Genomic DNA, 911,915 nt, shown 5'->3' with positions numbered 1-911,915 from the left:
CCGGGAAGGCATAGCTGACGTTGCGCAGTTCCAGGCTCTGTACGCTTTGCTTGACGTTCGGCTGGTCAGTGATCAGCAGGTGCGGTTCCGGTGAGGAGAACTGTTCGGACAACTCGGCAATCCGGCGGAAGGCGATCTGCGCACGGCTGATGATCGGCAGCGTACCGATCAGGTGTTCCAGCGGGCCTTTCATGTACAGCAGCACCAGCACGAAGCCGCTCATGACTTTCTGGTCGACGCTTGGCCAGAACGATTGCAGGGCCAGCGCCAGGCCGATGACCACGAAAAACAGCATCGAGCCGAGGGTCTTGGCCACCACGAAAATGTTGATCGAGCGGATGTGGGTGTCACGGATCTTGTCGGCGGTGCCTTCAATGCGGTGGCTGAACATGCGAAAGCGGCGCGGGCGATGGATGCGCAGTTCCTTGGCGCCGGCATTCAGGGCGCTGTAGTGCTTTTGCAGTTCGTCCTCAGCTTCGCGGGCGGCGAAGAAACCCTTGATGCCCAACTGTCGCGCGAAGTACTGCACGGCGCTGCCGATGATGATCGCCACGGTGGTCAGCAGGAACATCTGCCACGACAGCATGGCCAGGTAACCCAGGCAACCGAGAGTGACGGTGAACGAGATCGCCAGCGGGGCGAAGTCGAAGGCGAAATCGCTGATGGTGTTGACGTCGTGAGTCAGCACGGGAATCAGTCGGTGCGCGCGGTAACGCTCGATCTGCTCGACTGGCGCGCACAGCACTTTGGCGCCCAGGTCTTTACGCAGGCGGGCGATCACGTGCTGGCCGACGTAGTTGGTGCCGATGTCGGAAATGATCGAGCTGACCAGGCCCAGCACACAGAACCCGGCGAAGGCCAGGACCATGCTCGAGTTCAGCCCGCCCTCGGTGTGCAGGGTGGTGTTGATCGTGGCCAGCAGCGCGGTGACGCACAATCCGCCCAGGATGCCGAGGGCAATGGAGATACTCAGTTTGGCCCAGTACGGCCTGAGCAGGCTAAGCACTTCGCGGATGGCGCTGCGGGGTTTGGCAGTCATGTGAAACATTCCTCGGCGTCGGGAGTTTTGCGGGTGGCCCGTGGGGTCGAACCTTTATGAAACGAAGGGAAAGGGCCCGAATTTAGCGGTGAGCGACCGATGAGTCCGGTCGCGGTGAGGTCGCCGCCAGCACGTCGGCGACCGGTGGGGGTTACAGCTCCCTGACGACCCTGAAACCGAGCCAGTTCTGGCGGTCATTGGGGATGGTGTGGTTGCGGTTGCCGGAGCGTGAGAACACTGGGGCACCGACCCAGTCGTTACCGCGAATCTGGTGGACTTCGCAGTCACCGGTCATCCAGGCACTGCCATCGGCAGGCGCGCCGTTATAACTGTCGTTGAAACAGTCCTGGGTCCATTCCCAGACATTGCCGTGCAGGTCGTACAGGCCGAAGGCGTTGGCCGGGAAGCTGCCGGCCGGCGAGGTGTAGGTGAAGCCGTCGGCCGGGCCGTAGGTGTTGGCGTGTTGGGTGATGGCGTATTGGCCTTCGGCATCGAAGGGGAACGGGAAGGGGCCGGTGCTGCCGGCGCGGGCGCCGTATTCACGTTCGGCTTCGGATTGCAGGCGGTAGGTCTTGCCCGTTTTCTTCGACAGCCAGGCGACGTACTGCTGGACGTCGTCCCAGCCCATGCACACGGCCGGCTGCCGGGCGGTTTGCGGGTAGGCGGGTTTGCCTGCCTTGCAATCGGAACCGTCGGTGGCGTCACCGTCGGGCGTGCGATTGCCGGACTGGCGCACATACGCGTCCCATTCACCGGCCAGCACCTGGAATTTGCCCATGGCCAGCGGCTTGGCGAAGGTCACGGTGTGCTGCGGGCCTTCGTCCGGCTCGCGGCCGACTTCACCTTCCGGTGCGCCCATGGTGAAACTGCCGGCGGGCAGCACCACCATTTCCGGGCAGTCCTTGCAGTCTTTGAAGGTGCTTCCCGGCGCAGGCGCGCTGGCGGCCTGTGCTCCAAGGGGCAGCAGGCAGCTCAAAAGGGCGGCGGGCAAGCAGAAGCGAAGTGTGGTCATGGGCTCTTTCCGATAGCGACAAGTGCTAGTGAAACGAGGGTGCAAGACCAAAATTTAACGCGCGAAGGAGGGTGTGCCCGCCAGATGGGCAAGCCCCCTCCAGGGTGTCAGCTTTTGAAGGGTGCCTGGGCCAGCAATCGGGCGACGCGCTGCATCTGTGCGCTGTCATTGAGCAGGCCGGGCGCGGTGCGTACCAACGGGCCGACATCGCGGTCGGTAGCGTCGGCCAGTACTTTGTTGGCCTTGAGGTACTGCACGACCGTTTCCGGTGCCACGCCCTTGACCCTGAAGAAAGTGAAACCGGCTGACAGATCGGTGCTCGTTGGCGTCACCAGTTGCACGCCGCGAACCTGCTGCAAGTGCTGTTTGAGTTCGCGGTTGAGTTGATGGATGCGCGTGGTCACCCGATCTTTGCCCAATTGCAGGTGGAACTCGAACGCCTTGCGCAGCGCCCACTGATGCTCGAAGGCGTGGTAGCCGCCGGGGGTCATGGTGGTGCCGAAATCTTCGCTGGCCGAGAAGCTTTCGAAGGTCGGAACAAGACCCTGCACCTGCGGGTTGCGCGAGCAGATGATCCCGGTGCCGCGCGGTCCGAACATCCACTTGTGGGTGCCCGCCATGAAGTAGTCGCAATTGAGGTCGGCGAAGTTCACGTTCTCTACACCAAAGCCGTGTACGCCGTCGACGCAGAAGATGATCCGGTCTTTTTCACTGCGCGAGCGGTTGCGCTCATCCACCAGTTTGCCGATCTCGGCGATGGGCATTTTGACCCCGCTGCCCGAATGCACCCAGGTCATGGCCAGCACCCGGGTTTTGGGGGTGATGTGGCGGGCGAGAGTGTCCAGTACTTCATCGGCGGTAACGGTGTGCGGGTCTTTGAACAGGCGGATGGTCTTGACTTTGGTGCCATCGCGCTCGGCGCGAAAACCCAGGGCACCCTTGGTGGCGTAGTGTTCGTGTTCGCTGGTCAGTACTTCCTGGCCGGGGTGGATGATCAGGCCGTTGTAGATCAGGCCGATGCCTTCGGTGGTGCTGCCGGTCAGGGCAATTTGCGGGGTTTCGACACCCAGGTAGCGCGCTGCCCAGGCACGGGACTCGTCTTCGTGTCGCCAGATGTTGACGTGTTCCATCTCTTCGGCCGGGTTGCGGTCGATGCGGTCGCGGTGGGCCGCAATGTCGTCGCGCACCATGCGTGGATGCGAGGTGATCAGGAACCCGGCCAGGTGGGTCCAGTCGGTGTCGATGTTGAACTGCGCCCGGACCTGCTGCCAGTCATCCTGCGGCGCCGCGCTGGCAGAGCCTGCGACAGCATTGGTCGCGTCAGGTCGGGTTGTCGCCGAGAGGCAGCCCTGAAGTTGTAGGCCGGCGGCCAGTAAACCGGCTTTCTTCAGGAAGTTTCTACGATCGTCCACGGCTGGTTTTCCTGGTTGTAAATTCATGGTTGGGTCGCAGCGTTGCGGGGCTGTCCAGGCTTGGCCGCCAGGGCTTGCACCTGACCCCAGACCCGCAGGAAGTTGCCGCCCCAGAGCTTGGCAATATCGGCTTCGGAGTAGCCGCGCTGGATCAGTTCGGCGGTGACGTTGCGGATTTCGCTGACATCCTTGAAGCCCTTGAGGCCGCCGCCGTCGTTGAAGTCGGAGCTGATGCCGACGTGGTCGATGCCGATTTTCTTCACGGTGTAATCAATGGCGTCGGCGAAATCCTTGAGGGTTGCCAGTGGCTCGTCATCGAGGGTCGAGTACAAGCCTTTGGCGTACTCGCCAAAGCGCTGCTCGGGCCACACGGCAATCACCGGGTCACCGGGCATCAGGGCCATGGCCAGGTTGGGCAGGGGCGGCAGGTCGAATTTGGCCCGCAGGGTGTTGAGCTTGTCCTGGGTGCCCTGGCTCAGTGGCTTGAGGTAGGCGGGGAACGCCACCACCTGGACCACGCCGCCACTGTTCTTGATCAACTGCAATTCCTTGTCGCTGAGGTTGCGCGGGATGTCGACGATACCCCGTGGGGCCGAGTGCGAGGCCACCATCGGTGCCCGGCTCAACTGGCTCACTTGAACCAGTGCCTTGGTGGACATTTGCGACACGTCGATGATCACGCCCAGGTCGTTGAGGCGCTTGACCGCTTGCTTGCCGACGGCGGAGAGACCCTCGAGCGCATCCGGCGAGTCATTGAAGAACGGCAGCGGGCGCGAAGAGTCAGCCCAGTCGTTGTTGCCGATGTAGCTGAAACCGAACATGCGCATGCCGCGTGCGGTCCACAGGTCCAGTTGATTCAGGTCGCTGCCCAGCGGGTAGGCGTTGAGCATGCTGATGAAGATCGCGAATTTGCCTTCGCCGTGCAGGCGACGGAAATCGTCGGGGGTGTAGGCAATGCCGACACGCTCCGGGAAGTCGCGCAACATGCCAGTGATGATCTTGTAACGCACCTCTTGCTCGTTGCGGGCGCCGTCGATGAAGCCGGCAGTGGGCTTGTGCGGGGCGTTCGGGCCGTTCCAGATTTCCGGCCAGCCGAAAATCGTCAGCGCCGCCCCCGACAGGCGTCCGCGAGCGGCCTTGGCCAGGTCGAACTGGTCGGTGCCTTCCTTGTCCGCTTCATTGCCGGCGGTGCCGAACGTCACAGGCATGGTGATGTGGCTGTCGAAGGAAATGATCCGCTCTTGCAGCTCCTCGGCCTGTTTCATCACCTTGACCGGATACCCGGGGTTGTTCCTGAACCCGTAGTCCCAGGCGAAAAAGCCGGCTGCGGCGGTCACGGCCAATGCCAGGGGCAGGCCAATGTAGAGAGCCTTTTTCGAACGAGGTTTTGTCATTGCCATCTCAGTCAGGTTCGCCGTCGAAGTGCAGGCACAGGGGCCTTTGCTATCTGGGAAGAACGAGCCGGGGCGGTGGAAATTTAGGCTGAATCACGCCCGCCCTTCGCGGCGCTAAATTTTGCCGCGCAACAAACGTTCTAGCTTGGATAAAGCCTGCTTCATGGCTGACACAGGTAGGGCAATGACGATTTCTCGACGATGGTTCATGGCGGGCCTGGCGCTGACCGGTGCCGCCGTTCCTGCGGCTTTTTACGGGCATCGCGAACTGACGCGCGTGGACGAGCCGATCACCCCCGGCGAGGCCACCGTCGACCTGGCGACCACTGCGGGGCAGCAGCTCGCCAACAGCCTGCGCGGGGTGTGGGACATCCGCTTCGAAGGGCGCGATGCCGGCCTGGAAGGCTTGCCGCTCACGGGCCTGGAGTTGTTTCTCGACGTGGCCCATCGCGGCCGTGGCCTGCGCGGTTACCTGGACACCGCCGAACACCTGAGGGCAGAGGCCGAACCGCGTTACCGCGTGGTGGGCGACCTGTTGGCGGCGAGCCCGGCGCAAGTGCGCTGGCGGCTGGTCAGTCGCGACAGCGCCGAGGGCGCGCCGGATTACGAGTTCATCGTCACCCTGGACGAAGTCTGGGCTGATTTCGGCAATGCCGGCAGCGGCACGCTCAGCGGCGTCATTTTGAACCTGAATCACCCTTTGGCGTTGCCCGAGCGCGAGAATCGGTTCATCGCCATCAAGCGCACATTCCCCGAAGCCCGCGAGCGAATTGGCCTGAACCCGACATTGTTGGCGTGGCTGATCTCCCCGGAGCATCGGCTGTTCCATCAGCTATGGCATGCCTCGCGGGACAAATGGCACACCCTGTCCGAGGAAAAACGCGGTGCCCTGCGCGGCATCGGCTGGCAGCCCGGCCCGCGAGACCAGGAGCGTGACGCCCGTGGTCCGCGCAAGGACCGCAATGGTTCGGGCATCGATTTTTTCTTCATGCACCGGCACATGCTGGGTACGGCGCGCTCGATGCAGGACATCGCGTCCTGGTCGAGTTTCCCCATGCCCCAGCCCGAGCTGGAGCGTGATCGGCAGGGCTTTGCCCGGTACTTCGACAACCATGACGGCTTTGCCTTGCCGCCGACCTGGATGGCCGAGGACGATGCCGATTACAGCCAGTGGGTCAGCGACATCAAGGCCCCCGAGACGTATCACAGCAATTTCCAGGTCTGGGAGTCGCAGTACCGCGACCCGCGTTATCTCTCGACGTTGACGCTTGGCCAGTTCGGTTCTGAAATCGAACTCGGGCTGCACGACTGGCTGCACATGCGCTGGGCCTCGGTGCCCCGTGATCCGTCCAACGGCGCGCCGGTGCCGATGGCGCGTGATCCGGCGGACTTTTCTGCGCGCTGGTTCCAGCCTGAAAACGATTTTCTCGGGGACCCGTTCTCCTCCCACGTGAACCCGGTGTTCTGGCATTTCCATGGTTGGATCGATGATCGCGTGGAAGACTGGTTTCGCGCCCATGAACGCTTTCATCCGGGTGAAATCACCCGCGTGGAGGCTAATGGCGTGCCGTGGTTTGGTCAGGGGCGCTGGGTCGAGGCCGGTGACCCGTGGCTCGGGCCGATCACCCATGGTTGCAGCCCGACACCGGGCCTGCAGGTCGGTAAATCGGTGGAAATGGACCCGGAAACCATGAAGCTGGCACTGCGCATCACTTACGGTGATGAAAAAAACCTCGCCAACCTGTTCAAGCGCATTCCGAAACGGCCTTGGTATGCGCGGCATCTGAAGCTCAAACAAACCGTGTGAAGCGCGGCCGGCCTGTTGCATGACAGGGCCGGCGATGACGCGGGGTGGACAAGCCTCGCACACCGGACTCACTAACTAATTAGTCCTGTTCATAACTGCACGTGACCACACTTGTTAATGTTCGGGTGTTGGCGGCTTAAGAAAAGTCTTTGTAAAACAGGGTGATAACTATCGCTGGAAAAAGCGGTTGACATGAACTAAATCGTAACGTTATGGTTTCGTCCAGGAAAATGACACGCTTTTCATGGACGAAAACTATATGCCTCATGTTATTCCTCGTTTTACCCCTCCTTATGTTTGAATCAATGTTGCTGTAGATGCGGGCAATAATGCGCGTGCACGATGAGTTGTCGGCTTATGGCGGTATTGTGGTGGGCAACTATTAAATAAATTAAAAATGGCAAACGTTTGCGAGGACGGAGTCTTGCATTACAAAAATAATATGCCCGCTCGACAAGTATTTACCGGTATCAGTCATGGAACACTGGGTGAACTCTTTCAAGGGCCTCATGAGGAAAGTGGCGAATTAAACATTGCGATTATTTCGCTGCCACTGAAAAGTTACAGTTGGGTGCATTTCAGCGTCGGTCCAGGTGCCAGGCAGGATGATGGCATTGGCGCTCGCTCGAAAACCCGCAAAGCCATCGAGCTGTACTTGCAGCACCATTCGCTGACGTTGCCACCGGGGTACTGGAATTTCAGTTCACAACTGCTGCAAGGCAAAGGCATGTCGAGTTCGACGGCCGATATCGTCGCGGCCATTCGGTGCCTGGATTCGCACTTCGCCCTGGAACCCCGGGTCGGTTTGATGACCGACATCCTGCGCCAGATCGAACGCTCCGACAGCGTGTTTCTCGATCACTACGCCTTGTACCTCAGCGGCAAACAGAAAGTGGTCGAGGCTTATGATTATTCCCCCAGCCTGTATGCATGTTTTATCGATGAAGGCGAAGTGGTCGACACCGAGAAAACGCACGACAAGTTGATTGCGCATTACGACAGGAACTTCGAAGCCTATGCACGCGTATTAACGCTGGTTCGTCGTGGCTTCAAGAGTTCGGATGCGTCAATGATTTGCGAGGGTGCTACACGCAGCGCGATATTGTCTCAGGGGATTCTGCCAAAAAAGAACTTTGAGGCTGTTCTTGAGAATCAACAGGCGCTCAAGGCGGATGGCGTTGTGGTGGCGCACACAGGCAGTGTGTTGGGCTACTTGTTTATTCATAAACCCAGTGCTGTGGATATTGGCAGGGTGTCTGCCTTTTTCTTCGGTCTGGGTAAGCAATGTTCGTTCGTGAAAGTTGGGCTAAGTTAAGGATAACGCAATGATCAGTCATATAGCCGACGCAATGAAAGTGCCGAGTATTATCAGGCTGGATAACAACCTGTTCTGTTTGCGCTTCGAAACGATGAAGATTTATTCGGCCTTGGCCGCAGTCGAACACTTGCTGGCCACGGGCGTGGTGAAAAAGGGCGATACCTTGCTGGACAGCTCCAGCGGTATTTATGCCTATGCACTGGCGCTGGCCTGCAACAAGTATGAAATGAAGTGCCACATCATCGCCTCCAAGACCGTCGACAAGACGCTCATGACCCAACTGAACATCATGGGTGTGCACGTTGAACAGGTTCCGCCCTCGGCCACTTTGAAAATGGACCAGAGTTACCGGGTCAAGCGCATTCAGGAAATCGTGCGCGACAACCCCGGCGTCCACTGGATGCAGCAGTATCACGACGACATCCACTACCTGGGATACGCCGCGGTTGCCCGGCAGATCGAGCAGGACCTGGGGGCCGCCAACCTGACGATTGTGGGCGGCGTGGGTTCCGGTTGCTCCACTGGTGGGCTGGTCAAACCGTTAAGGGACATCGACCCCTCGGTAAAGCTGATCGGCGTGCAGCCGTTTGGCAGCGTCACCTTCAATTCGGACCACATCGAAGACCCCGGCATCGTGATTGCGGGCATTGGCAGCGGGATCCCGTTCCGCAATGTCGATCACACGCTCTACGACGAAATCCAGTGGATCTCCTTCGACCATGGCCTGTCCGGCTCGGTCGACTTGCTCCGCCAGCATGCGGTGTTTGCCGGATTGTCCACGGGGTGCAATTACCTGGCCGCCCGACGCGAGGCCGCCATGGCGGCGGATAGAAACATCCTGTTTGTCGCGGCAGACACCGGCCATCGCTACATCGACGGGGTATTTGCCCACCACCCGGACGCTAGGCGTCTGGACGAACTTCAACCGACGGTCATCAAGCACATCGACCAGCTCCAGTTGCCCTGGGCGGTGATGAACTGGAATCGTCGGGAATTTAACGTTGCGGAAGGTACGGTATGACTATTGTTGCGTTGGAAGCCTTGACCTTTGGCTTGGGCAAAATGGTAAGTGCGGCAGAGCACTTTGGGGTGAAACTGGCGCTGTTGACGCGCGACACCTCGGTTTACGCGTATGAGCTGGCGAATATCGACAGTGATGCGCTGGAGGTCATTGAACTCGACACCTTCGACAAACCCTTGGTGATCGACACGCTCAAGGCCATGCCCGATGTACAAGGCCTGTTGAGCACCACTGATACCTGGAGCCTGGATTGCCTGGACATTGCCCAGGCCTGTGGGCTGGACAGTCAGGACCCTGAATCCATTCGGCTGGTGCGCAACAAGTTCCGCTTGAGAAATCGTCTGCATGAGTTGGGCTTGTCGGCTGGTAAGAGCATCGAAGTCGCCCCGGCCACGGCGGACTCGCGAGAGGTGTGCCGTGGCCTCGAATACCCGGTGATCATCAAGGACACCGCAGGCACCGGCAGCCAGAACGTCTGGATGGCCCATAACGATGAAGACACCTGCCGCGTGCTGGCGCAGGCGCGCCAGGCAGCGCTGAAGGGCAAGATTGCCATCGAACCGTTCATTTCCGGCACCCTGTACAGCGTCGAAACCCTGTCCTGGAAAGGCGAAAATCGGGTGCTGGCCGTCACCAGCCGGGTGGTCTCCGAAGAACCCGAGTTCCGTGAGGAGGCGCTAGCGTCACCGGTGAACCTGGGGGCCAAAAAAGCTCAGGAGTTGTCATTGTGGATCGACAAGGTGCTGAGCGGGGTCGGTTACACCAACGGTTTTGCTCATACTGAATTCTTCATCACCGAAACAGGCTTTGAAGTGGTTGAGATCAACCCGCGCCTGGGTGGCGTGCAAATCGGCGAAGCGCTGTGCCGGATCTACGATTACAACGTCTATGAAGCCTTTATCGAAATGGCCCTGGGGCGCCGACCTGCGTTGATGGACCGGCCGCTGGTCGCGCAGAAAGGCATTGGCCAGATCATCGTTTATGCCCGCCAGGCCGGTCACTTCGAGCACGTCATGGGGCTGGAAAGGTTGGCCGCTCACCCCGGCCGGCCGATGTTCTATCCAACCGCCGACCGTGGCAAAGCCATCACCAGCCTGACAGACCAGCGCGCCAGCGTCGGCATTCTGGTGGCCGAAGGCGAGAACTCGGAAATAGCCTTGCTCAATGCCTTCGCGGCCCGTTCAAAATTGACGGTGGTGGTGCAGGCCGGAGGGTCGAACGATGCCTAAGCCTCATCTGTTAATGATCGGCGGCTGGAACGACATCATCGAGAAAGCGTTCGACAACGGGTTCGATGTTTCCTATTTCGGCAGCTTGAGCCCCGCCGTGGCGTTTGATCCGGCGATCCTGGCGCCAGCCCGGCACAAGGTTGCACTGAATGTCACGCAGATCGGTGTGTGCCTGGCCACGGCGCGGCAGATCCACGCGGAAGAACCGTTCGATGCGGTGATTTCATTTACCGAACTGGGCATGGAAACGGCGGCGGTGATCGCCGATGCGTTGCAGGTGCCCGGGATGGACCTGTGGGCGGTGTCGGTCACCCGCTACAAGGACAAGATGCGCGAGGTGCTCGACCAGCACCCACACTTGAAACTGCCCTGGCAGCGCTTCAGTGCCACGGAGCAATTGATCGATTTTTACCAGGCCCATGGCCCGTCGATCATCGTCAAACCCATTAGCGGAGCGGCCAGCGTCGGGGTTCAGCAGATCCGTTCGGTCGAAGAACTCCAGGGCTACATCAGTGCGGTGCCTGAAGAAGATCGCGTGGATTTCATCGCCGAAAAACTGGTGGACAGCGACCAGCTCTACAGCATCGAAAGCCTGTCGGTCGATGGCGAGCATCACATCATCACGATGTCGGTGGCCAGGATGGTGGGTTATCCGTACGCGCTGTCGAACCACATCATTGTGCCGCCCCATAACCTTGATGAGCGTACGAGCGCGAGCATCGAACGCACCGTGCGCGAGTTCCTCACGGCGGTCCGCTTGAAGAACGGCGTGGCGCATACCGAGGTCAAGCTCTCGCGGGACAACCAGCCCTTTATCATCGAGTCGCAAACGCGCGTGGGCGGGGACCGGATCTGGAAAATGCTCGAGCTCACCACGGGGGTCAAACAGGTCGACCTGACACTCAACAACCTGGTGGGTGAAAAGCAGGTGCCGGTGCCGAACGCGATGAATCAGGTGGCGGCGTTTTTCAGCCTGCTGCCGGATGCCGGGGTTGTTGCCAGGGTCAGCGATCTTGAGGACCTGAAACCTATCGGCGGGCTGATCGAGGCGACGCTTGAAGTCAAGGTCGGGGATGAAATCAAGCCGATTACCAACAACAGCGAACGCAAAGGCAACCTGCTGCTGACCGCCGATTCGCACGACGACCTGTTCAAGAAATTTGCACAGATTCAAGAACGCCTCTGGATTGAATATGAAAACGGCTCGGTTTGGCATCCATCCTTTAAGTAACCTACCGTCGAGCTTGAAGTTCCTGATTTTGAGTTCGTTCCTGATCCCGTTTGGCAGCTTCATGGTGTTGCCGTTCGTGCCGATTTTGTTGACCCGGCACAATCACATGGACATGGCCGCAGTCGGCTGGGTGCTGGGGTTCGCTTCGCTGATCCAGTTTGGTGGCGGCTTCATTGGTGGTGTTGTTGCCGAGCGGCTGGGGTTGAAACGCACCATGCTGCTGGCGCTGACGGTGCGTACGCTGGGGTTCGCGCTGTTGCTGGCGTCCCTTGAGCGGGCCGACTGGCTGATACCGGCGGTGATCATCATTGCCACCGGCGCGGCGCTGTACCTGCCGGCAAACAAGGCCTACATCGTCAACGCGGTGCCGGTCAGCCAGCGGCCGTTGTTCCTTTCGTTGTCCAGTTCGGCGCTGAACGCGGGGATGGCCATGGGGCCATTGGTCGGTGGGCTGTTTTTGCTGGGCAACAGTGAGGTCCTGTTCTGGGTGATTTTCGTGGTGTTCGTGGTGCTGACACTGGCGCATTGGGCCTTTGTCGACAGCGCGGCCCAGGTCAGCAAGCATCCGCCGCGCGTGGGCAAGGTGTCGTACGTGAAGTTGATGGGGGTGCCGTTTGCCTTGAATGCCCTGGCTTTTTACGGCTACTTCTTCTTTCAGAACTACATGGGGCCGTACACGACGAGCCTGCACTCGGCGGGGTTGTATGGCGGGCTGCTGACGGTCAATGCGTTGCTGGTGTTCTTTGGCCAGCCGTTGCTGTCCAGGGTGATTGCCGAGTCGTCTTACCGGGCGAGCATGTTCTTCTCGTTCATGATGCTGTCGCTGAGTATGTATTTCCTGTCGATCGGCAGTGTCTGGGCGCTGATTGTGGGCACGGTCATGATTACCTTCGCAGAGATGGTGCTGTTCCTGAAGGGCGATCTGGAGATTCTCAACGCGATCCCTGACAAACCGGCGTTTGCCTTTGGCATGCAACGGCTGTCGGCGGGGTTGGGCGCGTTTGTGAGTGCGCTGATGGGTGGGGCGTTGTACGACTACATGCAGAACAACCAGCAGCTTGGTACGTTCTGGAGTGTTCTTGCCATTCAGGCGTTGGTCGTGGCGGTGGTGGTGCTGGTGGTGTTGTCGTTCAAACGCAAACTGGCGGTGGTCAACAGCCAGGCGTGAAGATGAAGCACCAAAAACAACCGCTCGTTTCGTCTGAAACGAGCGGTTTTTTGCATTCAGGCACGGGTTACCGCACTTGCCAGCCGCCGCCCAGCGCCTTGTACAGGGCAATGCTGGCTTGCAGTCGCGACAAGCGCAGTTGCACGTTGAGGTCCTGGGCGGCGTACAGCGTACGCTGGGTTTCGAGGACGGTGAGCAGGTCCTCGGCGCCGGCCTTGTAGCGACTCTCGGCGATATCGAAGGCGATTTGAGCCTGGCTCAGCTCTTCGCTTTGCCATTGCCGTTGCTGGTCCAACCCACGAATGCCGGTCAGGGCTTTCTCGACGTCGGCGAAGCCATTGATGATTGCCCCACGGTAGGTTTGCAGCAGTTCTTCCTGGCGGGCGCTGGCCTTGTCGCGTTCGGCGCTCAGGCGCCCGTTGTTAAAGATCGGCGCCACCAGCCCGGCGGTCAGGTTGTAGAACGGACTGCGCAGAATGTCTGACGCGGTGTCAGCGCCGGAGCCCAGGTTGGCGCTCAAGGTGACGGTTGGCAGCATTGCCGCACGGGCCACGGTGACGTCCGCCTGTGCGGCGGCCAGTTGGGCTTCGGCGCGGGCGATGTCCGGGCGGCGGCTGAGCAGTTCACTGGGCAGGCCGGCGCCGATGCTCGGCCAGTTCAGTTGATCGAGCCGCTGGCTGCCGAGCGTCAGGTTCTGGACCGGTTGGCCGAGGAGGGCGGCCAGGGTAATCAAGGCTTCTTCGGCCTGTTGCTGAACCAGCGGCAACTGACGCTGTTGAGCCGCGACCAGACTCTTCTGCTGCGCCAGCTCAAGGGCGGTTGCGCTGCCCGCGTCATGGCGGGTCTGGACCAGTTTCAGCACGTTTTGCGCATTGGCCAGGTTGAGCGCGGCGATTCGGCTTTGCTCGCGCAGCGACAGGGTTTGCGCGTAAGCATTGGCGACGCCGCTGAGCAGTGTCAGCTCGACGGTCGCCTGATCGAATTCGCTGGCGCGCGCGCCGAGCACGGCGCTGTCACGGGCGGCGCGACGGCCACCCCAGAAGTCGATTTCGTAACTGGCGCTCAAGGTTGCATCGAAATAGTCCACGGCTTTATTGCTGTTGTCGGCATCCAACTGGCTGTAGCCATTACCTCGCAACAGTTTCTGCCGGTTGGCATTGATCCCGGCCTTCACCTCGGGCAACAACGGGCCACCGGCCACGACTGCACCGGCCTGGGCCTGGCGAACCCGGGCCATTGCTGCTGCCAGGTCGTAACTGCCGGCACGGGCCTGTTCGATGAGGCGATCCAGTTCCGGGCTGCCGAAGGTGGTCCACCATTGCACGCGTTGGAGCGCGGCGGTTTCGGTGTTCGGCGAATGCCAAGTCACGGGCGCTTGCAAGCCGCTCTCCGGGCGCGGCACCGGGCTGGCGCACGCACTGAGCAACAGGCAGAGGGAGAGCAGGGTCAGGGGCGATTTCATCGTTCGATCATTCACTGGTCAGGGCCGTTACCGGGTCGAGCCGGGCAGCTTTGCGGGCCGGCATGAAGCCGAAGACAACGCCGGTCACCAGCGCACAGGCGAAGGCGCCGAGCACCGCGAGGGCGGTGAAGGCCACGGCCACTTCGCTGAGTATCAGAATGCCGCCGACCAGCAGCGCCAGGCCGATGCCGGCGATCCCGCCGACCACCGAAAGCATCACCGCTTCGGTGAGGAACTGGCGCAGGATGTCCCGTTGGCGGGCGCCGGTGGCCATGCGGATGCCGATTTCGCGGGTACGCTCGCGCACGGTCATCAGCATGATGTTCATCACCCCGATGCCGCCCACCAGCAGGGAAATCGCGGCAATCGAGCCGAGCATCAACGACAGGGTGTTTTGTGTCCGGGCTTCGGCCTGGATCATCGCGGCGTTGTTGGTCAACTCGTAGTCGCGCTTGCCGCCGTGCAGGCGCAGCATCAGTTGGTCAATAGCCTGTTCGGCTTCCTTGACCTTGCGCGCGTCGGCGGCCGCGATGACCACGTATTCCGGGGTGCGGGTGGCGAACAGCCGAATGCTGGCTGCCGAGTAGGGCACCACGATGCGTTCATCGCTGTCCTGCTCGCCCGAGCTTGCACCTTTGCCCGCGAGTACGCCGATCACTTGAAACGGCATGTTCTCGATCAGGATGTACTGGCCGATGGGGTTGGCCACGTCCTTGAGGACTTTTTCCCGGACCTTCTTGCCAATTACCGCCACGGCGGTCGCCGAGTCGACGTCGGCCTGGGTGAAGAAACTGCCCTCGACCACCGGCCAGTTGAAAATCGCCGGGAAGTCGATACCGTTGCCGCCGGTGTACATCACGTGGTCGATATTGCCGTAGCGCACCATGGTTTCGCGGCCATTGATCGGCATGATCATTTTGACCTGGGGCAGGGTGGCCAGGGCCGCGACATCGTCCAGCGTCACCTGCCCTTCGGGGGTGCGCGGGGTGGCGGCGTAACCGCCCAGATAAATGATGTTGGAGCCGAACGCACCCATTTGTGCCATGACCTGGCGTTTGCTGCCTTCGCCCACAGCGAGCATGACCACCACCGAGGCGACGCCGATGATGATGCCGAGCAGTGTCAGGGCGGTGCGAAAGCGGTTGATCCACATCACTCGCCATGCCGCTTTGATTGCGTCCAGCAGTTCGCCTTTCCAGGCACCGCTGGCCTCGCTGCCTTCGTTCAGGCGTCGACGCAGGTCGATGGCCTGCAAGGCGCCGGGGTTGGTCGAGTGCTGAACGCCCGGACTCTCGGCTGCGCTGTCACTGATGATCAGACCGTCACGGATTTCGATGATGCGTTTGGCGCGGGCGGCGACCTCGCGGTCGTGGGTGATGAGGATCACCACGTGGCCCTGGCTCGCCAGTTCGTCGAGCAGCGTCATGACCTCGGCACCGCTGTGGCTGTCGAGGGCGCCGGTCGGTTCGTCGGCGAGAATGATGTGCCCGCCGTTCATCAAGGCCCGGGCGATCGAGACTCGTTGTTGCTGGCCACCGGAGAGCTGATGCGGGCGGTTGCCGGTGCGCTCGGCCAGGCCCAGGCGTTCGAGCAGGGCGTAGGCGCGAGCGTGGCGCTCGGCGACCGGCGTGCCGGCATAAATGGCCGGCATTTCGACGTTTTCCTGGGCCGAGCCGGACGGGATCAGGTGGTAGCCCTGGAACACGAAGCCAAACGCCTCGCGGCGTAGCCAGGCCAGTTCGTCGCTGTCCAGGTGGGCGACATTTTCCCCGGCGAACAGGTACTCGCCGGACGTGGGTCGATCGAGGCAGCCGAGGATGTTCATCAGTGTCGATTTGCCGGAGCCGGAGGCGCCGACAATGGCGACGAACTCCCCGGCATGGATCGACATGTCGATACCGCGCAGGACTTCGACCAGCGGGCTGTCGTCACCGCCGTAGGATTTGCGTATGTCGCGCAGGTCGATCAGAGGCGTTTGCATTCAACCCCCGCTGCTGTCAGCGGGGCCGATCAGCAGATGATCGCCTTCATTCAAACCGTCGAGAATCTGCACCCGCAATCGATCACTGATGCCGGTGTGCACCTCGCGTTCCTGGATGTCACCGTTGTTGGCTACCACGCGCACCTGTTGGCGGTCTGCCTGCGAGCCGTTTTGCAGGGCGGCGATGGGCGCAGTCAGCACGTTGCTGACCTCATTGGCGACGAAGAAGACCTGGGTGGTCATCTCTGCCATCAACGCATGGTCGGCGTTGTCGACGTCCAGCAACACGGTGTACAGCACCACCACGCCGCTGCCGCTTTTACTGCCGCCGGATGGGTTGCCGCTGCCTTTTCCGGTCTGGTCCAGCGGTTTGGGCGGCACCGGCAGGATTTGCCGTACTGTGCTTTTCCAGCGCCGGGCACCGCCGCTCAATGTGGTGAAGTAGGCACTCATGCCAGGTTTGACGTGACCAATATCAGCCTCTGACACCTCGGCCCAGACCGTCATGGAGGAGAGTTTGGCGATGCGCAGGATCAGTGGCGTCTGTTGTTGCGCATTGAGGGTCTGGCCTTCGCGTGCGTCCAGCGCGACCACGGTGCCGGACATCGGCGCGTAGATGCGCGTGTAGCCAAGTTCCGCTTCGTCGCTGCGCAGGCTCGCCTGGGCTTGGCGGATCTGCGCCTGGAACATGTCGATGCGCGCCTTGGTGGCACGCACCTCGGCCTGGGCGGTCTGCACGTCTTCTTCGCGGGTTGCACCGCCGCTGGCGAGTGTCTGTTGGCGGCGGTATTTCTGCTGCGCGAGGTCGTGCAGGGCTTGTTGTTCTTGCAACTGGGCCTTGAGGTTTTCGATGGAGAAACGCCCGGCGTCGAGTTTGGCCTTTTGCGTGGACGGGTCGATTTCCACCAGCAACTGGCCTTCCTTCACCTCATCGCCTGCTTCGACATGAATCTTGTGGATCTGCCCGGAGGCTTGGGCGCCGACATCCACATAACGTCGCGGCTGCAGAGTACCAAGCGCGGTCACGCTGCTTTCGATGTCACCCCGGCTGACTTGCACGGTGGCAAATTTGTCCCGGCCGGGCGGGATGATCTGCCAGGCAGCGAACGCGGCAACAGGGATCAGGCAAAGTGTTACAAGCAGGGCGCGGCGGGTCTGTCGGGGACGTTTCATGCAGTATTCCGGCCAATGGAAATCGGCCCGTGATTCAGGGCGTGGTCAAATCAGGACCACCACTGAATGCTGTCGCAGAGCTGACAGGCACGGGAAACTGTCCATTAAACGATGAACCGCAGCGGGAATTTAAGCGAAGACACATGGGGTTACAGGTATAGGACAGGAAAAATTTCCCGGCAAATGCATGGGGTGCTTTAAATCTATATGAGAATTACTATAAATTACGCACCCTAGAATCTGCCATCATCGTGCCGCCATCGTTTTCCGAGGCCGGCAGTGTGGCGCAACGACAGAAACCGCGCCCCAAGCGGTCGGGAGTCATGTTGGAAAACTACTATCGCGAGCTGGTGTGTTTCCTTAACGCCAAGCTGGGCAACCGTCAGGTGGCCGAAGATGTGGTGCATGACGCGTATGTGCGAGTACTGGAACGCTCCAGTGACACGCCGATCGAGCAACCCCGGGCCTTCCTCTACCGCACCGCGCTGAACCTGGTGATCGACGGCCACCGTCGCAACGCCTTGCGTCAGGTCGAGTCGCTGGATGTACTGGACAGCGAGGAGCGGTTTTTCACGCCGTCACCCCACAGTTGCCTCGATCACCGGCAGCGCCTGGACATGCTGCAACGGGCGTTGGCCGAGTTGCCGGCGCTGTGCCGCGAGAGTTTTCTGCTGCGCAAGATCGAAGGCCTGTCCCACCCGGAGATCGCCGAGCGCCTGGGCATTTCCCGCAGCCTGGTGGAAAAACACATCGTCAATGCCATGAAGCATTGCCGGGTGCGTGTGCGGCAGTGGGATGCCCATTGATCCTTTCCCAGTAAATTTTTTTTCATTGTCCTCGTTCCTACTCAACAGACGACCTGCTGCCCCGTCCAGGGCCGGCCAGGTCACCCAGGCTTTCGCTGCCCACTGTTGAGCGGCTTATCCAGAGGACACTGGAAATGACACAAGCAATTGCATCGGCCATCGTTCACGATCTGATTGGCATCGGTTTTGGTCCCTCGAACCTGGCGCTGGCCATTGCGCTGCAAGAGCGCAGCCAGGCCCAGGGCGAACTGGATGTGCTGTTCCTCGACAAACAGGCCGACTACCGCTGGCACGGCAACACGCTGGTGACCCAGAGCGAATTGCAGATCTCGTTCCTCAAGGACCTGGTCACGTTGCGCAATCCGACCAGCCCTTACTCGTTCGTCAATTACCTGAAACACCATGGGCGCTTGGTGGACTTCATCAACCTGGGCACCTTTTACCCGTGCCGCATGGAGTACAACGACTACCTGCGCTGGGTTGCCGGGCAATTCACCGAGCAGAGCCGCTACGGTGAGGAAGTGCTGGCCATCGAGCCGGTGGTGCATCACCAGCAGGTTGAAGCCTTGCGGGTGATTTCCCGGGATACCCAGGGGCAGGAGTTCGTGCGCACCACCCGTTCGGTGGTCGTCAGTGCGGGCGGCACGCCACGTATTCCCGATGCCTTCAAGGGCCTGAAAGATGACGCTCGGGTGTTCCACCATTCCCGGTACCTGGAGCGCATGGCCAAGCAACCGTGTGTGAACGGCCAGGCCATGAACGTTGCGATCATCGGCGGCGGGCAGAGTGCGGCGGAAGCGTTCATCGACCTCAACGACAGCTTCCCGTCGGTGCAGGTCGACATGATCCTGCGCGGTTCGGCGCTCAAGCCGGCGGACGACAGCCCGTTCGTCAACGAAGTGTTTTCCCCGGAGTTCACCGACCTGGTGTTCCAGCAGGCCAGCAGCGAGCGCGAACGCCTGGTCAACGAGTACCACAACACCAACTATTCGGTGGTGGACATCGACCTGATCGAGCGCATCTACGGCATCTTCTACCGCCAGAAAGTCTCGGGCGTTGCCCGTCACGCGTTCCGTACCCTGACCACGGTGGAAAGCGCCACGGCCACCGAGAATGGCATTCAGTTGGCACTGCGCAACAATGCCACCGGCGAGTTGACGGTTCGTCACTATGACGCGGTGGTCCTGGCCACGGGTTACGAGCGTCAGATGCACCGCACATTGCTGGCGCCGCTGGCCCAGTACCTGGGGGACTTCGAGGTCGACCGCCATTACAAACTGATCACCGACGAGCGCTGCAAGGCTGGTATCTACATGCAGGGCTTCTGCCAGGCCAGCCACGGCCTGAGCGACACCTTGCTGTCGGTGTTGCCGATCCGCGCCGACGAGATTGCCGGTTCGCTGTACGAGCACGGCAAATCTCGCGGGCACAGCCGTTCGGTGCTGGACCTGTTGTTGGCCACCGCCAGCTGAGGTGTGTGGCGGCTGATAGTCAGTCTTCGTCGGGTCGCCGCCCGGAGCAAGCCCGCTTCCACATTAGTCCTGCAAACACAGGTCAAGTGTGGGAGCGGGCTTGCTCGCGAAGGGGCTAAAAAGAACACCACAAATCTTCAATCCTGAACCCTTCCTGAAGAACTCCCGGATTCATTCGGCGAAAACTTTTCCAGGGTTTACTCTCTGAATATCGGCGCGTAAGCTTCGCGCGTTTTCATCAATAGCGGAGACCCACAGTGGGTACTTGTTCGAGTGACAGTCGTCGGCCGGTTACGGCAACCGGCATAGTCTCGGCAAGATAACGCGCAGCCTCCTGTGCCGTTGTCTCGCCGAAAAGCGAGAAGCGGCATCCCGATCACGGCCCGTCCTGGCCCGTGTCCCGACGTCCTCTCACCGACGCTGATCAGCGTGTGATTCCGACTTCCCTGTCGTGATCGCAGCCCTATCGACGCGCCTGTCGTTTACGACCGGCGGATCAACGCTGTCCTGCCCTTTTTACGGGCACGGCGGGCGGATGGTTGTACCTGCTCGAAGGTTTCCCTGCGTTGACCGTCAGGGGATTAGCCATGGGCACCATCATCATTCAGATCCACCGCCGACAGCATCGACCCGTACTGCCGGTGCGTTTGCGACTGTTCCGGGCGTAAGCCCTCTCGCGAGACTCCTAAAAAATGCCTGACTGTTCCGATTTACGACTGCCTGCGTAGTCACCCAAAAGAGGGTGGGGCGCGGGCGGCGCAGGAGTAACACCATGAAACTCACCCTCTTGAAAGAGTTCTTCGCAGGCTTCCTGCGTACCCGGCACTTTGCCCGGCACTTCCGCCGACTGGCGCTGCTGGAAAGTTTCACCGACGCCACGGTCAACCGTGAAGTCCCGCCCACCTTGGCGCAAACCCTGGTGGCTGCGGCCAACAGCGACACCGGCCAGTTGCTGGACAACCTCGGCAGCCACACCGATGGCTTGAGCGACGTCGAAGCCGATGCATTGCGTGAGCAGTACGGCCTCAACGAAGTCGAGCATGAGCAGCCACTGCCATGGTGGACTCACTTGTGGCACTGCTACAAAAACCCCTTCAACCTGCTGCTGACCTTGTTGGCGGTCATCTCGTGGCTGACGGAAGACATGAAAGCCGCCACGGTGATTTTCTCCATGGTGGTGCTCTCGACCTTTCTGCGTTTCTGGCAGGAAACCAAGTCGAACAAGGCCGCCGACGCGCTCAAGGCGATGGTCAGCAACACCGCCACCGTCATGCGTCGGGACTTCAGTGCCGAAGCGGCACCGGTGTTCGGCAGGTTCTACGGCGCAGCGACTCACGTCAAAGGCGCGCAGCGCATCGAACTGCCGATCAAGTTGCTGGTGCCTGGCGACCTGATCGTGCTGTCGGCCGGTGACATGATTCCCGCCGATTGCCGCGTGTTGAGTGCCAAGGACCTGTTCGTCAGCCAGGCGGCGATGACCGGTGAATCGATGCCGGTGGAGAAATTCCCCCGCCAGCAAGACAGCGACACCAGCAACCCGCTGGACCTGGACAACATCCTGTTCATGGGCACCAACGTGGTGTCGGGTGCGGCGACCGCGGTGGTTTTGACCACGGGCAACAGCACCTATTTCGGCGCGTTGGCGCAACGTGTCAGCGCCACCGACCGCGCACCGACCTCATTCCAGACCGGCGTCAACAAGGTCAGTTGGTTGCTGATCCGCTTCATGTTCGTGATGGCGCCGCTGGTGCTGTTCATCAACGGCTTCACCAAGGGAGACTGGATGGAAGCGCTGCTGTTTGCGCTGTCCATCGCCGTGGGGCTGACCCCGGAAATGCTGCCGATGATCGTCACCTCGACGCTGGCCAAGGGCGCGGTGTTCCTGTCGCGCAAAAAAGTCATCGTCAAACGCCTCGACGCGATCCAGAACTTCGGTGCGATGGACGTGCTCTGCACCGACAAGACCGGCACCCTGACCCAGGACAAGATTTTCCTGGCCCGCCATGTCGACGTTTGGGGCGAAGAGTCCGATGACGTGCTGGAAATGGCCTACCTGAACAGCTACTACCAGACCGGCCTGAAAAACCTGCTGGACGTGGCCGTCCTTGAACACGTCGAAGTGCACCGCGAGCTGAAAGTCGGGACTGCCTTTCAGAAAGTCGACGAGATTCCGTTCGACTTCACCCGTCGGCGCATGTCGGTGGTGGTCGCCGAAAAGGATCGTCCTCACCTGCTGATCTGCAAGGGCGCCGTGGAAGAAGTGCTCGCCGTGTGCAAGCGCGTGCGTCATGGCGAGGCTGAAGAAGCACTCACCGATCAACTGCTGGCGCGCATCCGTGAGGTCACCGCCGACTTCAACGAAGAAGGCCTGCGGGTAGTGGCCGTGGCTGCGCGGCCGATGCAGGCCGGGCGCGACACGTACAGCCTGGCGGACGAGCAGGAGTTGACGCTGATCGGTTACGTGGCGTTCCTCGATCCACCCAAGGACAGCACCGCACCTGCGCTCAAGGCGTTGGCGGCCCACGGCGTCGCGGTCAAAGTGCTGACCGGCGACAATGAATTGGTCACGGCAAAAATCTGCCGCGAAGTGGGCCTGGAACAGCAAGGCTTGCTGATGGGCAACGACATCGAACGCATGAGCGATGCCGAGTTGGCGGTGGCGGTGGAGACCACCAACGTGTTTGCCAAACTGACGCCGTCCCACAAGGAACGTATCGTGCGGTTGCTCAAGGCCAACGGGCATGTGGTCGGTTTCATGGGCGACGGCATCAATGACGCGCCGGCGTTGCGCACGGCCGACATCGGTATTTCGGTGGACAGCGCCGTGGACATCGCCAAGGAAGCGGCGGACATCATCCTCCTGGAAAAGAGCCTGATGGTGCTGGAGGAGGGCGTACTGGAAGGGCGCCGGACCTTCGCCAACATGCTCAAGTACATCAAGATGACCGCCAGTTCGAACTTCGGCAACGTGTTCTCGGTATTGGTGGCCAGTGCGTTTATCCCGTTCCTGCCGATGCTGCCGATGCACCTGCTGGTGCAGAACCTGCTCTACGATATTTCGCAGATCGCCATCCCGTTCGATAACGTCGATGAAGACATGCTGAAAAAGCCGCAACGCTGGCAGCCAGGCGATGTGGGCCGCTTCATGCTGTTCTTTGGCCCGATCAGTTCAATCTTCGACATCCTGACGTTTGGCTTGATGTGGTATGTGTTCGATGCCAACACCCCGGACCATCAAACCCTGTTCCAGTCAGGCTGGTTCGTGGTGGGGCTGCTGACCCAGACGCTGATCGTGCACATGATCCGCACGCCGAAAATTCCGTTCCTGCAAAGCCGCGCTGCGATGCCGCTGCTGGTGATGACCGGGATCATCATGGCGGTCGGGATCTTCTTGCCGATGGGGCCGCTGGCGCATTACTTCAAACTGCAGGCATTGCCGTCGATGTACTTCGTGTTCCTGCCGGTGATTTTGCTGGCGTACATGGCCCTGACGCAGGCGGTGAAAGGTTTCTACATCCGCCGGTTCGGCTGGCAGTAAACGTTCGGACAACACCGTTTCCACAGGGAGTGTGGATGTCTCAAGGATTTCATCAGCAAGCCATCGACCACCTCGGTCGACGGTGACGAACTGGACGCGCTGGTGGCACGACTCTCAACCTCGCCCCTGGTGGTGCGCGTTCTGGAGCCCGCGTACTGCGGAGTAGCTATACCGTTCGTCGGAACTGTCAGTTCTGACAGGTAGCCCTGGAATTGATGGCATGTAACAGTCGATGCGCAGCTGTTGCGTCTACGCTTGGCGTGATGATGCAACGGGACATCGCCATATCGACAGGGAATTTCCATGCGTTCAGTGCTGATTGTCGACGATCATCCGGTTATTCGGGCCGCGGTCAAAATGGTGCTCGAACAGGAGTGCTTCACGGTCATCCTGCAAGCCTCCACGGGTGTCGATGCCGTGCAAATGATCCGCGAGCACTCACCGGACCTGGTGATTCTTGACCTGCAAATCCCCAACCTCGATGGTCTGGATGTATTGTCGCGGATCAAGGCCAGTGGCGTACCCAGCCGTGTCCTGGTGTTCACCGCGCAGGACCCACAGTTTTACGTCAGCCGTTGCATGCGGGCGGGAGCCCTGGGCTACATCGCCAAAACCAATGACCTGCAAGAGTTGCGCAAAGCCGTGCAGGCCATCATGAACAACTACACTTATTTTCCCCGGTTGCCCGAAAGCTCGGTGAGCGCGAATGGCTTGCAGCACAGCGAGTTGCAAATGATCGAGCGTCTTTCTGACCGCGAACTGACCATTTTCCAATACCTGGCCCGTGGCTCCAGCAATAAGGACATCGCCGAGGCAATGTTGCTGAGCCACAAGACCGTCAGCACTTACAAAACGCGGTTGATTGAAAAGCTCGGCGTCAGCTCGTTGGTCCATCTGTGCGATTTTGCCAAGCGCAATCGGCTGATCTGAATGACCAGGAGCGTGCGCGGTTGGCTCGTGCCCCTGACAGTGCTCAGCCTCTTGTGGTCGCTGGCGAGTCTGGGCGCCGAACCTCATGCCCTGCATCTGCTGGGGCGCTCGACGGTAGACGGCTACCGGGCAACCTTGAGCGAGGACGACTGGCGCTGGTTGCGTGAAAAGGGCCATTTGCGTCTGGGCGCGTCGGCGCCGGACTATGCGCCCTTCGAACTCACGGTCAATGACCATGACCTGGAGGGTATTACCGCCGACTATGCCGACCTGTTGAGCCAGTTGCTGCACGTGCGGGTCGATGTGCAGCGTTATGACTCCCGGTTGGCGGTGATTGCCGCGCTGAAGGCCGGGGACGTGGACCTGCTGGGCACGGCCAACGGTTTCGAGGCGGCGGACCCGCACCTGTTGCTGTCGCGCCCTTATGCGGACGATTCACCGGCGCTGGTCGCGCGCACGGGCACCAGCGGCAAGCTGGCCACGGACCTGGCCGGCCAGCGGGTGGCGATGCTTGATCACTACCTGCCACCGCAGGCGGTCGAGGCTTTGTATCCCAAGGGTCACCTGCAACTCTATCCTTCGACCCTGAGCGCCATCGGCGCGGTTGCCTTTGGTCGGGCGGACGTCTACATCGGGGACTCCATCAGCGCCAGTTACCTGATCAACAATAACTACCTGAACAATGTGCAACTGGTTGATTTTGCGCGCCTGGAAGTCAACCCGTTTGCGTTTGCCGTGGCGGCCGATAACGCCCGCTTGCAACGGATCATCAATGGAGCCCTGGAGGCGATTACGCTCGAGGAGCGCTCGACCATCCTGCGCCGCTGGAGTGCCGGCAGCCGTTTCAGCAGTACACAGCGGTTGCAATTGAGCGACAGCGAGCAACGCTGGCTGCAAACCCACCCGCAGGTCAGGGTCGGGGTAAACGCCCGTTTTGCACCCCTCGCGTTTTTCGACGCCAGCGGCGATTTCATCGGGTTGAGTGCGCAGATCATGGCCCGGATCAGCCTGCGCACCGGGCTGCGCTTCGAGGTGGTGCCGGGCGATTCGTTGAATGAGCAAATCGCCCAGCTCAAGCGCGGCGAACTGGACATGCTGGCGGTCCTGCCTCCCACCACCGAGCTTCAGTCCGAAATGCAGTTTTCCCGACCTTATATGGTCAACCCGTTTGTGCTGGTCAGCAGTACCGATCCCAAACAACCGCAAACCCTGGGTGACATGACTGGTAAGCGCCTGGCGATCTACAGGGGGCACGCCCTGCGTGACTTCTTGCAGGCACAGGTTCCGGGCATTCGCTTTATCGAGGTGCAAACCCCGGCCGAGGGCATCGAGCTGGTAGCCAAGGGGCAGGCCGATGCCTCGGTGAGTTCGCTGATCATCGCCCGCTACCTGATTGCCCGGCAGTACCGCGACCGGTTGGCAGTGACCAGCACCCTGGGGAATGAGCCTGCGCTCGTCAGTTTCGCCACCCAGCGTGGCGAACTGGAACTGAACTCGATTTTGAACAAGGCACTGTTGAGCATCTCGCCCGAGGAAATGGACGAACTGAGCAACCCCTGGCGCACCGATCTGGCGGTGGATGACAGCTATTGGCTGCGTCATCGCGGCACCATCATTCAGGGGTTTGTCGGGGCAACGCTGTTGCTGCTGCTGGCGCTGGGCTGGATCGGCTACCAGCGCAGCCAGATCCGCAAGCGCCAGCAACTGCTGTTGCAACTGCAAGAGGCCAAGCAGGCGGCGGACGAGGCCAACCGGGCCAAGACCACGTTCCTGGCGACTATGAGCCATGAAATCCGCACGCCCATGAACGCCTTGATCGGCATGCTGGAACTGGCGACGAAGCAGGCCGATCACGGCGTGATCGACCGTCCTGCGATTGAGGTCGCATCGACAGCGGCCCGGCAGTTGCTGGAGTTGATCGGCGACATCCTGGACATCGCGCGTATTGAGTCGGGGCATCTGACGCTGGCGCCTGAGCGCGCCAATTTACGGAAGGTGATCGAGTCGGTGGCGAAGGTGTTCGAAGGCCTGGCGCGGCAAAAACACCTCAACTGGGAGGTCACACTGGACCCGCGCTGTGATCGTGATGTGCTGATTGACCCGGCACGCCTCAAACAGGTGCTGTCCAATCTGTTGAGCAATGCCATCAAGTTCACCCGCCAGGGCGCAGTGAAGTTGCATGTCGAGATCAAGCCGCCGCTGGAGCAGGGGCATCTGCGTGCGGTGCTGCGCGTCGAGGACAGCGGAATCGGCCTGAGCATCGCCGACCAGCAGCGGCTGTTCAGTCCTTTCGTCCAGGCCAGCAACCACGGGCAATCATCCCGCAGCGGTTCGGGCCTGGGGCTGGTCATTTGCCGGGCGTTGTGTGAAGCCATGGGGGGCCGGTTACGGTTGGAGAGTGTGCTGGGGCAGGGCACCGAGGTCGAGGTGACGCTGGATGTCCCGAGCCTGGCGCCGTTGGAGACGCCGCTGCACGTGGAGGTGTCAGCACCGATACGGGCTCTGGAGATCCTGGTGGTCGACGACTACCCGGCCAATCGACTGTTGCTCACCCGGCAGCTGGGTTACCTGGGCCATCGCTTTACCGATGCCCCGGACGGTGAGCGGGCGTTGCAACTGTGGCGGGAGCAGTTCTTTGATGTGGTGATCACCGATTGCAACATGCCGGTCATGAATGGCTATGACTTGGCCGGAGCCATCCGTGACGAAGAGCGGGCCAGTGGTCAGGAGGCCTGCTTGATCCTCGGCTTCACCGCCAATGCCCAACCCGAGGAAAAGGTGCGGTGTGTGGAGGCCGGTATGGACGACTGCCTGTTCAAGCCCATCAGCCTGAAGGATTTGAGCGATTGGTTGGGGGCAAGGTTTGCCGACAGCCCACCTCCGTCGCCCGTCGATGAAGAGCCTTCAGCCTGGGCAGAAATGGACCTGAGCGGCCTGGAAAAATTTGTCGGCAGCGACCGCACGCTGATCAACCAATTGGTGCGTGACCTGGCCACCAGCAATGCCCAGGACCTGAAGCAACTGCGCGAACTGCACCGTCGCGATGACCGCCAAGGCCTGAGCGACCTGGCGCACCGGATCAAGGGCGGCGCACGCATTGTCCGCGCCGATCGATTGCTGGCAGGGTGCGAACAACTGGAAGCCGCCTGCCGGGAGGGGGATGTTCAATTGCTCAACGAAGCGGTCGATGAACTGCAGCAGGCGATGACACGTTTGGGCCGCAGCCTGGAGCCCAATTGATCGGTGCTGCCGCCCTGCGGTTCATTATCAGCGGGTGCGTTTATGGAAACGGTATTGCCTGCCTCTTTCATTAACTGTGGAAAGCAGGTCAAGTGCGTGTTTATCAAGCATTCCGGTCTGCTGCAGCACGGCATAGAGTTGATAGAAGTCACCATTCAAGTCGTTGGCAAAGACCCCGGGATCGTCTGAACCCATTGAAACCATAATGTCGGGGTCTCCTTCTACGGCAAACCCTGGTGCCTTTATCCAGCGGAGAGAGTGATGCTCGGTGAAGTTCTCGTACTGGCTGATCCGCACGTTGCTGGTTGGCAAGGTTTCAACCACCACATTTCTGTCCACAAGTGCATGCATCACGTTTTGTTGCAGTAGTAACAGCGTGTTGGCGCTCAGGTATCCGGCCTCAACGCTGATGAGTTCTTCACTGCGGCTCCACAGGCCGCCATCACCGGTGATCCATTTCGTCAGTAGGCCCAGCAGTCGTCCGTTCGTTCGCTTGGCCTGATCAACGATTCGCGCTTCCTCTCTCCAGGCATCGGACAGTGAGGCGTTTTGCCAATCCCAGCTAGGGTCCCTGTCTGCCTCCAGCACATAAGGGATATGCAGCCCGCGCAAACGCATGACGTTTTCCAGCGTCATGATGCTGATGTCCTGGTTGAACACATAACTTGCCATCTCGCTGATGGACATCTCAAGGCGTCGGGTATCGAGTTGGGCCTCGGGATGAGAACGCAGCAACGTCCAGGCGCAGAGCAAGTCCAGCATCCATTCGCCCCTTGCCACGACGATTTTTGGAGGCATTCGCTCCAGCCATAACGAGGGTTTGATACCAAAGGCTGTGCCATGACCGAGGCGATCACCCTGTTTGAGGTCAAGCAATTCCAGGGTGTCGGTGACGTGGCGCAAACCGGAGATCAAATGCCGGAAGTCCTCACCGACGTGGTAAGTGCGGTGAGTGAACCCATGGTGGTGGCACACCCGGAACACCGGGGCAAATACCTCGGGTGGGGCGTGGAGTTCATTCGCGGCAGCATCTATTCCTGTGACCCAGTTCTTTAACAACGGCCAACGCTTGACGATACCGACCAGGGCTTCGCCCTGCGCGATCAGGTCCTTTCTCAGTGCGTAGTGCCTGTAGTTTTGTTCCTTCTTGTTTTTCCAGTGCCAGGTTTTCTTCGGGAAGTGCGCAACGAGGGTCAGCTTGTGGTTCTTTCGATGGTTTGGATTCTGTAGGTTCGGCTGATGCTGCTCCAGGGTGTGCAGAATCTTGCTGAGCGAAGTTAAAGAGCGTGTGGATACACACTCTGGATCGCTCAGTTGAAGATATTTCAGGTATCCGCCAAGTACGGAAGTTAACAGTGACTGGTTGCCTTCCATGGTTTTTTTCGGGGCGAATCGTCCCTCTAGCCAGCCGACCCTGCTGAGGTCGGGGTTGGAACCATGCATTTGTTGGAAACGCGCTAAAAACAGTTTTTCTACAGGGTCGCGCAAATCGGTGAAGGTGAACTTCTGGAACTGGTCGAACCCGTACTGGTCCTCGCCTTGCACCAGTAACCGGTAGTACTGGTTTTGCAACAGCAGGTAAATGTGCAGCAGACGATCTACCACGGGTTCGGCTTTTTGTAGCAGGCGTTCAAGAATGACTTTGATCCAGTCAAGTTCCTGGGCGTAAGTACAGCGTTTGTCTATGAGCGCCCTAATACGTGGAACCGATGATGCATTGACGATCGTTTTGTCAGCAATCATCTGTGCTAAGTCAGGAGGAACCGGCATGGCGAGAATACGGTCCGGTTCATAAGCCAGGGTAATCAGCCAGGCACGGATGTGACGAGCCCCCACAAGGTGGCGATACAGAAGGGCGGGCGACAGATCCGCATCGATGGCGTGACACAGCTCCCGGATGCGGGCGCCACTTGCCGAGTGCGAAGAATACTGTTTGGAAAATGCCAGGATTTCCGACTTGGGTTCATGCAGCGCCTTGAGCCAACAGACTTCTGCATGGGTACTGCCGTTGAGATGCAAGTGGGTTTCATGCAGACCTTCTCGCTCAATGTAGTCCTCGACCAAGGGATGGGTCGGGCTCAGTAACTGGCAGGCGTGGGGCGCAGCGGCGAGAGTATTTTGCCAGTCAGTGCAGGTATTCGGAGGGCCTTTGGCGTATGCCGCGGCCTGGATTGGCAGGGCGGACACTCGACTGAGCAGGCTTTGCTGCCAATCCCCGAAGCGCTGCATGCAGACGTGCAGCTTTCCATGACGGAACTCCAGAAAGTCATTGACCAGTGTACTCAGGGCCGGCCATACCCAATGACCCTCTTGCGCCCGGTAGTTGCTACGAAACAGTTGCCAGTTGGACTGAAAAACATGGTCGGGTTGTCTGGCAAACCAGGCCTGGAAGGCTAAATAGACTGCTTCTTCCACGTCCTCATCGGGAACTGAGTGGGCGAACGGAAACCGCACGAGTTTTTTCAGCAGTCTATTGCTGGACAGTAATGACGTCCCGATGCCTGAGTGCACGATGGTCGGGGTGTTTAGGTAGGTTTTCATTCGTTACGTCATCACTTATTGAAAGTATTGGATTTTTATTTTTTCTTTTGATTTACGATTATTCCTGTGTTGATTTTGTTAAATATATCAATGTCGCAACCGTGGTCGTGCTCTTCGTGGGTGCTTAGCTTTTTGAAAAGTTCGGTATAGGTTAAAGTTTTAGGGAGTAGGTTTAGTATTAAAGGGCAACCTGCAATAATTGAGGTTAGAGGGTAATTTTTCATGTCGATATTTATGAATTTTGAGTTGATGGTGGACCCGGCTGTTTGCGGGTTTTTCCTGAAGTTACTCGATGCGTTGGGTTCGACATTAGAGCTGTAATGGTGGTCATGTTCTTCGACCAGCACTGCATTTATAACGCACAGAGCGTAAAACTCCATGATTGTCGCAGGGCCTTTGCCTACACCAGAACCGGCCCGATATGTTTGAGCGCAATTAATTAGGCTGAAATACAGGCGTGTCCATATTTTTCCGATCAGCACAGCGGAGGGCTTAATTGAAGAGGCTATTGAATTGGCATGTTCCAACCAATAGGCAGTGTTCGCCACGAAATCAGTTTTTTCAACGGAGTCAATGAGATCTTCTTCGGGGTCATTTTCTTCAATCTCTTCATGGGCAGCTGTGTCAGACCATCGGGGGCCGGAGATGGTTGGGGTGGCCGAGACCCTTAGCAGTTCGCGAGCAATATGCCGTGTTGGATCATCTGAAGAGGTTTGTAGAAGTCGGCACATTAAACCCAGTACGTTAAAGATTGACGCATATGTTCTGTTGTCTTTGTCAAAAACATTTATCAATGTATATGCGAAGGCGGGACGTTCGTTGGTCTTGGTGATGGACTCAAGTATTGATTTTATGGGGGAGGCTATGCTCTTATCTTGAGCGCCTGTTGAACTTCTGTTTAGTCCAATAACGCCGCACTTTATCGCTGTGGCAGAGGACGTGCCTCCCATGATGACCGGAGCGGCGTGCCATGCCCAATTTAGTGCATCTTCCTGGCGCCCGACACTGAAATAACTTTTAAACCAGGCTAACGCTACTTCGTCGTCTTCAGTTTTTATCGACTTGCGAGCTTCTTTATATAAGGCAACACTTCCTGGTCCCTGTAACAGGTACATGATTGTATTTTTTGGATTGTCCTCACAATGCCGTGCCACCTCTGCTGAAAGCGCTGCAAAACTCTTGCGCAAACTCTCGTCTTTGGGTTGCGGTCTCAAGTAGGCTCCGGTGTCAAACTCCCCATCTTCAAGGGTCAATCGAAATACTGCGTCGATAAGGGTGGTAATGTCTCCGGTAGTTAATGCGTCGGTGTCTATGCCTTTTTTGTAAAGGCTGCCGAGCACCATTGCACGCATGGCTTCTGAAAGAATTTCTGGCGATATCAATGCCGCTTCATCAATAAGGTGCGGTGCGCAGGAATTGAGTAATTGAAGAATAGATCTGAGGGGTTGTTTGAGTAGGAACTCTCGAAATAATTCAATGTCTGCCTCTGTTTTTAGTCTGAAGCCAGCTTTAATAATTGACTTGAGGGTCTTATTCAAGCTTCGGCTTTCAGTTCCCCATTTTGGATGGGTGATTGATATGCTTTCAATCTTTTTCCCCAAGCTCCATAGGGGGGAAAGATGGATTCTTTTATTGATAGGGAAAAGCTTCAGCAGGTATTGATCTTCCAAGTGATCAACCAGCTTTTCACGTTGCAGGTTTCTGGTCGGATCTTGCTGGTGAAGCCGGTTGCCAATGTTTTCGAAGTAATGATCTCTGACAAGGTGAGAGTAAAGTTCCAGGTCGCCCGTGATCAATACAACAAAATGTGGGCTGTCCAGGTAACACCGGATTAGCTCCAGTACCTCTCTTCCTTTTTTGAAGTTTGTATCTGCATCGTCGATGGCGATAACCAGAGCGTCAACTTTTAGAAGTTTGCAAGTGGTTTTGACAAGGTTGTGAAAGTTTTCCGCGAGCTCTACGCCATCCTTGGCCCTCTCAATGCCTAAGTCCAAATAGACTTCTTCGTCTATACCATTTAGCGGGTTGTGTTCTTCATTCAGCAATTGAAGTCCGCCGGCTAATCTTTTGTATTGCTTTCTGAAGTCTTCATTGTTTTCGTTTAGTGTGTCGGAGTAGGTTTGAGTGGGGCTTTTGATGTGGTTGTCAATGAGGCTCTTGATTTTGTATATGACTGACAGGAACAGATGCTCGCGAATGCTTATCTTGCTAGGGTCGAGTAGTTGTAAAGGCGCGAGGTGCAAATTATTGAGTTCAGCTGCTTTTCCGCTGGTTAAGGCATGATAGATGGCACTTAGGAATGTTGACTTGCCCGCGCCACGTGTCCCATCAATGAAAAATACCTGGCTGTTTCCCAAGGCTGGTGAGTAAGGTTCGGTCTTTGTTTTCTTGTCGAGTCTTTCTTTTATCTGGATTGTTAGTTTGGTAAAGGCTGCGCTTTGGATTAGGTTTTCCGAATCAATCGGGCCGTTTCTCTCGCTGGAAGATAGATCGACGGTTATTTTTGATGATTCGTTTGTATTGGTCATTATTATTTCCCAGTCGTAAGGGCGTGTGCCCGATTACTGTTCAAGTAAGAGCGGTAAAAGAATGATTAATCAGGTGAGGCGTGCGTGCGCAATAGGACACATAGGGAGACTTGATGCTGAGCTATTCATTAAGGAGCTTCCCGGTCGCCTTCGTTCATCCATGGAGGCTGGCCGGCCTCACAAGGGGCGAGGCGTACCAGTATTTCCTAGGAAGATATCGAACTGATATCACTTCGTCTACGAGGGTATTGCATAGACTTTGGTCCCAGAGAGGCTCCGCGTTCAGCGAGGCGGGGCTACATTGTTCAGGTCTTTCCAAGCCTCAGGCTCAGGGGCTTCAGGCAATATCACTGCGGCTGAATTCTTCACCCAAAAAGTCGATCAGGGTTCGCACCGACGGCAGCAGCCCGCGCCGAGAAGGGAAGATGGCGTGCACGATCCCGCACTTGGGTCGCCAGTCGGGCACCAGCTCCACCAGGGTTCCCGCCGCCACGTCTTCACGGACCACGACGCTCGGTAAGTGGGCGATGCCGATTCCGGCAATCACGGCGGTGCGCAGGGCAATCAGGTCGTCGGTGACCATGCGCGGACGGTGACGGATCACCGCGCTGGCGGCGTCAGGGCCGAACAGTTCCCATTGATACTCGCGTTGCGCCGCACCCCAGTGCAGGCTCGGCAAACCACTAAGGTCGGCGGGGCTGGCGGGGGTCGACAGGCGCGGCAAAAAATCGGGGCTGCCCACCAGGCATTGAGTGCTGTTGCCCAGCACCTTCATCACCAGATCGGTGTTTTCCAAGGGCGGGAAGCGCACGCGCAGGGCGATGTCGAACCCTTCGTGAATCAGGTCGACCCGTCGGTTGGTGCTCTCGATGAACAACTCCACCAAGGGGTACTTGAGCATGTAGCGGGTCAGCATCGGCCCGACCCAGGAGTTGAGCAACGCGGTCGGGCAACTGATGCGCACCAGGCCCTGGGGTTCGGAGCGGTTGCGCTCGATCAGTTCTGCCGCACTCTCGGCTTCCACGCACATGGCAACGCAACGCTGGTAATACGCCTGGCCGATTTCGGTGAGCGAACAATGGCGGCTGGTGCGGTGGATCAGCCGCACGCCGAGGCGCTCTTCCAGTTGGGAAATCCGCCGGCTGAGTTTTGACTTGGGCATGTCCAGCGCCCGCCCGGCAGCGGCAAAACCACGGTGCTCGACTACCTGAGTGAAGTAGTAAAGGGTGTTCAGGTCTTCCACTATCGTTCTCCAAATAGAACGCTAAGGGTGATTTTTGCAGTCTACCGTACCAAAGGTCCCGGATTTAAGCTGTGTGCATGTTCTGACTCACCCACATCCGGAGGCACCATGAAAAACATCATCGGTATCTACACCAGCCCACGAGCGCACTGGGTGGGCGACGGTTTCCCGGTTCGTACCCTGTTCTCCTACGACAACCTGGGCAAACACATCAGCCCGTTCCTGCTGCTCGACCATGCCGGCCCTGCGCAATTCACCCCGACCACGGCGCGCCGTGGCGTTGGTCAGCATCCTCACCGCGGTTTTGAAACCGTGACTATCGTTTACAAGGGCGAACTGGAACACCGCGACTCCACCGGCAGCGGCGGCAAGATCGGCCCCGGCGATGTGCAATGGATGACCGCGGCCTCGGGGATCCTGCACGAGGAGTTTCATTCCGAAGCGTTCGCCAAGAGCGGCGGTACCCTGGAAATGGTCCAGCTGTGGGTCAACCTGCCAGCCAAGGACAAAATGGCCGAGGCCGGTTACCAGACGATTCTGGATGGCGACATCCCGAACATCGCCCTCAAGGACAAGGCCGGCAGCCTGCGCCTGATCGCCGGTGAGTTCGACGGCCACACCGGGCCTGCGCGGACCTTCACCCCGATCGATGTCTGGGACATTCGCCTGAACGCCGGCAAGTTGCTGAACCTGGACCTGCACGAAGGTCGCAATACCGCGTTGGTGGTGCTGCGGGGCACGGTTCAGGTCAACGGCCTGGAACTGGTGCGCGAAGGTCAATTGGCACTGTTCGAGCGCAACGGCGACCAGCTCAGCCTGGAAGCCAATAGCGACGCCGTGGTGTTGCTGCTCAGCGGTGAACCGATTGACGAGCCGATCATCGGCCACGGTCCGTTCGTGATGAACACCGAGGAGGAAATTCATCAAGCCTTCGCCGACTTCCAGTCGGGGCAGTTCGGCCAGATGCACGGCTGACGCATTCACGTTCAAAACTCCGCTCTACACAGGATGCGTAGGCCGGTTCACAGGCCAGGGATGGCTGTTGCCTGAAAGAAAGAGGAAACGCTCATGAGCACCACGAATGCGGCCAACTTCAATGGCCAGAAACCGACCATCGACCCCAACGACAGCGCGCTGCTGTTGATCGACCACCAGAGTGGGCTGTTCCAGATCGTCAAGGACATGGACGTGCCGCAACTGCGCGCCAACGCCATCGCCCTGGCCAAAGCCGCGACCCTGTTGAAGATGCCGGTGATCACCACCGCATCCGTACCGCAAGGGCCGAACGGGCCGTTGATTCCAGAGATTCACCAAGAGGCGCCGCACGCTCGATACGTGGCGCGTAAAGGTGAAATCAACGCCTGGGACAATCCTGAGTTTCACGCGGCGGTCAAAGCCACCGGCAAGAAAACCCTGGTGATCGCCGGTACGTTGACCAGCGTGTGCCTGGCATTCCCCTCCATTGCGGCGGTGCATGAAGGCTACAAAGTGTTCGCCGTGGTCGATGCCTCAGGCAATCACTCGAAACTGGCCACTGATCTGACAATCGCCCGTTTGGCCCAGGCCGGCGTGGTACCGATCGACATCATGGCTACGCTCTCTGAGCTGCAAGGTTCGTGGAACCGCCCGGACGCCGAGCAATGGGCTGGCGTCTACGCCCAGGCCATGCCGCACTATCAGTTGCTGATCGAGAGCTACCTCAAGGCCCAGCAAGTGGCGAACGAACACGAAGTACTGGATTCCCAACGCTAACCGAGCAACCCCCACGCCGACTTTCATTCGGCATCGACAAGAAGCGAGGACTACTGCAATGACTACCTCTTACAAACGTCTGGACAAGGATAACGCTGCCGTTCTGTTGGTCGATCATCAGGCGGGCCTGCTGTCGCTGGTGCGCGACATTGAACCGGACAGGTTCAAGAACAATGTGTTGGCGCTGGCCGACCTGGCCAAGTACTTCAAGTTGCCGACCATCCTCACCACCAGTTTCGAAACCGGCCCCAACGGCCCGCTGGTGCCTGAACTCAAGGCACTGTTCCCGGACGCGCCGTACATCGCTCGCCCTGGCCAGATCAATGCCTGGGACAACGAAGACTTCGTCAAGGCCATCAAGGCCACCGGCAAGAAACAGTTGATCATTGCCGGCGTGGTGACCGAAGTCTGCGTGGCGTTCCCGGCGCTGTCGGCCCTGGCCGAAGGCTTTGAGGTGTTCGTGGTCACCGACGCCTCCGGCACCTTCAACGAACTGACCCGTCAATCGGCCTGGGACCGCATGTCGTCCTCGGGGGCCCAGTTGATGACCTGGTTCGGCCTGGCGTGCGAGTTGCACCGCGACTGGCGCAACGATATCGAAGGGCTGGGGACGCTGTTCTCCAACCACATCCCGGACTACCGCAACCTGATGACCAGCTACAGCTCGCTGACCAATAGCAAGTAATCAGGCAACCCATAACCCTCTGTGGGAGCGGGCTTGCTCGCGAAGGCGGACTAACAGTCAACCCATCTGTTGAATGTTAAGCAGCCTTCGCGAGCAAGCCCGCTCCCACATTGGTTTTGTGGTGTTTTGCAACGTGCATTCAGATCGCAGAATCAAACACTCCTACACTGTGCCCAATGTGTGCGATCTTCCCGCTATTGGCCTTCGCTGGAGTTGCATGATGCTGTCATTGCTCACCGATCACCCGTTGCTCGCCGCCCTGGCGCTGATTGTGATCGACATCGTGTTGTGGCGCCTGATCGGCCTTAGTGGCAGCCACTGGAAACTGGCGGTGCGGTTGGTGATTTTTTCGTTGTTCAGCGTGCTGCTGTTCAACGAAGGCATGAACCCGATGCAACCGGCGCCGTGGCCAGAGAACGTGCCGCTGCACCTGGCAGCCACCGGTTTGCAGATCGGTTGGTGGCTGTTCGGCGCACGGACCCTGACCGTGCTGATCGGTACGCTGATGATGCAGCGAGTCGGGCACACCGGGCGGTTGTTGCAGGACCTGCTGGGTGCGGTGATTTTCCTGGTCGCGATCATTGCGGCCATGGCGTACGTCCTCGACCTTCCGGTCAAAGGCGTGCTGGCCACTTCCGGCGCGATGGCGATCATCGTCGGCCTGGCGTTGCAGAGCACCCTGAGCGACGTGTTCTCCGGCATCGTGCTGAACACCACCAAACCCTATCAACTCGATGACTGGATCTCCATCGACGGCACCGAAGGTCGGGTCACCGACATCGACTGGCGGGCCACGCGCCTGCAAACTTCACAGGGCAGCATGGCGGTGATTCCCAACTCATTGGCGGCCAAGGCCAAGATCATCAACTTCAGCCGACCTGTCGACGTTCACGGAATTTCAATCAGCCTGCAAGTCAGCCCCCATTCGCGCCCGCAAACCGTGATCGACGCGCTGGAGCGTGCCATGCAGGGTTGCCGGCCGCTGCTGGGCAAACCGGCGCCCAGCGTGTCCTTGAAAAGTTCGACCAGCACCGGGGTGGAGTACGAAATCATCGGCTTTGTGTCCTCCATGGCGCAAAAGCGCGAGGTGCGCAATCAACTGTTCGACCTGGCGTTCCGGCATTTGCGGGCCAGCGGTGTCAGCCTGTTGTCGAGCGCCGAGATCAGCACGGCGCCAGGCCTTTCGCGGCCTCGGGCCTTGCTGGAAAGTTCGAGCATTTTTTCCACCCTGCGTCAGGAAGAGAAAGAAACCTTCAGCCAGAACATGACCCTGCAAACCTTCCGCGCCGGCACGATGATCCTGCCGTCCGGCGAAGTCAGCGATCACCTGTTCATTATCGAGTCCGGTGTGGTGTCGGTCACGTTGACCCGCAACGGCACCCCGTTCGAAGCCGGGCGCATGGGGCCGGGGGAAGTGATTGGCGAGGCCGGGATTCTCTCCGATCAGTCGGTGCCCGCCGACTTCACCGCCAAGACTTTTTGCAGCTTGTACCGGATCGAAAAGGAATACCTCAAGCCGTGCCTCGACGCCCGGCATGACATCAGCGAAGCCATGAAGGCCTTGCTGGATTTTCGCCTGCACACCGCTCAAAAACTCACGGCGGATGTGCCGCCTGCTGTTCCTAAAAAGGGCTTCTTGCAGTGGTTGCGTCAACGCGTCTAGAGGGTAAACCGGGGGCTGGGCATTGCTTGCGGTCGATTGGCTTCCTCAACTTCGTCGACATTGGCTATTGGTGTGGCTCGCTGCCGGGGCTAACGTATCCGTCATCCCCACTTGCCACGGAGCACACCATGCAACCGCGTATCGATTTCTACACCGCCTCCCCGGAGGCTCTCAAAGCCATGATCGCGCTGGAGACCGCTGTCTCGAAGCTGCCGCTGGAAATGTCGCTGATCGAACTGGTCAAGTTGCGCGCCTCGCAGATCAATGGCTGCGCCTTTTGCGTGGACATGCACACCGCCGATGCCCGCAAGGCCGGCGAAACCGAGCGACGCTTGTACGCGGTGTCGGTCTGGCGTGAAACGCCGTTCTTCACCCCCCGTGAACGGGCCGCGCTGGCCTGGACCGAGTCCCTCACGCGGCTGAGCGAAACTCACGCCCCGGACGAAGATTACGCACTGCTGAGCGCCGAGTTCAGCCCCGGCGAAATGGTCGACCTGACCGTGGCGATCTCCACCATCAATAGCTGGAATCGCCTGGCGGTGGGCTTTCGCAAAATGCCCAAAGAGTAAGCCGCTGCGCGTGACGGCATCCGGGTTTTGACCCACGATGCCTGCCGCCCAGCGCCGGAGTGTTATATCCTGCGCGCCCGCAACAGACAGCCCGCACACAGGACGCAGCATGCTCAAATGGATTGGCAAGGTATTGGGTCAGACCGAGGAAACTTCCACGGTCTGGATGAGCCGACTGCACGCGCGACTGGCGCCGCTCGACTTGTTGCCCGAGGGCCGCCCTGGCCTGGCAGCCGACATGCTGGCCTATGTGCGCGAGGGTGGCAGTGAACGGATCCTCGAAGAAGTCGCACGGCGCGATGTGATCGGCAGTTACCTGCAAGTGATGGGCCGGCACCATTGCCATGCGTCCAGTGAAGGCCCCGCGCTGTATCACGATATGCAAGGCGTCGCCGCCGAGGCGTTGCTGCGCTGGGCACGGGTGCTGGAAGCCAGTGCGACGCACCTTTATCCCCGTTTCCGGTTGTTCATGGCAGACGGTTCCCACTGGGCCGAAGCGCTGTTGATGCACAGCGCCGAGCTGCGCCAGGACCCGGTGTCCGGGAATGCCGCAATGCATCAGAACATCAGCGCAAGCCTGATGGAGGCGCTGTTGTTGCAAGCCGGGTTGCCGGGATCGGCGCTGTTGAGCGCCTGCTTCGGCGATAACGGTGACGAGTCCTTCGATGATTACGGCGTGCACCTGATCACTTGGTTGCCTGAGTACTCAGCCTGGGTCACGCGCCATGCCGAGACCTTGCGACCGCTGCTGCTGATCGGCGATGTGATTGGCCGCCTGCAAGTGTTGAGCCTGATGCAGCGGCTCGATCAACCGGCCTTGGCGTCACTGGCGGTGGAACTGTGCGAGCTGGCCTGTTCCAGCAGCAAACAACTGCGCCCGGTGGCTGAACCTCTGGTATTTACCTGTGCCAACGGGGCCATCGAACCCCTGTTGAATATTGCCCAGGCCGCCAAACCCGAGCAGCGCGCTCATGCCTTGCAACTGCTGTGGTCGCTGGCCAATCGGCTGGAGGACGATGGTTTGCACGCCCGTGCACGGGCCATTGCCCTTGCCGACAAAGTGACCAGCGTGCGCGGTTTGCCTGCGCAGTGGGACATTGCCCGGCAACAGGCCCGTGAGGCAGAGCAGGCGCGGGCCGAATGCGTGGTTCCGGTGATTGAATGGTCGAGCACGCTGACGCCGGTCCTGATTGAGGCGCTCGCACAGCTGTGGCGCGACCTGAATGAGGCCGAGGCGCAAGAGGCCGATAATGAGAGCGCCGCGCCGGCCTATACGTCCTCATTGCTTACGCAACTTCAGCAGTACCTCGTGTCATCGAACGTGATCTGCGAGCAGGTCGACGCACTGCCTCACGACCCGGACTGGGTGTTTCTGGCCCGTGCACTGGATGACTTCGTCTACACCGACGACCTGACCCCGGTGATCCTGTTCAAGGTCCTGGCGTTTTTTGCGGCGTTGGCCGATCCCGACGGCACACTCACGCAACCGGCGGTGGACGGCTTTAACGTCCTGCATGACAACAGCGCCCGGCCGACCTTGCTGGAACTGGCGCAGATGCTCAAGGAGGCGGGCCTGCCCACCACCGGCTTACTGGCCAATTGCAGTACCTGGTGGCGGGCGCTGGCGGTTGACTGGGACGCGGCGGCGGTCGGGCCTTACTTTGCTCACCACCTCGAGTGGCTGGAGCGGGCGATTGCGCTGAACGAGGACCACACGGACCTGTTCGCGTTGTTCCGGGCGGCGGTTGCGTTGCCGATACTGCCCGCGCAGTTGATCGCGCAACTGTATGAGGCGGCATTGGGTTCCAATACCGAGGCACGCGACGATGCCCAGCGTGCGTTGGCGACATTGCCCGACATGCAGCGCTACATTGTCGATGCACTGGCCAGCGCCAAGGCGGACGTCAAGCGCCAGGCCGCGCAATGGCTGGGCCGCCTCGGGTATGCGCCAGCCATTGCGGCGCTCGAGTGGGCGCTGAAAAAAGAGAAGTCCGACGCTGTCCGCTCGACCTTCCTCGATACCCTGGAAGTGCTCGGCCAGCCCCTGGAGCAATACCTGGATCGCGACCAGTGGGTGGCCGATGCGACGAAGGCGTTGGCCAAGGGCCTGCCCAAAGACTTGGCATGGTTCCCGTGGGAAACCTTGCCGCCGCTGTATTGGGCGGATTCGGCGGAGCAGGTGCCGGTGGAGGCGACCCACGGGATGCTGGTGCAGGCGATGAAGCTGAAGTCCGCCGAACCCGACGCACTGTTGCGCCGCTTCGGGGTGATGTTCGAGGCCCGCAGCCGCGAGGCGTTCGGTCAGTGTGTGCTGCACGCTTGGCTTGAGGAAGACGTGCGCCCGATCTCGGCCGAGCAGGCCACAGAGCTGGCCGCCGCGCAGGCGCAAAGGTTGCAGCAACACATGCAGGGTTACCCGCAGCTGTACACCGATTCGCCGTTGTCGGGCAAAACCCCGCACGAGCTGACGGCGCGGTTTATGCCCCGGTTCTTGCGTCAGCCCCAAGGGACGGCGATTGCCAGCAAAGGTTTGCTGGCGGTGGTCGCGGTGTGTGCGAGCCCGTACGCTGCCGCGTCCGTGGCGCGTTATCTGAAAACGTTTTGCAGTACCCGCACCTCGCAATGCAAGGCGCTGATCGCCATGCTGGCCTGGAGCGAACAGCCGTCAGCCATTCAATTGTTGCTGGCCACGGCCCGTCGTTTTCCCACCCGGGGTCTGCAGGACGAAGCCATTGTGCACGCCCGGACACTGGCGCGGCGCAAGCAATGGACGCCGGCGCAACTGGGCGACCGCACCTTGCCCACGGCCGGTTTCGACGAGGCACGGATGCTGGAACTCAGCTACGGCGAGCGTACTTTCAGTGCGCGGTTGCTGGCCGATTTCACGGTTGAACTGTTGAACCCTGAAGGGAATGTCATCGCTGCGTTACCCGACCCTCGCCCCGAGGACGATGCCGAGTTGGCTAAGGCGTCGAAGCAGATGTTTGCCGCCGCCGCCAAAGCCGTCGCCACGGTGGTCCTGCAGCAAACCGAGATGTTGTACGAGGCGATGTGCACCGGGCGCGGATGGACGTTTGCCGAGTGGTCGTTGTACTTCCATCAACACCCGATCATGGGGCGATTGGTGCAGCGACTGGTGTGGGCGCAGGTCGAGGAGGGCGAGGTACTCGCCACGTTCCGTCCCGTTGAGCAGGGGCGATTGATCGATGCCCAGGGTGGTTCGCTGACGTTGCCAGCCGAGGCGCGGGTGCGTTTGGTTCATGACTCGATACTGTCGGCGCAGACCGTTTTTGAGTGGCAGCAACAGCTGCTTGTGCGTGACATCGCGCCGCTGTTCCAGCAGTGGGGCAAGGGCACTTACACCGTGCCCGAGGGCAACGCCGGGTTGACTGCTATCGAGGATTTCCAGGGCCATTTGATCGAGACCTTCGCCTTGCGCAGTCAGGCCGTGAAGCTGGGCTACACCCGTGGCGAAAGTGAAGAGGACGGCTGGTTCTTCACCTATGAAAAACACTTCACGGGCCTGGGGCTGTTGGCTGACATCCGCTTCACTGGCAATCACCTGCCAGAAACCAACCGTGCGGCAGCGTTGCTCGACCTGTCGTTTTACCAGGGCGGTGAAGTGCTACCGCTGTCTGAGGTGCCAGGGGTGCTGTTGTCGGAGTGCTACCACGATCTGCGTCTGATCGCCGCCAAGGGCTCGGGCTTCGATGCGCAGTGGCGCGCCAAAACCGACTGTTAAACAGCGGATCAAGTGCTGGAGGGCGCACGCGACGGGAGTTTAATAAATAAATAGTAGGTAGGACGGGTCTTGCAATTGAATGGGAAGGGTCTGATCATCACGCTCATTGATGATGTGGCATTTGGCCATTGTATTTGCCGCAAGGATGTTGAGTGCCGTTTTCGCTTTCCGTTGCTTCCCGCCGCTTGTTCACCGCCTGGCCACCCTTGTTGGCTGCACTGCTGAGCCTGAGCATTACCTCGCTTGAGGCGGCAGAGCCTTTGGCGTCCGGTCAGGAAGTACTGCGTCAGCAACAGCAGCAACAGCAAGACCTGCTGCAACTGCAACTGGAGCAACGCCGCCGGCAGTTGCAGCGCGGCAGTTTTGGCGCCCCTCCGATCAGCCCGACACAACCTTCGGCCAACGCCGTGGATGAGCGCTGCTGGCCGCTGAGCGGCATGCGCATCGGTGGCGTCACGTTGCTCGACAGCCGCGAATTGCAAGAACACCTCAAACCTCAAGTCGCACCGTGCATGGGCGTCAGCCAGATCAACCGATTGCTGGCGACCATCACCGCGCTGTACGTCGACGCCGGTTACATCGCCAGCCGGCCGTACCTGACCCGCGCGCCCGCAGCGGACCAGTCGCTGGATATCCGGGTTGACGAAGGCTACATCGAATCCATCGAACTGGCCGACCAAAGCCTGCCGGTGGCCCTTGGCGGGGCGTTTCCCGGCATGCTCGGCAAGCCGCTGAACCTGCGTGACCTGGAGCAAGGCCTGGACCAGTTGAACCGCTTGCGTTCCCTGGACCTGACGGCCGATATCGCCCCCGGCAGCGAACCGGGTGCTTCGCAGATCATCCTGCGCTCGCGCAGCAGCGGTGTGTCGCGCTGGACGCTGGGCCTTGGCCTGGACAACCTGGGCAGCGCCAGCACCGGGCGCGACCGCGACACCTTCAGCCTCAGCCTGGACAGCCCGTTGCAACTCAACGACTTGCTGAGCCTCAACGTCAGCGACACCCTCAACCAAGGCCCGCGCTACAGCCGCAACGCCAGCGTGTATTACGCCATTCCTTATGGTTACTGGACGTACAGCCTGTTTGCCAGCCATGCGGAGTACCGTGCGCCGTTCAAGTTGAGCCGCAGCACGCTGTACAGCACCGGTTTGACCGACCAGATGAACCTGCGCGCCGACCGCGTGTTGTGGCGCGATCAGGGCCACCAGTTGAGCGCCAACCTGCAACTGGCCCACAAGAATGTCGACAGCTACCTGGAAACGGCACGCCTGGGCGTTCAGAGCCCGACCCTGACCGTGGCCGAAGCGGGCTTGAACCTGTTCTGGCTCAACAGCGCGGTGTGGAACCTGGACTTCAACTACGCCCAGGGCTTGCGTTGGCTGGGAGCTGACGATGATGCCCAGCGTCCGGTAAACAACCTGCCCAAGGCGCAATTTCGCAAGTACCGCGCCGGCCTCAGCCAATGGCGCAATGGCCAGTTCGGCCAACAGGCCTGGCAATGGCAGAGTCAGCTATCGGTGCAGTACAGCCCCGACCCTTTGCCCGCCATCGAACAACTGCTTGGCACCGACGATTCCGCCGTGCGCGGTTACCGCGAAAACAGCGCCTCGGGCGCGAGCGGGGCGATCTGGCGCAACACCTTGCGTTTGCCGTTGCGCAGCGGTTTTCCGGTGCAAGTCACCCCGCGCCTGGGCCTGGACAATGGCTGGGTCAAGGCCGACCACGGCGCCCGCAGTCAACGCCTGAGTGGCGCCAGTGCCGGGCTCAACCTGGCCTGGAAAAGCCTGCAAGTGGACATCGATTACCAACGTAGCCTCAACACGCCCAGCGGTTTTGCGCATGAGCCCGAAACCTGGTTGATGCGCGTGGGGTTGCAGATATGAACACCCCCTGTTTTTCACAGCCTGAAACAGCCGCTGAGCCTGAGCGCGACAGCCGCGGCGCAAGACCCAACGCGCAGATTGATTCAGTCAAATTATTGAGAGGTTCTCATGCCTAGAAACACATTTGCGTTCCACCTTTCCCCTCGGGGCAAACTGCGTTGGGCAATCGCCAGCCTGTTTCTGGTCAGCCAATTACCCCTGGCGTTCGGCGCTGGCGTCACCGTCGCACCAGGCCCTGGCGGCACGCCACAACTGCAGAATCAGGCCGGTGTGCCAATCGTCAATATCGTTGCGCCCAACGGCGCCGGGTTGTCCCACAACCAGTTTCTGGACTACAACGTTGACCGTCAGGGGCTGGTGTTGAACAACGCCTTGCAGGCCGGGCAATCGCAACTGGCCGGGCAACTGGCCGCCAACCCGCAGTTCCAGGGTCAGGCCGCGAGCGTGATCCTCAATGAGGTGATCAGCCGCAATGCCTCGGCGCTCAATGGTGCCCAGGAAATTTTCGGTCGCCAGGCCGATTACGTGCTGGCCAACCCCAACGGTATTTCGGTGAACGGCGGCAGCTTCATCAACACGCCTAACGCCAATCTGGTGGTCGGTCGCCCGGAGCTGAACGACGGCAAACTGAACGCCTTCAACACCCGCAACGCCGACGGCAGTTTGCAGGTGCAAGGCCAGGGCCTGGAAAACCGCGAAGGCAGCATCAACCTGATTGCGCCGCGCATCGACAGCCAGGGCAGCATCCGCGCCAGCGATCAGTTGAACCTGACGGTCGGCCGTAACCAGGTCGACTACGCCACCGGCCAGGTTCGCTCGGTCGATGTGCTCGGCAACACCCGCGATCAACGCATTGACGCCAGCCTGTTTGGCGCCATGCAGGCCGGTCGCATCAACATCGTCAGCACCGCCGAAGGTGCGGGTGTCCGTGTCGGGCCGGTGCAGGTCGAAGGCCGTGATGGCGTGCAGATTCGTTCTGCCGGCGACTTGCAGGTCAGTGGCGAAGCCGTCGCCAAGAGCCTCGACGCCGTGCGCAGCGGTGTGCGCAGCAGCCAGGGCGATGTCGGCTTGCACAGTGGTAACGACCTGACCCTAGCGGCAGCCGATGTCTCGGGCCGCAACGTCAAACTCGACGCCAGCCGCAACCTCACCCTGAGCAGCGTCGAAAGCCGCAAGCTTCAGGAAAAACGTGAGAGCTGGGACAACAAGACCATCGGCATTACCTGGGAAACCTACGAGCGGACCCAGACCGACAGCAACTCGCGCCAGCACGGCAGCCAGATTGTGGCCAGCCAGAATGCCGAGCTGTCGTCGGGTGCCAAGACCGAACTCAAGGCCGCCAAGGTCGAGGCCGGTGACACCTTGCGCGTTAACAGCGGCGACGACCTGCGCCTGAGCGCGGCCACCGAAACCCGCACCCAGCGTGACCAGGGCAAGCACCGCAAGCACTTGTGGAAAGCCGATTGGGACAACAGCAGCGAAGAACAGCGCAGCGTTACCAGCCAGTTGAAAGCCGGGAAAAACCTCGACCTGAACAGCGCGGCCACCTTGCAGGCGCAAGGCGCGGAACTGACCAGCAAAGGTGACATCCAGCTCGCGGGCAAACAGGTGGAAGTCACCAGCGCCAGCCGCACCCAAAGCAAGACCACCAGTGGTTATTCCGGTGACCTGGTGGGCGGCGGCTTCTTCGGCAAGACCGGCGAAGGCGATCAAGGCAAAACCGTCAACCAGGGCAGCAAGGTCAACGCCGACGGCAAGCTGATCGTCAAGGCTGACGAGGTGCGCATCAGTGGCAGCCAGGTGCGCGGGCGCACCGAGGCCAGTGTGATAAGCGAGCAAGGTTCGTTGACCGTCGATGGCGTGCAGGACCGCTCCCACACCAACAGTCATGACAAGGACAGCAAATTCTTTGGCATCGCCAAGGATGAAAGTCGCCAGAACCTCAAGGGCAGCAGCACCGTCAGCAGCGAGTTGAGTTCGGACAGCAACCTGCAGCTCAAGAGTGCCAAGGACATCGACGTCGTGGGTTCGAAAGTCACGGCGGGCGGCAACCTCACCGCTGATGCGGGCGGCAACCTCTCGGTCCGTTCGGGGCAGAACACCGTCGACAACAGCACATCGACCCAGACTCGTGGTTTTGATGCCTACGCCAAGGAAACCGCGGCGGGGACCAGCCAGTACCGTGCCGGTGTTCACTATGAAGGCAAGCAGGAAAACGCCACCACGCAGGAAACCCGTCAGCAGGGCTCAAGCCTGAGTGGTGCCAACGTGGCACTGGCGGCCGGCGGCGATCTGACCGTCAAAGGCGCCAAGGTCAGCGCCACGGCCGGCGATGCTAGCCTGAGCGGGCAGAACGTTGCGCTGTTAGCCGAACAGGACAGCCAGTCGGGCACCAAGGACACCACCAGCAATGGCGGCGGTTTCTACCTCACCGGTGGGCTTGATCGTGCCGGCAGCGGCGTGGAATTCACCCACACCGGCAGCCAGGACAGCAGCAGCAAAACCACCGCCCGCACCACGGGTGTGGACAGCAGCGGCGCACTGACGATCAACGCCGGCAAAGGCACGCTGACCACTCAGGGCTCGCAGGTCAACGCCGGTTCCGGTTTGCACGTTACGGCGGGGCAGGTCGACAACCTGGCGGCGAACAACACCGACAGCACGTCCCACAAGGACAGCATCTGGTCGGTCGATGTCGGCGCCAACGTCGAGTACAAAGGCCTTGCCCGTCCGGTCGCCAAAGCCATCGAAGGCGCGGCGCAGGGCAAGGTTCAACAGCCAGGGCTGCTGGATAACCTTGAGCAGGCCAACGTCGGTATCGACGTCGAAGTCGGGCACCAAAGCAAGGGCCGCAGTGAGCAGAACAGCAACGCAGTGGTCAGCCAGTTCAACGGTGGCCAGGTCGACGTGCAGGTCGCCGGGCAGTTGCAGGACCAGGGCACGCAATACCGTGCAACCGATGGCGGGTTGAACATCAAGGCGGGCAGCCAGGTTGCCACGGCCGCCGCCGACACCCACAACAGTTCGGAGCAGGCGGCAAACGCCAAGGTCGGCGTGCGGGTCTACACCACCACGGGTGAAGACGTGAACGTGCGCGGCAGCGGGGCAGGTGGCAGCAGCAAGGCCAGCGAATCGAGCAGCAAAGCGGTGGTCGGCAACTATGTCGCCAGCCAGGGTGTGAACATCAATCTGCGCGGCGATGGCCAGTTCGAAGGCAGCCAGTTCAACGGTGGCCAGGGCGGCGTGTCGGTCAAGACCGGTGGTGATCTGGCGCTCAATCAAGCCAACAACCGTCAGGGCAGTAGCCAATCCAGCCTGGGCGGCAATGCTTCGCTGACCGTCGGCACCAACCCCGGCACCAGCGGCACCAACGTCAACCTGGGCGCGGGTTTCCAGCTTGACCACAAGGCCAACCAGACTCAGGACACCCAGGCCCGCGTGGCGGGTATTCAGGGCGCGGGTCCGATCCAGCTCAGCAGCGGTGGCGATCAAGTGCTGCAAGGCACCACGATTGGCACGGTGGTGAACAAGGTTGGCGACGTGTCGCTGAATGCTGGCGGCAAGCTCGATCTGCAAGCATCGACCAGCACTCATCTGGCCAATGGCAGCAACCTGGGCGGTGGTCTGAACATCGGTGGCGGTCAAAGCAGCACCGAGAAAGGCACCGGCAAGAATGGCAGCCTGAGCGCTAACTTCAACATTGGTCGTGTCGCTGAAGACAACCAGAACCTGAGCGGCGGCAATGTGCACAGCCAGGGCAAGGTCCAGCTCGACAGCGGCGCAACCGGTGCCGACGCGCTGCACCTGCAAGGCACTCAGTTGAGCGCCTCGAACGTGACCCTCGACGCGCGGCAGGGCGGGATTAATCAGGAGTCTGCGCAGTCGACTCAGGCCGTTAACAACTGGGGCCTGACGTTGGGCGCCGGGGGTAATGCCAGCGTCTCCACGCCGTCGGCGAGTAACACTGAAGACAGCGCCAAGAACGGCCATGGCTTCGATGCGCGGGCCAAGGTCGACGTCGACAATCGTCAGGTCACCACCCAGAAAAACAGCCGCATCCAGGCGGACGGTGTGGTCTTGAACAGCGCCGAAGATACCCGTCTGGCCGGTGCGCGCATCGATGCCAAACAGGTCAGTGGCCAGGTCGGTGGCGATTTGAACGTCGAGAGCCGTCACGACAAGGACAGCAGCGTCAAAGTGGGCCTTGATCTGCGCTTGAACGCAGAAAAGAACCAGCCCGGTGCTGTCGCCAAACTGGCCAAGCAAACCGGCCCGCTCAAGGACACCGTCGAAGCCAAGGCCCAGGACGCGTTCGATAAAGGTCGCGGCGCGTTGGAAAGCGCGGTCGACAAGGGCGTGGACGGCCTGACTTCGACCAGGGACGAGGCGGCCAGCGAGAAGAAAACCGTGGGCACCAAGGTCGCTGACGCCACGCAAAACGCGTTGTTCGGTGACAAGAGCGGCGAGACCTCGTACACCCCGACCCTGGACCTGGACGTCAGCCACACCAGCAAGAACAGTGTTGGCCAGGCCTCCGGCATCAGTGCCAGCCAAGGCGTGAACCTTCAAGTGAGCGGCTGGACGCAACTGACCGGCGCACGGATCGGTTCCAGTGAGGGTTCGGTCGAACTCGGCGGCTCCAACGTCAACAGCACCGCCCTGAGCGGCAGCGATTACCGCGCCGACGTCGGCCTGCACCTGTCGAAATCACCGGTCAACCTGGTGACCGGCGCCAAGGACGGGCTGACCAAAACGCCGGACGCCGCCACGGCCAAGGACCGCAAGTTCAACCTTGGCCCGCTGAGCGTGGGTGGTCACTACGACACCCAGGTCTTGCAGGCGGGGATTGACGAGAAGTCGAACTAGGGTCTGTACGGAAACTCGCCGCTCGGCGAGTTTCCGCTACCTGAGGGTCAACCTCAGGGCATGCGCATCAGCGCACTTCTCAGCCGCCTGATCAGATGCGGCTTCACCAGACAGTCAACAGGCCTTAAATCATTCAGGGCCGGCACCGACTGCTCGATCCACCACAGCCCTTCCTCCCGCCCGCGTTTTCCATAAATGATCACGGCCATGTCCAGGTGATTGCCCAGCAACCTGGCCAATGCTCTCGCGTGTTCGTCTAGATAGTCCTGCTCATACAGTGCGACCAGCGACAGCCACTCGGCATCGCCCGGGTAATCGTGTTCCAGTTTTTCCATGGTCATGATGGCGTCAATGTGGGTGATGGGGTGCGTTCAGCACGCCTGTCCCGGGATGCCTCGGCGATTTCGCGTCGCTTCGTCACCAGAGATTCCCGGACTGGATGGCGAGAGTTTACAGGTCAGGGCATTTGAAGAATAAAAACTGTAAAGATTCTGTCATTTAATATCGGGCGTGTCTGGGTTGAAGTTTAAGTGTGTTGGTGGCGAGTTGTTCGTGGCAAGTAATGATTAGTTACTATTGCGCCTGCGTTAATCCCTTCTTGGTTGTGCCGTGGATTTTGCAACTACTAGATTTGGTAGTTGTATTTTGTACGTGGTGTAGACAGTGCTTGTTAAGTGCGTGTTTTAACTATGTTGTACATAGTGGTTGGGATGTTGCTGTCCGTAAAAAGCAGGTCGCCTGATCTCTAATTAATGTATCTGATCCGCTGTTTTTTGGTGGTTGTTGGTGTTGTATGTTGACGGTTTATCGAATCCGACGAACGGTCATCTGTGTTGTTTGTGTTTTTTAAAGACTCGACTAGATTTTTGCTGGCTCAAGTAGTGAGTGCGTATTGAAGTTGATTTAAAAATTAAATAGTGGATGGGGATGGCCATGGCTGAAAGAAATCAGGCTGCGGGGAAAGTGCGGGTGTTAACGACTGAAAGTAGTGGCCGGCGTGGAAGTTGTAATGACCGTCTCGTCTGCCCGCGTTGCGCTGCTGAACAGCACGGTGTGAGTGCGCTCTATAACACCGGTGTGTATAGGGTGGCGTATGCGTGAGTTCATGACATTCAATGCGGCAGAACCTGCTTTGGTTGCCCGCAGACGTATAGCGCGTGCCTTGTGTTCCTCCATCAGCAGTAGCCCTGATAACCGGGAGCCGCTTTATAAGCGCCTGTTCGGGTCAGTGGGGGAGGGGTTTGAGCAGTGGGGCAGTTTCTTTTGTGAGTTTGGCTCGAACATAAACATTGGCGAAGGTGTTTTCATCAATGCCAATGGGGTGTTCCTGGATGCGTTTGAAATAAACATCGGGAACCGTGTTTTTATCGGGCCTCATGTCGGCATTTATACCTCTAACCATGCCAAGGACCTTGAGCAACGGCGTCGTTACATTGAGTCGGGCGCACCTGTGGTTATTGAAGATGATGTCTGGATTGGTGGCGGCGCAACAATCTTGCCGGGCGTCACGGTGGGTAAGGGGTCAATCATCGGTGCGGGGGCTGTCGTCGCAAAGTCGGTGCCGCCACACAGTAAAGTGCTGGGCGCCGTCGCTCAGGTTTATCCGATCTAATTAATAGAAGGCTAAAAGGCATGTTTCTCTATCAGTCACGCGTGAAAGATCAAATTGTCGGCTCTGTCAAAGATGTCAGTGTTCATGCAGAGGGGGGTGTCTACACGGATGCGATTTCGGGCATGTTCAACGTACCGTTCGGGTACTCGTGCGACCCCATCAAACAGCATATTTCCAAGACGTTGATAGATTTGCCCTTCCACCCCAAGGACCATTTCTATTCGTCGGAACTGTTTGAAACGTCAGAGCTGTTGCTCAAGCGCGCCAAGATGGAAGACGGGGGCTTGCTGTATGTCAATAGCGGCTCGGAAGCCATCGAGTCGTCAATTGCCATGGCCCTGGAGTATCACCAGCGCAAAGGCAATACATCCAAGAAGAAAGTGATCTGCCGCAAGCACTCCTATCACGGCGCGACCCTGGGGGCTCACAGTATTACCGGCAGGAACGATTTCAAGGATCTGCGGTGCAGCGGTTACGACACCATTCGTATCAACCCGCCATTCCCTGTTGTTCACGAAGGTCAGGTACTGGAAATGCACAGCGTGTCGGATGTGGAGAACATTATTCTTCACTATGGTGCGGAGCAGATTGCTTGCATTATTTTCGAACCCGTCAACCATTTGAAAGGCATGCGGCAAACGCCCCGCGAGTACCTGGTCGGTATTCGTGAGCTGTGCGACCGTTACGATATCGTGATGATTACCGATGAAATCGTCACGGGTGCTTCTCGCACCGGAGAGTTCCTGAATACCCATCAGTTTGGGGTTTCGGCCGATATCGTCGCGCTCGGTAAAGGCATCAGCGGTGGTTATTACCCGGCATCCGCCATGGTGACCTCCCATAAGATTGCCTCGGTGTTTGACAAGCCAGAACCCTGGATCCCGTTTTCATACTCGCATACCTATGCAAGTAACCCGGTTTCGATTGCGGCAATCAATGCATCGATGCGCGTGCTGGAGCAGATAGAGGCCGCAGGGCAGGTGCAAAAGCTCATCACAAAGACCCAGGCATTGTGTGAGGAAATCGCCAGGAACGAGCGTATCGCCCGAATTGAATCCCACGGTTTACTGATCGGCATAACCCTGGACTCAAGCCTTGGGGAACAGGCAGGCAAGACGTTGGGGCAACGGTGCTTTGAAAGGAAGTTGATTATTCGGGGTGAGGAAGATTGGGCTTGCCTTGCGCCTGCCTACATCATGTCGGAAGCAACCCTAAGTGACGTGTTCGAGGTGTTAAATGACTCAATTAATCAGTTATGACCTCGAGCCAGTTGCCAGCCTGTTAGAGCCCTTGTATGGCATTCGTCAATGTGTGCATAAGCGCAAGGCGTACTTGACGGCGGATGAGTATGTGCGTGCCTGTGAGGAAGTTGAAGTCGGTGTTGCGTCGTCATCGACGTGCCAGACGATCAATGAACTGGCGGTAGCCATCGCCAGGCAATTTACGCCCTTCTATTCAGACGTAAGCATGTGCCTGGAGCGGATTCATGAAATTGCCGGTTACGGAACCCTGGCCTCTTGCCTGTCGTCGCTGAATATTGCTGAAGCATTGTTTGCATTGGAACACTGTAATAAGGCCGGTGTGGCCAATCAAAACCTGGTGATTGGCAGGGGGCATATTGCGCCGTTGTTTTATGCGTGTCGTCATGTGCTCAACGGTATGCCTTTGGCCTTTCTGGCCGCGGTTCACGACAAGGTGCCGGCTGTTGTCAATAAACACTACGGTTTTGCCTATAGCATGCGGCATAGCCTGGGTGAGGGCGTTGGCATTGCATTGGGTCGGGCGAATGCCAATCCAGACGCACGCGTCATCTGTGTGGCGGGTGACGGTGAGTTGAACGAAGGGGTGTCTTTCGAGGCAATACGCCTGGTTGGAGAGCTGGAAGTCAACAACCTGACGTTGATAGTGGACAACAATGGCAGAGGTATCGACCCGCTCCCCGGGAGGTTGAGACCGGAGTATTTGTCCGCCTACTTTTCTGATGTTTGTGAAGTGGATGGACACGACACCCAGGCGATCAGTGAGTGTATTCGCCAGGCAGAGAAGGCGCATCGCTCGACCGCGATCATCTGTCATACCGAAAAAGGCGTTCACTCCTTCAAGCGTGCCAGCCATTTGAGTTTGATGACATCAACGGACGATCAACAAAAGCCTGATCTCAGGAAAGCCTCCAGTTGCAGCCGGACGGCCGAGATCATCGAAGAAGTCCGGTCGGGGGCACCGGTTCATGTCTTCACCGCGGACCTGGCCGCCCGGTTTGGCCTGAAGTCATTACCCGGTTATTGCAACACCGGCCTGGCCGAGTCTGCGTTGCTGACCGCCGCGATGGGCTGCCCGGATGACGAACTGAAGTTTGTCCTGACCGATGACAAGTACTACCTCAATGCGATTGATGTACTGCACTCGGCGTTGATTGCCTGTCGTAACTTGCACGTCATTGCCGCTCGGAAAAATGGTGTGTGGGGCGGCGCCACGTATGTCTCAACCGTATTCAGTTTGCTGACGGAGGAGACCGTGTACGAACTTACAGATCCTCTCGACCTGTTGGCGTGTATCAATCGGCAGAAAGCGCAGGGCGGCAACGGCTTGTATTTAATGTATGACCAGTCCATGGAGAGAGTGTTTGCCCTGAGGGAGAAGTACCGGAAACTGTCTGAAGATATTTATATCTTTCAGCCTGAGTTTGCCGCAGGTTCATTGATAGTGTCATCAGAGTCGATGGCGTATGAAGCCTTTCAGGTAGCAACGTCGAAAAGATGCACGCATATCCGGTTCCTGTCCGTTCGGCCGGATCTTGAGCGGGTTAAAGAGATGCTGAGTAACTGTGACGAGATTATTGTCGTAGAGCATAACGGCGGCCGCTTTAACCTGGCTGAATACATTGAGTCCAGTTTGCTGGTTCGAGTGCGTAAAGTCTTCAGTGATGCCTATGAATGGCCGACCCTCGAGACTTTCCAGACCGACGTCGCACCTCGCAAACTTGGCGCATTGTTGGCTGACCCGCCGTGTGCATTGGTTAATCAGACTTCACACGTTTAAACGCAGTCTCAACTATTTATTGGTTTTCTGAGCCCTGTACAGGGTTCGGCAGGCTTTCTATGGGTCCAGGAGTAGTGGTTTATGACGCAGGGAAATAGAGCGCAAGGCAAATTGTCCGGCAAAACAATGATCGTAGTGGGTGGTGCCAGAGGTATCGGCGCCGCGATTGTTGAAGTACTGGCCAAAGAACATGTGCATGTCTACATCTTTGATACTGACCGGACACCCAATGCAATTAACCACTATCAAACTCAGGATGTCAGTGGTTATCAGGCGGCTCGTCAGTTGGCGGCGGATCTTGTGGAGCAGGGGCTGTCGGTCAAGGCCATAGCGGTCGACGCAACGTCTGAAGCCCAGGTCATAGAGGCCGTCGGTGGCGTTGTCCATGAGTCGGAACACTTTTACGGCCTGGTCAACGCCATTGGCAGCAGCCATCTGATCAACACGGTTGAATCATCGCTGAGCGAGTTTGACGCCATCGTGCAAACCAACCTGACAGCGCCTTACCTGACGTCGCGTGAAGCGGCCCGTGCGTTGATCCAGGGAGGCAAGGGCGGCGCGATCCTGAACATCAGTTCCATTGCCGCAAAAGTCGCGTTTCCTGGAATATCGTCCTACTGCGCCGCGAAAGCAGGGTTGCAGGGTTTTTCTGGCGCCTTGGCGCTGGAGTTGGCCACTCACAATATTCGGGTCAACTGCGTTTGCCCCGGCATTGTAAAAACCAACATGTGGAAGTACCTGGAGAACCGCCTCATCGAGCCTGACGAATCGCTGGATGACTTGTGGGCTCGCATGGAAGGTCTGATCCCGTTGGGCCGTACGCAAACCGCAGAGAACATTGCCCGGTTCTGTCTGGCGATACTCGAGAACGAGGACATCACAGCCCAATCCCTGTCGGTCGATGGCGGAATGAACCTGTATGGATGACACCATCAGCAGCGCGCATCTTTTGCAGGAAAGCCCGGACTCCGTACTGAGAATCAGTGACCGGGTGTTCGGTGCCGAGCATTGCGCGCAGATCCGTTACGTGGAGCCGGTTCTGAAAATGCAGAGCGAACCCCGTAGCGATTCATTCAACATTCCAGGGCTGCATACGGTGGATAGCCTGGGCACCTTACTCACGTCCGTGGCGGGAGAGTTTGCCCTTGGGGCTGACATTAAGTTGTTCAGCCTGGCCAAGTTTGACGCCGCTGGGCTCTTCATTGAAGTCGGGCTGCATAAGCTGAAGTTTGGTGTCGAGGAGTACGGACGCAGTAAAAAAATCGTGTCGGTGCACTCATCACCCTATAGCGATGAAGTCAATGGCATTGAGGTCAACGACGAGCCCGTGCGGCTCTTCGTTTCGCGAAGTGGGGATGTGTTCTCGTGTTATCTGAGTGGCGCTGAGGGTGTCGTGGTTTTTCATCGGGCGTTCTATGTGAGCAACTGCCCAGATGAAGTTCGTGTCGGGTTCAGCGTGCAGTCGCCCTTTTCCGAGGGGGCGGTCGGGGAGTTTTCCCGGATTGAAATATCCTCACAGTCCATGGGACTCATCAGAGAGTGAACAGGTATGGCGAGCAAAGACACATGGTTGATAGTTTCTGATTTTGACGAGACGTTTATGCCGGTCTTGTCGTCTCGAGAGGCAGATGCCGGGATAGAAAAACTGGAAAGCTGTTTGAATCAACTCAAACGCAACCACCACCTGTTGTTTGGCTGGGCCACGGGAAACAGTCAAGCGGTGGTCCTGGACAAGATGACGAGATACCCCGGATTTCCCTGGGACTTTGCACTGACCAGTCTGGGAACCGAGTTGTACTGGAATCACCCGGACAGTGTGCTGGAGGATGAGGGATGGCCGTTGCAAGGTGCGGGTGCATTTCCTGAGAGGGTCATAAGGCTGAACGCCCTGTTCGAGAGAGAGGGTATTGAGTTGACGCTGCAATCGGAGGCCTTCCAGCAGAAACGCATCAGGGGGTATTACTTGAAGGCCGATGGCAATGAAGCAATAGCCATCGAGCACATTCATAAACTCTGTTTGCAGGTTGGCCTTGAGGCCTCAATTACCTATGCCAGTGCCGCCGCTGGCGACCCTGAGAATGTCTACGATGTTGCAATCATGCACCCGGGCTGCGGAAAGAAGCAGGGGGTCGACTTCATCGTCAGGAAACATGGCATTTCCCCCACCAGGGTGATTTCTTTCGGGGACAGTTGTAATGACATCGAGATGTTGAAGGCCTGTTCACACGGTTACCTGGTGGGCAACGCTTCGCAGGAGGCCAGGCAAGCGTTTGATCGTGTCGTTCAGGGTTTCTATTGTCATGGCATTGTTGATGGTCTTCAACGGCACTTTTGAAACGGGATAGGCATTTACATGGACAGTACAGTGCACAAAGAACGCCACAGTGATAAGCAGATCTTTGATATCTACTTTGGGTTTATCAATACCTACGCATTGTTTTTTGCGGATGAAGTAAAACTGTTTGATCTGCTTGAAGCCAAAGCGCTGAGGCTGGGGGAAATCGGCTCGGCATTGGAACTGGCGCCTCGGGCCGTGCAGGCGCTTGTTGCCATGTGCACCAGCCAGGGGCTGCTTGAGAAGAGTGGGCGTTGCTATGGCCTGACGTCGTTGGCGCAAGAGTTTCTGACCCGAAAGTCGGAGACCTCGTTCAGCGGGGTTCTGCAATCTGCACGCCATAAAGAAGATGCGTTCTCTTATGCCTTCTTCAAAGAGTCGATGCTCAGTGGCGAGTCCGGGTTGTTCGGTGAGACGGACCTGTTTGAGAACAATGCGCAGGACCAGTTACACAGCGAAATTTTCACCAAGGCGATGCACAGTAAAAGCAAAGGTCCGGCTCGGGCCTGGTCGGGAAGGATTGATCTGTCCGGGTACACCTGTCTTCTGGATGTAGGTGGTGGTTCGGGGGTTCACTCTATTTGCGCGTTGGAGAAATGGCCTGAGCTGAGTGCCGTGATCTTTGATCTTCCCTATGTGTGTGATATTGCCGAAACCTACATCGAGCAATATCAGATGTCGGGGCGTATCAAAACCCATAAGGGAGACATCTGGGCGTCTGAATATCCAGCCGCCGACGTGCATCTTTACAGTGATATTTTTCATGATTGGCCGCTGGACAAGTGCCTGTTCCTGGCCAAAAAGAGTTTTGACGCACTGCCAAGCGGTGGCCGCATCATCCTTCATGAAATGTTTTTTAATAAAGACAAGACCGGTCCACAAAATGTCGCGGCCTACAACGCGAATATGTTGCTTTGGACCCAGGGTCAGCAATTGTCAGAGACCGAGATAAGGGAACTGCTGACGATGGCCGGCTTTTGCGATATCACCGTTTCCCGCACGCAATACGGTGACTGGAGTCTGGCGACCGGAATCAAGCATTAACGTTGCTGACAAACAAAGCCCTGCCAGGGTGTTGTTATCGCACAGTGTGAGTTCAAGGCCCGGGGGTATTTACCCCGGACTTGACTCGTGTCTTCTCGCGGGAGATTAACGTGATCCCAGTACGCTACCGTATTCTTTGTATTTACTCCGGCATGCTTGCGTTGACCCAGTATGAGTGGATGCGCTTCGCGCCCATCACGGACCAGGTGTCCACCCATTACGGTATTACTTATGGGCAAGTCGGTTCATTGTCTTTGGCCGTGACGGCGCTTGCATTACCGCTGGCGCTTCCCAGCGGCGGCCTGATTGACCGGATATCGGTGCAAACATCTTTGCGTATTACAGCCGTTGCCATGTTGCTGGCGGCATTGATTCGGGTGTTACAACCCCATTATGAATACCTGCTGGCCGGTCAACTGTTGTTCGGTTTTGTTCAACCATTGACCATGTCGCTGCTCGTCAAGTTGATGATCACCTGGTTCGCTGAAGATGAGCATGCGCGGGTCACGACGCTGTTCAGTATGGTGATTTTCCTTGGCATAGGCTCCGCGTTCATGATTGTCCCGTTGACGGGGGAGGGGAACATCAGCAGTTCGTTGTTAATTGACGTCGCGATCCTGGGACTGATTGCGCTAATGACCTTCATTTATGTCCCGCGAGATGGCCCTGTCGGGCAAACAACGTGCGCTCCTGTAAAAAACACTGGCCGTCTACTTGTGGAAGGTATCGATTTATTGCGCACGGCGCCGTTCACTGCCGTTTTGCTGATGATCTTTCTAACCAACGGGTATTTCTCCGCCATTACGACATGGCTGGAGCCGATCCTGTTACGTCAGGGGGTCGATACACAGGTTTCAGGGTTTATCGTCATTCTGATGTTGGTCGGCGGTATCGCAGGCATGACGTTCATGCCCTTTCTGGTTCGCAGCGGGGCAACCGTGGGGGTCATCCTGTCCGGGGTTTCATTGTTGGCAGGGGTCGGTACGGTACTGCTCTTTACGTCTGGCTCCCCTTGGGTATTGGGTCTGGCGGGGGGCGTGATTGGCGCAGCGCTGCTATCGCCGCTGCCTCTTTTGTTGCAACTGATATCTGACACTGCTGGTCTTTCCAGGTCAGGGACGGCGACCTCGATTTTCTGGTTAGTCGGCAACATTGGCGCCACGATCATGATCGCGGCGTTGGGGTTTATCGCCGACAGCGGTGACTGGGCAATGGCAGCGGTATTGCTGTGTCTGGTCCTGGTTGTCCAGATAACGATTTCTCTCACGGGGTTTCGAGTGGTCGGCGTTCGCACCACCTGACAGTGAGCCTGCAAGGAATATTGCCTTGTGCCGGGGCGGCAGCTCCAGGCGCCCAACGGCATCGGTGGCAGTGACTTTTCCTTGAACGTCGGCCTTGAGCGTCGGCCTTTGAGGCCGACGTCGCGGCTGTCGCCACGCTCCACGGTATTTATCGAGCATTAGCTTGACCGTGAACAGAGTATCTACAGGGTTATGCAGAATCTGTAGGCGCGAGGCTTGGTTTGGGCGGCGGTCCGACGTGCTTTCAAACCTTCAACACCTTGCCACTGGCTGCAACGGCCAGCAGCAACACGGCGATCAAGCCAAAGGCAAAACTCAAACTGCTGCCATGGGCGATAAACCCGATCACCGCGGGCCCTGCCAGAATGCCCGCGTAACCCAGGGTGGTGATGGCCGGTACGGCAATGTTTTCGGGCATGACCGTCTGCTTGCCAACGGCGGTGTACAGCACCGGCACGATGTTCGAACAACCAGCGCCCACCAGCGCATAACCGACCAATGCCATTTCCCAGGCCGGTGCGAGGGTGGCCAGCATGAGGCCGGCCGCAGCGGTCAGCCCGCCCAGCACAATCACCCGCGTGGCGCCCAGGCGGCGGACGATGGCATCGCCGGTCAGGCGCCCGGCGGTCATGGTCAGCGCGAACGCCGCATAACCGAGGCCTGCGTACGCGGTGTCGAGGTTGCGTTCGGAGGCCAGGAACACTGCGCTCCAGTCGAGCACTGCGCCTTCGGCGAGGAACACTACAAAACACAGGCTACCAATCAGCAATACCACGCCATGAGGGATGGCGAACGCCGGGCCGGTGCTTTCACTGCCGTACGGCAACAGGTGCGGGGCGGCCTTGAACAACGACACCAGCAGAAACACGATCACCACCAGCATCGCGCCCAGCGGCGATACGCCCAGGCCCAGCAATGCGCTGACACCCGCCGCGCCGACAATCCCGCCCAGGCTGAACAACCCGTGAAAGCCCGACATCATGTTTTTACCGCTGGCCCGTTCGACGATCACCGCTTGCAGGTTCACGGTCGAATCCACCGTGCCCAGCCCGGCACCGAACAGGAACAATGCCGCAATCAGCAGCGGAACCGACGACACCGTGGCCAGCAACGGCAGCGCCAGGCAGATCAGGATCGTCCCGCCACTCAGCACCCGTCGGCAGCCAAACCGCGACGCGAGGACGCCGGCCATGGGCATGGCCAGAATCGAGCCGACCCCCAGGCACAACAACAGTAAACCGAGGGTGCCTTCATCGAGCCCGGCCCTGGCCTTGGCGTAGGGTACGAGAGGGGCCCAGGCGGCGATGCCGAAACCGGCGATGAAGAAGGCGATACGGGTCGACATTTGTTCCAGGCGACCCGGGATGACGGGCACTGGAGGGGTGATGGCGGTCATGAACAATCCTTGGTCTTTCGGGGGGAGCTGCGAGCGGGGCAACATCCTTGCACATCAGGGACCGTCCGGCGACCGCAAGGTTCGGCCCCTGGCCTCATTCATCCCCCAAGGCTTCGGCCAGGAAGTCGACAAACACCCGGACCTTTTGCGAGAGATGACGGTTACTCGCGTACACGGCATAAATCCCCCGGCGGGACATCGAATGCTCGGGCAACACCCGCACCAACTGGCCGCTGTCCAGCAGCGGCCGGGCGATGAACGAGGGCAGGGCACCGATGCCCAGGCCGGCCAGCAGCATGTCGCTGAGCATCAGGCTGTTGTCGACACTGAAGCGCACCGGCACTTGCAGTCGCGTCTGGCCGTGCGGGCCCTCAAGCTGCCAGGCGCAGGGATGGTCGGTCAGCCGATAAGTCAGGCATTCGTGCCGGTAGAGGTCTTCGGCGCAGTTTGGCGTGCCGTGGCTGTCGAGGTAGGCCGGGGCTGCGCAGATGATTTGTTCGATGTCGCCCAGGCGTCGGGCAATCAAGGACGAGTCGGCCAGGCTGGTGCGAATGCGCAGTGACACATCGAACCCTTCGCTGACCACATCCAGCACCCGGTCATCCAGGGTCAGTTCAACCTTCAGTTGCGGGTAGCGCTGCATGAAGTTCACCAGCACCGGCGACAGTACTTTGAGCCCGAACGACAGCGGCGCGTTGACCCGCAGGCTGCCGCTGGGTTCGCTCGCGCCGGCCAGGGTGGCGCGCTCCAGCGCATCGAACTCGTCGAGCAAGTGGCAGCACTCGTTGAAGTAAGCCTGACCGGCCTCCGACAGGCTCATGCGGCGCGTGGTGCGCAAAATCAGCAGGCTGCCCAGGCGCTCCTCCAATTGCCGTACCTGCTTGCTGACCGCCGCTGTGGACTGGCGCAGGTCCAGGGCGGCCTGGCTGAAACTGGCGCGTTCGACCACCCGGCGAAAGGTGCGCATGGCCATCAGTACATCCATATAGTTTCTTCCAGGTTGAAAATGTATTAACCAGAACGCTGATTATCTATAAGACGCAACTTAATACCATGGCACCTTCACTTGGCAAGGAACTGCTCATGACTGTTTTCACCGCGTTCAAACGAATCTCCCGACACGCCGCATTGCCGGCGCTGCTGTCAGTGTTCGCGAGCGCTGCACACGCAGCGCCTGAAGTCGGCATCAGCCCGTGGGGGCCGACCGATGAAATCGGCCGCCTGAACCTGATCACCCCGCAGTCGCGCGCCGCGATCATGGCCCGGGTGACGGGGGCCCAGGCCTATGACCTGGCGGTCGACTACTTTATCGGCATGCCGAGCTGGCAGGCGGCGGGTGACCCGCCATACCAGATGTGGATGACTCACACCCCGCACGGCAACGTGATCGCCGACCCGATGCAGGTCGGTGAGCCGATGAACCAGCACGTCAGTTACAGCGGCTCGGCGGTGTCGATGTATGCCCACATGGGCACGCACATCGATGCACTGAACCACTTTGGCCTGAACGGCAAAATCTGGAACGGGTTCCGCGCCGATGAGCACTTGGGCGACCGTGGCTGGAACGTGACCGGGGCGGAGAAACTGCCGCCGATCATTGCCCGTGGCGTGCTGATCGACGTCGCGGCGGCCAAAGGCCTGGAGATGCTGCCGGACAGTTATCGGGTGACCCGCGACGACCTGCGCGAAGCATTGAAGCTGCAAAAGGTGTCCCTGGAAAAGGGCGACGTGGTGCTGATCCGTACCGGACGCATGCGCGACTATGAACAGGCGCAAAAATACATGACCAACCCGCCGGGCTTGAGCCTGGATGCGGCGAAGTTCCTGATCGAGGACGGCGAAGCCATGGTGGTGGGGGCCGATAACCTGAGTTTCGAGACCTTCCCCTCGGAAGTGGAGGGTAATTACCTGCCGTTGCACACCTACCTGCTGGCGATGAAGGGCGCGCCGATTCTGGAACTGGTCAACCTTGAAGGCTTGGCCCGCGACCGGATTTATCAGTTCGCTTTTATCGGTGCTTCCCTCAAGCTCCGAGGGGCCGACGCCGCGCCTATCCGCCCGATGGCGCTGCCCATCAAGTAAGCGGGCAATACCCCTAATGCTTGTCAGTTAAGAGTTTGAGCACTGCAATCCTTGTGGGAGCGGGCTTGCTCGCGAAAGCGGCGTCACAGTCAACATTGATGTTGAATGCAATGCCCTCTTCGCGAGCAAGCCCGCTCCCACAGGTTACGTGCCTTAACTGACTGGCATCAGGCAATCGCGCCTCGATCATTGCTAACCCCCGGAGAACCGCTATGCCAACAGATAAACCGCACCGCGCTACGTTACACCTGTCGAACCCGCCGGGCCTCTACGACCCCGCACCCAACGGATACTCCCATGTGGCTCAAGTGGCGGCGGGCGCACGGTTGGTGTTCGTCGCCGGCCAGGGCGGCGAGAACGCCCAGAGTCAGTTATCCAGCGATTTCGCCGAACAGGTTCGCCAGGCGCTGAGCAATCTGCAGTGTGCGTTGGCGGCGGCCGGGGCCGAGGTGTCCGATGTGGCCAAGCTGACGGTGCTGATCGTCGACCACAGTCATGAGCGTCTGGAGATCCTTGGCGAGGCGCTGCATCAGGTCTGGGGTGCTGCGCCCAAACCGGCGTGCACACTGATCCCGGTACCGCGGTTGGCGCTGGACGGCATGTTGTTCGAGATTGACGCTGTTGCAGCCGTCGCAGGCTGAAATCAGCAACAGGGGTCGGGCTTAAGACGCTCGCCCCTGTTGTTCCGAGGCGGCTTGGTCATGCCGCTTTCGGATGGCTCTGGCCGCGGTCATTTTCGACACGGCGATAATCGCCGTCGTCAGGATGACCCAAGGGGTTAGCGCCATCCAGATCAATGAGATGACGTCCTCTGTGGCAATGACGATCAGCATGGCAACCAGCCACGACCCTGAGAGCAGACCTGTGGCCCACCACCAGCCGGCAGAACTCGGAACAGGCTGGGGAGCGTTTTGCGTGGGCGGGTGGGTCATTGTTCTCTCGCATGGTCAGGGTGTCGGGGAGGGTAACGCCTCACAGGTGCGCAAGAAGTTGCGCACCGGGTGTCAGGCGCCCGGTGGCGTTGGGTTGTGTGGAATTGCGACAAGATGTTTCTGTTGTGGGTCCGTCAGTCGAAATGTACGTCACTGGCCCATTGCACCTGCGGCATCTGGCGTTGCATCAACACCTTGCCAGCGCGAACCGAGTACAACGGCAAGCCCTGGCTGCGAATGACTTCGTAATCGCTGTCCGCCGAAAGAATCAGCAGGTTGGCCGGGCGCCCCGGCTCCAGTCCATAACGATCACCCAGGGCCATGGCCTTGGCGCTGTTGTCGGTCACCAGGTCGAGGGCGCTTTGCAGGTTGCGATAACCGAGCATGTGACAGATGTGCAGCCCGGCTTCGAGTACCCGCAGGATGTTGCCGTTGCCCAGCGGATACCAGGGGTCGACGATTGAGTCCTGACCGAAACACACGTTCATCCCGGCTTCGAGCAGCTCATTGACCCGCGTCACGCCCCGGCGTTTCGGGAAGGTGTCGAAGCGCCCCTGCAAGTGGATGCTTTCGGTGGGGCACGAGACAAAACTGATCCCCGAGTGCCCGAGCAACCGGAACAGTTTGGCGCAGTAAGCGTTGTCGTAAGAGCCCATCGCCGTGGTGTGGCTGGCGGTCACCCGTGCGCCCATGTCCCGGCTGCGGGCTTCTTCGGCCAACACTTCGAGAAAGCGCGAGTGCGGGTCATCGGTTTCGTCGCAGTGCACGTCCACCAGGCAGCCGGTGCGTTCGGCCAGGTCCATGAGGAACTTCACCGAGCTGACCCCTTGGTCCCGGGTGTACTCGAAATGCGGAATGCCGCCGACCACATCGGCGCCCAGGGCAATGGCCTCGGTCATCAGTTCGCGGCCGTTGTGAAAGGACTCGATGCCTTCCTGGGGGAACGCGACGATTTGCAGGTCGATCAGGTGACGGCTTTCCTCGCGCACCTCAAGCATGGCCTTGAGCGCGGTCAGCTCGGGGTCGGTGACGTCGACGTGGGTGCGCACATGCTGGATGCCGTGGGCGGCGAGGGTGGCAATGGTCTTTTTGGCGCGGGTCCTGGTGTCTTCCTGGGTGATGGTTGCCTTGCGTTCGCCCCAGCACTCGATGCCCTCGAACAGTGTGCCGCTCATGTTCCAGCGCGGCTCGCCAGCGGTCAGGGTGGCGTCGAGGTGAATGTGCGGTTCGACGAAGGGCGGCACCACCAGGTTGCCGCCAGCGTCCAGGTCTTCCGGGCCCAGGGTGGGCGCTTCGGTCTGGCGGGCGATGCTGGCGATCAGGCCGTTTTCCAGGTGCAGTGCATGCAGGCCTTCGTGATTGCGCAGGCGGGCGTTGATGATGTGCATCAGGCAAATCCTTTTACAGGTCTTGTAGGGGGGCGTCGGCGGGCGCCGGTGTGCGGGTGCCGAGCAGGCCGGTCAATACGATGTACGTTAACGCGGCGGCGCCAATGCCGACCAGCGGCGCGACCCACGGCGAATGAAATGCCGCCACGGTACCGACGCCATAGGCGCTCAGCCCTGGCCAGTTGAATGCCGGCAGTTGCGCCTCGGCCAGGCGCGGATAGTGGCCACGATAACGGAAGAAGAAATCCGCCATGATCACACCGCCCATTGGCGGGATCACCGTGCCCAGCAGAATCAGGTACGGCACCAGTAGGTCATACATGCCCAGCAGCGCGAGCAACGTACCGATGACGGCACCGGCCAGGGTCACGGTTTTGCGCCGACGGGTGCGCAGCAGGTTGCAACCGGCGACGGCAAAGTTGTAGATGGTGTTGTCCTGGGTGCTCCAGATGTTCAGCAACAGCATCGCCATCGCGGCCATGGCAAAGCCTTGCAAGAGCAGCACCTCGACCACGTCCGGCTGCTGATAGACGATGGCCCCGTAAGCACCGATCAACACCATCAGGCCATTGCCGATGAAAAAACCGATCAGGCTCGCCAGTACCGCGACCCGCGCCGAGCGGGAAAAGCGCGTCCAGTTAGTCGCCTGGGTCGCACCGCTGACAAAGGTGCCGAACACCAACGTAATGGCGGTCGACCCGTCCAGGGTTCCTGTCGGGACTACGGCGAGCAACCCCTCCAGCCCGCCGACTTTCACCGTGGCGACCCACATCGACAGCAACAGCAGCAGGGCCATGGCCGGCACCGCGATATAGGAGAGGATTTCCAGCCCGCGATAACCAACATACGCCGTGGCGCAAAACATCAGGCCGAACAGCACCATCAACCCCAGCACCGTGCCTTGTTCCAGTGCGAAGTACTTGCCCAGCACCACCGCAGCGGTGGCGGTGCCCCAGGCGTACCAGCCGATCTGGGTGAAGCCCAGAATCAGGTCGCTGAGTTTGCTGCCGATTTCGCCGAAGCAGAATCGGCCCATCAACACCGAGTTCAAACCGCTTTTGAACGCGATGTAGCCCAACGCTGCTGCGTAGATGCCCAGCAGCAGGTTGCCGATCACGATCACCGTGAGCAGTTCGCTGAAACTGAACGCGATGCCCAATTTGCCGCCGGCAAACATGGTCGCGGTAAAAAACGTGAAGCCCAACAGCACCATGGCGGTGGAGGCGAGACCCTTGCGAGCATGCATCGGGACTTCGCTCAAGGGGTAGTCATTGCCTGGATCGTTCTGCGTCATGGGGGCATTCCCTGCTGGATGAGTGACGCAGGTACGTAGCAGCCGCCGTGCCAAGCGCGTGGGCGCCGTGATGACGGGGGGACCTGCCTGTTATTTATAGTCAAACAGCGGGAACTGCCCGCAAGTGGACGCAAAAACGGTGCGGTTGTGGTGCACGTTGGCGCACTATCGGGCGTCGTCATCGAGCATTGGCGAGGGTTTGCGGGCGATGCGCTTGATGTAAGGGGGGAATAGGCAGCGAGGGCGATGTGGCTGGCATAAAAAACCACCGCTAGCGGTGGTTTTTTCATTACCGGCTTATTCGCCGTGGTAAATGCACCCGCTGGTGCACGTCTCGTGAATCCGAATCGCACTAAGCTCCGGTAGCAGAGGTTTGAGTTCGTTCCAGATCCACTTGGCCAACACTTCGCTGGTCGGATTCTCCAGGCCAGGAATATCGTTCAAATAGTTATGGTCCAAACGCTCGTAGAGCGGCTTGAAAATCGCCTTGATCTCCGAGAAGTCGCGGATCCAGCCGGTGTGCGGGTCGAGATCGCCGCTCAGGTGAATCGCCACTTTGAACGAGTGACCGTGCAACCGGCCGCATTTGTGGCCTTCCGGAACGTGGGGCAGGCGGTGGGCGGACTCGAAGGTAAATTCTTTGAAGATTTCCACAGTGTTTGAGCTCTGTCAGGTGGCTATCGCCTGCGGCGATCGGGGCTGGCGGCGAGTTTAACAGCTTGAGTTTACGCCTGCGGGAAAACACTGACTAAAGGGTCAGTAAGCGCTCACCCAGCCCGCCGTTGGCGGCCAGCTCAAGGAATTCGTCGCCCAGGCGACGGCTTTCATCCATCGCGGCTCGCCAGTATTTTTGCCGGCTCGGGGCGTCGCCCATGAATCGCTTGAAATCGTTACGGTCCGGCAGTTTGCCGTAGGGCAGGCGCGACAGATATTCCCTGGACGGCGCCAGCAGCAAAACATCCTGCAAGCGTCCGGTATTGCCGCGCCGCCACGGCAGGGTCTTGTCGAACCAGCCGGGGACCACCCGGTCGGTGAAATGCGGGTAAAGCACGATGTCGTCGCCGCTGTAAGGCAAGTCGAGGTGGTAGTCCAGCAGGCCACCGTCGCGGTAGGTGCCGACGCCGGCCCCCGGCAAATCGCGCACGCCTTCCATGACCATCGGGATCGAGCCCGACGCCAGCAAGGCCTGGCGCAGGTTACCGGTGTTCAACGGCACGAACCGTGAAGGAAAGTCGTTCAGGGCATTGAGCGGCGGCGCCAGGCGTGGATCGTGCACGATCAGCCGCTCGAAATGCCGCGACAACCGTGCCCGCCCGCGCAGGTTGTCGGCGATCACCGAGGACAGGCCGAGGCCGAGCCGCCCGCGATGGTCGTCGGCCAGCAGGCCATGGCTTTTCACGATCATGATGTTCAGCCGGTACAGCGGGTTGTCCAGCAGCGCTGCATCGCGGCCGTCGAGCAAGTCGTCAAGCATGCGCTGCGAGCTCTGGCTGATCTGTGCCATGGTCACGCCCTTGGTGAAATGCTGGGCGTTGTACAGCTCACCCAAACGGCGGATGCCTTCGGCGGCATCCGGCAGGCAGGCGCTGGCGAAGCGCCAGGAGCCCACCGACGCACCGATCAGCGAGCGTTCCCGTGGCGCGTCCGGCAGCCATTGGCCGAACAGCGCCAGGTCCAGGCCTTGAATCCCCAGCGCTTTGGGGCCACCGGCGGCACCCGGCAGCGTGCCCACGTCGAGGGCGTTCAAGCCGTGCTCGCGGATGCGCGTGAAGGCCCGAGGCCCGGCCTTGAGGGTCAGTGCGGGGAACTTGATGTGGATAGCGCTCATACCGGCCTCTGTTCTGGCGAACGGGGATTATAGGCGTGTTCTACAGCAGCACTCACCCACACAGGTTTTGTGGTGGTCTGCGATGTTGTGGTGCTATCACGGATGATGGCAATTCAGTTTCAGTTAAGTTCAGGTGGCTAAGGTGCTCCCATTGAAACGCCATAAAGAACAACGGAGACACCTGATGAAAACCCTGACTGCCCTGGCCACCGCCGCCGTCATCGGCATGACCGCCAACCTCGCTCATGCCCGCGATCTGGGGCCCGATGAAGCCCTGAGGCTGCGTGACGCTGGTACCATTCAATCTTTCGAAAAGCTCAACGCCACGGCCCTGGCCAAACACCCGGGTGCGGTCGTTCAGGAAACCGAACTGGAAGAGCGCTTCGGCAAATACCTCTACCAGATCGACCTGCGCGACCCGCAAGGCATTGAGTGGGACCTGGAATTGGACGCTGTCAGTGGGCAGGTTCTCAAGGATCATCAGGATACGTAATGAAGTCGCTGCTTTTTTCAAACCGGCGCGTCAGCAGCCGCCTGGCGCTGGTGCTTCTGGCATTTTGCTCGGTGGTGGTCGCCCGCGACCTGGATCAGGACGAAGCCCTGCGCCTGCGTCAACAAGGGGTGATTCTGCCGCTCGAGCAATTGCTGCAACAGGCACTGGACCGTTACCCCGGCGCCAAACTGCTGGAGGCCGAGCTGGAGGAAAAACACGACGTCTATATTTACGAAGTCGAGCTGTTGACCACCGACGGGGTGGTGCGCGAGCTGGACCTTGAAGCCCGTACCGGCCGATTACTGAAAGACAAGGAAGATTGACCGATGCGCCTGCTTTTAGTGGAAGACCATGTGCCGTTGGCCGACGAATTGATGGCCGGCCTCAACCGTCAGGGTTACGCCGTCGACTGGTTGGCCGATGGCCGCGATGCGGTGTACCAGGGCAGCAGCGAACCGTATGACCTGATCATCCTCGACCTCGGTTTACCGGGCCTGCCGGGGCTGGAGGTATTGACCCAGTGGCGGGCCGCCGGCCTGGCCACCCCGGTGCTGATCCTGACTGCACGCGGTTCGTGGGCCGAGCGCATTGAAGGGCTCAAGACCGGTGCTGACGATTACCTGACCAAGCCGTTTCATCCCGAAGAACTGCACCTGCGCGTGCAGGCGTTGCTGCGCCGCTCTCACGGTCAGGCCAACCAGCCGACCCTCAAGGCGGCCGGCCTGCACCTGGACGAGGGGCGCCAGTGCGTGACCCGCGACGGCGCGGACATCCCGTTGACCGCCGCCGAGTTTCGCCTGTTGCGTTACTTCATGCTGCACCCCGAGCAGATCCTTTCCAAAAGCCACCTCGCCGAACACCTCTACGACGGTGAAACCGAGCGCGACTCCAATGTGCTGGAAGTCCACGTCAATCACCTGCGTCGCAAGCTTGGCCGCAGCGTGATCGAAACCCGTCGCGGTCAGGGTTACCTGTTCGGCGGGCAAGCCCGGTGAGGTCGATCCAGCGCCGCTTGAGCCTGGGGCTGATCAGCGTGATGGTGGTCGTCGGCCTGGTGTTGGCGCACACCAGCCTGTGGCTGTTCGAAATGGGTTTGCAGCGTTACCTGGAAGCTGGCTTGCGCGATGACAGCGAAAACCTGCTGGTGGCGCTGGTGCGTGGGCCGCAAGGCGTGCAACTGGATGAGCGACGCCTGTCACCGGCCTATCAGCGGCCATTTTCCGGGCACTATTTCCGCATCGATTTCCAGGACAGCCATTGGCGCTCCCGGTCGTTGTGGGATCAGGACCTGCCCAAACTCGACCGCCCCGGCCTGCACAGCAATTTGCAACTGGGGCCGGAAGGTCAGCAACTGCTGGTGCTGCGTTCGGACTATCGACGCCTGGGGCAGTCGATCTCTATCAGCGTCGCCCAGAACTACACCCCGGTGCGCGAGAGTTTCCAGCGCATGCGCCAGGTCGGGTTGGGGCTGGGGCTGGCCGGTCTGCTGTTGATTTTGCTGCTGCAACGGCTGACCGTGCGCCGGGCCTTGCGGCCGCTGGAAAGGGCCCGTGAACAAATCGCCCAGTTGCAGCAGGGCCAGCGCTCGCAACTGGATGCTCAGGTGCCGCTGGAACTGGAGCCATTGGTGGCGCAGATCAACCATTTGCTGGCCCACACCGAAGACAGCCTCAAGCGTTCGCGCAACGCCTTGGGCAACCTGGGGCACGCGTTGAAAACGCCACTGGCGGTGCTGTTGAGCCTGGCGTCGAGCGAGAAACTCGACGCCCACCCCGAGCTGCGCAAAGTCTTCCACGAACAGCTTGAACAGGTACAGCAGCGGCTCAATCGTGAGTTGAACCGCGCGCGGCTGGCCGGTGATGCCTTGCCCGGTGCGCAGTTCGATTGCGATGCCGAACTGCCGGGGCTGCTCGCGACCCTGAACATGATCCACGGCGATCACTTGAGCCTGTCGTTCACCGCGCCCGCCGGACTGCATTTGCCGTGGGACCGGGAGGACCTGCTGGAACTGCTCGGCAATCTGCTGGACAACGCCTGTAAATGGGCGGACGCGCAGGTCAGGTTGAGCGTTGTCGAGACGGCTGAAGACTTTGTGCTGGCCGTGGAAGACGATGGCCCCGGAATTCCCGAGGCGGATCGTGATCAGGTGTTCAGCCGTGGCACGCGGCTGGATGAACAGACTGACGGGCACGGCCTGGGTTTGGGGATCGTGCGCGACATCGTCGAGGCGTGGGGCGGGCAATTACGACTGGAGGAAAGCGAGTGGGGCGGGTTGAAGGTTGTGGTGGAGTTGCTGAAGCGCTGACGCTTGAAATCGACCCCTCACCCTAATCCTCTCCCCAAGGGGCGAGGGGACTGAGCGAGCTGTCTTTAGAAATACGGCGACCTGAAAAACCGAGTCGAGCTCAGGATCTGAAAACGCCCGAGATCGGCTCCCTTTCCCCCTCTCCCCAGTGGGGAGAGGGCTGGGGTGAGGGGTGGTTTTCTGCTTCACCACCGACTCACGATCAAACCTTGAACTGATCCATCAGGCTCTGCTGCTGGTTCGCCAGGCTGTTGAGCGACTGACTCACCCGTGCCGACTCATTGGCTTGCCCCGACAGTGATTCAGTCACATCGCGAATGGTCGCCACGTTGCTGTTGATCTCCTCGGCCACTGCGCTTTGTTCCTCGGCGGCGCTGGCAATTTGCAGGTTCATGTCGGTGATCACCGTCACCGCATCGCCGATCTGGCGCAGGGCGGTCACGGCCTGGCTGACCTGCTCGACGCTGCCCTGGGCCTGACGATGGCTGTTGTTCATCGAACCGACCACTTCCTGCGTGCCGGTTTGCAGTTGCTCGATGACCTGACGGGTTTCTTCCACCGACTCCTGGGTGCGACGTGCGAGGTTGCGCACCTCATCGGCCACCACCGCGAAACCGCGACCGGCTTCACCGGCACGTGCCGCTTCAATCGCCGCGTTGAGCGCCAGCAGGTTGGTCTGTTCGGCGATGGCGCGGATCACTTCCAGTACCGAACCGATCTTCTCGCTGTTGGCCGCCAGCCCTTCGACCTGAACCATCGCGTTGCTCATGTCGGCGGCGAGGTTGTCGATGCTGGTGGTGGTGCGGTCGATCACCGTCAGGCCCTGACGGGTCGCCTGATCGGCATCACGCGCGGCCTGCGCCGCTTGTGCAGCACTGCGGGCCACGTCTTGCGCGGTGGCGCTCATTTCGTGAGACGCGGTGGCAACCTGATCGACCTGGCGGTATTGCTGCTCCATTCCGGCGCTGGTCTGGGTGGCGATGGCCGATGATTGATCCGCCGTGCTGCGGGCGTCCTGTACCGAGCGTTTGACCTCGGCAATGATCGGTTGCAGCTTGTCCAGGAAGCGGTTGAACCACCCCGCCAGTTGCCCCAGTTCGTCCTGCTTGTCATAGGCCAGGCGACGGGTCAGGTCACCTTCACCGCTGGCAATGTCTTCGAGCATGCGCGCCACGCCGAGGATCGGCCGGGTCACGCTGCGGGCCATCCACCACACCAGCAACAGACCGATGACCGCCGCCAGCAACCCGAGGCTGAGCTCGATCAGGGTGCCGGTGGTGCTGCGCTCGTCGAGTTCTTTTTTCAGGGTTTCTGCCGGGCCGACCAGGACTTTTTCCGGCACGTCGAGCAACACGCCCCATGACTTGCCGCCAGGAATCGGCTGGAACGGCGACAGCACTTTAAGCACGCCATTGCTGTGCAGGCTCTGGGTCTGGTTGTTGGTGGCGAGCATGCGGATCAGTTCAGCGCCGCTGGCCTTGTCGACCGCGTCGAGGCGTTGGGCCAGTTTGCTGGCGTCCGGGCTGAAACCGGCGAGCAAGCCGACCGGGCTGATAATGCTGACATTGGTCTGGCCGCTGTAGAGCTTTTTGCTCGCTTGCTGGCTGACCGCTTGCAGGCTGTTGAGGTTGATGTCCACCGACAGCGACGCGATGACTTTGCCGTCGACCCGCAACGGGAACACGATGCTGGTCATCAGCACGTTCTGGCCGTCGATCACATAGAAGTAGGGTTCGATCACGCATGGCTTGAGGGTCACGCGCGGGCAGGTGAACCAGGCGTTGGCCGCTTCACCGCTGGGGCCGGTGCTGGTGTCGGCCATGTCGCTTTCGGGCAGCGACATGGAGGTCAGCTTGCCGGGTGTCGGCTGCGACCAGTAGAGCGCAAAGCGGCCCTTGTCGTTGCTGCCGAGGTCTTTCTGGCCGACGAACAGTTCGTCCTTGCCGTCCAGTGCGTTGGCTTCAAACACCAGCGACAGCCCGAGCAGTTCCGGGTTGGCTTGCAGGGCCGACTTGACCTGGCGAGTCAGGTCTTCGCGCAGGTCGAAGGCATCGAGGAAGCGCTTTTCGGCCTGTTCGCGCAGGAACAGCACCTGACGCGAGAAACCGTGGCCGTACTGATAGGCGTCCATGAACTGTTGGCGAATCCCCAACGCCTGGACTTCGCCCTGGGCTTCGATCCGCGCCTGAGCCGCTTCGGTGAGCATTTCCATGCTCGAGGCCTTGACCAGCTCGGAGTTGTGTTCCATGCGGTACAGCGAAAGCCCGACCAGCAGGGTCACGATGCCGAGTAGGCAAAGTCCGGCCAGCAAGGTGATTTTCCATTGAATGGAAAGTTGTCGAAGCGACATGGGGAAGTCCTTATTCTTGATAAACGCATAGGCTTTTGCAGGGTAGCGGCCGCGAGCCTTGTTTCTTTATTCGCCGCACACACTTAGTTGCTGCTGAAACGATTAATACCCGTTATTAATTTAGGTCTTTAGTTGTTCGTTTTAATGACAAGCGCCTGATCGTCATTAACGGACACCCAGGCGACAACCGGGCAGCGCGCCCCCTCGCGCTTTGACAAGCCGGGCTCGCTGCGGCACAGTGCGGGCCCTCTAATAAAACCCTCTCTTCAATCTGCCGTTGGCTCACGAAGCCCTACGGTCGGACTCATCCTGTTTGCGTCGGTTTTCCCCCCGGCGCCGTGCTTTGAGGTAACGATGATTAATGCAGTAATTGCCGCGGTTGGCGTCATGCTGGTCCTCAGCCTGTCCCGCGTGCACGTGGTGATCGCGCTGATTGTCGGGGCGCTGGTGGGCGGCCTGACCGGTGGCCTGGGCATCGAAGCAACCTTGAAAGCCTTCAACAGTGGCCTCGGCGGCGGGGCGACGGTTGCGTTGTCCTACGCTTTGCTCGGTGCTTTCGCGGTGGCCATTGCCAAATCGGGCCTGGCCCATGCATTGGCGGACAAGGCCCTGCAACTGGTCGACCGTCAGGACACGGCCGGTGGCGGTCAGGTCAAATGGTTGTTGATCGGTTTGCTGTGGGTGGTGGCGATTGCCTCGCAGAACATCCTGCCGATCCACATTGCCTTCATTCCATTGCTGGTGCCGCCGCTACTGTATGTATTAACCAAGTTGCAACTTGATCGCCGGCTTATTGCCTGCGTCATGACCTTTGGTTTGATCACGCCTTACATGTTCTTGCCGGTGGGTTTCGGGAACATCTTCCTGAATGAAATTCTGCTGGCTAATGTCAGTAAGAGTGGTGTGGATATTAGTGGGGTCAATGTAACCCATGCCATGGGTATTCCAGCATTGGGCATGGTGTTCGGCCTGTTGATGGCGTTGTTCAGTTACCGCAAGAAGCGCGTGTACGACCTGGAGAAAATCGAGCGGGTCGAGCAGGTCGCGGTGCAGTACAACCCCGTGACCCTGCTGGTGGCTGGCCTGGCCATTGCAGCGGCCTTCATCATTCAATTGCTGCTGGACTCGATGATCATCGGCGCACTGGCCGGGTTCCTGATTTTCTCGGTGTCGGGTGTGGTGCGTTGGCGCGAGACGGACGACCTGTTCACTGAAGGCATGAAGATGATGGCGATGATCGGCTTCATCATGATCGCCGCCTCGGGCTTCGCCGAAGTGATGAAAGCCACGGGCGAGGTGCAGACGCTGGTTCAGACCTCGGCGTCGTGGATCGGTCACAGCAAGGGGATCGGCGCGCTGCTGATGCTGCTGGTGGGTTTGCTGGTGACCATGGGCATCGGTTCGTCGTTCTCGACGGTGCCGATTCTCGCGGCGATTTTCGTCCCGCTCTGCGTGCAACTGGGGTTCAGCCCGTTGGCCATCGTCTGCATCGTCGGCACCGCCGGGGCACTGGGCGACGCCGGTTCGCCGGCCTCCGACTCGACCCTGGGCCCGACCTCCGGCCTGAACATCGACGGTCAGCATCACCATATCTGGGACACCGTGGTCCCGACGTTCCTGCATTACAACCTGCCGTTGCTGGCGTTCGGCTGGGTGGCCGCGATGACGCTGTAATCGAGCACTCAAAAGGGGAGTTGCCCTGTGTTTACGGGCAATTCCTCAACTTTTGATCCGGCAGGCCGCTAACGGTTTTACCCACGCCAATCACATCAAGAGAGAACAAAGCATGCGCCTGAGCCTGAAGGCCAAAGTCTTATCCCTCGCGGTACTCCCGGTGCTGCTCTTTGCGCTGGTCATCAGCCTGACCACGGTGTTCATCCTGCAAGAGCAGGCGAACAAGGAAGTCGAGGAAACCCGTCAGCGCCTGCTGAGCGATGCCAAGGCAACGTTGCAAAGTTACGTCGAAGTGGCGATGAGCAGCGTCAAACCGCTCTACGACGCCGCCGCCCCAGGCGATACCGCGGCGCGTGCGCAAGTGGTCAAGTTGCTGTCGAGCATCACCTACGGCAAGGACGGCTACTTCTTCGGCTACGACTCCGAGACCGTGCGCCTGTTCAAGGGCAACAGCCCGGATGGCGTGGGCAAGAGCTTCAAGGACAACCGTGACCCGAACGGCGTGTACATCAACCGCGACCTGGTAAAAGTGGCCAAGGACGGCAGCCACTACCTCCAGTACAGCTCTTCGCTGCCAGGTAACGACAAGGTGCTGGTGCCCAAACTCGGTTACACCGACTACCTGCCCAAGTGGGATATGGTCATCGGTACGGTGGTCAACCTGGACGGCATCGAAGCTCAGGTGGCCGAGGTCGAGGTCAAGGTTCACGAGCGTATGGAAGGTGTCTTGCTGAGCATCATCGGCATCGCGCTGGTGGTATTGCTGGTGATTGCCGTGGTCGGCATGCTCGTTGCCAACACTATCCTGCGTCCGCTGCACCTGATGAAGGCCAACCTCGATGACATCGCGGCCGGCGAGGGCGACCTGACCCGGCGCCTGGCGATCACCAGCCAGGACGAGCTCGGCGAGTTGGCCGGTTCGTTCAACCGTTTCGTCGACAAGATCCATGGTCTGGTGCGCCAGATTACCGAGATGACCGGGCAACTGACCGGCCTGGTGGGCCAGGTCTCTGATCAGGCTCATCGTTCGGAGCAGGCGATGGAGCGTCAGCGTCACGAAACCGATCAGGTCGCCACGGCGATCAACGAAATGTCTTCGGCCGCCCAGGAAGTGGCGAAAAGTGCACAAGGCGCCGCAGTTGCCGCGCAGCAGACCGAAGAAGAAGGGCTGGCGGCCAAGCGGGTGGTGGCGGGCAGCATTTCGCAGATCCATGCCCTGGTGGACGACATTCGCCACAGCGGTACGTCCCTGGACAGCTTGCAGCAAGACGTGTCGTCGATTGTCAGCGTGCTGGGGGTGATTCGTTCGATTGCCGACCAGACCAACCTGTTGGCGCTCAACGCGGCCATCGAAGCGGCGCGTGCCGGTGAAGCCGGGCGCGGTTTTGCGGTAGTGGCCGATGAAGTGCGGGCGCTGGCCAGTCGCACTCAGCAAAGTACCCAGGAAATCCAGGGCATGATCGATCGCCTGCAAGCGGGCACGCAGTCGGCGGTAGACGCCATGCGCCGTTCCAGCGACGCCGGTGACGGCACGTCGGCGCAGGCCAACGAAGCCGGGGCATCGCTGGACACCATGGCCCAGCTGATTGGCACGATCAACTCGATGAACGCGCAAATCGCCAGCGCCGCTGAGGAGCAAACCGCGGTGGCCGAAGAGATCAACCGCAGCGTGCACCAGATCGCGGTGGCCGTGGACAACGTGGCGGACGAAACCCAACTCGGCGCCCAGACCTCGCGCAGCCTGGCGGATCTGGGTCAGCGGTTGGGTCAACTGGTCGGGCAGTTCCGGATCTGATCAGTCCGCGCGGGTGACATCGCGCATCAGCAACCCGAACTCCAGGTCTATCGCGTCCGGGATCGGCACATACACCGTGTGACCGTCCCCCGGCGCCACCTCGATGGCCTCGCCCTTGAGGTTGTTCAACTGGTGCAGGTCGAAGTGGAAATTGCCCTTGGGCGTCATCAGTTCCATGTGATCGCCCAGGGCAAAGCGGTTCTTCACCTTGACCTCGGCCAGCCGATCCACGCGCTTGCCGGTCAACTCCCCCACAAATTGCTGACGCTCGGACACCGAACTGCCGTTCTGGTAGTTCTGGTATTCGTCGTGTACATGCCTGCGCAGGAACCCTTCGGTGTAGCCACGCTGAGCGAGGGATTCGAGGTCGGTCATCAGGCTGCGGTCGAACTCGCGACCGGCCACTGCGTCATCAATCGCCTGACGATAGACCTGCGTCGTACGGGCGCAATAAAAGTGGGATTTGGTCCGGCCTTCGATCTTCAATGAGTGCACGCCCATCTGGGTCAGGCGGCCGACATGCTGGACGGCGCGCAGGTCCTTGGCGTTCATGATGTAGGTGCCGTGTTCGTCCTCGAAGGCCGGCATCAGCTCATCGGGGCGGTTGGCTTCCTGCAACAGAAACACCTGATCGGTCGGCGTGCCGATGCCCAGCGTGGGTTCCACCGGCTGCGGTTCAAAGGTCTGGACGATCTCGCCGACGGTGTTTTCGGTGGCGGTTTGCGCCGAGTACTTCCAGCGGCAAGCGTTGGTGCAGGTGCCCTGATTGGCGTCGCGCTTGTTCATGTAGCCAGACAACAGGCAGCGCCCGGAATAGGCCATGCACAGCGCACCGTGGACGAACACTTCCAGCTCCATGGCGGGCACTTGCTGGCGGATTTCGGCGATCTCTTCCAGCGACAGTTCGCGCGACAGAATGACCCGGCACACGCCTTGTAGCTGCCAGAACTCAACACTGGCCCAGTTCACTGTGTTGGCTTGCACTGACAGGTGGATCGGCATCTGCGGGAAATGGCGGCGCACCAGCATGATCAGGCCAGGGTCGGACATGATGAGCGCGTCCGGGGCCATTTCGATCACGGGCGTCAGGTCCTTGAGAAAGGTACGCAGCTTGGCGTTGTGCGGCGCGATGTTGACCACCACGTAGAAGCGTTTGCCCTGGGCCTGGGCTTCACGGATGCCGAGGGCCAGGTTGGCGTGATCGAATTCGTTATTGCGCACCCGCAGGCTGTAGCGCGGCTGGCCGGCGTAGACCGCATCGGCGCCGTAGGCGAAAGCGTAACGCATGTTTTTCAGGGTGCCGGCGGGGGCGAGTAGCTCGGGAGTGGCAGGGCGCATGGTGGTGTCGGTCGCAAAAGGTCGCGAGGGTAAAGCAGCCCCGGCGGGGCTTTATTGATCTGGATCTATGCTTGATGAACAAAACACGGCACTTGGCCGCGCCATGGCGGACTAACCCTCAAGACGCGATGAGCGCCCTTGACGCTGACGGACATGGATCGGACATGAATGAATCAAGTGTGCAGAACAAATCCCTGCTGGTCCTGCTGATCCTGGTAACCGTCGCGTTCATCTGGATTCTGCTGCCATTCTACGGTGCAGTGTTCTGGGCGGTGATCCTCGGCATTGTGTTCGCGCCCCTGCAGCGGCGGCTGCAACTGAAGTTCGGTTGGCAACGCAACCTGACCGCGTTATGCACGCTGGGCATCTGCCTGGTCATCGCGATTTTGCCGGTGATCGTCACCAGCGCTTTGCTGGTGCAGGAAGGGGCGAATCTCTACAAGAATATTGAAAGCGGTCAGTTGGACATTGCCGGCTATCTGGCACAGTTCAAACACAGCCTGCCGCAGTATTTTCAGCATTTGCTCGATCGCTTCGGCATGGGCGAGCTGAACGCGCTGCGGGAGAAAATCGTCAAGAGCGCCATGCAGGGCAACCAGTTTTTTGCCACTCAGGCATTCAGTTTTGGCCAAGGCACCTTCGAGTTCGTGGTGAGTTTTTTCATCATGTTGTACCTGCTGTTTTTCTTTCTGCGCGATGGCGCCGAACTGGCACGCAAGGTCCGCACGGCGATTCCGCTGGCCGAACACCAGAAACGCCGTTTGCAGCTCAAGTTCAATCGGGTAGTGCGGGCCACGGTGAAGGGCAATCTGCTGGTGGCGATGACTCAGGGTGTGTTGGGCGGTTTGATCTTCTGGGCGCTCGATATTCCCAGTGCCTTGCTCTGGGCGGTGTTGATGGCGTTTCTGTCGCTGCTACCGGCGGTGGGGGCGGGGATTATCTGGGCGCCGGTGGCGGCGTACTTTCTGCTCAGTGGGGCGATCTGGCAGGGTGTGGTGCTGGGGCTGTTCGGGGTGTTTGTGATCGGTCTGGTGGACAACGTACTGCGGCCGATATTGGTGGGCAAGGACACGAGAATGCCCGACTACCTGATTTTAATCTCGACCTTGGGCGGCCTGGCGATCTTCGGCCTCAACGGGTTTGTGATCGGGCCGTTGATCGCCGCGCTGTTTATGTCGAGCTGGGCCTTGTACATCGAAACCCGACCCCGGGTGCAGTTGCCTTAGGCGCCGAACGGGTGAGCGTCGATGCGCTGCGACAGCGCCCTGGCGGCTGGCAAGGAGGTGAGCGGGCCGCTGATCGGCACGCCGTCGCGCACCAGGTACCAACAGGCAAGCAATCCCAGCTCTCTGAGGGGCGCGGGTACGGCGCTGCCGATAACGGACATGATCTGAACAGCTGGCATAAGAACCTCCATGACACGGGTTATGGGAGGCACCTTACCGGGCGTAACGATCAACGGAAAATCAACGCGCTCGATAGTCGACATTGACGCTAACGAGGTCTGCGTTGAAATCGTGGTCAGTCGACCACTTGATCGAGCATGTGGACCACTTCCTGATCGGTCAGCAGGCCTTTGCGCACCAGGTTTTCAGCCAGCAGCGAGAGCAACTTGGCGCTGCGGTGACCTTCCAGGTGCTTGAGTTCGGTCAGGGCGTTGTAGACCTTGTCGCAGGTGCTGAGACCGACAATCCGGTGCGGGTTTTGCGTGGGCATAAGGCTCGTCCTTGTTGTTATGAACCGTTGTCATGAACCGGTTATGGCGGACCTTTCAGAGTTTGCTGATCGGTCATGACACAAATATGACAGACGTTGGGGCGTTCGTCGGATCAATCATGCCGGATTTAACCGCAGTCACTGTCTTCGCTGCGACCTTGGCAAGATTTATTCAGACATGGCGCAAGTGCAGAAACAAAAACAGGCCCCGTTTCAAGGCGGGACCTGTCGGGGAAAACGTACAGCGATTACCAGCGCGGACCGTAGTAGCCGTGGGGAGGGCCGTAGTAACCGCGGGGTGGCCCGTAGTAGACCGGCGCCGGGCGGTAATAGATCGGTTGTTGCACGTAAACCGGTTGTGGCTGGTAGTAGACCGGTGGCGGTTGCTGCACATACACCGGTTGCGGCTGGACGTAGACCGGTTGCTCCACATAGACCGGTCGCTGCGAACCGACGATGGCCGAGCCCACGATCGCGGCACCGACAACCGCACCAAAGACAGCCGGGCCACCCCAACCGCCGCCGTGGGCCTCTGCCTGCCCTGCGACAGCGAGTGCGCCGATGAGCAAGGCTATTGTGGGTAGTTTACGGATCATGATAATTCCTCGGTTTGCGCCCCTGCGCTTGAGCCTGCAATAGGTACAAGGATTATCGCGGGGATAACTCTCAGACCGCGACTTCCGGATATTCTGCGACGCGCCTGAGTAAATATTGTGTAAGGTTTGTACCGGTTTCCATACCGTGCCCTTGAAGCCCCGGCCTTCAAGCTACTAATGATCGAACAGAACCCGGTGGCCTGGCTAACCCCGTCCATCCGAAAGTGCAATGTGCAGGAGATGAGCATGCAGATGAACCCGAACAAAGACACCCAACTGTGCATGTCGCTGTCAGGGCGCCCCGGGAATTTCGGCCTGCGTTTTCACAATCATCTGTATGAGCAACTGGGCCTGAACTTTTATTACAAGGCCTTCAGCAGCCAGGACCTGCCCGGTGCCGTCGGCGGGATTCGTGCCCTGGGCATTCGCGGGTGCGGGGTGTCGATGCCGTTCAAGGAAGCCTGCATTGCCCTGGTCGATGAGCTCGATCCATCGGCGCAGGCCATTCAATCGATCAACACCATCGTCAACACCAATGGCCATCTCAAGGCCTACAACACCGACTACCTGGCCATTGAGCAACTGCTGAAAAGCCACGCCGTGCCGCAGGACAGCACGTTCGCGCTGCTCGGTAGCGGGGGAATGGCCAAAGCCGTGGCCAGTGCCTTGCGCGATGGCGGTTACCGCCAGGGCTTGATCGTCGCCCGCAACGAGCGCGCCGGACGCGCATTGGCGGGCTCGTTGGGTTACGCCTGGCAGGCCGAGCTGGGCAGCCAGCGCCCGCAGATGCTGATCAACGCCACCCCGATTGGCATGAGCGGTGGCCCGCAAGCGGATCAGTTGGCCTTCGAGGCCGACGCCATCGCAGCGGCCAGGATCATCTTCGATGTGGTAGCGATCCCCTCGCAAACCCCGCTGATCCAGCACGCTCGCGCCGAAGGCAAGCAGGTGATCACCGGTCTGGAGGTCATCGCGCTGCAGGCGTTGGAGCAGTTTGTGCTGTACACCGGCGTGCGTCCCAGCCAAGAGCAGTTCCAGCAAGCGGTGGCCTTCGCTCGCGGTTGATCGTGATTACGTGGCCACGCACGATCAGCGCAGTGACTCGAGGTGCGCCAGGCGCTCTTCCAGGGCGGCGATGCGGGCTTCGAGTTCTTCGATGCGCTCCACTGAGGCTCCGTTGCCCGCGCTGCGCTCCACCGGGTTCTGGCGGGCCGCGAGAATGGTCTCGATGTCCGTCGGATCGCCCAACGCATGCATGTAGCGGTCTTCGCGCTGGCCGGACTGACGGGGCAGCAACAACGCCAGGCCACGGGCAATCAAGCGCTCCAGTTGATGGACGACTTGCTCGGCATCTTCGAAGTCGTGCATGCGCCCGCTGCGGGTCAACAGTTCGTTGACGGTCTGCGGGCCGCGCAAAAACAGCAGGCCGGCCAGAATCACCTGGGCGGGCACCAGTTCCAGAGCCTTGTCGAGCCGATGCTCCCAGCGGTCGGCCCGACTGCCCATGACCAGTCGGGTGAATCCACGGCCCTCAAGCGCGCGCAGGCTCTGGCCAACCTGGCCCTGGCTGAGGTTCATCACCGGTTCGCGGCTGGTTTTCTGGTTGCAGGCGATCACCAGCGCATTGAGGGTCAGCGGATAGGTTTCCGGGCTGGTGGCCTGCTTCTCGATCAGCGAACCGAGAATGCGCAGCTCGGTGCTGTTCAGCCGCAGTTCATCAGTGGACGTCTCTTGCTCAGTGCTCATCGTGCGCTCCCTATGCAATGAAGCCGCCTAGCCTAATCCTTGCCGGATAAAAGACAAGCCACAACGCGCCGCCGGCATGGCTATAATCGCGCCACGCTTCATTCCCATCACTGTTTCCTGATCCTGCGAGACTGCCATGACTATTTCCCTGTACGCCGCATCCGTCCCGGTTTTCAAGCAAATGCTCAATGCCCTGAGCGACGTCCTGAACAAGGCTGAAGCCCACGCCACGGCTAAAAACATCGACCCGAACGCGTTTTTGCAAGCGCGCCTGTACCCGGACATGTTCCCGCTGGTGCGTCAGGTGCAGATCGCCGTGGATTTCGCCAAGGGCGTTTCGGCGCGTCTGGCTGAAGTCGAGCTGCCGAAGTACGACGACACCGAAACCACCTTCGCCGAGCTGCAAGCGTTGATCGCCAAGGTCCTGTCGTTCATCGACGGCATCAAGCCCGAGCAGATCGATGGCAAGGAAGGCATCGAGATCATCACCCGTCAGGGCACGCCAAAAGAGAAACGCTTTACTGGCCAGGCTTACCTGCTGACCTACGGCCTGCCGCAGTTCTTCTTCCACGTCACCACCACTTACGCACTGCTGCGTCACAACGGTGTGGAAGTCGGCAAGCGTGATTACATGGGCGCGTTCTAAACCCGCCGGATGTAAAAAAGCCCGCCAAGGTGCATGCCTTGGCGGGCTTTTTCATGGGGGCGGGTTTTACGCTGCGGGCTGGGCCTGTTCTTCCTGGGCCAGGCACGCGGCGGCGGTGAACAGCACATCGGTGGAGGAGTTCAGGGCGGTTTCCGCCGAGTCCTGCAGTACGCCGATGATGAAGCCGACTGCGACCACTTGCATGGCGATCTCGCTCGGGATCCCGAACAGGCTGCACGCCAGCGGAATCAACAGCAGCGAACCGCCAGCCACGCCTGAAGCGCCGCAGGCACAAATGGCGGCGACAATGCTCAGCAGCACGGCGGTCGGCAGGTCCACGGCGATACCCAGCGTGTGCACGGCGGCGAGAGTCAGCACAGTGATGGTAATCGCCGCGCCGGCCATGTTGATGGTCGCGCCCAGCGGGATCGACACCGAGTAGGTGTCTTCATGCAGGCCCAGGCGTTTGCTCAACTCCAGGTTGACCGGAATGTTCGCCGCCGAACTGCGGGTGAAAAACGCGGTGATGCCGCTCTCGCGCAAGCAGATGAACACCAGCGGGAAAGGGTTGCGGCGCAGTTTCCAGAACACGATGAGCGGGTTCATCACGAACGCCACGAACAGCATGCAGCCGATCAGGACAACCAGCAGGTGCAGGTAGCCGATCAAGGCGCCGAAACCCGAGGTGGCCAAGGTCGAGGCCACCAGGCCGAAGATCCCCAGCGGCGCGAAGCGGATGATCATCCGCACGATCAGCGTGACACCATTGGACAGATCACCCAGTACGGTACGCGTGGTCTCGCCGGCGTGGCGGATAGCAATGCCCATGCCGATGGCCCAGGCCAGAATGCCGATGAAATTGGCGTTCATCAGCGCAGTCACCGGGTTATCCACCACGCTGAGCAGCAGATTTTGCAGGACTTCGGCGATTCCGCCGGGGGCCGCGATCGCCACGTCGTGGGTGCTCAGCACCAGTTCAGACGGGAACAGCATGCTGGCCGCCACGGCAACCACAGCAGCGCTGAAGGTACCCAGCAGGTAGAGAAACAGGATCGGCCGAATGTGGGTTTCCTGACCATGCCGGTGATTGGCAATCGACGCCATGACCAGTACGAACACCAGGATCGGCGCGACCGCTTTAAGTGCCGAGACGAAAACCTTACCGATAAACGCCGTGGACTTCGCCACCTCGGGCGCCAGAAGTGCCAGCGCAATCCCTGCGATCAGCCCAATGAGGATCTGTGTGACCAGACTGGTTCGTTTGAGTCGCTGAAAAAAAGAAAGGGGGGCAGCAGTCATAACGGTATCTCTATTTTTTTTAAGGTGCTGTGAATCCGAAGGCCCAGCCAGCAATACGCGGGCAGGTCGGCTGAGCAAGAGCGCATTACGTCATCGGCGAGGCCGATAAACACGGTGGAGTCTTTCGCGGGCGCGGACTTTAGCACAGCGTAGGCTTGATCCTTCAGATCTGTGACGATCTGCCGCCACAAGACTCAAGACGATAAACAGACTTCACGCCAGCGCCGTCGGACACATTCTGTTAACATCCGCCATCCTCTTTTTTCATCTCCAGTGAGCCCTTGGGCTATCGCTGGTGTCGTCGTTTTCTGGAGTTCTGCATGCTGTTGCCCATCCTGCTGTTGTCAGCCGCCGGTTTTACCGTGCTGACCACAGAGTTCATCATCGTCGGCCTGCTGCCCTCGATTGCCCGCGACCTGGACGTCAGCGTGTCCCAGGCCGGGTTGCTGGTGACCTTGTTTGCGTTCACGGTGGCCGCATTCGGGCCGTTCCTGACCGCGTACTGCGCGCGTTTTGAACGTCGTCGGCTGTTTATCAGCGTGCTGATCATGTTCGGTCTGGCCAACACCCTGGCGGCGCTGGCGCCGAACATCGGTGTGATGGCGTTGGCACGGCTGATTCCGGCGCTGGGCTTGCCGGTGTTCTGGGCGTTGGCCAGCGAGACGGCGGTGGGCATTGTCGGGCCGGACTACGCTGGGCGCGCCATCGCCAAGATCGGTTTCGGGATTGTCTGCGCCACGGTGTTCGGGATTCCGGTGGGGACGCTGATTTCCGACGCGTTTGGCTGGCGCAGTGCCTTTGGCATCCTGGCCGTGATCGCGTTCGCCAAGGCGTTGCTGCTGTTTATGTACTTGCCGAAAACCGACCTGCATAAGCAGCAGGTCAGCTTCCGTTCGCAGTTCAAGATTTTGCGCAGCCCGTTGATGCAGGGCCATGTGCTGTTGTCGATCCTGGTTTTCAGCGGGATGTTTACCGCTTACACCTACCTGGCCGACATCCTTGAGCGCCTGGCCGGTTTCAACGGCACCGTGGTCGGCTGGTGCCTGATGGGCTTTGGCGCTGTAGGGCTGATTGGCAACTCGCTGGGCGGGCGTATGGTCGACCGGCATCCGTTGATTGCGTCGATGGTCTTCTGCGGGTTCATGATCGGCGGGATGGTGGCGTTGGTACCGAGCATCCATTCGACCCTTGGGCTGGCGGCGGCCATGGGCATTTGGGGCGTGACCCAGGCGGCGTTGTTCCTGGTCAGCCACGTGCGTTTGATGAAAGCCGCACCTCAGGCGCCGGCCTTCGCCGCGTCGCTGAACATTGCCGGGGCCAACCTCGGCATCGGGCTGGGGGCGATGGTCGGCGGGCATGTGATCGACACGCTCGGGCTTGGCAGCCTCGGTTTTGCGGCAGCCTTGTTCATCGGCGTGTCGATTCTGTTGGCGTTGCTGTTGATGAAGGTAAAGCCTCAGGCAACCTGCGCCTGAGGCTTTACTGTGGTATGAACAGCTCGCGTCGGGCACCTTCGGTAATTGCCACGATACCGGGGTGCTTGACCTTGCGCTCCACCGAAATGGCGTAGAACGACTCGGTCACAGCGTCGGTCTGGCCAATCAGTTCGACGCCGTACTGGTTTATCACCTCGTCGGCGATCACGCTGGGGCCGATGAAAATCCCGCTCCCCGATTGGCCGAAAGCCTGCATCAGCGCGCTGTCATCGAACTCGCCGACAATCCTTGGTTGAATCTGCTGTTCGGCGAACCAGCGCTGCAAGCGGTTGCGCACCACGGTTTCCTGGCCTGGAATCAGCAACGGTGCGCCGTGCAGGCAGCGGGGGAAGTCACTTGCGTAGCGCTCAGCCAACTCGCGGGTCGCAAAAAAACTGATGCCGCATTCACCCAGTTTCTGGCTGTAGCCCTTGATATCCAGATGCGAGGGCATCGGGCTGTCGGAGATCACCAGGTCCAGGCGCTGAATGGCCAGGTCGGCCAGCAGGCGTTCGAGTTTGTCTTCGCGGCAGGTAATGCGCAGTGGCTCGCTTAACTCCATGGTGGGGGCGAGCAATCGATAGACAATGGATTTGGGCACCACATCGGCAACGCCGACCCTGAACACCACTTGCTGTTCATCAGGCTGGGTGCGCAACAGGGCTTCCAGTTCGCCGCCCAGTTGAAACATCTGTTCGGCGTAGGGCAGGGCCTGGCGCCCGGCTTCGGTCAATTCCAGTTGCCGCCCGACACGCCTGAACAGTTCGACGCCGTAGGTCTGTTCCAGCAGGCTGATCTGCCCGCTGATGGTCTGCGGCGTCAGGTTCAACTGCTCGCAGGCCCGCACAATGCTGCCTGTCTTGGCCACGACCCAGAAGTAATGCAGTTGCCGATAATTGAGCATGAGCAGTGCCGATTCGTAAAAACCGAAGTATATCCGTTAAAAATACGAATTTTCCTGAAGTATTCATCTCCTTAGAATGCCTCGCTATCGACGGGCCATCATCTGGCCAAGTCCGTTCTATCGAGGAAAGCACCATGAAGCTCAAGTCTCTTGCCGCCGCTGCCGCGCTGGCTGTCTCTGTCGTGTTGATTACCGGCTGCGACCAGGCCGAAAAAAGCGCCCAGCAATTGATGGGCAAAGCGGCCGAAAGCGCCAAGCAAGCCATCGACGATACCCATAAGGCTGCGGAGCAGGCGTTGAGCGATGCCACGGGTAGCAAGGAAAAAGCAGATGACGGCAGCGAGAAGAAGCAATCGCCGTCGCAGGAAATCTAATTTTTTACACGGAGTCAGGACTGACCTATGGACTATCTCGTACAACTTGCTGCAAGCCCCACTGCCTGGGTCGCCCTGGCGACCTTGATCGTCATGGAGATCGTGCTGGGCATCGATAACCTGATCTTTATCTCGATCCTGACCAACAAGTTGCCTGAGCAGCACCGGGCCAAGGCGCGCCGGATTGGTATCAGCATGGCGTTGATCCTGCGTCTGGGGCTGTTGAGTACCATCGCGTTCATCGTGCAACTGACCGAGCCGGTCATCGAACTGTTCAATCATGCCTTCTCCTGGAAAGACATGATCCTGATTGCCGGTGGCCTGTTCCTGTTGTGGAAAGCCACGACCGAGATCCATCACAGCATGGACCCGGCGCCGGAAGATCCGAAGTCGCAAAGCAACGGTGTGTCCCTGGGTTTTGCTGCCGCCATCGGCCAGATTTTGCTGCTCGACCTGGTGTTCTCCATCGACAGCATCATCACCGCCGTCGGCATGACCGAACACTTGCCGATCATGGTGATCGCGGTGCTGGTGTCGGTACTGGTGATGTTGCTGGCGGCCGAACCACTGGCCAGGTTCATCAACGACAACCCGACCGTGGTGATGTTGGCACTGGGCTTTTTGATCATGATCGGCATGACGCTGATCGCCGAAGGCTTCGGTGCCCACGTACCGAAGGGTTACGTCTACGCAGCCATGGCGTTCTCGGCAACGATTGAAGGGTTGAACATCCTGTCGCGTCGAGCCAAACAGAAGCGCATTGCTGCCGAGGCTTGAAGGGGCAGGTAACAAACAAACGGTCGCCGCTGCTCGAAAGAGTGCCGGCGACCGTTTTTGTTTTGTCGGGATTGTCGGGAGGTGTGCCGCCTGAGCGGTCAATGCGCAGTAATGTGGCGTGCGTCTGGTTTTTCAGGGGTTACGGGTGTCATCGGCGGGACGTGTGAGTGGTGATGGCGCCGGGTAATGCGCAGCACGCCCCACAGCATGGCAGCGGCCACGGCCAGCCAGCCGCCGATCAGCATCAGGATAATCATGGTCAGGCTCATCAGTGCCTCCTCTTTGCCCTGCATCGGGCACACACACACTCTGCAATGAACAGTCTAGTCGTTGGTGTGTTTCAGGCAATTGACCGATAGTCGAGAGTCGCCAACCTGTTCGCTCTATCGAATGCTGGCAACTGCCGTTTAAGGCTATACCCCGGCGTTGCCCCGTCCTATGATCGACGGCCAAGCCAGGAGACCGTTTGCCTGGCACTTGAACAAGAGAGTGATGATGGTGCCGCTACTTCCCCGATTTCGCTTTGCCCTGTTGGCCGCTGCCTGTGTCCTGAGCCTGGCAGGTTGTGCCGGGAGCGTGCAGCCGGAAATTCAGCGTTTGCCTGAACGTGTCGAGTTGAACGGTGTACCGTTTTTCCGTGGCGAGGCCTATCAAAGCGGCCCGCAAACCCTGGCCAGCCTGCTGTCTGAGCAAGGCATCGTGATTACGCCGGGCCTGCTCGACAAACCGTTGCATTTGCCGGGGGCTGAAGCGCAGTTGCAGCAAAACATGCAGAAGCTGGCTCGCGAGTACGGCATGGTTGTCTATCCGCTGGACAGCAATCTTCCAGCGCTTCTGACCCAGGTGGCGGCCGGTTATCCGGTGCTGGTGCGCTTTACCGAGGGCTCGGCTTTCTGGTCGCAGCCACGTTACGCCATCCTGGCCGGATACAACCGAACCAAGAAGACGGTTTTGCTACGTGCCGGGATGGATCGTCGGTTGTTGATGAGCTTCAGCTCGTTCGAGTCGGCATTCAACAGCGCGGGTGGCTGGGCGGTGCTGATTCAGGGGCCGACCCAGATTCCGGCGAAAGTCGACCAGCAGCGCTGGTTGAAAGCCGCCAGCGATTTGGCCCAGGCCGGCCAGGAACAGGCCGCGGCGCGAGCGACCAAGGCCTTGAGCGGCCACTGATCAGTCCAACAAAAACGGCGCCCGCGGGCTAATGCCGGTCAGTTAGCGCACGAAACATGTGGGAGCGAGCCGCTCGCGAAGGCGTCAGCACATTCAACATCAATGTTTGCTGACCCACCGATTTCGCGAGCAGGCGCCCCACAAGGATTTCACTTTACGCCCATGGGTGCCGTTTGGTTATGTGTGGTTTCTACTTGGCGGTTGCTGCGACGCCACTCTGGCGCTCTTTCAGGTTTTTCTCCGCCTTGTAGCGCAGCGCGACACTCGGAACGTCACTGCTTTTGCCCGTTTCGACCCATTTGCGAATGCGGGTGGCGTCGGCGAAGTGGGTGTACTTGCCAAAGGCATCAAGAATGACCAGCGAAACCGGTCGGTTGCCCATGCTCGTGACCAGCACCAGGCAATGGCCAGCCTGGTTGGTGAAGCCCGTTTTGGTTAGCTTGATGTCCCAGTTGTCCTTGTTCACCAAATGGTCGGTGTTGTGAAAACCCAGGGTGTAGTTGGGTTTGCGAAACGCCACGGTTTTTTCCTTGGTGGTGCTCAACTCGCTGAGTATCGGGTATTTACGTGCGGCGACCAGCAGTTTGCTGAGGTCGCGCGCCGTGGAAACGTTGTGGATCGACAGGCCGGTCGGCTCGACGTAGTGGGTGCTGGTCATGCCCAGCGCCTTGGCCTTGGCGTTCATTGCGGCAATAAACGCCGCATAACCGCCTGGGTAATGGTGCGCCAGGCTCGCGGCCGCGCGGTTTTCAGAGGACATCAAGGCAATCAGCAGCATTTCCTTGCGTGGCAACTCGCTGTTGAGTTTGACGCGGGAGAACACGCCTTTCATTTCCGGGGTGTCGCTGATCGAGACAGAAATGTATTCGTCCATGTTCTGCCTGGCCTCAACCACGACCAGCCCGGTCATCAGTTTGGTGACAGAGGCAATCGGAACAATGGCGTCCGGGTTACTGGAGTAGATGACTTTGTTGGTTTGCAAATCCACGAGCATCGCGCTGCCGGAAGCGATACGCAGTTGTGAAGAATCTCGGGGGGCGGCGGTGGTTTCACGTGCGTCAGCGGTTGGCGTGACAAGAGGGCCTGTAAGTACAAAAAATAGGCTCAGGATAGATAGGCGGATTTTCACGCGGGCGGACTCGCTAAAGTATGGGTATGCCGTTTTGCAACGGGCTTTTCTAGTTAAAACGTTACATTTTATGAGTATGTGCCAGAAAAGCGCTATACGCCTGCTGCGCCGGGGCCTCAGATGAAGAAAATTTAATCTCGTACCATTTTTGTACCACTCCATGAAGTGATGTGTACGGCCATGCGAAGGGCTGGAAGTGGCGTCTGGCAGGCTGCTGTGCATTCATCGGCGATTCGGCGCCGAGGTGTTTCAGCGCGGGTTGTACGTCTGGAGCAGAATCATTCCGTCCAGAATAGAAAACCCCGCCATTGGCGGGGTTCTTGTTCACGCATCGGCAGGCTCGAACTCAGTCGTGCAAGGTTTCGGCCGCGTAGAGCGTGTTTTCCAGCAGGCATGCGCGAGTCATCGGGCCAACACCGCCAGGCACTGGCGTGATCCAGCCAGCGCGGGGCAGGGCGGTTTCATACACCACGTCACCGACCAGCTTGCCATCTTCCTGGCGGTTGATGCCGACGTCGATGACGATGGCGCCTTCCTTGATCCACTCACCTTTGACCAGGCCCGGCTTGCCGGCGGCCACGACCACCAGGTCGGCGCGGCCAACATGGCCGGCGAGGTCCTTGGTGAAGCGGTGGGTGACGGTGACGGTGCAACCGGCCAGCAACAACTCCATCGCCATCGGGCGACCGACGATGTTCGAGGCGCCGACGACGACTGCATCCATCCCGTAAAGATCGGCACCTGTGCTTTCCAGCAAGGTCATGATGCCTTTAGGGGTGCATGGGCGCAGTAAAGGAATGCGTTGCGCCAGGCGACCGACGTTATAAGGATGGAAGCCATCCACGTCTTTATCCGGACGAATACGCTCCAGCAGCTTCGATGCGTCCAGGTGTTCAGGTAAAGGAAGCTGAAGCAGCACGCCGTCGATGTTCGGGTCGTCGTTGAGACGATCGATCAGGTCGGTCAGGGCTTGTTGAGTCGTGTTGGAGGGCAGGTCATAGGCTTGGGAAAGGAAGCCGACCTCTTCACAGTCTTTACGCTTGTGCGAGACATAAACCTGAGAGGCGGGATCGCTGCCGACCAGGATTACCGCGAGGCCGGGCGTACGCAGGCCTTGCTGGCGGCGCTCGGTGACTCGTTTGGCGATCTGCTGGCGCAGGCTGGCGGCGATCGATTTGCCGTCGATTAGTTGTGCAGTCATTGCGCGTGATTAACCATCGAGAGGGGGAAGAAAAGAGAACGTATTCTCGCATGTCAGGGCGTGAGGTCAAAGGAGCTTGGTCTGCAAATTCCTCTAAGCCCTTTAATTAAATGAATTTTTTTCAGAAAGGATTTGACGGTCTCCGGGGGGCTCTATACTATTCGTCGCACTTGTCGGGCACAGCCTAGCACTGGTTAGGAAGGTCAGGCGGAATTACGGTTCTGCAAGACTGAAAAGCACTTAGTTTGTAGTCCTTCAAGGGTACAGCTAATAAGGCGCCCGTAGCTCAGCTGGATAGAGCATCCGCCTTCTAAGCGGATGGTCGCAGGTTCGAGTCCTGCCGGGTGCGCCATTAGGCAGCTTTGGCACAAGTAACGCGATATGGTGGGCGTAGCTCAGTTGGTAGAGCACGGGATTGTGACTCCCGTTGTCGAGGGTTCGATCCCCTTCGTCCACCCCATATTTCGAAAGGCGCCAGATTTAACCGTCTGGCGCCTTTGCTTTAAAAGTATCGAATCGCGGATGTGGTGGAATTGGTAGACACACTGGATTTAGGTTCCAGCGCCGCGAGGCGTAAGAGTTCGAGTCTCTTCATCCGCACCAATTAAAGCTTCAGTCAGGCCGTTGGCCGGGTTGGAGTTCAGCAAAGAAGTTGTTTGGCTTCTTTGTGACGCAATATGGTGGGCGTAGCTCAGTTGGTAGAGCACGGGATTGTGACTCCCGTTGTCGTGGGTTCGATCCCCATCGTCCACCCCATATTTCAAAAAGGCGCCAGATTTAACAGTCTGGCGCCTTTTTTATTTCAGCAGTTTGTATGTTCAGCGACTGCGGGTTCCGGGTCGCAAGGGCAGGGCGTTTCGTCGTATTCATGTTGCTCGATGATGCCGCATTGCCCGCCGGCCTTGCTCGCAAGATCGGCAGCCAGGGAGATGATTGGCACTCCTTCTATATAGAGAAGGGTTGGCGCAGAGCCCTGGCGTGATTGGCTGTATTTGCCTCCGGGGCGAGGTGCATTCGTGCATTCGCGCCTATAAATTGCCTGCTGCGTTTTTACCCGTTTTCAGTAGGGTGACTTCTTGAGTTTGACCCACTAGAATGCATGCCCTTGATTCTGGGGTCGGAAACGGCCGGCTAACGTCTGTGCAACGAGGAATATCCATGCAAGTTTCTGTTGAAAATACTTCTGCTCTTGAGCGCCGCATGAGCATCACCGTGCCAGCTGAGCGCATTGAGACTCAAGTCAACAAGCGTCTGCAGCAGACTGCCCAAAAGGCCAAGATTGCAGGCTTCCGTCCTGGCAAAGTGCCAATGAGCGTGATCCGTCAGCGTTACGAAGCTGATGCGCGTCAAGAAGCTGTAGGCGATGTGATCCAGGCTTCTTTCTACGAAGCAGTTGCCGAGCAAAAGCTGAACCCGGCTGGCGCACCCTCGGTAGAGCCTAAAGTCCTGGAGAAGGGCAAGGATCTGGAATTCATCGCAACCTTCGAAGTGTTCCCTGAGTTCACGGTTGCCGGTTTCGAATCCATCGCTGTCGAGCGCCTGAGCGCTGACGTGGCAGACGCCGATCTGGATAAAATGCTGGAAATCCTGCGCAAGCAGAACGTTCGTTATGAAGCAGTCGACCGCGCTGCTCAGAACGACGACCAGTTGAACATCGATTTCGTTGGCAAGGTTGACGGTGAAGTGTTCGCTGGTGGTTCCGCCAAGGGCACTCAGCTGGTTCTGGGCTCCGGCCGCATGATCCCAGGTTTCGAAGAAGGCCTGGTGGGTGCTAAAGCGGGCGAAGAGCGCGTTCTGAACCTGACCTTCCCAGAGAACTATCAGAACCTGGATCTGGCTAACAAGGCCGCAGAGTTCACCGTGACCGTGAACACCGTTTCCGAGCCGAAACTGCCTGAATTGACCGAGGAATTCTTCGCTCAGTTCGGTATCAAAGAGTCTGGCATCGACGGTTTCCGTACCGAAGTTCGTAAGAACATGGAGCGCGAGCTGCGTCAGGCGATCAAATCCAAGGTCAAGAATCAGGTAATGGACGGTCTGCTGGCCGCCAACCCGATCGAAGTGCCTAAGGCTCTGCTCGAGAACGAAGTGAACCGTCTGCGCGTTCAAGCTGTTCAGCAGTTCGGTGGCAACATCAAACCTGATCAACTGCCGGCCGAGCTGTTCGAAGAACAAGCCAAGCGTCGCGTTGTGCTGGGTCTGGTCGTGGCTGAAGTGGTCAAGCAGTATGACCTCAAGCCTGATGAAAACCGCGTTCGCGAACTGATCCAGGAAATGGCTTCCGCTTATCAAGAACCTGAGCAAGTCGTGGCCTGGTACTACAAGAACGACCAGCAGCTGAACGAAGTCCGTTCGGTTGTGCTGGAAGAGCAAGTTGTGGATACTGTTCTGCAGAAAGCTAGCGTGACCGACAAATCGGTCTCTTACGAAGAAGCAGTCAAGCCGGTAGAAGCTCCACAAGCCGACTGATCGTTTTTGCGTTAGAAGCACACACCATAAGCCAGCTTTCGAGCTGGCTTATGCGTATTCAAGACATAACTATTTGGGAGTGACTGCAGAGCATGTTCCGTAATTCGTATATTCAGCAGAACTCTGATATCCAGGCCGCAGGCGGCCTGGTCCCGATGGTTGTCGAGCAGTCCGCTCGTGGCGAGCGCGCCTACGACATTTACTCGCGCCTTCTCAAGGAGCGAGTGATCTTTCTGGTTGGCCCGGTAGAGGACTACATGGCCAATCTGATTTGTGCGCAACTGCTATTCCTTGAAGCGGAAAACCCGGACAAGGACATCCATCTCTATATCAACTCCCCGGGCGGTTCGGTGACGGCGGGCATGTCGATTTATGACACCATGCAGTTCATCAAGCCAAACGTGTCGACCACCTGTATCGGTCAGGCCTGCAGCATGGGCGCATTCCTGTTGACCGCCGGTGCCTCAGGCAAACGTTACTGCTTGCCGAACTCGCGTGTGATGATTCACCAGCCACTGGGCGGTTTCCAGGGGCAGGCGTCGGATATCGAAATCCATGCCAAGGAAATCCTCTTCATTCGTGAGCGTCTCAACACGTTGATGGCCAAGCATAGCGGACACACTCTTGAAGAAATCGAGCGCGATACCAACCGCGATAACTTCATGAGTGCAGATGCCGCGCGTGAATACGGGTTGATCGATGAAGTGATCACTCAGCGCCCCGCTTAAAATAAGCAGCTCAAAATAGGGTTGGTCGGCTGGTCTGATCACCGGCGGGCTTGAAAAAGCCCGCAATAGCCTTCATCTTGTGTTGCAAGCCTATCGGATTTGGATCGAACGAATGACTGACACCCGCAACGGCGAGGACAACGGCAAGCTGCTCTATTGCTCCTTCTGTGGCAAAAGCCAGCATGAAGTGCGCAAATTGATTGCCGGCCCCTCGGTCTTTATCTGCGACGAGTGCGTCGACCTGTGCAACGACATCATCCGCGAGGAGGTGCAGGAAGCACAGGCCGAAAGCAGTGCGCATAAATTGCCTTCGCCTAAAGAAATCAGCGGCATCCTTGATCAGTATGTGATTGGTCAGGAGCGTGCGAAAAAGGTTTTGGCCGTAGCGGTGTACAACCACTACAAACGCCTCAACCAGCGTGACAAAAAGAATGACGACGTCGAGCTCGGCAAAAGCAACATCTTGCTGATCGGCCCGACAGGCTCGGGTAAAACCCTGCTTGCTGAAACACTGGCCCGTTTGCTGAATGTGCCGTTCACCATCGCTGACGCGACCACCCTCACCGAGGCGGGTTATGTGGGCGAGGATGTGGAAAACATCATTCAGAAGCTGCTGCAGAAGTGCGACTACGACGTAGAGAAAGCTCAAATGGGCATTGTCTACATCGATGAAATCGACAAGATTTCGCGCAAATCTGACAACCCGTCGATCACTCGCGATGTATCGGGTGAAGGCGTGCAGCAGGCCCTGCTCAAGTTGATCGAAGGCACGGTCGCTTCCGTTCCGCCTCAAGGTGGTCGCAAGCATCCGCAGCAGGAATTCCTTCAGGTCGACACGCGCAACATCCTGTTCATCTGCGGCGGTGCGTTCTCCGGTCTGGAAAAGGTGATTCAAAACCGTTCCACCCGTGGCGGCATCGGCTTCAATGCAGAAGTTCGCAGCAAGGAAGAAGGCAAGAAGGTGGGTGAGTCCCTGCGTGAAGTCGAGCCTGACGATCTGGTCAAGTTCGGTCTGATCCCGGAATTCGTTGGCCGTCTGCCCGTGCTGGCGACGCTGGACGAGCTGGATGAGGCTGCATTGATGCAGATTCTCACCGAGCCGAAAAATGCTCTGACCAAACAGTATGCCAAGCTGTTCGAGATGGAAGGTGTTGACCTGGAGTTCCGGGCCGATGCGTTGAAGTCGGTCGCCAAACGCGCACTGGAACGTAAAACCGGTGCTCGCGGATTGCGCTCGATTCTCGAAGGTGTACTGCTCGACACTATGTATGAAATCCCCTCGCAGTCCGAGGTGAGTAAAGTAGTGATCGATGAAAGCGTTATAGAAGGCAAGTCCAAGCCACTGTATATCTACGAAAACAGTGAGCCGGCTGCCAAGGCAGCACCAGACGCGTAAGCGTCTCACTGCTGGATTAAAGAAGGGGCCTTCGGGCCCCTTTGTTTTTACTGCCTTCAAGTAGCTTGTTTTTTTTGAAGGTAGCCCCCATCTTGGTTTCAAGCTTACTTCCATCTGTTTACGGCCTTATGGCCGCCGTAGAGGCGAAATCATGAAGACAACCATCGAATTGCCTCTCCTGCCATTGCGTGATGTTGTGGTTTATCCGCACATGGTTATCCCGCTGTTCGTGGGGCGCGAGAAATCTATCGAAGCCCTCGAGGCCGCGATGACGGGCGACAAGCAAATTCTTCTGCTGGCTCAGAGAAACCCTGCTGACGACGATCCCGGTGAAGAAGCACTTTATCGTGTTGGTACCATTGCGACGGTCCTGCAACTGCTCAAGCTGCCTGATGGCACCGTCAAGGTGCTGGTCGAAGGTGAGCAGCGTGGTGGGGTCGAGCGTTTCATCGAGGTGGATGGCCATTGCCGCGCTGAAGTCTCCCTGATTGATGAAGTAGATGCTCCTGAGCGCGAGTCGGAAGTGTTTGTCCGCAGCTTGTTGTCTCAGTTCGAGCAATACGTCCAGTTGGGCAAGAAAGTCCCGGCTGAAGTCCTGTCGTCTCTCAACAGCATCGATGAGCCGAGTCGCCTGGTCGATACCATGGCCGCGCACATGGCGCTGAAGATCGAACAAAAGCAGGAAATTCTCGAAATTATCGATTTGTCGGCCCGGGTCGAGCACGTCTTGGCGTTGCTGGATGCCGAGATCGATCTGCTGCAAGTCGAAAAACGCATTCGTGGCCGCGTCAAAAAGCAAATGGAGCGCAGCCAGCGCGAGTACTACCTGAATGAGCAGATGAAGGCCATTCAGAAAGAGCTGGGTGACAGCGACGAAGGCCACAACGAAATCGAAGAGCTGAAAAAGCGTATCGATGCGGCGGGTTTGCCCAAAGACGCATTGACCAAGGCTCAGGCGGAGCTGAACAAGCTCAAGCAGATGTCGCCGATGTCCGCCGAGGCGACGGTGGTTCGTTCTTACCTCGACTGGCTGGTCCAGGTGCCGTGGAAGGCTCAAAGCAAGGTTCGCCTGGATCTTGCGCGCGCAGAAGACATTTTGGACGCCGACCACTATGGTCTGGAAGAAGTCAAAGAGCGCATCCTCGAATACCTCGCGGTGCAAAAACGCGTGAAGAAAATTCGTGGTCCGGTCTTGTGCCTGGTAGGTCCTCCTGGGGTGGGTAAAACGTCCCTGGCCGAGTCGATTGCTCACGCCACTAACCGCAAATTTGTTCGCATGGCCCTCGGTGGTGTGCGTGATGAAGCTGAAATTCGTGGTCATCGCCGGACTTACATCGGTTCGATGCCGGGAAGATTGATTCAAAAGATGACAAAAGTGGGCGTGCGCAACCCACTGTTCCTGCTTGATGAAATCGACAAGATGGGCAGCGACATGCGTGGCGACCCGGCGTCGGCGTTGCTGGAAGTGCTCGATCCGGAGCAGAACCACAACTTCAACGACCACTATCTGGAAGTCGACTACGATCTGTCTGATGTGATGTTCCTGTGCACCTCGAACTCGATGAACATTCCACCGGCGCTGCTTGACCGGATGGAAGTGATTCGCCTGCCGGGCTACACCGAAGACGAGAAGATCAACATTGCGGTCAAATACCTCTCGCCCAAGCAGATTCAGGCCAATGGCTTGAAGAAAGGCGAGCTGGAATTCGAAGCTGAAGCGATCCGCGACATCATTCGCTACTACACTCGCGAAGCCGGTGTGCGTGGGCTTGAGCGCCAGATTGCCAAGGTTTGTCGCAAGACGGTCAAAGAACATGCGATGGAAAAACGCTTCTCGGTGAAGGTCACGGCCGAGATGCTGGAACACTTCCTGGGCGTGCGCAAATTCCGCTACGGCCTGGCCGAGCAGCAGGATCAAGTGGGTCAAGTGACCGGCCTTGCCTGGACACAGGTAGGCGGTGAGTTGCTGACCATCGAAGCGGCCGTGGTGCCAGGTAAAGGTCAGTTGATCAAGACCGGCTCCCTGGGTGATGTCATGGTCGAATCGATCACGGCGGCGTTGACTGTTGTGCGCAGTCGGGCGAAGAGCCTGGGCATCCCTCTGGACTTCCATGAGAAGCGCGACACGCATATCCACATGCCTGAGGGCGCTACGCCTAAAGACGGCCCTAGTGCGGGTGTAGGCATGTGCACGGCGTTGGTGTCTGCCTTGACCGGGATTCCGGTGCGTGCGGATGTCGCCATGACAGGTGAAATCACCCTGCGTGGTCAGGTGCTGGCAATCGGTGGCTTGAAGGAAAAACTGTTGGCGGCTCACCGCGGTGGTATCAAGACCGTGATCATTCCTGAAGAGAACGTTCGTGATCTGAAGGAAATTCCTGACAACATCAAGCAGGATCTTCAGATTAAACCCGTTAAATGGATTGACGAGGTCCTGCAAATTGCGCTGCAATACGCGCCGGAGCCCTTGCCGGATGTGGCTCCCGAGATAGTTGCAAAGGATGAAAAACGCGAGTCTGACTCTAAGGAAAGAATTAGCACGCATTAGTACGTATTAGCCTGGGGGGCTTCCTTGACAGCTTTTTAGAGCCCTTGTTATAAAGCGGCTCTTAAGTGTCTGTAGGCCATTCAGCACTCGTTTTTGCTTTCACCAAAAAACTTAGAATCATCTCAAATAGATATAAGGGGACTTAGAGTGAACAAGTCGGAACTGATTGATGCTATCGCTGCATCCGCTGATATCCCGAAAGCCGCTGCTGGCCGTGCGCTGGACGCAGTAATCGAATCCGTCACTGGCGCTCTCAAGGCTGGCGACTCCGTTGTTCTGGTTGGTTTCGGTACGTTCTCCGTGACTGATCGTCCAGCTCGCATCGGTCGTAACCCACAGACCGGTAAGACGCTGGAAATCGCAGCAGCCAAAAAACCAGGTTTCAAAGCCGGTAAAGCACTGAAAGAAGCCGTTAACTAAGCTTCATTCAGGTTTTTGCCCATCCGGGTCGGGGTCATTCCTGACTTGGCAGCGGAGCGGTAGTTCAGTCGGTTAGAATACCGGCCTGTCACGCCGGGGGTCGCGGGTTCGAGTCCCGTCCGCTCCGCCAGTTACGAGAAGGCGCATCCTCGGATGCGCCTTTCTTCTATCCGGATACTACCCACGCTCCACGGTTGCTTAATTTGAAGTTCAACCGTTTCTGGGGGACGCATGCTGCAGAATATCAGGGACAATTCACAAGGCTGGATTGCCAAGACCATTATCGGGATCATCGTTGTACTGATGGCTTTTACCGGTATCGAGGCCATTTTCCAGGCTGCCACGCATAACAATGATGCGGCCAAGGTCAATGGCGAAGCGATCAGCCAGAATGAGCTGAGCCAGGCGGTCGACATGCAACGCCGTCAGCTCATGCAACAACTGGGCAAGGATTTCGACGCTTCTTTGCTCGACGAAAAAATGCTGCGTGAGTCGGCTCTCAAAGGGCTTATCGACCGCAAACTGCTGCTGCAGGGCGCAGAGAATTCCAAGTTCGCCTTCTCTGAAGCCGCGCTGGACCAAGTGATCCTGCTGACGCCTGAGTTTCAGGTTGACGGCAAGTTCAGTCCTGAGCGTTTCGATCAGGTGATTCGCCAGCTGAACTACAGCCGTCTGCAATTCCGCCAGATGCTGGCTCAGGAAATGCTGATCGGTCAGTTGCGCGCTGGCCTGGCCGGCAGCGGTTTTGTCACCGATGGCCAGGTACTGGCGTTTGCTCGTCTGGAAAAACAGACTCGCGATTTCGCAACCCTGAACATCAAGGCTGACCTGGCGGCAGTGAAGCTGACCGACGAAGAGGTCAAGGTCTACTACGACGAGCATGCCAAAGAGTTCATGACACCGGATCAGGTGGTCATCGATTACATCGAACTCAAGAAGGCATCGTTCTTCGACCAGGTCAGCGTCAATGACGAAGAGCTGCAAGCGCTTTACCAGAAAGAAACCGCGAACCTGGCCGAGCAGCGTCGGGGCGCGCACATTCTGATCGAAGTCAACGACAAGATGACCGAGGCGCAAGCCAAGGCGAAGATCGAAGACATTCAGGCGCGTCTGGCCAAAGGTGAGAAGTTCGAGGCGTTGGCCAAGGAGTTTTCCCAGGATCCAGGTTCGGCGAACAATGGCGGTGACCTCGGTTACGCCGGCCCAGGTGTTTACGATCCGGTCTTCGAGAAGGCGCTGTATGCGCTGGACAAGGACCAGGTTTCGGCACCGGTTCGCACCGATTTCGGTTTCCACCTGATCAAGTTGTTGGGCGTCGAGGCTCCTGCGGTACCGAGTTTCGCGAGCATGAAAGACAAGTTGACCCGTGAGCTGAAAACCCAGCAGGTCGAGCAGCGTTTCGTCGAAGCGACCAAGCAATTGGAAGACTCCTCGTTCGAAGCTTCCGATCTGGCCCAGCCAGCTCAAGACCTGAAACTGACCGTTCACACTTCGGCGCCGTTTGGCCGTGAAGGTGGCGATGGCGTTGCAGCCAACCGGGCAGTGCTCGCTGCGGCTTTCAGTCCAGAAGTGCTGGATGAGGGTGCCAACAGCACCGCCATCGAGCTGGACCCGGAAACCGTCGTGGTATTGCGTGCCAAAGAGCATCGCAAGCCTGAGCAACTGCCGCTGGAAAGCGTAGCGGCGAGCATTCGCGTGCAGTTGGCCAAGGAGCATGCAAGTGCTGCCGCCAAAACCAAGGCCGACGAGTTGATCGCCAGCCTGCGCGATGGCAAGGCGCCAGCCGGTCAGAGCTGGAAAACCATGCATGCCGCGACACGTGCTCAGGAAGGGGTTGACCCCACCGTGCTGCAAGCGTTGTTCCGCATGCCGAAGCCTGAAGCGAAGGACAAACCGACCTTCAGCAGCGTGACCCTGGCCGATGGCACTGTGGTGATCGTGCGTCTGGACAGCGTGAACGAGGCGGCGGCACCTTCTGAAGAAGAGAAGGCGCAGTACCGTCGTTACCTCGCGTCGCGCATTGGTCAGCAAGACTTTGCAGCGTACCGCAAGCAGTTGGAAAGCCAGGCCGAAATCAAGCGTTTCTGATGCCTGACTGATTCAGCCTGCGACACAAAAGACCCCGGCCGAAAGGCCGGGGTCTTTTATTTTGGGAGGTTAATGACGCGCCGGGAAACCCTGCTGCCGGGCGTTGAAGACCACCATCAGGCCCAGCAGCATTAGGCCCAGGACCGCCCATGAAAAGGACATCACGCCAAGGCTTTCCAGCAACATGCCACCGGCCACGCCACCGCCGGCAATGCCCAGGTTCCACACGGTCACCAGCATTGACTGGGCCGTGTCCGCCGAATCTCCAGCAGTTTTTGCCAGCGCGGTTTGCAGCAACGTCGGGACACCGCCATACGCCAACCCCCACAGTGCAACCGCACCATAAACCGTCGCTGCCGAGCTGGCATTGAGCAGCAACGCCACCGCCGCCAGAACGAACAAGGCGAAGCTTGCCAGCACCAGTGAACGTAACCAGCGATCAATCAAAAGACCTGTGACCCAGATGCTCAATAACGCGGCCAGGCCAAACACCAGCAGCACTTGATCGATCTGTTCGGTGAGACCCGCCGACACCACAAATGGCGCGATGTAGGTGTAGAGAATGTTGTGGGCCAGAACGTAGGTGAATGTCACGAACAGCACCGCTGTGACGCCAGGCAACGCAAACACCTGTTTTACCGGCAGGCGCTTTTCGACACTTTGCCCTGGGAAGTCCGGAACCTGCCAGCGCACCCAGCCCAGCAACACCAGCGTCAATGCGCTCATCACTGCGAAGCTCAGGCGCCAGCCCACGACGGTGCCAAGAAAGGTACCCGCCGGCACGCCAAGGGACAGCGCCAGCGGAGCGCCCAGCATGGCCACGGCAATCGCCCGGCCTTGCAGGTGAGGGGCGACCATTCGGCTGGCATAGCCGGCCAGTAACGCCCAGAGCAGCCCGGCAAAAACGCCGGCGAAGAGTCTCGCCACCAGGGTCAGCCAGTAGTTTTCGGACAGCGCGGTGACGCTGTTGACGAGGGCAAAGCCGCCAATCGCAATCAGCAACAGGGGGCGGCGACGCCAGCCACGGGTGGCGACGATCAAGGGGATCGCTGCCAGCAACGAGCCAATGGCGTACATCGTCACTAATTGGCCGATCCAGGCCTGGGACACGCCCAGATCACGGCTCATTTGCGGCAGCAGGCCGGCCGGCAGGGCTTCGGTCATGATGGTGATGAAGGCGGCGGTGGCGAGTGCCAGCAGACTCCACAGAGGCAGCCGGTCAGCGGACTGTTTTTGCGTCGCTGGCAGGAGGGTCGTTAGTTCGGGTTGGTTCATGGGCTCGGGTCCGTTTCAGAGGGGGTGACAACGAAGCCAAGGGTAGGGCGCTGCGTTACGCGGAAAAACAGGCTAAGGTTCCGAACTTATCGGATATCAGTGTCCTGAATCATGGAGAGGGCCGTGGACAGTCTTGGCAGTATTTCGGTGTTTGTGCAGGCAGCCGACACTCGCAGCTTCACCGAGGCGGGGCGTTTGATGGGGGTTTCGTCTTCGGCCATTGGCAAGAGTATCGCCCGGCTTGAGGTGCAGCTCGGCGTGCGGCTGTTCCATCGCAGCACCCGCAGCATCACGGTGACAGCCGAAGGTGCGATGTTCCTGGAACGCTGTCGCAAGATTCTGGCGGAAGTCGAAGCAGCGAAGTTTGAACTGTGCAATGCGGCAAGTGCACCTCACGGCAAGCTGCGCATCAGCGTGCCGCAGGTTCCGGGGCTGGTCATGCCGGTGGTCACAGAGTTCATGCAGCGCTACCCGGACATCGAATTGGACATTGACCTGTCGGATCGGATGGTGGATGTGGTCGAGGAGGGCTTCGATGCTGTGATACGCACCGGTAATCCGAAAGATTCACGCCTGATGGCCCGGCAACTGGGACGGTTTCGGTTGGTACTGGTCGCAACGCCTGACTATTTTGCGCGCCAGGGTGTGCCGCAGACACCGGCCGATCTGGCGAGCCATGCCTGTTTACGCCATATCTTTCACGCCACCGGCAAGCTTGAACCCTGGCCGTTACAGCGCCTGGCCGATGGCAGTGAAGCGCTGTTACCGACACGGTTTGTCAGCACGTCGATCGAGGCCTTGAGCCACGTGGTGCATCAGGGGCTGGGCATTGCTTGCTTGCCTGACTTCATGGTCCGCGAGTCGGTCGAACGGGGGGCGCTGCAACGGGTGCTGGATGCGTCTCTTGAACACAACGGCACGTTTTGGATTCTCTGGCCTTCCAGTCGCCACGCAGCTGCGAAACTACGCGTTTTCATCGATCATTTTTGCGCGCGACTTTTTCCGGTAAACGAGGGTCAGTAGTGTTGTAACGCTTGCAAGACACTAATCGATGCGCCGTGATGGCGCGATCTGTTGCACAATACGCCCCGGATCGTTTTTTTCAGGATGTTCAATGTTTAAATCATTTCATTTGCGTGCCGTCGGACTGGCACTCGTGCTGGCTGCTGCGGCCGGTTGCTCGAAGGATCAGGCCATTTATGAGCATGAAAACTTTGATGACTCCGGGACGTTTTCGCGCAAATACCCGGTCACCGACATCGCTTCCTGCGAAGCCGCCCGTCGGGCCTTGCTGAGCCAGGGCTACATCATCACCAGCAGCGATCCGAAACTGGTTAGCGGCCACAAGAGTTTTCAGCAGACCGGTGATACGCACCTGGAAATCAGTTTCAGTGTGGTGTGTGCCGAAGACAGCAGCCACCACGCGACGATGTTTGCCAATGCCTTGCAGGACCGCTATGCGCTGAAGAAGACCAATAATTCGGCAAGCCTGGGGGTGGGTGTACTGGGTTCCGTATCGATGCCGATCGGTTCGTCCGATGACTCGATGGTGAAGGTCGCCAGCGAAACCGTTTCCTCGGCCAAGTTCTATGAGCGGTTCTTTGCGCTGGTGGAGTTGTTCCTGCCGAGCGACGCGAAAAAAGCCGCGCACATTGCAGAAAAGCCCAAGACCGACCTGGGCATGCCGGAGGCCAAGCCAGCGCCACTGGCCCCAGTTGCAACGCCAGCCCCGGTGGCGCCGACGCCTGCGGTAGAGCCAGCCCCGATAACACCGGCCGAAAGCGTTCCAGTGCTGCCAGCAACCGCTTCGGAGCCGGTAGCGCCGCCGCCTGAAAGTGCGCCGATAGCGCCGAGCGAACACGTTGAGCCTGCGCCGGTTACGGAAGTCATCACGCCACCGGTCAACCCCGGTTCGCTGCCTGCGCCGACCGAGCCGATCCCTGCGCTGCCCGTGTCAGGTCATTAAGTACCGAACGCCACGAGATCGCGTTAGTTCGCACGATCTCGCGGCGGTTGAAGGCCCGTCGCTGCGGGCATCCAGGTCCTGACGTTCGTCAGCCTGTCGCGATGTTTCATACCTCGCCGAATCTTTTCGTGCCCTTCCTTGTCTACTTGAACAGCCCTGAAACTGGCCTGCGGTAAATCCGCGCGAACCTGCTACGTTTTAACGTGAGAGGTGCGAGGTTCATCCAGGCTTCATTTTTCTGTCATGTGGGCACTGCATGCTGATTGCACAGTGCATACCCCAAAAGGATTTCACGATGGACGATTACCAAGAAGAACTGCTCGAATACCAGGCGTTTGAACTGGACCCGCTGGAACCTGCTGAAGACGCCACAGAGCTGTAGCTACAAGCCTCAAGCTTCAAACTGCGAGCTTTTCGCTTCAAGCTGACTGTCTGTGACTGCGGCGGAACTCGCCGGGTGTCTGGCTGTTCCAGCGTTTGAAGGCGCGTTGAAAGGCTTCGGCTGACGCAAACCCCAGCAGGTAGGCGATTTCGCCAAAGGCCAGCTCTGTGTCGCGGATGTAGGTCATGGCCAGGTCGCGACGGGTGTCATTGAGCACTGCCCGAAACTGCGTGCCTTCTTCGGCCAGTTTGCGGCGCAAGGTCCAGGTTGGCAGCTTCAGGCGTGCCGCCACTTCTTCGAGGTCGGGTTCCCGGCCGCCATTGAGCAACGGCCCCAGCAACTGGGTAATGCGTTCACGCAGGCTGCGTGTGCGGGTCAATTGCTCCAGCTCCCGTTCGCACAACTGCAACAAGTGCCGCCAGGTACTCGGGCAATGCACCGGGTTGCGCAGCATCAGGCTGGCCTGGCTCAAGCGCAGTTGGTTGTGTTCGGCACCGAACTGAATCGGGCAGTCGCCCAGCACCGCGTAGCGTTCACGGTATTGGGGTTCGGCAAACTCAATGTCGATACGCTCGGCGCGCAGCACCTGGCCGCTGACGCTGGATAACTGTTGCAGCCAGCCGGCGATGATCGAATCCACCACAAAACGGTTGTAGGCGTTGTAGGGGCTGATGGAATAGAACCTTAGCCAGGCACCGTGGGCGTCTTCGTGAAAACTCGATTGGCCTCGGTAGTTGGAGCCGTACAACGCCTCAAAGCGAATCAGGCAACGCGCCGCCTCGCGCAGTGTCGGCGCCTGGGCGGCGGTGACCCCGGCCAGCCCTGCCTGGCTGAGGCGGCTGAGTTGGCCCATGCGCAGGCCCAGTGCCGGGTCGCCCGTCAATTGAATGGCGGCGTGCCCCAGGCGCATGTAGCGTGGAATCGACAGCCGGGCACCGGCCTCGGCCAGGCGCGCCGGGTCCAGTCCGTATTGGTCAAGCAACTCCTGAGGGTCCAGACCCAGGCTGCGTACGGCGTCGGCCAGGCTGTCAACGAAGCCGACCGAGAGGTCCCCGAGGCGCATCGGTTGTGGTTTCATGGCTTACAACCAGAGGTTGAGCAGGTGTGCACCACGGCCATCGCCGTCGGCAAAGTGCTGGCCATTGCTGCTGAGAAAGCTCTGGCCGGCGCTGCTCTGGTCCCAGAACTGGCCACGCAGGAACACACTCATGCCGGCCGTTGCCAGGCTGCCCGGAGGCTGACTGATGAGGGTCAGGCGATGCCAGGCTTCACCTTCACTGAGTTCACCGGGTTTCAGGCTGATTTCGCTTGGGGTCGATACACCCTTGTTGCCACGCCAGGGCTTGTCCCACGTATCACGGCCGCTGACAAATGCGGGGACGGCGATCAGTTGGGCACCCTGATCGTTGAGCTTGCGGTAGTTCTGCGGGTACCAGCTGTCGTTGCCAATCAACACGCCCAAACGACCGGCGGGTGTGTCAATGACCGTGACCGCCCGATCAACGCTGGGCTGGATAAATCCGCGCGCCTCGAACGCCGGGTACAACTGGCGTTGTGGTTGGCCGATTGGCACCCCGTCACGGCCGAACACCAGCGTGCTGTTGTACAGCGCACCTTTGCCCGGATTCAGATGACCGTCGCTGACGCTCGGTTCGGGCAGCACGATGGAGCCGGCTACCAGGGTCACCCCGAACTCCTTGGCCAGCCCACCAAATAACTGTTGGTAATCCCGGGCCATGGTTTTGGCTTTCATGCGCAGGTGCGCGTCATCCAGTCGGCTGTTGCCTGTGGCGCTGATCAGTGCGCGCACAAAGCGCAGCGGGTTGCTGACGGCCAGCCAGTTCATGGCCTCTTTCAGGCTGCCGGCTTGATACAGCTCGTCTTTCTCGCCGCTGAGCATCAGCCAGGTGCCGACATGTTCGGGCAGTACGACGACGGTTTTCTCGTTCACCAGGCCTTGATCGCGGGCCTGTTGCAGATACGCCGCGAGTTTGCGGTGCAAGCGCTCGGGGTTTTGATAATCGGTGGGGAACAGTTCGGGCTGGATCCCCAAAAGATTGCCACGCCCGGCCGGAACACCCTGGTCGACCACGAGTTTGATGCGCAGGTCCGAGAGGTAGTGGCTGGCCGGGCGGTCGTTGGTCCACATCACGTAGGTGGTGATGGCGGCGATCAGGGCCATGGAAAAGGTGAGGCTGAGAAATTTGCGCATGGGGAAAACAGTCAGCGGCCGTGTGCAGGGTTCGCCGACTAGGGTAGGGCCCATGGGCCTGCTTGCCAAGAGGCGCTGTGCATTTGGATCAATAAGTTGTCAGTTACGGTCATTGAGCGTCCGCGAGCGTGCTCTTAGTCTGTCGAACATGACAGATGGGCGCCAAAGAGCGCCCACATTTTTCCCGTGATCGCTCGTTGTGGAGTTACCGATGGCCGCCACTCATTACCCGCACCTGTTGGCCCCGCTGGACCTGGGTTTTACCACGTTGCGCAACCGCACCCTGATGGGCTCGATGCACACCGGTCTTGAAGAGAAACCCGGTGGCTTCGAGCGCATGGCGGCCTATTTCGCCGAGCGCGCGCGCGGCGGCGTGGGCCTGATGGTCACGGGCGGTATTGGCCCGAACGATGAAGGCGGGGTTTACTCGGGGGCTGCCAAGCTGACAACCGAGGAAGAAGCCCTCAAGCACCAGATCGTCACCCGCGCCGTGCATGAGGCGGGTGGCAAGATTTGCATGCAGATTCTTCACGCCGGGCGTTATGCCTACAGCCCGAAACAGGTCGCACCGAGCGCCATTCAGGCGCCGATCAACCCGTTCAAGCCCAAAGAGCTGGACGAGGAAGGCATCGAGAAGCAGATCAGCGATTTCGTGACGTGCTCGACCCTGGCGCAAAAAGCCGAGTACGACGGCGTCGAGATCATGGGGTCCGAAGGCTACTTCATTAACCAGTTCCTGGCGGCGCACACCAACCACCGCACCGACCGTTGGGGCGGCAGCTACGAAAACCGCATGCGCCTGCCGGTGGAGATCGTGCGGCGTGTACGCGAAGCGGTCGGTCCGAACTTCATCATCATTTATCGCCTGTCGATGCTTGATCTGGTCGAAGGCGGCAGCACCTGGGAAGAGATCGTGCTGTTGGCCAAGGCCATCGAGCAGGCCGGTGCGACGATCATCAACACTGGTATCGGCTGGCACGAAGCGCGCATTCCGACTATTGCCACCAAGGTTCCGCGTGCGGCGTTCAGCAAGGTCACGGCCAAGCTGCGCGGCTCGGTGTCGATCCCGCTGATCACCACCAACCGCATCAATACCCCGGAAGTAGCAGAGCAGATTCTCGCCGAAGGCGACGCCGACATGGTGTCCATGGCGCGGCCATTCCTGGCGGACCCGGAGTTCGTCAACAAGGCGGCAGCCGGCCGTGGCGACGAAATCAACACCTGCATCGGTTGCAACCAGGCCTGCCTGGACCACACCTTTGGCGGCAAGTTGACCTCGTGCCTGGTGAACCCGCGCGCGTGCCATGAAACCGAACTCAATTACCTGCCAGTGCAGCAGATCAAGAAAATTGCCGTGGTCGGCGCCGGTCCTGCCGGGTTGTCGGCCGCGACTGTGGCCGCCGAGCGTGGCCATCAAGTGACGCTGTTTGATTCGGCGAATGAAATCGGCGGCCAGTTCAATGTCGCCAAGCGAGTGCCGGGCAAGGAAGAGTTTTTCGAAACCCTGCGCTACTTCAAGCGCAAGTTGCAGACCACGAATGTCGAGGTGTGCCTGAACACCCGGGTCGACGTTGCACAGCTGGTGGCAGGCGGTTTTGACGAGATCATCCTGGCCACCGGCATTGCCCCGCGCGTACCGGCCATTCCAGGTGTCGAGAACGCCAAGGTCTTGAGCTACCTGGATGTGATTCTGGAGCGCAAACCGGTTGGGCAGACGGTGGCGGTGATCGGGGCGGGCGGTATCGGTTTCGACGTGTCGGAGTTCCTGGTTCATCAGGGCGTGGCCACCAGCCAGGACCGTGAAGCGTTCTGGAAGGAGTGGGGCATCGACACGCACCTTGAAGCGCGTGGTGGTGTTGCCGGTATCAAGGCTGAGCCGCATGCGCCAGCGCGGGAAGTGTTCCTGTTGCAGCGCAAGAAATCCAAGGTCGGCGATGGCCTGGGCAAAACCACCGGCTGGATTCACCGCACGGGCCTGAAGAACAAACAGGTGCAGATGCTCAACAGCGTCGAGTACCTGAAAATCGACGATGAAGGCCTGCACATCCGCATCGGCGAAACTGGCGAGCCGCAAGTGCTGCCGGTGGACAACATCGTGATTTGCGCCGGTCAGGACCCACTGCGTGAGTTGCAGGATGGCCTGATGGCGGCCGGGCAGAACGTGCATTTGATCGGTGGCGCGGACGTGGCGGCAGAGCTGGATGCCAAACGTGCGATCAATCAGGGGTCGCGCCTGGCAGCTGAGTTGTAATACGCCGGTCGAGCGTGCCAAAGGCTTTCGCGAGCAAGCTTTGCTCCTATGGGTTTTGGAGTGTTCACCCAATGGTGTTCCAGCCCTGTAGGAGCGAGCGATGCGGCGACCCGACTTGCCCGCGAAGGCGTCCTCTGTGCTGGTAAGATGCCGGCTCTTTCCCAAAGAGCCGGCATTCATGCTTTCTCCTTCCTGCGACTGGCTTCCCCATGCGCCTCTCGAGCGTCTTCATCTGGGCTGGCTTACTGCAGCCGGTATCGAGGTCGCGGTCCTGCGCCTGGACCAGATCGACCCGCTGATCTCGGGTAACAAGTGGTTCAAGCTCATTGATCACCTGAGAGTGGCCTGCGAAGCGGGGGCCGAAGGTGTGATTAGCCTGGGCGGTGCTTACTCCAACCATTTGCATGCACTGGCGGCGGCAGGTAAACGCTTCGGTTTTCCCACCGTGGGCCTGTTGCGTGGCCATCCCCAAGAGAACCCCACCGTGCAGGACCTGCAGGCCTTCGGCATGCAGGTGCACTGGTTGGGTTACGGCGGTTATCGCGCGCGCAATGAGCCGGGTTTCTGGCAGCCGTGGCAGGTGCAGTACCCTCATCTGCATCCGGTCCCTGAAGGGGGCGGCGGTTTACCGGGCGCGCGCGGCTGCGCTCAATTGCTGATGCAAGTGCATGAACAACTGGGTGCGTTGGGTTGGCGCGACTATGACGGCTGGTGGCTGGCCTGCGGAACGGGCACCACGCTGGCCGGGCTGGTGCTGGCCGAGGCGCGAAGGCATCCGGTGTATGGCGTGCTGGCGGTGCCTGATGATCATGGCGTGGCGCAACAGGTTGAATCGGTCCTCGGCGAATGTGCTTTGCCGAACAGCGGCTATGAGCTGTTTGACGGCAGTCGCGGTGGCTTCGCCAGGGTTGACCCCGAGTTGCTGGCCTTCATTGACAGCACTGAGCGAGCTTGCGGCCTCCCCCTGGAGCCGCTGTACACCGGCAAAGCGCTGCTGGCACTCAAGCAACAGGTCGAGGCGGGACGTTTCGCTGCCGGTACACGGCTGGTTTTTGTGCACACCGGCGGCTTGCAGGGCCGCCGGGGTTACGCATCGGTCGGCCTGGATTAGCCGCGTTTGGGCATCATCCGCAACAGGGTGTTATCGCGGTAGACGTAATGATGATAAAGGCCGGCCACGGCGTGCAGGCCGATCAACCAGTAGCCGATGGTGCCCCCGAGCACATGCCAGTGTTCGACTTGTTTGGCCAGTGGTTTGTTTTCTTCGACCAGCAACGGCAGGTCGATGCCGTAGAACATCACCTGATGGCCCTCGGCGCTGGTGACGATCCAGCCCAGAATCGGCATGGCGATCATGAATACATAGAGCGCGATGTGCATCAGGCGTGACAGCAACATCTGCCAGTTGGGAGGGGTTGGGACAATTTTCGGTGCAACGCCCAGGCTGCGGGCAAACAACCGCAACCAGACCAGCACAAACACCGTCAGGCCGAGCATGAAGTGGGCTTCTTTGATCAGGGTCCGACCGCCACTGCCCTTGGGAAAGATCCCGCGCAATTCGATACAGGCATAGACCACCGCCAGTAACACCAGCATCAACCAGTGCAGCGCGATGGAGACGGTGCTGTAGCGTGTGTCGGAGTTCTTCCAGGGCATACGGTATTCCTCGCTATTCAGGTCTGAAGCCTCCGTTCTTGTGCGACGGAGTGCCTTAACTGTAATCCTGTTTGCGTGGCTTTGCCTGAGGCAGATCAGGCATTTATGCCTTGTCTCACACTCTGAGACAGCCGCAGGGACCAATAAAAGCGCCAGCCCCGTTCAGGGCTGGCGCTATTTTGTTGCGAACGCGGCCATCAGTTGCTTTGGGGCATTTCCCCGTTGGCCAGGCGTTTGTTGATGTCGGCAATCACTTCAGGCAAGTCGGTAATGGTGTCGATCATGTAGTGCGGGCGCGAGCCTTCGAACATCGCGTGGATGCGTGTACGTTCGCTGGCCAGTTTTTCACGGCTCAGTGCGCGATAGCCTTCATGGGTCAAACCCAGTGCGTTGCCCGAGCAGACCAGCGCCACGGTCCACATGCCGGCACGGCGCCCTTCGAGAATGCCCGGCACGGTGTCGTCGATCTTCACGCAGGCGGCAACGTCGTCGATGCCCAGCGCGATCACGTTGGCCAGTGCCTGGGCCGGCCACGGGCGACCGTTGGGCACTTCGTCGGTGGCAACCACATGGTCAGCCACGTAGCCGTTGGTGGCGGCCAGCTCAACGACTTTGTCCATGACCTGCTTCGGATAGCCGGAGCATGAGCCGATCTTGATCCCTTGCTGTCGCAGGTGGGCGATGGTTTCCAGTGCGCCGGGGATCAGCGCCGAGTGCTCGGCAATTTTTTCGATTTGCAGTGGCATGAAGCGCTGGTAGATCGCGCTCACGTCATCGTCGGTCGGTGTACGGCCGAAGACTTGGCGGTAGCGCTCGGCGACTTCCGGTTGATTGCAGAGGGTACGGATGTGGTCCCACTTGCCCATGCCCATCGGGCCACGCGCTTGCTCGATGGACACCTGAACGTCGAACTCGGCAAAGGCCTCGACGAAAATCTGGGTCGGTGCGAAAGAGCCGAAATCAACCACGGTGCCGGCCCAGTCGAGGATGGCGGCTTGCAGCCGGGTAGGGTTGTTGTAGTTCATGGTGATCAAATCCTGTGGCATCTGGTTAATAGGGGAACGGCTTCTGGTGGGAGCGAGCCTGCTCGCGATAGCGGTAAATCAGTCGGCTTCAATCTTGAATGTTCAATCGTCTTCGCGAGCAGGTCGGATCGCCGCACCGCCGCTCCCGCAGGGGAATGCGGTGGGGTTTAAAACTCCAGTACTTCCATTTCGCGCAGCGCCTCGGCGACCGCGGCCACGGCCGCTCTCATTTCAGCCTGGTTGACGTGACCGATACAGCCGACGCGGAAGGTCTCGACCTGGGTCAATTTGCCCGGATACAGAATGAATCCCTTGGCTTTCACCCGCTCGTAGAATGCCTTGAACTGATAGCGCGGATCTTTTGGGGCATGGAAGGTAACGATGATTGGCGCCTGGATCGCGGCCGGCAGAAAACTGCGCAAACCGAGTGTGGCCATTTCATCGAGCAACACCCTGCAGTTATTGGCGTAACGCTGATGCCGCGCCGGCAGGCCGCCGTCTTCGTTGTATTGCAGCAGCGCTTCGTGCAGCGCCGCGACCACGTGGGTTGGTGGCGTGAAGCGCCATTGGCCGGTCTTGGCCAGGTAGTTGTGTTGGTCGAATAGGTCCATCGCCAGCGAGTGGGAGTTGCCGGCGGCATTGGCCAGCGCGGCTTTGTTGGCGAAAACGAACCCCATGCCCGGCACACCTTCCAGGCATTTTCCGGAGGCGGCGATCAGGGCGTCGAAGGGTATTTTTTGAGCGTCGATCGGCAGCGCGCCGAAGGAACTCATGGCATCGATGATCAGGCGTTTGCCGTGTCGGGCAATGACCTCGGCGATGTGCGAAAGCGGATTGAGAATCCCTGTGCTGGTTTCGCAGTGGATCAGCGCCACGTGGGTGATGCTGCTGTCGGCCCGCAGCAGGCGGTCAACGTCGGCGGCGGTGGTTGGCTCGTCTTCGGCGGTTTCAAAGGTGCTGAAGGCACGGCCGAGGACTTCGCAGATCTTCGCCAGGCGTTTGCCGTAGGCGCCGTTGATCAGCACCAGCACTTTACCGTCGCGGGGCACCAGCGTGCCGATGGCCGCTTCGACAGCGAAGGTGCCACTGCCCTGCAACGGCACGCAGTGGTGTGTGTCGGCGCCGTTGAGGATGGCCAGCAACTGTTCGCAGAGGCTGGCGGTGAGCTGGTTGAAGCGGTCATCCCATGAGCCCCAGTCCACCATCATCGCCTGGCGGGTGCGCAGCGATGTGGTCAGTGGGCCAGGGGTGAGCAGGATGGGCTCGGCGGTACTCATTTTCATGTCCTCGCAAAACGCTGGGGGCTGAAGCTACGGGGCATAAATTGCAATTTACCGTGTCATCAATCAAATTGTTTATTGTTATGCCAGCTATCAGTGAGGCCGATATCAATGAATCTGTTCCAACTCCGCGCATTTGATGCGGTGGCCCGCGAAGGCAGTTTTACCCGTGCGGCGGCGCGTTTGTTCATCAGCCAGCCGGCCGTTACCGGGCATATCAAGGCGCTGGAAGAGCACTACCAGATCACGCTGTTGCGGCGCACGGCCCGGCGGGTCGAACTGACGGAGGAGGGCACCCGACTGGCGGCGATCACCCGGGCGATGTTCGGTCTGGTCGAGGAGGCGCAGGTGATGCTCGAAGCGAACCGCCAGTTATTGACCGGACGCCTGGAAGTGGCGGCGGACGGACCGCACCTGGTCATGCCGATGCTCGCCAGTTTACGGGCACGGTATCCGGGGATTACCGTCAACCTGCGGTTGGGCAACGCTCAGGAAACCCTTGCGGCGCTGTTGTCCGAGCATGCCGATGTGGCGGTGCTGACTGAGGTCGAACCGCGCAAAGGCTTGCACTTGCAAGCCTTGAACCAGTCGCGGATTTGCGCGCTGGTGCCCCACACTCACCCATGGGCGGCGCTGCCGGACGGCATCGCGCTCAAGCAACTGGATCAGGTGATCATGGTGTTGCGTGAGCCGAGTTCGACCACCCGGCGCACCTTCGATGAGGCGTGCGCGCACGCCAAGGTCAACCCTCGGGTATTACTGGAACTGGACAGCCGTGAGGCGGTGACCGAAGCGGTGGCGGCCGAGCTGGGGGTGGGTGTGGTGTCTTCGGTGGAGGTCAGCCATGACCCACGGGTGCGGGCGGTGCCGATCGTCGGCGAAGGGCTGCTCAACCGGCATATGCTCGGCTGCATGGAGCGGCGCCGGGATTTGCGCTTGATTCAGGCGTTTTTCGGGTTGGCGCCGTCGCCGTGAGCGCTGCTCAAGCACACTTAGTGTGACGGGGCCGGGCGGTTGAGCAGCCAGTCGAGCAGCAGGTCGCTGTTGTGCTTTTCCCCTGCCGCTGCGGGTGGTTTGCCCTGTTGCAGGAAGGCTTCACGCTGCTCGGGGCTCCAGTGGCGGTCGAAGTACTCGGCCAGCGGCACGCAGTGCCCCGGGTAGAGCAGGCAAAGCTGCTGCGGGGTGCTGACAAATGCCTCGGCCAGGCGTTTGGTCTGTTCGGCGCTCAATCGCAGATTCCCCGTCGCCTGGCTTTTACCTTCCATCAGCACGCAATCGCGGCCCAGGCCGGGCAGATCCTTGAGGCCCGGATAAGGTAACCGGACGATGTACCACGTGGTGTCGGCCAGATGCCCGGTGCGGGCGGGCGGCTGGGCAAACAGGTAAAAGTCGCCGTCCGGCAGCCGAGCGTCGGGCTTCGGCTTTTTCCTTGGGCTGGGCGTGGGCGTTGTTTGGGCCGTGGCGCACAAGGCAATGTGCTCGGGGCTCACGTGCAATTGGTTACGCCGGGCGGTCAGGGTCAGTGGCAGGATATCCTCGACGTGCAACCGCTGCCCGGCACCGACGTGGACATGGGCAGTAGCGTCGCTGAGCCTGCACCCGTCCAGGTACACCCCGGGTGCTTGCACGGGTGCGGCGGCGGGCTGTTCGGGGAACGCCAGTAATACCGGTAGGTCGGGGTCATTGTCGACGAATCCGATGAGTACCTCACTTCCACACGGCGGTCGTCGGGTTTGACCGCCTTGTGCCAGCGGCAGCCAAAAACCCGTGGGTGCCTGCGAGTCCTGTACCTGCGTTGGCCACAAACGGATCTTGATCCGTCCTTGTTCATCGAGGGCCGCCGATTGCCCCTCGGGACCGCACACCGTTGCACGCTGGTAACCCGGAATGCAGGGCTTTGGATGATTGAGCGCGGGCCTGAATACCACAGACCAGGGAATCGCCTTGAAGCGGTTGCCATAGCCCTGAGGGTGCATCGTGGGGTCATCCGCCAGCCATCGTTCCTCCTGCGTGGTGGTTTCCGAGGGCGCAAGGCCCAGGTGCTGGATTTCGGTCACCAGCCACTGGTCGTTGAACACCGAGAGCGGATGTTCGCTCAACTGCATGAGGTGCCCGCTGCGCAGGTGTGGATGGGTGCCTTGACCTTCGATCTGCTGGTGCCGGCTGCGCAAACGCTCCAGCGCCCGTCGGCCGAGTTGCTGGCGGCGGGCGAGTGCAGGACTCTGGCGGCCCACCGTCGGTGTCATCTGCGCGGGTGGCTGGTTGGCGGCACCGTCGAAGGCCTCCATGGCACTGCTTTCGGGGCTCGAGGACGAGCTCGCCGGGAGTGGCGCCGGAGCTGCCAGATGGTGGCGTTGATAGACCTGGGTAATGGCCGGCGTGCGGTCTGTCAAAGAGGCGGGCGGTCGGAAATGTGCCATGACCGGTTGTTGCGCGAAGCTGTTCGCGTCTTCGGCGAACACCAGCACATGAGCGTCCGGCTGGTGTTCGAAGTGATAGTGAATGCCTTCCTCTTCGCAGAGGCGGTGCAACAGGTGCAGGTCGCTTTCATCGTACTGGATGCAAAACGCTCGGGTCGGGTAGTGGCCACTGGGCAGTTCGAAGCGGTAAGCGGTGTCAGGCAATCGGTGTTCTTCAAGCAGTTGGCGCAGGATCGCCGGTACGCTCAGTTCATGAAACACCCGGCGCACGGGGCCTTGCGCAAGGGCCATCAGGCAGGGCACCAGGGTCAGTTGATAGCCGACGGTTTGCGGGTCGCGATACTGCAACCCCGCGCTCTGGACAATGCCGTGGATGCCGCAGCGAGTGCCCATGTCGAGGAACGCCGGTTGGCCGAGCAGTGTGTTCAGGTCAATGAGGGGTTCGCGGCGGCTGAGGCTGATTTCGAAGCAGTAGGGCTCGTTGAAGGCTTCGCGACCACTGAACCTCCGCACTGGCAGGCTCAGCCCTTGAGCGGCGAGGGTCAGGGTGAAGGGGCTTTCCATGTCGTTATGCATCACACACTCTGCTGCCTTTAGGAACGGGCGCAAAGGGTACGAAACGATGACGTCTGATAGACACCGCAAAAGGCATTTTCAGAAATCCCCTACGACATGAGGTGAAGATGTCGATCAAGCGTTCCAATTTTAGGTCGATTGGCGGGTTTAGGCCGTATAAACTTGCGTACCTGCGTCGACCAATAGATGTCTCGGCGCCACCGATCAAGAGAGTGAGAAATGGGCGCACAGTGGAAGGTTAAACACAAAGAAGCGGCAGCCAACGCCAAAGGCAAGATCTTTGGCAAGCTGGTGAAAGAGATCACGATTGCCGCGCGCAACGGTGCTGATATCACGACCAACGCGCACCTGCGCCTGGTGGTGGAACAGGCCAAGAAAGCCTCGATGCCTCGCGAAACCCTGGAGCGCGCGATCAAGAAAGGCTCGGGTCAGCTCGGTGAAACCGTGCAGTATCACCGTGTCACGTACGAAGGGTTCGCCCCGCATCAGGTGCCGCTGATCGTCGAGTGCGTCACCGACAACATCAACCGCACCGTCGCCGAAATTCGTGTGGCGTTCCGCAAGGGGCAGTTGGGCGCTTCGGGTTCGGTGGCCTGGGATTTTGACCACGTGGGCATGATCGAGGCGTCCCCGGACAGCCCTGACGCCGATCCGGAAATGGCCGCCATCGAAGCCGGCGCCCAGGATTTCGAGCCGGGCGAAGAGGGTGCAACCCTGTTCATCACCGAAGCGACGGACCTGGACGCAGTCCAGAAAGCACTGCCGGAGCAAGGCTTCACCGTGCTGTCGGCCAAGCTGGGCTACAAGCCGAAGAACCCGGTCAGTGGCCTGAGCGATGCGCAAATGGAAGAAGTCGAAGCCTTCCTTGAAGGCCTGGATAACCATGACGACGTGCAAGACATGTTTGTCGGGTTGGCCGGTTAAGCGACTGAACGCCGTCTCGCGTCTACAGCCAGCCTGCAGGCGCGAGGTACGCAGGCCAATGACCGTCCAGGGTCACAGGCCCTCCAGTGCGCGCTCGATCTCGGCAAATCCGGGTCGCGCCAGCACATGCGGTTGACAGCAGCGCTGCTGCAAGCCTTCCAGCCTTTGGCGGCCCTCGGCACTGAGCCCACCGTCGATGCGCTCCAGCAATTCCCCCAGCAAAATCCCGAATGCCCGCACTTCGATGCGTTGCAGAGCTCGGGTTTCCAGGGTGTCCGCCGTGGCATGAAACGACGCCGCGCCGAAGTCGCCCAGCAGGCATTCGCCTTGCTCACTCCACAAAATGTTATGACCGTAGAGATCGCCATGGGTAATGCCGTGTTCGTGCAGATGAGCCGCCACCGAGGCAATGCCGCGGGCGATGCGCAGCGCCACTGGCGCGCTGAACGTGCAATGGTCGGCATACACATCCCGCGAGCATGAGGCCAGGCTGGGCAGCGCCGCGAGGTTGCGAAAGTGCGGGTCGATCAACTGCATCACCAGGGCGTTCAGCGCCTGCGGATGGTCGGTGATTCGGCCTTCGATGCGGATCAGGTTGGGATGGCGCCCGGCGCTGATGCAGGCGTTCATTTCGTGCAGCGGCGAGCCGTCGCTGGTCATGTGCCCTTTGTAGAGCTTGACCGCCACCTGACGCGCAGGCGTTGTCGGTGAGGCCCAGCGCGCCTGATGGATCACCCCGGAAGCGCCTTCGCCCAGCAACTGGCCAAGCTGCACCTGGGACCAGGGAATATTCGCGACTGCGTCCAGGGCCGAGGCATCCGCTTCGGTTTCCAGCGGATTACCGGCGTAGGCCAGCCAGGCCAGGCTTGGCAATGTCACCAGCCAGTGCGGCAATTCGCTCAGGCGGTTGGCGGCGATGCGAATCAGCTCCAGTTGATGGCACTGGCTGAGGCTGGGCGGCAGGCTGTGCAGGCGATTGCCGGCCAGCATCAGTTTTTGCAGGTGCGGGCGTTCACCCAGTTCGCTCGGCAACTCGCTGATGCAGTTGTCGGTCAGGATCAGCCAGCGCAACAACGGTGGCAACGCAGCGGCCGGGACCGTTTCGACGCGATTGGCCTTGAAGCTGATCATCGTCAGCGCCGGGCACTGACCCAGGCATTCGGGTAGCCGTGTGAACTGGTTGTCGGAGCAGAACAACACCCGCAAATGCTTGAGCCGATGCAGGTCGTGGGGCAACTCACTCAGGGCATTACCGCCCAGGTTGAGGATTTCCAGCGAGTCCGCCAGCTCGAAAATTTCCTCGGGAAATTCGCTCAGCCCACAGGACAGATCCAGACGTTTGAGCCCCGCCAGTTGGCCGGCTCGCAGTTGCGCGAGGGTATGCATGAACCGTTCGACACTCCGACAGATAAGGGCGTCAGCCCTTCGAAAATGGCCGCCATGATAGCGGCAAACGCCCTCACGCAGGAGGTTGACACGCGGCAACGATTTGCACCCGTTGGCCGAGGCGCCTGCGGGTGCGTGCCAAATGAATGGCACCCCGTGCAGGAGGCCTAAGTAGCGACCTGGCTGGCGGTTTCGGGCGGGGTTGCTAACCTGATCCCTAAACAAGCACTCCTCAAAAGGATTGAGGCCGTGAAGGGAATGTGGGTGTTGGCAGTCTTGAGCGTGATGCTCAGCGTGACGGCGTTGGCCGCAGACCTCCAGGTAGAGGTGCGTGTCAATGTGCAACGCGGTTGCCAATTGGTCGGTCAGGCACGCAGTAACGGTATCGTGCAACTGGGTGTGCTGGATTTTGGCAGCACTGCACGTCTTGACGACCCGGCCGGCCCCCTTGGCGCTGCGCTGATCAATGGCCGTTTACCACGCCTGGAATGCAACCCGGACACCCCTTATCAACTACACGTCGATGGCGGCCTGCACGGTGGCGTCGGTGACGTGCGCTACCTGGCGGCCGCTACCGCAGGAAAACCCATTCCTTACCGTTTGTATCAGGACGCTGCGCGGCGCATTCCATTGCCGGTCAACGTCCCGTTGAGTGGCCGTGTGCCCGATTCGGGCTCGGTGGATTTGCCGCTGTATGGACGCATCGAAAGCCTGGCCGAGATTCCACGGGTCAGCCGTTATTCCGATCTGGTGAAGGTCACGGTCACCTGGTAGCGCAGTTTGAGTGAGTGACTGCCCGGCGAGTTCGGGCGTTGCTGGTAACGAAGCTTGCCAGTGGGCGGGCGACAACGTGAATCCTGATGGAAACGGGATGGGTGCGATGAAAAGCAAGCGCTGGACATGCCTGACCTTTGGCGCACTGGCGTTGCTGGCGGATGACGCGTACGCCGTGATCAGCGGTCAGATTCACGCCCGGCTGGTCATCATTGCCGGCTGTGAAGTGCGCAAGGGTGACGGCGCCGATCCGGACAACCCGGTCAGGGATCTCGGCCTGCTGGATTTCGGTGAACAAGGCCCGACCTGGCAGCACCCCCTCAACGCCAACCTGAGCAGCGCCGACAACGGCAAGCTGGAGGTGGCTTGCAATACGTCGGTCACCGGTTTCACCGTGGCCATCGATGGCGGTGCCCACGGTGATGGCACCACCCGGCGCCTGAGCAACGGCCGCCAGACCATTCCTTATCGACTGTTTCTCGATGCTGCTGGCAGTGACAGCTACAGCATCGGCCAGACCCGCAATTTCGCCGTTACCAGTGGCGCCCAGGTACCCATCCCGGTATTTGGCTCGGTGGTCGCGAATACCCACGCCATACCCGCAGGGATCTATACCGACACCCTGACGGTGACGCTCAATTGGTAACTTCAGAGGACGAACACCGTGCATAAACGTGTATCGAGGATAGGTTTATCGCTGCTGGGGTTGGTATTGGCGTCCAGTGCCAACGCTGTGACCACGGTCACCGGGCAGATCTCATCGACCCTGACCCTGACCAGCAGTTGCCTGGTCAACGGTGCGTCCGGGAGCACCGGCCTGAACTTCGGTGCCTTGAATTTCGGCACCACCACCAGTTTGTTTACCGAAGCCGATGCCCAAGTGTTGGCCGGTGGTGGTGGGGCGTTGTCGATACAGTGTTCGGCGGGCACCTCACCCACGGTCAAAGTGCGTGCGGGCACCAATGACGGGCAATCCACCGGAGGCACCCGCGCGCTGTTCGATGGCACCAGCCACTATGTGCCTTATGACTTTTACACCGATGCGGGGCACCAGACGATTCTGGCGATCGACGGGGTCGTCAACCTCTCCACCAGTACCGGGGCGGCGCAAACCGTGAACCTCTACGGCAAGGCCGTGGGCAAGGCGGGCCTGCCGGCCGGGGTTTACACCGACACGGTTGCCGTAGAACTGAGCTTCTAGTGCGATGGCCCGCCACGGCTGTGCGGCGCTGGCCTTGTTGTGTACGGCCAGCCTGCCGGTGCCGCTGGCAGCAGTGACCAGCCAGAGCTTTCAGGTCAGTGCGACGATCGCCGCCGGTTGCCTGGTGGTGGGGGGCGTCACCAATTACGGCAACCTGGCGTTCGGCACGACCTCGGCGTTGTCCACCAGCACGGTGCAGGTGGCGCTGACCAGTGGGGTGCAGTTGCAATGCACGCCGGGCGTGACGTTGAACATGACCGTCGATGGCGGCCAGTACAACAACAGTGGGCGGCACATGCAGCTCAATAGCGGCAGTGCGCGCGTGGCCTATCAGTTGTATCGCGATGCCGCGTACAGCCAGGCCCTGGGGATCAGCCAGAGCGTTTCGGTGACTTACACCGACGCCAATAACATCAGCCTGCCGATTTACGGCCAGGTGCAGTTGCCGGGCAATGTGCCTGGGGGGACATACAGCGACGTGCTGCAAGTGCAGCTGGCGTGGTGATGGGGCGTTTTCATAAGGAGCAGGCGTATGTATTCACCTTCGCGGCGCTGGCGCGCCATGGGCTGGTGGTGGTTGGCCATGCTGATGTCGTGCAACGTACAGGCGGCGAGTTCGGTGCTGATCTGGCCGATCGACCCGGTGCTGGAGGCCGATCAGCAGGCCAGTGCGTTATGGCTTGAAAATCGCGGCACCGAAACGGCCAATCTGCAGATCCGGGTATTCGCCTGGAGCCAGAGCGGTTTCAGCGACCAGTACCAGAATCAGCGTGACGTGATCGGCAGCCCGCCTGTGGCGAAGATCGAGCCCGGCCAGAAGCAACTGGTACGCCTGACTCGCACCCGCGAGGTGCCACCGGGTCAGGAACTGGCTTACCGGATCATTATCGACGAAATCCCGGCGCCCCAGACGCTCACGGCCGAGGACGGCAAGACGGCGGCGGCCATCCGTTTTCAGATGCGTTATTCAGTGCCGCTGTTCGCCTACGGTGCGGGCTTGTGGAGCAAGGAGGACACGACCCGCAAGCGCGACCCGAAAGGGGCCGGTGTGCCGGACTTGAGCTGGCGCACGGTGGCGGTCGACGGGCGTTCCTACGTTGAAGTGCGCAATCAGGGGGCGGTGCATGCGCGCCTCACCGATGTGGCCTTCCAGCAAGGCAGCCAGAGCCGGCCACTGGTCGAGGGGCTGCTCGGTTATGTGCTGCCCGGCGCGAGCATGCGCTGGCCGGCACCGGAGCCGGTTTCCGGGGCGCCGACGCTACAGGTCAGGGTCAATGGCGCGCCGCAGCTGCAGCATGTTGCGCCGGCACGTTGAAGCGCCAAAAAGCGCAGCCCGCTGACGGGCAATCATAGCGAGGAGGGCTGGCAGGGCGGGTCATACGGGGTGGGGTTGCAACAGGGGGGAGATGTCCATTGATGGACAAGCAGGGGTGAAGCGCCAGGGTAAGGCTCGCCGTTTTCAACGTTCGCTATGGGCTGTGCTCGGCTTCGGCTGCCTGGCCGTTGCTATTCACTCGCGGGCCGGTGACCTGCCGCCACCGCCCAGCGGCATGGAGGTCGTGGGCGATGCTCAACTGTTCCTTGAATTGGTGGTCAATCAGATGAATACCGGGCGTGTCGTGGCGGTTGATCAACGGGCCGGGAGACTGTTTCTGCCAGCTACCATGCTGCGTGACACCGGTATGAAATTGCCCGACGGCGTGGGAGTCGAGGTTGACCTCGAACACCTGCAAGGCCTGCACACCGAGTACGACAGCCAAGGCCAGCGCCTGCTGCTGAGTGTGCCGCCGGACTGGTTGCCGGAGCAGTTTGTCGGTAATCGCCAAGCCTACCCGCGCACCCCGGCGCTCAGCAGTTTCGGCGCATTGTTGAACTACGACCTGTACCTCAATGACACCGATGACGGCGGCAGCTATTTGGCGGCATGGAACGAAGTGCGGCTGTTCGATAACTGGGGCACGCTGTCCAACACCGGGCAGTATCGGCGTACGTTGTCGGGCGGGAGCGTCGACACGCTGGACAACGGCTACCTGCGGTACGACACCACCTGGCGTTACTCCGATGACGAGCGTTTGCTGACCTACGAGGCGGGCGATCTGGTCAGCGGTGCGTTACCGTGGAGTAATTCGGTGCGCCTGGGCGGCGTGCAACTGTCCCGCGATTTCGGTGTGCGCCCGGACCTGGTGACCTATCCCTTGCCGCAATTCGCCGGGGAAGCGGCGGTGCCGTCCTCGGTCGATCTGTTCATCAACGGCTACAAGTCCAGCAGCGCTGACCTGCAACCCGGCCCTTACACCCTGACCAACATTCCGTTCATCAACGGTGCCGGTGAAGCGGTGGTGGTAACGACCGATGCCCTCGGTCGACAGGTCTCGACCACGGTGCCGTTCTACGTCACCAGCACGTTGCTGCAAAAGGGCCTGACAGACTTCTCGGTGGCGGCGGGCACCTTGCGTCGGGACTACGGGATTCGGGATTTCGGTTACGGCCCGGGGGTGACGTCCGGCAGCCTGCGTTATGGCCTGAGTGACAACCTGACCCTGGAAGGCCATGCCGAAGCGTCCGATTCGCTGACCCTCGGTGGCGTGGGCGGCAACCTGCGGTTGGGCAATTTCGGCGTGCTCAACACGGCGCTCAGTCAAAGTCAGTTTGACGGCGCCAGCGGTCAGCAACTGAGCCTCGGTTATCAGTACAGCAGCCAGCGCTACAGCATCGCCTACCAACGGATGCAGCGCCGCGATCAGTACGCCGACCTGACCGTGGTCGACAGCCCGTTCACCACGTTGAGCCAGCGCAGTGAACAACTGACCCTGAGCCTCAACCTCGACACCTGGGGCAGCCTCGGTGCCGGCTATTTCGATGTGCGCGCGGCAGACGACTCGCGTACCCGCTTGCTCAACCTGACCTGGAGCAAACCGCTGTGGCGCAATACCAGTTTTTACCTGTCGGCCAACCGTGAAATTGGCGACAGCAGCTGGGCCATGCAGGCGCAAGTGGTGATTCCCTTCGACCTGCGTGGCAGCCTGAGCGTGAGCACCGAGCGCAGCAAAACCGGCGAAAACCGGCAACGGGTCAACTACAGCCGCTCGGTGCCGACTGAAGGCGGGGTCGGTTTCAACCTCGGTTACGCCCATGGCTCTGGCCCGGATTACCGTCAGGCCGACCTGACCTGGCGTCTGCAATCGGTGCAGTTGCAGGCGGGCGTGTATGGCAGCAGTGAGGCTGAAACCCGTTGGGCCGATGCCAGTGGCTCGGTGGTGTGGATGGACCGGCAACTGTTCGCGGCCAACCGGATCGACGACGCCTTTGTGGTGGTCAGCACCCACGGCTTCGCCGACATTCCGGTGCGTTATGAAAACCAGTTGGTGGGCCAGACTGACCGCAACGGTCACCTCCTGGTGCCGTGGAGCAGCGCGTACTACCGCGGCAAATACGAAATCGATCCCCTGAATCTGCCGGCCAACGTGCAAAGCCCGAACGTGGAGCAACGCATTGCGGTGCGCCGTGGCAGCGGTTATCTGCTGGAGTTTCCACTGAGCCGGATCGTCGCTGCCAGCGTGGTGCTGGTGGACGCCCGGCAACAGCAGTTGCCGCTGGGCAGCAATGTGCTTAATGAACAAAACGGGTCGCTGGCGGTGGTTGGCTGGGACGGCCTGGTGTACCTGGAAAACCTCGTCGGGCAAAACAGCCTGAAGGTGACCCTGGCCGACGGCCAGACCTGCCGGGCACAGTTTGCACTGAATATGAATCAGGACCAGGTGCCGTTGATTGGGCCGCTGGTGTGCCAATGACGGCCAGACAAGCAAGGCGATGGGGCATGCGACGCTGGAGCTGTGGGTGGCTGGGGTTATTGGCGATGGCGCTTTCAGGTCAGGCCTGGGCGTTGTGTTCGGTGGTCAGTACCGTGCCCGCCGGTTTCGGTTCGGTCAGTTCGATTACGGTGCGGACCACCTCGCAACCCAGCTCGACCACCAATGCCGGGCTGAGTTGTACGGGGTCGCTGGTAACGCAACTGACGGCCAATGACCATTTGTATGCCACCTTCACAGCCGCGACCTCGGGGTTGGTTGGCCCCACCGGAGACGTGATCAGTTACACGATGTATGGCAATAACAGCACCAGCTATCCGATCAGTCGCGGCATTGCGTTCGACTTCGCCCGCAACTCGATCGCCGATAACCTTGGCCTGCTGAGCAATCCCTTGGTGGCCAAGACCGTACCGATCTATCTGGCCAGTATCAGTGGCAGCAATGTTGCCGCCGGCGTCTACTCCGAGACCCTGAACGTTGCCTGGAACTGGAACTACTGTTACCTGCTGGGAATCGGCAGCCTTTGCGCGTTGCGAGATATCAATAATGCTTCCACCACCCTGACGGTTACCCTGACGGTTACCAACGATTGTTTGATCACTGCACCCAACATCAGCTTCGGCACCGCCCCGGTGATCAGCGCGTTTGCCACGGTCACCAATCAGACCGTCAACCTGACCTGCACCAAGGGCAGTGCCTACACCGTGGGCCTGGACGATGGGCAGCACGCCGTCAGCGTCGGCGGCCGGCGACGGATGATTTCAGGCAGTAATTACCTGTCTTACGACATTTTCAAAAGCGCCGGCACCACCCGGTGGGGCAGTGTCGGCGCTGCACGCCGGGCCAGTTCCGATGCCGAGGTCAACCCCGGCAATGGCTTGGGAACGGGCAGTCAGATTTTTAACTACAACGCGAAAATCTACACCGACCAGACCACGCCACCGGCCGGCACTTACCTGGATAATGTGGTGTTGGACGTGGGGTTCTGAACCTCGACAAGGCTCAGCCATCGGTCGCGGTGATCGGGTTTTGCTGTATCGCCGCGCTTTTGAGCGTCAGCAGCCAGTAACCGAGCGCCACAGCGTTGATGGCCGCACCCAGCAGGCACACACCCAGCCAGCCGGCCCAGGCGTAGACCGCTGTCGATGCGACAGAGCCTGCCGCGCTGCCGACAGAGTAAAACAGCATGTAACCGGCGGTCAGGCGACTTTGCGCCTCGGGGCGTACGCTGTAGATCATGCTCTGGCTGGTAACGTGAATCGCTTGCAGGCCAAGGTCGAAGGTAATGACCCCCAGCAGCAGTGCCCACAGCGAGGACTGGGTCAGGGCGATCGGCAGCCACGAAGCGAGCATCAGCAACAACGACAAGCCGCTGGTCCAGTGGCCCAGGCCTCGGTCGGCCAGGTGCCCGGCGCGTGCGGCAGCCAGTGCGCCAGCGGCTCCGGCCAGGCCGAACAGTCCGATTTCGCTGTGCGACAGCGATATCGGTGCAGTGCTCAACGGCAACACCATCGGTGTCCACAGCACCATGGCGCTGGCGAAGGTCAGCAGTGCCAGCACTGAACGTTGACGCAGCACCGGCTCTTCCTTGAACAGGCTCAGTACCGAGGCGATCAGTGCCGCGTAGGACGCTGGCGTCTGCACCGGCTCGTGCCGGGGCAAGACACGAAACAGCGCCAGCGCCATCAATAGCGTCAGGCCGGCCGAGAGCAGATAGACCGAGCGCCAGCCCGCCAGATCGGCCATGCCGCCGGACACTGTGCGAGCCAGCAGAATGCCGATCACGATGCCGCTGGTGACCACGCCCACCACGCGACCGCGCTCGGCGGGTGCCGCCAGCGTTGCGGCGTAGGCCACCAAGACCTGAGTGACCACCGCCAGCAGACCGGTCAACGCCATGCCGATCAGCAGCCAGGTGCTGGTCGGGGCCAGGGCGATCATCAGCAAGGCCACGGCTGACAGCAGCGTTTGTACGACGATCAGACGCCGCCGGTTGAGCAGGTCCCCCAGCGGCACCAACAGCAGCAGGCCGAGCCCATAGCCGACCTGAGTCAGGGTGACGACGACACCGATGGTCGCCGGGTCCATGTCGAAGGCCTGGGCCATGGCGTCGAGCAGGGGTTGTGCGTAATAGACGTTCCCGACCGCCAACCCGCAGGCCAGGGCGAACAAAAGAACAATGCAGGTGTTGAGCGGTGCGTGTGCGGTTGAGGGCATGCCTGACTCCGAGTGTGGTTGCAAAATAAAACCAGTTGTACGGTAGTGAGGCTGGTTTTATATTGCAACCACATTTTTGCATATCGAGTGGCGCGTTCAATCATGGTTAAACGTTCAAATCTTATGGACGCCGAGTGCCCGGTAGCCCGTTCACTGGAGGCCATTGGTGACAGCTGGTCCTTGCTGATCATTCGCGATGCGTTCGACGGCATCCGGCGTTTTGGTGAGTTCCAGCGCAACCTCGGCATGGCCAAGAACATCCTGTCGACGCGCTTGCGCAACCTGGTGGCTCATGGGGTCTTTGAGGTGGTTCCGGTGTCGGACGGCAGTGCCTATCAGGAATACGTGCTGACGCCCAAGGGCAATGACCTGTTCAACCTGATCATCGGTTTGCGTCAGTGGGGCGAGGCGAATCTGTATGAGGCCGGGGAGAAACACTCGGTGATGGTCGACCGCGACAAAGGCGTGCCGATACGACGGCTGGAACTGCGGTCTGAGGATGGGCGGTTGTTGGGGGCGCAGGATTGTCGGCGGGTGCCTGTCGAGTGAGCGGCAGCTGCCTGGCGTGCAGGCAGCCTTGAAAGCGTATCAGCGCAGACGGTCGATCATGTCGGCCACGGTGGACAACACATCCTTGCCCAACTGCTTGGAACGCTTGCCCGACCAGCCGGTCAGCGCATTCGGTGCGTCGTTGTTGTCCTTGAACGGCATTTCGAGGGTCAGGGACAGGCAATCGAACTTCTGGCCGACGCTATTGCAGGCCAGGGTCATGTTGGCCTGGCCTGGCAGGTCGCGGGTGTAGCCGTGGGTGGTCTGGAAGTCGCGGGTCAGGTGTTTCAGATGGCTGCGAAAGTGCTCTTCGAGCTGTTCAAGGCGTGGCGTGTAGCCAGGATTGCCTTCGCAACCGGCGGTGAATACGTAGGGGATTTCTTCGTCGCCATGGATGTCGAGGAACAGGTCTACGCCGTACTTCTCCATCTGTTGCTGTACGAACAACACCTCGGGGCTGATTTCCTGGCTGGCACTCTGCCAGGCACGGTTGAGGTCCTGGCCCATGGCATTGGTGCGCAGATGGCCGTGGAACGCGCCATCCGGGTTCATGTTGGGCACCAGGTACAGGTCGGCGCTGGCCAGCAATTTAATGAGCTGCGGGTCGTTGTGCTGTTCCAGACGTTCGATCACACCTTCCATGAACCATTCGGCCATGTGCTCGCCGGGGTGTTGCTGGGCGATGATCCAGACCTTGCGCTGGCCGTCGGCACCGCTGCCTTTGCGCAGCAACTGGATGTCGCGACCTTCAACACTTTTGCCCGTGGCCAGCAACTCGGTACCTGCCTTGGTCAGCGCTTGTTCGATCAGCCAGTCGTGGCGCCCACGGCTGTAGGGTTCGAAATAGGCAAACCAGGCATGGGTGGCAGTGGCTTCCAGGCTGAAGCGCAGGCAATCACCTTCGAAAATCGTCGGGACGCGGAACCAGTTGACGTGGTCGTACGAGGCCACCGCCTGATAACCATCCCAGGCCTTGTTATAGGAAGACTTGCTGGCGTTGCTCAAGCGGAACCAATGCTCCTGGCCCACATGCAGGCCGCTGGCCTTGAAGTGGAACCACTGGAAATGCGCGCTACGGGTATCGGGCTTGATGGCCAGCAATGCCTGCAACGGATTGCTGATGTCCAGGACCTGAATGTTGCCGCTGTCGAAGTCTGCAGTGATGTCAAAAGTGCGATGAGCCACGGTCATAGTCTCTTTCCTGAGTATGATTTTTATGGCTGCTACTTTACACGCAAGAAGGGGGTGAAACAGGTCGCAATTTGCGAAGAGAAAGGGGGGGCGTCTTCCTTGACGCGACAGCAGCTTAGTGGCTATGCGATTGATTCTCAAGTGCTAATTTCTATTACTTTGCTGACGTCAAGCCGTGGGTCGCTTGCAAACCGATATTCTTTTGATATCATCCGCGCCATCGAATTTAGCAGCACCAGTCTTCATTAGCCTGAAGCCATAGCCAGATAACTGGCAAAAAAAGACCCGGCAAAAAGCCGGGTCAAAAACCGTGATTAGCCTGATGAGGAGATATTCCAGGAGTCCGACCTAAGGTCTCTTGGTCTATCGACTGATCTCGCGATCAGCTGCATGCAATAATAATCATTATCATTTGCAAGTCAAATGTTTTCATCTGCCCGATCGGAAATATTTTTCCTGCCCCTTGTGCAAACGTTCCGGCAATTGTGTTGCTGCGTAGCGTTCTTCGCACCTTCAGACGGCTAAGCCGGCTCCTTTCCATCCAGAGAACGGTCCACCATGGCTTTGGCCATGTCGATCATGTACACCACCGAAAACGCCAGGTCACGGCTTGCACCGCGCAAGTTGTCTGCCGATTCATACGCCGTGGCCGCCGCACAACGCAGCAGGTCCGAGGCATGAACCAGGGCTTCTTCGCGGCCGACACGTTGATTGACGTCGAAGAACCGTTCGGCGACTTCGAATTCCGAAACAGCCGGTTTCAAGTAATAGTCCAGAGCGCGCTGTGCGGCAGCACACCCTTTCAGTGAGGTGAGGTTGGGGTCGATTTCCATTTCAGTGGTGTCCTTGCTGGCTGGATTCATCGCGAGAGGTGCCCTGTGAATGAGATAGAGGAGTCATTCAAAGATTAGTACGTTATGTAGTTGTAACGACAAATTAAATAATACATTTTGTGTATTGAGGGTGTGAGTACGCAACGTATTGTTCAGCCCATGGATAAATGGATCGAACTGGTCAAGGCCAAAATGAGTGACCAGAAGGTCACCCAGGAAAAACTCGCAGAGCGCCTCGGAATGTCTCAGGGCGGTGTCGGCCATTGGCTGAATAAACGCCGCGAGCCCAGCATTCAAGACATGAACCGTGTGCTCAAGGCGCTGGGGCTGGATTTTCTGGAGGTGGCGCTGGTTATCCGGGAGCCCGAGCTGCTGGAAGCAGCTGAGGACGACACCCTTGCTTGCGAAGTGCCCTTGGCTCAGAAATACAACCCGTACTTCCGCTACCCGGTCAGCGACTGGCAAGAGGTGGGCGAGGTGCGTGAGTCTGAACCGGAGCCCTACGCCAAGAGCCGTTTCGAGCTGACCGATTACCATGCGCAGGGGCCTGCGTTCTGGCTGGTGGTCGTGGGGGACGCGATGACCGCGCCAAGCGGTTTGAGCATTGCCCAGGACATGCTGATTCTGGTCGACCCGGCCGTGGTGCCGGAGCCTGGAAAACTGGTGATCGCCCAGTGGTCGCACAGCGCCGAAGCGGTGTTTCGCAAACTGATCGAAGAGGGCGGCCAGCGTTACCTGGTGCCGCTCAATCCGACGTACCCTAAAATGCTGTTCACCGACGAGTGCCGAATCATCGGCGTGGTCGTACAGGCGACGGCCAAGTTCTGATCAGAAAGGTCCTGCAGTGCAGGACCTTTTTCTGTCTCGCGGATTACTCCAGCTCCACCAGCGCACTGCCTTCGCTGACCATCTCGCCTTCCTGGCAATACACCGCTTTCACTACCCCGGCGTGGGGCGCGCGAATGCTGTGTTCCATTTTCATCGCCTCCAGCACCACCAGTTGCGCCCCGGCTTCAACCGTATGCCCGGCTTCGACCAGCACACGCACAATGCTGCCGTTCATGGGTGCACTCAGGCCGCCCTGATGGCTATGGCTGGCCTCGACCGCCGCAATCGGGTCGTAGACGTCGAGCCGACGCAGTTCACCTTGCCACTGTAGAAACAGCGTGTCGCCCCGACGGATCGCCCGATGCGAACGGCGTACGCCATCACGCTCGATCAGCAATTGTTCACCCTTGAGTTGCGCGCGGCTGCCGTCGCTGCCCTCAAGTGTGAGCGCTCGGTCCTGCCCTTCGCACGTCAAGTGCAGGGTGGTTTGTGTCGCCAGCCCGGCGCGAAAACCGCTGGCCGTGGCCCACGGGGACGCCGGGTCATCGTGACGCACCAGGTCCGGCTGGCTCTGGGCGAAAGCCTGGCCCGCCGCTTGCCAGAATTCATCGCTCAGCTCGTTCGGCGGTGGTAGCAGTTGGTCCTGATAGCGCGGAATGAATCCGGTATCCAGTTCAGCAGACGCGAAGGCCGGATGACCGATGATGCGCCGCAAGAAGCTGATGTTGGTTTTCAGCCCGCCAATGACGAACTCATCGAGCATGCTCAACAGCCGCAGGCGTGCCTGTTCGCGGTCTTCGCCCCAGGCAATCAGCTTGCCGAGCATCGGGTCGTAGAACGGCGAAATGCGGTCGCCTTCCTCCACACCGCTGTCCACCCGACGTCCCGGACCTGCCGCCGACTCCCGGTAGAGTTCGAGATGGCCGGTGGCGGGCAGGAAATCGTTGCTCGGGTCTTCAGCATACAACCGCACTTCAATCGCATGGCCGCGCAACGGCACCTGCGCCTGAGTCATCGGCAGGGGCTCACCCTGTGCGACGCGAATTTGCCAGGCCACCAGGTCCAGGCCGGTAATGGCCTCGGTGACCGGGTGCTCGACTTGCAGGCGGGTATTCATTTCCATGAAAAAAAACTCGCCGCGAGCATCCAGCAGAAACTCCACCGTGCCCGCACCGACATAACCGATGGCCTGCGCCGAACGCACGGCGGCCTCGCCCATGGCTTGACGCAACTGCGGGCTCAGCCCGGGGGCTGGTGCTTCCTCGACGACTTTTTGATGCCGACGCTGGATCGAGCAGTCGCGTTCGTTGAGGTACAGGCAATGACCATGCTGATCGGCGAAAACCTGGATTTCCACGTGACGCGGCTTGATCAGGTATTTCTCTACCAGCATTCGCGAGTCGCCGAACGAGGACTGCGCTTCACGCTGGGCGGAGGCCAGGGCTTCGGCCAGTTGGCTGACGTCCTCGACCACTTTCATGCCTTTGCCGCCGCCGCCCGCCGTGGCCTTGAGCAACACCGGGTAACCGATGCGTTCAGCGGCGATGCGGAAGGTCTCCAGGTCCTGGGCTTCGCCGTGATAACCCGGCACCAGCGGCACGCCGGCGGTTTCCATCAGGGCCTTGGCGGCGGATTTGCTGCCCATGGCGTCGATGGCCGAGGCCGGTGGGCCGAGGAAGATCAGCCCGGCGGCTTCGATGGCGCGTGCAAACCCGGCGTTTTCCGACAAAAAGCCATAACCGGGGTGAATCGCCTGGGCGCCGCTGGCCTTGGCGGCGGCGATCAGTTTGTCGATTTGCAGGTAGCTGTCAGCCGCTTTGCTGCCGCCCAGGTCGACGCGGATGTCCGCTTCGCGACTGTGCCGCGCATCGCGGTCGATGGCGCTGTGTACGGCCACGGTGGTCAGGCCCAGTGCTTTGGCGGTGCGCATCACGCGGCAGGCGATTTCGCCACGGTTGGCCACCAGCAGGGTGGTGAGGGCAGGGGCGTTCATCAACGCGTCTCCTTGGTAGTGACGGGCTGCCAACCTGGTGGACGCTTTTGCAGGAAGGCCCGCAGACCTTCCTGGCCTTCAGGGCTGACACGAATGCGGGCAATGGCGTTTTCGGTGTAGCGCCGCAGCGCCGGGGTGAGTTCGCCGTTGCCGACTTCGCGCAGCAAGTCTTTACTGGCGCGCATGGCTTGAGGGCTGTTGAGCAGCAGGTTGTCGATCCACTGCTGGACCCGCACCTCCAGTTCGCCGATCGGGTAGCTGTCGCTCAGCAAGCCAATTTCACGGGCCCGCTGCCCGCTGAAACGTTCGGCAGTCAGCGCATAACGCCGCGCTGCACGTTCACCGATGGCTTGCACAACGAATGGGCTGATGACCGCCGGGGCCAGGCCAATGCGCACTTCCGACAGGCAGAACTGCGCGTCGTCGGCGCCGATGGCCATGTCACAGCAACTGATCAGCCCCAGTGCACCGCCATAGGCCGCGCCTTGCACCACCGCCAGGGTAGGGATTTTCAGTTTGGCGAGGTTGTACATCAGCTCGGCCAGTTCCCGGGCGTCGTCCAGGTTGGTGTGGTAATCGAGTTCGGCCGATTGCTGCATCCAGGCCAGGTCAGCGCCGGCACTGAAATGCTTGCCGCGCCCGCGCACCAGCAGGAAACGCAACGCGGGGTCCGCCGACACCTTGTCCAGGGCCAGGATCAACTCGCGGATCATCTGGGCGTTGAACGCGTTGTTTTTGGCTTCACGGCTGAGCCACAACGTGGCGAAGCCACGGGGGTCGGTCAGTAGTTCAAGGGTGTTGAAGTCGTTCATGTTTTTCCGTCTCCACAACTCATGTGGGAGTGGGCGTGTTCGCGAAGAACGATAACGCGGTGTCTCAGATAAACCGCGGTGGTTCCTTCGCGAGCGAGCCTGCTCTCACAAAACATCACATCCGGAACACGCCGAAGCGGCTCGGTTCGATAGGCGCATTCAGCGATGCGGACAAGGCCAGGGCCAGCACGTCGCGGGTTTGCGCCGGGTCGATCACGCCGTCGTCCCACAAGCGGGCGCTGGAGTAGTAGGGGTGACCCTGCTGTTCGTACTGGTCGAGAATCGGTTGCTTGATCTCGGCTTCCTGCGCGGCGCTGAACGCCTGGCCGCTGCGCTCGGCCTGCTCGCGCTTGACCTGCACCAGCACGCCTGCCGCTTGCTCGGCGCCCATCACGCCAATCCGTGCGTTCGGCCACATCCACAGGAATCGCGGATCGTAGGCGCGCCCGCACATTCCGTAGTTACCGGCGCCGAAACTGCCGCCGATGATCACGGTGAATTTCGGCACCTTGGCGCAGGCCACCGCCGTTACCAGTTTTGCGCCGTGTTTGGCGATGCCGCCAGCCTCGTATTTCTGCCCGACCATGAAGCCCGTGATGTTCTGCAAAAACAGCAACGGAATACCGCGCTGGCAGGCCAGTTCGATAAAGTGCGCGCCTTTCTGCGCGGCCTCGGCGAAGAGGATGCCGTTGTTGGCGAGGATCGCAATCGGGTAACCGTGCAAGTGCGCAAAACCACACACCAGCGTGGTGCCGAACAGGGCCTTGAATTCATCGAACACCGAGCCGTCCACCAGCCGCGCAATCACTTCGCGCACATCGAACGGCTGCTTGGCATCGGCCGAGACCACGCCGTACAGCTCATCGCTGGCGTAGAGCGGGGCGATCGGGGTGCGTTGTTGTAACTCACCGAGTTTGCGCCAGTTGAGGTTGGCCACGCTGCGTCGCGCCAGGGCCAAGGCGTGTTCATCGCTGTCGGCGTAGTGGTCGGCCACCCCGGAAATCTTGCAGTGCACATCGGCCCCGCCAAGGTCTTCGGCGCTGACCACTTCACCGGTCGCGGCTTTCACCAGCGGCGGCCCCGCGAGGAAAATCGTTGCTTGCTCACGGACCATGATCGCTTCGTCGGCCATGGCCGGGACGTACGCGCCGCCCGCGGTGCAAGAGCCCATGACCACGGCGATCTGGGCAATGCCCATGGCGCTCATGTTGGCCTGGTTGAAGAAGATCCGCCCGAAGTGCTCGCGGTCCGGGAACACTTCATCCTGACGCGGCAGGTTGGCGCCGCCCGAATCCACCAGGTAGATGCACGGCAGGCGGTTCTGCTGGGCGATGGTTTGGGCGCGCAGGTGTTTTTTCACGGTCAGCGGGTAATACGAGCCACCTTTTACCGTGGCATCGTTGGCGACGATCATGCATTCGACGCCTTCGACGCGACCGATACCGGCAATCACGCCCGCGGCGGGAACGTCTTCACCGTAAACTTCATAGGCTGCCAGTTGGCTGAGTTCCAGGAATGGCGAACCTGGGTCGAGCAAACGGTTGATCCGCTCACGGGGTAACAGTTTACCGCGCGAGGTGTGACGCTCCTGGGCTTTGACGCCGCCACCTTGTTGAACCTGAGCCAGCAGTGTGTGCAGGGCGTCGACTTGTTCAAGCATCGCCGTGCGGTTGGTCGCGAACTCTGCGGAGCGGGGGTTGAGCTGGGTATGCAAAATCATGGGCTACTCCGTAGCAGCCGCAAGTTTCAAGCAGCAAGCAGCAAGCAGGAGCGCGAGGGGTCCCGTTGCCGCTTGTAGCTTGTTGCTTGCCGCTGACAAATTACTTTGTCTCGTTAAACAGCTCGCGACCAATCAGCATGCGACGGATTTCGCTGGTGCCGGCGCCGATTTCATAGAGTTTGGCGTCGCGCAGCAGGCGGCCTGCCGGGAACTCGTTGATGTAGCCGTTACCGCCCAGAATCTGGATCGCATCGAGGGCCATTTGCGTGGCGCGTTCGGCGCTGTAGAGGATCACCCCGGCGGCGTCCTTGCGGGTGGTTTCACCGCGCTCACAAGCTTGGGCCACTGCGTACAGGTAGGCGCGGCTGGCGTTGAGTTGGGTGTACATGTCGGCGACCTTGCCCTGGATCAGCTGGAATTCGCCGATGCTTTGGCCGAACTGTTTGCGGTCGTGGATGTACGGGACGATGAGGTCCATGCAGGCCTGCATGATCCCGGTCGGACCGCCGGAGAGCACCACGCGCTCGTAGTCGAGGCCGCTCATCAACACCTTCACACCACCGTTGAGCACGCCGAGGATGTTTTCTTCCGGCACCTCGACGTCGTCGAAAAACAGCTCGCAGGTGTTCGAACCGCGCATGCCGAGCTTGTCGAATTTATTGCTGCGGCTGAAACCTTTCCAGTCGCGCTCAACGATGAACGCGGTGATGCCGTGGGCACCTTTTTCCAGGTCGGTCTTGGCGTAGATCACGTAGGTGTTGGCGTCCGGGCCGTTGGTGATCCAGGTTTTGCTGCCGTTGAGGACGTAGTGATCGCCGCGTTTGTCGGCCCGCAGTTTCATCGAAACCACGTCGGAACCGGCGTTCGGCTCGCTCATGGCCAGGGCGCCGATGTGTTCGCCGCTGATCAGCTTGGGCAGGTATTTGCTTTTTTGCTCGTGGTTGCCGTTGCGGTTGATCTGGTTGACGCAGAGGTTGGAGTGCGCACCGTAAGAGAGGGCGACCGAGGCCGAGCCGCGGCTGATTTCTTCCATGGCCACTACGTGCGCCAGGTAGCCCAGGCCGGCGCCGCCGTATTCTTCCGGTACGGTGATGCCCAGCAGGCCCATGTCCCCGAACTTGCGCCACAGGTCGGCGGGGAACAGGTTGTCGATATCGATCTGCGCGGCGCGCGGGGCGATTTCCTTGGCAACGAAGGCGCGGACCTGGTCACGCAGCATGTCGATGGTTTCGCCAAGGGCGAAGTTCAGGGTCGGATAGCTCATGGGGCACCTTCAAACTTGTTTTTATAAATGGAGGGTTCGGCGGCCGGGCGCGCCGGAACGGCTGTCACCTTTACGTTAACGTAAGCCTGAGATGAATGGCTGTCAATCACCCTTTACGTTAACGTCAACTTGGGCGACTCTGTAAGCGTCGAGCTTGCTCGCGATTAACGGTAATGCGGACTTTTACATAAGCGGTGGCGGCCCTGTCGCGGGCAAGTCGCGCTCCTACAATAAAGACAATAGGAGGTCGTTATGGATCAACAAAAAGTTGCGCCAGCACCCAGTTACAGTCGTGGCCCGCAGGACAAGGCCTTGCTGGCGATGACTATTGGCCAGGCGTTCGACAACACCGTCGCGCGCCATCCACAGGGGGAAGCGCTGGTGGTGCGTCATCAGCAGCTTCGCTACAGCTGGGCGCAACTGGCGCAAGCCGTCGACCTGCACGCCAGGGCGCTGCTGGCGCTGGGGTTGAAGGTGGGTGATCGACTCGGGATCTGGGCGCCGAATTGCGCACAGTGGTGCATCACCCAGTTCGCCAGCGCCAGGATCGGGGTGATTCTGGTCAACATCAATCCGGCTTACCGCAGCGCTGAATTGGAGTACGTGCTGAAGCAATCCGGCTGCCAATGGCTGGTTTGCGCCGGTGCTTTCAAAACGTGTGATTACCACGCGATGCTGCAAGGCCTGGTGCCGGAACTGGCCGAGCAAACCATCGGTCAGTTGCAGTGCGAGCGCTTGCCCGACTTGCGCGGGGTGATCAGCCTCGACGCCCGTCCACCGTCAGGCTTCTTGCCCTGGTCGCAGTTGAGTGACCTCGGTGCCGGGGTGGCGCCCGGTGAGTTCAAGGCCCGGCAGGACAGCTTGCATTTCGACCAGCCGATCAATATCCAGTACACCTCCGGCACCACCGGTTTTCCCAAAGGTGCCACCCTCAGCCACTACAACATCCTCAATAACGGTTACATGGTCGGCGAGAGCCTCGGGCTGACGGCCAGTGATCGCCTGGTGATTCCGGTGCCGCTGTATCACTGCTTTGGGATGGTCATGGGTAACCTGGGGTGCATTACCCATGGCAGCACGATGATTTACCCGAACGATGCCTTCGACCCGTTGCTGACGCTGAGTACCGTCGCCGAAGAACAGGCTACGGCGTTGTACGGCGTGCCGACGATGTTCATCGCCATGCTCGATCAACCCCGGCGCGGCGAGTTCGACCTGTCGAGCCTGCGCACCGGGATCATGGCCGGGGCAACCTGTCCGATCGAGGTGATGCGTCGGGTCATCAGCGAGATGCACATGAGCGAAGTGCAGATCGCCTACGGCATGACCGAAACCAGCCCGGTGTCGCTACAGACCGGTCCTGCGGACGATCTGGAGTTACGCGTCACCACCGTCGGGCGAACCCAGCCACAGCTGGAAAGCAAGATCATCGACGAGGCCGGCAACATTGTCGCCCGAGGGGTTATCGGCGAACTCTGCACCCGTGGCTACAGCGTGATGCTCGGTTACTGGAACAACCCGCAAGGCACGGCCGAGGCTATCGACGAGGCAGGCTGGATGCACACCGGGGACCTGGCGAGCATGAACGAGCAGGGTTACGTGTGCATCGCCGGGCGCAACAAGGACATGATCATTCGCGGTGGCGAGAACATTTATCCTCGCGAGCTGGAGGAATTTTTCTTCACTCACCCGGCGGTGGCGGATGTGCAGGTGATTGGCATTCCCAGCGAAAAGTATGGTGAGGAGGTCGTGGCCTGGATCAAGTTTCACCCCGGCCATAGCGCTAACGAACTGGAGCTGCAAACCTGGTGCAAGGAGCGCATTGCACACTTCAAGACACCGCGTTACTTCAAGTTCGTCGAAGACTTCCCGATGACTGTGACCGGCAAGATCCAGAAGTTCCGGATGCGCGAGATCAGCATCGAGGAGCTGCGCGAGAACCAAGGCTAACCCCGACCCTCTGTGGGAGCGGGCCTGCTCCCACAGTTTTCGATAGAGGGAAATACAAACGACAGACAGCACAAAGGGGAGCCGAGGCTCCCCTTTAATTTGTTGTTGCGTGCTCTTTTTTATTATTAAGGGGCGGTCTGTTGTTGTTTTTGGCAACCGTGGCCCTTTACTGCTGTTTTTGGCGATCCCCATTCGGGATCAAGAGCAAACGTATTTTTTTGAGCGCTGATCTGCTTTTTCGCCAAGCGATCCAACCAGTTCGGGAGCTACCTGAAGGTAGTTTTATTGTTCTCTGCCCGGTTGCGGGTGGCTGCACGCAGTACCCTGAAAAGCACACCTTCTCCAAAAAAATCTGTTAGCTGCGTCTCTGCCGTGTTGTTTTTGTTATGTCAGAGTCGTTACGTCTTATTTTTATTAGGTTTGCTGCTTTTTATTCTTGTTATGCCATAGAGATAGCAGAAGCCGTGCCAACTCTGGAAAGCCCTTTAAAATCAGGCCTCTAATATTTTGTAGGACAATTCTTTCATGAAAATTCGGTCAGGTTGTTTCCGTGTTACTCGTTTGAGTGAGGGTGCGGTAACACCCGGACACATCACTGGGCGCTGCGTGCCTTCGCGACGCGTGAACCGGTGGGGCGGCCCAGTACGTTGCAAATTTGTTGGCCCGCCAGAATCAGGCGCTCCATGTCGACGCCGGTCTCGATACCCAGGCCGTTGAGCAGGTACAACACGTCTTCGGTGGCGACGTTACCGCTGGCACCCTTGGCATACGGGCATCCGCCGAGGCCTGCGATGGAGCTGTCGAACACCGCGATGCCTTCCAGCAGGCTGGCGTAGATGTTGGCCATGGCCTGGCCATAGGTGTCGTGGAAGTGCCCGGCGAGTTTTTCCCGCGGCACATCGGCTGCCACTACCTCGAACATTGTGCGCGTGGCGCCTGCGGTGCCGGTGCCGATGGTGTCACCGAGGGAGACCTCGTAGCAGCCCATGGCGTAGAGCTCGCGCGCGACCATGGCGACTTGCGCAGGCGGGACGTTACCTTCGTAAGGGCAACCCAGCACACAGGACACGTAACCGCGAACGCTGACACCCTGCTGTTTGGCGGCGTCCATGATCGGTACGAAACGCGCCAGGCTTTCGCTGATCGAGCAATTGATGTTGCGCTGGGAGAACGCTTCGGACGCGGCGGCGAATACCGCGACTTCCTTGACCCCGGCCGCGATGGCGTCTTCAAAACCGCGCAGGTTCGGCGCCAGGGCACCGTAGGTCACGCCCGGTTTGCGTTGGATCTGCGCGAAGACCTCGGCGGAGCCGGCCATCTGCGGCACCCATTTGGGCGAAACGAAACTGCCTGCTTCGATGTAACCGAGGCCCGCAGCGCTCAGGGCATCGACCAATTGCACCTTGTCCGCGATGCTGATGGGTTGGGCTTCGTTTTGCAGGCCGTCGCGGGGGCCGACTTCGACAAGGCGTACGTGGGTGGGGAGGGACATGGCAATGGACCTTCTGAATGTTCAGAGAACCCTGTGGGAGCGGGCTTGCTCGCGAATGCGGCTTTACATTCAACATTGATGTTGACTAACAGATTGCTTTCGCGAGCAAGCCCGCTCCCACACAGGATCGTCGTAGGTTATTGAATTACTTCCTGGCTCTTGAGCGTTTGTTCCAGCGCCTGGACGCAGCGCTCTTCAGCGGTGTCGAGTTCCAGTTTCATCTGTTCGATATCAAGCAGCTGCTGTTCCAACTGTTCCCGGCGCTCACTGATTTTTGCCAGCATGCTGTGCAGTTGCTTGGTGTTACCGCTGGAGGGGTCATAGAGCTCAATCAACTCGCGACATTCAGCCAGGGAAAAACCGATGCGCTTGCCCCGCAGGATCAGCTTCAGGCTGACTTTGTCGCGGGGCGAATAGATGCGTTCCTGGCCTCGTCGCTCGGGGCTGAGCAGACCTTGTTCCTCATAAAAGCGAATGGCCCGTGTGGTGATGTCGAGTTCGCGGGCGAGATCGGAAATGCTGTAAGTCTGGCTGCTCATGGGCGGGCTCTTGAAAGGTCTTGACGTTAAGCTAATGGTAGGTTGACGTTTACGTCAAGCAGATCAAGCACCTGTAGGAGCAAGGCTTGCCCGCGATGAACGCTTACACGGGCGATCAGGTGCACCGCAGCTATCCCATCGCGGGCAAGCCTTGCTTCCTACACCTTATCCAGCTTCTTCTCATGCGCTGTCACCTGCTGGCACAACTCGATCATCTGCTCGCGCATCCAGCGGTTCGCCGGGTCCTGATCGGTGCTTTCGTGCCAGTACAAGTGAGTTTCCACCGGCGGTACATCGTTGACCGGCAGGTTGAAGGCGTGCAGGTCATGACGGCGGGCAAACCGCTCCGGCACGGTCATCACCATGTCGGTCTGCTGCAGCACTTGCGACGCCATCAGGTAATGCTGCGAGCGCAGGGCGATCTTGCGCTGGATGCCCATTTTTCCCAGCGCCAGGTCCACATGGCCGAGGCCGCTGCGACGGCTGGAGATGTGGATGTGAGTCAGCGACAGGTAATCATCGAGGGTGAGTTTTTCCTTGGTTGCCAGCGGATGTCCCTTGCGCATGGCGCACACGTAACGGTCTTCCATCAGCTTGACGTGGCGCACTTGCGGGTCGGTGTTGAGGGGGGCATCGACGGCAAAATCCAGGCGCCCGGCCGCCAGGTCCTTGGTGGTCTCGCGGCGTTTGGACAAAAAGCTTTCAATCGTCACCGTAGGCGCCAGGCGCCGCAGGCGTTGGAACAGCGGCGGCAGGATCACCGCTTCGGTGAGGTCGGTCATGCTGATGCGGTAGGTCTTGGCCGCCTGTAACGGGTTGAAAATCCGGCTTTCCTGCACCGAGATCCGCAGCAGCGACAGGGCGTTGCGCACCGGGCCGATGATGTTTTGCGCCATGGGCGTGGGCACCATGCCTTGGGCTGTGCGCACGAACAACGGGTCGTTGAACGTCTCGCGCAGGCGGGCCAGGGCGTTCGACACCGCTGGCTGGGTAATGCCGATGATCTGCCCGGCGCGGGTCAGATTGGCTTCGGTGTAGATCGCGTCAAAGACGATGAAAAGGTTGAGATCGACCTTGCTCAGATTCATGGCGCTTCGCTCTTATTGTGAGGCTCTCGATCAGTCGATCATATATCGGTGATGAATGTTAATACACGCCGAGAATAGGCTAGGTAAATTATTAGCGGTGATCTAGCATCGATTCATGACCTCAACAACCTGTTCAACACCTCGTCAAAAAAGGTAGAGCTGCCATGGATTTCGCCTATTCCCCCAAGGTTCAGGAACTGCGTGAACGCGTGACAGCGTTCATGGATGCTTACGTTTACCCAGCCGAAGCAGTGTTCGAGCGCCAGGTCGCCGAAGGTGATCGCTGGCAGCCGACGGCGATCATGGAAGAGCTGAAAAACAAGGCCAAGGCCGAAGGCCTGTGGAACCTGTTTTTGCCGGAGTCGGAGTTGGGCGCCGGCCTGACCAACCTGGAATACGCTCCCTTGGCGGAAATCATGGGCCGCTCCTTGCTCGGGCCGGAGCCGTTCAACTGCTCGGCGCCGGACACCGGCAACATGGAAGTGCTGGTGCGTTACGCCAATGAAGAGCAGAAACAGCGCTGGCTGGAGCCGCTGTTGCGTGGCGAGATCCGTTCGGCGTTCGCCATGACCGAGCCGGACGTGGCGTCTTCCGACGCCACCAACATGGCGGCCCGTGCCGTGCGCGACGGCGATGAGTGGGTGATCACCGGCAAAAAATGGTGGACGTCGGGTGCCTGCGACCCGCGCTGCAAAATTCTGATCTTCATGGGCCTGAGCAATCCCGATGCGCCGCGTCATCAGCAGCACTCGATGATTCTGGTGCCGGTGGATACGCCAGGTGTGAAGATCGTGCGCCCGCTGCCCGTGTTCGGGTATGACGATGCGCCGCACGGTCACGCCGAGGTGCTGTTCGACAACGTCCGCGTGCCTTACGAAAACGTGTTGCTGGGGGAGGGGCGTGGTTTTGAAATTGCCCAGGGTCGCCTTGGCCCGGGCCGGATTCACCACTGCATGCGCTCGATCGGCATGGCGGAGCGGGCACTGGAACTGATGTGCAAACGCGCGATCAATCGCACGGCATTCGGTAAGCCGCTGGCACGCCTGGGCGCTAACATCGACAAGATTGCCGATTCGCGGATGGAAATCGATATGGCGCGGCTGCTGACGCTCAAAGCGGCGTACATGATGGACACCGTGGGCAACAAGGTCGCGAAAAGCGAAATCGCCCAGATCAAAGTGGTCGCGCCCAATGTGGCATTGAAAGTCATCGACCGGGCGATCCAGATCCATGGCGGCGCCGGGGTTTCCAACGATTTCCCGCTGGCCTACATGTATGCCATGCAGCGCACCTTGCGCCTGGCCGACGGCCCGGACGAAGTACACCGTGCAGCGGTCGGCAAGTTCGAAATCGGCAAATACGTGCCCGAAGAGAGGCTGCGCAGCGGGCATTGATGAGCGTGTGAAGCATCTGTTTTGATCGTTCCCGCGTGTGTGGGAACGATCAGTCCGGTGTTGTCGATCAGCTCAGTTCAAGCCAGATCGGTGCATGGTCCGAGGGTTTTTCCATGCCGCGCAGTTCGTAGTCGACGCCAGCCGCCTTGACCCGTGGCAACAGCCCTTGGGAGGCCATGATCAGGTCGATGCGCAGGCCGCGCTTGGGCTCGTCTTCAAAGCCGCGGCTGCGGTAATCAAACCAGCTGAAACGGTCGTTCACGTCTGGGTTGAGGTGACGGAAACTGTCCACCAACCCCCAGTTTTTCAAGCGTGCCATCCACTCGCGCTCTTCCGGCAGGAAGCTGCATTTGCCGGTTTTCAGCCAGCGTTTCATGTTGTCCGGGCCAATGCCGATGTCGCAGTCTTCCGGGGAAATGTTCACGTCGCCCATGACCACCAGTGGCTGGTCGTTGCTGAAGCGGGTTTCGAGCAGCGTCTGCAAGTCGTTGTAGAAACGTTCCTTGGCCGGGAATTTTGTGGGGTGGTCGCGGCTTTCACCTTGTGGGAAATAGCCGTTCATGATGGTCACCGGCGTGCTGTTGGCATCGGCGAAAGTGCCCCAGATGAAACGCCGCTGAGCGTCTTCTTCATCGCTGGCAAAGCCTTTGTGCAGTTCAATCGGTGCCTGGCGCGACAGCAGGGCGACGCCGTAATGGCCTTTTTGCCCGTGGTAATGCACGTGGTAGCCCAGGGCCTGGACCTCGGCCAGCGGGAACTGGTCGTCATGGACCTTGGTTTCCTGCAGACCGATGACGTCTGGCTGGTGCTTCTCGATCAGCGCCGCCAGTTGATGGGGGCGGGCGCGCAGGCCATTGATGTTGAACGAGACGATCTTCATGGTCGGCAGTCCTGGCATAGCGGTATTGAAATAAGTCCTCGGCCAGTCTTCATGGGCCTTTGAGGGGTGTTTACGCAGATGAACGCCGCACAGTGTACCAACCCTGTCTCTGGAATATGTAACCTGCGATGTTGCTGGCAGGGCGCTGGAAAAACCCTGAAGGGCCGCTTCAAGGGTTCGCGTAATTGCCCACGCACGGTTTTATACGGTCAATCTTGCCGCCCCGGCAAAGCGACAAGGCCTGCGAACCTGCAGGACAGGGGTTGGCGTGGCAGCAGGGCGGATGCACTGCTAATGTCCTAGTACGAGGGAACGAACGCCAAGGCTCGGGGTTCGTACCCACAAGAGCGCAGCCTTTTGAGCGGCGCCCAGGGAGATCGACCGTCATGCCTGAAACCTCGACCGCCATTGCCGACATCCACCGGCTCGACAGCGGCTATTCGCGTGAAGCCCGCTCGTTGCTGTATCACGCCTATCGCCATGAACCGACCTTCAAGTACTTGTTCGAGGCCGAACGGCCTGGTTACGAGCAGCGGATACGGGCGACGGTGCGCGAACTGGTCAAGCAGCACTTTCTTCAGGATTTGCCCGCCATCGGGCTGGTGGTCAATGACCGATTGATCGGCATGGCGCTGATCGCGCCGCCGCAGCGTCGGCTGGGGATTACCGAGAGTTGGGCATGGCGGTTGCGCATGGTGCTCAGCACCGGGTTTCGCTGCACGCGGCGTTACCTGGACTACCACATGGCCGTGGCGGCGTGCATACCGTCGGACTCGGTGCATGTCTTGCCGTTGCTGGGGATTCATCCGCAGTTCCAGGGCAAGCACTTCGGCGAGCAACTGCTCGAAGCCGTGCATAACTGGTGCGCCGTCGACGAGCATTCCCAAGGCGTGGTGCTCGACACCGGCAATCCCCGTTACCTGGAGTTCTATAAACGCCAGGGTTACGAGGAGATCGGTGAGGTGGCGGTCGGTCCGATCCTGGAGCACGTTTTTTTCCACGCCAACCCGCAGGTGTTGCACCGCGCTACGGCTTGAGGGCGAACTTTTGTTCAGATTGTTCGCTCTATCAGGCCCCCACGCTCGTGATAGCATCCGCGCTTATGAAGTTTCCAGGAAGATTTACCAGCGGTTTGCTGGTGCTGTTCAGCAGCACGGCGGCCCTGGCACACAGTGAATTGGACGTGCGGATCAAACCGTCCAACGACGAACTCAAGGCCAACATTGAAGGGTATATCGGTGATCTCGGCGATCGCGATGAAGCTGCCTTGTTGCGCTTCAGTCGTGGCGCCGAAGAACAGGCGCGCAAGGCCTCCCAAGCCTTGGGTTATTACCAGCCCCACATAGAAAGCACGGTCAAGGATGGCAAATCGCCAAGGCTGGTGCTGACGATCGACCCTGGCGAACCCATTCACCTGCGCAACGTGACCGTGCGCATCGACGGCGCGGCGGCTACGCTCAAGTCCTTTCGCGTGCCCAAAAGCGATCGGCTCAAACCCGGTGCAGTGCTTAACCATGGCCATTACGAAGACGCCAAGCGGCTGATCCAGAATCAGGCCTCGCGCTACGGTTTTTTCAGTGGGCGGTTTACCAGCCAGAAGCTGTTGGTCGACCCGCTGGCCGGGGTGGCCGACATCGAATTGATCTACGACAGCGGCCCACGGTATGCGCTGGGCAAGGTCAGTTTTACCGGCGATACACCGTTCGACGAAGACCTGCTGCAACGCATGGTGCCGTTCAAGAGCGGCGCGCCTTATGACTCCGAACTGATCGCCGAACTCAATCAGGCCCTGCAATCGAGCGGCTATTTTGACTCGGTGCGGGTTGACGCCGCACCGACCACGGCGGCCAACGACGTGATTCCGGTGGCCGTCAAACTCGATACCCGCAAGCCGCGTACCATGGGCCTGGGCCTGGGTTTTTCGACAGACGTCGGACCACGCGCCAAGGCCAACTGGACTCGGCATTGGGTCAACCCCCAAGGTCACAGCTATGGTTGGGAAGCCGAATTGTCGGCGCCCCGGCAAAACGTCGGCCTGTGGTACGACATTCCGCTGGACCCGCCCCTCACCGATAAATTGCGGTTTGCCGGCGGCTATCAGTATGAAGAACTGGCCAACACCGACAGCCTGAGCAAGTTGCTCACCCTGGGCCCGGAATGGCACAGCAAGTTACCCAGCGGCTGGCAGCGGGTGATTTCGCTGAAATGGCAGCGTGAGGAATACCGCCTTGGCGATGACTCGGGCCTCAGTAATTTGCTGATGCCCGGCGTCAGCTACTCCTATTTGCGCAGCGACAACCGCATCGACCCGCACAATGGCTACCGCCTGCAATTCGACACCAAGGTGGCGAAGGAAGGGTTGGCCTCGGACACTAACTTGCTTTATGGCACGGCGCTGTTCAAAGGCCTGACCACCGTCTGGGACAACCACCGGTTGCTTGGGCGCGTGCAGGTTGGCGGCAGTGCCACCAACGGTTACAAATCCGTTCCTCCGTCATTGCGCTTCTTCGCCGGTGGCGACCAGAGCGTGCGGGGCTACGACTACCAGAGCCTGTCCCCGGAAAACGCCGACGGCGATCGCATCGGTGGTCGCTACATGGTCGCGCTCAGTGCGGAGTATCAATACTCGATTGCCGAAAAATGGCGGATCGCGACCTTTGTCGACCAGGGTAACTCCTTCAATAAACTCGAACTGCCGAACCTCAAGACCGGCGTCGGTATCGGCGTGCGCTGGGTGTCGCCCGTGGGCCCGATTCGCCTCGACTTGGCCCATGCGCTGGACGACGACGGCGGTATACGTTTGCACTTTTCCATGGGGCCTGAGCTGTGAAGCGTGGTTTGAAAATAGCGCTGCTGGCGGTTCTCGCGCTGCTGATGCTGGTTGTTGCGACGGTGGTCATGGTGCTCGGCACACAGGCCGGCAGCCGCTGGGTCCTGAGCCAGGTGCCGGGTTTGACGGTGGACAATTTTCAGGGCCGGTTGGGCAGTCAATGGAGCGCCGACCACCTGCTGTGGCAACAAGCGGGCAGTCGTGTTGAGTTGAACCGGCCGTTGCTGGCCTGGTCGCCGCTGTGCCTGGCGCGCATGACCCTGTGCATCGAACAATTGAAGGCCGATCAAGTCATTTTGCAGTTCGCCCCCAGCAGCGAAGAAAGCAGCGGGCCGATCAGCCTGCCTGAACTGAAATTGCCGGTAGCGATCGAGCTGGGCGAAGTGCAGGTCGGCAGCCTGTTACTGGATGGCAGCGAGCAGCTCAAAGACCTGAAACTGGCCGCGCGCTGGACTGCCAAGGGTGTGCAGATCGACTCCATTCACCTGCAACGTGACGACTTGGGCCTGGACCTTTCCGGGTGGCTGCAACCGACCGGCAACTGGCCGCTGAGCGCTGAAGGCACACTGACCTTACCGGTGCCGGGCAACACGCCGTGGGCGCTGGCGCTGAAAGTCGATGGCGACCTGCTCAAAACCCTCAACCTCAACGCCGACAGCAGCGGTTACCTGCAAGGTCGCCTGAGCGGTGAATTGCAACCGCTGGCAGACAACCTGCCCGCCAAGGTGCGCATCACTGCCGACGGCTTCAAGGCCAGCGCCGATTTGCCCGACACCTTGCAACTTGATCAGTTGGAGCTGACCGGCAATGGCGACCTGAAAAACGGCTATCAATTGCTCGGCAAAGCTACATTGTCAGCCGAACAAGGCCCGGTTGCGTTGCTGCTGCAAGGCAAGGTCGACGCCAAGGGGGCGCAGATCGCCGGCCTGGAGCTGAATGCCAACGCCCAGCAAGACCTGAAACTGAGCGGGCAGCTTGATTGGTCCCAAGGCCTGAGCGCTGAAGCGAAAATCGATTGGCTGGATTTTCCGTGGCACAGGCTGTACCCGTTGATCGACGAGCCTCAGGTTGCGCTGCGCAGCTTCAATGGCGAGGTGTCCTACCGAGATGGCAATTATCTGGGCAACTTCAAGGCTGCGCTGGATGGCCCGGCCGGGGCGTTCAGCCTGAGCAGCCCGTTCAGCGGCGACTTGACGAAGATCTTCCTGCCGGAACTCAAACTGGTGGCCGGGCAGGGCAAGGCCGAAGGGCATTTGAACCTGCAATTTGCCGACGGCATTGCCTGGGACACGGCACTGGACCTGTCGGCGATCAACCCGGCGTATTGGGTTGCCGAACTGCCGGGGACGTTGGCCGGGCCGTTGCGCAGCAAGGGTGAAATGAAGCATGAAACGCTCAACCTCAACGCCGACCTGGACCTCAAGGGTAAACTGCGCGGCCAACCGGCGGTCTTGCAGGCCAAGGCCGAGGGTGACGGTGAACGCTGGAATGTGAGCGCACTGCAAGTGCGCCTCGGTGACAACCGCATCGACGGCACCGGCAACCTGCAACACAAACTCACGGGCCAGCTCGACATCAAGGCCCCGCGTCTTGGCCAGCTCTGGCCGCAATTGCGCGGGCAACTCAACGGTCGGCTCGATGTCGCCGGGACGCTCAGCGCCCCCCAAGGCACACTCAGCCTGCAAGGTACGCAACTGGCGTTCGACGACAATCGCCTGCAAAGCCTGAACCTGGACGCTAATCTCGACAGCGCGCAGCGGGCGAAGATCGACCTCAAGGGCAACGGTATTCAGGCTGGCGACACCCGGTTGGGCACGCTGACCGCCAGCGCCCAGGGCGATATCAAAAACCAGAAGCTGCAACTGGACCTGCAAGGGCCGTTGCTGAAACTGGCGTTGGGGCTCGACGGTGCGCTGGACAAAGGTAACTGGCGCGGCCGATTGGCCAGTGGCGACGTACAGGCAGGCGGCCAGGACTGGACACTGCAAAACCCGGCGAAGATCGAACGCCTGGCCGACGGTCGGCTGACGTTCGGCGCTCATTGCTGGATGTCCGGCCCGGCCAGTTTGTGTGGTGAGGATCAGCGCCTGATGCCTGAGCCGAAACTGCGTTATCACCTCAAGCAGTTCCCGATCGACAGCCTGGCGCAATGGCTGCCGAAAGACTTCGCCTGGCAGGGCAAGCTCAACGCCGACGTGCAATTGGACTTGCCGGCCAGCGGCCCGAAAGGCCAGGTCATGGTCGATGCCAGTGGCGGTACGCTGCGCATCAAGGAAAAAGACCAGTGGCTGGATTTCCCTTACCAGACCCTGAAACTGACCAGCACCCTTAACCCGAAACGCATCGACACGCAGCTCGACTTCGTCGGTGGCAAGCTGGGCGAGTTGATGGTTCAGGCGCAGATCAATCCGTTGCCCAAGAGCAAGCCGTTGAGCGGCTCGTTCCGGCTCAAGGGGCTGGATGTGTCAGTGGCGCGGCCGTTCGTGCCGATGGTCGAGAAACTGACGGGGCATTTGAACGGCAGCGGCAGCCTGTCGGGCGGTTTGCTGGCGCCTCAGGTCAACGGCAACCTGACCCTCAGCGACGGTGAAATCGCAGGCTCGCAGTTGCCGACCAGCCTCGAAGCGTTGCAGGTTCAGGCGCAGATTGCCGGTGAAAGCGTGCAGCTCAACGGCAACTGGAAAAGCGGCAAGGCCGGGCAGGGCAGCGTAAGCGGGAACATCGCCTGGGGGCAGGCACTGGTGGTGGATGTGAGCCTTAAAGGCACGCAGTTGCCGGTGACAGTCGAACCCTATGCGGCGCTGGAAGTGGCGCCCGACCTGAAGATCTCGATCAGTAACGAGCAACTGAAGATTGCCGGCAAGGTGCATGTGCCCAAGGGCGAGATCACCGTGCGCGAGTTACCGCCCTCGACGGTCAAGGTCTCTGACGACACGGTGATCGTCGGTCACCAGACCGAAGAGGGTAAACCACCGATGGCCATGGCGATGGACGTCGATGTGGTGGTGGGCGAGGACAAACTCAGCTTTGCCGGGTTTGGCCTGACCGCCAACCTGCAAGGCCAGGTGCATATCGGCGACAACATGGACACCCGTGGCGAACTCTGGCTCAACGACGGCCGTTATCGGGCCTACGGCCAGCGGTTGACGGTGCGCCGTGCGCGCCTGTTGTTCGCCGGCCCCCTCGATCAGCCGTACCTGGACATCGAAGCGGTGCGCCAGACAGATGACGTGATCGCCGGTATCCGCCTGAGCGGCAGCGCCGAGCAGCCGACCACGCAGATCTTCTCGGAGCCGGCCATGAGCCAGGAGCAGGCGTTGTCCTATCTGGTGCTCGGGCGTCCGCTGACCAGCAACGGTGAAGACAACAACATGCTCGCGCAAGCGGCATTGGGCCTGGGCCTGATGGGCAGTTCCGACCTGACCGGCAGCCTGGCCAAGGACTTGGGCATCCAGGACTTCCAGCTCGACACCCAGGGTAGCGGCACCACCACCAGCGTGGTGGCCAGTGGCAACATCTCCGAGAAACTCAGTCTGCGGTACGGCGTTGGTGTGTTCGAACCGGCCAACACCATTGCCTTGCGCTACAAACTGAGCAAGAAAGTCTATCTGGAGGCTGCCAGCGGCGTCGCCAGTTCGCTGGACATCTTCTACAAGCGGGATTTCTAACGCCTGCGATCAAGGTCGGCTCCCTGCGGCGAGGGGGCTGACCTCGACCCCACAATGATTGCGCAAGTCGCTGTTTCAGTGGCGCCCTTCCAAGCATCAATTGTTCATAATCCATTCGCCCAGATACCCGCCACACGCGTGTAATTGTTTGTTTAGAGGCCTCTGTAACAGTCTTCTAATAATTAGAAACAAATGCCCAATGCACGGATTCAAAACCCATCTATCTTCAATTTCGCACGGCGCCTGTTGTAGCCTTTTTCTGTAGGTCACCAGGCGTGTTCAAGTGCGCCCCATAAATCAGGAACCTCAGCGTTAAACGTTGAAGGCATGCTTGTGGCTGAAGCAGTTGCTCTAGGCGCGACCGTTAAAGGTATCTGTTTTTGCACTACCACAATGCTCTAACTCTATGATTAAAAAGGAAGCGATATGAACAGTGGAACTTGTTTGATGAAGGCGGGCGTTCGTCCTGATGCGATGAAAACTGGTGTGCGTCCTGATGCAATGAAGACAGGCGTTCGCCCGGATGCGATGAAAACGGGTGTTCGTCCCGATGCAATGAAAACAGGCGTGCGCCCTGATGCGGCGAGCCTGATCTGATCGTAAGCCGGCTGCTGCGGGGGTTGGGCAGCCGGCTTACCTCGACGGTGTCACACAGTGTTCAGTGATGGTGGGTAGAGGAAGGTCATTCATGTTTGATAAAGCAGTATGGGAAGGCTTCGAAGAAAAAACCAACTCAGGACGGGACCCCTTCCTCTTTGAGTCGTTACTTCCACTTGACTCCGGCTTTGCCACAGCCAAAACAGTGGAGTCCGCTTTTTATGCACCACAAGACCGTAACTTGCGTGAATCCCTGGACTGTCGCATTCGGGTTTACGACGGAGAAAATCGCCGGGACGATTTGATTGAAGATGCACTTTCTCACCCTGCGCGGCCCGATGAAGCGCTTATGGGGTTTATGCAACGCCTTACTGGTAAAGAGCGATTCAGTTTGGTTATAAACAACCTTGAACAGGCCAGCCCAAAACTGGCGGCTGACTTTGGCCAATTGATTCAATCGTTCTTCGACTACAAAGGATTTCCCATTGGCGGGGTGGAGCAAGCCGCGTTTTGTGGCAACTACTCGGGTACTGCCTTTGGTATTCATGAGGGCTTCGAACATGCCTTTCTCTGTCATCTTGGCCCGGGCGTAAAAGACTTTTATTGTTGGTCGAGGGAACTTTATGTCGAGATGGTGGGGCACCGTGCACCCACTTTCGCTGATTCCGAGGCCTATGAACGACTGCTGGAAACAGCCACGTTGCATGTCCTTAAACCGGGCGACGTACTGTACTTGCCGGCGTCCGTTTATCACATTGGTCGGCAGGACCAATACTCTGTTTCTGTCGCGTTGCCGTTCTACACCTATCCGTTGAAGCGGTTTCTGTCAGGGAAAGTGATTCCGGCCCTCAGTGACCTGACGCTGCCTTTCGAGGAAGAAGGCATGTCGGCACTCGTGCCGTTGAAAAATGACAACCCACTGTTGAGTCCGGTGACCGAACTGTTGGAGTCGACCGTTCGGTCGTGGGTCGATAAGGAACTCCCTCATTACCTCAATTATTACTGGCATCGGCTGCGCAGCAATGGCGGTTGGGAGTTGTCCAGAGCCATCAGCGAAAACCTGCTGCTAGACACCCGACTGTCTACGCCTGAGCGCGTGCAGCGGGGTTCTGTGGTGTCACTGCACCAACCTTTCCTGGCCTCGTATGAAGCTGGCCTGGACTGCGGTCGTGATGAGGTTCGGGTGTTTATCGGGGCTAAAAGTGTCGTCTTGGCTGATCCGCACGGGCGTCTTGTCACTCTGCTGGAGCGGCTCAACCAGCGGGAGTCCGTCAGCGTGGATTCCGATGAGTTGGTTGACCTGCTGAGCGAGATGTCCCGTACCGGCGGGCTCCACTGCCATTAATCGATTGTTCAAGGAGGATAAGCCGATGTACAGAAACTTCCCCAGTCTGGTTGACGGTTATCTCAGCGACTGTACCGACACCGATGCGCTGATCAATAAAGTCATACGAGAAGGCAAAGCGGCGGTTTCCGGTCGTGAACTGATTGCCGGGCATCTGGACCCGATGATCGCCAGCCTTTACCAAAAGATCCATGACCTGGTTGATCCCAAGAGCCTCTCGAAAGAAGAAGCGCAGTTGTACATTGCCGAACTGTCTGTGTTTGCGCGCTACAACTCCACCATGCTGCTACGGGCTGCGGAGACCGTCAGAGGCTTCTGCCCCGAGCTGGCTCAGGAGTTGACGCGCAACTTCCTGGAGGAGGGGGGCGAGAGAGGCAAGCTGCCTGCCCACTATGTGGTTTTCAGTGGTGCGCTGATTGAGGACCTTGGCTTGCGGGTCAATGGCTGGATGCCCCGTACCGACTCGACACGCTCGCTCATCTCGTTGATTGATGTCCTGACCTGGTCGCATTGCCCCTCCACAATACTGGGCATGTACTACGCAACCGAAGCCGTTGCCATTGCCGAGACCCAGTTGCTGCGGGAGATCACCGACCGGCTGGGCACTGTCCTGGGGGTGGGGTCGGGTCGCTCGCTGAAGCGTCTTGATTTCTATTACCGGATGCACCTGGATGATGATCACGTTGCGGCCACGGGCAGTGTGGCGGTCGAACAGGGCCACCAGGATGGCATCGCCCGGTTTATTCATGAGGCCGAACTCTTCAACTTCCTTCAACCGCAGATAGTTGACGGGTTCCTGCAGATGCTCAATCCGTTCATCGACCAATGGGTCGAGATCCATAGCCTGGTGCAGGAAGGTCGGGCAGCCAGGCACAAAGCCGCCTAATCACAAGGACGAGATCTTTGCATGAGTACTAAAAAGTATGAGGGTGGATGCCTTTGCGGGCACATCCGATTCGTTGCCATGGTTGAGCCCCAAAACCCTCATACCTGCTCGTGCGGGATATGTCAGCGGCACTCGGGTGGGCTGACCCTGTGCTGGGTGGAGTTCCCAAGGGATGAAGTGCAGTGGGTGGGCGAAGGCGGGATGCCGACGCTGTACCGATCCTCAGAGTATTCCAGCCGGGCCTTTTGCCCTCGCTGCGGCAGTACGCTGGGCGCCATTGATGATGCTCCCACGGTCGCGCTGGTACTCGGCAGTTTCGATTCCAAGGGGCAAAGTGCGCTGCGTCCCACGGCGCACTCCTTTACGTCCTCTAGGCCACGCTGGTGGAAAATCGACGTTGGTCTGAAAGGAAAACCTGCGCCCTAGACGGAGCGCTTTTTTTGCCCTGGAAAAAGCCACGAACCTCTGAGGTTTGCGCAAGCCAATGCATGACGGGCGCGAAGTGCCCCGACAGGGCATCCAGGCTTGGCAGGGGCGTGGCTGTTGAACGCTCTACTTCCCAATAAGGATATTAAGCAGTCATGCCTATTGAACCGGTTATCTATAAGTCAACCATGATGCGCCGCATTCGTAATCTGCTGGATCACGAAGGTTACTTCGAAATCATGACGCCGATACTGCGCAAGTTTCCTGGCGATGCAGACCGTCCCAGGCTGCAATTGACGGATGGTCGCTGGCTCCGTGAGTCGTCAGCGTTTGCCTTGCGTTACAACCTGCAGTTCACACCGGCGGTTTACGAAATGGGCCCCAGTTTTCGTCCGGATGAACTGGATGCAACGCACCTGCCTGAATTCACCATGCTCGATCTCTACAAGCGCGACGCCAGCATCGATGAAATGCTGGACCTGGCGACACGTATCGTCGGCGAGTTCTATCCAGGGCCGATAGAGGTTTTATCGTTCGGGGAATTGATTCGCAAGGACCTGGGAATAGACCTGTTCCGGGACGAACACTCGGCCATGAAGTTAGTGGGCGCCTTCCAGGAGATGTACAACGATTATGAAATTTCTCCGCTGTGGTTGATCGACCGCTATATCACCGAAAATGTCGAACCGCTCTCCAAAGACCGTTGTGTGGTGGTCACGGACTTTCCGTTGCTGCCCGAAGTACGGGCCAAAAGAAGGCCTGGAACGGCGGCGATAGTGGACCGTTTCGAGATCCTTATCGATGCGATTGAAGTGGTCCACGGTTATACGGATGAAGATGATGCCGACCGGTTTGAGGAACAGGCCAGACGCCTCAACAGCTTTGGCCCCGAGGACCAGCTCATGTGTGAACTGATGAGGTCCAACACCGTTCCCGCCGCGAGTTCCGGGTTTGGTATCGGCATCGAGCGGCTCTGTCGGACAGCTCTGGGGCTGGACACGATCGAGGTCTTTCGCACCGCACGTCCGTTTTCCCTGAGTTAGTTGCGCAACAACCCGGGCTCGACGCGCCGCCACCTTACACCGATTGGGACACTGAGCCCGGAGGTTCCATGCCTGTCTTTCATGAGTTGCTCGTGATGTCGTTCTACGCCTCGCTTATTCTGATAGTGCCGGGGCCGACCAATACGCTGCTGTTTTCTTCAGGGCTCAAGGTCGGGGTGCGCAGAACACTTCCTTTGGTGGTGGCGGAGGCCATGGGGTACACCCTGGCTATTTTGACCTGGGGTTTTTTCCTGCTGTCATTTGCTGCAAGCCGGCCTTGGCTGCTCGATGGCATCAAGTTGCTCTGTGCGGCGTACTTGCTATGGCTGGCGTTCAAACTATGGCGAAACAGCCATATCCTTCATGACACGCTACGCAGGCCCGCCCACTTTTTTGAAGTGTTTCTGGCAACGTTGTTGAACCCCAAGGCGTTCCTTTTCGCCAGCACGGTCTTTCCGTTAAGTGCTTTCCAGTCCACTGAGCAGTTTGCCTGGGCCATGGGTGTGTTTCTGATTGCACTCGGGCCCATAGGAATACTGTGGGCGTCCCTGGGCAAGATTCTGACTTCCCGCCAGTCCTGGTCGAATCATACGGCGACTTTCCAGCGATCAGCCTCCGTGCTGCTGGGGGTGTTTTCGATGTCGATCGCTTACTCGACCATGGCCCTCCAGGACGACCTTCCCCAACGGGTCGCTCACCTGAGAGTGCTGCTGCCAATGGCTTAGCTTCAGGCATCGGGGTTGTTGGCCATTCTCATTACTCACTGCCACTGACAGGTTTCAGCACTCGCCGCGAGGCTTCGGAGTCAGCTCAATGCCGTTAAAACTTTCCAGAACAGGTATCGCCCTGGCCCTCAGTTGCGCGTTTGGCGTGGTCAAGGCCGAGGGCACGCTCACGCTCTACAATTGGGAAAGCTACACCAGCGCGCAGATGATCGAAAAGTTCGAAAAAGAGCACAACGTCGCGGTTGAGCTGGTTGAGTACGAATCCAGTGACACCGCGCTTGCCAAGGTTCGAGACCAGTCAGTGGACGCGGATGTAGCGGTGGTGGCAGGCAACTATTTGCCCTTGTGGATAGCCGAGGACCTGGTGTTGGCGGCTCATCCGTCCCAACTGGAAAACTTCCGCAACCTGACTGCGCAATGGGTCGACCCGCCTTTTGATCCAGGGCGCAAATATTCGGTTCCATGGGCATGGGGAGTGGTGGGTGTTGCCATTCACACCGACGTCTACAAAGGGGACATCGACACTTGGTCTGTGGTGATTGATCCGCCCAAGGAACTGCAAGGGACGATTAACATTGGTGCGGACATGAACGAAGTCATCTACGCCGCCGTGCGTTATCACGGCGGCAAGATGTGTGATGCCGATCCGCATTTGTTGCGCCAGGTGCGCAGTACCCTGGTCAAGGCCCGGCCGGCGTGGGCCTCGATGGAGTACGGCAGCGTACAAAAAATGGCCACTGGGCATTTCAAGGCCAGCATCGACTGGAACGGTGCCGCCTTGCGTCAGCGCATGATCAACCCGACGATCCGCTTTGGCCTTCCAAGGGAGGGCACGCAAATATTCAGTGACAACGTGGTGATCCTCAAACGTTCCCCGAACGTGGTGAATGCCAGGCTGTTCATGAACTTCATCATGGAACCGCGCAATGCAGCCTTGAACTCTGCCTTCCATGGCTATGCCAGTGCTGTGGCCGGTGCCGAACAGTTCATGCCCGCGTCTATGCGGGACGCTCCAGAGCTGAATATCCCGGCAGAGGTCTTGCACAAGGCGCAGTTCACTTTTGCCTGCCCGGCGAACGTGCAAGCGCAGTACGCGGCAATCTGGACAGAACTTTCGCAGTAGGTTTGCGTCGGGCAGTGCCCGCGTCGGCTGGTTTCTTCCCGAAGGAAGGGACTCCCGTTCGCCTTGATCAGGGGCGATCACCATGTCGTATCGACCACCGCCACATCGCCGACGCTGGCTGATCCTGCGCGCCCCCGCCACAGGTGCCGCCACGCCATGAGTCTTTATCCCCGGAGCATTTGAACATGCCGCTGAGTCATGCCAACCGCCTTGAAAAACCAACCCGAGGCATGACCACGGCTGATCCGGCCGGGGCGCAGATTTACCGTCGTTTGATGGGGCAGGCCGTCGACATCGCGAGTCGCTGGTTGGAAACAGGCACGCTGTTTGACGGAACGCAGCCCGCCGCCCAGCGAAAAGCCTTGTCCGATCTGGACGTTTTCCCCCCGCAAGGGGTGGGTGACGAACAGGCGCTGGCCGATGCCGCCGCCTGTTTTCTCGACCATGCCCTGCAAGTCCACCATCCCCTTTGCATCGCCCATTTGCACTGTCCGACCACGCTGGCCAGCCAACTGGCCGAGGTCCTGATCAACGTCGCCAATCAGTCGCTGGACTCTTGGGACCAGAGCCCCTCCGCGACCTTTCTCGAACAGCATCTGGTGAGTGCACTGCGTGCATGGACAGGCTATCCGGACGGCGACGCCGGTGTGTTTACCAGCGGGGGAACGCAAAGCAATTTAATGGGCCTGCTGCTCGCCCGTGATCGTTACGCTTTGCTTCGCTGGGGGGTGGACGTCAAGGAGCAGGGGCTTCCTGCGTGCGCCCAAGGGATGGTTGCCGTGTGTTCGCGTCAGGCGCACTTTTCGGTGCAGCAGTCGCTGTCGTTGCTGGGGCTGGGCAAAAACGCAGCGATACCCGTGTCCTGTGACCGTGACGGAAAAATGTCCGTGGATGACCTCACGTGCACGCTCGCAAGGCTTGCGAGTGAATCGCGAACGCCCTTCGTGATAGTCGCGACAGCGGGCACTACGGACACGGGTGCCATCGATCCGCTCGACACCCTCGCTGACATCGCTCAGGCCCATGGGCTATGGCTGCATGTTGACGCTGCATGGGGCGGCGCCTTGTTGTTATCACACCGGTATCGCCACCGTCTGCACGGTCTTGACCGCGCGGACTCAATGACGCTGGACTTCCACAAACAGTTTTTCCAGACCATCAGTTGTGGTGCGTTTCTGCTGCGTGACGAGGCGCATTTCGAACTCATGCGCACTCACGCCGATTACCTGAACCCGCCAGAGGATGATCGGGACGGCTTGCCGAACCTGGTGACAAAATCGTTGCAAACCACCCGCCGTTTCGATGCGCTGAAGCTGTGGATGAGTCTGCGCAGTATCGGAACCCGTCAGTATGCGGCAATGATTGACCAGTGCATTGACCTGGCAGCCGAGGTCGCCCAGGTGATCGACGCCTCGCCAGCCTTCGAGCTGGTCAGTTGCGGGCAATTGACCAGCGTTCTGCTTCGGGTATGCAGTCCCTTGCACTCAGCCGAGGATCGGGATGCACTGCACCGTCATATTGCCCAGGCACTGTTTGACCAGGGAATCGCCAACCTGGGAGTTACCCGTCATGGCGGTTTGATCACCCTGAAAATGACCTTGTTGAATCCCGGGACCACAGGGGCGGATATCAATGCGCTACTCACCTCCATTGCCTCCCTGGCCGAAGGCGGTCTACCCGCACGGTCATGAGCCGTATGGGCTGCCGCCTCAGCCGGGGGGCGGAGTCAACAGTGCTTTCAATCACCTGGATCTTTGCATGAAGCGTGTGACGCGCGTTCGTGGTTCAAACTTTTTTACCCGTTGAAAACCCATTTCATTGTTTGAAGCAGCACAGTGCCGCTGATCACCCAATTACAAAGCTTCCTAACTATTACGTTGACATTGGCTGCCTAGGCAGTAACATCTCGACATACTTTCCCTGCCTAGGCAGCTAATGGGTGGTCAGATGAAGCATTTCAATCCCGACGATTTTCACAATTGCCACCTCGGGCTATTGCTGGGCCGTGCGGCCTTGCTCAAGGACCGGCTGATCGACACGTACATGGAACCCCACGGCATTACGTCTGCGCAGTTCAAGGTGTTGATCATCATGGCCCAGTTCGGCGTCGATACGCCGGCGGAACTGTGTCGTCACCTGTCGCTGGACAGCGGTTCGATGACTCGCATGCTCGATCGTCTGGAACAGAAAGGTTTCCTCACCCGCCAACGCAGCGAGAGTGATCGTCGCCAGGTGCGGCTGGTGCTGACGGAGGAAGGCGAGCAACTGGCCGACCGTCTGCCGCACATCGGTGCCGAGGCCATGAACGAACTGGCCGGCGCCATCACGCCAGAAGAGTTGAAGACCCTGGAACAGATCCTGAAGAAAATTTTGCTGGCAGCGGGTGACTCGATCACCTTGCTGCGGGTAGGTGATAAATGAGCAGTAAAACCTTGCGTACGCGCCTGAGCCTGGTGCTGTTGGCCATGAGCCTGGCCGGATGTGCCAGTTACAGCGGCCTGAACACCGAAGGCACTCGCCTCGATGCAAAAACCCTCAAGGCCGGGCAATCCCTGAATGGCGTGACGCTGTCGCCGGCGGCCTGGCCGAAAAGCGACTGGTGGAAAAGCCTCGGTGACCCGCAACTTGACGGCCTGATCCGCGAAGCCCTGCACGACAGCCCTGACATGCAGATCGCCAGTGCCCGTGCTCACCAGGCCAGCGCCGCCGCTTATGCAGCCGATGCCGCGCGAATGCCGACCCTCGATGCCAGCGCCAGTGTCAGCCGTTCGCGACTGGCCCGCGATCAGGACCCGACCGGTGTCGGTGGCACCTATTCGACGGTGCGCAACATCGGCGCCAGTTTCAATTACACCTTCGACCTCTGGGGCGGCCAGCGTGCCGCCTGGGAAGCCGCGTTGGGCCAGGCCCGTGCAGCCCAAGTCGATCAGCAAGCCGCACAGCTGACATTGTCGGCCGACGTGGCCCGCGCTTACAGCGATTTGGGGCAGGCGCACATTGTTTACGACCTGGCCGATGAAGACCTCAAGCGCACCCGGCAAATGCTCGACCTGAGCAAGCGTCGCCTGAGTTCCGGGATCGACAGCCAATACCAGTACCAGCAAACCGAAAGCCTGGAAGCCAGCTCCGAAGCGACCCTGATCGACGCCGAGAAGAAGCTCCAAAGCGCGAAAATCGCCCTGGCCGTGTTGCTCGGCAAAGGCCCGGATCGCGGCAATGAAATCGCCCGCCCGAAAATCCTTCAGGCCAGCGCCGTGGCACTGCCCTCGACATTGCCGGCCGAGTTGCTCGGTCGTCGTCCGGACCTGATCGCCGCACGCTGGCGGGTCGAGGCGGCGAGCAAGAACATCGATGCTGGCAAAACCCGCTTCTACCCCAACCTCAACCTGAGCGCGGCGGCCGGTGTCGAGTCGTTGTTGGGCGATGCGATGTTTGGCTCGGCGAGCCGTTACCTCAACATCGCACCGACCGTGTCGCTGCCGATCTTCGATGGCGGCCGCTTGCGTGCCGACCTCGATGCGCGGGACGCCGACTACGACCTCGCGGTGGCGCAGTACAACAAAAGCCTGGTGAGTGCGTTGGGGGATGTCAGCGACACGCTCTCTCAGTTGCGCGACGTCGGCCGGCAGATCGGCGCGCAGCAACATGCCACCGATATCGCCCAGGATTCATACAACACGGTCGTCCAGCGTTACGGTTCCGGCATCGGCAACTACCTGGACGTGCTCAGCATCGAACAGCAATTGCTGCAGGCCCAACGCCAGTTGGCGAACCTGAATGCCGAGCAGATCGACCTGTCGATTCAACTGATGCAGGCACTGGGCGGCGGATATCAAGCCGACACCCTGGCTTCGGCCACGCCCACCCCAGCCACGCAGAATCAATAATTCAAGGTACTTGTCATGGCCACTGCCGAACACAACTCAACCCCGGAAAACGTCCAAGACACGGGTAACCCCGGCAAACGCAAAATCATGCTGCTGGTGCTCGCGGTGCTGGTGATCCTCGGCGGCGCGGCTGTCTGGGGCTGGCACGAACTCTATGGACGCTGGAGCGAAAGCACCGACGACGCCTACGTGAACGGCAACGTGGTGGAAATTACCCCGCTGGTCACCGGCACGGTGGTCAGCATTGGCGCCGATGACGGCGACCTGGTCCATGAAGGTCAGGTGTTGATCAACTTCGACCCCAATGACGCGCAAGTCGGCCTGCAAAGTGCCCAGGCCAATCTGGCCCGCACAGTGCGCCAGGTCCGCGGGCTGTACAGCAACGTCGATGGAATGAAAGCCCAGGTCAACGCGCAGAAGGCCGAAGTGCAAAAGGCTCAGGACAACTTCAATCGCCGGAAGAATCTCGCGGCCGGCGGGGCGATCTCCCAGGAAGAACTGTCCCATGCTCGTGATGACCTGAGCTCGGCGCAAAATGCCCTGGCCAATGCTCAGCAGCAGCTCAACACCACCAGCGCGCTGGTCGACGACACCGTGGTGTCGTCTCACCCGGACGTGCAAGCCGCCGCTGCCCAAGTGCGTCAGGCTTATCTGACCAATGCCCGCAGCACGCTGATTGCACCGGTCACCGGTTACGTTGCCAAGCGCACCGTGCAGCTCGGTCAGCGGGTTCAGCCGGGCACCGCGTTGATGGCGGTGATTCCCCTGGATCAACTGTGGATCGACGCCAACTTCAAGGAAACCCAGCTGCGAGACATGCGCATCGGTCAGCCGGTAGACATCGAGGCCGACCTGTACGGCAGCGAGGTGAAGTACAACGGTACCATCGACAGCCTCGGCGCTGGGACTGGCAGTGCGTTTGCCTTGTTGCCTGCCCAGAACGCCACCGGCAACTGGATCAAGATCGTCCAGCGTGTGCCGGTGCGGATTCACATCAACGCCCAAGAACTTGCAGAACATCCATTGCGGGTCGGCCTGTCGACCATGGTCAACGTCAATCTGCATGACCAGAGCGGCCCGGTGCTGGCGCAGCAATCGCCACAAAAGGCTTCGTTCAGCACCAGCGTCTATGACCGTCAGTTGGCCGAGGCCGACGCAATGATTACCCGCTTGATCCATGACAACAGCTCGTTGGCGGTCAAAACCGCTCAACGCTGATTCGCCAATCCCTCAGCTGCGGCCGTAACGGTCGCAGCGCCTGCCTCGTTTCAAAGGATTCGCGATGAATAACGCGTCTTTCAAGCCGCCCAGCCTGGTGCTCGCCACCATCGGCCTGTCGCTGGCGACCTTCATGCAGGTGCTCGATACCACCATCGCCAACGTGGCCTTGCCGACCATTTCCGGCAACCTGGGCGTGAGCTCGGAGCAGGGCACCTGGGTGATCACTTCGTTCGCCGTGAGTAACGCCATCGCGTTGCCGTTGACCGGTTGGCTGAGCCGTCGTTTCGGTGAGGTGAAGCTGTTTCTGTGGGCCACCATTCTGTTCGTGCTGGCCTCGTTCTTGTGCGGTATCTCGACGTCGATGCCGGAACTGGTTGGTTTTCGGGTTTTGCAGGGGCTGGTTGCCGGGCCGTTGTACCCGATGACCCAGACCTTGCTGATTGCGGTCTACCCGCCGGCGAAACGGGGGATGGCCCTGGCATTGCTGGCGATGGTCACGGTGGTCGCGCCGATTGCAGGTCCCATCCTGGGGGGCTGGATTACCGACAGCTATAGCTGGCCGTGGATTTTCTTCATCAACGTGCCGATTGGTGCGTTTGCGGTGATGGTGGTCAAGCAGCAGCTCAAGGATCGGCCGGTGGTGATCACTCGCCAACCGATGGACTACGTGGGGCTGTTGACCCTGATCATTGGCGTCGGGGCGTTGCAGATCATCCTCGACAAGGGCAATGACCTGGACTGGTTCGAGTCCAGCTTCATCCTCACGGGGGCGGCGATTTCGGCGATTGCGCTGGCGGTGTTCGTGATTTGGGAGATGACCGACAAACATCCGGTGGTCAACTTGCGGCTGTTCGCCCACCGCAACTTTCGCATTGGCACCATCGTGTTGGTGCTGGGGTACGCCGGGTTCTTCGGCATCAACCTGATGCTGCCGCAATGGCTGCAAACCCAGATGGGGTACACCGCGACCTGGGCCGGTCTGGCCGTGGCGCCGATCGGCATTCTGCCGGTGCTGATGTCGCCGTTTGTCGGTAAGTACGCGCACAAGTTCGACCTGCGGTTACTGGCTGGGCTGGCGTTCCTGGCGATTGGCTTGAGTTGCTTCATGCGTGCCGGTTTCACCCATGAGGTGGACTTCCAGCATGTGGCCATGGTGCAACTGTTCATGGGCATTGGTGTGGCGCTGTTCTTCATGCCGACCCTGAGCATTCTGATGTCGGACCTGCCACCCCATCAGATCGCCGATGGTGCGGGCCTGGCGACGTTCCTGCGGACCTTGGGCGGGAGCTTTGCGGCATCGTTGACCACGTGGATCTGGATTCGTCGGGCCGATCAGCATCACGCTTATATGAGTGAAAGCATCAGCACCTTCGAACCCGCCACCCGGGAGGCCTTGAATACCCTGGGCGGTGCGAGCAACCCGGCCTATGCGCAGCTCGATCACGTACTGACCAGCCAGGCGTATATGCTCTCGACCGTGGATTACTTCACGCTGCTGGGCTGGGGCTTCATGGGGTTGATTCTAATCGTGTGGCTGGCCAAACCGCCGTTCGCGGCGAAGGCGGGGCCGGAGGCGGCAGGGCACTAAGCAAAACGCGGTCAATGTGGGAGCGGGCTTGCTCGCGAAGGCGGATTAACATTCAACATCTCAGTTGACTGTCATACCGCTTTCGCGAGCTAGCCCGCTCCCACAAGGGTTTTGTGTTTGACCGTTAGCTGCCGGGTGCGGCTAATTGCGGCGGCGGGGCGAAGTCAAACGCCGCCAACGCGAACCCTTGCTCATCCACCTGCAACGCCCAGCCCTGGCGATCCCAATCCCCCAGCACAATGCGCCTGGCGGCGTGCTCGCCCAGTTGCAATTTGTGGATGGCGGGGCGGTGAGTGTGGCCGTGGACCAGGGTTTTCACGCCATAGTGCTGCATGATCCGCGGGACTTCTTCGGGGGTCACGTCGACGATGTCGTTGGCTTTCATCCGGACTTGCGCGCGGCTTTCGCTGCGCAGCTTGCGTGCCAGCTTGTGCCGGGTGCGCAGGGGCAGGTGACGCAAAATGAACAGGGTGACGGGGTTGCGCAGGTAGCGACGCAGCTTCATATAGCTTTCGTCGCGGGTGCACAGGCTGTCGCCGTGCATCAGCAGCACCGGCTCACCATAAAACTGCACGACACTCGGGTCTTTGAGCAGGGTGCAGCCGGCTGCTTTGCAGAAGGCCTTGCCGAGCAGGAAGTCGCGATTGCCATGCATCAGGAAAATGGCCGTGCCGCTGTCGCTGAGGTCGCGCAGGGCTTGGCAGATGGTGCGTTGGAAGGGGGTCATGGCGTCGTCGCCAATCCACACCTCGAAAAAGTCGCCCAATATGTACAACGCTTGCGCTGCGCGGGCGCGGGTGGCGAGCAAATCCAGAAACGCCCGGGTAATGTCCGGGCGCTCCTCTTCCAGATGTAAATCTGAAATCAGCAGTATCACTCAATGATCTCGGCTTTCTCGATGATCACGTCTTCTGCCGGTACGTCCTGGTGACCCGATTTGGACGTGGTGGACACGCCTTTGATCTTGTCGACTACGTCAGTGCCTGCAACCACTTTGGCGAAGACTGCGTAGCCCCAGCCCTGAACGTTCTTGCCGCTGTGGTTCAGGAAACCGTTGTCGGCCACGTTGATGAAGAACTGCGCAGATGCCGAATGCGGCTCCATGGTGCGAGCCATGGCCACGGTGTACTTGTCGTTGGAAAGACCGTTGTCAGCTTCGTTCTGGATGCTTGGACGCTTGTCTTTCTTTTCTTTCATGCCTGGCTCGAAACCACCGCCCTGGATCATGAAGTTGCCGATGACACGGTGGAACACAGTGTTTTCGTAGTGGCCGGCCTTAACGTACTCGATGAAGTTGGCCACGGTGATCGGGGCTTTTTCAGCGTTCAGTTCCAGGACGATCTCGCCGTGGTTGGTGGTCAATTTGACTTGAGTCATGATCGGTACTCTTTTAAGGAGAAGCGTTTTCAAGGAATCCGTGGTTTTCGGGGCGCCGCATGACGCGTGCGAGCCCGAACCGGTCTGGCAAAAAATCGCCAAGGTGCGCAGTTTAGCGTGACAGGCGCGAATTTCGAGGCAGTTTTTCAAATCAGGCGTATTAAAAGCAGCAGTTTTAGGGCCTGCTCTGTCAGGCGCTTGACAGCTTCGGCTATGATAGCGGCTTTGTTTTGTCAGGCCTCCATGAAGGCCGCGCACCTGTACGTCAAGGATCCTATGAGCAAGCCCACTGTCGACCCTACCTCGAATTCCAAGACTGGCCCTGCCGTGCCGGTCAACTTCCTGCGGCCGATCATCCAGGCGGACCTGGACTCGGGTAAGCACACGCAGATCGTCACCCGTTTCCCGCCTGAGCCCAACGGTTACCTGCACATTGGTCACGCCAAGTCGATCTGTGTGAACTTCGGCCTGGCCCAGGAGTTCGGTGGCGTCACGCACCTGCGTTTCGACGATACCAACCCTGCCAAGGAAGACCAGGAGTACATCGACGCCATCGAAAGCGACGTCAAGTGGCTGGGTTTCGAATGGTCCGGTGAAGTGCGCTACGCGTCGCAGTATTTCGACCAGTTGCACGACTGGGCAGTGGAGTTGATCAAGTCCGGCAACGCGTACGTTTGCGACCTGACCCCGGAGCAAGCCAAGGAATACCGTGGCAGCCTGACCGAGCCGGGCAAGAACAGCCCGTTCCGTGACCGCTCGGTTGAAGAAAACCTGGACCTGTTCGCCCGCATGAAGGCCGGCGAATTCCCGGACGGCGCACGCGTGCTGCGGGCCAGGATCGACATGGCTTCGCCGAACATGAACCTGCGCGACCCGATCATGTATCGCATCCGTCACGCTCACCACCACCAGACCGGTGACAAGTGGTGCATCTACCCGAACTACGACTTCACCCACGGTCAGTCGGACGCCATCGAAGGCATCACCCATTCGATCTGCACCCTGGAGTTCGAAAGCCACCGTCCGCTGTACGAATGGTTCCTCGAGCACCTGCCAGTGCCGGCGCAACCGCGCCAGTACGAATTCAGCCGCCTGAACCTGAACTACACGATCACCAGCAAGCGCAAGCTCAAGCAGCTTGTGGACGAGAAACATGTTCACGGTTGGGACGACCCGCGCATGTCCACGCTGTCGGGCTTTCGCCGCCGTGGCTACACGCCGAAATCGATCCGCAACTTCTGCGACATGATCGGCACCAACCGTTCCGACGGCGTGGTCGACTTCGGCATGCTTGAATTCAGCATCCGTGACGACCTGGACCACAGCGCCCCACGTGCCATGTGTGTGCTGCGTCCGCTGAAAGTCGTGATCACCAACTACCCGCAAGGCCAGGTCGAGAACCTCGAACTGCCGTGCCACCCGAAAGAAGACATGGGCGTGCGCGCTCTGCCGTTCGCGCGTGAAATCTACATCGACCGTGAAGACTTCATGGAAGAGCCGCCAAAAGGCTACAAGCGCCTGGAGCCGACCGGCGAAGTGCGTCTGCGCGGCAGCTACGTGATCCGTGCCGACGAAGCGATCAAGGACGCCGATGGCAACATCGTCGAACTGCGTTGCTCGTACGACCCGGACACCCTGGGCAAGAACCCGGAAGGCCGCAAGGTCAAAGGCGTGATCCACTGGGTGCCAGCGGCGGCCAGCGTTGAATGTGAAGTGCGTCTGTACGATCGCCTGTTCCGTTCGCCTAACCCTGAGAAGGCCGAAGACAGCGCCAGTTTCCTGGACAACATCAACCCTGACTCCCTGCAGGTGCTCACCGGTTGTCGTGCCGAGCCATCGCTTGGCAACGCACAGCCGGAAGACCGTTTCCAGTTCGAGCGCGAAGGTTACTTCTGCGCGGATATCAAGGACTCGAAACCTGGTCATCCGGTGTTCAACCGTACCGTGACCCTGCGTGATTCGTGGGGCCAGTGATTCAAGGAACATAAAGTGCTAACGATCTACAACACGCTCACCAAGAGCAAAGAAGTCTTCAAGCCGCTGGATGGCAACAATGTGCGCATGTACGTGTGCGGCATGACCGTGTACGACTACTGCCACATCGGTCATGGCCGCAGCATGGTTGCGTTCGACCTGGTGACCCGCTGGTTGCGGTTCAGCGGTTACAACCTGACTTACGTGCGTAACATCACCGACATCGAAGACAAGATCATCAACCGCGCCAAGGAAAACGGCGAGCCGTTCGACGCCCTGACCGAGCGCATGATCACCGCGATGCACGAGGACGAGGCACGCCTCAACATCCTCAAGCCGGACATGGAGCCGCGTGCCACCGATCACATCCCTGGCATGCTGAGCATGATCCAGACGCTGATCGACAAGGGTTACGCCTACGCACCGGGCAATGGCGACGTGTACTACCGCGTCGCCAAGTTCATGGGCTACGGCAAGCTGTCGCGCAAGAAGATCGAAGACCTGCGCATCGGCGCACGGATCGAAGTCGATGAGTCGAAACAGGACCCGCTGGACTTCGTGCTGTGGAAGGCCACCAAGCCGGGCGAACCGAGCTGGGAGTCGCCATGGGGCGCCGGGCGTCCGGGCTGGCACATCGAATGCTCGGTGATGTCGACCTGCTGCCTGGGCGAGACCTTCGACATTCATGGTGGCGGGAGTGACCTTGAGTTCCCGCACCACGAAAACGAAATCGCCCAGAGCGAAGCGGCCACCGGCAAGACCTACGCCAATGCGTGGATGCATTGCGGGATGATTCGCATCAATGGCGAGAAGATGTCCAAGTCCTTGAACAACTTCTTCACCATTCGCGACGTGCTCGACAAGTACCACCCGGAAGTCGTGCGCTACCTGCTGGTGTCGAGCCACTACCGTAGCGCGATCAACTACTCGGAAGACAACCTCAAGGACGCCAAAGGCGCACTGGAGCGTTTCTACCACGCGCTGAAAGGCCTGCCGAACGTCGCGCCTGCCGGTGGCGAAACCTTCGTCGAGCGTTTCACCCAGGTGATGAACGATGACTTCGGCACGCCGGAAGCCTGCGCGGTGCTGTTCGAGATGGTGCGCGAGATCAACCGCCTGCGTGAGAGCGATCTGAACGCAGCGGCCGGTCTGGCGGCGCGCCTGAAAGAACTGGCCAGCGTGCTCGGTGTCTTGCAGTTGGAAGCCGATGACTTCCTGCAGGCCGGCGCTGAAGGGCGGGTTGATGGGGCACAAGTCGACGCGCTGATTCAGGCACGTCTGGCGGCACGGGCGGCTAAAGACTGGGCCGAATCTGACCGCATCCGCGACCAGCTCACCGCCATGGGCGTGGTGCTGGAAGACGGCAAGGGCGGCACGACCTGGCGTCTGGCTGACTGATCGCAGCATTGGCCACAAACAAAACCCGCCTTGTGCGGGTTTTTGTTTTTGGGGTGGGCGCAAGTGCAGCGGTGCCCTGAGATCCAGCCCTCACCCTAACCCTCTCCCGGAGGGAGAGGGGACTGGGCCGGGAATCTTGAAGAAATATGACGACCTGATAGTGATGCATCGAATCCATAATCGACGCGGTTATTCAGGTTGATGCAAAACGCCAGACACCTCGGTCGGCTCCCTCTCCCTCCGGGAGAGGGCTGGGGTGAGGGAAAAGCGGTTCACTCAATCCCCAAGTTGGCGCAACCGCTTGTAGAGGGTATTCCTGCTCACCCCCAATCTGCGCGCCAAGTGGGAAATATTCCCCCCAGCCGCCTGCAACTGCCGATTCAAATCCTCGGCATCATTCAAATCCACCGCCAGTGGCGCGGGTGTCTCGACAGGCTCCATTCCCAGATCCGCAAAAAAATCATCCGGCAAATGCTCAAGTCCGATTGGCTGATCCTCGGCCATGGCCAGCGCCACCTGCATCACGCTGCTGACCTGGCGCAGATTCCCCGGCCACGGATGACGTTCGAACAGCGCCATCACCTCCGGGGCCAGTCCGGCCCATTGCCCGGGTTCGCGGTGCTGTTCCCACAAGCGCTTGAACAGCGCCGGTTTGTCGCTGCGTTCGCGCAGGGGCGGCAACTCCAGGGTCAAACCACCGATGCGGTAATACAGGTCCTCGCGAAAGCGCCCGAGCTGAACCTGCTCGCGCAACGAACGGTTGGTGGCCGAGATAATGCGAATATCCACCGCGAACAGCTCGCTGCTGCCCACCGGTTGCACGCAGCGCTCCTGCAAAACCCGCAACAATCGAGCCTGGGTCGGCAGTGGCATGTCACCGATCTCATCGAGGAACAGCGTGCCTTTGTCTGCCTTGCGAATCAGCCCGATGCTGCCTTTATGGTGGGCCCCGGTGAACGCGCCTTTTTCGTAGCCAAACAGCTCGGATTCCACCAGTTCGGCGGGGATCGCCGCGCAATTGACGGCAATGAACGGCTGTTTGCTACGGGAGCTGGCCTGGTGCAAGGCTTTGACGAAGACTTCCTTGCCCACGCCGGTTTCGCCATGGATCAGCAGCGGAATGTCTTTCTCCAGTAACCGCTCGGCCTGGCGTACGGCTTTTTCCACGCGACGGTCACCGAAGTGCAAGGTGCCAAGGCTGATAGCTTCTGGCGCAGGGCCGGGCGGCGCGGTGAACACGCGCGCTTGAACAGGTCGCAGTCGGGGGCGCCTGAGCAGGCAATGAAAGCGATTGCACCCGGATGTCTGCAAGGCAAAGGGCTGGCCGTCGGGCTGGTTCAGCAGTTCGAGCAACGACACCTTGAACAGGCTTTCGACGCTGACCCGCGACAGGCTGACGCCCAGCAAATTATCGGCCCGGCGGTTGGCCGAGAGCACCAGGCCGCTTTCATCGAAAATCAACAACCCGGCCCATTGGCTGTCGAGGTTGTTCAGGCCGGTGTTGAACACCAGTTGAAAGTGTTCGCCCTTGAACAGGTTGAGAATCAGCCGGTTCTCCACGGTCTGGCTCATCATCTTGACCATGCCCAGGGTGTGGGAGGGCGGCAGGTAGCTGTCGCTGGACACGTCCAGCACCGCGATGACCTTGCGTTCGGCGTCGAAGATTGGCGCCGCCGAGCCCGTCATGAAACGGTTGGCCTTGAGAAAATGCTCATCGTGTTCGATGTGCACCGCTTGCTCGCAGGCCAGCGCAGTGCCAATCGCGTTGGTGCCGCTGCACTGTTCCCGCCAACTGGCGCCGGCGCTGAAACCCCGGCTCAGGCCCGGCTCGATAAACCGTTGAGTGCCCCAGGAGGTCAGCACCTGGCCCTGATTGTCGGCGAGCATGATCAGGCAGTTGGAGTTGCTGAGGATGTTTTCGTAGTAGAGCAGGACCTCCTGATGGGTGGTTTGCACCAGTGAATGCTGGCTTTCCAACAAGCGCGAGATGCCTTCGGCGGGCAATTGATCGAAGGCTGGGGCGCTTTGATGGTTGAGACCGAACGCGCGGCACCGTGACCAGGAGCTCTGGACGATCGCGTCGTGGGACAGCGGCGGGGCAGGTGCGGCCATGGCAGTCAGCCTCTGAAACAGCGTTTTTATTGTTGTTATAGGTATCTCAAACGGCGCAGCCCTAACGGTGGGAGCGGGCTTGCTCGCGAATGCGGTGTGTCATTCAACAGCGATATTGACTGATCCACCGCATTCGCGAGCAAGCCCGCTCCCACAGGATTTTTGCGCAAAAAGTATCGACAGAGTGTTGTTCACAACTGTTCAAAGTCAAACGCGGCACTGTTCAAGTGTTCACTCACGGTTGTTCATTTCTGTTCAGCCGCGAATGCGGTTTTTCGATCTTTTCAATGAATATTCAGCCAGATCAATCGCTTGGGATTTCTGGCACGAATGTCGCTCTGTTGCTCCGGTCGCCTGACGCCAACAATAAAAAGGCCGAGCCATGTCATTAACGCTGGAGCACGTCAGTCGCACCGTCGAGGGTCAAGCCTGGATCGACGATGCGAACCTGCGCTTTGAACCCGGTTCTTTCAATGTCTTGCTGGGGCGCACGCTGTCCGGCAAGACCAGCCTGATGCGCTTGATGGCCGGTCTCGACAAGCCTGACAGCGGGCGCATCCTGATGAATGGCGTGGATGTCACCCGGCGCCCGGTACGGCTGCGCAACGTGTCGCTGGTCTATCAACAGTTCATCAACTACCCGACCATGACCGTGTTCGAAAACATCGCCTCGCCGTTGCGCCAGGCTGGGGTCCCGGCCGAGCTGATCCAGAGCAAAGTGCTGGAAACCGCGCGCATGCTGCGCATCGAGAAATTCCTGCAACGCCATCCACTGGAACTGTCGGGCGGCCAGCAGCAACGCACCGCGATGGCGCGGGCGCTGGTCAAGGACGCCGAGCTGATTCTGTTCGACGAACCGTTGGTGAACCTCGACTACAAGCTGCGCGAAGAACTGCGCCAGGAAATGCGTGAGCTGTTCAAGGCACGCCACACCATTGCCGTCTACGCCACCACTGAACCCAACGAAGCGCTGGCGCTGGGTGGCACCACGACCATTCTTCACGAGGGGCGGGTGATCCAGAGCGGCAACACCGCCGAGGTCTATCACCAGCCGCAAACCGTGCTGGCCGCCGAGCTGTTTTCGGAGCCGCCGATCAACCTGATGCCGGGGCGCATTGCCGGTAACGAGGTGAGCTTCGCCAATTTTGTGCACTTCCCGTTGAACGTCGATTTGCGCCCGGTGGGCGAGGGCGAGTTCCGCTTTGGCGTGCGCCCCAGCCACATCTCGCTGGTGCCCAGCAACGACGATGACCTGGAGTTGGCCGTGACCGTGGAGGTGGCGGAAATCAGCGGGTCGGAAACGTTCCTGCACGTACGCAACGAGCATTTCCTGCTGGTGCTGCACTTGCCTGGGGTCCACGAATACGACGTCGATGCGCCGATTCGTATCTACATTCCGACCCACAAACTGTTTGTGTTCGATGGCCAGGGGCGGCTGCTCCAGGCTCCCGGGCGCCGCGTTGCGAGGGTTGCCTGATGGCCGAAATCCATTTGCAGAACCTTGCCCACAGCTACACCCGCACGCCTGCCGGGCCTGAGGATTACGCGATTCGCGAGATGAATCACGTCTGGGAGCAGGGCGGCGCCTATGCCTTGCTCGGGCCGTCCGGGTGCGGCAAGTCGACTTTGCTCAACATCATCTCCGGCCTGCTCAGCCCTTCGGAAGGCCAGGTGCTGTTTGACAACACAGTGGTTAATCAACTGACCCCGGAGAAACGCAACATCGCCCAGGTTTTCCAGTTTCCGGTGGTCTACGACACCATGACGGTGTTCGACAACCTGGCGTTTCCGCTGCGCAATCAGGGTATGGCTGAGGCGAAAGTTCACAGCAAAGTGCAGGAAATCGCTGAAGTCCTCGACTTGCAGACACTGCTGTACAAGAAGGCCCGCAACCTCAGCGCCGATGAAAAGCAAAAAGTCTCCATGGGCCGTGGGCTGGTGCGTGACGACGTGTCGGCGATCCTCTTCGACGAGCCGCTGACGGTGATCGACCCGCATTTGAAGTGGAAGCTGCGACGCAAGCTCAAGCAGATCCATGAGCAGTTCAACATCACCATGGTCTACGTGACTCACGATCAGCTCGAAGCCTCGACCTTCGCCGACAAGATCGCGGTGATGTATGGCGGGCAGATCGTGCAGTTTGGCACGCCGCGAGAGCTGTTCGAGCGGCCGAGCCACACCTTTGTCGGCTATTTCATCGGCAGTCCGGGGATGAATCTGATGGATGTCATGCCGAGTGCTGGTGGTGTGAGCTTCGGCTCGACCGACTTGCCGTTGTCCGAATCCTTGCAGCGCCGTATCGCCGAAACCGACTGGAAAACCCTGAAAGTGGGGATTCGCCCGGAGTTCGTCCACGTCTGGGATGAGCCTTATGAAGAAGCGCTGCAAGCCGAAGTGGTACACGTCGAAGACCTGGGTACCTACAAAATCATGACCCTGAACCTGGATGGCGTACCGCTCAAAGTACGCCTGACGGAAGACAAACCGGTGCCGCAGGGCACGGCGTACATCAGCTTTCCGGCGCAGTGGCTGATGGTCTATGCCGATGACTATTTGCTGGAGGTCCAGCCATGAACAAGGTGCAGAACAACAAGGCCTGGTGGCTGGTATTACCGGTGTTCCTGCTGGTGGCGTTCAGTGCCGTGATCCCGATGATGACGGTGGTCAATTACTCGGTGCAGGACATTTTCGACCAGTCGAGCCGCTACTTCGTCGGTGCCGACTGGTACAAGCAGGTGCTGCTTGACCCGCGTCTGCATGATTCGCTGTTGCGCCAGTTCATCTATTCCGCCTGCGTGCTGCTGATCGAGATTCCGCTGGGCATCGCCATCGCCCTGACCATGCCGACCAAGGGGCGCTGGTCGTCGTTGGTGCTGATCGTCATGGCGATTCCGCTGCTGATCCCGTGGAACGTGGTCGGTACTATCTGGCAGATTTTTGGCCGGGCCGATATCGGGTTGCTCGGCTCGACGCTGAACGCCATGGGCATCAGCTACAACTATGCGGCCAACACCATGGACGCCTGGGTCACGGTGCTGGTGATGGACGTCTGGCACTGGACCTCGCTGGTGGCGCTGTTGTGTTTTTCGGGGTTGCGGGCCATTCCGGACGTGTATTACCAGGCCGCGCGGATTGACCGGGCATCGAGTTGGGCGGTGTTCCGACACATCCAGTTGCCCAAGCTCAAGAGCGTGCTGCTGATCGCGGTGATGCTGCGCTTCATGGACAGCTTCATGATCTACACCGAACCGTTCGTGCTGACGGGCGGCGGGCCGGGCAACGCGACGACGTTCCTCAGCCAGACCCTGACCCAAATGGCGGTCGGCCAGTTCGACCTGGGGCCTGCGGCGGCGTTTTCACTGGTGTACTTCCTGATCATCCTGCTGGTGTCCTGGCTGTTCTACACCGCCATGACCCACTCCGATGCCAACCGCTGAGGCCTGCCATGACTAAACGAAAGTTAGTGCCTCTGTTGATCTACATCCTGTTCCTGCTGGTGCCGATCTATTGGTTGCTGAACATGTCGTTCAAGAGCAACACCGAAATCCTCGGTGGCCTGACGCTGTTTCCCCAGGATTTCACCCTGGCCAACTACAAGGTGATTTTCACCGACCCGAGCTGGTACACCGGCTACCTGAACTCGCTGTATTACGTGAGCCTGAACACGGTGATCTCCCTGAGCGTGGCGCTGCCGGCAGCGTATGCGTTTTCGCGCTATCGGTTTCTTGGCGACAAGCACCTGTTCTTCTGGCTGCTGACCAACCGCATGGCGCCGCCGGCGGTGTTCCTGCTGCCGTTCTTTCAGCTCTATTCGTCTATCGGCCTGTTCGACACCCACATTGCGGTGGCGTTGGCGCACTGCCTGTTCAATGTGCCGCTGGCGGTGTGGATTCTTGAGGGCTTCATGTCCGGGGTGCCGAAGGAAATCGACGAAACCGCCTACATCGACGGCTACAGTTTTCCCAGGTTCTTCGTGAAGATTTTCATCCCTCTGATTGGCTCGGGCATCGGTGTGACGGCGTTTTTCTGCTTCATGTTTTCCTGGGTCGAACTGCTGCTGGCGCGCACGCTGACCTCGGTGAACGCCAAGCCGATTGCGGCGGTGATGACCCGCACGGTGTCGGCGTCGGGTATTGACTGGGGCGTACTGGCGGCGGCCGGGGTGCTGACCATCCTGCCGGGCATGTTGGTGATCTGGTTTGTCCGTAACCATGTGGCCAAGGGCTTTGCCCTGGGCCGGGTGTGAGGAACTGATGATGGAATGGATGGCCTGGACCACTCCGACAGCCGCGTTTTTTGGGGTCATTGGCGTGCTGCTGGCGGGCATGACCACCTGGGAGCTGCGTTCGCCGAGCGTCCCGCGACGCGGCTTTTTACCGATCAGCACCACCCGGGGTGATCGGTTGTTTATCGGTCTTCTCGGGAGCGCCTACCTGCATTTGCTGGTGATTGGCGCGACTGGCTGGAGCATCTGGGTGGCGTCCGCGCTGTCTCTGGTGTGGTTGTTGGCGGTGATGCGTTGGGGCTAGTCGAAATCGATCGGCGCCAATGTCTGGAAATCCAAACAGGAGGTCTCTATGTTCGACAAAAACAATAAGCTGCGACATAGCGTTTCATTGGCAGCCCTGCTGGCACTCAGCGGGTTGAGCGCTGCGGCCTGGGCCGACGCCTATGAAGACGCCGCCAAAAAGTGGATGGGTAGCGAGTTCAAGCCGTCTACCTTGACCGAAGCCCAGCAGCTTGAAGAATTGAAGTGGTTCATCAAGGCGTCCGAGCCGTTTCGCGGGATGAAGATCAATGTGGTCTCGGAAACTATCGCCACTCACGAGTACGAGTCCAAGGTGTTGGCCAAGGCCTTCACCGAAATCACCGGGATCAAGCTGACCCACGACTTGCTGCAAGAAGGCGATGTGGTGGAAAAGTTGCAAACCCAGATGCAATCGGACAAGAACATCTATGACGGCTGGGTCAACGACTCAGACCTGATTGGCACGCACTTTCGCTACGGCAAGACTGAGTCGATCACTGACCTGATGGCCAATGAAGGCAAGGATTACACCTTGCCGACCCTGGACATCAAGGACTTCATCGGCATTTCCTTCACCACGGCGCCGGACGGCAAGATTTATCAACTGCCCGACCAGCAGTTCGCCAACCTCTATTGGTTCCGTGCCGACTGGTTCGAACGGGCGGACCTCAAGGCCCAGTTCAAGGAGAAGTACGGCTATGAGCTGGGCGTGCCGGTGAATTGGTCGGCGTATGAAGACATTGCCAAGTTCTTCACCGAGGACATCAAGGAAATCGACGGCAAGCGTGTTTACGGTCATATGGATTACGGCAAGAAAGACCCGTCACTGGGTTGGCGCTTCACCGATGCCTGGTTCTCCATGGCGGGCGGCGGCGACAAAGGCTTGCCCAATGGCTTGCCGGTGGACGAATGGGGTATTCGCGTGGAGGACTGCCACCCGGTGGGCTCCAGCGTGACCCGTGGCGGCGACACCAACGGGCCCGCGGCGGTTTATGCCACGCAGAAATACGTTGACTGGATGCGCGCCTACGCACCGCCCGAGGCGCAAGGCATGACGTTCTCCGAGTCGGGGCCGGTGCCGTCCCAGGGCAACATCGCCCAGCAGATTTTCTGGTACACCGCGTTTACCGCCGACATGACCAAACCGGGCTTGCCGGTGATGAACGCCGATGGCACACCGAAATGGCGCATGGCGCCTTCGCCAAAAGGTCCGTATTGGGAGGAGGGCATGAAGCTTGGGTATCAGGACACCGGTTCCTGGACCTTCCTCAAGTCCACACCTGAGAAACAAAAGCTCGCGGCCTGGCTCTACGCGCAATTCGTGACTTCAAAAACCGTTTCGCTGAAGAAAACCATTGTTGGCCTGACGCCGATTCGCGAGTCGGATATCAACTCCCAGGCCATGACCGACCTGGCGCCAAAGCTCGGTGGGCTGGTGGAGTTCTACCGCAGCCCGGCCCGCGTGCAGTGGACCCCGACCGGGACCAACGTACCGGATTATCCGCGTTTGGCCCAACTGTGGTGGAGCCACATCGCCGAAGCGGCCAGTGGCGAGAAAACCCCACAGCAAGCGCTGGATGGCCTGGCCAAGGATCAGGACGCGATTATGGCGCGCCTTGAACGCTCCAAAGTGCAGCCGGTGTGTGGGCCCAAGCTGAACGAAGAGCGGGACGCACAGTACTGGTTTGATCAGCCGGGTGCACCGAAACCGAAACTGGCGAACGAGAAGCCTAAAGGTGAAACCGTGAGCTACAACGAGCTGATCAAGTCGTGGGAAGCGGCGCGCAATTAAGCGATTGGACCGTGTAATGCTTAACGGCACCGCAAGGTGCCGTTTTCATTGGTGAGTGATAGACCGCTTTCGCGAGCAAGCCCGCTCCCACAGTGGATCTACTGCGAACACGCCACTTGTGAACAACCCCCGACCTACTGTGGGAGCGGGCTTGCTCGCGAAGAGGCCCTTCCAGACAACAGACTTCTTGAGCCCGAACCAACCACCCTTAATCACTGCTCCCTGGCCACAAAAAACGGCACCCGAAGGTGCCGTCTCTGTTTTCAACTGCGTGTGATCTAAGCGATCAACCCGCCAGGCCTGCTTGCTGAACCAGTGCCAGCAGCGGTTGTGGGTACACGCCGAGGAAGAACGCCAGCAGTGCGATTGCCAGCAGCATCACGCCACCGGTGCGCTGTTCCCAGTGCAACTGGGCATCGTGGCGACGCAGGTTTGGCTCGATCAGGTACAGGGTGACCATCACGCGCAGGTAGTAGAACACGCCAATGGCGCTGCCCAATACCAAGGACCCGACCAGCCACCATTGGTGAGCTTCGACGCCTGTGGCAATGATGTAGAACTTGCCGATGAAGCCTGCGGTCAGCGGGATGCCCGCCAGCGACAGCATCATCACGGTCAGCACGGCGGTCAGGTACGGACGGCGCCAGAACAGGCCACGGTATTCGTACAGGGCATCCGCGTCACGGCCGTTGTACGGCGAGGACATCAGGGTGATGACACCGAAGGCGCCCAGGCTGGTGATCACGTAGGTGACCAGATACACGCCGATGGCTTCCATGGCCAGACCCTTGCTCGCCACCAGGGCAATCAACAGGTAACCGAAGTGCGCGATGGAGGAGTAACCCAGCAGACGCTTGAGGTTGCTTTGGGTCAGTGCCAGCAGGTTACCGAACAGGATCGAAGCAATCGCGATCACGGTCAGTACGGTGCTCAACACACCACTGCTGGCCACGGGCGACATCTGGAACAAGCGCACCATCACCGCGAACACCGCGACTTTGGAAGCGGTCGCCAGGAACGCAGCGACCGGTGCCGGAGCACCTTCGTAGACGTCCGGTGTCCAGAGGTGGAACGGTACCAGCGACAGTTTGAACGCCAGGCCGATCAGCATCATGCCCAGGCCCAGTTGCGCCAGCGGGCTTGGCAGGCCAGAGGCCTCCAGCGCCATGCCGATACCGCTGAAGCTCAGGGTGCCGGCTTCGGCGTAGAGCAGGGCCATGCCGAACAACAGGAACGCGGAACCGGCGGCCGACAGCACCATGTACTTGATGCCAGCTTCCAGGGAGCGCTTGTTGAAGAAGGCATACGCCACCAGACCGTAGACCGGCACCGACAGCAGTTCCAGGCCAATGAACAACCCGGCCAGGTGCTGCGCGCTGACCAGAACCAGGCCACCAGCGGCGGCCATCAGGATCAGCAGGTACAGTTCTTCACGGTTGCCTGGGTAACCCGAACCGCCATCGCCGAGGTAGGCGTGGGCGAGGGTAACGCAGGCGAGGGTGGCGACCAGGATCAGCGCCATGTACAGGCAGGCGAAGCTGTCGATTTGCAGCAGTGGTGTCACGGCCAGAGGCGCGACTTTCAAGGCTGGCAGGATCGACAGCAGGGCCAGGTTAAGACCTGCCACCGACAGCAGGAAGGTCTGTGAGTGGTTGCGGCGCCAGGCGATAGCCAGCATCACCACGATGATCGTGGCGCTGGTGATCAACAACGGCGCAAGCGCGATAAAGTGTTGAATCGTGAATTCCATAGCGCTCTTACCGGGCCGAAGCGAGTTGAGTGAAGGCGGTGCCGAGCCATTGCTGCACGCCATGCATCGTAGCGGCAGAGGTATCGAGGAACGGTTGCGGGTACACGCCGAGGTAAACCAGCAGTGCCGCGATGCCCAGCACCATGATCAGTTCGCGAGCATCCATGCCATGCAGGACCGCATCCGACTTGGACGGGCCGAAGTAGGCACGGTGAATCATGATCAGCGAATAGACCGAACCGAACACCAGGCCCGACGTTGCGATCACGGTGATCCATGGTGCTGCGGCGAAGGTGCCGATCAGGATCAGGAACTCACCCACGAAGTTACCGGTTCCCGGCAAGCCCAGCGAGGCGGCCGCGAAGAACAGGCTGATGGCGGGCAGGTAGGCGATCTTCGACCACAGGCCACCCATTTCACGCATGTCGCGGGTATGGGTGCGCTCGTAGAGCTGGCCACTGAGGATAAAGAGTGCCGCGGCCGACAGACCGTGCGCCAGCATCTGGATCACTGCGCCTTGCAGGGCCAGTTGGCTGCCGGAGTAGATACCGATCAGCACGAAGCCCATGTGCGAAACGCTGGAGTACGCGATCAGACGCTTGATGTCGGTCTGGGCGAAGGCCAGGAACGCACCGTAGAAGATCCCGACCAGGCCCAGGGCCATGGCGAACGGCGCGAATTCGGCCGACGCGTTCGGGAACAACGGCAGGGCGAAACGCAGCAGACCATAAGCCGCGGTCTTGAGCAGAATACCGGCCAGGTCAACAGAACCTGCGGTCGGTGCCTGTGCGTGAGCATCCGGCAGCCAGGAGTGGAACGGTACAACCGGCAGCTTCACGGCGAAGGCAATGAAGAAACCGAGCATCAGGATGTACTCGGTGGTCATCGACATCTTGGTTTTCAGCAGGTCGGCGTAGTTGAACGTAATCACGCCTGTGCTGTTGAAGTTGACCAGTACCAGACCCAGGATCGCCACCAGCATGATCAAGCCGGAAGCCTGAGTGAAGATGAAGAACTTGGTTGCTGCGTAGATCCGGGTTTTCTTGCCGTCCGAAGAACTGTGACCCCAGAGCGCGATGAGGAAATACATCGGCACCAGCATCATTTCCCAGAAGAAGAAGAACATGAACAGGTCAAGGGCCAGGAACACGCCGACGACACCGCCCAGGATCCACATCAGGTTCAGGTGGAAGAAGCCAACGTGACGCTGGATTTCTTTCCACGAGCAGAGTACCGAGAGGACACCCAGCAGACCGGTCAACAGGATCATCAACAGCGACAGGCCGTCGAGGGCCAGGTGCACGCTGATGCCGAAGCGCTCGATCCAGACATGCTTGAACTCAAGCGCCCAGGTCGGATCGGCGCCAGGCGCCGGTGCAAATGAATAATCACCGTGGGCCCACAGCCAGAGGCCGAGAGCGAGTTCCAGGGTCATGGTCAACAGCGCAATCCAGCGGGGGAGGGTGGCGCCGAAGCGTTCACCCATCCAGCACAGCAGGCCGCCGATGAAGGGGATCAGGATTAGCCAAGGCAGAATCATGACGGGCTCGTTTCCTTTCGCAAGTTCGCAAGGTTCATATCAGACCGCTACCAGCACGACAGCGCCGATAACCAGCACGGCACCAGCAGCCATCGAGGCGGCATACCAACGCAGTTGACCTGTTTCGGTACGGCTCAGGGCGTTGTGACCCCCTTTGGCCATGCGCGGGATCAAACCGATGGTTTGGTCGAACGGGTCTTTGCGCAGCAGGTGGCTGATCGCAAGGTACGGCTTGACGAACAGTTTGTCGTAGACCCAGTCAAAGCCCCAGGCAGCGAACCACCAGGCAGTGAGCAGGCGACCGATGCCGCTGTTGGCAATGGCCGTCACGAAGCGCCGCTTGCCGAGGAACAGCAGGGCCGCCAGCAGGATACCGGCCAGGGCGATGGCGCCCGAAGCGATTTCCAGGCTGTGCTTGGCTTCGCCGCCGGCATGGCCGACGCTTTCTGGCAACACGCCGTGCAGCGGTGGAACGATCATCGCGCCAATGGCGGTCGACAATACGATCAGCACCGACAGGGGAAGCCAGTGAGCAATGCCGTGACCAGCATGGGCTTCGGTCTTCGCTTCACCGTGAAACGCGATGAAGATCAGGCGGAAGGTGTACAGCGATGTCATGAAGGCACCCACCAGACCTGCATACAGCAGACCGTGGTTGCCGCTGGCGAAGGCTTCCCAGAGGATTTCGTCTTTCGAGTAGAAACCTGCGGTCACCAATGGCAGGGCCGCAAGGGCCGCGCCGCCGACGATGAAGCTGGCGTACGCCAGTGGCAGTTTCTTCCACAGGCCGCCCATCTTGAAGATGTTCTGCTCGTGGTGGCAGGCAACGATCACCGCACCGGAAGCAAGGAACAGCAGGGCCTTGAAGAAGGCGTGGGTCATCAGGTGGAAAATCGCGCCATCCCAGGCACCGACGCCCAGCGCCAGGAACATGTAGCCGATCTGGCTCATGGTCGAGTAGGCGAGGATACGTTTGATGTCGGTTTGAACCAGCGCCGCGAAACCGGCCAGGACCAGGGTCACGGCGCCGACGATGCCGACCAGGTGCAGCACATCTGGTGCCAGCGAAAACAGACCGTGAGTACGGGCGATCAGGTAGACACCGGCGGTGACCATGGTTGCGGCGTGGATCAGTGCCGAAACCGGGGTAGGGCCGGCCATCGCATCAGCAAGCCAGGTTTGCAGCGGCAGTTGTGCGGATTTACCGACAGCACCACCCAGCAGCATCAAGGTCGCCAGCATGATCCAGAAGTCGCCAGCCTGGAACTTCTGCGGCGCCAGGACCAGCAGCTCCTGAATGTTCAGCGTCTGCAGTTGCTGGAACAGGATGAACAGGCCGATGGCCATGAACACGTCGCCGATACGGGTGACGATGAAGGCTTTGAGGGCGGCGTTACCGTTGTTGCGGTTGCTGTAGTAGAAACCGATCAACAGGTAGCTGCACAGGCCCACGCCTTCCCAGCCGAAGTACAGGAACAACAGGTTATCGCCCAGCACCAGGAACAGCATGCTGGCGATAAACAGGTTGGTGTACGCGAAGAAGCGCGAGTAGCCATCTTCACCGCGCATGTACCAGGATGCGAACAGGTGGATCAAAAAGCCCACGCCGACGACCACACCCAGCATGGTCACGGACAGGCCATCCAGATACAGCGCGAAGTTCGGCTTGAACTCGCCTACCGCCATCCACTGCCACAACACCTGGGTGTAGTGACCGCCTTCAGGCGGCGCGACGTTGAACTGCCAGATCACATAAACAGTGACGATCGCCGAGAGGCCGATGGAGCCGACGCCGATCAGCGCGGCCAGGTTCTCGGAAATCTTCCCGCGAGAAAACGACAGCAGCAGGAAACCGATCAGAGGGAATACGAAGGTCAGAAAGAGTAGGTTCATCCGCGCATCTCACTGGCAGCGTCGATATCGAGCGTGTGGAAGCGGCGATACAGTTGCAGCAGGATCGCCAGGCCAATACTGGCCTCGGCGGCTGCCAGGCTGATCACCAGGATGAACATGATCTGCCCATCCGGCTGAGCCCAACGTGCACCGGCAACGATGAAGGCCAGTGCAGAGGCGTTCATCATCACTTCCAGGCTCATCAACACGAAAAGAATGTTGCGGCGGACCATCAGGCCAACCAGGCCGAGGCAAAACAGGATGCCGGCGACGGCCAGACCATGTTCGAGAGGGATAGCAGGCATGGTGTTACTCCTTCGCCTCGTTGCGGCCCAAATGGAACGCCGTGACAGCTGCAGCGAGCAGCAGCATCGAGGCGAGTTCGACCACCAGCAGGTAAGGACCGAACAGGCTGATGCCCACGGCCTTGGCGTCTACGGTGGTTTGACCGATGGCTGCACCGCTCGGGTGGCTGAACAGAACGTACAGCAGTTCAGCCAGCAGCAGTGCCGCGAGGATGACCGGGCCACCCCAGATACCGGGTTTGAGCCAGACGCGCTCTTGCTGAACCGAGGCGGGGCCCAGGTTCAGCATCATCACCACGAACACGAACAGCACCATGATGGCGCCCGCGTAGGCGATCACTTCCAGTACTCCGGCGAATGGAGCACCGAGGCTGAAAAAGGTCATCGCCACGGCAATCAGCGAAATAATCAGGTAGAGCAGGGCGTGCACAGGGTTGGTGTTGGTGATCACTCGAAGCGTGGACACCACCGCGATACCCGATGCGAAATAGAAAGCGAATTCCATCGTTCTTCCTTAAGGCAGCAAGCTCTTCACGTTGATCGGCTCGGCTTCATTTTGCGCGGCGCCTTTTGGCTTACCGGCAATGGCCATACCTGCAACACGATAGAAGTTGTAGTCAGGGTTTTTGCCGGGTCCTGAGATCAGCAGATCTTCTTTCTCGTAAACCAGGTCCTGACGCTTGAACTCGGCCATTTCGAAATCCGGTGTCAGCTGGATCGCGGTGGTCGGGCAGGCTTCCTCGCAGAGGCCACAGAAAATGCAGCGCGAGAAGTTGATGCGGAAGAACTCCGGGTACCAACGACCGTCGTCGGTTTCGGCTTTTTGCAGCGAGATGCAGCCTACCGGGCACGCCACGGCGCACAGGTTGCAGGCTACACAACGCTCTTCGCCGTCAGGGTCACGGGTCAGCACGATCCGGCCACGGTAGCGCGGCGGTAGGTACACCGCCTCTTCCGGGTATTGCAAGGTGTCGCGTTTGCGGAAGCCGTGACCGAACACCATCACCAGGCTGCGCAACTGGGTACCAGTACCCTTAACGATGTCGCCAATATATTTGAACATGGGTCAAATCCTCACTGAACCGCGCCCGCTGGCGTGTTCAACAACACAACCGCAGCGGTCACCAGCAAATTGATCAGGGTCAGCGGCAGGCAGAATTTCCAGCTGAAGTCCATCACCTGGTCATAGCGCGGGCGCGGGATAGAGGCGCGCAGCAGGATGAACAGCATGATGAAGAACGCGGTCTTCAGCGCGAACCAGACGAACGCCAGTTGCGGCAAGATGCCGAACGGACCGTGCCAGCCACCGAAGAACAGGGTGACCAACAACGCCGAGATCAGAATGATGCCGATGTATTCGCCAACGAAGAACATGCCCCATTTCATGCCGGCGTATTCAATGTGGTAACCGTCGGCCAGTTCCTGTTCCGCTTCCGGCTGGTCGAACGGGTGACGGTGAGTCACGGCAACGCCAGCGATGAAGAAGGTACAGAAGCCGAAGAACTGCGGAATGATGAACCACAGGTTCTGGGCCTGGTACTCGACGATGTCGCGCATGTTGAACGAGCCGACCTGAGCCACGATGCCCATCAGGGCCAGGCCCATGAACACTTCGTAGGACACGGTCTGCGCCGAGGCACGCAAGCTGCCCAGCAGGGCGAACTTGTTGTTACTCGCCCAGCCGGCGAACAGCACCGCGTAGACCGACAGACCGGCCATGGCGAAGAAGAACAGCAGGCCGATGTTCAGGTCCGCGACACCCCAGGTCGGGGTGATCGGGATGATCGCGAAGGCGATCAGCAAGGCGCTCATGGCCACGACCGGTGCCAGGGTGAAAATCACCTTGTCGGCAAACGGCGGGGTCCAGTCTTCCTTGAAGAACATCTTCAGCATGTCGGCAGCAATCTGGAACATGCCGAACGGGCCAACGCGGTTCGGACCGTAACGGTCCTGCCACCAGCCCAGCAGGCGACGTTCGACGAAGCTCAGCAAGGCGCCGGCGACCACGACGGCCAGCAGCACCACGATGGCTTTGACGACCGCAATGATCGTGTCGATCACTTCAGGGGTGAACCAGGTCATTGCGCTGCCTCCTGCAGACCGTCAACGGATTTTCCGAAGATTGCCGGTGGAATGCCTGCGATACCGGCCGGCAGGGCTACCAGGCCTGCGCCCAGTTCTTCGTTGATGCGCAGCGGCAGACGCAGGGTCTGGCCAGCCACGTTCAAGCTCAGCAGGGCACCGTCATTGACGCCCAGACGATCGGCTTCGGACTTGGCCAGCGACACATAGGCGGCCGGGATGCGTTCTTGTACCGGCGCGGCTTTGGAAGAGTTCTCTTCGCTGCCGAACAGGTGGAAGAACGGCACGACTTGCCAGGTGCCTTGAGCCGGGTTGAACGCACGCGGAACACTGGCGAACCAGTTCAGCGAATCACCGGCGCTTTCGATCAGGCGGGTGCCCGGGTCGCCAGCGCGGATGTGACCGCCGACTTCGTCCTGGAACTTGTTCCAGGCTTGCGGCGAGTTCCAGCCCGGCGACCAGGCGAATGGCACTTGCTGACGTGGTTCGACCGAACCCGAGTAACCTTCCATCGAGAAGGCGAACGCGGTGTCGTTGTCTTGCGGGGTACGCGGTTCGTGCACGCTGATGTCAGCGCGCATGGCGGTACGACCGGAGTAACGCAGCGGTTCGCGGGCCAGTTTCATGCCTTTGATGCGGAATGTGGCGGACGGTGCGGCGTCAACGATGCGCGCCAGTTGCGGCGTGCTGGCGGCGCAGGCCGCCGTGACGTGGTCCAGTTGCGTCCAGTCGATCGGTTGGTTCAGCAGGGTGGCGCGCAGGGCATGCAGCCAGCGCCAGCCTTCGTGGACCAGGATGCTCGCGTCCATGTATTTCGGGTCGAAGACCTGGAAGAAACGCTGGGCGCGACCTTCCTGGCTGACCAGCGTACCGTCGCCTTCAGCGAAGCTGGCGGCTGGTAGAACCAGGTGCGCGCGATCGCTGGTGGCAGTCTTCTGATGGTCCGCCACGATCACCACTTTAGCGGCGTTCAGGGCGGCATCGACTTTGGCTGCGTCGGTGCGGGTGTACAGATCGTTTTCCAGCACGACGATGGCGTCGGCCTTACCGTCGATGACTGCTTGCAGGGCAGCGTCAACCGATTCGCCACCGAGCATGGCCAGGCCGAGGCTGTTGGCCTCTGGCACGATCAGGCTGATGGAACCGTTCTTCTCGCGCAGCTTCAGGGCTTTTGCAATGTTTGCAGCCGCTTCGATCAGCGCTTTGGAACCCAGCGAAGTACCGGCAATAATCAGCGGACGCTTGGCGGCCAGCAGGGCATTGGCGATGCGCTGAGCCAGTTCAACGGCTTCACTGTCCAGGCCTTCAACGGCAGGCGCACTGGCGTCGAGGGCGTGAGCCACGGCGAAACCGATGCGGGCCAGGTCGTCGGGAGCAGCGTGGACGCACTCTTCGGCGATATCGTCGAGCTTGGTTTCAGCCAGGCTGGCGATGAACAGTGGGTTCAGTGCGTGCTGGCCGATGTTTTTCACTGCGGCGTCGAGCCAGGGCTGGACGCGCATGGCGTCGGCCATGTCTTCGGCTTTGCCCTTGACCGACTGACGCAGGGACAAAGCCATGCGTGCAGCGGTCTGGGTCAGGTCTTCACCGAGGACAAAGATCGCATCGTGGTCTTCGATGTCGCGCATGTTCGGAACGGGCAGCGGGCTGTCGTTCAGGACTTGCAGGACCAGGCGAATGCGTTCCAGCTCAGCGGCTTCGATACCCGAGTAGAAGTGCTCGGCGCCGACCAGTTCGCGCAGTGCGTAGTTGCTTTCAAGGCTGGCACGGGGCGAACCGATACCAACGATGTTGCGACCGCGCAGCAGGTCAGCGGCTTTGTCCAGCGCTTCGTCCAGGCTCAGCTTGGCGCCGCCCGCCAGCAGTGGCTGACGTGGGCGGTCTTCGCGGTTGACGTAGCCATAGCCGAAACGGCCACGGTCGCACAGGAAGTACTGGTTGACCGAACCGTTGAAGCGGTTTTCGATACGACGCAGTTCACCGTAGCGCTCGCCCGGGGAGATGTTGCAACCGCTGGAGCAGCCATGGCAGATGCTCGGCGAGAACTGCATGTCCCACTTGCGGTTGTAGCGCTCGGAGTGAGTCTTGTCGGTGAACACGCCGGTCGGGCAGACCTCGGTGAGGTTGCCGGAGAATTCGCTTTCCAGGGTGCCGTCTTCAACGCGACCGAAGTACACGTTGTCGTGGGCACCGAATACGCCGAGATCGGTGCCGCCAGCGTAGTCTTTATAGAAACGTACGCAGCGATAGCAGGCGATGCAGCGGTTCATTTCGTGGGAAATGAACGGGCCCAGTTGCTGGTTCTGGTGGGTACGCTTGGTGAAGCGGTAACGGCGCTCGTTGTGGCCGGTCATTACCGTCATGTCTTGCAGGTGGCAGTGACCGCCTTCCTCACAGACCGGGCAGTCGTGCGGGTGGTTGGTCATCAGCCATTCAACAACGCTGGCGCGAAAGGCCTTGGATTCATCATCGTCGATGGAGATCCAGGTGCCATCGGTGGCAGGGGTCATGCAGGACATGACGATGCGACCACGGGTGTCGTTCTCGTCGGTGTACTGCTTGACCGCGCACTGGCGGCAAGCGCCAACGCTGCCGAGGGCAGGGTGCCAGCAGAAGTAAGGAATATCGAGGCCTAGCGACAGACATGCCTGTAACAGGTTGTCTGCCCCGTCGACTTCGAGCGCTTTGCCGTCTACGTGGATAGTGGCCATGGTTCAAAGTTCTTCGTTGGCCCGGTGTCAGCGGGCGTGGCTAATGGAATCTTGTTATCCGTGCGAATCAAAACAGCCGTTCAAGGCGTCATCGCACGAGAGGCGAACGGCACGGACCGTTCGCCTGTTAAAGCGTTACGCGCCGACTACGATCGGCCTTGCCAGAGGCGGGACGGCGGCGCTGACAGGCGCGATGCCGGCTTCGAACTCTGGACGGAAGTATTTGATTGCGCTGCCCAATGGCTCCACGGCGCCCGGTGCGTGAGCACAGAAGGTCTTGCCAGGGCCGAGGAAACCAACCAGACCCAGCAGGGTCTCGATATCACCGGGCTGACCTTCGCCGTTCTCGATGGCCATCAAGAGCTTGACGCTCCATGGCAGGCCATCGCGGCAAGGGGTGCAGAAGCCGCAGGATTCGCGAGCGAAGAACTGCTCCATGTTGCGCAACAACGACACCATGTTGACGCTGTCGTCCACCGCCATGGCCAGGCCGGTCCCCATACGGGTGCCCACTTTGGCGATGCCGCCGGCGTACATTTGTGCGTCCAGGTGTTCCGGCAACAGGAAACCGGTACCGGCGCCGCCAGGCTGCCAGCACTTGAGCTTGAAGCCGTCGCGCATGCCGCCGGCGTAGTCTTCGAACAACTCGCGACCGGTGACGCCGAACGGCAGTTCCCACAGGCCCGGGTTCTTGACCTTGCCGGAGAAGCCCATGAGCTTGGTGCCCATGTCTTCACTGCCTTCGCGGGCCAACGATTTGTACCAGTCCACGCCGTCGGCAATGATCGCTGGCACGTTGCACAGGGTTTCAACGTTGTTCACGCAGGTCGGCTTGCCCCACACGCCAACGGCGGCAGGGAAGGGCGGCTTGGAGCGCGGGTTGGCGCGGCGGCCTTCGAGGGAGTTGATCAGCGCGGTTTCTTCACCGCAGATGTAACGCCCGGCGCCGGTGTGGACAAACAGCTCGAAATCAAAGCCTGAGCCCAGGATGTTCTTGCCCAGCAGGCCGGCTGCCTTGGCTTCTTCCACGGCACGGTTCAGGTGCTTGGCGGCGGTGGTGTATTCGCCACGCAGGAAGATATAGCCGCGGTAGGTTTTCAGGGCGCGGGCACTGATCAGCATGCCTTCGATCAGCAGATGGGGCAGTTGCTCCATCAGCATGCGGTCTTTCCAGGTGTTGGGCTCCATTTCATCCGCGTTGCACAGCAGGTAGCGGATGTTGATGGATTCGTCCTTGGGCATCAGGCCCCACTTGACGCCCGTGGGGAAGCCAGCACCGCCGCGACCTTTCAAACCTGCGTCTTTCACGGTCTGGACGATGTCGTCCTGAGCCATGTCGGCGAAGGCCTTGCGGGCTGCCGCGTAACCGTTCTTGGCCTGGTACTCGTCGAGCCATACCGCTTCGCCGTCGTCACGCAGACGCCAGGTCAGGGGATGAGTCTCTGGGCTGCGCTTGATGCGGTTGGCAGGGCCAAAGGAAGTCAGGGTCATACGTAGCCCTCCAACAGTTTGGCAACGCCAGCAGGCTGTACGTCACCGAAAGTGTCGTCGTCGATCATCAGCGCCGGGGCCTTGTCGCAGTTGCCGAGGCAGCAGACAGGCAACAGGGTGAAGCGACCGTCGGCAGTGGTTTGACCCAGGCCGATGCCCAGCTTGCTCTGGATTTCGCTGACCACCGATTCGTGGCCACCGATGTAGCAGACCATGCTGTCGCAGACGCGAATGATGTGGCGGCCAACCGGCTGACGGAAGATCTGGCTGTAGAACGTCGCCACGCCTTCAACGTCGCTGGCCGGGATGCCGAGGATCTCGCCGATGGCGTAGAGCGCGCCGTCAGGCACCCAGCCACGTTCCTTCTGGACGATTTTCAGGGCTTCGATCGACGCCGCACGCGGGTCTTCGTAGTGATGCAGCTCGTGCTCGATGGCCGAGCGCTCGGTTTCGCTGAGGGCGAAACGGTCTGTCTGGATAAGCGTGCTGTTCATGCTTAGCGGTCCACGTCGGCCATAACGAAGTCGATACTACCCAGGTACGCGATCAAGTCCGCGACCATGCTGCCTTTGATCACCGAAGGGATCTGTTGCAGATGCGGGAAGCTTGGGGTGCGAATCCGGGTGCGGTAGCTCATGGTGCCGCCATCGCTCGTCAGGTAATAACTGTTGATGCCCTTGGTCGCTTCGATCATCTGGAAGGATTCGTTGGCCGGCATGACCGGGCCCCACGAAACTTGCAGGAAGTGCGTGATCAGGGTCTCGATGTGTTGCAGCGTGCGCTCTTTGGGCGGCGGCGTGGTCAGCGGGTGATCCGCCTTGTACGGGCCTTCCGGCATGTTGCGCAGGCACTGGTCGATGATCTTGATGCTCTGGCGCATTTCTTCGACGCGCACCATGCAGCGGTCGTAGGCATCGCCATTGGCTGCCAGCGGCACTTCAAACTCGAAGTTCTCGTAGCCGGAGTATGGACGCGCCTTGCGCAGGTCGAAGTCGCAACCGGTGGAACGCAGGCCGGCACCGGTGACGCCCCATTCCAGGGCCTCTTTGGTGTTGTAGGCGGCGACGCCGATGGTACGACCCTTGAGGATGCTGTTCTGCAGGGCAGCCTTGGTGTATTCGTCGAGGCGCTTGGGCAGCCATTCAACGAAGTCCTTGACCAGTTTGTCCCAGCCGCGTGGCAGGTCGTGGGCGACGCCACCGATGCGATACCAGGCCGGGTGCAGACGGAAACCGGTGATGGCTTCGATCACCGTGTACGCCTTCTGGCGGTCGGTGAAGGTGAAGAACACCGGGGTCATGGCGCCGACGTCCTGGATGTAGGTCCCCAGGAACAGCAGGTGGCTGGTGATCCGGAAGAACTCGGCCATCATGATGCGGATGACGTCGACCTTCTCGGGCACCTTGATGCCGGCCAGCTTCTCGACCGAGAGCACGTACGGCAGGTTGTTCATCACACCGCCGAGGTAGTCGATACGGTCGGTGTAAGGAATGAAGCTGTGCCAGGACTGACGCTCGGCCATCTTCTCGGCACCACGGTGGTGGTAACCGACATCCGGCACGCAGTCGACGATTTCTTCGCCGTCCAGTTGCAGGATGATGCGGAACGCACCGTGAGCCGAAGGGTGGTTGGGACCCAGGTTGAGGAACATGTAGTCCTCGTTCGCGCCGGAACGCTTCATGCCCCAGTCTTCAGGCTTGAAGCGCGCGGCTTCTTCCTCAAGCTGTTGCTTGGCCAGGTTCAGGCTGAACGGATCGAACTCGGTGGCACGGGCCGGGAAGTCCTTGCGCAGCGGATGACCTTCCCAGGTCGGCGGCATCATGATGCGCGACAGGTGAGGGTGGCCGGCGAAGTCGATGCCGTACATGTCCCACACTTCACGCTCGTACCAGTTGGCGTTCGGCCAGATGCTGGTGACGGTCGGCACGCTGAGGTCGCCCTCGGACAAGGCAACCTTGATCATCACGTCACTATTACGCTCAAGCGACATGAGGTGGTAGAACACGGTGAAGTCGACGCCGTTTGGCAGCCCTTGACGCTTGGTGCGCAGGCGCTCGTCCACGCCATGCAGGTCATAGAGCATGACGTACGGCTTGGGCAGGTTGCGCAGGAAGGTCAGGACTTCGACGAGTTTGGCACGGGCAACCCAAAGCACCGGCATGCCGGTGCGGGTAGGCTGGGCGGTGAACGCCTCGGGGCCAAAACGGTTGTTCAGTTCGACGACCACATCCTGGTCGTCTGCCTTGTAAGGCGGGATGTACAGAGCACTGCCTGTAGTCATGGTTATTTATCGCTTTCGGTCAACGTAAAGAATGAAGCCAGTTTCTCGTTTCTTTGTCAGAACAGATCTGGATCAGACTTCGTCGGGGCTGCGCAGGTTGGTTACCTGAATACGCTGTTCGCGGCGCGCATCCTTTTGCGAAGGCATCTCGGCGCGGTAAACGCCTTGATCGCCAACGACCCAGGAAAGTGGGCGACGCTCCTGGCCAATCGACTCCTGCAACAGCATCAAGCCTTGCAGAAAAGCTTCAGGGCGAGGTGGGCAGCCAGGCACGTAGACGTCCACGGGCAGGAACTTGTCCACCCCTTGAACGACAGAGTAGATGTCGTACATGCCACCGGAGTTGGCGCACGAACCCATGGAGATAACCCACTTCGGTTCGAGCATTTGCTCGTAGAGACGCTGAATGATCGGCGCCATCTTGATGAAGCAGGTTCCGGCAATAACCATGAAATCCGCCTGGCGCGGCGATGCCCGGATAACTTCGGCGCCAAAGCGCGCGATGTCGTGGGGCGCCGTGAAGGCGGTAGTCATTTCCACGTAGCAGCACGACAGGCCGAAGTTGTACGGCCACAGGGAGTTTTTACGCCCCCAGTTGACCGCGCCGTTCAGCACGTCTTCGAGCTTGCCCATGTAAATGTTTTTGTGGACTTGATCTTCTAACGGATCGGAAACGGTTTCCCGTTTGCCAATCGGGTACTGCTCGTTAGGAGCATCCGGGTCGATCCTGGTGAGATTGTATTGCATTGCCAAAGCCTCATTGTTTCAGCTTCGCCTGCCGCTTAAGACGAGCTGCCGGAGCCCAATCAAGGGCGCCCACTCGAAATAGGTAGACAAGACCTGCCAACAGAATTGCTATGAAAACGAGAGCTTCGACAAATCCGGTCCAGCCGCTTTCGCGGACGGACACAGACCAGGCAAAGAGAAAAAGGGCTTCGATATCGAAGATCACGAAGAGCATCGCGACCAGATAGAATTTGGCTGAGAGCCGCAAGCGGGCGCCACCGGTGGGTAGCATGCCGGACTCGAACGGTTCGTTTTTGCTGCGACCCCAGGCTTTTGACCCAAGGAGGCTGGAGACGCCGAGCATGAAGGCGCAAAGGCCGACAACACCCAGAAGGAAAATGGCAAAGCCCCAGTTGTGGGCCATGAGTCCTGTCGCTTCGGGCATGCTGGTAATCCTTAACAGAGAGCAAGGGTCTCTGAGCTTGATAAAGAAATAAAGCAGTGACGATATGTCGCAGCGCAATCAATCGCGGTGATTTTATGGCTAAACACCGAGCAAGTAAAATTCCTGTAGCGAAATTATTTATAAGAATAAGGACATAGCGCGCCTCCGAAGCCCTGTAAGCCATGCGCAGCGGGCATTAGCGAGTTTTTTGTCAATTCAGTTTTGTAGGGAATGTAACGAACATAGTTACCGCTAAATGATAATCAATATTGTTTGGCGTGGTTTTTAAACTGTTTAACGGGTGGGCGGCCAGGAAGTTGTCTTATATAGCTGTTACTGCAAGTAGCAGCCGAGGTCGTTTTACCGCAGTTTTCTGATCGTGATACCGCTCTGGATCAATGTTTTTCCTCTGGCACCATCATCCCCTGTGGGAGCGGGCTTGCTCGCGAAAGCACTGGGTCAATCGCCATCAGTGTTGAATGTTGAATCGTATTCGCGAGCAAGCCCGCTCCCACAGGGTTATGGGTGGCTGGGAAATTTCGGGCAAAAAAACGCCCCAAACCAGTCGGGGCGTCTAGAGGTGCGACGTTGCGGTTAGCTTTCTACTCGGTCCGCAACGGCCGTTTGCTCAGTATCAGTGGAACTGTTCTTCTTCGGTGGAGCCGGTCAGTGCGGTTACCGACGACGAGCCGCCCTGAATCACGGTGGTCATGTCGTCGAAGTAGCCGGTGCCCACTTCCTGTTGGTGCGCCACGAAGGTGTAACCCTTGGCGGCGTCAGCGAATTCCTGCTCTTGCAGTTTCACGTAGGCCGTCATGTCGTTGCGGGCGTAGTCGTGCGCCAGGTTGAACATGCTGTGCCACATGTTGTGAATGCCGGCCAGGGTGATGAACTGGTGTTTGTAGCCCATGGCGGACAGTTCGCGCTGGAACTTGGCGATGGTCGCGTCGTCCAGGTTTTTCTTCCAGTTGAAGGAAGGCGAGCAGTTGTACGACAGCAGTTGGTCCGGGTATTCCTTTTTGATCGCTTCGGCGAAGCGGCGGGCTTCGTCCAGATCAGGCTTGGCGGTTTCGCACCAGATCAGGTCGGCATACGGCGCGTAAGCCAGGCCGCGAGCGATGGCCTGGTCCAGGCCGGCGCGCACTTTGTAGAAGCCTTCCTGGGTGCGTTCGCCCGTCACGAATGGCTGATCGTACGGATCGCAGTCCGAAGTCAGCAGGTCGGCAGCGTTAGCATCGGTACGGGCCAGGATGATGGTCGGTGTGCCGGCAACGTCAGCCGCCAGGCGAGCAGCCGTCAGCTTTTGTACGGCTTCCTGGGTCGGAACCAGAACCTTGCCGCCCATGTGGCCGCATTTTTTCACGGAAGCCAGTTGGTCTTCGAAGTGAACGCCGGCGGCGCCTGCTTCGATCATGCTCTTCATCAGTTCGTAGGCGTTCAGTACGCCGCCGAAACCGGCTTCAGCGTCAGCCACGATCGGTGCGAAGTAGTCGATGTAGCCAGCGTCGCCCGGGTTCTTGCCGGATTTCCACTGGATCTGGTCGGCGCGACGGAACGAGTTGTTGATGCGCTTGACCACGGTTGGTACGGAGTCGACCGGGTACAGCGACTGGTCCGGGTACATCGATTCGGCAGAGTTGTTGTCAGCAGCAACCTGCCAGCCCGACAGGTAGATCGCCTGGATGCCGGCTTTGACTTGTTGTACAGCCTGGCCGCCGGTCAGGGCGCCCATGCAGTTGACGAAATCTTTCTCAGGGCGGAAGGATGGCTTGGCACCCTGGGTCACCAGGTTCCAGAGCTTTTCGGCGCCCATTTTTGCAAGGGTGTGCTCAGGTTGAACCGAGCCACGCAGACGGACGACGTCAGCAGCGGAGTAAGCGCGTGTCACGCCTTTCCAGCGTGGGTTTTCAGCCCAGTCTTTTTCAAGGGCTGCAATTTGCTGTTCGCGTGTCAGTGCCATGGGGATAAACCTCGTCGCGTCTTGTATGGAAAGTTGTTCTGCGGTGGAAAATTCCTGTAGCCAACTACGCCATTCAAGGGGCGCGTAGATGGCTGCTCGCTGACCGGAAGCTTAGGTGCTCAAGTCGGGTCTGGCGGGGAAGGCGACGGGGTGAACGAGGGGCTCGGGGATGAAAGCTGAGCAGGTAAGGGCCTACTGGCGGGCGCATTCGGGCATCGTGGGCCTTTATACGATCATCAGTGTGTTGCCGGGCTACCTATTACGCTTCCGTCCCTCGGGACAACTTCGTTCCAGTCGCAACCTCGTCAAACACACCTTGTGGGCGGTACAGACACGAATCGGCTCAAGTCGGTAAGGTCAGAGCGGCGATTCGAAAGCCCTTGCCAGGGCCTCTGATCAGCGGGAGCGAGGCCATCATGCCTTTGCTTTTTTTGCTCGTCAAACGTTTTGTAGTGCTTTTTTTCAAGCACTACATCTTTGGTCTAATACGACTAATCAGTCAGTTTTTGGTGTGTTAGTCCAAGGTGTCGACTTTCACACGCAACGTCATGTCATCCCGGCCTTGAGTCGTGTAGCTGCGGGTCAGGCCCTGTTTGTCGGCCTGAGTCTGGCGATTGACGCCGGCCAGGGTGATCCACTCGCCGAGGCGACCGCTGACCGTTGTGTCGGTACTTTGTACGTTCACTACATCGGGACGTTCCTGGCTCATGCGGTCACGGTTAGTACTGATCGCCAGGTGAACGGTTTCGCCGGTGACGCTTGCGGTCACGTAGAAGCCTTGGGTGACATTGCGATATTGGGTCTGGCTTTGCAGGTGAGCGTAGTTGTTGGGTGGATTTTGCGGCTGGCCGGAGGTGTTGGTCTGGTTGGGCAGGCTGGCGTAGGCATCGGTCTGGGTGGTGGTCAGCGGGACGCTCTGGCCGACCTGGATCAGGGCGGGTATGCCTTCGCTGGCCTGGATTTGCTGGATGCTGCCTTCGCGGCTGTCGGTGCTGTGATTGATGATGCGACCTTGGGCGGAGCCGTTTACCGAGTAGCCCTGATCGCCCTGGAAGTTGTTTTCATTGGTGTCGACGGTAATCAGCAAGCGCTTGGGTGCGGTGTCCAATTGGGCGAGAAGGGCCCGCAGCTCTTCGATTTTACCGGGTTCGGCGTTCACGATGAGTTGGTTGCCGTAGGCACTGACCTTACCGTCCTTGCCGAGGAAGTTCTGCGCAACCGGTAGCAGGTCGGCGCTGGTGCGATTGTTGAGTTGCACCACTTCGGTGGCGGCGACGACTGAAAAACTGCAGGTCAGCAGCAGGGTGGCGAGAAGGGTGCGTAGGGACATGTCCGTTATCTCCGCGATCAAAGGCTTGAGTTTGCCAGTTTGTCGGCCCGGGGTGGGGCAAGTTGAATCGTAGACAGCAAAACGCCCCGGCATCCGAAGATGGCGGGGCGTTTTTGCGGTGTTCACTCGCAACTTTTGTGGCGAGGGAGCTTGCTCCCGCTGGGGCGCGAAGCGGCCCCAAAATCTTGGGTCTGCTGCGCAGCCCAGCGGGAGCAAGCTCCCTCGCCACACGGGCTATGCCGAATGACGCACCATGTCCACATGAGGAATTCCTGCTTCCAGGAATTCCTCACTGACGATGCTGAACCCCAGGCGCTCGTAGAATGCAGTCGCCTGCACCTGAGCGCTGAGCATTTGCTGCTTGAGCCCACGCTTTTCGGCTTCACCGATCACTGCTTGCATCAGTTTGTCGCCGACTTTCAGGCCGCGCCAGTCCTTGAGCACCGACACCCGGCCGATGTGACCGTCAGGCAACAAGCGGGCAGTGCCAATCGGAAAGTCGCCTTCGAAGGCGAGAAAGTGCACGGCGCTGGCGTCGTCGGCATCCCACTCCAGCTCTGGCGGAACGGCCTGCTCGGCGATGAATACGGTTTCACGAATGCGCCGGATCTCGGCGTTATCCTTTTGCCAGTCTGCGACACGTACGTGAATCTTATTCATCGGCAAACCCCAGGCTTCCTTGCTTGATCAGTTCGCACAACAGGCCACGGCCATCTTCGTCCTTCAGCCATGGGCCAAGGTTATCGATGTGCAGCGCGTCGGCGGCGCAAATCATTTTCAGCAGTTCGCGCAGCTTGCCCGGCAGGTAGCGACTCTGGCCGCTGGCGAACAGCAGCAGGTCGTCATCGACTTCAGACCATGCAAGGCGCGCGCTTGGGTTGCGAATCAGGACTGCGCCTTGCTCAAGGCTGGCAAGCAGGTCGTCTTCTTCCACGTCTTCCGGGCCTACCACCAGTTCCGGGTAGCGCGGTTCGGTCATGAACTGGCCGAACCAGGTCAGCAGCAGGCGCTCATCACTCATGTGCTCGGCCAGCAGGCCTTTCAAGCGGTCGAGGGCATCGTGCTGAATCTGGTGCGGGTCGACGGCTGGCTGGGCATCTGCGTCGGTGTAGCGCTCTTCGTCAGGCAGGAACTGGCTGAGGAAGTCCGTGAAGTGGGTCAGCACTTCGGCAGCGCTTGGCGCGCGGAAACCGACCGAGTAGGTCATGCAGTCGTCGATGGCCACGCCGCAGTGGGCCAGGCGCGGCGGCAGGTACAGCATATCGCCCGGTTCCAGTACCCATTCGGCGGTTTCTTCGAAGTCCGCCAGAATGCGCAGGTCGGCATGTTGCAGCAGTGGGCTCTCGGAGTCGCACATCTGGCCGATTTTCCAGTTGCGCTTACCAGCGCCTTGCAGCAGGAACACGTCGTAGTTGTCGAAGTGCGGGCCCACGCTGCCGCCTGGAGCGGCGAAGCTGATCATCACGTCGTCGATGCGCCAGCTCGGCAGGAAGCGGAAGTGTTCCAGCAACTCGCTGACTTCCGGTACGAACTGATCGACAGCCTGGACCAGCAAGGTCCACTCGCGCTCCGGCAGCTTGCTGAATTCGTCTTCGGCGAACGGGCCGCGACGCAATTCCCAAGGGCGCTCGCCGTGCTCGATGACCAAGCGCGATTCGACTTCTTCTTCCAGCGCCAGGCCGGCCAGTTCGTCGGCGTCGATCGGGCTTTCGAAGTCAGGAATCGCCTGGCGGATCAGTAGCGGTTTTTTCTGCCAGTAGTCGCGCAGGAATTCCCGTGCCGTGATGCCGCCCAGAAGTTGAAGAGGAATATCAGGATTCATGTGTAACCTATTGAAAAAAAGCACTTTTCAGACGGGAATAAAAACGCCCGGCGCTGCCGGGCGTCTCAAAGGTCAAGCGACGATCAGATGCGCTTGGCTTGTGCCACGGCGTTGCCGATGTAATTGGCCGGGGTGAGCTTTTTCAGCTCGGCCTTGGCCTCGGCAGGCATGTCCAATGCATCGATGAAAGTCTGCAGCGCTTCAGGGCTGATGCCCTTGCCGCGAGTCAGCTCTTTCAGTTTTTCGTACGGGTTTTCGATGTTGTAGCGACGCATCACGGTCTGGATCGGCTCGGCCAGCACTTCCCAGCAAGCGTCCAGGTCAGCAGCGATTTTCTGGGCATTGAGCTCCAGTTTGCTGATGCCTTTGAGGCTCGCTTCGTACGCGATCACGCTGTGGGCGAAGCCGACACCGAGGTTGCGCAGAACGGTGGAGTCGGTCAGGTCGCGCTGCCAGCGGGAGATCGGCAGTTTGCTCGCCAGGTGCTGGAACAGTGCGTTGGCGATACCCAGGTTGCCTTCGGAGTTTTCGAAGTCGATCGGGTTGACCTTGTGCGGCATGGTCGAGGAACCGATTTCGCCGGCAATGGTACGTTGCTTGAAGTAGCCCAGGGAGATGTAGCCCCAGATATCGCGATCGAAGTCGATCAGGATGGTGTTGAAGCGTGCGATCGCGTCGAACAGCTCGGCAATGTAGTCGTGCGGTTCGATCTGCGTGGTGTACGGGTTGAAGCCCAGGCCCAGCTCGTCTTCGATGAAAGCGCGGGCGTTTTCTTCCCAGTCGATTTCAGGGTAGGCCGAGAGGTGTGCGTTGTAGTTGCCGACAGCGCCGTTGATCTTGCCCAGCAGCGGAACGGCAGCGACCTGAGCGATTTGACGCTCCAGACGGTAAACCACGTTTGCCAGCTCTTTGCCCAGGGTGGTCGGCGACGCCGGTTGACCGTGGGTGCGCGAGAGCATCGGTACGTCAGCGAAACGGATTGCCAGTTCGCGGATAGCGTTGGCAGTCTGGCGCATCAGCGGCAGCATCACGTCATCACGGCCTTCGCGCAGCATCAGGGCGTGGGACAGGTTGTTGATGTCCTCGCTGGTGCAGGCAAAGTGGATGAACTCACTGACGTTGGCCAGCTCAGGCAGCTTGGCTGCTTGTTCTTTGAGCAGGTACTCAATGGCTTTGACGTCGTGGTTGGTGGTGCGCTCGATCTCTTTGACGCGCTCGGCGTGCTCCAGAGAGAAGTTTTCCGCCAGGGTGTTCAATACGGCGTTGGCCTCAGCAGAAAATGCTGGAACTTCGCTGATGGCGGAGTGAGCGGCCAGGCGCTGGAGCCAGCGCACTTCAACCAGGACGCGAGCACGGATCAGGCCGTATTCGCTGAAAATTGGGCGCAGGGCCTGGGTTTTGCCGGCGTAGCGGCCGTCAACAGGGGAAACCGCAGTGAGCGAAGAAAGCTGCATGGGGTGTTCTCGGACAGTCGGGCAACGAAATGGGGCGCGTATCATACATGAAAAAATCCGCCGGTCCGTTGCCAACTGACCGGCGTATTACGCGTAACACGGTGTAAAGGGTTGTTGAGGCGACTTATTCGTTACGCATCAACGGGTAAAGTTCTTTCAGCAACTTGCGGCGGCTGATCACCAATTGCCAGCGATGACCGCCCAGTTGCCGCCATAGGCGTGCCGAGCGAATCCCGGCGAGCAACAGGGCGCGAATTTTCGAGGCATTACTGGGTTGCTGCAGGTTGCGCATATCGCCGTGCACCTGGATACGTTGGCGCAGGGTGCTCAAGGTGTCCTGGTACAGCGCACCACAGGCGGCGATCACGTTTTCGTGGGCCGGGCCGAAGTGTTCAACCTGGGACTGGATCTGCGGCAAGCGTTTGCCGATCACCTCCAGCATGTCGCCGCGCTTGGCCAGTTGACGCTCAAGGCCGAGCATCGACAGGGCGTAGCGCAAAGGCTCGCGCTGCAAGGTGTTCGGGTCGCGCTCAAGGGCGCCGATCAATGCGCGATAGCCCTCGCGCAGGTTGATGTCGTCGCCGCCGTAGACTTCCAGCGTGTCCTTGGGGTCGCGGATCAGCAGGCTGCCGAGCATGCAGCTCAAGCCAGCCTCGGTGACCTGGCCGGTCTTGGCGATCTTGTCGACCAGAACGGCGGCGAGAAATACGCCGCCGAGCGCTGTCAGTTGCTCCTGAGTCGGGCTCATGCGCGCAAGTCCTTGCTGCCCCAGGGTTCGGCGACTTCGATGACGCCGCCACCGAGGCAGATTTCACCGTCGTAGAACACCACCGATTGGCCTGGAGTGACCGCGCGTTGCGGGTCGTCGAACGTGGCGCGGTAGCCGCTGGCAGTTTTTTCCAGGGTGCAGGGCTGGTCGCTTTGGCGATAGCGCACTTTGGCGGTCAGCTTGCGCGGTACGCTCAGATCAATCGGGTTGACCCAGTAGATGTCCGAAGCGAGCAGGGCGCGGGAGAATAGCCACGGGTGGTCGTTGCCCTGGCCAACGATCAGTTCGTTGTGTTCCAGGTCCTTGATCAGCACGTACCACGGCTCGTCGCCGGCGTCTTTCAGGCCGCCAATGCCCAGGCCCTGGCGCTGACCGATGGTGTGGTACATCAGGCCGTGGTGCTTGCCGATGATTTCACCTTCGGTGGTTTTGATTTCGCCCGGCTGTGCCGGCAGGTATTGCTTGAGGAAGTCGCTGAAGCGGCGCTCACCGATAAAGCAGATGCCGGTGGAGTCTTTCTTCTTGGCGGTCGCCAGGTCGTGTTTCTCGGCAATCGCGCGGACTTCGGGTTTTTCCAGTTCGCCGACCGGGAACAGGGTCTTGGCAATTTGTTCGCCGCCAACGGCGTGCAGGAAGTAGCTCTGGTCCTTGTTCGGGTCCAGGCCTTTGAGCAGTTCAGTGCGACCATCAATGTCGCGGCGGCGCACGTAATGGCCGGTGGCGATCAGGTCGGCACCGAGCATCATGGCGTAGTCGAGGAAGGCCTTGAACTTGATTTCACGGTTGCACAGGATGTCCGGGTTCGGCGTGCGGCCGGCCTTGTATTCGGCCAGGAAGTGCTCGAACACGTTGTCCCAGTATTCGGCGGCGAAGTTGGCGGTGTGCAGCTTGATGCCAATCTTGTCGCACACGGCCTGGGCGTCGGCCAGGTCATCCATGGCAGTGCAGTAGTCCGTTCCATCGTCTTCTTCCCAGTTCTTCATGAACAGGCCTTCCACCTCATAACCCTGCTCGATCAGCAGTAAGGCGGAAACGGAAGAGTCCACGCCGCCGGACATGCCGACAATGACGCGCTTCTTTTGTGTGTCAGAAGGGGCTGGATCACGCATAGGGATTCAATGAGTGTCTTGAAAAAGGACGCGATTCTAACAGGCCCGAGCCTGCAAGGCTAAAGAGAAGGGCGGATCAGCTCGAGACTGAAGTGAAAGCCCGCCAGATAATCATCGATGCAGCGGATGATCAGCTCACTGCGCCAGTTTGCGCGCTGTTCCATGAGTTCGCCACGGGTCAGCCATTTGGTGCCGACGATGCCGTCGTCAAGTTGATAGTCGGGGTGGTGTTTCAAGGCTTTGGCGGCAAAGCAGACGCGCTGGTAAGTCACGCCGTTGCTCGGGGCGGTGTAAAGGTAAATGCCGGTGATGCCGGTCGGCTCGACGTCCCAGCCGGTTTCCTCGAGGGTTTCGCGGACGGCGGCCTCGATCAGGGTTTCATTCGGGTCCAGATGGCCGGCGGGCTGGTTGAGTACCGTTCGTCCGCCCTTGAGTTCTTCAACCATCAGGAAACGACCATTGTCCTCGACGATGGCGGCGACAGTGATGTGGGGTAGCCAATCCATGGGGCTTCCTCTATTTCAGGGTTGGACAAATTCTAATGTGGAAACTCGATCCAATGTGGGAGCGGGCTTGCTCGCGAAGGCGATTCATCATTCAGCATTTATATCGGCTGACCCACCGCTTTCGCGAGCAAGCCCGCTCCCGCATTTGATTCGGTTTCAGCGCGGGATATTTATAAACGGCAAAAACAGAAACCCCGGCACGGGGGCCGGGGTTTCTGGTGTTCCCTTACAACCTTAAACCAGCGCAGCAATAGCCGCGTTGAAGGTGTTGCTTGGGCGCATGGCCTTGCTGATCAGCGCGGCGTCGGCGTGGTAATAACCGCCGATTTCGACTGGCTTGCCCTGAACGGCGTTGAGCTCGGCAACGATGCTTGCCTCGTTCTCGGTCAGGGTTTTGGCCAACTGGCTGAACTGCGCTTGCAGCGTTGCATCTTCAGTCTGGGTGGCCAGGGCCTGAGCCCAGTACAGCGCCAGGTAGAAGTGGCTGCCGCGGTTGTCGATGTTGCCGACTTTGCGCGATGGCGACTTGTTGTTGTCCAGGAACTGGCCGGTGGCCTGGTCCAGGGTCTTGGCCAGTACCAGCGCCTTAGGGTTGTTGTAGGTCACGCCCAGGTGCTCGAGGGATGCGGCCAGGGCCAGGAACTCGCCCAGGGAATCCCAGCGCAGGAAGTTTTCTTCCAGCAGTTGTTGAACATGCTTGGGTGCCGAACCGCCAGCGCCGGTTTCGAACAGGCCGCCGCCGTTCATCAGCGGCACGATCGACAGCATCTTGGCGCTGGTGCCCAGTTCCATGATCGGGAACAGGTCAGTCAGGTAGTCGCGCAATACGTTGCCGGTCACCGAGATGGTGTCGAGGCCTTCGCGAGTGCGGTTCAGGGTGAACTTCATCGCGTCGACTGGCGACATGATGCGGATTTCCAGGCCTGCGGTGTCGTGATCCTTCAGGTAGGCCTGAACTTTCTCGATCACCACGCCATCGTGGGCGCGCATCGGGTCCAGCCAGAAAATAGCCGGGGTTGCGCTTGCACGGGCACGGTTGACGGCCAGTTTGACCCAGTCCTGGATCGGCGCGTCTTTGGTCTGGCACATGCGGAAGATGTCGCCCGCTTCAACGGACTGTTCCAGCAGCAGGCGGCCTGCGCCGTCGGTCACGCGAACAACGCCATCGGCCTTGATCTGGAAGGTCTTGTCGTGGGAGCCGTACTCTTCGGCTTTCTTCGCCATCAGGCCAACGTTTGGCACGCTGCCCATGGTGGTTGGGTCGAAGGCGCCGTGTTTTTTGCAGTCTTCGATCACCGCCTGGTAGATGGTGGCGTAGCAGCGATCCGGGATCACAGCCTTGGTGTCGTGCAACTGGCCGTCGGTGCCCCACATTTTGCCGGAGTCACGGATCATGGCCGGCATCGAGGCGTCGACGATCACGTCGCTCGGCACGTGCAGGTTGGTGATGCCTTTGTCAGAGTTGACCATCGCCAGCGACGGACGAGCGGCGTAGACCGCCTGGATGTCCGCTTCGATTTCGGCTTGCTGCTCGGCAGGCAAAGCCTTGATGCGGGCGTACAGGTCGCCGATGCCGTTGTTCAGGTTGAAGCCGATCTGCGCCAGCACGTCAGCGTGCTTGGTCAGGGCGTCTTTATAGAACTCGGCAACGATCTGGCCGAACATGATCGGGTCGGAGACCTTCATCATGGTGGCTTTCAGGTGAACCGACAGCAGCACGCCTTTTTGCTTGGCGTCTTCGATTTCGGCGGCGATGAAGCTGCGCAGGGCGTTTTTGCTCAGCACGGCGCAATCGAGGATCTCACCGGCTTGCACGGTGGTTTTTTCTTTCAGGACGGTGGTGGTGCCATCCCGGGCGATCAGTTCGATTTTGACGGCGTCAGCGGCGTCGATCAGGGCAGCTTTTTCGCTGCCGTAGAAATCGCCGGTGCTCATGTGCGCGACGTGGGACTTGGAGTCCGCAGCCCAGGCGCCCATTTTGTGCGGGTGCTTGCGAGCGTAGTTTTTGACCGACAGCGGCGCGCGACGATCGGAGTTGCCTTCACGCAGTACCGGGTTGACCGCGCTGCCCTTGATCTTGTCGTAACGGGACTTGGCGTCTTTGTCAGCGTCGCTGGTGACGGTTTCCGGGTAGTCCGGCAGTGCGAAGCCCTGGGCTTGCAACTCTTTGATCGCGGCCTGCAACTGGGGAACCGAAGCGCTGATGTTCGGCAGCTTGATGATGTTGGCTTCAGGCGTAACGGCCAGGTCGCCCAGTTCGGCGAGGTGGTCGGCTACGGCTTTGTCACCCAATTGCTCGGGGAAGCTGGCCAGAATGCGCCCGGCCAGCGAGATGTCGCGGGTTTCCACGGCGATATCGGCGCAAGCGGTGAACGCTTCAACGATAGGCAGCAGCGAATAGGTGGCGAGGGCGGGAGCTTCGTCGGTGAAGGTATAGATGATCTTCGAGCGGGTGGGCATATTCGGATTAACTCTCTTCTTTGCTAAAGCGTGCGCAGAAACTCGAGGTGCGCCGGGTAAGCGCGTTCGTTCAAAGTCATCCATGAGCCGAATTGTCGAGTTGTCTTCGCGGTGATGTTGGGTGCATCAGTCGAGCGTCAAGCGGGTGGACTGCGGTAACAGCCCGGCTTTTTCAGGCCCAAGGTCTTGTGCTAGAGCGGTCGGCCGTCGTGACTCTGTGGTCAGCGGCGGCATTATACATAGGTCGCTGGCAAAACGCCGATGGTTCATGGGAAACCGCTCTCGTCCATTGGTCTAAAGGTCGCAGGCAGGCGCGGGGCGTAGAGTCGCCGGATGTGCTCAAGTTTGGCGCTTTTCCCTTTGCTTTCAGGCTTGTAGGCCGCGAACTGTGCAGCCTCGCGGCAGATCGGTGGAACATGAGGTTCCCGTCCAGATTCAACTGGGGTACGCTCGGACGCAGCCAGATGTTCAATCCACAAAACGGAGTTCAGCATGGGATACAAGAAGATTCAGGTTCCAGCAGTCGGCGACAAAATCACCGTCAATGCAGACCATTCTCTCAATGTTCCTAACAACCCGATCATCCCTTTTATCGAAGGTGATGGTATTGGCGTTGATATCAGCCCGGTCATGATCAAGGTTGTCGATGCTGCTGTTAAGAAAGCTTACGGCGGCGAGCGCAAAATTTCCTGGATGGAAGTCTACGCCGGGGAAAAAGCTACTCAGGTTTACGATCAGGACACCTGGCTGCCTCAGGAGACCCTGGATGCAGTCAAGGATTACGTGGTTTCCATCAAGGGCCCATTGACCACGCCGGTCGGTGGCGGCATCCGTTCGCTGAACGTTGCCCTGCGCCAGCAACTCGACCTTTATGTGTGCCTGCGCCCGGTGCGTTGGTTCGAAGGCGTGCCTAGCCCTGTCAAGAAGCCTGGCGACGTCGACATGACGATCTTCCGTGAGAACTCGGAAGACATCTACGCCGGTATCGAGTGGAAGGCCGGTTCGCCGGAAGCGACCAAGGTCATCAAGTTCCTCAAAGAAGAAATGGGCGTTACCAAGATCCGTTTCGACGAAAACTGCGGCATCGGCGTCAAGCCGGTTTCCCTGGAAGGCACCAAGCGTCTGGCGCGCAAGGCCCTTCAATATGTGGTCGACAATGATCGCGATTCGCTGACCATCGTCCACAAAGGCAACATCATGAAGTTCACCGAAGGGGCCTTCAAGGAGTGGGCCTACGAAGTGGCGGCGCAAGAGTTCGGCGCAACCTTGCTCGACGGTGGTCCGTGGATGCAGTTCAAGAACCCGAAAACCGGCAAGAACGTCATCGTCAAGGATGCCATCGCTGACGCCATGCTCCAGCAGATCCTGCTGCGCCCGGCTGAATACGATGTGATCGCGACCCTGAACCTGAACGGCGACTACCTGTCCGACGCCCTGGCGGCTGAAGTGGGTGGCATTGGTATTGCGCCAGGTGCCAACCTGTCCGACACCGTGGCCATGTTCGAGGCGACCCACGGTACTGCGCCAAAATACGCTGGCAAAGACCAGGTGAACCCGGGTTCGCTGATCCTTTCTGCTGAAATGATGCTGCGCCACATGGGCTGGACCGAAGCGGCCGACCTGATCATCAAGGGCACCAACGGCGCTATCTCGGCCAAGACCGTGACCTATGACTTCGAGCGTCTGATGGATGGCGCCAAGCTGCTGTCTTCTTCCGCGTTCGGCGATGCCCTGATCTCTCACATGTGAACTGATCGGCTCTAAACGAAGCCGGCCGACTCAATCCCTTGAGTCGGCCGGTTTTTTATGACTGGATGTTTGGTTCTACGTTAAGCCGTAACGGTGTGTTGCGTGGTGGTAATGGCAGCTGGCTGGGTTTCCCTGGCGGCGCCGATATTCACGGCGTGCAGTCCCTTGGGCCCCTGGATGATCTCGAAGGTCACGGGCTGGCCGGCTTTCAGGGTTTTGTAGCCGTCCATCTGAATGGCCGAGTAATGGGCGAACAAATCTTCTGTTTTGCCGTCCTCATTGATGAAACCATAACCCTTGGCATTGTTAAACCACTTGACCTTGCCATTGATCTTGACGCCTGACATACCCAACTCCCTCTGCAACAGACTCCATCACTGGAGTATCATCCAGTACATCCGCAGTCAGCCTTGTTAAATAAGGTTGACTCCGCGGACCTTTTTTACCCACTGTGGGCTCTATTGGTTGTAACACCGTTTTGCCGATAGTCAAGGTGACCAAGCAGTCGGAGTTGAAAAGCTCTGGGGCCGCCCCCACCACTGTATTCGCTCAACTAACGAACCTTTCTTTCCATGCATGCAATCAGCCAGATTCGACTAACATTCAATCAGGATCGCCCGGATTTACACGACGACGATTCCGCGGGCGTTGCTGTACAGGAGGCCAAGCCTGCCTTGCAGGCGCCGCCGATGTACAAGGTGGTTTTGTTCAATGATGACTACACACCGATGGATTTCGTCGTCGAAGTGCTCGAGGTGTTTTTTAACCTGAATCGCGAGCTGGCGACCAAGGTAATGCTGGCCGTTCACACAGAAGGACGGGCAGTATGTGGAGTGTTTACCCGCGACATCGCCGAGACCAAGGCCATGCAGGTCAACCAGTACGCCAGGGAAAGCCAGCATCCGCTACTCTGTGAAATCGAGAAGGACGGTTAACGCCGACCACTTGGGTATGAGGTGAAGCTATGTTAAACCGCGAGCTCGAAGTCACCCTCAATCTCGCCTTCAAGGAGGCCCGATCGAAGCGTCATGAGTTCATGACCGTCGAACACCTCCTGTTGGCTCTTTTGGATAATGAGGCTGCCGCCACCGTTTTGCGTGCCTGCGGCGCAAACCTCGACAAACTCAAGCATGATCTGCAGGAGTTCATCGATTCCACCACGCCTTTGATTCCCGTCCATGACGAGGATCGCGAAACCCAGCCAACCCTGGGCTTCCAGCGTGTACTGCAGCGTGCTGTCTTCCATGTGCAGAGCTCCGGTAAACGGGAAGTGACAGGCGCTAACGTGCTGGTCGCCATCTTCAGTGAGCAAGAGAGTCAGGCGGTGTTCCTGCTTAAACAGCAGAGCGTTGCACGCATCGATGTCGTCAACTACATCGCCCATGGCATCTCCAAAGTGCCAGGGCATGGCGAACACTCTGAAGGTGAGCAAGATATGCAGGACGACGAGGGCGGTGAGTCTTCTTCTTCAGGCAATCCTCTGGATGCTTATGCCAGCAATCTCAACGAACTGGCGCGCCAGGGCCGTATCGACCCGTTGGTTGGGCGCGAAATGGAAGTTGAGCGTGTGGCGCAGATTCTGGCGCGGCGGCGTAAAAACAATCCGTTGCTGGTCGGCGAGGCGGGCGTGGGTAAAACCGCAATCGCCGAAGGTCTGGCCAAACGCATTGTCGACAACCAGGTGCCTGATCTGTTGGCCAACAGCGTGGTGTATTCGCTCGACCTGGGCGCATTGCTGGCCGGGACCAAGTATCGCGGCGATTTCGAGAAGCGCTTCAAGGCGTTGCTCAATGAGCTGAAAAAACGGCCTCAAGCCATTCTGTTCATCGACGAAATCCACACCATCATTGGTGCCGGTGCTGCGTCCGGTGGCGTGATGGATGCCTCGAACCTGCTCAAGCCGTTGCTGTCCTCGGGTGATATCCGTTGTATCGGTTCGACCACGTTCCAGGAGTTTCGCGGGATCTTCGAGAAGGATCGTGCCTTGGCGCGTCGCTTCCAGAAGGTCGATGTGTCGGAACCTTCGGTGGAAGACACCATTGGCATCTTGCGCGGCCTCAAGGGGCGTTTCGAGCTGCATCACAACATCGAATACAGTGATGAAGCCCTGCGCGCCGCTGCCGAGCTTGCCTCGCGCTACATCAATGACCGGCATATGCCGGACAAAGCCATCGACGTCATCGACGAGGCGGGCGCCTATCAGCGTTTGCAGCCGATCGAGAAGCGTGTGAAGCGCATCGAGGTGCCTCAGGTCGAGGACATCGTTGCGAAGATTGCGCGGATTCCGCCAAAACACGTCACCAGCTCCGACAAGGAGTTGCTGCGTAACCTTGAGCGTGACCTGAAGTTGACGGTGTTTGGTCAGGAGGCAGCGATCGATTCCCTGTCGACTGCGATCAAGCTGTCCCGTGCCGGTCTGAAATCGCCTGACAAACCTGTCGGTTCGTTCCTGTTCGCAGGTCCTACTGGTGTCGGTAAAACCGAAGCGGCGCGGCAACTGGCGAAAGCCCTGGGGATCGAGCTGGTTCGCTTCGACATGTCCGAGTACATGGAGCGTCACACCGTATCGCGTTTGATCGGTGCGCCTCCTGGCTATGTGGGGTTCGATCAGGGCGGCCTGCTGACCGAAGCAATCACCAAGCAGCCTCATTGCGTGCTGTTGCTCGATGAGATCGAGAAGGCGCATCCGGAAGTCTTCAACCTGCTGTTGCAGGTCATGGATCACGGTACGCTGACCGATAACAACGGGCGCAAGGCAGATTTCCGTAACGTAATCGTCATCATGACGACCAACGCCGGTGCCGAAACCGCAGCTCGGGCCTCCATCGGCTTCACGCACCAGGACCATTCATCCGATGCGATGGAAGTGATCAAGAAGAGCTTCACGCCAGAATTCCGCAACCGTCTGGACACCATTATCCAGTTTGGTCGCCTCAGTCATGAGGTCATCAAAAGCGTGGTGGACAAGTTCCTTACCGAGCTTCAGGCGCAACTGGAAGACAAGCGTGTGCTGCTTGAGGTTACCGACGCTGCACGCAGTTGGCTGGCGGCCGGTGGCTACGATGCAACCATGGGCGCGCGGCCAATGGCACGCTTGATTCAGGACAAGATCAAGCGTCCGCTGGCGGAAGAGATACTCTTTGGCGAACTGGCCGAGCATGGTGGTGTGGTCCACATCGACGTCAAGGATGGTGAATTGACCTTTGAGTTCGAAACCACGGCTGAAATGGCCTGACGTTAACCGCAACAAAGCAAAAAGGCGCCGATGGCGCCTTTTTGCTGTCTTGAAGAAATACACCAATCCACTGTGGGAGCGGGCTTGCTCGCGAATGCAGTTCCACATTCAGCATTGATGCAAGCTGATCCACCGTTTTCGCGAGCAAGCCCGCTCCCACAGTGGATTGAGGGCGCCTGTCAAATCCCGGACAAACAAAAACGCCCGGCAGAGCCGGGCGTTTTGTATTGACTTGATTAGCGAGCGCGGTAAGTGATGCGCCCTTTGCTCAAGTCATAGGGCGTCAGCTCGACGCGCACTTTGTCACCGGTAAGAATACGAATGTAGTTCTTGCGCATCTTGCCGGAAATATGCGCGGTTACGACGTGCCCATTTTCCAACTCCACACGAAACATGGTGTTGGGCAGGGTGTCGACGACAGTGCCTTCCATTTCGAAGCTGTCTTCTTTCGACATGCAGTAAAGCCCTCGGTATCCAATGAATGGCCCGGTGCAACTGCGCCAGGCAAAAGCGGCGTGCATTGTGCCCGAAAAATGGGGTTTAAGCCAAGGGCTTTAGGGCTGACCCTAGTTCAGAACCACCCATCGTTGGTTAATCAGCAGCTCGATGGGGCGATATTGGGTCTTGTAGTTCATTTTTTTGCAGTTTTTGATCCAGTATCCAAGGTACACCGCTTCCAGTCCCAGGCGCTGGGCCTCGGCGATTTGCCAGAGAATGGCATAACGTCCCAGGCTGCGGCGCTCTTCGTCGGGCTCGTAGAAGGTGTAGACCGCCGACAAGCCGTTGGGCAGCAAGTCGGTCACAGCTACCGCCAGCAAGCGGTTTTCGAGGCGGAACTCATAAAACCTGGAAAATGGCAGGTCGCGCACCAGGAACGTCGAAAACTGGTCACGGCTTGGCGGGTACATGTCGCCGTCGGCATGACGCTGTTCGATGTAGCGCTGGTACAGGTCGAAGTACTCTTCGCTGAATCCGGGCTTCGCGGGGCGGACCTGCAAATCGGCATTGCGCTTGAAAATGCGTTTTTGCTGGCGATTGGGCACAAAATGCGCCACAGGAATGCGCGCCGGTACACACGCATTGCAATTCTGGCAATGCGGCCGATAGAGATGGTCGCCGCTACGGCGGAAGCCCATTTCAGACAGGTCTGCGTAGACATGCACATCCATGGGCTGGCTTGGGTCGAGGAACAGCGTGGTGGCTTGTTCGTCGGGCAGATAGCTGCAAGAGTGGGGCTGAGTGGCATAAAACTTCAAGCGCGCCAACTCGGTCATGAATCAACCCTCGGGATTAGCTGTAAATTAAGTGTAAGCCACGTGCGCGAAAGTCGCCTAGGAAACCCATGTGGCACGGCTGGGAAGGTCCAGGTGGCGTTGCAGGTAACCGGCGAAGTCGCTGCGGTCGATCGAGCGGGCGCCAAGACTTTGGAGGTGGTTGGTTGGCATCTGGCAGTCAATCAAGGCGAACCCCCAGTCCTTGAGGTGCCTGACCAGTGTCGCAAAACCGAATTTTGAAGCGTTGTCAGCGCGGCTGAACATTGATTCGCCGAAAAACAGCTGCCCCATGGCCAGCCCGTAAAGCCCGCCCACCAAGGTGCCCTGGTCCCAGACCTCGACCGAGTGCGCGTAGCCGCGCCGGTGCAGTTCGAGGTAGGCGTCTTGCATGGCATCGGTGATCCAGGTGCCGTCAGCGTAATCGCGCGGTGCGGCGCAGGCCTTGATAACGGCTGGAAAATCCCGATCAAAGGTCACCTTGTAGCGTTGCTGGCGCAGGAGTTTACCCAGGCTGCGCGAGACATGCAGTTCGTCGGGAAATAATACCGTGCGCGGGTCGGGCGACCACCAAAGGATCGGCTGCCCCTGGGAGAACCAGGGGAAGCAGCCATGGCGATAGGCCTGGATCAGTCGATCGGCAGACAAGTCGCCGCCGGCCGCCAGCAAGCCGTTGGGCTCGCGCATGGCTTTTTCCAGGGGCGGAAAGCTCAAGGTATTGCGTTGTAACCAAGTCAGCATGGCATCCAGGCTTGCAGAAGGGGAGGGCAGCGGCAGGCCGGGCCTGCCGCATGGGGAGCGGTCAGTTGTCGTCCAGGTACTTCTCGGCGTCCAGCGCCGCCATGCAACCTGCGCCGGCAGATGTGACGGCCTGGCGGTACACGTGGTCGGCCACATCGCCAGCGGCAAACACGCCTTCGATCCCGGTGGCGGTGGCATCGCCTTCGCTGCCGCCCTTGACCAGCAGGTAGCCGTTGCGCATTGATAGTTGGCCCTGGAACAGATCGGTATTGGGTTTGTGGCCGATGGCGATGAAGACGCCGGTGAGGGCAAGTTCCTTCGTCTCGCCGGTCAGGCTGTCACGCAGGCGAGCGCCAGTGACACCGCTGGCATCGCCCAGCACTTCATCCAGGTTTTGGTTCCAGTGCAGGCGGATATTGCCGGTTTTGGCCTTTTCGAAGAGTTTGTCTTGCAGGATCTTCTCCGAACGCAGCTTGTCGCGGCGGTGCACCAGGTGCACTTCCTTGGCGATGTTGGAGAGGTACAGCGCCTCTTCGACCGCCGTGTTGCCGCCGCCGACCACGGCGACGACCTGGTTGCGGTAGAAGAAGCCGTCACAGGTGGCGCAGGCGGAAACGCCTTTGCCGGCGAATGCGTCTTCGGACGGCAGGCCCAGGTATTGCGCGGAGGCGCCCGTGGCAATAATCAGGGCATCGCAGGTGTAGGTGCCGCTGTCACCTGTGAGGGTAAACGGGCGCTGTTGCAACTCTGCGGTGTGGATGTGGTCGTAGACGATCGCCGTGTCAAAGCGCTCGGCGTGTTTTTGCATGCGTTCCATCAGCACCGGGCCGGTGAGGCCTTCAACGTCGCCGGGCCAGTTGTCGACCTCTGTGGTGGTGGTCAGTTGACCACCGGCTTGCAGGCCCGTGATGACGGTGGGTTTGAGGTTGGCGCGGGCGGCATACACCGCAGCGCTGTAACCGGCAGGGCCGGAACCTAGAATGATCAAGCGTGAATGCTTCGCTTCGCTCATAAAAACACCTCATAAGCCTTTGTCACAAAAGAGAATGCATGCTCAAATTGAACCGCTTATAACCTGCTGTTAGCTATGCTACACCGAAGGGGCTGCAGCGTGGCATCGTGCGGACAAACCCGTACAATGCCGGTCTGTATCAAAATGTTCGGCTGCCTTCGGTCGTTTCAACGGTTTCAGGATTCAAGGGCAGAGTGTTAAAAGTAGTCTCAGTTGCGTGCGTCAACTTTTTTACCTGCTCGGATTGAGCAGTATTTTTGCAGTCATTCAACAGTTGGACGCGCTACTAAGCGCAGGAAAAGACGCGTTTTGAAGAAATCCACCGCAGCACCTAAAACAGTAGTTCCGCTTTGGCGCCAGCAACTGCACTACCGGCTCAAGGAAGGTGCGTTGATCGCCATTGGCGCCTTGTGCCTGTTCCTGATGATGGCCTTGTTGACCTATGGCAAGGACGATCCGGGCTGGAGCCATAACAGCAAGATTGACGACGTGCAGAACTTCGGCGGCCCCGCCGGTTCCTACAGTGCCGATATCCTGTTCATGGTGCTGGGTTACTTCGCCTACATTTTTCCGTTGCTGCTGGCCATCAAAACCTATCAGATTTTTCGTCAGCGCCACGAGCCGTGGCAGTGGAGCGGCTGGCTGTTTTCCTGGCGGCTGATCGGCCTGGTGTTCCTGGTGCTTTCGGGTGCGGCACTGGCCCATATTCATTTTCATGCAGCTACCGGGCTTCCGGCAGGCGCCGGTGGCGCGTTGGGCGAAAGCCTGGGTGATCTGGCCAAGAACGCACTGAATATCCAGGGCAGCACCCTGATGTTCATCGCGTTGTTCCTGTTCGGCCTGACGGTGTTCACCGACCTTTCGTGGTTCAAGGTGATGGACGTCACCGGCAAGATCACCCTGGACCTGTTCGAACTGTTCCACGGTGCCGCCAATCGTTGGTGGGCGGCGCGAACCGAGCGTAAACAGCTGGTCGCGCAGTTGCGTGAAGTCGACGACCGGGTTCACGACGTCGTGGCTCCAACGGTGTCGGACAAGCGTGAGCAGGCCAAGGTCAAGGAACGCTTGATCGAGCGTGAGCAGGCCTTGAGCAAGCACATGTCCGAGCGCGAGAAACAGGTTCCGCCCGTGATCGCCCCGGCACCGCCCAAGGCACCACAGCCGAGCAAGCGTGTCGAGAAAGAGAAACAGGCGCCGCTGTTCGTCGACAGCGCGGTGGAAGGCACCTTGCCGCCGATCTCGATTCTCGACCCGGCCGAAAAGAAACAACTCAATTACTCCCCCGAATCGCTGGCGGCCGTCGGCCATCTGCTGGAAATCAAACTCAAGGAGTTCGGGGTCGAAGTCACGGTGGATTCGATTCACCCGGGCCCGGTCATTACCCGTTACGAGATTCAACCGGCGGCCGGCGTGAAAGTCAGCCGTATCGCCAACCTGGCCAAGGACCTGGCGCGCTCGCTGGCCGTAACCAGCGTGCGGGTGGTGGAAGTGATTCCCGGCAAGACCACGGTGGGCATCGAGATTCCCAACGAAGACCGACAGATCGTGCGCTTCTCCGAGGTCCTTTCGACCCCGGAATACGACAACGCCAAGTCCCCGGTCACCCTGGCCCTGGGCCACGATATCGGCGGCAGGCCGGTGATCACCGACCTTGCGAAGATGCCTCACCTGCTGGTGGCCGGTACAACCGGTTCCGGTAAGTCGGTGGGGGTGAACGCGATGATTCTGTCGATTCTGTTCAAGTCGGGCCCGGAAGACGCCAAACTGATCATGATCGACCCGAAAATGCTTGAGCTGTCGATCTACGAAGGCATCCCGCATTTGCTGTGCCCGGTCGTGACCGACATGAAGGATGCGGCCAACGCCCTGCGCTGGAGCGTTGCCGAGATGGAGCGCCGCTACAAGCTGATGGCGAAGATGGGCGTGCGTAACCTGTCGGGCTTCAACCAGAAGGTCAGGGAAGCAGAGGAGGCGGGCACCCCGCTGACCGATCCTTTGTACAACCGCGAAAGCATTCATGACGAAGCGCCGTTGTTGACCAAGTTGCCGACCATCGTGGTGGTGGTCGACGAATTCGCCGACATGATGATGATCGTCGGCAAGAAGGTTGAAGAGCTCATTGCGCGGATCGCCCAGAAGGCCCGTGCTGCTGGTATTCACCTGATCCTCGCGACCCAGCGGCCCTCGGTTGACGTGATCACCGGTCTGATCAAGGCCAACATCCCGACGCGCATGGCGTTCCAGGTGTCGAGCAAGATCGATTCGCGGACCATCATCGACCAGGGCGGTGCCGAGCAATTGCTGGGCCACGGTGACATGCTCTACATGCCGCCGGGCACCAGCCTGCCGATCCGGGTCCACGGCGCCTTTGTGTCGGACGATGAAGTGCATCGTGTAGTCGAAGCCTGGAAACTGCGCGGCGCGCCGGATTACAACGACGACATCCTCAACGGTGTCGAAGAAGCGGGCAGTGGCTTTGAAAGCGGCAGCGGCGGCGACAGCGACGACAGCGAAACCGACGCCTTGTACGACGAAGCCGTGCAGTTCGTGCTGGAAAGCCGCCGGGCGTCCATTTCGGCGGTGCAGCGTAAGTTGAAAATCGGTTACAACCGCGCCGCCCGCATGATCGAAGCCATGGAAATGGCCGGGGTCGTGACGTCCATGAACACCAACGGTTCGCGTGAAGTCCTGGCCCCCGGGCCGATGCGCGACTGACCGGAGCCGCGTGATCGCACGCGGCACCTCATTTCAACGGAATTTTAAAGAGGACTCCCATGCGTCTTATCCGCATGCTGCTGCCGGTACTGGCTCTAACGACGCTTTCGGCTCACGCCGACGACAAAGATGTCGCACGTCTGACTCAACTGCTGGAAAACTCCCAGACCCTGAGCGCCCGTTTCTCTCAGTTGACCCTTGATGGCACGGGCACCCAGTTGCAGGAAACGGCGGGTGAAATGTCGTTGCAGCGCCCCGGAATGTTTTACTGGCACACCGATGCGCCACAAGAACAGTTGATGGTCTCCGATGGCAAGAAAGTCTCCCTATGGGACCCGGACCTTGAGCAGGTGACCATCAAGAAACTCGACCAACGCCTGACCCAGACGCCGGCGCTGTTGCTGTCTGGCGATGTATCAAAAATCAGCCAGAGCTTCGACATCAGTGCCAAGGAGGCGGGCGGCGTGATCGACTTCACCCTGAAGCCGAAAACCAAAGACACCCTGTTCGACAACCTGCGCCTGTCGTTTCGCAACGGCCTGGTCAATGACATGCAGTTGATCGATAGCGTCGGCCAGCGCACCAATATCCTGTTCACGGGCGTCAAGGCCAATGAGCCTATTCCGGCTTCCAAGTTCAAGTTCGACATCCCTAAAGGGGCGGATGTGATCCAAGAGTAAAACACCGAACCTGTGGGAGCGGGCTTGCTCGCGAAGGCGGTGTGTCATTCAATCAAAATGTCGACTGACACGGCCTCTTCGCGAGCAAGCCCGCTCCCATAGAGATCTGGTGTGGCATATAAGCCCAATGAGGTTTCATAGGCAGTGATGGACTTGTTTCGTAGTGCTCCGATAGCTCAGCCACTGGCCGCGCGTTTGCGTGCGGCCAATCTGGACGAGTACGTCGGTCAGGAACATCTGCTGGCCCGGGGCAAGCCTTTGCGCGAAGCCCTGGAGCAGGGTGCTCTGCACTCGATGATTTTCTGGGGCCCGCCGGGGGTGGGTAAAACCACCCTGGCGCGGTTGCTGGCAGAAGTCTCGGACGCGCATTTCGAAACGGTGTCGGCGGTGCTGGCCGGGGTCAAGGAGATCCGCCAGGCGGTGGAAATCGCCAAGCAGCAGGCCGGTCAATACGGCCGCCGGACCATTCTGTTTGTCGACGAGGTGCATCGCTTCAACAAGTCGCAACAGGATGCTTTCCTGCCGTACGTCGAGGACGGCACGCTGATTTTCATTGGCGCGACCACCGAAAACCCCTCTTTTGAATTGAACAACGCCCTGTTGTCCCGTGCCCGCGTCTATGTGCTTAAAAGCCTCGACGAAGTGGCGCTGAACAAGCTGGTGCAACGCGCGCTGACCGAAGAGCGCGGCTTGGGCAAGCGTCAGCTGAGCCTGAGCGATGAAGGTTTCAAGATGCTGCTGTCGGCCGCTGACGGTGACGGTCGGCGTTTGCTCAACCTGTTGGAGAACGCGTCGGACCTGGCCGAAGACAACAGCGAAATCGGTGTCGACTTGTTGCAAAGCCTGCTCGGCGATACGCGACGTCGTTTCGACAAGGGCGGCGAAGCGTTTTACGACCAGATTTCTGCCTTGCACAAATCGGTGCGCGGCTCCAACCCGGACGGCGCGCTGTATTGGTTCGCGCGCATGCTCGACGGTGGTTGCGATCCGCTGTACCTGGCCCGGCGCGTGGTGCGCATGGCCAGCGAAGACATCGGCAATGCCGACCCACGGGCCCTGAGCTTGTGCCTGGCCGCGTGGGATGTGCAGGAGCGCCTCGGCAGCCCCGAAGGCGAGCTTGCGGTGGCGCAGGCGATTACTTATCTGGCCTGCGCGCCGAAGAGCAACGCTGTGTACATGGGCTTCAAGGCGGCCATGCGCAGCGCCGCCGAGCACGGCTCGCTGGAAGTGCCGCTGCACTTGCGTAATGCCCCGACCAAGTTGATGAAGCAGCTGGGTTACGGTGACGAGTACCGTTATGCCCATGATGAGCCGGACGCTTACGCGGCGGGCGAAGACTACTTCCCGGATGAGTTGGAGCCCCAGCATTTCTATCAGCCGGTGCCCCGTGGCCTGGAGTTGAAGATCGGGGAGAAGCTCAATCATCTCGCCCAGCTTGATCGCCTTAGCCCGAAACAGCGGAGAAAGTAGTGATTCGAGCCATTCTTGCGGTGTCCGTGGCCGGTATCGCTGGTACATTATTGCGTTTCGCGGCGGGCAACTGGATCAACGTCCACTGGCCCCGGCATTTTTATGTGGCGACCCTGGCGGTCAATCTGATTGGCTGCCTGATTATCGGTGTGTTGTACGGGCTGTTTTTGTTGCGCCCGGAAGTGCCGTTCGAAATTCGGGCCGGCTTGATTGTCGGCTTTGTGGGAGGTCTGACGACCTTTTCATCCTTTTCACTGGATACGGTGCGCCTGCTGGAAAGCGGGCAAGTGTCGCAAGCCCTGGGCTATGCGGCCATCAGCGTATTCGGCGGGCTGCTCGCAACCTGGGCTGGCCTGTCCCTGACCAAACTTTGATAAACGAGAGACCGACATGCTCGATTCCAAACTGTTACGTAGCAACCTTCAGGACGTAGCGGACCGCCTGGCATCCCGTGGCTTCAGCCTGGATGTTGCGCGCATCGAAGCGCTGGAAGAACAGCGCAAGACCGTCCAGACCCGCACCGAAGCACTGCAGGCTGAACGTAATGCGCGCTCCAAATCCATCGGTCAGGCCAAGCAGCGCGGCGAAGACATCGCGCCGCTGATGGCGGACGTCGAGCGTATGGCGAACGAATTGGGTGCCGGCAAGGTCGAGCTGGACGCGATCCAGACTGAGTTGGATTCGATCCTGCTGAATATCCCGAACCTGCCGCATGAGTCGGTGCCGGTCGGTGACGATGAAGAAGGTAACGTCGAAGTGCGCCGCTGGGGTACGCCGACTACCTTCGATTTCGAGGTCAAGGACCACGTTGCGCTGGGCGAGAAGTTCGGCTGGCTTGACTTCGAAACCGCCGCCAAGCTGTCCGGTGCCCGTTTCGCCTTGCTGCGCGGACCAATCGCCCGTCTGCACCGCGCCCTCGCGCAGTTCATGATCAACCTGCACATCAACGAGCATGGTTACGAAGAGGCCTACACGCCTTACCTGGTCCAGGCGCCAGCCCTGCAAGGCACTGGCCAGTTGCCGAAGTTCGAGGAAGACCTGTTCAAGATTACGCGCGAAGGTGAAGCCGATCTGTACCTGATCCCGACCGCTGAAGTGTCGCTGACCAACATCGTTGCGGGCGAGATCCTCGATCCGAAACTGCTGCCGATCAAGTTCGTCGCACACACGCCATGCTTCCGCAGCGAGGCCGGCGCATCGGGCCGTGATACCCGTGGCATGATTCGCCAGCACCAGTTCGACAAGGTCGAGATGGTCCAGATTGTCGAGCCGTCGACTTCGATGGAAGCGCTGGAAGGCCTGACCGCCAACGCTGAAAAGGTCTTGCAACTGCTGGAATTGCCATACCGCACCCTGGCGCTGTGCACCGGTGACATGGGCTTCAGCGCGGTCAAGACGTATGACCTGGAAGTGTGGATCCCGAGCCAGGACAAGTACCGCGAAATTTCGTCGTGCTCCAACTGCGGCGACTTCCAGGCCCGTCGTATGCAAGCGCGTTTCCGCAACCCGGAAACCGGCAAGCCGGAACTGGTCCACACCCTGAACGGCTCCGGCCTGGCAGTCGGTCGTACCCTGGTGGCGGTGCTGGAAAACTACCAGCAGGCCGACGGTTCGATTCGCGTGCCAGAAGTCCTCAAGCCGTACATGGGCGGCCTTGAGGTCATCGGCTAAATGGAATTTCTGCCGCTGTTTCATAACCTGCGCGGCAGTCGTGTGTTGGTCGTCGGTGGGGGGGAGATTGCCTTGCGCAAGTCCCGCCTGCTGGCCGACGCCGGGGCACTGTTGCGGGTCGTTGCACCTGAAGTCGAAACCCAGTTGCGTGAGCTGGTGCACAACAGCGGCGGCGAGCTGGTGTTGCGCGGTTACCTTGAGTCGGACCTCGACGGTTGCGGGCTGATCATTGCCGCCACCGACGACGAACCGCTGAATGCGCAAGTCTCTGCCGATGCCCATCGACGCTGTGTGCCGGTCAACGTGGTCGACGCGCCTGCCTTGTGCAGCGTGATCTTCCCGGCCATCGTCGACCGTTCGCCATTGGTGATTGCGGTGTCCAGCGGTGGTGATGCACCGGTGTTGGCGCGGTTGATCCGGGCGAAACTGGAAACCTGGGTTCCTTCGACCTACGGCCAATTGGCCGGGTTGGCGGCGCGTTTTCGCAACCAGGTCAAAGGCCTGTTTCCAGATGTTCAGCAACGCCGGGCGTTCTGGGAAGATGTTTTCCAGGGTCCGATTGCAGATCGTCAACTGGCCGGGCAGGGCGCTGAAGCCGAGCGCTTGTTGCTGGCGAAAATCAATGGCGAATCAGCCAGTGCGACCGGTGAGGTGTATCTGGTAGGCGCAGGCCCGGGGGACCCGGACTTGTTGACTTTCCGTGCCTTGCGCCTGATGCAGCAGGCTGACGTGGTGTTGTATGACCGTCTCGTCGCCCCAGCGATTCTTGAGCTGTGCCGTCGCGACGCCGAGCGGATTTACGTCGGTAAACGGCGCGCCGATCACGCCGTGCCTCAGGACCAGATCAACCAGCAACTGGTGGACCTGGCCAGGCAGGGCAAGCGTGTGGTGCGGTTGAAGGGCGGTGATCCGTTTATCTTCGGCCGTGGCGGCGAAGAGATCGAAGAACTGGCGGCCCATGGCATCCCGTTCCAGGTGGTGCCGGGGATTACCGCGGCCAGTGGTTGCGCGGCCTATGCCGGGATTCCGCTGACTCACCGTGATTACGCGCAGTCTGTGCGTTTTGTCACCGGTCACCTGAAGGACGGCACTTCGGATTTGCCGTGGAGCGATCTGGTCGCGCCCGCGCAAACGTTGGTGTTCTACATGGGGTTGGTGGGGTTGCCGACCATCTGCGAGCAGTTGATCAAGCATGGTCGCTCGGCGGATACCCCGGCAGCGTTGATCCAGCAGGGCACGACGGCCAATCAGCGGGTGTTTACCGGCACGCTGGCCAACCTCCCACATTTGGTGGCGGAGCATGAGGTGCATGCGCCAACGCTGGTAATCGTGGGCGAAGTGGTGCAACTGCGCGAGAAGCTCGCGTGGTTTGAAGGCGCTCAGTCTCAAGTCTGAAGACCGCGTCGCCCCCTTCGCGAGCAAGCCCGCTCCCACAGGGATTTGTGTCGTTCACAAATCCCTGTGGGAGCGGGCTTGCTCGCGAAGGGGTCCTCAAACCCCCCGATGCTTCAGATCAGGCGATGTTATTGCGCCAAACCCCTTTCCCGCTCAATCGTTCCCGATCATGGGGCGCGGTGAAGTCCTGTTCCGGCCCTTTGGGCACAATCCCGGTCGGATTGATGGTCTTGTGGCTGCCGTAGTAGTGGTTCTTGATGTGGGCAAAATCCACGGTGTCGCTAATCCCCGGCCACTGATAAATCTCCCGTAGCCAGTTCGACAGGTGCGGGTAATCGGCAATCCGCCGCAGGTTGCACTTGAAGTGCCCGTAGTACACCGCGTCAAAGCGAATCAGTGTCGTGAACAGCCGAATGTCGGCTTCGGTCAGGTATTCACCCGTCAGGTAACGATTCGCGCCCAGCAGTTGCTCCAGCCGGTCCAGCTCACCAAACAACTCATCGAACGCCTCTTCATAAGCCAGCTGCGACGTGGCAAAGCCTGCGCGGTACACACCGTTGTTCACTGCCGGGTAAATCCGCGCATTCAACTCATCGATTTCAGCGCGCAAGGGCTGCGGGTAGAAGTCCAGGCCATTACCGGTCAAGCCGTCGAAGGCGCTGTTGAACATGCGGATGATTTCCGCCGATTCATTGCTGACGATGCGTCTTTGCTGTTTGTCCCACAGCACGGGAACGGTGACACGACCGGTGTAGTTTGCGGTGTCGGCGGTGTAGCGCTGGTGCATGAAGTCGAAATGATCAAGTGTGTCGCCAGTGGAGCCGAAGGCCTTGTCGAAGGTCCAGCCGTTTTCCAGCATCGACCAGCCGACCACCGAGGCATCGATCAGGCTTTCCAGCCCTTTGAGCTTGCGCAGGATCAGCGTGCGGTGGGCCCAGGGGCAGGCCAGCGAGACATAGAGGTGATAACGCCCCGCTTGCGCAGGGAAGCCGCCTTCACCGCTGGGGCCGGGTTTGCCATCGGCGGTCAGCCAATGACGGCGCTGCGCCTGTTCACGCTGGAACGCGCCGTCCTGGCTGCTTTCGTACCACTGATCACGCCAGTGCCCTTCAATCAGCAAACCCATGTCGAACTCCTCGGTGGCTAAACGTTGGAGTGGAGTCTATGCCGATGGCTTCGAACAAAAAGCGCAAAGGTTGGGCGCGAATGATCGGTTAAATCGATTTGTCCCGTGCGTCCCAGTACTGCTGAGCCTTGGCGAAGGCTTCATCACGGGGCGCACCGAGGCCACGCAAGGCCAGGGCCATGGTCGAAATCAAGGCCATTTGCGGATAGCTGTCGAGCACATCGCCGCGCCACACGGCTTTCATGTGCTCGGGATCGAGGCTTGCCGGTTTGACGTGGCGCTGCGCCGACAGCTGCGGCCATTCTTCGTCCCAGCTCTGGCCGCCGGTGGTGCCGTACAAGTGGCTGTCGGCATCGGGGTTGATCTCGATTTCGCCGCCGTCACCCTTGATCACGATCACGTTATCGCCTAGCAAGCCGCTGGCATCGCGGTGCACGCCTTGGTAGCCAGGGTGGAAAATACTTTGCAGGCCACAGCGTGCACTCAGCGGGTTGAGAATCCGTGCCAGCGAATGGATCGGTGAGCGCAGGCCGAGGGTGTTGCGCAGGTCGATCATCCGTTGCAATTGCGGCGCCCAGTCGCCCAGCGGAATGAACGCCAGGTTGCCTTGCTCCAGCGCCGTCCCCACTTGCTGCCAGTTGCGGCACAACGGGATGTTCAAGGTGTCGAGCAGGTGTTCGCTGTACAGACGCCCCGCCGTGTGCGCGCCGCCGCCGTGCATCAGGATGCGCACACCGTTTTGCGCCAGGCATTTGGCCGCCAGCAGGTACCAGGGCAAATGACGCTTTTTACCGGCGTAGGTTGGCCAGTCCAGATCCACCGCCAGCGCCGGTGCTGCCAGCCGTTCACGCAGGGCTTCGGTGAAGCCGGCCATTTCCTCGGCGCTTTCTTCCTTGTGCCGTAGCAGCATCAGGAACGCACCGAGCTGGGTGTCCTCGACTTTTTCGTCGAGCAGCATGCCCATGGCCTCGCGGGCCTCTTCACGGGTCAGGTTGCGGGCGCCGCGTTTGCCTTTGCCGAGAATCCGCACGAACTGGGCAAAAGGGTGTTCGGCCGGTGTTTCTGTCATCAGTGGGGCGAAGTCGGTCATAGACAATTAGTCGGCTTGGGCAGGCCCGCCAGCTTGGCGGCGAGTTTGGCAGGAGTGCCTTTGAACAGTCGGTTCAGGTGCAGGCTGTTGCCTTTGTCCGGGCCCAGTTTGAGCGCGGTGTATTTGATCAGGGGGCGAGTGGCCGGGGACAGTTGGAACTCCTGATAAAAACCGCGCAGCAGTTCGAGGATTTCCCAGTGCTCAGGGCTCAGCTCCAGGTCTTCGGCGGCGGCCAGGGCCGTGGCGACGTCAGGGGCCCAGTCATCCAGATCCAGCAGATAGCCGTCCTTGTCCAGGCCGATGTGGCGGGCACCTACGGTGAGCGCATTCATAGCCAACTGTTGACCTTGTCGTAGTGAATCGACAGCTCGACGAAGGCCGGGTAATCGATGCTTTTGACCCAGTCAGGCACGGGTACGGCGCGGGCCAGGACATCTTCAGCAAGGACGAACAGCGTCAGGGTTTCACGGCGCGCCTGAAGTGCGCTGAAGTGCGCCGTTGCGGTTTGCAGGGCATAGACCGCGTCGCCGCATAACAGCAGCGCGTCTTTTGTGCCCAGCAGTCGCAGGCAACTGGTCAGCCGGTTATCGCTGAACGGTGAATGAGACAACACATGCAAAGTCGACATCAGAGGGTAATCACTTGGTCATAACGATCAATAATCACGGTGATTTCTTCCGGCGTCAGTAACTGCACGTCATCCATGTTGGGACCGGACGGAGGAAATCCGCGTTCAAGCACACTGTTGCCGCAAGCGAACACATCGTCGACGCCAAACAGCGACAGTGCCTGCAAGTTGGCACTCAGGTCTTTCTGTTGCACGGCTGTTGCGCTCTGGTTCGGCGCGAGCTGGAACACGCCGTCGTCGAGGAACAGCAGGCCAATCGGCAAATCGAACGCGCCGCCAGCGAGCACGATGTCCAGCGCTTCACGGGCAGCAGGGCCGGACCAGGGAGCTTGCCGGCTGATAATCAGCAAGGATTTAGGCATGCCTCACGGCCCTCCGAAGCAGATCAAACGGTCGGCGTCCTGCACTGCATCGTGCAGTTGCCCGAGGCCGGACAATTCCCACGGCGCGCTGACATCGATGGCCTGGCGCTGATAACGCTTGGCTTCTTCTTCATTGAGTACGCCACGGCGCAGGGCGGCGGCAATGCACACCACGCCGTCGAGCTGATGCTCGCTGACGAAGGTGCGCCATTGCAGCGGCAGGTCTTGTTCATCCTGTGGCGTGACGACAGTGCTCGACGCGTTGTAAACGCCGTCCTGATAGAAAAACAACCGCACGATCTCGTGCCCGCCGGCCAACGCTGCCCGGGCAAACAGCAAGGCACGGCGCGAGGAGGGCGCATGGGCTGCGGAAAACAACGCAATGGCGAACTTCATGGCGAACTCTGACAACAAATCTGTGGCCATGATAAAGCTTTATCGCCGATGCGGCGAAGGGCGATTCAGCGCGGCATGTAGCCCAGTTGCCAGCGACGTGGAATCTTCAGCGAAACCATCCCGAGCACGGTGGCCAGCAGGCCGCTGGCGTACAGGGCCTGGAGGCCGAAACGGTGTTCGAGCACGGCGCCCAGGACGGCGCCGGCAAACATGCCGGTCCAGGGAATCAATTGCACCCGCCAGCCATTGCGCCGTTCGCCGAGCATCCAGCGTCCCAGGCCCCGACCGAAGCGCGACAGGGCGCCGGTGACATAGGTCAGACCGACCGGCAAGCCGTTGACCTGTTCGACGGCGGCGTTGAGCATCCCCATGGCGATGATTGCAGCCAGCAATGCTGGAAATTTCGCCTCGAATGGCCATGCCGCTGCGCCGCACAGCAGGGCGGCGATGCTCAGCATCAAGGGCAGGGCACGGCGCCCACCCAGGCGAGTGACCACAACGCCCAGCGCGTTGCCGGCAATGAACATGGCGACCAGCACCAGCAACCGCAGGGTCAACCCCAGATCGCCATCGCTGATGGCCACCGCCAGGCGGGTGGTGTTGCCGCTCATGAAGGAGACGAAATCGCCGGTGGCCATGAAGCCGATGGCATCGGTCATCCCGGCCAGTACCGACAGGCTCGCCACCAGGCACAACCCGATCCGGCCACGCCATTTCTGTACGTGCACCAGGCCAGGTGTGTGGGCGCGATGAGGGGAGGACGGCAGCATGGGCTAACGCTCCAGGCCATGCAGTTCGCAATATTCCTTCCAGTCCATGCCGGCCATTTGCGCCACTTCCTTGTGCACCTCCAGGCGCTGGGTTTCAAAGTCCTCGGCGGTGGCGACGGTCAATTGCAGCGTCAACTCCCAGGCGAACAGGCCCAGACGCTCGGCTTCTGCCTCGAAGGCCTCATGCAGCCGTTCGTTGCGGTAGTGGGCCATGGTTTCGCCTTTGGCCTGTGCGGCCAGAGGGTTGAGGTTATCGAGTGCTTCGCGCAACGCCGGGCGGGCATTGAGAAACCGTTGCAGCGCCAGTTCGTGTTGCGATTCGATGAGGGCCATGGACCAGTCCTTGTCAAAGGGAAAGTATGCGCGGTGTGCCGACGGTTGCCTTGACGCGGGTCAGGAGGTCTTTTTCTTGTTGGCCCTGGCCTCGGCCGCCAGACATTCCAGCGCGAACTGTTCGGTGTAGGTCATCTGGATCGGCGTGGTTTCGCCTTTGACGGTGCGTTCACCGTCGAGGATGTAACGAATGCGCTTGTCGGTCACGCCGATGCGTTTGGCAATCCACGACGGGGTCTGGCCGATCTGGCTGATCAGTTTGTCGGCGTAGTCGGTCGACGGTTTGTAGAACTCGGCATTGGGGGTCATAGGCTTTCCAAAAAAGGATTCACGGGCGAGGTGCCCATTATGGCGCGACAGGGTGCGCGAATCGGCACGGTCTGTCGCGCTATATATGCAGTAAAGCAGAGCGCCACCGGGGTGGCGCAAGCAAGGCGGGTGCTGCGGGGCGACGGCTTGCGGTGATACAGTCGGCGTTTTGCGAGTAAGGAAACACAATGCGTATTTTGATGGTGGCGCTGGCCAGTGTGTTGCTGGTCGGTTGCGCAGGCTCGACGATGAAGGACGCTCGTTCCCAGAGCCCTAAACAGACGTTCACCTCGAACAAGCCTGACCTGGTCGTCGCCCAGTGTGTGCAGTTTGCCTGGCAGGACGAGTCGGTGTTTGGTGTCGATGCCAGCGGTTACCTGCAGCCGGGCGAAAACGGTGGTTTCACCGTCTACACCCGTTCGGCCGAGTCCTTCATCGATGTGCAGAACGGCGCCTTGAAGTACTACGCCCCCCAGGACAACTGGGTTGCCAAGCGCCGTTTGGCGGCACTGGCTGCTTGCTTGTAAGGCGGTGACCGCCGCGTCGCGTCATGCTTATGCGTGTTGACCGGCGTTGGTCAGGCGTTTCTGGAAAAAGAAACGCTTATGGCCCGGCGGATAGTCGTCCATGTGCCCAAACTCGCTGAACCCCATCTTTTTGTAAAATCCCGGCGCCTGGAATTCAAAGGTGTCGAGGTACATCCCCACGCAGTTTTTTTGCTGCGCCAGCGCCTCGGCCATGTGCATCAGCCGTGAGCCAACGCCTTGACCGCGTGCCTGCTCGGGTACGGACAAAAGGTCGATGAACAACCATTGGTAAAACACACTGCCATAGAGCCCGCCGAGGACCTCGTCAGTTTCTTCGTCGCGAACCAGCAGGGCGATATCCTCGCGATGACCTTCGCCAGCGTTGGCGATGTTGTAGGCGCGCAGTGGTTTGAGAATGGCCAGGCGTTCTTCGGGGCTGGGGTTTTGCGATAACTCGATGCGTACTTTCATTTGCGACGTCCTTGTGACGGTGTTGGGGGGTAAGCCGAGCACGAGATTAGCGCGTACCACCGTCGACGAGAATCCTATTTCCTGAGCAAAGGGCATGCATCGAACATGGCTTTTTTCAGGTGCAGGCTGTAGTCCTTATGCCACTCGTGATGTGGGATTTTGCTACTTATACTGTATGTATATACAGTATCTATTGGCTCAAACCGAAACTCCCACCCGGATTGCCAAAAAAGCGGCCGTGGACAACTTTTATCGTTCCGTTAGGTTGGAGGGGCTCCTCAGGAAGGAGCTTTCTTAATCAACGGAGTGAAAAAAATGAACAAGCCACAAACTGAATCGCAACTCAGACACGGTCGTGTCACCACCCCGGCCAGTCGCGGCTCTGTCGCCATTGACGTGGGTCTTCTGGAAGGCTGGCAACTGAACGAAATGGAAGGCGGCAAAGGCTTTCCTGCGTTGACTGCCGGCCCATTCCCCGCGCCTTACCAGACGGATACTCCCAGCGTTGCCCCTCCGGCCGATGGTTTTATCCTCAGCGGTGGCAAGGCCGATGCCCGTGACTGCGTTAACTACACCAGCGAGGAAATGAGCAAAAAGCTCAACCGTCCTTTTACCTGGCCGCTGCTGAACGTGGATCCGGGTCAGGTTTTCAATGTCACCTGGCAGTACACCGCGCCTCATACCACTCGCGGCTACAGCTGGTTCATCACCAAGGATGGCTGGGACCCGAAACAACGCATCAGCCGTGCGCAACTTGAGCCAAAACCGTTTGCCGACGATTTTTACACTCAGGTGCCTTACTACTCCCATGGCAGCGAACTCAAGGCCAAAGTCGAGCACCAAGTGAAACTGCCAGCGAACAAAAAGGGCCATCACGTGATTGTGCTGCTGTGGATTGTTGCCAACACCGGTAATGCGTTCTACCAAGCCTTCGACGTGGATTTCAAGTAACGCCACGTTCGTTAAAAACAACCAAACACGTTCTCAAGGATTAGAACATGTCAAATTTCAACTTTTCTTTACTGAAGTCTCAGCGTAGCGATGCCGCTTCGTTGATGCCGAGTATTGCCGGCAAGAAGATCCTGATGGGGTTCTGGCACAACTGGGCAGCAGGACCAAGCGACGGCTATCAGCGTGGGCAGTTTGCCAACCTGAACCTGGTCGACATTCCAAAGGACTACAACGTGGTTGCTGTGGCATTCATGAAGGGCAACGGAATTCCGACCTTCAAGCCCTACAACCTGTCCGATGAAGAGTTCCGGCGCCAGGTCGGCGTGTTGAACAGCCAGGGCCGGGCGGTGCTGATTTCGCTCGGGGGTGCGGATGCGCACATCGAGCTGCGCAAAGGCAGCGAACAGGCGATGGCCAACGAGATCATTCGTCTGGTGGAAACCTACGGTTTCGACGGGCTGGACATCGACCTGGAACAAAGTGCCATTGATTATGCGGACAACAAGACGGTGCTGCCTGCGGCCTTGAAAATGGTCAAGGATCACTATGCCGGTGAAGGCAAGCACTTCATCATCAGCATGGCGCCTGAGTTTCCGTATCTGACGACCGGTGGCAGGTACGTCCCCTACATCAAGGCACTGGAAGGGTATTACGACTTCATTGCCCCTCAGTATTACAACCAGGGCGGCGACGGCGTCTGGGCACCTGAGGCCAACGGTGGGAAGGGGGCCTGGCTTGCGCAGAACAATGATGCGATGAAGGAAGATTTCCTCTACTACCTGACCGACAGCCTCGTGACCGGCACCCGAGGGTTTACCAAAATCCCGGCCGACAAACTGGTCATCGGTTTACCGACCAACGTCGACGCGGCGGCAACCGGTTATGTGATCAACCCGGCGGCGGTGGTGAATGCCTTCAAGCGTCTCGATGCGGCGGGTCATCCGATCAAAGGCCTGATGACCTGGTCGATCAACTGGGACGATGGCATCAGCAAGGACCGTGTCCGCTACAACTGGGAATTCAGTCGTCGCTATGCGCCGCTGATCCACGGGGTGGCTGCTGCTCAGGCGCATCCTGCCCTTGAGGAAACCGCGACCACCTTGTCGTGAAAGTGATGTGAAGTGAAACAGAAAGCCCGGCAGAGATGCCGGGCTTTTTCGTTGTTGTTGCCTGGGACTAGCAGGCCGCGCGCCTGGCTTTCCATTGCCTGAAGTGCAGCAAGTAGACCAGCACGTTGATGGTCAATACCAGAGCCCCCAGGCCGATTTGAATGCTGTGGGTCAGCCCGGCCGGGTAGATCAGCGGAATCAGATAATGCTCAATGAAACCGTCGCCGTAACCTCCTTGCCCTGCGGCCATGCGCAGGTAGTTTTCCCATTGGGTCAGCGGGCACATCCACTGGAAGACCTCGACCGCCACTCCCCAGGCGGCTGCGGGAAGGTGCAGCCAGATCAGCGGGCGCCACTTGAGCGCCAGCAGCCCGCCGCACAGCACGAAAATAATGAACAGCAGATGAAACAGCACCAGCCCGTCGGCGGCTATCCGGTAAAACATGTCGACTCCATCGATCCTGATTGTTCACGCGGGCGACACGATAGCACCCGCTGTGGAGGCTGGCTGCATCGAAATTTGGAAGGTTGGGTGACTTACTGTTCGCGATAACGTCTATGAGCATCAAGATCAAATAGTAATAAGGACGTTACGTGTTGCGAAAGTGCCTGTTGTTGATCGCTGTCCTCTCACTGAGCGGGTGCGCTGGCGTACTGATGCGCCTCGATGACCATCCGTGCCCCTACCTTGGCGTGCGCGTGGATTGGGCATTGCTTGAGATGTCCGAGTGGCGTTTGCTGCCCTTCGTCCTGTTCGATGCGCCATTCTCGGCGGTGGTGGATACGCTGTTCTACCCGTTTGAATACCAGTACAGCTGTAACCTTTGAGTCACGTCGCCGCCTGATTCGTCAATTGACGAAAATGATCTTCGAGACCAGCTCCGCGCTGTTCTTGGCGTGTAGTTTTTTCATCAGGCGGGCGCGATGGACTTCCACGGTTCTGTGGGAAATCACCAGTTTTTTCGCCACTTCCTTGCAGGTCAGACCGTTGACGATGTGCATCGAAATTTCGCGCTCGCGGGGCGTGAGGTTCACCGTCGCGTGGTGAACCCGGTCCATGCGCTCGAAGTGCCAGACCATCAGCTTGAACGGGTCGTCCGGGGTCAGGGAGTAGCCATGTGACCTGGCCCAGAACACTTCGCCGTTTTTGTGCTGCATGAAGCGCTCATCGGAGTAGGAGCTGTTCTTGCTGTTGCGCAGCCAGGTCTGGCTGCGATTGCCGATGCTCTTGTAGTCCGCCTGGGAGGGATAAATCAGCAGGGTCAGATGCCCCAGCAGTTCTTCACGCGGGTAGCCGAAGAGCTGCAGAAATGCCTCGTTGCAATCGAGCATCAAGCGGTGACTGGTGATGAGTTGCGGGGCAGGTGACACCTGGAAGGCCAGGCGCTCAAGGTCTTTGAGTTGCTGCGTGAAGACGGTCATTGGGCATCCTGCCTCGATTTGGATCCGATTTTGATGGCTACTTACTCGTGTACGTAGTTGCACGAACTAGCGGGCGATCCGGGTGGTGGGTCATTGTAAGGAATGCCTGCTCCAAGCAAAGAAGAAAATTGCCATGCCCCATGATTCCGTATCCATTGTTGCTGCCGGTCACACCCGTTTTGGTCGCCTGGACGATTCCACGCTGGAAGACCTTATCGTCCAGGTCACTCGCGAAGCCCTGGCGGACGCCGCCATCGACGCCTCGGAAATCGACGCCCTGTTTCTTGGGCATTTCAATTCGGGCATGGTGGCGGACGGCTTTGCCTCGTCGCTGATGCTGCAAGCCGACCCGGGTTTGCGCTTCAAACCCGCAACCCGCTGTGAAAATGCCTGTGCTTCGGGTTCGGCGGCGATTCAGGCGGGCATCAATGCAATCCTCTCGGGCTCCGCCGAGTTGGTGCTGGTTGTGGGCGCGGAAAAAATGACCTCCAATTCCACGGCCGATGTCACCAAGGCCCTGGCCGGTGCCGGTTACCAGAACGATGCCGAGGAGGCCGGGCTCAGCTTTCCGCAGTTGTTCGGCCTGGCCGCGCAACAATACCGTGATCGTCACCAGTGCCCCTTGGCGTCCATGGCCGCCATCGCGACCAAGAACCACTCCAATGCCATGGCCAACCCTTTGGCGCAGATGCGCAAGGTCATGGATTTCGAACATTGCAACAACGTGTCCAAGAGCAATCCCTACATTGCCGAGTCACTGCGCCTGACCGATTGTTCGCTGATCAGCGATGGTGCGTCTGCCATTGTGCTGGCCTCGTCCAGGCGCGCCCGGCAGTTCCGTCGGGAGGTGCTGATTCGCGCGGTGACCCAGGTCAACGATTTTCTGCCGATTGCCCAGCGTGACTTCCTTGCGTTTGAAGGCCCGCAGCGTGCGATCCATTCCGCACTGCGCGGGGCCAACGTGACGTTGGCCGACCTGAGCTTTGCCGAGGTCCATGACTGTTTCACCATCGCTGAACTGCTGATCTACGAAGCCATGGGCCTGGCGCCCAAAGGCGAGGGACATCGGGCGCTGGATGACGGCATCGTGCGGGCGGGCGGTCGTCTGCCGGTGAACCTGTCCGGCGGCCTCAAGGCCAAGGGGCATCCGGTGGGCGCAACAGGTGTGTCGATGCATGCCCTGGCCTTTCGACAGTTGACGGGCAATCCCATTGGCCTGGCGGTGCCCAATCCCGAGTTTGGCCTGGTGTTCAACATGGGTGGCATGGCGGTCGCCAACTACGCCTCGGTGCTTCAGGCCCGCAGGGCCTGAGTATGAACATCGCCAACTGGTTGAACGACGCCGGCCAACGTTGGCCAGAGCGTCCGGCGTTATTTGAGGGGCAGCGGCAAGTCGCCGACTATGGCGCGTTTGCCGCCCAGGCCCGCGACCGTGCCGTGCAACTCATTGACGAGTACGGCATTGCACCCGGCGATCGGGTGGCGCTGTTCATGAAGAACGGTTGCCAATACCTCGAGCTGCTGTATGCCATCTGGTGGGCGGGTGCGGTGGCGGTGCCGATCAACTTCAAACTGCATCCTGTCGAGGCCGACTGGATCGTCGACAATGCGCAGGCCCGTTTGATCTTCACTGATGGCGGCCGGATGTTCACCCCCGAGGCGTTGCCGCGCGGGTGTCGGGAGCTGGATGGTGGAGAGCGGGTGTTGCCCGCTCCAGTCGACTCGCAGAGGTTGGCAACGCCCAGTCCTCGGCACTCCGATGACCTTGCGTGGCTGTTCTACACCTCCGGCACCACCGGACGATCCAAAGGCGTGATGCTGTCGCACGGCAACCTGACGGCCATGTCGCTGTGTTATCCCCTCGACGTGGACCCGGTCAGCCCTGATGACGCGGTGGTGTATGCGGCCCCGATGTCCCACGGCGCCGGTCTCTACAACTTTATCCATGTGCGCTGCGGTGCCCGCCATGTCGTCCCTCAGTCCCGTGGCTTCAAGGCCGATGAGCTGTTCGGGTTGGCGAGCGCGCTGGGCAACATCAGCCTGTTTGCCGCGCCGACCATGGTCAAGCGCATGGTTGAACAGGCGCGTCGCCAGGGCTATGGCGGCGAGGGGATCAAAACCATCGTCTACGGCGGCGCGCCCATGTACCTGGCGGATCTGCAGGATGCGGTCCAGACCTTTGGGCCACGCCTGGTGCAGATTTATGGTCAGGGCGAGAGCCCGATGACCATCAGCGCCTTGTCCCGTGAGTGGATAGCAGACCGGAACCACCCTGACTGGGCCGCGCGGGTTGCTTGCGTGGGGCGGGCGCAATCGTGCGTGGAAATCAGGGTCCTGGACCCCGGGCACGTACCGCTGCCTCCCGGCCAGCCGGGGGAGATCGCCGTGCGTGGGGCCACCGTCATGCGGGGCTACTGGCGCAATGATGCGGCGACAGATCAGGCCCTGGTGGATGGCTGGTTGTTGACCGGCGACATAGGGTTCCTGGATCACGCGGGGTATCTGACGCTCACCGATCGCTCCAAGGATGTGATCATTACCGGCGGCAGTAACGTGTATCCTCGGGAAGTCGAGGAAGTACTGGCGCAACACCCGGACGTCTTTGAGGTCTGCGTGGTCGGTGAACCAGATGCGCAGTGGGGGGAATCGGTGGTAGCGTTTGTCGTTCCCCGTGATGCCGAGCTGCTTGATGCCTCTTTGCTCAATGCCTGGTTCATTGAGCGCATGGCGTCATTCAAAAAGCCGAAGAAGTATGTGTTCCGCACGGAGCTGCCCAAGAACAGTTACGGCAAGATCCTCAAGACCGATCTGCGCCAGTGGTTGAAGGAAGTTGCGAACGTCACTGCCGTTCCTTGAGTTGTGTTTTCCATGGATAGAAATCAGACAGGAGTCCTTCAAATGGGCATTCAACACAAAGACCCGGCCCGGCAACGGCGCCGGGCGTTTATCGGTGCAACGTCGGGTCACTTGATCGAGTGGTACGACTACGGCGTTTACGGTTTTCTCGCCGTCTACATCGGCAAGGCGTTTTTCGTCTCCGACGACCCGACCACCAGCCTGCTCGCCAGTTTTGCAGCCTTTGCCCTGAGCTTTTTCATCCGGCCGCTGGGGGGGCTGTTCTTCGGTCCGCTGGCGGACAAGATCGGCCGACGCAAGACTCTGATCACCGTGCTGGTGATGATGGCCGGCTCGACCTTTCTGCTGGGGTTGTTGCCGACCTATGCGTCGATTGGCATCGCCGCGCCGATCATTCTGGTATTGATCCGCTGTGTGCAAGGTTTCTCGGCCGGTGGCGAGATCGGCACCATCACCAGTTTCATCTCCGAATACGCGGGGCCCGGTCGACGCGGCTTTGCCACCTGTTGGTTGATGGTGACGGCGGTGCTCGGCCTGTTACTGGGTGGTGCGGTGGCCAACGGGATGACCTGGGTGCTGGGCGCTGACCTGATGCAAGCCTGGGGCTGGCGGATTCCGTTTCTGATTGCGGCGCCGCTGGGCCTGATCTCGATGTACATCCGCTTGAGGCTGGAAGACAGCCCCGAGTTCCTGGCGTTGCAGCGCGCCGGGGAGACGTCTAAAGCGCCTCTGCGAGAAGTCTGGCAGTGGAAGCGGGCGATTGCCCTGGTGTTCTTCATCATTACCCTGCACAGCTCGATCTTTTATCTGGTGCTGACCTTTGTCTCTACCTACATGTCGAGCATTCTCAAGTTCGACAGCGGTACGACCTTGCTCTATGTGTTTGTTGCCAGCCTGTCGGCGGCATTCGTCATGCCTTTCGGCGGCGCGTTCACGGATAAGTACGGACGTAAGCCGTTCTTGCTGGTGATCGGTACCCTGGCAACGCTGGCGATGTACTGGCTCTTCAAGTCGGCCCCGACGGCAACGCCGGCTTCGTTCATCTACCCGTTGATGGCCGTGGCGATTCTGTTCGGGCTGTATGCCTCGTCGACCTACGCGTTGATGAGCGAATTGCTGCCCACCCGAATCCGCTCCACCGGCATCGCGGTGGCGTACAACATCCCGGTGGCCGTCTTCGGCGGCAGCGCACCGCTGATTTCTACCTGGCTGATCAAACTGACTGGAGACATTACCTCGCCCTGGTATTTTTACATCGGCACAGGAGTGGTATCGCTGATTGCGTTGGTGGTGTTGCGCAAGGAAGACTTTGTTGCCTGTGCAGGCCCTGCCGAGGCAAAAGGCGCAGAGCGAGCCGGTTTGAGGTTGGTGCCGGCACCTTGAATGCGGCGGCTGGTGGATCGAGCAGCCTCGCCTGACCACCGTTGAGTCAACAAAGCCCGGCCAATGCCGGGCTTTGTTGTGTCTGGGCGAATCAGAGGCCGTGGCAAGCAGGGCGGCCTCTACGATATGTCGCCCCAAAAAGACCGTTCCGCCCAGTACCAGTATGTTCATGCCGCTTCCTTCAAGGACAAGTGACGATCATGGGGGGCAGTTTGTGTACCCGGTTCCCATCAGTAGAGTCCCGGAATGAGCCGCCAGGTGCGTGCGCAGTAAGCTTCGTACTCGTCACCAAACTGCGAGCGTAGCAACGCCTCTTCAGACCGTATGCGCGCGATGAGCGGCAGGAGCGTCAACATCGTCAGCACAACGCCCAAGCCTGAACGAAAGGCGAGCGCCCATCCGAGGGAGTTGACGAGCAAGCCCAGATAGCTTGGGTTGCGCAGGGTGCGGTAGATACCGTCGGTAACCAGCGTGTGTCCGGGTTGAATGGCAACCAGTCCGCTGAATCGGTTGCCGAGCACAAAGACGGGCCACATCCGTAGCGCACCTCCGGCGACGAAGAGTGCGGCACCCAGCCACCGGATACCCTCGTCACCAAACGTCCATAGCCCGATCCGGTCTGTGTAGGCTGGCAACCAGGCGCCCAGCAGACCCAGTAGCCCAAAAACCGGGAGGACCCAACGGTTCGTGCGGTCTTCACGTTCTCCGGTGCTCAGATTGGCCTCGGTGAAGAGCGCGAGGCCAGACATCACCAGGGTTGCCAGCGCAACGACAACCAGCGGCGGGTGGGCAAAAAAAGCTGCAAACCCTCCACTGCCCAAAACGGCGAGGCCGAGATAAGCCAGGGTGGCCGCGGTGCTGAAAAACGCCAGTCGGGGGGTGATTTTCATGGTTCTCTCTCGGGGTAACGCCCACGCTGTAAGCGTAGAAGCGTTAATAGATATCCGCTCCCGGGTGAAGTTGTTGAAAGTGCCCTCTAATACAGCCTTTCTTAACCGCTCACGATCTGATGACTTCCACGCCGTAGGTGGGCTCATAATGTGGCTGGCGATGCTAACAACAAGACCGACTCAACGGCCTGTAGCCGCTCGCCTTTGCTGTCAACAACACCCGATTTGGAACGAACTATGAAGAAAACCGCCGTACTGATGTTCGCCTTAGTGCTCAATGCAGGATTGTTCAGCATGTCAGCAGACGCCGCCGGCGATGCTGAAGCGGGAGCGAAACTGTTTAACCGGGTCTGCGGCGGCTGCCACCAGGTAGGCGTTTCAGCGCGGGGGTCTTTCGGGCCGCAGCTCAATGCCATTTTTGGGCGCCCTGCGGGAAGCACGACGGACTACCAGTACTCCTCGGCCATGAAATCCTCAGGTGTCGTCTGGACTCGCGAAACACTGGCCGCGTATATCGAAGACCCAAAAGAGGTGGTGCCTGGCACCCGGATGATTTTCTGGGGGATCAGCGATCCAGAAAAAATCGAAAACCTGTTGGCCTACCTTCAGACATTTCAGCCGCAGTAATCTTTATCGTTACGTGAGCGTGGCGCTCACTGATACATCGGTACTTGAAATACCCCTGGGCTTTGTTTCCCCTCGGCTCATGCATCACATTTGAAATGATGCAGCCCCAGGCGATGAACCGGTATCGCCACCATCGTTAATCAATCATGGGTATTCACACTCTTCCTGCCGAAACGTTCTAGTCCTTCAGAGGTGCGGTTTTATTTATGTATGATCTGGAACGTCGAGTCTTCGTTGGATAGGCCGTGTTCGGAATGAGTTGTCTTTGTTTGAACAACAATCTGACAACGTTGAGTGGGTGAATTCAGATTGGCTAATCTGTCTTGAGGGGAATGGAATGGATGTCCAAGTAGAAAATTTAGAAGGTTACACGCGCGGAATGCCTTTTCAGAACTGGGTGCCTGGCACGAGTGGGTTGCTAAGCCTTAAACAGCCTAGGGTCTACAGAAGCTCCCAGCCCTATTATGACCCCGCAACAGGTGACACCCCTCAGGTGATTGATGCGGCCGTGATCGAGGTGTTGAACAAGTTTAATATCAGGCTGATTGTTAGTTTGAATCACCACGAGATAGAGGAGGGGAAAGGGCTTCTAGGTAAGCATAAAATTCGTTATTTGTTTTTAGGGGTTAAAGATTTTTCGGCACCCACCGCGAGTAAGCTGGATGAGGCGTGTCGACAAATAAATAATACAATTAAAGAAGGGCATAGTGCTCTGATTTACTGTGGTTATGGTCAAGGACGAACAGGGACCATGATGACAGCGTGGGAGATGTTTGCCACGGAGTATTGCACTGAGGCTGTACAAGAGGTTTTTATTAGAGAGTCAACCGCAGAAAGTGCTAATAGTGGTGCTGAAGAAAGCACCGGTCAGGAAGAGGTGTTACGCAGCTTCTATAAGCAATACATTTCCCAGAGACGTTAAGTCGTTGGGTTCCTGCCGCCAGAGGATAGGGCGGGCGAATGTTCAGCACTGATGCCTGGGACTCGTGTACCCGCCGGGGGGTGATACAGTTCAGCACTTGTGATTTGCCTTGGCTGGAGTTTTCCGAATGACCGTCCCACTGAACCTGGCCGTCCAGACTGCCGCAAAGTGTGTGCTGCACCGGCTCGTCGAACACATCAAACCTGAATCAACCGAGGCGTCAATCGCAAGGTTCGCTGCGTTGGAGCTTAAACAGCAAGGTTACCCGGACACCTGGTATTACGACTGCCCGGCGTTTGTGTTGCTTGGCTCACGAAGCCTGGTATCAGTGTCCGGACGTGGCTATAAGCCGAGCGAGGAACCCGTTGGTGAGAGAAACCTGATAACGGTGGACCTGAGTCCCAGGTCCGAGAGCATTTGGGGAGACTGCGCCCGCTCCTTTTACGTGGAAGACGGGATTTGCAGGCGGGTGCCGATCAGTGCCGAGTTCGTTGTCGGGTATGAGGCAGAGCACCTTCTGCATGAGCAAATGCAGCTTTTTGTTCGTCCCGACAGTACTTTTCATCAGTTGTATGAATTCGCCAATGATGCGATACGCTCAGCCGGTTTCGAAAATCTTGATTTCCTGGGGAATGTTGGACACAGCATAGCCCAGCGTCCTGACGACAGGTTGTATGTCGAGTCAGGTAATCACAGGTGCTTAGGTGAAGTCCCGTGTTTTACATTTGAACCGCATATTCGTCATAAAGAGGGGCGGTGGGGGTTCAAACATGAAAATATCTATTTTTTCGACGAGACGGGTATTGCAATAGAACTTTGATGGAAATGGAGTCCTGACGTGTTTCGGCAATCAGTCAATCGTGTTTTTGTTTCAGGTTTCGGTTACAGTTTTTCGCTTCGGTGCTTACACAAGGGCTTACCCGCCAGCTCCAGAAAACCTGGCTGATGAATGAATTGATCAAGAAGGACTGTCTCTGCCACCCACGCCGGTAGATTGACATTATGTTGTACTCATGGAGCTTTGCCTGGAATGCTTAAATCAGTTCTTGTTGGTTTGTTGACCGTACTCGTTACGCTAGTGTTTTTTGGATTTGTCATCGGGCGTTTTCTTCCTCCCGATTTCGTTGCGCCGGGAGTGCCTGGATGGCGAGAGCAGCATGACCAACTGGTCGCATTATCATTGGTCAAGATGCTCACCGTAATGGGCTGGCTAGTATCAACATGCGTTGGCGGATTAGTCAGCGGCCGGCTTTGCCCTCGTCAGCCCCTACGAGCCTCAGCCTATGTGGGAGGGCTTGTACTGTTGCTCTGGGCGGTCCCAACCACAATCATCGCGGGTACCAGCGTAAGTTGGGTACATGTAGCTTCTGTTGTCTCGGTCATGCCGGGCTCGCTGGTGGGTGGGCTCCTGGCATTGGTAATCCATAGAAAATATCCCGCTTCGCCCTCCGTTCCGACCTAGCGGTCAGAAGCGCTCATCAAGTATCGCCGGCAAGGTGAGCTCCTTGACATAGCTGGCCGAAGACAGGCTCAAGGCCATGCGTACGACCTGTACCACATCGTGCAGCGGGATCAGTTGGCCTTCGCCTCGCTGCTCGGCAATCGCTCGCGATGTGTTCAGGGCATCCTCAGTATTGAGATAGCCCAGGTTCAGGCAGGTCACTCCCAGTCGTTGATGTCTGTACCCTTCACGGAGGGCGTCGGCGATACCGCGCAGGGCGAACTTGGAGGCACCAAATGCGACCTCTGGGCGCCCACTCTGCGGCAGGCCTGAGGTCGACCCGGTCAGAATGATCCGAGGGTTGGCGCTTTTCAGCAGCGTCGGTAACAGCCGCTTGATCAGCAGGATCGTCGAGGTGATGTTGCAGCTGACAATGGCCTCCACCTGCTCGTCATGACCAGTCAGGAAGTCGAACGCCGGACTAAAGGCATGCTCCTCCCAGACACCCAGGTTATAGATCAGCGTATCCAGTCCGTTCTCCACGACGTCTTGCTCTATGACCTGCACAGCTTTTGAGGGCTCACCGAGGTCGGCCTCGATCCATCGCACTTGAACCCCGGCCTTGGGCATCAAGCTTTCGGGGCGGGTACGAGACACGCCAATCAGGGTGTCGCCATCCTCTCCAAGGCCTTCGATCAAGGCTCTGCCCAAACCTTTGCTGGCACCCACAACCATCGTTTTCATCGATTGTCTCCTAGACCGATCTACTGATGAATGCGGGGGATGCGAACAGATGTTTCATGATTTGGCAATTGAACGGATGTTTCCAGATATTAACCAACGGCTGCTAATCCACCCGAACCCCACAGGAACCCATTTGGGAGGCGACTCCTGAGTCAAGGTCGGTCTCGTTGAACAACCCGCTATGTTGGATCGACGGGGGGGAACAGGTGTAAACCTATTTCAGGACTAGACACTCTCAAAAGGTGTCGCGACACAGCGAAGCATTTGGGTGGCAATCACGTTACGAAGCAGGTTCTGATGCACCTTCTGCTGATTGCTGAAGCCGCGTTTTTTCATCATCCGCTTGATATCCGACTTGAACACTTCAGTAACCTCGACCATGAATCGCTCGATGCCGTCGAATTTCTATTTCAGAAGAAATTACTGTGGAAAGGCGGTATTAATGACGTTTCCCGATGTGATTCCCATCTGAATGGTAAAGGGCTGGAGGGGGGTGATGTTGGTGCTGCTGCTGTTACTGCTGTTTCGCGTGTAACAGTATGGCTGTCTACTGGATATGTCTTTTGGCGCTACTGCTCCTGGCCCGGACACTCCACATGTCCAGTTACCGGCAGCCATACACGGTGTTGAATGATTTTTTGCGTACCCTATGCTTGCAATTATTTGATCGCCTGAGCAGCTATTCGGGAACATGGTTGATACATTTTTTATTTGAAAGTTACTGGTCCCCGTATTGCTGATGTCGAACCTGCTTAGTGTGTATATGGAATCGATGAAAGGATACGCAGGGTTGGATGTGGTTAATGGGCTTGTTGTTCGTGCTCGTGCCGTGATCGGCCAATTGCCATTGTTTTTGGCGTGAAAACCTTGTGCGGCATTATTTACAACCTCTCCGCAGAAAATGTGTTTTGTCATTATCTTTACATTGCCTGCGGGAATACTATACCCAGGCGGGTTGGGGCAAGTATAGGCCACGGCCTCACCAGGGGGGAGCTGTGATTTTGTACTGCATGATGCCAGTAGTATTGGGGCCGTCAATAGCATTGCAGTTTTCAGGCACTTATTCATGTTCTCTTCCTTGAGTGTGTTGTGAATTGTGCGGGTAGTACTACTTTGATGTTAGACCTGTTTACAGATTGCGCTTTGTAAGCCTTGTCTTAATTTGTTGTAAGTGTGTTGATGCGGTTAGCTGCCGATGGTAAGTGGGGTGGAGACACTCTGAATTTTTGTTGTTCTCAATGATTGACTTGACTTTTATTAAGGCCTGCACTGCCGGATAGTGAATTCGTTGCTTGGTGGAGGTATTAGATAGCTCCCTGATTCCGCGAGTTGCTTATCCCTGTACCAACCATGAACCACTCGAAAGTCTGTGTCGGCTCTCCTTGGTGCAGCATTATTTGCTCGGCGCGCTCCCTGGAAGCGTCCGTGTGCATTTTCACCCGCCCGAAGATTTTTTCTCGGGCCGTGCGCAGTTGCAGGGGTAGCTCCTGAATCTCATTTTCAAGTCTGTGCGTGTAGTGGGTGCAGGTTTCCAACGCTGTGGGCGAGCCGAGCCAGTCGCAGGTGTCTTCGATGTCCGGGGGCATGGGGTTGTCCCTTCAATCGCGCTGTTTGGATATACAGTATGCGAAGCTAAATGGTCGGCCGAGGGTTAGGCGACGAGCTGTCGGACTTGGGTGGTGTGCGGTCGGCAGGACGCCGGGAGAGAGGGGCGAGAGCCCAATAGTTTGGTAACGCTTCCAGAAAACAGGGTTGCTGGCCAAACCCCAGAAACGACAAAGCCCTGAATAATCAGGGCTTTGTCGGTACAAATATGGCGGAGGCGATGGGATTCGAACTCATGGACCTGTTACAGTCGACGGTTTTCAAGACCGTTGCCTTAAACCACTCGGCCACACCTCCGTTGCGTTGCGGGCGCCATAATACCTGAATGAAACACACTGTCAAACTCTCTACGTAGCTTGTTACAGAGCGTCTGTTATGATCTTTGCGACTGAACGTTACAAACCAACAGGAGTGTCGCCATGCGCGAACAGGATTACGCAGTTAATAACAGCGTGCAGGCTGAGCAGCTAGAGGTTAGCCGCGTCCTGCGCAACACTTACGGCTTACTCGCACTCACCCTCGCATTCAGCGGCGTGATGGCGTTTGTCGCTCAGCAGATGCGTGTCGGTTACCCGAACATTTTCGTCGTGCTGATCGGCTTCTATGGCCTCTTCTTTTTGACCAACAAGCTTCGTGACTCGGCCTGGGGCCTGGTGTCGGCTTTTGCCCTGACCGGTTTCATGGGGTTCCTGCTCGGTCCGATTCTCAATCGTTACCTGGGCATGCAAGGCGGTGCTGAAGTTGTCAGCTCGGCCTTTGCCATGACGGCACTGGTGTTCGGCGGCCTGTCTGCCTATGTGCTGATTACCCGTAAGGACATGAGCTTCCTGGGTGGCTTCATCACTGCTGGCTTCTTTGTTCTGCTGGGTGCGACTCTGGCGGGTATTTTCTTCCAGATCAGCGGTTTGCAACTGGCGATCAGCGCGGGCTTCGTGTTGTTCTCTTCGGTCTGCATTTTGTTCCAGACCAGCGCCATCATTCATGGCGGCGAGCGTAACTACATCATGGCCACCATCAGCCTGTATGTATCGATCTACAACCTGTTCATCAGCTTGTTGCAGCTGTTTGGCATCATGAGCCGCGATGACTAATCGCAGGCCTTGAGCAAAAAGCCCGCTTCGGCGGGCTTTTTGCTGTCTACGAGGTCGATATCCTTCGAAGACTCTGGGATGAAGGCTATCTGCCAGAGGCGATCATACCGTGGCACCTCCAGCCAAATCGGCACGTGCCCGGTTGTGCTCCAGCTCATCCAGCAGGGCTGCGTTTTCTTTTGCCCATTCGTAGAGTTTGAACACTGCAATCGGTAAGCCGAGTTGGCTCTGTCCGCGCTTGGTGATTTTCCACTCGGCACTGTCGAAACGCCCGCTCGGGATGCGTTGCCAGGTGGCGTTCCAGTTGAATGGCTTGCTGGAGTACTGCAACCCTGCAGTGCGCATCAGGTAGCTCTGGCGCAGGCATTTGAAGTCAGTGGCGCAATAATCGCGGTATTGCAACTGGCGTTGCTCGGCCTTGAGCGTGCCGACATCGGCGACTTTGGCTTTGGCGGTTTTCCAGGCCTGCCCCAGTTTGCTGTCCAGTTCCAGTGTGTAGGGGTCAGAACAGATAGCCTTTTCGGTGAGCGTACTTGCACGGGCGCAATCAAAGCTGTTGGCGCTGGCCTGGCCGGTTAATGCGAGGGCAGGCAGCAGCATGGCGAGGGCGAGGGTAGAGCGCGCTGAAGCAAGCGCGACATCTGGCGATGCCATTCAAAAAGTACGACCTGGGTATGCGGGGCGCGGGGTGTTTTCCAGCAGGAAATTGTCCATTGTCTTTCGCACTTTTCGTGAGTGTCTTGCCCGTCGATCCAGACCGATTTTTTTGATTTCTCTCCCCGTATGAAAGCGCCAGCCCTTGAAAAAAGTGTGGTTATTTAAGGGCTTAGGTGATTTTTAATCTGACGAACGGCTCAAAATATCTTGTTACAAAGCAAAATAGTAGGTTATTATTGCCCCGCGTTCACCACCACGGTTTATGCATTTTTAAGCCCCAAGCGTCCATCAGCTGCTTGGGCTTTTTTTTGCCTGAAATTTGGTGTCGGTCTGTCACGGAGTGTGCAGCCGTCTTTCAATAAGCTGGTAGCATCGCCCGCCAACAGAGCCTTGGCGCGTGGAAATGCGGCCGAGCCGATAAGGATGTCAATTGGGAACCGATGCGTGTTGATGATGGGTGATTGCTGGGATGTTGCGAAAAAGACGGCAGGTGCTTTAGGACTTCTTTGGTGCTGTAACGCCCAGGGGCTGGGCGACGGTCCCACCAACATGGACCCCGGACTATTGGTGTTGAGCGCCACCACGGTCGGACCATTTATTCTCACAGGAATGGCCACTCTGGCACCCACGAAGTTGAGTGACGAGTCGAGCGACGCCTCGAATGACCGAAAGCAGGTGCTGGCCTACGCCAGAGACGATGCGGCGGCGTTCATCGCAACGCAAGGGAAGTACCGTGGCGCTTATCTGGAGTCCGCTCTTGGCTGGGTTCGCGAGCAAGGGACCGCCGGGGTGTCGAGTGATATCGAACTTGCCCGTCAGATTCTGCTGCAGAGCTTTGTCGGGTCAGGTGCGGAGCCAGCCATCTAGCCTGGTCTTTGCTGATCACAAGCAGTCCTTCACACGCAGATGGCCTGTTTCGTGCGGGGTTTATCTTGCGCATGCATCGCAAGGTTGAAGGCTAATCGGCAAGGACCAGGCTGCCGTCGGCCTGTTGTTGAATCAGCGTGTAAGGCAACAACAACGTGTCGAGCGCGCCGGACAGCACCATGTCGATAACCATGCCCTGGGCCAAAGCGTTCTCCTGACTGTTTTCATCCTTGGCCGGACGCGGTGAATGCAGCCTGCAAAAGTCATACACCACACCGCTGTAGACCCGTGGAACGGTGTTGCAATAACTCTTTTGGTCCTTGAGTTGCTGACGGGCGAGGCTGTCATCCTTGAACACCGTGTCAACAGTCCCACAGCCGGCCAGCGTCAGCGCACCCACTAACATCACCAATCTTTTCATGTCGCCAGTCCATTGCCGCAAAGCATCAGTCTACGCCATACCAGCGTTCAGGCCATGGGGGGCAGCCGGCGTTTTACGGGCGTTTTCTTGACGATGGCGGTGTTGGTTTCCGCGCAGGTGTTCAGGCGGTCGAGCAGGGTGTCCAGTTGTTCCATCGAGCGTACGTGCAGGCGTGCGATGAAACAGTCGTCGCCGGTCACCTTGTCGCACTCGGTGAATTCGGGAATGGCCTGGATCTGCCGCTCCACGTTTTGCAGTTGCCCCGGCAACGGGCGAATGCGCACGATGGCTTGAAGTTGATAGCCGAAGCATTTTGGGTCGATGTCAACGGTGTAGCCTTTGAGCACACCGCGCTCTTCAAGTCGTCGCAGGCGTTCGGCCACGCTGGGTGACGACAACCCGCTGATCTGCGCCAGGGCTTTGAGCGAGCACCGGGAGTCTTCCATCAGGGCGCTAATCAGTCGTTGATCAATGTCGTCAGTCATACGCACCTCGTTAGGCAGATGGTCAATTTTGCCTTGGCAAAAAAGGTGAATGGCCAGTTTAGCCTGCATTTGGGTCTGGAGAAGTCTCGCCTCGGATTGGCATACTTTGGGCTCACATCGAGGAGCCTGATCATGGACAAAACGATTCGCCGCGGTTCACTGGAAATGATCGCAGCCATGCTGATTTCCGGAACCATTGGCTGGTTCGTGCTGGTGTCCGGCCTGCCAGTGCTGGACGTGGTGTTCTGGCGCTGCGTGTTTGGCGCCGCCACCTTGCTGGTAATTTGCGCCGTGTTCGGTTTTTTGCGTCCCGGTATTCTGACGCGCACCACGTTTGCGCTGGCCGTGCTCAGCGGGGTGGCCATCGTTGGCAACTGGGTGCTGCTGTTTGCCTCTTACTCGCGGGCCTCGATTGCCATCGGCACCGCAGTCTACAACGTACAACCGTTCATGCTGGTCGGTCTGGCGGCGTTGTGTCTGGGGGAAAAAATCACTGTGCGAAAGCTGTTCTGGCTGGCGGTGTCGTTTCTCGGGATGTTGGCCATTGTCAGTGCCCATGGTGAAGCCGGCGCGGGTGGCGATGCCTACTTGCAGGGGATCGGTCTGGCATTGGGCGCTGCGCTGCTGTATGCCATTGCCGCGCTCATCATCAAACGCCTGACCGGCACGCCACCGCACCTGATTGCATTGATTCAGGTGTGCACCGGCGTGCTGCTGCTCGCGCCCTGGGCGAATTTTTCGGTGTTGCCGCAAAGCGCTCAGGCCTGGGGCAGCTTGCTGACTCTGGGTATCGTGCATACCGGCGTGATGTATGTGCTGCTCTACGGCGCGATTCAGAAACTGCCGACGGCACTCACCGGCGCGCTGTCGTTCATCTATCCGATTGCAGCGATCTTCGTTGACTGGTTCGCCTTCGGCCATCGTCTGGAACCGTTGCAGTGGGTGGGTGTAATCGCGATTTTGCTGGCGGCCGCGGGCATGCAGCAAGGCTGGGGCTTCAAGTTTCGTAAAGCGCTGGTGCAGTGAAGGCTTGAGGGTAATTGGAACCCTGGGCAAACCTGCACCGCAGCATTTCGCACGGCAGGGCGATAGCGCCGATACAGGTCCGGCAACGGACGCAGTATTCGGCGCAAGGGGCGTAGCGGGGCGCCCCTACGGTTTCAGAAAATGTAGTCGGTGGTCAGGAAGCTCGACTCCCGCCCACGAATGATTTCGCTGATCAGCTCTTTGTTGCTCTCCTGGAATTTGGTCGCCACCAGGGTGCGAATCGAAAAGACCCGCAAGGCATCGTGAACCGACAGCGTGCCCTCAGCCGAATTTTTGCGGCCATTGAACGGGAACGTGTCCGGACCGCGTTGGCACTGGGCATTGATATTGATGCGCCCGACCTGGTTGGCGAAGGTGTCGACCAGCCGTCCGACCTGCGCCGCGCTGGTGCCGAAAATACTCAGTTGCTGGCCGAAGTCTGACTCCAGTACGTAGTCGATCACCGTATCCAGGTCACGGTAAGGAACGATGGGCACGACAGGGCCGAACTGTTCTTCCTGGTAGACGCGCATGTCGGTGGTCACCGGGTACAGCACCGCCGGGTAGAAGAACGAATGACGGGACTCGCCTCCGTTGGCATTGACGATGCTCGCGCCTTTGCTCACGGCGTCGGCTACCAGCGCGTGCAAATAATCGACCTTGCCCGATTCCGGCAGCGGGGTCAGCGAAACGCCGCTTTCCCAGGGCATGCCGGGTTTGAGGGTCGCCAGTTTGCGGTTGAATTTCTCGATGAACGCGTCGACCACGTCTTCGTGCACGAAGAGAATTTTCAGCGCTGTGCAGCGCTGGCCGTTGAACGACAATGAACCGGTTACTGCTTCGTTGACCGCGTTGTCGAGGTCGACCTCTGGCAGAACAATGCCAGGGTTCTTCGCATCCAGCCCCAACGCTGCACGTAGGCGGTGCGGTTTGGGGTGAAGCTTTTTCAGGTCGCTGGCGGCTTTGTTGGTGCCGATAAAGGCGAAGATGTCGATCTTGCCGCTGGCCATCAGCGCACTCACGGTTTCCCGGCCACTGCCGTAGATCACGTTGATGACACCGGCCGGGAAACTGTCGCGGAACGCTTCGAGTAATGGACGAATCAGCAGCACGCCGAGCTTGGCCGGTTTGAACACCACGGTGTTGCCCATGATCAGGGCCGGAATCAGCGTGGTGAAGGTTTCATTCAGCGGGTAGTTGTAAGGCCCCATGCACAGGGCCACGCCCATCGGTACGCGCCGGATCTGCCCGAGGGTGTCCTGTTCCAGTTCGAAACGGCTGGAGCGGCGGTCGAGTTCCTTGAGGGCGTTGATGGTGTCGACGATGTAGTCGCAGGTGCGGTCGAACTCTTTTTCCGAGTCCTTGAGGTTCTTGCCGATCTCCCACATCAACAGGGTGACGACGGCTTCACGCTGTTCTCGCATGCGCGCCAGGAACGCTTCGACATGCTGGATCCGCTCGGCGACGCGCAGGGTCGGCCAGTGTCCCTGACCGCGGTCATAGGCGCGGACGGCCGCGTCGAGGGCGCTCAGCGCGGTATTGGCATCGAGCAGCGGCGTGCTGCCGAGGATGACTTGCTCATCGCCGTGCTCGCCGGCCAGGTAAACCGGGCTGCGCACCACCGCCAACGGGCCTTTCCAGGTTTCAAGGACACCATCGACCAGGTATTCGCGCTGTTCGATCGGTTGGGCGAAGCGGTACTTTTCCGGAACATCGGCGGCTGTTGGGAACAGCGGCGAGAGGATGCTTTCTGTGCTCATGAGGCTACCCCGTTTTGAGTGGATACAATGCTGATGGATGGCCGCTTGGCTGTCAGGTTGCGTGCAGTCAGGAAATCGCTCTATGGGTTATACGCCTTTACGAGCGTTTTTTTTAACCCGCAATGCCTGACAAGGGCAGAGCAGGGCGGTTACGGTATCTGGCATCGACATGCGTGGGGCGATGTTGACGGGTATCAATCAGCCGTCTTTCAAACCACACAAACCGTGATGTGCCGGGTAAACTTTGCGCCTTTCCAGAGGAGTTCTCATGAGTTACTACCAGCCGGGCATTCTCGCCACCCCTGTTCCGCCTCAGGCGCGTCATCTGTTTTTTGCCCTCGAATCCGTTGAGGCACTGCCTTTGGCCATTGACCGGTTGATGGCCCTGGTGGACGGGAAATCGGCGGTGGTCGGTTTTGGCGAGTCGCTGGTTCAGGCACTGGGCGCGCAGATCGAAGGTTTGCGGGTGTTCCCGGCGATGACCGGCGTGGGGGTCGATAACCCGTCGACCCAGCATGCGCTCTGGTGCTGGTTGCACGGTGAGGACCGGGGCGAGTTGCTGTACCGCAGTCGTGCGATTGAAACCGCACTGGCACCGGCCTTGCGTCTGGTGCAGATGAACGAGGCGTTCCGCCACATGAACGGCCACGACCTGACGGGCTACGAAGACGGCACCGAGAACCCTCACGATGAAGCCGCCGTGGCGGCAGCCCTGGTGAGCGAAGGGGCTGACGGCCTGGTGGGTGGCAGTTTTGCGGCTATCCAGCAATGGCAACATGACCTGGAAGGCTTCAATGCACTGCCCTCCCAGGCGCAGGACCACATCATGGGTCGTCGCAAGAGCGACAACGAAGAGCTCGACGACGCGCCGATTTCTGCCCACGTCAAACGCACCGCCCAGGAAAGCTTCGCCCCTGAGGCATTTGTGGTCCGCCGTTCGATGCCGTGGATTGAAGGCGATCGCGCGGGCCTGATGTTTCTGGCATTCGGCTTCTCCCTGAATGCCTTCGAAGCCCAACTGCGGCGCATGAGCGGTCTGGAAGACGGCATCACCGATGGCTTGTATCGCATCAGTCGGCCGATCACCGGCGGTTACTACTGGTGCCCGCCGTTGAAGGATGGTCGTCTGGATGTGCGGGCACTGCACATCGCTTGAGTGACAACAGGTCAGGGAGCGCGGCATGAACGTAGTGCGGTGGGCAATGATTGGCTGCGGCAGCGTCGCTGAACGCAAGAGCGGGCCCGCCTTCTACAAGGCGCCGGGCTCGGCACTGGTGGCGGTGATGGGGCGGCGGCTGGAAGCTGCGCGCGATTACGCGACGCGTCACGGCATCGCCAGGGTTTACGCCGACGCCGCGTCCTTGATCGCGGACCCCGAGGTGGACGCGGTGTATATCGCCACACCACCCGACAGCCATCATGCCTATAGCCTGCAAGTCGCGGCGGCGGGCAAGCATTGCTGCGTCGAGAAGCCGATGTCGCTCAATGCCGGGCAAAGTCTGCAGATGCAGCAGGCCTTTTCCGATGCAGGCCTGCACCTTTTCGTGTCCTATTACCGACGCTCCCTGCCGCGCTTTCAGCAGGTGCGGCAATGGTTGCAGGAAGGGCGGATCGGTGAGGTTCGGCACCTGAGCTGGACCCTGACCAAAGCCCCGACCGCGGCGGACCAGAGCGGTGGCGCCAACTGGCGCACAGACCCGAGCATTGCCGGTGGCGGCTATTTCGCTGACCTGGCCAGCCATGGCCTGGACCTGTTTCAGTACCTGTTGGGCGACATCGTCGAAGTGGCTGGTTTCACCGCCCATCAGGCCGGACTGTATGCCGCTGAAGATGCGGTGAGCGCCAGTTGGCGCTTCGCCTCGGGCGCGCTGGGCATGGGCTGCTGGAACTTTGTCGCGGACCGGCGCGAGGATCGCGTAGAGCTGATTGGTAGCCACGGCCGGATAGTCTTCTCGGTGTTCGATGAGCATCCGGTGCAGTTGCAGGCTGACGAAACCCTCAGTGTGCACATCGACCACCCCGAACACATCCAGTGGTACCACGTGCTTGGCATGAACGCCCACATTCGCGGCGACATTTCCCACCCGGCCGTGGCAGAGCAGGCCTTGAAGACTGACTGGGTGATGGACCGGATCCTCAAGCGCAACCCGGCGTAACGCCATTCAGTACATTGCCGTCCCATCCATAGCGAGTACTCATGTGCTGGCCTTGCTGCGCCATGGCTTGAGCGCATCAAGTCAATAAAACAGCGCCAATATTTTTATTTGCCTGTTCGCACTGATGGCACTTTGGCATAATTGCGGCTGCTGACGTTCAGCACGTCACGTCTATCCGGCCCTCATGTCCATGAAAGCTCTGTTATCAGAGGCTTTGGCGTGTGCCGTGGCCGGACATCAAACAGCGGTTTATCAGGGGAATGCAGAGTGAGATTGATCTCAAGGGTTTTGCTGTCGGGCGTAACAATTGCGGCATTGGGTGGCATGGCCGGTTGTGCGACGGAAAGCTCTCGGGCGCTGCCGATTGAAAAGGTCGAAAGTGCCAGCCATGCCTGGTCCGGCGTGCGCGTTCCAATGGCGGTCGGCAAGTTCGATAACCGCTCCAGCTACATGCGCGGCATCTTCTCCGACGGCGTTGATCGCCTCGGCGGTCAGGCCAAGACGATCCTGATTACCCACTTGCAACAGACCAACCGTTTTAACGTGCTGGACCGCGACAACATGGGTGAAATTGCCCAGGAAGCGGCCATCAAGGGCCAGGTCCAGCGGCTCAAGGGCGCGGATTACGTGGTCACCGGCGATGTCACCGAGTTTGGTCGCAAGGAAATCGGCGACCATCAACTGTTCGGCATTCTGGGGCGCGGCAAGACCCAGGTGGCGTACGCCAAGGTCAACCTGAACATCGTCAACATCAGCACTTCCGAAGTGGTTTATTCGACCCAGGGCGCTGGCGAATATGCCTTGTCCAACCGTGAGGTCATCGGCTTTGGCGGCACCGCTGCCTACGATTCGACCCTCAACGGCAAGGTCCTGGACCTGGCCATGCGCGAGGCGATCAACCGCCTGGTAGACGGGATCAACGCCGGTGCCTGGAAACCGGGCAACTGATCTGCAGTAATGACAGGGAAACGTTCACACATGTTCAAGACTTACGTATCGTCATCGCGCCTGGCGGCTGCGCTGCTTGCCAGCGTGCTGCTCAGCGGCTGCGCCGGCCCGAAAACCCTTTACCAGTGGGAAGGCTACGAGCCGCAGGTGTACGAGTATTTCAAGGGTGAAGAACCCAAGGAAGCCCAGGCCGAAGCGCTGGAACGCGACCTGCAAAAGATCCAGTCAACCGGCAAGGCTGTGCCGCCGGGCTACCACGCGCACCTCGGGTTGCTGTACCTGAGCATGGGCAAGGACGACCAGATGGTGCAGCAGTTACGTACCGAAAAGACCTTGTTCCCAGAGTCGTCGACCTACATGGACTTTCTGCTGAAGAATGCCAAAACCGGAGACGGTAAATGAGCACGCGCGCATTGAAACTGTTTGCCGGCCTATTGGCACTGGCCGTGCTGGGCGGTTGCGTCAAGCCCAAGACTGTGGATTACGCGGCCTACAAACAAAGCCGTCCCAAGACCATTCTGGTGCTGCCGCCGCTGAACCAGTCACCGGACATCAAGGCCTCCTATAGCCTGCTGTCGCAAGTGACCTTTCCGCTGGCCGAAGCGGGGTACTACGTGCTGCCCATCGCGCTGGTCGACGAGACGTTTCGTCAGAATGGCCTGAGCACCCCGGCGGACATCCATGAGGTGGCGCCCAACAAGCTGAACGATATTTTCGGTGCCGATGCGGCGCTGTACATCACGGTCAGCGACTACGGCACCCGTTACATGGTGATCACCAGTGAAACCGTGGTGACGGCCAGCGCGAAACTGGTCGACCTGAAAACCGGGACCACCCTGTGGACCGGTTCGGCCAGAGCGTCGAGCGAGGAAGGTAACAATAACGGCGGTAATCTGGTGGGCATGCTGATCACCGCGGCGGTCAAGCAGATCATCAACAGCTCGACCGACGCCGGCCATCCGATTGCCGGTATCACCAGCAATCGCCTGTTGTCGGCGGGGCAACCGGCCGGTTTGTTGTACGGCCCGCGTTCACCGAAGTACGGCACCGACTGAGTGGCCGTCAGCGCCGGGCGAGTGCAATGCTCGTCGGGCGCCCAGGCGACGAACGGACACCGCTGGTCTGATTGACGGTCGACAGAATGGCGCAGGCGAGGCCATTCTGATGATTGGTGAATGTTTTCAACAACGTTCGCCACCGATCAACAAACGGAGGTGTTCCATGCCGGTGACCCATGACCTTTACCAGGACCTGAGCTGCACGAAAGAAGACATTCTGGAAAAACGCAAACAGGATCCTCGACTCGATTCACTGCTCAATCAGTATGCGCAGGCGGACGCCGAGGTGGTGGCCGCCGAGACGGCAGCCTCGGATGCACCGACCGATGACCAACTGAAAAAGCTCAAACAGAAGCGGTCCCTGGTCAAAGACAAGATCGTCCAGCAGTTGGAAGTGCTGACCCTCAATGGCCGATAGCCGGTGAGCCGTCAAGGGGAACGGCAATCTTGCCCGGTCCCTCTAATGAACAGGGCCTGAATGCTTTCAGGCTCCCTGTGAGGTGCCCCATGCACAAGCCCAAATTCCCCAGCGAAGAACAGGGCGGTTATGACCCGATACCGATTGCCCCTGAACCCTTGAGCCCCGGCCGTACCACCGTCCACCCAGACAGCGAACCGGGTTTGGATGAGTGGCCGGAAAGCGAAGGTGCATGGTCATTGGACGAGGACGATGAAACCGCGAAGACACCTGATCGCGTGCGTGACAAGCCGTAGAATCCACGTTGAAACACCCGCTTAAGCCCGGCCGAAAGGTCGGGCTTTTTGACTTCAGTTTTTCGGATGTTGCAGCACTTTGCCGAGCGGCAATCGTGCCATGTGGCTGGCCGTCAGTGAGCCGAAGTACAACCAGTCGCCATACTCGCGCGCGGTCGTAAGCGGTGAATAGTTACCGCGGCTGGCGTCTTGCAGGTTCGCGATAACCTTTCCTTCCTCATCCAGCCCCAGCACAAAGGCACGGTTCTCCACCGGTTTGGGTAGAACCATCATGGCGCGTACAAGCATCTTGCGCAGATACGGCCACCCGGCAGTGCCGTCAAGCAAGGCGCTGCGGGGTGCATACAGGGCGACCCAAAACCGGTTGTGACCGTTGAAGGCCAGGTTGTCCGGCAGCCCTGGCAGGTTGTCGATGAACAGATCATGGCTGCCAGCCTTCGGCCCGCTGAGCCAATAGCGGGAGATGCGATAGGCGCCGGTCTCATTGACCAGCACGAAAGCCTCGTCCGGGCCCAGCGTCACACCGTTGGCGAACTCCAGCCGATCGAGCAATTGTTGCGTTTTACCGGTCTGGAAGTCGTAGCGCAGCAGGCGTCCGTCGCCCCCATGCTCGATGATGGCCTCACCGTCCTGGCCGTAACCCCAGCGGCTGGATGAATCGCTGAAATAGGCGTAGTGCCCGGCGCGGTCGAGCGTCACATCGTTGGTAAAACCGAACGGCACGCCGTCGACCTCACGGCTCAACGTACTCAACTGACCGTGTGCGTCCAGGGCCAACAACCCTTTGACCCCGTCGGCAATGATCAACCGGCCATCCGGATGCCGCGCCAGCCCCAGCGGCCTGCCGCCAGTGTTGATCAGCACGTCGAGGGTTTTGCCATCAATGGAGGTACGGACCACCCGGCCGTCGTGCAGGCCGGTAATGAGGAAACCGTCCTCCAGCAACAGTGCTTCCGGCCCATTGATGTCAGGTGCACCGGCCATTTCGAGTGCTTTGAGTGTCTGGTTTTCAGCGTAGACCCCGGTCGTCAGTGAAGGGGCCGTCGAAGGCGCCCAAGCGACCGGTTGAACCTTCGTCGGTGCCAGCAGCAGAAAGGCCAGGACGAGGATCACCAGCAGCGTAAACGCGGTGCGTAAGCGGATTTGATTCATTCTGCGAGTGCTCCGGTCGGGATCGGTATCGCGTGTTGCGCCATCTCGCGCAGCGCCAGCATCGAGGCTGCCGACTCCCGCTCGATGCGTCGCTTGAGCAGCAGCCGGTTGGCGATACGCATCAGCAAGCCACTGAAGCGATAGTCCAGCGTGCGGATGAATCGCGTGCCCGCGCCGTCGGCGGTGCATTCGTAAGTCACCACCAGTTCCAGACCATGATTGCCCAGGGCCCGTGCACTCCAGCGCAGGCCCGGCAGGTATTCGTTGACCTCCCAGCTCAAGTGCCCGGCGCGGCCACCGGCATGGATGTCCTCTTCGAAACGAGCACCGGCCTGCAACGGACCAGGCTGGCCGTCGACCTTCAGCGACGAAGGGTGCCATTGTGGCCAGTGCGTGGCGGTGCTGGCGTAGGCGAGCACCTCATAGGGCGGGCGCGCAATGTCGATTCGGTGCTGTAGGCGTGTCATGGACGTCCTTGCAGGCTTGAAAACACCATGATCGGGTTCGGGCTCCCAATACAGCGTGCCAAACAGGTAGTCCATCAGCGGCAGGACGATATTGAAATTACGCTCCTGCATCAGCTCGCGGCGGTGATGCAGTTCATGCAGACGGCGCATCTGGCGGACCCACGGCAGGCGCGAGACAGGGTGGCTCGACGGCAAATGCTCGCACGCATGGAACACCTCGTAGGTCAGGTAAGCGAGGACCATGCAGGCGCCGAAAAGCCCGGCAACGTTGGCGTCGAGTTGTGCGAGCAACCACCAGGCGGGCAGGGTCAGCAGCAGGCTGTGGACCACGATCAACCAGGCCGGGAACAGAATCACCCGCCAGTCCCGGGGGTCTTCATACGTCATGTGGCCGGGGGTGAAGAAGCTGTGGTGATCGCCCGTGTGGCGAGCATAGAACATCTGCGCCAGGCCTCGTTTGTGATGGCCCAACTGGCGGTGCACGAAGTAAATGCCGGCGTTGGCGAGCAGCAAGGTCAGCGGCACGCTTAACCATTCCAGCGGTTGCACCTGATGCACGGTGCTGGCGAAGAACACCATGCCCAGCAACCCAAAAATCAGCACGAAGCCGCCATGCAGCCACGGGTTGTAGCGCGGGTGCACACCGGCTCGGTAGCGAGCACGGAACGCCTGAGTGGTTTGTCTCATCGCGACCGTCCTGTTGTCGTTGTTGTGTAAAGCAGACTAGCTGCGTACGGATTATCCGCCCAATCGTATTCAAGAGGCAGGGCCCGCAAGGTTCGACGGGGGTGGGTGGGTCGTGTATTTTCGGCGGCAGATTTTCTATGGATGGCTTTTCATCATGACGATGACCCCAACAGACCGCGTGCTGAATTTCTGGCACAGCGTCGAGTTTTTCAATGCCTACAACCTTGACCAGCCTCTGGAAAAGGCTCGTCGCTTGCGCAGTGTCGAGTTGCTGGATGAGCGGGCCCTGAACAATGGTACCTGGGACACCTATGCCGCGTGTCGACGGGTGCTCTACCTGCTGCCGTTCGAGGCGGCGCATGCCACGGGGCTGATCGAGCAGTATGTCGACGGGCCGCTGGTGGATGAAGTCGCCCGCGTGCGAGACGGCGAAATGGCTCCCACCGGGCTGACCTGTTTTGCCCGGCTGAGTCTTGACGAGGCGGGTGTGCCGGATTTTCAGGGGTTCAGTCTGTCGACGCTGCCATGGGCGATGGGCCGTTTGGTTGACCAAGGCATCAGCGCCTTGTGCGCAGAAAGTTTCGAGGCCAGCGTGGCGACGCTCAAACGCGACCTGGAGGACGATTGGTCACGGCAAGAGCATAAAATATTCGGCCCCGATTCGTTGGCGCGCTGGGTCGAGCACTTGAAGGCGTGGGCCCTGTTCACGCCGCCCGAAGCGTCGTTGGCCTACCTGGATGCGTGGCCGCTGCCCAAGTCGTCCAAAAACCGTAGTGTCGTGCCTGAAACGGCTGCCGACCCGGACGCGGAAGCGCTTGAAGAGCAAGAGCCGAGCGCAGAGCTGCCAATCCTCAACAGCTTCTATGTACACGACCTGGCCCACGCCAAACGCGTGTTGGCCTCAGCCAATCCGCCCAGGGCACTGAAGGCGTACCTGAGCGCCGAGGACGCGACCAAGCTCGATCTCGACGACCCCCTCGGCCAGGAAGCGATTCGCGACACACTGCATCCGGCAAACGGCATCGGCGGGCGTTGGCCGTCCGAATCCCGGCATGTTCAGTCGCTGATGCAGCAGTTTGCCTTGAACAAAATGCGCACCCTGGGCGAGGGCGAGATCCTGGCCGTCAATGGCCCGCCCGGCACCGGCAAGACCACGTTGTTGCGTGATTTGATCGCCCACCTGGTGGTGGAGCGGGCGCAGGTGCTCTCAGGGCTGGCGAGCGCGAAGCAAGGCTTGAGCGGGCGTACTGTCGAGGCTGTGTTTGCCAAAAAAACCTACACCATCCCGCTGCTGTCCGAGGCATTGACCGGTTTCGAAATACTCGTGGCATCCACCAACAACGGTGCGGTGGAAAACCTTTCGCTGGAGTTGCCGCAACTCAAGGGCATCGACCCGGCTCGCGTCAGCAAGCTGGGCTATTTCAAGCAAGTGGCGACCCGTTACGCAGGGGTGAAGATAAACAAACCCTGGAGCGTGCCGGAGCCGGTCTGGGGGCTGGTGTCGGCAGCGCTGGGGAAAAAGGATAATCGTCGACGCTTCAAGGACATCTTTGGCAACCGGGCGGCAACGCCCGGTGACACGCCGGGATTCCGTTTTCTGGGCAATGACAAGGTGGACTGGAAAAGTTGGGACAACGTCGGCGCCATGACCTATTGGCGCTACAAGCTCGTCAACGAAAGTGTTCAGCCGAGTTTCCAAGTGGCCAGGCAGCGCTTTCTGAAGGCCCGCGAGGTGCACGATCAGTTGCGCGCACAGCTTGAGGTGCTGGCAACGCTTTACGCCAATTTGCAGCGTGACTGGAAGGCCCTCCAGGCACTCTGGCCTGGCGCACCGACCTTGAGCGCGAGCAACCTCACGACGTTGACCGAAGGCGCAGCACGCCTGCTCACACGCCTTGAGACGCAGGTTCAAGGGTTGGAGTGCAAGCTTGGCCCGGCGCTGTTTCGCTGGCTGGCGCGGTGGTTTCGCAAGCCCCTTTTGAAAGAATGGACCGACGCCTGCACGGCGCGGGATTTCGTCAAAACCTTTGAAAGCCATCTGCATGACGTGCCGGCCTTGTTGAAGAGCTGCGACGTCAGCCTGTGGGATGGCGCCTCACTGGACAGCCACGCCAATCAGGAAAAGGCCTTCTGGCAAGGCACACGCTTGAATGAAGCCCGCAGCGATCTGTTCAGTGCGGCGATGGTGCTGCACCAGGCGTTTTTCCTTGAGGCTGCGGAGCGCAACACGGTCTACGCGTTGAATGACATGCTTGACCGGCCTCCGTGTTTAGCCGCTCGAAAGGCGTTGTGGCAGTGGTTCTTCATGTTGACGCCGGTGGTGTCGAGCACTTTTGCCTCGATCCGTTCCCAATTCTCCGGCCTGGAGCCTGAATCCCTCGGTTGGCTGATTATTGACGAAGCCGGGCAAGCGCCCCCACAAGCGGCGGTCGGCGCAATCATGCGCGCCCGGCGCGTTGTGGTGGTGGGGGACCCGTTGCAGATCGAGCCGGTGGTGACCCAGTCCACGCGCCTGCTCGCCAGCTTAGGCAAGCACTGGCTCGATACGCAGTGTTCACGCTACGCCGTCGACAGTCATTCGGTGCAAAGCCTGGCCGACCGTGGTTATGCCTTCGGCGTGCGGCACCCCGTCGATCAACAGGCGTTCATCGGGATTCCCCTGGTCATGCACCGGCGCTGCGACAACCCGATGTTCGAGATTGCCAACGCGATCGCCTATGCCGACCGGATGAAACACGCCAAGCCTGGCGCCGTCAGTGCCCATCCGGTGCTGGGCGCCAGCGCGTGGTGGGACATTGGCGGGCAGGGTGAGGCCGGCACCAAGTATGTTGCGACCCAAGGGCTGCGACTGCTTCAGGCATTGCTCGCGCTGTACACCGAAGGGTTTGCCGAGCACGGCGCGCGGATGCCGGCGGTGTTTGTGATCACACCGTTTCGCGAGGTGAAAGAGGGGCTGCTGAGCCTGTTGGGCCAGCGCAAAACCTGGGAGGCGGCGTTGGCGGGTTCCGAGTTGCCGGTGCCGGGCGGTCTGCGTCAGTGGTTGGAAACCAACATTGGCACGGTTCATACCTTCCAGGGCAAGGAGGCCGATATCGTGTTCTTCGTGCTCGGTTGTGACGCCACTCGCGGCGGTGCGATTGACTGGGCGGCCTCGCGGCCCAACCTGTTGAACGTGGCCGTCACCCGCGCCAGGCACTACCTGTACATTCTGGGCGACCGGAACCTGTGGGGCACTCAGCCCCACTTCGATGTGGCGCTTGCCAGGTTGTCCAGGTCCTGCGCGCCGAGCATTTCACCGACCTTGCTGGCCGAGCAGGCAACGTAATGAATGCTCAGGGGGGGCTGGTGAGTCGGCCCCCGTTTTCAGAGCAGCGGATTCCAGCGTTGTGACCAGTCGCTGTCAGCCTTGACCACGTCGCGCAGCAACGCGAATGCCTGCTGCAAAACCGCCGAATCGCGGTCGCGCGAATACACCAGGTAAGTCGGGTAGCTGAACTCCGGCGCCTTGGGCACCCGTTCCAGTACGCCGCTGTCCAGGTAGGCCTGAACCACGCGGGTGCGAAAGTAACCCGCGCCGCCGTTTTCCAGAATGTACTGCAAGGCCAGTGGCCCGAGGTTGAAGCTCAGCGCCGCTTTTGCCTTGTCGGGCAGTGCCGCGTCGTGTCGCCGGCAAAAGTCTTTGCCCCAGTCGATGTACACATAGGGTTCTGGCCGGGAGGGCAGGCGGACCTGAATCAGTTTTTCTTCCAGCAACTGCTCCACTTGCAGGCGCGGCCAGTACTCGGGCTGGAACACCAGCGCGGCATCCAGCACGCCCATTTCCAGTTGCTTCAACAGGTGCTCGCCGTCGCGGATTTCCGTGCGCAAGGCATGGCTGGGAATCTGCTCACGCAGGGCGCGGGCCCAACTGAGCATCAGCGGGTTGCACAGACTGACCTCGCCACCGATGTGCAGGACGTTGCGATAACCCTCCGGTAACGGCAGGTCACGGCGCGCCGCTTCCCAGGTTTGTACCAACTGATTGGCGTAGACCACGAAGGCTTCGCCATCGGCGGTCAATCGGGCGCCGGCGCGGTTGCGCACGAACAAGGTGCTGGCGAGCTGACTTTCGAGTTTCTGCACCCGTGCGGTGATCGCGGTCTGCGTGACGTGCAGTTTCGCGGCGGCGGCAGCCAGGCTGCCGCAGCGAACGATTTCCAGAAAGGTGCGAGCGAGTTCGATGTCCATGAGGGGGCGCGTGCTGAAAAGTGACCGGCAGTGTAGAGCAAGCGCTGCTCAGCCGGGCATTGCGCGGACGACTTTTGCCTAAGGCTCAATAGCGCAGGCAATGCCTGCGCCACCGATGATGGTGGGTCAGCACCCAACCCGCCTCCGGACGGAACCGGAAGCAGGCTGGCGTTTGAGGACGCGGTGGATCAGGCGATCAGTTCCACTTCGCGCGCCATGGCCCACGGTGCGATCAAGCGTTGCGGGGTCTGGCAGGTTTTGCGCTTGTAGACGAAATTGCGGCACTTCTCGGCGAACTGATGACGGTTCTGCACCATGTCCAGGTGCATCTGCGCCAGTTCCGCTTCACGGCATTGCTGGATGCGTTGCAGGTCGCCGTGGGCCTTGCGTTGGCGAACCTCGGCGTAGCGGGGGTCCGTCAAGGTGCTGTTGGCCCGTTGCAGCAACCACAGGCCGAATTCGTGCGGGCAGCGCGGGCCGACTTCCTGAATCATTCCCCATTGCTGGGCCTGGAAGGTGCTGACCGGCAGGCAGTCCTGCGTGAGCTTCTCGGCCATGGCGCTGCCGACGGCGCGGGGCAGGCTGTAGGTCCAGTATTCCGAGCCGTACAGGCCCATGGTTTTGTAATGAGGGTTGAGCACGATGTTAGCCCGGGCGAACACGATGTCGGCGGCCAGCGCCAGCATCACGCCGCCGGCTCCGGCGCTGCCGGTCAGGCCGCTGACCACCAGTTGGCGTGCCGTTAGCAGTTCTTCGCAGACGTCGTCGATTGCCTGAATGTTGGCCCAGGCTTCCAGGCCTGGCACGGGTGCCGCTTGAATCACGTTGAGGTGCACGCCGTTGGAAAAGTTCGCCCGCCCGCCCTTGATCAACAGTACTTTGGTGTCTCGGGTCTTGGCCCAGCGCAACGCCTCGACCAGTCGCTGGCACTGTTCGGTGCTCATGGCGCCGTTGTAGAACTCGAACGTCAGCTCGCCGACATGGCCCGACTCGCGGTAGCGGATCGGCTGATAGGCTTCATCGCTGAATGGCTGGCTGGACACCGACCAGTCGAGTGTCGGCACGTTCTCCAGTTGCCCGGCCAGGACATGCCGGGCGGGCAGTTTGAAGGTTTCTTCGCCCGGTTGGGCCTTGCGTTTGAGCGAGCCGATCCACAGGCTGCGATCACCGGCCGCCACCAGCACGGCGTCGTCGTGCACCGCGAGGATTTCCCCCGGAATGCCACTGCGGGTGTCCAGGTGCGCGTCGTACACGTAGTACTGACCGCCGGCCAGGCTGGCCAGCACGCCGGGTTGTCCGTCGGCGGCGTCGATACTGCGTTTGATGAAACGCGCGCAATCGTGCCAGCTGAACATCCGGTCGGCCTGTTTCATGTTCGGTTGCAGGCGCCCCAGAACGTTGGGCCGGGTGTAGTCGAGCGGGGCCGGGACAAAATCGCTGCCGAACTTTTCCACCACATCGCGGATGCAGTAGATCGCCGCGTCGGCAACCGGGCCGTTGTACAGCTCGGATTTGCGCATGCCCTCGGGCACGTTGAATTCGTAGGTCGACCAGATCGGCCCGGCGTCCATTTCTTCCACCGCTTGCAGGGCGGTGACGCCCCAGCGCGTGACTTGCTGGGTAATGGCCCAGTCCAGGGCGCTGGCCCCGCGATCACCGACAATGCCGGGGTGGATGATGACGAGCGGGCGCTGGCGGTTGCTCCACAATTGTTGAGGGACGCGGTCCTTGAGGAACGGGCAGATCACCAGGTCGGCGCCTGAGGCTTCGATGCGTTCGCAGACTTCGGCTTCGGTGGTGAACAGCACCACGCTGGGTTCGTGACCCGACTGGCGCAGGTCCAGCCAGGCACGTTGGGTCAGGCCGTTGAAAGCCGAGGACAGTAGAACGATCTTCAGGGGACGCATGATTTGACTCTTCCTTGAGAATGCGTGGCCGGACGGCTTCCAATCAGCCGTCCGTGGCCTTTTGATGGAAGCGCGAGGTTAGTCGCTCCCGGAGTGGGTTCTGCTGACCGAGATCAATCTTGTGGTGGCTGGGTTTGCGTGAGGCGACCAGATGCATATTCTATAAAGTTCGCATGTATTAATTTTTAATTACTTCAATTGTATTCAGCCCTGTTGCACAGTCGCTTCCCTAATCCTGAGCCGGTTCAATCGCTGGCAGAACCAGACGTTACGAAGCGGGCAGGACCCGTTTTATGAGGGAGCAAGGCATGGGTGCGATTCAGAACCCTCACTATCAGGTGATCGGGCAGATGTTCAAAAGCGACTATCACTGGCTGTGCACCTCAGTCAGCCGTGCGCTCGGTTGCCCGCACAGCGCGCAGGACATTGCTTCGGAGACCTTCGTGCGAGTGCTGGCCCTGGCCGATCCGCTGGCGATTCGCGAACCCCGGGCGCTGCTGACCACCATCGCCCGGCGACTGGTCTACGAGGGCTGGCGCCGCCAGGACCTGGAGCGTGCGTACCTTGAAAGCCTGGCGCTGGCGCCGACCCCGGTGCATGCCTCACCCGAGGAGCGGGCGTTGGTGGTCGAAGCGCTGCTGGCCGTCGACCGTCTGCTCAACGGGCTGTCGGCCAAGGCCCGCGCAGCGTTTCTCTATCATCAACTCGATGGCCTGACGTACAGCGAAATCGGCCAGTTACTGGGGGTTTCCACCAGCCGTGTGCAGCAATACATGGCGGACGCGTTCAAGCGCTGTTATCAGGCGATGGCCGACGCATGAGCCGCTCGCAACCGGATCAGGCCGTGGTCGACGATGCGGCGCAATGGATGGCCCTGCTGCAATCGGGCGAGGTCAGTGCCCAGGCGTTGCAGGCCTTCAATGAGTGGCGCGCCGCCGACCCCCATCACGCAGCGGTGATCGAGTTGATGAGCGGTGGCCTCACTGCACTGCGCAGTAATGCGTTGCGCACGGTGCCGCGTGAAAGTTTGTTGCACAGCCTGAACGCCCGATCGAGTCGTCGACGTTTTATCGGCGGCAGTCTGAGCGTGCTGGGCGTGGCGCTGGTTGCCGGTGTGCTCGGTCGCCGTTACGGCCTGCTGCCCGAAGCAGGCGAGTTGCACACTGGCACGGGCGAGCGCCGGGACTTTGCCCTCGACGACGGCAGCGCGCTGACGCTGAATGCCCGTAGCCGGGTGGTCGCCCGGTTCGACCCCGGCCAACGCTTGTTGCAGTTGCAGGCCGGTGAGCTGCTGGTAGATGTGGCGCGCGACCCTGGGCGGCCGTTTGTGGTGCAGACCGAACACGGTCGGCTACGGGCCCTGGGGACGCGGTTTCTGGTGCAGCGCACAGATCAGTCGACGCGGCTGGTGATGCTCCATTCACAGGTTGAAATCACCACCGCCAGCGGTGCCCGTCACGTGGCCGAGGCTGGTGACAGCGTGCGCTTCGATGAGCACGGTATCCTGACGGCAGAGCGCGCCAAGGGCCATGAAAGTGCCTGGACTCAAGGCCTGCTCGAAGCACGGGACCGACCCTTGAGCGAGGTCATCGACAGCCTGCGCGCCTATCGGCCTGGCATCGTGCGGCTCAGCCCCGAGGTCGCCGGTGTGCGCCTCAGTGGCATCTACCCGCTGGACGACAGCGACCGCACGCTGCAACTGCTTGAGCGCTCGCTGCCGATCAGGGTGACTTACCACAGCGCCTATTGGGTCAGCATCGAGCCACGGTTATAAGGCCATCGCCACTGTGCCTAAGCCGTGCCCTGTAAAATCCCTGCGGTCGCGGCTCATTCCCTGTAGACCCTTTACACCCAAAGCGGTACTGCGGACCTCAAGGCCGTATGGCCGGCAATGGTGGGTGGACGTGAGTTATTACCTCGGCAGTTGAGGCCCGCAGGTGATTGCTCCCAAGCGGCGCGCACGCCTGGCGCGTGGGGGCGATCAAAGGGCATAAGGTCAGCATGCTTCGGTCTAAACGCCGCCCTATAAAAACCCTCTCGCCATTGCACATCCCTGCATAAACCTAACGCAGGGATGGTTGTCCATGATTCGATTTTCACCCCATAAATCCCCTCTGAGCCTGGCCTTGCTGCTTGCCTTGAACACGTTGCCGGCGCTGGCCGCCAGCAGCACCGATTTCAATCTGCCGGCCGGTCCTCTGGACCAGACGCTGCTGGGCATTTCCCGGCAGGGCGGCGTGCCGATTTCCTTTGAACAGTCGCGGGTGGCCGGTATTCAAGCGCCGGCGATTCAGGGGCGCCTGACGCAAGCCCAGGCCTTGCACCTGGCTTTGCAGGGCAGCGGCTTGACCGATCAGGCCAGCGCCGATGGCGTGGTGGTAACCGCCGAACCGCGTAGCGCTGCCGTTGCCACGCCAACGGCTTACGCCGAACCGACCACGCAGTTGCAACGGGTCGAAGTCACCGGCACGGCGATTCGTCGGGTCGATGCCGAAACGGCGGTGCCAGTGACCATTCTCAAGGCTGAAGACCTGCGCAAGCAGGGCGTGACCAGCACCGAAGAACTGGTCGGGCGGTTGTCGGGCAACCAGTCAGTGAACAACTCCAGCCGCTCGGTCGGTTCGGACACGGGCGGTGCGTCATTTGCCGATTTGCGCGGCATCGGTTCGAACAAGACCCTGGTGTTGCTCAACGGTCGGCGGCTGGGTAATAACGCCATCGACGGTGCCTCGGTGGACCTCAACACCATCCCGTTCGCGGCCATCGACCGGGTGGAAATCCTGCGTGACGGCGCGTCGGCGTTGTACGGTACCGATGCGATTGGCGGAGTAATCAACTTCATCACCAAGAAGGGGTTGACCGACGGCCAGTTCACCACCGGTTACGAGACGCCCACTCATTCCGGTGGCGGCGACAGCCAGAACTTCAGCGGCAGTTGGGGCTTTGGCGATTTGCAGGAAGACCGCTTCAACGTCTTTGCCGTCGCCAACTACGACAAACAGGAACACCTGGGGGCCAAGGACCGCGCCTACACTTACAACTACCAGCCGGGTCGTGGCCTGGATTACAGCTCCGGCACCGCCAACCCGGCCAACTGGAGCCAGGGCGCCAATGCCACCAACCCCTTGGCGGCCAGCGGTTGCAACGCACCGGGGTTGATCGCCCGCAACGGTATTTGCCGCCAGAGCCTGTGGAGTTACCTGGACCTGATCCCGGAAACCGAAAAAACCTCGGTGTTCACCAAGGCCACCGGCAAACTGGCGGACGATCACAACGTCAACCTGGAGTACTTCTGGGCGCGCAACAACAACGAAACCCAGGTCGGCCCGGGCACTCTGACCGGTCAGCACATCAACCCCGGCACGGCGTTCTACCCCGGCAACGGCATCACGCCCGGTCCCAACGGCTTTGCCCTGGACGCCACAAAACCGGTGAACGTCAACTGGCGTGAAGCGGCCCTCGGTCCGCGTCAGCAGACCTCGCAAAACACTGGCCAGCGGCTGCTGTTGAGTTTCGACGGCACCGTGGCCGGTTGGGACTATGACATTGGCGCCTCGTACAACCAGAACAAGGTGATCAGCAGCATCGACAGCGGTTACGTTGATGATCGTGCGGCCGGCGCCGGGTTGGCCAATGGCATCCTCAACCCGTTCGGTCCGCAAACGGCAGGCGGGCAGGCGTACTTGCGCGACAACGCCCTGAGCGGCGATTACCGGACATCGGTCGGCCGGGTGAAAGGCCTGGACGGCCGCGTCAGCCGCGAGATCGGCGACTGGTTCGGTGCCGGCCCTACCGGCCTGGCATTGGGCGGGGAGTTTCGCAAGGAAGATTTCCATCAGGACATCGCAGGCTTTGCCGGCGATGTGCAGAGCCTGGGCGTGGACCCCAACGCCAGCGTCAGCGGCGACCGGGACTTGAAGGCCCAGTACGCCGAAGTCAACGTGCCGGTGCTCGACAGCCTGGAGCTGTCCGCTGCGATTCGTCACGACAAATACAGCGATTTCGGCAGCACCACCAACCCGAAGTACTCGTTCCGCTTCCAGCCGTTCCGTGAGCTGGTGGTGCGGGGCGCCTACAGTGAAGGCTTTCGCGCGCCGTCGTTGTACGAGTTGTACAACCCGACTTACACCACCTTCACCAGCGCCAACTACAACGACCCGCGCCTGTGCGCGGGCGGTACGCCAGGCAATGGCGGGATCGCCAACCGCGATTGCGCCCAGCAGTACAACAACAAGACCGGTGGCAACACCAACCTGAGCCCGGAAACAGCCCGTAACGTCACCCTGGGGTTTGTCTATCAGCCGTTCAGCGCGTTGAACGTGGGTGTCGACTTCTGGTGGATCAAGATTGCCAACCAGATTGCCGAGTTTCCTGAATCGGCGGTGTTCGCCAACCCGGACCAGTACGCCGACCGGATCGTGCGCAAGGCTGATGGCTCAATCGATCACGTAGTGACCGGGCTGGCCAACCTGGGCAAGGTCAAGACCAGCGGTGTCGACCTGAGCCTGGATTACCGTTTCCCGGAAAGCGCCTACGGTCAATTCGGCCTGGGCTTGCAGGGCACCTACGTCAGCCGTTACGACTTCCAGCAGCAAATTGGCGGCAAGTACCTGGACAACGTTGGCGACTTCCAGGGCGTTGGGGTCATCGCCCGCTGGAAACACCTGGCCACTGCAACCTGGAGCAAAGGGCCGCTGGGCGCGACCTTGAGCAACCGTTTCACCACCGGTTACAACGACTACGACCGTGAGACGCATGCCCGGGTCGGCTCCTACAACCTGTGGGATTTGTCCGGCACCTACCAATGGCGCGAGACGCTGGGCGTGACCCTGGGAGTGAAAAACCTCTTCGACCGCGAACCGCCGTTCAGTAACCAGACCTACACCTTCCAGAGCGGCTACGACCCGCGCTACACCGACCCGTACGGGCGAACGCTGTTTACACGGGTCAGTTACAACTTTTGAGGATGTGTTCAATCAATGGTCAGGACGGTTTTTAGTAACCAATGGTTCTAAATGACGCTCTATAAAAACCGCCTGCCTGTTGCACATAACAGGCAGGCGAGCAGCGTCAGCCGTGCTGATCCGGTCTGAAGGATCAAACGCCCATGTCACTACGCCTTGTTTTCGCTTCCTGGCTCGGCCTGCTCGTCAGCCAGGCCTTGCTGGCGGCACCGCAAACCGCCCTCACGGTCTACGGCGAAGCCCCCAAGTACCCGGCCGGTTTCCAGCACTTTGACTACGTCAACCCGGATGCGCCGAAGGGCGGCAGCCTGCGCCGCTCGTCACTGGAAGGCGGGCCGTTCGATCATCTGATTCCGTATGTCGACAAGGGCACCGGCGTCGCCGAAATCGACGGCTGGGTCTACGCGCCGCTGGCCTACCGTTCCAAGGATGAGCCCTACAGCGTGTACGGTCTGGTGGCCCAGCGCATGGAGCTGGCGCCGGACCGCTCGTGGTTGCGGTTTTACCTGAACCCGAATGCACAGTTTGCCGATGGCAGCCCGATCAGCGCCGAGGACGTGCGCTACACCTTCGAATTGCTCACCACCCAGGGCAGCTTCAAATACCGTCAGCAGTTTGCGGATGTCGGTGAGGTGGTCGTCGAGTCGCCGACCCAGGTGCGGTTCGTCTTCAAGAACCGTGACAGTCGCACCCTGGCGCTGGACCTCGCGACCTTGCCGGTGCTGCCGGAACACTGGTGGCGCACGCGTAATTTTGCCGATGGTGGCGGTTTCGAGGCGCCGCTGGGCAGCGGTCCGTATCGCGTCACGTCGGTGGACGCCGGACGCAGCGTCAACTTCGAACGGGTCAAGCACTGGTGGGGCCAGGACTTGCCGGTGTCCCGTGGGCTGTACAATTTCGACAGCCTGCGCGTGGAGTTCTTTGCCGACACCGAGGTGTCCCGGCAGATCCTCAAGGCCGGGGGCTTTGACTACAACCGCGAATTCTCCGCCACCGGGTTCACCATCGGTTATGCCGGCGCGGCGCTGGAGGATGGGCGGCTGCAACGTGAACACCTGGCCCCCGGCGCGGCGCAGGGCGCGCAGGGGTTTGTCTTCAATCTGCAAAAGCCGCTGTTTCAGGACCGTCGCGTGCGCCAGGCGATTGCACTGCTGTGGGATTTCGAGTGGACCAACCGGCAAATGATGCGCGGCATGTACGTGCGCCAGCGCAGTTACTTTTCCCATAGCGAGTTATCGGCGCAGGCGTTGCCGGGAGCCGAAGAGTTGAAAATTCTCGAACCCTGGCGCGGGCAGATCCCCGATGAGGTGTTCAACCAGGTGTTCGAGGTGCCGCACACCGACGGCAGCGGGATTGTCCGCGGCCAGCAGTTGCAGGCCCTCAAATTGCTGGAAGAGGCCGGCTGGACGCCCAAGGGCGATCAACTGGTGAACACTGCCGGCGAACCCTTGCACTTCACCTTCCTCAATGGCCAGAAAGGTTTTGAACGGTTGCTGCTGCCGTTCAAACGCAACCTTGCGCAGATCGGCATTGGCTTCGATATCCGCCAGGTCGACACGGCCCAGTACACCAACCGGGTGCGCAGCCGTGACTACGACATGATCGTCGTCGGCTATCCGGTGACCCAGGCACCGGGCCGCGAGATGTTCAATTACTTCGGCGCTGACGGTGCTGACGATCCGGGCTCCAACAACTACATGGTGCTGCGCGATGCGGCGGTCGACGGTCTGCTCGCCGGGCTGGCCCAGGCCGACAGCCGCGCCAGCATGCTCAACCACGCCCGTGCACTGGATCGGGTGTTGCAGTGGGGCTACTACTGGATTCCCAACTACTACCCGCCGGGGATTTCCACGGTCTGGTGGAACCGTTTTGGCCGTCCGGCGATTGCGCCGCTGTATGACGCCGGGTTGGAAACCTGGTGGGAAGTCAGCCCTCAAGCGTTGACCCAAACCCGGATGAAACAACGCACTCAGGAGTATTCCCATGTTGGCTTATAGCGTGCGGCGGTTGCTGCTGATCGTGCCGACGCTGCTGTGCATCCTGCTGGTCAATTTCGCCATCGTCCAGGCTGCGCCGGGCGGCCCGGTGGAGCAAGCCATCGCCCGGCTCCAGGGGATTGGCGCGTCGTCGGCCGTGGGCGGCGGGCATGCCGAAAGTGTCGGTGGCGAGTCTCGCGCCACCCGAGGGCTGGACCCCAAACTGGTGGCCGACATCGAGCGCCAGTACGGCTTCGACAAACCGGCGAGTGAACGCCTGTGGCTGATGCTCAAAAGCTATGCGCGGCTGGACTTCGGTTCGAGTTCCTTCCGGGGTGAGACGGTCACCGGGCTGATCGTGCAGAAGCTTCCAGTGACCTTGTCGCTGGGGTTGTGGGCGACGCTCATCACCTACCTGGTGTCGATTCCGCTGGGGATTCGCAAGGCCATTCACCACGGCTCGGCATTCGACGTCTGGAGCAGCGCGGCGATCATCGTTGGTTACGCGATGCCGGGGTTTCTGTTCGCGTTGCTGCTGATCGTGGTGTTCGGCGGGGGCACGGCGCTGGACTGGTTTCCGGTGCGTGGGCTGGTCTCGGAAAACTTCGATCAACTGTCGGCCCCCGGCAAAATCGCCGACTACTTCTGGCACTTGGTGCTGCCGGTCAGCGCGCTGGTGATCGGCGGTTTTGCGACGCTGACCCTGCTCACCAAAAACAGCTTCCTCAATGAGATTTCCAGGCTTTATGTGGTGACGGCCCGGGCCAAGGGGCTGAGCGAACGGCAGGTGCTGTACGGCCATGTGTTTCGCAACGCCATGCTGTTGGTGGTCGCCGGTTTGCCCCAGGCCTTGGTGACCGTATTTTTCGGCGGTTCGCTGCTGATCGAGGTGACCTTTTCCCTCGATGGCCTGGGCCGCATGAGTTACGAAGCAGCGGTGGCGCGGGACTACCCGGTGGTGTTCGGTTCGCTGTTCATCTTCACCCTGTTCGGCCTGCTGATAAAACTGCTCGGCGACCTCTGCTACAGCCTGGTCGACCCGCGTATCGACTTTTCTGCGAGGGCTGCTTGATGGTTGCGTTGTCCCCTGTGGGCCAGCGCCGCTGGCAGCGTTTCAAGGCCCATCGTCGTGGCTGGTGGTCGTTGTGGCTGTTCCTTGGGTTGTTCGGGCTGAGCCTGGGCGGTGAACTGCTGGCCAATGACAAACCGTTGCTGGTGTCGTATGAGGGCCAGTGGTACTTCCCGGCGTTCAAGCGTTACACCGAGCAGGACTTTGGCGGGCAGTTGCCGTTTCAGCCGGACTATCGCAGCGCCTCGGTGCGCCAGTTGATCGAGGGGCAGGGCGGGTGGTTGTTGTTTGCGCCGATCCCGTTCGATTTCGACACACCTAATTACGACCTGACCGAGCCTGCGCCCAGCCCACCCTCCGCACAGAACTGGCTGGGCACTGACGATCAGGCCCGTGACGTGTTGGCGCGGGTGATTTTCGGCACGCGGGTGTCGTTGTTGTTTGCCTTGGCACTGACCGCTGTCAGCGCGCTGATCGGCATCGTTGCCGGGGCGTTGCAAGGGTACTACGGCGGCTGGGTCGACTTGCTCGGCCAGCGTTTGCTGGAGGTCTGGTCGGGGCTGCCGGTGTTGTACCTGCTGATCATTTTGTCGGGCTTCGTCGAGCCGAATTTCTGGTGGCTGTTGGGGATCATGGCACTGTTTTCCTGGCTCAGCCTGGTGGACGTGGTGCGCGCCGAGTTCTTGCGCAGCCGCAGCCTGGAGTACGTGAAAGCCGCGCGGGCCCTGGGTGTCGGCGACGGCCAGGTGATGTGGCGCCACATCCTGCCGAACGCCATGAGTGCCACGCTGACCTACTTGCCGTTCATCCTCACGGGCGCGATTGCCACGTTGTCGGCCCTGGACTTTCTCGGTTTCGGCATGCCGGCGGGCAGTGCTTCCCTGGGTGAACTGATCGGCCAGGGCAAGAACAACCTGCAAGCACCGTGGCTGGGGCTGACGGCTTTTTTTGCTCTGGCGCTGATCCTTTCCCTGCTGGTGTTTATCGGCGAAGCCTGCCGCGATGCGTTTGATCCGCGATCTTGATCCGCTTTTTTTGATTCCCGATTCTGAGCCGAGAACCTGACATGAGCGAAAACCTGATTGAACTGCGTAACCTGCGAATCGCCTTCAACGCGGGCGAAGTGGTCCACGGCATCGACCTGGACATCCGCCCTGGCGAGTGCCTGGCGTTGGTGGGCGAATCCGGCTCTGGCAAGTCGGTGACGGCCCACAGCGTCCTGCAATTGCTGGACCCGGCCACCACCCGCATCGACGGCAGCATCCGTTATCGCGCAGAAGAATTGCTGGGCGCCTCGACCAAACGTCTACGACAACTGCGCGGCAACCGCATCGCGATGATCTTCCAGGAGCCGATGAGTTCGCTCAATCCACTGCACACCGTGGAGCGGCAACTGGGCGAAACCTTGAGCCTGCACAAAGGGCTGGCGGGTATCGCGGCGCGCAAACGTATTCTGGAACTGCTGGAAATGGTCGGCATCGCGCAGCCCACAACCCGACTCAAGGCCTATCCCCATCAACTCTCCGGCGGCCAGCGGCAACGGGTGATGATTGCCATGGCGCTGGCCTGCGAGCCGGAGCTGCTGATCGCCGACGAGCCGACCACCGCGCTGGATGTCACGGTGCAACGCAAGATCCTGCGGCTGCTCAAGGACCTGCAACAGCGGCTGGGCATGGCGTTGCTGATTATCAGTCACGACCTCAATCTGGTGCGCAACATCGCCCAGCGCGTGGCGGTGATGCGCGGCGGCGAGATCGTCGAGCAGGCCGATTGCGAGTGGCTGTTCTGCGCGCCGCAGCATCCTTACAGCATCCAGTTACTGAATGCCGAACCTCAGGGGCGGGCGTTGCCTGGCCCGGCCACTGAAACCGTGCTCGAGGTGCGGCAGTTGAAGGTCTGGTTCGATCAGGGCGGTGGGTGGCTGCGCCCCCGGCGCTACCTCAAGGCGGTGGACGGCATCGACCTGCAACTGCAACGGGGCAAGACGCTGGGTATCGTCGGCGAGTCGGGTTCGGGCAAGTCCACGCTCGGCCAGGCGATCCTGCGGCTGATCGACGCCGAGGGCAGCATTCGCTTCCAGGGGCAGGCGCTGGAGACCCTGAACGGCAAACAGCTGCGCCCGTTGCGCAAGCGCCTGCAAGTGGTTTTTCAGGACCCGTTCGGCAGCCTCAGCCCGCGCCTGAGCGTGCAACAGATCATCGCCGAGGGCTTGCAGGTGCACAGCGACCTGAACGCCGAACAACGGGAGCAAGCGGTGATCGAGGTGTTGCACGAAGTGGGCCTTGATCCGGCGACCCGGCACCGCTATCCCCACGAGTTCTCCGGTGGGCAGCGCCAACGCATTGCCATCGCCCGGGCGTTGGTGCTCAAGCCCGATTTGATCCTGCTTGACGAGCCGACCTCGGCACTCGACCGCACCGTGCAAAAACAGGTCGTGGCGTTGTTGCGGCGGTTGCAGCAAGAGCATGGCCTGACCTACCTGTTCATCAGCCACGACCTGGCGGTAGTGCAGGCGCTGGCCCATGACCTGATCGTGATGAAGGATGGCCAGGTGCTGGAGCGCGGTGCCACGGATGAACTGTTCCGCTCGGCGCGGCACCCGTACACGCGAGAACTGCTGGCGGCGTCGTTTGTCGGCGGCGACGTGATTTTGAGGTCTGCCGAGGCGGTAACCATGTAGGGCCTTATGTGGTGCACCAACCCGTAAAGTGAGGGCCGATCTTCAGGACGAGGGTCGGTTTATTACATAAAGGGAGTTAACCACGGTGCCTGCTCAAAGCGACTATTCATACACGGACGAACAGGTCAACGCGGCGTTCCTGGCGATCAGCGCCAGGTTGTTCAGCGGCAAGACCATCAGCACAGACCCCAAAATGCTGATTGTGGCCGGCATTCAGGGCTCGGGGAAAACCTACCTGCTGGACGCGCCACGGCTGCACAATCCGCAGGTGCCGGGGTTTGTCTACACCGATCTGGTGAGTTACGTGTTCAAGCATTTACATCATTGACCGGCTGACCAGAAGCCCGCATGGCGCGGGCTTCTGTTGCAATGAGGGGTTCAAAAGGCAAAGCACGAACAGCCAAATGCTCCCCAGAAGCCCTGAAAATCACTCACGGGTATCGATGACTGTCGCGCCCGTTCATGGCCGTGGGCATGCACGGCGCAAGGGCCGGCGCATTGATGAACCCGGGCGGTCAACGCTGCGCCGGGTTTCCAGTGGCCTGGGACCTTGGCCACCGGCGACCAGTGCGGCGTCACCGGAATCGGTGGCGGCCCCCATGCGTCGAAGCCGGCACCGCCATAGACGATTTTGCCGTCGACCACGGTCAGCACCGATTCAATCCATTTGATCGCTTCGTCGTCGACGCTGAAATAATCAGCGGACAGTGCCACCAGGTCCGCCAGTTGCCCGACCTTGATCTGGCCTTTCTTGCCTTGCTCGGACGAAAACCAGGCACTGCCGTGGGTGAACAGTTCCAGTGCCGTGTCACGGGGCAGGCCTTGGGGATACAGTTCGAGCCCTGCGATGGTGCGACCGCTGACCAGCCAGTACAACGAGGTCCAGGGGTTGTAGCTGGATACCCGCGTGGCATCGGTGCCGGCACCGACTGGAACACCTTCGGCGAGCATCCGCTGGATGGGCGGCGTGTGCTCGGCGGCTTTTGCGCCGTAACGCTCGACGAAATACTCACCCTGGAATGCCATGCGATCCTGGATCGCAATCCCGCCGCCAAGGGCGCGAACCCGTTCGATGTTTTGCGGGGTGATGGTTTCTGCATGATCGAAAAACCACGGCAGGCCGTTGAATGGAATGTCGCGGTTGACCTTTTCGAACACGTCGAGCATCCGGCTGATCGACTCGTTGTAGGTCGCGTGCAATCGGAACGGCCATCGTTGCTCCACCAGATGCCGGACCACGGGTTCCAGGTCCTGCTCCATGGTCTGTGGCAGGTCCGGGCGCGGTTCGAGGAAGTCTTCGAAATCGGCGGCGGAAAACACCAGCATTTCGCCGGCACCGTTATGCCGCAAAAAGTCGTCGCCCTGGCCGTAATGGGAGCTGCTGGTCCAGTTTTTGAAATCGTTCAGTTCTTCCTTGGGCTTCTGGGTAAACAGGTTGTAGGCAATACGCACGGTGAGTTGCCGGTCCTTCGCCAACTGCTGGATGACCTGATAGTCGTCGGGGTAATTCTGATAACCGCCGCCCGCGTCGATGGCGCTGGTCACCCCGAGGCGATTGAGTTCGCGCATGAACTGGCGTGTCGAATTGACCTGATATTCCAGCGGCAGTTTCGGCCCCTTGGCCAGGGTCGAGTACAGAATCATTGCATTCGGGCGGGCAATCAGCAGGCCAGTGGGATCGCCGTTGGCATCGCGCTGGATTTCGCCGCCGGGCGGGTTCGGGGTGTTGCGGGAGTAGCCAACCACTTTCAACGCCGCACGGTTGAGCAGGGCACGGTCGTAGAGGTGCAGCACAAACACCGGGGTGTCGGGCGCGGCTTTGTTCAGCTCTTCTATCGTTGGCAGGCGCTTTTCGGCGAACTGGAACTCGTTCCAGCCCCCCACAACCCGCACCCACTGTGGCGCCGGTGTGCGGTCGGCCTGCTCCTTGAGTAAACGCAAGGCATCGGCCAGTGAGGGCACGCCTTCCCAGCGCAATTCAAGGTTGTAATTGAGACCGCCGCGGATCAGGTGCAGGTGCGAGTCGTTGAGCCCGGGAATCACCGTGCGTTTTTGCAGGTCGATGACCTGCGTGCCGTCACCGCGCAGGGCCATGGCCTCGGCATCACTACCGACGACGATGAAGCGCCCCTCCTTGATGGCGACGGCATTGGCCTGGGGTTTTTCACGGTCGACGGTGTGCACGCGACCGTTGTACAGAATCAGGTCGGCCGGAGCATTGGACATGGCAGTGCTTTCAGCGAACAAAGGGCTGGCCCAGGCCCCGAGGGCACCTGCCGAAAGGCCTTGCAATACGCGGCGACGATTGAAACCGTCGTGGTCATCGTGTGGACTCATGGCGTCGTTCTCCGTTCATGCCCGGGTGGGGAGCAGCCGGATACCGAAAGCATGCGGCCAGCAGAAAATATAGTCGGCAAATCTCAGGCCGATGCCTGGGCAGATGAGCAGAGGGGATATTTGCGACGGGCAGAAACGACGAATCCCGCCATCAGGCGGGATTCGTGTGCACCAGAGGTGGCTCCTGAGGTCAGGAACCGACGTCTCAGGCCGGGAACAGCTCGGACAGTTTCATGGCCAGCATCATGTCGCCTTCAGCGCGCAGTTTGCCACCCATGAACGCCTGCATGCCGTCGGTCGAACCGTCAACGATGCCTTCCAGGGTTTCACCGTCCATCACCAGGGTCACCTGGGCGTCCGGGTTCACGCCTTCTTGCAGGTCGCAGGTGCCGTCTTTGACGATCAGCGAGAAGTTCTTTTCTTCGTCGATGCGGAAACCGAAAACCAGGTCCAGGCCGGCAGCAGCGGCTGGGTTGAACTTGGCTTTCATTGCTTGTACGGCGTCAGCTACGGAGGTCATGGTTCGATCCTTTTATGAAGTGTTACAGCAAGGGTCACAGTGATCCGGACTCAGCGAAACGTGATGAGTTCCGGGGCCTTCAGCAGTTGCAGGTGTGCATGACTGTTGAAGGAAGCCAGGGCCACCTCGCGACCACGGAACTTGAGTTGGTGGAGCGAGGTGTTAACAATTTGCCAGTTCAGTTCAAACGCCTGTCTGGCCGGCATTTGGGTCATCAGGTGGAGCAGGGCCGTGATGGTGCCGCCGGAGGTGAACACGGCGATTTGTTGGGTGTCATCGGCCTGGTCGAGAATACGTTGCAGACCGCCCTGAACCCGCTCGACAAAACCCAGCCAGCTTTCCAGACCCGGTGGGTCGTAGGTGCCGGTGAGCCAGCGCTCGATGATCAAGGCGAAGATGCGTTGGAACTCACCACGGTTTTGCGCGGCATTACGCAGGATGTGCAGGGCTTCGGGTTCCTGGGGCAGCATGTCCGGCAGCAACGCGCGAATCACCGCTTCGGCGTCGAACTCGTTGAAGGCGGCGTCGATCTCCAGGGTCGGCACCGGCAGGCCTGCGGCGGTGAATTGTGCCAGCGCACTGTTGGCCGTGTGTTGCTGACGACGCAGGTCACCCGACAGGCAGCGATCGAAATTCAGGCCCAGTTCCGCCAGATGGCTGCCGAGCACTTCTGCCTGGCGGATGCCGGTCGGCGACAGCACGTCGTAATCGTCTGCACCGAAGGAGGCCTGGCCATGTCGAATCAAATAGATGCTGCCCACGTCCGCGTCGTCCCGGTACGTTGAAGGTTTGGCGAGGTTATGAGGATGCCGGTGAGCTGTCAATGAAAAAACATACGCTTGTTTGAAATGCCCGTTGGAGGGCCGTTACCGAAGGTTTCACGACTGGCCGCGACGCAGTCCCATGGGTATGCTGGTGGTATATCGCGCCTGCGTTCAGCGGCGCACCGTCTTTAAGGAGCCCCTGTGGATTTTTTTGCCGAGTACGCAAGTTTTCTGGCCAAAACCGTCACCCTTGTCATCGCCATTCTGGTGGTGCTGGCGAGTTTTGCAGCATTGCGCAGCAAAGGTCGGCGCAAGTCGGCCGGGCAGTTGCAGGTCAGCAAACTTAACGATTTCTACAAAGGCCTGCGTGAACGCCTTGAGCAGACGTTGCTCGACAAGGACCAGCTCAAGGCCTTGCGTAAATCCGAAGCCAAGTCCGAGAAAAAACAGAAGAAAAAGACCGAGGCCAAACCACGGGTATTCGTGCTGGATTTTGACGGCGACATCAAGGCATCGGCTACCGAAAGCCTGCGCCACGAAATCACCGCGCTGCTGTCCCTGGCCACACCGAAGGATGAAGTGGTGCTGCGTCTGGAAAGCGGCGGTGGCATGGTTCATAGCTACGGCCTGGCATCCTCGCAACTGGCGCGTATTCGTCAGGCCGGTGTTCCGCTGACCGTGTGTATCGACAAGGTGGCGGCCAGCGGCGGCTACATGATGGCGTGCATTGGCGAGAAGATCATCAGTGCACCGTTTGCCATTCTGGGTTCGATCGGCGTGGTGGCGCAGTTGCCTAACGTCAATCGATTGTTGAAAAAGCATGACATCGACTTCGAAGTCCTGACGGCCGGCGAGTACAAACGCACGCTGACGGTGTTTGGCGAAAACACCGAAAAAGGCCGGGAGAAGTTCCAGGAAGACCTGGATGTGACTCACGAGTTGTTCAAGAACTTCGTCTCGCGCTACCGCCCACAGTTGGCCATCAACGAAGTGGCCACCGGTGAAGTCTGGTTGGGTGTCGCAGCGCTGGAAAAACGCCTGGTCGATGAACTGAAAACCAGCGACGAATACCTCGCTGAACGCGCCAAGGGTGCAGAGCTGTTTCACCTGCACTATTCCGAACGCAAGAGCCTGCAAGAACGCGTCGGCCTGGCGGCCAGCGGTTCGATTGATCGTGTCTTGTTGACCTGGTGGAGTCGCTTGACCCAACAGCGCTTCTGGTAAGAAACACGGGGGCTCGCCAGTGCGGGCCCGTTATCGCGGCGTCGAGTGCAATGCTTGGCGCTGTACAGGCTCATGTTGCTGGCGTTTATCCTCTGCATTTCAGGTCTTTTGAGACTGTCGCGTTTTCCCTTCGGATTGAAGACATTTCCTGCTTTTGTTGCGGCAGGCGATGCATAAGCTCTCAACTTCCAAGTCAACTGCAAAGGATTGCAAATGATGACGCTAGAGAGTCAACACCACGCTGCCGCTGACCGGTTACCTGCCCGGAACAAACAGACACTGTCGAGCTTGGCACTGGACGCAGTGATGCCTTTGACCCCGACCCAATATGCCGCGAAGGTGATCGAGGAGCGTTGGGGGGCAGCGCCATTGACCGCTGAACTGGTCGATCTCAACTACGATTTCCATGGCTATCCCGCGCAACAGGGCGTGCAGCAAGGCCGAGTCAGAAAGTCGCAAAGCCTGGTCCAGGCCTTACTGTCCAACTATCAGGCCGTGGGCGCCGGTCGTTTCGGGGAAACGGTATTCGGTCTGTACACACCTCCGGTCGTGGGGCCGGAAGTCCGAATCGTCGAGATCGATCAGCCGACCAACCCTGACAGCGGCTTCCTGGACTACGAGGGGATCTACCGTCATACCGTTCCTCAGCGCTACGGCCCGAGCACCCAGCTGAAGCTACAGCCAGCCGAGTTCAAGAAATGGGTGTGGACGCTGGAGTTCAAGGACAAATACGCAGCTTATGTGCATTCTGCCTGGCCTTCCGATGAGGCCTGCCTTGCACCGCAAGGGTATCCGCTGCGCACCTCGGTCAAGACAGCGTTTGTCATGGCGGCTTATTTGCAACATCAGGAAAACAGCCTGACCCAGGACGGACTCGAATTGGCACTGCTGGCTGCCGGGTTCGATACGCAGCAAACATGGGCGCAACTGACGGTTGAGCAATGGCAGGCCTGGGCGATGATCGAGCCTGTCCTGGAGGCCGTGCGTCTGGTCATTTACCGTTATGTATCGAGCGATATCTGGAGTTTTCGGAAAAAAGACAGCGAGCGGATCCTGCTTTATATCCCGGGAAACTCTTCACCGTTTCACGAGTTTGCGGACCACAAGGCGTTGTACAAATGGGTTGCCGACGTGGGTAAGGACGCTTCCAGAAAGCAGGCGCTGTTGGCGCATTTTTCGGATGACGACCAGCAGGACGGCACGTTCCACGCGGGTGTGTCGACCGCGTTGGACGGCATGGCGATTTACCCCCGACAACACAATCTGAAGAAAGGCCATGGTTTTTTCAACGATGATGGTTACTGGGCCCCAGCCGATTACGTTCACTTCGAGGTCGCAACGTCTCCAGTCGATCCCTTCGCGCAATGGGTGCTGGTGATGAAGCAAGCGGCTCAGGCAAGTATTGAAACCATCCGGGACGATGCTCAGGTCAATCGGGACGATTTAAGCGCGGTGGTCGAGCCCATTGTGCAATGGATCAACAAGTTTGGTCCCTTGGCGTTGTTCGTTCCTGGGGGCGAAGGTTTGTTGGCGTTGGCCGGACTGATTGATGCCGGTTATGGGCTGGCTCAGGCAGTTGATGGCAAGACCCCTGAAGAGCGCTCCGCCGGTGTCACGCGCACGATATTCGGCTTGCTCAACGCCTTGCCACTGGCCGCAGCGGGTGCCGCCATCAAGACTGAAGAACATGCAGCTGTTGCCGGCTCAGAGCCGGGCCCTGTGTCGGTGGTCATCGAGGAACCGTTGCCTGGCGAGCACCCGTTCGTGACCCGGGATTTCGCACCTCCCGCTGCGGGTGCCGAACGGGTAGCGCTGATGCGAGGGATTGGACCCAGTGTTCAGGCATTCAGCGATGAGGTACTGACCCGGATAGGTCATGTCAGTGCGGTGGACGATGACGTTTTACGCCTGATACACGTGGGGCAAAGGGCACCGTCTCCGGTGCTGGCGGACACCATCAGTCGATTCACTATTGATCAGGATCTGCAACGTGCGATCGACTCACTACCTGAGGGATCTGCACAGGCTGATCAGCTAAAGAGCACAAGAATCGAGCAATTCAAGCAGCGCTACGCAGCACTCCAGCAATCGGATAACGAGTGGGTCAGGCTGTTTCAACATCAGTATCCCGAGTTACCCAAAAGTGCAGTGGAACAAATGCTCGACAGATCGGGGGTGGACATTCATGTCCCCCACACACTGGCGGATACCAAGCGCGTGCTGAGGCAGTTGAGCGACAAGGCGCGGCAGTACGAACAACATGTACGCCTATGCCGCGCCTATGAAGGGCTTTATCTGAAGTCGGTCGAAAACGCCGATAGCGATGTACTCGTTTTGCATACTCTGGAACGGTTGCCGGGCTGGTCGCAGGAGATTCGAATCGAAGTACTCGATGGAGAGGCCGGTGCGAGGGTGCTGGACAGTATTGGCCGGGTAAATGCCCCCGTTCGGCGGCAACTGATCAGGCAGGGCGCCCGGTATCAGCTACACACGCCGCAGGGGCTGGTGGATACAGTTGATTTTGATCAGGCGCTTCTCGGTCTTTTGCCGCAAGAGCAACGTTCGGCACTGGGTTTGCGTCCTCAGGATGAATTGCACGACTTGCAGCTCAAAATCCGCGAGAACGCACTGCCGCGCTCCGAGCTCATGCTCGGGCTGCACAGAATGGACTCCGGGTTTAGCTTTGAGCGTCTCGGGTTGCTCGGTGGTGGGTTCCCGAACACCGCGCAGTTCGGTGAGCTGTCTATGGAGATCATGAGGCTCCAGGTCAAAGAGATTTATCCGGCTTTTACGACTGAGCAAGTGGATGAGTTTTTGTTGAATGCGGGAGCCGGGGCCCAGGCTGATCTTTATCGGTTGAGGCAGCAGGCCCAGCAACTACGTGTCGACATCAGCGGCTGGATCGAAGACGTCACCGACGATGCCCAGGACATGGATATCGAGCTCTTGGTGGCCGGGGATGAGGATGCGCAGGGGATGAGCGAGGACGAGATCGAGAATGAGAATGACGCGCGCATGGATGAGTGGATGGAGAATGAACGTGATGTCCGATATGAGCTGGCCGAGGACCTGATCGCCATTTGGCAAAAACGTAGCGGGTCAGCCAGCAGGGTCTATCGCAATGGTCAGTTGATTGGCTTTCACCTGGATATGGACTTTGAGCAGATGCACTATCTCCCGCAGCTCAATGTGAAGCTCAATGACGTGGTGTCTCTTACCATGCCGAATTTCAAGTTAACGCATCGCGGTAGCCTTAACGGATTCCTTGAGAGTTTCCCCAATCTGCGCACGTTGAATATGCAGGGCGTCGATTTACGTCTCTTTGATCAGGATGGCATAGAGGTTGGCCGCTTACCGCCCGCCATCGCTGATATGCGTCAGCTTGAGACGCTGAATCTGAAAGCGACCAGGTTGGTTCTGACAGCGCGAAGCACAGAACAACTTGCCGGGCTTACCCGACTTCAGGAGCTCGATTTAAGCGAAAACCCACTCGATGTCTCGCCGGCAGTGATTCAGATGAATGAATTGCGCAAACTCAAGCTGCGGGGCGCAGGTCTCAGTACTTGCCCGGTTTTTACTCTCGACCATCCTTACCTGGAACAGCTGGATCTGCGTGATAACTACATTACTCGAGTGCCTCTCGGGGTTCGAAGGCAGTCGGTGGTCAAGGGTAACGTCTTGCTTTCAGGCAATCCGTTGGTGGACGCAGACAGTTTGAAATGGGTCATGGACCATCGTAAGCAGACCGGGATGAATCTATGGATCGGGGCCGGCGGGGCGGATGCTGGTTGGCCTGACGGCTGGTTGACCGGACTTTCCCCGGAGCAAGCGACACAGCAGACCGCGCGTTGGCAGCGTGTTCTGGCGAAAAAGGGCAGCGGCCGCTTTTTCGAAGCCCTGGAGGGGCTGACGTGCACAGCGGATTTCCGGGTGGATTACGCACCGTTACAGTTGCGTGTGTGGCATATGCTGGACGAGATAGATGCATCGCCGGAGCTTTCTCAGGCGCTGTTTCAGGATGAGGAGTGGCCGGCCCTTGATGGCGATGACCCGTTTGCCAGTTTCGAACGGCTGGAAGACAGAGTGACGTTATTCATGGAACCGTCGGTGAAAAAAACCAGGCTCGATGGCGAGGCTCTTCAAGCACCGTAGGTGGAACAAGGGCTCTGTAGCAGGCATGAAAAGCCTTGAGCCCGGTGTATGTGCCGGGCTCAAGGCTTTATTTTGTTAGCGACGACGGAACAGCGGCAGCGGTTCGTCGGTGGCGGCCTGGTAGGTCACCGAGAAGTCCTTGAGGCTTTCAAGTGCTTCGTACGGGTCCTTGTCGGCGCGCAATGCATAAGCGTCGAAACCGCAGCGGTGCAGGTAGAACAACTGGTCGCGCAGCACATCGCCAATCGCTCGCAGTTCGCCCTTGTAGCCATAGCGGTCACGCAGCAGGCGCGCGTTGGAGTAGTTGCGCCCATCGGTGAAGGCCGGGAAGTTCAAGGCAATGACCTGGAACTGATCGACGTCATCACCGATTTCTTCGGCTTCTTCATCGGCATCCAGCCACACGCCCAGGCCGCCATCGCGGGCCTTGAGGGCGTGGGCGTGATCGCGCCACAGGGCCAGCGGGACGATCAGGTCGTCGCAGTTGGAGATACCGTCGAGGGTCGCGTCCTTGGGCAGCAGGTGCCAGGTTTCGTCGACAACCTCGTTGTTCTTAATGATTCGCTGCATAGACGCGTTCCTTGAAGAGGTCGATGCCGATACGTTGGTAGGTGTCGATGAAACGCTCGTCTTCGGTACGTTGTTCCACGTACACGTCGATCAGCTTGGAGATCACATCGGGCATGGCGTCCTGGGCGAAGGACGGGCCGAGGATCTTGCCCAGGCTGGCGTCGCGACTGGCGCTGCCACCGAGGGACACCTGATAGAACTCTTCGCCTTTCTTGTCCACCCCCAGGATGCCGATGTGGCCGACGTGGTGGTGACCACAGGCGTTCATGCAGCCGGAGATGTTCAGGTCCAGCTCGCCGATGTCGAACAGGTAGTCCAGGTCATCGAAACGACGCTGGATAGCCTCGGCAATCGGGATCGACTTGGCATTGGCCAGGGAGCAGAAATCGCCGCCAGGGCAGCAGATGATGTCGGTCAACAGGCCGATGTTCGGCGTGGCGAAACCCTGCTCGCGCAGTTCGCCCCACATGGCGAACAACTGTTGTTGTTCTACGTCGGCCAGAATGATGTTCTGCTCGTGAGAGGTGCGCAGTTGACCGAAGCTGTAGCGATCGGCCAGGTCGGCGACGCCATCGAGTTGCTTGTCGGTCAGGTCGCCTGGGGCAACACCGGTCGGTTTGAGCGACAGGGTTACGGCCACGTAGCCGGGCTTTTTATGAGCCAGGGTGTTGCGGGTGCGCCAGCGGGCGAAACCCGGATGCTGCTTGTCGAGTTCGGCCAGCTCTGTCGCTTGATCGTTCAGGACTTTGTAGTCCGGGTCGACGAAGTGCTTGGCGACACGATGAACTTCGGCGTCGGTCAGTGTGGTCTGGCCGCCGCGAAGGAATTCCATTTCCGCGTCGACTTTTTGCGCGAAGACTTCAGGCGTGAGGGCCTTGACCAGAATCTTGATTCGCGCCTTGTACTTGTTGTCACGACGGCCATAGCGGTTGTACACCCGCAAAATGGCGTCGAGGTAGCTCAACAGGTCCTGCCACGGCAGGAACTCGTTGATGAACGCACCGACCACCGGCGTACGGCCCAGGCCACCGCCCACCAGCACGCGGAACCCCAGCTCGCCGGCAGCATTGAGCACTGGCTCAAGGCCGATGTCGTGAACTTCGATGGCCGCACGGTCCGAGGTCGAGCCATTGATGGCGATCTTGAACTTGCGCGGCAGGTAGGCGAATTCCGGGTGGAAAGTGGTCCACTGGCGGACGATTTCACACCACGGACGCGGATCGACCAGCTCATCCGCAGCGACACCGGCGAACTGGTCGGTGGTGACGTTGCGCAGGCAGTTGCCGCTGGTCTGGATCGCGTGCATCTGCACGGTGGCCAGCTCGGCGAGGATGTCCGGGATGTCTTCCAGCGCCGGCCAGTTGAACTGCACGTTCTGGCGGGTGCTGATGTGGGCGTAGCCCTTGTCGTAGTCGCGGGCGATCTTGGCCATCATCCGCGCCTGGCGCGAAGTCAGTTGGCCATAGGGCACGGCGACCCGCAGCATCGGGGCAAAACGCTGGATATAGAGACCATTTTGCAGGCGCAGGGGGCGGAATTCTTCTTCGCTCAGCTCGCCTGCCAGATAGCGTCGGGTCTGATCACGGAACTGCTTGACGCGGTCCTCGATGATCCGCTGATCGTACTCGTCATATACGTACATATAGATCCTGTTCTCAGGCTTGGGCCGATCGGAAACCGCTGCGTCTTTTGCTCGCTGGATTCGGATACTGCCTTGGCAATTCTGCGCGCACGGCCGCGCACTCCCCACGGAGCCGGGGCAAGATACCAGTTTGGGTTTATGCGCAAAAGTGATGTTTTAGTATATGGAAAGAACCAAATCGACTAATGAGACTGATTATTGTCTTACCCATATTTGTGGTGTGGGCAATCCTCTACTTAACTGTGGTCGAGTGTTTATGCAGTCACCGATAAAACCGACAAGAGGCGATGCAATGAGCAACCCAACCAAAGCAAGGAAAAGCGATAGCAGCGTCGACGCATGGGCGATTCTTTTCTTGATCATCCTGGTCGTGGGCACAGCGGTCTTCTGGGTCAGCCATCAGTAAGTCAGCCCTCCGGGCCCTGATCCAAAGATTGTCGGACAAAAACGGCAATTAAGCGCAGTTGTGGCATTTCGCTCGTTATACTGCGCGGCTAATTTCCGGGGCTCGGATCACCATGTTGAAGTTTCTCTGTGGCGTATTGCTGACGTTTGGCGCGACGTATGGTGCCTGCGCGCAAGCCGCGTCGGTGCTGTTCCTTAATCCAGGTACGCCCAAGGAGAACTTCTGGGTCAGTTATTCTCAGTTCATGCAGGCGGCGGCCCGTGACCTGGGCATGGACTTGCAGGTGCTGTATTCCGAGCGCGTGGCTGAAACCACGGTCCGGCAGGCGCGCGAGGCCCTCCAGGGTCCTCATCGGCCCGACTACCTGGTGTTCGTCAACGAACAGTACGTGGCACCGGAAATCCTGCGCCTGTCCCAGGGCAGCGGGGTAAAGCTGTTCATCGTCAACAACTCGCTCACGGCGGATCAGCTCAGCCTGTTGGGTGATCGTCAGCAGAAGTACCCCAACTGGCTGGGGAGCCTGGTGACCAACGACGAGGAGGGCGGTTACCTGATGCTCAAGGAGCTGATTCGTGCCCATGCGCCCGTCGCTCCTGGCCAGACTCTCGATCTGCTGGCCTTTTCCGGGTTGAAAATCACCCCGGCCGCCCAGTTGCGCGAAAAAGGCATGCTGCGGGCGTTGCGTGAGCACCCCGAAGTGCGCTTGCGTCAAGTGGCCAGCAGTCGTTGGAGCCGTCAGCGTGCCTATGAGCAAGCCAAGGTGCTCTTCAAGCGGTATCCGCAGGTGTCGCTGGTGTGGGCAGCCAACGATGAAATGGCGTTCGGGGCTATGCAGGCTTACGAAGAAAGCGGGCGCAAGCCGGGCCGCGATGCGCTGTTCAGTGCGGTCAACACCTCGCCGCCGGCCTTGCAGGCGTTGCTCGAGGGTCGTTTGAGTGTGTTGCTGGGCGGGCACTTCAGCCTGGGAGGCTGGGCGCTGGTGCAATTGCATGACTACGACCAGGGCGTTGAAGTCGGCAAGTATGGCGGACGTGATCGGCAGGTTTCGTTGTTGCAGGTGATCAGCCACACGCAAGCCCGGCAGATGCTGACGATGAGTACTTCGCAGAATTACGGGGTGGATTTTCGCAGCCTGTCGGCGAAAGGCCGACCTGCGTCCTATCGTTATCCGTTCAGCCTGCAAGCCCTCATGCACTGAGGCGGGTTATACCCCGGCCAGGTGCAGCACCAGTTTGACGATGCCAAACAGCGTCAAGGCGAAAACCGCCGTGAAGAGAATGCCCAGCAGCATGAAATGACTGGGTTTGCCATGGGTGAAATCCCTGGCGCGGTTTTTCCCGCTTTGCACCCCGAACGCCGCCGCCATGACACTGTGCAGCATCTGCCAGAAGGTCGGTGGTTTGTTGTTGGCTGGATCGTCCATAAATCCCTCGACACGAATGTGTGTAAGGCAAGCATAGACAATCCACGGCCTGCACAAATCAAATGTGGGAGCGAGCCTGCTCGCGATGAGTACCTTTGAGTCAACATTGATGTCGACTGTCAGTATGCTATCGCGAGCAGGCTCGCTCCCACAGGGGTTCTGTTGGCCGCAGTATTGTGGCTAACAGAGCAACTTAGTTGTCGTAACCCAGGTTCGGCGCCAGCCAGCGTTCGCTCACGCTCAATTCCTGGCCTTTGCGCGCGGTGTAGCTTTGCACCTGATCCTTGTCGACCTTGCCCACGGCGAAGTACTGCGCCTGCGGGTGCGCGAAGTACCAGCCGCTGACGGCGGCGGCCGGGAACATCGCGTAGTGCTCGGTGAGGAACACGCCGCTGCGCCCGGCCTGCATTTCGCGGGCTTCAGGATCAAGCAACGTAAACAGCGTGCCTTTCTCGGTGTGATCCGGGCAGGCCGGGTAACCCGGAGCAGGGCGGATGCCGCTGTATTGCTCTTTGATCAGCGCATCGTTGTCCAGGATTTCGTCCTTGGCGTAACCCCAATAGTCTTTACGCACTTGCTGGTGCAGCCATTCGGCGCAGGCCTCGGCCAGACGATCGGCCAGCGCTTTGACCATGATCGAGTTGTAGTCGTCGCCGGCGTCCTGATAGGCCTTGGCCACTTCTTCGGCGCCGATCCCGGCGGTGGTGATGAAGCCGCCGACGTAGTCGGTCACGCCGCTGTCTTTAGGCGCCACGAAGTCCGCCAGGGAGAAGTTCGGCTTGCCGTCGGTCTTGATGATCTGCTGGCGCAGGTGATGCAGCCTGGCGATCGGCTTGCCGTCATCGCCATACACTTCCAGGTCATCGTCGTGGACCTGATTGGCGGGCCAGAACCCGAACACGGCACGGGCACTGATGAGTTTTTCGTCGATCAGTTTGGCGAGCATTTCCTGGGCGTCGGCGTAGAGCGCGGTGGCGGCTTCACCGACCACTTCATCCTGCAGGATGCGCGGGAATTTGCCGGCCAGGTCCCAGGAGATGAAGAACGGCGTCCAGTCGATGTATTCGGCCAGCACCTTGAGGTCGATGTTATCCAGCACTTTGCTGCCAGTGAACGTCGGTTTCACCGGCGCGTAGCTGCTCCAGTCGAACTGTGGTTTTTTGGCGATGGCCGCCGGGTAGCTCAGGCGCTCGGTGCGGGCGCTGCGGTTGGCCGTGCGCTCGCGGACTTCAACGTACTCTGCGCGGGTTCTTTCGACGAAACCGGCCTTCAGCTCCTTGGACAGCAACTGCGTCGCCACGCCCACGGCGCGGGAGGCGTCGGTGACGTAGACCACCGCATCGTTGCTGTACTTGGGCTCGATTTTCACCGCTGTGTGGGCCTTGGACGTCGTTGCACCACCGATCATCAGCGGCAGGTGGAAGTCCTGGCGCTGCATCTCGCGGGCCACGTGGACCATCTCGTCCAGGGACGGGGTGATCAAGCCGGACAGGCCGATGATGTCGCACTTCTGCTCTTTGGCCACTTGCAGGATCTTCTCGGCCGGCACCATCACGCCCAGGTCGACGATGTCGTAGCCGTTACAGCCCAGCACCACACCGACGATGTTCTTGCCGATGTCGTGCACGTCGCCCTTGACCGTGGCCATGAGGATCTTGCCCTTGGCCTCCGGTTTGTCGCCTTTTTCCAGTTCGATGAACGGGATCAAGTGGGCCACGGCCTGCTTCATCACGCGGGCGGATTTGACCACCTGCGGCAGGAACATTTTACCGGCGCCGAACAGGTCGCCCACGATGTTCATGCCCGACATCAGCGGACCTTCGATGACCTCGATAGGCCGGGCAAAGGACTGACGGGATTCTTCGGTGTCTTCAACGATGTGCGTCGTGATGCCTTTGACCAGCGCGTGCTCCAGACGCTTGTTGACGTCCCAGTTGCGCCATTCTTCGGTCTCGGCCTCCTTCACGCTGCCGTCGCCCTTGTACTTGTCGGCGATGGCGAGGAGGGCATCGGTGCCTTCCGGGGTGCGGTTGAGGATCACGTCCTCGACCGCATCGCGCAGTTCGGCCGGGATCTGGTCGTAGATCTCCAGCTGACCGGCGTTGACGATGCCCATGGTCAGGCCGTTGCGGATCGCATACAGCAGGAACACCGAGTGGATGGCTTCGCGCACCGGGTTGTTGCCCCGGAACGAGAACGACACGTTGGACACGCCGCCCGACGTCAACGCGTACGGCAGTTCGTCGCGGATGTAGGCGCAGGCGTTGATGAAGTCGACCGCGTAGTTGTTGTGCTCTTCGATGCCGGTGGCGACGGCGAAGATGTTCGGGTCAAAGATGATGTCTTCAGGCGGGAAGTCGACTTCGTTGACCAGAATGTCGTAGGAGCGTTTACAGATTTCTTTCTTGCGCGCTTCGGTGTCGGCCTGGCCGGCTTCGTCGAAGGCCATCACCACCACGGCCGCGCCGTAGCGTTTGCACAGCTTGGCATGGTGAATGAACTGCTCCACGCCTTCCTTCATGCTGATGGAGTTGACGATGCCCTTGCCCTGGATGCACTTGAGGCCGGCTTCGATCACTTCCCATTTCGAGGAGTCGATCATGATCGGCACACGGGAGATGTCCGGCTCGCCGGCAATCAGATTGAGGAAGGTCACCATGGCCTTCTTCGAATCGAGCATGCCCTCGTCCATGTTGATGTCGATCACCTGCGCGCCGGCCTCGACCTGTTGCAGGGCGACTTCCAGCGCTTCGGTGTAGTTGTCTTCGCGGATCAGCCGGGCGAACTTGGCGGAACCGGTGATGTTGGTCCGCTCGCCGACGTTGACGAACAACGAGCTGCGATCAATGGTGAACGGCTCCAGGCCTGACAGGCGGCACGCCTTGGGGATGTCCGGAATCTGTCGTGGGGCATAGCCGGCGACGGCGTTGGCGATGGCCTCGATGTGCCCAGGCGTGGTGCCGCAGCAGCCGCCGACGATGTTCAGGAAACCGCTTTGGGCGAACTCTTCGATGACCTTGGCGGTTTCCACCGGCAGTTCGTCGTATTCGCCGAATTCGTTCGGCAGGCCGGCGTTCGGGTGCGCCGACACGTAGGTGCTGGCCTTGTTCGACAGTTCTTCCAGATACGGGCGCAGTTCACGGGCGCCGAGGGCGCAGTTCAGACCGACGGAAATCGGCTTGGCGTGGGCGACGGAGTTCCAGAAGGCCTCGGTGGTCTGGCCCGACAGGGTACGGCCGGACGCATCGGTGATGGTCCCGGAAATCATGATCGGCAGCTCGAAACCAACTTCCTCGAAAACGCCTTGCACGGCGAAAATCGCGGCTTTGGCGTTCAGGGTGTCGAAAATGGTTTCGATCAGGATCAGGTCGGCGCCGCCTTCGATCAGGCCTTTGGTGGCCTCGGTGTAGTTTTCCACCAGTTCATCGAAGGTCACGTTGCGGTAGCCTGGGTTGTTCACGTCGGGCGACAGCGAGCAGGTGCGGCTGGTAGGGCCGAGGACGCCGGCGACGAAACGCGGTTTGTCCGGGGTTTCGAGGGTCTTGGCGTCCGCGACCTTGCGTGCCAGGCGCGCACCCTCTACGTTTAACTCATACGCCAGGCTCTGCATGCCGTAGTCGGCCTGGGAAACCTGGGTGGCGTTGAAGGTGTTGGTCTCCAGAATGTCGGCACCGGCATCCAGGTATTGTTTCTCGATGGCCCCGATCACGTCCGGGCGGCTCAGCACCAGCAGGTCGTTGTTGCCTTTGACGTCGCTCGGCCAGTCGGCGAAGCGCTTACCCCGATAGTCCTGCTCCTCGAGCTTGTAGCTCTGGATCATCGTGCCCATGCCACCATCAAGAATCAGGATGCGCTCTTTGAGGGCTTGCTTGAGGACGTGAAGGCGAGCGCTGCGATCGGACATAGGACTACCTGGTAAGGCCATTACGAAGGGCCAGCATCATAGCAAACCTGTGCTCTTTTAGAGCATGAGCCGTTTTTGCATGAATATCGCTCATGTTGATGGCGTGGCGACACCGGTAGAATCGCGACGTTTTTCCACCATCGGGACCAGGGATATGTCGTATCGCGTTGCCATCAGCCTTTTCGCACTGCTTATAAGCAGTGTCGCCACCGCGCAAGGCCCGGCGCCGGCGATTTCCTACACCCGCGACATTCAGCCAATCTTTACCGAGAAGTGCGTGGCGTGTCATGCCTGCTACGACTCCGCTTGTCAGCTCAATCTGGGCAGTGGCGAGGGCGCGGCGCGGGGAGCGACGAAAATCCCGGTCTACGATGGCGAGCGCAGCCAGGCTTCCCGGCCCACCCGGCTGTTTTACGACGCGTTCGGCAAAGCGGCCTGGCAGCAAAAGAACTTCTACTCGGTGCTCGACGCCCAGGGCAGTCAGGCTGCACTGATGGCGCGGATGCTCGAACTCGGGCACCAGACACTGCTGACACCCAACGCCAAACTGCCCGAAGAGATTGCGCTGGGGCTCAGCCGCGAGAACATGTGTCCGCAACCGGCAGAGTTTGAAGGTTATGCCCAGTCTCACCCGAAAGAAGGCATGCCGCTGGCCGTGACCGGCCTCACCAGTCAGCAGTACCAGACACTGCAACGCTGGCTGGCCTCCGGGGCGCCTATCGATGAACAAGGCCTGGCGCCGAGTACGCAGGAGGCGCTGCAAGTCGTGCAGTGGGAAAACCTGCTCAACGCGCCGGGTGCCCGTGAAAGCCTGGTGGCACGCTGGTTGTTTGAGCATCTGTTCCTGGCTCACGTGTACTTCAAGGACGGCGAACCAGGGCACTTTTTTCAATGGGTGCGCTCGCGTACGCCGACCGGCCAGCCGATTGACCTGATCGCCAGCCGCCGGCCGAATGATGACCCCGGCACGCAGATCTACTACCGCTTGTGGCCAGTGCAGGGCGTGATCGTGCACAAAACCCACATCACTTATCCGCTGAGCCCGGCGAAGATGGCCCGGATCAAAAGCCTGTTCTACAGCGGCAACTGGCAGGTCAATGCATTGCCTGGTTATGGCCCGGAGCGTCGGGCCAATCCGTTTGAAACCTTTCAGGCGATCCCGGCGCAGGCGCGTTACCAGTTCATGCTCGATAACGCCGAGTACTTCGTGCGTACTTTCATCCGTGGCCCGGTGTGTCGCGGACAGATTGCCACGGACGTGATTCGCGATAACTTCTGGGCGTTGTTCCAGGCGCCGGAACACGACCTCTACATCACCGACCCGAGCTACCGTGGCAAAGCCACACCGTTACTGGCCATGCCGGGGCAAAACGATGACGTCGGCAGTGTGCTGAGCCTGTGGCACGCCTACCGCGACAAGCGCAACGAGTACGAAGCGTTGCGCCGCGACACCTATGCCGAGGCTCCGGCGCCGAGCTGGTCGAGCCTGTGGGCGGGCAACGACAATGCCTTGCTGAGCATTTTCCGGCATTTCGACAGTGCTTCGGTCAGCAAGGGCCTGATCGGTGAAGTGCCGCAAACGATGTGGCTGTTCGACTACCCGTTGCTGGAGCGCACCTACTATCAACTGGCAGTCAACTTCGATGTGTTCGGCAACGTTTCCCATCAGGCGCAGACCCGTCTGTATTTCGACCTGATCCGCAACGGTGCCGAGCAAAATTTCCTGCGCCTGATGCCGGCCGACTCACGGGATGCCTACCTTGACGACTGGTACCAGAGCAGCGGCAAATTCAAGATGTGGCTCGATTACGAGAGCATCGACAACGACAAACCGACTGCGCTGAAACTCGATGCCAAGGACCCGAAACGCGACTTCGCCCAACAGTTGTTGGTGCGTTACGGCGATTTGAATGCGCGGCCGGACCCGATCAATCGTTGCGACGGCGCCTACTGTTCCCGGCCGAACATCGACCCGGCGTTGCAGCATCCCGAGCAGGCCCTGAGCCGTTTGACGGCACGGCCGGCGGCGGGGTTGAAGGTTATCGACCAGTTGCCGGAAGCAACGATGCTGCGCATCGAAACCCGCAACGGCAAGCGTGAGGTCTACAGCCTGCTGCGCAACCGGGCCCACAGCAACGTGGCGTTCCTGCTGGGCGAAGCGCTGCGGTATCAGCCGGGGCTGGACACGTTGACGATCTATCCGGGTGTGCTCAGCAGTTACCCGAACTTCATTTTTAATATTCCCGCCGACGAAGTGCCGCAATTCGTGGCACAGATGGAGCGCGCCAAGGACGCCAATCGCTTCGAGAAAATCGTCGAGCGCTGGGGTATTCGCCGCAGTCATCCGCAGTTCTGGGTGTACTTTCACGACTTGAGCCAGTACCTGCATGAAACCGACCCGGTGGAAGAAGGCGTGCTGGACATGAACCGCTACGAGAATCTGTGATGCAATCCATCGCCGTGGGAGCAAGCTTGCTCCCACGGGTAGATGAGCGGTTCTTTCCCGACAAAAATACTGGGACTTTGTACGGCGCGTTGATTGGCGTAAACTGCGCCCAAGCCTGCGAGGAGTTTCCATGACCGCCATAACCATTACCGATGCCGCCCACGATTACCTGGCCGATCTGCTGTCCAAGCAGAACACCCCAGGGATCGGCATTCGCGTCTTTATCACCCAGCCTGGCACCCAATACGCCGAAACCTGCATTGCCTACTGCAAGCCGGGCGAAGAAAAACCTGAAGACACCGCGCTGGGGCTCAAGAGCTTCACCGCGTACATAGATCACTTCAGCGAAGCGTTCCTGGACGATGCCGTGGTCGACTACGCCACGGATCGCATGGGCGGCCAACTGACCATCAAGGCGCCAAACGCCAAAGTACCGATGGTCAACGCCGACAGCCCGGTGAATGAGCGCATCAATTACTACCTGCAAACCGAAATCAACCCGGGGCTGGCCAGCCACGGCGGTCAGGTCAGCCTGATCGATGTGGTTGAAGACGGCATCGCCGTGTTGAAGTTCGGCGGCGGTTGCCAGGGCTGCGGCCAGGCAGACGTGACCTTGAAGGAAGGCATCGAGCGCACCCTGCTTGAGCGTATCCCAGAGCTCAAGGGTGTACGTGACGTGACTGACCACACGCAAAAAGAAAACGCCTACTACTAAGCACGGCGTTCATTGCGAATAAAAAGCGGCGCCCCGTGAGCGCCGTTTTTTGTGGGTGATGGTTTCCTGTGGCGAGGAAGCTTGCTCCCGCTCGACTGTGAAGCAGTCGCAAGACGGTTGGTGCATTTTTCATGATGAATGTGTCGACTGGTTTTGGGACCACTCTGCGGTCCAGCGGGAGCAAGCTCCCTCGCCACATGTGCTTCAGGGTCTGTACAAATGCGCATGCCCGGCGCGGTACAGCGACGACTCGCTGAAGTTGTCGGTGGCCAGCACCCGACCCACCAGAATCAGCGCGGTACGCCGAAACCCCTTGGCTTTAACCTTCTCGGTGATATCCGTCAGTGTTCCCACTGCCCAGTCCTGATCGGGCCAACTGGCGCGGTGAACCACCGCAATCGGGCAATCCGCGCCGTAATGTGGCAGCAGCTCGGCGACGATTTTGTCCAGGTGATTGACCCCCAAATGAATCGCCATGGTCGCGCCATGCCGGGCCAGGCTGCTGAATTCTTCACCGGGTGGCATCGCCGTTTTGTCGGCGTAGCGGGTCAGGATCACGCTTTGCGACACGTCCGGCAGGGTCAGTTCCGCACCTAACAGCGCTGCACACGCGGCCGTGGCGGTGACGCCGGGAATGATTTCGAAGGGAATGTTCAGCTCGCGCAGGTAGCGAATCTGCTCGCCAATCGCCCCATACAAACCAGGATCGCCGGAGTGTACCCGGGCCACATCCTGGCCTTTGGCGTGGGCGGTTTTGATCAGGTCGACGATCTGTTCCAAGTGCAGTTCGGCGCTGTTGACCACCTGTTCGGCCTGGTGGCCTTCCAGCACGGCTGCCGGCACCAGCGAGCCTGCGTAAATGATGACCTCGCAACTGCGAATCAGCCGCTGGCCCTTGACGGTAATCAGTTCCGGGTCGCCGGGACCTGCGCCGATGAAGTAGACGGTCATGGCCGGCTCCTGTGAAAAATTGTCAAAGCAAGGCTTCAGATGAAGATTGCTCATGATCGAGGGCGGGGATTATCGGGGATTTTACGACGCGTACGCCAATGCAAAGGTGGCCTGGGCGTATTTTTGCCGTGGGATCAGCAGTTTGGCTGGTGCTTGGCCCAGTTGTTCGGCAAGGGCGAGGGCTGCACTTTCGGCGACGCCGTAGCAGCCGGTGCGCTCGAACGCGATGTCCGACTGGTGGCTGAGTCTTGGCTGATAGTGCGCCAGTTGCGCACTGCTGAAGCAGGTCAGCACCAACCCCAGTTGTGCGGCCAGTTCGTTCAGGCCGGGTTCATCGCGCTTGAGGTCAATACTGGCCAGCGCCCGCACAGCCTGAAGCTCGATTTGATGAGCCTGCAACGCCTGATCCAGTAGCGCGCGCAGCGTGCTGGCGGGGCAGCCGCGCTGGCAGCCCAGGCCGACCACCAGGGTCGGCGCTGCGCTTGAATCCGTCATGCGTGGTATTGACCTTCGCTTTTGCGGCGGAACAACCAGGCGCTGATCAGGCCAAGGGCCAGCCAGAACGCAACGTTGGTCAGCTGCGAAGCGATTTTGAACTGTGCTTCCAGGGCTTCGGGTGCCAGCATCGAATGCACTTCAGGTTGCGGTGCGCCAATGACATGCGGTACGGCCAGAATGGCGACGCCGAGGATTTTCAGCAGCCAGTTTTTGCCGAAAACGATCAGGGCGATGCCGGCGGCCGTCGAGGCGGCAGTGCCGATCCACCAGATTTGCCGTTGTGCCAGGTCCGCAGCGGCAGTGCCCGGCAGTTCCGGCGGCAGGCCGAGGGTTGGGGCGAGGACGAACGTCGCGTAACCGGCCAGGCCCCAGAGCAGGCCCTGGGAGGTGCGAGTCGGCGCACGCAAGGTGTAGAGGCCCGCCAGCATCAGCGCGAAACCGACAGCGACCACCAGGTTGCCGCCGGTGGTCGACAGTACGCGCTGCCAGCCGTCTTCTGGCTCCCAGGCTTCAGCGTCATGAGTGTGGCCAGCCATGGCGCCTTCGGCGTGTTCATGGACTTCGGCCGCTGGAGCCTTTTCGTAGGTTTCAGCCTGAAGAATCAACGGGGCGACCCAGAAGCTTTGCAGCAGGGTCAGCAAAAGGGCGGCCAGCAGCCCGGTGAAGCCTGCGGTCTGCGCAATACGCTTGATCATGTCGGCAGGTCTCAATGGCACGGGAATGCGGAGCTGTGACGGGTATCGTGGGCGGCATTGTGCACCGCTTCGATGTGCGAGAAGCCGGCGAAATACACAAGGCATGCGCCCAGGATCGATGCGCCGATGGCGGCAGTCAGACGTTGGCTCAGGGTGGCGGTGCTGCTGGCGGTGGCGTGGCGAGTACTGCTGATGATCGACATGGCGCTTCCCTCTGGACTGTCAGCGGGTGAATCGAGCGCATGAAAACCCCTGCACGCCAGGCACGCAGAGGTTCAAACAGCGCCCGCCCACCGCGGGTTTGTTATGGCGTGGCCTGTGTAGCCACTCGATGTTGCGGGCCGGTCTCCGGGCTCACGAGGGGTTGGCGTTGGCCGAACCTGCAAGAATCGCCTTCCCATGCCAGGTGCTGGCACAGTGGATCTGATTCTTCGCTCGCTTACCGTTGCGGGGGCAGCACCGGACTGACGTGGCTTTGAGTAAAGCACACGATTCACCGGTTTCCCGTTTCACCCTGTGAAGGGCACCCGTAACAAAGTGTGTAGGAGAGCATGGGCGGGGGCGAGGCGTCAATTGGCAAACGTTCTCAGTTGAGGCCTGCACAAAATCCTGTGGCGAGGGAGCTTGCTCCCGCTCGGCGGCGAAGCCGTCGCAAATCGTGTGCATGTGATGTGCCTGAATGAATGCAGGGGGCCGCTTCGCGACCCAGCGGGAGCAAGCTCCCTCGCCACAGTGGATTGCGATCGTTCGTGAACATTGACCCGCCCCCACACCATGCGTAGCCTTGCGCATTCGAGGTTCTTCGGCGGCTGCCGAAGCTAAGAAGGGAACGCGGTCAATGCCGCGGCTGCCCCCGCAACTGTGAACGGTTTTGTTTCTGCCATGCCACTGCGGGCTCTACCCAGAGCCGCGGGAAGGTGCAGGAGCCGCCAGTCGAAAGACCGGCACACCGTCAGCCAGGAGACCTGCCTCGACACAGATTCTCACTACAACCGGGCGGGGTGATCCGGTGGCGAACTCTTCCCACGCGCGCAAGCGCTGCCGGTTGTCGTCCCGTATGCCCGCCACCTTGCCAAAGGGCATCCGATGAAAACACTGGCCAAACTCCCTGTCACCATCGTTACCGGCTTCCTCGGTTCGGGCAAAACCACTTTGCTGCGGCACATGCTCGACAACGCTCAGGGGCGGCGTATCGCGGTGATCGTCAACGAGTTCGGCGAGCTGGGCATCGACGGCGAAATCCTCAAGCAGTGCTCCATTGGCTGCACCGAAGAAGAAGCCAACGGCCGCGTGTATGAACTGGCCAACGGCTGCCTGTGCTGCACCGTTCAGGAAGAGTTCTTCCCAGTGATGCGCGAGCTGGTTGCCCGTCGCGGTGACCTTGACCACATCCTCATCGAAACCTCCGGCCTGGCCCTGCCAAAACCCCTGGTGCAAGCCTTCCAGTGGCCGGAAATCCGCAGCGCCTGCACCGTGGACGCGGTGATCACCGTGGTCGACAGCCCGGCTGTGGCTGCCGGTACGTTTGCCGCGTTCCCGGATCAGGTCGACGCCATGCGCAAACTCGACCCGAACCTGGACCACGAGTCGCCGCTGCACGAACTGTTCGCCGACCAACTGGCCAGCGCCGACCTGGTGATCCTCAACAAGGCCGACCTGATCAGCCCTGCGGACCTGGCCCGCGTGCGCCTGGAAGTCGCCGAAGAGCTGCCGCCAGCGGTGAAAATCATCGAAGCCAGCAGCGGTCGCCTGCCGCTGGACGTGTTGATTGGTCTCGGCGCCGGTTCTGAAGAACACATCGACAGCCGTCATAGCCACCACGACCATCACCACGACCATCACCACGATGGCGACGACCATGATGACCACGATCACGACGCCTTCGATTCGATCTCCATCGAGCTGCCGCAAGCCGACGAAAGCCTGCTGCTGGATGCCTTGACCCAACTCGTGGTCCAGCACGGCATCCTGCGGGTCAAGGGCTTCGCCGCCATCCCGAACAAACCGATGCGCCTGCTGATCCAGGGCGTGGGCACGCGTTTTGACAAGCACTTCGACCGCCAGTGGGGCGCAGACGAAACACGCAGCACGCGCCTGGTGCTGATCGGCCAGGAACTGGACGCAACCTTGCTCGAAGCGCAATTGCGCGCCGCGCTCAGCGTTTAACCCATGCACCTGCTCAGGACCCAGCCCGGCGGTTTCGTCTCGGATGACAACATTGCCGACTTAGGCCAAACCCCCGCCGAACTGGTGATTCTGTGCAGCGGCGACTCCAGCCTGGCGCTGCTCGCCGAAGCCGCGCAGCAGTTGCCCGACGACTACCCGAGCCTGCGCCTGGCCAACCCGATGCAGGTGCAGAATCACGCCTCGGTCGACTTATACGTCGACGAAGTGCTGCGCCACGCCAAGGTGATTCTGATCTCGCTGCATGGCGGGATCGCCTATTGGCGTTATGGCGTCGAACGCTTGGTGGAACTCTCGCAGCGCGGCGTGCAATTGATTCTGGTGCCGGGTGACGATCGTCCCGACCCGGAGCTCAGCGACCTGAGCACCGTCGTGGCCGGGGATCGCGACCGGCTCTGGCACTTTTTGCGTCAGGGCGGCATGGGCAACGCGCTGGATTTGTACCGCTGCCTGGCCAACCGTTGGTTGGGCCGCGATTATCACTGGTCTGAACCCCAGACCTTGCCACGTACCGCGATTTACCACCCGCACAAAAGCAATGCGGTCCTCGGTGACTGGCAAGCCGACTGGCAACCTGAGCAACCGGTGGCGGCGGTGCTGTTTTACCGCTCCCATTTGCAGGCGGCCAACACCGCGTTCATCGATGTTTTCTGCCAGCGTTTGCAAGCCGCGGGGCTTAACCCGTTGCCGATTGCGCTGGCCAGCCTGAAAGAGCCCGGCTGCCTGACGGTGGTCGAGGACTGGCTGGATGAGGTGCACGCCTCGGTGATTCTCAACACCACCGGCTTCGCTCAATCCAGCCCCGAAGCGCCGCACCTACGGCCGTTTCGCCGCAATATCCCGGTGATCCAGGCGATCTGCGCCCAGGACAACGAGCCCGGTTGGCGCGCCAGCGAGCAAGGCCTCGGGCCGCGTGATCTGGCGATGCACATTGCCTTGCCGGAACTCGACGGGCGGATCATCAGCCGCCCCATCAGCTTCAAGGACCTGGCGTGGCGCAGTGAGCGCAGCGAGTGCGATGTGGTCTGCTATCGAGCGCAACCCGAGCGCATGGATTTCGTGGCCGAACTGGCGCGGCGTTGGGTCGACCTGGCGCGAGTGGCCAATGGCGAAAAACGCATTGCGCTGATCCTCGCCAACTACCCGACTCGCGACGGGCGGATTGGCAATGGCGTGGGCCTCGACACACCGGCCGCTGCGTTGAATATCCTGCGCGCCCTGCGCACCGAAGGGTATCCGCTGCCCGCCGAGTTGCCGGAAAGCGGCACCGCGTTGATTCATCAATTGCTCGGTGGGGTCAGCAATGACCTGGAAACTATAGACCTGCGCCCGTGCCAGCAAAGCCTGGCGCTGGACGACTACTTTTCGATGTTCAACGCCTTGCCCGAAGCCAACCGCACGGCGGTGCTGGAGCGTTGGGGTACGCCGGAAAACGACCCGATGTTTCGCGGCGGACGAATGATGATCGCCGGGCTGCGGTTGGGGCTGACCTTTGTCGGCATTCAGCCGGCGCGGGGCTATCAGGTCGATCAGAGTGCGGTGTATCACGACCCGGACCTGGTGCCGCCTCATGGTTATCTGGCGTTCTACTTCTGGTTGCGCCAGGCCTACGGTGCCCACGCGGTGATCCACGTCGGCAAACACGGCAGCCTCGAATGGCTGCCGGGCAAGGGCGTCGGCCTGTCCGAACACTGTTGGCCCGATGCGTTGCTGGGGCCGCTGCCAAATATCTATCCGTTTATCGTCAATGATCCGGGCGAGGGGGCGCAGGCCAAGCGTCGCACTCAAGCAGTGATCATCGACCACCTGATGCCGCCGCTGACCCGTGCCGAAACCTATGGCCCGCTGCGCAATCTTGAGCTGTTGGCCGACGAGTATTACGAAGCCCAGTTGCTCGATCCGCGTCGCGCTCGCGAGTTGCAACGGGACATCCTCAACCTGGTGCGTGAAACCCATATCGACCGTGAGTTGCAGCTCGACGAGAAGCTCGACAGTGATGCGGATGCAGCGATCTGGTTACCGCGCCTGGACACCTATTTGTGCGATTTGAAAGAGTCGCAAATCCGCGACGGCTTGCATGTGCTGGGTGAGTCACCAACCGGGCGCTTGCGCATTGATACCTTGCTGGCGCTGTTGCGCATTCCTCGGGGTGACGGTCGTGGCGCGCAGTCGAGTTTGCTGCGGGCCTTGGCGAAAGCGTTTGAACTGGGTTTCGATCCACTGGATTGTGCCTTGGCGGAACCTTGGACCGAGCGTCGTCCTCAAGCGTTGCAGGACGTCAGCGGCGAACTGTGGCGCACGGCAGGCGACGTACGTGAGCGCTTGGAACTGTTCGCTGCGCAACTCATCACGCAAACCCTGAATACCAACGCCGAACTCCTTGGGAGCAAGCTCCCTCGCCACAAAAGCCTGCTCCCACAGGGAGCCGGTTGGTCTGAAGTCAACGCCATCCTCGACCACCTGCGCGAAGTAGTTGCGCCACGGCTCGACGCCTGTGGCCCGGCAGAAATGCGTGGCGTGCTGGACGCTCTCGCCGGGCGTTTTGTGCCTGCAGGCCCCAGTGGCGCGCCGAGCCGTGGACGGCTGGACGTGCTGCCCACCGGGCGCAACTTCTATTCGGTGGACGTGCGCAACCTGCCGACCACCACCGCGTGGCGCATCGGTTTCCAGTCCGCGAGCCTGATACTTGAACGGCACTTGCAGGACCACGGCGATCACCTGCGTCAGCTCGGTCTGTCTGTGTGGGGCACGGCGACCATGCGCACCGGTGGCGACGACATCGCCCAGGCCATGGCGCTGATGGGGGTGCGTCCGGTGTGGGCCACGGGCAGTCAGCGGGTCGACGATTTCGAGATCTTGCCGCTGAGCCTGCTCGACCGCCCGCGTGTGGACGTGACCTTGCGGGTCTCGGGTTTTTTCCGCGATGCGTTCGCCAACCTGATTCGGCTGTTCGATGCAGCGGTGCAAGCGGTGGCCGCGCTGGACGAACCTGACGATATGAACCCGCTGGCGGCCAAGGTTCGCGCCGAGCGTGAAGCGCTGATGCAGTCCGGGCTGGATGCAGAGGCGGCCGGGCGTCAGGCCGGATGGCGGATTTTCGGGGCCAAGCCCGGGGCTTATGGCGCGGGTGTGCAGGGCGCCATCGACGGGCGTTTGTGGCAGAGTCGAGAGGACCTGGCCGAGGTTTACCTGAACTGGGGCGGTTACGCTTACGGCGGTTCCGACGAGGGCACCGCTGCCCGTCAGCAGTTCGCCCAGCGGTTGAGCCAGGTTCAGGCGGTGTTGCAAAATCAGGACAACCGCGAGCATGACCTGCTCGATTCCAATGACTATTACCAGTTTCAGGGCGGCATGCTTGCGGCCGTCGAAAGCCTCAGCGGCGAAACGGCGGCAAGCTACCATGGCGACCACAGTCAGCCGGACTTGCCGAAGATTCGCACGTTGAAGGAAGAACTGAACCGGGTGATTCGCTCCCGCGCGGCCAACCCGAAGTGGATCGAAGGGGTCAAGCGTCACGGTTACAAAGGGGCGTTCGAGTTGGCGGCCACGGTCGACAACCTGTTCGCTTTCGATGCGACGACGCAACTGATCGACGATCACCAGTACGCCTTGCTGGCCGACGCCTATTTGCTTGATCCGTCGACACGCGAGTTCGTCCGGCAGCACAATCCCCACGCCTTGCGCGACATGACCGAGCGTATGCTCGAGGCCCAGCAGCGTGGAATGTGGCAAGCACCGGGGCAGTATCGCGAGGCGCTGGAGAATTTGTTGCTGGATATAGAAGAAGACAGCTAACCGGATACCTGCCTGCACTTGTGGCGAGGGAGCTTGCTCCCGCTGGGCTGCGCAGCTGCCCCAAAAGCTTGCAGCCTGTTTCTTCAGGCTAAAATCGACAACTTTATTGCGAGCGCTTCGCGCTCGAGCGGGAGCAAGCTCCCTGGCCACAACGCAAGCACCGACCATGACCGAGATGAGCACAATGACCGACACCCCGCATTTCCCGCTGTCCGCCGTGGTCGGCGCCGATGCCCTGAAACTCGCGCTGTGCCTGACCGCCATCGACCCGAAAATCGGCGGTGTATTGATCGAAGGTCCGCGCGGTATGGCCAAGTCCACATTGGCCCGCGGCCTGGCGGACCTGCTCGCCAGCGGGCAGTTCGTCACCTTGCCCTTGGGCGCGACCGAGGAACGGCTGGTTGGCACCCTGGACCTGGACGCCGCGCTGGGCGAAGGCCGGGCACAGTTTTCCCCCGGTGTTCTGGCCAAGGCCGACGGGGGCGTGTTGTACGTCGACGAAGTGAATTTGCTGCCCGATCACCTGGTTGATTTGCTGCTCGACGTGGCTGCCAGCGGCACCAACCTGATCGAGCGTGACGGTATTTCCCATCGGCATTCGGCGCGGTTTGTCCTGATCGGCACCATGAACCCGGAAGAAGGCGAGTTGCGCCCGCAACTGCTTGACCGCTTTGGTTTGAACGTTGCACTGAGCGGGCACACCGCGCCCGCCGAGCGGGGTCAGATTATCCGGCGGCGACTGGATTTCGACAGCGACCCTCAAGGCTTCTGTGACCAGTGGGGAGCCCGGCAACAGGCACTGCGCGAACGCTGCCAAGAGGCTCGTGAGGCGTTGGCAAACATTCCGCTCGACGATCAGGCACTGGCGCAGATCACCGAGCGCTGTTTCGCGGCCGGTGTCGATGGCTTGCGCGCTGACCTGGTGTGGCTGCGTGCCGCCCGCGCCCACGCGGCGTGGCGTGGCGCACCGGGCATCCATGAAGACGATATCGACGCCGTGGCCGAGTTTGCCTTGCGTCATCGCCGTCGTGAACAACCGCCGACGCCACCCCATCAGAACAGCGCGCCACCCCCCAGCACAGCCGAGCAGCCGAATTCGGGTGATGGCCAGGGCCAATGGGGCGAGATGCCTGCCCAGGCGTTGCCCATGGGTGAGCGTCGCGAAGTGCCGAGCTGGCCAAAAAAGCCTTAGGCATTCGCCCTCGATCTGACGCGGGGGCGAATGCCAAACCCCGCGCGGGACGCCTGGAAAACGGTCGGCAAGGCCTGCGTCGGACTGCGAAAAGCGGCTCGGTCAATTGGCCCGGCACGTTGCTCAATGGCCGGCCACGTCAGCGCGAAGACCTGTTGTTCCACCTGCGCAGTCGTTCGCCCCATGAGCTGTGGCTGGTGATCGTTGACGCTTCGGCCTCGACCCGTCGCCACCAGGCCTTGAGCGACGCTAAAGGGCTGTTGGCGCAGGTGTTTGACGACGCCTATCGGCAGCGCGCACGGCTGGCGTTGTTGACGGCCAGTGGCGCGGCACCGAGGTGGCAGGTGCAAGGTTTGAAGGCTTCTGCCGGGTTGCGCGACTGGCTGGAGGCCTTGGGGGCGAGCGGTGGCACGCCGTTGCTGGCGGCCCTGGACGAAGCGGCGCAGTGGCTGGCCTCGCGGCAAAAGCGTTTTCCGGCAGAGCAGCAGCGATTGCTGCTAGTGACCGACGGCCGCCTCAAGCATTTGCCCTCACCGATGGCACTCGATTGCCCGGCGTTGCTGGTGGACATCGAGCGGGGGCCGATCCGGTTGGGGCGGGCGAAGGCGCTGGCCCTTGAGTTGAACGCACACTATCGGCACATCGACAGCCTCAAGTAAGCACCTATGCTGTGGGTTCAACTCATCACAAGGAGTGAACCATGCGCGTGCTAGCCACTAACAGTCAGGACGACTTTCGTGTCAAAGCCTATGCCGGCACCAACGGCGTGTTACTGGCCATGGACCTGGCCGAATCTCGGCGTAAAGGCTTGCTGGGCTTTGCCATCGAGAAACAGCAGGGTGATAAACCCTGGCAGTTTCTGTTCAACAGCCTGACTTTTCCTGGCAAGGCCCACACATTCCCCCAGTACCACGCGACCCCCAGCGATATCGCACCCTTGCAGAAGTTTCGTTGGGCCGACTATGCGGTCAGCCCTGGGGTGACCCTCCACTACCGGGTGCACCTGGCCTATGGCAGCGCCGATGCGCCGCAATTGGGCGAAGCGCTGGAGGTGACGGTGACCACCGACAACGGTCTGCCGGCCGGCCAGCATGTGATCTTCAATCGGGCCGTCGCCGCCAGCCAGGCGTTTTCGCGCAAATTCCCTGACCTCGATGCACAAATCAGCGCCAACAAGAACCTGTCCATCGACGACTGGCCCGATGCACCCCGGCAATGGCTGGAAAACGGTCTGCTGGAGGTGATCACCGGTTTCATCGAGCGCGCCGTGGATAGCCAGTGGGCGCTGGACATTGCGATTTACGAGTACCAGTTGCCGACCATTGTCGACGCGGTCAACGCAGCGTTTGGGCGAGGGGCAAAGGTTCGGGTGCTGTATCACGCCAAGCCCGGTGATACCGATACCACTATGAATGAAGAGAGCCTGGCGAAGCTTCCCACCGAGAACAAACGAGGTCGGGTGACCCACGCCATCTTCCACGACAAGTTCATTGTACTGAGCAAGGTCGATGGTGCAGGGGAGTACCGGCCTCAATCGGTATTGTGCGGCAGCACCAATTTCACCGACAACGGCGTCTACCGTCAGGCCAACGTGGTGCATGTGCTGGATGACAGCCGTGTGGCCACGAGTTACCTGCAAGTGTTCGAACAGATCTGGGCCGCTCCCGCCGATGTGGGGGCCACCCGGACCTGGTTGACCAAAAGCAACCCGATGGACCCTGCACAACCCTTGTTCGTCGGGTTTTCACCGCGTACCGGTCAGGCCGATCTGACCCAATTCGTCGAGATCATCAATGCGGCCAAAAAGGACGTGCTGTTTGTCACGGCTTTCGTGTTGCCGGATGAAATCCTCAACGCGCTGCTGGGCCAGCCTCACGATGATGTGCTGCGTTTCGGCTTGCAGAATACGGCCAGCCGCATCACCGGTTTTCACGCCGATCGCACGGCAGAGTTCGCCGCCACTGCGTTGCTTAATACCGGGCTGGAGGGCTGGCTCAAGGAAAGCATGAAAGGCCAGAAAGGTGATTTGCTGGTGCATCTCAAAGCCCTCGTGATCGACTTCACCAGTGATGCTCCGGTGATCATCAGCGGCAGCCATAACCTGAGCGTCAACGCTAGCGAGGGCAATGACGAGAACTTCCTGATCATCCGTGGCGACACCGACCTGGCCGACCGTTATGGCCTGGAGCTGTTGCGCTTCTATGAGCATTACCGGTTTCGCTATTTCGCAAAGAAACTGGCGCTCAAGGAGGTCCAGCCGCTGGTTGTCGACGATAGCTGGAGCAATGACTACTACCTGGAGGGCGACCTGCGGATGTTGTCGCGGCTGCGTTTTTCAGGGCGCTAAGCCCACAAGGCGGATTCCCTTGCCGAACAGGGGGTTGGCCTGATGCCTTGATATCGGCAGCGCGGGGATGGCTCACAAGGATACGCCGCTGGTCTAGTCGCGGCGGCGGTCCAGGGCGAATTGACATCACCTGATCTAGTGTTGCCAGTTGAGGACCCTGTCCTCATCCACGCGGTTTTTCAGGGAGATCTACCATGGCACATGTACGGCGTGATGTATGGAAGCTGGGTTCTGGCTGGAACGATACGTTGAAGTGGTATGCGCGTGGCGTTGAGGAACTGCAGAAGCGACCGTTTACCGACCGCACCAGTTGGTGTTACCTGGCAGCAATTCACGGCTTTGATAAAAAAATCTGGATCAGCGCCGGCTACATGCATGCAACCACGGCACTCCCGCCCAAGGCCGACCAGGACCTTTACTGGGATCAATGCCAGCATTCCACCTGGTATTTCCTGCCTTGGCACCGTGGCTACGTGGCGGCATTCGAGCAGATTGTGCGTGCCGCCATCGTCGGGCTGGGCGGTCCACAGGACTGGGCCTTGCCCTACTGGAACTACAACGAAGGTGCGCAATCGTTGCATTTGCCACCGTGCTTCGCCGAAAAAACGCTGCCTACGGGCGGCAGAAACCCGCTGTATGTCGAGCGTCGTTATGGTCTTTCAGGCAACGGAAATGTTGTGCTCGATCCGTCCCAGATAGGCCTTGCTGCGTTGGATGATCCGGTCTTCGAAGGCCCGCTGGAAGGCATCCCCCCAGGTTTCGGTGGACCTGCAACAGTGTTCAATCATGATGGCTCTGGTGGCAGCGGCGCCAATATTGAACAGACACCGCATAACGTCGTTCACGTTGAGGTGGGCTTCAAGAGTGCAAAATTCCCTCATACCCTGGGCTTGATGACCGACCCCGATACGGCGGCGCTGGACCCGATTTTCTGGCTTCACCACGCCAATATCGATCGCCTGTGGGAGGTATGGCTCAAAAATAACCCCCATCACCAGAACCCTGATGATCCGGCGTGGTACAACGGCCCACCTGCAGGCGGGCGAGTCTTTATCGTACCCAACACGCAGGGCACGGCGTGGCAGTTCAAGGTGGGCGACATGCTGAATACGCTTTCCCCGAAACTCGATTACAGGTACGAGGATACCGGCGTGACCGTCGCGGCCGAGCCGCTGGTCAAGCAACGTCTGGCCCGGCTTGGTGCGTCGAAGGATCTGCTGAAGACGTTCTCCACGAAGGGTTTAATCGCTCCTCAGGGCGGCCCGACCGAATTGATCGGTACCAACGATGCGGCGCTGGATCTGGTCGGCACCTCCATCGAAACTCCTGTGACGCTTGATCAGGCGGGCTCGAAAAAGGTGTTCACCAGCCTCAAGTCGAAATCGTTCTCGGCGACGCTGCAGGTGCCTGATCGGGTCTTCCTCAAACTGGAAAACATCCGGGGCAAATCCGATGCGGTTGTCCTTGATGTCTACATCAACCTGCCGACGGATGCCGATCCTGCCCAGCATGCCGATTTGCGTGCAGGGACATTGGCTCTGTTTGGCGTACGCAAGGCCAGCCTGCCGGATGGCGAGCACGGCGGGAACGGTGTCAGCCAGGTGTTTGAAATCACCCACATCGTCGATGCGCTGCACCTGGGCGGGGTGACGTCGGCCGCACAGCTCAAGGTTCGGTTTGTCTCGGCATCGCCGATTCCTCCCGAGGATCAAATTACCGTGGGCAGTGTGAGCATCTATCGGTTGGGCGATTAAACGGTGCCCACCTACCTTCTGGTCGCCGCGTTGACCCTGGGCGCCCGGCCATGGCTGATTCTGATCAGCCTGGCCGGTTGGGGGTTGCTGTTGGGTGCGGTACAGATGCTGTCGATTCCGGCGTACTGCGGGACATTTCCGGCGCTCGACTCTGCCGCGAGCTGGGCGGGGGTTGAACAGGCGTTGCTGTTCAATCCGCCGCGTCAGTTGCTGTCGTCGTGGTGGTTGATGCTGCTGGCAATGATGCCGTTGTTGCTGATCCATCCTCTTGAACATGTGTGGCAACGCAGCCTGTCGAGAAAGCGCTGGCAGGCGGTGGCTTTGTTCGTATTCGGTTTCGTGGCGGTCTGGACCCTGGCCGGTGTGGTGCTGATGACCGTGACGGTGGGGGCGAGGGTGATGCTGGGGCTTTCCCAGGTGACGGCGTTTGTCGCTGCCTTGGGGCTGGGCCTGGTGTGGCAGGCTTCGCCGTTCAAACAGACGTGCCTGAACCGCTGCCATTACCGGCCAAGGATTTCGGCATTCGGCTTCGGTTTTATTCGGGACTGCTTGAAGTATGGCGTGGTCAGCGGTGGCTGGTGCATCGGTTCGTGCTGGCCGCTGATGCTGTTGCCGATGCTCGCCGATCAAGGGCACCTGCCGCTGATGGCGCTGGCCATGGGGTGGATGATTCTGGAGCGCATGCAACGGGCACAACCGCCACGCTGGCACTCACCGTTTCACCTGCGGTTGTTTCGCTGAGCTGAGTGACGGGCTTGGGATAAGTGCTAGCATAGGGCCATCTATTGCATGGAAGCGCTAACATGACCTGTCTATTTCGCCAGGGCGGATCACCGTTTTGGTCACGTGTTCTCTGTGTCCTTCTACTGTTGGCCAGCACCTCGGTGCTGGCTGGCAACACCCCGTGCTCGGGTCGCAAGGGCGGCATTGCCGGTTGCGATGGCGAGACCTTCCTGTGCAACGACGGCTCCATCAGCGCCTCGAAAAAAGACTGCTCGGCGATGTTCGGCATTCGCGGTTCCAGCCAGGCTGCGCGCCCGCAGCCACTGCTGCAAAGCGATGACGGCTGCCAATGCGGCAGCGGTAGTTATTGCACCGGGCCACGCGGCGGCGTCTATTGCCTGACGCCCGGTGGCAGCAAGAGTTACAAGCGCAAGTAAGACAATGATCGCTGTGTGTTCAGCGCGGCGCAGCACTGATGGTCGCGTTGCGCCAGGCTGTTTGCAGTTGCTCGTTGAGCAGTGCCGGAACGGTTTTGTCCGGTTGTTTTTCCAGGCTGGTTTTCAGCCCGTTGAGTGAGCGTCCGCTGAGCCGATTGCCCGCCAGGTCTTCGCGAAAAACCTTTTCCGCCTCACTGTACTGACCTTGTGCGAGCAACCCGTAACCCAGTGATTCGCGTAGCGTGTAATACCAGTCCGGTGGCTCGTTGTAGGCGAGGCCGTCCTGAATCTGCACGGCTTTGCGCCACCCCGAAATGATCTGGTTGTTGCTGTCGCCCGTCAGCTCCTTGAGGTCGGCGCTCAGCACCTGTTGTGGGTCCTTGCCGAGGATGTCGGCGCTGGCACTCTGCAGCGAGGCCAGGTCAAGCTTGCCGTGCAAGGCGTCCTGGGCTTTGTTCACCAGGATCAGGTTGGCGATGCGCAGCAGTTCCAACGCCTGATTGCTGCCGTAAGGCAATTTGGGGTGGGCGCTCAGGTGCTCTTGCACCGCACGCCAGTAACCCTTGAGCGCATCGCCGGCGGCACGGTTGTCGAGGTCACTGGCCGTGAGTGTCTGATAGGCCTGGGCGTAAGCGGCCATCATCCGTGTGTAGGGCGTGGTCAGTGTTTCCCAGTGTTCGTTGGCCTTGGCGCAGGTCTCGTTAATGGTCGCCAGCCCGGTGTCGATTTTCGGTGCAATTCGCTTCAGGGCGTCCCAGTCCTCAAAACGCACGGCGAAGTAATAGGGCACGGCATAGAAGTAGTCGGCCTTGGTGCGGATTTCCTGTGGGTACTGCTGGCAGAGGAAATCCAGCGCGGCATAGCGGGTGGTGTTTTCCACCAATTCCTCGGCCATGTTCATGGCTTCGTTCTGACGCCCTTCGATGGACAGGGTCCAGGTTAAAAAGTGAATGTTGTGCCCCAGGTAATGCAGCGGGTACGGACTCTGCGGGTCGACCTGGTGTGCGTAGGCCCGGTCGACCGACACGGCGGTGTAGTTGGCGACGCTGGCCAGGGCGTTGTCGCCGGTTCGTTGATAAATGTGGGATGCCATGTGCACCAGGTGACCGATGGCCGGGTTCTGATCGCGAAAGCGATCGGCCATGGGCAGGCCGCTGGTGGGGAAGGGTGATTCTTCAATGGCGTGGATGTAAAAGTGGTTGGCCCCGGTGTGCAACTGGTCCTGCCCCAGCACGCGGTTGAGCACTTGCAGTGCCTCGTAGGCGGCCGGCGTGGGTTTGACTTCATCGGACACGGCCTCTGAGCCGTCCCACCATTTCCAGGGGGCCAGGTTGAGCAACGCGTCGGCGTACAGGGTGGCGGCGTCGAGGTCGTCGAAGTAGGTCTGCGACAGGGTTTTCATCGCCTCGGCATAACGCCGCTTGCCTTCGTCAGTCAGGCTGACCTTGTCGCCCTGGGTGCTGTAGAGCGTGAGAAATGCCTTGGCGTAATCGACCTCGCGCTGCAATTGCCGCTCGCTGAAGCGGGCCTGGGCGCTCGGGTTGTTGCGCCGGGCTGTTGCGTTGTCCAGGGCGATCTGTGCCGAACGATAGGACAGGCGATCACAGCCGAGGGTGGCGACGCTGTTGATGTTGGAGTTGGCCGACAGTGCGATGCCCCAGTACGGCATGGCGGCGCCTTCATCGAAGCGACTGGCCTGGTAGAACGCGCGGATCGCTTCGGAAAAGTTGAAACCATACTGCAAGGCGATGCCCTGGCTGTAGAAGGCCTCGACCTGATCCGCTTCATTGAGGCTCACCAGCGGATAGCGCGTGCCGCCCAGCCCCGAGAGCAACTGTGCCTTGCGGGTGTCCTGCTGGCTGACGCACGCGTGCAGCACATCGAGAAACGGCGTGTCGGGCGAGGCCGGCACGAAGCCATTCGGGTCCTCGGGAGCGCCGTGGCCCAGAGTATGGGCCATGGCGACGGGCAGGCCGGCCAGTAACAGACTGCCGACCAGGGTGGCGCGCAGGAAACAGGGCATGGCCATGAGGTGATATCCCTTTCAAAGTGCCAGGACGGCAGCGAATCCGTTCGCCAGAAGTATCGTTGAGTTTGAACGGAATGCCAGTGGCCCCTGCGCCCGCCGCTGCGGGCCTACTCGACCCTCAATGAAAAGGTGTGTGCTTGAGGCACGGGATTGCGCATCAGCGTGCCGACCACCAGTGCACCTAGCAAGGCCAGTAACCCGGCGACCCACAGAACCCGACTGAAGCCACCGACGAACGCTTGCTGTGCCAACGGTGCAACGATTGACCGTGCGGACTCCGGCAAGGCGCCCATGGCCGCCGCCATGTCTCCGGCCACCACCCGTGACGCGATGTCGCGTGTGTGCTCAAGCCAAGGTGCGCCAGAGATCGAAAGGCCGGCGTGCAACAGGTGTTCGGTGTGGCTGGCGAGTAATGCACCGAACACCCCGATGGCCAGCATGATCGCGCTGAAACGCATGGTGGTGCTCATGCCCGAGGCCATGCCGGCGCGGTCCCGTGGCACGCAGGCCATGATGTTTTTTTGCGTGTCGCCGTTGAGCAATCCGGCCCCTGCGCCTGTCACGGCAATTGCCAGGGCAAAGCTCAAATAGCCGCCGCTGCTGACCGCCCAGGCACTGAGCAGGTTGCCGGCGCCGACCAGCGTCAGGCCTGCCGCCATCAATGTGGCCGGGGCGTAACGCGAGGCCAGCCGTACACCGATGCGCGGGCAGATCAGCATGGTCAGCGCAAAGGGCAGCATGCCCAACCCTGAGGCAATGGCCGAGAAACCCAAACCGTTTTGCAGGTAAAACGGCAGCAGGGTCATCATCACCTGAGCGCACCCGGCGTAGGCAAACATGCCGAGCAAGGCACCGATGAAGCGCGGGTGCTTGAACAGTTGCAGGTCGACCATCGGCCGGCGCTGCATCCGCTCGATCACTACAAACAACCCCAGCAGACCGATACCGCCGAGCAGGCGTGCGTACGTCAGCGGGTTGCTCCAGCCGATGCGGTTGGCTTCGATCAGGCCCCAGATCAGGCACAACAGGCTGGCGCTGAAGGCCAGGCTGCCCCATGGGTCGAGACGGGCTGCCTGGGTGTCGCGCGACTCCGGCACGGCGCGCCAGACCATCGCCATCAACAGCAGGCCCACCGGCAGGTTGAGGTAGAAAATCCAGCGCCAGCCGATGTACTCGGTGATCAACCCGCCCACGGTCGGCGCGGCGGTCATCGCAACGCCCATGCAGGCCCCCCAGAATGCCCAGGCCTTGGCGCGTTCGACTTCGTCGTGAAAGGTGTGGCCGATGGACGCCAGGGCCGAGGTCAGCAACAGCGCCGCACCGACACCTTTGATCGCCCGTGCGATGTCCAGCAACAGCGCGTTCGGCGCCGCGCCGCAGCCCAGTGACGCGAGGATGAAAATGCCCAGGCCCCAGAGCAGGGTTTTCTGGCGCCCGAAACGGTCGGCAATACTGCCGGCCGGCAACAACAGGGCCGCAAACGCGAGCATGTAGGCGCTGACCACCCATTCGATGTCAGCGAAATTGGCCCCCAGGTCACGGGCGATACTCGGCAGCGAGACGGCGACGATATTGGTATCGAGCACGATCAGCGAGCAGACCCCGGACGCGGTCAGCAGCGTCATGCGTGGGCTGGCGCGGTTCATCGCGTCACCCGTTGCGGCACGGCGGCGATGGCAGCCTGGGCAATTTCATCGTCATGGGCTGGAGTGTCGGCGCTGACACCAATGGCACCGACTACCTGACCGTCGACCAGGATCGGCTGGGCGCCTTTCATCATCAGTAGCCCGGCGGTGATGGCGGCGTGTCGACCACCGTTGATGGCGTTCTCGAGATCACCGGACGGGCGCTTGAACAGCGCCGAGGTGCGTGCCTTGCCTTCGGCCAGTTCAATGCCGGCCACTACGGGAGCGCCGTCCATGCGGGCGCTGAGGATCGGCCAGCCACCGTCATCGACAATCACTACCGCGCACGGCCAGCCTTTGGCGGAAGCGGTTTCCTGGGCGGCCCGGAGCAAGTGCTGGGCGGTTTCCAGGTTCAGGATTGCCTTGCGGGCAATGCCGTCATCAGGCGTGGCAGCACTTGCGTTATTCAGGCTGAATACAGCGATCAGCGCGAGAAGGCTTGATTTGACGCGCATGGCGCAGGCTCTCTACTGTGGGTGTACGTGCAGCTTATCCCGGTGGTTTCGACACGTTGTTAGCCTGGGGGCGGCATTTCATTACCTTTGAGCTAACACAATGATTGATATTCGGCACTTTCGTTACTTTCTGGCGGTGGCCCGACAGCGCAACTTCACCCGCGCAGCCGAGCAACTGGGCATCGCGCCGCCGACCCTGAGCCGACAGATCCAGGACCTGGAAAACGCCCTCGGCACGCGGTTGTTCCTGCGCGGTCAGCGTGAAGTCAGCCTGACCGAAGCGGGCGCGGCGCTGGTGATCGAGGCCGAGGCCACGGTGCGCCAGTTCGAGGTGGCCCAGCGCAACGCGCAACGGGCCGGACGCGGCGAGATTGGCCATATCGAAGTGGGGTACGTGGCCTCGGCGGTGTATGGCGGGTTGTTGCAAAAACATGTTCAGGTGTTCAGCGCCAGCCATGCGGATGTCAGCCTCAGCGTTCGGGAAATACCCATGGCGGCACTGCCGGCGATGGTCGTCGATGGTCGATGCGACATCGGCTATGTCCGCTCCCCGATGAACCTGCCCGAAGGCCTGGAAGCCATTCACCTGGACGCCGAAGGATTTGTCCTGGCGCTGCCGGCCGATTCCTGGCTGGGACGTTTACCCGACATCGCCCCGGAACACCTGCACAACGAGACGTTCATCCTCCCGGAGCAAATCAACGGCACGTTGCAGATTGCCGCTCTCGGCGGTTTCGCACCGCGCCTGGGCCCTCAACCTGGCGGGCTGGTGGCGGTGATTGCGCTGGTGTCGTTGGGGCAGGGCGTGGCGGTAGTGCCTGCCTCGGTGGTGGGTCATGTCAGCCTGCCGAATGTGCTGTACCGGCCGATCAGGGGCAGCGAAGCATCGTCCTGGTTGTCACTGATCCACCGCCGCTTCGAAAAAGCCCCGGCTGTGGCGCGCTACATCGAGCGGGTCAAAAGTGGCTGACAGTCCAGTCGCTGAGGACCTTAAAGGCGCGAGTGCGTCGGGGTTTACTGTCAGATCTGACATTCCTTGTGGCTTTTCTGATGAGTGGCGAAGTACTTGGCCATGGCGGTGGTGTGCAGGTTCTGTCGCTGGCGGTTGATGCACCGACCTGCTGTTGGGTTATCTCGTTGAATCTCTTTGGATTTTTATTTATCCCGGATTTTCGGAAAAACCTGTGGCACACTTTTTCGCGCTTGTTCCGCTATTACAAACGATATTCCGCTATAGCGGAATTTATTATTCGATGAAGTCGCTGTCTCACAACGCAGTTTTCCGTGTTCAACACCCAGGTTTACGGGCTTGGTGAAACGTCTGAAAGAGCAGCGTTTTTTGATCCTTTTCAAACAGGAGATACACCATGAGCATTACTCGTTACGGCACCGGTAGCACCGCCGGAGGTGGCCAGCCCCGTCCTTTCGCTCGCGCTGTCGAGGCCGATGGCTGGTTGCACGTATCCGGCCAGGTGCCAGCGGTAAACGGCGAAATCATTGTCGGTGGCATTGTCGAGCAGACGCACCAGACCATGCGCAACCTGATCGCCATTCTTGAAGAAGCCGGTTATGGCCTCGAAGACGTGGTGCGTACTGGCGTGTGGCTGGAAGACCCACGGGATTTCTGGAGTTTCAACAAGGTGTTTTCCGAGTACTTCAGCCCGGAACACGCCCCGGCCCGTGCCTGCGTGCAGGCGAACATGATGGTGGATTGCAAGGTCGAGATTGATTGCATTGCCTACAAGAAAAAGGCCTGAACCGAGGTGTCGCCACCTCACTCTGGTTGAATGCTCCGGGAGCCCACTGACATGACCGAAGACACCATCAAGCGCCGGGCGCGTGGTTTGGACCGGGCGTTCGATATCCTCGATTTTCTCAAGGAGATCGGCCGGCCACTGCGCCCCAACGAAATCGCCAGCGGTATCGGCAGCCCGAAATCCACAGTCTACGAACTGGTCGCGTCCCTGCTTGCGCGACGGATTCTCGAACCAGTGGGCAAGGACGGCCACGTCTACCTCGGCCGGCAACTGTACTTTCTCGGCCAGGCGCATTTACGCCATTTCGACCTGACCCGCGAGGCCGCTCACGCCTTGCAGGAGATCGTCAGCCAGACCCGAGAAACCGCGCAGATGTGCCTGCTCAACGGGCGCAAGTACACGGTAGCGCTGATGAAGGAGGGCGAACGGCACTTTCGGATTTCCTCGGACATCGGCGAGAACGCGCCGATCCCGTGGACGGCTTCCGGGCGCCTGTTGCTGGCGCATTTGAGCGACCAGGAAATCGTCGAGTTGATCGATGACCAGGACTTCATCCTGCCCAACGGCGAGCGCCTGCCGCTGGAGCGGTTCCTGGCGCAAATCCGTCAGGCCGCAGTCGAAGGGTTCTTTTCTTTCGACAGCGTTGCCGACACGTTTACCCATTGTTTCGCTGCCCCGGTCAAAGACCCGAACGGGGTGGCCATTGCGACCCTGTGCATCGTTGCGCCCAGAGCCGATGCCCAAAACAATTACAACGACTATCGCCGGGTATTGATCGAAAGCGCGAACAACCTGGCCCGTCGCATCAACGAATAACCACGGCTGCTCGCGGCCTCGCTTGAGGAGTTTGAACATGTCTTCTGCCTTGAATATCGCCGTCGTGGAAAAAGGCGCGGGTCAACCCGGTGCAAACCTGGTGCGCGACATCAGCCTACCGGCGTTGGTGCTGCACCGCGACGCGCTGGAACACAACATTCGCTGGATGCAGGCGTTCGTCAGCGACAGCGGCGCCGAATTGGCCCCCCACGGGAAAACCAGCATGACCCCGGCGTTGTTCCGGCGCCAACTGGAAGCGGGCGCCTGGGGGATCACCCTGGCGACGGCCGTGCAGACTCATGCGGCGTATGTTCATGGCGTGCGGCGGGTGTTGATGGCCAATCAGTTGGTCGGCGCGCCGAACATGGCACTGATTGCCGATTTACTGACGGACTCGACGTTCGACTTCCACTGCATGGTCGATCACCCGGACAACGTCGCCGACCTCGGGGCGTTTTTCGCGGCGCGCGGTCAGCGCTTGAACGTGATGATTGAATACGGTGTGGTCGGTGGTCGGTGCGGCTGTCGCAGCGAAGCCGAAGTGTTGGCCCTGGCCGAAGCGATCAAGGCACAGCCGGGCCTGGCGTTGACCGGTATCGAAGGCTACGAGGGGGTGATTCATGGTGATCACGCCGTCAGTGGCATTCGCGAGTTTGCCGACTCGCTGGTGCGCCTCGCGGTTCAACTGCAAGACAACGGCATGTTTGCCATCGACACGCCGATCATCACCGCGTCGGGTTCGGCCTGGTACGACCTGATTGCCGAATCCTTCGAAACCCAGAACGCCGCGGGCCGTTTCCTCAGTGTGTTGCGCCCCGGCAGTTACGTGGCTCACGACCATGGCATCTACAAAGAAGCGCAATGCTGTGTGCTGGACCGTCGCAGCGATCTGCACGAAGGCCTGCGCCCGGCGCTGGAAGTCTGGGCGCACGTGCAGTCCTTGCCGGAACCGGGTTTTGCGGTGATTGCCCTGGGCAAGCGTGATGTAGCGTATGACGCGGGGCTGCCGGTGCCGTTGCTGCGTTATCGGGCGGGTGTGTTGCCGGCGCAGGGCGACGATGTCAGTGCCTGCAAGGTGACGGCGGTGATGGACCAGCATGCGTTCATGACGGTGGCGGCGGGGGTTGAGTTGCGGGTAGGCGACATTATTTCGTTCGGCACTTCCCACCCATGCCTGACGTTCGACAAGTGGCGCACGGGTTTGCTGGTGGACGCGCAGTTGAATGTCATCGAGAGCATGGAAACCTGTTTCTAGGTTTGAGACTGCAGTGCGGCTATCGCGAACAGAGGGAACGCCCGCCCGGCTGCTCCCACATTGGATCTGTGTCGTTCACAAATCCCCTGTGGGAACGAGCCTGCTCGCGATGGCGTCCTGCCAGACACAGCAGAAACATAAGGGAACCTGCAACCATGAACACCCTCAACCCCACCACCCCGCGCATCGCGCTGATCGGCGAATGCATGATTGAGTTGCAGCAGCGCGCCGATGGCAGTCTGCAACAAAGCTTTGGCGGCGACACCTTGAACACGGCAGTTTACCTGGCCCGCGAGTTGGGCGAGGGAGCCCGCGTGGATTACGTCACCGCGTTGGGCGATGACAGTTTCAGTGATGCGATGTGCCAGAGTTGGGCGGACGAAGGCATCGGCCTGACGCTGGTTCAGCGCCTGCCGGGGCGTTTGCCCGGTTTGTATTGCATCCAGACCGATGCTGCGGGTGAACGTCGCTTCCTTTATTGGCGCAACGAAGCGGCGGTGCGCGATTGCTTCACCACGCCTGCGGCTGCGCCGATTCTGGCAGCATTGCCGGATTACGATGTGCTGTACTTCAGCGGCATCACGCTTGCGGTGCTGGGTGAAGCAGGGCGTCAAAAACTCATTGAAACGCTGATTGAGGCACGTCAGCGGGAGGCGCGGATTGTGTTCGACAACAACTATCGACCGCGCTTGTGGAGCAGCGTCGAGCAGGCCCGAGCGGCCTATCGCGAGGTGTTGCCCTATGTCGATCTGGCACTGTTGACCGTGGACGATGAGCAGGCGTTGTTCGGGTTTGCCGACACGGCGGCGGTGTTCGCGGCTTATGAGCAGATCGGCACTGTGGAAGTGGTGCTCAAGCGCGGCGCCGCATCGTGCCTGATCCGGTGCGGCGGCGAGTTGTTCGAGGTGCCCGCGCAACGTGTCGAGCGAGTCGTGGACACCACGGCGGCGGGGGACTCATTCAGTGCGGCGTACCTGGCCAGTCGCTTGCGGGGCGGTGGCCCGGCAGAGGCCGCTGCGGCCGGGCACCGGTTGGCGAGTCGGGTGATTCAGGTGCAGGGGGCGTTGATTCCGAAATAGGCCGTGAATGGCTGTTTGCTGCACACGCGGATCGCGGGCAAGCCCGGCTCTTACAGGGGGGGTAAAAACCACCCCTCAATCGCGGTAAAACACCTGCACCAGGTGATAGCCGAATTTGCTCTTGATCGGGCCGTGCACCACCCGCAGCGGCTTCTTGAAAATCACTGCGTCGATGGCACCGACCATCTGGCCGGGACGTACTTCGCCCAAGTCGCCACCGCGTTTTCCGGAGGGGCAGGTGGAGTATTTTTTGGCCAGCACATCAAAGGCCTCGCCCTTGGCGATGCGTTGTTTGAGCTGTTCGGCCTCGTCGGCGGTTTTCACCAGAATATGGCGGGCTTGAGCTTTCATGGGGCAGTTACCTTGTAGCGGTGGTGTCGGCGGGGCGCGATTATGCCTGATATCAACCGGCCTGGCGGATCATGTGGCGAATCTTGCTGGCCAGTAACTCAATGGAAAACGGCTTGGATACCAGGTCCATGCCCTCGTCGAGAAAGCCCTGGCGTTCCGCGGCTTTTTCCGCGTAACCGGTCATGAACAGTACTTTGAGATCCGGCCGATACTGACGGGCGATCTCGGCCAACTGCCGGCCATTCATGCCGGGCAGGCCAACATCGGTGATCAGCAGGTCGACCCGAAGCTCGGACTCGATCAAGGGCAGCGCGGCCCGGGCGTCCTCGGCCTCGTGGGTGGTGTAACCCAGTTCGTTCAGCACGTTGAGCACCAGCATGCGCACAGCCGGGTCGTCTTCGACCAGCACCACCGACTCGCCGGCCGTGGCAAACGGAGGGTCCTGAGGCAGGGGCGCAACGGGTTTTTCCTGCGGTACGGCGTACAGCCTCGGCAGGTACAACCGCACGGTGGTGCCTTGGCCGGGCTGACTGCTGAGGGTGACGTGGCCGCCCGACTGCTGGGCAAACCCGTAGATCATCGACAGGCCCAGCCCGGTGCCCTGGCCGATGGGTTTGGTGGTGAAAAACGGGTCGAACGCCTTGGCCAGGATGCGCGGGCTCATGCCCGAACCGTTGTCGCTGACCCCGAGCATCACGTAATCACCGGCCTTGACCGGCTCCAGTGTGCTGATGTCGGTGCCGTCGAGGTAGCTGTTGGCGGTTTCGATCCGTAATACGCCGCCCTCGGGCATCGCGTCACGGGCGTTGATCACCAGGTTTAGCAGGGCGTTTTCCAGTTGACTGGCGTCGGTGTTTACCGGCCACACGTCGTTACCCAGCCGTAAGTTGAGCTCGATGTGCTCACCCTTGGTACGCCGGAACAGCTCCTCAAGGGAACGCACCAGCGTGTTGGGGTCCAGCGGTTGGCGATTGAGCGACTGACGGCGCGAGAATGCCAGCAGTCGATGGGTGAGCGCAGCGGCGCGGTTGGCCGACGACACCGCCGCCTCGGCGAAACGGCCGATTTCGTCGCTGCGGCCATCGGCGATGTAGCGCTGTATCAGGTCAAGGCTGCCGATTATCCCGGTCAGCATGTTGTTGAAGTCATGGGCGATGCCGCCGGTGAGCTGGCCCACGGCTTCCATTTTCTGGGCATGGCGCAGGGCGTCTTCGGCCCGTTCACGTTCGAACATCTCGCTTTGCAGGCGTTGGTTGGCCTCGGCCAGGGCCTGGGTTCGTTCGCTGACGCGTTCTTCCAGGGTTTCATTGAGGTTGCGCAGGGCGGCCTCGGTCTGTTTACGCTCGGTTTCGTCGATCACGAAAATGTAAAAACCATTCACCGCGCCGTCGGCACCGAAGCGCGGCAGGTACTTCATCAGCGCGAAACGCGGGCGCCCATCGCGGTGCGGTGAGTACGCCTCAAAACTGCACGGCTTGCCACTGAGGGCCGCATTGATCTGCTCGACGCGGGTGGCATAGATCTCGTCACCCAATACTTCACGGATGCTCTGACCGTAGAGCTCCTGCGGGGTCATGCCGTACCACTCCAGGTACGCGCTGTTATTGAGGCGAAAGCGCTCCTCGCGGTCGACGTAGCCGATCAGCACCGGCATGGCGTTGATGATCAATTGCAGCTCTGTCTGGCTTTGGCGCAAGGCCTGTTCGGTGTGCTTGCGCTCGGTCAGGTCCAGGGCAGCACCCAGAAACCGGGTCGGCCGACCATGGTGGTCCTTGTAGCAACGCCCTCGGGCGAAGACCCACCGCACCTCGCCATTGGCCAGCAACAGGCGATATTCCTCACCGTATTCGGTGCCGTGGGTGATGCAGTGCTTGATGCTGCGGGCGACCATGGCCCGGTCTTCGGGGTGGACGCCGCTCAGGTAGGCACTGATCGGCAACTGTGAGGCCAGCGCCGGGTCGATGCTGTGCAACTGCGCGAAGTGAGCGTCGGCAATGAAACGATCCTCGCCAATATCCCAGTCCCAGGTGCCCACCGCATCGGTGGCGGCCAGGGCCAGTTGCAGGCGTTCTTCGGTTTCGTGCTGGGCCTTGAGGCTGGCGTCGGAGCGTTGCTTGAGTTCCAGGGCGATGCGTCGGCGTTCGTTGGTTTCGATGGCCGTGACCAGGATTCCGGCGACTTGTCCGCGCTCGTCTCGGATGGGGCTGTAGGTCAGGTCCAGCCAGAAGTCGGACTCGTGTCCGTTGCGTTGCAGGTTGAAGCGTTGTTCGGTGTAGGTGCGAACCTGCCCCTGTAGGACGGCGCTGTAGATCGGGTCAGTAAAGTCTTTAAGTTCTGGCCAGACCAGGTGTGTCGGCTGTCCGAAAGCCTGCGGGTGCTTGTTGCCCGCAAGCAGGGCGAAGCCATCGTTGTAGATCTGTGTAAGCGTCGGCCCCCACAGCAGCAACATCGGCATGGGCGAGTGAATCACGATGTCCACGGCGGTGCGCAGGCTTTGTGGCCAGTGGCTGGCAGCGCCCAGTGGGTTGTTGGCCCAGTCCAGGCGAGCAATCAGGGCCTGGGCATCGCTACCGGAAGGGGATCCGTTCATCAAGGGTTCCTGCGTCAAGTCGGTACGGCGGCGTCTACTATCCTTCAACGGTGTAGACGCTTTATCAGGCGTTTTCCGTTCAATTGAATGCTGCCCGGACGTTTTTTGCCATGGAAATTCACTCGTTGTTGAGAATGCTGGCCAGTCAGGATGGCTCTGATCTGTACCTGTCCACCGGGGCGCCGCCCAGCGGTCGTTTCAATGGAATTCTCCGGCCAATGGCTCGTGAAGCCTTCAAGGTCGGGGAGATTGCCGCTATTGCAGCGAGCATTATGGACGCCGAACAACGCGTCGAGTTCGACCGGGAGCTGGAAATGAACCTGGCAATTTCCCTGGCCGGTGTCGGGCGGTTTCGGATCAATGTCTTCAAGCAGCGCAATGACGTGTCCATCGTTGCCCGTAACATCAAGCTCGATATTCCACGTTTCGAAGACCTCAAGCTGCCGCTGGTGCTGCTCGAAACCGTCATGCTCAAGCAGGGCCTGATGTTGTTTGTGGGGGCAACCGACTGTGGCAAGTCAACGTCGTTGGCGGCGTTGATCGACTACCGCAACCGCCACAGCAGCGGCCACATCATCACCATCGAGGACCCGGTGGAGTACATCCATCGACACCAGAAGTCGATCATCAACCAGCGCGAAGTCGGGGTCGACACCCGAAGCTTTCATGCCGCGCTGAAAAACACCCTGCGCCAGGCGCCGGACGTGGTGCTGATCGGCGAAATCCGCGACCGCGAAACCATGGAGCACGCCCTCACGTTTGCCGACACCGGGCACCTGGTGATTTCGACCCTCCATGCCCACAACGCCAACCAGGCGCTGGACCGCATCCTCAATTTCTTCCCTGAAGAGCGTCGGCCACAGTTGCTGAACGACCTGGGCAACAACCTCAAGGCGTTCGTCTCGCAGCGACTGGTTCGTACCCGCGATGGCCAGCGTCGCGCCGCTGTGGAAGTGATGCTGGGCACGCCGACCATCGCCGACCTGATCCGGCGCAATGAATTGGGCGAACTCAAGAACATAATGGAGAAGTCGAGCGGGTTGGGGATGAAGACGTTTGATGCGGCGCTGTTTGAATTGGTCGTCGAGGGCGTAATTGATGAGGAGGAAGCGTTAAAACACGCGGACTCAGCGAATAACTTGCGGTTGCGATTGAAGTTGCAGACTGAAACATTATCTGTTCAGCAACGCTTGACGGGAGAGTGGGGGTTGATGGATTAATGTTGAAGGATGTCTGTAGAAGTTGAACGGTTGGGTTTGTTTGCTGATTCACTATTTATGGGTGGTAATAAATTGCTTGTGTTGTGACTGCTGTCTATGAGTTGGTTTTTTCTTGGCCGAAATGTTATCTAATAGACGATTTCTTTGAATTGTCCGGTTTGTGCGCAACTATCTTTTTCTTAATGATCGCGTAATTAATTGGTTGATAGGAAGTGCTGCGTGATAACTAGAGTTAAATCGAAGGCGTCTGTTGTAGCTGCAGCTGAAGCACATCGTCTGCGCATGACTGAAGATGTATCGGAGAAACAACAGCTGTTGATCCTCCTCCAGGAGCTCGTGAAGAAAAATGGACACGTAGATACTATGCGGGTCGACTTGGATGACGAGTTATTCCAATTGCGCTCCGGGTCGTCGCTTCATCATATGCACACGCCTGCCAAAGTTTTGCTACAGGAAATGTGTGACTTCAGGTCGATGGTAGTCGTGTATAAGTACTATCAAATTGACGATACGGATGAGTTCTGTGTCACTGTTCGTGGTGAGGTATTTGTTTCCGGCGATCAAGGGAAACGGGATGTTACGCAGTGGCTTGATACAGACCCGAATGCCATTGAACGCGTACGTTTATTGACCGAGTTCGCGAAGGTGACGGGGGATTTTGTATGGGACTCTGATGACATGGTGATCTCCCAGTGGTTGAGGTTTCACAACCTGAATGTTCCCGCGACGATTGCAGAGGTAAAAAACCTGATCGTATTCCTGTCGCTGGAACTCCCGGCGGCTGACGTGTTCGGCACCTACTGGGGCCAACTTGTTGCTGATAATGAGGCATCGGCCGTATTAACCGATGAGGAGATCAAGCGTATTCGGGCGGTCACGGCGAGGACGGTTTCCGGTAGAGAGAAACTGCTTGAAACGTTGCACGTCAATACTGGAAAAACGCTACCCGGCGGTCAAGCCCGACATACCATCAATCAGTCGATCAACGATCTGCTGAACCACCCCGCTTCACAGCTAAGTGCAAAAGAATACATTGATGCCTTGCAGTGGTATGGCGCCGCTCCAGATGAAAACCTTACTGGCCAAGACCTTGCGCAAGTGCTCGTGACTGCGATTCTTGTTGATCTCGACCACTACAGTGGCCGGGATACGCGGCGAAATCACATCTGTGGCTACGATCTCTACCAGCCTCGGAATGTTGATTTGCCCTGCGAGATAATTCTTGAGGATTTCGAACGTCAGCTGTTGAGCGGTGGCCATGTTTCCAGTGGGCTGGCCCCCTTTGCGACTCATCTGTTACTGGCTAAAACTGCACCGGAGTTTCTGGTTAAAGACATTCCGTTCGATCTCTTGGTTGGCTCGCTCGGCTGGGTCAGTTTCAGCCGCGTGGTGGCGGTGATCGAGCTGAGGGCGCCAGGCAGTTCGCGTTCGATGAGCTATGAACAAGTGATGGCGTTCGCTGCGATTGAGCCGGTCAGTCGGTTGATGGAGCAATTGCAGGGACTGTTGGCGATCCCGTCAATTATCGATTGGGCGCTGATCAACGAGCTGATTACCCATGAACAATTAAACGAGTCCGAAAAAGATGCGTCGCTTATTGCACTGGCAGCCTATGAGCGCCACGCGGCATTGACTGCTCATGCAGCCGAAACGTTCTCGACCCCGCTACCCACTCGAAAACAGGTTGCGCTCAAAGCGTTGAAGGAAGTCGCGCCGGACGGTGACTTGGAGAGTCGCTTGCTCTACACCCGAGGCGACAGGGTATACAAGGGTTTTACTAACATACAGAACTGGTCTCCCAAGCCCGATGAACAGCCGAACTCGATTTACCGCCCTAACGGACATCCGCTATCGATGGCCGACGCCCACATTTGCGGATACCTGGTCGGTGGTAACTGGGACAAACCTGACGGCGACAGTATTTTTAAAACCTGGCCGGGTTTATCTGGGCTGGGAAAGGTAGATGACCAGTTCAGTGCTGACCTCAGGGTTCATCACGGCAACATAAATAAAGCCTATTCCACGATCTTGAAGTTGGCGATGTCGAGGATGGTTGACAGCGATCGGATTATCTTCCAGAACAATAAGGTCGGTGTATTTACGCTTCGTCCTTCAGTGGCTAAAAACCATATTCCCGAGCCAAGTACCAGTAACGGAACACTGGGTGCCAGTACGCCGCTTAAAAATTTCATGGCGGAAACCCAGGCAGAAAAAGATGCTGCTACAGGGCGCTATGGCGTAGTGATATGTGCTTTTCACGGTAATAATCAAATCACCTGTTACGAAGTTTTCATACTGCAAGGTGAGTGTTATAAGAATTCGGAACTGGGTGCGTTGATTGGCAGAACGAAAAAAATGCATGTTGGCTCCAGAGTAGACTTTTCAGGTAGCCTGTCTGAGAAAACATTGGCAATGCCGACCACTGACAACATTCCGGTTGATATCAGGAACTACACCCATGGGGTGGGTTCCCGGCTGTACACCCTGAGTTCGGCGGTCATAGAGAAACTTGGCGAGATTGCGCCGCCGTCAACTCCCGTTGCGCGAAAACGTAGTCTTTACAGCAATTTTGATTGCGCTCAGTTTGACAAGATCGCAACATTCATTGTGAAAAATCGCCCACTGGCTACCTATGAAGAACTCAAGGAAGTTGCCACGGAGCTGACCTGGATTGAGACGGCGATGGGCACCCAGCAACGACACACCGAATTCCTGGTCAATCTTGTCGTGCCGCTAAAAAGTTGTATTGAAGACCTGGTTTCTGGAGACCGAAAGCGGGTAGCCGACGGTATTTTTGGTTGCATCATGGATGTCATGGCGCTCCTCGGCACTGCGGTGGGCGTCGCGAGCAAAGTGATAAGCGTCGCGGCCAAAAGCATCTCGATGACGGCCAAGCTTGCCAAGCTCGCAACGTTTGCCATCACCATGACTGTGTCGGTGTTCAATCCACTGGGCGGGCTGGGAGATCTTGGGCGAAGCGTGGTGAAGGTGTTCTATAAGGGCAGCTTGCGATTGGGCGCAAGTGGTCTTCACATGTTGGAAACGGCGACTTTCCAGCTGCGTAAAGTCGCGGGAAAGGCCAACTCTTACGATCTGATCAATGCAACCAGTTATCCACTGATGGGGCAAGGCTTGTGGCGGCCGCTGGAGAATGCTGGTGATGCATTGGGTATCTGCGCCATTCGGCCAAAGCAGCATTGGTATGCAACGAATCGGTTGGGCAAACCATGGGGGCCGCAATTGAAGAACTTTATCTTCGACCAGCCCCTTCGCTTGCCTCGACTCCACGCATTATTTCCAGTGGACTTTACCCGACTGATTATTCAGGCAAGCGTGCCTATTGCCCGTAGGAGGGCGGCCAATGCTCTCAATGCGTTGGGTAACAGTTTCTATAACCTTGAGACCAATCTGGCCATCGGGTTGCTGTTCGGTGGCACGTCCAAGGGACGGGACCAGGCGCTGACGTTCCTGAAAGTTGTTAAAACGGACTTCGACGGCGTCTCCGGCAGGAACTTCATCCTGGCTGCTGCCAAGGATGACGTCAGCACCGCATCACTCATACCCGAGGCTTACAAAGCCTGGAAAAAGGCTGGCTCGCTTGCCGGGGTAGATAAACCGGTCATTACGGTCTACTGCGAAAATATGAATGATCATTTTTACGGGAAGCTAAAGCACGAAGTCATTGCCAATGATCTGGTGCATGAAATGTTCCGGGGTGGACCGGCCGCTCAAGGCTTGAGCTATATGCTGGAACCGAAAGAGATGGACCCTGAGCACTATCAGTTGAATGTCGCGCCGTTGCTGAACCTTGCCTTGGGCGAGCTTGTGGTTTCATCAGAAGAGTCGCCCGTACGCAAGCATGACAGCGCAAAGGCACTGGAAAATGCGGACTCTTTCAACCTCGTGACGGTGCTGTTGAGCCAATTGATCACGGATAGACCAAAGTTTGTGCGCAACCTCCAGATCATGTCAGCGGCAGTTGAAGGGCGTCGGCATGGCCCTATAAACGTTGAGGTGCTGGTTAGCCTCTGATCCACGTTGATTGTCAGGGCGATGTTGCAGTGCGCACTGCGACATCGCCCGCTGATTCACCTCCTGTTTCAGCAGCATCCCGGGCAGTGCCGGCCGCCGCTTGGCGGCATTCAGTTCGCAAGCTCCGGTCGATCCCTAAACTGCTCCAGTGCTTCGGGGTTGGCCAGTGCATCGGTGTTTTTCACCGGTTGCCCGTGAACCACATTTCTTACCGCCAACTCGACAACCTTGCCGCTGATGGTTCGCGGTATATCCGTCACCGCGACTATCTTCGCCGGCACATGCCGAGGCGTGGTGTTGGCGCGGATGATCTGGCGAATCTCCTGCTCAAGGTTGTCGTCCAGCGTTACGCCATCACGCAGGCGCACGAACAACACCACCCGCACGTCATCCTGCCATTGCTGGCCAATGGCGACTGAGTCCAGTATCTGATGGATCTTTTCCACCTGACGGTAGATTTCCGCGGTGCCGATGCGTACGCCACCGGGGTTGAGTACCGCGTCAGAGCGCCCGTGGATCAGCCAACTGCCGTTGGGCCGTTGTTCGGCGTAGTCGCCCTGAGCCCAGACACCTGGGAACTGGCTGAAATACGATGCGCGGAGTTTTTCCTGCTGTGGGTCGTTCCACAGGCCGATGGGCATCGCCGGGAAGTGTCGGGTGCAGACCAGCTCACCTTTTTCGCCAATGACCGGTTGGCCGGACTCATTCCAGACTTCAACGGCCATGCCCAGGCCCTTGCACTGCATCTCGCCACGGCGGACCGGCAGGACCGGATTGCCGGCGATGAAGCAGGAAACGATATCGGTGCCGCCGGACATCGACGAGAGGCACAGTTCGCTTTTGATCTCGCGATAAACATAGTCGTAGCTTTGCGGCGACAGTGCCGAACCGGTCGAGAGCAGGGCTTTCAGGCTGCCAAGGTCATGGCTGAGGCGTGGCTGGATATCGTTGCTTTCCAGGGTTGCCAGGTATTTGGGGCTGGTACCGAAAACGCTGATGGCTTCGCTGTCGATCAGGTCGATCAACCGTTGCGGGCCGGGATGGAAGGGCGAGCCGTCGTACAGCACCACGCTGCTGCCGACCGCCAAGGCCGAGATCAGCCAGTTCCACATCATCCAGCCACAGGTGGTGTAGTAGAACAGTCGGTCGTCAGGTCCGAGGTCGACGTGCAAACCGTGTTCCTTGACGTGTTGCAGCAGCACGCCGCCGACGCTGTGGATGATGCATTTCGGCACGCCGGTCGTGCCGCTCGAGTAGAGAATGTACAGCGGATGCGCGAAGGGCACCGCGACGAACTCAGGCTCGCCGCCGGGACGGTAAAAGCTGTCCCACAACGCGACCCTGGCGTGGGTCTTGTAGTCTTCAATACGAGCTTGTGGCCGGGCGTACGGGACGATGATCAGTTGCTGCAGGGATGGCAGGCGTTCGAGGATTTCGTTGACCTTGGTGGTCTGATCGATCTCTTTGCCAGCGTAGCGATAACCGGCGCAGGTGATCAGCACTTTCGGTTCGATCTGGCCGAAGCGGTCAACCACCCCGTGCGTGCCGAAATCCGGCGATGAGCAGGACCAGATCGCGCCGAGGCTGGTGGTCGCGAGCATGCCCACCAGGGTCTGCCATGTGTTGGGCATGCACGCGGCAACCCGGTCGCCGAGGCCGACGCCTGCGGTTTTCAGGCTGTGTTGCAGGCCGGCGACATGCCGCGCCAGTTCGGCGTAGCTCAGTTGTTCGCGCTCACCGTTTTCACTGACGGCGATCACGGCGATGGCCTCGTCGCAGCGGCGCAGCAGGTGTTCGGCAAAGTTCAGCGTGGCGCCGGGAAACCACTCGGCGCTGGGCATGTGTGGCCCTTCACGCAGCACGGTTTCAGGTGGCTGCGCGAAGCGAATGTCGAAGAAATCGACGATGGCCTGCCAGAAGTCTTCGCGCTGATCGATGCTCCACTGATGCAGGGCTGGGTAGTCCGCAGCAGCAAGGTGATGGCGCTGATTGATGAAGCGCCGGAAGGCCTCCATGCGGGTCTTGCCGATACGCTCGGCGCTGGGTTTCCAGAGGATATTGGACATGGTTGGCCTCTTTTTTTTCTTATTACACGCTTACTGGCGCTTGCTCCCGCTCGGCTGCATAGCAGTCGTAAAATGATGAACGCGTTGCCATTGGAAGACCGCGTCAGCCAGTTTGGGCCCGCTTCGCGGACCAGCGGGAGCAAGCTCCCTCGCCACGTCGGTCTAACGGCGACTACTGCGCCAACCACCCTCCATCAATGTTCCATGCCGCGCCACGCACCTGGCTGCCGGCCTCGCTGCACAAAAACAGTACCAACTCGCCCAGTTGGGAAGGCGTGACGAATTCCAGCGACGGCTGTTTTTCTGCCAACAGGTCGTGCTGCGCCTGTTGTGGATCGACCCCGGTTGCGGCGCGGTCATCAATCTGCTTTTGCACCAGCGGAGTCAGCACCCAGCCTGGGCAAATGGCGTTGCAGGTGACGTTGCTGGTGGCGGTTTCCAGGCCAACCACTTTGGTCAGGCCAATCACCCCGTGCTTGGCGGCCACATACGCCGCTTTACCCACCGAGCCGACCTGGCCGTGTACCGAAGCGATGTTGATGATGCGCCCCCAGCCCTTGCCACGCATGCCCGGCAGGCTCAAACGGGTACTGTGAAAGACCGATGACAGATTGATTGCAATGATCGAGTCCCAGCGCTCCACGGGGAAGTCTTCGACCGCCGACACGTGCTGGATGCCGGCGTTGTTTACCAGGATGTCGACGCCACCGAATTCGCGTTCGGCGTAGGCGATCATCTCGGCAATCTGCGCCGGGTCGCTGACGTCGGCCGGGTGATGGCCGACTTTTCCGCCGAACTGTTCGACCTGCGCGATGACCGTTGAAGCATCGCCGAAACCGTTGAGGATCAGGTTGGCGCCGGCCTTGGCCAGGCTCAATGCGATGCCTAGCCCGATGCCGCTGGTGGAGCCGGTGACCAGTGCGGTCTTGCCCGAAAGAGTTGTCATGTATGCCTCACACAATGCCGGTGGCGTAGAAAGTGCCGATGACCACGAAGACCGCCAGGGTCTTGATCAGCGTAATACAGAAAATGTCTTTGTAGGCCTCGCGGTGAGTCAGTCCGGTCACGGCCAGCAGGGTAATCACTGCGCCGTTGTGCGGCAGGGTGTCCATGCCGCCGCTGGCCATGGCCGCAACCCGGTGCAGCACTTCCAGTGGAATGTTGGCCGCATGGGCCGCCGCGATAAAGTCATTGGCCATGGCGGCCAGGGCGATGCTCATGCCGCCCGAGGCGGAGCCGGTGATGCCGGCCAGCAGAGTGACGGTGATGGCTTCGTTGACCAGCGGGTTGGGAATGCTTTTCAGCCAGTCGGCCAGCACCAGGAACCCCGGCAGCGAGGCAATGACCGCGCCGAAACCGTATTCCGAGGCAGTGTTCATCGCAGCGAGCAGGGCACCGCTGACCGCGCTTTTGCTGCCCTCGGCGAGTTTGCTGCGGATCGCTTGAAAGCCGAACACCAACACCATGATGATGCCTACCAACAGCGCAGCCTGGACCGCCCAGATGGCGGTGAGCTTGGCGATTTCGGTGGTGACCGGCGCGGTCATGCCCGGCAGGCTGAGGCTGTGGGTCTTGCCGTACCACAGCGGAATCCAGTGGGTGAACAGCAGGTTCATGATGCCCACCATCAACAGCGGCGACAGCGCTATCCACGGGTTGGGCAGCTTGATGTCGGCAGCGGTTTCAGGTTCGTTGCGCAGGTCCGCGCCGTAGCCTTCGCCACTGCGCTGGGCCTTGTTGCGCTGGCGTTGCAGAAACAGCATGCCGGCGCAGAACACGAAAATCGTGCCGATCAGCCCCAGCCACGGCGCCGCCCACGCGGTGGTGTTGAAGAAGGTGCTGGGGATGATGTTCTGGATCTGCGGGGTGCCGGGCAGGGCGTCCATGGTGAAGGAAAACGCACCAAGGGCGATGGTTGCCGGGATCAGCCGTTTCGGGATGTTGCTCTGGCGGAACATTTCCGCTGCAAACGGATACACCGCAAACACCACGACGAACAGCGACACGCCGCCGTAGGTCAGCAGGGCGCAGACCAGCACGATCACCAGCATCGCTTGACGGGTGCCGAGCAGGCGAATCGCCGCCGCGACAATCGAACGCGAGAACCCCGACAGCTCGATCAGCTTGCCAAACACTGCGCCGAGCAGGAACACCGGGAAATACAGTTTGATGAAGCCGACCATTTTCTCCATGAACACCCCGGTGAAGGCGGGCGCAACAGCAGAAGGGTCAGTGAGCAGGACGGCGCCAAGGGCGGCAATCGGGGCAAAGAGGATAACGCTGTAGCCACGGTACGCAGCAAGCATCAGCAGCGCGAGGGCTGCCAAGGCAATGATCACACTCATGGTGTGTCTCCTGGGATTGTTATTTTTGTGGGGTGGATCTTTTGTAGGAGAGGGCGTTAGCGAGTTTCGTGCCAACCGATCAAGCTATTGAAATATAAGGATAATTATCTATTTTGTTTGTTGTTTGAATTATTTGTCTCTTTTTTGAGATGTTTATTGGCTGGGATGGCCCCTTCGCGAGCAAGCCCGCTCCCACAGGGGGCTTGTGAACGACACAGATCCAGTGTGGGAGCGGGCTTGCTCGCGAAGTTTTTGATCATTTCTATATATGGAGATCAATGTCTCGTTACTGAGACTCGGCAATCCCCAGCGCCACCATCTTCTTGTACAGCGTCGAGCGGCCAAGCCCCAGCCGCGCCGCCGCTTCGATAACCTTGCCGCCACATTGCGTGAGCGTGCTTTCAATCAACTGCCGGTCGAACCGTTCACGCGCAGCACTGAAGGTCTCATTGGCAATGGTTTCCAGGGTCAAGGACGCGGAGCGCTGCACAGGCACGAAACTGCCAATCGCCGCGTGAATCTCGGCCGCGTTCAGGATCAGGTCGTCGCTGAGCAAAGCAGCGCGTTCCAGCACGTTGCGCAGCTCGCGAATGTTTCCCGGCCAGGCGTGCTGGCCGAGCAACTCCAGGGCCGGGCGGTCGAGTTCATGCTGGCTGCGCAGTTCTTCAAGGATCGCTTCGCTGAGGGCCGGCAAGTCGTCGAGGCGCTCGCGCAAGGGCGGAACCTGGATCGGCAGGACGTTGAGGCGGTAATACAAGTCGGCGCGAAACTCGCCGCGCTTGATCGCCGCTTCCAGGTCTGTGGACGTGGCGGCGATGACCCGCACATCGCTCTGGATCACTTCGTTGGAGCCGACCGGTTCGAATTCTTTTTCCTGCAGCACCCGCAACAGTTTGCTTTGCAACGGCAGCGGCATGTCGCCGATCTCGTCGAGAAACAAGGTCCCGCCCTGGGCAATCTGCAACTTGCCGGAGCGGCCCTTGCGGTCGGCACCGGTAAACGCGCCGGGTGCGGTGCCGAAAAACTCGGCTTCCAGCAACGCCTCGGGAATCGCTGCGCTGTTGATGCTGACAAAGGCTTTGTGCGCCCTCGGCGAGGCGCCATGAATCGCCTGGGCCAGCAGCTCTTTGCCGGTGCCGGTTTCGCCCAGCAACAAGACGGGCGACTCGGTACTGGCGCTGCGTCGGGCGCGGCGTTTGACTTCCAGGCTGGCGGCGCTGGTGCCGATGAAGTGAGCAAAGGTGTACTTGGCCTGACGGGCACGCAGTAATGAGCGGGTGGAGGCCAGTTCTTCCTGCATGCTCAGGTAGCGTTTGAGCATCGGCGACAGGCTGCGTAGCTCGTCGAACAGCGCAAAGCCGATGGCGCCGATCACCGCGCCTGCGTCGTCGTGGATTGGCAGGCGCATCACCACCAGCGGCTCCTTGGGGGTGTCCTGCATGTCCAGCAGGATCGGTCGCCCGGTGCGCACCACTTCACGCAAGAGGCTGCCGGGGATCACGCTTTCGCAGGGTTTACCGATGGCTACATCCGCCGACTCCAGGCCGAAGCGCTTGGCGTAGCGCTCGTTCATCCAGACGATGTTCGCGTCGCGGTCGACAATCACTGTGCCTTCGCTGGACTGCTCGATGATCTCGAACAACGAACGGATCGCCAGCATGCGCACACGTTGGTAGTCCTTGAGGCTGTCGGTGGTGTTCATGGTTGTCATGTCCGGAGTATGTGGTGTTTGTGCGGACGCTTTCGCGAGCAAGCCCGCTCCCACAGGGGATTTGTGAACGACACAGATCAAGTGTGGGAGCGGGCTTGCTCGCGAAGGCCGCGACACGGTGCAACGGCATGCCGGGGATTATGCCCAGCCCGGATGCGCCGCCGCCAACAGCTCCTTGGTATACGGATGCCGGGGTGCGTCGAACACTTCATGGCTGGCGCCGCGCTCCACGACTTTACCGTCCTTGATCACGATCATGTCGTGGGCCAGGGCGCGGACCACCGATAAGTCGTGGCTGATGAACAAGTAGGTCAGACCGTGTTTTTCCTGGAGTTGACGGAGCAGGGCGACCACTTGTTTTTGCACCGTGCGGTCCAGGGCCGAGGTCGGTTCGTCGAGCAGGATCAACGCCGGTTTGAGCACCAGTGCGCGGGCAATCGCAATCCGTTGGCGCTGGCCCCCGGAGAATTCGTGGGGGTAGCGGTGACGGCTTTGCGGGTCGAGGCCGACTTCTTCCAGTACGCGGATGACCTGAGCCTCACATTCGGCGGCCGTCGACTGGCTGTGCACCTCCAGGCCTTCGCTGATGATCTGCGCCACTGACATGCGTGGGCTGAGGCTGCCAAACGGGTCCTGGAACACCACCTGCATCTGTTTGCGCCACGGCCGCAACTGCTTTTGGTTCAGGCCATCGAGGGCCTGTCCCTGGAAGCGGATACTGCCTTGGGAGTCGAGCAGGCGCAGGATGGCTTGCCCGAGGGTGGACTTGCCGGAGCCGGACTCGCCAACGATGCCCAGGGTCTTGCCGCGTTGAATGCTGAGGCTGATGCCGTCCACGGCGTGCAACCAGGTTTTGCGTTGGAACAACCCGCCACCCAGCGCAAACCGCACGCTCAGGTCGTCGACTTCCAGCACCGCTTCGCGCTCGTCCCGCGGCAAGGCTTCACCCTCCGGCTCGGCGTTCAACAACACGCAGCTGTAGGGATGTTTCGGCTGGGTGAAGAGGGTTTCACAGTCGGCCTGTTCGACGATTTCACCGGCGCGCATCACGCAGACTCGCTGGGCGATGCTGCGCACCAGATTGAGGTCGTGGCTGATCAGCAGCAGCGACATGCCGAGGCGTTGTTGCAGGGATTTGAGCAGCAGCAGGATCTTGCGCTGCACGGTGACGTCGAGTGCGGTGGTCGGTTCGTCAGCGATCAGCAACTCCGGCTCGCAGGCCAGGGCCATGGCAATCATTACCCGTTGCCGCTGGCCTCCGGAAAGCTGATGAGGGTAAGCCTTGAGCCGCTCTTGCGGCTTCTGGATACCCACCAGTTCCAGCAGTTCGAGAATGCGTTTTTGCGCCGCTTTGCCACCAAGCCCCTTGTGCAGCAGCAAGGTTTCGCCGATCTGTTTTTCGATGCTGTGCAGCGGGTTGAGGGAGGTCATGGGTTCCTGGAAAATCATCGCAATCCGGTTGCCGCGCAGGCTGCGCAAGGTGCGGGTATCGGCACCGAGCAACTCCTGGCCCCGGTAGCGAATGCTGCCGTGGGTCTGGGTGCCACTTTCGGGCAACAATTGCAGGATCGAGTGCGCGGTCACCGATTTGCCGGAACCCGACTCGCCCACCAGCGCCAGGCACTCACCGGGGCGGATATCCAGGCACAGGTTGCGCACCACGGTCTGGCCACTGAAGGCCACACTGAGGTCGCGGATTTCGATCAGGTTGTCGCTCATGTCCAAGTCCTGCTTCATGCCCGCGGATCGAAAGCGTCTCGCAACGCCTCGCCGATAAACACCAATAAAGAAAGAATCAACGCAAGGGTGAAAAATGCCGTCAGGCCGAGCCACGGCGCTTGCAGGTTCTGTTTGCCCTGGCCGATCAGTTCGCCCAGCGACGCACTGCCGGCGGGCATGCCGAAGCCCAGGAAATCCAGCGCGGTAAGCGTGGAGATCGCCCCTGTGAGGATGAACGGCAGGTAGCTCAACGTGGCGTTCATGGCGTTCGGCAGAATGTGCCGCACAATCACCTTGCGGTCAGTCAGGCCCAATGCCCGGGCGGCTTTGACGTATTCCAGGTTGCGCCCGCGCAGGAACTCGGCCCGTACCACGTCCACCAGTGCGAGCCAGGAAAACAGCGCCATGATCCCCAGCAGCCACCAGAAGTTCGGTTCGACGAAACCCGACAGGATGATCAGCAGGTACAACACCGGCAACCCCGACCAGACTTCCAGCAAGCGCTGGCCTAGCAGGTCGACCCAACCGCCGTAGTAACCCTGCAAGGCACCCGCGGCGATGCCGATCAGCGCACTGATGGCGGTCAACGCCAGGGCAAACAGAATCGACACGCGCGCACCGAAAATCACCCGCGCCAATACGTCTCGTGCCTGGTCGTCGGTGCCGAGCCAGTTGACCTTCGATGGCGGGCTCGGTGTGGGCTGGTTGAGGTCGTAGTTTGGCGTGTCGTCGCTGAACGGGATCGGTGGGAACAGCATCCAGCCACCGTCCTTGTGGATCAGCTTCTGCACGTAGTCACTGCGGTAATCGGCCTGGAACGGTAATTGGCCGCCAAACTCCAGTTCGGTGTAGCGCTTGAACGCGGGGAAGTACAACGAACCCTGATAACTGAGCACCAGCGGTTTGTCGTTGGCGATCAGTTCACCGCCCAGGGTCAGGATGAATAAGCCGATGAACAGCCACAGCGACCACCAGCCGCGACGGTTTTTCTTGAAGCGTTCGAAGCGTCGGCGCGCCAACGGCGAAAGATTGAGCATCAGGCGTTCCTCGCGGCGAAGTCGATTCGCGGGTCGACCAAGGTGTAGCAGAGGTCGCCGATGAGTTTTATCAGCAGCCCAAACAAGGTGAAGATGAACAACGAGCCGAACACCACCGGGTAGTCCCGCGAAACGGCGGCCTCGTAACTCATGCGTCCCAGGCCATCGAGGGAGAAGATCACTTCGATCAGCAGGGACCCTGCGAAAAACACGCTGATAAACGCCTGGGGAATCCCCGACACCACCAGCAGCATCGCGTTGCGAAACACATGCCCGTACAGCACCCGGCGTTCGCTCAAGCCTTTGGCCCGAGCGGTGACGACGTATTGGCGGGTGATTTCATTGAGAAACGAGTTCTTGGTCAGAATGGTCAGGGTAGCGAAACCGCCGATCACCAACGATGTTACCGGCAGCACCAGATGCCAGAAGTAGTCGGCGATTTTCCCGAGCGTCGACAACTGCTCGAAGTTTTCCGAGACCAGCCCGCGCACAGGAAACCAGTTCAGCGACGTGCCACCGGCAAACACGACGATCAAAAACATGGCGAACAGAAACGCCGGCATCGCGTAGCCGATGATGATCGCGGTGCTGCTCCAGATATCGAAATGGCTGCCGTGATGCACCGCTTTGCGAATACCCAGCGGGATCGACACCAGGTAGGTGATGAGCGTGGCCCAGAGCCCGAGGGAAATGGTCACCGGCATTTTTTCCAGGATCAGCTCGGTAACGGTCGCGCCGCGAAAGAAGCTCTTGCCGAAGTCCAGTTGTGCGTAGCTCTTGAGCATCAGCCACAGGCGTTCAGGCGCCGGCTTGTCGAAACCGTACTGTTTTTCGATGTCTTTGATCAGTTGCGGGTCCAGGCCTCGGCTGGCGCGGGAACCGCCGCCCACGGCCTCGCCGGATGCACCGAGGCCACCGCCGCCGATCCCTTGCAGGCGGGCGATGGCTTGTTCCACCGGGCCACCGGGTGCGGCCTGCACAATGGCAAAGTTGACCAGCAGGATGATCACCAGGGTCGGAATGATCAGCAGCAAACGCCGTAGCACGTAAGCGAGCATCAGTGTGGTCCTCCGGGTTTGCCGCGGCTGATGCGTTCGGCAGTCATTTGTTCATTGGTCAGCGGGGTGGGGCTCATTTCCCACCAGCTCTCGATGGATTCGTCATTGCTCGCCTGCACCGCTGGAATGCCGAAGCGGTTCCACCAGACGGTGGACGTGCCGGGCGGGTAGTAATTGGGAATCCAGTAGTAGTTCCATTGCAGCACCCGGTCCAGTGCATGGGCGTAGCGCAGCATGTCGGCCTGGGTGGTGGCCTTGACCAGCCCGGTGATCAGGGTGTCGACGGCCGGGTTTTGCAGGACCATGTAGTTACTGGCACCGGGGTCGTTGGCCGCTGCGGAGCCAAAGTAGCTGTATAGCTCCAGTCCCGGCGAGGTGGTCACGGCATAACCGGTGACGATCATGTCGTAGTCGCGGCTCATTACCCGGTTGACGTATTGCGAAGAGTCGATGCGTCGGATTTCCAGGGTGATGCCGATCTGCGCCAGCGTGCGTTTGTACGGCAACAGCAGGCGTTCGATGCCACCCTGGGTATTGAGAAAGGTAAAGGTCAGCGGCTCTCCGGCGGCGTTAACCAGTCGGTCGCCGTCGGGTTTCCAGCCCGCCTGCTCAAGCAGGGCCAGGGCTTGCAACTGCTTGTCGCGGATATTGCCGCTGCCGTCGGTCTTCGGCGCTTCGAACACCTGGGTGAAGACTTCGTCCGGAATCTGCCCGCGCAGTGGTTCGAGAATCGCCAGTTCAGCGGCATCGGGCAACTGCCGGGCGGCCAGAATGGTGTTGGAAAAAACGCTCTGCTGGCGAATGTAGAGGTCACGCATCATCTGCCGGTTACTCCACTCGAAGTCCCATAGCATGGCCAGTGCCTGCCGCACGCGACGGTCCTGGAACATCGGTTTTTGCAGGTTGAACACATACCCCTGCGCCGGTTGCGGAGCTTCTTTGGCCAGGTGGGCCCTTTGCAGGCGACCGTCGTTCAACTGTGGGCCGTCATAACCGATGGAGTAGCCAGTGGCGGAGAACTCGCGGTTGTAATCGTAAGCGCCGCCGCGCAGCACCTGGCGGGCCACATCGGTGTCGCCGAAGTACTCGATGCTGAAATGGTCGAAGTTGTGGAGGCCGCGGCTGACGGGCAAATCCTTGCCCCACCAGTCAGCGTTGCGCTCGAAGGTGATGCTGCGTCCGGAATCGATCTTGCCGACCCGGTAGGGACCGCTGCCCAGCGGGGCTTCGTAGCCGCCGCCGTTGGCGAAGTCGCGGGTTTTCCACCAGTGCTCGGGAAACACCGGCAGGGTGGCGATGTCCAGGGGCAGGGTGCGGTTCTCGTTGCTCTTGAAGTCAAAGCGCACGGTGCGCTCCGATTCCACCTCGACACCTTTGACGTCGGCGAACTGGGTGCGATAGCGCAGGCTGCCCTGGGTCATCAGCAGGTTGAAGGTGTAGCGCACGTCTTGGGCGGTGATCGGCGTGCCGTCGGCAAAGCGCGCCTTGGGGTTGAGATAGAAACGCAGCGATAGACCATCGTCGGCGCGCTCCATTTTTTCCGCGATCAGGCCGTACACGGTGTAGGGCTCATCCTGAGAGCGCTGCGCCAGCGGCGAGTAGAGCATGCCGTCGAGCTGGGACACGCCGATACCCTTGTCGATGTAGGGCAGCACATGGTCGAAGCGTCCGATTTCGATGGCCGAGCGGCGCATGCTGCCACCCTTTGGGGCCCGCACATTGGTGTAGTCGAAGTGACTGAACCCCGGCGGGTACTTGGCCGGTTCGCCGTATACCGTCATGGCGTGTTCAGGCGCGGCATTCACCGTTGTGGCGCTCAGCAGCAGGGTCACCGCGGTGAAGAGGAATGTGGGGAAAACCAATCGCATTGTCAGCCTTAAGAGCCGGGAGTCGTTGACCACGATTTGTACGCTAGCGACGCGTCACTCGCCAGCCGTAATCATGCCGCACAAACACAACGGCCCACCAAAAGGCGGGCCGTTGTGTAAAAAAGTCGCGGTTCGATCAGTCCTGACGGCTGGTCACTTCCAGCAGGTGGTAACCGAACTGGGTCTTCACCGGACCTTGCACAGTGTTTACCGGTGCGCTGAAGACCACGGTGTCGAATTCCTTGACCATCTGGCCTGGGCCGAACGAGCCGAGGTTGCCGCCGTCACGGCTGGATGGGCAGGTGGAGTTGGCTTTGGCGATTTCAGCGAAATCAGCGCCGCCTTCGATTTGGGCTTTCAGTTCGTTGCACTTGGCTTCGCTGGCAACCAGGATGTGACGGGCAGTGGCTTTGGCCATGGGAAAATCTCCATTCAAGGGGCAATAAAGTGCTGAGCCTACCGGATTCAGTGGCCTATTTCTCGCCAAAGTTCCGTTGGCCGTGACCGGGCGTCGCGTCTTGCAGGGTCATGCGGTGCCAGCACTCTCGGGTATTCACTTACAGCCCGGCATTCTTTAGCCGTTCGGCGTGGGCGACATACAGGTCCACCGGGTCGATGCCCTTGCGCACCAGGCCGGCCGTCTGATTCAGGCTGTCCAGATGATCCAGCGGGTAGTCGGAACGCAGGACCTTGCCCAGGTGCGAGCTGTAGCGACCGACCAGCCCGTCGTTTTCTTGCGCTTCGTTGATGAAGTAGGCGCCGAGTGCCCGGCAAATCTGGTGCAGCGGATCCACCCTATTAACGCCTTCGTCCAGCAGGCTGCCCTGGACGGTCCCGCTCCAGGAGTAATAGCGCACACCATTGACCTGCTCAGGCCCTTCGCCCCCCCAGGTGGTTGGCAGGCCTTGTGGGTATTTGGCATTGAAGGTCGCCACGCCTTCGGTGGTCAGTGCGTTGAGCGCAGCAACGGCGTGTTGCGGGAGTTGGGGGTGGCCGCTGAGCAATGACAGGAAATCGGCGAAAAGGGTGACGACGGCCGAGGCGACGTGCTCAGGCAAACTGCCGGGGCGTAAGGCTTTGCGCAAGAAGTCGGCAAGTTCCGAACCATGGTTCGGCCCACTGACCGAGGTGACCGAGGCGACGACCTGCGGCACCATTGCGGCGGCATAACGGGCGGTCAATGCGCCTTGGCTATGGCCGATCAGGTTGACTTTCTCGGCGCCGGTCCCGGCCAGTACCCGGTCGATCTGCACCAGCAATTGCTCGCCGCGCACTTCGTTGCAATGGGTGGCCGACAGGTACGGGACGAACACCCGCACGCCGGCGTTTCTCAGCGCTTGCTTGATGCCATGGAAAATCTCGAGGTGGCCGATGCGTTCGAATCCGAAGAGGCCGTGGATCAAGAGAACAGGGTATTGGGTCGTTGCATTCCGTTGCATGATTTTTCCTTCCTGGGTGCCGTTCTGAATGGGCGTTGAGTCCTCACTCTAATGCAGGTGGTCGTCTTGGCGATGTCTGAAAAGACCGCTGTAAAGGGTTGAAACGAGAGTAAAAGTTGTGAGGCGATTCGGATGTCCATGAAGCGTTACTCGGATTGTTCGAGCGTCTTTTATCCAGTTGACCGCGAACTTCAATGCAGTGTCTGACGCCTTGCGGCGCTTTCACGTGCTCGTGCTGGCGGGACGTCTGACAGTCCGGTCTGACGCTTCAAGCATCAAAAGAATGAGTGCCGCGATGTTGAACGCAGCGATGCAAGAGGCGATTGGCCTGGGGGAGATGAGTTTGGCCAGCAGGCCCCGCTATGGACTGGAAGCGGGGCGTTTGAGGGGCGGGCTGTGCTCAGGCGGGCAGTGACGCGCCGCGCCGTTGCCGATGCAGGGCCAGGCTTGCGGTGCGTAGCAGCTGTTCGGTGGTCTCCCAACCCAGGCACCCATCGGTCACTGAAACCCCGTAGCGAAGGTTTGTGCCCAGCGGCTGGCAACCGTCGAACAGGTGGCCCTCGAGCATCATGCCAACCAATGAGTGGTCACCTTGCAGGCGTTGTTCCAGCACGTCATTGAACACGGCCGGTTGGCGCAAGGGGTCCTTGCCACTGTTGGCGTGGCTGCAATCGACCACGATTCGCGAGGGGATCGCCAATTTGCGCAAGTCCTGATTGATCCGGGCAATGCTTTGGTGATCGTAGTTCGGCCCTGTGTGACCGCCGCGCAGTACCAGGTGTGTGTCGGGGTTGCCCTGGGTCTGGATGATCGCCGGATGGCCCTGGCTGTCGACGCCGAAGTGTCGATGGGGGTGAGCGGCCGAGCGCATGGCATCGCAGGCGACAGATACGCCACCGTCGGTGCCATTCTTGAAGCCCACGGGCATGTCGAGGCCGCTGGCCATCTCGCGATGAATCTGCGATTCGGTGGTACGGGCACCAATGGCCACCCAGCTCAACAGGTCGTCGAAGTAGCCGGCAGCCATCGGCTGCAGCAGTTCGGTGGCAATGGGCAGGCCCCGGCGCAGTATTTCACGCATCAACTCGCGGGACAGGGTCAAGCCGGCGGCCATGTCATTGCTGCCATCGAGTTGCGGGTCGTAGGCCAGGCCTTTCCAGCCGACCGTGGTCCGGGGTTTTTCGACGTAGGCGCGCATCACCAGCAGCATGTCATCGCTGACGTCGGCGGCCAGGCGCGCGAGTTTGTCGGCGTATTCGAGGGCAGATTCAGGGTCGTGAAGCGAGCAGGGACCCACAATCACCAGGAGGCGAGCGTCTTGACCTTCAAGGATGGCGCGCACCGCTTGACGATGGGTGGCCACTTGCTGGGTCAGGAGCGAGTTGAGCGGTACTTGATGTTTGAGCTCCAGGGCGCTGGGCAGGCGCAAAGTCAGTGCCTCATTGGCAGGGCTCAGGGTGGACAGCGGCAGTGCGGAGACGGATGAGTTCATGTTCGGGCTTCCTGGGCTGGCGGCGGGTTTCGTTCCCGCGCGCTCGGCCCTACTGGGGTGTTCGACAATTGGCCGGGTTGGCTGCGTGTGTTTGCTTGCCACCTGCGGGTGACCGATCGGAGGCGGCAGGCTGTCCCGAGCGGAAGCTGCTAAATCGCCAGGCGCAAAAACGGTCGTGACGGTAATAAGTGGCGTAGTTCATGGTGATTCCTCGATTCGTTGTGATGACGCAAAAAATGTTCAGGGCTGAAAAAACAAAACCCCCGGTCGGGAAGCCGACCGGGGGTTGAGAATTCTCTGGTGGCGACCCGTCTAAAAGTGGGCGCCGTGTGGGTATCAGGCGCGCCAGTGGCTAAACCAATACCCAAAATAAAAGCTCGCCGGTGCACAAACGTCGTTTACCCGGGCAGCCGCCACCGAGCGCAGGGCGCTGAGAGGTTGACGCTGTAAGAGGGGTGTGGACATGGTCTGGCTCCGATGAATGCGCCGAGCTTACTAGAGGCCCGTAGTCAGGTTCAATCAGAAATTACTATCGGAGCCAGGGCTGCTTTCTATCCCGGGGGTTTGTGGCAGACTCCGCGCACCTCAAATCCGTCAGCAAGGACCGATCATGACGAACCTCTGCATTGCCGCCGCACAATCGATTTCCCTTGCCGGGGATCTGCAGGCCAACATCGCTCGGCATCAACGGTTCATCGAGGTTGCCGCCGGGCAGGGCGTGCAGTTGCTGATCTTCCCTGAATTGTCGTTGACAGGCTATGAGCGAGGCCTGGCCGCGCAACTGGCTATCGCGCCGCAGGCCTCGGTCTTACAGCCGTTGCGTGACTTCGCGCAGGAAATGGGTGTGACTGCAGTCGTAGGTATGCCGATTCGGTTGTCAGCCGATTCCCCGGTCCTGATCGGTGCGCTGGTGCTGGCCGCCGATGGATCGTTGGCGGTCTACACCAAGCAGCACCTGCATGCCGGTGAAGAAGTGGTGTTTGCAGCCGGGACGGGTGGGGCGATGCTGACCTTGGGTCACAATCGGATCGCTCTTGCGGTGTGCGCGGACTTTTCCCACGCTAGCCATGCAGGTAAAGCTGCAAAGATGGGGGCTGACGTCTACGCTGCGAGTGTTTTGATCACCGAAGGTGGCTATGCCCCCGACACTGCGTTGCTGCAAGGCTACGCGCTTGAGCATTCCATGGCTGTGTTGATGGCTAACCACGGTGGTGCGACGGGCGGTTGGGAATCGGCAGGCCGCAGCGCGATCTGGGCAGCGGACGGTTCACTGATCGTCGCCACCCAAGGCGTTGGTGATGCACTGGTCATTGCGCGCCGCAACGGTGAGGGTTGGAGCGGACAGGTAGTGGATGTCCCCAATGTTTGAAGGTGCCGAGAATGGCCTTTGATTTGCATCCGGCGTCTTCGGCAGACTTGGGTTTCGCGCGAAAACTGACGTGCGAGACCATGCTGGGTTATTACATTCGGCACGACCTGCTTTGGCAGGACGAGGCCTTTGATGTGGCCTGGGCCGGGCGGGAAAGCTGGCTGGTCCGTCAGGATGGCGCGGTTGTGGGTTATGTCAGTCTCAGTCGCGATGCCAGAGCGCTGTACATTCGTGAATTGCACATAATTGCGGCCGTTCGCGGCCAGGGCACCGGGGCCTGGGTGATCGAGAAAGTGCTGCAGATTGCACGCAAGGAGCGCCGTCCGGCCTTGCGATTGACTGTATTCAAAGACAATCCGGCACAAGCTCTTTACCAGCGAATGGGATTGCAGGTCGTGGGTGAGGACGAGTGTTTCCTGAGGATGGAGCACGATTGTCGACTTTGACAGGTATCACCGGGGTGCGTCATAGAGGTTTCATGACGTGCAAAAACTTTTTATATAGCGCTTGCCGCTAGGTCTGCCGGGTGCTTTTTGCTAAGGTGTCTGGCAACCAAATAAGACCATATCGCGAGGTGTCTGCTTGATTAGGGTGCTAGTAGTCGATGACCATGATCTCGTTCGTACAGGTATTACACGAATGCTGGCTGACATCGATGGCCTGCAAGTAGTCGGCCAGGCTGAGTCAGGGGAGGAATCCCTGCTGAAGGCGCGTGAGTTGAAGCCCGATGTAGTGTTGATGGACGTCAAGATGCCCGGGATCGGCGGTCTTGAAGCCACGCGCAAATTGCTGCGCAGTCATCCAGACATCAAGGTTGTGGCGGTCACAGTGTGTGAAGAGGATCCTTTTCCTACACGACTGCTACAGGCCGGTGCCGCGGGCTATCTGACAAAAGGCGCTGCATTGGCGGAAATGGTCCAGGCCATTCGCCTGGTTTTCGCCGGGCAACGCTATATCAGCCCGCAGATTGCCCAGCAACTGGCTATCAAGTCGTTCCAGCCGACCAACGATTCGCCATTCGATGCACTGTCGGAACGAGAAATACAGATTGCGCTGATGATTGTCGGCTGTCAGAAGGTTCAGATCATTTCTGACAAGCTGTGCCTGTCGCCAAAAACCGTCAATACCTACCGTTACCGCATTTTCGAGAAGCTTTCGATCAGCAGCGATGTTGAGTTGACGTTGTTGGCGGTTCGTCACGGCATGGTTGATGCCAGCCTCTGACAATGACTGACCTGTTCGATCCAAGCGCCTTCCTTGCAACGTGCAGTGGGCGCCCCGGTGTGTATCGCATGTTCGACAGCGATGCGCGCCTGCTGTACGTCGGCAAGGCCAAGAACCTCAAAAAACGCCTGGCGAGTTACTTTCGCAAGACCGGGCTGGCCCCGAAAACCGCGGCATTGGTGGGCCGCATTGCCCAGATCGAAACAACGATTACCGCCAATGAAACGGAAGCCCTGCTGCTTGAGCAGACGCTGATCAAGGAATGGCGTCCGCCCTACAACATCCTCCTGCGCGACGATAAATCCTACCCGTACGTGTTTCTATCGGACGGTGAGTTTCCGCGATTGAGCATTCATCGCGGCGCGAAAAAAGCCAAAGGCAAGTATTTCGGACCCTACCCAAGCGCGGGTGCGATTCGTGAAAGCCTGAGCCTGCTGCAAAAGACCTTTTTCGTTCGTCAATGCGAAGACAGTTACTACAAGAACCGCACACGGCCCTGCCTGCAATATCAGATCAAGCGGTGCAAGGCGCCTTGCGTGGGGTTGGTCGAGCCTGATGTGTACGCCGAGGATGTCCGGCACTCGGTCATGTTTCTCGAGGGGCGCAGCAATGCGCTGACCGATGAGCTGTCTGCGGGCATGGAGGCGGCGGCGAGTACCCTGGATTTTGAGCGGGCCGCGGAGCTGCGTGACCAGATATCCCTACTGCGACGGGTGCAGGATCAGCAGAGCATGGAGGGCGGTACAGGTGATGTCGATGTGGTGGCGGCCTTTATCAACCCGGGCGGTGCCTGCGTACATCTGATCAGCGTGCGCGGCGGACGTGTGCTGGGCAGCAAGAATTTCTTTCCGCAGGTGGGTATTGAAGAGGACGTCGCCGAAGTCATGGCAGCGTTTCTTGGGCAATATTTCATCAGCAGCCCTGAGCGCGATTTGCCGAGTGAACTGATCGTCAATGTGGTCCACGAAGACTTCCCGACCCTGATAGCGGCCATCGAAGAGCTTCGTGGTCGTGAATTGACCATCAGTCACCGGGTTCGCGGCACACGGGCGCGCTGGCAGCAACTGGCCGTGACCAATGCCGAGCAGGCGCTGGGGGCGCGGCTGGCCAACCGGCAGCACGTTGCTGCGCGGTTCGATGCCTTGGCCGAGGTGCTCAGCCTGGACGAGCCGCCGCAACGTCTTGAGTGCTATGACATCAGTCACTCAAGCGGCGAAGCGACGGTGGCCTCGTGTGTGGTGTTCGGTCCGGAAGGTCCGATCAAGTCCGACTACCGGCGTTACAACATTGAAGGGGTAACCCCCGGCGATGACTACGCGGCCATGCACCAGGCACTGACCCGACGCTTCAGCAAGCTGAAGGAGGGGGAGGGCAAACTGCCGGACATTTTGCTGGTGGACGGTGGTAAAGGGCAGCTATCGATGGCCAGGGATGTGCTCAATGAGTTGGCGGTGCCCGATCTGATTTTGTTGGGTGTGGCCAAGGGTGCAACGCGTAAGGCTGGTTTTGAAACGCTCTATCTCAATGATGCCGCCCATGAATTCACCTTGCGCGGAGACTCGCCGGCGCTGCACCTGATCCAGCAGATCCGTGATGAGGCCCACCGTTTTGCGATTACCGGGCACCGTGCGCGGCGTGGCAAGACGCGCCGCACATCAACACTTGAAGGGGTTGCCGGGGTAGGGCCCACCCGTCGACGTGATTTGCTGAAACATTTTGGTGGATTGCAGGAGCTGTCTCGTGCAAGCATCGAAGAGATCGCCAAAGCCCCCGGGATCAGTAAAAAGCTCGCTGAGTCGATTTATGCAAACCTGCACAGCGAGTAGAATGCTTTTTCACCTCGTAGCCAGTTGTGCCGATGAATATCCCTAATCTGATCACCGTTCTACGCGTCCTGCTTATCCCGATTTTCATTTTGCTGTTCTATTTGCCGTATCAGTGGAGCTATGTAGCGTCCAGTTCGGTCTTCGCGTTCGCCGCAGCGACGGACTGGCTGGATGGTTATCTGGCGCGCCGTCTTGAGCAAAGCACGCCGTTTGGCGCGTTTCTCGATCCGGTGGCAGACAAATTGATGGTCGCGGTTGCGCTGGTGCTGCTGGTACAAGAGCATGGCAACCTTTGGCTGACATTACCGGCAGCGGTGATCATCGGTCGGGAAATCGTCATTTCAGCCCTTCGAGAGTGGATGGCTGAACTGGGTGCCCGTGCGCATGTTGCAGTGTCGAACCTGGGTAAATGGAAAACCGCTGCGCAAATGCTGGCGCTGGTGATTCTGCTGGCCAATCCTTCGGACTTCAGCTTCTGGGTCCTGGTGGGTTATGCGTTGCTGCTGGTGTCTGCGGGCCTGACCTTGTGGTCCATGATCCAGTATTTACGCGCCGCCTGGCCGCATCTGAAGACGGATGTGGAAAAGAAATAAAACTTTTTTGAATCAAGGGGTTGACGCATGTTCTAGAATCTATAGAATGTGCCTCACCAAGACGCGGGAATAGCTCAGTTGGTAGAGCACGACCTTGCCAAGGTCGGGGTCGCGAGTTCGAGTCTCGTTTCCCGCTCCAAACATAGATTTACGGAAGCCATTGGTTTTTGTGAATCACTAAAAAAGAGGCTTAGGCCTCTTTTTTTTCGTCCCCGTTTTTTCAATCAAGATCCGTTCAACCCACAGATCTTCAATGCGGTGATGCTGAAAGTGGGTCACCAGGTCTCGCTTTCTCAGATAGGGCGCATCATTCATCAATGTTGTTCTGCCCTCGCGGGACAGGTTCTCTGTCGTTGAGGCTTTTCGTCAGCATTTGATCGAGCTTCCGCGCAGAATCGAGCCTGGTCAGGCATTTATCACCACAGAGAAGTACAGGGCCAGGTTCAACTCATGACTCCGCTATGCGATGGTTTAGCGAGGGTTGATGACCAGCCTGTGGCTGGCCTCGATATTGTCGTCATTCCCAAATCACCAGTGACGAACAATCCATCGCTGTTCGACTTCACGACGGGATCAAACGATCAAAGAGGTGGACCCGCCAGAGTGGCGGGCCCGAAAGGGATCAGAGCTTCGGCAACTGCCCGATGCGCCCCAGCATCTCGGTTACGATCTGCAGGTCCAGCAGGAACTGGTCGATGGTCTTGAACTCGTTGTCGGTGTGGCCGGTGTACTTGACTTCAGGCCTGGCCAGGCCGAACTGCACGCCATTGGGCAGTTCATGGACCGAGGTGGCGCCGGCCGAGGTACCGAACTTGTGTTCCATGCCTAGGTTCTCGCTGGCCACGGCCAACAGGGCCTTGACCCATTCACCCTCAGGGTTGCGATACATCGGCTCGGCGATCGAGTAGTCGAAGGCTGGCGCAATGTGGGTCTTCTTGCTCCAGGCGCCTAGTTTTTCGGCAATCTCGGTCTTGAGCGCCTCCGGGGATTTACCGACCGGCACGCGTAAATTGACCGCAAGCTTGAAGGCTTTGTCATCCATCCCGACATAGGTCAGGGAAGTCGTCAGCGGCCCCATGAAGGCATCGGAAAAGCCTACCCCCAACTTGCCACCCAGGTAGTCCAGCCCCCAGTTGTCGGCGGCGTAGCGGGCGGCATCAGTGATGTGGTTGTGCTTGAGCGCGACCTTTGCATCGAGGCTGTTGATGAAGTCCAGCATCCTTGCTACCGGGTTAACGCCTGACTCGGGCTCGGAGGAGTGGGCGGAAACCCCGGTGACCGTCAGTGTGACGTCCTTGCCGGTAACCTTGGCGGCCACGTCGAAGTTGCCGCCATTGCGCTTGGCATAATCATCACCGGCCTTCTGCAGGGCGGCTGCCAGTTCGGCGGGGTTATCACTTGCCAGGGTGGCGACCGAAGTCGACGGAATCTGGTTGGTTGCCAGGCCTCCCGTCATCGACGTGATTTCGGCGCCTTTGCCCTCTGCAATACGCCGGGCAAAGCTCGCCATGACGGTGCCGTAGCCTTTCTCGGCAATCACCACCGGGTAACCGCCGTCCAGTGCCAGGTTGTAGTTGGGTGTCGGGTTGCGTTCGAAGTAATAGGGAATAGCGTCGCCGGTGGTTTCCTCGGTGGTGTCTACCAGCAGCTTGAAATTCCTGGCCAGCGGCAAGTTCTCTTCCTTGATGATCTTCATGGCATAGAGCGTCACCACGATGCCGTTCTTGTCATCCTCGGTGCCCCGGCCATACATGCGATCGCCGATCAGCGTGACCTTGAACGGATCGAGGCGAGTGCCGTCCTTCAGGACCCAGTTCTCCGGAGTCACGGGCACCACATCGGCATGAGCGTGAATGCCCACGACTTCATCGCCACCTCCCTCGAGAGAAATTTCATAGACGCGGTTGTCGATGTTGCGAAAGTTCAGATTGAAGGCCTGGGCAAGGCCTTTGATCTTGTCGGCGATCTTGATGAACTCGGGGTTGTCGTGCTGAGCGACGCCGTCCACGCGGAAGGTCGGGATTGCCACCAGCTCACGTAGCGTCTGGGTGGCAGCGTTGCCGTATTTCAGCCGTGCATAAATACCGAGCAGACGATGGATGTCGTTCTGCTGTTCAGGGGTAAGCGTCTTGTTGCCCTGGAAGGCACTGATTGCCGGGCCGAGATTGTCAGCTTTCGCAAGGTCGCTCTTTGCCAGGCTCCCCAGGAATTGCCTGAAGTCCGTGACGGATGCGTCGCTGAAAGTCTTGAGGATGGTCGCGCTCTGTTGCGGGGTGATGTTGGCGTGCGCTAGCGTGGTGAACGATGAAAGGCTGGCCAACATCAGGGTTGTCGCGGCCAGGTGCTTGAGTGAGAAGTCCATTGCTGGGGGCATTCCTTTGCAGGTAGTGAGTAAGAAGCGTCGGATAGATGAAACAAAACGTTTCCAAGCTAACACCGCGAGGGAGTGGTAGGGGAGCCCCCGAAGTGGGATTTGTCGCACAGAAATGCAAAAGCGACGCAGAAACGAAAGAGCCCTGGGAAGGTTCCCAGGGCTTTTAGAGTTGCCGTTTTGTGGCGGAGCAGAGGGCTCAGGCGATGAAGGTGCACAATGCGGGTAATGAGGAGGTCAACTGGAGCGATCCGGCGCTCTTCGAAGGTGCTCGTGTATACGTTCAGGTGAGCTGAAACTTTGGCCTTTTCAACTGAGTCGACCCATTGCTCATATCCGCGCCAGCGCTTGGGCCAGGTCGGCGCGCAGGTCCTCTACATCCTCGACACCCACTGACAAACGCACCAGTGCATCGCCGATACCAAGCTGCGCACGGGTGCTTGCAGGGATACTGGCGTGCGTCATGATTGCTGGGTGCTCAATCAGGCTTTCCACTCCACCCAGGCTTTCGGCCAAGGCGAAAATCCGCACACTCTCGAGGAAGCGCTTGGCACCGGCGAGGTCGCTGTTCAGGTCCAGGGAAATCATTCCGCCGAATCCACGCATCTGCCGCCGTGCCAGTTCGTGCTGCGGATGAGAAGGCAGGCCCGGATAATAGACGCGGGCCACCTGCGGCTGACGCTCCAGCCATTGCGCCAGCTCCAGCGCGTTGCTGCAGTGGCGTTCCATGCGCAGCGCCAGGGTTTTTACTCCACGCAAGGTGAGGAACGCGTCGAATGGCCCGGCGATAGCACCCACCGAATTCTGCAGGAAGCCGAGGCGCTCGCCCAGGTCGGGTTTTTGCCCGACTACTGCGATGCCGCCGATCACGTCGGAGTGGCCGTTCAGATATTTGGTCGTCGAGTGCAGGACGATGTCGAAGCCAAGCTCCAGCGGGCGCTGTATCCATGGGCTGGCAAAGGTGTTGTCGGCGACGCAGAGGATGCCTCGCTCGCGGCAGATGCGCGCGACGGCGGCGAGGTCAGTGAGGCGCAGCAAGGGATTGCTCGGCGTCTCGACCCAGACCATCCGCGTGTCGTCCTGCAACGCTGCTTCGAATGCCGCCAGGTCGGTCAGGTCGACGAAGCTGAAGCGATGCCCGGCACTGCGTTGGCGCACTTTGTCGAACAGACGGAACGTACCTCCGTACAAGTCATTGCCGGAGACGATGTGCGCGCCAGCATCGAGCAGTTCGAGTACGGTGGAGATCGCCGCCAGCCCGGAGGCGAAGGCGAAGGCCTGCGTGCCGCTCTCGAGGTCTGCGACGCAACGCTCAAGCGCAAAGCGTGTCGGGTTGTGCGAACGCCCGTAGTCGAGGCCCTTGTGTACGCCGGGGCTCTGTTGCAAGTAGGTGGAGTTGGCGTAGATCGGCGGCATCAACGCTCCGGTGGACGGGTCCGGTACCTGCCCGGCGTGGATCACGCGGGTGGCAAAGGCGCGTGGCGCGGCGATTTCATCGTGCTGACTCATGCAAGGGATCTCCGTAAGTGATTGAGCATGTCGACGCGGGTGATCAGGCCGTGGAAGCCCGAGGCATCGGCGATGATCGCCACCAATCCACGGTCGAGTTTTGCTTCCAGTTCAGCCAGGCTGGCGCCGGGCGGCAGGGTTTCCACCTTGTCGGTCATCGCGCTGGCTACCGTTGTACTGAAGCGTGAAGTGTCCTCGTGCACACCAAACAGAATGTCGGACTCGTCGATCACGCCGACCAGTCGCTGGCCGCCCACCAACACCGGCAGTTGTGACACGTCCGCCAGGCGCATGCGCTGGAAGGCGGTGAGCAGCGTGTCGTCGGGGCCGACGCTGATTACCCGGCCATCCTCGAAACGCCGCGCGATCACGTCACGCAGATCACCATAGCGTTTGCGCTGCAGCAAGCCCTGGTCATTCATCCATTGGTCGTTGTAAACCTTCGACAGGTAGCGGGTACCCGTGTCGCAGACGAAGCTGACCACCCGCTTCGGTTCGGTTTGCTCCCGACAGTAGCGCAAGGCTGCCGCCAGCAATGTGCCGGTCGAAGAGCCGCCGAGAATGCCTTCAGCGCGCAGCAGTTGGCGAGCATGATCGAAGCTTTCCTCGTCGCTGATCGAATAGGCCCGGCGCACGCTGGAAAGGTCGGCAATAGAGGGTATGAAGTCTTCGCCGATGCCTTCCACGGCCCAGGAGCCGGGTGTAACAAGGGTGCTGCTGCGGCTGTATTCGGCCATCACTGAGCCGACCGGATCGGCCAGCACCATGGTCAGGTTTGGCTGCACGCGGCGAAAGAAACGGGTCAGCCCGGTCAACGTGCCGGCAGAACCGACGCCGACGACGATGGCGTCCAGGTCATGCTCGGTTTGCGCCCAGATCTCCGGCGCGGTGCTGCACTCGTGGGCCAGCGGGTTGGCCGGGTTGTTGAACTGATCGGCGAAGAAAGCGTCGGGAATTTCCTGCGCGAGCCGTGCGGCCACGTCCTGGTAATATTCGGGATGGCCCTTGCCGACGTCGGAGCGAGTGATGTGCACCTCGGCGCCCATCGCCTTGAGGTGCAGGACCTTCTCGGTGGACATTTTGTCCGGCACCACCAACACCACCCGGTACCCCTTGGCGCGGCCGACCAGGGCCAGGCCAAGGCCGGTGTTGCCGGCCGTGGCCTCGACGATGGTGCCGCCAGGTCTCAGGCTGCCATCGCGTTCGGCGGCGTCGATCATCGCCAGGCCGATACGATCCTTGATTGAGCCACCTGGGTTTTGCGATTCGAGTTTGAGAAACAGCGTGCACAGGCCGGTATCGAAACGGCTGACGCGAACCAGCGGTGTGTTACCGATCAGTCCGAGCACGGCAGGGCGGGGGTCGTTCGACATGTTGTCGCCTCTCTGCGGGGATTAGAATTGGAATGGGCAGCAACCTGCGGTCAGTCAAGCACGCCATTCCCAAGAAATGTGTCGCATGGAACATAGCCGGGATTGCGCCATTCGCAACCTTGCGCAGTCAGCCGTTAGCGTTGTCGAATCGGATACACATGATCATAAGCAGCCATGCAATTGACTGGAAGCTGGGAATACACGCAGGTGGTCAGAGGGGATAATGCGCCGGGCGGTGGTTTTTTCGCATCACTACCGACAGATGCAAGTATGTCTTTTAACCGGCACCTATCCGGTTTGAAGGAGGGGAAGATACGTACTGGAAGCGAGAGGGGTATGGGTGGAAACTGGCCAATGGAAAGCAACACATGAGGGCTGTTCATGATGGAGGCAGCTATGTTGCTTGATATCCCCGACGTGCGTTCGGCTCTTGATGAACTAAGAAAAGAATTTCAGGCGTTTGATACAAGCGGCTCGTACAGCGCCTATCTGGCACGTTGCGATTCGGTGGATGAATGGAAGTTTTCTGAGGGTGATTATTTCGAGCATTTACCCTGCGACACGGAGCGTATGGGTTTTTCGTCGCCCAGGTTGATGAAAAGAAAGTACGCGAGCGTAGACGAAGCTCGTGGGCTGGGGAAGTACTGCTCCGGCTTCTCTGGCGGTTGCCATAGGGTTACTGTTTTTCCGGGGCAGAAGGGGGTACAGGCGATCCAGGCAGTGCTGTACGACCTTGCTGACGGCTTCTTGCAGGTTCATACCGTTAGTTTCAAAGGGGTAGATCGCCCAGGTAAACCCGAGTCCAGGCTGATCGGTCTGGGGAGGCTATTTCAGCTCAATGATGGTGAGAGGGTCTATGCAGGGGTTAGCGCTCGCGATGCTTTTTCCGTATTTGCATACACGTACTCTTCCATGGGGACGGTTCTGTCCGGTCGAGCCATTGCCAACGGGTGGCCCGGCGAAGATGAATGGTTCTATCACTACGACAGTACAGGCCTGCTTACCGAGATAACGTCAGGCAGCACGTCCCTTTGGACGAGGAAATAAGCGATACCGCCGCGGTACGAGCGATAGAGTTGCCAAATCACGTCAGGCTACGTTTGAAGGATCAATGGATGAATGTGCGCATCACCACAAACACACTTTTTGCGGTCAGCTTATTGTTAGCGACCAACCACTGCTTAGCCGATCCCTGGACCCCACCCACCCATTACAAAAAATCCGTGGAGGTTTATTTTGGTGGCATGCACGGTGAATACACTGGGAGTTCATCTTTGACGGGCGAACAGGTTTTCGACGCTCTGAGTGTTCCTGATACCCCACAAAAAACGACTGTTTCTGACCGGACCCTCTTGTTTGCAGGTTGTCGTTATCATTCCTGTACGGAAAAAGCGGCCATTGTTATAGGTCCACAAGACAACGTATTAAGTGCAGCACTCATCAGCAATAAGTGCCGCACACTCCAGCGTCCTCGCAAACACACCACGTGCGATGAAACGCCCACCCTGACCATTTTCGAGAAGCCTGGCGATACGGCTCATACGTATCGAGCAATACTCAAGGATTGGGGTGACACAAAGGTTGCGGGTATACCTGTCGAGTACCAGGTCGTGAAATATCACTAGGGTCTGGCGTTTTTAATAGACATTAATCGTCTCGACACCCTGGCAGTCCGGTTTGGGTCGATAGCAAACGGCCGTGAATGGCGGCTATCGACCCAGAGTATGAGGGCCGTTTCAGATCAGCAGTGCCTGCGCCCGTCCTCAGGTGCGTGGCGTCGACACTGCGAGTGACGCGCGTCAGCTACACCGACTCAGACGTACTGTTTCTTGCCGCTGTTGTCGATGGGGTGACCTTTAAATACATGGGGGCCATCCATTGTGAGCTGGAGCTTTTCACCCTTGCGCGTCAGCCAGGGCGTCGCTTCGCTGCCGGTCTTGGATGTCGCGCCGGACGGGCTCAGTTCGATGTGATCCAGGTCTATTTCGATCAGGCCGATGACATAGGTGTAGATCGCGCTGCTGAAGAACCCGCTCTTGAATTCGAAAGCGCACTCAACCACCTGGTCACCGTATTCCATTCGCATCTTCGGCTTCAGGGAGGCCACCGAGACGGCGCCATTGCCAACCGCTGAGTAAACGCTGCAGACCAGCGCAACTTTGCCCCCCATGCGCTGGGAGATGGCCGGGTTGATCTCGACCGTTTCTACGCCCGGCGCAGAGGTACTCGCGCTGACTACGTCGCCTGTATGGAAGACAAAGGGGTCTGCATCAAATGCACCGCGCTTGTCGGGTGCCTGGATGATGGACATCCGGCCATCAGGTCGAAGGATGCCGATCCGCAGATCGAGGTCGTCATTGTCCTGTCCATCGCCATTATCAATCCAGGTTGCACTGACCCTGATCATCTTCGGTGCGGACGGACCCTTTTCCAGGGATACCTTGTGGCTGCTGCCTGGCTTGTCCAGGGTAATAACGGACTTGGTGATATTGACCGGTTTCGGGGTTGGCGTCGGCGCAGCAGGTGGAGCCGATGGCGCTTCGTCTTCCACCTCGATCCCGTACAGGCCGCACAGGGCCGCAAGCCCCGAGGCGAACCCTTGCCAGACAGACCGCGTTTTCAACTGGCCGTTTCGAACGTACAGCTCAAGCACGATGATGCCCGTCTCCTGAGAGAAGGGCTCAGGTGTCAGCTCCAGCACCTGGTCACCGGTCATGACCTGGGCACATAGATTCCGGACTGCGGCGAAGCCTGCGGCGCTGCCGTCTTGAGTCAGGGTAATTGCGATCTTTGTGATACTGGCCGGGAGGCGAGACAGATCGAAACTGATGCTGTGGCTAACGGAGCCACCTTGAGCAACGGGCGCGGTGAAGGTGGCAGCGCCCGAAGCATGTTCCGGCGCATTGAAGAACACCATGCCGCTGTCATCCACTACCTTGCCGGTTTCGGTGACGAGAAATGCGGTGAGGTTAACGTCCAGGTTATCTCCGGCAGCGTGGGTAACCACTACCTTCCCTTTGGACATGCTGAGGGTTGTGTTCTCGCCGGGCTTGAGGGACTGATTCAATGGGAACCGCCTATTCCATGGGGGTGTATGGCAGCACACCGCGTGTGTACTGCGCCTTTATTGAGTGAGTGCGAGCACCATCTAAAGGGGCCTGTATCAGGCAGCCACTTGTGCCTGGAGCTGCAGATTCCCGTCCACGTCCTTGACCAGGCCGCTGGCCAGAAGCAGTGGTAGCAGGCGCTTGTGCAGTTCGGGGTCGACAAAGTCCTTGACGGTCGCCAGCGCCAGGTTGGCGTTAACGTCCAGATCTTCTTTGGTATAGGACAGCCAGGCCTTTTTCAGCGCGAGCAGGACATCGCTCCCCGCCGTGGAAGCGAAGCGGCGGTTGATCACTCGCCCGTCGATATTGAAGGTGTGCTGGTGTTCATAGCCGGTTTCGTCACCGTTGTTACTGACACAGCGGCTGCACGTGCATTTGCCTTCGCCAAAGGCCATGCGCAGATAGTTATTGAAGTCCACGACAGGCTTGAGCGCCAAGCGTTTGTCGACTTCGAACAGGTCCCCGGTCAGTTTCTCATCAGTACTCAACGTCCATTCCCTCACAGTCATGCAGCTAATTTTACAGCGCGGCACAATACCAGCCGGATCGGCGCCGTGGGTTTTTTTCGGGCGTGGGAAACGACACGTTGCTGCGGTTTCACGCTCGGTCCAAACGACAAAGGCGAGGTTAACCTCGCCTTTTTTGTGCAAGCGGTTGCAGGTCAGCGCAGACGCATCACACCTTGAATTGCATCACCAACCCATTCAGCTCCACCGCCAACCGCGACAGGTCCTGGCTCGCCGCATTGCTCTGATGGGCACCGGCTGACGTCTGGGTCGACAGGTCACGGATGTTGACCAGGTTGCGGTCAACTTCGCGGGCGACCTGAGCTTGTTCTTCGCTGGCGCTGGCGATCACCAGGTTGCGTTCGTTGATCGCGGTAATGGCCCGGGTGATCTGGTCCAGGGCCTGACCCGAGGCGCGAGCGGCGTCGAGGGTCGCGTGGGCGCGTTGGTTGCTGTTGCGCATGGCACTCACGGCGCCTTCGGTGCCGTGTTCGATGGTGCCGATCATGGTTTCGATTTCCTGGGTCGACTGCTGGGTGCGGTGGGCCAGAGCGCGGACCTCATCGGCGACCACGGCAAATCCGCGCCCTGCATCGCCGGCTCGGGCGGCTTCGATGGCGGCGTTGAGGGCCAGCAGGTTGGTCTGTTCGGCAATCGAACGAATCACTTCCAGCACCTGGCCGATATTGCGAACATCACCTGCCAGGTGTTCGACCTGCTGACAAGTACGGGTGACGTCTTCGGCCAACACACCAATGGAGTCAACGGTGTGCTGCACCTGTTGCCGGCCATGATGGGCGGTCTCGTCGGTTGCCCGCGAGGCCTCGGAGGTACTGACGGCGTTGCGCGCGACTTCTTCCACGGCGGCGGTCATCTGGTTGACCGCAGTGGCGGCCTGTTCCAGTTCGTTGCTCTGCTGGTGCAGGGTCTGGCTGGAGTGCTCGGTCACCGCATGCAGTTCCTCGGCGGACGAGGCCAGTTGGTTGGAGGAGTCGGCGATTTTTTGCAGGGTGCCGCGCAGGCTGGCCTGCATGCGTTGCAGGGCGTGCAGCAGACGCGCCGGCTCGTCGTTGCCCGTTGCGACGATCTCATGGCACAGGTCGCCGCTGGCGATGGTTTCGGCCACGGTCACGGCCTGGCTCAGGGGCTGCACGATGCTACGGGTCAGCAGCAGGGCCAGGCCGATGGTCAGCGCCACCACGATACCCAGGATCACCAGCACCAGGCTGACGGCGTTCTGGAACACCTGGTTACTTTGCGTGGCGGCGGCTTCACCGCCCAGAGTGTTGGCATCGATGATGATCAGCAGGTCCTTGAGCATGGCATCGGCATTGGTCAGGAAGGGACCCGCGTCGACAATGGCCACGGCCTCGTCCTTGCGCCCTTGACTCATCAAGTCGAGGACCTGCTGCTGATCCTTGAGATAACGTGCCTTGGCACTGACAAAGCGCTCATAGGCGGCCTGTTCTTCAGGCAGGGTGATCAGTTTTTCGTAGACGCTTTGCTGGGTCTCCAGTCGCTCGTCGAGTTGGTTGATGCGTGCGAGCAAGTCCTGGACATCGTTGCGGTTGCGCACCACCAGCAGGCGCAGGGTCAGGGTGCGGATTTGGGTGCTGGTCAGGGCAACGCTGTTAGCCGCGACAATCGAAGGCAGCCAGTTTTTGTCGACCTCCAGCGATTGCTCGTTCATACGACGCATTTCTGCCAGGGAGAACCCGCCCAGGCCCACCGCCAGCAGGGCGATCAAGGCAAAGGCCAGGCCTGCACGTCGGGAAATATTCATCGTTCTTAAAAGCATGACTGTGTTCCTTGTGGCAGCAAAAGGCACAACCCGCGTGATCGTTCGCAGGTTTGCATCAAAGCGGCACGCTGCTGGAAGGTTCCAGGGCGCCGTCAGGTGTTTGCAGGCAAGGCAGGCGGGAGGCGCATCCATTCGGCGCCTTCTTTATAGAGGTTCCGGCATCTGCAGGGCGGTACTTGCCCAAGCCGGAAAGGGTTGAATGATATCATAATGATGGCTATTCGTGAGCCGGAAGGCGCTGGGCAGACGGCCGCGTTGAGGTAAGGTAGGCACCTTTTTCTCGACGTTCATTCAAGGTTCAACTCATGCTTTTCAATAAACGCGAACAGGCGCGCACCGAAAGACGCCTCGCGGCCACCCTGACCGAGGCCTGTGAGATGGCCAAGGCGCAAATTGTCGGTTTCTCCTGGTTGACCCATGAGGTGGATTACGCGGCGTTCCCGTCCAGCCTGAGGGTGGTGTGGGTCTTCGACACCGAGGCCAACAAGGACGAGGCTCTGGCCAGAGGGCAGGGCTCGCGCATGGTCGAGCTGACAGCGGTGGCGCTGGATGAAGCAGATGTGCACCTCAGTCCGATCGCGGCCCACGTGCAGTTTGACAGTGAGGAGCTGTGCCGGCGGACCAATGGTGGCGACTGGCAGCAACGATTGGCGCGTACGCGCTCGAAGCGGGGTTGAGCGGTGGCCAAGGATATTGAGAACCCGTGCATTGCCGTGTGCCAGTTGAGCGCAGATTTGTGCGTGAGCTGTGGGCGCACCAAGGACGACATCAGGAAGTGGAAGAAGATGAAGCGCCCGGAAAAGATGGCGGCAGTGCAGCGTGCGAATGTGCGGATGAAAGGGTTGCAGAAGAGAAAGGGGTGAGGGGAGGCATGGCTCTGGGCAGTTGGCTGGCGAGGCTCAAAACAGCGCATCGCTCTTGGCCAGATCATGCATCCGCTGCTGCAAAATACTCAGCCCCGCCATTACTGCTGAGCGATATTGACCGATGCTGAGTTTCTCCAAGTAAAGCCTGTTCTCGCTCCATGGTTTCAAGACCAGAAAACTATCCCCGGAAATATCAAGAAATGTTGCGCGATCACCATCAAACGACTCCACGCAGAAAGGTAAGAGAACGCTTGGAAAGTCACGTTTCATCTTTAATGAAAAGGTAGTTTCCACACTGTCCGAGGTGCAACTCACTGGGGTGCAGCTGTCTAGTCGAATAATAAGGTCTTCAAAAGCAGCAACGAGACTTTTTGCCAGGATTACCTGCTCAAAGTCGCCAATCGTGACCGTCTCGAAAGCAAAGCAACAGTGTGAAAACAGGTGCTCTTTATCGTTAGACTGAAATACGTCGATGTTGATGGTTGGAGTGGTCATTTTCTAATTTCAAGTGACGGGTTCATTATGCGGGTATTGATTGCTTCGGGGAAAAAATGGTGTCGCTCAGCGGCTACCACACCCTTGTTGATGGTGAGCAAAATTCTGAAGTGATATCCATCAATTCCAGGATTTTGTCTTCCAAGGCGTCATCGGCGTTGATTCGCATTGATTCTAAAAGTTCGTATACGGTTTCACGTGGCAGATGATTTTTGTATTTTACCAGTATGTCTCGAGCTGAAGTGAGATCGTAGTTGTCATCGAGTGCTTTGCGAAGCTCATCTTCCAGTGCTTTGTTCAATATATGAGCCCTTGTGTCAATTTTTGCTGTTTGTTATATATACCAGAATAGCTTTTGGCTTGACTCTACTAGCCTAGCTGCAGGAAAAAACGGCCTTGTTCAGTTGTTGTGGTTCTTGAAAAATTTTCACTGAAGAAAAGATATCCCATGCCATCCGAAAGTATCCCTTTGTTTCGGGGGAGGGCAATGTCCAGGTCCCCACCATAAATAGAGACTTTTCTCCGGCCTATATTTGACATGATAGGCGCCTGTAGCCAGGCATCAATCCCGCCTAACTTGGACGCCAGATTTTCATCGTCATCTGAGTCGGGACTTTTCGAAAGCAGGACCTTTCCGCGGTCTAAAATTTTATTATGAGCTTCATTTCGCTCTTTTTTTGCACGAAGGTAACCTAATACAACAGCATCGGAATTTCCATTTATAGCACGAAGTTTTCGGTAGTGGCCGACCTCTCCCGGCAGGTACGGTATAAATACGGAAATCCAGTACTCATTATTCATCAGTGAGTTAGAGAACCAATCTCCAGGAAAGGACATCAGGTGTGTAAGGGGTGTTCCGTCGACAGCGCACGGCCACGCCAGCTCAACGGGTAGATAAGCCCCGCCGCCCACATATGCATCATTCAACGATGGCTGTTCGTGGACGAAAATAAGTTCATCATACATTTGCATCTCTCCGCTTACTTATCGAGCTCGGTCATAGACTTCTGGATAGCAAAAATCCTTACAAGATCTTCACCGCAGGCAGGGTCATGAAATCTACTTTCATAGAAATTGAAGATGGTTTTCATGTGGCATCTGGAGAAGTGTCTCTTGACTTTTTCTAATTCGCGAGATGTATTCTTGCTGTGTTTGTTTTGTATTTTATCGAGGAAGCCCTCTGCGCCTGAAGTGGGGTAAATAAAAATATTGGGTATGATGAGACCGCTCTCTTCTAAAAGCTCAAAGTTTGTAAAGGTTATGGCAAAGAGAGTGTCATTGTTTTCTGATGTCGCGGATAAGGCTTTGATTGAGTTCAAAATAAAAACAGAGAGACCGATTAAAAAGTCAGGAATGTTGTCTTCGCTCATTTCCTGCTTTAAAAAATCCAATCGCCGGTATCTTGAAATGAGTGGTATTTCTTCAAAGCTTTCATAGTTTGAGAAAAACACATTCATGTCATTGTAGGGTTCTTTGCTGATTACTTTATTGTATAGGTCTGTCAGTCTCATGAAATTGCCTCATGGTGGGTTCCACCAGCAATGCGGATGCCGGGTTGCAGTCCATGAGCTCTAAAAAAGACTCACGTTCAATGGCTTGGATCAACGTTAAGAACTGATCTTTTGGCAGCCTCTCTCTCCAGTTAAAGAGTTGGCGTAAAGACAGTGGGGAGTTGTATAGTCTGTCGACTGTCTCGCCTATTGAGTCAGGAACATCAGTCATGATGCCCTTGATGTAGTTGTCCCAAGCCGAGGAGGCATGTTCCCACGCGCTGTAGATTTCCTCTCGGTCAAAAGGTTCTTCGGTGTATAAAGGTAACTCTGAGTATTGAGCTTGGATGGCCGCTTCAATTAGCGAATCAGTGATTTCTATTTGAAAGTCGTCAATATTCAACCAGTACAGTCTTGCAGATACGCTTTTTATACGCTCAACCAAACTGATGCTATTTTTTGAAATTCGCTCATTGAGAATCGAATCAAACTCGATAAGCTTCCCCTGGATGGCTGGACCATTTCTCAAGGTCGAGATTTTTTCAAGAAAAATATTTTTTGATCTGTGTTTTCTTTCTGTTGAAAAGCTTGCGTCGTAATAGTAGTCAGTGCCTCCGTCCATTAAGGCTAAGGTTTCTTCTCTAGCGAACTCTTTTATATGTTCAAGTTGTGGAGAGAAGCTTTTCCCAAGAAGCTTCTCAGAAAAGCAATCAGTGCTCACAGTAAAAATGATGTGATCAAAATCCATTTGATTGATAACCTGTTGGGGTTTACCTGCTTGCGTATATATTTTGCAGCTGCATGTTCTTTTGAGCAACTGTCAAAGTCAAATTTATTTATGCTGTTGCCAGAAAAAGGTACTTGTTTTTATGAGTGCCTCCTATAGTTCAGGTAAGTCAATATTGTCTCTGTGCAGTATCAAGGCTGTTTCTCCTAGAAATTTAACTGGCAGCTCAGTCGGGGCTCCATACATATCTGCTATTCCGACCTCCACAGCACGATCAACAACATAAGAAAACTCCTCAGTCTCTTGAGGTGAAATCAATAGGGCAAGGTCTTGCGGCATATCATCACCCCGCCCATTCAGTGCCAATAATGCACCTTTTCTTTCCCAGTCAACCAAGTCACCACTCTCTGGATAGTCATTAAGATGAGCTATCAACTCATCGATAGATCGGTGCTGAATCGACTTTGCTTTGCAATAGGCTTGTAAGCACTTTGAGGCATATAGCTGTAAATCTCTTGAGGGAAGTACGGCGATCTCCTTGAGAAAATCTGGTATTCTCATTTTTCTTCGCTCGCTCCCACAAGATTCAAATTAAGTAATAAAGTCCGCTGATGCGAATGATGCCTTTCACTATATGATAGTCATTTTATGGTGTTGTGGTAAAGAGGGGCAGACAATCCCCAGTATCTATTTCATTAATTTCGAGTCAGTTGGAATGGTCAATGACACTCTATAGTCGTTTCTTCTGCCTCGGGCTCCACTCGCTCGTCGAAAAAGACTCAGTTGCTCAAAAATTTTAACAGTTGTGCAAGCACTAACTCTTCTTGCGAAACCAATATGGCCTTGATCTCATCACTTTTCCCGCTCACAGACACAATGTCGCTACTAAGTATTTCTCCATCTGGAGTGCATATATCCAGAGTGGCAATGAAAATACCAGCACCAACCTCCTTGCCTTCAAAAACAAGCTCGACTTCATGAGGGAAAATAGTCACGTAGGCACAGAATTTTTCACCCGTGTATTCGTAGTGGCCATGATTTCTCTTAAGTTCAACATCCTGTTTTTTCGAAGCCTCCCTATAAACGTTATCTAAAAACGCTTGAAGGGTATCGATAACCTCTAGCCTTTCAGTCATTGTTTAGTTTCCTTACCGCTAATGGATTTCAATACAGCATCAGTCAGGATGCGATTAGACTCCGCTCCCGGGTGCTCGCCCATTCTTTCAGCTTCGAATCATCAGGAACATTGGGCGGTCGAATAGGTATATGCCCGCTTTCTTTGTCATTTGACTTTGTGGCCGAGGCCAGCAATGGGCGAGGGAAAACCCGTCGCCGCTGACGTAGGCACCGGTTGATTCAAGCTGTCGATTCAGAGTCTCCATGCGCCTCGTCCATTGGCTGCACGCGGTGGCCAGGGCCTCGCGATTTTGATGCTCTGGCGAGTGCCTGGCCAGGGACATGAAGGCATAGGTCCATGATTTATTCAGGTCCGATCCTTATAGTGCGGGGGCATCAACAGCCGGCGCCGGGGTCCGACGATGAGTCGGGCCCGCTCGCGCCTTCTGAAACGCTCAAAAAGTACTTACTCCTGCTGGCCGGTGTCACTGCGATCATCCAGTGCCGACAAAATTTCATGGGCAACTTTGATCCTTGCGGCGTTGGGGTAGTTTTTGTTGGCCAACAGCACGATGCCCATGCCCCGGGTTGGGACGAAGGCCAGGTAAGCACCAAACCCACCCGTGGACCCGGTTTTGTTGAATAGCACGTTTTCCGGTTGAGGTTGTGGTGGCGTGAGCCATGTGACCTTTTGGGCTTCGAATGCCATCTGAGACGCGTTGCCCGCTTGCAATCGGTCGAGCGCAACGGGGTAGGGGTAGAACTCCCATCCCAGGCCCTGGGTCATGCCGCCCGTTGTGTAGTAACCCATGTGGGTCAAGGCAATCGCACGCTGTAATGGCTCCTCCAGAGTGGTGGGTTTGATGTTCGCCTCGACATAGCGAATCAGGTCGGTGGCGCTGGACTTCACGCCGTACGCTTCTGAGTCCAGGGCACCCGGACTGACCCGAATGGGTGTGTTGTCCTTTGTGTAACCCTCAGCGTAATGGCTCATTTGGTCCTGCGGAACCTTGAGGTAGCTGTGCTTAAGGCCCAGCTTGGGGAACAGCATGTTTTCCATCAGGTCGTCGAACGGTTTTCCCAGGCTTTGGGCAGCCAGATAGCCAAACAGGCCAAGACTGGGATTGGAATAGAGGCGGTGGGTGCCGGCGGCGTAAGTCGGCTTCCACTGCTTGAAATAGCCGATCATGTGGTGTGGATCATCCGCCTCGCTCGGGAACTGCAGCGGCAAGCCTCCGGCGGTGTAGGTGCCCAGATTGAGCACGCTGATATGGTCAAACGCGCTGCCGCGCAATGCCGGCAGGTAGTGGCTTGCCTGCTCCGACAGCGAGAGCTTGCCAGTTGCCTGGGCGTAAGCGGCCAGTGTCGTGGTGAAGGTTTTACTGACCGAGCCAATTTCGAACAGGGTGTCGTTGGTGACCGCTTTCCCACTGTGCTTTGAGGCGACGCCGTAGTTAAAGTAATGGGGCTTCCCCTCCAGAGTGATCGCCACGGCCATGCCGGGAATATCCTGTTCCTGCATGAGCGGCTGGATGGCCGCGTCCACGATGCGCTTGATACGGTCTTCGTTATTGTCTGCGGCGACGCAGTTGGCCGCGACGAGCAGCAGTGCGCAAGCGCTGAGGGCTCCCCGTAAGAAGTTGTTGTTTTCGTGCATGATTAACCCCGTATCCCTGAAATTTCATTGTTTTTACCACCAGACTCCTGCGCGGCCGGTTGCTGCAACCCCGTGCTTTAACGCTGGTGGGAGCGCCAGGGTGGCAGGCATTGGTCGACCTTTTTTGTTGGCAAAGGTTGTCCGGGCCTTTACAGGCGAGCCAAATCTAGGCCGTTCGTGGACAATCGGCAAACGACGATATTTCAGATGAGCCATTAGAAAAACTTGGGAGTTAGGATGATTCGACCTCATTTGCCGCTGAATGCCTTGCGCGCCTTCGAGGCCTCCGCGCGCCATTTGAGCTTTACCCGGGCGGCGGTTGAGCTTTGCGTCACGCAGGCCGCCGTGAGCCATCAGGTGAAAGGGCTCGAAAGCCAGTTGAACGTGACGCTCTTCAAGCGCTTGCCGCGAGGGTTGATGCTGACCAGCGAAGGCGAAATTCTGCTACCGGTGCTGGTCGAGTCTTTTGACCGGATAGCTCAGGCGCTGGAGCGCTTCGAGGGCGGGCACTCTAGGGAAGTGCTCACCGTAGGGGCCGTAGGGACGTTCGCGGTGGGCTGGCTGCTACCGCGTCTGGCAGATTTTCAGGCCCGGCACCCACAGATTGATCTGCGCCTGTCGACGAACAACAATCGGGTGGACGTGGCCGCCGAAGGGCTCGACTACGCGATCCGGTTTGGCGCGGGAGCATGGCATGGCATTGAAGCGACGCGCCTGTTGGAAGCGCCGTTGTCAGTCCTGTGTGTTCCACAGATTGCACGGCAACTGCACGCACCGGCCGACGTGTTGAAGCAAACGCTGCTGCGTTCCTACCGATCTGACGAATGGCCCGAGTGGTTTCAGGCTGCCGGTCTTGCGAGCAACAACCTGGTGCCCCGGAGCATCGTCTTCGATTCCTCGTTGGCCATGATGGAAGCCGCGCTTCAAGGCGCAGGCGTAGCGCTGGTGCCCGCGATGATGTTCTGTCGGCAGTTGGAGAGTGGCGCCGTTGAGCAGCCTTTTGACATCGGCATCATCACCGGAAGCTACTGGCTGACGCGTTTGCAATCGCGGGTCGAGACTTCAGCCATGACGGCGTTCAAGCGTTGGCTGGTGGGCGCGGTGCAGCCGAGGAGTGTCCGAGGGCGGTGAAAAGGCAGATGAGCTGTAATGACTCCCTGCCTTTTGTCTCGCGGTTTTTTGGATGCGAACTGGCGTCTGTACGAAAAGTCGCCGAGTGGCGATCAGGCAAGGCAAAAACAGGCGAGGAAGCGGAGTTTACGGGTTGTAAATGAGCATTCCGAGCCTGTTTTTAACGCAGCATGATCGACACGCAGGCAGTTTTCGTACAGAGCCTAGCGTTGGCCGAGTGCGGCGGCCAGGAGTGGCGCTGCTTGTTCGTCGGTCAATGCGGGGTAAATTTCCATGTTCATGAGGTCACTCCAGTCGAGCACCCACTTCTGGATCTGAGTGACATCACTGGCCTCTGCGACGCCAAAACCGGTCATGCGGCCCACGGCATGCCAGCGCCCCAGCATGGTCACGCCTGCCGGTGGAACCGCACCTGTCTTGAGAAAGCGCTCGATAGCACTGTTACGACGTTCGGGGCTGATTGACCAACTGACAATGAAAAGCATCTTTCACCTCCTGGTCGAGACCGCCAGTTCTTCTGTTCGCAAAATCGACTGGCGCTGCGACCGACTCCACGCATTTGATTCCAGCCCCCAGTCCGGGCTGCCAAAATGAACGCTCCCATGGGAAGGCATAGCAGGCGGCCGGTGCTTGCGTATGACCACTGATCTTCTGGCTGCGAATGCCGGGGGCCAGAACTGTTGCATCTGACCTTCGGCGTTAGCCCAAAGAAAAAAAGCGCCCGCAGGCGCCAAAAATCACCCAAACCGAGGAAGTGCAGAGCTGCGACGGCCTAGGCCGTCGCTTCCATTTCGCGGGGTGCGGGTTGTTTCCAGGACTCGTTGGCTGTCTGCTCCATGGCTTCCTGAATGGCGCGCTTGCGGTTGGCTTCGGCCTTGCGGCTGAAGTACCAGACCATGAAGGTCACCAGCGACACCGCCAGCAGAATCAGGCTGGCCACCGCGTTGATCTCGGGCTTCACGCCCAGACGTACGGCTGAGAACACTTCCATCGGCAGGGTCGTGGAACCCGGCCCGGACACGAAACTCGCCAGCACCAGGTCATCCAGCGACAGGGCAAACGACATCATGCCGCCCGCCGCCAGCGACGGCGCGATCATCGGGATGGTGATCAGGAAGAACACCTTCAACGGCCGCGCACCAAGGTCCATGGCCGCCTCTTCGATGGACAGGTCCAGCTCACGCAAGCGCGCCGAGACCACCACTGCTACATACGCGGCGCAGAACGTGGTGTGGGCGATCCAGATCGTGACGATGCCACGCTCCTGCGGCCAGCCGATCATCTGCGCCATGGCCACGAACAGCAGTAACAGCGACAGCCCGGTGATTACTTCCGGCATCACCAGCGGCGCGGTGACCAGTCCGCCGAACAGCGTGCGGCCCTTGAAACGGGTGACACGGGTCAGCACGAACGCGGCCAGGGTGCCTAGCGCCACCGCGGCAATCGCGGTGTAGCAGGCGATTTCCAGTGAGCGCACCACCGAGCCCATCAGTTGGGTGTTATCCAGCAAACCGACGTACCACTTCACCGACCAACCGCCCCAAACGGTCACCAGTTTCGAGGCGTTGAACGAGTAGATCACCAGAATCAACATCGGCAAGTAAATGAACAGCAAGCCGAACACCAGCATCAATCTTGAAAATCCGAAACGTTTCATGCCCGTCCCTCCATCTCTTTGGCCTGGCTGCGGTTGAACAGGATGATCGGCACGATCAGGATCGCCAGCATCACCACCGCCAGCGCGGACGCCACCGGCCAGTCTCGGTTGTTGAAGAACTCTTGCCAGAGCACTTTACCGATCATCAGGGTTTCCGGGCCGCCGAGCAGTTCCGGGATCACGAACTCGCCCACCACCGGGATGAACACCAGCATGCAGCCTGCGATGATGCCGTTCCTGGCCAGCGGCACGGTGATTTTCCAGAAGCTGTTGAAGGTGCTTGAGCCAAGGTCCGACGCGGCTTCCAGCAGGCTTTCGTCATGCTTGACCAGGTTGGCGTACAGCGGCAACACCATGAACGGCAGGTACGCGTACACCACGCCGATATAGACCGCCGTATTGGTGTTGAGGATTTCAATCGGACTCGAGATCAGCCCGGCCCACTGCAAGAAGGCGTTGAGCAAACCGTTGTTGCTGAGGATGCCCATCCACGCGTAAACGCGGATCAGGATCGCCGTCCAGGTCGGCATCATGATCAGCAGCAGCAATACGTTCTGCGCTTCTTTATTGGCCTTGGAGATGGCGTAAGCCATTGGAAAGCCGATCACCAGGCACATGGCGGTGCTCAGAAACGCCACCTTCAACGAGCCCAGGTAGGCGGCGATGTACAGTTCGTCGCCGACCAGCAGGCCATAGTTGCCGAGGTTCAGCAGCAACTGAAACTTCTGCTCGGCGTAGCCGTAGATTTCGGAGTAGGGCGGAATGGCCAGGGCCGCTTCCGAGAAGCTGATTTTCATCACCAGGAAGAACGGCAGCATGAAGAACAGGCACAGCCACAGAAATGGAATGCCAATGACGACCTTGCGCCCACTGGGGATCAATCGCTGAAATTGCTGGCTAAGGGTTCTCATGTGCGCAGTACCACGCCGCTGTCGTCTTCCCACCAGACGTAGACCTTGTCGTCCCAGGTCGGACGCGTGCCACGGCGTTCGGCGTTGGCCATGAACGACTGCACGATCTTGCCGCTCGGCAACTCCACGTAAAACACCGAATGCCCGCCGAGGTACGCAATGTCGTGGACCTTGCCCGTGGACCAGTTGTAGCGCGTCTCGGGCTTGACGGTGGTGACCAGCATTTTCTCGGGGCGAATGGCGTAGGTCGTCGACTTGTCCTGCACCGAGGTGCTGACGCCGTGACCGACATAGATGTGTTGATCGAGGTCCGGGCAATGAATGACGGCGTAGCTTTCCTGGTCTTCGATGACAGTGCCGTCGAACGCGTTGACGTTGCCGATGAATTCACACACCAGGCGGCTGACCGGTGCTTCGTAGATGTCCACCGGGCTGCCGATCTGGGCGATCCAGCCCAGGTGCATGATCGCGATACGCTCGGCCATGGTCATGGCCTCTTCCTGGTCGTGGGTCACCATCACGCAGGTCACGCCGACGCGTTCGATGATCTCCACCAGTTCGAGCTGCATCTGCGAACGCAGTTTTTTGTCCAGCGCGCCCATCGGTTCGTCGAGCAGTAACAGCTTCGGCCGCTTGGCCAACGAGCGGGCCAGCGCCACACGCTGACGCTGGCCGCCGGAGAGTTGGTGCGGTTTGCGGCGGGCGTACTGGGTCATGCGCACCAGCTTGAGCATTTCCTCTACGCGGGCCTCGATTTCACTGGCTGGCAAGCGGTCCTGCTTGAGGCCGAAGGCGATGTTCTGCGCCACGGTCATGTGCGGAAACAAGGCGTAGGACTGGAACATCATGTTGATCGGCCGCTCGTACGGTGGCATGTCGGTGATGTCGACGCCATCGAGCAGGATTCGCCCCTCGGTCGGCCGTTCGAAGCCGGCCAGCATGCGCAGCAGGGTCGACTTGCCGGAACCTGAGCCGCCCAGCAGGGCAAAGATTTCGCCTTGGTGGATGTCCAGGGACACATCGTCCACGGCCACGGTTTCGTCAAACTTCTTGGTGACGCGGTCGACCCTCACCAGCACCTTCCCGGGTTGCTGGTTACCTTCAAGAGCCTTCCTGTAAGTGCTGGAGGCGTTTGCCATGTGAAACTCCCAACAGGTGTTTTTCGTCAGGCCAATGGGGCCTGACTCAAGTGGTTGAAACCCGCGCCGGGCGGGTCTGTTCGGCGCCGCCATCCTGGCTGCCTGAGGTTGCTTGTTGTTTTCGTGTGACGGTGGTGTGCCGGTCGGCTGGCGCACGAGTGCGCATTGCCTGAGGCAATGGTGTTCAAGTGGTGGGTGTGTACTGGGCGTTGCCGGAGTTGACCCGTCGCCGGTCACCGCACGCTACGACGCGCCGCTTGTGGCCGGCATGCGCCGCCAGGCGCAGGGAGAATGTTGAGGCAGGGAAGGGGCGACAGGGTTTGCCATGGCAGGTACAGGCCTGCGGGCTCCGGTCGGAAAAACAATGAAGTCGAAAGCGCAGCGGTCAGCACGCGGGTGCTGGTCCGGGCTTGCTGGGGCGGGGCGTTGCCCGATCGTTGTGGCGCACGCAATAGCGCCGATCAATGGCTTGATTGCCATTTTTATCACCTCGAAGTTTGCACTTGGACGGGTTTTTCGAGAGCTTAGCGTTGTTGATTTTATTTAACAACTTCAATGTAAAAAATTCTAAACGCCGCCGGTCGGCTGTTCAGAATATACGGTCCTATCAGGCCCTTTACATTTAGAGATGGGTCAAAAAACACCGCAATGCTTGGCGATGAGCGTGCTGTGTTCGCTATTGACTTCACTTTGTCTTTCGGATTGACTGGGCTCGCAACAGGGTTGTGAACATAATAATTAACACAATAGGTGCCTCATGTCGGTCCCCCCGCGTGCCGTTCAGCTCAACGAAGCGAACGCTTTCCTTAAGAAACACCCCGAGATTCTCTACGTCGACTTGCTGATTGCAGACATGAACGGCGTGGTGCGTGGCAAGCGCATCGAGCGCACCAGCCTTCACAAGGTTTACGAACAGGGCATCAACCTTCCGGCTTCGCTGTTCGCACTGGACATCAACGGCTCCACCGTGGAAAGCACCGGCCTGGGACTGGACATCGGCGATGCCGACCGAATCTGCTACCCCATCCCCGGCACGCTCTGCGTCGAGCCCTGGCAGAAGCGCCCGACTGCGCAATTGTTAATGACCATGCACGAGCTTGAAGGCCAGCCGTTCTTCGCCGACCCACGGGAAGTGCTGCGTCAGGTGGTGAGCAAATTCGATGCGCTGGGCCTGACCATTTGCGCCGCGTTCGAACTGGAGTTCTACCTGATCGATCAGGACAACGTGAACGGCCGCCCTCAGTCGCCGCGTTCGCCGATCTCCGGCAAGCGTCCGATGTCGACTCAGGTCTACCTGATTGATGACCTCGACGAGTACGTCGACTGCCTGCAAGACATTCTCGAGGGTGCGAAAGAGCAGGGCATTCCCGCGGATGCCATCGTCAAGGAAAGCGCACCAGCCCAGTTTGAAGTGAACCTGCATCACGTGTCCGACCCGATCAAGGCCTGCGACTACGCGGTCCTGCTCAAGCGTCTGGTGAAGAACATTGCCTATGACCATGAGATGGACACCACCTTCATGGCCAAGCCTTATCCGGGGCAGGCGGGCAACGGCTTGCACGTCCATATTTCGATCCTGGATAAAGAAGGCCACAACATCTTCGCCAGCGAAGACCCCGAGCAGAACGACGCACTGCGCCATGCCATTGGCGGCGTGCTGGAAACCCTGCCGGCGCAGATGGCCTTCCTGTGTCCGAACGTCAACTCGTACCGGCGTTTCGGCGCGCAGTTCTACGTGCCGAACTCGCCGAGCTGGGGTATCGACAACCGTACCGTCGCGGTGCGCGTACCGACCGGTGCAGCGGACGCCGTGCGCATCGAGCACCGGGTTGCTGGTGCGGATGCCAACCCGTACCTGCTGATGGCCTCGGTGCTGGCCGGTATTCACCACGGGTTGACCAATAAAATCGAGCCGGGCGCCCCGGTCGAAGGCAACTCGTACGAGCAGAACGAACAGAGCCTGCCGAACAACCTGCGCGATGCACTGCGCGAGCTGGACGACAACGAAGTCATGGCCAAATACATCGACCCGATGTACATCGACGTATTCGTCGCGTGCAAGGAAAGCGAGTTGGCCGAGTTCGAGAACTCCATCTCGGACCTTGAGTACAACTGGTACTTGCATACGGTTTGATCTGAAAACTGTGCTGGCTTGAGATCCTGCCCCTCACCCTCACCCTAGCCCTCTCCCGGAGGGAGAGGGGACTGATCGGGAGATGCCCTGCATATCATGCGACCCGAAGTCTTGTACCGAATCCATAATCGACTGGATCGGTCAGGTCGCAGAATGCTTTGGAACAACCCGGTCAGTCCCCTCTACCTCCGGGAGAGGGCTAGGGTGAGGGCTGGATTTCAAGCCGGGCGCCCACCTGACAAATCAACTATTCCTCTGCGTTGAGTCACCTCCATGACAAACACTCGCAGCGATTGGGAGCAACGCTTCCAGTCCTTGACACTCGAAGGCCGGGCATTCATTGACGGTCAATACCGCGCGGCACTCAGCGGCGACACCTTTGAATGCACGAGCCCGGTGGACGGTCGCTTCCTGGCGAACGTCGCCAGCACCGACGAAGCCGATGCCAACGCGGCGGTGATCGTCGCGCGACGCGCATTCGACTCCGGCGCCTGGGCCAAAATGGCCCCGGCGATGCGCAAGCGCATCCTGATCCGCTTCGCCGATCTGATTTTGGCGAATCAGCAAGAGCTGGCGCTGCTGGAAACCCTCGACATGGGCAAGCCCATCAGCGATTCCATGAGCATCGACATTCCAGCGACCGCCAACGCGATCCGCTGGAGCGCCGAAGCCATCGACAAGATCTACGACGAAGTCGCCGCCACGCCGCACGATCAACTGGGCCTCATCACCCGTGAACCGGCAGGCGTGGTCGCGGCCATCGTGCCCTGGAATTTTCCGCTGATCATGGCCAGCTGGAAGTTCGCCCCGGCGCTGGCGGCGGGCAACTCGTTCATCCTCAAGCCTTCGGAAAAATCACCGCTGACCGCCATTCGCATCGCTCAGTTGGCGCTGGACGCCGGCATCCCGAAAGGCGTGTTCAACGTGCTGCCGGGCTTCGGTCACACCGTCGGCAAGGCGCTGGCGTTGCACATGGATGTCGACGTGCTGGCCTTCACCGGCTCGACTGCGATTGCCAAGCAACTGCTGATCTACGCCGGGCAAAGCAATATGAAACGCGTTTGGCTCGAAGCCGGGGGGAAAAGCCCGAATGTGGTGTTCGCCGACGCGCCGGATTTGCGCGCGGCAGCACAAGCAGCAGTGAGTGCGATTGCCTTCAACCAGGGCGAAGTCTGCACCGCAGGTTCGCGATTGCTGGTGGAGCGCTCGATTCGCGAGGAGTTCATTCCGCTGCTGGTGGAAGCGCTGCAAGCCTGGAAGCCGGGGCATGCCCTGGACCCGGCAACCACCGTCGGTGCGGTGGTCGATCAGCGCCAACTGGAATCGGTCCTGCGCTACATCGAGGTCGGCAAACAGCAGGGCGCGCAACTGATCGCGGGCGGCAGGCGTACCCTCGAAGACACCGGTGGCCTGTACGTGGAACCGGCGATTTTCGACGGTGTTACCAATGTCATGGCCATCGCCCGGGAAGAAATCTTCGGCCCGGTACTGTCGCTGATCACCTTCGACACCGCTGAAGAAGCGCTGGCGATTGCCAACGACAGCATCTTTGGTCTGGCCGCCGGTGTCTGGACCCGCAACCTGAGCAAGGCCCATACCTTCGCTCGCGGCTTGCGCGCCGGCAGCGTGTGGGTCAATCAATACGACGGCGGCGACATGACTGCGCCGTTCGGCGGGTTCAAGCAGTCGGGTAACGGTCGGGACAAATCGCTGCATGCGTTCGACAAGTACACCGAGCTCAAAGCGACCTGGATCAAGCTCTAATCCTTCTACAACGGCGGCCACTGGCATGTGCCGGTGGCCCTCGGAGAAATGTATGACGCAAAGCTCTGTTAAACAAAATCATGTAAACAGCTACTACGCCGCCACTCGCAACCACACCGGCGACTTCCCGGTGCTTGAAGAACTGGTGGAGTGCGATGTGTGCGTGATCGGCGCCGGTTACACCGGTTTGTCCTCGGCACTGTTCCTCGCCGAAGCGGGCTACAGCGTGACCGTGCTCGAAGCCGCCAAAGTCGGTTTCGGCGCCAGCGGTCGCAACGGCGGGCAACTGGTCAACTCCTACAGTCGCGATGTCGATGTCATCGAACAGCGCTACGGCGAAAAGACTGCGGAAATCCTCGGCAGCATGATCTTCGAAGGCGCCGACATCATCCGTCAGCGCATCCAGCACTACGACATCCAGTGCGACTACCGCCCCGGCGGCATCTTCGCCGCACTGAACAAAAAGCAGCTCAAAGGCCTGGCCGAGCAGAAAAGCAGCTGGGAGCGTTACGGCAACAAAAACCTGACAATGCTCGACGCGGCAGACATCAAGCGCGAAGTGGGGTGCGACCACTACGTCGGTGGCCTGCTGGACATGCAGGGCGGCCACATCCACCCGCTGAACCTGGCACTCGGTGAAGCCTCGGCCATCATCGGCCTGGGCGGTAAGATCTTCGAGCAATCGGCGGCGGTGGAAATCACCTACGGCGAGCCGATCACTGTGCGCACCGCCAAAGGTGTGGTGCGGGCCAAGTACCTGCTGATCGCCGGTAATGCCTACCTGCCTCAGGACCTCGACAGCCGCGTGACCCGTAAAAGCATGCCGTGCGGCTCGCAAATCGTCGTTACCGAGCCGTTGTCCGAGAAGATCGCCCGCAGTCTGATTACCCACAATTACTGCGTCGAAGACTGCAACTATCTGCTCGATTACTACCGTCTCACCGCTGACAACCGTTTGCTGTACGGCGGCGGCGTGGTCTACGGTGCCCGCGAACCGGACGACATCGAGCAACTGATCCGCCCGAAAATCCTCAAGACTTTCCCGCAATTGAAGGACGTGAAAATCGACTACCGCTGGACCGGCAACTTCCTGCTGACCATGTCACGCATGCCGCAATTCGGTCGCATCGAGAAAAACGCCTACTACATGCAGGGCTACAGCGGTCACGGCGTCACCTGCTCGCACCTGGCCGGCAAATTGATCTCGGAAATGATCCGCGGCGACGCCGAGCGTTTCGACGCGTTCGCGTCCTTGCCGCACATGCCGATGTTCGGCGGCCGAACCTTCCAGGCCCCGCTCACCGCCATGGGCGCCGCGTATTACGCGCTCCGTGATCGTTTCGGTCTCTAGTTGGCACAATCCCTGGGGGAGCGGGAGGGCTCGCTCCCACGGGAGATCTGTGCCGGCACAAAATCGGCGTCCAGCCAGCACCAAGCCTGTAGGCGCAAAGCTTGCTCGCGATGAGGCCATATCAGCCACCATTCATATCGCCTGACTCACCGCCACCCCGAGCAAACCCACCTCCACAATTCACGCACCCAAACCAACCACCACCACGGCCTCCGGGCTTTTTTGCCGGCCGTCTATCGAACCTGCTGAGCAACACCTGCAAACATGATTTAATAGCCGACTTTCATGCTGGCAGGCCAGGAAAACGGCGAATCCTGCGACAACAGTCGCCCGCCATCCACCTTCAATACCCTTAAGTTTTTCTCACATAAGGCTGTTATGGACACGGGCACACGACTCAAATTGGTGCGCGAAAGCCACAAGCTGTCTCAGCGTGAGCTGGCCCGGCGAAGCGGCGTCGCCAATGCCACGATTTCCCTGATTGAACAGAATCGCGTCAGCCCCTCCGTCAGTTCCCTGAAAAAACTGCTCGAAGGCATTCCCATGTCTTTGGCGGACTTCTTCACCTTCGACCAACCGCCCCGCGAGCACCAATACGTGTTCCGCGCCAACGAACAACCCGACCTGGGCCGCCATGGCCTGCGCCTGCTGCTGATCGGCGCCTCCGTGCCGGGGCGGCAGATGCGCCTGCTGCGCGAGCAATACGCGCCGGGAGCCAGTTCCGGGGAGGAGCCGATCGTGCACGCGGAAGGCGAGGAGTGCGGGCTTGTTACCCGTGGCACGGTTGAGTTGACCGTAGATGGGCAGATCAGCGTGTTGAATGCCGGGGACGGGTATTACTTTCCGACGACGCTGGCGCATCGGTTCCGGAACATTGGGCAGGATGAGGCCGAAATCATCAGCGCCAACACCCCGGCGAACTTCTGATATCGACCGCGAGCCTCACCTCTGCAACAGCCTTCGGCAGCCGCGACAGGCATTTTTCAAAGCAAAAGGACTTCACTTTATGGCTGCACAACGCATCCGTCCCCTCGCACTCTGCGTCTTCCATCACGACGGCAAGATCCTGGTCAACGAAGCCTACGACCCCATCAAGCAACAAACATTCTTCCGCCCGGTCGGTGGCGGCATCGAGTTCGGCGAAACCAGCGCCCATGCCGTTGTGCGAGAAGTACAGGAAGAACTCGGTTTAGCCATCACAGATGTTCGCTTGCTCGGCACGCTTGAAAGTTTCTTCACGTACGCTGGCACTCCAGGGCACGAAATAGTGCAGGTGTACGATGCAAAGTTTGTGGATGCTGATGTCTATGAATTGCCGCACTTGAATGCCCAAGAGAGCGATGGCGCGGCCTTCATGGCAAAGTGGCATTCTTGCGCAAGCTTCACTCATGAGTCGCCATTGGTGCCTGATGGGCTTTATGACCTGCTGAAGAAAGTTTCATTGCTGAATTGATACCTGGAGCAGTAACGGGGTTACTTGAGGCCGCTTTTTCTTGTCATTCCGCTCCAGGATTGACAAGCCGGACCAGCCAAAACACTATCGGCCCATGACCTATACACGTCGCATGAACATGATGTGCTCCTCCATGACCGCCTCTGGCGGGCCGTGAGGTCATGCGTTCACAGGTTTTGACGTAATTACCCAAGGCCCCGCCAGAAATGGACGGGGCTTTTTAGTGCTCCGTCCACCGATGGCTAACGGAGAATGAAATGTTCGAGATCAGACGCGCCACACCAAGCGATGCCCAAGCCGCATTCGACATTCGCCTGCACGCGATACGGCACCAATGCATCGGCGCCTACACCACGGAACACATGCTGGCCTGGACGGCTGGAGCCGCCAGCGACGGGTACAGCGCCCTGATGGAAAAGCACTTTTATCTGGGCTGTATTCAGGGCGAGCCGGTGGCAACCGGCATGCTTGATCTGGAGGCGGGCGAAATTGGCGCGATCTTTGTGCTCCCACACTTTATGCAACGTGGTTTCGGCTTGAAGATCCTGAACCACCTCGAATGCCTGGCGCGGGATCTGGGGCTGAAGGAGGTGACTCTGGACGCTACGTTGAACGCCGCTGACTTTTACCGGCGATGCGGTTATGTGGGGGACGTGGCTGCGATTTACCATTCACCGTCCGGGCTTCAGTTGGCGTGTGTGCCTATGGTGAAGGGGCTTTTGCTTTGATTGGGAAGGGCGGGACAAGGTAAAGACAAGTCATAAAAAACCCGCAGTGATGCGGGTTTTTTGTATGTGGTTTTTGCTTGCGGCTCCTTCCGAACTCTCTCGGTGAGCCGTTCAACTAGCGCTCCAAGGATTTGCACTGATTGCGCAGGCCGTCGTCCTTGATATTTTGGCAACCGCCCGAACCTTGCTTGGCCTTGCAGTAGTTGCGCAGGTCATCATCGTGAATGTTTCCACAATCACTGGTGCCTCCTGTTTCTGCTTTGCAGGCATTGCGCATGTCGTCATCCTTGATGTTTTGGCAACCGCCCGAGCCCTGCTTGGCTTTGCAATAGTTGCGCTGGTCATCGTTGCGAATGTTTCCACAATCCCCTGTGCCTTCTGTTTCCGCTTTGCAGGCATTGCGTTGGTCGTCGTCCTTAATATTCTGACACCCGCCCCGGCCCTCCCGAGCCTTGCAATAGTTACGCTGGTCGTCGTTGCTGATGTTGTCGCAACTGGCGTAAACGTGGCTGCTGAACATCAACAGCACTGCGAGGATTAGTCTCATTGCACACTTCCATGATTTGCCAGGAAACAGCCTGGTGCTGGTTGATCCAGGATTTTTTGGCGCCGTGGTGCGCTATCACATTGACATCATTTTCCAGGAAAGTTCCGAGACGGAAAACGTGGCGTGGTGGAAACGGCTGAGTCGTGCTGAACGGCTTACTGGGCGACTGGTTTTTACGTGGCACGCTTGGGTATAGGCGTTGAAGAGGTGTGTGTTCGGTTCTGCCCAAGCTGATCCTGCGTTGCGGACTGGGTTGCCCCAGTCCGCTTTCGGTCGATTGCAACCTTTCATGTTAGGCAGCAATTGGCCAAAAGCAGACCATGGACATGCAGCTGATACGTCAGTAATGTGCAAAAAAATATGCCGCTTTCCCCCTTTTTTTATGTCGCGTTTACAGACTCGATTTTTTGATTGTTCAAGGGATTACGCATAGACATGGAATATTATGCGACATCGCATGTCGCAAAATTAATTGTTATGCCAAAATCCGTACGGCACTTCAAAGTCGAATGATCGGAGCAATAAAGTGGAAATCAAGATTGATATATTGGATTCTCCAACAGAAAAGGACCAGGGAGTTCTGAATAATAGGTTCTCAGAATATCTTCGAATTCAATATCCAAATCTACCGCCAGAATCGGAAGATAGAATATTTATGGTGGTTGCACACGATGAAGTCGGCGACTACATCGGTGCAATAAGCTGTAATTGTTACTGGGATGGCTTAGAAATTGATACCTTTTGGGTTAAGGAGTCTCATCGCGGTAGAAAAGTCGGTTCTATGCTATTGGAAAAAGCAGAAACGATTGGCGCCAACAATGGGGCAGTAATTGCATTCTTAAAAACCGTTGATGCTAAACAGTTCTATGAGCGGCATGGGTACGAGGTTTATGGTGTTCTTGAGGATCGACCAATCGGGACTAACCTTTATCATTTAAAGAAACGGCTAGTAAAAAATGCATAACAACTGTTTCAAACCGTTCGCTTCACTCAATGTAACGGGCTAAAGCCCGCCCCTTAACCAAATGCTGGTCAGCGTCCGCATTGGGTCGAATAGCGACCACGCAGCACTGTGCCTGATCCACCCTTGTCCTCTCCCAACGTGGAGGACAAGCCATGAGCACTATTTCTACATACAACCATGAGCCTTGGAACAAGGGAAAGCTAGTTGGCCAGAAAGCCCCGCTGCGGGTCAGAGATATCTGGGCGATCCGGGTCAGACTCCAGCTCGCGGAGAAGACACGGGATCTGGCTCTTTTCAACTTGGCTATCGACAGCAAGCTGCGTGCCTGTGACTTAACCAAGCTGCGAGTACGAGTTATAGCCCATGGAGAGCATGTATCGTCACAGGCCATCGTGATGCAGCAGAAAACGCAACATCCGGTGCAATTTGAAATCACTGAGCAAACACGAACGGTTCTGGAGGTTTGGATGCATCAGGCTCGCCTTCGTGCTGAGGACTTCTTGTTTCCGACCTGGCTGCACGACTCAGACCATCTCTCCACCAGACAATACGCTCGAATAGTCAAAGCGTGGGTAACAGCCATTGGCCTTGACCCAGCCATGTACGGTACTCACACGCTACGAAGAACCAAGGCATCGCTGATCTATCGCAGGACAAAGAACCTGAGAGCTGTCCAGCTCCTGCTTGGTCATACAAAGCTTGAAAGCACCGTCAGATACCTGGGGATCGAGGTCGACGGTGCCCTTGAAATGGCAGAACAGACAGAAGTCTGACGATTTATAGCGACGGTCGATGCTAGGCCGTCGCTATCCGGCCAACAGCCTTCCAGCCCCGTCAGCTATCGACTGACGATTGCGACCCTTTCAGTTTCCGTTCAAGCCGCTGTCGCGGGTCAGAAGGCGGCGTTTCCAGTGAGCTTCCTTCTGCATCATTTCTTCCTTACCTGTGTGCTTGTCAGCAATTTCGAGGATGCTGAAAGCCTGGGCAGATGGCGAACGGCAGCTTGATGACCGTCCGTAGCCCCGGACGAACGTCAACTCATGCTTCGCTATGCTTAACACACCGCAGGAACGGTTGAATGCAGTCCTGACGGCATGAGCGCCAGGAGCAAAGGTAGGGAGATGAGGCTGCCATTTGAATAGAGTATCGAATGATGAAAATGCTACTGATGGTCGAGTTCCCGAATGAACCCTTCAACGCTCTCGTCAGATCCGGGAAGATCGGCGAAATCATGGGGCGTATCCTGGAGAGCATCAAACCGGAGACTGCCTACTTCACCGAGCAGGAGGGAATGCGCGGCGGGATTTTCCTGATCAACGTACAAGACTCATCTGAAATCCCCAGTTTTGCAGAACCTTTCTTTCTCAACTTCGAGGCGACCTGCAAGTTCCGCCTTGCCATGAATCCGCAGGACCTGCAAAGAGCCGGTCTAGACGCGCTCGGAAAAACATGGGGGTGAGGGCGATCAGCACGAAGCGGTTTACACGCCCCAAATCCTACTCTGTCTTGGCGCAATCAAGTCGCGACGAGCAATTGGGGACAGACCACGATATTGATGCTGCTGGCCGCCCGTCTGCCTGTCACGACGGGCGGGAGTCGACCCAAAGCAGCTCTTCGTAGAGGGCTGCTGACGGCCAAATGGGGGGATCTCGTAGATGTCAAAAAGCTCAGAGCCGATTCAAGCTGCTCGACGAAAGCCCCGAAAACTGGGCTTCTGAGGCGTGACCAACTCGGCGATTTACTACCGAATGCCTACCCCGTGACTACGCAACCCTTGCCCGCGTCCTGTTGACAACTGTAAAAAACCGGGCTAGTTACAAAACAGGATTTAACAACCCAAGCGATAAAGGAAATCGACCATGAGTATCAAACCTGGCCCTAAAAGAACAAACGAAGATGGCACTCCGGACAAGAGGCAGAGAGTCACGCCCGAAAAGAAAAAAGATCATCCAGACCTGAAGCCCCATAAGCATAAAAAGGGGGAGTAGGATCGAAAAGCAGCTCCCGAGAGCTGCTTTTTTATTTGTGTACGAATAGGCCTGTCTGTCATCACCGCAACGATGATAAATCGCGCCGTGTAGTGAACGAAAAGACATGGGATTAGGGGCAGTGCCTTATCCAAATGCTCTAATGCAAGGCGAACATAGATCACTTTGCGGTGATGCCTGAGTGGCCCAGTGCTCTAACAGCCATTCATCTGTCCATCCCGCCCATTCACCTGCAATGGATTTGAGGTTTCCCTCAAGTGCCGGGAAAACTTCACTCCACAGAATGCTGTGAATTTCTTGGGGCGAATAGCCTGTTTCCAAGACTACACGAGCGACATAGTCAAAAGTCGAGATCGGTGATCTCGGTGTCGAGAAAAAGCTCTGAAAGTACTTGCCAGATCTTCAGGCGGTTTGGGTCGACAGTTTCCATTCAACATCCCGAAGCTTGGATGGCGCCCAGCGGCCGAAAGGTATAGTAGCCGAAAGCGTTCAGACAGATATTCGCCGTCAGGACGGGCCGCTTGCGGCCCATCGCTATAAGTGGCGATAGTTAAAAGCGATCCATTTCGGAAACTCGCTGCATCCGGTCAAAACGCCTCACAAAGGCAGCAATCGATTATTGGAAAAGTGAAATGACGAATAGCGATGTCCCGCGAATACAGCATCCCGAAGGTGAGTTACTGAATATCCTCAATGATGTAAGCGCCCTCGAATGGAGGCGGTACAGATCGCGGATAGCCCAGACTTGGAATGGTCGCGGATTTGTGGAGGCTCCTGGCGGGCTACCGTGGGTAGCCTTTCGTTTCGCACAGGAAGACGAGGTGATAATGAAACGATTGGAAGCGGCTGTTTCAAGTTATGAAGGCCATGAGCGTTGGTTGTTGCTTGCCCATCTCCGAGAGCCCCTGCCGGGCACGAACTGGATGGTTTGCCACGAACATTACGACCTCTTCACGCGTCAGGCAGCGATTGCAAACCTTCCACTCTGGCAGTACCTCGATCAGTTGGAGCCAAGCTATACGGATCTTGCATTTGAGGATTTCAACGGACTAACAGCGCATGTGCAAGCGTGCCTAAGGGGCCTCCCACTCTGACAGGGGAATGGCAACCAGTGTCCGCTCCTGGCCGTTTTCTGCCCTTCCTAGCAGACAGAAATCGGCCAGAAGTGGATACCTGAAATGCCCCTGACCTTTACATCGCCTTGGAAGAGATCGTATTGGTCAACCCCAAACGTGCCTTGAGCAAACGCGGCTAGGCGCGTTCACGCCGCTATAGTCGGCTCTATTGCCGACCGTACATCCAGGAGCTTTTTCCAGTGTCTGACATGCCGACCCATTTCGCTTACACAAAACGCTTCAACACCGTACTCGCCTACATTGATGCCAATCTTGAAGGTGACCTGTCGGTGAAGACGTTGAGCCATGTGGCGAACTTTTCGGCGTTTCACTTCCATCGGCAATTCACCGCGTTCGTAGGGGGGCCTGTCTCACGTTATGTATAACTGATGCGACTATGACGCGCGGCACAGTCGGTCGCCACGTCGTGGCGCGACACGTGGGGTCACCGGATCACATCGGCGAAACGATCTATCCGATTTACCGCGATTGGCTTCCTGCCAGTGGAGAGGAACTTCGTGACCAGCCGCTATTCTTCAATTACCTGAGCGCCCATCCCGAGACACCACAGGATCAATGGCAAACAGATGTGTATGTTCCGCTGCAATAGCGGAGCAAGCAGCTTTCGACCCTTTAAGGGCAGGCAATAAAAACCCGCAGGTATGCGGGTTTTTTACGACTGAAAAAGGTATCTGTCACCTAGGTGCATCAAACCCGCGCTGCTCGATCACTCTGGCGTTCGCGATGGACTCGGGGGCAAGCCACGATTTCAACGGTTTTTGAAGTCGTGGTCTGCCCCAGTAGTTCCTACTTCCGCAATGCCGGAGTCCGTGGCGGAATCATCCGCTTTGTCCCGGTTGCCTCAAACGCCGAAGCCAACCGCAGCAACGTCGAATCATCATACGCACGGCCCGCAAAGGTCAGCCCGACCGGCATGCAGATGTCCGGCATGACGCCCATCGGCACGGTGACCGTGGGCACGCCCAGGTGGCGGATGGCGAGGTTGCCATTGGCGACCCAGATGCCGTTGCTCCAGGCGATGTCCGCAGACGTCGGGTCGACATCGGCATTCGCCGGCGCAACGTCGGCGACGGTCGGGAAGAGCACGGCATCGAGGCCGAGCCGATCCATCCAGTCTTCAAGGTCGATTTTGCGGGTCTGTTCAAGCCCCCGCAGTCCGTCCGGCACGGTAGTGATTTTGTCCCACGGGGTAATGCCGCGCTCAGCCATCCGCACGTACTCGTCCATGCCAGCGGCGAGGTCGCCCTCGCGGTTAGGCAGGGTGCCGGGGTCGTGCGGGAAGATCAGCGGTCCGTCGACGTCGACCAAGCGGTTCAACTTCGGATCGCCGTTGGCCTGCAGAAAATCATCGAACGCCCAGGCCGTCAGGTCCCACAACTCATGGTGCAGGAACTCTTTGGAGACGATGCCGCGATTGAACACGGTCGGCGCGCCGGGACGATCACCCTCGCAATTGGAGACCAGCGGGAAGTCGACTTCGATCACTTCGGCGCCAGCCGCTTCGAGTGCCTGGCGAGCCTGTTCCCAAAGCCCGATCACCGATGCGCGGGTGTTGATGCGTTGCCCTGTCGGGCCACCGATACCCGGCGCTTCAGAGGTACCCGCTTCGGGATCTGCGTTGATGTACATCCGGGGCACGCCGAGGCGCTTTCCGGCGAGTGCATCGGTCTTTTCGGCCAGTTCTGCGTAAGACGCGGGACGCACCGAGGCGACGCTTGGGATCGGCACCCAGGGTTGCATCCGCCACAGATCGCCGCGGGTGTCGGGGTCTTGCGCGACCACCACGTCGAGCACTTCAAGCAGGTCAGCCATGGTTCTGGCAAACGGTACGACAACGTCCATCGTCGGCGTCAGCGGCCAGTTGCCGCGCACCGAAATCACCCCGCGCGACGGCGTGTAGGCGCACAGGCCATTGTTCGACGCAGGGCCGCGACCGCTCGACCAGGTTTCCTCCGCCAGGCCGAATGCGGCGAAACTGGCAGCGGTGGCGGTACCGGCGCCGTTCGATGAGCCCGAAGCGAAAGGGGCGGTGAGGTAGTCAGCGTTGTACGGGCTCTCGGCACGGCCGTAGACCCCGCGCTGCATGCCGCCGTTGGCCATGGGCGGCATGTTGGTCTTGCCCAGGCAGATCGCCCCGGCGGCGCGAAGCCGTTCGATGGTGAACGCATCGCGATAAGCAATCAGGTTCGCAAAGGCAGGGCTACCGGAAGCGGCGGTGAGCCCTTTCACCAGGTAGCTGTCCTTGGCGGTGTAGGGGATGCCATCGAGCGGGCCCAGCGTCTCGCCTTTGGCACGACGGGTATCGGACGCTTGTGCCTCGTGCAGTGCTTCGGGGTTGCGAACCACCACCGCGTTGAGGGCGGTGGGTGTGTCGGCCCCGTCGTAGGCCTCGATTCGGGCGAGATAGGCCTGGACCAGCTCAACCGCGGTGGTCTGGCCCGATTCGAGCGCAGCACGCAGCTCGGCAATGGAAACCTCGGTGACCTCGATCATGCTGTTCTCTCAAAATGGGTGTTCATAAGGGGTCTCGTTGCACTGTATTGCGCGACAGGGTCTGAGCTTGCAACCTGCGCTATTTAACACCAAGCCGGGAGCAGAGGCATGGGTGTAACGGTTTGCCGGCCGATAACGGTGGATTGCGAAGGGTGGCTATCGACTGTGGATTCAACCCATGGCGGGTATTGTTTCTGCACCTTAACGGACAGGTATCAGCCTTGAGTGCCTTCAATTATTTCATGCCCGTGATGCTGAACGCCTGCTCTTGCAGACTTGTTTCTATCAACGCCGCCAATTGTCTGGTGGCAGGTGTGAGGTGTTCGCCACCGAAGTGAAGCACATAGCCCAGGGTCGGCACCGGGGGTAAGCCGGAAATGACGGTGAGATGGCTTGGCAGCCCAATGCGGGTTCGGAGTGTCAGGCCCAATCCGGCAGCAACGGCCGCCCAGATGCCACCAACGCTGGGACTGGTCAGCGCGATTCGCCAGGGGATCCGTGCTTCATCCAGCGCTTGAGTGGCGGCACTGCGCAGCACGCAAGGGGCGTCGAACATGATCAATGGCACCGCAGAGCCGGCAAGGCTTTTTATCGATGGCATGTCATGAGCCCCGATCCAGTGCATCTGTGTTTCACCCAGGCGCGTGGAATGGAGGGACCGATGCCCGGTGTCCCAGGTCAGTGCGAGATCCAGGCCTTCACCGTCGATCATTGCAAGCAGTTTAGCGTTTCGAGCGATCGTGACTTCAAGCCTCACCAGCGGGTAACTCTTGACGAAGCGTCGCAGGATTTCGCTGAGAAAGTGTTCCCCAAAGTCCTCCTGAAGCCCGAGGCGTACTGTTCCAGCCGTCTGGCTCTCATGCAGGCTTTGGAAAATGCTGTCGTTGAGTTCGAGTAACCGATGGGCATGGCTGAGCAGTGATTCTCCAACGGGTGTCAATACCAGGCCTCGACCGGACTTCAACAGCACGGGAGTGCCCACCTGTTCCTCAAGCTTCTTGAGTTGCGCACTGACGGCAGACGTCGAGCGGCCGAGTTTGTCCGCAGCCTTGGCAAAACTATTGAGCGCCACACCCGTTACAAAAGTGCGAAGTACATCAAGATCGAAGGTGGGTCGGCGCATCAGATGGTTCACAATTTCGGGATGATGGTCGTTATTTAATCTGATATTCGGAATTGTCGCGACTTGATATTTTTCCCCCGTTGTTTGGTCTTTTGAGGGGGAAACGTCATGAATGCATCTGTAGGCCTGGGACGAGAGCAGCAGGGTGAGTACGCGCAAAAATTTGCCGAGCTGACTGAGGACGTTCTGTTTGGCGATATCTGGCAGCGTACGCAACTGCCGGCTCGTGAGCGCAGTCTGGTGACGGTGGCAGCGCTGGTTGCGTTGTATCGACTGGAGCAACTGCCGTTTCATTTGAAACGTGCGCTGGATAACGGTCTGAGCGTCAACGAGTTAGCTGAAGTCATCACTCATCTCGCGTTCTATTCAGGCTGGCCAGCCGCCGCATCGGCGCTGAATCTGTTGAGTGATCTACGGGCATCCATCGTCCCCTTACAGGAGTAGCCAAATATGCCATTTGCACGTATTTCACTGCACCGGGGGAAGTCAGCAGAGTATTTGCATGCCCTGTCTCAGGGGCTGCATCACGCGTTGGTAGAGCGCTTTGAAGTGCCAATGAACGATTGCTTCCAGGTCATTCACCAGCACGAAGTGGGCGAGCTGATATTTGATCCCGACTACTTGGGCGGTCCGCGCAGCCCTGACTTTGTGCTGATAGCGATTACGGCGGGTCGCCCGCGCAGTACCGAGACGAAACAGCGTTTCTATCGCGACCTGGTCGACAGGCTGGGCCGGGCGCCAGGCATCGACGCTGAGGATGTCATGGTGGTGATTACCACCACAGCGGCAGAGGAGTGGTCGTTTGGGGGCGGGCGAGGCAACTAGGCTCTGTATTGCGTAAATGCGGACTCTTTGTATCTATCGGCAGCATTACCAGGTTGATACGGTTCGCATTCACTGTATTTCGATGAGGCAACGATGGATCTCACCGCTATCCCGTTCGGTACAACTGACTGGTCGACCATTGAACCTGTAAAGCATGCCGGGCAAACAGGCACCGCTTATTGGCGAACCTGCCAGTTTGGTTCGACGCGTGTGCGGATGGTTGAATACAGCCCTGGATACCTTGCCGATCATTGGTGTTGGAGAGGGCACATTCTGTTGTGCCTGGAAGGTCAGTTGCACACTGAGTTGGAGGACGGCCGCCAGTTCACGCTGAATGCCGGGATGAGCTATCAGGTGGGCAATAATGCTGAAGGACACCGTTCGTTCACCACAACCGGTGCGAAGTTGTTCGTGGTGGATTAGCGCCGTGGGAATATCACTTCTATTACTTGGTGGGGGCTAGGTTCAAAACCGGACCCAAAGGCTCCTGACCAATCCGCCGGATTGCTCAGTGCGCCATTGCGGCGCCTCACGATGCTCAGTTGTCGTGGTTCGAACTGCTCAGCCAGCCCCAGGGAAGCCACTCGGCCGGGGAGGGGCGGGGCGAAGGGCACTGATCGACAACCAGCGGCCCTTTATCAGCCTGGTCAGGCTATATAGCCCCCGAAGGCATAATCCGAGGGATCGAACCGATCGGTCGTGTCCATCCGAATGCTTCGCAGGCTCACTGTTTCCAGGTGTGACGCGTATAGATGCTCCGAAAAATAGCTAATCAGGATGGTGCGACGGCGTGTGCCGATTGAATTCAGGCTGCCCGCATGCACTAAATCGACATCAAACACCAAGATGTCACCAGCGGAGCCTGAAAGCTGCACAGACCGGGACTCGTCATTGAAGTCGAATGGCGGCTCTCCCAGCTCGGGACGATGGCTGCCGGGGACGATACGTGTCGCACCGTTCTCGGGGCCGTAATCGTCGAAATAAGCCAGGGCGTTCACTATGTCGCCTGGCCGTTGGACCGACAAGTCGCGGTGCAACTGCTGCTGACCGCCACCTGCAAGAGGTTCGCGACCCTCCACCTGCGAGAGGAAGAACCGTTCTCCGATCAGTTCACCCACCACCGCCAGCACTTCCGGCAGACGACACACAGCCTGAACCTTCGAGTCAGAGTCCAACAGCGAATGGCGCCAGTCCATGCCACGCGGCACTGGCCATTGGCCCGATGGCTTCACGCCCGCATCGAACACGGCACGAAGGTCACCCAGCCACTCGGCCGGGATCGCTTGACGGAGCAGCACGTAGCCATCTCGATGGAGTTGCTTGCGGTCAGTCATGGCTTCCTCAATTCCCTTATCACCAAGGCATCCTGCAGAACGGCCCGGAACTAAACAAAAGCATCGGGCAATATGTACTGGCTGGCGAACTGGGTCGCCATGCCGACCACACCCATGCTTTCGCGGCCTATGAAAAACTGATACAGCCTTACGTCGCTCAGGCACAAAGCATTCCCAAGTTCGCTCCCAGACTGGCATCGCCGCATTCGCGTCTTGGCATTGCACTCGGCCACGCGGTGTTGAGGATAGCCACCGCGCCGGGACTCAAGACCTTGTTCGGAAAAATCCTTTCGCCGAAAGCCGACGCCATCGAGCTGCCGAGCTATGACGACCAACAGCAGATATAAACCAAATGTCTTCTCCTGGCCGATTCTGTTGAAAAAATCGGTCCGCCCAAACAGCCTGATCATTGACTAGTGAAAACGCCTTTTTTGCACGCGGCTACGTGAAATTCGAGTCCGGAAGTCTCTACCGAAAGTAAAGATTTCAATCTCGGACGCATACTTTTTTGCCGCGGAAACCATGGCCGACTTTTTCAACAAAATCGACCTATAGCTGCCGGTCAGCAGCGGCAGAATTCGGCCGACTCTGTTGAAAAGTCGGCTTCGAATTCCACGCCAGAAAAGTACGCGTTTGAGATTGAAATCTGAGTTTTTGGCAGAAGGTTCAGGACTCGGATTTCACGTAGCCGCGTGCAACAGAGGTGTTTTCATCCATCAATATTCGAGTGTTTTGGGAAAACCGACTTTTTCAACACGATCGGCCGGTTTCTGCCTGTCGCGACCGGCTGAAAACGACCCATTGCAGTCCGTCGGCACTGGCGCAAATCGGCCAAAAGCAATGGGATGGACTCCTCCTCACTTCGGCATCTTGAGTGCCAGACTGAAAGTGCGAACCACAGTCAACAGTGAGAAGGAGTCCACACATGAAGCTTATGCGCATTGGGGTCGACCTGGCCAAGAACGTGTTTCAGATCCACGGCGTGGATTGTCATGAGCTACCCGTCTGGCGGCAGCGCCTACCGCGTGATCGCTGGCTGCAAACGGTGTTGGAGAAGATCGAACCTGGCTGTGAGATCGGGATGGAGAGTTGTGGCGGTGCACATCACTGGGCTCGGCAGCTACAAGCCCACGGATTTCGGGTGAAGCTGGTCGCGCCGCAGTTCGTCAAACCGTACGTCAAGAGCAACAAGAACGACGCGAACGATGCCGAGGCGATCTGCGAAGCGATGAGCCGTCCCAGCATGCGCTTCGTCGCCATCAAGACCATCGAACAACAGGATATCCAGGCGACGCATCGCATCCGGGCCGGCTTAATCGAACAGCGGACGGCCAAAGCCAATCAGATCCGTGGGCTGGTCGCCGAGTACGGTCTCGTTGCACCGAAGGAATTGCTGATGCTGCGTCGTGCAATACCATGCTGGCTAGGGGATGCGGATAACGGTTTGACGGCACGCTTTCGTCGTCTGCTGGATGGTTTGTGGGACGACCTTCGTGCGCTGGATGGGCGTATTTGCCAGCTCGATGGCGAGATCACTGCGATCGCGACAAACGAGCCGTCCGCCGTTCGCCTTCAACAGCTGCGTGGTGTCGGTCCAATGATCGCCACAGCGCTCGTCGTCGCTCTCGGTGATGCCCGTCAGTTTGCCAATGGCCGACAGTTTGCCGCCTCGCTGGGACTGACACCGAGGCAATACAGTTCTGGCGGTAAGGATCGACTACTCGGTATCAGCAAGCGCGGTGATACGTATCTGCGAACATTGATGGTGCATGGCGCACGCTCGGCGCTACGCACAGCCAAATCCAAAGAGGATCGGCTCAGCCAGTGGGCCGTTCGTTTAGCCGAGCGATCGCATCCCAATGTGGCCGCCATTGCGCTGGCCAACAAAACTGCACGCATGGCTTGGGCGATGCTGCGTCACGACACTGATTACCAACCGAATCAGGCAGCGGCCTGATCTATTTACCCGACGTGTTCTACGAGAGAAACAACTCTTAACCACGATTGCGAAGCAACCTGAACGATGGCAAACCGGTCGAACCGGCGTCGGCAAAACCCTCGAATGTCCAAGTGCGAAAAGCACGAAAAAGCGATCGGGAGCCGGCGCGCGAATAGCCCATCATGGCCCTGCATCGAAACGATGCCGTATTTAGAGGCCGAATATACGTGTGCAGTCGGCACGGGCGCCAAAGCAACGGGGCTTGCAATGAGGGGGAGTCCATATACGGACAGCTGTTGAGATGGGTGCGGTAGTCGAGTTGGGGCCACCTTGCCTTTCTGCTCCTTTGGCCACCATGTCGCTGGTATGATCTGTGTTCGGAGCCGCCTGCTGGAGGCGGTATGTTTGAGCACAGGAAGTCCCATGAAAAGAATGCTGTTCGGTGTGTGCCTGCTATCACTGGCCGGTTGCGTCAGCTCGCCCGATACCACCTTCACCCAGGCCACCCCAGGCTGCAAAGCGGCCACAGCTGAGATCAATGGCAAACCGGTTGTCACGCAGTTCTGCATCAAAACCATCGCCTTCAAGCCCTCACAATACCGCGTAACGGTCAACGACCAGGTGCTGTTCACTGGTACTGACTACCAACGCGTCGCCTTCACCAAAACCATCAAGGAAGGTCCGGCCAAAGGCGCGTGCAACGAGCTGATCGAGTTGCAGGGCGTCGGCTCGAAGACGGTGCAATTGAACGAGTTGGCCACCGAATTGGTGGCAGGCTGCCGGATTACCGCCGACGCGGACGGTAACTCCCAAGCCTTCAGCAAAGACGCCGCCTGCGATAAGGTGTTCTACAAGTCGCTGGCGCCGTTGCTGGGCAAAGTGATGCCGGTTGAAGTGGCCCGCCAATGCACCGTGACGGTGGGTGAGCAGGCAGTGTTTGACCAGCGTTTCAATTTTTAGAAACAGGAACTGGAGCAGGGGGCAGATTTACTTCCTCTGCTCTAGCCGATAAACAGGTCTCACTGACCGATCCAGACGCCCGCTCAATGATGACTCGCGGCACGGGGATCGTCGGTTACAACATGCAGACAGCAGTCGACCATTTGATCGTTGCGCATGAGGAGGCGTTGTAACTGTTCCCGATAACGTCGTGGCCTTGATCAGTTTGCGAAATGTGAGCACGGTCCCCTCGCGTCGATATAGAAACCCAATCTGACGTTTTCACACAACCTGGACCCAAAGTGGACCGCTCGAACTCCTTACCCACTCGTCACATGCATTGGCAGCCATGTTGGTAATCCGGTCACTCCCCATTAACCTGCTTGAGCCAAATCCAGAATGGATCGTTCGATTCCAACGCGTCCATACTTACAGTGCAGGGAATAAGCTCCGACGCCCTCGCCGGAATGTTTAGCCCAAGTGTCCGTTCAACATAGGTTCGGAACAAAAGGGGCGGTGGAGGGTAGTCGTCATCGTCGTATTTTTTTTCACAGACCTCTTCGGGAGTTCGTGGGAATTGCTCTGGCCAGCAGAGTTCGTCATAACCGATAGCCAGTAGGCGCAATAGGTCTTCGACGTTATCTACCAACACACAGAGCATATCCGATCCTGATCCCGACCCTAGATGGACAATTCGCTGCTGGCCATTGTCGTCTAGCCAAAGCCCGGCCCACGAACCGTCGCCACCGGTTCTCAGGAATATCGATAGTCGGTGATTCACCTCGGGATCGTCACTTCCGGTCCATAACGCGGTAACGGCGGGATTTGGCACATAGAAGGCTGTAGTAGCGATATCGCTATTTTCAGGTTCAGGATGCAGGGTCATATAGCGAATCCCATCCCGGCGTCTCCGGGCACAGCCATGCTCTTCCAGTAAATGAAGGGCCTGCCGCAGTAGTGACGGCATTGGATTGCTAGCTGGGAAGGCGGCGCCAATTTCCTCGGTGAATTTCATTTCTTTCCTGATGCAGGCGTGCGTTGGCGAATGGGAAACGGGATGACGACAAACAGGCCATCCATTAAAAAAACCATGGTTTGGCATGATTGGAGGACTAGCCAGAGCGCCCCGTAATATTATCCACCTGTCTCTCCTGCTGATGAATCGCGGCGGCTCTCTTTGACGCACTTTCCTGGCTGCTCTTGGCCCAGGTTGTGCAAAAAAAACGCAGGGCCTGTTCCGACGTCATCTGCACCGCGAGCGTCATTTTGATGAACTCCTCATTCTGGTCAATCGCCTCCAGGGCTCCACGCACGTTATCAGCGACGTCGGCCGAGCCGCGTTGTTCGACCCAGTTTGAAAGCTCCAGGATGGCGGCCTCGAGGGCGAGTTGGCTTTCGTTGAGCTTGAACAGCAGGGAAGGGAGCAGGTCTGAATTTGGCGTCGCGAGTCCTCTGTGGGAGGGCAGCGTAGTAGTATGAAAAGTAGAAGCGGTGGTGGGGGATGTTGGTCGGCAGAACGCCGGAGAAAGGGCGAAAACCAGTTCCGCAACTCACGTCATTTCGAGTTACTTGAGTACGTTATCCCAATTGTCTGTGATCGCTTGGGGGATTTTGTACCGTGTCCGTGACTGATCGCAGAGCCATGGCGCTGTAATGGCTGACTTTGAAGGGGGACGGAGGCCGGTGACGGCCCGAAGGCCGCCATCGGTTAAGCGTCAACACGAGTTGTTGTGTCTGTGTTTCAGCAGAAGACCCAAATGCCTAAATGATGCGCAATGGCCGCAACAATTACAGCGAGGACTATGCCGGAAACGATGTGCTGATTATTTTCTTCCTCCGACTTGGCTTTACAGCAACGGCATACACATTTACCTGACATCAATTAGCACCTCTCTCACGTTCGTTGAGTAGTGGAATGGTCCACACATATATGTAATGAGAGGGGAAAGCCCCCGATTTGAAGGTTTTCGTTTACCGTTCGTCGGGTGTTGAGGAGGTTTATGAGATTGTGCGCTCGCAAGTCGTTCCCATCTGTAGCTGTTCCTAGTGCACGCTTCCTGCACCGCCTCGACGATCCGCCGCAGGTACGTAAGTTCGTGGTTCTCCTCAAGTGCACGGTCACCGACCGGGCAGTGTCACTCTTCGTCGAACAGTTCGGTCAGTAGTTCGCTGTGGTGCCAGCACTCGTTGATTGATTCAATGCTGCTCAGGTTGTCCAACCGATGCGCAGTATCTCGTTCTGCCAAATGGCCATCGGCGCATTCGGTGATTTCGCTGCGGCGATCCAGGGGCACTACGTACATCCGTTCACCGTGATGATCCATGTCGACGTGGTGGCGTATGCCTGGGCGAGGCGTGGGCATGTGTTTGAGGTGACGCGGTAGGTCGCGACACGTTTCGCTAATTATCAAGTCGTGTCGCGACATTGGAGATGAGACGGGCAGGCGCACAGCGAGACAGTCAGGATGGTGAGCTTATTTGTGCGTCAATCAGAGCGATTTGTCCTCTCTATCTTGTAGAGCAGGTACTCCTGAGTGCGATCGGTGATCTGTCTAGTGGCGCGATGGGAGAGGAGCCCGCCGATTTTTTCCATGGCTCGCTGAGATCGAATGTTCTGACTGTCAATGTGAAACCAAACCGTGTCCACCCATTGAAATGCATGAGTCAGCATTAAGTCTTTCAACTCTTTATTGGTTCCGCCTCCCCATTTGTCGCGAGCCAGGAAGGTGTATCCGATAGCGGCTTCTCGTTTTTTTTCATCGAACTCGTAGTAGCGAGAGGAGCCAATCACCTGGTTGTTGCTGCGGTCGATAACGATAAGCGTGGACTTTGAAGCAAGTGCCTCGTTAAACCACTCATGAAAAACGGGTTCTTGATAGCGCAATGGGCTTGGATGCTGAGCCCAAATCAGGGGGTCGGATGCAACGCTGTACAGCGATTCGAAGTCATCAGCTTCTAGTGGGCGCAGCTCAAGTGACTCACCAATAATTGACGGAGAGATGGGTAGCGATTGCATCGTTTTTCTCCAAAGGTTCGGATGTGCCAAATCGTGGCACAAGGTTTAGCAGATGAGTAACGTAATCCGGCTGCGCCACGTTCCTCCGATGAGCCAAGACATTAACAAGGCGCAGACCGATCTGGATAGCCCCATCGCCAAGGCAGTAAGCGACCTTGCTGCCGGTGTAGAAGGGGTCACGAAATTATCGAATCGAGTGATTGGACGGCAGCTCTCGAACTAGTGGTTAGCGTTGGAGAGAGTGGTGTTTTTGGGCGAATCCTTGTCAGGAAACATTCAAAGGATGAGCGCGGGGAAAGTATTGCTCCAGTCGTCTGGTTCATTCGAGTGACTAAAGAAGGGCAGGCCTATCAGGTCGGCTCCAGCGTCGATCCAGTCGCGGCGACTTCCCCCGCTTCAAGCAAGAGCAGAAAACGAAATCAACGTGCCAGGCCTGTCTTCCACCTGCATGGCCGCTGGGCTGGCTATACATTTTATTGTCCTCGAGAAAGTAAAGTGTTCTGTAACTTTCCAAGGGCGCTCTGTAACCCACGGTCATTTTGTCGGGCTGCTGCATCTCACCAGTGAATCATTGAGCTGCCTTACGGTCATATCGCCGACCTTTGCTTTCAGGACGTTCAAATGAAGCGTGCACTAATAATGTTCATGGCCATTTCCGGTTCTCTCCTGCTGGGAGGCTGCGGACCTCACTGGGACGACGGAGAAAGGTACAGTCGTGACCGGGGTTATGATCATGGTCGTGGATACGACAGAGGGTATGACCGAGACTATGACGATGATCGAGGGCATGGCCGCAGATATGATCGTCGTGACAATGATCAGGGGTATGAACGCAATCGCGATCGCGACGATAGAGACGATTAACCCGCTCTGACCTCCCATCTGCGCTTCTCTTCGATCATTTCCCCGCGACACCCTGCCACCAAGGTTCATCTGTGAAATTCCCAGGCCCGCTACTGGCGGCGACCTGGGTTTGCAGCATCAGCAATGTGCGATGTCCTCAGGTTGGGCCTACCGTTTCCGATTGATGCACGGTCACATCGCAGGCCCTGTTGTCCGCTGCCTGCATGGGGCATTGACGGGCAGAGCCGGGGAAGGGGGTTCCAAGCATTTCAACCACAGCCAGGTACCGGCAAGCCAGGCGCCGAAAACTACGCGAGTGTTACGGACCTGATCAGTTTGCCGACTATCTCCAGCGGCGCGGGTTGTTCGCGATCCGGGCGTAGAATAGCGGTGCTACCTCATCAGAAGGAGCCGTATATGGACGCCGATCAACTGAACAAACCGGTGTCGGAGCAAAGAGTTTGGGATCAATACTTCTGCGCTGCGTTGATTGCGGAAAGTAATCTGACTGCACCGGTTGTGGGAGAGGCCACTCACGAAGACAGGCAAAACCTGTTGATTGAACGGGCTAAAACTCTTGCCGACAAGATGATGGAAAACAGAAAATAACCAAAGCCCAGCCATCGCGCTGGGCTTCTCACATCTGGAGCCACCATGGCCACCTTCTATAACGAAATGGCCGCGATGGTTCTGGAGATGATCACAGGGTTCAGCCTGCCCGTCATCATCCTTGGCGAGTACGTACCTGGTGCTGGAGCACCAGCTGAAATGGCCTCCGAGCAGACCGCCCAAGGCATCCTGCTCGACGTCATCGGCCAGAATTTCCAGAAAACAGCCTCATCAAGCAGGGCGACAAGAGGCTCAAGATCACCGCACAGGGGGTGGTTCCGGGCATTCCCGACGACACGAAACTCACCGTAGCTGTCTCGTTCCAGTACCGAACCATTCAAATCCCTTTGCTGACTCCCTTGGTGCAAAACCATCTGCTACAGTTTGTGCTACCTAAGGCTGGATGCCTCGGTCACGCTCAAGGATAAACACCGTGTTTCCAATCGATGTCTGGCTTGCCTATACCGCAGCATGCCTGCTTCTGGTACTTGCCCCAGGTCCGGACAATTTGTTGGCCGTGGGCCGTGGGCTCAGCCAGGGGAAAACAGCCGCGATTTTATCGGGGCTGGCATCCGGCGCAGGAATTCTCTTTCATGTGACGGCCGCTTCGTTAGGGCTGACGCTACTTATACAGACCTCCGCAACCGCGTTCTGGGTCGTCAAGCTTATCGGTGCCGGCTACTTGCTCTGGCTAGGTATCAAGGTGCTTCGCTCTCGTAGCCTGCTTAGCTTTCATCCGGTCACTCGACAATCCCTGCCAAGCATTTTCCTGACAGGCTTCTGTTCCGCAGCACTGAACCCCAAGCCGGGCTTTTTCGTGTTGGCATTCATCCCGCAGTTTGTCGACCCGCACCGCGGCTCAGTGAGTATCCAGATGCTGGTGTACGGCGCATGGTTTGCCATACTTACGGCAGTTGGATTCGCACTCATGGGCGTCTTCGCCACGGCACTCTCCGGCTTTTTACGCCAGCGGCCACGACTCGTGAATGGTCTGAACGTGGGAGCAGGGCTGACGTTCGTGGCGTCGGGGGTATCGATCGCGGCGCTCAGCCAAAAATAGAACATGGTGCCCGCCACTTGCAGGGACGCACACTGGCGGTCCCGGATTTCGCTGGGAAAACCGCCAGGCGGGTGCCGATTCGACGTATCTTTCTGATCTGATGCCTGGCATCCGCCCGGTACTGTTGGCGCTGTTCGTATGGATATTGGCGCAACGCAGATACGTCTCGTAGGCAGCCTGGCTGACAACTGACTTCATTTACCGACTGACTAATGGGTAGTGCTTGATACGGCATGGGTAGTCATTGCCATCTCCTTTACATAGGCCATCCAAATACCGGTAGTTAACATGCACTGACTGCCCTTTATTGGGCCACCGTCGGCGTGGGAGCGGGGATTGGTAGTCAGTAGTTTCTGGGGTGAAAGTGATAGTCGCCCCTTCCACTGGACATTCTGCCGTGGCTGATGTTGGATTTACTTTCAGGACTTGGGCCTGTAGCTGTGGATATGGTTGCGTCAATACATCAGTGATACGTAGCTCCATACCGCAAATCAGCCACGCTGATGCTTGTGCTGGCTCACACAATACTGAGAGCGTCAAAACAAATAGCACATAGCGCGTTGCATGATTTTTCATTATTGCCCTTGCCTGGAATACTGACGTCCAAGGCATTGTCAGCCTTGGACTCATCGAATCATAGAGTGATCAACCTCTTTGTACGCAGACGATAAGGCCGATGCTAAAGTCAGCGTTTGGCCGAGAAACACTTAACGTCGTGTCCGGGATTAGTTGACCACTACAGGCCGCAGGACCACAGCCGCTGTTTGGGTTGGGGGGAGACGGCAGACAGGACATGGGAGTGGCGAGCGACGCTGATGACGCATCAGGAACACGCCATCAGCTGAAATCACAATAATTGGCGATAGCCTGAGAGGGTTTCATCCTTGCCTGCGCTTCTTTATGTCCTTGTAGGTTTCATCTTTTGCAACAGCAAGCAGCTTTCTGCCATCTTTCAATGTCGCGATGAATGTAACTTCTGTTTCCTCGCCAGCGATCAGATAACCGGCAACAGCGCCAACCGGGCCTAACAGCATTGCCCCAGCGATTCCAAGTCCAATGGCATCCCTGGCGTTCTTCACTGATTCCACACACGCAGTTTCAATAGTCTCAATAGAAGCAATCGGGATACTGACGGGATGGCTGAGGAGGGTGTTAAGAGCGAGGATTCCCGATTGATAGCTTGCTTCTCCTTGCAAGAAGTCTCCGGCTAGAACGGTGATATTGGCCATTTCTCTTCCTCTGGTAGCCTTTATCCAGCGGTAATTTCGTCCTTGCGGGTGATTGGCGTCAATACCTTGGCGATGAGGTGTAGGTCCACTCGTCATCCCATTTGGATTGTGGATTGTTGAGAGTGACCAGGGGTATTCCAATGATGCAGCCAGGCGCCGCCCTTCGTATGTGGAGGCGGTGGCGTGATTCATTGAAGTGGGGATTGGTCTACGCTTAGTGCTCTACACAGAGGCTTGCGTCATGAGTGAAGATCGAGTGGTTGCGCTTGAGATAGCGCTAAGAACGGTAATGGCTGTGGCTTGCCGACATGGCCTGGAGCCCGACGAACTGTGCAGGAAGTCAATTGGCGCAGTGATTGGCGATCCCCGGTTTAATTGGGTAAAAGCCGATCATGCTCAAGATGCCATTGCCGAGATTGAGATGGCTCAGGCTGCCATTGCGCACCTGTGTCTACCCTCTGCGTAGTCGCTGAAGGGCAGGTCAGGCGGTAATCCGCTCTCCGCTTACTTTGGTTGTGAAGGTGACGCCATGCCTGGCGGTCAGTTCGCATTGACCAACGCCTGTGCTGCAGCCCCTGTTTTTGTTCATGTTTACATACCCTGATAAGTGCATGTGATCACACCGTTCAGGGTCTCTACTTCTAGGCTTTGTACGAAAACTGCCTGCGTGTCGATCATGCTGCGTTAAAAACAGGCTCGGAATGCTCATTTACACCCCGTAAACTCCGCTTCCTCGCCTGTTTTTGCCTTGCCTGATCGCCACTCGGCGACTTCTCGTACAGACCCTAGTTTGGCCCTGTCTGTACCGAGAGGAGAGCATGATGAGCAATGAACAGGTGGCACCTGAGACAAAAGGTGTTGCGGTGAAGTTACTTGCAACGGTTGACCTCGGCCCTGAGATCGAGGGCATGGCTGGGCGCCAACTTAGAATGCGTATGGTGACCATCGAGCCTGAAGGCGTCTTTGGGCCGATTCACAACCATAAGGACAGGCCAGGCACCGTGTACATACTGCAAGGAACGATCACTGACCATCGAAACGGAGTCGCCACGGACTATGGGCCGGGAGTGGGCTGGCCCGAGGATAGGAACACCACACACTGGCTTGAGAACAGAGGAACGATTCCGGCAGTGGAGATATCGGTCGACATTGTCAGGCAAGAGTAAGTCCAGGCCCGACCTCCAACACAGTCGGGCCTGACACACGGCCCAACGGGGCATGCTTCAGTTGGTTTCGTCTCCTTGCATCAGCAGGGTCTGGCGTTCATGGCTGCCTGGGTGGCTGGGTAGTTGAGAATATGTAGCGCGCGAAACGCCATTGACCATCAGCTTCTCGATGCAGCAAGAACATTTCCTGATTGCCCTCGGGCCTGGCTGGCTGGTTGCCGTTCAACATTGTGACCGTTCCATTGGACCGCGTACGGGCAAATGCCCAGTCTGGTGATAGCGGCCGGATCTCATCGATTGCGAAGTGCACATCGAGTTTGATCGCGTCGAACACCTGACGATAGGCCGCTTGCACAGCGCTGCGGCCCACGGCCGGGAGGCTGTTTTGTCGCATGAACACTGCATCGTCCGTGTACAGGCTCATCACCCGGTCTATGTCGCTGGTATTGAGTGCGGTTTGATAGCGGTTGAGTTGCTCGGTGATGGCAGTATTCACGTCTGTGTCAGCGCCGGGTTTTGCGGCCATTACCGTTGCGGGCAGGAATAGGGCGCTGAACGTCAGCGCAATCAATGCAGTTCTCACGGCGAGGCTCCTTGGTTTCAAAGCAGGACGACGAGTTTGCCGAGTGCACGGTCGCTTTCCATTAAGCGATGTGCCTTGGGAACCTCATCAAAGGCAAAGGTTTGGCTGCGGATGGAGGGTATCGATCCGGCTGCGACTTCCCTTGCCAGCCACTGCAGTGGTGTGTCCTGTAATGGCAGCGCCGGTGTTCCGAACAAACCGCTGGGGAAGAAGTTCAGGCGTACCCCGGCAGGCAGGTCCTGCATCAAGTGAAACTGCTCCAGTACCGGCGGGCCGCCCAGCAGGCCAATAACGCTCACCGCACCGAACGGTCGCAGGGTCTTGATCGTGTCGCGCAGTGTCGCGGCGCCGATCACTTCGAGGGCGGCATCCACCCCGTGGGGGGCGATATCGCGCACACGTTGAGCAATGTCACCGTTGTCGATAATCACCTCATCAGCTCCCATTTCGCGCAGGCGTTGGCTATTGGCAGCCGTGCGCGTTGTGGCGATCACGCTTAATCCGCGGGCCTTGGCATACGTGATGGCGGCCAGGCCAACCGATGCGGTGGCACCGCGCACCAGCAATGTTTGACCTGCCTGAATCGCCAGGCTCTTGTCCAGCGCTCCCCAGACGGTGAGGTACGCTTCTGGCAGCGTGGCGAGCTCTTCCCATGACAGGGAAGTACCGTCCAGCGAGACCACGTTGCTGCGTAGAACCGTCACCTGCTCGGCATAGCTGCCGTTGCGGCTGAACTGCATACCACCCATGGCCGTAGCCACACGCTGGCCAGGGCGGAATACACCGGCGGGGTCGTGGATGACTTCGCCCACGGCTTCGATACCGGGCACCCGTGGTGCGGTGATTTCGCCCATTTTGCCGGCGCGCAGGTAAGTCTCTGCACGGTTGAGGCCAAACGCCCGAACGTGGATCTGCACTTCGTCCGATGTCGGCTCAAGCGAGGGGATGTTTCGCAGTTGCAGGACTTGTGGGCCACCCGGTTGTTCAATGACATAAGCTTTCATGATTGTTTCCTCAGGCACGTGATTGCTTGAACCATGGGTCTTCAAGCAGGTGTATGCACTATCTGCCGCTCGTATCTGGAAGAAAATAAGCATAGGGGATAGGCTTCATCTCAAATATGAGAGGGGTTCCCTGTGGACTTGAACGCTATTCGAATGTTTGTGAGTGTGGCGCAGACCGGTAGCCTGTCGGCCGCGGCCGAACGCCTGAACATTCCGCTACCGACACTGAGCCGCCGGATTCGTGAGCTTGAGCAGCAGTTGAGGGTGCAATTGCTCGAGCGTTCAGTGCGCGGCACCAAGCTCACTGATTCGGGCGCACGACTATACGAACACGCCAGCCGTGGCATTGAAGCGCTGCTTGAGGGCCAGCAGGCCGTGGTCAGTGATCAGGCGCAATTGAAGGGGCGTTTACGGTTGTCATTGCCGCCGTCGTTTGAGCCGTGGTGGGACGTGTTGTCAGGCTTTCAGGGCCGATACCCACAGATTCAGCTCAGTGTCTACACCACTGAGCGACGCATTGATCTCATCGAAGACGGTGTCGATGTGGTGCTGCGCGTGGGCATGATCGAGCACGAGACCCTGATCGCGCGCCATATGCTGACGTATCGTCACGTCCTCGTCGCCAGCCCGAGGTTGATTGAGCGGTTGGGTGTACCCGATACCGTGGAGGCCTTGCACGATTACCCCTGCGCGACGTGGAGCAAGGGCACCGATGCAACATGGCTCTTGGGAGGACAGGTTTTCAAGCCAGAGGCCAAACTATGCACTAACGACTACACCCACCTGCGAAGTCGTGCGTTGGCGGGTGATGTGGTCACCGAGCTACCCCCTTTTCTGGCGGCGAAGGCCATCCGGGAAGGAGGGTTACGGGTGCTGCTTCCGGAGCATCCGCTACCCGAACAACAGATCAACCTGCTCTATCCGTCGCATCGCCATCCGTCCGCCATTGTCCGGGCATATCTGGACTTTGCGCAGGAACACCTGGGGTTTCTTGCCGAGGTATCGGTTGCCTCGCTGTAAGTGGCGGCTCGTGTGAGCGGCGTTTTTCGACTGTCACGATTGACCGGAACAACCCATGGTATGCATTCGCAATCAGTAGGGTGCTTATCCTGGAATGCCAATCGCAGTCAGGTTGTTCTAGACCGATGGCGATTCAGGCATTTCCACCAGCAGTTGCCCAAATGCGTTGGCCGCAGGCGTCTTACCAGTGACACTCCATATCAGCCTGAAATCAGCATCCACCAGCGGTGGCAGGCCATATTGACCGTCAACCACCACCATGCCGGGCTCTAGGTCATCCAGCGGTAGAGCGGTGACGGCAAGCCCCGCCAATACCGCCGCCCGCAGTCCTTGTTGGCTTGGAGAGGTAAAGGCGACTCGCCAAACCACGCTGGAACCCTCCAATGCCTCTACGGCCACTTGGCGGTGCACGCAGGGCGCTGGTGCAAACGCCAGCGGCAAAGGGGCATCGCCGGCAAAGTCGAAACTCTGCGCCGCGGCCCAGACAAACCGGGTTTCGCGAAGCACGGTGCCGCCGGCCTGGCTGCCTGGCAATGCCATGACCACGGCCAGATCGAGTCCATCGGCGTCGACCAGCGCGCGTAGATCCAGGTAGGTGCCAACGGTTACATCCAGCCGTACGGCGGGAAATTGTCTGGCGAACCGAGTCAGTAACGGCGGCAGGCCGTCGCCGATAAAGTTTTCTGGCACACCGAAGCGTACGGCCCCGGTTACCGATGACGTTTCGAAGCGCCGGGAGAGGGCGTCCTGTGCTTTGAGGACGTGTTCGGCATGGCGCAGAAAGTCTTCGCCATCTTCTGTCAGCGTCAAACGCCGGGTGGTACGCACCACTAGCGTAGTACCGGCCTGCTCCTCCAAACGGCGGATCTGATGACTGATCGCTGACTGGCTCAAGTGCAGCCGCTCTGCTGCACGAGTGAAACTACCGGTCTCCTTGATCGCAACAAAAGCACGCAACAGGGCGGGGTCGAAGTCCATTAAGTCAACTCATGATGAGAATTAATGAAACTTACGAAATTAAATCATTTCTGTCATTTTTAATTACTTCCAGAATGCGGCCGGTCACTTGGACGTGCGCCTGGTGACGCTGGCGAGGCTATTGCGTCTCCCCTCTGACGGTGTTCAGGGCGGTCTTGCCAGTGCCCATCAATTTGATCTGGAAGATCGCGATGCCATTTTCTTCTTCACAAAAAGATGTTTTCACAATAGCTGCCGTTTGCTTGTCCTCGCTGATGTTTGGCCTGGAAATCTCGAGTGTGCCGGCAATCCTGCCCACTCTTGAATCGGTTCTGCGCAGCGATTTCAAAGAGATGCAATGGATCATGAATGCCTACACCATCGCCTGCACCACGGTGTTGATGGCCGCCGGCACTCTGGCGGATCGGTATGGGCGCAAGCGAGTGTTTGTCATTAGCCTGGTGCTTTTCGGCATGACCTCACTGGGTTGGCTGACGATGCTTCCAGGTTGCCTGATCGCCGGGGTTGGGCTGGGACTGACCAACACGCCTGTTACCAATACCACCACCGGATCGGTGCCCAGTGAACGTGCTGGCATGGCATCGGGCATCGATATCAGTGCTCGTATGATCAGTCTTGCAATCAATATCGCGCTGATGGGGTTCATCCTGGTGGAAGGCATCCTGTCTTCCCTGCGCAACCAGCTATCTGGCTCGGCCGATGATGTGCAACTGAGGTTGCTGGCGCAGAGTATTTCAGCCGGTAACTCGGCTGTGTGGGGGCAGACTGGCCAGGGGGCTACGATTCCAGTCGATGTCGCCAACGCAGCTTTGGCGCATGGGTTTGGCTGGGTGATGCTGTATAGCGGTATTGCCGCATGGGTGCTAGTGGCGGCGAGCTGTTGGGTCTTTCGTTCGGGCAAAGCCGTTCATGCTCAACAGTGACTGTAAAGCTTGGCGGCGACCTTGCTGCACGGCCGGCAGTCGAAGGACACAGTGGGAAGTTGCAAGGGGGTGACTAACTATTCGCGATAGCGTCTATGAAAAATACAATGGAAAAGTAATAAGGAAATGGCGTGCTACGGAAGCTGATTTTGGTACTCACCCTTTCACCGTTGAGCGGCTGCGCTTGGCTCGGCGCGGTTTCGCAGGGTTCGTACGACTGCTATGACGGTATAGAAGTTGAGTATCAGCTCGCCCAGTTCATAGGGCCGCTGGCCCTTATCGACCTGCCATTCACGTTTGTGGCTGATACAGCCTCGCTTCCTTTTTGCTGGCTCTGATCTTGGCGCTGCCTGTTCAGGTTGAGGCAGGGGGGACTGGGCCGGTGTGTTCTCGTCTGCCTCGGGGAGTCTTCTGGCCGGGTGCGGTGCCGGCATTCATGGCTGGAATTGAACCTGCGACGGTGGTTTCGTAAAAACTACCGGTCTGGTTGTTGCTTCTTTATTTACAAAAGAGAAGGGGGATTCAGGCATGAACGTTGAGTGGAGTTCTTTTGGCATCGAGCAGGGCTCATCCGTTGATGCAGATACGATCTTCCAGGTAGAGAAACTACTGAAGGTCAAGTTTCCGGAGGCCTACCTGGATTTGGTCACCTATGCCGATGAAGCGTCTCCAGAGATAGCAGCATTTGTATATGGCGACACCGTAACCTGCATCAGTGAGTTCTTTGCATTCTCGCCCGATGTAAGGCCCTATACCTTGTCATGGTACTCAAGGGCAGGTGCAGTGCCGGGGCTTCCCGCGAGATGGGTGCCCATTGCACGGGATGCAGGTGGCCATCTGATCTGCCTGAACTTTGATATGTACCCTATTGCTGTTGAGGCATTTGATCCGGGTTCGAAGAGTTCCTGCTTTATTGCCAGTCACTTTGATGACTTCGTTGGCTTGTGGGGAGAGTAGGCCGGTTGGTTGCAATCGTTGGAGGCGACACCCGGCACCCGCATCAAATGTTGCTAACGTTACCCTTGCGTCGGTTGCCTTGAGCCAAGTCCTGTCTTGTGGTGCATGAAGTCGTTGGCTCCCTATCCAGCCCTGCGCTATCGCAGAGTGCCAAAGCCCTGTCGGAGGTGGTCATGAACACGTTGTCGTCCATGAGTCTGTGCGTCGCATTGTCGGTTTCCCTTACCCAGGCATGGGCTGAAACGGTTGTTCCCATGAAGGGGCAAAGTTCGCAACAAATCCAGCAGGACATCAACGACTGTCATAACGTGGCGGCCAGCCAGAGTGCCTCGGCGCCGCCGCCCGTCGGGGGAAGGTTGCGTGGCGCCGCTGTCGGGGCAACCGCCGGGGCGGTTGGGGCGCAGGTGCGTGGACGTCAGCATGACGAGATTTATGATCGCATCGACGATGATGTAAAGCAGGACTACCGCCAGAATCGCGCAAAGGAAACGGCGGCGGCCGGGGCGGTAGTGGGCGGTGCGCGTCAGCGTCAGGAACGCCGGGCACAGCAGAAAACCAGTGCCTCGACCAGCTCAACGGCTTACACCAGTTGCCTTCAGGGTAAGGGCTATCAGATTACGCCTTGAGCATCAGCGATCGGCTTGCCTGACGCTGTCATTTTGCCGGTGCTGATCGAGCAGGTTGACCATCAGGCACGCATAAAGCGTTACGACGATGAACAGGCCCATACGCACGGCGAAAGCGGTGTAGACATCCTTGCCTGCCAGGCTGTCCTGAACGGACTGGCCCAACAGGATAATCAGCGTAAGCAGGCTGTTAAGCCAAAATCCTGGGCTTTGTCGGGTTGGGCTCAGTGCATACAGCTTGCGTGCCAGCATCAAGCCGAACAGCAGCATCCACAAAAAGAACATCCAGAGGTGCACAAACAAGCTCAGGGCGCACCAGAACAGAATGGCCAGCAGGCCACCCAGCAAGGTCGAGCCGAGGAGTTCGCGCCCGGCGTTGCGAGCGGTCGTTGTGGAGCTTTGTTGGCCCAGGCTGACAGCTTTCAAGATGATCGGTAAGTAACTGGCCGGGTCGATCAGTGCTAACAGAAATGCCGGCAACACGATCAGGGTTGCACGCAGCGCCACCCTGGCGATGTCTTCGGCCGCCAGGGTCGGGGCTACGGGGGGTGTCGGCGTATTGCCGGGCTCGGGAAACAGCCAATGACTGCAACCCACGCTAATGACGGCCAGTAGCAATCCTTTGACAAGCGCGCCAATGACCATGACCGCCAGGCCAAAATCAGCGACACCGGCCGACGGAATCATGGTCAGGCCAATCACCAGAAACGTCACAATCAGGTTGTTGGCGCCGCGCAGACCCAAACGGAACACCAGGAACAGACTGGTGCCAATCAGCAGTACACCGCTGGCAGGGTAGTAACGCAGCAGGGGGATCAGCAAAAGACCGACGCCGGTGGTCAACATGGCGACCAGTGCCAGCGCCACACCGGCCTTTAAGGGCAGCGGGCGATTGAGCGTAGCCAGGAGTAACACTGCAAGCACCGGCGCGAGAAAGGGGATCGGCAACCCCAGGCCGAAGCTGGCGGCCAGACACAATGCCGTGCCCGTGGCCAGGCGTATCGCACGCAGCCCCCCAGGCACGCGCTTAGTAGGCATAGGACAGCCAGCTCATCAGCCGCAGAAACAAGCGACCCACCGGGTTTAGCGGATTGCCTTGCATGGGGAAGGCCATGACTTCAGCCTGGCCGCCAACGCGGATGGCGCGACTGTCACGCAGCGTGTTCAAAGCGTCTGAGGAAAACTCGACAATCACCGGAAAACGCTGCGCCGGACGCAACCAGTCGCGGCTGTTCTGGATACTCGGCAGGGTGCCGGGTGCTGTCGTCGGGCCCACGCTGACACCGTAGCCGACACTGCGTACACGCCCCTCGAAGACAGTGCCGGGCAGCGCATCCAGTACGATGGCAACCGGGGTGTCGGGCTTGACCAGGCCCAGGTTGTTTTCGGTCATGTCCGCGCTGATCCACACATCGTGGATGGCAATCAGCGTCATCACCGGGTTGCCGGCAGGGGCAAACTGGCCAACGTCGGTGCGCAGGTCCGTGATCAGGCCCGCCGAGCGTGCGCCTATGCGGGTGTTGGCCAAGTCCAGTTCGGCTTTTGACAGCGCTGTCGCGGCGCTACGCAGCAGGGCGTTCTCTTCCTCGCTGCCGCCTTCCTGTTCGCGGGCCCGCTGAACTTCGGCACGAGCAGCGGCCACCTGACTGACCGCTTGTTCGCGATTGGCACGAGACACTTCGAGCAGGCGTACGGAAATGGTTCCCGGGTCCTGGCGGTACAAGCCTTCAAGGCGCTGATTATCTTGCCGGGCCTTGAGTTCATTGGCCTGGGCGGCCCGCAAGGAGGCTTGCGCCGACATGATGCCCGCGGTGCTGGCGCCAATCTGTCGGCGTGTTGACTCAAGGTCTGCGCGCGCACGATCAACGGCGATTTGATACGGCTGCGGGTCTACCTCGAAAAGGATATCGCCAGCCTTGACGTCCTGATTGTTGCGCACATTCACGCGGATGACGCGTCCCGCCACTTCGCTGGCCACCGGAATCACAAAGGCGCCCACCCGTGCCTGCTGTGTGTAGGGTGTAAAGCGGTCAGCCAGCAGGTACCAGGTCAAGCTGAAGAGAATGAGCAGGAGCACCCACCTGAGACCTTTTTTTGACGGGTCGCGAGCAGGCTCCGGCGCTTTTGGGGCCGGCGCTGCGGGGGAGGGCTGTGAGGTATCACTCATCGACGTTTACCTCGTGTGGCGTGGGAAAGGCCGGCTGTGCAACGGCGGGCTCTTTCAGCAGGTCACCCCAGTCAGTGCGTTTTTCCATCACTTGGCGGGTGCCTCGATCGACGGTGGGTTGCGCGCTGTACCAGCCGCCTCCCAACGCCTTGTACAGGGCAATCAGATTGCTCACGGCATTGCTCCGGCTGACCAGGTAATTGTCTTGTTGTTCAAGGAGCGCACGCTGAGCATCCAGCACCCGCTGGAAGTCTGAGTAACCTTCACGGTACTGAGCGCTGGCCAGCACCAGTGAGCGTTTGGCGGCGATTTCGGCTTCGCGCAGGATGCGCTCACGTTCCAGGGAACGGGTCAGGCCGCTGGCGGCATCATCGGCTTCGCGCGCTGCCTGGCGGACTTTGTCGCGATAGGCCTCGATCAACTGCTGCAACCGTGCATCCTGCACACGCACGTTGTTGCTGATCTGACCGTGGTCGAACAGATTCCAGCGCAGGCTGGGGCCGCCGATCAGGTCCAGGCTGTTTGACGTTCCACCCAGTGAATTGGCCGACCAGACGATGCTGCCGAACAAGGTCAGCGACGGATAGAAATCGCTTTTGGCCACACCGATCAGCGCCGACTGCGCGGCGACGTTCAGCTCTGCTGCGCGTACATCGGGCCGACGCAGCAGCAGGTTGGCCGGTACGTCTTGCAACACGGTGCGGTCGACCAGCGGGATCAATCCTTGATTTTCCACTAACTGCGGCAACGCGCCAGGCGGTTGCCCGATCAGCACGGCCAGTGCATTACGGGTGCGCTGCACCTGGTCTTCGAGGTCGGGAATGCTGCTTAGGGTGCCCAGGTACTGGGTCTTGGCCTGTTGCAAATCGAGTTCGGCATTCTGGCCGCTCTTGAACAGTTTTTCGGTGATCTCAAAATTGCGCTTTTGCTGCCTGGCGTTTTCCCGTGCGACGCGCAATCGCGCTTCAGTGGTGCGCAGGGAGAAGTAGGTTTGCGCAACCTGGGCGCGCAGCAGTACCCGTGCATCTTCGTAGTTGGCCTGGGCGGCGAAGTAGCTGGCATCGGACGACTCGATGGCACGGCTGAAGCGTCCCCAGAAGTCCAGCTCCCAGCCGATGTCGAACCCGGCACTGTATTGCCAGAAGCGGCTGTCCTGAGGGTTGCTCCCGCCAGACTGGCTGCGGTGTGTGTACAGGCTCTCGGCGCTGGCTTGTTGCAGCTGCGGGTATCGCCCGCTCTGGGCAATGCCAAGTTGCGCGCGGGCTTCCATCACACGCAGGCCCATGATTTTCAGGTTGGCGTTGTGTGCATCCGATTCGGCAATCAGGGCGTCAAGAACCGGGTCGGCGAAGACCTGCCACCACTGACGGATATCCGGACTCAGTCCCTGTTGGCTGGACTGTTCAAGTGTGGGGCTCTCCCAGTGTTTGATCCACGCCTCGCCGGGCGGTTGAAAGTCTGGCCCTACACGCATGCAGCCGCCAAGACCGAGTGCCCCAAGCAGGAGCAGTTGGCCCGACCGAATCAGCAGGGCGGTGCTTGAATGCATTGCATCTTTTCCAGCCAAGAAAGATCACTGGAGCATAGCCGTTGGAGCAGGGGGCGGTTTGCCGGGCTGGTCCAGCGATTGCCGTGTGGATTTGCAGGGGGGGAATCTGGAGGGTCACGCTTGCGTGGCAGCTGCTACGCTTTTTAAGCGCTATCAAACCAGCCGTAATCTCGATAAAGGTACGATGATCATGAATACCACTTCCGGTATTGTTGAACCCCATTCGGCTGGCTGGCGTTTCAAGCTGGGAATCGCGATGCTCTGTCTGGTTCCACTCTCCTGGTTGATGGTGCCTATCGCGGCCGCCGCGGATGTGCCGGGCCCAAAAGTCGCGGCGCTGACCGGGATCTTGTTCATCAGCAACAAGGTCCTGTTGATTCTGGTCATCGCGATCATGGGCAAGTCCGGCTTCAAGCAGTTAAAGCGCAGCCTGTTCGGTTACATGTCTGCGCTTGTGCCGACGGTGGAGTCCGAAGTGGGTCCGGTGCGTCACAGAATTGGCCTCGTCATGTTCTGCCTGCCGTTGATCTCAGCATTTCTTGAACCTTACGTCGACAGCCTCTGGCCAGGGTTGCGGCCGAACCTCTGGCAAGCCCAGTTCCTTGGCGACGCGATGCTGGTCAGTAGCTTTTTCGTATTGGGGGGGAACTTCTGGGATAAGGTCCGCGCATTGTTTATCCGAACTGCACGGGTCGTTAACACCCCTGAAGTGTGAGTAAAAGAGCGCAAACGTTGATAGCCATCAGAAGCGTCATTTCACGTCGCCAGTGAGGGGCGAGAGCACGCTGCTATTCAGGGCCTCAGGCTTTAAACTGTCTCGATACCCTGAACCATCGCCTCAACGAAAGGACTCTCCATGCCCACAGCAACATTGCCGGACTTCACTCGACTCCCGGAGCACGCTACTGCCTTCCCTGAGGCCAGCGACGTGTTTGTCGCCGATCAACAGGAGCTTGCCCAGCATATGCTTGCGCTGTTGTCGATCGACGCCAGCAGCGTCAATCCGCAATGGTCTGGCCGCTTGCACTTGCTCAGCCCCGTGGAGCCCTATGAAGGGTTGGTCGGTGACTTGACTGAGAACATGGGCTTTGATGGGGAACTGCTGAAGACCAACTGGATCGGTTTCAAGTTAGAGAATGGCCGCTACCGTCTATGTGGTGATCCGCGCTACTTCTTTCTGCACGCTGATAACAAAGACCTGCCCGAAGCGCACCCCGGAGTGCGCGACGAGTTGCAGCAGCACTACCTCACCGAACACGCCGCCTATCAGGAAGCCCGCCGCAGCTACCGCGAGCGGGGCTACCTGACTTGGCCGGAGCACGGTGGAAAGCGCTATACGTTCTTCGATGAGTTGGGAGGTGAAGCTCAAGGCTTCGCCAATTGGGTCGGAACCGTCAAGTTCCCGATGGACATCATCCCGGCCAATGACCATAGCGGTGACTACAGTGTCTGGCCTCTCAGCCCCGCCAAGCGACGCTTTCAGCATGTCCTCAGTGTTCCGGCTGTGCATTACGGTATTAGCGGGGCCGATATGATTGTGATGTTCTACGAGCCTGTCGAGGGCCTGGTGTTGTTCACCTTCGACTGGACCTGACCCCTTGCAATATCGATCTAATTGGACAGCGGTATGACCAGGGAGAGCCAGGTGTTCCAGCCTTCCGGGCGGTTCTTCGCATCAAACTCGTAGTAGCCCTTGAGGTTGGTGTACCAGAGGTCTTTTCCGACTTTGAAGAAGTGTCCGGCCTGAGGTCCGACAGCGCTGACCCGCGATTTGAAGTCGCCAAGCGTGGCACCGCTGCCGCTGTCGCCCGTCACTTGATGGTAGACGTAACCGACAAGGCCCAGATGGGTCTGATCGGTGATGAAGTGCGAGGCGCTCAAGTCCAGGTGAGCATCTATGCCGTTTTTATAGTCAGTGTCTGTATTTTCCCAGTTATAGGTCATGCCCGCGACAGCGGAAAATTCGTTCGTCTTGTCAAAGTAGGTGTAGCCACCCCCGGCATCCAGAGACGCATGGCCGAGCCCGATGTTCACCAGGCGATCAGGGTCGTAAGCACCGACCGGAAGGTTCCCCATGCTATAGGCCATGAAGTTGTGAACCCCGTGGTTCCACTTCAATGTACCCAGCAGGTAGACGTCGCTGCCGCCTTTGAGGCTGTCGTCCGTCCCGCCGGAAAATGTCCTGCCGCGCGGTCCGGTCAACGAGGCGTCGATACTGGCGTGCGAGCGCCCAACGGCGGCGACCATCGAGATCGCAGCCTGGGCGCCAAGCAAGGGTTCAGTAAACGTATAGGTGGGGCTGGCGAACAGCAGGTCGGCTTTTGCATCCAGGCCAAATGTGGTCCGTCCCCCGCGTGGGACGGGTTTGTTCCCGCCATCGCTGGCACTGACGTGGTAATAAACCAGCGGCATACTCCAGCCAGGTTCCGTCGGCGCCGCAGCCAGTGTGCCGAACTGGCCTGGCAGCCAGAAACTGATGCCTCCGTCATCTGCTTGCGCGGCAATGGCTGGCAACAAAACCATAAAGCCGCAAAGACTTCTTGTTCTTGTCATGGGGGTCTCATCACTTGAGGAAATGAGTGGTGGCAGTGGATCGTATAGTAGCTCCAGCTCACGAATTCATTGTAAAAGAGCGTTTTTTTTTGCAGCTTCACGCACTCAAGACTGCATCAGGTGTTCAGTGTGATGGCTGACCCCCCCATTAACCGGGTTGATGAATTGCGGCCACGGGTCGTGGCTGAACAGTTAACCGACATTCAGCGTGTGTAAGGGTTACAGAGAAAATGCCGATCGAATTATCCGAAACAATACGTCCACTGTTTTTGGCGGCGGGTTGGCCCAAAACAGACCGTCGGCCCCTGCCGGACTTCGTTCCTGCTGACCATCCGGCTGCCGCGCTGCTCAGGGAGTTTGACGGGCTGCACGTGCTCAGCTCCGGTGCGGGTGAAGATTTCGCCAGGGGTGATATTGCCTTTGGCACGGATTTGAACCTGGCAGACGATTCCGACTTTTTTGCCTGGCAACAACGCCTGTCCACAACGCTCATCGGCATCGCCGAGATAAACCTCGGGTACTGCACACTGCTCATTGATTCTGAAGGCGCCTGCTACCACATGAACTGCATAAACGACGCCTTCGTGTTGATAGACACGTCGTTCAGTGTCGCCGTTGAAAACATCCTGCTGGGTCGCAGAGGAAACGAGAAGCGCCTCTGATTGGAATATCAGCCAGGCCTTTGCTGTTTATCTCCCGTGAGGGTGCCAGCGCTTCGGCTTCATTGTTTGCTCCTCAGTCTTAGCTAAGTTTGCGTGCGTAGCCTCTCCTTTGCGCGAACTGCAGCGCTGTTATGGAGAGGTCACATGAAGTCGCTGACAAAAGCCGATTGGCTGAACAAAGTTCCCGAGGTGACGCTGTCATTCTGGGTCATCAAGATCATGTCCACCACGGTGGGTGAGACAGGTGCCGACTTTCTCGCTGTCGATGCCGGCCTGGGGCAGGGGGTGACCAGCCTTGGCATGGCAGCCCTGTTGGCGATGGCGTTGTTCGGCCAGTTTCGCACGCGTGCTTATACGCCTTGGATTTACTGGCTGACGGTGGTGCTGGTCAGTGTGGTGGGAACGCAGATCACGGATTTGCTCACCGATAAGCTGGGTGTCAGCCTGTACGCCAGTACGGCGGTGTTTTCCATCTTGCTGGCGATCAATTTCGTGATCTGGTATGCGGCGGAGCGCAATCTCTCCATCAATGAAATCGTCACGCCGCGCCGGGAATGGTTTTACTGGACCACAGTGCTTTGCACTTTCGCCCTGGGCACGGCGGCGGGTGACCTAGCCACCGAAGCGCTTGGCCTCGGCTTTACCTTGGGCGCCGTGATCTTTGGAGGGCTGATCGCCGCTACGCTCATCGCCTGGCGCATGGGTGCCAATGTCGTTCTGACCTTCTGGATCGCTTACATACTGACCCGCCCCTTCGGCGCCTCCCTGGGCGACCTGCTGACTCAAGCCAAAACCTATGGCGGCCTCGGTATGGGGGCCACCTGGACCAGCGCCATCTTCCTTGCGGTCATTGTCATCCTGGTGGTTGTCGCGCAGTTCGGCGTCGGCAATCGCAAACTCGTCACTCAATAACACTGTCAAAAGCCAATCGGGGATTCATCATGGCCCATGTTCAAACTGTCATTCGTAACGCCGCTATCTTGTCAGCCATTGCTTTGCTGAGCCTGGCGGGGGGGTGTTCCAAGCCTGCCGACGCTCCGAAAGCGGGTGCCGTGTCGAGTGCGGCCAACGTGCAGGTCTCAGGTTCAGCTTCCAAACTGGGAGATCTGACGGCTTTCCAGGGAATTGCTGCAGACGTTGCCGCGCTCGTCGACAAGAACGACTTGCCGGGGGCGAAAACCCGGATCAAGGACCTGGAGTTGTCCTGGGACAGCGCCGAGGCGGGTATCAAACCTCGGGCGGCGAGCGACTGGCATGTGCTGGACAAGGCCATCGACCGAGCGCTCGAGGCCTTGCGTGCCAGCAGTCCAACACTGAGCGAATGCAAGGCGTCGATGGATGACTTGCTGAAAACCTTCCGGTCCATGCAATAGATCAAATCACGGTAAAGCACGAAGTGATCCTGTCAGAGGCTGGATAAACCGCTTCGTGAACGCTTGAACAGGTGATTCAATGCGGGCATGACATTCTCGGCTGACAGGTGCCTCAGCCGGGTGTCATGCCTCATTCATCATCGGAGAGGGACATGCGGATATTGCTGGTTGAAGATGACCCCATGATCGGAGATGCAATCCAGGGTGCATTGACGGATGCCGGTTACGCCGCCGACTGGGTTCGTAATGGTCTGACCGCCTTGGCGACATTGGAGACTCAGCATTACGACCTGGTGCTGCTCGATCTCGGTTTGCCGGGCAAGGATGGGCTGGATGTGCTCAATAGCATTCGTGCCGGCAACAACCCCGTACCGTTGCTGATCATTACCGCCCGGGACAGCCTCGATGACCGGCTGCGCGGTCTCGATGGAGGCGCTGATGATTACGTCCTCAAGCCCTTTGAAATGGCAGAGCTGCTCGCCCGCATGCGTGCCGTTCTGCGGCGTAAAGGTGGCAGCGCGTTGCCCATCCTCAGCAACAATGTGGTGTCGCTCGACCCCACTTCAAAAGAAGCCTCGACGCAGGAGAACCCGGCTGTTCAACTGTCCAATCGCGAGTTTGCCTTGTTGCAGGCGCTGTTGATCAGGCCCGGCGCGATTCTCTCGCGCAGCGATCTTGAAGACCGTATTTATGGCTGGGGTAATGAGGTGGAAAGCAATGCGGTGGAGTTCTTGATCCATGCGCTGCGTCGCAAGTTGGGTAGCCATGTCATCAAAAACGTAAGGGGAGTGGGATGGATGGTTTCAAAAAACGGCTGAGTGAATCGGTACAGCTCAGGCTGTCCGTGTCCCTGTCGCTGGCCATTCTGATTGTCGCCATTGTGGCGGGCATTTTCGCGTTTGTGTCCGCGTTCGATGAAGCCCACGAGATGCAGGACAATACCTTGCGTCAGGTGGCGGTTCTTTTTGACCGGCAGCAAATGACCCTGGCCTATCCTCAAGGCAGCGCCGGTATCGAGGGTGACGATGAAGAGTCCAGGGTCATTGTTCAGTACTTGGCCGATGGCAAAAATGCGTCGGGGAACGGGGATGCCTGGTCACCGTTGCCGCTACCGGTAACACTGGCTGATGGGTTGTTTACCCTGGATGTCGGCGGCGAACCATTTCGTGTCCTGGTCAGAACCACGACACAGGGTGAGCGTATCGCGGTCGCGCAGGAAATCGACGCTCGTGACAAAGATGCCCGAGAGAGCGCGTGGCGCGGCCTCTTACCGTTTCTAATCCTGTTTCCCGTGTTGTTGCTGGTGGTGGCCGATCTGGTGCGCAAGTTGTTCCGGCCGATCGCCGTGTTGGCTTCTGAAATTGACCAGCGCAACGAACAGGAACTGCATCCTATCGATGAACGTCATCTGCCCACCGAGATCCGGCCCTTCGTTCTGGCCATCAACCGATTGCTTGGCCGTGTCGAGCAGTCAATGGAAACACAGCGCCGGTTTGTCGCCGACGCTGCTCACGAACTTCGGTCGCCTTTGACCGCGTTATCCCTGCAAGCCGAGCGCCTGTCCGCTGCCCAGATGTCGCCCCTGGCGCACGAGCGTCTGTTGCCTTTGTGTCGAGGGATTGAGCGCGGCAAGAACCTGATTGACCAACTGTTGATGCTGGCTTCTGCACAATCAACCGTGAACCTACCCAGTTCGCAGGTCTGCGTGCATGACGTTTATCGCCGCGTGCTGGAGGACCTGTTGCCGCTGGCAGAGGTCAAGCACATCGACATCGGAGTTGAAGGTCAGCAGGATGTACGAGTGCTGCTGAATGAGATCGACCTGATTGCGCTGGTCAAGAATCTGGTCGACAACGCCATTCGTTACACGCCGGAAGGTGGGCGGATAGACCTTTGTGTTGGCATTGAAGGCGACAGCGTTTTGTTGCAAATCAGGGACTCGGGGCCCGGGATCGCGGTCCAGGAGCGAGAGCGTGTATTTGACCCGTTTTATCGCAGCCTCGGGAGTCATGAGGTGGGCTCCGGGTTGGGGCTTTCCATCGTCAAGGCTATTGCGGACCGTAACGGCGCACGGGTTCGCCTGGGTTTTTCCGATGATGAGGACCTACGCGGGCTGTGTGTCTCGGTGTGGTTGCCAATGGCAAAGCTGTGATCGACCTGGCGCCGCTTAAATGCTCTTGATTGTGTGGCCCAGGGCGAACCCGGCAGCGGCTCAATCGGATGAAAACCCTACCAAGGTGTGGTGATAACCCCTTAAAAATCAGTTGGTTGCGAGATGATTATCGTGCTAGCCTCTCAGGCCTGCATGTTGTGTCGCAGGGTTAGCAGTCTACCTTTGGTGGATCTGCGCAAACCTTGGTCTCCATTATGGATAAGTTCTGTAGGTCAATGATTTACAGGGGTTATTCTCTGCATGCCGTCGTAAGATTTCGTCTTGAAATAAGCACTGGTGAGCTTGATTACTAGGGAATGGCTGTATATATTCCCCCAGCTCTGCAACATGAACGCCATTGGCATTTTTCAGACGTTCAGATCGTTTTACCGCGCTACCGCCCGAATGGCGAAACTGGTAGACGCATGGGACTTAAAATCCCCCGCTCGTAAGGGCGTGCCGGTTCGATTCCGGCTTCGGGCACCATATTTATCAAGGGCTTGCGGGGTTTTTCCTTCGCAGGCCCTTGTCGTTTCTGGTCCGCAATTATCGAATTGGTCCGCAATTCACTTAGTTGGCGAGACTTTTTTCCCTTTGCGATTACGGATGTACTGCTCGGTCATTACGACGGTCGTATGCCCAAGTTGATCTCTGGCCTGCAAAATGTCGCCGCTCGATTCTGCCTTATCAGTGCCGGCCTTCGCCCGTAGATCGCGCATCTGAAATTCAGCTTTTGCAACACCTGCCGCTTCCCTGGCCACGTCAAACCTTCTGCGCAACATTGCCACCGTCATTGGTGCGCCTTCCTCTGACACGATGAGCCGCGTCGAGCGGACCTTGTGTCCTGACTTTCGGGACATGATTCGATCAATCAAAACCTTTGGCTCCCCCGTCACCTCTATCCGTTGCTTGGCTTTCGTCTTGCCCTGAAGTACCCAGATTTGGCCGTCACGCACATCCCGCTCATCCATGAGTCGGGTATCGGTCACCTGACTATCAGGCCGCTAACCGCTGGTACAGCTCGATGATATCGACGGCATTCATGCATCCGAGACAAACGGCAAAAAGACTCCGCTGAACCGCGCGACACCAGGTAATCGAATGCGACCTCCACCTTATGCTTCTAGCAGAGCACAATTCGCTGATTATCTAGTGATGCGCGGATTGATACTGGTTGTCGATAATTAGATTCTAGGTGCGGCTGGTGGAGCAGGCGTTGGTCTAGGAAGGTCAAAATGATCGCCTATTCCGTCGCGCTTCAATAGAACTGACCCCTCACTGCAAATACGTTGAATTAGAGGTGTCGCGAGCCCGGTGAGAGCGGTGATGGTTTGAGGGATTTGCGAGTCGGTTTCTTGCCCGATTGTGGTGATCATACCGTTCGTAAGCGTTACATTAAGTTTGGCAGGTCCTAGGCCATTTTTGAATTTCAGAGAGCGTTTAGTTCCAGGTAACGTTACTGGGGTTATGGTCTGAGTACAATCTTTGTTGGTGGTTACGAGGACATATGGTTCTGGGTCGTAGTAAACCAGTCCCTCGCTTCCAAGATCAATACCGGCGCATCCAGAGAGCGCGATTAGACCCAATAATAGAGTCGTTTTTATAGAGATGCTTTCCATTTGCATTTCCTCTTGGCTCCGGCCAGTACGGTCGGTATGTCGAGTCTAGAACTGGGTTTTCTTTACTGCCAGTGTTTGAAAGTAAGTGTGAATGCTATATTTTTGTTACTGGAAATTGTTTTCAGTTGGCGGGAGTGAGAGTTGGCTACTTAATAGCTTGATTGTTTTTATTTTATTTTTGGTGTTGCAGGTTGGCTGTGTTTTTAATTAGTTAGTGGTAGTTACAAAGAACTATAAGCCTTGGTCATGTCGGGGATTTTTTATACCTGAAAAACAGGTTCAAACATTTCCCAAGGGAAAAAACATACCTTTTGATTTTGATCCGGCTGAGCTTGGCCTTGAGCTTGATGCCGAGAAAACGGCTGCGCTGAAAACCGCTTTGGGCGGCATTTTTCAGAGTGCGCTGGACGCCGAAGTAACTGGTCTGAAGACCAAGAACGCCAATCTGATCCGCGACGGGAAGGTCATCAAGACCGAGCTTGACCAGTTTAAGACCCAATTCGAAGGCCTCGATATCAGTGCCGTCAAAGGCCTGTTGGCCAAAGTCGACCAGGACGAAGAAACCAAGCTGATTGCCGAGGGCAAGCTCGATGAGGTGATCACACGCCGCACCGAGCGCCTACCCGGCTGGGCGCGTCCAGCACCTCGGTCACGATCAGGCATTTCGCCACTGGAACCGACGTTTTCGTTCCGGGCGAAGGTTCCAGCATTTCAGCCGTCGCAATCGGAAGGTGGTACCCATGATTATCAAATTGTCTCCGCAGATCCGCAGCGATGCCTTCGCGGTGGTGCGCCACGGCGATGCGCTGTCGATCAATGGTGAGGTCTTCGATTTCACTGCCATGGGCGAGGGCGACAGCTTGCCGCGCAGTGCGATCAAATCCGAGTGGTTCGCCGGCTCGGTCGAGAAGCAGGGTGGGGAACTGACCCTCACGCTGCTGTTCCCGATCTCGTCGAACTACAGCCCGGAGCAGGCGTTTCCGACGGACCTGCTGAATGTGCCCAACGGCCCGGTGGTCTTGCCGCGACCATTGCCCGAAGCGACCCGTCACCCCGAAGAGGAACCGGCATGAACATCGATTGGACTCAACTGGTGACGAAGGCCATGAAGGACGCGGCCGCTTCGGCCGCACGCCTGGCGGCGGCCAAGGCCGAGCTGTCCCTGCGCAACACTGGCGCGGCGGTGCAGATCGCCCGGATTCAGGACCGAGTCGACACCATCGGTTACGGTATCGAGATTGGCGAATCCACTCCAGGCGATGAGTATGAGCAGGCGGAACTGTTGCCGGCCTTGAAGGCATGGAAGAGCTACAAGTTCGCCTTGGGCAAGGTAACCGGCCAAGCAGCCTGGCCAGCGGCACCCACCTGGCCAGTCGAACCGGCCGCGCCCGACATCAGCGCCTCGCCGCAACTCAATGCAGCTGACCTGACGTAACCGGTCCACAACCGAACATCACGCCCGCCTTTGAGCGGGTTTTTTCTGCCTGGAGAAAACTATGACCATTGAGACGCGCGGAGTGCGCAACCAAAACCCTGGAAACATCGATTACAGCCCGCGCAACGCCTGGCAGGGCCAGCTCGGCCTGGAAGTCGGAGTACCCAAGCCACGCTTTGCCCGCTTCGACACCGCCGAGAACGGCATTCGTGCCTTGGGCAAACTGCTGCTGACCTACCAGCGCAAGCACCAGTTGAAGACGGTGGCGTTGCTGATCGGCCGCTGGGCGCCGACCAACGAGAACAACACCGAGGCTTACGTGCGTGCCGTCGAAGCGAGCACCTGCACCCGGCCGGGCGCCGAAGTCGACTTGACCACCTCGGCGGTGATGCTGTGTTTCGTCAAAGCGATCATCCGCCACGAAAACGCCGGGTACGCCTATCCGGAGGCGGTGCTGCTGGAAGGCGTGCGCAGGGCGTTGCTGTGAGTGCTGGGGCGTGGCGGTTGATCAGCCTTGTTGTGCTGATCAGCATTGCTTGTTCTTTCACATGGCAGGTGCAGGGCTGGCGATGCGGAAGCAGTTGGTAGATCAGTCCAAGGCCCACCAAGCTGATCTAACCACGATCAGCAATGCCGCTTCAGCTCAAGCGCGCCAGGTGCTGGAGAAGCAACAGGCCGCCGATCAGGCACTGGCCGATATCGACGCCAAGGCAACCAAGGAGAAAGCCAGTGATCTCGCTGAAAACGAAAGGCTGCGTCGTGCTACTGACGACTCTGCTCGTCGGCTGCGCATCGCGGGCAGTTGTAGTGCCGGTAGCGGGAGTGTGCCCAGTACTACCAGCACCGCCAGCTTGGGCAATGCAGTCACCATCGAACTCGCTCCAACTGCTGAACGAACTGTTTTCGATATCCGCGCCGGGGTCATCGCCGACCAAGCTGCCCTAAGGGAGTTGCAGCGGCACGTGCAGGAGGTGTGTCGGTAGAGGAGGGAACAAAAAGCCCGGCGCGGGGCTGTGCCATAAACTTAGTCTGGCAAGGAGAGCGAAATTCTCTCGGGCATCCCACTATCTGACTTTTTCAGATAGTTGATCGCTAGTCGATCATTTTTCCGAATGTTTTTTACTCTCGAATAACTAGCATTGAGAAGCACCGCTATAGTCTTGCCCCCGAGTGCCCGGCCACAATCACTGTCAGCGCGACCAGCGGCTGATGCCGTCTGAACAGCGAACTGGAATCGCATCACCTCTCGTTCTATCTCGTGCTCCCGACCGTTTCGCAAGTACGAGGGTTTGATCTTGGGTTCTGAGACAACGACACCATCAAGAGTGCACTGCATCACATAGGAAGCGTTGGCTGTACTTGTGAATAGAAAGCAGAAAGGTAGAAACTTTCGTAGCAACAAAATTTAATTCCCCATTAAGCCTAGCGTCTACATCGACAAGGTTGCTGAGTTCGCTTTGGATTCGTGAGGCCTATGGTGAACTCCTATAAATCCCTACCCACCTTAGACCACCGATTAGCAGCAAGCAAAGCTGATGCCCGCGGCGCGTAAGTGGTGCTGGCCGGGTGCGCAACCCAGGAGCCGGAAATGCGCGCTGTCCGGGTGGAGGTGCCAATGCTGGTGCCGTGTCGGGCGCCGAAGGTTTCGGTACCGGTTTTCGCAGCAGTTGAACTAAAGAAAGCGGATTCGCTCGAGGTGAAGGTGCGGGTGCTGCTGGCTGAGCGTCGGCATCGGATGGGTTACGAGCGGGAGTTAGGGGCGGCATTGATCGCGTGTCAGTGATGCACCATCAGCTTTAACGCAGTGGCAGGAATGACCCGGGCGGAGCTGGGGAGTGGTTTACCGAGCCAGCTGAGGCACGGCTAGCCAACTTCAGGGGTGGGTGAGCGCTTTGCGGTTAAAATGTCAGTGGCGGGAAGACAATAGATCATGCTGCGCGCCCGACTTGCCCCAGCGACTGCTCAACGAATTGTCGGCATCACCTATTGTTCAATAGCCTAAAATACACGTCTCAAAGATCAGCGTAGTTTCAGTCGAGCGCTGCCGCAGCTTTTGTCAGAAGAACGGCAATGGTTGGCTTAGCATCTAACTCTGCTGTATCCGGGCCATGACTGGATACGCAGAGTCTCGTCCGATTGCGAGGCTGATGAACTACAGTCGTTAAAGCCCTACACAACCCGGCGATAGCCGGATTGCGGGTCATGGCATGCTGGTGAGCTGACTTACTCGACAGCCTCAACACAGTTGGTCGCTGCACGGCGCATGCACAGGCGATAACGCATTTTTTCCGACCAGTACTTTCCTGCCGCCGTCACGTCGCTCCACTTGTCATATGTGCTGCTTTCAAACAGACCGATAATTGGACGACGCGAGCCTGTGCGGCGGTCGATTGTGGCGGCGACGATTTCACCTGTTTGTGAATCGTACATCTTGCCTTCGATGGTCACTTGACCAGTGGAGGGCGGTTGGTCACTCGACCACTGGGCAGTTTATTGGCGCTCATGCGGCCGATGCTGTCCAGATGCTGCAACATGAGCCGGTGCAGCGCCGGGTCGGTATCGCTCAGGGGAATCTGCAACAGGCTGGCGTCGAACATTCGGGCGTCGAACGCTGCATTGACGTGCGGCGTCAGACCGGGCGGCGGTCGACGCGCTCGAGCATGTCTTCCGGCCGGGGTTCCATTACAGCAAGGCCGAGGTCATGCTGCTGAACCTGTGCCAGCCGGGCGAATTCACCGAGGACCTGTTTGCCGCGTCACAGCCCGGCGCCTCTACCAAGCTGATGAGTGTGCTGGATCAAGTCAACGGTCGCTGGGGCAGGGAGACGCTTCGATCAGCCAGCGTACCGAGCCATCCGGATTGGGCCATGCGGCGAGAAATGATGAGTCAGAGCTATACGACTCGGATTTCACGTAGCGGCGTGCATCAATGATCAGGTCGTTTGGACGGCCCGACTTTTTCAACAGAGTCGGCTAAAAGCGGACGCTCCTGAGTGTCTACTTAATCAGGGGCGATTCAAAATGCTAGGGTTGCGCGTTGAAATCTCAGTGCACACCGAGCACTGAACGACGAGTTAGACGCTGGGAGCATGAAGCCGTATTGGAGGAAACTCAGCTTCGGTTGAGCATCCCTTCGGGGCGCTCAAACAATGAATGGAAGCGACGCACTTCCTGAGGCGAGAGCTGGCCGGGGTGAGTGCGCAGATGAGCTTGAGTGTGTCGCCTACAACATGAAACGGGTCATGAAAATCATCGGTGCTAACGGTTTGATGAAGGCGCTGTCGGCATAAAAAGCCGATTTTGGCCCATTTCAGAGGCTGTAAAAACAGCGTTGACGTGCTTCAGGTCGCTACCGATTCGACCCGCAGCATTGGCCGTGCGATGCCCAGCCAACGAAGGTCGATAGTCCAAGACGATGAGGCCAGAGCGTTTTTACACATTCTGGGTCGACTGCTGCCTGTCGCGAAGTGCAGCAGCCGACCCTGAACCGTCGTTCGCTTCCACCGCAAGCAAACCCAATCTGATAGTTTGCGGACGATCACATCTCTGCGACGCAAACGTACAAAACTTGCGACAGCAGTCGTCGCGTGAGATCAATCGGAAGGGTGCGCTATTTGATCTGCACAATGACCGGGCCTTCCGTTACGATCGGCGGGTTCGTGTGGATATTCGAGGCGTTTTTCTGAATCCAGTCGCGCGCGACTTTCAAGCTCGCATCGGTGCCGGCTTTGTCCGTGCAAACAGTCACCGACGTACCGCCATCCCCAGTATTCAGCAGTGTGTAGCTTATGAGGCCAGGCACTGTCCGCAGGGTAGCTTCGACGTCAGCCTTATGCTCTTCTAAAAGAGCGAAGAGCTGCTGTGCTCCAGTACCCAAATAGGTTCTTATAACCGCATACATAGTCGTCTCCTTTGGGAGTTACCGTCTTGATGCCAATCCAGATCTGTTGATGGTCGCTATCACTCAGGTTTCAGTTCGCCCCGATTTATTTAGCTTAGTCAAACGCCGGCAACAGTCGAAATGCTACGACCACCGGCCACTTTTGGCCGATCTCTGGCGCTCGCGGTCGACAATCTGCCTGGCAGATGCCCCAGCATCCGCGCGCAGGCATTTTTCGCACCCGCGCTGGCGATGAAGTCTCGCCAAAATCTCAACGCGCGAGCTTCTACCTTTCAGGCGGTGCTTCAAGTATCGGCGCTGGTCAACAGTACAAGTGCAGTCGTGACTTCGCGGCGTCTGTGGGCCTGGTGCCCAGGCAGTACAGCACTGGTGGCAAGGCCAATTACTCGGCATCAGCAAGCGCGGTGACAAGAACCTCAGGCGTTTGTTGGTTCAGGTATGAGCGGGAGTCGGAGGTGGCAGTAACGGCCCAGAAGTGAAGGGCGCCAGGTGATTTTCTCAATTGGGTCGTTCTATCTTTAGATGGGATGGACTGCAAGTGAGTAGGAAATGCACAGATTGATCACGGAGTGGTATTTATCCTACGGCGAGGATACTGATAGTCGTACATGGCTCTAGGCATCTGTCTTTGGGTGGGCGTTTGCTTAACAGCTATGCTGATGCATCTTGATACTTGATGAATTAAATCCTAGGGGTGGAAGTGCTTTGAGTTGGTGTCTTGCGTTCTGATGCTTTCTAACTCGCCTGCATGTCCGAGACTAAGGAGCGGTGTTGGACAGTCAGTAATTACTGGCTGGTAGTTGGCGACTGTCAATGTCGACTGTCGCAAATTTATAGCATGGAGCTCTCACTTAATGGAACCAAATAAATTTTACCAGACTGCAGCAATCTATCCATCCGAAGAACTTAAAGGGAAATTGTCAGAGGTTGCCAAGGTAGTAGCCTTTGAGCGAAGCAAGGCAGTGAAGGCGAGGGCGGGCGCGCAAGATATTCGCCCAAGAAGTACCTCCTCGATCAATGAGAACTTGATCTCTCTTCCTGAGGTTACCGCCAAAGAAAGGAAGATGGTCGAGTACACGCTGCTCTGGATTCAGCGGGTTACATTGGGTATAGCAAAACAGAATGATTGGAGTGAAAGCGATTGGTCGAATATTGAAAAAAGAAACTCCAAAGAATATTGGGGGTTTGTTACTACGGCTATTGTTGAGTGGACGCAGTGGGCGTTGATCAGTTATAACAATGAGCAAGTGGTTAATCAGAGAGATAATAGTGGTCAGATTGAGTTGTATAAAATTGTTCAAACTGCCGTTGGCTTGATTCTTGGTAAAGGGGCAAGCGATGCCATGGCGCTGTTTGCACAGCAGATGGCGATTGATACTAGTGTGCCGGTAGATAATGTGGGCACGTTCTTCTGGAATAATAAATTCAATTATCGAGAGTCGTCTCAGTGGGCGATTGGCCCAGTGATACGTGAAGATGATGGTTATTTGAGTACGGCTTATGCCTTTACCTATATGACGTACACGCAGAACAGTTGGAGGGCTCTGTTTGTTAAGTCGCATTATGAGTCGTTTGACTTGCTGGTTAAGGGATTGGCCATTAGGTTCTTTGAATCAGGGTGGGATCTTGTATCTGACGCCGTTTATGAGAGGCTGAAGGATTTGCTAGAAGAGTCTATTGAGAATGCTCCGTTCCCTTAGTTTTCAATAGGTGGTCTAAGGGTGGGTATCTCTTGGTGGAGATATTCACTCTGAAAAACACATTAATCAGCGGCGCTGTCGAGCTAATCGATTTCGCTGCTGATCAATATAGGGAATGGCAGTAGTCAAGGGGGGCACTGTATCTGCACCGAGCCTGGCTCGCATTCACTCGAAAGCTCGATCGAATCTTCCTAGTGTAGAACCATAAGCTCTGCCCGCTTCTAGGGCGCAATAGTTCACTGATGCCTGTTCCTTGTTCAGCTCTGTAGCCAGAGCCTCCTGCCGTCATAGACTCAGCCAGCATACATTGCCTTGCCAAGCCTCCTGTTGATTGAGCACGTTGACAAGGTTGCACCTTCATAGCTGGCCGCTCCAGCTGTCAGCAATAGAGCAGATGGAAAAGTGTTAGCTTCGCTATATCAGTCTGGAGCTATATAGCTTTTTCTTTCTGGCTGAGATTTAGGGATCAGCTAGACTCGAATCTGTTTAAGGGGTGGCGTTGTAATTCGAGCGAAAAATCGACACTGAAGTGTCAGGTCTGGAGGCTAATAATATTTTAATAGTTGTTGGCTGGTGATTTTTCAGGGCGTCAAAGGGGATGCCTGCTCCTAGCCTGTTTGAGTGTAGTGTTGGTCTTTTTACGTAAGCGTATTAATGAGGTTGAAAGGTTTTCTAGTGCTCGCTGTGTGGCAGATACTAACTAAAAGACTCATTGATGAGGTGATAGCATGAAAGGAACTCAATACTCTACTCTGGCAGATATTCCTTGTGATTGTGATGATGATCCGATCGAATGTTTACGGCATATGTTCGTTGACATTGTACAGCGTGGGCGAATTGAAAAAGGTCAGTGCCCAGCGAAGCGCCCCGTTTTTCTTCGATTACATGGTGTGGCAGCGGGGCGACTTGAAGTTGTACCCGGTCTTCCTGAAGAATATCGCGTAGGCATATTTTCGGGGGCTGCGAGTTACCCGGCTTGGGTACGGTTCTCCAGTGATATCCCTGATGGATATCCAGATCTCAAGTCAACGGTTGGCCTTGGAATAAAGCTGTTTGATGTCGCCGGCGAAAAAGTGCTACCGCTTGATAAATATGCACCCACTGCTGATTTTGTATTTCAGAATCATGATGTTTTTTTTGTTAAGAATGCACGTGATATGTGTGGCTTCACAAAGGCGTCAATGATAGGGAAAGAGGAGTACGATAAATGGTTAGAGGAAAATCCAGAAACTGAAGCTGTTCTTAAGGCAATGGAGAAGCGTGTACCGTCAGTGTTGACTGAAAGCTTCTGGAGTGTGATTCCATTTCGCTTTGGTATGGGGAGATATTGCAAGTACAAAATTGAACCAGAGTCTGATGTTGTATGGCCAGAGCCTAATTACGAGGATCCGACCTACCTGAAGACCGACATGGAGCGCCGTCTAAGCAGCGGTGAGGTTCGTTATCGTTTTCTAGTGCAGATGCGGTTAGACCCTGAGTCAATGCCACTTGATAATGCGATGGCTCGCTGGGATGAGAAACTTTCACCTCCTTTGCATGTAGCAACCCTGATTTTACCGAAACAAGATATCACCGCACGAGGGCAGGCTGCTTATGGCGAGGAGCTCGCATTCAACCCATGGCGAACCCTCAAAGAACATGAGCCTGTTGAGAGTCTCGCGCAGGCCCGTAAAGTTATTTATCAGGCGTCTGCCGAGTTGCGACATAACGTGAACGGCCAGCCAAGGGGAGAGCCGGAGGTTCCGCGGCCTGAAACTGTGTGGCCAGCGGGTAAGGACAGCGTGATTGTTCGAGCAGCCATTCATCCCGGTATTGGTATTGCACGTGTCGGTAATAGCAAAGCATCGGATGGCTTTTATATCGGACCAGAAGTTATTGAGCCAATGCCTGCTAAGGCCAGTGATATGCGCGATAGCAGCGGTGCACTTAAGCGGCAAGCTGCCCGCTTTAGAATTTACGGTTATAACGCCGCTGGAGAGGCCGTTGGTGAATTAACCAGCGATACGGCCACTATCGCTTGGCAGGTACACCTGGCGAATCGCAAGGCGCAGTGGTACCAGTTTCAAAATGCGCTTGATATTCCTGAAGCGGCTGAGGACGCTTTTCCACTGCGTAATGCTGATGTCAAAGGCGCGGCTCGAAGTGGCTTAGCCATTGATCCGGGCGCTCGTAGCATTGCGGGTAAAGAAACAAGTGGTGCGGAGTATCAGTTCAATACAGGGGAGTTCCAAGGCACCGTTGTGGACCTTGGAGAGTTGCGGACTGATCCTGTAGGGCGACTTCTAGTGCTGGGCGGATATGGGGTTTCTGCTTCGCCTGCGGGGAAACCAATCTATGATCCCGCGAAGCCAAGCAGCTTCAACAATGCCAATGGCTGGTATGACGACACCTCTGATGGGCCTGTCACTGCGACCGTTAGTATTGCAGGTCGTAGTATTCCTGTTGACTCTGCCTGGGTCGTTGTCGCACCACCCAATTTCGCGCCTGATATTGTGGGGTGGCGAACGTTATACGATCAATTAACAGATGTGTATGTTGAAGGCGGTGGGCTGCCTTTCCCTGAGATGGCCTCTTTTACCCGTGACGTGCTGCCAGCACTGAGCCGGCTAAATAACTTGCAATGGGTGAATAAGGGGTTCGCCACAATGTTCGGGCAAGGAGGGCAGTTCAACTTTAGTGATCCCACCTTGATTGCTAAGCTTGCACACAGACCGTCTTCTGGTGAGCCAGACACCTACGAAGAGTTGCGTCGGGTGGTTTTCAATGCATTTCGACCTGCCGACACGCAGGTAAACGAGCCTCGGACCTGGCCTTGGCTCTATGGTGATGCCTATGGCTCATTTGATAATTCGCCTAAGGATGATTTAGCGTTGTCGGACGTTCGCTCCAGACTGTTACAGCTCTGGGTGGAAGGTAAGTTTGAGAACGACTGGAATGCCGATTATGAGCCGCCTCGACTCCTGAGTCAGGTCGATCTCTCTGAACAACCTGCCATGTTGGATCAGGCAGCACTTCATTTTTGCCTTGCTGATGCGTTCCACCCAGGATGCGAGTTGACTTGGCCCATGCGTCACGGCTCTCTCTACCGAGCACCTTTTCGGATCCGTGAACGCCCCGCCAGTGACCCAGTACCAGAGTACGGTAGCAAGTTGACTCAGAAAATCGTTATGGAGCCTGGAGGCCCTCTGTATGGCCAGCAGCCTGGCGATTTGTCGCGGTGGATGGCTTTGCCATGGCAGGGGGATACAGTGTTCTGCCGCTCCGGGTACGATCCTGAATATGATCCATATATCCCTTCATTCTGGCCCGCTCGAGTCCCCAATCAAGTTCTTACCGAGGCGGATTACGTCACAGTAATGGACTCATCTTTGCCACGGGAAGAGCGTATCGCAGCTTTTAATAAGCGCCTGTCGTGGCTAAGGGGATTCTCGGGTTCCGGGCCACAACAAATGCTGCAAATGGTGAGCGAGTTCGGTGAGATGGGCTTAGTAGAGGCAAAGCCCGGCGAACAGAATGATCCTGACATTCCACCTACGATCTTCGTTGAGTCACTTAAAAGCGGGAAAGAGCTGCCCACACTACTGGAACTGGATGCGTCGGTTGTTCCTGGTTCAGCAGAGCACAGGCTGCGTAAGGCCGGCTGGCAAAGCAAAGAGCAGTTGGAGGAGTTTCGACGTATCGTGAGCAGAAAAGATGTGTCTTGATGCTTTGATCGTTGGGGCCGGACCTTCGGGAGCAGTTTCAGCCCGAGTTCTGGCTCTGGCGGGGTATCGGGTACTGCTGGTCGATGATGTGTGCTCTTCCAGTAAAAAGATCGGCGAGAACCTGATTGGGGCCGCGAGGCCCCTACTCCGTGATCTTGGGTTATTGCCTTGGATTGAACTTAGCGAGCCAGTGAGTTGTTCGGGAACACTTGCTGCCTGGGGGGAAGACGTTCTCCGATCGAACGATTTCATTCGTGATCCGAATGGAATGGGATGGAGTCTTGATCGATCTCGATTTGATGCCTGTTTACGTGATGCCGCCATTTCTGCCGGTGCTGAGTGGCGTAAGGTCAGGCTGAACGCAGTTGAGAAAAGTTCAGGTGGGTGGCGAGCAACGTTGAGTGATGGTGTGGTATCGCCACGCTGGATTATTGATGCTAGTGGGCGGCGGAGCATACTGGCGCGGCGTCTTGGCGTGTCGAGGCGGCAAGATTCCGATTTGGTTGCACTTTACACCTGGTGTCAGAACAGAGATCAAGAAACACGTACGGTGGTTGAGTCGAGCCCACGTGGATGGTGGTACACCGCGACATTACCTCACGAGAGACGTGTTGTGGCGCTGCATGTGGGGGCCGCGGATGCCTCGCGCATTATGCGAAATCAAAGTGACTGGTCGGATCTGTTGGCATCAACACAGCATATCCGCGGCAAATTCGACCCGACCACACAAGCTCCGTTGTTCAGTACCGATGCAAGCGGAAGCTGTTTGGATTTATGGAGCGCAGAGGGGTGGCTTGCTGTGGGGGATGCTGCGTTAGCGTTCGATCCACTGTCATCACAAGGCATTTTCAACGCACTTTACACAGGCTTGCGGGGAGCCCAGGCGGTTATAGGGACACTAGCCGGCAGTAAGCAGGCACTGACAAAATACTCGCAGCAATTGTTAGCTATTCGTGAGGCCTATCTTCAACAGGTTGTTCATTTTTATAATGCGGAGCGGCGGTGGAGGGATCAACCATTCTGGGGCGCCAGGTGCTAGCGCTATTTGAGCTTGCCGCAGCACTGTGGATCGCAGGCAGGGATTCACTCCGGTGCCATCAGCCCTGTGGGCGTCATATCGGAATGAATAGCCCAGCCAGATTTCTAAATTCCGGTGGTGCTTAAACTACATAGATCAGCTCTCAGAGGAAATGATTGAGTCGTGACTGGATTCAGCAGCAGCTAGCTTCAATCGATCAGCTTTACTTATGTATTTAGACTTGCTTGGCGGTGCCAATTTGGCACTAGCCTTTTTGGCGTGAGCCTTTAATAACTGCTGAATTTTTTTACGACGATTCATAATTGTCTCTCGGCTTGTGAGTTCTTGAATGGTATCAGCTTAAACTATTGGAACAGATCCCTGCGACGCGCTCTTAGGGTCTGTACGAAAAGTCGCCGAGTGGCGATCAGGCAAGGCAAAAAGAGGCGAGGAAGCGGAGTTTACGGGTTGTAAATGAGCATTCCGAGCCTGTTTTTAACGCAGCATGATCGACACGCAGGCAGACCCTAGTGCATAGCGCTGGAAATAGCGGTGAATCGCCCCTGCTTGCCCCCCATTGAATGTCCGTATAACCGGACGACCCACAGGCTGAGCCGATCGACTTTGGACCTGGCTGTGCGCAGTGCCGACCCCGCTCCGTGGATCATCAGTGTTCGCAGATAAGCATACCCACGTTTGCTGATGCCACGCAGCCGATCCTAGCCCTTTGCGCTGACCTCATAACACTCCCTGACCCTAACCTCCAACTTCTGGAATGACCAGGAATGCCGCCAAGCCGATCAGTGCAGTGCCAATGAGCCTGTCGATAATTTGCTGCTTTTCCAGCATTCGTCGGCGCAACGCTTCAGCGGAGAAAAACAGTGCCACGAAACTGAACCACGCCCAATGGGTGAACGACATAAACAGGCCGTACGCAAAGTTGGTGGTTGGCGAGCTGCTTGTTTGCACCACTTGGCTATAGGTCGCTACCACGAACAGCATGGTTTTAGGATTGAGTGCGTTAGTGAAAAAGCCAGTACGAAATACTTCCCAGGATGAAGGAGGTGAAGCGCTAGAGCCACCAAACGTCATCGCAGAAGTATTGGTCAGGGACTTGATACCTAGATAAATGAGGTATCCGGCGCCCAGCAGCTTCATTGCCATGAGCAGCAAGGGTGATTGCGTGATGATCACTGCAGCGCCGAACACCGTGTAGAAAACGTGAACCTGGACGCCACAGGCGATCCCCAGGGCGGCCATCAGACCGCTGCGTCGCCCATATGCATAACTGATGCGGGTGACCATGGCAAAGTCAGGGCCGGGGCTGATAACTGCCAGAATGGAAATGGCAGCAACTAGAAGCAATTCGTTCATTAAGACTCTCCAGCGCAATGGTTGCGCGCGCCGCGAACGGCAGCAATTGCATTTGCGCTACGTTTTTGCACAGATTGAGAGTGGGTGTCAGCTCCACGTGATCGTGGTACTCACAACACCCTCCGGTATTTGGCTTCGCATGGTATTCATGGAGGCCAGTAATCATTGGTGATTCTGCATTCGGGTAGGGCGAATGGCGGTCATGATGGAGAGTTGTCACTGATAAAAAAAACGATTTATAGTTGTCGAAATCTGTGAGTAATCATCGCTAATATGAATTTACCTCCTTTGGCTGCGTTTCGTTTTTTCAACGTTGCGGCCCAGACTCAAAGCTTTGTGAAAGCCGCTCAGCAGTTGCACGTGACCCATGGCGCAGTCAGCCGTCAGGTTCGATTGTTGGAGGAAGCCATAGGGGTCGAGCTTTTTGATCGGCGCAACCGTGCGATCTTTCTCAACCATGCCGGCCGCCTTCTGTACAACGTTACCGGGCCAATGTTCGAAAAACTGGAGAGCGCCGTTTACCGGTTGCAGGGAGAAGCTCGCGAGGACGTACTCGTACTGTCGTGCGAGCCCACTATTGCAATGAAATGGTTGATCCCGCGACTGCCTGACTTTCATGCCGCTCATCCGAACCTTCAAGTCCAACTGCTGGCGGCCGGTGGTCCTATCGACTTCGCACGTTCAGGTGTAGATCTGGCCATCCGACGTGATGATTTTCGCTTGGATCAATCAATCCATAGCGTGACAATTTGCGAGGAATGGATTGGGCCTGTGTGCACCTCGTCCAATAATCCGGGCAAAGGGGAATCGCAAAGCATGTGCTTGTTGCGTAGCCAGACACGCCCTTTGGCCTGGGACAACTGGCTGCGCCTTTCGAAAATGGTTATGCCTGATACCGGCAGGGTCGACTATGAGCATTTCTATCTGTGTATCCAGGCTGCAACCGCGGGGTTGGGGATCAGTGTGGTGTCCTTTCTCATGGTTCAGGATGAACTCAGATCCGGACAATTGATCGCCCCGTTTGGTTTTATCCAGGACGGATCGGCTTATTGCCTGCTGTCACCCAGGCCTTTTGAGGAAAGTGCCAAGTGCGCCACTTTCAGGGATTGGGTAACAAAGCAGATGGGTATATGCGCCAAGCAGATCAAGGGTGATTTTGGCCGGGCGTGAGTGGTGTGATTGCTCTGGCAGCGTAGAGGACTGGAAGCCGACAGGGTTATCGTCAGCGAGTACGCTGCTGGTCAGGCAGGTCAGAAGCAGGGCGCCGAGAGCTGTTTTCAATGTTTTCATATTCCTTGGGTTCAGCGTGCCCGGCATTTCTTCAACTATGCTGAACCAGCCGAATAGCACGCTGGCGTTTTGCGTTTTTATTAGCTGCCTAAGTAGTGTGCCACTTGGTAAGTGCTCTCATGAGTGGAGCAAACTTAGGGAAGGAGAAGGCTATGTCCAGCGTATGGGTTTATAAACTTGACGGCACAGTTCAATGCAATAATGAAATACGGAGAATCCCACTTGGCGAAGCTCGAGCCGAGTTAGGTAGCTTGATAGGGTCCAGCAAAATCATGGGGGAAAAAGTTGGGTCTCGGGTGTTTCCGGCCTTATGCAACCTTCCTACCGGAGGTTACAACGCTTTTGAAATTACCGCTGAGGGCTGGTATTTACTACAGCATGGTTATCGTGGGCAAAAAGGGTTTTATTTGCTAGAAGATAACTTCGTAAGCTCACGGTCGTCGGAGGAACTGAACATAGGTCAGTTAATTGGCTCACTTACCTCGGCGCAACCACACACAGTTGCTCAGTTAGTGGGTCACCCTCTTCGAGTTTATAGAACAGGTGATGGGCTCACAAAGGACTGGAGGCCAGAGCGTTGCAATATTGAACTAAGTAATGACGATACAATTGTGTCGATATGGTTTGGTTGATTTGATTTTTGCGGCCGCTCATCTATTTCGTTGATGAGCGGCCGTATCCATTCTACGACTACCATCGGCGTCGTGGCTGATGATGTAGTCGGTGGGTAAGCCTTGGGCTTCGTACAGTTCGGTCGGTTGCAGTATCCGCAGGGCAGATGCCGACGATCACGTATGGAGTGCCTTTGATCGTTACGGCAACCAGTGCCAGGCGGTCCTTTGTGATGATTGTCGGTGCTGGCTCGCTTGTATCGCCCTCCGTGACCGGATGCGACAGGTGGTACGTGAGTTTTTTTGTGTCGAGCTAAACTTACCCGTTCAGTTGTTGTGAACAGGAGTTCTGTTATGAACAAGGATCAGAAGCCTTCACAGCGAGAACTTGCAGATGCTCTGGATCTGACCGAAAGCCAAGTTGTCGCCAACATTTCAGCCGTAGAGCGCAAGCCTGATGGTTCTGGGCATTGGGTTTATTTTGTTCCTGATGCGGAGCCTGAGTTGATATCCAAGTTGGGCGTAGGTAGGAGCGGAATACTGGGTACGGACGCTATCAATCGACTCCGCGGTGACTGACTGCTACGCCTTGTGATCTGGCATATCGCCTGGGTCTTACTTGAGGTGAGGGTAGGTCAGGCGGTGATCCACTCGGTTCCGGATATGGCTTTCGTTCGTCACCAGTATTGAATAACCCAATACAGTTCAAAAACAATCCTCGACTCGAAAGGGGGCGGACACTGAGCGCTCCAGTACAGTAGGCCAAAGCAAGGTCCACCCGCTGGGCTTCTGTTTCCGGCAAGCAGGAAACCGATGGCTGGAACCGCAGTGCTCCGCAAGAGGTTTCAGGCATTCAAGATTCGATGGTGCGCATGAGGTACTCCTGGTGCCCGGTTTGTTCATCGGTCTGCTCATGCGTCACAGTAAATCCTTGTGATAAATAAAATGCACAGCTGGCGATGTTGCTTTTGTAAACACCGAGCGTCAATTCAGTTCGCAGGGCTTTGGCATGAGCGAGCAGTTGTTTGCCAAAACCCTTAGCTTGAAACTCAGGGGCAATAAACAGAGCGGCAAGTTGATTTTCGTACAGTGAGCAGAAACCCACCACTCTTGATTCCTGCTCAATAACGTAGGTCTCCGAAGCTGGGATGTATAGGCTTCGCATATTCTCGACTTGTGAATGCCAGAAAGAGGCATCAATAAAGTCATGGGCTACCAGCGATGCTTTTAGCCAGATGTCCAGCACGGCTTCTATGTCGTGTGTTTCAAATGCCCTGATCATTTCTAATTCGATATCCGTTATGTCTCATACCACACTCAAGCCAGCAGCTTGCCAGTTTGAGAACCCAGAGGTTTGGCCCTCATCATACGTCACCAGGAGGCATAATTCTAAGGTGCCAGCGCATCGCGCAGGCGGAATGTCTTCACCGGTTCCTTTATCACCCCGGCCTGCATCGCTGTTGCACTGAGTTTCGCAATGATGGCAGTTGAATCGCCGCCTCGCATTGATGTAAGCCTGCCGAGGATGTAGCCTCTGTCTGCGTACCGACCGGCCCCATGGGTGCGTTGAGAAAATATGACGTGGAGTCGATATCAATCTCATCGGTCTAAGGGGCTTGAAAGCACTAAGCAGTAAAGAGTGGTTGAATTTTCAGTTGAAGATCCACCCGCTGGGCTTTTCGTTTGCGCTCTCATTCCCCAGGCAAACGAGTGCATGTAGATGTCTGGTTTTTAAGTGAAATAGGCAACTGATTTCGGAAGAACTTTTACGTATACCTTTGGAGTTCGTTTGTGCATAAGGCCATTACTTTGATGCTGTTCGGTTTGTCCTTCAGCTTGCCTGTCAGCGCCGGAGATGGTGGTGTGCAGGTATCGACCTTTGGGGGCATTGTGTCAACGACGCTAGCCGTAACGTTCTATCCCATTACCTTCACCGATGAAAGCAGTGGGAATACTCGTGAGAGTATCAATGGCCATAACCAGAAAATTGTTTGCGCTCGTAATGATGCCGCTGCCTTTGTCGCGAGCAATGGCAACATTCGTGGCGTGCATTTGGAGGCTGCGCTTGATGTTCTGCGTCCGTCTGGCGATGTCGACACGGTTAATGATATGCAGCTGGCACAAGCGATTTTGGTCTATCAACCGAACTAGCCAGCCGAGCAAGTCCTGAGTGCATCACCTCTTAAACCCAGCCAGTTCGCTGGGCCTTTTCCTTTCTGGGGGGGGGGCGTGCGGGACAAAAAAGAGCCTCAAAGCTCTTTGATGGGGAGGAAGTAGAGCCCATGAGGCATCAAGATGCGCATGGAGCAAATGGCGAGCTTGGTAGGCGTTCAGTTCACTCGCCACTTACGCAGTTGCAGGGGCATTTAAGCAACTGCGTAAAATCATCGTAGGAATGTGACATTCACCGTTCAAGTACCACAAGTCGGATGGCCTGGGGAGGAGGCTAGGCGGGTGCAAGGACGCTCAGTCCAGCGCCTGGCCTCTAAATATGGCAAGCATGGCAAGTGAAGCCTTGCTGCGGGTATGCGTAGGCTTCTATTTATTGATCTTGGATGAGGAGCGCTTTGGCCAGATCTTCGTCACTTGCGTTTAGACCTGGATGATCGTGCCTGGCTTGCGTCAATACAGACTCCAGATATACGTCGCGTATTGCTCCCCCACTTGCGATGAAGCTGGAGAGATCCTCGCGGGCAGGAGTTACGATCTTGTCGTCTTTGAAGGTTGAGTATAGCGACACAGAAATCCCTGCAGATGTAGCAACATCACGTGCATCAATGTGGGAGCCGTGGGCCATCGTCGAACCAAAGGGCAGGCAAAGTATTAGCAAAGGGATGAAGAGTAGGCGGGACATGGCGTTGTCCTCCTGAAGCATGAAGACAAAAAGGCCTTTCATGTATTTTTTGATACGTGGTACTGGGCAGCAGTTCCCTGCCAGCAGTGTATTTCGGCCGAGAGGTCGAAGGTTTTTGACGATCTTTATCAAGAAAACCTACTGGCAGCTTGTGGGAGCGCGAATGGACGCTTGGTGCATGACGTCTCGGGAGGAAACGGTATGAAACCGATTGTGCCTATCCTCTATCAATAGTAAGTGGCTGTTTTGAAAACAATTTGTTTCTTTGGGGGCTTCCCAAACGCAGCGAAAGTTGATAAATTTGCGCGCATTCTTGCAGACGGCCTTACAGGGCTTGTAGCGGAATGAAGCAGCACCTCGTGTTGCTCGCAAGCTAAAAAGTCAGAATGAGAGTGCCAGGCACTCGTAGCAACAGATACAGGGGCGTCGCCAAGCGGTAAGGCAGCAGGTTTTGATCCTGCCATGCGTTGGTTCGAATCCAGCCGCCCCTGCCATTTTTCTTATGGTCATTCAGGTACAACTCAGTCGGCAGGTATTGCGCGAGTCCAGGATGATCGTCTTTATGGGTAGCGCCAATTCCGATCCGGCCCGGCGTTTCTCATGTCAGTGACATATCCCTCTGCGTGATGCCTTTGACATTCAGCTGACTTGCACTTCTATATCGCGGATAGATGTAGCTGCCGTTTTGGCATGAGGAAGGCGCAGAAAGCTCCATGGATCAGGTCATCATGGGTCTTTCATTGAGTGGCAGATTCACCTGTTTTGCCTTGCCTGATCGCCACTCGGCGACTTTTCGTACAGAGCCTGGTGAAGCGCTCCGCGGGTACCGCTATGCGTATCATCAGGGCGGGCATTCCTTCAGTTCCCATCTCGCCATGATCAACGCGGTTATGGCGGGCTGGATCGGCACCCGGTACGGACGGCCGCATTGGACCAAGAACTGGCAATACATCACACCGCATGTAGGTGTGATGTCACGTTGTCCGGATCAGAACCCTGAGAAACTTTATACGGCACGTCGCCAGCTTGACCCTCACGGCATTTTCTTCAACGGTTGGCCCATTGCGCCACTCGGTTCTGGCTGCATCCAATGCCGATCGGCGCTGCTTTCCTGACGTTGGCGGACCAGCCAGCGGCACCAAATGACGACTGATCATATAATCCTGCCGTGAGCGGGATTTTTTATGACTGAAAATGAGTGAAGACCGTTACCGATACACGCGGAGTACACAGCAAGAGAACGGAAACATCGACTTCAACCTCCGTAACGATTGGCAGGGCTGGGTGGTATGTGGGCAGGTTGCCGAGCAACGAGAACGGCAGGGCTGTTTGAGTAACTTCTTGAGTGATTTATAGCGATATCTAAAAAATCAGGAGCGTTTTACTAAAAAGTCAGGGGTAGGGGCAATGATACGATGAACCTTCTCAAATACTGACAAGTGAACGGGGAAGTGTGTGGTCATGAGTACCAGTTACGTAGATGCCTTGCTCCAGGAGTTGGGGACTGTATTGGGTATCGCCGGGCTTGAATTCAATGATGAGCGTTTGTGCACGTTGGTGGTGAATCATCGGCAGGTGTTGTCGCTGCGCCATGCGTGTGCGTTTAACCAATTGATACTGTTTGGACCGCTCGGCTATGAATTACCCGTCAATCCTTTCTGGAAAACAGTAACTGTGTTGTTGTCGACGGCACTCAATCCGCTGATGGGAGCAGCTCCAGGAGTCGGATGGGACCCTGACTTGGGGCTTATCGGGTTTCAGGCATTGAGCCTGGAGGGGCTCAATGTTCACGAGTTAGAAGCAAGCCTGGGTTCTTTTATTGAATGGGCCGACACTTTTTCGCAGCAACTGGCGATGCCTGTTGATTCAACATCCAGTGTTCAAGGGGTTAAGTATGATCACGTTTAACAATATTGCCGCGTTGCAAAGAGCGCCTGAGTCCGTCAAAGACGCTATCCAGCAACAAGGCGTGTTGAAAGTCGGTGGTCGTGAATACCATATTCAAGCCGATTTGCAACAAGTGCTGCGTACTCAGCCTAAAGACAGCGCAGTGGCGCGTTTTATTGAAGGCGTTGGCAAGCTGTTCGCGACCGGTTCCAGCGCTTCCGTGGCCCAAGGGTTGACCCAGTCTTTGTTCAATTCACATGCGGGCGCGTTGCAACAGCGTCTGCAATCCACCTCATCGGTTGAGCATGCACGGATGGTGTTCAAAGATGCCGGTTTGCAGACCCCTGAACAGGTGCTGGATCGCCTGGGTCGAACAGATGACAAGTCGTTGAATGGGGTTTCCAATGGCGAAGTCAAACAACTCTTTGAGCGCGCGCTGGCGGAAGCGCTGGTTAATACTGCATCTGGCCAAGCCTTGCAGGCGCAAGTGGGGCCTTCGGTCACTCGAGCGCTGGTGGACAAGCAATTGCAGTTTGCCAGCCTGGAAAGTTTGCGTACTTCAGGTTCGTCCACCTCGGTAGTGGACCGCCTGGAACCGATACTCATGGTTGAGTTGAAAAACATCGGTTTGGCACAACAACACCAGCAATCAGTGTTGCAGCAGGATCTTGGTCAGGCACCCTACAACAATGCCCTGAGTGAATCGTTCTATAACCCGAAAGGTCACACCGAGGATGTGGATCGCGCGGCTGCCTGGATCCTTAAAGCGTCGACCTCGGGGGGCAATGAATGGGAAAACTTTACGGCGTTGCTGCGTGAGTACACGTCCAATGGCAAAGACCTGACAGACGCGACCGTTCTTAAAGAACTGCATCAACGGTTGGTGCCTGATATCGACAGATCCTATCGTGGCCCGGCTACCAGTGGTGGCCGCTTGCTCTCCAGTATTACGGGGGCTGCGATGCTGGAGCAGCACCTCAAGACCCTGGACAAGGACCATGAGCAAGTTGGCAAACAGTTGTTCGCTGCTGTGGTGGGCTTCCATGGGTTTATCGACGGTAATGGTCGTATGGGGCGATTGCTGTATGCCCTTACCGAGTTGCGTGCGCAACAATTTACACCGATGGCAGTTGACGCAGAGAACGCGCTCAGCGGGTTAAGCTAATCAAAAGGTGCGTGATCACCCAAGACTTGGAGACTGATGCGTATGCAAAAGTCGGGACGCGTCTTGCAAGTCTCCGCTGGGTCCTCGTTCTTGCAGTGCTTTATGCTCGGGCTGTAATGGGTAATGCTTTACGCTTGAGACGCCCGCTCTAAGGCGGGCGTTGATAGCCAGGAAGGTCCAGCCTATTGCGCCAAGGGCTTGTCCTGACTCATCTTTGCTAATCGCAGGTCGCGAAGTATTTTGTTGGGCTTTTGGGGGCCTTGTTCGAAAAGGTATGGCAGGTTTTTTGTTTTGCCTTTCCCTTATATACATAGGTTGTAATGTGTAGGTCGTGAGGAAATGCCGTGGAGCCTCCTTCATGCCAAAAGTCTTTCTTTATGTAGAGATCAGTGTTGGCTGTGTTGGTGTAGCCGTTTGTCACGGAGTCTTGCAACGAATGCTCCAAAGCTTGCCTGACTGTAACTTTGTGTGAGTTCTGGGACTCCAAGTCGTACTGTTCTGAACTGATAGCGACAGCGTTTTTGATGTTGCAATCTTTAACAAGCTTGTCGCCGCAGACATACACGTCTGCCAGCGACGTTGTTGAGAACGCTGCGAGGCATAGGGCTGAGGTGAGGGTTGCTAAATAGACCTTTAGTGTTCGCATGGAGACGCTCCAGGTGAGGCGACTGTGAGATGTCAAGTCTGTGCGCTTGAGTTTTGAGCGGTAATAATACGCCAGCGCTGATGTGGGTATGCATTAAAGCCCGTTGTTTACCAAGGGGCTTTAATAGTGCAGGTCAGTTATGGGTTACACAATGTTCATGTACGGATCCCAAGAGCAGTAGCCAACCACGTTGTTGTGTTTGTCTACGATCATAAAGGACCATGTGTAAGTGATATGCCCCCGGTTCTCGGCGGTGGCTGCCCATAAGTAAGTGTTGACCTCCTGTTTGATAGGCGTGGCCCATGGCGTTTGTTTGTTGATGACAGGCATTGGGGCGCCTTGAATCGATATGATTCTGACGGGGCTGATTTCCCCGCCATCACTGTACAGTTGTGAGTAGTTGTACAGAATTACTGAGTTCTCAAAGTCTTTTGAAAGTGTCGTTGCGCGCCAGCGAATGACGTCGCCAAGTTCAAGTGTTGAGGTTATATTTGCGCTTCCCTGATTGCTGGTGTCCCGGCTGTTCGAAATCATATGTATGACATCTTCGGCAAAGCGTGGCGCAATTCGGGTTGGGTAGTTGTGATCCTGGCTGATTTCATAATTGAAGTGCCTGAGGATGGTGTCGGCATCAATGGTAATCAGTACTTCCTTGAAGTGAGACATGATGAAGCCCCTTTTTATGGTAATTACCTGGCGTGACCCAGTTTCTCAACGGCTCAGTGCTAGTGCCTGTCGGTACTTACAACAAAAACTGGAACCCATATGTCTGCGACGTACTGATGCAACTTCCTTTAAGACTCGTCGACTAATCAGGTTCCTTCCGATAGGCCGCAGATGGACTATAGATCTGGAAAAAGGGCTGTCAAAAAAAATCCGGGTTTCCTGACAGGCAAAAGACAAGTGGTAGATGTGAATAATCCGGATCGCATAATGCGGGTCAACCCGTGCTCTCAGGTCCTGTTAAGAGCGCGCAGATGCGGTCATTCACGTTGTAAACGAATAAATGGCAGGGGTGAGCAGTACCAAGGTCAGCGCGTCTGGCTTGTATGCAATTTCACGATTCAAGGCGTGGGTCAGTGCATGCGGTTTCGGTTCGGCTGAAGAGATGTCGGCAGCAAGGCAGGGGACCATAGAATATTTTGTCGACCAGTACCGTTCGATGCTTGAAGAGAATCTTGATCACTACATCGAAGGCTACGCGGACTCTATGCAGACGACAGAGTGAGGCTCAAAGCAATGGGATGGACTCCTCCTCACTTCGGCATCTTGAGTGCCAGACTGAAAGTGCGAACCACAGTCAACAGTGAGAAGGAGTCCACACATGAAGCTTATGCGCATTGGGGTCGACCTGGCCAAGAACGTGTTTCAGATCCACGGCGTGGATTGTCATGAGCTACCCGTCTGGCGGCAGCGCCTACCGCGTGATCGCTGGCTGCAAACGGTGTTGGAGAAGATCGAACCTGGCTGTGAGATCGGGATGGAGAGTTGTGGCGGTGCACATCACTGGGCTCGGCAGCTACAAGCCCACGGATTTCGGGTGAAGCTGGTCGCGCCGCAGTTCGTCAAACCGTACGTCAAGAGCAACAAGAACGACGCGAACGATGCCGAGGCGATCTGCGAAGCGATGAGCCGTCCCAGCATGCGCTTCGTCGCCATCAAGACCATCGAACAACAGGATATCCAGGCGACGCATCGCATCCGGGCCGGCTTAATCGAACAGCGGACGGCCAAAGCCAATCAGATCCGTGGGCTGGTCGCCGAGTACGGTCTCGTTGCACCGAAGGAATTGCTGATGCTGCGTCGTGCAATACCATGCTGGCTAGGGGATGCGGATAACGGTTTGACGGCACGCTTTCGTCGTCTGCTGGATGGTTTGTGGGACGACCTTCGTGCGCTGGATGGGCGTATTTGCCAGCTCGATGGCGAGATCACTGCGATCGCGACAAACGAGCCGTCCGCCGTTCGCCTTCAACAGCTGCGTGGTGTCGGTCCAATGATCGCCACAGCGCTCGTCGTCGCTCTCGGTGATGCCCGTCAGTTTGCCAATGGCCGACAGTTTGCCGCCTCGCTGGGACTGACACCGAGGCAATACAGTTCTGGCGGTAAGGATCGACTACTCGGTATCAGCAAGCGCGGTGATACGTATCTGCGAACATTGATGGTGCATGGCGCACGCTCGGCGCTACGCACAGCCAAATCCAAAGAGGATCGGCTCAGCCAGTGGGCCGTTCGTTTAGCCGAGCGATCGCATCCCAATGTGGCCGCCATTGCGCTGGCCAACAAAACTGCACGCATGGCTTGGGCGATGCTGCGTCACGACACTGATTACCAACCGAATCAGGCAGCGGCCTGATCTATTTACCCGACGTGTTCTACGAGAGAAACAACTCTTAACCACGATTGCGAAGCAACCTGAACGATGGCAAACCGGTCGAACCGGCGTCGGCAAAACCCTCGAATGTCCAAGTGCGAAAAGCACGAAAAAGCGATCGGGAGCCGGCGCGCGAATAGCCCATCATGGCCCTGCATCGAAACGATGCCGTATTTAGAGGCCGAATATACGTGTGCAGTCGGCACGGGCGCCAAAGCAACGGGGCTTGCAATGAGGGGGAGTCCATATACGGTCATCCGTGTAGGCAGCAATCGGCCAGAAGTGGGCACCTGAAATGCCCCTGACCTTTACATCGCCTTGGAAGAGATCGTATTGGCCAACCCCAAACGTGCCTTGAGCAAACGCGGCTAGGCGCGTTCACGCCGCTATAGTCGACTCTATTGCCGACCGTACATCCAGGAGCTTTCCCCAGTGTCTGACATGCCGACCCATTTCGCTTACACAAAACGCTTCAACACCGTACTCGCCTACATTGATGCCAATCTTGAAGGTGACCTGTCGGTGAAGACGTTGAGCCATGTGGCGAATTTTTCGGCGTTTCACTTCCATCGGCAATTCACCGCGTTCGTAGGGGTGCCTGTCTCACGTTATGTGCAACTGATGCGACTACGACGCGCGGCACATAGCCTGGCCGCCCTCACTGATCACTCGGTACTGGACGCCGCGCTCGGTGCCGGCTTTGAAAGCCCCGAGGCATTTTGCAGGGCGTTCAGGCGGGCGTTCGGTATGACGCCGAGTGCGTTCAGGAAGGAACCGAACTGGCAGGTCTGGAATGCGGTATTCGCAATCCCTCACTTTTCCAGGACTATCATCATGCAAGTACGAATCATAGATTTCCCTGAAGTCAAGGTAGCAGCGCTTGAGCACTGCGGGCCAGCCGGGCTCGTCAATGAGAGCGTGCGCAGGTTCATCGAGTGGCGTATGCAGAGCGGACAGTCGCCGGTGGCATCGAGTCGCACCTTTGGCATTCCCTATAGCAACCCCGATACGACACCTCCACAAGCATTCCGCTTCGCAATCTGCGGCGAGATTCACGAGGCCGTGGCGCCGAATGAGTTTGGCGTGAACGAGATCGTCATTCCTGCCGGTCGCTACGTCGTGGCGCGACACGTGGGGTCACCGGATCACATCGGCGAAACGATCTATCCGATTTACCGCGATTGGCTTCCTGCCAGTGGAGAGGAACTTCGTGACCAGCCGCTATTCTTCAATTACCTGAGCGCCCATCCCGAGACACCACAGGATCAATGGCAAACAGATGTGTATGTTCCGCTGCAATAGCGGAGCAAACAGCTTTCGACCCTGAGCTGACGCTGTCGAGTGTCTGTTCAGGGTCGGTTGCAGCCCTTGGTGACAGGCTGAAAACGGCCAGGAGCGGTCAAGCGAAAAATGAACCATGCCTTGTTCCTTTCGTCGACGTTGCATGTAAGCTCACGCACATTCAGTGCATAAAAAGGTCGCGAGAATGGACACCAGTTCCCTCACATTTCAGCAATTGTCTCGTCCGGGAAGCGGCTCAAATGGCTGCACCGTGGCCGAACGATGCTCCATCGACTTTCTGATTAACGAACATTCGTTGCTAATCACTCTCATCGCGGCTGCTGGTGATCATTCAGACTACATGGGGTGTTTCGTCAAAGGCTTTCCGAAGCCAAACAAGCTTTCTAATTCTCGCCTGCTTTTACGCAAAGACGCTGAAACAGAAACTGAACGTGTCCTCCTCTACATCTGCCCCGAGTGCGGTGACATTGGGTGTGGCTCCTATTCAGTACGTGTTCGCGAAAACGATGATGGCTTTACGTGGGAATCCTTTGCTTATGAGAACGGTTATGAAGAGCCTCGGATCATTGAAGGCGTTGGCCCCTTCACATTTGAGAAGCATGCATATGAGGCAGCTATCAACAATGCGGCGAAGATCTAAAGGTGATTCAACCGCACTCGTCACAGTGAATCGTGCCTGATTTTTTAGACACAAATGACTGGCAGCTATGGGTAATGCCGGTCAGTTAAGGATTTGAATAGCGCAATCCTTGTGGGAGCGGGCTTGCTCGCGAAGAGGCCATTACATTCAACATCAATGTTGACTGTGGCACCGCCTTCGCGAGCAAGCCCGCTCCCACAGGTTGCGCACCTTAACTGACTGGCATTAGGCAGCTATGGGTCGTTTTCTACCTCACGCGACAGGCAGAAATCGGCCAAAAGCTGCCGTTCATTAGCGTCTATAAAAACAGAGGAAATTCAAAGTTTTAGTCTTGACCTGGATCGATAGTTGAGCATGCGCTCACTCTCGGAGGAACCTAACCTTGCTACCTAGACCTTCCTCTTCCATCTCTGGAAGATTCTGAGTTAGGTCTGACAACACATCAACAATTGCATATGCTTTCTTGTGAAGCTCATCAAGTTCTGCCACGGTGAAGGAAACAAAGCTTTTCTTGTACTTATTCCCTACAGGAACACCACCAGAAAAGTTTGTGCCGAAGATCTCTTCATCACTGCTTCGTGACCAGCAAAAATGTGCAAATTTGTTCCTGGTTGCTCTAAGTGGAGTGATTTTATTATTCACGTCTAAGATTTTTTTGATCTGCTCCTCGCTTATCAGCTTGTAGCCATATCGGTAGCTGTGTATTTTGCAGGCTTCATTTATAGCATCTTGGCGCGTTGCTCCGGACATTCGATCCGTGTAAGTGCGAGCCAAAAATCCCGGCGTTACCAATAGCCGAGATAACAATACACCTAGTAGAAACTCAATATTTGACCATTCAACTGTCAGCCTACCAATAGCCTGAAAGTGTTCATTAGTGAGCTCGGCGTATTGTGATGAATGATTTAGTGGCATTATATCTCCAAAAGTTGAACCATTTTTAGATGGACATGTTTCGATAGCGCGTCGCTTTATGTTGCTTGCGGCTCTGTAAGTTTTCGCTCCATCTATCGAGGGATGCGTGACATAAATATCAAGCTCAACTTCGGTAAAGGTTCAGGGTAGCAGAACTCCACCTATTTGCTACTAGTCTATCAGCCGGCTGCTTCTGACCGTTAGCAGTTGCTCCAGATAGACCGCTTTCGGCCGGCTGGAGTCATTCGCTCGCCTGATCAAGACCTACGCCAAAGGTACATTACACAGATCCCCGATAAACTAGAGTCAGCGCTCTTTGACTATAAGCAAGAAGTTCGGATGTTATGACCGGTAGAGTTTCGCAAACTCCAGGGTTGGTATCGTGATGAAATTGGCCAGCGTAGCCGTTGATGTCCTTCAACTCCTCGACGAGGGGTGAGGCATAGTTTAAGGGGTCAGTAGGGAGAACAGTCCCGATATGCGCAAGTATCCCGCCAAACATCAGATCCCTAGGCACCAAGCCAGGGAATCGTCTGTGTAGGTATCCTTCGAGAAAAGGACGGATCGCTTTGGCCACCATCCTGCTATCGTGGGCTGTACCTGCACAGAACTCCATTAGCAAACGATGATGCCTAAAGAAGGATGACTCACATTCCTGCTCCACATTGAATTTCGCCAGCTGGCTATAGCCGTCGATTGAGTGTTGCAGTTGCAGTACCTCTAAGGCAGGCATGCCCTTTTGGCTGAGTGCCTCTTTCAGATCCCGAACGAAGAAAAGGTCATGCGCCAGCACGATAAGCTGTTCTGCACGAGTGCTGATGATGCGAAGTATCTCTTTCGTTTGGGACTTACGATTGACATCTAGGCTGCACATTGGATCATCAATCACCACCACCTTTTTAGCCAAATCGGCATCTGAGTTGACCGTGGCGATGAAGAAAGCAAACGCCAATGTCCGCTTATCTCCTTCACTTAAGGCGGTAGCAAATTTGGGTGTGCCGTCGAGTGTAATCGAGACTCCACGAAGCGACAGGCCGTATTCACTTCGTAGTCCACCTCGGAAATTCGCGTCCATTTTTTCGATGCTGAAAGATGCGCCAAATCTCTTTAGAATCTGGTTTATTGTCTTCTGGAAAGTGCTTAGTGTTGTTGCCATCTGATCATTGAGAGTGGCACGTGCGGCTTTCTTCTTAGAGTCAGCCTCCTGCGATTTTTTCTTCGCATCGACGAGCAATGCTAATAGGTCGGTTACTTCTTTTTTGCCACGCGTTACGCTCAGCTGTAATTTCAATATTTCTTGATTAATGGCCCCGACATTCTCAGTCGTCAATCCTCCACGGAACTCATCGATCAGTATCCTTGCGCGCTGGATCTGTGCATTAGTATTTCGAATATGCATCAACATAGCATTCCACTGTTGCTGAGCATTGTCTTTATCATCGTTGCTACCGATTGGCTCTAGCGGACTGTTCAATTTGTCACGAACCAGACTGAGCAAGGCCTCTCGCACAACGCCGATATCAATTTTGGCCTGTTCTATCGCGAATGTGGGACTTTCGATTTGAATATCTTCCGCCCATAGAGCAATGGAAGCACAGGCGATGGCAACTGCCACCGCTAACTTATCAATCACAGTTTCGGCGGTTCGTGCTTGGACTCCTCGCTCAAGAACCGACACATTGCTTTTGAGTTCCTCGTACTCCTTGTTGAAATGAGTTCGATAGGCCCGTACCAAATCTACATCGGTGGTGGTTTGGCTACAGTACGGACAGACTGATCCGTTGTCGAAGCCCTGACCTTCACTGATCCATCGTTCGATTGAGGGATTGCACATCTGAGCAATATGTGCGGAGATTTTCTGCTCTGCGTTCTCTTCAACGTCGTTAAGAGAATGCTTGAGGATCTTGAACAGGGCATCCAAATCGAACGATGGCTCTTGAATTTCTTCTGGAAGGGGCCTCTTAAGCACTGCGTCTATGTTCTGTGCGACATGCACGCGTTTTCTCAGGTTATCAATCTGTGGTTGTGTAAGTGACTCCGTAGTTGATGCCAACTTCTGGAATGCCAGAAGGAGCATTCCCTGATGATAGCCAGCGAGCTGAGCCGTCGCTCGAGTGAGTTCTGCGTTGGCTTCCAATGACTCTTTGGTAGCTTGTTCCTCGCCGGCCCTCGCTTTTACAGCTGATGCACCCAACGCAAACTGCAAGAGGTTCTTCCGTTGGCCAGGCGACACGACGCCCCCGGAATGTACATTCTTTTCTATAAACTCGGCGTCGAACACAAGAAGCTCTGGTCGTGATTCTGACCATTTGCCTTTAGTGAAAGTGACCTTATGACCACTACCGAATGCTAAACATACATCTGGTGCAATCGAGCCGTCGATTGTTTTCCGGTCGACAAGCGGAGAAGGATCCCCATCGGCAACAGATCGCAAGACGCTAGCAAGAGTGGATTTTCCACGCCCATTGTCCGCGTAGATCAACTGCATTTTGGAAAGCTTGAGTGCTTTGCCGTCAACATCGTGAAGTAGCCCGATACCGCGAATCCATTCAATTCTTTCGAGCATGATTGGTTCCTTTCAGCGGCAATTGCGAAATGAGATACAGCAGTGTAGTTCCTGCAGGACAGAGGGATGAGGAGAAAAGACGGTTGCCAACGCCATCGGAGCCATGGAAACTTTAGCTACTAAGCTGGCTTACAAATTTCGCCCTCGTAGAGAGTACTCGTTCGACCTATCCCTGCCGGTGCTGACTGTCCGTATATGGACTCCCCCTCATTGCAAGCCCCGTTGCTTTGGCGCCCGTGCCGACTGCACACGTATATTCGGCCTCTAAATACGGCATCGTTTCGATGCAGGGCCATGATGGGCTATTCGCGCGCCGGCTCCCGATCGCTTTTTCGTGCTTTTCGCACTTGGACATTCGAGGGTTTTGCCGACGCCGGTTCGACCGGTTTGCCATCGTTCAGGTTGCTTCGCAATCGTGGTTAAGAGTTGTTTCTCTCGTAGAACACGTCGGGTAAATAGATCAGGCCGCTGCCTGATTCGGTTGGTAATCAGTGTCGTGACGCAGCATCGCCCAAGCCATGCGTGCAGTTTTGTTGGCCAGCGCAATGGCGGCCACATTGGGATGCGATCGCTCGGCTAAACGAACGGCCCACTGGCTGAGCCGATCCTCTTTGGATTTGGCTGTGCGTAGCGCCGAGCGTGCGCCATGCACCATCAATGTTCGCAGATACGTATCACCGCGCTTGCTGATACCGAGTAGTCGATCCTTACCGCCAGAACTGTATTGCCTCGGTGTCAGTCCCAGCGAGGCGGCAAACTGTCGGCCATTGGCAAACTGACGGGCATCACCGAGAGCGACGACGAGCGCTGTGGCGATCATTGGACCGACACCACGCAGCTGTTGAAGGCGAACGGCGGACGGCTCGTTTGTCGCGATCGCAGTGATCTCGCCATCGAGCTGGCAAATACGCCCATCCAGCGCACGAAGGTCGTCCCACAAACCATCCAGCAGACGACGAAAGCGTGCCGTCAAACCGTTATCCGCATCCCCTAGCCAGCATGGTATTGCACGACGCAGCATCAGCAATTCCTTCGGTGCAACGAGACCGTACTCGGCGACCAGCCCACGGATCTGATTGGCTTTGGCCGTCCGCTGTTCGATTAAGCCGGCCCGGATGCGATGCGTCGCCTGGATATCCTGTTGTTCGATGGTCTTGATGGCGACGAAGCGCATGCTGGGACGGCTCATCGCTTCGCAGATCGCCTCGGCATCGTTCGCGTCGTTCTTGTTGCTCTTGACGTACGGTTTGACGAACTGCGGCGCGACCAGCTTCACCCGAAATCCGTGGGCTTGTAGCTGCCGAGCCCAGTGATGTGCACCGCCACAACTCTCCATCCCGATCTCACAGCCAGGTTCGATCTTCTCCAACACCGTTTGCAGCCAGCGATCACGCGGTAGGCGCTGCCGCCAGACGGGTAGCTCATGACAATCCACGCCGTGGATCTGAAACACGTTCTTGGCCAGGTCGACCCCAATGCGCATAAGCTTCATGTGTGGACTCCTTCTCACTGTTGACTGTGGTTCGCACTTTCAGTCTGGCACTCAAGATGCCGAAGTGAGGAGGAGTCCATCCCATTGCTTTCGACCAAAGCTGACATTGCCCTCTGTCAGCTCCAGGTCTTCTCTGGATTCAGTGGTGTGTGGGCCTATTCATCGGCGCCACGACCCCTCGGGCAATTCGACCTGTCGATGGGCCGCCGCCAAGGCAACCGTCAGCCCCTCTTTATTCAGCGGTATGCAGTAGGCGGGTTTAGCCCGTTCGAATCGCCAGCTCTCATCAAGGCTGCCTGCATCTACCGCGTCGAATCCGATCTCGTCCAGCAACTTGATTACCAGCGTTTTGGCCGCCAGATCATCCGCAGCGATCGGCAGTGCGCGTCGGTCGAGCGCCGTTTTCGGGCGCGAGTCCTGCACCAGGTCCTGGGCGAGGATTGCATTGAACACCTTGACCACGCGGGAGTGGGGCAGATGCTCGGCGAGTAGCCGGCTGGTGGTGGTTTCAAATCGGTCGAGAGCGGCAATGTGGCCGTCGCGTTCGGGGTAGTAGTTGTTAGCATCCAGCACAGTTTTGCCCTCTAGCCACTGGGCCGGCACGCTTCGATAGTGCTCAAGCGGAATGGCCACGAGTACAACTTCGCCAAAGTGTGCTGCGTCCTCGACCGTGCCGACCTGGCAGCCAGGAATGCCACTGAGCACGCTGCTCATGGTCTGTGGCCCACGTGAATTGCTGAGCAACGCTTCGTGTCCCGCCGCGATGACCAATTGCGCCACTGCACGCCCAATGAAGCCAGCCCCAATAATGCCGATACGCATGTCATTGCTCCACTGATTGATAAGAAGAAACCATCATGATTGCCAGCCGAAGAGAGATAAATGATCATCGGTTACTTAGTCTCGTTACCAGGAGTGTTGAATGATGGATCGCCTGACGAGCATGGGGGCGTTTGTGATGGCGGCGGAGTCCGGCTCCTATGCCCGTGCCGCCGAGCGGTTGGGCCTGTCGCCGCAGATGGTGGCCAAGCATGTTGCCGCACTTGAGCAGCGGCTAGGCGCGCGGCTATTGAACCGTACCACCCGACGCCAGAGCCTGACTGAGTTGGGCAGTGCTTACTACGAACGCTGTAAGCACATTTTGAGCGAGGCTCAGGCTGCCGAGTCCCTTGCGCAGATCATGAGCGACACCCCACGCGGCAAACTGAAAATCAGCGCTCCCGTAACGTTTGGCTCCTATAGCCTCATGCCCTTTGTGACGGAGTTTTTGCGTCAACACCCGGAGGTCGAAATCGATCTGCACTTGACCGATCGCTTTGTCGATCTGGTAGAGGAGGGTTATGAAGTGGCTTTCAGGATTGGCCCATTGGCCACCTCCAGTTTGACCGCCAGGCCCTTGGCGCCTTATCGATTGGTAGCCTGTGCGGCTCCGAGCTATCTGGCCGACCGCGGAGTGCCGAAAATTCCGGATGATCTGAAGAACCATGAGTGTCTGGGGTATGCCTATTGGTCCCGGCCGGCCGACCGCGAATGGGTATTCTGCAAAGGCTGCGCAGTTGAACGGGTACAAGTCGTCAGTCGATTGCAGGTTAACGAGAGCAAAGCACTGCTGTCGGCAGCACTGGACGGGTTCGGGATTGTCCTTGGCCCCGAAGATTTTCTTGAACCTGCATTGCGCAGCGGCGAGTTAGTTCGGGTGTTAGCTGATTACCAGGCACCGAGCCGACAAATACATTTGCTCTACACGACCCATCGTCAGAGAACAGCCAAACTCCGACGATTCATCGATGCTGCGCTCGTTCGCTTTGGTGCTCTTTGAGCAGGTTTTGAGTTGTCGCAGTCGTATTGATTTGTGATTGATCTCGGTCGCAGGTTACTGCTTCATTGACAGGGGCTCTTGGCCGATATCGTCCGCATGCGAGGGGAGATTGCCGTCCAGAAGTTGCCATTGAGAAATCCTCCCCCGCAGTGAGACAACGACAGGGAGCCCAGCGGAGCACCGACGCATTCAAGGAGATTTGTGCATGAGGGATGAAGTCATTACGTACCGAGCGGCAACCGTAGAGGATGCACTCAGCATATGTGAGCTGGGCCAATTGCTTAACGCGATACACCATGCTGCCCGTCCTGATATTTATGCAGATGCCACCCAGGATTTTTCGCGTGACCTGCCTCACTGGATGAGTTTTTTCGAGAGGCCGGGTCAGGTTGTATTCATTGCAAATGTCGCTCACCAGGCGGTAGCTTTCATTTCTGCTAGCCTGTCGACAAGCTCTGGGCCGCTGATGCAGCCGCTGACGATTGTTCGTATCGGATCGGTGTGCGTAGCAGAGCGATTCTGGGGAAGAGGCATTGGTCGAGCCCTGGTACAACTCGTTCAAGACTGGGCAATCGAGCACAACGCTCAGGACATAAGGCTGTCCGTGTGGGCGTTCAATGCACGTGCCATGAGTATGTACACAGAGTTGGGGTTCGAGACCCGTGCGTTCGAGATGGGGATGCGCCTGACGGCGGATGTCAGGTCTTGATGAGTTGATCTAATTAAGGAAGATAACGACATTGAAAACAGCTTTCAGCACCTTGCTTCTGATCTGCCTGACCACGAGCGCACTCGCTGACGATAACCCTATCGGCTTCCAGTCCTCCACGCTGCTGGACGCGCACAATGACCGCCCGCTTGAGATGGTCGTCTGGTACCCCAGTACAACGACCGTCACCCCACAGTTGATCGGCGACGATGTGGTGTTTGTCGGTGCTTCTGCGGTTCGCAACGCGCCACCCTCTGCTGGCGAGCACCCATTGGTGGTGCTCTCCCATGGATTCAGAGGTAATTGGAACAATCAGAACTGGTTGGCGAGTGCATTGGCCCATAAGGGTTACATTGTCGCAGCGGTCAACCACCCCGGCACCACGACCCATGATCGCAGCCCGCAAGCGGCGGCGCAGTTATGGCAGCGGCCTATTGACCTGCATCGGGCCATTGAGGCGGTCACCACTCAACCTGAAAAATTTGGCGTGGTCGCAAAGCGTCAAATTGCTGTAGTGGGCCATTCACTCGGTGGCTGGACTGCAATGGAGATCGCCGGTGCTCGTTTCGACCCGGCCCTGTTTGCCCGTGACTGCAAACTCCATCCGCAGTTATCCAGTTGCACCAATTATCAAAAGATCAACCCTGAGAGCACTCCGGCATTAAAGGCTGGTCTGGCCGGCGATTTGCGCGATCAACGCGTCACCGCTGTGGTTTCTTTGGACCTGGGACTCTCGCGCGGGATGACCGATGAGAGCCTTGCGGCACTGCCGGTGCCGGTGCTGGTTATTGCTGCCGGCGCACCGTCGGTGGAACTGCCTGCTCAGTTGGAGTCCGCCAACCTGGCCACACGCCTGCCCCAAGCGTCCAGCCGCTATGTCGAGATCAGTGACGCCAGCCATTTCAGCTTCTTGCCGATTTGCAAACCAGGTGCAGTGGCATTGCTCGAAGAGGACATTCCTGGCGATGGCATCATTTGTGGGGATGGCGACAATGCCCGCCCGCGCGAGGTAATCCAACAGCAGGTTACATCGCTGATCACCGAGTTTCTGGCGCAGTCACTTAGCAACTAAAGAGGACGACGTTATTAACCGCTAGGGTCTGTACGAAGAGTCGTCGAGTGGCAATCAGGCAAGGCAAAAACAGGCGAGGAAGCGGAGTTTACGGGTTGTAAATGAGCATTCCGAGCCTGTTTTTAACGCAGCATGATCAACACGCAGGCAGTTTTCGTGCAGAACCTAAAACGTTTTCACACAGCCTGGACCCTGGGTGGACATTCATAATGATTAAGCTAAGGGGCCACGGAACTCGGTCCAGTGAGCAAGGCGAACGATTTGAACCGATTATTATGCTGTACGTTTGCCTGCTCTCCATTGATCGTAGGCAGAAATAATTACGTCACGTCTTTCACGCTGGCTACCGTCCAACGGTGCGTTTCTAAGGTTACGAATAAGATCTTTGTACATGTAGCCTGAGCGATAAAAGTATGGCCTCAGCTCTACAAAGCACAATGCGAACTCAACCGAGAACTGATCGCCTGATTTTATTTTTTGTAGCGCTTCTCGAAAATCACATGGAAAAGATAAAGCCTCATACCTCTCATGGAACTCCTGGCAAGCCAGTTCCCATTCGCGTCGCTTCAGCGGGCTAGCGTCACGAGCCTTAAAGCTTTCTTTGATGCGTGCATGAAGATGACGGATTGTCTCCGCATTTCCTTCAATGTCACGTTTCATTAAAATTGGGTTCATAGGGCATAACTACAATTAGTCGACATGTTATGTCGCGTCCAAACGCGACAGGCTGTCGCATAAAATTCCTCGTCGCTCCCTGAGTCCTTGTTAATCATCAAGGTACTTGTGACAGACACGATAGGGCTCAAAGAGAAGCGCGACATCGGCGACAAGATACGTCGTCGAGCATTTCTATCGGTAGGCTACTGCTTCACCAGAAAGGTGTCCACCGACGGCTATGTGGCTGACTAGGCGTGTGATGCCTGATTTCAAGACCATCGCCGACCTCCGAAAGACCAACCGCAAGGCCAGCCGTTACCATTGGCAACTACCTGTACTTCACACCCGCCACCGAACAATAGGGTAGTGGTACTAGCCTGTTTTCGAGGTTGCTACCGGGAGCAGGCTCAGCTAATGACAGCTCCCTTGGGACCGCTGGCGATCAAGCTCGCACCACAGGCGGTTTTCATGCCGTCCAGTGCCACGGCGACTCCACCCACGGTGTAAGTACTGCTGCCCTCGGCAATAGGAAAGACGCCCTTGCACAACGGGCAACTGACTTTATGACCGACACCGGCCATGGGTTTGCCGTTGAGGTCGGTTTGGGAAAAGGCCTCGAGCACGACGCCACCATGAGTGGTGGCGTCGCCGAGGCGGATGATGTCTTTCATTGAGTCTACTCCGAGGCGCGGTTGCATAGGTTCATCGCAAGTGCGATGTCATCTGTAAGTTTTACGGTGGTTCTTAGGCTCTGTACGAAAACTGCCTGCGTGTCGATCATGCTGCGTTAAAAGCAGGCTCGGAATGCTCATTTACAACCCGTAAACTCCGCTTCCTCGCCTACTTTTGCCTTGCCTGATCGCCACTCGGCGACTTTTCGTACAGACCCTAGTCATATACAAGCTTAGAGGCGTCAACGAAAGTGATTTCGCCGGAGTCACCAACCATTGATTTAAAATCGTCGAAAAAGAAGTCTAGATTGCTTGAAAAAACATTGAATGCGCCGCACCCGTGTTCGCCAGATATGACCGGTATAATTATATAGTGACAGACTTCCTGTAGAACGTCATATAGGGCCTTGTTTATCGATAGGCTGTCGTCTTGTAAAAGACTGCCTAGTGTCGAGGTGGAAGGTTTTACCGCCTGTCTATGCCTTGAAAGTATTTTATATTTTTTAACTTCATTTTCATATTTTATATGTTCGTTAAATAGCCTCTCAAATCCGTCATTCTTATCTCGAAATAGGAGTCGATGCAGAAAGCCTGTATTGGTTCCTTGCGGTGGTTGGATGTTTCTGTACATGTCAACAAAATAGCATCTGGAGGCAAGAGAGCTTATTGGAGTACAACCTTGGGGGGACCTATCAAAACCAGCAGAGCCTTCTGCGTTGATACCCATCAACAACGCAAATTGGTCATGTTCTTTTGCAGGTAGCTCACTTATGTATCCGCTTGATTTTTTTCTGTACTCATGGAACTCTGATTTGTAACATAGGATTTTATAGTGTTTCATGCTGGCGTCCTAAGCGTCCTGCTGGATAGGTAAATACTACGGTTTCTCCCTTTTTGTTCGTAGCACAGCGGGCAACTCACGTTATGCCCGACTCCAGCAATAGGTTTGCCGTCGAGGTCGGTTTGGGAAAAGGCTTCGAGCACGATGCCGCCATGAGTGGTGGCGTCGCCGAGGCGGATGATGTCTTTCATGGTGTTGATACTTGCCTTCATATTTAGTTATCAGATAACAACATGATCTAAACAGATCATGAGGACGTAACGATGACTGTTTTTCGCGGGGGGGGCGATGTTTGCGCTACACGTTTGTCTCTTTCAATCTAGGCGGAGGTAAAAGCTCTTCTAGCTAGTAGCGGCTAATTCAGTGTGATTCGAGTTATTCGAATTTTGCACAAAATGCCGTATTTATGGTTGTTCGCTTGTCTTGGGCCATTTTCTATTAGCCATGTTATACAGTGCAACCTCGCGCACTCGCTCATCAGAATCAGAGCACAATTCTGATAGAGTGTCGTACGGTGTTTTTTTATTGACTGCAACAGCTATTCTGACTGATTCGTCTTCATCCTTAGACAGTGATTTAAAAATTTCTGGACCGGATCGGCGTTTTTGCGCAACACCCCATCTGACCCCGGAATCAGGGCTTTTGGATAATGATTTTAATGTTTGTAGTGATATTGTGTCATTCCATAGTATATATATTTCATACTCGGGGTAGTTTTTGGATACGTTTGACCAGACATCCTCCGAAGCCTCTCCTATTACAGCCAGGTTTCTATCGCTTTCGATTTCGCTATCAATTAGTCGAACAAATTCTTCTGCTGACTCAATCATGACTACTTACCATTGCAGTTTGATTTTTTGAGGTCGATAATCTTTCCTGTCGACCCCTTGTGTTTGCCCGACATTTCATCGCCGTATTCATCTAGGTCGGTAGTCCATTCAAGTTTCGAACCGCCGTTCGTTTCTCTGAATCTTTTCCAGGCGCTCTCACCGTGTTCAGTTTGGTCTGGAGAGTACCAAATCTTGGTTTTCGGAGTCCTGAAAATAGCTACCGGCCCAACACCGGGAACGCTGCCAGTACATTTTCTATCGTATCTTTCGACTTTCCATTTTTTCGCACAACATGACCGTCTATCTACGTTTGGTTTCCCGGTAGGGGCACGCTTACCCGATCTTGAAGTCAGCCCTAACGGATCCACCCACTCAACCGGGTTCGGTGCATAGTGGTAAAGATTCAACCCGCCTGCATAACTGATAGGGTCCTGACTGATAAACCGCCCAACCCCCGGATCATAGTACCGATGTTGGTTGTAATGCAGCCCCGTCTCATGGTCATGGTACTGCCCTTGGAAGCGGATCGGGTTGGTCAACCCTTGCTGTTGTGCCCATTCCGAGCGCTGTTCACGTACTTCGCCCCACGCTTTGTACTGCGCGCTCCAGGCGGTGTGGCCGTGTGGGTCGGTCAGTTCCTGCGGTGTGCCAAGGTGATCGCACTGATACCAGGCCAGCGCCTCAAAGGGGAGTACCGTCGGCTTGTGATTCCACAACGGGTCGTCATCTAGGTTGTAACTGCCGTTGTAATACATCCTTGCACAGCGGGCAACTCACGTTATGTCCAACTCCGGCAATGGGTTTACCGTTGAGGTTGGTTTGGGAAAAGGCCTCGGCGACGCCACCATGAGTGGTGGCGTCGCCGAGGCGGATGATGTCTTTCATGGTGTTGATGATTGCCTACATATTTAGTCGTCAGATAACAACATGTTTAAACAGATCATGAGGATGTACCGATGACTGTTTTTTACGGGGGGGGCGATATTTACGCTACAGTTTTGTCTTTTGCAATCTAGGTGGAAGTAAAAACTATTCTAGCTAGCGCTGGTTAGTTCAGTACGATTCGAATTGTTCGGATTTTGCACAAGATACTATCTTTATTATTGCTCGCTGGTCTTGGGCCATTTTCTATGTTTCATGTTGTACAGTGCAACCTCACGTACTCGCTCATCAATATCAGAACACAATTCTGTTAGAGTTTCATGTGAGGTCTTTTTATTGGCTGCAACAGCTATTCTGACTGATGCGTCTTCATCCCTGGATAATAAGTTGAAAACGTCGGGCCCGGATCGGCGTTTTCGTGCGACCTCCCGCCTGACATCCGAGTTAGGGCTAGTGGATAAGGATTTTAATGTTTCTGGTGATATTGTGTCATTCCATAGTATATATGTTTCATACTCGGGGTGGTTTTTGGATACGTTCGACCAAACTTCTTCCGAAGCCTCCTCTGTCACAGCCATGTTTCTATCGCTTTCAATTTCGCTGTCAATTAGCTGAATAAATTCTTCTGCTGACTCAATCATGACTACTGACCATTGTTATGCCCGACTCCGGCAATGGGCTCTCCGTTGAGGTCGGTTTAAGAGAGTGCCTGAAGCACGACTCCACCGTGAGTGGTGGGGCGCTAAGGCGTATGATGTCGTTCGTTGATAAAAATACTGTTCAATTGGATTGCCTAAGAATACTGTCAATTTCTTTCATGATTATCGGGTCTCGTTCTGAATGTCTGGCGATAATATCAAGTCCGAGGGCAACACCTTCTTTTCCTTGTTCTGTTGCTGAATTAAATATTTTTTTGAATGCCTTCATTGCAGATGTTTGGTCATAGTGGCGTGCGATCATGTCTCCTATTACCCAGCATAACTCTATGTCGGTATAGCGGCAGTAGTTATTGCAAATGGCATCTAGCAGCTCTTGCTTTTGATGTGAGGATAATTTTTTTATGTCTGTTGATATTTTTAACAAAAAAATATCAATGCCGGGCTTATTAAATAGCTCATCAACTGATAGTATTTCAATAATTAACTTAAGGCATTTCTCAGGGAATATCTTATGGCCTAATGTCATGCTGTCATAGTCGGTTGCGAGCTCCATCAATATTTTTCGCGCACCCTTTCCTCTTGTTGCATAAAGCGCCAATCTTATACTTTCCATCTCAATCTCTCCATTGGTTTAGGTGTTGTAGCATGATTCTATTTCTTTCCTCGGCATGAACATGACGATTGTGATGCGCCCCCACACTCTTCCTCATATTGAACTTCAGTGCGTCGTAAGTTTCCATCCTCTTTATTGATCAGGATTCTATGTCCACGTCGTGTTTGATATAGTTTTTCTCCAGGGCCTATGTACTCAGGTAGAGCCTCATCATCCGATTCCAGTTCATGCCAGCGCTTATCCAGACTCTGTCGAATATTGATAATCTTCTCCCGCAAGTCTTGGCAATACGCACTATTTGGGTTGTGTCTAGCCAGCCCTAACGGATCCACCCACTCAACCGGGTTCGGCGCATAGTGGTAAAGATTCAACCCGCCCGCATAGCTAATCGGATCCTTACTGATAAACCGCCCAACCCCCGGATCATAGTACCGATGTCGGTTGTAATGCAGCCCCGTCTCATGGTCGTGGTACTGGCCCTGGAAGCGGATCGGGTTGGTCAGCCCTTGCTGTTGTGCCCATTCCGAGCGCTGTTCACGTACTTCGCCCCACGCTTTGTACTGCGCGCTCCAGGCGGTGTGGCCGTGTGGGTCGGTCAGTTCCTGCGGTGTGCCAAGGTGATCGCACTGATACCAGGCCAGCGCCTCAAAGGGCAGTACTGTCGGTTTGTGATTCCACAACGGGTCGTCATCCAGATTGTAGCTGCCGCTGTAATCCGGTTGGCCTGTCAGGTGAATCGGTTGATGCCGCAGCGCCTGCGCCACCGGCACGAAGCTGCCCGGTTCAAAGATGTAGTGCACCGTGCGGCCAGTGCCGCTTTCGTGCTGCGCCGGGCTACTTTCCCACGCCAGTTGGTCACCGTCCCAGCCATACAGAGTGAAGCCGCAACCCAGTTCGCGCTGTTTGCGCGCATGTTCGTTGCGGTTCCATTGGGAACCGGCTTCCGGGCGTTGTTTGTAATGGACGCTGGAGTTTTTGTGCAGGCGTCGGCCGAGGGCGTCGTAGGCATAGTCGACGGCCAGGCGAGCATCTTCGAAACGCACCAGTCGGTCGAACAGGTCCCATTGCATCCGGCTGTAACTGCCGTTGTGCAAGCGTTGAATCTGGTTGCCGCGCTCGTCGTATTCGTAATGGGTGCCGGTGTATTCGCGCAGCAGGTTATCCAGCAGTTTGCTGCGCGGCTGGTCTTGATCCAGTGGTCGGCGGATTTGCAGGACTTTCTCGTCCAGCAGGTTGCCGGCCGGGTCGAAGGCGAAGGTTTCTACGCCCTGGCGAGTGGTGGCGCTGAGCAGGCGGCCGACCGGGTCGTAGCGGTAGGCGAGGGGGCCGCGACGGCTGTCATTGATGTCGGTCAGTTGCCCGGCGGCATCGTAGGTGTAGTTGCGTTTGAGCAGGGTGGACTTGTCGTCACCACGGGCCAGCAACTGTTCTTGCAGGCGTCCGGCCGGGTCCCACTTTTGCGTTTGCAGCAGGCGGTTGCCTTGATGACGGACGACTTCCCGGTGCAGGTCATCGCGCTCAAAACCGATCAGTTCATGCTCGTCCAGGCGCATGCCCAGCAAGTGGCCGCTGCCGTAGGTCAGCCAACTGACGCGATGGCCGTCCGGGCGTACGGTGGCGATACGCTGGTTGAGCACGTCGTACTCGTGCTGCCAGACCGCGACCTGGGGTTTTTCCAGGCCCAGGTAGTGCTGGTGTTCACGCACCAGGTTGCCTGCCGGGTCGTGAAACCACTGCAAGCGACTCTGATCGTTGCAGGCCATGACCAGGTTGCCGTTGCCATCGTAGGCAAAGGTTTCCCGTTGCGTCTGCTGACCCAGGCTGGCCTGGCGTTCGGTCAGGCGGCCCAGCGGGTCAAACTTGACCGCGATGATGCGCTCGCCATTGACGGTGCTGTGCAAGCGCCCGGTGTTCTGGTCGTACTGGTAGCGTGTGGTGTGGCCATCGAAACCGGTCTCCTCCAACAGTCGGCCCATCGGGTCGTAGTGGAAGTGCGCGCGCCGCTCGTTTTCGTTTTCCAGGGTCTGCAAGCGGCCGAGGCGGTCCCAGCGGTAGCGCAGGGTTTGTTCGGCGGCATCGACCCGCTCGGCGATCTGGCCGGCGACGGTATAGCTCCAGGTGGTGCAGCGATCCAGCGCATCGACATGCACCAACAAACGCCCCTCGGCATCACGCTCGAAGCGGTCCTCGGTTTTGTCCGGGTGCTTGATCAGCACCAGTTGACCGGCCTTGTACTGGTACTCGGTGCTCTGTCCCGTCGCGTCGGTGAAGCAGATCATCTGCCCGCGCTCGTCGTACTCCCAGGCGCTGGTCTTGCCCGAGCAGTCGGCGTACTTCACCAACTGGCCGGCGTCGTTGTATTCAAGGGCCTTTTCGTTGCCGTTGGCGTCCTTGATTGCCGTTGGCTGGCCTGCCGCGTCGTAGGCGTATTCGGTCTTGTTGCCCAGCGGGTCGAGGGCTTCCACCAGATTGCCGTGGTCGTCGTACGCGCGTTGCCACTGACCGCCCTCGGCATCGCTGATTTTGATCAGTTGGCTCTGGTCGTCGTAGGCGTAATGCACCACGGTGTGGTCGGCGCGAATGTGCTCCAGGACATTGCCCCGGTCATCGTAGCTGAAGCGGTCGGTGCTGCCGTCGGCGTGAACGTGGCGCACCACGTTTTTGGCCTGATCACGGAACAGCCACTCAGAGCTACCGTCGGCATGCCGGATGCGATAGGTGTAGCCAAGGAGGTCGTAGTAGTGCCAGGTTTCGTAGCCATGGGCATCGGTGACGTAGGTCAGGCGGATGTTTTCGTCCCACTCCAGGCGGGTGTCGAAGCTGCCATCGTCGGCCCATTCGCGCACCGCTTTGGCGTCGGCGCCCAGGCCTTCCCATTGCAGATTCATCCCGCGGCCGGTGCGGTCGGAGTAGCGGGTGATCAGGTGATGCTGGTACTGATAATTCCAGGCCGCGCCGTTTTCATCCTGAGCCTGAACCAGATCACCGACAGCGTCGTACTGGTAAGCGCAGAGTTGCCGCTGGGGTGCACCGTCACGGATTTCCCACAGGCCGATCAAGCGACCGTGCTCGTCGAGCAGGGTGCCCAGGTGCAGGTGCACCTTGGTCACGTCATCCTGATAGGTGATCAGGTCCGACAGCACCGGCAGGTCGTCATGCCGATGCTCGTGGTGCAACATGATTCCCGCGCCATTGCGCAGCACGATACCGCTCAGCAGGTAGCGCTGGCCGTGACGGACGTAGGTTTCCTTGCGTTCGAAACCACGGCACAGCACCAGTTGCTGTTCGCCGGCGCGCACCAGGGTGAAGTTTTCGATCGGGTCGTAGTGGAACAAACCGACCTTGGGCAATGGATAGTCATGGCTGCGGCCGTCGGCATCCTGAAACACCAGGCCGTCGTCAACGCAGTCGAAGCGGGTGGTGAACTCGCTGATCCAGCGAGCACCCATGATGCCTTGGTCGTAGGCGCTCAAGGCAGAGCAATAGGTGCGGGTCCACGCTACCGGGAACGGTCCTGGCAGGCTGAAGTCGGTGTGTTCCATGGATTCCGAACCCATGGCAAAACTGATGCTTTTACAGGTCCCGGGGCAAACGCCGTTCTTCTGTTCCTTGGGGCGTTTTTTTCCGCGCTTCTGGCGTCGGGTCACCTCTAGCGCACCCGCGCTTGCCAGGTATTTGGCCTGGCTGATGGCATCGGGTTTGACACTGGCGCCCTGGCCGTTTTCGTTGCGCAGCGTCCATTCTTTCACGCTGTCCGCCAGGGTCTGGCGCAGGCGCTCAAGGGAGTCCGGGTTTTGTGGATCGGCCAGCTTGTTCAGCTCGCGGCGTAGCTGCGGTGCCAGGGCCCGTAACTTGGGCGTGTTACGCAGCACTTTCGCTTTGACCTTTGGCGGTAACAGGGCGTCCGCCGCTACGTTGGCCAGGCTCTTGTAAGTGAGCTTGAGGATGCTTGAGGCGGCACCATAGGAGTTGTCGATGATCTCAGCGGGGTTATGCAGCAACGCATCCGCATGTTTCCCGAAGGAATCGAGGTCGGTCTGGGTATCAATCGTCCCGGTCGCGAGTGCCTCCAGCCCCTTGGCGAGGTCGATCACCATCGCTTCGCCGTACTTGCCGACGGCGTCCAGAAGGTTCTTGAGTTGTGCCTTGGCCTTGGCCCCGACAAAGTCATCGAGGGCGCCGACGATATCAGCGTTCAAGTGCCCGATCAGGATATTGATCAGGGCATCGCCCAGGGCTTTCTTGCCCTCCTGGCGCACCAGAAACAGCATCGGCCGCAAGCTCATGCGCGCTGCGGCCATGGTGGGTGGAAGCGGGATAACACCAATCAGGTTGATCCCCAGGCTGACCCAGACGAATGGGTCAGGCTCTTCGCTGGTGGCCAGCGTGACGATGTCCCCCAGGGCATCCATCAGCGCAATGACGTTGCCCACCGCAGGCAGGGCGCCCGCGACGTTTTTGATCCGCTCCAGGTTGACCCAGTCGTCGCTGATTTCTCGCAGCCAGGCATCGAAGTTTTCGGCGCCTGCGGCCACGTCCTCAATGTCGACCTCGCTCAGGGGAGTAGGCGCTACTTGGGGTTCGCGTGGTTTTTTAACAGCTTTGCTAGTGGTCATGAAAGCATCTCAGCGGCCATCAGGCTCGGGGTCTGAAGAGGAATCCTGGGCAGGCTCGGTACGCTGGCTAAGCTCGGCAATTGACCGGCCTTGCTCGCGGCCCCCAACACCGATGAGGCGCTCGGCAGGGAGGCGCTGGCCCGTTGCGGCGTACCGGCAAGTCCGCCTTGTACAAGCCCCTTGACCTGCTGGGCGGTTTTCATCGCGCCTTGTGCGCCTTGCATCAGGTCCTTGCCGTTTTCCAGCATGGCGCTGCTACCGCCGGGCAGGAGGCTCGCCACCATGGCCTGCACCTGCGCCGGAATACTCTCCGCGCCGGGTGGTTGCCGAGGCCATTCAGGTTTGCCGATGTAGCTGCCCACGCTCCAGGTGTCTGCTGGGTCCTTGCCGAACATGACTCGCGCCGGTCCTGGCGCCGCACCGGCCACCGTGGCGAAGCCCTTGGCATCGAGGGTGCCCTTGAGGCTTTTACCCAGGGCATCGATCACTTCGAAATCACCGTCCTTGATGCCCTGCCGTCCGGCGTACTGGTTGAACAGCTCCAGATTGCCCTTGCCCGGTTTCGGCGGTTCGGGGAACACACCGGCGAGGCTTTTCGCCCCGGTGTAGGCGAAGTTCGCCGCATGGGCGGTGTACGGCCCGGTGGTGGCGTGGGTGATGCCACCGGCGTTGTAGGTGGTGGCGCTGCCGCCGCCCTGGATCACCAGTTCGGTTTTTGCCGTGAGGGTGATGCGGTCAGCGTTGGCGGTGATGTTGAGCTTGGCCAGCAGGTTGATGCTGTCTTTCAGCGCCCGAAGATCGATGTCGCCGGAGGCCGCGACCAGACGCCAGCCCAGGTTCTGCACAAACAGACGCATGCCTTGGCTGGCACTGGCCAGCAGGCGTTTGCCGATGGCCAGGCTGGTGTGGCCAGTGCTGCTCAACGCCAGGTGTTCGCCGGTGGCGATGTGGGTCGAGCGCGGGGTGGTCAAAGCGATCCCGGCCGGGCTGGCGAGGACCAGGTGCGGTTCGACGAACTCGGGGAATTCGTTGGTGCTCAGGTCGCCCGGCCCGGTGCCGAGAATGCCCAAATGCTGGGCATGCATCGCCTTGGCCACGTCGTCCTGATCGCCGGGTTCCTGGGCCTGCACCTCGCGGGCCTGAATCGCGAAACCGTCCTGCTGTTCGCTGGCGGTGGCCAGGCGTTCGGCGGTTTCCGGCAGGTCCTTGTGGTGCTTGCTTTCGTGGTGACGGGGCTCGGTGGTGATCAGCAAACCGGCTGCCGCGCGCACCGCGCCGTGGCGATCGGTGCGCAGCTCAAAGCCTTCGCCCCGCGGCTGGCCACCGGACGGGCGCGGGTGGGTCAGGTAGCCGAGGTTGATCGCGCTGGCACCGTGGTCACTGCGCAGCGCGATGCTGATCTCGCTGGTGGTGTCGTCGATGCGCAATTCGTTGGCGCGGCTGCCCTTGTATTCCTTGCTCTTGACCGTGGCCAGGGTCTTGAAGTCCGGCAGTTTGTACGGCGGCAGGTTCACCCCGTGGTACAGGCACCCGGTGATCAATGGCTGATCCGGGTCACCTTCGAGAAAAGTGATCAGCACTTCCATGCCGATGCGCGGCAGGTTGATCGAGCCGAAACTCTGGCTGGCCCAGTTCGAAGCGACGCGCATCCAGCAACTGGTCTTGTCGTCGAACTCGCCCTCGCGGTCCCAGAAAAACTGCACCTTCACCCGACCATACTGGTCGCAGAAAATCTCTTCACCGGCCGGGCCAGTGACGATTGCACTCTGGGTCCCGAGCACTTTGGGTTTCGGGTGATCGAGGGGAGGGCGATACGGCACGTCCCACGGGATCGCGCTGAAGCTGTTGCGATAGCCCTGATGGAAATCGTCCTTGAGGTCGGTGACGTCGCTGCTGATCACCTCTTCCAGCACCTGCGGCTGTTTGCCTTCGTGGAGGATTTCGGTCAGCAGCCACAGGTCGTTCCACGCCGGGTTGGCGTGCTCGGTCAGGGCCAGGAAATGCCCGGTGACCAGCAGCGGCTGATCACTGTTGCCCTCGGCGAGGCGGTAGTCGCTGCGATGGCGTTCCAGCGCCCGATTGGCCAGGTGTTTACCGCGCTCGCGGTCGACGAAACGCCCTGGATAGTCGTAGTCCTCAAGGTCCGGTTTGGCGCTGCTTTTTGCATCGCTTTCCAGCTCGATGCGCGGCTTGGTGAAGTCGTAATCGCGGCGCGTGGTGCGGCTGGTGCGGGTGGCCAGGCGCAACCCGAAGCGCTTGATCACCGGGTCGTCGGCGACCAGCCCGGTGTCCTGCTGATAGGCCACGGGTGCGAGTTTCGGGAACACCGTTTGATCGTCACCAAACACCAGCAGATGGCCGCTGGCGCTGTGCTGGAAGTGGTAGTGAATGCCTTCTTCTTCGCACAGGCGCTGGATGAAATGCAGGTCGGATTCATCGTACTGCACGCAGTAAATGCGCTCGGGGTACACCGCGCTGAGCTGGAACTTGTAGTCGCTGGCGAGGATGCCGTGCTCTTCCAACACCTGGGCAATGATCTGCGGTGCGGTCATCTGCTGGAAGATGCGCTGATTGACGCGATGGGCCAGGTAGGCCAGTTGCGGACGCAGGGAAATCCGATAGCGGGTCAGGCGTTTGCCGGCCTCGCCCTGGGCAATGCTGTAGACCAGTCCGTGAATGCCGGTGCCGTTTTGCGAGAGCTGCAAAAACGCCAGTTTGTGCAGCAGGCTTTCGAGGTTCAGTGAGGAGCGCTCGCTGACCAACTCCAGTTCAAAGGTAAAAGGCTGATTGAGCGCTTCGCGACCTTTGAAGGCCAATACCTGAAAGCCAGGCTCGCATCCGTCGATCACCAGGCTGAAGTGAGCCTGGTTGGCAGGGGCAAACATTCCGTGTTATCCGTCTATAAAATCCTTTTTTTATGATGAAATGGAATTAGTAATGCTGTCAATCTGAATGATGGCTATTTGATGTTTTTGTCTGGGGTTGGTTACTCACATGGCGTAACTTCTTATGCCACCGGCGGAGAAGGGCAGACGCACCTGGCACCAAGGTCGATCAAAGCCTCAAGCGGTAAGCCGCCAAGGGTTGCTGGCGTCGAAAGCGCCCGTCTGCAATTGCTCCATCACGGATGCATAGCAAGCAGACACCTTGGTTAGTCAGTTCTGTATCGCCCAGAACATTGTCTGAACCATGATGCGTGGATGACTGACTAAAGGCTCCCACTCATCGATGAAACAGAAGCCTTGCTTCAGATAGAAGTTCGAGGCTCTTGCATTGTCCGGAGAAACGTCCAAAAAAACGCGATCATGCGCTTTTTCTTTCGCACGAGATTTCACCGCCTCAACCAGCTGAGCGGCCACGCCAGAGCCACGCGCTTCGGGTTCAACCCACATTCCGATCAAGTTGTAGCGATTCGTTTGACTGACTCCGGCACCGATCATTCCCACCGGTTTGTCATCCTTGATGGCCAACCAGAATTCTGGTCCGGCCGCTGACGAGGCGCGTTCTTTCCACTGTTCGTCACTGTAATGAGCGGCCGTTTGGTAACTCACACCAAACGCTGTCGGCGTGTCCAAAAGTGCAGCCAGACGGACTTGCTTCAAAAGCATCCAGTCTTTCCCTTCCGTCAATCGGATTTCCATGAGCTTCCTAAAAGAGAGCGAAACCTCATCGTCGCATAAGAATGTCGAGGGGCAATACCGTGTTGTTCCGCAATGGTCGCTTTTGACCGATGTCCGTCAGCAGCGAAGGGTAGGTTTTGACCGAAGCGGGTGCGCGGCCGACCTACCCTCCCATGGCACATGACAGGTAGCATTGCGAACGTGTACGACTGCTCTGCTACCCATCCATCGAGCGCCTGCGTTCAATAACTCAATTGAATGCTCACCCTCTGCTCAATAGCGTCAGGCGGCGCCAGGGACATTGGTTCCCATGCCCGGCGGCAGGAACGGTCGAATTTCGTCGATTTCCGCGGCGCTAAGGCGCAGCTCAGAGGCTGCAATCAGTGCGTCTACTTGTGCGGGGCGGCGGGCACCGACAATGGCGCCTGTCACCACCGGTTTGCGAAGTGCCCAGGCGATGGCGACCGCAGCAGCGCTCATCCCGTGCTTTTCTCCAATGCGTGCCATGACGTCAACCAATGCCAGGTTCGCACTCAGGCGGGGCTCCTGGAAGTCAGCACTTCGGGCCTTGCGCCAATCGTCTTCGGGCAGTTGCAAGATGCGTTCGCGCGTCATGCTGCCGGAAAGTAGCCCCGATTGAAGTGTGGAATAGGCGAGGACCCCCATCCCGACCTGCTCACAGAATGGCAGGACGTCCTTCTCGATGTCCCGCATCAAGGCCGAGTACGGCGGCTGGAGCGAAACGATCTGTGTCACCGCCTGCGCCCGCTTGAGTTGAGCGACATCGAAATTCGATACACCGATAGCGCGAATTTTTCCTTGATCGCGTGCGGCTGCCAAAGCCGAAAGTGCCATTTCAATGCCTTCGCTGCTGGCGTCGGCAGGGAAAGCAGGCCAGTGGATCTGATAAAGATCGATAGTCTCGACTTGAAGCCGGCGCAAGCTTGCGTCGATCTCGGCAAGCAAGGATTGGGGGGCCAGTGAGTGCGAAATCTCCTTCGTGACCGGGTCCCAGACCAAACTGCCTTTGGTGAACACCAAAGGGCGCCGCGAGGCCGGCACCCGATGCAGCAATTGCCCCACTAATTGCTCCGCATGGCCCAAGCCATAAACCGCAGCGGTATCAATCCAGTTCACGCCGCGTTCGACGGCATATTCCAGTGCGCCCAGGCTGTCCTTGTCATCCTGCGCTCCCCAACTGTATTCCCAACCCGTGCCGGCGATTGCCCATGTTCCCAGGCCAATAGGCGAAATCAGGAAATCCGATGACCCCAGACGATTCTTTTGCATAGCGACCTCTCCACAGATGATGCGAGAAGTATCTGCGAGAGATCTCATGACGATAAGATAGGTAATCGTATTTGAACTACTGAGCTGCATTCATGAGTAATCACCCCGATCTCTCTGAACTCGATGCCTTTGCCGCCGTCGCTCGCCATCGCAGCTTTCGCAAAGCGGCTGACGAGCGTGGCGTTTCGGCTTCTGCGTTGAGTCACGCGATGCGAACGCTGGAGGCACGCCTGGGCATCAGACTGCTGAACCGAACCACTCGCAGCGTGACCCCGACCGAGGCCGGCCAGTTGCTACTGGCGACGCTGGCCCCGACCCTGCACCAGATTGCCGATGCGTTGGCGCAATTGACCTCGATGCAGGAAGTGCCCGCGGGCAAACTTCGCCTCAATGTGGCGCGCCCGGCTGCTCGTGTCGTGTTTGCGAAAGTGCTCGCGCCCTTCGTGGCCAGGTATCCACGTATTCAGTTGGACCTGATCACTGATGATGGATTGACCGATATCGTGAACGGCGGGTTTGACGCTGGCGTCCGCTTTGGTGAAAGCCTGGCCGGCGACATGATCGCAGTCCCTGTCGGCGCACCTCAATCGTTCGTGACCGTTGCTGCGCCTACCTATCTGGCCGCGAAGGGGATCGCGCGCGCGCCCCGTGACTTGCTTGACCATGCGTGCATTGCCAGGCGTTTTCCCAGTGGCAAACTTTACGCCTGGGAGTATCAGGCTGGCGGTCAACCGATACGTTTGTCCGTCACAGGCCCGCTCATTCTGGAAGACGACGCGCTGATGATTCAAGCGGCGAAAGATGGCGCTGGTATTGCCTATGTCTATGAGGAACTGGCGCGCGACGATATTCGGAGCGGGCATCTCAGAGAAATACTCCAGGAATGGAAAGCACCGCCAAGCCGATTCTTTCTTTATTACTCCAGCCGGCACCATGTGCCACCGGCCCTGAAAGCGCTCATCGAATTCATCAGCGCCCAAGGCGTGTGACCCTGCTGTTCGCCTGTCAGTTCTGCGATTTACAATTACCGTTTTGCAGCAAGGATCGTGCAGCGCATTGTGATTTTGGGACACTCAGGGAGTGGTAGATCAACCCTTGCGCGGGAGTCCGCTTCTGGGGTGCTCGACAGATTTCCGAGTTTCTGGATAGCTTGCCCACGAGCGCCCGCGTGACTGCCAACCCGAGACATTGAAAAGCCAGGAGGCGTGGTGCAAAGGGAGCGGCTATCCAGCGGGCCAGAATATCCGTCAGCGAAGGCTATCTGCCAATCTCCTGGCCTGTTGTGTCGCGGCCTCGCGCGCGTTGAGGTCAACGTCTTCGCCCAAGATAGTTTTCTCTACAATCACCGAATGCACATCCGTCACGCCGACAAATTTCAGCCAGGCTTCCACGTAGGGTTTCTGGAAGTCGAAGCGCTCTGCCGGTGTGATCGATTGTGCGGAATAATCCAGGCCGCGGGCGTACATCACCACGGCGGTCTTGTTGTGCAGCATGCCCTCCAGACCGCGCTCCGGGTCGAAACTGAACAGGATGTCTTTCTGCGACACCAGGTCGATGAAATGCTTGAGTTTGTACGGGATGCTGAAATTCCACAGCGGTACGGACATCACTAGCACATCCGAGCGGTACAGGTGTGCGGCCAGGTCTTTCAACGTGTTCCAGGCGTCTTGTTGTGCGGGGGTCAAGGGCGTGCCATTGAGCCCGGCGTATTTGGCCTCCATTGCCAGATCATCGAATTCCGGCAAAGCCATGTTCCAAAGGTCGAGGGTGATGATCTCGGTGTCTGGGGTATTTTCCTGATAACGCGCAATGAAGCTGCGGGCGACTTCAAGGGAGGCCGAACGCTGCTTGCGCGGGGAACATTCAATATGCAGAAGAGTTGTCATGGCACGCCTTGAGTAGTGGGGAGATAGGGCAGGTGGGAGCATTGCAACATAGTTGTATTTGAAATATAAATCGTAAATTAATAGCCTATTGATCACGTATAAAACTATGTTCGATGCTCTACTACTCAAAACATTGGTCACTGTCGTCGATGAAGAAGGCTTCAGCCGTGCAGCCCAGAAGCTTCACCTGACCCAGTCTGCGGTCAGTGGGCACGTGCGGCGACTGGAGGAGCAGATTGGTAAACCCCTGTTGAGGCGTACCACCCGTTCCCAGCAATTGACTCCCGATGGCGAGCGCCTGGTCTCTTATGCGCGCACGATCCTCGCGCTGAACCGTGATGCCTGGGCAGAGCTGACACGCACGCCGTTTCACGGGCGGCTTCGGATCGGGGTGTCCGAGGATTTTGTCGAATCGCGGTTACTGCGCACTTTTCAGGATTTCGCGGCGCAGTACCCAGGCATGGAGATCGACGTGCAGGTGGGCATCCCTGGCACGTTGCTGAACCTGATGAAGCAAGGTCACCTGGAGTTGGTCATCGGCTCTCTGTGCGAAACCAGCGAAGCGGGGCTGCTGCTGTGGCAAGAGCCGCTTGTGTGGGCCTGGTCGGCGCAACCCGCCACCCAGTTACCGACGCCGTTGCCGCTGGCGCTGTTCCCTGAGCCGTGCCCTTATCGCGAAGCCGCGCTGACACGGCTGGCTCGGGCCGGGGTCGCCCAACGCACGGCGATGTTGTGCAGCAGCACTGCCGGATTGCGAGCGGCGGCACTTGCCGGCTTCGCGGTAGCGCCCATGGCCGTCAGTCAGTTGGGGCAAGGGCTGGCGGCTCTTGGTGCGGAACAAGGGTTGCCGGATTTGCCGGATGCGCAGTTCCGGTTGTTTATCTCACCTGAAGCGGATCAGGCGATTGTGGCAGCGGTCACTCAGCTCATTGTGGAGTATTGCTCTACGCGCAGGGCTTGACAGTCATTTCGAGGGCCTGTTCAGGAGACTGACTGAGTCGGTGGGGCGGGTCTGTTAAAGAGTGAGTCTTTGTCAGCCCTGATCAGTTAGTTTTAAGCGTGGTGAAAACGCCATTTTGCACGCTGTTACGTCAAATCCGAGCCCTGAGCTTTCGGCGCAAAACACAGGTTTCACTCTCACGCAGGTACTTTTCTGCTGTGGAAACCGAAGCCGATTTTTTCAACAGCGTCGGCCGGAAGCTGCCAGGTCGGTTATGGCCTGCCATCTCTTGGGATCACCCTGATATCGGTAAAATTTTATTAGCTTTGAACTGAGCATAAATAACGGATGCAGACGTTGGGGTCGGCGGTTCTTTCGTGTGGGTTGACGCCCAAGAGAGTGATGCCGCGAGATCAGCCTTTGCTGGCTGCCAGGTAAGCGCCGAGGCGGCGGCCCATCTGCTCTCCCAAGGCTTGCAAGCCACTCAAGGGGCGGATCATTACCTCAAATTCAATGATTTTTCCTTGTTCATTGAACCGGATCATGTCGATCCCCTTTAACTGTTTTTCGCCGACGCTGGCGCTGAATTCCAGGACAACACTCAGCCCGTCCGCTGTCGAGAGTTCGCGGTGGTACTCAAAATGCTCAAACACGTCGGACACTGTGGTGAGAATCATCGCTACCACGGCCGCTCCGGGGTAAGGCGTGTGAGCCATGGGGGAGCGGAACACCACGTGTGGGGCCAGCAACTCGGGCAAGGCTTGCAGGTTCCCCTTGCGGATCATGTCGTGCCATTGGCTCAAGGATTCGGCGGCGTTGGGGTGCAGTTTCAGTTCAGACATTCTCGGCTCCATTGTTTTTGTTGTAGCGCATGATGATTGGCGCGGCACTGCCAGCCCACACACTGTAGATCACTGGGCGGGGCGTGCCTCAATCCGGCTGCTCAGCAGGGCGTTGCGGCCGGTTGACCGGTGGGTGTGACAGTGGGCACCCGGGCCAGGCGCACCTGCATGAGAAAGCACACGTCTTCCTGTCCGCCAACGCCTGCCAGTTGAACTTCTCCGCCATGCAGTTGGGCGATCCGCTGCACCATGTACAGCCCCAGCCCGGCACCCGCACTCAGTTGGGCTTGCCGGCCACGGTAGTACTTGTGGAACAGGCGCTCGCGTTCGTCCTCGGGGATCGCGTCCCCAGGGTGGCGAATGCTCAGGGAGAGGCCGTCGTCGGTTTCGCTCACGGTGAAGATAATTCGCGTGGGGGCCGGTGTGTGGCGGTCCGCGTTGGCCAACAGATTGCGCACGGCCACATGCAGCAAACCGGCGTCGCACAGGTACATCCGGCAGGGCAGGCGATAGTCGAGCGAGATCCGCCACGGGGCGAATTCGGCCACCACGTCTTCCAGCAGTCGGGCCAGGTCACAGGGGGCCAGGCGCGCGGTGGGACGCAGGTCAGTCATGCGGTCATGGGTCAGGTAGTCGTCGACCAACGCCAGCAAGCGTGAGCCTGCGTTGCGAATGTTCTGGCAGCGGCGCAGGTTTTTTTCAGCCGGTGCGTCGAGGTGTTTCGCCAGTTGCTGTGCCGAGGTGCTGATGATCGCCAGCGGGGTGCGGAACTCGTGGGAGACCATCGCCACGAAGTCGTTCTGTTGCGCCTGTATGCGCTGTTCCTGCTCAAGGGCGATGCGCAGTTCCTGTTCGAGCAGGGCCCGGCGCTGGATTTCTTGGCTCAACTCCTGGGTGCGGATCGCCACCAGCGACTCCAGGTGCACGCTTTGTTGCAGCGTCATTTCGGCGGCGGCCGCCTGGGCCAGTTCCTTGTCACGCTTGAGCCGGTTGTAGTGCGTGATGATGCGCAGGCTCATCAGCCCCATGTGAATCAGGGTGCCGATGGCGACTGCGTGATCGGTCCAGAACATCGCCGGGACATACCCAAGGTTGCGCAGGAAGCTGATCACCACACCGGCGTAGTAGATGCCGAAGGCGAGCAGGTAGAAGCGCGCCGGGCGATGGCCGCGACACAGCAGCCAGAGGCCCAAGCCAATAAAGCACGGCACCAACAGCAGCGCAGTGCTCAACACTACCGGCATCGCCTCGCGATAGTGCCCGGCGATGACCGCCAGTGCGGCGCCGCCCCCAATCCCCCAGCACAACCACGCCAGGCCATGTTGTAACCGTGGATACACCTGGGGCAGGCCCAACTGGCGGCCGGCAAAGATCACACCGATGGGCACGCCAAGGGCCAGGGCGACGCCCAGCAAGGGGTCGCTGAGCCACACGGGAATGCCCAGGAACTGCTGCGGCAGGCCAATCGTCAGGGCCTCGACCAACACGCAACAACTGACATAGCTCAAGTACCAGCCGCTTTCCGGGGCGCGGGTCATTCGCCAGAAGATGCTGTGGAAGCCGATCAGCATCAGGTAGACGCCGAAGTACAACCCGTACATGAGGAATTCGCGGCGGTTGGATTCCGAGAAGGCCAGCCGCGGGGTGAGTTCGATGCTCACCGACATGGCGTTTTTGGTTTGCAGGCGTAATAGCAGAAATTGCGGCTCACCCTGATGCAACTGCAACGGGAAGACTGCCGCACGGGAGTTTTCCGGCCATTGGCTGCGAGGCAGGTCCTCGCCCGCGCGTTGTTCCTGCCAGGCACCTTCGATGTTCTGGTACAGGCGCACATCATCCAGCAAGGCGTTGCTCAGGCGCAGCACCCAATGTTGCTCGGTGGCGTCTTTGGCTTCGACCTGCAATTTCAGCCAGATGTAATCGGCCGTGTAGCCGGCGCTCAAGCTGGCGGGCAGCGTGCGCCAGGTGCTCGCCTGCAAGGCTTGCTCCGGGCTCAGCTCACCGCTGGGGTCATCGAGACGTTGCAGATAGCCCGCAGCACTGACGGGTTGTTCCAGTCGGGCAAGGCCCAAAATATCCGCACGCGCCTGCAGGCCAAACAGGCCCAGGCAGAGCGTCAATACAAGGAGGAGGTTCTTCATGGCGCGGCACCTTAACACGTCCGCTTATGGCAGACTGCTACCACTTGGAAACGCTCAGAGATGCAACCGTGGCAATGAGTACTATGGCCGGCTATGACTGACTTGATTCTTTTGGAAGACGAACCTGTCCTCGCCCAGGAACTCGGCGAATTTCTTGACGAGAGTGGCTATCGCACCACGACTGTCACCAGCCTGGCCGAATTTGAGCAGGGCTTTGAGGCCCAGCGCCATCACCTGGCGATTATCGATCTGGGCCTTCCCGATGGAGATGGCTTGCAACTGATCCGCCGATTGCGTCAATCAGGGCATCGGTTGGGTATCGTTGTGTTGACCGCGCGCGACACCACGCCGGAAAAGATCGCGGGTTTGGGCGAGGGGGCCGATCACTATCTCGGCAAGGGCTGCGACCTGGACGAATTGGCGGCCGTGCTGGATTCGCTCAAGCGACGCCTGGACCTGGATCGCGACGAACAGCCCTGGCAGCTTGATGTCGGGCCTCGGCGGTTGCGGGTGCCCGGTGCCGGGCCGGTGCGCCTGTCGCAACAGGACCTGCTGGTGCTGCGTTGCCTGATGCAAGAAGCACCGGGCAGTGTCAGTCGGCAGGCGATTATCGAGTCCCTCGACGAAGACTTCCTCAGCTACGACCAGCGACGACTGGACACCCAGATGCGCCGGTTGCGCCGCAACATCGAAGAGTCCACCGGGCACACGTTGCCGGTCAAAACCCTGCGCAATGCCGGTTACTGCTTTTATGCGCAGGCGCAGATCAATGCCTGATCATGAGCCTTGTCTCACCCCTCGCTGACAGTCCTCGCCTGTTCGCTGACTTCGCCGCGTTCCCTGGGGCGCAAGCGGCTGGGAGCTGCTCAGGTTTGCTCAGGTTAAACCCTGTTCATCCGCGCTAGGCTGCGGACCTTTTTCAGGTCCACAGCCAAGGAGTTAAGCGATGAACAGGTCGTATCGTCTTATTTGGTCCCAGGTCCGCCAGGCGTTTGTTGTTGCTGATGAAGGCGCCAGGTCGAGCGGAAAATCCAGCATCAGCGGGGCCCGTCTTGTGGCCCTCGCCGGTGCGCTGTTCGTTGCTGCCTCCCCAGCGATGGCCGCTGTCACGCACTGTAGTGATCAAGTCACCTACATCAATGATGTGCGGATGGGCCCCACGTGTGCGCTCACTCAAAACGGTGCCGCCGTCATCGTGAGTGAGGGTGCCAGTCTCACCGTCAATGACACCAATCACAGTGCCGTGTGGGTCGACGCCTCCTCAGGTGCTGTCGTGGGCGTGACGATTGAAAACGCCGGACGCATCGAGTCGACGACCAACAGTGCGATTGGCATTGGTCAGCCCTCGGGTAACCCGATCCATGTGAGGCACATCATGAACATTGGGGGGGACATTCTCGGCAATACCGACGCAATATGGGTAGGCGGCAATACCGCTGTGACGGTTGGCAGCATTGAAAACGCAGGCAGGATCGAGGGCCGGGAAGGTGCGCTGGCCATCAGCGGCAATCCGGATACACCAATCTCCATTGGTCGCATCGTCAATTATGCAGGCGGGGTGATGCAGGGAGGGGACTTTGGGGTCGGTGCCTGGGGTTACCAGAACAATCTTGTGACAATTGGTAGTCTGGAAAATGCTGGCACCATCAAAGGGAGCGACGGCATTGATCTGAGATTCGTCACGGTCGGTGCAAGTATCCTCAATACCGGGCGTATCGACGCTAAAAGCACGGGCTTGATATTGCGTGACCTCACGCTGAAGGGGGACCTGACCAATCGTGGCAGTATCTCCGCAGCTGACGGTGGCATCAAAATAGAGAGGTCCATGGTTGCCGGAGCGCTGAACAATACCGGAGGTATTGAGTCAGGTGATTACACTTTGTATGTTAAAGGCAGCACGATCGTCGCCGGCATCAACAACAGTGGCAGCATCCTCACCAAAAATGACGTCAGCGTTGCACTGCTCGACAGTACGGTGTCAGGCCTGAGCAACTCAGGAAAAATCAGCGGCCTGGGCGGTGTGGACAGCAGATTCGGCTCTCTTGGGTTCATCGACAATAGCGGTATCATCGAAGGTCAGACTACTTCTGTATGGCTTGACGGCAGCGGCGCGACAACGATCAACGCCGTGGGCGATAAAGCGCGATTTATTGGCGACGTGAAAGCGATTGACGCCAGTTTTAACGTCAAGTCTGGCTCTACCTTCCGCAACGAAAGCGCGATCCAGGTTGCTGCCTTCAACATTGAGCGGGGCGCTACTTTCCTGATGGAGGAGGGACGAAGTACCACCCACGGTAAAGACAACGGCATAGGCTTTGAAGTGGCCAACGACGGCATCACCGTTGGCAGTGGCGGTTTCAACAACCACGGCACTCTTGCCTTGGGCGCCACCTCGTTCGGCAGCATCCTGGGCAACTACGAACAAGGCGCCGATGGTCGACTGAAAGTGGGTGTCGCCGACGACCACACCTTCGGCAAGTTGCTGATCGATGGCACTGCTACGCTGCCCACCAACGCCAGGATCGAGGTGGACGTCACCCGACCTGACCACACGTTCGGCGTCGCGGGTATGCAGGACATCCTGATGGCGCGCAACCTGGTCAGCGATGGCACCTTTGCCGTCAGCGACAACTCGTTGTTGTTCAACTTTGGCGCGGTCAAGAATGGCAACAGCGTTGACCTGACGCTTGCTGCTGCGGCACCTCCCAAACCCGTTGTTCCCGTGACGCCAGACAAACCGGTCGTGCCTGTTACGCCAGACAAGCCAGTTGTACCCGTGACGCCAGACAAACCGGTCGTACCTGTTACGCCAGACAAGCCAGTCGTACCCGTGACACCAGACAAACCCGTCACCCCTGTCACCCCACCCAAGCCGGATGACAACCTGACGGCGGAACACATCGTTCGCCAAATGGGCAACTCCCCGGCCTTCGGTGCGGCACGTGCCCTCGACCAGACGTTCGCGCAGAACCCGACCGGCGATCTGGCGGCGAGCTTCGTGAGCCTGACCACCCAGCAGCAAGTGTCCGAGGCCGTCACGCAAACCTTGCCGTTGCTCACCGGCAGCTCGATTGGTGCCACCGGCAGCACATTGTCGGGGATCAACCGGGTTATTCAGGCGCGGCAGGACAGTGGCCGGGTCGGCCTGTCATCCGGTGATGCGCCGTCGCAGGAAAACCTCTGGATCAAGACCTTTGGTTCGTGGGCTGATCAGGACGAGCGCAGCGGTGTGTCCGGGTTCGACGCCAATACCCAGGGCCTGGCGATTGGCGCTGACGCGACGGTCTCCGAGCAGGCGCGCCTGGGCCTGGCATTCGCCTATGCGAAAACCGATGTCGACAGCCACTCGAACATCGCCCCGCAGAGCATGCAGATCGACACCTTCCAGTTGATCGGCTATGGCAGCTACACCGTCGCACCGGGCACGGAGTTGAATGTTCAGGTGGATGTCGGGCAGAACAACAACAAAGGCAAACGTCATATGTCGTTTGCCGACGCCACGGCCAAGGCCGACTACACCAGCCACAACGCCCACGCGGGTGTCAGCCTGGATCACACGCTGCGACTCAACGACGCCCTGACGTTCCAGCCATCGGTACGTGCCGACTACACCTGGATCGCCGACGAGTCCTACCGTGAAAAAGGTGCCGATGCGCTGAACCTGAAAGTGGACAGCCGTGATGCCGAGGCACTGGTGCTGGGTGTTGACGGCAAGCTCGACTACAACGTGAGCGACAGCACCGTGCTCAGCGCGAGCGCGGGTGTCGGTTATGACGTGATCAACGAGCAAGCGTCCATCACCTCGACCTACGCCGGGGCACCGGGCGCGGCCTTCACCACCCAAGGTTTGGACCCAAGCCCATGGCTGGGCCGTGCGGGGCTGGGGTTGAACCACACGCTGGATAACGGCACCGAAGTGAGTCTGCGTTATGACGTGGAAACGCGCAGTGCTTTCAGTAATCAGGGCGTGTCGCTCAAGGCACGTTGGGCGTTCTAAAACGGCACCCTGTTGAAGGGGGATGCTGGCCCCTTGAGAAAAGAGACTTCGGTCTCTTTTTTCGTTTTTGCAGTGAACACCGCACATCAGGGTGCATTCGATTTATGATTCGCACCGGGTTGCGCCGCTGAACGTGTTCGGTGAGCCGGGTACCTGTCACCGGGTGATGCGCGAAAGCCGATCAGGCACGGCCTCGAAGGTCACCGCAGTCAAGGGAATGTGTGTAACGGGCCAGGATGCAATCAATGAATATCGATCCCTGCAAACGAGCGCTGCTTTTTAGATCGGCACATGGAAAGTCCATGTTGAGCCGATATAAAGAGAAACTCAGCCATTTGTTAGCCGTCAGCGAACTTGACGCGGGCTTGTTAAGTCTGCCGGAAACAGACCGTTTGATCGGCGAGTTGCATAACAAACACGAAGTGATGTGCGAGCGCATTGATTTTGCCAGCCTTGCTGAATACCTGAGTTTCGCTTCGACCATAATGAACGGTCGCTCGTACTGTCTGTTAATGGATGAGGATTGGAAATATTGTGGCGCCTACAAGGCAGTCAACAACACGCCTCTGCGTGTGCAGTTTGACTTTGATCGCTATTGCTGTGACGAAATCAGACTGATTAGCACGGACTTGTCGGTGCAGGTCTCTATTGATTATGAAGAGCGCCGAGGTGTGGGAGAGATTGAGTGCTATCTTCGAAGGTATGAATGATTAAATAGTTCTGGGCTGTTTTTGTGGGGGCGTTGAAGTGTTTGAGCGTTATCTGGAAGATAGAGAAGTTTACCTTGGCCTTGAGCAATATTTTGTTGAACTCTTCTGCCTCAAATTGACGCAGGATGGAAAGTCATGTGATGACTTTACAACACCTGTGTATAACACCACGTTCGCCAACGGTACGCCGTTTATGGATGGGAATCCGATCTTCTCTGCAAGGAATAAAAACAGTGGCGCCACCCTGAGGGTTGTGATTGATGAGGGTGGCGGGTTTACCTCTTACGATGAGCGTAAAGAGTCCGGAGTCGAGTGCGTGGTTATTGGTGATATCAAATGCTTGGCAGACATAGAGATGAAGCTTTCTGGGTGGGTTAGTCAACAGTGATTCGCCTGTCAGGCGTCACTGGATGGGTTGCAGCGCTGGAGTTGTAGTGAGGAGGTTGGAATGAAAGACGATGTCATGGAAAAAATAAGCTTCAGATTATCGGTTGTTGACGACTACCCGCCGGTGTCTACTGAGCGTGTATGGGCGCAGAAGTTGTCTTCCGGGTTGTTTCGTATAAGAAATATTCCGTTTTACATAAGGGAGGTCAGTCTGGATGACGAAGTGGTAGTTGAAGTCGGTGTGGATGGAGAGTGCCTGTTTTCCGAAGTGAAAAAGGAAAGTGGTAACAGTACGGTTCGAATTATTTTTTTTGAGGCGGGCGTATCAGAAATACCTGATGTCCTAGCCGCCATTGTCGCAATGGGCGGTACTTGGGAAGGCATGAGTAAGAAATTTTTTTCTATCAATATCCCAGAGCATATCTCTCTGGATAATATGCTTGAGTTTCTGGATGTCTGTACCGAAAAAGATTGGCTGGATTATGAATTTGGCATGATTCGACAATAGAACGGTTTGGTAGTATTGCTTGAGGTGTGTATGAGAATATCGATAGAGGCGACACAACAGATTTTTATGGATTACCATCGATTCGATGATGGTTTGTTACTATCGTTCGAGTACTTCTATGCCCCTGGTGAGCGGCTTGCAGCAAAAATAGTTCTCCACGCGAGAAACCATACCGTCGAGGGCAATGACTGGCGCAAAGTTGAAGTGGTCGTAAGGGACGTGAAGGAACTCTGCGCAAAAGTCCGAGGGGATCAATTTCACTCGATATGCACAGGGGTCAAGTTACTGAACCTTGATGGGCTGTGGTGTGTTGATGTTGACGGTGTTTATCATTTTGATGAGGACCCGGCCTCGCTTGATGAAGTTCGTCGAGACGGTAGCTGCTATGTGATTGGCAGTCAGGTAGAAGCCTACGAAATCCCGGGGTAGCAGGGGCGATAGGGTGTCTGAAGAAGGTGAACGTTGTGCATCATCATAAAACAAGCAATATCCTTACACTTGAATCGAGAGCCAGAGGTGACTATTTCATTCGCAAAGTGGCAGATTTCGAGGTGGTCTGGGGGCTGTTTGACAACGGTTGGGCCACGGCCAAAACAGTGGAGCTGACAGCCATTCCATTCTGGCCGGAAGAAAACTTCGCAGCCCTTTGCGCCACTCTTGAATGGACCGGTTTCAGCCCGCGTCCCATTGCCTTGCACGACTTTCTGACTCGGTGGCTTCCCGGGATGCAGGCTGATGGGAGAATGTGCCAGATTTTTCCGACGCCCGATGAGCACGGACTATTGATTTCGCCACAGCACGTTCTGGGTTTAATCACGCAAGAGTTGCAACAATACGAATAGCTGCACCGAGGGCATCGGGTGAGAGTAACGGCTTAAGGGCTGTCTGATAATTTTGGTTTAGGACCTCGTCAGTGAAAGACGGATTAAATGGAACAGATATTGAACGCCTTCTTCAATCTGCAGATGAGCAGGTTGTGATAGAGGCTCTGCTGTACATATGTTTCAATATCAATGATCCGGAGTGGGTTCAGAGGAAATGCATCGAAGTCATATCAGGGAAAGGCAATGACGATGTAAAGGGGATGGCTATCACTTGTTTGGGGCATGTAGCAAGAATTCATGCGGCTATTGACCGCGATAGGGTCATGCCTGTGTTATTGGCATGTATGAAGGAAGTGAGCTTGTCCGGCCGTGTCCAGGATGCGTTGGATGATATCGAATTATTTGTGAAGTAGTTCGCCTGTACAGGCTGAGATGTCAGGGCTCTTCAAGGAGGTAGTTGATGGCAGTGCAGAACGGGACGGCGCCGGATTATTTTGAGATGAATGATGGGGTTGTCCGAATATGGATTGAACAGGATTCATCCATTCATATGAAAGTGGTCACAAAAGAAAATGATCCAGTGGAGTTTTCTGAGTGCGAGGCGCTGAAAATAGCCGATGTGCTCAGGGCCTTCTCAAACCGTATTCAATAGAGCAGGCAGGGTTGTCGGGTTTGTCAGGGGTTATCAATGTCTAGTGTCTGGAGTTGAATCTTGGAAGCGCTTAAGGGGTTTGTTGTTCACGGAACAGCGGTTGGGGACGATAAGGATATAAGACTGGATGAGGTGTCTATATTGGCCGAACCTGAAACAATAAGAGCTCTAGGTGAATTCCTGATCAAGGCATCTCGCGAGATGGTAGAACATGGTGTCGAACATGTACATTTGCAAGATGTTTATCAGGGTTTTTCGAGCAGCCAGCACGTGGATGTGATTGCACTTAATCAAGTGGTAATTGGCACACCTTAACAAGGTGTGAAGAGATTTGTAGAGTGGTGGAGTGTTTATGGATACATGTCCCGCAATGCTGCAAGCGTATGCGACTGTTGAAAAATTCGTTGATGCTGTTGCTCGGAGAGATTCCGATACACTGCACAATGAATTTAAAGTCTCAAGCGTCGTCACTGAAGAAATATATGAAGCTGTCGATAGCTACTTTGGCGAAAGTAAAAGCCTCTCCATTGCTGGGTTGGCGCGGGCTTTGGATTTACGCGGCCAGCGTCCTTTTGTTGATGCTTACGAGACAAACAGCAAGACGCTGGGGATGGAGTGTGTGCTTTTTGATAACGGCGTTCCTGGCGAGGCTATCCTTCATGTTGAAGTTAAACAAATCGATGGTCAGTTTGAGTTGAGCTACAAGTATATCGGCTCCTGATCTTGAGTCACCTGGCGGAATTTCCGGCTTTGATTGTTGATTAACCATGGTTGGTGTGATGCACGGTGGCAAGTATTACGTGGGGCTGGAGGGAGGGGGGAGGTATTTAATACAGTACTCAGCCAGTCGACGAAATGCCGCGGATGCATTTCTCTCTCTCAGCGCTTCACGCATTGATTCAAACGTGCAGTGGTCCATGGTTGTTCTTACAAAATGAGTGGCTACCGTTGCACTTTCATCTGCGCCATTATGGTCACTCTCAAGAGTAGCCGCCATGTAACTGCCTCTTTCGTCCATTTGGTTGAACCGAATCACCTTTGAATCGTCGAGAATGAGTGCGCCTTCTTTTTTATCTTCCGAAAAATAGAACTCAAGGTTAAGTGGGTGGGTGGAGTCGGTGTCTTTAGAGCGCGTGCAGTGTCTCAGCAGGGACGTCAGTCGTGCGCCAGGTGCGATACTGATTCCGCTTCCCTTGTCGTGGCCTGAATGAAAGTACCGTTTGAAAACAATGTGTAGAACCCGGTTGTTATAGCGTGCCGTGTAGGCTTTTTCATAGAAATGAAAGTCTGACGGGTCGCCGACCAATTCGTAGTCATTCGCCATCAACTCGCTAGGGCTGAAGCCTTTGAGTCCAAGCAGGCTCGATGGGTTTATGGTCTTGTCATTCAGGTGTAAATCGAATAAATCAAGAAGTGAAACATTAAACATTTTAAGAGCTTCCTGCCATTGGAATGGCTTTTCTTAAGTCGTCTATGGCGTTGGTAAAATCTTCATTAGGTTGACCGATTTACCGGAGAGTAAGTGACGCTTCCAGGCTATCCGGGGCGCCCAGGCAGTATCAGAAACGACGTAAAGCAGTCGGCCACGTGCTGGGTTTTTCCGGTTTCGTGTGACCATAAAACCACTGTCGCTTCTCCAGTGCTTCCTGGATTCAGGTAGTCAAAACAGTAGTAATCACCTGTGCCAAACTCTGCAAACGGTAGTAATTCCCACGCAGGAATCATTGCATCCGGGAGGTTCTCCCAAGAGCCTTTCCACCCCAGGTTGAAGTGATGAACGATAGATTCCCATGTCTTTCTCGGGTCGCGGGAGTCGTAGACTGGAAACATCGTCAGGGCGCCCAAAGACTTTCCGTTGTTTGCCAGGAGCCAATGTGAAAATGACAGGGGGAGGGTGCAACCAAGCTCTTTTTCAGCGCTCTGTATGGCGTTTTTCGATGTCCCTATTACACGTTTACTGGCCATGGTCCTTCGCTTTTGTGGTGGGTCTCAGAGTCGTTACTTTATGAGAAAACTGATGCCTGTACTCATTACGGGTTGCCCGTTCCAGAGAGGCCTGATTGACGGTGTACAGTGCAGTTGCTCCATTCATTTATCCGGAAAATAACGCGTCACTAAGAATCATGGTTTTCTACCGGGGCTGTCGAGTCGACAAATAATTTCCAGCAACTCCCACCCCGTCGGAAGTCCGCGCTCCTCCATAAAAGTATCCACGTCCAGGGCTCTGTTCGCACTCATCGGGTCAAGTTCGGTGTTTTCCCAGAGCTGATCGCATTCCGTACAGACGATGACGTGCTCATCTGTTTTATTAACGCGTGCGACGACCAAGTCAGCGTATTCGTCGCATGTCAGGCAATGCACTGATTTCCTGTGGAGTTGGATCGTTGGCATATTAGGCTTCATCTATTGAGTGTCTTATCTTCAAGTCGTCAAGCACCTTTCCTGTCAGAGAGAGAAAGTGCTCTCTGGCAGTGCCCTCTGCATTGCACACAACCCAGAAGCCGTTTTCAGACTTTTCAATGGAGAAGTCAATCCAGTCGCAATGGCTGCCGGGGATCCATAGCGAACGTCCATCATCGCAGAGGTGAGCGTTGGGAAGCACGCCGCCGAGTTCTTCAAGTATTGAGGGTGAGTAGTCATTCAAGGCCCAGTCAACGTGGACGATGTATTCAAAACTCATTGTTCGTGTCCATGAGGTAGTTGAACCGGCCAGCAGGCTATCACTAACAAAAGCACGGCGGCCACCAGGTACGGCAAGCGTGGTTCGATGGCATAGATCAGGGTGCCGGCCAGCGGGCCGATGACCACGCCCAAGCCCTGGGCCGCGCCGACGGAACCGGCAGTCGCACCTTGTTCCGCTGCGTCCACGGCATTCGCGGCCAGTGCGGCGAAGGCGGGGAAGATCCAGCCCATGCCCGCCGCCGAGACAAAGAAACACGCCCACAACGCCCAGTCGGTATCGGCCAGCGTGCTGCCGGCGAACCCGGCAGCGGCCACGGTCGCACCGACGCGGATCATCCGCAGCGGCGGCCATTCCAGTTTGCGCACCACCAATTGCGAGCAGATCAACGCCACGCCGACCATGGTCAGGGCGATGCCGGCGGTGCGAGCGGCGTTGGCGGGCGTCATACCGAGCTTGTCCAGGGCATAGAAGCCCACGGTGATCTGGGCGATGGACACGCACAGCATGGCCACGAAAGCGACCACCAGTGGCCGCCGCAGGCGCGGGTCCCCAAGGCGCACGGGGCGTGGCGGTTGCTTGAGGTGCAGCGCCTGATGCTTGAGCCGCAAGAACAACACCAGGAACGCCAGCAGTGGCAACACCGCCATCACATACAGCGGCAGGCTCAGGCTTTGTCGCGCCAGTAAGGCTGCCGCTGCCGGGCCGAGCACCAGGCCGACGGCATTCGCCGCGCCGAGTGAGGCCATGGCGCGTGCGCGATGTTGCGGTTCGATGTTGTCGGCAATCAACGCATAGCCACCCACGGGAATGGCCGCGTAGAAAACGCCGATCAAACCGCGCCCAAGCATCAGCCCGACAAACGCCAGTATCGCCGTTGGCAGCAGGTGCAATGACGTGTCGATAAACACGCACAGCGCACAGTACGCCAGGGTAAAACCGCCAGTGCCGAGCAGCAGCACGCGACGCCGACCCAGGCGATCACTGGCCCGGCCCCACGGCCGGGCCAGCAGCATCCAGACCACTCCCGACACCGTCACCGCAGCCCCGGCTTGCCACGTGGCGAGCCCCAGCACCCGGGCGATGGGGCCGATCAACGAGACGAACGCCATCATCGCCATGGTGCACGCCATGTTGGCCAACAGCAGCGGGCGCAGGTCGAAGCTTACGGCCGCTGTGTTGGCCGGTTGTTGCCGTTCTGCGGTGTCTTGGGTGCTATTCATCGGTTATCCAGTGACAGAGTGAGAGGGCAGGCGCCCGTCGACCATGACCAGTGGTCGGCCACGAACCTGTTCCAGGCGTGCGTTGACCCCATAGACCTCACGCAACAGTTGCTCATTGATCACCTCCAGTGCCGGGCCGGCCGCCGCCAGTTGGCCGTTGTGCAGGACTACGACCTGATCGCTGAAACCCAGCGCCAGGTTGATGTCATGCACCACCACCAGGGTGATGAGTTGCCGTTCACGGGTCTCGCGGGTGATGGCTTCAACGACCTGGCATTGGTGGTAGAGGTCCAGCGCACTGGTGGGTTCATCGAGCAACAGCACGCGCGGCTGGCGCACCAAGGCCTGCGCCAGCCCGACCAGTTGCCGTTGCCCGCCGGACAAGGCATCCACCGGGCGGTCGGCCAGGGCCGTGAGGTCAAGGTCGGTCAGGACCTTCTCGACGCTCTGCAACACGGCGACGCTGGGGCGACCAGGCGAAAAACCGCTGCCGCGATGACCGGCCATGGCCGCGCTCAGCACGGCTTCGAAGGCACACAGGCGGGTGCGCTCCGGCAGGCTTTGCGGCAGGTAGACGATCTGCTGGGCTCGCTCGACCTGAGGTTGTCGGTTCAAGTCCTGACCATTGAGCATCACCCGGCCGCTGGCCTGATGCAAACCGGCAATGCCACGCAAAAGCGTGGACTTGCCGGCTGCGTTGGGGCCGATCAACGCGGTCACGGTGCCGGCCGCGACGGTCGGCAGATCAATGTTGCTCAATACGTTGCGTGCGCCATAACGCATGCTCAGGCCTTGAGTGCTCAGGCCTGCGCAGAAGGGGGAAGTCGTCACAGGGCACCTCGGCGGTTGCGCATGACAATCGCCATGAAGAAGGGGATGCCCACCAGCGCGGTGACGATCCCGACCGGGATCAGTACGCCGGGAATCAATGCCTTGCTGGCAATCGAGGCCATGGACAGAATCAGGCCGCCGCACAGAACGCTGGCCGGCAGAAACAGCCGATGGTCTTCACCGACCAGCAGGCGGGCAATGTGTGGCGCGATCAGCCCGATAAAACCGATGGTGCCGACAAACGATACGGCCAATGCCGAGAGCAGGCTGATGCGCAGCAACGAAAGTACGCGCAACCTTCCCACGTCGATGCCGAAGCTGCGAGCGCGTTCTTCACCCAGGGTCAGGGCGGTGAGGGCCCAGCTCTGGCGCAGGGAAAACGGCAGGCAGATCAGCAGTGCCACCGCGAGGATCGCAAGTTTTTCCCAGGAGGCGCGGGCCAGGCTGCCGAGGGTCCAGAACACCAGTTGCTGCAAGCTGTCCTGGCTGGCCACGAATTGCAGCAGCGCCACCAAGGCATTGAACGCAAACACCAGGGCAATGCCGAACAGCACCAGGCTTTCCACGCCGAAGCCACGCCAGCGGGCCAGCAGGTACAGCACGGCCACCGAGGCGAGGGCAAAGACAAAGGCGTTGGCCGAGATCAGGTATTGCGTCGGCACACCGGGAATACCCAACCCCAGCACAATCGCCAGTGCCGCACCGAAGGCGGCTGCGGCCGACACGCCGAGCGTAAAAGGGCTGGCCAGCGGGTTGTCGAGGACGGTCTGCATTTCTGCCCCGGCCAATGCCAGCGCGGCGCCCACCAGCACCGCCATCAGGGCGTACGGCAGGCGCACATTCCAGACGATGACCGCTTCCACCCGAGGCATGTCCTGCGGATTCCACAGCACTTCAAGCAGTCGCGACAGGCTCATTCCGGAAGGGCCGGTGGTGATGTCGATAGCCAGGCAAGCCAGCAACGCCAGTCCAAGCCCGAGCAACACCAGCGTACGGCGCACATGACGCTGGCGATAGCGCTCGCCGGCGTAGGTTGGCGAGGTTTCGCAGGCCGGCAGCGTCATTGTTCAAGGCTCGTGGTGAACACACCGCTGGCCGGAATCGGCATGAAGCGTCGATAGAGTTCAGCGCGGGTCTGCTCGGGGTCGAGTTGCGCGAACAGGTGCGGATGCAACCATTTGGCCAACGCCTGGACGGCGATCAGGTGTTCGGGAGAGTCATAGAAAATATGCCAGAGGCCATGCACATTGCCTTCGCGCACTGCCCGCAGTTCGCTCAACGGTGCCCGGTGGGCCACTTGCCGCAAGCTGTCGCGGGCCTGTTTGTCAGTGGCGGCGTAGCCCAGGGTCACACCGCCCTGGCCTGCAGCGAACACCCCGGTGGCGACGTACACCTGTGGTTCGCTGGACAGAATGTACTCGACGTTCAACACGCCGATCGGACCGGGAATCCGCCCCGCGCCAATGTTCTCGCCACCGGCCAGGGTGATCATCTCACCGAAATTACCGGTGCCCGGTGAGCCACAGCAATCCTGCAACCCGGCGAGCATGTCGATGAAGATTTTCGGGCGGGGCACAGGGGCCGGCGCCTTGGCGAGGGTCTCGCTGACGGTCGCCAGTGATTGCTGGTAGAAGTCGATAAAGGCGTCGGCCTGCTGCTCGCGGCCCAGGGCCTGGCCGAGGACGCGCATGCTGGGCACGGTGTTGCTTAGGGGGTGGTCGCTGAAGTCGACGAACACCACGGCCACCCCGGCGGCTTCGAGTTGTTTGACTGCTTCACTGTCGGGACTCGGGCCATGGCCGCCGCTCAGGGCCATGATGGCCAGGTCCGGGTGCACCGCCAGGGCTTTTTCGACACTGAAAGTGTCCGCCGAAGTGCCGCCCACCAATGGCACGTTGTCGGCCTCGGGGAACTGCTGGCGGTAGGCGGCGTAGCCTTGCACGTCGAGCCCACGGAAATCCCCTTGCCAACCGGCCAGGCGAGTAAACGGATTCTTGCCTTCCAGCAACGACAGCGAATAGATCATCCGGCCTTCGCCCAGCAGGATGCGGTCGACCTTGGCGGGCACCTCGACCTGCCGTCCGGCGAGGTCCGTGACTGTGGCGGCGCTGACACTGCCGGCGATCAGCAAACCCAGCGGCAGCAGGCTCAAGCGCACGGCACGACAGGCGCGGTGCAGGAACGGGGAGTGGGTCATGGGGCGATTCCTTGAACAAGTGAATGGGCCTGGCGTCGGGCGCGTTTGCGCCACCACAGCAGCAGGCCGGTGATGTACAGCAGCGGCAATGACAGCCCGCCAATGAAGGCCAGGACTTCGCCGGGCAGGCCTAGCAACAGATGGCCGTGCAGCGCCGAGAAGGTCGGTTTGAGTACGAGAGGATCAGCGCCGGTCCAGGCGAACCAGTCGGGTCGGGCCAGCCACACGCCGCTGGCCGCGATGGCGATCAGCGGCAAGCAGAGCCAGGCGGCCGCGAGGTTGTGCCATTCGCGAATCCGCTGCAGGCCTTGGCTGCCACGGCGCACACTGGCGGCTTTCCACCAGCTGCGTTGGCCCGGCCACCAGAGATAGAGCCCGCTGCCGACGGAGCCCAGCAGGACCCAGCCGCAGAGAAACAGCAGCGTCGTTCCCCACGGCGGCGGTAGCAGCAGGGCGCGGTGCAGCGCCACGAGTTTCGCCAGCCACAGGTCCTCGAACACGAAGAACCCGCGTGCTTCACCGCTGTACGGATCGACCATCGCGATCCCGGTGCCTGGGCGGTCCTTCAGCGTGCCGAAGACAATGGCGTTGTCCGACTCCAGAAACCCCTGGCGCGGTGCCGCAGCGCCCAGGCGTTTCTGCCAGTGCGGGTAGGCCTCGCCCGCAGCGTTGAGCCACGCCGCGCTGTCGAGCATCGGCGCTTGCCGTTGGCCGGCCTTGAGCTCCAGCGCCTGGCTGCCGACTTCCCAGCGCAGGATCGGCCCTTTGAGTTCCAGCAGCGAGCCACTGAGGCCGATCACCGCCAACAGCAGGCCGACGCTCAGCGCCAACCAGCGGTGCACGGTCAGCCACAGTGAGCGCAAACCCATGCGCGACATTGCCACGACCTACCAGCGATAACGCAGGCTGGCGATGACGCTTCGGTCATAGCCGGCACTGCAATTGAGGGCCGAGCAACTGTCGTAATAACGTTTGTCGGTCAGGTTGGTGGCGTTGACCGCCAGGCGCAGGCCTTTGGCTTCGGGGATGAGTTTGTCGAAGTCGTAGTGCACCGTCGCATCGAGCAAGGTGTAGGAGGGCACCGTCACGGTATTGGCTGTATCGCCCTCGGTCGAGCCGATGTAGCGCACGCCGACCCCGAAACCCAGCCCACTGAACAGGCCGTTGGGCAGGGTGTAGTCCGCCCACAGCGAGGCCATTTTTTCCGGTGTGTCGGTGGGGCGGTTGCCTTTCTCCAGCGGGTTGTTGCTCTTGCTGACTTCGGCATCGTTGTAAGTCAGCGCTGCCAGCAGGTCGAGGCCTTCGGCGAGGCTTGCCTTGCCTTCGAGTTCGACCCCGCGCACGTTCACTTCACCGGTCTGGACGCTGTTGAGGTTGTTCTTCGGGTCGGTGGTCTTGACGTTCTGCTGCGTGAGGTCGAACAGTGACAGGGTGATGTAGCTGTCGATGCCGGGAGGCTGGTATTTCACGCCGATTTCCGACTGCTTGGCGGTGCTCGGCTTGAACGCCGCGCCGTAGAGATCAGTGCCCAGCACCGGGTCGAACGAGGTGGCGTAACTGATGTAAGGCGACAGGCCGTTATCGGCCAGGTACACCAGCCCGGCGCGGTAGGTGAATTTGTCGTCGCGCTGTTTGTTGCCGCTGTTTTCCAGGCGATTGTCGGTGCGGGCACTGGAGCGGTCCTGACGCCCGCCGACGGTCAGCACCCAATGCTTGTCGAAGGTCATTTGCTGCTGGGCGTAGACCCCGGTCTGATCAGCCCGTTGCAGGGTGCTGGCCATTGGGGTGTCCGGGTTGAAGCCTTTGCCGTAGACCGGGTTGTAGATGTCGATGGGTGCGGCGTTGCCGCCGTTCAGGTAGTAATCCTCGCGGGTGCGCCGGTAGTCGAGGCCCACCAGCGACACCATGTCGGTATCGCCCAGGCTCCAGCGTGCCTCGGCGTTGTTGTCCAGCGAGTAGACGTCGCCGATGATCCGGAAACGATAGGCCGCGCGTTCCAGGGTGCGCATGTCGGGCCTGAGGAACCGGCCGCTGGCGGTGTTGGTCAGCAGGTTGACGTGGCCGTAGCGGGCGCTGGAGTGCAACGTCCAGATGTCATTGAGGTTGTGGTCCAGCAGGTAGCCCACCGAGTACTGGGTGCGGTCGTTGTCCAGGCCGGGCTCGTCGAGGAAGACGTTGTGGTCGACCTTGCCATTGGGGTTGGGCCTGAACGTACCGGCCGCCGGCAGGAATACCCGTGGCGCGCCGAACTCGTCCTGGGTGTAGTCGCCGAGCACGGTCAGGCGGGTGTCCTCGTTCGGCTGCCAGGTGAAGGAGGGTGCGATGTACTGTTTGTTGTCCTCGATATGGTCGAACTGGGTACCGCTGTCGCGGCCCAGGCCTACCAGGCGATAAAGGAACTGGCCCTCGTCATCCAAGGGGCCGCTGACGTCGAATTGACCCTGGGCGCGATCGAAACTGCCGCCCTGGATTTGCACCTCGTGGTACGGCTGGTCGAGGGGGCGTTTGCTGATCTGGTTGACCACGCCGCCCGGCGCGTTCTGGCCGAACAGGACCGACGACGGCCCTTTGAGTACATCAACCCGCTCCAGCCCATAGGCTTCGATTTTTGGCCAGGCCTGGGTGGTGGTGCCACGCAAACCGTCGCGCAGCATGCCGGTGCTGGTCACGTCGAAACCGCGGATGCTGATGTTGTCGAAGCGCTGGTTGGCCGCCGTGGTGTTGGCCTGCACGCCAGCGGTATAGCGCAGGGCTTCACTCACCGACTGCACCTGCTGGGCGTCCATCTGGTCGCGGGTGATGACGGAAATCGACTGGGGGATTTCATTCAGCGCGGTGTCGGTCTTGGTGCCGCTGAGGCTGCGCTTGGCCACGTAGCCGGATTCTTTGCCCGTAGGGCTTTCCTGCACGCCGGTGACGACGCTGTTCTCCAGGACCAGGGCACGCGTGCCGTCCGCGCTCTGCTCGGCGGCCATCAGATGATCGACCTGGCCAAGGGAGACGCCCAGCGCCAGACCGTGCACCAGCAGGGCCAGAGGGTGGCGGCGCCAGACCGGGCGAGGGGAAGGACAGTCGTGTGGCAAACCGTGAGAATCTCGATGCGGGACGCGGGTGCCCATGTTTCACTCCATGACGAGGTATTAATGCGAATGCAAACTTATCTCATCAAGGTGCTGCGACGTCGGAGTAATACTTTGGGTCGAGCGACCATTTCTTTCGTTTGCGGTGCGAAGCAGCAATTGGGTGAAGCGTTACGCGAAAGACCCACTACAGTCTTCAGCGCAACGCCTTGGGTGAGACCCCGAAGCGTTTGCGAAACGCCGTGGAGAAATGCGCAGGGCTGTAACCCACGCGGTAAGCGGCGCACGAGACGTTGGTTTCGCCGCTGGCGAGCAACCGATAGGCCTCGCTCAGGCGCTGCTCCTGAAGGTAGGCATACACGCTGGTGCCGAACACCTGGCGGAAACCGGCAGTGAGTTTGCGCGGGTTGAGGCCGACCTGGCGCGAGAGTTCGGTCAGGGAGGGCGACGCTTGCAGCGAGCTGAGCAACAGGTCCCGTGCGGCATGAATGCGTTCGATATCGGCGCAGCTCACATGCTGCTCCTGCACGGGGCGCGATTCGGTTTGCGCGAGAATGCCTTCCACGCCCAGGGCCGTCAGTTCCAGCGCCTTGCCGCCCAGATAGAAGGAGCGGGTCGGGCCTTGCAGCGGGCAGGTGAATATCTGCTGGGCCAATGCCTGAAGGGATTTGCTCGCCGGTTGGCAGAACAACATCGGGCCGCCACCGCGTTTATTCAGCAACCGCTCTGGGTCGATCCCGACGCTGCGGATGGACGGGAAATCCAGTTGCACGGTGGTGTAGCGCACCGGCACGCCGCTGGCGAACAAGTGATCACCGCAGTACTCGCCCTGATTGGCCACCGCGCATAGGGTCGGGCCGCGGATCTCCACTTCTGGCTGACCTTCGACCCGGCAATTCAATTGGCCGCTGAGCACCAGAATGATCTTCAGGCCTTGCCACAGCGGTTCCTGCATCCAGACCTGGTTGTCCATCAGGACCGTGCCGGCAGACAGGCTGATTTCCGGCACCACGGTCGCCGCGCCGTTGTTCAGGCTGTTCGGGAAGTTAAGGGTGAAATCCTTTTGGGTGGGTGGCGGCGCAGCGTGAGTGCTGAGCATGACTAACTCCCTGTGGGCCAAAAAAGGTCGGTATACGCTAGCAGGAATTTTCCTACCTGTAATTAGGAATGATTATCCTTTAGCGCTCGATGCCATCTTCCGCACTTCCTGCGGCGCCTTTGAAAACGGGCTGTCTCGCAATCCAAAGAAAAAGCCGCGCAAACGAATGTCCTGCTCATTGCCGGCTGTCGGATTTTGACTATTAATAATCACTCTCATTACCAAGGACGACTGTTGGCCAGGGATGGCCCTCTCTGCGTGGCACCGAACTTCACCGTTTCGGTGATCAAGATCCGTTAGCACCAACGGGCACTCACTCAAATTTTGGCAGGCATCCCACGGGATGCCTCGGGCAGCTTTTTGCCCGCAAAAAACTTCTGGAGGCAGCATGAACATCATCGACGACAGCCAGGATTGTCCGAACTGGCCACAGGCCTTCGCGCAGCACTATCGCGAGGCCGGGTACTGGCGCGATGAGACCTTCGGCGATCTGTTGCGTGATTCGGCCCGGCGTTTTGCCGAGCGCGAGGCGCTGGTCGATGGTGCGCAGCGGTTGAGTTATCAGCAACTCGATGCCCGGGTCGACAGCCTGTGTGCCGGGTTGTTCGCGATGGGGTTGCGGGCCGGCGATAATGTGGTGGTGCAATTGCCCAACCGCAGCGCGTTCGTTGAAGTCTGCTTTGCCTTGTACCGACTGGGCGTGCGCCCGATTTTTGCCTTGCCGGCGCACCGGCATCTGGAGATCGGTCGCTTCTGCGCGTTTGCCAATGCACGGGCGTATTTGTGCGCCGACCAGGAAGCCGGTTTCGACTATCGCCACCTGGCTCGCAAGCTCAAGTCCGAGCACGCGGACTTGCAGTGGGTGGTCGTGGCGGGCGAGGCCCAGGAGTTTGTCGCGCTGGAGGCGCTGCACCTCGATGCCGCTCCGGCGCAGTGGCCATCCCCGGCGCCGGACGATGTGGCCTGTTTCCAGTTGTCCGGTGGCTCCACCGGGATTCCCAAACTGATTCCCCGGCGCCATAACGAGTACCTATACAACCTGCGTGCCAGCGCCGAGTTGTGCGGGTTATCGAGTCGCAGCGTGTACCTCGCGGCGTTGCCGATGGCCCACAACTTTACGATGTGCTGCCCGGGTTTCATGGGCACGCTTCTGGTCGGTGGGCGTGTGGTGCTGAGCGCCTCGCCCAGTGCCGAAACCTGCTTTGCGCTGATTGAGCACGAAGGCGTCACGCACACCGCCGTGGTGCCGCCGCTGGCGTTGGTCTGGCTCGACGCGGCCCAGGCTCGCGGTCGCGGAGTGCCGCAACTGGAGCTGTTGCAGGTGGGGGGCGCCAAGCTGAGTTTCGAGGCGGCGCGGCGTATCGAGCCCGTGCTCGAATGCCGCTTGCAACAGGTGTTCGGCATGGCCGAAGGCCTGATTTGCTACACCCATCCCGAGGACCCACCGCAACGAGTGCTGCATACCCAGGGCCACCCGCTGTCGCCAGCCGATGAAATCCGTGTTGTCGACGACTTCGATAACGAGGTGCCGGTCGGTCAGGTCGGCCAACTGTTGACCCGTGGTCCGTACACGATTCGCGGCTATTACCGACATCCCGACCACAACGCCCAGGCCTTTACCGCTGACGGTTTTTATCGCACCGGTGACCGGGTGGCCCTGACACCGGACGGCTACCTGATGGTCGAGGGGCGGGACAAGGATCTGATCAATCGCGGCGGTGAAAAAATTGCCGCCGAAGAGGTCGAAAACCTGCTGCTCAGCCACCCCGGCGTGGCCGATATTGCGCTGGTGGCGATGCCCGATGCGTACCTGGGCGAACGCACCTGTGCCTTCGTCATTCCACGCGGGGTAACGCCGCGCGCACCGGAGCTGTTGCGTCATCTGCGTGAGCAAGGGCTGGCGGCCTTCAAGCTGCCGGACCGGTTCGAGTTCATTGAAGCGTTCCCCCAGACCGGGGTCGGCAAAATCAGCCGCAAGCACCTGCGCGAAGCCATCCAGCAGCGTTACTTCGGTGCGCTTGAAGGAAGCGCTGCCCGTGGCTGAATACAACACGTTGCGTACGCTGCTGCGCCCGGTGCGCGGTCGCCTCTTGCTGGCGATGACCTTGCAGGCGGTGTCAGCGCTGGTCGGGGTTTTGCCATTCATTGCCGTCGCCGAGTTGGCACCGTTGCTGCTCAGCGGTCAGTTCGAACTGTCCCAGGCCCGCTGGTTGTTATTGGCCGGGGCCGCGGCACTGTTGCTGCGCTTGCTGGGGCTGAGCGCGGCGCTGCAAATCACCCATTTGGCCGACAGCGATTTGCAACGGGTGCTGCGCCAGCGTTTGGCCGATCACTTGGCGCGGGTGCCGTTGGCCTGGCTCGGTGGGCGTCAGGGAGAGAAGGTCAATCGGGTCCTGCTCGATGATGTTGGCGCCTTGCATCAACTGGTCGCGCACCTGCCGAACAATCTTGCGGCCGCGCTGGTGGCGCCGTTGGCGTGCCTGGTTTACCTGCTGAGCGTCAGCCTGCCGATGACGCTGGTGGTGATGCTGCCACCGGCCATTGCGCTGTGGCGTTTGCGCGCCTTGCGTTCGCGCGCTTATCAGGATGATCAAAAGGCGATGGGGGGGGCACTGGGCGATCTCTCGGCGGCGACCCTCGGTTATGTGCAGAGCATCGCCATGGTCAAGTCCTTTGGCCGGGCAGAGGCCGTGCAGCAGCGATTTTTCGGCGCGGTCGAGTCCTTTGCCGGTTTCTTCTCCCGGTGGGTCGAGCGTTGGGCCGGGCTTGCGGCCAGCGTCGAGGTGCTGCTGTCGCCGCTGTTGGTATTGGCGCTGGTGCTGGCGGCGGGAGCGTTGATGCTCGTGGCGGGTGTCATTCAGCCGGGTCAGTTGTTGCCGTTTGCCTTGCTCGGTCCGGCCCTCGCCGCGCCCGTCGCGGCCCTCGGGCATGGCGCCGATGCGCTGGTCCAGGGGCGTGCCGCGGCGATCCGGATTGCCGAGGTGTTGAACACCCCGGTGTTGCCGCAGCCGGCCCGTTCGCAGTCGCCTGCGGGGCGTGGGGTGAGGTTCGAACAGGTGGATTTTCGTTACCCGGACGGCACGCAGGTGCTGCACGGCATTGACCTGCACTTGAACCCCGGCACGTTGACCGCACTGGTCGGCGGCTCGGGGGCCGGCAAGTCGACACTCGCGACCCTGTTGGCGCGGTTTGCCGATGTCAGCGGCGGGGCCATTCGCATTGGCGGTGTCGACCTGCGCGACATGGACAGCGCCACGCTGTACCGCCAGGTGGCTTTCGTGTTCCAGGAGGTACGGATGCTGCGCACCACGGTACTCGACAACCTGCGTCTGGCGCGGCCCGAGGCAAGCCTGGCCGAGGTCGAAGAGGCGGCACGTGCGGCTCAGATTCATACGCGCATCAAAGCGTTGCCTGAGGGGTACGACACCCAACTGGGCACCGGGCTGCAACTGTCCGGTGGCGAAATCCAGCGGCTGGGTATCGCCCGCGCCATGCTCAGCGAGGCGCCGATCCTGGTGCTCGACGAGGCGACGGCGGCCAGTGATCCGGAGTCGGAAGCGGCCATTCAGCAGGCCCTGTCGCGTCTGGCCAAGGGACGCACGGTGCTGGTGATCGCCCATCGCCTGAGCAGCATTCAGGACGCCGACCAAATCGTGGTCCTTCAACACGGGCAGATCGTCGAACGCGGTCAGCACCAGGGCTTGCTGGAGCAACAGGGCGCCTATGCGGCGCTGTGGCAGGCCGAACAGTTTTCGGCCGAAGGGCTGGGGAGGGCGCAACCATGATTCGAGCACTATTGAGCAGTCTGCTGCCCCGCGAAGCGAGCCTGTTGCGTCGCGCATTAGTGGCCATGGCCGCCAGTGCGCTGGCCCAGGGGGCGGCGTTGGCACTCTTGCCGATGGCCTTCGCCCATGTGCTGGACGAGGGCGTGAATCGCCGGACCTGGGGGTGGGTCTTGGGGTTCGCACTGATGGCGATGGGGTGCCTGTGGTTGCGGCGGCACGCCCAACTGGCGGGCTACCGCGCCGGTGCAGGCGCGGCGCATGCGTTGAACCGGCGCATTGGCGAGAAGCTTGCGCAGTTGCCGCTGGAGTGGTTTGTCGAGCGTCGCAGCGCCGAACTCAATCGCCTGGTCAGCCACACGGTGCTGCAAATTATGAGCACCCCGGCGCACCTGTTGCAGCCGATGGCCAACGCACTGTTGACGCCGTTGGCATTGCTGATAGCGCTGTGTTTTTACGACCTTTCGATGGCCCTTGCGGCGCTGATCAGCGTGCCGTTTCTGTGGCTGTTCTATCGCTGGGGCGTGAGCTGGGGCGCTCAGGCCGAGGAGCGCAGTGACGCGGCGGCCAACGAGGCGGCGGCACGGGTCCTGGAGTTTCTGCGCCAACAACCGTTGTTGCGGGCCAGCGGGCGCAGTGTCGAAGGTTTCACCCTGCTCGCCGAGGCGCTCCAGGAACAACGCCGGACTCAGCGTCGCGCCCATTGGCGCACCTTTCCCGCCGCCCTCGGACTAGCGCTGGTGTTGCAGGCGAGCTACACCGCGATGCTGCTCTGTGGACTGTATGCCGTGCTCGGCGGCACCCTGGGTGCGGCGCAATACCTGGCGCTGGCGATTCTGGCCACCAGCCTGGTGGAGCCGATGAGTGCGCTGGTCAACCTTGGCACCACCCTTCGCCAGACCCGGCATGGCCTGAACAGCTTGCGTCATTTGCTCAATATCGCGCCATTGCCCGAGCCGCCGCAGCCGCGCCATGCCCAGGGGTATCACGTAGAAGTGGACGACGTGGCCTTGCTGCGCAACGGCAATCAGGTGCTTGAAGGCGTCAGCCTTGAACTGCGCGAGGGCTCGCTGAACCTGTTGGTGGGTGCCTCCGGCTCCGGCAAGTCGAGCCTGCTGCGGTTGATCGCACGTTTCAGTGACGTCAGCGCGGGCGCCATTCGGCTGGGCGGGGTCGACCTGCGGGAACTCTCGGCCACGGAGCGCGATGCGACGATGGCCCTGATGTTCCAGGACTGTCCGCCGCTGGCTGGCACCTTGCTCGAAAACCTTCGCCTGGGCTGTCCCGAGGCCCGGCAGGCGCAGCTCTTCGAGGCCGCACGCGCCACGGGCCTGGACCGGGTGGCCCAGCGTTTGCCGCAAGGCTGGCAAACCCGCCTGGGTGATGGCGGCGTGAGCCTGTCGGGGGGCGAACGTCAGTGCCTGGCATTGGCGCGGGTGCTGCTCAAGGACGCGCCACTGATCCTGCTCGACGAACCGACCGCGGCCCTCGATGCGGCCAGCGAAGCCTTGGTCAACCGCACGCTGTTGCAACTGTCGCAACGCCACACCGTGTTGCTGGTGACCCACAAACCGACGCTGGCGCCGTATGCCGATCAAATTTTCCTGCTGGATCAGGGGCACTTGCTCCAGCGCGGTACTCACAGCCAATTGATGGCGGCCCCCGGCCGTTATCGCGACCTGTTCCACGAGCGTGAAGCGGTCAACCGCTGGCGCTTGCGTGAAGCCTCTCCCGTATCCCAAAGGATCGTCCACCATGATCGATAACCCATCACTGGCACGCGTTCATCCTCCCGGTTGCGACCCTGCCACCCGTGGTCTGAGCCAGAGTCACGAGGGCCTGCGCCAAGGCATTGCCGACCTGTTGAACTATGAGCCCGAGGACCTTGAACCCGGTGCCTCGCTGATCGAGCAGGGGCTCGATTCAGTCAGCATCATGCGCCTGCCGGCCTTGCTCGGCCGTGAAGGCGTGCACGTGAGTTTTGCCGAACTGATCGAAAACCCCACGCTGGACGCCTGGTGGGCGCTGGTTGCGTCTCGCCAGTGCGCCCAGACGCTGGCGGTCATCACGCCGGTCGAGTCCGGCAGCGACTTTGCCTTGACCCCGTTGCAACAGGCCTATTGGTTTGGCCGTGACCCGGCGATGTCGCTGGGCGGTGTCGGTTGTCACCTGTATCAGGAACTCGATGGCCGCGACGTCGATGCGCCGCGACTGGAGCGCGCCGTGCGCAGCCTGTGCGAGCGACACCCGATGCTCAGGGCATGTTTCCTCAGCGACGCCTACCAACGCATCCTGCCGCAGAGCCCATGGCCGGGTTTGACCGTGCATGACCTTCGGTTGCTCGATGAGCGTGCCGTCACCGAGGCGTTGCTGAACACCCGCGAGGCATTGGCCCAGCGTTGCCTGAATGTGGCGGCCGGGGAAGTCTTCGACGTGCAGGTGAGCCTGTTGCCGAATGGCCAGACGCGCCTGCACCTGAACATCGACCTGCTGGTCGCCGACGTGTTGAGCATTCGGGTGTTGCTGCGCGATCTGGCGGCGTTCTACGCCGGTCAGGAAGCCACGCTGCCGACGCTGGAGTGGGACTTTGCGCGCTACCTGGGGGCCGAACGCGCCGCCCGAGCGCCCGCACTGGACAAGGCTCGGGACTACTGGCTCCAGCGTCTGGAGGATTTGCCGGACGGCCCGCAACTGCCCCTGGCCCAAGAGCCGCAGCAACTGGGCACGCCGCGTTTTCGGCGGCTGGCGATGCAACTCGACAGCGAGCAGTTGCAGGCACTGGAAAGCCGTGCCCGCCAACACGGTTTGACCCTGGCCAGCGTGCTGGCCTGCGCCTACAGCCAGGTGCTGGGACGCTGGAGCGCTAATCAGCGGTTCTTGCTGAACGTGCCGTTGTTCAACCGTCAGGAACTGCACCCGTGCGTCCCCGACCTGGTGGCGGACTTCTCCAATCTGGTGCTGCTGGAAGTCGATCTGCGTCAGGCCCACAGTTTTAGCGCCCAGGCGCAGGCTTTACAGGCGCAACTGCATCAGGACATCGCCCACAGTGCCTGGCCGGGTGTCGAGGTGTTGCGCGAACTGTCGCGGGCTCGCCAGGGCGGCGGTCAGGGAGCGCCGGTGGTGTTCGCCTGCAACCTCGGCCCGAGCTTCGTCGAGCCCACGTGCCGCGAGCACTTGGGCCAGCAGGGCTGGGCGTTGTCGCAGACACCCCAAGTGTGGCTCGACCACCAAAGCTATCCGCTGGAAGACGGTTTGCTGCTGAACTGGGACGCCGTCGATGGTTTGTTTCCCGAGGGCGTACTCGACGCCATGTTCGAGGGCTATCAACACCTGCTGCTGTGGCTTTGCGCCAATGAGTGGACCCAACAGCCGCCCTTGCCGCTGCCAGCGGCACAGCAGCAGGTTCGCCAACAGGTCAATGACACCCATGTCGAGTGGGCGGCGGGTGTGCTCCACACAGGTTTCTTCGAACAGGCCCGCGTGCACCCGGAGCGTGTCGCGCTGATCTGTGATCAGGGAACACTGAGTTACGCCGAGCTGTCCGCGCGGGCCTTGCAACTGGCGGGCGCGTTGAGTGAATGGGGCGTGCAGCGTGCCGACACCGTTGCGATCACATTGCCCAAAGGCCGGGATCAGGTGATTGCGGTGCTGGCCGTACTGGCGCTCGGCGCGGCCTATGTGCCGGTGGGGATCGAGCAGCCGCCCGCGCGCCGCGACGCCATCTACCAGCGCGCCGGGGTGCGCGTGGTGGTGACCGATCGTCAGCACCGTGATCGCGGCGTGTGGCTGGCGGATCTGCAAGTGATCGACCTGACCCTGGCTCAGCGTTATGCGCCGTTGCCACGGGAAGTGTCTGTTGCCCCGGAGGCGTTGGCCTATGTGATTTTCACCTCGGGCACCACCGGTGAACCCAAGGGTGTGGAGATCACCCATCAGGCAGCGATGAACACCATCGACGCCATCAACCAACGCTATGAGGTTGGCGCCACTGACCGGGTGCTGGGCGTCTCGGCGCTGGATTTCGACCTGTCGGTGTATGACCTGTTCGGCGTGCTGACGGTCGGCGGTGCGTTGGTGTTGCCGGCCGATGCGCAGCGCAAGGAGCCCGGGCAATGGCTTGAACTGATTCAACAGCACCACGTGACGCTGTGGAATTCGGTGCCGGCCTTGCTCGACATGCTCACCTTGCAAGTGCGTGAACCGCAGGCATTGCCGTCGTTGCGCCTGGCCATGGTGTCCGGGGATTGGGTCGGCCTGGACTTGCCGCAGCGCCTGCGTCACTGCGCGTCGGCCGATTGCCGGTTTATCGCCCTCGGCGGCGCGACCGAAGCGGCCATCTGGTCAAACGCCCAGGAAGTGCACGACGTTCCGGCCGCCTGGCGTTCGGTGCCTTATGGCCAACCACTGGAAAACCAGTGCTATCGGGTGGTCGATGCGTTGGGGCGCGATTGTCCGGATTGGGTGGCGGGCGAGTTGTGGATTGGCGGCGCGGGCGTTGCGCTTGGGTATCGCGGCCTGGCTTCGCTCAGCGCCCAGCGCTTTGTCGAGGACGGCGGCCAGCGTTGGTATCGCACTGGCGATCAGGGCCGCTACTGGCCGGACGGCACCCTGGAGTTTCTCGGGCGGCTGGACCAGCAGGTCAAGGTCCGTGGCTATCGAATCGAGTTGAGTGAAATCGATGTGGCGCTGGAGCGGCATCCCGCCGTTGCCCGCGCCGTGAGCCTGGTGCTGCCGGGCGCGACCGCGCAACTGGCGGCGGTGCTGGTCGCCCACCAAGGAGCCGACTTGCCCGAGTGCGGTGCGATGCGCCAATGGCTGGGTGAATCATTGCCCGAGCACATGCTGCCCGACAGTTGGCTGACCTTGCCCCAATTGCCGCTGAGCGCCAACGGCAAGGTCGACCGCGCGGCGTTGCTCTGGATGCTGTCCGAGCAGCGTCGCGGCGCAACGCCCCAGGCCGGCGAAGCCCCACAGGGCGAATGGGAACTGGCGGTGTCCGAACTCTGGCGCGAGATCCTCGATGTTCCGTCGTTGGGACGGCACCAAGGCTTCTTTGCCCTGGGCGGCAACAGCCTGCTGGCCGCCCGGTTGATCGAACGAATCGCCCGGCAGTTCAACCTTGAACTGTCACTCAAAGACTTTTTCAACGCGGCCACCGTGGCCCGGCAGGCGCAATTGATCGCCTCGCACCGGGAACACGGCCGCGCCAATCAGAATGCAATGGTGGAAGGTGCGCTATGACACTGCTCAAACTGCAACAGGAACTGGAAGAACTGGGCGTGGAACTCTGGGAAGAGCAGGGCAGCCTGCGTTACCGGGCCCCCGCAGGCGTGATGGACGATGCGCGGTTGCAACAGCTGCGTGAGCACAAGCAGGCCCTGCTGCAAGCCTTGGCCGACAACCGTATGCCGACGGTGAAGGCCGACCAGTCGGCGCGCTCCGAACCCTTTCCGCTGACCGATGTACAAGCCGCGTACCTGATGGGCCGCACGGGCGCGTTCAGTTATGGCGGGGTGGCGTGCCACGGTTATCTGGAGTTCGCCCTCAAGGACCTCGACCCGGCGCGCATGGAGCGCGCCTGGAACCAACTGATCGCCCGGCATGACATGCTTCGTGCCGTGGTGCTGGAAGACGGTTACCAGCGCATCCTGGCGCAGGTGCCGCATTACAGCGTGTCGGTGTATGACCTGCGCGAAGACGATGGCAGCGCGCTGGCGGCCATGCGTTCGCGGATGGAGCTGCGCCGGGCGGCGCCCGATCAATGGCCGCTGATTGAACTGAATATCAGCCAGGGCCTTGAAGAGTCGCGGTTGCACGTGTCGGTGGATTTGCTGGTGTGCGACTACCAGAGCGTGCGCATGCTGTTGGCCGAATTGCAGCGGGTCTATCGTGGCGAGACGCTGCCGGCACCGGCGGAGATCACCTTCCGCGACTACGTGCTGGGTGAGCGTCGTTTGCGCGAACAACCGCGTTATCAGCGCGATCGCCAGTATTGGTGGGCGCGCATGGACGCGTTGCCGGGTGCGCCGGAGTTGCCGCTGTTGGGCGAGCCCACCGGGCCGCATTTCAGCCGTCGGGCGTTCGCCCTCGAAGCTCGGGATTACAACGCGTTACGCCTGAATGCCGCCGATGCGGGCGTCGGCGTGTCTGCCGCGGTGCTGGCCTGCTACGCCGAAACTCTCGCGCTGTGGAGCCGCCGTGGGCATTTCTGCCTGAGCCTGACGCTGCTCAATCGCTTGTCCCTGCACCCGCAGGTCGACCGGTTGGTGGGGGATTTCAGTTCCGTGGAACTGCTGGAAGTCCACACCGCCCAGGGCGGCAGTTTTGCCCAGCGTACCCAAAGCCTGCAGGAACGCCTCTGGCAGGACATGGACCACCGCTTGTGTTCCGGCATTGAAGTGCTGCGTGAACTGGCCCGCCGCAAAGGGCGCGAAGCGGCGCTGATGCCGTATGCCTTCACCAGCACCCTGGGTGCGGGCGGTGAAAGTGGCGGCGGTGCCTTCATGCCGGGCGCCGAGCTGGTGCAGGGCATCAGCCAGACCCCGCAAGTGCTGATTGATTGCCAGGTCAGCGAGCGCGACAACGCCTTGGCAATCAACTGGGACATCCGCGAGGGCGTGTTGAGCGAGTCGATGCTCGACGCGATGTTCGACACCTTCGAACGCCTGCTCAAACGCCTGGCCCGTGAGCCTTCGGCCTGGACCCTGGAAAACTGCATCGAGCTGCCAGCGCAACAACGGCTGGAGCGCGAACTGGCAAACCACACCGTGGCGCCGATGCCCGAGGGGCTGCTGCATGAGCCGTTCTGGCGTCAGGCGGCGGCCGAACCGCAGCGCGTCGCGGTGATTCAGGGCGAGCGCCAACTCAGTTACGCCGAGTTGGCCGGACGTGCCGAGGCACTGGCCCAGGTGCTGCTGGCCGACGGTTGCCAGCCCGGCGAACGGGTGGCGGTGTGCATGGACAAGGGCATCGAACAAGTGGTGGCGGTGCTCGGGATTCTACGGGCCGGCGCGGCGTATTTGCCGCTGGACACCAACCAGCCCGAGGCGCGCCGTGGGTTGATCCTGGACAACGCCGACGTCGGTCGGGTTGTCAGTCAGTCCTGGTTGAGCGAGCACCTGAGCTGGCCGGCCCGCGTGACGCAAGTGGTGTACGCCGACCAGTTGCCGGGCGCCGCGAGCCTTGAGTTGCCGACGCCTGCCGTCGATCCGCAACAACTCGCCTACGTGATCTACACCTCGGGTTCCACCGGTATTCCCAAAGGTGTGATGATCAGCCACCGCGCCGCGTTGAACACGGTGGTGGACATCAACCAGCGGTTTGCCATCCACCGTGATGATCGGGTGTTGGCGCTGGCCAGCCTCGGTTTCGACCTGTCGGTCTACGACATCTTCGGCCTGCTGGCGGTGGGCGGCGCACTGGTGCTGCCGGACCCGCAACGCCGCGCCGATCCGTCCCACTGGGCCGATTGTGCCGCCCGCCACGGCGTCACGTTGTGGAACTCGGTGCCGGCGCAATTGCAGATGCTCGCGCATTACCTGCAAGCGGTCCCGCAAGCCACCCCGAAAAGTCTGCGTCTGGCCTTGTTGTCGGGTGACTGGATCCCGTTGAACCTGCCAGCGGAAATGGCAGCGCTGATTCCGCACCTGCAACTCATCAGCCTGGGCGGCGCCACGGAAGCGGCGATCTGGTCGATCTACCACCCGATCACCGAAGTCGACCCGCAATGGCGCAGCATTCCCTACGGCATGCCATTGGCCAACCAGCGTTTCATGGTGCTCGATGAGCAGGGCCGCGACCGTCCGCAAGGTGTCGCGGGCGAGTTGTACATTGCCGGTGAAGGCCTTGCCCTGGGTTACCTGGGCGATGAGCAAAAAACTGCCGAACGCTTTGTCGAGCATCCCGCCACAGGGGAGCGCTTGTACCGCACCGGCGACCTGGGGCGTTATCAGGCTGGCGGGGTGATTGAGTTCCTGGGGCGTGATGATTTCCAGGTCAAGGTGCGTGGGCATCGCATCGAACTGGCGGAAGTCGAAAGCGCATTGCTGGCCCACCCCGACGTGGAGTCGGCGGTGGTGGTGGCGCAGGGCGAAGGCGCGCTGGATCGACGTCTGCAAGCCTGCCTGCGGGCGGTGCGTCGCACCACGCCCATGGCTTGGCCAGAACACCTGGAAGCACGGGTAAACGCAGCGGCCGCGCGGGTCAAAGGCTCGCTCGACGATGCCGCCATTCGTGAGATGTCGGCGTGTGTCGAACGGGCTGCGCTGTTGTCCATGGGCATCGCCTTGCAGCGCCCGGGCCTGTTCGAACAACCGGGCACGCGCCACGGCCTGGAGCAGATCATGGCGACCTGCGAAGTGGCGCCGCGCAACGAACGGTTGATCCGCCGCTGGTTGCACGCGTTGCAACGCGAAGGTCTGGTCGAGCGCGACGAGCGCACGGGCCAATACCATTCCCTGCGCACCGAGCGCGCGGAACATCAACAGCTGTGGCAACGCATTGATGCACTGGATGCGGTCGTTGGCTGGGGCGCGGAAGTCCTGCGTTACCTGCGCGAAAGCCAGGAGCATCTGCCGGCCTTGATGAGCGATCAACTTGATCCGCTGCACTTGTTGTTCCCCGAAGGGCGCACCGACACGGCCGAAGGCGCGTACCGCAAAAACCTCATCAGCCAATACCTGAACCAGGCAGTGTGTGCGGCGGTGCAGGAAATCGCCCGGCTGCGTCCGGCCGGGCAACCGCTGCGGCTGCTGGAAATCGGCGCCGGGGTGGGTGGCACCAGTGCCGACCTGATTCCCGCGCTGGACGGCTTGAACGTGGAGTACCACTTCACTGACCTGTCGCAGTTTTTCCTCAACGAGGCCCGCGAGCATTTTGCCGGGTTCCCGTGGGTCAGCTTCGGCCTGTTCGACCTCAACCAGGATCACTGGGGCCAGGGCGTCGCGGCCAACTCGCTGGACGTGATCCTGTGCGCCAACGTGCTGCACAACTCGCGTCACGCCGCCAAGGTGCTGGCGCGTCTGCGGGAAATGCTCGCGCCTGGTGGCTGGCTGATCTTTATCGAGGCCACGCGTGACACCTACCAGATCATGGCGTCCATGGAATTCAAGGAAGGCCTGACCGCGTTCGAAGACTTCCGGCTGGAGCAGGACACCACGTTCATCCGTCGTGAGCAGTGGCAACAGTTGTTGTCCGACGCCGGGGCCGATACACCGTTGTGCCTGCCAGCGGCGCAGGATGCGATGTCGGACATCGGCCAGCATCTGTTCATTGCGCGGTTCAAAAGCGATCGCGCAACCCTTGATGCCACACAGATGCGCGATCACTTGAGCCTGCAATTGCCGGATTACATGGTGCCGGCCGAATGGCTGGTGCTCGATGACATGCCGTTGACGGCCAACGGCAAGGTCGATCGTTCGGCACTCGCCAGCCTGGGCCTGGCCGGGCCGGAGCAGTCGGTCAGCAGCGGCGCGGCACCGGTCGACGAACTGGAACGCAGCATTGCCGCGATCTGGCAGGAGTTGCTGCGGGCACCAGCGGTGGGGCGTGATCAGGGGTTCTTCGAACTCGGTGGCGACTCGTTGTTGGTGGCGCAGGTGGTGGGGCGTATACGCGAACGCTTGCCGCAGGCGCGGCAGGTGCCGTGGGGCGACTTGCTGCGTCAGTTGATCAATCAGCCAACCGTTGCGGCACTGGCCGACTACATCCGCCAGCAGCAGGACGACTCGGCCAGCGGTTCGCCATTGGTGCGCATACGCGACGAAGCCCGGGGCCTGACGCGGATTTTCGTCCACGACGGCAGCGGCACCCTGGCACCGTACCGGGCGTTGTTCGCCGCGCTCGGCGAAGAGGCGCCGCTGGAAGGGCTGGTGCTCAACGATGTGCCTGGTTACCTGGCGCTGGCGCCGGCCACGGCGATTCGGCAATTGGCCGAACGCTATGCCGACACCTTGCAGGCTGAGGGCCGTCAGCAAGTGAGCATCGTCGGTTATTGCCTGGGTGGCCTGCTGGCCACGGAACTGGCGACCTGCCTGCGTGCCCGCTCGATTGAGGTGGTGCAGTTGGCGGTGATCAGCAGTTACCGGGTGCCGTTCATGATCGAGGACGACCTGCTCGCCGAGTATGTGTTCGCCCGGGTCATGCAAGCCGATCCGCAGGCGCTGGGTTACCCTGCCGATGAGCAATCCATGGAACGGGCCATCAGCCGGGTGCTGCAACAGACACCGGGGCGTGTGCCGCAAGGTTCGCTGCTGGCCCTGAGCGATGAGCCGCAGAGTGCAGCGGCGCTGGCCTGCCTGCGGCAGTTGGCGCTCCAGACCCGCGAGCAACGTTTGCAGGCAATTGCCCGGCAGATGCGCCACGCCGGTTCGCAACTCAGCGACCTCACCTGGCTGCACGAGCAACTTGAAGTGTTGCGCCACAGCCTGGCTGCTGTCGCGATGCACGAGGCCACACCGTATGACGGCGACATGCTGTTCATTCGCCAGAGCGGTGAAGTCCAGGTCCTGCCGGGCATGCATCGGGACATGAGCGCCTATTGGCAGGCCCTGTGCCTGGGTGAACTGCGGGTGGTGGACGTGCCGGGGGATCACTTCACCTGCATGGAAAGTCCGCAAGTGGATGCCGTCGCGCGGGCCTTTGATACGCAGGTCGAGGTGGCGGCATGACCGGCGCCTGTGTCGGGCTGGTCGGCGCTTATGGCCAGGTCGGGCGTCAGGTGGCGATGCTGTTGAATCAGCATTGCCGCTTGCGGCTCGGCGGCCGCGATGTGCAGCAGGCGCAGCGCCTCAATGCCGAACGCTTGCAGGGACGGGCGACGGTCATGGCGCTGGACCTGTGGGATGACCGCAGCCTGGAAGCGTTTTGCGCCGGTTGCTCGCTGGTTATCAATTGCGCCGGCCCCAGCTACCGGGTGCTCGACCGCGTGGCCCGCGTGGCGCTGGCCGCAGGCGCCGATTACCTCGACGTCGGTGGTGATGATCCGTTGCATGAATTACTGCAAGGCCAGATACCGCCCGGCCGACGGGTGCTGTTGTCGGCGGGGATGTTGCCGGGGTTGAGCGCGCTGTTTCCGCAGGTGGTGGGCGCCGGTTTCGAACAGATCGACGTCATGCGCTGCTATGCCGGTGGGTTGGGCGAGTTGTCGACGACGGCTGCCGAAGATTTTCTGCTCAGCCTCGGCAATGGCTATGGCCAGGCGCTGGTGGGCTGGTCCGAAGGCCATCTGGTCAAGGCTCATCATGCGTTGGACGAAGCCTTCGAACGGCCCTGGTTGTCGGGGCCGATGCTGGCTTATCCCTACCTCAGCGGCGAGCAGCAGCGGTTGTTTGCCGACATGAATGTGGGGCAGGGGCTGGGCTTTAACCTGTTTGCCGGCGAGCACCTGGCGGCGACCTTGCAACGGATTCAGGGCGCCGCTCCTGAAACGCGCGAGTGCCCGGAAAACGTGGCCGCACTGGTGCGCGCCAGTCGACTGGACGTGGCTGGCCGAACGCCGTTTCAGCTTATGGCCGTGGAGGTCGAAGGGCTGCGTGACGGTCAGGTGCAGCAGGCCAGCGGCTGGTTGCGTGCGGTGGATGGCTCAGCGCTGACCGGCACGGTGGCGGCGCTGTGCGCGTTGCAACTGCCGCAGTTGCCCGCCGGTTTGCATTACGCCGCTCAAGTCCTGTCGGCGCAGCACTGTGTGGAGCAAGTGCGCCAATGGTTGCCCGAGGTTCGCTTGCAGGTGCAGAGCGGCGTGCGGCAAGGCGCAGCGGTCGAGGAGGGAGCACTATGAGAAAACTGGCAGCGACCAGCCCTTGGCTGCGGCGCTTCGAGGTGCATCAGCCGCCGCGTTGTCGCTTGGCCTGCTTCCCTCACGCGGGCGGCTCCGCGAGCTTTTTCAATGACTGGCGACATGCCTTGCCCGCCGACATCGAACTGGTGGCGGTGCAGTATCCGGGGCGCGAAGAGCGTCTGGCGGAAACCTGGCCGGGCAGCCTGGAGTGGATGGCCGGGCATATTGTCCGGGCACTGTCGGGGTTGCTCGACCGGCCGCTGGCGCTGTTCGGCCACAGTATGGGCGCGGCGGTGGCGTATGAAGTGGCGCAACGGTTGCAGTGCCAGGGTGCCAGCGTGGAACGCTTGATTGTCTCGGCGCACCCGGCGCCGCACCGCCAGCGCCTGAGCCAACTGCACCTGGGACCGGATGAGGGGTTGTTGGCCGATGTACGTCGGCTCTCCGATGGTACGCCGTCGCTGCTCGACGACCCGAAACTGCGGGAGTTGTACTTGCCGGCGCTGCGCAACGACTACCGGTTGATCGAATCCTACCGGGGCAATGTCAGCGAACCGCTGAACACTCCGCTGAGCGTTTGCCTGGGCGAGGCGGACAGCGAAGTCGATGAACACGAAGCCCAGGCCTGGGCCGAAGTGACCCGCGAGCCGACCGATATCAAGACCTTCGCGGGTGGGCACTTCTATCTGCGCGAGCAGCAGCCCGCCCTGATCCGTCATCTGGACAGCGTGCTGGGCAATTTTGCCGAGCCGTCCTGGCAGCGCTGGCCTTCGACGCCTTGAACCTTTATCTGGCAGAAACCGACATGAAAACACCTGAACACTGCACCGGCCTGGACGATGTGCGTCTGGGCATCGACACCCTCGATGAACAGATCATCCAGGCCCTGGGCCTGCGGCTCGCTTATGTGAAGGCGGCTGCACAATTCAAACCCACCGAGGCCAGCATCGCCGCCCCGGAACGCGTGGCGGCGATGCTTCCCGAACGTCATCACTGGGCCGAACGCGAAGGGCTTGATCCGGCGTTCATCGTTCCTCTGTTCGCGCAGATCATTCAGTGGAACATCGACCAGCAAGTGCTGCACTGGCGCGCTACGCAGCGGCTGAAAACAGGAGCCCCCCATGAATAGCCAACGCCTGCCCGGTTTGACCGACGCGCTGCACCAGGCCGAGCAACGCGCCCGCCGAACAGGCCAACCGGTGCTGGCGATTTTCAGCCAGCCGTGCGAGCGGCTCGACCCGCTGAGGCTGTTCGCCGCGAGCCGGCAGATGCTCGGGCAAAGTCTGCTGTGGCACACCGACAAGGGCGCGATGTCGCGGGTGGGGTTTGGGTGCACGGAAGAGATCAGCCCGCCCGCGACGGAGCGTTTCAGTGACAGCGCCCGCCAGTGGCAACAGTTGCTCAGCCAGGCGGAAATTGTCGGGCCTTGTCAGCCGTTGCTGTGCGGCGGCTTTGCGTTCGACCCTCAAGTGCCGCGCAGTACCAAGTGGCAATCATTTTCGGCCACGTCATTGGTGTTGCCGCGCATCCTGGTGCAGCGCGACGGCGAGCAGCAGCACGTGTTGTTCAGTCAATGGATGGAGCCGGGGGCCGACGCGAGCCGACGGGCGCAAAGCCTGGAGGCCGAATGGAAAATGGTCCTGGCCCGTTACGCTCACTCGCCACGGTTCAGCGCGCCGGCCGGCACGGCGTCCCATGAGGACATCATCGACCCTCAGGCCTGGCAGGACGGCGTCGCTGCGGCGGTACAACGGATCAGCGAGGGGGCGATGCACAAGGTGGTGCTGGCGCGTGAAGTGCGTTTGCGCACGCCGCGCAACATCCCTTGCGGACCACTGCTGGAGAATCTGCGCGAGGCTTATCCGTCGGCCTGCCTGTTTGCCTTCAGTCGTGGCGACAGCTGTTTTCTCGGGGCCTCCCCCGAACGCCTGGTGCGGGTCGCCCGTGGCAACTTGAGCACCGTGGCGCTGGCCGGCACTTGCCCGCGAGGCAGCCATGAACAGCAGGATGCCGAGTGGGGGCAGCAGTTGCTCAACAGCGACAAGGACCGGCATGAACACGCACTGGTGGTGCAAACCCTGCGCGATTCATTGCAGCCGTATTGCGCGGTGCTGGAGATTCCCGCGCAGCCGCAGTTGCATCGACTGGCTCATGTGCAACACCTGCTGACCCCGGTGTTGGGGCGAGTGCGGCCGGGTGTCGATGTGCTGCAACTGGTGCAGGCGCTGCACCCGACCCCGGCAGTCGGTGGGTTGCCACGGGACGCGGCGATGCGCTACATCCGCGAGCATGAACAGCTGGACCGCGGCTGGTACGCCGCGCCGGTCGGCTGGCTGAATGCCGAGGGCGACGGCGAGTTTGCCGTGGCGCTGCGCTCGGCGTTGTTGCGCGGGCCTGAGATTCATCTGTTTGCCGGCTGTGGCATTGTGGCCGAGTCCGACCCACGCAGTGAGTACGAGGAAACCTGCTGGAAGCTCAAGACCATCGGTGAAGCCTTGCAACCTTGTGACGTGGCGCAGGCCGGGCGAACCGAGGCCTGAGTGCTGTCGGTGTCCGGTGCGCCGGGTGAGCGAATCAGCGGGCTTCATGCTGTTTGCGATAAGCCCCCGGTTGCACGCCAACCGCTTTGGTGAAGGCGCGAGTAAACGCGGCGATGGACTGATAACCCACTGCCGCGCAGACCTGCTCCACGGTGTTGTTGGCCTTGAGCAACTGACAGGCATGACGAATGCGCAGGGCCAACAGCACCTGGCCGGGAGACTGTCCGGCCAGCTCGCTGAAACGCTTGAAAAACGCCGAGCGCGACAGGCCGGTGCAGGCGGCCATGCTTTCCAGCGGCCAGGGTTGTTCGGGACGCTGGATCAACTGTTCCAGCAACAGGGCAAAGGCCGGATGCCGGGCCAGCGCCACCAGACCGCCGAGGTTCTGGTTGTCGGCCACGTGCTGGCGCAACACATACAAAAACAGCAGATGACTCAGCCGCTCCAGCAGCGTCGACGAGGGCGCGGGTTGGCGTTGGCACTCTTGCAGAATCAGTTCGAACAGCGCCCGGGCAGCACTCGATGAGGGATCGCCAGCACGCAGGATGATCCGTGCAGGCAGCGCCTCAATGATCAGGGACGACAACCCCGACTGGAAATGAAAGAAACCGCAGACCAGACCGACACCGTCCTGGGCCTCACTGTCCAGCGCCGTCATGGGCTGGCGTGGCTGCTGATGGGCCGCGTCGCGGTGTTCGGCGCTGGACAACCGGTAATCCAGGTCGCGCAACAGGAACACCCCGTCCCCGGCATTCAGGCGCTGCGCCTGATCCTCGCCTTCGATGTGCAACCAGCAATGACCTTGCACCACCAGGTGGAAACTGGCCCGCGCCAACCCATGGGTGCTGGCGTGCCAGCCACCGCAATAACGCCCGACATGGAACAGGCTCGCGTCGAGTTCAAGACTTTCTAATAACCAATCAACCAGTGGGCTGGACGAAATCATCTAATGGAAACACTCAGGAGCAAGTAATCGCTACTTTAGAATATGGATCGGAATTCTTATAACCAACAGACTTGCCGGACACCTATACAGCAGGAGTTCCGCCATGTCGCGCATCACCCTACACACACTGCACAGCGCCCCTGAAGCGGCGAAGCCCTTTCTGGAAAACGCGCAGAAGAACTCCGGGTTTATCCCGAACCTGCTGGGCGTGCTGGCCAATGCGCCGGCGGCGCTGGAAACCTACGTTACGGTATCGGCGCTCAATGGCAAAGCCGAGCTGAGCCTGGCCGAGCGGGAGGTGGTGCAACTGGTGGCTGCCACCACCCATGGCTGCGATTTCTGCGTGGCCGGGCACACGGCGGTGGCACTGAACAAGGCCAAGTTGCCGGACGACGTGGTCAGCGCCTTGCGGGCCCAGCAGGCGTTGCCGCTGGAAAAACTCGAAGTGCTGGCGGCGTTTACGCGAGAGGTGATCGCCACGCGCGGCAATGTCAGCGATCAGGTGTTCAGCGAGTTCAAGGAGGCGGGTTACAGCGAAGGCAACGCCCTGGAAGTGATCCTCGGGGTGAGCCTGGCCACCCTGTGCAACTTTGCCAACGTCTTCGCGCGCACGCCGCTCAACCCTGAGCTGGGTGCCTACCGCTGGCAAGCTTCGGGTCAATGATTCAACGGCGTCGGTACTTGGCTGGCGCAGCGTTCAAGGAGAAAACGACATGCTCGATCATGCATTGAGTCAGTGGCTGGAGACCCATGCACAGGCACTGGACCAGGGGCAGTGCGACCCGCAGCAGGTGTTGTCGCAGTTGGCGACTGCCGGGGTGCTACGGGTCGGCATCGATGAAGGGCAGGGCGGCAGCGGCGGCAATCTCGCCGATGCGGTGGAAACCCTGGCGAGCGTGGCCAGCCATTCGTTGGCCGCCGCGTTTGTATTCTGGGGCCAGCGGGCCTTCATCGAGTACTTGTTGCACAGCCCGAATGCGTCGCTGCGCGAGCGCTTGCTGCCGGCATTGCTGCGCGGTGATCTGGCCGGCGCGACGGGCCTGTCCAATGCCATGAAGTACCTGTCGGGCATCGAGTCCCTGCAAGTCAGCGCCCATCCTCAGGCCGATGGCTGGCGCCTGAGCGGGCGTTTGCACTGGGTGACCAACTTGCGCAAAAGCGGTTTTGTGGTGGCCGCCGCCATTGAGCTGGAGGAGGGCGGTGCGCCGTTCATTCTGGCGATTCCGGATGGTTTGGCCGGGTTGCAACGCTCTGATGATTTGCAGTTGATGGGCTTGCAGTCCAGCAACACTGCCGCGCTGGATTTGCATCAGGTCGAGGTGGGGCACGAGTGGTTGTTGCATGACGACGCGCGGATTTTCCTGCCCGCCGTACGCCCGGCATTTCTGGGGCTGCAATGTGGTTTGGCCATCGGCCTGGCGCGGCGTGCACTGGACGAAGTGCAAAAGCATTTGCAGGTCGGGCGTTCGATCCTCGCCGAGCCGTTGCAGGCGCAGCGCCAACAGTTGGAACAGACGGTGGCGGAACTCAAAGGCGGTTTGCTCGATGGGCGTTTCCTGACCCAGCCCGGTGCTTTGTTCCGGGTGCGCATCAGCCTTGCCGAATCCGCCGCCAGCGCCGTGCAACTGGAATTGCAGGCCAGTGGTGGCAAGGCCTATCTGAGTGAGCATGGCAGCGGCTTTGCACGGCGCTGGCGTGAGTCGGCATTCGTGCCGATCGTTACGCCGAGCCTGGTGCAATTGCGCGCCGAACTGCAACGCCAGGCGCGGGATGCGGCGGCATGAGTGGCCCGGTGCTGCACGCTCGGCAAATCAGCCTGGGCTATCCGCGTGAGCAGGGTTGGCACACGGTGCTGGAGGGCTTCGACCTGCAACTGCTGCCGGGGGAAGTGGTGTCGATTCTTGGCCCAAGCGGCGTCGGCAAGTCGAGCCTGCTGCGCGTGCTGGCCGGTTTACAGGCTCCCCATGGCGGCAGCGTGAGCTTGCTGGGTGAGCCGTTGAACGGTCCTCATCCGCGCGTGGCCGTCGCGTTCCAGGACCCCAGCCTGTTGCCCTGGTTGAGTCTGGAAAAGAACGTTGCCTTTGGCCTGGATTTCGCCCGGCAACCGCAACTGAGCCTGGCCGAACGCACGGCGCGCATTGATCACGCGATCCGGGCGGTGGGCCTGCAACACGCTCGCGATCAGTACCCCGCGCAACTGTCCGGCGGCATGGCCCAACGCACTGCACTGGCCCGTTGCCTGGCGCGCCAGCCTCATGTGTTGCTGCTGGATGAACCTTTTGGGGCGCTGGATGAGGTCACTCGTGCCGACATGCAGGAGTTGCTGCTTCGGGTCATTGCCGAGCACAACACCGCTGCGGTGTTGATCACCCATGACATTGATGAAGCCCTGCTGCTTTCCGAGCGGATTCTGCTACTGGGTAACAGCCCGGCGCAGACCCTGGGCGAGTGGCGGATCGACTTGCCCCGGCGACGCGCCGAGCTGGTCGAGGAACTGGGCGCACTGCGTATCGATATTCTCAAAACCCTTCGGCGGGCGAGCCGCGCTTCCACCATCCAACCCTTGCCCGAACTGTCGGAGATTGACCATGTGCCTGGACGACTTCACTCACACACGTCGTGACTTCCTGAAACTCAGCGCCTTGCTGACCGCCGCAGGCGCCTTGCCGTTGCTCAACAGCCTGCAAGCGCGGGCCGCGGCAGAGCCTGACGCGCCGGTCCGCATCGGCTACTTGCCGATCACCGACGCCACGCCGTTGTTGGTGGCCCATAACAATGGCCTGTTTGAAGCCGAGGGCATCCAGGCAGAGCGCCCGGTATTGTTGCGCAGTTGGGCACAGGTCATTGAGGCGTTCATTTCCGGTCAGGTCAACGTGATTCATTTGCTATCGCCCATGACGGTCTGGGCGCGGTATGGCAGCAAGGTGCCGGCCAAAGTGGTGGCCTGGAACCATGTCGGCGGTTCGGGTTTGACCGTGGCGACGGGCATCACCGAGGTTAAACAGCTGGGTGGGCAGACGGTGGCCATTCCGTTCTGGTATTCGATTCACAACGTGGTGGTTCAGCAGTTGTTTCGCGACCACGGCCTGCAACCGGTGAGTAAGTCCGCGAGTAGCGTGGTGGCGTCGAACGAGGTCAATCTGGTGGTGTTACCGCCGTCGGATATGCCGCCTGCGTTGGCGAGCAAGCGCATTGCCGGCTACATCGTCGCTGAGCCGTTCAATGCACTGGCCGAGGAACTCAACGTTGGCCGGGTACAACGGTTCACCGGCGACATCTGGCGCAATCACGCCTGTTGCGTGGTGTTCATGCATGAGCATGACTTGAACAACCGCCCCGAGTGGTCGCAAAAAGTGGTCAATGCCATCGTCAAGGCGCAGCTCTGGACCCGTGAAAACAGGGCCGAGGCAGCTCAACTGTTGTCCAAGGACGGCGCCAATCGTTACACGCCGCACACCCCGCAAGTCCTCGGCCGGGTGTTGTCGCCCAGTGCGGCGGACCGTCAGGCTTACCTGGCCAGCGGCGCGATTCAGCATGAGGCGTGGAATGACCCGCGCATTGATTTTCAGCCGTACCCGTTCCCGAGCTACACAGAGGCGTTGATCACTCGGTTGAAGGACACCCTGATCCAGGGTGACCAGGGTTTTCTTGCGGCGCTGGACCCACAACACGCGGCTCGCGATCTGGTGGACGAACGCTTTGTGCGCAACAGCATCGCAGCGGTGGGTGGCCTGAAGGCATTCGGCTTGCCGGATAGCTTCGAGCGCAACGAGGAGTTCAGTCTCTGATGGGCAAGTGTTCTTCATTGATACTGCAATGGGCATTGGGTGTGGCGGGGCTGCTGTGCCTGTTGTCAGTGTGGTGGCTGGGTATTCATCTGTTCGGTGACACCGACGGGTTGTCTATGCGGTTTTCCCCTGAAGCAACGTTGCGCAGCCTGGCTGAACTGCTGGTGCGGCCCGAGCTTTATGAGCATGTGCTGGTGAGCCTCAAACGCATCCTCGTCGGCCTGTTGCTGGCGTTGTTGATTGGCGTGCCATTGGGCTTGTTGATTGGCAGCTATCGTCATCTGGAGGCGGCGACGACGCCGGCGTTTCAGTTCCTGCGGATGATTTCGCCGTTGTCGTGGATGCCGGTGGTGGTGATGCTGATGGGCGTGGGTGACCAGCCCATCTATTTTCTGCTGGCGTTTGCCGCTGTGTGGCCCATTTTGCTCAATACCGTGGCGGGTGTCAGGCAACTCGACCCGCGTTGGTTGCAACTGAGCCGCAGCCTCAGCGCCACGCGGTGGGAGACGTTGTGCAAGGTCATTCTGCCGGGTGTGCTGGGCCATGTGCTGACCGGCGTGCGCCTGTCCATCGGCATACTCTGGATCGTGTTGGTGCCGTGCGAAATGCTCGGCGTCAGCGCAGGGCTCGGCTACTTCATCCTCGACACCCGTGATCGCCTGGCTTATTCGGAGTTGATGGCCATGGTACTGCTCATCGGGGTACTCGGCTTCGCCCTCGATGCATTCGCTCGCGGGCTCCATCAACGCTGGGTCCATGCACGGTAAATATTTTTTTGAAATCAAGGGGTTGCCAGCCTCTGGAATTCAGTACATAATTCACGCCATCGAAAGCACTGACGTTTTAAAAATGTTAATGCTTTCAAGGAGTTAGAACGCTAAATTGCGTTTTTTCACCTGTTCAGGTTTGTATGCATTGGATGCAGCTTTATGGCATCGAATGTTTGGGGCCGAGTAGCAAAATGGTTATGCAGTGGATTGCAAATCCACCTACGCCGGTTCGATTCCGACCTCGGCCTCCACTCTTAAAGGCCCGTAGATCAATGATCTACGGGTTTTTTATTGCCTTCGAGAAAGTGAAGTGTTCCGCAATTTTCAGGGGGTGTTCCGCATCCCTCGGTTATTTTGTCGGATTTACGATCTCGCCCACTCGGCGATAAACCTTCTTCGTCATCTCTTGTGTTGAGTGGCCCAGTAGTCGGCTGGCATGACTGATATCGTCGATTTCGCTGGCCGCCTTCGGTCGGATATCGCGGAACTGGAACTGGCGAATAGTTGCTGATAACGTCAAATCGCCGTCGGCCGCTGCCTTTGTTGCAGCCCTATCTCGCGCTTCGTCCCAGCGGTTTCGCAGCATGGGATAGCTCATTTTCAGCCCGGCTTGATTCGTGATCAGGCTTGAACTTTTGATGCCGCTCAAAGCCTTGCGCTCGAGCAGGGCGTCGAGGAAGGTGCAATGCAAGGGTTCGCCTTGTTGGTAAGTCCCCATTCCCGGGCGAAAGTGAATATGGTGGAGAGTAAGGCTATCTCACGGTTCGCTCTTACCTTTGCCGTCCTGGCATCTCGATACTGGGCTATTACTTGTGGTGTCACTGCCTCCGTGGGGGCGAACTCAAGTGCCTTGCGAAGTTGCTTCAGCCCTTTCAGATAGTCATTTTGGGTGCCTGGCTTGAGCCCTTGAATGATTTTTCCTCGTAATCGTCAAATAGACGGCCCATCAAAAGCACCGACTTTGGTGTCGCTTTGCGATCGAGGCGCGCCGATTCCATCTTTGCCTCATCCAGATTGCTGCCCAGAGGAATTTCAACCCTGCGGCCTTCGGCATCCCTGCCATCGTAGTAGTAACCTACCCAGACTCTGCCGCTCTTCCTCTCACGAGTCCGTCGAATTAACCGTGGCCGGTTTATCGACCTGCGGCCGGAGCATCTTCATGATCACTAATAGTGGCGAGCGAAGGTCTGGCTGTGCCGGACCCTGAACTGCGAACACTGTATGGCATGCGACAGTTGGCAACTGATCAGGTCGCGCGCAGTCAGAGCAGGTAGCCAGTTACCTGTCCGAGGTGGTTGTCCTGCACTCCCGGGATGAGATGCAGCGGGATGTGCTGTTGCCCATCAATGAATGGAACCTCGAAACCGCCCACTATTTGGAGATGTCGCCCATTCTGTTCAGCCGACTCTTCTGCCTTTGCCTTAGCCATTCTCGCGTGGTTTGCGGCGATTTCGTTGAGAGTTGACACGTTACATCTCCCGGTGACTGACCAAGCGTATCGCTGGAGTCCTTAAGCGTTAATTTGATTGCTGCCGCGTCAGAGTTACGTCGTTCTGGGGCCGCTACGACGGGCCAGTGCAATCCCTAAGCCAGAGATGGTCACGTATTCCGCCCCACGTTTTCATATGCGACGAATGGTGGCGCAGCGCAGGAGAACAGCATGAACAATGTCACCCGGCTGCACCATGTGCTGGCCCCATGCTCAACCGGCGTTCTATCCATGCGCTCAGATGATGGGCAGGTGACCGTGTACGGATTTGGCCCGAAGGCCGAGGACATGCAGTCACTGGCCCTATTTCGCCTGGGTGAGCAGAAACTGGTTGATGTGATTCTGGGGGGTGGGGAGTAGATGTGTCGTAGATGAGTGCGCCGCGGGGTGGGCATTGAGCGCAGCCTGGAGCCTGTCTTCGTAAATGGCTAGCTGGGAGTAATCCAGTTGATGGGTGATGTCAAAACCTGTCGCCGACCTTGCAATCAGGTCCTCAAGAGCACTGGCCACTACATCCGCCGTGACTTGTAAAACGCTCAGGCCGAAGCCGCTGTCTGCAATGATGAGATTTGGTAAGTCGTGCATGCAGCATTCCAATATCAACCTTTTATCTATTTTGATATCAAAGAGCCATCTAGGCAATGGCCATTCATCGAGCTATCTATGACAACCAAGCAACCCGACTGGGAGGTAATCGAGCGCGCCTACCGGGAAATGTCGCAACACATCACAACCATTCCGATCTCGGTCTTGTCGGTGGTAAATGGGATCTCGCCTAGTACTTCGAAGCCGAAGCCTTCGTAGAAGCGCTTCGCACTGGCGTTGGTTTTTAGTACGTCGAGCCAAATGAAATGCTCTTTACGATCTTCGGCAAGTTGGCGGATGAATTGCAGAAGCTGTTTCCCGTAGCCTTTGCCTGCTTGGGTCTTGAGGAAGTAAATTTTTTGGAGCTCCGTACCGGTCTTGCCGGAAATAGGCATTGGCTTCGACCAGTTAACCTTTGAGAACCCTACCGCTCTGTTGTCTTCATCGAGGGCTATGAGCCAACAGTGATGTGCGGGTGCCCCTATCGATTCCTGAAGCGCTCGGATTGAAAAATCTTCACTCAAGAAGTGCTGCATGCCTGAGGGGCTCCAGATGTCGGAGAAGTGCTCTCGATACGTCTCTATGCCGATATCACGAAGTGCGTGGATATCTTCAATGGTCGCCTCTCGAATTTTGATCACTGTCTCGCTCCTTGCGTTGAGTTGATTCTGATCAATACCTACAACGTGCCAGTATTTCAAGTATTAGGTGTCCCATGGACAGGCCACCCCCTCCTGCGTCACTGCTTGAGCTGTCTGATCTATCCGACTTCGGTATACGCCTGACCCCAGCCCCGGAGGTATGGGAGTGGCTCCAGGCCGAGATCCTTGCCAACACCGGCAGCATTCACGACGAAGATCATGCCCATCTACTAGATGCAGACATCCCGGTGATGTGGGCATCGTCAAGCTTCGAAAAGCAGGGGCGTCGGATACTTGGCCAGGCTGAGCAGGCAGCGTTTCGTGCGGGTGGTTGGCAGAAGGCCCGGATGTCACAACAGATGATGGACTGGTTCGGCGAGGTGCCAGCCTTCATCATCACCCTGGCTGTCGATTACTGTGCCACCTGCAGCGATGCCGACTTCTGTGCTCTGGTTGAGCATGAGCTCTACCACATCGCTCACGCGAGTCAGCCAGCCTTCACGAAGGAAGGAAGGGGCGCCCAAGCTTGAGAGGCGTGTCCACGACGTCGAAGAGTTTGTCGGTGTTGCGCCTATCCAGAGGCGGTGCTGCTGGAAGGCGTGCGCAGGGCGTTGCTGTGAATGCCGTGGCGTGGCGAGCGATCAGCCTATTGTGCTAATCACCATTGCTTGTTTTGCCACATGGCAGGTGCAGGACTGGCGTTACGGCCGGCAACTGACGGAGCAGGCCCGGGCCCACGGCGAGATCCTGAATGAACTGACCCTGGCGGCTGCAACCCAGCAGCGCACCGAACAGGACAAACGCCTCGCGCTCGAGCAGCGCCAACCGATCCCGGCACCGGCGGCGTGGTTCATGGAGCCCAGAGAGCCCGACTTGACCCAGCGCATGCTCAACGAATTGTCGGCATCACCGGCGACGGCGATCAAGGACTGATTGCTTTGGCTGCGTGCCAAGCGTTTGTTACGTTGATTTCGCTCAACAAAATCTTAAGTAATTAAGATGGATGGCGGGTCGCAGAAGTCGTTATTAACTACCTCTGGATAAGCGGAAGAACAAAACAACGATTTAGCGGCTAGCTATAACGGTGGGTCGGTGTGTTTTTGGTTACGCTACTGATAAGTGGACTGTTAGATCTGTTCTGGCTTGCGGCTGAGAAACAGATCTAACATGTTTCCTGTGGCGAGGGATTAACTTGCAGTGATTACGACGCTGTTGATGTAGCCGAAACCTTGGGCATCTATGTAGCCGGTTGTTCCAAAGGTTATGTTACTTTTGGATGTCAGTGCGGCCAACAAGGTTTGATAGATTCCAAGTCCGAGCGAAGTATCTATGCCGGCGACAAGAAGGAACTTATCGCCGACATTACTAATTGTTACCCTGACATTGTTGCTCCCATTGCTAGGGATGCAGTCCAGCTTTGACACTCTTCCAGCGTAGGTGGAGAGTTGGCTTGTGGCTGTATCAGGCTTTTTTGCTCATATTAGTATTCTTCCTTGGGGTGAGTGAGGTTGATTGGGGTTTTATTGAACTCCAATTCGAGCTTATGTCGTTTTCTTTTGGATTGAACGTTCCAGGTTTGGAATTAAAGTGCGGTGCAGATTTCTTGTTTTGCTGGATTGTAGTCGCGATATGTTATGGCGCGACGGCTCTAAGTAGAGTGTGTGCAATCGGATACTTGCTAGGGGATGCTCGGATATAATGACGACCGTCTGTCGGAGCGTATGTGGCTGAAAGGGGAGGGGCGAGGGTTATTACGCCTACTTTAATTTTTATCTGAGGCCGAAACTTGAGAAACCATAACTTTAGGAGCTAAGAGAAGGTTTTTATTAAAAACTACAAATTGTTGCTCTTTGACACTGGCGAGGCTCGACGAGAGGTCTTGAAGCGGTATCGATGGTCGTGACTGTGCGGTGAACGACCCGTGCGCGACTTTCTCCACCCTGGTATTGATCAGCGCAGCGCGGTCCTTTGCCCAGTGCGGGCGCCATCCCCAACGAACCCGGTCAGCATGCAAGGTGTCGCCTTCGAGGTGGAGCAGGGCGACCTGGGTTGTCGGCGCGACGTTGTAGCGTTCAAGCGGTTCATCACCCACCGTATTGGCAAGGGCATTGGGATTTAGCGGAGGTCCTTTTGATGTGCTGTAGAATATTGGACATTTGTGCTCGACAGAAAGTATTTGCTTGTCGGTTGCTTGAATTTATCGCGGTTATATACGGTGTTGCATTGTTTGGTGTGAGTTGCATTTTTTCTAGTAAGTGCAAATTGCACTATAGGCTGAAAAGGCAGGTGGTCAAATAATAGCGCTGAATATAAGCATGAATTGGATGGGCGGTTGTTATTTGTTATTCATAGGTTCAGGTGTGTTTTTAAACTGCGGTGCAGAATTTTTATTTGTGCGCAGTTCAAAAGTTCTATAAGGTCGCATTGGGTTGGGATATGTTTCATTATTCTGATTTGCGATGGCTGCAATAACAAATGCGCAATTGACTCAAGGGGGGGGTGGCACAATAAAAGATTTGTTGCATTACTTACATTTTTGCCAGGGGCGCCATGGCGGAAATTACTCGCAGAGAATCAATCAAAAAGGACGTTAGGCGTGCAAAAAGAATTTATTCGAAATTTAAGGTCTCATAAGATAAGCACCTCGACACTTGCCGATATCATGGATTCTCAGTGTATTGGTGAAGTTGTCTGTCGAAGTATAAAGTCAATGAATGTAGAGCAGCATTATTTTGTGGGAGAGGCTTACACTGTAGAGTGGGAGCGTGTCAGAAAGACTGGAAATATCTCCCGTCCCCAACCATCGACTTGGAATCAGGTGAAGGACTTCCTGATTCCAGAAATAAACTCTGCTGAAGGTCTTGTTTATGTTGCTGGTGGCGGTCCGCTTATGACGGAAGCGGCACTTGCTGGAGGGTTGAGTTGTAGTTATTTTGCCAAGCTTGGTTTTGAGGGAGTAGTGTTGGGCGGCTCTGTGCGTGATGTTTCTGAAATAAAATCACTAACGATGCCGGTCCTTGCCAGCAATTTTACCCCTGTAGACACACAAGGTGCCTACAGGGTCAAGTCCACTGGTGGCGGTTGTATGATTAACGGCTGTTCGGTAAAAACAGGGGATATTGTAGTTTCGGATGCCAATGGGACTGTAATCTTGCCTCCTGATACCTTGGAAGACATCTTTGGCTTAGCGTTAGAGATCGAAAAGGTCGAAGGAGAGATTCTAGAGGCAATTCGAAACAAGTACGACACACGAAGCTTAATCCAGCTTGTCGAGGAGCGTAACCGAATCTGAATCATTCATAATCCACACAGGGAAGGATCTGGTATGAATATCTATACGTTAGGACCTAACGGAACGAACTGCGAAAAAGCCGCCAAGCAATACATGGAGAAACAGAACTGGTGCGGTAATATAGAGCTTCGAAAGACGTTGGAAGATGCTTTGGACGACCTGCTGGACTCATCGGAGCCTGGAGTTTTGATGGGGTGTATCGTATATCCACAACTGCATGAGATAGTTTTCCGTCATCTCGACTGTTTAAAATTGGTCGATCATCACCTGATGAATACTCACGATATGGTTTTCGCCCGCAACAAGCGGCAAACCATTGACCGAATAGGTTCCCATCCCGCACCTACCAGCTTACTTTCTCAACTTGGAGAGTTCGCAACCTCTGCAGAGCTTGTTCTATGCACATCAAACAGCGAGGCGGCTCTCCAATGTGCCCAAGGGAATATTGATGCTTGTATCACTACGATAGCGGCATCACAAGCCAACAATCTGCACATTGCCAAGAATTTTGGTCCGGTGCCGATGGGGTTCAGCATTCACCTAAAAATGTGACAAGTGATGCACTGAAAAAATCTCATCTTTAACCGAACGATCCGGTTTCAAAAACTCATGGAGCAAATGACCGTCATGAGCAAGATAACTATTGAATCTTTGGCTGAGCACAATATCAATATAGATGGCAGCGCTCGTGCTCGCTTTATCCATACAGCGCACTGCACCATTGCATTCTGGACGCTAGAGAAAGGAGCAGTGATTCCGCGTCACCAGCATAAACAGGAAGCTTGCCCCATAATCATCACTGGAAAGTTGCAGTTGTTGGTTGACGATGTTTCACATGTGCTGACTGACGGACAGTGCGCCATCATTCAGTCTAATATCGTACATGAGGCGATCGCTCTCGAAGCGTGCGAAATACTTGAAATTTACTCTCCGGTCCGGGAAGACTACAAAAAATTAGATTTCCTTAAAGTTTCTTGGGATGTAGTTTCGTAGATGTGAGCGCATTAGTGCATAGGTAATGTCAGTTTATCATGGGGGAGTGGTAACCACTCTCCCATGGTAGTTCAAAAGTACTCATGTTGATAACGCGCCCTACCGGGATACGGTCAACGCACGCGGAGTGAGCTTGGCACCGTTTAGCGTGCGATGGATTGCCGACATCGGAGCTGGCCTTAAACCTCTTGAATGCCCAGCCGGTTCGCCCTGGTGCAGCACCATCTGCTCGGCACGCTCCCTGGGTGTGGCCAGGTCCAGCCATTCCCGCGCCAACGACCCACTCAAACCAGTTATCAATGGGCGTTATTACGCGGCGCGGCCAGATCGCCCGGAAGAACGGTCCATGCGCGACTTTCTCCACTCGGGCATTGGTCGGCGTGGCGCGATCCTTTGCCTAGTACGGGCGTCATCCCCAACGAACCCGATCAGCATGCAAGGTGTCACCTTCCAGGTGGAGCAGGGCGACCTGCGTTGTCGGCGCGACGTTGTAGCGCTCGAGCGGTCCATCGCCCACAGTGTTAGCCAGGGCATTGGTCATGCTCAGCGCTGCAACGAAGTCGTGAGTGCCGCTGTACTGGGAAAGTCGCCCGCACATTGGCAAGCCCTCCAGTTGAGGTTTCAGCTTAGCTGAGGCATCGACGCCGGCTGCGTGTCAGGCCTACGTCAGGGAAGCTTCAGTGCGGAGGTAAAATAGGGCGGCCAGTCCCGCAGATTCATCTCTACGCTTTGAAGCCTGGCAAGCCCTGACAACACCCGAAAAATACGGGCCAGGTCCTGGGAATATCAGCCTAAGGCTTGGCTCGGTCCCACTGACACTCTTTCAACCTGCCTGTGTCAGTTCCGCCCTCTTTTCGCATGTCGATGTTGCCATCTGCGTCTAGGTAGATGTCGGTGTTGGGCCACTTCGGTGTGATGCTGATGCAATGATTACGCCCTTCCTTTTTGCTCCACCACGAAAACTCCATGAAGAACTCATCGTCTGGGAAGAGCACGCCATTATCAACCGCGCCACCTCCGGGAAGCATCCCACCTCTGTAAATCCGGTCTTGGACGTTCCAGATGTACCGGAGCTCATTCCGCCCAGCTTTAGAGTAGTGAACATTCACGGTCGGCAAAGCTATGTCCCAGTGAGTGACCACCAAATACAACACAGGTATCCACAGTATTCGTATGTACCATGTCCGACGGTTACTGGCATTTGTGGACACGGATTCCATCCCCCCAGTTCTCTGGTGGTACTGCTAACACTTCGTCCATGATCATCTTTGTAGCGACCACCTCAAGAGGATCAACGCTAACAAGACGAAATGTGCGGTGTAGTATTTTTTCTAAGGTGTATGCATCTATTTCGGATGCCAGGCGAAGGCCCAGTGACTGTGGAAAATCAATGGATTGCCACCGGAAATTCCTTGCTCTTGCGAGGTTATTGTTCGCTTTGCCAATTTTGAGTCTAGGATGTTTTAGGTCGTGCAGAATGTAAACGTGGGACGCCAAGTGCCGATTCTCATGGCCATGTCTAATGGTAAGGCTCGCCGAACAGCCGACCTTGGTCAACTCTGTTAATGCGCGGCCATTGATAGCCCCCTAGGGTGGTAACCCGTGGTGCCATGTCTGGGACGGTAAGGAGGGAAGGCCTAGTCTGTTGACCGGAGTGGCACTATTGAGCCGTAGCCAGCGGTCAGCGTCCGAATTGGCTGCTTCTGGCCGACTTCTGCCTTTCACACATGCCCGTAATCCACCCGAAGCAGATGCCTATGACTCTTTCCCAACCGAAACACAGGCATTTGTGCTATCAAACCTAGTACATGACCGCTAGTGGTCTAGCCCTTGGATGAGCAGCGCCGTTTCTTACTGTTCACTTGTTAGATCACCTTGAAGTTCCCTGAGACCCGCCGGGCTTGAGTAGAGGTTTTCCAGAGTCAATACCTCAGCCAGTTGCTGCGACGAAAGCGTTTTTTCTTCCTTTTCAAGCTGCATGCGCATGGGGTCCACAGTATCGCTAGGCAGCGTCTGTTTCAGCGCCACACGCAATAATCCGCAAGCCTTGAGCTTGTTACTTTTGATGCCTCGACCATTATCGAGATGAATGGCGAGGGTAACTAGTGCCATACCGTTTCCTTGAGCGGCCGCTTGCAACAACCAGCGATTTGCCAATGGATAGTTTACTGGCACATCACCGCCACTACTGTAGAGGTAACCGAGGACGAACTGTGCATTGATCCGGCCCTGGTCCGCAGCGCGGGTATACCAATTCAATGCGGCGGGTAGGTCTTTGGGAGTGCCAGTGCCATGTAAAGTGGCCGCTCCCAACATTTCGTATGCAAGGCCATCACCGGCATTAGCCGCCAGGGTGAGCAATTTCACGGCATGTTGAGGATCTGCTGGAACCCCTTTGCCAAAGAAATAGAGAGTAGCAAGTAGCGTCAGCGCCTCGGCATCGTCTTGAGAGCCTGCCTTGCTAGCCCAGTTAAAAGCTTGTTGGTCGTTTACCGCAATGCCGTTACCTTTGTAGTAAAGGGTAGCGAGCTGTAGTTGAGCTTTAGCATGACCTTGCTCTGCAGCCTTGCTGAACCATGTCGCAGCTTGGACAAAGTCCGTCGGCTTATCTAGGCCCGTAATACTTGCAATACCCAGATAATATTGGGCATCTGCGTTCCCGTGATCGGCCGATTCGGTTATCCACTGAAGACCCTTCGGTCGATCAGCGTCGGTACCTCGACCGTAATATTGAATGATGCCGAGCTTGTATTGCGCAACAGGGTCCCCTTTTTCCGCTGCTCGTAAGTACCATTCTGCGGCTTTGTCAGGATTGCGGCCAACTACCAAGCCCTCCTCATAGGCTGAGGCGATCAAGACAGTGAAGCTGTAAGGGCTTCGCCACAGAGTGACAACGAAGGAAACAAGAAGAAACGTCACGAGGGTGAGGAATAAAGCAACTAAAGACCGGAGCAATTTCGAATCCGTTCATGAATGGTGAGTGAGAAGTGTATCGCTACTTCTACCTACTACCTATGAGTGTCCGCTCCTGGCCCAGACGTTTTTCACACAGACTGGGTCGATTCCTGCCTGTCACGACTGACCGAAAGCAATGGGATGGACTCCTCCTCACTTCGGCATCTTGAGTGCCAGACTGAAAGTGCGAACCACAGTCAACAGTGAGAAGGAGTCCACACATGAAGCTTATGCGCATTGGGGTCGACCTGGCCAAGAACGTGTTTCAGATCCACGGCGTGGATTGTCATGAGCTACCCGTCTGGCGGCAGCGCCTACCGCGTGATCGCTGGCTGCAAACGGTGTTGGAGAAGATCGAACCTGGCTGTGAGATCGGGATGGAGAGTTGTGGCGGTGCACATCACTGGGCTCGGCAGCTACAAGCCCACGGATTTCGGGTGAAGCTGGTCGCGCCGCAGTTCGTCAAACCGTACGTCAAGAGCAACAAGAACGACGCGAACGATGCCGAGGCGATCTGCGAAGCGATGAGCCGTCCCAGCATGCGCTTCGTCGCCATCAAGACCATCGAACAACAGGATATCCAGGCGACGCATCGCATCCGGGCCGGCTTAATCGAACAGCGGACGGCCAAAGCCAATCAGATCCGTGGGCTGGTCGCCGAGTACGGTCTCGTTGCACCGAAGGAATTGCTGATGCTGCGTCGTGCAATACCATGCTGGCTAGGGGATGCGGATAACGGTTTGACGGCACGCTTTCGTCGTCTGCTGGATGGTTTGTGGGACGACCTTCGTGCGCTGGATGGGCGTATTTGCCAGCTCGATGGCGAGATCACTGCGATCGCGACAAACGAGCCGTCCGCCGTTCGCCTTCAACAGCTGCGTGGTGTCGGTCCAATGATCGCCACAGCGCTCGTCGTCGCTCTCGGTGATGCCCGTCAGTTTGCCAATGGCCGACAGTTTGCCGCCTCGCTGGGACTGACACCGAGGCAATACAGTTCTGGCGGTAAGGATCGACTACTCGGTATCAGCAAGCGCGGTGATACGTATCTGCGAACATTGATGGTGCATGGCGCACGCTCGGCGCTACGCACAGCCAAATCCAAAGAGGATCGGCTCAGCCAGTGGGCCGTTCGTTTAGCCGAGCGATCGCATCCCAATGTGGCCGCCATTGCGCTGGCCAACAAAACTGCACGCATGGCTTGGGCGATGCTGCGTCACGACACTGATTACCAACCGAATCAGGCAGCGGCCTGATCTATTTACCCGACGTGTTCTACGAGAGAAACAACTCTTAACCACGATTGCGAAGCAACCTGAACGATGGCAAACCGGTCGAACCGGCGTCGGCAAAACCCTCGAATGTCCAAGTGCGAAAAGCACGAAAAAGCGATCGGGAGCCGGCGCGCGAATAGCCCATCATGGCCCTGCATCGAAACGATGCCGTATTTAGAGGCCGAATATACGTGTGCAGTCGGCACGGGCGCCAAAGCAACGGGGCTTGCAATGAGGGGGAGTCCATATACGGACAACCGGTTCTGGAAGGGGAGATGGGTCACCTTGGTTGAGTGCGATCAGGCGTGACCTTTTTTGTCGTTGCGCACAATCGGCCCGACCTCCTTGAGCAGACCGGGTCCGACGTTTCTCACGTTGCCAATGGCCATGCCTACTTTGAACCACTCGAACGTTTCGACGGGCTCACCCTGATGCGCCACTATCTGTTCGGCTCGATCCTTGGGCGTGGCCAGGGTTAACCACTCCCTGGCCAACTCCGGTGAAAGCACCACTGGCCGCCGGTCGTGTACGTCAACCACGCCTCCCTCGCTGTCAGCGGTGAAGATCACGAATCCGTCATCGTCCTGAGGTTCCCGTCCGCCGGCAGGGTACTGTCCGATCGACGCGCAGAGGATGGGCGCCCGGTCTCGGCGTCGGATGAGGTAGGGTTGTTTCTTTGCCCCGCCTTCATAGACCCACTCGAACCAGTTATCGATCGGCAGGATAGCGCGGTGGGGCCAGATCGCCCGGAAGTAAGCGCCGTGTGCGATTTTCTCTACGCGGGTGTTGATCGGCGTCGTCCGGTCTTTTGCCCAGCGTGGGTGCCATCCCCAACGCACGCGGTCGGCATGCAGTGTTTCACCCTCCAGGTGCAGGAGTGCCAACGGTGTTGATGGCGCGGCGTTGTATTGCCCCAGCGGCTGATCGCCGACGGTGTTGATCAAGGCGTTTGGCATGCTCAGCGTGGCAACGAAGTCGTGGATGCCACGGTACTGTGAAAGTCTCCCGCACATCGCAAAACCCTCCCGTTGAGCTTTCAGCTTAGCTCAGCCCCGATTCATGCGATGGCGCTGCCCGGGGCATTATCGGTGTGCTGGGTTCTTTTTCGTTTTCTGTTGGCGGGTGCTAAAGTCGCCGCTTTCAGAACAAGGAAGCGTCATGGGCATTTTGATCGGATCGTTGTCGACAACTCCCTCCGTTGCGAAGCGATGGTTGATGGCGGCGGTCATCGGCTTTACCTCGTTGACCAGTAACGTACAGGCTCAGACCTCGCCCCAAGCCGCGCAGGAAATCAGCAGCTTGCTGGTTTTTGTCGAGCACAGTGGCTGCCAGTTTGTGCGCAATGGGAGCGAGTACACAGGCGCTGAAGCCCGTGCACATTTGCAGAAGAAACTCGATTATCTCGAAGGCAAGAACAAAGTGCAGAGCGCCGAAGACTTCATCGAACTGGCAGCTACAAAAAGCAGCATGAGCGGCACCGCCTACACCGTGAAATGCCCCAGCGGCGAACAGCTGGCAGGCCCTTGGCTAACGACAGAGTTACAGCGTCAAAGGCAGCTTCATTGAGCCTGTTCGCAAGCAGGTGAGCATCGGGTCTCACGATGCGCCCATCCGGTCACTTGAATGTCTGTACGCAGGATCTCGCAATCGAGTTCCGAAACCCGGCTCAGTAGCAGGGTGTGGGTGTGTCAGGCGAGGGGCATGGCAGCCCGGGGTATGGGCGCAGAGGCTGGGCGCCTTGGCGTTAAGGTTTGTCGTTACCGGTCAATCCGGTTTTGCGTCGATCTTTACCGGTAGGGCTGCCGGTGTCCAGAAGCCTTCTTTCGACCAACACATTTTCAAGTGCCTGGCGGGCAGAGGGTTCCAACTGATGCTCACGCTCTTTGAGCTGAAGCAAAATGGGACTCGACCATGCGCGATAGGTCTGCTCTGCAATCTGAATCTTGCTCATCTCGATCTCCTGAATCTCCTGACCAGGTGCCAGCGAGTGTGGCGGCACAATTTCTTGTCGGACAAATCCTAGTAGAGAAAACCGGATGTCGCCAGCCACGGGCACCACGATGGTGCATCCGGTTTACAGGTCATCGTAACCTGTGCAGGAGGGTAAAACAGAGGGGGCTGATGGATGGCCACGCACATGAGAGACAGCCGGTGTATGGCTATCCGTTGGAGGCGTCGTAAGGCAGCAGGACGGTGTCGACCACGATGTCGACCGGTAAGCTGAAAATGGCGATTACCGGGCACACCACTGTCATCCAGCATATCTGAGTTGGCAGAACATCATCTGCGCCACCCAGCGTGGTCAGCAGTTGAATGTTTTCCCGAGTGCCCTTGTAGTAGTCGAATTGGCTGTATGCGTTGTCGCCGCGGGCGATCAAGGTGCCGCAGCCCGAGAGGGCAAATGCGCAGAGGGTCAGAAGGTATGCGAGCTGTTTGATGGTGCTACTCCTTGGCAGGCGAGTGTGCCGTACGGGACGGTTTCAACGCGGCTCTTGATCGGGTGGCGTCTCTTCACGGCAGACTGGGCTGGTGTTGTATGACTCATCGGTCTCCAGATCCATAAAAAGTCCTGTTTCGGAAAACTTGAAACCATACCAACCGATCCACAGGCAGCCCTCCTTTTCATAAGGTTCAAGTTGCGAGAACTTCATTGCCGCGGGCTCGACCTGTGTTTTTGTTTTCCCCTCCAGCGCTATCCTGAGCATGCCGATGGCCTGGGCGTTGGACTTTTTGAGCACGTCCATTTCCTGGTCGGCATAGGACCTCGCGACGGCGGTGTCCAGGACTACGTATAGCCAGAACAGATTGGAAATCACGAGCAGGACAACCAGCGCTGCAATGATGAATGACTTCAAGATGACCTCGGCTGTTCGGAACCTGCAACGCTACAGGTGAGCAAAAGACGGGGGAGGGCTGTGATGATGCCAATCCTTAGCAAGTGGGTAGTCCTTTGAAACGCGTGGGAGTGCGTCGGGTTTGAGGGGGCGGCCGCAGTTTCGCATTGATGCTGGCTGATGGCTACCGACGCTTTTGTGGGTGAGCGGCAGGCGTGTGACGGCTTGCAGCAGTCGCGGTCTGTTGGCGAGGCAGTGATATGATCGCCGCGCAGTTGGCGGGGGAGTGCTTGCGTTTACCTCATGCCCGAAGGAGTTTATCCGAGTGATATCAAGGAGCCGCGAGTGTCGTTTGAAGACGCAATCACCATCATCGAATCGTTCTGGGTCGAGTCTCCATTACCGCTCTTGGGGGGCGGGGCCCTGGAAGTGCAACGGATCAGTGAAGAATGGCAGGCAGACTTACCGATGGCGCTCTCGCGTTACATCCAGAACTTCGCGCCCAATGCCGGTTACGACTTCTCGACAGTCGGTAACTCGGTGGCCTTGTATGCCGCCGGCGATATCAAGAAGTTGGCCAAGGGCTACAACTTCAACCCCGTCACAAACGAACTTATTGAAGGCTGGAGTGATGACTGGGTGCTGATCGGCGACGAGGGTGCAGACCCGATCATCGTGGATCTGTCTGAAGGTCCGGCATGCCCGGTGTTTTTGGGGCAGCCAGGCAGAGGCGAGTGGTGCTTCAGTTCTGTCGCCGACTCTCTCCCTCAGTTTCTGGTGTTGCTGAGTGCCCGTCATCACGCCGTACTGGGCTTTGACGTTGAAGATTCGATTATTGACGACGAGTCTGGATTCAACCTGGCACCGGAACCCGCAGCCTGGTACTTCCCGTTCATGAAAAAACATGCCGGTGACTATTACCCACAATGGACCGGGGGCTTCGACAATGCCTGAGAGTCCCGCAGTGTCGGCACTGTGCTCCCTTCAAGAGGCCATTGAGAGCATCGCGGCCTGCTGTGACGACGGTGATGTCTGGGCACGTTACAGCTGGATTTATGCCGAAACGGGCAAGCCGCTCATTGAGTGTCGGTTTTACCTTTCGCCTGATGAAGACGAGATGCAAGACAACGACTATGGCGAAGAAGTCTCGGTGTATGCACACGCGCATGGGTTGTACGAGTTCCTCGAACCGGCGACGTTTGCATCGGTGCTCTGTGTGCAGAAGGAACAAAATCCGTTGTCACACGTACAGGACTATGCCGACGCGCTGGAGTACTACGCCGAGTACGACACTTTCCGTGAGGTAGGGACGCCGGTGAGCAAGGGGGAAAGCGTACCCTCGGATCTTTCCCGTGGCTTCTTTACCGAGTACGACCTGCGCCTGGTCGAGTGCCCGGACGATCAGGTGATCGGCGCGGCCCGTGCCACTGCGGCGTTGCTTGCGATCAACGTTGCTGAAGCACTCAAGCTCTGTCGCCGGTTGCCAGTGTTGTTGGGTGAGCGAGTCGACGCCCATCGGCGGGACACCCTCATTGAACACTTCGCGGTCTTGTCGTTGCCGTTGTGTCAGACCACCTATCGGCCATTGATCTGGCTCCCGGAAGAGCCCGACAGGACGGGACAGTGTGCATCGGGCCAGGATGCCTGAGTCAACCCGCTCTTGAGCGGGTTGTTCCTGTCCGGCTATTGAGCCCTTATCGCATCGTAAGGCAGTAGAACGGTATCGACGGCAGCATCCACCGGAAGCGAGGCGATGAAGATCAGCGGGCAGACGATTGTCGGCCAGCAGAACATCAGGCTTTCTGCCGCGGACAGAAACTCGACATTGGTGCGGGTGCCCATGTAGTAGCCATCACTGGGTAATGAAGGGTCCGAACCCGCCAGTCGACCCATGGCGGTGCCGCAACCGTTCAGCGTGGCAGTTGATAGCAGTAAGAGTGCAATGAGTATTTTGATGATGCCATTCCTTAGGCTCTGCACGAAAACTGCCTGCGTGTCGATCATGCTGCGTTAAAAACAGGCTCGGAATGCTCATTTACAACCCGTAAACTCCGTTTCCTCGTCTGTTTTGCCTTGCCTGATCGCCACTCGGCGACTTTTCGTACAGACCCTGGCGAGCAGAAGGTGGGTCAGTGCACCACTGACGGTTGGGTGGCGACTGAGACGGTGAAGGTCAGGACAAACAGCACGACGAGTACCCAGAACATCACCATGACTGTCAGCATGACGACCTTCAGGCTTTGATAAAGCCAGCGCAGCCAATGGCCTTCGGGTTTTGCTTCTGAGCGGGCTCTGAGTACGCCTTTCAAATAGAAGCCGAGGAGGGCCAGGAGTGCGCCATCAATCAACATCGCAGGCAGGCCGGCTTCGGGGAAGATGCTTCCCCATCGATAGAATGACGACCGGCTCAGGAACACCACATAACAAATGAGGCTGCCGTAGGGGGCGGCTCTCCACCATTTACCGGCCAGCGCTCCGACCATCAGGCACATAATCACCATGAACGGGTTGAGGAGAATATCGATCATCCATTCCAGTACGTTGGGGAAGTAGCCCGGGGAATGGATGCTGCGCCAGATGTGTTCAAGCATTGTTCAGGTTCCTGCCTTCTATGGAGTAAGTGCTGCTTCGGTGCTTCCGTGCTGCTGCACGGTATCGGCGTATTGTCGGGTTACATAAGTCCTGTTGTGTAAATTAGTTTCCAGGTAGGGCCCCGTCCGGGTTCTTATCAACGAGGTATTGTTCAAGCCATAGGGCACAAGCAGGCAGCACCTTGTGAAAAGACTCGCTAAGCTCGATGTTGCAAAGGGGTTCTCAGGTGTATCGCCCAAGTCCCACGGGGCGTCGTTTCTCAATGCAGGTGCTTGGGGTTGTCAACATGCGCAAATTCTGGGATCGGTATCTGGCGTTACTGGACAATGACCTGAACACGAAGATATTCGACAACATCAAGAACCTGTTGGTGTGTGCTTTGCTGTTCGCCGCGGGCACTAATGCGCTGCATGGCCATCATGAACTATTTCTGGGGTTGTTCGGGTCGACTTTGACGGGGTGGGGGCTGATAGCAGTGTCGGGAGTCCTGATGGTGCTCAACGTCAGCGACGGAGTGCGCAGGTTGAGCAACCTTCGTTACCACATGCTGTTGCAGGTGCTGTTTTGTTTGCTTTACCTCGTCCTGGCCGTACGTATTGTGGAAATAGTCTGGAGTTTCAGGGCCGAGTAGTTGATTCGGGTCACTAAAAAAGACGCTCATGTGTTGTCTTTTAGACCGTGCCAATTGTTCTGTTGCGCAGGGGAGAAAGATTGATAGTCTGCGTCCCCCTGTAGAGCGCTGGTCGGACACTGACCCGTGTTATTACTCCCCTGAACGGATGTCAGACATGTTCAAGATGAACGCCCTTGTTCCCGAATTGATTGTTGCAGACTTGGCAGAAAGCCTGGCCTTTTACTGCCAGGCCGCAGGTTTTTCCATTGAGTACGAACGCCCGGAAGACAAGTTCGCCTACCTGTCTTTTGGGCAGAGCCAGATCATGCTGGAGGAAGATTGGCACAGCGACTCTCCTTGGCGTGTCGGTCCGCTGGAGCGTCCTTTCGGTCGGGGGATGAACCTGTCCATTGTCTGTCCCGATGCCCACGCGTTGGCCAGTGCATTGCAAACTGCGGGGCATGCCTTGCGCAGACCGGTTGAAGAACACTGGTATCGCAATGATGATCAGTGGGTCGGCCAGCGCAATTTTCTGGTGCAGGACCCCGATGGTTATTTGCTGCGCTTCGCTGAAGAATTGGGCTTCAGGCATTGTGAGGGTTGATTCCTCCTGCATGGCTGCTCTGGGCGGGCGATGCGTTTGCCTAGGCGATCAGTCAACTCAGGGTGACGCTGCACTTGCAGCACCGATAATGCATCGCGTGTTTGGAGCGATTCCTGTTTCGGGCGTTTGTGCCGAGTTGTTCTATCCTGAAAATGGAGGACACATCCAGCCTGCAAAGGGAGGTGAACATGACATTCTGGAACAAACACGAACCACAGGATGATACCGCCAAGGGCACCGCTCAAAAGCCAGACGAGCACCCGGAACCGCCGCCGCAAACGTGGAAACATCCCGATGATGGCAAAGAGTTGTCGGAGCTTGATGAAGAGCGGCCACTGAAGCCTTGAGGTGTTGTCGGTCAACAGCATTGCGCGTGAAGACTGGCCTTTGCGCGCACCTGTTGGTGCGCGGCGATGGGTCCGATATGTCCGCGTCGGATCAGCGCGGGTCCCGTCAGGGCTTTGCGTTCAGCTTCAGTTGGTGAAGGAAGGATGGGCGAAGCATTCAGGAGGCACACAAAAGCAGTGCCTTGTGGGCACAGTCAGTTGCACCAGGCCCGCTGGGTGCTAGCGAAACTTTGGCAGACGTGGCTCGACAGGTTTGAGCGCGGTGAGCGCACTCTGGACCAAGGGGGCATCGTTCTCGATGTCTCTGAGGCGATCACGGATTCTCAGTGCGGTGGGATGACCGCCCTGGTGGTCGACCCAGTCGGCAATTTCCTTGCAGGCAGCTGCCAGGCGAGCCTGGCGAGAATCGAGCAGCGTCAGCAGGGTGGTGATGGACTCTTTTTCGGACATGGGAAGCACCTCCGTTCAGAGAAAAACTGGCTGAGGGTAACAAAAAGCCCGCAAGCGTGCCTTTTGCCATTGGGGCGCCGGTCCTTCAGCTGAAATCAGTATAGACCCGGAAAATGCACTGCAACGACGCGTGGCATCGGTGTCTGGCCGGCTAAGGCTGGTGGGACGGCATTAACCGGCTGGCCGCGTTGAGCCGTCGGCATTCGCGTCGGGCGTCTTCCTCGCTCTCAAAGCCGTCGCCGATGAACCCGCCCCGGGTGCGGGTGTCGGCGATTCTGTACCACACCTCGGCAACGGGCGGGAGATGAAGCACCTCGCCGGCGCGGCGGCCCTGGATGATGATCTTGTTACAGCGCCTGACTACGAAAATGTCTTCCATGGCGTCACCGAGGTGAATAGGTGTTCAGATCAACTATAGAAGCAACTCGCAATCCTGCAAATCGATGCCCGGCCACCGTCTCCTGTTGCGACAAACGCCCCTTCAGACATCGACACTCTCCAGGCGCCAACCGTCGGGTTGCCACGTCAGGGTATGAGTGGGCACCAGCGCAGTGAGAAACCCCTGATCGTGGGAAGCCACCACCATCGCCCCTGGAAACCCACGCAATGCCTGCTCAACGGCTTGCACGGAGGCAAGGTCGAGGTGGTTGGTCGGCTCGTCCAGCAACAGCAGTTGTGCAGGCGATGTTTTCCAGACCGCGATGGCGAGGGCCGCTTTCAGGCGTTCGCCGCCGCTCAGTGAACCGCAGGGCTGGATGACCCGCTGGGCGTCGAGTTGCAACTGAGCCAGGCGGGTACGCAGCACGCCTTCGGTCACGAGCGAGCTTCGTTCCTGCAGTTGTTCGATGACCGACTGCTTATCGTCAAGCTGCGCCAGTTGCTGATCCAGATAGGCGCAGGGCACATGTGTCAGGCACTGGCCGCTGCTGGGTGGACAGATTTGCGCAAGCAGCTTGAGCAGCGTCGATTTACCACAACCGTTTGGCCCGCTGACGGCAATCCGCATTGGCCCCGAGATTGTCAGGTTCAGGTAAGTGCTCGGCTGTTCTGGCGTAAGCCAGGGCAGTTGCGCGTCGATCAGGCTCACTATCTGTCGGCTCTCGGGCACCGCCGTGGCGGGGAGTGTGATCAACACCGGCTCTTGCGCTGCTACCCGTGCGTTGGCCTCGCGCACCTGGGTGTCGAGGTCGGATTTATGTGCCTGATGAGCCGGGCGCACATGGCCCATGATCTCGGTCGCGGCACCTTTCATGCTGGCGCGCTCGATCCGTGAGACGTTGGCGGTCTCGGCGTTACGGCGTGATCCGGCGGCGCGGCGCTGGATCGTGTCGTGCTCGTGTTGCAGGCGTTTAAGCTCCCGGCCACGTTGCGCACGGGCCTGCTCCAGTGCCGCCAGCGCCGCGTTTTGTTCAACTTCGCACTGCGCGCGAAAGGCTTCATGGTTACCGCCGAACGTGCGCAAGCCCAGCTCGCTCAGCTCGACAATCCGCTGCATGCCGTTGAGCAACTGCCGGTCATGACTGACGATGGTCAAACCACCGCGCCAGCCTGCGAGTTGGTTGGCCAGCCACTCACGACCGTGGGCGTCGAGGTGATTGGTGGGTTCGTCCAGCACCAGCAGGTCGGCCCGGCTGAGCAGCGCGCCGATCAATGCCACCCGGGCCAATTGGCCTCCGCTCAATGGTTGGGCGGGGTGATGAGCCTCCAGCCCCTGCAACCCTGCTTCATCCAGTGATCGACGCAGGCGCTCGGGCAGGTCCCAGCGGTCGCCGACCTGCTCAAGGTCCTCGCTGGAGGCGCTGCCCTGATTCAGGCGCGTCAACGCACTGAGGGTGTCGGCAACACCGGCCACCTGAGCGACGCTTCGTGGTATGAGGCAAGCATGCTCCTGCGCCACATAAGCGACAGTGCCATAGTGCTTGAGGTTGCCGGATGAGGGCGCAAGTTCGCCAGCAATCAGCCGGGCCAGCACGCTTTTACCGCTGCCGTTACGCCCGACAATGCCGGTGGGGCGACGATCAAGGCTCAGGTTGAGTGAGTCGAACAGGGTTTCGCCGTTGGCGAACTGAAACGTCAGTTGGTTCAGGGTGACGAGCGCAGGCAGACGTGTGACGTGAGTCATCAGCACCTCCAAAAAATGTCGAAAAGGCCAACAAGTGCCTGAGGCAACTTGCTGCGAATACATTTTTGAAAGGCTTAGTTGTTCACGCTGGCGTTCGTCCTGAAGAGGGGAAAGGTCGCTAGCCTAGCTCATCGCGCATTAACCCTACAAGCTAAAAGGACAAATATTACGAGCCCTCAGCCTGTCGCGGCCTCGTGCGAGCTATTTACGCGAGGACGGCAACGGCCTTGATGTGTGCCCAGAGTTGCTGCCCCGGATGCAGTTGCAACTGATCCCGGGAATAGCGGGTGATTCGCGCCAGCAGCGGCGTACCGGCGGCGTCCAGGCGCACCAGAACGTGGGCGGTATTGTCGGCGGCGATTTCGCTGGTGACGGTAACGGGCAGGCGGTTGAGGATGCTGCTCTGTTCACCGCTGTGCAGGCTGAGGCTGACGTCACGGGCCTGAACCTTGAAACGCAACGGCTGGCCGACCGCCAGCGGCGAGTGAGCCACGCGCATGCTCAACGCGCTGCCGGGCAATTGCAGGCTTAGCAGTTGGTAGTGGCCATCGTAGTTGCTGACTTTGCCTTCGATCACCACACCGGCGTCATCACCCAGCGCCAAGGGCAAATCGAGGCGCGCCAGGGTTTCGCCAATGGGGCCACTGGCCAGGGCTTTGCCGTCTTGCAGCAGCACGAGATGATCGGCCAGGCGCGCCACTTCATCCTGCGAGTGGCTGACGTACAGCACCGGGATTTCCAGTTCATCGTGCAGGCGCTGAAGGTACGGCAGGATTTCGTTTTTACGCTGGGAGTCGAGCGCTGCCAGCGGCTCATCCATCAGCAGCAGTTTTGGGCTGGTCAGCAGCGCGCGAGCGATCCCGACCCGTTGTCGTTCGCCACCGGACAGGTGTTGCGGGTGGCGGTCGAGCAGATGGCCGATGCCCAGCAACCCGGTGGCGTGAACCATGTCGACCCGCCGCTGTGAACGTGGAATGCGCCGCAGACCAAACTCCAGATTGGCCAGCACCGAGAGGTGAGCAAACAGGCTGGCTTCCTGGAACACATAGCCCAGCGCCCGTTTATGCGGGGCAACGAAGTGTTTTTTGTCGCTGTCCTGCCAGACGTCGTCGTTGATCTGGACGAAGCCTCGCTCGGCTTTTTCCAGGCCGGCGATGCAGCGCAGGCACGTGGTTTTGCCCGAGCCGGACTGGCCGTACAGCGCCGTGATACCGCGACCGGGCAGGTCCAGGTCGAGATCCAGCGAGAAATCCGGGTAGTTCAGTTGCAGGCGTGCGCGAATCCGGGACGTCATCAATCAGCTCCAGCCAGCTTTGGTTTTTCGGCTGGAGTACAGCGCCAGTAACACCAGGAACGAAAACACCAGCATCGCCCCGGCCAGCCAGTGGGCCTGGGCGTACTCCATGGCTTCGACGTGATCGTAGATTTGCACGGACACCACGCGGGTTTTATCGGGAATGTTGCCACCGATCATCAGCACCACGCCGAATTCACCCACGGTGTGGGCAAAGCCCAGAATAGCGGCGGTGATAAAGCCGGGGCGGGCCAGTGGCAGGATCACGCTGAAAAAGGTGTCCCAGGGATTGGCGCGCAAAGTCGCGGCCACCTCCAGGGGACGTGTGCCAATGGCCGAGAACGCGTTCTGCAACGGTTGCACGACAAAGGGCATCGAATAGAGCACCGAGCCGATGACCAGGCCGGCGAAGCTGAACGTCAGCGTGCCGAGGCCCAGCGACTGGGTGAATTGGCCGACGAAACCGTGAGGGCCGAGGGCCAGCAGCAGATAGAAACCGATCACGGTCGGTGGTAAGACCAGGGGCAGGGCGACGATCGCCCCGACAGGGCCGCGCCACCAGGAACGGGTGCGCGACAGCCACAACGCAATCGGAGTGCCGATGACCAGCAGGATGGCCGTCGTCAGGGACGCCAGTTTCAGGGTCAGCCAGATGGCGGAAAAATCGGCACTCGATAGGGACATTTAGAGTTGGTAACCGTAGGACTTGATGACAGCCGCAGCTTTTGGCCCCTTCAGGTAGTCAACCAATGCCTGGGCGGCCGGGTTGTCCTTGCCTTTGTTGAGGATGACCGCGTCTTGTTTGATCGGGTCGTGCAGGTCGGCGGGTACGATCCATGCTGAGCCGCCGGTGACTTTGCCGTCTTTATAGATCTGCGACAAGGCGACAAAGCCGATTTCGGCGTTGCCCGTGGACACGAACTGGTAGGCCTGGGTGATGTTCTGGCCTTCGACGATTTTGTCCTTGACCTTGTCGGTCAGGCCCAGCTTGGCCAGTACCTGGGTTGCGGCCAGGCCGTAGGGCGCGGCTTTCGGGTTGGCAATGGACAAATGTTGGTATTGATTGTTCTTGAGTACCTGGCCTTTGGCGTCGACATAACCGTCCTTGGCCGACCACAGCGCCAGGGTGCCGATGGCGTAGGTGAAGCGCGAGCCCTTGACCGTATCGCCTTCGCTTTCGAGCTTTTGCGGCGTGGTGTCGTCTGCCGACAGGAACACTTCGAACGGCGCGCCATTCTTGATCTGGGCATAGAACTGCCCCGTGGCGCCATAGGCGGCCACCAACTTGTGCCCGGTGTCTTTTTCGAAATCGGCGGCAATGGCCTGGATTGGGGCCGTGAAGTTGGCGGCGACCGCGACTTGCACCTCATCCGCATGGGCCGTGCCCAGGGCGAACACGGCGAGCAATGTTGTCAGGCAAGTGGGGGCGAAACGTGAGGCACGAATAGTCATGAAACGGCTCCGTAGGGCGAGTGAGGTGGGCAGTTTGTTGTTGTAAGTCGACTGCGCCGAGGCTGAGGCGAAACGCTATATAGCGGAATATATAGCGAATCAGCGACGAACGGAACTCGGTGTACTGATTGCGGATGAAGCCGTGACGAAGGTGGGCCGCGCAGGGGAAGCGGCCCTGATGTTGTTTAGCGCGGGTTCAGCTTTGCCAGCGCCTCATCGGCCAGGCGCCGGGTCAACTCGGCGCTCGACAACTCCCTGCCCAGGCGCAGTGCCTGCCCGGCCCAGAGGTTGCTGAACTGCGCTTCACCTTTGGCCCGCAACGGCATCAGCACACCGCCGGCGAGCGGGAAGGCTGGCGCGGCAGCGCTGATCGGACCGAGTTCGCGCATGATCCGATTGAGAATCCCGCGTGCCGGGCGTCCGGTAAATATGTTGGTCAGCGCGGTTTCGCTCTCTTTGGCGGTGCGCAAGGCGTGATGGTGAGACGCGCTGACCTTGGCCTCCGGGGTGAATAAATAGGCAGTGCCCAGTTGCGCGGCCGAGGCGCCGAGGGCGAAAGCGGCGACGATGCCGCGAGCATCGCCAATCCCCCCTGCTGCGATCACCGGTACGCTTACGGCGTCTGCGATCTGCGGCACCAGGGCGAAGGTGCCGACCTGGCTGTTTAGGTCTTCGCTGAGAAACATCCCGCGATGGCCACCGGCCTCGTACCCCATGGCAATGATCGCGTCGCATCCATGCAGCTCTAGCCACTCGGCTTCTTGCACCGTGGTCGCCGAAGAAACAATCTTCGCGCCTGTGGCCTTGACCCGGTCTACCAGCGCTTTTTCCGGCAGGCCAAAGTGGAAGCTGACGACCGCAGGTCGAAACGCTTCAATGACTTCGCAAGCCGCGCTGTCGAACGGCGTACGATTGGACACGGGTGTGGGGGCATCGAAGTCCACGCCCAATTCGCGGTAGTAGGGTTCCAGCAGGTTTTTCCAGTCACGGATGCGTTGTTCGTCGGCAACCGGTGGCTGATGGCAGAAAAAATTCACATTGAAGGGGCGGGTGGTCTGCTGTTGGATGAGCGTCAGCTCTTCGCGCAATTGCTCAAGGCTCAGCATGGCGGCGGGCAACGAACCCAGGCCGCCGGCGTTGCTGACGGCGATGACCATGGCCGAGGTGTTGGCGCCGGCCATCGGCGCCTGGATGATCGGCAGTTCGATGCCGAACAGGTCAAGAATGCGGGTGTCAGGCCATTGGCTCATTTTGAATTGTTCTCCGGCAGCAAAAAAGACGATCACGGCGCGTTTGTATCAGGAGTGACTGGCGTAAGGCCAGTCGACTTTTCAGGTACAGGCTCAAGTTGCATGTTGCAACGGTTTGAGGTGTTGACCCGGTTTTAGGAACGGTCCAGTTGTGATAAATCTCTGGCGCTATTTTTCCAGGCGCTCAACGCGCAGCCAAGGAGTGTGGATTCAATGGAAGTCAAACAGTTGGATGTTGCCCCGTTCAGTGTTTCGGGGTTGCAGGTTCGCACGTTCAACCGCGATGAGCAGCAGCCAGGCACCGCAAAAATCGGCCCGATGTGGGGGCGGTTTTTTTCCGATCAAGCCTTCAGCAAAATTCCCAATGCGGTGGCGGAATCGCTGGTCTACGGCGTTTACTCCAATTATGAGTCCGATGCCAACGGTGCCTTCGGCGTGACGGCGGGCCGTGTGGTGACGGCCCCCGCCAAAGGTTTCGCGACCGTGGACATCCAGGGCGGGCGTTACCTCGTCTTCGAAGCCTCGGGGCCCATGCCCGAGAGCGTGATCGCCACCTGGGGCCAGGTCTGGCAGTACTTCGAAGAGCACCCGGAGATCAAGCGGGCCTTCGTCAGTGATTTCGAGGCCTACAACGGCCCGGACTCGGTATCGGTTTACATCGGCATTCGTTAAGCCTGGGGCGCGGTTTCGCGTTCCAGGAGCTGGCGTTTGCGCTCTACGCCCCAGCGATACCCCGAGAGGTTGCCATCGCTGCGCACCACCCGGTGGCAGGGAATCGCCACCGCCAGGCTGTTGGCCGCGCACGCCTGAGCCACGGCGCGCACCGCTTTGGGGGCACCGATCCGTTGGGCGATCTCGGCGTAACTGGCGGTGCTGCCAGCGGGGATTTCGCGCAAGGCCATCCAGACCCGCTCCTGAAACGCGGTGCCGCGCACATCCAGCGGCAAGTCCAGGCCAAGGGCAGGTGTTTCGATGAAGCCGACGACCCTGGCAATCAACTGTTCGAAGTCGTGATCGGCACCGATCAGATTGGCCTGTCGGAATTTATCCTGAAGGTCGCATACCAGCGCATGGGGGTCGTCGCCCAACAGGATTGCACACACACCGCGAGTACTTTGCGCCACCAGAATCGCCCCCAGTGAACACTGGCCGACAGCGAAGCGGATGTCGGTGTTCATGCCCCCTGCGCGGTAGTCGCTGGGTTTCATGCCGAGCACTTGATCGGCGGCCTCATAGAAGCGGCTGTTGGAGTTGAAGCCCGCGTCGTACAACGCATGAGTGACCGACTGGCCGCTTTCGAGTTGCGCCCGGACTTTGCGTGAGCGGTGGGCGTTTCCATAGCCTTTGGGCGTCAGGCCAGTCACGCCTTTGAACACCCGGTGAAAGTGAAACGGGCTCATGCCGGCCGCCTCGGCCAGGTCTGCCAGGCTGGGTAAGCTCTCGGCAGACTCAATCTGACGGCAGGCGATGGCGACCAGCGCGGCATGTTGGCTGGCAACATGGGTTTGATCGGCGGCAGCGCGTTTGCTGGGTCGGTAACCGGCGGCTTGAGCCTGTTCTGCGGTGTCGAAGAACTCGACGTTCCGGGGATTCGGCAGGCGCGCCAGGCTGCTGGGGCGGCAGTAGATGCCGGTGGTTTTTACGCCATAGACAAACTGCCCGTCTGCCCGGGGATCGCGCGCCAGCACCGCCGCCCAACGAGGGTCGTCTTCGATGGCGCAGGGTGTGTGGTTGGAGGTCATGGGGTTCGATCCGGTGGCGAGTTGAGTTCAGGTTAGCGCGCACACCCGGCGCGGACACTCCGGGTCTTGCGCTCAAATTTCGCGCGCTCCGCCTGCGGTGCGCAAGGTGAGGTTGATCCGTTGCGCTCCTAGTGTTGCATGATGACCCTCCTTGATCGGCAGTACCCCGTGATAGCGCAAACGGTCTACGCCACCCCAGATCACGACATCACCATGCACCAACGGCACTTTCTGATGTTTGTCGGCGCGTTTAAAACCACCAAACAGGAACACCGCTGGCAGGCCGAGGGACACCGAGACGATCGGCCAGGCGTAGGATTTCTCGTTCTTATCCTGATGCAAAGACATCTTGGCACCTGGCACGTAACGGTTGATCAGGCACGCATCTGGCTGAAACGCGCCGAACCCTGCTTCATGCGACGCTGCCTGTGCCAGTTCAAGCAATACCCCAGGCATTTCGGGCCAGGGCTGACCACTCTGCGGGTCAGTGCGGGTGTAGCGATAGCCTGAGCGGTCGGTGGTCCAGCCCAGTGATCCGCAACTGCTCAAGCCCACGGACATCGTGAAACCGCCCGGCGTCACCATGTGCCGGAACGGTGCCGCGAGCAGAACTGACTCCAGCGCAGGCATCAAGCGGTCGACCCAGGGCAGGGCAAACCCCCTGAGGACGAAGGACTGTTCGCCAATGGGCTCGGTCTTGAGCGGCTGTGCGAGATCGCTGTCGCCAAACAGATCCAGGGTTGTCGGGTTCATGTTGTCACTGTGCATCGTGAAAGATCACGCCAAGGGTATGCCGTTGGCCACTGTGCAGGCGACTTACGCCGTGGCGCAAGTTCACGCGGTAGTAGCCGCGCACGCCTTGGACCGGTCGCTGGTGCACGGCAAAAATCACCGCGTCACCTTTTTTCAAGCTTACAACCTGAGGGCGTGATTGCAGGCGGGGGCGCTGTTCGGTCAGCACGAATTCACCACCGGTGAAGTCCACCTCCGGGGCTGACAGTAAAATCGCGACTTGGAGTGGGAATACATGTTCGCCGTACAGGTCCTGATGCAGACAGTTGTAGTCCTGTGGGCCGTAGCGCAGCAGCAAAGGCGTAGGACGTAGCTGACCGGCATCGTGGCAGCGTTGCAGAAATTCGTCATGGCGTAATGGATAGCGTACCGCCAGGTTCATCTGTTCGTTCCAACGGTTCGCCAGCGATACCAGGTGTGGGTACAGCGAGCTACGCAAGTCGGCAACCCGCGTTGGCAGCGGGTACTTGAAGTACTGGTATTCGCCACGTCCGAAACCATGTCGGGCCATGATCACCCTGGAGCGGAACAGCGCTTGTTCGGGATAGAGCGCAGCCATTGCGTCACAGTCCTGTGCGTCGAGCAGCCCGGTGATCGTCGCGTGGCCATCGCCGTCCAGACCCTGCTCAAGCGCGGCCCAATCCAGGGCCGCGACACGCTGATGCAGGTCGCACAAGCTCACCGGTGAGCCTCGCGTTCCAGCAGCGCACGTTTGCGCTCAAGCCCCCATCGATAGCCACCGAGGCCACCGTCCTGGCGTACAACGCGATGGCAAGGAATGACCACCGCCAAGGGGTTCGCCCCACAGGCGTTGGCGACCGCCCGAAAAGCGCTCGGCTGACCCAACTGCCGGGCGATATCACGGTAGGTAACCCTTTCACCGAGCGGGATGTGTTGCAGTGCCTGCCACACACGGCGCTGAAACACAGTGCCGGTGACGAGGTCGAGCGGCATGTTCAGGGGGAGGTGTGGGGTATCCAGAACGTGCGCGACGTGTTGAAGCGCTGCTGCCAGGCTATCGTCGCGCAGCAGTTGTCGGTCTTGTGCAAAGCGCTGTTTGAGGTCGGACTCGAGGGACGTCGGCTCATCACCCAGCAACAGGGCGCAAAGTCCGGCGTCGCTGTAGGCCGCAAGCGCCACACCCAGGCTGAAACGGGTGCTGAGGTAGCGGATGCTGGAAACAGCGGGTGAGGGGAGTGTCGACATGATCAGGCTCCTGAACCAGGGGTTGAGGGGCCAGTCTAGGGAGTGCTCAGGCAGTGGGCACTCCGCTGCTTGCGGTCGAACTCGGGGGATGACGTCCTTGTAGCTCCCCGGCGGTTGAAACGTCTTACAACGCTTTGCTGACGCTGATGTCCGTGATCGTGTCGCTCTTTTCGTGCATTGCGTCCAGCACGGCCCGGGCTTCTTGCGGGGTGCCGGTTTCAAGCTGGGCGAACTCGAAGCGTCGTTCTCCGTTAAGCTTGTACTTGATGACGTACTTGGTCGTTTGGGCCACGGGCGTACCTGTCTGCTTTATTGCGGGTAGAAGATCAGCTCAGTTTAGAGCTGGACCGGCGAATAATCTTGATCGAATGGGTGAGTGTCGGCTTGCGCGTGACACTGATGGGCCGACGATTGACCGTGTCGATGGTGATGTTCCAGAAACCGGTGCTCGGTGCGGTGATTCTGGCTGGGAAGGTATCGAACGCGCCGCCGTGATAGGTGTGGCGGCCACCATTCTTGAAGCTGCGGAAGTTGGCGTCGTTCATCAGACGGATGTTGCACATTTGGGAGCATTGGATGACGACGATGTCATCTTCATTGAGGTGCTCGCGCTGGTGGATAAATTTCATGGGGCGCCTCCAGAAGGGCTTTTTCTACAAAATCAAAACGATAGCATGGGCGATGGCGCAGTTTATCAGCCCGAACGCTTTAATATCGGGCCGTTGCGCTGCGCTTTGACAATTTAAAACAGTTATCTGAGGGTTTATGAGCGATAAAACGGCGGTTGCCGGAGAAAAAATGGAATTTAGCTGTCGGAGCGTCTTTATTGGAGGTTTTGTATGAAGCGGGTTGTGTTGATGTTGGCGTTTGCATTGGGTGGTTGTGCGACAGTTGCGGACATCAGTCAAACGCCGCCCACCATGAATGTGATCTCGGGGAAAAAACCGCAGGAGTACGCTCGCTGCATTGTCGATAAACTGGCCAGCAGCCGTGGCGCGTTGCAGATCGAGCCGCAGAAGGATGGTGTTCGCGTGATCGTCCCGAACAAGTTGTCTGCCGGCCCGACTGCGGTGTTTGACATCGAAAACCGCTCTGGGGGCAGTAGCATAAAACTTCACGAAAGCATGTCCAATGTGCCTGTGCGCCCGGGCGATGTAGGTGATGCCGCCAACGCGTGCATTTCTGGCTGAGAGGTTTTGTAACCACCCCCGCATTGCGTTCCCAGGAAGCCTGATCCGATACCGTCCAGAGTGTCGCGTCAGGCTTTTTCACATCTGTCTGTCTCATCATTCTCAAACACGCCATTTCTGACGCCTGCCAGGTCGGCATTGTGACCGGCTGAGCAATGACCTACTATTTGTATGCTTATGCCGAGTAGGTCTAAGCATATAACTATAAGAATGGAGGTTGAGATGATCAGACATCGAATGATGTTGAGCAGCCTGATGCTCGTTGTCGCGGGCGGTGCCCATGCCGTCGAAGAGAAGAACGTCTACACCCAGGGCGGTGCGCAGCCCGGTGCCACGGCGTGTTTCGCGTGTCATGGCGTTGATGGGCTGGGTATGCCTGCCGCAGGGTTCCCTCGGTTGGCCGGTACTTCGGCCGCCTATTTAAGCAAGCAACTGCTGGACTTTAGAGCGGGCACGCGTGTCAGCCCGGTCATGCAGCCAGTCGCAAAAGCATTAAGCGAAGCAGAAATCCAGGCGGTCGCCACCACACTGGCGGTCATGCCAGCCCCTCAAACACCGTTGGTGACCCGCACGGTCTCGCCCAAAAACCTCGGCGAAACGCTGGCGCTGCGTGGTGCCTGGGAGCGTAATGTTCCTGAATGCGTGATGTGCCACGGCCCCGGTGGCGTCGGCGTCGGCAGTGCATTCCCGCCATTGGCCGCGCAGCCTGCCAGTTACCTGGTGGCGCAACTGAATGCCTGGCGCGACGGCACCCGGCATAACGACCCCGATGACCTGATGGGGCATATCGCCAAATCCTTGAGCGCGGATGAAATCAGTGCGGTCGCCGATTACTTCGCGACGCTGGGTAGCCAGGAGGTCAAGCCATGAGAGCGCTTTCAGTGATGCTGCTGGCTACGGTGAGTCTTGATGTTTACGCTGCGCCAATCGCTATGGACGATCAGTCTCAGTTGCAGACCCCGGCGGTCGCTGCGGGCGAGCGTGCGTATTTCCAACCGCCCGCCGAACATGAGTTGCCGGATAACGCCTTTGGCAAAATGGTCATGCAAGGCTATGCGTTGTTTGTGGATACCCGGCGTCAGGCACCGCAACTGGTTGGCAACGGACTCAATTGCAGCAACTGCCACCTCAGTCAGGGGCGTCTGGCCAACTCCGCGCCGTTGTGGGGCGCGTACCCGATGTACCCGGCCTATCGCAAGAAAAACGACAAAGTGAACACCTTTGCCGAGCGCATTCAGGGGTGCTTCCAGTTCAGCATGAACGGCACGCCACCGGCGGCGGACAGCCCGCAAATTACCGCGCTGTCGGTCTATGCCTATTGGCTGGCGAGCAAAGCACCGGTCGGTGTCGAGTTGCCGGGCCGAGGTTATCCCGATGTGCCGCAACCCGCCAAAGGCTATGACATCGCGCAGGGGCAGCAGGTTTACAAGGCGCAGTGTGCGGTATGCCATGGTGACAGTGGCCAGGGGCAGAAAGTCGGTCAGGACTATGTCATGCCACCACTGTGGGGTAAGGACTCCTACAACTGGGGGGCCGGTATGCATCGCATCAACACGGCAGCGTCCTTCATCCAGCACAACATGCCGCTGGGCAAGCCCAATACGTTGAGTGACCAGCAGGCCTGGGACGTGGCGGCCTTCGTCAATAGTCATGAGCGCCCGCAAGATCCGCGCCTGATTGATGGCTCAATCGAGAAAACCCGGCTGAAATACCATGCCAATGACGGCGTGAATGTGTACGGGCAAACCGTGAATGGCGTTTTGATTGGTCAAGGCATCCGATAAACTGTCGCCCATCGACCCAATGCCGCCCACGTGCTGACGTGGGCGGCATTGTCATTTTTGGGAGTCAGTCATGAAGCGTGAACAGGTGCGGGAGCGGCATGCAGAGGGTCATATCTCTGCGACCCATGTGATTCAGAATCCGGCGAATTCGGGGGAATGGATCGTGTTTTTCAAGAAAAGCGGCGGGCGCAGTTTCTTCCTGGTGGATGAGAACGACGAAGTGGAATCCTTCAGCCGACTCGACGACTTGATCGAGACCGTGCGCGGGCTCGGGATCAAGTTTGCCGAGATCCACATGTAACGACGCAGCGAGTGGTTACTTGCACACCACCACAACACTGCGGCTCTTGAAGTTGCCGACATCTGCGCCAAGGGTCTTGTCGCTTTCCTTGGTTGCCGGTGTGCCGTCGGTGCCCACGATCCGATAACCGGTGCCTGCGCAGGAGGCATCTGCCTTTTCATAGCAGGTGGCCCAGGAGTTGGCTTCGCCAGAGCAGTCGATCGCCAGGCCTTGCTCGCCGTCGCCCAGATAAGTCTTGGATGCGGTGGCGCACCCGGACAGGGCCAGAACAGCAATCAGTGCCAGGTATTTTTTCATGTGAGGCTCGTCGTTCAAGGTAGAGGGTGTGCGGGGGTGCGAACGCCCTGCGCCAAGATGCTATAGCGAACGGCCATCCTGGTACAGACAAACAAAAAGCCCTGCGGGTGGCAGGGCTCTGGTCTTGCATTCGGTCTTACTCAGGCTTGGCGTTGCGGCGCCGTGGCGCAGCAGGTTGATCCTGGAACACGGAGGCCACTTCAATGGCCAGCGCCTCGGAAGGGAAGGGGCCGGCGATGTTCTCACCGTTGGCACTGTCGACCCACCATTGGCCATCTTTTGCCTGATTGATCAGGTAACCGTTCACGCTTTTTGCTGCCGACATCTATCTGCCTCGTTGGCTGGTTCAATCGCGCAATGATAGCGGGAAATCGGGATCAGGGGTGTTCGCTGGTCTACAGTGAGTCGATTGGCAGGTGGTTTTGGTGCGACGAAACAGTCGATCAGCTGACCGGCGCGGAACTATCTGCCTGATTATTTCTCTATGATGGCATCGGTTAGCCAGTGGGGGGCATTGTAAGGTGCCTGCCGCCTGATTAGACTGCGCCGAAACTCGTACACACAGCCCTTTCAAGGACTTTTATGATCAAGAAATGCTTGTTCCCAGCAGCCGGTTACGGTACTCGCTTCCTGCCAGCGACTAAAGCCATGCCCAAAGAAATGCTGCCGGTGGTGAACAAGCCACTGATCCAGTACGGCGTTGAAGAAGCGTTGGACGCTGGGTTGACCGAAATTTCCATCGTTACCGGTCGTGGCAAGCGCGCCCTGGAAGACCATTTCGACATCAGCTATGAGCTGGAAAACCAGATCAAGGGCACCGATAAAGAGAAGTACCTGGTCGGTATCCGCAAGCTGCTCGACGAGTGTTCGTTCTCCTACACCCGTCAGACCGAAATGAAAGGCCTGGGGCACGCGATCTTGACCGGTCGCCCACTGATCGGCGACGAGCCGTTCGCCGTGGTACTGGCGGACGACTTGTGCGTCAACCTGGAAGGCGACGGCGTACTGACCCAAATGGTCAAGCTGTACAAACAGTACCGCTGCACCATCGTTGCGATCCAGGAAGTCGATCCGCAGGAAACCCACAAGTACGGGGTGATCGCCGGCGATCTGATCGGTGACGACCTGTACCGTGTTCGCAACATGGTCGAGAAGCCGAAGCCTGAAGATGCGCCGTCCAACCTGGCGATCATCGGTCGTTACATCCTGACGCCGGACATCTTCAAGTTGATCGAAGAAACCGAGCCAGGCAAGGGTGGCGAGATCCAGATCACCGACGCCCTGATGAAGCAGGCGCAAGACGGTTGCGTGATTGCCTACAAGTTCAAGGGCACTCGTTTCGACTGTGGTGGCGCTGAAGGCTACATCGAAGCCACCAACTTCTGCTTCGAGCACTTCTACAAGACGGGCAAGGCTTACTAATAGCGCTTAACCGACTTGTTCTGAAAAGCCACCTTCGGGTGGCTTTTTCATTTTTCGGGCCTGTGCCGTTCGCAGCGCTGACCGAAAAAGCTGCAGCGGGTATGCTGGTGGCCTGCCGAGGAGATTGAAATGGCTTACGATTTTGACCTTTATGTGATTGGCGCCGGTTCTGGTGGCGTACGTGCAGCGCGCTTTGCTGCCGGTTTTGGCGCAAAAGTGGCCGTGGCGGAAAGCCGCTATCTGGGCGGTACGTGTGTGAACGTCGGCTGCGTGCCGAAGAAGCTGCTGGTGTACGGTGCTCATTTCGCCGAAGACTTCGAGCAAGCGCAAGGTTTTGGCTGGTCGCTGGGCGAGGCGAATTTCGATTGGCCGACATTGATCGCCAACAAGGATCGCGAGATCAACCGTTTGAACGGCATCTATCGCAACCTGCTGGTTAACAGCGGCGTGACCTTGCATGAGGCCCATGCCAAGGTTTGCGGGCCTCATGAGGTTGAGGTCAATGGTGAGCGTTACACAGCCAGGAACATACTGATTGCCACGGGCGGCTGGCCGCAGATTCCGGATATTCCAGGTCGCGAACATGCCATCAGCTCCAACGAGGCGTTTTTCCTCAAGGAGCTGCCCAAGCGTGTTCTGGTCGTGGGTGGCGGCTACATCGCCGTCGAGTTTGCCGGGATTTTCCATGGCCTGGGCGCCGAGACTTCTTTGCTGTACCGGGGTGACCTGTTTCTGCGCGGCTTTGACGGCGCGGTGCGCAAGCACTTGCAGGAAGAGCTGACCAAGCGCGGGATGGACTTGCAATTTAATGCTGACATCGAACGCATCGAGAAACTGGCCGATGGCAGCTTGAGCGTGACCCTCAAGGATGGTCGTGACCTGGTGACGGACTGCGTGTTCTATGCCACCGGTCGCCGCCCAATGCTGGACAACCTGGGGCTTGAGAACACGTCGGTCAAACTCGACAAGAAAGGTTTTGTCGAGGTCGATGAGCTGTATCAAACGGCTGAGCCTTCGATTCTGGCCATTGGCGACGTCATTGGTCGCATTCAGCTGACGCCTGTCGCTCTGGCTGAAGGCATGGCCGTGGCGCGCCGGTTGTTCAAGCCTGAGCAGTATCGTCCGGTCGATTACGCGATGATTCCGACTGCTGTTTTCAGTCTGCCGAATATCGGTACGGTCGGATTGACCGAAGAGCAGGCGCGGGAGGCGGGCCATGACGTGCAGATCTTCGAGAGCCGTTTCCGGGCGATGAAGCTGACCCTGACTGAGTGCCAGGAACGGACCCTCATGAAGCTGGTTGTGGACGCCAAAACCGACAAGGTTCTGGGTTGCCACATGGTAGGCCCCGAGGCGGGGGAGATCGTGCAGGGGTTGGCGATTGCCTTGAAGGCAGGGGCCACCAAGCGCGATTTCGACGAAACCATCGGCGTGCATCCTACGGCCGCCGAAGAGTTCGTCACCATGCGTACGCCTGTAGCGGGCTAGTCGTCTTTCGGGGTTTCTGGGGTGTTTTCTGTGTCTGGTGTCGCCTTGGTGGCTGCCAGATGCAGGGCTTCCAGGCTGGCTTGCGCTTTCACGGCGCTCAGCTCCAGTTGCTTGATGACCTGGGTCTGCGCGTCGACGGAGTGGCTGAGTGTCTGGCTCTCCAGCAGGGCTACGCGCAAGCGTTCCTGGAGGAGGGTGCATTCTGCGTCGGCACGGCGGGTTTGTTCCAGTGACTGCTCCTGACGTTTTTCGCTCTGCTTGAGTTGATCCTGCAACAGGTTCAGCTCGCGCAGCGTGCCGCGGTTTTCGGTCAGCAGGCGTTCGTTGTCGCGGTTGAGCTGGGTGATTTCATCCTGGCGTATCAACGCGCTTTGCTGGGCCTGGCGCAACTCCATCTGAATCTGCTGAACCTGCCCTTCATGGCGGCGTTGTTCCTGCTCGCGCTGATCCTTCACGGCGTTGCGGTAATGCTCGAGCGCGTCGCGGGCGTGCAGATGTTTATCTTCCAGTGAGCGAATCTGCTCATCTTTGTCATTCAAGCGTAATTCAAAATCTCTTAGTGCCTGGTTCAGACCGGCGTTGCGGGTTTGCTCGGTCTGCAGCATGGATCGGGTGTTCTGCAGCGTGCTTGTTTCATGGGCGAGCGCTACACCTTGAACCTCCAGTTGCTGCTTGAGCTGCGCCTGCGTCAGGAGGGCATCCGCCAGTTGTGCCTCAAGCTCCTTTTTTGCCTGGTCGAAGGATGCCTGCGCGAGGTCGATCGGCTCCTGCGCCTGTTCCCGCAAGCGCTGCGCCAGTCGCGTCACCAGGGCGGTCAGTTCGCTGTCGAGCTGTTCTTGCGGGTCGCTGATGTGTTCGACACCGTTATCCAGCTCTTTGAGGTAGCGATGGATGGTGGTTTTCGACCCGGTATTCCCCATTTCAATGCGCACGGCATCAATGCTGGGGTGTTCGCCACGAGCGAGGATCGCCAAGCGTGCCGTCTGCACGAGTGCCTTGTTTACGCCGCCACGAGCCATGTTCTCTCCTACGATTTAGTACTGTGGTACGTACCACGTAAATTGCCTATGTGCCATGTTATCGATGATCCGTATAAATTACAAAAGATGACATGGGATATACTGGTATTACCCCGTGTGATGAGCGTTTTATACGGTTTTGAGCGGCATTGGCCGTACGTTTGCGAGGTTTGAGCTGATGACTGATCTGGATCGCTATCTGCAAGCGGCCACCCGCGATAACACCCGGCGCAGCTACCGGGCGGCCATTGAGCATTTTGAAGTGAGTTGGGGCGGGTTCCTGCCAGCCACCAGCGACAGCGTCGCGCGTTACCTGGTGGCGCATGCCGGTGAGTTGTCGATCAACACGTTGAAGTTGCGTTTGTCCGCGCTGGCGCAATGGCATAACAGCCAGGGCTTTGCGGATCCGACCAAGGCACCGGTGGTGCGCAAAGTCTTCAAAGGCATTCGCGCCTTGCATCCGGCGCAGGAAAAGCAGGCTGAGCCGTTGCAGCTTCAGCATCTGGAGCGCGCGGTCGTGCACCTGGAGTTTGAAGCAACTGAGGCGAAGGCTGCGGGTGATCAGCCCGCATTGCTGAGGGCGCGGCGTGATGCGGCGTTAATTCTTCTTGGCTTCTGGCGCGGGTTTCGCAGCGATGAGTTGTGTCGCTTGCAGGTTGAACATGTCCAGGTCGTGCCAGGCTCAGGCATCACCCTGTACGTGCCGCGCAGCAAGAGTGATCGCGAGAACCTCGGCAAGACCTATCAGACACCTGCCTTGCAACGTTTGTGTCCGGTGCAGGCCTACATCGAGTGGCTCAAAGTTGCAGCGCTGGTGCGTGGGCCGGTATTCCGAGGCATCGACCGCTGGGGCCACCTGGGCGAGGAGGGTTTGCACGCCAATAGCGTGATTCCGTTGTTGCGTCAGGCACTGGAACGCGCAGGCATCGCGGCCGAGCAGTACACCAGTCACTCGCTGCGGCGGGGGTTCGCCACGTGGGCCCATCGCAGCGGTTGGGATCTCAAGTCCTTGATGAGTTATGTCGGTTGGAAGGATGTGAAGTCCGCCATGCGCTATGTTGAAGCCAGCCCCTTTCTCGGGATGGCCCGCATCGCCGAGCAACCTGTTGGTGGGTGATACAGGTTTCTTCTATTAATACAGTCGGCTAATAGCGAAAACCAATCAGCAGCATCAGCTTTGCCAATGAGCCATCCGGCGATCGAGTGGTTAGGATTCACCTCATCAACTTTTCAACCCTGACGGAGAGTCAACGATGCCTATCATCAACAGCCAAGTTAAACCGTTCAAAGCTACCGCATTCAAAAACGGCGCATTCGTCGAAGTGTCGGACGCCGACCTGAAAGGCAAATGGTCCGTTGTGTTCTTCTACCCGGCTGACTTCACCTTCGTTTGCCCGACCGAACTGGAAGACCTGGCTGACAACTACGCCGAATTCCAGAAGCTGGGCGTTGAGGTCTACAGCGTGTCGACCGACACCCACTTTGCTCACGCTGCATGGCACAACACCTCGCCTGCGATCGGCAAAATCCAGTACACCATGATCGGTGACCCGACCCACGTCATCTCCCGCAACTTTGACGTGCTGATCGAAGAAGTCGGCCTGGCTGACCGTGGCACCTTCGTGATCAACCCTGAAGGCCAGATCAAAATCGTCGAACTGAACGACGGTGGCGTAGGCCGCGATGCGAACGAACTGCTGCGCAAGATCAAGGCCGCTCAGTACGTTGCTGCTCACCCAGGTGAAGTGTGCCCGGCCAAGTGGAAAGAAGGCGAGGCCACCCTGGCACCGTCTCTGGACCTGGTCGGCAAGATCTAAGTCTGTGAAGTACATCAGGGCGGATTACCGCACCTAAGTAAGCTGCACCGCCCTCAAAAACGCCCGGGCGAGATTCGCTCGGGCGTTTTTTTTACGATCTACAAAAGGAAATCGCCCGTATGTTGGACGCCAATCTTAAAGCTCAGTTGAAGTCATACCTGGAACGGGTCACCCAGCCGATCGAGATCGTCGCCTCCCTCGACGACGGTGCGAAATCCCAGGAAATGCTCGCGTTACTCAAAGACGTTGCCAGTCTTTCCCATCAAATAACCTTGCTCGACAACGGTACGGATGCGCGCAAGCCATCGTTCTCGTTGAACCGCCCGGGAAGCGATATCAGCCTGCGTTTCGCCGGCATCCCCATGGGCCACGAATTCACTTCGTTGGTGCTGGCCTTGCTGCAAGTCGGCGGTCACCCTTCGAAGGCCAGTAATGAGCTGATCGAGCAGATCCGCTCGCTCAAAGGCGAGTTCAACTTCGAGACGTACTTCTCGCTGTCGTGCCAGAACTGTCCGGACGTGGTCCAGGCGTTGAACCTGATGGCGGTGCTTAACCCGAACATTCGCCACGTTGCCATCGACGGTGCGTTGTTCCAGGCTGAGGTCGAAGATCGCAAGATCATGGCCGTGCCGAGTGTTTACCTCAATGGTGTCAACTTCGGCCAGGGCCGCATGGGCCTGGAAGAAATCATCGCCAAGATCGACACCAGCGCCATCGAGCGCCAGGCCGAGAAAATCAACGCCAAGGAAGCCTTTGATGTGCTGGTGGTGGGCGGTGGTCCGGCCGGTGCATCGGCTGCGATCTACGCGGCCCGCAAAGGCATTCGTACCGGCGTTGCGGCCGAGCGTTTTGGTGGTCAGGTGCTGGACACCATGGCCATCGAGAACTTCATTTCCGTGCAGGAAACCGAAGGGCCGAAACTGGCGGTTGCGCTGGAAGAGCACGTCAAGCAATACGACGTCGACATTATGAACCTGCAACGCGCCGATAAGCTGGTGCCGGGTAAAAACGGCGAGCTGCACGAAATCAGGTTCGCCAGTGGTGCTTCGCTCAAAGCCAGGGCTGTGATTCTTGCGACCGGTGCTCGCTGGCGTGAAATGAACGTTCCCGGTGAACAGGAGTACCGCAATAAAGGTGTGGCGTACTGCCCGCACTGCGACGGTCCGTTGTTCAAGGGCAAGCGTGTGGCCGTGATCGGCGGCGGTAACTCGGGTGTCGAGGCAGCCATTGATCTGGCGGGTATCGTCAAGCACGTGACGCTGCTGGAGTTTGATGTGCAGTTGCGCGCCGATGCGGTGTTGCAACGCAAGTTGCACAGTTTGCCGAACGTCACCGTCATCACTAGCGCCCAAACCACTGAAGTGACGGGCGACGGCCAGAAGGTCAACGGCTTGCGCTACAAGGATCGCCAGTCGGGCGAAGTGCTGAATGTCGAACTGGAGGGGATCTTCGTTCAGATCGGTTTGCTGCCGAACACTGACTGGCTCAAGGGCACCATCGAGCTGTCGCCGCGTGGCGAGATCATCGTCGATTCGCGGGGCGAGACGTCAATGCCTGGCGTGTTCGCTGCCGGTGACGTGACCACCGTGCCGTACAAGCAGATCGTGATTGCGGTCGGTGAGGGGGCCAAGGCATCGCTGAGTGCTTTCGATCACCTGATCCGCACCTCTGCGCCTGCATAAACGTCAACGCTGAAAACACAAAACCCCATGAGCGATCATGGGGGTTTTTGTGTCTTGCGCATTTCAAGTATGGGAGCGGGCGGGGCGAGGTTCCCATATTGGATTTTCGGTGAGTTTTACAGCGGCGCCGGCTGAATGATTTCAACCCAGTAAGCATCCGGGTCCTTGATGAAGGCCAGGCTCTTCATGCGGCCGTCGTTCAGGCGCTTCTGGAAATCGCAGCCCAGCGCTTCGAAACGCTCGCATGCTGCACGGATATCCGGCACCGAAATGCAGATATGACCGAAACCGCGTGGGTCGGTATTGCCGTTGTGATAGGCAAAATCCGGATCGTTCTCGGTGCCGTGGTTGTGGGTCAGTTCAAGAATCCCGGGGATCGACTTCATCCACTCGGTACGTGCAGCAGCGTCGGCCGGGATCTGGGCTTTATCGACCAATGCCAGGAAATACAAACTGAATTCAGCTTCCGGGAAGTCGCGTTTTTCTACCAGGGTAAATCCCAGGATTCGGGTGTAGAAGTCCAGGGACTTGGTAATGTCCTTGACTCGCAGCATGGTGTGGTTGAAGACAAATTTTTGCGTGGCGGTGTCAGGCTGGGCGGTAACGCCGGGGAATGTGTTCAGATCGTGCAGGCTCATGGGCCCTCCGGGAAATAAGTGGGGCAAACGGTGCTCGCGATGACGAGCAGTCCCTTGGCTTGCGATTGATGACGCTTCCTTGCAATGCGGCCATGATACGCAAGCGTTTGCGTCGAGCCAAAGCAAAAGCGTGGCTATTGCCTGGCCGAGTAGCCGGGTTCAGACTTTATTTCTTGTCTTATGAGTAGTGACTGCAATGATCCGACCCCATCAAATCGCATTCGTTTTGTTCTGCCTGCTGATCGGGGCGACCGGCGCCAAGGCCGCCGACCCGGTCGTCACCTGGCCAGACGGGTGGGAAGTCGAGGCGCTGGCACAAGAGGAGGCCGCACAGGTTTTGCGGCAACGAGCCGTGAAGAATGATCAAAATGGCACGCCGGTCATGGTGATGGAGTTGACCACGACTCAGGTTGAAGCCGGGCATCAGGTCAACTTGCAAGGCGTATTACTGGAAATGCGTAAGTCGGTGCAAAAAGACTTTGCTGCGGGCGGCTATCAAAGTGTGTGCAACAAGATCCATCCCGGCACGTTGGGCCGACTCGCGGCGCTTGAAACCACGTGTACGATCACGCAGAACGGTCGCCATGTACTGTCGCAATCGCTGGTTGCCGCGATTGATGCGGACAAGGCGTATGTATTCTCCTGTGCAGGGCAGGCAGAGGCTTACATTGCCAGTCAGAGTGAAGTGCAGAGCACGCGAAACAGTTTGCAACTATAGCTCTGCAGCCTATTAGATCTTGCAGTGAACCGTGGCCTTATGTGTCGGCTATCCAAGGGCATTAAGTCAAAAGTTATGACGCGGGTGCCGCTGGTGAGGTGTCATGGGGCGCTCATGGTAGTTGGCGGCTGTTTGCTGCGAGAACGCCGAATATCGTAACGTCAGATGTTTCTCATATACAAAAAAAGCCCTGCGGATGCAGGGCTTTTTTGTGCGGCGCGATTTAAGCGCGCAGCCAGGAATCAACGGTGCTGGCACCGTATTGTTCTTTCCAGGCTTTCAGGCCACGGTGATTGCCACCTTTGGTTTCAATCAGTTCGCCGGTATGCGGGTTCTGATAAACCTTGACCACGCGAGCGCGGCGGGTCTTCGGTGCTGCGGTTTGCTGCAGGCCGGACTTAAGGTTTGGATCAAGGATGGCGATGATGTCGCGCAAGCCTTTACCGTAGGTTTTCATCAGGCCCTGGAGCTTTTCTTCGAACTCGATTTCTTTCTTGAGCCCGGCGTCATTCTTCAGGGACTCCAGCTGTGCGAGCTGTTCTTGAAGGCGCTTTTCAGCGGCACGAAATTCAGCGAGTCTGGACAATGTCTTTACTCCAATAGTGTATTTGGCTGATACCAACCGCAAACAAAGCTATAAGCCTAGTGCTTTGAGGCGACTCAGTGATATTGGCTCACCCGTCGATCTAGTACAGGTAGGAAAAAGTGTAGTAGTTAATTCGCCAAGAGTAAATCATGTCTTTTTCATGATGTAACTAGGTACCGCCATTTGATTCGAAAATGTCCGCGAACCTTGTTGTATCTTGCACGATGAGCGTAGGCAAGTGGCCAATTAATGGCTATTTATCGCATTAACAAAGTCGGCCCCCGGCATGGGGCGGCCGAAGAGGTAGCCTTGTAAAAAGTTCACACTGTGACCGGCGAGATAGTCCGCTTGCTCAGCTGTTTCTACGCCTTCGGCCACAATGCCCAGGTCAAGCTTTGCCGAGAGTTCGATGATGCTGTCCAGAATGTGCCGCGACAGGGCATCGACACCAATCATCGCGACAAAACTCTGGTCGATCTTCAGGAAATCCACATTGAACTGACGCAAATAACCCAGGCTCGAATGGCCCGTGCCAAAGTCATCGATGGCGATCATCACACCCAACTCATGCAGTTGTTCGAAGAGCTGGTGGGTGATGTCGCTCGGCACAATCAGCTCTCGCTCGGTCAACTCCAGAATCAACGCGACCTTACCGGGCGCAAAGGCTGCCAGGAACTCGCGGCAATCGCTGACAAGCGCCAGGTCCTGGCAATGGTTGGCCGTGATGTTGATGCCGATGTGAAAGCGCTCCTGGAATTTCGTCGCATGGGGGGCGAGCAGCGCAGCGGTCTGCTGCATCAGTGAGCGCGTCATGGGAACGATCAGCCCTGAATGTTCGGCAAAGGGGATGAACATGTCTGGCCGCACAAGGCCTTCTTTTGGATGTTTCCAGCGCATCAGAACTTCAACGCCTGCCCATTGTTTGCTGTCGCCATGCACGACGGGTTGAAAGTACGGAATGAATTCGGCGGCTTCCAGTGCACGCTGCATTTCGTGACTGGGAGACGACGAACGTTTTTGCAACCAATGACCGATGGCCCCGGCAATGACCCCGAAAAAAATCAGCAGGCTGAACAAGGGCGGGTATTCGCTGGCCATGTAGCGCCAGACTTCCCCTTCGGGAAATCCTGCTTCAACTTCAAAGGCATACCGGTTCGACACAAGGTTGGTACGCGCCACCGGTAACGGCGGCAGGAGGCCTTGGTGGACATGCCCGTCGGCCGATAACCAGTTGGGCCCCACTTGCAGTAATAGCAGGGTGTTGCGCCCGATCAGTCGTAATACGTTGCCCAGGTGATAGCCATCAAGTGTCGTCAGCGCCCCTTGTTTGCCCTCACTGAGCCGGTAGACCAGCAACGCAGTGTCGGGCGTAACGGGGTTGCCGTTCATGAGCCATAACTTGCCTTGGGTGTAGTCGCCCGGATTGACCTGTTCCTGATAGTCGCCAAACAGCGAACTGCAATAGAGGTTGTTGTCCCACACCAGGTTGGTCGAGCGTACAAAGGGGCGGCGCGTGACCTGTTCGCGCAGGGCCAGTTTGACGTCGGCGCAGGGTTGGCCGGCCAGCGGCAACAGTTCCTGGGCGGCGATGGCGGTGTTGTCGAGCATCAAGTCGAATTGGCGAATGGCTTCTTCGGCGGTTTGTTGAGTGCTGTGTTCAAGCACCCGTTCGGCTTGCATGTGCAGGATGACCAACCCCAACAGTATTGGAAGCAGGCCGCTCAACAGAGTGATTGCAATCCGGGTGGCGGGTTTACGGCGTGCTTTGAGCGTCAGGGGCATCTGCGAAACCTGAAAGGGGGAGTAGGGCTCTCAAATGCAGGCAGGAAGACGCTTTGCCTCCTCAAAAGCGTTCAGCTACAGGCCATGATAGATCGTGCTTCGGGTTTGCGCTTTTCAAGCGTAATTAAGGCTTTGAGCCAACCGGATGAACGCCAGGGTGGCGGGTGAAGATTGGCGCTGGTCCAGCACGGCTAGCCCGATCTGGCGTTTGACGGCGGGCGACAGTGGTTTTTTCACAAAGCGGTTGTCCGGGCAATTGGGCAGTGAGCGTTCTGCGACAACCGTCAGCGCATCGCCACGGCCGACGATGTCGAGGGTGCTGAGCAACTGCGAGCAGCGGTAGCGAATGTTGGGCGTCAATCGGGCGGCGCTGAACAACCGTGAAACCAGCTCCGAGGAACCCGCCTCGGTGAGAATGAACGGGTCGTGGCACAGGTCGCTCAGGCTCAGGCTGTCGTGCATGGTGAGAGGGTGTCCGGCAGGCACCAGCGCGACCATCTGGTCTTCAAGCAGCGCGACGGTGTCGAAGCGCTCTTCAGGCAGCACCACAAATCCGATGTCGATGCGCCGCTCCTCGAGCCACTGCACGACCTGGCGATCCGGCCCTTCGTCAATGTGCACCTCAATCCCGGGATGGGCCTCGCGAAACGGTTGCAGGATCTGCGGCAGCAACGTGATCGACGAAGTCGGCCCAAACGAGCCGATGCGCAATGTGCCGCGCTTCATCCCCCGAGCATCTGCAGCTTCCTGGCGCAGGGTGTTGGCCAGCCCGAGCATGGCGCGGGCGCGCAACAACAATTGTTGACCGATATCGCTGAGTTCAATCTGCGATGGGTGCCGGTTCAGCAGCTCGACGCCCAGTTCCTGCTCCAGCGACTTGATGGCGTGAGATACCGCCGATTGGGTGATGCCCAGACGGTTGGCTGCGCTGGTAAAGCCACGCAGCTCGGCCACAAGGGCGAAGATCTCAAGTTGGGTCAGGGTCATGAGTATTTGCTCATTTTACGATGATCAGGCATTAGGCAAAGAATAGGTCATCTGCATGACTCACCGTACTGGAGACTTATGAAAAGCTGTTACCCAAGCGCCTGCCCATCGGACAACGCGGTGTATTTGAAACTGGCCGCCGTCACCATGATCTGGGGCGGGACTTTCGTCGCGGGCAGGTTTCTGGCCGATTCGCTGAGCCCGTTGTTTGCCGCGAGCCTGCGGTTTTTGCTGGCGAGCCTGGCCTTGCTGCTGTTCATGCTGCTGGCCCGCATTCCGCTGGTTCGCCCGCGTCCGGGGCAGTGGCTGCAACTGGCGGTGCTGGGGTTTTTCGGGATCTTTTTCTACAACCTGTGTTTTTTCTACGGTTTGCAGCACATCAATGCGTCACGTGCGTCGTTGATCGTGGCGCTGAACCCCGCAGTGATTGGCCTGGCATCGTGGTTACTGTTCAAGGAATCGTTGAGTCGGTTGCGGGGCATGGGGATTGCGATGTGCATCCTGGGCGCGGGAGTGGTGATTGTCAGTGGCAATCGGCAGGTGTTCGACGGTGGTGCCAATGCCTGGCTCGGTGACCTGCTGATACTGGGCTGCGTGGTGGGCTGGGGCGTTTATTCACTGTGCTCCAAAGGCCTGAACGACACACTGGGGCCACTGCAAACGGTGACGTATTCGATTCTGCTGGGCACCGCGATGCTGTGGATCATCAGTGCGCTGCGCGGGGAGTTGAGCATAGAGGTGTTGCGTGGGCTGGACGCTTCGCAGGGCCTGGCGTTGCTTTACCTCGGTGTGCTGGGTTCGGCGCTGGCGTACATTGGTTATTACGACGGCATCCGGAAGATCGGCGCGACGCGCTCCGGGGTGTTCATTGCCTTGAACCCGCTGACGGCGGTGATCCTTGGTGCGTTGCTGCTCGGCGAGCAATTGACCCCCGCCATATACGCGGGAGGGGGATTGATCGTGGCGGGCATTTACTTGTGCAACAAACCCCTTGCGTGTGAAGCAAAAAGGGGGATTTTATAGAGAAGGCGGACAAACCGTTTTACGCTGTGTAGAATCCGGTTACGCATATAAGAATAACGTCTTCTGGCAGCAGAAGCCTCGCCCGCAATAGCCTTGGGTCGACAATGAAGATATTTGGGTTCCAATTGATCTATGGTGATTTTCTCGCCCGCAGTGTGCGAGGTATCTCCTGTGCGCCACCTGCCGCTCTCAGCATTGCTCGTAACTAACGATCCGTTAATTCCAAAAGCAGCATGATGAGGCGCCAACCATGGCAGATTTATACGAAAACCCAATGGGCCTGATGGGCTTCGAGTTCATTGAATTCGCATCGCCAACCCCGAACACCCTGGAGCCGATCTTCGAGATCATGGGCTTCACCAAGGTGGCGACCCACCGCTCCAAAGACGTGCACCTGTATCGTCAGGGCCAGATCAACCTGATCCTCAACAACGAACCCCATAGCGTGGCCTCGTACTTCGCGGCTGAGCACGGCCCGTCGGTGTGCGGCATGGCGTTCCGAGTCAAGGATTCGCAAAAGGCCTACAAGCGTGCCCTCGAACTCGGCGCCCAGCCGATCCACATCGAAACCGGCCCGATGGAGCTTCACCTGCCAGCGATCAAAGGTATCGGCGGCGCGCCGCTGTACCTGATCGACCGTTTCGGTGAAGGCAGCTCGATCTACGATATCGACTTCGTGTTCATCGAAGGCGTCGACCGTAACCCGGAAGGCGCAGGCCTGAAGATCATCGACCACCTGACTCACAACGTGTATCGCGGCCGCATGGCCTACTGGGCGAACTTCTACGAGAAGCTGTTCAACTTCCGCGAGATTCGTTACTTCGACATCAAGGGCGAATACACCGGCCTGACGTCCAAGGCCATGACCGCACCGGACGGCATGATCCGCATCCCGCTGAACGAGGAGTCGTCCAAGGGCGCCGGGCAGATCGAAGAGTTCCTGATGCAGTTCAACGGCGAAGGGATCCAGCACGTGGCGTTCCTCAGCGACAACCTGGTGGACACCTGGGATCGACTGAAAAAAATCGGCATGCGCTTCATGACCGCGCCGCCAGAAACCTACTACGAAATGCTGGAAGGCCGTTTGCCGAACCACGGCGAGCCGGTTGATCAACTGCAATCGCGGGGGATTCTGCTGGACGGTTCGTCCGAGGCAGGGGACAAGCGCCTGCTGCTGCAAATCTTCTCGGAAACCTTGATGGGCCCGGTGTTCTTCGAGTTCATCCAGCGCAAGGGTGACGACGGTTTCGGTGAAGGCAACTTCAAGGCCCTGTTCGAGTCGATTGAGCGCGACCAGGTCCGCCGTGGCGTACTCGCTACCGAGTAAGGCATTGCAGATATAAAACTGTGGGAGCGGACTTGTTCGCGAAGAGGGTGTTTCAGTCATTATCAAGTTGACTGACACATCGCCTTCGCGAGCAAGCCCGCTCCCACATTGTTTTGTGTGCGGCTTAAGGTCTGCGCTGCCGGACCAGATGCTTGAAGCCCTCGAACACCAGCACCACGACGGCCAGCCAGATCGGGATGTAGGTCAGCCATTCGCCGGCCTTGATGCTTTCCCCCAACAGCAACGCCACACCCAGCAGCAATACCGGTTCGACATAGCTCAACAGCCCGAACAGGCTGAATGGCAGCAAGCGGCTGGCGATGATGTAAACCACCAGTGCCGAGGCGCTGATGATGCCCAGCAGCGGGATCAGCAACGACAGCCACGGGTGATGATCGAAGACGCCAAAGCCTTGCTCTCCACTGTGCACGAACCAGTAGGCCACAGGCAGCAGCAGGGCCATGTCCAGCCATAAACCACCGAGGTTGTCGGCACTCAGGCGCCGACGCAGCACAAAGTAGGTCGGGTAACCGATGGCCACCAGCAGGGTCGCCCAGGAAAAACTGCCCACCTGATACAACTCGTTGAGCACGCCGAGGGTGGCGAAAAACGCCGCGACTTTTTGCAGGTAGGAGAGCCGTTCGCCATAGACGAGGCGCCCGGTCAGGACCATGGTCAGCGGCAGCAGGAAGTAACCCAGCGACACATCGAGGCTGTGGCCGTTCAACGGTGCCCACATGAACAGCCACAACTGCACGCCGAGCAGCGCCGAAGAGGCCAGCAGGCCAAGCATCAGCAGCGGTTTGTCGGCCAGCCGCCGAAGGATCTCGATCACCCGCTTCCATTCGCCGGACACCAGCATGAACACCGTCATGCACGGCACCGTGAGCAGCATCCGCCAGCCGAAGATCTCCACGCCGCTCAAGGGTGACAGCAGCGATGTGTAGAAATACATGACGGCAAACAGCACCGAAGCGGTTACCGATAGAGCAATACCTTTAGACAAACTGTCCTCGCGGAATTTTTAGCGGGTGTTAAACGGGCGCAGAGGATACGTTGTTTTCGAGCTGAATATTGCCCGATCAATCAACACCGACTCCATGTGGGAGCGGGCTTGCTCGCGAAGACGGTTTCACATTCAACACTGATGCTGACTGCAAAGCCGCTTTCGCGAGCAAGCCCGCTCCCACACTGGGAAGTGTGTTCATTCAGGCGTTACGCGGTTTACGCCCCGAGACAAAATGGCTCACATCATTGAACCCCGGTGTCGACGAATGCCCCGGCGTCACCAGCGAGTCGATGAAGGCCTCGTCTTCGGCCGTGATCTTCACCGCCTGAGCCTTGGTGTACGCGTCCCACTGGGCTTCGGTACGTGGCCCGACGATGGCCGAACTGATCGCCGCGTTGTTCAGCACCCAGGCGATGGCAAATTCGACAATGCCCACGCCGCGCTTTTGCGTGTAGTGCTGAATCTGCTGGGCGATGCGCAGCGATTCCACGCGCCATTCGGTTTCCAGAATGCGTTTGTCCTGACGCCCGGCGCGGCTGTTGGCGTCGGGGGCAATGTCGGGGGCGTACTTGCCGCTCAGCACGCCACGGGCCAGCGGGCTGTAAGGCACCACGCCGAGGCCGTAAGCCTGGGCGGCGGTGATCTGTTCGGCTTCTGCCTGGCGGTTGACGATGTTGTACAGAGGTTGGCTGATCACCGGGCGGTCGACACCCAATTGATCGGCAATGCGCACCACTTCCGCGATGCGCCAGCCACGGTAGTTGGACACGCCCCAGTAGCGGATCTTGCCCTGGCGCAGCAGGTCGCCAATGGCGGAGACCGTCACCTCCAGCGGCGTGTTGTGGTCCTCGCGGTGCAGGTAATAGATGTCCAGGTAGTCGGTGCCCAGGCGCGTCAGGCTGGCGTCGATGCCGTTGAAAATGTGCTTGCGGTTCAACCCGCAGCGGTTGGGCACGCCGTCTGCCGGGCCGAAACCGACCTTGGAGGCCAGCACCCATTCATGACGATTACCGGCGATACCTTCGCCGACGATTTCTTCCGAGCGACCGTCGGTATAAACGTCAGCGGTGTCGATGAAGTTGATGCCCTGGTCCCAGGCCTTGTTGATGATACGCAGCGAGTCTTCGGCGCTGGTCTGCTCGCCGAACATCATGGTGCCCAGGGTCAGGGTGGACACTTGCAGCCCGGAGTGGCCTAGCGTGCGGTAGCTCATGGACAAGTTCCTTTGCCGGTGAAGACCTGAAGGGGTCGCAACGCCCAATCAAATACCAGAACACGCATGTGGGGCAATCTGAATTATCGACTCAGCGACTGACAGCGCGCCTGCAAAAACGCCTGCAGCACTTTGACCCGCTCCGAGACCTGGACCCGGTGCGGGCACAACAGGTAGAACGGTGCGCTTTCCCCCTGCCAGTCGTCGAACAACGTCACCAGACGGCCGGCGCGGACATCGGCGGCCACGTCGAACCAGGCTTTGTAGGCGATGCCGTGGCCGCTCAGGGCCCAGCGCCGGGCGACTTCGCCGTCATCGCTGAGGTAGTCGCCGCGTACCTGGACCTCCTGGACTTCATCGCCACGGCTGAAGCGCCAGCTGTTGTAGGGCCGGCCGTTGCGCAAGTAGAGCAGGGCGCTGTGTTCGCTCAACGCGGCGGGTGTGCTCGGTGTGCCGTGTCGGGCGAGGTACTGGGGGCTGGCGCAGGCCACGCGCCGGTGCTCCGCAAGGATCGGCAGGGCCACCAGGGTCGAGTCGGTCGGGACGCCGAAACGCAGGGCGACATCGACGGTCTCGCGAAACAGGTCCGCGTGACGGTCACTGAGCAGCAGTTGCAACTGAATGTGCGGATGTTCGTGCTTGAATTCATCCAGCCACGGCAGCAATACATTGCGCCCGAAATCTGAGGGCGCGGCCAGTTGCAGTACGCCGCTCAGCCCCTGGGTCTGCTGCTTGAGTGCCTGCTCGCCCTCTGCCAGCGCGGCGAGGGCCAGGCGCACGCTTTCCAGATAGCGCCGACCTTCCTCGGTGAGGCGCATGCTGCGGGTCGAGCGTGCGAACAAGCGGATGCCGAGGCGGGTTTCCAGGCGTTTGAGGGCGATGCTGGCGGCGGCCGGGGTCAGTTCCAGGGTTCTGGCGGCAGCGGAAATGCTGCCGGAGTCAGCGGTGCGCACGAAGATTTCCAGGTCGAGGATCGAGCTCATTAGTAAAAATCCTTTAAAGATGCTTCTTTTTTACCGGGATTTTTCCGTGATTGGCAAGCAAGGATGATGCAGTCCTCTTACTTGACAGGGTGTTTGCCATGAACACGTTCAATGCGTCCTTGCCCAATCACTGCGCAGGGCTGATCAAGGTCGGCAAGCGAGGTGTGCTGTGAGCTGGCAGTTCGACCATCTGGCATTCAACACCGTCGATGGCGCAGCGTTGCAATCGGCTTTCCAGGCGCTGCTGGGATTGCAGCCGGGCCGTCGACCGCCGTTTCCGTTTCCCGGTCGCTGGTTGTATCAGGACGACGAGGCGCTGGTGCATGTGATCGAACAGCCGGGGTTCGTCGAGAGCGCCCTGAGCCACATTGCGTTTCGTACTCAAGAGGATGCCGCGCAGGTGTTGCAGAGGGTTCGCGAGAGCGGCTTGCCCCACCAAATGGCGCAGGTGCCGGAGGACGGCACCTGGCAGATCTTCGTGCAGTTACCGGCGGGCATGGTGTTGGAGCTGGACGCGCCAGCCGCCACTGGGCTGTCGATCAGCCATGAGTACGCGAAGGAGGGTGGTGCGCCGGACACGTAGCTATCCGGCGCATAGTCCTTTACGGGTTGCGCAACTGACGGGTCATGCGCAGGGCCAACAGGCTACCGGCGACAATCACCCCGGCCAGCACGTACAGCGCAGCGTCGGTCGAGCCGCTGCTGTCCTTGACCCAACCCACCAGGTAGGGGCTCAGGAAACCGGCCATCTGGCCCATGGAGTTGATCAGCGCCAGGCCACCCGCGGCAGCACCGGCGCTGAGCATGGCGGTTGGCACCGGCCAGAACATCGGCAAACCGGTGAGGGCGCCCATGGTGGCGATGGTCAGGCCCAGGATGGCAATGGCCGGGTTGGCGGCGAAGTTCACCGCGATCAGCAAACCCACCGCACCCATCAGCATCGGCACCACCAAATGCCAGCGACGTTCTTTATGCAGGTCGGCGGAACGGCCCACCAGCAACATGAACACCGCTGCCAGCAAGTACGGAATCGCGCTCAGCCAGCCAATGACGAGATTGTCGCTGAAGCCCAGGTTCTTGATGATCGACGGCAACCAGAAGTTGATCGCGTAGACGCCACTCTGAATGCAGAAGTAAATCAGCCCGAACGCCCAGATCGCCGGGTTCTTGAATACGGCCAGCAGCGAGTCGGTGGCGGTTCTTGGTTTGTTGGCCAGGTCCTCTGCCTGATCCGCTTCAAGCACCGCACGTTCTTCAGGCTTGAGCCATTTGGCGCTGGCGAAGTTGTCGCTCAGCAGGAAGTACGCCAGTGCGCCAAGGACGACCGTGGGGATGCCTTGCAGCAAAAACATCCACTGCCAGCCCGCCAAGCCACCCTGGCCTGCTGCGAAGTGGTTGAGGATCCAGCCCGAGAAGGGGCTGCCCAGCAAGCCCGACACCGGAATCGCCGACATGAACAGGGCCATGATGCGGCCACGGCGAAAGGTCGGGAACCACTGCGAGAGGTAAAGCACCACGCCCGGGAAGAACCCGGCTTCGGCGGCACCCGTGAACAGGCGCAGGGTGTAGAACTCGGTTGGGGTGGTGACGAACAACAGGCAGGTCGACAGTGTGCCCCAGGTCACCATCATCACCGCGATCCAGCGTCGTGGGCCGAATTTGCTCAGTGCCAGGTTGCTCGGCACGCCGCACAGCACATAGCCGATGAAGAAGATCCCGGCCCCGAGGCCGTACACGGTTTCGCTGAATTTCAGCGCGTCGAGCATCTGCAGTTTGGCAAATCCAACGTTGACCCGGTCGAGGTAGTTGAACAGGTAGCAGATGAAGATGAAGGGGATCAGGCGCAGGGTAATGCGCTGGTAGACGGCGTTTTTATCGTCAGCGGTGGCCAGGGTGGCAGCGACGCTCTGTGACATGGCGGCTCTCTCTTTATTATGATTTTGTGCGATGCGAGGGTAGGGGCTGTCACCAAAGGTCAACAGCCCCTATCGTTGATCACCCAGTGAGTCTCGGTTACCCCAGGGCCGCTGTCTTTGTGCCTGAGCACAGGGTTTACCCGCCGCACCTGTGCGGGTGACCAATCCACCGCACGCCGTTTTCAAGGACCACGCCGCTATGTTCGAACTCGATCACGACCTGGCGCAGGATATCGTCGACCGGGCGATGGCCATCCTGCCTTACAACGTCAACGTCATGGACAGCCAGGGGCTGATTCTGGGCAGCGGTGAGCCGGAGCGGATCAACACCCGCCACGAAGGTGCGCAATTGGTGCTGGCCAATGGTCGGGTGGTGGAAATCGACGCGCAAACGGCGATCCATCTCAAAGGCGTACAGCCGGGGATCAACTTGCCGCTGTTGCTCGACCAACGGTTGATCGGCGTGTTGGGCATTACCGGTGAGCCGGAGTTGCTGCGCACTTACGCCGAACTGGTGCGCATGACCGCCGAAATGCTCGTCGGCCAGCGCAACCAGCAGGCTGAGCAGCAATGGCGGCGCCAACGTTGCGACGATCTGCTGGCGTTACTGCTCAGCGAGTCCGGCGACTCGCCGCGGCTGATCGACGAGGCGCAACAGTTGGGCCTCAAGCCGCAGTTGGCGCGGGTGCCTTATCTGTTTGAACTGGGGCTTGAACACGGGCCGGGGCAAACCGTCGAGGCTTTGAGTGCCTGGCTGATCTCGCGGTATCCCGATAGCTGGTGCGTCAGCTCGGCAAAGTCGTCGTTGCTGTGGTGTCGACCGGCCGCGCAAACGCTGGAGAATGATCGCCTGCTGGAAAAACTCGATACTCAGGGCTGGAACATCCTGCGCATCGCGGTGGGTGGCCAGGCCGATGGTTTGCAGGGGTTGCGCCGCTGTTATCGGCGCGTCGGTGACTTACTGGCCTACGGGCGCGACGTGTTACCCGAGTCGCGACTGTTGACGCTCAATCGCTATCGGTTGCCGGTGATGCTCTGGCGTCACCGCAACGATGATGCGCTGGACGAATTGCTCAACCCGCTGCGCAAGGTCATCGCCAGGGACGGTAATGGTCAGTTGCTGGCAACGTTGCGCAGTTGGTGTGAACACGACGGTCAGAGCCAGGCGTGCGCCGATGCGCTGGGCATTCACCGCAACAGCCTGCGCTACCGGATGGAGCGCATTGCCGAACTCAGCGGCGTCGATCCGTTGCGCCTCGACGGCATGCTTGCGCTGTACCTGGGGGTGCAACTGCTGCCGCAGACCGATGCCCATCCATGACAATCAACCCCAACCGCCGTAGAGCACGACGATGATGAGGGAATGATTTTGTGGAAATGAACAATAAACCCCACGACGACTTGTGCAGCGGACCGGCGTCATTGTTCAGTTCAACTGGCAGCATGGGGTGCATTGGAACCGGAGAACTTACATGAAAATCGTCATCGCCCCTGATTCGTTCAAGGACAGCCTGAGTGCCGAAGGGGTGGCCACGGCCATTGCCCAGGGGCTGGCGGAAGTCTGGCCGCACGCGCAGCTGATCAAGTGCCCGATGGCCGACGGCGGTGAAGGCACGGTCGAGTCGGTGCTGGCGGCGTGCGACGGGCAGTTGCGCAGCACGCGGGTGCAGGGGCCGCTCGGCACGGCAGTCGATGCCCATTGGGGCTGGTTGCCCCAGAGCCACACCGCGATCATCGAAATGGCCGAGGCCAGTGGTTTGCAATTGGTGCCGGTGGGCCAGCGTGACGCCTGCACCAGCAGCACGGCGGGCACTGGGGAGCTGATCCGCGCCGCGCTCGATGCCGGTGCGCAGCGGATCATTCTGGCGATTGGTGGCAGCGCGACCAACGATGCCGGGGTCGGCGCGCTGCAAGCGTTGGGCCTCAGGCTGCTGGATGCTGCTGGTCAATCATTGGCGCCGGGTGGCCTGGCCCTGGCCCAACTGGCGCAGATCGACCTGAGCGAGCTTGACCCGCGCCTGGCTCAGGTGCGCTTCGACATTGCCGCCGACGTCAACAACCCCCTGTGTGGCCCTCAGGGCGCCTCGGCGATTTTCGGGCCACAAAAAGGCGCCACGCCGCAGCAGGTCCAGCAGTTGGATCAGGCCCTGGGGCATTTTGCGGCGCTCTGCGCGCAGAGCCTGGAAAAAGACGTCAGCGACGAACCCGGCAGTGGTGCGGCAGGCGGTTTGGGGTTTGCGGCCAAGGCTTTTTTGGGGGCGCAATTTCGTCCGGGTGTCGAGGTGGTCGCAGAACTGGTCGGCCTTGCCGATGCCCTGCGCGATGCCGACCTGGTGATCACCGGCGAAGGGCGTTTCGATGCCCAGACCTTGCGTGGCAAGACGCCGTTTGGCGTGGCGCGCATTGCCCATCAGCAGGGTGTGCCGGTCATCGTGATTGCAGGCACCCTGGGCGAGGGTTATCAGCAGATGTACGAACATGGTGTTGACGCCGCGTTTGCCCTGACGCCCGGCCCGATGAGCCTGGAACAGGCCTGCGCAGAGGCGCCACGGCTGTTGCGTGAGCGCGCCCGCGACATCGCCGGGGTCTGGCGGATGGCGGTTCGCAAGGGTTGATGCTCAACAGGGCAGGTGTTTCAGTGGTGAAACACCAGTCACATCCAGAAATATTTTCTCCGGGGCGTGCATAAAAGCTCAAGGTCGGCCGATACCTGTAACAGGCGCACAGATCAATTAAAAAAGCGGCGCCGACCTGTCGGTGGGGCGCGATCTCCTGCCGGGCAGCGTTCACGGCATGGATGCTTGTAGACCGTCACTACCCGAGAATCATCCTATGTCCTTACGTAACATGAATATTGCGCCTCGAGCTTTCCTGGGTTTCGCTTTTATTGCGTTGTTGGTCATCGTGCTGGGCGTGTTTGCCGTGAACCGCATGTCGATCATCCGCCAGGCGTCTATCGACATGGAAAGCACCCAACTGCCCAGCGTCGGGTTCCTTGGCAACGTCACGGAAAACGTGTTGCGCCTGCGGATTCTATCGTTCCGGGTGCTGGTCAACCGTGACCCGGCAGGTTTGCAGGAGGCCGAAACGCGCATCAGCGCCCTAGTCGACAAAGTCCGCCAGGCGCAAGCCAGCTATGCGGCGTTGCCGGCGGGTACAGAAGAGGCGGCGTTGGCCAAAGTGTTTGCCGCCACCCTGGACAGCTATCTGCAAGCTCAAAACCAGATGATGGAGCTGTCGCGGGCCAACAAGCTCGACGAGATGCGCACCTTGATCAATACCCGTATCAAGGACGGCACCGACCTGATGGGCGAGCAGTTGAACAAACTGATCGCGATCAACGCGGCAGACGCCAAAGCCGCTTCCGCCGATGCGGGCGAGCACTACAGCGGCGCCATCACGGGGATTGTCGTGGTTTCTGTCGTCGCGGCGCTGGCCACCGTGTTGCTGGCGTGGTTGTTGACGCGCAGCATCGTTGCACCGCTGAACAGGGCGCTGGACGCTGCCGAAACCATCGCTGGCGGCAACCTGACCAAAGCCATCGAGATCGACGGCAATGATGAACCGGCGCGCTTGCTCAGCGCGTTGTCCGCCATGCAAGGCAACTTGCGCAAGACCATCGAACAGATCGCCGGCTCTGCGAACCAGCTCGGCGCGGCGGCCGAAGAACTCAGCGCCGTGACCGAAGAAGCGTCACGCGGCCTGCAACAGCAGAACGACGAAATCGAACAGGCCGCCACCGCCGTCAACGAAATGACCGCGGCCGTGGAAGAAGTGGCGCGCAACGCCGTGTCGACCTCCGAAGCGTCTAATCAGTCGACCCAGGCTGCTCGCGAGGGCCGCGACCGGGTGGTGGAAACCGTCGGTGCGATCCAGACCATGACGCAGGATGTGCAAGCCACCTCGCTGATGATCGAAGGCCTGGCCACGCAGGGCCGTGACATTGGCAAGGTGCTGGACGTGATCCGCGCCATCGCCGAACAAACCAACTTGCTGGCCCTGAACGCAGCCATTGAAGCGGCCCGTGCCGGTGAGGCCGGGCGCGGATTTGCGGTGGTGGCGGACGAGGTTCGGGCGTTGGCCCATCGCACCGCGCAATCGACTCAGGAAATCGAAAAAATGGTCGCCGGGATCCAGAACGGCACCGGCGAAGCAGTCGAATCGATGGCGCAAAGCAACCAGCGCACCCAGAGCACCCTGGAACTGGCCCGTGCGGCCGGTGAGTCACTGGAGCAGATTACCCAGTCGATTCATCAGATCAACGAACGTAACCTGGTCATCGCCAGTGCGTCCGAAGAGCAGGCGCAGGTCTCGCGTGAAGTTGACCGCAACCTGGTCAACATCCGCGACCTGGCGACTCAGTCCGCTGCGGGTGCCAACCAGACCAGCGCCGCCAGCCACGAACTGTCGCGTCTGGCGGTGGATTTGAACGCCATGGTGGCGCGTTTCGTGATTTGAGGTAGGGTTCACTCTGGAGCTCGCGCGACAGGAGAGTGACATGCGCTATTCAGCCTTGACCCAACGAATCGCCGGCGATGGTGCCCAAGCTTGGCAGATTCACTACCGAGCGCTGGAACTGCGCGAGCAGGGCGTCGATGTGTTGTTGCTGTCGGTCGGCGACCCGGACTTCGATACTCCGAGGCCGATCGTCCAGGCGGCGATCGACAGCCTGCTGGCCGGCGATACCCATTACGCCGAAGTGCGTGGCACCCGGGCGCTGCGTCACAGCATCGCCCGGCGCCATACCCGGCGCAGCGGTCAGGTGGTTGAGGCCGAGCATGTGGTGCTGTTGCCAGGCGCGCAATGCGCGGTGTACTCCGTTGCTCAATGCTTGCTCGACCCAGGCGACGAAGTCATCGTCGCCGAACCCATGTACGTCACTTATGAAGGAGTATTCGGCGCCTGCGCGGCCAAGGTCGTGCCCGTGGCGGTGCGGCCCGAAAACGGTTTTCGCGTTGTCCCAGCCGACGTGGCCGCACTGATTACCCCCAGGACCCGGGCCATTTTGCTCAACAGTCCGAACAACCCGTCCGGGGCCAGTCTGTCGCTGTCGACCTGGCAGGCACTGGCGCACTTGTGTATCAGTCATGACCTGTGGCTGATCAGTGACGAGGTCTACAGCGACCTGCTCTACGAAGGCCGGCACATCAGCCCGGCCAGCCTGCCGGGCATGGCCGAACGCACGGCGACCCTCAACAGCCTCTCCAAATCCCACGCCATGAGTGGTTGGCGCGTGGGCTGGGTAATCGGCCCAAAACCGCTGGCGGAACACCTGGTGCACCTGTCGTTGTGCATGCTGTTCGGTCTGCCGGAGTTCATCCAGAACGCCGCACAGGTGGCCCTTGATGCGGACTTGCCGGAACTGGCACAGATGCGTGACGAGTATCGCCAGCGTCGCGACCTGGTGTGCGCCAGCCTGAGCGATTGCCCGGGACTCAACCCGCTCAAGCCCGATGGCGGCATGTTCGTGATGGTCGATGTGCGCCAGACCGGTGTAGGTGCACAGGCGTTTGCCGAGCGGTTGCTGGAAGGTTACGGCGTCTCTGTGTTGGCCGGCGAGGCCTTCGGGCCCAGCGCGGCAGGGCATATCCGCATTGGCCTGGTGGTAAGCCAGGTCAAGTTGGCGCAGGCCTGTCGGCGTATCGCGCAGTGTGCCGCAGACTTGCTGGAGGCGCGTCCGCGCTGACGCTCATCGGATCGACAAATGCCTTCTCATTCACCCGTGACCCTTATCCCCCTGGGTTAACAAAAGATAACGTGGCGTCGATTGTCAGACCTTTCGAAAGCTGGATAGGATAGCCCTGCTTCCAAAGGGGCTCTAGATTGCAGGTTTGCGGACACCGGTCCGCCAGTCAGTCAGCAGAAACGCCCTTTATGGCGCCCTGAAAGGTTGAATGACCTAACAATAATAATGGGGGAAAGGTCTATGAGTGAGCCTGTCATGGGTGTGGGTTCTTGCCGCCCGCTGGCGCTACGCAGATTCGCGTTGCTGGCTACAGCGCTCTCGCTGGTGGGCTCTGCGGTGTTATCAGGGCCTGTCCTGGCCGCTGCCACGTCGGCGGCCGATGCCGTTTATTCCATCGAATCCGATAAATCCGCCAAGGGCCTGATGCTCGATGTGGTGCATGCCGGCAAGCGCCTGGTGGCCGTCGGCGATCGTGGGCACATTCTTTATTCCGATGACCAGGGCCAGACCTGGACCCAGGCAAAAGTGCCCACCCGCCAACTGCTGACCGCTGTGTTCTTTGTCGATGACCAACACGGCTGGGCTGTCGGCCACGATGCGCAGATCCTCGCCAGTGAGGACGGCGGCATCAACTGGACCAAACAATACGAAGATTTGAAGCGCGAAGCGCCATTGCTCGACGTCTGGTTCAAGGACGCCAGCAACGGCTTCGCCGTGGGTGCTTACGGGGCGTTGGTGGAAACCACCGACGGTGGCAAACACTGGGAAGACGTCAGTGATCGCCTGGATAACGAGGACCAGTACCACCTCAATGCAATTGCCGCCGTCAAGGATTCGGGGCTGTTCGTCGTCGGTGAGCAGGGCAGCATGTTTCGCTCCGCTGATTGGGGGCAAACCTGGGAACGCCTGCAAGGCCCGTACGAGGGCTCGCTCTTCGGAGTGATCGGCACGGCGCAACCGGCGACGCTGCTGGCCTACGGTTTGCGCGGCAACCTGTTTCGTTCCACCGATTTCGGCAGCACCTGGGAGCCGGTCGAACTCAAGGCCGCCCGTGGTGATCTGGAATTCGGCCTGTCCGGTGCAACGCTGCTGGACGACGGCTCGATTGTGATCGTCGGTAACGGCGGCAGCGTGGTACGCAGCAGCGACGATGGTCAGACCTTCAGCGTCGCCAACCGCTCCGACCGCATTTCCATCTCGGCGGTCACCGGGGCAGGCAATGGCAACTTGATTCTGGTCGGACAGGGCGGCGTTCGCGCCACTTCGCCAACCGGCACCGAGCTGGGCAAATAATAAGAAGGCGGGGCTATGACATCCATGAGCAGTCATCACCAGGACAAGGCGACGTTTCTCGAGCGCCTGATATTCAACAACCGCCCGGCAGTGATCGTCATCTGCCTGCTGGTCAGCCTGTTCCTGTTCTGGCAGGCCACGCTGATCAAGCCTTCCACCAGTTTCGAAAAAATGATCCCGCTCAAGCATCCCTTCATCGAGAAGATGATGGAGCACCGCAATGATCTGGCGAACCTGGGCAACACCGTGCGGATCTCGGTGGAAGCCAAGGACGGCGATATCTTCTCCAGGGAGTACATGGAGACGCTGCGCCAGATCAACGACGAAGTGTTCTACATCTCCGGTGTCGACCGCTCCGGCCTCAAGTCGTTGTGGAGCCCGAGCGTTCGCTGGACTGAAGTTACCGAGGAAGGCTTTGCCGGTGGCGAAGTGATCCCGCAGAGCTACAACGGCTCGGCCGACAGCCTTGAACAACTGCGTAACAATGTGCTCAAGTCCGGTCAGGTCGGGCGGCTGGTGGCTAACGACTTCAAGTCGAGCATTGTCGATATTCCGTTGCTGGAGTCCTATCCGGACCCGGCGGACCAGGGCAAGTTGTTGGCGCTGGACTACCAGAAGTTCTCCCATGAACTGGAAGACAAGATCCGCAACAAGTTCGAAGCCCAGAACCCCAATGTAAAGATCCACATCGTCGGGTTCGCCAAGAAAGTCGGTGACCTGATCGATGGCCTGATCATGGTGGTGATGTTCTTCGGCGTGGCGTTCATCATTACGTTGGTGCTGCTGTACTGGTTCACCTGGTGTATTCGCAGCACCATCGCGGTGTTGATCACCACCCTGGTGGCGGTGGTCTGGCAGCTTGGCCTGATGCACGCATTCGGTTTCGGCCTCGACCCGTACTCGATGCTGGTGCCGTTCCTGATTTTCGCCATCGGCATTTCCCACGGCGTCCAGAAGATCAACGGGATTGCCTTGCAGTCCGGCGAGGCGGACAACGCCCTGACGGCGGCGCGGCGTACGTTCCGTCAACTGTTCCTGCCGGGGATGATCGCGATCCTCGCGGATGCGGTCGGGTTCATCACGCTGCTGATCATCGACATCGGGGTGATTCGTGAGCTGGCGATCGGCGCCTCCATCGGGGTGGCGGTGATTGTGTTCACTAACCTGATCCTGCTGCCGGTGGCGATTTCCTACGTCGGTATCAGCAAGCGTGCCATCGAGCGCAGCAAGAAAGACGCGACCCGCGAGCATCCGTTCTGGCGCATGTTGTCGAACTTTTCCAGCGCGAAAGTGGCTCCAGTCTCCATTCTCATCGCCCTGATCGCGTTTGGTGGCGGGCTTTGGTACAGCCAGAACCTGAAAATCGGCGACCTCGATCAAGGTGCGCCGGAGCTGCGTCCGGACTCGCGTTACAACAAGGACAACAACTTCATCATCAGCAATTACTCCACCAGCTCCGATGTGCTGGTGGTGATGGTCAAGACCAGGCCTGAAGGCTGCTCGCGCTATGAAGCCATGGCGCCGATCGATGAATTGATGTGGAAGATGCAGAACACCGAGGGCGTGCAGTCGGCGATTTCCCTGGTGACGGTCTCCAAGCAAATGATCAAGGGCATGAACGAGGGCAACCTGAAGTGGGAAACCCTGTCGCGTAACCCGGATGTACTGAACAACTCCATTGCTCGCGCTGACGGCCTGTACAACAACAGTTGCTCCCTGGCGCCGGTGCTGGTGTTCCTCAACGATCACAAGGCTGCGACCCTTGATCGTGCGGTCCATGCGGTGCAGGAGTTTGCCAAGGAGAACAACAAGGAGGGCCTGGAGTTCATCCTGGCCGCCGGTAACGCCGGGATCGAGGCGGCCACCAATGAGGTGATCAAGGAGTCGGAGCTGATCATCCTGATCCTGGTGTACATCTGCGTGGCCACCATGTGCATGATCACCTTCCGTTCGTGGGCGGCCACCTTGTGCATCGTGCTGCCGCTGGTGCTGACCTCGGTGCTGGGCAACGCGCTGATGGCGTTCATGGGGATCGGGGTGAAGGTCGCGACCTTGCCGGTGGTGGCGTTGGGGGTGGGGATTGGCGTGGATTACGGCATCTACATTTACAGCCGCCTCGAAAGCTTCCTGCGAGCAGGTCTGCCGTTGCAGGAGGCGTACTACCAGACGCTCAAGTCCACGGGCAAAGCGGTGTTGTTCACCGGCCTGTGCCTGGCCATCGGCGTGGCGACGTGGATCTTCTCGGCCATCAAGTTCCAGGCTGATATGGGGCTGATGCTGACCTTCATGCTGCTCTGGAACATGTTTGGTGCGCTGTGGCTGTTGCCTGCACTGGCGCGGTTCCTGATCAAGCCGGAAAAACTCGCGGGGCAGAAGGGCAACTCGCTGTTTGCTCACTGATCGCCACGCCGCACATGAAAAGCCGCAGCGTTTGCTGCGGCTTTTCTTTTGGTTCTGGAGCGGTGTGGGCGGCTAATCGTAGAAGAACAGCTTTTTAGCCATGGCCGGTGAAATTTTGCTGCGCCAGATCCGGGTGATTTCCCCGTTGCTTTTGGCCTGGCTCAGTTGCGTCTTGAAGCCGACAAAGCGTTGTTCGGGCCGTTTCAGGTGCCCGGCGGTGTAGGCATCGGTTGGACCGTCGAGACGCGTGTAGTGGAAATGCGCGTACCACAGCACTTCCCTTGAGTGTTTGTCCTTGATGACAAATTCTGTCAGGAAATCCTTGGCCTGGGTCAGCTTGCGTGAAGTCACAGGCTCGATGTCAATCGTGTGATGAGTCCAGAGGAAATCAACTTTTTCAGGGGTAGGGGACTGCAACTTGTAGCCGGCTATCCGGTAGTCCCGGCCCTTTGCCCGCATGGCTTGGGCGGCGTTGGACAGTTCGTCGAACAGCGCGCTTTTCTGCGGCGAAGTCTCTGATGTTTTCTGAAGTTCGATCACCAGGCCTTCCAGGTCGCCGGCGCTTTGGATCAGCATCGTCTCCCAGTCGGCGGGGGTTTTTTCTTCGCGCAATACGGGGTCTCGCAGTACCTGGGCCATTTCCCGGTCGATCAAGGCCTCTAACTTGATTCGTTGCGCCAGCAGCGTGTTGCCGGCCTCGATGATGGTTTTTGCTGGCCGGGTCACCGGGGGCGGCTGCAGCGGTTGCTCAACCATCTGGACGTACACATCGTCCTGGGCATGTTTGTGGTAGCGCGAAACCATCTGCTGGTTGAACGGGTCGTGTACCTCAATGACTTCCCCTTCATCTTCAGGGCGTGGTGCCTGAAGTTCTCCGATCAGGGTGCCGTGGTTGCGTGTCTTGAATACCCGTTTGGTGGTGGATGGGCGACTCGTCTGAATGGCGCGCGGGGGGGCGATCGACAGGTTTTCCTGCTCGAGGATCAGTTCGGCCAGGTCGGTCTCGGCACCCTGGCGCGCCAGTCTGAGGTCGTCGACAAAGCGCTGTTGATAGGCTGGGCGACTAAAGGCCGGACCGAGTTCTTTGAGCATCAGGCTGGCGTCCTCTGCCTTTTGATATTGATCGATGATGGTTTCCAGCACGGCCTGGCGCTGCTCGAACGTGAAGCCTTCGGTCGTGCGTAACACAAGATGAGCGCTGGCCGTGTCCTTTAGCCGCTCCAGAGGCACTTGCGTGGAGTAGAAGTCCTTGAACGAAAGGGGGCCCCGGGCACTGCGGTCGACACTCAGCTCGCGCAAGACATCCAGGTCATGCAGCTTGATGTTCAATTCACTGAGCAACTCCGAGCCGCGCACCGCTTTCAGCAGGTCGTTACGCTCTCTCTGGCCTGCGAGCGAGTCCGCTTGCAGCTCGTTGAGGGTTGATTCAAGGCGCCGGGTCCATTCACGAATATTTTCGTCAAAGACATAGCCGCTCTCCAGTGCCTGGATGTACTTGCGGTAGGGCAGGGGATCGTGAGCGTCAAGGGCCGCTTCAAGCCTGTTGGCCAGGGTTTGAAGGGGCTCACCCTCTGTGCCGCCGAGCAGGTAGTCCTGGCTCAGCCTGACGGCATGATCCTGAACCAACAGCTGGGTGGAGGCGATCGCAACAAACAGTTTGGCGCGCTGTAGGGTGGGGGAATTCGTCTTGTTGAACTCGCCCTCCCGGCGGCTGAAATCAATCAGTTGACGGCGCGTCTGCTCCAGCTGGACGGCACTTGCCTGCATCGCTTCCAGCTTGCCCAGGAGTGTTGACCAGGCGCTGGCAGTTTTTTCCAGCTCCGTGACCTGACGGGAGCGCAGGGCAGGTTTTTGCAGGTCGTCGGCGTGTTCAAGCAGTTGCCATATCAGTTGCAGTTTCTTGATGTGTAGCGTGTAGACATTCTGGGCAACATCAACCTGACGTGCAGCCTGATGAAACGCTTCGATGCCTTCAAGTTGCCGTTGTTGTGCCGGCTGTTTTTCGAGATACAGGTCCTCAAGTCTTCTAAGGTTCTCCTCCTGTTTGGCGGCGATTCTTTTTTTGGGGCCGCCCCCCGTCAATTTGAGCCCCTGATCCAGCGTCCAATGGCCTTGCCCGCTGGTTTTCAGCTTGATCCCAGGGTGGTCAGGTTTGGTGGGGTGAATGATGTAGACCTCACCGAAACCCGGAACGATGCTGACTTGGAACAACAGCCCTGCGACTGAGGCATACCAATGGTGATTGATGCGGTAGAGGCCTTTGAACGCACCTATTTGAATGGGCTCCGGGATAACGTCTGGCCATTTGACGTTGACCGCCCTGAGCCTGGCCAACAGGCGCGTCGCCGAGGATTCGCGGGCCTGTGATCGGTCGAAATCCAACAGGGTTCTACCCCCTCCCGGCGGTTCGGAGGGCAGGCCGACGGTGCCTTGCGTAATATTCGCGGGGGTATCGAAGGTCTGGTTGGGTGGGCGACGCATCCGGTCCAGGGCCACTCCGTTTTTTTCCAGCCCCTCCAGTGCCAGGGGGGCGGCGGGTAGTTCGGGCTTTTGGGCACCGTGCAACAGCAGCATCGAGAGGTTCATCAAGAAATCAACCCATGCGACTTCCCGTGTGGCAGGGTCCGGGTTGTCCAGTTGTGGCAGGTCATTGAGCAAACTGCTGACCATCGAGATCATCCAGCCGACGGCCAGAACCGGGCCGCCGAGCGGCAAGGCCAGCAAGGTATTGAACAACGTCCAGCCGCCCTCCAGCAGGATCGCCCAGCGACTTTGCGCGTCGGAGACCGAGTTGCGCTCGCCCAGGTCTACCAGGGCGCGGGCCTCGCTGCCGAACAGGTACTGCATCAGCGCTCCGTTACGCAGTGACTGCAGTAATTCATCCGTGTGCTCATCGTTGGCCAGGGTTGCCGCTTTGGGTTTTTCAGGCCGGCCGAAGGGGTCAAGCTGTGAAAAATGAGCAATGTGCGGTTCGTTGAACCCGCCGTTGTCATAGATGGCGCGGGCTGTTTCCGGTAACCACGCCAGTACGCTGCTCTGGAGCGCGCCGGGCGATGCAATGGCCGCCAACAAGGCTGCGCGGGTCGGGTACTCAAGCAGCGACTCTGCGTAGATCGGGCGGTACAGAATATGCGGGCCAATCAGGCTGTTCTCGCACTCAATGATGAACATGTTGCCGACCCCATCGGCTGGCGCATCGGTTTTTCGTGAAAACGCCAGTGGGCGGATCAGCACTTCTTGTCCATCGAGCACTCGATCAGCATAAGTGGGGTGCATGAGGGCGCTGACGAGTTGGTAACCGCGTCGAGTCAGGCCGTGTTCACCCTTGATCGCATGTTCAAGCGCTTTCATTGGCAGAACGACTTGCAGTTCGGCCGTGAACAGACGCTGGCGTCTATCGGCGTCGGCGGTCCCGCTCAACAACAGGTTTTTGAGCAGCTGCGGATAGGTTCTGCCGATGTCGACCTGGGTGATCAGGTTGAACAGGTATTCGGGCGTCATCCAGTCCTGCAATGCCTCTTCACCCTTATGGCGCACGGTCATACGACCATTGGGCCTGCCGGCGAGGTTTTTTAGCGCCAGTTCAGTCAAGGTCATTTTCGCGAGTTCGATGAAGCCGCTGCCCAGGTTGCCGGCCGGCACGTGAAACGTCAGCTCAAGCTCATCGGCCTTATATACCGGTGCAAGCGGCTGGTCCTTGAGCATCTGTTGTTGCAGTGCGTTGGCGGCGAATGTCCGGATATCGGCGATGCCTTCAGCCCATGACTGGCCCTTTGTCGCTTGATTGAGGCTTGCCAGCTCCAGGCTGTGCTTGCGGTAGGCCAGTTGATCGACAGCGGATGCCTGCCTCAACCATTCAGGTAGCACGGCGTGTACCCGTCGTAACTGACCGGGGCTGGCAGGTGTGATGCCACAGAACAGCGGGGTGAGGTCGGTCACTTCATGGAAGCGTTGTTCCAGTTCGCGCTTGCTGAGTCGTGCAGGCAGCTCGAACGCGGCGATGTCCTCCAGTTGTTGGTTCAGCAGCAGGGCGGCCTGAATGTCGAAAATGTCGTCGCCGGGCTTATAGCGCTTCCAGGTGATGGTCTGGACATTGAACCGCTGGGTGATCATCTTCCCCCAGGCCTCGCCGAAGTCCTCCAGGGAAGCATAGGCCTGGATGACTCCCGAGACGCTGCACAACAGCACTCGCGGACCTCGAACCACAAGAATGTCGGGAGCCTGATAGGTGATGGACTGCGCCGCAGTGGTCACGGTGGTTTCAATGCAGTAGGCGTGCACGTCGCCCAGAGGCCCGCTGAGGATGGCGCGCTCCTGAGTGTCGGGTTGGTTTGCCAGCCGAGTGAGTATCTCTCGTCGTTCGATGTCGTCTCCCGCTTGCAGGACGGCTGCACTTCTGAGGGCGTTACGCAGTTGATCGCCCAGCCACTGCCAACGGCTGGCACCGGTATCGGCGGGTGCATTCCAGTAATCGGTCAACGCCTGCTGGAAGCCGATCTGAACAATGGAAGGCAGTTCCAGGATGATGTTTTCGATGAGCCGCATGTCAGGAACTAACGCACGATGATCATCAGCGTGGGAAAGATAGCGCACCCGCGTCCCGCGTTTGTTGACGAGGTGACTGGCGCGGTCGTCCACGGTCTTCGAAAAATCGACAGGGTCGCCGCCGGCCATGTAGTTGAGGGCGACATCAACCAGTGGATTGAGGTCATAGCCCTGTAGGGCATTGGGCGTGGCGACGCTGATCAGCGCGATATCAGTGTCCAGTGTTGCGGTTTTCTCGGTAATCAGGTCCCCAAGCATGTGTGCGACGACCGAGCGCAACGTCGGTCGAGTGGTGAATTGCTCCTGAATGGCGCGGGCCTGGATGTCGACATAAGTGGTTGAGGGGGAGGGCGGGTTTTGCATACGGGCGTACCTGGGTGGTCGTTGAGCCAAACCTGCGCGCGGGAGTGCCCGCGCGGGCAGGTATCAGCCGGGATTGCCCAAAAATACCCTCCGCACCTGGCTGCCGGGCGATACAGGGATACCACCCGCGCACGTCCGTTTAGGAGTGGCTTGCAAACTGGCCTATCATTACCCCTTTCTCCCAAGCGATAGATGGTTATGACTGGTGTAAACGAAACCTTGCTGGCTGCCCTGCAAACTTGCGACATGCTGGAAATCGACGGGCTGCATGCCTTCGATTTCAGTCTCGATGACAGCCGTTTGCTGATCGAGTGCATGGACGGTCGCGCGGCCAAGCGCTGGAGCTTCAGCTTGGCGCAGGTGCAGGCGGCAACCTTCGACCCAACCCTGCAGAGCTGGACCATTACTGGTGATTCCGGCGAGCACCGGCTTGTGTGCATGAGCGCCTTCAGCGCTGGCGAGGAAGAGGACGACGCGCATGAAGATGCGTAATTTCTGGCCACTGCTGATGGCCGGCAGTGTCGGCGCGATGGGTGTGCAAGCGGCGCCTGTCGACACCTACGAGCTGTTGGTGGGCACCTACACTCAGGGCCAGAGCCAAGGGATCTACCGACTGCAATTCGACAGTCACAGCGGCCAGCTAAACGGTAAACCGTTACAGGTCATCAAGACCGCCAACCCGTCCTGGCTGACCTTGTCCAAGGACCAGCGCCGACTGTTTGTGGTCAATGAGAACGGCCCTGGCCAAGCCGACCCGGTGGGGCGGGTCAGCAGTTTTGCCGTCGAGCCGAAATCCCATGAACTGAGCCCGCTCAGTCAGGTACAGAGCCTGGGCAATGAGCCGACGCATTCCAGCCTGAGTGGCGACGGCCAGTACCTGTTTGTCAGCAACTATTGCGTGGCCGAAGATCCGGGCGGAAGCCTGGCCGTGTTGCCGGTGAGTGCCGACGGCAAGCTGTCGCCTCCGGTGCAGTTGAGCAGTCATCCGGCGAGCCGGGTCAACCCTGAGCGGCAGGTCTCGTCCCACGTGCATGCAACGGTGTCGTCGCCGGACGGTCAGTACGTGTTTTCCAGTGACCTGGGGGCGGACAAAGTCTTTATTTACCGCTACGACCCCAAGGCCAACCGTGAACTGCCACTAACCGCTGCTGCGCAGGCGTCGGTCCAGTTGCCACCGGGCAGCGGGCCACGGCATCTGCTGTTCAGCGCGGACGGTAAACATGCCTGGTTGACCATGGAAATGAGCGCACAGGTTGCGGTGTTCGATTACCACGACGGTAAGCTTGAGCAACGGCAACTGGTTGATCTTGCGGCCGGCCAGCCTGTATCAGACAAGGCAGGCGCCGCACTGCACGCGTCTGCGGATGGCAAGTTCCTCTATGTCAGCAACCGTGGCACCGCCAACCAGTTGCTGGTGTTCGCCATCGATCCGGTCAGCGGGGAACTCAAGGAGATTCAGCGCCGCTCAGTGGACGGTGACCATCCTCGCGAATTCAGCCTCGACCCCAGTGGCCGCTTTGTGTTGATCGCCAACCAGAAGAGCAACCAGATTGTGGTGGTCGAGCGCGATCCCAAGACCGGTCTTCTGGGTAAAACCGTGCAAAAGCTGCCGATTGATTCCCCCAGCGATATCAGGTTCCTGCTGCGTCAATAGACCGCAGGCCCCGGTAGCCTTGGCCTGCACCCTTCTATTAATGAGACTGATATCGGCTAATGCTACAAAGCATTTCAAAGGCGCCAACCCTCGGGCGTAAGTTTGCTTCACGGCCTCCACAGGCAAGTAAGCCAACTGAATCTACGAGGGTTATCGCCATGAACTTCAATCTTTTCTCCGTTATCGCTGCTTCCGCCATCTCTGCCAGTGTTGCACTGCCTGCCAGCGCCAGCGTGGAAATCAACGCCAAACGCTCCGGCACCCAGAGCTACACCCAGAAATACCTGCAACAAAGCGCCAACTTCTATGCCGCGCTGGATCATAAAATCCAGCACTGAGATTCACCTTCCACCGTCTTTATGCAGGCGCGAAGTCACTTCGCTGGTTCGACGTTAAATCCGTCGAAGACCGGGAGTGACGTCGCTTCTGCATAACGCATTTGCGACAGCATTCACCAGTCAGTACATTTCCCTTGGTAATATCACATAGCCATGTGTTTAAATTTGACGCTAATTTATTGACTCCTCTTTTTCCGGGATCGACAACATGGCTATGCGTCTGGCAGTGGTGCTTCTCTTTCTTTATTCGACCCCGATTCTTTCGGCCGCCCAGCCTGTTGAAGGCGAGCCTGAAGCCTCGCGCGAGCGCTTGATGAGCCTGTTGCAGGACTGAGATTCACTGAATTATCGATCAATTAAACTGATAGCTACTATGCATAAAGGTCGCTATTAACTGCCGGTTATTTGATTGATTCTGTGGGCACTGAAACACGCCCACGGAGCGTCCCATGGCCAACGCAATCCTTTCTTCTGCCAAGCACGGTGCCTACATTGCGATCGGTGCCTATGTGGCGATGGTCCTCGTCGTCAGCGTCTCGGCCCACTCGCAACGCGTCATCGAAGCCCCGATTCAGCTCGCTCATCCTGCCCTGCAATTGGAGCAGCATGCCATGCGCATCAGCGCTGAGCCGTCAGGTGTGGTGGGAGCTGCGGGGATATGAAAGGACGCAAACTCTGGGTCATCGCCTTCCTTGCGTTCCTGACCAACGGGTCTTCACTGCTGGGCATCGGCCAAGGGTCGGCAGGCTCGTTGGCGCGGGCCATCGAGTGCAATCACAGCATCGCCCACAACATCCAGACCGCCAAGGCGTTGGGGCTGTTGGCGGGCACCCCGCCGGACAAACCCAAAGCCGTTTTTGCGGGGCCGTTTCAGGTTGATTGCTCGGCACTGAACCTGTGCCGTGCATTGGCGTAATTACTTACGCATCACGTCGGTAAACAACGCGGATTCAAGAATTCCCTGCAGCCACGCCTGAAGATGTCGATAAGGCGTTTGTGCGAACCAGTCACGGTCGACATGGGCAAATTGCCGAATGAACGGCGCGAGTGCGATGTCCGCCAGGCTTAGGTGGTCGGCCAGCAAAAACGCACGTTGTTGCAGTCGCTCCTCGAGCGCGCGCAAGAACACTTCGCCCTCGGCGCGGTAGTGTTCCATGGGATGTTCAGGGTAGCGCTCGGCGTACTTGTAGCGATTCAAGTGCAGCTTGAACACTTGATCGTTTTCCTCGATCAACGATGCAGCGAGTTGCTGCGCGGCAGGGTCGTCCTTGAGTCGCCAGTCCTGCGGGTCATGGTGCGCCAGCGCCCACTGCATGATCTCCAGGCTCTCCTCGATGACCTGCCCCTCAAGGCTCAGCACCGGCACTGTGCCTTTGCTGGACAGGGCGAGCATTTGCGCGGGTTTGGCCTTGAGGCTGACTTCGACAATCTCCAGCGCCACGTTGCTGTAGCGCAGCGCCATGCGAGCCCGCATGGCGTAAGGGCAGCGGCGGAAGGAATAGAGCGTCGGCGTGCTCATTTGACCTCCACGGTGCTCAAGCCATTGCCCTGGCGGTGGACTTGAATCTGTACCGGAATCCGCTCGTGCATTTCCTGGACGTGGGAGATCACACCCACCTTGCGGCCCTGGGCCTGTAGGCCGTCGAGCGCGTCCATCGCCAGTTGCAGTGACTCTGGATCGAGACTGCCGAAACCTTCGTCGATGAACAGCGACTCGATTTTCAGCGTACTCGATGCCATCGACGCCAGGCCCAGTGCGAGGGCCAGCGACACCAGGAATGTCTCGCCACCTGACAACGAATGCACGGAGCGCAGTTCATCGCCCATCTCGGTGTCCATCACCAGCAAGCCGAGCATGCTGCCACCGCGTTTGAGGCGGTAACGGCGCACCAGTTGCCGCAACTGTGCGTTGGCGTGATGCACCAGCAAATCGAGGTTGTAGGCCTGGGCGATTTTGCGGAAGGTGTCGCCGGTGGCCGAACCGATCAGGGCGTTCAGTCGCGCCCAGCGCTGCCATTCGGTGTAGGCCTGGGCGATACGTTGCGTCAGTGCTTGATTGGCGTCCTGACGGCGCTGGTCTTCGGCTTGCTGCGCGCGCCATTCGGCGCAGAGTTGTTCACTGGTCGCCAACTGGTTTTGCAACTCGCCCAGGGCGCTGGACAACTGTTCAGCGTCCAGGTTGCCATTGTGCTGGGCCTGATGGCTGTGCAGGCGTTGAGCGCGCTCTTGCAGCAACACCTTGGCTTGCTCGATGGCTTTTTCGCTCAGTTGCACCTGTTGACGCAGTTGCCCAACGTGTTCGTCGCTGAACGCCAGCAGTTGTTCAAGACCGCCGTCGTCCAGTTCCGGATGAAGGGCACGCCAGTCCGTGATCTTGCTGTTCAGCTCACGGCTTTCAGTCTCCAGGGCTTGCTGGCGTTGTTGCTCGGCCTTGAGTTCGGCGCCCCGTTGAATCTGTTGGCTGCGCACGTCTTGCAACTCCTGGCTGGCAGCGGTCTCGGCTTGACGAGCCTGTTCGACGGCCTGATCCAGTTGCTGCTGCCAGTGTTCGGCGCTCGGTTGCTCGCCCAGCAGGTGAGCCAGCGCCTGCCCCGTGGTGTGTTGTTGCCCGGCCAGCGCTGCATGTTGCTGCGCGGCCGCTTCGGCCTGTTGGGCGCGGGTGAGCTGGCGGTCCTGTTCTATCTCAAGGGTTTGCTGGCGTTGCTGTTGTTCGCCGAGCTCCTCGCGTTGTGCCTCCAACTGTTCGAGTCGCTGGCTGACGTGCTGGTCGAGCTGCATGAACGTGACGGCGGGCTCGTTGCGCAAACCGTCCAGGGTCGCGGTGGGCAGCAGGGTGTTGAAAGCGGTGAGTTCTTCTTCCAGACGCAGACGGTCATTGCCTAATTCGCGCTGCTGGATTGCCAGTTGCTGGGTGGCCTGTTGGCTGGCTTGCTCGGCGGCGTGCACTTGCTGCTGAAGGCGTGCAGCATCTGTTTGCAGGGTGAGCAGGGCGGTTTGCCGCTGTTCGTCCTGGGTGATGCTTTGATTCAACTGCGCGGCTTGCTGAGTCAGCCACGCGTCGCGTTTGCTCGCGTCCTGGGTCAGCAGTTGGGCGCTGAGTGGATGAGCCTCAAGGCTCGGTGCCAGGCTCTGCTGCTGGGTGGCAAGCTGTTCCTGTTGTTGCAGCAGTTCTTTTTGCTGGGCAATAACACCGCCGACTTCGGTGCGCAGCTGCGTGAGTTTCTCCTTGAGCAGGTCAACGGCGCTCTGCGCATTGGCCTGTTCGCTTTCATCGTGACGGCCCAGGCTTTGCAGCAAGGCTTCAGGCTGATGATAGGGATGTTCGAGGCTGCCGCAGACGGGGCATGGCTGGTCATCCTGTAATTGCCCGCGCAATTCTTCGACGCTGGCACTGCGCGCCAGACGCTGGCGTTCCAGCAGTTCCCGGGTGACTGTCAGTGTTTGCTCGGCGACAGTCAGCTCGGCTTTAGCCTGGACGCCTTCGCGGGTCAGGCGATCGCGTTCCTGCTGGGCGACCTGCTGGCGCTGTTGCAACTCCAGTGCGCGTTGGTCGAGTGCTTGCAGACTGGCCCATATCCGCGCCAGTTCTTCGATAGCACGTTGCTGTTTGCGGTTGTCTTGCAGCAGGCTGCCGAGGATTTTGATCTGTTCGGCCACAGCGTGCGGCTCGGCCCCGGCTTCGTTGTAAAGCAGCTCCAGGCTTTTGCTCTGCTCGTTGAATTGAGTGGCCGCGCTGGCGGCTCGTTGTTCCAGTTCCAGCAGTTCGCCCTGGCCTTTTTTCAGGCGATTGCCCGCCAGCATCAGTTGCTGCAAGCGCTCGCGACAGACGTTCCAGGCCTCACTGACCGGCGCCAGTTGCACGCTCTGTTCCAGTTGCACGGCAATCGTCGCCAACCGCTCTGCGACCCGTTGTTGCTGCTCTTGCATCCGCGCGATGGCTTGCTGGCCTTCAAGGCTGGCGTGCCGGGTGCTTTGCATCAGCTCGGTCGAGGTACTGATGGCCTGCGTCAGGCGGGCGAGGTTGTTCTGTTCTTCAAAGGCCTGGCGCAGCAGTGGCGCGCAGGCGCTTTGTTGGCTTTGGGCATGGGTCAGTGCGGCTTTGGCTGACTCGAGGCTGTGTTCGAGCTGCTCCTGACGGTTTTGCAGCTCACTTTGTTGTTGGCTGTGCTGCTGAATCAGTACGGCCAACGGGCTCAACTGCGTGCTCAGCTCGGTTTGCCGGGCAAACTGATGCCGTTGCGGGGCCAGTTGTTCCAGGCGTGCCAGGTTCAGCCGCTCGCCGGCCTGTGCATCCCACGATTGTTGAGCCTGTTGCAGTTGTTCGGCGGCGGCCAGTTGCTGGTCCTGCAACTGGTTCAGCTCTTTGAGCCAGGTGTGTTGCAGCTCAAGCTGTTTGAGCTGCGCTTGTTGGGTTTTGAGTTGCTGCTGGGCGTCGTCGAAGCGCTGATCCAGTTCGATGCGAGCTTCGGGCGCAAGTGGCGTGATGCCCGTGGCCTGGTCCTGCAACAGCTTGTGGGTTTCGCGGGTTTCCTTGCTTTTGTCAAAGGCCCGTTTGCCCAAACGCGTATAGAGCGCGGTGTCGGTGAGTTTTTCCAGCAGCTCGCTGCGGTCGTTATCGTCGGCCTTGAGGAACGCGCTGAACTCGCTTTGGGCCAGCATGACCGCGCGGGTGAATTGTTCAAAGTTAAGCCCCAGCACGGCTTCGAGTTGAGTTTTGTACTCGCCTTTCTGGCTGGCCAGCAGTTGATCGGTGTCCAGGTCGCGCAGGCTCTGGCGGCTGGCCTGCAACTTGCCGTTGGCTTTCTCGCGGGCCCGGTTGGCCTCCCAGCGTGCGCGATAACGCCGCCCGTCAGTGCCGACAAAATCCACCTCGGCAAACCCTTCGCCAGTACCGCGACGCAGCAGGGTGCGCGGGTCGCCAGTGGCGATTTCACCGTCTGCATCCGGCACTTTGGCGTCGCGCCCGGTGTTGTTGAGGCGCGGCACTGCGCCAAACAGCGCCAGGCACAGCGCATCGAGCAGGGTGCTTTTACCGGCGCCGGTCGGCCCGGTGATTGCGAACAACCCGGAGCTTGCCAGCGGTTCGGCGGTGAAGTCGATCTCGAAGGGGCCGGCCAGCGAGGCAAGGTTTTTCAGGCGAATCGCAAGGATCTTCATGCTTGCTCCTCCTCGTGCTGGACGTCTTGCAGCAACTGCGCGAAGTCGTTGAGGGTCGGTTCATCGACCTCGTTGCCGTAGTGGTCCAGCCAGGCGCGGCGGAACAGTTCCTGCGGTGTCAGCTGGTCCAGTTCGATCAGCGTCGTGTTGTCATCCTCACCTTCACGGCTACCGCTGCCAGCGTACTCGGCGGCGATCCGCACCAACCGCACGGCTTTGCCTTGCAACGCGGTTTCGACTTGCTGGCGCAGGTCCGGTTGCGGCTCGTCCAGGCGTACCCGCACTTCAAGCCACGGCTGACGCTGGGTTTCGGCCAGCAGGTCGATGTCTGGCAGTTCGCCCAGTTGGCCGAGGATCTCGGCCAAGGGCGCAGGGCCCAGGCGCTGCAGGTGGACGGCACGGGGGACCAGCCGTGGCTCGACGCTCAGCAGGGTTTCACCGTCGAGCCGCACATCGAGGATCTGATGTTGATAGTTGATCTCCGAGAACGACAACGGGATCGGTGAGCCGCTGTAGCGAATGCGTTCTTCGCCGTTGACCTTTTGCGGCTTGTGCAAATGGCCAAGGGCGACATAGCTGATACTCGGGCCAAACAGGCTGGCGGGCAGGGCTTCGGCGTTGCCGATGATCAGGCTGCGCTCGGAGTCTTCAGACACCGAGCCGCCGGCCATGTGCGCGTGGCTGATGGCGATCAGTGCCTGGCCCGGCTGGCGTTTGGCGTTCGCCGCTTCGATCAGCCATTCGTGAACCTGGCCGATACCGCGCAGGTAGTTGTCGCCCAAGTGGGCGCCGGTCACCTCGGCGGGGCGCAGGAACGGCAGCGCCAGGCACCAAGCGGCAATTTCGCCGGTAGCATCGGGCAGCGGGATCAGCAGGCGTTCGGCGTCCAGTTGGCCATCATCGAGCCACAGCACGCGGCCGAGCGCATGAGTGCGCAAGCGGCGCATCAACGGCGCGGGGAGCTCGATGCGCGAACCGGAGTCGTGGTTGCCGGCGATCATCACGATGGTCAGCGAAGGTTGCTGCTCATGGGCGCTCACAATGAAGTCGTACAGACGTTCCTGGGCTTTGACCGGCGGGTTTACGGTGTCGAAGATATCGCCGGCAATCAGCAGCACGTCCGGTTGTTCGGCCGCAAGTTGCCGCAGCAGCCAGTCGAGGAAACAGGCGTGTTCGAAATCGCGCTCCTGGCCGTGCAGGTTTTGCCCAAGGTGCCAGTCGGAGGTGTGAAACAGACGCATGACAAATTCCAGACAGAAGCCGCCGCGTCGAGGACGCAGCGGCTTTTTGATTATTTGGGATAAAGCGGTGGCAAGCCACTGTCGCCAGTTGGGTCCTGGACACGTTCGGCGATCGGGATGGCGCGGATAGCACGCCAGAGTTCCTCGCCTTGCCAGTGTTGGCCGGTTTCGCTGTAGAGCGCGCCGTTCAGGCCGTCCAGCGCGTCGGACAACGGCACGAAGCGCGCGGCCATGTCGGCCAGCGTTTCGGGTTGTTGGCGGGCCCAGGCGTCCAGCGCCTGACGAGTGGCCTGTGGGTCGTTGGCCTGGCTGGCGCGTTTCAGGTCGTCGAGCAGGGTGCGTGGGCTTGGGCCGGTTTGTGCGGCTCGCAGAATCGCCGGCTGCCAGCGCGCACGCCACCAGAGGCCGAAGCCCAGCAGGGTGGTACAGGCGAGAATGAAGGTGCTGAGTTTCCACAGCCACAGTACTTCGCTGTCAACCGTGACCGACGCCTGACTGCTGACCGGGGTGTCGACCACCAGGCTGGGGTTGTTGGCCACTTGCAGGGTGCGGGCTGGCAGGCTGGTGTGTTCGAGTTGATCCTCAACGGTGTTCCACCAGACGACATCCATCGCCGGTAACTCGATTGCGCCGCTACGACTGGGCACCAGGGCTTCGCGTTCTTCGCGGCTGCCGACCAGTCCGCGCTCGTTGTGCTGATTGCTCAGTTGCGGTTGGTCGGGGTAACGCCGCAGGCCGCTGACCTCGGTGGCGGGCAGGGGAGGCAGTTGGGAACTGGCCAGGCCCTCGGCCTTCAGGGTCAGGCTGCGGGTCAGTGAATCGCCGACCAGGCTGTGTTCGGGCTCCGGGCTCCAGCTCTCGCTCAAGGTCAGGCTGCGGGCCGGCAACCACGGCATGTCGGCCGGGTAGCTGGCGGGTTGAGCCTTGACCGTCAGGGCCAGTTCCGTGGAGCTGACGTGCACCATCTTGCCCGGTTTCGGCCCTTGGGCCGTGGATGCTTGAGCCGCTTGGCTGTCGACCAGGGTGGCGCTGAACTGTTGCGCCGCAATGATCAACACGCCGCTGTGCTGCGGGTAGATCGCGTAGCGCGACTCGATTACGCCGTGGCGCAGGTCATTGATGAGCTTTTCGTAGGTGCGCGATTCGCCCAGTTGCTCGATGCGCGCATCAGGTATTTGCAGCGGCGTCAGGCTGCTGTCGTCATACAACGACACCGAGTGATAGACGCGCACGGTCAGGATCGCCTGGGCCTGCACATACACGCTGTCCTGGTCGAGGCTGGTTTCGATGAACACCGGCGCCAGGCTGTTGGTGCTGTCCTGGGCCTGGCTCTGAATCACTTGCAGGCTGATGGGCTGGCTCAGGACATTGCCCAGTTGCAATGGCGGGATCTGCACCATGCCGGTCCGTTTGGGCAGCAGGGTGACGATCCAGCGGGTCGTTGCGCGTTGGTCGCCGCTCAGCGTGGTGAGCTGGTTGACCTGGCGAGTACCACGGACTTCGAACAACGCCTCCAGCGGCGCCAGGTCCGGCTTGCCGAACTGCGTGACGTCGTTGGATTCCAGGGTCAGCTCCACCGTTTCCCCGGAGTTCAGGCGGCTGCGGTCGACACTGGCGATCAGCCCCGCGGCCTGGGCCTGAAAGCTCCAGAACAGGAGGGCGAGTATTAGGGCGGTGACGCGGCTCATCGAGTTTTTCCCTGATCCTGATGTTGTTGCTGTTCGTACCAGAATTTGCGCCGCAGCAGTTCGCCGGGGTTGTCCGGAATCTTGCGCAGCCATTGCTCCAGAGCCTGCCGGTGTTCACCTTCGAAGCGCTCTGCCTCGGCGCGGATCGGCGGCGTGGTGAGGTGTTCGTCGCCCAGTTCGCTGCCCGGTACTTCATTGGCGCCAGGTTGCGGCGGCTGTTGGGGCTTGGGTTCGCCGGCAGTCGGCGGGCTGGTGCTGGCCGTTTGCTGCTCGCCGCTGGCTGCGGGCTGAGTCGCGGCGCCGGGTGGCGGGTTTTGAGCATCGGTTTCGGCATTCTCGCCCGTGGTTTTATCGGGTTCGCTGGGCGGCGGCGCGGTCTTTTGCTTGATCAGGCTTTCCACCAAGGCTTTGTTGGTCAATGCCGGACGCAAATCCGGTTGGCGCTCCAGGGCTTGTTCGTAGGCGTCGACGGCGGCTTCCAGCTCGCCGCTTTTGGCCAGGGCGTTGCCTCGATTGTAGTGCGCCCGCGCGTCATTGCCTTCGGCGAAGCGCTGGGCGGCAGCGGCGTAATCGCCGGCCTCGTACAATGCGACGCCTTGCCACTGCGTGTCTTCGAAATGCCGGGCGGCTTCGGCCGGTTGTTTCTTTTTCAGCAGATGCTGGCCCTGTTGGTCCGGGCGCAACCACAGGTCGTTCCACTCAAAGGCATAGCTGGGTTGCGGCAGCATGAACAGCAGCGGCAGACAAAACAGCCAGCCACGGCGTCCGGCGCAGGCCGCCAGCAGCAGCAAGGGCAACAACAGCCAGTAACCCTGATCGGCCCAGGTGTCGAGGTGCACGGTTTGCCCCTCGCTGCGCAGGCCTTGCGGACCATTAAGCAGCCCCAGTCCGCGCAGGTCGTTTTCGTCCAGCCGCGCCTGGCGGTAACGACCACCCAATTCACTGGCGAAGGCTTTCAGGCTTGGCCCGTCGAGACGCGGCACCAGGATTGCGCCTTGCTCGTCCTTGAGGAAACTGCCGTCTTCACTGGTGACCGGCGCGCCTTCGCGGGTGCCGATACCCAGCATCAGAAAGGTCGGTGACTGGCCGTGCAGCGCCTGACGTATGCCCTGGCGTTCCTGCTCGCTCAACGATGAGCCGATCAACAGGATCCGGCCCTGGCCGAGGGCACCACGATCAAGCAGGGTGAGGGCTTTTGCCACCGCCAGGTCGGCGCGTTGGCCATCCTGGGGCATGATCGACGGCTTCAGCGCTTCGAGCAGATTGCGACTGGTCGACAGGTCGTCCGACAGCGGCACCAGGGTGTGGGCACTGCCGGCGTAGACGACGATGGCGGTTTGCGCATCGCTGCGATGCTGCAACAAATCGAGGAGTTTGCGCCGGGCTTGCTCCAGTCGCGTGGGCGGCGCATCAGTGGCGAGCATGTGCGGGGTCAGCTCAAGCAGCACGACCAACGGGTCGGCCGGTTTCTGGCTGGTCTGCTCGACACGCTCCCAGCTTGGGCCGAGCAGGGCCAGCACGGCCAGAACCCAGGCAAAGCCCAGGGCAACCCACGGCAGTTTGCTTTCGCGGCCATTGCCGCCGCTCAACAGGGCGGCGTGGAAGGCCGGTGGCAAAATCATCTGCCAGCGCCCGGCGCGTTTTTGCCGGTGCCAGAGTTGCCACAGCAACCAGCCGAGCAGCGGCAGCAATATGATCCACCAGGGACGGAACCAGTGGGGCCAGAACGTGATCATCGACGCCTCCGCAAACGCAGGCGTTTAAGGCGCTGACGCCAGTCAGGGTGTTGTTGCAAAAAGTGCTGGGGCCGGGCGAACAAGCGTTGCAGCGGGTTGTCCGGCCAACGCTCGCGGGCCACCAGAAGCATGCTCATCAGCAAGGCTGCGGCCAGCGGCCATTGATAAAGCGCCTGGGCGGGACGAGCCTGAGTCGGTTGCTGGGTCACGGGTTCGAGCTGATCGAGGGTTTCCTTGATGGCTTGCAGCTCTTGCCCGTCGCGGGCGCGGAAATAACGACCGCCCGTGGCTTCGGCAATGGCTTTGAGGGCCGGTTCGTCGAGGTCCAGGCTTGGGTTGACGCCCAGAAAACCCAGGGTGCCGCTTTGCTCCGGGTCGGCACCGATACCGATCGGGTAGATCTTGACCCCTTCTTCGGCGGCCAGGCGTGCGGCGGTCAAAGGGTCGATTTCGCCGCCATTGTTGGCACCGTCGGTGACCAGAATCAGCACCCGGCTCTGTGCCGGACGCTGGCGCAGGCGCTTGAGCGCCAGGCCAATGGCGTCGCCGATGGCGGTGTTTTTGCCGGCAATGCCAATGCGTGCTTCGTCGAGCCAGATGCGCACGGTGTGCCGGTCGAAGGTCAGCGGTGCTTGCAGGTAGGCCTGGCTGCCGAACAGGATCAGGCCGACGCGGTCACCTTCACGGTGTTCGAGAAAGTCGCCGAGCAGGTGTTTGACCAGGGTCAGGCGACTCACGTCTTCGTCCTGCCACTGCATGTCGGGGAAATCCATGGAGCCGGACACGTCGACGGCCACCAGCAAGTCGCGACCGCTGGCTGCAATCGGCAACGGTTCACCGAGCCATTGCGGTCGGGCCGCGGCCATCAACAGCAGCAACCACAGCAGAATGAACGGCGTTTGCTGGCGCCAGGCGGGCAGGTTGGCGCGGGCGCGTCGTCGGGCCAGGCCTTCGAGGTCGCTCAGGAAACTGACTTTGAGCGCCGGCTCGCCGCTGTCCGCCACCGGCAGCAGCACGCGCATCAGCCACGGCAGTGGCAGCAGGAGGAAGATCCACGGCCAGGCGAACTCAAACATGTTTGCGGATCCAGGTTTCGACGGCTTGCGTCAGGCCGGCGATGGCCTTGTCGTCGAGTTTGCATTCGGGTTTGTAAGCGCCTTCCACCAACACCATCCAACGGGTCAGGCCAGCCGCCGGGCAGCGATTGTCGAGAAAGGCCAGCCATTTGCGCCCGTTGAGCGTGTGGCTCTGGCTGTAGGGGTAGTGGTTGCGGCACAGGCGCTTGAGCAGCCCGTTGAGCTGCTGCAACCAGGCGCCGGCCGGTGCGCCGTCGTAGGGTTTGGGCAGCAACGCCAGCTCGGCGAGGGCGGCCAGACGTACCGGGTCCAGCGGTTGTTCGGCGCGGGGCAGAGGACGCTTGTTGGGAATCAGCGTGCGCAGTTTCCACACCCCGAACACGAGCAGCGGCAGCAGGGCCAGCAACAGCCACCAACCCAGCGCCAAAGGCCAGAAGCCAATGGGCGCGGGGGACATCAAGGGTTGCAGTTGCTCAAGGCTGTTCATCGGGTTTTCCCCGGCCGCTGCGGGTTCAGGTACTCGCGCAGTTGTTCGACCATTTCGCTCTGGGTGCTCAAGGGCATCAACAGCACCCGCAACTTTTGCGCCAGCAGTTCCCAGCGAGCGATGCGCGCTTCGGCCTGGGCGCGGTAAGTCTGGCGCAGGTCGAAGTTCAAGGTGTCGATTTCCAGTTGCGCACCGCGCTCGGCGAAACGCAACAGCCCGGCAGCGGGCAGGGCATGGTCCAGCGGGTCGGACAACGGCAGCAACAGCAGATCGCAATGGCGTGACAGCAGGCTCAGTTGTTGCTCGGCGCCGTCGGACAGGGCGCGCTCGTCACAGATCACAATCACCAGGCTGCCGGGGCGCAACACTTCCCGCGCGCGGCGCAGGGCCATGCTCAGGCCATCGCGGTCGGGGGCGCCTTCGGTGTTGAGTGTCTGATTGACGCGTACCAACCGGTTGAGCAGTTGCAGCAGGCTTTGTTTGCTGCGCCGGGGTTTTATTTCGTAATGCTCGTTGTCGCCGTAGACCAGGCCGCCGACCCGGTCGTTATGGCCCAGCGCGGCCCAGCCGATCAAGCTCGCGGCCTGGGCGGCGAGCACGGATTTGAACATCAGCCCGGAGCCGAAGAACAACCGGCGACTTTGTTCGACCATGATGAAGATCGGACGCTCGCGTTCTTCATGGAACAGCTTGGTGTGCGGTTCCTGGGTTCGGGCGGTGACGCGCCAGTCGATGGTGCGCACGTCGTCACCGGCCTGGTAAACCCGCACCTGGTCGAAGTCCACGCCACGCCCGCGCAGCTTGGAGTGGTGCAGGCCGATCAACGGGCTGCGCTGGCTCGGGGTCGAAAACAACTGCACTTCGCGCACTCGATGGCGCATTTCGATCAGCTCGGTGAGGCTGACGCGAATGCCCGGCTCAGGCGCTGGTGGTGTGTCCATGGAGGTCAAGCGACAGCTACGACATCGAGGATCCGCTGGACCACCCGGTCCTGGTCGATGCCCGCAGCTTCGGCTTCAAAGGAAAGAATGATGCGGTGGCGCAACACGTCGAACAGGACGGCCTGAATGTCCTCGGGGCTGACGAAGTCGCGACCGGCCAGCCAGGCGTGGGCGCGTGCGCAGCGGTCCAGGGCAATCGAGCCACGGGGGCTGGCGCCATAGGCGATCCACTCGGCCATTTCCGGGTCGAACTTGGCCGGTGTACGGGTGGCCATGACCAATTGCACCAGGTATTCCTCCACGGCATCGGCCATGTACAAACCGAGGATTTCCTTGCGGGCGGCAAAAATCGCTTGCTGGCTGATCCGCCGCTCGGGCTTGGTTTCGCCGTTCAGTGCTTCACCGCGGGCCTGTTGCAGAATGCGCCGCTCGACGGCCGCGTCCGGGAAGCCGATTTTGACGTGCATCAGGAAACGGTCGAGCTGGGCTTCGGGCAGCGGATAGGTGCCTTCCTGCTCGATCGGGTTCTGGGTGGCCATGACCAGAAACAGCGGTGACAGCTCATACGTGCTGCGCCCGACGCTGACCTGCCGCTCGCCCATGGCTTCGAGCAAGGCTGACTGGACCTTGGCCGGTGCCCGGTTGATTTCGTCGGCCAGCACCAGGTTGTGGAAGATCGGGCCTTGCTGGAACACGAAGCTGCCGGTTTCCGGGCGATAGATCTCGGTGCCGGTGATGTCGGCCGGCAACAGGTCAGGCGTGAACTGGATGCGATGGAACTGCGCCTCGATGCCTTCGGCCAGCTCTTTGATGGCTTTGGTCTTGGCCAGGCCCGGAGCGCCTTCAACGAGCATGTGGCCATCGGCGAGCAGGGCAATGAGCAATCGCTCGATGAGTTTTTCCTGGCCGAGAATCTGCGTTGAAAGAAAGGTTCGCAGCGCAAGCAGCGCTTCACGATGTTCCATCGATGAGTGTTCCTGGAAAGGCTGAGCGCAGGCGTACGAATAACACCAGGGCCGGGGGCGTTACTTTAATCCATCGCGGGGGGTGGCGACTAACGGCATTTTGCGCAAAATTGTGGGGGGGGTGAGCTGGCACAGATATTTGCAGTTAGGGAATGCTTTCACTGCCCGGCATCAAACATGCTGCTGAAGGTCACTCAACAACTCCTTGACTGCCGTCTTGTTGGCCAATTCAGACCATGGGCCATCATCAACAATCGCACCTTTGTGCATGACAATCACGCGATCAAAACGATACAAATGGTCAACATCATGGGTGACGCAGATGAGTCCGCGCCTTGCGAAGGTATCAAAAAGCAAATCCCACACAGGGGCGGCCATTCTGGGTTCTACCGACGCGCTTGGCTCATCAAACAGGTTGAATCGCCCGGGTCTGTTGATCAGTCGCAATAGCGACAGGCGCTTGGCTTCGCCGCCGGAAATGTTTGAGGCGTTTTCACTGAGGTTTCGGTGGGACACGATGTCCTCAAGTTTTAACCGCCGTATCGCCTGATTCAGATGTGGTGAAGGTTCGACTCCGTACAGTACGGATTGAACAAATGTGCCTTCCAGAAACAGCGGTAATTGCGGGCAGTACCTCATGATCTCCAAGTGAGTCTGTGCTTTCAAGCTGGAAATCGGCAGCTTGTCGATGCTCAACTGACTGCGCACGGAATCGTCAAGCCCGGCCAGTATTTCGAGTAGGGTGGATTTTCCCGAGCCACTGGGGCCGGTGATCGCAACCGACATGTCTTGGTTGAAACAGATGGCTTTGTCGATGGATAGCCGGACTGTTCCGTTGTCGCTGATCTCGCAGGGGGCGAGTACCAGCGTCGATGTGCCCTGTAGTGTGATGTCAGTCTGCCGGGTGTCCCGATCAAAGTTCGGGAAAGACAGTAAGTGTTGCAACCGACGCTGGTCTGCGAGGAACTGATCAAGCATTCGATAGCCTTCTGTGAGCGCAGTAATGTTCAACAGAAAACTTCCTGCGATGGAGAAAATAGCCACCAGTTGGCCGACGCTGATGCTTGGTTGTCCCGAAAATTGATCAAGCACCCCCCAGCTCAACAAGCCACCTGTGGATACGCTGACGAACAGGATTTTAATTCCACTCAAATAACCACCGGAAGTGGTTACGACAATTGCAGCGTTGGCGTATTGCATGAATGCTTCATTCAAGGGGTGTGTGGCGGTGAGTTCGGCTCTTTCAAGTTTTATCGATTTTCCTGCGTTCAGGGTGTTGAACAGAAGGGCGCCTAGCTCATCTTCTTGTTCGTTGAGCGAGTCAATGTGTTTTCTTCGCCATTTGATGATTTTATGCGCAGAGAATAAATAGAGTATCCCTAGACCCGTTATTGTCAGGAATATCTTGAAGCCACCCATGTAATAAAATGCACCGCCTACGATGAGGAACTCCAGGCAGGTAGGAAGCCCGACGGTGACGAAGAATGTGAGCAATTGCTCATGTGCGGTAATTCCGCGCTCCACTGATTTTATAAAATGGCCGACGCGCCAAGAGTTAAAATGACAGAATTCTTTGCCCATTAGTTGCTTTATCCAATCTATGGATGCATTCATTACGATGCGCTGTACCAGCCGACAGAGGAGAAGTATTTGTATTGGACTGATGATTGCTTGAATGCATCCGGCAATAACGAAGCCCAGTGTCAGAAAGAGCAGTGTATGTAAAGAGGTATCGCTCTGTGTGTTCAGTATGTCGACGACTCTTCCTAGTAGCAGAGGTGGGGCCAGTGCCAGTAGTTTTAGAGAGATGATCATCCCTATTGTTGTAGTTAGCAGTGAAGTGTGGTTCGTGTATGCTGTTTTTAGAAGTTGCTGCATATGTGGGTTCTGCCTGTGCCGCTTTTGAGTGAGGAGTTGAGCAGCACGTTAGCTTAAGTTTAAAATATGCTGGGGCGCTACAGGAGAGCCGTTTCTGATAATGTTAAAGCGTTCGAGACCTGGAATGTAGGATTGGGATACGATACCGTTATTGTAGCGTGTGATGGTTCTTTGAAATAAGGACCTCCCTGAGTCGGATAGACTGCTTTGCAGTTGAGTTAGTTGCTGCGGAACACTTAGGGTCAAATCAGTTTTCGGGCACTCTATAGTCGCAAGCTTTGTGTTTCTTATGGGTTCGAAATCAATGAGGTGTTTCAAGGTTTTTGATGATGAAAGCAATTCGAGCGCTTTTTTGTCTGTTTGTTCTTCTTCAACGCCATACAATATGGAAGATTGGAACTGTTCGGTAACGGCCCTCTGGATAGCAATACAAATGTCCAGTGAGCAACCGGACCCGATGGGTGATAAATGAAGATCCCCAGCACCAGCTTTAGGCAGCGCTACCGAGAAGTAAACTCCCATGACGTCTTTTATGATAATGATCTGTAGTTTGTTTGCCGAATTCAGGGCGGACTGATTGCTCTGTAATGCCTTTGTAAGTAACTCGGTTGAAGGTGTGTAGAGGTTCATTGCGGGACGTATTCCACAAATTGCCATGAAGAACAAAGACAGGATGTGCCTTTCAGTGACTTCCAGAGCTCCGTGTAACAACGCTTCAGCTTCGGTGCAGCCAAAAGCGATTCCTGAGTTTGACGAGTAGCGAGATAGATACCGGCTGCTGGAATTCGTTTCTTCAGATGCCTCCCTTGTAATTCGCGGGCATAACAGGATGCTCGGAACAAACAAATATTTTTGCTTTTTAAGCTCTGTTAGTTTGAAGCAGTCTATAGGCTGATCGGTTAGAGGCAGGCTTTTCAGCAATCCATCATGTTTGGCAGCTGCTTGGGATGCAATGAAATCACAGCGCTGTGCGATTGATTTGTTGATCGGGGGGTGAAAAGTACTGAAGTGCTCGATGCTTTCAGCAAGTGCGCCTATCAAGGAGTCAGGGCCTTTTCCTGCTCCTGATCCAATTAAAATGCTATTTCTGTCAAATAGTTCAGCTGTGGCTATTAGTCTTTCGCGATCTACATAACAGGCTGCGGCATGAAAGCCAAGTGAGTGGATGATTGCTTTTATTCGCAATAACGCTTCTGAAGGATGAAATTCTCGCTCGGACATATATAGGGCCTCAGGTGAGGGGGATGTCGAAGGGGGCCCCGCTTCGACATTTACTTCGGAAATGTAGTTGGATCGCTACTTATTGGTTCAGTGAGGCGAAAAAATGAATCTCTGAGGTCAGAAAACCTGATTGCACGTCCATTAGTAGGGTTGGGTTGTCGAGAGTGTTTATTTCAGAGCGTTTGCTACCCATTGTATGTAACTCCAATGCTATTGATGGTTGAGGTGCTTCTCGCACCCTGCTTGCGTTGTTATTCGCAAGTCATTAATTAATAGCAGTGAAGTTCTTGATTCTCAATGATCTGAATTCCCATGCTGGTGTAGGTTTATTCAGGCTGGCGCGTAGGAGTGTGCAAGTATTTAGTTGCAAATTTACGGTTTTTGATTTTGTTGCAAGCAAATCAATTGCTTGTGATGTTTAACGTTTTGGTGGCTGCTGTTTTATCGCGTATTTTTGGCGAGTAAATGATTTCTAGTAACGCTCGAGGGCAGACTATTGCTGATATCTATCGGGGATGGGGTCGCGGTGTTCTCTTGGACGCTATCTCGAACGAACTTGCTCGCGATAACGTCCGGTCAGACGCGGAGGCTCAGAGCTGGCTTATATAAGTGCCCGTGCCCTTGAGGATGTTCTGCAGGGTTTCTTCGACTTCAGCCAGATCCGAGGCATCGGTGTTGTGAATGATTTCCAGTGAATCATCGCCATTGAGCACATCGGCATCAGCGGCGGCAATTTCAATCAACAGGCGGGTAGGGCTGAGGGTGACTTTCACGCCGTCCAGGGTGGACGGTTCGCCATCGAGGGTGATTTCCAGTTCGTCCTCGTCCGGGTAACGCGTCATCAGGAACATGTCGCCCTGTGCGCTGTGGCAGCACAGCATGGCCATGTTGTCTTCTTCGTCGTCGCACGGGTTGGCGATCAGATGGGCGGTGGTCAGTTGCATGGTGAAAATCCTGGCGCTGGGCGCGGTGTTGGCAGGCAAAGTGCAATTGTGCCAGTGCGAGGGAATTTCCGCTCGGATGTGTGTCTGAAAGTGTGTGAGAACACTCAGAGGCCTGCTGGTCATTTTTGGTACGAAAGTACCGTAAAACCGGCGATAAAACCGCATTTTTCCTACACGACTGCTAGGGTTGTCCGATGCATATCTCGCGAGTTACGTGCCGATGACCGAATATGTCGCAGCATCGCAAGCACCGGCCTTGCCGCACTCGTTAAGCTGCGCAACGGATGGACACCCGCAAAGACCGTGACGCTGCCCGTTTCACCCGTTGTCTTTGCGGATGTCCCCTCAAGGAAGGTGAATGTGACCTGAGTGTCTCGTCCAGCTTCACCACCTTGTCACCCTGTGTCGGCTACCGTAGACCAGCCAGGGATGACGGGTTGCCCCGCAAGGGGTTTTGCACGCGACGCTTCCATCAATAACAAGCCCAAGCGGAGTACCACAGATGGCGTTCTTCACCGCAGCCAGCAAAGCCGACTTCCAGCACCAACTGCAAGCGGCACTGGCGCAGCACATCAGTGAACAGGCACTGCCACAAGTGGCGCTGTTCGCTGAACAATTCTTCGGCATTATTTCCCTTGATGAACTGACCCAGCGCCGGTTGTCCGACCTTGCCGGCTGCACACTTTCTGCCTGGCGCCTGCTTGAGCGCTTTGACCATGCGCAACCGCAAGTGCGCGTGTACAACCCTGATTACGAACGCCACGGCTGGCAGTCGACGCACACCGCGATCGAAGTGCTGCACCACGATTTGCCGTTCCTGGTGGACTCGGTCCGTACCGAGCTGAACCGTCGCGGCTACAGCATCCACACCCTGCAAACCACTGTGCTGAGCGTGCGTCGCGGCAGCAAGGGCGAGCTGCTGGAAATCCTGCCAAAAGGCACCCAGGGCGAGGGCATTCAACAAGAATCGCTGATGTACCTGGAAATCGACCGTTGCGCCAACGCGGCCGAACTCAATGTCCTGAGCAAGGAGCTGGAACAGGTTCTCGGTGAAGTCCGCGTCGCGGTCGCCGATTTCGAACCGATGAAAGCCAAGGTCCAGGAAATCCTCGCTGGCCTGGACAACAGCAAGTTCGCCGTTGATGGCGATGAAAAAACCGAGATCAAGAGCTTCCTCGAGTGGCTCGTGGGCAACCACTTCACGTTCCTGGGCTACGAAGAGTTCGTGGTGCTCGATGAAGCCGACGGCGGCCACATCGAGTACGACCAGAAGTCGTTCCTGGGCCTGACCAAATTGCTGCGCGCCGGCCTTACCGCCGACGACCTGCGCATTGAAGACTACGCCGTGAACTACCTGCGCGAACCGACGCTGCTGTCGTTCGCCAAGGCTGCGCACCCAAGTCGCGTACACCGTCCGGCCTATCCGGACTACGTGTCGATCCGTGAAATCGACGCCAACGGCAAAGTTGTCAAAGAATGCCGTTTCATGGGCCTGTACACCTCTTCGGTGTATGGCGAGAGCGTGCGGGTCATTCCGTACATCCGCCGCAAGGTCGAGGAAATCGAACGCCGCTCCGGCTTCCAGGCCAAGGCTCACCTGGGCAAGGAACTGGCGCAGGTGGTTGAAGTGCTGCCGCGTGACGACCTGTTCCAGACCCCGGTCGACGAACTGTTCAGCACCGTGATGTCGATCGTGCAGATCCAGGAGCGCAACAAGATCCGCGTGTTCCTGCGCAAAGACCCGTACGGCCGTTTCTGCTACTGCCTGGCCTACGTGCCGCGTGACATCTACTCCACCGAAGTGCGCCAGAAGATCCAGCAAGTGCTGATGGATCGCCTGAAAGCCAGCGATTGCGAATTCTGGACGTTCTTCTCCGAGTCCGTGCTGGCCCGTGTGCAACTGATTCTGCGGGTTGACCCGAAGAACCGCCTGGACATCGACCCGCTGCTGCTGGAAAAAGAAGTGGTGCAAGCCTGCCGCAGCTGGCAGGACGACTACGCCAGCCTGGTGATCGAGAGCTTCGGCGAGGCCCACGGCACCAACGTGCTGGCTGACTTCCCGAAAGGCTTTCCGGCCGGTTACCGCGAGCGTTTCGCTGCGCATTCGGCCGTGGTCGACATGCAGCACCTGCTGAACCTTTCGGAAACCAATCCGCTGGTCATGAGTTTCTACCAGCCTTTGGCCCAGAGCACCGGTCAGCAACTGCTGCACTGCAAGCTCTATCACGCCGATACCCCGCTGGCGTTGTCCGACGTCCTGCCGATCCTGGAAAACCTCGGCCTGCGCGTGCTGGGTGAGTTCCCGTATCGCCTGCGCCACAGCAATGGTCGCGAATTCTGGATCCATGACTTTGCGTTCACCGCCGCTGAAGGCCTGAACCTGGACATCCAGCAACTCAACGACACCCTGCAGGACGCTTTCGTCCATATCGTTCGCGGCGATGCCGAAAACGATGCGTTCAACCGCCTGGTACTGACCGCCGGCCTGCCATGGCGCGACGTGGCGTTGCTGCGTGCGTACGCCCGTTACCTGAAGCAGATTCGCCTGGGCTTCGACCTGGGTTACATCGCCAGCACCCTGAACAACCACACCGACATCGCTCGCGAACTGACCCGGTTGTTCAAGACCCGCTTCTATCTGGCCCGCAAGCTGACCAGCGACGACCTGGACGACAAGCAGCAACGTCTGGAGCACGCGATCCTGAGCGCGCTGGACGATGTTCAGGTGCTCAACGAAGACCGGATCCTGCGTCGCTACCTGGACCTGATCAAGGCGACCCTGCGGACCAACTTCTATCAGACCGACGCCAACGGTCATAACAAGTCCTACTTCAGCTTCAAGTTCAACCCGCACGCGATTCCAGAGTTGCCCAAGCCTGTACCGAAGTTCGAAATCTTCGTTTACTCGCCACGCGTCGAAGGCGTGCACCTGCGTTTCGGCAACGTTGCGCGCGGCGGCCTGCGCTGGTCCGACCGTGAAGAAGACTTCCGTACCGAAGTCCTGGGCCTGGTAAAAGCCCAGCAAGTGAAGAACTCGGTCATCGTGCCGGTCGGCGCCAAGGGCGGCTTCCTGCCGCGTCGCCTGCCACTGGGTGGCAGCCGTGACGAGATCGCGGCCGAGGGCATCGCCTGCTACCGCATCTTCATTTCGGGCCTGTTGGACATCACCGACAACCTGAAAGACGGCGCACTGGTTCCGCCATTGAACGTGGTTCGCCACGACGATGACGACCCGTACCTGGTGGTTGCGGCCGACAAAGGCACCGCGACCTTCTCCGACATCGCCAACGGTATTGCGATCGACTACGGCTTCTGGCTCGGTGACGCCTTCGCGTCGGGCGGCTCGGCCGGTTACGACCACAAGAAAATGGGCATCACCGCCAAAGGCGCGTGGGTGGGCGTACAGCGTCACTTCCGCGAGCGCGGCATCAACGTCCAGGAAGACAGCATCACTGTCGTCGGCGTCGGTGACATGGCCGGTGACGTGTTCGGCAACGGCTTGCTGATGTCGAACAAACTGCAACTGGTTGCCGCGTTCAACCACCTGCACATTTTCATCGACCCGAACCCACAGCCTGCCAACAGCTTTGCTGAGCGTCAGCGTCTGTTCGACCTGCCGCGTTCGGCGTGGTCGGATTACGACACCAGCATCATGTCCGAAGGCGGCGGGATCTTCTCCCGCAGCGCGAAAAGCATCGCGATTTCCCCGCAGATGAAAGAACGCTTCGACATTCAGGCCGACAAGCTGACCCCGACCGAACTGCTGAACGCCTTGCTCAAGGCGCCTGTGGACCTGTTGTGGAACGGCGGTATCGGTACGTACGTCAAGGCCAGCAGCGAAAGCCACGCCGATGTCGGCGACAAGGCCAACGATGCACTGCGCGTGAACGGTAACGAACTGCGCTGCAAAGTCGTGGGCGAGGGCGGTAACCTCGGTATGACCCAACTGGGTCGTGTCGAATTCGGTCTCAATGGCGGCGGCTCCAACACTGACTTCATCGACAACGCCGGTGGTGTGGACTGCTCCGACCACGAAGTGAACATCAAGATCTTGCTGAACGAAGTCGTGCACGCTGGCGACATGACCGAGAAGCAACGTAACCAATTGCTCGGCAGCATGACCGATGAAGTCGGCGGCCTGGTGCTGGGCAACAACTACAAGCAGACTCAGGCCCTGTCCCTGGCGGCACGCCGTGCCTTCGTGCGGATTGCTGAATACAAGCGCCTGATGAACGACCTGGAAGGCCGCGGCAAGCTGGATCGCGCCATCGAGTTCCTGCCGGCTGAAGACGCCATCAACGAGCGCGTTGCGGCAGGCCATGGCCTGACCCGTGCCGAGCTGTCGGTGCTGATCTCCTACAGCAAGATCGACCTCAAGGAAGCACTGCTCAACTCGCAAGTGCCAGACGACGACTACCTGACCCGCGACATGGAAACCGCTTTCCCGCCGATGCTGGTGAGCAAGTTCTCCGAAGCCATGCGCCGTCATCGTCTGAAGCGCGAGATCGTCAGCACCCAGATCGCCAACGACCTGGTCAACCACATGGGCATCACCTTCGTTCAACGACTCAAAGAGTCGACCGGCATGAGCCCGGCGAATGTTGCGGGTGCCTATGTAATAGTTCGGGATATCTTCCACCTCCCGCACTGGTTCCGTCAGATTGAAGCCCTGGACTACCAGGTCTCCGCTGACGTTCAGCTGGAGCTGATGGATGAGCTGATGCGCCTGGGCCGCCGTGCCACTCGCTGGTTCCTGCGCAGCCGTCGTAACGAGCAGAACGCTGCCCGCGACGTCGCGCATTTCGGTCCACATCTGGCGGCGTTGGGCCTCAAGCTCGACGAACTGCTGGAAGGCCCGACCCGCGAAGGCTGGCAGACCCGCTATCAGGCTTACGTCGAGGCTGGCGTACCTGAATTGCTGGCGCGCATGGTTGCAGGCACCACTCACCTGTACACCCTGTTGCCGATCATCGAAGCGTCCGACGTTACCGGTCAGAACGCAGCGGACGTGGCCAAGGCGTACTTCGCCGTGGGCAGTGCGCTGGACCTGACCTGGTACCTGCAGCAGATCAGCGCCCTGCCAGTGGAAAACAACTGGCAAGCGCTGGCCCGTGAAGCGTTCCGTGATGACATCGACTGGCAGCAACGGGCGATCACCATCTCGGTCCTGCAAATGGGCGAGGGTGAGCAAGACGTAGAAGCCCGTCTGGCGCTGTGGATGGAGCAGAACCAGTCGATGGTCGAGCGCTGGCGCGCCATGCTGGTGGACATCCGTGCCGCCAGCGGCACCGACTACGCCATGTACGCGGTGGCCAACCGTGAACTGCTGGACCTGGCGTTGAGCGGTCAATCGATCGTCTGATTGACTGACTGATCGGCAAAAAACGAAGCCCCGTATCGAGAGATACGGGGCTTTTTTTGCATCTTGGCACTGACGAGTGGGCTGATCGGTGGTTGCTACTGGTTCAGCGGTGTCAGCACTTCATCCTTGTTATCCATCAGCATGAATACCAGCAACTTCGCCGGTCTGCTCTGGCTGGCGTTCTCTGATACCGGGTGTCGGGAACCTGCCGCCTCGTACCAGGATTCACCGGCCTTATAGGTGATGGCCTTTTCATCGTTGACCTGCGAGGTTATTTCGCCTTCCAGCACATAGGCCATGGCCGAACCCTCGTGCATGTGAGGGACGGTGGCCTGGCCGGGTGCGTAGTTGACGGTGAGCATCATGACTTTCTTGCCGGGTACGTTGCTCAGTTGATGTTCTTGCAGCACGTTGAGCTTTTCCTTGCCGTAGACCGGGCCGTGGGCAAAGGTGTTGAGTGACGCCAGTAATGCCAGACCTGTCAGGGTCGACGTGGCGAACGTGAGTGCATTCATGGGAGGGGCCTTGTGTGGACGGTTTATTCACCCTAAGCCCTGGTGTAAGGCGGACCAATAGCCAATCGGCCGGAAAACCGCCGAACCAATCAGGTGATCTGGGCGAGCACGTCGCGAACCTTGTCCAGCGCAGGGTCAATGTCCAGGGTTTCGATGGCGCCAAAACCGAAGTACAAACCGTTCTGCGTCGGCGTGTCGTGAAAGAACCCGTCCAGCGGATAGAGGCCGACGTCGACGTGCTTCGCCCGTTCGATCAGCAACGGGACATTGACCGGGACCTTGCACAGCGCGGCCATGTGGAAACCGGCGATGGTGGGCACCGCTTCGAGCCAGGGTGAAAGATCGCCGTGCAGACGTTTGAGAATCCGCTCGCGGCGCCCGGCGTATAGGGTGTGGCAGCGGCGAATGTGCTTGAGCAGATAACCTTCGCTGATGAACTTGGCCAGCGCCCATTGTGGCAGGGTCGAAGTGTGGCAATCGGTCAGTTGTTTGGCCTTGATCACGGCGTTGCGGATGGCCGGAGGCAATACGGCGTAACCCAGGCGCAGTTCCGGCAGCAGGGTTTTGGAGAAGGTGCCGACGTAGGCGACCAGACCCCGGGTGTCCATGCTTTGCAGTGAGTCGGTGGGCCGGCCTTCGTAGCGAAACTCGCTGTCATAGTCGTCCTCGATGACGATTGCGCCCAGGCTCAAGGCCCGCATCAGCAAGGCTTCGCGCCGCGCTGCACTCATCGGCATGCCGAGAGGAAACTGGTGCGACGGGGTGACATAAATCAGCCGCGTGCCTTCGGGAATCAGCTCCACCTGAAGGCCTTCGGCATCTACCGGGACGCCCACCACGTGCGCGCCCTGGGCGGCGAACAGCAAGCGTGCGGGGGTGTAGCCGGGGTCTTCCATGGCGACAATGCTGCCCGGTTCAATTACCACGCGGGCGATCAGGTCGAGCGCTTGTTGCGCACCGTTGCACACCACGATGTCATCGTCCTGGCAGACCACGCCACGGGAAAACGCCACGTGCCCGGCAATCGCCGCGCGCAGTGCTGGCAGGCCTTCGGGTTGGCTGTAGAACCCGCCCGTGAGGGCCATACGCCGCAAGGCGTCTTGAGTGCAGCGGCGCCATTGCTCATGGGGGAATGGGTTGCGCGTGGCGCCACCGATGAATTCATAGCGTTGCATGCTTTCCTGCGTCGGGTGGCGCAGGGGCGATGGCAGGGTTTGCCATTTTTCCAGGCTGGCGGCGCAGGCCAGGTCCGCCCCGGTCTGTTTGCGTTCAACCTTGGCCGAGCGCGCGTTGACGAACGTGCCACGACCAATCTTGCCGACCAGGAAGTTTTCATAGGTCAACAAGGTGTAGGTGTCGGACACCGTCTTGCGTGAAACCCCCAACTGTTCGGCCAACAGGCGGCTGGGGGGCAACTGGGTACCGACCGCCAGCCGTCCGGACTCGATGGCGCCGCGCAGCTGCTGATAGAGCTGCTCGGCCAGGTCCTTGCGGCCATTGATGACGACATGAAGTTCCATGCATGAATCCTGAAGGCAATGGTGTGTTGAAAGTCGTGCAAGAGTACTCGCCCTCGGGGTTTTCGTGGAGCGAGTCGATGAGTGCGTGGCGCCTTCAAGGGGTTGCACATTCCAATGACCACAGCGGTAAACGATTGAACTACGGCGCTGGCCGCTGGGGTTTGACCGAGGTGCCGAACGTGTTGCCCATACGAGTACTGGTGGCGGCCGGGGTGGCCAGGCCAATCTGATTTGGCGGCCGTTTGTTGATCGGCACGTGCATCGCCTCCTGATTCTTCTGGCTCGCCGCAGTGCCTTCGGCGTTGCCCATCTGCTGGCTCAGGCACTTGTAGTCGGGTGCCTTGTAGCCACCGACGCTGACCTCTACACAGCCCTCTTTCGCCTCTTCGGCGTGGGCCGGGGGCAGGGCGCTGATCAACAGCAGGTATGCGGCAAGCGCGCTGAAAGGTTTCATCCGTGACCTCCTGGCCGGCCCGCAGGGTTGGGGCCGCTGGTGCCTGAGTCTAGTGCATGGCGCTTTGATGGCGGGTGATGGTTTTTTTGCAGTGACTGTCATGTCAGGTTCATAAACAGCCCTCAGGATGACGGTTTTCAGGGAAACGTCAGCCGTGCAGCGAGGGCGAGTCGAGGGCGTTTTTGGACGGTTTCATCTGACCCGCCAGCGCGGTGCATGGGCGCTGATGCTCTGGTTGATGTGCTGGGCCGCGCTGCCCGCAAGGGCGGCGGCGATGTTGGAACTGGATATCCCGGCGCAGGCCTTGGGCCCGGCGCTTGAAGCCTTCAGCCGTTCGACCGCGATGGCGGTGTTAGTGGACCGCGAGTTGACCCGGGGCCGGCGCTCGGTGGCGATCAAGGGCCGTTTTGCCGCTACCGACGCCCTGAAAACCCTGCTCACCGGCAGCGGTTTGATGGCGCGCTACACCCGCGCCGATGCATTTACCTTGCAAATGGCCCAGGTTGAAGACCGGCCATTGCCCCGTGGATCGACCATCCGCAACAACGAATGGACGGACAGCAGTTACGCCGCCGCAATCCAGCAGACCATCGAACGCACGTTGTGTCGTTCGCCACTGACCCGCCCCGGCAGTTTCCGGGCCTTGGTGCAGTTGTGGATCGGCCGCGATGGCACGGTTCAGCACAGCCGGTTGATCAGTTCTACCGGCGATGTACAGCGCGATGGCGCGCTGGTGAAAAGTTTGCAGCACTTGAAGGTTCAACGCTCGGCGCCTAGTTCACTGCGTCAGCCGGTCACGTTGCTTCTGCTACCCGACTCATCAGGAAAACGCATGGAATGCACACAACAAGAGGGAACCTGGGGGGAATGAAAACCACTGGACAGAGCGCGATGGTCAGGCTGTTCCTGACGTCCTATGACGATTTCAAGGTGCGCCTGCGAAGACGCCTTGGCTCCGAGGACCTGGCCAATGATGTCCTGCATGAAACCTACCTGCGGGTCGACCGCATGGAGGAGCCGCTGAACCTCGCCCAACCCAATGCTTACCTCTATCGCATGGCCTTGAACATTGCGGCTGACCGACGCCAGTCTGATGCGCGACTGCTGACCGGCAGCGAAGTCGAGGAATTGTTGTACGTGGGCGATGACACGCTGGACCCGGCGCGGGTGGTCGGCGGCCAGAAGGACATTCAATCCTTGCTCAGTGCGCTGTATGAACTGCCGGCACGACGCCGCAAGATCTTCATCGCCGCACGCCTGGAGGAGGCACCGCACCTGGAAATCTCCCGGCGTTTCGGGATCTCGACACGGATGGTCGAAAAGGAACTCAAGGCCGCGCTTGGCCACTGCGCCACTCGCCTGGAAAGAAAAGTGATTCAGCGGTTCGGTCCCGGTGCGGGAAAACCGTCTTGTTAGCAGAGTCCAGACAAATCCGTGAGTACGTGCGCGCTTGAATATTTTTAGCATTTCCAACCCACGGGCAACGCGCCAGGCTCATTTGCAGGGCGAAGCCCGGGACTGGTTGATCCTCCTGACCTCGGGCCAGGCCACGGCGGCCGACGCACGGGCGTTGCACCAATGGTGCGAGCAAAGCCCGGAGCACGCCCAAGCGTTTGAAGACAGCAAGCGCTTGTGGCACCGCCTGAAACCGGCCGCCGAACAGCTTGAGCAGGCGGCTCGCCCCCGCCACTTCGGGCGGCGGGCGTTCTTGGGCGGGGCTATTGCAGCCTCGGCCGCATTCTTTGTGGTGCGCGCCACGGTGCCCGGCGGCTTTGCCGGGCTGGGGGCCGATTACCGCACTGAAGTCGGAGAACAACGCCGTGTCGATCTGGCCGATGGCGTAAGCCTGGAGCTCAACACCCAGACCCGCATCAGCCGCCGTGCGTTGGCCGGTGGCGGTGAAGGGCTGGAGCTGGTCAGTGGCGAGGTCGAGGTGCGGGCGCGCAGTCAAACGCCGCTCAGGGTTGAGGCTGCCGGGGGCTGGTTGAGCGCCGCACACGCGCGCTTCAACCTGCGCAATACCGACCAGAGTGTCTGCGTGACGTGCATCGAAGGTTCGCTGACGGTGGATGTGCAGGGGCGCAGTGTTGTTCTGGAAAGCGGCAAGCAGTTGACGTATGACGCCAATGGCATCGGTGCGCCGCAAGCGGTCGATACCTCAGCGGTGACGGCGTGGCGCCAACAGGTGTTGGTGTTCAACGACGCGACGCTGGCCACGGTGATCGAAGAGATCAATCGCTACCGGCCGGGGATGTTGTTGCTGCTCAACAAGGAGTTGGGCCAGCGCAAGGTTCAGGCGCGTTTTCGGCTTGATCAACTGGCAGGTGTGGCGCTGTTGATTCGTGACGCCTATGGCGTCAAATGCACCGAGTTGCCGGGCGGGGTGGTGGTGCTGAGTTAGGGCACCCCCTGGCCGGCTCACTCCAACGGTCCCAACACTTGTCGATAATGCTCGACACCTTGAGGTGTCTGGCGTGTCAGGCTGATTTCGATCCCTGGCGGGTTTTCCTTGCGATTGCCACTCAAGCGCCGCCAGCCTTTTTCGACATCCCATACTCGTAATTCAAGCGACGTCACCTGGCCCAGCACGGCGACTCCCTGGGCGGGTGCCGGCAGCGGGTAGTGGCTGCGGGCCTCGGCGGCGGCGCGGTACAGCGTGTCGCCCTTGAGCCACCAGCGCACGCGTTGCAAACCACCTTCCGGTTGCGCGGAGGTGCGGATCAGGTCCAGACGAAAGCCTTTGCCTTCGGTGCTGCGCACGGTCACGGCCGGTGGCGCCTCGGATGGCTCCTCTTCGGTGCCGGGGCGGCGTGGCTCGACCAGTTCGATACCGGCGCGCAACGCGACATCGCGCTCCAGCTGATTCAAGGTGCGCAGCAGTTCTTCGGTCTGCTCGCTGCTGGCCTGCAAATGAGTGTCGGCGCGGGTCACGCTGTCCAGGCCGCGCCAGGCGATCAGGCTGACAATTGCCATCAGCATGATCGCCACCATCACTTCGATCAGGGTGAAACCTGCTTGCCGGGCGTTCATTGGACACTCACCTGACCGGCCGCGCTGCGCTGGACGCTCAGGCGGTGCTGGCCGTCCGAGAGGCGAATCTCCAGGGGCGGGTTGATCCACTCCGCGTTCAGCACCAGCGGCTGTTTGGGGTCGATGTGCACCTCCATCGTCGGGCTCTGCCAGGCACGTGGCCGCAGTTGCGGGTCGTTCTTGAAGTGCTCGACGCCCTGACCGTCATCGTTCTGGCGGCTGAAGCGAAAGCCCTTGGCATCGGCCTTCCAGTTGATGGGCCGGCCGTCGGCTCGCGCTTCGGCCTGGGCTACTTGCAGCAATTGGGCGAGCCGGTCGGCGTCCTTGCGCAGCAGGTTCAGCGGGTCGGGTTTGATGCTCAGGCTGATCGCCGCACTGGCAATGCCGATGATCACCAGCACCACCATCAACTCGATCAGGGTGAAGCCGTGTTGCGTGTGGCTGTCCATGGTTGCGCGCTCCTTTGCGTCATTTTCAGCATGCACGGCGAAGATGATGGGTGTGTGAAATAAAAACGTGAGAATTGAAGAGTAGGGTGACGTGAAGTCGTGATCGTGCGGCCACCCCGGAAAAGGAGATCCAGCCCATGCAACTGCCCGAACACCTGTCTGCCCCGAAAATCGTCCAGGCGTTGGCGTTGCTGGCCACACTGGCCGGCGTGATGACCTGGTCGTCGTTGTTGTTGACGTCCGCCGAACCCGGCACGGCGGACGCAACGCCTGAAAGGGTCGCGGTGCGTTCGGAAAATCCGGCATTGCAATGGTTTTCCAACCGTCCGGCGCAGGTCGACATCAAGGTCAGTGGCGTGATGGCCGGCGCGCGCGGGGCGGTGGCGATCCTCAGCCTGAATGACGGCCCGCCGCGTAGCTTTCTGGTCGGTGAGGCGCTGAGCCAGGGTGTTCGACTGCTGGCGATCGAAGGCGATGCAGTGGTGATCGAACGCGGCAGCGAGAAGACCCGGCTGACGGTCAGCAAGCTGCCGGACTCGCCGTTTCTTCCCATGTTGACCCGCCCATAAAGCGGCTCATGGACTTTTCTTCGGGGCCGGGCGGCTGAGCAAGGTGTCCAGTTGCGCCAGTGGCGGGGCCTCGTGGCTGCGGTCGAGCACCCGGACATTGACCTTCAGCAGCGCGCCGTTTTCAGCCGGGCTGATGGTTTGCTCGCAGCGCAACAGCAAGCGGCCCTGATCGCACTCGAAGGCTTTCATGCCCAGGGCAAAGCGACCTTCCAGACGCAGCTCCGCCATACGGCTTTGAGCGGCCAGCAGCGCCAGCGACTTGTCCCGCAGCAGGCCGTTGCTCTGCGTCATCAAACCTGCCACGCGCACCGCGGCGGACATGGCCACGGCGATGATCGCCAGCGCCACCAGCACTTCGATCAGGGTGAAACCTGCTTCTCTTCGGGGGGCTGACATCAGGTGCTCGGGACTGTAATAGAGCGCTTGAGACTACCTGCCCTGCTTGACCGAATGGCGACCAATCCTCCCGAGGATTTTCAATACCACTGACATATCTTCTTGCAACACTGCGCGTCGATTCAATCAAGCCAAGGAATGTCGAGATGGATATCGCGCGCAACAGAACCCCACGCCGTGGGCCTCGTGGACAACAAGGTTTCACCCTGATCGAGATCATGGTGGTGGTGGTCATCCTCGGGATTCTGGCGGCGATGGTGGTGCCCAAAGTACTCGACCGGCCTGATCAGGCGCGGGCCACAGCGGCGAAACAGGACATCGGCGGCCTGATGCAGGCGTTGAAGCTTTACCGTCTGGACCACGGCACTTACCCGAACATGACCCAGGGTTTGAAAGTGCTGGTGGAGCGCCCGGCAGACGCCAAGAACAGCAACTGGCGTTCGTACCTCGACCGCTTGCCCAATGACCCTTGGGGCCGTCCTTACAACTACCTCAACCCCGGTGCCAATGGCGAAGTCGACGTATTTTCCCTGGGCGCCGACGGTAAACCCGACGGCGACGGCGTGAGTGCCGACATCGGCTCCTGGCAGCTCTGAGGGTGGCCATACACGGCGATGCGCCGGGTTCGACGCAACAACGGGGCATGGCAATCATCAGCGCACTGTTGATCGCGGCGGTGGTCGCGGTGATTGCTGGCGGCATGCTCACGCGCCAGACCGTGTTCACCCGCAGCCTTGAAGCCGAACAGTTGCGGGTGCAGGGCGCCTGGCTGTTGCAGGGTGGGGTCGAGATCAGCCGACAGTTGCTGTGGGACGCTCGCCAGCGAGACCCCTTGACGCGGCTCGACCAGCCGTGGGCGCAACCGATCGTGGCGCAGCGCCTGAATCAGCGCGGGGGAGCTTTTGAAGGACGGCTGATGGATGAACAGGGCAAATTCAACCTGCGTAACCTGGTGGCCAACGAGCGCGTCGATCATGAACAGCAGCGTATTTTTGAACGCCTGTGTGAACTGATCGGCGTCAGCCACAGCCTGGGCCAACGCATCAGCCAGCGGGTCATCAGCGCCTACCCACGGTTATTGAACCCGGAACTGGCGGACCGGACACCGCTCAAGGTCGGTTTCGACAGTGGTCGCAGCACCTCGCCCTCGGCCGCGCGTAAACCCCTGCCGCCCACACAGCCGATGTTGCGCAGCCTGGACGACTTGCGCAGCGTCGAGGGCATGAGTGACGAACTGCTGGCGAAAATGGCGCCCTACGTGACCATTCTTCCGGCCAACACCTGGCTCAACGGCAACACGGCCAGCGCGCTGGTGCTGGCGGCGTATGTGCCCGGTCTTTCGATGCAACGGGCTCAGGCGCTGGCGAGCGAACGTGATGGCGGGCAGTGGTTTATCAATCGTGGTGATTTCGTCAACCGCCTGCGCCTGCCGGAATTGAACCTGGACAGCATCAAGGTGGGCATCACAAGCGACTGGTTTCATTTGAGCGGTCTGTCGCGCAGCGATCAACGCCGGGTCAGCCTCAGCGCCCTGTTGCACCGCAGCCAGGACCGGTTGCCCGAGGTGATCTGGGCGCGGGTGGGCGTATGACTCGCTTGCGCGTGGCGTTACCGGCACTTGGCGAGCTGACTCCCGACAGCCGGGTGGACTATGCCTGGTTGGATCGTCAGGGCCAGGTCAGTCGAGAAGGTCAAAGCACCCTGGCGCAACTCGGCAAGACCGCCAAACCGGTCGCCGTCGAGTGTTACTTGCACCCACGGGACAGCCTGTTGGCGAGTATCGAATTGCCGCCGTTGCCGCCGGCGAAAATCAGCGCGGCGGTGCAGTGCGCGGCCGAGGCGCTGATCCTGGGGGCTAGCGGGCGGATGTTTGTCACCCATGGCCCGCGCGATGAGGACGGCAAGGTACAAATCGGCTGGTTGCCCCGTGAGTCCTTGCTGAGCCTGGGGCAACACCTGCGGGCGGCCGGGTTGAAGCTGCGCGGCTTATACCCCGCGGTGTATGCCTTACCGGTACACGCCATGCCGGTGGCGTGTGTGCAGGCTGAACATTTGCTTGTGCGATACGGCATGCAGCACGCGGCGGTGCACCCGATTGTCGATCAGGCGCGCGATGACTTGCTGTTGATGAGCGGCTCGGCGGTGCAGTGGATCGGTGACGGTGCGCCGCACACATTGCACGCCGCACTGCCGGGCAGCCAGCGCTGGACAGGGCCGCCCCCCGGCTGGGGCTTGCATACCGGGGTACAGAACCGCACGGGCGCCCAACCCGGCTGGCGGCGGGCGGCTGCCTTGTGCGCTGTGGCGCTGGCCGTGTGGACGCTGGGCCTGAACCTCTACGCCGCCCGCGCCGCCCATGAGGGGCAGCAACTCAAAACACAGATGAGCCAGCGAGTGAAGCAAGCGTTTCCGGAACTGCCGGTCATTCTCAATCCCTTGCAGCAGGCTCGCCAACAACTGACGGCCCGCCAGGCGGGCGGCACCGCTGACCCGTCGCAACGTTTCAGCAACCTGATGCAACAGGCAGGCATCGCCATGCCGTTCATGGTCGCGAGTGTGCAGCGGCTGGTGTTCGAAAATGCTGAACTGCAACTGAGCCTGTTGCCCGACAGCCGCAAAGTGGCAGCGGACAACGGTTGGCAGGCGAACCTGGCCCAGGCCGGTTTTGAAGCCACGGCCAACGCCGATGGCTGGACCCTGCGTGTGCCGTCCGGCAGCACGGCGACCGACACCGGAAATGACAATGGAGCGGACGATGAATAAGCCGTCATGGGCGGTTTACCGCACACGAGGTCAGCAGTTGTGGCGTCAGGGCCAACAGCTCTGGAAAAGCCAGACCCCGCGTGACCAGCGCCTGCTGCTTGGGTGCGCAACGTTGCTGGGCGGGCTTCTGGTCTGGTTGCTGTTGATTCAGCCGCCGCTCAAGACCCTCGATTATTGGCAGGCCGAAACGCCCAGGCTGCGTTCCCAGGCCCAGGCGCTGGATGTGCTGCTGCGCGATGTCGCGTCGCCGGTAACCGGTCAAAGCCTTGAGCAGAGCCTGCGCCAGAGCCTGCACGTCAGTGGTCTGGATGGGCATTACCAATTGCAACCGCCTGACGCGTCACAGCCCAACGTCTGGCGCCTCAGTTTCGAGGCTGCCCCGGCCGATGCGGTGGTGGGTTGGCTGTTGGGCAACCCCCGGCAATTTTCGCTGGAAGTGGTCGAGGCCCGTTTGCAACGCACGGGCGCGGCCGAACTCGATGACACGGCAGGCTCTCTGTCGGGAACCGTTCGCATGGATCAGGCGCCTGGCGCTAAGGAAGCTTCATGAAGGAGTCCGTTTCCAAACACCCGCGCTGGTGCCGCAAGGCCGCACCGTTATTGCTGCTGGCGCTGGGAGCGTGCAGCAATGGCCCGGCGTCGAACCCGCCGCCGTTGCTGGTGGACAGCGAGCTGGGCGTGCCGTTGGCCAACACCCAACGCAGCAGCGAGTCGGCGGCGGATCGGCAACGCACCCAGGCTCAGCTCGAACACAAGCCCCGTGTGCAACACCCGATCACCACGCCCGGACGCAACGCAGTTGCGTCACGCAACAGCACACCGGCCCGTAATCCGTTGGGTGATCAACCGGTGCAACTGAATTTTGTCGACGCCGACATTCAAGCCGTGGTGCGCGCTTTGTCCCGTTCCACCGGCCAGCAGTTTCTGGTCGACCCACGGGTCAAAGGCAACCTGACCCTGGTGTCCGAAGGTCAGGTGCCGGCCCATCAGGCCTACGACATGCTGCTGGCGGCGCTGCGTATGCAGGGTTTCAGCGTGGTGGACGTGGGCGGGGTGGCGCAGGTTGTGCCGGAGGCAGACGCCAAGTTGCTGGGTGGGCCGATCTACAGCGCCGACAAACCGGCCGGCAACGGCATGCTCACCCGCACGTTCCGCCTGCAATATGAAAACGCCGTGAACCTGATTCCGGTGCTGCGCCCCATCGTTTCACCGAACAACCCGATCAACGCCTATCCGGGCAACAACACCATTGTCGTCACCGATTACGCGGAAAACCTGCAACGGGTGGCGCAGATCATCGACGGCATCGACACCCCGAGCGCCATTGATACCGATGTGGTGGCGGTGCAAAACGGGATTGCCGTGGACATTGCCGGGATGGTTGCCGAGTTGCTGGAAAACCAGGGCACCGACCAGACCCAGAAAATCAGTGTGGTGGGCGATCCGCGTTCCAACTCGATCATCATTCGCGCCGGCAGCCCGGAGCGCACGGAGTTGGCACGCAACCTGATCTACAAACTCGACAACGCCCAGAACAACCCGAGCAACCTGCACGTGGTGTACCTGCGTAACGCCCAGGCCGGCAAGCTCGCGCAGTCGCTGCGCGGCTTGCTCACGGGGGAAAGCGACAGCGGCACCAGCGACGGTGCGCGGGCAATGTTGAGTGGCATGAGCACCAGCAGTCAGAGCGGCCAAGGGTCGAGTCAGTCGGGCAGTACCAACACCACGAGCAGCAGTAACAGCACGGGCAGCAGCGGTTATGGTCAGGGCGCGGGTTCGTCCGCTGGCCAATCCGGTGGCGGTCAGCAGAATGATCAGAACGTCGCGTTCAGTGCAGGCGGGGTAACGATTCAGGCCGACGCCACCACCAACACCTTGCTGATTTCCGCGCCAGACCCGCTGTACCGCAACCTGCGCGAAGTGATCGACATGCTCGACCAGCGCCGCGCCCAAGTGGTGATCGAAAGCCTGATCGTTGAAGTCGGCGAAGACGATGCCAGCGAATTCGGCGTGCAGTGGCAGACCGGTAACCTGGGAGGCAACGGCGTGATCGGCGGGGCGAACCTTGGCGGCACGGGCATCAGACCGGGTGGCAAGACCAGCATCGACGTATTGCCTGGCGGCCTGAGCCTGGGGCTGGTCAATGGCACCGTGGACATTCCCGGTATCGGCAAAGTGCTGGACCTCAAAGTGCTGGCCCATGCCTTGAAGAGCAAGGGCGGCACCAACGTGCTGTCGACGCCGAACCTGCTGACCCTGGACAACGAAGCCGCGAGCATCTTCGTCGGCCAGACCATTCCGTTTGTCACCGGCAGCTATGTGACCGGGGGCGGCGGCAACAGCAACAACCCGTTCCAGACGGTCCAGCGTGAAGAGGTAGGGTTGAAACTCAATGTGCGGCCGCAGATTTCCGAGGGCGGTACGGTCAAGCTCGACATCTATCAGGAAGTCAGCAGCGTCGATGGCCGCGCCTCGTTGACGGGCGGCACAGTCACCAACAAGCGCGCGATCGACACCAGCATCCTGCTCGACGACGGGCAGATCATGGTGCTCGGCGGCCTGCTGCAAGACGGTTACAACCAGAGCAACGAGGCGGTGCCGTGGCTGTCGACCATTCCGGGCATCGGCGCGCTGTTTCGCAACGAGAAACGCTCGATCACCAAAACCAACCTGATGGTGTTTCTGCGCCCGTACATCATCCGCGACAGCGCGGCGGGGCGTAGCGTGACCCTGAACCGCTACGATTTCATGCGCCGTGCCCAGGGCGGCCTGCAACCGGAACGCAGTTGGGCAATGCCGGACATGCAGGCGCCGCAACTGCCGGCCGCGAACAAAGGCGTGCCAGGGGCGATGCCAGTGTCGAATCAGCAGCCGCGGGCAACGATTCGGGCGGTCCCGGTCCCGGCCGGTCCGGGGCCTCAGCTATGAGTCCGCAGATGATGGGGCTTTCGGCATGAGTGCCTTGCCTTACGCCTGGGCCAAGGCACAACGGATCGTCCTGCGTCAGGGGGAAGAGGGCGCAGTGCTGAGTATTTGCCCTTCGACACCAGGCTGGTCGATCAGTGAAGTGCGCCGTCAGTTTGGCCCGGCGCGGTTGGAACAGGTACGCGAAGAAGAACTCGACGGGTTGCTCAACAGCGCCTACGCCGACACTGGCAGCGCGGCGGCGGTGGTCGGCGCGGCGGAAAGCGAGGTCGACCTTGATCGACTGATGCAGGACATCCCGGAAATCACCGACCTGCTGGACACCCAGGACGGCGCGCCGGTGATCCGCATGATCAACGCCTTGCTGACCCAGGCAGCGCGGGACGAGGCCAGCGACATTCATATCGAACCCTATGAAAGCCATTCGGTGGTGCGCTACCGCGTCGACGGCACCCTGCGGGACGTGGTGTCGCCGCGCAAGGCATTGCACGCGGCACTCGTGTCGCGGATCAAGATCATGGCCCAACTCGACATTGCTGAAAAACGCCTGCCCCAGGACGGCCGCATTGCCCTGCGCGTGGCGGGGCGGCCCATCGACATTCGGGTGTCGACGGTGCCCACCGGCCACGGCGAACGCGTGGTGATGCGCTTGCTCGACAAACAGGCCGGGCGCTTGCAACTGGAAACCTTGGGGATGGAGCCGCAGGTGCTGGCCAAACTCGATACCTTGATCCGTCAGCCCCACGGCATTGTGTTGGTCACCGGCCCCACGGGCAGCGGCAAAACCACCAGCCTCTACGCGGCGCTGGCACGGCTGGACGCCAGCACCAGCAACATCCTTACCGTTGAAGACCCGGTGGAATACGATTTGCCGGGGATCAGCCAGATTCAGGTCAACGCCAAGATCGACATGACCTTCGCCCTGGCGCTGCGGGCGATTCTGCGGCAGGACCCGGACATCATCATGATCGGTGAGATCCGTGACCTGGAAACCGCACAAATCGCCGTGCAAGCCTCGCTCACCGGGCATCTGGTACTGGCGACCCTGCACACCAACGATGCGGTGTCGGCGGTCAACCGCTTGATCGACATGGGCGTCGAGCCATTTTTGCTCGCCTCCTCAATGCTCGGCGTGCTGGCGCAGCGGCTGGTGCGGCGGCTCTGTGCACAGTGCAAGCAACCGGACCCCGCGGCCCCCGGAACCTGGCGGCCGGTCGGGTGTGCGGCTTGCAATCACACCGGCTACAGCGGCCGTACCGGCATTCACGAGCTGTTTTGTATCGATGACGACATTCGCACCTTGATTCATGAAGGTGCGGGTGAGCAGGCATTGCGGGCTGCGGCACGTGAAGCAGGAATGTTGAGCATGCGCGAAGACGGCGAACGCTGGGTGCGCAGCGGCACCACCGCCCCTGAAGAAATTCTGCGTGTGACACGGGACGCCTGATGAATCGCTATCGCTACGAAGCCGCCGACGCCCTCGGCAAGATCGAATCCGGGCACCTGGAAGCCGACAGCCAGCGTGCCGCGTTTGGCATGCTGCGCAGTCGCGGTCTGACGGCGTTGCTGGTGCAACTGGAAAGCAATGTATCGTCCGGCAACGGCTCCGGGCTGTTCAGTCCGAAACTCTCCGACAACGACCTGGCCTGGGCGACCCGGCAACTGGCGAGCCTGCTGGGTGCTAGCCTGCCGCTGGAAGCGGCGCTCAGCGCCACGGTGGAACAGGCCGAGCGCAAGCACATCGCCCAGACCCTCAGCGCCGTTCGCGCCGATGTGCGTGGTGGCATGCGCCTGGCCGAAGCGCTGGCGGCGCGGCCCAGGGACTTTCCGGAAATCTACCGGGCGTTGATTGCCGCAGGGGAGGAGTCGGGCGACCTGGCTCAGGTCATGGAGCGCCTGGCCGATTACATCGAGGAACGCAACAACCTGCGGGGCAAGATCCTCACCGCGTTCATTTATCCGGGCGTGGTGGGGTTGGTGTCGATTGCCATCGTGATCTTTCTGCTCAGTTACGTGGTGCCTCAAGTGGTCAGCGCGTTTTCCCAGGCGCGCCAGGACCTGCCGGGGCTGACCCTGGCCATGCTCAACGCCAGCGATTTCATTCGGACCTGGGGCGGGTTGTGTTTTGCGGTTATGGCCGGCGGTTTCTGGGGCTGGCGCCTGTATTTGCGCAACCCGCTGGCGCGGCTCAACTGGCACAGCCGGATTTTGCGCCTGCCGCTGATCGGGCGTTTTGTGCTGGGCCTCAACACGGCGCGTTTCGCCTCGACCCTGGCGATTCTCGGTGGCGCCGGGGTGCCGTTGTTGCGGGCACTGGAAGCCGCGCGGCAAACCCTGTCCAACGACCGGCTGAGCCTGAGTGTCAACGACGCCACAGCGCGGGTTCGCGAAGGGGTCAACCTGGCGGCGGCGCTGCGGGTGGAGAAGGTCTTTCCACCGGTGTTGATCCACCTGATCGCCAGTGGCGAGAAAACCGGCTGCCTGCCGCCGATGCTCGAGCGCGCCGCGCAAACCTTGTCCCGTGACATCGAGCGCCGGGCCATGGGCATGACGGCACTGCTTGAACCGTTGATGATCGTGGTCATGGGCGCGGTGGTGTTGGTGATTGTAATGGCCGTGCTGCTGCCGATCATCGAGATCAATCAACTGGTGCAATAAAAGCCGCCCGACCCGGCTCCAGGGGTTAAGGGGTGATCACTCTCCTGCCGAATCTTTTTTTTGATCTGAACATCACCCGAGTCCAAACCTCGCCATCCTCGGGTTCGTCGTTCTGTCATGTGTCGCCGCGCATCAACGACTCGTCGGGCGCTCCAGCCCGCTCAGGAAGCCCGCACCGAAAACCCCACGCCAAATGTTTCTCTCAAGCGCCTCGAACACCCGAGATTCACCCCCCGAAATCAGCCTTCGGCTCCCGAGGTTTTTTCCTTTATCTGTCACCGGAAACTGCGAACTTCTACCCCATGGCCTCACCCAACAACCCGTCTGGATCAAGGCGATGGATCGAGCGCCATGGCGTCACGCACGAGTATTGAACCCAACGTACGAACACGACGAAAGGAGCTTCTTCATGTTTAAGCGCACTATGATCGCAGCCTCGTTGGCTGTTGCCGCACTGGCCTCTGCCCAATCCATGGCTGCTGTTGTGGGTGGCGGTGCAACGCTGCCGGAAAAACTCTACAACGGTGCATCGCCACTGCCACGTCTGCTGCCGACTGACTTCAGCTACACCGGCGTAGGCAGCGGCGGCGGCAAGACCGCTTTCCTGACCAACGCAGCGGCTTCGATCAACCAGCCTGTCGGCACCCCAGTGGATTTCGCCGGTAGCGACTCGGTACTCAGCGCAACCGAACTGGCTAACTACAACATCGCCAACGCGGCCACCTTCGGCAAGTTGATCCAGATCCCGGCGGTCGGTACGTCGGTCACCATTCCGTACAAAAAATCCGGCGTCACCAACCTGCAACTGAGCGGTGCGCAACTGTGCGACATCTTCTCCGGCACCGTGACCACCTGGGGCCCGATTCTGGGCACTACCGACACCACGCCGATCAAAGTCATCTACCGTTCCGGCAGCAGCGGCACCACCGAGCTGTTCTCGCGCTTCCTCAATGACTCTTGCTCCACCAAGTTCGGTGTCAGCAGCACGTTCACAACCGCCAACATCGGTGCCGAGCCTGCCAACTGGCAAGCCGTGGCCGGCAGCGGCGACGTGGTCAATCCTCTTAACCTCACCGACGGTGCCATCGGTTATGTCAGCCCTGACTACATTCCTGCACCGATCAGCAATACCTCGGTTGCTCGCGTGAGCAAGTTGGCTGTCGCGGCCGGTGCCGCTCCGTTGCCAACCCTGGCCAACACCACCGCCGCACTCGGTAGTGCCACCGTGCCGGCTGCCGCTGATCGCGCCAACCCGCTCAAGTGGGTGCCGACTTTCGGCAGCGCCGCGAACGACACCGCTGTACCGGTCGGTGCCAACCAGTACCCGATCGTGGGTTACACCAACTTCCTGGTCGGCCAGTGCTACACCACCGCGGCTGATGCCACGGCGGTTCGCAACTTCCTGACCAGCCTGTACACCGGCACCAAGGACTCGACCGTGAAAGCGCACGCCTTCTCGGTACTGCCAGGCACCGCAGCTGTGCCAACCGGCCTGGCGGGTGAAATCAAGAAAGTCTTCCTGGACAACGCCTACGGCGACGGCCTGGACATTGCCAACCTCAGCGTTTGCAACGGTAAAGGTCGTCCATAAGGCAAGTGTTTGAAGCCACAGGATGTGGCGCAGTGACACCTACACCGGTAGCGGCCAGTACGGCGCTATCGGTGTTTTCGGTTGTGCGCGAACACCCCGCATGCCGCCGTTTTCAATCCGGCATTCGGCCAGATGAACTTTGTATGACAACAGTTCGGTCCCGAGCGCTTTCAACTGCCTATCACGTATCAGCAGCGTCCACCTGAGGGCGGCTGCGTGGGTCAACTCTGTGCAATGGGAAAAGGATCAGCAGTGATGCGTCTGCATAAAACCAAATCAAAACCGATGGCTCGTGACACTGCACACGGCTGCGTCCCTTTGCCTGTTGAACCGGGTTCGCTGTATCTCAAGCCGTTGGCTCGGACCATTGCCTTGATGCTGCTGGCGGGCTCCGCTCAGGCGGCGCAGCCCGCTGCGTTCGGCGCAAGCTGGTTTGCCGCCAAAGGCGCGGCGCAGACGAGCGCTGCCACACGCCCCGATGTGCAGGTGCCAGGGGCTGCGCCACCGCTGGCCCAACAGCAACGGGCCAATCAGCAGTTACAGCGCTCGCTGACCCACCTCAACAACACCGTGGCGGCGATTGCCGCGCAGCAAGCGGCGCAGGCGGCAGGGCGTGCGGCCGCGATGGTGGGGCCTGAAACCGTGCACAACGGCCTGGGCGGCAATGGCTTGAACCTGGTGATTGGTGCCGACGGCAAACCGGCGTTTGTCAATGCCCAGGGGCCGGTGCAGACCGACGCCAACGGCAAGACCCTGGTGTCGATCAAGCAGACCGCCGATAAGGCCATCCTCAACTGGGACACCTTTAACATCGGGCGTAATACCACGGTCGAGTTCCAGCAAAACGCCGATTGGGCAGCCCTTAACCGGGTCAACAATTCGACCGCGCCGAGCCAGATCCAGGGTGCGATCAAGGCCAACGGCACGGTGCTGATCATCAACCAGAACGGCATCGTGTTCAGTGGCAGCAGCCAGGTCAACGTGCGCAACCTGGTGGCCGCCGCCACGGCCTTCGATGACAACCAGTTCAAGAGCAACGGCCTCTACAGCCCCGGCGGCGCCCCGACCTTCACCCAGGCTGGCGGCAAGGTGGTGGTGGAGCGGGGCGCGAAGATCGAAACCCACGCCCCGGCCTCTTCCACGGCGGGCGGTGGTTATGTGTTGCTGCTCGGCAGCGAAGTCAGCAACGCCGGGACCATCAGCACCGCCAAGGGTCAGGCGGCGCTGGCGGCAGGCGACAGTTTCGTGATCAAGAAAGGTTACGGCACCGAGGGCAATGCCAACTCGACCACCCGTGGCAACGAAGTCACGGCCACGGGCACCGGTACGGTCAGCAACAGCGGCTTGTTGCAAGCCGCCCTCGGTGATATCAGCCTGACCGGGCATGACGTGCTGCAAAACGGCGTCGCCCTGGCGAGCACCACGGTGGACATTCGCGGCACCGTGCACCTGAACGCCAGCGCAAGTGTGACGCTGGGCGAAGGCAGCACCAGCGCGATTCTGCTCGACAGCAGTGGAGCGCTGGACAGCCAGCGTACCGGCCTGATGGCGCCTGTGGCGCCCGGTGTCGGGGATGTGTCGCTGGGCGACAGCTACCGCCGCGACCAGTCGCTGATTGCGATCAACAGTGCCGGCACGGTGGACTTCCAGAGCGGCTCGATGACCCTGGCCACTGGTGGTCAGGTTGGCGTGCGCGCCGGTCAGCGCAGTCTGGTGCGCGACGGTGCGGTGATCGACGTGTCCGGTGCAGTCGGCGTGAAGGTCGCGATGGAGTCCAACAGCGTCAAGGTCAACATCCAGGGCAATGAGCAGCGCGACGCCTCGGGCAACCGTGAGAAAGGCGGGCTGAACAGCAAGGACGTGTGGGTCGATACCCGTGAGCTGGTGTTCGTCCCTGCCGGCACCAACGGCTACGCCACCGACCGTTGGTACACCGCGGGCGGTTTGCTGGAGGTCAGCGGTTACCTGGGCACGCGCAACCACAGCATCGGCGAGTGGATGGCCCAGGGCGGCAGCGTGAATTTTTCCGGCAACGATGTGGTGACCCGGCAGGGCTCGCAGATCAACGTTTCCGGCGGCACCCTCGACGTGCAGGCGGGCACGGTGAAACAGAGCTGGCTCAAGGGTAACGATGGTCGTTTGTATGAGTTGTCCCGCGCACCGGGCGACATCCTCTACACCGGCCTCTACCAGGGCTATGAAGATCACAGCCAGCGTTGGGGGCAGACGGCGTTCTACTACAACCCGCTGATTGCTCCGCGTGAACGTTTCGAGAGTGGCTACAGCGTCGGCCGCGATGCGGGCAGCCTGGTGATCGGCACTCGCAACGCCGTGCTGGAGGGGCAGATTGTCGGCGATACGTTCCAGGGCGACCGTCAGGTGCAGCGTGCGCAAGTGGGCCTGGATGGCTATAACCAGTCGCAGAACGCCGTGGCCCGCGCCGGGCAGTTGGTGGTCGGCAGCTACGTGCCGTACTTCGTCAAAAGCAGCGGCACCTTGCAGTACAGCCTGGGGGCCACCGCCAATACGCTGAAGCATGTGGTGCTCGGCCACGACGTGCGCGACCTTGCGGCCGGTCTGAACCTGAGCGACGCCGTGACCGAAGACCGTCAGGGGGCGTTGTACCTCAACAGTGACCGGCTCAATGGCTTCAACCTCGGCGCGATCAAAATTGCGGCGAGCGACAGCATTAAAGTCGACGGCGATCTGCACGTCGCCCCGGCGGGCAACATCACGCTGTTCGGGCCGCACATCGAGGTCGCGGCCAACCTGACCGCACGCGGCGGCAGCCTGCAACTCGGCAACGTGCTGAACCAGATGAGCGGCAACTTGCGGGCTGAGGACACCACGCTTGAGGCCGCGCCGGGCAAGCGTGCCATGGTCAGCGTGGGCCAGGGTGTCACCCTTGATACTCGTGGCGTGTGGAGCAACTTGCAGCACAACCCGAACGACAGCGCAGGCCTGGCGTTCCTCAATGGCGGCAGCATTTCCCTGCGCAGCAGCGGCGATGCAACGCTGGCGGCCGGCAGCCGTGTGGACGTGTCGTCGGGTGCGGCGCTGCTGGCGGACGGCAAGCAAAGAGGTGGGAAGGGTGGTGACCTGACGCTGGCGGCGAATGCCAACAGAACCGGGGCTGCCGGTGCGTTGGTGATCGACGGCGAAATCCGTGGCTACGGTGTCGACGGTGGGGGCACCCTGAACGTGCAGGCCGGGAAGGTGCTGATCAGCGATCATCCGCAGGTGGCTGAACCCGGCCGGGTGGTGTTGGGCGGCGATTTTTTTGCCAAGGGTTTTTCAGCCTATGACATCACCGGCAACGAAGGTCTGATCGTTGCGGACGGCACTCAGGTGGACGTGACGCTGCCGGTCTATCGTTTCGCCGACAACGCTCAGAGCAGCGTCAGCGGCGTTGATCCACAGTCGGTGTTGCAGGTGTGGACGCCGCCGCTCTATTCGGAGGATCCGGTCAAGGGGCTGCTGAGCCCGCGCAAAGGCGCGGACCTGAGCCTGCGCGCCGGGACCGAACTGTCGAGCGCGGCTGAACGCCAGAGCGTTGCGGCGGTGATCGGCAAAGGGGCGCGGATCAGTGTCGATCCGGGGCGCTCCCTGAGTATCGGCAGCATCGGCCAACTGACGGTTGACGGGCAGCTTGATGCCTGGGGCGGCCGAATTGTCCTGAGCGAGATCCAGCCCGTGGGCGTGCGTCTGGGGCAAGCGGTCGATGAAGCGCCGCATCAGCGTTCGATCCGTTTGGGCGAGCATGCCTTGCTGGATGTGTCGGCCCGTGCGGTCACGGCGGTTGACGCCCAGGGCCGACGCTACGGCCAAGTGGCTGACGGCGGCAGCATCGTGGTCGGCGGCAGCGTCGATCACAGCAATGGCACGGCCACGGCGCCGGACCTGTTCGTGGTGCTGGAGCAGGGCGCGCGGTTGCTGGCCAACGGCAATCAGGCCGAGCTGGATGTGCGTGGTCAGGGCCCGACGCGTATCGCCAGTGCGGGCGGCAGCATTGCCGTGAGTTCCAACAATGGCCTGGTGCTCAACGGTACCTTGATGGCCGCAGCCGGTGGCAAAGGGGCGGCGGGTGGCAGCCTGTCGGTGGCATTGGAAACCCCGCAGTACCTGACGGCCACTGTGGACGACAAGGTGCGTTTGCCGCGTGAATTGGTCCTCGGCCAGGGGCCGGACATGGTCTCGACGGACGCCGGGCTCACTTATGGCAAGGCGCGTCTGGACGTCGGCAAAGTCGCTGCCGGTGGCTTCGATAACCTGACCTTGCTGAGTAACGGCATTCTGTCCTTCGACGGCGATGTTTCACTGAACCTGGGGCAAAGTTTGCAGCTCTATGCCGGCTCCCTGGCGCTGGCCGACACCTCGGCGGGCAACAGCCGGGTGTCGCTGGCCGCGCCTTATGTGCGCCTGGCCGGGGCAACCGCCAGGGGCGGACTCGAATCCGCGTTACGGCCGACCGTGCAGGGTGGCTTGTCTGTTCAGGAGAGTGCTGCGCACTTGCAGGTCGACGCAGACCTGCTGGACCTACGCGATGTGCTGACCCTCGGCGCCCATGGCACGCTGGAGCAGAAACAGCGGCCGTCCTTGACGGTCGACCGGCGTGGTTTTGCGTTGGCGCAGTTGAACAGCCGTGGGGATCTGCGCTTGCTCGCCAGTTCCCCGCTGAACGTTGAAGCCATCGGTACGCAGTTGCACAGCAACGCCGACTTGAGCCTGCTCGCGGCGCAGATCTACCCGACCACGGGCGCCAAGGCGCTGGTCCGGACCACCGCCGATTCGACATTGCGCATCGGCCGCAGCACCCACGTGCTCCCGGCGCAGCCGTATTCGGTGTTCGGTTCGCTGAGCCTGGATGCCGGGACGCTGCTGCAAGGCGGGGTGGTGCGTGCGCCGTTGGGCATGCTGAGCCTGGGCGTGGATGCCGGGAACACCCGGACCTTGCGCCTGTTGCCGGGCAGCGTCACGTCGGTCAGTGGCGCGGGGCTGAACCTGCCTTATGGCGGCACTGTCGACGGTCTGTCGTACCGCTACAACGGCAAGGATGTGGAATTGCTCGGGGTTGGCGGCAGCGCCTCGGTCAACGTGCTCTCGAGGGGGCTTTCGATGACCGCCAAGAGCATCGACGTACAGCCGCAGGCGCTGCTTGATTTGTCCGGTGGCGGCGAGTTGGCCGGTGCGGGGTTCATTTCCGGGCGTGGCGGTTCCACCGATGCGCGCTTTAATCCGCTGGTACAGGTGGGCGCCGACGGCCGTTTTGTACTGCCGGGGCTGGGCACCAACCCGGTGTATGCGATTGTTCCGGGTGAGCAACGGGCCTATGCGCCGCCCGCCGGTGAGCGTGGCGTGCGCGACCCGGTGATTGGCCAGCGCATTACCCTGGATGCCGGGGTTCCGGGGTTGCCGGCGGGCACTTACACCTTGCTGCCATCGACCTATGCGCTGTTGCCGGGGGCCTTTCGGGTTGAGCTCAACGGGCTGGCCAGCGCCGGGAAACTGACTGGCAGCCTGGCGATGCGCAACGGCTCCTGGGCGACCTCGGCGGGCTTGTCCATTGCCAACACCGGGATCGAGGATGCGCTGTCGCGTCAGGTGATCCTGACTTCGGCCCAGGTGCTGCGCCGTTACTCGCAGTACAACGAAACCGGGTATGCCGCTTTCGCCAAGGCCGACGCCGCGCTCAAGGGCGTGCCGCGTCCGATGATCGAGGCCGACGGTAAAACCCTGCGCCTGAAATTCACCGGCACGGGCGACCCGGCCAGTGCCTTGAGCTTCAACGGGCTGGCGAACTTCACCCCGGCCAAGGACGGGCTGGCCGGCAGCGTGGGCATTTTCTCGACGAGCTACGACCTCGAAGTGCTGGCGGCCGGGCAGGCTGTCACGCCGGGCTTTAGCGGGCTTTCGTTGTATGACAGCGCGTTGAACGGGTTGAAGGCGCCTCGGCTGTCGATCGGCGTGCTGCCGGGCGTGTTGTATGGCCAGGGCGGCAATCAGGTGACCTTCACCGGCACGCTCGGCAACATCGCCCTGCGTCAGGGCGCGAGCCTCAAGGCCGGGGAAGTGTTCCTGGTGACCAACGTCAAGGCAGGCGGGATCGTCATCGAGCAGGGCGCGAGCATCAATACCCTGGGGCAGGGCAAGGCTCCTTTCGATTCGCAAAGCGGCTATGTGTATGACCCCGGTGCCAACAGTCTGTTGGCGGTCTCCAACGGTTGGCTGGACATGCTCCCGCCCTCCGTGGCCACAAACGGGACCTCGGGCCCGGGTTCGATTCGCATCGGGCTGTGCTCGTTGCCGGTGTGCAGCGGCACGACCGAGTTGTACTCCGGGGGGACGATTACAGCGGCCACCGACAACACCTTCAGCCTTGATGAATCAGTACGTTTCGGCACGCGCAACCTGGCTCTGGCGGTCGGCTCAATCAACATCGGCTCCGAGCAATCACTGGTCGCCGCACACGGGCGAAACGCCCTGCCTCAAGGGCTCACGCTCAATCAACAGGTCCTGAACCGGCTGTTGCGCGGCGACACGCTCAAGGGTGCCCCCGCGCTTGAAAATCTGGTGTTCAATGTGCGTGACTCGGTCAATTTCTATGAAAATGCCGAACTCAGTACCCTTGACCCGGTGACCGGAAAGTCCAGCCTGCAACGGCTGGTGCTCGGCACTCCGGCGATCTACGGTTACGGTGCCACCGGGGACCGGGCGAGCATCCGCACCGGCACGCTGGTCTGGAATGGCGCCGCGACCCCGGCCGGTGCGCCCATCGGCGGTGGGCCGGGTACCGGCAGCGGCCTGCTGGATATCCAGACCGATGTGCTGGAGTTCGGCTATGGCCCGAGCACCCAGCCGAACAACGTCGACACCCTGCAACGCCTGACGCTGGGGTTTGCCCAGGTCAGCCTGAACGCCAATCAGCGAATCAGCGCCAACCACAAAGGTGCGCTGAACGTTTATCAGTCGCGGGGTGAATACGTCAGTGGCAGCGGCTATGGCTATTCGGGCGGCGACCTGTTGGTCAATACGCCGCTGTGGACCGGTGAAGCCGGCTCCATCAACCGGATCAAGGCCGGTGGCGCCATCACCGTGGCCGGCGTGCCGGGTCGTGTCGCGGCGCCGGGCAGCAACGGGGCATTGGGCGCGGAACTGGCGCTGGAAGGTCGCAGCCTGTTGCTGGGCAGCACGGTGCGGTTGCCCAGCGGCAAGTTGACCCTGGCGGCCAGTGGCGACGTGGTGCTGGGTGACGGCGCGCTGATCGATCTGGCCGGGCGTGAACAAGTCCTCAACGATGTGCGCAAGTACAGCTGGGGCGGTGACCTGATCCTCGACAGCCGCAGCGGCAACATCCGGCAGGCAGCCGGGTCGACTATCGACCTCAGTGCCCGCAACAATCGCGCGGGTCTGTTGACTGCCATCGCTCTGGACGCCGGTGCTGGGCACATCGACCTGCAAGGTCATATCCTCGGTGCGGCCAGCGGCGCTTACAACGCCGGTGGCACGTTGGTGCCGTACGCGGGCGGTGCGGTAGATCTGCGTGGGCAACGGTTGGGTGACTTTGCTGCACTGAACCAGCGTCTGACCCGCGATCAGGTGTTTGGCTCGCGCAGCTTCCAGATCAAGCAGGGCGACCTGGTGATCGGCAACGAACTCAAGGCCAACGACATCAACGTTTCAGTGGATGGCGGCAGCCTGAGTGTGGTCGGCACGGTCGATGCCAGCGGTGAGCGGGTCGGCAGTATTCGCCTGGCGGGCAAGCATGGCCTGACCATTGGCGCCAGCGCACTGCTCGACACCCACGGGACCCGACTGCGGGTCGACAGCTACGGCAAAATCATCGACAGCCCGAACCGGGCCGTGATCGAACTCACCGCCGGCGACGGCCAGTTGACCCTCGCCAGTGGTGCGCGTTTCGACCTGCGCCATGGCACGGCGGCGGCTATCGGCAGTGCGGCCGGGCAAAACGACGGCAAGCCTAGGGGCACCCTGGAACTCAACGCACCACGCTTGCGGGCCGATGACCCGAGGTATGGCGACATCGCCATCGATGCCAGCGGCAGCCTGAACATTCAGGGTGCACGTTCGATCGCCCTCAACGGCACCGCGCGTTATACCGATGCGCCCGACGGCACCACGCCAGCCACTAGCGGGCGGCCGTATCAGGTGATCGATAAGACTTATCTGGACGGCAAACACGCGGACAGCCAGGCGTTCATCAACGCCGCGCTGACCAACGATACATTGCTGCACGGCAAACTGGCCGGGCTGAACAACGCCACCTACGCCGATGCGTTCCACCTGCGCCCCGGCGTGGACATTGTCAGCAAGACCCCGGACGGCGACATGGTGGTGCAGGGCGATCTCGACTTGTCCAGCTATCGCTACGCCAGCCTCAACCCGCACACGCAAAAGACGTCGGTTTACGGCTCCGGCGAGTCGGGCAATCTGGTGCTGCGTGCCGGTGGCAACCTGAACATCTACGGCAGCATCACCGATGGTTTCGCTCCGCCCGAGACGGGCGATCCGACTCAGCGCACCGATGGCAATGGCTGGTTGCTGCTACCTGGAAAACAGCCGTTCGGTGATGACCTGATTGTGCCGGGCAGCGGCGTCGAGTTGGCTGAAGACACGCTGTATCCAGGTGGCAAAGTCTTGAACTATGCGGTGCCGTTCAAGGCGCTGAGTTTGCCGGCGGGCACTGAACTGCCGACGACGTTGAGCCTCGATGCGGCATTGAACCTGCCGGCCGGGACACTGCTGCACGCGGCGATTCATGATGGCAGCGGTCATCTGCTGTTCGCCGCCGGAACGATACTGAGCCAAGGCATCATGCTGCCGGTCGGCACGCAACTGGATGCCGGCAGTCGGCTGTCCGTGCCGATGACGGTCCAGGATGCCACCTGGCCCAAAGGCGTGGCGTTGCCCTCCGTCGGGTTGACCCAGCGCGGCGTATTGTCCCTGGGCGTGGGTGCGCTGATTGCGGTGGGCACCGACGTCAAACTGGCGACGGGCGTCGACCTGATCGAATTGCGCCCGAGCAGCGACGGGGTTCAGGGGCGCAACTGGGCGCTGGCGGCGTTACTCCCGGACGGCTCGCAGTCGTGGTCGATGCGGCTGGTGGCGGGTGCCGACACCACGGCGGCCGATACGCGCCTGACGCGTCCCCACGCCGAGAACGGCAACCTGCAACTGGCCGACGGGCATTACATGGCCAAGCGCGTAACGACGCCGGGCGTGACGCCGGGCACCGGGTTTGTCTGGGGGCCGGACAACTACCTTCAATACCCGGAAGGCACGCCGGTCTCGCCGGATGAGCTGTTCTGGTGCGACATCTTCCCCGATTCCTGTGTCGCCGTTGTTGACCCGGAGCCGCCAAGACCGCCAACCACCACTGTCACCCCGCAAGGCCAACTGTTCAGTGTGTTGCGCACCGGCACCGGGGATCTCGACCTGCTCAGCGCCGGTGATTTGCGCATGCAATCGCTGTATGGCGTATACACCGCGGGCACACAGTCGGCGTCGCTGGCACCGGGTGCCAATGATCCTTACCAGCAGGCTCGCGGGCGCTTGCCTGATGGCACCGTGCTGGGGCCGGACGGCAGCGCTTATGAGTCCTTGACCGTGGGTGCTGCTCACAAAGCCTGGTACCCCGAGCAGGGCGGGAACGTGCGGTTGGTAGTGGGCGGTGACCTGCAAGGCGATTCCAGGCGAAACGCCCAGGCGATGAATACCACGTTTTCCGTGGGCGAAACGTCGTCCGGGGTGGGCGGCTGGTTGTGGCGTCAGGGGACGGGTGTGACGGCCAACCCGGACGCGCAGATCCCGACGGCCTGGTGGATCAACTACGGCACTTTTGCCTTGCAACCGTCGTCGGCGGCCACCGCCCCGGTGTTGGTCGGGTTCACCGGCATCGGCACGCTGGGTGGCGGCAATCTGAGTGTCAATGTGGCGGGTGACGCCGGATTGTTGAGCGAGCAGCAGACCGCTCCGGGAGCGGTGGCCGAACGCAGTCAGGGGTTGGTGCTGGCTGTAGGCAGCAGTGGACGGGTGACGCGTGATGGCAGCCTGGTGCAGACCGGTGGCGGTGACTTGAACGTACAGGTCGGCGGCGGATTCAACCCGTCGCAAACCGCACGGCTGCTGACCAGTGCGGCGGCCGACCTCAACGGGGCGCTGATCAATACACGGGGCGCATTGAAGCTTGAGGCCGGCTCGGTCGGTGCCTTGAAACTGATGTATGGCGGCTTTGCGCCCTTGCAGGACAATCAAGAATCCCGTGCCTACGACGTGTACGTGGCCACAAAAGCGGCAGCGCAGGGCGGGTTGATTGTGATGCCGGGGGATGCCGGCGTGAGCCTCGACAGCCGTGGCGACCTGGTGTTGCAGGGTGTCGGCGATCCCGGGCGGGTGGTGATGCAGAACTCGACCGGTTTCACTGACCGTGACGGCATCCTGCGTGACGGTGGCGGGTTGAGCCAGTTCTCGTTATGGACCACGAACACAGCCATCGACCTGTTCAGTGCCGGCGGCAACCTGACCCCCATCGTCGCGACCGAAATCCAGGGCGATGCGAATGCTGTTTCAAGCGGCGGACGTTTTGTCTATCCGTCGATCCTGCGGGCCACCGCACCGAACGGCAGTCTGTATTACGGCGCTTCCGCCTTGGCGGCAACGGGGCCGTCGACCCCGGTTTCGCTGATAACCGCGCCGTCGGCCACCGGCCAACTGCAACTGATTGCCGGTGATTCCATTTATGCCGGGGGCTATGCGGTGACCCAGTCCGGCGCCGACCCAGCGGCGATGTCCAGCCCCCTTCGCCCAGCCTTTGCAGGGTATCGCGGGGCAATGGTCCAGCCGCTCTACGCCAACTACGGCAATGGCCTGCAGTTTTCACCGAGTGAGTTTCCGTTGTTCAGCTTTGCGGCCAATACCTTCAGCAACCAGCATTACGCCGAGCGCGAGCCGGTGCGGTTCTACGCGGTCAACGGCGACATTGTCGGCTTGCGCACCGGGGAAATCCTGCGCTACCCCACCAATGGCAACGAAGTCCGATACGAAGGCAGTGGCCCGCTGCGGGTGATGGCCGGCCGTGACATCGTCAATGCCGGTACGCCGCTGGACACCTTTACCTTCGTGCCCACTGGTGTGAATGGAATAGCGGAGGGCCACTCTACCGGCAACCTGATCGTTCATAGCCGCCCTGATGATATTTCGGTGGTGTCGGCCGGTCGGGACATTCGCCTCAGTACATTCAACGTCGCCGGGCCGGGTTTGCTGGAGGTCAGCGCCGGCCGCAATCTGTATGGCTCGGGCCCCGGTGTCGGGCAGGTGTATCAGGAAAGTGCCTTCAACAGCATCGGCAATGTCGATCCGGGGGCGGTGGTTCGCGACGGTGGGGCTTCGATTACCTTGATTGCGGGGGCCGGTGCTCAAGGCCCGAACTACAAAGGGCTGCTGGCGCGTTACCTGCAACCGGGCGCGGCACTGAAAAACTACAGTGTCGAACTCAATCAGTGGTTGCTCGAGCGGTTTGGCTATCGGGGTGGCGAGGCACAGGCCTCGGCGTTCTTCGCAGGATTGCCGGCCGAACAACAGAACGTGTTTGCCAGGAAAATCTACTTCGCCGAACTCAAGGCCGGTGGCCGTGAGTACAACACCGTGGGCGGCGCACGTAGCGGCAGTTATGTGCGGGGCCGCGAGGCGATTGCCGCGCTGTTCCCGAGCAAGGATGTGGCGGGCAACAGCATTCGCTACGACGGCGACGTCACGTTGTACGGCGGGTCCGGGGTCCATACCGATTTCGGCGGCGACATCCAGGTGCTCACCCCCGGTGGACAACAGATTTTTGGCGTCGAAGGCAATGCACCACCGTCCACGGCGGGGGTTATCACCCAAGGCTCCGGGGACATCCAGTTGTACTCGCAGGGCAGCATCCTGCTGGGCCAGAGCCGGATCATGACCACGTTCGGTGGTTCGATCATGGGTTGGTCGGCGGGCGGTGACATCAACGCCGGGCGCGGCTCGAAAACCACGGTGGTCTACACTCCGCCCAAACGCGCCTATGACACGTGGGGCAACGTCACGCTGTCGCCTTCGGTGCCGAGCACCGGGGCAGGGATCGCGACCTTGAATCCGATTGCCGAGGTGACGCCTGGCGACATCGACCTGATCGCACCATTGGGCACCATTGATGCTGGCGAGGCGGGGATCCGTGTCTCGGGGAACGTGAACATCGCCGCGTTGCACGTGGTGAACGCGGCGAATATCCAGACCCAGGGCAAGTCGTCGGGTGTGCCGGTGGTGGCGTCGGTCAATACCGGGGCGATTGCCTCGGCCAGTTCGGCGGCGACCTCGGCGACCCAGGCCGCCGAGGATGTGGCGCGTCAGCAGCAGGCGGCCCAGCGGCAGAATCAGCCGTCGGTGTTCACCGTGCAGGTGTTGAGTTTTGGTCAGGAGCAATTGGTGCCGTCCCGTGACGGTGCGAGCCGTGCGCCGGTGTCGGGTTACAACCCGCAGAGTCCGGTACAGGTGTTGGGGGCGGGTGAACTCACTGAGCAGGCGCGCCAGCAGTTGACGGAAGAAGAGCGGGGCAACCTGACGTTATAAGTTCTCTCGTTGTAAACCTTTGGGGTGGCCGATCAGGCCACCTTTTTTTTGCCCACGATCCCTACACCCACTCACTCAATCAACTGGGCGAGCTTGCTCCGGGCGGCGATCCGACGAAGGCGGCCTGACAGCCGACCCATTTCTCGCAGATGTCCACCGTCCAAAATGTGGGAGCGGGCTTGCTCGCGAAGACGGCCTGACAACCAACCAATCTCTTGCAGATGTACATATCCATTCCTTCGGTAACGGCCACTGGCGGTTTCGCCCTTACGGCGACTCACTTTTTTTACAAGCGCCAAAAAAAAGTAAGCAAAAAAACGCTCGCCCCAAGCGTACGGCACCTCGCCAAGGCTCGGCGTTCCCTCGCTCCGGTGTCCATCAGGGGGCATCGCCTACGGTCTGCTTCGCGACGACCTCCTCTCGATGTGTCCGGCTACGCCGTACGGCGCTGCGCGCCAACCCCCTGCTGAACACCTCCACTCGGCCTTCCGAAGGGGCGGGTGGATCAAAAGCCAAATCCAAAGCAACGGCAACAGCAACGCCCATGTCCGTGTCCGGGCTACACCTCCTGCTTTTGAAATGAAGCTTTTATGACAAAAGTTCGGTAGCCCATGGCCAGTCCTGTCTTGGAGAGGTGAAGCGCTGGGGCGGCCGGTTGGCCACTTTCCCGGGCGCGAGCAGCACGCCAGGAGTGAGGCAATGGGGACTATGGAACGTTACTCGAAAGTAGGCATGCAGGAGCTCGACCAACGTTTGTCGAAGATCGTCGAAGCGGCGCGCAAGAAGCCGGTGTCGGTCTATCGCTATGGCGCGCCGTGGGTCTGGATTGTGTCTCAGGACGATTGGCAGGGGGCTCTCAAGGAGGTGTCCAGCTACATCCCGCCGGGGCATTCGCTGGTGTTGTTGCGTCCGCAAATCGACGACTTGCTCGATGAGCACCGTGACCTGTTGCAAGGCCTCGCAGCCGAGCCCGGCATGCTGATTGCGCCGCAAACCGTCATGCACATCCTGCTGCTGCAACTGCTCTATTCGGTGCCCAGTGAGCAGCAGCTCTATGAACAGCTCAATTACAACCTGCTGTTTCGCTGGTTCGTCGGCCTGGACCTGAACCAGAAAGTCTGGAGCTTCAGCGTCCTGAACAACGCCATCACCACCTTGCTGAACAACCCGCGGGCGGTGCAGTTGATCCAGAAAATCATCGGTGAAGTGTTCTGCGGGGCTTTGCTGCAAATGCCTGAGTTCTCCCTGAACTTTGCGCTGCTGCACAGCTGGCTGGCCAAGCACGCCACCACATCGACCAGCAGTAATTGAGCGCGCCAAACGCTGTACAGACAGCGACGGTGGTTTCGAACACGCGGCATGCAGTCTTTTCGAATTCAGGGGGTGGTGTGGAGCATTATTTTAAAACCGGGCGAGCGCATCGAACCGCACGCTGGCTGCCGGCGTGCGGCTGGCTGGTGTCGGCGATGCTGGTGCAGCCGGTGATGGCCGAGGAGGTTGCGCCCCCGGCGAAGTTGGTGGATGTGAACGAGTACTTCGTGCGCGGCAACACCGTGCTCGATGCGCGGGCGATCGAGGAAGCGGTGTACCCGTTTCTCGGCCCGCAAAAAGCCTTGAGTGACATCGAAGGCGCCCGCGAGGCGTTGCAGAAGGTCTATCAGGCGCGCGGCTATCAGTCGGTGTTCGTCGAGTTGCCGGAGCAGAAGGTCGAGGACGGCATCGTCTACCTGCAGGTCAGTGAAACCAAGGTCGGTCGGGTCCGGGTGGTCGGTGCCAAACACTACTCGCCGCTGGACATCCGCGAAGAGGTTCCGGCGCTCAAGGAAGGTGAAGTGCCGGACTTCAGCAAGGTCCAGGGCGAACTCGCCAGCCTCAACAAGACCCCGGGGCGTCAGGTCATGCCGCTGGTACGCGAAGGCCAGCGGCCGGGCACCATGGACGTCGATTTGCAGGTGCAAGACCAGAACCCCTGGCAGGCGAGCATCGGCCTGAATAACGACTACAGCGCCGACACCGAGAAACTGCGGACCGTGACCACGCTGGGCTACAACAACCTTTGGCAGTTGGGCCACAGCATTTCGCTGACCTACTTCACAGCGCCGCAGGACACCGATAACGCCAAAGTCTGGTCCGGTTCCTACAGCGCACCGTTGAGCGAGCGCTGGACCGTGCAACTGGCCGGTTACCAGTCCGACAGCAATGTTGCGACCATCGGTGGCAGCAATGTCTTGGGCAAGGGCCACTCCTACGGGATTTCGGCGATCTACAGCCTGCCGGCGACCGGTAGCTGGGCGAACTCGTTTTCGCTCGGCGTGGACTTCAAGGACTTCAAGGAACAACTGACCCTGGGCGGTGAACGCGACACGGTGCCGCTCAAATACGCGCCGTTCACCTTCGCCTACAACGGTTTTCGCTACACCGAAAGCTCCCAGTTGGGGCTGGGCCTGAGCCTGGTGGCGGGCACCCGAAGCCTGTTTGGCTATGGCAGTTCCGACGAAGACTTCGACTACAAACGCTACCGCGCCAACCCTAGTTTTGCCGTGCTCAAGGGCGACCTGAATTACACCTTCACCTTCGCCAACGATTGGCAAACCGCCTCAAAAACCGCCTTCCAGTTGGCCTCCGGGCCATTGGTTTCCAACGAGCAGTTCTCCGCCGGGGGTGCAACGTCGGTGCGCGGTTACCTGGCCGCCGAGCGCACGGGGGATGACGGCTTGCTGATCTCCCAGGAACTGCGCACGCCTTCGCTGGCCAAGTACCTGGGCACCTACGTCAACGAGTGGCGCTTCTACGCCTTTGCCGAAGGTGCGCGGTTGTCCCTGCGCGATGAGCTACCCGATCAGGAGGCTGATTACAGCCTGGCAAGTGTCGGCCTGGGCACCCGCGCGAGTTTGAGCAAGTGGCTGTCCGGCAGCCTGGATTGGGGCTATCCGCTGCTGGATGGGCCGAACACCTCGAAGCAGGAATCGCGCCTGCATTTCAACCTGCAAGCGACGTTTTGAACCTACGGAGTATTTGTCATGCAACGCCTATTCATTGCTGTGTTGATCTGCCTGGGCTTCGTGCTCCCGGCCACTGCCCAGGCCTGGTGGCAGGACGACTGGCATTACCGCAAACAGATTTCGGTCGACACCACGCCTCAGGGCGCGGCGATCAACGAAGCCCTGGGGCGCACCGCATTGCTGGTGCGCCTGCACACCGGCAACTTCACCTTTGACGGGGTCAAGGAGGACGGGGCGGACCTGCGTTTCGTCGCCGCGGACGACAAAACCGTGCTCAACCACCAGATCGAAAGCTTCGACCCGCTGATGGGCATGGCGCTGATCTGGGTCGATGTGCCAAAGGTTGAAGGCGGCCAGCGTCAGGACATCTGGATGTACTACGGCAACCAGAAGGCCTCGGCCACCGGCAACGGTCAGTTGACGTTCGACCCCAATTACACCGCGCTCTATCACTTCGATGGTGCCAACGGCACACCGGCCCGTGACACCACGGCCTACGGCAACACTGCCCAAAGCGCCACCGGCGCGAGCATCGATGGGGTGATCGGGCATGCCTTGCAGTTCAGCGGTCAGCCTCTGTTGCTGCCGGCCAGCCCTTCGTTGCAACACAACGCTGGCAGCGCCTTCACCTTCAGCGCCTGGCTGCGGCTCGATCAGGCTACCGGCGAGCAGATGTTGCTGGCCCGTCGGGAAGGGACCAACAGCCTGTTGATCGGCCTCAAGCAAGGACTGCCGTTCGTGGAAATCGACGGCCAGCGCGTGGTGTCGACCCAGCCGCTGAACCCTGGCCAGTGGCAACACCTGGCCTTGACCGCTGAAGGCAGCAACGTGGTGTTGTTCGTCAACGGTCGTGAAGCGGCCAGCCTCGCAGCGGCAATCCCTGCGTTCAATTCGGTCATGGCCATTGGCGCCGACCTGCCGGTCACCGAAGGCACCCTCAGCAGTTATCAGCCGTTCCATGGCGCGATGGATGAACTGCGCCTGTCCAAGGTCGCGCGTGCGGCCGCGCTGCTGCTGGCCGATGCTTCATCCCAGGGCGCCGAGTCGAAACTGGTGGCCTACGGTGTCGACGAAGAACAGTCAGGGTTCGGTTTCGGCAGCCTGGGCTTTCTGCTTAACGCGGTGCCCATCGACGCCTGGGTGATCATCGCGGTGCTGGTGCTGATGATGTTCCAGTCATGGGTCATCATGATCCGCAAGAACCGCATGGTCAGCCGCCTCAGTGCGGCCAACGAAGTGTTCCGCGAGCAATTCGCCAAGGTCGGTACGCGTCTTGAGATGTTTGCCGACGATCAGGAACTGGCCCAGCGCCTGACACATTCCTCGCTGTGGCGCCTGTACCTGGTGGCGGTCAAGGAAATCCGCACCCGCCGCGAGCAGGGCGCTGACACATCCTCGGTGTCGGCGGCGACCATCGAAGCTATTCGCTGTTCCATGGACGGTGTGCGCACCCGCGAAAACCAGCAACTGAGTTCGAAACTCTCGACCTTGTCCAATGCCATTGCCGGTGGTCCGTACATCGGCCTGCTCGGTACGGTCCTGGGGATTATGGTGGTGTTCCTCGGCACTGCGATGGCGGGCGACGTGAACATCAACGCCATCGCGCCGGGGATGGCGGCCGCGCTGCTGGCCACCGCCATGGGCCTGTTCGTCGCGATCCCCGCGCTGTTTGGCTACAACCGGCTGATCACCCGCAACAAGGAAGTCAGCGCCGACATGCGGGTGTTTGTCGACGAGTTCATTACCCGGTTGGCGGAGATGCACGGCGAAAGCCAGTTCAGTGAGGCCGCGCACCAGCGGGGCAATCACCTCAATTCAACCGTGCCGGCCTGAGGGGAACGACCATGGCTTCAGTGAACGCTTCCCACGACGATGACGATGACGCGGCGGTCGACAGCATCAACATCACACCGCTGGTCGACGTGCTGATGGTGGTGCTGGTGATGTTCATCCTCACCGCCACTGCCCAGGTGTCCGGGATCCAGATCAACCTGCCCAAGGCCAGCGCCTCGGTGTCACTGTCCGAAGCCAAGACCAAGGCGATTTCGGTCAATGACGGCGGGCAGGTCTTTCTCGACGCCTACCCGGTGACCCTGGCAGAGCTTGAAGACCGCCTGCGCATCGAAAAGGCCCAGAGCCCGGACTTCCCGGTGATCGTGCGCGGTGATGCGACGGTGCAGTACCAGAAGGTGATCGAGGTGCTGGACTTGCTGCGACGCCTGGAACTGTCCCAGGTCGGTCTCGTCACCGGCAAACCGAGCCAGGGCTGACCATGACCGCACACCAGCCGATCAACCCGCTACCGGTGAAGAAGTCACCGATGCGTTTCGTGAAATGGGGCGCCGGGCTGCTGCTCGGCGCCGGTGCAGCCTGGCTGCTCTGGCAGTGGGCCCACGACATGAGTGGCGTGCGCCGCGAAGCGCCGAAGGTGCCGACGATTATTCCATTGCCACCGCCACCTCCGCCGCCGCCCGAGAAACCCAAGGAGCCAGAGCCGAAAGTCGAAGAGAAGGTGGTCGAGCCCGAGCCAACGCCCGAACCCGAGGAGGTCAAGCCTGAAGAGGAGGCCCCGCCGAGCCCGGTCGACGACCTGGCCAACCCGATGCAGATGGACGGCGATGCCCAGTCCGGCAACGACGCCTTCAACATCGGCGCTGGCAAGGGCGGCGGCATGGCCGGCGCCGGAGGCGGACGCCTGGGCAATGGCACGTACAGCCAGTTTCTGGCGTTCACGTTTCAGCGCTTGCTGCGAGAGAACCCGGACCTGCGCAACCTGGCGTTTTCACTGCAGGCCGATGTCTGGCTGAGCAGTGTCGGCGAGATCACCCGGGTCGAGCTGGTGAAGTCCAGCGGCAACCCCGAGGTCGACGCCCAGGTACTCGCCGCATTGCGCGCCGCACCGAATCTACAGGAACGGCCACCGGCCTCCATGACTTTACCCGTGCGCCTGTCCCTGCAAGGGCGACGTGCGGGTTAACCGACACATTTTGCAGTTTTGCCAAAAGGAGTTGTGTGCAGATGATTTCCAACGTGAATCGATTGTCCCTGGCGGTCGGCATGGTCATAGCGACCCTGGTCGGGCACGCGGCGGCAGCGCCTGCGCCCTCGGAAAACGCCACGATCAATCTGATCCGCTTGCTGGTGCAGCAAGGCGTGCTCAAGCAGGACCAGGCCGATGGCCTGATCGCGCAGGCAGAAAAGGAGGCGGTGCAGGCGCGTCAGGCTGCCACCGCCGTGGCCGCAGGCCCGGCCGCCGCGCCGGGGGATGTGCGCGTGCAGTACGTACCGAACATTGTTCGCGAGCAGATTCGTGACCAGGTCAAGGCTGAGGTCATGGCCACCGCCAAACAGGAAAACTGGGCGCAGCCCAACACCTTCCCGGACTGGGTGTCGCGCATCAGTTTCGATGGCGATATCCGCCTGCGTGACGAGTCGCGCTACTACTCGGGCAGCAACAGCAACCATATCGTCGACTTCGCCAAGCTCAACGACAAAGGCCCTTACGACGTCAACCCGAACAGCAGTTCCAGCCTGCCGCCGTTGCTCAACACCCGTGAAGACCGGGAAAACCTGTTCCGCCTGCGCGCTCGCCTGGGCATGAAAGCGGTGATTGCGCCCGAGTGGTCAGCGGGCATCCGCATCGGCACCGGCTCTGACAACAACCCGGTATCGACCACCCAGACCCTGGGCGGAGGCTTTGGCAAGAAAGACATCTGGCTCGATCAGGGTTACCTGACCTGGAAGCCGTCCGAGGAGTTGACCCTGACCGGTGGACGGATCGCCAACCCGTTCTATTCCACCGACATGCTCTATTCCAACGACCTGAATTTCGACGGTGTGGCCGCGACCTTCAACCATGCACTCAGCCAGAACTGGGGCGTGTTCGGCACCGTCGGTGCGTTCCCGGTGGAGTACACCAACGACACGTCCACCAGCAACGGCACCGACAAGGAAGACAGCGACAACAAGTGGCTGTACGGCGCGCAGATCGGCGCCAACTGGGCGCTCAACAGCAGTAACCGTCTCAAGGGTGCGTTGGCCTATTACCGTTTCGACGACATCGAAGGCCAGCGCTCCAGCCCTTGCCAACCCTGGGCCGGTGCGCCGGGCTGCGACACCGACGGCAGCCGCGTGGCATTCATGCAGAAGGGCAACAGCGTGTTCCTGCTGCGCGACATCACGCCGAACCCGCTTAACCCGAAAACCACGCCGCAGCCGCAATTTGTCGGCCTGGCCTCCGAGTTCAACCTGCTGGACCTGAACCTGGTCTGGGACGCCGACCTGCCGGAAGACTTCAAGTTGCGCAGCCAGGGCAACTACATCCACAACCTGGGCTACGACGAAGGCGACATGCGCAAGCGGTCCGAAGGCCAGATCGTCAACAACCTCGACAGCGACGGCAACATCAAGAGCGGCGCCAATGCCTGGATGGTCCAGTTCACCCTGGGCAACAGCCTGGAGTTGAAGAAGCAGGGCGACTGGAACTTCTTCGCCGGCTACAAGTACATCCAGCCGGATGCCTTGCCGGACGGCTTCAACGATTCCTCGTTCCACCTCGGCGGCACCAACGCCAAGGGTTACTTCATGGGCGGCAACTATGGGCTGGCCAAGAACGTCTTCGCGACCGGCCGCTGGCTGAGTTCCGAAGCGGTGTATGGCGCGCCGTTCGACATCGATGTCTTGCAGCTTGAAATCAACACGCGCTTCTAAGGCGCCGGGAGAACCGTCATGAACATGCGAGCCCAGGCCCGCTGGACGTACATGTTGTTGGCCGTCGGTGTGTGTTTCGCCAGTGGCGTGTCGGCCGAAGGCATGGAAGAACGTCTGCGCACGCAACTGCGCAGCACCACCGCGCAACTGCAAGCGCTGCAAAGTGAACAGGCCCAGGCCAGCGCTGCGCGGATCGCCGCCGAGAATCAGGCCAAGGCGTCTCAAACGCAGATCAAGCAATTGACGGCGGAGCTGGCCAAGGCCAAGGCCCTGGCGGAACAGTTGGCCGGTCAGCAGGACAGCCTGCAAAGCCGCGCCCAGGCACAGGCCGCCGCCAGCAGCGAGCAGATCGGCAAGTTCAAACAGGCCTATGACGAGCTGTTGGTCATGGCCCGTGGCAAAGAGGCAGAACGGTCTAAGCTTCAGGCGCAATTGGCCGAACGTGACACACAAGTGCAGCAATGTTCGGTCAAGAATCAGCAGATGTACGGTGTGGCCAAGGAGATTCTCCAGGCCTACGAAAAAATCGACGTGAGCGAAGTCATGAAGATTCGCCAACCGTTCGCCGGCAGTGCCCGGGTCAGGTTCGAGGAACTGGCCCAGGGCTTTGGCGACGATTTGTACAAGACTCAGTTCGATGCCCCTCAGGCAGCGGCTCATTGATGACCAAGGAAGAATCAACCATGACTCAAGCACAACTGATCGCCAGCGTTAGCCCTCAGTCCCTGACCGACGTCCTGCAAGGCGCCGGGTACCGGGTCAACCAGACCGAACAGAACGGCATTGTGCAACTGCTCAGCGCCAGCCAGGGCATCGGTTACGCCGTGCGTTTCGGTAACCCGGCGACGGATCAGGGCAGTTTTGTCGACTTCACCTTCAGTTGCGCCCTGCGTGTTCAAGGTGAACTGCCGGCAGGGCTGGCGGAATTGTGGAACGCGTCGCGCCGGTTTGCCCGGTTGTCAGTGCAAGGTGAGTTCCTGGTGATGGAAATGGACGTGGTGCTGGCCGCCGGTGTCAGCGTCGATCACCTGCGCAGCAACCTGGAACTGTGGGACCGTTTGCTTCAGGAGTTCATCGTTTACCTGCGTGATTACAGCCAGCACGCCGCGCAGTTGCAGGCTCAGGCTGAAAAAACCGAACCCGCGCCTCAGGAAGAGGTGCAGAGCCTGTGAGAAAACACACCCTCGTGGCCAGCGCGGGTGTGCTGGCCTTGCTGGTGATCGCGGTCGGCCTGGGCGTGCGCTCAGGCGTTGACCCGGTGGCCGCACAAACGCCTGCGCAGACACCGCTCAAGGTGGGTGCCGAGGGCGAGGCTGTGGCGCGACTGGGCAACCAGCTCATCGCACCCGATGAGCTCAAGGCGCTGTTCGCCGCGTTGCCGGCCGAATCCCGTGAGCAGTTGCGCGGCGACCGCCCGGCACTGGATAGCTGGATCCGCACGCGCCTGGCGCAAAAAGCCGTGCTCGAACAGGCTGATGCCCAAGGTTGGGCGCAGCGCCCGGACGTCGTGTTGCAAACCCGTGCGGCCACCGAACAGATTGTGTTCCGCGATTACTTGCAGTCGGTCAGTCAGGTCCCGGCCGGCTACCCGAGCGAAGCCGAGTTGCAGCAGGCTTATGACGCCGGGAAGTCGACCTGGATGACCCCGGCGTTGTACCGCGTCAGCCAGATCTTCCTTGCCGCACCTGACCCGCAAAACCTCGACGCAGTGCGAAAGCAAGCGCTGGACCTGAGCAAAAAGGCCCAAGGCATGTCGTCCACCGAGTTCACGGCGCTGGTCGCTGAGTACTCACAGGATCAGGGCAGCGCGCAACGCGGTGGGGACACCGGGTTGCAACCCTTGCAGCAACTGGTGCCGGAAGTGCGGGTGGCCGTGGCGCGGTTGAAGGTCGGCGCGGTGGCCGATCCGGTGCAGAGCGCGGCGGGGTTCCATGTGATCAAGCTCACCGAGCACCAACCGGCGCGCGTGGCCACGCTGGACGAATTGCGCGATCGCCTGACCCAGGCCTTGCGTGCCCAGCGTCAGGAACAGATCGCCAAGGCCTATCTGGAAGGCATGCTCAATACCGCGACCTTGAGTATTGATGGGGCGCAGTTGAACAAAGTGCTGGAGGAAAAACTGTAGTTTACGGGGATTCAAACAACGCCATCGCAAGCACCCCGGCCCGCCACACCGCCCGCTCCTGCAAGCGCAGTGCGGCGATCCGGGTTGCCTGCGGTCGGTTGCCCGGCAACCGTCTGAATCATCAGTTGCAAACGCAATGGACGCTCACCCCAACAAGATCGACAGGGAGTCATCGATGTCATTCATAGAACCCACAGGACGCCTGGGTGTTAACGACTATCGCGCCACGAACGCCAACCCCGATGCCTGGCTGGCATTGGCCGACGACATCGACCCGGACGTTGCCCAGTATTTTCTGGTCAGTGCCCGATGCGGTTGCTTCATGCAGGCGGCGCGCAGCCTCAATATCAAATCCACGTTGCTGCGCAAGCAACTGGCCCACCTCGAGGGGCTGTTGCGTCGCTCGCTGTTCAGCTATCAGGGCAGTGCCTTGACCCTGAGCCGCGAAGGGCAGCAATTGCAGGCGCAACTGGTGGCGCTGGCTCACGAGCGCAAGTTGCCGGTGATCGAGCAACCGCTGATTCGCCTGGCGGTGGCCGAGTCGATCCTGCATGACATTCTTGGCCGTGACCTGATTTCCCTGCTGCGCCGCAACGCCAGCGTCCGGCTGGAGATCATCTCTCTGGACAGCGAACTCTCCCTGCAAGCCATCAGCGCCGATGTGGTGCTGTGGCTGGCCAGCATTGACTCACCGTTGCCAGGGCCCAGTTTTGCGATTACCGAACCGTGGCCATTGGCGCGTCTGGATTACCTGCCGCACATTGCCAAGCGTTATTCGCGGGTTGCCGCCAGGCCGGACAGCACCGATGACCTGGCCGACTACATGCTGGTGCAGTGGCAACATGATCGGCAGATCGGCAGTTTTCTCCCGTGGAATACCTTGGTCGACCAGCGCCTGGCGGGCGTTGCCCAGGTCGATTCCTATGAACTGATGCTGGAGATGATTCGCTGCAGCGCCTGCATTGGTCTGCTGCCGGGGTACATCAGCCGTTTTGATCGGGGGCTGACGGCATTGCCGGGGCTGTTCATGGAACCCATGCAGCGTCAGGTGTGGATGGCCGTCAACGTGCAGTCGCAGCATGAGCTGCAAGTGCAGTTGATTGTCGACTTGATCCAGAACACTTTCAGCGAGCGGCGCGAGTGGTTTGAAGAGGGTGGTGCAAAAGCGGGCTAAGCCCCTACACTCGACGGCCACCCTTTGATTCATGGATGAGCCGTCATGCCCGATACAGCCCCTGTCATTACCCTCGAGCGTTTCAACGAACACCATATCGAAGGCATCACCGCGCTGTACAACGACCCTGCGGTCGCACGCCAGGTGCTGCAAACGCCGTTTCAGTCCACCGAGGTCTGGCGCAAACGCCTGGCATCGGACAACGAGCGCGTGGTGCAACTGGTGGCGCTGCATCAGGGGCAGGTGATCGGCAACATTGGCCTGGAGCAGTTCTCGCGGGTGCGTCGCAGCCATTGCGCCAATGTCGGCATGGGCGTGGCGGTCGCCTGGCAGGGGCAGGGCGTGGGGACGAAGCTGCTGGCGGCGGTGCTGGAGATCGCAGACAACTGGATGAACCTGCAACGGGTCGAACTGTCGGTGTACGCCGATAACGAAGCGGCAATTGCCCTGTACCGCAAATTCGGTTTTGAAGACGAAGGCCTGTTTCGCGATTACGCCGTGCGCGACGGTGTGCTGGTGAATGCCTTGAGCATGGCGCGCCTGCGTCGCACGCTCAAGGCCTCCTGAGTCAATCGCCGAGGGCAAACGCCACGGCTGCCCGGGCATGCAACCCGGTGGTGTCAAACAACGGCAACTCACTGTGCCCGGGTTTGATCAGCAGGCTGATTTCCGTGCAGCCGAGGATGATGGCTTGAGCGCCACGCGCCGCCAGTGATTCAATCACCTGCTGGTAAACCCTGCGTGACGCTTCGCTGATGACCCCGACACACAATTCCTCATAGATGATGCGGTGCACGGCCTGGCGCTCGGCCGGGTCGGGCACCAGCACTTGCAGGCCTTGGGCGGCGAGGCGGTTCTTGAGGAAGTCCTGCTCCATCGTGAAGGCGGTTCCCAGCAGGCCCACGGTCAGCGCGCCAGCCTCGACGGCGGCATGCCCGGCCGGGTCGGCAATGTGCAGGAAGGGCACGGACACCGCTGCCTGAATCTGTTCGGCCACCAAGTGCATGGTGTTGGTACACAGCACCACACATTCAGCGCCACCGGCTTCCAGACGCCGGGCCGCGTCCACCAGAATCACCGCGGCATCGTCCCAGCGTCCGGCATGTTGAGCCTGTTCGACAGGCCCGAAGTCGACGCTGTACATTAACAACTTCGCTGAACGCAGCGGCCCGAGCCGGTCGCGTACCTGTTGATTGATGAGCCGGTAATACTCGGCGCTGGACTCCCAGCTCATGCCGCCGATAAGGCCGATGGTGCGCATGCGATGCTCCTGTTATTGGTCAACACTGTGCAAGCGAGTGTCCCGTGATCCCTTGGCCCGATCTATCAGGAAATTTCACATGCCGGTTGCGCTGAGCCAAACCTTGTTGGGCGGCAAACTCTGCCTGCACCTCTTGCCGCGTGCGGCCTACAGTGCACGTGATCCGCTGACCGCGCAAACCCTGGGCGTGAGCCTTGAGCGTCAGAGTGGCGTGCATTCGATTGATTCGGATCAGCGGGTGGATTTCGACACCTTGCCCGGAGTGCTGGCCTACACCCCGGCGGGCGTCGAGGTGTTTTCCGAGTCCGCCACGGGAGGCGAGTACCTGCTGGTGCGCTGGAGCGAGGCCTTCAGTGCGGCGTCGGGTTTCTCTTCTTCGCGGCGTGTGCAGTGCCAAGGTCATGGCCGCGCCCTGGCGCTCGGTCGAACGGCGCGGCGCTTGTTACTGGATCCGCACACCGAACAGATGGCGATAGAGGAATGTGCGCTGGCCTTTGCCGGCCTGCCTATCCTTGAGAAACCCGAGCGGGTGATGCCCAGGACGTTCGGCAAAGTATTGCAACAGATCGCCGAACAGTTCGACCAGCCCTTGTCCCTGGCGCAACTGGCGGCCACGGGCGGGCAAACCGAACTGCGCTTTCTGCGTGACTTCACCCGTGCCATTGGTCTGACGCCCCACGCGTACCTCGTCGAAGTCCGGGTTCAGGCCGCCCGGCGTTTGATCGAGCAAACGACGCTGCCATTGGCCGCCATCGCCCAGGACACCGGTTTCGCCCACCAGTCGCACATGGGCAGCGCGTTTCGCACATTGCTGGGCATGACCCCCAGCCAGTACCGGGCCCGGTTTTAGTCGTACGCAGGTGGCAGGCATCTGCCATGCTGAGTGTCCGTAATACCGGTTTATCCAAGGAACAGCGCAATGGACGACGTACAGCAACTGGCTGAGATGCTTCGCCACTATGCAGACAGTGAAGCGCACAAGAAGCAGGTTTTCGAAACACAATCGTCGGTGTGGGCTATCCGCATTCATGAACTGTTCGGGCAGATCGAGCAGTGGCTGGCGCTGGTCAAGGCGCCGGGTCTGCTGGAGGTCAGTCGCGAGGCCTATGTGGCGTTCGGGCCGAGCGTGCCGGTCGAGACGTCGACCTTCAGGACCGAGAAGCTGAGCATCCTGATCACCGGAAAACCGGTGGAGTTCGTCCCGGAAGTGATGGGCGCCAACGGCCAGATCTCCCTGGCGGTAATGGGCCTGACGGCCGCCCGTTATGGCAGCGTTTCACTGGTGTGCCTGCCACCGGCCATCGACTGGCAATGGCGCAAGACCAACGGCCTGAAAGACCCTGACACCTTTGCCTTTGACGCCAACTTTCTTGCCCAGCAGTTGCAGAGCCTGATTCCGCGCGAGCGAGGCTGAGGGGTTTCTCCAGGAATGGCTGACGGTGTGCTTCAAATTTTCGCGGGAGCGTGGACGTTGAGTTTGTAGGTTCTTTGCGCGGATTGACCGACGCATTGAGTCCCATAACTGCTGGTGTACACCGAGACCTTGTAAACGCCTGGAGCTGCTGGCGTGCCCTGGATTTGCGCCTGATTCGTCTGCTCCAGATACACCAGTTCCAGTCCCTGGGGCAGAGGCATCGCGGGGTCTACATAAAACCCGCTGACCGGCGAGCGGGTATCGGGCACTTCCAGGCGCACGAAGTAGGGCTGACCTGCATTTGCAACGGGCAGGTTGCCGGGTTGAATCTCGATATCAGGGCGGCCTGCACACGTCGCGATCGTGAGCAGCTCACATCCGCTGAGCATCAACGGCAGGCAGAAAACAAGAAAGGATGCACGTTTCATCTGTTGTCTTGTTTGATTGATGAATTGCGCACACATTTCATTGAGTCTCTGTGGGGGCGAGGACGTGGAGTTGATAGGTCCGCTCTGCTCTTTGACCGGTACATTGAGTACCGTTGCTGCTGATGTAAACCGAGACCTCATAAATGCCAGGTGTTGTCGGTATGCCTTTGATTTCGGCCTGATTCGTCTGCCTTTGATAAACCAGTTCCAAGCCCGCGGGAAGAGGCTTGGCGGAGGTTACGTAGAAGCCTCTTACCGAAGCTTGGCTCTCGGGTACTTCAAGGCGCACGTGATAGGGGCTACCGACTTTCGCAACCGGTAGACGGTCGGGTTGAATCTCGATGTCAGAGCGGCCAATGCAGCCCGCGATCATGAGCAGCTCACATCCGCTGAGCATCAGCGTCAAACACACAATTGAAAGACCCCTGATCATCCCTGCCGGTTTTGCGCTCATGCGTGCACGTCCTTGTGAATAAGGCGGCGGATTCTAGACGAATCGTCGGGGCAGTGGATTTTTGAGGAGTGAAGCGGGGGCGGTTCAGGCGTTTTGGCAGGGTTCAGAAACTAAAAATCGCAGCCCCGGTTGCTGGCTGCGATCTTTTGTTGGGGCTTAAATTTCCACATTCCCCCAGCCTGGCTTGGCCTCTTCCGGGGCGACCGCATTGATGGTCTTGCCGGTGGCCAGTTCTACGCGCCGGGCCACTTCAGGGTCATCGGCGAAGGGAATCAGGCTGGCATCGTCCAGATTCTCGGTCGACTGGTTTTTCAAACAGTACTCGACCGACAAATACAGGCAGGCCACACCCAACAGGTCCAACATGACTTCGAACATGACGAAGGTTCCCTGGGGTCAGGGACGCAAGCCCAAGGGCTTGCGTCGAGGGTGGGGTCACGCGATCTGCGCGTCGATCTCGGCCACTTTCAGGTCAGCGACACGTACCGTGCGCCAGGTGTTGTAGGCCATCAGCAACATGCCGGTGAGGAAGAACACTCCGCCGGTGAAGCGCACGACAAAGCCCGGATGGCTGGCTTGCAGTGCTTCGACGAACGAGTAGGTGAGGGTGCCGTCGTCGTTGATGGCGCGCCACATCAGGCCCTGAGTGATGCCGTTGACCCACATCGAGGCGATGTACAGCACGGTGCCGATGGTCGCGAGCCAGAAGTGCAGGTTGATCAGCGGTACGCTGTGCATCTGCTCGCGGCCGAAGACTTTCGGGATCATGTGGTACAGCGAGCCGAAGGTGATCATCGCTACCCAACCGAGCGCGCCGGCATGTACGTGGCCGATGGTCCAGTCGGTGTAGTGGGAGAGGGCGTTGACGGTCTTGATCGCCATCATCGGGCCTTCGAAGGTCGACATGCCGTAGAACGCCAGCGACAGCACCAGGAAGCGCAGGATCGGGTCGGTGCGCAACTTATGCCAGGCGCCCGACAGGGTCATCATGCCGTTGATCATCCCGCCCCAGCTCGGTGCCAGCAGAATCAGCGACATGGCCATGCCCAGCGACTGGGCCCAGTCCGGCAGTGCGGTGTAGTGCAGGTGGTGCGGACCGGCCCAGATGTACAGGGTGATCAGCGCCCAGAAGTGCACGATCGACAGGCGATAGGAGTACACCGGCCGGTTGACCTGCTTCGGCACGAAGTAATACATCATCCCCAGGAAACCGGTGGTCAGGAAGAAACCGACCGCGTTGTGCCCGTACCACCACTGAACCATGGCGTCGGTGGCACCGGAGTAAACCGGGTAAGACTTGAACCAGTCCACCGGGATCGACAGGTGGTTGACCACGTGCAGCATGGCGATCACCACGATAAACGCGCCGAAGAACCAGTTGCCGACGTAGATGTGCTTGGTCTTGCGCTGCACCACGGTGGTGAAGAACACAATGGCGTAAGCCACCCAGACGATTGCCATGCCCACCGCGCCGGAGAATTCGATCTCGGCGTATTCCTTGGTGGTGGTGTAGCCCAGCGGCAGGGTGATCAGCATGCTCACGACCACGGCTTGCCAGCCCCAGAAGGTGAACGCGGCCAGTTTGTCGGAGTACAACCGCACCTGGCAGGTACGTTGCACCGCGTAGTAACTGGCGGCGAATTGCGCGCTACCGGCGAAGCCGAAAATCACCAGGCTGGTGTGCAGCGGACGCAAGCGGCCGAAGGTGGTCCATGGCAAGTCCAGGTTGGCCTCCGGCCACACCAGTTGCGAGGCGATCCACACGCCCATCGCCATCCCGATAACGCCCCATACCACTGTTGCCACGACGAATTGGCGGACGACCTTGTAGTTATAGGCCTGCCCGATTGTTGCTGTGCTCATGGTCAATGCTTCCACGGTTGCAAAGTCTTGCCAGGCCACCCGGTCTGGCATGCCATAGCACTGTAGGAAATCGTGGATTAACAATACAGACTCAGAAAAACGCAATTAATACGGATCAGTTCAAAGGCAGCGAAATGAGCCGGATGTGCCTGGCTGATCTGTATTCATGGATCGTCTCCTGATGCTGTTTCTGTCTCTTGCGGGGGCGTGCTCAAGCGATTTTTCAGGAGGGATAGTTGATCCAATCGACAGTTTCGGCGGCTTGAATCCGGGTGTTTAATGGGGTTGCTGACGTATTGGACGGCAGTATGTTCCAGAGGTTGCGTTGACGGCAGGGGTGCCTCGTCAGGTCATGGCGACCGGGGTGAGGCACTTTCATACAGGATGTTCTGACCTCAAAGGTGAACCGATGAAAGACTTCAACTACACAGGCCCCAAGGCACCTGGCGATAACGCCTCTGCGATGCCTGATATTCGCGGCAAGCAGCTATTGGTGGGTTATTGGCAGAACTGGGGGCCGAGCGGGGGGTATCAGGGAGGGTTGTGCGGGGCGGTGGAGCTCAAGGATATTCCCCAGGACTACAACGTGGTGGTTGTCTCCTTCATGACAGGGGCCGGGATTCCCACCTTCCGGCCTTACAACCAGACCGATGAGGTGTTCCGCCGTCAGGTCGGGGAATTGAATCAGCAGGGGCGTGCGGTGCTGATTTCACTGGGCGGCGCCGATTCACACATTGCACTGTACAAGGGCCAGGAGCAGGCGTTTGCCAGCGAAATCATCCGCTTGGTCGAAGTCTATGGCTTCGACGGGCTGGATATCGACCTGGAGCAGTCTGCTGTCGACGCGGCCGACAACAATACGGTGATCCCGGCAGCGCTGAAACTGGTCCGGGAGCACTACGCCGCGCAGGGCAGTCACTTCATCATCAGCATGGCGCCCGAGTTCCCGTACCTGAGGGTCGGGCAGAAATACGTGCCTTATCTGGTTGCGCTGGACGGCGTTTACGACTTCATTGCCCCGCAGTACTACAACCAGTGGGGCGACGGAATTGACGTCCCGGGTCACACCCCGTCACCAATCAGGCAGGACGATGATCTGCACAAGGAAGCGTTTCTCTACTACCTGACCACCGCGCTGGTCACGGGGACGTCCGGCTTCGTCCGAATTCCAGCGGACAAGTTTGTGATTGGCCTGCCCAGCAATGTCGATGCGGCCAATAACGGCTTTGTCACCGATCCGGCCTTTGTGAAACAAGCGTTCGCGGCGTTGGCGGCCGATGGCAATGCCATCAAGGGCCTCATGACCTGGTCGATCAACTGGGATTGCGGGACTGACCGGCAGGGTGTGCCGTACAACTGGAGTTTCATGAAGAGCTACAAGGACTTGATCAATTGAGCGGTGCATGAACCTTGAGTGAGGGGCTGTCGCCCGGCTGTTTTTGGCAGCCGGGCGTTTTTTTCAGGTTGGGCTCTTCTGTGTTTGCAGATCAGTTGTGTCGCTCGCGGGGCATCCCATTCATTGCGTTGATATGGTTTTTTTGGTGTTGCCTGAATCTGTAATGTTTTCTCCGAGGCCCTCATAGTCGCCCTCTTTTGAACGAGCCGCAGAGCCCGATCAGCCTTGATGAGGTAGCGACATGTATCAGTACGATGAGTACGACAGGGCCCTGGTGTTTGAACGGGTCGCGCAGTTTCGTGATCAGGTCGAGCGGTTCCAGGCTGGCGCCTTGAGCGAAGAAGAGTTTTTGCCCCTGCGCCTGCAAAACGGCCTGTACATGCAAAAGCACGCGTACATGCTGCGCGTGGCGATTCCTTACGGCACCCTCGGTGCTCGGCAACTGCGCACACTGGCGAGCATCGCCCGCGACTACGATCGCGGCTACGGCCATTTCACCACCCGCCAGAACATGCAGTTCAACTGGATCGAACTGGCGGATGTGCCGGACATTCTTCAACGCCTGGCCGAGGTCGACATGCATGCGATCCAGACCTCCGGCAACTGCGTGCGCAACATCACCACCGAAGCCTTCGCCGGTGTTGCCGCCGATGAGCTGATCGACCCGCGACCGCTGGCGGAAATTCTGCGCCAGTGGTCGACCATCAACCCGGAATTCCTGTATCTGCCACGCAAGTTCAAGATCGCTATCTGCTCGGCCAGACAGGATCGGGCCGCAATCATGATGCACGACATCGGCCTGTACCTTTACCCCGCAGCGGATGGGCAAATGCTGCTGAGGGTAATTGTCGGCGGTGGTCTGGGGCGTACGCCGATCCTTGGTTTGCAGATCCGCGAAGGGTTGCCGTGGCAGCACCTGCTGTCTTACGTCGAGGCGGTGCTGCGGGTCTATAACCGCCACGGCCGGCGTGACAACAAGTACAAGGCGCGGATCAAGATCCTTGTCAAAGCCTTGGGGATCGAAGCGTTTGCCAAGGAAGTGGAGGAGGAGTGGCAGCACCTCAAGGACGGTCCGGCGCAGTTGACCGACGATGAATATGAACGGGTCGCCAGCGCATTTGTGCCGCCGACGTATGAACAACTGGCTGACACCGACCTGGATTTTGGCACGCGGCTGACCGAGAACCCGGCCTTCGCCCGTTGGGTTTCACGCAACGTGCAGCCCCATAAAGTGCCGGGCTACACCAGCGTGGTGCTGTCGACCAAACCCGGCATGGCCTCGCCACCGGGTGACGTCACGGGTGTGCAAATGGACGCCGTGGCCGACTGGTCGGAGCAGTTCGGTTTTGGCGAAATCCGCATTGCCCATGAACAGAACATTGTCCTGCCGGATGTGCCCAAGACCGACCTGTATGCGCTGTGGTGCCTGGCCAGCGAGCGGGGGCTTGGTTGCGCCAACGTCGGTTTGCTGACCGACATCATCGCCTGCCCCGGCGGTGACTTCTGCGCGCTGGCCAATGCCAAGTCGATCTCCATCGCCCAAGCGATTCAGGCGCGTTTCGACAACCTGGATTTCCTCCACGACCTGGGCGACATCAGCCTCAACATCTCCGGCTGCATGAACGCCTGCGGTCACCACCACATCGGCAACATCGGCATTCTGGGCGTCGATAAAAACGGCAGCGAGTGGTATCAGGTCACGCTCGGCGGTTCACAGGGCAAGAACAGTGCGCTGGGCAAGGTCATCGGCCCTTCGTTCAGTGCCGCGCAAGTGCCTCAGGTGATCGAACGCATCATCGGCACGTTCGTGCGTTACCGGGAAAGTGAAGAACTGTTCGTCGACACCTTGCACCGCATTGGCCTGGAGCCGTTCAAGGAGCGGATCTACCCCAAGGCGATGGAGGAAACGGCATGAACAATCTGCTGACACTGGAAGAAGGGGTTGCACGCCGGGTCGACGATGACTGCTGGACGCTGGTGCGTAACCTGGACGACGACCTGCCGAACGGGCCGTTGATCCTGCCGCTGGCGTTGTGGCTGATCCGTCGCATCGAGCACCATCCGGCGCGGGACGGTGTTTGGCTGGGGCCGGACGATGAAGTCGAAAGCCTCAAGCCGTGGCTCAAACTCTTGCCGATGATTGCGCTGGACTTCCCGAGTTTTCGCGACGGTCGTGCTTACAGCCAGGCGTATCTGTTGCGAACCCGCCTGGGGTGGCAAGGCGAGTTGCGGGCGATTGGCGATGTGCTGCGCGATCAACTGAGCCACATGCGTCAATGCGGTTTTGATGCGTTCGCGGTGCGTGAAGACAAGTGCGCCGACGACGCCCTCAAAGGGCTGGCGGGGATGAGCGTGTCGTACGGCCGCTCGGTGATCGAGCCACGGCCGTTGTTTCGTCGACGCTGACGCGCCAAGCGGTGTCCGCTCACAGAATCATCCACCCGGGCGTGTTGTGCTTGGGTCGATGATGGCCTTTTGGTAGAGTCCGCGTCCGGCTGGTTGTCGGCCGCGTGCAATATCATAGGGAAGTGAGGGGTCGTTGTGAGCGTTGGCAAGAAAATTCTGGGTTTGATATCACTGGCATTGTTGTTGGTGTTGTGGGGCGGCTACGTCTATGTATTTCAGGACGTGCGCGACGGGCAGTACGGGGATTTGTTCGACGGTCGTGCCTGGTGCGGCAGCCCGCCACCCAGTGGCGAAAGCTACTACAAGAAGGACCACCTGGCGCTGGTCGTCAAGAACACCACTCAAGGCGAGTTCGCCGTCTCGGGCTGGATCAACGTCTCCGAGCGTACGTTCAACAAGTACGAGTTGGGCAAGAACGAACTGCGACTGCGCCTTGAGCCCTTGCAATCGTCGTTCGCCGACACCTTCCTGATCCCCGAAGAGATGAAGATCAAGCCCCTGAGCCGCAACTTCAACTCGGTCAACCGCAATGCCTACGCCGACCTGGAAAGCCGCCCGATTCGAGTGCTCGGGCAAGCGACGAAATTTCCGTTTGATGTCTACCGCTACGGCTACCGCCCGGTGCTGTACATCATCAAGGGCACTGAGCGTATCGACCTGAAGTTCCGGCACATCACCACCGCCATGGACCTGTCGAATACCTTGTCCCCGGTGCAGAAGTACAACCCGCTGGATTACTTCAACGCCAAGAGCAACCTCGTTCAGGAAAGCGATTACACGCCTTACAAGAGCAACGAGTGTGCCTTCAGTATTGAGCGCAAAGGCTCGTTCAAGTTGATTGTGCTGCTGTTGCTGCTGGTGGTTTGCCTGCCACTGATGCATGCGTTTTATCGCGATGAACCGGCCATCGACTTTCTCGCCACACTGGTTGGCGTGGCGGCGATCCGGTTGTTTCTGGTCGGGCCGTTGAAAGACTTCCATGTGTATGGCATCGACTTTGTGTTCGGCGCCGTGATTCTCCTGGTGGGCACGGTGACGTTGATCAAAGCCATGCGCCTCAGCGCCCAGCGTGAACGCGCGGCGCGTAGCGGCTCTACCTGGTGATGAACGTGGCGAGGGCATTGTGCCCTCGCCACGGTGCTGAACTTGCTCACTTCAACGCCGGGTCCCCGGGGTTCAGTTTCTTCCAGCCTTGCAGCAACACCTGGGCCTTGGGTTCCTGGCCGTTCTCCAGGTAGTACTGGATCAGCGACAGCCGCGCATTGCGGTTGGCCGGTTGCCGTTTGAGCAGGCTTTCAAGCTGCTCGCAAGCCGCATCGACCTGACCGCTGTCGTGCAGCGCCACCGCGAGCACGTAACCGTACTGAGCATTTTCAGGTTCCAGGCGGGCGGCGGTGCGCAGCGCCGACATGGCTTGCGGCGTGTTGCCGGCGCGTATCAATGCCAAGCCTTGGGTGTGTTGCAGCAGTGCAGCTTCGGGGTTTTCTTTCAGGCTTTTCTCCAGAAGATCCTGAGCCTCTTTACGGCGTCCACTGGCCTCCAGCCATTGCACCAGGGTCACCAGCGCGGGGAAGAAGTCCGGGTCGCGCTTCAGGGCCGTGCGCAGCATCGGTTCGACTTGCGCAGTGCGCCCGCTGGCCTGGTACAGCATGGCCAGGTTGAGGTTGGCTTCGGCCCGTTCGGCCAGGCTCACCTGCACGGCTTCGTACTCGGCAATCGCGGCATTCCAGTGTGCCTGGGCGCTGCCCAAACCCTGGGCGACACTCAACAGGTCCCGTGCGGCGGCGATGCGGATCGCCTTGACCGGGTCGTTCAATAACGGTGACAGCAGTGGCACCCGCTCAGCGGGAGGCAAGAAAGCGCTGATGGCGTGAATCGCGCTTTCGCGCACCTGGGGTTGTGGGTTGTGCAGGTCTTGGGTCGCCAGTTTCAGGGCCTGTTCGCTTGGGTACAGCACCAGTTCGTTGAGCAGCGTCGCGCGCTGAATCGCCGGCAGGTCGTTGCGTTGCAATTGTTCATACAGCGCCTGCGCGGCACCGGCATGGCCACCGCGAATCAACCACAGGCTTTCATCGTAACGGGGCGGCTGGGCTGCGGCGTTGGTGTTCCAGAGCTTGAACTGCTCGGTGATGGTGTCCGAGGCCTTGCCCTGGTGGCAGGTCAGGCAGGCATCCGGTGTACCCAGTTGCCTGGCGCGCACCGGGTTGGGCAGGCTGAAACTGTGATCATGGCGAAAGTCGTTGCCCATGTAGAACTTGCCAGGCATGTGGCAATCCACGCATTGGGAGCCCGGTTGGCCGGCAACATGCCGATGGTGTTCGGGGGCGTCGTAGTTTTTCGCTTGCAGGCCCTTGCCGTCGACGCCCTCGATCGAGGTCTTGCCTGCAGTGTTGTGGCATTGCAGGCAAACGCCATTGCCGGGTGCCTTGAGTTGCGTGCTATGAGGGTTGTGACAGTTGCTGCAACGCACGCCCTTGTCGAACATTTTGCTTTGCAGGAACGAGCCGTGTTCGAACACTTCGTCCTTGATTTTGCCGTCCAGCGCGTACAGCTCTCGGGTCAGGACGCTGGGCAGGTAGTCGTCCATCAAGCGTTTGCCGACCGTGAAGCCATCACCCAATGGCGCGCGGCGGGCGTGGCACCGGGCGCAGGTCTCGATCTCGGTGGTGGCGTCCTTGTCGTTGAGGTCCACGGCAAAACCGGCATGGATCAGGTCGGTCTTGTTTGCCGTCCATTGCAGGTGAGTGGAGGCCGGACCATGGCAGGCCTGACAGCCGACGCCCAGGCTGTTCCATTGGCTGGCGAAGCGATTGGCCTGGGCGTCGAAATTGCGTTTGTAGCCGGTGGTGTGGCATTCCACGCACATGAAGTTGGCGTTCTGGCTGGGTTTGCTCCAGTGCAATGGGTTCTTGAAGTTCACGCCCTGGCCTGGATAGAGATGAAACCAGCGGTTCTTCTCGGTATCCCAGGCCACGCCCAAGGCTTGTAAACGACCGTCGCCGACGTCGATCAAATACTGTTGCAGCGGCGCAATGCCAAAGGTGTAGGCGACCTTGAAGTCGGCATGCCTGCCGTCGGTGCCGGGCGCGTTGACCCAGAACTCACCCTCCTTGCGCGAAAACACCGTGGTCTCTTTTTCACCTTTGTAGCGGACGTTGTTGAAATCGCCCAGCACGGTGTCGGCCGTGGCTGCCTGCATCGCCAGTTGATGGTGAGAGCCTTGCCAGTCCTTGACCTGCTCGCTGTGGCAGCCCTGGCATTGCTGTTCATCGACCATCGTGGCCGGTGGCGCGGGAGTGGCGGGCGCAGGAAGTGCCTTGGACTGGGTCGCAACCGTTGCGCTTGGCGGCGCGTAGGCCATGGGCTGGGGCTGGCTGCCATAGAGAAACCAGCCGATGCCCGCTATGGCCAGCAGCAAGAGCGCGGCGGTGACAGGGAACAGGTAGCGGTTAATCAGGGTGGGCTGTGAATCAGGGTTTGGCGTGTCGGCATTTTTCTTATAAGTGGGCATTGCGACTTCCGTAGTCCAGAGGCGTTGGCCCGTCGAGGCGCGCTTTCAAGCAGTTTGCAGCTTTGTCCCAAGCCGGGTGTCTGTCAAATGAACGGTGTGAATTTGCCCGCAGCCCGTATGAATTTTCAGCTTTTTAACCACGGTGTGCCGGGTTTTGGCTATACCTGTAACTCTCTTCCCCCGTAACGTTGTGGTTCTTTTGACAGGAGTTACAGCATGAAGCTTGCGTTAATGATGAGCACACTGTGCATTGCCTCGATTGGGGTGGTGGGTTGTTCCAGCAAAGTCGTCGAGCCCGAACAGTACTCCGGCTTTCTCAAGGACTACAGCCAACTCAAGGAGGCCAAGTCGCCCTCAGGTGCAGAAGTCATGCGCTGGATGGACCCCAAACTCAATATCAACAAGTTCACCAGCGTTTACATCGAACCGACGCAGCTTTACCCCAAACCCCAGCCAACGGTGAAAATCCCTCAGAGCACCCTGAGTGGCATCACCGGTTATTACGACCAGGCGCTTAAGCGTGAGCTGGGCAAGTCCTTGCCGCTGGCGAACGGCCCAGGCCCTGGGGTGATTGTGGTTCGCGCCGCGATCACCGCCGTCAGCAGCAAGACCGAAAGCCTGCATGCCTATGAAGTGATCCCGATTGCGTTGGTCGCGGCTGCCGTCAGCACCGCCAGCGGCATCCGTGACCAGGAAACCACCTTGGCCACCGAAGCGGTGTTCCTTGATGGGGCAAACAACGCCGTCGTCGCGCAGGTGGTGCGCAAGGGCACCGGTAAACCCCTGTCGAACGACTCTCAGGTCATGAAAGCCACGGATGTGAAAAACGTCATCGATGGCTGGGCCTCGGATTTGCATCAGTCGTACCTGAAGCTCAAGTCCCAATGATGCGGTGGGGCTGAGGGCCTCTTCGCGGGTAAGGGCTCGCTCCTACAGGACTGTAGGGGCGAGGTGCAACATCACTCCCCGACAAACCAGCGGTAATACGGATTCCCCCCGTCCCCGCGCATCACTTCCCGAATATCCCGGCCCCATGCGTCTCGATCACCGTCATAGGCATGCAGGCTCGCCCGATAGAATTGCATCAACCGTTGCTGGTGCGTGGTCATGCGCTCGATGAACGCGGCGTCGGCATTGAGCAGCACGGGCGGCTGGTGCAAATCGAGCAGGGCGGGTAGCACCCGGCTGATTTCCTTGGCGCGCACCCAGGGCGCGTACTCGATACGCGGTTGATCGTCGGTCACCGGCAGCGCGGTGGCGGCGAAGCGTTCCAGCCCGGCGCGGTCGGTCACCCACGTTGCCAGCAGGGCCGCGGCCGAGCCGATGCCGACGTCCTGCAACGTGCTGCGTACGGTCTCCTGCTGGAAACGCGCACTGATGCGCGCCGCGTCCAGCTCAATCGGCTCAAGCGAGCCCACCAGCAGCATTTCATGGAACTCGCTGGTCCACAGGGTGGCGTAGGGGAACACGTCGAGGAAGCTGCGCACCAGCGAGCGCGAGTCGTCAATGTTTTGGGTCGGCAGTGGTAGCCATTGGGCGACCAGGCCGTTCTTTTCCAGACGCGTGGCGGCCAGTTGGTAGAAGTCCCGCGAATACAGGTTCACCACGCCGGCGGCAGAGGGCGGCGGCGGTTCGAGGGTGATCAGGTCATAGCGTTGGGCGCTGCTCAGCAGTTCCTTGCGGCCATCGCGCAGGCGCACATCGACACCCGGGTCGGCCGCCGCGTTGAAATTACCTTTGAACAGCGGCGCGGCCTTGACCACCGAAGGCAGGAGTTCGGCGACCACCCGGTGTTCCAGGCCTGGGTAGCGCAGCAAGGCACCGGCCGTGATACCGGTGCCGAAGCCGATCACCAGCGCCGAACGGGGCTCGGCGTTGTGGATCAGCAGCGGCAGCAAGGCCTGAATCCGCATGTAGCGCAACGACGGCATGGCATCGCCGGTGTTGGAGACGCCCTGAATGTACAGGCGCTGGAAGGCTTTCTGCCCCTTGCCCTGAGTCACCACGGCAACCGTGCCGCCGCGCCCTTCTTCGTAGAACGCCAGCGTTGCGTTACGCGCACCGGGCAGCAGACCGGCGAATTTGTCTACCGGCGTCAGCAGCGCCACCGCCACGGACAGCAGGCCGACAGCGACCACTGCCTGACGCCGGCCTCGCTTGACACCGTGCCCCTTGCGCACGGCGAAGTAGCCGACCCCGGCGGCGACAATCGCCAGTAACCCGAGGGTTCGCACCAGCCCCAGCCACGGGATCAGCACAAAGCCGCACAGCATCACGCCGATAATCGCGCCCAAGGTGTTGAAGGCCACCACCGCACCGACATCCTGACCGACCCGCTCGCGGCCGACGCTCAAGCGCAGGGCCAACGGAAACGCTGCGCCGAGCAGAAGGGTCGGTACAAATACGATGCTTAGCGCGGCCACCGCAAACCGTGTGCTCATGCCCAATAGTTCATTGGCGCCCAACGACAGGACCCAGGCTTCGGTCATGCTTTGGGCGACCACCAGCCAGCGCCCCAGCAAGGCGACTTCCAGCAGTGCAATCAACCCGGCACCGGCAATCAGCAAGCCGAACATGCCCCAAGGGTCGCGAATGCGATCAACCCGTCGGGCCATCACTGCACTGCCGATGAACAATCCGCTCAGGTACATCGCCAGCACCACGGCGAAGGCATAGGTACGGGTGCTCATGAACTGCACGATGGATTGCGACCAGACCACTTCATAACCCAGTGCCACGCCGCCAGCGATCGAATACAGCCACAGCGCCAGACGATCCGGGGCTTTGTCCGCGTGATGTTTGACGGGCACATCGAGCGTCGCCGGGCGATGACGTTGCAGCCACAACGCACCGACGGCCGCCAACAGGTTAAGCATTGCCGCCGCCAGCGCACTGCCGCGTACACCCAGGGTCGCAATCAGCACAAACGCGGCCAGCAGCGTGCCGGCGATAGCGCCGGCCGTGTTGGCGGCGTACAGCTGGCCGCCAGCCTTGCCCAGCTGCCGTGGATCAGCCGCCAGCGAGCGAACCAGCACCGGCAGCGTGCCGCCCATCAGCAGCGCCGGGATACCCACCAGGGCAAACGGCAATACCCAGGCCAGCAGGCCGATGTGTTGCTCCAGCCAGGCGAAAGGGCTGGCGGCCAGGCTCAAGGCGAAGGTCGCGCCAACGCCAAGCATCGCCACCAGCACTTCCAGCCCCGCGTACAGCAGAACAGGCTGCTGCACGCGATCCGCCCAGCGCCCGAAAAGCCAGCCGCCCAAGGCCAGCCCGGCGAAAAACGCACTGATCCCGGCAGTGATGGCATACACCTCGACGCCCACCACCAGCGACAATTGTTTGATCCACAGCACCTGATACACCAGCGCGGCGCTGCCGGAGACGAACAGCAACAAGGCGGGGATCAGCATTGCCGGGGAGGTTGTTTGAGCGGTGGGCAGGGCCGACGACTTGCTGGCGACACGTGAGGACATTGTGGATTGCCTTGTTCCGATTCGAAAAAGCCTGTGACCCTACCGGCGCCAATCGCGAGCAGGCTCGCTCCCACAAGGGCCGTGATGAACCTGTGGGAGCGAGCCTGCTCGCGAAGGGGCCGACGCGAACTCAAACCAAAAATTGGTCCGCCCGCCGACAATGGCGAGCGGCGGTCAAACGGTCTTACTGTGCAGGCTGATTTTTCATTTTTTCAGCAATTTTGGCATCCACTGCAGCGCGGATCTGGTCAACGCTGAAACTGGCCGGTTTCTGGCTCGGCGGATACTCGATGAACGTCTCCAGGAAATGCGCGGACTTGGTCACCGCTTGCGCAACCAGATAGACGTTTTTGGTGCTCCAGTCGTAATACTGGTCGGAAACCACATCGGCGCGCTCATACGGGTCCATCCGCAGATTGAGGATCTTCGGCACCCGCAGGCACACGAACGGCTCGCTCCAGACCTTGAAGCCGCCGGGAGCGCGTTGTTCGCAGAACACCGCTTTCCAGTTGTCGAAACGCATGGACACCAGCACGCCGTCATCGTTGAAGTAGTAGAACTCCTTGCGCTCGCCTTTAGGCTGTTGGCCGGTCAGATACGGCAGTTGGTTGAAACCGTCCAGGTGCACCTTGAAGTTGGTGCCGCCCGAAGTGGGGGCCCAGCCTTTGAGCAGCTTGTCCTTGACCCCGGTGTCACCGGCAGCGGCCAACAACGTCGGGAACCAGTCCAGACCGGAGAACATCTCGTTGGAGACCTCACCCGCCTTGACCTTGCCCGGCCAGCGAATCATCGCCGGTACGCGATAAGCGCCTTCCCAGTTGGAGTTCTTCTCGTTGCGGAACGGGGTGGTCGCCGCATCCGGCCAGGAGAACTGGTTAGGGCCGTTGTCGGTGGTGTAGACGACGATGGTGTTGTCGGTGATTTTCAGGTCATCGAGGGTTTTCAGCAGTTTGCCGACATCGCCATCGTGTTCAAGCATGCCGTCCGCGTACTCGTTGCCGGGCATGCCGCTCTGGCCCTTCATCGAATCGCGCACGTGGGTGAACAGGTGCATGCGGGTGGTGTTCATCCAGACAAAGAACGGTTTGTCCGCCTTGGCCTGTTTCTCGATGAACGCCTGCGCGGCGGCGGTGGTTTCGTCGTCGATGGTTTCCATGCGCTTGGTGGTCAGCGCACCGGTGTCTTCGATCTTGCCGTCAGCGAAGCTGTGGATCACACCCCTTGGGGAGTTGGCCTTGACGAACTCAGGGTCATCCTTGGGCCAGTAAGGACGTTCGGGTTCTTCCTCGGCATTGAGGTGATACAGGTTGCCGAAGAACTCATCGAAACCGTGGTTGGTCGGCAGGTATTCGTCCTTGTCGCCCAGGTGGTTCTTGCCGAACTGGCCGGTGGCGTAGCCCAGGGACTTGAGCGCCTGAGCGATGGTGATATCGCGTTTTTGCAGGCCCACCGAGGCGCCGGGTGCACCGACTTTCGACAGACCGGTACGCAGCGGCGTCTGGCCGGTGATGAACGAGGAGCGTCCGGCAGTGCAACTGTTCTCCGCGTAATAGTCGGTGAACATCATGCCTTCCTTGGCAATCCGGTCGATGTTCGGGGTCTTGTAGCCGACCACGCCCATGGAATAGGCACTGATGTTGGTCTGGCCGATGTCATCGCCGAAGATCACCAGAATGTTGGGTTTTTCGGCAGCCCCGGCAGGTGCCGAGATCGCCATGACCGAAGCTGCCACGAGCGCGAGTTTCGGTAGCCACTTGCGTATGCGAGTCATCTGACTTGCTCCTTTTGCTGGCTTGAGTCGCAGTCATGCGACTAACGTTTATTGCAGTCCTGCCTTACGTTTTTTGTTATTGCACCTGCTCTTGCGGGGCGGCATCGAAGGGGTAGACCCGGCGCCATTCGGACGCCATATCGACGATAGTCCAGCCTCGTTTTTTTGCCTCATCCAACGCCTTGTCCAGACGCCCGACCTGGGACTGCCGGTCATAGGCCCACTCGCGCTTGGCGTCCGTGTGATGCACCAGCCCCATGAACCGTTTGCCGGGGCCTGCGGCGGTCCACTGGAGCATTTGCAGGTCACCGTCGGAGTTGCCGAACGCGAGGATCGGGCGCCGGCCAATGATTGCGTCGATGCTTTCCGGTTTGCCTGGGCCATCGTCGTTGTGCGCCAGTTTCGGGGTGCGCAGGATCGAGGGCTGACCGTCCTTGAGCTGGAACTCGGTGACGAAGCTGGAACCAATGACCTGCTCGGGGGGAACGCCGTAGACCTTCTCGGCGAAGGCGCGCATGAACGCCGTGTCCCCGCCGGACACGATGTAGGTCTTGAAGTCCTGGCTGCGCAGGTAATCGAGCATTTCCAGCATCGGTTGGTAGATCATCTCGGTGTACGGCTTGCCGGTTTTCGGATGTCGGGCCTGGCTCAGCCAGGTCTTGGCGTTGTCGATGAAAGTGTCAGTGGTCACCCCGGTGTGGGTGGCGCCGATGATTTTCAGCAGGCCATCCATGCCGCTGTCGGCCAGGGCCTTGTGATCACTTTCAAGCACAGCCTTGAACGGCTGCTGGTCTTTCCATTCCGGGTGTTGTGGTGCCAGGCGCTTGATTTCATCGAAGGCGAACAGCACCTGGAAGTACGCCGGTTGCTCGGTCCACAAGGTGCCGTCGTTGTCGAACACCGCGATGCGCTCGGCCGGTTTGACGTAGTCACGGGTGCCCTGGGTGGTCACGGCGTGAACAAACTCGATGATGTTTTTCTTGGCCGGGCCCTCGTTCCACGATGGCAATGGGTCTGTTACCTGGGCAAAGGCCAGGGGCACCTGGAGCAAGAGGCCGAGTAACAGCATCAGGCTGTGGCGCTGGCGCAGCGGTTTCAGGTTCGTCATGGGAAGTCCTTCTCGTGACCGGGGTTGAGGGGGGCAAGCGCTGAAAGTGGTGGGTGGGGCTGTTGTCTGGCGGCCTGACCTTGCAGCGTGGCCAGGGAATCCTTGAGCTGTTGCAGCGCCTGGCGCTCGGCGGGTGTCGGACCATAGCAGCCGCGCAACACCGCTTGCAGGCGAGGGCCCAGCCGCAGGCCAAGGCGACGGCGACGGACCCACAGGTACAACGCGCTCAGTGACGCAGGCGTGGCCGCGAGTTGGGCCGGAATTTGCCGCCACGCGTAATCGGCGGACGCCCGCCATGCGGCTTTGCGCGCGGATCGCCGCAGGCGCCAGGCGTTGCGCCCACGCTGCCACCAGGGGCGAATGAAATAGCCGAGGGCGACGATCAACACCAACAGCGCTGCCAGCCACACGCCCTGCATCGACAGTTGGAAGCGGCTGTGTTGGCCCAGCGTTTTAAGGTCCTGAGCAATGGAGAACACCGGTTGATAAGCGCTGTTGGCCGTGGCGTCGAAGTTCACGGCCGGCAGTTCGGCGATCTGTGCCTGACGGCGGTTTGTGTCCCACCATTTAACCTGGATGGCCGGCAGTGCGTGGCGGCCCGGTGTGTCGATCCGGTAACTGGCGCTGTCGATGCGCTGGCCGCCGTTGAAGTTGCCGCGACCGTCGTCCAGGTTGCTCACGTGCGGTTTTTTTGGATAACGACTCAAGCCGTCGATGTCCACCAACGGCGGTGCGGGCAGCGCCATGGCCATGGCGCCATCGGCCTGGAGGGTCAGTTGTCGCGTAACACTGTCACCCACTTTGGGTGGCGTCGATGAATAGACAATCTTCTGCGTCAAGCGCAGCCCTTGCGCCACCAGCACCGGTTCGCCAGGGCTGAAGCCCGGAGGTTGTTGGGCGCTGAAGTGCAGCGGCTGGCTCTGGGCGCTGAGTTCGCGAGTGGCCTGGCCGGGTGTGGCCTGTACCGTCAGCGCCGGGATGTCGAATGCCTGTGCCAGGTTCGGGGTCAGCAGGTAGCTGTAACGCATGCCATAGAAGTTTTTGCCGTCCAGGGTCCGGGTGGTGTGTTGGGCTTCACCGCTGGGTGGCAGGACTAACGCGCCGGGCAGTTTCAGCGCAGGCAGGCTCGGCGCCTGGGTAAACCAGGTGTCGGTGAGGACGTCGAGTTGCAGGCGCACCGTGGCGCCGACCACGATGGCGTCGCTGGGCTCCAGCAGGACCTCGACGCGCAGTTGCGGTTCGTCGGCCCATGCATGGGCGCAGAACAGCGCGCACAGCAGCCAGTAATGTTTCATGGCGTGGCCTGCGTCTGGCTGGCGCGTTGGTCCTGAAGGCTGAACTTGTGCCGCAGGAATTTCGCCGGTGAGGTGCTGAGGTTTTGTAGCCAGAGTTCATCAGAGGCTGCTTGTTGGGTTTGCAGCGCTTTGCTCTGGCCCTTGCCGGGGGCCTTGTCGAGTTTGATCTCGTCCGGTTTGACCTCGGGGGTATTCTGCTCGGCGCTTTCGGTGTCTTTTTTCAGGGCGATGGCCAAGGCCAGGTTGGCCGTGGCCTCAGGAAATTGCGGCCGCAGCTTCAGGGCCTGGGTGAACGCGGCGATGGCCTCGTCGAACTTGAAGCGACGGACGTCGATGTTGCCCAGGTAGAAGTACGCTTCGGGGGTGTCCAGCCGGGCGAAACTGGCCAGGGCCAGGTCGTAGTCGGCGGCGTTGTAGGCGGCGATGCCTTTCCAGTACGGGTCGTGGAACAGCGCTGCCGCCTCCGGATAATGCTGATGTTCGAAGGCCCAGCGCCCTTGTTGATCGGCGCTGAAGAAGGCATCGCTCAACACCCCGGCTTCGGCGGGCGCCGGTGGCAGGGCAAGCCCCAGGCCCAGCAGTAGCGCCGCCATCCAGTTCAGGCTCCAGCCTTTGCGCACACTGAAGAACCCCAATAACAGCAACGGCCAGCACAACCAGTAACCGGCGTCCTTCCAGTGCAGTTCGCGTTGTTCGTCACTGGCGCTCTGGAAATGCGCCTGTGCGTGCAGCTCGATCCAGTCCAGATCATCGTCATTGAGGGTCAGGCTGCCCAGTGGTGCACCCGTCGCCGAGGCCAGTTGCTTGAGCGCTGCCTGATCGAAACTGGCCAGTTCCGGTCGGCCATGGCTGTCGGTGCGCGGCTGGCCGCTGGCGTCGCGGATGATCCCGCCGTCCTGGCTGCCCACTGCCAGAATCAGCACTTGCAGCAGGCTGTCCTGTAGTTGTTTGTCCAGCCCGGAGAGCTGTGAAGTGTCGGCGCCATCGGTGATCAGCAGCAGGGTACCCGGCGCTTTTTCGGCGGCCAGTAGCTGCTTGGCCTGATCGATTACGGCACCGACGTTCTTTCCGGGCCTGCTGATGAGGTCGGTGCTGAAGGCCTGGATGAACGTGCCCAGCAACGCCGGATCGTCGGTCGCCGGCAGCACCAGGTGCGCACTGCCTGCGTAGACGATCAACCCGGTTCGCGCACCCTGGCGGCGTTGCACCAGGTCGTGCAGTTTGTGCTTTACGGCTTCCAGGCGAGTGGGCTGCACATCGCTGGCGTCCATCGACGGCGACAGGTCGAGGGCGATGATCAGCGGCGCACGGTTTTCCAGGAAGTCAGGGCGGTCCTGCTCCCAGGTCGGGCCGGCGGCGGCAATGGCGCCGATGACCAGCAAGGCACAGAGCAGGTGCACCGGCCGCACCCGATGCGAGTCCTGTGGGGTGATCAACAAATGCGGCAGCAAGTGCGGTGCAATATTGCCGCGCAGGCGACGTTGCAGGTCATGGCTGCGTCGCCACAGCAACGGCAGGGCGGCGCCAAACACGATCAATAGCAGCCAGAGCGGACGCAGGAAATGGAGCTCGCTGAGGTTGATGTCCATCTCAGGCCTCCTGCCGTTGGCGCGCAAGGGTAAAGCGAGGGCGGAGCAGGGCGAGCAGGTGATACAGCGCCAAAACGCCCATGGCTGTTCCCAGTGGCAGCCAGAAAAAATCGCGCTTGGGCTGGTGGCTGAGGGTTTTCACCTGGTGAGGGGTGATTCGGTCCAGGGTCGCGTAGACCTCATCAAGGGCCGTGCGGTCTTCGGCGCGGAAGAAGCGTCCGCCCGTCATCTCGGCAATGTGCTGCAAACCTTGCAGGTTGACCTTGGCTTCGCCTTCGGCGGTTGGGTCGCCAATGCCGATGGTGTGAATCACCACGCCTTTGGCGGCCGCCATGGCGGCGGCGTGATCGGGAGTGATTGCGCTGCTGGTGTCGTTGCCGTCGGTGAGCAGGATCAGTACTTTTTCCTGTTCATGGGCTTGGTCCAGCAGTTTCAGGCTCAAGCCGATGGCGTCGCCGATGGCCGTGTTCGGCCCGGCCATGCCGATACCGGTGTCATCGAGCAGCAATGACAGGCTGGCGTGGTCCAGGGTCAGCGGTGCCTGAGGGTAGGCGCCGCTGCCGAAGACAATCAGCCCGAGACGGTCGTCCTTGCGCCGGTCGATAAATCCGTGAACCACGGCTTTGACTGCGGCCAGGCGATTGATCTTTTGCCCGTTGGCGTCGCTGAAGTCTGTGGTTTCCATGGATTGGGAAATATCGATGGCCAGCATCAGGTCGCGCACCGGTTGTTGGCGTTCGATGGGTTTTTCCACCCACACCGGACGGGCAACCGCCAGCACCAACAACGCCCAGACCATCAGGTTGAGCAGCAGTTGCCACCGGTTGTTGCGGGTACCGGCCTCGCTCGGCGCCTGGCCGATGGCCCGACTCATGGCAGTGAAAAAGGGCACCCGAACCGCGCTGCGCGCTTCACGGTAGGCAGGCAAATAGCGATAGCCGAACCCCGCCAGTGGCAGCAGTAGCAACAACCAGGGGTAGTCAAGCTGCCACATGGTGATGCTCCACCCAGTGTTTGCAGGTGCTGAACAACTGCTCACGCTGCTGCGCCGGCAAGGCCAGCAAGGTGGCGTCGGGGGCATAGGCCAGTAGCGCCAGTTGCTGGCTGAGGTCGACGGGCAGGGCAGTTGGGCTGTGTTGTTCCAGAAACGTTTGCCAGTGCGCACCGGCCATCGCGCCAATACCCTGTGGGAGCGGGTCGGGCGGCGCTCCGTCAGCTCGCGATAGCGGACTGTCAATGACTGTCGGTTCTGGATGTTGGACGGCCTTCGCGAGCAGGCTCGTTCCCACAGGATGTGTGGTCCAGAAATGGGTTCCTGAGGAGGGTATTGAGAGGGCCACGCGTTTGAGTAGCTCAGGCAGTTCGCGCAGGGCGCTGAGGTCATTGCTGCTGTGCAATTGCGCCAGCCGCGCCAGTGCTTCACGCCGGTAACGGTTGCGTTGCCATTGCCAATACCGCCAGCCGCTCCAGCCCAACAGGCCGACGATCAACAGCCCGAGCAACACCCACCAGCCCCAGGTCTGCGGCATATAGCTGACAGGTGCGGGCAAGCCCAACTCCTGAAGTTGATCGATACTCGGGACAGGGGTACTCATCGGCGCCCGCCGCCGAGCTTGCCCAGTTCGGCGCGTAGTTGGTCTGCGGCGTCGGTGGCGGTACTGAACATCATCAGCGGCACCTGGCTGCGGCGCAGCAGGGTGGCGACGTCCTTGAGCCGACCGCTGAGAAAATCTCCCAACGGTTGATACACCTGGCGTTGCTCCACGGCCAACTCCACTTGCAACTGGCCTTGCGTGACCAGCAAACGGCCATTGCCAGGTAGCTTCAACGCCATCGGGTCGTAGACCTGCATCGCAATCACGTCGTTGTGCGCGGCCAGTTGGCGCATCCGCTGCAAGGTTTGCGGGCCGGCGCCGGCAAAGTCACTGACAATGCAGATCAGATGATCGTGCCCGGCCACGGCCAGGCAATGTTGCAGGACTTTGTCGAGTTGGTCCTCGCCTTCGCAGTCCGGGTTGGCGGCGTCGAGTTCCTGATTCTGCACGGCGATGCGGCTGCACAGCGCCTCGACGCGTTTGCGGCTGCGCAGCGGGGCGACGCTGTCGATGCGCTGGTCGTTGAACACCAGCCCACCGACCCGGTCACCGGCGTTGAACACCATCCATGCCGCCAGCGCACCGAGTTCGGCGGCCAGGGCTGATTTGAAGCTGCGGCTGGAGCCGAAGAACATCGACATGCGCTGGTCGACAAGGATCAGCGCCGGCCGGTCGCGTTCTTCAGTGAAGGTGCGGACCACCGGTTTGCCGGTGCGCAGCGAGGCGCGCCAATCGAGGTGACGCAGGTCATCGCCGGGTTGGTAGCGGCGCAGTTCATCGAAGTTCAACCCGCGCCCCCGCAAGCGTGAAGCATGGTTGCCCGCGAGGATGCTGCCGTGCGGCTGACGGGCGAGAAAGCTCAGGTCACGGGCACGAAACTCCAGCGCCATCAACTGCGCCAGCGACACATACACCCAACCGTCCACGTCCTCGTTCTTCATCGCAACAGACCTCAGGCCGGAACCGCGACAGCGTCGAGCAGGCGATCCAGCACCTGGTCGGCGCTGACACCGTCGGCCACGGCGTCATAGCTCAGTTGCAGGCGATGGCGCAGCACGGGATGGACCACGGCGCGCACGTTGTCCGGGGAGACAAAGTCCTGCCCTTGCAGCCAGGCATCGGCCCGCGCACAGCGGTCCAGCCCGATACCGCCCCGTGGGCTGGCACCCAGGGCGATCCAGCGCCCGAGGTCAGCGTCGTAATCGCCGGGGTGGCGCGTGGCGTTGATCAGGTCGATCAGGTAGCGGTCGATGGCCGGTGACACATGAATGGCGCTGACCTCACGGCGAGCGGCGAAAATGACCTCCTGTTCCAGGGCAAAGCCTTGTGTGGACGCCGTTTTTGCCCCTTGCGCCTGTTCTTCTTCGCGCAACAGGCGCAGCACCTGGCTTTCGTTGTCGGCGCTGGGGTAGTCGAGCAGGACTTTCATCAGGAAACGGTCCATCTGCGCTTCCGGCAGCGGGTAGGTGCCTTCCTGTTCAATAGGGTTCTGGGTCGCGACCACAATAAACAGTTCAGGCAGCGCATGGCTGTTGCCGGCCACGGTGATTTGCCGCTCTTCCATGGCTTCCAGCAACGCTGCCTGGACCTTGGCCGGGGCACGGTTGATTTCGTCGGCCAGGATCAGGTTGCCGAACAAGGGGCCGGGCTGGAAGCGGATCTGGTTCTGCCCGTCGACCTGGTGCAGCACCTCGGCCCCTGTGATGTCCGAGGGCAGCAGGTCAGGGGTGAACTGGATCCGGCTCATCTTCGCGTCCAGGTGTTTGGCCAGTGCCTTGACGGTTCGGGTCTTGGCCAGCCCCGGCAGGCTTTCCAGCAGCAGGTGCCCGTTGGCCAGCAGGCCAAGGAGGATCTGGCGGATCACCTGATCCTGGCCGAGCACGGCTTCGGCGATACTCGCTTGCAGGGCGTTAAGGTCATTGAGCGCCGTCATGGCTGCCTCCTGTGTGAACGATTCACCATGGCGCAGTGACCACGATGTATTGCACGGAACTGCCGACGTGCTGCGGCTGATACCAGGTAGGGCCGCAATGCTGGTAGGCAACGCCGTTGGCAATCGCCGACACGCAATCCACCGGTACGGTGGCTACCCGCGAATCGATGGCCAGCACGGTGGCGGTGGTCGCTCCGACTACGGCGGCTGCGGCCCACGGGTGATACCAGTCGTCCGGATGGGGCGGCGGTGGAGGTGGTGGAGGCAACGGTCTGGGCGGGCCGGGATAAGGATGTGGTGCACAGGGTCAGGCTTGAGCGCGTCCATGCAGAAGGCATTGTTTGGAACTCCCGTTACCAGAGGTATTGCAGGCGCAAGGTCCAGGTGTTCACGTCCGGCGAGCCGGTACGTTCGGAGACGGTGTCCGTATAGGCGACCAGACCGCCGAACTGCGGCGACAGCATGAAACCCACGCTGGCGCCGAGCAGGCCGTTTTCCTGTTTGTTGTCTTGCCAGTCGCCATTGATCCTGGTTTCGCCGCCCAGGCTGTACGTGGCATCCAGCGAGGCCCAGAGCGCGCGGTTGAGGGTGTAGCTGTAGTGGCCTTCAATGGCGTACAGCGGTTTTTGCTCAAGCTTGCCGTCGCCGTGGTAATCGTCGTTGTCGCCAAACAGCGACACCCAGGTGTTGAGCTCCAGCCAGGTCGGGCCGAACGGCGTGCCGAAACCGATTTCCGGTTTCACCGCCCAGCGGTTGGAGCCGATGTTGATGATGCGGTTCTTGTCATAGTCGCCGGTGGGCGCGGTGATCCAGAGGGCGCCGGTCAGGAAGGTTTCCGGGGTCCAGTTGGCGAATTCTTCCTTGCTCAGTGCCGGGCCGCCGAAAATGTTGTGCACCAGCACCACTTGGGTGTCGGCCATCCCGCCATTGTGTTTGGTGCCGGTGAAGAACCGCGCGTTGTCGAACGAGGCCGAGATGTCGGCGTAGGGTTGCAGGATTTGAATCGCACTGTTGCGCCCATCGACTGCAAACGAGCGGGCATAACGGAGGATGTACAGGTCGGCGTTCAACGACAACCCGTCAAGCGGCAATGAGGTGTCAATCGGGGTGTTGGTGTCGATCCGGTTGTAATAGCCGAAGACCATGTTCAGGTCGGTCGGCAGGTTCTGCCAGTCGCGGGCGTTGTCGGCGAAGCCAAGCGACGGGGCCAACGCCAGGGTCGCGGCGGTGACCCTGCCCAGTCTGGAAAGTGAACCCATGCGGTAGCTCCTTGTGATGATGGTTCGCCCGCGCGTGGCTTAATTGACGGGTGTGAGTGGCGGCAAGGCCCATTGGCCGTTTCCGACTTCGGGCTTGGGCAGGTAAATGCGCAGCACCGCGTAGAACGGCCCCGGTGGTGCGGGCAGCCAGTTGCTTTTCTTGTCCTTGACCGGTTCTGAGTGCTGCACGTACAGGGTCAGCCCGCCATCGGCGTCACGCTTGAGCGTCGGCAACATGTGGGAGTTGATCAGGTAGCGTTTCATGTGGTTGGCCACCAACAGCTTGGATTTGCCGTCGTACATGGTCAGTGACCAGAAGGCGTCGGCCGGGGGGAGGGCGTCCTTGGCAAAATGCAGGGTGTAGCTGTGTTTGGCGCCGTTGACCGGTTTGCCGGTGCTGTCGACGAAGTAGCCCATGTAGGCGGCTTCATCGGTGGAGTTCCCGAAAATCCCCATGTTGGCGCCGGCATAGCGGTACAGGTAATTGTTCTTGAGGTGATCGCGGGTGCCGAACAAGTCGCCACTGGGCACTTGATGAGTGTCGACCTTGTCCTTCTTGAATGTGGCGAATTCGGCCTTGCCGTCGGCGATACCGTCTTCCAGTGCCTTGCGCTGCTCGGTGCTGAGGGCTTTGAGGTCAAAGGGCTGGCCGGCGACGATACCGATTTTCGCGAAACGGGCGAGCAGGTCCTTTTCGACATCCTGCGCCGGGGCGAAGCCGAGCATGAAGTTCAGGTAGCGAAACAGCTCCGGGCTGTCGCTCATGTTCGCCGTGGGTTTGGGCCATTCGATTTTGGGTGCGGCGGCAGGCGCTGGTTGCCCCAGATAGCGGCTCAAGGTCTGGACCTTGTAGCCGTTCTGGATTTTCTTGACCTTGCCCAGGTCCTTTTCATCGAAGAGCTGAGTGCGATACAGCGCATAGGCGATGTTGGTTTCGCTGCGCACCAGACGATCGATGTTCAGCGGTTGCTGGCCTTTCCAGTCCGGGCCGGCAATCATGAAATGGCCGCCCTTGTTGCCAGTGCTGCGGGTACCCAGGTAGGCGAAGTTCTGGGTGTAGAGGTCGATCAACTGGACCGAGTAATAGCGCCCCTCGGCGATGGACGGCAGGGTGAGTACCACCGGTTCGGTGCGCAGGTCCATCCAGACGAACGAGTAGGGTGTGTCCGAGTTGGGGGTGACAAACGCGGTGTCCTTGGGGGTGAACACCCGGGAGGTGTTGCCGATCTGGTTGAACGGCGCCTTGAAATTCGATCCAGCCTTGTCGACAGCCTGGGTGTAGAGCGTTTTGTACATCTCCACCACCGGGAAACCGTAGAGGTAAGCCTCTTTGGCGATACCCCGGGCTTCTTCGGGGCTGGCGCTGAAATCTGCCCAGGCACTGGCGCTCAGCAACAGAGAGAGGCCGGCAAACAGCAGGCGGGTCGGTTTTTCTATGAGCATTGCAGTGTCCTTTGTGTGAGCGCGATTACTGCACTGGCGTGATGTCGTCGAGCTTCCAGCTTTTGTCGAAATAGGCTTCAGTCGGGGCGTATAGCCGGAAATAGCTGAACCAGTGTTTGCCCGGTACGGTTTGCACCCAGTTGCTCTCGAAGCCTTCAGGCGCTGTCGGGCCGAAGTACAGGTCCACCGAACCATCGGCATTCTTCTTCAGCGCTTGGCGGGACGAGAGGTCGGCCTTGCGCTGCGGGTTGTCGATCAGGCAGCGGGTGTCTATGTCATAGACGGTCATTGACCAGAACTGCTTGGCGGGCGGGTTGGCACCGACATGCAAACGATAACTTTTGGCGCCGTCGAGCCAGTTGCCGCTGTTGTCGGTGTAGGCGCCGAGGTAGGTCTGGCCCAGGCCCGGGGTTTTGGAAACCATGCCTTTGGTGTTGGTGACCGCTTCATAGAACCAGGCACTGCGCTCCCACAACTGGTCGTAATAGGCCATGCGCTGGGAAGGCTCGGCGATGTTGAGCACGGTGTCCCATTGGCGGTCCGGCCAGTATTGGGCTCCGGGAAAACGCTTGGCGAAGGTGTTGGCCTTGGCGATCAGTTCACCCATCTGCGCGCCTTGCTCCAGGGCCTTGCGTTGGTTGTCGTTGGGGTTGAACGGTTTGTCCTTCTCGATACCCAGGCTGGCGAGCATGGCCATGTAGAAGCGGTCGCGTTCGTTGACCGTTGGTATCCTGTAAGGCGTTGATATTATTCGGATAATAATTCCTCCCCAATTAATCCCCAAAACCTCCCCAAAACTCCTTGGGCATCAAGCTACATCTATCCATTCAGCCCCACGATTATCTTGGTACAGGTCCGTCATAGCTGCTGATTTGTGCCCGAGCAACTTTTGAGCGTCGCGACCCTCTGTTTTATGAAGCCGAGCTGCCAGGGAGCGCATTTCGTGAAATGTTGGCGGCTGCTTTCCGAGGGTGATCCCAAGCTTAGCTGCTGCTCGGTCTCGCGCATTCGCAAATTCACGAGTCATTGCCTGAAGTGCTACCGCTTGCCCCGCCTTCCCACGACTGGCTGACTTAAAGTAATGAATAAGGTGCTGGGAGACGACGCGATCTCGGCAGGACTTTATGACCGTTGCAAGTTCGAGGTTCAGGGCTTCAAGCCGAAGCGTCGTGCTGATTCGCAAGCGGGTTCCGGTCTTGGACTGGACAACATGTAGATACCCATCCCGATCATCCTTGAAAACCATAGATCGAATATCGTCCCTTCGCTGTCCAGTCAGGACAGCCAACTCCATCGCGCGCTTGAGCCAAGGAATATCGGCCTCAGCGTAAATGGCCTTCCAAAAATCAAGCGTCAGTCGCTCGCGCTTGATCGTCACCCGTGCAGCCTTCGTGGCGTCGACCGGGTTCGACTCACACCATCCCGCAGCAATTGCCTCAACAAAAACATCCCGCAGCAAGGATCGCAGCGCCTTTGACATCTGCGCTTTGCCTTCCTTCGCAAGCCCGGACAAGAATTGGGCGATGTTCATCGTGGAGATTTCTCGGATGTCCTTGGCGCCAAACTCCCTGTCGATTCGCTTTAAGCGGGTATTAACAGTGCTGACTGTTTTCGGTGACTGGCTCCGCTCCTGATAAATAGATTTGTACTCCGCGATCCAATCTGAAAAAAGTCGTTGTGGGGTAGCAGGCTTTTCGGCGATTCGTTCTTTCAGCGTTGGTTGAGCATGGTCGGCGTGATTTGCGGCCACAGCCTCGCGAATAGCTTCCTCTTTATCTTTGCCAAGGCCAAACACGCGACCACTGATAGGGTCGCGGTAGGTGTAGTACGTGATGCCGTTGCGGGCGTCAGTCTTACGGTAGAGGTTTGGCGGAAGATCCTTTGACCCGGCGTTACGCGGCCTGGGCGCCATATCGTGCACTCGCTATTCTGCTGATCAGGCTCCCGCCGGTAATCCGCTCGGGCTGTTTTTCTGGTTCGCTGTAGTGGGCGCCAGACTCTACATAGTAGCTTCGGCCATGCTTGACCGGTGCCGGGGCTATGCGCCCTTCACGCGCCCACTTTCGCAGGGTGTTGGGGCTGGGCGGAGTCTTGAACTCGGCCGCTGCCCATTCGTCCAGGGTTACTTTGCTCATGTCTTACTCCCGCCGATCTACGCCGGCCGCACTTTCTGAATAATGTGAATGACGATGCAGCCGGTGGCGCAAAGCCAGATAGCGGTGCCGATTGTGGCGATGAGCAGGGCGGGTACCGAACCCTCATCGAACATCGGCGGCACTCCGTAGGCGAACCAGAGCCCGGTGATGACCAGGTAGAACAGGGCGGCCATGAGCAGGCCGAACAGCTTTATTGCGGGCATAGAAAGATCCTTGCCGCGCTTGGCGGCAGAAGGTGGTTAAAGGTTTCTGAGTTCTTTTCGCTGTTCGGGCGATTGCGCGGGGTAACCGAAGTAGAAGCGCCGTTTGCCGGTGTAGCCGCACTCACTGCATCCAGACGATGGGCCGCAACTACAGCCACCCTCACATCCGCAGCTGCACCCGCTACACGCCAATGTCACAACTCCCTCTTCCTCGACCTCGCCGTCCTCGGTAATCCAGTATTTACGCCGTCGATCAAGCCGGAACCCTGCCACCTCTTCGGCCTGCTCGTATGTCGAAGGCTCAATTCGAAAGCCGTGTTCCGCGCCTGGATCTGCGACCGATCGCATAACTTTTGGCATGAAGATTCCTCGCCCGCCGTTCACCGGCAGGCTGTGAGTTGTCAATTAGGGGTTTACAACTGATCAGGTGCTAAGCGGCTGGCGCTGAGTCATGAAACACATCCATCTGGGCCGCGCCGTCGAGCCATGCCGCCGCAATCCGATGCTCAGCCATAGCGGCATAGTCTGGGTTGAGTTCGCAGAGTACTGACTTGCGACCCTCCTGCATGGCGACGACTGCTGTGGTACCGGCACCACCGAACGGGTCCAGCACTACGCCGCCGCGCGGAGCCCCGGCCTGAATGCACGGCCGGATCAGGTCGGGCGGGAAGGTGGCGAAGTGGGCGCCCTTGAAACTGTGGGTCGGAACCGTCCAAACGCTGCGCTTGTTCCGCTCGCTGGGCATCACCGCAAGCGCTGAGTTCATCGACTTGTTATCCTTGATCCGGCCACGGGCGCGGTCTTGACCATCGGTGCCATGTCCCCAGCCAACCCCGTTTGACTTCCTGGCCACCGCTTTCATATTGCCGTTGCTCTTGGTTCCGCCGTTGGCCCGCTCGCTGCCGATCTGCGCGAGAACATCTTGCGAAAGTCGGTTATGGGTGTTGGGTGAGCAGGGTTCGAGGATTGCCGACTGGTCGAAGTAGTACTTCGGCGACTTGCTCAACAGGAAGACGTATTCGTGGGCCTTGGTGCACCGGTCACGGACGCTCTCGGGCATTGGGTTCGGCTTGTGCCAAATGATGTCTTGGCGCAGATACCAGCCATCGTCCTGGAGCGCAAAGGCCAGGCGCCAGGGTATGCCCATCATGTCCTTGACCTTGATCCCTTCCGTCAACGGTGCACGATCGGGCGAGACGGCAGCTCTATCGCGCCGGAACGAAAGATTCCCGGTTGAGCGCGCAGCATAGCTGTCCCCCATGTTCACCCAGGCCGTGCCATCGTCGCGGAGTACTCGGCGTACCTCCCGGAACACTTCGACCAGACGCCAGATGAACTCGGCTGGTGTTTCTTCCAGACCAATCTGTCCGTCGACGCCGTAATCCCGCAACCCGAAGTAGGGCGGGCTGGTCACACAGCACTGCACTGACTGGTCGGGCAGAGTCCGCATCATTTCGATACAGTCGCCGACCAAGATTCGATGGTCTGTCATCGCCGTGTCCTCATGCAGATGAGCCAAGCCATGCAGGCGAGGGCATTCACGGCTTGCCCATCCTGTAGACGTACACGTAGGTGAACCAGCAGATGGCGATCATGGGGTCACCTGCTCGGCGTCGATCTCATCAAGGAAGGCTTGGGGCAGCACTGCCGCGAACTTGCCCTGCGACCACGACAGCGGCTCAGACTTGCGGATCATTTCATTGAGCAGGTCGAAGGCGGCCACCAACTGGTCGTCGCGTATTTCGCCGTCCTCGGGCAGGTCATCGTAGAAATAGTCGGACGGCTCGATTTCACTCGGATAGTTCGGCTCGCAAATACAGAGCTTCAAATCGGCGAGGTCGATATCGTTGTCGACGATGTAATCACGCAAGCTGTCCGCATCGAAGAAGTAGTGGTCGCCGTCGAAGTCCACCAGCGGCTCGCCATCCCAGTCTTTCTGAGGCATTGCCTCGAAGACCGCCACTCGGCGCTCATCGTGGCAAATCTCGCAATGGCCACGAACCTCATGCGCTGGATGATCGGGATTCTTCTCGCAGCGGCGATGAGTGGCGCCACAGAGTCGGGCAAGGTTCTCATCCTGGCCGAAGAATCGACCATCCGCAGAAACCCAACCGGTCACGGTTTGGAGGCTGGCCGCTTCCGGCGTGTCGAACATGATGATTTTCTTTTGTTCAGGCATGACTTAACCCTCGGTGCCGATCAGGTAGGTCGGTTCGGTAGCTTCTGCCAGCCACTGACGGAGGCAGCCACACTCGGCGTGCGGTGGATCTTCATCAACCCACTGCTTATCGAGCATGCTTTCGCTGGTCAGCTCGACATCCCAGTCCGCGTATTCGGACGGGTCATCTCCGTTCATTTCGGCCAGTACGCGCCGAGCTTCGTCTTCGTTGCTGGCGGCCACCCAGTCGCTGTCGCCGACCTGGAAGCAAAGAAGAAGAGGGCGCGCAGGCTGGCTGCCGTTGAGTTCGAATGCTTCGGTTTGATTTTCCATGGGCAATACCTGTCCTTACCGCTATAGCGGCTGACTTTGAAGGGGGAGGGAGTTACTTGGTGTTGAGGCGGGTTACTTCGTCGAGGCAGGAGTTCCACTTTTTCGCTTCGCCGGTTGCGGCGGCGTACTGGTCAGCGCTTTCAAATTCGTCGCGGTGCGGCAAGTCAAGACGTTCCGGCAACACCACCGCCACTGGCAGGGGCTGCTCGACGACAGGGGCGGCGCGATACAGCAAGCGCTCAACGAAAAGATCAAACTCTTCAGAGGTGAACAGGTAGCCGTCGCCGTTTTCAGCTGGCCGACCTTCTTCGAATGCCATTTGATGAATTTCATCTGATTCAATTTTGCTATCCATATTCAGCTCTCGCGACATGGTTACGGTTTTATCGTTGGGCATCACCACCGCTACCGGCGCAGCCAGCTTTCTGTCTTCCGGCACTGGCGGGTATCCAGGGAAGGCAACCGGCGCCGGCTGCTCGGTGTAGAGGGGTTCTACCAAGAGCGCCAGGTAGTGGGCCTGTTCGTCACCCTTGAGCGTCCCATCCATGGCTAGCGCCTTTCGCTCAAGCAGCGAAGCGCCATGCGCCAGCGTGGTCGGTTCCCAAGGGTTTTCACTCGCCCAGGATTCATGGGCCCTCTTGTAGCGGTACGCCACCGGCTCCCCCTGGGGTTGGGCGGATGGCTTGCTCTTCAGCGCCACTCCGGCCGGACAAATACAGTAACCGCGCCACTCGCCAGTCAAGTCGATGAGGTCGCCCGATCCGTCGCAGGATGTGCAGCGCTCGGCATCCAGAAGGGCGCGCAGCTCAAGTAGTAGCAATGCGTCTTCATTAAGAGCCTTGGTTTCAGGCGGGTATGTCGGGTCGAACTCAGACCGAAGGTCCAGACGCTCCTTGATGCGCTCCAGCAACGCACGCGGCACGCCGTCAATCGTTTGGTTACTCATCAAGACCCCCATCCTGCTCGGGGGCGCTGAAGTCGCAGGAGTCGCAGTGCCATGCGTAGCCTTTTTCTTTCAGTGTGCCGACTTCACACTCCGGGCATTGGAACTGCTCGTAGTAGGTCAGCTGTTTGTCGCCGTCAATCGTTTGGTCATTCATCAGGAATTCCCTTATTTGCAGGCAGCTCACTGTCGCGCTTGAGTGCCCGAGCTGTTGAAGACACTTCAAGCCAGCCGCCGCAGCGGCATTGAAATTGCTAGCCGCGCACATCGTCGAGCTCTTCGCCTTCGATGCCGATTACGTCCTGACAGTGGGGGCATCGGCAGCAAATCGACATGTCGTTGTCGCGCACGATGTGCTTAACGTCATAGATGTAGTCACTCATTCGCCAGCGCCCTCGGTAGTGGGTTTGAGTGCGGCGTCGATTGCGGCATCAAGATCGATTCCATTCAGCACTTTGTTGTCTGGCGTCATCCCCGCAAACACACCACCCAAACTGATCGTCTCTAGGTCTCGGGTGCGCAGGAAGCGATACCGGCCCGCGTCCAGCTCAAGCTCCGCATTCCGCTGCTCGGCGGCGGTCAGGCGCTGTTGTAGAGCTTTCTCGCGAGCCTTGATGTCCTCGAAGTGCTGAGCCAGGGTGCAGGCGAAGTCAGCTGCCAGCCGCTCGTTGATGTAGGCGGTGTAGTCATGACGCTTGAGCTGAGTCTTGAATAGGTGGGCGATGTAGCCGCGCCCGCCCGCCGAGATTGATAGGTCAAACTCAGGCTGGGCGATTTCGTTTTCTGTGGGCATGGGGGGTACCTGGTCGACTATCGACTAGTGTTACTGATTCGGAAGGGAGGGTTTTCCAGATGAAAATGCCGAAATATGCAGCGAATGTTCCAAAAGAGCTTTTAATACGGGGGTATTGCAGTCTCAAATGCGTTTCCACCCGATACATGAGGGTTTCAACCGAGTCGTGGGCATCAGATACCCCGTGTGATCCTTCGGTATATGCGATTTGCCTGATGTGCCACAGCAAATACGACAACACTCGGAACTGGGAGCGCCTTTAGGCCGCAACCGCCTGCCGCTCAGTCATCCGCCATGGATCATTTGCCCGAGCCAATGCAGCCATCGGGGGAGGGCTGACGCTGTTCCCGCACATATGGACCTGTTGAGTCTTGGTGAACGGCTTGCCGTCGGCGCCGTGGCTGATGATGTAGTCGGCGGGGAAGCCTTGAGCTTTGTACAACTCGTTCGGTTGTAGCATCCGCAGGCAGATGTCGACGATCACGTACGGCGTGCCTTTGATGGTCACGGTGACCAGCGCCAGGCGGTCTTTGGTGGTGATGGTCGGTGCTGGTTCGGCGGCGCCGCTCACGTTCTCGGTGCCGTAATAGCTGATCAGGAATGCCGCGACCCGCAGCGCGCCGGCTTCAACCTCGGGCGAGAGTTGCAGCTCGACCAGCGAGCTTTTCCCTCCACCACCCGCCGTGATGGTGGGTGCCGGCTCATTCACGCCCTGGCCAACGCTGGCGCCGAACTGGCGTTCCATGAAGGCGGTCATCAATCCGTGGTGAGTACCGCCAGCGCTGATAGTGTGCAACGGATCGGCCACGTCCCGCGCATCGCAGTTGCCGCGCAGGTGCACCAGGTTGGCAGTCACCAGTTGTTGCTGGCTGCCGGTGTTGGTCACCGTGGTCATGGGGTCGGTAATGCTCTTGGCGGCGGTGGTGTTGAAGCCGCCATTCATCTGGGCCATGAACACCGTCGAGATGCCCATGGCGTGCGCAGCGCCGGCCGGGCGCTGGTAGTTGCCGCCACTGGTGATGGTCGGCAGTGGCTCGTTGAGCGCCTTACCTTCGTCCGCAAACCGAAACTTCACCAGGTGCGCAGCGGCAATTGCCCGGTGGTTCTGGGTCATCAGTGTTCCTGCGGGCTGATTCAGGGCCGCCGGCTTGCCGGAGAACTCTGGACCTCCGGCGCCAACCAGCACGGCCGTGGCGACTGAATGGCCGCCACTGGCTGTTACGGTGCCGAGTGGATCAGCGGCCGATTTGCTGCCGTCGCCCCAGCGTTGCACGCCGCCGGGTTTTCCCTCGCCGTGCGCGGCAGTGACCATCACCGGGCTGATCATCGTCAGTTCGCCGCGGTTGGCGCAGGTCACCGTCGGCAGCGGGGCGTGTGGGTCGTTGATCCGGTCGCTGCCCTGATGCGTGGCTGGCGCGATGATCGGGCTGGCCATGGCGAACGAGCCACCGCGTGGCCAGGAGGTGACGGTGCGCAGCGGGTCATGCGCTGACTGCACGCTTTCGCCGGACCAGTTCGCAATCGGCACGATGAATGGGTCAGCGGCATCGATGACGAACTTCTTCATGCCCTTGGCGATCCGCCGCAGGGTGGCGGGGGCCAGGTCCTTCTTGCGGCCGAAGATGCTTTGGCTCGGGATCGTCCAATCGATACATTCGGCGGCGGTGCGCCACTTTTTCTGGCCCTTGGCCGGGTTCTTTGCGTGTGTCGGCTCTGGCCAGACAATCGGCTGGTCGTCGCAGCGGGCGATCATGAACAGGCGTTCGCGGCTGGTGGGTGCGCCAAAGTCGCAGGCCTTGATCACACGCCATTCAACGGCGTAGCCCAGGTGCTGGAGTTCGGCGACGAAGGTGGCCCAGGTCTGACCGCGACGCTTCGGGTCGGGCACCAGGAACTGCTGGCCTACCGGCACGACCTCACCCGGCTCGGCAATGCCGCCGCCCAGCTTTACGACCCGGCCAGTGTCCTTGCAGCGCTTAGCGATCAGCGGCCCCCACTGGAGGATCTGTTTCACGTTCTCCAGGCTGATGACGCGGGGCTTCTTCTTGCCGGCCCACTTCAGGCCGATCCACGACAGGTTTCGAATTTCGCGTTTGCGCGGCTGACCGCCAGCGGCCTGGCTGTGATGGGTGCAGTCCGGCGACATATGGAACCAGCCCACGGCCTTGCCACCGCACTCGGTATCAGGATCACCGTCGAACACGTCGGTGGTGTAGTGCGCGGCGCCCGGGTGATTCACGGTGTGCATGCTGATCGCTTGAGGGCTGTGGTTCTTGGCGACATTCACCGCGCGGCCCAGGCCCATCTCCAGCCCGGTTCCGGCACCGCCGCCACCGCAGAAGAAGTCGACAACGATTTCATCGTCCTGAGGGTTGAAGCCAAGTCCGTATTGGGTTTTAAAGTTGGCGGCGTGCATCTTCTGGTGAGCGAACATAGGGGATCCTCGCCGACTGGCGTGATTCGTTGAAGTGGGTGTCCGGACAGGCGGGGCGTGGGTGCGCACCCGCGATGACCTACTCTTGATGGGTGGTTCCCATTACCGAGGAGATCATCATGTCCAAAGGTGGAGGTGGTAAAAGCTCAGGCAGCCCTGGTGGATCGAGCAAAGGATCCGGCGGCTCGTCGCGTGGGCCTTCGAGTCATCCAGGACCAGGTGGTAACTGGCCGAGTACAACGCCAAACCCTTCAGGCGGCGTCCGGGGTAATGCTCCTTCAGGTAAGAAAGGCTGATGTCGGCAGCGTGCTGCATATCATTGTGCGGCGCGCTGCCTGCCAGATCTAAACGCAATAGGTGAGGGCGGGTCAGCGGGCGAAATCCGACATTTCGCCCAACGCTGCATCAATGGCCTCGACCGCTTCGCCGGCGTTCATCTCGCCGTGATTCTTCAGAAGGTCGTACACCCGCTGTATGCATTCCTGAAGATCGTCTGCTCCTACGCTGCTTTCTTCTGCGTCCTCCAATTGCTCTTCGAGATCAGCAACCTGTTGTTCGAGCGTGTTGATTTCGCTGAGATAGGTTCCGCGAAAGGACACTGAGCGTCGCGCCATCTCGATCTGCGCGTCTTCGTCGATTCCTGCGTAGTGAATCAGCTCTTCATCGCTGAGAGCTGTTACAGGTAATCCCATGGGTTATCTCCAGTCAGGCGCCGCCCTCCGTGACCGGATGCGACAGGTGGATGGGTTCAAGCAGGCTTTTTTTAATAGGGTAGAATTCCATCTTGACTTTTAGGGAATCAAGAAAAATGAATTCAAATGGCAAAGCCTTCAGCCTCGACATAAACGGCTACGAACTCATCTGCGGGATCTCAAGCCGAAACGAAGATGACAAGCCCAAACGAGTTGGCATTACTGCGCACTATCCAAGTGGCTGGACAGTGGTTTTTGACTACCCTGGACCGTGGGCGAATGATGCGTTGGCGTATCAGTATCTACGGGCAAAAGCACTGGATATCGCCAGCAAGCAATCGCACTAAGCCTCTTCGGCGTCGAGCCGTGATGCTTGGCGCTGGCCGAGAACATAGAGTTCTGCCGCCACGCTTTCGTTAACTTCGATTTTGTGGCGCGAACGTAGCGCCTCTCTTGCTCCGTCCGGACCGAGGGAGTGAACGTAGCGCAGGGAGCCGGCCATTACTGATGCCTGCTCGGTGTCCTCAGTCCAGGCCATGAGATCGGCAAGCATCTGCTTTTCGCCCTGTCGAACACGGTGCCGCAATTCTTCCTCGCCGCGCTCTTTCCGCCTCTTGCTGCAATTCGCAGATCGAACCTGCTGATCCATCGCCATGGCCAGCCTCTTTAATTCCGGTGTGTACGCCCATTCGTTAGCGCCCTTGGGTCAGATTGTCCGGCAGTAATGGTAATGTCTACGCAGCACCCCTGGAGCCTGCTAGATGAATCGTCAAAGTCCGCCTCACCGCGTCGCAACGCCTCAAGTCGCGTCAAACACTGAAAGCCCAGCCGCTCACCCCCCTATTTGGCATCGCGGCCCGGACTTACTGACCGTTGGCAGCACGGGTGCGGCCATTTTGGGTTTCAGCTTTGTGGTGCTTTGGTTGTTGCCCGGCTTAGTGCTGACGATACTGCTCCTTCTCGGGTTTGACGCGATGCAAGATGAACCGTACAGCGATGAGTCGAGTCTCACAATGTCGACGCTCATTCTGATGCTGCTTGGTTCTGTTGTGCTCATGGGGCTGGTCTTCGCGTGGATTTCCTCTGCCGCTAGAGTGCTGGCCTTCACGTTCGACGAAAACCAGCAACTGCTTACCCTCACGGTCACCCGTCGCGGTCGTAAGCCCACCGAAGTGCAGGTTCCATTTAGCGACATTATTTGTATCAGCCCTTACGTGTTAGCCAGTTATGACCGTCATGGCTATTTTAGCGTCGTGTGTCAGGGGCCGAGGGACAAGGAGTTTGAATATCGATTGGCTGAGGGTACTTCTCTGGAAGAAATGGAGTTTCACACTGCTTGGTTGCGGGAAATAATTGGCTTACGGATGAACGATCTACTGAATCTGGACAAGTGAACTGCTACATCGCTTGATACGGGCTATGCGACGCATGAAGTGCAGCCTTTGCGCGCCACGGGGTAGTCGATACCGTATTTGGTGAGTATCCGCTCCAGGGTCTTGTTGGCGATTCCGAGCTTGCCGCAGACCTGCCGTCGAGTGATGCCTAGTTCAAGGAAGGCCTTGATGCGTTCGGCGTACTGGGCGTCGCGATGATCGAGCTGTTTAAGGTGCTCCGCGTTGTAGTTACCGCCGCGGGAGGTCTTCTTGAACTTGATGCCGTACTCGCTGGCGATATTGCAGAGGGTTCGCCTGCTGACCTTTAGCGCCTGGGCAACTTCGGTCTGGGTGTGCGTAGCGCACATAGCCAGCGCCTGCTCGACCTTCTTCTTGCGCTGTTCCACGCGAATATCCATAGGCGCCATGGGCAGCGGGGCCGCCTCAACCCTACGTCGAACAAAAGGCTTTGGCACCGGCGGCATCTGATTGCTGTAGCTGACCGGCTTGGGCTTGTAGCCGATCGGTGCCGCTTCTTCGATGTGGCCGCCGGCCGCCAGATATTGGGCGACCTGAGCTGCCAATGCATCCGAGGCCGGGCGCATTGCCTCGACCATGCTGAGATGGTTGCTGATCATGATCAAGCTCCTAAACGATGGGCCTGAGCCCTGGCCTTGTCCGCGACTTCATCAACCATGCGATTCAGTTCCAGATTGAACTGGACCAGTTCTTTGTGCAGGTTGGCGATGTAGTCTTCGTCGCGGTGAATCGTCTCGATGTAAAGCTGACACTCTTCATCTTGGCGAGAATCGAATGACAGAAAGTCCCACCACTTCCGGCCCGTAACGAACATGCAGCCCTGGACCTGCGGCATGTGTTCCTCGGGCATGCCTTCGAGCCAAGTCTTGACGTGTATCGCCTCGTTGAAAGGGCACTTAGACTCGGTACCACCGTCATCGTTGATCAGGCCGTCTGGCGAGCAGCCGAGCCAGTCGTACTTCGGATGGACGATGAACTCTGACGGGATGACGATGTTGCCGGTCAACATCTCGTAGGCGTCCTGAGCCTTCTGCTCCTCGGTGTGACCCCATTTCAGGGATGCGCTGCTGACGTTGTGCTTGGACTTCTTCGCCAGTCGCTCGAAGCAAAGCTCGCGCATGTATGAGGTGCGAGCCCCCATCGGCTCGCGCTTCCCATTTTTGTCAGGCTTCCCCCAGGCGATCACATCTTTAAACCGGCTGGCTGTCACTCGGCCAGATCGGTCCGCATGCCACTTTTCAGTGCCCTGAAGTTCCGTTCTCACTACGCCGCTTCCTCGGCCTGAGACAGACCTTCGTGGTTGCCAGTGATTTCGGTGAAGTCGCCATCAACAGTTGCCGCCATGGCCTTGAGCGCTTCATGGCACTCCAGGCCGATCGCTGCGCGCTGCTTCGGCTTGAGACCGGCCCAAGCTGTCGCATAGGCTTCGATGTCCTGCTGTTTCGCGACAGCCAAAAGGTCGGCGAATACACCGTCGATTTCCGGCGATGGGGATTTCGGGCCGAACGAAACGCTGGAGACGGCCGCAGTGTTCGCTGCCTGCTTCACAGGGGTGATATCGATTTCTCCACCGTATGAGTCTTCGAACTCATCTGGCGTGTAGACGCCGAGGATGACGTCAGGGCAGAACAGCCGCGCCCATTTCTTGGTCACTAAATAGGCGATTTGCTGCTTGGGATCTTCAGCCCAGAGCGTAGAGTTCCGCGTGCGCACCTGGGTAAGCAGAAGTTCCAGAATGCGCGGCTCGTCTTCGCCTTTGAAGGTGGCCCAAACCTTGATCCCGAGACCTTTCTCGTCGTCAAAGCTCCAGCCCGGAACGCGGTACTTCTTGAACTCGCCAGTGTCCTCGTCCTTCTTCGTTTTGCTGGTGACTTCGCGCATCTTGCCGATGACGTTTTCCCAAGCGCCGAACCACTCGAAGTTCAAGCGACCCTTGACTGGTGCCTTGGCGGTGATTACTGCGTTGACGAGCTGCGCCTCGTAGCTCAACGCACCGCCGTTGACGATGAACGTCTTCTGCGCAACAGCGAATGGGTTCATCTGCCACTGCATCGCTTGCAGCACGACCGCCATGCAGTCAGCTTGATTGCCCTTCAAATGCTTGGGGACTGTTGTCACACCTTTCGACATCATCAGTGCGAGGTCACTCATCGACTTCATGGTGCCCGGGTCGAGAATGAGCGCCGCTGCGTTGTGCGATGGATCGTGGTATGTGGCAAGGCCAGTTGGGGCTTGGGTGTCTGAGTCAGTCATTGCGCTCTCCGTGGCCGACAAGGAGTGGGACGGCCGTTAGATGGAAAGGGTGGTTAGAAGCGGATGGCTTGAAGCCAGGCGCGAGCAGTGTCGAGGTCCACGTCGAAGCCCAGGGCTACAACCTCGACAATGTCGTCAACCGATGGGGCGGTCGTAGTTACGTCGTCGGATTCAGCAGCAGCTGCATGCGCGCTGATAGGCGTGACTTCGGCCTTCTCTGCGACCGCAGGGGCAGCCACTGGGGTAGCTGGAACTGGTGCCGCAGCCTGGGCGCGCAGACGGGCCAGCTCTTCCTGGTCACGTTGATACTGCGCGTCGCGTTCGCGCTGCTGGCGCTGTTGCTCTTCCTGCTGCTCACGCTGTTGGCGTTGCTGTGCTTCCATGTCGCGGCGCTGCTGGTCCAGATCGTCCTGCTGCTTCTTCAAACGCAGGCGGTCTTCCTCGGCCCGCTGCTTGCGCAGCTCCTCAGCTTCAGCGTCGGCAATGCGTTGCTTCTCGCGCAGCTCGTCGAGTTCTTTCTGCTGGGCCAGCAGCTTGGCGGCAGCATCTTCTCGTTCAACGGCAGACTTGTGCAGCGTTTCAAGCTGATCAATAGCGTTGTCGCGGGCGATGGTGCCTTCAGCTTCGAACTCGGCATATTCTTCGGGCAGGATCACCGATTCCTTGACGCCTTGCAGAATGGCCGCCACATCGGCAGCGCTGCGGCTTGCATATGCGGCAGCGACAGAGCTGAAGCGGGTAATCTTTGCCCGGATGGCTTCGACACGTTCAGCCTCAACACGCTCGCGCTCGGCTTTGGCGTCAGCTACGCGTTTTTCCTCGGCCTTGATTGCCTCGTCGACAGGCGTTTCAATTGCCAGCACACGATCTTTCAGCGCCTCGCCGAACTCCTTAACCTGATTGACGCGAGCTTGGGCATCTTTGACTTTCAGCTGATAGGGCACGAGTGCCGTCTTGGTGGTGTTTGCCAGGGCGTAGCGCACGTCGCGGATATCAACCCGGACTTCCTTCGCATTCGCCAAGCCTTCGCTGGTCGAGCAGTCAACGACCAGCTTCGCGTAAGTGGTCTCCAGACGAACGATCTGTTCTTCGTGTGGGCGATATTCGGCGATATCGGTGACGGCTACCGCAGGGGCTACAGCGTTAGATTTTTGCGCGTCGCTGGTTTCGCTCATTTCGAGCGGTTCTTGTACGTGTGCTTGTTTGGTATTTGCGGACATGACAGTTCCTTGCCGCGCGGCGCGCAGCCTTGAAAGAGGTGAGGGTTATTGAGTGTCGCGATCAGCGAGAATGCTGAGCAGCATCAAAAAGGCGAGGAGGGAGATAATGTTCTGCTGTAGCTCCCTGCTTGATCGATTCGTTGTAGCTGGCGTAGATCTCGTCGATCCGCACTCTGTAGCGCCGGTGCTCGTTGTCGTCGATGACGCGCAACAAGTAGGCCAGGGTGATGACCGACGTTGCCGCCGAGCTAGCGTTTGGCTTGCCGAGGTCGCGGATCATGTTGTCGATCTCGCCCTCAATCCATCCGATTGCTGTTTGGTGGTCGCGTTGCTGGACGCTCATGCTGGCTTTTCCTTCAATCCCCAGAATTCGGCAATCGAATCTGTTGCGGCGGCGACACGCTTGGCACTGGCTTTGCGCTCGTCCAGTTCACGAGCGGTACGATCTGCCAGAGCCTGGGTCCGCTTCAGTGCCTCATCCTCGTAGTCATGGAATTCGTCAGGCAGCGGCCTCTTCTCACGCCCCCAAGCGTCGTAGCGCCTGTCCCACTCCCGGGCTTGAGCACTGTCTGCGTAGCTGGTTGCCATGGTGACTATTCCTGCTGTTCCAGCCGGCGCGCCAGGGCGCAAGCTTTGTTGTGATCGCGGTGATACCCCCGGACCTTGCCGGTCTGGACGTCCACGATATGGAAGAATTCGCGACCAGCGTGGCGGACGACAAAGCGCGGCATATCCACCGGCTTATCCAATCCGATCATTTCGTAAAGCACCGCGGTGGCGGTGGTGAAGCGAATGCGCAGAGCTGCGCGAACTTCGTTGCCGAGCTGAACACTTGGGTGCATGGTCGCCTCCAGAGTGGCGGGTTGTTTAGTCGGTGTAGGCGATGTACTTGAAGTGGCCGTCGCTGAATCGCTCGAACCGACCGCCAAACGTCCCTCGCACAGCTTTTTCAACTTCGTCTCGAGTAAGGTTCTGCGGGTAAACGCCTTCCTTGATCATCGAGCTGCTGGAGTGCAGCTTGCAGACGTAGTCGATCTTCGTCGGATCAAGCACTCGACGTTTTGTCTCCACGTAAGGCAGAGAGCCCAAGTGAATTGCCGATAAGTCCTGCCGAACCAACGGGTCGTCGGCAGAGCGCCAATCGCACTCAGCGCAATAGATCCGATCCGATGTGCATTCACCGCAAGGCGCACCCAGGTGGCAGCTGCAGTTCTCGGGTGGCCGTAGATCGACAACCCCATCGCATCCTTCGCGATTGCAGGTTTCGCCTTCGCAATATCCGAAATCGCTCATGGCGACCTCCAGTATTTGGTTGATCCAACAAAACTCGGCTGCACTCATCCGTTCCGCTGGTTGCCGTTGGGCGCGGAGGGGAGTGCATGCGGGCGGTGTCGGGGTAAGGTGGGTGCAGATGGCCGGTCGCGAATCCGGCGAGAGCGGACCCTTTCGGGACGACCGCTCGGAGGGGCAGCCACGCTAAGCTGGCGCCTTGCTAACCTGCGTTTCTCCAGGGCCGCCGAAGCGTTCAACCCAGCTTTCAACGCCGCATCTGCTTGCCGGTCACGTCTCCGGCGCCGAGTTCCACGGCCGTGTCCAGTTCGCCAGCGCTCGATAACAACCGATTCTGGGATTTGATGCAGGTGGGCGGTTATAGGCCGCAGTTTCGTCCGCATCGGGGTGTGATCTAACCGCCACTGTGAAGCGATGCCACGACAACGGTCGGGCAAAACGGGTCTGGGTTAGATCACACTCCGATGCAGCCTGGTGCTGGGGAGTACCAGGTGCTCGGGCAGTTATCGTCAGGCTGACGTGGTGCTGGTTGCTCAGTCGTAGAGCCCGTAGCTCAGGTCATCTGGGTCGCAGTCGATCACCAGAAGTGCGTTGCCGAAGTACAGGGATGCCAACATTCGCTCCCACTTCGAATACACCTGCATGTCGATAGCGATCTTCTTGTCATCCAGCTTGGCGCTGTAGACCTCGCCAAACGCCAAGGTCGGTTTCCAGCGGTCGCCGGTTTCACGCTCGCCCTTGATACTGATGTGCAGTGCGTGTTTCAGGCTGTAGTTGCTGCGCGAGGAAGACGAGTAATGGCTGCTCCGGTAACTGTCTTCCGGCTCTGGATCGAAGTAGATGTGCATCGTCTTGTGGGAGTAGCTGCCGTCGCCTTCTTCAACGCGAATTTCCGGGCGCTCCCATCGGCCTTCGGCGGCACTCTCTTTGTGGTGCTCCACGAATTCGTCGAGCAGTTTCTTCAACGAAACCTCGCCGGTCAGCAGGCCCTCACCGGTGAGCACATCAGCTATGGACTTTTCGGCGCGCTCCAAGATGAGCGAACCCATGGCCGCTTGCTCCCAGCGCTGGCTGAGGGCGTTGGCGACGAGGGCGTTGTAGCGCTGAAGCTCGAACATGTCGGTGACGTTGGCCGGCAGTGCAGACTTGACGGCTTCCTTGATTGCTCCGCCGAAGTCGCCGTAGGAGCGAAAGGTGTCGCTCACAACTTCTTTGAACAGCTTCTCGATGCCCTCGTCGATCAGTTCACGCGGGCGGTCGGACTGGGCGTATGCAGTGACGCGCTCGGCAAGCAGCGCTTGAAGGGTTTGTTCGCTCATTTGATGCTCCGTGCTTGATCGGTTGATTTCCCGTCTGGCCCTGTTGCCAAGGCCAGCCAGTGAAATCTGTCAGCCTTCGCAGCCCATCTGGTAATGGGAACCGCATGGCTTGCCCTTGCAGAACATCAAGTTCGAAAACTGCAGTTCGGCTTTGTTGGTGTAAGGGTTGCGGCCGCGCTGTGTGATTTCGCGCGACTCCATTTGGCTGGCGGGTGCTTCGGCGCCGCAGTTACGGCAGCGGATGAGTTGTTGCGCTGTTTCGGTCATGCGGTCTCTCCTGGTTGTCTTCCCAATGCACCCGGGTAACCAGGTGCATCAGTGAAACCTTCCAAAATTCCCCGGTCCCGCTACTGGCGTCGGACCGGGGTTGTTGCATCAGCGATGTCTTGCGCCCGTTGCCCGCTGCTGATTGCAGGGCTGGCTGTCTTTGGGTGGGCTTCGAGCTTCCTCCCCGTGGCGTCAAACAGCATCTGTTCGCCACGGATCACAGGTCCTTACAACATGCACGCTACAGCTCTGAATGCCCGACTGAGTGGGGCAGGGTGCATGAGGTCCGGCGCTCCTCATAGCCGAGGCTCAGAGCGCTAATTTTGAAACAGGTACTTCTGGCCGGTGTTACTCGCCACCTCCGGCTGGGCGATGATTTCTTTCCATACGTTTACGGTTTGGCTGATGGGCCGAGCAATACGGCGCACCTTGGGTGGGATTCGCCCACGCCCCTGGTGCGTCAATGCCTGGTTGATCCATCAAGCTTTCTACGGTTGGGTTGTTAAAGAGCGTCGCGGCTTTCGCTGCGGGGCCTGTGATGTGCTGGCTTGAAATTGATTTAAGCAAACTGAAATTAATGAGTCAAGCATGCTGAATAAATTAATTCAGAATGCTTAAATAGCCGGCGATAAAAAACCCGCTCAATGGCGGGCTCTCTCTTATGCTTCGCAGTATTCTCGCCATCCAATCCTTACGGCACCGCCTTCCAGGTGATCTATGCGAACGCCAACGGTATCTTCGATTTCCTGAAGGATCTGCTGCCAGGCTTCAACGCTCTCATCTTCCTGTCTAGAAACGGTAACCATCTGAGTCTTCTGAACGTTAGGTGTGGCAATCAAGCGTTGGATGCGCCGACCAACAAGCTCATAACAATTTCTGGCTTGTGGCGTGGCCATTACGATTTGCGGCATTTACGGCTCCCTGCTTAACTGTATGTATGTACAGTATTGCTCCTGCCATAATTTGGCAAGATCAGCATGCGAGTATGGTGTCGAGCAGGCATAAAAAAGCCCGCGCTAGGCGGGCTCTGGTTAGGCTGGCGAATCAGTCAATGATGGGCGGGTACTTCCCGCTAACTGAATCTCTGTAGAGGATGTCGCCATAAAACTTGTAGTTTTCTTGGAGCTTGGCCAGAGCATCGCGAGCATCGCCTTTTGATTCGTAAGGCCCGACACCCCATGCTCCCTCCGTCATATTGACCAGGGGCAGACTCAGGGAGTGGATTGCCTCATGGAGTCGATCAACCTCTTCGGGCTTGCAAGGGATGGAAGCCACCCAACCATTCCTAAGTCTTAGCGCTGCAACTGGCTCAACATCTGCGCCACAGTGTTTGCACTTGACGGCGGCGTTCTTGATTGTCTCTGCGCACATAGGGCATGGGCGAGAGTTGCATTCAATTGCCGTCGTAGCTTGTGCAGACTTCCCAGAGAGCAGAATCATCAGCAGGCCGGCCAGGGCAATGATCCCGCCGAGTATGGTGTGAATCTGCCTATCAGCCATAAGCCCCAGGTTGTTCACTCTGCCGCCGGAACCGGTCGACACTGAAACATCCATGTTGAGCGCGAACACCGCCCAGCACACCCCTATGAACAGTATGACCTTGCCAAAGCCTTTCATTGGATCCCTCCCGTAATTGGTCGGAAACTTTACCACTCGTGGCGCATAGCTACCACGGCGAGAGGCGGGCCGGGAGCGCAGACGCAAAAAAGCCCGCACTCGGCGGGCTTCGTCTATTCAGCTTCGGTCAATCTTCCTTGGGCACAACCCAAGAAATCTGCACTCCACCATCTTCCTGGTGCGCCACGGTTACGTTGTCCGCCTCAGCGATATCCTCAAGTAGCTGAGCCCAATCATCTGGCGACTCGTCTGGAGTTTTGTAGATGACAGCTCGCTTCGAGGTCTGCGCACCAGTTGAGTTGATGATCTTCTGAATGCGAGCGCCAAGCAGCTCGTAGGAGGAGGGTGGTTTTGGTGCGGCGGCTTTCTTGGCCATGGGTGTGCTCGAGATGCTGTTTGGATATACAGTATAAAGATGGCTGGGCTATTGGCAAGCCGAGGAGAATGAGCGGGCAACAAAAAGCCGGCAGGTGTCGGCTCTTGGGTCAAATCTGAAATTGAAAGTGTAAAAAGCCCGGCGACTGGCCGGGCCTTAGTCATGGATAGAAATCCAGTTACTGTGATAGGAGTCGGGTGAGTCCGAAGGTGATCGCACTTGCAAGACCGGTCATGGCAAAAGCGGTACCCACATACCACTTTATGAGATTCAACTCAGTGGTTGCCAAATCCGCTTTGGTGGCAGCGTGCTTTTCAATGGACTCGACTTTTCCCGAGATCACAGCAAGCTTTTCCCTAATTTCCGGGATCGCTTTCTCAAGTGCTGCTACTCGCGCTTCCAAGTCATCGCCTCCTGGTGGGTTTCCATTTCCAGTATTGCGTTCTTTTTTGTTTTTGTCATGCCTGGCTATAGCCTCGGCCCGCTGAGCCTCATTCCAGCTATTTTCCAGGCTGCTGATCGATTCACTCATTGGCGCCTCCTGATTCATCGCCCAATGGCGGCCGAGAACTCAGATGATCTATCTCCAAGTGAACTCGCTTCATCCCTTCAATGGCCTCACCGACTTGCGAGAACGCGCGATGGGATGCCTCCCGGAAAACTTCGTCATCAGATCCTCTGCCAGCCACTGCCATTTCCAGTACGGCCTTGGCTAAGGCCATGACGGTCTCCATGATTGGATCAACCGTATTGATAATGTCTGACATATAGGCTGGCTCTGAATGCTCAGGTCCGAGCCTTACAGCTGTATCCTCGCCGTCTTCCACTGTACTAACTCCATTTTCCACTCCGATGTTTCGCTCTTCGAGCCCTTACGGAATTCCGCCGCGCCAATCCAGGCGCCTACTCAGCCTTGCTCCGCGCAATCCTCCCCGACTTCACCTCATCAGCAAGCGCCACAAGCCGATCCGCACCCTCGTAGAGTATGCCGACCAACTCCACATCACTGCCAGAGCGTCGGCGTCACCAATCCGCTGCGCCAGTGCCCCCAGGTCGACGCAGGCCTGCTCAAGGCTAAATGAAACCCTCTTGAGGTCGCCGCGCAGCTCTTGGTTGGGCTTGTTGAGTGACATGGTGACCTTCCTGCAAACTGGTTCAGCTTAGTATCCAGCCTTGAGTATCGTTACGAACCTACGCAGCCGGTCGCTTGACTCGGCATATCCACCGAAGTCAGGCGAGTCAACGAATCTCCAGGCGCCATCACACCATTCGGCATCCCGATTGGTTGGTTTCTGCGGGTCAAAAACCACCTCGCAGTCACCAAGCCTCTGCGGCTGCTCGTGTATCGTTGAAACAACGGCGCGGATCTGGCCGATAACTATCCACTGACCCAGTCTAATTTCAGGACGTTCAGACATGACCGAAATGACCCCAAAAGAAAGAGTGTTTGGCGCACTCAAAAACTTGTTAAAAATGGCTGACTCTGGCGCCAGCCTCGATGCTGAGCGTGCCCGTATCAAGCTCGCGCTTGAGCGATGCATCTCCTGGGAGAGTCAGGTCGCCAGCATTGACGATATAGACTGCCCTTCAGCGAAAGACCTTATAGATCCCTGTCGTGCCAGATGACTAGAGTTTCTGTAGTGCTCTGACGACAACGCCGACGATCCGGCAATTTTCCGCACACATTTCAATAGGATAGGCCGGGTTGAGCGGCTTCAAGAAGCACCGACCACCGTCATCTACCAGCTTCTTGAATGTCGCCTGGTCGCTGTCAGCAAGTTTCGCGACGACCAGTTTCCCGGACTGCACATCGGCTTCGGTGTCGACCAGGATCAACGTGCCCTCAGTAATGCTCATGCCTACCGGCGATGTCATCGAGTCGCCCTTGACCTCAAGCCAGAACGCTGGACCTTTTGAGTTGTAATCCGATAGTTCGTATCGATCAGAGAAGCCGGGCGGAAATGGCTCGACCGCTTCAGCCCAGGCGCCCGCGGCAACCCAGCTAATTACTGGGTAGCGGAATGACTCGATGGGCTGGCGAGTTTCGCCAACATTCGATTCGGACTTCTCGGTCTCTGCCCCCTCGCCAATGGCAAGCCATTCAGCGCGGAACCCTGTCGCTCTAGCCAGAGCATAGAGATTTTCTGGCCGAAGGCTCTTGCTCTCGCCAGAGATCCACTGAGTGACGGCCGAGTTCGCGACTCCGCAAAGGGCGGCAATTTCACCTTTCTTTTTCCCGCTTAGCGCGATGGCTCGGGCAATACGTTCGTGTCTATCCATGCGCTCAATATTAAGTTAACTGAATTTAAGTATGCAGGATGCTTAAATGCTCGTTGACGCAATAACTTCAGCATGCTGAAATTGCGTAACGCTCGAATGAGGATGCGAAATGAATACGCATGACGTCGCCGATTTCTTCGGTAGTAAGAAAAAGCTGGCAGCAGCGCTGGGCATTCGTCCGAGCGCCGTGACCATGTGGGGAGAGACGATTCCAGAATCTCGCCAGTACCAAATCCAGGTTCTTTCGAAGGGAAAGTTCAAGGCCGAGCGCAAACCTCAGGTCGCCTGAATCTCCAACCTGCCCATCCATTGAAGCCATCTTGACCGCAATTGAACCAAGGAAAAACTAGACCATGAAGTCGCCAGTGCTAGACACCCGCCGGAAGGCAGTCATTGCCTCTGCCAACGCTTTCCCGGGCGGCCTTCCTTGCGCCTCAGAATTTCTCGGCACGGAAAACTTCAAGCGCTTCAAAAACCGGATCTACGAGTCGGCCGGCGTTAAACCGCTCACCGACGACGAAATCTGCGCACTCGAAACCGAAGCCAAAACCACCTTCCTGCCGGACTACATCTGCGCGATGTACGGCGGCGTATTCGTGCGCCTGCCGCAATCCGGTCACCTCGAAAACATCGACCTGTATCAGCGCTCGCTTCATGAGTCTGTTTTGCGTGGCGAAATGGACCGCTTTGTCGAGAGCGCCCTGGCGGACGGGGAGATGGATGACACTGAAGCAAAGCGCTACCGGGCAATGCATGCCAAGTACATGGCGGCGAGCCTCGAAACGGTAGGGGCAGTGATCGAGCTGCACAGGGCAAGAGCCTGAATTTCAGACACAAAAAAGCCGGGGCGCAATCCCGGCTTTTTCAATAGCAGTACAACTTGTGGAGCCGAGTATGCACACACAAATCACCATCAGCAATACCCCGAACCATGTCGCGACACGTTTTCCGATTTCGCAAAACGTGTCGCGTACGAATTTCATCGGCATCGTGTCGGTGATCGATGGCGAAGCCGTCACCACCACGCTGGCAATTGCCCAAGGCTGCAAGGTCGATCACGCCAGCGTCATCAAGCTGGTCCGCACCTATCAGGCCGATCTGGAAGAGTTCGGAAGGGTCGGATTTGAAATCCGACCCTTTGATACTGCCGGCGGCGCGCAGACGCGAGAGATCGCTTTGCTCAACGAACAGCAGTCCACGTTGCTCATGACCTACATGCGCAACGGCCCTATCGTTCGCGAATTCAAAAAGACCCTGGTCAAAGCATTCTGGAACCTTGTGCGCGGGCAGGGCTTTACCGTTCCGCAGACCCGGGCCGATGCCCTGCGCTTGGCTGCCGATCTGGAAGAGCAGAACACTGCACTGGCCATTCTGAACCACCAGCAGGCCGAGAAGATCGCCAGCCTTGAGTCGATCTTTCAAGCCGGCATGACCCCGACGCAATTCTGCAAGCGCCTGAACGGTGTGAACTGCCAGCAGATCAACAACGCGTTGCTGGCCCGCAACTGGATCTACAACGCCGAGCGTGATTCGAAGCGCTCCGTGAAGTACCGGGTTGGCTGCCAGGCACGCGACAAGTACCTCACCGAGCGCGTGACCACTATCGAGCAGGAAGGCAAAGACCCATTCCTCAAGTACACCCCGGTGCTGCTGAAGGATGGCGCCAAGCGCCTGCATGATCTGTACATGAAGCAGAAGTTGCCGATGAAGGCTGCCTGGAATGGTGAGTTCTGCCATATCAAGGCCGTGGAGGCGGCCGCCTGACATGCAGTACACCATCACGATCAATCAGAAGGTGACGGGATGACCTTCCAGGAGTTGCTGGATCGTCCCATCGCCTTTCAGCGGGCCTTTGTGACGCTCGGTGTGGGTATCACCGGTGCACTGATGCTGTCCCAGGCAATCTACTGGTCCAATCGCACGGACAACGCCGAGGGATGGTTTTACAAGACCATGGAGGAATGGGAGGCGGAGACAGGCATGACTCGTTCCGAGCAGGAGAGTGCACGTAAAAAACTGATCAAGGCTGGTGCGCTTGAGGAGATGAAAAAGGGCGTGCCTTGCCGCCTTTTCTACCGGGTGAACATCGCCGCAATTCACGCAAACTTGTCTGCTGATTTCCCGCAATCCAGTTTGCAGGATTCCCGCAAACAAGGACGCAAGAAGCCTGCAAGCAAGCCTGCTGTAAACCCGCAAGCTATTACAGAGACTACAGCAGAGATTACTCCAGAGACTACGGCAGATACTTTGCAGAGCGGCCCGGACAAGCCGGCCCCGCCCAGCGCTTTGGTGGTACTTGATCGCACCGAAGCACCACGGGTTGAAATCCCGGTCGACATGCCAGGGCCGAAAGACCAGACCTGCAAAACCTTCAAGGCCTGGGCCAACTACGCCATGGCCTACCGCAAACGCTACAACACCTGGCCGGTGTGGAACGCCAAGGTCGGTGGCCAGCTCGGCCAACTGGTTGACCGCCTCGGTGCGGATGTCGCCCACCACGTCGCAGCCCACTACCTGAAAACCGGCGATGCCGCCGTTCTGCGCAAGTGCCACAGCCTCAACGAGCTGCTGGCCAACGCCGAGAGTTATCACACCCAGTGGGTGACCGGTCAGCGCATGAACGGGACCACCGCCCGCCAGATGGAGCGCACCGAGGCCAACCTGTCCGCCGCCGAGCAAGCGGCTCAACTGGTCTTGGCCAAACGCCAGGCAGGAGAGCGCAATGAATACCTTTGAAATGACCGACGAACAGGTTGCTGGGCTGGCGGCGGCCATCTGTGCCACAGCTGAAGCCATGGGGCAGGAGATCAGTCCGAACGCCGCCGCGCTGATGGCTGAGGATCTGTCGGCTTACCCGGCTCCCGCCGTTCGCGGTGCACTGAAAGCCTGCCGCTGTGAAGTCGCCGGGAAGCTGACCCTCGCGGTCATCCTGCAACGTGTCCAGGCTGCCGATGGCCGCCCGGGCAAGGATGAGGCCTGGTCCATTGCCCTGATGGGCAGTGACGAAGCAGAGACCGTCGTCATGACCACCGAGATTCAGCAAGCGATGACCGCTGCTCAGCCGATTCTCCGGCTCGGCGACAAGGTGGGGGCGCGAATGGCGTTCATCAGCGCTTACGAACGGCTGGTGACTCAGGCGCGCGCCGAAGCAGCGCCGGCCCACTGGCGGGTGTCACTGGGTTTCGATCAGACCCGTCGCGTGGTCGCCATCGAATCCGCAGTCCGCATGCAGCTGATCCCGCAAGAGCAGGGCGCCCAGTACCTGACGGACCTGCGTATCACCCCGATTACACAGGATGGCCAAGCCATCGCAGGGCTGCTGACCGGTGAGGTCCATGAGGCTTCGCCAAAGATCCGCGAGAAGCTAGCCGAAGTGCGTTCGATCGTTGTCGCTGCGAAGGCTCGGCAGGCTCGGGAAAAGCGCAAGAAGGTCCAGGCCGATCGGGTCAACACGTACCTGCGTAAGCGCCGGGTTCGGGAAATTGTCGCGGCTGCGCAGCGCAAGGAGGTTTTCTGATGAACCAGGCAAGACAGCAACAGATGCTCGCCGGCCAATCCTCCATCGCCCAGAAGGTCTTTGGCTACGTGCCAATCCAAGCGAGCTGGAGCGCTCACGATATTCACAGCGCCGTCCTGACAGCCAATGCAACTGGCGCCTCGGCATATGCCATACGCCGCGCCCTTGGCGAGCTTAAAGATGCCGGACTTATCCGGGAGCCAGCAGGCGGAAAATTTCAGCGTGACGCAGCCACCCCAAAAACCAAGAAGGAGCAAGCCGTGACTCAGGTAGCCAAACAGACCGTTGTTTCGATCAAGAAGTCCGAAGGCGCCCTGGATGTTCTGGCGGCACTCTCTGGCGAGGTGATCAGTCTTTCCGAGGAGGTCGGTCAGCGCATGAAGAAGTTGGCAGCGCGGATCGAAGAGGTTGCGCTTTCGGTTGAGGCGGAGCGTGAGGACAACGCTGAAGCGGCCAACAAGCTGAAGCAGCTGCAATCGCTTCTGAAAAGTATTTAAGGGGCCGCCATGACCGATTACAGCGAACTGAAACGGCTGGCCCAGGAAGTTAACGACGCTTTCCCCCTCAGGGAAGACCTGTGGAACATGGTGTGTACCCCGACGGCGGCACTTGAACTGATCGCTGATCTGGAGCGCAGCCAACGCATGCTGCTGGCCTCCTGCATGGACATGGGCGCGATTGGTAAAGCGCTCAAGGCCGACATGAACGCCGATGGCGATGAGTTGCTTGGCATGGTCATCGACCTGAAAGCCCAGAACACCCGAATGCTGGAATGGCTCAAGGACATTAGCCGCACATCTGGCGACAAGGGTGCCGTCATGGGCGCTCGCCAACTGCTCAAGGAGTTCGCTGAATGAATGACTTCCGGGATTTGAAAGCGATTGCCGAGGCTTGCCAGCAGCATCAGCCGCTTCGCTTCATGCCCAGTCACGGCGCGCTGTACATCCGCAACGACAACGGCATCGTCTTTGATGTGCATCAGAATCGATCATTTCCTGACTTCATGGCGCAGAACAAGGACTACGCGGACTTCGTACTTGCTGCAAAGCCTGCGATGGTCCTGGCCCTGATCGCTGAGAACGAGCGGCTAACGGGGTTCGTGGCGCATCGGAGGGCCCAGGCCAATCAGTACGATGAGGCGCTTATCAGGATTGCGGATCAGCGTGACCAGTTCAAGGCTGAGAACGAAGTGCTGCGCAAGGACGCAGAGCGGTATCGGTTTTTGCGCAGCGTTGATAGCGACTATGCGATCTACACCCCTGGCCAATCTTGGGAGGACATGACAGAGGGACACCTTGACGCCCAGGTAGATGAGTCCATCGCCATCGATGCCGCCATGAGAAAGGAGGCGAACTGATGCGCCAATTCTTGTTTGCTCCAACCATCAGTTACTGGCAGTACCTGACCATGATGGCTGCCTTTGGCTGCGCCTGGATTGGCGGAGTCACGATCTGGAGTCTTCCGCTGTTTTTTGCGGTGGTGGCTGCTGGTGCAGCAATCGAAGGCTTTGTGCAGGGGGTGACCCGTGGCTGAGCTCGCATTAATCCGCACTGCCCAGGGCCTGGTACCAGCCACCGAGGCTGATCGCGAAGCTGTCCAGAAGTGGAAGGCTGGCCAAGTCATCCACGGCAAGTTCACCCGGATGCGCAACGGTAAATTCCACGGTAAGTTTTTCTCCATGCTCGATCTGGCTTGGGAGTACTGGGAACCGGTCGGCGGCCTGATCCCGCGCCAGGAGATGCGCGGCATTCAGGGGCTGGCCAAGTTCTTTGAGGCGCAGAGCGGCAAGCCGGGGCAGCTTTCGCATGCGGTCGCGGCGTACATCGTCGGTCTTGAGGCGGCGCGGGCCGAACGCTTCCCAGCAGTCGACAAGAGCCGTGAGGCATTTCGTGAGTGGGTGACGATTGAAGCTGGCCACTTCCACCTGGTGCACACGCCTGAGGGTATTCGTAAAGAAGCCAAGTCCATCAGCTGGGCCAACATGGACGACACCGCCTTTGAGCCACTGTATCGCGACGTCTTCAACGCCTGCTGGCGGTTGGTGCTGTCTGCGCACTTTGAGAATGAAGCTGACGCGCTTTCTGCGGCTGATCAGTTGGGGAGTTACGCATGAAGCGCACTCCACTACAGCGCAAAACTCCGCTCACGTCCGGCGGAGCGCGCCGAAAGCGCTGTCCGTCATGCCGAGTGATGTTTACACCTGCACGCGCCTCGCAAGCCGTATGCGGGGAGATCGAGTGCGCCATCGCTCACGGGCAGTCAGAGAAGGGCCAGGCAAGCGCTCGTAAGGCCCTGGCCGATATCGAGCGCAAAGAGATCAAGGTCCGCAAAGAAAAGTTGAAGAACAGGGCCGACCACCTGCGCGAAACGCAGGTCGTGTTCAACGAATGGATCCGCCTGCGTGACGCCGCGCTGCCGTGCGTGAGCTGCGGCCGGCACCACGAAGGCCAGTACCACGCCGGGCACTACCGCACGGTGGGTGCGAACCCCGAGTTGCGCTTCGAGCCGCTGAACGTCCACAAGCAGTGCGCACCGTGCAACAACCACAAGTCCGGCGACATCGTTAACTACCGCATTGAGCTGGTGAAGCGTATCGGCGCCGAGCGGGTTGAATGGCTTGAAGGGCCTCATCAGGCCCAGCGTTACACCATAGAAGAATTGAAGGCCATGAAGGCCAAGTACCGGGCAATGTCCAGGGAACTGAAGAGGGCTGTAGCTTGATCTATCGAAATGTAATTTCCGCAGTAATACGCGCACTGGCGTCTGAGACGATCAATAGCGCAGGCGGGTGTGATTACGAGCCAAAGGTCCAGACCAGCAAGCTCAAAGGGGAGATCGTTGGAAAGGAGGCTGCATTCCTCACTGACTGCTGGGTGTTTGGCCGGTTGCATTCCTGCCTTCAGCCGAAACATTGGACGGCCTTGAATGCACGCTATTCCACTCACATGGGCTCCAAAGTAGGTGCGATCGGCCGCATTATGTCGATGGTGTCATCGCCAGCCCCAAGACTATTCCTGACCAAGGCAGTCACTGCCTGGGCGTATCCAGAGCTTGGCGGTGTTAGGCGAATCCCATCGGCAAGTGTTTCGATCGAGGTTGACGAGGAGGCTCCTGAATGGCGTAAGAAGGCCGTCGCGAAAGCTGAGCGCGCTGTCAATGAGAGGCTGAAACTAAGGGACGACTTGCCGTGCGAAGGCGTGATCATTCTCCCTGCGCATAACTACGACATGAACACCTGGGATCTGGACGGAACTCCGGAGCGGACTCGCCGTGATTGGAGGCGGAAGATAAACAAGGGCTTGGATAAGTTGGTTGATCAGGCCTTGATGGAAGCGGAGTGGGTGCTGTCCAGTGAGGGCGTGTTTTTTGACGAGGAAGAGGCCGCATAGATTCTGTTGACAGGACATGCCGGTTCGCCGATTATTCGCCCATCATGTCATTTCTGCGCGTAACGAGGAATGATGAAAAGAAACCCGGCCACTGAGCCGGGTTTTTTGTTTAGGCCATACCGTTAACACGGGCCCAAACGCATGCGTCCCAGCCCTTCGAACGAAGGTTGTCGACGAGTTCCTTGCAGAGCCACCAGCGGCTTGTCAGATCGTTTGGATTTATGTCGATCTCCTTTCCCTCGGCGTCTTTGTAGAATTCCTGAGTTGCGCTTGGGAGGCTCGTGAATGGTGTTTCGGCCGTGCGAACCAGGTGAGTTGTATTCCCTTTGGCGTTGGACGAGGCGTAGAAATATACCTTCATGGCAGATCCTTAGTTGGTTGGCGGGCTGGTTTTGTGCCGACAATTCATGATCTAGGGTTGTAAGTGAAGGAGTTCAAGGGACGCGAAGGGCGTCGAGCGTAAGCAAATGTTACGTAGGGCTAGTACCCGACCTCCGAAGTAGAGCGCGTGGATCTATTGCACCGTCTGCTCGACAAGACCGAGTGGGTGATAGTGGTGAAAATTATTCGCATATTCATGGCCTCAGCATTCGCTGGGGCTTTTTCATTTCTGGAGTAAAAAATGGCAGAACCAGCATCTACAGCTGCGGCTGCGCTCATCGCGAAGTACGGCGTAGCTGTGGCTGGTTTCGCGGGTGCCTGTGTATCGCTGACCCTGTTGCAGGGCCTGACGCGTAAGCAGGCATTCTGGGCGGTGGCCACCGGCTTCCTGTCGGCAATCTTCACCACACCGCTTGCCGTTCACTACTTCGGACTTCCACCAGATGGCGACACCCAAAACGGCGTGGCCTTTCTGATTGGCCTGTTGGCGATGAACATCATCCCTGGCCTCAAGGCGCTGGCAGGACGGTTCGGCGTAACCGGGAGTGCCTGATCATGAATCCTATCTTGGGAGTCGTAGACGCCTTTCTATGCGTGTTGGTGGTGATCGCCTCGATTGACTACCTGCGCCGCGTGCGCCCGATTGAGCAGCCCATGCTCAGCATTTCGTTCTACCTGGTGGCCATCGGTGCGTTCGGCGATTTCGCTGCGGCGATCCAGGGGCACTACGTGAGCCCGTTCACCGTGATGATCCATGCCGGAGTGGTGGCTTATGCTTGGGCTCGGCGTGGGCATGTGTTTGAGGTGGCTGGCTAAGTCGCGACACGTTTCGCGAATTATCAAATTGTGTCGCGACACTGGAGTGAGCCATGAAGCTGAACAGGCGAGGTCGTTTCGCAGATCAGTATCGCGGAAACGGTTTTTTCGTCTCATGGCGGATCGAGAGAGGATTGTTCCTCTTTGCCATAAGGCCATGGAATTGGCACCTGTACTACGTTCGTCCATCCCTGCAGCCTTGGGTGCAACGGTTGTACGTGGGCCCATTCGAGTTTGAGCTCGCCACCCACCGGAGTAGGGCATGACCAACGTTACCCGCCTGCGCCACGTCCTGCCGATGAGCCCGGACATCAACAAGGCCATAGCCGATCTGGATAGCGCCATCGCCAAGGCAGTCAACGCTGCCAAAGCTGCCGGTCTGCCCCAGGGTCTGGTCGTTTCTCTGTTGCACGGGCACACCCAGGTGCAGACCAACATAATGGTGACCGCTTAATAGGGAGGCGGAGGCTTAGCGGGCCGGGCATACTGAGCCTTCATTCAAAAGGAGGTTGGTATGAGTTTCGAAAAAATCCCAGATGCTCAGTTCGATTTGACAAGGAATGCTGCTTTCCATGCCGGGCTCGTAAAATCGTTCGCAGCCAAGCTGAGCAAAGGAATTAGTGATCTCCTCAACAGCGATTACCCCACCGAAGAATGGGGTACGTCTTGTGTGGTGGGTGATGACGGAATCAAGCTCCGTATAAGCACTCCTTTTGGCGAGGCTCGCGCGATAGCCGTTGTTCAGTTGAGCGATGGGTACATTAGGACTCGTTACGTTTTCGAGAAGCTCGTTTCGTCGAACACTGGCGGTCCGATCTTCCGCCCAGTATGGGCAGTTCGCATATGCGGTGAAGGGAAGGTCACAAGTGACAATGGTGATTTGATTTACCGCATTCAAACTATCTCAGGCATGGAGCGTGATAACGGCGTGACTACCGTAGCCTTGTCCGCTATCTATGCAATCGCTACAGACCAAGGCTATTACGTCGCCGATGAAGAAATAAGCTAGGAGCCCAATATGAAGCAACCCGACTGGGAGGCAATCGAACGCGCCTACCGGGCGGGATTGCTTTCCGTCCGCGCCTTAGGTGAATCGCACGGTGTGAGCCACGCGACCATCCTGAAGCGGGCGAAGAAAGAAGACTGGAAGCGCGACCTGACTGATCAGGTCCGAGCAGCAACCAAGCAGAAAGTAACCACGGCGGTAACCACTAAATGTAACCAGTCGAAAGTGGTTACCGATGCCGAGATTATCGAAGAAGCATCCGACCAAGCCGCCGCTGTCATCCTTGCCCACCGAACAGGACTGGCTCAGTGGCGCGGCATTGCAGACAAGCTCAGCAATGTCTTATCGGACATGGATGTAACAGCAGACAACGCCGGCGACTTCGCCCGATCCCTGAACGCTGGTGTTGACGCACAGCTCAAGGTCATCAAGGGCGAGCGACAGGCCTACAACCTCGACACAGAGACAGGTGACAAGACAGTCAGCGACCTGGCCGCAATGATGGACGAACTATCGAAGGAAGCCTGACATGAAGCCGGAGCATTTGAAGCTGCTCCGGGATAAGCGTTGGCGCCTGAACAGCCTCTACTTCATCACGGACAAGCAGGGCAAGAAGGTCCGCTTCCGGATGACGGACGAGCAGATCGAATACTTCGACGGGATGCACACTCGCAACATCATCCTGAAGGCTCGGCAGCTCGGCTTCACCACCGAGTGCTGCATCATCCAGCTCGACGCCGCGCTGTTTGAGTCGGCCAAGTGCGCGTTGATTGCCCACACCCTGAACGATGCCAAGCGCCTGTTCCGCGAGAAGGTGAAGTATGCCTATGACAACCTTCCTGCTGAAATTCGCGCTGCCAACCCTGCTTCTAACGATGCTGCTGGTGAGCTTGTGTTCAGCAAGGGCGGATCGCTCTACGTGTCCACGTCCTTCCGGGGCGGGACTTTACGGTATCTGCACGTATCCGAGTTCGGGAAGATCTGTGCCAAGTTTCCCCACAAGGCCAGAGAGATCGTCACCGGCGCCTTCGAGGCTGTCGCCACCGACTGCTTCGTCACCATTGAGTCGACGGCGGAGGGCAGGGCGGGTTACTTCTTCGACTATTCGCAGAGCGCTGAACGTCAGCAGCTCGCCGGCGTGCCTCTGGGCCTGCTGGACTGGAAGTTTTTCTTCTTCTCCTGGTGGAAGAACAAGGCCTATTGGCTCGATCCCACCGACGTGGTCATCCCGCAACGTCTGACCGACTACTTTAACGAACTCGCTGCCAAGCACGGGATTGTCACCAACGATGGCCAGCGCGCCTGGTACGCGGCCAAGGAGAAGACGCTCGGCGACGACATGAAGCGGGAGTACCCGTCGATCCCGGTCGAAGCCTTCCAGCAGTCGGTAGAGGGCGCCTACTACGCCCAGCAGCTCACCAAGCTGTATGCACAACAACGCATCGGCGTGATCCCGAACAACAGTCACCAGCCGGTGATGACGTTCTGGGACATCGGCGTCGGCGACTCCACGGCCATCTGGTTCGTGCGCCAGATCGGCACCGAGTACCACGTTATCGATTACTACGAGAACTCCGGCGAAGGCTTGCGGCATTACATGAAGGTCCTCAAGGACAAGGGGTACACCTATTCCGAGCACTGGGGGCCGCATGACATCGACAACCGCGAGTTCGGCAGCGATGCCAAGACCCGCCGAGAACTGGCCCAGGAGGGCTACGAGATCGACGGCCAGAAATACAGCATGACCTTTCAGGTGGTTCCGAAGATCGGCATCAACGACGGCATCGAGGCGGTGCGGGAGATCCTGCCGCTGTGCGTGTTCGACGAGTCGAAGTGCGAGCAGGGCATCAACTGCATCGAGAACTACCGCAAAGAATGGGATGACAAGCGCGGCTGCTGGAAAGACAAGCCGCTTCACGACTGGACCTCCCACGGCTCCGACGGATTCCGGTACTTCGCTGTGGCGAAGAGCGCCAGGAAGCCGGCCACCTCTATGAAAATGGGATTTGCCCGATGACAGACGTCACTTTCACCCGCCCCGAGTACGACGCGGCGCAAAACCGCTGGCGCTTGGTGCGCGACGTCTGCAAAGGCTCGGAAACCATCAAGACCGCCGGGGATCGCTACTTGCCCCGGCCAAACGCGGCCGACACCAGCAAGGACAACAAGGAGCGCTACGACGCGTACAAGAAACGCGCGGCGTTCTACAACGCCACCGGTCGAACCAAGCACAGTCTGGTCGGTGCGGTGTTCCGTACCTGGCCGACGCTGACCGTTCCCGGCGGCCTCGACTACGTGTCGAAGGACATCGACGGGCAGGGCGTCAGCATCTACCAGCAGTCGCAATCGGTGATTGGGCATGTGCTCGAGGTGGGCCGCCACGGGCTGCTGGTGGACTATCCGCAAGTGAATGGCGAAGCAGTGAGCAAGGCTGACATGGCGTCAGGCCGGGTTCGCGCCACGATCGGCAGCTATCCGGCCGAGGCCATCATCAACTGGAAGACCCGCAAGGTCGGCGGTCAGCACCTGCTGAGTCTGGTGGTGCTGCGCGAAGAGGTCGACGTCGACACCGATGATGGCTTCGGCAGTGAGCAGGTTGTGCAGTATCGGGTGCTGCGCCTAGATGCCGCTGGCGTCTACACGCAGGAGGTGTGGGAAGAGGGCAGCAGCACGACCACGATGACCATTGCGCCCTTCACGCCACTGAATGGCACCGGCCAACCGTGGCGGGTCATCCCGTTCCAGTTCGTGGGCAGCGAGAACAACGACACCACCATTGATGACTCGCCGCTGTACGACATGGCCGAACTCAACATCGGCCACTACCGCAACAGCGCGGACTATGAGGAGGCCGCTTATCTGGTGGGCCAGCCTCAGCCGTGGATGTCGGGGCTCAGTGAGCAGTGGCGTAACCACCTCGAGGAGACCGGTATCTACCTCGGCGCACGGGCGCCATGGTTGCTGCCAGCGGGAGGTGCCTGCGGAATGATGCAGGCCCAGCCCAACACCGTGGCCAAGGAGGCCATGGACAGCAAGAAAGAAGACATGGTCTCGCTTGGCGCCCGACTGATCGAGCGCGGTAGCGCAGTGAAGACCGCAACCCAGGCTGACAACGACAGCGCCGCCGAGCACAGCGTCCTATCCCTGGTGGTCAGCAACGTCAGCGAGGGCTACACGCAGTGCCTGGTCTGGATGGGCGAGTTTTCGAATGCCACCGGTGAGGCACTTTACAAACTGAACCAGGACTTCACCCAGATCAGCCTCGACGCCACGATCCTGACCGGGCTGTTCAATGCGGTGCAGGGCGGCAAGCTGCCGGAGTCTGACTTCTGGCAGTACCTGCGTGATCGCGGGGTCATCGATCCAGAGAAGACCGACGACAAGATCCGCGACGAGTTGCAGACCGCAAGCGCTGGCCCTGACCTGAGCGATGACGACGAGGTAATCCCGAATGGCGGCAAACCAGGCAATCCTTGATGCCACGATCCGGCACGCGGTCTTCCTCGAGCAGCTCAAATCGGGAGAGGTCGCAAAGTTCGGGCCTTTCCTCAAGGAGATTGATCGTTCGATCCGTGAGCGGCTGACCCGGGCCGACCTGACGGCTTACACCGTCCAGCGGCTGGAGCTGCTGCTCAAGGAAGTCGACAGCCTGCTGCTGGGCATCTTCGACCGCTACAGCGTGCAACTGAACCTGGACCTGATCGACATCGCCCGTTACGAGGCCGAGTTTGAAGCGACCAGCCTGACCCGCGCAGCACCGGTGGGCGTCTCGTTTGAGGCATCAGTGCCGGGTGTGGCGGCGATCCGGGCGGCGGTGCTGACCAATCCGCTCAGCGTGCGTGGCGCGGACGGCGGCAAGCTGCTCAAAGCGTTCATTGATGGTTTCACCGCCATCGAACGGCAACGCCTCACTGGCGCGATCCGGCAAGGCTTCTTCGAAGGCCAGACCAACTTCCAGATCATCAAGAACATTCGCGGGACCAAGGCGCTCAATTACAACGACGGCATCTTGGCCACGACCAACCGCAATGCCGGTGCCGTGGTGCGAACGGCGGTGCAGCACGTCGCCACCCAGGCGCGTATGACGACGCTGAAAGAGAACGCGGATGTCGTCCTGGCCGTGGAGTGGGTCAGCACGCTGGACACGAAAACCACCAGCCAGTGCCGAACGTTGGATAAACGTCGATTCAAGCTGACTGAGGGGCCGCGGCCACCGATCCACATCAACTGCCGGTCGACGGTGGTGGCGGTGACGCGCTTCAGCAAGCTGTTTGCCGAGGGCGCTACGCGAGCATCCGTCGGTGATGACGGGCCACAGCAGGTCAGGGCAGACCTCAGCTACTACGACTGGCTCAAGCAGCAGCCGGCAGCGTTTCAGGATGAGGCTATCGGGCCGGTTCGGGCGAAGCTGTTCCGCGAAGGCGGCCTGAGTATCGAGCGGTTTTCGGAGCTGCAGCTTGATCGCAACTTCAAACCATTGACCCTTGCGCAAATGCGGGCTCTTGAGCCACTGGCGTTCGAGCGCGCGGAAGTGTGAAAAGCATGCAAACCCCCACTGAAATGGTGCTTTTTATGGCGTTAGCCTTTTGTAAACACAAAGCGAGAGGTAGCTACCATGTATTTACAGTCAGAGCAGGATTTCGGCCACACCATTGACTTAGTGCTGAACACACTGCGCCGTGCGCGAGATCCTCGCTGGTTAACCGGGAGTGTCCCCGTGATCGGTGATGCTGCAAAAGATCATGAAAAGTTGATCAAGGGAGCTAGAGAAGCGGCTGAGGCTAACGGCTTCGGCTACGTGGGGTTAGACATTCTGGGTGGTGACCGGATCGCATTCAACGGATCAAAAGACTGACAGAGCCAGCGCCGCACGACAGTTCACTTCAAGCAGAGCCTCGGCATTCGCCGGGGCTTTTTTATGTCCGCAGGCAGGGCCTGCAAATCGTCTCTGGGAGACAACAAATGCTGAAATTTCAACTGGACAGTCTGGACGGTGTCGACGAACCCGTGCGCGCTCTTTACACCGAGAAGGGCGGCAAGTTCGTCCTCGGCATTGAAGGGTTGCCGCAACCTGAAGACGTTTCTGGCCTGAAATCGAAGGTTGAAGAGTTGCTCGGCGAGAAGAAAGCCGCCGAGAAAGCTCGCAAGGATGCCGAGGACAAGGCTCAACTGGAGCGTGAAGAGGCGCTGCGCAAATCCGGCAACGTCGAAGAGCTCGAAAAGTCCTGGTCCGAGAAGTACACCAAGCTCCAAACAGAACTGGGCGGCCAGCTTGAGCAGGAGCGCAACGGCCTGCAGAACCAGATCCGTGACCTGACCGTCGGCCGTACCGCAACTGACATCGCGTCCGCCCTGGCCATTCCCGGCAGCGCCAAAGCCCTGTTGCCGCACATCGAGCGCCGCCTGAGCGTCGAGCAGCGCGACGGGAAGCCTGTCGTGGTCGTCCTCGACCCGGCCGGCAAGCTCTCGGCGGCAACGCTGGACGAGCTCAAAGCAGAATTCGCCAACGACACGGCCTTCGCGCCGCTGATCGCGGGCAGCAAGGCATCTGGCGGCGGGGCCGGTGGTGCTGGAAAAAGCGGTTGGGCCGCACTCAAGCGTTCCGAAATGTCCTCTGTGGCCAAGCGTGAGTTCATCACCGCCAATGGCCAGGACGCCTACCTGAAATTGCCAAAATAACGGAGTAACCCATGGCGACTACTGTCACCTCGGACATGATTGTCTACAACGATCTTGCCCAAACCGCCTACCTGGAGCGCATCCAGGACGTAATGGACATCTTCAACGGCTCGTCCAATGGCGCCATCATCCTCGACAACGAGCTGATCGAAGGCGACCTGCGCAAGCGTGCCTTCTACAAGCTCGGCGGCTCGATCGCGCACCGTGATGTGAACTCGGTGGCCACCATTGCCGGCCAGAAGATCGGCTCCGGCGAGATGGTCGGCGTGAAGGTGCCGTTCAAGTACGGCCCTTACGAAACCACCGAAGAGGCGTTCAAGCGCCGCGCGCGCTCGCCGGAAGAGTTTTCCGAGCTGGTCGGCCAGGACTATGCCGACGCGGTACTCGAGGGCTACATCCAGTACGCCATGGCCGCCCTGAAGGCTTCCATCGGCGCGAACGCCAACATGGTCGCCAAAGCCAGCTTCGCCACCGACGGCAAGAAGGCGCTGACCAAGGGCATGCGTAAGTTCGGTGACCGCTTCGGCCGCATTGCGCTGTGGACCATGGACTCGGCGACCTACTTCGACATGGTCGACCAGGCCATCACCGAGAAGGTCTACGAAGAAGCGGGCGTGGTCATCTACGGTGGCCAGCCGGGCACCATGGGCAAACCGGTTCTGGTGTCCGACACCATCCCGGCCGAGACCATCTTCGGGTTACAGGCCGGTGCTGTGAAGATCACCGAGTCCCAGGCACCAGGCTTCCGCTCGTACAACATCGACAACCAGGAAAACTTGGCGATGGGCTTCCGTGCCGAGGGGACCTTCAACATGGACCTGCTCGGTTACAGCTGGAAAGACTCCACGGGCGGCCTCAACCCGAACCTGGCGGCCATCGGTGCCGGTGCCAACTGGTCCAAGTACGCGACCAGCGACAAGGTCACGGCCGGTGTCCTGATCGATCTGTCCGCGCCTTAATCGACTCACTCATCGCGGGCGGCCTGCAATGGTCGCCCTGGAGATATTCATGGAACTCATCTATTCCACCCAAAGCTCCGGCTTTGATCCGGAAAAGCGCTATCGCAATCCAGAGCACTTCGAGCGACCAGAAGCGGGCGTGACCAGTGTTCTGGTGGTTGGCGAATGGCCGAATGTGGTCGATGCCTATGAGGTGGTCGGCGTCGAGGTGGCGGTGAAGGAAGTTACGCGGATGGCTGGTGGTAACGGTGGCGGTGGCAATAAAGGCGAGCAGGAAGACCTGATCGGCAAGTTGCGCGCTGAAAGCGATACGATCCGCCTCTTGGTCGATGGCCTTGAGGCGGGTGAAGTCGAACGGCCAGAGGCTGGCGAGCTGGCAATCCGCTTGTTTGGTGCGCTCAACGACATTCGTCTCCAAATGGTCGGGATGGCTGGTCAGCGTGATGAGCTTGCAGCGGAAAACGAGAAGCTGCGCATCGAGTTCGAAGAGCTGAAGGTGGGTGAGGGGCAGGAAGTCGAAGCCCTGAAAGCCAAGCTCGATGCCGCCGGCATGACCTACCGCGCCAATGCCTCGAAAGAGTCCCTGGAAAAGCTCGTTTCCGAGTTGCCCAAGGCGTAATACTGCGGGCGGCTGGTAACTCCGGCGCCCAATCTTTGAAACTCATTTCAGCGAGTTGATCCATGACACTCATCATCGAGGACGGCACCGGCAAGCCAGACGCCGAAAGCTACGCGAGTGCGGCGGACCTGGTCATGTACGCCGGGAAGTTCGGCGTGACCATCCCCCTGGGTGAGCCAGCACAGGAGGCGCTGTTGCGCCGGGCCGCCTTGGCGATGGATGGCAAGGCCTGGAAGGGGCGCAAGATGGATAGCGATCAGGCTTTGGCCTGGCCGCGCCGAGGGGTTGAGCTGGATCACCAGATCAAACCCGACAATTACCTGCCTGCGCGCATCCAGTACGGCCAGATGGCTTTGGCTGCTGAGATTCATGCCGACGACATCGACCCGATCGATAAGCGCAAAGGTGCGGTGACGCTGGAGCGGGTAGAGGGCGCGGTCACCCGCGAATACGCGACGATCCCGAACACCAGCGGCCGACTGTTGCCGGCGGCGCCAGATCGGCCGAGCGCTACGCAGTTTGCCGACTACCTACAAAAGCGGGGCCTGTTCGCGGTCCGGGCATAACTGAAACGGAGCTTTCATGGCCACCTTCTACGACGAAATGGCCGTGATGGCTCTGGAGATGATCACAGCGTTCGGCCAACCCGTGACCATTCGCGCCATCACCCTTGGCGAGTACGTGCCCGGTGCTGGAGCCCCTGCTGAAACGGTCACCGAACAAACCGCCCAAGGCATCCTGCTCGACTTCACCGGTCAGGACTTTCAGAACAACAGCCTGATCAAGGTTGGCGACAAGAAGCTGAAGATCGCCGCGCAGGGGCTGGAGTGGGCACCGCAGTTGCTGAACAAGGTCATCGTTCAGGGCCGCACCTGGTCCATCGTGCCGCCACTGAAAGAGATCAACCCGGCCGGCACACCGATCCTCTACGAGCTGCAGGTGCGCTCATGAGCAAGTACTCGGGGCTCAATGGCAGCTTCGCCGAGAACATTCGCCAGTTTGCCGAACAGGCCCAGACAGCGCTCGACGCCACTTTCCGCGAGATCGTGATTGAGCTCGGTAATAGCGTCATCCGCATGTCGCCGGTGGGCAAGCCCGAGATCTGGGCGGTCAACGTCGCGCACCAAGCGGCCAACACCCGTGCCGCTGACGACTACGACTTCAAGGTGGCCGTGCGCAACACAGCCATCAACCTGACCGACAGCAACTTCACCAAGTCAGGCAGGCTCAAGCGCGGAGTGAAGTACGCCAAACCGCTGACCAAGACCGAGCGGAACCAGAACTTCAATGTGAATGGGCTGGTGGCCGGCAAGGGTTATGTGGGCGGGCGCTTTCGCGGCAACTGGCAGTTTTCCATCGATTCCCCGGCTGAGGGTGTGCTTGACCAGATCGACCCGTCCGGCAACGCCACGCTGGCGGCGCTGAGAGCACAGGTGTCCGCGCTGACCATTGGCCAGACCGCGTACATCGTGAACAACCTGCCTTATGGCATTCCGCTTGAGTACGGGCACTCCAGGCAAGCGCCGGGTGGCATGGTCCGGGTGACCCTGGCCCATTTCCAACAGATCGTTAACGAAGCCATCAGGAATAACCAGGTATGAGTCATAACCTCATTGCCTCGATCTACGAGGCCAAGCTGATCAACTGGGCCAAAGCCTTGCCGGTGCCGCTGAAGGTGGTCGTCGAGAACGAAGCCTTTAAGCCTGCCGACAGTGAAACCTACCTGCGCGCCTTCACGCTACCGGCCGACACCGCGAGCAATACGCTCAGCGGCGATCACCGACTCTACACCGGCGTGTTTCAGGTCAGCATCGTGACGCCGCCGGGCAAGTACCGTGATGCTGCTGGCGCGCTGGCCGATCAAATCGCCGCGCTGTTCCCGCTGTACGAGCGCAACACTCAGGGTGCGCTGACGGTGGTGACCATGACCCCGGTCGACCCAGGCCCCGGCATCCCGGACGACACCACCTTCACGGTGCCTGTGTCGTTCCAGTACCGCGCCGACACCCCCTAATTCGCCCCTTGGGCACACCACTGAACCCGCCCTCGAGCGGGTTTTGTCATTTCTGCAAAGAGGTAACACACCATGGGCTTCAGACTCCCCAATGGCGCAACCCTTGAGATCGCCGCTGCGTACGGCGTTGCCATCAAGGTCACCGCGCTCAGTAACTCCGCTCCGGCTGTCGCAACGGCGGCCGCGCATGGCCTGGCTGACGGCGACATCATCGCCGTGGCTTCGGGCTGGACGCGCCTGAACGATCGAGCGGTGCGCGTGGCGGATATCCAGTCCGGCACCTTCGCCCTGGAAAACATCAACACCACCAACGTGCAGCCATACCCGGCGGGCTCCGGTGTCGGCTCGGTCCGTGAGGTCACGGCGTTTCAGGAGATCTCGCAGATCACCGACCTGGCCTCGAGCGGTGGTGACCAGCAGTTCTTCAGCTTTGGCTTCCTGGCTGAGGACGACGATCGCCAGATCCCGACCACCAAGAACCCGGTCACCCTGGCGATCACCGTGGCCGATGACCCGGATCAGGCCTATGTGCCGATCGTCGAAGCGGCCGATGAAGACCGCGAGGTCCGGGTGCTGCGGCTGAATCTGCCGAACGGCGACATCATCCTCTACAACGGCTACGTGTCGATCACCTCGACCCCGGCCCTGGGTCGCAACAACCTGATGACTCGCGTGATCAGCGTGGCGCTGTCCGGCCGTCCAACTCGCTACAAAAAAGCGCCTTAAGGAGTCTGCATGGCTACCAAATTCAAGATTGCCCAGAACCCGACCTTCAAGGGCGAGGTGGATATCCCACGGGTCGGCGGCACCACAATCAAGGTGCCGTTTGAGTTCAAGTACCGCGATCGCAAGGAACTCGCGGCGCTGTTCGCGGGCTGGCAGGAGCAGACCAAGGCGGATCAGGAGCGGTTCAAGGCCAAGGGTGATGACCTGACCCTGGTGGAGATCACCGATTCGCACATCGAACGCCAGATCGAGCAGGTCCAGGCGCTCGTCTCCGGCTGGGGTTTCGACGACAAGTTCGACGACGCAGCGATCCGTGCGCTGGTGGAAACCTCCGCCGGTGCCGGTGACGCAATTGTCGAGGCTTACCAGAAGGCGTTTGTCCCGGCCCGCTTGGGAAACTGACCCGGGTCGCCCGCCTGATGTACGAGCGTGGACCGTCGGATGCGGATCTGGCGGCACTCGGCATGTCCCGCGCGGACATCCCGGACGAGGAGTGCGAGGTGCTGCCGGACAACTGGCGCACCTTCATCCTGTTCAACGCCTTGTCCACGCAATGGCGCAGCGGTATGGGCGGCCCGACCGGTCTGGACTACACGTCGATTCGCGACGTGGCCGGCTACCTCGGCCTCAAGAAAAAACAAATCGCTGAGATTTTCCACGACCTCCAGGTGATGGAGGCCGAAGCCTTGCTCGTCATGTCCGAGCAATCGAAATAAGGGAGCACTCATGTCTACGATCGCTGAGCTTGGCCTTGCGGTAAATTCGAGCGAAGCGGTCCAGGCCACTACGGATCTGGAGCGCCTGGCGCAGGCCGGGGCAAAAGCTGAGAAGGCCGCCGACGGTGTGGCGACCGGTTTCGACAAGGCGGCCACCGCTACTGCTGGACTGGCCTCGGCCGAAGGCAAGCTATCAGAGTCCACCGATGACGCGATGAAGCGTCTGACGGCCATGGCCAAAGCCTCATTGGAGTCGAGCGAGTATTACCAGCGCCTGACTACCAGCGTGAACACCAATTCATCGGCGATGGACGCTTCCGGCTCATCGGCCAGCAGCTTGGCTGCACTGAGTCGGAAATTGCAGGCCGAATCGGATGCCAACGTGGGCGCCACGGCGCGTCAGGCTGAGGCCGCGAAGAAGGCTGCGGCGGCGAGCGGGGTGCAGGCAGAAGGTTTGCAGGCGCTGCTGGCCAAGATCAACCCGACCATTGCAGCCTTTGAACGGCTCGATCAGCAGCAAGAGCTTCTCAAGCAACACCTGAAGGCCGGGCACATCGATACCGATCAGTTCAAGTCCTACTCATCGGACATCGAGGCCACCCGCAAAAGCCTGCACGGGTTTGACGATGGCCTCAACAAAACCGAGAAAACCGCCAAGCAAACCGAGATGGCGTTGCGGCAGTTGCCCTCGCAGTTCACCGACATCTTCACCAGCCTGGCGGGTGGGCAAAACCCGTTGCTGGTGCTGATCCAGCAGGGTGGGCAGATCAAGGATTCGTTCGGCGGAGTCGGCAACACCTTCGACGTGCTGAAGGACAAGTTCAAGTCGCTGTTCTCGTTCGGCCCGGGCTCGGCCGAGCTGGGCGTGTCGCTGGCGGGCATTGCGGCGAACTCGAAGGAGGTGGCGGAAAATGCCGGTGAAGCGGGCGAGAGTCTGTCTGACCTGGCCGAGAGCTCGAACACTGCGGCCGAGGCGGCGGATAACGCACAGCGAGCTGTTGGCGCGATCGGACCTGCTGTTTCTGGCACGACGCTAAGTGTCATGGGGATGGCGGTCGCTGTCACCGTGGCGGCGGCCGCAATTGGTGGGTTGATCTATGGCTACAGCAAGGGCAGCAAGGAGGCGGACGAGTTCAACAAGGCGCTGATTCTGACTGGCAATTACGCCGGCACATCAGCGGGTCGATTGGCTGACCTGGCGCAGCAGGTCAGTGCCACCAACGGCACTACTGGGGAGGCGGCTGCATCGCTGACCAAGCTGGCGGCCAGCGGCGTGATTGCCGGCGGCAGCTTCAAGGACATCGCCGACGCGGCGGCAGCCATGGAGGACGCCACCGGCAAGTCGGTGGATGCGACCATTGCCGAGTTCGTCAAGATTGCCAAGGACCCGGTTGCCGCGGCGAAAGAGCTGAACGACCAGTATCACTTCCTGACTGCTTCGGTTTACTCGCAGATCGTCGCGCTCAAGGAGCAGGGCGACACCATTGGTGCTGCGAAGCTGCTGACTGACACCTATGCCGACACCGTCAAGGGTAGGGCCGGGGAGATCACCCAGAACCTTGGCACTATCGAGAAAGCCTGGAAAGGCATCACGGATGAAGCCAAGAAGTCGATCGATGCTGTCAGAAACATCGGCAGGGATGAGGGGCCGGCCAAAAGGATTGCCGAGCTAACGCAGAGCGTGGCTTTCGCGCGAAGCGCGCTTAAGGCTGATCCGGCTGACACCGACGCCAAAAAGAAGCTCACGGATTCGGAGAAGGAGCTTTATCAGCTACAGCTCATGGTGTTTACCGGGGAGCAGCGAACCAAGAGTCAAGAGGATCAGGTCCGCATCCAAAAGGAGGGGATCGAAGCCGAGCAGCACCTCAAGCAAATCAGCGATGCGAACCTCACGAATGCCGAGAAGCGCGACAAGCTGACCAAGAAATATCTGCTTTACGTTGAGCAACTGAAGAAGGCCAACCCAGATAGCCCCTTTGTTCAGCCCGAGTTTGTCGCTAAGTCGTTGCAGAACATCAAAGACAAGAACAAAGACCCCAAGGTCTCCACCGGTAGAGCCAGTGCGGTTGACCTGACCGCGTTCAACGCTGCGCAAAACGCCCTCAAGGAACTCCAGGCCGACTACGCCAACACCCAGAAACAACTGGATGCGGCGCAGAAAGCCGGGCTGATCTCGCAACAGGAGTACCTGCTCAAGCGTGAAGCCTTGATCGGTAACGAGCGCGATGAAGTTACCGCAGCCTATGAGGCGGAGATCGCGGCACTTGAGGCCGTCAAGGCCAAGAAAAGCACCTCGGCCGAGCAGCGCATCCAGCTCGACCAGAAGATCGCCGATGCCCGTACCGACATGCTCAAGGCGCAGAAGGCGGCCGACAGCGAGCTGGAAGTGCTGGCGAAGAACGAACAGGGCCGGCTGAAGAAGCAGGAACTGGCCGTCAAGACCTACACCGATGCCTTGCAACAGCAAGTCGACACGCTGCGCCAGCAGGGGCAGCGTGCTGCGGCCGGGCTTGGCCAGGGTGATCGCCAGCGTGGCTTGACCGATCAACAGAACGCCATCGACGACCGCTTCAACTCGCAGAAACTCGACCTGGCCAACCAGTACGGCGATGGCTCGCGCGGCATGAGCCTGGACGAGTACGCCAAAAAGCTGGCTGCGCTGAAAACCACCCAGCAGGACCTGCACGACACAGTGCAAACCAACTACGACGAGATGACGGCGGCCCAGGGTGACTGGAGTGCCGGCGCTTCGTCGGCCTGGCAGAACTACCTCGAGTCGGCCCGCGATGTGGCTGGCCAAACCAAGAGCCTGTTCAGCAATGCCTTCAGCTCGATGGAAGACGCGATCGTCAACTTCACCATGACCGGCAAGCTGTCGTTTGCAGACTTCACCAAGTCGATCCTGGCGGACATGGCCCGGATTGCCACGCGGCAGGCCAGTTCGGCGTTGCTGGGCAGTTTGGTCGGGGCGGCAACGAGCTACTTCACTGGTAGCGGTACTGGTGCCACTGGCACGGCAACCGCGGGCGGCGCGTCGGCGGGCGCGCAGAGTTTCGGCAGCCAGTTTGATGCGAGCTCGGCCACGGTGAGTTTCGGTGGTGGCCGGGCCTCGGGCGGCGGGGTTGATCCCAACACCCTGTACGAGGTCAACGAGAAGGGACCGGAGCTGTTCAGTCAGGGTGGGCGGTCGTATCTGATGACCGGTGCGGCCGGTGGCAGCGTGACCCCGCTGACGCAAGGTGGCGGGCCGGGTGTTGCTGCGCTGAGTGGCGGCGGTGGCCCGGGAACAGTGATCAAGGTGGACGTGCGCATTGACGGTGACGGAAAGGCCAGCTCCTCTACCGACACGGCGGGTTATGAGTCCTTCGGCCAAGACCTGGCCAATTTTATTGACCAGCGTTACGAGCAGAAGATGAAAAAAGACATGGGGCAGGCCGGCAGGATCAGCACTGCAATTAAGGGGCGATGACCGTGGCACTTGAAACCTTCACCTGGTCAATCGAGAAGGGTGCCGCCGGCGACGTCAAGCAGCGGGTGCGCACCAAGAACTTTGGCGACAGCTACAGCCAGACGGTGGCGGACGGCCTCAACAACAAGATGCAGTCCTGGCCGTTCAGCCACAGCGGCACTGCGGCTCGGATCAAGGAAATCATGGCCTTCCTCGATCGCCATCAAGGGGCGAAAGCCTTCCTCTGGACGCCACCACTCGGCGAACTCGGCCTGTATAAATGCAACGGCTATCAGCCCATCCACAAGGGCGGCGCGGCGTACACGCTGACCGCCACCTTCGAACAAACCTTTCACCCATAGGGTAACGCCACATGGCATTGATCACGGACATCCAGAAACTGGAGCCCGGCGGGGAAGTGCGCCTGTTTGAAATTGACGGCACCGAGTACGGCGCCGACGTCCTGCGCTTCCATGCTCACGCAATTCCACACACGCCGGAAGAACTTCAGGCTTATGCCGGTTCGGTCGCCGAACTGCCGGCGAAAGCACTTTGGTGGCAGGGCAATGAGTACGCGGCCTGGCCTGTGCAGATCGAAGGCATCGGCGCCGACAGCAATGGCAGCGCCACTCGCCCGGTGTTCAGCGCAGGCAACGTCAACGGGCGAGTCACCGCGCTGTGCCTGGCCTTCGAGGACCTGCTCAAGTTCAAGCTGACAGTGCGCGAGACGCTGGTCCAGTACCTGGATGCGGCGAACTTCTCCCAGGGCAACCCGACGGCCGACCCGACGCAGGAAGCATTGGAAATCTGGTACATCGACCAGAAGACCGGCGAAGACGGCGAGGTCGTGCAGTGGGAACTGTCGTCCCCGGGCGAGATCGACAACCACGGGCTGCCCGGTCGACAGATGACCACGTTTTGCCATTGGGCCATGACGGGCGGTTATCGCGGCCCGGACTGCGGCTACACCGGGGCGGCGATGTTCGATGACGACGACCACCCCACGGACGACCCAAGCAAGGATCAGTGCAAGGGCTGCCTGATGTCCTGCAAATTGCGCTTTGGCCATAACAACCAACTCCCTCACGGCGGATTTCCTGCTGTGTCCCTGATCGCCCGGAGCTGACCATGCGCAAGCACATCCTCAGTGCGATCCAGGCGCACGCCGCGGCGGAGTACCCGAAAGAGTGCTGCGGCCTGCTGTTGGCCGTGGGCCGCAAGCAGCAGTACTTCCCGTGCCGGAACATCGCCACCGAGCCGAACGAAGAGTTTCGGCTTGACCCGGAGGATTACGCCGCGGCGGAAGACCTGGGCGAGGTGATTGGCATCGTTCATTCGCACCCGGACGCAACCAGCCGGCCGTCAGCGCATGACCTGGCCATGTGTGAGGCCACGGGTTTGCCCTGGCACATTCTGAGCTGGCCCGAGGCGGATCTGCGCAGCATCACCCCGAGCGGCAACACGCCGTTGCTCAATCGTCCGTTCGTGCACGGTGCCTGGGATTGCTGGCAGGTCTGCGCGGACTGGTACCAGCGTGAGTGGGGCCTGGAGTTTGAAGCCTTTCAGCGCGAAGACGGCTGGTGGGAACAAGCGGACGGCCCAAGTCTTTACGAGCAGGCCTATGAGGCTGCCGGGTTCGTCAGGGTCGACCAGCCGCAGCGTGGCGACATGATCGTCATGGCCATGGGGCGCACGGCGCACCCGAATCATGCGGGGATTTATCTCAGCGCTGATCCGGCGCTGCCCGGTGAGGAATCTAACACTTTTGGCCCTGGGCCTTTCCTGCTGCACCACATGTATGGGCGGCCGTCCGAGGTGATCGTCTTTGGCGGGCCTTGGCTGGACTGCGCATGCCTGATTCTCAGGCACAAAGATGCAAAAGCAACCCCTTGAATGGCCTCTCTTGGCCAATGCCTGGCGGTTGTCATAGGCAACAAACGGCCAAAAGCAATGGGATGGACTCCTCCTCACTTCGGCATCTTGAGTGCCAGACTGAAAGTGCGAACCACAGTCAACAGTGAGAAGGAGTCCACACATGAAGCTTATGCGCATTGGGGTCGACCTGGCCAAGAACGTGTTTCAGATCCACGGCGTGGATTGTCATGAGCTACCCGTCTGGCGGCAGCGCCTACCGCGTGATCGCTGGCTGCAAACGGTGTTGGAGAAGATCGAACCTGGCTGTGAGATCGGGATGGAGAGTTGTGGCGGTGCACATCACTGGGCTCGGCAGCTACAAGCCCACGGATTTCGGGTGAAGCTGGTCGCGCCGCAGTTCGTCAAACCGTACGTCAAGAGCAACAAGAACGACGCGAACGATGCCGAGGCGATCTGCGAAGCGATGAGCCGTCCCAGCATGCGCTTCGTCGCCATCAAGACCATCGAACAACAGGATATCCAGGCGACGCATCGCATCCGGGCCGGCTTAATCGAACAGCGGACGGCCAAAGCCAATCAGATCCGTGGGCTGGTCGCCGAGTACGGTCTCGTTGCACCGAAGGAATTGCTGATGCTGCGTCGTGCAATACCATGCTGGCTAGGGGATGCGGATAACGGTTTGACGGCACGCTTTCGTCGTCTGCTGGATGGTTTGTGGGACGACCTTCGTGCGCTGGATGGGCGTATTTGCCAGCTCGATGGCGAGATCACTGCGATCGCGACAAACGAGCCGTCCGCCGTTCGCCTTCAACAGCTGCGTGGTGTCGGTCCAATGATCGCCACAGCGCTCGTCGTCGCTCTCGGTGATGCCCGTCAGTTTGCCAATGGCCGACAGTTTGCCGCCTCGCTGGGACTGACACCGAGGCAATACAGTTCTGGCGGTAAGGATCGACTACTCGGTATCAGCAAGCGCGGTGATACGTATCTGCGAACATTGATGGTGCATGGCGCACGCTCGGCGCTACGCACAGCCAAATCCAAAGAGGATCGGCTCAGCCAGTGGGCCGTTCGTTTAGCCGAGCGATCGCATCCCAATGTGGCCGCCATTGCGCTGGCCAACAAAACTGCACGCATGGCTTGGGCGATGCTGCGTCACGACACTGATTACCAACCGAATCAGGCAGCGGCCTGATCTATTTACCCGACGTGTTCTACGAGAGAAACAACTCTTAACCACGATTGCGAAGCAACCTGAACGATGGCAAACCGGTCGAACCGGCGTCGGCAAAACCCTCGAATGTCCAAGTGCGAAAAGCACGAAAAAGCGATCGGGAGCCGGCGCGCGAATAGCCCATCATGGCCCTGCATCGAAACGATGCCGTATTTAGAGGCCGAATATACGTGTGCAGTCGGCACGGGCGCCAAAGCAACGGGGCTTGCAATGAGGGGGAGTCCATATACGGACATTCATAACCTTGCCCAGGCCGGCTCTGGCCATAACATCATCAGCCCTGCAAGCGGTGTCTACCATCATCAGATCAAATCGAATTAAACTTGATCTGATGTCAGCAGGCGACCAGCGATCTATGGAATCCCTGTATTTCTCACGGTTAAGCGCCGCGCTTGTTTCTGGGCCTTGGCACTCTCCTACTGAAACGTCACGACCAGCCCCAGCAACCTCCTAAGGAAAGAAACTTCATGAACAAGTTAGTTGTGACTACATTACTTATGTCAATCTTCGTTTCAGCTTCTGCTTGTGCGAATGACAAGTATGATCTGAAATGTACGCTGGATAGTGGAGATGTGATGACACTTAGTCACGGCAGCGGTACTGTCTATATCGAATTTATGGGAGCCAATGACGATCCAGATGAAGGCGGAAGCGTGATTAAACTGGACATTCTTTCCGGTGGAGCGCAGCAAACTCTGAACACAAGTGCCGTGGGCACTCAGTCTTTTGCCCTCAGAGGAACTGATGATGATATTGAAGGTGCTGTCGCGATTGGTTACGACAAACACGAAGGAAAGCAGACTGCTTATTTCAGTCTAATGAATCAAATGGGCAAGGAAGTACAAAGTCATACTTGTAAGCCTGAGACCATTCGGGCACAGAATGCATTATTGACGGAGGGCATTGCCGAAATTGAAGCTCTGCATCAGAAGCCCCAACCAAACAAGTCTGGTGCAATATCAAAAATAGAACCATTTACTGCACCGTCAGCATCCCCCATCAAAGTAGGCGTTGATGAGAGGCTTTTTCAATATAGCTCCGTCAAAACACCTTATCGTACAGTAAACATTACCAGCATTGCCGAAGGCTTGATTATCAACAGCGTTATTGTCAACCGCAACCAATGCTCGTCAAGCGTTGGCAATCCGAATAAAGCATTTGAATTACCGTTCGGCCGAACAATTACTTATAGTTACAACATTCAAAGTCGACGTTGTGATGTGGTTGAAATTATTGTTAAAACAAATAAAGGTGATTGGACTCTTGCGCCTTGATGATGTGGCGGCTTGAATCGCCCTTGGTTTCGTAGATCATCTGCAGGTCTGTATCGTTCGGTAGCTAGCCTCCGCCGAGGTCAGCTATGGGTCGATTTTTGCCCCTCATGACCGGCAAAAATCGGCCAAATGCTGTCAATCGACAGACCAGAACAACTCCAGCCTTGAATAGTCATTTCGTGATCTGCTTGCCATCTCGAATGTAGCTGTCATGTCGTAGTCACCGTCCTCCACAACAAGCGCAACCAAGTCGTGCTGTAGGTCTTCCTTCAAATAATCGATCAAATTACAGGCGGCTAGGACAGTGCAGTCTGTCGGTACATCCTTAGTGTAACCTCCAAACGCACGCTGAAAAAAACGAGCCAAGTCGTTCGCTGCCTGCTCAGATATTTCGGAATACTTGTTCAGACCAACGTTGTACAAAGCATTCCGCATGTCTCCCTTCAGGCAGCAATGCGCTTGCTTGTAGGCATATTGGTAGCGGAACAACAAACCTCCTTCAGGATAAACGAGGTGCGATGAGTCCGCCGACTCCTCAAGGAAGGCTACCGTCCGATGTGAGAGCATTTTTCCACCTTGAAACTTTGACTGTCCGGATTGCTGAGTGCACATAAGCACCGCTTGAGGAGCAGGATACACTGCCGACCAGAATGGACGGTGGCGAGAGGCTGCAAGTGGCCGATCTCTGACGCTCGCGGTCGACAATCTGTTTGGCGAATGCAGGGCCATCCGCGCGAGAGCATTTCCCGCACCCTCGTTGGTGATAAAGTCCCGCCAAATCTCAACGAGGGAACGACATGAAATTGTTCGTAGGGGCGGTGGTGCTGGTGATGTTGGCGGGGTGCGGCACCTCTTCAGTCAGTTCGAGAGACGCTCAATCAGTACCTGCCGATCGGATTCTGGCTCATCGATCGCCAGTCAAGGACGGGGCAGCATTTATCGTTACTCGGGACACGGGCTGGCTGGCCGGTGGCGGTTGTTACGCAGCAGTATTGGTTGACGGAAAGGTTTCTGCTCGTGTCGGCACCGGAGAGACTGTAAAGCTTCATGTTCCGGCGGGCCGACACATTGTTGGCATTTCTGGAGATTCGGACGGCTCTGGACTATGCGGAATGCAAATAGGTCAACAGGCCAAAGAGTCAGCAACTGTAATCAACTCCGGGGAGACCCAGAAATATCGGATTTCAGGCGATACCAATAGCGGCCTAGATCTACGGCCCACATCTATTTGATACCAATACTTAAGCCGCCTTTGGGCGGCTTTTTACTGCGCGGAGAAAAACCCATGCCACCAGTTTCCATCGAATACAACGCCCTGACTACGATCAAGCTTTACGGAGTGCTACGGAGGTTCGGTCGAGAGTTCAGACTTGCAGTGAGTACTCCGGCAGAGGCCGTGAAGGCGCTCTGCGTGCAAATTCCAGGATTTGAACGCTTTCTATCGAATGCAAAAAGTAGAGGGATGGAGTTCAGTATTTTTAGGGGGCGAAACAATTTGGCCGAGACGGAGCTCGGGTTTCACGGGAAGGGTGATATTAGAATCGCGCCTGTTATTACGGGCAGCAAGCGGGGTGGCGCTCTTCAAACCATTGTTGGAGCAGTTCTGATTGTCGCAGGATATGTACTCGCACCATTTACAGGCGGGGCCAGCATGGCCCTTGTTCCGGTCGGCATAGCCATGGTCGCTGGCGGGGTGATCCAAATGCTCAGCCCTCAGCCGAAGGGTCTGAAGACCAGCGCCGCCCCGGAGAACACCCCAGGCTATGCTTTCGGCAGCGCCAAGAACACCACGGCCTCCGGTAACCCGGTCCCACTGTGCATCGGCAAGCGCCGGGTCGGCGGGGCGATCATCAGCGCCGCGATCTACGCCGAAGACCAGATGTAGCCCGCTCACCGAACACCGCAGCCGCCCATGAGGCGGCTTTTTACTGCCTGGAGAACAGCATGGGCGCAGCACAACAGCTCGACATTCATGGAGCCAAAGGCGGCTCCGACAAGCCCAAGACCCCGAGCGAGGCGCCGGACAGCCTGCGCTCGGCGGCCATGGCCAAGATCCTGATTGCCGTGGGCGAGGGTGAGTTTGCCGGCCAGCCAACGGCGCAGGACATCTACCTCGACAACACCCCGCTGCAAGACCCGCAAGGCAACATGAACTTCCCCAACGTGAAGTGGGAGTTTCGCAGCGGCTCGGTCGAGCAGAATTACATCGCGGGCATCCCCTCGGTGGAGAACGAAACCAGCCTCGGCATCGAGCTGCGCAGCGGCACGCCGTGGGTGCGGGCGATCAGCAACACCGAACTGTCGGCGATTCGCCTGCGCTTTGCCTGGCCCATGCTGCAATCGATTGATGCCAACGGCAACGTGAAGGGGTATCGGATCGAGTACAAGGTCGAGATCGCCACTGATGGCGGCGCCTATCAACCAGTGCTTAGCGAAGCGGTGGATGGCAAGACCACGAGCACTTACGAGCGCACTCGGCGTATTGATCTGCCGGCGGCTACCAGCGGCTGGCTGGTGCGCGTGACCCGGATCACGCCGAATAAGAACAACAACAAAATTGCCGACACCATGCAGATCGCCGGTTACACCGAGGTGATCGACGCCAAGCTGCGCTACCCGAACACCGCATTGCTCTACATCGAGTTCTCGGCCGAGCAGTTCCGCAACATTCCCGCGGTGACCATCGACTGCAAGCTGCGCAAGTTCCAGGTGCCGAGCAACTACGATCCGGAGACCCGCAGCTACACCGGGATCTGGGACGGCACCTTCAAGCTGGCCTGGACGGACAACCCGGCGTGGGCTACCTACGGCATCACGGTCAACGACCGTTTCGGCCTGGGCCGGCGGATCAAGCCGTGGCAGGTCGACAAGTGGGAGTTGTACCGAATCGCCCAGTACTGCGACCAACTGGTACCGGATGGCAAAGGCGGTATGGAGCCGCGCTTCATCTGCAACCTGAACCTGCAGGGCAAGGCCGATGCCTGGTCGCTGCTGCGTGATATCTCGGCGATCTACCGGGGCATGACCTACTGGGCGCAGGGCCAGGTCTTCACGCTCTCGGATATGCCGCGCGCCACCGACTTCGACTTTGCCTACACCCGGGCCAACGTCATCGACGGCAAGTTCGCTTACTCAAGCGCCTCGGAACGCACCCGCTACAGCCGAGCCTTGATCAGCTACGACAATCCGGCGAACAACTACGACACCGATGTCACCGCAGTGACCGACGCCAAACTGCAACGGCGCTACGGCGACAACCCGCTGGAGATCAGCGCTATCGGCTGTACCCGCGAGTCGGAGGCCCAGCGCCGTGGCAAGTGGGCGTTGCTGACCAATGCCAAGGACCGCGGCGTTACGTTCAAAGTGGGCCTCGACGGACGCATCCCGCTGCCGGGCTATGTCATTCCGGTGGCGGACGAACTGCTGGCAGGGCGGCCGGTGGGCGGACGCATTTCGGCGGTCAATGGCAAGGTCATCACCCTGGACCGCGACACCCAGGCCAAGGCCGGCGACCGGCTGATCCTCAACCTGCCCAACGGCAAGTGCGAAGGCCGCACGGTGCAACTGGTCAGTGGTCGCAAGGTCACGGTCACCGTGGCCTACTCGGTCGCGCCGGAACCGCAGCTGGTCTGGGCGCTCGACGCCGATGACCTGGCCATTCCGCTGTACCGCGTGACCAGCGTGGCGCGGCCGGAGCCCGGCGTGTTCGAAATCTCGGCGGTGCAGTACGACCCGAGCAAGTTCGCCCACATTGATACCGGTGCGCGCCTCGAGGAACGGCCGATCAGCGTGATTCCGATCACCGTCGTTCCGCCACCAGCCAGTGTGGCGCTGACGTCGAACACCAGCATTGCCCAAGGACTGGCGGTCACTACCCTGACCATTGCCTGGCCTGCGGTGCCCGGCGCTGTCGGCTATGACGTGGAATGGCGCAAGGACAGCGGCAACTGGATCAAGGTGCCGCGCACCGGAGCGCTGGGCGTGGACGTGGTCGGTATCTACGCTGGCGCGTATCTGGCCCGGGTGCGGGCGGTGAGTGCCTTCGACATCTCCTCGATCTGGAAAAGCTCGAGCCTGACCCAGCTCAACGGCAAGGAGGGGTTGCCGCCGTCGGTGGCGCACCTCAACGCCACCAGCCTGGTCTACGGCATCCGCATGGAATGGGGTTTCCCACCTGGCGCCGAGGACACCCAGCGCACGGAGATCTGGTACAGCAAGACCACCTCGCTGTTCGACGCCACGAAACTGGGCGACTTCGCCTATCCGCAGGCCAAGACCGAGCTGCAAAACATCCTCGCCGGCGCCAGCTTCTTTTTCTGGGCGCGTCTGGTGGACCGCACCGGCAACATCGGCCCGTGGTATCCGCTGGGGATTGGCGTCAACGGCCAGGCCAGCTCGGATCAGAGCGAGTACGAGAAATACTTCGCGGGTCGAATCGGTGATTCGGCGCTGGGCAAGCACCTCGGTGATCGGATCAATCTCATCGATGGCCCAGAGGACTTGCCCGGTTCGGTCAACAACCGCCTTCAGGTGGTGAAGGGCGAGGTGTCGGCGATCTCCGAGAAGGTCGACGGCGTGTTTGCCCAGGTCAACCCACCCATGGCCGGTTCCACGGAAACCTTCGCGGGTTCGATGGAGGCGTTTGTCGGTGTCTGGTCCGAGCAATCCGCGCGGATCGAGGACGGCATTGCCACGGGCAAGAAGATCGAAACTGTCCAGGTGAAGGTCAACGAGAACAGCGCGGTGGTGCAGGAGATCAGTCAGGCGCAGGTCGACCTGGAGGGCAAGGCCTCGGCCATGTGGGCGGTGAAATTGCAGGTCAACTCAAACGGGCAGTATGTGGTTGCCGGTGTGGGGGCGGGGATCGAGAACGTCGGGGGTGTTTTACAAAGCACGGTGCTGTTCACGGCCAACACCATTGCCTTTGAAAGCCCCAATGGCGACGGGAGCATTTCCCGTCCGTTCATCATGTCCAACGGGCAAAACTTCCTCGGCCCGACCTTCATCCAGGACGGCACGATCACCAACGCCAAGATTGGCAGCTACATCAGCTCGACCGACTACATCCCGGGCGTGCGCGGGTGGCGTTTGGACAAGTCGGGCACTTTTGAAATCAATGGGCATGTGGAAGGGCAAGGCCGGCTCATGCTGACTCATCGCTCTCTACGGGTGTGGGATGGAGTCGGCGTCAAGCGTGTGCAATTGGGAGACTTGAGCGAATGAGCTTCGGTATGCGGATCTGGGGCGCCGATGGCGCGCTCCAGCTGGACGAAAACTCCTTCACCATGAGGGTCGTGCTTTCCACGCTGGTGACCTTCCTGCCCGGGGGAAAGACAAGCAAGAGCTTCGCCGTGCCGGGCGTCGGTCCGCTCAATGGTTCCGCCATCGTGGTTCCCACGGGTGCCTATGACCCTGAGGCGCTGCAATTTGAGACCGAGTTGGTGAATGGCGTGGCCAGGGTCTACAACCACACCCGGGGTTTTGCGGCGAGCTTCGTCGCCACCGGCACCATGCGCCTGATCGTGATGAGGTTCAGCTGATGAGCTTCGGCCTGCAATTCACCAACAACAGCAATACGGTGGTTCTCGATTCCGAGTACTCCAGGCTCGTGGTCATTGCCTCCGGGCGGTTCTCGCCCAATGGTGAGTCGGGCATGGCCTCGAGCACACTCTTCAGTCGCCCGGTGACCTCGCAGGAGCCACCGCTGGTGTTTGTCCGGCCCGACACCGTCAATCGGGTGGCCGGGCTGGGCTCGATGCGGTTGCTCGGCTCACCGGGAAACTGGACGGGGTTCTATGTGCGGGCTTACAGCTCAACCACCGCGCAGCCCAATGGCCGTTACTTTGTCGCGGCGTTCACCGCGCAGCCGGTGGCCGAGTGGGGCATGAGGCTATGGGATGGTGAGTCAAAACTGCTTTTTGACTCCGGTACCGCCTGCGCCAATTTCACGCGGGCTTTCCAGAACTGGACGTACGTGAAGTACGACACCACGGACCAGGGGCTTACCCGGATCTTCTACAGCGTGCCGTTCAATTTCCCGAAGGACGAATTCATGTTGCTGAACAGCTTCGGCATGTACATGGCGGCCGGCAGTGGGGTGCCTCGGTACCTTGCCTGCTGGTGGGACTTTCCCAACTCCAGGCTCTATGCCGTCACGATTGCGGCAGTCAACCCGACTGCATTTTATCTGCCCGCGGTGTTCGCGAAGATGAACGCCTAACCCTCCGACACACCCTCAAGCCCGCCCTGTGCGGGCTTTTTCTTGGACAACGCAATGACCCAACAAGTAATCGAACTCGGCACGATACCGAAGGGCGAGGGCGGTGATACGCCGCGAAGCGCCAATATCAAAGTGAACGAGAATTTCAGCGAGCTCTTCGTCGCGCTGGGCGGCACTGGTTCGCCTGTCGTCTTGCCGGCGGCGCTGCCAGTGGCCAAAGGCGGAACCGGTGGCGCAACCCCGGCTGCCGCGCGCACGGGCCTGGGCCTCAAGTCCGCAGCACTGGCTGACCTGGTCGGTACGGTGAGCCAGGCCGGCGGCGCGGTGATGGAGCGTGGTACCACCGTCAACGGTGAATTTCTCAAGTTCGCGGACGGGACGATGATCTGCACCAAGCGCGTGCTGGGGCCGTCCTTCGAGACCAGCCAGTACCTGCAAATCGAATGGGCCTACCCGATGCCCTTTGCCGCCGGCACGGTGCCGACGGTGCTGGTCACGGGTGCGGCAAGCATCGACCAACTCAAATACAACCGGGCGGTACCGGGCGTGGGTGCGTCCAGCACCTCGGTCACCATCAGGCACTTCGCCACCGGAGCCGATGCTTTCGTTCCAGGCGAAGGTTCCAGCATTTCAGCCGTCGCAATCGGAAGGTGGTACCCATGATTATCAAATTGTCCCCGCAGATCCGTGGTGATGCCTTCGCGGTGGTGCGCCACGGCGATGCCCTGTCGATCAATGGTGAGGTCTTCGACTTTGCCGCCATGGGCGACGGCGACAGCCTGCCGCGCAGTGCAATCAAGTCCGAGTGGTTCGCCGGCCCGGTCGAGAAGCGGGGCGGGGAACTGACCCTCACGCTGCTGTTTCCGATCCCGTCGAACTACAGCCCGGCGCAGGCGTTCCCGGCGGACCTGCTGAACGTGCCCAATGGCCCGGTGGCTTTGCCGCAACCGCTGCCCGAAGTGATCCGTCACCCCGAAGAGGAACCGGCATGAACATCGATTGGACTCAACTGGTGACGAAGGCCATGAAGGACGCGGCTGCTTTGGCAGCGCGGTTGGCAGTGGCCAAGGCTGAACTGTCCCAGCGCAACAGCGGCGCGGCGGCGCAGATCGCCCGGATTCAGGATCGGATCGACACCCTGGGTTACGGCATCGATATCGGCGAAGCCACCCAGGACGATGTCGCCGAACAGGCCGCGCTGGCGATCAGCCTCAAGGCCTGGAAAACCTACAAGTTCACCCTGGGCAAGGTCACTGGCCAAGCGGCTTGGCCAGCGGCTTGGCCAGCGGCACCCACCTGGCCAGTCGAGCCGGCTGCACCCGACATCAGCGCCGCACCGCAGCTCAATGCCGTTGACCTGACGTAACCGACCCGTAACCGAACCCCACGCCCGCCTTTGAGCGGGTTTTTTTATGCCTGGAGAAAACTATGACCATTGAGACGCGCGGAGTGCGCAACCAAAACCCCGGAAACATCGATTACAGCCTGCGTAACGCCTGGCAGGGCCAGCTCGGGCTGGAAGTCGGCGTGCCCAAGCCACGCTTTGCCCGCTTCGACAGCGCCGAGAACGGCATCCGTGCCCTGGGCAAACTGCTGCTGACCTACCAGCGCAAGCACCAGTTGAAGACCGTGGCGGCGCTCATCGGCCGCTGGGCGCCGACCAACGAGAACAACACCGAGGCATACGTGCGCGCCGTCGAAGCGAGCACCGGCACCCGGCCGGGCGCCGAAGTCGACTTGAGCACCTCGGCGGTGATGCAGGGCTTCGTCAAGGCGATCATCCGCCACGAAAACGCCGGGTACGCCTATCCGGAGGCGGTGCTGCTGGAAGGCGTGCGCAGGGCGCTGCTGTGAGTGCCGCGGTGTGGCGGGCGATCAGCCTTGTTGTGCTGATCACCATTGCTTGTTTTGCCACATGGCAGGTGCAGGACTGGCGTTACGGCCAGCAACTGGCGGAACAGGCCCGGGCCCACGGCGAAACGCTGAACCAATTGACCCTGGCCGCCGCCACCCAGCAGCGCACCGAGCAGGACAAACGCCTCGCGCTCGAGCAGCGCCTGGCCACTGCCGATCAAACCCACTACCAGGAGCTGACCCATGCTCAAACCCATCAGGCTCGCCTGCGTGACCGTCTTGCTACTGCTGATCTGCGGTTGTCAGTCCTTCTCGACGCCACGGATGCAGCCGGTGGCTGTGCAGTGCCAGCCGATCCCAGCACCGGCGGCGTGGTTCATGGCACCGCACGCGCCCGACTTGACCCAGCGCATGCTCAACGAATTGTCGCCATCACCGGCGACGGCGATCAAGGACTGATTGCGCTTCGTGCATGTCAGTCTTACATCAAAGAGATATCCGGTCTCTAGGTAAGTTCTCCGCAGCGGAGTGAGGGCTGATAGCTCGATACGAAGGTGGTTGTAGATGGCATATTATCTAATAAACATCTATGTGTTTATAGCCTAATGTTCTGAGTGTTAGTTATTAAAAGGCTAGACTGGAAAGCTATGCGGATCATTTTGAACTGCATTGATTTGAAGCTCATTGTTGATAATGACTTTGTGAAGGATTAAGCCAAGGAGGGTTTTTGATGCTGACTATCTCTAGATTTGGTCGTGGTTTGACTTCGGATGAGAATAAGCATGGATGCGCCATAAAAACGTTGTTTTTCATCGCCTTGACGCTTCTTATTGGCTCGACTCAGGTTGGCGCTAAGGAGATGTTGGTTTCTGAAATTGCATATAATATTCCAGATTTGGATAATGAAAAAACGGCGGGGATATATAAAGCGGCTTTGACGAAAATCAATACTACATGGACTGTTAATTTTCATCAGAATGTGTCGCAGACTGTCGATTCGCCCTTGACCGTAAAAACGAGTTACGCTCGACTAAAATTTAGCGTGAAAGGGGAGGGTGATATTGTTTTTTACATAAAGCCGAAAGATCTTTATGTTGTTGGGTATATGGTTGGTGGGAGATATTATGCAATTAAAGGACAGCCCATTCCGACTGATGTCAAAGATATAGATATCGTGCGACTGAAATTTACGGCGGACTATCCGAACTTAGGGGATAGTCATGGCACTCAGCGAACATCAATTATGTACAGTTGGATGCGACTTAGTGATGCACTGAAACCATTGTTTAATAATCATCCCGCCCCATCCGAAGACGAGGCGAAAAAAGCGCTGCTCACGGTAATACCGATGTTCGTGGAAGGGGCGCGTTTTCAATATTCGATTGGAGATAAAATATATAGCAATATCGCCGTGTATAAAGGGCAGGGGGAACCGGGGGCACCAGGGGGAAAACCGAAAGCACCGTTGGGGAACGCCGAGATAGAGCTGATGAACAATTGGAGTGCTTTGAGTAAGTTTGGGTTCTCAATTGTGGATAAGCCAGATACAAAGCCAATCACTATTGATAATGTTGTTTATAGTTCATTTGCCGATGTTTCGAAAAAGGTGGCTATTTTTCTGATTACACAGAAAGGCAGCGTCGGCTCGCAAAAGGCTGAGTCGAGCTACTCTGTAGTGAGTGATGCTTTGTGATTTGCCATGGTGACTTTCAGTTGCGATGAAGGATGTCTAATTTGTCAGCTGTATGGCAGCTGTATTTTTTACTCTATGGATGGAGCTTAATTATGTCGATTTTGACCACTCAAACACTTTAGTAGTATCTCCTTGGTGCAGCACCATCTGCTCGGAGCTGGCTCGGGCGTCAGGGCCACTGGTCGGCGTCATGAATGTCCACCATGCCGCCAGCGCTGTCGGCGGTGATGATCACAAAGCCGTCGTGCTCGCCATGGCCTTCGTCCGCGTCTGGTAGCTGCCCGATCGACGCGCAGAGGATCGGCGAGCCGTCCCGGTGCCGGATCAGGTAGGGCTGCTTCTTCGGCCCGCCTTCATCAACCCACTCAAACCAGTTATCGATGGGCGCGATTGCACGATGCGGCCAGATCGCCCGGAAGAACGGTCCGTGTGCGACTTTCTCCACCCTGGCATTGATCGGTGCGGCGCGATCCTTCGCCCAGTGCGGGCGCCACCCCCAGCGCACTCGATCAGCATGCAAAGTGTCGCCTTCGAGGTGGAGCAGGGCGACCTGCGTCGTCGGCGCCACGTTGTAGCGCCCGAGCGGTTCATCGCCCACAGTGTTGGCCAGGGCATTGGGCATGCTCAGCGCTGCCACGAAGTCGTGGATGCTACTGTACTGGGAAAGTCGACCACACATACCAGCCTCCGCCTGTCGAAATTTCCTACAAGAAAATTGACCACAGACCTGCTTTCAAATTAACTGTATTTTCGTACAGTATTTGTAAAAGGTGCGTCATGAGCTTTTCAATTCTAGGTCCAATTTCAGAGGGCGGCGTGAAGCTGCCTTTCTGCTCTTTTCAGGTGCCGGCCGGTTTTCCGTCGCCGGCAGCCGATCACATTGAGCAGCACATCTCATTGGATGAGGTCTTGAACATCCGCGCGCCGCACGTCTACCTGGTCGCGATCACCGGCGAGAGCATGCAGGGCGCCGGCATTTTCGAGGGTGACCTGGCGGTGGTTGATCGTTCGATTGAGCCCGCCCACGGGCACATCGTGGTGGCGCTGTTGAACAACGACCCGGTCTGCAAGCGCCTGTGCAAGCGCGGGAAGGAGGTGATCCTGCTGTCGGAAAACCCCAAGTACCCGGCCCGATACATCCTTGAAGGTGATGAGCTGACCATCTGGGGCGTGATCACCAATACCGTGCGTAGCCATGTCTAAACCCCATGAGCCGGTGTTCGCGCTGATCGATTGCAACAGCTTCTATGCCAGCTGCGAGCGGGTGTTTCGCCCGGACCTGGCCAAGGTGCCGATTGTGGTGCTGAGCAACAACGACGGCTGTGTCATTGCGCGCAGCTACGACGCCAAGCCGTTTATCAAAATGGGCGAGCCGTACTTCCAGATCAAGCACAAGCTCGAGCAGCACGGCATCGTCCCGTTTTCGTCCAACTACGCGCTGTACGGAGACATGAGCGAAAGGGTGATGAGCCTGATTGAGGCCATGGTGCCGGCGGTCGAGGTGTACAGCATCGATGAGGCTTTCGCCGATCTGACCGGTATGACGGGGCTGGATGCGTTCGGTCGGCGGATTCGCGCCCAGGTGCTGCGCTGCACCGGCATCCCGGTGGGTATCGGTATTGCCCACACCAAGACCTTGGCCAAGCTGGCCAACCACACGGCGAAGCGCTTGCAGGTGCAAACCGGTGGGGTGGTCGACATCTGTGATATGGCCAAGCGCGACTGGGTGCTGCGCAACACCGATGTGGCCGAGGTCTGGGGCGTCGGGCGCCGGATGAAACTGCACCTGGATACCTTGGGCATCAAGACAGCCATGGACCTGGCCAAGGCCGATCCGTGGATGTTGCGCAAGAAGTTCAGCGTGGTAATCGAGAAGACCGCCCGGGAACTGGCCGGCACCCCATGCCTTGAGCTGGATGAGCCCGACCCGCCGAAGCAGGAGATCTGCTGTAGCCGCATGTTCGGCAAGCGTCTGAAGGAGCTGCCGCCCATCAAGGAGGCGGTGGCCACCTACATGATGCGTGCCTCGGAAAAGCTCCGCGCCCAGGGCTCGCTGTGCAAGAAGATCCGCGTAAGCATCCGCACCGGCATGTTTAACCCGGAGGAAGCCAAGTACGCCAACGGCGTGGTGGTCGACCTGCCGTACCCGACCGATGACGTGCGGCTACTGACCCGGGCGGCGGTCGACGCGCTCGAGCATGTCTTCAGGCCTGGCTTCAATTACAGCAAGGCGGAGGTCATGCTGCTGAACCTGTGCCAGCCGGGCGAATACACCGAGGACCTGTTTGCCGCGTCACAGCCGGGCGCTTCAACAAAGCTGATGGGCGTGCTGGATCAGATCAACGGTCGCTGGGGCAGGGGGACGCTTCGGTCTGCCAGCGTACCGAGCCATCCGGATTGGGTCATGCGACGAGAAATGATGAGTCAGAGCTATACGACCAGGCTTGATCAGCTATGGAAGGTGTCATGTGTTTGATGGGGTGGTGTTCGGCCGGCAGAACGCCGCAGGAGGGATGGCTAGGGCTGAAAAATCTTCCCCAAAATGCAACTGTTTGGACCAATGTTTATTGGGCTACAAATGCTCTAAAGTAATGCTGTTTTTTAGTCGAAAATGCAGTCCAAGACCTTGATTTAAAAGGCCTTGGATGGTTTTCAGACTATGTCCCGTTCGTTGACCGGTTCTTTCTGGATGATCTGGTGCAAGCGCTCCCAATACGCCATGCCCCGTGGCTGCGTGCCGGACCAGGCCTTGCCCTCGGGCGAAAGCAGTCGGGTTTTATCCGGCGTGGCGCGCTTGGCGTAAGGGTACATTTTGAAGGCTTCGACCAAAGCCTTGCCCTTGGCCGGGTCCGGGTCGAGTACCCGGAAACCCACCAGCACGTTCATGGTTTGCGAGCGAGCCAGGTAATACTTGCCCGCGTCGGCCGGTGGCTCCTGACCGGGTGGGAGTACCAGGTACTTGCCGCCCTTGCCTTTGTCCGGGCCGGTCTGGCCCATGTCGATGATTGCCCGTTGCCAGAAGTCTCCGACACCGCCGGCAGTAGGGCCGGGCGGCAATTCGATCACCAGCGGGCCGGTTTCATTGAGGTCGACGAAGCCCAGAATGTAAGGCGTCGTGGCGTTGGCCGTGATCACGCCGAGCTTGTCTTCGTAGCTGTCGAGCACCATCAGGTCGCCACTGTGGGCGCCGAGCTTGTCGCGAAACTCTTTCTGCCACTGGGCGTAGGACACCAGCGGCAACGCCCAGAGATAAGACTGCGTGGCCTGTTGGAAATCGAGTTCGGCGTAGAGCTTGGGAATGGACTCGTGAGCGGGCAACTCGCCCTCCATCGTCACCTGACCCATGCGCGTCTCCAGTGGCTGGGCCTGAACGCCGACACCGCAGCTGGCAAACACGGCCATGACGCTAAAACCCGCTACACGAATCAAAGCCTGCATGACAATTCCTTATTTTCCGAAGGTGACGTTGATCCCTGCGAACAGGGTGAACTGCGGCAGGCCATCGCCTTTGCGCTCCACTGTCCACTGCGGCTCCAGGTAGGCGTTGAGGATGTTGCGGCCGGACTTCCAGGCCTTGCCCGCGCCAAAACCGATGGGGATGTAATGGGTGTTGTTTTTCAGGTCGAACGTCCAGGTGCCGGTCGAGCGCAGATACCAGCCCTTGGGCAGGTTATGAATGATGAATGGCTGGAGCGTGGCGCTTTCGACGTGTGGCCGGTCACGGTCGCCGGCAAACGAGCTCTGGTACTGCACCAGTGCGCCGAGCAGGCCGCGCGGCGAAGCGTCGATGGCGATGGCTGCCAGCCCGGCCTGCCATTTGCCGGTGCCCAGTTCGTCATGCTCGGCGGTAGGGGCGGTGATCTGCGGACCGATGCCCAACTGCACGCCTTCGGTCTTGAGCAGGAAAATATCGAACAGATTGAGATCGCCGACACCGGTGCTGTAACCCCCGTGCGGATTGGGTCGGGTGCTGATGGGCAAGGTTGCGCGCAACAGTTGCGCGACACCGATGAAGTCACTGGGCGCCATCGGCAGTGCGCCGCGCAGCAACGCGTCATTGGTGTGAGCGTTGGTGTCGTAGAGCTTGGGGGTGTAGTAATCCTGCAGGTTCAAACCGGGCGCGAGGTTCAGTGGGTTATTGCTTTTGTTGGCGGTCTCGGCATTGTCGGCCAGAGCACAAAACACGGGCGCCGTTGTGGCGGCCATCAGCAGCGCAGCAGCATAAAAGCTCTTGGGCATGAATCCCCCGGTTCCATGGTGGCTGACAAGCGCCCGGCACTTGAAGGCCGGTTGCGCTGTAATTTCCGTACTGACAAGCCTGTAGGACACGTCAGATGAAATTAGCAGCTAACGTGGGGTTAGCCAGTCGAAGGGGTTAATTCCCTGGTTTTGTGCGCACGCTCTCCTTTTTATGTGGGCCACGTCGAACTTTGCGCAATCGCCAGGGCCCATCAGGCGGCTGTCGACCGGTGAAAGCGCGGTGTTAAGCTGTGCCATCGCTAAACCCAAGGATGTTGTCGATGCCGGTTCTGGAGCTCACCACGCTGATCAAGGGGCGGACGCCCCGGCAAGTCCTCGATTTTTGCCTTGAAGGCAGCAACTTTCCGAAAATCTTCCCGGAACGCGTGACGCCTCTGGGGGATATAGACCTGAACAACTTGCGGATCAGTGCCGGACGCGAGTTTCGTTTTCGGCATTGGATGTTTGGGTGTGTGCCCGCTAACTGGACCGTGACGATCCGGGAGGTCAGCGATCATCATTTCATCGACGAAATGCTCAAGGGCCCGCTCAGTGCGTTTCGCCATGAACACCGGGTTGCGGCTGCCGAGGGCGGCACGTTGTACACCGACCGGGTGACCTACGCGGCGATTGGCGGTGCACCTTTGGAGTGGCTGATGGTCAATGCCTACATGCGACGCATCTTCGAGGCCCGTCATCGCAACATGTTGCAACTATTAGGCTGAAGTTACGGTTTTCCTGTGTGTTCAGGAGCGGGTCAGACCCGTTGAGAAGGTCGGTTTAAGCGGTCCGCGGTGATGACATTTTGTGTTTTGCCATAGGTCCTCAGCGCATTTCATGGTTAACTTCCGCCTCTCGAAAATCCTCCACAAAAAACGCTCAGAAGGACTCCGTTCATGGCTCAAGTCACTCTTAAAGGCAACCCGGTTCAAGTCAACGGCCAACTGCCGCAAGCCGGTTCCAAGGCGCCGGCTTTTTCCCTGGTGGCAGGCAACCTGTCCGACGTGACCCTGGCGAGCTTCGCCGGCAAGCGCAAGGTACTGAACATTTTTCCAAGCGTTGACACCCCGACCTGCGCTACCTCGGTTCGCACGTTCAACGCCCAGGCCAACGACGTCGCCAACACCGTAGTGTTGTGCATCTCGGCTGACCTGCCGTTCGCCCAGGCTCGTTTCTGCGGTGCCGAAGGTCTGGAGAACGTCCAGAACCTGTCGACCCTGCGTGGCGCCGAGTTCATCGAAAACTACGGCGTGGCGATTGCCGATGGTCCGCTCAAAGGCCTGACCGCTCGCGCTGTTGTGGTGCTGGACGAAAACGACACCGTGCTGCACAGCGAACTGGTCAAGGAAATCGCTGAAGAGCCGAACTACGAAGCGGCGTTGGCCGTTTTGAAGTAACAGCTTTTACAATTATTAACGGCCCAGGGGGCGTAATGCCTGTCAGTTAGGGCACGAAACGTGTGGGAGCGAGCCTGCTCGCGAAGACGTCGGCACATTCAACATCAATGTTTGCAGACACACCGCTTTCGCGAGCAGGCTCGCTCCCACAGAGATTTCACTTAACTGACAGGCATTACCCTGGGGGCGTTCTCAGTTGATTTCCCCGCCGGCGCGGCGTGGAAGTCAGTTGAGAACGCCCCCTCTGCCCAGGCCGTTTTCATTTGTGTTTCAGTGTTTTAGCAAATGTTCGACGAAAGGTAAGCCCAAGGTAAATTGCCGGTAAAGGCGCTTTGCTTAATGGCTGTCAGTGCTTATCTTTCAACCTCCCGTAAAAGATGCCCACGCGCCCAATGGTTGATCACTCCATGCAATCCTCTGCTTCCCGCAATCCCCGTCGCTGGCTGTTTGGCCTGCTTGTCCTGTTGCTCATCGCTGGCCTGTGCTGGAAGTTCTGGCCAAGTGGCGACGACCATAAAGACGCAGCCGGGCAAAAAGTCGCCGCCGGGCATACCGGCAAGGCCGGTGGCATGCGTCCGGGGTTCGGTGGTGCGGGGGGGGCGGTTCCGGTGCGGGTGGCGGCCGCTGTCACGGGCGACTTTGCGCTGTACTACAAGGCGCTGGGCACGGTGACGGCGTTAAACACCATCAATGTGCGCAGCCGTGTCGGCGGCGAATTGGTGAAAATTGCCTTTGAAGAAGGACAAATGGTCAAGGCCGGCGACCTGCTCGCCGAAATTGATCCGCGTCCTTACCAGAATGCCTTGCTGCAAGCCGAAGGCACCTTGCTGCAAAACCAGGCGCAACTGAAAAACGCCCAGGTCGACCTGGAGCGCTATCGCGGCCTGTTTGCCGAAGACAGTATCGCCAAGCAAACCCTGGACACTGCCGCTGCGCTGGTGGGTCAGTATCAGGGCACGGTCAAGACTAGTCAGGCGGCAGTCAACGACGCCAAGCTGAATCTGGAGTTCACCAAAATCCGGGCGCCGATCGCCGGTCGCGTCGGTCTCCGTCAGTTGGATGTCGGCAACCTGGTGGCAGCCAATGACACCACGGCGCTGGCGGTCATTACCCAGACCCAGCCGATCAGTGTGGCGTTCACCTTGCCGGAGAACAGCCTGGAAACCGTACTGGCCCGTTACCGCAGCGGTGCCAGACTGCCGGTGGAAGCCTGGGACCGTGGCGATACCAAACTCCAGGCCACTGGCGTGTTGCAGAGCCTGGACAACCAGATCGACATCACCACCGGCACCCTGAAATTCAAGGCCCGTTACGATAACCGCGACCAGTCGCTATTCCCCAATCAGTTCGTCAATGTGCGTCTGTTGGCCGACACCCTCAAAGGGGTGGTGCTGGCCCCATCGGCAGCAATTCAGTTCGGCACCAACGGCACCTTCGTGTATGCCCTGGACGGTGACAAGAAAGTCTCGCTGCGCCAACTCAAAGTCGGCGCCAGCGATGGCGAGCATACGGTGATCAAGGAGGGCCTGGCCGCCGGTGATCGTGTGGTACTGGAAGGGACGGATCGTCTGAAAGAGGGCAGTGAGGTGGAAGTGGTCAACGACAGCGACGCTGTCCCGACGACCCCGACCGGGCACCTGCAAGGCCAACCGGCGAGCGCCGCCGCTGAACCGTCCGCCACGGACAAGGCGCAAAAGGGCGGCGCATGAATCTCTCGCGGCTGTTCATTCTTCGCCCGGTCGCCACCACGCTGAGCATGCTGGCCATTGTCCTGGCCGGCCTGATCGCGTATCGCCTGTTGCCGGTTTCGGCATTGCCACAGGTCGATTACCCGACCATTCGTGTCATGACGCTTTACCCCGGCGCGAGCCCGGATGTGATGACCAGTGCGGTCACCGCACCGCTGGAACGGCAGTTCGGGCAGATGCCGGGCCTGACTCAAATGGCGTCCACCAGTTCTGGCGGCGCCTCGGTGCTGACCCTGCGTTTCAACCTCGACATTAATATGGATGTCGCCGAGCAACAGGTGCAGGCGGCGATCAACTCCGCGACCAACCTGCTGCCCAAGGACTTGCCCGCGCCACCGGTGTACAACAAGGTCAACCCGGCCGACACCCCGGTGCTGACGCTGGCCATCACCTCAAAGACCATGCTGTTGCCCAAACTCAATGATTTGGTCGACACGCGCATGGCGCAAAAAATCGCCCAGATCAGCGGCGTCGGCATGGTCACCATTGCGGGCGGCCAGCGGCAGGCCGTGCGGATCAAGGTCAACCCCGAGGCCCTGGCGGCCAATGGTTTGAACCTGTCGGACGTGCGCACCCTGATAGGTGCGTCCAACGTCAACCAGCCCAAAGGCAACTTCGATGGCCCGACCCGGGTGTCGATGCTCGATGCCAATGACCAGCTCAAGTCGCCCGAAGACTATGCCGAACTGATCCTGGCCTACAAAAACGGCGCACCGTTGCGGCTCAAGGACGTCGCACAAATTGTTGACGGCGCCGAAAACGAACGCCTTGCCGCCTGGGCCAATGAAAACCAGGCTGTGCTGCTGAACATCCAGCGCCAACCAGGCGCCAACGTGATCGAAGTGGTCGACCGCATCAAGGCCCTGTTGCCGAGCATCACCGACAACCTGCCGGCCGGTCTCGACGTTACCGTACTGACGGACCGCACCCAGACCATCCGTGCCTCGGTGACTGATGTACAACATGAACTGCTGATCGCCATTGCCCTGGTGGTCATGGTCACGTTCCTGTTCCTGCGGCGTTTCAGCGCCACGATCATTCCGTCCATCGCCGTGCCGCTGTCGCTGGTCGGCACGTTCGGCGTGATGTACCTGGCGGGGTTCTCGGTCAACAACCTGACCCTGATGGCGCTGACCATCGCCACCGGTTTTGTGGTGGACGATGCGATCGTCATGCTCGAAAACATCTCGCGCTACATCGAAGAGGGCGAGAGCCCGATGCAAGCGGCGCTCAAGGGCGCCAAGCAGATCGGTTTCACCCTGGTGTCCCTGACCCTGTCGTTGATTGCGGTCCTGATTCCGTTGCTGTTCATGGCCGATGTGGTGGGGCGCCTGTTCCGGGAGTTCGCCATCACCCTGGCGGTGGCGATCCTGATTTCGCTGGTGGTTTCGCTGACCCTGACACCGATGATGTGCGCACGCCTGCTCAAGCGTGAACCGAAGGAAGAAGAGCAGGGCCGGTTCTACCGGGCCAGCGGTGCCTGGATCGACTGGATGATCGCGGCCTACGGGCGCAAATTGCAGTGGGTGCTCAAGCACCAGCCGCTGACGTTGCTGGTGGCCATCGGCACGCTGGGCCTCACGGTGTTCCTGTACATGGTGGTGCCCAAAGGGTTTTTCCCGGTGCAGGACACCGGGGTGATCCAGGGCATTTCCGAGGCGCCCCAGTCGATTTCGTTCGCTGCCATGAGCCAGCGCCAGCAAGCGTTGGCGAAAGTCATCCTGGCGGACCCTGCGGTAGAGAGCCTGTCTTCTTATATCGGTGTCGATGGCGATAACGCGACGCTCAACAGCGGCCGTTTGTTGATCAACCTCAAGCCGCACAAGGAGCGCGACCTGAGTGCCACTCAAGTCATCGCCCGTTTGCAACCGGCGCTGGACAAGCTGGTGGGCATTCGCCTGTACATGCAGCCGGTGCAGGACCTGACCATCGAAGACCGCGTCAGCCGGACTCAGTACCAGTTCAGCATGTCCTCTCCCGACGCCGACCTGCTGAGCCTGTGGAGCGGGCGGTTGGTCGAGGCGCTGGCCAGGCAGCCCGAGCTGACCGATGTTGCCAGCGACTTGCAGGACAAGGGCTTGCAGGTCTATCTGGTGATCGACCGCGATGCCGCCTCACGGATTGGTGTGTCGGTGTCGAACATCACCGATGCCTTGTATGACGCCTTTGGCCAGCGGCAGATTTCCACCATTTACACCCAGGCCAGCCAGTACCGCGTGGTGTTGCAGGCCCAGGCCGGTGAAAAAATCGGCCCGCAGGCGCTGGAGCAGATTCACGTCAAGACCACCGACGGCGGTCAGGTGCGCCTGTCCAGCCTGGCGCGCATGGAAGAACGTCAGGCCCAACTGGCGATTGCCCATATCGGCCAGTTCCCGGCGGTGATGATGTCGTTCAACCTGGCGCCCGGCGTGGCGCTGGGGCAGGCGGTCGAGCTGATCAACAAGGTGCAGCAGGACATCGGCATGCCAGTGGGCGTGCAGACCCAGTTCCAGGGCGCTGCGCAGGCGTTCGAGGCGTCGCTGTCGAGCACTTTGCTGCTGATTCTGGCGGCGGTGGTGACGATGTACATCGTGCTGGGCGTGCTGTACGAAAGTTACATCCACCCGATTACCATCCTCTCGACCTTGCCGTCGGCGGCAGTCGGTGCGTTGTTGGCGTTGATCCTCAGTGGCAATGACCTGGGGATGATCGCGATCATCGGTATCATTTTGCTGATCGGTATCGTCAAGAAGAACGCGATCATGATGATCGACTTTGCCCTGGACGCTGAGCGTAATCAGGGCCTGGACCCGGAAACCGCGATTTACCAGGCGGCGCTGTTGCGTTTTCGTCCGATCCTGATGACGACATTGGCTGCGTTGTTCGGCGCGGTGCCGCTGATGCTTGCCACCGGTTCCGGCGCAGAGCTGCGCCAGCCGCTGGGCCTGGTGATGGTCGGCGGGTTGTTGGTGAGTCAGGTGCTGACGCTGTTTACCACGCCGGTGATCTACTTGTATTTCGACCGGTTGGGACGCCGCTTCGGCAAGTCCGACTCGAAAGAGGTGGTGGTATGACGGCGGTGAGCTTCAAGCTTCAAGCTGCAAGCCTTGAGCTAAAGCCTGCACACATTCTGCTTGTCTCTTGCAGTTTGCCGTTTGAAGCCTGGAGCGGTCGTCCATGAATCTTTCAGGTCCTTTCATAAAACGTCCTGTGGCAACCATGCTGCTTTCTCTGGCCATCATGTTGCTGGGTGGGGTCAGTTTCGGCCTGTTGCCGGTGTCGCCGTTGCCACAGATGGACTTCCCGGTGATCGTCGTTCAGGCCAGTTTGCCGGGCGCCAGCCCCGAGGTCATGGCCTCCACGGTGGCAACGCCGCTGGAGCGATCCTTCGGCGCCATCGCCGGGGTCAACACCATGAGTAGCCGTTCCAGCCAGGGCTCGACGCGGGTGATCCTGCAATTTGACCTGGGGCGCGACATCAACGGCGCGGCGCGGGAAGTGCAAGCGGCCATCAACGCCTCGCGCAACCTGCTGCCCAGCGGCATGCGCAGCATGCCGACCTATAAAAAGGTCAACCCGTCGCAGGCACCGATCATGGTGCTTTCGCTGACCTCGGACGTGTTGGCAAAGGGTCAGCTCTACGATCTGGCCTCGACCATCCTGTCCCAGAGCCTGTCGCAGGTGCCGGGTGTCGGTGAAGTGCAGATCGGCGGCAGCTCCTTGCCGGCGGTGCGCATCGAACTCGAACCGCAACTGCTGAACCAGTATGGCGTGGCGCTGGACGACGTACGCAACACCATCGCCAATGCCAACGTGCGCCGTCCCAAAGGTTCGGTCGAAGACGACCAGCGCATGTGGCAGGTGCAGGCCAACGACCAGTTGGAAAGGGCCAAGGATTACGAGTCGCTGATCATTCGCTACCAGAATGGTTCGGCGCTGCGCCTGAGCGACGTGGCCAAGGTCAGTGACGGTGTGGAGGACCGCTACAACAGTGGTTTCTTCAACAATGACGCTGCCGTGTTGCTGGTGATCAACCGCCAGGCCGGCGCCAACATCATCGAGACTGTCAACGAGATCAAGGCCCAATTGCCGGCGTTGCAGGCAGTGTTGCCGGCGAGCGTCAAGTTGAACCTGGCCATGGACCGTTCGCCGGTGATCAAGGCGACCCTGCACGAAGCGGAAATGACCCTGCTGATTGCCGTCGCGCTGGTGATTCTGGTGGTGTACCTGTTCCTCGGTAACTTGCGCGCCTCGCTGATCCCGACATTGGCGGTGCCGGTGTCGCTGGTGGGCACTTTTGCGGTGATGTACCTCTACGGGTTTTCCCTGAACAACTTGTCGCTGATGGCGCTGATCCTCGCCACCGGACTGGTGGTGGACGACGCCATCGTGGTACTGGAGAACATCTCCCGGCACATCGACGACGGCATTGCGCCAATGAAGGCGGCCTACCTGGGGGCCAAGGAAGTCGGGTTTACCTTGCTGTCGATGAACGTCTCGCTGGTGGCGGTGTTCCTGTCGATCCTGTTCATGGGCGGCATCATCGAAAGCCTGTTCCGCGAGTTTTCCATCACCCTGGCGGCGGCCATTATCGTGTCGCTGGTGGTGTCCCTGACCCTTACGCCGATGTTGTGCGCGCGGTGGCTCAAACCCCACACGCCGGGCCAGGAGAACCGTTTGCAACGCACCAGCCGGCGTGTCAACGACTGGATGGTCAAAGGCTACGCCCGCAGCCTGGACTGGGTCTTGCGTCACCGGCGCCTGACCTTGCTCAGCCTGTTCGTCACCATCGGGGTCAACGTTGCGTTGTACGTGGTAGTGCCCAAGACCTTCATGCCGCAACAGGACACCGGGCAGTTGATCGGTTTTGTGCGCGGTGACGATGGCCTGTCGTTCAGCGTGATGCAGCCGAAAATGGAAATCTTCCGCCAGGCCGTGCTGCGTGATCCTGCGGTAGAAAGCGTGGCCGGGTTTATTGGCGGCAACAATGGCACCAACAACGCCTTCATGCTGGTTCGGCTCAAGCCCATCAAGGAGCGGCAGATATCCGCGCAGAAAGTCATTGAACGCCTGCGCAAGGACATGCCCAAAGTGCCCGGTGGCATGTTGATGCTGATGGCTGACCAGGACCTGCAGTTTGGTGGCGGTCGCGAGCAAGCCTCTTCCCAATACTCGTACATCCTGCAAAGCGGTGATCTTTCAGCGCTGCGGCTGTGGTATCCGAAAGTCGTGACGGCGCTCAAAAGCCTGCCCGAACTGACGGCCATCGACGCCCGCGAAGGCCGTGGTGCCCAGCAAGTGACGCTGGTGGTCGACCGCGATCAGGCCAAACGTCTGGGCGTGGACATGGCCATGGTCACCTCGGTGTTGAACAACGCCTACAGCCAGCGGCAGATTTCCACCATCTACGACAGCCTCAACCAGTATCAGGTGGTGATGGAGGTCAATCCCAAGTACGCCCAGGACCCGATCACCCTCAATCAGGTTCAGGTCATCACGGCTGACGGTGCGCGAATTCCGTTGTCGGCCATCGCTCACTACGAAAACAGCCTGGAAGACGACCGTGTCAGCCACGAAGGACAGTTCGCTTCCGAAGACATTTCCTTCGACATGGCCGAAGGGGTGACGGTCGAGCAGGGCACTGCCGCCATTGAACGGGCGATTGCCAAGCTGGGCCTGCCGGAAGAGGTGATCGTCAAAATGGCCGGCACCGCCGACGCGTTTGCCGCCACGCAAAAGAGCCAGCCGTGGATGATTCTCGGCGCGCTGGTGGCGGTGTATCTGGTGCTGGGGGTGTTGTATGAAAGCTACATTCATCCGCTGACCATTCTGTCCACCTTGCCGTCGGCCGGGGTCGGTGCGTTGCTGTCGATCTATGTGCTGGGCGGTGAATTCAGCCTGATCTCGCTGCTGGGGTTGTTCCTGTTGATCGGTGTGGTGAAGAAAAACGCCATTCTGATGATCGACCTGGCCCTGCAACTGGAGCGCCATCAAGGCATGGCTCCGCTGGAATCGATCCGCAGCGCTTGCCTGTTGCGCCTGCGGCCGATTCTGATGACAACCCTGGCGGCCATTCTCGGTGCCTTGCCGTTGCTGCTCAGCAGCGCAGAAGGAGCGGAAATGCGTCAGCCGTTGGGCCTGACGATTATCGGCGGGCTGATTTTCAGCCAGGTGCTGACGCTTTACACCACTCCGGTGGTTTACCTCTATCTCGACAAACTGCGCCATCGCTTCAACCACTGGCGTGGGGTACGTACCGATGCTGCTCTGGAAACCGCGCTATGACTGACCGTTCGCCCTTCAACCCTGTGTTCTCGGCCCGGGGTTCGCGATTGCTGAGCCTGTCGCTCAGTGCCTTGCTGCTCAGCGCTTGTGCCATCGGCCCGGATTACCAGCGCCCGCCAGTCGCCGAACCGGCGCAGTACAAGCAAGCCGAAGGCTGGCGTCAGGCCAACCCCAGCGATTCATTGGCCCGTGGCGCCTGGTGGGAGCTGTACGGCGATCAACAACTCAACGGGCTGATTGAAAAGCTCAACAGTGCCAACCAGACCGTCGCCCAGTCCGAAGCCCAGTACCGTCAGGCGCAAGCGCTGGTGCGCAGTGCGCGAGGCTCGTTTTTCCCCAAGGTTGACCTGAGTGCCGGGAAAACCCGTTCCAGCCAGGGCACCGGCAGCAGCAGTTCCAGTCTGAGCAGTTCCAGCAGCGGGATTCGCGACACCTACAACACCCAGTTGGGGGTGAGCTGGGAAGCGGATGTCTGGGGCAAATTGCGCCGTGGGCTGGAAGCCAATGAAGCCAGCGCCGAGGCGAGTGCCGCTGACCTGGCGGCCATGCGCCTGAGCCAGCAATCGGAACTGGTGCAAAATTACCTGCAACTGCGGGTGATCGATCAGCAGAAACGCTTGCTGGAAGCGACGGTGGAAAACTATCAGCGTTCGCTGAAAATGACTGAAAACCAGTACCGTGCCGGTGTCTCGGGCAAGGACGCCGTGGCCCAGGCGCAAACCCAACTCAAAGGCACCCAGGCTGACCTGATTGACCTGATCTGGCAGCGCGCTCAGTTCGAGAATGCGATTGCCGTTCTGACCGGGCAGCCACCGGCCGGGTTCAGCCTGGCCGAAACCCGGGACATCCCGGTGTTGCCGCAAGTGCCTGTGAGCCTGCCCTCGCAGTTGCTGGAGCGCCGCCCGGATATCGCTTCGGCAGAACGTTCGGTGATCGCCGCCAACGCCAACATTGGCGTGGCGAAGGCTGCGTATTACCCGGACCTGAGCTTGAGCCTGAGCGGTGGCTACAGCAGCAGCACCTACGCCGACTGGATCAGCCTGCCGAACCGCTTCTGGTCCGTGGGGCCCAAACTGGCGATGACCCTGTTCGACGGTGGCCAGCGCTCGGCGGAAGTCGACCGCAGCGAGGCGCTTTACGATCAGACCGTCGCCAAATACCGGCAGACCGTGCTCGATGGTTTCCGCGAGGTGGAGAACTACCTGGTGCAACTCAAGGTGCTCGAAGACGAAGCCGTGGTGCGTCAGCAAGCGCTGGATTCAGCACGCGAGTCCCTGCGCCTGACCCTGAACCAGTACAAGGCCGGGCTGATCGCCTATCTTGACGTGGTGGTGATCCAGGCTTCGGCGCTGAACAACGAGCGCAGCGTACTGACGTTGCAGCAAAGTCGTTTGATCGCCAGTGTGCAACTGATCGCCGCGCTTGGCGGCGGATGGGACGGGCAGATGCAACTCAGCGAGAAAAAGTAGGCCGTGCGTGAGTAATGCCAGTCATTTAGAGCACGAAACATGTGGGCGCGAGCCTGCTCGCGAAGGCGTCGGCACCTTCAACATCAATGTTTGCTGACCCGCCGATTTCGCGAGTAGGCTCGCTCCCACAAGGATTTCACTTAACTGACAGGCATTAGGCGGGCGTGAGTCCTTTCTGACCGTTCATCGTTATCGCCCCTACACCCTGTAAGGGCATGTTCCACCTTGTTACAGACTTTCTCCGAGGCTGCTGGCCTTTTGGTTACTTTGGGGATGCGTTCTTTGGCGCAATGGGTACAATCCTGCGATTTGCCCCCAAGCATGGATGCAGTTCGGCTCACCGGCCTCGAGAAGTCTCATGCTCATCGGAAGTTACTCCCCCGCTCTGGTGCTGATCTCGCTCTGCGTGGCGATTCTGGCGTCCTACACCGCTTTGGACCTTACCGGTCGTATCGCCACGACCACAGGCCGCGCCGCTCATTTATGGACTGTCGGCGGTGCGTTGGCCATGGGCGTGGGCGTCTGGTCGATGCACTTTATTGGCATGCTGGCCTTCACGTTGCCCATCGACCTGGGCTACGACATTACGATCACCTTGCTTTCCCTGCTGATCGCCATCCTTTCCTGCGGGTTTGCCTTGTGGCTTGTCAGTCAGCCGCGCCTTCCGGGCTGGCAGCTGGCGTTTGGCGCGCTGATCATGGGCGGGGGCATCAGTGCGATGCATTACACCGGCATGGCGGCGATGCGCATGCAGCCGGGCATCGATTACGACCCGACCCTGTTCTGGGCATCGTTGCTGATTGCCGTGGGCGCCTCGGCGGCGGCGTTGTGGATTGCGTTTCGGTTGCGCCAGAACACGCCACATGTGCGCTTTGCCCGTGGCGGGGCGGCGGTGGTCATGGGCATCGCTATCGTCGGCATGCACTACACCGGGATGGCCGCTGCGCAGTTCCCCGACGGCAGTTTTTGTGGCGCGGCCATTGATGGCCTGAACGGCAAGGGCCTGGACAATCTGGTACTGATTACCACCCTGGCGGTGTTGAGCATTGCCTTGCTGACTTCAATTCTCGATGCCCGCCTGGAAGCGCGTACCGCCGAATTGGCCAACTCCCTGACGCTGGCCAATCGCGAACTGACCCAACTGGCCCTGCATGACACCCTGACCGGATTGCCCAATCGGGTGCTGCTGGCCGACCGGATCGACCAGGCCATGCATGTGGTGCAAGAGCAGGGTGGTTGTTTTGCGCTGATGTTTATTGACCTGGACGGTTTCAAACCGGTCAACGATGCTTTCGGCCATCATATGGGCGATCAGTTGTTGCGCGAAGTCGGTTTGCGCCTGCGCGAAGACCTGCGCAGCCAGGACACCCTGGCGCGGATCGGCGGTGACGAGTTCGTGTTGTTGGTGCAAATGAGCGAGCCTGACGACGCGTTGCGCCTGGCGGCGCGTCAGGTCGGGCTGATCTCCCGTTCGTTTAGCGTGGCGGACCATGACTTGCAGATTTCCGCCAGCGTCGGTATCGCGATGTACCCCGGCAACGGCCAGACCGCGCAAGAATTGCTGATGAACGCCGATGCGGCGATGTATCACGCCAAAGGCACCGGCAAGAACGGTTACCGGTTTTTCGATGCCTCGATGAACACCAACGCCCGCAAGCAACTGCAATTGCTCCAGGATTTGCGCAATGCCGTAGAGCAGCAGCAATTCAGCCTGCATTACCAACCCAAGTTCGACGCCAGCAACGGCCGCCCGGTCGGGGCCGAGGCGCTGTTGCGCTGGGAGCATCCGAGGCAAGGCATGTTGCTGCCGGACAAGTTCATCGACCTGGCAGAAAAAACCGGCTTGATCATTCCAATCGGTGACTGGGTGCTCAACGAAGCCTGTCGCCAAATGGCCCAGTGGTACGCCCAGGGTTACACCGGTTGGCGCATCGCGGTAAACCTGTCGGCCTTGCAGTTCTGCCACGCTGGACTGGTCCAGAGCGTGGCGAAGGCCCTGGCGGTTCATCATTTACCGGCCAACAGCCTGACCCTGGAAATCACCGAAACCACTGCCATGAGTGATGCCGACGCGAGCATGACCGTGCTCCAGCAACTGGCAGACATGGGTGTGGATTTGTCCATTGATGACTTTGGCACCGGTTACTCCAGCCTGATGTACCTCAAGCGTTTGCCGGCCAATGAGTTGAAAATCGACCGGGGGTTTGTCCGCGATCTGGAACACGACAGCGACGATGCCGCCATTGTTTCGGCCATCGTCGCCCTGGGCCAGGCATTGGGGCTGCGGATCGTTGCCGAGGGCGTGGAAACCGACATGCAACAGAACTTCCTGACCCAACTGGGTTGCGACTCGTTGCAAGGCTACCTGCTCGGTCACCCGCAGCCGGCCGACGCCTTCATGCTCGATATTCACCGCGCCGAGCAATTGGCCGCGGGTTGATGGGCCGAGTCCACAGGGGAGATGCGATCAAGTGTGGGAGCGAGTCTGCTCGCGAAGACGTCAGTCCGGACACCACAGACCCCATGCAAAACCCGACGATGGCGGTTATTCTTGGCCCCGATTGCTAATGCTTGCATCAGGGGGAAGACCAGCATGGACAAAGTCATCGTCATCACCGGGGGCGGACGCGGTATCGGCGCCGCGACGGCGCTCTTGGCGGCGCAGCAGGGGTATCGGATCTGCATCAACTACCAGGCTGACGAACAGTCCGCGTTCACGGTGTTGCAGCGAGTACGCGAGTTGGGGGCCCAGGCCATCGCGGTTCGTGCCGATGTCAGCATCGAAGACGAAGTGATCGGGCTGTTCCACCGCGTCGACACGGAGCTGGGTCGGGTCACTGCCCTGGTGAACAACGCCGGCACCGTCGGGCACAAGTCCCGGGTTGACGAAATGTCCGAGTTCCGCATTCTCAAAATCATGAAGACCAATGTGCTGGCGCCGATTCTCTGCGCCAAGCATGCGGTGCTGCGCATGTCGCCCAGGCATGGCGGGCAGGGCGGCAGCATCGTTAACGTCTCTTCGGTGGCCTCGCGCCTGGGCTCGGCGGGCGAATACGTCGACTACGCCGCTTCCAAAGGCGCGCTGGACAGCTTCACGATTGGCCTGTCCAAGGAAGTCGCTGGCGAAGGTATTCGCGTTAACGCGGTCCGCCCCGGCTACATCTATACCGACTTCCACGCCCTGAGCGGTGACCCGGACCGGGTCAGCAAACTTGAGTCCGGCATCCCTATGGCCCGTGGTGGCCGCCCGGATGAAGTGGCCGAGGCGATCATCTGGCTGCTGTCGGACAAAGCGTCGTACGCGACCGGGACGTTTATCGATCTGGCGGGCGGGCGTTAACGACGCGTTTGATTCACGGGTGTCTGGCTCAGGCGTTAAACCTGCTGAGCCGGACGTCTGCGCCTATGCCAGTGGCTGATCGTCAGAACTGCCCACAGCGTCAACCAACCCTTGAGGTGGTAGGTTGCCGAAGCCGCCAGGTATTCGTGACGCTGATGGGGCAACACACAAAAATAGCGTTGCTCGCCTGTTGGGTTGGCACTGATGCCAGGAAATGCCTCGGTCGTGGATGCTGTCACCGGTGACAAGGCGGCGTGGGTGATCTCTGCGATCTGCTTTGCATCGCACAGGTTTTCATCCATGAAGCGCAGCGTTGAACCCGCCATCAGCACTGCAATGACGAACAGGCTCCAGTAGTGTGGGTGTGGTTTCCAGCACATCAGCACCACGGCGGCGATCAACCCGGCGATCGCAGGTTCAAGGGCAGCGCTCAGCAAGCTTTCCGTCAGCGTGTCTGCATAGAGGGTCGGGAACACGTAGCGAATCAACGCGATATAGACCATGGTCGTGGTCACCGCGCCCAGCAGCGTCTTCAGCGTTTTTTCCATCGGTCGTCCATAACCCGGGGTTGTCATGGACAGCAACTGGCCAGCAACGGCACGCTCCATCCATGGATGAGTGAAGCGCGGATGCTGCCAGCGACGGGAGCGAACGGCAAGCCTGAGGTTAAAACGAACGAACAATCCGCCCCAAGGTTTCCATCGCCTTCTCGGCATCCTCGTTCCACGGGCTGCCGTAGTTCAGGCGGATGCAGTTTCTAAAGCGCTGGGTCGGGGAAAAGATCGGTCCCGGGGCGATGCTGATGCCTTGGGCCAGGGCCATCTGGAACAGCTTCAGAGAGTCCATCTGCGGCGGCAACTCCAACCACAGGAAGTAGCCGCCGGCCGGTTGGCTGACGCGGGTTTGCGCCGGAAAGTAGCGGGCAATGGCGGCCAACATGGCGCTTTGTTGTTCTTCCAGAGCGTAGCGCAGTTTACGCAAGTGGCGGTCGTAGCCGCCGTGTTGCAGGTAGTCGGCAATCGCCGCCTGGGCCGGCATCGAGGCGCAGAGCGAGGTCATCAGTTTCAGGCGTTCGATTTTCTGCGCATAGCGCCCGGCCGCGACCCAGCCGACGCGATAACCTGGGGCCAGGCTTTTGGCGAAGGAGCCGCAATGCATCACCAGGCCTTCAGTGTCGAAGGCTTTTGCCGGTTTTGGCGCTTGCTGACCGTAATACAGTTCGGCGTAGACGTCGTCCTCGATCAGCGGCACCTGATGCACGCGCAGCAATTCCACCAGTTCCTGCTTCTTCGCCTCGGGCATGGTCGCGCCCATCGGGTTCTGGAAACTGGTCATGCACCAGCACGCCTTGATCGGGTGACGTTCAAGGGTTTGCGCGAGCACGCCCAGGTCGATGCCGTCGCGCGGGTGCACGGGAATTTCCACGGCTTTGAGCTTGAGTCGTTCCAGCACTTGCAGGCTGGCGTAGAACGCCGGGGCCTCAATGGCCACCAGGTCACCGGGTTCGGTCACCGCTTGCAGGCACAGGTTCAGGGCTTCGAGCGCGCCGTTGGTAATCAGCAGTTCTTCCATGGGCAGCATCAGGCCGCCGACCATGTAGCGCAGGGCGATTTGCCGACGCAGTTGCGGGTTGCCCGGCGACATGTCGGTGACCACCACGCGCGGGTCCATTTCGCGGCTGGCACTGGCCAGCGAGCGGGACAAACGTTGCAGCGGGAACAGTGTCGGGCTCGGGAAGGCCGAGCCGAACGGTACGGTGTTCGGGTCCTTGATCGAGTCGAGTACCGAGAACACCAGCTCACTGACGTCGACTTCCGTCGACTCGTTGACCTGGCTGCTGATCACCGGCTCCGAGAACGGGCTCGGCGCGTGGGTGTTGACGAAGTAGCCGGAACGCGGGCGGGCGCGGATCAGCCCACGGCGCTCCAGCAAGTAATAGGCCTGGAAGACCGTGGACGGGCTGACCCCGTAGGTCTGGCTGGCGTAGCGCACCGACGGCACGCGTTGACCCGGCCCAAGCACCCCGGAGCGGATCAGTTCAGCGATGTCGTCGGCGAATTTTTCGTAGCGTTTCATCGGGTGCTCGGGTTGGAGTTATTCATGTGGTGCGCTCTTGTGGCGAGGGAGCTTGCTCCCGTTCGGCTGCGTAGCAGTCGTAAAATTTCAGGGGCGCTTCGCACCCCAACGGGAGCAAGCTCCCTCGCCACAGAGGACTGCATCTTAAAGGTTCAACGGTTCATCGGCGCAACAAAACGGCTCTTGGCCACGCTGTGCACGCTTGGGTCATCGCTGTCGCTGATCATGAAGCTGATCTTCTGCGAGCTGCTGGCGGGCTGTTCGGTCGTCATGGCCACGGACACCGGAACATCGACGATTTCGCCTGGCGCCAGGCTCAGCTCGGTCTTGCCCTGCAACTGGAAGCCTTCGCCGTCGACCAGGCTCAGGCGGTAGCCCTGACGCTCCTGGGTTTTGTTGATGACCTTGAGGCTGTAGATGTTTTCGATCTGCCCCAGGCTGTTCTCACGGAACAAGCCACGGTCCTTGCTGACGTCCAGGGACACCATCGGCCGCTCGATCAACGCCAGAGCCAGTGCACCGATCATCACCACCAGCACTGCGCTGTAGCCGATCAGCCTTGGTCGCAGCAGGTGCGTCTTGCCACCCTGCAATTCATGCTCGGAGGTGTAACTGATCAGGCCACGGGCGTAGCCCATTTTGTCCATGATCGAATCACAGGCGTCGATGCACGCGGCGCAGCCGATGCATTCCATCTGCAAGCCATCGCGAATGTCGATACCGGTCGGGCAGACCTGCACGCACAAGTGGCAATCGATGCAGTCACCGAGGCCGACATCGGCCGGTTTTACATCGCGTTTGCGCGGGCCACGGATCTCGCCGCGTGCCGTGTCATAGGAGATGGTCAGGGTGTCTTTGTCGAACATCACGCTCTGGAAACGGGCGTAAGGGCACATGTGCATGCACACCGCTTCACGCAGCCAACCGGCATTGATGTAGGTGGCTCCGGTGAAAAACAGCACCCAGAACAGACTCACGCCGCCCATTTGCAGGGTCAGCAACTCGTTGGCCAGTGGACGGATCGGCGTGAAGTAACCGACGAAGGTCAGGCCGGTCATCACGCTGATCGCCAGCCACATCGTGTGCTTGGCAGAACGGCGCATCAGTTTGTTCAGCCCCCACGGCGCCGCTTTCAGCTTGATCCGCTGGTTGCGCTCGCCCTCGGTGACTTTTTCGCACCACATGAACAGCCAGGTAAAGGAGCTCTGCGGGCAGGTGTAGCCGCACCAGACCCGGCCCGCGAACACGGTGATCGCGAACAGGCCGAAGGCGCAGATGATCAGCAGCGCCGACAGCAGGATGAAGTCCTGCGGCCAGAACGTTGCGCCGAAAATGTGAAACTTGCTTTCCGAGAGGTCCCAGAGCACAGCCTGACGGCCGCCCCAGTTGAGCCACACGGTGCCGAAAAACGCCAGAAACAAAAAGCCTGCACCGCACACGCGCAAAGTGCGGAACAGACCGGTGAAGCTGCGGGTGTGAATCTGGTTGTCGCTGGATTTGGCCTTCATCTTTGGACGCGAAGGCTCGAATGTTTCTACTAATCGGACGGGGATTCTTTCGCTCATGGTCTTTCGCTCATCAGCCTCCATCAGGCCTGAGCACTATGACCTTCGATCTGTTTGCATAACAGACTCAGCTATTGCAATAAAAAGCGGATCAGATGGCCCGGTGCAGCCCCCCTGCGACAAGTTGCTGCACCCCGCAAACATGGCGGTCGCGCCTATATCAAGCGCTGGCCGGGTTCTATGATCTGCATCAGTCAAATCACCGAATCACTGTCAGTGGTCATCAAGTGCCTGCGTCCGTCGGTGGCGCCTGCTACGGTTAATGCGTCGGCTTCTGCTTCGGTGATGTAGATGCGCTGACCATCGAGTTCGACCGCCGACATGGATTTATCCGCGTCGGTGATGATGGTGACGTCGGGAGCAAGGCGAATTTCTTCACCGTTCTCGGTGATGAAAAAGCAAGTCTGGTTATCGATATGCACAGTCATGATGGTCTCCGGTTTCAGCAGGCTCTCAAGGTTTAGGGCGCACCGGGAGGCTATCGTTCTGGGCAACTGATTAGTGGTCGTTAGTGGTCGTGGTCGGTCTCGCTCACCTCCAGGACCTGGCCGTCAAAGCCGTGGGCGGTTTGAGCCTGCGCGTACACGGCGACCTACACTTGGGTCAGGTGCTGGTGATCAAGGGCGACGCTTGCCTGATCGACTTCGAAGGTGAACCGGCACGGCTATTGCTTGAGCGAAGGGGCAAGCACAGCCCGTACAAGGACGTCAGTGGCGTGTTGCGCTCCTTCGATTACACCGCAGCGATGGCCTTGAAGGCGCAGAGTGTCGACGGGTTGTTGCGTGGGCTCAAACCCTTTTCAGAGACAGGTGGAGAGCAGTCATGAGTTTCTCGAACAAGGAACAGGGGCACGTGAAACCGGCGCTGCTGCCTGCGGCGCAGGATATTGAAGCGCTGGTACGTGCTGAACACCAGGATCCGTTTGCCATCCTCGGCCCCCATGCCGATGGGGCGGGTGGCCAATTCATTCGCGCCTTCCTGCCGGATGCGTTGAGCGTGCAGGTGCTGGCCCGGGAGAGTGGCGAGGTGTTGGGCAGCCTTCATGCCACCGATGTGCCGGGGTTGTTTGTCGGGCACTTCGACCGGGCACAGGGCTATCTGCTGCGTACGCAATGGGCGGGTGGCGAACAAACCGCCGAAGACCCTTATTCATTTGGCCCGCTGTTGGGTGAGATGGATTTGTACCTGTTTGCCGAGGGCAATCACCGCGACCTCAGTGCATGCCTCGGCGCGCAGTTGAAGGCGATCGAGGGGGTCGAGGGCGTGCGTTTTGCGGTGTGGGCGCCGAATGCCCGGCGTGTGTCGGTGGTTGGCGATTTCAACACCTGGGACGGCCGTCGCCATCCGATGCGCCTGCGTCATCCGTCCGGGGTCTGGGAGGTGTTCATCCCGCGCTTGCAGGCAGGCGAGGCGTACAAATACGAGATTCTCGGCGCCCACGGGATCCTGCCACTCAAGGCGGACCCGATGGCCCTGGCCACTCAATTACCGCCGGGTACGGCCTCGAAAGTCGCTGCACCGTTGACAGTCGACTGGCAGGACCACGAATGGATGCAGGCGCGCGGCGAACATCAACAACCGACGGCACCGCTGTCGATCTACGAACTGCATGTCGGCTCCTGGCAATGCGAGGTGGATGATGCAGGCGAGGTGGCGCGCCAATACACCTGGCATGAACTGGCAGAGCATTTGATTCCCTATGTGCAGAATCTGGGGTTCACCCACATTGAGTTGATGCCGGTCATGGAGCACCCGTTTGGCGGCTCGTGGGGGTATCAGCCTCTGTCGCAATTCGCCCCGAGCGCTCGCTACGGTTCGCCCGATGATTTCGCCGCGTTCGTCAATGCCTGCCACCTGGCGAGTATCGGGGTGATTCTGGATTGGGTGCCGGCGCATTTTCCGACCGATACCCACGGCCTGGCGCAGTTCGACGGCACGGCACTCTATGAGTACGGCAACCCGCAGGAAGGCTTTCATCAGGACTGGGACACGCTGATCTACAACCTGGGCCGCACCGAAGTCCACGGTTTCATGCTGGCGTCGGCACTGCACTGGCTCAAGCATTTTCATGTCGATGGCCTGCGGGTCGATGCGGTGGCCTCGATGCTTTATCGCGACTATTCACGCAAGGCCGGCGAGTGGGTACCCAATCGCCACGGTGGCCGGGAAAACCTCGAGGCCATTGACTTTGTCCGCCACCTCAACGATGTCGTGGACCTGGAAGCGCCGGGGGCGCTGGTGATCGCCGAAGAGTCCACGGCTTGGCCCGGCGTCAGTCAAGGCACGCAACAGGGGGGGCTGGGCTTTGATTACAAATGGAACATGGGCTGGATGCACGATTCGCTGCATTACATTCAGCAGGACCCGGTCTACCGTGCCCATCATCACGACGAACTGAGCTTTGGCCTGGTTTACGCCTGGTCCGAGCGCTTCATCCTGCCGATTTCCCACGACGAAGTGGTGCACGGCAAACACTCGCTGATCGACAAGATGCCCGGTGATCGTTGGCAAAAATTCGCCAACTTGCGCGCCTACCTGAGTTTCATGTGGGCCCATCCCGGCAAGAAACTGTTGTTCATGGGTTGTGAGTTTGGTCAGTGGCGCGAGTGGAACCACGATCAGCAACTGGACTGGTACTTACTGCAATACCCGGAACACCGGGGCGTGCAAAAACTGGTGGGCGACCTCAATCGCCTGTACCGCGAAGAACCGGCGCTGCACGATCAGGACGACGCACCGCAGGGCTTTCAATGGTTGATCGGTGACGACGCCATCAACAGCGTCTATGCCTGGCTGCGCTGGAGCAAGGAAGGACGGCCGGTGCTGGTGGTGGCCAACTTCACCCCGGTACCGCGTCAGGCCTATCGCGTGGGTGTACCGGTTGCCGGGCGCTGGACTGAACTGATCAACAGCGATGCCGACACCTACGCCGGCTCCAATTATGGCAACGATGGCGGGGCATTCACCGAGGAAGAGGGCAGCCACGGCCAGGCGCTGTCATTGGTGCTGAATCTGCCGCCGTTGGCGGTGTTGATGTTGCGGCCGCAGGGTTAAGGTGAAGCTGAGAAGACCGCTCACGCCGCGCAAGAAAATGCACGATGAACGGTCCGGCAACTCAAGAGGTACAAGTGTTTGTTTTGATAAGGACCGGCTCTTGCCGGTCACACAAACACAATTTCATAGGGCATGCGTATGCGTTCCAGGACCACCCGGGGCAAGGTCGGCGCAATACCGAGTTCCGGCTCGCCTTCCAACTGGCTGGCGTAGGCATGGGTGGCGTGGCGCTTGCGTGCTACGGTCCAGGTGTCCAGGCGCAGCTTGCGTGCCCGGTGCCAAGGGATCAGCCCTTGCTCGCGCAACGGCCAGTGCCAGGCCCACAGCGGTACTTCGTGGAGACTGGCGCCCACCATGCTCGCCGCTTTCGCGGCGGCGCGGCCGACCGTGTCATGGTCGACGTTGCCGTCTTCGCTCCAGGTACTGAAGACCACATCACCGGGGCGCAGGTAGCGGGCGATGAACTGGGTCAATTGATGTTCGTGTTCGGCCAGGGCGTTGTCGGTGAAACCGCCGCGAATCCATTTCAGGCTGTGCATGGGCACGCCGAGGCGGCGCAGGGCTTCGACACTTTCCTGGGGACGAAACACGCTCAGGCGTTGTTCCGACCACAGGTGCGAGCCAGGATGGCTGGCGCTGCCGTCGGTGATCGAGATCAGTTGCAGGGGATGGCCAAGTGTCGACAGTACTTGCAGCAGGCCGCCACAGGTGACGACTTCGTCGCCCGGATGAGGCGCAATGACGACGGCGCGGGCATCAGCGGGGATCAGCGTACCGATGTTGACGAACGGGATCTCGTCCAATTGTCGGGCGTTGTTCCATATCTGCGTGGGCAGATTGGCTTCGGCGATGGAAACGGATTTCATGAGTACCACATCCTTGTTCTGACATGCCGTCGATCATGCTTGAGAGCCCTGAAAGCCTCCTGATGCAGATCCCGTGACGGCCAATTGATATCACTGTGCAGCGCTCCTGTCCTGGATTGCTGCGGGCAGAGTATTGCCCATACAACGCGATCCGTCGCGGCCACATTGACGTTTTTTACGAAAAAACCGGATCAGGTACTAAAAAAAACACCATATCAGATGTAAATGCGAGAACCCGATGGGGGGCGGGAGCCCTCTGTCTTTACGTTGACGCAAGCGTCAAGAGCGGCCGTTTTGGCTGATTTACTCGTCGACGTTCATCTCAGTCGTCATCCCCACGCTGTAGTTCGAACAGCAGCAGCGAGCGCCCGGTCACGGAGTACTCATGGTTGAAATCGAAACGTTCCTGGCCGCGAATCGACGGTTGACAGGTATCGATCACGCAGGTCCAAAAGCCGCCGTCGGGGACTTGCGGCAGGTGGAAGTTGACGATGTCGTGATGGGCGTTGACCACCAGCAGCAAGGTAGCGTCCGCGCCTTTGCGACGGATGCCGGTTTCCTGGGCCCGGCCATCGAGCAACATACCCAGGCACCGCCCGTGGCCGTCCTGCCATTGTTCGGTGGACATCTCCTCACCGTCAGGTGCCAGCCAGGTCACGTCCTTGACGCCGATGTCCTCGTTGTAATTGCCCACCAGAAACCGCCCGCGCCGCAGGACCGGGTAGTTCAGGCGTAGCTTGATCAGGCGTTTGACGAACTTGAGCAAGGCCTTGCCGTCGTCGCTCAGGTCCCAATTGACCCAACCGATTTCGCTGTCTTGGCAGTAGGCGTTGTTGTTGCCGTGCTGGGTCCGGGCGAACTCATCGCCGGCCACCAGCATGGGTGTGCCCTGGGCCAGGAGCAGGGTGGCGAAGAAGTTGCGCATTTGGCGCTGGCGCAGTTCGTTGATCTGCGGGTCGTCGGTGGGGCCTTCCACGCCGTGGTTCCACGACAGGTTGTTGTTGCTGCCATCCTGATTGTCTTCGTCGTTGGCCTCGTTGTGTTTGTCGTTGTAGGAGACCAGATCGTTGAGGGTAAAGCCGTCGTGGGCGGTGATGAAGTTCATTGACGAGTATGGGCGGCGGCCGCGCTGGTTGAACATCTCCCCGGAGGCGGTCATGCGACCGGCAAAGTCGGCGAGCTGGCCGTCGTCACCCTTCCAGAACGCGCGCACGGTGTCGCGGAAACGGTCGTTCCATTCGACCCACCCCGGTGGAAACCCGCCGACCTGGTAGCCGCCAGGGCCACAATCCCAAGGTTCGGCGATCATTTTCACCCGCCGTAAAACCGGGTCCTGGCGACAGGCCACGAGGAAGCTGTGACGCTCGTCAAAACCATCGTGGTAACGCCCCAGAATGGTGGCGAGGTCGAAGCGGAATCCGTCGATGTGCACTTCCGTGGCCCAGTAGCGCAACGAGTCGGTGACCATTTGCAGCACGCACGGGTGGCTCAGGTCCAGGGTGTTGCCGGTCCCGGAATCATTGATGTAGAAGCGTTTGTCGTCCGGCATCAGCCGGTAGTAGGAGGCGTTGTCGATCCCGCGCATCGACAGCGTCGGGCCTTGCTCGTTGCCTTCGGCGGTGTGGTTGTAGACCACGTCGAGGATCACTTCAAGGTTGGCTTCGTGCAGGTGCGCAACCATCTCCTTGAGTTCGGCAATCTTGCCGCTGGCCAGGTAGCGCGGGTCCGGGGCAAAGAACGCGATGCTGTTGTAGCCCCAGTAATTGGCCATGCCCTTGTGCAGCAAGTGCTGGTCATTGACGAAGGCATGAATGGGCAGCAACTCGACCGATGACACACCGAGTTTGCGGATGTGTTCCAGCACATCATCGACCATCAACCCGGCAAACGTCCCGCGTATGTTTTCCGGCACCGAGGGGTGACGCATGCTGATGCCGCGCACGTGAGCCTCATAAATGATCGTCCGGTCCCACGGTACGCTGACACGGTGGTCGTGTCCCCAGGTGTGGGCGGGGTCGATCACTCTGCATTTGGGCACGAAGGGCGCGCTGTCGCGGTCGTCGAAGCTGAGGTCGGCGTCAGCATGGCCGATGGTGTAGCCGAACAGCGCTTCGGACCATTTCAACTGGCCGATCAACTGCTTGGCATACGGGTCGATGAGCAGTTTGTGGGGGTTGAAACGGTGGCCGTTTTGCGGGTCATACGGGCCGTAGACCCGGTAGCCGTAAATCAGCCCCGGATGGGCATCCGGCAGGTAGCCATGGAAGATTTCGTCGGTGTATTCCGGCAGCTCGATGCGTTCCAGTTCCACTTCGCCGGCATCGTCGAACAGGCACAGTTCGACCTTGGTAGCGTGGGCGGAAAACAACGCGAAGTTGACCCCCAGGCCATCCCAGGTCGCACCGAGCGGGAAGGGCAAGCCTTCACGGATTCGCGAGGCTTCGGCCTGAAGTTCTGGCGCGGCTTTACTGGGCGTGGTCATAGAGGCTCCTGCGGCGAGAGTGGGCAATGACACGGTGCAGACCGGGTTCTGGAGGGCGAACCAACCCGGTGTGGCGCGTGTGGTCGCCACGGGTCAAGTCAGGATGACGGGGTGTGCGTCGTCAGCGGGCCGGTGGTTTGCGCGGTGTCCGTGGCTTTTTCGGTTCGGCGCTTTTCTCACCGGGTGTTGCAACGACTGATGTAACGGTCGGTGCCTTGGTTCGGGTTTTGGTTTTTGGTTCGGCAGTTTTACTGGCGGCGGGGTTGCCGGTCGGGGCTTTGCCTGCACCGGTTCTTGACGGTTTGCTGGGGGCCAGGGCTTCGGCTTCTGCCAGTTTGTGGGCCATTTCCCAATGGCGGGCCTCCTGGCCTTCGGGTTTTCCTTCGGACTCCCAGATCTGGTAAGCAAACTCACGAACGCGTTTTTCGTCGGTACTCATTTCAATGCTCCTGAACTGAACTCAAGTCTGGATAAAGGGATTGACCGGGAAGCCCTCCAGCGCGGCGGTGGGCGGGGGCGGGGCGCTCATCGGTCACGCTCGGCCGCTTGAAGTCTGGCGCAGGCGAGCATTTCCAGGCGCCGTGCTGCATCGGGTTCGTCCAGCAGCGTTTCGCTGTGGGTCGGCAAGCGGCGGCGCCAGTTGGGGTGGCTGTCGAGGGTGCCCGGCAGGTTGGCCTGCTCGTTGAGGCCCAATGCATCTTCGAGCGGCAGCAACACCAAAGGTGCGCGGGTGTGGCCGAGGAAGCGCACGCTGGCATCGAGCACTTCATCGGTTTCATGACGTTCTTCGCGAAAGTTCTGCGGGTCTTCGCTCAGGGCGCGACGCAAGCCTTCGCGTTCACGCTGCCGGTGTTCGCGCCATTGTTGCTCGCCGTGGCTGTCGGTCAGGCCGAGGCGAGCGTTCCAGTCGATATCGCGTCCATGCCACCAGCCATTGAGCGTGGGCAAGTCGTGGGTGCTGGTGGTGGCCAGCGCATTGTCCGGCCAGTCGAGGATCGGCTTGAAGCGCAGGTTGTGGTCCTGCTCAAACAGCAATACGCGCATGCCGAGGATCGAGCGGGCGCTGAGCTTTTCCCGCAGCCCTTCGGGCACGGTGCCCAGGTCTTCACCGAGGACGATGGCCTGGTGCCGATGGGATTCGAGGGTCAGCAACCGCAGCAAGTCGTCCACCGGGTAATACAGGTAGGCGCCGTCGCTCGGGGGGGCGCCATTGGGGATTACCCACAAGCGTTGCAGGCCCATGATGTGGTCGATGCGCAGGCCCCCGGCATGGGCGAAATTGGCTCGCAGCATTTCAATGAAGGCCCGAAACCCGTTGCGCACCAGACCTTCGGGGGAAAATGCGGAGACCCCCCAGCCCTGACCTGCACGGCTGAGGATGTCCGGTGGTGCGCCGACGGTCAGCGAAGCCAGCAATTCGTCCTGCCGGCTCCAGGCCTGGCTGCCGCCGCCATCGGCCCCCACTGCGAGGTCAGTGATCAGGCCGATGCCCATGCCGCTGCTGCGCGCGGCTGTTTGCGCGCGCTCCAGGCAGCGGGTGATCAGCCATTGGCAAAAGGCATGGAAGCCGATGCGCCCGGCATTTTGCTCGGCGAACTCCGCCAGGGCACTGCTGCGCGGGTCACGCCAGTGTTCTGGCCATTGGCGCCAGTCCGGGCTCGCGCCCTGGGCCGCACAGGTTTCCTGCAAGGCTTCGAAGCGGCAATGGTTCTCCAGCGCCTCGCCACCGGTGTGACGAAAGCTGCTGAAGTCTTCATGCAATGGGTGCTCACCCTGACAAAAGCCTTCATACAAGGCTTGCAGCAGGCGTTGCCGGGCCTCGGCAGCCGCGGGCCAGTCGATCAACGGCAGTTGTTCCAGGGCTTTTAAGGATTCCGCCAGGCCGGTGGCGTCAATCGCTGCGCGTAGCGCCCGTTCACCGAGAATCGCTCCGGGCGAGGCGTACAGGCTGTTGAGGAACAAGCGGCTGGAAGGCGAGTACGGACTGTAGCGATGCGTGTCATTGGCAAACATGGCGTGCAACGGGCTGATGGCCAAGGCGTCGGCGCCACGCTCACCAGCGACCCGGGCGAGATTTTCCAGCGCCAGGGTGTCGCCAAAGCCGCCATCACCGGGGCGTCGCAGGGCATACACTTGAACGCTCAAGCCCCAGGCCCTGGGTGTGGGGCTGTCGAGCGCGCTGGCCACGCTGTGGCAATGAGCCGGCGCAACAGCGAGAGTGAACTGGTATCCATCGATACTGACATGCTGATAACCGACCGGGATCATCCCTGGCAACACGGCATTTGAGTCAAGTTTCAGGCTGAGGACGGCACCGTCCTCAAGGTGGATTTCGCAGGGGGTTTGAGCAGGAAAATACCGGGCCAGGTCCAGGCCCACCCCGACATCGGCGGTCATCAACGGCGGGAGGTGGCTGTGTTGTTGGCGTTCTTGCAGTTGTAACAGGCTGGCGTCGATCTCCTGAGCGGTGTTCGCCGGGTGACCGAGCCCGTTCAGAACGGCTCGTAACACCGATTCAGCGACTTTCTGCGGGCGGCCATTGGCATCGATCCAGTCAACGGCCAGGCCTGCTCGGCTGGCGAGGATTTCCAGTTGGGCATCGCTCATTGGCGCTCTCCAGAAGTGAGGTGCATGGACGCTCGATGGCTGTGAACCCCAGTTCGGCCAGCCGTGGCAGGTGCTGTTCCAGCATGACGGCGCCGTGAGGCCAGGTGTCCAGCGTCCGTAATGGCATCCGGCAAGCCCTCTTACACGTTGGCTGACTTGCCCAGCGCCTTGGCCACCAGTTGTTCGTAAAGTTCGGCATAGGGTTCGACAGCCTTGCACCAGTTGAACGGCGCGGCCATGGCGCGGCAACGCATGGCGTTGAACAACCCTGGGAAGGCGAACACCTTGAAGGCGCGGCGCAGGGCTTGCTCATAGCTCTCGACCGTCGATTCGTCGAAGAGAAAACCGGTGACGCCGTTTTCAATGGTGTCGGCCAGGCCTCCGGTATTGCGCGCCACGGGCAGCGAGCCGAAGCGTTGGGCGTACATCTGGCTCAGGCCGCAGGGTTCATAGCGCGAGGGCATCAGCAGAAAATCGCTGCCGGCGAACATGCGTCGAGCGTCGGTTTCGTTGAAGCCGATGTGCACGCCGATCTGTCCGGGGAAACGCAAGGCGAGGGCACGCATGGCCTGTTCTTCCTCGGGCTCGCCGCGCCCGATGATCGCGATCTGACCGCCCGAGGCGACGATGAAGGCGGCGACAGCTTCGGTCAGGTCCAGACCTTTCTGGTAGACCAGCCGCGAGACCACGGCAAACAGCGGCCCCTTGGAGTCTTTCAGGCCAAACAACTGGCGAACATGGGCGGTATTGACTGCCTTGGCGTCCCAGTCGCCAATGCTGAACGGGCAGAACAGGTGCGGGTCGGTGGCCGCGTCCCAGCTTTCGTCAATGCCATTGGGAATGCCACTGAGCAGGCCTTGCTGGGTTTTGCTGGCGAGGAAACCATCCAGACCGCAGCCGAAGGCCGGGGTGGTGATTTCCTGCGCGTACGTGGCGCTGACGGTGGTGATGTGGTTGGCATAGGCCATGCCGGCCTTGAGAAAAGACAGCTTGCCGTAGAACTCCATGCCTTCCTGTTGCAGGGCATGTTCGGGAATGCCCAGCTCCGGACAGGAGGTCAGGCTGACCACGCCCTGATAGGCGAGGTTGTGAATGGTGAACAGTGTCGGTGTGCGCTGCCCGCGCCAGTGCATATAGGCCGGCGCGAGGCCTGCGGGCCAGTCGTGGGCATGCACCAGATCCGGGCACCAGTGGATTTGCGCCAGGTTGGCGGCAATATCGGCGGCGGCAAGCCCCAGGCGGGCGAAGCGGATATGGTTGTCCGGCCAGTCGCGACCGTTGTTGGCGCCATAAGGCGAGCCGTCGCGTTCATATAATTGCGGGCAGATCAGTACGTAAATCACCAGGCCGTCGGGCATGTCCATGCGCCCGATCTTGCAGGGTGGCAACGCCGCGTGGCCGCAAAGTTCACCGATGATGTGGATCGGGTTTTCGCTGTGCAGCACTTGCGGGTAACCGGGGATCAACACCCGCACATCATGCAAATGCGCCATTGCCCGAGGCAGTGCCGCGCAGACGTCACCCAGCCCCCCGGTTTTCACCAGGTCGGCGATTTCGGAGGTCACGAACAAGACTTTTTTCTTGTTCGGATTCTGACTGGAGGCTGGCAGTACCGGCTTCGCACCCGGGGCCAGAACCGTCATCGAGGTGGCGGTACTGGCCTGCGATTGAGAACGCGCTCCCTGGACTTCCAAAGCGGCACTGATCATGAGTCTCTCCCGTCTTATTGATCTGTTTCTGGTTTCGCACCAGCGGACCCGATGGCCAATGCCTTTGGCCAGGCGCAATAGCACTACGCAGAGAAGAGCAAGGCTGCCCAATGCGTTGAAGCAGAAAGGGTGGAGGAACCATTGCAAGGATTGCACCAGTCACCGCAGCCCTATCTTTAACCTGACCCGTCGCTTGAGCGAAAAGTTTCGAGTTTTTTCAAGGCAGATGACTGGCCGGTTTTCCTTCGCGAAACTCAGTCTAGGCCAGAACCTAGAGCGGGGCAGGCCGGACTGATGAATTGTTCGACAATCGGTTTTGAACGGCGGTTTACGTGGGTTGCAAGGGGAGGTATGCACCGACGAAGGGCACTTTTGAGTACGCGCGAGGGCGAAAAGAGGGAGCGTGGTGCCAGGTAATGACGCGAGGTCAGCATCCACGACGCACAATTATGGTGCGGCTGACGGGCGGCGCCCGTCAGCCTCGAATGCCAAGTCTATTCAGTTGAGCACGCGCAGTGGCTGCCCCGCCAAGCGAACACCTGTCAGGGAGTCGGATTGTTCTTGTTCAGCCAGCCGAGCAAGGCTTGATGGAAGCGGGTAGGCTCCTCCATCTGTGGCGCATGCCCCAGCTCTGGAAACTCTATCAGGGTGGACCTTGGAATGAGCTGGGCGACTTGTTTGCCAAGCACATCGTAGTGACCGATTTTCGCCTTCACTTCAGGCGGTGCGATGTCTTTGCCGAGGGCGGTGGTGTCGGCGGTGCCGATTAACAGCAGGGTCGGTGTTTTCAGGTCTTTGAATTCGTAGAACACTGGCTGGGTGAAGATCATGTCGTAGATCAGGGCCGAGTTCCACGCCACTTGAGTACGGCCCGGGCCTTTGCTCAACCCGGCGAGCATGTCCACCCAGCGGTCAAACTCCGGCCGCCAGTGGCCAGCGTAATAAGTGTTGCGTTCATAGTCGCGAATGTTCTCGGCGGTCAGTTTGAGTTCACGCGCGTACCATTGGTCGATGGTTCGGTAAGGCACGCCGAGGGCTTTCCAGTCTTCCAGGCCGATGGGATTGACCAGCGCCAGTTGTTCGACGTGTTCTGGATATTGCAAGGCGTAACGGGTGGCAAGCATGCCACCCGTGGAATGGCCCAGCAGCGTAGCTTTTTGAATGCCCAGTTTGCTCAGAAGGTCATGGGTGTTGGCGGCCAGTTGCTGAAAACTGTACTGATAGTTGTCGGGTTTGCTGGAGGTGCAAAAACCGATCTGGTCTGGGGCGATCACCCGATAACCGGCGGCACTGAGCGCCTTGATCGAACCTTCCCACGTGGCTGAGCAAAAGTTTTTACCGTGCATCAGCACGATGCTGCGCCCGTTGGCCTTGGTACTGGGAGGTACGTCCATGAAGCCCATTTCCAAGGGCTTTCCCTGGGACTCAAAGGTGAAATGTTGAACCGGGTAGGGGTAGTCGAAGCCCTGCAATTGCGGACCGTATGCGGGGCCGTCGGCATGGACGATGGTTGGCAGGGCAGCAGACAGCAACAGCAGCCATAAGGGCTGTAATTTAGGCATTGATGGACTCCGTGTCGAAAAGCCCGATGCTGGTGTGACCTGATTAGGGGGGGATTAAGGAGGGCGGTGATCAGTCTCAGGCGTTCAACTCATCCAGCCCAGCGTTATCAGCGCCAGCACCCCGTAGCGGGCACCCTTGGCCAGGGTCACGATCAACAGAAAGCGTGCGAGCGGTTCACGCATCACCCCGGCAATCATTGTGAGCGGGTCACCGATGATCGGCACCCAGCTCAGCCACAACGACCAGTGCCCATAGCGTTGGTAATGCCCCCGAGCCTTGTCCAGGTGCCGGGGGCTGACCGGAAACCAGCGCCGGCCCTTGAAGCGCTCGACGCTGCGCCCCAGCCACCAGTTCAGCAGCGAGCCGAGGACATTGCCCAAGGTGGCGATGGCCAGCAACGTCCAGAGCCAATACCGTTCGCTCAGCAACAAGCCCACCAGCAGCGCCTCGGACTGCAACGGCAACAGGGTCGCGGCGCCGAAGGCCGCCAGGAACAGCCCGAGGTAACCCGCGAGCATTACCGGGCCGGGTAGTCGGCGATCACTTCATCGGTGCCATTGCTTCTCAGCCCAATCACTTGGTAAGCGTCGACCTGGCCGCCCATTTCCATGCCGGGCGAACCGGTTGGCATGCCCGGTACAGCAATGCCCAACAGGTCCGGGCGTTTACTCAGGGCCAGTACCTGTTCGGCCGGCACATGGCCCTCAACGAATTTGCCGTTGATCACGCCGGTATGGCACGAGGCCAGACGCGGTGCCACGCCGAGGCGCTGCTTGACGGCGCTCATGTCGGGCTCGACGTGGTCGATGACCTTGAAACCGTTGGCTTCCAGGTGTGAGATCCAGCTTTTGCAGCAGCCGCAATTCGCGTCGCGGTGCACGTCGATGGGGATCAGGTCGGCCGCCTGGGCCATGGAGCTGATGAACAGGGCGCCAAGGGCAGCCAGCCGCAGTGTGTTTCGCATGGGAAGTCTCTTGTCGATCGTTGTTGGGGTCAGAACCACAGCCGGATGCCTGCGACGAACCGTGCTTCATTGGTGTCGTCACCGTCCTCGCGGGCGTAATCCGCCGTGTTGCCGTATGAGCGACTCCAGCTCACGCCGATGTACGGGGCAAACTGCGGGACGATTTCGTAACGCAGGCGCACACCGGCTTCAGTGTTCGCCAACCCGGCACCGATGCCGCGTTCAGGGTCGTTGCGGGTGTAGGCATTGACCTCGGCGGTCGGCTGAAGAATCAGCCGGTTGGTCAGCAGGATGTCGTAGTCGCCTTCCAGTCGGAGCGCATTTTGCCCCCTTTCACCGACAAAAAAGGTTGCTTGTGTTTCAAAGTTATACAGCGCCATGCCTTGAAGGCCGAAGGCTGCCCAGGTTTGCGGCGCGCCGGGTTTGAAGTCCTGACGAACCCCGACGACCCCATCCCACCATGGACCCAGGGCATGGCCCCAGAGTGCCTGGACTTCGGCTTTCTCGGTGGCGCCGCTGCCGCGCTCACCTTCGGAGCGCAACCAGAGACGGTCGATGTCACCGCCGATCCAGCCACTGATGTCCCAATTCAAAGCACTGCCCGAACGAGCGTCCTGATACTCCAATTGATCGACCAGCAGAAAGCTGTTGATCGCCTTGTCGTGCACGCCATGCCCGGACACCGGCGGGAATGCAGCGCGACGGTCGGCGTCGGTGAGCGCTGGAATCGGCATGCGGCTCTCTGACGGCGCCATTGCCGAGTGATCCATGCCACTCATCTGGCTGTGGTCCATACCGGGCATTGGCGCATGCCCCATGCTGGAATGGTCCATGGTTTCGCCAGCCTGCGCCGACGTCATGTAGAGCCCCAGCGCAGCGGTAAGCAACAGATGACGGTTCATGACGGGCTCCCCGGTTCATCCACGCGCACTTCACGAAACATCCCCATCTCCATGTGGTACAGCAAGTGGCAGTGATAGGCCCAACGCCCGAGGGCATCGGCCGTGACCCGGTAACTGCGGCGGGTGCCGGGCGGCATGTCAATGGTGTGTTTGCGCACCTGGAAACGGCCGTTTTCGTCCTCCAGGTCACTCCACATGCCGTGCAGGTGAATCGGGTGGGTCATCATGGTGTCGTTGACCAGGGTGATGCGCAGCCGCTCGCCGTAAGTCAGGCGCAAGGGGCCGGCGTCGCTGAACTTGATGCCGTCAAACGACCAGGCGAATTTCTCCATGTGCCCGGTGAGGTGCAGCTCGATGGTGCGCGAAGGCTCGCGGCCATCCGGGTCGGCGAAGGTGCTTTTGAGGTCGGCATAGGTGAGCACGCGTCGACCGTTGTCCCGCAGGCCGATGCCGGGGTCGCCGAGTTTTGCGCTGGGGCTCATGGTCTGCATGTCCACCAGCGGGTTGTCGGTTTCGGACGCCGGGTGGGCCTGCATCGAGCCGCCCATGGCCGCCATGCTGCTGTGATCCATGCCCGGCATGGCGCTCATGCCCCCGTGGTCCATGCCCATGTCGGCCATGCTGATCAACGGGCGTGGGTCGAGCGCGGGTATCGCTGCCTGCAAGCCTTCGCTCAGGCTCAACGTGCCGCGAGCGTAGCCGCTGCGGTCCATGGCCTGGGCGAACAGGGTGTAGGCAGCTTGACTACCCGGTTCGACAATCACGTCGTACGTTTCGGCAACCGCAATGCGCAGTTCATCGACGCTCACGGGCTGCACGTACTGCCCGTCGGCCGCGACCACGGTCATTTTCAGGCCGGGGATGCGCAGGTCGAAGTAACTCATGGCCGAGCCGTTGATCAGCCGCAGCCGCAGTTTTTCGCCAGGCTTGAACAGGCCGGTCCAGTTGCTCGCGGGCGTCTGGCCGTTCATCAGGTAGGTGTAGGTCTGGCCGCTGACGTCGGCCAGGTCTGTAGGGCTCATGTTCATTTCAGCCCACATCGTGCGGTTGGCGACGGTGGCGCTCCAGCCGTCGCGGCTGACGTCTGCAATGAAGTCGCCAACCGTGCGCTTGTGGCGGTTGTAGTAGTCGGATTGTTTTTTCAGGGTGCGCATCAACTGGTCGGGCGCCTGGTCGCTCCAATCGCTGAGCATCACCACGTAGTCGCGGTCGTACTGGAAGGGCTCGGGCTCGCGAGCGTCAATGACCAGCGGGCCATACACCCCAGCCTGTTCCTGGAGGCCGGAGTGGCTGTGATACCAGTAAGTGCCATTTTGCCGGACCGTGAAGCGGTACTCGTAGAGGCCGTCCGGGGCGATGCCCTGAAAGCTCAAGCCTGGGACGCCGTCCATGTTGGCCGGCAGGATGATCCCGTGCCAATGGATCGAGGTGTCTTGTTGCAAGCGGTTGCGTACCCGGATCGTCACCGTGTCGCCTTCACGCCAGCGCAACAACGGCCCGGGCAGGCCGCCGTTGATGGTCATCGCAGTACGTGCTGCGCCGGTAAAATTGACCAGTGATTCGCCGATCCACAAGTCAAACCCGGTGCCGCGCAACGCCAACTGCTGGCCCGTGCCTTTGAGCGCCCACGCGGGCGGGTGCCACAGCCCGACCCCGGCCAGCAGGCTGCCGGCAGCCAGGCCCTTGATGAAGGTGCGTCTTGAAGGTGTGACGTGCATAACGAAAAAGTCCCCTCAGGCCTGATGATTCAGGAATGAGGGGACCTTATGCCGTGCGCGCTGTCAGGAAACTGAGGCGCGGATTACAGATTTGTCAGGCGCAGGCTCAACGCACCTTGAAGCGCCCCATGATCGAACTGACCCGACCGTTGGCCTCCAGCAATTGACGGGTATTGAGCTCGGTGGCGTGGCCGCTTTGCACCAACTCATCAACCATGTGGCGGATCTGTACCATGCTGCGGTTGATCTCCTCGGTCACTGCGCTCTGTTGTTCGGCGGCCGTGGCGATCTGGGTGCTCAGGCTGTTGATGTGGCTGACGGAGCCGGCCATTTCATCCAGCCCGGCGTTCACCCGCGCCGTGGCGTCGGCAGCGGATTGGCAACTGGCCTGGGTGTTTTCCATGGCGGTCACCGAGGAGCTGACACCTTGGGTCAGGCGGCTGAGCATTTCGTTGATTTGCGAGGTGCTGTCCTGGGTGCGGGCGGCGAGGGCGCGGACCTCGTCGGCAACCACCGCAAAACCGCGCCCCTGTTCACCGGCCCGAGCCGCTTCAATCGCTGCGTTCAACGCCAGCAGGTTGGTTTGCCCGGCAATCGCCCCGATCACCCCGAGGATTTCGGTAATACGCTGGGCATCCTGCTGCATGCTTTCGACCTTGTGCGTGGCGCTGGCGACTTCATCGATCAGGGCAATCACGCTGCTGGACGCTTCCCCGACCACCACTCGCGAGCGGTCGGCGTGTTCGTTGGCGCGCTGGGTGAAGGCAGCCGTTTCGGCGGCATTCTCGGCAACGCTGTCGGCGGTGGAACTCATTTCGGTGATGGCGGTGACGGTCTGGTCGGTTTCCGAGGCGTGGCGCACCAGAATCTGGTTGGTCTGGGCCGACGTCTGCTGGAGTTTTTCCAGGCTTGTGGCCATGGCGCCGGTAGCTTGGGTCACTTCGCCGATCATGCTTTGCAGGTAGGCGATAAACGTATTGACCGAGTGACCGATGGCGCCCAGTTCATCTTCGGCGCGGATGGTGATGCGTCGGGTCAGGTCGGCGTCGCCGGTCGACAGCGCATCGATGTTGGCTTTCAGGGCGGTCATGCGCTGGATCAATTGGCGAATGGCATACATCTGCAACAGCACCAACAGGATCACCATCGGGATCTGCAGCAGGCTCAGGGTGCCGAGCACGTCGTCACGCTGGGCGGTAATCAGTTGGGTCGGCAAGGCGGTGGCGAGGAACCACGGCGTGCCTTCTATAGGGCGCATGAAGAAGGTACTCGCCACGCCTTGATTGTCGAACTCGACCCGTTGCAGGGCGGTGTCGCGGCGCGCCAGCCCGGTCTTCACCTGAGCGGCAAACGGTGAACTGGCGGTGAGGTCGCTGATGTTTTTCAGCACGATTGGGCCGCTGATGCGCGAACTGTTACTGATGATCTTGCCGTCGGCTTCGACGATCAGCATCTCGGCGCCCAGGTCTTTTTCCTTGCGCGCGATCAGGTCGTTAAAGAAGCCCAGGGTCACGTCGATGGTCGACACCCCGTACGGCACGCCGTTGCGGGTGATCGCCATGGCGCAGTTGGTGCGCGGTTCGGCACTGGCGTCATCTTTATAGGCGGCAGCCCAGGCGCATTGGCCGCGGGGCGTTTGCATGCCGCCCTTGTACCAGGCCTGGTCGTAGTAGTTGGGCGCGGCGTCACTGTTCCAGAACGTGTTGACCGCCAACTGGCCCGAGGCATTGCGGTGCCAGAAGGTGCTGAACTTGTTGCGTCCGGCCTCACGCTGGCCGGGCAACGGCCAGATACCGCCGCCGAACACCTTCAGCTCGCCATATTGATCCACCAGCCCCGGCAGCACCGTGTCGATGGTCGCGCTGTCGAGCAGTGGAATGGTTTGGGTGATGGTGCGTTGCTGGGCCTGAACCTTGTTCAGTTCGCCCTGGATCTGTTGCGCCACTTCGCCAATGCGGTTCAGCGCCACTTGTTCTTCGGTGTGGCGCAGCTTGGGGGCGACCAACTGGCTGATGCCTGCCACGGTCAACCCGAACAGCACCAGGATGAACAGGACCAGAAACGAGGTGTAGCGGGCTTGAATCGTGCGCAATGCGGGCATGGGCCTGTCCTTGTGGAGCGTTCTTGTTATTCGACGCTTGACGTGTCGCAGCTTTGAGAAGTTATCGGCCTCGCAAAGCATGGCTTTAGTACGAACGTACAAGATTTGATGACTTGCAGACGACCGGTTGGTCACGAGGCTGGAACGCTGGAAAAAGCCGCTCAGCGAATCGTATGTAACCCGTTACAAAGGATATTCAGGTGCTTTTCATAGCGTGTTAAACAATTGTTTTAGCTAGCAAAACCTGGGGTCTTGGGATTTGTATCGTAAATGTACGAAAATTGTAAAAAGCGGAAATATTTGTTGGAGAGGGTCGGTGCCCTGCCGATACTTGGGCACATACATCGACTCAACAAGGATTTTTCATGCGCACCCAACAGGGATGTCAGCACCGAATGACTTGTGTCTTCCACATGCAAAAAACAGGAGCCTGGTCATGACCATCGGTAACGTTGGAGGTTGGACCAGCAAGGCCGGCCTATTGGTTCGTGAAAGCCCGAATTCGGGGAAAAAGGTCAGCCAGAGCGCCAAGGTCCGGCAGATGCTGGCGTTGGTGGGCACCAATCCGGCAGCGCTGGACACCGCCAAGATGGACGCCCAGAAGCTGCATAGAAACATCAAGGGTTTCGATCCGCAGAACGTCACCCCCAAGCAACTGGGCAGCATGAGTGCCTTTTTGAAAGGACAAGGCCTGATCAGCGATGTGACGTACCTGACGCTGATGAATGCGGGTGACAAGTTCGACCGTTTCGGCATCCAGAAAGAAGACGAAAAATTCAACGCGCTGGAGTACTTCGCCACGCAACTGGACACCATCCAGAACAACAACCTCAAGGGCAACAAGTACGCCAACGGTCTGATTCCCGAGTACAAGAAAGCCATTTACGTACTGCAGAACCTGTTCGAGTACGGCAAGGGCAATGGCACCACTGCACCACCGAACACCAAAGGCGTGAAAAGCGTCGTTTGATGCTCCTGCCACGGGCCCGCTTCGGGCCCGTGGACACAAGCAATTCCATCACGTCTTGTCGCCCGGATTCAGGCGGCTGACGGAGCCTGATGCGTCTCCCGGCGTACCGCAACCGCTTGTACGTCGTCATGCAGCCGTTGCATGTGCGGGCAGTACAGGTTCAGCGGCTGGCGTCTGGCGCCTCGATGCAACAGCGCGAGCCAGCCTTGGCCTGCGGGCATCAGGCCGGTAAACACAAAGCCTGCCAATGACAGTGCCTCAAGGTGTTGGCTCAATCGCCGGGAAAGCTCAAGCCTGAGAGAAACCAGCCAATGTTCAGGCAACCGCCACAGTTGATCGATTATCTGTGAGTCCAGGCCCTGGAGGGTCAGCTCAATTCGCTCATGGTGCTGACGAACCTGCAACGGTTTGGCTGGCAGTGGCGTAAACGTTGTGCGGGCCCCGAATGCCTCGGTCAACAAGTTACCCAACGCCTGATAGCGATCGCCCCAGTGCAAGGGCGGAAGTGGCCGGGTATGTCCATTGACCATCACATAGCCCAGCACGATGGTTTCCTGATGCGGGTTGCCGAAGGGCGAGGGCACGTAGTCGGGCAGCAGCCCGGTGCTGTGAAACCCGAGGGCGCGGGCCATTTTCTGGGTAAACGGATGGCTGGTGACTTGTTTGATCGAGATGATTTCCAGCCCCAATCGAGATGACCGGCGCAGCAGTTCGCGCCCGAGTCGGGTCGCCATGTGTCGGCCTTGCGCGTCGGGGTGTACCAGGATCAACGCCAGCTCCGCGTGAGCCGGGTCCAGTGGGTCGCGACACAGCGCGGCATGGCCGACCACCGTATCGCCATCCACCGCCAGCAGTGAGTACCAGTGACCGCTCGCATTGTGCTGGCTGATCATGCTGGGCAAGTACACGTCGGGTTGCACATAGCGCTGGCCGTAGACCTGACGGAACAATTCACTCACCGGCACCGCATCCGCGTGCCGCAAGCGTCGTAGCCTGAATGTGTTCATGGCATAAGCCCGGGCGGTTGAACGGTGTATTGGCGCAGGTCCAGAAACGGCAAGTGTTTGCCGCTACGAGGGTGAAGCTGCAAGGCGGTCGCCGAACAACGCTGCACTTGAACCTCGAGCTGAGCATCGCCGACCATCCGGCTGATCGCCGGGTCGTGATTGATCAGCGTGTCCCGCAAGGCCAGATCGAGGGCAGGCGTGGTGTCTGTGTCCCCGGCCCATTTCAAGGTGATGCGGTCCTTGTGGCCATCGCTCTGGATGACCACTTGCCATTGCAGGCTTCCCGTCAGTCGTTGAACGATGTCGCTGATTTCTTTTGCAAACAGCGTGGCGATCCCGACACGCACCCGTTGGCTCAGTGCGCTACGGCCCTGTAAGGCGAATTTGCGTCGGGCGCTCCCCGAGGGTTCACGCCAGCAGGCACGGTCACCGACCGGGTAGCGCAGCATCGGCATGAGCCGGCGTGTCAGGTTGCTGATCACCAGCAGGCCGGCGCGATCACATTCATCAATCACTTCACCGGTCTGCTCGTCGACAATCTCTACGAGTGTGTGTCCATCAAAGGCACGGTGTTCACCCAGCCCGCAATCGCGGGTGCTGGCCCCCACCAGTCCGGCATCGACGCAGGCGTACCCCACCGAGGCGATGCGGGCATTGGGGAACACCCGCTCAAGGATCGGCAACTGCGCCGCGAACAGGCTTTCGCCGCCATACAACACCGTCGTGACCTGCGGCAGGATGAGCTGCTGCTCCGCAAGCCAGGCGGCGAATCGCAGTAACTGCGCGGGAACACCCGCGAGCACATTGATGCGATGTTCGCCTATGGCCTGCGCGAGGGTTGTCGGGTCGACCTCGCCGGTAAAGGGGAACTCGGCGACAGGGATGCCGACATGTGCCAGGGACGCGTGAATAAACAGAAAACCGGCGTACAGGTCCCCGGCAAAAAACAGGTTGGCCACCCGGTCGCCAGCGGTCAACTGCGCCGCCAGACCTTGACCGAACGTGCGTACCATCTGTTGCCATTCGTCATGGGTGTACACCACCCGTTTTCCCTGGCTGGTCGAACCACCGGTTTTGAAAATCAGTGCATCGTGCGGGGTATCTGTCAGTACGGGCCACGTGTCCAGGTTCTGGCTGTCGTTCCAGAATGTGCCGGTATCGATCAAGGGCAAGTCTTCAAGTTTAAAACCAACTTCGGGCACGTTAATGAAGTGCGAAGCATAAAATAACGAACGTGTTCGGGCATACAAGGCAAGTTGTTCAAGTGAATAAATCATGGTGTGAGTCTTATTCTATTTAATAGGACGCTGAATGATTGAATACAGCGAAAGTGTTAAATGACGTTTTGAAGTTTTCTCAAATCAATCATCAGCGGCGACTTCCCGCTGTGCAGGTTTCGTTCAAATGAAGACTTTGGAACCGACTGAACGCTCAGTCGCAACAGCGAAGTGTTTACCGCAATCGAAATAGACGTGTTGCTCATCAAGCGCTGGCGTACCGCTTCGGCATCACCGTCTGTACGGACCTGTAGGCATTCGGTCCCGTTTGCGTCGTAATCAAGCACCATTTGCACATCACACCCCGCCAGTTGTGCCAGGTCGTCGGCGGAAAGAAAGTCCGAGGCCACCCGCAGTAATTTTCCGTGCCGTCGGAGCAGTTCGAAACGCGGCGTTCGCAAGCCACAGTCACAGTCACCGGCAACCCAGCGACCGCTGTCGCCAACGTCATACCGGTTGATGACCTGGCCCTCACGCGTGCGTGAGGTGAAAATCAGGCGCCCGACGTCGTCAGGGCCGACCGGCGTGTCGTCGTCGAAGTCGAGAATTTCCAGGTGCTGGGTATCGCCGAGCAGGTGGAAAACCCCATCGGGTGAATCCACACAACCATGACCCAGCGGCCCGGCATCTACCGACCCGTAAAGGGCGGAGCGGACCGTGGTCACACCGCAACTCTTCATCAACTGACGGCTGGACTCGCCCACATGCTCGCCACCCATGAATACCTTCTTGATACCGCCATAGGCCCGCAGACGCTGCTGCTCACTCAGAAACAAGCGCTGAAGCGTGCTCGGCATGCCGACCAGGGTGTTGATGCGCTGGTCGACTATCAACCGGGCAATTTCCGAGAAGTCATCGTCCGTCGGGCCGCCCATGGGCAACTGTAAAACGTCCATGCATTCAAGAATCCGGCTGAAACTCATGAGCCCGCCATACAGGTTTGAACCGTAGAACAGGTTCATCGCCCGGTCCTCCTGAGGGTCCAGCCCCAGGCTGAACAAACCGTCGGCGGCGGCGCGCATCTGGCGATTGAAATCGCGATAGCTGTATCCCGCCAGCACGGGGGTGCCACTGCTGCCTCCGGAACGGAAAAACAGCCGGGCGGCCGGGCTGACGGGTTGGCGAATGAACGCCGCTTTGTCCATGACGGGGCCGTGGGGCGGCAGGACTGTTGCGGGCCTGTCGAGCGTTGCGTGGTGGCTCAACACCCCCGGCGCCACGGTCACTGACACCCGACGGCTCATTCGCGTAAGGGCATAGACCCCGTCGTGAGGTTCGCCTGCGTAGCCGTCATGGATGGACCGGGGCGGGGCGATGCGCGTGACACCTGCGTGGAGAAGCGCCTCGGCCAGTGGCGCGGTCTGCAACGGATTGCAGATCAGCGCACAGCTTTGCAGCAAGCATCGCCACGGCGTCAGAGTCTGGGCGATCAGCGCACGCGGCACGGGTCGTAGCAGCAACGTGCGGAACAAGGGCGAAGCATCCATCGTGCGATGGTGTTCCCAGACAATCCGCCACTGCGCCGTGCCCCAGACCTGGCCCGTGGTGCCGGCGAAGCTTTGGTCGAGTCGGGCCAACGCCACGCGGGTGGTGATTTCCGAGGCTTCCTGTGCCGTCGGTGTCAGTGCGGGCCAGTGGTGGGCCCGGCGGTTGAAAGCCTCGGCCAGTTGTTCACCGACCTGTTGCAGGACGGCGGGTGTGTCGCTGTCCACCAGCACCCATTGCGGGCTGGAGCAGGCTTGCTGATCGAGCCGACAGACTTCGTCAACCAACGCATCGAGGGCTTGCGGTGAGGCTGCGTCGGGCGACAGATAGGCAAAGCTGATTTTGTGCCCCCAGTCGATCCAGCGGCACCCGCTGGGAATCTGTTGGGCAATCGCCTTGAGTGCGGTTTCCCCACCCCATGCGGAAACACCGTTGGCCTGGGCGCATAGCGAGGCGATTTCATGAGTCGCCGCCGGAATCACCGCGAGGTATGGGTTCAATCGGCCGCTTGCGTCGCTTTCAAGAAAGGTCGCCAGCAGTCGGGCGCTCAGGCCGTTGTCGCTGGAACTGGGGCGCAACCAATTGACGTTCCCGGCCAGCAAACCTTCGAGCGTTGCACATAATCCCAGCAGCTCTGCGTTGCCGGGTGTGATGTGAACGATCAGTCCCAAGGGTAGCCAGCGCTCGAAATGAGGTTGAGCGTAGTCGAAACGGCGTAGCGACTCGGCCTGCGTGCCCAGTTCGCGCTCAAGTTTGGCGGCCAGGGTGCTGCGCTGGCAGAAGGCAATGAGCCCTTGGCGCTGAGCGTCATCGAGCGTTAAATCATGATCTTCGCTCATCAATCGCTGAGCAAAGCGCTCCGCGCAATCCAGGACGGTCTGATGGGTGGGTGGGTGCGCGAGCAACTGTGGCAAGCAGGGTTGGAGGAGTGCAAGGGCGGTTTCAAGCGTGAGGTCGTCACGCAGTTGGCCGTTGATCAGGTACATGTCAGGCGCTCCTTATCAGTTCGGACGCCGCCATGGCGCAGCTGCGGCTGGCGCTGGTTCCCGCCCGGCCATGCAGCTCGAACCAGTCGGTAGCCGCGCCGCAATCGCAGGTACTGGCGGGGTGCAGGGTCGCCAGGTCACTCATGACAACCGAGTGCGCCGGGCTTGAGGTGATATAGGGCGAGACGAAATGCAGCAGGCCGGGCCGGCCGTACGGTTGCACGTTGAAATCCACCGGGTCGCGCACGAAAACCCTGGAGTACACCGGCACATGAAAGTGCTGGTTCACGCATTCGACGTAGGGTACGGCGTGTTCCACGGCACCATAACCGTCACGGCAACGGCGGGTGTCGATTCCCAATTGCCGGGCCACGCTGGCGTACAGGTGCGGCTTGGGCACCTCCTCACTGGCCTGGGTTTTCCAGCCGCCGCCCAGAAACACCAGTGAGTCGGGATGCAGTTGCATGGCGGGGGTGTTGAGGTCGCTCATCCTTTGCAGCGTGTGCCACAGGAACGCCGGGAAGCCGAAAATACGCACGGGCAAACCGTCCTCGGCAAACTCCTGGAGGGCCCGAATCACCCCGAAAAGATCAAAAGCGTGACCATTGCCGGTGGAGCGCAGCGCATAGACGGCCCGATTCACCGGGGCAAACCGGCACAGGAACTGATCGGTGTAGGAGGTTCCCAGCGTGGTTTCTCCCTCGGGCTCATAACTGAGCAGCAGGTAATTACACGGGGTGTCAGGGGTGTTCCAGCCATAGTGGTTGAAGATGTGACAGACCATGCCTTGCGCCGCCTGCATGCTGCGTGCGTCGTAACGCATCCGGCTTTTTTGCCCGCGGGTGCCGGAGGAGGTCAGCTCCAGTGCATCCTCGCCGGTGTCGCTGAGCAGTAAACGTCGTTTGAAGTAGTTGGCATACAACGGTGGCAATCGGGACCAGTCGTCCAGCGTTTCCAGCGCCTTGGCATCAAGCCCGTTCGCCACCAGCCAATGTTCGTAACCGGGAGTGTGGTGGCAATGGAACAGGCTGATTTCGTGCATGGCCCGTTCAAATAAACCCTGAGGCACGCAGGCCTGGCCGTAAGGCAGGGGCAGTGCGCATAACGCATCGGTGTTGGGTAAACAGATCATCAAAAATCCTTTTTTGATTGAATCAACTATAAACGCGGGCGTGAGAGGCGAGCAGAGGTCTCAAGGGCAACAGTGCAAGCAAACCGGCGAGACCGACCTCAAGGGCGAATAATTCAAGTGAGGCGCCGGCGCCCAGGGCTGCCAGCAACGACGCACCGCCCCCCATCACCGCCATGGAAATCATGCCGAGCAGGGCTGACACCAGGCCTTTGCTGTCGTCGCTGGTGAACAGTGCAAGCCGGTACAGCGCCGCGTTGCTCAGGCCCAGGCCAATGCAAGACAGTGCCAGGCCGCTGACCAGTACGAACACCGGGAGTTGGAACTGGCTGGTAATCACCAGCGCCACAAGCCCTGCACAAAATGGCCAGAGCGCGAGCTGGATCAGTCGATGCAGGGGAACGCTCTTGACCAGTTGATTGAGTAACAGATTGCCGACGATGATCGCGGCGAACACCGGGATCTGCCATAACGCGTACTCAAACGGTGACAGACCTTGCCCGTGGATGAGCAGTAACGGCGACAAGCCAATCCAGGCGATCAGCGGCAGGCTCATCAGCCCCAAGGCCATGCATGCGCAAACGAACCGCTGGTTGTTCAGCAGTGCGCGGTAGCGACGCACAATGGCCCGAAACTCAAACGGTGTCGGCTCAAGGCGTTGACCATCCTGGCGCCGTACGCCGACGGTTTCGGGCATGAACCCGTACAACGCCAGCCAAACAACGGCGCCTGACACGCCAAGTAACAGGAACAGTTCGCGCCAGGACATCCAGGTCAGCAACACGCTGCCAAGCAGCGGGCCAAGCAGTGGCGACAGCAGCGCGATGTTGCCCAGCACCGCCATGATGCGCACAGCGTCCGCTTCGCAAAAGACTTCCTGAAGGGCGGGATAGCTGACTGCGATAACAAACCCCAACCCCATGCCCTGAAGCAGGCGAACCAGGTTGAATACCTGAATGTCAGCGACCCAGACCGCCGCCAGGCAGGCGACGGAAAAGGCACCGGCCCCTATCAACAGGGTGATACGGCGACCAAAACAGTCGGAAAACGGCCCGATCAGCCATTGCAGCAGCACACCGCCCAGCAAGTACAAGTTGAAGGCGAAAGGAATGTGCCCCGCGCTGGCACCCAAGTCATGGGTCACTTGCACCATGGCGGGCATGATCATGTCGCTGGCCATGTAGGTCAGCAGTTCAAAGCAGGTTATGGCGAGGCAGAAGCCTGATATCCGGACGAGGCTGATAGAAATAAGAGGTTTAAACATGACGTCCCTGTCAATAGTAGTGTTGCTTGTTTGTGGCGGTAAGTAGCTGAAGTAAGAGTAGTCTTTAAAATCAATAATCCAAGATGGCAAAGTGAAGTAATAGTTGTCGGTATATGTCGCGGTTATTGTGTTTGTAAATATAAATCCGGTTGCTCTAAGCATCATGATCAGAACGAAAAAGCCCGCTCAGTGGCGGGCTTCTGTTCAATGTTGACAAGACCATTAACAGGGTTCGTCACCCCGGTATTACACAGCGGACCAAGGGATGGACTATCGGTGTTCGTAGTAAGCCGGGCCGCCATGGTAGTAGTGAGGGCCGCCGTGGTAATAGCCATGGCCGCCCCGTGGATAAAACACGCAGCCGCTCATGGTCAGGGTGATCAGCAGGGGAATCAGCAGTGTGATTCGAGGGAACATGTCTCAATCCTCAGGTTGACGCCCTGGTGAAGCAAAATCGCTTTCCGGGCTGTAACATGGGACCCTGTTTGCCGTCGCTTATCCCCGAAAAAGGGTAGGGACTTGGCATGCTTCACGACACAAACCGGATACACATTTTCAGGTTCAGGAACCCGCAATGACCCAGTCGCAACGTTTGAAATACTCGATTCTGATCTCCCTCGTGGTACTGGGGATCATGTTTGGCCTTACCTGGATGCAGAACGCAGGCATGATCAGCGAAAAGCTGTTCCAGTACATCGCCATCGGCGTGGCGGTTATCGTCGTCGTGGTCAATGGTGTAATGCGCCGCAAGGTCAAGCCCTGAACGCCGGCGCTGTCGGTTAGTCCTTCGTGTTGAGCACCGCAGCGGCCTGCTGATGCAGGCTGTAGCTCTTGTCCGGGTTCAATGTGATAACGCCTTCACTGCACAGGCGCTTCAAGACTTCGCGCACACTGAGAAACGACAGGGGAATGTCCAGTTCCAGCAAATGGCTGTGCACACCGCGCACACCCAGTGAGCGATCGCTACGGGCCGCCGTGAGCAGGGCGTCGATGACTTTCAGGCGGATGAGGCTGGTACGCAGGCCGAAGCTTTTGAGCAGGAACCTGATGCGTTCATTGCCCAGGCGCTCGGGACTTTTGGCAAAGACGCCGGCATTGAGGTTCATGGATACGCCGTTTGACACGTGGTGGCCTTCCGTTGGCAAATGCGAGTTGTACATACAAAAAACTCCTTTTCCAGAGCCTGATCATGAAGATGTGATGGGTGCTCTCAGTTACTAAGACGAACGAGTCAGGCAAATCATGAAGGCCTGGATGTAGAAAATTTGTTCGTATCACGTTTGAAACATGTCAAGGGCCGATGGCCGTTGCACCTAAGCGCTTAAATTTTCTGCGATTGCTTCGTCTTTAGGACAAGGCATGTTGCTGCTAAACCGACGTGCGGTCTTTTCCAGGCTGGGCTCGGTGTCCCTGTTTTCCACTGCGCGCCCTCCCTGGTTATTTTTTTGATCAGGAGTCAGCGTGATTATTTCCAGACAGTTACCCAGGTTGTGTTTCGCAGGCGTGTTTCTGGGGCTGAGCGTCATGGCGCACGCGCAGAGTGAGTGGGTGCCGGCCGCAACCGAGATTCGCCGTACCAGTTTCGGTGTGCCGCACATTCGAGCCAACGACGAGCGAGGCCTGGGCTACGGTATCGGTTATGCCTACGCCCAGGACAACTTGTGTTTACTGGCCAATGAGATCGTCACAGTCAACGGCGAGCGTTCACGCTACTTCGGGCCCGATAAGCGCACGATCGAGCAACGCGAAAACCTGGCCAGCGATCTGTTTTTCACCTGGCTGAATACCCCGCAGGCTGTCTCTGGCTTCTGGCAGGCGCAAACGCCGGTCGTGCGTCAACTGATCGAAGGTTATGTCGCAGGGTACAACCGTTCACTGACAGAGCAGCGGGCACAAGGCTTACCGGCGCAGTGTCAGGGCGCGTGGGTGCGGCCGATCAAGGCGCAGGACCTGGTCAAGCTGACCCGCCGTTTGCTGGTCGAAGGCGGGGTCGGGCAGTTTGCTGAAGCCCTGGCCGGTGCCAGGCCGCCTCAGGCGGTCGCCCAGGCATCCGTGTCATCAGAGGCCTTCGCATTGGCGGCAGCACGTCAGCAGCGTTTTGCCCTCGACCGGGGCAGTAACGGCGTTGCCATCGGCAGTGAGCGCTCGTTCAATGGCCGCGGCATGCTGTTGGCCAACCCGCACTTCCCGTGGGTGGGTGGCATGCGCTTTTATCAAATGCACCTGACCATTCCTGGCAAGCTGGATGTGATGGGCGCGGCATTGCCCGGCCTGCCACTGATCAATATCGGTTTCAACCAGCACCTGGCCTGGACCCATACGGTCGATGCTTCCAAGCATTTCACGCTCTATCGGTTGCAGCTTGATCCGAAGGATCCCACCCGTTACCTGCTTGACGGCAAGTCCACACCCTTGAGCAAACAGACCTTCACGGTGCAGGTGCAACAGGCCAACGGCCAGGTCGAAACGGTGTCCCATGAGGTCTACAGCTCGGTGTTCGGGCCTGTGGTGCAGTGGCCCGGCAAACTCGACTGGGACCACCAGTTCGCCTATAGCCTGCGTGATGCCAACCTGGAAAACGACCGTGTCCTGCAGCAATGGTATGCAATGAACCAGGCGCGCAATCTCAAGGATTTCCAGGCCTCGGTGCATAAAATCCAGGGCATTCCCTGGGTCAATACCCTGGCGGTGGATGATCAGGGGCAGACGGTGTACATGAACCAGTCGGTCGTACCGAACGTCTCCGTGGCCAAGCTTGCGACCTGCAGTGACCCGAGCGCCGGTTTGCAGATGATTGTGCTGGATGGCTCCCGTAGCGGTTGTGCATGGGACATTGATACCAAGGCTGCCCAGAAGGGGATTTTCCCGGCCAGCCAACTGCCGCAACTGTTGCGTCGTGACTTCGTGCAGCACTCCAACGATTCCGCCTGGATGGTTAACCCGGTGCAACCGCTCAAAGGTTTTTCGCCGCTCATCAGTCAGGACGGACAGCCGCTGGGGTTACGCGCGCGGTTTGCGCTTGATCGCCTGCGCAGTTTGAGCGCTGCCGGCCCGATCAAGCCGGCTGATTTGCAGCGCATGGTGATGGACGATCAGGTGTACCTCGCCGATCAGGTCATGCCCGATCTGTTGCAGTTCTGCGCTGCGGGCCTGGGAACCGATGCCGCCATGCTGGCGCCACTGTGCGCCAGCCTCAAGGCTTGGGACCGCACCGCCAACCTGGACAGCGGCCTGGGCTGGGTACACTTTCAGAACATCATGGAACAGCTGGACGAAACCCTTGATCGCTGGCGCGTGCCGTTCGACCCTGGCAATGCACAACACACCCCGCGAGGCCTGAGTGTCGACCGGGCCGAGGTGGCCGAGGCGTTACGCCGTGCCATGCTGGCTTCGATGGAACAGGTCAAAAAAACCGGTCTGACCGAGCACAGCCGATGGGGCGACATTCAAGTGGTGACCCAGGGTACCGGGCAGACGCCCATCCACGGCGGTGCGGGGGAGCTTGGGGTGTACAACGCCATACAAAGCGTCCCGGGTGAGAACAATCAGCGTGAAGTGGTCAGCGGTACGAGCTACCTGCAAGTGGTGACGTTCGATGAGAAGGGGCCACATGCCCAGGGCCTGCTGGCGTTTTCACTGTCCAGCGATCCGGCCTCGCGCCACTCGAGTGATCAGACGCAGGCGTTCTCGCGCAAGCAGTTGAGCGAATTGCCCTTTACCGAACAGCAGATCAAGGCAGACCCTGAGTATCGGTTGCAGACATTGCGAGAGGGTGAGGAGCCGCACACGAACATGGCGCTGAAGTAAGTTCTGGCCTGCAAGGCAGAAGGCCGCTTCCCCTTTGGGGCGCGGCCTTCAGTTTTTCAGAGGGCGTTGCGGGATGGCGTTCAGTACCGGATTGCCGTCTTCGTTGCGTGTCAGGTAAACCGGCAGAACCTTGGGCAGCGAGGGCACCAGGCTCTTCACTTCATTGATGTTATAGATGCCACCGATGCGGATTGCGCCAGTGGCATCGTCTGCAGCCAACACCGGGGTGCTGAGGTAACGATTGATTAACGGCAGGGCATCGTTCAGTGCGAGGTTGTCGAGAATCAGCTTGCCGGAGCGCCAGGCCAGGGATGTATCGCTGGTATAGGTCTGGCTGATCTGCGGCTCATAGTCGCCCTGCTTGTAGCGTGCCTGCATGCCGGGGCCGAGGCGAAAACCATCGCCGGGGCGGGTCTCGTTACTGGTGACCACAACCGAACCTTCGAGCAAGGTCACGCGGACCTGATCCTGATACATCCAGACGTTGAATTGTGTGCCGGTCACACGGACCTGGCCCGCGGCAGCCTTGACCACGAACGGGTGCTGGGTGTCATGGCTGACCTTGAAAAACGCTTCGCCCTTTTTCAGGTTGACCTGGCGCTGGTCCTTGTAATTGCTGTACGTCAGGACCGTGCCCAGGTTGAGTTCGACTTCGCTGCCGTCGCTCAGGGTGACCTGTCGCACACGGTTGTCAGCCTCGAAACGTTCATAGGAACTGGGCACCCAGCCCAGGTTCCAGCCGGTAAAGGCGACCAGTGGCAGAGCGATCATGCAGACCGCGGCGGCCATCCCCCAGGTACGCCATTGTGTTTGGGGTTTGAACTGAGTGGTTGCCGTGGCGCTTTCGGTTCGCGGGAGGTGGTCGGCCACGTCCCAGATTTCCAGCATCGCTTCGTATTCGAATGCATGCAGGGGATGGGCATCGTGCCATTGCTTGAACGCCAGGCGTTCGTCGGTTGTGCAGTCGATGGCGTGCAGACGCATGCACCATTGGGCGGCGGCTTCCGTGACAGCGTCGTATTCGGCTTCTGAGAGGGTCTGTTCGCTCATTGACTCGTCCTGATTTGCTGCATTCTAACCTTCACGGGGGGCAACGAGAACCTGTGTCATGGCCAATAAACATCAACGTGGCGCTTATTTTCACTCAAAGGTTCTGAAAACACGGTCGGTTCAGCATTATTCACATAAAGCGTGAAAAATAAGTCCAGGCCACGACCGTCATTGTGATGGCGGCAGGTCCAAGGCACTGGCGCCACGTCAATGCCCGACAGATGCCCCAGACCTTTGGCTTTATGGCGTACGGATGTCGAGCTGGCGCCCGAGATGGCTGATCAGCCAGGACACCGAATCAGCGTTACCGAGTTGCACTTTCAACCGTGTCAGTGGGTCGGCCATGAATTTGATCCGGGCGCCAGCCAGGCTGTGCTCACCGGTTAATGCCAGAACATGGTTCAGAGCATCGTTTGAATTTTCATAAGTTGTGCTCCCCAGATCCTCCCAGGCGCCGCTGTGTGGATTGAATACCCGGAAGAGTCGATCGATGCGCGAGCGGCTCGACAGCGTTTCGCGCTGGATTCGATCCAGCCTGTTCTTGAGCGCCAAGGCGCGTGTGCTGGTTATCTCCAGCAGGTCGACATAGGGCTTGCTGGAATCCAAGTAAGAGATGTCATGAGTGTTGCTGGCGATATGCGAAAGCTCGTGGATCAGCGTGACGGCCCTAGCATGAGCGCTGATGGGGAAGTTCACGTCGGTCATGTAGTTACGGTAGTGGTCCATTCTTGGAAGAAAGAACTTTTCCAGTAAGTAGAGCTTGCGTCCTGTGTCATCCGCAATGATGAAAGCTAAAACCCCTTCAGGGTCTACACGGCTCGTTCCGACGACAAAGCGCTTGGAGTTGACGGATCTGAGGTCCGCATCCAGCAACGCGCCAAACACCTCGACAATGGCTTTTTCGAGCATCGTGACATGGTCGGGCAGGATGGCGGGCACACCCAAAAAGTCCTTGAGAAGTACATGCACCCGTGTCGTCTGTTGCGTGTTTGTCTTGATGACTCTGAGGTTCTGGAAGCTGTTCCAGGCGTAGGTGGTGGCAAGATCAAGCCCTTCATCAATCAGCCGAGCCCTGATCGGGTAGAGCTCACGAATCGAGCGCATACCGGTTGCCTCGACGTTCATCTCGCCTTGCCGGGATGAACGCGTCTTCAGGCGGTTGATCAGGCCGTAGCGTGGAGACGGCGGGGCGGGGGCCAGGGTCCACTGGTGAGTGGTGACCTGGCGAAGAAGCGGCCCGTCCCCATGTTCACTGGTAATGCACCACGGTGCGCCGCGTTTTTCGACGCGATACACCTTGCCGTCGACGGCCGCGTAATGCTTCTGCGTGGTCGGGTGGGTATAGAGGCCTCGTGCTGTGTCAGGCCTGAGGGCGCTCAGCGCTACATCAGTGCTTTCATGGCGGTGCAGCCGGGTTCGGTCGGGGGCGGTGATGTCGATGTCCTGCCACGGACGTCGCGCCGTTGGGGTTTCCAGTGACGGGTCGGGTTCGGCTTCCGCTGCGGCTGGCGAGTCCTCCATTGATTGACGCAGCATCGCCAGTTGAGCGATGCCGTTGATGAACGCCTTGAGCGCGCTTCCCCATTTGTGTTCCTGGAGGTCCTCGGCGGAGGCCTTGATCTCGCGATAGCTGTGCCACACCGTCAACGGGTACGCGAGTTTGCCGCTGAAAAATGTGAATGCCTGCTCCAGTGTTTCGACAAACACGTGCTTGACGGTTTTCCAGTCGCTCCTGGCGTTCGGGTCCGATTGGCTGCCGAGCAGTTGTTTGAGTAACTGTGTGTTGTCATCGAACAACAGGTTGAGCAGGTTTCCAGTGATCGGGTTAGCCGCCAGTTTGATCTCACTGGATTGATTGCCTGCTAACGCCCAGAGGTTTTTATAGGTGGCCCGCACGGCCGTGGGCAGGCATTTGAGCACCCAGTCCTGGAGCACGCCTTTTGCGTTGAGTTCGTCGAGCAGGCTGCTTTCAGTCTCATATTCCTTGAGCCCATGCGTGCGGCTGTAGGGTGCCCACAGGATATGAGGACCGCTTTTGCCCGCGCGTGGCCCGATCAGGTAGAGGCCCAGTGCCTTGGCCGCTTGCGCACCGGGCGTGGCGACCAACTCCAGCGGTCGGATCTGTGCCTCGACACCTGCCACTGATGCCCGCGCGATGGCGTCGGGCAGGTTAATGATTTGCGCAATGAAACTGAACCCGGTCGCGCTGAGACGCTGCTGGAGTTTTTCCGAATGCGCGTAGTGCAGCATTTGCCAGGGAAATTGCTGGATGAACCGTTTTTTTCTCGATTGGGCATCCGCACTGTCCGAGGCGAATGCCGTGTTCAGGACGGTTTGCTGGAGGTGACCGAGTTTCAGGTTGCGGACCAGTTTTTTCACATAAGCCACGTCCATTCCTGAAGGGAGGGTACTGGCGTTGAGGGTGTTCAACTGCTTGATCGCAACAGCGTCCAGGTCGTCAAAATGCGTCAGCGCGAAGTGGGTCAGGGTCTGGGTCAGCCCTGTGGTGGTCAGGCGCGGGTTGAACTGCAACTCAACGTTATCCGGATCGATGTCGTCCCGTGGAAAGGCGGCCTTGAGTTGTTTTTTCAGCTCCTCCCGAGCCGTGCTCGCCAGAGAACTCAGACCAGTCAGGTAGTCCTTGTCGCCCGGCGCATGGTTGAGGTACTGCTCAAGCAACTCCGCGTGCAGCACTTGATCGGCGATGGGCGCTTTCGCCAGCCAGGCCGGGAGTTTCTGTTCCGTGATGAGCGACTGGGCAATGCTCATCCCGCGTGTCAGTCCGGTTGCCGGTGTGCGTGAAACCATCAGGGCCAACAGTTTTTTCAGCATGGCCTCCGGCAGTGCAGAGGCAAATGCGCGCTCGATGGCGACGCTGTCCAGTTGGGCATACGGCTTTTGCAGATGATTGAAGAGGTTCTCGCGAACAACCTGCAGCGGTGCCAGGGTATACGTCTGCTGAGCCACGAGAGTGCGACGTTCAAGATTCTCCAGCAGGCCCATGCGTGTGTCCTCATCCTGCAGGCGTCTTTGCAGCTCCACTGTCAAGGGCACCACTGAGGCGAATGCTTCAAAGCCGAGTGCCGGTGTCCACAAAATTGCCCTGCCGGAGTGCACCGGGTCCAGCCCACCACGCTCAGTGAGCACGAAACAATTGGCCAGGTTCAACAATACCGGGGAAGTACCGGCCGTGACGGCAAGGGAAAAGACGTCGGGCAGAAAACCGTTCAGCGCGGCACGCTGATCACGCACGGGGCTGTCCAGTACCGTATTGATGAGGGCCTGGTCCGTGGCACTCAATGTGCGGCTCAGGGTTCGCAGCTTGAGTTCGCTGCGCAATGACACAGCAAGGGTATGCGCGAGTTTTGCGGGCAGGAGCTCCAGGAGCGGGGCTGTGGCCAGCTTCAGGTCATTAGTACTCTTCAGTGCATCCGGTAACACGAGGTGTTTTTCAAACTCCAGGTCCAGCGATGCGCCAATGCTGGAGAGTTGTGCCGACAGTTGTTTGGCAGACTCTGCACGGACAGTGGCCGGTTGGCCGCTCCAGCGCTGATCCATGTGGGTACTCCAGCGTCCGGTAGCGTCGTGGTCCAGCAAGCGCTTGTCGATCAAGTGGCGTACGTCCAGCGCATTGTCCATCAATGCCCCTGGATTCATGGCGCCTTCACTCTCTCGATAACGGCTCAAGGCGTACCTCAGATTCTGTGTTTGCTTGACCAGAACCTGACTCATCAAGTGTTCAAAAACCGGTCCGGTCATGGGCTCCCCGACGACCTCTCGTTCTGCCTGATCCATCGTCAACAGGGTGTTGCGCTCATCCAGTGCGAGGTAGTTGAGCAGGTTATCTTCGTGCCCCACGGCACCGAGCATCGCCAGTACGGTGGCGCGGATTTGCGACAGCGGGGTGGTGCTTTCAATGCCCCGGGCGTGGCTGTACATGAACGCGTTCGCGTTTGAGTCCCCGGGTGTGCTGAGCATCAGGGTCGTGGCCAGCTCCACGTAGTGCTTGAACGGTGCTCTGACCCACACCTTTTCAACGTGAACCCCGTGACCTGTTGCCGACAGATGGCGGGACGGGTGGCAGACACTCATCAGCCGCTGATGTTCTTCAGCGCTCAGCACGCCTTGTTGACGTTTGAGCAGCAGTTCCAGGCAGAAGGCATCGCTCATGCTGGTGGCGAAGAACTCCGCACGAGAAACTCCGGTGCTCATCGGACTGTTCCAGAACGTTTCAAGCAGACTCTGCAGGCGTGGCGTCAAACTCTGTGCGACCTCCTTTATCGTCGCCTCCCAGGCCTGATTATCGTCATCGCTGCTGGTGGCCTGTTTGGGGTTGGAGAAGTGCCGGAGTTCGCCTTCTGGCCAATGGTTGGTCAGGTAAATGTGCAGAACCGCATCGCTGAGGGTCATCGACGACAGTGGACGTTGATCGGCACGTGCCGCCGGGGAGGCAAAACTGTCCATGCGGGTGTGGCGTTGGTCCAGCGGGGTAAAGCGTTTGCGCAGGGCCACGTTCAGCGTGTCGTCGAGCATCGATTGCAGGGTTGGTGTCTGAATGAGTTCAGCGAGCATCGTCTTCACGTTCTGCGACTGATTCAGCGTCAGGTTTTTTTCCTGATCCTGAAACACGGCGCCCTCGATCCTCATTGTCGAGATCGCCGGGGTGCTGATGGCTTGCAATGAATGCCGCTGCTCAATGGACTGAAAACGCAGGAGCTCGTCCTTGATCGCGGGTTGGCTCAACCACTCCAGGAGCTTGCTGTTCACGTCGTCCTGGCTTGCAAACTTCATCAGCCCTCGAGAGGGCGTGTAGAGCATCACTTCGCCGCTGTCTCCCCGGCTCATCGCAAAGGCTCCGGCCAATGGCGTTGCGCTCTTGCCCGGCGGGGTCAGCAACACCTGGCTGGCCTGCATCGGGTCGGCGTCGTCAATGCGGGTGGAGTGGGTTGGCAGGTACACGCGCTTGAGCCATTTGAGGTCAGCGGTGGTGAAACCCAGTCGTTTCTCGCGCTCGCCGGGTTCTCGGGTGTAGGAGGCTCTATTGGCTTCGTCAAAGAAGTAAGGCAGAAGGGCGGTTGTCATGGTGATTCCTCGACCAGTAGCCATCCGTCGGTGATGGCGATGTGTGGGTGAGGAAAAACAGTAAGGGCACGCGCCGGTTCACGTGCGCTACATATAGCTGGGTGTGGCTGAACGCTCGCGCGTCTTGACAGAACGCCTGAAAAACAGCACTTAATCGACAAGATTCTGCGGGTTGTCCTGCAACCCGGATTCACGCTGTAGCCCGTATTCAATAATAAAACTGGAGCTTCAGATGCCTGTATCGCCCGAAATGGCCGTCAAGTCGAAAACCTCATCACTCAGTTTCGCGAAACTGGTCGAGTTGCTGACCCAGGTGTTTCTGCACCATGGCACGTCGGCGGAAGTGGCCAGGGTGCTCGCCCAGAACTGCGCCGGTGCCGAGCGCGACGGCGCGCACAGTCATGGCGTGTTCCGTATGCCCGGTTACGTGTCGACACTCGACAGTGGCTGGGTCAATGGCAAAGCCGTGCCGGTGGTGGAAGATGTGGCCTCGGGGTTTGTCCGCGTCGATGCGGGTAACGGGTTTGCGCAACCGGCGCTGGCGGCCGCCCGACCGTTGTTGGTGGAAAAGGCCCGAAGTGCCGGCATTGCAGTGCTGGCGATCCGCAACTCCCATCACTTTGCCGCGTTGTGGCCAGATGTCGAGCCGTTCGCCTACGAAGGGCTGGTGGCATTGAGTGTGGTTAACAGCATGACCTGCGTGGTGCCGCACGGTGCCGACCGGCCGTTGTTCGGGACCAACCCGATTGCATTCGCCGCGCCCAGGGCCGATGGCGACCCGATCGTCTTCGACCTGGCCACCAGCGCCATTGCCCACGGTGACGTGCAAATCGCCGCCCGCAAGGGTGAACGCCTGCCGGCCGGCATGGGTGTGGACAGCCTCGGTCAGCCGACCCAGGACCCGAAAGCCATTCTGGAGGGCGGTGCCTTACTGCCGTTTGGTGGCCACAAGGGCTCGGCGTTGTCGATGATGGTCGAGTTGCTGGCGGCCGCGTTGACCGGTGGGAATTTTTCGTTTGAGTTCGACTGGTCGAACCATCCAGGGGCTAAAACCCCCTGTACCGGTCAATTGCTGATTGTGATTGACCCCAGCAAGGCTGCCGGGCAGAGCTTTGCCGAACGCAGTCAGGAGTTGGTGCGGCAGATGCACGGCGTAGGGCTCAAGCGCCTGCCGGGTGATCGCCGTCACAACGAACGGGCCAAAGCCGCTGCCGAAGGCATTCACCTTGATGACCAGACGCTGGTGCAGTTGCGTGAACTGGCAGGGTTGTGAGGCGCATCAATTAAACCGAGCGCGCAGTTCGAAACACCAGTGATCCAATGTGGGAGCGGGCTTGCTCGCGAAGAGGGCATTGCATTCGACATCAATGCTGATGGTGAAGCCTTCTTCGCGAGTAAACCCGCTCCCACACAAGACTGACTTCTTTTTCAGCAAAGGGCATCAAGCCCCGGCACGCCGTTTCTCTGTGTTGTGTTTAACGACGCCCCAGCAACAACCCCACCACCAGGCCAAAACCGGCGGAGATCGCCACGGTCTGCCACGGGTGGCCGCCGATATAGGTTTGAGTCGCGTCGACCACCGGTCTGGTTCGCTCACGCACACTGGAAACCGCGTCTTGTGCCTGCTGGAGCTTGAGCACGATCTGGCCGCGCAGGCTCTCCGCTTCTTCTCCCACCAGTGCAGCGCTACTTTTGAGCAGTTTGTCCGATTCTTCAATCAGCGCCTGCAGCTCGCTGAACGCTTGATCCTTGATTTGGTCTTCGGCGACTTGGCTGGCATTTTTCCGGGCCATTGGGGGACTCCTTGCAATGAATGGACAGTGAACAATGGAGTCTGCCGCTTGCTGAAAAGTTGCAGCAATTTTGCGCAGATGCACACGGCGAGCGGAAAAACCAGACTCAGAGAATTCCACCTACAGTGTAAGATGTCGCCAATTTTACGCAGCAGGTAACTCCCATGAGCTTCAATCTGGCCGACAAGCCCCTGGCTGAGCGCGCAGCGCTCGAAGATGAAAAGTCCCGTCTGTTCGACCTCTGGCAGAGCAACCTGGGCAAGTCCAAAGGCGAGGCCGCCCGCTTGTTCGGTGAACGCTCCAAGCGCAAGGGTAAATGGGCCGAATGGGTACGCGCCGAACTGGACAGCATGTCGCCACCGGAATTTGCCAACATGGTGCGCAGCGAAGTCAATCGCCTGATGGCGGCCAAGTAGCAAAACTCGCCACAATCGCTTCGCGTACCTTCAGCAGCACCGGGTCCGGTTGGGCGTTGGTTCGCCAGCCCAACTCGATCGGATAGCGCGGCAGGGCCAACGGGCAGGGCAGTAGCGTCAACCCCGTGAATGCGGCAATGTGTCGGGCCGCATGGGCCGGAATCGTCGCCACCGCCTGACTGCCTTTGAGCAAATAGGGCAGGCCGGCAAAATGCGTGGTCGAGGCGCAGACGTGTCGGCGCAGGCCCAGCGCCGCCAACCCTTCATCGGTGATCCCGATAAACCCGCCAGATGACACCAGGATGTGCTCGCGGCTGACAAACTCCTCAAGGCTGATCGCCTGTTGCCCCGGCGCCAGGCTGCGCGGGTCCACCAGGCAGCGATAATCCCCTTCCCCGAGCACTTCACGGCTGAGCAGGCGCTGGGCAAACCCTCCGGCGGTAATCGCCAGGTCAATGCTGCGCTCCATCAACGCGGTGGCGACAATCTGGCTGTGGGTCTGGCGAAAGATCAACCGTAACCTGGGCGCACGCTGGGCAATCTCCTCGATCAGGCGACGGCCATAGGCAATCTCGAAATCATCCGACAACCCCAGTGTGACCGAGCGTCCCTCGTAGTGGCGGGCTGCCGGGTCGACCATGGCCAGGCTTTGCCGGCATTTGTTGAGTGCCTCGCTGACCACAGGTTTGAGCTGATTGGCCCGCAACGTCGGCGCCAGGCCCCGGCCGGTGCGCACAAAAAGTTGATCGTCGTACACCGCCCGCAGCCGTCGCAATGCCGCGCTGATGGCTGACTGCGTGACCCCCAGACGCAACGCGGCACGGCTGGCGCTGGACTCGTCGTGCAGGGCCTCGAAGACTTTGAGCAGGTTGAGGTCGATGTCTACAATATTCATGGGGCTCATATCATATTGAAGTGAAGGGGGCTTTATTCATGATCGACGGCGGCCGGAGAATGAGCAACACCTCAATGCTCAGGGAGTTACCGCGATGCCCACCTCCATCGTTGCTGCACTGCAAATCGGTTCACTGCCTGGCGGCAAAGGCGAAACCCTGGCGCAGATCCTTTCTTACGAACAGGCGATTCTCGACGCAGGCGCCAGTTTGGTCGTCATGCCCGAAGCGCTGCTTGGCGGTTATCCGAAGGGCGAAAGTTTTGGCACTCAATTGGGTTATCGGTTGCCGGAAGGGCGCGAGGCGTTTGCCCGCTACTTTGCCAATGCCATCGACGTACCGGGAGTGGAAACCGAGGCCCTGGCCGGTTTGGCGGCGCGTACCGGGGCCAGCCTGGTTCTGGGGGTGATTGAGCGTTCCGGCAGCACGTTGTACTGCACCGTGTTGTACATCGAGCCAGTTGGCGGGCTGGTGGCCAAACACCGAAAACTGATGCCCACTGGCACGGAACGGCTGATCTGGGGCAAGGGCGACGGCTCGACGCTGCCGGTGATCGACAGCAAGGTCGGGCGGATTGGCGCCGCCGTGTGTTGGGAAAACATGATGCCGCTGCTGCGCACCGCGATGTACGCCAAAGGTGTGGAAGTGTGGTGCGCGCCGACTGTGGATGAGCGCGAGATGTGGCAGGTCAGCATGCGCCACATTGCCCACGAAGGCCGCTGCTTTGTGGTCAGTGCCTGCCAGGTTCAGGATTCGCCGCAGGCACTGGGCCTGGACATCGCCCATTGGCCGGCCGAGCGTGCGCTGATTGCCGGGGGCAGTGTGATTGTCGGGCCGATGGGCGACATCCTCGCCGGGCCGCTGTTGGGCGGCGCCGGGTTACTGACGGCTGAAATCGACACCGATCAGCTGATTCGTGCCCGCTACGACTACGATGTGGTCGGGCACTACGCGCGCCCGGATGTGTTCGAGCTGACCGTGGATGAGCGGGCCAAACCGGGCGTGCGGTTTATCTGAGGCGTTGCCACTCTTCGCGGGTGATTTCCCAGATATCCCTGGGGAATCGTCCGCTGACAAAGTTACCTTCATCGGTACGAATCAAGCGCATGCCGGTGCGTTCCGAGAGCTTGCGCGAGGCCAGGTTGGGCGCTGCCTTGGGCACCCGCATCAACGGTCGCTCAAGGGTTTCGAACCAATAATCGGTGACCGTCGCGCTGGCCTCGGCCATCAGCCCCTGGCCCTGCCAGGCGGGCGCGAGCCAGAACCCACGGTTGTTGTCCTGTTCGTCCATCAGGCTGACATTGCCGATCAGTTGATCCGGCGCCGACTTGAGCCGGATCGACCAGTGCCACTCCACACCCCGGGCAATGGCCGGCAAGGCCACGTCACGCAGGTAGCTCAGCGCACCATCGGCCGGATACGGCCAAGGCACAAAGACATTGAGGTAGCGCACCACTTCCCAGTGCGCGAACTGCTGCTGAACGGCGTCGGCGTCGGCCAGCTCCAGGGGGCGAAGGATCAGGCGAGGGGTGTACAGCGTGGGGATAGTGTCCATGTTCATTCCACTTCGGGTCGATCTATGACAAACAGCGCTGGCCGTCCGGCGCTTGAAAGGGTCAGGCGGACTGTATCGCACCTGTCAGAGTTCGGCACGAAGTTGCAGGCTATCGACGACTTCCGTCAGTTCCTCCACCGATGTCGGTTCTGCGGCGGGCGCCTCGGCACGACGCATCTGGCGGTATTCGCTAGGGGTACACCCGGCGAACTGCTTGAAGGCACGGGCAAAGTAAGAGGGGTCCTTGAACCCGACTTCGTAACCGATGCTGGTGATGGGCATCTGGCTGTTGTCGAGCAGATCCTTGGCGTAGTCCATTCGCTTGCTCAGGACGTACTCCATGAACCCCATGCCATTCACTTCCTTGAACAGGCGGCTGAAGCGGAAGGTTGTCATGCCGCAGCGTTTCGCCAGCTCTTTTTGGTCGATGCTGTCCCGAAAATGCTGGTCGATGTAGAGCAGTACGTTATTGAGTGCCTGGTGTTTGTGGTGTTCTGCGGTCAGCCGGATGCTGTCCGGCAGGGACGGGCCGTGTTCGATCAGTGGCTTCTTGGCGTGAAAGTGAGTACTGCGGCGCAGTTCGCAGAGCTGTTGGAGCGCGTGCAGAAAGCGGTCTTTCTCGGCGGTGCACAGGGGCAGCACCATGTACTCCCAGACGCGGGAACGCATGGCCCACACGGCAAGCTCTTCGGAGTGCTGCACAGTGAACATGGCGATCGGTATGGAAGGGGACCTGCGTTTGATCTCCAGCAACAGGTTGAGGCCTGGCATGTCGGGGCGGTCATAATGGATGCAGACCATGTCTGGCTGCCGGTCGCCCTCAAGTTCGGACAACGCGGCGTCCTTTGCCATTCGACATTCACAGGTCGAACGAAAATGTGCGACCAACGCCTCGGCCGATCGATCCTGAGTAAGGTCGAACCATAAAAGAAATGGCTTGTTGGCCAACTCAGGTTTCATTTTCTCATTCCTTCCTTGTTCCTCGCGTTCTTGACCTCGCCTGGCAGTGTCGTCGTCAGGTCATAGCCCGAAGGATCAAACCCTGAGAGCTGCTGCGAACCTGCTCTGGTGATGCCTTTCATCCACTACGGTCCTTGTGGTTGGTTTCAGTCTTGTTTGTAAATGATTCCTGATAGTGCATTTACGGTACGGTTACCCATGTCAACGCTACGGCTTTTTACTGTTCAGGCCTCACCGCAAAAAAGTCCTAGTTATCGACAAGAAACTCCTAACCCTCGTTGTTTCTCCTGACTAGGATTCAATCAGGCGGCACACTAAGTCCCCGTCTCGGCAAATAACACTTAAATGAGGTGAGTAAAATGAATCTGCAATCGATCAAGACTTCGGTGCTGGAATTCATCAAGGACGAAGAGGGCCTGACCATTGTGGAATATGCAGTAGCGGGTGGCTTGATAACACTCGGCGCCGTGGCGGCTTTCGTGACACTTGGCGGTAACGTGAGTACCGCCATTACCAGTTTGGGTTGTGCCGTCAAAGGCACCGCGTGTTAGCACCGCACCGTGCGTTGTAGGCCCCGTTTCGTGTTCTAGCCGCTGGCTACCCTCTGGGGCATGGCGGTGACGAACACCTCCCATCAGGCTGAGGGGAGTGTCGTGAGGATAAAAAAGTTTCATATAGACTCTGCCTGGTTCTTTAACCATGATCCCGTTCGGACAAGGTGGAGTCTTCTCAGCCCGCCGCCGCAGGCTAAACGCATGACGCGATGAACACTCCAACAGTCCGGTCTCCTGGCGAGTCGGACCTCATTGTCCTGGCTGCGCTCCTGATGTTTCTTCCTCGTTGACCAGTATTGTCGCTGCGTCGCGCGCGCGAAGATCAAATCCTGATAAGAAAACCCTTGCTTAGACCATTGCACACGGTCTCGCTCTCGGCGCGATGGCGCTGTTTCGCGTCGTTGCAGGAGGTAGAGCCCGACCGGGCATCGCATGCGAATCAGTTGCAACGTTGTTTGCAAGTTGTTCGTCATTGAACTCTTTCGTTGTTGTTTCAGGTCGCACGATTAGTATTTTTGTTTCGTGGGTAATACAGCAATAAAGTCCTAACGATCAGCAAAAAACTCCTAACCCCTGCGTTGCACTTCTGACTAATGTTCACCCAGGCAGTGCGAGAAGCGCTGTTCTAAAAACAAAATACTGAATGAGGTGAGCAAAATGAATCTGCAATCGATCAAGACTTCTGTAGTGAAATTCATCAAAGACGAAGATGGCCTGACCATTGTGGAGTATGCGGTGGCGGGTGGGTTGATAACGCTGGGCGCTGTCGCAGCATTTATCACTTTGGGCACTAACGTAAAAACAGCCATTACCAGTCTGGGCTGTGCAGTCAAAGGCACCACTTGCTAGCACCACAGCGTCCACAGAGGGTTGCAGTCATGAGCATGGAGCAGTCAGTTGCTATTGCATCGTTGCTGGGACTGCTGGGTATTGCGGTGGTGAGCGATCTTCGCCATCACCGCATTCCCAACCTCTTGGTCTTGTCGGGCCTGGGACTGGGGTTGGCCGGTCAGGTCTACACCTCGGGTGTCCTCGGGTTGGGTTATGGAGCGCTGGGCATGTTGATCGGTTTTGCCGTTTTTCTCCCGATGTACGCGCTTGGGGGAATGGCTGCCGGCGATGTCAAGCTAATGGCCATGGTCGGCACCTTTCTCACTCCGCGCGACGCGCTCTGGGCTGCACTGTTCAGCCTGATAGCCGGCGGTCTGTGCGGAATATTGATTGTGTTTGTGCGTGGTCAGGTACAGCAGACCGTGGGGCGTTACTGGTTGATGTTGAGAGCCAGGGCCTATTTTTCGCCAGCGGTCGATGAAGTGGCAGGCAAGCCTTTTCCCTATTCAGTCGCGGTCCTGCTCGGCACTTTGACCAGCGTCTTCTGGCTGCCCTTCGGCCAGTAAGTCCAGGAGAACACTCTATGTATGCCATCAGCAACAGCAGCGTTACTCACAATGAGCGCGAAGTTGTGCAGCGGTTGGCTCCACAGCCACGCACCATCCGTGAAACCGGGTTGGCGGACAACTTTCTCGGTGATCTGGTCTGCAAGCATCTGCACGATGCGGGTGTGCTGGACATGTCGCGGCTGGTGGAGCGCTTAGCGCTGACGGGCGCGGTACTGGAAGAAGTACTGACCTTCCTGCGCAAGGACGGTCGTGTCGAAGTACTCGGTCAAACCGGTGGTCAGGCATTGCGCTACGGGCTGACTGAACGCGGTCGCAGCGCCGCCCGTGATGCGTTGGCGCGTAGCGGGTATATCGGCGCGGCGCCTTTCCCGGTCAGCACCTATCGCTCCCTGCTCAAAGTGCAGACCATTCACCATGGTCGTATCAGCGCACAGGACATGCAGCACGCCTTTGGTGGGATGGTGCTCGCGCAAAGCATGCTCGATCAACTGGGCGTGGCACTGAATTCCGGCCGCGCCATCATGATTTACGGGCCGGCGGGCACTGGCAAAACGTATGTCAGCAGCCGGCTGATTCGCTTGTTTGACGAAGCCATCTGGATACCCCATGCCATCGCGATCAACGAGGCGGTGATCGAGATTTTCGATCCTCAGGTACACCGGCGCCTGGATGACGACGATGAGCTGCAGAACAATCTGCTGCTTAACGAGGGGATTGATCGCCGGCTACTGCGCTGTGAACGCCCGATCATCATCACGGGCGGCGAATTGAGCATGGAACAGCTGGATGTCCGCTATGACCCTTTCACGCGTCAGTACCAGGCCCCGTTGCAGCTCAAGGCCAGCAATGGCCTGTTCGTCATCGACGACATGGGCCGTCAGCGCATGGCGCCAGCCGAGTTGCTCAACCGCTGGATCGTGCCGATGGAGGAGAAACGCGACTTCCTGAATCTCGGGGGTGGGCGGCACTGCGAACTGCCGTTCGACCTGATCCTGGTGTTCTCCACCAACCTCAATCCGCTGGAACTGGCCGACGAAGCGTTTTTGCGGCGGATTGGCTACAAGCTGCAATTCGGTTACCTGAAACCCGATGAGTACGAACGCATCTGGTGCCAGGAAACCGAGCGACTGGGCATTGCTTACGACCCGCAACTGCTGAAGTACGCGCTGCAGGAACTCTACGGCGTTGAAAACATGCCGCTGGTGCCTTGCCACCCCCGGGACCTGTTGAACATGGCCCTCGACCGTCAGCGTTACCTGGGCGGCTGCGGACCACTGTCGCCGCAGGAACTGGAGTGGGCGTGGCACAACTATTTCGTACAGCTCGACTTTCTTGGATAGATAAGGAGATATCGACATGAGTTCACGTACTTTCACCTTGATTGCCTTGTCCGTGATTCTGGGCCTGGGGGCGGCATGGATGGCCAACACCTGGCTCAGTGCCCGGCTTAACGCCAGCCCCGACGACAATCAGCAGAATGTGGTGGTGGCCACCGTGGAAATATCGTTCGGGCAGATGGTCGAGGCGCAGCAGGTGACGTTGGTGCGTATGCCCAAGGACACGGTGCCAGACGATGCCTTTGATGCCACCGACAAGGTCGTGGGCAAGATCGCCACGTTCTCCATGCTGCGCGGCGACATCGTGCGCGGTGCGCGTCTGGCCGAGCACTTGGGCGGGAGCACGCTGGCTTCGCTGATCGAGCCCAACAAACGTGCCATTTCGGTACGTGTGGATGATGTGGTGGGGGTGGGCGGGTTCCTCTTGCCGGGTAATCGGGTCGATGTCCTGGCGACCAAACAGACAGGCAACGACGGAAACGCCGAGTCCAGGACCATTCTGGAGGACTTGCGGGTATTGGCAGTGGACCAGACCGCCAGTACCGACAAGACCCAGCCGGTGGTCGTACGTGCGGTCACCCTGGAGATGACGCCCGCTCAGGCAGAAGCCCTGGTCAAGGGCATGACCGACGGGAAGTTGCAACTGGCCCTGCGCAATCCACTGGACAACCAGAAGCTACCCGCCGTTGCTGAGCCGGTGGCGATGGTTGAGGCCGCGCCACCGCCACCCGTGGTCAAACCCATCGTACGGCGCAAGGGCAGTTCTGACAGTGGCATCACGGTGATCCGCGGGATCGAAGTCAATGTCGTGAGAACCGAGTTGTAGCCGCCAGGCGCAACCGTTGAAGGCTCCGCCCGCCAGGTATTGTCGTTTGGCGTGGGTGGGCGACGCCACCCTGCCGATCAAGGTCGGCAGAACAAGAGGGCTTGATGATGAGACCGCGTATCCAACAGCCGCTCAGTGCATTTCCAAACCATCAGCGCGGCACGATTCTCGTGCTGGTCGTGATTGCCCTGGCCGCCATCCTGCTGATGGGGGCTCTGGCGCTAGACGGTGGCCATATGCTGGTGAACAAGGCTCGCCTGCAAAATGCTGTGGATGCCGCGGCACTGAGCGGGGCCAAGACGCTCAGCGAAGTATCCGGTGCGACCGGTGCCGCCAGCCTGACGCAAACCGCTGCGCGGGACACGCTGACCCGCAATGCCAATGCCTCGGGCAACCAGGAACTGGCCACCGCTATTGGCAATAACATCGCCAGTTTCGCCACGGTGGAGCTGTCCTCCAGTGTCTATGGGCCTTTTTCCTTTCCGGGGCCGGCCAATGCGACCTATGTACGGGTGTCGGTACCCAATTACCCCCTGACCGGTTTTTTCTGGGGCATGTTGAAGGCAATCGGCAACGGTGTCGCTCCGACCAAGGCTGTGGCGGCGGTGGCCACCGCTGGGCCAAGCCCTACCAGCCCGTGTGACCTCACGCCGCTGATGGTGTGTGGAGACCCGACCAAGAACAACCCCGCCAGCGGGATGTTCTGGGGGTTCAAGTTCGGTGATTTGCAAGTGTTGAAAACCGCTGCGGGCAATAGTTCGGCAATTGGCCCCGGCAATTTTCAACTGCTTGACTTCGGTGCCGGTGGCAACGCCGTGAAGCAGGGCCTGGCAGGCGGGATCAGTCAGTGCAACAGCGTCGGCGCCAACGTCCAGACCAAACCGGGCAACACCGTGGGGCCTTCCGCTCAAGGCCTCAATACGCGCTTTAACCAGTATTCAGGTGGCCTAAGCGCTGCGGACTATCCGCCGGACCTGGTGGTTACGGTCAACTCCAAGTCGCTGACATACACCGGTTCACCGGCACAGATCCAGTACAACAATCTGGCCGTCACTTCCACCAATGGCAACCTGTCCACGTCCAGTGGCGCCCTGTATGACTACAACGACTGGGTACAGGCCTCTGCCGCCTGCGTGGCGGGTTCGGGCAGCGGCTGTCAGGCCGGTGGCGCGTTCGAGCGGCGGATTTTGAAAGTGGTGATCGGTGATTGCTCTGGCAAGAACGATGGGACGTCCTCGATTCCGGTGCTGGGGTTCGGCTGCTATTTCGTGTTGCAACCGGAGTCTCAGCAGGGCAACTCGGCGCAGATATTCGGCCAGTTCGTCAAAGCATGCGAAGGCGACAACGTGCCCGGCCCCCATCCCGTCAACGACGCAGGCCCGCAGATCATTCAGTTGTACAAGACCTACATCGACAACAGCCAGACACCAAGTACCGATTCTTAGGAGGCCTTATGGGACACCGTGGATTCAAGCCGCCGCAGACCCAGCGTGGATTGGCGATGGTGGAGCTGGTGATCACTCTGCCGCTGCTGTTGTTACTGCTGTTCACGTTCGGTGAGTTCGGCCGCATGTTGTTTCAATACAACAGCCTGATGCAGGCCAGCCGTGATGCCGGACGTTTTGTGGCCGGCCAGGCCTGGAACGCCACCCTGGGCAAGGTCGACCTGAGTGCCACGCTCCAGTCCCAGACCAAGAACGTCGCGGTGTACGGCATTCCTGCCAACCCCAATGGCTACCCGGCCGTCGTGCCAGGGCTGACCACTGGCAATGTCTCGGTGGCGGCAGTGGGCACTGACCACGTCCAGGTCAGCATTACCTACACCTTTGTGCCGGTGATCGGTAGCGCATTACCGGCTTTCTATGGCCAGAGCGTGCCGCTGGGCCTGGCGTTGACCTCTACCGTCGTGATGAGGGCCTTATGATGAATATCAAGCGTATGCGCGGGCTGTATGTCGTCGAGTTCGCCATCACCAGCCTGGTGTTGTTCACGTTGCTGTTCGGCGTACTGGAAATGGGCCGGTTGTATTTCACCGTCAACGCGCTGAATGAAAGCGTTCGTCGTGGCGCTCGCCTGGCGGCGGTGTGCGATATCCGTGACCCGATCATTTTGCGGCGTGCCATTTTCAACGCGGCCAATAACAGTGGTACGAGCAGTCTGATTGGCAACCTGAGCACGGCCAACCTGAACCTGATCTACCTGGACGCGAACGGTGCGGTGGTCGCCACCCCCAACGACCTCACCAGTGCCAGCGGGTTTCGTGCCATCCGGTACATCCAGTTACAGGTGACAAACTTCACGTTCAATCTGCTGATCCCCGGGTTCGGCGGGGTGTTCACCCTGCCGGTGTACAGGTCGACCGTGCCGCGTGAAAGCCTCGGTCGGCAACCCGAGGTGGGCGTCACCCCGGAGATTACGCCATGCTGAATACCCGAGAAGCTCCCGTCACCAGCGTGACTGAGAAACCAGGCATGCGCCTGTTGATCAGTGGGCGTGACGTGACAGCCTTGAACCACCTGAAAGCGTTGAGCCAATGCCTGCCCAGCCTGCACGTCAGCACGCGCCTGGTGAGCAACGGTCACACCGACCCGTTGTATGGGCTGGAGCAGATGCCTGATTTCCTGTTATTGCGCGTCAGCCACTTGTGGCGCGAGGAACTGGCGGCCCTGTTGCTGCATCCGTTGAAAGAGCGTCCGCCCCTGTTGGTGTGCGGCCCCCTGGATGAGCGCGAGGGCATGCGGTTGGCGATGCAGGCCGGTGCTCGCGATTTTCTGCCAGAGCCCGTGTCGGCCGACGAATTACAGGCCGCACTCAGCCGAATGATAATGGAGGCCCATGCCGAGCAGGGCACAGGGGGCAAGCTGATCGCCGTGATGAATGCCAAGGGCGGTTCCGGTGCCACAATGCTGGCCTGCAACCTGGCGCATCAGCTCAGCGCCCGAGGCGGCAGAACCCTGTTGCTGGACCTGGACCTGCAATTTGGCAGCGTGGCCCACTGCCTGGATGTGCTACCGACACACAGCCATATGGAAGTGCTGCAACAGGTCGACGAGCTGGACAGCATTGCTTTGCGCGGTTTTTGCAGCCACTTCAGCCCGACCCTGCATGTCCTGGGCGGACGCACCGGTGAGCTATGCCTGTCGCAGGACATTCGCCTGGAGCAACTGGAAAACCTGTTACGCCTGGCCCGCAGCACCTATGACTGGGTGGTGGTGGATTTGCCGCGACAGATCGACCACCTCACGGGCGTCACGCTGGAGCAGGCGGACCGGATCTACATCGTGGTGCAGCAAAGCCTCAGCCACCTGAAGGATGGCACCCGCCTGACGCGTATCCTGCGCGATGACCTCAGCGTGCAGGGCACTCGCTTGCAGGTGGTGGTCAATCGCTACAACAAAAATTCGCCGGTCAGCCTCAAGGACATTACCGAAGCCCTGCGTTGCACCGACGTGCATAAGCTCCCCAACGACTATTCGGTGGTCAGTGAAAGCCAGAACACCGGGGTGCCACTGGAACTCCATGCACCACGTGCAGGCGTGACCTTCGCCCTGCGTGAGTTGAGCCAGAACCTGATCGGGGTCGTGGCCAGCGAGCGGGGCCTGTTTAAACGTACCTTTAGCCGTTTGTTCGGAGGGTAAGGCCATGCTCAGCGACTTTCGTAATCGCCTGCGTCAGCAGTCCGGCAAAAGTGTTCCGGCAGACGGGCAGGGTGCACAGACTGACAGTGAAAACTGCGTCAGCGTACTCATGGCCTGGGAAGCCGCCATACCGGACGTGCTCTACGAGACCCGGACCAAACTCAATCAGGTGGAGACCGAGTGGCGGGAGAAGATCTACCAACAACTGCTCAAGGTCATGGACCTGTCACTGCTCGATTCCCTGGAACCCGCAGAAGCGGGGCGGCAGATTCGTGACATCTGCCAGCGCCTGCTCGACGAGCATTCGGCGCCCGTCAGTGCCGCCAGCCGTCAACTGATCATCAAGCAGATCACTGACGAAGTGCTTGGCCTTGGTCCCCTGGAACCGCTGCTGGCCGACCACAGTGTGTCCGACATCCTGGTCAACGGATTCGCCTCGGTCTATGTCGAGCGTTTTGGCAAGCTGCAAAAAACCGATGTGCGTTTTCGCGACGACCACCACCTGCTGAACATCATTGACCGTATCGTTTCCAGCCTGGGCCGACGCATCGATGAATCATCACCGCTGGTGGACGCCCGCCTGAAGGATGGTTCCCGGGTCAATGCCATCATCCCGCCCCTGGCCATCGACGGGCCGAGCATGTCGATCCGTCGTTTTGCCGTGGACCTGCTCAACACCGAGAGCCTGGTGAAAATGGGCACCCTGACACCGGCAATTGCCCTGATGCTCAAGGCAATCGTGCGTGGGCGAATGAATGTCCTGATCTCGGGCGGTACCGGCAGTGGCAAAACCACCATGCTCAACGTGCTGTCCAGTTTCATCCCGCATAACGAGCGAATCGTCACCATCGAAGACTCGGCCGAGTTGCAGTTGCAACAGCCCCATGTGGTACGCCTTGAAACCCGGCCCTCGAATATCGAAGGCCGGGGCGAGGTGAGCCAGCGCGAATTGGTGCGCAACAGCCTGCGTATGCGGCCTGACCGCATTGTGATCGGTGAAGTGCGGGGCGCCGAAGCGCTGGACATGTTGACGGCGATGAACACCGGGCACGACGGCTCGCTCACCACCATCCACGCCAACACCGCACGCGATGCGTTGGGCAGGATCGAGAACATGGTGTCGATGACCGGTGCGACGTTTCCGATCAAGGCCATGCGCCAGCAGATAGCCTCGGCCCTCAGCGTGGTCATCCAGCTGGAGCGTCAGGAGGATGGCACGCGGCGGCTGGTCAGCGTGCAGGAGATCAATGGCATGGAGGGCGAAATCATCACCATGACCGAGATTTTCGCGTTTGTACGCAGCGGCATCGGTGAACACGGTGAAGTCCTCGGCGAGTTTCGTCCTACTGGCATGGTGCCGGCCTTTCGCGATGTGCTCGCCAGGCGCGGTATCGAGCTGCCGCTGAGCCTGTTTCGACCAGACTGGATGGAGGGATAGTCATGACTCAGATTCCCAGTGAATTTATCCTGGCGTTCCTCGGCATGGTGTTCACCGCCATGTTTCTCCTTAGTCAGGGGTTGGCGGTGCCGGTGTTCGGGGAGGCCAACAAGGTGCGCAAGCGCATCCGCGGGCGCCTGAACCTGCTGGAGCGAGCCAGTAACCTGCCGAACATGCAGTCGGTGCTGCGTCAGAAGTACCTGCGCCGTTTGTCACCGCTGGAAGCCCGTCTGGAGCAGTTGCCGGCGATGGAGGCCCTGGCGCAGATGATCGAGCAAGCCGGGCATGACTACCGCGCCTATCGGGTGTTGTTGCTTGGGCTGGTTTTGGCGACGGGATTCGGGGCCGTACTTTGGCTGGTTACCCAACGCTGGTGGGTGGCTGCCCCGGTGGCCATGGCGATGTTCTGGTTGCCGGTGCTCAAAATATCCCGTGACCGTGGCAAACGCTTTGCCCAGTTCGAGGAAGGCCTGCCCGATGCACTGGATGCCGTGTGCCGGGCCTTGCGTGCCGGCCATCCGTTCAATGAAACACTGCAACTGGTGGCCGAAGAGCATAAGGGGCCGGTCGCCCATGAATTTGGCCTGACGTTTGCGGATATCAACTACGGCAATGACGTGCGTCGGGCCATGCTGGGGTTGCTGGAGCGCATGCCCAGCATGACGGTGATGATGCTGGTGACGACGGTGCTGATTCACCGCGAAACGGGCGGCAACCTGACGGAGGTGCTGGAGCGCTTGAGCAGCCTGATTCGTGGGCGCTTTCGTTTTCATCGCAAGGTCAAGACGCTGTCGGCCGAAGGGCGTATGTCGGGCTGGATACTGGTCTCCGTGCCTTTTGTATTGGCGGCGGCCATTGTGCTGTCGAGCCCGACTTACCTGCCCATGCTGTTCAACGAGCCCCTGGGCCAAAAAATGGTGATCGGGGCCTTTGTGGCCATGCTGATCGGGATTTTCTGGATCCGCAAAATCATCCGGATTCAGGTTTGAACACCACCCGGTGTCAAGGAGGGGGTCATGAACTATCTGCTGAGTCTGATCAATCGTGTGGTGGGCGACGAGCAACTGGCGCGCTTGTTGTTCGCGGGGGCCATCGGCTTGAGCGTGGTGCTCGCAGTGGCAACGCTGGTATTGCTTGTGCAGGGGCTACAGGACCCGGTACAGCGGCGTCTTTTGCTGATTAAACGCGGTCATGGCGGGGAGAGCTACGGGCAGAGCACCCCCAGCAATCTGCAACTGATGCTGGAGCAGGTCGGCCAGCGCTTTTCCTCTGCCGAGCAGGGCCAGGCCTCGGCGACCCGAACACTGCTGACACATGCCGGCTATCGTTCGCACGCAGCGGTGCAGATGTACTGGGCGATTCGCCTGTTGGCGCCAGTGGTCATGTTGGGGCTTGCGGTGCTGGCACTGCCGCTGATTCCGAAGCTGTCGCTGTTCCTCGGCATTGGCGTGCTGGTACTGGCGCTGGGTGTGGGTTGGCTGGCACCAGCCATTTATGTCAACGCCCGCAAACAGGCACGGATGACGCGATTGCTCATCGCCTTCCCGGATGCCCTGGACCTGATGGTGGTGTGCGTGGAGTCGGGCCTGGCATTGCCCCAGGCGATCGAGCGGGTGTCCGAGGAAATGGCGGTCAGCCAACCCGACCTGGCCCTGGAACTGGCGCTGGTCAACTCCGAAGTCCGTGCGGGGATTCCCAGTACCGAGGCGCTCAAGCACCTGGCTGAACGCACCGGCCTGGAAGACATTCGCGGGCTGGTCAGTTTGCTGGCACAGAGCATCCGCTTCGGTACGAGTGTCGGTACCACGTTGCGTATCTATGCCGAGGAGTTTCGCGACCGACGCACACAGTTGGCAGAAGAAAAAGCGGCGAAAATCGGCACCAAACTGGTGTTCCCACTCATTTTCTGCCTGTGGCCAAGCTTCTTCCTGGTGGCCATTGGGCCGGCAATCATTGGCGTGTTCAAGGTCTTCGGGAAGCTGTAAACACGAAGACGGGCAACCTTCACCCACGTAACGGCCTCAGCCCCAGCGAGTAAACCCGCTGGGGCTGAGGCCGTTGCACCGCTATGAGTTACTTCTTCTGTCCGCCGGAGTACTCCTTGAAGTATTCGGGGATGGCATGTTTATAGCTTTCCAGCCAGCGTTGCAGGCTCAGGTCCCGCTCACTGGCCGCCGCGGCTTGGGGGATGGGCGAGGCGGCCTGGCCGCGAGACTGCAACACTAACCAGGTTTCGGTTTCCTGCTGTTGTGGCGATGAGGGGCCGGGTTCGATGGCCTGGGCTGCGAGTGGAAGAAGCAACAGTCCCAGGCAGCTGAGCATAGTCTGTTTCATCACTACCTCTGCGTTGTTGGCGGATTGACACGGGGTTTCGACGGATCGAGAGCTGTCGCCACCCGATCACTGGGTGCCGCTTCGGCCTTCGCCGGGCTCTTGAGTTTCTCGGCGCGTATCTGGGCTTCGGTCACTTGCTCGGGGCTCAAGCCCACGCGACTGACCAATTCCGAGGCTTGTTTCCAGTTGCCCTGATAAATCAGCAAGGTCACCAGGTTGAGGGCCGCCAACTGATCGGACTGCTTCAACTCCATGGCGGTGATGAACTCAAAACGCGCCTCTTTGAGCTTCAACTGCTTGAGGTAAACCACACCCAGGTCGTTGCGAATCTTCTCGTCGGTGGGGGCCATCTGAGCGGCCCGCTGCAAATGCTTCAGGGCCTGATCGGTGTCTTTGTGCGCGGCCGCCAATTGGCCCAGGCCGTGTTCCCCTTCAGCGGCAAGGCAGGTGCCCAGCAAACTGCGATACAACGGCTCGGCCTCGTTTTGCCCAAGCATGCGGTAGATCTTGGCCTTGCGCAGGCGCACGGCGGCGAGGTCATCCGGCAGGCTTTGCAGGTTGGCCAGGCCCGCGTGCAACTTGCCATCACTGATCATGTCATCGGCCATGCTCAACGACAGTTCCTGATCGGAGCCCAGCTTGGCGCAAGCGGCCGGGCTTGACAGCTTCGACCATGTCCCGCCACCGTCCGTGGCGCAGCCGCTGAGCATCACCAGTCCCAATGCCGCCATGATTACTTTCATTCTGTGCTCCCCCAAAGAACCCGATCTCATTGCGACAACCCACTGCGCCGGTCGAAGTTACCGTCTTCCAGGAAATACATACGGAACCAGTTCGGGTCGTAATTACGCAGTTTTTCGCCCGGCAATGTCGGCAGTCGGGCATTGACCGCCAGCGGTTGCACCAAGTGTGGGGTCACGATCATCAGCAGCTCTTTTTCCTCACGGCTGATGGTGGAGTCACGAAAGAAGGCCCCCAGAATCGGGATGTCGCCCAGCCCCGGAAACTTGCTCACCGATGAGGTGTTGCTCGAACTGATCAGGCCGCTGATCACGAAGCTCTCGCCGTCGGCCAGGGAAATGCTGGTGTCAGTGCGACGCACCGTCAGCGCTGGAACGTTAATGCCCGCGATTCTTACGGCATTGGTGTAGTCGAGCTCACTGACCTCCGGCGCCACCTTCAAGGAAATGCGGTCGCGTCCGATGACGGTAGGCGTCAGGGTCAGGCGAATCCCGAACTCTTTGTATTCAATGGAGATATTGTCGCTGCCACTGCTCGGCACCGGGATCGGTACTTCACCACCGGCAAGGAAACTTGCGCTTTGCCCACTCAACGCCACCAGGCTCGGCCGCGCCAGGGTGTAGGCAAAGCCGCTGCCTTCCAGTGCGTTGATCAGCCCCAGCACTTTCCCGCCGCCGATACCGATATTGAAACTGCCATTATCCAGCGGGATACGGGTCGCCGTGCTGCCGAGATTGCCGGGCGACACGGTCACCAGCGGGACGGTACCGGGTGAACCGAACAGAAAACTCCCGCCTTTGCCGAAGATCGACGTGCTGGCCTCTTTCAACTTGGTACGGCTGACTTCGACAAACCGAATATCGGTCTGTACCTGACTGGGCAGCAAGGGGTCTTCCGAGGGCGGAAATGCCTCACTCACCAGCGAGCCGGCCCCTTTGCCCTGAACAAACACCATGCTCTGGCGAGGTGCGCCGGAACAGGCTGTCCAGACCATCAGGCTGGTCGCGCCGGGTGCAATGCCCGTCAGCAGGTACGCATCGTTGCCATTAAGGTGCACGTCGGCAACTTTCGGATCGCCCACGGCCAATCGAGTGATGGCCACCTCCGAATGCATCACCGTCTGCATGCCTTCACCCACCTCGACCACGGCGGGCAGGGGGGGCCAGGTTTGAACAGTTGCCGGACGCTGCCAGGGTCATGCTTGCGGGTAATCCAGTGAAAATCAAAGTCCACGCTACTCGCTTGAGCACTTGCACGTAATCATTGTTCATTCACTGCTTCCTTGTTTGATCGGGGGTGTTTGCCGGGTACTCCGGTTACCTCAATTTCACATGCTCACAGCTTGAGGCTCTGCCTGTCAGGTGCCAGGGTGGGCTGGCGCCTGGTTAAAAAACGCCCTGTATTTGAGGTTGAAGTGCTCATCACCGAGCGGCGGGGAAGCAGCCCCACCAAGGTCAAGGTAAAACGACTACTCATGCCGGGCCTTCCTTCGTGTCTGTCATCCATCAGGCTTTCCCGGTACGAGACCGCCTACGCTGGACCCAAGTAGCTTTTGCGTAATCTGACGTTAGCGCAGTTAGGCCAAAATGCTATTAATTGTAAAAAAAAGTGAGCAGTTGGCTGAGCGCCCAGAAAGCGGCATCACAGGAATGATCGGACGTAGAAAACGGCGTGCAGGACGTTGAGCTGTGGGTCGAGAAAAGGCTTGGCCTGAGGCCGTGGCGCGTGCAGCGGCTGGGAGCCGATTACAGGAGGAAAGGGATAAAACGAGGTGCCTGATGCGTTTAAAACAAGGGCCGAACCACCAACGGCTCGGCCCTTGAGTGCGTTTAGCGGGCCAACGGCGCGCTGGCGTCGGTCTTCAGTGGCTCAACGTCCGGGTTTTCCATGACCTTGAGGATCGAGGCTTCCGGGTCGAAATCGTCCTCTTCCAGCGCAATGAACTCTTCAGGCAGGAAGATGTTCAGCAAGATTGCGCAGAACGCGCCGACGGTAATCGGCGATTCGAAGATGTTGTGCAACGCCTTGGGCAATTCGCGCAGCACTTCGGGCACGGCTGCAACGCCCAGGCCCATGCCCAGGGAAATCGCCACGATCAGCATGTTGCGACGGTGCAGGCCGGCTTCGGCGAGGATCTTGACCCCGGCCACGGCCACCGTGCCGAACATCACCAGTTCGGCGCCGCCGAGCACCGGTTTGGGCATCAGTTGCAGAACCGCGCCAATCATCGGGAACAACCCCAGCAGCACCAACAACCCGGCAATGAAGAACGCGACGTAACGGCTGGCCACGCCGGTGAGCTGGATCACACCGTTGTTCTGGGCGAAGGTCACCATCGGCATGCTGTTGAACACCGCCGCCATGGCCGAGTTGAGGCCGTCGGCCAACAGGCCGGACTTTATTCGGCGGATGTAGACCGGGCCTTTGACCGGTTGCTGGGAAATCATCGAGTTGGCGGTCAGGTCACCGGCTGCTTCCAGCGGCGACACCAGGAAAATCACTGCCACCGGGACAAACGCCACCCAATCGAAGGAGAACCCGTACTTGAATGGCACTGGCACGCTCATCAGCGGCACGTCCGGCATGCTGCCGAAGTCGACATCGCCCATCAGCCAGGCCACCACGTAACCCAGGGTCAAGCCAATGACGATGGCGCCCAAACGCAGGAAAGGCACGTCGACCCGGTTGAGCACCACGATGGTGCCCAGCACCAGCGCCGCGAGACCCAGGTGGCTGGCGGCGCCCAGGTCCACGGCACCGAAGCCGCCGGCGATGTCGGTCATGGCGACTTTGATCAGTGACAGCCCCATCAAGGTGATGATGGTGCCCGTCACGACCGGGGTAATCAGCATGCGCAACTTGCCGATGAACTGGCTCAGCACCACTTCAATGAACGCGGCAAAGAAGCACACGCCAAAAATTGTCGACAGAATCTCGTCGGTGCCGCCGCCACGGGCCTTGACCATGAAACCGGCGCTGAGGATCACGCTGATGAAGGAAAAACTGGTGCCTTGCAGGCACAGTAGCCCCGAGCCGATAGGGCCAAAACGCCGCGCCTGGACGAACGTCCCCAGGCCCGACACGAACAGCGCCATGCTGATCAGGTACGGGACTTCACTTTGCAGGCCCAGGGCGCTGCCCATGATCAGGGTGGGGGTGATGATGCCGACAAAACTGGCCAGCACGTGTTGCAGTGCGGCGAAGACCGTGGCGGTGAAATGTGGGCGGTCGTTCAGGCCATAAATCAGGTCGGAACGCGGCTTGGGAGTGGTCTGGGATGAGGTCACGAGAGGTCTGCCAGTGGGCCGGGTCAGAAAAGGACGCGCAGGATGCCAGCCGAAACCCTCGAGGGCAACGCGTTGTGGCGTAAATCACGTTGATCATTCCCACGTATGGCGACGATTGTTCCCACGCTCCAGGGTGTGAAACCGTAGGAGCGTGGCTTGGTCCGAGCGGCGATCCGACAATGAGCGATCACGCGGTCTACCTGCCGGGCTGGCTACTCCGACTACTCCTGCGGATCAAGGTGATCCAGTGCGCGATTCACCGCCAACTCGGCCAACACAATCATTTGCTGAATCGCCAGTGCGGTGTTGCGCCGGGGACCGTCGAGTTCAAGCGCCAGATCACTGGCGCAGGCGCTGTAGCTTGAGGCTGAGGCGTTTGGCGGCATTTGCTCCTGACAGTTTCTGACAGCACGCTCTGCTAAGCTGCGCCGACCTTTGCCCCGGAGCGTGCCTGCCGTGTCGCGGACTTCTCGATTGTTGACCTTGTTGCAAGTCTTGCGCGGTAAAAGTCGCCCGGTGACGGCGGCGGTGCTGGCCAGTGAGCTGGAGATCTCCGAACGCACGCTGTACCGCGACATCGCGGAACTGACGGCCCTCGGCGCACCGATTTATGGTGAGGCGGGGGTGGGTTACGTGTTGCGCAGCGGGTTGTTTCTGCCGCCCTTGATGCTCAATGCCGACGAAACCGAGGCCATCGTGCTGGGCTTGCGCTATGTCGACCAGCGTGGCGACGAGGTATTGAGCAAAGCTGCCGCCGATGCGCTGGCCAAGATCGCTGCTGTTCTGGCGCCCGCCGCGCAGGACGCTTTGCGCAACCCGACGGTGCTCGCGGGGCCGCCCTGTTTTGGTTATCCGCAGAATGCCGTGGCGTTGCACGTGTTTCGGCTGGCCATTCGCGGTCAGGAGAAACTGCACATCGACTACGCCGACGTAAACCAGGTCCCCAGCCAACGGCTGATCTGGCCACTGGCGCTGGGCTTTTTCAACGAGGTTCGGGTGATTGTCGCCTGGTGTGAATTACGCAGCGCTTATCGGACATTTCGTACCGACCGGATCGCTGCCGCCAATGTGCAAGGCGAGCGTTATCCGGGGCGGCGCAGCGACCTGCTGCGGACGTGGCGCACGTTGATGAAACTGGATGAAGCCGGGCGCTTCACTCCTGACAAGAACTGACACGCCGCTGTTCTAGCATGGCTCCAGTCACACTCAACAAGGAGCCCCACCATGTCGAACCCAGCCGTTTCACTGGCCCCGGCCATCGCTGCCTATATTGCCGCCGCCAACGCTCGCGACAGCTCGGAGGTCGCCAGTTTCTTCGCCGAGGATGCCAACGTCTTCGATGAAGGCGCGCATCAGGTCGGCACCCAGGCCATCGCGCACTGGATGGAAGACACCGCTCGGCGCTATCAGCCACGGGTCGAAGTGCTCGACGTGCAGCAGCGCACCGGCAAGGTGTTGCTCAACAACCTGATCTCCGGGACCTTCCCCGGCAGCCCTCTGGCCTTGCGATACGTGTTCCGCCTGAATGAGCAGGGCAAGATCGTGCGGCTGGATATTTCGCTGTAAGGCACACGTGGCATACTCCGGCCTTTTCCGCTTGGATCAACGGCCGGTATGACCTTCGACTCGCCCCTCAGCGCCTATCACCATGCTATTGAGCAAAAGGGTTTTGTCCCGGACCCGGCTCAGGAGCATGCCGTTCATGCGCTCCAACAGTGCCATGAAGCCTTGCATCAGGGGCGAATGCCGGTGATGGGTGTGTACTTGTGGGGGCCGGTCGGGCGCGGCAAGACCTGGTTGATGGACCAGTTCCACCAAACCCTGCGGGTCCCGTCCCGGCGACAGCACTTTCACCATTTCATGGGGTGGGTCCACCGGCGTTCTTTTCAACTGAGCGGCATTGCGGACCCATTGCAAGCGCTGGCCCGGGAGTTGAGCGAGGACGTGCGGGTGCTGTGTTTCGACGAGTTGTTCGTCAATGACATCGGCGACGCGATCATTCTTGGCCGGTTGTTTCAGGTGATGTTCGAACACGGCGTGGGGGTGGTCAGCACCTCCAATCAACCGCCAGAACAGCTCTACGCCGACGGTTTCAACCGTGACCGCTTCCTGCCAGCCATTGCTGCTATCCAGCACCATATGCGGGTAGTGGCGGTCGACGGGGGGGAAGACCACCGTTTGCATCCCGGCGCCGGGTTTCAGCGTTACTGGGTGTCTACGCCCGGCCAGTCGAGTGCGCTGGCGCCGGTGTTCAGGCAGTTGACCGAAGGCCAAGTGGTAAGCCATGCGCCCGTGAGCGTGGGTTACCGCACGGTGGTGGCGGTGCAGAGCAGCGACACGGTGCTGTGGTGTCGTTACGCCGACCTGTGTGAGCAGCCCTTTGCCGCAATGGACTTCATGGCGATATGCGACTGCTTCACGGCTATTCTGTTGAGCGAAGTGCCCAACCTCAGCGCGCACCAACGCCCCGGACGTATCGCCCGAGGCACTGAAGACAGCGCCGAGCGGGTGGTGGCCGGTGACCGTGAGTTGCCGCAGTTGTCGGTACACGATGACAGCGTGCGGCGGTTTATCGCGTTGGTCGACGAGTGTTACGACCGTAAAGTGCCGCTGTACCTTGAAGCCCAGGTGCCGATGGAGGCGTTGTACACCGAGGGTTATCTGGAATTCCCGTTTCGCCGCACCCTCAGTCGTTTGCGAGAGATGCAACTGCAACGTTTTGCCGAGCCTTGAACCCTGCACGAGGTATCACCATGCGCCAGCCCTTGTCCCACCATTTACTGACCATGGCCTACCAGAATGCCTGGGCCAATCACCGACTGGCCAAGGCGTGCGCGCAGTTGAGTCCGGCTGAGTTCGTGGCGCCGAGGGTGAGTTTTTTTCCGACGATCAGGGCCACCCTGAACCACATCCTGACGTGTGACTGGTTTTACGTGGATGCGCTGGAGCGCGAGTTGCGTGGTGAAGCCTCCCATCCTGATTGCTACGTGTTTTTCGAGGCCGACGAACCGTTTCAAACCCACGCCGCCCTCAAGGCTGAGCAGGCGCAGGTGGACTGTCGTTTGATTGCGTACTGCGAGCACCTGCAAGACGCAGACATGGGCCGCATCGTGACCATTGCCCGTGACAACCCACAGCGCGACACGCGGTTGCGCATACTGTCACACCTGTTTGAGCACCAACTGCATCATCGCGGCCAGGTGCACGCCATGCTCAGCGGCACCTCGGTCGAACCGCCGCAACTGGACGAGTTTTTCTGCGCCGGGGAGGCCGGGTTACGGGCGCAGGACTTTGCTGAGCTGGGATGGACGGAAGATCAGGTGTGGAACCCGTGAGCGGGAGACAACGATGCGGGTTTGTGAAGTGAACGACCTGTTTGAAACAGCGGTGATGCAATGTGGGAGCTTGCTCGCGAAGAACGATGACGGGCAATGCCTGAAAGAACGCGGTGTTCGCTTCACGAGCAAGCCCGCTCCCACACTGGATCTTTGTTGTTTTGAACCTCGCGTTCACATCACTGCCTGGTATTAGGGCAAGCCCTGCGTCAGCAAGGTTGCCAGCAGCGGGGTTTACCAGAGTTTGACGGTGTAACTCAGGACCAGCCGGTTCTCATTGGTGTCGCGCTGGTAGTTGCTTTTGCTCAACCCGTTACGCCAGCGGGCGCTGACGTCCTTGAACGGGCCGCTCTGGATGGTGTAGCCCAGATCAATGTCGCGTTCCCATTCCCGGCCCTCACCGATAAACTTGCGGACCTGCGCGTGATCGCCCTTGGCGTAGCGCGTTGAAAACAGCAGGCCCGGAACCCCGAGGCTGGCGAAATCAAAATCGTACCGGGCATGCCAGGCGCGTTCCTTGGCCTGGGAGAAGTTGCTCAACTGATACTCGGTAAACAGGTAGGTGTTGGTGCCGTCGACGTAGGTGAACGGCGTCTCGCCAAACTGCTCCTGGTAACCGCCGCCAATGGAGTGCCCGGCCATCGCGTACATCACGCGGGTACTCAAGGCCCGGTTGTCGACCTTGCCGGCGAGCCCGGTGCCCGCGTCATCGGCGCTGAAGTAACGGATGTCGGTCCTCAGGTTCCCGCCGCCCAGCGGCAGGCTGTGCTTGAGGCCGAAGAAGTGCTGCTGGTAGATGTCTTCAAGCTGAGCGTAGTGATAACTACCGGTCAGGGTCGGCGTGAACTGATACTCCGCGCCGCCAAAGCGGAACTGATCACTTTTGGCTGAGCTCTTGTACGCGCCACTCTGGCTGGTAAGGCCCATTTTTTCGTAGTTAGTGGATTCGCGTTGTTTGACCCGGTCGATTTGCCCGCCGCGCAGGGTCAGGCCCTGGATATCGGAGGAGGTGAGTTGCCCGCCTTCGAATGTTTGCGGGAGCACCCGACTGGTGTTGGGTTGCAGCAACGGCAAGTCCGGCAGCAAGTGGCCCAGGCGCAATTCGCTTTTGGCGTAACGGGCCTTGGCGGTCAGGCCGAGTTTGGAATAGCTGTCATGGGCGCGGCGGGCGTGGCTGGGTTTGCCCGGTTCGGGCTCTTTATCCCGCGAGAGCAAGCCACTGCCGGAACGGTCTGGGCTCGAATCGAGTTTTACCCCGAGCATGCCAAGGGCATCGAGGCCGAAACCCACGGGGCCTTCGGTGAAACCCGATTGCAGGTTCAGCAAAAAGCCCTGCGCCCACTCGTCGCGCTTGGACTGGCCTTCGCCTTCTCGGTAATCACGGTTGAAATAGTAGTTTTTCAAGTCGAGGCTGGCTTTGCTGTCCTTGATGAATTCTGCCTGGGCGACCATCGGCAGCAGGCTGGTGCTGCCGATCAACGTCAGGTGGTGGATGAGCTTTGTGTTCATGGTGTTGGCTCCTGTGAGGGCTTTTTGTTGTTTTTTTGGCATGGCTGCGCCGTGGGCGCCGTCGAACCGTTTCGACGGCGCCAAGGTCAGGCCTGGGGGGAACTAAGGTGTGGGCGTTAACGTTGCGGGCTTGGGTCGCAACCGGTAACCACCGCCCGCCAGTTGCTCCAGCGGGCTCGCGGCGGCCAGTAGCTGACGGGTGTAAGGGTGTTGCGGCGTATCAAAGATTGCCTCACGGCTACCGATTTCCACCACGCGGCCCTGATGCATCACGGCCACGCGGTGGGCGATGCGTTCGACAGCGGCCAGGTCATGGGAGATGAACAGGCACGCGAAACCGTACTGCGCCTGCAAGCGCTCGAAGAGTTCAAGAATCTGTTTTTGGATGGTCATGTCCAGGGCGGAAATCGGCTCGTCGGCGATCACCAGTTGCGGGTGGCGCACCAGCGCTCGACCGATGGCCACACGCTGGCGTTGCCCGCCCGAGAGCTGGTGAGGGAAGCGGTTCATGAAGTCGGCTGATAACCCGATGTCCACCAGCGTTGCGGCCACCCGCTCGCTTTTTTGTTGGGCGCTGAGTTCCGGCAAGTGCCGCAGGGGTTCGGCCAGGGTTTCGCCGATGCGCATGCGCGGATCTAGGGACGAATAGGGGTCCTGGAAGATCATCTGGCATTGCAGCCGATGGTCCCGTTGACCGGCCTTGAGAATGTCGACACCCTTGAAGCGAATTTCCCCGGCACAGGGTTTCACCAGCCCCACCAGGGCACGCCCCAGGGTGGTTTTGCCTGAACCACTGCCGCCCACCAGCGCCAGGGTTTCACCCGGTGCAATGCACAGGTTGGCGCTGTGCACCGCCCGTTTGGGCACGGGTTTGCCCCAGAACCGAGCGTGGCCGGGATGTTCGATGCTGACGCCGGTGATTTCCACCAAGGGTTTTTCCGACGCTGGTAACGCCGCCAGTTCGCCACGTTTTGGCAGTGCTTCAAGCAACTGGCGGGTGTAGGTGTGCTGCGGGGCCAGCAAGATGCTGTTGATCGAGCCTTGCTCAACGGCCTGGCCGTGACGCATGACCACCACTTTATGGGCGTAGCGCGCCACCAGCGACAGATCGTGGCTGATGAACAGAATGGCCGTGCCTTGTTCGCGGGTAAGTTGCAGCATCAGTTCGATGACGTCCAGTTGCGCCAGGCAGTCGAGGGCGGTGGTTGGCTCGTCGGCGATCAGCAGCGCCGGGCGCAGCAGCATCACCGAGGCGAGCATGATCCGCTGGCGCATGCCGCCCGAGAACTCATGGGGGTAGGCACTCAGGCAGCGCTCGGGGTCGGCGATCCCGATGCGGGTGAGCATGTCGACGCAACGCTCACGGATCTGCGCCTTGTCGAGGTGGGTGTGCAGGCGCAAGCCTTCGGCCATTTGCTCGCCGATCCGGATGGCCGGGTTGAGCGAGACCATGGGTTCCTGGAACACCATGCCAATTCGTGCGCCCCGGATGTTACGCAGTTGGCCGGGGCCGAGCTGATTGAGGTCCTGCCCCTCGAAGCGGATGGCGCCGCCGCAGACCTCCATCGGCAATGGCAACAAACCGATGGCCGCCCGGGCAGCCATGGTCTTGCCGCTGCCGGACTCACCCACCAGCGCGACAATTTCGCCGGGGGCCACGGTGAAGCTCAGATCGTTGACCGCCAACGGGCCATCGGCGCCGGCACGGATCAGTAAATGGTCTACCTGGAGCAGCGGGGTTGAACAGGACATGGTCATCGGCTCATTCGCGGGTCGAGGCGGTCGCGCAAGGCGTCGCCGAACAGGTTGATGGCGACCAGTGCCAGGGCGATGAACAACCCCGGGAACAGGCCGAGCCAGGCAGCATTGGCAATGTAGGGACGGCTGGCGGCAAGCATGTTGCCCCAGGTTGCGGCGGGCGGCGGAACGCCCAGCCCGAGGAAGCTCAGGGCACTTTCCGACAGCAGGGTCCAGCCGAACATGCTGGTGGCCAGCACACACAACGGGGCGACGCAGTTGGGGGCGATGTGCCGGAACAGCGTGTACAGCGCCGAGTTGCCGATCACCCGGGAGGCCTCGATGAACTCGCGTTCACGCAAGGACAGCACGCTGCCGCGCACTACCCGCACCACCGACGGCGTGTAGGCGATGCTCAAGGCCAGCACAATGCCGTACTGGCTCGCGCCGATGATCGTCATCAGCCCCAGCGCCATCAGAATGCCGGGGAAGGCCAGCAACGCATCGTTGACCATCATCAGCACGCGGTCGGTCCAGCCCCGCAGGAACCCGGCAAGCATGCCGATCAGGCTGCCGAAAAACAGCGCCAGGCACACGGTGAGCAGGCTGATCCACAAACTGGTGCGCGCACCGATGATCAAGCGGCTGAAGACGTCGCGGCCAAACTCGTCGGTGCCCAGCCAGTGTAGCGCTGAAGGGGCCTTGAGCCGTGACAGCAGATCGATTTGCAGCGGATCGAACGGCGTCCAGAACACCCCCGTCAGGGCCATGACGATCAGCATCACCAGCAGCGTGCCGCCAATCAAGGCATTGGCCGGTGGCCAGCGCAACGGCCGACGGGCACTCAAGGTCGCAGGAGGAATCGTGGCGGTCATAACTTCACCCGTGGGTCGAAGAGTGGGTAGAGCAGGTCCACCAGCAGGTTGACCATCACGTAGATAAAGGTGATCAACAGCAGGCAGCCTTGCAGCACGGGGTAATCACGGGCATAGATCGCATCCACCATCAGGCGGCCGATGCCGGGGAGGGTGAACACGGTTTCCAGCACCGCGATGCCCCCCAGCAGGTTGCCGAGAATCAGGCCGATCAAGGTCCAGGTCGGTGCAAAGGCGTTGGGCAAGGCGTGTCGCCATAACACCGCCCGTTCGGACAAGCCTTTGGCCCGGGCATGGGCGATGTATTCCAGGCGCAGCACTTCGATGGTGCTGGCCCGAGCCATGCGGGTGATGGCGCCGAGTTCCACCAGGGTCAGGGTGACAATCGGCAATACCAGATAGCTGACGGCCAACCCCGGGTTCTGCGCGAACGGTACGTAACCCACCACCGGCAACCAGTTGAGCTTGATGCCAAAGGCGTAGAGCAACAGCAAGCCGAGCCAGAAACTGGGAATCGACAGCAACAGGGTTGCGCCGGTCACCAGCCCCAGGTCCAGCGGGCTGTCCTGTTTCCACGCAGCGAGCAGCCCGGCTGGCACTGCAATCAGCGCCGCGAGGAGCACCGCAACTAACACGATGCTCGCACTGACCGAGAAGCGGTCCAGGATCAGTTCCAGCACCGGCTGCTTGCTGGTGATTGAAACACCCAGGTCACCGCTGAGTACCGATTGCAGCCAGTAGCCGAATTGCACGCCAATGGAACGGTCCAGCCCCAGTGATTCGCGGGCAGCGGTCAGGCTGTGCGGGTCGGCCATGTCGCCGAGCATCAGCAGTGCCGGATCGCCGGGAATGAAACGGATCAGGGCAAACACCACCACCGAAATCAGTAGCAGTGTCGGCACGGACAATGCCAGGCGTTGAGCGATAAATCGCAGCATGATCAACCTCCTATTCGGCCAGTTTCACGCCCCACAGGCGCGGTTTGGCGATGGGCCAGGAGCGATAGCCCTGAACCTTGTCCTGAAAGGCACCAAGGGTGCTGCCGTTGTACATCACCACCATCGGCACATCGTCGAGCAGTTGGTGGTGCAACTGGTTGAACAGTGCCTGGCGTTTGACCGGGTCGCGCTCACGCATGGATTCGAGCATCCAGCCCTGGGCTTCGGGGTTGTCCCAGACCTTGCGCGGTTGCTGGTTCTTGTCACCCATGACCGACTCGAAGTTCAGCGCTGCATCGAAGCGCGCCGAATAAGAGAACGCCATGATCTGATAGGCGCCGCTTTGGTAGCGCTCCAGTTGCGTGCCCCATTCCAAGGTTTCGATGTCGATGTTCAAGCCACTGGCCTGGGCCATTGCCTGGCTGAGCACGGCCATGTCGAACACGCTCTGGTAGCGCTTGTTGGTGATGATCTTCAACGGCTGGCCGTGGTAGCCCGCTTCCTTGAGCAGGCGCCTGGCTTCCTCGATATTGGCTTTGAATCCTTGCTTCTGAACGTCGGTGTAGTAGGGGCTGGTGTCGGGCACCACCGAGTTATTGGCGTGGGACGTGCCTTCGGTGAGGGCCTGAACCATGTGCTCGCTGTCCAGGGACAGCGCGATGGCGCGGCGGATGCGCACGTCCTTGAGCAGCGGGTCGCGGGTCTGGAACAGCAGCGCGTTGAGGGACATGTTCGAGCTGCTGGAGGTCTTGATGCCGGGCAGGGCGCCTAACTCGCGAGCGTCCATGACCGTGACATCGGGCAGTACATCGACACCTTTCGATTGCAGCGCGGCTTTGGCGGACGCCGCATCCGGAATCACCATGAAACGCAGGTCATCGATAAACGCCTGTTTATTGCCGGTATAGCCGTCGGCGGCAGGTTCCGGGCGGGCGCTGTAATCGGCAAACCGTTGCAGGTCGACGTACTGCCCCGGTTTCCACTCGGTGAACTTGAACGGGCCGGTGCCGATCGGTGTCTGCCATTTGCCGCTGGCGTCGACGGACGAGGGGTGCACGATGCCGGTGCCGCCGCAGTCCGAGCGCGCCATCTGGGCGAGAAACAAACCATTGGGCTGGTTCAGGCGAAACACCACGGTCATCGGGTTGGGGGCGCTGATGTCGATGACTTTGGCGACGCTGCGGCCATCGAAATCTGCCAGGCAGCGCCATTGCGTGGCGGGGTCCAGGTAACGCTTCCAGGTCCAGAGCACGTCGGCGGCGGTCAGGGTGGCGCCGTTATGGAATTTCACTCCGTCGCGCAGGATGAAACGGTATTCCAGGCCGTCGTCAGACACCTGGACCGTGCTTGCCAGCAACGGCCCGACGGAGGCGTCTTCACGGTAGGCCACCAGGCCTTCGACCACGTGCAGGATCACTGCGTCGGTGTTTTCGTCGCGGTTGACGCCGGGGTCAGTGCTGCGAATGTCGGCGTTGAGGGCAACGCGCAATGAAGTGGCGGCTTCGGCGCTGAGCGTGCCTAAAGCCAGGGTGCTGAGCCCTACGGTCAGGGCAATACGGGTAAAGGTTTGCACGGGAGTGATGCTCCACTGGGCGGTTGGCGACGGTGAAACCTGCAGGCGTCGCAAACCGCTGGTTGTTTATTGTCATTGTTTTTGTCGTGCCGCCCCGCAGGGCGTGGATGTTGCGCGCTAGTCGAGGTAGCGGTTGATATCGCTCTCCATGGGCAATGAGTAGGCAGTGAACGTCCGATTGACGGCGGGCAGCGGCGCCACTTCCATCAGTCCTACGCCTGGGCGCATGACCACCATGGCCACGGTGGCCGAAAGGTTGCCGGCCATGTTGGGCAGCGGAGGCCGGCATACGGCCCATGGCGTGCCGAAGTCGTCGAAAAAGGCTTTTTTCAGGTGATCGAGGGTCAACTGCCCTGGGGTTTCGCTGAGAATCTGCCGCACCCGCACATCGCGGTAGAGGCTTTCCGGCACGCTGCCCAACCCGGCTTCGCGCAGCTTGCCAAGGGCCACCGGGCTCTGCCAGTGGTTGGCATGCACCAGCAGCCCCTGTTCGGCCTGGATCGGGAAGACTTCATCCGGGGCGCATTCAAAGTTGATGGCGTACCCACCGGCGTGGCTGAGCATCATGTTGTTGGAGGTGGACTTGGCCGTGGTCGCCACCACTTTGATCGACAGCGCAAAGTGCCTGGCTTCCAGCGCTTTGCGACGAATGAACGGCAACGGCACACCGACTTGGGTGTAGTCGCGCTCGGACTCCAGATAGTTGGCCGTGATGGCGGTGCCGATGGAGTTCAGCCCATTGCGGGCCAGGCCACCGGCCTCGGTAAACGTCAGTACGTCAGGGCCGTCCTCGCGGCGGACCTTGAGCACGATGGCGCTTTCGGCGCATTCGGCGCGCCAGTCCCAGTTTTGCCCGTGAATCACTTCGTTATTGGCCGAGGCCGACGGCAAGATCACCGCGCCGGTGCAACCGTCCGGGTCGGGAAGCCGCGCCTTGCGCCGGCCCAACTGAATGATTTCGGTACGGGCATTGATCAGCACGATGGCCTCGAAATCACAGCCCGCCCCTTGGGCAATGCCGCGCATTTCCTGGGCGTAGTCAGGTTCGAAGGCTTCGATGCTGGGCACGAACTCGTTGGCGAAGCCGCGAATGTCGGCCCAGGTGTACCCCATCTTCAACAACTGGACCGAATAGATATCGATGCTTTTTTTGATGCGCTCGCTGACGGCCTGGCCATGTTGTACGCCGCGTTCGAAAGGGCTGCCGCTGATCTCGACAAGAGGGAAAGGGGAGTGAGTCATGTGGGCATATTCTCGTGTTTTTTGTTTGTGTTGCGTACAAGAATTGCTGGATTGAAACCCAGAGTCAATGCTTTTGGTTGATGGATAAAACCGTACTGTAGGACACCTACACGGCAGAAGACTCTTGAGAATCAACTAAAATGTTTATATTTCAGTGAGTTGCGCAATGAGTGGATTGCGTAGGTATGCGCAGTAAACACAGCCGTGTACTTAGCTGTCGTAAAAACCGGAAATTTCCTGCTTTTTATCCATGAGGCCCAATCGGTCATACCGACGCACCAGGGCCAACGCGCAAACCGCTATTGTCGCGCCGGGGGGCGGCACGCTACTGTCTGCCGACCTTTACGCGCGGGCGAATGCTCGCCAGCCGAAAGGAAACCGACGACTCATCGAGGATGGAAATGGAATCCGCAGACATTCTGGTATTACAGGCCAGCTACACCAACCCGGTTCACGCCGAGGCCATCAGCCTGGTGCTCAATCATTACGCCGAGGACCCTATGGGCGGTGGCCAGTCCTTGCCCGCCGATGTGCTGCAGCAACTGCCGGCAGAGCTGGCCAAGCGTCCCTACGCGTTCAGTGTTCTGGCGTTTGTCGGCGGTGAACCGGCGGGGTTGGTCAACTGCTTCGAAGGGTTTTCGACCTTTGCCTGCCGCCCTTTGGTCAACGTCCATGATGTGGTGGTGGTTGCACGGTTTCGTGGCTTGGGCCTGAGCCAGAAGATGCTGCAAAAGGTTGAAGACATCGCCCGCCAGCGCGGTTGCTGCAAAATCACCCTGGAAGTGCTCGAAGGCAACCCGGTCGCCCAGGCGTCCTATAGCAAATTCGGCTTTGCAGCCGGCATGTTCGACCCGGCTCACGGGCGGATGCTGTTCTGGACCAAGGCACTGTAAATCCATGGGCAAACGCCGATGAGTGCGCAGCGCGGTACGAATGACAGCGCCTGGACGGTGTTTTTGATTTTCCTGCGTCTGGGGTTGACCTCGTTTGGTGGGCCGGTGGCCCATCTGGGGTATTTCCGTACGGAGTTCGTGCAGCGCCGGGCCTGGCTGAGCGAAGCCGCTTATGCAGAGTTGATTGCCCTGTGCCAGTTTCTGCCGGGGCCAGCCAGCAGTCAGGTCGGCATGGCGTTGGGGCTGTCTCGCGCCCATTACTTGGGCGCCCTCGCTGCCTGGGCCGGTTTCACTTTGCCATCGGCACTCTTGCTGGGCGCGCTGGGGTTGGGCATCTCCAACGGTGGATGGGCGCTGTCGAGCGGTCTGATCCACGGCCTGAAAATCGTCGCGGTGGCCGTGGTCGCTCAAGCGCTGTGGGGGATGGCCAGTGCCCTGTGTCGGGGGCCGGTGCGTATCGGCATTGCGCTGATCGCCACGTTGGGGGTGCTGCTGTGGCCGGGTATTGTCAGTCAATTGGCCGTGATGGTGGGCGCCGCACTGATCGGCCGGGTGTTGCTCGGGCCGACTGTCGAGGCGAACGGTGACGGTCTGTCGATCGTCGTCAGCCGTCCTGTTGCCTGGTTGTCGCTGGGCGGCTTTTTTGCGCTGCTGGCGGGTTTACCCCTGATTGCGCAGCGATGGCCTGACTCGCTGGCGGCATTGATTGATGGGTTCTACCGCTGCGGGGCGCTGGTGTTTGGCGGCGGTCACGTGGTGTTGCCCTTGCTGCAAAGCGCTGTGGTCGATTCCGGTCAGGTCAGCAGCGACACCTTTGTCGCCGGTTATGCCGCCGCGCAAGCCGTGCCGGGCCCGTTGTTCACCTTTGCAGCGTTTCTGGGCGCTTCGATTGGCGGTTGGAGTGGGGCGCTGAGCGCCTTGCTGGCGATTTTTCTGCCGTCGTTGCTGTTGGTGATCGGCGTGTTGCCGTTCTGGCAATCGTTGCGCCGTAACGCTGGGGCTCAGGCCGCCCTGGCTGGCGTCAACGCGGCGGTGGTGGGGTTGCTGCTGGCGACGCTGTACGAGCCACTGTGGACGCATACCATCATCAAACCGCTGGACCTGGCACTGGCGATACTGGCGTTGCTGGCATTGACGGTCGGCAAGTGGCCGGCCTGGCGGGTGGTGCTGGTGGGGGCCGCTGTCGGGGTGTTTATGTGGGGGTAACCCCGTAGCGGGTTCAGGTGATGCCTTTCGCAGGTGCCAGGCTTGCCGGCGATAGCGTCCTCAAGAACGTCATCGCCGGCAAGCCTGGCTCCCTGCAAGCCCGAGTTACTTCTGCACCACGGCCGGTGCAGGGGAGGCGGTGACAGGCTTGGGTTTGATCAGGCTGAAGTCGATCAACGCCCTGGCGCTCTGCTCATAAGGATTACCAATCAGCAACGGGCGCGGTTTGAAGCTGTCGCTGACCAGGCTTCTGCTACGGTCGAGCTCATCGAAACTCAAACCGGCCATGTCCGCCCAGGTATGCACCAACTGCGAGCTGCTGTAAGGACGGTCGAGTTCACCGGCAAAGTTCCAGTCATGGGTCTGGCGCCACTTCGGTGATGCCCAGGCCATGAACGGAATGGTGTACATCGGCGCGGTCGGCTTGCCCTCGTTACGGCCCAGCGTATCGTGGCCAGCCGAGTCAAAGACGTCTTCGCCGTGGTCGGAGAGGTACAGCAGGAAGCCGTTCGGATCGGTCTTGGCGTAATCCTTGATCAGGCTCGACACCACGAAATCGTTGTACAGCACCGCATTGTCATAGCTGTTGTAGGTTGGCACCTGGTCATCGCGAACACCTGCCGGAACACCCTGACGGTCCTGGAACTTGTCGAAGGTTGGTGGGTAGCGGTACTGATAGCTCATGTGCGTGCCCAACAAATGCACAACGATGAACTTGCGGGGTGCATCTTCGGCCAAGGCCTTGGAGAACGGCTCCAGCACGTCGCCATCGTACTGGCGGGCGTTCTGGTTACGGTTGTTGTTCAGGTACACCTGCTCGTCGGCCTGCTCGGAAAAGGTCGTGAGCATGGTGTTGCGCTTGGTCATGGTCTGCTGGTTGGTGATCCAGTAGGTCTTGTACCCGGCCTGTTTCATCACGCTGACCAGCGACGGAGTCTTGAGGTACAGGTCCGGGTTCTGCTCGTCGGCGAAGGTCAGCACCTGCTGCAACGCTTCGATGGTGTACGGGCGCGGGGTGATGACGTTATCGAAGACCGCCAGTTGGTCCTTGAGCTTGTCCAGTTCCGGTGTGGTCTGGCGAGGGTAGCCGTACAGGCTCATGCGCTGACGGTTGGTTGATTCGCCGATCACCAGCACCAGCGTCGCGGGCTGATTGGCCATGGTGTCCTTGAGGTTTTTCAACGGCGCGATCTTGCCGACATCCGCGAGCATGCCCTGCATATTGTCCAGTTGCTGGGTGTAGCGGCGGTACGCGACCAGCATCTGCCATGGCACTGCCGGCTCGATGCGGGTTTCGATTTTCTCCATGGCGGCGGTCAGGGTGTCGGTCTTGGAGATCTGCTTGACGATGGGGTAACCAAGCACCGCTACCAGAATCACCGTCGCAGCGGCCCAGGCCTGTAGGCGGGGCAGGTAGACCGGACGCACACGGGTCCAGAGGAAAATAGACATCAGCGTGTGGGCAATGAAACCCAGTACAATCCACCAGGCAAAATACTGGGTCATGTATTCGCCGGCTTCAGAGATGTTCGACTCGAACATGATGAAGATGACGCTTTGCGAGAATTCTTGCTGGTAGATGAAGAAGTAACCCAGGCTTGCCATGGAGCAGGCCCACAGCACCACACCGATCAGCGCGCTCAGTAACCGGGTACGGGCCGGGAACAGCAGCATCGGCGCGAGCCACAGGGTGCTCATTACGAAAGCTTGGCGAAAGCCTGCAAAACCGGCGGTGCCGGTGGTCAGAATCAGCAGTTGGGTGATGCCGGAGAAATACCAGAAGAACAGAAACAGCCAGCCGAGGCCAGCCCAGTCAAACCCTGTCGCAGGCTTGCTGCTGCGTTTGAACAATGTCATTGAGCGCTCCCGTCGTCGTCAACGGTTCGCCGCGATCCTCAAGGAAACCGACGAACGATCGACTGCTCGCGCGTCGACGAGCAGTCATAAAGCGCGGGAGTATTGCCAACACGGTGTGAAAACTTTGTGAGTTTCGTTCAGCTAACTGACAGCAAGCAGGCCGCGTCAGCACAGGAACGATTTCCGGCCGAAGCAGAAGAGGGGGGCTGAGGCATGTTGTGCGTCAAGGGTTCGCGGTGCGTGACACCAGAACCCATGCGTTCAGTGCGATCAGAGGCCGGCGGCCTTGAGTGCCGCAGCCGGGTTTTCCGGCACCTGGGCCTGCTGCAACAACAGGCGCAGCTGGGCGACCTGGCGCAACAAGTGTTCGCGCTCGTCTTTCAACTGGCGCAATTCATCACGACGGATCGTGACATACAGGGTTTGTGGGGGACGTGCGGTAACGACAGGGTCCATTGCTCACCTCGCAAATGGCGTACATCAACTGTGATTGAGCCTCGTTAAAAGGCTTGAATCACTATCGGCGCCGATTTTGATTTCTTTTAGGTGGTAAGGGAACTTTTTTATTTTTGATTGTCGTTGTGCCTTCAACAGCTCGAGCGACGTTATCCATGGTGATTGGGCATTTTGCCCGGAAACTATGTTGCAACCCTCTGGACTAACCCACGTGAGTCTCATTGGGCTATAACCTGTGACATACCTTTATTTGTAGTAAGGAGCATCAGCACATGCAACTGGGGATCATTGGACTGGGCCGCATGGGCGGCAACATTGCGCGGCGCCTGATGCTCAACGGGCACACCACTGTGGTCTATGACCGCAACACCGCGTTCGTTGACACCCTGAGCCAAGAGGGCGCCACTGGCGTCGCAGATTTGCCGGCACTGGTCGCGGCACTCGATAAACCCCGAGCGGTCTGGGTCATGCTGCCTGCGGGCGCACCGACCGAAGAAACCATCGACACCCTGAGCCAGTTACTGGAAGCAGGTGATGTGATCATCGATGGCGGTAACACCTTCTACAAGGACGATATCCGCCGGGCCAAAACCCTCGCGGAAAAAGGTTTGCAGTACATCGACGTCGGCACTTCCGGCGGCGTTTGGGGGCTGGAGCGTGGCTATTGCATGATGATCGGTGGCGACGCTGACGTGGTGAATCGCCTCGATCCGTTGTTCGACACGCTGGCGCCGGGCCTGGGCGATATTCCGCGCACCAAGGACCGTGTTGCCGACGACGATCGCGCCGAGCGTGGCTACATTCACGCAGGCCCGGCAGGCTCGGGGCACTTCGTGAAGATGATTCACAACGGTATCGAATACGGAATGATGCAGGCGTTTGCCGAAGGCTTCGACATTCTGAAGACCAAGGCCAGTGAGAACCTGCCTGAAGACCAGCGTTTCAACCTGAACGTGGCCGATATCGCTGAAGTCTGGCGTCGCGGCAGCGTGGTCTCGTCCTGGTTGCTGGACCTGACCGCCGACGCATTGGCCAGCGATCCGAAACTCGACGGTTACTCCGGCGCCGTGGCCGACAGCGGAGAAGGTCGCTGGACCATCGAAGCGGCCATGGAGCAATCGGTACCGGTACCGGTGCTGTCCAACTCGTTGTTCGCCCGTTTCCGCTCGCGCCAGCAAAGCACCTATGGCGACAAACTCCTGTCAGCCATGCGCTTCGGCTTTGGTGGCCACGTAGAGACGCCGAAGAAATGACCTCGATCCGCAAGAAATCCAAGGCAGAACCTGCGCCGCCGACCACGTTATTCCTGTTCGGCGCCCATGGCGACCTGGTCAAGCGCCTGCTGATGCCGGCGCTGTACAACCTCAGTCGCGACGGTCTGCTCAATGATGGCTTGCGGATCGTTGGTGTCGATCACAACCTGATCAGCGATGCAGACTTCGCCAAGAAACTCGAAGACTTCATCCGTACCGAAGCGCCGAGCAAGGTCGGCAACGGCCACCAGGTGCTGGACCCGACCTTGTGGGCCAAACTGGCCAAGGGCATCAGCTACGTCCAGGGCGACTTCCTGGACGACAGCACGTATCAGGCGCTGGCAGCAAAAATTGCTGCCAGCGGCACGGGTAACGCGGTGTTCTACCTGGCCACCGCGCCGCGCTTCTTCAGTGAAGTGGTACGGCGGCTGGGCGCTGGCGGGTTGCTGGAGGAGGCCCCCGAGGCTTTCCGCCGAGTGGTGATCGAGAAACCGTTCGGCTCTGATCTGCACACCGCCGAAGCCTTGAACGCGTGTTTACTCAAGGTCATGTCGGAAAAACAGATCTACCGGATCGACCACTACCTGGGCAAGGAAACCGTGCAGAACATTCTGGTCAGCCGGTTCTCCAACAGCCTGTTTGAAGCGTTCTGGAACAACCATTACATCGACCACGTACAGATCACTGCGGCGGAAACCGTGGGGGTCGAGACGCGTGGCAGCTTTTATGAACATACCGGCGCATTGCGTGACATGGTGCCTAACCACCTCTTCCAGTTACTGGCGATGGTGGCCATGGAACCTCCGGCGGCGTTTGGCGCCGACGCAGTGCGTGGCGAAAAAGCCAAGGTGGTCGGGGCCATCAGGCCCTGGTCCATCGAAGATGCGCGCGCCAACTCGGTGCGCGGTCAGTACACCGCGGGGGAGATCGACGGCAAGCCGCTGGCTGGTTACCGCGAAGAAGCCAATGTGGCCCCCGACAGCAACACTGAAACCTACGTGGCGCTCAAGGTGATGATCGACAACTGGCGTTGGGTCGGTGTGCCGTTCTACCTGCGCACCGGCAAGCGCATGAGCGTGCGCGACACCGAGATTGTCATCTGCTTCAAGCCCGCGCCTTACGCACAATTTCGCGACACCGAAGTCGATCAACTGCAACCGACGTACCTCAGGATCCAGATCCAGCCGAACGAAGGCATGTGGTTCGACTTGCTGGCCAAGAAGCCCGGCCCGGCGCTGGACATGGCGAACATTGAACTGGGATTTGCCTACAAGGACTTCTTCGAGATGCAGCCGTCGACGGGCTATGAAACCCTGATCTACGACTGCCTGACCGGCGATCAAACCCTGTTTCAGCGTGCCGACAACATCGAAAACGGTTGGCGTGCCGTGCAGCCGTTCCTGGATGCCTGGCAGCAGGATGCGTCGGTGCAAGGTTATCCAGCCGGCGAAGACGGTCCCGCAGCCGGCGAAGAGTTACTGGCCCGTGACGGCCGCGTCTGGCATTGCCTCGGATGAGTGGCGTCACGCAGCAACCCATCCGTTTTTTGCTCAGTGACATGGACGGCACCTTGTTACTGCCTGATCACAGCCTCAGTCAGCGGACCATCGAAGCTGTGCGGGCATTGCGCGATTCAGGGGTCTATTTCAGCCTGGCGACCGGTCGCCCGCCCAAAGCCATGCTGCAACAGATTGAAGCGCTGGGTATCGACCTGCCGACGGCAGCTTTCAACGGTGGAACCCTCGTTCACCCTGACGGCCGCTTGCTGGTGGCTCATTACGTGCCCAAAGACGTGGCGATCCGTGCCATTGCGTTGTTTTCAGCGCAGCCGGAAGTTGAGGTCTGGGTGTTTGCCCACGGCGACTGGCTGTTGCGCAACCCGAACGGTCCGATGGTGCCGCGCGAACAGCAAGGCCTGGGCTATCCACCGGTGGTGGTCGACGCCTTCGAGCCGTATCTGGATCGAATCGACAAGATCGTTGCAGCCAGCGAGAACGCAGCGTTGCTGATTGAGCTTGAGGCTCAGTTGCAAGCCAGGGTGCCGGGGCAGGCGCAGGTGTCACGCTCACAACCGGTTTACCTGGACGTGACGGCGATGCAGGCAAACAAGGGCGAGGCGTTGGCCACATTGGCCGGGTTTCTGGGGGTGCCATTGGCGCAAACCGCAGCCCTTGGCGATGGTGGCAACGATCCGGCGATGTTCCATCGGGCCGGGTTGTCGATTGCCATGGGGCAGGCGCACGAGACGGTCAAGCGTCAGGCCGATGTGGTGACGGGCAGCAACGTCGATGACGGTGCCGCCCAGGCAATCGAGCGCTACATTTTGCCTCGTTGAGGAGCTACGCCTCACCAGGCACACCGTCGGCAATGGCCACGCGGGCCATTGCCGACGCTTCGTTTACAACCCCAGGTCAGACAAGCCCGGGTGCTCATCCGGGCGACGGCCCAGCGGCCAGTGGAACTTGCGGTCGCTTTCCTTGATCGGCATGTCGTTGATGCAGGCGTAACGGTTGGACATCAGCCCATGTTCGTCGAACTCCCAGTTTTCATTGCCGTAGGAACGGAACCAGTTACCGGAGTCGTCGCGCCATTCGTAGGCGTAGCGTACGGCGATGCGGTTGTCGGTAAAGGCCCAGAGTTCCTTGATCAGTCGGTAGTCCAGTTCCTTGGCCCATTTGCGGGTCAGGAAACCCTTGGCCTCTTCGCGGTTGCTGGCGAATTCGGCACGGTTGCGCCATTTCGTGTCCAGCGTATACGCCAACGACACCCGTTGTGCATCGCGGGAGTTCCAGCCATCTTCGGCCAGACGGATTTTTTCAATGGCCGACTCACGGGTGAACGGCGGAAGTGGCGGACGAACTTCGGCATTAGATGACATTTAAAGTCTCCAAGAAAAAGTGTGTGTTCAAACAGCAGGTTGTTCTTGTTTAAACCGTCACAGGTCCAATAACTGACGCGCCATGCATTGCGCATTATCGGCGGCACTGTGATCGCCCATGACAAGAGCAACGGTAATGGCGCCATCGATCAGGATCAGCAACTGGTGGGCCAGTGCCTGCGGGTCGTGTACGCCATGTTCGGTACAGAGCTCGCACACGTAGTCGAGCAGTTTCTGTTTGTGTTCCTTTGCTACCAGGCGCACCGGGTCTTGCGGGTCGCCGGTTTCGCCGCTGGTGTTGATGAAGGCGCAGCCGCGAAAGCCTTCGCTGGCAAACCAGTGCTTGAGTACCGTGAACAGGTTGAGCAGGCGCCCGCCCGATGAGTCAGCCTTGCCGACTTCGGCGCGAAACCAGTTCATCCAGCGCAGGTCGCGGCGCTGCAGGGCGGCCACCACCAGTTCGTCCTTGTTGGCGAAGTAGCGGTAGATACTTTTCCTGGAGACGCCGGCGGTTTTCACCAGAAGATCCATGCCCGTGGCAGCAATGCCACTTTTGTAGATCAACTTTTCGGTGACATCCAGAATGATGTCGCGTGTGTCGTTGCTAGTGATTTCGTTCATGTGGCATACAGTAGAATGATCGTTCTCCTTGGTCAATGGCTTTTTGCGCTGATGGTTTTTTCGTTAGATATCAGCGCAGTGAATCTCAACGCGTGAAGACCGGAACGCCTCCATGGTGTAAGCTCATGCGCTCTTCGGATTAGACCCATTTGCGAGCCCTATGCCGTCGCTTTTCAAACGTTCCCTACTGCCTAAACTGCGCAGTTTTGCGCTGACCGCCGACGCCGTCACCATCCTGGGCAGCGCTGACGAGTTCCGCCGTTGCCTGCTGGAGAAAATCGCCCAGGCGACCCAGCGTATCTACATCGTCGCGCTTTACCTGCAACAGGATGAAGCAGGCCAGGAAATCCTCGACGCCTTGCACGCCGCCAAAACCGCGCGCCCCACGCTGGACGTGGTGGTGGTGGTTGACTGGTTGCGCGCCCAGCGCGGGTTGATCGGTGCCGGCAAGCAGCCGGGTAATGCGGCCTGGTATCAGCAAGAGACCCGGGACCGCGACAGCGAAGTGCCGATCTACGGCGTGCCGGTGCAAACCCGTGAACTGTTTGGCGTGCTGCACCTCAAGGGTTTCGTGATCGATGATTGCGTGGTGTACAGCGGCGCTAGCCTGAACAACGTCTACCTGCACAAGTTCGACAAGTACCGTTTTGACCGCTATCACGTGCTGCGCAACAGCGCCCTGGCCGATTCCATGCAGCACTTGATCCAGCATGGGCTGATCGCGTCCAAAGCTGTGCATCGCCTCGACCTGCCCAACCCGCCGACCACGCGCAGCCTGCGCAATGACATCGGTGACCTGCGCAGCCGCCTCAAGCACGCGGCGTACGACACCACGGCCGGTACGCTCCCCACTGGCGGCCTGTCGGTCAGCCCGTTGCTGGGGGTGGGCAAGAACAATGCGTTGAGCCGGGTGATCCTCGAGCTGATTGCCTGCACTCAGCAGCAACTGACCATCTGCACGCCGTACTTCAACCTGCCATTGCCGGTTACCCGGGAAATCAACCGGGCGCTGGCTCGCGGGGTGAAAATCGACATTATCGTCGGTGACAAGACGGCCAACGATTTCTACATTCCGCCCAGCGAACCGTTCAAGGTGATCGCGGCGCTGCCTTATCTGTATGAAATCAGCCTGCGCCGCTTCGCCAAACGTCATCAACGGATGATCGACAGCGGTCAGTTGAACCTGCACCTGTGGCGCGAAGGCGACAACACCTATCACTTGAAGGGCATGTGGGTCGATCAGCGCTACACCTTGCTGACGGGCAACAACCTCAACCCGCGCGCGTTCCGTCTGGACCTGGAAAACGCCTTGCTGATCGATGATCCGCACAGTGAGTTGATGGAACCGCGTCGCACCGAGCTGACGGAGATTTTCCGCAACACCACGCGCATCGAGCGTTATCAGCAACTGGAGACGCTGGTGGACTACCCGGCAGCCGTTGGCAAGTTCTTGCGGCGGGTGAGCCGCGTGCGGATCGAGCGGTTGCTCTACCGTATCCTTTAAGGGCTGCGCCGCAGGGGCCCTTGCAAACGAGTGTCTGCGCTACCAAAGGAGACTGGTTTTTTGTCCGCCACTGCCTAACATGGCCAACACTCCACTAACAGGGCGCTCACTGATCGATGTCGGAAAAAGACACCATCTCCATTCACCTGGTACGTGAAGCGTTACTGCAGGGTTGCACGGCCGGCGATGCCAGTGATGAAGTACTGCGCAAGGTCGGTATCGCCCCGGCACTGCTGGAGCTGTTCGAGGCCCGTGTGCCCGCCACTCACTACGCCCGGTTGTGGCGATTGCTGGCCCGGCGCACGGGTGACGAGTTCTTTGGCATGGACCCGCGCAAACTGAAATCCGGCAGTTTGGCGTTCCTGTGTCGTTCCTCCATGGCCCAGCCGAATGTGGCAGCGGGGCTGGAGTCCGGTTTGAATTTTCTGTCGCTGATGCTCGAACGGTTGCCCGCGCAACTGGTCCGACAGCAAAGCCTGGCGGAAATCGTCCTGCTGGAAGACGACCCGCAACCGCGCCGGGCATTTACCTATTTCACTTACTGGATGATTGTGCATGGTGTCGCCTGCTGGCTGGCCGGGCGGCGGATTCCGATTCTCGCCATCGAACTGCGCTGCCCGCGTCCGGACTTCTGCCACGACTATGAGGTGATGTTCTCCGAAAACCTGCGTTTCGACCGGCCGCGCACGCGCATGATCTTCTCTGCCGACTGCCTCGACCTGCCGATCAAGCGTAATGCCGAAGAGCTCAAGCGTTTTCTGGCTCACGCCCCGGCCAACATACTGGTCAAGTACCGCGACCCGCAAAGCCTGGCCAGCCGGATCAAGCAGGATTTGCGGCACTTAAGTGCCGAGCAGTGGCCGGAAACCGACACCTTGGCGCAACGCTTGTGCATGTCGGCATCGACCTTGCGTCGACGGCTGGCCGAGGAAGGGCAGACCTACCAGGGCCTCAAGGACAGCGTGCGCAAAGAACTGGCGATTGCCTGGCTGGCGGAGCCCTCGATCAGCTTTGCCGAGATCGCCACGCGCCTGGGGTTTGCGGATGCGAGTTCGTTCTACAAGGCGTTCCGAAAGTGGTCGGGGTCCAACCCTGGGCATTACCGCAGTTTGATTCTTAACGAAGCGAGCTGACCCAGGCCTTAGCGCCAGGGCCAGAGACCCCACCTCTTGAACAATATTGGCCAAACCAGTCAAGCAACTTGATAGCTTTGACCATTGCCGCGCCCGGCACACAGAGCGAGTATTTCCCTGATTTTTACGGTTCCCCCAACCTAATAAAAATACAGAGGGATTCTGGCAATGCGCGATTACCTGTCTGCGACTTCACAGTTCAACTATCAAACCACCGTCGATGCCGCACTGAGCGGTTCGTTGACGGCGCTCAACGCCTGCGTCGAGTGTTGCGACCGCCATGCCTTGCCGGGTCGCATCGCGTTGTTCTGGGAGGGCCGCGACGGTGCCAGCGCGACCTACACCTTCAGTGATTTGCAGGACAAGGCCGCGCGTTTCGCCAATTTCCTGCGGGCGCAGGGCGTCAAACAAGGTGACAAGGTCGCCGGCCTGCTGCCGCGTAACGTCGAATTGCTGATCGCAGTACTCGCCACCTGGCGCATCGGCGCGGTCTATCAGCCGCTGTTCACCGCTTTCGGCCCGAAAGCCATCGAACACCGCCTCAACAGCTCCGGTGCTGCCGTGGTCGTGACCGATGCGGTGAACCGTCCCAAACTCAATGACGTTGCGGATTGCCCGACCATCGTCACTGTTGCTGGCCCGAAAGGTCAGGGCATCGTGCGCGGGGACTTCAGCTTCTGGGCCGAACTGGCCAACTATCCGGCCCAGTGCGAGCCGGTGCTGCTGAGCGGCGAAGACCCGTTCCTGCTGATGTTCACCTCGGGCACCACCGGCCCGTCGAAGGCCCTGTCAGTGCCACTCAAGGCCATCGTCGCCTTCCAGAGTTACACCCGCGACGCCGTGGATCTGCGCCCCGAAGACGCCTTCTGGAACGTGGCCGATCCGGGCTGGGCCTACGGCATTTATTTCGGCGTCACGGGCCCGTTGGCCATGGGGCATCCGATCACTTTTTACGATGGCCCGTTCACCCTCGAAAGCACCTGCCGGGTGATCAACAAGTACGGCATCACCAACCTGACCGGCTCGCCCACGGCGTATCGGCTGCTGATTGCCGGGGGCGACGAATTCGCCCGATCGATCAAGGGCAAGCTGCGCATCGTCAGCAGCGCCGGCGAGCCGCTGAACCCGGAAGTGATCCGCTGGTTCGCCGACAATCTCAACGTGCTGATCCATGACCATTACGGTCAGACCGAACTGGGCATGGTGCTGTGCAACCACCATGGTCTTGAACACCCGGTGCACATCGGTGCGGCCGGGTTTGCCTCGCCGGGGCACCGGATCGTGGTACTCGACGATCACCATCAGGAGTTGTCGGTGGGGCAACCGGGGATTCTCGCCATTGACCGCAGCCAGTCACCGATGTGCTGGTTCAACGGGTACGAAGGCGCGCCGACCAAGGCGTTCGTCGGCCAGTACTACCTCAGCGGCGACACCGTGGAGCTGAACCCGGACGGCAGCATCAGTTTCGTCGGGCGCAGCGATGACGTGATCACCACTTCAGGCTACCGGGTCGGCCCGTTCGATGTTGAAAGCGCGCTGATCGAGCACCCGGCCGTGGTTGAAGCCGCCGTGGTCGGCAAACCGGACCCGGAGCGCACCGAGTTGGTGAAAGCCTTCGTGGTGCTCAGCCCTCAGTACCGTGCCTCACCCGAGCTTGCCGAAGAGCTGCGCCAGCACGTGCGCAAGCGTTTGGCCGCGCACTCGTACCCCCGTGAAATCGAATTTGTCAGTGAGTTGCCGAAAACCCCAAGCGGCAAATTGCAGCGCTTTATCTTGCGCAACCAGGAAATCGCCAAGGCTCAAGAGGCCGCGGTTAACAAGGCTTCGGCTTGAACCCAAGGAAACAATGATGCAGATCGAAAACAAGGCTTTTCTCGTCAGTGGCGGCGCTTCAGGTCTGGGCGCGGCCACCGCTGAAATGTTGGTCGCTGCCGGCGCCAAAGTGATGCTGGTGGATTTGAACGCCGAGGCCGTTGCGGCTCAGGCGAAAAAACTCGGTGCCCACTGCGTCGTGGCCGACATCAGCCAGGAAGTGGCCGCCGAAGCTGCGGTCAGCGCTGCCGTTGCGGCGTTTGGCGGTTTGCACGGCCTGATCAACTGCGCGGGCGTGGTGCGTGGCGAGAAGATCCTCGGCAAGAACGGCCCTCATGCATTGGCCAGTTTCAGCCAGGTGATCAATGTCAACCTGATCGGCAGTTTCAACCTGTTGCGCCTGGCGGCTGCGGCCATTGCCGAGACCGACGCTGATGCCGACGGCGAGCGCGGCGTGATTATCAACACGGCATCCGTGGCGGCGTTCGACGGTCAGATCGGCCAGGCCGCCTACGCCGCCTCCAAAGGCGCGATTGCCAGCCTGACCTTGCCGGCCGCTCGTGAGCTGGCGCGCTTCGGCATCCGCGTGATGACCATCGCCCCAGGCATTTTCGAAACACCGATGATGGCTGGCATGCCCCCCGAAGTCCGCGAGTCCCTGGCGGCCGGCGTGCCATTCCCACCGCGCCTGGGTAAACCAAGCGAGTACGCCGCGCTGGTCAGGCATATCATAGAAAACAGCATGCTCAACGGTGAGGTGATCCGTCTCGACGGTGCCTTGCGCATGGCCGCCAAATAAGGAGTATTTGTCATGACTATTTCCAACGATCCGATTGTTATTGTCAGCGCCGTCCGCACCCCGATGGGCGGTTTTCAAGGTGAATTGAAGAGCCTGAGCGCGCCGCAACTGGGCGCTGCTGCGATCCGCGCGGCCGTCGAACGTGCCGGTGTGGCCAGCGACGCCGTTGAAGAGGTGCTGTTCGGTTGTGTGCTCTCGGCGGGCCTTGGTCAGGCGCCGGCACGTCAAGCCGCATTGGGTGCCGGGCTGGACAAGTCGACCCGTTGCACCACCCTCAACAAAATGTGCGGTTCAGGGATGGAAGCGGCCATCCTGGCCCACGATATGTTGCTGGCCGGCAGCGCTGATGTGGTGGTGGCAGGCGGCATGGAAAGCATGTCGAACGCACCGTACCTGCTGGACCGTGCACGCAGCGGTTATCGCATGGGCCATGGCAAAGTGCTTGATCACATGTTCCTCGATGGCCTCGAAGACGCCTACGACAAGGGGCGCCTGATGGGCACCTTCGCCGAGGATTGCGCCGAGGCGAACGGTTTCAGCCGTGAAGCCCAGGATGCGTTTGCCATTGCTTCGACTACCCGTGCCCAGCAGGCGATCAAGGACGGCAGTTTCAACGCCGAAATCGTCCCGGTGCAGGTCATGGTCGGCAAGGAGCAGAAAACCATTACCGACGATGAACAGCCGCCCAAAGCCAAACTGGACAAAATCGCCAGCCTGAAACCGGCGTTCCGCGACGGTGGCACGGTCACGGCAGCCAACTCCAGCTCGATCTCCGACGGTGCGGCAGCGTTGGTGCTGATGCGGCGCTCTGAAGCGCAAAAGCGTGGTTTGAAACCGCTGGCGGTGATCCATGGTCACGCGGCGTTCGCTGACACGCCGGGCCTGTTCCCGGTGGCTCCGGTGGGCGCGATCAAAAAGCTGATGCAGAAAACCGGTTGGTCGCTGGATGACGTCGAGCTGTTCGAGGTCAACGAAGCCTTTGCGGTGGTCAGCCTGGTGACCATGACCAAGCTGGAAATTCCCCACAGCAAGGTCAACGTCCATGGCGGCGCCTGCGCGCTGGGCCATCCGATCGGTGCATCCGGTGCGCGGATCCTCGTGACGCTGCTCTCGGCTCTGCGCCAGAAAGGCTTGAAGCGCGGCGTTGCAGCCATCTGCATCGGCGGCGGTGAAGCCACGGCCATGGCCGTTGAATGCCTGTACTAAGGAACCACCACCATGCTCCCGACTGACGAACAACTACAGATCAGCGACGCGGCCCGGCAATTTGCCCAGGAGCGGCTCAAGCCGTTCGCCGCCGAGTGGGACCGCGAGCACCGCTTTCCCAAGGAAGCCATCGGCGAGATGGCCGAACTGGGCTTTTTCGGCATGCTCGTGCCCGAGCAGTGGGGCGGCTGCGACACCGGCTACCTGGCGTACGCCATGGCTCTGGAGGAGATTGCGGCGGGCGATGGCGCCTGTTCGACCATCATGAGCGTGCACAACTCGGTGGGTTGCGTGCCGATCCTCAAGTTTGGCAACGACGACCAGAAGGAGCGCTTCCTCAAACCCCTGGCCAGCGGCGCCATGCTCGGTGCCTTTGCACTCACCGAACCGCAGGCCGGCTCCGATGCCAGCAGCCTGAAAACCCGTGCCCGCCTGAGCGGCGATCACTACGTGCTCAACGGCTGCAAGCAGTTCATCACCTCCGGGCAGAACGCCGGGGTGGTGATTGTGTTTGCGGTCACCGACCCGACTGCCGGTAAACGCGGAATCAGCGCGTTCATCGTGCCGACCGACTCACCGGGCTACAAGGTGGCACGGGTCGAGGACAAACTCGGCCAGCACGCCTCGGACACCTGCCAGATCCTCTTTGAGGATGTGAAGGTGCCGGTGGGCAATCGGCTGGGCGAGGAGGGTGAAGGCTACAAAATCGCCCTGGCCAACCTTGAAGGCGGGCGCGTGGGCATTGCCTCGCAATCGGTCGGCATGGCCCGCGCCGCGTTCGAAGCGGCCCGTGACTACGCGCGTGAGCGTGAGAGTTTCGGCAAGGCGATCATCGAGCATCAGGCTGTCGCTTTCCGCCTGGCGGACATGGCGACTCAAATCGCCGTCGCCCGGCAGATGGTGCATTACGCTGCCGCCCTGCGTGACAGTGGCAAGCCGGCGCTGGTGGAAGCTTCGATGGCCAAGCTGTTTGCTTCGGAAATGGCCGAGAAGGTGTGCTCGTCAGCGTTGCAAACCCTTGGCGGTTACGGTTACCTGAGCGACTTTCCGTTGGAGCGCATCTACCGTGATGTGCGGGTGTGCCAGATCTACGAAGGCACCAGCGATATTCAGCGCATGGTCATTTCGCGCAATCTTTGAGAAGGAACGTTTGTATGAGCTACGAAACGATTTTGCTGGAAGTCCAGGGCCGGGTTGGCCTGATCACCCTGAACCGTCCGCAAGCCCTGAACGCGTTGAACGCGCAGATTGTCAGCGAGCTGAACCATGCGCTGGACGGTCTGGAAGCGAATCCGGAAATCGGCTGCATCGTGCTGACCGGCTCGAAAAAAGCCTTCGCGGCCGGCGCCGACATCAAGGAAATGGCCGAGCTGACCTACCCGCAGATCTACCTCGACGACTTGTTCAGCGACAGTGACCGGGTGGCCAATCGGCGTAAGCCGATCATCGCGGCCGTCAACGGGTTTGCATTGGGGGGTGGCTGTGAGCTGGCGCTGATGTGCGACTTCATCCTGGCCGGCGACAACGCCAAATTCGGTCAACCGGAAATCAACCTCGGCGTGCTGCCGGGCATGGGCGGTACCCAGCGCCTGACCCGCGCCGTGGGCAAGGCCAAGGCCATGGAAATGTGCCTGAGCGGGCGGTTGATCGACGCAGTGGAAGCGGAGCGTTGCGGCATCGTTGCGCGCATCGTGCCGGCAGATGATCTGCTGGAAGAAGCGTTGAAAGTGGCGGCGCTGATCGCCAAAAAGTCCTTGCCGATTGCGATGATGGTCAAGGAAAGCGTGAACCGCGCCTTTGAAGTCAGCCTGTCCGAGGGCGTGCGTTTCGAGCGTCGGGTGTTCCATGCGGCGTTTGCCACGCAAGATCAGAAAGAAGGCATGGCGGCGTTTATTGCCAAGCGTGAGGCTGAGTTTAAAGGGATGTGATTTGACATTTGGGGGTGTCTGCAAGGGCCACCCCTCACCCTAACCCTCTCCAAAAGGGAGAGGGGACTGACCGAGTTGTTTGGTCGACGTACTGCGACCTGAGATATCAAGTTGAACTCAAGTGTTGAAAAGTCTGAAGGTCGACGCTCTCTCCAAAATGGGGAGAGGGGCGGGTTTCAAAGCCACCCCAATCTCACGTATCAAACCAAATAATTCTTCAATTCCCGCGCAATCACCATCCGCTGTATCTCGCTCGACCCCTCGTATATCTGTGTGATCCGCGCATCGCGGTAGTAGCGCTCCACCGGGTAATCCTCCAGGTAACCGTAGCCGCCATGAATCTGCATGGCCGACGAGCAGACCTTTTCAGCCATTTCCGAGGCAAACAGCTTGGCCTGCGAAGCCTCTGACAAGCACGGCTTGCCGGCGCTGCGTAGCCGGGCGGCGTGCAGGATCAGCAAGCGCGCTGCATTGATGCGGGTGTGCATGTCGGCCAGCAGATTGGCGATGCTTTGGTGCTCGATGATCGGCTTGTCGAACTGCACCCGGTCACGGGCGTAGGCCAGCGCCGCTTCGAAGGCCGCACGGGCAATGCCCAGTGCTTGCGCAGCAATGCCGATGCGGCCGCCTTCGAGGTTGGACAAGGCAATCGCCAGCCCCTTGCCACGTTCGCCCAGCAGGTTGGCTTCGGGGATAGTGCAGTTGTTGAGCGTCACCGCACAGGTATCGGAAGCACGGATGCCCATTTTGTGTTCGGTGCGGTCGACGATAAACCCCGGGGTGTCGGTCGGCACCAGAAACGCGGACAGACCTTTCTTGCCCAGGTCCGGATCGGTCACGGCGAACACGATGGCCAGTTTCGCCCGCTTACCGTTGCTGACGAACTGCTTGGCGCCGTTGATCACCCACTGCCCCTCGCGCAACTCGGCACGGGTGCGCAGGTTGTGCGCTTCGGAACCGGCCTGGGGTTCGGTCAGGCAGAAGCAGCCGATGGCTTGACCGCTGGCCAGGTCCGCCAGCCAGATCTGTTTCTGTTCTTCAGTACCGTAGTTGAGCACCGGCCCGCAGCCTACCGAATTGTGGATACTCATCAATGCGCCGGTGGCGCCGTCACCCGCGGAGATTTCTTCCACCGCCAGCGCATAGGCGACGTAATCGAGGTAGGTGCCGCCCCATTCCTCGGGCACCACCATGCCGAGCAGGCCGAGTTCGCCCATCTTCGCCACCAGACCATCGTCGATCCAGCCAGCCTTTTCCCAGGCCTGGGCGTGGGGTGCGATTTCGCCACGGGCAAAATCCCGGGCCATGTCGCGGATCATCACTTGTTCTTCAGTCAACTCGATATCGTGCATGGCTCAGTTCCCGCTCTGGTCGAAACCGCTGAAAAAACTCGCGACGTGTTGGGCGTCCAGCGCCTGCACGGTCGGCGGGTTCCAGCGTGGGTTCTTGTCTTTGTCGATCAACAGGGCGCGCACGCCTTCGATCAGGTCACCGCGTTCGAACCACTGGCGATCCAGGTGCAGTTCAAGGGCAAAGCAACGTTCAATGTTCAGGTGTCGCCCGCGACGCAGCATCTCCAGGGTCACGGCCATGGCCAGCGGCGAGCGACTGTCGAGCAGGTCGGCGGTGGCTTTCGCCCACTCATGACTGTCGGCGACGGTGACTTCACGCAGTTGTTCAATAATGCTCGGTACGTCGGGCAAGGCAAAGAAGTGGTCGATGGCCGGGCGCAGAACCTGCAACGGCGCATCGGGAAGATGCTGGACCGCGAGTTTTGCCAGCAGGCCTTGCAGGTCCTTGAGCGGGGTTTCGTGCCACACAAGGGTGTCGAGGCGTTGATCCAGTTCGGCGAGCCTGGCGCTTTCCAGGTACCAGTCGGCCAGCCCGCAATACAGCGCATCGGCGGCGCGGATCTGTACGCCGCTGACACCGAGGTAAATCCCCAACTCCCCGGCAATGCGCGGCAGGAAGTAGCTGCCGCCCACATCCGGGAAGTAACCGATGGCCACTTCCGGCATCGCCAGACGGCTGCGCTCGGTGACCACTCGCAGGTCGGCGCCTTGCACCAGGCCCATGCCGCCGCCCAGGACAAAACCGTCCATCAGTGCCAGTACCGGCTTGCGGTAATCGTGGATGGCCAGGTCCAGGGCATATTCCTCGACGAAGAAGTCCTGATGCAGGGTCTCGCCGCTTTTGAAGCTGTCGTACAGCGAGCGGATGTCGCCACCGGCGCAGAACGCTTTCTCGCCGGCTCCGCGCAGCACCACGGCATGCACCTCGGTGTCTTCGGCCCAGGCATCGAGTTGGCGGTGCAGGCTGCGGACCATGTCCAGGGTGATGGCGTTGAGGCCGGCGGGGCGGTTGAGGGTCAGGTGACCGATGTGGTTGCGCACGTCAGCCAGCACGTCGTCTGGCCGGGCATCCATGGACGGGGTTGCCTGGGATTTAACCTGAGCAGTCATCACTAACTCCCTGCTTTTATTGTTCTTTATAGAAGTGTTCGCGCGCGAACGATCCCGGATCGTAACAGTGCAAATTTGCGATGTACAACCGGGATAGATGCAGGTCCGGTCTGCATTTTTGCAGCACTGGCACCGGTAATTGCCCTTGAATGGCCCGCGGGCAGCGACCACGACCGATTCGGCTGTGAGAGAGCCTTTATCAGCATAAGCGGGTTGTTTGCACAGGCGCTAACGACACCTCCCGGCCGTCGTCTGTTGGCATTCTGGCGGTCCGAGCGAACCTGTCTGCGTCAAGGGTTTCAAGGCGAGGTGCGCAGCGTTGTCGGCACGCCACCCCGGAAAACAATAAGAACGCTGCTGCGGTAGATGCCGCAACGACTCTCTGTTCCTGCCCATAAAAGCGGCCCGGCACCCCAGCCTGGCGGCGATAACTCCAAATAAATCGGGACTCTGAAGATGAACAAATCATGGCTGACCCTGCCTGTCCTCGCGTTGTTGTTCTGTGGCGCTGGCGCCCATGCCAAGGAGTGGAAAGAGCTCCGGTTCGGCACCAACCCCAGTTACCCACCGTTTGAATCGAGCACCGCCGATGGCGGCGTGCAAGGCTTTGGCGTGGACCTGGGCAATGCGATCTGCGCCGAACTCAAGCTCACTTGCGTCTGGGTCAGCAATGACTTCGACGGGCTGATTCCCGCACTCAAGGCCGGAAAGTTCGACGCCATCCAGTCATCGATGACCGTCACCGAGGCGCGCAAGAAACAGATCGATTTCTCCGACCGTTTGTATTCCGGCCCGACCGCTATCGTCACCCGCAAGGATTCGGCACTTGAACCCACTGCCGAATCGCTCAAGGGCAAAACCCTGGGCTTCATGCAGGGCACCATTCAGGAATCCTACGCACGGGCCAGGCTCGCGCCGGGTGGGGTGAAACTGCGGGCCTATCAGAATCAGGATCAGGTTTATGCCGATCTGGTTTACGGCCGTCTCGACGCCTCCATCCAGGACAAACTGCAAGCGCAGATGAGCTTCCTGGAGTCGCCCCAAGGCACCGACTTCAAGAACAGCGAAGGCATCAGTGACCCATTGATTCCGTCTGAGATCGCCCTTGGCATCCGCAAGGACAACGAAGAACTCAAGAGCATGCTCAACGGGGCCATCAAGGCCCTGCACGAGAAGGGCATCTACGCGCAGATCCAGCGCAAGTACTTCGGCGATCTCGACCTCTACAACAACTGATCCCCACGCCCGGTGCCGCGCCATCACCAACGGCGCGGCGCCGGGCGATGGCGCATCGATACGGGTGACTTTCGTGACGACCTTCCTCAATGCTCTGGGCCTGGATTTCCCGGCCCTGCAAGGCTATGGCCCGCTGTTGCTGCACGGCACGTGGGTAACGATCAAATTGTCGGCGCTGTCGCTGCTGGTGAGCATGCTTCTGGGCCTGCTGGGCGCAGCGGCCAAGCTGTCACCGCTGCGCATCCTCAACCTGCCGGCGACGTTCTACACCACGCTGATTCGCGGCGTTCCGGACCTGGTCCTCATGCTGCTGATTTTCTATAGCCTGCAAGGCTGGTTGAGCAGCCTGACCGAAGCCATGGGCTGGGCGTACATGGAAATCGATCCGTTCGTGGCCGGGATCGTGACCCTGGGCTTCATTTACGGTGCGTATTTCACCGAGACCTTTCGCGGGGCGATGATGAGCATCCCTCGCGGTCAGCAAGAAGCGGCTGCTTCCTTTGGACTGGGTCGCTGGCAGCGATTTCGCTTCGTGGTGTTCCCGCAGATGATGCGTTTTGCCTTGCCAAGCCTGGGCAACAACTGGCTGGTGCTGCTCAAGGCCACGGCGCTGGTGTCGATTATCGGTTTGTCGGACCTGGTCAAAGTGGCGCAAGAGGCCGGTAAAAGCACCTTCAACATGCTTGATTTCCTGTTGCTGGCCGCAGCGCTGTATCTGTTGATCACCAGTGCGTCGAATTATGTATTGCGGGTGCTTGAGCGGCGCTACAACCAGGGCGTGCGGGGGATGGCGCGATGATCGAGTTACTGTCCGAGTACTGGAAGCCGTTCCTGTTCAGCGATGGCTACAACCTGACCGGCCTGGCCATGACCCTGTGGTTGCTGGTGGTGAGCATCGTGTTGGGCTTCATTCTTTCGTTGCCGCTGGCGATCATGCGGGTGTCACGTTGGGGCCTGTTGCGCTGGCCGGTTCAACTGTTCACCTATGTGTTTCGCGGCACGCCGCTGTATATCCAGTTACTGATTTGCTACAGCGGGATCTACGGGATCGCGGTGGTGCGCTCGCAACCGCTGCTTGAAGCATTCTTTCGCGATGCGATGAATTGCACCTTGCTGGCGTTCACCCTCAACACCTGTGCCTACACCGTGGAAATTTTCGCCGGGGCGATTCGCAGCATTCCCTACGGTGAAATAGAGGCAGCCCATGCCTACGGTTTGAGTGGCTGGCGCCTGTATCTGCGGCTGATTCTGCCGTCGGCGTTGCGCCGGGCACTGCCGTATTACAGCAACGAAGTGATCCTGATGCTGCACGCCACGTCCGTGGCCTTCACCGCGACCATCCCGGACATCCTCAAAGTCGCCCGCGACGCCAACGCCGCGACCTTCATGACCTTTCAGGCCTTCGGTATTGCCGGTTTGTTGTACCTGGCGTTGTCGTTTGGCCTGGTCGGTGCCTTTCGCCTGGCGGAGAAGCGCTGGCTGAATTTTCTCGGACCGGCTCACTGATCCTTTCCTATTTTCTTTCTATCCAGAGCGGCGTCGATACGGGCGCCACTCCAGGAGTGATCCATGTACAAGCTGACGGTTGAAAATCTGTATAAGCGCTTTGGTGACAACGAAGTGCTCAAGGGCGTCTCGTTGAAAGCGCGGGCCGGTGATGTGGTGAGCATGATCGGTGCCAGCGGTTCGGGCAAAAGCACCATGCTGCGCTGCATCAACTTTCTGGAGCGGGCCGACGAGGGCGCCATTGAGCTGGAGGGCGAGCGGATCGTGACCCGTGCGGCACCGGGCGGAATGCGGGTTGTCGACCCGGCGCAGTTGCAGCGGTTACGCACACGGTTGGCCATGGTGTTTCAGCATTTCAACCTGTGGAGCCACCTCACGGTGCTGGAAAACATCATGCTCGCGCCTTGTCAGGTGTTGGGCGCCAAACGTAAGGAGGCTGAAGCCGCTGCCCGGGTGTATCTGGACAAAGTTGGCTTGGCGCAGCGGGTGGCGGATCAATACCCGGCGTTTTTGTCCGGTGGCCAGCAGCAGCGCGTGGCAATTGCTCGTGCGCTGGCGGTGGAGCCGGAGATTCTGTTGTTCGACGAGCCGACCTCGGCTCTGGACCCGGAACTGGTGGGCGAAGTGTTGAAGGTGATTCAGGCCTTGGCTGAAGAAGGCCGGACCATGCTGATGGTGACCCACGAAATGGGCTTTGCCCGGCAAGTTTCCAGCCAGGTGCTATTCCTGCATCAGGGGCGGGTTGAGGAGCAGGGTGATGCGTCGATTCTCGACCAGCCACAAAGCGAACGTTTGCAGCAATTTTTATCGGGCCGTTTGAAGTGAGGCAAGACATCCATGGCGGATATCCGCGACCTGTCGATTGTGCTTGATCGTATCGATCAGGCGATTATTGAAGTGCTGCGCCACGAAGGGCGCATCACGTACCAGAAGCTCTCCGAGCGCGTGCACCTGACGCCCAGGCCCTGCCTGGAACGAGTGCGTAAACTCGAACAACTGGGCGTGATTCGCGGCTACGGGGCGATTCTCGACGAGAAGAAACTGACCCCGGGGTTGTCACTGCTGGTGTTGGTGGCGCTGTCGAACCAGAGCGGGCGCGCTGCGCAGAAAGCGTTCGAAGCCAAGGTGCGTGCCTGCCCGCAGGTGCTGGAATGTCAGTTGATCAGTGGCGCGTTCGACTACAGCCTGCGCATGCGCTGTCGCGACATGGAACACTATCGGGTGCTGACCGAAGTCTGGTTCGACGACCCGGACCTGCACATCGACAAACTGGTCAGCCACCCCGAACTGGCGATGGTCAAGACTTCGATGGAGTAAGCATCAAACAATACACAACCTGTGGGGGCGAGCCTGCTCGCGAATGCGCTGGGTCAGTCAATAATGATGTTGTCTGACACGCCGTCTTCGTCGGAACGCCGCCCGGAGCAGGCTCGCTCCCACAAGGATCCTGGTCCTCGTCGAATCGGCTGAAAAAGACACAATCATCAGCCGTTTCCATCATCCCGAATCCCCTTATCAGCCGGGTTTTACCGGCGCCGAATCACACAATGAGCACCTCTCAACCCTCATTGATTCTGTGCCCATGCAAACCACCAATACCGTTTTGATGATTCGCCCGACACGTTTCGCCTTTAACCAGGACACCGCCGCCAACAATCGTTTCCAGCGGCAGGCGGACGTGGCTGAAGATGTGCAACTCAAGGCCTTGCAAGAGTTCGACGGCTATGTCGCGGCCCTGCGTGAGCACGGGGTTGAAGTGCGGGTGCACCACGACAGCGAGGCACCGCACACCCCGGATTCGATCTTCCCCAACAACTGGTGGAGCAGCCACCCCGACGGCACCTTGGTGCTGTACCCGATGCAGGGCCATAACCGGCGTCTGGAACGTGACAAAGGCGTGCTCGACTGGCTGCGGGACGACTATCACGTCGACCAATTGCTCGACCTGTCCAGCCTTGAACAACAGGAAGTGTTCCTGGAAGGCACCGGCAGCATGGTCCTGGATCGCACGCAGCGGATTTGCTACGCCGGTTATTCGACCCGCACCCATGCCCTGGCCTTGCATCAAGTGGTGGATCACCTCGGCTATGAGCTGTGCGCGTTCAACGCGGTGGACCGACATGGCGTGGCGATTTATCACACCAACGTGATGATGAGCGTCGGCAGCCGCCTGGCGGTGGCGTGTCTTGAGTCAATTCATGATCACGCGCAACGTGCGACCTTGCGCGCACGGCTTGAAGACAGCGGCAAACAGGTCATGCCCCTGAGCTGGGAGCAGCTGGAGTCGTTTGCCGGCAACATGCTGGAACTGCACAACGCCGCGGGCGAGCCGTTGCTGGTGATGTCGCGCACGGCCTGGAACTCGCTGGACACAGACCAGCGCCGCTTGATCGAAAACCATGCCCGGCCGCTGCCGGTGAACATCGACACCATTGAACGCATTGGTGGCGGCAGTGCGCGCTGCATGCTGGCCGAAGTCTATTTGCCTAAACGCATGACCCCACAGGAGCTCTCCCGATGATCGTTCGTCCTGCAAACATGACCGACCTGCCGGCGTTGCTGGCCCTGGCCCACAGCGCGGGCACCGGTTTGACCACGTTACCGGCCGACGCCGTGCGTTTGCGTCAGCGGCTGGAGTGGGCGGAAAAAACCTTTGCCGGCGAGGCTGAACGCGCCGATGCCGATTATCTGTTTGTGCTTGAAGCCGACAATGGCGAAGCCGTCGGCATCTGTGCGCTGGCCGGCGCGGTCGGGTTGCGCGAGCCCTGGTACAACTATCGAATGGGGCTGTTTGTCGCGGCGTCGAAAGACCTGGGGATCAACCAGCAATTGCCGACGTTGTTCCTGGGCAACGACATGACCGGGCATTCAGAACTGTGTTCGTTGTTCCTGCACGCCGGGCATCGCAGCGGTTTGAATGGGCGTTTGCTGTCCAAGGCACGGTTCCTGTTTCTTGCCGAGTTTCGCCAGCAGTTCGGCGAAAAAGTGATTGCCGAGATGCGCGGCTACTCGGATGAGGAGGGCGTGTCACCGTTCTGGGAAGGCCTTGGGCGGCACTTCTTCAAGATGGATTTTGCCGACGCCGACTACCTCACCGGGTTGGGGAACAAGACCTTCATCGCCGAACTGATGCCCAAGTTTCCACTGCCGACCTGCCTGCTGCCCGAAGCCGCGAGGACGGTGATCGGTCGGGTTCATCCCAACACAGAACCGGCGCTGGGCATGCTCAAGGCTGAAGGATTCGAGCACAAGGACTACATCGATATCTTTGACGGCGGGCCGTTGATCGAGTGCGCGACCGGAGACATTCGTGCGGTGCGCGACAGTCAGGTGTTGCAACTGAGCATCGGTACGCCCGGTGAGCAAGCGCCGGTGTACTTGATTCACAACCGCCAGTTCGCCGATTGCCGGATCACTGCCGCACCGGCGCGGGTCGCTGCCGGCACCTTGATTGTCGATGCACAAACGGCCAAGGCGCTCGGGTTGACGGCCGGCACCTCGGTGCGGGCGGTCAGCCTGGCGGTGCCGGCGCGGCAATTGTCGGCAGCTTAGCGCTCAACCCGATGGGCGAGTACTTCACCGATGCTGCGGCGCTTGGCATGTCGCTCACTGGCGTGGATCAACTGTTCAAGGTCTTCGGGGGTGACGTCGAAGAACGCTTGCAGGTCGGCCAGGGCCAGTTTGAGATCCTCGGCGGTGATCGCCAGCGTGTTTTCGGGCGGATGATCGCCGGGTACCACGACCGCAGGTTCGCTGTGGCCCTTGGGGTAGCGGATGCGCGTCAGGTTGTTGTAGACCAGCGCGCTGGCCAGCAAACACGCGGCGCTGAGCATCACCGGCCCGAGTGCGCGCCAGTCCATGGCGAGGGTCGCCGGGTCCGCGAGTACCAGCAGCAGGGCCAACGCCCCGGCCGGTGGGTGCAGGCAACGCAGCCAGCACATCAGCATCAGTGCCATGCCAGCGGCGAGGCAGGCACTGCCCAGTGTGCGCCCAACTAAATGGGCCACCAGCAGCGCCATCCCGGCCGCGCAAAGATAGCCGCCGAGGATCGACCACGGTTGGGCCAGCGCACCGGAAGACACCGCGAACAACAACACCGCGGAGGCGCCCAGTGGCCCGATCAAGTGCAGCGCCACCTCCATGCCGAACACCTTGGCGCACATCCAGACACTCAAGAGCGTGCCCAACGACATGCCGATGGCCGCACGGCTCCATTCGGTGGGGCGGGTGTTGATAGCAGCAGGAAACCAGCGAGCAAACATGACGGGAACAATCCAATAGCAGAGAGCGGGCAAAAAGAAGGGCTTGTCTGGATCACCAGAAAGCCCTTTAAGCGTTCCAACATTTGGGGGAGGAACCGGCACAGTGTGCCGATCAATCCAACCCCTGACAAATTCATATTAATGCGCCTTCAGTGCATTAACTTTGCACTATATGGGCTCAGGCTCCGCTATGACGCCGAATCCTTATGCGGGTATGCCGGGGGGAGCAATCAGGAGTAGCGCTTAACCGGATATGATCGCTGGCCGGATAACGTAGCGCATGGCGCAACGCCGCGAGGGCGGTAACCCGTGTTCGGCTTCAGTGTGCAGAACAGCGGTTAAACGTAGGCCAATCTGCTCGGCGGGCAGGGTTTCAAATCCAAACCGCTGATAGAAGGCCTCATTCCATGGCAATTCGCGGAAGGTGGTCAAGGTCATGGCGGCCAATCCTGAATGACGCGCAGACGTCAGGGCCGCTTGCAACAATTGACGGCCCAGACCCTGGCCTTGAAACCGTCGGCTGACCGACAGCTCCTGAATGTGCAATTCGTGATCAAAGATCTCGGCACTGAGAAAGCCCGCAACCGTGTCTTCGTCTGCCATGGCCACCCACACCGCAGAGCAGGCGATGTTGTGTACATGCTGGGCCGCGTCGGGGACAGGCTCATCGGCCAGCCAGGCGAGTTCCGGGACCTGGCGAAAGAGTTCGGCGGCAGAGCGCTCGATGCCGGGCAGCGCCTGGGCGTCGGCTAAACGGGCAGGGCGGATAAAGGTCGTCATGGGCGCTAGCTTAAGCAGGCGCCCCCTTGTTACGCAACCTGCTAGGGCTGCGCTGACGGTCGATGCAACAGCACGTAATCGCTCTTGTCGAAGCGACCACTCAGCACAGGCGCAAGGGCTCCGGTTGGTGAGTCTTGCAGCGTCTGATAGTCGGTTTTATCCATCACGATCCAGGCAGGCCGGGGTACGTTTTCCAGCTCCTGTGCGGACCCGGTGAAGATCGGCAACAGGTCCTGTTCGATGTTGACCATGAACTTGATCGCTCGCGCGTCTTTGCCCATGGCGTGCAGCACCACTGGCGCCGGGTCTTTCTGTATCAGGGCAAACGCTGCGCGAGTGAACGTGCGGGTGTCATAGAGCGTACGCTCGACCGGCTCGAACACCAGAATGTAGGTCGACCACAACGCCAGCACCGCAGAGAACGCCAGGCCGACAGCCCGCCACTGGGCTTTGAACAACAGCGCCAGCGCGATCAGTTGCAGCACTGCCAGTGTCACCAACGCCGGGGTCAGTTCGGTCAGGTGCTCCGGAAAACGCCGTTGCGCGAACAGCAAGGCGCCGATCAGCAGCGCAGGCATCAGCAACCACAGGCCTTGCATCAAGCCGCGCAACCAGAAGAACACCCGCCCCTGTGCAACCTGGAACGGGTACGCCGCGATAATGGCGGCCATGGGCAGCATGGGTAGCAGGTAGCGTGCTTTTTTCGCTTGGGGCACCGACAAACCGACCATCACGATCAACCCGGCAGCAGCGCAATAGCGCAACAGGTTTAATGCCGGCCCGCGATCCTGTCGGCCCGCCACCGCGACGGCGATCAACACCAACACCGCCAGTGGGTACGCCAGCGCATAGTTGCCCATCGAGCTGGTGAAGTAATAAAACACCCCGCTGGAGCCTTCGCTGCCGTCCATGCGCCCCATGAACTGCATGCGGATCACATCCTGCACGAAATCCGCGCCGCCGCTGCGTTGAGCCAGCCATAACAGCAACCCGACACACCCGAGCAGCAGCACTGAGGCCAGCAGCCCGAAGCCGAGCATGCGCCGCCATTGGCCATGGATCAGGTAGTAGCTGCACAGCATGCCCGTGGGAATCACCAGGCCGATAGGCCCACGAATGCCAAAGCCGAGCAGTAACAGCGCGAAGATCAGGATCATTCTTCGCGGTGCACCGAAATGGTCGCAGCTGTAGCCAAGGTAAAACACCGTGAACGCCACCGCTGCAAGCATCTGGTCCAGCGAGACAGCGCGGGTTTCGGTGACGAAGGTATTGGTGAGCATCAGCAGCGCAATACTCAGCAATGCCCAGCGTTTGGAGTACGGCGCTACGAGGCGATAGATCAGCACCACGATCCACGCCGCCGCCAGGGCGCTGGGCAACCACGCGGTCAGGGCGTTCACCCTGCCGAACGGCAACGACAACCCGTAGACCAGCAGCGTGCTGGTCGAGGAGTAATCCGCGTAAGGCTGGCCATAGGTGGTCGGAAAGAAACCCGGCCCGTGGCGCAGCATTTCCTGGGCAAACAGCACAAACCTTGAATCGAAGCCGATGGCGTCCTGCTGATAAACACCGGCGATGAGCAGCAGTAACGCCAGCAGGCCAAGTCCAAGGGATTGCCAGTGAATCTCTGTCGATCGTGGAGTTATCAATCCATGCTCCTGTGCCCTGTCGGCTTAGGCTGGCCACTGCTGGTGAGGAATCGGCAAATTACGCGACTCGCCGCGCCCGATCGGGAAGTACAGGAAACCATTACGCGCCAGGCGCTCGGCGTCGTACAGGTTACGTCCGTCGAAAATCACCGGTGCAGTGAGGCGCGCCTGGATCAGGTCGAAATCAGGGGCTTTGAACTGCTGCCACTCAGTGCAGATAATCAGCGCATCGGCGCCGGTAAGGACCGATTCTGGCGTGCCCATGAGCATCAGTTTTTCTTCGTTCGGGTACAGCTTCTGGGTTTCTTGCATCGCCTCCGGGTCAAACGCCCGGACAGTGGCCCCGGCCGCCCAGAGGGATTCCAGTAGCACGCGGCTTGGCGCGTCGCGCATATCATCGGTGTTGGGTTTGAACGCCAGCCCCCAGACCGCGAAGGTTTTGCCGCGCAGATCGCCTTTGTAAAACGCGTTGATACGCTCGAACAGCTTGTGTTTTTGCCGTTCGTTGATGGCCTCGACCGCTTGCAGCAAGTCGCTGGAGCAGTGGGCTTCTTCGGCGCTGTGGATCAAGGCGCGCATGTCTTTGGGGAAGCAGGACCCCCCATAGCCGCAGCCTGGGTAGATGAAGTGGTAACCGATGCGCGAGTCGGCGCCGATGCCAAGACGTACCGATTCGATGTCGGCCCCCAGGTGCTCGGCCAGCTCGGCGATCTGGTTGATGAAGCTGATTTTGGTCGCCAGCATGCAGTTGGCGGCGTATTTGGTCAGCTCGGCGCTGCGCAGGTCCATGAACATGAGGCGGTCGTGGTTGCGGTTGAACGGGGCGTACAGGTCGCGCATGACATCGCGTACTTCATCGCGTTCGCAGCCGACGATGATGCGGTCGGGGCGACGGCAGTCAGCGACGGCCGTGCCTTCCTTGAGAAACTCGGGGTTGGAGACGATATCAAATTGCAGCGAGCGCCCGGCCTGTTGCAGGGCCTGCTCGATGTGGGCGCGCAGGGTATCGCCCGTGCCCACCGGCACAGTGGATTTTTCGACCAGGATCAATGGCTGCTCGCGATGGCGGGCCACGGCGTCGCCGACCGACAGCACGTAGCGCAGGTCTGCCGAACCATCTTCCCGGGACGGTGTGCCCACGGCAATGAACAGCACCTCACCGTGTTGCACCGCGAGTTTTTCATCATGGGTGAATTGCAGGCGCTTGGCTTCCAGGCTCTCGCGTACCAGGCTCGCGAGGCCGGGTTCAAAAATACTCACGTGTCCTTGTTGCAGCAGCTCGACTTTTTTCGCGTCGACGTCCATGCACATCACATCGTGGCCGACTTCAGCCAGTACCGCGGCTTGAACCAGACCAACGTAACCACTACCAAATACACTGATTTTCATGGGGTATTCCTAAGATCGGGCACACGGGCAGGGCGAGAGTTGATGGTGATCACACCGAGGATGACCAAGGCCACCCCGAGGGTTTTTGAAACACTGAAGTGTTCGTTGAACAACGGCAGGCTGGCAGCCAGCAAGTACACCAGCGCATAGCTGATGCTCAGCAGGGAGTAAGCCCGGCCCAGCGGCAGATCGCGCAGGGCGCAGAGCCAGCAAAGCATGGACAGGGCATACCCGATGATCGACGCCAAAACGACGCCGATCGCCAGCAGATCAACCGTGCCGTCACCCAGGGCTTGCAGCCATTGCTCGGGGTGGGGCAGGCGACTCATGCTCCAGCGCATGCCTAGCTGGGCGGCACTGACCAGCAGCACACTGCCCATGGCATAGCCAATACCGCGACGCTGGCTCATGCGTGACTCCCAAGCAGCACAACGCCTGCAATCACCAGGGTTACGCCGAACCAATGGCGGCGGTCGACGGTTTCATGAAAGACAAAACGTGCCACCAGAGTGACCAGCACAAAATTGAGGCTCAGCATCGGGTAGGCAATACCGACCTCCAGGCGCTGCAACACCAACAGCCACACCAGCAAGCCAAAACCGAGACAGGCCAGCGCCAGCCACAACCAGGGCGAGAGGAGTTTCTGGCCCCAGCCGCAGTCTTTACCGCGCCAGCTTTCGACGGCGTACTTCTGGGCTATCTGGCCAGCACACGTCAGCAAACACGCGCTCAGGAGCAAAAACAGCGTCATGGCGCACTCTGGGCGAAAATCAGAATGACCATCTTGCCTTGCTCATAGCGCTTGGCGTCCTTGGGCAAGACGTCCAGTTCCTGTACCTCATCGGCACCCTTGACGCGCATCACCACGCCCACCGAGCCCTTTTTACGGGCTTCGGTCATCCACTGCTGCACCTGTTCGACGTTGACACGCCGAGTGCTGGCTTCTGGAAAGGCCAAACCGTACTTCAACTCACCGACGGAGTTGTACAACGTCACCTCCGGGCGTTGCAGGCGCCAGGCCAAGGCCGATGCCGCGCCCAGATCGTTACTCAGCAACGAGGTGGTCTGCCCCAGTTCCTGGGCATGGTCGATGATGAATTGATCAGGCATTTTGTTGTACACCACCGAATTGGGCAGCCCGGCCGGCAGCACAGCCATCAGCAACAAACTGCCGAAGGCCGGTGCGGCCCAGCATTGCAGCGGACGCATCAATTGCAGAAGGTTGGACAGAATCCAGCCGATCAGGACGATGAACACCAGCACCACGTGGGGCATTTCATCGACATACAGCGGCTTTTTCAGTTGCAGGTACACCACGGCGAGCAGGGTGATCATTCCCAGCGCCACGTTCAGCAAACCGTTGAGCGTCAATACCCGACTCTGTTTGAGCTGCAGGCGCTCTACCAGGGTGTTACCCATCAACAGGGCCAGCGGCAACAGGCATGGCAGGATGTAGGTCGGCAACTTGCCTTTGCTGAGGCTGAAAAATGCCAGCGGCAGCACTAGCCACAACAACAGAAACCCGGTGCTGGCCTGGCTTTTGGACTGCCATGCCTGCTTCAGTGCAACGGGCAGCAACGCAACCCAAGGCAGGCTGAACCCGACCAGCAAGGGCAGGTAGAACCACCAGGGCGAGGCGTGCTGTGCGTCATCGCCGGAAAAGCGCCGAATGTGCTCATGCCAGAAGAAGAAACGCCAGTAATCCGGTTCCTGTGCGTGCACCGCCAGGGCCCAGGGTAGGCTAACGGCAATTGCCACAACGATTGCCAAAGGGCCGTAGATCAACAGCTCGCGCCAACGCTTTTGCCAGATCATCCAGGGCAGGGCGATCAGCACCGGCAACAGCCAGGCCAGAAAACCCTTGGTCATGAAGCCCATGCCGCAAGCCAGACCCAGCACGGCCCAGCTCAGCAGACGTACGCTGCGTTGGGTGCTGTCCAAGGCGAACCACAAGGCGACCAGGCTCAAATTGACCCAGAACGTGAATTGCGGATCAAGGTTGGCGTAGCCTGCCTGACCGACAATGATGGCGAAGCTCATGTACAGCAGGGCGCAAGCGAAACTTTTGCGCGGATCGCGCCACAACCGTCGGGCAATCAGATACGTCAGCAACACACTGAGACCTGTACTCAAGGCCGAGGCGATGCGCACGCCAAAGAGGTTCTCACCGAAAATCGCCTGACCGATTGCCATCATCCAATAGCCGGCAATCGGCTTCTCGAAGTAGCGCAGGCCCATGAAGTGCGGAGACACCCAATTGCCACTCAGGAGCATTTCCTGACTGATCTGGGCATAGCGGGTTTCATCCGGAATCCACAAGCCGTGGGTGCCCAACGGCAGCAGATAAGCCAGTGCAAAAGCAACCAACAATAAAGGCAAAGCCCAGCGCCTGGTCATGCTCCCTGTACTCCCAGCCAGCCTTCGCGGCCTTCCAGCGCACCACGTATTACGCGGCCCTGGGGCAGGGTGGAGAGCTGAGCGGGCAGCAGGTCACCCAAGGGTTGGAACCGGATATCGCGCTCGCGCGCGTCGACCAGTAGTTGACGGAAATCGTTGGCCATCAGAATCCCTTCTACCTCTGCATGTATCGTATAAACGTTCAGCTTCGAGGGGCTGAATCGATCCAGAATGAATGCGTTGAACGCCCGAGCGTCAACGACCGGCCCGACCACTTCATCGAAGGTGGGCAAGTCGACCGGAATTTGTGGTGTGCCGAGGCTGCCGTCTGCCAGTCGTGGCTGAAACAGGCTTTGTCCGCGACAGTCACTGTTGTAACGAAACCCGAAACGCTGCTTCGCCTCGATGACACGCTCGTCGGCACGCCAACCGGCGACGGCCGAGCAATCCACTTTCTGGCCGAGAATGTCGCTGAGGGTGTCGACACCCCGGCGAATCTGTTCGATCAGTTCGGCGTCGCTCCAGCGTCCGGCATTGGCTTGCCAGCCGTGGTGATCCCAGGCGTGCAGGCCGACTTCATGACCTGCCGCGAGGGTCTGGCGCATCAGGTGCCCCAAGTCTCGGCCGATGGGTTTACCGGGCCAGGCAGTGCCGGCCAGCAATATGTCCCAGCCGTACAGACCTGCCGCATTGGAGCGCAGCATTTTCCAGAGGAACTGCGGACGGATGAGGCGCCATAAATGGCGCCCCATGTTGTCCGGACCCACGCTGAAGAAAAACGTCGCCTTGACCTGTGCCTCATCAAGCATTTCCAGTAACCGGGGCACCCCCTCACGGGTGCCTCGGTAGGTGTCGACATCGATTCGAAGACCTGCCTGCATCAGCGCTTGTCCGCGATTTCGAGCATGGCCTCGCGCAGGAAGAAGTCCAGGGTGTTGCCGATGGTTTCGCTCATCTCAACCGTCGGTGTCCAGTCCAGCAGACGCTTGGCGTTCTGGATGCTTGGTTTGCGGTGGGACACATCCTGATAGCCCGTGCCGTAGAACGCCTTGCTCTCGACATCACGGAAACCGGCGAACGGAGGGAAGTTGGCACGCAGCGGGTGTGCTTCGAACTGACGCAGCAGTTCTTCGCCCAACTGGCGGATGCTGGCTTCGTTTTCCGGGTTGCCGATGTTGATGATCTGACCGTTGCAGGCGTCATTTTCGTTGTCGATGATTCGTGCCAGTGCTTCAACGCCATCCGCGATGTCGGTGAAGCAGCGTTTTTGCTCACCACCGTCGAACAGACGGATAGGCGTGCCTTCCACCAGGTTCAGGATCAACTGGGTGATTGCACGGGAGCTGCCGATACGCGCCGAATCCAGACGGTCCAGACGCGGGCCCATCCAGTTGAATGGACGGAAGAGGGTGAAGTTCAGGCCTTTCTGGCCGTAGGCCCAGATCACACGGTCCAGCAACTGTTTGGAGACCGAGTAGATCCAGCGCTGCTTGTTGATGGGGCCGACGATCAGGTTGGAAGTGTCTTCGTCGAAGTTCTGATCCTGGCACATGCCATAGACTTCGGAGGTCGACGGGAAGATTACGCGCTTGTTGTATTTGACGCAGTAGCGAACCAGTTTCAGGTTCTCTTCGAAGTCCAGTTCGAATACGCGCAGTGGGTTGCGGGTGTATTCGATCGGTGTGGCGATGGCCACCAGCGGCAGAACCACGTCGCACTTCTTGATGTGATATTCAATCCACTCGGAGTGAATGCTGATATCGCCTTCAACATAGTGGAAGTTCGGATGGCTGCGCAGGCGCTCGATAGCGTCTGAGCCGATGTCCAGACCGTAGACGTCGTATTTGCCGTCGCGCAGCAGGCGCTCTGACAGGTGGTTGCCGATGAACCCGTTGACGCCAAGGATCAGAACGCGAGTACGGCGCGGGGCACGGCCCGACTCGGCGCCACGCAGTACGGAGCCGTCAACCAGGCCCAGCTCGTTGGCCAGTTGCGGGCCACTGAGGTACAGGCCATTGTCGTTGCGCTGGCCAGAGGTGATCACCAGGGAGTCTTCACCGCAGGCAATCCGCAGCGGATCGACGCTGATCACGCGGCCCGGTGCCAGGCCTTCGTTGCCCTTGGCGACTTCTGCGCTCCAGACGATCAGCTTGTGCTCGCCCACGTCGCAGAAAGCGCCAGGGTAGGGCTGGGTGACCGCGCGAACCAGGTTGAACAACTCTTGCGCGGGTTTCTTCCACAGCAGTTTGCCGTCCGCCGGGGTACGACGACCGAAAACAGTGGCCTTGGATTCATCCTGGGCGGTTTCTGTGGTTTTACCCTGGGCCAGCAGTGGCAGGGTGTCACGCAGCAGGTTGGAAGCGGCTTCGCGCAGCTTGGCATGCAGGCTCAGCGCGGTGTCGGTGCGGTCGATGGCAACGCGTTGCTGGGCAACGATTGCGCCGGCATCAGCGCGTTTGACCATGCGGTGCAGGGTCACGCCGGTTTCTTTTTCACCGTTGACCAGCACCCAGTTGGCCGGAGCGCGACCACGGTAGGTGGGCAGCAACGAGCCGTGCAGGTTGAATGCACCTTTGCTGGCGGTGGCCAGCAGTGGCTCGCTCAACAGGTTGCGGTAGTAGAACGAGAACAGGTAGTCCGGGCTCAGTTTGGCGATGCGCTCGATCCACAACGGGTGGTTGACGTCTTCCGGTGCATGCACCGGGATGCCTTTGCGCGCACAGAGTTGGGCGACGGAGCCGTAAAAGGCGTTTTCCTTCGGGTCGTCTGCATGGGTGAACACGGCGGCAATTTCGTAACCCGCATTTAGCAGGGCTTCAATGCCAGCGCAGCCAATGTCGTGATAGGCGAAAACAACAGCTTTTGAACTCATGAGGAAACCTGATCGGAGGAAGTGGAAGTGGAAGTGAGACCGTCGACGATGACGACAGGAGCAATCGGAGCGGGTTGGCTACGCAACACCTTTTCAATGAAGAACCGTGGGCGGGCCCGAACATCGCTGTACATGCGCCCCAGATATTCACCCAGCAGCCCCATGCCGATGAACTGGCCGCCGGTGAACACAAACAGTACGGCGAACAGCACGAACGTACCGCCACCGGCCCAGGTAGCACCAAACATCAACCGCAGCACGATCAGCATGAAAGCAAACAGCGCACCCAGCGCGGCCATGCTAAAACCGATAATGCTCAGCAGGCGAAGCGGGGTGGTGGTCATGCACGTGACGAGATCGAACATCAGGTTGATCAGGCGCATCGGGCTGTATTTGGATTCGCCGTGCTCACGCTCGGCGTGTTGCACCAGGATCTCGGTGGTGTGGCGGGCAAAGCTGTTGGCCAGGATCGGAATGAACGTGCTGCGTTCACTGCAAGACAACATGGCGTCGACAATGGTCCGTCGGTAGGCGCGCAGCATGCAGCCGTAATCACTCATGGCAACGCCGGTTGAGCGCTGTACGGCAAGGTTGATCAACTTCGACGGCCAGCGACGCAAAGCCGAGTCCTGACGATTGTTACGCACGGTGGCGACGACGTCATAGCCCAGTTCAGCTTGCGCAACCAGTCGCGGAATTTCTTCAGGCGGGTTTTGCAGGTCGGCATCGAGGGTGATCACCACATCGCCACGGCACTGTTCAAAACCCGCCATGATCGCGGCATGCTGGCCATAGTTACGGTTGAGAATGACCGCCACCACCGGGCTGCCTTCGCGCGAAGCGGCTTCTTCGAGCAACTGTGCAGAGTTGTCGCGGCTGCCGTCGTCGACCATGACTATTTCATAGGCATGCTTGAGTTGCTGACAGGCCGCTTCGGTGCGGCGCAGCAGTTCGGGCAGGCTTTCTTCTTCGTTGTAGACCGGGATAACGATCGATACACAGTTGATTGGGTATGGCTTCAAAGGCTTGTGTCCAGAATGTGTTCAATGGCACCGACGACACGTTCGACGTCGTTCGTGGTCATGTCGGGGAACAGCGGGATGGAGAGCAGGCGCGCCGAGTTCCATTCGGTATTGGGCAAGTGAATGTCCGGGAAACGCTGGCGGTAATAGGTGTGCAGGTGCGTGGCGACAAAATGGATGCCGCTGCCGATATTTTGCTCTTGCAGGGCCTTCATGAAAGCATCGCGATCCAGCCCGCAGCGCTCAGCGTCGATACGTAAAATAAACAGGTGCCAGGCGTGGTGTTGCGGGTAGGACGCAATGCTCAGCGGTTGTACCGGCAAGCCTTCCAGCCGTTGCAGATAGGTTTTCGCCAGATCGGCGCGCTTGGCGTTGATTTCGTCGAGGCGCTGTAACTGCACCAGGGCAATGGCCGCGTTGATATCGGCCAGGTTGTACTTGAAACCCGGTTCGACCACCAGGGCCTGGGGCTTACGGCCATGGGTCAGGCGGTCATAGGCGTCAACGCCCAGGCCGTGAAACTTGAGCATACGCACCCGGTCAGCCAATGCCTGGTCATCACTGACAAACATTGCGCCTTCGGCACAGGTCATATTCTTGATGGCATGAAAGGAGAAGATTGCCGTGCCTTGGGCACCAATGGCGCGACCACGATAACGGGTGCCAGCCGCATGGGCAGCGTCCTCGATCACCGCGATGCCGTGTTTGTCTGCCAATGCGTAGAGCGGGTCCAGATCAAAAGCAGCGCCTGCGTAATGCACCGGAATGATTGCTTTGGTACGTGGCGTGATGGCGGCTTCGATACGCTGTACGTCGCACATCAAGGTATCGCGATCAACGTCAACGAACACTGGCGTGGCGCCCAGCAGACAGATCATGTTGGCGGTCGAAACCCAGGTTTGCGAGGGCGTGATGACTTCATCGCCCGGGCCGATTCCCAGTGCCAGCAGCGTAATGTGCATGCCGCCAGTGGCAGATGAGAGCGCTACAGCGTGTTTACACCCCACGTACTGCGCGAATTGCTGTTCCAGTTCCTGGTTCTTGGGCCCGGTAGTGATCCAACCCGAGCGTAACACCTGCTCTACAGCCGCTATTTCTTCGTCGCCGATACTCGGGCGAGAGAAGGGGAGAAAAGCCTGACTCATGAGGACCTCATGTCTGGAAATATCGTCATCCATCAGCGCGAATCAGAACGCGATGCGCTGTTTCGCAGCGTCACCGGGTAGAGCGTAGTCGAGTAAAATGAAAACGCTATCAATCAGTTAAGCAATTTTTCAGCTCGGCTACTCGAATTGACTTTCTGTCTGTAGCACGGCAGTTTGAACGACCATAATGACTCGCTGCGGATCGACAGAGATTAAGCGCGAAAATGTGAAAGGGACATGAAAAACCGGTGCGTAGATTGTTTATCTGCGACTGAGACAGCCGATGTTCAGGCTTCTGGTATCCGCGACGGTTTTCGCTGGCGGTGTTGTTGTGTTCCGCAAACCTGAAGAGGCGAACGTGGTGCAGCACGAATAAACCCTTCATTCATCGAATATTAATTTAGCTCAACTAAACAGTCATTTAGTTGAGTTACTTTCACTCAAGGTTGTTTCAACTGTGTTTCAGTCACCCGACATCCTGCTTGATGGACGCACCGAGGGCCTGTTGTCGAGTGCAGGGAAGAGGGTACCGCCCTCCAATCCGCTGACGCTTTACCTGACACGGCTTGCACCTTCAAGCCAACTGACCATGCGTTATGTACTGCAAGACGCTGCCGACCGCTTGGGGTTCGAAGAGCTCAACATCGAAGAAATCCCCTGGCATCATCTGCAGCCCAGCGATGTCATCTCACTGGTGTCGACTTTGCGCAGCGACGGATACGCGCCTAATACGTCGTCGTTGTATGTCAATGCTGTGCGCGGCGTGATGAATGAAGCCTGGCGTGCGAGCCTGATCAGCCAGGAGCATTTGCTGAAAATGCGTTCGGTGAAAGCCATTACGGGCACGCGTTTATCTCAAGGACGGAACCTCAGGCGCACACTGATTCAGGAGTTGATGGCCGTGTGTGCGGCCGATCCACGACCGCAAGGGCTGCGTGATGCGGCCATCATCGCGATTCTTTATGGCTCGGGGATGCGCAAGTCCGAATCGGTGAACCTGGACCTGGCCCAACTCGATTTCACCGAACGCAGCCTGAGAGTCACGGCCAAGGGCAATAAGGAACTGATCAAGTACGCACCTGGCTGGGCGTTCGAAAAATTGAATGCCTGGTTACAACTACGGCGTTCGCTTTTGGTCGAGGGCCAGCAGGATGATGAGTTTCTGTTCAACCGGATTCGTCGCGGCAGTCACATCACCCGCGAACGCATCACCAAACATGCGATCTATTACATTGCGCGACAACGTGGCGCACAAGTCGGCGTGAAGATCATGCCGCATGATTTTCGCAGGTCATTCATTACACGCGTGATCGAAGAACACGATTTGTCGATCGCTCAAAAGCTCGCGCATCACAGCAATATTCAAACGACTGCCAATTACGATGTGCGCGATGAAAACGAAAGGCGTCGGGCGATCGATCGATATGACCTTTAGAGGGCAAAGCGCTGGGTGAACATTGTGCGTCTATCCATGGGCATTACGAAATATCTTGTTACGTGTAATGTATATTATGTTAAACGACAGGTCATGTCATAAATGTTCATGAGCTACCTAAGTCGCTGATTCGACAAAACCGCTTTTGACGTCCACTCTCTCAACGGGCCATGTCCTTCGTGTTCATGGCGAGTCCTTGAATGAGGTGGCTGCCGATGAAGCTGATTCAGTGCCGTTTCTCTTCAGGCCAACGTGTACCGCTGCTCGTGCACGCTGGTAACGCAGCGCCTTTGCCCATAGTCATTCCGTTCATCTACGTTCAACTCAAACTCAGGTACCGAGCTTACAACACTGCTGCGGCACATCTGCGCGCGATTCAGGCTTTCTACACCTACGCCGAAAGCCGAGACCTTGATATCGATGAGACCATCTTGGCCTGCCACTTTGAGTCGATTCTGGCTTTGCTGGATGGTTACGCCATCTGGCTCCAAAGTGGCCGTCAAGCCGATAATCTGATCGCCAGAATTGGCACAGCTGCAACGGCGCCTTTTCCGCAGATCGATCCTCGTACCCGTGACCAGTACCTGCGGTTGCTTAAGCAGTACCTGTCCTGGTGTGTCACCCGTTACATCCCGCGCGCCCGTCAGAACTCAAGCGCTATGGCTAACATTGAGGTCGTATTTGCAGATGTCGCCGATGTCATTGAGCGGCGTTTTGAGAGCCATATCATCAATGCTCGTCCCGACCGCACTCGTTACCGCAGCCTGACAGATACCCAACTCCAGATCATTCGTACACTGATCCGCCCAGGTGCTCCGGAGAATCCGTTTCCGGAGCGGCTGCAGTTGCGAAATTGGCTAATGATTGAATTGCTGCTGGAGACTGGAATACGTCGCGGAGAGCTTCTGAAGCTCTACACCACGGATATCAATCAGGGTTCTCAGCACGCCTATGTCAGCATCAATGATCGCGAACATGACGTTGGCGATCCGCGCGCTGAAGAGCCTGCGCTGAAAACACATGGACGGACGGTAGGCATTTCCGCGCAGTTGTATGGGGTCTACGAGCGCTATATCCAGGGCGAACGACGCCCTCTGCGTAACGGCAAACCGATGAAATTGCAGTACCGCTATTTGTTCATCTCGGATCGAGGTCGCCCGCTTTGGCTGATCCAGGGTTGTTGCCTACACTTTCTGCGCATGACTTTCGCCACACCTTTGCAGACCGGTTTTTGGCTTACCTGGTCGAAAAGCGTGGGTATGACCTCGAGCGGGCCACTGACGAACTCCGACGAGTCTGCGGTTGGTCTGAGACTTCGACGATGCCACGTCGTTATGCAAGTCGTTATTTAGCCGAGTCGGCCAACCTCCACAACGCCCAGCGTGCCTCGGCAGCCTGGAGCCGACTTGACTGTTAAGGAGGTGCGCCGTGACCGAATCAGCCGATCAAGAACACGCTTCACCCTCCTCCACTATTCCGGCCTACGTGTTCCAGGGCCCGGCTCAGGTTGCTATCCGAACTCGTACGAATGACCAGCCAAAGTACGTCGATACTCGATTGAGCGCTTGGACGTGGTACGACGGCGGTATTGCGATGACAATTGATTGGGCCGCGCTCCAATTGGATTCGGAACTAATTGAAATAGGCAAAGGGTTTATGGCCTACGCACTTGAGAAATATGCGCCTAGAACAGTGGCAATGTTCGCAGACTCTCTTCGTTTTTTATCTAGTACGAATCTCGCAGCTGGACTTCCTTGGAGACCCCTTGAGCTAACTACTGCTCTTGAAGAGTTTAAAAGGTCTAGGAGAGTACTTGTAGGATTTCGAAGATTTTATCGTTGGGCTCTCGACAGAGGAATTAAAGGTTTTGATTCAAACATCTACCTTAAAATTAAAGATGTAAAATCAGATCGGGTTGACCCGTATGCTCGAATTTTTCTCTCGCAGTCTGGTTTAGAACTTGATGAGGAAATTCGGTTGCTTAAACGCATTGAGCGAGAACTTTTATCTGACTCTTGGGAGGAGGTCCAGTTTAATATAGTGCTTCATTTGGGTTTTGAACTAGCGCCACGCTCGATTCAATTTCATTCGCTAGACATTACGGATTTTGAGTTCATTGAAAGCACTGATCATGAGAAGTACTACACCCTATGGCTTCCCATGGCCAAAAAGGTCGGCCAGCGCAGACCTGAGCGGCGCCCCCGCAAGGTAAGCACGCGCCTGGGTGAGAAAATCTCGCAGCACGTTTCAGAAATTCAGCGCCGTTTTGGTAGCGACTGCGAACCATTATTTGTCAGTCGTCGTGGAAGGCGCCTTTCGGTTAGTGAGATCGGTCTAGGTCTCAAACACGAACTGCTCGAGGCTGGGATAGAAAAGCCGAATCAGGTAACTATGTTGCTGCGTCATCACCTTGGACAAGGCTTGGCGGATCAGGGCACACCAGCAGACATGATTGCCGAACTGCTCGGCCACAACAGCACGGTTGCAGCACGTGCTTACGTAACGGCCACCCCTAACATTGCCCGGATCAAAGAGAAAGCGCTCGGTAAGAGCCCTTCCTATCAACGCATCATGCACAGTTTATTAACAGGGAAAGTCGTGCAACGCCGAGATACGATTCCCGAAAGAGCGATCCGCGGCGTCATCGATACACAGTACATTGGGGACATTGGTGCCTGCGCCCTCCCGGTTCATACCCACTGCCCCTACAACCCTGTCTATGCCTGCTATACCTGCAAGAAGTTTCATCCCTTTGCTGACGGCGGCCATGAGCAGGTGAAGGAGGCGCTTCAACGAGAAGCCCAGCGATTCATTGATATGGCAGAACAAGCTGGAGACCTCATTCATAACCGGCCCCTCGCCCAGCATCAGACAACTATCCTGGCGGTAAGCGCTACGATCGAACGCTGCCGGCAGCACTCGGAGGATGCCGCAGATGATGCTGTCTAGGGCAAGGCAGAGCCTCGAAAGCTTTATTACACAGGAGCAAGCGATTTTTCGGTCACTACCGATTTCAACATCGTGGGCGGAACCATTGTGGGGTATCGGAAATTGGTTACCGCAAAGGGATGTTAACAAACATGCGCTTACGTTCGAGACGCACCGACAATCCCTGGAAAAGACAGGTTATCCTGCACCGACGAAGGGGCCACTCCCCTTTGCGTTCCAGGACTTTAGCAAGGCCCTGATTGTATATTTACAACGCACCCGAAGCCTGAAGTTTTCGATGGTGGCTGCATACAATATTGCCGTCCGCCGGCTGTACAACCCCCTGTTTGAGCGCGGCGTATCCGACCCCACACTCTTGACGCGAGGCGATTTCGACCGCGTCGTAGGCTTTCTCCGCGAGAGTGGCTACAAGAATCTCTATGACGCAATTTCTCATCTCCAAGTAATAGCGGATACGATCGATAATCTACAACTAACCGAGATCGCTATCCATTTTGAGCATGATGCGAAACCAGAAAAACGCCGCCACGACTACATTTCATTGCACGATCCTGATCGTGCGGTAAAACAGCACAGATCTGATGACAGACTACTTTCTCGCGAAGCAATGGAAGCCTACGCATCGTGTTCGAACAATCCGCTTAGTGATGGCGAAGAAATCTTGCTTCGCGTGATCGATCTATTGATCGCGACCGGACAACGGGGCAATGAAGCCGCAGTGATTCCCTACGATTGTTGGGTCGAAAGGCCGATCAAAGGATCTAAGGGAGAAGTCGTTGTAGATGCCAATGGCAAACCAATAGTTGAGTGTGGTATCAGATACTTTGCAGAGAAGCAGTTTCAATCTCGCGTGCATTGGTTCGCTGAAAGCGATGTTCCGCTCGCTAGGAGAGCAGTTGAGCGCTTGAAGGTGCTGACCCAAGAGCAGCGAGAAATTGCAAGGTGGCAGGAGGCACATCCAGGGCGTATTTGGGATTATCCACCACAGACAGTTTTATCTGAAATGCTGATCCTACATTGGTTAGGATATAGCGGGAGACAAGACGTTGGTAGGAACCTTTATTTATTTCTCTCCCGAAACGGAGTTTATCCGTATAACGGTAAGGCAAGCCATAGGCCTAGCAAGGAGGTATATAGAAAATACGTCGCCGGCGAAATTGAACGCCTGATTGCTCCTCGACTTCGCAGTCATGCGGTTTTAACAGAAAATGTCGGAGGCACGCTTCGTGTCGTACTTAAAACGAGTGAAACACTTGCCATTGCTTTTGATGGTCAGTTTCGTTTAGGTGGACGTGAAGAAAATGTATTTCGTGCTATCCCGCGTAGAGTTATGTTGCTCGATATCAATCGAGCACTAGGCGCAGATCGACGATTCTCATCCGTATTCTCGCGCCGGTCATTATTTGAGGCCGATGGAAAACCTATTAAACTAACTAGCCACCAACCCCGACATTGGCGCAATACAATTTACCACCTGACCGGCATGAGTGATGTTCAGCAAGCCTTGGCCTTGGGGCGAAAACGCCTAGATCAAAACACCTATTACCAACATACGAGCGTTGAAGAAAGTAGGGGTTATGCCGAGATAAAGGAAAATTAGGACATTCTCCAGATAACCTTTTGATACTTATAGGGTTTAAATAATTTTTCGTGCGACCTTTCCTCGTCCCGAATATAGCCGTCTATGCTAAAGGCTTTGCTTTTTCTTGAGGGACGAATTCCATGGCCTCTCTGGAGCGGACAGCCTATCCGAAGTTGTCGGCGAATCTGTCGTCGAAAGAGCTTCATCAGAGCTACTCGCCCTCAGAATCTGAATTCGAATGGCTCTCTAGAACGGCTAAAAGCCCTGCTCTTACCATTGGGTTAGCCGTTCTGCTTAAAGTATTTCAACAGCTACATTACTTCCCCACTATCGAGGAGATTCCAGCTGAAATCGTCAATCATGTCAGGTCTTGCCTGAGTTATGGGGCGCGCATAGTTCCTCGTTATGCGAATCCTCGAACCTTGTACCGTCATCAAACAGCCATCCGCCAGTACCTACAGATCACCCCGTTTTACGGGAGTGATGCCCTGAAAATTGCGGTGGAAGCTGCCCACGAAGCGGTAGTGGTCCTTGATCAACGTGTTGATGTTATCAATGTCCTGATTGGCGAACTGCTTGAGCGAGGCTACGAGCTCCCGGCCTACTCGACGCTCAATGACGCTGCTGAAGACGCCCAAGTTGCTCTCCAGGATAAGATTTTCAATCGAGTTGTGGACAGAGCGCCGATTGATGTGATCTACCGTCTCCGAGAGCTTCTAGACACCGACTTCGGTCGTCGCCAAAGCGACTTTAACGCCCTGAAGCAGGTCCCCAAGAAACCCTCTCGCAAACACTTGGAGATACTGATCGATCACTTAAGCTGGTTGGAGGGATTCGGTGATCTCGACGCCATCTTTGAGGGAATCGTTGATATCAAGATTTGGTTTTTTGCGAATCAAGCGGAAAAAGCGGATGTTTCAGAACTTAAGGATTGTTCTCTTCCAAAGCGCTATACCTTGATGCTGGCTCTGATCTACCTCATGCGTGTACGAGCACGTGATCACCTTGCTGAGATGTTCATCAAGCGAATCGCGACTATCCACAAACGAGCCAAAGATGAGCTGGAACAAATCCAGTTGCGTCAGCGCAAAAAACTTGAGTTGCTCGTGGCCACCTTGGATGGTGTGATTCAGATTCTCAGCCAAGAACCAAGCGATCAGGAAGCAGGCAGCTTGATTCGCGAGTATCTGTCCCCAGAGGGGAATCTTGATCACCTTCGCCAGGCCTGTGCCGAGGTTCAGGCCACAGGCGGCAGTAACTATCTCCCACTACTCTGGAAGCACTTCAAGTCCCATCGATCCTTGCTGTTTCGTTTGAGTCACCTGCTGCAACTGGAGCCAACAACCCAGGACCGCTCGCTGATCGAGGCTCTGTTGTTGGTGCAGGCCAACGAGAACCTGCATAGGGAGTGGGTCGACGAGCATGTGGACTTGTCGTTTGCCTCGGACCGCTGGATGAAAGTCGTCCGGCGATCATCCAGCGAAGGGCCACCAACCAACCGGCGCTTCCTTGAAGTCTGTGTGTTTTCCCACCTAGCCAACGAACTTCGCTCTGGCGATATCTGTGTACTGGGCTCGGAGTCGTTTGCGGACTACCGCAAACAGTTACTGCCTTGGGATGAGTGTCTGGTGCGTTTGCCAGAGTACTGCGAAAAGGTTGGCCTGCCGAGTACCGCCAAAGAGTTTGTCGCCAGCTTGAAGGAGCAACTTGAGAGTACGGCTCAGCAACTGGATGACAAATTCCCTAGCTGCCGTGGTGACGTGTCGATTAATGAGGCGGGCGAACCAGTGCTACGGCGCGTAGTCGCCCGTGACATCCCTCCTTCAGCGATCTCGCTACAAACGGCGATTACTCAGCGTATGCCCGCCAGGCATGTGCTCGACATCATGGCCAACATCGAGCACTGGATTCAATTCACCCGCCATTTCGGACCGATGTCCGGCAGTGATCCCAAGCTCAAGGAACCGGCCGAGCGCTACCTGATGACGATCTTTGCCATGGGCTGCAACCTAGGCCCGAACCAGGCTGCTCGCCACCTGGCAGGTAACGTGACGCCACACATGTTGTCTTACACCAATCGCCGGCACCTGCCACTCGACAAGCTGGATAAGGCCAACCGAGAGCTGGTCGAACTCTACCTTCAACTCGACCTACCCAAACTCTGGGGGGACGGCAAGGCGGTCGCGGCCGACGGGACTCAATTCGACTTCTACGATGAAAACTTGCTCGCCGGCTACCATTTCCGTTATCGAAAGATGGGCGCGGTCGCCTACCGGCATGTGGCAAATAACTACATCGCGGTCTTTCAGCACTTCATTCCACCCGGCATCTGGGAGGCTATCTATGTCATCGAGGGTTTGCTGAAAGCGGATCATAGTGTTGAAGTCGATACGGTTTATTCAGACACTCAAGGCCAGTCTGCGACGGTGTTTGCATTCACCCATTTGCTGGGCATCAATCTAATGCCTCGCATCCGCAACTGGCGCAACCTGGTCATGTATCGACCCGATCGCTCGGCCAAGTACAAACACATCAACAGCCTCTTCACTGATACCGTCAACTGGAGCCAGATAGAAACCCATTGGCAGGATCTGATGCAGGTCGCGCTGTCGATTCAGGCTGGCAAAATATCCTCGCCAATGCTGCTGCGCAAACTCGGTTCCTACAGTCGGCGCAACAAGCTCTACCATGCAGCGCAGGAGCTGGGATGTGTGATCCGGACCATTTTCCTGCTCAAATGGATTGGCAATCGTGAATTGCGCCAAGAAGTAACCGCCAATACCAACAAGATCGAGTCCTATAACGGTTTCTCGAAGTGGCTGTCCTTCGGCGGCGATGTGATCGCCGAGAACGATCCAGATGAGCAACAGAAGCGCTTGCGCTACAACGATATGATCGCTTCCTCGGTGATCTTGCAGAATACCGTCGACATGATGCGTATCCTGCAAAAGCTCACCCGTGACGGCTGGCAGTTTACCGATGAAGATGTATCGTTTCTCAGCCCCTACCTGACCAGCAACGTCAAACGCTTTGGGGAGTTCAACCTGAAACTCAAGCGCCCACCGGAGCCCTGGATCAAGGATTCAATTTTTCAGCAGGCTGCGGGCTCAATGCGTGCGCAACAGATGCCCAATAGCCAAGTTGAGGAGGCGAGCTGATGCACATTCCACCCGCTTCGTTTCGAGTGACACCCTATGGGGACGTCGATGCCAAGGCACTCGACTCTCTGCGCGCGAATTACGACACCTCTCAACTGCTCAGCTTAGTCGACCGACTGGATGCCTGCCTTGCTACAATCGGAGGGGTTGGCAGCATTCAGGACGACTTCTTACGTCTGCATGCCATGGCCATGACGCTACTGGAAGGTTTCCCCCTCACCGTGGCTACCAGTGATGTCGACAGTATTTGGGAGCGGGCGATGGCCCTTCAAGAGGATATTTCTGCTTTATGTTCATGCTTGCAGGCGGGTTCTAAATACCTGGCCCCTTTGGCAGCACTTGCTCCTGACTTTCAGGACTAGTCCATCAGCGATCATCGAAATGTACAACGGCTGATCGCGCTCCAATCCATCAATGGGGATTGCACGCTCCAGGTAGCATTCATGCAGCGGCCCAAGGCTATCCGGTATCGAAGCCAGCCGCTCTCATCAACCAAGCAAAAGGAATGAGATTCGCTGATGATGAGGAGCCGCATTGCCGACGCAGCGTAAGACAGATTTAATCTGCTCAGCGGCCGGATATGAGGCTGTGTAACCGGGTTTCGAAAGATGCCTTTGTAGAGGCTTGAGCCGGATGAGGGGAAACTCTCAAGTCCGGTTCTTAGGGGCCGGTGGCACACTAATGTGCTGCCGTTACCCGACTAAGGCAACGCCGATTAAGATCCACGGCAACGTAGAGTAAAGCGTTAAGCTTGAGGCATTAGGTGCCTTTAGTCGGGAACTGCGTCAGGGAGTGATTGCTACCCCAACACTATCTAGTCGTGCAACGGTTAGCAGATGCGCAATGATACTGGGAAAAAGCCCCCGGCCGTAGCCGGCGAGGAAGGAGCGGTGTTATGCGAGTTCTGGTCGTTGAAGATGACAGAAAGATCGGCTCGTTTGTTGTCGCGGCCCTACACCAGGCCGGCTTCGCAGTCGACTATGCCGAGGATGGCGCGAGCGGGCTTGATCAGGCGCTCACCACCCCCTATGACGTGGCCGTCATTGATATCATGCTGCCCCGGTTGGACGGGCTGTCGCTCATCGAAACACTGCGCCGCCGGAAGGTCACCACGCCGGTTATCATCCTCAGTGCCAAACGCACCGTCGATGACCGGGTAAAGGGCCTCCAGGCGGGGGGCGACGATTACCTGACAAAGCCTTTTTCGCTGACCGAGTTGCTTGCGCGCGTCCATGCGCTGATTCGCCGTGCCACTGGGACCACTGAACCGGCCAGTCTGATCGTGGGTGAATTGGTCCTTGACCTGCTGGCACGTGAGGTCACGCGGGACGGACAAAGAATCGATCTACAGCCACGCGAGCTTTCCCTGCTCGAATACCTGATGCGCAATGCGAGCCGTCCGGTGTCCAAGATGATGATTCTGGAACACGTTTGGGATTACAGCTTCGATCCGCAGACCAACGTCGTCGACGTGCTGGTCTGCCGTCTGCGCAACAAGGTAGACCGGGATTTTCCTGTGAAAATGATTCATACCATCCGAGGGGTGGGGTATGTTCTCAAGGGTCCCTGATTCTCTCCGGAAAGCCATCAGCTTCCGGCTCGCGCTTTGGTACTCGGCTTTCTTCATTCTCAGCACCGTCTCGCTTTTCGCGCTCGCGTATTTCCTGCTCGCTTCCACCCTGCGACAGCATGATCGCGACAGCCTTGAACAGAAGCTTCAGCAACTGACGGCTCAATACCAGGCAACGGACCTCGCGGGGCTTAAAAAAGAACTGGCCCGTGAGACCAGGTTGCGAAAAACGAAACCGTTTTTTATCCGCATTGCGGGACCGCGCAATACGACAGTTTTCATCGAGATTCCCGATCAGTGGGCGCAGTTCGACCTGAACCCTCTGGAACACGCGCCGCTGGCCGATCCCGGCGTCTTGATCCGACTGCCGGCAAAAGACGATGAGGCCGTCCTGGAGATCGCCAGCACACGCCTGCTCGACGGGGGGGCATTGCAAATCGGTAAGAGCACGGAGGAACGCGATAGCGTCCTGGAGAGCTTTGGGTGGATCGTGGCCGGTGTCATGATCCCGATGGTTATCGTCGGCGTGCTCGGAGGGGCATTCCTCGCACGACGCTCCCTGCGACCGATTCGTCAGCTCATCCAGACCGTCCATGCGATCGAGTCAGGGGCCATGGCGGCGCGGGTGCCGATCCGCCAGACCGGCGACGAGCTTGACGAATTGGGGACGCTGTTCAACAGGATGCTGGACAAGATTGCAACCCTAGTTCAGGGCATGCGCAACGCGCTCGACAACGTCGCTCATGATTTGCGTACGCCGATGGCGCGAATCCGGGGCATCGCGGAAATCGCCTTGCGCTCAGAGCCGGAGCCGGAGATTTACCGGGAGGCGCTGGCGGACTGCGTGGAGGAATCGGATCAACTGCTCCAGATACTGAACACCATGATGGACATTTCCGAGGCGGAAACCGGGACGCTCAAATTGCAGTTGGAACCCGTCAATATCTCGAAACTCCTGGCCAGTGCGGTTGGCCTCTACCAGCAGGTTGCCGAGGAAAAAGCCATCACAGTTTCGATCACCACGCCGCCGCTTATCTGGTTGATGGTTGACCGCAACCGCGTTCGCCAGGTCATGGCGAATCTGCTGGATAACGCCATCAAGTACACCCCGTCGGGTGGGCGAATCGAGGTGGATGCCTACTCTCGACGGAATGCGATCGTGATCCGCGTCACGGACACCGGCATCGGCATGCCGCCCGACGAGCTTCCGAAAATCTGGGATCGTCTATACCGCGGTGACCGCAGTCGCTCGCAGCGCGGCTTGGGGCTGGGACTGAGCCTGGTGAAGGCCGTCGTCGCGGCGCACAACGGACAGGTCGAAGCATCGAGCCAGCCAGGGCTCGGTTCTATCTTCACGCTCACACTTCCCCTCGTCGGCACCGACGACAGCCCGTTTCTGTCCGGCGATCAGTCGACCATTACCCATCTGTAATGTTGCGGAAAGGAGCCAGCAAGATTCGGCGACCAATATGGCCTCTGTGGAGTAGACATGCTGATTCCCGGCGGGGCGCCAAGATGCCGCGAATGGAGTTCGCATCGAGTCGGCCTCGCACAGCGCAAACAGTTCACTTAATGAGTATCGACAATGAATGCCAAGCAAAGTAAGCAAACGATAGGTGTGATCTTGGGCGCCCTCGCTCTGGGCGTCGGGCTGCTTGGCAGTGCACATGCGGCCGGTGACGGGAAAACCCAGTCCCCGGCCTATCAATCCAGTATCAAGGTGCCGGACCAGCAAAACGGAGAGCGGGGAGAAGCAGCCAGACTCACCGCGCTAGCGAAGATTGATGCGACCCAAGCCACCTCGGCCGCGCTGGCCCAGGTACCTGGGTCGGTGCTCAAGGTTGCCCTCGACAACGAGAACGGCAACCTCGTGTACAGCGTGGAAATCAAGACTGCCAGCAATGAGATCAAGGACGTGAAGGTTGATGCCGGCAATGGCGCAGTTGTGCACGTGGATGCCGCCAACGACGACGAAGAAGAAACAGAGGAATAGCCGACACGGATGAATCTATGTTTACCGGTGCCGAACAATCGGTGCTGAAACGTCAAGCACTGACTTGAATGCCTCGACACGAACGTCAGATGACTTGGCTCTATACGAGGAGTCGACATGAACAAGCTACCGTTAGTCCTCATTGCTGCGATATTTTCCGCCTTCACTCTCTCTGCGGTTGCCGCCGACACGGCTACCTCGGGCTTCGGTCCCCCTGCTTCGAAGACGCAAACGGCCAAACCGGTCAAAAAATATCAAAATGAGAGCAAGGTGCGGGAAATAAATAAAGGAAAAAGTGAGAGCAAAAAGCATGAAATGAAAGAAACCAAAGCACAGGAAATGAAAGAGAAATAAGCAAATTACTGCCAGAACCCACGATGCCCTTGCTATGGATATCGCCGGCCTAATACAGAACTACGGCTACCTCACGGTCGCCGTAGGGACCTTTTTGGAAGGGGAAACCATTCTCCTGATGGCGGGTGCTGCCGCTTACCGAGGCTATCTCGCGTTGCCTACGGTGATGCTCGTCGGAACGCTTGCAAGCTTTACCGGTGATCAGCTTTTCTTTTATGTGGGTCGACGATACGGGACAGCACTCCTGACGCGATTTCCTTCCGTGCAATCACGCGCAGCACGCGTCAGGGCGCTGCTGGAAAGGCATCACCTTCCGCTGATCCTGTCCATCCGATTCCTGTATGGCCTGCGCATCGCGGGGCCGATCGCGATCGGGATGAGCGGGGTTCCATGGTTCCGTTTTCTCATTCTCAACTTGGCCGGGGCTGTCGTTTGGGCAATGGTCATTGCCGGTGCGGGCTATGGCTTCGGACAGGCCCTGGCGTATCTGCTAGGGGGGGTTGATAGTGACGAGGCCTGGGTGCTGGCCGCGATCATGCTCTCCGGATTGTTGTGGTGGCTTTTCGCGCGTCGCAGACCTCCTGCGAACCTTGGAAAATAGCGGCCCTCCGTTACTCTCCGGAGATACGGATAGGCAGGCGGCGAAAGGATTGCACGTACGCTGATCCAATCAGGAAAGGAGCCACCATGCAGCACAGAGTCAAGCAATACCCGCGGTTAGCCGCAATGGCCATCGTTGCGCTGGCAACCCTGATCGGTGGTGCTCCAATTGTGAGCACGCCAGCCATGGCAACGGAACGGCCGGCTACGCCGGAGAAGAATCCACCCGGTGACATTCCAGACTCCCAGATCTTCGTGACCTATGCGTCGCCATTGGGCTTCTCGCTCAAGGTGCCTGAGGGGTGGGCGCGCACGGAGCGCCATGATGGGGCAAGCTTTTCGGATAAATACAACGCGGTCTCCGTAACCGTTGCATCCGCTTCCGCGACGCCCACTGTCGATCATGAGACCGCCGATCTGGTTCAGGTCGGGCGTGCGGTCAAGATAGAGAACACCAGGAACGTGGAGCTTCGATCTGGTACAGCGCTTCTGATTGTTTACACATCGAATTCCGAACCCAATCCGATCACGAACAAGCAATTGCGCCTGGAGAGCAATCGTTACCTGATCTACCTGGGCGGCAAACTAGCCACCCTCGATCTCTCTGCGCCACTCGGAGCCGACAATGTCGACCAATGGGACCTCATGTCAAATTCATTCCAATGGCGCTGAGGCGTGGTTGTTGGAAGCGTTTGAACTCTACCGTTTTTACCATAGCGGCGACGACGAGACGGCTGCGTTACGCGGTGTTTCGCTGCGGCTGCGGGCGGGGGAGTTCGTAGCCCTGATGGGGCCGTCCGGGAGCGGTAAGTCCACGCTTCTGGCTTGCCTCGCCGGGCTGGATGAGCCAGATGGTGGCCATGTCGAGGTTATGGGACTGCGCATGTCGCGGCGGCCCGAAGCCGCCCGCGCCGCTTTGCGGGCTCGGCACATTGGCATCCTGATGCAATCGGGCAACCTGTTTGAGCATCTCACGCTGGAGGCCAATATAAAGCTGCAGATGTCGCTGTCGAACCTGTCCGACCGGCAAACGATAGACCACTTGCTGGAGGTGATGGAGCTTACCCGGCAACGCCGCGCATACCCCTCGCAATTGTCGGGGGGCGAGGTTGCGCGCGCCGGACTGGCGGTTGCCTTGTCGTCAAATCCAAAAGTGCTTCTGGCGGATGAGCCCACCGCGGAAGTGGATGCAATCACCGAAGCCAACATCCTGAACCATTTGATGGAACGATGCCGCGCAGGGGGCGCGGTCCTGATCGCGACGCACAGCATGGCCTTCACCTCTCATGCCGATCGTCTCCTCCACATTCGAGATGGACGCATCACTCATGCCTGACACCCTGATCGAGGCCCAATCGGTGGGCCGGCGCTACCCCCAAGGCGGGGTATCTATTGCCGCAGTCGCCTCTGCGACGTTCCATTTGTGTGCGGGAGACCGAATTGCGCTGGTCGGCAGATCCGGAAGCGGCAAGTCGACCTTATTACACCTCATGGCGGGACTCGACGTGCCGACTAGCGGGACGGTTAAGTGGCCTGCGCTGGGCGCTGCCGACACGCTTTTGCCCGAGAAGATTGCGCTGGTATTTCAGGCGCCGAGCTTGCTGGAGTCGTTGACCGTGAGCGAGAACGTTGCGCTGCCACTGCTCATGGCAAAAGCGACAGGCGATATTGGCCGGGCGGTGGCGGATGCGCTCGCCACCTTCGGTTTGGAGAACTTGGCACGCAAACTGCCCGAAGAGCTATCCGGTGGGCAGATGCAACGTGTCGCCATGGCCCGCGCGATTGTCGGCAACCCCTGCGTCATCCTGGCCGACGAACCAACCGGCCAACTCGATCAGCCAACCGGCCGCGCATTACTCGATGCGCTTCTCGCACATCTCGCCGGTACCGGAACGGCGCTCGTCATCGCTACCCATGATCTGGCGGTGGCCAAGCGCATGGATAGGATGTGGCAAATGGAGCGCGGCACCCTTATCGAAACCGTCAACCCCGTGGAGAGCATATGACCTGGTTGTGGTTTTTCGGCCTCGTCAATGAACGCAAGGGGCGCCTCGCCGGTGCCGCGGCGGGCATTATGCTCACCGTGGCGTTACTGGCCGCGCTCGGCGCATTTCTGGCCCAGAGCACCGCTTCGATGACGCGCCGCGCCGTCGCGGGAGTACCGGTCGACTGGCAGGTGCAACTGGTCCCTGGGACAAGCGCCCCGTCCGTCGCTGCAGCCATCGGAAAAGTTACTGCAGTTTCCAGACTGCAAACAGTTGGTTATGCCGATGTGGACGGTTTCGAAGCCCGTACCGGCGCGACCGTGCAGACAACGGGCAACGGCAAGGTGCTCGGATTAGATACCTCCTATGCGAGCGATTATCCGGCACAGTTTCGGACGCTGCTAGGTCGTCTGGATGGCACCCTTATCGCGCAGCAAACGGCGGCCAACTTGCATGTGACGGTCGGCGACGCTGTAACGATCCATCGTGCCGGCCTTGCGCCAGCCGAGGTCAGGGTGGCCGGGATTGTCGATTTGCCGCATGTCGATTCGATGTTCCAGACCATCGGGGTTCCGGCCGGGGCGGCACCACAAGCGCCTCCGGACAATGTCCTGCTGATGCCCATCGTCGAGTGGCACCGCCTCTTTGACCCGCAGGCGGCCATCCGGCCGGACTCGATTCGCGTACAACTGCATGTCCGGCTGGCGCATACCAGACTTCCGGGCGATCCGCAGGCTGCATTTGTGGCGGTGCAGGGTACGGCGAGAAACCTTGAAGCGCGCATCGCGGGCAACGGCATCGTGGCGGACAATCTGGCGGCGAGGCTCGACGCCGTACGCAGTGACGCCTTGTATGCCAAGGTACTGTTTCTGTTTCTCGGCGCACCGGGGGCCCTCCTGGCCGCCTTCCTGACGATGGCGGTGGTGGCATCTGGCGCCGGCCGGCGCCGACGCGACCAATCGTTGTTGCGAATTCGTGGTGCCTCGCGCGCGCAAATCATGAAACTGGCGGCGGTCGAAGCTGCGTGCGTTGGCATTGGCGGCACGATTGCCGGACTGTTCCTTGCCACTCTCTTGTCCCGAATGCTGCTCGGCATTGGTATTTTCGCCGCCTCCGCCACCGGCTGGATCACAGTCTCAGTCCTGGCGGGCATTCTGCTCGCCCCAGCCGCCATTCTCGCAACGGCATGGATCGATGCCAGACAGACCACGGTCGCGACGGCCCGGATGACGATCGGCCACGATCGCGCCCGACTTTGGCAACGCATCGGCCTTGATTTCATTCTCATTGCCGTGTCGGCCCTCATTTTCTGGAGAACGTGGAGCACGGGCTATCAGGTCGTACTGGCCCCCGAAGGAACGCCGTCATCATCGGTGGATTACCCGGCCTTTCTCGCGCCGGTCTTGCTATGGCTGGGTCTCGGATTGCTGACGGTCAGATTGTGTCTGCTGGGGCTCAATCGCGGTCGTGAACGACTGGCCAGGTGGCTGACCCCGATCGCGGGATCCCTTGCGGGAGTCGTTGCCGCCGCCATCAGCCGGCAGCGCAAACGAATGACGCAGGGTATCGCCTTGGTTGCGCTGGCCTTTGCTTTCGCGACATCGACCGCCGTCTTCAACACAACCTACAACGCGCAGACGCGCGTCGACGCCGAACTCACGAACGGTGCGGACGTGACGGTCACGGGCACGCCACAGACCCCCGCGTCAACGAAGCTCAAGGAACTCACCGTCTTATCCGGCGTGAGCGCTGCGCAACCGATGCAGCACCGGCTTGCCTACGTCGGTACTGACCTGCAAGACCTGTATGGTATAGACGCCATGCACATTGGGGATGCAACGAGGATGTCGAATGCGTATTTCGCGGGCGGAAATGCAAAAAAGACGCTCGACCTGCTCGCGCGAACTCCTGACGGCATTCTCGTTTCGGAAGAAACCGTCAAGGATTTCCAACTACAGGTCGGTGATGAACTCAACCTGCGGCTGCAAAATGCACAGGATCATCAGTATCACATTGTAAAATTCCACTTCATTGGTGTCGTGCGTGAATTTCCGACCGCGCCGCGAGACTCTTTCCTGGTGGCCAATGCTCGTTACGTTGCGCAGCAGACCAATGCCGACGCGGCCGAAGTCGTTCTGCTAAAGACGTCCACGCCGCCCGCGCAAGTTGCATCGGCTGCGCAGGCGATTGTCGCTGCGCTACCCGGGATAAAAGTCACCGAGCTTGGTCAGGCCCAGCGCCTCATAGGATCCAGCCTGACCGCGGTCGACCTTGGCGGACTGACGCGACTGGAACTTGGCTTCGCCGTTCTTCTGGTGGCAGGGGCAACAGGACTTAATTTCGCCCTCGGACTTACCGACCGGCGGCGCACCTTTGCCGTTCTCTCTGCCCTCGGAGCCAAACCCCGTCAGCTCGGTGCCTTTCTCTGGAGCGAAGCCTTATTGCTCTTTGTCGCTGGGACCAGCATCGGAACACTGGCCGGTTTTGCGCTCGCATGGATGCTGGTCAAGCTCTTGACGGGAGTTTTCGATCCCCCGCCCGAGCTGTTGAGTGTTCCGTGGCCCTATTTGGCCACCTTGGTCGGTGTAGCGTTCGTATCAGTCGTCTTCGCAGTGATTGGTGCGCAGCGCGAAACGCGTATCCCCGCGGTACAACGAATGCGCGATATCTGAGTTGATCGTATTTCGTGGGCGCCGACCGGTCGTTTCGGCTGTGAAATACCCTCAAGATGAGGGTTGGCCACCAGAATCAACGAAGGGGTCGAGGCGCAGGTCACCCAACCTCAAGTCAAGCACGCCGCGCAGATTACTCAGCACCAGGACGCCACCGCAACTCTGAAAACCTAGGCGTAGTTTACACCCCTGCAACTTGAACAAACCTAGCGGGCCCTGACCGATGACAAGACCAGCCATGGCAAAATCAACGAAGACCTGCACAGCAAGACTCTTCACTGCACACATCTCGCCCAGCAGGTATCGAAGCCGAACTTGAGGGGCTGCAATCGACGTTGACTGAGGCCAAAGTGCGTCAGCAACTCAAGCGCGCACAGCTCAGACGACAGATCCATGAACAGGAAAGCCCAACGCCCAGATCGTGCGCCGCTCAGCGTTGATCTGTGGACTTTCGCTACTCATATTTTCTCCTTTACTCATCGGAACCAAGGAGAGACCGCGCAAGGCAAAGCTCTTCTACTTAGTAGCGTTTGTAAGCGAACCAAACGCCCGCTAGGACTGCCCCCCAAACCAGAACAATGAGCACAGCAGCTACTTTATTCACTGGACGTTTCACCTGATTTTTTTCCCACTCACTTGCCTTTAGCTGGCACGCCTCAAGCACAGGCGGTGGCATCAGTCGGATTGCAAGCAGAATACCAAGCGGCAATATGATGACGTCGTCCAGATACCCGAGTACCGGAATGAAATCGGGAATGAGGTCGATTGGGCTCAACGCATAGGCCACGACAAAAACTGAAATCCACTTGGGCAGCCATGGGGTTTGTGGATGCTGATAACAAAACCAGAGAACCATGGTTTGACGCTTGAGATTCTTGGCCCAGCGACGTAGTTGTTCGAGGATGCCTTTCATTTGGTGCTCTTGCCTATCGTAGAGAGTGCAGGCTGATTTCTGACGGTTCAACCTGTATGTGGTGCATCAGTTTTACGGTCTCCGGAAAATCACACACCATCGGGAAGTTCCAAGGAGAAGCGGCTACCACCATTCGGGTTGGGCTCGTGTCGGATACCCCATCCCTGGTGATCTACAACGCGTTTGACGATGGATAGGCCCAAGCCCGAACCGCCCGTGAAATCATCATCGCCTCGAACAAACCGATCAAAGAGGCGGGCATGTACCGCATCGGGTAACCCCGTACCGCTGTCTTCTACGACAATTTGAGATGCATTCAAGTAGATGGTGATGATGCCGTGCTCCGTGTGCTGACAAGCATTACGTAGCAGGTTGCTCACCGCGATAGTGACCAGTTCAGGAATCGCCTTGACCGTCACGTCCTCGCTGGCAATAAGTCTGAACTCCAGAGGTTTGCCTCGCAGCAATGGCTGGCAGCGCGCCACTTCATGCTCAATCAGCGGTCTCAGATCGACTAAGACATGGTCTGTACTTTCCGGGGCTCGCGCAAACTGCAATAACGCTCCGACCTGTTGCGCGGTTTCAGCAGCGTTACGCCTGATGCGCTCAGTCATCACGAGAAGATCTGGACGGTCTTGCAGGCGACTGGTGAGGACTTCCGCCGCACCCAGCATGATCGTAAGAGGGGTTCGCAACTCATGACTGACGTCGGCGGTGAACCAACGTTCCCGCTGTACAGGTTGGCCACGATGTCTGGGTTGTCTTCAATGATCAAAATTCGCATGGATTGGCCTATTTACCTACTCCAGACAGGGCACTCGCAGAGCTACAGACTCGGTGAATCGTCCTCGCAGCATCTAATGCCTTACGCCTGAGTTGGAGGCTGCATCGCTGCTGCATTTAGGCTCAATGGTGAAGGTACGTGAGACATCCACTGCCCCCAGGTTTTCCAAAGTGCGCCGCCCGATAAGCACGGGATAATTCATCTTGCCTCGATTCTTCAGTGAAAACTGCTCGTGATAGATTTGGTCGCCAATACAGATACTCATCAACACGACAGGCCGCCGCTCTTCACCACCAGCACCTCGAATCTTGACTCTGCGCTCGACCTTACGTTCAAAGGGCGTACTGACCTGTTTTCCCGTTTCAGTGTCTTTAACCTCGACATTGAATCGAACCCACCTTTCACCGTTTTTCTCAAACGGCTCAAGATCCTTGGCGTCCAAAGAGGAGGTCAATGCCCCCGTGTCGAGCTTGATCTTCACCGAGATGTTCTCAGGCACCAACACCCCTTCCTCAACCCATCCAAATACCTTCGCCGGGCTTTGAGTCGCCGACGCAGAGAAAGCGGGTTGTGTCAGTAGTAGCCCAAGGACGCCTGCAGCAAGCCATTTTTTGATTGAACGAGCCATGCCAGTTTCCTCCAGAATTCGATGACTCAGTCTGCGTCAAGCACTGTCAAGAACCCGTTAACACCGTTTCGGATAGTCATCATTTACGACCATGAAATTGTTCACAGGCGGATACCGCTTGCCGATCTTGCCGCCGGAATTCGCGGCTTACATCGCTGTGTCGATCTAACTAACGGCGTCTGTGCTGCTGGTGCTCGGTCTGGCGACACGCCCTGCAGCTGGGGTCATGCTTGGTATGACAACGATCATCGAGGTGTTTGTCTATCCCCAGGCATGGCCGACACATACCCAGTGGGCGGCTATGCTGCTGGTGCTTCTGGCGCGCGGGTTGACGCAATTTCGCCAGTCCCTGCAAATTGACCGACAAGGATTTGACTAGACAGCGAATACTCTAAATCCGTTCGCCTCATCGTTGGGCCGGGTTTCATGAAGAAGATGGCAGGTTCGGTTATAGGGTCCTGAGCTGCACAAGTTGACTGGAGAGCACCGCATTGTTTTGTAGGAGGCCCTGTTTTTCTGTGGCCAACTCGGTCAATCGGGTTTCAGTGTGGGTTAAGCGCTCCGCCAGGAGGTTTCGCTCTCGCTTGGTCACGGCCAGGTTGATCTGCATCTCAGCCAAACACTGTTCGCTTTGCTCATGGCGCTGTTCCAGCGTCTGATGGTTCTGTTTCAACTCGGTCAGTTGATGCGTTACGTGCTCATACCCGCGGCGGCTTTGGGTGAGCGCTTCCTGAGCTGTGAGCAGGGAGCTCTGTAGGTGTTCGTTGTCTTGCGACTGACGCTGCTCCTGTGCCTGCAATTCACCCAGCTGAGTTTGCTGAACAAGCAGTCGTTGCCGGAGTTCGGTCAATTCGTGTTCCAGGCGCTGCTGGCGTTGTTCCGCGCTCTGGCGCTCGTCGGCGCGTTGTTGAGCGACCGACGCCTGGTAGTGCTCAAACTGCCCCCGTGCTTGCTGCAATTGTTGGGTCAATGCAGCCACCTCGTTGCCACGGTCAACCAGCCGCTGTTCGTGGCCGCGCTTTTCACTGTCCAAACCGGCCAAGGTCACCTCCTGACGCTGCACGACTTCAGCCAGCCCTTGGTTGCGCGTAGTGGCGGCGGTCAACGCCTGGGCTTGCTGCTCCTGGACGTTGAGTAGAACTTCCTGCTCCACAACCGCCTGCTGCAACTGCTCGTGCAGCGTCGCGATGGCGGCCTGATGCCGCTGCTCAGCCTGCTCGACTTGCAGGGCCGCCTCCGTCTGGACTTTTTCGTACACACCTTTCAGCGCTAGGACCAATTCGGCGGGCAAGCCGAGTTCGGCCTGCGCCACCGTACTGGGGTGCGCGCTTTTCCAGCGTTTTAACAAGGGGGCCAGGGTGCTTTTGCTGCCGGTCCCGCCCAGAGCGGCACGGATGCTGTCGATCGTGGGGTTGTGGCCTTCGGCCACGAGCCGGGCCGCCGCTTGGGCGACATGCACATAGAGGACGCCAGAGCGGGCCATCGCTACCTCGGATTTTTCGTACCGTATTATGGACAACGTAATACTTCGGTTTAAGTACAGAATAGTTAAGCTCGATGAAACGTCCAGCTCACCCTCGATAAGGGCACTTATCGCGGGTTAGACGATCACGATCGACATTTGCTTCTATAATCTATGGTACACACGGCCTAAGCAGGCGTTTCGAGATGACGGCCAGTAATAACGACGAAAGTGTCTCCCCAGTCCCGCTCGACGAACCGATTGCGCTGGTGCGTACCCCCGGTACGCTCGCAACACCCGAACAGTTGGCTCAGCAACATCAACGTTTTCTGGCAGCGGCCACTTCCGACAACACCCGACGCACCTACCGCTCGGCTATCCGCCACTTTCAGGCCTGGGGCGGCGTGCTGCCGTGCGATGAAGCGGCGGTGATTCGTTACCTGCTGGCCTTCGCGGACGTTTTGAACACACGGACCCTGGCGCTGCGTCTGACCGCGCTGTCGCAATGGCACCGCTATCAGGGTTTCCCCGATCCCGCCGCTACTGCCACCGTGCGCAAAACCTTGCGCGGTATTGAGCGGGTGAACGGGCGTCCTCGACAAAAAGCCAAAGCCCTGCTGCTGGAGGATCTTGAACTCATCGTTTCACACTTGGACACGCTCGAAGGGCTCGCCGCGCGGCGTGATAGCGCGCTGCTACAGGTGGGGTATTTTGGAGCGTTCCGACGTAGCGAACTGGTCATGCTGGAAGTGCACTATTTGCACTGGGAGCGGGAAGGACTGAGGATCACGCTGCCGCGTTCCAAGACCGATCAGGAAGGCGAGGGATTGGACAAAGCAATCCCGTTCGGCGACAGCATTTGCTGCCCAGCGAAGGCACTACGGTGCTGGTTGGATGCTGCTCAGATCGAGCAGGGTCCACTGTTCCGAGGCATCAATCGCTGGGGAGTACTCGGCGAGGTGGCGCTGCACGAGGGTAGCGTGAATGCCATCCTGTCGGCACGTGCCGAAGCCGCAGGGCTGGCGTATGTGCCCGAGATGAGCAGCCACAGTCTGCGCCGTGGACTGGCCACCAGCGCCCATCGGGCAGGGGCGGACTTTCTGGAGATCAAGCGTCAGGGTGGCTGGCGGCACGACGGCACCGTACACGGCTATATCGAGGAGGCGAAAGCCTTCGAGGAAAACGCGGCGGGCTCGCTACTGCGGCGCAAGCCATAGCTAGGTACGGGGTGACAGCCCCTGGGCATTGGCTTAAGTCGAAAATCTAATAATATAAAAAATACCATAATTACAATAACTTACAGAACGAATGTCCTAAATTTCCTTTATCTCGGCACAACCCCAAGTACGGCGGCCCATCAGGATTTTTTAGCATTCAACAGCCATCACGAGCGCATTGACTTCTTACATGCGGGGATAAGAGATAAGCGCATTCAAGGCGCTTTGACCGATAGTTATCATGCACTTCGGTTAGATAAAGGGACAACCACAGCAGAGGCGTTCCTCGCCGTACACGCCACGGCGCTGCACGTGACACCTTTCGGAGGCTGCATCCACGATTTCTCCCAAGCGCCCTGCCCTAAGCATCTTCAGTGCTGGAATGGCTGCTCGCATCTCCATCTGATGGGCACTCCATCGGAGAAGGCAAACCTTGAAAAACAAGCCAAGAATCTGATGAAGGCAATTACCATCATGCGCGACGCAGGCGCCGGAGAGGCAGGCAGCGATGTATGGCTGGCGGATCAGGAGGACAAGCTCAACAATTTAAAATCCGTCCTCGCACTCGATACCAATGCAGATGTGCTGCGCGTATTTCCAAATGGGCATCCCATGACGGTTGCAGACACCGTCAAACGGCACAGTTCGGTTTCAGATGATTAGAGGCGACCATGGCGCAACGACAGACCTTGAGGGGTGGCACCTTGGACGAGGCAATCGATGCCCTCCTCGCCCAAATGATTAGCTTAGGCTTGGAGCTCGCGCCTATCTCACGCCCCGAAGTGCAGCGTCGATTAGGCCTGACGAGCCGCGCGACCTTAGTGGGAGAGCGAGGTCGGCGAATCGAGTCTGCCCGTATCGCACAACTGAAGGAAAGCGGAAGAGATCCGGACGGTGCCCGCCGGCGAAGAAGCTTCGAAGAGCGTATTGCTAATCTGCAAGCGGAGAATGCCGACTTGATAAAACAACGAGACCAGCTCTATGAAGCGCTGTCGACAATTGCGCATAACTGTCTGCTGAAAGGACTGGATGTCGAGAACATCCTGACTCCATTACGAAAGCGGTAAATGGCAGGAAGTTGTATCGCCTCTGGTATATGCAGCGAGCGCGCAAGATTGCCTAACTAGAATAGCCAGTTCTCTTACCTGTTGCCGCGGCAAAGTGCCGAGTCTGATATTTCAGCAGGCTTTTCATCTGTGCAGTTATATCTTCTTCAAGCCCCCAGCGAAGTGCCTTCTTGTCGAGCTTATAATCCATAAAAAGCTGCTGACCAACTTTCGATGGAGGAGTATCTTTAAGATCGCCCCACAAGGTCAAAATACTTTGTAGCGATTTCGCCTTTATATCACTTAAGCATGGAAAAGATATCAGCCGGTCGACTAAATACAGCGCCCTCCTCGCCTGGTCGGAATCTATTGACTCACTACTAAGCTCGCTCTTAATTAAGCATTCAACTTTAAGTTCTCCATACCATACTTCCAAGGCAAGCTTAGCCAGCAGTTCGACAGAGGCGGTACTTGGTGGGCTTCTGTAAAAAGCTCTGAAGAGAGATAAAAACTCGCCATCTGACTCACAACCCAGGAACATAATGATCTCCAGCAGTCGAGCTCCTATTTACTTCCTATAAATTACTCTATTTTTCACCACCTGTCCCTGCGGAACACAGCCTTCTCGGTAGGTATGGCCGCCATTCAGTTTATATACGTAGGCTAAGTGTTGCCCCCTATGATCCAGTGCCTCACTGAGCCCGATTAACTCCTCCATTCGCCAGCCGGAGCTTCCATTCAACCAACCGGGGCTAACTAGCTGTATACCGTCAACCATATGGGGGGTACTTCCTTCCTCTGTCAACAAGCCTTGAATAAGGGATACTTCTCCCGTCAATAGCATTCTACGCATCGACAGCTCCCCGCTGTACTCAAAGCGAGAGATATAGAACCATGGACAGTGCAGAGCTTGCTCAACGTACCGCCATAAGCGAGTCCCCTCTCCAGAGAGCTGAGAGAGATCAAAGCTGCTGATTTCCGCCTGTTTGTGCGTTCTGAACATCTCACCTCCAAAATGAACACTATAGATTGTAGTCCTAAAGGATGCGAGACGGCTTTATCACTCATTTTGCGAGATGTGCAAAATGGAGTTGAAAACGGCTTTTGGTCAGGCCTTGAAGCAATTCAGGACCACGCATGGGCTCACTCAAGAAGATTTTTCCGATGTGAGTAGCCGGACGTACCTAAGCACGCTGGAGAGAGGGCTTAAAAGCCCAACGCTGGATAAGCTTCAGGAGATCGCCCCCGTTATGGGTGTTCATCCGCTCTCCATTCTGGTTCACACCTATCTTCTCCAATGCCCAGACCAAGGCATGGATGAGTTACTTGAGCGTGTTTGTAAAGACCTTTCAGTCCTGCTTTGATCCTATCAGGACACCGGTAGCCAAAAGAGTTCACCCGCGTCCAAGGCAAAAGAAGTGTTAGGCAGTCAAAGCATAGGCTGGTGATGTCTACCGTGGCTGGGCAGTCCAAGATGCCAGTCAGGAGTGAAGCCAGCATCCCTGAAGACCAGCTCGTTGACCTGGAAGGCATTTACGCCTGAGCCATACAGCCGATTTCAGTGATGCCTTGCTCAAAACCGGCCTTGTAGCCAGCGAAGTCGTCTCAGACCAACTTGCCGTTCCAAGTGCCCAGGAAGTTGCGCGCATGTTCGCCGGCACGGCTTGGGCTGAAGTCGTAGACCACCGCGTTGAGCGCCGAAAACGGCGTGGTGCTGTAGGCCCAGACATAGGCCCGGTGAGTTTTTTTCTCGCCTGGGGCAAGCATTTGCACCGGTGTTTCATCGGCGTGAATCACGCCTTGGTTCAGCACCGCTTCACGCAGTGCATCAACCAGCGGTTGGAGCCGCACGCCGGTTTGTCCGACCCACTGAGCCAAGGTCGAGCGCGCAATTGCCAGCCCGGCGCGGCCAAAGATTTTCTCCTGCCGGTACAGCGGCAAGTGATCGGCAAACTTGGCCACCATGACGTGGGCGAGCAAACCTGCGGTCGGGATACCTTTGTCGATAACCTGCGCCGGCACCGGTGCCTGGATCAGTGTTTCGCACTGGCGGCAGGCCCATTTGCCACGCACATGTTGCTCGACGGTAAGAGCTTCGTTGGCGCATGGGAATCCTGGCGATAAGGGTGATCGCGTCCGCTTAAAAATACGCGGACACCATCGCCCTTAAAGCTGGAGTTCGGAAGGTGACTTGGCCGGACGCTTACGCTCGAGCTACCTCTAAGGGCCCTCCAGACCTGTGAGTCGGGCGGCTAGTTGCTGTTCACACTCGAGCCCGCCTAAGTCTGCCAATGGCCTTAGGGAGCAACCGTCATCAGTCTCGTCGGAGCTCCCCCAAAAAACCATGCCACACAAGTCACCACGCCAGTCGTGGCATTGGATCCAGTGCGTTATGATCGCCTGCAATTAAACAAGGCTGCTCAGGGAGCGGCAGGCCGGAGAAACATGCACATTTCCAAACTAACCCTGATCAACTACAGGAACTTCAAGAGCACGTCTCTCCGGTTTCACAAGGGAGTGAACACCATCATCGGAGAGAACGGCTCCGGTAAGTCGAACATCCTGCGGGCAATCCGCCTTCTACTCGACGATACGATGGTGCGGGCTGCTTACCGCCTGGAAGAGTCTGATTTCAGCCGCTCACTCGGCCAATGGCAGGGTCACTGGATCATCATTAGTGTGGAGTTTGAGGAGATCAGCACCGACGAATCCGTGCAGGCGCTGTTCCTCCACGGTGCAGCAGTGCTGGACGAGCCTACCGTTCGCAAGGCGACCTACAACCTTATTTTCCGCCCGAAGAAAGAAATTCGATCTAAGTTCGCTGCGCTCAATGTCTGGGATGAAGACGAGCTAGCGCAAATCCGCAGCACGATTACGATCAACGACTACGAAACGATTTTCACGGGACGAAGCGAGGCCGACTTCAGCGACCCAAAAGTCTACAAAGAACTTGTTGGCGATTTCGAGCTGTGCGACTTCTCATCAGAAACGGAGTTTCCGGAAATCGGGTCGAAGGTCCCCGGCTTTCTCTCCGTTACCAAAGAGGTATCGCTGACCTTTATCCAGGCTTTGCGTGACGTCGTTGCGGAATTCCACAACAACCGTACGAACCCGTTGCTTACCCTACTCAAAAGCAAGAGTGGGCAGATCAACCCCGCCTCGATGGAGCCCATCACCGAGATGGTCCGCGAACTCAACACTTCCATCGAGAATCTGGAGGACGTTCAGTCGGTTCGTAATCATATTCGCGAGACCATCAAGGACGCCGCGGGTGAAACCTACTCGCCAGCGTCACTATCGATCAAATCTGACCTGCCGGAAGAAGCCGATAAGCTTTTCCAGTCTCTTCGGCTTTTCGTGGGCGAATCAGAAGAGGGGTATGAAGGCGCGATTCATGAGTTGAGCCTGGGCGGGGCCAACCTCATCTACCTGACGCTCAAGCTGCTCGAGTTCAAATACCAGCGCGAAAAGATGGCCATGGCCAACTTCCTCCTGATCGAGGAACCAGAAGCGCACATCCATACCCACATCCAGAAAACTCTGTTCGACCGCATCGCGTACAGCGACGCACAGATCATCTACACCACCCACTCCACTCACATCTCCGAAGTGAGCAATGTAAGAAACGTCAACATCCTGGGACGTCACGGTGCACTCTGTGAGGCCTACCAGCCTGCCAAAGGCCTGGAGCCCGCCCAGATCAACAGCATCCAGCGCTACCTAGATGCAGTGCGTAGCAACCTACTCTTCGCCAAAAGCGTGATACTCGTCGAGGGTGATGTGGAGGAAATTCTGATACCAATCCTCCTTAAGCAAGTGCTGGGGGTAAGCGTTGACGAGTTGGGCATCAGCGTTATCAACATTCGTAGTACAGGCTTCAAAAACGTAGCCGTCCTGTTCCACAACCTGCGCATTCGAAAGCGATGCGCCATCGTCACGGACCTGGACCAGGCGTTCTTCGACATCACCATTCAGGCAACTGATATAGAAGCCACGACGAAGAGAAAAGCCAAAGCCGCTGGGTCACAGAAAGCCGGTTTAGAACGGCAGGCCGATTTGACGGCATTCACTGCGGGAAATCCATGGCTCGAAACCTTCTACGCCAAACACACCTTCGAGGTCGACTTTGTCGCTGCCGGCAACCATGAAGCCGTCGTTCAAACCCTTCCAGAAGTCTACAAGGACGATGACACCAGGGAGCTAGCGAAGCAGCAGCTCCAATCGGGGCATTTGAGCCAAATGGGCAGCCGGACGTTGACGATGGCCAAACAGGAGGGCAAAGGATGGTTCGCTCTCTTGCTCGCTGAATACATTACTCCCGAAGTCCAGATCCCGGGCTACATCCTGCAAGCCATTCATTTCGCACATGGCACGTTCCCCCTCCCCCTTCTTGCCCGAGTCTTCCAATATCGCGCGGAATGTCGGTTCGGATCCAACCCAGTGGATCCTTCGATGAAAAAAGCATTTTTGTATGACGTAGATCGCTTTGTACACGAGCATATAGACTTGGAAACACTCAAAACGTCGATCGACCTCATGCTACCTGGGGATGCCGTCAACGACTTCCTTGCGGAAATGCAGTGATGTTCACTTGGGATCCGAAGGACCTCAATCCTGAGCAGGCGGCGGCTGTGATCGAGCCGTCGAGTATCTTCCTGATTGCATGCCCTGGCAGCGGTAAAACACGCACCTTGACCTACAAGATTGCCTACGAGCTATCTCGCCGTACTGATAAGCGCATAGTTGTAGCCATTACCTACACCCATCGCGCCGCCGATGAGATTCAAGAACGTATCGAGGACCTGGGAGTCGACACCTCGTGCCTATGGATCGGTACGATCCATGCGTTCTGCCTTGAGTGGATCCTCAAACCATACGGCATCTATTCCTCTGACCTGGGGCAGGGTTACCGCGTCATCGACACGCATGATCGCGAGCGCCTACTGGAGAGGCTATGCGCACCATATAAAGGTGTCACTCACTGGGATTGCGATTATTACGTCACCGAGACGGGCTATCAGCTTGGCTGTCCAGACAGTCGAAAGCACCCTACGATTCAACAGGTTCTGAATGCATACTTCGATGAGCTTTCAGCAAATCGACAGATCGACTTCGAACTGATTCTTTGGCACGCCTACACCTTGGTGCGGGACAGAGCCCACATCGCAGTTCTGCTGTCACGAGTGTTTTCCCACATCCTCGTGGATGAGTATCAGGACACCAAACAAATTCAGTACAGTCTCGTGACGTCCATTCTTCGTGCAGGCTGCGGACAGACCAAGACGCTCATCGTAGGCGATCCGAATCAGGCCATCTACGGCACGCTGGGTGGCTACGCGATGCCGGTGGAGGAGTTCCGCATCCGAGCCGGGATCCCGATCAAGGAGTTGGCTCTCAGCCTCAATTACCGGTCCAGCGAGCGAATCATCAACTACTTTTCGAACTACAAGGTACATGAGACAAGTATCAACGGCGCAGGTAAACATGCCACGTTTCCCAGCCAAGTGACCTACAATCAGGACGCGACGCGAAGCGACGTGCATGACGAGATCGTCAGGTTGATTCAGGCAAGCCTCTCCGACGGCGCCACGCCCGAAAATATCTGCGTTCTCGCTCCACAGTGGGTCTTGCTGGCCTCAACGACGCGCAAATTGGTGGCGATGCTACCCGACCAGCAATTTGATGGCCCAGGTCTTGTCCCTTTCAGCAACAACATCGATAACTTCTGGTTCAAGCTTTCCAAAATCGTGCTGACGGAGTCCTCCCCGAGACTGCTGATTAGGCGAATGCGCTGGGCAAGCGACGTAATCAAAGACCTCAATAGCTTTGGCGTCGACACCACACGGCTAACACCACGCGCCTTACTGCGGGAGAGCAATGCGCTCACAGTTAATGAAACGGATGGACTCCGCTATCTGGACCAGGCTTTCACCGATCTGCTCAAGAGACTCGATATTTCCCAGGACGTCTTTCCAGCGCTCTCGACTCACCGAGAGGCATTTTTCAGCAGCTCGGCCGCGAGAATAGAGAGGCTGCAGAAAGACGGAGCGAGCTACATCAATCACGTTTCATTCTTCAAGAAAGTGTTTCGTGAACGAACTGGCATCACGGTTTCCACCATCCATGGCGTCAAAGGCGCCGAGTTCGACGTTGTCATCGCGTTTGGACTGCTGGAAGGTATGGTGCCGCACTTCAATGACCCGAATGGACAAATTGCGGCGAACAAACTCCTTTATGTATTGAGCTCTCGCGCTCGTAAGCACCTGCATCTGATCTCGGAAAAGGGACGAAGCAGAGGACGTTATGGTGAGTATGGCCCGACCGAATCACTCACTGCTTGCCGCTTTGACTACGACTCTCACTAAGATCCTCTGCCACAGTGCCCAATTGGCGTTCCAGCAGTGAGGAACCCTGCGGGGTCAAAGATGTTGCCGCTGACCGAAAAATGACGCAGTAAAGACTGTTCTGCCGACTGAAAACTGACCCAGGTGTTCAACTGCTTCCGCTCACTTTTCGAGCAGGAGAACACAGGGTGATCAGCATGGAAATGTTGGAAAAAATCCGGCGGATGTACTTCCGCGACAAACTCTCGCTGCATCAGATAGGCACTTAAGGTGCTCACTCTTTGTTGCCGGCCTGCCCACTGTTAATGCTTGTATGATTTTCGGCAAGTTCCACATGAGGCTTACAAGGCACCGTCTCTGCGGTGAGCGGGGTCAACGGGAACAACGAAACATAGACCCCATAGCCGGCACCAAAGACGCCAAACAGGAAACCAGCAAAGGTATAGAAGCCTTGCCGTTTACTCCGCGAGTCGTTTGCCTTCAGTAGCTCTTTGAAATGGGCCGTTAATGGATGCAGTAAGTGCGTCTGTCCCGATAGGCTTTTTTGAATACGCTCAAGCTCAAGGCGTGTCTCGCCGGGCAGGCCCTCGAAAGGCTCTTCAAGCTCATATTCAGCCACCAGCGCATCAAGCAATTTACGGCGCGTTCCATTCGCATCATCTTTTTGGGTACCCACAATCAAATCGCGGACCAAATATCTGAGCTCAAGGTATGCCACCTGCTTGCTGACCCCGGCAGTTGAAGCAACCAAGCAAATATCCGCCCAGCCTGGCTGACCGGCTTCCAGAGCTCCTCGGAGACCCTTGCAAAACCTAGACTGGCGGACGGCAGTATCAATAGCGTCACCGAAAATGAATATAAGCCATACAACAGTACCACCCAAGACAGCAACGAAGGCCGCAGCCGCCCAATCAGTCCAACTCATTACCAGGCTACCTTCCATTCGACCTTGTGAGTGAGCATTTGTGATCTGCCCGTACATTTGGGGGTGCGAAACACGCTTTGTCCGGTTCGTACCCTACGTTGGATATTGTACGGGAGCGGCACGATAGCAAGGAAAATCAGGCATGGATCCTATGCTGGAGAATTTTTCTGTCAGGCGATTATCGCGTCGAAATCTAAAGACAGGTGAAAGAGTTATGAGGTAACGCATGGACTCTATTTGGTTGGGCACCCATAGGGTGCCACTAATTGAACCAATGTTTCGTGGTCTAGCCGTTTCGTATAGCCTCTAGTCCTCTGTCCATTGCCAAAGCTGCAGTCACGATCGTATTAACCGCGGCGCGATCAAACTCATGATCTCGCTGGGAATCGTGCGTTCCGCTGTTCAGGTAATTCCATTCAATTGACGTTCCGCTGACTCGAAGCAAGGCATCAAGGCCAGCTAAAAATTCCTGCACACCTTGAGTTGGGGCCTGGATTCTAGCCATACCACTGCGAAGCTTCAGGCACTTGTTGTTTAGCTCCCAGTTCGCACGTGGGCCAGCTAGCTTGAGCTCCAGGCGTGCGTCATGACGCTTCCCGAACCACGTCCATGCTCGGTCGGTTAGGCTTTCGATGGCAGCCCTCGAATGGCGTAACGCATCCCGCTTCTCTTGCGCCTGCAGCGAGGCTTGCGCAAGCAAAACATAGTTCTTGGTGGGCGGATCAGTATCGATGCGAAGGTGATGCTCGCCCTGGTGAGGAAGGAAGCGGTACCGGCGTATCTGAGCTGCTCGCTGAGCACCGATCTCCTGTTGGATTCGATGCAGAAACTCCTCGGCATGCGAGGTAAGGATGACCTGCTTGGCGTCGAGCAGCCCGCTTTCAAAGAACGTACGCCAAATGCCGTCTCGGTGTTCATCATCAATGGCGTTCACAACATCATCAAATATTACGACCGGACAGTTCTCGGCCAGGTTCTTGGCTAAGAGAATCGCAAGCCCAAGGCACCGAATGTGCCCTTCGCTAAGGATCATGAGCGCATCAAATCGCAACCCTGGCTGACTCACGAACTCAATTTCAATTTTTCCGTTCTCAGCCAGCGGTAACCACAGTGCATGAATTTGCGCCGGCGGGGGGTCTTCTCGGTTGAAAGAGTTGTACAAGTCACGAGCGCTCTCTCCTAGACCTTGCAACAGCTGGCGCGGAAGGTCAGCGAGGTAGGCCTGAAGCACAGGGAGATAAGCGTCATAGGCGAGCTTGATGCGCTTGTTGTGCTCAATGACCGCCGCTTCCCGGGTGACCTCCTCGATCAGCTGTTTGTTATCAATCTCGAATTGAGCAATCGTCGCTCTCGCCTGCTCCAACTCGGTTACTGCCTGGGATCTCAGCAATCGGCAGCGTTCGATCTCGATCCGGAAGGCGTCGAGTCGATCTCGCTCCTGAGCAAAGTCCTGCCTCTGTAGAGCTAACTGGCGACTGTTGTTATCAGCCTGCTCGATGAGGGTGGCGAGATGGAGTAAACAGCGCCATGCTCTGCGCTCATCATCGACCCACACTTGAAGCCACTGGCCACTTGCATTCTGTGGCAGCGGAGGCAACTGTGACCCAGCGAGCTCTGTACGACAGACCTGCTCGGCTGCGATTAATGTTCGTTGCATTTCGGTGAGTAATGAGCGAAACGCTTCATCCAAATCGTTGCTGGCCTGCTGCACCCCTTGCTGAAGGGTCTTGAGTTCAGCAAGCTCAGCCAAGCCGGTGCGTGCCCGCTCAAACGGGTCGCGAGCAACTTTATCCAAACCGGTGCCACAAGCAGGGCACACTGTCGCTCCAGCTGACAGCTGCAAAACAGCCTCATAGAGATTCGAAAACGAGACGTCAGCCGCTCGGTCGGCAAGCAATCCCCGTGCAGCCTGGCTCACATCAAATAAGCGGTAAACGTCGTTTAGCCTCTGGTCCAGCCCAGCGGCTGTAGATCCATGAATGGCTGGCAATGCTGAGTCCAGGAGGCTTTGAACGTAGGCGAAGCGTCCCTGCGCCTCCACTGTCCCGAGGAGCCAATCGCTGCAGACCTGATACGTGCTACCGGGTTGAATACGCTCCGCTAGCGTGTTCTCGACCTGGGTAACGCCTGCGATGCGTTGCTCATGATTGTCGATCACATGCTGTGAAGCCGCGACCTGATTACGCCGCCCCTCAAGCTGAAGCGCCCTGATGCCGGAAAGGTGCAAGTTATCATCAAGGCTCGGGTTGAAACCTCGGACGAACTCGCTGAATTGTTCAACGCCGAACAATGTTGCGATCAACTGACGTTGATCCCCCGGTGTTCTCGCGGCGATCCGGCCGAAGTCATCTAGACGGTTCTTCTCTACGAAGCAGAACCTGTAATCTTCGTCGCTAACCCTCAAGGCTGCTACCTCTGCACCACCCACTGATGCGAACAGGCGCGGAATGTCATGACGGCCCAAGCGAGCATTGTTGCAGTAGGCCCGATGATCAAAGCGTTTTACCCCAGCCTCGCTAATCGAGCCCAGCATGGCTGTTTCCAGCGCTTCGAAAAAGCTGCTTTTACCTGTCCCGTTTGGCCCGTAAACCAGCGTAATGTCGTGGCTCAGGTCAAAGACTTCGGGCTGCATAAAGCCTCGGAAAGGGCCTACATCTAATCGCTGGAGGCGCACCTGCTGGCGGTCAGTCGGCGCGGTGTGAGCAATGACGGGTGATTGAGGATCGACGCCTGGAAGAGTCTGAAGGGCGAGCGGTGCTAGCCTTCCAGACCTTGCCCTACGAGTGGTTCCGACCTCTGCGAAATGCGGCAAGTGGCTCATGACAAGATTGGCCATGCGACGCACATCGTCATGCACTTGTTGGCCAGCGAGGTATCCAAGGAAACGTTGATATTCAGCTTGTAGACTCGACATACCTGCTCCGTACGACGTTGAACCACTACTAATGCCCCCTTCTCTGGGTGGCTGACGATGGAGCATAGTACGAAAGGCAAAGAATAATGGCCTAGTGACACAAGCTTTTATGAGCGGAGATCTCGTGCCTCTTGTTTGCTTGGGTTCATGCTGTGAACAAAGATCAATGAACACTCTCCATCGTATCAGCACTAAAGTCCCCATTAAAGCAAGGTTCTGGCCAGCTTATGAACAGCCCACTTTATAGCGTGTTGCGTTGGTCCTGTGCCCAGTCACGGTATGCCACAAACCTGTTGACGTCTTCACCACATACGCTCTGAATAGCCCTCCCTCAAGGAAAGGACTCAGAACGTGGAATCTGCCAATCATGCTGACATCAATCGCGCCGTCTTCGTAGTAGATGGGCCAGCGCAGATTCCACCCAACCTTCGGCTGAGTGACCTGGCCACTTTCCCTCGCGTCGTCATTCTCGGTGAGCCCGGGATCGGCAAGACCCACGCCCTCAAAAAACTGGCAGTCGATGCCAAGTCATCGGTTGTCGAGGTACGCGACTTCACGGTCTCTCCCACAACCGCCGACGCGGTGTTTCTGGATGCCTTGGATGAGTACATGGCCTATGAGCCGAGCCTCCTCGAACTCTCCAGAACGTTGAAGACCGTTGATCGCTGGCGCATATCCTGCCGCACGGAGTCATGGCGCCCAGCCTTCGTCAGCAAGGCGCTCCGCGCAGCAAGCAAAGATGAGATTGTCGTCGTGAAGCTGCTGCCGCTCGAAGTGTTCGAGCAAATAGCGCTACTTGAGCACTATCGCTGCTCGGACCCGCTTGAGTTTTTACGTCATGTCAATCAGGCAGGCGCTTATTCGCTCACCAAGAACCCACTCAGCCTTTACCTGTTGCATTCAATCGTCACCACGACCGGTACTTGGCCAAGGTCGAAACGTGACCTGTTTCAGTCAGCCATCGAAAAGCTTGGAAGCGAACACAATGACTTCCACCAGGAAACAAGGCGCTTTTCTCTAGATGAATGCTTGTCGAAGGCATCCCGATTGCTGCTGATGCTGCTGGTGACAGGCCACGGCACGGTCAGCCGCTTCGAGTCGCCGACGCGCAAGGTGCATGCCAAGCGGTCTATTACACTCAGCCAGTGCGGGTTGTCCAAGGAAGAACTGGACGCCGTGTTGGGCACCGCATTGTTTCAGGGGGACGGCAAGCATTTCACGCCTGCCCATCGGGTGGTAGCGGAGTATTTGGGTGGACATGCCCTCGCCCTGGCGGTCAAGGGCAACGGCGATCATTATCGCTGTCCGTTGAGTCGTGCTATCGGCCTGATCACGGGTGACGATGGAAAAAGCCCGAATGACTTGCGTGGCCTCTACGCTTGGTTTGCCGTTCATCTAGCCGAGATGGGGTTGCATGAGCAAGCGCTGGAACTGGTTCGCACAGATCCTGAGGCCGTACTGCTATACGGCGATGCCGCTGTATTCGACACCCGTGCCCGGGAGATATTGATTCAGGCAATGGGCGAACAGGACCCGCTTTTCGCCAAGCTTCCTGATGTGTCTGTTTCAGGACTAGTGGGGCCAGATATTGAACATTGCATACTGCAAAAGTTACAGGCCCCCTCCTCCTCTGCGCACACAATTTACGTCTTGTTGGCAGCCATTCCCCAAAGCGAACCACTTCCTTCGTTGTCCGCCGAATGCAAACAGATTGTGCTGGACTGGCGGCGTGACGCGCGTCTTCGATGCCTAGCGGTCGAAGCCTGGGGGCATTGCGCGCGCGCGACAGCCGAGGAGTATCGAGAGCTCTTTAACGCGCTCGAGTTCAATCCTCATGTCGGTTGCCAGAAGGTCAGAGTTCAGTTGTTGGCCGCTCTCGGTAGCGAACAGGTAACGATCGCCGATGTCGACTCAATCCTTGCCATCCTTCATGTCCTCAGTCAGCAACAGGATACCGTTCAGCGCGTACTCGATTCGTTAGCCTCTGTGCTAGTCCAGCAGGGACTCGCGTCGCGGGTATTCAACGATCGCTATTGCTCACCCGCGTCCGATAAAGTGCACCGTCTGTTTATCGAGTCGTTAGGCACGCTTTTACTGAAAGATCCGGCGGCGACGCTCGATTTCGTGATGCAGGTAGTGAAACTGATCGATGTCTGCCGTGACGCCCATAAAGATCAAGCCTTCATCCTCGCGTTGAAACAGTGGTTAATGAAGGCCAAGGACCGCGAAGAAGCGCTTTTTGAGCGCTGCGTACTCGGCTTTATAGACAATTACGATATTTCGGAGCGCCTGCGATTGCTCGAGGTCACGGCCAAACCGCAGTGGTTGGACTGGGTACTGGAAAACAAAGGTGATGACACACAAGGCGGGTTCAAGAACGCAGCGATACTTTGCATGCAACTGGTGATCGGTTCGAATGACAAGGACCTGGTTCGCCATGTGGAAACGCTGCTCATGCCCCGGAAAGCGGAAGTCGAAGGAATCTTTGAAATTTTGGCGATCGCCCGCGCTGACGATGACTTCGAGGATGACGCATTTTGTCATCCCTATACGTCCTTTGGCGTTCCGATACCAGAGGACATGCAGAAGCAGCTGGAGGAAATCCAAGAAGCCTGCATGTATGCATTTCGGTATTGCATGAACGCGTCGGAAGACGACACTAAACGTAACGCTGTGCTGCTGAACCTGGTCTGTCGCGCCCCGCAACTCCCCCTTGATGGATCGTTGCACACGGCGGCTGTGCTGATACGTGCCGAGCAGACCGGATCCGCAGGCCTGCCAGTACTGCCTCTGTCTACCTACGCCCATGCGATCAAGGGTTCGGCGGTTGTCATGGAGGAGAAGCGGCGCGAGCGCGTCATCCTGCTTTGCCTCGATCAATTGTTGATCGCCGGCGATGCAGGTGCAGCCCTGTTGGATCAGCTTATGAACTGCTCTGATAATGTCGTCAACTTCGTCTTCGACTGCATTGCGAAGCAGGATCGTCCATCTCCTGAGATGACAGAAACGATTCGTAGTCACGCTCTCTCCTGTCCACACCTGCGTCCCTATGCCTTGGTGCCGCTGCTGCGTGCCATGTCCAGGCATCTGTCTCGTTGCGAATGTATCGAGATCACTGAAACGCACCTTTCATCCCCAAACATGGGAGCCACTGCCGCATTTCTCTGGGCATGCTTCGGTATGCTGGCCGCGCCGGGGCGATTCCACGCCCCTATTGCCTCCAGCATGGAAACGGTGGATCGGAACGTCCTTTATGAGTGCGTGACACGGGCAGATTTTTTCCGTGACTTCTTCAGTGCTGCCCCGCAGGTGGAAGTGCCGTTGGTCAAATGCCTAATCGAGGGGCTGGGCCGCCATGCCCAGCACTACCCTGACACCATGGATGAAGGAAGTTTCGTACTCTCCCGGCTCATCGCCGATCTGGGTATCCCCTGCAATGAGGCAGCGATCGAGGCGCTGGATGATCTGTGTGCAATGGAACCTCTGAGAGCATGGCGGACTCTGCTTCAACACGAACGTGCGAACAGTCAGCGTGGCTTGAGAGCGATGCAGTACAAGCACGTTGACGTCCAATCCTTCGACGATGTACTAGGCGGCCGAGGCCCCATCAGTGTGAGAGACTTCCAGGCGCTGCTGGTCGAGTTACTGCTTCAGCACAATGATGAGATGGATTCGAGCGAGAACTCTACTTGGCAGCAATACTGGGACTACCCAAAGGAAACGGACACTCAGAAAAGAACGGGGTCACCTAAAATAGAGAATCATTGCCGGGATCACCTTGTCATTCGGCTCTATGACTGGCTGAAGGCATTCGGGAATATCAAGGCGACCAGCGAAGCGCAGTTGAACGCACAAGTCAGGGTGGATGTAATTGTTCGCGATGACAAAGGTCACGTTTTGCCGATCGAAATAAAACGCCATGACCATAAACACCTGCGAACCGCACCGCTCGATCAACTTGAATTCTATTCACGCACGAAGGGCGCCGATGGTTATGCTATTTACTTGGTGTATTGGTTCGGGAAAGACCTCAAGGCCTGCCCTGGTGAAAAGGCTAGCAGTGCTGTAGAGCTTTCAGACCAGCTCAAGCAGATGGTGCTGAACCAGGGCCTCGACAAGATCGAGGTGGTCGTCATCGATGTCTCCAAGAGAGGCCGTGACGTTTAGACAGTGATGCGCGGCCCTGAGGGTAGGGGCGAATATCCTCCGCCTGCAACTCCGCCTTGCCGTACCATGATGCGACTTCTGCCCCCCTCTAGTCCTGAAGGTTCCACTGCGCAAGCCCATAGGGAAAGCGAAGCCGTGAGAACGACATCGAGCATTCCTTCCGTGTCCGTACTCTCTGGCACGAGCCCTTTCAGAGTGCCGACGAGCTTTTTGTCCTCATCGTGCAACATCACACCACCGGCGTCCGGAAGGTAGAGCCAGGATGGACACCTGCGCGGTGAGCGTCGCCAGGTAGTGAGTGCGATAGCCGATCACCTCACTGTTGACGTGGGTCCCTCCACCCAGGTGCGACCATTGATCACCGTGCGCTTGACCTGTTCAACCGTCGACGTCGGCCCGTTGGTTGGTGGCGTGGGCAACTTCAGATGCGCTTCGTATTAGGCGAGGTTAAGGATCGGGGATGCGAACTCGAGCCGTTGCCCAGCAAGCTCTGCAGCAACGGACTATGCATTGGCTCGATGGCGAGCCAGATTTTTTTCGATGCGGATCATTGAATGAAGGCCCGAACAAATTGCGCGCAGTCTTGAAAATCTTCGGTTAGCCATCTCCCTGTGATCGATTGTGCATCCACGGACAGCGCAATAAATTGGTGCGGGGTACGGAAAACGCATTCTATGAACAGAAATCGATGAACAGCTTAGCTCTTCACCGGGATATTCAGCCAGAAATTGCGCTATGCCGGACTGGTCATGAACATCTGACATTGCCCATAAGTTAAATAGTCGATCATTCCGTAAGCGTTTCATTTCCATTCACCCGGCAGATTGAGCCGCTCGAAACCCACGTCATCAAGATCGATGGGCTCTGATCTGCATTGAGCCGAGGATTCAAGATACGCCGCGAGCCCGCTGTGGCTTCGCGGTATCACCTGCTCGCCGACTAAGCTGCCCTAGGTCACCCATTTCCGTTACAAGCAGCGCTGGGACCTGGGTATCCAAAGACTCAATCAGGGGCAAGTGATTAAGGGTAATGCCATATTCAGGCGTCGAAGATTCGAAGCTGTAGGTTCCCATCGTACCGTTCTGTTCGCCCTTCGCAGCGTTTGATTTTTTGCCCCCTGGATTTGAGATTTAGCCGGGAAGCGGCCTTTTGCCTATGTGCGCAACTTCTTGCGCACTTGCTTCCAGAAATACGCCCGCCAATCCCCTACAGCCCACGACCTACTTGGGCTGTAGCCGAGTGCGCAACTTCTTGCGCAGTACTGCGCAACTTCTTGCGCACTTTAGCGACCCGTCCTACACGCCAGAAGGCAAAATCCCACGTACCGAATACATAACAATTTGATTTAACTAGTAATTTTTATACATGGCACAAACCTTGATACATAAAGATCACCCACCGGGCGATTTCGCCCCCGGGCTATCTCATTTATGTAAGCAAGGAGAGCATCCATGGCAACACCAGCGTATATGTCCGTCACCGGCGAAAAACAAGGCCTGATCACCGCCGGCGCCTTCACCGCTGACTCCGTTGGCAACACCTACCAGGAAGGTCATGAAGACCAGGTCATGGTTCAGGGTTTCAGCCACGAAGTAATCATCCCGCGTGACCCGCAGTCCGGCCAACCAACCGGCCAGCGCGTTCACAAACCCGTGGTTATCACCAAAGTCTTCGACAAGGCTTCCCCACTGCTGCTGGCTGCCCTGACCTCGGGCGAGCGCATGACCACCATCGAAATCAAGTGGTACCGCACCTCCGCTGCCGGCACCCAAGAGCACTACTACACCACCAAACTTGAAGACGCGATCATCGTGGACATCAAGGACTACATGCACAACTGCCAGGACCCGTCGAACTCGCACTTCACCCACCTGGAAGACGTGCACTTCACCTACCGAAAAATCACCTGGACCCATGAAGTATCCGGTACTTCGGGTTCCGATGACTGGCGTTCCCCGGTCGCTGGCTAAGTCTGGCCGACCGTTACAACACATCGGCCAGCCTTGCTGGTCGATGCTGTTTGCGTCACTCAAATATTCTTGCGTTCGTTGATATCCGACAGGAGTGTCGATGGACGCCGCAGCACTGCACGAGGAACAACGGATGTTCTCACCGGCCAACCAACCCCATTTCACGCTGACCCTCGAGGGCGCGGACTTTCAGGTCCTGGCTTTCAAGGGCCGTGAAGCCCTGAACACACCGTTCGAATTTGAGCTGGAGTTGGTCAGCGAACGTTCCTCACTGAACCTCGAAAGCCTGCTGCACAAACTGGCCTTCTTGCAGCTCTCGCAGAACGGCACCGGCATTCACGGGCTGGTCTACAGCATCGCCCAGGGCGAGGCCGGCAAACGCCTGACCCGCTACCGGATTTCCCTGCGTCCGCAACTGGCCTACCTGGCCCATCGCGTCAATCAGCGCATCTTCCAGCAGATGACCGCGCCGCAGATCATGGCCCAGGTGCTGGAAGAGCACGGCATCCTCGCCAGCGACTACAAATTCCAGCTGAGCGCGGTGTACCCCGAGCGCGTGTACTGCGTGCAGTACGATGAATCCGACCTGCATTTCATCCAGCGCCTGTGCGAGGAAGAAGGTATTCACTACCACTTCCAGCACAGCGCCAGCGGCCATCTGCTGGTGTTTGGTGACGATCAAACGGTGTTCCCGAAACTCGCGCCGGTGGCCTATCAGCAGGACACCGGGCTGGTCGCCGATGCCCCGGTGATCAAGCGCTTCGGGCTGCGCCTAGCCACCCGCACCAGCCGCACCACGCGCCGCGATTACGACTTCACCAAGCCGCGCATCGAGCTGGAAAGCGATGCAAAAAGCAGCGCCAAACCGGACCTTGAGGACTACGACTACCCTGGGCGTTTCGTCGATCGCGAGCGCGGTAAACACCTGGCCAATCGGGCGCTGGAACGCCACCGCAGCGACTACCGCCTCGCCGAAGGCAACAGTGATCAGCCGCTGCTGGTCACCGGGCATTTCCTGGCCCTGACCGAGCACGCCAACCCGGCGTGGAACGACCTGTGGCTGCTGACCGAAATCCTCCACGAAGGCAAACAGCCGCAGGTGCTGGAAGAGGTGATCAGCAGCGACGTCACCGACCTCAAGGACGATTTCCATCAGGGCTATCGCAACAGCTTCAGCGCGATCCCGTGGGACGTGCCGTATCGCCCTCCCCTCGATCACCCGAAACCCAAAGTGCTCGGGACCCAGAGTGCAATCGTCACCGGCCCGGCCGGCGAAGAGATCTTCTGCGACCAATATGGTCGGGTGAAGGTGCAGTTCTTCTGGGACCGCGAGGGCGAGTTCGACGACAAGACCAGTTGCTGGATGCGCGTGGCGTCGAACTGGGCCAGCCAGAATTTCGGCTCGATCAACCTGCCGCGCATCGGCATGGAAGTGCTGATCAGCTTCCTTGAAGGTGACCCGGATCAGCCATTGATCACCGGCTGCCTGTACCACGGGGTGAACCTGCCGCCGTACAAGTTGCCGGACTTCAAGACCCTGGCCACGGTCAAGAGCAAGGAATACAAGGGCAGCCGCGCCAACGAGTTGCGCATCGACGACACCACCAGCGAGATCAGCATCGCGCTGCGCAGTGACCACGGTGCCAGCGCGATCAACCTCGGCTACCTGACCCACCCGCGCCCGTCCGGCGGGCAGCCGCGTGGCGAAGGCTTTGAGCTGCGCACCGATCGCCACGGCGCGGTGCGCGCGGCGGCCGGTTTGCTGATCACTACCGAACCCCGTCACCACGAAAGCAAACACCACAAGGACCTGCCGGAAACCGCCGAACGCCTGGCCACCGCCAGCGAGCAGCAAGACGGTTTCGCGATTCAGGCCCGCGAGGTGCAGGCCCAGGAGCCCGGCGATCAGGACGACGTGGCCAAGGCGATGCATGCCCAGCATTTGGGCATTCTCGGCACCGGGCCGGGCGACCTGAGCACCAACGAATTCCCCGAGTTCGTCGAGCCACACCTGGTGCTCGCCAGCCCGGCCGGCATCGCTTTGACCACCCCGCGCTCGACCCATCTCGCCACCGGCGAACACCTGGCGTTGAGCAGCACCGGCCACACCAGCCTGGCCATCGGCAAGCGCCTGCTGGCCAGTGCCAGCCAGGGCATGCGCCTGTTTGTGCAGAACCTGGGCTGGCGTCTGGTCGCGGCCTCCGGTGACATCGATCTTCGGGCGCTGAAAGACAGCATCAACCTGTTGGCCAAGCTCAACATCACCGCCAACGCCGACCGCATCACCCTCACGGCAAAAACCGAACTGGTGATCCAGGGCGGCGGCAGCGCCACCACCTACAACGCCGGTGGCATCACCCACGCCACCACCGGGCCTTACACCGCCCACGCGGCGAACTTCGCCTACACCGGGGCGAAAAGCCTCGCCGGTGTGTTCCCCGAACCGCCGAAACCGGGCAAGGGCAATCTGGAGCTGTTCAACCAGTACGCCGGACAGCAGGGCATCAAGGACGGCGATTTCGAAGTGATCGATGCACTGGGTAAAAGCCTCAAGGGCAAGCTCGATGCCAAGGGTTTCGCGACGGTGGCCGGTGCGGCGCCAGGACCGGCACGGGTGATGTTCGGCAAGGACCCAGCGGACACCTGGAGTGTTGGCAGCTATATCGGCAAGCCTGAATGGCCACGCGAACAGCCCGGCATCGAAGACATTCCGGCGCAGGTACAGACGTTGGTCGCCCAAGCATTGCCGAACACCGCCAACAGTACCGAGTTGCTGGAGAAAGGCAAAAGCCTGGCACAGACAGGCCTCGGCGCAGTGCAAACCGGCATGGGCGCCCTACAAACCGCCCAGCAAGCTCGCAGTGCCCTGCAAGCCGGATCGGCTGGGTTACCGAAACTGGCCAGCGCTGTCGTGCCCAGCGCCTCCAGCGTCCTGGGGATGGCGAGCAAGAGCGGCAAGTTGCCGAAACTGCCCACCCTCACGCCAGTAAAAACCACCCTCGCCGCGCCGAGCCTGCCCCCTGTTCCCAACCTGCTTGCGGGTGAGATGATTTCATGACTGCCGAAACCTCTGCTGAAAAGAAACGCGAACCGCAGATTGCCATCGTCCCGCTGAATGCCATCGACATCCAGGATGTGGGAACCGGCGCGGCCTACTTTGACACTTGGCTCAGGTCCATCAGTGGTGACGTGGTCACCCTTGACCGGATCAAGAACGTCGCCGGCTCCCTCCCGGTACTCGGCAATATCATGGCGTTGGTCGATGCTTTGGGCGATATCGTCACCCTGTCGACCAGCCAGAAACGTGAACTGCTTGGCTGGGCCAGCCTGGCCATCAACCTGATTGGTGTTTTGCCGTTGCCGCCCGCCATGGCTGCCGCACGTATGACCCTGCGCCCGACCCTGCATCTGATTCGCCAGGAGCTGAAGGCGACCGGCAAGACCCTGATCGGTGCATCGCTGATCGAGATTCTGGTCGGGCACTTGAACGCGTCCATTGTCGGCACCCTTGATGACTTCGTATCGCAAGCCAAGGACAAGCTGCCAGGTATCCTCGCGGATGCCGGCAAACTCGGCGAAGACGTTATCAACGAGATCGCCATAGGCCTGGAAACTTTAGTCAATGGTCAATCCGATACAAAGGGGGCACTGCAGAAATCGGAACAAAGCTTTAGCACCGCACGCGGACAGTTACTTAACAACCCCAACGCCGCCATCAAGAACATCTTCGAAGGTGTCTTCAGTGCTTTCAAAGCAGGCGGCAGCGGGCTGGCCAACGCAGCCGCAGAGTACGGGCTGCCCGATGACATCAAAAAGCGTGTGCTCAGTAGCACCGCCCAGCTGCGTGCATTGGGGCCGGAGCTGCGTACCCAGTTGAGCAAACTGGACAACGAGGCCGTCGAGAACTCCATTGGCTGGCTGCTGCTGATGCTGTCCAGTGCCGTCGCCCTTTGGCGCAAGCGCAATGCCCATGGTCAGGCCGCCGGCGTCAAGCCCGGCACGACCAGCCAAGCCAAGCGCAAAGCGGCTGAAGGGAGTTTGGGCTCCAACAGTCACGAGATGCCAGCGGCGACCGCACCCAACCCCAAGAAAAACGCCACCTGTACCGGCACCTGTAACAGCATCAACTTCGCTGTGGGCTCGGAAAGCCTCAGCCACACCGACTTCAGCCTGCCCGGCCCCTTCCCTGTCGAATGGACCCGTACCTACAGCTCGCGCCTGGACGCCTTTGATGACAGTGAACTGGGCGCACGCTGGATCACCGAGTTCACCACCCGCTTCGACTGCATCGACGATGGTTTGGTGTTTCATGATGCCGACGGCCGCAGTCATGCCTATCCATTGCCCAAGGTCGGCCTGTTCCACTACGACGCCATCGAAAACATCACCGTGCTGCGGACCAGCACGGTGCAACTGGTGCTCATCCGTGGTTTCGAGCGACGTGAAACCTACGTGCGTCATGGCCAGCGCTTCCTGCTGAGCGGTGTGGTGCTGCGCAATGGCGCGGGGATCATGCTGCATTACGAACACCGCCACGCTGACCAGGCAGTGCTATCGGACCTGATCACTTATCAAGACGACGTCACCAAGGTGCACCTGCACCTGGGCACCCTGCTCGACGATCACGGTCGATTGATCGGCCTGTGGGAAATCCGTGATGGCGCCGCCCAGCGGCAACTCTGCGCTTACCACTACGACGCTCTCGGTGATCTGGTTCAGGCTCAGGATGAAAACGGCGCGGCCTGGAGTTATCAGTACCAGCATCACCTGATCACCCGCTACACCGACCGCACCGGACGCGGCCTGAACCTGCAATGGCAGGGCCAGGGCGCCAAGGCCAAAGCCGTGCGCGAATGGGCCGACGACGGCAGCTTCGACACCCGCCTGGAGTGGGACGAAAACATCCGCCAGACCTACGTCACCGATGCCCACGGCCACGAAACCTGGCACTACTACGACATCCTCGGCTACACCTACCGCATTCGGCACCCGGACGAGCGTTCGGAATGGTTCTTCCGTGATGACGCGAAAAACCTGATTCGCCACGTCCACCCCGACGGCAGCACCGACCGCTACAGCTACGACGAACGCGACAATTTGCTTGAACACATCCGCGCCGACCACAGCGTGATGCATTACGCCTACGACGACCAGGACTTGCTGATCAAGATCAGCGATGCCGAGGGCGGCCAATGGCAGCGGGCCTACGACGATCACGGCAACCTGGTCGAAGCGGTTGATCCGCTGGGCAACAAAACCGAATACGCCTACAACAAGGCTGGCCTGCCGACAGCGATCAAGGACGCCAACGGCAACGAAAAAGCCTTGGACTACAACGACGCCGGCCAGTTGGTGGAATACGTCGATTGCTCGGGCAAGACCAGTGCCTGGGAATACAACGAACTCGGGCAGATGATCTGCTTCACCGATCCGGCTGGACAGAGCACTGAATACCAGTACAAGGCCGGGCAGTTGGTGTTGATCAAACACCCGGACAAGACCGAGGACCGCTTCGAGCGGGATGCCGAGGGGCGTTTGTTGGTGCATGTCGATGCCCTGGATCACTGCACCACTTGGAGTTACACCGCCGCTGGGCAAATCGCCGAGCGGGTCGATGCCGCCGAACAGACCCTGCGTTACCGCTGGGATCGCCTCGGCCAGTTGGTGGCCCTGGAAAACGAAAACGAACAGCGCGCGCACTTCCACTACGACCCGGTCGGGCGTCTGCTAGAAGAAACCGGCTTCGATGGCCGCACCACCCGTTATCAGTACGACCCCGAAAGCGGCCGGTTGGCCAGCACCGCCAATGGTGAACGCAGCATCGCTGTCAGCTTCGACCCGATGGGCCGCTTGACCGAACGCCGCGCCACACTGGGCGAGCAGTCGCAGACCGAGACCTTCGCCTACGACGGTAACGGCAATCTGGTCATGGCCGGTAATGCCGACAGCCGCCTGCAATGGTTCCACGACCCGGCCGGCAACCTGTTGCGTGAGCACCAGCATTACCTGGGCCTGGAAAAACCTCAGGTCGCGGTCTGGCAGCACGAGTACGACGTGCTCAACCAGCGTATTGCCACAGTGCGCCCGGATGGTCATCGCGTCAGTTGGCTCACCTATGGCAGCGGCCATCTGCTGGGACTGCGCCTGGACGAGCACGAACTGGTCGGCTATGAACGCGACGACCTGCACCGCGAAGTGGCCCGCCATCAGGGTAACCGCCTGCTGCAAACCCAGAGCTGGGACCCAGCCGGTCGTTTGCAGAAACAGTTGCTGGGACGTAGCGACGACAAATCCACGCTGCTCAAACGCGAGTACAAATACGACGCCGTCGGCCAGTTGACCGATATCAACGATAGCCGCCGTGGTCCGTTGGCCTACCGCTACGATCCGGTCGGCCGCCTGCTCAGTGCCACCAGCCGCCTGGGCGTGGAAACCTTCGCCTTCGACCCGGCCAGCAACCTGCTCGACGATCCAACACAACAGATTCGGCGCCCACTGGATCAAGACAAGCCACGCAGCAAACTGGTCGACAACCTGCTGCGCGAATATGCTGGCACGCATTACGAATACGACGAACGCGGTAACCAGATCCAACGCTGGCACAACGGCACCCGTAGCCAAATGCAGTGGGACCTGTTCGACCGCCTGGTGCGTTTCGAAGATGCTCGCTTGGCCGTGGATTTTGCCTACGACCCACTCGGTCGCCGCCTGCACAAAAATTCCAGCGCGCACTACAAACAGCGTCCCGAAGCCGGTTCGCAATGGAACCGCAGCGAACACGCACGCAAGCAACGCGAACTCGGTTGCGGCTTCACCCTGTACGGCTGGGACGGTGACAACCTGGCCTGGGAAAGCAGCCCGGCCCAACTGGATGGCGGCACCGGGCGCACCGTGCACTACATCTTCGAGCCCTACGCCTACGTTCCGGTGGTCCAGGCTCTGACGCACAAGCCGATTCACCTGCTGGGACAACCTGACTATATCGGTGAGTACAGGCTGGACGACGACCCATTGTGGAACCTCGCCCCTAAAGCGCATCCCTTTGACATATTGGCTTGGTATCAGTGCGACCATCTAGGCACACCGCAAGAGCTGACTGATCAAAATGGCGATATAGCCTGGACTGCACAGTACAAGGCCTGGGGCGAAGTACGCGAACAACGCTCGGCGTATGCACAGCAGCAAGGGCTGACCAACCCGATCCGCTTCCAGGGCCAATATCACGACCATGAAACGGGGCTGCATTACAACCGCTATCGCTACTATGATCCATCGGTCGGGCGATTTATCAGCCCGGACCCGATTGGGTATCTGGGCGGGATCAATCTTTTTCAATATGCACCCAACCCGACTGGCTGGGTGGACCCACTGGGTTTATGGAAAGGGCAGCCAAGGAAAGCCAACGGCAGGTTCAGCGCGGGTGCGAATCCGGAGAAGCCATGCTCATGCGAGATTGATCGCTCTGGAAAGATTCATGGTAATAGTCTCGATAGTGATGCACCTGCTATTGGATATACCTTAAGAGACAAGAACAATAATGATGACGTTAAGAAATATGGCGAAACGACGATGGGGAAAAAACGTTACTCCACGAAGTATCTGAAGTCTAAAGGTGTAATCATGCAGCCAGAAGAAATCGGAACCAAGCGAGAGATGCATCGTTGGCAGCACGAAAAAATCTTGGAATACAAGGCTAAGCACAATAAACGTCCAGACTTGAATAAAAGTGATTATTAAGGAGGGTGTATGGAATTTTTCATGTCGGCGGAACGAGAGTCTGATATTGGAGAGGGGGAGCGTCTCGCAAGAACCAAAATTGAACCTGTTCTGGCTGGATTGTTGGAGGAGGCTCATATAGAGGCAGACCTGAACGGTTGGAATTTCATATCAGTCATACTCTCGGAAAAATTTATTTCTGGGTTCGCGGAGATGGCGAAGTTCAATAAGAAGGATAAGGAACTAGAGTTTCGTCTCCATATCGACCACGAAAAATTTAAACAGGCTGACCAGAAAACTCAGACGTCTATGATGATTGATGCTATTGAGCGTTCCATCGGTATGATGGACAAATTCAAGGTGGGGGAAAATGACAAGCAAACGTTTCAAAATGCCTTGAATGAAACACGAAAGAGGCTGCTGGACTAATACGTTTAGTCGTTTCAGTAGATGTTTATTTAAGTCCTTTCTTTGTAATAGCCAGGAGAAGCGGGTTCTGGCTAAGGGAAGATGGCTTTCTGCTCAAGCACGTGGTGTCAAAAATCAATCTTGAAGGATTGGCGCGATGAAAGACATGATTCGACTAGGCGACTCCACCAGCCATGGTGGTGTCGTTCTTGAAGCCTTCTCCCAAACGGATCTAAACGGCAAACCCATTGCCGGCGTCGGCCACAAGGTCAGCTGCCCGCTGTGCAAAGGCGTTTTTCCCATTGCCGAGGGCAGCAACACCTACACAGTGGGCGGAATTGCTGTCGCACTGGACGGTATGAAAACCGCCTGTGGTGCCAGTTTGATCGCCAGTGGTCCAAAGGGAGCAGTGATCAGTTGAGCCCTCCCTCAATGGCAACCTCAAAATAGGCCTGTCCCACTCCCCTATTGTTAGATGGAGGGTATAAAGCTCAGGTAGTCGCCGATGGTGGCGGCTCACCTAGCGTAATGGCCGATGACATCGCCCTACGTCGAAAGATTACTTTGAAAATGAGAGATCGTAGTTCAGATTGAAAATCTAGATATCTGCAAACGGTTCCCCCGTCATCGTGACACTTCACCCTGGAAACATTAGTTAATATGTCTCTTCAAAATGCATTTGATAGACGGCGGTGATTTTCAACCGACAATTGGTAATAACGTCGCTTTTTCCGCAATTCGATCCGCGGTTGCGAGTCCGAGGCCATGAAGAACTGGCGTCCAGCACCGCCCGTCTTCTGTCTTTAGCCGAGCGACGAGCCCCCCAACATGGCTTTTTCCTCGTCAGGCCATCGTCGCAGCACCCGAACGATGAACGCCGCGAAAGTATCGCTAGCAAGGAAGAAGCTCACGGATGGCTACGTCAAGATATGTCGAGCGGATCTCGTGCAGCCCCATCAGTGCACCATCAGGCCTGGCACGCACTGCATGCTCATCGACCAGTCGCTGAAGCAACTTTGCAAAGCGAGGCTCATCCATTCCAGAAAGTATTCGAAGCCGAACTGGGTCTATAGCTGCCCCTTGAGCCGCAGCGAAGGAAATGGTCCTTAGAATCATCAGCTCATCGCCCCGGTCTTCAGCAAGACGACGCACCTGCTCACGAATCGTCTCCTCTAGGCACTCCCCAGCAAGGCTGGGCTTGCCAAGACTGTTTGATCGCCCCAAGTACCGGCAGCGCAACATCATCGAGCGCATGTTCGGGTGGCTGAAGGAAAACCGCCGCATCGTTATGCGCTTCGACAAACTCGCGAATCGGTATGCAGCGATGGTCTCACTGGCTTGTACCATGCGGTGTTTGCGACATTACTTTCCGAGCAGAGCCTAGACTTCCGCATCCGCAGAAACATATTTTGTAACATGTTTATGATCACCATTAATGGAAAAATACTTATTTATTACTACGCTTTATTTCGCTCGTGCAAAGCTTTTCAATAAACTTACTCAGGTGATCATATGAACACTAAGAAAGTCGAACAAGCTGTCAAGGTACAAACTAAAACCGCCCAGGCCGTAAAGGCACGCCAAGTAGATGTCGATGTGCGCAAAGCACTGGAAAATGCCTACTGGTAAATATGTAGCGCAATGAAGAGGCTCTAACCAGCCTCTTCACTACCAACAAAATCCATCCTCCCTCCTCCTTGGCGCTAATAGCAGTTCCAAGTAGAACCTCTGAGCTTTAAGCTCCCGTTGGGCAATACCCTATTAGACTCCCTGAGAAAAACTTAAAATGAACGCTAATGCTTACTTTGAGTCACTCCTCTCACGTTCTATGCCTATAGTCGTCGATTCTGACACTGCACTTGATGTGGCGCGCAATGAAGGGTTCAAGACAATAAATATCAATAATTTTGATTTTGCAGACGCAAATTCTTGCGCGCTCATGCTTATAACAACTTATGATGGTCATGCTAAATTACGTAACCTTTGGGATGTCGCCAAAGCCAAACTGGCCCACTTGGCGACAGCGAAGTTCGACTCTGGCGCAGAGTCTTTAAAGTATTCGCTACACAAACTTCTTGCCTTGGATCATCATGCTACATTAAAGCGACGTGCAGAATCTTATGGGGCTCTTTTGGCTAAGCCGACCATTCAGGTTCGTAGCAGTCAGCACACCCTCCACTGCACATTGAGTGACAGCGTAGAAATTGCCAATGACTCCGACGACATGATGGAAGGCTGGTTATACTCCGTCGCTGAGTTTTTTGAAGCCTCTATCGTTAACATTTCAGAAGAACGCCCGAGCTTCTCACTTGAGGGCGAGTTGGCATTTAATGGCTTTATTTATCTGGCGAATAACCTGGGCCTGAAGGAGAGATTTACAGGCGAGCTTTCTGAGTTAATGAGACAAGCGTCACGCGGGGGCAATATTATTGAATTTAAAAATAATGTAGCACAACGCATCGTACTGGATAACACAGATGTGACCGAACAATTCCGCAGTATGTTTGAGGGTTTAGAACGGGGCTTGGCTGCGACCGAGTTTGCAGTGGGTTGTGCTAATCACCCGGCCCCGGTCGACTGGTCAATTAACTCTCTTTTGAATGAAAGCAGTTGCGGGGTGCACGTGGGTATTGGGATGGGGCAGAACATGCCACACATTGATTTTATTTCTACTAGCGCAAAGATTGTATAAGTGAAAACACGGGCAACTGCCCCTCAAAACCTTGCAGAGGTCACCTCATAGTTTGGGATGAGTACAACGACGGCTGATGATCTTCGCTGACTTTCCATCTCCCTTATACAAAGAATTCGACCGTGCCGGCCTCGATTGGCGTTGGGACCTCCCATTTGTACAGCATCGTGGTAAGCGTCTTGTTGGTCAGCGATGTATCCCGCAGACCATTTCGCCGGAAGATCTCTTTCTCGGTTTGCTCCAGGTACACCAGCCGAACATCAGCGTGATAGGCGTGCAGCAGATCCAGTGTTTTCTTTCTCATTTGTGTAGACAGGTGCGTTGAGTTCCATACGAATGCTCTTTCTTCCCTGAGAAGATCCTTCGCTTTCGCCAGGGCGGCTCCGGCCACCCTGCCCTCATTTTTGCCGTACGCCAGGCCCAACTCAGTCCTGGCATCGTCAAAGGAAACTACTGGCAGGTTGCAGGCATGTTTCTCAACCCACGTATTCTTTCCGCAGGCGGGCATTCCACACATGACGATGACCTGGGAGCCGGTCCTCTCCTTGTACAGGGGAAAGCTGGGCAGGACGTTGGCTCCCCCGAAATATGCGAGCCTTGTGTGGGCATCAACAAACGCCTTTGGTGTTGCCAGGCAGCCCTCCTCCTCGGCCAGTAACTTGAAGATCTCTATGTCCTCAAGGATCGACTGCTTGCCCGCATATTGACGACCCTCCATATCCGCTGTCGCAACTGCGCATAGCATCCAGATAGGTAACTGCCAGCTCAGAGTGTGGATTATGAACTCCGCAGATTGCCCTGCCCGGTTTCCTTTCAAGGCAAAAAATGGCTGCTGATGGACCCGGATGATCCTGCAAATGGTTTCTCTAGTCTCAAAGGGGACACCCGCCCGCCATAGAATCAATCGTGCGTCGACCGCTCCTCGCGCTGAATGACCAGGCTGACCTATCCGCCCAGTGACAGGGTCTATCACCGTCGTAGACGGCTTCGAGACATCGTGCAGTACGCATGCGTAAAACAGGACGAACCGTTGTTCATCCGTTGCCGTTACATAAGGGCTGCTGCGAACCATAGCCTCCACTACCATTTGGGTATGGATCAGTACGTCGCCCTCCCCGTGGTACTCGGGCTCTTGAGGTGTGCCAGCCAATAGTTTGACTGCAGGAATCACTTCCATCAGTTCCGGCCACGACGTTTCGCCCCCGGGCTTGGGCACTAAAGCCGAAAGGTGCTTAAAGTCCATCTCATTGATCTCCCTTGTTGATCTCTTCCCAGGTGATGGCCAACTGCGGGGAATACAGGTCCACTCCATCGGCTAGCCGATTTGGGATGTAAGGTTGTTGAAGATGGTGAACGCCAGCATCTTGTATTGACTGTACGAAGTCATGCCGGACCCATTTCAAACGGCCCGCAGTTTCTCCTGCGTTCTCTATCTTCAGGTACAGACCTTCCATAAGGTCTGATTCATCCAGGTTCTTCCACGCCTTCTGCAAGTCGAGACCTTCGCGCAGGACCGCCGCGGCGAAGGACTCGCGCCAGTTGGCGGTTCGGGCTTTCGAGTGACCAACCAGCTTGAGTAGACCTGCAAGTGACTGCGGGGCAATCCCCTCATACAGTACGGGTACTGATAACACGGGGCCGCCTTTGAGCATTGTCCTGCGCGCTTGAGTCGACAGGAACACTCCTCGCTGGCGATCAAGAATGTCGAACTCCAGGAAGATGTGAGGCAGCGCGTTGTAATACACCGAATGTACTTTCGACATGACCTCGCCGAACATCACATAGCGATCTTCAAGCCTATCCATCAGCCATCGTTCATGTACATTCGCCCAGAGCTTGAGCATTGAGAACTGCCGCTCTCTTGAGCCGCCAACGAGGTAATGACCGCGCGACTGGAGCAGCAGGTCACCTGCAGATGAAAAGGAAATACCGGCGTTTGCACCGTCGACCTTTTCTTCAACAACGATGTACTTTCCGATCAGTGATGAGTATCGAGCCTGGTCATTGTCCGTGTCGCCGAGTTGTAGGCGCGACGACTCCAAGTGCGGTGTTCGAGGATATTTGTGCAGGTCTTGCAGTTGCGCGTAGATGCGCGGATCGAGATTCATGATGTCGTCTCCAAAAAAAAGGAAACCGACAACGCTCGTGAGGATTGGTGAGGCGCGCATAAGCGAACCCAACAGCTTCTAGACCGTCGTCGGATTTAGATGTGTTGAGAGCAGAGCACTTAATTCACCATTCAAAGGTAGGGGTAACTGAGGACGCGGATTAAGCCTTATTCGCGTGAGTAGAGTCAAGGGCCTATTCCAATTGAATCAGGTTTTCCAGGTGGACGAACCTGCACCGCAGCCCCGTGCTCAGCGACAGCAAGCGTCTGGCATGGCTGAATCACCGTCATGGATCGGATGAGCAATGATCTTTTGTCAGGCAGTAACCCTGGTAGTTAACTCGCGGCTCGCACAGTCCCGTGACGAGTCCCGAAACAAAACTATAAGAGGGTGGGCCGATGGTGAGCAGCATTTCGTTGCTATGGGTTTTATTAGCCGCAATTGTCATGATCGTGGTGCTGATTGTCAGGTTCAGGGTGCATGCATTCCTGACACTGATTGCCGCATGCGCGGTAGTGGGGATCGGTTCGGGCATGCCGTTGACCTCCATGCTCACTTCGTTCCAGAAAGGCATGGGCGATACGCTGGGATTTTTGGCCGCCATTATTGGGCTGGGTAGCATTCTTGGCAAAATGCTTGAGGAATCCGGGGGCGCAGAGAGAATTGCCCAGACCCTGTTAGCGGCGCTGGGTAAACAACGGGCCTCATGGGTCATGATGCTGGTCGGCTTCATTGCCGGGATCCCCGTGTTCTTTGAGGTCGGCTATATCTTGCTGATCCCTCTGGTCTATGTCGTAGCCAAGGAAACCAGGATCAACCTGTTGTACGTGGGCGTGCCCCTTGGTGTTTCGCTGATGTGCGTGCATTGCATGCTTCCGCCCCATCCGGCGGCCATGGCCATTACCAATATGCTGGGGGCCGACGTCGGCAAGGTGATCCTTTACGGCCTGTTGGTGGGCCTGCCGACTGCCATCATCGCCGGGCCATTATGGATTCGGCTGGTAGCGCGCATCGACGCACCGTCCACGCAAGAGGCTTTCCTGCTGGAGCGTAGCGAGGCACGCAGCAACCGTGATTTGCCAGGCTTCTGGCTGACACTGCTCACCATCCTCCTGCCGCTGGTCCTGATGGTCGGCAAAACCTTTGCCGTAGCGCTGCCAAAAGACTCGACAGCATTCGCAGTGATTTCGTTTTTGGGCCATCCACTGGTTGCGCTGGTGATCGCCGTGGTCTTTGCCTATTGGTCACTGGGCATGCGTCGGGGCCTTTCGATGCTGGATTTGCTGGGGTATACCCAGAAAAGCCTGCCGCCGCTGGCCAGTATTCTGCTGATCATCGGTGCAGGGGGCGCCTTCAACGGCATCCTCATCGACAGTGGCATTGGCAAGGTTCTGGCCGACGCCCTGACTCAGTTGGATATCAACCCGGTGGTCCTGGCCTGGCTGGTGGCGGGCCTCATGCACTTTGCGGTGGGTTCAGCGACCGTGGCCATGATGAGCGCCGCCGCAATTGTACTGCCGACGCTGGGGGTACACTCGGGCTACAGCAAGGAAATCATCGTGATCGCCATCGGGGCCGGGGCTATCGGCTGGACCCATGTCACGGACTCGGCGTTCTGGGTAGTGAAGGAATACCTGGGTGTCTCGTTGGCTGACGCGCTCAAGACCTTCACCTCCTCCACAGTGCTGGCTTCGGTGATTGCCCTGCTGCTGACACTGGCCCTTTCTCACTTCGTTTAAGTCTTTCGCCCCCCGTTCACTGAATGCAGGAGTCCCCTTAATGATTGCAGGCAAAATGCTGGATGACTGGAAAACCAGCCACCCACTGATCAAGGACCTGGTGGAATTACGTGAAACCACCTGGTTCACACCCGTACGCGCACCGACTGCCGAGGCCTTGAAAGACCTCCCGTTGAATGCCCACGATGTGGCGGGTGCCAGCGCACGGTTGAATCGCTTCGCAGCGTACTTTCAATCGGCCTTCCCCGAAACACTGCCCACTCACGGCATTATCGAATCGGACATTCAGCCGTTGCCTTCGCTGCACGGCGTCTTGGACGCAAGGTATGGCCAGGCATTGCCGGGGGCGCTCTGGATCAAGAAAGACAGTCACTTGCCCATTTCGGGTTCTGTAAAGGCCCGTGGCGGCATCTATGAAGTGCTCAAGCATGCCGAAGGACTCGCCCTTGAGGCCGGACTGCTCACGCTGGATGGCAACTATGAGGTGCTCGACACACCGCAGGCGCAAGAGTTCTTCAGCCAATACCGGATTGCCGTGGGCTCTACAGGTAACCTGGGTTTATCCATCGGGCTGATGGGGGCTAAATTGGGCTTTCAGGTCACAGTGCACATGTCCGCCGATGCACGCCAATGGAAGAAGGACAAACTGCGCGCCCATGGTGTGACCGTCGTGGAATATGCCAGTGACTACAGCATTGCGGTGGCACAGGGGCGCCAACAAGCGAAGGACGATCCGGGCTGTCATTTTGTCGATGACGAAAACTCCACCGACCTGTTCCTTGGCTACGCAGTGGCGGCTGAACGCCTGAATCAGCAATTGAGCCTGGCGGGGCTGAGGGTCGATGCCGACCATCCGCTGTTCGTCTACCTGCCCTGCGGTGTCGGTGGCGGCCCTGGTGGAGTGGCGTTTGGATTGAAGTTGGCCTTCGGCGACGCGGTTCACTGTATATTTGCCGAACCTACTCATTCGCCCTGCATGTTTCTCGGTGTCTATACCGGGCTGCATGACGAGGTATCGGTGCAAGATTTTGGAATCGACAACATCACCGCCGCCGATGGGCTTGCTGTGGGGCGGGCCTCGGGGTTTGTCGGTCGGACCATGCAACGTTTGATCGACGGCTACTACACCGTCAGCGATGGCGAGCTGCACGCCTTGCTCTGGCTGACCGCTGATAGCGAAGGGCTGAACCTGGAGCCATCGGCACTGGCTGGTGTCCCTGGTATCGCCCGGCTCCATGCGCATCGCGCCGAGTACTTGCAGCGCAGTGGCTTGAGTGCTGAGGCTTACGCCCGTGCCACCCACCTGATCTGGGCTACGGGCGGCAGCATGGTCCCCGAGCCCGAGATGCAAGCTTACCTGGCGCAAGGCGCGAAGGTGCTTCAAGGCTGATAGCGACTGCGTGTCCCGCATGCATGATCGGCGTCCGGGACACGCAAAGTGGCGATGAAACATTGAAAGGGGAAGTTCCGACTTGTTCAACCTACCGCCTCGGCTGGATGCAAAGCTCAACAGCAGCCAGTTCTCGAACCTGTTCACCTTTCAGGTCGCTGCGCGTCATCTCAGTTTCACCAAGGCTGCCGACGAGCTGTGCTTGACCGCTAGTGCCGTCAGCCATCGCATCGCGCGGCTGGAAGCGGAGCTTTCGATTCAGTTGTTTGAACGGCTGACTCGCAGGGTGCAGTTGACGGAAGCCGGTGAGCGTATCTTCGAGATTTTGCAGCGTACGCTGGGTGACCTCTCCGAGGTCCTTACCCAGCCGGTCGACGCCGATCTGGCCGGGCCGCTGACGCTCTACGCCCATCCCTCTATCGCACACGCCTGGCTGGTACCACGCCTGGCAGAGTTCGGAGCACGATTCCCCGGGGTAACGCTGGACCTTCGCGTTGGGAACGACAGCATCGACTTTCGGACTCGAAAGATTGATCTGGCGCTGTACTACGGCAATGGAGAATTCCATGGCCTGATCTCACACAGGCTGATGCAAGAACGGGTCGCGCCGGTCTGTAGCCCTGAATACGCTGAGCGGCATCGGCTGTTCGACTCAGTGCAGCAGTTGGAACATTGCACATTGCTGCATGATTCGTTGGCCTGGGATCACGCGGCCTTTGATTCTGAATGGGCGATGTGGGTCAGATACCATGGCGTTGGCGCACCCATGCCGAAACGGGGGGTGACCTTTGATCGCTCGGATTTGTGTGTGACAGCCGCCATCAATCATGCAGGGCTGGCGATAGGACGGGAGCAACTGGTCAGTGGACCGATCCAGCAAGGCAAATTGGTCCTGCCGTTTGGCGGCTTTGCGCGGTGTGGCGAATACGATTACTACATCGTGCATCCGACACTTGAGCCGTTACCGCGACGAGTATCTGCATTCATAGAATGGTTGTATCAATGTGCGTCTCAGCCCCCAGGTGTTTGAAATCTCGACAGCCCCCCTATGTCAAAAACAGGCTTGTCATCATTAGTCAGCACCAGGGTGACTGCCGTCCACCATGGTGCCGATCCGGCCTCTGCGGCCTGTCTCAAGGCTTACATGGAATACTTCACACCCAACTGCGCCTCGCCCGCGTTGTAGTCATGCGCACCCGTCTCAAAGCCGAGCGAGCCCCATACGCTGATAGCCCTGCTGACATTGCCTTGCAGGCCGACCTTGCCCTCGAACCGATTGGCCGGCAAGCCATCATTGACTTTAATGCCGTCAAACGCGAGGTTCTGCGAAGCGGGGCCATGCCACCAGTTCACTTCGGCGAACGGACGCATCTGCTTCATACCGCTATCGTTGTCGACATTACCGTGTACCCGCACACCAAGGCGTGTCGTCACGTCGACACTGGCCTGGTCCGACACAACCGTGCCATTGCGCTCCGTGTGGTTTCCCGCCTGGTACCTCGAAACGATGACCTGCCCTTGCGGCTCGATGAACATCCGGGTGTTCCCCGCCTCGTAGATCGGGAACGAGTAGCCCGTCTCAAGCGACGCCGGAAAGCTGCTGGACTTGTAACGCTCCGTCGGCAAGCCCTGACCGCTGACCTTATTGTCGAACCTGCCGTACATCAGCCAGCTGTCCACATACGGTCCGGACAAAATGTCACGATGGCCATACCACGTGCCATACACGCCTGCACTATAGCCGCCCACCGAACCACGCGAACTAATGCGCCCGTTGTCCGCCTGACTTCTGGAACTGCCATAGGCAACCATTGCACCAACCCGAATGCTGCCCTCTTCGCCAACCTGAAATTGAGCTAAATCACCGCCCGCGTGAATCAGATAGCTGGTATCGGAAATGTCCATAGTACCGGCGCCCGTTCGCTCGCTGGTCTTGCCCACCACACGTATCCAGGTGTTCTCGTCCGAGGATGCGTTCAGATCCTTGCCTTCCAAGCCCGGCGCCTGGCCCTGGCGTTCATGCAAGGTATGGAACAGCATGGTCGAAGCGGCGAGTTTATTGTTCAGGTACGAGCCCACTTCCGGCCTCAGCTGCTGCTGTGGAGTCGGAGTCGGAGTAGGAGTCGGTGGACACAGCAAGGCATTCGTGGCGCACGTCGCGCCCGACGAGACCAGATACCAGGAATCGCCCGTGCCGCCGTTGCCGCCTCGCATGAGGCTATAGTCGTAAGGGCCGGCTGCGAGGGTGCCATTACCCTGACGATACCCGTCCGAGCTGCTCGACAGGTTGAAGGCATCCAGATCGGTGGTGGCTCCGTTCCTGGTGTCCACAACCATGATTCCCTTGTCGGTCTGCGCCCCGTTACCGCCGGCATGTTTGATCACCAGCGATGTATTGCCCGAAGCGCGGCCGCCGTCCAGCACCAGGCGATCGGTCGGCGAATTATCGTCGCCCTTTACCGTATTCAGAACGACTGTGCCGTTGTTGCCAACGTAATCGCCCTTGATCGTCAGCGTGTTGCCCACGCTGCCACCCGCCAGATTCACTGTACCGTTGTTAACGAGGCCACTGGCAAAGGTGAAGTTGCTCACTGGCGAGGCACTATTGCCTGCCAATGCGTTGAAAGCACTCACTGTGCCAGCGTTTACTACCTTGCTGTTCACCGTGCCCAAGCCTGACAGCGTACCACCGCTGGCGATCGTCACATCACCCGCGCCCTTGGCGTTCAGCGTGGCAGCGGGATGGGTGGCATCGCCCACGATCAGGGTGCCGCCCTTGATTGCCGTGCCGCCGGTGAACAATGTATTGACGCTGTTGAGTACGGTAGTGCCGCTCAGCGAAGTCACGGCGCCAGTGCCGCGGATGGTCGGAGAAAACTGATAATTGCCCGTTGTGTCCGTGTGATTGAGAACAAGGCTGTCGGTGCTGCTTTTCAAGAACAACGAAGGCGCGGCAAGCGTTCCAGGGGCAACCGCGGCCGCTCCTTCCTTGGCGCCAATAGCCAGGGAGGTACCCGCGCCGCCCCCGACTTCCACGCCTGCAGCCGCCCTCACCAAACCTTGGTTGGCGATCTCCAGCGTGCCTACGCCTGCGCCTCCAGGGTCGGTATAACCGATGTACAGCTGACGTGTAGTTCCCGTGTCCCAGATCGACCCTGCACCGCTCACAGATACCGTGCCAATACCCGTACTCGACGACGCAATCTGGCCGCCTTCGCTTTGCAGGACTCCGCCGTTGCTGATGTTAAGAAAACCGGTCCCTTCACCTCCAACAGTGAGCGGGCCATCGGTGATTGTCCATTTCGAGTTCGGCCCGGAGATGTCCACCGTGCCGGTGCTGCCTGGACCATAACCAACGCTGGACCCACTGTTGCTGATGACCTTAGCGCCATTACTGATGCTGAGTGACCCAATACCATTGGTCCCGACCGTGATCCCGGAACCCGCTTGCGTCGTGGCCAGCAACTGCGAACCTGCGCCGTCGACCACCACGCTCCCGGTGCTACCGGTGTTCTGACCGATGTTGAGGAACACCAGGCCGACCTTGCCGCCCTCCCTGATGTTCAGCGCACCGCTACCACCACCGCCCACTGCGGTGGTCCCGCCGGTGAGGGCAGTATTCGTGGCATCCACACCATCGTACCAAGCGCCACCCTCGACGTTGATCGTGCCATTGCTGCCAGCGTCATAGCCAAGGACGGACCCAGTAGACCCACCTAAGACAGTCCCCGATTGAACGGTGCCCGTGTTTAAGATCGTCAGCGTGCCAGTTCCCGATTGGCCGACATAGAGTGCTCCGGTATTTATCCATGGGCTCGCATGCGTACCTGGAACCGTCTCGGTGGCCCCGTTGTCGATCACGGTGCTCGCCAACGCAGGTGCGCACAACGATACCGAGAACAACATTGCTGCAGACCTCAACAATGGCACTTCAACCCGA

Annotated in this window: 813 protein-coding genes, 10 tRNA genes, 38 pseudogenes and 2 riboswitches (2 of these 863 only partly in view); of the genes and pseudogenes, 470 read left to right on the top strand and 391 right to left on the bottom strand. The window is 59.1% G+C overall.

The annotated features are described in order from the left end of the window. The 4 genes from AC1Z1G_RS17720 to pvdM form a co-directional block, all read right to left on the bottom strand. Window positions 1-1,039 carry the 5' portion of a cyclic peptide export ABC transporter gene (locus AC1Z1G_RS17720; RefSeq protein WP_483621354.1) on the bottom strand. Its footprint begins 617 nt before the window's first position, so 1,039 of the gene's 1,656 nt are visible here — the first part of the coding sequence; its start codon is at window positions 1,037-1,039; the stop codon falls past the left edge of the window. Between the two features lie 151 nt (window positions 1,040-1,190). Continuing rightward, window positions 1,191-2,051 (bottom strand): dihydropyoverdine dehydrogenase, encoded by an 861-nt coding sequence (gene pvdO, locus AC1Z1G_RS17715; protein WP_483621352.1) that lies wholly within the window; start codon window positions 2,049-2,051, stop codon window positions 1,191-1,193. A 107-nt stretch (window positions 2,052-2,158) separates the two neighbouring features. Next, a complete protein-coding gene (gene pvdN / locus AC1Z1G_RS17710) occupies window positions 2,159-3,463 on the bottom strand; it encodes a pyoverdine-tailoring periplasmic protein PvdN (RefSeq protein ID WP_483621351.1) in 1,305 nt (434 codons plus the stop codon). A 23-nt stretch (window positions 3,464-3,486) separates the two neighbouring features. Next, window positions 3,487-4,857 (bottom strand): pyoverdine-tailoring dipeptidase-like protein PvdM, encoded by a 1,371-nt coding sequence (pvdM, locus tag AC1Z1G_RS17705; protein WP_483621349.1) that lies wholly within the window; start codon window positions 4,855-4,857, stop codon window positions 3,487-3,489. Window positions 4,858-5,041: 184 nt separating this feature from the next. Between pvdM and pvdP the strand changes: the two genes are divergently transcribed. The 6 genes from pvdP (at window position 5,042) to AC1Z1G_RS17675 (ending at window position 12,631) form a co-directional block, all read left to right on the top strand. Beyond that, complete coding sequence (pvdP, locus tag AC1Z1G_RS17700) at window positions 5,042-6,664, top strand: pyoverdine maturation tyrosinase PvdP (RefSeq protein WP_483621347.1); 1,623 nt, start codon at window positions 5,042-5,044, stop codon at window positions 6,662-6,664. A 442-nt stretch (window positions 6,665-7,106) separates the two neighbouring features. Continuing rightward, the gene (locus AC1Z1G_RS17695) at window positions 7,107-7,979 is read left to right on the top strand and encodes a GHMP family kinase ATP-binding protein (RefSeq protein ID WP_483621345.1); all 873 of its coding nucleotides are present in this window, start codon (window positions 7,107-7,109) and stop codon (window positions 7,977-7,979) included. A 10-nt stretch (window positions 7,980-7,989) separates the two neighbouring features. Next, window positions 7,990-9,003: a pyridoxal-phosphate dependent enzyme gene (locus AC1Z1G_RS17690; protein ID WP_483621343.1), complete on the top strand. Its 1,014-nt coding sequence runs from the start codon at window positions 7,990-7,992 to the stop codon at window positions 9,001-9,003. After that, on the top strand, window positions 9,000-10,232 hold the full coding sequence (locus AC1Z1G_RS17685) for an ATP-grasp domain-containing protein (RefSeq protein WP_483621341.1): 1,233 nt from the start codon (window positions 9,000-9,002) through the stop codon (window positions 10,230-10,232). The genes AC1Z1G_RS17690 and AC1Z1G_RS17685 overlap by 4 nt, the downstream gene beginning before the upstream one ends. Then, the gene (locus AC1Z1G_RS17680; RefSeq protein WP_483621339.1) at window positions 10,225-11,463 is read left to right on the top strand and encodes an ATP-grasp domain-containing protein; all 1,239 of its coding nucleotides are present in this window, start codon (window positions 10,225-10,227) and stop codon (window positions 11,461-11,463) included. The genes AC1Z1G_RS17685 and AC1Z1G_RS17680 overlap by 8 nt, the downstream gene beginning before the upstream one ends. Continuing rightward, on the top strand, window positions 11,426-12,631 hold the full coding sequence (locus tag AC1Z1G_RS17675) for an MFS transporter (protein WP_483621338.1): 1,206 nt from the start codon (window positions 11,426-11,428) through the stop codon (window positions 12,629-12,631). The genes AC1Z1G_RS17680 and AC1Z1G_RS17675 overlap by 38 nt, the downstream gene beginning before the upstream one ends. Window positions 12,632-12,698: 67 nt before the next feature. Here AC1Z1G_RS17675 and AC1Z1G_RS17670 read toward each other — a convergent pair whose 3' ends face one another. Genes AC1Z1G_RS17670 through AC1Z1G_RS17660 form a run of 3 tightly spaced genes read right to left on the bottom strand, consistent with a single transcriptional unit; the run spans window position 12,699 to window position 17,247 of the window. Continuing rightward, window positions 12,699-14,093, bottom strand: coding sequence for an efflux transporter outer membrane subunit (locus AC1Z1G_RS17670; RefSeq protein ID WP_483621336.1), 1,395 nt, complete (start codon window positions 14,091-14,093; stop codon window positions 12,699-12,701). A gap of 7 nt (window positions 14,094-14,100) precedes the next feature. Further along, complete coding sequence (locus AC1Z1G_RS17665; RefSeq protein WP_483621334.1) at window positions 14,101-16,074, bottom strand: MacB family efflux pump subunit; 1,974 nt, start codon at window positions 16,072-16,074, stop codon at window positions 14,101-14,103. Then, entirely contained in the window at window positions 16,075-17,247 is a 1,173-nt protein-coding gene (locus tag AC1Z1G_RS17660; protein ID WP_483621332.1) for an efflux RND transporter periplasmic adaptor subunit, read from the bottom strand. A gap of 281 nt (window positions 17,248-17,528) precedes the next feature. Here AC1Z1G_RS17660 and AC1Z1G_RS17655 point away from each other — a divergent pair, with 281 nt between their 5' ends. The 6 genes and pseudogenes from AC1Z1G_RS17655 (at window position 17,529) to AC1Z1G_RS17630 (ending at window position 27,233) form a co-directional block, all read left to right on the top strand. Then, a complete protein-coding gene (locus AC1Z1G_RS17655; protein ID WP_483627902.1) occupies window positions 17,529-18,053 on the top strand; it encodes a sigma-70 family RNA polymerase sigma factor in 525 nt (174 codons plus the stop codon). Window positions 18,054-18,187: 134 nt separating this feature from the next. Then, window positions 18,188-19,525 (top strand): lysine N(6)-hydroxylase/L-ornithine N(5)-oxygenase family protein, encoded by a 1,338-nt coding sequence (locus AC1Z1G_RS17650; RefSeq protein ID WP_483621330.1) that lies wholly within the window; start codon window positions 18,188-18,190, stop codon window positions 19,523-19,525. A gap of 772 nt (window positions 19,526-20,297) precedes the next feature. Further along, entirely contained in the window at window positions 20,298-23,063 is a 2,766-nt protein-coding gene (gene mgtA, locus AC1Z1G_RS17645; protein WP_483621328.1) for a magnesium-translocating P-type ATPase, read from the top strand. A gap of 63 nt (window positions 23,064-23,126) precedes the next feature. Continuing rightward, window positions 23,127-23,229, top strand: a pseudogene (locus AC1Z1G_RS17640) (MgtC/SapB family protein); the annotation flags it as partial. A 137-nt stretch (window positions 23,230-23,366) separates the two neighbouring features. Next, the gene (locus AC1Z1G_RS17635; protein ID WP_483621326.1) at window positions 23,367-23,993 is read left to right on the top strand and encodes a response regulator; all 627 of its coding nucleotides are present in this window, start codon (window positions 23,367-23,369) and stop codon (window positions 23,991-23,993) included. After that, complete coding sequence (locus AC1Z1G_RS17630) at window positions 23,994-27,233, top strand: transporter substrate-binding domain-containing protein (protein ID WP_483621324.1); 3,240 nt, start codon at window positions 23,994-23,996, stop codon at window positions 27,231-27,233. Between the two features lie 27 nt (window positions 27,234-27,260). Here AC1Z1G_RS17630 and AC1Z1G_RS17625 read toward each other — a convergent pair whose 3' ends face one another. From AC1Z1G_RS17625 to AC1Z1G_RS17615, 3 genes are all read right to left on the bottom strand, one after another. After that, window positions 27,261-29,774 carry an amidohydrolase family protein gene (locus tag AC1Z1G_RS17625; RefSeq protein WP_483621322.1) on the bottom strand — a complete coding sequence of 838 codons (2,514 nt, stop codon included), beginning with the start codon at window positions 29,772-29,774 and terminating at the stop codon, window positions 27,261-27,263. Between the two features lie 35 nt (window positions 29,775-29,809). Next, window positions 29,810-32,302: a P-loop NTPase fold protein gene (locus AC1Z1G_RS17620; protein ID WP_483621321.1), complete on the bottom strand. Its 2,493-nt coding sequence runs from the start codon at window positions 32,300-32,302 to the stop codon at window positions 29,810-29,812. Between the two features lie 337 nt (window positions 32,303-32,639). Next, window positions 32,640-33,548, bottom strand: a complete 909-nt coding sequence (locus AC1Z1G_RS17615) for a LysR family transcriptional regulator (RefSeq protein WP_483627900.1) — start codon at window positions 33,546-33,548, stop codon at window positions 32,640-32,642. A 105-nt stretch (window positions 33,549-33,653) separates the two neighbouring features. On the opposite strand from AC1Z1G_RS17615, the gene AC1Z1G_RS17610 reads away from it, so the two are divergent. The 8 genes from AC1Z1G_RS17610 (at window position 33,654) to AC1Z1G_RS17575 (ending at window position 48,702) form a co-directional block, all read left to right on the top strand. Then, a complete protein-coding gene (locus AC1Z1G_RS17610) occupies window positions 33,654-34,520 on the top strand; it encodes a pirin family protein (RefSeq protein ID WP_483621320.1) in 867 nt (288 codons plus the stop codon). A gap of 93 nt (window positions 34,521-34,613) precedes the next feature. Continuing rightward, the gene (locus AC1Z1G_RS17605) at window positions 34,614-35,297 is read left to right on the top strand and encodes an isochorismatase family protein (protein ID WP_483621318.1); all 684 of its coding nucleotides are present in this window, start codon (window positions 34,614-34,616) and stop codon (window positions 35,295-35,297) included. Between the two features lie 58 nt (window positions 35,298-35,355). Then, window positions 35,356-35,982, top strand: a complete 627-nt coding sequence (gene ycaC, locus AC1Z1G_RS17600; protein ID WP_483621316.1) for an isochorismate family cysteine hydrolase YcaC — start codon at window positions 35,356-35,358, stop codon at window positions 35,980-35,982. A gap of 220 nt (window positions 35,983-36,202) precedes the next feature. Beyond that, window positions 36,203-37,645, top strand: a complete 1,443-nt coding sequence (locus AC1Z1G_RS17595; protein WP_483627899.1) for a mechanosensitive ion channel domain-containing protein — start codon at window positions 36,203-36,205, stop codon at window positions 37,643-37,645. Window positions 37,646-37,773: 128 nt separating this feature from the next. Next, entirely contained in the window at window positions 37,774-38,214 is a 441-nt protein-coding gene (locus tag AC1Z1G_RS17590; protein ID WP_483621314.1) for a carboxymuconolactone decarboxylase family protein, read from the top strand. Between the two features lie 109 nt (window positions 38,215-38,323). Beyond that, window positions 38,324-41,956: a DUF4132 domain-containing protein gene (locus tag AC1Z1G_RS17585; protein ID WP_483621312.1), complete on the top strand. Its 3,633-nt coding sequence runs from the start codon at window positions 38,324-38,326 to the stop codon at window positions 41,954-41,956. 152 nt (window positions 41,957-42,108) lie between these two features. After that, a complete protein-coding gene (locus AC1Z1G_RS17580) occupies window positions 42,109-43,836 on the top strand; it encodes a ShlB/FhaC/HecB family hemolysin secretion/activation protein (protein WP_483621311.1) in 1,728 nt (575 codons plus the stop codon). A gap of 108 nt (window positions 43,837-43,944) precedes the next feature. Next, a complete protein-coding gene (locus AC1Z1G_RS17575) occupies window positions 43,945-48,702 on the top strand; it encodes a hemagglutinin repeat-containing protein (RefSeq protein WP_483621309.1) in 4,758 nt (1,585 codons plus the stop codon). A gap of 53 nt (window positions 48,703-48,755) precedes the next feature. Here AC1Z1G_RS17575 and AC1Z1G_RS17570 read toward each other — a convergent pair whose 3' ends face one another. After that, window positions 48,756-49,043 (bottom strand): hypothetical protein, encoded by a 288-nt coding sequence (locus tag AC1Z1G_RS17570; RefSeq protein WP_483621307.1) that lies wholly within the window; start codon window positions 49,041-49,043, stop codon window positions 48,756-48,758. Between the two features lie 752 nt (window positions 49,044-49,795). Between AC1Z1G_RS17570 and AC1Z1G_RS17565 the strand changes: the two genes are divergently transcribed. The 9 genes and pseudogenes from AC1Z1G_RS17565 to AC1Z1G_RS17525 form a co-directional block, all read left to right on the top strand. Further along, complete coding sequence (locus AC1Z1G_RS17565; protein ID WP_483621306.1) at window positions 49,796-50,314, top strand: sugar O-acetyltransferase; 519 nt, start codon at window positions 49,796-49,798, stop codon at window positions 50,312-50,314. A gap of 20 nt (window positions 50,315-50,334) precedes the next feature. Beyond that, window positions 50,335-51,573, top strand: coding sequence for an aminotransferase class III-fold pyridoxal phosphate-dependent enzyme (locus AC1Z1G_RS17560; protein WP_483621304.1), 1,239 nt, complete (start codon window positions 50,335-50,337; stop codon window positions 51,571-51,573). Continuing rightward, window positions 51,551-53,353 (top strand): 1-deoxy-D-xylulose-5-phosphate synthase N-terminal domain-containing protein, encoded by a 1,803-nt coding sequence (locus AC1Z1G_RS17555; RefSeq protein ID WP_483621302.1) that lies wholly within the window; start codon window positions 51,551-51,553, stop codon window positions 53,351-53,353. The genes AC1Z1G_RS17560 and AC1Z1G_RS17555 overlap by 23 nt, the downstream gene beginning before the upstream one ends. An 81-nt stretch (window positions 53,354-53,434) precedes the next feature. Next, window positions 53,435-54,280, top strand: coding sequence for an SDR family NAD(P)-dependent oxidoreductase (locus tag AC1Z1G_RS17550; RefSeq protein ID WP_483621300.1), 846 nt, complete (start codon window positions 53,435-53,437; stop codon window positions 54,278-54,280). Next, window positions 54,273-54,896 (top strand): DUF1349 domain-containing protein, encoded by a 624-nt coding sequence (locus AC1Z1G_RS17545; protein ID WP_483621298.1) that lies wholly within the window; start codon window positions 54,273-54,275, stop codon window positions 54,894-54,896. Before AC1Z1G_RS17550 ends, AC1Z1G_RS17545 begins: the two co-directional genes overlap by 8 nt. Window positions 54,897-54,902: 6 nt before the next feature. Beyond that, the gene (locus AC1Z1G_RS17540; RefSeq protein WP_483621296.1) at window positions 54,903-55,688 is read left to right on the top strand and encodes an HAD-IIB family hydrolase; all 786 of its coding nucleotides are present in this window, start codon (window positions 54,903-54,905) and stop codon (window positions 55,686-55,688) included. A gap of 18 nt (window positions 55,689-55,706) precedes the next feature. Then, the gene (locus tag AC1Z1G_RS17535) at window positions 55,707-56,732 is read left to right on the top strand and encodes a methyltransferase (protein ID WP_483621295.1); all 1,026 of its coding nucleotides are present in this window, start codon (window positions 55,707-55,709) and stop codon (window positions 56,730-56,732) included. 110 nt (window positions 56,733-56,842) lie between these two features. Then, a complete protein-coding gene (locus AC1Z1G_RS17530; protein ID WP_483621294.1) occupies window positions 56,843-58,033 on the top strand; it encodes an MFS transporter in 1,191 nt (396 codons plus the stop codon). Window positions 58,034-58,060: 27 nt separating this feature from the next. After that, a pseudogene (locus AC1Z1G_RS17525) lies at window positions 58,061-58,189 on the top strand (hypothetical protein); the annotation flags it as partial. 88 nt (window positions 58,190-58,277) lie between these two features. Here the strand turns inward: AC1Z1G_RS17525 and AC1Z1G_RS17520 are convergent. Both AC1Z1G_RS17520 and AC1Z1G_RS17515 read right to left on the bottom strand, forming a co-directional pair. Continuing rightward, a complete protein-coding gene (locus AC1Z1G_RS17520; protein ID WP_483621293.1) occupies window positions 58,278-59,429 on the bottom strand; it encodes an MFS transporter in 1,152 nt (383 codons plus the stop codon). A gap of 94 nt (window positions 59,430-59,523) precedes the next feature. After that, on the bottom strand, window positions 59,524-60,414 hold the full coding sequence (locus tag AC1Z1G_RS17515; protein WP_483621292.1) for a LysR family transcriptional regulator: 891 nt from the start codon (window positions 60,412-60,414) through the stop codon (window positions 59,524-59,526). Between the two features lie 98 nt (window positions 60,415-60,512). Between AC1Z1G_RS17515 and AC1Z1G_RS17510 the strand changes: the two genes are divergently transcribed. Then, window positions 60,513-61,511, top strand: a complete 999-nt coding sequence (locus tag AC1Z1G_RS17510; RefSeq protein ID WP_483621291.1) for a cyclase family protein — start codon at window positions 60,513-60,515, stop codon at window positions 61,509-61,511. A gap of 212 nt (window positions 61,512-61,723) precedes the next feature. Continuing rightward, window positions 61,724-62,152 (top strand): RidA family protein, encoded by a 429-nt coding sequence (locus AC1Z1G_RS17505; protein ID WP_483621290.1) that lies wholly within the window; start codon window positions 61,724-61,726, stop codon window positions 62,150-62,152. Between the two features lie 21 nt (window positions 62,153-62,173). Here the strand turns inward: AC1Z1G_RS17505 and AC1Z1G_RS17500 are convergent, their stop codons facing one another. The 5 genes from AC1Z1G_RS17500 to AC1Z1G_RS17480 form a co-directional block, all read right to left on the bottom strand. Next, window positions 62,174-62,344 (bottom strand): hypothetical protein, encoded by a 171-nt coding sequence (locus tag AC1Z1G_RS17500; protein ID WP_483621289.1) that lies wholly within the window; start codon window positions 62,342-62,344, stop codon window positions 62,174-62,176. Between the two features lie 233 nt (window positions 62,345-62,577). Beyond that, window positions 62,578-63,831, bottom strand: a complete 1,254-nt coding sequence (gene codA / locus AC1Z1G_RS17495; protein WP_483621288.1) for a cytosine deaminase — start codon at window positions 63,829-63,831, stop codon at window positions 62,578-62,580. 13 nt (window positions 63,832-63,844) lie between these two features. Further along, window positions 63,845-65,125, bottom strand: coding sequence for a cytosine permease (codB, locus tag AC1Z1G_RS17490; RefSeq protein ID WP_483621286.1), 1,281 nt, complete (start codon window positions 65,123-65,125; stop codon window positions 63,845-63,847). 297 nt (window positions 65,126-65,422) lie between these two features. Then, window positions 65,423-65,779, bottom strand: coding sequence for a 6-carboxytetrahydropterin synthase QueD (queD, locus tag AC1Z1G_RS17485; protein ID WP_019692825.1), 357 nt, complete (start codon window positions 65,777-65,779; stop codon window positions 65,423-65,425). A 94-nt stretch (window positions 65,780-65,873) separates the two neighbouring features. Then, the gene (locus tag AC1Z1G_RS17480) at window positions 65,874-66,953 is read right to left on the bottom strand and encodes a patatin-like phospholipase family protein (protein ID WP_483621284.1); all 1,080 of its coding nucleotides are present in this window, start codon (window positions 66,951-66,953) and stop codon (window positions 65,874-65,876) included. 184 nt (window positions 66,954-67,137) lie between these two features. On the opposite strand from AC1Z1G_RS17480, the gene AC1Z1G_RS17475 reads away from it, so the two are divergent. From AC1Z1G_RS17475 to AC1Z1G_RS17460, 4 genes are read left to right on the top strand one after another with little or no spacing between them, the layout of a single operon-like run. Further along, window positions 67,138-67,446, top strand: a complete 309-nt coding sequence (locus tag AC1Z1G_RS17475) for a PepSY domain-containing protein (RefSeq protein ID WP_483621282.1) — start codon at window positions 67,138-67,140, stop codon at window positions 67,444-67,446. Then, window positions 67,446-67,769, top strand: a complete 324-nt coding sequence (locus tag AC1Z1G_RS17470; RefSeq protein WP_483621280.1) for a PepSY domain-containing protein — start codon at window positions 67,446-67,448, stop codon at window positions 67,767-67,769. Before AC1Z1G_RS17475 ends, AC1Z1G_RS17470 begins: the two co-directional genes overlap by 1 nt. Before the next feature lie 3 nt (window positions 67,770-67,772). Then, a complete protein-coding gene (locus tag AC1Z1G_RS17465) occupies window positions 67,773-68,441 on the top strand; it encodes a response regulator transcription factor (RefSeq protein ID WP_483621279.1) in 669 nt (222 codons plus the stop codon). Further along, window positions 68,438-69,751, top strand: a complete 1,314-nt coding sequence (locus AC1Z1G_RS17460; protein WP_483621277.1) for a sensor histidine kinase — start codon at window positions 68,438-68,440, stop codon at window positions 69,749-69,751. The genes AC1Z1G_RS17465 and AC1Z1G_RS17460 overlap by 4 nt, the downstream gene beginning before the upstream one ends. A 202-nt stretch (window positions 69,752-69,953) precedes the next feature. On the opposite strand, the gene AC1Z1G_RS17455 is transcribed toward AC1Z1G_RS17460, so the two are convergent. Together AC1Z1G_RS17455 and AC1Z1G_RS17450 are read right to left on the bottom strand one after the other, a co-directional pair. Continuing rightward, window positions 69,954-70,709 carry a methyl-accepting chemotaxis protein gene (locus AC1Z1G_RS17455; protein ID WP_483627897.1) on the bottom strand — a complete coding sequence of 252 codons (756 nt, stop codon included), beginning with the start codon at window positions 70,707-70,709 and terminating at the stop codon, window positions 69,954-69,956. 102 nt (window positions 70,710-70,811) lie between these two features. Next, a pseudogene (locus tag AC1Z1G_RS17450) lies at window positions 70,812-70,958 on the bottom strand (HAMP domain-containing protein); the annotation flags it as partial. Window positions 70,959-72,458: 1,500 nt separating this feature from the next. Here AC1Z1G_RS17450 and AC1Z1G_RS17445 point away from each other — a divergent pair. The 3 genes and pseudogenes from AC1Z1G_RS17445 to AC1Z1G_RS17435 all read left to right on the top strand — a co-directional run bounded on the left by AC1Z1G_RS17445 (window position 72,459) and on the right by AC1Z1G_RS17435 (window position 75,570). Beyond that, window positions 72,459-73,775 carry a Na+/H+ antiporter family protein gene (locus AC1Z1G_RS17445; RefSeq protein WP_483627895.1) on the top strand — a complete coding sequence of 439 codons (1,317 nt, stop codon included), beginning with the start codon at window positions 72,459-72,461 and terminating at the stop codon, window positions 73,773-73,775. A 112-nt stretch (window positions 73,776-73,887) separates the two neighbouring features. Beyond that, a pseudogene (locus AC1Z1G_RS17440) lies at window positions 73,888-74,712 on the top strand (cache domain-containing protein); the annotation flags it as partial. A 36-nt stretch (window positions 74,713-74,748) separates the two neighbouring features. Beyond that, window positions 74,749-75,570, top strand: a complete 822-nt coding sequence (locus AC1Z1G_RS17435; RefSeq protein WP_483627893.1) for a methyl-accepting chemotaxis protein — start codon at window positions 74,749-74,751, stop codon at window positions 75,568-75,570. Here AC1Z1G_RS17435 and trhP read toward each other — a convergent pair whose 3' ends face one another. Next, window positions 75,571-76,908, bottom strand: a complete 1,338-nt coding sequence (trhP, locus tag AC1Z1G_RS17430) for a prephenate-dependent tRNA uridine(34) hydroxylase TrhP (RefSeq protein WP_483621275.1) — start codon at window positions 76,906-76,908, stop codon at window positions 75,571-75,573. It lies immediately after the preceding gene. Window positions 76,909-77,072: 164 nt separating this feature from the next. Between trhP and AC1Z1G_RS17425 the strand changes: the two genes are divergently transcribed. Beyond that, window positions 77,073-78,134: an AI-2E family transporter gene (locus AC1Z1G_RS17425; protein WP_483621273.1), complete on the top strand. Its 1,062-nt coding sequence runs from the start codon at window positions 77,073-77,075 to the stop codon at window positions 78,132-78,134. On the opposite strand, the gene AC1Z1G_RS17420 is transcribed toward AC1Z1G_RS17425, so the two are convergent. From AC1Z1G_RS17420 to AC1Z1G_RS17410, 3 genes are all read right to left on the bottom strand, one after another. Further along, on the bottom strand, window positions 78,131-78,313 hold the full coding sequence (locus tag AC1Z1G_RS17420; protein ID WP_483621271.1) for a hypothetical protein: 183 nt from the start codon (window positions 78,311-78,313) through the stop codon (window positions 78,131-78,133). The genes AC1Z1G_RS17425 and AC1Z1G_RS17420 overlap by 4 nt on opposite strands. Window positions 78,314-78,429: 116 nt before the next feature. Continuing rightward, complete coding sequence (locus tag AC1Z1G_RS17415) at window positions 78,430-78,624, bottom strand: hypothetical protein (RefSeq protein ID WP_483621270.1); 195 nt, start codon at window positions 78,622-78,624, stop codon at window positions 78,430-78,432. 248 nt (window positions 78,625-78,872) lie between these two features. After that, window positions 78,873-79,220, bottom strand: a complete 348-nt coding sequence (locus AC1Z1G_RS17410; RefSeq protein ID WP_483621268.1) for a hypothetical protein — start codon at window positions 79,218-79,220, stop codon at window positions 78,873-78,875. Between the two features lie 246 nt (window positions 79,221-79,466). On the opposite strand from AC1Z1G_RS17410, the gene AC1Z1G_RS17405 reads away from it, so the two are divergent. After that, window positions 79,467-80,285 (top strand): shikimate 5-dehydrogenase, encoded by an 819-nt coding sequence (locus AC1Z1G_RS17405; RefSeq protein WP_483621266.1) that lies wholly within the window; start codon window positions 79,467-79,469, stop codon window positions 80,283-80,285. Window positions 80,286-80,309: 24 nt separating this feature from the next. Here AC1Z1G_RS17405 and AC1Z1G_RS17400 read toward each other — a convergent pair whose 3' ends face one another. Beyond that, window positions 80,310-80,966: a YceH family protein gene (locus AC1Z1G_RS17400; protein WP_483621264.1), complete on the bottom strand. Its 657-nt coding sequence runs from the start codon at window positions 80,964-80,966 to the stop codon at window positions 80,310-80,312. A gap of 136 nt (window positions 80,967-81,102) precedes the next feature. On the opposite strand from AC1Z1G_RS17400, the gene AC1Z1G_RS17395 reads away from it, so the two are divergent. Continuing rightward, a complete protein-coding gene (locus AC1Z1G_RS17395) occupies window positions 81,103-81,612 on the top strand; it encodes a DUF1993 domain-containing protein (protein WP_347901117.1) in 510 nt (169 codons plus the stop codon). Window positions 81,613-81,678: 66 nt separating this feature from the next. Here the strand turns inward: AC1Z1G_RS17395 and sstT are convergent, their stop codons facing one another. Continuing rightward, the gene (sstT, locus tag AC1Z1G_RS17390) at window positions 81,679-82,911 is read right to left on the bottom strand and encodes a serine/threonine transporter SstT (protein WP_483621263.1); all 1,233 of its coding nucleotides are present in this window, start codon (window positions 82,909-82,911) and stop codon (window positions 81,679-81,681) included. 320 nt (window positions 82,912-83,231) lie between these two features. On the opposite strand from sstT, the gene AC1Z1G_RS17385 reads away from it, so the two are divergent. Continuing rightward, window positions 83,232-84,386, top strand: a complete 1,155-nt coding sequence (locus AC1Z1G_RS17385) for an MFS transporter (RefSeq protein ID WP_483621262.1) — start codon at window positions 83,232-83,234, stop codon at window positions 84,384-84,386. Window positions 84,387-84,390: 4 nt separating this feature from the next. Here the strand turns inward: AC1Z1G_RS17385 and nhaR are convergent, their stop codons facing one another. Continuing rightward, complete coding sequence (gene nhaR, locus AC1Z1G_RS17380) at window positions 84,391-85,290, bottom strand: transcriptional activator NhaR (RefSeq protein WP_483621261.1); 900 nt, start codon at window positions 85,288-85,290, stop codon at window positions 84,391-84,393. Between the two features lie 134 nt (window positions 85,291-85,424). On the opposite strand from nhaR, the gene AC1Z1G_RS17375 reads away from it, so the two are divergent. Beyond that, on the top strand, window positions 85,425-85,664 hold the full coding sequence (locus AC1Z1G_RS17375; protein ID WP_483627892.1) for a hypothetical protein: 240 nt from the start codon (window positions 85,425-85,427) through the stop codon (window positions 85,662-85,664). Window positions 85,665-85,691: 27 nt separating this feature from the next. After that, window positions 85,692-86,441, top strand: a complete 750-nt coding sequence (locus tag AC1Z1G_RS17370; RefSeq protein WP_483621259.1) for a TerC family protein — start codon at window positions 85,692-85,694, stop codon at window positions 86,439-86,441. A gap of 98 nt (window positions 86,442-86,539) precedes the next feature. On the opposite strand, the gene AC1Z1G_RS17365 is transcribed toward AC1Z1G_RS17370, so the two are convergent. Next, window positions 86,540-86,710, bottom strand: coding sequence for a hypothetical protein (locus AC1Z1G_RS17365; RefSeq protein WP_483621258.1), 171 nt, complete (start codon window positions 86,708-86,710; stop codon window positions 86,540-86,542). A 169-nt stretch (window positions 86,711-86,879) separates the two neighbouring features. On the opposite strand from AC1Z1G_RS17365, the gene AC1Z1G_RS17360 reads away from it, so the two are divergent. Further along, entirely contained in the window at window positions 86,880-87,611 is a 732-nt protein-coding gene (locus AC1Z1G_RS17360; RefSeq protein WP_483621256.1) for a peptidase C39 family protein, read from the top strand. A 190-nt stretch (window positions 87,612-87,801) separates the two neighbouring features. On the opposite strand, the gene pbpG is transcribed toward AC1Z1G_RS17360, so the two are convergent. Next, window positions 87,802-88,740 (bottom strand): D-alanyl-D-alanine endopeptidase, encoded by a 939-nt coding sequence (gene pbpG / locus AC1Z1G_RS17355; protein WP_483621254.1) that lies wholly within the window; start codon window positions 88,738-88,740, stop codon window positions 87,802-87,804. Between the two features lie 346 nt (window positions 88,741-89,086). Beyond that, entirely contained in the window at window positions 89,087-89,941 is an 855-nt protein-coding gene (gene folD, locus AC1Z1G_RS17350; RefSeq protein WP_347901108.1) for a bifunctional methylenetetrahydrofolate dehydrogenase/methenyltetrahydrofolate cyclohydrolase FolD, read from the bottom strand. Between the two features lie 275 nt (window positions 89,942-90,216). Between folD and AC1Z1G_RS17345 the strand changes: the two genes are divergently transcribed. The 11 genes from AC1Z1G_RS17345 (at window position 90,217) to AC1Z1G_RS17295 (ending at window position 99,590) form a co-directional block, all read left to right on the top strand. Then, window positions 90,217-90,293 (top strand) — tRNA-Arg (locus tag AC1Z1G_RS17345). Window positions 90,294-90,325: 32 nt separating this feature from the next. Next, a tRNA-His gene (locus AC1Z1G_RS17340) sits at window positions 90,326-90,401 on the top strand. Window positions 90,402-90,459: 58 nt separating this feature from the next. Beyond that, a tRNA-Leu gene (locus AC1Z1G_RS17335) sits at window positions 90,460-90,544 on the top strand. Between the two features lie 77 nt (window positions 90,545-90,621). Next, window positions 90,622-90,697 (top strand) — tRNA-His (locus tag AC1Z1G_RS17330). A gap of 402 nt (window positions 90,698-91,099) precedes the next feature. Continuing rightward, window positions 91,100-92,410, top strand: coding sequence for a trigger factor (tig, locus tag AC1Z1G_RS17325; protein ID WP_483621252.1), 1,311 nt, complete (start codon window positions 91,100-91,102; stop codon window positions 92,408-92,410). A 92-nt stretch (window positions 92,411-92,502) separates the two neighbouring features. Beyond that, a complete protein-coding gene (gene clpP / locus AC1Z1G_RS17320; RefSeq protein WP_483621251.1) occupies window positions 92,503-93,138 on the top strand; it encodes an ATP-dependent Clp endopeptidase proteolytic subunit ClpP in 636 nt (211 codons plus the stop codon). Between the two features lie 112 nt (window positions 93,139-93,250). Further along, window positions 93,251-94,534 (top strand): ATP-dependent Clp protease ATP-binding subunit ClpX, encoded by a 1,284-nt coding sequence (gene clpX, locus AC1Z1G_RS17315; protein WP_054596541.1) that lies wholly within the window; start codon window positions 93,251-93,253, stop codon window positions 94,532-94,534. A 151-nt stretch (window positions 94,535-94,685) separates the two neighbouring features. Next, window positions 94,686-97,082 (top strand): endopeptidase La, encoded by a 2,397-nt coding sequence (gene lon, locus AC1Z1G_RS17310; protein WP_483621249.1) that lies wholly within the window; start codon window positions 94,686-94,688, stop codon window positions 97,080-97,082. A 147-nt stretch (window positions 97,083-97,229) separates the two neighbouring features. Further along, complete coding sequence (locus AC1Z1G_RS17305) at window positions 97,230-97,502, top strand: HU family DNA-binding protein (protein WP_002552737.1); 273 nt, start codon at window positions 97,230-97,232, stop codon at window positions 97,500-97,502. Between the two features lie 53 nt (window positions 97,503-97,555). Beyond that, a tRNA-Asp gene (locus tag AC1Z1G_RS17300) sits at window positions 97,556-97,632 on the top strand. Between the two features lie 101 nt (window positions 97,633-97,733). After that, window positions 97,734-99,590: a SurA N-terminal domain-containing protein gene (locus AC1Z1G_RS17295; protein WP_483621247.1), complete on the top strand. Its 1,857-nt coding sequence runs from the start codon at window positions 97,734-97,736 to the stop codon at window positions 99,588-99,590. A gap of 69 nt (window positions 99,591-99,659) precedes the next feature. Here the strand turns inward: AC1Z1G_RS17295 and AC1Z1G_RS17290 are convergent, their stop codons facing one another. Next, window positions 99,660-100,865, bottom strand: a complete 1,206-nt coding sequence (locus tag AC1Z1G_RS17290) for an MFS transporter (protein ID WP_483621246.1) — start codon at window positions 100,863-100,865, stop codon at window positions 99,660-99,662. A 123-nt stretch (window positions 100,866-100,988) separates the two neighbouring features. Between AC1Z1G_RS17290 and AC1Z1G_RS17285 the strand changes: the two genes are divergently transcribed. The 3 genes from AC1Z1G_RS17285 to AC1Z1G_RS17275 all read left to right on the top strand — a co-directional run bounded on the left by AC1Z1G_RS17285 (window position 100,989) and on the right by AC1Z1G_RS17275 (window position 103,213). Beyond that, window positions 100,989-101,888, top strand: a complete 900-nt coding sequence (locus tag AC1Z1G_RS17285; protein ID WP_483621244.1) for a LysR family transcriptional regulator — start codon at window positions 100,989-100,991, stop codon at window positions 101,886-101,888. A gap of 91 nt (window positions 101,889-101,979) precedes the next feature. Then, entirely contained in the window at window positions 101,980-102,831 is an 852-nt protein-coding gene (locus tag AC1Z1G_RS17280; protein WP_483621242.1) for a DUF2242 domain-containing protein, read from the top strand. 256 nt (window positions 102,832-103,087) lie between these two features. Then, window positions 103,088-103,213 (top strand): hypothetical protein, encoded by a 126-nt coding sequence (locus tag AC1Z1G_RS17275; protein ID WP_483621240.1) that lies wholly within the window; start codon window positions 103,088-103,090, stop codon window positions 103,211-103,213. A gap of 37 nt (window positions 103,214-103,250) precedes the next feature. On the opposite strand, the gene AC1Z1G_RS17270 is transcribed toward AC1Z1G_RS17275, so the two are convergent. Continuing rightward, window positions 103,251-104,291 (bottom strand): AraC family transcriptional regulator, encoded by a 1,041-nt coding sequence (locus AC1Z1G_RS17270; RefSeq protein ID WP_483621238.1) that lies wholly within the window; start codon window positions 104,289-104,291, stop codon window positions 103,251-103,253. 3 nt (window positions 104,292-104,294) lie between these two features. Further along, complete coding sequence (locus tag AC1Z1G_RS17265) at window positions 104,295-105,425, bottom strand: carbon-nitrogen hydrolase family protein (RefSeq protein ID WP_483621237.1); 1,131 nt, start codon at window positions 105,423-105,425, stop codon at window positions 104,295-104,297. Between the two features lie 211 nt (window positions 105,426-105,636). Between AC1Z1G_RS17265 and AC1Z1G_RS17260 the strand changes: the two genes are divergently transcribed. Both AC1Z1G_RS17260 and AC1Z1G_RS17255 read left to right on the top strand, forming a co-directional pair. Then, window positions 105,637-107,676: an oxidoreductase gene (locus tag AC1Z1G_RS17260; RefSeq protein WP_483621236.1), complete on the top strand. Its 2,040-nt coding sequence runs from the start codon at window positions 105,637-105,639 to the stop codon at window positions 107,674-107,676. Window positions 107,677-107,854: 178 nt separating this feature from the next. Further along, on the top strand, window positions 107,855-108,787 hold the full coding sequence (locus AC1Z1G_RS17255; RefSeq protein ID WP_483621234.1) for a 1-aminocyclopropane-1-carboxylate deaminase/D-cysteine desulfhydrase: 933 nt from the start codon (window positions 107,855-107,857) through the stop codon (window positions 108,785-108,787). Here the strand turns inward: AC1Z1G_RS17255 and AC1Z1G_RS17250 are convergent. The 3 genes from AC1Z1G_RS17250 to AC1Z1G_RS17240 form a co-directional block, all read right to left on the bottom strand. After that, window positions 108,784-109,332, bottom strand: coding sequence for a cytochrome b (locus AC1Z1G_RS17250; protein WP_483621232.1), 549 nt, complete (start codon window positions 109,330-109,332; stop codon window positions 108,784-108,786). The genes AC1Z1G_RS17255 and AC1Z1G_RS17250 overlap by 4 nt on opposite strands. Window positions 109,333-109,529: 197 nt before the next feature. Further along, window positions 109,530-110,357, bottom strand: a complete 828-nt coding sequence (gene phnX / locus AC1Z1G_RS17245) for a phosphonoacetaldehyde hydrolase (protein WP_483621230.1) — start codon at window positions 110,355-110,357, stop codon at window positions 109,530-109,532. 167 nt (window positions 110,358-110,524) lie between these two features. Then, window positions 110,525-111,634, bottom strand: coding sequence for a 2-aminoethylphosphonate--pyruvate transaminase (locus AC1Z1G_RS17240; RefSeq protein ID WP_483621228.1), 1,110 nt, complete (start codon window positions 111,632-111,634; stop codon window positions 110,525-110,527). A gap of 114 nt (window positions 111,635-111,748) precedes the next feature. Here AC1Z1G_RS17240 and AC1Z1G_RS17235 point away from each other — a divergent pair, with 114 nt between their 5' ends. Continuing rightward, window positions 111,749-112,612, top strand: a complete 864-nt coding sequence (locus tag AC1Z1G_RS17235) for a LysR substrate-binding domain-containing protein (protein WP_483621227.1) — start codon at window positions 111,749-111,751, stop codon at window positions 112,610-112,612. A gap of 17 nt (window positions 112,613-112,629) precedes the next feature. Here AC1Z1G_RS17235 and AC1Z1G_RS17230 read toward each other — a convergent pair whose 3' ends face one another. Continuing rightward, the gene (locus AC1Z1G_RS17230; protein ID WP_483621225.1) at window positions 112,630-114,633 is read right to left on the bottom strand and encodes a type VI secretion system Vgr family protein; all 2,004 of its coding nucleotides are present in this window, start codon (window positions 114,631-114,633) and stop codon (window positions 112,630-112,632) included. Between the two features lie 219 nt (window positions 114,634-114,852). On the opposite strand from AC1Z1G_RS17230, the gene AC1Z1G_RS17225 reads away from it, so the two are divergent. Further along, a complete protein-coding gene (locus AC1Z1G_RS17225; RefSeq protein WP_483621223.1) occupies window positions 114,853-115,557 on the top strand; it encodes a YebC/PmpR family DNA-binding transcriptional regulator in 705 nt (234 codons plus the stop codon). Between the two features lie 72 nt (window positions 115,558-115,629). Here AC1Z1G_RS17225 and AC1Z1G_RS17220 read toward each other — a convergent pair whose 3' ends face one another. Beyond that, window positions 115,630-116,943: a leucine-rich repeat-containing protein kinase family protein gene (locus tag AC1Z1G_RS17220; protein ID WP_483621221.1), complete on the bottom strand. Its 1,314-nt coding sequence runs from the start codon at window positions 116,941-116,943 to the stop codon at window positions 115,630-115,632. Between the two features lie 258 nt (window positions 116,944-117,201). On the opposite strand from AC1Z1G_RS17220, the gene AC1Z1G_RS17215 reads away from it, so the two are divergent. The 7 genes from AC1Z1G_RS17215 to AC1Z1G_RS17185 all read left to right on the top strand — a co-directional run bounded on the left by AC1Z1G_RS17215 (window position 117,202) and on the right by AC1Z1G_RS17185 (window position 123,716). Continuing rightward, the gene (locus AC1Z1G_RS17215) at window positions 117,202-117,717 is read left to right on the top strand and encodes a Csu type fimbrial protein (protein WP_483627890.1); all 516 of its coding nucleotides are present in this window, start codon (window positions 117,202-117,204) and stop codon (window positions 117,715-117,717) included. Between the two features lie 106 nt (window positions 117,718-117,823). Further along, window positions 117,824-118,363: a Csu type fimbrial protein gene (locus tag AC1Z1G_RS17210; protein WP_483627888.1), complete on the top strand. Its 540-nt coding sequence runs from the start codon at window positions 117,824-117,826 to the stop codon at window positions 118,361-118,363. 18 nt (window positions 118,364-118,381) lie between these two features. Continuing rightward, window positions 118,382-118,918 (top strand): Csu type fimbrial protein, encoded by a 537-nt coding sequence (locus tag AC1Z1G_RS17205; protein ID WP_483621219.1) that lies wholly within the window; start codon window positions 118,382-118,384, stop codon window positions 118,916-118,918. Between the two features lie 4 nt (window positions 118,919-118,922). After that, window positions 118,923-119,423, top strand: coding sequence for a Csu type fimbrial protein (locus tag AC1Z1G_RS17200; protein ID WP_483621218.1), 501 nt, complete (start codon window positions 118,923-118,925; stop codon window positions 119,421-119,423). A gap of 27 nt (window positions 119,424-119,450) precedes the next feature. Then, entirely contained in the window at window positions 119,451-120,233 is a 783-nt protein-coding gene (locus tag AC1Z1G_RS17195) for a fimbrial biogenesis chaperone (RefSeq protein ID WP_483621217.1), read from the top strand. Between the two features lie 91 nt (window positions 120,234-120,324). Continuing rightward, the gene (locus AC1Z1G_RS17190) at window positions 120,325-122,709 is read left to right on the top strand and encodes a fimbria/pilus outer membrane usher protein (protein ID WP_483621216.1); all 2,385 of its coding nucleotides are present in this window, start codon (window positions 120,325-120,327) and stop codon (window positions 122,707-122,709) included. Between the two features lie 26 nt (window positions 122,710-122,735). Then, on the top strand, window positions 122,736-123,716 hold the full coding sequence (locus AC1Z1G_RS17185) for a Csu type fimbrial protein (protein ID WP_483621215.1): 981 nt from the start codon (window positions 122,736-122,738) through the stop codon (window positions 123,714-123,716). Window positions 123,717-123,729: 13 nt separating this feature from the next. Here the strand turns inward: AC1Z1G_RS17185 and AC1Z1G_RS17180 are convergent, their stop codons facing one another. After that, window positions 123,730-124,944 carry an MFS transporter gene (locus AC1Z1G_RS17180; protein ID WP_483621214.1) on the bottom strand — a complete coding sequence of 405 codons (1,215 nt, stop codon included), beginning with the start codon at window positions 124,942-124,944 and terminating at the stop codon, window positions 123,730-123,732. 102 nt (window positions 124,945-125,046) lie between these two features. On the opposite strand from AC1Z1G_RS17180, the gene AC1Z1G_RS17175 reads away from it, so the two are divergent. Then, complete coding sequence (locus AC1Z1G_RS17175; protein WP_483621213.1) at window positions 125,047-125,493, top strand: winged helix-turn-helix transcriptional regulator; 447 nt, start codon at window positions 125,047-125,049, stop codon at window positions 125,491-125,493. A gap of 39 nt (window positions 125,494-125,532) precedes the next feature. On the opposite strand, the gene AC1Z1G_RS17170 is transcribed toward AC1Z1G_RS17175, so the two are convergent. Continuing rightward, window positions 125,533-126,684 (bottom strand): M14 family metallopeptidase, encoded by a 1,152-nt coding sequence (locus AC1Z1G_RS17170; protein WP_483621212.1) that lies wholly within the window; start codon window positions 126,682-126,684, stop codon window positions 125,533-125,535. 521 nt (window positions 126,685-127,205) lie between these two features. Beyond that, a complete protein-coding gene (locus tag AC1Z1G_RS17165; RefSeq protein WP_483621211.1) occupies window positions 127,206-127,547 on the bottom strand; it encodes a DUF6124 family protein in 342 nt (113 codons plus the stop codon). Between the two features lie 129 nt (window positions 127,548-127,676). Here AC1Z1G_RS17165 and AC1Z1G_RS17160 point away from each other — a divergent pair, with 129 nt between their 5' ends. Next, window positions 127,677-128,345, top strand: coding sequence for a LexA family protein (locus AC1Z1G_RS17160; protein ID WP_483621210.1), 669 nt, complete (start codon window positions 127,677-127,679; stop codon window positions 128,343-128,345). 43 nt (window positions 128,346-128,388) lie between these two features. Here AC1Z1G_RS17160 and AC1Z1G_RS17155 read toward each other — a convergent pair whose 3' ends face one another. The 4 genes from AC1Z1G_RS17155 to AC1Z1G_RS17140 form a co-directional block, all read right to left on the bottom strand. Continuing rightward, on the bottom strand, window positions 128,389-130,338 hold the full coding sequence (locus AC1Z1G_RS17155; protein WP_483621209.1) for an ATP-binding protein: 1,950 nt from the start codon (window positions 130,336-130,338) through the stop codon (window positions 128,389-128,391). Further along, window positions 130,338-131,150: a gamma-carboxygeranoyl-CoA hydratase gene (locus AC1Z1G_RS17150; protein ID WP_483621208.1), complete on the bottom strand. Its 813-nt coding sequence runs from the start codon at window positions 131,148-131,150 to the stop codon at window positions 130,338-130,340. The genes AC1Z1G_RS17155 and AC1Z1G_RS17150 overlap by 1 nt, the downstream gene beginning before the upstream one ends. A gap of 115 nt (window positions 131,151-131,265) precedes the next feature. Then, window positions 131,266-132,870, bottom strand: coding sequence for a carboxyl transferase domain-containing protein (locus AC1Z1G_RS17145; RefSeq protein ID WP_483621207.1), 1,605 nt, complete (start codon window positions 132,868-132,870; stop codon window positions 131,266-131,268). Window positions 132,871-132,970: 100 nt separating this feature from the next. Beyond that, complete coding sequence (locus AC1Z1G_RS17140) at window positions 132,971-134,134, bottom strand: isovaleryl-CoA dehydrogenase (RefSeq protein WP_347901082.1); 1,164 nt, start codon at window positions 134,132-134,134, stop codon at window positions 132,971-132,973. 252 nt (window positions 134,135-134,386) lie between these two features. On the opposite strand from AC1Z1G_RS17140, the gene AC1Z1G_RS17135 reads away from it, so the two are divergent. Then, window positions 134,387-136,084, top strand: a complete 1,698-nt coding sequence (locus AC1Z1G_RS17135; RefSeq protein WP_483621206.1) for an AMP-binding protein — start codon at window positions 134,387-134,389, stop codon at window positions 136,082-136,084. 592 nt (window positions 136,085-136,676) lie between these two features. Here AC1Z1G_RS17135 and AC1Z1G_RS17130 read toward each other — a convergent pair. The 3 genes from AC1Z1G_RS17130 to AC1Z1G_RS17120 all read right to left on the bottom strand — a co-directional run bounded on the left by AC1Z1G_RS17130 (window position 136,677) and on the right by AC1Z1G_RS17120 (window position 139,203). Continuing rightward, window positions 136,677-137,576, bottom strand: coding sequence for a hydroxymethylglutaryl-CoA lyase (locus AC1Z1G_RS17130; protein ID WP_483621205.1), 900 nt, complete (start codon window positions 137,574-137,576; stop codon window positions 136,677-136,679). Between the two features lie 137 nt (window positions 137,577-137,713). Further along, on the bottom strand, window positions 137,714-138,115 hold the full coding sequence (locus AC1Z1G_RS17125; RefSeq protein WP_103395451.1) for a MerR family transcriptional regulator: 402 nt from the start codon (window positions 138,113-138,115) through the stop codon (window positions 137,714-137,716). Window positions 138,116-138,273: 158 nt separating this feature from the next. Further along, window positions 138,274-139,203, bottom strand: a complete 930-nt coding sequence (locus AC1Z1G_RS17120; RefSeq protein WP_483621204.1) for a LysR family transcriptional regulator — start codon at window positions 139,201-139,203, stop codon at window positions 138,274-138,276. Between the two features lie 164 nt (window positions 139,204-139,367). On the opposite strand from AC1Z1G_RS17120, the gene AC1Z1G_RS17115 reads away from it, so the two are divergent. Beyond that, entirely contained in the window at window positions 139,368-140,597 is a 1,230-nt protein-coding gene (locus AC1Z1G_RS17115; protein ID WP_483621203.1) for an acyl-CoA dehydrogenase, read from the top strand. A 67-nt stretch (window positions 140,598-140,664) separates the two neighbouring features. Here the strand turns inward: AC1Z1G_RS17115 and xthA are convergent, their stop codons facing one another. Further along, entirely contained in the window at window positions 140,665-141,477 is an 813-nt protein-coding gene (gene xthA / locus AC1Z1G_RS17110) for an exodeoxyribonuclease III (RefSeq protein ID WP_483621202.1), read from the bottom strand. Between the two features lie 386 nt (window positions 141,478-141,863). Here xthA and AC1Z1G_RS17105 point away from each other — a divergent pair, with 386 nt between their 5' ends. The 15 genes from AC1Z1G_RS17105 (at window position 141,864) to AC1Z1G_RS17035 (ending at window position 160,816) form a co-directional block, all read left to right on the top strand. Then, a complete protein-coding gene (locus tag AC1Z1G_RS17105) occupies window positions 141,864-142,514 on the top strand; it encodes a GNAT family N-acetyltransferase (protein WP_483621201.1) in 651 nt (216 codons plus the stop codon). Window positions 142,515-142,579: 65 nt separating this feature from the next. Further along, on the top strand, window positions 142,580-144,307 hold the full coding sequence (locus AC1Z1G_RS17100; RefSeq protein WP_483621200.1) for an autotransporter assembly complex protein TamA: 1,728 nt from the start codon (window positions 142,580-142,582) through the stop codon (window positions 144,305-144,307). Next, window positions 144,304-147,975: a translocation/assembly module TamB domain-containing protein gene (locus tag AC1Z1G_RS17095; RefSeq protein ID WP_483621199.1), complete on the top strand. Its 3,672-nt coding sequence runs from the start codon at window positions 144,304-144,306 to the stop codon at window positions 147,973-147,975. The genes AC1Z1G_RS17100 and AC1Z1G_RS17095 overlap by 4 nt, the downstream gene beginning before the upstream one ends. Before the next feature lie 426 nt (window positions 147,976-148,401). Further along, a complete protein-coding gene (locus AC1Z1G_RS17090) occupies window positions 148,402-148,572 on the top strand; it encodes a hypothetical protein (RefSeq protein ID WP_483621198.1) in 171 nt (56 codons plus the stop codon). Window positions 148,573-148,663: 91 nt separating this feature from the next. Continuing rightward, window positions 148,664-149,917, top strand: a complete 1,254-nt coding sequence (locus AC1Z1G_RS17085) for a JmjC domain-containing protein (RefSeq protein ID WP_483621197.1) — start codon at window positions 148,664-148,666, stop codon at window positions 149,915-149,917. A 25-nt stretch (window positions 149,918-149,942) separates the two neighbouring features. Further along, window positions 149,943-150,803, top strand: a complete 861-nt coding sequence (locus AC1Z1G_RS17080; RefSeq protein WP_483621196.1) for a DUF3865 domain-containing protein — start codon at window positions 149,943-149,945, stop codon at window positions 150,801-150,803. Window positions 150,804-150,824: 21 nt separating this feature from the next. Then, complete coding sequence (locus AC1Z1G_RS17075; RefSeq protein WP_483621195.1) at window positions 150,825-151,229, top strand: GFA family protein; 405 nt, start codon at window positions 150,825-150,827, stop codon at window positions 151,227-151,229. Window positions 151,230-151,384: 155 nt separating this feature from the next. Further along, window positions 151,385-152,272: an amino acid--tRNA ligase-related protein gene (locus tag AC1Z1G_RS17070; protein WP_483621194.1), complete on the top strand. Its 888-nt coding sequence runs from the start codon at window positions 151,385-151,387 to the stop codon at window positions 152,270-152,272. Window positions 152,273-152,340: 68 nt separating this feature from the next. Beyond that, the gene (locus AC1Z1G_RS17065) at window positions 152,341-152,997 is read left to right on the top strand and encodes a LysE family translocator (RefSeq protein ID WP_483621193.1); all 657 of its coding nucleotides are present in this window, start codon (window positions 152,341-152,343) and stop codon (window positions 152,995-152,997) included. Window positions 152,998-153,085: 88 nt separating this feature from the next. Beyond that, window positions 153,086-154,120: an extracellular solute-binding protein gene (locus tag AC1Z1G_RS17060; protein ID WP_483621192.1), complete on the top strand. Its 1,035-nt coding sequence runs from the start codon at window positions 153,086-153,088 to the stop codon at window positions 154,118-154,120. A 185-nt stretch (window positions 154,121-154,305) separates the two neighbouring features. Then, on the top strand, window positions 154,306-155,811 hold the full coding sequence (locus AC1Z1G_RS17055; protein ID WP_483621191.1) for a pyridoxal phosphate-dependent decarboxylase family protein: 1,506 nt from the start codon (window positions 154,306-154,308) through the stop codon (window positions 155,809-155,811). 256 nt (window positions 155,812-156,067) lie between these two features. Beyond that, window positions 156,068-156,541, top strand: coding sequence for a MarR family winged helix-turn-helix transcriptional regulator (locus tag AC1Z1G_RS17050; RefSeq protein WP_483621190.1), 474 nt, complete (start codon window positions 156,068-156,070; stop codon window positions 156,539-156,541). Beyond that, window positions 156,538-158,007 carry an efflux transporter outer membrane subunit gene (locus tag AC1Z1G_RS17045; RefSeq protein ID WP_483621189.1) on the top strand — a complete coding sequence of 490 codons (1,470 nt, stop codon included), beginning with the start codon at window positions 156,538-156,540 and terminating at the stop codon, window positions 158,005-158,007. The genes AC1Z1G_RS17050 and AC1Z1G_RS17045 overlap by 4 nt, the downstream gene beginning before the upstream one ends. A 15-nt stretch (window positions 158,008-158,022) precedes the next feature. Then, on the top strand, window positions 158,023-159,225 hold the full coding sequence (locus tag AC1Z1G_RS17040) for an EmrA/EmrK family multidrug efflux transporter periplasmic adaptor subunit (RefSeq protein ID WP_483621188.1): 1,203 nt from the start codon (window positions 158,023-158,025) through the stop codon (window positions 159,223-159,225). A gap of 64 nt (window positions 159,226-159,289) precedes the next feature. Further along, a complete protein-coding gene (locus AC1Z1G_RS17035; RefSeq protein ID WP_483621187.1) occupies window positions 159,290-160,816 on the top strand; it encodes a DHA2 family efflux MFS transporter permease subunit in 1,527 nt (508 codons plus the stop codon). Between the two features lie 124 nt (window positions 160,817-160,940). Here AC1Z1G_RS17035 and lpxH read toward each other — a convergent pair whose 3' ends face one another. Together lpxH and AC1Z1G_RS17025 are read right to left on the bottom strand one after the other, a co-directional pair. Beyond that, on the bottom strand, window positions 160,941-161,693 hold the full coding sequence (gene lpxH, locus AC1Z1G_RS17030; RefSeq protein ID WP_483621186.1) for a UDP-2,3-diacylglucosamine diphosphatase: 753 nt from the start codon (window positions 161,691-161,693) through the stop codon (window positions 160,941-160,943). Beyond that, a complete protein-coding gene (locus AC1Z1G_RS17025; RefSeq protein ID WP_483621185.1) occupies window positions 161,690-162,193 on the bottom strand; it encodes a peptidylprolyl isomerase in 504 nt (167 codons plus the stop codon). The genes lpxH and AC1Z1G_RS17025 overlap by 4 nt, the downstream gene beginning before the upstream one ends. 276 nt (window positions 162,194-162,469) lie before the next feature. On the opposite strand from AC1Z1G_RS17025, the gene AC1Z1G_RS17020 reads away from it, so the two are divergent. Together AC1Z1G_RS17020 and cysS are read left to right on the top strand one after the other, a co-directional pair. Then, complete coding sequence (locus tag AC1Z1G_RS17020; RefSeq protein WP_483621184.1) at window positions 162,470-164,167, top strand: glutamine--tRNA ligase/YqeY domain fusion protein; 1,698 nt, start codon at window positions 162,470-162,472, stop codon at window positions 164,165-164,167. Window positions 164,168-164,182: 15 nt separating this feature from the next. Continuing rightward, complete coding sequence (cysS, locus tag AC1Z1G_RS17015; protein ID WP_483621183.1) at window positions 164,183-165,565, top strand: cysteine--tRNA ligase; 1,383 nt, start codon at window positions 164,183-164,185, stop codon at window positions 165,563-165,565. Window positions 165,566-165,841: 276 nt separating this feature from the next. Here cysS and AC1Z1G_RS17010 read toward each other — a convergent pair whose 3' ends face one another. Further along, the gene (locus AC1Z1G_RS17010; RefSeq protein ID WP_483621182.1) at window positions 165,842-167,677 is read right to left on the bottom strand and encodes a sigma-54-dependent Fis family transcriptional regulator; all 1,836 of its coding nucleotides are present in this window, start codon (window positions 167,675-167,677) and stop codon (window positions 165,842-165,844) included. Between the two features lie 382 nt (window positions 167,678-168,059). Here AC1Z1G_RS17010 and AC1Z1G_RS17005 point away from each other — a divergent pair, with 382 nt between their 5' ends. The 6 genes from AC1Z1G_RS17005 to AC1Z1G_RS16980 are packed head-to-tail and all read left to right on the top strand — an operon-like array spanning window position 168,060 to window position 173,997. Then, window positions 168,060-169,154, top strand: coding sequence for an ABC transporter ATP-binding protein (locus AC1Z1G_RS17005; RefSeq protein ID WP_483621181.1), 1,095 nt, complete (start codon window positions 168,060-168,062; stop codon window positions 169,152-169,154). Then, entirely contained in the window at window positions 169,154-170,251 is a 1,098-nt protein-coding gene (locus tag AC1Z1G_RS17000; RefSeq protein WP_483621180.1) for an ABC transporter ATP-binding protein, read from the top strand. Before AC1Z1G_RS17005 ends, AC1Z1G_RS17000 begins: the two co-directional genes overlap by 1 nt. Then, window positions 170,248-171,114, top strand: coding sequence for a carbohydrate ABC transporter permease (locus AC1Z1G_RS16995; RefSeq protein WP_010173085.1), 867 nt, complete (start codon window positions 170,248-170,250; stop codon window positions 171,112-171,114). Before AC1Z1G_RS17000 ends, AC1Z1G_RS16995 begins: the two co-directional genes overlap by 4 nt. An 8-nt stretch (window positions 171,115-171,122) precedes the next feature. Further along, the gene (locus tag AC1Z1G_RS16990; RefSeq protein WP_483621179.1) at window positions 171,123-171,923 is read left to right on the top strand and encodes a carbohydrate ABC transporter permease; all 801 of its coding nucleotides are present in this window, start codon (window positions 171,123-171,125) and stop codon (window positions 171,921-171,923) included. 10 nt (window positions 171,924-171,933) lie between these two features. Next, the gene (locus tag AC1Z1G_RS16985; RefSeq protein ID WP_483621178.1) at window positions 171,934-172,206 is read left to right on the top strand and encodes a DUF2160 domain-containing protein; all 273 of its coding nucleotides are present in this window, start codon (window positions 171,934-171,936) and stop codon (window positions 172,204-172,206) included. Window positions 172,207-172,254: 48 nt separating this feature from the next. Beyond that, the gene (locus AC1Z1G_RS16980) at window positions 172,255-173,997 is read left to right on the top strand and encodes an ABC transporter substrate-binding protein (protein ID WP_483621177.1); all 1,743 of its coding nucleotides are present in this window, start codon (window positions 172,255-172,257) and stop codon (window positions 173,995-173,997) included. Between the two features lie 286 nt (window positions 173,998-174,283). Here AC1Z1G_RS16980 and nuoN read toward each other — a convergent pair whose 3' ends face one another. The 22 genes from nuoN to AC1Z1G_RS16870 form a co-directional block, all read right to left on the bottom strand. Then, a complete protein-coding gene (gene nuoN / locus AC1Z1G_RS16975) occupies window positions 174,284-175,747 on the bottom strand; it encodes an NADH-quinone oxidoreductase subunit NuoN (RefSeq protein ID WP_483621176.1) in 1,464 nt (487 codons plus the stop codon). Between the two features lie 7 nt (window positions 175,748-175,754). Next, on the bottom strand, window positions 175,755-177,287 hold the full coding sequence (gene nuoM / locus AC1Z1G_RS16970; protein WP_483621175.1) for an NADH-quinone oxidoreductase subunit M: 1,533 nt from the start codon (window positions 177,285-177,287) through the stop codon (window positions 175,755-175,757). 39 nt (window positions 177,288-177,326) lie between these two features. Continuing rightward, a complete protein-coding gene (gene nuoL / locus AC1Z1G_RS16965; protein WP_483621174.1) occupies window positions 177,327-179,180 on the bottom strand; it encodes an NADH-quinone oxidoreductase subunit L in 1,854 nt (617 codons plus the stop codon). Then, entirely contained in the window at window positions 179,177-179,485 is a 309-nt protein-coding gene (gene nuoK, locus AC1Z1G_RS16960; RefSeq protein ID WP_003180046.1) for an NADH-quinone oxidoreductase subunit NuoK, read from the bottom strand. The genes nuoL and nuoK overlap by 4 nt, the downstream gene beginning before the upstream one ends. A gap of 4 nt (window positions 179,486-179,489) precedes the next feature. Beyond that, entirely contained in the window at window positions 179,490-179,990 is a 501-nt protein-coding gene (gene nuoJ / locus AC1Z1G_RS16955; RefSeq protein WP_483621173.1) for an NADH-quinone oxidoreductase subunit J, read from the bottom strand. Window positions 179,991-179,999: 9 nt separating this feature from the next. Further along, window positions 180,000-180,548: an NADH-quinone oxidoreductase subunit NuoI gene (gene nuoI / locus AC1Z1G_RS16950; RefSeq protein ID WP_347901037.1), complete on the bottom strand. Its 549-nt coding sequence runs from the start codon at window positions 180,546-180,548 to the stop codon at window positions 180,000-180,002. An 11-nt stretch (window positions 180,549-180,559) separates the two neighbouring features. Continuing rightward, on the bottom strand, window positions 180,560-181,567 hold the full coding sequence (gene nuoH, locus AC1Z1G_RS16945; RefSeq protein ID WP_483621172.1) for an NADH-quinone oxidoreductase subunit NuoH: 1,008 nt from the start codon (window positions 181,565-181,567) through the stop codon (window positions 180,560-180,562). Then, window positions 181,564-184,278, bottom strand: coding sequence for an NADH-quinone oxidoreductase subunit NuoG (gene nuoG, locus AC1Z1G_RS16940; RefSeq protein ID WP_483621171.1), 2,715 nt, complete (start codon window positions 184,276-184,278; stop codon window positions 181,564-181,566). The genes nuoH and nuoG overlap by 4 nt, the downstream gene beginning before the upstream one ends. A gap of 135 nt (window positions 184,279-184,413) precedes the next feature. Next, the gene (gene nuoF / locus AC1Z1G_RS16935) at window positions 184,414-185,769 is read right to left on the bottom strand and encodes an NADH-quinone oxidoreductase subunit NuoF (RefSeq protein WP_483621170.1); all 1,356 of its coding nucleotides are present in this window, start codon (window positions 185,767-185,769) and stop codon (window positions 184,414-184,416) included. After that, complete coding sequence (gene nuoE, locus AC1Z1G_RS16930; RefSeq protein ID WP_007970445.1) at window positions 185,766-186,263, bottom strand: NADH-quinone oxidoreductase subunit NuoE; 498 nt, start codon at window positions 186,261-186,263, stop codon at window positions 185,766-185,768. The genes nuoF and nuoE overlap by 4 nt, the downstream gene beginning before the upstream one ends. Before the next feature lie 2 nt (window positions 186,264-186,265). After that, the gene (gene nuoC, locus AC1Z1G_RS16925) at window positions 186,266-188,050 is read right to left on the bottom strand and encodes an NADH-quinone oxidoreductase subunit C/D (protein WP_483621169.1); all 1,785 of its coding nucleotides are present in this window, start codon (window positions 188,048-188,050) and stop codon (window positions 186,266-186,268) included. Window positions 188,051-188,122: 72 nt separating this feature from the next. Beyond that, window positions 188,123-188,797 (bottom strand): NuoB/complex I 20 kDa subunit family protein, encoded by a 675-nt coding sequence (locus AC1Z1G_RS16920; protein ID WP_483621168.1) that lies wholly within the window; start codon window positions 188,795-188,797, stop codon window positions 188,123-188,125. A gap of 10 nt (window positions 188,798-188,807) precedes the next feature. Continuing rightward, complete coding sequence (locus AC1Z1G_RS16915; RefSeq protein ID WP_008146033.1) at window positions 188,808-189,221, bottom strand: NADH-quinone oxidoreductase subunit A; 414 nt, start codon at window positions 189,219-189,221, stop codon at window positions 188,808-188,810. A 634-nt stretch (window positions 189,222-189,855) separates the two neighbouring features. Continuing rightward, on the bottom strand, window positions 189,856-191,181 hold the full coding sequence (aceA, locus tag AC1Z1G_RS16910) for an isocitrate lyase (protein WP_483621167.1): 1,326 nt from the start codon (window positions 191,179-191,181) through the stop codon (window positions 189,856-189,858). Between the two features lie 514 nt (window positions 191,182-191,695). Further along, complete coding sequence (locus AC1Z1G_RS16905) at window positions 191,696-192,511, bottom strand: secretin N-terminal domain-containing protein (RefSeq protein WP_483621166.1); 816 nt, start codon at window positions 192,509-192,511, stop codon at window positions 191,696-191,698. Window positions 192,512-192,745: 234 nt separating this feature from the next. Then, window positions 192,746-193,171 carry a GNAT family N-acetyltransferase gene (locus AC1Z1G_RS16900; RefSeq protein ID WP_483621165.1) on the bottom strand — a complete coding sequence of 142 codons (426 nt, stop codon included), beginning with the start codon at window positions 193,169-193,171 and terminating at the stop codon, window positions 192,746-192,748. Further along, window positions 193,164-194,333 carry a ribosomal protein uL16 3-hydroxylase gene (locus tag AC1Z1G_RS16895; protein WP_483621164.1) on the bottom strand — a complete coding sequence of 390 codons (1,170 nt, stop codon included), beginning with the start codon at window positions 194,331-194,333 and terminating at the stop codon, window positions 193,164-193,166. Before AC1Z1G_RS16895 ends, AC1Z1G_RS16900 begins: the two co-directional genes overlap by 8 nt. A gap of 83 nt (window positions 194,334-194,416) precedes the next feature. Beyond that, window positions 194,417-195,787, bottom strand: a complete 1,371-nt coding sequence (purB, locus tag AC1Z1G_RS16890) for an adenylosuccinate lyase (protein ID WP_483621163.1) — start codon at window positions 195,785-195,787, stop codon at window positions 194,417-194,419. 124 nt (window positions 195,788-195,911) lie between these two features. Then, the gene (gene hflD, locus AC1Z1G_RS16885) at window positions 195,912-196,535 is read right to left on the bottom strand and encodes a high frequency lysogenization protein HflD (RefSeq protein WP_483621162.1); all 624 of its coding nucleotides are present in this window, start codon (window positions 196,533-196,535) and stop codon (window positions 195,912-195,914) included. Next, on the bottom strand, window positions 196,532-197,665 hold the full coding sequence (gene mnmA / locus AC1Z1G_RS16880; protein ID WP_483621161.1) for a tRNA 2-thiouridine(34) synthase MnmA: 1,134 nt from the start codon (window positions 197,663-197,665) through the stop codon (window positions 196,532-196,534). The genes hflD and mnmA overlap by 4 nt, the downstream gene beginning before the upstream one ends. A 59-nt stretch (window positions 197,666-197,724) precedes the next feature. Beyond that, on the bottom strand, window positions 197,725-198,171 hold the full coding sequence (locus AC1Z1G_RS16875) for an NUDIX hydrolase (RefSeq protein WP_483621160.1): 447 nt from the start codon (window positions 198,169-198,171) through the stop codon (window positions 197,725-197,727). A 234-nt stretch (window positions 198,172-198,405) separates the two neighbouring features. Beyond that, window positions 198,406-200,631 (bottom strand): NADP-dependent isocitrate dehydrogenase, encoded by a 2,226-nt coding sequence (locus AC1Z1G_RS16870; RefSeq protein ID WP_483621159.1) that lies wholly within the window; start codon window positions 200,629-200,631, stop codon window positions 198,406-198,408. Between the two features lie 492 nt (window positions 200,632-201,123). Here AC1Z1G_RS16870 and icd point away from each other — a divergent pair, with 492 nt between their 5' ends. After that, window positions 201,124-202,380 (top strand): NADP-dependent isocitrate dehydrogenase, encoded by a 1,257-nt coding sequence (gene icd, locus AC1Z1G_RS16865; RefSeq protein ID WP_483621158.1) that lies wholly within the window; start codon window positions 201,124-201,126, stop codon window positions 202,378-202,380. A gap of 80 nt (window positions 202,381-202,460) precedes the next feature. Here the strand turns inward: icd and cspD are convergent, their stop codons facing one another. Next, a complete protein-coding gene (gene cspD / locus AC1Z1G_RS16860) occupies window positions 202,461-202,727 on the bottom strand; it encodes a cold shock domain-containing protein CspD (protein WP_483621157.1) in 267 nt (88 codons plus the stop codon). Window positions 202,728-202,952: 225 nt separating this feature from the next. Between cspD and clpS the strand changes: the two genes are divergently transcribed. Together clpS and clpA are read left to right on the top strand one after the other, a co-directional pair. Then, window positions 202,953-203,315 carry an ATP-dependent Clp protease adapter ClpS gene (clpS, locus tag AC1Z1G_RS16855; RefSeq protein ID WP_093223751.1) on the top strand — a complete coding sequence of 121 codons (363 nt, stop codon included), beginning with the start codon at window positions 202,953-202,955 and terminating at the stop codon, window positions 203,313-203,315. 29 nt (window positions 203,316-203,344) lie between these two features. Continuing rightward, complete coding sequence (clpA, locus tag AC1Z1G_RS16850) at window positions 203,345-205,615, top strand: ATP-dependent Clp protease ATP-binding subunit ClpA (RefSeq protein ID WP_483621156.1); 2,271 nt, start codon at window positions 203,345-203,347, stop codon at window positions 205,613-205,615. 236 nt (window positions 205,616-205,851) lie between these two features. On the opposite strand, the gene infA is transcribed toward clpA, so the two are convergent. The 4 genes from infA to trxB form a co-directional block, all read right to left on the bottom strand. Further along, complete coding sequence (gene infA / locus AC1Z1G_RS16845; protein ID WP_002553999.1) at window positions 205,852-206,070, bottom strand: translation initiation factor IF-1; 219 nt, start codon at window positions 206,068-206,070, stop codon at window positions 205,852-205,854. A gap of 111 nt (window positions 206,071-206,181) precedes the next feature. Beyond that, entirely contained in the window at window positions 206,182-206,889 is a 708-nt protein-coding gene (locus tag AC1Z1G_RS16840) for an arginyltransferase (protein WP_483621155.1), read from the bottom strand. 57 nt (window positions 206,890-206,946) lie between these two features. Then, window positions 206,947-207,627, bottom strand: a complete 681-nt coding sequence (aat, locus tag AC1Z1G_RS16835; protein ID WP_483621154.1) for a leucyl/phenylalanyl-tRNA--protein transferase — start codon at window positions 207,625-207,627, stop codon at window positions 206,947-206,949. 61 nt (window positions 207,628-207,688) lie between these two features. Further along, a complete protein-coding gene (gene trxB / locus AC1Z1G_RS16830) occupies window positions 207,689-208,639 on the bottom strand; it encodes a thioredoxin-disulfide reductase (RefSeq protein WP_483621153.1) in 951 nt (316 codons plus the stop codon). A 309-nt stretch (window positions 208,640-208,948) separates the two neighbouring features. Between trxB and ftsK the strand changes: the two genes are divergently transcribed. The 6 genes from ftsK to cysG all read left to right on the top strand — a co-directional run bounded on the left by ftsK (window position 208,949) and on the right by cysG (window position 216,570). Then, window positions 208,949-211,354 carry a DNA translocase FtsK gene (gene ftsK / locus AC1Z1G_RS16825; protein WP_483621152.1) on the top strand — a complete coding sequence of 802 codons (2,406 nt, stop codon included), beginning with the start codon at window positions 208,949-208,951 and terminating at the stop codon, window positions 211,352-211,354. A gap of 59 nt (window positions 211,355-211,413) precedes the next feature. Next, a complete protein-coding gene (gene lolA, locus AC1Z1G_RS16820) occupies window positions 211,414-212,034 on the top strand; it encodes an outer membrane lipoprotein periplasmic chaperone LolA (protein WP_483621151.1) in 621 nt (206 codons plus the stop codon). 147 nt (window positions 212,035-212,181) lie between these two features. Beyond that, complete coding sequence (locus tag AC1Z1G_RS16815; RefSeq protein WP_483621150.1) at window positions 212,182-213,504, top strand: replication-associated recombination protein A; 1,323 nt, start codon at window positions 212,182-212,184, stop codon at window positions 213,502-213,504. Next, a complete protein-coding gene (crcB, locus tag AC1Z1G_RS16810; protein WP_347901012.1) occupies window positions 213,504-213,878 on the top strand; it encodes a fluoride efflux transporter CrcB in 375 nt (124 codons plus the stop codon). The genes AC1Z1G_RS16815 and crcB overlap by 1 nt, the downstream gene beginning before the upstream one ends. Window positions 213,879-213,894: 16 nt before the next feature. Continuing rightward, entirely contained in the window at window positions 213,895-215,175 is a 1,281-nt protein-coding gene (gene serS / locus AC1Z1G_RS16805) for a serine--tRNA ligase (RefSeq protein WP_483621149.1), read from the top strand. Further along, entirely contained in the window at window positions 215,176-216,570 is a 1,395-nt protein-coding gene (cysG, locus tag AC1Z1G_RS16800) for a siroheme synthase CysG (RefSeq protein WP_483621148.1), read from the top strand. It begins immediately after the preceding gene. A 118-nt stretch (window positions 216,571-216,688) separates the two neighbouring features. On the opposite strand, the gene AC1Z1G_RS16795 is transcribed toward cysG, so the two are convergent. From AC1Z1G_RS16795 to AC1Z1G_RS16755, 9 genes are all read right to left on the bottom strand, one after another. Next, the gene (locus tag AC1Z1G_RS16795; RefSeq protein ID WP_483621147.1) at window positions 216,689-217,696 is read right to left on the bottom strand and encodes a glutathione S-transferase family protein; all 1,008 of its coding nucleotides are present in this window, start codon (window positions 217,694-217,696) and stop codon (window positions 216,689-216,691) included. Window positions 217,697-217,784: 88 nt separating this feature from the next. Next, on the bottom strand, window positions 217,785-218,786 hold the full coding sequence (locus tag AC1Z1G_RS16790; protein WP_483621146.1) for a glycosyl transferase family protein: 1,002 nt from the start codon (window positions 218,784-218,786) through the stop codon (window positions 217,785-217,787). Then, on the bottom strand, window positions 218,783-219,118 hold the full coding sequence (locus AC1Z1G_RS16785) for a TusE/DsrC/DsvC family sulfur relay protein (protein WP_483621145.1): 336 nt from the start codon (window positions 219,116-219,118) through the stop codon (window positions 218,783-218,785). The genes AC1Z1G_RS16790 and AC1Z1G_RS16785 overlap by 4 nt, the downstream gene beginning before the upstream one ends. Further along, entirely contained in the window at window positions 219,115-219,414 is a 300-nt protein-coding gene (tusB, locus tag AC1Z1G_RS16780; protein WP_483621144.1) for a sulfurtransferase complex subunit TusB, read from the bottom strand. Before tusB ends, AC1Z1G_RS16785 begins: the two co-directional genes overlap by 4 nt. Further along, the gene (tusC, locus tag AC1Z1G_RS16775; protein WP_347901008.1) at window positions 219,414-219,776 is read right to left on the bottom strand and encodes a sulfurtransferase complex subunit TusC; all 363 of its coding nucleotides are present in this window, start codon (window positions 219,774-219,776) and stop codon (window positions 219,414-219,416) included. The genes tusB and tusC overlap by 1 nt, the downstream gene beginning before the upstream one ends. Window positions 219,777-219,779: 3 nt before the next feature. Then, window positions 219,780-220,172, bottom strand: a complete 393-nt coding sequence (gene tusD / locus AC1Z1G_RS16770; protein WP_483627887.1) for a sulfurtransferase complex subunit TusD — start codon at window positions 220,170-220,172, stop codon at window positions 219,780-219,782. A gap of 65 nt (window positions 220,173-220,237) precedes the next feature. Beyond that, window positions 220,238-220,942 (bottom strand): YoaK family protein, encoded by a 705-nt coding sequence (locus tag AC1Z1G_RS16765; protein WP_483621143.1) that lies wholly within the window; start codon window positions 220,940-220,942, stop codon window positions 220,238-220,240. A 3-nt stretch (window positions 220,943-220,945) separates the two neighbouring features. Continuing rightward, on the bottom strand, window positions 220,946-221,275 hold the full coding sequence (locus tag AC1Z1G_RS16760) for a DUF6388 family protein (protein ID WP_483621142.1): 330 nt from the start codon (window positions 221,273-221,275) through the stop codon (window positions 220,946-220,948). A 60-nt stretch (window positions 221,276-221,335) separates the two neighbouring features. Next, window positions 221,336-221,584 carry a hypothetical protein gene (locus AC1Z1G_RS16755; RefSeq protein ID WP_483621141.1) on the bottom strand — a complete coding sequence of 83 codons (249 nt, stop codon included), beginning with the start codon at window positions 221,582-221,584 and terminating at the stop codon, window positions 221,336-221,338. Between the two features lie 188 nt (window positions 221,585-221,772). On the opposite strand from AC1Z1G_RS16755, the gene AC1Z1G_RS16750 reads away from it, so the two are divergent. Next, window positions 221,773-222,111: a hypothetical protein gene (locus AC1Z1G_RS16750; protein ID WP_483621140.1), complete on the top strand. Its 339-nt coding sequence runs from the start codon at window positions 221,773-221,775 to the stop codon at window positions 222,109-222,111. A gap of 27 nt (window positions 222,112-222,138) precedes the next feature. Here the strand turns inward: AC1Z1G_RS16750 and AC1Z1G_RS16745 are convergent, their stop codons facing one another. Further along, a complete protein-coding gene (locus AC1Z1G_RS16745; protein ID WP_483621139.1) occupies window positions 222,139-222,582 on the bottom strand; it encodes a GNAT family N-acetyltransferase in 444 nt (147 codons plus the stop codon). A 315-nt stretch (window positions 222,583-222,897) separates the two neighbouring features. Here AC1Z1G_RS16745 and AC1Z1G_RS16740 point away from each other — a divergent pair, with 315 nt between their 5' ends. After that, a complete protein-coding gene (locus tag AC1Z1G_RS16740; protein ID WP_483621138.1) occupies window positions 222,898-223,533 on the top strand; it encodes a lytic polysaccharide monooxygenase auxiliary activity family 9 protein in 636 nt (211 codons plus the stop codon). A gap of 47 nt (window positions 223,534-223,580) precedes the next feature. Continuing rightward, window positions 223,581-224,612, top strand: a pseudogene (locus tag AC1Z1G_RS16735) (chitinase); the annotation flags it as partial. Between the two features lie 97 nt (window positions 224,613-224,709). Here the strand turns inward: AC1Z1G_RS16735 and AC1Z1G_RS16730 are convergent. Then, a complete protein-coding gene (locus AC1Z1G_RS16730) occupies window positions 224,710-225,087 on the bottom strand; it encodes a DUF2784 domain-containing protein (protein ID WP_483621137.1) in 378 nt (125 codons plus the stop codon). A gap of 149 nt (window positions 225,088-225,236) precedes the next feature. On the opposite strand from AC1Z1G_RS16730, the gene AC1Z1G_RS16725 reads away from it, so the two are divergent. Further along, window positions 225,237-225,470 carry a YceK/YidQ family lipoprotein gene (locus tag AC1Z1G_RS16725; RefSeq protein WP_483621136.1) on the top strand — a complete coding sequence of 78 codons (234 nt, stop codon included), beginning with the start codon at window positions 225,237-225,239 and terminating at the stop codon, window positions 225,468-225,470. 21 nt (window positions 225,471-225,491) lie between these two features. Here AC1Z1G_RS16725 and AC1Z1G_RS16720 read toward each other — a convergent pair whose 3' ends face one another. Next, a complete protein-coding gene (locus tag AC1Z1G_RS16720; RefSeq protein ID WP_347900994.1) occupies window positions 225,492-226,064 on the bottom strand; it encodes a LuxR C-terminal-related transcriptional regulator in 573 nt (190 codons plus the stop codon). 133 nt (window positions 226,065-226,197) lie between these two features. Between AC1Z1G_RS16720 and AC1Z1G_RS16715 the strand changes: the two genes are divergently transcribed. From AC1Z1G_RS16715 to AC1Z1G_RS16705, 3 genes are read left to right on the top strand one after another with little or no spacing between them, the layout of a single operon-like run. Continuing rightward, window positions 226,198-227,376 carry an acetyl-CoA acetyltransferase gene (locus tag AC1Z1G_RS16715; protein ID WP_483621135.1) on the top strand — a complete coding sequence of 393 codons (1,179 nt, stop codon included), beginning with the start codon at window positions 226,198-226,200 and terminating at the stop codon, window positions 227,374-227,376. A 2-nt stretch (window positions 227,377-227,378) separates the two neighbouring features. Beyond that, window positions 227,379-228,920, top strand: coding sequence for a class I adenylate-forming enzyme family protein (locus tag AC1Z1G_RS16710; RefSeq protein ID WP_483621134.1), 1,542 nt, complete (start codon window positions 227,379-227,381; stop codon window positions 228,918-228,920). Between the two features lie 42 nt (window positions 228,921-228,962). Beyond that, the gene (locus AC1Z1G_RS16705; protein WP_483621133.1) at window positions 228,963-230,303 is read left to right on the top strand and encodes an MFS transporter; all 1,341 of its coding nucleotides are present in this window, start codon (window positions 228,963-228,965) and stop codon (window positions 230,301-230,303) included. Window positions 230,304-230,533: 230 nt separating this feature from the next. Here AC1Z1G_RS16705 and AC1Z1G_RS16700 read toward each other — a convergent pair whose 3' ends face one another. Next, window positions 230,534-231,193: a methyltransferase family protein gene (locus tag AC1Z1G_RS16700; protein ID WP_483621132.1), complete on the bottom strand. Its 660-nt coding sequence runs from the start codon at window positions 231,191-231,193 to the stop codon at window positions 230,534-230,536. 237 nt (window positions 231,194-231,430) lie between these two features. Between AC1Z1G_RS16700 and AC1Z1G_RS16695 the strand changes: the two genes are divergently transcribed. The 3 genes from AC1Z1G_RS16695 to AC1Z1G_RS16685 all read left to right on the top strand — a co-directional run bounded on the left by AC1Z1G_RS16695 (window position 231,431) and on the right by AC1Z1G_RS16685 (window position 233,562). Further along, window positions 231,431-231,820: a c-type cytochrome gene (locus AC1Z1G_RS16695; protein ID WP_483621131.1), complete on the top strand. Its 390-nt coding sequence runs from the start codon at window positions 231,431-231,433 to the stop codon at window positions 231,818-231,820. 265 nt (window positions 231,821-232,085) lie between these two features. Beyond that, entirely contained in the window at window positions 232,086-232,742 is a 657-nt protein-coding gene (locus AC1Z1G_RS16690; protein WP_483621130.1) for a protein-tyrosine phosphatase family protein, read from the top strand. 127 nt (window positions 232,743-232,869) lie between these two features. Beyond that, window positions 232,870-233,562: a M24 family metallopeptidase gene (locus AC1Z1G_RS16685; protein ID WP_483621129.1), complete on the top strand. Its 693-nt coding sequence runs from the start codon at window positions 232,870-232,872 to the stop codon at window positions 233,560-233,562. Window positions 233,563-234,207: 645 nt separating this feature from the next. On the opposite strand, the gene AC1Z1G_RS16680 is transcribed toward AC1Z1G_RS16685, so the two are convergent. Then, on the bottom strand, window positions 234,208-234,927 hold the full coding sequence (locus AC1Z1G_RS16680; protein WP_483621128.1) for an SDR family NAD(P)-dependent oxidoreductase: 720 nt from the start codon (window positions 234,925-234,927) through the stop codon (window positions 234,208-234,210). Between the two features lie 297 nt (window positions 234,928-235,224). Between AC1Z1G_RS16680 and AC1Z1G_RS16675 the strand changes: the two genes are divergently transcribed. After that, a complete protein-coding gene (locus AC1Z1G_RS16675; RefSeq protein WP_483628010.1) occupies window positions 235,225-235,557 on the top strand; it encodes a hypothetical protein in 333 nt (110 codons plus the stop codon). A gap of 30 nt (window positions 235,558-235,587) precedes the next feature. Here the strand turns inward: AC1Z1G_RS16675 and AC1Z1G_RS16670 are convergent. The 3 genes and pseudogenes from AC1Z1G_RS16670 to AC1Z1G_RS16660 form a co-directional block, all read right to left on the bottom strand. Next, window positions 235,588-235,842, bottom strand: a pseudogene (locus AC1Z1G_RS16670) (hypothetical protein); the annotation flags it as partial. 389 nt (window positions 235,843-236,231) lie between these two features. Next, window positions 236,232-236,513, bottom strand: coding sequence for a hypothetical protein (locus AC1Z1G_RS16665; RefSeq protein WP_483621127.1), 282 nt, complete (start codon window positions 236,511-236,513; stop codon window positions 236,232-236,234). 228 nt (window positions 236,514-236,741) lie between these two features. Then, window positions 236,742-236,829 (bottom strand) — tRNA-Ser (locus AC1Z1G_RS16660). 122 nt (window positions 236,830-236,951) lie between these two features. On the opposite strand from AC1Z1G_RS16660, the gene AC1Z1G_RS16655 reads away from it, so the two are divergent. After that, window positions 236,952-237,623, top strand: a complete 672-nt coding sequence (locus AC1Z1G_RS16655) for a Bax inhibitor-1/YccA family protein (RefSeq protein WP_347900961.1) — start codon at window positions 236,952-236,954, stop codon at window positions 237,621-237,623. Between the two features lie 102 nt (window positions 237,624-237,725). Here AC1Z1G_RS16655 and AC1Z1G_RS16650 read toward each other — a convergent pair whose 3' ends face one another. After that, window positions 237,726-238,277 carry a lysozyme inhibitor LprI family protein gene (locus AC1Z1G_RS16650; protein WP_483621126.1) on the bottom strand — a complete coding sequence of 184 codons (552 nt, stop codon included), beginning with the start codon at window positions 238,275-238,277 and terminating at the stop codon, window positions 237,726-237,728. Window positions 238,278-238,730: 453 nt separating this feature from the next. On the opposite strand from AC1Z1G_RS16650, the gene AC1Z1G_RS16645 reads away from it, so the two are divergent. Then, window positions 238,731-239,147, top strand: coding sequence for a DUF2388 domain-containing protein (locus AC1Z1G_RS16645; RefSeq protein WP_483627885.1), 417 nt, complete (start codon window positions 238,731-238,733; stop codon window positions 239,145-239,147). A 91-nt stretch (window positions 239,148-239,238) separates the two neighbouring features. On the opposite strand, the gene AC1Z1G_RS16640 is transcribed toward AC1Z1G_RS16645, so the two are convergent. Beyond that, the gene (locus tag AC1Z1G_RS16640; RefSeq protein ID WP_483621125.1) at window positions 239,239-239,568 is read right to left on the bottom strand and encodes a YceK/YidQ family lipoprotein; all 330 of its coding nucleotides are present in this window, start codon (window positions 239,566-239,568) and stop codon (window positions 239,239-239,241) included. A 47-nt stretch (window positions 239,569-239,615) separates the two neighbouring features. Continuing rightward, entirely contained in the window at window positions 239,616-240,053 is a 438-nt protein-coding gene (locus tag AC1Z1G_RS16635) for an Lrp/AsnC family transcriptional regulator (RefSeq protein WP_483621124.1), read from the bottom strand. A gap of 132 nt (window positions 240,054-240,185) precedes the next feature. Between AC1Z1G_RS16635 and AC1Z1G_RS16630 the strand changes: the two genes are divergently transcribed. Beyond that, a complete protein-coding gene (locus AC1Z1G_RS16630) occupies window positions 240,186-241,079 on the top strand; it encodes a DMT family transporter (protein ID WP_483621123.1) in 894 nt (297 codons plus the stop codon). A 134-nt stretch (window positions 241,080-241,213) separates the two neighbouring features. Here AC1Z1G_RS16630 and AC1Z1G_RS16625 read toward each other — a convergent pair whose 3' ends face one another. After that, window positions 241,214-242,839, bottom strand: a complete 1,626-nt coding sequence (locus tag AC1Z1G_RS16625) for an NADP-dependent glyceraldehyde-3-phosphate dehydrogenase (RefSeq protein WP_483621122.1) — start codon at window positions 242,837-242,839, stop codon at window positions 241,214-241,216. A gap of 268 nt (window positions 242,840-243,107) precedes the next feature. On the opposite strand from AC1Z1G_RS16625, the gene AC1Z1G_RS16620 reads away from it, so the two are divergent. The 7 genes from AC1Z1G_RS16620 (at window position 243,108) to AC1Z1G_RS16590 (ending at window position 247,715) form a co-directional block, all read left to right on the top strand. Continuing rightward, window positions 243,108-243,995, top strand: a complete 888-nt coding sequence (locus tag AC1Z1G_RS16620) for a Dyp-type peroxidase (protein WP_483621121.1) — start codon at window positions 243,108-243,110, stop codon at window positions 243,993-243,995. 25 nt (window positions 243,996-244,020) lie between these two features. Then, the gene (locus AC1Z1G_RS16615) at window positions 244,021-244,995 is read left to right on the top strand and encodes a Gfo/Idh/MocA family protein (protein ID WP_483621120.1); all 975 of its coding nucleotides are present in this window, start codon (window positions 244,021-244,023) and stop codon (window positions 244,993-244,995) included. A gap of 324 nt (window positions 244,996-245,319) precedes the next feature. Beyond that, the gene (locus AC1Z1G_RS16610) at window positions 245,320-245,943 is read left to right on the top strand and encodes a CsgG/HfaB family protein (RefSeq protein WP_483627883.1); all 624 of its coding nucleotides are present in this window, start codon (window positions 245,320-245,322) and stop codon (window positions 245,941-245,943) included. Between the two features lie 30 nt (window positions 245,944-245,973). Continuing rightward, a complete protein-coding gene (locus AC1Z1G_RS16605; RefSeq protein ID WP_483621119.1) occupies window positions 245,974-246,345 on the top strand; it encodes a DUF4810 domain-containing protein in 372 nt (123 codons plus the stop codon). Beyond that, complete coding sequence (locus AC1Z1G_RS16600) at window positions 246,342-246,998, top strand: DUF799 domain-containing protein (protein WP_483621118.1); 657 nt, start codon at window positions 246,342-246,344, stop codon at window positions 246,996-246,998. Before AC1Z1G_RS16605 ends, AC1Z1G_RS16600 begins: the two co-directional genes overlap by 4 nt. 166 nt (window positions 246,999-247,164) lie before the next feature. Further along, window positions 247,165-247,419, top strand: a complete 255-nt coding sequence (locus tag AC1Z1G_RS16595; RefSeq protein ID WP_483621117.1) for a DUF465 domain-containing protein — start codon at window positions 247,165-247,167, stop codon at window positions 247,417-247,419. 89 nt (window positions 247,420-247,508) lie between these two features. Next, window positions 247,509-247,715, top strand: a complete 207-nt coding sequence (locus tag AC1Z1G_RS16590; RefSeq protein ID WP_483621116.1) for a hypothetical protein — start codon at window positions 247,509-247,511, stop codon at window positions 247,713-247,715. Window positions 247,716-247,769: 54 nt separating this feature from the next. On the opposite strand, the gene AC1Z1G_RS16585 is transcribed toward AC1Z1G_RS16590, so the two are convergent. Then, a complete protein-coding gene (locus AC1Z1G_RS16585) occupies window positions 247,770-248,867 on the bottom strand; it encodes an SMP-30/gluconolactonase/LRE family protein (RefSeq protein WP_483621115.1) in 1,098 nt (365 codons plus the stop codon). Beyond that, on the bottom strand, window positions 248,864-250,021 hold the full coding sequence (locus AC1Z1G_RS16580; RefSeq protein ID WP_483621114.1) for a sterol desaturase/SRPBCC family protein: 1,158 nt from the start codon (window positions 250,019-250,021) through the stop codon (window positions 248,864-248,866). The genes AC1Z1G_RS16585 and AC1Z1G_RS16580 overlap by 4 nt, the downstream gene beginning before the upstream one ends. Window positions 250,022-250,175: 154 nt before the next feature. On the opposite strand from AC1Z1G_RS16580, the gene AC1Z1G_RS16575 reads away from it, so the two are divergent. After that, window positions 250,176-253,346: a DEAD/DEAH box helicase gene (locus AC1Z1G_RS16575; protein WP_483621113.1), complete on the top strand. Its 3,171-nt coding sequence runs from the start codon at window positions 250,176-250,178 to the stop codon at window positions 253,344-253,346. Between the two features lie 38 nt (window positions 253,347-253,384). Here the strand turns inward: AC1Z1G_RS16575 and AC1Z1G_RS16570 are convergent, their stop codons facing one another. Continuing rightward, window positions 253,385-254,248 (bottom strand): LysR family transcriptional regulator, encoded by an 864-nt coding sequence (locus AC1Z1G_RS16570; protein ID WP_483621112.1) that lies wholly within the window; start codon window positions 254,246-254,248, stop codon window positions 253,385-253,387. A 188-nt stretch (window positions 254,249-254,436) separates the two neighbouring features. Beyond that, a complete protein-coding gene (locus AC1Z1G_RS16565) occupies window positions 254,437-256,155 on the bottom strand; it encodes a hydrogenase maturation protein (protein ID WP_483621111.1) in 1,719 nt (572 codons plus the stop codon). 308 nt (window positions 256,156-256,463) lie between these two features. Between AC1Z1G_RS16565 and AC1Z1G_RS16560 the strand changes: the two genes are divergently transcribed. The 8 genes from AC1Z1G_RS16560 (at window position 256,464) to AC1Z1G_RS16525 (ending at window position 267,172) form a co-directional block, all read left to right on the top strand. Then, the gene (locus tag AC1Z1G_RS16560) at window positions 256,464-256,976 is read left to right on the top strand and encodes a sigma-70 family RNA polymerase sigma factor (RefSeq protein WP_483621110.1); all 513 of its coding nucleotides are present in this window, start codon (window positions 256,464-256,466) and stop codon (window positions 256,974-256,976) included. Beyond that, entirely contained in the window at window positions 256,973-257,929 is a 957-nt protein-coding gene (locus AC1Z1G_RS16555; protein ID WP_483621109.1) for a FecR domain-containing protein, read from the top strand. The genes AC1Z1G_RS16560 and AC1Z1G_RS16555 overlap by 4 nt, the downstream gene beginning before the upstream one ends. A gap of 310 nt (window positions 257,930-258,239) precedes the next feature. Then, window positions 258,240-261,119 (top strand): TonB-dependent receptor, encoded by a 2,880-nt coding sequence (locus tag AC1Z1G_RS16550; RefSeq protein WP_483621108.1) that lies wholly within the window; start codon window positions 258,240-258,242, stop codon window positions 261,117-261,119. Between the two features lie 143 nt (window positions 261,120-261,262). Then, on the top strand, window positions 261,263-263,116 hold the full coding sequence (locus AC1Z1G_RS16545; protein ID WP_483621107.1) for an extracellular solute-binding protein: 1,854 nt from the start codon (window positions 261,263-261,265) through the stop codon (window positions 263,114-263,116). Continuing rightward, the gene (locus tag AC1Z1G_RS16540) at window positions 263,103-264,167 is read left to right on the top strand and encodes a microcin C ABC transporter permease YejB (protein ID WP_483621106.1); all 1,065 of its coding nucleotides are present in this window, start codon (window positions 263,103-263,105) and stop codon (window positions 264,165-264,167) included. Before AC1Z1G_RS16545 ends, AC1Z1G_RS16540 begins: the two co-directional genes overlap by 14 nt. Continuing rightward, window positions 264,167-265,189, top strand: a complete 1,023-nt coding sequence (locus AC1Z1G_RS16535) for an ABC transporter permease (RefSeq protein WP_483621105.1) — start codon at window positions 264,167-264,169, stop codon at window positions 265,187-265,189. Before AC1Z1G_RS16540 ends, AC1Z1G_RS16535 begins: the two co-directional genes overlap by 1 nt. Window positions 265,190-265,230: 41 nt before the next feature. Then, complete coding sequence (locus tag AC1Z1G_RS16530) at window positions 265,231-266,844, top strand: ABC transporter ATP-binding protein (RefSeq protein ID WP_483621104.1); 1,614 nt, start codon at window positions 265,231-265,233, stop codon at window positions 266,842-266,844. An 85-nt stretch (window positions 266,845-266,929) separates the two neighbouring features. Continuing rightward, window positions 266,930-267,172 (top strand): hypothetical protein, encoded by a 243-nt coding sequence (locus AC1Z1G_RS16525; RefSeq protein WP_483621103.1) that lies wholly within the window; start codon window positions 266,930-266,932, stop codon window positions 267,170-267,172. 50 nt (window positions 267,173-267,222) lie between these two features. On the opposite strand, the gene AC1Z1G_RS16520 is transcribed toward AC1Z1G_RS16525, so the two are convergent. From AC1Z1G_RS16520 to AC1Z1G_RS16510, 3 genes are all read right to left on the bottom strand, one after another. Beyond that, window positions 267,223-269,070: an amidohydrolase gene (locus tag AC1Z1G_RS16520; RefSeq protein ID WP_483627881.1), complete on the bottom strand. Its 1,848-nt coding sequence runs from the start codon at window positions 269,068-269,070 to the stop codon at window positions 267,223-267,225. A gap of 316 nt (window positions 269,071-269,386) precedes the next feature. After that, window positions 269,387-269,701, bottom strand: coding sequence for an SCP2 sterol-binding domain-containing protein (locus AC1Z1G_RS16515; protein WP_347900927.1), 315 nt, complete (start codon window positions 269,699-269,701; stop codon window positions 269,387-269,389). Window positions 269,702-269,751: 50 nt separating this feature from the next. Next, window positions 269,752-270,462 (bottom strand): histidine phosphatase family protein, encoded by a 711-nt coding sequence (locus AC1Z1G_RS16510; protein WP_483621102.1) that lies wholly within the window; start codon window positions 270,460-270,462, stop codon window positions 269,752-269,754. A gap of 204 nt (window positions 270,463-270,666) precedes the next feature. On the opposite strand from AC1Z1G_RS16510, the gene sohB reads away from it, so the two are divergent. Together sohB and AC1Z1G_RS16500 are read left to right on the top strand one after the other, a co-directional pair. Then, complete coding sequence (gene sohB, locus AC1Z1G_RS16505; protein ID WP_483621101.1) at window positions 270,667-271,689, top strand: protease SohB; 1,023 nt, start codon at window positions 270,667-270,669, stop codon at window positions 271,687-271,689. 213 nt (window positions 271,690-271,902) lie between these two features. Next, the gene (locus tag AC1Z1G_RS16500) at window positions 271,903-275,841 is read left to right on the top strand and encodes a leucine-rich repeat domain-containing protein (RefSeq protein ID WP_483621100.1); all 3,939 of its coding nucleotides are present in this window, start codon (window positions 271,903-271,905) and stop codon (window positions 275,839-275,841) included. Window positions 275,842-275,916: 75 nt separating this feature from the next. Here AC1Z1G_RS16500 and AC1Z1G_RS16495 read toward each other — a convergent pair whose 3' ends face one another. After that, on the bottom strand, window positions 275,917-276,411 hold the full coding sequence (locus tag AC1Z1G_RS16495; RefSeq protein ID WP_483621099.1) for a DUF934 domain-containing protein: 495 nt from the start codon (window positions 276,409-276,411) through the stop codon (window positions 275,917-275,919). Continuing rightward, complete coding sequence (locus tag AC1Z1G_RS16490; protein ID WP_483621098.1) at window positions 276,395-278,053, bottom strand: nitrite/sulfite reductase; 1,659 nt, start codon at window positions 278,051-278,053, stop codon at window positions 276,395-276,397. Before AC1Z1G_RS16490 ends, AC1Z1G_RS16495 begins: the two co-directional genes overlap by 17 nt. 518 nt (window positions 278,054-278,571) lie before the next feature. On the opposite strand from AC1Z1G_RS16490, the gene AC1Z1G_RS16485 reads away from it, so the two are divergent. Next, window positions 278,572-279,657, top strand: coding sequence for an ABC transporter substrate-binding protein (locus tag AC1Z1G_RS16485; RefSeq protein ID WP_483621097.1), 1,086 nt, complete (start codon window positions 278,572-278,574; stop codon window positions 279,655-279,657). 6 nt (window positions 279,658-279,663) lie between these two features. Here AC1Z1G_RS16485 and AC1Z1G_RS16480 read toward each other — a convergent pair whose 3' ends face one another. After that, a complete protein-coding gene (locus tag AC1Z1G_RS16480; protein WP_483621096.1) occupies window positions 279,664-279,882 on the bottom strand; it encodes a DUF2970 domain-containing protein in 219 nt (72 codons plus the stop codon). A gap of 193 nt (window positions 279,883-280,075) precedes the next feature. Beyond that, entirely contained in the window at window positions 280,076-283,786 is a 3,711-nt protein-coding gene (metH, locus tag AC1Z1G_RS16475) for a methionine synthase (RefSeq protein ID WP_483621095.1), read from the bottom strand. A gap of 154 nt (window positions 283,787-283,940) precedes the next feature. Here metH and AC1Z1G_RS16470 point away from each other — a divergent pair, with 154 nt between their 5' ends. Then, window positions 283,941-286,232, top strand: a complete 2,292-nt coding sequence (locus tag AC1Z1G_RS16470) for a fatty acid cis/trans isomerase (protein WP_483627880.1) — start codon at window positions 283,941-283,943, stop codon at window positions 286,230-286,232. Window positions 286,233-286,362: 130 nt separating this feature from the next. Then, window positions 286,363-286,947: a Fe-S biogenesis protein NfuA gene (gene nfuA, locus AC1Z1G_RS16465; RefSeq protein WP_007941757.1), complete on the top strand. Its 585-nt coding sequence runs from the start codon at window positions 286,363-286,365 to the stop codon at window positions 286,945-286,947. A gap of 204 nt (window positions 286,948-287,151) precedes the next feature. Here the strand turns inward: nfuA and cobM are convergent, their stop codons facing one another. From cobM to AC1Z1G_RS16445, 4 genes are all read right to left on the bottom strand, one after another. Next, window positions 287,152-287,898 carry a precorrin-4 C(11)-methyltransferase gene (cobM, locus tag AC1Z1G_RS16460; RefSeq protein ID WP_483621094.1) on the bottom strand — a complete coding sequence of 249 codons (747 nt, stop codon included), beginning with the start codon at window positions 287,896-287,898 and terminating at the stop codon, window positions 287,152-287,154. Between the two features lie 81 nt (window positions 287,899-287,979). Beyond that, entirely contained in the window at window positions 287,980-288,393 is a 414-nt protein-coding gene (locus AC1Z1G_RS16455; protein ID WP_483621093.1) for a cobalamin biosynthesis protein, read from the bottom strand. Beyond that, window positions 288,390-289,091, bottom strand: coding sequence for a CbtA family protein (locus AC1Z1G_RS16450; protein ID WP_483621092.1), 702 nt, complete (start codon window positions 289,089-289,091; stop codon window positions 288,390-288,392). Before AC1Z1G_RS16450 ends, AC1Z1G_RS16455 begins: the two co-directional genes overlap by 4 nt. Before the next feature lie 11 nt (window positions 289,092-289,102). Further along, on the bottom strand, window positions 289,103-289,294 hold the full coding sequence (locus AC1Z1G_RS16445; RefSeq protein ID WP_347900911.1) for a CbtB domain-containing protein: 192 nt from the start codon (window positions 289,292-289,294) through the stop codon (window positions 289,103-289,105). A 119-nt stretch (window positions 289,295-289,413) separates the two neighbouring features. Next, window positions 289,414-289,637: riboswitch (cobalamin riboswitch) on the bottom strand. 232 nt (window positions 289,638-289,869) lie between these two features. After that, window positions 289,870-290,078, top strand: a riboswitch (cobalamin riboswitch). A 99-nt stretch (window positions 290,079-290,177) separates the two neighbouring features. On the opposite strand from AC1Z1G_RS16445, the gene cobW reads away from it, so the two are divergent. The 8 genes from cobW to AC1Z1G_RS16405 all read left to right on the top strand — a co-directional run bounded on the left by cobW (window position 290,178) and on the right by AC1Z1G_RS16405 (window position 301,523). Further along, window positions 290,178-291,257: a cobalamin biosynthesis protein CobW gene (cobW, locus tag AC1Z1G_RS16440; protein ID WP_483621091.1), complete on the top strand. Its 1,080-nt coding sequence runs from the start codon at window positions 290,178-290,180 to the stop codon at window positions 291,255-291,257. Between the two features lie 3 nt (window positions 291,258-291,260). Further along, on the top strand, window positions 291,261-295,070 hold the full coding sequence (gene cobN / locus AC1Z1G_RS16435) for a cobaltochelatase subunit CobN (RefSeq protein WP_483621090.1): 3,810 nt from the start codon (window positions 291,261-291,263) through the stop codon (window positions 295,068-295,070). A gap of 184 nt (window positions 295,071-295,254) precedes the next feature. Next, complete coding sequence (locus AC1Z1G_RS16430) at window positions 295,255-296,262, top strand: magnesium chelatase ATPase subunit I (RefSeq protein WP_483627879.1); 1,008 nt, start codon at window positions 295,255-295,257, stop codon at window positions 296,260-296,262. After that, window positions 296,244-296,921, top strand: a complete 678-nt coding sequence (locus AC1Z1G_RS16425; RefSeq protein ID WP_483627877.1) for a vWA domain-containing protein — start codon at window positions 296,244-296,246, stop codon at window positions 296,919-296,921. Before AC1Z1G_RS16430 ends, AC1Z1G_RS16425 begins: the two co-directional genes overlap by 19 nt. 41 nt (window positions 296,922-296,962) lie before the next feature. Then, window positions 296,963-298,609, top strand: coding sequence for a phospholipase D-like domain-containing protein (locus AC1Z1G_RS16420; protein WP_483621089.1), 1,647 nt, complete (start codon window positions 296,963-296,965; stop codon window positions 298,607-298,609). A 194-nt stretch (window positions 298,610-298,803) separates the two neighbouring features. Further along, window positions 298,804-300,363, top strand: coding sequence for a DUF7868 domain-containing protein (locus tag AC1Z1G_RS16415; RefSeq protein ID WP_483621088.1), 1,560 nt, complete (start codon window positions 298,804-298,806; stop codon window positions 300,361-300,363). Between the two features lie 3 nt (window positions 300,364-300,366). Next, a complete protein-coding gene (locus AC1Z1G_RS16410; RefSeq protein WP_483621087.1) occupies window positions 300,367-301,104 on the top strand; it encodes a copper chaperone in 738 nt (245 codons plus the stop codon). 62 nt (window positions 301,105-301,166) lie between these two features. Beyond that, window positions 301,167-301,523, top strand: coding sequence for a YdcA family protein (locus AC1Z1G_RS16405; protein WP_483621086.1), 357 nt, complete (start codon window positions 301,167-301,169; stop codon window positions 301,521-301,523). 19 nt (window positions 301,524-301,542) lie between these two features. On the opposite strand, the gene AC1Z1G_RS16400 is transcribed toward AC1Z1G_RS16405, so the two are convergent. From AC1Z1G_RS16400 to AC1Z1G_RS16390, 3 genes are all read right to left on the bottom strand, one after another. Continuing rightward, window positions 301,543-303,552 carry a hypothetical protein gene (locus tag AC1Z1G_RS16400; RefSeq protein ID WP_483621085.1) on the bottom strand — a complete coding sequence of 670 codons (2,010 nt, stop codon included), beginning with the start codon at window positions 303,550-303,552 and terminating at the stop codon, window positions 301,543-301,545. Window positions 303,553-303,659: 107 nt separating this feature from the next. Beyond that, entirely contained in the window at window positions 303,660-305,198 is a 1,539-nt protein-coding gene (locus AC1Z1G_RS16395) for an MFS transporter (RefSeq protein WP_483621084.1), read from the bottom strand. Next, window positions 305,195-305,692: a GlcG/HbpS family heme-binding protein gene (locus AC1Z1G_RS16390; protein WP_483621083.1), complete on the bottom strand. Its 498-nt coding sequence runs from the start codon at window positions 305,690-305,692 to the stop codon at window positions 305,195-305,197. Before AC1Z1G_RS16390 ends, AC1Z1G_RS16395 begins: the two co-directional genes overlap by 4 nt. Window positions 305,693-305,795: 103 nt before the next feature. Between AC1Z1G_RS16390 and AC1Z1G_RS16385 the strand changes: the two genes are divergently transcribed. From AC1Z1G_RS16385 to AC1Z1G_RS16360, 6 genes are all read left to right on the top strand, one after another. Then, a complete protein-coding gene (locus tag AC1Z1G_RS16385; protein ID WP_483627876.1) occupies window positions 305,796-306,662 on the top strand; it encodes a LysR family transcriptional regulator in 867 nt (288 codons plus the stop codon). 80 nt (window positions 306,663-306,742) lie between these two features. Further along, window positions 306,743-306,949, top strand: coding sequence for a hypothetical protein (locus tag AC1Z1G_RS16380; protein ID WP_483621082.1), 207 nt, complete (start codon window positions 306,743-306,745; stop codon window positions 306,947-306,949). Window positions 306,950-307,059: 110 nt separating this feature from the next. Then, the gene (locus tag AC1Z1G_RS16375) at window positions 307,060-307,449 is read left to right on the top strand and encodes a RidA family protein (protein WP_347900897.1); all 390 of its coding nucleotides are present in this window, start codon (window positions 307,060-307,062) and stop codon (window positions 307,447-307,449) included. Window positions 307,450-307,500: 51 nt separating this feature from the next. Further along, window positions 307,501-308,265, top strand: a complete 765-nt coding sequence (locus AC1Z1G_RS16370; RefSeq protein WP_483621081.1) for an IclR family transcriptional regulator — start codon at window positions 307,501-307,503, stop codon at window positions 308,263-308,265. A gap of 37 nt (window positions 308,266-308,302) precedes the next feature. Next, complete coding sequence (locus AC1Z1G_RS16365; RefSeq protein ID WP_483621080.1) at window positions 308,303-309,520, top strand: amino acid deaminase; 1,218 nt, start codon at window positions 308,303-308,305, stop codon at window positions 309,518-309,520. A gap of 155 nt (window positions 309,521-309,675) precedes the next feature. Further along, window positions 309,676-310,599: a sugar kinase gene (locus AC1Z1G_RS16360; protein ID WP_483621079.1), complete on the top strand. Its 924-nt coding sequence runs from the start codon at window positions 309,676-309,678 to the stop codon at window positions 310,597-310,599. A 75-nt stretch (window positions 310,600-310,674) separates the two neighbouring features. On the opposite strand, the gene AC1Z1G_RS16355 is transcribed toward AC1Z1G_RS16360, so the two are convergent. After that, entirely contained in the window at window positions 310,675-310,950 is a 276-nt protein-coding gene (locus tag AC1Z1G_RS16355) for a peptidylprolyl isomerase (RefSeq protein ID WP_095170376.1), read from the bottom strand. Window positions 310,951-311,002: 52 nt separating this feature from the next. Beyond that, window positions 311,003-313,540, bottom strand: coding sequence for a hybrid sensor histidine kinase/response regulator (locus AC1Z1G_RS16350; RefSeq protein WP_483621078.1), 2,538 nt, complete (start codon window positions 313,538-313,540; stop codon window positions 311,003-311,005). Window positions 313,541-313,650: 110 nt separating this feature from the next. Between AC1Z1G_RS16350 and AC1Z1G_RS16345 the strand changes: the two genes are divergently transcribed. Together AC1Z1G_RS16345 and AC1Z1G_RS16340 are read left to right on the top strand one after the other, a co-directional pair. Then, window positions 313,651-314,760, top strand: a complete 1,110-nt coding sequence (locus AC1Z1G_RS16345) for a PilT/PilU family type 4a pilus ATPase (RefSeq protein ID WP_483621077.1) — start codon at window positions 313,651-313,653, stop codon at window positions 314,758-314,760. 282 nt (window positions 314,761-315,042) lie between these two features. Next, window positions 315,043-318,792 (top strand): hypothetical protein, encoded by a 3,750-nt coding sequence (locus AC1Z1G_RS16340; protein WP_483621076.1) that lies wholly within the window; start codon window positions 315,043-315,045, stop codon window positions 318,790-318,792. A gap of 110 nt (window positions 318,793-318,902) precedes the next feature. Here the strand turns inward: AC1Z1G_RS16340 and AC1Z1G_RS16335 are convergent, their stop codons facing one another. The 11 genes from AC1Z1G_RS16335 to AC1Z1G_RS16285 all read right to left on the bottom strand — a co-directional run bounded on the left by AC1Z1G_RS16335 (window position 318,903) and on the right by AC1Z1G_RS16285 (window position 333,527). Then, window positions 318,903-320,858 carry an acetoacetate--CoA ligase gene (locus AC1Z1G_RS16335; RefSeq protein ID WP_483621075.1) on the bottom strand — a complete coding sequence of 652 codons (1,956 nt, stop codon included), beginning with the start codon at window positions 320,856-320,858 and terminating at the stop codon, window positions 318,903-318,905. A 172-nt stretch (window positions 320,859-321,030) separates the two neighbouring features. Beyond that, window positions 321,031-321,804: a 3-hydroxybutyrate dehydrogenase gene (hbdH, locus tag AC1Z1G_RS16330; RefSeq protein ID WP_483621074.1), complete on the bottom strand. Its 774-nt coding sequence runs from the start codon at window positions 321,802-321,804 to the stop codon at window positions 321,031-321,033. Between the two features lie 7 nt (window positions 321,805-321,811). After that, the gene (locus AC1Z1G_RS16325; RefSeq protein ID WP_483621073.1) at window positions 321,812-323,203 is read right to left on the bottom strand and encodes a GntP family permease; all 1,392 of its coding nucleotides are present in this window, start codon (window positions 323,201-323,203) and stop codon (window positions 321,812-321,814) included. Window positions 323,204-323,489: 286 nt separating this feature from the next. Then, window positions 323,490-324,905, bottom strand: coding sequence for a sigma-54 interaction domain-containing protein (locus tag AC1Z1G_RS16320; RefSeq protein WP_483621072.1), 1,416 nt, complete (start codon window positions 324,903-324,905; stop codon window positions 323,490-323,492). Window positions 324,906-325,052: 147 nt separating this feature from the next. Next, window positions 325,053-326,633 carry an ABC transporter ATP-binding protein gene (locus AC1Z1G_RS16315; protein ID WP_483621071.1) on the bottom strand — a complete coding sequence of 527 codons (1,581 nt, stop codon included), beginning with the start codon at window positions 326,631-326,633 and terminating at the stop codon, window positions 325,053-325,055. Between the two features lie 14 nt (window positions 326,634-326,647). Further along, window positions 326,648-327,670, bottom strand: a complete 1,023-nt coding sequence (locus AC1Z1G_RS16310) for an ABC transporter permease (RefSeq protein WP_483621070.1) — start codon at window positions 327,668-327,670, stop codon at window positions 326,648-326,650. Next, complete coding sequence (locus AC1Z1G_RS16305) at window positions 327,670-328,728, bottom strand: microcin C ABC transporter permease YejB (protein WP_483621069.1); 1,059 nt, start codon at window positions 328,726-328,728, stop codon at window positions 327,670-327,672. Before AC1Z1G_RS16305 ends, AC1Z1G_RS16310 begins: the two co-directional genes overlap by 1 nt. Further along, window positions 328,728-330,596, bottom strand: a complete 1,869-nt coding sequence (locus AC1Z1G_RS16300) for an extracellular solute-binding protein (RefSeq protein ID WP_483621068.1) — start codon at window positions 330,594-330,596, stop codon at window positions 328,728-328,730. The genes AC1Z1G_RS16305 and AC1Z1G_RS16300 overlap by 1 nt, the downstream gene beginning before the upstream one ends. A 136-nt stretch (window positions 330,597-330,732) precedes the next feature. After that, window positions 330,733-331,014, bottom strand: a complete 282-nt coding sequence (locus AC1Z1G_RS16295; RefSeq protein ID WP_100939307.1) for a peptidylprolyl isomerase — start codon at window positions 331,012-331,014, stop codon at window positions 330,733-330,735. A gap of 139 nt (window positions 331,015-331,153) precedes the next feature. Further along, window positions 331,154-332,035, bottom strand: a complete 882-nt coding sequence (locus AC1Z1G_RS16290) for an esterase/lipase family protein (protein WP_483621067.1) — start codon at window positions 332,033-332,035, stop codon at window positions 331,154-331,156. A 400-nt stretch (window positions 332,036-332,435) separates the two neighbouring features. Then, window positions 332,436-333,527, bottom strand: coding sequence for a 3-deoxy-7-phosphoheptulonate synthase (locus AC1Z1G_RS16285; RefSeq protein ID WP_483621066.1), 1,092 nt, complete (start codon window positions 333,525-333,527; stop codon window positions 332,436-332,438). A 610-nt stretch (window positions 333,528-334,137) separates the two neighbouring features. Here AC1Z1G_RS16285 and AC1Z1G_RS16280 point away from each other — a divergent pair. From AC1Z1G_RS16280 to AC1Z1G_RS16255, 6 genes are all read left to right on the top strand, one after another. Further along, the gene (locus AC1Z1G_RS16280; RefSeq protein WP_483621065.1) at window positions 334,138-334,896 is read left to right on the top strand and encodes a carbon-nitrogen hydrolase family protein; all 759 of its coding nucleotides are present in this window, start codon (window positions 334,138-334,140) and stop codon (window positions 334,894-334,896) included. Window positions 334,897-334,907: 11 nt separating this feature from the next. Next, window positions 334,908-335,342 (top strand): GNAT family N-acetyltransferase, encoded by a 435-nt coding sequence (locus tag AC1Z1G_RS16275; protein ID WP_483621064.1) that lies wholly within the window; start codon window positions 334,908-334,910, stop codon window positions 335,340-335,342. Window positions 335,343-335,478: 136 nt separating this feature from the next. After that, window positions 335,479-336,120 carry a response regulator transcription factor GacA gene (gacA, locus tag AC1Z1G_RS16270; RefSeq protein WP_347900872.1) on the top strand — a complete coding sequence of 214 codons (642 nt, stop codon included), beginning with the start codon at window positions 335,479-335,481 and terminating at the stop codon, window positions 336,118-336,120. Window positions 336,121-336,122: 2 nt separating this feature from the next. Then, window positions 336,123-337,946 carry an excinuclease ABC subunit UvrC gene (uvrC, locus tag AC1Z1G_RS16265; RefSeq protein ID WP_483621063.1) on the top strand — a complete coding sequence of 608 codons (1,824 nt, stop codon included), beginning with the start codon at window positions 336,123-336,125 and terminating at the stop codon, window positions 337,944-337,946. A 32-nt stretch (window positions 337,947-337,978) separates the two neighbouring features. Continuing rightward, a complete protein-coding gene (pgsA, locus tag AC1Z1G_RS16260; protein WP_347906216.1) occupies window positions 337,979-338,539 on the top strand; it encodes a CDP-diacylglycerol--glycerol-3-phosphate 3-phosphatidyltransferase in 561 nt (186 codons plus the stop codon). A gap of 63 nt (window positions 338,540-338,602) precedes the next feature. Next, window positions 338,603-338,678 (top strand) — tRNA-Gly (locus AC1Z1G_RS16255). A 483-nt stretch (window positions 338,679-339,161) separates the two neighbouring features. Here the strand turns inward: AC1Z1G_RS16255 and AC1Z1G_RS16250 are convergent. The 3 genes from AC1Z1G_RS16250 to AC1Z1G_RS16240 all read right to left on the bottom strand — a co-directional run bounded on the left by AC1Z1G_RS16250 (window position 339,162) and on the right by AC1Z1G_RS16240 (window position 343,792). Continuing rightward, window positions 339,162-340,901 (bottom strand): dipeptidase, encoded by a 1,740-nt coding sequence (locus tag AC1Z1G_RS16250; protein ID WP_483621062.1) that lies wholly within the window; start codon window positions 340,899-340,901, stop codon window positions 339,162-339,164. Between the two features lie 339 nt (window positions 340,902-341,240). After that, window positions 341,241-342,419 carry a cystathionine gamma-synthase gene (locus tag AC1Z1G_RS16245; RefSeq protein WP_483621061.1) on the bottom strand — a complete coding sequence of 393 codons (1,179 nt, stop codon included), beginning with the start codon at window positions 342,417-342,419 and terminating at the stop codon, window positions 341,241-341,243. Next, a complete protein-coding gene (locus AC1Z1G_RS16240; protein ID WP_483621060.1) occupies window positions 342,416-343,792 on the bottom strand; it encodes a pyridoxal-phosphate dependent enzyme in 1,377 nt (458 codons plus the stop codon). Before AC1Z1G_RS16240 ends, AC1Z1G_RS16245 begins: the two co-directional genes overlap by 4 nt. A 396-nt stretch (window positions 343,793-344,188) precedes the next feature. On the opposite strand from AC1Z1G_RS16240, the gene AC1Z1G_RS16235 reads away from it, so the two are divergent. Next, on the top strand, window positions 344,189-344,839 hold the full coding sequence (locus AC1Z1G_RS16235; RefSeq protein WP_483621059.1) for a hypothetical protein: 651 nt from the start codon (window positions 344,189-344,191) through the stop codon (window positions 344,837-344,839). A 68-nt stretch (window positions 344,840-344,907) separates the two neighbouring features. Continuing rightward, window positions 344,908-345,417 carry a hypothetical protein gene (locus tag AC1Z1G_RS16230; RefSeq protein WP_483621058.1) on the top strand — a complete coding sequence of 170 codons (510 nt, stop codon included), beginning with the start codon at window positions 344,908-344,910 and terminating at the stop codon, window positions 345,415-345,417. Window positions 345,418-345,605: 188 nt separating this feature from the next. Here the strand turns inward: AC1Z1G_RS16230 and AC1Z1G_RS16225 are convergent, their stop codons facing one another. From AC1Z1G_RS16225 to AC1Z1G_RS16210, 4 genes and pseudogenes are all read right to left on the bottom strand, one after another. Beyond that, window positions 345,606-346,859 (bottom strand): TerD family protein, encoded by a 1,254-nt coding sequence (locus tag AC1Z1G_RS16225; RefSeq protein WP_483621057.1) that lies wholly within the window; start codon window positions 346,857-346,859, stop codon window positions 345,606-345,608. Between the two features lie 96 nt (window positions 346,860-346,955). Further along, entirely contained in the window at window positions 346,956-347,387 is a 432-nt protein-coding gene (locus AC1Z1G_RS16220; protein WP_483621056.1) for a hypothetical protein, read from the bottom strand. A 187-nt stretch (window positions 347,388-347,574) separates the two neighbouring features. Continuing rightward, window positions 347,575-348,171: pseudogene (locus tag AC1Z1G_RS16215) on the bottom strand (methyl-accepting chemotaxis protein); the annotation flags it as partial. 261 nt (window positions 348,172-348,432) lie between these two features. Further along, window positions 348,433-349,188 (bottom strand): annotated as a pseudogene (locus AC1Z1G_RS16210) (MCP four helix bundle domain-containing protein); the annotation flags it as partial. A 323-nt stretch (window positions 349,189-349,511) separates the two neighbouring features. Between AC1Z1G_RS16210 and AC1Z1G_RS16205 the strand changes: the two are divergent. Continuing rightward, on the top strand, window positions 349,512-349,883 hold the full coding sequence (locus AC1Z1G_RS16205) for a hypothetical protein (RefSeq protein ID WP_483621055.1): 372 nt from the start codon (window positions 349,512-349,514) through the stop codon (window positions 349,881-349,883). 3 nt (window positions 349,884-349,886) lie between these two features. After that, entirely contained in the window at window positions 349,887-350,069 is a 183-nt protein-coding gene (locus tag AC1Z1G_RS16200) for a DUF1289 domain-containing protein (protein ID WP_483621054.1), read from the top strand. Between the two features lie 36 nt (window positions 350,070-350,105). Here AC1Z1G_RS16200 and AC1Z1G_RS16195 read toward each other — a convergent pair whose 3' ends face one another. From AC1Z1G_RS16195 to ampC, 9 genes and pseudogenes are all read right to left on the bottom strand, one after another. Further along, window positions 350,106-350,567, bottom strand: a complete 462-nt coding sequence (locus tag AC1Z1G_RS16195; protein ID WP_483621053.1) for a hypothetical protein — start codon at window positions 350,565-350,567, stop codon at window positions 350,106-350,108. Between the two features lie 73 nt (window positions 350,568-350,640). Beyond that, window positions 350,641-350,868, bottom strand: a complete 228-nt coding sequence (locus tag AC1Z1G_RS16190; RefSeq protein WP_483621052.1) for a hypothetical protein — start codon at window positions 350,866-350,868, stop codon at window positions 350,641-350,643. Window positions 350,869-350,936: 68 nt separating this feature from the next. Continuing rightward, complete coding sequence (locus AC1Z1G_RS16185) at window positions 350,937-351,533, bottom strand: hypothetical protein (RefSeq protein WP_483621051.1); 597 nt, start codon at window positions 351,531-351,533, stop codon at window positions 350,937-350,939. Window positions 351,534-351,547: 14 nt separating this feature from the next. Continuing rightward, on the bottom strand, window positions 351,548-352,078 hold the full coding sequence (locus AC1Z1G_RS16180) for an Imm15 family immunity protein (protein WP_483621050.1): 531 nt from the start codon (window positions 352,076-352,078) through the stop codon (window positions 351,548-351,550). After that, the gene (locus AC1Z1G_RS16175; protein ID WP_483621049.1) at window positions 352,053-352,805 is read right to left on the bottom strand and encodes a hypothetical protein; all 753 of its coding nucleotides are present in this window, start codon (window positions 352,803-352,805) and stop codon (window positions 352,053-352,055) included. The genes AC1Z1G_RS16180 and AC1Z1G_RS16175 overlap by 26 nt, the downstream gene beginning before the upstream one ends. Window positions 352,806-352,937: 132 nt before the next feature. Next, window positions 352,938-353,345 (bottom strand): hypothetical protein, encoded by a 408-nt coding sequence (locus AC1Z1G_RS16170; RefSeq protein ID WP_483621048.1) that lies wholly within the window; start codon window positions 353,343-353,345, stop codon window positions 352,938-352,940. 218 nt (window positions 353,346-353,563) lie between these two features. Continuing rightward, window positions 353,564-353,920, bottom strand: coding sequence for a hypothetical protein (locus tag AC1Z1G_RS16165; RefSeq protein ID WP_483621047.1), 357 nt, complete (start codon window positions 353,918-353,920; stop codon window positions 353,564-353,566). A 177-nt stretch (window positions 353,921-354,097) separates the two neighbouring features. Beyond that, a pseudogene (locus AC1Z1G_RS16160) lies at window positions 354,098-354,277 on the bottom strand (glutathione S-transferase family protein); the annotation flags it as partial. Window positions 354,278-354,366: 89 nt separating this feature from the next. Then, window positions 354,367-355,557 carry a class C beta-lactamase gene (gene ampC / locus AC1Z1G_RS16155; RefSeq protein ID WP_483621046.1) on the bottom strand — a complete coding sequence of 397 codons (1,191 nt, stop codon included), beginning with the start codon at window positions 355,555-355,557 and terminating at the stop codon, window positions 354,367-354,369. A gap of 237 nt (window positions 355,558-355,794) precedes the next feature. Between ampC and AC1Z1G_RS16150 the strand changes: the two genes are divergently transcribed. Continuing rightward, entirely contained in the window at window positions 355,795-356,688 is an 894-nt protein-coding gene (locus tag AC1Z1G_RS16150; RefSeq protein WP_483621045.1) for a LysR family transcriptional regulator, read from the top strand. A 203-nt stretch (window positions 356,689-356,891) separates the two neighbouring features. On the opposite strand, the gene AC1Z1G_RS16145 is transcribed toward AC1Z1G_RS16150, so the two are convergent. The 4 genes from AC1Z1G_RS16145 to AC1Z1G_RS16130 all read right to left on the bottom strand — a co-directional run bounded on the left by AC1Z1G_RS16145 (window position 356,892) and on the right by AC1Z1G_RS16130 (window position 360,395). Further along, a complete protein-coding gene (locus AC1Z1G_RS16145; RefSeq protein ID WP_483621044.1) occupies window positions 356,892-357,173 on the bottom strand; it encodes a DUF3303 domain-containing protein in 282 nt (93 codons plus the stop codon). A 287-nt stretch (window positions 357,174-357,460) separates the two neighbouring features. Beyond that, window positions 357,461-358,345: an ABC transporter permease subunit gene (locus AC1Z1G_RS16140; RefSeq protein WP_483621043.1), complete on the bottom strand. Its 885-nt coding sequence runs from the start codon at window positions 358,343-358,345 to the stop codon at window positions 357,461-357,463. Further along, window positions 358,342-359,223 (bottom strand): ABC transporter permease subunit, encoded by an 882-nt coding sequence (locus AC1Z1G_RS16135; RefSeq protein ID WP_483627875.1) that lies wholly within the window; start codon window positions 359,221-359,223, stop codon window positions 358,342-358,344. Before AC1Z1G_RS16135 ends, AC1Z1G_RS16140 begins: the two co-directional genes overlap by 4 nt. A 29-nt stretch (window positions 359,224-359,252) precedes the next feature. Continuing rightward, a complete protein-coding gene (locus AC1Z1G_RS16130) occupies window positions 359,253-360,395 on the bottom strand; it encodes an ABC transporter ATP-binding protein (protein WP_483621042.1) in 1,143 nt (380 codons plus the stop codon). A gap of 757 nt (window positions 360,396-361,152) precedes the next feature. Here AC1Z1G_RS16130 and AC1Z1G_RS16125 point away from each other — a divergent pair. The 6 genes from AC1Z1G_RS16125 to AC1Z1G_RS16100 all read left to right on the top strand — a co-directional run bounded on the left by AC1Z1G_RS16125 (window position 361,153) and on the right by AC1Z1G_RS16100 (window position 367,825). Beyond that, complete coding sequence (locus AC1Z1G_RS16125) at window positions 361,153-362,529, top strand: glutamine synthetase family protein (RefSeq protein ID WP_483621041.1); 1,377 nt, start codon at window positions 361,153-361,155, stop codon at window positions 362,527-362,529. Window positions 362,530-362,802: 273 nt separating this feature from the next. Continuing rightward, a complete protein-coding gene (locus tag AC1Z1G_RS16120; RefSeq protein ID WP_483621040.1) occupies window positions 362,803-364,293 on the top strand; it encodes an aldehyde dehydrogenase in 1,491 nt (496 codons plus the stop codon). Between the two features lie 52 nt (window positions 364,294-364,345). Further along, the gene (locus AC1Z1G_RS16115; protein ID WP_483621039.1) at window positions 364,346-365,644 is read left to right on the top strand and encodes an NAD(P)/FAD-dependent oxidoreductase; all 1,299 of its coding nucleotides are present in this window, start codon (window positions 364,346-364,348) and stop codon (window positions 365,642-365,644) included. A 378-nt stretch (window positions 365,645-366,022) separates the two neighbouring features. Next, window positions 366,023-366,571 (top strand): cupin domain-containing protein, encoded by a 549-nt coding sequence (locus tag AC1Z1G_RS16110; protein ID WP_483627874.1) that lies wholly within the window; start codon window positions 366,023-366,025, stop codon window positions 366,569-366,571. Between the two features lie 79 nt (window positions 366,572-366,650). Beyond that, a complete protein-coding gene (locus tag AC1Z1G_RS16105) occupies window positions 366,651-367,097 on the top strand; it encodes an NUDIX hydrolase (protein WP_483621038.1) in 447 nt (148 codons plus the stop codon). 257 nt (window positions 367,098-367,354) lie between these two features. Continuing rightward, the gene (locus AC1Z1G_RS16100) at window positions 367,355-367,825 is read left to right on the top strand and encodes a GNAT family N-acetyltransferase (RefSeq protein ID WP_483621037.1); all 471 of its coding nucleotides are present in this window, start codon (window positions 367,355-367,357) and stop codon (window positions 367,823-367,825) included. A 115-nt stretch (window positions 367,826-367,940) separates the two neighbouring features. Here the strand turns inward: AC1Z1G_RS16100 and AC1Z1G_RS16095 are convergent, their stop codons facing one another. Then, entirely contained in the window at window positions 367,941-368,372 is a 432-nt protein-coding gene (locus AC1Z1G_RS16095) for a hypothetical protein (protein WP_483621036.1), read from the bottom strand. A gap of 526 nt (window positions 368,373-368,898) precedes the next feature. Between AC1Z1G_RS16095 and AC1Z1G_RS16090 the strand changes: the two genes are divergently transcribed. The 4 genes from AC1Z1G_RS16090 to AC1Z1G_RS16075 all read left to right on the top strand — a co-directional run bounded on the left by AC1Z1G_RS16090 (window position 368,899) and on the right by AC1Z1G_RS16075 (window position 371,324). After that, the gene (locus tag AC1Z1G_RS16090; RefSeq protein WP_483621035.1) at window positions 368,899-369,336 is read left to right on the top strand and encodes a GNAT family N-acetyltransferase; all 438 of its coding nucleotides are present in this window, start codon (window positions 368,899-368,901) and stop codon (window positions 369,334-369,336) included. Between the two features lie 152 nt (window positions 369,337-369,488). After that, entirely contained in the window at window positions 369,489-370,109 is a 621-nt protein-coding gene (locus AC1Z1G_RS16085) for a tyrosine-type recombinase/integrase (RefSeq protein WP_483621034.1), read from the top strand. A 380-nt stretch (window positions 370,110-370,489) separates the two neighbouring features. Beyond that, window positions 370,490-370,795 (top strand): hypothetical protein, encoded by a 306-nt coding sequence (locus AC1Z1G_RS16080; RefSeq protein WP_040067179.1) that lies wholly within the window; start codon window positions 370,490-370,492, stop codon window positions 370,793-370,795. A 400-nt stretch (window positions 370,796-371,195) separates the two neighbouring features. Beyond that, window positions 371,196-371,324: a hypothetical protein gene (locus AC1Z1G_RS16075; RefSeq protein WP_256580917.1), complete on the top strand. Its 129-nt coding sequence runs from the start codon at window positions 371,196-371,198 to the stop codon at window positions 371,322-371,324. A gap of 126 nt (window positions 371,325-371,450) precedes the next feature. On the opposite strand, the gene AC1Z1G_RS16070 is transcribed toward AC1Z1G_RS16075, so the two are convergent. After that, a complete protein-coding gene (locus AC1Z1G_RS16070) occupies window positions 371,451-371,645 on the bottom strand; it encodes a DUF7079 family protein (protein ID WP_483621033.1) in 195 nt (64 codons plus the stop codon). Window positions 371,646-372,151: 506 nt separating this feature from the next. Between AC1Z1G_RS16070 and AC1Z1G_RS16065 the strand changes: the two genes are divergently transcribed. Together AC1Z1G_RS16065 and AC1Z1G_RS16060 are read left to right on the top strand one after the other, a co-directional pair. Further along, the gene (locus tag AC1Z1G_RS16065; protein WP_483621032.1) at window positions 372,152-372,418 is read left to right on the top strand and encodes a hypothetical protein; all 267 of its coding nucleotides are present in this window, start codon (window positions 372,152-372,154) and stop codon (window positions 372,416-372,418) included. Between the two features lie 221 nt (window positions 372,419-372,639). Next, window positions 372,640-373,049 (top strand): annotated as a pseudogene (locus tag AC1Z1G_RS16060) (AraC family transcriptional regulator). 197 nt (window positions 373,050-373,246) lie between these two features. On the opposite strand, the gene AC1Z1G_RS16055 reads toward AC1Z1G_RS16060, so the two are convergent. Next, window positions 373,247-374,953 carry an amidase gene (locus AC1Z1G_RS16055; protein ID WP_483621031.1) on the bottom strand — a complete coding sequence of 569 codons (1,707 nt, stop codon included), beginning with the start codon at window positions 374,951-374,953 and terminating at the stop codon, window positions 373,247-373,249. A gap of 235 nt (window positions 374,954-375,188) precedes the next feature. Continuing rightward, the gene (locus AC1Z1G_RS16050) at window positions 375,189-376,076 is read right to left on the bottom strand and encodes a LysR substrate-binding domain-containing protein (RefSeq protein WP_483627873.1); all 888 of its coding nucleotides are present in this window, start codon (window positions 376,074-376,076) and stop codon (window positions 375,189-375,191) included. Window positions 376,077-376,184: 108 nt separating this feature from the next. On the opposite strand from AC1Z1G_RS16050, the gene AC1Z1G_RS16045 reads away from it, so the two are divergent. From AC1Z1G_RS16045 to AC1Z1G_RS16035, 3 genes are all read left to right on the top strand, one after another. After that, on the top strand, window positions 376,185-376,520 hold the full coding sequence (locus tag AC1Z1G_RS16045; RefSeq protein ID WP_483621030.1) for a carboxymuconolactone decarboxylase family protein: 336 nt from the start codon (window positions 376,185-376,187) through the stop codon (window positions 376,518-376,520). A 6-nt stretch (window positions 376,521-376,526) separates the two neighbouring features. Beyond that, a complete protein-coding gene (locus AC1Z1G_RS16040; RefSeq protein ID WP_483621029.1) occupies window positions 376,527-376,901 on the top strand; it encodes a tautomerase family protein in 375 nt (124 codons plus the stop codon). 93 nt (window positions 376,902-376,994) lie between these two features. Then, complete coding sequence (locus AC1Z1G_RS16035; RefSeq protein WP_483621028.1) at window positions 376,995-377,324, top strand: DHCW motif cupin fold protein; 330 nt, start codon at window positions 376,995-376,997, stop codon at window positions 377,322-377,324. Between the two features lie 74 nt (window positions 377,325-377,398). Here the strand turns inward: AC1Z1G_RS16035 and AC1Z1G_RS16030 are convergent. From AC1Z1G_RS16030 to AC1Z1G_RS16020, 3 genes and pseudogenes are all read right to left on the bottom strand, one after another. After that, window positions 377,399-377,515, bottom strand: a pseudogene (locus AC1Z1G_RS16030) (LysR family transcriptional regulator); the annotation flags it as partial. 33 nt (window positions 377,516-377,548) lie between these two features. After that, window positions 377,549-378,235, bottom strand: coding sequence for a phytanoyl-CoA dioxygenase family protein (locus AC1Z1G_RS16025; RefSeq protein ID WP_483621027.1), 687 nt, complete (start codon window positions 378,233-378,235; stop codon window positions 377,549-377,551). Between the two features lie 50 nt (window positions 378,236-378,285). Then, window positions 378,286-378,645: a hypothetical protein gene (locus tag AC1Z1G_RS16020; protein ID WP_483621026.1), complete on the bottom strand. Its 360-nt coding sequence runs from the start codon at window positions 378,643-378,645 to the stop codon at window positions 378,286-378,288. Window positions 378,646-379,160: 515 nt separating this feature from the next. On the opposite strand from AC1Z1G_RS16020, the gene AC1Z1G_RS16015 reads away from it, so the two are divergent. The 3 genes and pseudogenes from AC1Z1G_RS16015 to AC1Z1G_RS16005 all read left to right on the top strand — a co-directional run. Then, the gene (locus AC1Z1G_RS16015; RefSeq protein ID WP_483620722.1) at window positions 379,161-380,192 is read left to right on the top strand and encodes an IS110 family RNA-guided transposase; all 1,032 of its coding nucleotides are present in this window, start codon (window positions 379,161-379,163) and stop codon (window positions 380,190-380,192) included. Window positions 380,193-380,597: 405 nt separating this feature from the next. After that, window positions 380,598-381,134, top strand: coding sequence for a hypothetical protein (locus tag AC1Z1G_RS16010; RefSeq protein ID WP_483621025.1), 537 nt, complete (start codon window positions 380,598-380,600; stop codon window positions 381,132-381,134). A 47-nt stretch (window positions 381,135-381,181) separates the two neighbouring features. Then, window positions 381,182-381,295, top strand: a pseudogene (locus AC1Z1G_RS16005) (hypothetical protein); the annotation flags it as partial. A gap of 182 nt (window positions 381,296-381,477) precedes the next feature. On the opposite strand, the gene AC1Z1G_RS16000 reads toward AC1Z1G_RS16005, so the two are convergent. Together AC1Z1G_RS16000 and AC1Z1G_RS15995 are read right to left on the bottom strand one after the other, a co-directional pair. Further along, the gene (locus tag AC1Z1G_RS16000; protein WP_483621024.1) at window positions 381,478-382,128 is read right to left on the bottom strand and encodes a hypothetical protein; all 651 of its coding nucleotides are present in this window, start codon (window positions 382,126-382,128) and stop codon (window positions 381,478-381,480) included. 220 nt (window positions 382,129-382,348) lie between these two features. Next, window positions 382,349-382,579, bottom strand: a pseudogene (locus AC1Z1G_RS15995) (hypothetical protein); the annotation flags it as partial. 756 nt (window positions 382,580-383,335) lie between these two features. Between AC1Z1G_RS15995 and AC1Z1G_RS15990 the strand changes: the two are divergent. Beyond that, window positions 383,336-383,497 (top strand): hypothetical protein, encoded by a 162-nt coding sequence (locus AC1Z1G_RS15990; RefSeq protein ID WP_483621023.1) that lies wholly within the window; start codon window positions 383,336-383,338, stop codon window positions 383,495-383,497. A gap of 101 nt (window positions 383,498-383,598) precedes the next feature. Here the strand turns inward: AC1Z1G_RS15990 and AC1Z1G_RS15985 are convergent, their stop codons facing one another. Further along, window positions 383,599-384,129 (bottom strand): GNAT family N-acetyltransferase, encoded by a 531-nt coding sequence (locus AC1Z1G_RS15985; protein WP_483621022.1) that lies wholly within the window; start codon window positions 384,127-384,129, stop codon window positions 383,599-383,601. A 52-nt stretch (window positions 384,130-384,181) separates the two neighbouring features. Here AC1Z1G_RS15985 and AC1Z1G_RS15980 point away from each other — a divergent pair, with 52 nt between their 5' ends. The 5 genes and pseudogenes from AC1Z1G_RS15980 (at window position 384,182) to AC1Z1G_RS15960 (ending at window position 386,641) form a co-directional block, all read left to right on the top strand. Further along, window positions 384,182-384,352, top strand: coding sequence for a hypothetical protein (locus AC1Z1G_RS15980; RefSeq protein ID WP_483621021.1), 171 nt, complete (start codon window positions 384,182-384,184; stop codon window positions 384,350-384,352). Between the two features lie 398 nt (window positions 384,353-384,750). Beyond that, window positions 384,751-384,993, top strand: a complete 243-nt coding sequence (locus AC1Z1G_RS15975) for a hypothetical protein (protein WP_483621020.1) — start codon at window positions 384,751-384,753, stop codon at window positions 384,991-384,993. 396 nt (window positions 384,994-385,389) lie between these two features. Continuing rightward, the gene (locus AC1Z1G_RS15970) at window positions 385,390-385,581 is read left to right on the top strand and encodes a hypothetical protein (RefSeq protein WP_483621019.1); all 192 of its coding nucleotides are present in this window, start codon (window positions 385,390-385,392) and stop codon (window positions 385,579-385,581) included. A gap of 45 nt (window positions 385,582-385,626) precedes the next feature. Next, a pseudogene (locus AC1Z1G_RS15965) lies at window positions 385,627-385,874 on the top strand (hypothetical protein); the annotation flags it as partial. A gap of 140 nt (window positions 385,875-386,014) precedes the next feature. Beyond that, on the top strand, window positions 386,015-386,641 hold the full coding sequence (locus AC1Z1G_RS15960) for a LysE family translocator (RefSeq protein WP_483621018.1): 627 nt from the start codon (window positions 386,015-386,017) through the stop codon (window positions 386,639-386,641). 878 nt (window positions 386,642-387,519) lie between these two features. Here AC1Z1G_RS15960 and AC1Z1G_RS15955 read toward each other — a convergent pair. Then, window positions 387,520-387,870 (bottom strand): hypothetical protein, encoded by a 351-nt coding sequence (locus tag AC1Z1G_RS15955; protein ID WP_483621017.1) that lies wholly within the window; start codon window positions 387,868-387,870, stop codon window positions 387,520-387,522. Window positions 387,871-388,691: 821 nt separating this feature from the next. Between AC1Z1G_RS15955 and AC1Z1G_RS15950 the strand changes: the two genes are divergently transcribed. Then, complete coding sequence (locus AC1Z1G_RS15950) at window positions 388,692-389,036, top strand: cupin domain-containing protein (RefSeq protein ID WP_483621016.1); 345 nt, start codon at window positions 388,692-388,694, stop codon at window positions 389,034-389,036. Window positions 389,037-389,133: 97 nt separating this feature from the next. Here AC1Z1G_RS15950 and AC1Z1G_RS15945 read toward each other — a convergent pair whose 3' ends face one another. After that, on the bottom strand, window positions 389,134-389,619 hold the full coding sequence (locus AC1Z1G_RS15945) for a YybH family protein (RefSeq protein WP_483621015.1): 486 nt from the start codon (window positions 389,617-389,619) through the stop codon (window positions 389,134-389,136). Window positions 389,620-389,636: 17 nt separating this feature from the next. Continuing rightward, the gene (locus AC1Z1G_RS15940; RefSeq protein ID WP_483621014.1) at window positions 389,637-390,623 is read right to left on the bottom strand and encodes a zinc-binding alcohol dehydrogenase family protein; all 987 of its coding nucleotides are present in this window, start codon (window positions 390,621-390,623) and stop codon (window positions 389,637-389,639) included. A 132-nt stretch (window positions 390,624-390,755) separates the two neighbouring features. On the opposite strand from AC1Z1G_RS15940, the gene AC1Z1G_RS15935 reads away from it, so the two are divergent. Then, complete coding sequence (locus AC1Z1G_RS15935; RefSeq protein WP_483621013.1) at window positions 390,756-391,643, top strand: LysR family transcriptional regulator; 888 nt, start codon at window positions 390,756-390,758, stop codon at window positions 391,641-391,643. Between the two features lie 117 nt (window positions 391,644-391,760). Here AC1Z1G_RS15935 and AC1Z1G_RS15930 read toward each other — a convergent pair whose 3' ends face one another. Further along, entirely contained in the window at window positions 391,761-392,621 is an 861-nt protein-coding gene (locus AC1Z1G_RS15930; protein WP_483621012.1) for a LysR family transcriptional regulator, read from the bottom strand. 191 nt (window positions 392,622-392,812) lie between these two features. On the opposite strand from AC1Z1G_RS15930, the gene AC1Z1G_RS15925 reads away from it, so the two are divergent. The 4 genes from AC1Z1G_RS15925 (at window position 392,813) to AC1Z1G_RS15910 (ending at window position 395,127) form a co-directional block, all read left to right on the top strand. Next, window positions 392,813-393,544 (top strand): MFS transporter, encoded by a 732-nt coding sequence (locus AC1Z1G_RS15925; protein WP_483627871.1) that lies wholly within the window; start codon window positions 392,813-392,815, stop codon window positions 393,542-393,544. Window positions 393,545-393,675: 131 nt separating this feature from the next. After that, complete coding sequence (locus tag AC1Z1G_RS15920) at window positions 393,676-393,882, top strand: YceK/YidQ family lipoprotein (RefSeq protein WP_483621011.1); 207 nt, start codon at window positions 393,676-393,678, stop codon at window positions 393,880-393,882. Between the two features lie 190 nt (window positions 393,883-394,072). Then, the gene (locus AC1Z1G_RS15915; RefSeq protein ID WP_483621010.1) at window positions 394,073-394,501 is read left to right on the top strand and encodes an SMI1/KNR4 family protein; all 429 of its coding nucleotides are present in this window, start codon (window positions 394,073-394,075) and stop codon (window positions 394,499-394,501) included. A gap of 173 nt (window positions 394,502-394,674) precedes the next feature. Beyond that, window positions 394,675-395,127 (top strand): hypothetical protein, encoded by a 453-nt coding sequence (locus tag AC1Z1G_RS15910; protein ID WP_483621009.1) that lies wholly within the window; start codon window positions 394,675-394,677, stop codon window positions 395,125-395,127. A gap of 3 nt (window positions 395,128-395,130) precedes the next feature. Here the strand turns inward: AC1Z1G_RS15910 and AC1Z1G_RS15905 are convergent, their stop codons facing one another. The 3 genes from AC1Z1G_RS15905 to AC1Z1G_RS15895 are packed head-to-tail and all read right to left on the bottom strand — an operon-like array spanning window position 395,131 to window position 398,843. Continuing rightward, the gene (locus AC1Z1G_RS15905; RefSeq protein ID WP_483621008.1) at window positions 395,131-396,165 is read right to left on the bottom strand and encodes a DUF2955 domain-containing protein; all 1,035 of its coding nucleotides are present in this window, start codon (window positions 396,163-396,165) and stop codon (window positions 395,131-395,133) included. Then, the gene (locus AC1Z1G_RS15900; RefSeq protein WP_483621007.1) at window positions 396,155-397,294 is read right to left on the bottom strand and encodes an HlyD family secretion protein; all 1,140 of its coding nucleotides are present in this window, start codon (window positions 397,292-397,294) and stop codon (window positions 396,155-396,157) included. Before AC1Z1G_RS15900 ends, AC1Z1G_RS15905 begins: the two co-directional genes overlap by 11 nt. Next, window positions 397,287-398,843, bottom strand: coding sequence for an efflux transporter outer membrane subunit (locus tag AC1Z1G_RS15895; RefSeq protein WP_483621006.1), 1,557 nt, complete (start codon window positions 398,841-398,843; stop codon window positions 397,287-397,289). The genes AC1Z1G_RS15900 and AC1Z1G_RS15895 overlap by 8 nt, the downstream gene beginning before the upstream one ends. 190 nt (window positions 398,844-399,033) lie before the next feature. Here AC1Z1G_RS15895 and AC1Z1G_RS15890 point away from each other — a divergent pair, with 190 nt between their 5' ends. Continuing rightward, complete coding sequence (locus AC1Z1G_RS15890; protein WP_483621005.1) at window positions 399,034-399,558, top strand: transporter suffix domain-containing protein; 525 nt, start codon at window positions 399,034-399,036, stop codon at window positions 399,556-399,558. Window positions 399,559-399,699: 141 nt separating this feature from the next. Next, window positions 399,700-400,437 carry a hypothetical protein gene (locus tag AC1Z1G_RS15885; RefSeq protein WP_483621004.1) on the top strand — a complete coding sequence of 246 codons (738 nt, stop codon included), beginning with the start codon at window positions 399,700-399,702 and terminating at the stop codon, window positions 400,435-400,437. A 17-nt stretch (window positions 400,438-400,454) separates the two neighbouring features. On the opposite strand, the gene AC1Z1G_RS15880 is transcribed toward AC1Z1G_RS15885, so the two are convergent. Then, a complete protein-coding gene (locus AC1Z1G_RS15880) occupies window positions 400,455-401,366 on the bottom strand; it encodes a SphA family protein (protein WP_483621003.1) in 912 nt (303 codons plus the stop codon). 260 nt (window positions 401,367-401,626) lie between these two features. On the opposite strand from AC1Z1G_RS15880, the gene AC1Z1G_RS15875 reads away from it, so the two are divergent. The 6 genes from AC1Z1G_RS15875 to AC1Z1G_RS15850 all read left to right on the top strand — a co-directional run bounded on the left by AC1Z1G_RS15875 (window position 401,627) and on the right by AC1Z1G_RS15850 (window position 406,069). Further along, entirely contained in the window at window positions 401,627-402,058 is a 432-nt protein-coding gene (locus AC1Z1G_RS15875) for an SUKH-3 domain-containing protein (protein WP_483621002.1), read from the top strand. Window positions 402,059-402,202: 144 nt separating this feature from the next. Beyond that, on the top strand, window positions 402,203-402,970 hold the full coding sequence (locus AC1Z1G_RS15870) for a COG4705 family protein (RefSeq protein WP_483621001.1): 768 nt from the start codon (window positions 402,203-402,205) through the stop codon (window positions 402,968-402,970). A 29-nt stretch (window positions 402,971-402,999) separates the two neighbouring features. Continuing rightward, complete coding sequence (locus AC1Z1G_RS15865; RefSeq protein ID WP_483621000.1) at window positions 403,000-403,431, top strand: hypothetical protein; 432 nt, start codon at window positions 403,000-403,002, stop codon at window positions 403,429-403,431. Between the two features lie 152 nt (window positions 403,432-403,583). Further along, window positions 403,584-404,249 carry a response regulator gene (locus tag AC1Z1G_RS15860; RefSeq protein WP_483620999.1) on the top strand — a complete coding sequence of 222 codons (666 nt, stop codon included), beginning with the start codon at window positions 403,584-403,586 and terminating at the stop codon, window positions 404,247-404,249. Beyond that, window positions 404,225-405,583: an ATP-binding protein gene (locus AC1Z1G_RS15855; RefSeq protein ID WP_483620998.1), complete on the top strand. Its 1,359-nt coding sequence runs from the start codon at window positions 404,225-404,227 to the stop codon at window positions 405,581-405,583. The genes AC1Z1G_RS15860 and AC1Z1G_RS15855 overlap by 25 nt, the downstream gene beginning before the upstream one ends. Window positions 405,584-405,982: 399 nt before the next feature. Continuing rightward, a tRNA-Leu gene (locus tag AC1Z1G_RS15850) sits at window positions 405,983-406,069 on the top strand. Between the two features lie 80 nt (window positions 406,070-406,149). Here the strand turns inward: AC1Z1G_RS15850 and AC1Z1G_RS15845 are convergent. After that, window positions 406,150-406,575: pseudogene (locus AC1Z1G_RS15845) on the bottom strand (tyrosine-type recombinase/integrase); the annotation flags it as partial. A gap of 841 nt (window positions 406,576-407,416) precedes the next feature. Between AC1Z1G_RS15845 and AC1Z1G_RS15840 the strand changes: the two are divergent. The 6 genes from AC1Z1G_RS15840 (at window position 407,417) to AC1Z1G_RS15815 (ending at window position 410,420) form a co-directional block, all read left to right on the top strand. After that, entirely contained in the window at window positions 407,417-408,025 is a 609-nt protein-coding gene (locus tag AC1Z1G_RS15840; RefSeq protein WP_483620997.1) for a hypothetical protein, read from the top strand. Beyond that, window positions 407,943-408,275, top strand: a complete 333-nt coding sequence (locus AC1Z1G_RS15835; RefSeq protein ID WP_483620996.1) for a hypothetical protein — start codon at window positions 407,943-407,945, stop codon at window positions 408,273-408,275. The genes AC1Z1G_RS15840 and AC1Z1G_RS15835 overlap by 83 nt, the downstream gene beginning before the upstream one ends. Then, window positions 408,272-408,637 carry a tail fiber assembly protein gene (locus AC1Z1G_RS15830; RefSeq protein WP_483620995.1) on the top strand — a complete coding sequence of 122 codons (366 nt, stop codon included), beginning with the start codon at window positions 408,272-408,274 and terminating at the stop codon, window positions 408,635-408,637. Before AC1Z1G_RS15835 ends, AC1Z1G_RS15830 begins: the two co-directional genes overlap by 4 nt. A gap of 61 nt (window positions 408,638-408,698) precedes the next feature. Next, window positions 408,699-409,124 (top strand): structural protein, encoded by a 426-nt coding sequence (locus tag AC1Z1G_RS15825; RefSeq protein ID WP_483620994.1) that lies wholly within the window; start codon window positions 408,699-408,701, stop codon window positions 409,122-409,124. 10 nt (window positions 409,125-409,134) lie between these two features. Next, the gene (locus AC1Z1G_RS15820; protein WP_483620993.1) at window positions 409,135-409,620 is read left to right on the top strand and encodes a lysis system i-spanin subunit Rz; all 486 of its coding nucleotides are present in this window, start codon (window positions 409,135-409,137) and stop codon (window positions 409,618-409,620) included. A gap of 605 nt (window positions 409,621-410,225) precedes the next feature. Continuing rightward, window positions 410,226-410,420 carry a hypothetical protein gene (locus AC1Z1G_RS15815; protein WP_483620992.1) on the top strand — a complete coding sequence of 65 codons (195 nt, stop codon included), beginning with the start codon at window positions 410,226-410,228 and terminating at the stop codon, window positions 410,418-410,420. A gap of 440 nt (window positions 410,421-410,860) precedes the next feature. Here AC1Z1G_RS15815 and AC1Z1G_RS15810 read toward each other — a convergent pair whose 3' ends face one another. Then, a complete protein-coding gene (locus AC1Z1G_RS15810; RefSeq protein ID WP_483620991.1) occupies window positions 410,861-411,067 on the bottom strand; it encodes a hypothetical protein in 207 nt (68 codons plus the stop codon). Between the two features lie 14 nt (window positions 411,068-411,081). Then, window positions 411,082-411,234 (bottom strand): hypothetical protein, encoded by a 153-nt coding sequence (locus AC1Z1G_RS15805; RefSeq protein WP_483620990.1) that lies wholly within the window; start codon window positions 411,232-411,234, stop codon window positions 411,082-411,084. A gap of 38 nt (window positions 411,235-411,272) precedes the next feature. On the opposite strand from AC1Z1G_RS15805, the pseudogene AC1Z1G_RS15800 reads away from it, so the two are divergent. Further along, window positions 411,273-411,569: pseudogene (locus tag AC1Z1G_RS15800) on the top strand (DUF4113 domain-containing protein); the annotation flags it as partial. 98 nt (window positions 411,570-411,667) lie between these two features. After that, a pseudogene (locus tag AC1Z1G_RS15795) lies at window positions 411,668-411,926 on the top strand (IS5/IS1182 family transposase); the annotation flags it as partial. Window positions 411,927-412,246: 320 nt separating this feature from the next. Here AC1Z1G_RS15795 and AC1Z1G_RS15790 read toward each other — a convergent pair. Next, window positions 412,247-412,537 carry a hypothetical protein gene (locus AC1Z1G_RS15790; protein ID WP_483620989.1) on the bottom strand — a complete coding sequence of 97 codons (291 nt, stop codon included), beginning with the start codon at window positions 412,535-412,537 and terminating at the stop codon, window positions 412,247-412,249. A gap of 293 nt (window positions 412,538-412,830) precedes the next feature. Between AC1Z1G_RS15790 and AC1Z1G_RS15785 the strand changes: the two are divergent. From AC1Z1G_RS15785 to AC1Z1G_RS15770, 4 genes and pseudogenes are all read left to right on the top strand, one after another. Continuing rightward, window positions 412,831-412,973: pseudogene (locus AC1Z1G_RS15785) on the top strand (transposase); the annotation flags it as partial. Window positions 412,974-413,391: 418 nt separating this feature from the next. Beyond that, the gene (locus AC1Z1G_RS15780) at window positions 413,392-414,237 is read left to right on the top strand and encodes a hypothetical protein (RefSeq protein WP_483620988.1); all 846 of its coding nucleotides are present in this window, start codon (window positions 413,392-413,394) and stop codon (window positions 414,235-414,237) included. A 728-nt stretch (window positions 414,238-414,965) separates the two neighbouring features. Beyond that, on the top strand, window positions 414,966-417,941 hold the full coding sequence (locus AC1Z1G_RS15775; protein WP_483620987.1) for a LodA/GoxA family CTQ-dependent oxidase: 2,976 nt from the start codon (window positions 414,966-414,968) through the stop codon (window positions 417,939-417,941). Further along, window positions 417,931-418,980 carry an NAD(P)/FAD-dependent oxidoreductase gene (locus AC1Z1G_RS15770; protein ID WP_483620986.1) on the top strand — a complete coding sequence of 350 codons (1,050 nt, stop codon included), beginning with the start codon at window positions 417,931-417,933 and terminating at the stop codon, window positions 418,978-418,980. The genes AC1Z1G_RS15775 and AC1Z1G_RS15770 overlap by 11 nt, the downstream gene beginning before the upstream one ends. A 135-nt stretch (window positions 418,981-419,115) precedes the next feature. Here the strand turns inward: AC1Z1G_RS15770 and AC1Z1G_RS15765 are convergent, their stop codons facing one another. The 3 genes and pseudogenes from AC1Z1G_RS15765 to AC1Z1G_RS15755 all read right to left on the bottom strand — a co-directional run bounded on the left by AC1Z1G_RS15765 (window position 419,116) and on the right by AC1Z1G_RS15755 (window position 420,333). Continuing rightward, window positions 419,116-419,280, bottom strand: coding sequence for a DUF2986 domain-containing protein (locus AC1Z1G_RS15765; protein ID WP_483620985.1), 165 nt, complete (start codon window positions 419,278-419,280; stop codon window positions 419,116-419,118). A 269-nt stretch (window positions 419,281-419,549) separates the two neighbouring features. Then, a pseudogene (locus AC1Z1G_RS15760) lies at window positions 419,550-419,678 on the bottom strand (IS110 family transposase); the annotation flags it as partial. Between the two features lie 37 nt (window positions 419,679-419,715). After that, window positions 419,716-420,333, bottom strand: coding sequence for a LysE family translocator (locus tag AC1Z1G_RS15755; protein ID WP_483620984.1), 618 nt, complete (start codon window positions 420,331-420,333; stop codon window positions 419,716-419,718). A gap of 273 nt (window positions 420,334-420,606) precedes the next feature. Here AC1Z1G_RS15755 and AC1Z1G_RS15750 point away from each other — a divergent pair, with 273 nt between their 5' ends. Together AC1Z1G_RS15750 and AC1Z1G_RS15745 are read left to right on the top strand one after the other, a co-directional pair. Continuing rightward, a complete protein-coding gene (locus AC1Z1G_RS15750; RefSeq protein WP_483620983.1) occupies window positions 420,607-421,503 on the top strand; it encodes a LysR substrate-binding domain-containing protein in 897 nt (298 codons plus the stop codon). Window positions 421,504-421,775: 272 nt separating this feature from the next. Beyond that, window positions 421,776-422,255 carry a hypothetical protein gene (locus AC1Z1G_RS15745; RefSeq protein ID WP_483620982.1) on the top strand — a complete coding sequence of 160 codons (480 nt, stop codon included), beginning with the start codon at window positions 421,776-421,778 and terminating at the stop codon, window positions 422,253-422,255. An 18-nt stretch (window positions 422,256-422,273) separates the two neighbouring features. Here AC1Z1G_RS15745 and AC1Z1G_RS15740 read toward each other — a convergent pair. Beyond that, window positions 422,274-422,487 (bottom strand): annotated as a pseudogene (locus tag AC1Z1G_RS15740) (hypothetical protein); the annotation flags it as partial. Between the two features lie 101 nt (window positions 422,488-422,588). On the opposite strand from AC1Z1G_RS15740, the gene AC1Z1G_RS15735 reads away from it, so the two are divergent. After that, a complete protein-coding gene (locus AC1Z1G_RS15735) occupies window positions 422,589-422,813 on the top strand; it encodes a hypothetical protein (RefSeq protein WP_347900707.1) in 225 nt (74 codons plus the stop codon). 274 nt (window positions 422,814-423,087) lie between these two features. Here the strand turns inward: AC1Z1G_RS15735 and AC1Z1G_RS15730 are convergent, their stop codons facing one another. After that, window positions 423,088-423,516 (bottom strand): N-acetyltransferase, encoded by a 429-nt coding sequence (locus tag AC1Z1G_RS15730; RefSeq protein ID WP_483620981.1) that lies wholly within the window; start codon window positions 423,514-423,516, stop codon window positions 423,088-423,090. A 509-nt stretch (window positions 423,517-424,025) separates the two neighbouring features. On the opposite strand from AC1Z1G_RS15730, the gene AC1Z1G_RS15725 reads away from it, so the two are divergent. Beyond that, window positions 424,026-424,385: a DUF2388 domain-containing protein gene (locus AC1Z1G_RS15725; RefSeq protein ID WP_483620980.1), complete on the top strand. Its 360-nt coding sequence runs from the start codon at window positions 424,026-424,028 to the stop codon at window positions 424,383-424,385. A gap of 391 nt (window positions 424,386-424,776) precedes the next feature. Here AC1Z1G_RS15725 and AC1Z1G_RS15720 read toward each other — a convergent pair whose 3' ends face one another. Further along, window positions 424,777-425,088, bottom strand: coding sequence for a DUF2388 domain-containing protein (locus tag AC1Z1G_RS15720; protein ID WP_483627869.1), 312 nt, complete (start codon window positions 425,086-425,088; stop codon window positions 424,777-424,779). Window positions 425,089-425,507: 419 nt separating this feature from the next. Between AC1Z1G_RS15720 and AC1Z1G_RS15715 the strand changes: the two genes are divergently transcribed. The 4 genes from AC1Z1G_RS15715 to AC1Z1G_RS15700 all read left to right on the top strand — a co-directional run bounded on the left by AC1Z1G_RS15715 (window position 425,508) and on the right by AC1Z1G_RS15700 (window position 428,140). Then, window positions 425,508-425,582, top strand: a tRNA-Gln gene (locus AC1Z1G_RS15715). Between the two features lie 219 nt (window positions 425,583-425,801). After that, entirely contained in the window at window positions 425,802-426,203 is a 402-nt protein-coding gene (locus AC1Z1G_RS15710) for a hypothetical protein (RefSeq protein ID WP_483620979.1), read from the top strand. 346 nt (window positions 426,204-426,549) lie between these two features. Then, complete coding sequence (locus AC1Z1G_RS15705) at window positions 426,550-426,996, top strand: CesT family type III secretion system chaperone (RefSeq protein WP_483620978.1); 447 nt, start codon at window positions 426,550-426,552, stop codon at window positions 426,994-426,996. Further along, window positions 426,950-428,140: a VopS family T3SS effector adenosine monophosphate-protein transferase gene (locus AC1Z1G_RS15700; RefSeq protein ID WP_483620977.1), complete on the top strand. Its 1,191-nt coding sequence runs from the start codon at window positions 426,950-426,952 to the stop codon at window positions 428,138-428,140. Before AC1Z1G_RS15705 ends, AC1Z1G_RS15700 begins: the two co-directional genes overlap by 47 nt. Window positions 428,141-428,357: 217 nt before the next feature. Here AC1Z1G_RS15700 and AC1Z1G_RS15695 read toward each other — a convergent pair whose 3' ends face one another. Together AC1Z1G_RS15695 and AC1Z1G_RS15690 are read right to left on the bottom strand one after the other, a co-directional pair. Beyond that, a complete protein-coding gene (locus AC1Z1G_RS15695; RefSeq protein WP_483620976.1) occupies window positions 428,358-428,786 on the bottom strand; it encodes a hypothetical protein in 429 nt (142 codons plus the stop codon). A gap of 144 nt (window positions 428,787-428,930) precedes the next feature. Next, window positions 428,931-429,452, bottom strand: a complete 522-nt coding sequence (locus AC1Z1G_RS15690; protein WP_483620975.1) for an AidA/PixA family protein — start codon at window positions 429,450-429,452, stop codon at window positions 428,931-428,933. 340 nt (window positions 429,453-429,792) lie between these two features. On the opposite strand from AC1Z1G_RS15690, the gene AC1Z1G_RS15685 reads away from it, so the two are divergent. From AC1Z1G_RS15685 to AC1Z1G_RS15670, 4 genes are all read left to right on the top strand, one after another. Next, window positions 429,793-430,014, top strand: coding sequence for a DUF3144 domain-containing protein (locus AC1Z1G_RS15685; RefSeq protein WP_483620974.1), 222 nt, complete (start codon window positions 429,793-429,795; stop codon window positions 430,012-430,014). Between the two features lie 96 nt (window positions 430,015-430,110). Continuing rightward, window positions 430,111-431,142 (top strand): IS110 family RNA-guided transposase, encoded by a 1,032-nt coding sequence (locus AC1Z1G_RS15680; RefSeq protein WP_483620722.1) that lies wholly within the window; start codon window positions 430,111-430,113, stop codon window positions 431,140-431,142. Window positions 431,143-431,592: 450 nt separating this feature from the next. Continuing rightward, on the top strand, window positions 431,593-432,462 hold the full coding sequence (locus AC1Z1G_RS15675) for an AraC family transcriptional regulator (protein WP_483620973.1): 870 nt from the start codon (window positions 431,593-431,595) through the stop codon (window positions 432,460-432,462). A 184-nt stretch (window positions 432,463-432,646) separates the two neighbouring features. Beyond that, window positions 432,647-433,102 (top strand): hypothetical protein, encoded by a 456-nt coding sequence (locus AC1Z1G_RS15670; RefSeq protein ID WP_483620972.1) that lies wholly within the window; start codon window positions 432,647-432,649, stop codon window positions 433,100-433,102. Between the two features lie 360 nt (window positions 433,103-433,462). On the opposite strand, the gene AC1Z1G_RS15665 is transcribed toward AC1Z1G_RS15670, so the two are convergent. The 4 genes from AC1Z1G_RS15665 to AC1Z1G_RS15650 form a co-directional block, all read right to left on the bottom strand. Beyond that, window positions 433,463-434,017 carry a hypothetical protein gene (locus AC1Z1G_RS15665; protein ID WP_483620971.1) on the bottom strand — a complete coding sequence of 185 codons (555 nt, stop codon included), beginning with the start codon at window positions 434,015-434,017 and terminating at the stop codon, window positions 433,463-433,465. 280 nt (window positions 434,018-434,297) lie between these two features. Then, complete coding sequence (locus AC1Z1G_RS15660; protein WP_483620970.1) at window positions 434,298-436,583, bottom strand: AAA family ATPase; 2,286 nt, start codon at window positions 436,581-436,583, stop codon at window positions 434,298-434,300. 460 nt (window positions 436,584-437,043) lie between these two features. Continuing rightward, entirely contained in the window at window positions 437,044-438,075 is a 1,032-nt protein-coding gene (locus AC1Z1G_RS15655) for an IS110 family RNA-guided transposase (RefSeq protein WP_483620722.1), read from the bottom strand. Window positions 438,076-438,234: 159 nt separating this feature from the next. Next, window positions 438,235-438,897 (bottom strand): NADPH-dependent F420 reductase, encoded by a 663-nt coding sequence (locus tag AC1Z1G_RS15650; protein ID WP_483620969.1) that lies wholly within the window; start codon window positions 438,895-438,897, stop codon window positions 438,235-438,237. A gap of 100 nt (window positions 438,898-438,997) precedes the next feature. On the opposite strand from AC1Z1G_RS15650, the gene AC1Z1G_RS15645 reads away from it, so the two are divergent. From AC1Z1G_RS15645 to AC1Z1G_RS15635, 3 genes are all read left to right on the top strand, one after another. Then, on the top strand, window positions 438,998-439,894 hold the full coding sequence (locus tag AC1Z1G_RS15645; protein WP_483620968.1) for a LysR family transcriptional regulator: 897 nt from the start codon (window positions 438,998-439,000) through the stop codon (window positions 439,892-439,894). 205 nt (window positions 439,895-440,099) lie between these two features. Further along, window positions 440,100-440,603, top strand: a complete 504-nt coding sequence (locus tag AC1Z1G_RS15640) for a GNAT family N-acetyltransferase (protein WP_483620967.1) — start codon at window positions 440,100-440,102, stop codon at window positions 440,601-440,603. A gap of 31 nt (window positions 440,604-440,634) precedes the next feature. Beyond that, a complete protein-coding gene (locus tag AC1Z1G_RS15635) occupies window positions 440,635-441,675 on the top strand; it encodes an alpha/beta hydrolase family protein (protein WP_483620966.1) in 1,041 nt (346 codons plus the stop codon). Window positions 441,676-441,948: 273 nt separating this feature from the next. Here AC1Z1G_RS15635 and AC1Z1G_RS15630 read toward each other — a convergent pair whose 3' ends face one another. The 13 genes and pseudogenes from AC1Z1G_RS15630 to AC1Z1G_RS15570 all read right to left on the bottom strand — a co-directional run bounded on the left by AC1Z1G_RS15630 (window position 441,949) and on the right by AC1Z1G_RS15570 (window position 456,354). After that, on the bottom strand, window positions 441,949-442,335 hold the full coding sequence (locus AC1Z1G_RS15630; protein WP_483620965.1) for a hypothetical protein: 387 nt from the start codon (window positions 442,333-442,335) through the stop codon (window positions 441,949-441,951). 404 nt (window positions 442,336-442,739) lie between these two features. Next, window positions 442,740-443,003, bottom strand: a complete 264-nt coding sequence (locus AC1Z1G_RS15625; RefSeq protein ID WP_483620964.1) for a PAAR domain-containing protein — start codon at window positions 443,001-443,003, stop codon at window positions 442,740-442,742. 217 nt (window positions 443,004-443,220) lie between these two features. Next, window positions 443,221-443,844 carry a hypothetical protein gene (locus tag AC1Z1G_RS15620; RefSeq protein ID WP_483620963.1) on the bottom strand — a complete coding sequence of 208 codons (624 nt, stop codon included), beginning with the start codon at window positions 443,842-443,844 and terminating at the stop codon, window positions 443,221-443,223. Next, complete coding sequence (locus AC1Z1G_RS15615) at window positions 443,841-444,035, bottom strand: PAAR domain-containing protein (protein WP_483620962.1); 195 nt, start codon at window positions 444,033-444,035, stop codon at window positions 443,841-443,843. The genes AC1Z1G_RS15620 and AC1Z1G_RS15615 overlap by 4 nt, the downstream gene beginning before the upstream one ends. Window positions 444,036-444,248: 213 nt before the next feature. Then, on the bottom strand, window positions 444,249-444,674 hold the full coding sequence (locus AC1Z1G_RS15610) for a HEAT repeat domain-containing protein (RefSeq protein ID WP_483620961.1): 426 nt from the start codon (window positions 444,672-444,674) through the stop codon (window positions 444,249-444,251). Between the two features lie 349 nt (window positions 444,675-445,023). After that, window positions 445,024-445,411 (bottom strand): annotated as a pseudogene (locus AC1Z1G_RS15605) (RHS repeat-associated core domain-containing protein); the annotation flags it as partial. A gap of 19 nt (window positions 445,412-445,430) precedes the next feature. Continuing rightward, a pseudogene (locus AC1Z1G_RS15600) lies at window positions 445,431-445,559 on the bottom strand (PAAR domain-containing protein); the annotation flags it as partial. A 215-nt stretch (window positions 445,560-445,774) separates the two neighbouring features. Continuing rightward, window positions 445,775-446,197 (bottom strand): HEAT repeat domain-containing protein, encoded by a 423-nt coding sequence (locus AC1Z1G_RS15595; protein ID WP_483620960.1) that lies wholly within the window; start codon window positions 446,195-446,197, stop codon window positions 445,775-445,777. A gap of 139 nt (window positions 446,198-446,336) precedes the next feature. Next, window positions 446,337-446,828, bottom strand: a complete 492-nt coding sequence (locus AC1Z1G_RS15590; protein WP_483620959.1) for a hypothetical protein — start codon at window positions 446,826-446,828, stop codon at window positions 446,337-446,339. A 38-nt stretch (window positions 446,829-446,866) separates the two neighbouring features. Continuing rightward, window positions 446,867-451,444, bottom strand: a complete 4,578-nt coding sequence (locus AC1Z1G_RS15585; RefSeq protein ID WP_483620958.1) for an RHS repeat-associated core domain-containing protein — start codon at window positions 451,442-451,444, stop codon at window positions 446,867-446,869. Further along, window positions 451,441-454,329, bottom strand: a complete 2,889-nt coding sequence (locus AC1Z1G_RS15580) for a type VI secretion system Vgr family protein (protein WP_483620957.1) — start codon at window positions 454,327-454,329, stop codon at window positions 451,441-451,443. The genes AC1Z1G_RS15585 and AC1Z1G_RS15580 overlap by 4 nt, the downstream gene beginning before the upstream one ends. A 270-nt stretch (window positions 454,330-454,599) precedes the next feature. Next, a complete protein-coding gene (locus AC1Z1G_RS15575; RefSeq protein WP_483620956.1) occupies window positions 454,600-455,085 on the bottom strand; it encodes a GNAT family N-acetyltransferase in 486 nt (161 codons plus the stop codon). Between the two features lie 261 nt (window positions 455,086-455,346). Further along, window positions 455,347-456,354, bottom strand: a complete 1,008-nt coding sequence (locus AC1Z1G_RS15570) for an aldo/keto reductase (protein ID WP_483620955.1) — start codon at window positions 456,352-456,354, stop codon at window positions 455,347-455,349. A 92-nt stretch (window positions 456,355-456,446) separates the two neighbouring features. Here AC1Z1G_RS15570 and AC1Z1G_RS15565 point away from each other — a divergent pair, with 92 nt between their 5' ends. Continuing rightward, on the top strand, window positions 456,447-457,343 hold the full coding sequence (locus AC1Z1G_RS15565) for a LysR family transcriptional regulator (protein ID WP_483620954.1): 897 nt from the start codon (window positions 456,447-456,449) through the stop codon (window positions 457,341-457,343). Between the two features lie 258 nt (window positions 457,344-457,601). Here AC1Z1G_RS15565 and AC1Z1G_RS15560 read toward each other — a convergent pair whose 3' ends face one another. After that, entirely contained in the window at window positions 457,602-458,240 is a 639-nt protein-coding gene (locus tag AC1Z1G_RS15560; protein ID WP_483620953.1) for an FMN-dependent NADH-azoreductase, read from the bottom strand. A gap of 106 nt (window positions 458,241-458,346) precedes the next feature. Between AC1Z1G_RS15560 and AC1Z1G_RS15555 the strand changes: the two genes are divergently transcribed. Next, complete coding sequence (locus tag AC1Z1G_RS15555; RefSeq protein ID WP_483620952.1) at window positions 458,347-459,201, top strand: LysR substrate-binding domain-containing protein; 855 nt, start codon at window positions 458,347-458,349, stop codon at window positions 459,199-459,201. A 392-nt stretch (window positions 459,202-459,593) separates the two neighbouring features. Here AC1Z1G_RS15555 and AC1Z1G_RS15550 read toward each other — a convergent pair whose 3' ends face one another. After that, window positions 459,594-460,022, bottom strand: coding sequence for a nuclear transport factor 2 family protein (locus AC1Z1G_RS15550; protein ID WP_483620951.1), 429 nt, complete (start codon window positions 460,020-460,022; stop codon window positions 459,594-459,596). 101 nt (window positions 460,023-460,123) lie between these two features. Beyond that, entirely contained in the window at window positions 460,124-462,163 is a 2,040-nt protein-coding gene (locus AC1Z1G_RS15545; protein WP_483620950.1) for a sensor histidine kinase, read from the bottom strand. Window positions 462,164-462,256: 93 nt separating this feature from the next. On the opposite strand from AC1Z1G_RS15545, the gene AC1Z1G_RS15540 reads away from it, so the two are divergent. From AC1Z1G_RS15540 to AC1Z1G_RS15490, 11 genes are all read left to right on the top strand, one after another. After that, a complete protein-coding gene (locus tag AC1Z1G_RS15540; protein WP_483620949.1) occupies window positions 462,257-462,940 on the top strand; it encodes a response regulator transcription factor in 684 nt (227 codons plus the stop codon). A gap of 169 nt (window positions 462,941-463,109) precedes the next feature. After that, complete coding sequence (locus AC1Z1G_RS15535) at window positions 463,110-466,160, top strand: autotransporter domain-containing protein (protein ID WP_483620948.1); 3,051 nt, start codon at window positions 463,110-463,112, stop codon at window positions 466,158-466,160. A 245-nt stretch (window positions 466,161-466,405) separates the two neighbouring features. After that, window positions 466,406-466,870, top strand: a complete 465-nt coding sequence (locus AC1Z1G_RS15530; protein WP_483620947.1) for a hypothetical protein — start codon at window positions 466,406-466,408, stop codon at window positions 466,868-466,870. Between the two features lie 37 nt (window positions 466,871-466,907). Next, window positions 466,908-467,258, top strand: coding sequence for a hypothetical protein (locus AC1Z1G_RS15525; protein WP_483620946.1), 351 nt, complete (start codon window positions 466,908-466,910; stop codon window positions 467,256-467,258). A 60-nt stretch (window positions 467,259-467,318) separates the two neighbouring features. Further along, window positions 467,319-467,765 carry a DUF4265 domain-containing protein gene (locus AC1Z1G_RS15520; protein WP_483620945.1) on the top strand — a complete coding sequence of 149 codons (447 nt, stop codon included), beginning with the start codon at window positions 467,319-467,321 and terminating at the stop codon, window positions 467,763-467,765. A 30-nt stretch (window positions 467,766-467,795) separates the two neighbouring features. Further along, a complete protein-coding gene (locus tag AC1Z1G_RS15515) occupies window positions 467,796-468,194 on the top strand; it encodes a hypothetical protein (protein ID WP_483620944.1) in 399 nt (132 codons plus the stop codon). Between the two features lie 35 nt (window positions 468,195-468,229). After that, window positions 468,230-468,607, top strand: a complete 378-nt coding sequence (locus AC1Z1G_RS15510; RefSeq protein ID WP_483620943.1) for a DUF2750 domain-containing protein — start codon at window positions 468,230-468,232, stop codon at window positions 468,605-468,607. A gap of 71 nt (window positions 468,608-468,678) precedes the next feature. Then, complete coding sequence (locus AC1Z1G_RS15505) at window positions 468,679-469,002, top strand: hypothetical protein (RefSeq protein ID WP_483620942.1); 324 nt, start codon at window positions 468,679-468,681, stop codon at window positions 469,000-469,002. Window positions 469,003-469,049: 47 nt separating this feature from the next. Continuing rightward, window positions 469,050-469,241: a DUF6360 family protein gene (locus AC1Z1G_RS15500; protein WP_483620941.1), complete on the top strand. Its 192-nt coding sequence runs from the start codon at window positions 469,050-469,052 to the stop codon at window positions 469,239-469,241. A 60-nt stretch (window positions 469,242-469,301) separates the two neighbouring features. Continuing rightward, complete coding sequence (locus AC1Z1G_RS15495; protein ID WP_483620940.1) at window positions 469,302-469,556, top strand: Imm32 family immunity protein; 255 nt, start codon at window positions 469,302-469,304, stop codon at window positions 469,554-469,556. Window positions 469,557-469,593: 37 nt separating this feature from the next. Next, on the top strand, window positions 469,594-469,962 hold the full coding sequence (locus AC1Z1G_RS15490; protein WP_483620939.1) for a hypothetical protein: 369 nt from the start codon (window positions 469,594-469,596) through the stop codon (window positions 469,960-469,962). Between the two features lie 75 nt (window positions 469,963-470,037). Here AC1Z1G_RS15490 and AC1Z1G_RS15485 read toward each other — a convergent pair whose 3' ends face one another. The 10 genes from AC1Z1G_RS15485 to AC1Z1G_RS15440 all read right to left on the bottom strand — a co-directional run bounded on the left by AC1Z1G_RS15485 (window position 470,038) and on the right by AC1Z1G_RS15440 (window position 480,351). Further along, on the bottom strand, window positions 470,038-470,670 hold the full coding sequence (locus AC1Z1G_RS15485; RefSeq protein WP_483620938.1) for a hypothetical protein: 633 nt from the start codon (window positions 470,668-470,670) through the stop codon (window positions 470,038-470,040). Between the two features lie 107 nt (window positions 470,671-470,777). Continuing rightward, on the bottom strand, window positions 470,778-471,206 hold the full coding sequence (locus AC1Z1G_RS15480) for an SMI1/KNR4 family protein (RefSeq protein ID WP_483620937.1): 429 nt from the start codon (window positions 471,204-471,206) through the stop codon (window positions 470,778-470,780). A gap of 427 nt (window positions 471,207-471,633) precedes the next feature. Continuing rightward, window positions 471,634-471,921, bottom strand: a complete 288-nt coding sequence (locus tag AC1Z1G_RS15475; RefSeq protein WP_483620936.1) for a hypothetical protein — start codon at window positions 471,919-471,921, stop codon at window positions 471,634-471,636. Continuing rightward, on the bottom strand, window positions 471,918-473,144 hold the full coding sequence (locus AC1Z1G_RS15470) for an MFS transporter (protein WP_483620935.1): 1,227 nt from the start codon (window positions 473,142-473,144) through the stop codon (window positions 471,918-471,920). Before AC1Z1G_RS15470 ends, AC1Z1G_RS15475 begins: the two co-directional genes overlap by 4 nt. 3 nt (window positions 473,145-473,147) lie before the next feature. Further along, the gene (locus tag AC1Z1G_RS15465; protein WP_483620934.1) at window positions 473,148-473,975 is read right to left on the bottom strand and encodes an ABC transporter ATP-binding protein; all 828 of its coding nucleotides are present in this window, start codon (window positions 473,973-473,975) and stop codon (window positions 473,148-473,150) included. Beyond that, entirely contained in the window at window positions 473,972-475,039 is a 1,068-nt protein-coding gene (locus AC1Z1G_RS15460) for a FecCD family ABC transporter permease (RefSeq protein ID WP_483620933.1), read from the bottom strand. Before AC1Z1G_RS15460 ends, AC1Z1G_RS15465 begins: the two co-directional genes overlap by 4 nt. After that, window positions 475,036-476,172: an ABC transporter substrate-binding protein gene (locus AC1Z1G_RS15455; RefSeq protein ID WP_483620932.1), complete on the bottom strand. Its 1,137-nt coding sequence runs from the start codon at window positions 476,170-476,172 to the stop codon at window positions 475,036-475,038. The genes AC1Z1G_RS15460 and AC1Z1G_RS15455 overlap by 4 nt, the downstream gene beginning before the upstream one ends. Next, window positions 476,169-477,050: a PepSY-associated TM helix domain-containing protein gene (locus AC1Z1G_RS15450; protein ID WP_483620931.1), complete on the bottom strand. Its 882-nt coding sequence runs from the start codon at window positions 477,048-477,050 to the stop codon at window positions 476,169-476,171. Before AC1Z1G_RS15450 ends, AC1Z1G_RS15455 begins: the two co-directional genes overlap by 4 nt. A 9-nt stretch (window positions 477,051-477,059) precedes the next feature. Then, on the bottom strand, window positions 477,060-479,291 hold the full coding sequence (locus AC1Z1G_RS15445) for a TonB-dependent siderophore receptor (protein ID WP_483620930.1): 2,232 nt from the start codon (window positions 479,289-479,291) through the stop codon (window positions 477,060-477,062). Window positions 479,292-479,448: 157 nt separating this feature from the next. Next, window positions 479,449-480,351 carry a helix-turn-helix domain-containing protein gene (locus AC1Z1G_RS15440; protein ID WP_483620929.1) on the bottom strand — a complete coding sequence of 301 codons (903 nt, stop codon included), beginning with the start codon at window positions 480,349-480,351 and terminating at the stop codon, window positions 479,449-479,451. A gap of 388 nt (window positions 480,352-480,739) precedes the next feature. Between AC1Z1G_RS15440 and AC1Z1G_RS15435 the strand changes: the two genes are divergently transcribed. Genes AC1Z1G_RS15435 through AC1Z1G_RS15395 form a run of 9 tightly spaced genes read left to right on the top strand, consistent with a single transcriptional unit; the run spans window position 480,740 to window position 498,449 of the window. Continuing rightward, the gene (locus AC1Z1G_RS15435; protein WP_483620928.1) at window positions 480,740-482,395 is read left to right on the top strand and encodes a (2,3-dihydroxybenzoyl)adenylate synthase; all 1,656 of its coding nucleotides are present in this window, start codon (window positions 480,740-480,742) and stop codon (window positions 482,393-482,395) included. Next, a complete protein-coding gene (locus AC1Z1G_RS15430; RefSeq protein ID WP_483620927.1) occupies window positions 482,388-484,136 on the top strand; it encodes an ABC transporter ATP-binding protein in 1,749 nt (582 codons plus the stop codon). The genes AC1Z1G_RS15435 and AC1Z1G_RS15430 overlap by 8 nt, the downstream gene beginning before the upstream one ends. Further along, the gene (locus tag AC1Z1G_RS15425) at window positions 484,133-485,899 is read left to right on the top strand and encodes an ABC transporter ATP-binding protein (RefSeq protein WP_483620926.1); all 1,767 of its coding nucleotides are present in this window, start codon (window positions 484,133-484,135) and stop codon (window positions 485,897-485,899) included. Before AC1Z1G_RS15430 ends, AC1Z1G_RS15425 begins: the two co-directional genes overlap by 4 nt. Further along, window positions 485,889-489,374, top strand: a complete 3,486-nt coding sequence (locus AC1Z1G_RS15420; protein ID WP_483620925.1) for a non-ribosomal peptide synthetase — start codon at window positions 485,889-485,891, stop codon at window positions 489,372-489,374. The genes AC1Z1G_RS15425 and AC1Z1G_RS15420 overlap by 11 nt, the downstream gene beginning before the upstream one ends. Next, window positions 489,371-494,800 carry a non-ribosomal peptide synthetase gene (locus AC1Z1G_RS15415; RefSeq protein WP_483620924.1) on the top strand — a complete coding sequence of 1,810 codons (5,430 nt, stop codon included), beginning with the start codon at window positions 489,371-489,373 and terminating at the stop codon, window positions 494,798-494,800. The genes AC1Z1G_RS15420 and AC1Z1G_RS15415 overlap by 4 nt, the downstream gene beginning before the upstream one ends. Next, window positions 494,797-495,909, top strand: coding sequence for a saccharopine dehydrogenase NADP-binding domain-containing protein (locus AC1Z1G_RS15410; RefSeq protein WP_483620923.1), 1,113 nt, complete (start codon window positions 494,797-494,799; stop codon window positions 495,907-495,909). Before AC1Z1G_RS15415 ends, AC1Z1G_RS15410 begins: the two co-directional genes overlap by 4 nt. After that, window positions 495,906-496,691 carry a thioesterase II family protein gene (locus tag AC1Z1G_RS15405; RefSeq protein WP_483620922.1) on the top strand — a complete coding sequence of 262 codons (786 nt, stop codon included), beginning with the start codon at window positions 495,906-495,908 and terminating at the stop codon, window positions 496,689-496,691. The genes AC1Z1G_RS15410 and AC1Z1G_RS15405 overlap by 4 nt, the downstream gene beginning before the upstream one ends. 23 nt (window positions 496,692-496,714) lie before the next feature. Beyond that, window positions 496,715-497,038, top strand: a complete 324-nt coding sequence (locus AC1Z1G_RS15400; protein WP_483620921.1) for an isochorismate lyase — start codon at window positions 496,715-496,717, stop codon at window positions 497,036-497,038. Continuing rightward, window positions 497,031-498,449, top strand: coding sequence for an isochorismate synthase (locus AC1Z1G_RS15395; protein ID WP_483620920.1), 1,419 nt, complete (start codon window positions 497,031-497,033; stop codon window positions 498,447-498,449). The genes AC1Z1G_RS15400 and AC1Z1G_RS15395 overlap by 8 nt, the downstream gene beginning before the upstream one ends. 34 nt (window positions 498,450-498,483) lie before the next feature. Here the strand turns inward: AC1Z1G_RS15395 and AC1Z1G_RS15390 are convergent, their stop codons facing one another. Then, complete coding sequence (locus AC1Z1G_RS15390; RefSeq protein ID WP_483620919.1) at window positions 498,484-499,395, bottom strand: cupin domain-containing protein; 912 nt, start codon at window positions 499,393-499,395, stop codon at window positions 498,484-498,486. A 103-nt stretch (window positions 499,396-499,498) separates the two neighbouring features. Between AC1Z1G_RS15390 and AC1Z1G_RS15385 the strand changes: the two genes are divergently transcribed. From AC1Z1G_RS15385 to AC1Z1G_RS15360, 6 genes are all read left to right on the top strand, one after another. Further along, entirely contained in the window at window positions 499,499-500,059 is a 561-nt protein-coding gene (locus AC1Z1G_RS15385) for a carboxymuconolactone decarboxylase family protein (RefSeq protein WP_483620918.1), read from the top strand. Between the two features lie 49 nt (window positions 500,060-500,108). Then, window positions 500,109-501,179 (top strand): acyl-CoA dehydrogenase family protein, encoded by a 1,071-nt coding sequence (locus tag AC1Z1G_RS15380; protein ID WP_483620917.1) that lies wholly within the window; start codon window positions 500,109-500,111, stop codon window positions 501,177-501,179. After that, entirely contained in the window at window positions 501,176-502,018 is an 843-nt protein-coding gene (locus tag AC1Z1G_RS15375) for an ABC transporter ATP-binding protein (RefSeq protein WP_483620916.1), read from the top strand. The genes AC1Z1G_RS15380 and AC1Z1G_RS15375 overlap by 4 nt, the downstream gene beginning before the upstream one ends. Next, complete coding sequence (locus AC1Z1G_RS15370; protein WP_483620915.1) at window positions 501,984-503,183, top strand: ABC transporter substrate-binding protein; 1,200 nt, start codon at window positions 501,984-501,986, stop codon at window positions 503,181-503,183. Before AC1Z1G_RS15375 ends, AC1Z1G_RS15370 begins: the two co-directional genes overlap by 35 nt. After that, window positions 503,183-503,950, top strand: a complete 768-nt coding sequence (locus AC1Z1G_RS15365; RefSeq protein WP_483620914.1) for an ABC transporter permease — start codon at window positions 503,183-503,185, stop codon at window positions 503,948-503,950. Before AC1Z1G_RS15370 ends, AC1Z1G_RS15365 begins: the two co-directional genes overlap by 1 nt. A 180-nt stretch (window positions 503,951-504,130) precedes the next feature. Continuing rightward, window positions 504,131-504,204, top strand: a tRNA-Cys gene (locus AC1Z1G_RS15360). 98 nt (window positions 504,205-504,302) lie between these two features. Here the strand turns inward: AC1Z1G_RS15360 and AC1Z1G_RS15355 are convergent. Together AC1Z1G_RS15355 and AC1Z1G_RS15350 are read right to left on the bottom strand one after the other, a co-directional pair. After that, window positions 504,303-504,644: a site-specific integrase gene (locus AC1Z1G_RS15355; RefSeq protein WP_483620913.1), complete on the bottom strand. Its 342-nt coding sequence runs from the start codon at window positions 504,642-504,644 to the stop codon at window positions 504,303-504,305. Window positions 504,645-505,214: 570 nt separating this feature from the next. Then, complete coding sequence (locus tag AC1Z1G_RS15350; RefSeq protein ID WP_483620912.1) at window positions 505,215-505,421, bottom strand: hypothetical protein; 207 nt, start codon at window positions 505,419-505,421, stop codon at window positions 505,215-505,217. Window positions 505,422-505,613: 192 nt separating this feature from the next. Here AC1Z1G_RS15350 and AC1Z1G_RS15345 point away from each other — a divergent pair, with 192 nt between their 5' ends. Next, window positions 505,614-505,802, top strand: coding sequence for a hypothetical protein (locus AC1Z1G_RS15345; protein ID WP_483620911.1), 189 nt, complete (start codon window positions 505,614-505,616; stop codon window positions 505,800-505,802). A 344-nt stretch (window positions 505,803-506,146) separates the two neighbouring features. On the opposite strand, the gene AC1Z1G_RS15340 is transcribed toward AC1Z1G_RS15345, so the two are convergent. Further along, entirely contained in the window at window positions 506,147-506,668 is a 522-nt protein-coding gene (locus tag AC1Z1G_RS15340; protein WP_483620910.1) for an N-acetyltransferase family protein, read from the bottom strand. Window positions 506,669-506,742: 74 nt separating this feature from the next. Between AC1Z1G_RS15340 and AC1Z1G_RS15335 the strand changes: the two are divergent. Further along, window positions 506,743-507,235 (top strand): annotated as a pseudogene (locus AC1Z1G_RS15335) (putative metallopeptidase); the annotation flags it as partial. 63 nt (window positions 507,236-507,298) lie between these two features. Continuing rightward, window positions 507,299-507,666 (top strand): annotated as a pseudogene (locus AC1Z1G_RS15330) (hypothetical protein). A 914-nt stretch (window positions 507,667-508,580) separates the two neighbouring features. On the opposite strand, the pseudogene AC1Z1G_RS15325 reads toward AC1Z1G_RS15330, so the two are convergent. Further along, window positions 508,581-508,817: pseudogene (locus AC1Z1G_RS15325) on the bottom strand (SOS response-associated peptidase family protein); the annotation flags it as partial. Window positions 508,818-509,264: 447 nt separating this feature from the next. Between AC1Z1G_RS15325 and AC1Z1G_RS15320 the strand changes: the two are divergent. From AC1Z1G_RS15320 to AC1Z1G_RS15310, 3 genes are all read left to right on the top strand, one after another. Further along, window positions 509,265-509,960, top strand: coding sequence for an RraA family protein (locus tag AC1Z1G_RS15320; RefSeq protein WP_483620909.1), 696 nt, complete (start codon window positions 509,265-509,267; stop codon window positions 509,958-509,960). A 33-nt stretch (window positions 509,961-509,993) separates the two neighbouring features. Continuing rightward, the gene (locus AC1Z1G_RS15315; protein WP_483620908.1) at window positions 509,994-510,512 is read left to right on the top strand and encodes a prephenate dehydratase domain-containing protein; all 519 of its coding nucleotides are present in this window, start codon (window positions 509,994-509,996) and stop codon (window positions 510,510-510,512) included. A gap of 75 nt (window positions 510,513-510,587) precedes the next feature. Next, complete coding sequence (locus tag AC1Z1G_RS15310) at window positions 510,588-510,953, top strand: cupin domain-containing protein (protein ID WP_483620907.1); 366 nt, start codon at window positions 510,588-510,590, stop codon at window positions 510,951-510,953. A gap of 28 nt (window positions 510,954-510,981) precedes the next feature. On the opposite strand, the pseudogene AC1Z1G_RS15305 reads toward AC1Z1G_RS15310, so the two are convergent. Both AC1Z1G_RS15305 and AC1Z1G_RS15300 read right to left on the bottom strand, forming a co-directional pair. Next, window positions 510,982-511,551 (bottom strand): annotated as a pseudogene (locus tag AC1Z1G_RS15305) (SOS response-associated peptidase family protein). Window positions 511,552-512,804: 1,253 nt separating this feature from the next. Continuing rightward, window positions 512,805-513,908: a tetratricopeptide repeat protein gene (locus AC1Z1G_RS15300; protein ID WP_483620906.1), complete on the bottom strand. Its 1,104-nt coding sequence runs from the start codon at window positions 513,906-513,908 to the stop codon at window positions 512,805-512,807. A 221-nt stretch (window positions 513,909-514,129) separates the two neighbouring features. Here AC1Z1G_RS15300 and AC1Z1G_RS15295 point away from each other — a divergent pair, with 221 nt between their 5' ends. Then, window positions 514,130-515,161, top strand: a complete 1,032-nt coding sequence (locus AC1Z1G_RS15295; RefSeq protein WP_483620722.1) for an IS110 family RNA-guided transposase — start codon at window positions 514,130-514,132, stop codon at window positions 515,159-515,161. 317 nt (window positions 515,162-515,478) lie between these two features. Here the strand turns inward: AC1Z1G_RS15295 and AC1Z1G_RS15290 are convergent, their stop codons facing one another. Then, on the bottom strand, window positions 515,479-516,192 hold the full coding sequence (locus AC1Z1G_RS15290; RefSeq protein WP_483620905.1) for an SOS response-associated peptidase family protein: 714 nt from the start codon (window positions 516,190-516,192) through the stop codon (window positions 515,479-515,481). Between the two features lie 145 nt (window positions 516,193-516,337). Here AC1Z1G_RS15290 and AC1Z1G_RS15285 point away from each other — a divergent pair, with 145 nt between their 5' ends. After that, entirely contained in the window at window positions 516,338-516,745 is a 408-nt protein-coding gene (locus AC1Z1G_RS15285; protein ID WP_483620904.1) for a YfeK family protein, read from the top strand. 178 nt (window positions 516,746-516,923) lie between these two features. On the opposite strand, the gene AC1Z1G_RS15280 is transcribed toward AC1Z1G_RS15285, so the two are convergent. The 3 genes from AC1Z1G_RS15280 to AC1Z1G_RS15270 all read right to left on the bottom strand — a co-directional run bounded on the left by AC1Z1G_RS15280 (window position 516,924) and on the right by AC1Z1G_RS15270 (window position 518,034). After that, the gene (locus tag AC1Z1G_RS15280; protein WP_483620903.1) at window positions 516,924-517,130 is read right to left on the bottom strand and encodes a hypothetical protein; all 207 of its coding nucleotides are present in this window, start codon (window positions 517,128-517,130) and stop codon (window positions 516,924-516,926) included. Window positions 517,131-517,338: 208 nt separating this feature from the next. Next, window positions 517,339-517,557: a YceK/YidQ family lipoprotein gene (locus AC1Z1G_RS15275; RefSeq protein ID WP_483620902.1), complete on the bottom strand. Its 219-nt coding sequence runs from the start codon at window positions 517,555-517,557 to the stop codon at window positions 517,339-517,341. A gap of 102 nt (window positions 517,558-517,659) precedes the next feature. Continuing rightward, a complete protein-coding gene (locus AC1Z1G_RS15270) occupies window positions 517,660-518,034 on the bottom strand; it encodes a hypothetical protein (RefSeq protein ID WP_483620901.1) in 375 nt (124 codons plus the stop codon). Between the two features lie 324 nt (window positions 518,035-518,358). On the opposite strand from AC1Z1G_RS15270, the gene AC1Z1G_RS15265 reads away from it, so the two are divergent. After that, on the top strand, window positions 518,359-518,967 hold the full coding sequence (locus tag AC1Z1G_RS15265; RefSeq protein ID WP_483620900.1) for a hypothetical protein: 609 nt from the start codon (window positions 518,359-518,361) through the stop codon (window positions 518,965-518,967). Between the two features lie 163 nt (window positions 518,968-519,130). Then, window positions 519,131-519,661, top strand: a complete 531-nt coding sequence (locus AC1Z1G_RS15260) for a hypothetical protein (RefSeq protein WP_483620899.1) — start codon at window positions 519,131-519,133, stop codon at window positions 519,659-519,661. Window positions 519,662-519,696: 35 nt separating this feature from the next. Here the strand turns inward: AC1Z1G_RS15260 and AC1Z1G_RS15255 are convergent, their stop codons facing one another. Together AC1Z1G_RS15255 and AC1Z1G_RS15250 are read right to left on the bottom strand one after the other, a co-directional pair. Continuing rightward, window positions 519,697-520,017: a YceK/YidQ family lipoprotein gene (locus tag AC1Z1G_RS15255; RefSeq protein ID WP_483620898.1), complete on the bottom strand. Its 321-nt coding sequence runs from the start codon at window positions 520,015-520,017 to the stop codon at window positions 519,697-519,699. Window positions 520,018-520,142: 125 nt separating this feature from the next. Beyond that, on the bottom strand, window positions 520,143-520,604 hold the full coding sequence (locus AC1Z1G_RS15250) for a hypothetical protein (RefSeq protein ID WP_483620897.1): 462 nt from the start codon (window positions 520,602-520,604) through the stop codon (window positions 520,143-520,145). 287 nt (window positions 520,605-520,891) lie between these two features. Between AC1Z1G_RS15250 and AC1Z1G_RS15245 the strand changes: the two genes are divergently transcribed. The 3 genes from AC1Z1G_RS15245 (at window position 520,892) to AC1Z1G_RS15235 (ending at window position 522,169) form a co-directional block, all read left to right on the top strand. Further along, complete coding sequence (locus AC1Z1G_RS15245) at window positions 520,892-521,236, top strand: hypothetical protein (protein ID WP_483620896.1); 345 nt, start codon at window positions 520,892-520,894, stop codon at window positions 521,234-521,236. 157 nt (window positions 521,237-521,393) lie between these two features. Next, window positions 521,394-521,822 (top strand): bleomycin resistance protein, encoded by a 429-nt coding sequence (locus AC1Z1G_RS15240; protein WP_483620895.1) that lies wholly within the window; start codon window positions 521,394-521,396, stop codon window positions 521,820-521,822. Between the two features lie 188 nt (window positions 521,823-522,010). Further along, complete coding sequence (locus tag AC1Z1G_RS15235) at window positions 522,011-522,169, top strand: hypothetical protein (RefSeq protein WP_347900684.1); 159 nt, start codon at window positions 522,011-522,013, stop codon at window positions 522,167-522,169. Window positions 522,170-522,388: 219 nt separating this feature from the next. Here the strand turns inward: AC1Z1G_RS15235 and AC1Z1G_RS15230 are convergent, their stop codons facing one another. From AC1Z1G_RS15230 to AC1Z1G_RS15200, 7 genes are all read right to left on the bottom strand, one after another. Continuing rightward, entirely contained in the window at window positions 522,389-522,619 is a 231-nt protein-coding gene (locus AC1Z1G_RS15230) for a hypothetical protein (protein WP_347900682.1), read from the bottom strand. Window positions 522,620-522,770: 151 nt separating this feature from the next. After that, window positions 522,771-522,998, bottom strand: coding sequence for a hypothetical protein (locus AC1Z1G_RS15225; RefSeq protein ID WP_347900681.1), 228 nt, complete (start codon window positions 522,996-522,998; stop codon window positions 522,771-522,773). Window positions 522,999-523,100: 102 nt separating this feature from the next. Further along, window positions 523,101-524,741: an ABC-F family ATP-binding cassette domain-containing protein gene (locus AC1Z1G_RS15220; RefSeq protein ID WP_483620894.1), complete on the bottom strand. Its 1,641-nt coding sequence runs from the start codon at window positions 524,739-524,741 to the stop codon at window positions 523,101-523,103. Window positions 524,742-524,946: 205 nt separating this feature from the next. Then, entirely contained in the window at window positions 524,947-526,035 is a 1,089-nt protein-coding gene (gene modC, locus AC1Z1G_RS15215; RefSeq protein ID WP_483620893.1) for a molybdenum ABC transporter ATP-binding protein, read from the bottom strand. Window positions 526,036-526,038: 3 nt separating this feature from the next. After that, complete coding sequence (gene modB / locus AC1Z1G_RS15210) at window positions 526,039-526,719, bottom strand: molybdate ABC transporter permease subunit (RefSeq protein ID WP_483620892.1); 681 nt, start codon at window positions 526,717-526,719, stop codon at window positions 526,039-526,041. Further along, entirely contained in the window at window positions 526,720-527,487 is a 768-nt protein-coding gene (gene modA / locus AC1Z1G_RS15205; RefSeq protein WP_483620891.1) for a molybdate ABC transporter substrate-binding protein, read from the bottom strand. 185 nt (window positions 527,488-527,672) lie between these two features. Then, window positions 527,673-528,737 (bottom strand): NAD(P)H-dependent flavin oxidoreductase, encoded by a 1,065-nt coding sequence (locus AC1Z1G_RS15200; RefSeq protein ID WP_483620890.1) that lies wholly within the window; start codon window positions 528,735-528,737, stop codon window positions 527,673-527,675. A 213-nt stretch (window positions 528,738-528,950) separates the two neighbouring features. Between AC1Z1G_RS15200 and AC1Z1G_RS15195 the strand changes: the two genes are divergently transcribed. Further along, window positions 528,951-529,409 (top strand): GyrI-like domain-containing protein, encoded by a 459-nt coding sequence (locus AC1Z1G_RS15195; RefSeq protein WP_483620889.1) that lies wholly within the window; start codon window positions 528,951-528,953, stop codon window positions 529,407-529,409. Here the strand turns inward: AC1Z1G_RS15195 and ada are convergent. The 6 genes from ada to AC1Z1G_RS15165 all read right to left on the bottom strand — a co-directional run bounded on the left by ada (window position 529,406) and on the right by AC1Z1G_RS15165 (window position 533,106). Next, on the bottom strand, window positions 529,406-530,479 hold the full coding sequence (gene ada, locus AC1Z1G_RS15190; protein ID WP_483620888.1) for a bifunctional DNA-binding transcriptional regulator/O6-methylguanine-DNA methyltransferase Ada: 1,074 nt from the start codon (window positions 530,477-530,479) through the stop codon (window positions 529,406-529,408). The genes AC1Z1G_RS15195 and ada overlap by 4 nt on opposite strands. Window positions 530,480-530,551: 72 nt before the next feature. Continuing rightward, entirely contained in the window at window positions 530,552-531,247 is a 696-nt protein-coding gene (gene alkB, locus AC1Z1G_RS15185) for a DNA oxidative demethylase AlkB (RefSeq protein WP_483620887.1), read from the bottom strand. Then, the gene (locus tag AC1Z1G_RS15180; protein WP_483620886.1) at window positions 531,237-531,953 is read right to left on the bottom strand and encodes a 2OG-Fe(II) oxygenase; all 717 of its coding nucleotides are present in this window, start codon (window positions 531,951-531,953) and stop codon (window positions 531,237-531,239) included. Before AC1Z1G_RS15180 ends, alkB begins: the two co-directional genes overlap by 11 nt. Continuing rightward, entirely contained in the window at window positions 531,950-532,477 is a 528-nt protein-coding gene (locus AC1Z1G_RS15175) for a methylated-DNA--[protein]-cysteine S-methyltransferase (RefSeq protein ID WP_483620885.1), read from the bottom strand. The genes AC1Z1G_RS15180 and AC1Z1G_RS15175 overlap by 4 nt, the downstream gene beginning before the upstream one ends. A 124-nt stretch (window positions 532,478-532,601) precedes the next feature. Beyond that, window positions 532,602-532,769, bottom strand: coding sequence for a hypothetical protein (locus tag AC1Z1G_RS15170; RefSeq protein ID WP_483620884.1), 168 nt, complete (start codon window positions 532,767-532,769; stop codon window positions 532,602-532,604). A 34-nt stretch (window positions 532,770-532,803) separates the two neighbouring features. After that, entirely contained in the window at window positions 532,804-533,106 is a 303-nt protein-coding gene (locus tag AC1Z1G_RS15165; RefSeq protein ID WP_007900033.1) for a DUF1883 domain-containing protein, read from the bottom strand. Between the two features lie 210 nt (window positions 533,107-533,316). Here AC1Z1G_RS15165 and AC1Z1G_RS15160 point away from each other — a divergent pair, with 210 nt between their 5' ends. The 4 genes from AC1Z1G_RS15160 to AC1Z1G_RS15145 all read left to right on the top strand — a co-directional run bounded on the left by AC1Z1G_RS15160 (window position 533,317) and on the right by AC1Z1G_RS15145 (window position 535,752). Then, window positions 533,317-533,667 carry a hypothetical protein gene (locus tag AC1Z1G_RS15160; RefSeq protein WP_483620883.1) on the top strand — a complete coding sequence of 117 codons (351 nt, stop codon included), beginning with the start codon at window positions 533,317-533,319 and terminating at the stop codon, window positions 533,665-533,667. A 222-nt stretch (window positions 533,668-533,889) separates the two neighbouring features. Next, window positions 533,890-534,537 carry a c-type cytochrome gene (locus AC1Z1G_RS15155; RefSeq protein WP_483620882.1) on the top strand — a complete coding sequence of 216 codons (648 nt, stop codon included), beginning with the start codon at window positions 533,890-533,892 and terminating at the stop codon, window positions 534,535-534,537. Window positions 534,538-534,599: 62 nt separating this feature from the next. Further along, the gene (locus AC1Z1G_RS15150) at window positions 534,600-535,451 is read left to right on the top strand and encodes a c-type cytochrome (protein WP_483627867.1); all 852 of its coding nucleotides are present in this window, start codon (window positions 534,600-534,602) and stop codon (window positions 535,449-535,451) included. A 70-nt stretch (window positions 535,452-535,521) separates the two neighbouring features. Then, window positions 535,522-535,752, top strand: a complete 231-nt coding sequence (locus AC1Z1G_RS15145) for a hypothetical protein (RefSeq protein WP_483620881.1) — start codon at window positions 535,522-535,524, stop codon at window positions 535,750-535,752. Between the two features lie 15 nt (window positions 535,753-535,767). Here AC1Z1G_RS15145 and AC1Z1G_RS15140 read toward each other — a convergent pair whose 3' ends face one another. Next, window positions 535,768-536,049, bottom strand: a complete 282-nt coding sequence (locus tag AC1Z1G_RS15140) for a hypothetical protein (protein ID WP_483620880.1) — start codon at window positions 536,047-536,049, stop codon at window positions 535,768-535,770. Window positions 536,050-536,185: 136 nt separating this feature from the next. Further along, on the bottom strand, window positions 536,186-536,374 hold the full coding sequence (locus AC1Z1G_RS15135) for a hypothetical protein (protein WP_347900663.1): 189 nt from the start codon (window positions 536,372-536,374) through the stop codon (window positions 536,186-536,188). Window positions 536,375-536,631: 257 nt separating this feature from the next. On the opposite strand from AC1Z1G_RS15135, the gene galU reads away from it, so the two are divergent. Then, a complete protein-coding gene (gene galU / locus AC1Z1G_RS15130; RefSeq protein WP_095108460.1) occupies window positions 536,632-537,471 on the top strand; it encodes a UTP--glucose-1-phosphate uridylyltransferase GalU in 840 nt (279 codons plus the stop codon). Between the two features lie 129 nt (window positions 537,472-537,600). After that, window positions 537,601-538,959 carry a glutathione-disulfide reductase gene (gorA, locus tag AC1Z1G_RS15125; RefSeq protein ID WP_483620879.1) on the top strand — a complete coding sequence of 453 codons (1,359 nt, stop codon included), beginning with the start codon at window positions 537,601-537,603 and terminating at the stop codon, window positions 538,957-538,959. Here gorA and AC1Z1G_RS15120 read toward each other — a convergent pair. Beyond that, complete coding sequence (locus tag AC1Z1G_RS15120) at window positions 538,956-539,978, bottom strand: DNA-binding protein (protein WP_483620878.1); 1,023 nt, start codon at window positions 539,976-539,978, stop codon at window positions 538,956-538,958. The two genes, gorA and AC1Z1G_RS15120, sit on opposite strands and share 4 nt — an antisense overlap. A gap of 178 nt (window positions 539,979-540,156) precedes the next feature. Here AC1Z1G_RS15120 and AC1Z1G_RS15115 point away from each other — a divergent pair, with 178 nt between their 5' ends. The 3 genes from AC1Z1G_RS15115 to ahpF all read left to right on the top strand — a co-directional run bounded on the left by AC1Z1G_RS15115 (window position 540,157) and on the right by ahpF (window position 543,477). Beyond that, window positions 540,157-541,095 (top strand): site-specific integrase, encoded by a 939-nt coding sequence (locus AC1Z1G_RS15115; RefSeq protein ID WP_483620877.1) that lies wholly within the window; start codon window positions 540,157-540,159, stop codon window positions 541,093-541,095. Between the two features lie 136 nt (window positions 541,096-541,231). Then, on the top strand, window positions 541,232-541,795 hold the full coding sequence (gene ahpC, locus AC1Z1G_RS15110; protein WP_347900659.1) for an alkyl hydroperoxide reductase subunit C: 564 nt from the start codon (window positions 541,232-541,234) through the stop codon (window positions 541,793-541,795). A 119-nt stretch (window positions 541,796-541,914) separates the two neighbouring features. Further along, window positions 541,915-543,477: an alkyl hydroperoxide reductase subunit F gene (ahpF, locus tag AC1Z1G_RS15105; RefSeq protein WP_483620876.1), complete on the top strand. Its 1,563-nt coding sequence runs from the start codon at window positions 541,915-541,917 to the stop codon at window positions 543,475-543,477. A gap of 116 nt (window positions 543,478-543,593) precedes the next feature. Here ahpF and gloA read toward each other — a convergent pair whose 3' ends face one another. After that, window positions 543,594-544,115: a lactoylglutathione lyase gene (gene gloA / locus AC1Z1G_RS15100; protein WP_483620875.1), complete on the bottom strand. Its 522-nt coding sequence runs from the start codon at window positions 544,113-544,115 to the stop codon at window positions 543,594-543,596. Between the two features lie 196 nt (window positions 544,116-544,311). Between gloA and AC1Z1G_RS15095 the strand changes: the two genes are divergently transcribed. Continuing rightward, complete coding sequence (locus tag AC1Z1G_RS15095; protein WP_483627865.1) at window positions 544,312-544,833, top strand: DUF4946 domain-containing protein; 522 nt, start codon at window positions 544,312-544,314, stop codon at window positions 544,831-544,833. 223 nt (window positions 544,834-545,056) lie between these two features. On the opposite strand, the gene AC1Z1G_RS15090 is transcribed toward AC1Z1G_RS15095, so the two are convergent. From AC1Z1G_RS15090 to AC1Z1G_RS15080, 3 genes are all read right to left on the bottom strand, one after another. Further along, window positions 545,057-545,419, bottom strand: a complete 363-nt coding sequence (locus tag AC1Z1G_RS15090; protein ID WP_347900654.1) for a histone-like nucleoid-structuring protein, MvaT/MvaU family — start codon at window positions 545,417-545,419, stop codon at window positions 545,057-545,059. Window positions 545,420-545,665: 246 nt separating this feature from the next. Further along, complete coding sequence (locus AC1Z1G_RS15085; RefSeq protein ID WP_483620874.1) at window positions 545,666-547,201, bottom strand: EAL domain-containing protein; 1,536 nt, start codon at window positions 547,199-547,201, stop codon at window positions 545,666-545,668. A 114-nt stretch (window positions 547,202-547,315) separates the two neighbouring features. Further along, entirely contained in the window at window positions 547,316-548,188 is an 873-nt protein-coding gene (locus AC1Z1G_RS15080; protein ID WP_483620873.1) for a LysR family transcriptional regulator, read from the bottom strand. Between the two features lie 78 nt (window positions 548,189-548,266). Between AC1Z1G_RS15080 and AC1Z1G_RS15075 the strand changes: the two genes are divergently transcribed. Together AC1Z1G_RS15075 and hppD are read left to right on the top strand one after the other, a co-directional pair. Continuing rightward, on the top strand, window positions 548,267-549,211 hold the full coding sequence (locus tag AC1Z1G_RS15075) for a DMT family transporter (RefSeq protein ID WP_483620872.1): 945 nt from the start codon (window positions 548,267-548,269) through the stop codon (window positions 549,209-549,211). Between the two features lie 250 nt (window positions 549,212-549,461). Continuing rightward, window positions 549,462-550,538 carry a 4-hydroxyphenylpyruvate dioxygenase gene (hppD, locus tag AC1Z1G_RS15070; protein ID WP_483620871.1) on the top strand — a complete coding sequence of 359 codons (1,077 nt, stop codon included), beginning with the start codon at window positions 549,462-549,464 and terminating at the stop codon, window positions 550,536-550,538. Window positions 550,539-550,662: 124 nt separating this feature from the next. On the opposite strand, the gene rarD is transcribed toward hppD, so the two are convergent. The 3 genes from rarD to AC1Z1G_RS15055 all read right to left on the bottom strand — a co-directional run bounded on the left by rarD (window position 550,663) and on the right by AC1Z1G_RS15055 (window position 553,743). Then, a complete protein-coding gene (gene rarD, locus AC1Z1G_RS15065; protein WP_483620870.1) occupies window positions 550,663-551,544 on the bottom strand; it encodes an EamA family transporter RarD in 882 nt (293 codons plus the stop codon). 202 nt (window positions 551,545-551,746) lie between these two features. After that, the gene (locus AC1Z1G_RS15060) at window positions 551,747-552,760 is read right to left on the bottom strand and encodes an aldo/keto reductase (RefSeq protein WP_483620869.1); all 1,014 of its coding nucleotides are present in this window, start codon (window positions 552,758-552,760) and stop codon (window positions 551,747-551,749) included. An 83-nt stretch (window positions 552,761-552,843) separates the two neighbouring features. Then, window positions 552,844-553,743 carry a LysR family transcriptional regulator gene (locus AC1Z1G_RS15055; protein WP_483620868.1) on the bottom strand — a complete coding sequence of 300 codons (900 nt, stop codon included), beginning with the start codon at window positions 553,741-553,743 and terminating at the stop codon, window positions 552,844-552,846. A 169-nt stretch (window positions 553,744-553,912) separates the two neighbouring features. Here AC1Z1G_RS15055 and AC1Z1G_RS15050 point away from each other — a divergent pair, with 169 nt between their 5' ends. Further along, window positions 553,913-554,326: a VOC family protein gene (locus AC1Z1G_RS15050; protein ID WP_483620867.1), complete on the top strand. Its 414-nt coding sequence runs from the start codon at window positions 553,913-553,915 to the stop codon at window positions 554,324-554,326. Window positions 554,327-554,345: 19 nt separating this feature from the next. On the opposite strand, the gene AC1Z1G_RS15045 is transcribed toward AC1Z1G_RS15050, so the two are convergent. Further along, window positions 554,346-555,659: an MFS transporter gene (locus AC1Z1G_RS15045; protein ID WP_483620866.1), complete on the bottom strand. Its 1,314-nt coding sequence runs from the start codon at window positions 555,657-555,659 to the stop codon at window positions 554,346-554,348. Between the two features lie 199 nt (window positions 555,660-555,858). On the opposite strand from AC1Z1G_RS15045, the gene AC1Z1G_RS15040 reads away from it, so the two are divergent. The 7 genes and pseudogenes from AC1Z1G_RS15040 to AC1Z1G_RS15010 all read left to right on the top strand — a co-directional run bounded on the left by AC1Z1G_RS15040 (window position 555,859) and on the right by AC1Z1G_RS15010 (window position 565,038). Further along, window positions 555,859-556,980 carry a sugar diacid recognition domain-containing protein gene (locus AC1Z1G_RS15040; protein WP_483620865.1) on the top strand — a complete coding sequence of 374 codons (1,122 nt, stop codon included), beginning with the start codon at window positions 555,859-555,861 and terminating at the stop codon, window positions 556,978-556,980. A 151-nt stretch (window positions 556,981-557,131) separates the two neighbouring features. After that, window positions 557,132-558,274, top strand: a complete 1,143-nt coding sequence (locus AC1Z1G_RS15035; RefSeq protein ID WP_483620864.1) for a glycerate kinase — start codon at window positions 557,132-557,134, stop codon at window positions 558,272-558,274. A gap of 178 nt (window positions 558,275-558,452) precedes the next feature. Further along, window positions 558,453-559,259 (top strand): annotated as a pseudogene (locus tag AC1Z1G_RS15030) (MCP four helix bundle domain-containing protein); the annotation flags it as partial. Further along, window positions 559,254-560,117, top strand: a complete 864-nt coding sequence (locus AC1Z1G_RS15025; RefSeq protein WP_483627863.1) for a methyl-accepting chemotaxis protein — start codon at window positions 559,254-559,256, stop codon at window positions 560,115-560,117. The pseudogene AC1Z1G_RS15030 and the gene AC1Z1G_RS15025, both read left to right, overlap by 6 nt. 40 nt (window positions 560,118-560,157) lie before the next feature. After that, a complete protein-coding gene (locus AC1Z1G_RS15020) occupies window positions 560,158-561,345 on the top strand; it encodes a pyridoxal phosphate-dependent aminotransferase (protein ID WP_483620863.1) in 1,188 nt (395 codons plus the stop codon). Window positions 561,346-561,585: 240 nt separating this feature from the next. Then, window positions 561,586-562,638, top strand: a complete 1,053-nt coding sequence (locus tag AC1Z1G_RS15015; protein ID WP_483620862.1) for a WD40/YVTN/BNR-like repeat-containing protein — start codon at window positions 561,586-561,588, stop codon at window positions 562,636-562,638. A gap of 24 nt (window positions 562,639-562,662) precedes the next feature. Beyond that, a complete protein-coding gene (locus AC1Z1G_RS15010; RefSeq protein ID WP_483620861.1) occupies window positions 562,663-565,038 on the top strand; it encodes an efflux RND transporter permease subunit in 2,376 nt (791 codons plus the stop codon). A gap of 72 nt (window positions 565,039-565,110) precedes the next feature. On the opposite strand, the gene AC1Z1G_RS15005 is transcribed toward AC1Z1G_RS15010, so the two are convergent. Further along, the gene (locus tag AC1Z1G_RS15005) at window positions 565,111-569,946 is read right to left on the bottom strand and encodes a dermonecrotic toxin domain-containing protein (protein ID WP_483620860.1); all 4,836 of its coding nucleotides are present in this window, start codon (window positions 569,944-569,946) and stop codon (window positions 565,111-565,113) included. A gap of 198 nt (window positions 569,947-570,144) precedes the next feature. On the opposite strand from AC1Z1G_RS15005, the gene AC1Z1G_RS15000 reads away from it, so the two are divergent. The 6 genes from AC1Z1G_RS15000 (at window position 570,145) to AC1Z1G_RS14975 (ending at window position 572,854) form a co-directional block, all read left to right on the top strand. Further along, on the top strand, window positions 570,145-570,438 hold the full coding sequence (locus tag AC1Z1G_RS15000; protein ID WP_483620859.1) for a DUF5629 family protein: 294 nt from the start codon (window positions 570,145-570,147) through the stop codon (window positions 570,436-570,438). Continuing rightward, window positions 570,425-571,600 (top strand): lactonase family protein, encoded by a 1,176-nt coding sequence (locus tag AC1Z1G_RS14995; RefSeq protein ID WP_483620858.1) that lies wholly within the window; start codon window positions 570,425-570,427, stop codon window positions 571,598-571,600. The genes AC1Z1G_RS15000 and AC1Z1G_RS14995 overlap by 14 nt, the downstream gene beginning before the upstream one ends. A gap of 158 nt (window positions 571,601-571,758) precedes the next feature. After that, complete coding sequence (locus AC1Z1G_RS14990; protein ID WP_483620857.1) at window positions 571,759-571,938, top strand: hypothetical protein; 180 nt, start codon at window positions 571,759-571,761, stop codon at window positions 571,936-571,938. Window positions 571,939-572,146: 208 nt separating this feature from the next. Continuing rightward, complete coding sequence (locus AC1Z1G_RS14985; protein WP_483620856.1) at window positions 572,147-572,272, top strand: hypothetical protein; 126 nt, start codon at window positions 572,147-572,149, stop codon at window positions 572,270-572,272. Window positions 572,273-572,387: 115 nt separating this feature from the next. Continuing rightward, window positions 572,388-572,600, top strand: a complete 213-nt coding sequence (locus AC1Z1G_RS14980) for a hypothetical protein (RefSeq protein ID WP_483620855.1) — start codon at window positions 572,388-572,390, stop codon at window positions 572,598-572,600. Then, entirely contained in the window at window positions 572,597-572,854 is a 258-nt protein-coding gene (locus AC1Z1G_RS14975; RefSeq protein WP_483620854.1) for a hypothetical protein, read from the top strand. Before AC1Z1G_RS14980 ends, AC1Z1G_RS14975 begins: the two co-directional genes overlap by 4 nt. Here the strand turns inward: AC1Z1G_RS14975 and AC1Z1G_RS14970 are convergent, their stop codons facing one another. The 12 genes from AC1Z1G_RS14970 to AC1Z1G_RS14915 all read right to left on the bottom strand — a co-directional run bounded on the left by AC1Z1G_RS14970 (window position 572,855) and on the right by AC1Z1G_RS14915 (window position 589,272). Beyond that, window positions 572,855-573,457: a glutathione S-transferase gene (locus AC1Z1G_RS14970; protein ID WP_483620853.1), complete on the bottom strand. Its 603-nt coding sequence runs from the start codon at window positions 573,455-573,457 to the stop codon at window positions 572,855-572,857. Continuing rightward, window positions 573,454-577,095 carry an AAA family ATPase gene (locus tag AC1Z1G_RS14965; RefSeq protein WP_483620852.1) on the bottom strand — a complete coding sequence of 1,214 codons (3,642 nt, stop codon included), beginning with the start codon at window positions 577,093-577,095 and terminating at the stop codon, window positions 573,454-573,456. The genes AC1Z1G_RS14970 and AC1Z1G_RS14965 overlap by 4 nt, the downstream gene beginning before the upstream one ends. Further along, window positions 577,092-578,336: an exonuclease SbcCD subunit D C-terminal domain-containing protein gene (locus AC1Z1G_RS14960; protein ID WP_483620851.1), complete on the bottom strand. Its 1,245-nt coding sequence runs from the start codon at window positions 578,334-578,336 to the stop codon at window positions 577,092-577,094. The genes AC1Z1G_RS14965 and AC1Z1G_RS14960 overlap by 4 nt, the downstream gene beginning before the upstream one ends. A 50-nt stretch (window positions 578,337-578,386) precedes the next feature. Then, window positions 578,387-580,024: a BatD family protein gene (locus tag AC1Z1G_RS14955; RefSeq protein ID WP_483620850.1), complete on the bottom strand. Its 1,638-nt coding sequence runs from the start codon at window positions 580,022-580,024 to the stop codon at window positions 578,387-578,389. Continuing rightward, window positions 580,021-581,760: a vWA domain-containing protein gene (locus AC1Z1G_RS14950; protein WP_483620849.1), complete on the bottom strand. Its 1,740-nt coding sequence runs from the start codon at window positions 581,758-581,760 to the stop codon at window positions 580,021-580,023. The genes AC1Z1G_RS14955 and AC1Z1G_RS14950 overlap by 4 nt, the downstream gene beginning before the upstream one ends. Then, window positions 581,757-582,836, bottom strand: coding sequence for a vWA domain-containing protein (locus AC1Z1G_RS14945; RefSeq protein WP_483620848.1), 1,080 nt, complete (start codon window positions 582,834-582,836; stop codon window positions 581,757-581,759). The genes AC1Z1G_RS14950 and AC1Z1G_RS14945 overlap by 4 nt, the downstream gene beginning before the upstream one ends. Beyond that, window positions 582,829-583,323, bottom strand: a complete 495-nt coding sequence (locus tag AC1Z1G_RS14940) for a DUF4381 domain-containing protein (protein WP_483620847.1) — start codon at window positions 583,321-583,323, stop codon at window positions 582,829-582,831. The genes AC1Z1G_RS14945 and AC1Z1G_RS14940 overlap by 8 nt, the downstream gene beginning before the upstream one ends. Further along, window positions 583,320-584,264, bottom strand: coding sequence for a DUF58 domain-containing protein (locus AC1Z1G_RS14935; RefSeq protein ID WP_483620846.1), 945 nt, complete (start codon window positions 584,262-584,264; stop codon window positions 583,320-583,322). Before AC1Z1G_RS14935 ends, AC1Z1G_RS14940 begins: the two co-directional genes overlap by 4 nt. Before the next feature lie 5 nt (window positions 584,265-584,269). Further along, a complete protein-coding gene (locus tag AC1Z1G_RS14930; RefSeq protein WP_007925774.1) occupies window positions 584,270-585,229 on the bottom strand; it encodes an AAA family ATPase in 960 nt (319 codons plus the stop codon). Between the two features lie 171 nt (window positions 585,230-585,400). Next, window positions 585,401-587,107, bottom strand: a complete 1,707-nt coding sequence (locus AC1Z1G_RS14925; protein WP_483620845.1) for an ATP-binding cassette domain-containing protein — start codon at window positions 587,105-587,107, stop codon at window positions 585,401-585,403. Window positions 587,108-587,155: 48 nt separating this feature from the next. Beyond that, window positions 587,156-588,328 (bottom strand): YcaO-like family protein, encoded by a 1,173-nt coding sequence (locus AC1Z1G_RS14920; protein WP_483620844.1) that lies wholly within the window; start codon window positions 588,326-588,328, stop codon window positions 587,156-587,158. 590 nt (window positions 588,329-588,918) lie between these two features. Beyond that, window positions 588,919-589,272: a hypothetical protein gene (locus AC1Z1G_RS14915; RefSeq protein ID WP_483620843.1), complete on the bottom strand. Its 354-nt coding sequence runs from the start codon at window positions 589,270-589,272 to the stop codon at window positions 588,919-588,921. A gap of 502 nt (window positions 589,273-589,774) precedes the next feature. On the opposite strand from AC1Z1G_RS14915, the gene AC1Z1G_RS14910 reads away from it, so the two are divergent. Continuing rightward, on the top strand, window positions 589,775-594,634 hold the full coding sequence (locus AC1Z1G_RS14910) for an NAD-glutamate dehydrogenase (protein ID WP_483620842.1): 4,860 nt from the start codon (window positions 589,775-589,777) through the stop codon (window positions 594,632-594,634). A gap of 95 nt (window positions 594,635-594,729) precedes the next feature. Here AC1Z1G_RS14910 and AC1Z1G_RS14905 read toward each other — a convergent pair whose 3' ends face one another. The 3 genes from AC1Z1G_RS14905 to AC1Z1G_RS14895 all read right to left on the bottom strand — a co-directional run bounded on the left by AC1Z1G_RS14905 (window position 594,730) and on the right by AC1Z1G_RS14895 (window position 597,123). After that, entirely contained in the window at window positions 594,730-595,149 is a 420-nt protein-coding gene (locus AC1Z1G_RS14905; protein ID WP_483620841.1) for a cupin domain-containing protein, read from the bottom strand. An 89-nt stretch (window positions 595,150-595,238) separates the two neighbouring features. Beyond that, complete coding sequence (gene pdxR, locus AC1Z1G_RS14900; protein WP_483620840.1) at window positions 595,239-596,669, bottom strand: MocR-like pyridoxine biosynthesis transcription factor PdxR; 1,431 nt, start codon at window positions 596,667-596,669, stop codon at window positions 595,239-595,241. Window positions 596,670-596,808: 139 nt separating this feature from the next. After that, window positions 596,809-597,123: a hypothetical protein gene (locus tag AC1Z1G_RS14895; RefSeq protein WP_483620839.1), complete on the bottom strand. Its 315-nt coding sequence runs from the start codon at window positions 597,121-597,123 to the stop codon at window positions 596,809-596,811. A gap of 226 nt (window positions 597,124-597,349) precedes the next feature. On the opposite strand from AC1Z1G_RS14895, the gene AC1Z1G_RS14890 reads away from it, so the two are divergent. From AC1Z1G_RS14890 to AC1Z1G_RS14880, 3 genes are read left to right on the top strand one after another with little or no spacing between them, the layout of a single operon-like run. Beyond that, complete coding sequence (locus AC1Z1G_RS14890) at window positions 597,350-597,994, top strand: STN domain-containing protein (RefSeq protein WP_483627861.1); 645 nt, start codon at window positions 597,350-597,352, stop codon at window positions 597,992-597,994. Next, window positions 597,991-598,539: an RNA polymerase sigma factor gene (locus tag AC1Z1G_RS14885; protein ID WP_483620838.1), complete on the top strand. Its 549-nt coding sequence runs from the start codon at window positions 597,991-597,993 to the stop codon at window positions 598,537-598,539. Before AC1Z1G_RS14890 ends, AC1Z1G_RS14885 begins: the two co-directional genes overlap by 4 nt. Window positions 598,540-598,573: 34 nt before the next feature. Next, on the top strand, window positions 598,574-599,524 hold the full coding sequence (locus AC1Z1G_RS14880; protein ID WP_483620837.1) for a FecR family protein: 951 nt from the start codon (window positions 598,574-598,576) through the stop codon (window positions 599,522-599,524). A 17-nt stretch (window positions 599,525-599,541) separates the two neighbouring features. Here AC1Z1G_RS14880 and AC1Z1G_RS14875 read toward each other — a convergent pair whose 3' ends face one another. Continuing rightward, on the bottom strand, window positions 599,542-600,153 hold the full coding sequence (locus AC1Z1G_RS14875) for a PulJ/GspJ family protein (protein ID WP_483620836.1): 612 nt from the start codon (window positions 600,151-600,153) through the stop codon (window positions 599,542-599,544). Next, window positions 600,150-600,602, bottom strand: coding sequence for a type II secretion system minor pseudopilin GspH (gene gspH / locus AC1Z1G_RS14870; RefSeq protein WP_483620835.1), 453 nt, complete (start codon window positions 600,600-600,602; stop codon window positions 600,150-600,152). Before gspH ends, AC1Z1G_RS14875 begins: the two co-directional genes overlap by 4 nt. Before the next feature lie 137 nt (window positions 600,603-600,739). Between gspH and AC1Z1G_RS14865 the strand changes: the two genes are divergently transcribed. Further along, on the top strand, window positions 600,740-601,171 hold the full coding sequence (locus AC1Z1G_RS14865) for a type II secretion system protein N (RefSeq protein ID WP_483620834.1): 432 nt from the start codon (window positions 600,740-600,742) through the stop codon (window positions 601,169-601,171). Between the two features lie 6 nt (window positions 601,172-601,177). On the opposite strand, the gene gspI is transcribed toward AC1Z1G_RS14865, so the two are convergent. Continuing rightward, a complete protein-coding gene (gene gspI, locus AC1Z1G_RS14860) occupies window positions 601,178-601,567 on the bottom strand; it encodes a type II secretion system minor pseudopilin GspI (RefSeq protein WP_483620833.1) in 390 nt (129 codons plus the stop codon). Between the two features lie 146 nt (window positions 601,568-601,713). Between gspI and gspG the strand changes: the two genes are divergently transcribed. The 20 genes from gspG to AC1Z1G_RS14760 all read left to right on the top strand — a co-directional run bounded on the left by gspG (window position 601,714) and on the right by AC1Z1G_RS14760 (window position 635,691). Next, the gene (gspG, locus tag AC1Z1G_RS14855) at window positions 601,714-602,163 is read left to right on the top strand and encodes a type II secretion system major pseudopilin GspG (RefSeq protein ID WP_483620832.1); all 450 of its coding nucleotides are present in this window, start codon (window positions 601,714-601,716) and stop codon (window positions 602,161-602,163) included. Between the two features lie 47 nt (window positions 602,164-602,210). Then, window positions 602,211-603,158 carry a type II secretion system minor pseudopilin GspK gene (gene gspK, locus AC1Z1G_RS14850; protein ID WP_483620831.1) on the top strand — a complete coding sequence of 316 codons (948 nt, stop codon included), beginning with the start codon at window positions 602,211-602,213 and terminating at the stop codon, window positions 603,156-603,158. After that, window positions 603,155-604,330, top strand: a complete 1,176-nt coding sequence (gene gspL / locus AC1Z1G_RS14845) for a type II secretion system protein GspL (RefSeq protein ID WP_483620830.1) — start codon at window positions 603,155-603,157, stop codon at window positions 604,328-604,330. Before gspK ends, gspL begins: the two co-directional genes overlap by 4 nt. Continuing rightward, complete coding sequence (gene gspM, locus AC1Z1G_RS14840) at window positions 604,323-604,880, top strand: type II secretion system protein GspM (RefSeq protein WP_483620829.1); 558 nt, start codon at window positions 604,323-604,325, stop codon at window positions 604,878-604,880. The genes gspL and gspM overlap by 8 nt, the downstream gene beginning before the upstream one ends. After that, the gene (gene gspD / locus AC1Z1G_RS14835) at window positions 604,877-607,258 is read left to right on the top strand and encodes a type II secretion system secretin GspD (protein WP_483620828.1); all 2,382 of its coding nucleotides are present in this window, start codon (window positions 604,877-604,879) and stop codon (window positions 607,256-607,258) included. Before gspM ends, gspD begins: the two co-directional genes overlap by 4 nt. A gap of 25 nt (window positions 607,259-607,283) precedes the next feature. Then, the gene (gspE, locus tag AC1Z1G_RS14830; protein ID WP_483620827.1) at window positions 607,284-608,702 is read left to right on the top strand and encodes a type II secretion system ATPase GspE; all 1,419 of its coding nucleotides are present in this window, start codon (window positions 607,284-607,286) and stop codon (window positions 608,700-608,702) included. Next, the gene (gene gspF, locus AC1Z1G_RS14825; protein WP_483620826.1) at window positions 608,702-609,913 is read left to right on the top strand and encodes a type II secretion system inner membrane protein GspF; all 1,212 of its coding nucleotides are present in this window, start codon (window positions 608,702-608,704) and stop codon (window positions 609,911-609,913) included. The genes gspE and gspF overlap by 1 nt, the downstream gene beginning before the upstream one ends. Before the next feature lie 409 nt (window positions 609,914-610,322). After that, window positions 610,323-611,504, top strand: coding sequence for a substrate-binding domain-containing protein (locus AC1Z1G_RS14820; RefSeq protein ID WP_483620825.1), 1,182 nt, complete (start codon window positions 610,323-610,325; stop codon window positions 611,502-611,504). 255 nt (window positions 611,505-611,759) lie between these two features. Beyond that, the gene (locus tag AC1Z1G_RS14815; RefSeq protein ID WP_483620824.1) at window positions 611,760-624,113 is read left to right on the top strand and encodes a filamentous haemagglutinin family protein; all 12,354 of its coding nucleotides are present in this window, start codon (window positions 611,760-611,762) and stop codon (window positions 624,111-624,113) included. Between the two features lie 699 nt (window positions 624,114-624,812). Next, window positions 624,813-625,424 carry a transposase gene (locus tag AC1Z1G_RS14810; RefSeq protein WP_483620823.1) on the top strand — a complete coding sequence of 204 codons (612 nt, stop codon included), beginning with the start codon at window positions 624,813-624,815 and terminating at the stop codon, window positions 625,422-625,424. A 77-nt stretch (window positions 625,425-625,501) separates the two neighbouring features. Next, window positions 625,502-627,115 (top strand): ShlB/FhaC/HecB family hemolysin secretion/activation protein, encoded by a 1,614-nt coding sequence (locus AC1Z1G_RS14805; RefSeq protein ID WP_483620822.1) that lies wholly within the window; start codon window positions 625,502-625,504, stop codon window positions 627,113-627,115. Between the two features lie 18 nt (window positions 627,116-627,133). Next, on the top strand, window positions 627,134-628,948 hold the full coding sequence (locus AC1Z1G_RS14800) for a DUF2341 domain-containing protein (RefSeq protein ID WP_483620821.1): 1,815 nt from the start codon (window positions 627,134-627,136) through the stop codon (window positions 628,946-628,948). Window positions 628,949-628,959: 11 nt separating this feature from the next. After that, window positions 628,960-629,385 carry an ExbD/TolR family protein gene (locus tag AC1Z1G_RS14795; RefSeq protein ID WP_282317374.1) on the top strand — a complete coding sequence of 142 codons (426 nt, stop codon included), beginning with the start codon at window positions 628,960-628,962 and terminating at the stop codon, window positions 629,383-629,385. 2 nt (window positions 629,386-629,387) lie between these two features. After that, window positions 629,388-630,092, top strand: a complete 705-nt coding sequence (locus AC1Z1G_RS14790) for an energy transducer TonB (protein WP_483620820.1) — start codon at window positions 629,388-629,390, stop codon at window positions 630,090-630,092. A 41-nt stretch (window positions 630,093-630,133) separates the two neighbouring features. After that, on the top strand, window positions 630,134-631,825 hold the full coding sequence (locus AC1Z1G_RS14785) for a putative porin (protein ID WP_483620819.1): 1,692 nt from the start codon (window positions 630,134-630,136) through the stop codon (window positions 631,823-631,825). 18 nt (window positions 631,826-631,843) lie between these two features. Beyond that, window positions 631,844-632,488 (top strand): DNA repair protein, encoded by a 645-nt coding sequence (locus tag AC1Z1G_RS14780; protein ID WP_483620818.1) that lies wholly within the window; start codon window positions 631,844-631,846, stop codon window positions 632,486-632,488. A gap of 20 nt (window positions 632,489-632,508) precedes the next feature. After that, the gene (locus AC1Z1G_RS14775; protein WP_483620817.1) at window positions 632,509-632,997 is read left to right on the top strand and encodes a YbjN domain-containing protein; all 489 of its coding nucleotides are present in this window, start codon (window positions 632,509-632,511) and stop codon (window positions 632,995-632,997) included. Further along, window positions 632,994-633,950 (top strand): peptidylprolyl isomerase, encoded by a 957-nt coding sequence (locus tag AC1Z1G_RS14770; protein ID WP_483620816.1) that lies wholly within the window; start codon window positions 632,994-632,996, stop codon window positions 633,948-633,950. Before AC1Z1G_RS14775 ends, AC1Z1G_RS14770 begins: the two co-directional genes overlap by 4 nt. A gap of 175 nt (window positions 633,951-634,125) precedes the next feature. Continuing rightward, window positions 634,126-635,124 carry a LysR substrate-binding domain-containing protein gene (locus tag AC1Z1G_RS14765; protein WP_483620815.1) on the top strand — a complete coding sequence of 333 codons (999 nt, stop codon included), beginning with the start codon at window positions 634,126-634,128 and terminating at the stop codon, window positions 635,122-635,124. A gap of 45 nt (window positions 635,125-635,169) precedes the next feature. After that, window positions 635,170-635,691 carry a GNAT family N-acetyltransferase gene (locus AC1Z1G_RS14760; protein ID WP_483620814.1) on the top strand — a complete coding sequence of 174 codons (522 nt, stop codon included), beginning with the start codon at window positions 635,170-635,172 and terminating at the stop codon, window positions 635,689-635,691. A 1-nt stretch (window position 635,692) separates the two neighbouring features. Here AC1Z1G_RS14760 and AC1Z1G_RS14755 read toward each other — a convergent pair whose 3' ends face one another. Continuing rightward, window positions 635,693-636,385 carry an aspartate/glutamate racemase family protein gene (locus AC1Z1G_RS14755; protein ID WP_483620813.1) on the bottom strand — a complete coding sequence of 231 codons (693 nt, stop codon included), beginning with the start codon at window positions 636,383-636,385 and terminating at the stop codon, window positions 635,693-635,695. A gap of 79 nt (window positions 636,386-636,464) precedes the next feature. Here AC1Z1G_RS14755 and AC1Z1G_RS14750 point away from each other — a divergent pair, with 79 nt between their 5' ends. Further along, entirely contained in the window at window positions 636,465-637,235 is a 771-nt protein-coding gene (locus tag AC1Z1G_RS14750; protein WP_483620812.1) for a helix-turn-helix domain-containing protein, read from the top strand. Between the two features lie 69 nt (window positions 637,236-637,304). Continuing rightward, on the top strand, window positions 637,305-637,799 hold the full coding sequence (locus AC1Z1G_RS14745) for a hypothetical protein (RefSeq protein ID WP_483620811.1): 495 nt from the start codon (window positions 637,305-637,307) through the stop codon (window positions 637,797-637,799). A gap of 32 nt (window positions 637,800-637,831) precedes the next feature. On the opposite strand, the gene AC1Z1G_RS14740 is transcribed toward AC1Z1G_RS14745, so the two are convergent. The 4 genes from AC1Z1G_RS14740 to ccoN all read right to left on the bottom strand — a co-directional run bounded on the left by AC1Z1G_RS14740 (window position 637,832) and on the right by ccoN (window position 640,544). Further along, the gene (locus tag AC1Z1G_RS14740) at window positions 637,832-638,227 is read right to left on the bottom strand and encodes a hypothetical protein (protein WP_483620810.1); all 396 of its coding nucleotides are present in this window, start codon (window positions 638,225-638,227) and stop codon (window positions 637,832-637,834) included. 37 nt (window positions 638,228-638,264) lie between these two features. Continuing rightward, complete coding sequence (locus tag AC1Z1G_RS14735; RefSeq protein WP_483620809.1) at window positions 638,265-638,681, bottom strand: hypothetical protein; 417 nt, start codon at window positions 638,679-638,681, stop codon at window positions 638,265-638,267. 156 nt (window positions 638,682-638,837) lie between these two features. Continuing rightward, window positions 638,838-639,059, bottom strand: coding sequence for a cbb3-type cytochrome c oxidase subunit 3 (locus AC1Z1G_RS14730; RefSeq protein WP_347900569.1), 222 nt, complete (start codon window positions 639,057-639,059; stop codon window positions 638,838-638,840). Between the two features lie 57 nt (window positions 639,060-639,116). Continuing rightward, window positions 639,117-640,544 carry a cytochrome-c oxidase, cbb3-type subunit I gene (gene ccoN, locus AC1Z1G_RS14725; RefSeq protein WP_483620808.1) on the bottom strand — a complete coding sequence of 476 codons (1,428 nt, stop codon included), beginning with the start codon at window positions 640,542-640,544 and terminating at the stop codon, window positions 639,117-639,119. 409 nt (window positions 640,545-640,953) lie between these two features. On the opposite strand from ccoN, the pseudogene AC1Z1G_RS14720 reads away from it, so the two are divergent. From AC1Z1G_RS14720 to AC1Z1G_RS14705, 4 genes and pseudogenes are all read left to right on the top strand, one after another. Continuing rightward, a pseudogene (locus tag AC1Z1G_RS14720) lies at window positions 640,954-641,937 on the top strand (glycosyl hydrolase family 18 protein); the annotation flags it as partial. 244 nt (window positions 641,938-642,181) lie between these two features. Further along, on the top strand, window positions 642,182-643,855 hold the full coding sequence (locus AC1Z1G_RS14715; protein WP_483620807.1) for a nitrite/sulfite reductase: 1,674 nt from the start codon (window positions 642,182-642,184) through the stop codon (window positions 643,853-643,855). After that, entirely contained in the window at window positions 643,852-644,346 is a 495-nt protein-coding gene (locus AC1Z1G_RS14710) for a DUF934 domain-containing protein (RefSeq protein WP_483620806.1), read from the top strand. The genes AC1Z1G_RS14715 and AC1Z1G_RS14710 overlap by 4 nt, the downstream gene beginning before the upstream one ends. A gap of 135 nt (window positions 644,347-644,481) precedes the next feature. Further along, complete coding sequence (locus AC1Z1G_RS14705; protein ID WP_483620805.1) at window positions 644,482-645,450, top strand: hypothetical protein; 969 nt, start codon at window positions 644,482-644,484, stop codon at window positions 645,448-645,450. 46 nt (window positions 645,451-645,496) lie between these two features. Here the strand turns inward: AC1Z1G_RS14705 and AC1Z1G_RS14700 are convergent, their stop codons facing one another. Next, window positions 645,497-647,857: a tetratricopeptide repeat protein gene (locus AC1Z1G_RS14700; RefSeq protein ID WP_483620804.1), complete on the bottom strand. Its 2,361-nt coding sequence runs from the start codon at window positions 647,855-647,857 to the stop codon at window positions 645,497-645,499. Between the two features lie 216 nt (window positions 647,858-648,073). On the opposite strand from AC1Z1G_RS14700, the gene AC1Z1G_RS14695 reads away from it, so the two are divergent. Beyond that, entirely contained in the window at window positions 648,074-648,745 is a 672-nt protein-coding gene (locus AC1Z1G_RS14695; protein WP_483620803.1) for a DUF3313 domain-containing protein, read from the top strand. A 71-nt stretch (window positions 648,746-648,816) separates the two neighbouring features. Here the strand turns inward: AC1Z1G_RS14695 and AC1Z1G_RS14690 are convergent, their stop codons facing one another. From AC1Z1G_RS14690 to AC1Z1G_RS14570, 25 genes and pseudogenes are all read right to left on the bottom strand, one after another. Next, window positions 648,817-651,330 carry a fused MFS/spermidine synthase gene (locus AC1Z1G_RS14690; protein ID WP_483620802.1) on the bottom strand — a complete coding sequence of 838 codons (2,514 nt, stop codon included), beginning with the start codon at window positions 651,328-651,330 and terminating at the stop codon, window positions 648,817-648,819. A gap of 184 nt (window positions 651,331-651,514) precedes the next feature. Continuing rightward, window positions 651,515-653,101, bottom strand: a complete 1,587-nt coding sequence (locus tag AC1Z1G_RS14685) for an arylsulfatase (RefSeq protein ID WP_483620801.1) — start codon at window positions 653,099-653,101, stop codon at window positions 651,515-651,517. A gap of 76 nt (window positions 653,102-653,177) precedes the next feature. Beyond that, entirely contained in the window at window positions 653,178-654,209 is a 1,032-nt protein-coding gene (locus AC1Z1G_RS14680; protein WP_483620800.1) for an HAD family hydrolase, read from the bottom strand. Continuing rightward, window positions 654,206-655,504 carry a BatD family protein gene (locus tag AC1Z1G_RS14675; RefSeq protein ID WP_483620799.1) on the bottom strand — a complete coding sequence of 433 codons (1,299 nt, stop codon included), beginning with the start codon at window positions 655,502-655,504 and terminating at the stop codon, window positions 654,206-654,208. Before AC1Z1G_RS14675 ends, AC1Z1G_RS14680 begins: the two co-directional genes overlap by 4 nt. Further along, window positions 655,501-657,093 (bottom strand): VWA domain-containing protein, encoded by a 1,593-nt coding sequence (locus AC1Z1G_RS14670; RefSeq protein WP_483620798.1) that lies wholly within the window; start codon window positions 657,091-657,093, stop codon window positions 655,501-655,503. The genes AC1Z1G_RS14675 and AC1Z1G_RS14670 overlap by 4 nt, the downstream gene beginning before the upstream one ends. 1 nt (window position 657,094) lies before the next feature. Further along, window positions 657,095-658,087: a vWA domain-containing protein gene (locus AC1Z1G_RS14665; protein ID WP_483620797.1), complete on the bottom strand. Its 993-nt coding sequence runs from the start codon at window positions 658,085-658,087 to the stop codon at window positions 657,095-657,097. After that, window positions 658,074-658,688, bottom strand: a complete 615-nt coding sequence (locus AC1Z1G_RS14660; protein WP_483620796.1) for a DUF4381 domain-containing protein — start codon at window positions 658,686-658,688, stop codon at window positions 658,074-658,076. Before AC1Z1G_RS14660 ends, AC1Z1G_RS14665 begins: the two co-directional genes overlap by 14 nt. After that, entirely contained in the window at window positions 658,685-659,629 is a 945-nt protein-coding gene (locus tag AC1Z1G_RS14655) for a DUF58 domain-containing protein (protein ID WP_483620795.1), read from the bottom strand. The genes AC1Z1G_RS14660 and AC1Z1G_RS14655 overlap by 4 nt, the downstream gene beginning before the upstream one ends. A gap of 11 nt (window positions 659,630-659,640) precedes the next feature. After that, a complete protein-coding gene (locus AC1Z1G_RS14650) occupies window positions 659,641-660,621 on the bottom strand; it encodes an AAA family ATPase (protein WP_483620794.1) in 981 nt (326 codons plus the stop codon). Between the two features lie 22 nt (window positions 660,622-660,643). After that, entirely contained in the window at window positions 660,644-660,889 is a 246-nt protein-coding gene (locus tag AC1Z1G_RS14645) for a hypothetical protein (protein WP_483620793.1), read from the bottom strand. 85 nt (window positions 660,890-660,974) lie between these two features. After that, window positions 660,975-661,880 carry a transporter gene (locus tag AC1Z1G_RS14640; RefSeq protein WP_483620792.1) on the bottom strand — a complete coding sequence of 302 codons (906 nt, stop codon included), beginning with the start codon at window positions 661,878-661,880 and terminating at the stop codon, window positions 660,975-660,977. Window positions 661,881-661,919: 39 nt separating this feature from the next. Further along, window positions 661,920-663,323: a DUF1254 domain-containing protein gene (locus AC1Z1G_RS14635; protein ID WP_483620791.1), complete on the bottom strand. Its 1,404-nt coding sequence runs from the start codon at window positions 663,321-663,323 to the stop codon at window positions 661,920-661,922. A gap of 25 nt (window positions 663,324-663,348) precedes the next feature. After that, window positions 663,349-664,044 (bottom strand): annotated as a pseudogene (locus AC1Z1G_RS14630) (DUF1214 domain-containing protein); the annotation flags it as partial. A gap of 87 nt (window positions 664,045-664,131) precedes the next feature. Continuing rightward, window positions 664,132-665,235: a phage integrase Arm DNA-binding domain-containing protein gene (locus tag AC1Z1G_RS14625; protein ID WP_483620790.1), complete on the bottom strand. Its 1,104-nt coding sequence runs from the start codon at window positions 665,233-665,235 to the stop codon at window positions 664,132-664,134. Further along, entirely contained in the window at window positions 665,216-665,458 is a 243-nt protein-coding gene (locus tag AC1Z1G_RS14620) for an excisionase (RefSeq protein WP_483620789.1), read from the bottom strand. The genes AC1Z1G_RS14625 and AC1Z1G_RS14620 overlap by 20 nt, the downstream gene beginning before the upstream one ends. Window positions 665,459-665,475: 17 nt before the next feature. Next, window positions 665,476-665,682: a hypothetical protein gene (locus tag AC1Z1G_RS14615; RefSeq protein WP_483620788.1), complete on the bottom strand. Its 207-nt coding sequence runs from the start codon at window positions 665,680-665,682 to the stop codon at window positions 665,476-665,478. 430 nt (window positions 665,683-666,112) lie between these two features. Next, window positions 666,113-667,174, bottom strand: a complete 1,062-nt coding sequence (locus AC1Z1G_RS14610) for a DNA-methyltransferase (RefSeq protein WP_483620787.1) — start codon at window positions 667,172-667,174, stop codon at window positions 666,113-666,115. A gap of 99 nt (window positions 667,175-667,273) precedes the next feature. Beyond that, window positions 667,274-667,861, bottom strand: a complete 588-nt coding sequence (locus AC1Z1G_RS14605) for a hypothetical protein (RefSeq protein ID WP_483620786.1) — start codon at window positions 667,859-667,861, stop codon at window positions 667,274-667,276. Between the two features lie 3 nt (window positions 667,862-667,864). Continuing rightward, complete coding sequence (locus AC1Z1G_RS14600) at window positions 667,865-668,173, bottom strand: hypothetical protein (RefSeq protein ID WP_483620785.1); 309 nt, start codon at window positions 668,171-668,173, stop codon at window positions 667,865-667,867. 52 nt (window positions 668,174-668,225) lie between these two features. Then, complete coding sequence (locus AC1Z1G_RS14595; protein WP_483620784.1) at window positions 668,226-669,119, bottom strand: hypothetical protein; 894 nt, start codon at window positions 669,117-669,119, stop codon at window positions 668,226-668,228. After that, window positions 669,112-669,273 carry a hypothetical protein gene (locus tag AC1Z1G_RS14590; protein WP_483620783.1) on the bottom strand — a complete coding sequence of 54 codons (162 nt, stop codon included), beginning with the start codon at window positions 669,271-669,273 and terminating at the stop codon, window positions 669,112-669,114. Before AC1Z1G_RS14590 ends, AC1Z1G_RS14595 begins: the two co-directional genes overlap by 8 nt. Window positions 669,274-669,370: 97 nt before the next feature. Next, complete coding sequence (locus tag AC1Z1G_RS14585) at window positions 669,371-669,499, bottom strand: hypothetical protein (protein ID WP_483620782.1); 129 nt, start codon at window positions 669,497-669,499, stop codon at window positions 669,371-669,373. After that, on the bottom strand, window positions 669,496-669,909 hold the full coding sequence (locus AC1Z1G_RS14580) for a hypothetical protein (RefSeq protein ID WP_483620781.1): 414 nt from the start codon (window positions 669,907-669,909) through the stop codon (window positions 669,496-669,498). Before AC1Z1G_RS14580 ends, AC1Z1G_RS14585 begins: the two co-directional genes overlap by 4 nt. Before the next feature lie 259 nt (window positions 669,910-670,168). Continuing rightward, window positions 670,169-672,343, bottom strand: coding sequence for a DNA cytosine methyltransferase (locus AC1Z1G_RS14575; protein WP_483620780.1), 2,175 nt, complete (start codon window positions 672,341-672,343; stop codon window positions 670,169-670,171). A 368-nt stretch (window positions 672,344-672,711) separates the two neighbouring features. Beyond that, window positions 672,712-673,035, bottom strand: coding sequence for a hypothetical protein (locus AC1Z1G_RS14570; RefSeq protein ID WP_483620779.1), 324 nt, complete (start codon window positions 673,033-673,035; stop codon window positions 672,712-672,714). A 116-nt stretch (window positions 673,036-673,151) separates the two neighbouring features. Here AC1Z1G_RS14570 and AC1Z1G_RS14565 point away from each other — a divergent pair, with 116 nt between their 5' ends. Next, entirely contained in the window at window positions 673,152-673,382 is a 231-nt protein-coding gene (locus AC1Z1G_RS14565; protein WP_483620778.1) for a hypothetical protein, read from the top strand. On the opposite strand, the gene AC1Z1G_RS14560 is transcribed toward AC1Z1G_RS14565, so the two are convergent. Further along, window positions 673,379-673,690 carry a hypothetical protein gene (locus AC1Z1G_RS14560; protein ID WP_483620777.1) on the bottom strand — a complete coding sequence of 104 codons (312 nt, stop codon included), beginning with the start codon at window positions 673,688-673,690 and terminating at the stop codon, window positions 673,379-673,381. The two genes, AC1Z1G_RS14565 and AC1Z1G_RS14560, sit on opposite strands and share 4 nt — an antisense overlap. Window positions 673,691-673,796: 106 nt before the next feature. On the opposite strand from AC1Z1G_RS14560, the gene AC1Z1G_RS14555 reads away from it, so the two are divergent. After that, window positions 673,797-674,429, top strand: a complete 633-nt coding sequence (locus AC1Z1G_RS14555) for a hypothetical protein (protein ID WP_483620776.1) — start codon at window positions 673,797-673,799, stop codon at window positions 674,427-674,429. A gap of 23 nt (window positions 674,430-674,452) precedes the next feature. Here AC1Z1G_RS14555 and AC1Z1G_RS14550 read toward each other — a convergent pair whose 3' ends face one another. The 16 genes from AC1Z1G_RS14550 to AC1Z1G_RS14475 form a co-directional block, all read right to left on the bottom strand. Next, window positions 674,453-675,046: a hypothetical protein gene (locus AC1Z1G_RS14550; RefSeq protein WP_483620775.1), complete on the bottom strand. Its 594-nt coding sequence runs from the start codon at window positions 675,044-675,046 to the stop codon at window positions 674,453-674,455. A 2-nt stretch (window positions 675,047-675,048) separates the two neighbouring features. Beyond that, window positions 675,049-675,711: a lambda exonuclease family protein gene (locus AC1Z1G_RS14545; RefSeq protein ID WP_483620774.1), complete on the bottom strand. Its 663-nt coding sequence runs from the start codon at window positions 675,709-675,711 to the stop codon at window positions 675,049-675,051. Further along, window positions 675,711-676,700 (bottom strand): RecT family recombinase, encoded by a 990-nt coding sequence (locus tag AC1Z1G_RS14540; RefSeq protein ID WP_483620773.1) that lies wholly within the window; start codon window positions 676,698-676,700, stop codon window positions 675,711-675,713. The genes AC1Z1G_RS14545 and AC1Z1G_RS14540 overlap by 1 nt, the downstream gene beginning before the upstream one ends. Window positions 676,701-676,753: 53 nt before the next feature. Then, window positions 676,754-677,920: a coiled-coil domain-containing protein gene (locus AC1Z1G_RS14535; protein ID WP_483620772.1), complete on the bottom strand. Its 1,167-nt coding sequence runs from the start codon at window positions 677,918-677,920 to the stop codon at window positions 676,754-676,756. A gap of 61 nt (window positions 677,921-677,981) precedes the next feature. Continuing rightward, a complete protein-coding gene (locus tag AC1Z1G_RS14530; RefSeq protein WP_483620771.1) occupies window positions 677,982-678,263 on the bottom strand; it encodes a hypothetical protein in 282 nt (93 codons plus the stop codon). Beyond that, window positions 678,260-678,508, bottom strand: a complete 249-nt coding sequence (locus AC1Z1G_RS14525; RefSeq protein WP_483620770.1) for a hypothetical protein — start codon at window positions 678,506-678,508, stop codon at window positions 678,260-678,262. The genes AC1Z1G_RS14530 and AC1Z1G_RS14525 overlap by 4 nt, the downstream gene beginning before the upstream one ends. 5 nt (window positions 678,509-678,513) lie before the next feature. After that, a complete protein-coding gene (locus AC1Z1G_RS14520) occupies window positions 678,514-678,762 on the bottom strand; it encodes a hypothetical protein (protein ID WP_483620769.1) in 249 nt (82 codons plus the stop codon). Between the two features lie 25 nt (window positions 678,763-678,787). Then, a complete protein-coding gene (locus AC1Z1G_RS14515) occupies window positions 678,788-678,973 on the bottom strand; it encodes a hypothetical protein (protein WP_483620768.1) in 186 nt (61 codons plus the stop codon). Window positions 678,974-679,743: 770 nt separating this feature from the next. Next, window positions 679,744-680,529: a hypothetical protein gene (locus AC1Z1G_RS14510; protein ID WP_483620767.1), complete on the bottom strand. Its 786-nt coding sequence runs from the start codon at window positions 680,527-680,529 to the stop codon at window positions 679,744-679,746. A 69-nt stretch (window positions 680,530-680,598) separates the two neighbouring features. Next, entirely contained in the window at window positions 680,599-680,796 is a 198-nt protein-coding gene (locus AC1Z1G_RS14505; protein ID WP_483620766.1) for a hypothetical protein, read from the bottom strand. 659 nt (window positions 680,797-681,455) lie between these two features. Continuing rightward, window positions 681,456-681,707: a DUF1654 domain-containing protein gene (locus AC1Z1G_RS14500; RefSeq protein WP_483620765.1), complete on the bottom strand. Its 252-nt coding sequence runs from the start codon at window positions 681,705-681,707 to the stop codon at window positions 681,456-681,458. A 133-nt stretch (window positions 681,708-681,840) separates the two neighbouring features. Further along, the gene (locus AC1Z1G_RS14495; protein WP_483620764.1) at window positions 681,841-682,413 is read right to left on the bottom strand and encodes a hypothetical protein; all 573 of its coding nucleotides are present in this window, start codon (window positions 682,411-682,413) and stop codon (window positions 681,841-681,843) included. 127 nt (window positions 682,414-682,540) lie between these two features. Beyond that, the gene (locus AC1Z1G_RS14490) at window positions 682,541-682,789 is read right to left on the bottom strand and encodes a DUF1654 domain-containing protein (RefSeq protein ID WP_483620763.1); all 249 of its coding nucleotides are present in this window, start codon (window positions 682,787-682,789) and stop codon (window positions 682,541-682,543) included. Window positions 682,790-682,967: 178 nt separating this feature from the next. Next, window positions 682,968-683,321: a hypothetical protein gene (locus AC1Z1G_RS14485; RefSeq protein ID WP_483620762.1), complete on the bottom strand. Its 354-nt coding sequence runs from the start codon at window positions 683,319-683,321 to the stop codon at window positions 682,968-682,970. Then, window positions 683,314-683,616 carry a hypothetical protein gene (locus AC1Z1G_RS14480; RefSeq protein WP_483620761.1) on the bottom strand — a complete coding sequence of 101 codons (303 nt, stop codon included), beginning with the start codon at window positions 683,614-683,616 and terminating at the stop codon, window positions 683,314-683,316. The genes AC1Z1G_RS14485 and AC1Z1G_RS14480 overlap by 8 nt, the downstream gene beginning before the upstream one ends. 111 nt (window positions 683,617-683,727) lie before the next feature. Next, entirely contained in the window at window positions 683,728-683,922 is a 195-nt protein-coding gene (locus AC1Z1G_RS14475; RefSeq protein ID WP_483620760.1) for a hypothetical protein, read from the bottom strand. A gap of 283 nt (window positions 683,923-684,205) precedes the next feature. Between AC1Z1G_RS14475 and AC1Z1G_RS14470 the strand changes: the two genes are divergently transcribed. After that, window positions 684,206-684,415, top strand: a complete 210-nt coding sequence (locus AC1Z1G_RS14470; protein ID WP_483620759.1) for a hypothetical protein — start codon at window positions 684,206-684,208, stop codon at window positions 684,413-684,415. Here the strand turns inward: AC1Z1G_RS14470 and AC1Z1G_RS14465 are convergent, their stop codons facing one another. Then, complete coding sequence (locus tag AC1Z1G_RS14465) at window positions 684,416-685,069, bottom strand: LexA family protein (RefSeq protein WP_483620758.1); 654 nt, start codon at window positions 685,067-685,069, stop codon at window positions 684,416-684,418. It lies immediately after the preceding gene. Window positions 685,070-685,178: 109 nt separating this feature from the next. Here AC1Z1G_RS14465 and AC1Z1G_RS14460 point away from each other — a divergent pair, with 109 nt between their 5' ends. The 12 genes from AC1Z1G_RS14460 (at window position 685,179) to AC1Z1G_RS14405 (ending at window position 691,975) form a co-directional block, all read left to right on the top strand. Then, window positions 685,179-685,358: a Cro/CI family transcriptional regulator gene (locus tag AC1Z1G_RS14460; RefSeq protein WP_483620757.1), complete on the top strand. Its 180-nt coding sequence runs from the start codon at window positions 685,179-685,181 to the stop codon at window positions 685,356-685,358. Between the two features lie 64 nt (window positions 685,359-685,422). Beyond that, window positions 685,423-685,893 (top strand): YmfL family putative regulatory protein, encoded by a 471-nt coding sequence (locus AC1Z1G_RS14455; protein ID WP_483620756.1) that lies wholly within the window; start codon window positions 685,423-685,425, stop codon window positions 685,891-685,893. Window positions 685,894-685,963: 70 nt separating this feature from the next. Beyond that, window positions 685,964-686,833 (top strand): Rha family transcriptional regulator, encoded by an 870-nt coding sequence (locus tag AC1Z1G_RS14450; RefSeq protein WP_483620755.1) that lies wholly within the window; start codon window positions 685,964-685,966, stop codon window positions 686,831-686,833. A 39-nt stretch (window positions 686,834-686,872) separates the two neighbouring features. Beyond that, window positions 686,873-687,805, top strand: coding sequence for a phage replication protein (locus tag AC1Z1G_RS14445; RefSeq protein WP_483620754.1), 933 nt, complete (start codon window positions 686,873-686,875; stop codon window positions 687,803-687,805). Next, on the top strand, window positions 687,792-688,586 hold the full coding sequence (locus tag AC1Z1G_RS14440) for a hypothetical protein (protein ID WP_483620753.1): 795 nt from the start codon (window positions 687,792-687,794) through the stop codon (window positions 688,584-688,586). The genes AC1Z1G_RS14445 and AC1Z1G_RS14440 overlap by 14 nt, the downstream gene beginning before the upstream one ends. Beyond that, window positions 688,586-689,083: a hypothetical protein gene (locus AC1Z1G_RS14435; protein ID WP_483620752.1), complete on the top strand. Its 498-nt coding sequence runs from the start codon at window positions 688,586-688,588 to the stop codon at window positions 689,081-689,083. The genes AC1Z1G_RS14440 and AC1Z1G_RS14435 overlap by 1 nt, the downstream gene beginning before the upstream one ends. A gap of 9 nt (window positions 689,084-689,092) precedes the next feature. After that, the gene (locus tag AC1Z1G_RS14430; protein WP_483620751.1) at window positions 689,093-689,443 is read left to right on the top strand and encodes a hypothetical protein; all 351 of its coding nucleotides are present in this window, start codon (window positions 689,093-689,095) and stop codon (window positions 689,441-689,443) included. Next, window positions 689,440-689,943, top strand: coding sequence for a hypothetical protein (locus AC1Z1G_RS14425; RefSeq protein WP_483620750.1), 504 nt, complete (start codon window positions 689,440-689,442; stop codon window positions 689,941-689,943). The genes AC1Z1G_RS14430 and AC1Z1G_RS14425 overlap by 4 nt, the downstream gene beginning before the upstream one ends. Continuing rightward, window positions 689,943-690,119, top strand: coding sequence for a hypothetical protein (locus tag AC1Z1G_RS14420; protein WP_483620749.1), 177 nt, complete (start codon window positions 689,943-689,945; stop codon window positions 690,117-690,119). The genes AC1Z1G_RS14425 and AC1Z1G_RS14420 overlap by 1 nt, the downstream gene beginning before the upstream one ends. Further along, window positions 690,112-690,699: a DUF1367 family protein gene (locus tag AC1Z1G_RS14415; protein ID WP_483620748.1), complete on the top strand. Its 588-nt coding sequence runs from the start codon at window positions 690,112-690,114 to the stop codon at window positions 690,697-690,699. The genes AC1Z1G_RS14420 and AC1Z1G_RS14415 overlap by 8 nt, the downstream gene beginning before the upstream one ends. Beyond that, window positions 690,696-691,307 (top strand): recombination protein NinG, encoded by a 612-nt coding sequence (locus AC1Z1G_RS14410; protein WP_483620747.1) that lies wholly within the window; start codon window positions 690,696-690,698, stop codon window positions 691,305-691,307. The genes AC1Z1G_RS14415 and AC1Z1G_RS14410 overlap by 4 nt, the downstream gene beginning before the upstream one ends. After that, a complete protein-coding gene (locus AC1Z1G_RS14405; RefSeq protein WP_483620746.1) occupies window positions 691,304-691,975 on the top strand; it encodes a hypothetical protein in 672 nt (223 codons plus the stop codon). The genes AC1Z1G_RS14410 and AC1Z1G_RS14405 overlap by 4 nt, the downstream gene beginning before the upstream one ends. Window positions 691,976-692,084: 109 nt before the next feature. Here the strand turns inward: AC1Z1G_RS14405 and AC1Z1G_RS14400 are convergent, their stop codons facing one another. Beyond that, window positions 692,085-692,336, bottom strand: coding sequence for a hypothetical protein (locus tag AC1Z1G_RS14400; protein ID WP_483620745.1), 252 nt, complete (start codon window positions 692,334-692,336; stop codon window positions 692,085-692,087). A 261-nt stretch (window positions 692,337-692,597) separates the two neighbouring features. On the opposite strand from AC1Z1G_RS14400, the gene AC1Z1G_RS14395 reads away from it, so the two are divergent. From AC1Z1G_RS14395 to AC1Z1G_RS14275, 25 genes are all read left to right on the top strand, one after another. Next, window positions 692,598-692,909 carry a peptidase M48, Ste24p gene (locus AC1Z1G_RS14395; RefSeq protein ID WP_483620744.1) on the top strand — a complete coding sequence of 104 codons (312 nt, stop codon included), beginning with the start codon at window positions 692,598-692,600 and terminating at the stop codon, window positions 692,907-692,909. 2 nt (window positions 692,910-692,911) lie between these two features. Then, window positions 692,912-693,172, top strand: coding sequence for a hypothetical protein (locus AC1Z1G_RS14390; RefSeq protein WP_483620743.1), 261 nt, complete (start codon window positions 692,912-692,914; stop codon window positions 693,170-693,172). A gap of 262 nt (window positions 693,173-693,434) precedes the next feature. Beyond that, entirely contained in the window at window positions 693,435-693,626 is a 192-nt protein-coding gene (locus AC1Z1G_RS14385) for a hypothetical protein (RefSeq protein WP_483620742.1), read from the top strand. A gap of 60 nt (window positions 693,627-693,686) precedes the next feature. Then, window positions 693,687-694,181, top strand: a complete 495-nt coding sequence (locus tag AC1Z1G_RS14380; protein ID WP_483620741.1) for a hypothetical protein — start codon at window positions 693,687-693,689, stop codon at window positions 694,179-694,181. 9 nt (window positions 694,182-694,190) lie between these two features. Beyond that, entirely contained in the window at window positions 694,191-694,706 is a 516-nt protein-coding gene (locus AC1Z1G_RS14375; protein WP_483620740.1) for a hypothetical protein, read from the top strand. A 1-nt stretch (window position 694,707) separates the two neighbouring features. Then, window positions 694,708-696,195, top strand: a complete 1,488-nt coding sequence (locus AC1Z1G_RS14370; RefSeq protein ID WP_483620739.1) for a terminase — start codon at window positions 694,708-694,710, stop codon at window positions 696,193-696,195. Beyond that, a complete protein-coding gene (locus tag AC1Z1G_RS14365) occupies window positions 696,192-697,655 on the top strand; it encodes a DUF4055 domain-containing protein (RefSeq protein ID WP_483620738.1) in 1,464 nt (487 codons plus the stop codon). Before AC1Z1G_RS14370 ends, AC1Z1G_RS14365 begins: the two co-directional genes overlap by 4 nt. Next, complete coding sequence (locus AC1Z1G_RS14360; protein ID WP_483620737.1) at window positions 697,630-698,715, top strand: minor capsid protein; 1,086 nt, start codon at window positions 697,630-697,632, stop codon at window positions 698,713-698,715. Before AC1Z1G_RS14365 ends, AC1Z1G_RS14360 begins: the two co-directional genes overlap by 26 nt. A 78-nt stretch (window positions 698,716-698,793) precedes the next feature. Next, window positions 698,794-699,033 (top strand): hypothetical protein, encoded by a 240-nt coding sequence (locus tag AC1Z1G_RS14355; RefSeq protein ID WP_483620736.1) that lies wholly within the window; start codon window positions 698,794-698,796, stop codon window positions 699,031-699,033. Between the two features lie 107 nt (window positions 699,034-699,140). After that, on the top strand, window positions 699,141-699,857 hold the full coding sequence (locus AC1Z1G_RS14350) for a hypothetical protein (RefSeq protein ID WP_483620735.1): 717 nt from the start codon (window positions 699,141-699,143) through the stop codon (window positions 699,855-699,857). Window positions 699,858-699,868: 11 nt separating this feature from the next. Then, entirely contained in the window at window positions 699,869-700,816 is a 948-nt protein-coding gene (locus tag AC1Z1G_RS14345) for a major capsid protein (protein ID WP_483620734.1), read from the top strand. A 49-nt stretch (window positions 700,817-700,865) separates the two neighbouring features. Further along, on the top strand, window positions 700,866-701,435 hold the full coding sequence (locus AC1Z1G_RS14340; RefSeq protein WP_483620733.1) for a hypothetical protein: 570 nt from the start codon (window positions 700,866-700,868) through the stop codon (window positions 701,433-701,435). Between the two features lie 62 nt (window positions 701,436-701,497). Continuing rightward, window positions 701,498-702,001, top strand: a complete 504-nt coding sequence (locus AC1Z1G_RS14335; RefSeq protein ID WP_483620732.1) for a DnaT-like ssDNA-binding protein — start codon at window positions 701,498-701,500, stop codon at window positions 701,999-702,001. Window positions 702,002-702,017: 16 nt separating this feature from the next. Beyond that, window positions 702,018-702,386, top strand: coding sequence for a hypothetical protein (locus AC1Z1G_RS14330; RefSeq protein WP_483620731.1), 369 nt, complete (start codon window positions 702,018-702,020; stop codon window positions 702,384-702,386). Further along, window positions 702,383-703,036, top strand: a complete 654-nt coding sequence (locus tag AC1Z1G_RS14325; protein WP_483620730.1) for a hypothetical protein — start codon at window positions 702,383-702,385, stop codon at window positions 703,034-703,036. The genes AC1Z1G_RS14330 and AC1Z1G_RS14325 overlap by 4 nt, the downstream gene beginning before the upstream one ends. Then, the gene (locus tag AC1Z1G_RS14320) at window positions 703,033-703,449 is read left to right on the top strand and encodes a phage tail terminator-like protein (RefSeq protein WP_483620729.1); all 417 of its coding nucleotides are present in this window, start codon (window positions 703,033-703,035) and stop codon (window positions 703,447-703,449) included. The genes AC1Z1G_RS14325 and AC1Z1G_RS14320 overlap by 4 nt, the downstream gene beginning before the upstream one ends. Window positions 703,450-703,521: 72 nt before the next feature. Then, on the top strand, window positions 703,522-704,175 hold the full coding sequence (locus AC1Z1G_RS14315; protein WP_483620728.1) for a phage tail protein: 654 nt from the start codon (window positions 703,522-703,524) through the stop codon (window positions 704,173-704,175). A 9-nt stretch (window positions 704,176-704,184) separates the two neighbouring features. After that, complete coding sequence (locus AC1Z1G_RS14310) at window positions 704,185-704,577, top strand: phage tail assembly chaperone (protein ID WP_483620727.1); 393 nt, start codon at window positions 704,185-704,187, stop codon at window positions 704,575-704,577. Window positions 704,578-704,639: 62 nt separating this feature from the next. After that, window positions 704,640-704,891, top strand: a complete 252-nt coding sequence (locus AC1Z1G_RS14305; RefSeq protein ID WP_483627859.1) for a DUF1799 domain-containing protein — start codon at window positions 704,640-704,642, stop codon at window positions 704,889-704,891. A gap of 10 nt (window positions 704,892-704,901) precedes the next feature. After that, window positions 704,902-708,360: a phage tail tape measure protein gene (locus AC1Z1G_RS14300; RefSeq protein ID WP_483620726.1), complete on the top strand. Its 3,459-nt coding sequence runs from the start codon at window positions 704,902-704,904 to the stop codon at window positions 708,358-708,360. A 2-nt stretch (window positions 708,361-708,362) separates the two neighbouring features. Further along, a complete protein-coding gene (locus AC1Z1G_RS14295; protein WP_483620725.1) occupies window positions 708,363-708,701 on the top strand; it encodes a phage tail protein in 339 nt (112 codons plus the stop codon). Between the two features lie 11 nt (window positions 708,702-708,712). Then, window positions 708,713-709,465, top strand: coding sequence for a phage minor tail protein L (locus AC1Z1G_RS14290; RefSeq protein ID WP_483620724.1), 753 nt, complete (start codon window positions 708,713-708,715; stop codon window positions 709,463-709,465). Between the two features lie 2 nt (window positions 709,466-709,467). Continuing rightward, window positions 709,468-710,232: a C40 family peptidase gene (locus AC1Z1G_RS14285; RefSeq protein ID WP_483620723.1), complete on the top strand. Its 765-nt coding sequence runs from the start codon at window positions 709,468-709,470 to the stop codon at window positions 710,230-710,232. A 142-nt stretch (window positions 710,233-710,374) separates the two neighbouring features. Further along, on the top strand, window positions 710,375-711,406 hold the full coding sequence (locus tag AC1Z1G_RS14280) for an IS110 family RNA-guided transposase (RefSeq protein WP_483620722.1): 1,032 nt from the start codon (window positions 710,375-710,377) through the stop codon (window positions 711,404-711,406). 506 nt (window positions 711,407-711,912) lie between these two features. After that, window positions 711,913-712,719: a hypothetical protein gene (locus tag AC1Z1G_RS14275; protein ID WP_483620721.1), complete on the top strand. Its 807-nt coding sequence runs from the start codon at window positions 711,913-711,915 to the stop codon at window positions 712,717-712,719. A 135-nt stretch (window positions 712,720-712,854) separates the two neighbouring features. Here the strand turns inward: AC1Z1G_RS14275 and AC1Z1G_RS14270 are convergent, their stop codons facing one another. Continuing rightward, window positions 712,855-713,208 (bottom strand): hypothetical protein, encoded by a 354-nt coding sequence (locus tag AC1Z1G_RS14270; RefSeq protein ID WP_483620720.1) that lies wholly within the window; start codon window positions 713,206-713,208, stop codon window positions 712,855-712,857. Between the two features lie 308 nt (window positions 713,209-713,516). Between AC1Z1G_RS14270 and AC1Z1G_RS14265 the strand changes: the two genes are divergently transcribed. From AC1Z1G_RS14265 to AC1Z1G_RS14215, 11 genes are all read left to right on the top strand, one after another. Beyond that, window positions 713,517-713,951 carry a hypothetical protein gene (locus tag AC1Z1G_RS14265; RefSeq protein ID WP_483620719.1) on the top strand — a complete coding sequence of 145 codons (435 nt, stop codon included), beginning with the start codon at window positions 713,517-713,519 and terminating at the stop codon, window positions 713,949-713,951. Window positions 713,952-714,004: 53 nt separating this feature from the next. Then, window positions 714,005-714,604, top strand: coding sequence for a tail assembly protein (locus AC1Z1G_RS14260; protein ID WP_483620718.1), 600 nt, complete (start codon window positions 714,005-714,007; stop codon window positions 714,602-714,604). A 59-nt stretch (window positions 714,605-714,663) separates the two neighbouring features. After that, window positions 714,664-717,942 (top strand): TipJ family phage tail tip protein, encoded by a 3,279-nt coding sequence (locus tag AC1Z1G_RS14255; RefSeq protein WP_483620717.1) that lies wholly within the window; start codon window positions 714,664-714,666, stop codon window positions 717,940-717,942. Between the two features lie 8 nt (window positions 717,943-717,950). Continuing rightward, on the top strand, window positions 717,951-718,259 hold the full coding sequence (locus AC1Z1G_RS14250) for a hypothetical protein (protein WP_483627857.1): 309 nt from the start codon (window positions 717,951-717,953) through the stop codon (window positions 718,257-718,259). After that, complete coding sequence (locus tag AC1Z1G_RS14245; RefSeq protein ID WP_483620716.1) at window positions 718,259-718,939, top strand: hypothetical protein; 681 nt, start codon at window positions 718,259-718,261, stop codon at window positions 718,937-718,939. Before AC1Z1G_RS14250 ends, AC1Z1G_RS14245 begins: the two co-directional genes overlap by 1 nt. Before the next feature lie 54 nt (window positions 718,940-718,993). Beyond that, on the top strand, window positions 718,994-719,602 hold the full coding sequence (locus AC1Z1G_RS14240) for a hypothetical protein (protein WP_483620715.1): 609 nt from the start codon (window positions 718,994-718,996) through the stop codon (window positions 719,600-719,602). Then, window positions 719,599-719,931, top strand: a complete 333-nt coding sequence (locus AC1Z1G_RS14235) for a hypothetical protein (protein ID WP_483620714.1) — start codon at window positions 719,599-719,601, stop codon at window positions 719,929-719,931. The genes AC1Z1G_RS14240 and AC1Z1G_RS14235 overlap by 4 nt, the downstream gene beginning before the upstream one ends. Next, window positions 719,928-720,305 carry a phage tail protein gene (locus tag AC1Z1G_RS14230; protein WP_483620713.1) on the top strand — a complete coding sequence of 126 codons (378 nt, stop codon included), beginning with the start codon at window positions 719,928-719,930 and terminating at the stop codon, window positions 720,303-720,305. Before AC1Z1G_RS14235 ends, AC1Z1G_RS14230 begins: the two co-directional genes overlap by 4 nt. Before the next feature lie 62 nt (window positions 720,306-720,367). Then, the gene (locus tag AC1Z1G_RS14225; RefSeq protein ID WP_483620712.1) at window positions 720,368-720,793 is read left to right on the top strand and encodes a structural protein; all 426 of its coding nucleotides are present in this window, start codon (window positions 720,368-720,370) and stop codon (window positions 720,791-720,793) included. Then, entirely contained in the window at window positions 720,790-721,302 is a 513-nt protein-coding gene (locus tag AC1Z1G_RS14220) for a lysis system i-spanin subunit Rz (protein WP_483620711.1), read from the top strand. The genes AC1Z1G_RS14225 and AC1Z1G_RS14220 overlap by 4 nt, the downstream gene beginning before the upstream one ends. Window positions 721,303-721,523: 221 nt before the next feature. Next, on the top strand, window positions 721,524-722,486 hold the full coding sequence (locus AC1Z1G_RS14215; protein ID WP_483620710.1) for a ribosome-inactivating family protein: 963 nt from the start codon (window positions 721,524-721,526) through the stop codon (window positions 722,484-722,486). Window positions 722,487-722,576: 90 nt separating this feature from the next. On the opposite strand, the pseudogene AC1Z1G_RS14210 reads toward AC1Z1G_RS14215, so the two are convergent. Beyond that, a pseudogene (locus tag AC1Z1G_RS14210) lies at window positions 722,577-723,165 on the bottom strand (SOS response-associated peptidase family protein). Window positions 723,166-723,263: 98 nt separating this feature from the next. On the opposite strand from AC1Z1G_RS14210, the gene AC1Z1G_RS14205 reads away from it, so the two are divergent. Together AC1Z1G_RS14205 and umuC are read left to right on the top strand one after the other, a co-directional pair. Next, the gene (locus tag AC1Z1G_RS14205) at window positions 723,264-723,689 is read left to right on the top strand and encodes a LexA family protein (protein WP_483620709.1); all 426 of its coding nucleotides are present in this window, start codon (window positions 723,264-723,266) and stop codon (window positions 723,687-723,689) included. Then, complete coding sequence (gene umuC / locus AC1Z1G_RS14200; protein ID WP_483620708.1) at window positions 723,682-724,962, top strand: translesion error-prone DNA polymerase V subunit UmuC; 1,281 nt, start codon at window positions 723,682-723,684, stop codon at window positions 724,960-724,962. The genes AC1Z1G_RS14205 and umuC overlap by 8 nt, the downstream gene beginning before the upstream one ends. 185 nt (window positions 724,963-725,147) lie before the next feature. Here the strand turns inward: umuC and AC1Z1G_RS14195 are convergent. Further along, window positions 725,148-725,924 (bottom strand): annotated as a pseudogene (locus AC1Z1G_RS14195) (DUF1254 domain-containing protein); the annotation flags it as partial. A gap of 9 nt (window positions 725,925-725,933) precedes the next feature. After that, window positions 725,934-726,725 (bottom strand): hypothetical protein, encoded by a 792-nt coding sequence (locus AC1Z1G_RS14190; RefSeq protein WP_483620707.1) that lies wholly within the window; start codon window positions 726,723-726,725, stop codon window positions 725,934-725,936. A gap of 281 nt (window positions 726,726-727,006) precedes the next feature. Here AC1Z1G_RS14190 and AC1Z1G_RS14185 point away from each other — a divergent pair, with 281 nt between their 5' ends. The 8 genes from AC1Z1G_RS14185 (at window position 727,007) to AC1Z1G_RS14150 (ending at window position 740,943) form a co-directional block, all read left to right on the top strand. Then, a complete protein-coding gene (locus AC1Z1G_RS14185; RefSeq protein WP_483620706.1) occupies window positions 727,007-727,450 on the top strand; it encodes an SRPBCC family protein in 444 nt (147 codons plus the stop codon). 171 nt (window positions 727,451-727,621) lie between these two features. Continuing rightward, window positions 727,622-728,122, top strand: coding sequence for a thiol peroxidase (tpx, locus tag AC1Z1G_RS14180; protein ID WP_483620705.1), 501 nt, complete (start codon window positions 727,622-727,624; stop codon window positions 728,120-728,122). A 392-nt stretch (window positions 728,123-728,514) separates the two neighbouring features. Continuing rightward, the gene (locus AC1Z1G_RS14175; protein WP_483620704.1) at window positions 728,515-729,831 is read left to right on the top strand and encodes an MdtA/MuxA family multidrug efflux RND transporter periplasmic adaptor subunit; all 1,317 of its coding nucleotides are present in this window, start codon (window positions 728,515-728,517) and stop codon (window positions 729,829-729,831) included. Then, complete coding sequence (locus AC1Z1G_RS14170; protein WP_483620703.1) at window positions 729,828-732,923, top strand: MdtB/MuxB family multidrug efflux RND transporter permease subunit; 3,096 nt, start codon at window positions 729,828-729,830, stop codon at window positions 732,921-732,923. Before AC1Z1G_RS14175 ends, AC1Z1G_RS14170 begins: the two co-directional genes overlap by 4 nt. 103 nt (window positions 732,924-733,026) lie before the next feature. Next, window positions 733,027-736,134 (top strand): efflux RND transporter permease subunit, encoded by a 3,108-nt coding sequence (locus AC1Z1G_RS14165; protein ID WP_483620702.1) that lies wholly within the window; start codon window positions 733,027-733,029, stop codon window positions 736,132-736,134. Beyond that, the gene (locus AC1Z1G_RS14160; protein WP_483620701.1) at window positions 736,131-737,603 is read left to right on the top strand and encodes an efflux transporter outer membrane subunit; all 1,473 of its coding nucleotides are present in this window, start codon (window positions 736,131-736,133) and stop codon (window positions 737,601-737,603) included. The genes AC1Z1G_RS14165 and AC1Z1G_RS14160 overlap by 4 nt, the downstream gene beginning before the upstream one ends. 358 nt (window positions 737,604-737,961) lie before the next feature. Beyond that, window positions 737,962-740,043: a putative bifunctional diguanylate cyclase/phosphodiesterase gene (locus tag AC1Z1G_RS14155; protein WP_483620700.1), complete on the top strand. Its 2,082-nt coding sequence runs from the start codon at window positions 737,962-737,964 to the stop codon at window positions 740,041-740,043. A 153-nt stretch (window positions 740,044-740,196) separates the two neighbouring features. Beyond that, complete coding sequence (locus AC1Z1G_RS14150; RefSeq protein ID WP_483620699.1) at window positions 740,197-740,943, top strand: SDR family oxidoreductase; 747 nt, start codon at window positions 740,197-740,199, stop codon at window positions 740,941-740,943. Window positions 740,944-740,978: 35 nt separating this feature from the next. Here AC1Z1G_RS14150 and AC1Z1G_RS14145 read toward each other — a convergent pair whose 3' ends face one another. From AC1Z1G_RS14145 to AC1Z1G_RS14130, 4 genes are all read right to left on the bottom strand, one after another. Beyond that, window positions 740,979-741,491: a hypothetical protein gene (locus tag AC1Z1G_RS14145; protein WP_483620698.1), complete on the bottom strand. Its 513-nt coding sequence runs from the start codon at window positions 741,489-741,491 to the stop codon at window positions 740,979-740,981. Between the two features lie 118 nt (window positions 741,492-741,609). Beyond that, window positions 741,610-743,019, bottom strand: coding sequence for a GntR family transcriptional regulator MpaR (gene mapR, locus AC1Z1G_RS14140; protein ID WP_483620697.1), 1,410 nt, complete (start codon window positions 743,017-743,019; stop codon window positions 741,610-741,612). A 152-nt stretch (window positions 743,020-743,171) separates the two neighbouring features. Beyond that, on the bottom strand, window positions 743,172-744,584 hold the full coding sequence (ccoG, locus tag AC1Z1G_RS14135; RefSeq protein ID WP_483620696.1) for a cytochrome c oxidase accessory protein CcoG: 1,413 nt from the start codon (window positions 744,582-744,584) through the stop codon (window positions 743,172-743,174). Between the two features lie 194 nt (window positions 744,585-744,778). Continuing rightward, a complete protein-coding gene (locus AC1Z1G_RS14130) occupies window positions 744,779-745,012 on the bottom strand; it encodes a DUF3203 family protein (protein WP_483620695.1) in 234 nt (77 codons plus the stop codon). Window positions 745,013-745,110: 98 nt separating this feature from the next. Between AC1Z1G_RS14130 and AC1Z1G_RS14125 the strand changes: the two are divergent. Next, window positions 745,111-745,356 (top strand): annotated as a pseudogene (locus tag AC1Z1G_RS14125) (hypothetical protein); the annotation flags it as partial. A gap of 50 nt (window positions 745,357-745,406) precedes the next feature. Further along, window positions 745,407-747,638: a 1,4-alpha-glucan branching protein GlgB gene (glgB, locus tag AC1Z1G_RS14120; protein WP_483620694.1), complete on the top strand. Its 2,232-nt coding sequence runs from the start codon at window positions 745,407-745,409 to the stop codon at window positions 747,636-747,638. Window positions 747,639-747,745: 107 nt separating this feature from the next. Here the strand turns inward: glgB and AC1Z1G_RS14115 are convergent, their stop codons facing one another. The 11 genes from AC1Z1G_RS14115 to AC1Z1G_RS14065 all read right to left on the bottom strand — a co-directional run bounded on the left by AC1Z1G_RS14115 (window position 747,746) and on the right by AC1Z1G_RS14065 (window position 762,550). Then, window positions 747,746-748,504, bottom strand: a complete 759-nt coding sequence (locus tag AC1Z1G_RS14115) for a PIG-L deacetylase family protein (protein ID WP_483620693.1) — start codon at window positions 748,502-748,504, stop codon at window positions 747,746-747,748. A gap of 322 nt (window positions 748,505-748,826) precedes the next feature. Then, a complete protein-coding gene (gene glgX / locus AC1Z1G_RS14110) occupies window positions 748,827-750,986 on the bottom strand; it encodes a glycogen debranching protein GlgX (protein WP_483620692.1) in 2,160 nt (719 codons plus the stop codon). Window positions 750,987-751,107: 121 nt separating this feature from the next. Further along, on the bottom strand, window positions 751,108-751,425 hold the full coding sequence (locus tag AC1Z1G_RS14105) for a DUF2934 domain-containing protein (RefSeq protein WP_483620691.1): 318 nt from the start codon (window positions 751,423-751,425) through the stop codon (window positions 751,108-751,110). Window positions 751,426-751,511: 86 nt separating this feature from the next. After that, window positions 751,512-753,593: a 4-alpha-glucanotransferase gene (malQ, locus tag AC1Z1G_RS14100; protein ID WP_483620690.1), complete on the bottom strand. Its 2,082-nt coding sequence runs from the start codon at window positions 753,591-753,593 to the stop codon at window positions 751,512-751,514. Window positions 753,594-753,733: 140 nt separating this feature from the next. Then, window positions 753,734-755,302, bottom strand: coding sequence for a glycogen synthase GlgA (glgA, locus tag AC1Z1G_RS14095; protein ID WP_483620689.1), 1,569 nt, complete (start codon window positions 755,300-755,302; stop codon window positions 753,734-753,736). Between the two features lie 542 nt (window positions 755,303-755,844). Continuing rightward, entirely contained in the window at window positions 755,845-756,864 is a 1,020-nt protein-coding gene (locus AC1Z1G_RS14090; RefSeq protein WP_483620688.1) for an alpha/beta fold hydrolase, read from the bottom strand. An 84-nt stretch (window positions 756,865-756,948) separates the two neighbouring features. Further along, the gene (locus AC1Z1G_RS14085) at window positions 756,949-757,383 is read right to left on the bottom strand and encodes a YqaA family protein (protein ID WP_483620687.1); all 435 of its coding nucleotides are present in this window, start codon (window positions 757,381-757,383) and stop codon (window positions 756,949-756,951) included. Beyond that, a complete protein-coding gene (locus tag AC1Z1G_RS14080; RefSeq protein ID WP_483620686.1) occupies window positions 757,383-757,829 on the bottom strand; it encodes a DUF411 domain-containing protein in 447 nt (148 codons plus the stop codon). The genes AC1Z1G_RS14085 and AC1Z1G_RS14080 overlap by 1 nt, the downstream gene beginning before the upstream one ends. A gap of 29 nt (window positions 757,830-757,858) precedes the next feature. Continuing rightward, window positions 757,859-758,731 carry a copper resistance protein B gene (locus AC1Z1G_RS14075; RefSeq protein ID WP_483620685.1) on the bottom strand — a complete coding sequence of 291 codons (873 nt, stop codon included), beginning with the start codon at window positions 758,729-758,731 and terminating at the stop codon, window positions 757,859-757,861. Next, entirely contained in the window at window positions 758,728-760,449 is a 1,722-nt protein-coding gene (locus tag AC1Z1G_RS14070; protein ID WP_483620684.1) for a copper resistance system multicopper oxidase, read from the bottom strand. The genes AC1Z1G_RS14075 and AC1Z1G_RS14070 overlap by 4 nt, the downstream gene beginning before the upstream one ends. A gap of 106 nt (window positions 760,450-760,555) precedes the next feature. After that, window positions 760,556-762,550 (bottom strand): methyl-accepting chemotaxis protein, encoded by a 1,995-nt coding sequence (locus tag AC1Z1G_RS14065; protein WP_483620683.1) that lies wholly within the window; start codon window positions 762,548-762,550, stop codon window positions 760,556-760,558. 436 nt (window positions 762,551-762,986) lie between these two features. Between AC1Z1G_RS14065 and AC1Z1G_RS14060 the strand changes: the two genes are divergently transcribed. Beyond that, window positions 762,987-763,520, top strand: a complete 534-nt coding sequence (locus AC1Z1G_RS14060) for a hypothetical protein (RefSeq protein ID WP_483620682.1) — start codon at window positions 762,987-762,989, stop codon at window positions 763,518-763,520. 68 nt (window positions 763,521-763,588) lie between these two features. Here AC1Z1G_RS14060 and AC1Z1G_RS14055 read toward each other — a convergent pair whose 3' ends face one another. The 6 genes from AC1Z1G_RS14055 to AC1Z1G_RS14030 form a co-directional block, all read right to left on the bottom strand. Then, entirely contained in the window at window positions 763,589-764,527 is a 939-nt protein-coding gene (locus tag AC1Z1G_RS14055) for a GNAT family N-acetyltransferase (RefSeq protein ID WP_483620681.1), read from the bottom strand. Further along, complete coding sequence (locus tag AC1Z1G_RS14050) at window positions 764,524-765,804, bottom strand: AMP-binding protein (RefSeq protein WP_483620680.1); 1,281 nt, start codon at window positions 765,802-765,804, stop codon at window positions 764,524-764,526. Before AC1Z1G_RS14050 ends, AC1Z1G_RS14055 begins: the two co-directional genes overlap by 4 nt. 56 nt (window positions 765,805-765,860) lie before the next feature. Next, window positions 765,861-768,275: an acyl-CoA reductase gene (locus AC1Z1G_RS14045; RefSeq protein ID WP_483620679.1), complete on the bottom strand. Its 2,415-nt coding sequence runs from the start codon at window positions 768,273-768,275 to the stop codon at window positions 765,861-765,863. 1 nt (window position 768,276) lies between these two features. Beyond that, window positions 768,277-769,407, bottom strand: coding sequence for a LuxE/PaaK family acyltransferase (locus AC1Z1G_RS14040; protein ID WP_483620678.1), 1,131 nt, complete (start codon window positions 769,405-769,407; stop codon window positions 768,277-768,279). Between the two features lie 22 nt (window positions 769,408-769,429). Then, window positions 769,430-770,668 (bottom strand): MFS transporter, encoded by a 1,239-nt coding sequence (locus AC1Z1G_RS14035; protein WP_483620677.1) that lies wholly within the window; start codon window positions 770,666-770,668, stop codon window positions 769,430-769,432. Window positions 770,669-770,938: 270 nt separating this feature from the next. Then, window positions 770,939-771,085 carry a hypothetical protein gene (locus AC1Z1G_RS14030; protein WP_483620676.1) on the bottom strand — a complete coding sequence of 49 codons (147 nt, stop codon included), beginning with the start codon at window positions 771,083-771,085 and terminating at the stop codon, window positions 770,939-770,941. 157 nt (window positions 771,086-771,242) lie between these two features. On the opposite strand from AC1Z1G_RS14030, the gene AC1Z1G_RS14025 reads away from it, so the two are divergent. Next, complete coding sequence (locus AC1Z1G_RS14025; protein ID WP_483620675.1) at window positions 771,243-771,431, top strand: hypothetical protein; 189 nt, start codon at window positions 771,243-771,245, stop codon at window positions 771,429-771,431. A 16-nt stretch (window positions 771,432-771,447) separates the two neighbouring features. Here AC1Z1G_RS14025 and AC1Z1G_RS14020 read toward each other — a convergent pair whose 3' ends face one another. Beyond that, a complete protein-coding gene (locus AC1Z1G_RS14020; RefSeq protein ID WP_483620674.1) occupies window positions 771,448-771,828 on the bottom strand; it encodes a fe2+ zn2+ uptake regulation protein in 381 nt (126 codons plus the stop codon). A gap of 301 nt (window positions 771,829-772,129) precedes the next feature. Between AC1Z1G_RS14020 and pvdQ the strand changes: the two genes are divergently transcribed. Then, window positions 772,130-774,475 (top strand): bifunctional acylase PvdQ, encoded by a 2,346-nt coding sequence (gene pvdQ, locus AC1Z1G_RS14015; protein WP_483620673.1) that lies wholly within the window; start codon window positions 772,130-772,132, stop codon window positions 774,473-774,475. Window positions 774,476-774,523: 48 nt separating this feature from the next. Here the strand turns inward: pvdQ and AC1Z1G_RS14010 are convergent, their stop codons facing one another. After that, on the bottom strand, window positions 774,524-775,525 hold the full coding sequence (locus tag AC1Z1G_RS14010) for a FecR family protein (RefSeq protein WP_483620672.1): 1,002 nt from the start codon (window positions 775,523-775,525) through the stop codon (window positions 774,524-774,526). Window positions 775,526-775,765: 240 nt separating this feature from the next. Next, window positions 775,766-780,607, bottom strand: coding sequence for a dermonecrotic toxin domain-containing protein (locus tag AC1Z1G_RS14005; RefSeq protein ID WP_483620671.1), 4,842 nt, complete (start codon window positions 780,605-780,607; stop codon window positions 775,766-775,768). A gap of 232 nt (window positions 780,608-780,839) precedes the next feature. Here AC1Z1G_RS14005 and AC1Z1G_RS14000 point away from each other — a divergent pair, with 232 nt between their 5' ends. Next, entirely contained in the window at window positions 780,840-781,880 is a 1,041-nt protein-coding gene (locus tag AC1Z1G_RS14000; protein ID WP_483620670.1) for an Ldh family oxidoreductase, read from the top strand. Between the two features lie 202 nt (window positions 781,881-782,082). Here AC1Z1G_RS14000 and AC1Z1G_RS13995 read toward each other — a convergent pair whose 3' ends face one another. Then, window positions 782,083-782,400 carry an ElaB/YgaM/YqjD family protein gene (locus tag AC1Z1G_RS13995; RefSeq protein WP_483620669.1) on the bottom strand — a complete coding sequence of 106 codons (318 nt, stop codon included), beginning with the start codon at window positions 782,398-782,400 and terminating at the stop codon, window positions 782,083-782,085. Window positions 782,401-782,564: 164 nt separating this feature from the next. Here AC1Z1G_RS13995 and AC1Z1G_RS13990 point away from each other — a divergent pair, with 164 nt between their 5' ends. Beyond that, the gene (locus tag AC1Z1G_RS13990; RefSeq protein ID WP_347900462.1) at window positions 782,565-782,816 is read left to right on the top strand and encodes a hypothetical protein; all 252 of its coding nucleotides are present in this window, start codon (window positions 782,565-782,567) and stop codon (window positions 782,814-782,816) included. Here AC1Z1G_RS13990 and AC1Z1G_RS13985 read toward each other — a convergent pair. Further along, window positions 782,791-783,720: a LysR family transcriptional regulator gene (locus tag AC1Z1G_RS13985; protein ID WP_483620668.1), complete on the bottom strand. Its 930-nt coding sequence runs from the start codon at window positions 783,718-783,720 to the stop codon at window positions 782,791-782,793. The two genes, AC1Z1G_RS13990 and AC1Z1G_RS13985, sit on opposite strands and share 26 nt — an antisense overlap. Before the next feature lie 85 nt (window positions 783,721-783,805). Here AC1Z1G_RS13985 and AC1Z1G_RS13980 point away from each other — a divergent pair, with 85 nt between their 5' ends. Then, a complete protein-coding gene (locus AC1Z1G_RS13980; protein ID WP_483620667.1) occupies window positions 783,806-784,726 on the top strand; it encodes a carbon-nitrogen hydrolase family protein in 921 nt (306 codons plus the stop codon). Here AC1Z1G_RS13980 and AC1Z1G_RS13975 read toward each other — a convergent pair. From AC1Z1G_RS13975 to AC1Z1G_RS13965, 3 genes are all read right to left on the bottom strand, one after another. Further along, a complete protein-coding gene (locus AC1Z1G_RS13975; RefSeq protein ID WP_483620666.1) occupies window positions 784,719-785,264 on the bottom strand; it encodes a GNAT family N-acetyltransferase in 546 nt (181 codons plus the stop codon). The genes AC1Z1G_RS13980 and AC1Z1G_RS13975 overlap by 8 nt on opposite strands. Window positions 785,265-785,348: 84 nt before the next feature. Beyond that, window positions 785,349-786,224: a helix-turn-helix domain-containing protein gene (locus AC1Z1G_RS13970; protein ID WP_483620665.1), complete on the bottom strand. Its 876-nt coding sequence runs from the start codon at window positions 786,222-786,224 to the stop codon at window positions 785,349-785,351. Next, window positions 786,221-786,346 (bottom strand): hypothetical protein, encoded by a 126-nt coding sequence (locus AC1Z1G_RS13965; protein ID WP_483620664.1) that lies wholly within the window; start codon window positions 786,344-786,346, stop codon window positions 786,221-786,223. Before AC1Z1G_RS13965 ends, AC1Z1G_RS13970 begins: the two co-directional genes overlap by 4 nt. A gap of 237 nt (window positions 786,347-786,583) precedes the next feature. Here AC1Z1G_RS13965 and AC1Z1G_RS13960 point away from each other — a divergent pair, with 237 nt between their 5' ends. The 12 genes from AC1Z1G_RS13960 (at window position 786,584) to AC1Z1G_RS13905 (ending at window position 797,402) form a co-directional block, all read left to right on the top strand. Next, a complete protein-coding gene (locus AC1Z1G_RS13960; RefSeq protein ID WP_483620663.1) occupies window positions 786,584-786,775 on the top strand; it encodes a Flp family type IVb pilin in 192 nt (63 codons plus the stop codon). A gap of 660 nt (window positions 786,776-787,435) precedes the next feature. Next, entirely contained in the window at window positions 787,436-787,627 is a 192-nt protein-coding gene (locus AC1Z1G_RS13955) for a Flp family type IVb pilin (RefSeq protein ID WP_347900457.1), read from the top strand. 29 nt (window positions 787,628-787,656) lie between these two features. Continuing rightward, entirely contained in the window at window positions 787,657-788,175 is a 519-nt protein-coding gene (locus tag AC1Z1G_RS13950; protein ID WP_483620662.1) for an A24 family peptidase, read from the top strand. Between the two features lie 17 nt (window positions 788,176-788,192). After that, the gene (locus AC1Z1G_RS13945; protein ID WP_483620661.1) at window positions 788,193-789,518 is read left to right on the top strand and encodes an ATP-binding protein; all 1,326 of its coding nucleotides are present in this window, start codon (window positions 788,193-788,195) and stop codon (window positions 789,516-789,518) included. A 16-nt stretch (window positions 789,519-789,534) separates the two neighbouring features. After that, window positions 789,535-790,341 (top strand): Flp pilus assembly protein CpaB, encoded by an 807-nt coding sequence (gene cpaB / locus AC1Z1G_RS13940; protein ID WP_483620660.1) that lies wholly within the window; start codon window positions 789,535-789,537, stop codon window positions 790,339-790,341. A 104-nt stretch (window positions 790,342-790,445) separates the two neighbouring features. Continuing rightward, window positions 790,446-791,786, top strand: coding sequence for a TadE/TadG family type IV pilus assembly protein (locus AC1Z1G_RS13935; protein ID WP_483620659.1), 1,341 nt, complete (start codon window positions 790,446-790,448; stop codon window positions 791,784-791,786). Between the two features lie 8 nt (window positions 791,787-791,794). Beyond that, on the top strand, window positions 791,795-792,265 hold the full coding sequence (locus AC1Z1G_RS13930; RefSeq protein WP_483620658.1) for a TadE/TadG family type IV pilus assembly protein: 471 nt from the start codon (window positions 791,795-791,797) through the stop codon (window positions 792,263-792,265). Beyond that, window positions 792,265-792,768 (top strand): TadE/TadG family type IV pilus assembly protein, encoded by a 504-nt coding sequence (locus AC1Z1G_RS13925; protein ID WP_483627855.1) that lies wholly within the window; start codon window positions 792,265-792,267, stop codon window positions 792,766-792,768. The genes AC1Z1G_RS13930 and AC1Z1G_RS13925 overlap by 1 nt, the downstream gene beginning before the upstream one ends. Then, the gene (locus AC1Z1G_RS13920; RefSeq protein WP_483620657.1) at window positions 792,762-793,979 is read left to right on the top strand and encodes an AAA family ATPase; all 1,218 of its coding nucleotides are present in this window, start codon (window positions 792,762-792,764) and stop codon (window positions 793,977-793,979) included. The genes AC1Z1G_RS13925 and AC1Z1G_RS13920 overlap by 7 nt, the downstream gene beginning before the upstream one ends. 4 nt (window positions 793,980-793,983) lie before the next feature. Further along, window positions 793,984-795,417 (top strand): TadA family conjugal transfer-associated ATPase, encoded by a 1,434-nt coding sequence (locus AC1Z1G_RS13915; RefSeq protein ID WP_483620656.1) that lies wholly within the window; start codon window positions 793,984-793,986, stop codon window positions 795,415-795,417. Window positions 795,418-795,419: 2 nt separating this feature from the next. Beyond that, entirely contained in the window at window positions 795,420-796,406 is a 987-nt protein-coding gene (locus tag AC1Z1G_RS13910) for a type II secretion system F family protein (protein WP_483620655.1), read from the top strand. A gap of 27 nt (window positions 796,407-796,433) precedes the next feature. Next, window positions 796,434-797,402 carry a type II secretion system F family protein gene (locus tag AC1Z1G_RS13905; RefSeq protein WP_483620654.1) on the top strand — a complete coding sequence of 323 codons (969 nt, stop codon included), beginning with the start codon at window positions 796,434-796,436 and terminating at the stop codon, window positions 797,400-797,402. A gap of 88 nt (window positions 797,403-797,490) precedes the next feature. Here the strand turns inward: AC1Z1G_RS13905 and AC1Z1G_RS13900 are convergent, their stop codons facing one another. The 5 genes and pseudogenes from AC1Z1G_RS13900 to AC1Z1G_RS13880 all read right to left on the bottom strand — a co-directional run. Then, window positions 797,491-797,751: a DUF3613 domain-containing protein gene (locus AC1Z1G_RS13900; protein ID WP_483620653.1), complete on the bottom strand. Its 261-nt coding sequence runs from the start codon at window positions 797,749-797,751 to the stop codon at window positions 797,491-797,493. Window positions 797,752-797,753: 2 nt separating this feature from the next. Beyond that, a complete protein-coding gene (locus AC1Z1G_RS13895) occupies window positions 797,754-798,494 on the bottom strand; it encodes a tetratricopeptide repeat protein (protein ID WP_483620652.1) in 741 nt (246 codons plus the stop codon). Between the two features lie 26 nt (window positions 798,495-798,520). After that, a pseudogene (locus AC1Z1G_RS13890) lies at window positions 798,521-799,763 on the bottom strand (type II and III secretion system protein family protein). A gap of 558 nt (window positions 799,764-800,321) precedes the next feature. Then, the gene (locus AC1Z1G_RS13885) at window positions 800,322-801,779 is read right to left on the bottom strand and encodes a nucleobase:cation symporter-2 family protein (protein WP_483620651.1); all 1,458 of its coding nucleotides are present in this window, start codon (window positions 801,777-801,779) and stop codon (window positions 800,322-800,324) included. A gap of 221 nt (window positions 801,780-802,000) precedes the next feature. Next, window positions 802,001-802,132, bottom strand: a pseudogene (locus AC1Z1G_RS13880) (DUF6124 family protein); the annotation flags it as partial. A gap of 103 nt (window positions 802,133-802,235) precedes the next feature. Between AC1Z1G_RS13880 and AC1Z1G_RS13875 the strand changes: the two are divergent. From AC1Z1G_RS13875 to AC1Z1G_RS13860, 4 genes are read left to right on the top strand one after another with little or no spacing between them, the layout of a single operon-like run. Continuing rightward, complete coding sequence (locus tag AC1Z1G_RS13875; RefSeq protein ID WP_483620650.1) at window positions 802,236-802,952, top strand: helix-turn-helix transcriptional regulator; 717 nt, start codon at window positions 802,236-802,238, stop codon at window positions 802,950-802,952. Window positions 802,953-803,003: 51 nt separating this feature from the next. Continuing rightward, the gene (locus AC1Z1G_RS13870; RefSeq protein WP_483620649.1) at window positions 803,004-803,345 is read left to right on the top strand and encodes a nuclear transport factor 2 family protein; all 342 of its coding nucleotides are present in this window, start codon (window positions 803,004-803,006) and stop codon (window positions 803,343-803,345) included. Between the two features lie 48 nt (window positions 803,346-803,393). Further along, window positions 803,394-804,512, top strand: a complete 1,119-nt coding sequence (gene zapE / locus AC1Z1G_RS13865; protein WP_483620648.1) for a cell division protein ZapE — start codon at window positions 803,394-803,396, stop codon at window positions 804,510-804,512. A 20-nt stretch (window positions 804,513-804,532) separates the two neighbouring features. Then, window positions 804,533-805,114 carry a DinB family protein gene (locus AC1Z1G_RS13860; protein ID WP_483620647.1) on the top strand — a complete coding sequence of 194 codons (582 nt, stop codon included), beginning with the start codon at window positions 804,533-804,535 and terminating at the stop codon, window positions 805,112-805,114. A gap of 234 nt (window positions 805,115-805,348) precedes the next feature. On the opposite strand, the gene AC1Z1G_RS13855 is transcribed toward AC1Z1G_RS13860, so the two are convergent. From AC1Z1G_RS13855 to AC1Z1G_RS13830, 6 genes are all read right to left on the bottom strand, one after another. Next, window positions 805,349-806,623, bottom strand: coding sequence for an OprD family porin (locus AC1Z1G_RS13855; RefSeq protein ID WP_483620646.1), 1,275 nt, complete (start codon window positions 806,621-806,623; stop codon window positions 805,349-805,351). A 102-nt stretch (window positions 806,624-806,725) separates the two neighbouring features. Then, window positions 806,726-808,375: an ABC transporter ATP-binding protein gene (locus AC1Z1G_RS13850; RefSeq protein ID WP_483620645.1), complete on the bottom strand. Its 1,650-nt coding sequence runs from the start codon at window positions 808,373-808,375 to the stop codon at window positions 806,726-806,728. A gap of 2 nt (window positions 808,376-808,377) precedes the next feature. After that, window positions 808,378-809,235: an ABC transporter permease gene (locus tag AC1Z1G_RS13845; RefSeq protein WP_483620644.1), complete on the bottom strand. Its 858-nt coding sequence runs from the start codon at window positions 809,233-809,235 to the stop codon at window positions 808,378-808,380. Continuing rightward, complete coding sequence (locus AC1Z1G_RS13840) at window positions 809,232-810,173, bottom strand: ABC transporter permease (RefSeq protein WP_483620643.1); 942 nt, start codon at window positions 810,171-810,173, stop codon at window positions 809,232-809,234. Before AC1Z1G_RS13840 ends, AC1Z1G_RS13845 begins: the two co-directional genes overlap by 4 nt. A gap of 10 nt (window positions 810,174-810,183) precedes the next feature. Beyond that, complete coding sequence (locus AC1Z1G_RS13835) at window positions 810,184-811,746, bottom strand: ABC transporter substrate-binding protein (RefSeq protein ID WP_483620642.1); 1,563 nt, start codon at window positions 811,744-811,746, stop codon at window positions 810,184-810,186. A 117-nt stretch (window positions 811,747-811,863) separates the two neighbouring features. Continuing rightward, window positions 811,864-812,988 (bottom strand): C45 family autoproteolytic acyltransferase/hydrolase, encoded by a 1,125-nt coding sequence (locus AC1Z1G_RS13830; RefSeq protein WP_483620641.1) that lies wholly within the window; start codon window positions 812,986-812,988, stop codon window positions 811,864-811,866. 401 nt (window positions 812,989-813,389) lie between these two features. On the opposite strand from AC1Z1G_RS13830, the gene AC1Z1G_RS13825 reads away from it, so the two are divergent. Continuing rightward, on the top strand, window positions 813,390-813,881 hold the full coding sequence (locus tag AC1Z1G_RS13825) for a GNAT family N-acetyltransferase (RefSeq protein ID WP_483620640.1): 492 nt from the start codon (window positions 813,390-813,392) through the stop codon (window positions 813,879-813,881). Between the two features lie 18 nt (window positions 813,882-813,899). Continuing rightward, the gene (gene chrA, locus AC1Z1G_RS13820; RefSeq protein ID WP_483620639.1) at window positions 813,900-815,087 is read left to right on the top strand and encodes a chromate efflux transporter; all 1,188 of its coding nucleotides are present in this window, start codon (window positions 813,900-813,902) and stop codon (window positions 815,085-815,087) included. Window positions 815,088-815,192: 105 nt separating this feature from the next. Here chrA and AC1Z1G_RS13815 read toward each other — a convergent pair whose 3' ends face one another. Further along, window positions 815,193-816,944 carry a phosphoethanolamine transferase CptA gene (locus AC1Z1G_RS13815; protein WP_483620638.1) on the bottom strand — a complete coding sequence of 584 codons (1,752 nt, stop codon included), beginning with the start codon at window positions 816,942-816,944 and terminating at the stop codon, window positions 815,193-815,195. A gap of 270 nt (window positions 816,945-817,214) precedes the next feature. Further along, window positions 817,215-817,400 (bottom strand): DUF6026 family protein, encoded by a 186-nt coding sequence (locus tag AC1Z1G_RS13810; RefSeq protein ID WP_483620637.1) that lies wholly within the window; start codon window positions 817,398-817,400, stop codon window positions 817,215-817,217. Between the two features lie 248 nt (window positions 817,401-817,648). On the opposite strand from AC1Z1G_RS13810, the gene gnd reads away from it, so the two are divergent. Genes gnd through AC1Z1G_RS13795 form a run of 3 tightly spaced genes read left to right on the top strand, consistent with a single transcriptional unit; the run spans window position 817,649 to window position 820,988 of the window. After that, a complete protein-coding gene (gnd, locus tag AC1Z1G_RS13805) occupies window positions 817,649-818,653 on the top strand; it encodes a phosphogluconate dehydrogenase (NAD(+)-dependent, decarboxylating) (RefSeq protein ID WP_483627853.1) in 1,005 nt (334 codons plus the stop codon). Further along, on the top strand, window positions 818,650-820,170 hold the full coding sequence (zwf, locus tag AC1Z1G_RS13800) for a glucose-6-phosphate dehydrogenase (RefSeq protein WP_483620636.1): 1,521 nt from the start codon (window positions 818,650-818,652) through the stop codon (window positions 820,168-820,170). Before gnd ends, zwf begins: the two co-directional genes overlap by 4 nt. Continuing rightward, complete coding sequence (locus tag AC1Z1G_RS13795) at window positions 820,167-820,988, top strand: HAD family hydrolase (protein WP_483620635.1); 822 nt, start codon at window positions 820,167-820,169, stop codon at window positions 820,986-820,988. The genes zwf and AC1Z1G_RS13795 overlap by 4 nt, the downstream gene beginning before the upstream one ends. Before the next feature lie 63 nt (window positions 820,989-821,051). On the opposite strand, the gene AC1Z1G_RS13790 is transcribed toward AC1Z1G_RS13795, so the two are convergent. Then, the gene (locus AC1Z1G_RS13790) at window positions 821,052-821,531 is read right to left on the bottom strand and encodes a nuclear transport factor 2 family protein (protein ID WP_483620634.1); all 480 of its coding nucleotides are present in this window, start codon (window positions 821,529-821,531) and stop codon (window positions 821,052-821,054) included. Window positions 821,532-821,588: 57 nt separating this feature from the next. Continuing rightward, window positions 821,589-822,152, bottom strand: coding sequence for a TetR/AcrR family transcriptional regulator (locus AC1Z1G_RS13785; RefSeq protein WP_483620633.1), 564 nt, complete (start codon window positions 822,150-822,152; stop codon window positions 821,589-821,591). A gap of 160 nt (window positions 822,153-822,312) precedes the next feature. Between AC1Z1G_RS13785 and pssA the strand changes: the two genes are divergently transcribed. The 7 genes from pssA to AC1Z1G_RS13750 all read left to right on the top strand — a co-directional run bounded on the left by pssA (window position 822,313) and on the right by AC1Z1G_RS13750 (window position 830,534). Beyond that, window positions 822,313-823,656, top strand: a complete 1,344-nt coding sequence (pssA, locus tag AC1Z1G_RS13780) for a CDP-diacylglycerol--serine O-phosphatidyltransferase (protein WP_347900415.1) — start codon at window positions 822,313-822,315, stop codon at window positions 823,654-823,656. Window positions 823,657-823,772: 116 nt separating this feature from the next. Beyond that, the gene (locus AC1Z1G_RS13775) at window positions 823,773-824,789 is read left to right on the top strand and encodes an AraC family transcriptional regulator (RefSeq protein ID WP_483620632.1); all 1,017 of its coding nucleotides are present in this window, start codon (window positions 823,773-823,775) and stop codon (window positions 824,787-824,789) included. 168 nt (window positions 824,790-824,957) lie between these two features. Then, the gene (locus tag AC1Z1G_RS13770; RefSeq protein ID WP_483620631.1) at window positions 824,958-826,622 is read left to right on the top strand and encodes an AMP-binding protein; all 1,665 of its coding nucleotides are present in this window, start codon (window positions 824,958-824,960) and stop codon (window positions 826,620-826,622) included. A 16-nt stretch (window positions 826,623-826,638) separates the two neighbouring features. Beyond that, window positions 826,639-827,400, top strand: a complete 762-nt coding sequence (locus AC1Z1G_RS13765; RefSeq protein WP_483620630.1) for an SDR family NAD(P)-dependent oxidoreductase — start codon at window positions 826,639-826,641, stop codon at window positions 827,398-827,400. Between the two features lie 12 nt (window positions 827,401-827,412). After that, entirely contained in the window at window positions 827,413-828,606 is a 1,194-nt protein-coding gene (locus AC1Z1G_RS13760) for an acetyl-CoA C-acyltransferase (protein ID WP_483620629.1), read from the top strand. Window positions 828,607-828,618: 12 nt separating this feature from the next. Further along, complete coding sequence (locus tag AC1Z1G_RS13755) at window positions 828,619-829,746, top strand: acyl-CoA dehydrogenase (RefSeq protein ID WP_483620628.1); 1,128 nt, start codon at window positions 828,619-828,621, stop codon at window positions 829,744-829,746. Between the two features lie 14 nt (window positions 829,747-829,760). Beyond that, on the top strand, window positions 829,761-830,534 hold the full coding sequence (locus tag AC1Z1G_RS13750) for an enoyl-CoA hydratase (protein ID WP_483620627.1): 774 nt from the start codon (window positions 829,761-829,763) through the stop codon (window positions 830,532-830,534). Between the two features lie 200 nt (window positions 830,535-830,734). Here the strand turns inward: AC1Z1G_RS13750 and AC1Z1G_RS13745 are convergent, their stop codons facing one another. Next, window positions 830,735-831,886 (bottom strand): acyl-CoA dehydrogenase family protein, encoded by a 1,152-nt coding sequence (locus AC1Z1G_RS13745; RefSeq protein ID WP_483620626.1) that lies wholly within the window; start codon window positions 831,884-831,886, stop codon window positions 830,735-830,737. A 3-nt stretch (window positions 831,887-831,889) separates the two neighbouring features. Beyond that, entirely contained in the window at window positions 831,890-832,996 is a 1,107-nt protein-coding gene (locus tag AC1Z1G_RS13740) for an enoyl-CoA hydratase/isomerase family protein (RefSeq protein ID WP_483620625.1), read from the bottom strand. A 456-nt stretch (window positions 832,997-833,452) separates the two neighbouring features. Between AC1Z1G_RS13740 and AC1Z1G_RS13735 the strand changes: the two genes are divergently transcribed. From AC1Z1G_RS13735 to astA, 7 genes are all read left to right on the top strand, one after another. Then, window positions 833,453-834,232, top strand: coding sequence for a transporter substrate-binding domain-containing protein (locus AC1Z1G_RS13735; protein ID WP_483620624.1), 780 nt, complete (start codon window positions 833,453-833,455; stop codon window positions 834,230-834,232). A gap of 73 nt (window positions 834,233-834,305) precedes the next feature. Then, on the top strand, window positions 834,306-835,031 hold the full coding sequence (locus tag AC1Z1G_RS13730; RefSeq protein ID WP_483620623.1) for an ABC transporter permease: 726 nt from the start codon (window positions 834,306-834,308) through the stop codon (window positions 835,029-835,031). Then, a complete protein-coding gene (locus AC1Z1G_RS13725) occupies window positions 835,028-835,738 on the top strand; it encodes an ABC transporter permease (RefSeq protein ID WP_347900402.1) in 711 nt (236 codons plus the stop codon). The genes AC1Z1G_RS13730 and AC1Z1G_RS13725 overlap by 4 nt, the downstream gene beginning before the upstream one ends. Before the next feature lie 63 nt (window positions 835,739-835,801). Then, window positions 835,802-836,563, top strand: a complete 762-nt coding sequence (locus tag AC1Z1G_RS13720) for an ABC transporter ATP-binding protein (protein ID WP_483620622.1) — start codon at window positions 835,802-835,804, stop codon at window positions 836,561-836,563. A gap of 12 nt (window positions 836,564-836,575) precedes the next feature. After that, complete coding sequence (locus AC1Z1G_RS13715) at window positions 836,576-837,055, top strand: Lrp/AsnC family transcriptional regulator (RefSeq protein ID WP_483620621.1); 480 nt, start codon at window positions 836,576-836,578, stop codon at window positions 837,053-837,055. A 265-nt stretch (window positions 837,056-837,320) separates the two neighbouring features. Further along, a complete protein-coding gene (gene ctlX, locus AC1Z1G_RS13710; protein WP_483620620.1) occupies window positions 837,321-838,259 on the top strand; it encodes a citrulline utilization hydrolase CtlX in 939 nt (312 codons plus the stop codon). Beyond that, on the top strand, window positions 838,256-839,290 hold the full coding sequence (gene astA / locus AC1Z1G_RS13705) for an arginine N-succinyltransferase (RefSeq protein WP_483620619.1): 1,035 nt from the start codon (window positions 838,256-838,258) through the stop codon (window positions 839,288-839,290). The genes ctlX and astA overlap by 4 nt, the downstream gene beginning before the upstream one ends. Here astA and AC1Z1G_RS13700 read toward each other — a convergent pair. The 11 genes from AC1Z1G_RS13700 to arnB all read right to left on the bottom strand — a co-directional run bounded on the left by AC1Z1G_RS13700 (window position 839,287) and on the right by arnB (window position 851,254). Next, window positions 839,287-840,000, bottom strand: a complete 714-nt coding sequence (locus tag AC1Z1G_RS13700; protein WP_483620618.1) for an HPP family protein — start codon at window positions 839,998-840,000, stop codon at window positions 839,287-839,289. The genes astA and AC1Z1G_RS13700 overlap by 4 nt on opposite strands. A 243-nt stretch (window positions 840,001-840,243) precedes the next feature. Beyond that, window positions 840,244-840,780, bottom strand: a complete 537-nt coding sequence (locus AC1Z1G_RS13695; RefSeq protein WP_483620617.1) for a GNAT family N-acetyltransferase — start codon at window positions 840,778-840,780, stop codon at window positions 840,244-840,246. Between the two features lie 41 nt (window positions 840,781-840,821). After that, the gene (locus tag AC1Z1G_RS13690) at window positions 840,822-842,426 is read right to left on the bottom strand and encodes an ArnT family glycosyltransferase (RefSeq protein ID WP_483627851.1); all 1,605 of its coding nucleotides are present in this window, start codon (window positions 842,424-842,426) and stop codon (window positions 840,822-840,824) included. Window positions 842,427-842,453: 27 nt separating this feature from the next. Beyond that, window positions 842,454-843,818 carry a UDP-glucose dehydrogenase family protein gene (locus tag AC1Z1G_RS13685; RefSeq protein ID WP_483620616.1) on the bottom strand — a complete coding sequence of 455 codons (1,365 nt, stop codon included), beginning with the start codon at window positions 843,816-843,818 and terminating at the stop codon, window positions 842,454-842,456. Beyond that, window positions 843,815-844,228, bottom strand: a complete 414-nt coding sequence (gene arnF, locus AC1Z1G_RS13680) for a 4-amino-4-deoxy-L-arabinose-phosphoundecaprenol flippase subunit ArnF (protein WP_483620615.1) — start codon at window positions 844,226-844,228, stop codon at window positions 843,815-843,817. The genes AC1Z1G_RS13685 and arnF overlap by 4 nt, the downstream gene beginning before the upstream one ends. Then, entirely contained in the window at window positions 844,225-844,569 is a 345-nt protein-coding gene (gene arnE, locus AC1Z1G_RS13675; RefSeq protein ID WP_483620614.1) for a 4-amino-4-deoxy-L-arabinose-phosphoundecaprenol flippase subunit ArnE, read from the bottom strand. Before arnE ends, arnF begins: the two co-directional genes overlap by 4 nt. Further along, the gene (gene arnT / locus AC1Z1G_RS13670; RefSeq protein WP_483620613.1) at window positions 844,566-846,215 is read right to left on the bottom strand and encodes a lipid IV(A) 4-amino-4-deoxy-L-arabinosyltransferase; all 1,650 of its coding nucleotides are present in this window, start codon (window positions 846,213-846,215) and stop codon (window positions 844,566-844,568) included. The genes arnE and arnT overlap by 4 nt, the downstream gene beginning before the upstream one ends. Continuing rightward, on the bottom strand, window positions 846,212-847,096 hold the full coding sequence (gene arnD, locus AC1Z1G_RS13665) for a 4-deoxy-4-formamido-L-arabinose-phosphoundecaprenol deformylase (RefSeq protein ID WP_483620612.1): 885 nt from the start codon (window positions 847,094-847,096) through the stop codon (window positions 846,212-846,214). The genes arnT and arnD overlap by 4 nt, the downstream gene beginning before the upstream one ends. Next, complete coding sequence (arnA, locus tag AC1Z1G_RS13660) at window positions 847,096-849,087, bottom strand: bifunctional UDP-4-amino-4-deoxy-L-arabinose formyltransferase/UDP-glucuronic acid oxidase ArnA (RefSeq protein ID WP_483620611.1); 1,992 nt, start codon at window positions 849,085-849,087, stop codon at window positions 847,096-847,098. The genes arnD and arnA overlap by 1 nt, the downstream gene beginning before the upstream one ends. After that, on the bottom strand, window positions 849,084-850,109 hold the full coding sequence (gene arnC, locus AC1Z1G_RS13655) for an undecaprenyl-phosphate 4-deoxy-4-formamido-L-arabinose transferase (protein ID WP_483620610.1): 1,026 nt from the start codon (window positions 850,107-850,109) through the stop codon (window positions 849,084-849,086). Before arnC ends, arnA begins: the two co-directional genes overlap by 4 nt. Beyond that, window positions 850,106-851,254, bottom strand: coding sequence for a UDP-4-amino-4-deoxy-L-arabinose aminotransferase (arnB, locus tag AC1Z1G_RS13650; RefSeq protein WP_483620609.1), 1,149 nt, complete (start codon window positions 851,252-851,254; stop codon window positions 850,106-850,108). The genes arnC and arnB overlap by 4 nt, the downstream gene beginning before the upstream one ends. 505 nt (window positions 851,255-851,759) lie before the next feature. Here arnB and AC1Z1G_RS13645 point away from each other — a divergent pair. From AC1Z1G_RS13645 to AC1Z1G_RS13575, 15 genes and pseudogenes are all read left to right on the top strand, one after another. Beyond that, a complete protein-coding gene (locus AC1Z1G_RS13645; protein ID WP_483627849.1) occupies window positions 851,760-852,689 on the top strand; it encodes a site-specific integrase in 930 nt (309 codons plus the stop codon). 215 nt (window positions 852,690-852,904) lie between these two features. Next, a pseudogene (locus tag AC1Z1G_RS13640) lies at window positions 852,905-854,106 on the top strand (tyrosine-type recombinase/integrase). An 11-nt stretch (window positions 854,107-854,117) separates the two neighbouring features. Beyond that, window positions 854,118-855,638, top strand: a complete 1,521-nt coding sequence (locus tag AC1Z1G_RS13635) for a tyrosine-type recombinase/integrase (RefSeq protein ID WP_483627708.1) — start codon at window positions 854,118-854,120, stop codon at window positions 855,636-855,638. Then, entirely contained in the window at window positions 855,625-857,238 is a 1,614-nt protein-coding gene (locus AC1Z1G_RS13630) for a hypothetical protein (RefSeq protein ID WP_483627706.1), read from the top strand. The genes AC1Z1G_RS13635 and AC1Z1G_RS13630 overlap by 14 nt, the downstream gene beginning before the upstream one ends. A gap of 122 nt (window positions 857,239-857,360) precedes the next feature. Further along, window positions 857,361-860,378 (top strand): Tn3 family transposase, encoded by a 3,018-nt coding sequence (locus AC1Z1G_RS13625; RefSeq protein ID WP_483627704.1) that lies wholly within the window; start codon window positions 857,361-857,363, stop codon window positions 860,376-860,378. Beyond that, window positions 860,378-860,740 (top strand): Tn3 family transposase post-transcriptional regulator TnpC, encoded by a 363-nt coding sequence (tnpC, locus tag AC1Z1G_RS13620; protein WP_483627702.1) that lies wholly within the window; start codon window positions 860,378-860,380, stop codon window positions 860,738-860,740. The genes AC1Z1G_RS13625 and tnpC (AC1Z1G_RS13620) overlap by 1 nt, the downstream gene beginning before the upstream one ends. A gap of 533 nt (window positions 860,741-861,273) precedes the next feature. Further along, window positions 861,274-861,948, top strand: a complete 675-nt coding sequence (locus AC1Z1G_RS13615; RefSeq protein WP_483627700.1) for a response regulator transcription factor — start codon at window positions 861,274-861,276, stop codon at window positions 861,946-861,948. Beyond that, the gene (locus tag AC1Z1G_RS13610; protein WP_483627698.1) at window positions 861,929-863,380 is read left to right on the top strand and encodes a sensor histidine kinase; all 1,452 of its coding nucleotides are present in this window, start codon (window positions 861,929-861,931) and stop codon (window positions 863,378-863,380) included. Before AC1Z1G_RS13615 ends, AC1Z1G_RS13610 begins: the two co-directional genes overlap by 20 nt. 153 nt (window positions 863,381-863,533) lie before the next feature. Further along, window positions 863,534-863,941: a PepSY domain-containing protein gene (locus tag AC1Z1G_RS13605; protein WP_483627696.1), complete on the top strand. Its 408-nt coding sequence runs from the start codon at window positions 863,534-863,536 to the stop codon at window positions 863,939-863,941. A 117-nt stretch (window positions 863,942-864,058) separates the two neighbouring features. Next, window positions 864,059-864,295, top strand: coding sequence for a hypothetical protein (locus AC1Z1G_RS13600; protein ID WP_483627694.1), 237 nt, complete (start codon window positions 864,059-864,061; stop codon window positions 864,293-864,295). Window positions 864,296-864,329: 34 nt separating this feature from the next. Further along, the gene (locus AC1Z1G_RS13595; protein WP_483627692.1) at window positions 864,330-864,896 is read left to right on the top strand and encodes a DedA family protein; all 567 of its coding nucleotides are present in this window, start codon (window positions 864,330-864,332) and stop codon (window positions 864,894-864,896) included. Window positions 864,897-864,982: 86 nt separating this feature from the next. After that, on the top strand, window positions 864,983-865,567 hold the full coding sequence (locus tag AC1Z1G_RS13590) for a hypothetical protein (protein ID WP_483627690.1): 585 nt from the start codon (window positions 864,983-864,985) through the stop codon (window positions 865,565-865,567). Between the two features lie 10 nt (window positions 865,568-865,577). Next, window positions 865,578-866,231 carry an ABC transporter ATP-binding protein gene (locus tag AC1Z1G_RS13585; protein ID WP_483627688.1) on the top strand — a complete coding sequence of 218 codons (654 nt, stop codon included), beginning with the start codon at window positions 865,578-865,580 and terminating at the stop codon, window positions 866,229-866,231. Next, window positions 866,224-866,901 (top strand): ABC transporter ATP-binding protein, encoded by a 678-nt coding sequence (locus AC1Z1G_RS13580; RefSeq protein WP_483627686.1) that lies wholly within the window; start codon window positions 866,224-866,226, stop codon window positions 866,899-866,901. The genes AC1Z1G_RS13585 and AC1Z1G_RS13580 overlap by 8 nt, the downstream gene beginning before the upstream one ends. After that, on the top strand, window positions 866,898-869,552 hold the full coding sequence (locus tag AC1Z1G_RS13575) for an ABC transporter permease (protein ID WP_483627684.1): 2,655 nt from the start codon (window positions 866,898-866,900) through the stop codon (window positions 869,550-869,552). Before AC1Z1G_RS13580 ends, AC1Z1G_RS13575 begins: the two co-directional genes overlap by 4 nt. Before the next feature lie 520 nt (window positions 869,553-870,072). On the opposite strand, the gene AC1Z1G_RS13570 is transcribed toward AC1Z1G_RS13575, so the two are convergent. The 5 genes and pseudogenes from AC1Z1G_RS13570 to AC1Z1G_RS13550 form a co-directional block, all read right to left on the bottom strand. Then, window positions 870,073-870,465: a YkvA family protein gene (locus tag AC1Z1G_RS13570; RefSeq protein WP_483627682.1), complete on the bottom strand. Its 393-nt coding sequence runs from the start codon at window positions 870,463-870,465 to the stop codon at window positions 870,073-870,075. 89 nt (window positions 870,466-870,554) lie between these two features. After that, window positions 870,555-871,022 carry a sensor histidine kinase gene (locus tag AC1Z1G_RS13565; protein ID WP_483627847.1) on the bottom strand — a complete coding sequence of 156 codons (468 nt, stop codon included), beginning with the start codon at window positions 871,020-871,022 and terminating at the stop codon, window positions 870,555-870,557. Continuing rightward, a pseudogene (locus tag AC1Z1G_RS13560) lies at window positions 871,017-871,172 on the bottom strand (histidine kinase dimerization/phospho-acceptor domain-containing protein); the annotation flags it as partial. The pseudogene AC1Z1G_RS13560 and the gene AC1Z1G_RS13565, both read right to left, overlap by 6 nt. Window positions 871,173-871,322: 150 nt before the next feature. Beyond that, window positions 871,323-871,877 (bottom strand): retropepsin-like aspartic peptidase RloA3, encoded by a 555-nt coding sequence (rloA3, locus tag AC1Z1G_RS13555; protein ID WP_483627681.1) that lies wholly within the window; start codon window positions 871,875-871,877, stop codon window positions 871,323-871,325. A gap of 448 nt (window positions 871,878-872,325) precedes the next feature. Next, complete coding sequence (locus AC1Z1G_RS13550; RefSeq protein WP_483627680.1) at window positions 872,326-873,360, bottom strand: DNA-binding protein; 1,035 nt, start codon at window positions 873,358-873,360, stop codon at window positions 872,326-872,328. Between the two features lie 185 nt (window positions 873,361-873,545). On the opposite strand from AC1Z1G_RS13550, the gene AC1Z1G_RS13545 reads away from it, so the two are divergent. The 3 genes from AC1Z1G_RS13545 (at window position 873,546) to AC1Z1G_RS13535 (ending at window position 875,623) form a co-directional block, all read left to right on the top strand. After that, entirely contained in the window at window positions 873,546-874,556 is a 1,011-nt protein-coding gene (locus tag AC1Z1G_RS13545; RefSeq protein ID WP_483627679.1) for a site-specific integrase, read from the top strand. Window positions 874,557-874,781: 225 nt separating this feature from the next. Beyond that, a complete protein-coding gene (locus AC1Z1G_RS13540; protein WP_483627678.1) occupies window positions 874,782-875,219 on the top strand; it encodes a hypothetical protein in 438 nt (145 codons plus the stop codon). Window positions 875,220-875,260: 41 nt separating this feature from the next. Continuing rightward, a complete protein-coding gene (locus AC1Z1G_RS13535) occupies window positions 875,261-875,623 on the top strand; it encodes a hypothetical protein (protein ID WP_483627676.1) in 363 nt (120 codons plus the stop codon). Window positions 875,624-875,675: 52 nt separating this feature from the next. Here AC1Z1G_RS13535 and AC1Z1G_RS13530 read toward each other — a convergent pair whose 3' ends face one another. After that, entirely contained in the window at window positions 875,676-876,143 is a 468-nt protein-coding gene (locus tag AC1Z1G_RS13530; protein WP_483627674.1) for a hypothetical protein, read from the bottom strand. A gap of 544 nt (window positions 876,144-876,687) precedes the next feature. Here AC1Z1G_RS13530 and AC1Z1G_RS13525 point away from each other — a divergent pair. Further along, window positions 876,688-876,966 (top strand): helix-turn-helix domain-containing protein, encoded by a 279-nt coding sequence (locus AC1Z1G_RS13525; RefSeq protein WP_483627673.1) that lies wholly within the window; start codon window positions 876,688-876,690, stop codon window positions 876,964-876,966. A 172-nt stretch (window positions 876,967-877,138) separates the two neighbouring features. Here the strand turns inward: AC1Z1G_RS13525 and tnpC (AC1Z1G_RS13520) are convergent. Continuing rightward, window positions 877,139-877,690: pseudogene (gene tnpC / locus AC1Z1G_RS13520) on the bottom strand (IS66 family transposase); the annotation flags it as partial. A 357-nt stretch (window positions 877,691-878,047) separates the two neighbouring features. Between tnpC (AC1Z1G_RS13520) and AC1Z1G_RS13515 the strand changes: the two are divergent. Then, window positions 878,048-880,186 carry an AAA family ATPase gene (locus AC1Z1G_RS13515; protein ID WP_483627671.1) on the top strand — a complete coding sequence of 713 codons (2,139 nt, stop codon included), beginning with the start codon at window positions 878,048-878,050 and terminating at the stop codon, window positions 880,184-880,186. Then, complete coding sequence (locus AC1Z1G_RS13510) at window positions 880,186-881,967, top strand: UvrD-helicase domain-containing protein (RefSeq protein ID WP_483627669.1); 1,782 nt, start codon at window positions 880,186-880,188, stop codon at window positions 881,965-881,967. The genes AC1Z1G_RS13515 and AC1Z1G_RS13510 overlap by 1 nt, the downstream gene beginning before the upstream one ends. A gap of 253 nt (window positions 881,968-882,220) precedes the next feature. On the opposite strand, the gene AC1Z1G_RS13505 is transcribed toward AC1Z1G_RS13510, so the two are convergent. Next, window positions 882,221-882,871: a hypothetical protein gene (locus AC1Z1G_RS13505; RefSeq protein WP_483627667.1), complete on the bottom strand. Its 651-nt coding sequence runs from the start codon at window positions 882,869-882,871 to the stop codon at window positions 882,221-882,223. Window positions 882,872-883,157: 286 nt separating this feature from the next. After that, window positions 883,158-885,785 carry an AAA family ATPase gene (locus AC1Z1G_RS13500; protein WP_483627665.1) on the bottom strand — a complete coding sequence of 876 codons (2,628 nt, stop codon included), beginning with the start codon at window positions 885,783-885,785 and terminating at the stop codon, window positions 883,158-883,160. Between the two features lie 351 nt (window positions 885,786-886,136). Here AC1Z1G_RS13500 and AC1Z1G_RS13495 point away from each other — a divergent pair, with 351 nt between their 5' ends. The 9 genes and pseudogenes from AC1Z1G_RS13495 to AC1Z1G_RS13455 all read left to right on the top strand — a co-directional run bounded on the left by AC1Z1G_RS13495 (window position 886,137) and on the right by AC1Z1G_RS13455 (window position 902,738). After that, window positions 886,137-889,952: an NACHT domain-containing protein gene (locus AC1Z1G_RS13495; protein ID WP_483627663.1), complete on the top strand. Its 3,816-nt coding sequence runs from the start codon at window positions 886,137-886,139 to the stop codon at window positions 889,950-889,952. A 1,451-nt stretch (window positions 889,953-891,403) separates the two neighbouring features. Continuing rightward, complete coding sequence (locus AC1Z1G_RS13490; protein ID WP_347903517.1) at window positions 891,404-891,922, top strand: Hcp family type VI secretion system effector; 519 nt, start codon at window positions 891,404-891,406, stop codon at window positions 891,920-891,922. Window positions 891,923-892,055: 133 nt separating this feature from the next. Further along, the gene (locus tag AC1Z1G_RS13485; protein ID WP_483627845.1) at window positions 892,056-894,980 is read left to right on the top strand and encodes a type VI secretion system Vgr family protein; all 2,925 of its coding nucleotides are present in this window, start codon (window positions 892,056-892,058) and stop codon (window positions 894,978-894,980) included. Continuing rightward, complete coding sequence (locus AC1Z1G_RS13480) at window positions 894,977-899,659, top strand: RHS repeat-associated core domain-containing protein (RefSeq protein ID WP_483627661.1); 4,683 nt, start codon at window positions 894,977-894,979, stop codon at window positions 899,657-899,659. The genes AC1Z1G_RS13485 and AC1Z1G_RS13480 overlap by 4 nt, the downstream gene beginning before the upstream one ends. A gap of 9 nt (window positions 899,660-899,668) precedes the next feature. Then, a complete protein-coding gene (locus AC1Z1G_RS13475) occupies window positions 899,669-900,067 on the top strand; it encodes an Imm44 family immunity protein (protein WP_483627659.1) in 399 nt (132 codons plus the stop codon). Window positions 900,068-900,203: 136 nt separating this feature from the next. After that, window positions 900,204-900,467, top strand: a complete 264-nt coding sequence (locus AC1Z1G_RS13470) for a PAAR domain-containing protein (RefSeq protein ID WP_483627657.1) — start codon at window positions 900,204-900,206, stop codon at window positions 900,465-900,467. 59 nt (window positions 900,468-900,526) lie between these two features. Beyond that, window positions 900,527-900,601, top strand: a pseudogene (locus AC1Z1G_RS13465) (isochorismatase family protein); the annotation flags it as partial. A gap of 544 nt (window positions 900,602-901,145) precedes the next feature. Continuing rightward, entirely contained in the window at window positions 901,146-901,430 is a 285-nt protein-coding gene (locus tag AC1Z1G_RS13460) for a transposase (protein ID WP_483627656.1), read from the top strand. A 402-nt stretch (window positions 901,431-901,832) separates the two neighbouring features. Beyond that, entirely contained in the window at window positions 901,833-902,738 is a 906-nt protein-coding gene (locus AC1Z1G_RS13455; RefSeq protein WP_483627654.1) for a CgnE/CgnB domain-containing protein, read from the top strand. A gap of 103 nt (window positions 902,739-902,841) precedes the next feature. Here AC1Z1G_RS13455 and AC1Z1G_RS13450 read toward each other — a convergent pair whose 3' ends face one another. From AC1Z1G_RS13450 to AC1Z1G_RS13440, 3 genes are all read right to left on the bottom strand, one after another. Beyond that, a complete protein-coding gene (locus AC1Z1G_RS13450) occupies window positions 902,842-903,981 on the bottom strand; it encodes an AAA family ATPase (RefSeq protein WP_483627652.1) in 1,140 nt (379 codons plus the stop codon). 1 nt (window position 903,982) lies between these two features. Further along, entirely contained in the window at window positions 903,983-904,846 is an 864-nt protein-coding gene (locus AC1Z1G_RS13445) for an RNA ligase family protein (RefSeq protein WP_483627650.1), read from the bottom strand. Between the two features lie 286 nt (window positions 904,847-905,132). After that, window positions 905,133-905,381, bottom strand: a complete 249-nt coding sequence (locus tag AC1Z1G_RS13440) for a hypothetical protein (RefSeq protein WP_483628023.1) — start codon at window positions 905,379-905,381, stop codon at window positions 905,133-905,135. Here AC1Z1G_RS13440 and AC1Z1G_RS13435 point away from each other — a divergent pair. The 3 genes from AC1Z1G_RS13435 (at window position 905,293) to dsdC (ending at window position 909,005) form a co-directional block, all read left to right on the top strand. After that, a complete protein-coding gene (locus AC1Z1G_RS13435) occupies window positions 905,293-906,585 on the top strand; it encodes a GntT/GntP/DsdX family permease (protein WP_483627843.1) in 1,293 nt (430 codons plus the stop codon). The genes AC1Z1G_RS13440 and AC1Z1G_RS13435 overlap by 89 nt on opposite strands. Before the next feature lie 40 nt (window positions 906,586-906,625). Continuing rightward, window positions 906,626-907,975 (top strand): D-serine ammonia-lyase, encoded by a 1,350-nt coding sequence (gene dsdA, locus AC1Z1G_RS13430; RefSeq protein WP_483627648.1) that lies wholly within the window; start codon window positions 906,626-906,628, stop codon window positions 907,973-907,975. An 82-nt stretch (window positions 907,976-908,057) separates the two neighbouring features. After that, window positions 908,058-909,005, top strand: coding sequence for a DNA-binding transcriptional regulator DsdC (gene dsdC / locus AC1Z1G_RS13425; RefSeq protein WP_483627646.1), 948 nt, complete (start codon window positions 908,058-908,060; stop codon window positions 909,003-909,005). A gap of 110 nt (window positions 909,006-909,115) precedes the next feature. Here dsdC and AC1Z1G_RS13420 read toward each other — a convergent pair whose 3' ends face one another. Further along, window positions 909,116-911,915, bottom strand: the 3' portion of a protein-coding gene (locus AC1Z1G_RS13420; RefSeq protein WP_483627644.1) for an autotransporter outer membrane beta-barrel domain-containing protein. 152 nt of this gene lie beyond the right edge of the window; only the last 2,800 of its 2,952 coding nucleotides appear in the window; its start codon lies beyond the right edge, outside the window — the gene reads right to left on this strand; its stop codon occupies window positions 909,116-909,118.

It is taken from the genome of Pseudomonas sp. JL27(2026), from assembly GCF_056933555.1.
Note: the sequence above shows the minus strand (reverse complement) of the source record. Positions and strands in the feature narration are given on the sequence as shown.

Coding starts and splice junctions, on each gene's coding strand:
- pvdO (WP_483621352.1), bottom strand. CDS start 2,051: ATGACCACACTTCGCTTCTGCTTGCCCGCCGCCCTTTTGAGCTGCCTG.
- pvdM (WP_483621349.1), bottom strand. CDS start 4,857: ATGACAAAACCTCGTTCGAAAAAGGCTCTCTACATTGGCCTGCCCCTG.
- pvdP (WP_483621347.1), top strand. CDS start 5,042: ATGACGATTTCTCGACGATGGTTCATGGCGGGCCTGGCGCTGACCGGT.
- AC1Z1G_RS17695 (WP_483621345.1), top strand. CDS start 7,107: ATGCCCGCTCGACAAGTATTTACCGGTATCAGTCATGGAACACTGGGT.
- AC1Z1G_RS17690 (WP_483621343.1), top strand. CDS start 7,990: ATGATCAGTCATATAGCCGACGCAATGAAAGTGCCGAGTATTATCAGG.
- AC1Z1G_RS17685 (WP_483621341.1), top strand. CDS start 9,000: ATGACTATTGTTGCGTTGGAAGCCTTGACCTTTGGCTTGGGCAAAATG.
- AC1Z1G_RS17680 (WP_483621339.1), top strand. CDS start 10,225: ATGCCTAAGCCTCATCTGTTAATGATCGGCGGCTGGAACGACATCATC.
- AC1Z1G_RS17675 (WP_483621338.1), top strand. CDS start 11,426: ATGAAAACGGCTCGGTTTGGCATCCATCCTTTAAGTAACCTACCGTCG.
- AC1Z1G_RS17670 (WP_483621336.1), bottom strand. CDS start 14,093: ATGAAATCGCCCCTGACCCTGCTCTCCCTCTGCCTGTTGCTCAGTGCG.
- AC1Z1G_RS17665 (WP_483621334.1), bottom strand. CDS start 16,074: ATGCAAACGCCTCTGATCGACCTGCGCGACATACGCAAATCCTACGGC.
- AC1Z1G_RS17660 (WP_483621332.1), bottom strand. CDS start 17,247: ATGAAACGTCCCCGACAGACCCGCCGCGCCCTGCTTGTAACACTTTGC.
- AC1Z1G_RS17650 (WP_483621330.1), top strand. CDS start 18,188: ATGACACAAGCAATTGCATCGGCCATCGTTCACGATCTGATTGGCATC.
- mgtA (WP_483621328.1), top strand. CDS start 20,298: ATGAAACTCACCCTCTTGAAAGAGTTCTTCGCAGGCTTCCTGCGTACC.
- AC1Z1G_RS17635 (WP_483621326.1), top strand. CDS start 23,367: ATGCGTTCAGTGCTGATTGTCGACGATCATCCGGTTATTCGGGCCGCG.
- AC1Z1G_RS17630 (WP_483621324.1), top strand. CDS start 23,994: ATGACCAGGAGCGTGCGCGGTTGGCTCGTGCCCCTGACAGTGCTCAGC.
- AC1Z1G_RS17625 (WP_483621322.1), bottom strand. CDS start 29,774: ATGAAAACCTACCTAAACACCCCGACCATCGTGCACTCAGGCATCGGG.
- AC1Z1G_RS17620 (WP_483621321.1), bottom strand. CDS start 32,302: ATGACCAATACAAACGAATCATCAAAAATAACCGTCGATCTATCTTCC.
- AC1Z1G_RS17610 (WP_483621320.1), top strand. CDS start 33,654: ATGAAAAACATCATCGGTATCTACACCAGCCCACGAGCGCACTGGGTG.
- AC1Z1G_RS17605 (WP_483621318.1), top strand. CDS start 34,614: ATGAGCACCACGAATGCGGCCAACTTCAATGGCCAGAAACCGACCATC.
- ycaC (WP_483621316.1), top strand. CDS start 35,356: ATGACTACCTCTTACAAACGTCTGGACAAGGATAACGCTGCCGTTCTG.
- AC1Z1G_RS17595 (WP_483627899.1), top strand. CDS start 36,203: ATGCTGTCATTGCTCACCGATCACCCGTTGCTCGCCGCCCTGGCGCTG.
- AC1Z1G_RS17590 (WP_483621314.1), top strand. CDS start 37,774: ATGCAACCGCGTATCGATTTCTACACCGCCTCCCCGGAGGCTCTCAAA.
- AC1Z1G_RS17585 (WP_483621312.1), top strand. CDS start 38,324: ATGCTCAAATGGATTGGCAAGGTATTGGGTCAGACCGAGGAAACTTCC.
- AC1Z1G_RS17575 (WP_483621309.1), top strand. CDS start 43,945: ATGCCTAGAAACACATTTGCGTTCCACCTTTCCCCTCGGGGCAAACTG.
- AC1Z1G_RS17570 (WP_483621307.1), bottom strand. CDS start 49,043: ATGACCATGGAAAAACTGGAACACGATTACCCGGGCGATGCCGAGTGG.
- AC1Z1G_RS17565 (WP_483621306.1), top strand. CDS start 49,796: ATGCGTGAGTTCATGACATTCAATGCGGCAGAACCTGCTTTGGTTGCC.
- AC1Z1G_RS17560 (WP_483621304.1), top strand. CDS start 50,335: ATGTTTCTCTATCAGTCACGCGTGAAAGATCAAATTGTCGGCTCTGTC.
- AC1Z1G_RS17555 (WP_483621302.1), top strand. CDS start 51,551: ATGACTCAATTAATCAGTTATGACCTCGAGCCAGTTGCCAGCCTGTTA.
- AC1Z1G_RS17550 (WP_483621300.1), top strand. CDS start 53,435: ATGACGCAGGGAAATAGAGCGCAAGGCAAATTGTCCGGCAAAACAATG.
- AC1Z1G_RS17545 (WP_483621298.1), top strand. CDS start 54,273: ATGGATGACACCATCAGCAGCGCGCATCTTTTGCAGGAAAGCCCGGAC.
- AC1Z1G_RS17540 (WP_483621296.1), top strand. CDS start 54,903: ATGGCGAGCAAAGACACATGGTTGATAGTTTCTGATTTTGACGAGACG.
- AC1Z1G_RS17535 (WP_483621295.1), top strand. CDS start 55,707: ATGGACAGTACAGTGCACAAAGAACGCCACAGTGATAAGCAGATCTTT.
- AC1Z1G_RS17520 (WP_483621293.1), bottom strand. CDS start 59,429: ATGACCGCCATCACCCCTCCAGTGCCCGTCATCCCGGGTCGCCTGGAA.
- AC1Z1G_RS17515 (WP_483621292.1), bottom strand. CDS start 60,414: ATGGATGTACTGATGGCCATGCGCACCTTTCGCCGGGTGGTCGAACGC.
- AC1Z1G_RS17510 (WP_483621291.1), top strand. CDS start 60,513: ATGACTGTTTTCACCGCGTTCAAACGAATCTCCCGACACGCCGCATTG.
- AC1Z1G_RS17505 (WP_483621290.1), top strand. CDS start 61,724: ATGCCAACAGATAAACCGCACCGCGCTACGTTACACCTGTCGAACCCG.
- AC1Z1G_RS17500 (WP_483621289.1), bottom strand. CDS start 62,344: ATGCTGATCGTCATTGCCACAGAGGACGTCATCTCATTGATCTGGATG.
- codA (WP_483621288.1), bottom strand. CDS start 63,831: ATGCACATCATCAACGCCCGCCTGCGCAATCACGAAGGCCTGCATGCA.
- codB (WP_483621286.1), bottom strand. CDS start 65,125: ATGACGCAGAACGATCCAGGCAATGACTACCCCTTGAGCGAAGTCCCG.
- AC1Z1G_RS17480 (WP_483621284.1), bottom strand. CDS start 66,953: ATGAGCGCTATCCACATCAAGTTCCCCGCACTGACCCTCAAGGCCGGG.
- AC1Z1G_RS17475 (WP_483621282.1), top strand. CDS start 67,138: ATGAAAACCCTGACTGCCCTGGCCACCGCCGCCGTCATCGGCATGACC.
- AC1Z1G_RS17470 (WP_483621280.1), top strand. CDS start 67,446: ATGAAGTCGCTGCTTTTTTCAAACCGGCGCGTCAGCAGCCGCCTGGCG.
- AC1Z1G_RS17465 (WP_483621279.1), top strand. CDS start 67,773: ATGCGCCTGCTTTTAGTGGAAGACCATGTGCCGTTGGCCGACGAATTG.
- AC1Z1G_RS17455 (WP_483627897.1), bottom strand. CDS start 70,709: ATGGAGCAGCAATACCGCCAGGTCGATCAGGTTGCCACCGCGTCTCAC.
- AC1Z1G_RS17435 (WP_483627893.1), top strand. CDS start 74,749: ATGACCGGGCAACTGACCGGCCTGGTGGGCCAGGTCTCTGATCAGGCT.
- trhP (WP_483621275.1), bottom strand. CDS start 76,908: ATGCGCCCTGCCACTCCCGAGCTACTCGCCCCCGCCGGCACCCTGAAA.
- AC1Z1G_RS17425 (WP_483621273.1), top strand. CDS start 77,073: ATGAATGAATCAAGTGTGCAGAACAAATCCCTGCTGGTCCTGCTGATC.
- AC1Z1G_RS17420 (WP_483621271.1), bottom strand. CDS start 78,313: ATGCCAGCTGTTCAGATCATGTCCGTTATCGGCAGCGCCGTACCCGCG.
- AC1Z1G_RS17415 (WP_483621270.1), bottom strand. CDS start 78,624: ATGCCCACGCAAAACCCGCACCGGATTGTCGGTCTCAGCACCTGCGAC.
- AC1Z1G_RS17410 (WP_483621268.1), bottom strand. CDS start 79,220: ATGATCCGTAAACTACCCACAATAGCCTTGCTCATCGGCGCACTCGCT.
- AC1Z1G_RS17405 (WP_483621266.1), top strand. CDS start 79,467: ATGCAGATGAACCCGAACAAAGACACCCAACTGTGCATGTCGCTGTCA.
- AC1Z1G_RS17400 (WP_483621264.1), bottom strand. CDS start 80,966: ATGAGCACTGAGCAAGAGACGTCCACTGATGAACTGCGGCTGAACAGC.
- AC1Z1G_RS17395 (WP_347901117.1), top strand. CDS start 81,103: ATGACTATTTCCCTGTACGCCGCATCCGTCCCGGTTTTCAAGCAAATG.
- sstT (WP_483621263.1), bottom strand. CDS start 82,911: ATGACTGCTGCCCCCCTTTCTTTTTTTCAGCGACTCAAACGAACCAGT.
- AC1Z1G_RS17385 (WP_483621262.1), top strand. CDS start 83,232: ATGCTGTTGCCCATCCTGCTGTTGTCAGCCGCCGGTTTTACCGTGCTG.
- nhaR (WP_483621261.1), bottom strand. CDS start 85,290: ATGCTCAATTATCGGCAACTGCATTACTTCTGGGTCGTGGCCAAGACA.
- AC1Z1G_RS17375 (WP_483627892.1), top strand. CDS start 85,425: ATGAAGCTCAAGTCTCTTGCCGCCGCTGCCGCGCTGGCTGTCTCTGTC.
- AC1Z1G_RS17370 (WP_483621259.1), top strand. CDS start 85,692: ATGGACTATCTCGTACAACTTGCTGCAAGCCCCACTGCCTGGGTCGCC.
- AC1Z1G_RS17365 (WP_483621258.1), bottom strand. CDS start 86,710: ATGAGCCTGACCATGATTATCCTGATGCTGATCGGCGGCTGGCTGGCC.
- AC1Z1G_RS17360 (WP_483621256.1), top strand. CDS start 86,880: ATGATCGACGGCCAAGCCAGGAGACCGTTTGCCTGGCACTTGAACAAG.
- folD (WP_347901108.1), bottom strand. CDS start 89,941: ATGACTGCACAACTAATCGACGGCAAATCGATCGCCGCCAGCCTGCGC.
- tig (WP_483621252.1), top strand. CDS start 91,100: ATGCAAGTTTCTGTTGAAAATACTTCTGCTCTTGAGCGCCGCATGAGC.
- clpP (WP_483621251.1), top strand. CDS start 92,503: ATGTTCCGTAATTCGTATATTCAGCAGAACTCTGATATCCAGGCCGCA.
- clpX (WP_054596541.1), top strand. CDS start 93,251: ATGACTGACACCCGCAACGGCGAGGACAACGGCAAGCTGCTCTATTGC.
- lon (WP_483621249.1), top strand. CDS start 94,686: ATGAAGACAACCATCGAATTGCCTCTCCTGCCATTGCGTGATGTTGTG.
- AC1Z1G_RS17295 (WP_483621247.1), top strand. CDS start 97,734: ATGCTGCAGAATATCAGGGACAATTCACAAGGCTGGATTGCCAAGACC.
- AC1Z1G_RS17290 (WP_483621246.1), bottom strand. CDS start 100,865: ATGAACCAACCCGAACTAACGACCCTCCTGCCAGCGACGCAAAAACAG.
- AC1Z1G_RS17280 (WP_483621242.1), top strand. CDS start 101,980: ATGTTTAAATCATTTCATTTGCGTGCCGTCGGACTGGCACTCGTGCTG.
- AC1Z1G_RS17275 (WP_483621240.1), top strand. CDS start 103,088: ATGCTGATTGCACAGTGCATACCCCAAAAGGATTTCACGATGGACGAT.
- AC1Z1G_RS17270 (WP_483621238.1), bottom strand. CDS start 104,291: ATGAAACCACAACCGATGCGCCTCGGGGACCTCTCGGTCGGCTTCGTT.
- AC1Z1G_RS17265 (WP_483621237.1), bottom strand. CDS start 105,425: ATGCGCAAATTTCTCAGCCTCACCTTTTCCATGGCCCTGATCGCCGCC.
- AC1Z1G_RS17260 (WP_483621236.1), top strand. CDS start 105,637: ATGGCCGCCACTCATTACCCGCACCTGTTGGCCCCGCTGGACCTGGGT.
- AC1Z1G_RS17255 (WP_483621234.1), top strand. CDS start 107,855: ATGCTTTCTCCTTCCTGCGACTGGCTTCCCCATGCGCCTCTCGAGCGT.
- AC1Z1G_RS17250 (WP_483621232.1), bottom strand. CDS start 109,332: ATGCCCTGGAAGAACTCCGACACACGCTACAGCACCGTCTCCATCGCG.
- phnX (WP_483621230.1), bottom strand. CDS start 110,357: ATGAACTACAACAACCCTACCCGGCTGCAAGCCGCCATCCTCGACTGG.
- AC1Z1G_RS17240 (WP_483621228.1), bottom strand. CDS start 111,634: ATGAGTACCGCCGAGCCCATCCTGCTCACCCCTGGCCCACTGACCACA.
- AC1Z1G_RS17235 (WP_483621227.1), top strand. CDS start 111,749: ATGAATCTGTTCCAACTCCGCGCATTTGATGCGGTGGCCCGCGAAGGC.
- AC1Z1G_RS17230 (WP_483621225.1), bottom strand. CDS start 114,633: ATGCATAACGACATGGAAAGCCCCTTCACCCTGACCCTCGCCGCTCAA.
- AC1Z1G_RS17225 (WP_483621223.1), top strand. CDS start 114,853: ATGGGCGCACAGTGGAAGGTTAAACACAAAGAAGCGGCAGCCAACGCC.
- AC1Z1G_RS17220 (WP_483621221.1), bottom strand. CDS start 116,943: ATGCATACCCTCGCGCAACTGCGAGCCGGCCAACTGGCGGGGCTCAAA.
- AC1Z1G_RS17215 (WP_483627890.1), top strand. CDS start 117,202: ATGTGGGTGTTGGCAGTCTTGAGCGTGATGCTCAGCGTGACGGCGTTG.
- AC1Z1G_RS17210 (WP_483627888.1), top strand. CDS start 117,824: ATGAAAAGCAAGCGCTGGACATGCCTGACCTTTGGCGCACTGGCGTTG.
- AC1Z1G_RS17200 (WP_483621218.1), top strand. CDS start 118,923: ATGGCCCGCCACGGCTGTGCGGCGCTGGCCTTGTTGTGTACGGCCAGC.
- AC1Z1G_RS17195 (WP_483621217.1), top strand. CDS start 119,451: ATGTATTCACCTTCGCGGCGCTGGCGCGCCATGGGCTGGTGGTGGTTG.
- AC1Z1G_RS17190 (WP_483621216.1), top strand. CDS start 120,325: ATGTCCATTGATGGACAAGCAGGGGTGAAGCGCCAGGGTAAGGCTCGC.
- AC1Z1G_RS17185 (WP_483621215.1), top strand. CDS start 122,736: ATGCGACGCTGGAGCTGTGGGTGGCTGGGGTTATTGGCGATGGCGCTT.
- AC1Z1G_RS17180 (WP_483621214.1), bottom strand. CDS start 124,944: ATGCCCTCAACCGCACACGCACCGCTCAACACCTGCATTGTTCTTTTG.
- AC1Z1G_RS17175 (WP_483621213.1), top strand. CDS start 125,047: ATGGTTAAACGTTCAAATCTTATGGACGCCGAGTGCCCGGTAGCCCGT.
- AC1Z1G_RS17170 (WP_483621212.1), bottom strand. CDS start 126,684: ATGACCGTGGCTCATCGCACTTTTGACATCACTGCAGACTTCGACAGC.
- AC1Z1G_RS17165 (WP_483621211.1), bottom strand. CDS start 127,547: ATGAATCCAGCCAGCAAGGACACCACTGAAATGGAAATCGACCCCAAC.
- AC1Z1G_RS17160 (WP_483621210.1), top strand. CDS start 127,677: ATGGATAAATGGATCGAACTGGTCAAGGCCAAAATGAGTGACCAGAAG.
- AC1Z1G_RS17155 (WP_483621209.1), bottom strand. CDS start 130,338: ATGAACGCCCCTGCCCTCACCACCCTGCTGGTGGCCAACCGTGGCGAA.
- AC1Z1G_RS17150 (WP_483621208.1), bottom strand. CDS start 131,150: ATGAACGACTTCAACACCCTTGAACTACTGACCGACCCCCGTGGCTTC.
- AC1Z1G_RS17145 (WP_483621207.1), bottom strand. CDS start 132,870: ATGATTTTGCATACCCAGCTCAACCCCCGCTCCGCAGAGTTCGCGACC.
- AC1Z1G_RS17140 (WP_347901082.1), bottom strand. CDS start 134,134: ATGAGCTATCCGACCCTGAACTTCGCCCTTGGCGAAACCATCGACATG.
- AC1Z1G_RS17135 (WP_483621206.1), top strand. CDS start 134,387: ATGGATCAACAAAAAGTTGCGCCAGCACCCAGTTACAGTCGTGGCCCG.
- AC1Z1G_RS17130 (WP_483621205.1), bottom strand. CDS start 137,576: ATGTCCCTCCCCACCCACGTACGCCTTGTCGAAGTCGGCCCCCGCGAC.
- AC1Z1G_RS17125 (WP_103395451.1), bottom strand. CDS start 138,115: ATGAGCAGCCAGACTTACAGCATTTCCGATCTCGCCCGCGAACTCGAC.
- AC1Z1G_RS17120 (WP_483621204.1), bottom strand. CDS start 139,203: ATGAATCTGAGCAAGGTCGATCTCAACCTTTTCATCGTCTTTGACGCG.
- AC1Z1G_RS17115 (WP_483621203.1), top strand. CDS start 139,368: ATGGATTTCGCCTATTCCCCCAAGGTTCAGGAACTGCGTGAACGCGTG.
- xthA (WP_483621202.1), bottom strand. CDS start 141,477: ATGAAGATCGTCTCGTTCAACATCAATGGCCTGCGCGCCCGCCCCCAT.
- AC1Z1G_RS17105 (WP_483621201.1), top strand. CDS start 141,864: ATGCCTGAAACCTCGACCGCCATTGCCGACATCCACCGGCTCGACAGC.
- AC1Z1G_RS17100 (WP_483621200.1), top strand. CDS start 142,580: ATGAAGTTTCCAGGAAGATTTACCAGCGGTTTGCTGGTGCTGTTCAGC.
- AC1Z1G_RS17090 (WP_483621198.1), top strand. CDS start 148,402: ATGAACAGTGGAACTTGTTTGATGAAGGCGGGCGTTCGTCCTGATGCG.
- AC1Z1G_RS17085 (WP_483621197.1), top strand. CDS start 148,664: ATGTTTGATAAAGCAGTATGGGAAGGCTTCGAAGAAAAAACCAACTCA.
- AC1Z1G_RS17080 (WP_483621196.1), top strand. CDS start 149,943: ATGTACAGAAACTTCCCCAGTCTGGTTGACGGTTATCTCAGCGACTGT.
- AC1Z1G_RS17075 (WP_483621195.1), top strand. CDS start 150,825: ATGAGTACTAAAAAGTATGAGGGTGGATGCCTTTGCGGGCACATCCGA.
- AC1Z1G_RS17070 (WP_483621194.1), top strand. CDS start 151,385: ATGCCTATTGAACCGGTTATCTATAAGTCAACCATGATGCGCCGCATT.
- AC1Z1G_RS17065 (WP_483621193.1), top strand. CDS start 152,341: ATGCCTGTCTTTCATGAGTTGCTCGTGATGTCGTTCTACGCCTCGCTT.
- AC1Z1G_RS17060 (WP_483621192.1), top strand. CDS start 153,086: ATGCCGTTAAAACTTTCCAGAACAGGTATCGCCCTGGCCCTCAGTTGC.
- AC1Z1G_RS17055 (WP_483621191.1), top strand. CDS start 154,306: ATGCCGCTGAGTCATGCCAACCGCCTTGAAAAACCAACCCGAGGCATG.
- AC1Z1G_RS17050 (WP_483621190.1), top strand. CDS start 156,068: ATGAAGCATTTCAATCCCGACGATTTTCACAATTGCCACCTCGGGCTA.
- AC1Z1G_RS17045 (WP_483621189.1), top strand. CDS start 156,538: ATGAGCAGTAAAACCTTGCGTACGCGCCTGAGCCTGGTGCTGTTGGCC.
- AC1Z1G_RS17040 (WP_483621188.1), top strand. CDS start 158,023: ATGGCCACTGCCGAACACAACTCAACCCCGGAAAACGTCCAAGACACG.
- AC1Z1G_RS17035 (WP_483621187.1), top strand. CDS start 159,290: ATGAATAACGCGTCTTTCAAGCCGCCCAGCCTGGTGCTCGCCACCATC.
- AC1Z1G_RS17025 (WP_483621185.1), bottom strand. CDS start 162,193: ATGACTCAAGTCAAATTGACCACCAACCACGGCGAGATCGTCCTGGAA.
- AC1Z1G_RS17020 (WP_483621184.1), top strand. CDS start 162,470: ATGAGCAAGCCCACTGTCGACCCTACCTCGAATTCCAAGACTGGCCCT.
- AC1Z1G_RS17010 (WP_483621182.1), bottom strand. CDS start 167,677: ATGGCCGCACCTGCCCCGCCGCTGTCCCACGACGCGATCGTCCAGAGC.
- AC1Z1G_RS17005 (WP_483621181.1), top strand. CDS start 168,060: ATGTCATTAACGCTGGAGCACGTCAGTCGCACCGTCGAGGGTCAAGCC.
- AC1Z1G_RS17000 (WP_483621180.1), top strand. CDS start 169,154: ATGGCCGAAATCCATTTGCAGAACCTTGCCCACAGCTACACCCGCACG.
- AC1Z1G_RS16995 (WP_010173085.1), top strand. CDS start 170,248: ATGAACAAGGTGCAGAACAACAAGGCCTGGTGGCTGGTATTACCGGTG.
- AC1Z1G_RS16990 (WP_483621179.1), top strand. CDS start 171,123: ATGACTAAACGAAAGTTAGTGCCTCTGTTGATCTACATCCTGTTCCTG.
- AC1Z1G_RS16985 (WP_483621178.1), top strand. CDS start 171,934: ATGGAATGGATGGCCTGGACCACTCCGACAGCCGCGTTTTTTGGGGTC.
- AC1Z1G_RS16980 (WP_483621177.1), top strand. CDS start 172,255: ATGTTCGACAAAAACAATAAGCTGCGACATAGCGTTTCATTGGCAGCC.
- nuoN (WP_483621176.1), bottom strand. CDS start 175,747: ATGGAATTCACGATTCAACACTTTATCGCGCTTGCGCCGTTGTTGATC.
- nuoM (WP_483621175.1), bottom strand. CDS start 177,287: ATGATTCTGCCTTGGCTAATCCTGATCCCCTTCATCGGCGGCCTGCTG.
- nuoL (WP_483621174.1), bottom strand. CDS start 179,180: ATGAACCTACTCTTTCTGACCTTCGTATTCCCTCTGATCGGTTTCCTG.
- nuoK (WP_003180046.1), bottom strand. CDS start 179,485: ATGCCTGCTATCCCTCTCGAACATGGTCTGGCCGTCGCCGGCATCCTG.
- nuoJ (WP_483621173.1), bottom strand. CDS start 179,990: ATGGAATTCGCTTTCTATTTCGCATCGGGTATCGCGGTGGTGTCCACG.
- nuoI (WP_347901037.1), bottom strand. CDS start 180,548: ATGTTCAAATATATTGGCGACATCGTTAAGGGTACTGGTACCCAGTTG.
- nuoH (WP_483621172.1), bottom strand. CDS start 181,567: ATGACCTGGTTCACCCCTGAAGTGATCGACACGATCATTGCGGTCGTC.
- nuoG (WP_483621171.1), bottom strand. CDS start 184,278: ATGGCCACTATCCACGTAGACGGCAAAGCGCTCGAAGTCGACGGGGCA.
- nuoF (WP_483621170.1), bottom strand. CDS start 185,769: ATGACCCTGACTTCCTTTGGCCCTGCCAACCGCATCAAGCGCAGCCCA.
- nuoE (WP_007970445.1), bottom strand. CDS start 186,263: ATGAACAGCACGCTTATCCAGACAGACCGTTTCGCCCTCAGCGAAACC.
- nuoC (WP_483621169.1), bottom strand. CDS start 188,050: ATGACTACAGGCAGTGCTCTGTACATCCCGCCTTACAAGGCAGACGAC.
- AC1Z1G_RS16920 (WP_483621168.1), bottom strand. CDS start 188,797: ATGCAATACAATCTCACCAGGATCGACCCGGATGCTCCTAACGAGCAG.
- AC1Z1G_RS16915 (WP_008146033.1), bottom strand. CDS start 189,221: ATGCCCGAAGCGACAGGACTCATGGCCCACAACTGGGGCTTTGCCATT.
- aceA (WP_483621167.1), bottom strand. CDS start 191,181: ATGGCACTGACACGCGAACAGCAAATTGCAGCCCTTGAAAAAGACTGG.
- AC1Z1G_RS16905 (WP_483621166.1), bottom strand. CDS start 192,511: ATGTCCCTACGCACCCTTCTCGCCACCCTGCTGCTGACCTGCAGTTTT.
- AC1Z1G_RS16900 (WP_483621165.1), bottom strand. CDS start 193,171: ATGAATAAGATTCACGTACGTGTCGCAGACTGGCAAAAGGATAACGCC.
- AC1Z1G_RS16895 (WP_483621164.1), bottom strand. CDS start 194,333: ATGAATCCTGATATTCCTCTTCAACTTCTGGGCGGCATCACGGCACGG.
- purB (WP_483621163.1), bottom strand. CDS start 195,787: ATGCAGCTTTCTTCGCTCACTGCGGTTTCCCCTGTTGACGGCCGCTAC.
- hflD (WP_483621162.1), bottom strand. CDS start 196,535: ATGAGCCCGACTCAGGAGCAACTGACAGCGCTCGGCGGCGTATTTCTC.
- mnmA (WP_483621161.1), bottom strand. CDS start 197,665: ATGCGTGATCCAGCCCCTTCTGACACACAAAAGAAGCGCGTCATTGTC.
- AC1Z1G_RS16875 (WP_483621160.1), bottom strand. CDS start 198,171: ATGGATTGGCTACCCCACATCACTGTCGCCGCCATCGTCGAGGACAAT.
- AC1Z1G_RS16870 (WP_483621159.1), bottom strand. CDS start 200,631: ATGCCCACCCGCTCGAAGATCATCTATACCTTCACCGACGAAGCTCCC.
- icd (WP_483621158.1), top strand. CDS start 201,124: ATGGGATACAAGAAGATTCAGGTTCCAGCAGTCGGCGACAAAATCACC.
- cspD (WP_483621157.1), bottom strand. CDS start 202,727: ATGTCAGGCGTCAAGATCAATGGCAAGGTCAAGTGGTTTAACAATGCC.
- clpS (WP_093223751.1), top strand. CDS start 202,953: ATGCATGCAATCAGCCAGATTCGACTAACATTCAATCAGGATCGCCCG.
- clpA (WP_483621156.1), top strand. CDS start 203,345: ATGTTAAACCGCGAGCTCGAAGTCACCCTCAATCTCGCCTTCAAGGAG.
- infA (WP_002553999.1), bottom strand. CDS start 206,070: ATGTCGAAAGAAGACAGCTTCGAAATGGAAGGCACTGTCGTCGACACC.
- AC1Z1G_RS16840 (WP_483621155.1), bottom strand. CDS start 206,889: ATGACCGAGTTGGCGCGCTTGAAGTTTTATGCCACTCAGCCCCACTCT.
- aat (WP_483621154.1), bottom strand. CDS start 207,627: ATGCTGACTTGGTTACAACGCAATACCTTGAGCTTTCCGCCCCTGGAA.
- trxB (WP_483621153.1), bottom strand. CDS start 208,639: ATGAGCGAAGCGAAGCATTCACGCTTGATCATTCTAGGTTCCGGCCCT.
- lolA (WP_483621151.1), top strand. CDS start 211,414: ATGCGTCTTATCCGCATGCTGCTGCCGGTACTGGCTCTAACGACGCTT.
- AC1Z1G_RS16815 (WP_483621150.1), top strand. CDS start 212,182: ATGGACTTGTTTCGTAGTGCTCCGATAGCTCAGCCACTGGCCGCGCGT.
- serS (WP_483621149.1), top strand. CDS start 213,895: ATGCTCGATTCCAAACTGTTACGTAGCAACCTTCAGGACGTAGCGGAC.
- cysG (WP_483621148.1), top strand. CDS start 215,176: ATGGAATTTCTGCCGCTGTTTCATAACCTGCGCGGCAGTCGTGTGTTG.
- AC1Z1G_RS16795 (WP_483621147.1), bottom strand. CDS start 217,696: ATGGGTTTGCTGATTGAAGGGCACTGGCGTGATCAGTGGTACGAAAGC.
- AC1Z1G_RS16790 (WP_483621146.1), bottom strand. CDS start 218,786: ATGACCGACTTCGCCCCACTGATGACAGAAACACCGGCCGAACACCCT.
- AC1Z1G_RS16785 (WP_483621145.1), bottom strand. CDS start 219,118: ATGAATGCGCTCACCGTAGGTGCCCGCCACATCGGCCTGGACAAGGAC.
- tusB (WP_483621144.1), bottom strand. CDS start 219,414: ATGTCGACTTTGCATGTGTTGTCTCATTCACCGTTCAGCGATAACCGG.
- tusC (WP_347901008.1), bottom strand. CDS start 219,776: ATGCCTAAATCCTTGCTGATTATCAGCCGGCAAGCTCCCTGGTCCGGC.
- tusD (WP_483627887.1), bottom strand. CDS start 220,172: ATGAAGTTCGCCATTGCGTTGTTTTCCGCAGCCCATGCGCCCTCCTCG.
- AC1Z1G_RS16765 (WP_483621143.1), bottom strand. CDS start 220,942: ATGCTGCCGTCCTCCCCTCATCGCGCCCACACACCTGGCCTGGTGCAC.
- AC1Z1G_RS16760 (WP_483621142.1), bottom strand. CDS start 221,275: ATGGCCCTCATCGAATCGCAACACGAACTGGCGCTGCAACGGTTTCTC.
- AC1Z1G_RS16755 (WP_483621141.1), bottom strand. CDS start 221,584: ATGACCCCCAATGCCGAGTTCTACAAACCGTCGACCGACTACGCCGAC.
- AC1Z1G_RS16750 (WP_483621140.1), top strand. CDS start 221,773: ATGCGTATTTTGATGGTGGCGCTGGCCAGTGTGTTGCTGGTCGGTTGC.
- AC1Z1G_RS16745 (WP_483621139.1), bottom strand. CDS start 222,582: ATGAAAGTACGCATCGAGTTATCGCAAAACCCCAGCCCCGAAGAACGC.
- AC1Z1G_RS16740 (WP_483621138.1), top strand. CDS start 222,898: ATGAACAAGCCACAAACTGAATCGCAACTCAGACACGGTCGTGTCACC.
- AC1Z1G_RS16730 (WP_483621137.1), bottom strand. CDS start 225,087: ATGTTTTACCGGATAGCCGCCGACGGGCTGGTGCTGTTTCATCTGCTG.
- AC1Z1G_RS16720 (WP_347900994.1), bottom strand. CDS start 226,064: ATGACCGTCTTCACGCAGCAACTCAAAGACCTTGAGCGCCTGGCCTTC.
- AC1Z1G_RS16715 (WP_483621135.1), top strand. CDS start 226,198: ATGCCCCATGATTCCGTATCCATTGTTGCTGCCGGTCACACCCGTTTT.
- AC1Z1G_RS16710 (WP_483621134.1), top strand. CDS start 227,379: ATGAACATCGCCAACTGGTTGAACGACGCCGGCCAACGTTGGCCAGAG.
- AC1Z1G_RS16705 (WP_483621133.1), top strand. CDS start 228,963: ATGGGCATTCAACACAAAGACCCGGCCCGGCAACGGCGCCGGGCGTTT.
- AC1Z1G_RS16700 (WP_483621132.1), bottom strand. CDS start 231,193: ATGAAAATCACCCCCCGACTGGCGTTTTTCAGCACCGCGGCCACCCTG.
- AC1Z1G_RS16695 (WP_483621131.1), top strand. CDS start 231,431: ATGAAGAAAACCGCCGTACTGATGTTCGCCTTAGTGCTCAATGCAGGA.
- AC1Z1G_RS16685 (WP_483621129.1), top strand. CDS start 232,870: ATGACCGTCCCACTGAACCTGGCCGTCCAGACTGCCGCAAAGTGTGTG.
- AC1Z1G_RS16680 (WP_483621128.1), bottom strand. CDS start 234,927: ATGAAAACGATGGTTGTGGGTGCCAGCAAAGGTTTGGGCAGAGCCTTG.
- AC1Z1G_RS16675 (WP_483628010.1), top strand. CDS start 235,225: ATGCACCTTCTGCTGATTGCTGAAGCCGCGTTTTTTCATCATCCGCTT.
- AC1Z1G_RS16665 (WP_483621127.1), bottom strand. CDS start 236,513: ATGCCCCCGGACATCGAAGACACCTGCGACTGGCTCGGCTCGCCCACA.
- AC1Z1G_RS16655 (WP_347900961.1), top strand. CDS start 236,952: ATGCGCGAACAGGATTACGCAGTTAATAACAGCGTGCAGGCTGAGCAG.
- AC1Z1G_RS16650 (WP_483621126.1), bottom strand. CDS start 238,277: ATGGCATCGCCAGATGTCGCGCTTGCTTCAGCGCGCTCTACCCTCGCC.
- AC1Z1G_RS16645 (WP_483627885.1), top strand. CDS start 238,731: ATGATGGGTGATTGCTGGGATGTTGCGAAAAAGACGGCAGGTGCTTTA.
- AC1Z1G_RS16640 (WP_483621125.1), bottom strand. CDS start 239,568: ATGAAAAGATTGGTGATGTTAGTGGGTGCGCTGACGCTGGCCGGCTGT.
- AC1Z1G_RS16635 (WP_483621124.1), bottom strand. CDS start 240,053: ATGACTGACGACATTGATCAACGACTGATTAGCGCCCTGATGGAAGAC.
- AC1Z1G_RS16630 (WP_483621123.1), top strand. CDS start 240,186: ATGGACAAAACGATTCGCCGCGGTTCACTGGAAATGATCGCAGCCATG.
- AC1Z1G_RS16625 (WP_483621122.1), bottom strand. CDS start 242,839: ATGAGCACAGAAAGCATCCTCTCGCCGCTGTTCCCAACAGCCGCCGAT.
- AC1Z1G_RS16620 (WP_483621121.1), top strand. CDS start 243,108: ATGAGTTACTACCAGCCGGGCATTCTCGCCACCCCTGTTCCGCCTCAG.
- AC1Z1G_RS16615 (WP_483621120.1), top strand. CDS start 244,021: ATGAACGTAGTGCGGTGGGCAATGATTGGCTGCGGCAGCGTCGCTGAA.
- AC1Z1G_RS16610 (WP_483627883.1), top strand. CDS start 245,320: ATGGCCGGTTGTGCGACGGAAAGCTCTCGGGCGCTGCCGATTGAAAAG.
- AC1Z1G_RS16605 (WP_483621119.1), top strand. CDS start 245,974: ATGTTCAAGACTTACGTATCGTCATCGCGCCTGGCGGCTGCGCTGCTT.
- AC1Z1G_RS16600 (WP_483621118.1), top strand. CDS start 246,342: ATGAGCACGCGCGCATTGAAACTGTTTGCCGGCCTATTGGCACTGGCC.
- AC1Z1G_RS16595 (WP_483621117.1), top strand. CDS start 247,165: ATGCCGGTGACCCATGACCTTTACCAGGACCTGAGCTGCACGAAAGAA.
- AC1Z1G_RS16590 (WP_483621116.1), top strand. CDS start 247,509: ATGCACAAGCCCAAATTCCCCAGCGAAGAACAGGGCGGTTATGACCCG.
- AC1Z1G_RS16585 (WP_483621115.1), bottom strand. CDS start 248,867: ATGAATCAAATCCGCTTACGCACCGCGTTTACGCTGCTGGTGATCCTC.
- AC1Z1G_RS16580 (WP_483621114.1), bottom strand. CDS start 250,021: ATGAGACAAACCACTCAGGCGTTCCGTGCTCGCTACCGAGCCGGTGTG.
- AC1Z1G_RS16575 (WP_483621113.1), top strand. CDS start 250,176: ATGACGATGACCCCAACAGACCGCGTGCTGAATTTCTGGCACAGCGTC.
- AC1Z1G_RS16570 (WP_483621112.1), bottom strand. CDS start 254,248: ATGGACATCGAACTCGCTCGCACCTTTCTGGAAATCGTTCGCTGCGGC.
- AC1Z1G_RS16565 (WP_483621111.1), bottom strand. CDS start 256,155: ATGCGTCCCCTGAAGATCGTTCTACTGTCCTCGGCTTTCAACGGCCTG.
- AC1Z1G_RS16560 (WP_483621110.1), top strand. CDS start 256,464: ATGGGTGCGATTCAGAACCCTCACTATCAGGTGATCGGGCAGATGTTC.
- AC1Z1G_RS16555 (WP_483621109.1), top strand. CDS start 256,973: ATGAGCCGCTCGCAACCGGATCAGGCCGTGGTCGACGATGCGGCGCAA.
- AC1Z1G_RS16550 (WP_483621108.1), top strand. CDS start 258,240: ATGATTCGATTTTCACCCCATAAATCCCCTCTGAGCCTGGCCTTGCTG.
- AC1Z1G_RS16545 (WP_483621107.1), top strand. CDS start 261,263: ATGTCACTACGCCTTGTTTTCGCTTCCTGGCTCGGCCTGCTCGTCAGC.
- AC1Z1G_RS16540 (WP_483621106.1), top strand. CDS start 263,103: ATGTTGGCTTATAGCGTGCGGCGGTTGCTGCTGATCGTGCCGACGCTG.
- AC1Z1G_RS16535 (WP_483621105.1), top strand. CDS start 264,167: ATGGTTGCGTTGTCCCCTGTGGGCCAGCGCCGCTGGCAGCGTTTCAAG.
- AC1Z1G_RS16530 (WP_483621104.1), top strand. CDS start 265,231: ATGAGCGAAAACCTGATTGAACTGCGTAACCTGCGAATCGCCTTCAAC.
- AC1Z1G_RS16520 (WP_483627881.1), bottom strand. CDS start 269,070: ATGTCCAATGCTCCGGCCGACCTGATTCTGTACAACGGTCGCGTGCAC.
- AC1Z1G_RS16515 (WP_347900927.1), bottom strand. CDS start 269,701: ATGACCTCCGTAGCTGACGCCGTACAAGCAATGAAAGCCAAGTTCAAC.
- AC1Z1G_RS16500 (WP_483621100.1), top strand. CDS start 271,903: ATGATGACGCTAGAGAGTCAACACCACGCTGCCGCTGACCGGTTACCT.
- AC1Z1G_RS16495 (WP_483621099.1), bottom strand. CDS start 276,411: ATGCAGCGAATCATTAAGAACAACGAGGTTGTCGACGAAACCTGGCAC.
- AC1Z1G_RS16490 (WP_483621098.1), bottom strand. CDS start 278,053: ATGTACGTATATGACGAGTACGATCAGCGGATCATCGAGGACCGCGTC.
- AC1Z1G_RS16485 (WP_483621097.1), top strand. CDS start 278,572: ATGTTGAAGTTTCTCTGTGGCGTATTGCTGACGTTTGGCGCGACGTAT.
- AC1Z1G_RS16480 (WP_483621096.1), bottom strand. CDS start 279,882: ATGGACGATCCAGCCAACAACAAACCACCGACCTTCTGGCAGATGCTG.
- metH (WP_483621095.1), bottom strand. CDS start 283,786: ATGTCCGATCGCAGCGCTCGCCTTCACGTCCTCAAGCAAGCCCTCAAA.
- AC1Z1G_RS16470 (WP_483627880.1), top strand. CDS start 283,941: ATGTCGTATCGCGTTGCCATCAGCCTTTTCGCACTGCTTATAAGCAGT.
- nfuA (WP_007941757.1), top strand. CDS start 286,363: ATGACCGCCATAACCATTACCGATGCCGCCCACGATTACCTGGCCGAT.
- cobM (WP_483621094.1), bottom strand. CDS start 287,898: ATGACCGTCTACTTCATCGGCGCAGGTCCCGGCGACCCGGAACTGATT.
- AC1Z1G_RS16455 (WP_483621093.1), bottom strand. CDS start 288,393: ATGACGGATTCAAGCGCAGCGCCGACCCTGGTGGTCGGCCTGGGCTGC.
- AC1Z1G_RS16450 (WP_483621092.1), bottom strand. CDS start 289,091: ATGATCAAGCGTATTGCGCAGACCGCAGGCTTCACCGGGCTGCTGGCC.
- AC1Z1G_RS16445 (WP_347900911.1), bottom strand. CDS start 289,294: ATGTCGATCATCAGCAGTACTCGCCACGCCACCGCCAGCAGCACCGCC.
- cobW (WP_483621091.1), top strand. CDS start 290,178: ATGAAAACACTGGCCAAACTCCCTGTCACCATCGTTACCGGCTTCCTC.
- cobN (WP_483621090.1), top strand. CDS start 291,261: ATGCACCTGCTCAGGACCCAGCCCGGCGGTTTCGTCTCGGATGACAAC.
- AC1Z1G_RS16430 (WP_483627879.1), top strand. CDS start 295,255: ATGACCGACACCCCGCATTTCCCGCTGTCCGCCGTGGTCGGCGCCGAT.
- AC1Z1G_RS16420 (WP_483621089.1), top strand. CDS start 296,963: ATGCGCGTGCTAGCCACTAACAGTCAGGACGACTTTCGTGTCAAAGCC.
- AC1Z1G_RS16415 (WP_483621088.1), top strand. CDS start 298,804: ATGGCACATGTACGGCGTGATGTATGGAAGCTGGGTTCTGGCTGGAAC.
- AC1Z1G_RS16405 (WP_483621086.1), top strand. CDS start 301,167: ATGACCTGTCTATTTCGCCAGGGCGGATCACCGTTTTGGTCACGTGTT.
- AC1Z1G_RS16400 (WP_483621085.1), bottom strand. CDS start 303,552: ATGGCCATGCCCTGTTTCCTGCGCGCCACCCTGGTCGGCAGTCTGTTA.
- AC1Z1G_RS16395 (WP_483621084.1), bottom strand. CDS start 305,198: ATGAACCGCGCCAGCCCACGCATGACGCTGCTGACCGCGTCCGGGGTC.
- AC1Z1G_RS16390 (WP_483621083.1), bottom strand. CDS start 305,692: ATGCGCGTCAAATCAAGCCTTCTCGCGCTGATCGCTGTATTCAGCCTG.
- AC1Z1G_RS16380 (WP_483621082.1), top strand. CDS start 306,743: ATGAGTGGCGAAGTACTTGGCCATGGCGGTGGTGTGCAGGTTCTGTCG.
- AC1Z1G_RS16375 (WP_347900897.1), top strand. CDS start 307,060: ATGAGCATTACTCGTTACGGCACCGGTAGCACCGCCGGAGGTGGCCAG.
- AC1Z1G_RS16370 (WP_483621081.1), top strand. CDS start 307,501: ATGACCGAAGACACCATCAAGCGCCGGGCGCGTGGTTTGGACCGGGCG.
- AC1Z1G_RS16365 (WP_483621080.1), top strand. CDS start 308,303: ATGTCTTCTGCCTTGAATATCGCCGTCGTGGAAAAAGGCGCGGGTCAA.
- AC1Z1G_RS16360 (WP_483621079.1), top strand. CDS start 309,676: ATGAACACCCTCAACCCCACCACCCCGCGCATCGCGCTGATCGGCGAA.
- AC1Z1G_RS16355 (WP_095170376.1), bottom strand. CDS start 310,950: ATGAAAGCTCAAGCCCGCCATATTCTGGTGAAAACCGCCGACGAGGCC.
- AC1Z1G_RS16350 (WP_483621078.1), bottom strand. CDS start 313,540: ATGAACGGATCCCCTTCCGGTAGCGATGCCCAGGCCCTGATTGCTCGC.
- AC1Z1G_RS16345 (WP_483621077.1), top strand. CDS start 313,651: ATGGAAATTCACTCGTTGTTGAGAATGCTGGCCAGTCAGGATGGCTCT.
- AC1Z1G_RS16340 (WP_483621076.1), top strand. CDS start 315,043: ATGACTGAAGATGTATCGGAGAAACAACAGCTGTTGATCCTCCTCCAG.
- AC1Z1G_RS16335 (WP_483621075.1), bottom strand. CDS start 320,858: ATGTCCAATATCCTCTGGAAACCCAGCGCCGAGCGTATCGGCAAGACC.
- hbdH (WP_483621074.1), bottom strand. CDS start 321,804: ATGACAACTCTTTCGGGCAAGACCGCACTGGTCACCGGCTCCACCAGC.
- AC1Z1G_RS16325 (WP_483621073.1), bottom strand. CDS start 323,203: ATGAGTGTGATCATTGCCTTGGCAGCCCTCGCGCTGCTGATGCTTGCT.
- AC1Z1G_RS16320 (WP_483621072.1), bottom strand. CDS start 324,905: ATGAACACCACCGACAGCCTCAAGGACTACCAACGTGTGCGCATGCTG.
- AC1Z1G_RS16315 (WP_483621071.1), bottom strand. CDS start 326,633: ATGAGCGACAACCTGATCGAAATCCGCGACCTCAGTGTGGCCTTCAGT.
- AC1Z1G_RS16310 (WP_483621070.1), bottom strand. CDS start 327,670: ATGCTCAATCTTTCGCCGTTGGCGCGCCGACGCTTCGAACGCTTCAAG.
- AC1Z1G_RS16305 (WP_483621069.1), bottom strand. CDS start 328,728: ATGCTCGCTTACGTGCTACGGCGTTTGCTGCTGATCATTCCGACCCTG.
- AC1Z1G_RS16300 (WP_483621068.1), bottom strand. CDS start 330,596: ATGCGATTGGTTTTCCCCACATTCCTCTTCACCGCGGTGACCCTGCTG.
- AC1Z1G_RS16295 (WP_100939307.1), bottom strand. CDS start 331,014: ATGGCCAAAGCCACTGCCCGTCACATCCTGGTTGCCAGCGAAGCCAAG.
- AC1Z1G_RS16290 (WP_483621067.1), bottom strand. CDS start 332,035: ATGCAACGGAATGCAACGACCCAATACCCTGTTCTCTTGATCCACGGC.
- AC1Z1G_RS16285 (WP_483621066.1), bottom strand. CDS start 333,527: ATGAACTCATCCGTCTCCGCACTGCCGCTGTCCACCCTGAGCCCTGCC.
- AC1Z1G_RS16280 (WP_483621065.1), top strand. CDS start 334,138: ATGACGAACCTCTGCATTGCCGCCGCACAATCGATTTCCCTTGCCGGG.
- AC1Z1G_RS16275 (WP_483621064.1), top strand. CDS start 334,908: ATGGCCTTTGATTTGCATCCGGCGTCTTCGGCAGACTTGGGTTTCGCG.
- uvrC (WP_483621063.1), top strand. CDS start 336,123: ATGACTGACCTGTTCGATCCAAGCGCCTTCCTTGCAACGTGCAGTGGG.
- pgsA (WP_347906216.1), top strand. CDS start 337,979: ATGAATATCCCTAATCTGATCACCGTTCTACGCGTCCTGCTTATCCCG.
- AC1Z1G_RS16250 (WP_483621062.1), bottom strand. CDS start 340,901: ATGGACTTCTCACTCAAGCACCTGGCCGCGACAACCCTGATGTTGGCC.
- AC1Z1G_RS16245 (WP_483621061.1), bottom strand. CDS start 342,419: ATGAGTCAGCACGATGAAATCGCCGCGCCACGCGCCTTTGCCACCCGC.
- AC1Z1G_RS16240 (WP_483621060.1), bottom strand. CDS start 343,792: ATGTCGAACGACCCCCGCCCTGCCGTGCTCGGACTGATCGGTAACACA.
- AC1Z1G_RS16235 (WP_483621059.1), top strand. CDS start 344,189: ATGTTGCTTGATATCCCCGACGTGCGTTCGGCTCTTGATGAACTAAGA.
- AC1Z1G_RS16230 (WP_483621058.1), top strand. CDS start 344,908: ATGAATGTGCGCATCACCACAAACACACTTTTTGCGGTCAGCTTATTG.
- AC1Z1G_RS16205 (WP_483621055.1), top strand. CDS start 349,512: ATGCTTTTCAATAAACGCGAACAGGCGCGCACCGAAAGACGCCTCGCG.
- AC1Z1G_RS16195 (WP_483621053.1), bottom strand. CDS start 350,567: ATGACCACTCCAACCATCAACATCGACGTATTTCAGTCTAACGATAAA.
- AC1Z1G_RS16185 (WP_483621051.1), bottom strand. CDS start 351,533: ATGTATGATGAACTTATTTTCGTCCACGAACAGCCATCGTTGAATGAT.
- AC1Z1G_RS16180 (WP_483621050.1), bottom strand. CDS start 352,078: ATGAGACTGACAGACCTATACAATAAAGTAATCAGCAAAGAACCCTAC.
- AC1Z1G_RS16175 (WP_483621049.1), bottom strand. CDS start 352,805: ATGGATTTTGATCACATCATTTTTACTGTGAGCACTGATTGCTTTTCT.
- AC1Z1G_RS16170 (WP_483621048.1), bottom strand. CDS start 353,345: ATGAGAATACCAGATTTTCTCAAGGAGATCGCCGTACTTCCCTCAAGA.
- AC1Z1G_RS16165 (WP_483621047.1), bottom strand. CDS start 353,920: ATGACTGAAAGGCTAGAGGTTATCGATACCCTTCAAGCGTTTTTAGAT.
- ampC (WP_483621046.1), bottom strand. CDS start 355,557: ATGCACGAAAACAACAACTTCTTACGGGGAGCCCTCAGCGCTTGCGCA.
- AC1Z1G_RS16150 (WP_483621045.1), top strand. CDS start 355,795: ATGATTCGACCTCATTTGCCGCTGAATGCCTTGCGCGCCTTCGAGGCC.
- AC1Z1G_RS16145 (WP_483621044.1), bottom strand. CDS start 357,173: ATGCTTTTCATTGTCAGTTGGTCAATCAGCCCCGAACGTCGTAACAGT.
- AC1Z1G_RS16140 (WP_483621043.1), bottom strand. CDS start 358,345: ATGAAACGTTTCGGATTTTCAAGATTGATGCTGGTGTTCGGCTTGCTG.
- AC1Z1G_RS16130 (WP_483621042.1), bottom strand. CDS start 360,395: ATGGCAAACGCCTCCAGCACTTACAGGAAGGCTCTTGAAGGTAACCAG.
- AC1Z1G_RS16125 (WP_483621041.1), top strand. CDS start 361,153: ATGTCGGTCCCCCCGCGTGCCGTTCAGCTCAACGAAGCGAACGCTTTC.
- AC1Z1G_RS16120 (WP_483621040.1), top strand. CDS start 362,803: ATGACAAACACTCGCAGCGATTGGGAGCAACGCTTCCAGTCCTTGACA.
- AC1Z1G_RS16115 (WP_483621039.1), top strand. CDS start 364,346: ATGACGCAAAGCTCTGTTAAACAAAATCATGTAAACAGCTACTACGCC.
- AC1Z1G_RS16110 (WP_483627874.1), top strand. CDS start 366,023: ATGGACACGGGCACACGACTCAAATTGGTGCGCGAAAGCCACAAGCTG.
- AC1Z1G_RS16105 (WP_483621038.1), top strand. CDS start 366,651: ATGGCTGCACAACGCATCCGTCCCCTCGCACTCTGCGTCTTCCATCAC.
- AC1Z1G_RS16100 (WP_483621037.1), top strand. CDS start 367,355: ATGTTCGAGATCAGACGCGCCACACCAAGCGATGCCCAAGCCGCATTC.
- AC1Z1G_RS16095 (WP_483621036.1), bottom strand. CDS start 368,372: ATGAGACTAATCCTCGCAGTGCTGTTGATGTTCAGCAGCCACGTTTAC.
- AC1Z1G_RS16085 (WP_483621034.1), top strand. CDS start 369,489: ATGAGCACTATTTCTACATACAACCATGAGCCTTGGAACAAGGGAAAG.
- AC1Z1G_RS16080 (WP_040067179.1), top strand. CDS start 370,490: ATGAAAATGCTACTGATGGTCGAGTTCCCGAATGAACCCTTCAACGCT.
- AC1Z1G_RS16075 (WP_256580917.1), top strand. CDS start 371,196: ATGAGTATCAAACCTGGCCCTAAAAGAACAAACGAAGATGGCACTCCG.
- AC1Z1G_RS16065 (WP_483621032.1), top strand. CDS start 372,152: ATGAAACGATTGGAAGCGGCTGTTTCAAGTTATGAAGGCCATGAGCGT.
- AC1Z1G_RS16055 (WP_483621031.1), bottom strand. CDS start 374,953: ATGATCGAGGTCACCGAGGTTTCCATTGCCGAGCTGCGTGCTGCGCTC.
- AC1Z1G_RS16050 (WP_483627873.1), bottom strand. CDS start 376,076: ATGCGCCGACCCACCTTCGATCTTGATGTACTTCGCACTTTTGTAACG.
- AC1Z1G_RS16045 (WP_483621030.1), top strand. CDS start 376,185: ATGAATGCATCTGTAGGCCTGGGACGAGAGCAGCAGGGTGAGTACGCG.
- AC1Z1G_RS16040 (WP_483621029.1), top strand. CDS start 376,527: ATGCCATTTGCACGTATTTCACTGCACCGGGGGAAGTCAGCAGAGTAT.
- AC1Z1G_RS16035 (WP_483621028.1), top strand. CDS start 376,995: ATGGATCTCACCGCTATCCCGTTCGGTACAACTGACTGGTCGACCATT.
- AC1Z1G_RS16025 (WP_483621027.1), bottom strand. CDS start 378,235: ATGACTGACCGCAAGCAACTCCATCGAGATGGCTACGTGCTGCTCCGT.
- AC1Z1G_RS16020 (WP_483621026.1), bottom strand. CDS start 378,645: ATGATCAGGCTGTTTGGGCGGACCGATTTTTTCAACAGAATCGGCCAG.
- AC1Z1G_RS16015 (WP_483620722.1), top strand. CDS start 379,161: ATGAAGCTTATGCGCATTGGGGTCGACCTGGCCAAGAACGTGTTTCAG.
- AC1Z1G_RS16010 (WP_483621025.1), top strand. CDS start 380,598: ATGAAAAGAATGCTGTTCGGTGTGTGCCTGCTATCACTGGCCGGTTGC.
- AC1Z1G_RS16000 (WP_483621024.1), bottom strand. CDS start 382,128: ATGAAATTCACCGAGGAAATTGGCGCCGCCTTCCCAGCTAGCAATCCA.
- AC1Z1G_RS15990 (WP_483621023.1), top strand. CDS start 383,336: ATGCGCAGTATCTCGTTCTGCCAAATGGCCATCGGCGCATTCGGTGAT.
- AC1Z1G_RS15985 (WP_483621022.1), bottom strand. CDS start 384,129: ATGCAATCGCTACCCATCTCTCCGTCAATTATTGGTGAGTCACTTGAG.
- AC1Z1G_RS15980 (WP_483621021.1), top strand. CDS start 384,182: ATGAGTAACGTAATCCGGCTGCGCCACGTTCCTCCGATGAGCCAAGAC.
- AC1Z1G_RS15975 (WP_483621020.1), top strand. CDS start 384,751: ATGAAGCGTGCACTAATAATGTTCATGGCCATTTCCGGTTCTCTCCTG.
- AC1Z1G_RS15970 (WP_483621019.1), top strand. CDS start 385,390: ATGGACGCCGATCAACTGAACAAACCGGTGTCGGAGCAAAGAGTTTGG.
- AC1Z1G_RS15955 (WP_483621017.1), bottom strand. CDS start 387,870: ATGGCCAATATCACCGTTCTAGCCGGAGACTTCTTGCAAGGAGAAGCA.
- AC1Z1G_RS15950 (WP_483621016.1), top strand. CDS start 388,692: ATGAGCAATGAACAGGTGGCACCTGAGACAAAAGGTGTTGCGGTGAAG.
- AC1Z1G_RS15940 (WP_483621014.1), bottom strand. CDS start 390,623: ATGAAAGCTTATGTCATTGAACAACCGGGTGGCCCACAAGTCCTGCAA.
- AC1Z1G_RS15930 (WP_483621012.1), bottom strand. CDS start 392,621: ATGGACTTCGACCCCGCCCTGTTGCGTGCTTTTGTTGCGATCAAGGAG.
- AC1Z1G_RS15925 (WP_483627871.1), top strand. CDS start 392,813: ATGCCATTTTCTTCTTCACAAAAAGATGTTTTCACAATAGCTGCCGTT.
- AC1Z1G_RS15915 (WP_483621010.1), top strand. CDS start 394,073: ATGAACGTTGAGTGGAGTTCTTTTGGCATCGAGCAGGGCTCATCCGTT.
- AC1Z1G_RS15910 (WP_483621009.1), top strand. CDS start 394,675: ATGAACACGTTGTCGTCCATGAGTCTGTGCGTCGCATTGTCGGTTTCC.
- AC1Z1G_RS15905 (WP_483621008.1), bottom strand. CDS start 396,165: ATGCCTACTAAGCGCGTGCCTGGGGGGCTGCGTGCGATACGCCTGGCC.
- AC1Z1G_RS15900 (WP_483621007.1), bottom strand. CDS start 397,294: ATGAGTGATACCTCACAGCCCTCCCCCGCAGCGCCGGCCCCAAAAGCG.
- AC1Z1G_RS15895 (WP_483621006.1), bottom strand. CDS start 398,843: ATGCATTCAAGCACCGCCCTGCTGATTCGGTCGGGCCAACTGCTCCTG.
- AC1Z1G_RS15890 (WP_483621005.1), top strand. CDS start 399,034: ATGAATACCACTTCCGGTATTGTTGAACCCCATTCGGCTGGCTGGCGT.
- AC1Z1G_RS15885 (WP_483621004.1), top strand. CDS start 399,700: ATGCCCACAGCAACATTGCCGGACTTCACTCGACTCCCGGAGCACGCT.
- AC1Z1G_RS15880 (WP_483621003.1), bottom strand. CDS start 401,366: ATGGTTTTGTTGCCAGCCATTGCCGCGCAAGCAGATGACGGAGGCATC.
- AC1Z1G_RS15875 (WP_483621002.1), top strand. CDS start 401,627: ATGCCGATCGAATTATCCGAAACAATACGTCCACTGTTTTTGGCGGCG.
- AC1Z1G_RS15870 (WP_483621001.1), top strand. CDS start 402,203: ATGAAGTCGCTGACAAAAGCCGATTGGCTGAACAAAGTTCCCGAGGTG.
- AC1Z1G_RS15865 (WP_483621000.1), top strand. CDS start 403,000: ATGGCCCATGTTCAAACTGTCATTCGTAACGCCGCTATCTTGTCAGCC.
- AC1Z1G_RS15860 (WP_483620999.1), top strand. CDS start 403,584: ATGCGGATATTGCTGGTTGAAGATGACCCCATGATCGGAGATGCAATC.
- AC1Z1G_RS15855 (WP_483620998.1), top strand. CDS start 404,225: ATGGATGGTTTCAAAAAACGGCTGAGTGAATCGGTACAGCTCAGGCTG.
- AC1Z1G_RS15835 (WP_483620996.1), top strand. CDS start 407,943: ATGATTATCAAATTGTCTCCGCAGATCCGCAGCGATGCCTTCGCGGTG.
- AC1Z1G_RS15830 (WP_483620995.1), top strand. CDS start 408,272: ATGAACATCGATTGGACTCAACTGGTGACGAAGGCCATGAAGGACGCG.
- AC1Z1G_RS15825 (WP_483620994.1), top strand. CDS start 408,699: ATGACCATTGAGACGCGCGGAGTGCGCAACCAAAACCCTGGAAACATC.
- AC1Z1G_RS15815 (WP_483620992.1), top strand. CDS start 410,226: ATGCGCGCTGTCCGGGTGGAGGTGCCAATGCTGGTGCCGTGTCGGGCG.
- AC1Z1G_RS15810 (WP_483620991.1), bottom strand. CDS start 411,067: ATGTACGATTCACAAACAGGTGAAATCGTCGCCGCCACAATCGACCGC.
- AC1Z1G_RS15805 (WP_483620990.1), bottom strand. CDS start 411,234: ATGTTCGACGCCAGCCTGTTGCAGATTCCCCTGAGCGATACCGACCCG.
- AC1Z1G_RS15790 (WP_483620989.1), bottom strand. CDS start 412,537: ATGTATGCGGTTATAAGAACCTATTTGGGTACTGGAGCACAGCAGCTC.
- AC1Z1G_RS15780 (WP_483620988.1), top strand. CDS start 413,392: ATGGAACCAAATAAATTTTACCAGACTGCAGCAATCTATCCATCCGAA.
- AC1Z1G_RS15775 (WP_483620987.1), top strand. CDS start 414,966: ATGAAAGGAACTCAATACTCTACTCTGGCAGATATTCCTTGTGATTGT.
- AC1Z1G_RS15770 (WP_483620986.1), top strand. CDS start 417,931: ATGTGTCTTGATGCTTTGATCGTTGGGGCCGGACCTTCGGGAGCAGTT.
- AC1Z1G_RS15765 (WP_483620985.1), bottom strand. CDS start 419,280: ATGAATCGTCGTAAAAAAATTCAGCAGTTATTAAAGGCTCACGCCAAA.
- AC1Z1G_RS15755 (WP_483620984.1), bottom strand. CDS start 420,333: ATGAACGAATTGCTTCTAGTTGCTGCCATTTCCATTCTGGCAGTTATC.
- AC1Z1G_RS15750 (WP_483620983.1), top strand. CDS start 420,607: ATGAATTTACCTCCTTTGGCTGCGTTTCGTTTTTTCAACGTTGCGGCC.
- AC1Z1G_RS15745 (WP_483620982.1), top strand. CDS start 421,776: ATGTCCAGCGTATGGGTTTATAAACTTGACGGCACAGTTCAATGCAAT.
- AC1Z1G_RS15735 (WP_347900707.1), top strand. CDS start 422,589: ATGAACAAGGATCAGAAGCCTTCACAGCGAGAACTTGCAGATGCTCTG.
- AC1Z1G_RS15730 (WP_483620981.1), bottom strand. CDS start 423,516: ATGATCAGGGCATTTGAAACACACGACATAGAAGCCGTGCTGGACATC.
- AC1Z1G_RS15720 (WP_483627869.1), bottom strand. CDS start 425,088: ATGTCCCGCCTACTCTTCATCCCTTTGCTAATACTTTGCCTGCCCTTT.
- AC1Z1G_RS15710 (WP_483620979.1), top strand. CDS start 425,802: ATGGATCAGGTCATCATGGGTCTTTCATTGAGTGGCAGATTCACCTGT.
- AC1Z1G_RS15705 (WP_483620978.1), top strand. CDS start 426,550: ATGAGTACCAGTTACGTAGATGCCTTGCTCCAGGAGTTGGGGACTGTA.
- AC1Z1G_RS15695 (WP_483620976.1), bottom strand. CDS start 428,786: ATGCGAACACTAAAGGTCTATTTAGCAACCCTCACCTCAGCCCTATGC.
- AC1Z1G_RS15690 (WP_483620975.1), bottom strand. CDS start 429,452: ATGTCTCACTTCAAGGAAGTACTGATTACCATTGATGCCGACACCATC.
- AC1Z1G_RS15685 (WP_483620974.1), top strand. CDS start 429,793: ATGGCAGGGGTGAGCAGTACCAAGGTCAGCGCGTCTGGCTTGTATGCA.
- AC1Z1G_RS15680 (WP_483620722.1), top strand. CDS start 430,111: ATGAAGCTTATGCGCATTGGGGTCGACCTGGCCAAGAACGTGTTTCAG.
- AC1Z1G_RS15670 (WP_483620972.1), top strand. CDS start 432,647: ATGGACACCAGTTCCCTCACATTTCAGCAATTGTCTCGTCCGGGAAGC.
- AC1Z1G_RS15665 (WP_483620971.1), bottom strand. CDS start 434,017: ATGCCACTAAATCATTCATCACAATACGCCGAGCTCACTAATGAACAC.
- AC1Z1G_RS15660 (WP_483620970.1), bottom strand. CDS start 436,583: ATGCTCGAAAGAATTGAATGGATTCGCGGTATCGGGCTACTTCACGAT.
- AC1Z1G_RS15655 (WP_483620722.1), bottom strand. CDS start 438,075: ATGAAGCTTATGCGCATTGGGGTCGACCTGGCCAAGAACGTGTTTCAG.
- AC1Z1G_RS15650 (WP_483620969.1), bottom strand. CDS start 438,897: ATGCGTATCGGCATTATTGGGGCTGGCTTCATTGGGCGTGCAGTGGCG.
- AC1Z1G_RS15645 (WP_483620968.1), top strand. CDS start 438,998: ATGATGGATCGCCTGACGAGCATGGGGGCGTTTGTGATGGCGGCGGAG.
- AC1Z1G_RS15640 (WP_483620967.1), top strand. CDS start 440,100: ATGAGGGATGAAGTCATTACGTACCGAGCGGCAACCGTAGAGGATGCA.
- AC1Z1G_RS15630 (WP_483620965.1), bottom strand. CDS start 442,335: ATGAAACGTGACATTGAAGGAAATGCGGAGACAATCCGTCATCTTCAT.
- AC1Z1G_RS15625 (WP_483620964.1), bottom strand. CDS start 443,003: ATGAAAGACATCATCCGCCTCGGCGACGCCACCACTCATGGTGGCGTC.
- AC1Z1G_RS15620 (WP_483620963.1), bottom strand. CDS start 443,844: ATGAAACACTATAAAATCCTATGTTACAAATCAGAGTTCCATGAGTAC.
- AC1Z1G_RS15615 (WP_483620962.1), bottom strand. CDS start 444,035: ATGAAAGACATCATCCGCCTCGGCGACGCCACCACTCATGGCGGCATC.
- AC1Z1G_RS15610 (WP_483620961.1), bottom strand. CDS start 444,674: ATGATTGAGTCAGCAGAAGAATTTGTTCGACTAATTGATAGCGAAATC.
- AC1Z1G_RS15595 (WP_483620960.1), bottom strand. CDS start 446,197: ATGATTGAGTCAGCAGAAGAATTTATTCAGCTAATTGACAGCGAAATT.
- AC1Z1G_RS15590 (WP_483620959.1), bottom strand. CDS start 446,828: ATGGAAAGTATAAGATTGGCGCTTTATGCAACAAGAGGAAAGGGTGCG.
- AC1Z1G_RS15585 (WP_483620958.1), bottom strand. CDS start 451,444: ATGACCACTAGCAAAGCTGTTAAAAAACCACGCGAACCCCAAGTAGCG.
- AC1Z1G_RS15580 (WP_483620957.1), bottom strand. CDS start 454,329: ATGTTTGCCCCTGCCAACCAGGCTCACTTCAGCCTGGTGATCGACGGA.
- AC1Z1G_RS15575 (WP_483620956.1), bottom strand. CDS start 455,085: ATGGAAATCCGATTGACGGAAGGGAAAGACTGGATGCTTTTGAAGCAA.
- AC1Z1G_RS15570 (WP_483620955.1), bottom strand. CDS start 456,354: ATGCAAAAGAATCGTCTGGGGTCATCGGATTTCCTGATTTCGCCTATT.
- AC1Z1G_RS15565 (WP_483620954.1), top strand. CDS start 456,447: ATGAGTAATCACCCCGATCTCTCTGAACTCGATGCCTTTGCCGCCGTC.
- AC1Z1G_RS15560 (WP_483620953.1), bottom strand. CDS start 458,240: ATGACAACTCTTCTGCATATTGAATGTTCCCCGCGCAAGCAGCGTTCG.
- AC1Z1G_RS15555 (WP_483620952.1), top strand. CDS start 458,347: ATGTTCGATGCTCTACTACTCAAAACATTGGTCACTGTCGTCGATGAA.
- AC1Z1G_RS15550 (WP_483620951.1), bottom strand. CDS start 460,022: ATGTCTGAACTGAAACTGCACCCCAACGCCGCCGAATCCTTGAGCCAA.
- AC1Z1G_RS15545 (WP_483620950.1), bottom strand. CDS start 462,163: ATGAAGAACCTCCTCCTTGTATTGACGCTCTGCCTGGGCCTGTTTGGC.
- AC1Z1G_RS15540 (WP_483620949.1), top strand. CDS start 462,257: ATGACTGACTTGATTCTTTTGGAAGACGAACCTGTCCTCGCCCAGGAA.
- AC1Z1G_RS15535 (WP_483620948.1), top strand. CDS start 463,110: ATGAACAGGTCGTATCGTCTTATTTGGTCCCAGGTCCGCCAGGCGTTT.
- AC1Z1G_RS15530 (WP_483620947.1), top strand. CDS start 466,406: ATGAATATCGATCCCTGCAAACGAGCGCTGCTTTTTAGATCGGCACAT.
- AC1Z1G_RS15520 (WP_483620945.1), top strand. CDS start 467,319: ATGAAAGACGATGTCATGGAAAAAATAAGCTTCAGATTATCGGTTGTT.
- AC1Z1G_RS15515 (WP_483620944.1), top strand. CDS start 467,796: ATGAGAATATCGATAGAGGCGACACAACAGATTTTTATGGATTACCAT.
- AC1Z1G_RS15500 (WP_483620941.1), top strand. CDS start 469,050: ATGGCAGTGCAGAACGGGACGGCGCCGGATTATTTTGAGATGAATGAT.
- AC1Z1G_RS15490 (WP_483620939.1), top strand. CDS start 469,594: ATGGATACATGTCCCGCAATGCTGCAAGCGTATGCGACTGTTGAAAAA.
- AC1Z1G_RS15485 (WP_483620938.1), bottom strand. CDS start 470,670: ATGTTTAATGTTTCACTTCTTGATTTATTCGATTTACACCTGAATGAC.
- AC1Z1G_RS15480 (WP_483620937.1), bottom strand. CDS start 471,206: ATGGCCAGTAAACGTGTAATAGGGACATCGAAAAACGCCATACAGAGC.
- AC1Z1G_RS15475 (WP_483620936.1), bottom strand. CDS start 471,921: ATGAGTTTTGAATACATCGTCCACGTTGACTGGGCCTTGAATGACTAC.
- AC1Z1G_RS15470 (WP_483620935.1), bottom strand. CDS start 473,144: ATGAATAGCACCCAAGACACCGCAGAACGGCAACAACCGGCCAACACA.
- AC1Z1G_RS15460 (WP_483620933.1), bottom strand. CDS start 475,039: ATGACGCTGCCGGCCTGCGAAACCTCGCCAACCTACGCCGGCGAGCGC.
- AC1Z1G_RS15455 (WP_483620932.1), bottom strand. CDS start 476,172: ATGACCCACTCCCCGTTCCTGCACCGCGCCTGTCGTGCCGTGCGCTTG.
- AC1Z1G_RS15450 (WP_483620931.1), bottom strand. CDS start 477,050: ATGTCGCGCATGGGTTTGCGCTCACTGTGGCTGACCGTGCACCGCTGG.
- AC1Z1G_RS15445 (WP_483620930.1), bottom strand. CDS start 479,291: ATGGGCACCCGCGTCCCGCATCGAGATTCTCACGGTTTGCCACACGAC.
- AC1Z1G_RS15440 (WP_483620929.1), bottom strand. CDS start 480,351: ATGCTCAGCACTCACGCTGCGCCGCCACCCACCCAAAAGGATTTCACC.
- AC1Z1G_RS15435 (WP_483620928.1), top strand. CDS start 480,740: ATGAACATCATCGACGACAGCCAGGATTGTCCGAACTGGCCACAGGCC.
- AC1Z1G_RS15425 (WP_483620926.1), top strand. CDS start 484,133: ATGATTCGAGCACTATTGAGCAGTCTGCTGCCCCGCGAAGCGAGCCTG.
- AC1Z1G_RS15420 (WP_483620925.1), top strand. CDS start 485,889: ATGATCGATAACCCATCACTGGCACGCGTTCATCCTCCCGGTTGCGAC.
- AC1Z1G_RS15415 (WP_483620924.1), top strand. CDS start 489,371: ATGACACTGCTCAAACTGCAACAGGAACTGGAAGAACTGGGCGTGGAA.
- AC1Z1G_RS15410 (WP_483620923.1), top strand. CDS start 494,797: ATGACCGGCGCCTGTGTCGGGCTGGTCGGCGCTTATGGCCAGGTCGGG.
- AC1Z1G_RS15405 (WP_483620922.1), top strand. CDS start 495,906: ATGAGAAAACTGGCAGCGACCAGCCCTTGGCTGCGGCGCTTCGAGGTG.
- AC1Z1G_RS15400 (WP_483620921.1), top strand. CDS start 496,715: ATGAAAACACCTGAACACTGCACCGGCCTGGACGATGTGCGTCTGGGC.
- AC1Z1G_RS15395 (WP_483620920.1), top strand. CDS start 497,031: ATGAATAGCCAACGCCTGCCCGGTTTGACCGACGCGCTGCACCAGGCC.
- AC1Z1G_RS15390 (WP_483620919.1), bottom strand. CDS start 499,395: ATGATTTCGTCCAGCCCACTGGTTGATTGGTTATTAGAAAGTCTTGAA.
- AC1Z1G_RS15385 (WP_483620918.1), top strand. CDS start 499,499: ATGTCGCGCATCACCCTACACACACTGCACAGCGCCCCTGAAGCGGCG.
- AC1Z1G_RS15380 (WP_483620917.1), top strand. CDS start 500,109: ATGCTCGATCATGCATTGAGTCAGTGGCTGGAGACCCATGCACAGGCA.
- AC1Z1G_RS15375 (WP_483620916.1), top strand. CDS start 501,176: ATGAGTGGCCCGGTGCTGCACGCTCGGCAAATCAGCCTGGGCTATCCG.
- AC1Z1G_RS15370 (WP_483620915.1), top strand. CDS start 501,984: ATGTGCCTGGACGACTTCACTCACACACGTCGTGACTTCCTGAAACTC.
- AC1Z1G_RS15365 (WP_483620914.1), top strand. CDS start 503,183: ATGGGCAAGTGTTCTTCATTGATACTGCAATGGGCATTGGGTGTGGCG.
- AC1Z1G_RS15345 (WP_483620911.1), top strand. CDS start 505,614: ATGAACAATGTCACCCGGCTGCACCATGTGCTGGCCCCATGCTCAACC.
- AC1Z1G_RS15315 (WP_483620908.1), top strand. CDS start 509,994: ATGAATATCTATACGTTAGGACCTAACGGAACGAACTGCGAAAAAGCC.
- AC1Z1G_RS15310 (WP_483620907.1), top strand. CDS start 510,588: ATGAGCAAGATAACTATTGAATCTTTGGCTGAGCACAATATCAATATA.
- AC1Z1G_RS15295 (WP_483620722.1), top strand. CDS start 514,130: ATGAAGCTTATGCGCATTGGGGTCGACCTGGCCAAGAACGTGTTTCAG.
- AC1Z1G_RS15290 (WP_483620905.1), bottom strand. CDS start 516,192: ATGTGCGGGAGACTTTCACAGTACCGTGGCATCCACGACTTCGTTGCC.
- AC1Z1G_RS15285 (WP_483620904.1), top strand. CDS start 516,338: ATGGGCATTTTGATCGGATCGTTGTCGACAACTCCCTCCGTTGCGAAG.
- AC1Z1G_RS15280 (WP_483620903.1), bottom strand. CDS start 517,130: ATGAGCAAGATTCAGATTGCAGAGCAGACCTATCGCGCATGGTCGAGT.
- AC1Z1G_RS15260 (WP_483620899.1), top strand. CDS start 519,131: ATGCAAGACAACGACTATGGCGAAGAAGTCTCGGTGTATGCACACGCG.
- AC1Z1G_RS15255 (WP_483620898.1), bottom strand. CDS start 520,017: ATGATCGACACGCAGGCAGTTTTCGTGCAGAGCCTAAGGAATGGCATC.
- AC1Z1G_RS15250 (WP_483620897.1), bottom strand. CDS start 520,604: ATGCTTGAACACATCTGGCGCAGCATCCATTCCCCGGGCTACTTCCCC.
- AC1Z1G_RS15245 (WP_483620896.1), top strand. CDS start 520,892: ATGCGCAAATTCTGGGATCGGTATCTGGCGTTACTGGACAATGACCTG.
- AC1Z1G_RS15240 (WP_483620895.1), top strand. CDS start 521,394: ATGTTCAAGATGAACGCCCTTGTTCCCGAATTGATTGTTGCAGACTTG.
- AC1Z1G_RS15235 (WP_347900684.1), top strand. CDS start 522,011: ATGACATTCTGGAACAAACACGAACCACAGGATGATACCGCCAAGGGC.
- AC1Z1G_RS15230 (WP_347900682.1), bottom strand. CDS start 522,619: ATGTCCGAAAAAGAGTCCATCACCACCCTGCTGACGCTGCTCGATTCT.
- AC1Z1G_RS15225 (WP_347900681.1), bottom strand. CDS start 522,998: ATGGAAGACATTTTCGTAGTCAGGCGCTGTAACAAGATCATCATCCAG.
- AC1Z1G_RS15220 (WP_483620894.1), bottom strand. CDS start 524,741: ATGACTCACGTCACACGTCTGCCTGCGCTCGTCACCCTGAACCAACTG.
- modC (WP_483620893.1), bottom strand. CDS start 526,035: ATGACGTCCCGGATTCGCGCACGCCTGCAACTGAACTACCCGGATTTC.
- modB (WP_483620892.1), bottom strand. CDS start 526,719: ATGTCCCTATCGAGTGCCGATTTTTCCGCCATCTGGCTGACCCTGAAA.
- modA (WP_483620891.1), bottom strand. CDS start 527,487: ATGACTATTCGTGCCTCACGTTTCGCCCCCACTTGCCTGACAACATTG.
- AC1Z1G_RS15200 (WP_483620890.1), bottom strand. CDS start 528,737: ATGAGCCAATGGCCTGACACCCGCATTCTTGACCTGTTCGGCATCGAA.
- AC1Z1G_RS15195 (WP_483620889.1), top strand. CDS start 528,951: ATGGAAGTCAAACAGTTGGATGTTGCCCCGTTCAGTGTTTCGGGGTTG.
- ada (WP_483620888.1), bottom strand. CDS start 530,479: ATGACCTCCAACCACACACCCTGCGCCATCGAAGACGACCCTCGTTGG.
- alkB (WP_483620887.1), bottom strand. CDS start 531,247: ATGCACAGTGACAACATGAACCCGACAACCCTGGATCTGTTTGGCGAC.
- AC1Z1G_RS15175 (WP_483620885.1), bottom strand. CDS start 532,477: ATGTCGACACTCCCCTCACCCGCTGTTTCCAGCATCCGCTACCTCAGC.
- AC1Z1G_RS15165 (WP_007900033.1), bottom strand. CDS start 533,106: ATGAAATTTATCCACCAGCGCGAGCACCTCAATGAAGATGACATCGTC.
- AC1Z1G_RS15160 (WP_483620883.1), top strand. CDS start 533,317: ATGAAGCGGGTTGTGTTGATGTTGGCGTTTGCATTGGGTGGTTGTGCG.
- AC1Z1G_RS15155 (WP_483620882.1), top strand. CDS start 533,890: ATGATCAGACATCGAATGATGTTGAGCAGCCTGATGCTCGTTGTCGCG.
- AC1Z1G_RS15150 (WP_483627867.1), top strand. CDS start 534,600: ATGGACGATCAGTCTCAGTTGCAGACCCCGGCGGTCGCTGCGGGCGAG.
- AC1Z1G_RS15145 (WP_483620881.1), top strand. CDS start 535,522: ATGAAGCGTGAACAGGTGCGGGAGCGGCATGCAGAGGGTCATATCTCT.
- AC1Z1G_RS15140 (WP_483620880.1), bottom strand. CDS start 536,049: ATGAAAAAATACCTGGCACTGATTGCTGTTCTGGCCCTGTCCGGGTGC.
- AC1Z1G_RS15135 (WP_347900663.1), bottom strand. CDS start 536,374: ATGTCGGCAGCAAAAAGCGTGAACGGTTACCTGATCAATCAGGCAAAA.
- galU (WP_095108460.1), top strand. CDS start 536,632: ATGATCAAGAAATGCTTGTTCCCAGCAGCCGGTTACGGTACTCGCTTC.
- gorA (WP_483620879.1), top strand. CDS start 537,601: ATGGCTTACGATTTTGACCTTTATGTGATTGGCGCCGGTTCTGGTGGC.
- AC1Z1G_RS15120 (WP_483620878.1), bottom strand. CDS start 539,978: ATGGCTCGTGGCGGCGTAAACAAGGCACTCGTGCAGACGGCACGCTTG.
- AC1Z1G_RS15115 (WP_483620877.1), top strand. CDS start 540,157: ATGACTGATCTGGATCGCTATCTGCAAGCGGCCACCCGCGATAACACC.
- ahpC (WP_347900659.1), top strand. CDS start 541,232: ATGCCTATCATCAACAGCCAAGTTAAACCGTTCAAAGCTACCGCATTC.
- ahpF (WP_483620876.1), top strand. CDS start 541,915: ATGTTGGACGCCAATCTTAAAGCTCAGTTGAAGTCATACCTGGAACGG.
- gloA (WP_483620875.1), bottom strand. CDS start 544,115: ATGAGCCTGCACGATCTGAACACATTCCCCGGCGTTACCGCCCAGCCT.
- AC1Z1G_RS15095 (WP_483627865.1), top strand. CDS start 544,312: ATGATCCGACCCCATCAAATCGCATTCGTTTTGTTCTGCCTGCTGATC.
- AC1Z1G_RS15085 (WP_483620874.1), bottom strand. CDS start 547,201: ATGCCCCTGACGCTCAAAGCACGCCGTAAACCCGCCACCCGGATTGCA.
- AC1Z1G_RS15080 (WP_483620873.1), bottom strand. CDS start 548,188: ATGACCCTGACCCAACTTGAGATCTTCGCCCTTGTGGCCGAGCTGCGT.
- AC1Z1G_RS15075 (WP_483620872.1), top strand. CDS start 548,267: ATGAAAAGCTGTTACCCAAGCGCCTGCCCATCGGACAACGCGGTGTAT.
- hppD (WP_483620871.1), top strand. CDS start 549,462: ATGGCAGATTTATACGAAAACCCAATGGGCCTGATGGGCTTCGAGTTC.
- AC1Z1G_RS15060 (WP_483620869.1), bottom strand. CDS start 552,760: ATGAGCTACCGCACGCTAGGCCACTCCGGGCTGCAAGTGTCCACCCTG.
- AC1Z1G_RS15055 (WP_483620868.1), bottom strand. CDS start 553,743: ATGAGCTCGATCCTCGACCTGGAAATCTTCGTGCGCACCGCTGACTCC.
- AC1Z1G_RS15045 (WP_483620866.1), bottom strand. CDS start 555,659: ATGTCACAGAGCGTCGCTGCCACCCTGGCCACCGCTGACGATAAAAAC.
- AC1Z1G_RS15040 (WP_483620865.1), top strand. CDS start 555,859: ATGTTCGAACTCGATCACGACCTGGCGCAGGATATCGTCGACCGGGCG.
- AC1Z1G_RS15035 (WP_483620864.1), top strand. CDS start 557,132: ATGAAAATCGTCATCGCCCCTGATTCGTTCAAGGACAGCCTGAGTGCC.
- AC1Z1G_RS15025 (WP_483627863.1), top strand. CDS start 559,254: ATGCAAGGCAACTTGCGCAAGACCATCGAACAGATCGCCGGCTCTGCG.
- AC1Z1G_RS15020 (WP_483620863.1), top strand. CDS start 560,158: ATGCGCTATTCAGCCTTGACCCAACGAATCGCCGGCGATGGTGCCCAA.
- AC1Z1G_RS15015 (WP_483620862.1), top strand. CDS start 561,586: ATGAGTGAGCCTGTCATGGGTGTGGGTTCTTGCCGCCCGCTGGCGCTA.
- AC1Z1G_RS15010 (WP_483620861.1), top strand. CDS start 562,663: ATGAGCAGTCATCACCAGGACAAGGCGACGTTTCTCGAGCGCCTGATA.
- AC1Z1G_RS15005 (WP_483620860.1), bottom strand. CDS start 569,946: ATGCAAAACCCGCCCTCCCCCTCAACCACTTATGTCGACATCCAGGCC.
- AC1Z1G_RS15000 (WP_483620859.1), top strand. CDS start 570,145: ATGACTGGTGTAAACGAAACCTTGCTGGCTGCCCTGCAAACTTGCGAC.
- AC1Z1G_RS14995 (WP_483620858.1), top strand. CDS start 570,425: ATGAAGATGCGTAATTTCTGGCCACTGCTGATGGCCGGCAGTGTCGGC.
- AC1Z1G_RS14990 (WP_483620857.1), top strand. CDS start 571,759: ATGAACTTCAATCTTTTCTCCGTTATCGCTGCTTCCGCCATCTCTGCC.
- AC1Z1G_RS14985 (WP_483620856.1), top strand. CDS start 572,147: ATGGCTATGCGTCTGGCAGTGGTGCTTCTCTTTCTTTATTCGACCCCG.
- AC1Z1G_RS14980 (WP_483620855.1), top strand. CDS start 572,388: ATGGCCAACGCAATCCTTTCTTCTGCCAAGCACGGTGCCTACATTGCG.
- AC1Z1G_RS14975 (WP_483620854.1), top strand. CDS start 572,597: ATGAAAGGACGCAAACTCTGGGTCATCGCCTTCCTTGCGTTCCTGACC.
- AC1Z1G_RS14970 (WP_483620853.1), bottom strand. CDS start 573,457: ATGAGCACGCCGACGCTCTATTCCTTCCGCCGCTGCCCTTACGCCATG.
- AC1Z1G_RS14965 (WP_483620852.1), bottom strand. CDS start 577,095: ATGAAGATCCTTGCGATTCGCCTGAAAAACCTTGCCTCGCTGGCCGGC.
- AC1Z1G_RS14960 (WP_483620851.1), bottom strand. CDS start 578,336: ATGCGTCTGTTTCACACCTCCGACTGGCACCTTGGGCAAAACCTGCAC.
- AC1Z1G_RS14955 (WP_483620850.1), bottom strand. CDS start 580,024: ATGAGCCGCGTCACCGCCCTAATACTCGCCCTCCTGTTCTGGAGCTTT.
- AC1Z1G_RS14950 (WP_483620849.1), bottom strand. CDS start 581,760: ATGATCACGTTCTGGCCCCACTGGTTCCGTCCCTGGTGGATCATATTG.
- AC1Z1G_RS14945 (WP_483620848.1), bottom strand. CDS start 582,836: ATGTTTGAGTTCGCCTGGCCGTGGATCTTCCTCCTGCTGCCACTGCCG.
- AC1Z1G_RS14940 (WP_483620847.1), bottom strand. CDS start 583,323: ATGAACAGCCTTGAGCAACTGCAACCCTTGATGTCCCCCGCGCCCATT.
- AC1Z1G_RS14935 (WP_483620846.1), bottom strand. CDS start 584,264: ATGGACACACCACCAGCGCCTGAGCCGGGCATTCGCGTCAGCCTCACC.
- AC1Z1G_RS14930 (WP_007925774.1), bottom strand. CDS start 585,229: ATGGAACATCGTGAAGCGCTGCTTGCGCTGCGAACCTTTCTTTCAACG.
- AC1Z1G_RS14925 (WP_483620845.1), bottom strand. CDS start 587,107: ATGCAGCAACTTCTAAAAACAGCATACACGAACCACACTTCACTGCTA.
- AC1Z1G_RS14920 (WP_483620844.1), bottom strand. CDS start 588,328: ATGTCCGAGCGAGAATTTCATCCTTCAGAAGCGTTATTGCGAATAAAA.
- AC1Z1G_RS14915 (WP_483620843.1), bottom strand. CDS start 589,272: ATGCAACTGACCACCGCCCATCTGATCGCCAACCCGTGCGACGACGAA.
- AC1Z1G_RS14910 (WP_483620842.1), top strand. CDS start 589,775: ATGGCGTTCTTCACCGCAGCCAGCAAAGCCGACTTCCAGCACCAACTG.
- AC1Z1G_RS14905 (WP_483620841.1), bottom strand. CDS start 595,149: ATGAATGCACTCACGTTCGCCACGTCGACCCTGACAGGTCTGGCATTA.
- pdxR (WP_483620840.1), bottom strand. CDS start 596,669: ATGGAACTTCATGTCGTCATCAATGGCCGCAAGGACCTGGCCGAGCAG.
- AC1Z1G_RS14895 (WP_483620839.1), bottom strand. CDS start 597,123: ATGAAACCTTTCAGCGCGCTTGCCGCATACCTGCTGTTGATCAGCGCC.
- AC1Z1G_RS14890 (WP_483627861.1), top strand. CDS start 597,350: ATGCTCTGGTTGATGTGCTGGGCCGCGCTGCCCGCAAGGGCGGCGGCG.
- AC1Z1G_RS14885 (WP_483620838.1), top strand. CDS start 597,991: ATGAAAACCACTGGACAGAGCGCGATGGTCAGGCTGTTCCTGACGTCC.
- AC1Z1G_RS14875 (WP_483620836.1), bottom strand. CDS start 600,153: ATGAACGCCCGGCAAGCAGGTTTCACCCTGATCGAAGTGATGGTGGCG.
- gspH (WP_483620835.1), bottom strand. CDS start 600,602: ATGGACAGCCACACGCAACACGGCTTCACCCTGATCGAGTTGATGGTG.
- AC1Z1G_RS14865 (WP_483620834.1), top strand. CDS start 600,740: ATGCAACTGCCCGAACACCTGTCTGCCCCGAAAATCGTCCAGGCGTTG.
- gspI (WP_483620833.1), bottom strand. CDS start 601,567: ATGTCAGCCCCCCGAAGAGAAGCAGGTTTCACCCTGATCGAAGTGCTG.
- gspG (WP_483620832.1), top strand. CDS start 601,714: ATGGATATCGCGCGCAACAGAACCCCACGCCGTGGGCCTCGTGGACAA.
- gspK (WP_483620831.1), top strand. CDS start 602,211: ATGGCAATCATCAGCGCACTGTTGATCGCGGCGGTGGTCGCGGTGATT.
- gspL (WP_483620830.1), top strand. CDS start 603,155: ATGACTCGCTTGCGCGTGGCGTTACCGGCACTTGGCGAGCTGACTCCC.
- gspM (WP_483620829.1), top strand. CDS start 604,323: ATGAATAAGCCGTCATGGGCGGTTTACCGCACACGAGGTCAGCAGTTG.
- gspD (WP_483620828.1), top strand. CDS start 604,877: ATGAAGGAGTCCGTTTCCAAACACCCGCGCTGGTGCCGCAAGGCCGCA.
- gspE (WP_483620827.1), top strand. CDS start 607,284: ATGAGTGCCTTGCCTTACGCCTGGGCCAAGGCACAACGGATCGTCCTG.
- gspF (WP_483620826.1), top strand. CDS start 608,702: ATGAATCGCTATCGCTACGAAGCCGCCGACGCCCTCGGCAAGATCGAA.
- AC1Z1G_RS14820 (WP_483620825.1), top strand. CDS start 610,323: ATGTTTAAGCGCACTATGATCGCAGCCTCGTTGGCTGTTGCCGCACTG.
- AC1Z1G_RS14815 (WP_483620824.1), top strand. CDS start 611,760: ATGCGTCTGCATAAAACCAAATCAAAACCGATGGCTCGTGACACTGCA.
- AC1Z1G_RS14810 (WP_483620823.1), top strand. CDS start 624,813: ATGGGGACTATGGAACGTTACTCGAAAGTAGGCATGCAGGAGCTCGAC.
- AC1Z1G_RS14800 (WP_483620821.1), top strand. CDS start 627,134: ATGCAACGCCTATTCATTGCTGTGTTGATCTGCCTGGGCTTCGTGCTC.
- AC1Z1G_RS14795 (WP_282317374.1), top strand. CDS start 628,960: ATGGCTTCAGTGAACGCTTCCCACGACGATGACGATGACGCGGCGGTC.
- AC1Z1G_RS14790 (WP_483620820.1), top strand. CDS start 629,388: ATGACCGCACACCAGCCGATCAACCCGCTACCGGTGAAGAAGTCACCG.
- AC1Z1G_RS14785 (WP_483620819.1), top strand. CDS start 630,134: ATGATTTCCAACGTGAATCGATTGTCCCTGGCGGTCGGCATGGTCATA.
- AC1Z1G_RS14780 (WP_483620818.1), top strand. CDS start 631,844: ATGAACATGCGAGCCCAGGCCCGCTGGACGTACATGTTGTTGGCCGTC.
- AC1Z1G_RS14775 (WP_483620817.1), top strand. CDS start 632,509: ATGACTCAAGCACAACTGATCGCCAGCGTTAGCCCTCAGTCCCTGACC.
- AC1Z1G_RS14765 (WP_483620815.1), top strand. CDS start 634,126: ATGTCATTCATAGAACCCACAGGACGCCTGGGTGTTAACGACTATCGC.
- AC1Z1G_RS14760 (WP_483620814.1), top strand. CDS start 635,170: ATGCCCGATACAGCCCCTGTCATTACCCTCGAGCGTTTCAACGAACAC.
- AC1Z1G_RS14755 (WP_483620813.1), bottom strand. CDS start 636,385: ATGCGCACCATCGGCCTTATCGGCGGCATGAGCTGGGAGTCCAGCGCC.
- AC1Z1G_RS14750 (WP_483620812.1), top strand. CDS start 636,465: ATGCCGGTTGCGCTGAGCCAAACCTTGTTGGGCGGCAAACTCTGCCTG.
- AC1Z1G_RS14745 (WP_483620811.1), top strand. CDS start 637,305: ATGGACGACGTACAGCAACTGGCTGAGATGCTTCGCCACTATGCAGAC.
- AC1Z1G_RS14740 (WP_483620810.1), bottom strand. CDS start 638,227: ATGAAACGTGCATCCTTTCTTGTTTTCTGCCTGCCGTTGATGCTCAGC.
- AC1Z1G_RS14735 (WP_483620809.1), bottom strand. CDS start 638,681: ATGAGCGCAAAACCGGCAGGGATGATCAGGGGTCTTTCAATTGTGTGT.
- AC1Z1G_RS14730 (WP_347900569.1), bottom strand. CDS start 639,059: ATGTTCGAAGTCATGTTGGACCTGTTGGGTGTGGCCTGCCTGTATTTG.
- ccoN (WP_483620808.1), bottom strand. CDS start 640,544: ATGAGCACAGCAACAATCGGGCAGGCCTATAACTACAAGGTCGTCCGC.
- AC1Z1G_RS14715 (WP_483620807.1), top strand. CDS start 642,182: ATGTATCAGTACGATGAGTACGACAGGGCCCTGGTGTTTGAACGGGTC.
- AC1Z1G_RS14710 (WP_483620806.1), top strand. CDS start 643,852: ATGAACAATCTGCTGACACTGGAAGAAGGGGTTGCACGCCGGGTCGAC.
- AC1Z1G_RS14700 (WP_483620804.1), bottom strand. CDS start 647,857: ATGCCCACTTATAAGAAAAATGCCGACACGCCAAACCCTGATTCACAG.
- AC1Z1G_RS14695 (WP_483620803.1), top strand. CDS start 648,074: ATGAAGCTTGCGTTAATGATGAGCACACTGTGCATTGCCTCGATTGGG.
- AC1Z1G_RS14690 (WP_483620802.1), bottom strand. CDS start 651,330: ATGTCCTCACGTGTCGCCAGCAAGTCGTCGGCCCTGCCCACCGCTCAA.
- AC1Z1G_RS14685 (WP_483620801.1), bottom strand. CDS start 653,101: ATGACTCGCATACGCAAGTGGCTACCGAAACTCGCGCTCGTGGCAGCT.
- AC1Z1G_RS14680 (WP_483620800.1), bottom strand. CDS start 654,209: ATGACGAACCTGAAACCGCTGCGCCAGCGCCACAGCCTGATGCTGTTA.
- AC1Z1G_RS14675 (WP_483620799.1), bottom strand. CDS start 655,504: ATGAAACATTACTGGCTGCTGTGCGCGCTGTTCTGCGCCCATGCATGG.
- AC1Z1G_RS14670 (WP_483620798.1), bottom strand. CDS start 657,093: ATGGACATCAACCTCAGCGAGCTCCATTTCCTGCGTCCGCTCTGGCTG.
- AC1Z1G_RS14665 (WP_483620797.1), bottom strand. CDS start 658,087: ATGTGGCAGCTTGACTACCCCTGGTTGTTGCTACTGCTGCCACTGGCG.
- AC1Z1G_RS14660 (WP_483620796.1), bottom strand. CDS start 658,688: ATGAGTACCCCTGTCCCGAGTATCGATCAACTTCAGGAGTTGGGCTTG.
- AC1Z1G_RS14655 (WP_483620795.1), bottom strand. CDS start 659,629: ATGAAGAACGAGGACGTGGACGGTTGGGTGTATGTGTCGCTGGCGCAG.
- AC1Z1G_RS14650 (WP_483620794.1), bottom strand. CDS start 660,621: ATGACGGCGCTCAATGACCTTAACGCCCTGCAAGCGAGTATCGCCGAA.
- AC1Z1G_RS14640 (WP_483620792.1), bottom strand. CDS start 661,880: ATGGGTTCACTTTCCAGACTGGGCAGGGTCACCGCCGCGACCCTGGCG.
- AC1Z1G_RS14635 (WP_483620791.1), bottom strand. CDS start 663,323: ATGCTCATAGAAAAACCGACCCGCCTGCTGTTTGCCGGCCTCTCTCTG.
- AC1Z1G_RS14625 (WP_483620790.1), bottom strand. CDS start 665,235: ATGGCGCCCAGGCCGCGTAACGCCGGGTCAAAGGATCTTCCGCCAAAC.
- AC1Z1G_RS14620 (WP_483620789.1), bottom strand. CDS start 665,458: ATGAGCAAAGTAACCCTGGACGAATGGGCAGCGGCCGAGTTCAAGACT.
- AC1Z1G_RS14615 (WP_483620788.1), bottom strand. CDS start 665,682: ATGCCCGCAATAAAGCTGTTCGGCCTGCTCATGGCCGCCCTGTTCTAC.
- AC1Z1G_RS14610 (WP_483620787.1), bottom strand. CDS start 667,174: ATGACAGACCATCGAATCTTGGTCGGCGACTGTATCGAAATGATGCGG.
- AC1Z1G_RS14605 (WP_483620786.1), bottom strand. CDS start 667,861: ATGCCTGAACAAAAGAAAATCATCATGTTCGACACGCCGGAAGCGGCC.
- AC1Z1G_RS14600 (WP_483620785.1), bottom strand. CDS start 668,173: ATGGAAAATCAAACCGAAGCATTCGAACTCAACGGCAGCCAGCCTGCG.
- AC1Z1G_RS14595 (WP_483620784.1), bottom strand. CDS start 669,119: ATGAGTAACCAAACGATTGACGGCGTGCCGCGTGCGTTGCTGGAGCGC.
- AC1Z1G_RS14590 (WP_483620783.1), bottom strand. CDS start 669,273: ATGAATGACCAAACGATTGACGGCGACAAACAGCTGACCTACTACGAG.
- AC1Z1G_RS14585 (WP_483620782.1), bottom strand. CDS start 669,499: ATGAGTGACTACATCTATGACGTTAAGCACATCGTGCGCGACAACGAC.
- AC1Z1G_RS14580 (WP_483620781.1), bottom strand. CDS start 669,909: ATGCCCACAGAAAACGAAATCGCCCAGCCTGAGTTTGACCTATCAATC.
- AC1Z1G_RS14575 (WP_483620780.1), bottom strand. CDS start 672,343: ATGTTCGCTCACCAGAAGATGCACGCCGCCAACTTTAAAACCCAATAC.
- AC1Z1G_RS14570 (WP_483620779.1), bottom strand. CDS start 673,035: ATGGGATTACCTGTAACAGCTCTCAGCGATGAAGAGCTGATTCACTAC.
- AC1Z1G_RS14565 (WP_483620778.1), top strand. CDS start 673,152: ATGAATTCAAATGGCAAAGCCTTCAGCCTCGACATAAACGGCTACGAA.
- AC1Z1G_RS14560 (WP_483620777.1), bottom strand. CDS start 673,690: ATGGCGATGGATCAGCAGGTTCGATCTGCGAATTGCAGCAAGAGGCGG.
- AC1Z1G_RS14555 (WP_483620776.1), top strand. CDS start 673,797: ATGAATCGTCAAAGTCCGCCTCACCGCGTCGCAACGCCTCAAGTCGCG.
- AC1Z1G_RS14550 (WP_483620775.1), bottom strand. CDS start 675,046: ATGATCAGCAACCATCTCAGCATGGTCGAGGCAATGCGCCCGGCCTCG.
- AC1Z1G_RS14540 (WP_483620773.1), bottom strand. CDS start 676,700: ATGACTGACTCAGACACCCAAGCCCCAACTGGCCTTGCCACATACCAC.
- AC1Z1G_RS14535 (WP_483620772.1), bottom strand. CDS start 677,920: ATGTCCGCAAATACCAAACAAGCACACGTACAAGAACCGCTCGAAATG.
- AC1Z1G_RS14530 (WP_483620771.1), bottom strand. CDS start 678,263: ATGAGCGTCCAGCAACGCGACCACCAAACAGCAATCGGATGGATTGAG.
- AC1Z1G_RS14525 (WP_483620770.1), bottom strand. CDS start 678,508: ATGGCAACCAGCTACGCAGACAGTGCTCAAGCCCGGGAGTGGGACAGG.
- AC1Z1G_RS14520 (WP_483620769.1), bottom strand. CDS start 678,762: ATGCACCCAAGTGTTCAGCTCGGCAACGAAGTTCGCGCAGCTCTGCGC.
- AC1Z1G_RS14510 (WP_483620767.1), bottom strand. CDS start 680,529: ATGAGCGAACAAACCCTTCAAGCGCTGCTTGCCGAGCGCGTCACTGCA.
- AC1Z1G_RS14505 (WP_483620766.1), bottom strand. CDS start 680,796: ATGACCGAAACAGCGCAACAACTCATCCGCTGCCGTAACTGCGGCGCC.
- AC1Z1G_RS14500 (WP_483620765.1), bottom strand. CDS start 681,707: ATGCCGCAAATCGTAATGGCCACGCCACAAGCCAGAAATTGTTATGAG.
- AC1Z1G_RS14495 (WP_483620764.1), bottom strand. CDS start 682,413: ATGAAAGGCTTTGGCAAGGTCATACTGTTCATAGGGGTGTGCTGGGCG.
- AC1Z1G_RS14490 (WP_483620763.1), bottom strand. CDS start 682,789: ATGGCCAAGAAAGCCGCCGCACCAAAACCACCCTCCTCCTACGAGCTG.
- AC1Z1G_RS14485 (WP_483620762.1), bottom strand. CDS start 683,321: ATGAGTGAATCGATCAGCAGCCTGGAAAATAGCTGGAATGAGGCTCAG.
- AC1Z1G_RS14475 (WP_483620760.1), bottom strand. CDS start 683,922: ATGTCACTCAACAAGCCCAACCAAGAGCTGCGCGGCGACCTCAAGAGG.
- AC1Z1G_RS14470 (WP_483620759.1), top strand. CDS start 684,206: ATGACCGAAATGACCCCAAAAGAAAGAGTGTTTGGCGCACTCAAAAAC.
- AC1Z1G_RS14465 (WP_483620758.1), bottom strand. CDS start 685,069: ATGGATAGACACGAACGTATTGCCCGAGCCATCGCGCTAAGCGGGAAA.
- AC1Z1G_RS14460 (WP_483620757.1), top strand. CDS start 685,179: ATGAATACGCATGACGTCGCCGATTTCTTCGGTAGTAAGAAAAAGCTG.
- AC1Z1G_RS14455 (WP_483620756.1), top strand. CDS start 685,423: ATGAAGTCGCCAGTGCTAGACACCCGCCGGAAGGCAGTCATTGCCTCT.
- AC1Z1G_RS14450 (WP_483620755.1), top strand. CDS start 685,964: ATGCACACACAAATCACCATCAGCAATACCCCGAACCATGTCGCGACA.
- AC1Z1G_RS14445 (WP_483620754.1), top strand. CDS start 686,873: ATGACCTTCCAGGAGTTGCTGGATCGTCCCATCGCCTTTCAGCGGGCC.
- AC1Z1G_RS14440 (WP_483620753.1), top strand. CDS start 687,792: ATGAATACCTTTGAAATGACCGACGAACAGGTTGCTGGGCTGGCGGCG.
- AC1Z1G_RS14435 (WP_483620752.1), top strand. CDS start 688,586: ATGAACCAGGCAAGACAGCAACAGATGCTCGCCGGCCAATCCTCCATC.
- AC1Z1G_RS14430 (WP_483620751.1), top strand. CDS start 689,093: ATGACCGATTACAGCGAACTGAAACGGCTGGCCCAGGAAGTTAACGAC.
- AC1Z1G_RS14425 (WP_483620750.1), top strand. CDS start 689,440: ATGAATGACTTCCGGGATTTGAAAGCGATTGCCGAGGCTTGCCAGCAG.
- AC1Z1G_RS14420 (WP_483620749.1), top strand. CDS start 689,943: ATGCGCCAATTCTTGTTTGCTCCAACCATCAGTTACTGGCAGTACCTG.
- AC1Z1G_RS14410 (WP_483620747.1), top strand. CDS start 690,696: ATGAAGCGCACTCCACTACAGCGCAAAACTCCGCTCACGTCCGGCGGA.
- AC1Z1G_RS14400 (WP_483620745.1), bottom strand. CDS start 692,336: ATGAAGGTATATTTCTACGCCTCGTCCAACGCCAAAGGGAATACAACT.
- AC1Z1G_RS14395 (WP_483620744.1), top strand. CDS start 692,598: ATGGCAGAACCAGCATCTACAGCTGCGGCTGCGCTCATCGCGAAGTAC.
- AC1Z1G_RS14390 (WP_483620743.1), top strand. CDS start 692,912: ATGAATCCTATCTTGGGAGTCGTAGACGCCTTTCTATGCGTGTTGGTG.
- AC1Z1G_RS14385 (WP_483620742.1), top strand. CDS start 693,435: ATGACCAACGTTACCCGCCTGCGCCACGTCCTGCCGATGAGCCCGGAC.
- AC1Z1G_RS14380 (WP_483620741.1), top strand. CDS start 693,687: ATGAGTTTCGAAAAAATCCCAGATGCTCAGTTCGATTTGACAAGGAAT.
- AC1Z1G_RS14375 (WP_483620740.1), top strand. CDS start 694,191: ATGAAGCAACCCGACTGGGAGGCAATCGAACGCGCCTACCGGGCGGGA.
- AC1Z1G_RS14370 (WP_483620739.1), top strand. CDS start 694,708: ATGAAGCCGGAGCATTTGAAGCTGCTCCGGGATAAGCGTTGGCGCCTG.
- AC1Z1G_RS14365 (WP_483620738.1), top strand. CDS start 696,192: ATGACAGACGTCACTTTCACCCGCCCCGAGTACGACGCGGCGCAAAAC.
- AC1Z1G_RS14360 (WP_483620737.1), top strand. CDS start 697,630: ATGGCGGCAAACCAGGCAATCCTTGATGCCACGATCCGGCACGCGGTC.
- AC1Z1G_RS14355 (WP_483620736.1), top strand. CDS start 698,794: ATGTATTTACAGTCAGAGCAGGATTTCGGCCACACCATTGACTTAGTG.
- AC1Z1G_RS14350 (WP_483620735.1), top strand. CDS start 699,141: ATGCTGAAATTTCAACTGGACAGTCTGGACGGTGTCGACGAACCCGTG.
- AC1Z1G_RS14345 (WP_483620734.1), top strand. CDS start 699,869: ATGGCGACTACTGTCACCTCGGACATGATTGTCTACAACGATCTTGCC.
- AC1Z1G_RS14340 (WP_483620733.1), top strand. CDS start 700,866: ATGGAACTCATCTATTCCACCCAAAGCTCCGGCTTTGATCCGGAAAAG.
- AC1Z1G_RS14335 (WP_483620732.1), top strand. CDS start 701,498: ATGACACTCATCATCGAGGACGGCACCGGCAAGCCAGACGCCGAAAGC.
- AC1Z1G_RS14330 (WP_483620731.1), top strand. CDS start 702,018: ATGGCCACCTTCTACGACGAAATGGCCGTGATGGCTCTGGAGATGATC.
- AC1Z1G_RS14325 (WP_483620730.1), top strand. CDS start 702,383: ATGAGCAAGTACTCGGGGCTCAATGGCAGCTTCGCCGAGAACATTCGC.
- AC1Z1G_RS14320 (WP_483620729.1), top strand. CDS start 703,033: ATGAGTCATAACCTCATTGCCTCGATCTACGAGGCCAAGCTGATCAAC.
- AC1Z1G_RS14315 (WP_483620728.1), top strand. CDS start 703,522: ATGGGCTTCAGACTCCCCAATGGCGCAACCCTTGAGATCGCCGCTGCG.
- AC1Z1G_RS14310 (WP_483620727.1), top strand. CDS start 704,185: ATGGCTACCAAATTCAAGATTGCCCAGAACCCGACCTTCAAGGGCGAG.
- AC1Z1G_RS14305 (WP_483627859.1), top strand. CDS start 704,640: ATGTCCCGCGCGGACATCCCGGACGAGGAGTGCGAGGTGCTGCCGGAC.
- AC1Z1G_RS14300 (WP_483620726.1), top strand. CDS start 704,902: ATGTCTACGATCGCTGAGCTTGGCCTTGCGGTAAATTCGAGCGAAGCG.
- AC1Z1G_RS14290 (WP_483620724.1), top strand. CDS start 708,713: ATGGCATTGATCACGGACATCCAGAAACTGGAGCCCGGCGGGGAAGTG.
- AC1Z1G_RS14285 (WP_483620723.1), top strand. CDS start 709,468: ATGCGCAAGCACATCCTCAGTGCGATCCAGGCGCACGCCGCGGCGGAG.
- AC1Z1G_RS14280 (WP_483620722.1), top strand. CDS start 710,375: ATGAAGCTTATGCGCATTGGGGTCGACCTGGCCAAGAACGTGTTTCAG.
- AC1Z1G_RS14275 (WP_483620721.1), top strand. CDS start 711,913: ATGAACAAGTTAGTTGTGACTACATTACTTATGTCAATCTTCGTTTCA.
- AC1Z1G_RS14265 (WP_483620719.1), top strand. CDS start 713,517: ATGAAATTGTTCGTAGGGGCGGTGGTGCTGGTGATGTTGGCGGGGTGC.
- AC1Z1G_RS14260 (WP_483620718.1), top strand. CDS start 714,005: ATGCCACCAGTTTCCATCGAATACAACGCCCTGACTACGATCAAGCTT.
- AC1Z1G_RS14255 (WP_483620717.1), top strand. CDS start 714,664: ATGGGCGCAGCACAACAGCTCGACATTCATGGAGCCAAAGGCGGCTCC.
- AC1Z1G_RS14250 (WP_483627857.1), top strand. CDS start 717,951: ATGCGGATCTGGGGCGCCGATGGCGCGCTCCAGCTGGACGAAAACTCC.
- AC1Z1G_RS14245 (WP_483620716.1), top strand. CDS start 718,259: ATGAGCTTCGGCCTGCAATTCACCAACAACAGCAATACGGTGGTTCTC.
- AC1Z1G_RS14240 (WP_483620715.1), top strand. CDS start 718,994: ATGACCCAACAAGTAATCGAACTCGGCACGATACCGAAGGGCGAGGGC.
- AC1Z1G_RS14235 (WP_483620714.1), top strand. CDS start 719,599: ATGATTATCAAATTGTCCCCGCAGATCCGTGGTGATGCCTTCGCGGTG.
- AC1Z1G_RS14230 (WP_483620713.1), top strand. CDS start 719,928: ATGAACATCGATTGGACTCAACTGGTGACGAAGGCCATGAAGGACGCG.
- AC1Z1G_RS14225 (WP_483620712.1), top strand. CDS start 720,368: ATGACCATTGAGACGCGCGGAGTGCGCAACCAAAACCCCGGAAACATC.
- AC1Z1G_RS14215 (WP_483620710.1), top strand. CDS start 721,524: ATGCTGACTATCTCTAGATTTGGTCGTGGTTTGACTTCGGATGAGAAT.
- AC1Z1G_RS14205 (WP_483620709.1), top strand. CDS start 723,264: ATGAGCTTTTCAATTCTAGGTCCAATTTCAGAGGGCGGCGTGAAGCTG.
- umuC (WP_483620708.1), top strand. CDS start 723,682: ATGTCTAAACCCCATGAGCCGGTGTTCGCGCTGATCGATTGCAACAGC.
- AC1Z1G_RS14190 (WP_483620707.1), bottom strand. CDS start 726,725: ATGCCCAAGAGCTTTTATGCTGCTGCGCTGCTGATGGCCGCCACAACG.
- AC1Z1G_RS14185 (WP_483620706.1), top strand. CDS start 727,007: ATGCCGGTTCTGGAGCTCACCACGCTGATCAAGGGGCGGACGCCCCGG.
- tpx (WP_483620705.1), top strand. CDS start 727,622: ATGGCTCAAGTCACTCTTAAAGGCAACCCGGTTCAAGTCAACGGCCAA.
- AC1Z1G_RS14175 (WP_483620704.1), top strand. CDS start 728,515: ATGGTTGATCACTCCATGCAATCCTCTGCTTCCCGCAATCCCCGTCGC.
- AC1Z1G_RS14170 (WP_483620703.1), top strand. CDS start 729,828: ATGAATCTCTCGCGGCTGTTCATTCTTCGCCCGGTCGCCACCACGCTG.
- AC1Z1G_RS14165 (WP_483620702.1), top strand. CDS start 733,027: ATGAATCTTTCAGGTCCTTTCATAAAACGTCCTGTGGCAACCATGCTG.
- AC1Z1G_RS14160 (WP_483620701.1), top strand. CDS start 736,131: ATGACTGACCGTTCGCCCTTCAACCCTGTGTTCTCGGCCCGGGGTTCG.
- AC1Z1G_RS14155 (WP_483620700.1), top strand. CDS start 737,962: ATGCTCATCGGAAGTTACTCCCCCGCTCTGGTGCTGATCTCGCTCTGC.
- AC1Z1G_RS14150 (WP_483620699.1), top strand. CDS start 740,197: ATGGACAAAGTCATCGTCATCACCGGGGGCGGACGCGGTATCGGCGCC.
- AC1Z1G_RS14145 (WP_483620698.1), bottom strand. CDS start 741,491: ATGGAAAAAACGCTGAAGACGCTGCTGGGCGCGGTGACCACGACCATG.
- mapR (WP_483620697.1), bottom strand. CDS start 743,019: ATGAAACGCTACGAAAAATTCGCCGACGACATCGCTGAACTGATCCGC.
- ccoG (WP_483620696.1), bottom strand. CDS start 744,584: ATGAGCGAAAGAATCCCCGTCCGATTAGTAGAAACATTCGAGCCTTCG.
- AC1Z1G_RS14130 (WP_483620695.1), bottom strand. CDS start 745,012: ATGACTGTGCATATCGATAACCAGACTTGCTTTTTCATCACCGAGAAC.
- glgB (WP_483620694.1), top strand. CDS start 745,407: ATGAGTTTCTCGAACAAGGAACAGGGGCACGTGAAACCGGCGCTGCTG.
- AC1Z1G_RS14115 (WP_483620693.1), bottom strand. CDS start 748,504: ATGAAATCCGTTTCCATCGCCGAAGCCAATCTGCCCACGCAGATATGG.
- glgX (WP_483620692.1), bottom strand. CDS start 750,986: ATGACCACGCCCAGTAAAGCCGCGCCAGAACTTCAGGCCGAAGCCTCG.
- AC1Z1G_RS14105 (WP_483620691.1), bottom strand. CDS start 751,425: ATGAGTACCGACGAAAAACGCGTTCGTGAGTTTGCTTACCAGATCTGG.
- malQ (WP_483620690.1), bottom strand. CDS start 753,593: ATGAGCGATGCCCAACTGGAAATCCTCGCCAGCCGAGCAGGCCTGGCC.
- glgA (WP_483620689.1), bottom strand. CDS start 755,302: ATGATCAGTGCCGCTTTGGAAGTCCAGGGAGCGCGTTCTCAATCGCAG.
- AC1Z1G_RS14090 (WP_483620688.1), bottom strand. CDS start 756,864: ATGCCTAAATTACAGCCCTTATGGCTGCTGTTGCTGTCTGCTGCCCTG.
- AC1Z1G_RS14085 (WP_483620687.1), bottom strand. CDS start 757,383: ATGCTCGCGGGTTACCTCGGGCTGTTCCTGGCGGCCTTCGGCGCCGCG.
- AC1Z1G_RS14080 (WP_483620686.1), bottom strand. CDS start 757,829: ATGCGAAACACACTGCGGCTGGCTGCCCTTGGCGCCCTGTTCATCAGC.
- AC1Z1G_RS14075 (WP_483620685.1), bottom strand. CDS start 758,731: ATGAACCGTCATCTGTTGCTTACCGCTGCGCTGGGGCTCTACATGACG.
- AC1Z1G_RS14070 (WP_483620684.1), bottom strand. CDS start 760,449: ATGCACGTCACACCTTCAAGACGCACCTTCATCAAGGGCCTGGCTGCC.
- AC1Z1G_RS14065 (WP_483620683.1), bottom strand. CDS start 762,550: ATGCCCGCATTGCGCACGATTCAAGCCCGCTACACCTCGTTTCTGGTC.
- AC1Z1G_RS14060 (WP_483620682.1), top strand. CDS start 762,987: ATGACCATCGGTAACGTTGGAGGTTGGACCAGCAAGGCCGGCCTATTG.
- AC1Z1G_RS14055 (WP_483620681.1), bottom strand. CDS start 764,527: ATGAACACATTCAGGCTACGACGCTTGCGGCACGCGGATGCGGTGCCG.
- AC1Z1G_RS14050 (WP_483620680.1), bottom strand. CDS start 765,804: ATGATTTATTCACTTGAACAACTTGCCTTGTATGCCCGAACACGTTCG.
- AC1Z1G_RS14045 (WP_483620679.1), bottom strand. CDS start 768,275: ATGTACCTGATCAACGGCCAACTGCGTGACGACCTCACGCTTGAAACC.
- AC1Z1G_RS14040 (WP_483620678.1), bottom strand. CDS start 769,407: ATGATCTGTTTACCCAACACCGATGCGTTATGCGCACTGCCCCTGCCT.
- AC1Z1G_RS14035 (WP_483620677.1), bottom strand. CDS start 770,668: ATGTTTAAACCTCTTATTTCTATCAGCCTCGTCCGGATATCAGGCTTC.
- AC1Z1G_RS14030 (WP_483620676.1), bottom strand. CDS start 771,085: ATGTTCCCTCGAATCACACTGCTGATTCCCCTGCTGATCACCCTGACC.
- AC1Z1G_RS14025 (WP_483620675.1), top strand. CDS start 771,243: ATGACCCAGTCGCAACGTTTGAAATACTCGATTCTGATCTCCCTCGTG.
- AC1Z1G_RS14020 (WP_483620674.1), bottom strand. CDS start 771,828: ATGTACAACTCGCATTTGCCAACGGAAGGCCACCACGTGTCAAACGGC.
- AC1Z1G_RS14010 (WP_483620672.1), bottom strand. CDS start 775,525: ATGAGCGAACAGACCCTCTCAGAAGCCGAATACGACGCTGTCACGGAA.
- AC1Z1G_RS14005 (WP_483620671.1), bottom strand. CDS start 780,607: ATGACAACCGCCCTTCTGCCTTACTTCTTTGACGAAGCCAATAGAGCC.
- AC1Z1G_RS14000 (WP_483620670.1), top strand. CDS start 780,840: ATGCCTGTATCGCCCGAAATGGCCGTCAAGTCGAAAACCTCATCACTC.
- AC1Z1G_RS13995 (WP_483620669.1), bottom strand. CDS start 782,400: ATGGCCCGGAAAAATGCCAGCCAAGTCGCCGAAGACCAAATCAAGGAT.
- AC1Z1G_RS13990 (WP_347900462.1), top strand. CDS start 782,565: ATGAGCTTCAATCTGGCCGACAAGCCCCTGGCTGAGCGCGCAGCGCTC.
- AC1Z1G_RS13985 (WP_483620668.1), bottom strand. CDS start 783,720: ATGAGCCCCATGAATATTGTAGACATCGACCTCAACCTGCTCAAAGTC.
- AC1Z1G_RS13980 (WP_483620667.1), top strand. CDS start 783,806: ATGCCCACCTCCATCGTTGCTGCACTGCAAATCGGTTCACTGCCTGGC.
- AC1Z1G_RS13975 (WP_483620666.1), bottom strand. CDS start 785,264: ATGGACACTATCCCCACGCTGTACACCCCTCGCCTGATCCTTCGCCCC.
- AC1Z1G_RS13970 (WP_483620665.1), bottom strand. CDS start 786,224: ATGAAACCTGAGTTGGCCAACAAGCCATTTCTTTTATGGTTCGACCTT.
- AC1Z1G_RS13965 (WP_483620664.1), bottom strand. CDS start 786,346: ATGAAAGGCATCACCAGAGCAGGTTCGCAGCAGCTCTCAGGGTTTGAT.
- AC1Z1G_RS13960 (WP_483620663.1), top strand. CDS start 786,584: ATGAATCTGCAATCGATCAAGACTTCGGTGCTGGAATTCATCAAGGAC.
- AC1Z1G_RS13955 (WP_347900457.1), top strand. CDS start 787,436: ATGAATCTGCAATCGATCAAGACTTCTGTAGTGAAATTCATCAAAGAC.
- AC1Z1G_RS13950 (WP_483620662.1), top strand. CDS start 787,657: ATGAGCATGGAGCAGTCAGTTGCTATTGCATCGTTGCTGGGACTGCTG.
- AC1Z1G_RS13945 (WP_483620661.1), top strand. CDS start 788,193: ATGTATGCCATCAGCAACAGCAGCGTTACTCACAATGAGCGCGAAGTT.
- cpaB (WP_483620660.1), top strand. CDS start 789,535: ATGAGTTCACGTACTTTCACCTTGATTGCCTTGTCCGTGATTCTGGGC.
- AC1Z1G_RS13935 (WP_483620659.1), top strand. CDS start 790,446: ATGATGAGACCGCGTATCCAACAGCCGCTCAGTGCATTTCCAAACCAT.
- AC1Z1G_RS13930 (WP_483620658.1), top strand. CDS start 791,795: ATGGGACACCGTGGATTCAAGCCGCCGCAGACCCAGCGTGGATTGGCG.
- AC1Z1G_RS13925 (WP_483627855.1), top strand. CDS start 792,265: ATGAATATCAAGCGTATGCGCGGGCTGTATGTCGTCGAGTTCGCCATC.
- AC1Z1G_RS13920 (WP_483620657.1), top strand. CDS start 792,762: ATGCTGAATACCCGAGAAGCTCCCGTCACCAGCGTGACTGAGAAACCA.
- AC1Z1G_RS13915 (WP_483620656.1), top strand. CDS start 793,984: ATGCTCAGCGACTTTCGTAATCGCCTGCGTCAGCAGTCCGGCAAAAGT.
- AC1Z1G_RS13910 (WP_483620655.1), top strand. CDS start 795,420: ATGACTCAGATTCCCAGTGAATTTATCCTGGCGTTCCTCGGCATGGTG.
- AC1Z1G_RS13905 (WP_483620654.1), top strand. CDS start 796,434: ATGAACTATCTGCTGAGTCTGATCAATCGTGTGGTGGGCGACGAGCAA.
- AC1Z1G_RS13900 (WP_483620653.1), bottom strand. CDS start 797,751: ATGAAACAGACTATGCTCAGCTGCCTGGGACTGTTGCTTCTTCCACTC.
- AC1Z1G_RS13895 (WP_483620652.1), bottom strand. CDS start 798,494: ATGAAAGTAATCATGGCGGCATTGGGACTGGTGATGCTCAGCGGCTGC.
- AC1Z1G_RS13870 (WP_483620649.1), top strand. CDS start 803,004: ATGTCGAACCCAGCCGTTTCACTGGCCCCGGCCATCGCTGCCTATATT.
- zapE (WP_483620648.1), top strand. CDS start 803,394: ATGACCTTCGACTCGCCCCTCAGCGCCTATCACCATGCTATTGAGCAA.
- AC1Z1G_RS13860 (WP_483620647.1), top strand. CDS start 804,533: ATGCGCCAGCCCTTGTCCCACCATTTACTGACCATGGCCTACCAGAAT.
- AC1Z1G_RS13855 (WP_483620646.1), bottom strand. CDS start 806,623: ATGAACACAAAGCTCATCCACCACCTGACGTTGATCGGCAGCACCAGC.
- AC1Z1G_RS13850 (WP_483620645.1), bottom strand. CDS start 808,375: ATGTCCTGTTCAACCCCGCTGCTCCAGGTAGACCATTTACTGATCCGT.
- AC1Z1G_RS13845 (WP_483620644.1), bottom strand. CDS start 809,235: ATGACCGCCACGATTCCTCCTGCGACCTTGAGTGCCCGTCGGCCGTTG.
- AC1Z1G_RS13840 (WP_483620643.1), bottom strand. CDS start 810,173: ATGCTGCGATTTATCGCTCAACGCCTGGCATTGTCCGTGCCGACACTG.
- AC1Z1G_RS13830 (WP_483620641.1), bottom strand. CDS start 812,988: ATGACTCACTCCCCTTTCCCTCTTGTCGAGATCAGCGGCAGCCCTTTC.
- AC1Z1G_RS13825 (WP_483620640.1), top strand. CDS start 813,390: ATGGAATCCGCAGACATTCTGGTATTACAGGCCAGCTACACCAACCCG.
- chrA (WP_483620639.1), top strand. CDS start 813,900: ATGAGTGCGCAGCGCGGTACGAATGACAGCGCCTGGACGGTGTTTTTG.
- AC1Z1G_RS13815 (WP_483620638.1), bottom strand. CDS start 816,944: ATGACATTGTTCAAACGCAGCAGCAAGCCTGCGACAGGGTTTGACTGG.
- AC1Z1G_RS13810 (WP_483620637.1), bottom strand. CDS start 817,400: ATGGACCCTGTCGTTACCGCACGTCCCCCACAAACCCTGTATGTCACG.
- zwf (WP_483620636.1), top strand. CDS start 818,650: ATGACCTCGATCCGCAAGAAATCCAAGGCAGAACCTGCGCCGCCGACC.
- AC1Z1G_RS13795 (WP_483620635.1), top strand. CDS start 820,167: ATGAGTGGCGTCACGCAGCAACCCATCCGTTTTTTGCTCAGTGACATG.
- AC1Z1G_RS13790 (WP_483620634.1), bottom strand. CDS start 821,531: ATGTCATCTAATGCCGAAGTTCGTCCGCCACTTCCGCCGTTCACCCGT.
- AC1Z1G_RS13785 (WP_483620633.1), bottom strand. CDS start 822,152: ATGAACGAAATCACTAGCAACGACACACGCGACATCATTCTGGATGTC.
- pssA (WP_347900415.1), top strand. CDS start 822,313: ATGCCGTCGCTTTTCAAACGTTCCCTACTGCCTAAACTGCGCAGTTTT.
- AC1Z1G_RS13775 (WP_483620632.1), top strand. CDS start 823,773: ATGTCGGAAAAAGACACCATCTCCATTCACCTGGTACGTGAAGCGTTA.
- AC1Z1G_RS13770 (WP_483620631.1), top strand. CDS start 824,958: ATGCGCGATTACCTGTCTGCGACTTCACAGTTCAACTATCAAACCACC.
- AC1Z1G_RS13765 (WP_483620630.1), top strand. CDS start 826,639: ATGCAGATCGAAAACAAGGCTTTTCTCGTCAGTGGCGGCGCTTCAGGT.
- AC1Z1G_RS13760 (WP_483620629.1), top strand. CDS start 827,413: ATGACTATTTCCAACGATCCGATTGTTATTGTCAGCGCCGTCCGCACC.
- AC1Z1G_RS13755 (WP_483620628.1), top strand. CDS start 828,619: ATGCTCCCGACTGACGAACAACTACAGATCAGCGACGCGGCCCGGCAA.
- AC1Z1G_RS13750 (WP_483620627.1), top strand. CDS start 829,761: ATGAGCTACGAAACGATTTTGCTGGAAGTCCAGGGCCGGGTTGGCCTG.
- AC1Z1G_RS13745 (WP_483620626.1), bottom strand. CDS start 831,886: ATGCACGATATCGAGTTGACTGAAGAACAAGTGATGATCCGCGACATG.
- AC1Z1G_RS13740 (WP_483620625.1), bottom strand. CDS start 832,996: ATGACTGCTCAGGTTAAATCCCAGGCAACCCCGTCCATGGATGCCCGG.
- AC1Z1G_RS13735 (WP_483620624.1), top strand. CDS start 833,453: ATGAACAAATCATGGCTGACCCTGCCTGTCCTCGCGTTGTTGTTCTGT.
- AC1Z1G_RS13725 (WP_347900402.1), top strand. CDS start 835,028: ATGATCGAGTTACTGTCCGAGTACTGGAAGCCGTTCCTGTTCAGCGAT.
- AC1Z1G_RS13720 (WP_483620622.1), top strand. CDS start 835,802: ATGTACAAGCTGACGGTTGAAAATCTGTATAAGCGCTTTGGTGACAAC.
- AC1Z1G_RS13715 (WP_483620621.1), top strand. CDS start 836,576: ATGGCGGATATCCGCGACCTGTCGATTGTGCTTGATCGTATCGATCAG.
- ctlX (WP_483620620.1), top strand. CDS start 837,321: ATGCAAACCACCAATACCGTTTTGATGATTCGCCCGACACGTTTCGCC.
- astA (WP_483620619.1), top strand. CDS start 838,256: ATGATCGTTCGTCCTGCAAACATGACCGACCTGCCGGCGTTGCTGGCC.
- AC1Z1G_RS13700 (WP_483620618.1), bottom strand. CDS start 840,000: ATGTTTGCTCGCTGGTTTCCTGCTGCTATCAACACCCGCCCCACCGAA.
- AC1Z1G_RS13695 (WP_483620617.1), bottom strand. CDS start 840,780: ATGACGACCTTTATCCGCCCTGCCCGTTTAGCCGACGCCCAGGCGCTG.
- AC1Z1G_RS13685 (WP_483620616.1), bottom strand. CDS start 843,818: ATGAAAATCAGTGTATTTGGTAGTGGTTACGTTGGTCTGGTTCAAGCC.
- arnF (WP_483620615.1), bottom strand. CDS start 844,228: ATGAGCCAGCGTCGCGGTATTGGCTATGCCATGGGCAGTGTGCTGCTG.
- arnE (WP_483620614.1), bottom strand. CDS start 844,569: ATGACGCTGTTTTTGCTCCTGAGCGCGTGTTTGCTGACGTGTGCTGGC.
- arnT (WP_483620613.1), bottom strand. CDS start 846,215: ATGACCAGGCGCTGGGCTTTGCCTTTATTGTTGGTTGCTTTTGCACTG.
- arnD (WP_483620612.1), bottom strand. CDS start 847,096: ATGCAGGCAGGTCTTCGAATCGATGTCGACACCTACCGAGGCACCCGT.
- arnA (WP_483620611.1), bottom strand. CDS start 849,087: ATGAGTTCAAAAGCTGTTGTTTTCGCCTATCACGACATTGGCTGCGCT.
- arnB (WP_483620609.1), bottom strand. CDS start 851,254: ATGAGTCAGGCTTTTCTCCCCTTCTCTCGCCCGAGTATCGGCGACGAA.
- AC1Z1G_RS13630 (WP_483627706.1), top strand. CDS start 855,625: ATGATGCTGTCTAGGGCAAGGCAGAGCCTCGAAAGCTTTATTACACAG.
- AC1Z1G_RS13625 (WP_483627704.1), top strand. CDS start 857,361: ATGGCCTCTCTGGAGCGGACAGCCTATCCGAAGTTGTCGGCGAATCTG.
- tnpC (WP_483627702.1), top strand. CDS start 860,378: ATGCACATTCCACCCGCTTCGTTTCGAGTGACACCCTATGGGGACGTC.
- AC1Z1G_RS13615 (WP_483627700.1), top strand. CDS start 861,274: ATGCGAGTTCTGGTCGTTGAAGATGACAGAAAGATCGGCTCGTTTGTT.
- AC1Z1G_RS13610 (WP_483627698.1), top strand. CDS start 861,929: ATGTTCTCAAGGGTCCCTGATTCTCTCCGGAAAGCCATCAGCTTCCGG.
- AC1Z1G_RS13605 (WP_483627696.1), top strand. CDS start 863,534: ATGAATGCCAAGCAAAGTAAGCAAACGATAGGTGTGATCTTGGGCGCC.
- AC1Z1G_RS13600 (WP_483627694.1), top strand. CDS start 864,059: ATGAACAAGCTACCGTTAGTCCTCATTGCTGCGATATTTTCCGCCTTC.
- AC1Z1G_RS13595 (WP_483627692.1), top strand. CDS start 864,330: ATGGATATCGCCGGCCTAATACAGAACTACGGCTACCTCACGGTCGCC.
- AC1Z1G_RS13590 (WP_483627690.1), top strand. CDS start 864,983: ATGCAGCACAGAGTCAAGCAATACCCGCGGTTAGCCGCAATGGCCATC.
- AC1Z1G_RS13580 (WP_483627686.1), top strand. CDS start 866,224: ATGCCTGACACCCTGATCGAGGCCCAATCGGTGGGCCGGCGCTACCCC.
- AC1Z1G_RS13575 (WP_483627684.1), top strand. CDS start 866,898: ATGACCTGGTTGTGGTTTTTCGGCCTCGTCAATGAACGCAAGGGGCGC.
- AC1Z1G_RS13570 (WP_483627682.1), bottom strand. CDS start 870,465: ATGAAAGGCATCCTCGAACAACTACGTCGCTGGGCCAAGAATCTCAAG.
- rloA3 (WP_483627681.1), bottom strand. CDS start 871,877: ATGGCTCGTTCAATCAAAAAATGGCTTGCTGCAGGCGTCCTTGGGCTA.
- AC1Z1G_RS13550 (WP_483627680.1), bottom strand. CDS start 873,360: ATGGCCCGCTCTGGCGTCCTCTATGTGCATGTCGCCCAAGCGGCGGCC.
- AC1Z1G_RS13545 (WP_483627679.1), top strand. CDS start 873,546: ATGACGGCCAGTAATAACGACGAAAGTGTCTCCCCAGTCCCGCTCGAC.
- AC1Z1G_RS13530 (WP_483627674.1), bottom strand. CDS start 876,143: ATGTTCCTGGGTTGTGAGTCAGATGGCGAGTTTTTATCTCTCTTCAGA.
- AC1Z1G_RS13525 (WP_483627673.1), top strand. CDS start 876,688: ATGGAGTTGAAAACGGCTTTTGGTCAGGCCTTGAAGCAATTCAGGACC.
- AC1Z1G_RS13515 (WP_483627671.1), top strand. CDS start 878,048: ATGCACATTTCCAAACTAACCCTGATCAACTACAGGAACTTCAAGAGC.
- AC1Z1G_RS13510 (WP_483627669.1), top strand. CDS start 880,186: ATGTTCACTTGGGATCCGAAGGACCTCAATCCTGAGCAGGCGGCGGCT.
- AC1Z1G_RS13505 (WP_483627667.1), bottom strand. CDS start 882,871: ATGAGTTGGACTGATTGGGCGGCTGCGGCCTTCGTTGCTGTCTTGGGT.
- AC1Z1G_RS13500 (WP_483627665.1), bottom strand. CDS start 885,785: ATGTCGAGTCTACAAGCTGAATATCAACGTTTCCTTGGATACCTCGCT.
- AC1Z1G_RS13490 (WP_347903517.1), top strand. CDS start 891,404: ATGGCAACACCAGCGTATATGTCCGTCACCGGCGAAAAACAAGGCCTG.
- AC1Z1G_RS13485 (WP_483627845.1), top strand. CDS start 892,056: ATGTTCTCACCGGCCAACCAACCCCATTTCACGCTGACCCTCGAGGGC.
- AC1Z1G_RS13480 (WP_483627661.1), top strand. CDS start 894,977: ATGACTGCCGAAACCTCTGCTGAAAAGAAACGCGAACCGCAGATTGCC.
- AC1Z1G_RS13475 (WP_483627659.1), top strand. CDS start 899,669: ATGGAATTTTTCATGTCGGCGGAACGAGAGTCTGATATTGGAGAGGGG.
- AC1Z1G_RS13470 (WP_483627657.1), top strand. CDS start 900,204: ATGAAAGACATGATTCGACTAGGCGACTCCACCAGCCATGGTGGTGTC.
- AC1Z1G_RS13460 (WP_483627656.1), top strand. CDS start 901,146: ATGGTCCTTAGAATCATCAGCTCATCGCCCCGGTCTTCAGCAAGACGA.
- AC1Z1G_RS13455 (WP_483627654.1), top strand. CDS start 901,833: ATGAACGCTAATGCTTACTTTGAGTCACTCCTCTCACGTTCTATGCCT.
- AC1Z1G_RS13450 (WP_483627652.1), bottom strand. CDS start 903,981: ATGGACTTTAAGCACCTTTCGGCTTTAGTGCCCAAGCCCGGGGGCGAA.
- AC1Z1G_RS13445 (WP_483627650.1), bottom strand. CDS start 904,846: ATGAATCTCGATCCGCGCATCTACGCGCAACTGCAAGACCTGCACAAA.
- AC1Z1G_RS13435 (WP_483627843.1), top strand. CDS start 905,293: ATGATCGTGGTGCTGATTGTCAGGTTCAGGGTGCATGCATTCCTGACA.
- AC1Z1G_RS13440 (WP_483628023.1), bottom strand. CDS start 905,381: ATGCCCGAACCGATCCCCACTACCGCGCATGCGGCAATCAGTGTCAGG.
- dsdA (WP_483627648.1), top strand. CDS start 906,626: ATGATTGCAGGCAAAATGCTGGATGACTGGAAAACCAGCCACCCACTG.